Origin of the sequence: Sphingobium sp. 15-1, assembly GCF_013375535.1 — a bacterium.
GTDB lineage: Bacteria > Pseudomonadota > Alphaproteobacteria > Sphingomonadales > Sphingomonadaceae > Sphingobium > Sphingobium aromaticivastans.
On record NZ_JABXJG010000001.1, the window covers coordinates 171,246 to 1,090,567 of the forward strand.

At 64.2% G+C, this 919,322-nt stretch carries 832 protein-coding genes, 17 tRNA genes, 2 other RNA genes, 8 pseudogenes and 1 riboswitch (2 of these 860 cut by a window edge); of the genes and pseudogenes, 473 read left to right on the forward strand and 386 right to left on the reverse strand.

Annotated elements, in window-relative coordinates:
- Both HUK72_RS00750 and epsC read left to right on the forward strand, forming a co-directional pair.
- Positions 1-765, forward strand: the 3' portion of a protein-coding gene (locus HUK72_RS00750) for an ATP-binding protein (RefSeq protein ID WP_176595086.1). It extends 540 nt beyond the left edge of the window; 765 of the gene's 1,305 nt are visible here — the last part of the coding sequence; the start codon falls outside the window, past its left edge; it ends in the stop codon at positions 763-765.
- Between the two features lie 178 nt (positions 766-943).
- Positions 944-1,948 carry a serine O-acetyltransferase EpsC gene (gene epsC, locus HUK72_RS00755; RefSeq protein WP_176595087.1) on the forward strand — a complete coding sequence of 335 codons (1,005 nt, stop codon included), beginning with the start codon at positions 944-946 and terminating at the stop codon, positions 1,946-1,948.
- 113 nt (positions 1,949-2,061) lie between these two features.
- Here the strand turns inward: epsC and HUK72_RS00760 are convergent, their stop codons facing one another.
- Positions 2,062-3,726, reverse strand: coding sequence for an alkaline phosphatase family protein (locus HUK72_RS00760; RefSeq protein ID WP_176595088.1), 1,665 nt, complete (start codon positions 3,724-3,726; stop codon positions 2,062-2,064).
- A 77-nt stretch (positions 3,727-3,803) separates the two neighbouring features.
- On the opposite strand from HUK72_RS00760, the gene HUK72_RS00765 reads away from it, so the two are divergent.
- The 9 genes from HUK72_RS00765 (at position 3,804) to HUK72_RS00805 (ending at position 13,725) form a co-directional block, all read left to right on the forward strand.
- Positions 3,804-5,825 carry a protein-disulfide reductase DsbD gene (locus HUK72_RS00765; RefSeq protein ID WP_176595089.1) on the forward strand — a complete coding sequence of 674 codons (2,022 nt, stop codon included), beginning with the start codon at positions 3,804-3,806 and terminating at the stop codon, positions 5,823-5,825.
- Positions 5,825-6,562, forward strand: a complete 738-nt coding sequence (locus HUK72_RS00770) for a TlyA family RNA methyltransferase (protein WP_176595090.1) — start codon at positions 5,825-5,827, stop codon at positions 6,560-6,562. The genes HUK72_RS00765 and HUK72_RS00770 overlap by 1 nt, the downstream gene beginning before the upstream one ends.
- A gap of 87 nt (positions 6,563-6,649) precedes the next feature.
- On the forward strand, positions 6,650-7,708 hold the full coding sequence (locus tag HUK72_RS00775; protein WP_176595091.1) for an efflux RND transporter periplasmic adaptor subunit: 1,059 nt from the start codon (positions 6,650-6,652) through the stop codon (positions 7,706-7,708).
- Positions 7,709-7,720: 12 nt separating this feature from the next.
- Positions 7,721-10,825, forward strand: coding sequence for an efflux RND transporter permease subunit (locus HUK72_RS00780; RefSeq protein WP_176595092.1), 3,105 nt, complete (start codon positions 7,721-7,723; stop codon positions 10,823-10,825).
- 20 nt (positions 10,826-10,845) lie between these two features.
- Complete coding sequence (locus HUK72_RS00785; RefSeq protein ID WP_176595093.1) at positions 10,846-11,394, forward strand: TspO/MBR family protein; 549 nt, start codon at positions 10,846-10,848, stop codon at positions 11,392-11,394.
- Positions 11,395-11,439: 45 nt separating this feature from the next.
- Positions 11,440-11,730 (forward strand): accessory factor UbiK family protein, encoded by a 291-nt coding sequence (locus HUK72_RS00790; RefSeq protein WP_176595094.1) that lies wholly within the window; start codon positions 11,440-11,442, stop codon positions 11,728-11,730.
- A 92-nt stretch (positions 11,731-11,822) separates the two neighbouring features.
- The gene (locus HUK72_RS00795; RefSeq protein WP_176595095.1) at positions 11,823-12,329 is read left to right on the forward strand and encodes a YbjN domain-containing protein; all 507 of its coding nucleotides are present in this window, start codon (positions 11,823-11,825) and stop codon (positions 12,327-12,329) included.
- A gap of 11 nt (positions 12,330-12,340) precedes the next feature.
- A complete protein-coding gene (locus HUK72_RS00800) occupies positions 12,341-13,153 on the forward strand; it encodes a pyrroline-5-carboxylate reductase (RefSeq protein WP_176595096.1) in 813 nt (270 codons plus the stop codon).
- Between the two features lie 68 nt (positions 13,154-13,221).
- On the forward strand, positions 13,222-13,725 hold the full coding sequence (locus HUK72_RS00805; RefSeq protein ID WP_176595097.1) for an asparaginase domain-containing protein: 504 nt from the start codon (positions 13,222-13,224) through the stop codon (positions 13,723-13,725).
- Between the two features lie 204 nt (positions 13,726-13,929).
- Here HUK72_RS00805 and HUK72_RS00810 read toward each other — a convergent pair whose 3' ends face one another.
- Positions 13,930-14,556, reverse strand: coding sequence for a hypothetical protein (locus HUK72_RS00810; protein ID WP_176595098.1), 627 nt, complete (start codon positions 14,554-14,556; stop codon positions 13,930-13,932).
- A 104-nt stretch (positions 14,557-14,660) separates the two neighbouring features.
- Positions 14,661-16,109, reverse strand: a complete 1,449-nt coding sequence (locus HUK72_RS00815; RefSeq protein ID WP_176595099.1) for a sigma-54 dependent transcriptional regulator — start codon at positions 16,107-16,109, stop codon at positions 14,661-14,663.
- A gap of 229 nt (positions 16,110-16,338) precedes the next feature.
- On the opposite strand from HUK72_RS00815, the gene HUK72_RS00820 reads away from it, so the two are divergent.
- The 4 genes from HUK72_RS00820 to HUK72_RS00835 all read left to right on the forward strand — a co-directional run bounded on the left by HUK72_RS00820 (position 16,339) and on the right by HUK72_RS00835 (position 18,567).
- On the forward strand, positions 16,339-16,446 hold the full coding sequence (locus HUK72_RS00820) for an aa3-type cytochrome c oxidase subunit IV (protein WP_255325576.1): 108 nt from the start codon (positions 16,339-16,341) through the stop codon (positions 16,444-16,446).
- A gap of 295 nt (positions 16,447-16,741) precedes the next feature.
- The gene (locus tag HUK72_RS00825; RefSeq protein ID WP_176595101.1) at positions 16,742-17,011 is read left to right on the forward strand and encodes a proton-translocating transhydrogenase family protein; all 270 of its coding nucleotides are present in this window, start codon (positions 16,742-16,744) and stop codon (positions 17,009-17,011) included.
- Positions 17,011-17,814 (forward strand): NAD(P)(+) transhydrogenase (Re/Si-specific) subunit beta, encoded by an 804-nt coding sequence (locus HUK72_RS00830; protein ID WP_176595102.1) that lies wholly within the window; start codon positions 17,011-17,013, stop codon positions 17,812-17,814. Before HUK72_RS00825 ends, HUK72_RS00830 begins: the two co-directional genes overlap by 1 nt.
- Positions 17,815-17,874: 60 nt before the next feature.
- Positions 17,875-18,567: an aspartate/glutamate racemase family protein gene (locus HUK72_RS00835; protein WP_176595103.1), complete on the forward strand. Its 693-nt coding sequence runs from the start codon at positions 17,875-17,877 to the stop codon at positions 18,565-18,567.
- A gap of 175 nt (positions 18,568-18,742) precedes the next feature.
- On the opposite strand, the gene HUK72_RS00840 is transcribed toward HUK72_RS00835, so the two are convergent.
- From HUK72_RS00840 to HUK72_RS00875, 8 genes are all read right to left on the reverse strand, one after another.
- Positions 18,743-19,174 carry a DUF2147 domain-containing protein gene (locus HUK72_RS00840; RefSeq protein ID WP_176595104.1) on the reverse strand — a complete coding sequence of 144 codons (432 nt, stop codon included), beginning with the start codon at positions 19,172-19,174 and terminating at the stop codon, positions 18,743-18,745.
- Between the two features lie 134 nt (positions 19,175-19,308).
- A complete protein-coding gene (locus HUK72_RS00845; protein WP_176595105.1) occupies positions 19,309-20,301 on the reverse strand; it encodes a type II secretion system F family protein in 993 nt (330 codons plus the stop codon).
- Positions 20,302-20,314: 13 nt separating this feature from the next.
- A complete protein-coding gene (locus HUK72_RS00850; RefSeq protein WP_176595106.1) occupies positions 20,315-21,313 on the reverse strand; it encodes a type II secretion system F family protein in 999 nt (332 codons plus the stop codon).
- 71 nt (positions 21,314-21,384) lie between these two features.
- Positions 21,385-22,671: a pilus assembly protein CpaE gene (locus tag HUK72_RS00855; RefSeq protein WP_176595107.1), complete on the reverse strand. Its 1,287-nt coding sequence runs from the start codon at positions 22,669-22,671 to the stop codon at positions 21,385-21,387.
- A 1-nt stretch (position 22,672) separates the two neighbouring features.
- Positions 22,673-23,329 carry a CpaD family pilus assembly protein gene (locus tag HUK72_RS00860; protein ID WP_176595108.1) on the reverse strand — a complete coding sequence of 219 codons (657 nt, stop codon included), beginning with the start codon at positions 23,327-23,329 and terminating at the stop codon, positions 22,673-22,675.
- A gap of 17 nt (positions 23,330-23,346) precedes the next feature.
- Positions 23,347-24,846: a type II and III secretion system protein family protein gene (locus tag HUK72_RS00865; protein WP_176595109.1), complete on the reverse strand. Its 1,500-nt coding sequence runs from the start codon at positions 24,844-24,846 to the stop codon at positions 23,347-23,349.
- A gap of 1 nt (position 24,847) precedes the next feature.
- On the reverse strand, positions 24,848-25,867 hold the full coding sequence (gene cpaB / locus HUK72_RS00870; RefSeq protein ID WP_176595110.1) for a Flp pilus assembly protein CpaB: 1,020 nt from the start codon (positions 25,865-25,867) through the stop codon (positions 24,848-24,850).
- A gap of 51 nt (positions 25,868-25,918) precedes the next feature.
- Positions 25,919-26,392 (reverse strand): prepilin peptidase, encoded by a 474-nt coding sequence (locus HUK72_RS00875; RefSeq protein ID WP_176597680.1) that lies wholly within the window; start codon positions 26,390-26,392, stop codon positions 25,919-25,921.
- 42 nt (positions 26,393-26,434) lie between these two features.
- Here HUK72_RS00875 and HUK72_RS00880 point away from each other — a divergent pair, with 42 nt between their 5' ends.
- From HUK72_RS00880 to HUK72_RS00890, 3 genes are read left to right on the forward strand one after another with little or no spacing between them, the layout of a single operon-like run.
- Complete coding sequence (locus HUK72_RS00880) at positions 26,435-27,400, forward strand: alpha/beta fold hydrolase (protein ID WP_176595111.1); 966 nt, start codon at positions 26,435-26,437, stop codon at positions 27,398-27,400.
- Positions 27,397-28,500, forward strand: coding sequence for an FAD-binding oxidoreductase (locus HUK72_RS00885; RefSeq protein ID WP_176595112.1), 1,104 nt, complete (start codon positions 27,397-27,399; stop codon positions 28,498-28,500). The genes HUK72_RS00880 and HUK72_RS00885 overlap by 4 nt, the downstream gene beginning before the upstream one ends.
- Before the next feature lie 23 nt (positions 28,501-28,523).
- Positions 28,524-28,700, forward strand: a complete 177-nt coding sequence (locus HUK72_RS00890; RefSeq protein WP_176595113.1) for a DUF1508 domain-containing protein — start codon at positions 28,524-28,526, stop codon at positions 28,698-28,700.
- Positions 28,701-28,833: 133 nt separating this feature from the next.
- On the opposite strand, the gene HUK72_RS00895 is transcribed toward HUK72_RS00890, so the two are convergent.
- A complete protein-coding gene (locus tag HUK72_RS00895) occupies positions 28,834-30,159 on the reverse strand; it encodes a lipopolysaccharide biosynthesis protein (RefSeq protein WP_176595114.1) in 1,326 nt (441 codons plus the stop codon).
- Between the two features lie 113 nt (positions 30,160-30,272).
- On the opposite strand from HUK72_RS00895, the gene HUK72_RS00900 reads away from it, so the two are divergent.
- On the forward strand, positions 30,273-31,040 hold the full coding sequence (locus HUK72_RS00900) for a sugar phosphate nucleotidyltransferase (RefSeq protein WP_176595115.1): 768 nt from the start codon (positions 30,273-30,275) through the stop codon (positions 31,038-31,040).
- Here HUK72_RS00900 and HUK72_RS00905 read toward each other — a convergent pair.
- From HUK72_RS00905 to HUK72_RS00915, 3 genes are read right to left on the reverse strand one after another with little or no spacing between them, the layout of a single operon-like run.
- Positions 31,028-31,456 carry an HIT family protein gene (locus HUK72_RS00905; RefSeq protein ID WP_176595116.1) on the reverse strand — a complete coding sequence of 143 codons (429 nt, stop codon included), beginning with the start codon at positions 31,454-31,456 and terminating at the stop codon, positions 31,028-31,030. The genes HUK72_RS00900 and HUK72_RS00905 overlap by 13 nt on opposite strands.
- The gene (locus HUK72_RS00910; RefSeq protein ID WP_176595117.1) at positions 31,453-32,547 is read right to left on the reverse strand and encodes a CDP-alcohol phosphatidyltransferase family protein; all 1,095 of its coding nucleotides are present in this window, start codon (positions 32,545-32,547) and stop codon (positions 31,453-31,455) included. Before HUK72_RS00910 ends, HUK72_RS00905 begins: the two co-directional genes overlap by 4 nt.
- The gene (locus HUK72_RS00915) at positions 32,544-33,635 is read right to left on the reverse strand and encodes a glycosyl transferase (protein WP_176595118.1); all 1,092 of its coding nucleotides are present in this window, start codon (positions 33,633-33,635) and stop codon (positions 32,544-32,546) included. The genes HUK72_RS00910 and HUK72_RS00915 overlap by 4 nt, the downstream gene beginning before the upstream one ends.
- Positions 33,636-33,788: 153 nt before the next feature.
- Here HUK72_RS00915 and HUK72_RS00920 point away from each other — a divergent pair, with 153 nt between their 5' ends.
- From HUK72_RS00920 to lpdA, 9 genes are all read left to right on the forward strand, one after another.
- Positions 33,789-34,577 carry a succinate dehydrogenase iron-sulfur subunit gene (locus HUK72_RS00920; protein WP_046764649.1) on the forward strand — a complete coding sequence of 263 codons (789 nt, stop codon included), beginning with the start codon at positions 33,789-33,791 and terminating at the stop codon, positions 34,575-34,577.
- A 34-nt stretch (positions 34,578-34,611) separates the two neighbouring features.
- On the forward strand, positions 34,612-35,058 hold the full coding sequence (locus HUK72_RS00925; protein WP_176597681.1) for a PaaI family thioesterase: 447 nt from the start codon (positions 34,612-34,614) through the stop codon (positions 35,056-35,058).
- Entirely contained in the window at positions 35,055-36,167 is a 1,113-nt protein-coding gene (gene zapE, locus HUK72_RS00930) for a cell division protein ZapE (RefSeq protein WP_176595119.1), read from the forward strand. The genes HUK72_RS00925 and zapE overlap by 4 nt, the downstream gene beginning before the upstream one ends.
- A gap of 339 nt (positions 36,168-36,506) precedes the next feature.
- Positions 36,507-37,469: a malate dehydrogenase gene (mdh, locus tag HUK72_RS00935; protein ID WP_176595120.1), complete on the forward strand. Its 963-nt coding sequence runs from the start codon at positions 36,507-36,509 to the stop codon at positions 37,467-37,469.
- A 104-nt stretch (positions 37,470-37,573) separates the two neighbouring features.
- Positions 37,574-38,458 carry a succinate--CoA ligase subunit alpha gene (gene sucD, locus HUK72_RS00940; RefSeq protein ID WP_046764645.1) on the forward strand — a complete coding sequence of 295 codons (885 nt, stop codon included), beginning with the start codon at positions 37,574-37,576 and terminating at the stop codon, positions 38,456-38,458.
- A gap of 87 nt (positions 38,459-38,545) precedes the next feature.
- Positions 38,546-41,356, forward strand: a complete 2,811-nt coding sequence (locus HUK72_RS00945) for a 2-oxoglutarate dehydrogenase E1 component (protein WP_176595121.1) — start codon at positions 38,546-38,548, stop codon at positions 41,354-41,356.
- A gap of 8 nt (positions 41,357-41,364) precedes the next feature.
- The gene (gene odhB / locus HUK72_RS00950) at positions 41,365-42,612 is read left to right on the forward strand and encodes a 2-oxoglutarate dehydrogenase complex dihydrolipoyllysine-residue succinyltransferase (protein WP_176595122.1); all 1,248 of its coding nucleotides are present in this window, start codon (positions 41,365-41,367) and stop codon (positions 42,610-42,612) included.
- A gap of 14 nt (positions 42,613-42,626) precedes the next feature.
- Positions 42,627-43,121 carry a YfbM family protein gene (locus HUK72_RS00955; RefSeq protein ID WP_176595123.1) on the forward strand — a complete coding sequence of 165 codons (495 nt, stop codon included), beginning with the start codon at positions 42,627-42,629 and terminating at the stop codon, positions 43,119-43,121.
- An 18-nt stretch (positions 43,122-43,139) separates the two neighbouring features.
- A complete protein-coding gene (gene lpdA / locus HUK72_RS00960) occupies positions 43,140-44,540 on the forward strand; it encodes a dihydrolipoyl dehydrogenase (protein ID WP_176595124.1) in 1,401 nt (466 codons plus the stop codon).
- 143 nt (positions 44,541-44,683) lie between these two features.
- Here lpdA and HUK72_RS00965 read toward each other — a convergent pair whose 3' ends face one another.
- The 3 genes from HUK72_RS00965 to HUK72_RS00975 all read right to left on the reverse strand — a co-directional run bounded on the left by HUK72_RS00965 (position 44,684) and on the right by HUK72_RS00975 (position 47,482).
- A complete protein-coding gene (locus HUK72_RS00965) occupies positions 44,684-45,856 on the reverse strand; it encodes a GGDEF domain-containing protein (RefSeq protein ID WP_176595125.1) in 1,173 nt (390 codons plus the stop codon).
- A gap of 145 nt (positions 45,857-46,001) precedes the next feature.
- Positions 46,002-46,775: an enoyl-CoA hydratase/isomerase family protein gene (locus tag HUK72_RS00970; RefSeq protein WP_176595126.1), complete on the reverse strand. Its 774-nt coding sequence runs from the start codon at positions 46,773-46,775 to the stop codon at positions 46,002-46,004.
- Positions 46,772-47,482 (reverse strand): HAD family hydrolase, encoded by a 711-nt coding sequence (locus tag HUK72_RS00975; RefSeq protein WP_176595127.1) that lies wholly within the window; start codon positions 47,480-47,482, stop codon positions 46,772-46,774. The genes HUK72_RS00970 and HUK72_RS00975 overlap by 4 nt, the downstream gene beginning before the upstream one ends.
- 105 nt (positions 47,483-47,587) lie before the next feature.
- Between HUK72_RS00975 and glmU the strand changes: the two genes are divergently transcribed.
- The 3 genes from glmU (at position 47,588) to glmS (ending at position 51,655) form a co-directional block, all read left to right on the forward strand.
- Entirely contained in the window at positions 47,588-48,880 is a 1,293-nt protein-coding gene (gene glmU, locus HUK72_RS00980) for a bifunctional UDP-N-acetylglucosamine diphosphorylase/glucosamine-1-phosphate N-acetyltransferase GlmU (RefSeq protein WP_255325757.1), read from the forward strand.
- Positions 48,880-49,734: a metallophosphoesterase gene (locus HUK72_RS00985; RefSeq protein WP_176597682.1), complete on the forward strand. Its 855-nt coding sequence runs from the start codon at positions 48,880-48,882 to the stop codon at positions 49,732-49,734. The genes glmU and HUK72_RS00985 overlap by 1 nt, the downstream gene beginning before the upstream one ends.
- A gap of 82 nt (positions 49,735-49,816) precedes the next feature.
- Positions 49,817-51,655 carry a glutamine--fructose-6-phosphate transaminase (isomerizing) gene (gene glmS / locus HUK72_RS00990; protein WP_176595129.1) on the forward strand — a complete coding sequence of 613 codons (1,839 nt, stop codon included), beginning with the start codon at positions 49,817-49,819 and terminating at the stop codon, positions 51,653-51,655.
- A 22-nt stretch (positions 51,656-51,677) separates the two neighbouring features.
- Here glmS and HUK72_RS00995 read toward each other — a convergent pair whose 3' ends face one another.
- Positions 51,678-51,872 (reverse strand): KTSC domain-containing protein, encoded by a 195-nt coding sequence (locus tag HUK72_RS00995; RefSeq protein ID WP_176595130.1) that lies wholly within the window; start codon positions 51,870-51,872, stop codon positions 51,678-51,680.
- 30 nt (positions 51,873-51,902) lie between these two features.
- Here HUK72_RS00995 and HUK72_RS01000 point away from each other — a divergent pair, with 30 nt between their 5' ends.
- Positions 51,903-52,475 (forward strand): GNAT family N-acetyltransferase, encoded by a 573-nt coding sequence (locus HUK72_RS01000; RefSeq protein ID WP_255325578.1) that lies wholly within the window; start codon positions 51,903-51,905, stop codon positions 52,473-52,475.
- A 22-nt stretch (positions 52,476-52,497) separates the two neighbouring features.
- Here HUK72_RS01000 and HUK72_RS01005 read toward each other — a convergent pair whose 3' ends face one another.
- Entirely contained in the window at positions 52,498-54,111 is a 1,614-nt protein-coding gene (locus tag HUK72_RS01005; protein ID WP_176597684.1) for a bifunctional GNAT family N-acetyltransferase/carbon-nitrogen hydrolase family protein, read from the reverse strand.
- 108 nt (positions 54,112-54,219) lie between these two features.
- On the reverse strand, positions 54,220-55,440 hold the full coding sequence (locus HUK72_RS01010; protein ID WP_176595131.1) for an NADP-dependent isocitrate dehydrogenase: 1,221 nt from the start codon (positions 55,438-55,440) through the stop codon (positions 54,220-54,222).
- Positions 55,441-55,743: 303 nt separating this feature from the next.
- Between HUK72_RS01010 and HUK72_RS01015 the strand changes: the two genes are divergently transcribed.
- The gene (locus HUK72_RS01015) at positions 55,744-56,478 is read left to right on the forward strand and encodes a phosphatidylserine decarboxylase (protein ID WP_176595132.1); all 735 of its coding nucleotides are present in this window, start codon (positions 55,744-55,746) and stop codon (positions 56,476-56,478) included.
- Positions 56,478-57,254 (forward strand): phosphatidylcholine/phosphatidylserine synthase, encoded by a 777-nt coding sequence (locus HUK72_RS01020; RefSeq protein ID WP_176595133.1) that lies wholly within the window; start codon positions 56,478-56,480, stop codon positions 57,252-57,254. Before HUK72_RS01015 ends, HUK72_RS01020 begins: the two co-directional genes overlap by 1 nt.
- A 3-nt stretch (positions 57,255-57,257) precedes the next feature.
- On the opposite strand, the gene HUK72_RS01025 is transcribed toward HUK72_RS01020, so the two are convergent.
- The gene (locus tag HUK72_RS01025; RefSeq protein WP_176595134.1) at positions 57,258-57,485 is read right to left on the reverse strand and encodes a hypothetical protein; all 228 of its coding nucleotides are present in this window, start codon (positions 57,483-57,485) and stop codon (positions 57,258-57,260) included.
- Positions 57,486-57,732: 247 nt separating this feature from the next.
- Between HUK72_RS01025 and rpsB the strand changes: the two genes are divergently transcribed.
- The 12 genes from rpsB to rpmE all read left to right on the forward strand — a co-directional run bounded on the left by rpsB (position 57,733) and on the right by rpmE (position 69,178).
- Positions 57,733-58,491 (forward strand): 30S ribosomal protein S2, encoded by a 759-nt coding sequence (gene rpsB, locus HUK72_RS01030; protein ID WP_046764859.1) that lies wholly within the window; start codon positions 57,733-57,735, stop codon positions 58,489-58,491.
- 100 nt (positions 58,492-58,591) lie between these two features.
- Positions 58,592-59,518, forward strand: coding sequence for a translation elongation factor Ts (gene tsf, locus HUK72_RS01035; RefSeq protein ID WP_176595135.1), 927 nt, complete (start codon positions 58,592-58,594; stop codon positions 59,516-59,518).
- Positions 59,519-59,700: 182 nt separating this feature from the next.
- Positions 59,701-60,426, forward strand: coding sequence for a UMP kinase (gene pyrH / locus HUK72_RS01040; RefSeq protein WP_176595136.1), 726 nt, complete (start codon positions 59,701-59,703; stop codon positions 60,424-60,426).
- Positions 60,427-60,432: 6 nt separating this feature from the next.
- A complete protein-coding gene (gene frr, locus HUK72_RS01045; RefSeq protein WP_176595137.1) occupies positions 60,433-60,990 on the forward strand; it encodes a ribosome recycling factor in 558 nt (185 codons plus the stop codon).
- A 43-nt stretch (positions 60,991-61,033) separates the two neighbouring features.
- On the forward strand, positions 61,034-61,813 hold the full coding sequence (locus HUK72_RS01050; RefSeq protein WP_176595138.1) for an isoprenyl transferase: 780 nt from the start codon (positions 61,034-61,036) through the stop codon (positions 61,811-61,813).
- Positions 61,814-61,818: 5 nt separating this feature from the next.
- Positions 61,819-62,598 (forward strand): phosphatidate cytidylyltransferase, encoded by a 780-nt coding sequence (locus HUK72_RS01055; protein WP_176595139.1) that lies wholly within the window; start codon positions 61,819-61,821, stop codon positions 62,596-62,598.
- Positions 62,598-63,755: a 1-deoxy-D-xylulose-5-phosphate reductoisomerase gene (locus HUK72_RS01060; protein WP_176595140.1), complete on the forward strand. Its 1,158-nt coding sequence runs from the start codon at positions 62,598-62,600 to the stop codon at positions 63,753-63,755. The genes HUK72_RS01055 and HUK72_RS01060 overlap by 1 nt, the downstream gene beginning before the upstream one ends.
- Positions 63,752-64,885, forward strand: coding sequence for an RIP metalloprotease RseP (gene rseP / locus HUK72_RS01065; RefSeq protein WP_176595141.1), 1,134 nt, complete (start codon positions 63,752-63,754; stop codon positions 64,883-64,885). The genes HUK72_RS01060 and rseP overlap by 4 nt, the downstream gene beginning before the upstream one ends.
- Before the next feature lie 112 nt (positions 64,886-64,997).
- Positions 64,998-67,649 carry an outer membrane protein assembly factor BamA gene (gene bamA, locus HUK72_RS01070; protein WP_176595142.1) on the forward strand — a complete coding sequence of 884 codons (2,652 nt, stop codon included), beginning with the start codon at positions 64,998-65,000 and terminating at the stop codon, positions 67,647-67,649.
- Positions 67,649-68,305: an OmpH family outer membrane protein gene (locus HUK72_RS01075; RefSeq protein ID WP_176595143.1), complete on the forward strand. Its 657-nt coding sequence runs from the start codon at positions 67,649-67,651 to the stop codon at positions 68,303-68,305. Before bamA ends, HUK72_RS01075 begins: the two co-directional genes overlap by 1 nt.
- A gap of 7 nt (positions 68,306-68,312) precedes the next feature.
- A complete protein-coding gene (fabZ, locus tag HUK72_RS01080) occupies positions 68,313-68,795 on the forward strand; it encodes a 3-hydroxyacyl-ACP dehydratase FabZ (RefSeq protein WP_176595144.1) in 483 nt (160 codons plus the stop codon).
- 158 nt (positions 68,796-68,953) lie between these two features.
- Positions 68,954-69,178: a 50S ribosomal protein L31 gene (gene rpmE / locus HUK72_RS01085; protein ID WP_176595145.1), complete on the forward strand. Its 225-nt coding sequence runs from the start codon at positions 68,954-68,956 to the stop codon at positions 69,176-69,178.
- Between the two features lie 188 nt (positions 69,179-69,366).
- Here rpmE and aroB read toward each other — a convergent pair whose 3' ends face one another.
- Positions 69,367-70,491 (reverse strand): 3-dehydroquinate synthase, encoded by a 1,125-nt coding sequence (gene aroB, locus HUK72_RS01090; protein ID WP_176595146.1) that lies wholly within the window; start codon positions 70,489-70,491, stop codon positions 69,367-69,369.
- A complete protein-coding gene (locus HUK72_RS01095; protein ID WP_176597685.1) occupies positions 70,482-71,030 on the reverse strand; it encodes a shikimate kinase in 549 nt (182 codons plus the stop codon). Before HUK72_RS01095 ends, aroB begins: the two co-directional genes overlap by 10 nt.
- 95 nt (positions 71,031-71,125) lie before the next feature.
- Here HUK72_RS01095 and HUK72_RS01100 point away from each other — a divergent pair, with 95 nt between their 5' ends.
- The 5 genes from HUK72_RS01100 (at position 71,126) to HUK72_RS01120 (ending at position 76,594) form a co-directional block, all read left to right on the forward strand.
- On the forward strand, positions 71,126-71,314 hold the full coding sequence (locus tag HUK72_RS01100; RefSeq protein WP_176595147.1) for a hypothetical protein: 189 nt from the start codon (positions 71,126-71,128) through the stop codon (positions 71,312-71,314).
- Positions 71,315-71,336: 22 nt separating this feature from the next.
- Positions 71,337-73,163: a hypothetical protein gene (locus tag HUK72_RS01105; protein ID WP_176597686.1), complete on the forward strand. Its 1,827-nt coding sequence runs from the start codon at positions 71,337-71,339 to the stop codon at positions 73,161-73,163.
- Positions 73,163-74,080: a tyrosine recombinase gene (locus HUK72_RS01110; RefSeq protein ID WP_176595148.1), complete on the forward strand. Its 918-nt coding sequence runs from the start codon at positions 73,163-73,165 to the stop codon at positions 74,078-74,080. Before HUK72_RS01105 ends, HUK72_RS01110 begins: the two co-directional genes overlap by 1 nt.
- Before the next feature lie 11 nt (positions 74,081-74,091).
- The gene (locus HUK72_RS01115) at positions 74,092-75,036 is read left to right on the forward strand and encodes an acetyl-CoA carboxylase carboxyltransferase subunit alpha (protein WP_176595149.1); all 945 of its coding nucleotides are present in this window, start codon (positions 74,092-74,094) and stop codon (positions 75,034-75,036) included.
- A 79-nt stretch (positions 75,037-75,115) separates the two neighbouring features.
- Positions 75,116-76,594, forward strand: coding sequence for a M48 family metalloprotease (locus HUK72_RS01120; protein ID WP_176595150.1), 1,479 nt, complete (start codon positions 75,116-75,118; stop codon positions 76,592-76,594).
- Positions 76,595-76,760: 166 nt separating this feature from the next.
- On the opposite strand, the gene HUK72_RS01125 is transcribed toward HUK72_RS01120, so the two are convergent.
- Positions 76,761-76,922, reverse strand: coding sequence for a Flp family type IVb pilin (locus HUK72_RS01125; RefSeq protein ID WP_020821044.1), 162 nt, complete (start codon positions 76,920-76,922; stop codon positions 76,761-76,763).
- Positions 76,923-77,060: 138 nt separating this feature from the next.
- Positions 77,061-77,246, reverse strand: a complete 186-nt coding sequence (locus HUK72_RS01130; RefSeq protein WP_066555411.1) for a Flp family type IVb pilin — start codon at positions 77,244-77,246, stop codon at positions 77,061-77,063.
- A gap of 78 nt (positions 77,247-77,324) precedes the next feature.
- Here HUK72_RS01130 and HUK72_RS01135 point away from each other — a divergent pair, with 78 nt between their 5' ends.
- The gene (locus tag HUK72_RS01135; protein ID WP_176595151.1) at positions 77,325-77,732 is read left to right on the forward strand and encodes a (deoxy)nucleoside triphosphate pyrophosphohydrolase; all 408 of its coding nucleotides are present in this window, start codon (positions 77,325-77,327) and stop codon (positions 77,730-77,732) included.
- Between the two features lie 202 nt (positions 77,733-77,934).
- Here HUK72_RS01135 and bfr read toward each other — a convergent pair whose 3' ends face one another.
- The 3 genes from bfr to HUK72_RS01150 all read right to left on the reverse strand — a co-directional run bounded on the left by bfr (position 77,935) and on the right by HUK72_RS01150 (position 80,033).
- Positions 77,935-78,414 (reverse strand): bacterioferritin, encoded by a 480-nt coding sequence (gene bfr, locus HUK72_RS01140; protein WP_176595152.1) that lies wholly within the window; start codon positions 78,412-78,414, stop codon positions 77,935-77,937.
- Positions 78,415-78,563: 149 nt separating this feature from the next.
- Positions 78,564-78,734: a bacterioferritin-associated ferredoxin gene (locus HUK72_RS01145; protein ID WP_025547882.1), complete on the reverse strand. Its 171-nt coding sequence runs from the start codon at positions 78,732-78,734 to the stop codon at positions 78,564-78,566.
- A gap of 54 nt (positions 78,735-78,788) precedes the next feature.
- The gene (locus HUK72_RS01150; protein WP_176595153.1) at positions 78,789-80,033 is read right to left on the reverse strand and encodes a DUF418 domain-containing protein; all 1,245 of its coding nucleotides are present in this window, start codon (positions 80,031-80,033) and stop codon (positions 78,789-78,791) included.
- 75 nt (positions 80,034-80,108) lie between these two features.
- Between HUK72_RS01150 and HUK72_RS01155 the strand changes: the two genes are divergently transcribed.
- Positions 80,109-80,876 carry a methyltransferase domain-containing protein gene (locus HUK72_RS01155; RefSeq protein ID WP_176595154.1) on the forward strand — a complete coding sequence of 256 codons (768 nt, stop codon included), beginning with the start codon at positions 80,109-80,111 and terminating at the stop codon, positions 80,874-80,876.
- Positions 80,877-81,037: 161 nt separating this feature from the next.
- On the opposite strand, the gene purT is transcribed toward HUK72_RS01155, so the two are convergent.
- Together purT and purL are read right to left on the reverse strand one after the other, a co-directional pair.
- Entirely contained in the window at positions 81,038-82,207 is a 1,170-nt protein-coding gene (gene purT, locus HUK72_RS01160) for a formate-dependent phosphoribosylglycinamide formyltransferase (RefSeq protein WP_176595155.1), read from the reverse strand.
- 115 nt (positions 82,208-82,322) lie between these two features.
- Entirely contained in the window at positions 82,323-84,497 is a 2,175-nt protein-coding gene (gene purL / locus HUK72_RS01165; RefSeq protein ID WP_176595156.1) for a phosphoribosylformylglycinamidine synthase subunit PurL, read from the reverse strand.
- 105 nt (positions 84,498-84,602) lie between these two features.
- Between purL and HUK72_RS01170 the strand changes: the two genes are divergently transcribed.
- Positions 84,603-85,031: a DUF805 domain-containing protein gene (locus tag HUK72_RS01170; protein WP_176595157.1), complete on the forward strand. Its 429-nt coding sequence runs from the start codon at positions 84,603-84,605 to the stop codon at positions 85,029-85,031.
- A 208-nt stretch (positions 85,032-85,239) separates the two neighbouring features.
- Here HUK72_RS01170 and HUK72_RS01175 read toward each other — a convergent pair whose 3' ends face one another.
- The gene (locus tag HUK72_RS01175) at positions 85,240-85,620 is read right to left on the reverse strand and encodes a hypothetical protein (protein WP_176595158.1); all 381 of its coding nucleotides are present in this window, start codon (positions 85,618-85,620) and stop codon (positions 85,240-85,242) included.
- A gap of 179 nt (positions 85,621-85,799) precedes the next feature.
- Between HUK72_RS01175 and HUK72_RS01180 the strand changes: the two genes are divergently transcribed.
- From HUK72_RS01180 to queA, 5 genes are all read left to right on the forward strand, one after another.
- Positions 85,800-86,060 (forward strand): exodeoxyribonuclease VII small subunit, encoded by a 261-nt coding sequence (locus HUK72_RS01180; protein WP_176595159.1) that lies wholly within the window; start codon positions 85,800-85,802, stop codon positions 86,058-86,060.
- Between the two features lie 11 nt (positions 86,061-86,071).
- Positions 86,072-86,980, forward strand: coding sequence for a polyprenyl synthetase family protein (locus tag HUK72_RS01185; protein WP_176595160.1), 909 nt, complete (start codon positions 86,072-86,074; stop codon positions 86,978-86,980).
- 4 nt (positions 86,981-86,984) lie between these two features.
- The gene (gene coaD / locus HUK72_RS01190; RefSeq protein ID WP_176595161.1) at positions 86,985-87,494 is read left to right on the forward strand and encodes a pantetheine-phosphate adenylyltransferase; all 510 of its coding nucleotides are present in this window, start codon (positions 86,985-86,987) and stop codon (positions 87,492-87,494) included.
- A 94-nt stretch (positions 87,495-87,588) separates the two neighbouring features.
- Positions 87,589-88,356, forward strand: a complete 768-nt coding sequence (locus HUK72_RS01195; protein ID WP_176595162.1) for a peptidylprolyl isomerase — start codon at positions 87,589-87,591, stop codon at positions 88,354-88,356.
- 138 nt (positions 88,357-88,494) lie between these two features.
- Positions 88,495-89,523: a tRNA preQ1(34) S-adenosylmethionine ribosyltransferase-isomerase QueA gene (queA, locus tag HUK72_RS01200; protein ID WP_176595163.1), complete on the forward strand. Its 1,029-nt coding sequence runs from the start codon at positions 88,495-88,497 to the stop codon at positions 89,521-89,523.
- Between the two features lie 201 nt (positions 89,524-89,724).
- Here queA and HUK72_RS01205 read toward each other — a convergent pair whose 3' ends face one another.
- The gene (locus tag HUK72_RS01205) at positions 89,725-90,585 is read right to left on the reverse strand and encodes a LysR family transcriptional regulator (protein ID WP_176595164.1); all 861 of its coding nucleotides are present in this window, start codon (positions 90,583-90,585) and stop codon (positions 89,725-89,727) included.
- Between the two features lie 86 nt (positions 90,586-90,671).
- Between HUK72_RS01205 and HUK72_RS01210 the strand changes: the two genes are divergently transcribed.
- Complete coding sequence (locus HUK72_RS01210; protein WP_176595165.1) at positions 90,672-91,817, forward strand: isovaleryl-CoA dehydrogenase; 1,146 nt, start codon at positions 90,672-90,674, stop codon at positions 91,815-91,817.
- A gap of 106 nt (positions 91,818-91,923) precedes the next feature.
- Here the strand turns inward: HUK72_RS01210 and HUK72_RS01215 are convergent, their stop codons facing one another.
- Entirely contained in the window at positions 91,924-92,262 is a 339-nt protein-coding gene (locus HUK72_RS01215; protein WP_176595166.1) for a DMT family protein, read from the reverse strand.
- A gap of 45 nt (positions 92,263-92,307) precedes the next feature.
- Here HUK72_RS01215 and HUK72_RS01220 point away from each other — a divergent pair, with 45 nt between their 5' ends.
- From HUK72_RS01220 to HUK72_RS01235, 4 genes are all read left to right on the forward strand, one after another.
- A complete protein-coding gene (locus tag HUK72_RS01220) occupies positions 92,308-93,909 on the forward strand; it encodes a carboxyl transferase domain-containing protein (protein ID WP_176595167.1) in 1,602 nt (533 codons plus the stop codon).
- Between the two features lie 207 nt (positions 93,910-94,116).
- Entirely contained in the window at positions 94,117-96,015 is a 1,899-nt protein-coding gene (locus HUK72_RS01225; RefSeq protein ID WP_176595168.1) for an acetyl/propionyl/methylcrotonyl-CoA carboxylase subunit alpha, read from the forward strand.
- The gene (locus tag HUK72_RS01230) at positions 96,015-96,467 is read left to right on the forward strand and encodes a MaoC family dehydratase (RefSeq protein ID WP_176595169.1); all 453 of its coding nucleotides are present in this window, start codon (positions 96,015-96,017) and stop codon (positions 96,465-96,467) included. The genes HUK72_RS01225 and HUK72_RS01230 overlap by 1 nt, the downstream gene beginning before the upstream one ends.
- Positions 96,464-97,300: a CoA ester lyase gene (locus HUK72_RS01235; protein WP_176595170.1), complete on the forward strand. Its 837-nt coding sequence runs from the start codon at positions 96,464-96,466 to the stop codon at positions 97,298-97,300. The genes HUK72_RS01230 and HUK72_RS01235 overlap by 4 nt, the downstream gene beginning before the upstream one ends.
- A gap of 135 nt (positions 97,301-97,435) precedes the next feature.
- Here HUK72_RS01235 and HUK72_RS01240 read toward each other — a convergent pair whose 3' ends face one another.
- A complete protein-coding gene (locus HUK72_RS01240) occupies positions 97,436-98,377 on the reverse strand; it encodes a DUF2171 domain-containing protein (protein ID WP_176595171.1) in 942 nt (313 codons plus the stop codon).
- Between the two features lie 231 nt (positions 98,378-98,608).
- Between HUK72_RS01240 and HUK72_RS01245 the strand changes: the two genes are divergently transcribed.
- Positions 98,609-98,684, forward strand: a tRNA-Ala gene (locus HUK72_RS01245).
- 139 nt (positions 98,685-98,823) lie between these two features.
- Here HUK72_RS01245 and HUK72_RS01250 read toward each other — a convergent pair.
- Positions 98,824-99,747 carry a LysR family transcriptional regulator gene (locus tag HUK72_RS01250; protein WP_176597687.1) on the reverse strand — a complete coding sequence of 308 codons (924 nt, stop codon included), beginning with the start codon at positions 99,745-99,747 and terminating at the stop codon, positions 98,824-98,826.
- Between the two features lie 109 nt (positions 99,748-99,856).
- Here HUK72_RS01250 and HUK72_RS01255 point away from each other — a divergent pair, with 109 nt between their 5' ends.
- From HUK72_RS01255 to pcaD, 7 genes are all read left to right on the forward strand, one after another.
- Entirely contained in the window at positions 99,857-101,014 is a 1,158-nt protein-coding gene (locus HUK72_RS01255; RefSeq protein ID WP_176595172.1) for a muconate/chloromuconate family cycloisomerase, read from the forward strand.
- Between the two features lie 5 nt (positions 101,015-101,019).
- Positions 101,020-101,310, forward strand: coding sequence for a muconolactone Delta-isomerase (gene catC, locus HUK72_RS01260; RefSeq protein WP_176595173.1), 291 nt, complete (start codon positions 101,020-101,022; stop codon positions 101,308-101,310).
- Positions 101,311-101,339: 29 nt separating this feature from the next.
- Positions 101,340-102,260, forward strand: coding sequence for a dioxygenase (locus tag HUK72_RS01265; RefSeq protein WP_176595174.1), 921 nt, complete (start codon positions 101,340-101,342; stop codon positions 102,258-102,260).
- A gap of 26 nt (positions 102,261-102,286) precedes the next feature.
- Entirely contained in the window at positions 102,287-103,642 is a 1,356-nt protein-coding gene (locus HUK72_RS01270; RefSeq protein WP_176595175.1) for a Rieske 2Fe-2S domain-containing protein, read from the forward strand.
- Entirely contained in the window at positions 103,639-104,154 is a 516-nt protein-coding gene (gene benB, locus HUK72_RS01275; protein ID WP_176595176.1) for a benzoate 1,2-dioxygenase small subunit, read from the forward strand. The genes HUK72_RS01270 and benB overlap by 4 nt, the downstream gene beginning before the upstream one ends.
- 11 nt (positions 104,155-104,165) lie before the next feature.
- Entirely contained in the window at positions 104,166-104,951 is a 786-nt protein-coding gene (benD, locus tag HUK72_RS01280) for a benzoate diol dehydrogenase BenD (RefSeq protein ID WP_176595177.1), read from the forward strand.
- A 125-nt stretch (positions 104,952-105,076) separates the two neighbouring features.
- Positions 105,077-105,847 carry a 3-oxoadipate enol-lactonase gene (gene pcaD, locus HUK72_RS01285; protein WP_176595178.1) on the forward strand — a complete coding sequence of 257 codons (771 nt, stop codon included), beginning with the start codon at positions 105,077-105,079 and terminating at the stop codon, positions 105,845-105,847.
- A gap of 16 nt (positions 105,848-105,863) precedes the next feature.
- Here the strand turns inward: pcaD and HUK72_RS01290 are convergent, their stop codons facing one another.
- On the reverse strand, positions 105,864-106,529 hold the full coding sequence (locus HUK72_RS01290) for a peptidylprolyl isomerase (protein WP_176595179.1): 666 nt from the start codon (positions 106,527-106,529) through the stop codon (positions 105,864-105,866).
- 659 nt (positions 106,530-107,188) lie between these two features.
- On the opposite strand from HUK72_RS01290, the gene HUK72_RS01295 reads away from it, so the two are divergent.
- The 4 genes from HUK72_RS01295 to HUK72_RS01310 all read left to right on the forward strand — a co-directional run bounded on the left by HUK72_RS01295 (position 107,189) and on the right by HUK72_RS01310 (position 113,221).
- A complete protein-coding gene (locus HUK72_RS01295) occupies positions 107,189-107,440 on the forward strand; it encodes a hypothetical protein (protein ID WP_176595180.1) in 252 nt (83 codons plus the stop codon).
- A gap of 46 nt (positions 107,441-107,486) precedes the next feature.
- On the forward strand, positions 107,487-111,626 hold the full coding sequence (locus HUK72_RS01300; protein WP_176595181.1) for an S-layer family protein: 4,140 nt from the start codon (positions 107,487-107,489) through the stop codon (positions 111,624-111,626).
- Between the two features lie 444 nt (positions 111,627-112,070).
- The gene (locus tag HUK72_RS01305) at positions 112,071-112,841 is read left to right on the forward strand and encodes an NUDIX domain-containing protein (protein ID WP_176595182.1); all 771 of its coding nucleotides are present in this window, start codon (positions 112,071-112,073) and stop codon (positions 112,839-112,841) included.
- A gap of 107 nt (positions 112,842-112,948) precedes the next feature.
- The gene (locus tag HUK72_RS01310; protein ID WP_176595183.1) at positions 112,949-113,221 is read left to right on the forward strand and encodes a DUF4242 domain-containing protein; all 273 of its coding nucleotides are present in this window, start codon (positions 112,949-112,951) and stop codon (positions 113,219-113,221) included.
- 264 nt (positions 113,222-113,485) lie between these two features.
- On the opposite strand, the gene trpE is transcribed toward HUK72_RS01310, so the two are convergent.
- Entirely contained in the window at positions 113,486-114,988 is a 1,503-nt protein-coding gene (gene trpE, locus HUK72_RS01315) for an anthranilate synthase component I (protein WP_176597688.1), read from the reverse strand.
- Between the two features lie 25 nt (positions 114,989-115,013).
- On the reverse strand, positions 115,014-116,963 hold the full coding sequence (locus tag HUK72_RS01320; protein WP_176595184.1) for a peptidylprolyl isomerase: 1,950 nt from the start codon (positions 116,961-116,963) through the stop codon (positions 115,014-115,016).
- 193 nt (positions 116,964-117,156) lie between these two features.
- Here HUK72_RS01320 and tpiA point away from each other — a divergent pair, with 193 nt between their 5' ends.
- The 3 genes from tpiA (at position 117,157) to HUK72_RS01335 (ending at position 120,243) form a co-directional block, all read left to right on the forward strand.
- Entirely contained in the window at positions 117,157-117,897 is a 741-nt protein-coding gene (gene tpiA / locus HUK72_RS01325) for a triose-phosphate isomerase (protein ID WP_176595185.1), read from the forward strand.
- A gap of 242 nt (positions 117,898-118,139) precedes the next feature.
- Positions 118,140-118,517: a preprotein translocase subunit SecG gene (secG, locus tag HUK72_RS01330; protein WP_176595186.1), complete on the forward strand. Its 378-nt coding sequence runs from the start codon at positions 118,140-118,142 to the stop codon at positions 118,515-118,517.
- A gap of 91 nt (positions 118,518-118,608) precedes the next feature.
- The gene (locus HUK72_RS01335) at positions 118,609-120,243 is read left to right on the forward strand and encodes a CTP synthase (protein ID WP_176595187.1); all 1,635 of its coding nucleotides are present in this window, start codon (positions 118,609-118,611) and stop codon (positions 120,241-120,243) included.
- 147 nt (positions 120,244-120,390) lie between these two features.
- Here HUK72_RS01335 and HUK72_RS01340 read toward each other — a convergent pair whose 3' ends face one another.
- Positions 120,391-121,524, reverse strand: coding sequence for a PQQ-dependent sugar dehydrogenase (locus HUK72_RS01340; protein WP_176595188.1), 1,134 nt, complete (start codon positions 121,522-121,524; stop codon positions 120,391-120,393).
- 167 nt (positions 121,525-121,691) lie between these two features.
- On the opposite strand from HUK72_RS01340, the gene rimP reads away from it, so the two are divergent.
- From rimP to ligA, 16 genes are all read left to right on the forward strand, one after another.
- Positions 121,692-122,216, forward strand: a complete 525-nt coding sequence (gene rimP / locus HUK72_RS01345) for a ribosome maturation protein RimP (RefSeq protein WP_176595189.1) — start codon at positions 121,692-121,694, stop codon at positions 122,214-122,216.
- A gap of 13 nt (positions 122,217-122,229) precedes the next feature.
- Complete coding sequence (gene nusA, locus HUK72_RS01350) at positions 122,230-123,801, forward strand: transcription termination factor NusA (RefSeq protein WP_176595190.1); 1,572 nt, start codon at positions 122,230-122,232, stop codon at positions 123,799-123,801.
- 6 nt (positions 123,802-123,807) lie between these two features.
- A complete protein-coding gene (locus HUK72_RS01355) occupies positions 123,808-124,041 on the forward strand; it encodes a 4-oxalocrotonate tautomerase family protein (protein WP_176595191.1) in 234 nt (77 codons plus the stop codon).
- A 165-nt stretch (positions 124,042-124,206) separates the two neighbouring features.
- The gene (locus HUK72_RS01360; RefSeq protein WP_176595192.1) at positions 124,207-124,863 is read left to right on the forward strand and encodes a DUF448 domain-containing protein; all 657 of its coding nucleotides are present in this window, start codon (positions 124,207-124,209) and stop codon (positions 124,861-124,863) included.
- A 74-nt stretch (positions 124,864-124,937) separates the two neighbouring features.
- Positions 124,938-127,544, forward strand: coding sequence for a translation initiation factor IF-2 (gene infB / locus HUK72_RS01365; protein WP_176595193.1), 2,607 nt, complete (start codon positions 124,938-124,940; stop codon positions 127,542-127,544).
- Between the two features lie 208 nt (positions 127,545-127,752).
- On the forward strand, positions 127,753-128,154 hold the full coding sequence (rbfA, locus tag HUK72_RS01370) for a 30S ribosome-binding factor RbfA (protein ID WP_176595194.1): 402 nt from the start codon (positions 127,753-127,755) through the stop codon (positions 128,152-128,154).
- Positions 128,155-128,582: 428 nt separating this feature from the next.
- Positions 128,583-129,479: an alpha/beta hydrolase gene (locus tag HUK72_RS01375; protein WP_176595195.1), complete on the forward strand. Its 897-nt coding sequence runs from the start codon at positions 128,583-128,585 to the stop codon at positions 129,477-129,479.
- 11 nt (positions 129,480-129,490) lie between these two features.
- Positions 129,491-130,072: a thymidine kinase gene (locus HUK72_RS01380; RefSeq protein ID WP_176595196.1), complete on the forward strand. Its 582-nt coding sequence runs from the start codon at positions 129,491-129,493 to the stop codon at positions 130,070-130,072.
- A 70-nt stretch (positions 130,073-130,142) separates the two neighbouring features.
- Positions 130,143-131,072: a tRNA pseudouridine(55) synthase TruB gene (gene truB, locus HUK72_RS01385; protein WP_176595197.1), complete on the forward strand. Its 930-nt coding sequence runs from the start codon at positions 130,143-130,145 to the stop codon at positions 131,070-131,072.
- A gap of 19 nt (positions 131,073-131,091) precedes the next feature.
- Positions 131,092-131,361, forward strand: a complete 270-nt coding sequence (gene rpsO, locus HUK72_RS01390; protein WP_022681215.1) for a 30S ribosomal protein S15 — start codon at positions 131,092-131,094, stop codon at positions 131,359-131,361.
- 288 nt (positions 131,362-131,649) lie between these two features.
- Positions 131,650-134,001 (forward strand): polyribonucleotide nucleotidyltransferase, encoded by a 2,352-nt coding sequence (gene pnp / locus HUK72_RS01395; RefSeq protein ID WP_176595198.1) that lies wholly within the window; start codon positions 131,650-131,652, stop codon positions 133,999-134,001.
- Between the two features lie 141 nt (positions 134,002-134,142).
- Positions 134,143-135,156, forward strand: a complete 1,014-nt coding sequence (locus HUK72_RS01400; protein ID WP_176595199.1) for a sensor histidine kinase — start codon at positions 134,143-134,145, stop codon at positions 135,154-135,156.
- A gap of 60 nt (positions 135,157-135,216) precedes the next feature.
- Positions 135,217-136,002, forward strand: coding sequence for an outer membrane protein assembly factor BamD (locus HUK72_RS01405; protein WP_176595200.1), 786 nt, complete (start codon positions 135,217-135,219; stop codon positions 136,000-136,002).
- Between the two features lie 146 nt (positions 136,003-136,148).
- Positions 136,149-137,813, forward strand: coding sequence for a DNA repair protein RecN (recN, locus tag HUK72_RS01410; RefSeq protein ID WP_176595201.1), 1,665 nt, complete (start codon positions 136,149-136,151; stop codon positions 137,811-137,813).
- Between the two features lie 121 nt (positions 137,814-137,934).
- On the forward strand, positions 137,935-138,288 hold the full coding sequence (locus tag HUK72_RS01415) for a putative quinol monooxygenase (RefSeq protein ID WP_176597689.1): 354 nt from the start codon (positions 137,935-137,937) through the stop codon (positions 138,286-138,288).
- A 60-nt stretch (positions 138,289-138,348) separates the two neighbouring features.
- Entirely contained in the window at positions 138,349-140,484 is a 2,136-nt protein-coding gene (ligA, locus tag HUK72_RS01420) for an NAD-dependent DNA ligase LigA (protein WP_176595202.1), read from the forward strand.
- A 212-nt stretch (positions 140,485-140,696) separates the two neighbouring features.
- Here ligA and yghU read toward each other — a convergent pair whose 3' ends face one another.
- Together yghU and HUK72_RS01430 are read right to left on the reverse strand one after the other, a co-directional pair.
- Complete coding sequence (gene yghU, locus HUK72_RS01425) at positions 140,697-141,563, reverse strand: glutathione-dependent disulfide-bond oxidoreductase (RefSeq protein WP_176595203.1); 867 nt, start codon at positions 141,561-141,563, stop codon at positions 140,697-140,699.
- Positions 141,564-141,895: 332 nt separating this feature from the next.
- Positions 141,896-144,886, reverse strand: coding sequence for a TonB-dependent siderophore receptor (locus HUK72_RS01430; RefSeq protein ID WP_176595204.1), 2,991 nt, complete (start codon positions 144,884-144,886; stop codon positions 141,896-141,898).
- A 15-nt stretch (positions 144,887-144,901) separates the two neighbouring features.
- Here HUK72_RS01430 and HUK72_RS26965 point away from each other — a divergent pair, with 15 nt between their 5' ends.
- The 3 genes from HUK72_RS26965 to groL all read left to right on the forward strand — a co-directional run bounded on the left by HUK72_RS26965 (position 144,902) and on the right by groL (position 147,377).
- Positions 144,902-145,213 (forward strand): hypothetical protein, encoded by a 312-nt coding sequence (locus HUK72_RS26965; protein ID WP_218035889.1) that lies wholly within the window; start codon positions 144,902-144,904, stop codon positions 145,211-145,213.
- A gap of 129 nt (positions 145,214-145,342) precedes the next feature.
- On the forward strand, positions 145,343-145,630 hold the full coding sequence (gene groES, locus HUK72_RS01435; protein WP_066558920.1) for a co-chaperone GroES: 288 nt from the start codon (positions 145,343-145,345) through the stop codon (positions 145,628-145,630).
- A 100-nt stretch (positions 145,631-145,730) separates the two neighbouring features.
- Entirely contained in the window at positions 145,731-147,377 is a 1,647-nt protein-coding gene (gene groL / locus HUK72_RS01440) for a chaperonin GroEL (RefSeq protein WP_176595205.1), read from the forward strand.
- Between the two features lie 440 nt (positions 147,378-147,817).
- Here the strand turns inward: groL and HUK72_RS01445 are convergent, their stop codons facing one another.
- Positions 147,818-150,490: a hypothetical protein gene (locus HUK72_RS01445; protein WP_176595206.1), complete on the reverse strand. Its 2,673-nt coding sequence runs from the start codon at positions 150,488-150,490 to the stop codon at positions 147,818-147,820.
- Between the two features lie 80 nt (positions 150,491-150,570).
- Here HUK72_RS01445 and HUK72_RS01450 point away from each other — a divergent pair, with 80 nt between their 5' ends.
- The 5 genes from HUK72_RS01450 to tnpA all read left to right on the forward strand — a co-directional run bounded on the left by HUK72_RS01450 (position 150,571) and on the right by tnpA (position 155,288).
- On the forward strand, positions 150,571-150,873 hold the full coding sequence (locus tag HUK72_RS01450; protein WP_176595207.1) for an Hpt domain-containing protein: 303 nt from the start codon (positions 150,571-150,573) through the stop codon (positions 150,871-150,873).
- A 78-nt stretch (positions 150,874-150,951) separates the two neighbouring features.
- Positions 150,952-152,118 (forward strand): hypothetical protein, encoded by a 1,167-nt coding sequence (locus tag HUK72_RS01455; RefSeq protein WP_176595208.1) that lies wholly within the window; start codon positions 150,952-150,954, stop codon positions 152,116-152,118.
- Between the two features lie 46 nt (positions 152,119-152,164).
- The gene (locus HUK72_RS01460) at positions 152,165-153,262 is read left to right on the forward strand and encodes a DUF2336 domain-containing protein (RefSeq protein WP_176595209.1); all 1,098 of its coding nucleotides are present in this window, start codon (positions 152,165-152,167) and stop codon (positions 153,260-153,262) included.
- Positions 153,262-154,647: a HAMP domain-containing sensor histidine kinase gene (locus tag HUK72_RS01465; protein WP_176595210.1), complete on the forward strand. Its 1,386-nt coding sequence runs from the start codon at positions 153,262-153,264 to the stop codon at positions 154,645-154,647. The genes HUK72_RS01460 and HUK72_RS01465 overlap by 1 nt, the downstream gene beginning before the upstream one ends.
- A gap of 152 nt (positions 154,648-154,799) precedes the next feature.
- Positions 154,800-155,288, forward strand: a complete 489-nt coding sequence (gene tnpA / locus HUK72_RS01470) for an IS200/IS605 family transposase (RefSeq protein WP_255325581.1) — start codon at positions 154,800-154,802, stop codon at positions 155,286-155,288.
- Between the two features lie 202 nt (positions 155,289-155,490).
- On the opposite strand, the gene HUK72_RS01475 is transcribed toward tnpA, so the two are convergent.
- Both HUK72_RS01475 and HUK72_RS01480 read right to left on the reverse strand, forming a co-directional pair.
- The gene (locus tag HUK72_RS01475; RefSeq protein ID WP_176595211.1) at positions 155,491-156,078 is read right to left on the reverse strand and encodes an aminodeoxychorismate/anthranilate synthase component II; all 588 of its coding nucleotides are present in this window, start codon (positions 156,076-156,078) and stop codon (positions 155,491-155,493) included.
- A 231-nt stretch (positions 156,079-156,309) separates the two neighbouring features.
- Complete coding sequence (locus HUK72_RS01480; protein WP_176595212.1) at positions 156,310-157,062, reverse strand: NRDE family protein; 753 nt, start codon at positions 157,060-157,062, stop codon at positions 156,310-156,312.
- A 23-nt stretch (positions 157,063-157,085) separates the two neighbouring features.
- Between HUK72_RS01480 and ssrA the strand changes: the two genes are divergently transcribed.
- From ssrA to HUK72_RS01505, 5 genes are all read left to right on the forward strand, one after another.
- Positions 157,086-157,443, forward strand: a transfer-messenger RNA (tmRNA) gene (ssrA, locus tag HUK72_RS01485).
- A gap of 290 nt (positions 157,444-157,733) precedes the next feature.
- Positions 157,734-158,114 carry a tetratricopeptide repeat protein gene (locus HUK72_RS01490; RefSeq protein WP_176595213.1) on the forward strand — a complete coding sequence of 127 codons (381 nt, stop codon included), beginning with the start codon at positions 157,734-157,736 and terminating at the stop codon, positions 158,112-158,114.
- A gap of 303 nt (positions 158,115-158,417) precedes the next feature.
- A complete protein-coding gene (locus HUK72_RS01495; RefSeq protein ID WP_176595214.1) occupies positions 158,418-160,007 on the forward strand; it encodes a hypothetical protein in 1,590 nt (529 codons plus the stop codon).
- Positions 160,008-160,095: 88 nt separating this feature from the next.
- Positions 160,096-162,780, forward strand: a complete 2,685-nt coding sequence (locus HUK72_RS01500) for a TonB-dependent receptor domain-containing protein (RefSeq protein ID WP_176595215.1) — start codon at positions 160,096-160,098, stop codon at positions 162,778-162,780.
- Positions 162,781-162,952: 172 nt separating this feature from the next.
- Positions 162,953-164,401, forward strand: coding sequence for a CHAD domain-containing protein (locus HUK72_RS01505; RefSeq protein ID WP_176595216.1), 1,449 nt, complete (start codon positions 162,953-162,955; stop codon positions 164,399-164,401).
- A 73-nt stretch (positions 164,402-164,474) separates the two neighbouring features.
- Here the strand turns inward: HUK72_RS01505 and HUK72_RS01510 are convergent, their stop codons facing one another.
- On the reverse strand, positions 164,475-165,122 hold the full coding sequence (locus tag HUK72_RS01510; RefSeq protein WP_336950848.1) for a 2OG-Fe(II) oxygenase: 648 nt from the start codon (positions 165,120-165,122) through the stop codon (positions 164,475-164,477).
- 169 nt (positions 165,123-165,291) lie between these two features.
- On the opposite strand from HUK72_RS01510, the gene HUK72_RS01515 reads away from it, so the two are divergent.
- The 19 genes and pseudogenes from HUK72_RS01515 to trxB all read left to right on the forward strand — a co-directional run bounded on the left by HUK72_RS01515 (position 165,292) and on the right by trxB (position 182,999).
- Positions 165,292-166,122: a type II secretion system protein N gene (locus HUK72_RS01515; RefSeq protein WP_176595218.1), complete on the forward strand. Its 831-nt coding sequence runs from the start codon at positions 165,292-165,294 to the stop codon at positions 166,120-166,122.
- Complete coding sequence (gene gspD / locus HUK72_RS01520; protein ID WP_176595219.1) at positions 166,119-168,299, forward strand: type II secretion system secretin GspD; 2,181 nt, start codon at positions 166,119-166,121, stop codon at positions 168,297-168,299. The genes HUK72_RS01515 and gspD overlap by 4 nt, the downstream gene beginning before the upstream one ends.
- 71 nt (positions 168,300-168,370) lie before the next feature.
- Complete coding sequence (gene gspE, locus HUK72_RS01525) at positions 168,371-169,912, forward strand: type II secretion system ATPase GspE (RefSeq protein WP_218035995.1); 1,542 nt, start codon at positions 168,371-168,373, stop codon at positions 169,910-169,912.
- Positions 169,905-171,122: a type II secretion system inner membrane protein GspF gene (gspF, locus tag HUK72_RS01530; RefSeq protein ID WP_176595220.1), complete on the forward strand. Its 1,218-nt coding sequence runs from the start codon at positions 169,905-169,907 to the stop codon at positions 171,120-171,122. Before gspE ends, gspF begins: the two co-directional genes overlap by 8 nt.
- 10 nt (positions 171,123-171,132) lie before the next feature.
- The gene (gene gspG, locus HUK72_RS01535; protein WP_255325582.1) at positions 171,133-171,678 is read left to right on the forward strand and encodes a type II secretion system major pseudopilin GspG; all 546 of its coding nucleotides are present in this window, start codon (positions 171,133-171,135) and stop codon (positions 171,676-171,678) included.
- A gap of 157 nt (positions 171,679-171,835) precedes the next feature.
- Positions 171,836-172,243, forward strand: coding sequence for a GspH/FimT family pseudopilin (locus HUK72_RS01540; protein ID WP_369805976.1), 408 nt, complete (start codon positions 171,836-171,838; stop codon positions 172,241-172,243).
- A 100-nt stretch (positions 172,244-172,343) separates the two neighbouring features.
- A pseudogene (gene gspI, locus HUK72_RS01545) lies at positions 172,344-172,697 on the forward strand (type II secretion system minor pseudopilin GspI); the annotation flags it as partial.
- Positions 172,694-173,332, forward strand: coding sequence for a type II secretion system minor pseudopilin GspJ (gspJ, locus tag HUK72_RS01550; protein WP_176595224.1), 639 nt, complete (start codon positions 172,694-172,696; stop codon positions 173,330-173,332). The pseudogene gspI and the gene gspJ, both read left to right, overlap by 4 nt.
- Positions 173,325-174,314 carry a type II secretion system minor pseudopilin GspK gene (gene gspK / locus HUK72_RS01555; RefSeq protein WP_176595225.1) on the forward strand — a complete coding sequence of 330 codons (990 nt, stop codon included), beginning with the start codon at positions 173,325-173,327 and terminating at the stop codon, positions 174,312-174,314. Before gspJ ends, gspK begins: the two co-directional genes overlap by 8 nt.
- Positions 174,311-175,429, forward strand: coding sequence for a type II secretion system protein GspL (gene gspL / locus HUK72_RS01560; RefSeq protein WP_176595226.1), 1,119 nt, complete (start codon positions 174,311-174,313; stop codon positions 175,427-175,429). The genes gspK and gspL overlap by 4 nt, the downstream gene beginning before the upstream one ends.
- Positions 175,426-175,914 (forward strand): type II secretion system protein GspM, encoded by a 489-nt coding sequence (gspM, locus tag HUK72_RS01565; protein WP_176595227.1) that lies wholly within the window; start codon positions 175,426-175,428, stop codon positions 175,912-175,914. The genes gspL and gspM overlap by 4 nt, the downstream gene beginning before the upstream one ends.
- Positions 175,911-176,633, forward strand: a complete 723-nt coding sequence (gene gspN / locus HUK72_RS01570) for a type II secretion system protein N (protein WP_176595228.1) — start codon at positions 175,911-175,913, stop codon at positions 176,631-176,633. Before gspM ends, gspN begins: the two co-directional genes overlap by 4 nt.
- A complete protein-coding gene (locus tag HUK72_RS01575) occupies positions 176,630-177,391 on the forward strand; it encodes an A24 family peptidase (protein WP_176595229.1) in 762 nt (253 codons plus the stop codon). Before gspN ends, HUK72_RS01575 begins: the two co-directional genes overlap by 4 nt.
- Before the next feature lie 107 nt (positions 177,392-177,498).
- Positions 177,499-177,575, forward strand: a tRNA-Met gene (locus HUK72_RS01580).
- Positions 177,576-177,688: 113 nt separating this feature from the next.
- A complete protein-coding gene (locus tag HUK72_RS01585; RefSeq protein WP_176595230.1) occupies positions 177,689-179,098 on the forward strand; it encodes a circularly permuted type 2 ATP-grasp protein in 1,410 nt (469 codons plus the stop codon).
- Positions 179,099-179,237: 139 nt separating this feature from the next.
- Positions 179,238-180,170, forward strand: coding sequence for an alpha-E domain-containing protein (locus HUK72_RS01590; RefSeq protein ID WP_176595231.1), 933 nt, complete (start codon positions 179,238-179,240; stop codon positions 180,168-180,170).
- Positions 180,171-180,183: 13 nt separating this feature from the next.
- Positions 180,184-181,053, forward strand: a complete 870-nt coding sequence (locus HUK72_RS01595) for a transglutaminase family protein (RefSeq protein ID WP_176595232.1) — start codon at positions 180,184-180,186, stop codon at positions 181,051-181,053.
- Between the two features lie 24 nt (positions 181,054-181,077).
- Positions 181,078-181,815 carry a peptidase gene (locus HUK72_RS01600; RefSeq protein ID WP_176595233.1) on the forward strand — a complete coding sequence of 246 codons (738 nt, stop codon included), beginning with the start codon at positions 181,078-181,080 and terminating at the stop codon, positions 181,813-181,815.
- Between the two features lie 221 nt (positions 181,816-182,036).
- Positions 182,037-182,999 (forward strand): thioredoxin-disulfide reductase, encoded by a 963-nt coding sequence (gene trxB / locus HUK72_RS01605; RefSeq protein WP_176595234.1) that lies wholly within the window; start codon positions 182,037-182,039, stop codon positions 182,997-182,999.
- Between the two features lie 232 nt (positions 183,000-183,231).
- Here the strand turns inward: trxB and HUK72_RS01610 are convergent, their stop codons facing one another.
- Together HUK72_RS01610 and HUK72_RS01615 are read right to left on the reverse strand one after the other, a co-directional pair.
- Positions 183,232-183,522 carry an acyl carrier protein gene (locus tag HUK72_RS01610; protein ID WP_176595235.1) on the reverse strand — a complete coding sequence of 97 codons (291 nt, stop codon included), beginning with the start codon at positions 183,520-183,522 and terminating at the stop codon, positions 183,232-183,234.
- Positions 183,523-183,550: 28 nt separating this feature from the next.
- Positions 183,551-184,557 (reverse strand): annotated as a pseudogene (locus HUK72_RS01615) (GNAT family N-acetyltransferase).
- 79 nt (positions 184,558-184,636) lie between these two features.
- On the opposite strand from HUK72_RS01615, the gene HUK72_RS01620 reads away from it, so the two are divergent.
- The 19 genes from HUK72_RS01620 to HUK72_RS01710 all read left to right on the forward strand — a co-directional run bounded on the left by HUK72_RS01620 (position 184,637) and on the right by HUK72_RS01710 (position 208,550).
- Entirely contained in the window at positions 184,637-186,148 is a 1,512-nt protein-coding gene (locus HUK72_RS01620; protein WP_255325583.1) for an acyl-CoA ligase (AMP-forming), exosortase A system-associated, read from the forward strand.
- Entirely contained in the window at positions 186,145-187,377 is a 1,233-nt protein-coding gene (locus tag HUK72_RS01625; RefSeq protein WP_176595237.1) for a pyridoxal-dependent decarboxylase, exosortase A system-associated, read from the forward strand. The genes HUK72_RS01620 and HUK72_RS01625 overlap by 4 nt, the downstream gene beginning before the upstream one ends.
- A 148-nt stretch (positions 187,378-187,525) precedes the next feature.
- Positions 187,526-188,170, forward strand: a complete 645-nt coding sequence (locus HUK72_RS01630) for an XrtA/PEP-CTERM system exopolysaccharide export protein (protein WP_176597691.1) — start codon at positions 187,526-187,528, stop codon at positions 188,168-188,170.
- Between the two features lies 1 nt (position 188,171).
- Positions 188,172-189,683, forward strand: coding sequence for an XrtA system polysaccharide chain length determinant (locus HUK72_RS01635; RefSeq protein WP_176595238.1), 1,512 nt, complete (start codon positions 188,172-188,174; stop codon positions 189,681-189,683).
- Between the two features lie 14 nt (positions 189,684-189,697).
- Positions 189,698-190,618: a P-loop NTPase gene (locus HUK72_RS01640; protein WP_176595239.1), complete on the forward strand. Its 921-nt coding sequence runs from the start codon at positions 189,698-189,700 to the stop codon at positions 190,616-190,618.
- Positions 190,618-192,204: a hypothetical protein gene (locus HUK72_RS01645; RefSeq protein WP_176595240.1), complete on the forward strand. Its 1,587-nt coding sequence runs from the start codon at positions 190,618-190,620 to the stop codon at positions 192,202-192,204. The genes HUK72_RS01640 and HUK72_RS01645 overlap by 1 nt, the downstream gene beginning before the upstream one ends.
- 30 nt (positions 192,205-192,234) lie before the next feature.
- Positions 192,235-193,464 (forward strand): XrtA/PEP-CTERM system-associated ATPase, encoded by a 1,230-nt coding sequence (locus tag HUK72_RS01650; protein ID WP_176595241.1) that lies wholly within the window; start codon positions 192,235-192,237, stop codon positions 193,462-193,464.
- A 3-nt stretch (positions 193,465-193,467) separates the two neighbouring features.
- Positions 193,468-194,313 carry an XrtA system polysaccharide deacetylase gene (locus HUK72_RS01655; RefSeq protein ID WP_176595242.1) on the forward strand — a complete coding sequence of 282 codons (846 nt, stop codon included), beginning with the start codon at positions 193,468-193,470 and terminating at the stop codon, positions 194,311-194,313.
- Positions 194,310-195,371 carry a FemAB family XrtA/PEP-CTERM system-associated protein gene (locus HUK72_RS01660; protein ID WP_176595243.1) on the forward strand — a complete coding sequence of 354 codons (1,062 nt, stop codon included), beginning with the start codon at positions 194,310-194,312 and terminating at the stop codon, positions 195,369-195,371. Before HUK72_RS01655 ends, HUK72_RS01660 begins: the two co-directional genes overlap by 4 nt.
- Entirely contained in the window at positions 195,368-196,597 is a 1,230-nt protein-coding gene (locus tag HUK72_RS01665) for a TIGR03087 family PEP-CTERM/XrtA system glycosyltransferase (RefSeq protein WP_176595244.1), read from the forward strand. Before HUK72_RS01660 ends, HUK72_RS01665 begins: the two co-directional genes overlap by 4 nt.
- Positions 196,594-198,120 carry an exosortase A gene (xrtA, locus tag HUK72_RS01670; protein ID WP_176595245.1) on the forward strand — a complete coding sequence of 509 codons (1,527 nt, stop codon included), beginning with the start codon at positions 196,594-196,596 and terminating at the stop codon, positions 198,118-198,120. Before HUK72_RS01665 ends, xrtA begins: the two co-directional genes overlap by 4 nt.
- A 10-nt stretch (positions 198,121-198,130) precedes the next feature.
- The gene (locus HUK72_RS01675) at positions 198,131-200,026 is read left to right on the forward strand and encodes an XrtA/PEP-CTERM system amidotransferase (RefSeq protein WP_176595246.1); all 1,896 of its coding nucleotides are present in this window, start codon (positions 198,131-198,133) and stop codon (positions 200,024-200,026) included.
- A 201-nt stretch (positions 200,027-200,227) separates the two neighbouring features.
- A complete protein-coding gene (locus tag HUK72_RS01680) occupies positions 200,228-201,577 on the forward strand; it encodes a sugar transferase (protein ID WP_176595247.1) in 1,350 nt (449 codons plus the stop codon).
- Positions 201,577-202,710, forward strand: coding sequence for a glycosyltransferase family 2 protein (locus HUK72_RS01685; protein WP_176595248.1), 1,134 nt, complete (start codon positions 201,577-201,579; stop codon positions 202,708-202,710). Before HUK72_RS01680 ends, HUK72_RS01685 begins: the two co-directional genes overlap by 1 nt.
- 132 nt (positions 202,711-202,842) lie before the next feature.
- Positions 202,843-203,595: a methyltransferase domain-containing protein gene (locus HUK72_RS01690; protein WP_176595249.1), complete on the forward strand. Its 753-nt coding sequence runs from the start codon at positions 202,843-202,845 to the stop codon at positions 203,593-203,595.
- Between the two features lie 29 nt (positions 203,596-203,624).
- Entirely contained in the window at positions 203,625-204,926 is a 1,302-nt protein-coding gene (locus tag HUK72_RS01695) for a hypothetical protein (RefSeq protein WP_176597692.1), read from the forward strand.
- Positions 204,923-206,062 carry a glycosyltransferase family 4 protein gene (locus tag HUK72_RS01700; protein ID WP_176595250.1) on the forward strand — a complete coding sequence of 380 codons (1,140 nt, stop codon included), beginning with the start codon at positions 204,923-204,925 and terminating at the stop codon, positions 206,060-206,062. The genes HUK72_RS01695 and HUK72_RS01700 overlap by 4 nt, the downstream gene beginning before the upstream one ends.
- Positions 206,059-206,811 (forward strand): FkbM family methyltransferase, encoded by a 753-nt coding sequence (locus tag HUK72_RS01705; RefSeq protein WP_176595251.1) that lies wholly within the window; start codon positions 206,059-206,061, stop codon positions 206,809-206,811. The genes HUK72_RS01700 and HUK72_RS01705 overlap by 4 nt, the downstream gene beginning before the upstream one ends.
- On the forward strand, positions 206,811-208,550 hold the full coding sequence (locus HUK72_RS01710; protein ID WP_176595252.1) for an MFS transporter: 1,740 nt from the start codon (positions 206,811-206,813) through the stop codon (positions 208,548-208,550). Before HUK72_RS01705 ends, HUK72_RS01710 begins: the two co-directional genes overlap by 1 nt.
- Before the next feature lie 135 nt (positions 208,551-208,685).
- Here HUK72_RS01710 and HUK72_RS01715 read toward each other — a convergent pair whose 3' ends face one another.
- Positions 208,686-210,389 (reverse strand): amidohydrolase, encoded by a 1,704-nt coding sequence (locus tag HUK72_RS01715; protein ID WP_176595253.1) that lies wholly within the window; start codon positions 210,387-210,389, stop codon positions 208,686-208,688.
- Positions 210,386-211,255 carry an NAD(P)-dependent oxidoreductase gene (locus HUK72_RS01720; protein ID WP_176595254.1) on the reverse strand — a complete coding sequence of 290 codons (870 nt, stop codon included), beginning with the start codon at positions 211,253-211,255 and terminating at the stop codon, positions 210,386-210,388. Before HUK72_RS01720 ends, HUK72_RS01715 begins: the two co-directional genes overlap by 4 nt.
- A 97-nt stretch (positions 211,256-211,352) precedes the next feature.
- On the opposite strand from HUK72_RS01720, the gene HUK72_RS01725 reads away from it, so the two are divergent.
- The 3 genes from HUK72_RS01725 to HUK72_RS01735 all read left to right on the forward strand — a co-directional run bounded on the left by HUK72_RS01725 (position 211,353) and on the right by HUK72_RS01735 (position 216,586).
- Entirely contained in the window at positions 211,353-212,600 is a 1,248-nt protein-coding gene (locus HUK72_RS01725) for a threonine ammonia-lyase (protein WP_176595255.1), read from the forward strand.
- Between the two features lie 471 nt (positions 212,601-213,071).
- On the forward strand, positions 213,072-213,890 hold the full coding sequence (locus HUK72_RS01730) for an arginyltransferase (protein WP_176595256.1): 819 nt from the start codon (positions 213,072-213,074) through the stop codon (positions 213,888-213,890).
- A gap of 173 nt (positions 213,891-214,063) precedes the next feature.
- The gene (locus tag HUK72_RS01735) at positions 214,064-216,586 is read left to right on the forward strand and encodes an EAL domain-containing protein (protein WP_176595257.1); all 2,523 of its coding nucleotides are present in this window, start codon (positions 214,064-214,066) and stop codon (positions 216,584-216,586) included.
- Positions 216,587-216,609: 23 nt separating this feature from the next.
- Here HUK72_RS01735 and HUK72_RS01740 read toward each other — a convergent pair whose 3' ends face one another.
- The 4 genes from HUK72_RS01740 to HUK72_RS01755 form a co-directional block, all read right to left on the reverse strand.
- The gene (locus tag HUK72_RS01740; protein WP_176595258.1) at positions 216,610-217,413 is read right to left on the reverse strand and encodes an RcnB family protein; all 804 of its coding nucleotides are present in this window, start codon (positions 217,411-217,413) and stop codon (positions 216,610-216,612) included.
- Positions 217,414-217,524: 111 nt separating this feature from the next.
- Positions 217,525-218,010, reverse strand: a complete 486-nt coding sequence (locus tag HUK72_RS01745; RefSeq protein ID WP_176595259.1) for a GAF domain-containing protein — start codon at positions 218,008-218,010, stop codon at positions 217,525-217,527.
- A gap of 75 nt (positions 218,011-218,085) precedes the next feature.
- Positions 218,086-218,511: an alternative ribosome rescue aminoacyl-tRNA hydrolase ArfB gene (gene arfB, locus HUK72_RS01750; protein ID WP_176595260.1), complete on the reverse strand. Its 426-nt coding sequence runs from the start codon at positions 218,509-218,511 to the stop codon at positions 218,086-218,088.
- Between the two features lie 3 nt (positions 218,512-218,514).
- Positions 218,515-219,192: an RluA family pseudouridine synthase gene (locus tag HUK72_RS01755; RefSeq protein ID WP_176595261.1), complete on the reverse strand. Its 678-nt coding sequence runs from the start codon at positions 219,190-219,192 to the stop codon at positions 218,515-218,517.
- 65 nt (positions 219,193-219,257) lie between these two features.
- Between HUK72_RS01755 and HUK72_RS01760 the strand changes: the two genes are divergently transcribed.
- Complete coding sequence (locus HUK72_RS01760; RefSeq protein ID WP_176595262.1) at positions 219,258-220,220, forward strand: acyltransferase family protein; 963 nt, start codon at positions 219,258-219,260, stop codon at positions 220,218-220,220.
- A gap of 63 nt (positions 220,221-220,283) precedes the next feature.
- On the opposite strand, the gene HUK72_RS01765 is transcribed toward HUK72_RS01760, so the two are convergent.
- The 4 genes from HUK72_RS01765 to HUK72_RS01780 all read right to left on the reverse strand — a co-directional run bounded on the left by HUK72_RS01765 (position 220,284) and on the right by HUK72_RS01780 (position 223,531).
- Positions 220,284-221,144 carry a sigma-70 family RNA polymerase sigma factor gene (locus HUK72_RS01765; RefSeq protein ID WP_176595263.1) on the reverse strand — a complete coding sequence of 287 codons (861 nt, stop codon included), beginning with the start codon at positions 221,142-221,144 and terminating at the stop codon, positions 220,284-220,286.
- Positions 221,144-221,599 carry a carboxymuconolactone decarboxylase family protein gene (locus HUK72_RS01770; protein ID WP_176597693.1) on the reverse strand — a complete coding sequence of 152 codons (456 nt, stop codon included), beginning with the start codon at positions 221,597-221,599 and terminating at the stop codon, positions 221,144-221,146. Before HUK72_RS01770 ends, HUK72_RS01765 begins: the two co-directional genes overlap by 1 nt.
- 423 nt (positions 221,600-222,022) lie before the next feature.
- Complete coding sequence (wrbA, locus tag HUK72_RS01775) at positions 222,023-222,622, reverse strand: NAD(P)H:quinone oxidoreductase (protein ID WP_176595264.1); 600 nt, start codon at positions 222,620-222,622, stop codon at positions 222,023-222,025.
- Positions 222,623-222,811: 189 nt separating this feature from the next.
- Entirely contained in the window at positions 222,812-223,531 is a 720-nt protein-coding gene (locus HUK72_RS01780; RefSeq protein WP_176595265.1) for a pirin family protein, read from the reverse strand.
- Positions 223,532-223,651: 120 nt separating this feature from the next.
- Here HUK72_RS01780 and HUK72_RS01785 point away from each other — a divergent pair, with 120 nt between their 5' ends.
- Together HUK72_RS01785 and ctrA are read left to right on the forward strand one after the other, a co-directional pair.
- On the forward strand, positions 223,652-224,545 hold the full coding sequence (locus HUK72_RS01785) for a LysR family transcriptional regulator (protein WP_176595266.1): 894 nt from the start codon (positions 223,652-223,654) through the stop codon (positions 224,543-224,545).
- Between the two features lie 209 nt (positions 224,546-224,754).
- Positions 224,755-225,462, forward strand: a complete 708-nt coding sequence (gene ctrA, locus HUK72_RS01790) for a response regulator transcription factor CtrA (RefSeq protein WP_007688543.1) — start codon at positions 224,755-224,757, stop codon at positions 225,460-225,462.
- 86 nt (positions 225,463-225,548) lie between these two features.
- Here ctrA and HUK72_RS01795 read toward each other — a convergent pair whose 3' ends face one another.
- From HUK72_RS01795 to HUK72_RS01805, 3 genes are all read right to left on the reverse strand, one after another.
- Complete coding sequence (locus HUK72_RS01795) at positions 225,549-225,968, reverse strand: hypothetical protein (RefSeq protein WP_176595267.1); 420 nt, start codon at positions 225,966-225,968, stop codon at positions 225,549-225,551.
- A 284-nt stretch (positions 225,969-226,252) separates the two neighbouring features.
- Positions 226,253-226,903: a hypothetical protein gene (locus HUK72_RS01800; RefSeq protein ID WP_176595268.1), complete on the reverse strand. Its 651-nt coding sequence runs from the start codon at positions 226,901-226,903 to the stop codon at positions 226,253-226,255.
- A gap of 100 nt (positions 226,904-227,003) precedes the next feature.
- Positions 227,004-228,299 (reverse strand): S8 family serine peptidase, encoded by a 1,296-nt coding sequence (locus HUK72_RS01805; RefSeq protein ID WP_176595269.1) that lies wholly within the window; start codon positions 228,297-228,299, stop codon positions 227,004-227,006.
- Between the two features lie 92 nt (positions 228,300-228,391).
- On the opposite strand from HUK72_RS01805, the gene HUK72_RS01810 reads away from it, so the two are divergent.
- The gene (locus tag HUK72_RS01810; RefSeq protein WP_013846235.1) at positions 228,392-228,880 is read left to right on the forward strand and encodes an RNA polymerase sigma factor; all 489 of its coding nucleotides are present in this window, start codon (positions 228,392-228,394) and stop codon (positions 228,878-228,880) included.
- On the forward strand, positions 228,877-229,581 hold the full coding sequence (locus HUK72_RS01815) for an anti-sigma factor (protein ID WP_176595270.1): 705 nt from the start codon (positions 228,877-228,879) through the stop codon (positions 229,579-229,581). The genes HUK72_RS01810 and HUK72_RS01815 overlap by 4 nt, the downstream gene beginning before the upstream one ends.
- Before the next feature lie 217 nt (positions 229,582-229,798).
- Here HUK72_RS01815 and HUK72_RS01820 read toward each other — a convergent pair whose 3' ends face one another.
- From HUK72_RS01820 to HUK72_RS01845, 6 genes are all read right to left on the reverse strand, one after another.
- Positions 229,799-232,585: a TonB-dependent siderophore receptor gene (locus HUK72_RS01820; protein ID WP_176595271.1), complete on the reverse strand. Its 2,787-nt coding sequence runs from the start codon at positions 232,583-232,585 to the stop codon at positions 229,799-229,801.
- A 182-nt stretch (positions 232,586-232,767) separates the two neighbouring features.
- Positions 232,768-233,532 (reverse strand): metallophosphoesterase, encoded by a 765-nt coding sequence (locus HUK72_RS01825; RefSeq protein ID WP_176595272.1) that lies wholly within the window; start codon positions 233,530-233,532, stop codon positions 232,768-232,770.
- A 44-nt stretch (positions 233,533-233,576) separates the two neighbouring features.
- Positions 233,577-234,131 (reverse strand): dCTP deaminase, encoded by a 555-nt coding sequence (gene dcd / locus HUK72_RS01830; RefSeq protein ID WP_176595273.1) that lies wholly within the window; start codon positions 234,129-234,131, stop codon positions 233,577-233,579.
- Between the two features lie 7 nt (positions 234,132-234,138).
- Positions 234,139-234,597 carry a cytidine deaminase gene (locus HUK72_RS01835; RefSeq protein WP_176595274.1) on the reverse strand — a complete coding sequence of 153 codons (459 nt, stop codon included), beginning with the start codon at positions 234,595-234,597 and terminating at the stop codon, positions 234,139-234,141.
- Positions 234,594-235,244, reverse strand: a complete 651-nt coding sequence (locus tag HUK72_RS01840) for a GH25 family lysozyme (protein ID WP_369805914.1) — start codon at positions 235,242-235,244, stop codon at positions 234,594-234,596. Before HUK72_RS01840 ends, HUK72_RS01835 begins: the two co-directional genes overlap by 4 nt.
- Before the next feature lie 47 nt (positions 235,245-235,291).
- Positions 235,292-235,774 carry a UPF0262 family protein gene (locus tag HUK72_RS01845; RefSeq protein ID WP_176595275.1) on the reverse strand — a complete coding sequence of 161 codons (483 nt, stop codon included), beginning with the start codon at positions 235,772-235,774 and terminating at the stop codon, positions 235,292-235,294.
- Between the two features lie 135 nt (positions 235,775-235,909).
- On the opposite strand from HUK72_RS01845, the gene HUK72_RS01850 reads away from it, so the two are divergent.
- Entirely contained in the window at positions 235,910-237,391 is a 1,482-nt protein-coding gene (locus tag HUK72_RS01850) for a replicative DNA helicase (protein ID WP_176595276.1), read from the forward strand.
- Between the two features lie 105 nt (positions 237,392-237,496).
- On the opposite strand, the gene HUK72_RS01855 is transcribed toward HUK72_RS01850, so the two are convergent.
- The 9 genes from HUK72_RS01855 to HUK72_RS01895 form a co-directional block, all read right to left on the reverse strand.
- On the reverse strand, positions 237,497-237,889 hold the full coding sequence (locus tag HUK72_RS01855) for an MAPEG family protein (protein ID WP_176595277.1): 393 nt from the start codon (positions 237,887-237,889) through the stop codon (positions 237,497-237,499).
- A 14-nt stretch (positions 237,890-237,903) separates the two neighbouring features.
- Positions 237,904-239,796 (reverse strand): CocE/NonD family hydrolase, encoded by a 1,893-nt coding sequence (locus HUK72_RS01860; protein ID WP_176595278.1) that lies wholly within the window; start codon positions 239,794-239,796, stop codon positions 237,904-237,906.
- Positions 239,797-240,010: 214 nt separating this feature from the next.
- Positions 240,011-240,802: a phosphoadenylyl-sulfate reductase gene (locus HUK72_RS01865; protein ID WP_176595279.1), complete on the reverse strand. Its 792-nt coding sequence runs from the start codon at positions 240,800-240,802 to the stop codon at positions 240,011-240,013.
- On the reverse strand, positions 240,795-241,235 hold the full coding sequence (locus HUK72_RS01870) for a DUF934 domain-containing protein (RefSeq protein ID WP_176595280.1): 441 nt from the start codon (positions 241,233-241,235) through the stop codon (positions 240,795-240,797). Before HUK72_RS01870 ends, HUK72_RS01865 begins: the two co-directional genes overlap by 8 nt.
- Entirely contained in the window at positions 241,228-242,859 is a 1,632-nt protein-coding gene (locus HUK72_RS01875; protein WP_176595281.1) for a nitrite/sulfite reductase, read from the reverse strand. The genes HUK72_RS01870 and HUK72_RS01875 overlap by 8 nt, the downstream gene beginning before the upstream one ends.
- Before the next feature lie 3 nt (positions 242,860-242,862).
- The gene (locus tag HUK72_RS01880) at positions 242,863-243,159 is read right to left on the reverse strand and encodes a DUF2849 domain-containing protein (protein ID WP_176595282.1); all 297 of its coding nucleotides are present in this window, start codon (positions 243,157-243,159) and stop codon (positions 242,863-242,865) included.
- Positions 243,156-243,944 carry a uroporphyrinogen-III C-methyltransferase gene (gene cobA / locus HUK72_RS01885; protein WP_176595283.1) on the reverse strand — a complete coding sequence of 263 codons (789 nt, stop codon included), beginning with the start codon at positions 243,942-243,944 and terminating at the stop codon, positions 243,156-243,158. Before cobA ends, HUK72_RS01880 begins: the two co-directional genes overlap by 4 nt.
- Positions 243,945-244,086: 142 nt before the next feature.
- Entirely contained in the window at positions 244,087-245,520 is a 1,434-nt protein-coding gene (astD, locus tag HUK72_RS01890; RefSeq protein ID WP_176595284.1) for a succinylglutamate-semialdehyde dehydrogenase, read from the reverse strand.
- Positions 245,521-245,688: 168 nt separating this feature from the next.
- Positions 245,689-247,083 (reverse strand): protein adenylyltransferase SelO, encoded by a 1,395-nt coding sequence (locus tag HUK72_RS01895; RefSeq protein WP_176595285.1) that lies wholly within the window; start codon positions 247,081-247,083, stop codon positions 245,689-245,691.
- 40 nt (positions 247,084-247,123) lie between these two features.
- Here HUK72_RS01895 and HUK72_RS01900 point away from each other — a divergent pair, with 40 nt between their 5' ends.
- The 5 genes from HUK72_RS01900 to HUK72_RS01920 all read left to right on the forward strand — a co-directional run bounded on the left by HUK72_RS01900 (position 247,124) and on the right by HUK72_RS01920 (position 251,550).
- Complete coding sequence (locus tag HUK72_RS01900) at positions 247,124-247,993, forward strand: alpha/beta fold hydrolase (RefSeq protein WP_176595286.1); 870 nt, start codon at positions 247,124-247,126, stop codon at positions 247,991-247,993.
- Positions 247,986-249,116 (forward strand): glycosyltransferase family 4 protein, encoded by a 1,131-nt coding sequence (locus HUK72_RS01905; protein ID WP_176595287.1) that lies wholly within the window; start codon positions 247,986-247,988, stop codon positions 249,114-249,116. Before HUK72_RS01900 ends, HUK72_RS01905 begins: the two co-directional genes overlap by 8 nt.
- Before the next feature lie 94 nt (positions 249,117-249,210).
- Positions 249,211-250,614, forward strand: coding sequence for a nitronate monooxygenase family protein (locus tag HUK72_RS01910; protein WP_176595288.1), 1,404 nt, complete (start codon positions 249,211-249,213; stop codon positions 250,612-250,614).
- Positions 250,614-250,823: a DUF2093 domain-containing protein gene (locus HUK72_RS01915; RefSeq protein WP_176595289.1), complete on the forward strand. Its 210-nt coding sequence runs from the start codon at positions 250,614-250,616 to the stop codon at positions 250,821-250,823. Before HUK72_RS01910 ends, HUK72_RS01915 begins: the two co-directional genes overlap by 1 nt.
- A 571-nt stretch (positions 250,824-251,394) precedes the next feature.
- Positions 251,395-251,550 carry a hypothetical protein gene (locus HUK72_RS01920; RefSeq protein ID WP_176595290.1) on the forward strand — a complete coding sequence of 52 codons (156 nt, stop codon included), beginning with the start codon at positions 251,395-251,397 and terminating at the stop codon, positions 251,548-251,550.
- Positions 251,551-251,804: 254 nt separating this feature from the next.
- Here the strand turns inward: HUK72_RS01920 and HUK72_RS01925 are convergent, their stop codons facing one another.
- Positions 251,805-252,551, reverse strand: a complete 747-nt coding sequence (locus HUK72_RS01925; RefSeq protein ID WP_176595291.1) for a glutaminyl-peptide cyclotransferase — start codon at positions 252,549-252,551, stop codon at positions 251,805-251,807.
- Positions 252,548-253,285: a folate-binding protein YgfZ gene (locus HUK72_RS01930; RefSeq protein WP_176597695.1), complete on the reverse strand. Its 738-nt coding sequence runs from the start codon at positions 253,283-253,285 to the stop codon at positions 252,548-252,550. Before HUK72_RS01930 ends, HUK72_RS01925 begins: the two co-directional genes overlap by 4 nt.
- Before the next feature lie 62 nt (positions 253,286-253,347).
- On the opposite strand from HUK72_RS01930, the gene HUK72_RS01935 reads away from it, so the two are divergent.
- A complete protein-coding gene (locus HUK72_RS01935; protein ID WP_176595292.1) occupies positions 253,348-254,673 on the forward strand; it encodes a dihydroorotase in 1,326 nt (441 codons plus the stop codon).
- Between the two features lie 74 nt (positions 254,674-254,747).
- Here HUK72_RS01935 and rarD read toward each other — a convergent pair whose 3' ends face one another.
- The gene (gene rarD, locus HUK72_RS01940; protein ID WP_255325584.1) at positions 254,748-255,617 is read right to left on the reverse strand and encodes an EamA family transporter RarD; all 870 of its coding nucleotides are present in this window, start codon (positions 255,615-255,617) and stop codon (positions 254,748-254,750) included.
- A gap of 38 nt (positions 255,618-255,655) precedes the next feature.
- On the reverse strand, positions 255,656-255,877 hold the full coding sequence (locus tag HUK72_RS01945) for a hypothetical protein (RefSeq protein WP_176597697.1): 222 nt from the start codon (positions 255,875-255,877) through the stop codon (positions 255,656-255,658).
- A gap of 160 nt (positions 255,878-256,037) precedes the next feature.
- Between HUK72_RS01945 and HUK72_RS01950 the strand changes: the two genes are divergently transcribed.
- The 7 genes from HUK72_RS01950 to HUK72_RS01980 all read left to right on the forward strand — a co-directional run bounded on the left by HUK72_RS01950 (position 256,038) and on the right by HUK72_RS01980 (position 260,911).
- Positions 256,038-256,733, forward strand: a complete 696-nt coding sequence (locus HUK72_RS01950) for a hypothetical protein (RefSeq protein WP_176595293.1) — start codon at positions 256,038-256,040, stop codon at positions 256,731-256,733.
- Positions 256,734-257,010: 277 nt separating this feature from the next.
- The gene (gene crcB / locus HUK72_RS01955; protein WP_176595294.1) at positions 257,011-257,394 is read left to right on the forward strand and encodes a fluoride efflux transporter CrcB; all 384 of its coding nucleotides are present in this window, start codon (positions 257,011-257,013) and stop codon (positions 257,392-257,394) included.
- Positions 257,391-258,698 (forward strand): RluA family pseudouridine synthase, encoded by a 1,308-nt coding sequence (locus HUK72_RS01960; RefSeq protein WP_176595295.1) that lies wholly within the window; start codon positions 257,391-257,393, stop codon positions 258,696-258,698. The genes crcB and HUK72_RS01960 overlap by 4 nt, the downstream gene beginning before the upstream one ends.
- Positions 258,695-259,297: an FMN-binding negative transcriptional regulator gene (locus HUK72_RS01965; protein ID WP_176595296.1), complete on the forward strand. Its 603-nt coding sequence runs from the start codon at positions 258,695-258,697 to the stop codon at positions 259,295-259,297. The genes HUK72_RS01960 and HUK72_RS01965 overlap by 4 nt, the downstream gene beginning before the upstream one ends.
- Complete coding sequence (locus tag HUK72_RS01970) at positions 259,294-259,965, forward strand: HAD-IA family hydrolase (protein WP_176595297.1); 672 nt, start codon at positions 259,294-259,296, stop codon at positions 259,963-259,965. Before HUK72_RS01965 ends, HUK72_RS01970 begins: the two co-directional genes overlap by 4 nt.
- On the forward strand, positions 259,962-260,219 hold the full coding sequence (locus HUK72_RS01975) for a hypothetical protein (protein ID WP_176595298.1): 258 nt from the start codon (positions 259,962-259,964) through the stop codon (positions 260,217-260,219). Before HUK72_RS01970 ends, HUK72_RS01975 begins: the two co-directional genes overlap by 4 nt.
- The gene (locus tag HUK72_RS01980; protein WP_176595299.1) at positions 260,216-260,911 is read left to right on the forward strand and encodes an ATP12 family chaperone protein; all 696 of its coding nucleotides are present in this window, start codon (positions 260,216-260,218) and stop codon (positions 260,909-260,911) included. The genes HUK72_RS01975 and HUK72_RS01980 overlap by 4 nt, the downstream gene beginning before the upstream one ends.
- Positions 260,912-261,072: 161 nt before the next feature.
- On the opposite strand, the gene HUK72_RS01985 is transcribed toward HUK72_RS01980, so the two are convergent.
- The 3 genes from HUK72_RS01985 to HUK72_RS01995 form a co-directional block, all read right to left on the reverse strand.
- On the reverse strand, positions 261,073-261,753 hold the full coding sequence (locus HUK72_RS01985) for a murein L,D-transpeptidase catalytic domain family protein (protein WP_176595300.1): 681 nt from the start codon (positions 261,751-261,753) through the stop codon (positions 261,073-261,075).
- Positions 261,754-261,879: 126 nt separating this feature from the next.
- Complete coding sequence (locus tag HUK72_RS01990) at positions 261,880-262,173, reverse strand: hypothetical protein (RefSeq protein WP_176595301.1); 294 nt, start codon at positions 262,171-262,173, stop codon at positions 261,880-261,882.
- Between the two features lie 5 nt (positions 262,174-262,178).
- On the reverse strand, positions 262,179-263,648 hold the full coding sequence (locus tag HUK72_RS01995) for a L,D-transpeptidase family protein (RefSeq protein WP_255325585.1): 1,470 nt from the start codon (positions 263,646-263,648) through the stop codon (positions 262,179-262,181).
- A 58-nt stretch (positions 263,649-263,706) separates the two neighbouring features.
- On the opposite strand from HUK72_RS01995, the gene HUK72_RS02000 reads away from it, so the two are divergent.
- On the forward strand, positions 263,707-264,615 hold the full coding sequence (locus HUK72_RS02000) for a histone deacetylase (RefSeq protein WP_176597698.1): 909 nt from the start codon (positions 263,707-263,709) through the stop codon (positions 264,613-264,615).
- 148 nt (positions 264,616-264,763) lie between these two features.
- Here the strand turns inward: HUK72_RS02000 and HUK72_RS02005 are convergent, their stop codons facing one another.
- The 7 genes from HUK72_RS02005 to hisB form a co-directional block, all read right to left on the reverse strand.
- Positions 264,764-265,345 carry a hypothetical protein gene (locus HUK72_RS02005; protein WP_176595303.1) on the reverse strand — a complete coding sequence of 194 codons (582 nt, stop codon included), beginning with the start codon at positions 265,343-265,345 and terminating at the stop codon, positions 264,764-264,766.
- A 77-nt stretch (positions 265,346-265,422) separates the two neighbouring features.
- The gene (locus HUK72_RS02010; RefSeq protein WP_176595304.1) at positions 265,423-265,743 is read right to left on the reverse strand and encodes a phosphoribosyl-ATP diphosphatase; all 321 of its coding nucleotides are present in this window, start codon (positions 265,741-265,743) and stop codon (positions 265,423-265,425) included.
- Between the two features lie 42 nt (positions 265,744-265,785).
- Positions 265,786-266,022, reverse strand: a complete 237-nt coding sequence (locus tag HUK72_RS02015; RefSeq protein ID WP_176595305.1) for a PEP-CTERM sorting domain-containing protein — start codon at positions 266,020-266,022, stop codon at positions 265,786-265,788.
- A 161-nt stretch (positions 266,023-266,183) separates the two neighbouring features.
- The gene (gene hisF / locus HUK72_RS02020) at positions 266,184-266,948 is read right to left on the reverse strand and encodes an imidazole glycerol phosphate synthase subunit HisF (RefSeq protein WP_176595306.1); all 765 of its coding nucleotides are present in this window, start codon (positions 266,946-266,948) and stop codon (positions 266,184-266,186) included.
- A gap of 10 nt (positions 266,949-266,958) precedes the next feature.
- Positions 266,959-267,696: a 1-(5-phosphoribosyl)-5-[(5-phosphoribosylamino)methylideneamino]imidazole-4-carboxamide isomerase gene (gene hisA, locus HUK72_RS02025; RefSeq protein WP_176595307.1), complete on the reverse strand. Its 738-nt coding sequence runs from the start codon at positions 267,694-267,696 to the stop codon at positions 266,959-266,961.
- Entirely contained in the window at positions 267,693-268,310 is a 618-nt protein-coding gene (hisH, locus tag HUK72_RS02030; protein ID WP_176595308.1) for an imidazole glycerol phosphate synthase subunit HisH, read from the reverse strand. The genes hisA and hisH overlap by 4 nt, the downstream gene beginning before the upstream one ends.
- On the reverse strand, positions 268,307-268,894 hold the full coding sequence (gene hisB, locus HUK72_RS02035) for an imidazoleglycerol-phosphate dehydratase HisB (protein WP_066556006.1): 588 nt from the start codon (positions 268,892-268,894) through the stop codon (positions 268,307-268,309). The genes hisH and hisB overlap by 4 nt, the downstream gene beginning before the upstream one ends.
- 98 nt (positions 268,895-268,992) lie before the next feature.
- Between hisB and HUK72_RS02040 the strand changes: the two genes are divergently transcribed.
- The 4 genes from HUK72_RS02040 to gmk all read left to right on the forward strand — a co-directional run bounded on the left by HUK72_RS02040 (position 268,993) and on the right by gmk (position 272,030).
- Positions 268,993-269,469 carry an SspB family protein gene (locus tag HUK72_RS02040; RefSeq protein ID WP_176595309.1) on the forward strand — a complete coding sequence of 159 codons (477 nt, stop codon included), beginning with the start codon at positions 268,993-268,995 and terminating at the stop codon, positions 269,467-269,469.
- A 67-nt stretch (positions 269,470-269,536) separates the two neighbouring features.
- Positions 269,537-270,922 (forward strand): class II fumarate hydratase, encoded by a 1,386-nt coding sequence (gene fumC / locus HUK72_RS02045; RefSeq protein ID WP_176595310.1) that lies wholly within the window; start codon positions 269,537-269,539, stop codon positions 270,920-270,922.
- A gap of 49 nt (positions 270,923-270,971) precedes the next feature.
- The gene (locus HUK72_RS02050; protein WP_176595311.1) at positions 270,972-271,313 is read left to right on the forward strand and encodes a hypothetical protein; all 342 of its coding nucleotides are present in this window, start codon (positions 270,972-270,974) and stop codon (positions 271,311-271,313) included.
- Positions 271,314-271,364: 51 nt separating this feature from the next.
- The gene (gene gmk / locus HUK72_RS02055) at positions 271,365-272,030 is read left to right on the forward strand and encodes a guanylate kinase (RefSeq protein ID WP_176595312.1); all 666 of its coding nucleotides are present in this window, start codon (positions 271,365-271,367) and stop codon (positions 272,028-272,030) included.
- Between the two features lie 101 nt (positions 272,031-272,131).
- Here the strand turns inward: gmk and HUK72_RS02060 are convergent, their stop codons facing one another.
- From HUK72_RS02060 to HUK72_RS02070, 3 genes are all read right to left on the reverse strand, one after another.
- The gene (locus HUK72_RS02060; RefSeq protein ID WP_176595313.1) at positions 272,132-273,199 is read right to left on the reverse strand and encodes an SAM-dependent methyltransferase; all 1,068 of its coding nucleotides are present in this window, start codon (positions 273,197-273,199) and stop codon (positions 272,132-272,134) included.
- Positions 273,189-274,055 (reverse strand): prolipoprotein diacylglyceryl transferase, encoded by an 867-nt coding sequence (gene lgt / locus HUK72_RS02065; RefSeq protein ID WP_176595314.1) that lies wholly within the window; start codon positions 274,053-274,055, stop codon positions 273,189-273,191. The genes HUK72_RS02060 and lgt overlap by 11 nt, the downstream gene beginning before the upstream one ends.
- Positions 274,056-274,301: 246 nt before the next feature.
- The gene (locus HUK72_RS02070; RefSeq protein WP_176595315.1) at positions 274,302-274,778 is read right to left on the reverse strand and encodes an Lrp/AsnC family transcriptional regulator; all 477 of its coding nucleotides are present in this window, start codon (positions 274,776-274,778) and stop codon (positions 274,302-274,304) included.
- Positions 274,779-274,880: 102 nt separating this feature from the next.
- Here HUK72_RS02070 and HUK72_RS02075 point away from each other — a divergent pair, with 102 nt between their 5' ends.
- Complete coding sequence (locus HUK72_RS02075) at positions 274,881-275,858, forward strand: DMT family transporter (RefSeq protein ID WP_176595316.1); 978 nt, start codon at positions 274,881-274,883, stop codon at positions 275,856-275,858.
- Here HUK72_RS02075 and HUK72_RS02080 read toward each other — a convergent pair.
- The 4 genes from HUK72_RS02080 to rpsF form a co-directional block, all read right to left on the reverse strand.
- Positions 275,812-277,230, reverse strand: a complete 1,419-nt coding sequence (locus HUK72_RS02080; protein ID WP_255325586.1) for a hypothetical protein — start codon at positions 277,228-277,230, stop codon at positions 275,812-275,814. The two genes, HUK72_RS02075 and HUK72_RS02080, sit on opposite strands and share 47 nt — an antisense overlap.
- A gap of 299 nt (positions 277,231-277,529) precedes the next feature.
- Complete coding sequence (rplI, locus tag HUK72_RS02085) at positions 277,530-278,126, reverse strand: 50S ribosomal protein L9 (RefSeq protein ID WP_176595317.1); 597 nt, start codon at positions 278,124-278,126, stop codon at positions 277,530-277,532.
- Between the two features lie 13 nt (positions 278,127-278,139).
- A complete protein-coding gene (rpsR, locus tag HUK72_RS02090) occupies positions 278,140-278,364 on the reverse strand; it encodes a 30S ribosomal protein S18 (RefSeq protein ID WP_004212076.1) in 225 nt (74 codons plus the stop codon).
- 13 nt (positions 278,365-278,377) lie between these two features.
- Positions 278,378-278,821 (reverse strand): 30S ribosomal protein S6, encoded by a 444-nt coding sequence (gene rpsF, locus HUK72_RS02095; protein ID WP_176595318.1) that lies wholly within the window; start codon positions 278,819-278,821, stop codon positions 278,378-278,380.
- A 325-nt stretch (positions 278,822-279,146) separates the two neighbouring features.
- On the opposite strand from rpsF, the gene HUK72_RS02100 reads away from it, so the two are divergent.
- On the forward strand, positions 279,147-280,550 hold the full coding sequence (locus tag HUK72_RS02100) for a GntP family permease (protein WP_176595319.1): 1,404 nt from the start codon (positions 279,147-279,149) through the stop codon (positions 280,548-280,550).
- Positions 280,551-280,601: 51 nt separating this feature from the next.
- Here HUK72_RS02100 and HUK72_RS02105 read toward each other — a convergent pair whose 3' ends face one another.
- The 6 genes from HUK72_RS02105 to HUK72_RS02130 form a co-directional block, all read right to left on the reverse strand.
- The gene (locus HUK72_RS02105; protein WP_176595320.1) at positions 280,602-280,973 is read right to left on the reverse strand and encodes an RcnB family protein; all 372 of its coding nucleotides are present in this window, start codon (positions 280,971-280,973) and stop codon (positions 280,602-280,604) included.
- 214 nt (positions 280,974-281,187) lie between these two features.
- Complete coding sequence (locus HUK72_RS02110; protein ID WP_176595321.1) at positions 281,188-281,346, reverse strand: hypothetical protein; 159 nt, start codon at positions 281,344-281,346, stop codon at positions 281,188-281,190.
- Between the two features lie 146 nt (positions 281,347-281,492).
- On the reverse strand, positions 281,493-282,698 hold the full coding sequence (locus tag HUK72_RS02115) for an ABC transporter permease (protein WP_176595322.1): 1,206 nt from the start codon (positions 282,696-282,698) through the stop codon (positions 281,493-281,495).
- A 180-nt stretch (positions 282,699-282,878) separates the two neighbouring features.
- Positions 282,879-283,580 (reverse strand): ABC transporter ATP-binding protein, encoded by a 702-nt coding sequence (locus tag HUK72_RS02120; RefSeq protein ID WP_176595323.1) that lies wholly within the window; start codon positions 283,578-283,580, stop codon positions 282,879-282,881.
- Between the two features lie 5 nt (positions 283,581-283,585).
- A complete protein-coding gene (locus tag HUK72_RS02125; protein ID WP_176595324.1) occupies positions 283,586-285,124 on the reverse strand; it encodes an efflux RND transporter periplasmic adaptor subunit in 1,539 nt (512 codons plus the stop codon).
- Positions 285,114-286,586 carry an efflux transporter outer membrane subunit gene (locus HUK72_RS02130; RefSeq protein WP_176595325.1) on the reverse strand — a complete coding sequence of 491 codons (1,473 nt, stop codon included), beginning with the start codon at positions 286,584-286,586 and terminating at the stop codon, positions 285,114-285,116. Before HUK72_RS02130 ends, HUK72_RS02125 begins: the two co-directional genes overlap by 11 nt.
- A 127-nt stretch (positions 286,587-286,713) precedes the next feature.
- Here HUK72_RS02130 and fabD point away from each other — a divergent pair, with 127 nt between their 5' ends.
- From fabD to metA, 7 genes are all read left to right on the forward strand, one after another.
- Positions 286,714-287,649 (forward strand): ACP S-malonyltransferase, encoded by a 936-nt coding sequence (gene fabD / locus HUK72_RS02135; protein ID WP_176595326.1) that lies wholly within the window; start codon positions 286,714-286,716, stop codon positions 287,647-287,649.
- Positions 287,646-288,452: a crotonase/enoyl-CoA hydratase family protein gene (locus HUK72_RS02140; RefSeq protein ID WP_176595327.1), complete on the forward strand. Its 807-nt coding sequence runs from the start codon at positions 287,646-287,648 to the stop codon at positions 288,450-288,452. Before fabD ends, HUK72_RS02140 begins: the two co-directional genes overlap by 4 nt.
- 1 nt (position 288,453) lies before the next feature.
- The gene (gene fabG / locus HUK72_RS02145; RefSeq protein ID WP_176595328.1) at positions 288,454-289,251 is read left to right on the forward strand and encodes a 3-oxoacyl-[acyl-carrier-protein] reductase; all 798 of its coding nucleotides are present in this window, start codon (positions 288,454-288,456) and stop codon (positions 289,249-289,251) included.
- Between the two features lie 214 nt (positions 289,252-289,465).
- Entirely contained in the window at positions 289,466-289,699 is a 234-nt protein-coding gene (locus HUK72_RS02150; RefSeq protein WP_007689016.1) for an acyl carrier protein, read from the forward strand.
- A gap of 179 nt (positions 289,700-289,878) precedes the next feature.
- Entirely contained in the window at positions 289,879-291,138 is a 1,260-nt protein-coding gene (gene fabF, locus HUK72_RS02155) for a beta-ketoacyl-ACP synthase II (RefSeq protein WP_176595329.1), read from the forward strand.
- Between the two features lie 10 nt (positions 291,139-291,148).
- Entirely contained in the window at positions 291,149-292,120 is a 972-nt protein-coding gene (gene mltG, locus HUK72_RS02160; RefSeq protein WP_176595330.1) for an endolytic transglycosylase MltG, read from the forward strand.
- A 240-nt stretch (positions 292,121-292,360) separates the two neighbouring features.
- A riboswitch (SAM-I-IV-variant riboswitch) is annotated at positions 292,361-292,467 on the forward strand.
- Positions 292,468-292,509: 42 nt separating this feature from the next.
- Positions 292,510-293,436 carry a homoserine O-succinyltransferase gene (gene metA, locus HUK72_RS02165; protein ID WP_176595331.1) on the forward strand — a complete coding sequence of 309 codons (927 nt, stop codon included), beginning with the start codon at positions 292,510-292,512 and terminating at the stop codon, positions 293,434-293,436.
- 266 nt (positions 293,437-293,702) lie between these two features.
- On the opposite strand, the gene HUK72_RS02170 is transcribed toward metA, so the two are convergent.
- Positions 293,703-294,122 carry a sugar transporter gene (locus tag HUK72_RS02170; protein WP_176595332.1) on the reverse strand — a complete coding sequence of 140 codons (420 nt, stop codon included), beginning with the start codon at positions 294,120-294,122 and terminating at the stop codon, positions 293,703-293,705.
- 107 nt (positions 294,123-294,229) lie between these two features.
- Between HUK72_RS02170 and HUK72_RS02175 the strand changes: the two genes are divergently transcribed.
- Positions 294,230-294,733 carry a 2'-5' RNA ligase family protein gene (locus HUK72_RS02175; protein WP_176597700.1) on the forward strand — a complete coding sequence of 168 codons (504 nt, stop codon included), beginning with the start codon at positions 294,230-294,232 and terminating at the stop codon, positions 294,731-294,733.
- A 15-nt stretch (positions 294,734-294,748) separates the two neighbouring features.
- Here HUK72_RS02175 and HUK72_RS02180 read toward each other — a convergent pair whose 3' ends face one another.
- The 12 genes from HUK72_RS02180 to HUK72_RS02235 all read right to left on the reverse strand — a co-directional run bounded on the left by HUK72_RS02180 (position 294,749) and on the right by HUK72_RS02235 (position 309,977).
- A complete protein-coding gene (locus tag HUK72_RS02180; protein WP_176595333.1) occupies positions 294,749-295,975 on the reverse strand; it encodes an NAD(P)/FAD-dependent oxidoreductase in 1,227 nt (408 codons plus the stop codon).
- A gap of 122 nt (positions 295,976-296,097) precedes the next feature.
- Positions 296,098-297,981 (reverse strand): molecular chaperone HtpG, encoded by a 1,884-nt coding sequence (htpG, locus tag HUK72_RS02185; RefSeq protein ID WP_176595334.1) that lies wholly within the window; start codon positions 297,979-297,981, stop codon positions 296,098-296,100.
- 168 nt (positions 297,982-298,149) lie between these two features.
- The gene (locus HUK72_RS02190) at positions 298,150-298,314 is read right to left on the reverse strand and encodes a hypothetical protein (protein ID WP_176595335.1); all 165 of its coding nucleotides are present in this window, start codon (positions 298,312-298,314) and stop codon (positions 298,150-298,152) included.
- Positions 298,315-298,451: 137 nt separating this feature from the next.
- Positions 298,452-298,964: a hemerythrin domain-containing protein gene (locus tag HUK72_RS02195; RefSeq protein WP_176595336.1), complete on the reverse strand. Its 513-nt coding sequence runs from the start codon at positions 298,962-298,964 to the stop codon at positions 298,452-298,454.
- Positions 298,965-299,090: 126 nt separating this feature from the next.
- Positions 299,091-300,950, reverse strand: coding sequence for an ABC transporter ATP-binding protein (locus HUK72_RS02200; RefSeq protein WP_176595337.1), 1,860 nt, complete (start codon positions 300,948-300,950; stop codon positions 299,091-299,093).
- A gap of 5 nt (positions 300,951-300,955) precedes the next feature.
- Entirely contained in the window at positions 300,956-302,737 is a 1,782-nt protein-coding gene (locus HUK72_RS02205; protein ID WP_176595338.1) for an ABC transporter ATP-binding protein, read from the reverse strand.
- Positions 302,738-302,745: 8 nt separating this feature from the next.
- A complete protein-coding gene (locus tag HUK72_RS02210) occupies positions 302,746-303,804 on the reverse strand; it encodes an ABC transporter substrate-binding protein (RefSeq protein ID WP_176595339.1) in 1,059 nt (352 codons plus the stop codon).
- Positions 303,805-303,947: 143 nt separating this feature from the next.
- Positions 303,948-305,306 carry an LLM class flavin-dependent oxidoreductase gene (locus tag HUK72_RS02215; RefSeq protein WP_176595340.1) on the reverse strand — a complete coding sequence of 453 codons (1,359 nt, stop codon included), beginning with the start codon at positions 305,304-305,306 and terminating at the stop codon, positions 303,948-303,950.
- A gap of 208 nt (positions 305,307-305,514) precedes the next feature.
- The gene (locus HUK72_RS02220) at positions 305,515-306,261 is read right to left on the reverse strand and encodes a class II aldolase/adducin family protein (RefSeq protein ID WP_176595341.1); all 747 of its coding nucleotides are present in this window, start codon (positions 306,259-306,261) and stop codon (positions 305,515-305,517) included.
- A gap of 12 nt (positions 306,262-306,273) precedes the next feature.
- Positions 306,274-307,389: an ABC transporter substrate-binding protein gene (locus HUK72_RS02225; RefSeq protein WP_176595342.1), complete on the reverse strand. Its 1,116-nt coding sequence runs from the start codon at positions 307,387-307,389 to the stop codon at positions 306,274-306,276.
- A gap of 348 nt (positions 307,390-307,737) precedes the next feature.
- Complete coding sequence (locus HUK72_RS02230; protein ID WP_176595343.1) at positions 307,738-308,844, reverse strand: sigma-54-dependent Fis family transcriptional regulator; 1,107 nt, start codon at positions 308,842-308,844, stop codon at positions 307,738-307,740.
- A 98-nt stretch (positions 308,845-308,942) separates the two neighbouring features.
- Entirely contained in the window at positions 308,943-309,977 is a 1,035-nt protein-coding gene (locus HUK72_RS02235; protein WP_218035894.1) for an ABC transporter substrate-binding protein, read from the reverse strand.
- A 264-nt stretch (positions 309,978-310,241) separates the two neighbouring features.
- Between HUK72_RS02235 and HUK72_RS02240 the strand changes: the two genes are divergently transcribed.
- The 7 genes from HUK72_RS02240 to HUK72_RS02270 all read left to right on the forward strand — a co-directional run bounded on the left by HUK72_RS02240 (position 310,242) and on the right by HUK72_RS02270 (position 316,477).
- A complete protein-coding gene (locus HUK72_RS02240; RefSeq protein WP_336953013.1) occupies positions 310,242-311,348 on the forward strand; it encodes an ABC transporter substrate-binding protein in 1,107 nt (368 codons plus the stop codon).
- 104 nt (positions 311,349-311,452) lie between these two features.
- Positions 311,453-312,109 (forward strand): ABC transporter permease, encoded by a 657-nt coding sequence (locus tag HUK72_RS02245; protein WP_369805916.1) that lies wholly within the window; start codon positions 311,453-311,455, stop codon positions 312,107-312,109.
- A complete protein-coding gene (locus tag HUK72_RS02250) occupies positions 312,106-312,876 on the forward strand; it encodes an ABC transporter permease (protein ID WP_255325587.1) in 771 nt (256 codons plus the stop codon). Before HUK72_RS02245 ends, HUK72_RS02250 begins: the two co-directional genes overlap by 4 nt.
- A 14-nt stretch (positions 312,877-312,890) precedes the next feature.
- Entirely contained in the window at positions 312,891-313,745 is an 855-nt protein-coding gene (locus HUK72_RS02255) for an ABC transporter ATP-binding protein (protein WP_176595345.1), read from the forward strand.
- Positions 313,745-314,353, forward strand: coding sequence for a nitroreductase family protein (locus tag HUK72_RS02260; RefSeq protein ID WP_176595346.1), 609 nt, complete (start codon positions 313,745-313,747; stop codon positions 314,351-314,353). Before HUK72_RS02255 ends, HUK72_RS02260 begins: the two co-directional genes overlap by 1 nt.
- On the forward strand, positions 314,350-315,306 hold the full coding sequence (locus tag HUK72_RS02265) for an LLM class flavin-dependent oxidoreductase (RefSeq protein ID WP_176595347.1): 957 nt from the start codon (positions 314,350-314,352) through the stop codon (positions 315,304-315,306). The genes HUK72_RS02260 and HUK72_RS02265 overlap by 4 nt, the downstream gene beginning before the upstream one ends.
- A 13-nt stretch (positions 315,307-315,319) precedes the next feature.
- Positions 315,320-316,477: an LLM class flavin-dependent oxidoreductase gene (locus HUK72_RS02270; RefSeq protein WP_176595348.1), complete on the forward strand. Its 1,158-nt coding sequence runs from the start codon at positions 315,320-315,322 to the stop codon at positions 316,475-316,477.
- Positions 316,478-316,644: 167 nt separating this feature from the next.
- Here the strand turns inward: HUK72_RS02270 and HUK72_RS02275 are convergent, their stop codons facing one another.
- From HUK72_RS02275 to HUK72_RS02285, 3 genes are all read right to left on the reverse strand, one after another.
- Positions 316,645-318,984, reverse strand: coding sequence for a TonB-dependent receptor (locus HUK72_RS02275; RefSeq protein ID WP_176595349.1), 2,340 nt, complete (start codon positions 318,982-318,984; stop codon positions 316,645-316,647).
- Positions 318,985-319,176: 192 nt separating this feature from the next.
- Positions 319,177-320,568, reverse strand: coding sequence for a chromate efflux transporter (chrA, locus tag HUK72_RS02280; protein WP_176595350.1), 1,392 nt, complete (start codon positions 320,566-320,568; stop codon positions 319,177-319,179).
- On the reverse strand, positions 320,565-321,515 hold the full coding sequence (locus HUK72_RS02285) for a chromate resistance protein ChrB domain-containing protein (protein WP_176595351.1): 951 nt from the start codon (positions 321,513-321,515) through the stop codon (positions 320,565-320,567). Before HUK72_RS02285 ends, chrA begins: the two co-directional genes overlap by 4 nt.
- Positions 321,516-321,561: 46 nt before the next feature.
- Between HUK72_RS02285 and HUK72_RS02290 the strand changes: the two genes are divergently transcribed.
- The gene (locus tag HUK72_RS02290; protein ID WP_176595352.1) at positions 321,562-322,908 is read left to right on the forward strand and encodes an alginate export family protein; all 1,347 of its coding nucleotides are present in this window, start codon (positions 321,562-321,564) and stop codon (positions 322,906-322,908) included.
- A gap of 199 nt (positions 322,909-323,107) precedes the next feature.
- Here the strand turns inward: HUK72_RS02290 and HUK72_RS02295 are convergent, their stop codons facing one another.
- Both HUK72_RS02295 and HUK72_RS02300 read right to left on the reverse strand, forming a co-directional pair.
- Positions 323,108-324,352, reverse strand: a complete 1,245-nt coding sequence (locus tag HUK72_RS02295) for a DUF4010 domain-containing protein (protein WP_176595353.1) — start codon at positions 324,350-324,352, stop codon at positions 323,108-323,110.
- Between the two features lie 3 nt (positions 324,353-324,355).
- Complete coding sequence (locus tag HUK72_RS02300; RefSeq protein WP_218035895.1) at positions 324,356-325,357, reverse strand: zinc-dependent alcohol dehydrogenase family protein; 1,002 nt, start codon at positions 325,355-325,357, stop codon at positions 324,356-324,358.
- A gap of 324 nt (positions 325,358-325,681) precedes the next feature.
- On the opposite strand from HUK72_RS02300, the gene HUK72_RS02305 reads away from it, so the two are divergent.
- The 5 genes from HUK72_RS02305 to HUK72_RS02325 all read left to right on the forward strand — a co-directional run bounded on the left by HUK72_RS02305 (position 325,682) and on the right by HUK72_RS02325 (position 331,985).
- The gene (locus HUK72_RS02305) at positions 325,682-328,051 is read left to right on the forward strand and encodes a TonB-dependent receptor (RefSeq protein WP_176595354.1); all 2,370 of its coding nucleotides are present in this window, start codon (positions 325,682-325,684) and stop codon (positions 328,049-328,051) included.
- Positions 328,051-329,274, forward strand: coding sequence for a dipeptidase (locus HUK72_RS02310; protein ID WP_176595355.1), 1,224 nt, complete (start codon positions 328,051-328,053; stop codon positions 329,272-329,274). The genes HUK72_RS02305 and HUK72_RS02310 overlap by 1 nt, the downstream gene beginning before the upstream one ends.
- 344 nt (positions 329,275-329,618) lie before the next feature.
- Entirely contained in the window at positions 329,619-329,948 is a 330-nt protein-coding gene (locus tag HUK72_RS02315; protein ID WP_176595356.1) for a helix-turn-helix domain-containing protein, read from the forward strand.
- Positions 329,938-331,644 carry a SulP family inorganic anion transporter gene (locus HUK72_RS02320; RefSeq protein ID WP_176595357.1) on the forward strand — a complete coding sequence of 569 codons (1,707 nt, stop codon included), beginning with the start codon at positions 329,938-329,940 and terminating at the stop codon, positions 331,642-331,644. The genes HUK72_RS02315 and HUK72_RS02320 overlap by 11 nt, the downstream gene beginning before the upstream one ends.
- Before the next feature lie 23 nt (positions 331,645-331,667).
- Positions 331,668-331,985: an alkylphosphonate utilization protein gene (locus tag HUK72_RS02325; protein ID WP_176595358.1), complete on the forward strand. Its 318-nt coding sequence runs from the start codon at positions 331,668-331,670 to the stop codon at positions 331,983-331,985.
- Between the two features lie 200 nt (positions 331,986-332,185).
- On the opposite strand, the gene HUK72_RS02330 is transcribed toward HUK72_RS02325, so the two are convergent.
- The gene (locus tag HUK72_RS02330; protein ID WP_176595359.1) at positions 332,186-332,350 is read right to left on the reverse strand and encodes a hypothetical protein; all 165 of its coding nucleotides are present in this window, start codon (positions 332,348-332,350) and stop codon (positions 332,186-332,188) included.
- A 173-nt stretch (positions 332,351-332,523) separates the two neighbouring features.
- Between HUK72_RS02330 and purU (HUK72_RS02335) the strand changes: the two genes are divergently transcribed.
- A complete protein-coding gene (gene purU / locus HUK72_RS02335; protein WP_176595360.1) occupies positions 332,524-333,375 on the forward strand; it encodes a formyltetrahydrofolate deformylase in 852 nt (283 codons plus the stop codon).
- 381 nt (positions 333,376-333,756) lie between these two features.
- On the forward strand, positions 333,757-333,969 hold the full coding sequence (locus HUK72_RS02340) for a hypothetical protein (protein ID WP_176595361.1): 213 nt from the start codon (positions 333,757-333,759) through the stop codon (positions 333,967-333,969).
- Here the strand turns inward: HUK72_RS02340 and HUK72_RS02345 are convergent.
- A pseudogene (locus HUK72_RS02345) lies at positions 333,950-335,172 on the reverse strand (IS256 family transposase). The gene HUK72_RS02340 and the pseudogene HUK72_RS02345 sit on opposite strands and share 20 nt — an antisense overlap.
- Before the next feature lie 249 nt (positions 335,173-335,421).
- Between HUK72_RS02345 and HUK72_RS02350 the strand changes: the two are divergent.
- A protein-coding gene (locus HUK72_RS02350; protein WP_176595065.1) for an IS3 family transposase occupies positions 335,422-336,593 on the forward strand; the annotation gives its coding sequence in 2 pieces (ribosomal slippage) (positions 335,422-335,686 and positions 335,686-336,593; 1,173 coding nt in all).
- 174 nt (positions 336,594-336,767) lie between these two features.
- On the opposite strand, the gene HUK72_RS02355 is transcribed toward HUK72_RS02350, so the two are convergent.
- Positions 336,768-337,304, reverse strand: coding sequence for a cupin domain-containing protein (locus tag HUK72_RS02355; protein WP_255325588.1), 537 nt, complete (start codon positions 337,302-337,304; stop codon positions 336,768-336,770).
- 161 nt (positions 337,305-337,465) lie between these two features.
- On the reverse strand, positions 337,466-340,045 hold the full coding sequence (locus HUK72_RS02360) for a TonB-dependent receptor (RefSeq protein ID WP_255325589.1): 2,580 nt from the start codon (positions 340,043-340,045) through the stop codon (positions 337,466-337,468).
- A gap of 350 nt (positions 340,046-340,395) precedes the next feature.
- On the opposite strand from HUK72_RS02360, the gene HUK72_RS02365 reads away from it, so the two are divergent.
- The 5 genes from HUK72_RS02365 (at position 340,396) to HUK72_RS02385 (ending at position 345,399) form a co-directional block, all read left to right on the forward strand.
- Positions 340,396-341,073 carry a 4-carboxy-4-hydroxy-2-oxoadipate aldolase/oxaloacetate decarboxylase gene (locus HUK72_RS02365; RefSeq protein ID WP_218036006.1) on the forward strand — a complete coding sequence of 226 codons (678 nt, stop codon included), beginning with the start codon at positions 340,396-340,398 and terminating at the stop codon, positions 341,071-341,073.
- Positions 341,074-341,114: 41 nt separating this feature from the next.
- Positions 341,115-342,140, forward strand: a complete 1,026-nt coding sequence (locus tag HUK72_RS02370) for an aromatic ring-hydroxylating dioxygenase subunit alpha (protein ID WP_176595362.1) — start codon at positions 341,115-341,117, stop codon at positions 342,138-342,140.
- Between the two features lie 19 nt (positions 342,141-342,159).
- Positions 342,160-343,542: a sulfatase gene (locus tag HUK72_RS02375; RefSeq protein WP_176595363.1), complete on the forward strand. Its 1,383-nt coding sequence runs from the start codon at positions 342,160-342,162 to the stop codon at positions 343,540-343,542.
- A 252-nt stretch (positions 343,543-343,794) separates the two neighbouring features.
- Complete coding sequence (locus HUK72_RS02380) at positions 343,795-344,706, forward strand: ABC transporter substrate-binding protein (protein ID WP_176595364.1); 912 nt, start codon at positions 343,795-343,797, stop codon at positions 344,704-344,706.
- A 93-nt stretch (positions 344,707-344,799) separates the two neighbouring features.
- Positions 344,800-345,399, forward strand: a complete 600-nt coding sequence (locus HUK72_RS02385; RefSeq protein WP_176595365.1) for a TetR/AcrR family transcriptional regulator — start codon at positions 344,800-344,802, stop codon at positions 345,397-345,399.
- 7 nt (positions 345,400-345,406) lie between these two features.
- Here HUK72_RS02385 and HUK72_RS02390 read toward each other — a convergent pair whose 3' ends face one another.
- From HUK72_RS02390 to HUK72_RS02410, 5 genes are all read right to left on the reverse strand, one after another.
- A complete protein-coding gene (locus tag HUK72_RS02390; protein ID WP_218035896.1) occupies positions 345,407-345,790 on the reverse strand; it encodes a glutathione S-transferase N-terminal domain-containing protein in 384 nt (127 codons plus the stop codon).
- Entirely contained in the window at positions 345,787-346,641 is an 855-nt protein-coding gene (locus tag HUK72_RS02395; protein WP_255325590.1) for an NAD(P)-dependent oxidoreductase, read from the reverse strand. Before HUK72_RS02395 ends, HUK72_RS02390 begins: the two co-directional genes overlap by 4 nt.
- A gap of 36 nt (positions 346,642-346,677) precedes the next feature.
- Positions 346,678-347,700 carry an amidohydrolase family protein gene (locus tag HUK72_RS02400; RefSeq protein ID WP_176595368.1) on the reverse strand — a complete coding sequence of 341 codons (1,023 nt, stop codon included), beginning with the start codon at positions 347,698-347,700 and terminating at the stop codon, positions 346,678-346,680.
- A complete protein-coding gene (locus HUK72_RS02405; protein WP_176595369.1) occupies positions 347,700-348,887 on the reverse strand; it encodes a cytochrome P450 in 1,188 nt (395 codons plus the stop codon). Before HUK72_RS02405 ends, HUK72_RS02400 begins: the two co-directional genes overlap by 1 nt.
- A gap of 105 nt (positions 348,888-348,992) precedes the next feature.
- Entirely contained in the window at positions 348,993-349,346 is a 354-nt protein-coding gene (locus HUK72_RS02410) for a DoxX family protein (protein WP_176595370.1), read from the reverse strand.
- A gap of 180 nt (positions 349,347-349,526) precedes the next feature.
- Between HUK72_RS02410 and HUK72_RS02415 the strand changes: the two genes are divergently transcribed.
- The 10 genes and pseudogenes from HUK72_RS02415 to HUK72_RS02455 form a co-directional block, all read left to right on the forward strand.
- Positions 349,527-350,588, forward strand: coding sequence for an alcohol dehydrogenase catalytic domain-containing protein (locus HUK72_RS02415; RefSeq protein ID WP_218035897.1), 1,062 nt, complete (start codon positions 349,527-349,529; stop codon positions 350,586-350,588).
- 40 nt (positions 350,589-350,628) lie between these two features.
- Positions 350,629-351,741: an S-(hydroxymethyl)glutathione dehydrogenase/class III alcohol dehydrogenase gene (locus HUK72_RS02420; RefSeq protein ID WP_176595372.1), complete on the forward strand. Its 1,113-nt coding sequence runs from the start codon at positions 350,629-350,631 to the stop codon at positions 351,739-351,741.
- Positions 351,742-351,766: 25 nt separating this feature from the next.
- Positions 351,767-352,142: pseudogene (locus tag HUK72_RS02425) on the forward strand (VOC family protein).
- Positions 352,143-352,224: 82 nt separating this feature from the next.
- The gene (locus HUK72_RS27610) at positions 352,225-352,377 is read left to right on the forward strand and encodes an alpha/beta hydrolase-fold protein (RefSeq protein WP_369805977.1); all 153 of its coding nucleotides are present in this window, start codon (positions 352,225-352,227) and stop codon (positions 352,375-352,377) included.
- A gap of 168 nt (positions 352,378-352,545) precedes the next feature.
- Positions 352,546-352,863: a 2Fe-2S iron-sulfur cluster-binding protein gene (locus HUK72_RS02435; RefSeq protein ID WP_176595373.1), complete on the forward strand. Its 318-nt coding sequence runs from the start codon at positions 352,546-352,548 to the stop codon at positions 352,861-352,863.
- Between the two features lie 10 nt (positions 352,864-352,873).
- Entirely contained in the window at positions 352,874-354,115 is a 1,242-nt protein-coding gene (locus HUK72_RS02440) for an NAD(P)/FAD-dependent oxidoreductase (RefSeq protein ID WP_176595374.1), read from the forward strand.
- Positions 354,112-354,297: an NAD(P)H-dependent oxidoreductase subunit E gene (locus tag HUK72_RS27110; protein WP_255325591.1), complete on the forward strand. Its 186-nt coding sequence runs from the start codon at positions 354,112-354,114 to the stop codon at positions 354,295-354,297. The genes HUK72_RS02440 and HUK72_RS27110 overlap by 4 nt, the downstream gene beginning before the upstream one ends.
- Positions 354,275-354,535 carry an NAD(P)H-dependent oxidoreductase subunit E gene (locus HUK72_RS27115; protein WP_255325592.1) on the forward strand — a complete coding sequence of 87 codons (261 nt, stop codon included), beginning with the start codon at positions 354,275-354,277 and terminating at the stop codon, positions 354,533-354,535. Before HUK72_RS27110 ends, HUK72_RS27115 begins: the two co-directional genes overlap by 23 nt.
- A gap of 110 nt (positions 354,536-354,645) precedes the next feature.
- Positions 354,646-355,017: a hypothetical protein gene (locus HUK72_RS02450; RefSeq protein WP_176594944.1), complete on the forward strand. Its 372-nt coding sequence runs from the start codon at positions 354,646-354,648 to the stop codon at positions 355,015-355,017.
- Positions 354,947-355,246, forward strand: a pseudogene (locus HUK72_RS02455) (transposase); the annotation flags it as partial. The gene HUK72_RS02450 and the pseudogene HUK72_RS02455, both read left to right, overlap by 71 nt.
- Before the next feature lie 414 nt (positions 355,247-355,660).
- Here HUK72_RS02455 and HUK72_RS02460 read toward each other — a convergent pair.
- Positions 355,661-356,428 (reverse strand): DUF6118 family protein, encoded by a 768-nt coding sequence (locus HUK72_RS02460; protein ID WP_176595375.1) that lies wholly within the window; start codon positions 356,426-356,428, stop codon positions 355,661-355,663.
- A gap of 18 nt (positions 356,429-356,446) precedes the next feature.
- Positions 356,447-359,458, reverse strand: coding sequence for a Ti-type conjugative transfer relaxase TraA (gene traA / locus HUK72_RS02465; protein ID WP_176595376.1), 3,012 nt, complete (start codon positions 359,456-359,458; stop codon positions 356,447-356,449).
- A 172-nt stretch (positions 359,459-359,630) separates the two neighbouring features.
- Between traA and traD the strand changes: the two genes are divergently transcribed.
- Positions 359,631-359,936 (forward strand): conjugal transfer protein TraD, encoded by a 306-nt coding sequence (gene traD, locus HUK72_RS02470; protein WP_176595377.1) that lies wholly within the window; start codon positions 359,631-359,633, stop codon positions 359,934-359,936.
- A 22-nt stretch (positions 359,937-359,958) separates the two neighbouring features.
- A complete protein-coding gene (locus tag HUK72_RS02475; RefSeq protein ID WP_176595378.1) occupies positions 359,959-360,192 on the forward strand; it encodes a conjugal transfer protein TraD in 234 nt (77 codons plus the stop codon).
- On the opposite strand, the gene HUK72_RS02480 is transcribed toward HUK72_RS02475, so the two are convergent.
- From HUK72_RS02480 to istA (HUK72_RS02500), 5 genes are all read right to left on the reverse strand, one after another.
- Positions 360,185-360,772, reverse strand: a complete 588-nt coding sequence (locus HUK72_RS02480) for a sigma factor-like helix-turn-helix DNA-binding protein (RefSeq protein WP_176595379.1) — start codon at positions 360,770-360,772, stop codon at positions 360,185-360,187. The genes HUK72_RS02475 and HUK72_RS02480 overlap by 8 nt on opposite strands.
- Entirely contained in the window at positions 360,756-361,688 is a 933-nt protein-coding gene (locus tag HUK72_RS02485; protein ID WP_176595380.1) for a HEPN domain-containing protein, read from the reverse strand. Before HUK72_RS02485 ends, HUK72_RS02480 begins: the two co-directional genes overlap by 17 nt.
- Positions 361,685-362,206 (reverse strand): hypothetical protein, encoded by a 522-nt coding sequence (locus tag HUK72_RS02490; protein WP_255325593.1) that lies wholly within the window; start codon positions 362,204-362,206, stop codon positions 361,685-361,687. Before HUK72_RS02490 ends, HUK72_RS02485 begins: the two co-directional genes overlap by 4 nt.
- A gap of 210 nt (positions 362,207-362,416) precedes the next feature.
- Positions 362,417-363,145, reverse strand: coding sequence for an IS21-like element helper ATPase IstB (istB, locus tag HUK72_RS02495; protein WP_176595381.1), 729 nt, complete (start codon positions 363,143-363,145; stop codon positions 362,417-362,419).
- Positions 363,132-364,646 carry an IS21 family transposase gene (istA, locus tag HUK72_RS02500; RefSeq protein WP_176597709.1) on the reverse strand — a complete coding sequence of 505 codons (1,515 nt, stop codon included), beginning with the start codon at positions 364,644-364,646 and terminating at the stop codon, positions 363,132-363,134. The genes istB (HUK72_RS02495) and istA (HUK72_RS02500) overlap by 14 nt, the downstream gene beginning before the upstream one ends.
- A 113-nt stretch (positions 364,647-364,759) precedes the next feature.
- Here istA (HUK72_RS02500) and HUK72_RS02505 point away from each other — a divergent pair.
- Together HUK72_RS02505 and HUK72_RS02510 are read left to right on the forward strand one after the other, a co-directional pair.
- Positions 364,760-364,915 (forward strand): annotated as a pseudogene (locus HUK72_RS02505) (non-canonical purine NTP pyrophosphatase); the annotation flags it as partial.
- Positions 364,916-365,136: 221 nt separating this feature from the next.
- Positions 365,137-365,724, forward strand: a complete 588-nt coding sequence (locus tag HUK72_RS02510; protein ID WP_218035898.1) for an SIR2 family protein — start codon at positions 365,137-365,139, stop codon at positions 365,722-365,724.
- A 270-nt stretch (positions 365,725-365,994) separates the two neighbouring features.
- Here the strand turns inward: HUK72_RS02510 and HUK72_RS02515 are convergent, their stop codons facing one another.
- The 4 genes from HUK72_RS02515 to HUK72_RS02530 all read right to left on the reverse strand — a co-directional run bounded on the left by HUK72_RS02515 (position 365,995) and on the right by HUK72_RS02530 (position 370,319).
- Positions 365,995-367,218 carry an integrase arm-type DNA-binding domain-containing protein gene (locus HUK72_RS02515; RefSeq protein ID WP_176595382.1) on the reverse strand — a complete coding sequence of 408 codons (1,224 nt, stop codon included), beginning with the start codon at positions 367,216-367,218 and terminating at the stop codon, positions 365,995-365,997.
- Between the two features lie 163 nt (positions 367,219-367,381).
- Positions 367,382-367,456, reverse strand: a tRNA-Glu gene (locus HUK72_RS02520).
- 292 nt (positions 367,457-367,748) lie between these two features.
- Positions 367,749-368,537: a SapC family protein gene (locus HUK72_RS02525; protein WP_176595383.1), complete on the reverse strand. Its 789-nt coding sequence runs from the start codon at positions 368,535-368,537 to the stop codon at positions 367,749-367,751.
- 342 nt (positions 368,538-368,879) lie between these two features.
- Entirely contained in the window at positions 368,880-370,319 is a 1,440-nt protein-coding gene (locus HUK72_RS02530; RefSeq protein WP_176595384.1) for an FAD-binding oxidoreductase, read from the reverse strand.
- A gap of 78 nt (positions 370,320-370,397) precedes the next feature.
- On the opposite strand from HUK72_RS02530, the gene HUK72_RS02535 reads away from it, so the two are divergent.
- Positions 370,398-370,832 carry a hypothetical protein gene (locus tag HUK72_RS02535; RefSeq protein ID WP_176595385.1) on the forward strand — a complete coding sequence of 145 codons (435 nt, stop codon included), beginning with the start codon at positions 370,398-370,400 and terminating at the stop codon, positions 370,830-370,832.
- Positions 370,833-370,945: 113 nt separating this feature from the next.
- Entirely contained in the window at positions 370,946-372,292 is a 1,347-nt protein-coding gene (locus tag HUK72_RS02540; protein WP_176595386.1) for a DEAD/DEAH box helicase, read from the forward strand.
- 190 nt (positions 372,293-372,482) lie between these two features.
- Here HUK72_RS02540 and radC read toward each other — a convergent pair whose 3' ends face one another.
- Positions 372,483-373,220: a DNA repair protein RadC gene (radC, locus tag HUK72_RS02545; RefSeq protein ID WP_369805918.1), complete on the reverse strand. Its 738-nt coding sequence runs from the start codon at positions 373,218-373,220 to the stop codon at positions 372,483-372,485.
- A 97-nt stretch (positions 373,221-373,317) separates the two neighbouring features.
- Between radC and HUK72_RS02550 the strand changes: the two genes are divergently transcribed.
- From HUK72_RS02550 to HUK72_RS02585, 8 genes are all read left to right on the forward strand, one after another.
- Complete coding sequence (locus HUK72_RS02550) at positions 373,318-376,554, forward strand: YdbH domain-containing protein (protein WP_176595388.1); 3,237 nt, start codon at positions 373,318-373,320, stop codon at positions 376,552-376,554.
- On the forward strand, positions 376,551-376,739 hold the full coding sequence (locus tag HUK72_RS02555) for a YnbE family lipoprotein (protein WP_176595389.1): 189 nt from the start codon (positions 376,551-376,553) through the stop codon (positions 376,737-376,739). The genes HUK72_RS02550 and HUK72_RS02555 overlap by 4 nt, the downstream gene beginning before the upstream one ends.
- Entirely contained in the window at positions 376,736-377,137 is a 402-nt protein-coding gene (locus HUK72_RS02560) for a YdbL family protein (protein ID WP_176595390.1), read from the forward strand. The genes HUK72_RS02555 and HUK72_RS02560 overlap by 4 nt, the downstream gene beginning before the upstream one ends.
- 178 nt (positions 377,138-377,315) lie before the next feature.
- Positions 377,316-377,639 carry an AtpZ/AtpI family protein gene (locus HUK72_RS02565; RefSeq protein ID WP_176595391.1) on the forward strand — a complete coding sequence of 108 codons (324 nt, stop codon included), beginning with the start codon at positions 377,316-377,318 and terminating at the stop codon, positions 377,637-377,639.
- 48 nt (positions 377,640-377,687) lie between these two features.
- Positions 377,688-378,473 carry a F0F1 ATP synthase subunit A gene (locus HUK72_RS02570; RefSeq protein ID WP_013846313.1) on the forward strand — a complete coding sequence of 262 codons (786 nt, stop codon included), beginning with the start codon at positions 377,688-377,690 and terminating at the stop codon, positions 378,471-378,473.
- Positions 378,474-378,529: 56 nt separating this feature from the next.
- On the forward strand, positions 378,530-378,757 hold the full coding sequence (locus HUK72_RS02575; protein WP_004207392.1) for a F0F1 ATP synthase subunit C: 228 nt from the start codon (positions 378,530-378,532) through the stop codon (positions 378,755-378,757).
- An 89-nt stretch (positions 378,758-378,846) separates the two neighbouring features.
- Positions 378,847-379,341, forward strand: coding sequence for an ATPase (locus HUK72_RS02580; protein ID WP_176595392.1), 495 nt, complete (start codon positions 378,847-378,849; stop codon positions 379,339-379,341).
- The gene (locus tag HUK72_RS02585; protein WP_176595393.1) at positions 379,334-379,948 is read left to right on the forward strand and encodes a F0F1 ATP synthase subunit B; all 615 of its coding nucleotides are present in this window, start codon (positions 379,334-379,336) and stop codon (positions 379,946-379,948) included. Before HUK72_RS02580 ends, HUK72_RS02585 begins: the two co-directional genes overlap by 8 nt.
- Before the next feature lie 374 nt (positions 379,949-380,322).
- Here the strand turns inward: HUK72_RS02585 and HUK72_RS02590 are convergent, their stop codons facing one another.
- Entirely contained in the window at positions 380,323-381,537 is a 1,215-nt protein-coding gene (locus HUK72_RS02590) for an IS701 family transposase (protein WP_176597711.1), read from the reverse strand.
- 155 nt (positions 381,538-381,692) lie between these two features.
- Between HUK72_RS02590 and uvrC the strand changes: the two genes are divergently transcribed.
- From uvrC to HUK72_RS02680, 18 genes are all read left to right on the forward strand, one after another.
- A complete protein-coding gene (uvrC, locus tag HUK72_RS02595; protein WP_176595394.1) occupies positions 381,693-383,606 on the forward strand; it encodes an excinuclease ABC subunit UvrC in 1,914 nt (637 codons plus the stop codon).
- Between the two features lie 165 nt (positions 383,607-383,771).
- Complete coding sequence (locus HUK72_RS02600; protein ID WP_176595395.1) at positions 383,772-385,427, forward strand: sensor histidine kinase; 1,656 nt, start codon at positions 383,772-383,774, stop codon at positions 385,425-385,427.
- Positions 385,428-385,582: 155 nt separating this feature from the next.
- Positions 385,583-386,368, forward strand: coding sequence for a DUF2569 domain-containing protein (locus HUK72_RS02605; RefSeq protein ID WP_176595396.1), 786 nt, complete (start codon positions 385,583-385,585; stop codon positions 386,366-386,368).
- 652 nt (positions 386,369-387,020) lie between these two features.
- A complete protein-coding gene (locus tag HUK72_RS02610) occupies positions 387,021-387,212 on the forward strand; it encodes a Flp family type IVb pilin (RefSeq protein WP_066556169.1) in 192 nt (63 codons plus the stop codon).
- A gap of 24 nt (positions 387,213-387,236) precedes the next feature.
- Positions 387,237-387,434, forward strand: a complete 198-nt coding sequence (locus HUK72_RS02615; protein WP_176595397.1) for a Flp family type IVb pilin — start codon at positions 387,237-387,239, stop codon at positions 387,432-387,434.
- Positions 387,435-387,503: 69 nt separating this feature from the next.
- Positions 387,504-388,430 (forward strand): Flp pilus assembly protein CpaB, encoded by a 927-nt coding sequence (cpaB, locus tag HUK72_RS02620; RefSeq protein WP_176595398.1) that lies wholly within the window; start codon positions 387,504-387,506, stop codon positions 388,428-388,430.
- On the forward strand, positions 388,417-389,991 hold the full coding sequence (locus HUK72_RS02625; RefSeq protein ID WP_255325594.1) for a type II and III secretion system protein family protein: 1,575 nt from the start codon (positions 388,417-388,419) through the stop codon (positions 389,989-389,991). The genes cpaB (HUK72_RS02620) and HUK72_RS02625 overlap by 14 nt, the downstream gene beginning before the upstream one ends.
- A gap of 14 nt (positions 389,992-390,005) precedes the next feature.
- Complete coding sequence (locus tag HUK72_RS02630; RefSeq protein WP_255325595.1) at positions 390,006-390,272, forward strand: hypothetical protein; 267 nt, start codon at positions 390,006-390,008, stop codon at positions 390,270-390,272.
- 14 nt (positions 390,273-390,286) lie between these two features.
- Positions 390,287-391,960, forward strand: a complete 1,674-nt coding sequence (locus tag HUK72_RS02635) for a pilus assembly protein TadG-related protein (protein WP_176595399.1) — start codon at positions 390,287-390,289, stop codon at positions 391,958-391,960.
- A gap of 5 nt (positions 391,961-391,965) precedes the next feature.
- Complete coding sequence (locus tag HUK72_RS02640) at positions 391,966-392,472, forward strand: TadE family protein (RefSeq protein ID WP_176597714.1); 507 nt, start codon at positions 391,966-391,968, stop codon at positions 392,470-392,472.
- The gene (locus HUK72_RS02645) at positions 392,469-393,116 is read left to right on the forward strand and encodes a TadE/TadG family type IV pilus assembly protein (protein WP_176595400.1); all 648 of its coding nucleotides are present in this window, start codon (positions 392,469-392,471) and stop codon (positions 393,114-393,116) included. Before HUK72_RS02640 ends, HUK72_RS02645 begins: the two co-directional genes overlap by 4 nt.
- Positions 393,113-394,348 carry a pilus assembly protein CpaE gene (locus tag HUK72_RS02650; RefSeq protein ID WP_176595401.1) on the forward strand — a complete coding sequence of 412 codons (1,236 nt, stop codon included), beginning with the start codon at positions 393,113-393,115 and terminating at the stop codon, positions 394,346-394,348. The genes HUK72_RS02645 and HUK72_RS02650 overlap by 4 nt, the downstream gene beginning before the upstream one ends.
- The gene (locus tag HUK72_RS02655) at positions 394,348-395,703 is read left to right on the forward strand and encodes a CpaF family protein (RefSeq protein WP_176595402.1); all 1,356 of its coding nucleotides are present in this window, start codon (positions 394,348-394,350) and stop codon (positions 395,701-395,703) included. The genes HUK72_RS02650 and HUK72_RS02655 overlap by 1 nt, the downstream gene beginning before the upstream one ends.
- On the forward strand, positions 395,703-396,704 hold the full coding sequence (locus tag HUK72_RS02660; protein ID WP_176595403.1) for a type II secretion system F family protein: 1,002 nt from the start codon (positions 395,703-395,705) through the stop codon (positions 396,702-396,704). Before HUK72_RS02655 ends, HUK72_RS02660 begins: the two co-directional genes overlap by 1 nt.
- Positions 396,705-396,708: 4 nt before the next feature.
- On the forward strand, positions 396,709-397,680 hold the full coding sequence (locus HUK72_RS02665) for a type II secretion system F family protein (protein ID WP_176595404.1): 972 nt from the start codon (positions 396,709-396,711) through the stop codon (positions 397,678-397,680).
- Between the two features lie 21 nt (positions 397,681-397,701).
- The gene (locus HUK72_RS02670) at positions 397,702-398,517 is read left to right on the forward strand and encodes a tetratricopeptide repeat protein (protein ID WP_176595405.1); all 816 of its coding nucleotides are present in this window, start codon (positions 397,702-397,704) and stop codon (positions 398,515-398,517) included.
- Positions 398,514-399,347 (forward strand): tetratricopeptide repeat protein, encoded by an 834-nt coding sequence (locus HUK72_RS02675; protein ID WP_176595406.1) that lies wholly within the window; start codon positions 398,514-398,516, stop codon positions 399,345-399,347. Before HUK72_RS02670 ends, HUK72_RS02675 begins: the two co-directional genes overlap by 4 nt.
- On the forward strand, positions 399,344-399,868 hold the full coding sequence (locus HUK72_RS02680) for a prepilin peptidase (RefSeq protein WP_176595407.1): 525 nt from the start codon (positions 399,344-399,346) through the stop codon (positions 399,866-399,868). Before HUK72_RS02675 ends, HUK72_RS02680 begins: the two co-directional genes overlap by 4 nt.
- A gap of 170 nt (positions 399,869-400,038) precedes the next feature.
- Here HUK72_RS02680 and HUK72_RS02685 read toward each other — a convergent pair whose 3' ends face one another.
- Both HUK72_RS02685 and HUK72_RS02690 read right to left on the reverse strand, forming a co-directional pair.
- Positions 400,039-400,698 carry a response regulator transcription factor gene (locus HUK72_RS02685; RefSeq protein ID WP_176595408.1) on the reverse strand — a complete coding sequence of 220 codons (660 nt, stop codon included), beginning with the start codon at positions 400,696-400,698 and terminating at the stop codon, positions 400,039-400,041.
- Positions 400,695-402,404, reverse strand: coding sequence for a sensor histidine kinase (locus HUK72_RS02690; RefSeq protein WP_255325762.1), 1,710 nt, complete (start codon positions 402,402-402,404; stop codon positions 400,695-400,697). The genes HUK72_RS02685 and HUK72_RS02690 overlap by 4 nt, the downstream gene beginning before the upstream one ends.
- Positions 402,405-402,590: 186 nt before the next feature.
- Here HUK72_RS02690 and recO point away from each other — a divergent pair, with 186 nt between their 5' ends.
- From recO to HUK72_RS02750, 12 genes are all read left to right on the forward strand, one after another.
- Entirely contained in the window at positions 402,591-403,325 is a 735-nt protein-coding gene (gene recO / locus HUK72_RS02695) for a DNA repair protein RecO (RefSeq protein WP_176595410.1), read from the forward strand.
- 168 nt (positions 403,326-403,493) lie between these two features.
- A complete protein-coding gene (gene leuB, locus HUK72_RS02700) occupies positions 403,494-404,540 on the forward strand; it encodes a 3-isopropylmalate dehydrogenase (RefSeq protein WP_176595411.1) in 1,047 nt (348 codons plus the stop codon).
- A gap of 24 nt (positions 404,541-404,564) precedes the next feature.
- Complete coding sequence (gene metZ / locus HUK72_RS02705) at positions 404,565-405,773, forward strand: O-succinylhomoserine sulfhydrylase (RefSeq protein ID WP_176595412.1); 1,209 nt, start codon at positions 404,565-404,567, stop codon at positions 405,771-405,773.
- A 33-nt stretch (positions 405,774-405,806) separates the two neighbouring features.
- The gene (gene apaG, locus HUK72_RS02710; RefSeq protein WP_176595413.1) at positions 405,807-406,205 is read left to right on the forward strand and encodes a Co2+/Mg2+ efflux protein ApaG; all 399 of its coding nucleotides are present in this window, start codon (positions 405,807-405,809) and stop codon (positions 406,203-406,205) included.
- Positions 406,202-406,993, forward strand: a complete 792-nt coding sequence (locus HUK72_RS02715; RefSeq protein ID WP_176595414.1) for a LysR family transcriptional regulator — start codon at positions 406,202-406,204, stop codon at positions 406,991-406,993. Before apaG ends, HUK72_RS02715 begins: the two co-directional genes overlap by 4 nt.
- A gap of 176 nt (positions 406,994-407,169) precedes the next feature.
- Positions 407,170-407,829: a tetratricopeptide repeat protein gene (locus HUK72_RS02720; RefSeq protein WP_255325596.1), complete on the forward strand. Its 660-nt coding sequence runs from the start codon at positions 407,170-407,172 to the stop codon at positions 407,827-407,829.
- A 778-nt stretch (positions 407,830-408,607) separates the two neighbouring features.
- The gene (locus HUK72_RS02725; RefSeq protein ID WP_176595416.1) at positions 408,608-418,315 is read left to right on the forward strand and encodes a VCBS domain-containing protein; all 9,708 of its coding nucleotides are present in this window, start codon (positions 408,608-408,610) and stop codon (positions 418,313-418,315) included.
- A gap of 52 nt (positions 418,316-418,367) precedes the next feature.
- Positions 418,368-419,075 (forward strand): OmpA family protein, encoded by a 708-nt coding sequence (locus HUK72_RS02730; RefSeq protein WP_176595417.1) that lies wholly within the window; start codon positions 418,368-418,370, stop codon positions 419,073-419,075.
- Between the two features lie 12 nt (positions 419,076-419,087).
- Complete coding sequence (locus HUK72_RS02735; RefSeq protein WP_176595418.1) at positions 419,088-420,482, forward strand: TolC family protein; 1,395 nt, start codon at positions 419,088-419,090, stop codon at positions 420,480-420,482.
- 50 nt (positions 420,483-420,532) lie between these two features.
- The gene (locus HUK72_RS02740) at positions 420,533-422,692 is read left to right on the forward strand and encodes a type I secretion system permease/ATPase (protein ID WP_176595419.1); all 2,160 of its coding nucleotides are present in this window, start codon (positions 420,533-420,535) and stop codon (positions 422,690-422,692) included.
- Between the two features lie 137 nt (positions 422,693-422,829).
- Positions 422,830-423,792 carry a cell wall hydrolase gene (locus tag HUK72_RS02745; protein WP_176595420.1) on the forward strand — a complete coding sequence of 321 codons (963 nt, stop codon included), beginning with the start codon at positions 422,830-422,832 and terminating at the stop codon, positions 423,790-423,792.
- Entirely contained in the window at positions 423,789-425,063 is a 1,275-nt protein-coding gene (locus HUK72_RS02750) for an HlyD family type I secretion periplasmic adaptor subunit (RefSeq protein WP_176595421.1), read from the forward strand. The genes HUK72_RS02745 and HUK72_RS02750 overlap by 4 nt, the downstream gene beginning before the upstream one ends.
- 165 nt (positions 425,064-425,228) lie before the next feature.
- Here HUK72_RS02750 and HUK72_RS02755 read toward each other — a convergent pair whose 3' ends face one another.
- The 3 genes from HUK72_RS02755 to HUK72_RS02765 all read right to left on the reverse strand — a co-directional run bounded on the left by HUK72_RS02755 (position 425,229) and on the right by HUK72_RS02765 (position 428,940).
- Complete coding sequence (locus tag HUK72_RS02755) at positions 425,229-426,293, reverse strand: transglutaminase-like cysteine peptidase (RefSeq protein ID WP_176595422.1); 1,065 nt, start codon at positions 426,291-426,293, stop codon at positions 425,229-425,231.
- A 185-nt stretch (positions 426,294-426,478) separates the two neighbouring features.
- Entirely contained in the window at positions 426,479-428,455 is a 1,977-nt protein-coding gene (parE, locus tag HUK72_RS02760; RefSeq protein ID WP_176595423.1) for a DNA topoisomerase IV subunit B, read from the reverse strand.
- A gap of 47 nt (positions 428,456-428,502) precedes the next feature.
- Complete coding sequence (locus HUK72_RS02765; protein ID WP_176595424.1) at positions 428,503-428,940, reverse strand: MarR family winged helix-turn-helix transcriptional regulator; 438 nt, start codon at positions 428,938-428,940, stop codon at positions 428,503-428,505.
- A 135-nt stretch (positions 428,941-429,075) separates the two neighbouring features.
- Between HUK72_RS02765 and HUK72_RS02770 the strand changes: the two genes are divergently transcribed.
- Complete coding sequence (locus HUK72_RS02770) at positions 429,076-429,501, forward strand: organic hydroperoxide resistance protein (RefSeq protein WP_176595425.1); 426 nt, start codon at positions 429,076-429,078, stop codon at positions 429,499-429,501.
- A 68-nt stretch (positions 429,502-429,569) separates the two neighbouring features.
- Here HUK72_RS02770 and HUK72_RS02775 read toward each other — a convergent pair whose 3' ends face one another.
- A complete protein-coding gene (locus HUK72_RS02775; protein WP_176595426.1) occupies positions 429,570-430,247 on the reverse strand; it encodes a GcrA family cell cycle regulator in 678 nt (225 codons plus the stop codon).
- A gap of 117 nt (positions 430,248-430,364) precedes the next feature.
- On the opposite strand from HUK72_RS02775, the gene HUK72_RS02780 reads away from it, so the two are divergent.
- Complete coding sequence (locus tag HUK72_RS02780) at positions 430,365-431,213, forward strand: ABC transporter permease (protein ID WP_176595427.1); 849 nt, start codon at positions 430,365-430,367, stop codon at positions 431,211-431,213.
- Between the two features lie 142 nt (positions 431,214-431,355).
- Here the strand turns inward: HUK72_RS02780 and HUK72_RS27120 are convergent, their stop codons facing one another.
- Both HUK72_RS27120 and HUK72_RS02785 read right to left on the reverse strand, forming a co-directional pair.
- Complete coding sequence (locus HUK72_RS27120) at positions 431,356-431,481, reverse strand: hypothetical protein (protein WP_255325597.1); 126 nt, start codon at positions 431,479-431,481, stop codon at positions 431,356-431,358.
- Positions 431,481-432,800 carry a UDP-glucose/GDP-mannose dehydrogenase family protein gene (locus tag HUK72_RS02785; protein WP_176595428.1) on the reverse strand — a complete coding sequence of 440 codons (1,320 nt, stop codon included), beginning with the start codon at positions 432,798-432,800 and terminating at the stop codon, positions 431,481-431,483. The genes HUK72_RS27120 and HUK72_RS02785 overlap by 1 nt, the downstream gene beginning before the upstream one ends.
- Before the next feature lie 174 nt (positions 432,801-432,974).
- Between HUK72_RS02785 and wecB the strand changes: the two genes are divergently transcribed.
- The 5 genes from wecB to HUK72_RS02810 all read left to right on the forward strand — a co-directional run bounded on the left by wecB (position 432,975) and on the right by HUK72_RS02810 (position 439,034).
- Complete coding sequence (gene wecB / locus HUK72_RS02790; protein WP_176595429.1) at positions 432,975-434,117, forward strand: non-hydrolyzing UDP-N-acetylglucosamine 2-epimerase; 1,143 nt, start codon at positions 432,975-432,977, stop codon at positions 434,115-434,117.
- Positions 434,118-434,338: 221 nt separating this feature from the next.
- A complete protein-coding gene (wecC, locus tag HUK72_RS02795; protein WP_176595430.1) occupies positions 434,339-435,634 on the forward strand; it encodes a UDP-N-acetyl-D-mannosamine dehydrogenase in 1,296 nt (431 codons plus the stop codon).
- Positions 435,635-435,744: 110 nt separating this feature from the next.
- On the forward strand, positions 435,745-436,455 hold the full coding sequence (locus HUK72_RS02800) for a polysaccharide biosynthesis/export family protein (RefSeq protein ID WP_176595431.1): 711 nt from the start codon (positions 435,745-435,747) through the stop codon (positions 436,453-436,455).
- Positions 436,455-438,569 carry a polysaccharide biosynthesis tyrosine autokinase gene (locus tag HUK72_RS02805; protein ID WP_176595432.1) on the forward strand — a complete coding sequence of 705 codons (2,115 nt, stop codon included), beginning with the start codon at positions 436,455-436,457 and terminating at the stop codon, positions 438,567-438,569. Before HUK72_RS02800 ends, HUK72_RS02805 begins: the two co-directional genes overlap by 1 nt.
- A 189-nt stretch (positions 438,570-438,758) precedes the next feature.
- A complete protein-coding gene (locus tag HUK72_RS02810; protein WP_176595433.1) occupies positions 438,759-439,034 on the forward strand; it encodes a hypothetical protein in 276 nt (91 codons plus the stop codon).
- A gap of 58 nt (positions 439,035-439,092) precedes the next feature.
- On the opposite strand, the gene HUK72_RS02815 is transcribed toward HUK72_RS02810, so the two are convergent.
- The 3 genes from HUK72_RS02815 to purS form a co-directional block, all read right to left on the reverse strand.
- A complete protein-coding gene (locus HUK72_RS02815; RefSeq protein WP_176595434.1) occupies positions 439,093-439,587 on the reverse strand; it encodes a hypothetical protein in 495 nt (164 codons plus the stop codon).
- A 575-nt stretch (positions 439,588-440,162) separates the two neighbouring features.
- Positions 440,163-440,837 carry a phosphoribosylformylglycinamidine synthase subunit PurQ gene (purQ, locus tag HUK72_RS02820; protein WP_176595435.1) on the reverse strand — a complete coding sequence of 225 codons (675 nt, stop codon included), beginning with the start codon at positions 440,835-440,837 and terminating at the stop codon, positions 440,163-440,165.
- Positions 440,838-440,840: 3 nt separating this feature from the next.
- Positions 440,841-441,071 carry a phosphoribosylformylglycinamidine synthase subunit PurS gene (purS, locus tag HUK72_RS02825; protein ID WP_100236998.1) on the reverse strand — a complete coding sequence of 77 codons (231 nt, stop codon included), beginning with the start codon at positions 441,069-441,071 and terminating at the stop codon, positions 440,841-440,843.
- Positions 441,072-441,196: 125 nt separating this feature from the next.
- Between purS and HUK72_RS02830 the strand changes: the two genes are divergently transcribed.
- Together HUK72_RS02830 and HUK72_RS02835 are read left to right on the forward strand one after the other, a co-directional pair.
- A complete protein-coding gene (locus HUK72_RS02830) occupies positions 441,197-441,346 on the forward strand; it encodes a hypothetical protein (RefSeq protein WP_176595436.1) in 150 nt (49 codons plus the stop codon).
- 57 nt (positions 441,347-441,403) lie between these two features.
- Positions 441,404-442,156 (forward strand): sulfite exporter TauE/SafE family protein, encoded by a 753-nt coding sequence (locus tag HUK72_RS02835; protein ID WP_176595437.1) that lies wholly within the window; start codon positions 441,404-441,406, stop codon positions 442,154-442,156.
- A gap of 18 nt (positions 442,157-442,174) precedes the next feature.
- Here the strand turns inward: HUK72_RS02835 and purC are convergent, their stop codons facing one another.
- The 6 genes from purC to HUK72_RS02860 form a co-directional block, all read right to left on the reverse strand.
- Entirely contained in the window at positions 442,175-442,957 is a 783-nt protein-coding gene (gene purC / locus HUK72_RS02840) for a phosphoribosylaminoimidazolesuccinocarboxamide synthase (protein WP_176595438.1), read from the reverse strand.
- Between the two features lie 142 nt (positions 442,958-443,099).
- The gene (locus HUK72_RS27125; protein ID WP_255325598.1) at positions 443,100-443,228 is read right to left on the reverse strand and encodes a hypothetical protein; all 129 of its coding nucleotides are present in this window, start codon (positions 443,226-443,228) and stop codon (positions 443,100-443,102) included.
- A gap of 31 nt (positions 443,229-443,259) precedes the next feature.
- The gene (otsA, locus tag HUK72_RS02845) at positions 443,260-444,663 is read right to left on the reverse strand and encodes an alpha,alpha-trehalose-phosphate synthase (UDP-forming) (RefSeq protein ID WP_176595439.1); all 1,404 of its coding nucleotides are present in this window, start codon (positions 444,661-444,663) and stop codon (positions 443,260-443,262) included.
- A gap of 25 nt (positions 444,664-444,688) precedes the next feature.
- A complete protein-coding gene (locus tag HUK72_RS02850; RefSeq protein ID WP_255325599.1) occupies positions 444,689-446,494 on the reverse strand; it encodes a glycoside hydrolase family 15 protein in 1,806 nt (601 codons plus the stop codon).
- Between the two features lie 68 nt (positions 446,495-446,562).
- Entirely contained in the window at positions 446,563-447,327 is a 765-nt protein-coding gene (gene otsB, locus HUK72_RS02855) for a trehalose-phosphatase (protein WP_176595440.1), read from the reverse strand.
- Between the two features lie 70 nt (positions 447,328-447,397).
- Positions 447,398-447,562 (reverse strand): hypothetical protein, encoded by a 165-nt coding sequence (locus tag HUK72_RS02860; protein WP_176595441.1) that lies wholly within the window; start codon positions 447,560-447,562, stop codon positions 447,398-447,400.
- 129 nt (positions 447,563-447,691) lie between these two features.
- On the opposite strand from HUK72_RS02860, the gene HUK72_RS02865 reads away from it, so the two are divergent.
- From HUK72_RS02865 to HUK72_RS02875, 3 genes are all read left to right on the forward strand, one after another.
- Entirely contained in the window at positions 447,692-448,612 is a 921-nt protein-coding gene (locus tag HUK72_RS02865; protein WP_176595442.1) for a LysR substrate-binding domain-containing protein, read from the forward strand.
- 196 nt (positions 448,613-448,808) lie between these two features.
- Positions 448,809-451,097: a DNA topoisomerase IV subunit A gene (gene parC / locus HUK72_RS02870; protein WP_176595443.1), complete on the forward strand. Its 2,289-nt coding sequence runs from the start codon at positions 448,809-448,811 to the stop codon at positions 451,095-451,097.
- A 92-nt stretch (positions 451,098-451,189) separates the two neighbouring features.
- Entirely contained in the window at positions 451,190-452,932 is a 1,743-nt protein-coding gene (locus HUK72_RS02875; protein ID WP_176595444.1) for a bifunctional diguanylate cyclase/phosphodiesterase, read from the forward strand.
- On the opposite strand, the gene HUK72_RS02880 is transcribed toward HUK72_RS02875, so the two are convergent.
- The 4 genes from HUK72_RS02880 to HUK72_RS02895 are packed head-to-tail and all read right to left on the reverse strand — an operon-like array spanning position 452,896 to position 455,826.
- Positions 452,896-454,107, reverse strand: a complete 1,212-nt coding sequence (locus HUK72_RS02880) for a CCA tRNA nucleotidyltransferase (protein WP_176595445.1) — start codon at positions 454,105-454,107, stop codon at positions 452,896-452,898. The genes HUK72_RS02875 and HUK72_RS02880 overlap by 37 nt on opposite strands.
- Positions 454,088-454,699: a CoA pyrophosphatase gene (locus tag HUK72_RS02885; protein ID WP_176595446.1), complete on the reverse strand. Its 612-nt coding sequence runs from the start codon at positions 454,697-454,699 to the stop codon at positions 454,088-454,090. Before HUK72_RS02885 ends, HUK72_RS02880 begins: the two co-directional genes overlap by 20 nt.
- A complete protein-coding gene (locus tag HUK72_RS02890; RefSeq protein ID WP_176595447.1) occupies positions 454,696-455,262 on the reverse strand; it encodes a DUF1285 domain-containing protein in 567 nt (188 codons plus the stop codon). The genes HUK72_RS02885 and HUK72_RS02890 overlap by 4 nt, the downstream gene beginning before the upstream one ends.
- A 45-nt stretch (positions 455,263-455,307) precedes the next feature.
- On the reverse strand, positions 455,308-455,826 hold the full coding sequence (locus HUK72_RS02895; RefSeq protein WP_336950284.1) for an N-acetyltransferase: 519 nt from the start codon (positions 455,824-455,826) through the stop codon (positions 455,308-455,310).
- Positions 455,827-455,953: 127 nt separating this feature from the next.
- On the opposite strand from HUK72_RS02895, the gene HUK72_RS02900 reads away from it, so the two are divergent.
- Entirely contained in the window at positions 455,954-456,337 is a 384-nt protein-coding gene (locus tag HUK72_RS02900) for a dihydroneopterin aldolase (protein WP_176595448.1), read from the forward strand.
- A gap of 134 nt (positions 456,338-456,471) precedes the next feature.
- Here HUK72_RS02900 and HUK72_RS02905 read toward each other — a convergent pair whose 3' ends face one another.
- Positions 456,472-457,416, reverse strand: coding sequence for an isopenicillin N synthase family oxygenase (locus tag HUK72_RS02905; protein ID WP_176595449.1), 945 nt, complete (start codon positions 457,414-457,416; stop codon positions 456,472-456,474).
- Between the two features lie 105 nt (positions 457,417-457,521).
- Here HUK72_RS02905 and HUK72_RS02910 point away from each other — a divergent pair, with 105 nt between their 5' ends.
- Both HUK72_RS02910 and HUK72_RS02915 read left to right on the forward strand, forming a co-directional pair.
- Positions 457,522-457,929 (forward strand): EVE domain-containing protein, encoded by a 408-nt coding sequence (locus tag HUK72_RS02910; RefSeq protein WP_176595450.1) that lies wholly within the window; start codon positions 457,522-457,524, stop codon positions 457,927-457,929.
- Between the two features lie 134 nt (positions 457,930-458,063).
- Complete coding sequence (locus HUK72_RS02915) at positions 458,064-458,345, forward strand: hypothetical protein (protein WP_255325600.1); 282 nt, start codon at positions 458,064-458,066, stop codon at positions 458,343-458,345.
- Between the two features lie 66 nt (positions 458,346-458,411).
- On the opposite strand, the gene HUK72_RS02920 is transcribed toward HUK72_RS02915, so the two are convergent.
- Positions 458,412-458,714 carry a glycine zipper 2TM domain-containing protein gene (locus tag HUK72_RS02920; RefSeq protein WP_066561591.1) on the reverse strand — a complete coding sequence of 101 codons (303 nt, stop codon included), beginning with the start codon at positions 458,712-458,714 and terminating at the stop codon, positions 458,412-458,414.
- A gap of 121 nt (positions 458,715-458,835) precedes the next feature.
- Between HUK72_RS02920 and HUK72_RS02925 the strand changes: the two genes are divergently transcribed.
- Entirely contained in the window at positions 458,836-459,276 is a 441-nt protein-coding gene (locus HUK72_RS02925; protein WP_176595451.1) for a cupin domain-containing protein, read from the forward strand.
- Positions 459,277-459,750: 474 nt separating this feature from the next.
- Here HUK72_RS02925 and HUK72_RS02930 read toward each other — a convergent pair whose 3' ends face one another.
- The 5 genes from HUK72_RS02930 to HUK72_RS02950 all read right to left on the reverse strand — a co-directional run bounded on the left by HUK72_RS02930 (position 459,751) and on the right by HUK72_RS02950 (position 463,688).
- Positions 459,751-460,137, reverse strand: coding sequence for a YkvA family protein (locus HUK72_RS02930; RefSeq protein WP_176595452.1), 387 nt, complete (start codon positions 460,135-460,137; stop codon positions 459,751-459,753).
- A gap of 50 nt (positions 460,138-460,187) precedes the next feature.
- Positions 460,188-460,262, reverse strand: a tRNA-Thr gene (locus HUK72_RS02935).
- 31 nt (positions 460,263-460,293) lie between these two features.
- Positions 460,294-461,154, reverse strand: coding sequence for a hypothetical protein (locus HUK72_RS02940; protein ID WP_176595453.1), 861 nt, complete (start codon positions 461,152-461,154; stop codon positions 460,294-460,296).
- Positions 461,151-462,464, reverse strand: coding sequence for a replication-associated recombination protein A (locus tag HUK72_RS02945; protein ID WP_176595454.1), 1,314 nt, complete (start codon positions 462,462-462,464; stop codon positions 461,151-461,153). The genes HUK72_RS02940 and HUK72_RS02945 overlap by 4 nt, the downstream gene beginning before the upstream one ends.
- A gap of 45 nt (positions 462,465-462,509) precedes the next feature.
- On the reverse strand, positions 462,510-463,688 hold the full coding sequence (locus HUK72_RS02950; RefSeq protein WP_176595455.1) for a glycosyltransferase family 1 protein: 1,179 nt from the start codon (positions 463,686-463,688) through the stop codon (positions 462,510-462,512).
- 123 nt (positions 463,689-463,811) lie between these two features.
- Between HUK72_RS02950 and HUK72_RS02955 the strand changes: the two genes are divergently transcribed.
- On the forward strand, positions 463,812-464,030 hold the full coding sequence (locus tag HUK72_RS02955; RefSeq protein ID WP_176595456.1) for a DUF2945 domain-containing protein: 219 nt from the start codon (positions 463,812-463,814) through the stop codon (positions 464,028-464,030).
- Positions 464,031-464,087: 57 nt separating this feature from the next.
- Positions 464,088-464,738 carry an MOSC domain-containing protein gene (locus HUK72_RS02960; RefSeq protein WP_176595457.1) on the forward strand — a complete coding sequence of 217 codons (651 nt, stop codon included), beginning with the start codon at positions 464,088-464,090 and terminating at the stop codon, positions 464,736-464,738.
- A gap of 212 nt (positions 464,739-464,950) precedes the next feature.
- On the opposite strand, the gene purU (HUK72_RS02965) is transcribed toward HUK72_RS02960, so the two are convergent.
- The 3 genes from purU (HUK72_RS02965) to HUK72_RS02975 form a co-directional block, all read right to left on the reverse strand.
- Complete coding sequence (gene purU / locus HUK72_RS02965) at positions 464,951-465,790, reverse strand: formyltetrahydrofolate deformylase (RefSeq protein ID WP_369805978.1); 840 nt, start codon at positions 465,788-465,790, stop codon at positions 464,951-464,953.
- 89 nt (positions 465,791-465,879) lie between these two features.
- Positions 465,880-466,908: a DUF1338 domain-containing protein gene (locus HUK72_RS02970; RefSeq protein ID WP_176595459.1), complete on the reverse strand. Its 1,029-nt coding sequence runs from the start codon at positions 466,906-466,908 to the stop codon at positions 465,880-465,882.
- 65 nt (positions 466,909-466,973) lie between these two features.
- Positions 466,974-468,011, reverse strand: coding sequence for an SPOR domain-containing protein (locus HUK72_RS02975; RefSeq protein ID WP_176595460.1), 1,038 nt, complete (start codon positions 468,009-468,011; stop codon positions 466,974-466,976).
- Positions 468,012-468,179: 168 nt separating this feature from the next.
- Here HUK72_RS02975 and HUK72_RS02980 point away from each other — a divergent pair, with 168 nt between their 5' ends.
- From HUK72_RS02980 to HUK72_RS02990, 3 genes are read left to right on the forward strand one after another with little or no spacing between them, the layout of a single operon-like run.
- Positions 468,180-468,899 (forward strand): ParA family protein, encoded by a 720-nt coding sequence (locus HUK72_RS02980; protein ID WP_176595461.1) that lies wholly within the window; start codon positions 468,180-468,182, stop codon positions 468,897-468,899.
- Between the two features lie 15 nt (positions 468,900-468,914).
- Entirely contained in the window at positions 468,915-469,457 is a 543-nt protein-coding gene (locus HUK72_RS02985) for a hypothetical protein (protein WP_176595462.1), read from the forward strand.
- 13 nt (positions 469,458-469,470) lie between these two features.
- Positions 469,471-470,814 (forward strand): SPOR domain-containing protein, encoded by a 1,344-nt coding sequence (locus HUK72_RS02990; RefSeq protein WP_176595463.1) that lies wholly within the window; start codon positions 469,471-469,473, stop codon positions 470,812-470,814.
- Between the two features lie 38 nt (positions 470,815-470,852).
- Here the strand turns inward: HUK72_RS02990 and lldD are convergent, their stop codons facing one another.
- The 5 genes from lldD to HUK72_RS03015 all read right to left on the reverse strand — a co-directional run bounded on the left by lldD (position 470,853) and on the right by HUK72_RS03015 (position 476,713).
- Complete coding sequence (gene lldD, locus HUK72_RS02995) at positions 470,853-471,980, reverse strand: FMN-dependent L-lactate dehydrogenase LldD (protein WP_176595464.1); 1,128 nt, start codon at positions 471,978-471,980, stop codon at positions 470,853-470,855.
- A 302-nt stretch (positions 471,981-472,282) separates the two neighbouring features.
- Positions 472,283-473,206 carry an MBL fold metallo-hydrolase gene (locus HUK72_RS03000; RefSeq protein ID WP_176595465.1) on the reverse strand — a complete coding sequence of 308 codons (924 nt, stop codon included), beginning with the start codon at positions 473,204-473,206 and terminating at the stop codon, positions 472,283-472,285.
- Between the two features lie 321 nt (positions 473,207-473,527).
- Complete coding sequence (gene dld / locus HUK72_RS03005; protein ID WP_176595466.1) at positions 473,528-475,249, reverse strand: D-lactate dehydrogenase; 1,722 nt, start codon at positions 475,247-475,249, stop codon at positions 473,528-473,530.
- A 100-nt stretch (positions 475,250-475,349) separates the two neighbouring features.
- Positions 475,350-475,787 (reverse strand): nuclear transport factor 2 family protein, encoded by a 438-nt coding sequence (locus HUK72_RS03010; RefSeq protein ID WP_176595467.1) that lies wholly within the window; start codon positions 475,785-475,787, stop codon positions 475,350-475,352.
- 86 nt (positions 475,788-475,873) lie between these two features.
- Positions 475,874-476,713 carry an SDR family NAD(P)-dependent oxidoreductase gene (locus tag HUK72_RS03015; RefSeq protein WP_176595468.1) on the reverse strand — a complete coding sequence of 280 codons (840 nt, stop codon included), beginning with the start codon at positions 476,711-476,713 and terminating at the stop codon, positions 475,874-475,876.
- Positions 476,714-477,138: 425 nt separating this feature from the next.
- Here HUK72_RS03015 and HUK72_RS03020 point away from each other — a divergent pair, with 425 nt between their 5' ends.
- The 6 genes from HUK72_RS03020 (at position 477,139) to HUK72_RS03045 (ending at position 482,874) form a co-directional block, all read left to right on the forward strand.
- On the forward strand, positions 477,139-478,479 hold the full coding sequence (locus tag HUK72_RS03020) for an MFS transporter (RefSeq protein WP_176595469.1): 1,341 nt from the start codon (positions 477,139-477,141) through the stop codon (positions 478,477-478,479).
- A 2-nt stretch (positions 478,480-478,481) separates the two neighbouring features.
- Positions 478,482-479,927 carry an NAD-dependent succinate-semialdehyde dehydrogenase gene (locus HUK72_RS03025; protein ID WP_369805979.1) on the forward strand — a complete coding sequence of 482 codons (1,446 nt, stop codon included), beginning with the start codon at positions 478,482-478,484 and terminating at the stop codon, positions 479,925-479,927.
- A 110-nt stretch (positions 479,928-480,037) separates the two neighbouring features.
- On the forward strand, positions 480,038-480,478 hold the full coding sequence (locus HUK72_RS03030; protein WP_218035901.1) for a MaoC family dehydratase N-terminal domain-containing protein: 441 nt from the start codon (positions 480,038-480,040) through the stop codon (positions 480,476-480,478).
- Positions 480,475-480,906, forward strand: a complete 432-nt coding sequence (locus HUK72_RS03035) for a MaoC/PaaZ C-terminal domain-containing protein (RefSeq protein WP_176595471.1) — start codon at positions 480,475-480,477, stop codon at positions 480,904-480,906. Before HUK72_RS03030 ends, HUK72_RS03035 begins: the two co-directional genes overlap by 4 nt.
- A 352-nt stretch (positions 480,907-481,258) precedes the next feature.
- Positions 481,259-482,026 (forward strand): hypothetical protein, encoded by a 768-nt coding sequence (locus tag HUK72_RS03040; RefSeq protein WP_176595472.1) that lies wholly within the window; start codon positions 481,259-481,261, stop codon positions 482,024-482,026.
- Positions 482,027-482,052: 26 nt separating this feature from the next.
- Positions 482,053-482,874 (forward strand): SDR family NAD(P)-dependent oxidoreductase, encoded by an 822-nt coding sequence (locus HUK72_RS03045; protein WP_176595473.1) that lies wholly within the window; start codon positions 482,053-482,055, stop codon positions 482,872-482,874.
- Here HUK72_RS03045 and HUK72_RS03050 read toward each other — a convergent pair.
- Positions 482,855-483,769, reverse strand: a complete 915-nt coding sequence (locus HUK72_RS03050) for a LysR family transcriptional regulator (protein ID WP_176595474.1) — start codon at positions 483,767-483,769, stop codon at positions 482,855-482,857. The genes HUK72_RS03045 and HUK72_RS03050 overlap by 20 nt on opposite strands.
- Positions 483,770-484,062: 293 nt before the next feature.
- Between HUK72_RS03050 and HUK72_RS03055 the strand changes: the two genes are divergently transcribed.
- The 6 genes from HUK72_RS03055 (at position 484,063) to HUK72_RS03080 (ending at position 491,419) form a co-directional block, all read left to right on the forward strand.
- Complete coding sequence (locus HUK72_RS03055; protein WP_176595475.1) at positions 484,063-484,908, forward strand: enoyl-CoA hydratase-related protein; 846 nt, start codon at positions 484,063-484,065, stop codon at positions 484,906-484,908.
- A gap of 58 nt (positions 484,909-484,966) precedes the next feature.
- The gene (locus tag HUK72_RS03060; RefSeq protein ID WP_176595476.1) at positions 484,967-485,518 is read left to right on the forward strand and encodes a carboxymuconolactone decarboxylase family protein; all 552 of its coding nucleotides are present in this window, start codon (positions 484,967-484,969) and stop codon (positions 485,516-485,518) included.
- A gap of 113 nt (positions 485,519-485,631) precedes the next feature.
- Positions 485,632-487,098: an AMP-binding protein gene (locus HUK72_RS03065; protein WP_176595477.1), complete on the forward strand. Its 1,467-nt coding sequence runs from the start codon at positions 485,632-485,634 to the stop codon at positions 487,096-487,098.
- 357 nt (positions 487,099-487,455) lie between these two features.
- Positions 487,456-489,627, forward strand: coding sequence for a TonB-dependent receptor (locus tag HUK72_RS03070; RefSeq protein ID WP_176595478.1), 2,172 nt, complete (start codon positions 487,456-487,458; stop codon positions 489,625-489,627).
- 77 nt (positions 489,628-489,704) lie between these two features.
- Positions 489,705-490,469, forward strand: a complete 765-nt coding sequence (locus HUK72_RS03075; RefSeq protein WP_176595479.1) for an N-acyl homoserine lactonase family protein — start codon at positions 489,705-489,707, stop codon at positions 490,467-490,469.
- Positions 490,469-491,419, forward strand: coding sequence for an alpha/beta hydrolase (locus HUK72_RS03080; RefSeq protein ID WP_176595480.1), 951 nt, complete (start codon positions 490,469-490,471; stop codon positions 491,417-491,419). The genes HUK72_RS03075 and HUK72_RS03080 overlap by 1 nt, the downstream gene beginning before the upstream one ends.
- 65 nt (positions 491,420-491,484) lie before the next feature.
- On the opposite strand, the gene HUK72_RS03085 is transcribed toward HUK72_RS03080, so the two are convergent.
- Entirely contained in the window at positions 491,485-492,408 is a 924-nt protein-coding gene (locus HUK72_RS03085; RefSeq protein ID WP_176595481.1) for a LysR family transcriptional regulator, read from the reverse strand.
- Between the two features lie 327 nt (positions 492,409-492,735).
- On the opposite strand from HUK72_RS03085, the gene HUK72_RS03090 reads away from it, so the two are divergent.
- The 6 genes from HUK72_RS03090 (at position 492,736) to HUK72_RS03115 (ending at position 499,160) form a co-directional block, all read left to right on the forward strand.
- Complete coding sequence (locus HUK72_RS03090) at positions 492,736-494,229, forward strand: AMP-binding protein (RefSeq protein WP_176595482.1); 1,494 nt, start codon at positions 492,736-492,738, stop codon at positions 494,227-494,229.
- A gap of 123 nt (positions 494,230-494,352) precedes the next feature.
- A complete protein-coding gene (locus HUK72_RS03095) occupies positions 494,353-494,937 on the forward strand; it encodes a permease (protein ID WP_176595483.1) in 585 nt (194 codons plus the stop codon).
- 59 nt (positions 494,938-494,996) lie between these two features.
- Positions 494,997-495,950, forward strand: a complete 954-nt coding sequence (locus tag HUK72_RS03100) for an alpha/beta hydrolase (RefSeq protein ID WP_176595484.1) — start codon at positions 494,997-494,999, stop codon at positions 495,948-495,950.
- A gap of 211 nt (positions 495,951-496,161) precedes the next feature.
- Entirely contained in the window at positions 496,162-497,301 is a 1,140-nt protein-coding gene (locus HUK72_RS03105; protein WP_369805980.1) for an acyl-CoA dehydrogenase family protein, read from the forward strand.
- Positions 497,298-498,365, forward strand: a complete 1,068-nt coding sequence (locus HUK72_RS03110) for a phosphotransferase (protein ID WP_336950287.1) — start codon at positions 497,298-497,300, stop codon at positions 498,363-498,365. The genes HUK72_RS03105 and HUK72_RS03110 overlap by 4 nt, the downstream gene beginning before the upstream one ends.
- A gap of 117 nt (positions 498,366-498,482) precedes the next feature.
- Positions 498,483-499,160 carry a nitroreductase gene (locus tag HUK72_RS03115; protein WP_176595486.1) on the forward strand — a complete coding sequence of 226 codons (678 nt, stop codon included), beginning with the start codon at positions 498,483-498,485 and terminating at the stop codon, positions 499,158-499,160.
- Positions 499,161-499,313: 153 nt separating this feature from the next.
- On the opposite strand, the gene HUK72_RS03120 is transcribed toward HUK72_RS03115, so the two are convergent.
- The 5 genes from HUK72_RS03120 to HUK72_RS03140 form a co-directional block, all read right to left on the reverse strand.
- Positions 499,314-499,733 carry a hypothetical protein gene (locus HUK72_RS03120; protein ID WP_176595487.1) on the reverse strand — a complete coding sequence of 140 codons (420 nt, stop codon included), beginning with the start codon at positions 499,731-499,733 and terminating at the stop codon, positions 499,314-499,316.
- Between the two features lie 52 nt (positions 499,734-499,785).
- On the reverse strand, positions 499,786-500,367 hold the full coding sequence (locus HUK72_RS03125; protein ID WP_176595488.1) for a carboxymuconolactone decarboxylase family protein: 582 nt from the start codon (positions 500,365-500,367) through the stop codon (positions 499,786-499,788).
- Between the two features lie 29 nt (positions 500,368-500,396).
- Entirely contained in the window at positions 500,397-501,257 is an 861-nt protein-coding gene (locus HUK72_RS03130; RefSeq protein ID WP_176595489.1) for an enoyl-CoA hydratase-related protein, read from the reverse strand.
- A gap of 119 nt (positions 501,258-501,376) precedes the next feature.
- On the reverse strand, positions 501,377-502,180 hold the full coding sequence (locus HUK72_RS03135; protein ID WP_176595490.1) for an SDR family oxidoreductase: 804 nt from the start codon (positions 502,178-502,180) through the stop codon (positions 501,377-501,379).
- A 21-nt stretch (positions 502,181-502,201) separates the two neighbouring features.
- A complete protein-coding gene (locus tag HUK72_RS03140) occupies positions 502,202-502,975 on the reverse strand; it encodes a hypothetical protein (RefSeq protein ID WP_176595491.1) in 774 nt (257 codons plus the stop codon).
- 467 nt (positions 502,976-503,442) lie between these two features.
- On the opposite strand from HUK72_RS03140, the gene HUK72_RS03145 reads away from it, so the two are divergent.
- The 6 genes from HUK72_RS03145 to HUK72_RS03170 all read left to right on the forward strand — a co-directional run bounded on the left by HUK72_RS03145 (position 503,443) and on the right by HUK72_RS03170 (position 509,814).
- Positions 503,443-503,775 carry a hypothetical protein gene (locus HUK72_RS03145; RefSeq protein ID WP_176595492.1) on the forward strand — a complete coding sequence of 111 codons (333 nt, stop codon included), beginning with the start codon at positions 503,443-503,445 and terminating at the stop codon, positions 503,773-503,775.
- Positions 503,776-503,810: 35 nt separating this feature from the next.
- The gene (locus HUK72_RS03150; protein ID WP_176595493.1) at positions 503,811-505,229 is read left to right on the forward strand and encodes an aldehyde dehydrogenase family protein; all 1,419 of its coding nucleotides are present in this window, start codon (positions 503,811-503,813) and stop codon (positions 505,227-505,229) included.
- A 299-nt stretch (positions 505,230-505,528) separates the two neighbouring features.
- Positions 505,529-506,329: an SDR family NAD(P)-dependent oxidoreductase gene (locus tag HUK72_RS03155; protein WP_176595494.1), complete on the forward strand. Its 801-nt coding sequence runs from the start codon at positions 505,529-505,531 to the stop codon at positions 506,327-506,329.
- A 69-nt stretch (positions 506,330-506,398) separates the two neighbouring features.
- A complete protein-coding gene (locus tag HUK72_RS03160) occupies positions 506,399-507,193 on the forward strand; it encodes an SDR family NAD(P)-dependent oxidoreductase (protein ID WP_176595495.1) in 795 nt (264 codons plus the stop codon).
- Between the two features lie 142 nt (positions 507,194-507,335).
- Positions 507,336-508,112 carry an SDR family NAD(P)-dependent oxidoreductase gene (locus tag HUK72_RS03165; protein ID WP_176595496.1) on the forward strand — a complete coding sequence of 259 codons (777 nt, stop codon included), beginning with the start codon at positions 507,336-507,338 and terminating at the stop codon, positions 508,110-508,112.
- 55 nt (positions 508,113-508,167) lie between these two features.
- Positions 508,168-509,814: a fatty acid--CoA ligase gene (locus tag HUK72_RS03170; protein ID WP_176595497.1), complete on the forward strand. Its 1,647-nt coding sequence runs from the start codon at positions 508,168-508,170 to the stop codon at positions 509,812-509,814.
- A 227-nt stretch (positions 509,815-510,041) separates the two neighbouring features.
- Here the strand turns inward: HUK72_RS03170 and HUK72_RS03175 are convergent, their stop codons facing one another.
- From HUK72_RS03175 to HUK72_RS03220, 10 genes are all read right to left on the reverse strand, one after another.
- Complete coding sequence (locus tag HUK72_RS03175; RefSeq protein ID WP_176595498.1) at positions 510,042-512,327, reverse strand: TonB-dependent receptor; 2,286 nt, start codon at positions 512,325-512,327, stop codon at positions 510,042-510,044.
- 255 nt (positions 512,328-512,582) lie between these two features.
- Positions 512,583-513,563 carry a nitronate monooxygenase family protein gene (locus HUK72_RS03180; RefSeq protein ID WP_176595499.1) on the reverse strand — a complete coding sequence of 327 codons (981 nt, stop codon included), beginning with the start codon at positions 513,561-513,563 and terminating at the stop codon, positions 512,583-512,585.
- Between the two features lie 36 nt (positions 513,564-513,599).
- Positions 513,600-514,427 carry an enoyl-CoA hydratase-related protein gene (locus HUK72_RS03185; RefSeq protein WP_176595500.1) on the reverse strand — a complete coding sequence of 276 codons (828 nt, stop codon included), beginning with the start codon at positions 514,425-514,427 and terminating at the stop codon, positions 513,600-513,602.
- Positions 514,428-514,468: 41 nt separating this feature from the next.
- Positions 514,469-515,500 carry an NADPH:quinone oxidoreductase family protein gene (locus tag HUK72_RS03190; protein ID WP_176595501.1) on the reverse strand — a complete coding sequence of 344 codons (1,032 nt, stop codon included), beginning with the start codon at positions 515,498-515,500 and terminating at the stop codon, positions 514,469-514,471.
- On the reverse strand, positions 515,500-516,672 hold the full coding sequence (locus HUK72_RS03195) for an acetyl-CoA C-acyltransferase (RefSeq protein ID WP_176595502.1): 1,173 nt from the start codon (positions 516,670-516,672) through the stop codon (positions 515,500-515,502). The genes HUK72_RS03190 and HUK72_RS03195 overlap by 1 nt, the downstream gene beginning before the upstream one ends.
- Before the next feature lie 23 nt (positions 516,673-516,695).
- On the reverse strand, positions 516,696-517,148 hold the full coding sequence (locus HUK72_RS03200; protein WP_176595503.1) for a MaoC family dehydratase: 453 nt from the start codon (positions 517,146-517,148) through the stop codon (positions 516,696-516,698).
- Positions 517,145-518,875 (reverse strand): acyl-CoA dehydrogenase, encoded by a 1,731-nt coding sequence (locus HUK72_RS03205; RefSeq protein WP_176595504.1) that lies wholly within the window; start codon positions 518,873-518,875, stop codon positions 517,145-517,147. The genes HUK72_RS03200 and HUK72_RS03205 overlap by 4 nt, the downstream gene beginning before the upstream one ends.
- A 199-nt stretch (positions 518,876-519,074) precedes the next feature.
- The gene (locus HUK72_RS03210) at positions 519,075-521,108 is read right to left on the reverse strand and encodes a 3-hydroxyacyl-CoA dehydrogenase NAD-binding domain-containing protein (protein ID WP_176595505.1); all 2,034 of its coding nucleotides are present in this window, start codon (positions 521,106-521,108) and stop codon (positions 519,075-519,077) included.
- An 83-nt stretch (positions 521,109-521,191) separates the two neighbouring features.
- Complete coding sequence (locus tag HUK72_RS03215; protein ID WP_336950288.1) at positions 521,192-522,214, reverse strand: phosphotransferase family protein; 1,023 nt, start codon at positions 522,212-522,214, stop codon at positions 521,192-521,194.
- Positions 522,211-523,458 carry an acyl-CoA dehydrogenase family protein gene (locus tag HUK72_RS03220; protein WP_176595506.1) on the reverse strand — a complete coding sequence of 416 codons (1,248 nt, stop codon included), beginning with the start codon at positions 523,456-523,458 and terminating at the stop codon, positions 522,211-522,213. Before HUK72_RS03220 ends, HUK72_RS03215 begins: the two co-directional genes overlap by 4 nt.
- A gap of 228 nt (positions 523,459-523,686) precedes the next feature.
- Between HUK72_RS03220 and HUK72_RS03225 the strand changes: the two genes are divergently transcribed.
- From HUK72_RS03225 to HUK72_RS03235, 3 genes are all read left to right on the forward strand, one after another.
- Positions 523,687-524,937 carry a TetR/AcrR family transcriptional regulator gene (locus HUK72_RS03225; protein ID WP_176595507.1) on the forward strand — a complete coding sequence of 417 codons (1,251 nt, stop codon included), beginning with the start codon at positions 523,687-523,689 and terminating at the stop codon, positions 524,935-524,937.
- Positions 524,938-525,165: 228 nt separating this feature from the next.
- Positions 525,166-525,831 carry an SDR family oxidoreductase gene (locus HUK72_RS03230; protein ID WP_176595508.1) on the forward strand — a complete coding sequence of 222 codons (666 nt, stop codon included), beginning with the start codon at positions 525,166-525,168 and terminating at the stop codon, positions 525,829-525,831.
- Positions 525,832-525,950: 119 nt separating this feature from the next.
- A complete protein-coding gene (locus HUK72_RS03235; RefSeq protein ID WP_176595509.1) occupies positions 525,951-527,690 on the forward strand; it encodes a class I adenylate-forming enzyme family protein in 1,740 nt (579 codons plus the stop codon).
- A 77-nt stretch (positions 527,691-527,767) separates the two neighbouring features.
- Here HUK72_RS03235 and HUK72_RS03240 read toward each other — a convergent pair whose 3' ends face one another.
- The 5 genes from HUK72_RS03240 to HUK72_RS03260 all read right to left on the reverse strand — a co-directional run bounded on the left by HUK72_RS03240 (position 527,768) and on the right by HUK72_RS03260 (position 532,793).
- The gene (locus HUK72_RS03240; RefSeq protein ID WP_176595510.1) at positions 527,768-528,565 is read right to left on the reverse strand and encodes an SDR family NAD(P)-dependent oxidoreductase; all 798 of its coding nucleotides are present in this window, start codon (positions 528,563-528,565) and stop codon (positions 527,768-527,770) included.
- Positions 528,566-528,576: 11 nt separating this feature from the next.
- Positions 528,577-529,359 (reverse strand): SDR family oxidoreductase, encoded by a 783-nt coding sequence (locus tag HUK72_RS03245; RefSeq protein ID WP_176595511.1) that lies wholly within the window; start codon positions 529,357-529,359, stop codon positions 528,577-528,579.
- A 144-nt stretch (positions 529,360-529,503) separates the two neighbouring features.
- Positions 529,504-530,142, reverse strand: a complete 639-nt coding sequence (locus HUK72_RS03250; RefSeq protein ID WP_176595512.1) for an FCD domain-containing protein — start codon at positions 530,140-530,142, stop codon at positions 529,504-529,506.
- Between the two features lie 147 nt (positions 530,143-530,289).
- Positions 530,290-531,882 carry an FAD-dependent monooxygenase gene (locus HUK72_RS03255; protein WP_176595513.1) on the reverse strand — a complete coding sequence of 531 codons (1,593 nt, stop codon included), beginning with the start codon at positions 531,880-531,882 and terminating at the stop codon, positions 530,290-530,292.
- A gap of 41 nt (positions 531,883-531,923) precedes the next feature.
- Positions 531,924-532,793: a fumarylacetoacetate hydrolase family protein gene (locus HUK72_RS03260; RefSeq protein WP_176595514.1), complete on the reverse strand. Its 870-nt coding sequence runs from the start codon at positions 532,791-532,793 to the stop codon at positions 531,924-531,926.
- A 292-nt stretch (positions 532,794-533,085) separates the two neighbouring features.
- On the opposite strand from HUK72_RS03260, the gene HUK72_RS03265 reads away from it, so the two are divergent.
- The 6 genes from HUK72_RS03265 (at position 533,086) to HUK72_RS03290 (ending at position 539,690) form a co-directional block, all read left to right on the forward strand.
- A complete protein-coding gene (locus tag HUK72_RS03265) occupies positions 533,086-534,015 on the forward strand; it encodes a VOC family protein (RefSeq protein WP_176595515.1) in 930 nt (309 codons plus the stop codon).
- Positions 534,016-534,106: 91 nt separating this feature from the next.
- On the forward strand, positions 534,107-535,231 hold the full coding sequence (locus tag HUK72_RS03270) for a zinc-binding dehydrogenase (RefSeq protein ID WP_176595516.1): 1,125 nt from the start codon (positions 534,107-534,109) through the stop codon (positions 535,229-535,231).
- 74 nt (positions 535,232-535,305) lie between these two features.
- Positions 535,306-535,995, forward strand: coding sequence for a nitroreductase (locus tag HUK72_RS03275; protein ID WP_176595517.1), 690 nt, complete (start codon positions 535,306-535,308; stop codon positions 535,993-535,995).
- A 15-nt stretch (positions 535,996-536,010) separates the two neighbouring features.
- Positions 536,011-536,658, forward strand: coding sequence for a glutathione S-transferase family protein (locus tag HUK72_RS03280; RefSeq protein WP_176595518.1), 648 nt, complete (start codon positions 536,011-536,013; stop codon positions 536,656-536,658).
- A complete protein-coding gene (locus HUK72_RS03285; RefSeq protein ID WP_176595519.1) occupies positions 536,659-538,740 on the forward strand; it encodes an acetoacetate--CoA ligase in 2,082 nt (693 codons plus the stop codon).
- Between the two features lie 11 nt (positions 538,741-538,751).
- On the forward strand, positions 538,752-539,690 hold the full coding sequence (locus HUK72_RS03290; RefSeq protein WP_176595520.1) for a hypothetical protein: 939 nt from the start codon (positions 538,752-538,754) through the stop codon (positions 539,688-539,690).
- A 387-nt stretch (positions 539,691-540,077) separates the two neighbouring features.
- Here HUK72_RS03290 and HUK72_RS03295 read toward each other — a convergent pair whose 3' ends face one another.
- From HUK72_RS03295 to moaA, 8 genes are all read right to left on the reverse strand, one after another.
- Positions 540,078-541,154, reverse strand: coding sequence for an alpha/beta hydrolase (locus HUK72_RS03295; RefSeq protein WP_176595521.1), 1,077 nt, complete (start codon positions 541,152-541,154; stop codon positions 540,078-540,080).
- Between the two features lie 18 nt (positions 541,155-541,172).
- Positions 541,173-542,408, reverse strand: a complete 1,236-nt coding sequence (locus HUK72_RS03300) for a cytochrome P450 (RefSeq protein WP_176595522.1) — start codon at positions 542,406-542,408, stop codon at positions 541,173-541,175.
- Between the two features lie 105 nt (positions 542,409-542,513).
- Positions 542,514-544,733 carry a TonB-dependent receptor gene (locus tag HUK72_RS03305; RefSeq protein ID WP_176595523.1) on the reverse strand — a complete coding sequence of 740 codons (2,220 nt, stop codon included), beginning with the start codon at positions 544,731-544,733 and terminating at the stop codon, positions 542,514-542,516.
- Positions 544,734-544,983: 250 nt separating this feature from the next.
- Positions 544,984-546,534 carry an NAD(P)/FAD-dependent oxidoreductase gene (locus HUK72_RS03310; RefSeq protein ID WP_176595524.1) on the reverse strand — a complete coding sequence of 517 codons (1,551 nt, stop codon included), beginning with the start codon at positions 546,532-546,534 and terminating at the stop codon, positions 544,984-544,986.
- 224 nt (positions 546,535-546,758) lie between these two features.
- A tRNA-Asn gene (locus HUK72_RS03315) sits at positions 546,759-546,833 on the reverse strand.
- Positions 546,834-547,028: 195 nt separating this feature from the next.
- Positions 547,029-547,103: transfer RNA gene (locus tag HUK72_RS03320), tRNA-Asn, on the reverse strand.
- Positions 547,104-547,181: 78 nt separating this feature from the next.
- Positions 547,182-547,958 carry an NAD kinase gene (locus HUK72_RS03325; protein ID WP_176595525.1) on the reverse strand — a complete coding sequence of 259 codons (777 nt, stop codon included), beginning with the start codon at positions 547,956-547,958 and terminating at the stop codon, positions 547,182-547,184.
- Entirely contained in the window at positions 547,955-548,980 is a 1,026-nt protein-coding gene (gene moaA, locus HUK72_RS03330) for a GTP 3',8-cyclase MoaA (RefSeq protein ID WP_255325603.1), read from the reverse strand. Before moaA ends, HUK72_RS03325 begins: the two co-directional genes overlap by 4 nt.
- Before the next feature lie 95 nt (positions 548,981-549,075).
- Here moaA and HUK72_RS03335 point away from each other — a divergent pair, with 95 nt between their 5' ends.
- A complete protein-coding gene (locus tag HUK72_RS03335; protein ID WP_218035902.1) occupies positions 549,076-551,112 on the forward strand; it encodes a bifunctional diguanylate cyclase/phosphodiesterase in 2,037 nt (678 codons plus the stop codon).
- Between the two features lie 112 nt (positions 551,113-551,224).
- Here the strand turns inward: HUK72_RS03335 and HUK72_RS03340 are convergent, their stop codons facing one another.
- From HUK72_RS03340 to HUK72_RS03355, 4 genes are all read right to left on the reverse strand, one after another.
- Complete coding sequence (locus tag HUK72_RS03340) at positions 551,225-551,929, reverse strand: TorF family putative porin (RefSeq protein WP_255325604.1); 705 nt, start codon at positions 551,927-551,929, stop codon at positions 551,225-551,227.
- A 13-nt stretch (positions 551,930-551,942) separates the two neighbouring features.
- Complete coding sequence (locus tag HUK72_RS03345) at positions 551,943-552,356, reverse strand: hypothetical protein (protein ID WP_176595527.1); 414 nt, start codon at positions 552,354-552,356, stop codon at positions 551,943-551,945.
- A gap of 133 nt (positions 552,357-552,489) precedes the next feature.
- Positions 552,490-555,951, reverse strand: a complete 3,462-nt coding sequence (mfd, locus tag HUK72_RS03350) for a transcription-repair coupling factor (protein ID WP_176595528.1) — start codon at positions 555,949-555,951, stop codon at positions 552,490-552,492.
- A gap of 108 nt (positions 555,952-556,059) precedes the next feature.
- Positions 556,060-556,329 carry a succinate dehydrogenase assembly factor 2 gene (locus tag HUK72_RS03355; RefSeq protein ID WP_176595529.1) on the reverse strand — a complete coding sequence of 90 codons (270 nt, stop codon included), beginning with the start codon at positions 556,327-556,329 and terminating at the stop codon, positions 556,060-556,062.
- A gap of 85 nt (positions 556,330-556,414) precedes the next feature.
- Between HUK72_RS03355 and recG the strand changes: the two genes are divergently transcribed.
- On the forward strand, positions 556,415-558,478 hold the full coding sequence (recG, locus tag HUK72_RS03360; RefSeq protein WP_176595530.1) for an ATP-dependent DNA helicase RecG: 2,064 nt from the start codon (positions 556,415-556,417) through the stop codon (positions 558,476-558,478).
- Positions 558,479-558,645: 167 nt separating this feature from the next.
- Positions 558,646-559,725, forward strand: a complete 1,080-nt coding sequence (locus HUK72_RS03365) for a mechanosensitive ion channel family protein (protein WP_176595531.1) — start codon at positions 558,646-558,648, stop codon at positions 559,723-559,725.
- On the opposite strand, the gene HUK72_RS03370 is transcribed toward HUK72_RS03365, so the two are convergent.
- Both HUK72_RS03370 and tyrS read right to left on the reverse strand, forming a co-directional pair.
- Positions 559,697-560,050, reverse strand: coding sequence for a PilZ domain-containing protein (locus HUK72_RS03370; RefSeq protein ID WP_176595532.1), 354 nt, complete (start codon positions 560,048-560,050; stop codon positions 559,697-559,699). The genes HUK72_RS03365 and HUK72_RS03370 overlap by 29 nt on opposite strands.
- 76 nt (positions 560,051-560,126) lie before the next feature.
- On the reverse strand, positions 560,127-561,344 hold the full coding sequence (gene tyrS / locus HUK72_RS03375) for a tyrosine--tRNA ligase (protein ID WP_176595533.1): 1,218 nt from the start codon (positions 561,342-561,344) through the stop codon (positions 560,127-560,129).
- Between the two features lie 118 nt (positions 561,345-561,462).
- On the opposite strand from tyrS, the gene HUK72_RS03380 reads away from it, so the two are divergent.
- The 3 genes from HUK72_RS03380 (at position 561,463) to HUK72_RS03390 (ending at position 564,457) form a co-directional block, all read left to right on the forward strand.
- A complete protein-coding gene (locus tag HUK72_RS03380) occupies positions 561,463-562,551 on the forward strand; it encodes an anhydro-N-acetylmuramic acid kinase (RefSeq protein WP_176597723.1) in 1,089 nt (362 codons plus the stop codon).
- A 596-nt stretch (positions 562,552-563,147) separates the two neighbouring features.
- Positions 563,148-563,537, forward strand: coding sequence for a hypothetical protein (locus HUK72_RS03385; RefSeq protein ID WP_176595534.1), 390 nt, complete (start codon positions 563,148-563,150; stop codon positions 563,535-563,537).
- A 74-nt stretch (positions 563,538-563,611) separates the two neighbouring features.
- Positions 563,612-564,457, forward strand: a complete 846-nt coding sequence (locus tag HUK72_RS03390; RefSeq protein ID WP_176595535.1) for a transporter — start codon at positions 563,612-563,614, stop codon at positions 564,455-564,457.
- 128 nt (positions 564,458-564,585) lie between these two features.
- Here the strand turns inward: HUK72_RS03390 and HUK72_RS03395 are convergent, their stop codons facing one another.
- Entirely contained in the window at positions 564,586-565,761 is a 1,176-nt protein-coding gene (locus HUK72_RS03395) for a VWA domain-containing protein (protein ID WP_176595536.1), read from the reverse strand.
- 124 nt (positions 565,762-565,885) lie between these two features.
- On the opposite strand from HUK72_RS03395, the gene HUK72_RS03400 reads away from it, so the two are divergent.
- Positions 565,886-567,265 carry a methyl-accepting chemotaxis protein gene (locus HUK72_RS03400; protein ID WP_176595537.1) on the forward strand — a complete coding sequence of 460 codons (1,380 nt, stop codon included), beginning with the start codon at positions 565,886-565,888 and terminating at the stop codon, positions 567,263-567,265.
- Positions 567,266-567,488: 223 nt separating this feature from the next.
- Here the strand turns inward: HUK72_RS03400 and HUK72_RS03405 are convergent, their stop codons facing one another.
- From HUK72_RS03405 to HUK72_RS03440, 8 genes are all read right to left on the reverse strand, one after another.
- Positions 567,489-568,517: a hypothetical protein gene (locus HUK72_RS03405; RefSeq protein ID WP_176595538.1), complete on the reverse strand. Its 1,029-nt coding sequence runs from the start codon at positions 568,515-568,517 to the stop codon at positions 567,489-567,491.
- A gap of 92 nt (positions 568,518-568,609) precedes the next feature.
- On the reverse strand, positions 568,610-569,023 hold the full coding sequence (locus HUK72_RS03410; protein ID WP_176595539.1) for a GFA family protein: 414 nt from the start codon (positions 569,021-569,023) through the stop codon (positions 568,610-568,612).
- Positions 569,024-569,060: 37 nt separating this feature from the next.
- Positions 569,061-569,906 carry a MoxR family ATPase gene (locus tag HUK72_RS03415; RefSeq protein WP_176595540.1) on the reverse strand — a complete coding sequence of 282 codons (846 nt, stop codon included), beginning with the start codon at positions 569,904-569,906 and terminating at the stop codon, positions 569,061-569,063.
- Positions 569,907-569,972: 66 nt separating this feature from the next.
- Positions 569,973-570,671: a hypothetical protein gene (locus HUK72_RS03420; protein WP_176595541.1), complete on the reverse strand. Its 699-nt coding sequence runs from the start codon at positions 570,669-570,671 to the stop codon at positions 569,973-569,975.
- Positions 570,672-570,915: 244 nt separating this feature from the next.
- Positions 570,916-572,961: an RNA polymerase sigma factor RpoD gene (gene rpoD, locus HUK72_RS03425; protein WP_176595542.1), complete on the reverse strand. Its 2,046-nt coding sequence runs from the start codon at positions 572,959-572,961 to the stop codon at positions 570,916-570,918.
- Positions 572,962-573,003: 42 nt separating this feature from the next.
- The gene (gene dnaG / locus HUK72_RS03430) at positions 573,004-574,902 is read right to left on the reverse strand and encodes a DNA primase (RefSeq protein ID WP_176595543.1); all 1,899 of its coding nucleotides are present in this window, start codon (positions 574,900-574,902) and stop codon (positions 573,004-573,006) included.
- Entirely contained in the window at positions 574,899-575,234 is a 336-nt protein-coding gene (locus tag HUK72_RS03435) for a GIY-YIG nuclease family protein (protein ID WP_176595544.1), read from the reverse strand. The genes dnaG and HUK72_RS03435 overlap by 4 nt, the downstream gene beginning before the upstream one ends.
- Before the next feature lie 173 nt (positions 575,235-575,407).
- Positions 575,408-575,860 carry a GatB/YqeY domain-containing protein gene (locus HUK72_RS03440; protein ID WP_176595545.1) on the reverse strand — a complete coding sequence of 151 codons (453 nt, stop codon included), beginning with the start codon at positions 575,858-575,860 and terminating at the stop codon, positions 575,408-575,410.
- Positions 575,861-576,013: 153 nt separating this feature from the next.
- Between HUK72_RS03440 and carA the strand changes: the two genes are divergently transcribed.
- From carA to HUK72_RS03470, 6 genes are all read left to right on the forward strand, one after another.
- On the forward strand, positions 576,014-577,174 hold the full coding sequence (gene carA / locus HUK72_RS03445) for a glutamine-hydrolyzing carbamoyl-phosphate synthase small subunit (protein WP_176595546.1): 1,161 nt from the start codon (positions 576,014-576,016) through the stop codon (positions 577,172-577,174).
- Entirely contained in the window at positions 577,171-577,539 is a 369-nt protein-coding gene (locus HUK72_RS03450) for a ribonuclease E inhibitor RraB (RefSeq protein ID WP_176595547.1), read from the forward strand. Before carA ends, HUK72_RS03450 begins: the two co-directional genes overlap by 4 nt.
- On the forward strand, positions 577,536-578,285 hold the full coding sequence (locus HUK72_RS03455) for a hypothetical protein (RefSeq protein ID WP_176595548.1): 750 nt from the start codon (positions 577,536-577,538) through the stop codon (positions 578,283-578,285). Before HUK72_RS03450 ends, HUK72_RS03455 begins: the two co-directional genes overlap by 4 nt.
- Complete coding sequence (gene carB, locus HUK72_RS03460) at positions 578,285-581,620, forward strand: carbamoyl-phosphate synthase large subunit (protein ID WP_176595549.1); 3,336 nt, start codon at positions 578,285-578,287, stop codon at positions 581,618-581,620. Before HUK72_RS03455 ends, carB begins: the two co-directional genes overlap by 1 nt.
- A gap of 80 nt (positions 581,621-581,700) precedes the next feature.
- Positions 581,701-582,177, forward strand: coding sequence for a transcription elongation factor GreA (gene greA / locus HUK72_RS03465; protein ID WP_176595550.1), 477 nt, complete (start codon positions 581,701-581,703; stop codon positions 582,175-582,177).
- Positions 582,178-582,182: 5 nt separating this feature from the next.
- Positions 582,183-582,836, forward strand: coding sequence for a rhomboid family intramembrane serine protease (locus HUK72_RS03470; RefSeq protein WP_176595551.1), 654 nt, complete (start codon positions 582,183-582,185; stop codon positions 582,834-582,836).
- Positions 582,837-582,872: 36 nt separating this feature from the next.
- Here HUK72_RS03470 and HUK72_RS03475 read toward each other — a convergent pair whose 3' ends face one another.
- From HUK72_RS03475 to HUK72_RS03495, 5 genes are all read right to left on the reverse strand, one after another.
- A complete protein-coding gene (locus tag HUK72_RS03475; protein ID WP_176595552.1) occupies positions 582,873-583,094 on the reverse strand; it encodes a DUF4170 domain-containing protein in 222 nt (73 codons plus the stop codon).
- A 105-nt stretch (positions 583,095-583,199) separates the two neighbouring features.
- Positions 583,200-583,820 carry a DUF883 family protein gene (locus HUK72_RS03480; protein WP_176595553.1) on the reverse strand — a complete coding sequence of 207 codons (621 nt, stop codon included), beginning with the start codon at positions 583,818-583,820 and terminating at the stop codon, positions 583,200-583,202.
- Positions 583,813-584,136, reverse strand: coding sequence for a hypothetical protein (locus tag HUK72_RS03485; protein WP_176595554.1), 324 nt, complete (start codon positions 584,134-584,136; stop codon positions 583,813-583,815). Before HUK72_RS03485 ends, HUK72_RS03480 begins: the two co-directional genes overlap by 8 nt.
- The gene (locus HUK72_RS03490) at positions 584,133-584,489 is read right to left on the reverse strand and encodes a phage holin family protein (protein ID WP_369805919.1); all 357 of its coding nucleotides are present in this window, start codon (positions 584,487-584,489) and stop codon (positions 584,133-584,135) included. Before HUK72_RS03490 ends, HUK72_RS03485 begins: the two co-directional genes overlap by 4 nt.
- Positions 584,490-584,545: 56 nt before the next feature.
- Positions 584,546-585,166, reverse strand: a complete 621-nt coding sequence (locus tag HUK72_RS03495) for a hypothetical protein (protein ID WP_176595555.1) — start codon at positions 585,164-585,166, stop codon at positions 584,546-584,548.
- A 226-nt stretch (positions 585,167-585,392) separates the two neighbouring features.
- Between HUK72_RS03495 and eno the strand changes: the two genes are divergently transcribed.
- The 4 genes from eno (at position 585,393) to HUK72_RS03515 (ending at position 589,621) form a co-directional block, all read left to right on the forward strand.
- Positions 585,393-586,667 carry a phosphopyruvate hydratase gene (gene eno, locus HUK72_RS03500; protein WP_176595556.1) on the forward strand — a complete coding sequence of 425 codons (1,275 nt, stop codon included), beginning with the start codon at positions 585,393-585,395 and terminating at the stop codon, positions 586,665-586,667.
- Between the two features lie 77 nt (positions 586,668-586,744).
- Positions 586,745-587,056, forward strand: a complete 312-nt coding sequence (locus tag HUK72_RS03505) for a septum formation initiator family protein (RefSeq protein ID WP_176595557.1) — start codon at positions 586,745-586,747, stop codon at positions 587,054-587,056.
- A gap of 130 nt (positions 587,057-587,186) precedes the next feature.
- Entirely contained in the window at positions 587,187-588,254 is a 1,068-nt protein-coding gene (gene pdhA, locus HUK72_RS03510) for a pyruvate dehydrogenase (acetyl-transferring) E1 component subunit alpha (RefSeq protein ID WP_176595558.1), read from the forward strand.
- Positions 588,254-589,621, forward strand: a complete 1,368-nt coding sequence (locus tag HUK72_RS03515) for a pyruvate dehydrogenase complex E1 component subunit beta (RefSeq protein WP_176595559.1) — start codon at positions 588,254-588,256, stop codon at positions 589,619-589,621. The genes pdhA and HUK72_RS03515 overlap by 1 nt, the downstream gene beginning before the upstream one ends.
- 54 nt (positions 589,622-589,675) lie before the next feature.
- Here the strand turns inward: HUK72_RS03515 and HUK72_RS03520 are convergent, their stop codons facing one another.
- The 3 genes from HUK72_RS03520 to HUK72_RS03530 are packed head-to-tail and all read right to left on the reverse strand — an operon-like array spanning position 589,676 to position 592,502.
- On the reverse strand, positions 589,676-590,311 hold the full coding sequence (locus tag HUK72_RS03520; RefSeq protein ID WP_176595560.1) for a TadE/TadG family type IV pilus assembly protein: 636 nt from the start codon (positions 590,309-590,311) through the stop codon (positions 589,676-589,678).
- Between the two features lie 47 nt (positions 590,312-590,358).
- Positions 590,359-590,955: a TadE/TadG family type IV pilus assembly protein gene (locus HUK72_RS03525; RefSeq protein ID WP_176595561.1), complete on the reverse strand. Its 597-nt coding sequence runs from the start codon at positions 590,953-590,955 to the stop codon at positions 590,359-590,361.
- Positions 590,952-592,502: a TadE/TadG family type IV pilus assembly protein gene (locus HUK72_RS03530; RefSeq protein ID WP_176595562.1), complete on the reverse strand. Its 1,551-nt coding sequence runs from the start codon at positions 592,500-592,502 to the stop codon at positions 590,952-590,954. Before HUK72_RS03530 ends, HUK72_RS03525 begins: the two co-directional genes overlap by 4 nt.
- A gap of 140 nt (positions 592,503-592,642) precedes the next feature.
- Between HUK72_RS03530 and HUK72_RS03535 the strand changes: the two genes are divergently transcribed.
- Both HUK72_RS03535 and HUK72_RS03540 read left to right on the forward strand, forming a co-directional pair.
- On the forward strand, positions 592,643-593,290 hold the full coding sequence (locus HUK72_RS03535) for a hypothetical protein (RefSeq protein ID WP_369805921.1): 648 nt from the start codon (positions 592,643-592,645) through the stop codon (positions 593,288-593,290).
- Between the two features lie 12 nt (positions 593,291-593,302).
- Positions 593,303-593,767, forward strand: coding sequence for an EF-hand domain-containing protein (locus tag HUK72_RS03540; RefSeq protein ID WP_176595564.1), 465 nt, complete (start codon positions 593,303-593,305; stop codon positions 593,765-593,767).
- Between the two features lie 4 nt (positions 593,768-593,771).
- Here HUK72_RS03540 and trmFO read toward each other — a convergent pair whose 3' ends face one another.
- Positions 593,772-595,136, reverse strand: coding sequence for a methylenetetrahydrofolate--tRNA-(uracil(54)-C(5))-methyltransferase (FADH(2)-oxidizing) TrmFO (gene trmFO, locus HUK72_RS03545; RefSeq protein ID WP_176595565.1), 1,365 nt, complete (start codon positions 595,134-595,136; stop codon positions 593,772-593,774).
- Between the two features lie 62 nt (positions 595,137-595,198).
- Between trmFO and HUK72_RS03550 the strand changes: the two genes are divergently transcribed.
- Complete coding sequence (locus HUK72_RS03550) at positions 595,199-595,621, forward strand: VOC family protein (protein WP_176595566.1); 423 nt, start codon at positions 595,199-595,201, stop codon at positions 595,619-595,621.
- On the opposite strand, the gene HUK72_RS03555 is transcribed toward HUK72_RS03550, so the two are convergent.
- Positions 595,573-596,892, reverse strand: coding sequence for a dicarboxylate/amino acid:cation symporter (locus tag HUK72_RS03555; protein ID WP_176595567.1), 1,320 nt, complete (start codon positions 596,890-596,892; stop codon positions 595,573-595,575). The two genes, HUK72_RS03550 and HUK72_RS03555, sit on opposite strands and share 49 nt — an antisense overlap.
- Positions 596,893-597,083: 191 nt before the next feature.
- Between HUK72_RS03555 and HUK72_RS03560 the strand changes: the two genes are divergently transcribed.
- On the forward strand, positions 597,084-598,442 hold the full coding sequence (locus HUK72_RS03560; RefSeq protein ID WP_176597725.1) for a M20/M25/M40 family metallo-hydrolase: 1,359 nt from the start codon (positions 597,084-597,086) through the stop codon (positions 598,440-598,442).
- Positions 598,443-598,656: 214 nt separating this feature from the next.
- On the opposite strand, the gene leuA is transcribed toward HUK72_RS03560, so the two are convergent.
- The 7 genes from leuA to miaA all read right to left on the reverse strand — a co-directional run bounded on the left by leuA (position 598,657) and on the right by miaA (position 606,303).
- Positions 598,657-600,330: a 2-isopropylmalate synthase gene (leuA, locus tag HUK72_RS03565; RefSeq protein WP_176595568.1), complete on the reverse strand. Its 1,674-nt coding sequence runs from the start codon at positions 600,328-600,330 to the stop codon at positions 598,657-598,659.
- 318 nt (positions 600,331-600,648) lie between these two features.
- Complete coding sequence (locus tag HUK72_RS03570) at positions 600,649-601,272, reverse strand: YceI family protein (RefSeq protein ID WP_176595569.1); 624 nt, start codon at positions 601,270-601,272, stop codon at positions 600,649-600,651.
- A gap of 138 nt (positions 601,273-601,410) precedes the next feature.
- A complete protein-coding gene (gene ilvC, locus HUK72_RS03575; RefSeq protein WP_176595570.1) occupies positions 601,411-602,430 on the reverse strand; it encodes a ketol-acid reductoisomerase in 1,020 nt (339 codons plus the stop codon).
- 209 nt (positions 602,431-602,639) lie between these two features.
- Positions 602,640-603,155, reverse strand: a complete 516-nt coding sequence (ilvN, locus tag HUK72_RS03580) for an acetolactate synthase small subunit (RefSeq protein WP_176595571.1) — start codon at positions 603,153-603,155, stop codon at positions 602,640-602,642.
- A complete protein-coding gene (locus HUK72_RS03585; RefSeq protein ID WP_176595572.1) occupies positions 603,155-603,499 on the reverse strand; it encodes a hypothetical protein in 345 nt (114 codons plus the stop codon). Before HUK72_RS03585 ends, ilvN begins: the two co-directional genes overlap by 1 nt.
- Positions 603,500-603,509: 10 nt before the next feature.
- Entirely contained in the window at positions 603,510-605,258 is a 1,749-nt protein-coding gene (locus HUK72_RS03590) for an acetolactate synthase 3 large subunit (protein ID WP_176595573.1), read from the reverse strand.
- A 100-nt stretch (positions 605,259-605,358) separates the two neighbouring features.
- The gene (miaA, locus tag HUK72_RS03595; protein WP_176595574.1) at positions 605,359-606,303 is read right to left on the reverse strand and encodes a tRNA (adenosine(37)-N6)-dimethylallyltransferase MiaA; all 945 of its coding nucleotides are present in this window, start codon (positions 606,301-606,303) and stop codon (positions 605,359-605,361) included.
- Here miaA and serB point away from each other — a divergent pair.
- The 3 genes from serB (at position 606,302) to HUK72_RS03610 (ending at position 609,222) form a co-directional block, all read left to right on the forward strand.
- Entirely contained in the window at positions 606,302-607,180 is an 879-nt protein-coding gene (serB, locus tag HUK72_RS03600; RefSeq protein WP_176595575.1) for a phosphoserine phosphatase SerB, read from the forward strand. The two genes, miaA and serB, sit on opposite strands and share 2 nt — an antisense overlap.
- 216 nt (positions 607,181-607,396) lie before the next feature.
- A complete protein-coding gene (locus HUK72_RS03605; protein ID WP_176595576.1) occupies positions 607,397-607,657 on the forward strand; it encodes a hypothetical protein in 261 nt (86 codons plus the stop codon).
- 68 nt (positions 607,658-607,725) lie between these two features.
- Positions 607,726-609,222, forward strand: coding sequence for a murein L,D-transpeptidase (locus HUK72_RS03610; protein WP_255325768.1), 1,497 nt, complete (start codon positions 607,726-607,728; stop codon positions 609,220-609,222).
- A 77-nt stretch (positions 609,223-609,299) separates the two neighbouring features.
- Here the strand turns inward: HUK72_RS03610 and ruvX are convergent, their stop codons facing one another.
- Together ruvX and HUK72_RS03620 are read right to left on the reverse strand one after the other, a co-directional pair.
- Complete coding sequence (ruvX, locus tag HUK72_RS03615) at positions 609,300-609,770, reverse strand: Holliday junction resolvase RuvX (RefSeq protein WP_176591226.1); 471 nt, start codon at positions 609,768-609,770, stop codon at positions 609,300-609,302.
- A 2-nt stretch (positions 609,771-609,772) separates the two neighbouring features.
- Positions 609,773-610,891, reverse strand: coding sequence for a DUF3089 domain-containing protein (locus tag HUK72_RS03620; protein WP_176595577.1), 1,119 nt, complete (start codon positions 610,889-610,891; stop codon positions 609,773-609,775).
- Positions 610,892-611,003: 112 nt separating this feature from the next.
- On the opposite strand from HUK72_RS03620, the gene gatC reads away from it, so the two are divergent.
- From gatC to HUK72_RS03645, 5 genes are read left to right on the forward strand one after another with little or no spacing between them, the layout of a single operon-like run.
- Entirely contained in the window at positions 611,004-611,291 is a 288-nt protein-coding gene (gatC, locus tag HUK72_RS03625; protein ID WP_176595578.1) for an Asp-tRNA(Asn)/Glu-tRNA(Gln) amidotransferase subunit GatC, read from the forward strand.
- Positions 611,291-612,793 carry an Asp-tRNA(Asn)/Glu-tRNA(Gln) amidotransferase subunit GatA gene (gene gatA, locus HUK72_RS03630; RefSeq protein WP_176595579.1) on the forward strand — a complete coding sequence of 501 codons (1,503 nt, stop codon included), beginning with the start codon at positions 611,291-611,293 and terminating at the stop codon, positions 612,791-612,793. The genes gatC and gatA overlap by 1 nt, the downstream gene beginning before the upstream one ends.
- 2 nt (positions 612,794-612,795) lie before the next feature.
- Positions 612,796-613,146, forward strand: a complete 351-nt coding sequence (locus HUK72_RS03635) for a hypothetical protein (protein WP_176595580.1) — start codon at positions 612,796-612,798, stop codon at positions 613,144-613,146.
- A complete protein-coding gene (gene gatB / locus HUK72_RS03640) occupies positions 613,139-614,635 on the forward strand; it encodes an Asp-tRNA(Asn)/Glu-tRNA(Gln) amidotransferase subunit GatB (RefSeq protein ID WP_176595581.1) in 1,497 nt (498 codons plus the stop codon). The genes HUK72_RS03635 and gatB overlap by 8 nt, the downstream gene beginning before the upstream one ends.
- 59 nt (positions 614,636-614,694) lie before the next feature.
- Positions 614,695-615,582 carry a hypothetical protein gene (locus tag HUK72_RS03645; protein WP_255325605.1) on the forward strand — a complete coding sequence of 296 codons (888 nt, stop codon included), beginning with the start codon at positions 614,695-614,697 and terminating at the stop codon, positions 615,580-615,582.
- 252 nt (positions 615,583-615,834) lie between these two features.
- Here HUK72_RS03645 and HUK72_RS03650 read toward each other — a convergent pair whose 3' ends face one another.
- From HUK72_RS03650 to HUK72_RS03665, 4 genes are all read right to left on the reverse strand, one after another.
- Positions 615,835-619,044 (reverse strand): autotransporter domain-containing protein, encoded by a 3,210-nt coding sequence (locus HUK72_RS03650; RefSeq protein ID WP_176595583.1) that lies wholly within the window; start codon positions 619,042-619,044, stop codon positions 615,835-615,837.
- Positions 619,045-619,140: 96 nt separating this feature from the next.
- Positions 619,141-621,585: a TonB-dependent receptor gene (locus tag HUK72_RS03655; RefSeq protein WP_176595584.1), complete on the reverse strand. Its 2,445-nt coding sequence runs from the start codon at positions 621,583-621,585 to the stop codon at positions 619,141-619,143.
- Positions 621,569-622,498, reverse strand: a complete 930-nt coding sequence (locus HUK72_RS03660) for a FecR domain-containing protein (protein ID WP_176597727.1) — start codon at positions 622,496-622,498, stop codon at positions 621,569-621,571. Before HUK72_RS03660 ends, HUK72_RS03655 begins: the two co-directional genes overlap by 17 nt.
- A 55-nt stretch (positions 622,499-622,553) precedes the next feature.
- Positions 622,554-623,066, reverse strand: coding sequence for an RNA polymerase sigma factor (locus tag HUK72_RS03665; RefSeq protein ID WP_176595585.1), 513 nt, complete (start codon positions 623,064-623,066; stop codon positions 622,554-622,556).
- Between the two features lie 132 nt (positions 623,067-623,198).
- Between HUK72_RS03665 and HUK72_RS03670 the strand changes: the two genes are divergently transcribed.
- The 6 genes from HUK72_RS03670 to glgX all read left to right on the forward strand — a co-directional run bounded on the left by HUK72_RS03670 (position 623,199) and on the right by glgX (position 633,800).
- Positions 623,199-624,410 carry a serine hydrolase gene (locus HUK72_RS03670; RefSeq protein ID WP_176597728.1) on the forward strand — a complete coding sequence of 404 codons (1,212 nt, stop codon included), beginning with the start codon at positions 623,199-623,201 and terminating at the stop codon, positions 624,408-624,410.
- Between the two features lie 87 nt (positions 624,411-624,497).
- Positions 624,498-626,966 (forward strand): glycogen/starch/alpha-glucan phosphorylase, encoded by a 2,469-nt coding sequence (locus tag HUK72_RS03675; RefSeq protein WP_176595586.1) that lies wholly within the window; start codon positions 624,498-624,500, stop codon positions 626,964-626,966.
- Between the two features lie 18 nt (positions 626,967-626,984).
- Complete coding sequence (gene glgB, locus HUK72_RS03680; protein WP_176595587.1) at positions 626,985-629,162, forward strand: 1,4-alpha-glucan branching protein GlgB; 2,178 nt, start codon at positions 626,985-626,987, stop codon at positions 629,160-629,162.
- A 50-nt stretch (positions 629,163-629,212) separates the two neighbouring features.
- Positions 629,213-630,472 (forward strand): glucose-1-phosphate adenylyltransferase, encoded by a 1,260-nt coding sequence (glgC, locus tag HUK72_RS03685; RefSeq protein WP_176595588.1) that lies wholly within the window; start codon positions 629,213-629,215, stop codon positions 630,470-630,472.
- A 20-nt stretch (positions 630,473-630,492) separates the two neighbouring features.
- The gene (gene glgA / locus HUK72_RS03690; RefSeq protein ID WP_176597729.1) at positions 630,493-631,935 is read left to right on the forward strand and encodes a glycogen synthase GlgA; all 1,443 of its coding nucleotides are present in this window, start codon (positions 630,493-630,495) and stop codon (positions 631,933-631,935) included.
- Complete coding sequence (glgX, locus tag HUK72_RS03695; RefSeq protein ID WP_176595589.1) at positions 631,932-633,800, forward strand: glycogen debranching protein GlgX; 1,869 nt, start codon at positions 631,932-631,934, stop codon at positions 633,798-633,800. Before glgA ends, glgX begins: the two co-directional genes overlap by 4 nt.
- Here glgX and HUK72_RS03700 read toward each other — a convergent pair.
- Genes HUK72_RS03700 through HUK72_RS03710 form a run of 3 tightly spaced genes read right to left on the reverse strand, consistent with a single transcriptional unit; the run spans position 633,780 to position 636,171 of the window.
- Positions 633,780-634,967: a thiolase family protein gene (locus HUK72_RS03700; protein WP_176595590.1), complete on the reverse strand. Its 1,188-nt coding sequence runs from the start codon at positions 634,965-634,967 to the stop codon at positions 633,780-633,782. The genes glgX and HUK72_RS03700 overlap by 21 nt on opposite strands.
- A 3-nt stretch (positions 634,968-634,970) precedes the next feature.
- Complete coding sequence (locus HUK72_RS03705) at positions 634,971-635,393, reverse strand: Zn-ribbon domain-containing OB-fold protein (RefSeq protein WP_176595591.1); 423 nt, start codon at positions 635,391-635,393, stop codon at positions 634,971-634,973.
- A 7-nt stretch (positions 635,394-635,400) separates the two neighbouring features.
- Positions 635,401-636,171, reverse strand: a complete 771-nt coding sequence (locus tag HUK72_RS03710) for an enoyl-CoA hydratase/isomerase family protein (protein ID WP_176595592.1) — start codon at positions 636,169-636,171, stop codon at positions 635,401-635,403.
- A gap of 174 nt (positions 636,172-636,345) precedes the next feature.
- On the opposite strand from HUK72_RS03710, the gene HUK72_RS03715 reads away from it, so the two are divergent.
- The 8 genes from HUK72_RS03715 (at position 636,346) to HUK72_RS03750 (ending at position 646,070) form a co-directional block, all read left to right on the forward strand.
- Positions 636,346-638,394 (forward strand): PQQ-dependent dehydrogenase, methanol/ethanol family, encoded by a 2,049-nt coding sequence (locus tag HUK72_RS03715; RefSeq protein WP_176595593.1) that lies wholly within the window; start codon positions 636,346-636,348, stop codon positions 638,392-638,394.
- Positions 638,395-638,558: 164 nt separating this feature from the next.
- Entirely contained in the window at positions 638,559-639,293 is a 735-nt protein-coding gene (locus HUK72_RS03720) for a TetR/AcrR family transcriptional regulator (protein WP_176595594.1), read from the forward strand.
- Between the two features lie 95 nt (positions 639,294-639,388).
- Positions 639,389-640,198: an enoyl-CoA hydratase/isomerase family protein gene (locus tag HUK72_RS03725; RefSeq protein ID WP_176595595.1), complete on the forward strand. Its 810-nt coding sequence runs from the start codon at positions 639,389-639,391 to the stop codon at positions 640,196-640,198.
- Positions 640,199-640,213: 15 nt separating this feature from the next.
- Positions 640,214-640,867 (forward strand): flavin reductase family protein, encoded by a 654-nt coding sequence (locus tag HUK72_RS03730; RefSeq protein ID WP_176595596.1) that lies wholly within the window; start codon positions 640,214-640,216, stop codon positions 640,865-640,867.
- Between the two features lie 151 nt (positions 640,868-641,018).
- Positions 641,019-643,415: a CoA transferase gene (locus HUK72_RS03735; protein ID WP_176595597.1), complete on the forward strand. Its 2,397-nt coding sequence runs from the start codon at positions 641,019-641,021 to the stop codon at positions 643,413-643,415.
- 25 nt (positions 643,416-643,440) lie between these two features.
- Positions 643,441-644,448 (forward strand): LLM class flavin-dependent oxidoreductase, encoded by a 1,008-nt coding sequence (locus HUK72_RS03740; protein ID WP_336950292.1) that lies wholly within the window; start codon positions 643,441-643,443, stop codon positions 644,446-644,448.
- Between the two features lie 2 nt (positions 644,449-644,450).
- The gene (locus HUK72_RS03745; RefSeq protein WP_176595598.1) at positions 644,451-645,089 is read left to right on the forward strand and encodes a nuclear transport factor 2 family protein; all 639 of its coding nucleotides are present in this window, start codon (positions 644,451-644,453) and stop codon (positions 645,087-645,089) included.
- Positions 645,090-645,092: 3 nt separating this feature from the next.
- Entirely contained in the window at positions 645,093-646,070 is a 978-nt protein-coding gene (locus tag HUK72_RS03750) for an NADPH:quinone oxidoreductase family protein (RefSeq protein ID WP_176595599.1), read from the forward strand.
- A 122-nt stretch (positions 646,071-646,192) separates the two neighbouring features.
- Here the strand turns inward: HUK72_RS03750 and HUK72_RS03755 are convergent, their stop codons facing one another.
- From HUK72_RS03755 to HUK72_RS03800, 10 genes are all read right to left on the reverse strand, one after another.
- Entirely contained in the window at positions 646,193-647,107 is a 915-nt protein-coding gene (locus tag HUK72_RS03755) for an SMP-30/gluconolactonase/LRE family protein (RefSeq protein ID WP_336950293.1), read from the reverse strand.
- A 262-nt stretch (positions 647,108-647,369) separates the two neighbouring features.
- Positions 647,370-647,786 carry a Zn-ribbon domain-containing OB-fold protein gene (locus tag HUK72_RS03760; protein WP_176595601.1) on the reverse strand — a complete coding sequence of 139 codons (417 nt, stop codon included), beginning with the start codon at positions 647,784-647,786 and terminating at the stop codon, positions 647,370-647,372.
- A gap of 3 nt (positions 647,787-647,789) precedes the next feature.
- The gene (locus HUK72_RS03765; RefSeq protein WP_176595602.1) at positions 647,790-648,956 is read right to left on the reverse strand and encodes a thiolase family protein; all 1,167 of its coding nucleotides are present in this window, start codon (positions 648,954-648,956) and stop codon (positions 647,790-647,792) included.
- Positions 648,953-651,028 carry a 3-hydroxyacyl-CoA dehydrogenase NAD-binding domain-containing protein gene (locus tag HUK72_RS03770; RefSeq protein WP_176595603.1) on the reverse strand — a complete coding sequence of 692 codons (2,076 nt, stop codon included), beginning with the start codon at positions 651,026-651,028 and terminating at the stop codon, positions 648,953-648,955. Before HUK72_RS03770 ends, HUK72_RS03765 begins: the two co-directional genes overlap by 4 nt.
- Positions 651,015-653,093, reverse strand: a complete 2,079-nt coding sequence (locus tag HUK72_RS03775) for a PQQ-dependent dehydrogenase, methanol/ethanol family (RefSeq protein ID WP_176595604.1) — start codon at positions 653,091-653,093, stop codon at positions 651,015-651,017. Before HUK72_RS03775 ends, HUK72_RS03770 begins: the two co-directional genes overlap by 14 nt.
- 5 nt (positions 653,094-653,098) lie before the next feature.
- On the reverse strand, positions 653,099-654,634 hold the full coding sequence (locus tag HUK72_RS03780) for an AMP-binding protein (protein WP_176595605.1): 1,536 nt from the start codon (positions 654,632-654,634) through the stop codon (positions 653,099-653,101).
- Complete coding sequence (locus HUK72_RS03785; protein ID WP_176597731.1) at positions 654,634-655,965, reverse strand: MFS transporter; 1,332 nt, start codon at positions 655,963-655,965, stop codon at positions 654,634-654,636. The genes HUK72_RS03780 and HUK72_RS03785 overlap by 1 nt, the downstream gene beginning before the upstream one ends.
- A gap of 36 nt (positions 655,966-656,001) precedes the next feature.
- Positions 656,002-657,228, reverse strand: a complete 1,227-nt coding sequence (locus tag HUK72_RS03790) for an acyl-CoA dehydrogenase family protein (protein ID WP_176595606.1) — start codon at positions 657,226-657,228, stop codon at positions 656,002-656,004.
- 23 nt (positions 657,229-657,251) lie between these two features.
- Complete coding sequence (locus tag HUK72_RS03795) at positions 657,252-657,992, reverse strand: SDR family NAD(P)-dependent oxidoreductase (protein ID WP_176595607.1); 741 nt, start codon at positions 657,990-657,992, stop codon at positions 657,252-657,254.
- 22 nt (positions 657,993-658,014) lie between these two features.
- Positions 658,015-659,037 (reverse strand): phosphotransferase family protein, encoded by a 1,023-nt coding sequence (locus tag HUK72_RS03800; RefSeq protein ID WP_176595608.1) that lies wholly within the window; start codon positions 659,035-659,037, stop codon positions 658,015-658,017.
- A 97-nt stretch (positions 659,038-659,134) separates the two neighbouring features.
- On the opposite strand from HUK72_RS03800, the gene HUK72_RS03805 reads away from it, so the two are divergent.
- From HUK72_RS03805 to HUK72_RS03820, 4 genes are read left to right on the forward strand one after another with little or no spacing between them, the layout of a single operon-like run.
- Entirely contained in the window at positions 659,135-659,854 is a 720-nt protein-coding gene (locus HUK72_RS03805) for a TetR/AcrR family transcriptional regulator (protein WP_176595609.1), read from the forward strand.
- A gap of 30 nt (positions 659,855-659,884) precedes the next feature.
- Positions 659,885-662,281: a 5-amino-6-(D-ribitylamino)uracil--L-tyrosine 4-hydroxyphenyl transferase CofH gene (gene cofH, locus HUK72_RS03810; protein ID WP_176595610.1), complete on the forward strand. Its 2,397-nt coding sequence runs from the start codon at positions 659,885-659,887 to the stop codon at positions 662,279-662,281.
- Entirely contained in the window at positions 662,271-662,936 is a 666-nt protein-coding gene (gene npdG / locus HUK72_RS03815; protein ID WP_176595611.1) for an NADPH-dependent F420 reductase, read from the forward strand. Before cofH ends, npdG begins: the two co-directional genes overlap by 11 nt.
- A gap of 14 nt (positions 662,937-662,950) precedes the next feature.
- Positions 662,951-664,123: an acetyl-CoA C-acetyltransferase gene (locus HUK72_RS03820; protein WP_176595612.1), complete on the forward strand. Its 1,173-nt coding sequence runs from the start codon at positions 662,951-662,953 to the stop codon at positions 664,121-664,123.
- A gap of 307 nt (positions 664,124-664,430) precedes the next feature.
- Here the strand turns inward: HUK72_RS03820 and HUK72_RS03825 are convergent.
- A tRNA-Lys gene (locus HUK72_RS03825) sits at positions 664,431-664,506 on the reverse strand.
- A 45-nt stretch (positions 664,507-664,551) separates the two neighbouring features.
- Entirely contained in the window at positions 664,552-665,052 is a 501-nt protein-coding gene (folK, locus tag HUK72_RS03830; RefSeq protein ID WP_176595613.1) for a 2-amino-4-hydroxy-6-hydroxymethyldihydropteridine diphosphokinase, read from the reverse strand.
- Between the two features lie 23 nt (positions 665,053-665,075).
- On the opposite strand from folK, the gene HUK72_RS03835 reads away from it, so the two are divergent.
- On the forward strand, positions 665,076-665,732 hold the full coding sequence (locus HUK72_RS03835) for a uracil-DNA glycosylase (protein ID WP_176597732.1): 657 nt from the start codon (positions 665,076-665,078) through the stop codon (positions 665,730-665,732).
- A 66-nt stretch (positions 665,733-665,798) separates the two neighbouring features.
- Here the strand turns inward: HUK72_RS03835 and aguB are convergent, their stop codons facing one another.
- The 5 genes from aguB to rpsD all read right to left on the reverse strand — a co-directional run bounded on the left by aguB (position 665,799) and on the right by rpsD (position 670,910).
- Complete coding sequence (gene aguB, locus HUK72_RS03840; RefSeq protein WP_176595614.1) at positions 665,799-666,647, reverse strand: N-carbamoylputrescine amidase; 849 nt, start codon at positions 666,645-666,647, stop codon at positions 665,799-665,801.
- Positions 666,648-666,657: 10 nt separating this feature from the next.
- Positions 666,658-667,011, reverse strand: coding sequence for a DUF3147 family protein (locus HUK72_RS03845; RefSeq protein ID WP_255325606.1), 354 nt, complete (start codon positions 667,009-667,011; stop codon positions 666,658-666,660).
- A 1-nt stretch (position 667,012) separates the two neighbouring features.
- The gene (locus tag HUK72_RS03850) at positions 667,013-667,996 is read right to left on the reverse strand and encodes an agmatine deiminase family protein (protein ID WP_176595615.1); all 984 of its coding nucleotides are present in this window, start codon (positions 667,994-667,996) and stop codon (positions 667,013-667,015) included.
- Between the two features lie 519 nt (positions 667,997-668,515).
- Positions 668,516-670,162 carry a M28 family metallopeptidase gene (locus HUK72_RS03855; protein WP_176595616.1) on the reverse strand — a complete coding sequence of 549 codons (1,647 nt, stop codon included), beginning with the start codon at positions 670,160-670,162 and terminating at the stop codon, positions 668,516-668,518.
- A 133-nt stretch (positions 670,163-670,295) separates the two neighbouring features.
- A complete protein-coding gene (gene rpsD / locus HUK72_RS03860; RefSeq protein WP_046762747.1) occupies positions 670,296-670,910 on the reverse strand; it encodes a 30S ribosomal protein S4 in 615 nt (204 codons plus the stop codon).
- Positions 670,911-671,091: 181 nt separating this feature from the next.
- Here rpsD and HUK72_RS03865 point away from each other — a divergent pair, with 181 nt between their 5' ends.
- The gene (locus HUK72_RS03865; RefSeq protein WP_176595617.1) at positions 671,092-671,388 is read left to right on the forward strand and encodes a chorismate mutase; all 297 of its coding nucleotides are present in this window, start codon (positions 671,092-671,094) and stop codon (positions 671,386-671,388) included.
- A gap of 62 nt (positions 671,389-671,450) precedes the next feature.
- On the opposite strand, the gene HUK72_RS03870 is transcribed toward HUK72_RS03865, so the two are convergent.
- From HUK72_RS03870 to rpiB, 4 genes are all read right to left on the reverse strand, one after another.
- A complete protein-coding gene (locus tag HUK72_RS03870) occupies positions 671,451-672,506 on the reverse strand; it encodes a TrmH family RNA methyltransferase (protein WP_176595618.1) in 1,056 nt (351 codons plus the stop codon).
- 77 nt (positions 672,507-672,583) lie between these two features.
- On the reverse strand, positions 672,584-673,045 hold the full coding sequence (gene nrdR / locus HUK72_RS03875; RefSeq protein ID WP_013040447.1) for a transcriptional regulator NrdR: 462 nt from the start codon (positions 673,043-673,045) through the stop codon (positions 672,584-672,586).
- A 6-nt stretch (positions 673,046-673,051) separates the two neighbouring features.
- Positions 673,052-674,371 carry a serine hydroxymethyltransferase gene (gene glyA, locus HUK72_RS03880; RefSeq protein ID WP_176595619.1) on the reverse strand — a complete coding sequence of 440 codons (1,320 nt, stop codon included), beginning with the start codon at positions 674,369-674,371 and terminating at the stop codon, positions 673,052-673,054.
- An 11-nt stretch (positions 674,372-674,382) separates the two neighbouring features.
- On the reverse strand, positions 674,383-674,820 hold the full coding sequence (rpiB, locus tag HUK72_RS03885) for a ribose 5-phosphate isomerase B (protein WP_176595620.1): 438 nt from the start codon (positions 674,818-674,820) through the stop codon (positions 674,383-674,385).
- 102 nt (positions 674,821-674,922) lie between these two features.
- Here rpiB and HUK72_RS03890 point away from each other — a divergent pair, with 102 nt between their 5' ends.
- Positions 674,923-675,117 carry a hypothetical protein gene (locus HUK72_RS03890; RefSeq protein WP_176595621.1) on the forward strand — a complete coding sequence of 65 codons (195 nt, stop codon included), beginning with the start codon at positions 674,923-674,925 and terminating at the stop codon, positions 675,115-675,117.
- Here the strand turns inward: HUK72_RS03890 and HUK72_RS03895 are convergent.
- A complete protein-coding gene (locus HUK72_RS03895) occupies positions 675,114-676,199 on the reverse strand; it encodes an HPP family protein (protein ID WP_176595622.1) in 1,086 nt (361 codons plus the stop codon). The genes HUK72_RS03890 and HUK72_RS03895 overlap by 4 nt on opposite strands.
- 198 nt (positions 676,200-676,397) lie before the next feature.
- Positions 676,398-677,054, reverse strand: a complete 657-nt coding sequence (locus HUK72_RS03900) for an alpha/beta hydrolase (protein WP_007688785.1) — start codon at positions 677,052-677,054, stop codon at positions 676,398-676,400.
- A gap of 132 nt (positions 677,055-677,186) precedes the next feature.
- On the opposite strand from HUK72_RS03900, the gene HUK72_RS03905 reads away from it, so the two are divergent.
- The 12 genes from HUK72_RS03905 (at position 677,187) to HUK72_RS03960 (ending at position 687,325) form a co-directional block, all read left to right on the forward strand.
- A complete protein-coding gene (locus tag HUK72_RS03905) occupies positions 677,187-678,293 on the forward strand; it encodes an aminotransferase class V-fold PLP-dependent enzyme (protein ID WP_176595623.1) in 1,107 nt (368 codons plus the stop codon).
- Positions 678,290-679,390, forward strand: a complete 1,101-nt coding sequence (locus HUK72_RS03910) for a cysteine desulfurase family protein (RefSeq protein ID WP_176595624.1) — start codon at positions 678,290-678,292, stop codon at positions 679,388-679,390. Before HUK72_RS03905 ends, HUK72_RS03910 begins: the two co-directional genes overlap by 4 nt.
- Positions 679,391-679,408: 18 nt before the next feature.
- Positions 679,409-679,744 carry a 2Fe-2S iron-sulfur cluster-binding protein gene (locus tag HUK72_RS03915; protein WP_176595625.1) on the forward strand — a complete coding sequence of 112 codons (336 nt, stop codon included), beginning with the start codon at positions 679,409-679,411 and terminating at the stop codon, positions 679,742-679,744.
- A gap of 3 nt (positions 679,745-679,747) precedes the next feature.
- Positions 679,748-680,677, forward strand: coding sequence for an SGM family class A beta-lactamase (gene blaSGM / locus HUK72_RS03920; protein ID WP_176595626.1), 930 nt, complete (start codon positions 679,748-679,750; stop codon positions 680,675-680,677).
- 139 nt (positions 680,678-680,816) lie between these two features.
- Positions 680,817-680,914: signal recognition particle sRNA small type (ffs, locus tag HUK72_RS03925), an RNA gene on the forward strand.
- A gap of 111 nt (positions 680,915-681,025) precedes the next feature.
- Positions 681,026-682,645 carry a DNA polymerase III subunit gamma/tau gene (locus tag HUK72_RS03930; protein ID WP_176595627.1) on the forward strand — a complete coding sequence of 540 codons (1,620 nt, stop codon included), beginning with the start codon at positions 681,026-681,028 and terminating at the stop codon, positions 682,643-682,645.
- Positions 682,642-682,965, forward strand: a complete 324-nt coding sequence (locus HUK72_RS03935) for a YbaB/EbfC family nucleoid-associated protein (RefSeq protein WP_176595628.1) — start codon at positions 682,642-682,644, stop codon at positions 682,963-682,965. Before HUK72_RS03930 ends, HUK72_RS03935 begins: the two co-directional genes overlap by 4 nt.
- 131 nt (positions 682,966-683,096) lie before the next feature.
- Positions 683,097-685,493, forward strand: a complete 2,397-nt coding sequence (gene lon / locus HUK72_RS03940; RefSeq protein ID WP_176595629.1) for an endopeptidase La — start codon at positions 683,097-683,099, stop codon at positions 685,491-685,493.
- 177 nt (positions 685,494-685,670) lie between these two features.
- On the forward strand, positions 685,671-685,943 hold the full coding sequence (locus HUK72_RS03945; protein ID WP_007688799.1) for an HU family DNA-binding protein: 273 nt from the start codon (positions 685,671-685,673) through the stop codon (positions 685,941-685,943).
- A 275-nt stretch (positions 685,944-686,218) separates the two neighbouring features.
- A tRNA-His gene (locus HUK72_RS03950) sits at positions 686,219-686,295 on the forward strand.
- 144 nt (positions 686,296-686,439) lie between these two features.
- Positions 686,440-686,811: a phosphoribosyl-AMP cyclohydrolase gene (gene hisI / locus HUK72_RS03955; protein ID WP_176595630.1), complete on the forward strand. Its 372-nt coding sequence runs from the start codon at positions 686,440-686,442 to the stop codon at positions 686,809-686,811.
- Entirely contained in the window at positions 686,798-687,325 is a 528-nt protein-coding gene (locus tag HUK72_RS03960) for a hypothetical protein (protein WP_176595631.1), read from the forward strand. Before hisI ends, HUK72_RS03960 begins: the two co-directional genes overlap by 14 nt.
- Positions 687,326-687,372: 47 nt before the next feature.
- Here HUK72_RS03960 and HUK72_RS03965 read toward each other — a convergent pair whose 3' ends face one another.
- From HUK72_RS03965 to HUK72_RS03980, 4 genes are all read right to left on the reverse strand, one after another.
- Positions 687,373-688,569, reverse strand: coding sequence for an MFS transporter (locus tag HUK72_RS03965; protein ID WP_176595632.1), 1,197 nt, complete (start codon positions 688,567-688,569; stop codon positions 687,373-687,375).
- Positions 688,570-688,687: 118 nt separating this feature from the next.
- A complete protein-coding gene (locus tag HUK72_RS03970) occupies positions 688,688-689,371 on the reverse strand; it encodes a L,D-transpeptidase family protein (RefSeq protein ID WP_176595633.1) in 684 nt (227 codons plus the stop codon).
- A gap of 51 nt (positions 689,372-689,422) precedes the next feature.
- Entirely contained in the window at positions 689,423-691,690 is a 2,268-nt protein-coding gene (locus HUK72_RS03975) for an NADP-dependent malic enzyme (RefSeq protein ID WP_176595634.1), read from the reverse strand.
- Positions 691,691-691,751: 61 nt separating this feature from the next.
- Complete coding sequence (locus HUK72_RS03980) at positions 691,752-692,678, reverse strand: LysR family transcriptional regulator (protein ID WP_176595635.1); 927 nt, start codon at positions 692,676-692,678, stop codon at positions 691,752-691,754.
- Between the two features lie 94 nt (positions 692,679-692,772).
- On the opposite strand from HUK72_RS03980, the gene HUK72_RS03985 reads away from it, so the two are divergent.
- From HUK72_RS03985 to HUK72_RS04005, 5 genes are all read left to right on the forward strand, one after another.
- A complete protein-coding gene (locus tag HUK72_RS03985; protein ID WP_176595636.1) occupies positions 692,773-694,869 on the forward strand; it encodes a malate synthase G in 2,097 nt (698 codons plus the stop codon).
- Positions 694,870-695,061: 192 nt separating this feature from the next.
- Positions 695,062-696,321, forward strand: a complete 1,260-nt coding sequence (locus tag HUK72_RS03990) for a Xaa-Pro peptidase family protein (protein ID WP_176597734.1) — start codon at positions 695,062-695,064, stop codon at positions 696,319-696,321.
- A 63-nt stretch (positions 696,322-696,384) separates the two neighbouring features.
- The gene (gene alaS, locus HUK72_RS03995; RefSeq protein WP_176595637.1) at positions 696,385-699,039 is read left to right on the forward strand and encodes an alanine--tRNA ligase; all 2,655 of its coding nucleotides are present in this window, start codon (positions 696,385-696,387) and stop codon (positions 699,037-699,039) included.
- A gap of 620 nt (positions 699,040-699,659) precedes the next feature.
- Positions 699,660-700,859 (forward strand): IS256 family transposase, encoded by a 1,200-nt coding sequence (locus HUK72_RS04000; RefSeq protein WP_176595638.1) that lies wholly within the window; start codon positions 699,660-699,662, stop codon positions 700,857-700,859.
- A 282-nt stretch (positions 700,860-701,141) separates the two neighbouring features.
- Complete coding sequence (locus HUK72_RS04005; protein WP_176595639.1) at positions 701,142-702,080, forward strand: glutaminase; 939 nt, start codon at positions 701,142-701,144, stop codon at positions 702,078-702,080.
- Here HUK72_RS04005 and HUK72_RS04010 read toward each other — a convergent pair.
- From HUK72_RS04010 to aroA, 7 genes are all read right to left on the reverse strand, one after another.
- Positions 702,077-703,861 (reverse strand): cation:proton antiporter, encoded by a 1,785-nt coding sequence (locus HUK72_RS04010; RefSeq protein ID WP_176595640.1) that lies wholly within the window; start codon positions 703,859-703,861, stop codon positions 702,077-702,079. The two genes, HUK72_RS04005 and HUK72_RS04010, sit on opposite strands and share 4 nt — an antisense overlap.
- A 75-nt stretch (positions 703,862-703,936) precedes the next feature.
- Positions 703,937-704,022: transfer RNA gene (locus HUK72_RS04015), tRNA-Leu, on the reverse strand.
- 54 nt (positions 704,023-704,076) lie between these two features.
- Positions 704,077-704,367 carry an integration host factor subunit beta gene (locus tag HUK72_RS04020; RefSeq protein WP_176595641.1) on the reverse strand — a complete coding sequence of 97 codons (291 nt, stop codon included), beginning with the start codon at positions 704,365-704,367 and terminating at the stop codon, positions 704,077-704,079.
- A 168-nt stretch (positions 704,368-704,535) separates the two neighbouring features.
- Complete coding sequence (gene rpsA, locus HUK72_RS04025; RefSeq protein ID WP_176595642.1) at positions 704,536-706,248, reverse strand: 30S ribosomal protein S1; 1,713 nt, start codon at positions 706,246-706,248, stop codon at positions 704,536-704,538.
- 172 nt (positions 706,249-706,420) lie between these two features.
- The gene (gene cmk, locus HUK72_RS04030; RefSeq protein WP_176595643.1) at positions 706,421-707,056 is read right to left on the reverse strand and encodes a (d)CMP kinase; all 636 of its coding nucleotides are present in this window, start codon (positions 707,054-707,056) and stop codon (positions 706,421-706,423) included.
- Complete coding sequence (locus HUK72_RS04035; RefSeq protein WP_176595644.1) at positions 707,053-707,304, reverse strand: hypothetical protein; 252 nt, start codon at positions 707,302-707,304, stop codon at positions 707,053-707,055. The genes cmk and HUK72_RS04035 overlap by 4 nt, the downstream gene beginning before the upstream one ends.
- Positions 707,301-708,641, reverse strand: coding sequence for a 3-phosphoshikimate 1-carboxyvinyltransferase (gene aroA / locus HUK72_RS04040; protein ID WP_336950295.1), 1,341 nt, complete (start codon positions 708,639-708,641; stop codon positions 707,301-707,303). Before aroA ends, HUK72_RS04035 begins: the two co-directional genes overlap by 4 nt.
- 148 nt (positions 708,642-708,789) lie before the next feature.
- Here aroA and HUK72_RS04045 point away from each other — a divergent pair, with 148 nt between their 5' ends.
- The 10 genes from HUK72_RS04045 (at position 708,790) to trxA (ending at position 721,307) form a co-directional block, all read left to right on the forward strand.
- The gene (locus tag HUK72_RS04045) at positions 708,790-709,125 is read left to right on the forward strand and encodes a TIGR02300 family protein (protein WP_176595645.1); all 336 of its coding nucleotides are present in this window, start codon (positions 708,790-708,792) and stop codon (positions 709,123-709,125) included.
- A gap of 87 nt (positions 709,126-709,212) precedes the next feature.
- Positions 709,213-709,288 (forward strand) — tRNA-Ala (locus HUK72_RS04050).
- 196 nt (positions 709,289-709,484) lie between these two features.
- Positions 709,485-709,560: transfer RNA gene (locus tag HUK72_RS04055), tRNA-Ala, on the forward strand.
- A gap of 515 nt (positions 709,561-710,075) precedes the next feature.
- Positions 710,076-712,421: a PAS domain-containing sensor histidine kinase gene (locus tag HUK72_RS04060; RefSeq protein ID WP_176595646.1), complete on the forward strand. Its 2,346-nt coding sequence runs from the start codon at positions 710,076-710,078 to the stop codon at positions 712,419-712,421.
- A complete protein-coding gene (gene tsaE / locus HUK72_RS04065; protein ID WP_176595647.1) occupies positions 712,414-712,872 on the forward strand; it encodes a tRNA (adenosine(37)-N6)-threonylcarbamoyltransferase complex ATPase subunit type 1 TsaE in 459 nt (152 codons plus the stop codon). The genes HUK72_RS04060 and tsaE overlap by 8 nt, the downstream gene beginning before the upstream one ends.
- The gene (locus tag HUK72_RS04070) at positions 712,869-713,855 is read left to right on the forward strand and encodes an aminoglycoside phosphotransferase family protein (RefSeq protein ID WP_176597736.1); all 987 of its coding nucleotides are present in this window, start codon (positions 712,869-712,871) and stop codon (positions 713,853-713,855) included. Before tsaE ends, HUK72_RS04070 begins: the two co-directional genes overlap by 4 nt.
- A complete protein-coding gene (locus tag HUK72_RS04075) occupies positions 713,852-714,565 on the forward strand; it encodes a nucleotidyltransferase family protein (RefSeq protein ID WP_176595648.1) in 714 nt (237 codons plus the stop codon). Before HUK72_RS04070 ends, HUK72_RS04075 begins: the two co-directional genes overlap by 4 nt.
- Entirely contained in the window at positions 714,558-717,533 is a 2,976-nt protein-coding gene (gene addB / locus HUK72_RS04080) for a double-strand break repair protein AddB (RefSeq protein ID WP_176595649.1), read from the forward strand. The genes HUK72_RS04075 and addB overlap by 8 nt, the downstream gene beginning before the upstream one ends.
- A complete protein-coding gene (gene addA / locus HUK72_RS04085; protein WP_176595650.1) occupies positions 717,514-720,957 on the forward strand; it encodes a double-strand break repair helicase AddA in 3,444 nt (1,147 codons plus the stop codon). The genes addB and addA overlap by 20 nt, the downstream gene beginning before the upstream one ends.
- Before the next feature lie 29 nt (positions 720,958-720,986).
- Positions 720,987-721,307 carry a thioredoxin TrxA gene (gene trxA, locus HUK72_RS04090; protein WP_176595651.1) on the forward strand — a complete coding sequence of 107 codons (321 nt, stop codon included), beginning with the start codon at positions 720,987-720,989 and terminating at the stop codon, positions 721,305-721,307.
- A 70-nt stretch (positions 721,308-721,377) separates the two neighbouring features.
- Here the strand turns inward: trxA and HUK72_RS04095 are convergent, their stop codons facing one another.
- Genes HUK72_RS04095 through HUK72_RS04110 form a run of 4 tightly spaced genes read right to left on the reverse strand, consistent with a single transcriptional unit; the run spans position 721,378 to position 725,577 of the window.
- Positions 721,378-721,989 carry a glutathione S-transferase family protein gene (locus tag HUK72_RS04095; protein WP_176595652.1) on the reverse strand — a complete coding sequence of 204 codons (612 nt, stop codon included), beginning with the start codon at positions 721,987-721,989 and terminating at the stop codon, positions 721,378-721,380.
- Between the two features lie 18 nt (positions 721,990-722,007).
- Positions 722,008-722,805, reverse strand: a complete 798-nt coding sequence (locus HUK72_RS04100) for an inositol monophosphatase family protein (protein WP_176595653.1) — start codon at positions 722,803-722,805, stop codon at positions 722,008-722,010.
- Positions 722,806-722,853: 48 nt separating this feature from the next.
- Positions 722,854-724,080 carry a bifunctional glutamate N-acetyltransferase/amino-acid acetyltransferase ArgJ gene (argJ, locus tag HUK72_RS04105; RefSeq protein ID WP_176595654.1) on the reverse strand — a complete coding sequence of 409 codons (1,227 nt, stop codon included), beginning with the start codon at positions 724,078-724,080 and terminating at the stop codon, positions 722,854-722,856.
- Positions 724,081-724,110: 30 nt separating this feature from the next.
- Complete coding sequence (locus HUK72_RS04110) at positions 724,111-725,577, reverse strand: glycosyltransferase family 39 protein (RefSeq protein ID WP_255325607.1); 1,467 nt, start codon at positions 725,575-725,577, stop codon at positions 724,111-724,113.
- A gap of 271 nt (positions 725,578-725,848) precedes the next feature.
- Here HUK72_RS04110 and secA point away from each other — a divergent pair, with 271 nt between their 5' ends.
- Positions 725,849-728,581: a preprotein translocase subunit SecA gene (gene secA, locus HUK72_RS04115; RefSeq protein ID WP_176595655.1), complete on the forward strand. Its 2,733-nt coding sequence runs from the start codon at positions 725,849-725,851 to the stop codon at positions 728,579-728,581.
- Positions 728,582-728,630: 49 nt separating this feature from the next.
- Here secA and HUK72_RS04120 read toward each other — a convergent pair whose 3' ends face one another.
- The 4 genes from HUK72_RS04120 to istA (HUK72_RS04135) form a co-directional block, all read right to left on the reverse strand.
- Positions 728,631-729,089, reverse strand: a complete 459-nt coding sequence (locus tag HUK72_RS04120; protein ID WP_369805981.1) for a DUF983 domain-containing protein — start codon at positions 729,087-729,089, stop codon at positions 728,631-728,633.
- Positions 729,090-729,367: 278 nt separating this feature from the next.
- On the reverse strand, positions 729,368-729,568 hold the full coding sequence (locus tag HUK72_RS04125) for a hypothetical protein (protein ID WP_176595656.1): 201 nt from the start codon (positions 729,566-729,568) through the stop codon (positions 729,368-729,370).
- Between the two features lie 425 nt (positions 729,569-729,993).
- Positions 729,994-730,722, reverse strand: a complete 729-nt coding sequence (istB, locus tag HUK72_RS04130; protein WP_176595381.1) for an IS21-like element helper ATPase IstB — start codon at positions 730,720-730,722, stop codon at positions 729,994-729,996.
- Positions 730,709-732,223 (reverse strand): IS21 family transposase, encoded by a 1,515-nt coding sequence (istA, locus tag HUK72_RS04135; protein WP_176597709.1) that lies wholly within the window; start codon positions 732,221-732,223, stop codon positions 730,709-730,711. Before istA (HUK72_RS04135) ends, istB (HUK72_RS04130) begins: the two co-directional genes overlap by 14 nt.
- Positions 732,224-732,410: 187 nt before the next feature.
- Between istA (HUK72_RS04135) and HUK72_RS04140 the strand changes: the two genes are divergently transcribed.
- The gene (locus HUK72_RS04140; protein ID WP_176595657.1) at positions 732,411-732,728 is read left to right on the forward strand and encodes a hypothetical protein; all 318 of its coding nucleotides are present in this window, start codon (positions 732,411-732,413) and stop codon (positions 732,726-732,728) included.
- Complete coding sequence (locus HUK72_RS04145) at positions 732,728-733,180, forward strand: hypothetical protein (protein ID WP_176595658.1); 453 nt, start codon at positions 732,728-732,730, stop codon at positions 733,178-733,180. The genes HUK72_RS04140 and HUK72_RS04145 overlap by 1 nt, the downstream gene beginning before the upstream one ends.
- Before the next feature lie 138 nt (positions 733,181-733,318).
- Here the strand turns inward: HUK72_RS04145 and HUK72_RS04150 are convergent.
- Positions 733,319-733,408: transfer RNA gene (locus HUK72_RS04150), tRNA-Ser, on the reverse strand.
- 148 nt (positions 733,409-733,556) lie between these two features.
- On the opposite strand from HUK72_RS04150, the gene HUK72_RS04155 reads away from it, so the two are divergent.
- The 10 genes from HUK72_RS04155 (at position 733,557) to mazG (ending at position 743,483) form a co-directional block, all read left to right on the forward strand.
- Positions 733,557-734,594 (forward strand): lytic transglycosylase domain-containing protein, encoded by a 1,038-nt coding sequence (locus tag HUK72_RS04155; protein ID WP_176595659.1) that lies wholly within the window; start codon positions 733,557-733,559, stop codon positions 734,592-734,594.
- 80 nt (positions 734,595-734,674) lie between these two features.
- A complete protein-coding gene (locus tag HUK72_RS04160; protein ID WP_176595660.1) occupies positions 734,675-735,838 on the forward strand; it encodes a D-alanyl-D-alanine carboxypeptidase family protein in 1,164 nt (387 codons plus the stop codon).
- Positions 735,835-736,476 carry a dTMP kinase gene (tmk, locus tag HUK72_RS04165; protein WP_176595661.1) on the forward strand — a complete coding sequence of 214 codons (642 nt, stop codon included), beginning with the start codon at positions 735,835-735,837 and terminating at the stop codon, positions 736,474-736,476. Before HUK72_RS04160 ends, tmk begins: the two co-directional genes overlap by 4 nt.
- The gene (locus tag HUK72_RS04170) at positions 736,473-737,435 is read left to right on the forward strand and encodes an AAA family ATPase (RefSeq protein ID WP_176595662.1); all 963 of its coding nucleotides are present in this window, start codon (positions 736,473-736,475) and stop codon (positions 737,433-737,435) included. The genes tmk and HUK72_RS04170 overlap by 4 nt, the downstream gene beginning before the upstream one ends.
- A 43-nt stretch (positions 737,436-737,478) precedes the next feature.
- A complete protein-coding gene (gene metG, locus HUK72_RS04175; protein ID WP_176595663.1) occupies positions 737,479-739,041 on the forward strand; it encodes a methionine--tRNA ligase in 1,563 nt (520 codons plus the stop codon).
- A gap of 4 nt (positions 739,042-739,045) precedes the next feature.
- Entirely contained in the window at positions 739,046-739,819 is a 774-nt protein-coding gene (locus tag HUK72_RS04180) for a TatD family hydrolase (RefSeq protein ID WP_176595664.1), read from the forward strand.
- Positions 739,816-740,595, forward strand: a complete 780-nt coding sequence (locus HUK72_RS04185; RefSeq protein ID WP_176595665.1) for an MBL fold metallo-hydrolase — start codon at positions 739,816-739,818, stop codon at positions 740,593-740,595. Before HUK72_RS04180 ends, HUK72_RS04185 begins: the two co-directional genes overlap by 4 nt.
- 16 nt (positions 740,596-740,611) lie before the next feature.
- Entirely contained in the window at positions 740,612-741,247 is a 636-nt protein-coding gene (locus tag HUK72_RS04190) for a TIGR02281 family clan AA aspartic protease (RefSeq protein ID WP_176595666.1), read from the forward strand.
- Positions 741,244-742,539 (forward strand): MFS transporter, encoded by a 1,296-nt coding sequence (locus HUK72_RS04195; RefSeq protein WP_176595667.1) that lies wholly within the window; start codon positions 741,244-741,246, stop codon positions 742,537-742,539. The genes HUK72_RS04190 and HUK72_RS04195 overlap by 4 nt, the downstream gene beginning before the upstream one ends.
- 155 nt (positions 742,540-742,694) lie before the next feature.
- Positions 742,695-743,483, forward strand: a complete 789-nt coding sequence (mazG, locus tag HUK72_RS04200; protein ID WP_176595668.1) for a nucleoside triphosphate pyrophosphohydrolase — start codon at positions 742,695-742,697, stop codon at positions 743,481-743,483.
- A 76-nt stretch (positions 743,484-743,559) separates the two neighbouring features.
- Here the strand turns inward: mazG and hflX are convergent, their stop codons facing one another.
- The 7 genes from hflX to dusB all read right to left on the reverse strand — a co-directional run bounded on the left by hflX (position 743,560) and on the right by dusB (position 752,869).
- Positions 743,560-744,891 (reverse strand): GTPase HflX, encoded by a 1,332-nt coding sequence (gene hflX / locus HUK72_RS04205; RefSeq protein ID WP_176595669.1) that lies wholly within the window; start codon positions 744,889-744,891, stop codon positions 743,560-743,562.
- 65 nt (positions 744,892-744,956) lie between these two features.
- Positions 744,957-745,451, reverse strand: coding sequence for an RNA chaperone Hfq (hfq, locus tag HUK72_RS04210; RefSeq protein ID WP_255325609.1), 495 nt, complete (start codon positions 745,449-745,451; stop codon positions 744,957-744,959).
- Between the two features lie 132 nt (positions 745,452-745,583).
- A complete protein-coding gene (locus HUK72_RS04215) occupies positions 745,584-746,957 on the reverse strand; it encodes a sigma-54 dependent transcriptional regulator (RefSeq protein ID WP_066557676.1) in 1,374 nt (457 codons plus the stop codon).
- Positions 746,947-749,199, reverse strand: a complete 2,253-nt coding sequence (locus HUK72_RS04220; protein WP_176595671.1) for an ATP-binding protein — start codon at positions 749,197-749,199, stop codon at positions 746,947-746,949. Before HUK72_RS04220 ends, HUK72_RS04215 begins: the two co-directional genes overlap by 11 nt.
- Before the next feature lie 99 nt (positions 749,200-749,298).
- Positions 749,299-750,744, reverse strand: a complete 1,446-nt coding sequence (gene ntrC / locus HUK72_RS04225; protein ID WP_176597739.1) for a nitrogen regulation protein NR(I) — start codon at positions 750,742-750,744, stop codon at positions 749,299-749,301.
- Positions 750,744-751,853 carry a nitrogen regulation protein NR(II) gene (locus HUK72_RS04230; protein ID WP_176595672.1) on the reverse strand — a complete coding sequence of 370 codons (1,110 nt, stop codon included), beginning with the start codon at positions 751,851-751,853 and terminating at the stop codon, positions 750,744-750,746. Before HUK72_RS04230 ends, ntrC begins: the two co-directional genes overlap by 1 nt.
- On the reverse strand, positions 751,850-752,869 hold the full coding sequence (gene dusB, locus HUK72_RS04235) for a tRNA dihydrouridine synthase DusB (protein ID WP_176595673.1): 1,020 nt from the start codon (positions 752,867-752,869) through the stop codon (positions 751,850-751,852). The genes HUK72_RS04230 and dusB overlap by 4 nt, the downstream gene beginning before the upstream one ends.
- 106 nt (positions 752,870-752,975) lie before the next feature.
- Between dusB and HUK72_RS04240 the strand changes: the two genes are divergently transcribed.
- Positions 752,976-754,142 (forward strand): bifunctional 2-C-methyl-D-erythritol 4-phosphate cytidylyltransferase/2-C-methyl-D-erythritol 2,4-cyclodiphosphate synthase, encoded by a 1,167-nt coding sequence (locus HUK72_RS04240; RefSeq protein WP_176595674.1) that lies wholly within the window; start codon positions 752,976-752,978, stop codon positions 754,140-754,142.
- A gap of 5 nt (positions 754,143-754,147) precedes the next feature.
- Entirely contained in the window at positions 754,148-754,666 is a 519-nt protein-coding gene (locus tag HUK72_RS04245; RefSeq protein WP_176595675.1) for a CinA family protein, read from the forward strand.
- On the opposite strand, the gene HUK72_RS04250 is transcribed toward HUK72_RS04245, so the two are convergent.
- Together HUK72_RS04250 and lipA are read right to left on the reverse strand one after the other, a co-directional pair.
- Entirely contained in the window at positions 754,612-755,088 is a 477-nt protein-coding gene (locus HUK72_RS04250) for a type II toxin-antitoxin system RatA family toxin (RefSeq protein ID WP_176595676.1), read from the reverse strand. The genes HUK72_RS04245 and HUK72_RS04250 overlap by 55 nt on opposite strands.
- A 5-nt stretch (positions 755,089-755,093) precedes the next feature.
- Positions 755,094-756,071: a lipoyl synthase gene (gene lipA / locus HUK72_RS04255; RefSeq protein ID WP_176595677.1), complete on the reverse strand. Its 978-nt coding sequence runs from the start codon at positions 756,069-756,071 to the stop codon at positions 755,094-755,096.
- A gap of 20 nt (positions 756,072-756,091) precedes the next feature.
- Between lipA and HUK72_RS04260 the strand changes: the two genes are divergently transcribed.
- The 3 genes from HUK72_RS04260 to HUK72_RS04270 are packed head-to-tail and all read left to right on the forward strand — an operon-like array spanning position 756,092 to position 757,762.
- On the forward strand, positions 756,092-756,745 hold the full coding sequence (locus HUK72_RS04260) for a carbonic anhydrase (RefSeq protein ID WP_176595678.1): 654 nt from the start codon (positions 756,092-756,094) through the stop codon (positions 756,743-756,745).
- 1 nt (position 756,746) lies between these two features.
- Entirely contained in the window at positions 756,747-757,481 is a 735-nt protein-coding gene (locus HUK72_RS04265; RefSeq protein WP_176595679.1) for an NYN domain-containing protein, read from the forward strand.
- Positions 757,481-757,762 carry an acylphosphatase gene (locus tag HUK72_RS04270; protein ID WP_176595680.1) on the forward strand — a complete coding sequence of 94 codons (282 nt, stop codon included), beginning with the start codon at positions 757,481-757,483 and terminating at the stop codon, positions 757,760-757,762. Before HUK72_RS04265 ends, HUK72_RS04270 begins: the two co-directional genes overlap by 1 nt.
- A 378-nt stretch (positions 757,763-758,140) precedes the next feature.
- Here HUK72_RS04270 and ettA read toward each other — a convergent pair whose 3' ends face one another.
- Entirely contained in the window at positions 758,141-759,826 is a 1,686-nt protein-coding gene (gene ettA, locus HUK72_RS04275; RefSeq protein WP_176595681.1) for an energy-dependent translational throttle protein EttA, read from the reverse strand.
- A gap of 102 nt (positions 759,827-759,928) precedes the next feature.
- Here ettA and HUK72_RS04280 point away from each other — a divergent pair, with 102 nt between their 5' ends.
- From HUK72_RS04280 to HUK72_RS04290, 3 genes are all read left to right on the forward strand, one after another.
- A complete protein-coding gene (locus tag HUK72_RS04280; RefSeq protein ID WP_176595682.1) occupies positions 759,929-761,302 on the forward strand; it encodes a M28 family peptidase in 1,374 nt (457 codons plus the stop codon).
- A gap of 155 nt (positions 761,303-761,457) precedes the next feature.
- The gene (locus HUK72_RS04285) at positions 761,458-761,670 is read left to right on the forward strand and encodes a hypothetical protein (RefSeq protein ID WP_013846652.1); all 213 of its coding nucleotides are present in this window, start codon (positions 761,458-761,460) and stop codon (positions 761,668-761,670) included.
- Between the two features lie 134 nt (positions 761,671-761,804).
- Positions 761,805-761,881 (forward strand) — tRNA-Pro (locus tag HUK72_RS04290).
- Positions 761,882-762,199: 318 nt separating this feature from the next.
- Here the strand turns inward: HUK72_RS04290 and HUK72_RS04295 are convergent.
- The 8 genes from HUK72_RS04295 to HUK72_RS04330 all read right to left on the reverse strand — a co-directional run bounded on the left by HUK72_RS04295 (position 762,200) and on the right by HUK72_RS04330 (position 770,250).
- Positions 762,200-762,397, reverse strand: a complete 198-nt coding sequence (locus HUK72_RS04295; protein ID WP_218036144.1) for a hypothetical protein — start codon at positions 762,395-762,397, stop codon at positions 762,200-762,202.
- 88 nt (positions 762,398-762,485) lie between these two features.
- The gene (locus HUK72_RS04300; RefSeq protein WP_176595683.1) at positions 762,486-763,775 is read right to left on the reverse strand and encodes an alginate export family protein; all 1,290 of its coding nucleotides are present in this window, start codon (positions 763,773-763,775) and stop codon (positions 762,486-762,488) included.
- A 79-nt stretch (positions 763,776-763,854) separates the two neighbouring features.
- Positions 763,855-764,658: an ABC transporter ATP-binding protein gene (locus HUK72_RS04305; protein ID WP_176595684.1), complete on the reverse strand. Its 804-nt coding sequence runs from the start codon at positions 764,656-764,658 to the stop codon at positions 763,855-763,857.
- 15 nt (positions 764,659-764,673) lie between these two features.
- Positions 764,674-765,639: a nitrate ABC transporter permease gene (gene ntrB / locus HUK72_RS04310; RefSeq protein ID WP_255325610.1), complete on the reverse strand. Its 966-nt coding sequence runs from the start codon at positions 765,637-765,639 to the stop codon at positions 764,674-764,676.
- Between the two features lie 17 nt (positions 765,640-765,656).
- Entirely contained in the window at positions 765,657-766,937 is a 1,281-nt protein-coding gene (locus tag HUK72_RS04315; RefSeq protein WP_176595686.1) for a CmpA/NrtA family ABC transporter substrate-binding protein, read from the reverse strand.
- A 434-nt stretch (positions 766,938-767,371) separates the two neighbouring features.
- Positions 767,372-767,447: transfer RNA gene (locus HUK72_RS04320), tRNA-Ile, on the reverse strand.
- Positions 767,448-767,472: 25 nt separating this feature from the next.
- Complete coding sequence (locus tag HUK72_RS04325) at positions 767,473-768,510, reverse strand: polysaccharide deacetylase family protein (RefSeq protein WP_176595687.1); 1,038 nt, start codon at positions 768,508-768,510, stop codon at positions 767,473-767,475.
- A gap of 51 nt (positions 768,511-768,561) precedes the next feature.
- Positions 768,562-770,250 (reverse strand): HAMP domain-containing sensor histidine kinase, encoded by a 1,689-nt coding sequence (locus HUK72_RS04330; RefSeq protein WP_218035905.1) that lies wholly within the window; start codon positions 770,248-770,250, stop codon positions 768,562-768,564.
- Positions 770,251-770,471: 221 nt separating this feature from the next.
- Between HUK72_RS04330 and HUK72_RS04335 the strand changes: the two genes are divergently transcribed.
- The gene (locus HUK72_RS04335) at positions 770,472-770,945 is read left to right on the forward strand and encodes an Lrp/AsnC family transcriptional regulator (RefSeq protein WP_176595689.1); all 474 of its coding nucleotides are present in this window, start codon (positions 770,472-770,474) and stop codon (positions 770,943-770,945) included.
- A gap of 184 nt (positions 770,946-771,129) precedes the next feature.
- On the opposite strand, the gene HUK72_RS04340 is transcribed toward HUK72_RS04335, so the two are convergent.
- Together HUK72_RS04340 and HUK72_RS04345 are read right to left on the reverse strand one after the other, a co-directional pair.
- On the reverse strand, positions 771,130-772,404 hold the full coding sequence (locus tag HUK72_RS04340; RefSeq protein WP_176595690.1) for a lipopolysaccharide assembly protein LapB: 1,275 nt from the start codon (positions 772,402-772,404) through the stop codon (positions 771,130-771,132).
- A 106-nt stretch (positions 772,405-772,510) separates the two neighbouring features.
- Positions 772,511-773,788: a hypothetical protein gene (locus tag HUK72_RS04345; protein WP_176595691.1), complete on the reverse strand. Its 1,278-nt coding sequence runs from the start codon at positions 773,786-773,788 to the stop codon at positions 772,511-772,513.
- 259 nt (positions 773,789-774,047) lie between these two features.
- Between HUK72_RS04345 and gyrA the strand changes: the two genes are divergently transcribed.
- Together gyrA and HUK72_RS04355 are read left to right on the forward strand one after the other, a co-directional pair.
- Positions 774,048-776,741 (forward strand): DNA gyrase subunit A, encoded by a 2,694-nt coding sequence (gene gyrA / locus HUK72_RS04350; protein ID WP_176595692.1) that lies wholly within the window; start codon positions 774,048-774,050, stop codon positions 776,739-776,741.
- Positions 776,738-777,085 carry a DUF952 domain-containing protein gene (locus HUK72_RS04355; protein WP_176595693.1) on the forward strand — a complete coding sequence of 116 codons (348 nt, stop codon included), beginning with the start codon at positions 776,738-776,740 and terminating at the stop codon, positions 777,083-777,085. The genes gyrA and HUK72_RS04355 overlap by 4 nt, the downstream gene beginning before the upstream one ends.
- A 591-nt stretch (positions 777,086-777,676) precedes the next feature.
- On the opposite strand, the gene HUK72_RS04360 is transcribed toward HUK72_RS04355, so the two are convergent.
- Positions 777,677-778,801 carry a glycosyltransferase gene (locus HUK72_RS04360; RefSeq protein ID WP_176595694.1) on the reverse strand — a complete coding sequence of 375 codons (1,125 nt, stop codon included), beginning with the start codon at positions 778,799-778,801 and terminating at the stop codon, positions 777,677-777,679.
- A gap of 53 nt (positions 778,802-778,854) precedes the next feature.
- Between HUK72_RS04360 and HUK72_RS04365 the strand changes: the two genes are divergently transcribed.
- The 7 genes from HUK72_RS04365 to HUK72_RS04395 all read left to right on the forward strand — a co-directional run bounded on the left by HUK72_RS04365 (position 778,855) and on the right by HUK72_RS04395 (position 785,640).
- Positions 778,855-779,733, forward strand: a complete 879-nt coding sequence (locus tag HUK72_RS04365) for a lysophospholipid acyltransferase family protein (RefSeq protein WP_176597740.1) — start codon at positions 778,855-778,857, stop codon at positions 779,731-779,733.
- A gap of 94 nt (positions 779,734-779,827) precedes the next feature.
- Positions 779,828-780,469: a phosphoribosylanthranilate isomerase gene (locus HUK72_RS04370; protein WP_176595695.1), complete on the forward strand. Its 642-nt coding sequence runs from the start codon at positions 779,828-779,830 to the stop codon at positions 780,467-780,469.
- Positions 780,470-780,582: 113 nt separating this feature from the next.
- A complete protein-coding gene (gene trpB / locus HUK72_RS04375; protein WP_176595696.1) occupies positions 780,583-781,836 on the forward strand; it encodes a tryptophan synthase subunit beta in 1,254 nt (417 codons plus the stop codon).
- 129 nt (positions 781,837-781,965) lie between these two features.
- On the forward strand, positions 781,966-782,796 hold the full coding sequence (trpA, locus tag HUK72_RS04380) for a tryptophan synthase subunit alpha (RefSeq protein WP_176595697.1): 831 nt from the start codon (positions 781,966-781,968) through the stop codon (positions 782,794-782,796).
- The gene (gene accD, locus HUK72_RS04385; RefSeq protein ID WP_176595698.1) at positions 782,793-783,644 is read left to right on the forward strand and encodes an acetyl-CoA carboxylase, carboxyltransferase subunit beta; all 852 of its coding nucleotides are present in this window, start codon (positions 782,793-782,795) and stop codon (positions 783,642-783,644) included. Before trpA ends, accD begins: the two co-directional genes overlap by 4 nt.
- Positions 783,645-783,808: 164 nt before the next feature.
- Positions 783,809-785,131, forward strand: a complete 1,323-nt coding sequence (locus HUK72_RS04390; protein WP_176595699.1) for a folylpolyglutamate synthase/dihydrofolate synthase family protein — start codon at positions 783,809-783,811, stop codon at positions 785,129-785,131.
- 68 nt (positions 785,132-785,199) lie between these two features.
- Positions 785,200-785,640 (forward strand): DUF6628 family protein, encoded by a 441-nt coding sequence (locus tag HUK72_RS04395; protein WP_176595700.1) that lies wholly within the window; start codon positions 785,200-785,202, stop codon positions 785,638-785,640.
- Between the two features lie 33 nt (positions 785,641-785,673).
- Here the strand turns inward: HUK72_RS04395 and HUK72_RS04400 are convergent, their stop codons facing one another.
- Positions 785,674-786,993: an MFS transporter gene (locus HUK72_RS04400; protein ID WP_176595701.1), complete on the reverse strand. Its 1,320-nt coding sequence runs from the start codon at positions 786,991-786,993 to the stop codon at positions 785,674-785,676.
- Positions 786,994-787,116: 123 nt separating this feature from the next.
- On the reverse strand, positions 787,117-787,575 hold the full coding sequence (locus HUK72_RS04405; protein WP_176595702.1) for a response regulator: 459 nt from the start codon (positions 787,573-787,575) through the stop codon (positions 787,117-787,119).
- Between the two features lie 160 nt (positions 787,576-787,735).
- On the opposite strand from HUK72_RS04405, the gene HUK72_RS04410 reads away from it, so the two are divergent.
- Positions 787,736-788,650, forward strand: coding sequence for a pseudouridine synthase (locus HUK72_RS04410; RefSeq protein ID WP_176595703.1), 915 nt, complete (start codon positions 787,736-787,738; stop codon positions 788,648-788,650).
- Positions 788,647-789,186 carry a 16S rRNA (guanine(966)-N(2))-methyltransferase RsmD gene (gene rsmD / locus HUK72_RS04415; protein WP_176595704.1) on the forward strand — a complete coding sequence of 180 codons (540 nt, stop codon included), beginning with the start codon at positions 788,647-788,649 and terminating at the stop codon, positions 789,184-789,186. The genes HUK72_RS04410 and rsmD overlap by 4 nt, the downstream gene beginning before the upstream one ends.
- Before the next feature lie 90 nt (positions 789,187-789,276).
- Here rsmD and HUK72_RS04420 read toward each other — a convergent pair whose 3' ends face one another.
- Entirely contained in the window at positions 789,277-789,726 is a 450-nt protein-coding gene (locus HUK72_RS04420; RefSeq protein WP_176595705.1) for a globin domain-containing protein, read from the reverse strand.
- A gap of 112 nt (positions 789,727-789,838) precedes the next feature.
- Between HUK72_RS04420 and HUK72_RS04425 the strand changes: the two genes are divergently transcribed.
- The gene (locus HUK72_RS04425; RefSeq protein WP_176595706.1) at positions 789,839-790,321 is read left to right on the forward strand and encodes an Rrf2 family transcriptional regulator; all 483 of its coding nucleotides are present in this window, start codon (positions 789,839-789,841) and stop codon (positions 790,319-790,321) included.
- On the opposite strand, the gene HUK72_RS04430 is transcribed toward HUK72_RS04425, so the two are convergent.
- Together HUK72_RS04430 and HUK72_RS04435 are read right to left on the reverse strand one after the other, a co-directional pair.
- On the reverse strand, positions 790,278-790,739 hold the full coding sequence (locus HUK72_RS04430) for a Fe-S oxidoreductase (protein ID WP_255325611.1): 462 nt from the start codon (positions 790,737-790,739) through the stop codon (positions 790,278-790,280). The two genes, HUK72_RS04425 and HUK72_RS04430, sit on opposite strands and share 44 nt — an antisense overlap.
- 125 nt (positions 790,740-790,864) lie before the next feature.
- Positions 790,865-791,260, reverse strand: a complete 396-nt coding sequence (locus tag HUK72_RS04435; RefSeq protein WP_176595708.1) for a GFA family protein — start codon at positions 791,258-791,260, stop codon at positions 790,865-790,867.
- Positions 791,261-791,364: 104 nt separating this feature from the next.
- Here HUK72_RS04435 and HUK72_RS04440 point away from each other — a divergent pair, with 104 nt between their 5' ends.
- On the forward strand, positions 791,365-793,641 hold the full coding sequence (locus HUK72_RS04440; RefSeq protein ID WP_176595709.1) for an ATP-dependent helicase: 2,277 nt from the start codon (positions 791,365-791,367) through the stop codon (positions 793,639-793,641).
- A 309-nt stretch (positions 793,642-793,950) separates the two neighbouring features.
- Here HUK72_RS04440 and HUK72_RS04445 read toward each other — a convergent pair whose 3' ends face one another.
- A complete protein-coding gene (locus tag HUK72_RS04445; RefSeq protein ID WP_176595710.1) occupies positions 793,951-795,237 on the reverse strand; it encodes a citrate synthase in 1,287 nt (428 codons plus the stop codon).
- Positions 795,238-795,254: 17 nt separating this feature from the next.
- Positions 795,255-796,710 (reverse strand): annotated as a pseudogene (gene gltX / locus HUK72_RS04450) (glutamate--tRNA ligase).
- Between the two features lie 47 nt (positions 796,711-796,757).
- Here gltX and HUK72_RS04455 point away from each other — a divergent pair.
- The gene (locus HUK72_RS04455) at positions 796,758-798,902 is read left to right on the forward strand and encodes a ComEC/Rec2 family competence protein (protein ID WP_176595711.1); all 2,145 of its coding nucleotides are present in this window, start codon (positions 796,758-796,760) and stop codon (positions 798,900-798,902) included.
- Here HUK72_RS04455 and lexA read toward each other — a convergent pair.
- Positions 798,893-799,579: a transcriptional repressor LexA gene (gene lexA / locus HUK72_RS04460; protein ID WP_176595712.1), complete on the reverse strand. Its 687-nt coding sequence runs from the start codon at positions 799,577-799,579 to the stop codon at positions 798,893-798,895. The two genes, HUK72_RS04455 and lexA, sit on opposite strands and share 10 nt — an antisense overlap.
- Positions 799,580-799,694: 115 nt before the next feature.
- Between lexA and HUK72_RS04465 the strand changes: the two are divergent.
- Positions 799,695-800,303 (forward strand): annotated as a pseudogene (locus HUK72_RS04465) (IS1595 family transposase); the annotation flags it as partial.
- A 215-nt stretch (positions 800,304-800,518) separates the two neighbouring features.
- Here HUK72_RS04465 and istB (HUK72_RS04470) read toward each other — a convergent pair.
- Positions 800,519-801,247, reverse strand: a complete 729-nt coding sequence (istB, locus tag HUK72_RS04470; RefSeq protein ID WP_176595381.1) for an IS21-like element helper ATPase IstB — start codon at positions 801,245-801,247, stop codon at positions 800,519-800,521.
- Positions 801,234-802,748, reverse strand: coding sequence for an IS21 family transposase (gene istA, locus HUK72_RS04475; RefSeq protein ID WP_176597709.1), 1,515 nt, complete (start codon positions 802,746-802,748; stop codon positions 801,234-801,236). The genes istB (HUK72_RS04470) and istA (HUK72_RS04475) overlap by 14 nt, the downstream gene beginning before the upstream one ends.
- Positions 802,749-802,811: 63 nt before the next feature.
- On the opposite strand from istA (HUK72_RS04475), the gene HUK72_RS04480 reads away from it, so the two are divergent.
- Complete coding sequence (locus HUK72_RS04480) at positions 802,812-803,150, forward strand: IS1595 family transposase (RefSeq protein ID WP_176597741.1); 339 nt, start codon at positions 802,812-802,814, stop codon at positions 803,148-803,150.
- Positions 803,151-803,206: 56 nt separating this feature from the next.
- On the opposite strand, the gene HUK72_RS04485 is transcribed toward HUK72_RS04480, so the two are convergent.
- Positions 803,207-803,956, reverse strand: a complete 750-nt coding sequence (locus HUK72_RS04485) for a hypothetical protein (protein WP_176595714.1) — start codon at positions 803,954-803,956, stop codon at positions 803,207-803,209.
- Between the two features lie 142 nt (positions 803,957-804,098).
- Between HUK72_RS04485 and HUK72_RS04490 the strand changes: the two genes are divergently transcribed.
- The gene (locus HUK72_RS04490) at positions 804,099-804,257 is read left to right on the forward strand and encodes a hypothetical protein (protein ID WP_176595715.1); all 159 of its coding nucleotides are present in this window, start codon (positions 804,099-804,101) and stop codon (positions 804,255-804,257) included.
- 90 nt (positions 804,258-804,347) lie between these two features.
- Here the strand turns inward: HUK72_RS04490 and HUK72_RS04495 are convergent, their stop codons facing one another.
- The 7 genes from HUK72_RS04495 to HUK72_RS04525 all read right to left on the reverse strand — a co-directional run bounded on the left by HUK72_RS04495 (position 804,348) and on the right by HUK72_RS04525 (position 810,881).
- Positions 804,348-805,529 carry a molybdopterin molybdotransferase MoeA gene (locus tag HUK72_RS04495; protein ID WP_176595716.1) on the reverse strand — a complete coding sequence of 394 codons (1,182 nt, stop codon included), beginning with the start codon at positions 805,527-805,529 and terminating at the stop codon, positions 804,348-804,350.
- The gene (gene moaC / locus HUK72_RS04500; RefSeq protein ID WP_176595717.1) at positions 805,526-806,011 is read right to left on the reverse strand and encodes a cyclic pyranopterin monophosphate synthase MoaC; all 486 of its coding nucleotides are present in this window, start codon (positions 806,009-806,011) and stop codon (positions 805,526-805,528) included. Before moaC ends, HUK72_RS04495 begins: the two co-directional genes overlap by 4 nt.
- Positions 806,008-806,799 carry an indole-3-glycerol phosphate synthase TrpC gene (gene trpC / locus HUK72_RS04505; RefSeq protein ID WP_176595718.1) on the reverse strand — a complete coding sequence of 264 codons (792 nt, stop codon included), beginning with the start codon at positions 806,797-806,799 and terminating at the stop codon, positions 806,008-806,010. The genes moaC and trpC overlap by 4 nt, the downstream gene beginning before the upstream one ends.
- Positions 806,796-807,788, reverse strand: a complete 993-nt coding sequence (trpD, locus tag HUK72_RS04510; RefSeq protein WP_176597742.1) for an anthranilate phosphoribosyltransferase — start codon at positions 807,786-807,788, stop codon at positions 806,796-806,798. The genes trpC and trpD overlap by 4 nt, the downstream gene beginning before the upstream one ends.
- 266 nt (positions 807,789-808,054) lie before the next feature.
- Entirely contained in the window at positions 808,055-809,464 is a 1,410-nt protein-coding gene (ahcY, locus tag HUK72_RS04515) for an adenosylhomocysteinase (RefSeq protein WP_176595719.1), read from the reverse strand.
- A gap of 140 nt (positions 809,465-809,604) precedes the next feature.
- Complete coding sequence (locus HUK72_RS04520) at positions 809,605-810,156, reverse strand: hypothetical protein (RefSeq protein ID WP_176595720.1); 552 nt, start codon at positions 810,154-810,156, stop codon at positions 809,605-809,607.
- 164 nt (positions 810,157-810,320) lie between these two features.
- Positions 810,321-810,881, reverse strand: a complete 561-nt coding sequence (locus tag HUK72_RS04525) for a YqgE/AlgH family protein (RefSeq protein ID WP_176595721.1) — start codon at positions 810,879-810,881, stop codon at positions 810,321-810,323.
- Positions 810,882-811,027: 146 nt separating this feature from the next.
- On the opposite strand from HUK72_RS04525, the gene HUK72_RS04530 reads away from it, so the two are divergent.
- Positions 811,028-811,510 carry a peroxiredoxin gene (locus tag HUK72_RS04530; protein WP_176595722.1) on the forward strand — a complete coding sequence of 161 codons (483 nt, stop codon included), beginning with the start codon at positions 811,028-811,030 and terminating at the stop codon, positions 811,508-811,510.
- 72 nt (positions 811,511-811,582) lie between these two features.
- Positions 811,583-813,037 carry an AMP nucleosidase gene (locus tag HUK72_RS04535; RefSeq protein ID WP_176595723.1) on the forward strand — a complete coding sequence of 485 codons (1,455 nt, stop codon included), beginning with the start codon at positions 811,583-811,585 and terminating at the stop codon, positions 813,035-813,037.
- Positions 813,038-813,123: 86 nt separating this feature from the next.
- Here HUK72_RS04535 and HUK72_RS04540 read toward each other — a convergent pair whose 3' ends face one another.
- From HUK72_RS04540 to HUK72_RS04560, 5 genes are all read right to left on the reverse strand, one after another.
- Positions 813,124-813,885 (reverse strand): alpha/beta fold hydrolase, encoded by a 762-nt coding sequence (locus tag HUK72_RS04540; RefSeq protein ID WP_176595724.1) that lies wholly within the window; start codon positions 813,883-813,885, stop codon positions 813,124-813,126.
- Between the two features lie 4 nt (positions 813,886-813,889).
- Positions 813,890-814,570 carry a DUF2238 domain-containing protein gene (locus HUK72_RS04545; protein ID WP_176595725.1) on the reverse strand — a complete coding sequence of 227 codons (681 nt, stop codon included), beginning with the start codon at positions 814,568-814,570 and terminating at the stop codon, positions 813,890-813,892.
- Between the two features lie 10 nt (positions 814,571-814,580).
- Entirely contained in the window at positions 814,581-815,606 is a 1,026-nt protein-coding gene (locus tag HUK72_RS04550) for an aspartate-semialdehyde dehydrogenase (protein ID WP_176595726.1), read from the reverse strand.
- 226 nt (positions 815,607-815,832) lie between these two features.
- Positions 815,833-818,058 (reverse strand): S9 family peptidase, encoded by a 2,226-nt coding sequence (locus HUK72_RS04555; RefSeq protein ID WP_176595727.1) that lies wholly within the window; start codon positions 818,056-818,058, stop codon positions 815,833-815,835.
- 118 nt (positions 818,059-818,176) lie between these two features.
- Positions 818,177-818,251, reverse strand: a tRNA-Val gene (locus HUK72_RS04560).
- 134 nt (positions 818,252-818,385) lie between these two features.
- Between HUK72_RS04560 and HUK72_RS04565 the strand changes: the two genes are divergently transcribed.
- Complete coding sequence (locus tag HUK72_RS04565) at positions 818,386-818,514, forward strand: entericidin A/B family lipoprotein (protein WP_013846709.1); 129 nt, start codon at positions 818,386-818,388, stop codon at positions 818,512-818,514.
- A gap of 18 nt (positions 818,515-818,532) precedes the next feature.
- Here HUK72_RS04565 and HUK72_RS04570 read toward each other — a convergent pair whose 3' ends face one another.
- Entirely contained in the window at positions 818,533-818,721 is a 189-nt protein-coding gene (locus HUK72_RS04570) for a hypothetical protein (RefSeq protein ID WP_176597743.1), read from the reverse strand.
- A gap of 172 nt (positions 818,722-818,893) precedes the next feature.
- On the opposite strand from HUK72_RS04570, the gene hslV reads away from it, so the two are divergent.
- On the forward strand, positions 818,894-819,460 hold the full coding sequence (gene hslV / locus HUK72_RS04575; RefSeq protein WP_369805923.1) for an ATP-dependent protease subunit HslV: 567 nt from the start codon (positions 818,894-818,896) through the stop codon (positions 819,458-819,460).
- A 116-nt stretch (positions 819,461-819,576) separates the two neighbouring features.
- Entirely contained in the window at positions 819,577-820,878 is a 1,302-nt protein-coding gene (gene hslU / locus HUK72_RS04580; RefSeq protein WP_176595728.1) for an ATP-dependent protease ATPase subunit HslU, read from the forward strand.
- Positions 820,879-821,215: 337 nt separating this feature from the next.
- Here hslU and proS read toward each other — a convergent pair whose 3' ends face one another.
- Complete coding sequence (proS, locus tag HUK72_RS04585; protein WP_176595729.1) at positions 821,216-822,742, reverse strand: proline--tRNA ligase; 1,527 nt, start codon at positions 822,740-822,742, stop codon at positions 821,216-821,218.
- 89 nt (positions 822,743-822,831) lie between these two features.
- Entirely contained in the window at positions 822,832-823,437 is a 606-nt protein-coding gene (gene phaR / locus HUK72_RS04590; RefSeq protein WP_176595730.1) for a polyhydroxyalkanoate synthesis repressor PhaR, read from the reverse strand.
- Here phaR and HUK72_RS04595 point away from each other — a divergent pair.
- Positions 823,436-824,524, forward strand: coding sequence for an alpha/beta hydrolase (locus HUK72_RS04595; protein ID WP_176595731.1), 1,089 nt, complete (start codon positions 823,436-823,438; stop codon positions 824,522-824,524). The two genes, phaR and HUK72_RS04595, sit on opposite strands and share 2 nt — an antisense overlap.
- A gap of 51 nt (positions 824,525-824,575) precedes the next feature.
- On the forward strand, positions 824,576-825,748 hold the full coding sequence (locus HUK72_RS04600; protein ID WP_176595732.1) for an acetyl-CoA C-acetyltransferase: 1,173 nt from the start codon (positions 824,576-824,578) through the stop codon (positions 825,746-825,748).
- Between the two features lie 60 nt (positions 825,749-825,808).
- On the opposite strand, the gene alr is transcribed toward HUK72_RS04600, so the two are convergent.
- From alr to HUK72_RS04640, 8 genes are all read right to left on the reverse strand, one after another.
- Positions 825,809-826,855: an alanine racemase gene (alr, locus tag HUK72_RS04605; protein WP_176595733.1), complete on the reverse strand. Its 1,047-nt coding sequence runs from the start codon at positions 826,853-826,855 to the stop codon at positions 825,809-825,811.
- Between the two features lie 39 nt (positions 826,856-826,894).
- Positions 826,895-828,487 (reverse strand): MFS transporter, encoded by a 1,593-nt coding sequence (locus tag HUK72_RS04610; RefSeq protein WP_176597745.1) that lies wholly within the window; start codon positions 828,485-828,487, stop codon positions 826,895-826,897.
- A 262-nt stretch (positions 828,488-828,749) separates the two neighbouring features.
- Positions 828,750-829,121, reverse strand: coding sequence for a tRNA-binding protein (locus HUK72_RS04615; protein WP_176595734.1), 372 nt, complete (start codon positions 829,119-829,121; stop codon positions 828,750-828,752).
- A gap of 76 nt (positions 829,122-829,197) precedes the next feature.
- Positions 829,198-831,183: an acetyl/propionyl/methylcrotonyl-CoA carboxylase subunit alpha gene (locus HUK72_RS04620; RefSeq protein ID WP_176595735.1), complete on the reverse strand. Its 1,986-nt coding sequence runs from the start codon at positions 831,181-831,183 to the stop codon at positions 829,198-829,200.
- A gap of 168 nt (positions 831,184-831,351) precedes the next feature.
- Positions 831,352-832,350: a biotin synthase BioB gene (bioB, locus tag HUK72_RS04625; RefSeq protein WP_176595736.1), complete on the reverse strand. Its 999-nt coding sequence runs from the start codon at positions 832,348-832,350 to the stop codon at positions 831,352-831,354.
- Complete coding sequence (gene scpA, locus HUK72_RS04630; RefSeq protein ID WP_176595737.1) at positions 832,350-834,503, reverse strand: methylmalonyl-CoA mutase; 2,154 nt, start codon at positions 834,501-834,503, stop codon at positions 832,350-832,352. Before scpA ends, bioB begins: the two co-directional genes overlap by 1 nt.
- Positions 834,504-834,614: 111 nt before the next feature.
- Complete coding sequence (gene mce / locus HUK72_RS04635) at positions 834,615-835,052, reverse strand: methylmalonyl-CoA epimerase (RefSeq protein WP_176595738.1); 438 nt, start codon at positions 835,050-835,052, stop codon at positions 834,615-834,617.
- Positions 835,053-835,166: 114 nt separating this feature from the next.
- The gene (locus HUK72_RS04640; protein WP_176595739.1) at positions 835,167-836,699 is read right to left on the reverse strand and encodes an acyl-CoA carboxylase subunit beta; all 1,533 of its coding nucleotides are present in this window, start codon (positions 836,697-836,699) and stop codon (positions 835,167-835,169) included.
- A 120-nt stretch (positions 836,700-836,819) separates the two neighbouring features.
- Here HUK72_RS04640 and HUK72_RS04645 point away from each other — a divergent pair, with 120 nt between their 5' ends.
- Positions 836,820-838,235 (forward strand): short-chain fatty acyl-CoA regulator family protein, encoded by a 1,416-nt coding sequence (locus HUK72_RS04645; RefSeq protein WP_176595740.1) that lies wholly within the window; start codon positions 836,820-836,822, stop codon positions 838,233-838,235.
- 36 nt (positions 838,236-838,271) lie between these two features.
- Here HUK72_RS04645 and HUK72_RS04650 read toward each other — a convergent pair whose 3' ends face one another.
- Positions 838,272-839,168, reverse strand: a complete 897-nt coding sequence (locus HUK72_RS04650) for a LysR family transcriptional regulator (RefSeq protein WP_176595741.1) — start codon at positions 839,166-839,168, stop codon at positions 838,272-838,274.
- 106 nt (positions 839,169-839,274) lie between these two features.
- On the opposite strand from HUK72_RS04650, the gene HUK72_RS04655 reads away from it, so the two are divergent.
- Positions 839,275-840,060, forward strand: coding sequence for an SDR family NAD(P)-dependent oxidoreductase (locus HUK72_RS04655; protein ID WP_176595742.1), 786 nt, complete (start codon positions 839,275-839,277; stop codon positions 840,058-840,060).
- A 77-nt stretch (positions 840,061-840,137) separates the two neighbouring features.
- Positions 840,138-840,851 (forward strand): 2OG-Fe dioxygenase family protein, encoded by a 714-nt coding sequence (locus HUK72_RS04660; RefSeq protein ID WP_176595743.1) that lies wholly within the window; start codon positions 840,138-840,140, stop codon positions 840,849-840,851.
- 52 nt (positions 840,852-840,903) lie between these two features.
- Here HUK72_RS04660 and gor read toward each other — a convergent pair whose 3' ends face one another.
- Positions 840,904-842,250 (reverse strand): glutathione-disulfide reductase, encoded by a 1,347-nt coding sequence (gene gor, locus HUK72_RS04665; RefSeq protein WP_066557822.1) that lies wholly within the window; start codon positions 842,248-842,250, stop codon positions 840,904-840,906.
- 101 nt (positions 842,251-842,351) lie between these two features.
- Positions 842,352-843,857, reverse strand: a complete 1,506-nt coding sequence (gene pgi, locus HUK72_RS04670; RefSeq protein WP_176595744.1) for a glucose-6-phosphate isomerase — start codon at positions 843,855-843,857, stop codon at positions 842,352-842,354.
- 235 nt (positions 843,858-844,092) lie between these two features.
- Between pgi and lepB the strand changes: the two genes are divergently transcribed.
- The 3 genes from lepB (at position 844,093) to era (ending at position 846,640) form a co-directional block, all read left to right on the forward strand.
- Positions 844,093-844,914: a signal peptidase I gene (lepB, locus tag HUK72_RS04675; RefSeq protein ID WP_176595745.1), complete on the forward strand. Its 822-nt coding sequence runs from the start codon at positions 844,093-844,095 to the stop codon at positions 844,912-844,914.
- Positions 844,911-845,582: a ribonuclease III gene (gene rnc / locus HUK72_RS04680; RefSeq protein WP_176595746.1), complete on the forward strand. Its 672-nt coding sequence runs from the start codon at positions 844,911-844,913 to the stop codon at positions 845,580-845,582. The genes lepB and rnc overlap by 4 nt, the downstream gene beginning before the upstream one ends.
- A 149-nt stretch (positions 845,583-845,731) precedes the next feature.
- The gene (gene era / locus HUK72_RS04685; RefSeq protein WP_176595747.1) at positions 845,732-846,640 is read left to right on the forward strand and encodes a GTPase Era; all 909 of its coding nucleotides are present in this window, start codon (positions 845,732-845,734) and stop codon (positions 846,638-846,640) included.
- An 87-nt stretch (positions 846,641-846,727) separates the two neighbouring features.
- Here the strand turns inward: era and topA are convergent, their stop codons facing one another.
- The 3 genes from topA to plsY all read right to left on the reverse strand — a co-directional run bounded on the left by topA (position 846,728) and on the right by plsY (position 851,071).
- Complete coding sequence (topA, locus tag HUK72_RS04690) at positions 846,728-849,280, reverse strand: type I DNA topoisomerase (protein WP_176595748.1); 2,553 nt, start codon at positions 849,278-849,280, stop codon at positions 846,728-846,730.
- A 97-nt stretch (positions 849,281-849,377) separates the two neighbouring features.
- A complete protein-coding gene (gene dprA / locus HUK72_RS04695) occupies positions 849,378-850,460 on the reverse strand; it encodes a DNA-processing protein DprA (RefSeq protein ID WP_176595749.1) in 1,083 nt (360 codons plus the stop codon).
- On the reverse strand, positions 850,457-851,071 hold the full coding sequence (gene plsY / locus HUK72_RS04700) for a glycerol-3-phosphate 1-O-acyltransferase PlsY (protein ID WP_176595750.1): 615 nt from the start codon (positions 851,069-851,071) through the stop codon (positions 850,457-850,459). Before plsY ends, dprA begins: the two co-directional genes overlap by 4 nt.
- A 304-nt stretch (positions 851,072-851,375) precedes the next feature.
- Here plsY and murI point away from each other — a divergent pair, with 304 nt between their 5' ends.
- Both murI and hemA read left to right on the forward strand, forming a co-directional pair.
- On the forward strand, positions 851,376-852,179 hold the full coding sequence (gene murI / locus HUK72_RS04705; RefSeq protein WP_176595751.1) for a glutamate racemase: 804 nt from the start codon (positions 851,376-851,378) through the stop codon (positions 852,177-852,179).
- Positions 852,180-852,334: 155 nt separating this feature from the next.
- On the forward strand, positions 852,335-853,555 hold the full coding sequence (hemA, locus tag HUK72_RS04710) for a 5-aminolevulinate synthase (protein WP_176595752.1): 1,221 nt from the start codon (positions 852,335-852,337) through the stop codon (positions 853,553-853,555).
- A gap of 180 nt (positions 853,556-853,735) precedes the next feature.
- Here hemA and HUK72_RS04715 read toward each other — a convergent pair whose 3' ends face one another.
- A complete protein-coding gene (locus tag HUK72_RS04715) occupies positions 853,736-854,398 on the reverse strand; it encodes a class I SAM-dependent methyltransferase (protein WP_255325612.1) in 663 nt (220 codons plus the stop codon).
- Positions 854,395-855,615 (reverse strand): DUF3419 family protein, encoded by a 1,221-nt coding sequence (locus HUK72_RS04720; RefSeq protein WP_176595753.1) that lies wholly within the window; start codon positions 855,613-855,615, stop codon positions 854,395-854,397. Before HUK72_RS04720 ends, HUK72_RS04715 begins: the two co-directional genes overlap by 4 nt.
- A gap of 134 nt (positions 855,616-855,749) precedes the next feature.
- On the opposite strand from HUK72_RS04720, the gene HUK72_RS04725 reads away from it, so the two are divergent.
- The 6 genes from HUK72_RS04725 (at position 855,750) to HUK72_RS04750 (ending at position 863,020) form a co-directional block, all read left to right on the forward strand.
- Positions 855,750-856,742, forward strand: coding sequence for a ligase-associated DNA damage response exonuclease (locus tag HUK72_RS04725; protein WP_176595754.1), 993 nt, complete (start codon positions 855,750-855,752; stop codon positions 856,740-856,742).
- Positions 856,743-856,839: 97 nt separating this feature from the next.
- The gene (locus tag HUK72_RS04730) at positions 856,840-858,423 is read left to right on the forward strand and encodes a cisplatin damage response ATP-dependent DNA ligase (RefSeq protein ID WP_176595755.1); all 1,584 of its coding nucleotides are present in this window, start codon (positions 856,840-856,842) and stop codon (positions 858,421-858,423) included.
- 257 nt (positions 858,424-858,680) lie between these two features.
- Complete coding sequence (locus HUK72_RS04735) at positions 858,681-859,031, forward strand: GFA family protein (protein ID WP_176595756.1); 351 nt, start codon at positions 858,681-858,683, stop codon at positions 859,029-859,031.
- Positions 859,032-859,155: 124 nt separating this feature from the next.
- The gene (locus HUK72_RS04740; protein WP_176595757.1) at positions 859,156-860,361 is read left to right on the forward strand and encodes a saccharopine dehydrogenase family protein; all 1,206 of its coding nucleotides are present in this window, start codon (positions 859,156-859,158) and stop codon (positions 860,359-860,361) included.
- A 129-nt stretch (positions 860,362-860,490) separates the two neighbouring features.
- Positions 860,491-861,678: a carboxynorspermidine decarboxylase gene (locus HUK72_RS04745; protein WP_176595758.1), complete on the forward strand. Its 1,188-nt coding sequence runs from the start codon at positions 860,491-860,493 to the stop codon at positions 861,676-861,678.
- Positions 861,679-861,826: 148 nt separating this feature from the next.
- Positions 861,827-863,020, forward strand: a complete 1,194-nt coding sequence (locus tag HUK72_RS04750; protein WP_176595759.1) for a type III PLP-dependent enzyme — start codon at positions 861,827-861,829, stop codon at positions 863,018-863,020.
- A 74-nt stretch (positions 863,021-863,094) separates the two neighbouring features.
- On the opposite strand, the gene HUK72_RS04755 is transcribed toward HUK72_RS04750, so the two are convergent.
- The 7 genes from HUK72_RS04755 to HUK72_RS04785 are packed head-to-tail and all read right to left on the reverse strand — an operon-like array spanning position 863,095 to position 870,960.
- Positions 863,095-864,300 (reverse strand): class I SAM-dependent RNA methyltransferase, encoded by a 1,206-nt coding sequence (locus HUK72_RS04755; RefSeq protein ID WP_176595760.1) that lies wholly within the window; start codon positions 864,298-864,300, stop codon positions 863,095-863,097.
- Complete coding sequence (locus HUK72_RS04760; RefSeq protein ID WP_176595761.1) at positions 864,297-865,691, reverse strand: NAD(P)H-hydrate dehydratase; 1,395 nt, start codon at positions 865,689-865,691, stop codon at positions 864,297-864,299. The genes HUK72_RS04755 and HUK72_RS04760 overlap by 4 nt, the downstream gene beginning before the upstream one ends.
- A 2-nt stretch (positions 865,692-865,693) precedes the next feature.
- Complete coding sequence (locus HUK72_RS04765; protein ID WP_255325613.1) at positions 865,694-866,050, reverse strand: hypothetical protein; 357 nt, start codon at positions 866,048-866,050, stop codon at positions 865,694-865,696.
- Positions 866,051-866,066: 16 nt separating this feature from the next.
- Complete coding sequence (locus HUK72_RS04770) at positions 866,067-866,783, reverse strand: N-formylglutamate amidohydrolase (protein WP_176595763.1); 717 nt, start codon at positions 866,781-866,783, stop codon at positions 866,067-866,069.
- On the reverse strand, positions 866,780-867,673 hold the full coding sequence (locus HUK72_RS04775; RefSeq protein WP_176595764.1) for a 4-(cytidine 5'-diphospho)-2-C-methyl-D-erythritol kinase: 894 nt from the start codon (positions 867,671-867,673) through the stop codon (positions 866,780-866,782). Before HUK72_RS04775 ends, HUK72_RS04770 begins: the two co-directional genes overlap by 4 nt.
- A complete protein-coding gene (locus HUK72_RS04780) occupies positions 867,660-869,276 on the reverse strand; it encodes a tetratricopeptide repeat protein (protein WP_176595765.1) in 1,617 nt (538 codons plus the stop codon). The genes HUK72_RS04775 and HUK72_RS04780 overlap by 14 nt, the downstream gene beginning before the upstream one ends.
- A 31-nt stretch (positions 869,277-869,307) precedes the next feature.
- Positions 869,308-870,960, reverse strand: a complete 1,653-nt coding sequence (locus HUK72_RS04785) for an electron transfer flavoprotein-ubiquinone oxidoreductase (RefSeq protein WP_176595766.1) — start codon at positions 870,958-870,960, stop codon at positions 869,308-869,310.
- Between the two features lie 128 nt (positions 870,961-871,088).
- On the opposite strand from HUK72_RS04785, the gene HUK72_RS04790 reads away from it, so the two are divergent.
- From HUK72_RS04790 to moaB, 3 genes are read left to right on the forward strand one after another with little or no spacing between them, the layout of a single operon-like run.
- Positions 871,089-871,805 carry a uracil-DNA glycosylase family protein gene (locus HUK72_RS04790; RefSeq protein WP_255325614.1) on the forward strand — a complete coding sequence of 239 codons (717 nt, stop codon included), beginning with the start codon at positions 871,089-871,091 and terminating at the stop codon, positions 871,803-871,805.
- Positions 871,802-873,604: a lytic transglycosylase domain-containing protein gene (locus HUK72_RS04795; protein ID WP_176595767.1), complete on the forward strand. Its 1,803-nt coding sequence runs from the start codon at positions 871,802-871,804 to the stop codon at positions 873,602-873,604. The genes HUK72_RS04790 and HUK72_RS04795 overlap by 4 nt, the downstream gene beginning before the upstream one ends.
- The gene (gene moaB / locus HUK72_RS04800) at positions 873,604-874,131 is read left to right on the forward strand and encodes a molybdenum cofactor biosynthesis protein B (RefSeq protein ID WP_176595768.1); all 528 of its coding nucleotides are present in this window, start codon (positions 873,604-873,606) and stop codon (positions 874,129-874,131) included. The genes HUK72_RS04795 and moaB overlap by 1 nt, the downstream gene beginning before the upstream one ends.
- Before the next feature lie 8 nt (positions 874,132-874,139).
- Here the strand turns inward: moaB and HUK72_RS04805 are convergent, their stop codons facing one another.
- Positions 874,140-874,649: a YbjN domain-containing protein gene (locus HUK72_RS04805; protein ID WP_176595769.1), complete on the reverse strand. Its 510-nt coding sequence runs from the start codon at positions 874,647-874,649 to the stop codon at positions 874,140-874,142.
- Between the two features lie 83 nt (positions 874,650-874,732).
- Here HUK72_RS04805 and HUK72_RS04810 point away from each other — a divergent pair, with 83 nt between their 5' ends.
- Positions 874,733-875,800, forward strand: a complete 1,068-nt coding sequence (locus tag HUK72_RS04810) for a PA0069 family radical SAM protein (protein ID WP_176595770.1) — start codon at positions 874,733-874,735, stop codon at positions 875,798-875,800.
- A gap of 88 nt (positions 875,801-875,888) precedes the next feature.
- On the opposite strand, the gene dnaE is transcribed toward HUK72_RS04810, so the two are convergent.
- Positions 875,889-879,425, reverse strand: a complete 3,537-nt coding sequence (gene dnaE / locus HUK72_RS04815) for a DNA polymerase III subunit alpha (RefSeq protein WP_176595771.1) — start codon at positions 879,423-879,425, stop codon at positions 875,889-875,891.
- Positions 879,426-879,553: 128 nt separating this feature from the next.
- On the opposite strand from dnaE, the gene HUK72_RS04820 reads away from it, so the two are divergent.
- Positions 879,554-881,362, forward strand: coding sequence for a diguanylate cyclase (locus HUK72_RS04820; protein WP_176595772.1), 1,809 nt, complete (start codon positions 879,554-879,556; stop codon positions 881,360-881,362).
- Here the strand turns inward: HUK72_RS04820 and HUK72_RS04825 are convergent.
- A complete protein-coding gene (locus HUK72_RS04825; RefSeq protein ID WP_176595773.1) occupies positions 881,348-882,037 on the reverse strand; it encodes an ABC transporter ATP-binding protein in 690 nt (229 codons plus the stop codon). The genes HUK72_RS04820 and HUK72_RS04825 overlap by 15 nt on opposite strands.
- Positions 882,030-883,280, reverse strand: coding sequence for a lipoprotein-releasing ABC transporter permease subunit (locus HUK72_RS04830; protein WP_176595774.1), 1,251 nt, complete (start codon positions 883,278-883,280; stop codon positions 882,030-882,032). Before HUK72_RS04830 ends, HUK72_RS04825 begins: the two co-directional genes overlap by 8 nt.
- A 482-nt stretch (positions 883,281-883,762) precedes the next feature.
- Here HUK72_RS04830 and HUK72_RS04835 point away from each other — a divergent pair, with 482 nt between their 5' ends.
- A complete protein-coding gene (locus tag HUK72_RS04835; protein ID WP_176595775.1) occupies positions 883,763-884,227 on the forward strand; it encodes an Hsp20 family protein in 465 nt (154 codons plus the stop codon).
- Positions 884,228-884,277: 50 nt separating this feature from the next.
- Here HUK72_RS04835 and HUK72_RS04840 read toward each other — a convergent pair whose 3' ends face one another.
- From HUK72_RS04840 to ccmC, 8 genes are all read right to left on the reverse strand, one after another.
- A complete protein-coding gene (locus HUK72_RS04840; RefSeq protein WP_176595776.1) occupies positions 884,278-886,206 on the reverse strand; it encodes a potassium transporter Kup in 1,929 nt (642 codons plus the stop codon).
- A 124-nt stretch (positions 886,207-886,330) separates the two neighbouring features.
- A complete protein-coding gene (locus tag HUK72_RS04845; RefSeq protein ID WP_176595777.1) occupies positions 886,331-886,966 on the reverse strand; it encodes a cytochrome C biosynthesis protein in 636 nt (211 codons plus the stop codon).
- Entirely contained in the window at positions 886,963-887,373 is a 411-nt protein-coding gene (locus tag HUK72_RS04850; protein ID WP_176595778.1) for a cytochrome c-type biogenesis protein, read from the reverse strand. The genes HUK72_RS04845 and HUK72_RS04850 overlap by 4 nt, the downstream gene beginning before the upstream one ends.
- Positions 887,370-887,897 (reverse strand): DsbE family thiol:disulfide interchange protein, encoded by a 528-nt coding sequence (locus tag HUK72_RS04855; RefSeq protein WP_176595779.1) that lies wholly within the window; start codon positions 887,895-887,897, stop codon positions 887,370-887,372. The genes HUK72_RS04850 and HUK72_RS04855 overlap by 4 nt, the downstream gene beginning before the upstream one ends.
- A complete protein-coding gene (locus tag HUK72_RS04860; RefSeq protein ID WP_176595780.1) occupies positions 887,894-889,834 on the reverse strand; it encodes a heme lyase CcmF/NrfE family subunit in 1,941 nt (646 codons plus the stop codon). Before HUK72_RS04860 ends, HUK72_RS04855 begins: the two co-directional genes overlap by 4 nt.
- A gap of 139 nt (positions 889,835-889,973) precedes the next feature.
- A complete protein-coding gene (ccmE, locus tag HUK72_RS04865) occupies positions 889,974-890,420 on the reverse strand; it encodes a cytochrome c maturation protein CcmE (protein ID WP_176595781.1) in 447 nt (148 codons plus the stop codon).
- A complete protein-coding gene (locus HUK72_RS27130; protein ID WP_255325615.1) occupies positions 890,417-890,542 on the reverse strand; it encodes a hypothetical protein in 126 nt (41 codons plus the stop codon). The genes ccmE and HUK72_RS27130 overlap by 4 nt, the downstream gene beginning before the upstream one ends.
- A gap of 4 nt (positions 890,543-890,546) precedes the next feature.
- Entirely contained in the window at positions 890,547-891,269 is a 723-nt protein-coding gene (ccmC, locus tag HUK72_RS04870) for a heme ABC transporter permease CcmC (protein WP_176595782.1), read from the reverse strand.
- A 201-nt stretch (positions 891,270-891,470) separates the two neighbouring features.
- Between ccmC and purF the strand changes: the two genes are divergently transcribed.
- Entirely contained in the window at positions 891,471-892,931 is a 1,461-nt protein-coding gene (purF, locus tag HUK72_RS04875) for an amidophosphoribosyltransferase (protein WP_176595783.1), read from the forward strand.
- A gap of 84 nt (positions 892,932-893,015) precedes the next feature.
- A complete protein-coding gene (locus HUK72_RS04880) occupies positions 893,016-893,756 on the forward strand; it encodes an SDR family NAD(P)-dependent oxidoreductase (RefSeq protein WP_176595784.1) in 741 nt (246 codons plus the stop codon).
- A gap of 173 nt (positions 893,757-893,929) precedes the next feature.
- Here HUK72_RS04880 and HUK72_RS04885 read toward each other — a convergent pair whose 3' ends face one another.
- Positions 893,930-895,195, reverse strand: coding sequence for a cyclopropane-fatty-acyl-phospholipid synthase family protein (locus tag HUK72_RS04885; RefSeq protein ID WP_176595785.1), 1,266 nt, complete (start codon positions 895,193-895,195; stop codon positions 893,930-893,932).
- A gap of 35 nt (positions 895,196-895,230) precedes the next feature.
- Entirely contained in the window at positions 895,231-896,607 is a 1,377-nt protein-coding gene (locus tag HUK72_RS04890; RefSeq protein WP_176597748.1) for a deoxyribodipyrimidine photo-lyase, read from the reverse strand.
- 196 nt (positions 896,608-896,803) lie between these two features.
- On the opposite strand from HUK72_RS04890, the gene HUK72_RS04895 reads away from it, so the two are divergent.
- From HUK72_RS04895 to HUK72_RS04935, 9 genes are all read left to right on the forward strand, one after another.
- Positions 896,804-897,289, forward strand: coding sequence for an RNA pyrophosphohydrolase (locus tag HUK72_RS04895; RefSeq protein ID WP_176595786.1), 486 nt, complete (start codon positions 896,804-896,806; stop codon positions 897,287-897,289).
- A gap of 42 nt (positions 897,290-897,331) precedes the next feature.
- Positions 897,332-898,231 (forward strand): YdiY family protein, encoded by a 900-nt coding sequence (locus HUK72_RS04900; RefSeq protein ID WP_176595787.1) that lies wholly within the window; start codon positions 897,332-897,334, stop codon positions 898,229-898,231.
- A gap of 63 nt (positions 898,232-898,294) precedes the next feature.
- Positions 898,295-899,518 carry a hydrolase gene (locus HUK72_RS04905; RefSeq protein WP_176595788.1) on the forward strand — a complete coding sequence of 408 codons (1,224 nt, stop codon included), beginning with the start codon at positions 898,295-898,297 and terminating at the stop codon, positions 899,516-899,518.
- Positions 899,515-900,534, forward strand: a complete 1,020-nt coding sequence (locus tag HUK72_RS04910; RefSeq protein WP_176595789.1) for an arginine N-succinyltransferase — start codon at positions 899,515-899,517, stop codon at positions 900,532-900,534. Before HUK72_RS04905 ends, HUK72_RS04910 begins: the two co-directional genes overlap by 4 nt.
- Complete coding sequence (locus tag HUK72_RS04915) at positions 900,531-901,790, forward strand: N-succinylarginine dihydrolase (RefSeq protein WP_176595790.1); 1,260 nt, start codon at positions 900,531-900,533, stop codon at positions 901,788-901,790. The genes HUK72_RS04910 and HUK72_RS04915 overlap by 4 nt, the downstream gene beginning before the upstream one ends.
- A 21-nt stretch (positions 901,791-901,811) precedes the next feature.
- A complete protein-coding gene (locus HUK72_RS04920) occupies positions 901,812-902,030 on the forward strand; it encodes a hypothetical protein (protein WP_176595791.1) in 219 nt (72 codons plus the stop codon).
- A 48-nt stretch (positions 902,031-902,078) separates the two neighbouring features.
- Complete coding sequence (locus HUK72_RS04925) at positions 902,079-903,530, forward strand: cobyric acid synthase (protein ID WP_176595792.1); 1,452 nt, start codon at positions 902,079-902,081, stop codon at positions 903,528-903,530.
- 189 nt (positions 903,531-903,719) lie between these two features.
- The gene (locus HUK72_RS04930) at positions 903,720-905,435 is read left to right on the forward strand and encodes a type I secretion system permease/ATPase (protein WP_176595793.1); all 1,716 of its coding nucleotides are present in this window, start codon (positions 903,720-903,722) and stop codon (positions 905,433-905,435) included.
- Between the two features lie 7 nt (positions 905,436-905,442).
- Entirely contained in the window at positions 905,443-906,825 is a 1,383-nt protein-coding gene (locus tag HUK72_RS04935) for an HlyD family type I secretion periplasmic adaptor subunit (RefSeq protein WP_176595794.1), read from the forward strand.
- A 2-nt stretch (positions 906,826-906,827) separates the two neighbouring features.
- Here the strand turns inward: HUK72_RS04935 and pelF (HUK72_RS27135) are convergent, their stop codons facing one another.
- The 4 genes from pelF (HUK72_RS27135) to HUK72_RS27150 form a co-directional block, all read right to left on the reverse strand.
- Positions 906,828-907,229: a GT4 family glycosyltransferase PelF gene (gene pelF, locus HUK72_RS27135; protein ID WP_255325616.1), complete on the reverse strand. Its 402-nt coding sequence runs from the start codon at positions 907,227-907,229 to the stop codon at positions 906,828-906,830.
- A gap of 287 nt (positions 907,230-907,516) precedes the next feature.
- The gene (gene pelF / locus HUK72_RS27140; protein WP_255325617.1) at positions 907,517-907,963 is read right to left on the reverse strand and encodes a GT4 family glycosyltransferase PelF; all 447 of its coding nucleotides are present in this window, start codon (positions 907,961-907,963) and stop codon (positions 907,517-907,519) included.
- Positions 907,960-908,277, reverse strand: a complete 318-nt coding sequence (locus HUK72_RS27145) for a DUF3492 domain-containing protein (protein WP_255325618.1) — start codon at positions 908,275-908,277, stop codon at positions 907,960-907,962. The genes pelF (HUK72_RS27140) and HUK72_RS27145 overlap by 4 nt, the downstream gene beginning before the upstream one ends.
- Before the next feature lie 450 nt (positions 908,278-908,727).
- Complete coding sequence (locus HUK72_RS27150) at positions 908,728-909,108, reverse strand: hypothetical protein (protein ID WP_255325619.1); 381 nt, start codon at positions 909,106-909,108, stop codon at positions 908,728-908,730.
- Between the two features lie 4 nt (positions 909,109-909,112).
- Here HUK72_RS27150 and HUK72_RS27155 point away from each other — a divergent pair, with 4 nt between their 5' ends.
- Genes HUK72_RS27155 through HUK72_RS27165 form a run of 3 tightly spaced genes read left to right on the forward strand, consistent with a single transcriptional unit; the run spans position 909,113 to position 909,978 of the window.
- Positions 909,113-909,334 (forward strand): hypothetical protein, encoded by a 222-nt coding sequence (locus HUK72_RS27155; RefSeq protein ID WP_255325620.1) that lies wholly within the window; start codon positions 909,113-909,115, stop codon positions 909,332-909,334.
- Entirely contained in the window at positions 909,321-909,632 is a 312-nt protein-coding gene (locus HUK72_RS27160; protein WP_255325621.1) for an endo alpha-1,4 polygalactosaminidase, read from the forward strand. Before HUK72_RS27155 ends, HUK72_RS27160 begins: the two co-directional genes overlap by 14 nt.
- Before the next feature lie 16 nt (positions 909,633-909,648).
- Positions 909,649-909,978 (forward strand): endo alpha-1,4 polygalactosaminidase, encoded by a 330-nt coding sequence (locus HUK72_RS27165; RefSeq protein ID WP_255325622.1) that lies wholly within the window; start codon positions 909,649-909,651, stop codon positions 909,976-909,978.
- 24 nt (positions 909,979-910,002) lie between these two features.
- Here the strand turns inward: HUK72_RS27165 and HUK72_RS04955 are convergent.
- Together HUK72_RS04955 and HUK72_RS04960 are read right to left on the reverse strand one after the other, a co-directional pair.
- Positions 910,003-910,079: transfer RNA gene (locus tag HUK72_RS04955), tRNA-Arg, on the reverse strand.
- Positions 910,080-910,227: 148 nt separating this feature from the next.
- Positions 910,228-910,304 (reverse strand) — tRNA-Arg (locus HUK72_RS04960).
- 141 nt (positions 910,305-910,445) lie between these two features.
- Between HUK72_RS04960 and HUK72_RS04965 the strand changes: the two genes are divergently transcribed.
- Positions 910,446-910,946, forward strand: a complete 501-nt coding sequence (locus tag HUK72_RS04965) for a hypothetical protein (protein WP_176595795.1) — start codon at positions 910,446-910,448, stop codon at positions 910,944-910,946.
- A 37-nt stretch (positions 910,947-910,983) separates the two neighbouring features.
- Here the strand turns inward: HUK72_RS04965 and ppdK are convergent, their stop codons facing one another.
- The 3 genes from ppdK to HUK72_RS04980 form a co-directional block, all read right to left on the reverse strand.
- Complete coding sequence (ppdK, locus tag HUK72_RS04970) at positions 910,984-913,686, reverse strand: pyruvate, phosphate dikinase (RefSeq protein ID WP_176595796.1); 2,703 nt, start codon at positions 913,684-913,686, stop codon at positions 910,984-910,986.
- 144 nt (positions 913,687-913,830) lie between these two features.
- Entirely contained in the window at positions 913,831-915,927 is a 2,097-nt protein-coding gene (glyS, locus tag HUK72_RS04975) for a glycine--tRNA ligase subunit beta (protein ID WP_176597749.1), read from the reverse strand.
- Positions 915,927-916,799: a glycine--tRNA ligase subunit alpha gene (locus tag HUK72_RS04980; protein WP_176595797.1), complete on the reverse strand. Its 873-nt coding sequence runs from the start codon at positions 916,797-916,799 to the stop codon at positions 915,927-915,929. The genes glyS and HUK72_RS04980 overlap by 1 nt, the downstream gene beginning before the upstream one ends.
- 176 nt (positions 916,800-916,975) lie before the next feature.
- On the opposite strand from HUK72_RS04980, the gene HUK72_RS04985 reads away from it, so the two are divergent.
- The 3 genes from HUK72_RS04985 to HUK72_RS04995 all read left to right on the forward strand — a co-directional run.
- Positions 916,976-917,890, forward strand: coding sequence for a TraB/GumN family protein (locus tag HUK72_RS04985; protein WP_176595798.1), 915 nt, complete (start codon positions 916,976-916,978; stop codon positions 917,888-917,890).
- A gap of 1 nt (position 917,891) precedes the next feature.
- The gene (locus HUK72_RS04990) at positions 917,892-918,776 is read left to right on the forward strand and encodes a TraB/GumN family protein (protein WP_176595799.1); all 885 of its coding nucleotides are present in this window, start codon (positions 917,892-917,894) and stop codon (positions 918,774-918,776) included.
- 110 nt (positions 918,777-918,886) lie between these two features.
- A protein-coding gene (locus HUK72_RS04995; protein WP_176595800.1) for a 50S ribosomal protein L25/general stress protein Ctc crosses the window boundary here: on the forward strand, positions 918,887-919,322 show its 5' portion. Its footprint extends 179 nt past the window's final position; the window shows 436 of its 615 coding nt (coding positions 1-436); it begins with the start codon at positions 918,887-918,889; its stop codon lies off the right edge, out of view.

Here is a 919,322-nt window from a genome sequence, read left to right on the forward strand (position 1 = left end):
CCGTTGCGCGACCTGACCAGGGCGACGGAGCGCATTGGCCTGACCGACGAAGTCGTGGTGGAGGAGGGCGGCTCCAACGATGTGCGCAACCTGATCCGCGCGTTCAACGCCATGCAGAAGCGCATTCATCGCCTGATCACCGAGCGGACCGAGACGCTCGCCGCCGTCGGTCACGATCTGCGCACGCCGCTGGCCCGGTTGCGGTTGCGGCTGGAAAATCTTCCCGAAAATGAAGCGCGGCAGGCGATCGAGGACGACCTCACCGAAATGGGCGAGATGATCGACTCGCTGCTCGCTTTCCTGGGTGGCGAGAAAAATGGCGAGCCGGCGGTGCGCACCGATCTGGCGGTGCTGGTAGCGACGGTGGTCGACGCCTTTCAGGATCAGGGCCGGCAGGTCGACTATGCCGGGCCTGACCATCTGGAACTGGCGGTCCGTTCGCTCACCTTGCGGCGGGCGATCGTCAACCTCATCGAAAACGCCCTGCATTATGGCAGCCGCGCGCGCGTCATGTTGCAGCGTCAAGACCGGGAAGTGTTGATCCGCGTCGATGACGACGGTCCCGGTATTCCGCGCGACAAGCTGGACGAGGTGCTGAAACCCTTTGCCCGGCTGGACGAGGCGCGGCAGCGCAACACGCGGGGGCTTGGCCTGGGTCTTGCCATCGTGGCGCGCGCGGTGGAGCTGGAAGGCGGGGCACTGACCCTCGCCAATCGGCCGGAGGGCGGGTTGAGGGCGGAAATCTGCCTGCATCTGCCAGCTTAGAGCGATTCTCCCCTCAAATGGAATCGTGCTCCTGCCTGCGTAGGAGCACGCTGTCCTGAAATCCCGCAGACGGCATCTGGCTCCGACAAAAGAGAATCTGCCCGCCCCCAAGCAAAACTCATTTACCGCGCAGCGCCGTGGCGCGCTATGCGGGGCGCCTGTACCAGAAGAGGCGCATATGACAGCGGAAGGCGAAAAGGAAATCGCCCAGGGTTATTGGGATATAGACCGGCTGGCGACCGAATTGGGCGCGGTGCGGCGGCGCTGGCGGCAGGCGCAGGACCATCATGCCGAATATGGCGCGGAGGGTTTCCCCTCCCGCGCCACGCTGACCAAGATCATGGCGGCGCTGTGCGGCGCGCTGTTTCCGCTGCGCCTTGGCCCCAGCTTCGTGCGGCTCCACAATGAAGACGCTTATGTCGCTCAGACATTGCAGACGGTGCTGAGCCGCCTTTACGGGCAAATCCGGCTTGAGCTGATCTATGCGATGAAGGACCATCCGATCGAGGATGTGGACCGGGAAGCGACGCGGATCATTGGCGCTTTCGCGGAAAGCCTTCCGGCCCTGCGCGAACTGCTCGACAGCGATGTGGAGGCGGCGTTTCTGGGCGATCCGGCAGCGCGCAGCGTGGACGAGGTGCTGATCTGCTATCCTTCGATGATGGCGATCACCCACCATCGCCTGGCGCACCGGCTCTATCAATTGGGCGCGCCGCTGGTGGCGCGGATCATTTCCGAAATCGCGCATGGCAGCACCGGGATCGACATTCATCCGGGCGCGAAGATCGGCCGCAGCTTCTTCATCGACCATGGCACCGGCGTGGTGATCGGGGAGACGGCGATCGTGGGGGACCGGGTGCGCATCTATCAGGGCGTGACGCTGGGCGCGCGCAGCTTTCCGGCAGATGAGAAGGGCGCGCTGGAAAAGGCCCTGCCGCGCCATCCGATCATCGAGGACGATGTGGTGATCTATGCCGGCGCGACGATATTGGGCCGCATCATCATCGGCAGCCGGTCAGTGATCGGCGGCAATGTCTGGCTGACCGACAGCGTGCCCGCCGACAGCAATGTCCGTCAGGCCAAGGCGCATTATGAAGTGACCAGCCGGGTGGAAGTCTCCGCACCCCATCGCGTCCACGCGCTGCTGGAGGAAGGACGCGAAGGGATAGCGGAGAATATTTAGGCAGCGCTAAGCGCCTCGTGCTCCTGCGCAGGCAGGAGCCCAGTTCCACAGTTGATCCGATGAGGCCAGGTTTGAACTGGGCTCCTGCCTGCGCAGGAGCACGGTGCTTGATATTAATTGGCGCAGCTATCCCCATCCCCCGCGATCAGGTCCAGGCAGCGGCCGTCAATCTCATCCTTCTGCACAGGCAATTTGATCAGCGCGGCAAGCGTCGGCATGATGTCGACCGTCTCGATACCCAGCGGCTGTTCGAAATGAGTCAGCCCCTTGCGCCAGAACAGGATCGGCACGCGGCGGTCGGTATCCCAGGGCGAGCCATGGGTCGCGACCGATCCCATCACCGCCGCTTCAGGGATCGACATGACGCGGGGCTTGAGCAGCAGGAGCAGGTCGCCCGAACGCTGCGGGTCGAAGCTGGCCCGCGCCTCCTGGATCAGCGACCAGCTTTCCGGCGGGCCGGAGGGCGAGGAGGTCGCCGCGATCTCCGCCTTGGTGAAGACGGTCTGGACCTGCGGATGGGCGCGCAGCAGGGCGAGCGTCGCCGCTTCCACCCTGGCGCGCTGGACGGCGGTCAGGCTGCGGTCGAAATAGAGGTCGCCTGCGGGGCCATCGCCCCAGATCAGCGTCTTGCCGGTAATGCCGGTCTTTTCCGCGATGGCCGCCGACAGCGCCTTGGGCGTCAGTGCCCTGTCGACGCGCTGCTCCATCGGCATGGCGTTCAGCCGATGGCGTTCAGGCAGATCGTGGCCGCCATGGTCGGCGGTCAGCACCACCACATAATCCAGCCCATCCTTGTCCAGCCGGTCGAAAAAGGCGCCCAGCTCGCGGTCGAGCCGGTCGACCTGGATGCAGCTTTCCGTGCCCTCGGTGCCGTAAGTGTGACCGATATAATCGGTGGCTGACAGGCCGATGGAGATGATGTCGGTCTGCGCCTGCTTGCCCAGCGCCATAGCCTCAATGGCCGCGGCGGCGAAGGCCAGGGTCATCGCATCCTGTTCGGGCGAGATGCGGAAACCATTGTAATCGCCTGCGTCTCTGGCGAAGCGGCCGGTGCCGACGGTGCGGTCGCCCGCCTTGACCGGGAAGTCCTTGGCCGCGCATTGCGGCGGCAGTTCGAAGCCGGGATTGGGCTGCGCCAGCCGCTGCGCCATGACCTCATTGACCTTCGCGACCAGCGGCGGCGTCGCCACGCCCTTGTAGCTGACATAGCCCTTCGGCCCGCCCAGCCACCAGACCTGATCGGCGGTCGATCCGCCCATCATGATCGCGGCGCGATCCTTGCCCGCGACCGATACCACGCGGGTGGCCGGATTGGCGGTCTTCATCCGCCCGCCCAGCGTCGGCACCTTCAGATGTACAGGGGAGGCGACATAATTGTCGCTGCTAGTTCCCGGCTGCGTCTCATCCTCCGCGCAATAGACCGACTTGTCGGCACGGGCGGCGCCCAGGTCGAACCAGCTATTGGCGATGATGCCGGTGCGCGACGGGCGGCTGCCGGTCAGGATGGTGCTGTGGCCGGGGCAGGTTTCGGTCGCGGCGTGGCTCTGATAGCCGCGTGGGAAGACGATCCCCCGCTCGGTCAGCCGCTTGAGGCCGCCCGAATAATATTGCCGATATTCGCTGAACAGATCGGCGGAGAACTGGTCGACGGAGATGGCGACGATCAGCTTGGGCGGGGTGATAGGAGCGGTTGCCGGGGCGGGAGGCACCACCGGGGTCTGAGCCAGGGCCGGCAGCGAACTGGCCAGAAGCAGGGCGGCCACGACATTTTTCAACATTATGGGATACCTTCTGATGCCTTGACGGCGGATGCATCGGGACCTAGCCCCCTTGCGTCCACCGGAACAGAGGCCCGATGCGGTTTTTTCATGTCCTTCTGATGACAGTCTTTTTGTTGCTCGCGCCGACTGTGGCGCGGGCGCAGGGCGCCTTTGGTCAGGGCACGCCCCATATCGCGGCGGAACTGACTGCGGAAAGCGCGACGCCGCAGCCGGGGAAAGGCACGGCCATCGCCTTTTCCATGACGCCGGAACCGGGCTGGCACGGCTATTGGGAAAATCCCGGCGATGCGGGCCTGGGCATGACGGTCAAATGGACTTTGCCCAAGGGCGTGACCGTCGGCGCGCTGCGTTATCCGGTGCCGGAGACGCTGACGATCTCTGGCCTGATGAACCATGTCTATGAAGGCCCCTATGGCGTGCTGGCGAACCTGACCGTTGCGCAGGACGTCCCGACAGGCACCAAGCTGCCGATTCGGGTCCGCGCCGACTGGCTGGCCTGCACGGACAAGGTCTGCGTGCCCGAAGGCGCCGAACTGACGCTGGACCTGACCGCGGGCGACGGCGCGATCCTGTCCGGCAACAGAGCGCAGTTCGACGGCTGGCGCGGTCATCTTCCGCGCCCCCTGGGCAGCGAGGCGAGCTATGCGGTTGTCGATGGCCGCCTGCGCCTGTCCGTGCCGTTCCCGGCGGCGGCGATCGCCCGCGACGTCCATCTCTTCGCGCTTGCCGAAGGCCTGACCCGCTATGCCGCGCCGCAAAAGGTCACGCGCCAGGGCGACCGGCTGCTGATCGAAACCGAAGCCGGGCAAGGCCTGAAATCCGGCCCGGTCCAGGCCGTGCTGCGCACCGGCGATCATGTGGGTTTCCTGCTGACGGCAAGGCCGGGCACGGTTCCTGCCGTGCGGGCGGCAACGGTCCAGACCGTCCTGATCGCGCTGGGCGGCGCGTTGCTGGGCGGGCTGCTGCTCAACATCATGCCCTGCGTCTTCCCGATTCTCGGCCTCAAGGCGATGAAGCTCGCCCGCGCAGGCGGCGATGAGCGCATCGTCCGCCGCGAAGCGCTGGCTTACAGCTTTGGCATCATCCTCACCTGCCTTGCCCTGGGCGCTCTGCTGCTCGGCCTGCGCGCTGCCGGTACGGCGGTGGGTTGGGCCTTCCAGTTGCAGGACCCGCGCATCATCCTACTGTTGCTGCTGCTGGTGACGGCCATCACGCTCAACCTTGCCGGGCTGTTCGAACTAAGCGCGTTCGGCGGCGGCGACAGGCTGGCGGGGAAGGGCGGGGCGCAGGGCGCCTTCTGGACTGGCGCGCTGGTCGCCTTCGTTGCGACGCCCTGCACCGGGCCGTTCATGGGCGCGGCCATGGGGGCGGCGCTCGTCTTACCGCTTGGCGCGGCGCTGGCGATCTTCGCGGGGCTTGGTCTTGGCCTGGCACTTCCCTTTCTGGCGCTGGCCTATGTCCCCGCGCTCCGCACCCGCCTGCCCAAGCCCGGTCCGTGGATGGCCCGCCTCCAGAAAATCCTCGCCATCCCCATGGCGCTGACCGCGCTTGGCCTGCTGTGGTTGCTCGGCCAGCAAAGGGGCGTTCCGGCCATCCTGCTCGGTCTTGGCACCGCGCTGATCCTCGCGGTCGGTCTCTGGTGGCTGGGGCGTCGCCAGCGGCAGGGTCTGCGCGGCGGGCTCGCGCTGATCTGCGCGGCGTTCATCCTCTTCGCCGGAACCGCAATCCTGCTGCCGAACCATGCGCCTGCCGCTGCTGCCTCGGCGCACGGCATTCCCTTCGACGAAACCCGGCTCGCCAGCCTGCGCGCCGCCAGAAAGCCGGTCTTCCTTTATTTCACCGCCGACTGGTGCCTCACCTGCAAGGCCAATGAAGCCGCCGCCATCGACCGCGCCGAAACCCGCGCCGCCTTCGAAAAGGCGGGCGTCACGGTGATGGTGGGCGACTGGACCAATGCCGATCCCGCCATCACCCGCTTTCTGGAGGCGCAGGGGCGTTCCGGCGTCCCGCTCTACCTCTGGTATGCGCCGGGAAAGGAGGCGCAGACCTTGCCCCAGCTCCTGACTCCCGCCACGCTGACGGCTCTAGTGCCCTGATGGCCAAGGTCCGCGCCGATCAGTTGCTCGTCGACAATGGCCTGGCCGAAAGCCGCGCCCGCGCACAGGCGTTGATCCTCGCCGGCCTCGTCTTCCTGGGCGACCGGAAGATCGACAAGGCCGGCCAGCAGGTCGCCGCCGACGCCGCGCTGGAGGTGAAGGGCCGCGACCATCCCTGGGTATCGCGTGGCGGCATCAAGCTTGCCCATGCGCTGGAGCATTTCCATATCGACGTGACCGGCGCCGTCGCCATCGATGTGGGCAGTTCGACCGGCGGCTTCACCGACGTCCTGCTGACCCATGGCGCGGCGCGAGTCTATGCGGTGGACAGCGGCACCAACCAGCTTGCCTGGAAGCTGCGCTCCGACCCCCGCGTCATCGTCCATGAGCAGACCAGCGCCCGCATCCTGACCGCCGATCATATCCCTGAATCGGTCGACATCATCGTCTGCGACGCCAGCTTCATCTCGCTTGCCAAGGTGCTGGACCGCCCCTTGAGCTTTGCCCGCCCCGGCGCCCGCCTTGTCGCCCTGATCAAGCCCCAGTTCGAGGCGGGACGGGAAGAAGTCGGCAAGGGCGGCGTGGTGCGCGATCCTGCCATCCATGAACGGGTGTGCAATGAGGTGCGGGACTGGGCGCTGTCCAAGGGGTGGCAGGTCGAAGGCATCACCGCCAGCCCGATCACCGGACCGCAGGGCAATGTCGAATTTCTCCTGTCCGCAATATTTGGCGGATAATCCCGCGCTATTCGTTTCGCCGCTATAGTTACCATCCGCGACAAATGCCCATTTGAGTCGCTTGCAAAGGCCCGTTAGCCCCTTCCCATGCGCACCCTTTCGCCTATCCTCCTGATCGCGCTCACCCTTTCCGCCTGTGGCGGTCAAAAGGAGAAGAAGGCGCGTCCGCCAGCGCTGGTACAGGCCGCGCCCATCGCGCGGGAGACGTTCACCGACAATCTGGACGCCGTCGGCACCGCCTTCGCCAATGAACAGGTGGTGCTGTCCGCCCCGGTGACGGAGCGTATAACCTCTATCCATTTCAGCGACGGCGGCTTTGTCAGCAAGGGGCAGGTGATCGCCACTCTGGCCGTGGGGCAGGAACAGGCCGAACTCGCCGCCGCCCAGGCCCAGGCGCTTGCAGCACAGCAGCAACTGGACCGCATCCAGGCGTTGAAAGCGCGAGGCTTCGCGACCGCCGCCAGCCTCGACCAACAGGTCGCGCTGGCCAATGCCGCCCGCGCCAGCGCGCAACAGGCCCGCGCTTCCATCAGTGACCGAGTGATCCGCTCGCCTTTCCCCGGCTGGGTCAGTCTGCGCACTGTATCGCCCGGCGCGATCGTCACCGCTGGCACGCCGATCGCGACGGTCAGCGACATTTCGCGGATCAAGCTGGACTTCACCATTCCCGAAACCCGCCTGTCGATGATCCGGGAAGGGCAGGCGATCAAGGCGGTCTCCGCCGCCTGGCCCGACCGGCCCTTCACCGGCACGATCGCGACCATCGACCCGGTGATCGATCCCGCCACCCGCGCCGTCAGGATACGCGCCATCCTGCCCAACCCCGACCGCGCCCTGAAGCCCGGCATGCTGCTGACGGTCAATGTGATCGCAAAGCAGCGCCAGTCGCTGGCCGTCCCCGAACTGGCGGTGGTGGGCGACGGCGAGGATCGCTTCGTCTTCGTGGTGGAGGACGGCAAGGCCAAGCGGACCAAGGTCGATACCGGCATCCGCCAGAACGGCCTGGTTGAGATATTGGGCGGGGTGAAGCCGGACCAGACTGTCGTCACCGATGGCGTCGTCAAGCTGACCGACGGCGTGCCGGTGCGGCTGCCGGGCGACAAGCCGGAAGCGAAAAGCGCGAGCGCCGACCGGGCGGCCGGTTAGGGAGGCAGGGCCATGCAGCTTTCGGACCTGTCCGTCCGTCGTCCAGTCTTCGCGGCGGTCATCGCGGTGCTGCTCTGCATCGTCGGGGTGGTCGGCTATCTCAGCCTTTCCATCCGCGAATATCCCGATACCGACCCGCCGATCGTTTCGGTCGAGACCAGCTATACCGGCGCGGCGGCTTCGGTGGTGGAAACCCGCATCACCCAGATCATCGAGGATGGGGTCGCGGGCGTCCAGGGCATTCAGAACATCACCTCCACCTCCCGCGACGGCGTGTCCACGATCAGCATCGAATTCGACCCGTCGCGGGACATCGATTCCGCCGCCAATGACGTGCGCGACCGGGTGGGCGGCGTCGTGGAGGACTTGCCCGAGGATGCGCTGGCCCCGGAAATCCGCAAGGTCGACGCCGATGCGCGGGCGATATTGTTCATCGTCTTCACCAGGGACGGCTGGACCCCTACCCAGATTGCCGATTATCTCGACCGCAACATATTGGACCGCTTTTCCGCCATTGACGGCGTCGCCCGCGTCACCGGCGGCGGCGACGAGCGGCCCTCCACCCGCATCTGGCTGAATGCGGAGAAGCTCGCCGCCTTCGGCATCACGCCGGGCGACATCGAAAGCGCCCTGCGCGCCCAGAATGTGGAATTGCCCGCAGGACGCTTCGAATCGAAGGACCAGAACCAAACGCTGCGCGTCGAGCGCGCTTTTTCCACGCCCGAACAATTCGCCCAGTTGGTCGTCGGGCGCGGGGCGGACGGCTATCAGGTGAAGCTGGGCGATGTCGCGCGGATCGAGCAGGGGGCGGAAAATCCCTATACCTCCTTCCGCTCCAACGCCGCGACCGGCGTCGGCGTGGGCATCATCCGCCAGTCGGGCGCCAACACGCTGGAGGTCGCGGAGAAGGCGAAGGCGCTGATCGCTGAACTGCGGCCCACGCTGCCGGCAGGCATGAAGGTCACCGTCGGATCGGACGAATCGCTATTCATCAGCCGCGCCATCGACAATGTCTACGACACGCTGGGCGAAGCGGCGCTGCTGGTGGTCCTCGTCATCTTTCTCTTCCTCGGCTCGTTGCGGGCGACGATCATCCCGTCGATCACGGTGCCGATCTGCCTGCTGGCGACCTGCGCCGTCATGTGGCTGCTGGGCCTGTCGATCAACCTGCTGACCCTGCTCGCCTTCGTGCTGGCGATCGGGCTGGTGGTGGACGACGCCATCGTCGTGCTCGAAAATGTCTATCACCGCATCGAGCAGGGGGAAGACCCGCTGGTCGCCTCCTATCTCGGCACGCGGCAGGTGGGTTTTGCCATTATTTCGACGACGCTGGTGGTCTGCGCGGTGTTCGTGCCGGTCATGTTCCTCGCCGGGCAGACCGGCCTGCTGTTCCGCGAACTCGCCATTGCGATGATCGCCGCCATCGCCTTTTCGGGCTTCATCTCCTTGAGCCTCGCGCCGATGCTCTGTTCGAAGCTGCTGCGCCATTCCGACCGGTCCCGCCTGTCGCGCTGGGTGGATGATCGGTTCCAGCGGCTGGAGGCGGCCTATGCGCGCCTGCTCGACCGCGTGCTGAAACGGCCTGCCATCGCCTTCATTCCGGTGGTCCTGTTCCTTGCCGGTGCGGGCGCCCTGTTCACCATGCTGCCGACCGAACTCGCCCCGGCGGAGGATACCGGCGTGGTCGATGGCCAGGTGACGGCGCCCGAAGGAACCGGCTTCGACCGCATGATGGCCTATATGAAGAGGATCGAAGCCGATCTTCAGCCGTTGCGCGACAAGGGCATTCTCCAAGTGCTGAACATCCGCGCGCCCGCCGGTTTCGGCAGCAGCGACGATTTCAACGGCGGCAACATCATCGCTTTCCTCCGTCCGTGGGAAGACCGCACGATCACCACGGCGCAGGTGGCGGACACGATCAACAAGATTATCGCCAACCAGCCGGGCGTGCGCGGCAATGTCGCGCCGCGTTCGGGGCTTGGCCGGGGACGCGGCCTGCCGGTCAATCTGGTGCTTGCCGGATCGACCTATGAGGGGCTGGTCGCCGCGCGCGACCGCATCATGGCCGCCGCCGCGACCAATCCCGGCTTCATCAACCTCGATTCCGATTACAAGGAAACCAAGCCGCAGATGCGGATCGAGGTGGATCAGCAGCGGGCGGGCGATCTGGGCGTGTCGGCCAACGACATCAGCCAGGCGTTGCAGACGCTGCTCGGTTCCCGCCGCGTCACCACCTATGTCGACCGGGGCGAGGAATATCGCGTGCTGGTGCAGGCGGAACGGGAGGGGCGTCAGACCCAGGCGGACCTGGAACGTATCAACGTGCGCAGCCGCACCGGCGTCCTGGTGCCGCTGTCCACCGTCGTCACCGTCCGCGAAGTCGCCGGTCCGCGTCAGCTCAACCGCTACAACAAGCTGCGCGCCATCACCCTGACGGCTGCATTGGCCCCCGGCTATTCGCTGGGCGAGGCGCTGAATTTCCTGGAGGATCAGGCGCGCCAGTCGCCCGAAGTGCTGGCGCTCGGCTATCGGGGGGAGAGCCAGTCGCTGCGCGAGACCGGCGGGTCGATCTGGCTGGTCTTCGGGCTCACCATATTGATCGTCTATCTGCTGCTGGCCGCGCAGTTCGAAAGCTTCATCCATCCCGGCGTCATCATCGCCACCGTGCCGCTGGCCGTGGCGGGCGGCGTGCTGGGCCTTGCGCTGACGGGCGGGTCGGTCAACCTCTACAGCCAGATCGGCATCGTCATGCTGGTGGGGCTGGCGGCGAAGAACGGCATATTGATCGTCGAATTCGCCAACCAGCTACGCGACGAGGGGCTGGAGATCGGCGCGGCCATCCGCCAGGCCGCCGCTCGCCGCCTGCGCCCGATCCTGATGACGTCCATCGCCACCGTCATCGGCGCGGTTCCGCTGGTCATTCGCGGCGGGGCGGGCGCGGCGGCGCGCCATTCGATCGGCGTGGTGGTGGTTTCGGGCGTCAGCCTGGCGACGCTGATCACGCTGTTCCTGATCCCGATCCTCTATTCGCGGGTTGCAGGACGAACCGTTTCACCGCAAACCGTCAGTCGGCGGCTTGACTCGGCCTTGAAGGATTCGCCCGAAGCCGCTGAGTAAATCGTGGAGCTTCGTTGCCGATGAACGAGATTGCGTCTCCGGGTCAATTACGTCTCGCCTATGCGCGCTGGGCACTGGTTACTGTGCCTGCCATTGTTTTCCTTGGCTTTCTTTCGGGCAAGCTCGCCAATAGTGGCTATGGCAATCGCTGGTTCGCGGCGCTGGCCAAGCCGGAGCTGATCCCCCCTGGCTGGGTCTTCGGCGCTGCCTGGAGCGTGCTCTATGTGCTGATGGCGCTGGCCTTCGCCATCGTCCTCCACGCGCGCGGCGCAAGGGGCAGGGCTGCGGCGATCATCGCCTTCATCGCGCAATTCATCCTTAATCTCCTCTGGTCCCCGCTTTTCTTCCGCGCGCATCAGGTGGATCAGGCCCTGGTCCTGATCGTCGCGCTGGCCGTGCTGGTCGCCGTCACGACCGTGCTTTTCTGGCGCGTTCGCCGGGTCGCGGGTCTTTTGCTGCTGCCCTATCTGTGCTGGCTGGCCTTCGCCTCCTACCTCAACTATGAGATCGGCCGCCTCAATCCGGACGCGGAAAGCCTTGGCAAACCCGCATTCCAGACCCAGATATGATTTTTGGCGCCCGCATCAGGGCGCCGCACGGAAGGACGAAGCATCATGCAGAGCGAAAACCGCTTTTTCGACGATCTGGCCAAGCTGGTGAACGGCGCGGCCGGAACGGTTGCGGGCATGAGCCGCGAATTCGAGACCAACGCCCGCGAAAAGGCCAAGCAGTGGATCGGCGGGATGGATTTCGTCAACCGCGACGAATTCGACGCGGTCAAGGCGCTGGCCGCCGCCGCCCGCGAGGAGGTGGAATTGCTGAAGGCCCGCCTCGACGCGCTGGAGGGCAAGGCACCCGAACCGGTCAAGCAGACGGTCCGCGCCAAGCCCAAGGACGCGGAATAACTGCCGGCTTCCACGGCAAAAGCGGAGTTGTCCACGCATTTTCCATGCCGCCCCGGTTTCCCCCGGCGGCAAAAATGCTTTAAGGCGCGCAGATGATGGACAGCGACGAATATGAAAATGGCGGCCAGGAAGCCGCGCCGATCGACATGCTGGCCGCCTATTTCGAGGCGCATGGCTGGAGTTACGATCAGGTCGGTGAGGATGAGATCGTTGCCAGCACGCAAGGGTCGTGGGCGCAATATGAGCTGCGCGGCATCTGGCGCGACGAGGATCAGGTGCTGCAGATGCTCGCCTTGCCCGACATAAGGGTGAATGAGGACAAGCGCACCGCCATCTACGAAACGCTGGGCCTGATCAACGAGCAGCTCTGGCTCGGCCATTTCGAACTCTGGTCATCCAGCGGCATCGTGCTGTTCCGACATGGCGCATTGCTGGGGGCGGGTGGCACGCTGACGCTCGATCAGGCGCAGATACTCGTCGAAACCGCGATCGACGAATGCGAGCGCTTCTATCCGGTGTTCCAGTTCGTCCTCTGGGGCGGCAAGACCCCGGCCGAAGCCCTTTCCGCCAGCCTCATCGAAACGCGCGGCGAAGCCTGAGACTCTTTCCCATGACCGATATTTGGCCCGACCATCTGTTCCTTGTCGGCTGCGGCAATATGGCGGGGCAGATGCTGACCCGCTGGCTCACCTGCGGTCTTGATCCGGCGCGCGTGACCGTGTTGCGTCCCAGCGGCAAGGCGGTGGCGGACGGTGTGCGGGTGGTCACAGATTATCCCACAGCGTTGTCGGGCGGGACGACCGTGCTGCTGGGCATGAAGCCCTATCAGCTTGGCGATGTGGCGGCTTCGCTCGCGCCATTGTGCGGAGCCGACACGCGTATCCTCTCGATCCTGGCGGGAACGCCGCTGGCCGACCTGCGCGCCGCCTTCCCGGCGGCGGCGGAGATCGTCCGCGCCATGCCGAACCTGCCCGTCGGCATAGGGGAGGGCGTGACCGCGCTCCATGCGGACGCCGCTGTCCCGGCCGCTGCGCGCCAAGCGGTGCAGGCGTTCATCGCCCCGCTCGGCCTTGCCGAATGGATCGCGGATGAGGGGCAGTTCAACGAAGTCACCGCCCTGTCGGGATGCGGTCCCGCCTTTCTGTTCCGCTTCATCGACGCTTTCGCCCGCGCCGGCGAAGCGCTGGGCCTGCCGTCCGATCAGGCGGCCCGCATGGCGCTCGCCACGGTGCGCGGTTCGGCCAGCATGGCGGCTATGGCCAGCGAAAGCCCGGCTGTCCTGGCCGATCGCGTCGCCAGCCCTGGCGGCATGACGCGGCAGGGGCTGAACGTCCTCGACGCCGATGACCGGCTGCTGAAGCTGCTGACCGATACGCTGGCCGCCGCCCGCGACCGGGGCGAGGAAATGGCCAGGGGCGAATAGGGCGGCAGCGGTTCACCTCTCTCTGGAAATGCTCTAAAGCGGCGGCCTTCCCCCTTTGGAGTCCCGCAATGCTGTCGCCCGAAACGCCCATTCTTGTCCTCACCACCGGCGGGACGATCGACAAGATCTATTTCGATGCGCTGTCCGATTATCAGGTGGGGGAGACGGTGATGGCGAAGCTGCTCGACATCGCCCGCGTCAAGCGGCCCTTCCGCATCGAGGAAGTGGTGCGCAAAGACAGCCTCGAACTGGACGACGCCGACCGCGCGCTGATCCGCGACCGCGTCGCCGCCGCGCCGGAAAGCCATATCATCATCACCCATGGCACCGACACGATGACGGAAACGGCGAAGCTGCTCTCCGCCATTCCCGGCAAGACGGTGGTTCTGGTCGGCGCGCTCGCCCCTGCGCGCTTTGGGGAGAGCGATGCCAGCTTCAATCTCGGCATGGCGTTCGCCACGGCGCAGGTTGCCGCGCCGGGCGTTTACATCACGATGAGCGGGTCGGTCTTTCGGGCCGACAAGGTGGTGAAGGATCGGGTCAAGGGCGCCTTCGTTCCGACTGGGGATTGAGCTCGAAACCGGGGCTGATTCTGGCAATTCCAAGACATTCCCCTCCCGTAAACGGGAGGGGTTAGGGGTGGGCGCGAGCGAAGCGAGCTTCCGGGTTAGCCGTTGTAAATTGCCGCTGATGTCGCGCCAGCCCACCCCCTAGCCCCCTCCCGCTTGCGGGAGGGGGAATGTCCACCCATTGCCCTTTCGTCATAACCCGCCGCATCAAGGCGTCCCGGCATTGGCCGCCGCCGCCGGAACCGCGCTGCCCTCCGGCGTCTGGGCCTTGGGCGCGAAGATGTGCAGGCTGTCCAGCGTCTTTTCCGCCATCGCCTGATATTGCTCGCTCAGCATTTCGGGATAGACGAAGCTGGCGGTGACGATGGCGCCGTCCGGCTGCTTCATCAGGCGCAGGGCGACATTATTGCCTTCCCCGTCATTGGCCGTGCCGCGATATTCATTGTCCCCGATATAATCGCCGCTCACTCCTTCGGAGCCTTCGCTCACCGTCTCGACGATCTGTTGCAGCGTCTGCTCACCATCCTTCTTCTGCCAGAAGATGCGGACGTCCGCGCCCGCGCCGGGATCCTGATAGACCACGCCGTCGGCATTGCTGGAGGCGGCGTCCTTTTCCCAGCCTTCAGGAAAGGTGATGGAAAAGCCGCGCTCGACATTGACGTAATTGCGCGAGGCCGGGGTGTCGGCCTTGGCGCTGGCCATCGCCTTGGCCGCGGCGGCATTGGCGGCGGCGGCCAGTTCCTCCTGGCTCGGCAGATCCTCGACCGGTTCGGCGCGGCCGCAGGCGACCAGCAGCAGGAGAGGCAGGGTGATGGCAAGGGAGGCTCTCTTCATTCCCCTCCCAAAGCATAGCCGCCGCGACATTTCAACGCCGCAGCCGCCGGTAGCGCGATGGGGGATGGCGGGACGGGGCTGTCCGGCCCGCGTCCGGCGCCCGATCAAGCGGCGCTGTCGATCCCCAGTTCGGCCAGCTTGCGGTAGAGGGTCGAACGGCCGATGCCCAGCCGCCGGGCCACTTCGGTCATGCGCCCGCGATAATGGCCGATGGCGAGGCGAATCACGTCCGCCTCGATCTCGGCCAATTGGCGGACATGGCCGTCGCCTTCGAACAGAGTGATGCCGGCGGCCTCGCGATGCGGCTGCGGCACGGCGCGGAGCCGGGCCTGCGGCATGTCGCCCGACGCGCGGCTGCGGATATGGGCTGCGATCTCCGGGAAATCCTGCGCGGTCAGCGCGTCGCCTTCGCACAGCACGGCCGCCCGGAACAGGGCGTTCTGAAGCTGGCGGACATTGCCCGGCCAGTCATGCTGCATCAGCAGCGCCAGCGCATCGTCGGTCAGGCCCAGCCCCCGCAACCCCGGCTGGGTAGAGATGCGGGTGAGCAGATGGCGGCAGAGCGCGGGCACGTCGCCCAGCCGCTCGCGCAGCGGCGGAATGGTAAGCTGGACCACATTGAGTCGGTAATAGAGGTCTTCGCGGAAGCGCCCCGCCTCGATCTCGTCATGCAGCCGCTTGTTGGTGGCGGCGATGACGCGGACATCGACATGGACCGGACGGCGCGCGCCGATCGGCTGCACCTCGCCATCCTGGAGCACGCGCAGCAGCTTCACCTGCGCGTCGAGCGGCATTTCGCTGACTTCATCCAGGAAGATGGTGCCCATGTCGGCGGCCGCGAACTTGCCCACCTGTCGCTCGAAGGCGCCGGTGAAGGCGCCGCGCTCATGGCCGAACAGGTCCGATTCGACCAGATTGGCCGGAATCGCGCCGCAATTAACCGTCACCATCGTCTGCTTGTGGCGCGGCGAGGCGGCGTGGATGGCGCGGGCGATCACATCCTTGCCGACGCCGCTTTCGCCCTCGATCAGCACCGGCACGCGGGCGCGGGCGGCCTTGGCCGCGATGGCAAGCGCGGCGCGGAACTGCGGCGCGGCGCCGACCACATCCTCGAAGGAGAGGGCGGCGGGAATCTTCTCGGTAAGCGGCCGCAGCTCGCCCTTGCCATGGTCGCCGTTCAGCGTGGCGTTGAGCGCGGCGAGTAGCCTTTCAGGGGCGATCGGCTTGGCGAGATAGTCGGTCGCGCCCGCCCGCATCGCCTCCACCGCCACGGCGACATTATTGTGCGCGGTTAGGATCATGATCGGCAGGGCCGGACGGCGGGCGCGCAGCTCGCGGATCAGGCCAGTCGGCTCATAGCTCGGGCTCCACTGGTCGAGCAGCACGGCGTCGAGCCGCATGCCGTCCTGCGTGCCCAGCATCGCGATCGCGGTATCGCCGTCATTGGCGAAGATGGTGCGCCATCCCGCGCGGGCCGCCAGAGCGGAGACCAGCCTGCGCTGCGCGGGCTCGTCATCGATCAACATCAGCATCGGAACGCCGTCGCGCGCCATCTTACCCCTCATATGCGAACTGACGCCCGAAGGTAGAGGGGAGGGGTAAAGACCGGCTTAACCGAAAAGATTTTCTTGTCCGCTCCGGCTTGAGAGGGGGAAGGCTTGACGATAAGAGGATGCCGGCGAACGGATTGGAGCATTTTCCACCTGACCCTTGGGGGTCAGTGGCTCGGGCAAATGCGGCACCGCAAACAGAGAGGGACAGTGCATGGCTTCGGAAGGAAATATGAAGAGCGCAACCCAGACTTATGAAGGGTTCATATCGCTCGTCAAATGGGGAACGATCGCCTGCGCCTTGGTCGCCGCCCTGGTTGTGGTGCTGATCGCCAGCTAAAGCGGGCGATGGCGGGGCAACTGCCGTGCAAATCGCGATCACAGGTCTCACTGACGGTGAGCGCAGCTCTGCCTGACGGATAGAGCAGGGGCCCATAGCCCTTCGTCATGCTGAACTTGTTTCAGCATCCATCCCGCCTTCGGAGACTGCCGACTGCGGGGAAAAATGGATGCTGAAACAAGTTCAGCATGACGGGCTTTCGAGGGCGCAGCTTTGAAGAAAAGAAGAAGCGATAGGTCCCGGTCTGATTGAGCGGACTTGACCATCGGTGACTTCCTGCAATGAGGAGGAACAGATGACCCTGTTCCTCCTCATATGCTTTCTGGCGGCCTGCGCTTTGGGGACGGTCGTCGGATGGCGGGCGCGGCCGGATGACGGCTGGGCGCTGGTCTCCATCCTTCAGATGCTGCCATCCGCCATTCTCATCGGCGCGCTGATCGTCTCGGCGGAGGTGGGCAGCAGCGCGGCGCGGACCTTGGGGCTGCTCGCCATAGTGGCGGGCAGCGCCGCGCTTTGCGGCGGTTTCATCGCGGCGCGCCGGCTCGATACGCCGCCAAAGCCGTGATGGAGGATTTGAATCCGACGATCCTGACCGGCTGGTCGCTGGCGGCATTGCTGTTCGCGGCGGCTCTGTTGGCACCGCTTGGGCGTGGGTTGCGGAAGGGCGTACATCTGGCGATGACCGCGATGATGGTGGCTGGAGCGGTGACGCTCTACAGCCATGATGTCATGGCCCTGCCGCAAATCTGCGCGGCGCTGATCACCGGAGGCGCGGTGGGGCTGGCGCTGGGGCGGGGCATGCCGCGATCCGCCCTTCCGGCGCTGTTGGGCGGACTGGTCGGGCTGGCCGGTCTGGCGGCCGTTTTCATCGGCGCGGCGGCGTGGCGCGATCCCCACGCTTTCGGCCTGCTCGACGATGCGACGGACCGGCTGCGTGCCGACGGCGCCGCGGCGATCGGCGCCGCCGTTGCTTGGGGAGCGATGGCTTGCGCGGGGGCGATGACGATCCTGTGGGGCAGGTCAGGCGGACACCCTGTTGCCGCGGGCGCCATGCTGCTGGCGACGGGGGGACTCATCGGGGTCTTCGCGGCGACTCCGGACATGGGCTGGCTGCTGGCCTGCGCTGGAGTCGCGCTGCTTGCGGGACGGGGGCTGGCGAAATGGTCGATCACCGCCGGGACAGGCCCCGGCTTGGCGTTGGTCGGCGGTTTTGCCGGTTGGGCCGTCGCCGCGTCCGCTTTCCTGATGGAAAATATGCCGATGGCCGTCGCGGGTGGGCTGGCGGGGGCGGCGGGCAGCCTGTTCGGCGCGCGCCTTTGCGGTGGGGCGGGCAGGAAGGGGCTTGCCGATGGGGAACGCCGTCCCTAACGCTTTGACGGGAGAGACGGGCCTCTTTGGCCCTGTCGGCGCATTGGGGTAGGCGGATTCATGAAGAAGCTCGGTCTGATAGGCGGTCTTAGCTGGACGTCGACGGCGCGCTATTATCAGATCATCAACCAGGCCGTGTATCGCGCCCGGGGCGGCCAGCACAGCGCGCCGCTGCTGATCGAGAGCCTGGATTTCGCGGACATAGGCCGCTCCACCACCGAGGAGGAATGGGCCCATGCGGCGGACGTGCTGACCGCTTCGGCGCGGCGGCTGGAGCAGGGCGGCGCGGCGGCGCTGCTGATCTGCGCCAACTCCATGCACCGCGTTTACGGCGAGGTGCAGGCGGGCGTCGACATTCCGATCATCAACATTGCCGAGGCGGTCGGGCGCAAGATGCAGGCGGACGGCATCGAAAAGGCGGCGCTGATCGGTACGCGCAATGTGATGACCGAGAAATTCTACCGCCAACGGCTGGTGGCGCACGGCATTTCCCTGCTGCCGCCCGATATGGAACTGGCCGAGCGGATCGACCGGATCGTCTATGACGAACTGACCATCGGCAAGGTCAGCCGCGAATCCGAACGCTATATGAAGTCCGAACTGACCGACATCGCCAAGGAGCATGTGCAGGCGGCGATCCTAGCCTGCACGGAACTGGAGATGATCGTCGACGTCAAGGCGAACGTGCTGCCGATCTATGACGGGACGAGCATCCATGCCCGCGCCGGGGTGGATGTGATTTTGGGGGAATAGCGGCAGGTTTTGGCTAGGAGCTGCCGTTAAGCGATACGTGCTCCTGCGCAGGCAGGAGCCCAGTTCCGCCCTGAGTGGATTGTCGGACCGTCTGAACTAGGCTCCTGCCTGCGCAGGAGCACGTATCGCTTCAAGGAAAGCAGGCGGTCTGCTCCAACCCGCGTCGAACATCATCTCAACGCACCGGCGTCCAGATCTGGGTCTTGCAGAAGAACATGATGCAGCCCTGCACCTTCAGCGTGCCGTCGCCATTGCGGCTGACCTTGCTGTTATAGGTCTTGCCGCTTTCCGGATCATAGATCGACCCTTTCCAGAGATCGCCCGCATCCGCAAAACCGGTAAGCAGCGCCAGCCCGGCCAGGGGCTTGCTGCGCAACGCCGCATCGGGGTTCTTGATGTCGGTCTGGGGACGGCCGGGGGTGGGTTTCACGATCTTCTCGATCCGTCCGCAGAGCGTCTTGCCGCACGGGGCGATCTGGACGATGGCCTTGCCCTCGACCGTGGCCCAGCGGCCGGTGATGGGTTGGGCGGCCTGAGCGGGCAGAGCCGCGGCCAGGGGCAGAATGAACAGCGCGGCGCGGGCGGCGATGCGGGTGATGGCGACCATGAACCTCTCCGGATTTGCGTCTTTGCGGCAAGGGATAAGGCAGGACCATCCACTTCGCCAAGGCGGAAAATCAACGGCTTTCCGTGGATTACGAAGGGACGCTACGGCAGCGTCCCTTCGCCCCTCTCAACTTTTTAGAAGGCCTTGCTGATCGAACAGGCTGCCGGGCCCAGAATGACGACGAACAGCGTCGGCAGGATGAAGAGAATCAGCGGCACGGTCATGATCGCGGGCAGGCGCGCGGCCTTTTCCTCGGCGCGCATCATGCGTTCGTGGCGGAACTCGGCGGAGAGCACCCGAAGTGCGGACGCCAGCGGCGTGCCGTATTTTTCCGTCTGGATCATGGTCGTCACCACGCCCTTGACCGCGTCCAGCTTGACGCGGGTGGCGAGATTCTCGAACGCCATGCGCCGTTCGGTCAGGAAGCTGAGTTCGATCGCCGTCAGGTGGAATTCGTCGCCCAGTTCCGGATAGGCCTTGCCCAGTTCGCGGGCGACGCGGCTGAAGGCGGCGTCGACGGTCAGGCCCGCCTCGGCGCAGATCACCAGCAGGTCGAGCGCGTCGGGCAGCCCCTTGCGGATCGCGGCGGAGCGCTTGGCGATCTTGTTGTCGATGAAGATGTCGGGCGCCTTGTAGGACAGCAGCAGCGCGCCGGCAAAGGCCATGAAGCGCTTCGCCCCGCCCCATTCGGGGAAGATGCCGACGGCATAGAGCAGCAGCGCCGCCAGGCCGCCGATCACGATCGGCAGGATCATCCGGCCGAAGATCACCGCGACGGCCCAGTCCTTCGACCGGATGCCGGCCTGCGCCAGCTTGATCTGCGCGTCCTTGAGCTGGTCGTCCTGCAACACCTTCAGGCTGGACAGCAGCGACCGCATCTGGTCGGTCGCCTGATTCTTCTTCACCAGCTTGGCGCGGCGGCGACCAGTCGAGGCGGTGATGCCCGCCTTCAACTGCTCGCGGCGTTCATTCAGCGCCTTGACGCGCTTCGCCATCGGATCGCGCACGGTCATCACCGTGTAGAGCGCGAACAGCATCGCCATGGTCGCCAGCGCCGCCAGCAGCGTGCCGAAATCAGTGGCGGTCAGTCCGAAGAGGGTGCCGGCGGGGACGGGTGTGCTTTCCATCTTGTCGGCTTCCTTAGATCTCGAAGTTGATCATCTGCGCCATGATGAAGGCGCCGATGCTCATCCAGCACATGCCGCCGATGCCGATGACCTGCATGGTCGAAAGGCCGAAAATCCCCGCCGGATCGGGCGTGAAGAAGGGCGACATATAATTATAGTTGATGTAGCAGATCAGGCCGAAGACCAGGAACGGCAGCACGCCGATGATATAGGCGGACGCCTTGGATTCGGAGGACATGGCCCGGATCTTGAGCTTCATCTGCGAACGCTGGCGCAGCACGGTGGCCAGGTTCGACAGGGTTTCGGCCAGGTTGCCGCCGGTCTCCCGTTGGATCGCCAGGCTGATGACGAAGAACTGGAATTCCGGCGTGCCCAGCCGGTCGGCGGTTTCCTGCAGCGCCTGGTCCATGGTTTTGCCGATCTTGATACGCTCGGTGATCATCTTGAACTCTTCGCCCACCGGGCCGGGAACTTCAGTCGACACGACGTTCAGGGTTTCCGCGATGGGAAGGCCGGAGCGCAGGCCGCGGGTCAGCAGTTCCAGCGCGTCCGGGAATTTGGCGTTGAACTTCTGCACCCGGCCCTTGATCAGCCGGCTGACCCACATATGCGGCAGGCCCAGCCCGGCGGCGAGGCCGAGCATCAGCGCGAATAGCGGTGGGAAGCCGCGCAGCATCAGCAGGGCGCACAGCACCAGGAATATGACCGCGCAAGAGGTCATATATTGGCTGACCGTCCATTTCTTGCCGGTCATGCGGATGCGCTTGGCCAGATTTTCCGGATTGGGCACCAGCGACACCAGCATCGTCGATTCCGCACCGACGGGGCGGTTGGAAATCGCCTTGCGCATGCGCGCTTCCAATATGGCGTCGGTGGAATCGCTGTGCCGGCCGCGGATCAGATCCATGCGGCGCTTGCGCGCCTTGTCGGGCGAGGGACCGGCAAAGGCCATGGCGACCAGGCCCAGCAAGCTGGCGAGCAGCACCGCGATCAGGATGAAATTGCCGTTCATGTGCCTGCCCGTTTCCAATCCGGTTCCGTCAAACGAGTCGCGCCGCGTTCAAGCGGCATGACCTGTCCCGTTCAGGCCGAAGCCTTGGCCTTGCGGCGAGAGGGGATCATGCTCTTGAGATCGGTGATCTTGCCGAGCAGGGAATCGCCCTTCTTGGCCGGGGACGAGCCGCTTTCCGCCTCCTCGCCTTCCTCCGCCGCGCCTAGCACGCTGTCGAGCAGCATGGTGCAGGCCGCGCCGACCTTGCTGCCCTTGGCCGTTTCCGCCAGCGTCTTGCCCAGCTTCGCCGCTTGCGACGCGACCTTGATGTCGAAGGGGATGAGGATGTCGACCTTGCGCTCGATCGATTGTTCGAAATCCTTGCGGCTGATTTCCGGCGAGCCCGGATGGACGCGGTTGGCGACCACCAGCACCCGCGATTGCGGCGCGTTGGTCTTCAGCCAGGAGAGGATACGGATCGAATCGCGGGCCGCCGCCAAAGTCAGCTCCGTCACCACCACGGCGACGTTCACGTCGCTCATCAGGTGCGGATGCTGGATCAGCATGGCGCGCGGCAGGTCGATGACGCTGCATTCGAAGGCCGCGTGGAATTCCTCCAGCAACTGGTAGAAGGCGCCGCCGTCGGTCAGCATCGGCTGGCTGATCGGCGCTTCGGCCGACAGGATCGCCAGATTGTCGCTGGCGCGGACCATGGCGCGCTCGATGAACAGCCCGTCGATGCGGCTGGGATTTTCGATCGCGTCGGTCAGGCCCCGGCCCGGCTCCAGGTCCATCGCCAGCGCATTGGTGCCGAAATGGACGTCGAGGTCGAGCAAGGCGGTCGACCGCTTCTTCTTGTCGCTGAGCAGCCAGGCGAGCGAGGTGGCGATGCTGGACGCGCCCACGCCGCCGCGGGTGCCGATGACCGCCGTGGTCATGTGCGGACGTTCCGGCCCTGCGTCGCGCGGGGCGAAGAACACGGCCTGCGCCTGCGCCAGCGCGTCACGCAACTGGTCGGCGCCGAAGGGCTTCAGCAGATAATCCTGGATGCCGCTGGCCAGCAGGTCGCGATAGAGGCGCACGTCATTGACCTGACCCGCCGCGATCACGACCGTGCCGGGTTCGCAGACTTCCGCGAGGCTGTTGATGTCGTTCAGCGGGTCGCCGCTTTCCGACATGTCGATGAACAGGATCTGTGGCGAGGCGGTGATCGACAGGCTCTGCACCGCGTTGCGCATGCCGCCCTTGTTCACCTTTTCCGGTGCCCAGCCCATTTCCGCGGCGACCACGCGCAGCAGGTCGAAGCTGTGATCGTCGCAGACGAAGGCGTGGAAGGGATCACGCTGACCGGAGGCGCCGGGTTTCCAGGGTGCATTCATGTCAATTGCCTCCCGACAGGGTCTTGAGATCGCCGGAACCGGTCGGCGCCTTTTCGCGATAGGTGGAGATGGCGCGGTTGGACGTGGCGGTGCGCAGGTCGCTGTCGGTGGTCTGGCCGCGAACCAGATCCTCCGGATTGGCGATCATCGCGGCCAGATTGCCGTTCACGCCGCAGCCGAAATTGGTCGATGCGCCCAATTGGATGTCGGTTTCGGGCTTGTCCGACCAGTTGGGGCAGCCCGGCACGCTGGCGGTGGCGCGGCGCACGATCAGGCGGACGGCACCCTGCGGCGCGGTGCCGGCGACGGCAGAGCTGTCCTCGCCCACCAGCATGCCGTGGCGGGCGACGACATCGGCTATGCCTTCGCGCAGGGCAGGGCTGTAATAGGCGGCGTCCGTCGCGACGGCGACCTGGTCGCCATAGCCAAGGCCGATGGACGCGAACCAATCGTCCAGGCGGCGGGCTTCCGAACCGGTCAGGCCGCCGTCGGGGCCGGCCTGCACGTCATAGGTGAAGGTGGTGTGGCTGACGACCGGCTGGTGGACCGACTGCACGCCGCGATTGGCGGCCTGGTCGGTCTGGCAGGCGGCGAGCGGCAGGGCCATCAGGGCGAGGGCACCGAAGCGGACGAGATTTTTGTGGGACTGGAAAGTCATGTCTTTCGTCCTTCCGATCAGAAGCTGAAGCCCGGCGCGGCGTCCTTCGAACGCTTGCCGGAGTCTCGGGAAGCGACGGGCGGCAGCGCGGCCGATGCCTGCGGACCCGGCGCGGGGACCGGAGCGCCCGGCGCACGGCTCGGCATGGGCGATCGGGCGCCGCTGACGCCGTCATGCATCTGCTGCAGAAACAGGCCCTGGCCCTCATTGGCGTTGCGGAAGCCGTCAGTCGGCAGGCGCACGTCGGATGCGTTGATCGGCTTCACCAGATAGGGGGTGACGACGATGACCAATTCCGTTTCGTGCCGCTGGAAATTGCGCGACTTGAACAGGCTGCCCAGGATCGGCAAGTTGCCGATGCCGGGAACCTTGTTGATATTGTTGGCGGTGTCGTTGTTGAGCAGGCCCGCAATCATGAAGGCCTGGCCCGAACCCAGCTCGACCGTGGTTTCGGCGGTGCGGCTCTTGAGCGCGGGAACGCTGGAATCGACCGAGAAATCGAGGCTCGATACGGTCGGGCGAACCCGAAGGGAAATGCGGCCGTCGGCCAGCACGGTCGGCGTGAAGGCCAGTTGTACGCCATATTGCTTGAATTCGATGCTGTTGCCCTGCGTGCCGTTGCTGACGGTATAGGGATATTCGCCGCCTGCCAGGAAGCTGGCGGTTTCACCCGACAGAGAGGTCAGGTTGGGCTGGGCGAGGGTGGTGGCGAGACCGCTTGATTCCGCGAGGTCCAGCACGGCGCCGACATCGATGCCCAGCACGCGTGCGACGCCGCCCAGGCTGTAACCGCCATCCGCGGTGAAGTTGAACGTTCCCCCTCCGCCAGCGTTGAAGGTGAGGGCGTCGCGCGTGCCGCCGCCGATGCCGCCCGCCCATTTGCCGCCGGTGGAGTCCTGCGATTTCCAGTTCATGCCGATTTTGTGCCCGATGTCGCGGGACACTTCGGCAATCTTGACCTGCAGATTGACCTGAAGGGGGGTGGCGGTGCGCAGGCGGCTCACTACCGTCACGTCCTTGCCGACGAAGGCTTGGGTCAGCCGTTCCGCCTCCGCCGCGTCTTCCGGCGCGGCGATGGTGCCGGTCAGCAGGACCATGCCGTTCATCTTGTTGACCGCGATGTCGGCGTTCGGCATCGCCAGCTTCAGCATCTCATCGACGCTGGTCAGGTTGTTGCCGACGCGCACCGTGCCGGAAAACAGCACCTTGCCGTTGGTCGCGGTCACGAACACGGTGGTTTCGCCCGGAGCCTTCGCGATCAGGTAGAGCTGGTTCTGCGACCGGACATGAACGTCGACGATATTGGGATTAGCGATCACCACGTCCGACATCTTGGCCGACAGGTTGATGACCTTGCTGCCGCCCACAGACAGCAGGATCGCATTGTCCTGCATGGCGGCGGGCGCGGCGTTGAGTGCGGTGGTGGGCGCAGCGGCGGCGGCGACCGCCAGGCCGAGCGCGACGGCCGGGCCAAGCAGCGGCCTGGCCGCGCCGGAGTGAATGTTGAACCCCTTCATCTTACTTCCCCCCGACCGGAACGACGGTCACACTGGTTCCGCGAGCGACGCGGATCACTGGGCCCTGGCCGGCGATGCTGCCGCCGATGGGCACGCCCATGGCCGGAGCACCGCCCGCGCCCATGGCCTGCAAAGGCTTGGCGGGGACGCTGCTGCGCTGGTAGCGCGAGACGTCGGCGCCGGTGGAATAGGTGCCGCCCTTGTCGACCGGACGGGTCGAAAGGCTGGCGAGCAGCTTCTTTTCCGCATTGGGATTGCTGGCGGCGGACAGGTCGACATCGCTGCCCGCGATGGCCGCGTCCAGTTCCGAACTATTGTCGGCCAGCGAACGCAGCGAGAGCGAGAGCGAGCCGATGGTCTGCGCCACGGCGATCTTCTCCGCGATCTTGGGCGTCACTTCGATGGTGACGTTGGAATAGGTCTGAACCACCGGCTTGCCGTCGGCGCCCAGCGCATCCATGCGCTGGTCGGTGGCGAGCACGCGCAGATTGCGCAGGATGGTTTCGGAAACCTTGAGCGGTTCGCCGTCGCCGCCGCCGCTGACGCTCTGCGTCAGCATCAGGTCGACGCGGTCGCCCGGGAAGACGAAGCCCGCGACCGAATTCTGCGCCGACACAGGCACGGTCACGGCGCGCATGCCCGGCCCGAGGGCGGCGGCCAGGAAGCCGCGCTCACCCGGCTTGATCACCGAACCCAGCGTCATCGGCTGGCCGGCGGAGATGGCGGTGCGGATGACGCTGCCCACCAGCTTCTGCGGGTCGGACTGGCCCTTCAGATAATAGGCCTGTTCGATGAGATCCTTGGGCCAGGGCTGGAAGCGGAAGCTCTCCGCGTCCAATATGGTGCCCACCGGCAGCGCCTTGGTCGCGACCAGCACATGGGGCTGGTCCGCCTCGACCGGCATGGACGATGCGCCTGCCTGCGGAGAGCCGGACGAACTCAGCATGTTGCGTGCAAGCAAGGCTGTAGTGACCGCTATGATAAGCGCCCCCACCAGCAGCACGATCTTCTTGGCATCCATGATGAAATTCGCCTCCCTCAATCAGACGAGTTGCGCCTGAGCCCCTTTGTTTCACGCAAATTGGTTAATATATCGTTCGCCAAGCAGCCAAAGCGCCGCGACCGATATGGCAATGCCATAGGGGATTTGCGGCTGACCCAGCCGCCGGGTCATGCGATGGTGCACGACGGTCACGATGGTGACGATGCCCCCCAGCACCGCCATCAGCATCAGCATCGACAGGGTCGCCTGCCACGGGAACCATAGCGCCAGCGCGCCCAGCAGCTTCACGTCGCCGCCGCCCATCGCGCCCATGGCGAAAAGCAAGGCGAAGAGGATGAAAACGATCAGTCCCGCCAGCAATTGCACCGCCATGCCCGGCCAGAGCGGCAGGCCGCAGGCAATCCACCAGAGCGGCGCCAGCGCGGCCACCGTCAGGTTCAGCCGGTTGGAGATGATCCGTGACCGCAAATCGGTGACCGAAGCCACGATCAGCAGCAGTGCCAGGGCGCCGATCAGCGCCATTCTGAAAATATCCCCCATCATGGGTTCGAAACTGTAGACCCGATGGCTTACCAAAGCGTAACCATGCCGCCGATGGATTCGCCCCGCTTCGTTCCCGCCCTGTTTGACCGCCGTGCCTGGCCGATGGACGGGCGGCTGGATTATTGGAGCGCTTCCGACGGCTGGCCGCTGCGGCGCTACCGATTGGGCGATGGCAAGCGCGGCCGCATGCTGGTGCTGGGCGGCCGGGGCGACATGATCGAGAAATATCTCGAAGTGATCCACCATTGGGCCGGACGCGGCTGGGCCGTCACCAGCTTCGACTGGCGCGGCCAGGGCGGGTCGGGGCGGCTGACCGACGATCCGCTCTGCGGGCATATCGAGGATTTCGGCCAGTGGATCGCTGACCTCAACGCTTTCGTCGGGGACTGGCGGGCGGAAGGGCAAGGACCGGCAGTGATCGTCGCGCACAGCATGGGCGGGCATTTGCTGTTGCGAGCGCTGGCCGAGGGGATGATGGCCCCTGATGCCGCCGTAACGGTCGCGCCGATGATGGGGGTGCACAGCGCGCCCTTGCCCCGTTGGCTGGCGGTGGCGATTGCCGAAACCATGTGCGCCCTGGGCTTCGACCGGAAGCAGGCCTGGACGCAGAAGGAGGAGTCGGAACGGCAACGGCACATGCGGCAGAAGCGGCTGACCCATGATCCGGAGCGCTATGCCGATGAACTCTGGTGGCGCGACCATAGCCGCGACGTGGCGCTGGGCCCGCCGAGCTGGAAATGGGTGGAGCAGGCGCTCTCCTCGACGCACAGGCTGGCAACGCAGCCGGGGCTGGAGCGGATAAGCCTACCACTGCTGATCCTGGCGGCGCGGAACGACCAACTGGTTTCGACTCCGGCCATCAGGCGGGCGGCGGCGCGGGTGCCGGGCGCGCGGCTGCACGTTTATGGGCGGGAGGCCGCGCATGAAATATTGCGGGAGCTGGACCCGGTGCGGCTGGACGCGCTGGCGCGGATCGACGGCTTTCTGGATGAAGCCGCGCCCCGATGAACCGGCCTGATATCGTCATCGTCGGCGGCGGGATCGCCGGGGCGAGCCTTGGCACGGTGCTGGCGGGGCAGGCGCGCGTGCTGCTGCTGGAGATGGAGGCCAGCGCGGGTTATCACGCCACGGGGCGGGCGGTCTCCTTCTGGGAGGAAACCTATGGCGGACTGGCGGTCCAGCCGCTGACCACCGCGTCGGGGCCGATGCTGGCCGCTCCCGATCCTGATTTTTCCGAGGCTTCCTTCCTGTCGCCGCGCCGGACCTTGCATGTCGGGCGGACAAAGGATGCGGCGGCGCGCGACCGGCTGCTGGAGGAATTTGGCGGCAAGGTCGCCTTGCACGCCGTCGATCCGGCGGCGCTGGTGCCGGGGCTGCGGCCGGAATGGACGCTGGGCGTGCTGGAGCCGGGCGTGTGCGACATCGATGTGGCGGCGCTGCATCAGGCCTGGCTGCGGCAGTTCCGGCGCTTGGGCGGCGAGGTACGGCTGGCGACGGCGTTGCGGCGGGCCAGGGCGCTGGACGATGGCTGGCGGATCGAGACGGATGCGGGCGCGATCGACTGCGGCCTGATCGTCAATGCGGCGGGCGCCTGGGCGGATCATGTCGCCAGAGCCTGCGGGGTGGAGCCTATCGGCATCCTGCCGCTGCGGCGGACGGTGGTGCAATTGCGCGTGCCCGCCATGCCCTCGGCCGATCTGCCGCTGGTCATGGACCTTGCCTCGCAATTTTATTTCAAGCCCGAGGGGGAGGGGCGCGTCTGGCTCACGCCCCATGATGAGGAACCCTCGCTCCCCTGCGACGCCGCGCCCGAGGAACTGGCCGTGGCGGAGGCGATTGCGCGGTTCGAGGCGGTGGTCGATTGGCCGGTCGAGGCGGTGGAGCGCAAATGGGCGGGGCTGCGCAGCTTCTCCCGCGACCGGGCGCCGATCTATGGGTTCGATCCGGCGGCGCGGGGCTTTTTCTGGTTCGCGGGGCAGGGAGGATTCGGTATCCAGACCTCTCCCGCCGCGGCTTTGCTGGCTGCCGGTCTCATCAGTGGCGAAGCGCCGCCGCAAGCGGTTGCCAGCATCGATGCGCGTCCTTATTCTCCGTCGCGGTTTCGGTAACGTGACAAGTCTGGAGGTCTACCATGGCGCACAAGTTCGTGATCGAGAAGAACAAGGCCGGCGAGTTCGTCGCGAAGTTCAAATATAATAGCGAAACGATCTTCTGGACCGAAGGCTATACCAACAAGGCCGGCGCGAAGAACGCGATCGAATCGATCCTGAAGAACGGCCCCGCCGCGCCGATCGAAGAAGCCGAGTAACCCAGCCCTAAGTTAATCCTCCCCATGCACGCATGGGGAGGGGGACCATGCGAAGCATGGTGGAGGGGAATGCGCAACGCTTGCCCCCATTTCTTCCGGCTGCCCTTATCTCCATCCTCGGTAGAAACGCCGATCATTCGGCACGCCGTTCCACGGCTCTCCGGCTCGCCAGCCCCATCATCGCAAAGCCCACGACCGACGCGACGATATTCGCGCTCGCCGCCCCGACCGTCCCATAGATCGGCAGCAACGCCGCCTGCATCCCCAGCAGCAGCGTCGTCGAAATCAACGTGATGCGCAGCGAAAGGCTCGCCCGGTCGGTCGCCATCAGCAGCGGGCGATAGCTCACCCCGACCAGATCGATGCAGGCCGCAATGCCCAGCAACAGCAGCAGCGGATAGGCGGGCAGAAATGCCTGGCCCGCGATCAATCCCAGCAGCGGATGGCCGATGGTCAGGATCAGGGCGATGATCACCGCGCCCGCGATCATCGCCAGCCGGTTCGTCCGCCGGAACAGCGTCCCCAGCGCCTCGTGACCATGGCTCGAATGGGTGCGGCTCAATTCCACGAAGATGCTGCGCGAGAGCAGGCTGGAAATCTTGGTCAGCGAATTGGCGAGCTGGTTGGCGAGCCGGTACAGCCCCGCTCCGGCCGGACCCACGAACAGGCCGACCACCAGCACGGCCACCTGCTGACCCACCGAGGATAGCGTCGTCTGCAAATTGGTGGCGGTGAGGAAGCCGACGATGCCGGGATTTTCCGCCCGCGCGTCCAGTGCCCGGCCCGCCCGCCAGCTCCCCAGCTTCTCCCCCCCGACCCGCAGCGCCAGCCACCAATAGCTGATCGCGCACAGCAGTTCCGCCGCGCCCCAGGCGATCAGGAAGCCGGTGACGTCGGGCATCAGCACCCAGGCCAGCCCCGCGCCGATCATCCGCCCGACCGGGATCATGGTTTCGGCAAAGGCGCCCGAATCGAATCTGTCGAACAGCCGCAGCACGCCGGTCGGGCTGGAGCGGATGGTGATCATCATCACCATGCAGAAGATCCAGGCCTGCCACCCCATGCCCGCCGACAATTCCATCAGCGGCCCGAAGGCGAGGATGATGAAGGCCGCGATCAGCCCCCCCGCCACGGCGGAACCCAGGTCGATCAGGATGCAGAAGCGCAGCACCCGGTTCAGCGCATTGCTGTCGCCGGACGCCAGATGCGGCTGGCCGTAGCGCACGACGATCTGCCAACTGTCGAAGCTGACCAGCGTCTTGATGACGTTGGCGGCGCTCAGCACCAGCGCGAACCGGCCGAAATCCGCGACGCCCAGCGTCCGCGTGACGATGGCCAGATAGGCAAGGCTCAGAACCGCGCCCACGCCCTTGCCGCCCAGCAGCCAGCCGGTATTCGCCAGAATGCGGGCGAAGCCTTCCTGAGCGCCACCCGATCCGCGCTTGCTGTCCACTGGCATTCCGGCCTTTCGATGCAACGCCTTCGCTGGGGCGCGCGCCTATCTAGGATTGGGCCGGGTGTGATGCAACACACCCTGTCCATCCGCCTGTCTTTGCTTTAATGCCCCCGCCCATGACCATTTCGAAAGCCATCATCCTTTCCGCAGGCCAGGGTTCGCGCCTGCTTCCGCTGACCCGCGACGTGCCCAAATGCATGATCGACTTCAACGGCCGCACCCTCATCAGTTGGCAGGTCGCCGCGCTGGTGGCCAATGGCGTGACCGACATCGTCGTCGTCACCGGCTTCCGCACCGAACGGGTCGAAGATCATGCGCTGCAACTCTATCGCGACACCGGCGCGCGCATCCGCACCGTGTTCAATCCCTTCTTCCAGGTGGCGGACAACCTCGGCACCTGCTGGATCGTGCGGGAAGAGATGGATCGCGACTTCATCATCCTGAACGGCGACACCATCGTCTCGGACGAGATCGTGGCGAAGCTGATCGCGGGGGCGGAGGACGCCATCACCGTCACCGTGGACGTCAAGCCCGGCGACTATGACGATGACGACATGAAGGTGAACCGGGATGAGAGCGGCCGCCTCCACGCCATCGGCAAGCGGCTGCTGCCGCACGACACCAATGCCGAATCCATCGGCATGCTGGCTTTCCGGGATGAGGGACCGGCGATCTTCCGCAACCAGATCGACCAGATGATGCGCACCCCCGAAGGGGTGGAGCGCTGGTATTTGCGCGCCATCGACATCATCGCCAAGGGCAACCGCGTCGGCACCGTCTCCATCGAGGGGCTGGACTGGCAGGAAGTCGACTTCCCGCAGGATGTCGAGGCGGCGAAAACGCTCACCGCCCGCTGGCTGGCCGAGGGGCGCTACGCGAAATAAGGCCTGAGCCAGCCCGTCAGCGCGGCGATCTGATCAGGGTCGAGCTTCACCGCGCTGCCCAGGTCGGGCTGCCCCGGCCATCCGGCGTCCGCTATCGCAAGGCCCGCATGCTCGCGGCTGCCCTCATGGCGGGGCAGCACATGGAAATGGACATGCGGGTCCACCATCATCAGCATCAGATAATTGATCTTCTGGTAGCCGACTGCCTGAGCCAGCGCGCTTTCGATTGCCTTGGTGGCAACCGCCAGTTCGGCATGCGCTTCCGCCGGCAGGTCGCCAAAGGCCGTGGCATCGGACTTCGCCGCCAGCACCAGCGATCCGAGCGTCGGCTGGGCGGGGCGCAGCAACACCAGCCAATGCGCGAACTCCGCGATCAGGGTCGCGGGGTAGCCGAATTTCTCGATGGTCGCGTTCATGCCCTTGCCTCCATCCAACTGACGATGGGCCGCCCGGAGCGCTTCACGCCATAGGCCTGCATCAGCCGCACCGCATGGACGCCCAGCGAGATGATCGTCCACCATGCGAGCGCGATCAACCCGATGTCCGGCCGCCCGGCCAGCAGCGCCACGAACAGGATCACCATATTCGGATTGCGCCGCGCGGTGATCAGCCGGAACCAGCTATCGAACCGGCCCCAGACATGGATGTCCATGCCAAAATCCTTGATGAACATCCCCTCGATCAGCCGCTGGAGCACATAGCCCGCGATCACCGCCGCCATCACCAGCGCGAAAGTCTGCGTCGACAGCGCCAGCCCCCAGGCCGACAGCCCGACGCCCCAGAAATACCACCAGAAGGGCGGATGGATCAGGTCGACGCCATGGTCCGCGACATTGCCCCATTTGGAGGAGGTGATGGTGCAGCGGGCGAGCTTCCCGTCCACCGTATCCAGCACCATGAAGACGAAGCCGGCGAGTATGCCGGTCCAGTAAAGCCCCTGGGCGAAGAACCAGGTCGCCAGCACGCACAGCGTCGCGCCGATGGCCGTCACCATATTGGGCGTCATGCCGATGGAGGCGGCCAGCCGCGTCAGCCACAGCGCCAGTTCGGGCCAGAGATATTTGGTCAGCAGGTCGGTGACGCCCTTATAGGCGCCGAAATAGCTTTGCCGCTCGATGCCGCGCCGGGTCGCGGGGGTCAGTTCCCGGACGAAGGGTTGCTCCAGCTTGCGGAGCTGCCGGTTGTAAAGCTTTCGCCCGTCGGACAGGTCGACGACAAGCGCCGCGCTCAGCGGATCGCCGTTCGTCGGCACCTGCCCGACAATCGGCGTAATACCCCAGGCGAACACCGTGCCCGGCTCCTCCAGCACCAGCCGCAGCAGCATCGGATCGAAGGCGTAGCTCAGGTTGAACAGCAGTTCATGGCCGTCCGCCAATGCGCTGCCATTCTTCGCGGCGCTTTCGGCCATGCGGCGGCAGCGCTCGGCATTGGACATGCCCCATATGCGGGTCGCATTGTCGCCCAGCAGCCGCACTGGCCCCAGACCGGTCGTGATCGTCTGCGTCATCGGGCGTCCGTCCTCCCGGACTTGCGGGCGAAATCCAGAATGAGGTCGGCCTGCCGTTCGGAGGCGGGAATAGGGGATAGGTCGATGGAATCGGACATGGCCGCTTCCTGAGCATCAACGAACGCCGCTTGCAAGCCCGCGGCGCGATGAAGCGCTTCGGGCAGGGCTGCGATGTCTTCGACCACCTGTCCCAGCCGCCAGTGCGCGAAGGTCTCATCGCCGCGCCAGTCGCACTGTTCGAGGTTCAGGAAGATGCATGGGCGAGGTTCCAGGAGGAACTCGTAGACCTGGCTCGACACGTCACCCAGATAGACGTCCGCGCTCATCGTGTAGCTCATGTCGATCGAATGACGGCTGCCCATGTCGACGCGGATATGCGGGGCAGTGGTCCGGATGGGAGCGGCGCGGGCGCCGAGCTTGGTATGCGGGGCGATGATGACGTTCCAGCCCTCCAGCGCCTCCAGCGTGGCGAGCACCTCCTGTCCATGCCGCACCCATGACGAAAGCTTTGCATCGAAATGGGGAATGTAGAGCAGCACCGGCCGGTCATTGTCGAAGAAACGCTGTCGCGGCGCCTTCAGCTCGAACTTGGCATAGCCGCCGACGGCGCAATTCTCCGGCGTGCAAAGACCCCGGCCGATCATGCGCCGCCGGTCCTTTTCTCCACCCACCAGGGTCAGGTCGAAGGCGGCATGGCGCGCCTTGTAGCCGCCCTCGCGGTCGCCCGCGCCATGTTTGATGAGCGCCATGCGCGAGGAAAAACCCGGCACCTTGCGCAACCAGCCGCTCGATATCTCGGTCGTGACCAGCAAGGGATAGCGGCGGATGGTCGAATAGTTGAGCGCCAGCGTCAAAAGCCGCGAAGGCTGCCGGAACAGCGAGTCGGGCGGGAAGGGTGGACGGCGCAGGCGCACGAGGTGGAGCGCTCCGTCAGGATCGTAGCTCGCCGCCAGGTCCAGAATGCTGGCGGATGGCGAAAGCACATGCACCTTGACCCCTGCCCGGCGCGACAACGCAAGCGCAGCGGGCAGCCAGTGGTAGATTTGATGGGCTTCGGCAATGGCCAGAAAGGCTATGTCGGTCGGCAAAGGCGGGCTCTCCAGGATGTGCTGCGCCGTAACGACAGAAACGGCTTCAAATCAAGCAAGCCCGTTTTTGCATTGCGTCAGTGCTGGACCTTTGCAGATTTTTTGTTATGCGCAACGCCGACTGAAGGATCATCCGAAGAGGCGTGACGAGCAATGGCCGAATTTGCGTTGCCCAAGAACAGCAAGATCAGCGCCAAGGGCGTAACCCACAAGGCGCCTGACGGCGCCACCAACGTCAAGAGCTTCAAGGTCTATCGCTACGACCCCGACTCCGGCCAGAACCCGCGCTACGACACGTTCGAGATCGATCTCGACAATTGCGGCCCGATGGTTCTGGACGCGCTGCTGAAGATCAAGAATGAATATGATCCGACGCTGACCTTCCGCCGTTCCTGCCGCGAGGGCATTTGCGGTTCCTGCTCGATGAACATGAACGGCCGCAACGGCCTGGCCTGCACCACCTCGATCGAGGAATGTTCGGGCAAGGAAGTGCGCGTGACGCCGCTGCCGCATATGGATGTGATCAAGGATCTGGTGCCTGATTTCACGCATTTCTACGCCCAGTACAATTCGATCAAGCCCTGGCTGCAAACCGTCAGCCCCGCGCCCAGCGGCAAGGAGCGGCTTCAGTCGCCCGCCGACCGTGAGAAGCTGGACGGGCTTTATGAGTGCATCCTGTGCGCCTGCTGCTCGACGAGCTGCCCCAGCTACTGGTGGAACAGCGACAAGTTCCTGGGTCCGGCGATCTTGTTGCAGGCCTATCGCTGGTTGGCCGACAGCCGCGACGAATATACCGGCGAGCGTCTGGACGAATTGGAAGATCCCTTCCGCCTCTATCGCTGCCACACCATCATGAACTGCGCGAACGTCTGCCCCAAGGGTCTGAGCCCGGCCAAGGCGATCGCGGAAACCAAGAAGATGATGGTCGAGCGGCAGCTCTGATAGGGTGAGCGACGGAGCGGGTCATCTGAGCCCCGTGGTCGATGGGCCATGGGCTGGCTGGCTGTCCTGGACCGACACGGTGCCGGGAACGTTCCTCGACTCGGCCATCGGCACCAGCTATTCGCGCAGCGATGCAGCGGGCAGGGCGACGGTCATGCTGGAAAGCCTGCCGTCGCACGCCAACCGGCTGGGGGCGCTGCATGGCGGCTTTCTCGCCGGATTTGCCGATCACGCCTATTTCGCGGCCTTGGCGGCCATGGGCCGGCCGGAACAGGCGGCGGCGGTGACCGTTGACCTTGGCATGCAATATTGCGGTTCCGGGAAAATTGGTCCGACCCTGTGCGCGGAGGTCGAATTGCTGCGGGAGACGGGGCGGCTCATGTTCCTGCGCCTGACCATCGCGCAGGATGGCAATCTGATCGCGGCGTCGACCGCGACCGTGCGCAAGGCGCCTGCGCCGCAAAAGCCCGATCCGAAATGACCGGCGTCATCGCCCGATATGACGCGCTCGTCGCGGCGGGCGAATTGCGGCCCGATCCCGATCAGCGGGCCGCGGCGGAGCGGCTTGACCGTCTGCAACAGGAGTTGGAGGCCGCGCCCCCGCGCGGTTCGACCCTGTGGAAGCTGCTGCGCAAGGCGCCGGAGCCGCCGCGCGGCCTTTATATGTGGGGCGGCGTCGGACGCGGCAAATCGATGCTGATGGACCTGTTCTTTGATACGGTGCACGTCCAGCGCAAGAAGCGTGCCCATTTCCATGAGTTCATGCTCGACGTGCACGCCCGGCTGGCCGAAGCGCGCAAGTCGGAGACGGGCGATCCCATCCCGCCGGTGGTCGAGTCGCTGGCGGAGGAAGCGCGGCTGCTTTGTTTCGACGAGATGGTCGTCAACAATATGGCCGACGCCGCCATCATGTCGCGGCTGTTCACGGGTTTGCTGGAAAAGCGGGTGACGATCGTCACCACCTCCAACCGCGAGCCGGACGAACTCTACAAGAACGGCCTCAACCGTCAGCTTTTCCTGCCTTTTATCGATCTCATCAAGGCGAAGTTGGACGTCATGACGCTGAACGGGCCGACCGACTACCGGCGCGATCGCCTGGGCGATGCCGAGCTTTGGCACGCGCCCAATGGTCCGGCGGCGACCAAGGCGCTGTCCGAAGCCTTTTTCCGCCTGACCGACTATCCGGTCGAGGATCGCGCGAAAGTTCCCGCCGAAGACATCAAGGTGCAGGGCGGCCGCACGCTGCATGTGCCCAAGAGCCTGAAGGGCGTGGCCGTCTTCTCCTTCAAGCGCCTCTGCGCCGAAGCGCGAGGCGCGCCGGATTATCTGGCGATCGCCCGCAAATATCATACCGTCATCCTTGTCGGCATCCCGGTGCTGGGGCCGGAAAAGCGCAATGAGGCGGCGCGCTTCGTGACGCTGATCGACGCGCTTTACGAATATAAGGTGAAGCTGCTCGCCTCCGCCGATGCGGAGCCCGCCATCCTCTATCCGGTGGGCGACGGCGCCTTCGAGTTCGAGCGCACCGTCTCGCGCCTGATGGAGATGCAGTCGGACGACTATCTGGCCTTGGGCCACGGCGAGAAATAATCTCGTGCCGCGGCACATTCGTTCCTGCCGTAACAGTCCAGACTTAATTCTGTTTAAGCACAGCCGTGCTTCCATCTCATCGGCACAGGGCTCTATTATCAGGAAAAGAAGGCCCGCACGCTCCCCGTGAGGGAGGCGTGCGGCAGGTGGCCGCTGTGGGGAAGGGCCATGCGCCAGGGTAGGAGCGCGTAGGCGACAGGGGCGAAACGGTCGTTAACGCAATTGCGAATGAATTGCAAAGATAATTTGGAACTGGTGCTTATGCGCGGTTGAAACCTGGGCGAGATAGGCCTAAGCGCTCTGCAATTCCGGTTTTCATGCCTTGGAGGATGATTGCATATGGCCCGTAAGAAGATCGCGCTTATCGGCGCTGGTAATATCGGTGGCACCCTCGCGCATCTCGCGGCCCTCAAGGGCCTTGGCGACATCGTTCTCTTCGACGTCGTGGAAGGCGTGCCGCAGGGCAAGGCGCTCGACCTGTCGCAGTGCGCTTCGGTCGAAGGTTTCGACGCCAAGATCACCGGTTCCAACGATTATGCCGATATTGCGGGTGCGGACGTCATCATCGTCACCGCCGGCATCGCCCGCAAGCCGGGCATGAGCCGCGACGATCTGCTCGGCATCAACCTCAAGGTCATGAAGGCCGTGGGTGAGGGCATCGCCGCCAACGCGCCCAACGCCTTCGTCATCTGCATCACCAACCCGCTCGACGCGATGGTGTGGGCGCTGCGCGAATTTTCCGGCCTGCCGCACAACAAGGTCGTCGGCATGGCGGGCGTGCTCGACTCGTCGCGCTTCAACCATTTCCTGGCGGAAGAATTCAACGTGTCGGCCAAGGACGTCACCAGCTTTGTGCTCGGCGGTCATGGCGACACGATGGTCCCGGTGATCGAATATTCGACCGTCGCGGGCATCCCGGTTCCCGACCTCATCAAGCAGGGCCGTTCCACCAAGGAGCGCATCGACGCCATCGTCCAGCGCACCCGTTCGGGCGGCGGCGAGATCGTCGCGCTGCTCAAGACCGGTTCGGCCTTCTACGCCCCCGCCACCAGCGCGATCGCCATGGCTGAAGCCTATCTGGGCGACAAGAAGCGCCTGCTGCCCTGCGCCGCGAACCTGACCGGCCAATATGGCGTCGACAATCTCTATGTCGGCGTGCCCGTGATCATCGGCAAGGACGGCGTCGAGCAGGTCGTCGAGATCGCGCTGGACGACGAGGCCAAGGCGAACCTTCAGGTGTCAGTCGACGCCGTCAAGGAATTGCTGGAAGCCTGCAAGGGCATCGACCCTTCGCTCGCCTGAGCCTTTTCAAGAGCTGCACCAGCCCGCTCCAGGTAAGTGCGCAGCCTGGGGCGGGCTGCTTTTAGACCCAAAGTGCCACGTCCACAGAAGATAAAGGGACTGACATGTCCATTCTGGTGAACAAGAACACCAAGGTCATCACCCAGGGTATGACCGGTGCCACCGGTACCTTCCACACCGAAACCGCCTTGGCCTATGGCACGCAGATGGTCGGCGGCGTCACGCCCGGCAAGGGCGGCACGACCCATATCGGTCTGCCCATGTTCGACACCGTCGCGGAAGCCAAGTCGAAGACCGGCGCCGACGCTTCGGTCATCTATGTTCCGCCGCCGTTCGCAGCCGACTCGATCCTGGAAGCGATCGACGCCGAAATCCCGCTGATCGTCTGCATCACCGAAGGCATTCCGGTGCTGGACATGGTGAAGGTGAAGCGCTCCCTGTCGGGCAGCAAGTCGCGCCTGATCGGCCCGAACTGCCCCGGCCTGCTGACGCCCGGCGAATGCAAGATCGGCATCATGCCCGGCAACATCTTCTCCAAGGGTTCGGTCGGCGTCGTGTCGCGTTCGGGCACGCTGACCTATGAAGCCGTGTTCCAGACCACCAATGCGGGCTTGGGCCAGACCACCGCTGTCGGCATCGGCGGCGATCCGGTTAACGGCACCAACTTCATCGACGTGCTGGAACTGTTCCTGGCTGACGACGCCACCGAATCGATCATCATGATCGGTGAAATCGGCGGTGACGCGGAAGAGCAAGCTGCCCAGTTCCTGATCGACGAAGCGAAGAAGGGCCGCAAGAAGCCGATGGCCGGCTTCATCGCGGGCCGCACGGCGCCTCCGGGCCGCCGCATGGGCCATGCCGGCGCGATCGTGTCGGGCGGTAAGGGCGACGCCGAGAGCAAGATCGCGGCGATGGAAGCGGCCGGCATCAAGGTCGCTGCCAGCCCGTCGGAACTCGGCACGACCCTGCTGGAAGTGCTGAAGGGCTGATCCAGCCATGAGAGATGGCCGGGCTGCACCCCGGCCATCTGTTACCCCGCACCCGCGACTGCACGCGGTTGGCATGGGACGAGAAAAATGGGTTACGAGAACCAGGAAGTTTTTGAAGGGGTCGGGGAGATTGAGCGCGGACCGAGCTGGGCGCGCACCAACTGGCCGCCGATCGACACCGACGACCTGACCGGGGCGCTTGACCCCACGCAGATGCAGGTGGCCGTGAAGGCCGCCGCCAAGGCCAACGGCAAGGCGGTTTCGGACGCTGATGCCGTCAGCGCGGCCGACGATGCAATCCGCGCGCAGATGCTGATCCGCACATATCGCGTACGTGGTCATCTGGCTGCCAATCTCGACCCGCTGGGGCTGACCCAACGCGACCTGCCGGCCGACTTGACGCCGGAATATCACGGCCTGACCGATCTGGATAAGAAGGTCTATCTGGGCGGCACGCTGGGCTTGCAATATGCGACCGTTCGCGAGATCGTGGCGATCCTGCGCACCAATTATTGCGGCAATGTCGGCCTGGAATATATGCACATCGCTGATGTGGAGGAGCGCCGCTTCCTGCAGGATCGCCTGGAGGGCAAGGACAAGGAAATCCACTTCACGCCGGAAGGCAAGAAGGCGATCCTGTCCAAGGTGATCCACGCCGAACAATATGAGAAGTTCCTGGGCCGCAAATATGTCGGCACCAAACGCTTCGGACTGGACGGCGGCGAATCGATGATTCCCGCGCTCGAAGCCATCATCAAATATGGCGGCGCGCAGGGCGTTCGCGAGATCGTCTACGGCATGGCCCATCGCGGCCGCCTGAACGTGCTCGCCAATGTGATGGCCAAGGGCTTTCGCGTCATCTTCCACGAATTTTCGGGCGGTACCGCCAATCCCGAAGATGTCGGCGGTTCGGGCGACGTGAAATATCACCTCGGCACTTCGACCGACCGGGAATTTGACGGCGTCAAGGTTCACATGTCGCTGGTTCCCAACCCCTCGCACCTTGAAACCGTCGATCCGGTGGTGCTGGGCAAGGTCCGCGCGCAGCAGACTTTCCGTGACGACCTGACCAAGCATGAGCAGGTTCTGCCCGTGCTGATCCATGGCGACGCGGCTTTCGCCGGCCAGGGCATCGTTTGGGAATGCCTCGGCTTCTCGGGCGTTTCCGGTTACAATACCGGCGGTTGCATCCACTTCATCGTCAACAACCAGATCGGTTTCACGACCTCGCCGCAATTCTCGCGCGGGTCGCCCTATCCCAGCGATGTCGCGAAGGGCGTTCAGGCGCCGATCCTGCACATCAACGGCGACGATCCGGAAGCGGTTACCTTCGCGTGCAAGCTGGCGATGGAATATCGCCAGACCTTCCACCGCGACATCGTGATCGACATGTGGTGCTATCGCCGCTTTGGTCATAATGAAGGCGACGAGCCGTCCTTCACCCAACCGCAAATGTACGCGAAGATCCGCCAGCATCCGCCGGTCAGCGACGTCTATTCGGCGCGGTTGAAGGCTGAAGGCGTGGTCGACGACGATTTCGTCAGCCAAGTGACGGGCGATTTCGTCAATCATCTGGAGGAAGAGTTCGAGGCGGCGAAAAGCTACAAGCCGAACAAGGCCGACTGGTTCGCCGGTCGCTGGTCGGGCCTGCACAAGCCCGCCGACGCCGAAACCACCCGCCAGAGCGTCGAGTCCGCGATCAGCCAGAAGCTGTTCGACAGCCTGGGCAAGACGCTGACGACCATCCCCGAAGGGCATAACGTCCACAAGACGTTGAAGCGCGTGATCGACGCCAAGGCGGAGATGTTCAAGTCGGGCGAGAATTTCGACTGGGCGACCGGTGAGGCGCTGGCCTTCGGTTCGCTGCTGTCGGAAGGCTATGGCGTCCGCCTGTCGGGTCAGGACTCCGGGCGCGGCACCTTCAGCCAGCGTCACGCCGTCTGGACCGATCAGGATACGGAGAACAAGTACATCCCGCTCTCGACCGTGCCGCATGGCCGTTTCGAGGTGCTGGACTCGCCGCTCTCCGAATATGGCGTGCTCGGCTTCGAATATGGCTTCGCGCTGGCGGACCCGAAGAGCCTCGTGCTGTGGGAAGCCCAGTTCGGTGACTTCGCCAATGGCGCGCAGATCATCTTCGACCAGTATATCGCGTCGTCGGAGACCAAGTGGCTACGGTCCAACGGCCTCGTCTGCCTGCTGCCGCATGGCTATGAAGGGCAGGGTCCGGAACATAGCTCGGCCCGTCTGGAGCGTTATCTCCAGCTTTGCGCGGAAGGAAATATCCAGGTCGCGAACATCACGACCCCGGCCAATTATTTCCACGTCCTGCGCCGTCAGATGCTGCGGCCCTTCCGCAAGCCGCTGATCATCATGGCGCCCAAGTCGCTGCTGCGTCACAAGTCGGCGGTCAGCAAGGCTGAGGACTTCCTGGGCGAAACGCACTTCAAGCGCATCCTGTCGGACCCCAATGCGGCGCCCGACCAGGATACCAGGCGGCTGGTTCTATGTTCCGGCAAGGTCTTCTACGACCTGATGGAAGCCCGGGACGCCGCTGGCGACACGGACGTGCAGATCGTTCGCATCGAACAGATCTACCCGTTCGCGACCGAGGCTCTTGCCAAGCGCATCGAGCGCATGACGAAGCTGGAGCATGTCGTCTGGTGTCAGGAGGAACCGCGCAACAACGGCGCCTGGTTCTTCGTGGAGCCTTATATCGAGGAAGCGCTGGCCCAGGCCGGCAAGGCGCCGATGCGCGCCCGCTATGCCGGTCGCAAGGCCTCGGCGTCGCCCGCAACGGGCCTCGCCAAGCGCCATGTGGCCGAACAGGGCGCCCTTGTTGCCGATGCGCTGGGTCACAGCGTCCGTGAAGAAATCCGTCGCCAGAAGAAAGGCTGAACAAGCTCATGGCCACCGAAGTCAAAGTCCCCACGCTGGGCGAATCCGTTACCGAAGCAACCGTTGGTCAGTGGCTCAAGAAGCCCGGTGAGGCCGTGAAGGCCGACGAGCCCATCGTGTCCCTGGAAACCGACAAGGTCGCGGTCGACGTGCCCGCGCCGGTTGCGGGCGTGCTGGGCGACATCGTTGCCAAGGAAGGCGACACGGTTCAGGTCGGCGCGCTGCTGGCCTATGTGAATGCGGGCGCGGGCGCTGCGGCCGCTCCTGCCGCAGCGCCCGCCGCCAAGGCGGAGGCTGCTGCAACGGTGCCAGCGGCTTCGGTTGCGGCGCCTGTCGCTTCCGATGAGGAGGAAGGCGGCAATCTGACCCTGTCGCCGGCGGTTCGCCGTCTGGTGCTGGAACATGGCCTTGACCCGAGCAAGATCAAGGGCACCGGCAAGGACGGCCGTCTGACCAAGGATGACGTCGTGGCCGCTGCTGCTGCCGGTACCGCCAAGGCCGCCGCTTCGGCCGCTGCCGCTGCGCCCGCCGCCGCTGCCCCGACCGCCGGTCCCAGCCGCGCGCAGGAACGCGTCAAGATGACCCGCCTGCGCCAGACCGTCGCCAAGCGGCTGAAGGAAGCGCAGAACAACGCCGCGCTGCTGACCACCTACAACGACGTCGACATGACCAACGTCATCGAGGCGCGCGCCAAATATAAGGACCTGTTCGAGAAGAAGCATGGCGTCCGCCTGGGCTTCATGGGCTTCTTCACCAAGGCCGTCTGCATGGCGCTGCGCGACATTCCGGGCGTCAACGCGCAGATCGAGGGCGACGAGATCGTCTATAACGATTTTGCCGACATCTCGGTCGCCGTGTCGGCCCCGAACGGTCTGGTCGTGCCGGTGATCCGCAATGCCGAGAGCCTGAGCGTCGCGGACATCGAAAAGACGATCGGCGGCTTTGGCAAGAAGGCCAAGGAAGGCACACTGACCATGGAAGATATGAAGGGCGGCACCTTCACCATCTCCAATGGCGGCGTCTTCGGCTCGCTATTGTCGAGCCCGATCATCAACCCGCCGCAGTCGGCGGTGCTGGGCCTGCACCGCATCGAGGACCGTCCGGTCGTCCGCGACGGTCAGATCGTCATCCGCCCGATGATGTATCTCGCGCTCAGCTATGACCATCGCCTGATCGATGGTCGCGAGGCAGTGACATTCCTCGTCGCGGTCAAGAACGCGATCGAGGACCCGACCCGCCTGCTGATCGACCTGTAAAGGAGAAGCATTCCATGGGGATGGTTGCGTATCTTCGACAAGCGTCCACCGAAGAGGTGGCGGCAATTCGGAAGCATCCGTCCACCATAGATGATTTTCTTTTCCCAGAGATCGAGGACGGTCGATTAGTCGATTTCGACAAGGCGTGGCATGCTTTGCATTTCATGCTTACCGGCGAAATTGGCTCGACCGATCATCCTCTGAATCTGCTTGTCGCTGGCGATGCTGAGTTATTTGGCACCGACGAAAACGGCTTTGGCGGATTTTGGCTGGCGGAACCAGATCGCGTAAGTGTCTTCGCGAGCACATTGTCCCAAATATCGGACGAAGAGATTGCTGCTCGGTATAATCCTGAACGCATGAGTGCTGAGCAAATTTATCTGAGCGATGTGTTTGAGGATGAAGGCGCAGAAGCGCTACCCTATGTTCTTCAAGGGCTACCGAGCCTTCGCCGGCTCGTCATCCAAGCATCGCAAAGCGGCGCTTATATCGTTGGTGCGCTACGTTAAACCCGAAGGTAGAGTAAAATGGCAGACTTCGATTATGACGTTCTGGTTATCGGCGCCGGTCCCGGCGGCTATGTCGCGGCGATCCGCGCCGCGCAGCTTGGCCTCAAGACCGCATGCGCCGAAAGCCGCGAGACGCTGGGCGGCACCTGCCTCAATGTCGGCTGCATCCCGTCCAAGGCGCTGCTACACGCCTCGGAACTATATGAGGAAGCCGCCAACGGCGCGCTCGCCAAGCTGGGCGTCAAGATCGACAAGATGAGCTTGGACCTCGACACCATGCAGGGCCAGCGCAAGGAAGCGGTGAAGGGCCTGACCGGCGGCATCGAGTATCTGTTCAAGAAGAACAAGGTCGACTGGCTGAAGGGTCTCGCGACCTTCACCGGCGCCAATACCGTGCAAGTCGCGGGCAAGACGGTGACGGCGAAGAACATCGTCATCGCCACCGGTTCGTCGGTGACCCCGCTGCCGGGCGTCGAGGTCGACAATGCGGGCGGCAAGATCGTCGATTCGACCGGCGCGCTGGAGCTGGACAAGGTTCCCGGCCATCTGGTCGTCGTCGGCGGCGGCGTCATCGGGCTTGAACTGGGTTCGGTGTGGCGCCGCGTCGGTGCGAAGGTCACGGTGGTCGAGTTTCTCGACCAGATCCTGCCCGGCATGGACGGCGAAGTCCGCAAGGAAGCGAACAAGATCTTCAAGAAGCAGGGCTTCGAGTACAAGCTCGGCACGAAGGTCACGGGCGCGGAAGTCGGCAAGAAGGGCGTGACCCTGACTGTCGAACCGGCTGCGGGCGGTGCGGCGGAGAAGGTCGAGGCCGATGTCGTGCTGGTGTCGATCGGCCGCCGTCCGAACACCGAGGGCCTGGGTCTCGACAAGATCGGTCTGGAGCTCAACGCCCGCGGTCAGATCGAAACCGATCATGATTTCGCGACCAAGGTTCCCGGCGTCTGGGCGATCGGTGACGTCATTCCGGGTCCGATGCTGGCGCACAAAGCTGAGGATGAAGGCATTGCCGTGGCCGAGAATATTGCGGGCCTGACCGGCATCGTGAACCATGACGTGATCCCGTCGGTGGTCTATACCAAGCCGGAGATCGCGGGTGTGGGCCTGACCGAAGAGGCCGCCAAGGAAAAGGGCGCGATCAAGGTCGGCAAATTCCCGATGATGGCGAACAGCCGCGCCAAGACCAACCATGAGCCGGACGGCTTCGTGAAGGTGATCGCGGACGCGGAAACCGACAAGGTGCTGGGCGTCTGGATCATCGCCTCGGTTGCCGGCACGATGATCGCGCAGGCGGCGCAGGCGATGGAATTCGGCGCGTCGAGCGAGGATATCGCCTATACCTGCCACGCCCACCCGACGCATAGCGAGGCGATCAAGGAAGCGGCTATGGCCGTGACGGGCAAGCCGATCCATATGTGATCGGTTTCGCTCTGCGTGAGAATGAGGAGGCCGCCCTTCGAGGCGGCCTTTTTCATGGTGTATTGATGATCAGAAGGCGGGAATCCAGTCCCGGCGTCTGAACTGGGTTCCTGCCTTCGCAGGAACACGCTTTCAACTAAGCTCTAACGGCCGTGGGCGCGGGGCCTTGGATCGTCAGCAAGCCTGTTCGGCACGGCGAGCGCGCGCCGCACGCAGACCCTGTTGCGGCCGCGTGTCTTGGCTTCATAAAGCGCCGCGTCCGCTCGCGCGATGGCGTCATGGATCGCGGCATCGCCGCGCTGGACGGCGGACAGGCCGAAACTGGCGGTCAGGGGGTGCGGAAGACCGAGCTGTTCAGCGACGTGCCGGGCGATGCTCTCGCGAATGTCGTTGGCGATCGCGGCTGCCCTTGCCGCATCGCTATCGGGAAGGAACAGGATGAATTCCTCGCCGCCGAAGCGGGCCGTGACGGCGTCGGCTGGCGCGAATTGCACCAATATCCGCGCCAATGCGACGATGACCCGGTCCCCCAGCGCATGACCATGGGCATCGTTGACCGTCTTGAAATGATCGATGTCGCAGACGATGAGGCTGCCCTGCGCCGGCAGCCTGCGCATCTTCTGGCTCACCGCTTCGTCGAAGCCCCGCCGGTTGAGCAGGCCGGAGAGCGGATCGTGCAGCGCGTCGCGCCGATAGCGGGCGAGCAGATCGAGCATGTTCGCCGCCAGCGCCGCCAGGGCGAGGAACAGGCCGAAGATGCAGGCCAGCGCCTGCATCAGAAAGGCATAGTCGCTGCTCTGGAAGCTGCCGTCCGACAAGGTGAGCGGGACGGTGCTGCCCCGCACCAGATTATCCAGCGCAACCAGTGTCGCTGCGCTGAACAGGATGCGATCCGACCAGTTGCCCAGATGATCCTTGCCCGCGATCAGAGGCAGGCCGATCAGCAGGAAGCAGCCGAAATCGGACGCCACCAGTTCGAAGGGCAGATTGTCCAGCGCCAGCGCCACCGCACAGAGCAGCACGGACAATGCCCAGATTCCGACCCGCACCCATAGCAGCCAGTTCGGCCGCCAGCGTTCCAGCAAGGCCTGGCTGAACAGCAGGAAACCGCTGGCGAACAGCAGGTCCGCCGCGAAACCCCAGAGCGGCGTGGGGATGAGCGCGAATCCCGCCGGTACGGCAAAGCCCCCCGCCACGCAGGAAAAGGCCCCGCACCAATAGCCTGCCGCGCGTATGCGCAGGCTCCAGACGAAGCCGAAAACCACGCCGAAGCTCGCCATCATGACGGGCAGGAAGAAGGCGAAATTCTCTCCCACGCTGCTGGGCCTGTTCCTTTTATCGGTCGAAAGTCATGCGCGCGCGGGCTCCGCGCCGGGAAGGCGGTAGATGCTGATCCTTAACAAATTTTTCCGGATCGGATGAGTTGTTGGTCCGATTTGGATGAAATTCTCGATGGTTGCGTCAGAAGCGCGGCCGCCGCTTGTCCCGGAAGGCCTGCACCCCCTCGCGAAAATCGGGCCGGGTGAAGGCGTCGCGGAACATGGCCAATGTGTCCGCGTCGTCATCCGCCTGCCCATCCAGGATGCGGCGGATGATCGCCTTGGACGATCGGATCGAATGTTGGGCGTTGCCCGCCATCACATGGGCCAATTCCATCGCGGCTTCCAGCGGAGCCGCTGCGATCTCGTCGATCAGGCCGATGGCCAGCGCATCCTCCGCATCGTGCAGCGCGGCGGTGAACAGGATGCGCTTGGCCCGCGCCGGTCCGACCAGATCGACCAGCAGCTTGGTGTCGAACAGCCCATAGACGATGCCCAGCTTGGCCGGAGTGATGCCCAGGCGGGCGGCGGGGGAGGCGATCCGCAGGTCGCAGGCGATGGCCATGCCGCATCCGCCGCCGATCGCGTCCCCGTCTATGGCTGCGATCACCGGCTTTTCGGCATGCGCCAGGGCATATTGGGTGTCCCGGATCGCCGCCTGATTGGCGATGCGCCAGTCTTCCTCGCCCGAATGGAGCGCGAATTCGTGGATGTCGGCGCCCGCGCAGAACAGGCCGGGCGTCGCGGATGTCAGGATCAGCACGCGGATCGCCTCGTCCGCCATCGCCTCCCGCACCAGTTGCGGCAATCGTTCCCACATCGCCTGGTTCATGGCGTTGTGCTGCCGGGGGCGGTCGATCAGCAGCGTGGCGACCGCGCCATCGCGCTCCAGCCTCAATCCCCCCGGACGCGTCATGCCGGCCAGCGTCCCAGCAGCGGCACCAGCTCGTCAAAATGGTGGATGACGGCGTCCGCCTCCAGCTCCTCCACCGGCCCGTCGAGGAAGCCGAAGCTGACGGCGATGCTGGGGATGCCCGCGTTGCGCGCCCCGGCGATGTCGTTGATCGTGTCGCCCAGGAAAATCGTCCGCCCGCCGCCCGCACGCTCGATCATGGCATGGATCGGCGCCGGATCGGGCTTGGCGACGCCGACCGTGTCGCCGCCGACGACGCTGGCGAAACGCTCCGACAGGCCGATCTGGTGCAGCAGGGGAATGGTGAAGCGTTCCGCCTTGTTGGTGCAGATGGCCAGCTTCACGCCCGCCGCCTCCAGCGCGTCCATCGCCGCGATCAGACCGGGATAGGGCAGGGAATGGATCGCCAGATTCTGCTCATAATAATCCAGCAGGATCGGCAGCATCCTCGCCAGCATCGGCTCGTCATAACCGCCCGAGGCGTCGAGCGCGCGCTGGAGCATGACCTTCGCGCCCTTGCCGACGAAGGGGTGGATCGCCTCGACCGGAAAGGGCGACCGTCCATCCGTCGCGATGGCGTAGTTGACCGCCGCCGCCAGGTCGCCGCTGGTGTCGAGCAGGGTGCCGTCAAGGTCGAAGCCGACGATGTCGAAGGGAATGGCCATGGCCGGCTCATGCCGCCTGGTGGGTGGCAAAGGCAAGTCAAACATGGCAGAGAGCGCTCAGATTCTTGGCCTCTTTTCGTGAAGGATGCCCCTGTGACTGCCAGCCGCCCCCTCGCTGTGATTATCCTTGCCGCTGGGCAGGGCACGCGCATGAAATCCGCCAAGCATAAGGTGCTCCATCCCATAGCGGGGCGGCCGATGTTGCTCCATTTGCTCGCCAGCGTGGCCGAATTGCAGCCGGAAAGGCAGGTGGTGGTGGTCGGCGCCGGGCGCGATCAGGTGGAAAAGGCGGTCGAGGGCAGCGGCGCCGTCATCGCCGTGCAGGAACAGCAGCATGGCACCGGCCATGCCGTGGCGCAGGCGCATGACGCGCTGGCCGGTTTCGCGGGCGACATCTTGATCCTCTATGGCGACGTGCCGCTGGTGCGGACGGAAACCCTGCGGACCATGCTGGAGCGCCTGAATTGGGGTGATGAGCCGCGCGCCGTGGTGCTGGGCTTCCGGCCGGAGGACGCCGGGGCCTATGGCCGGATCATCGCCCGGGATCAGGGCGTGATCGAGAAGATGGTCGAATATAAGGACGCCAATGCCGAGGAGCGGGCGGTGACGCTCTGCAATTCGGGGCTGATGGCGGTGCGCTCGACCGATCTGTTCGTGCTGCTTGACCAGATCGGCAACAATAATGCGGCGGGCGAATATTATCTGCCCGACATTGTCATGCTGCCCGGCGCGCAGAGCGCGGTGATCGAGGCGGAGGCCTGGGAAGTGGCGGGGGTCAACAGCCGCGCCGAACTGGCGGGTGTCGAAGCCGTCTGGCAGGACCGCCGCCGGGCCGAGGCGATGCGCGAGGGCGCGACGCTGATCGCGCCGGAAACCGTCTTCTTCGCGCATGACACGCTGTTGGGCCTCGACGTGGTGATCGAGCCCAATGTCGTCTTCGGCCCCGGCGTCAGCGTGGCGGACGATGCGACGATCCACGCCTTTTCCCATCTGGAGGGCGCGACGATCGGCAAGGGTGCGGAAATCGGCCCCTATGCCCGGCTGCGCCCCGGCGCGAAGATCGGCGTGAAGGCCAAGGTCGGCAATTTCGTCGAGGTGAAGAAGGCCGAACTGGGCGAGGGCGCCAAGGCCAACCACCTGTCCTATATCGGGGACGCCAGCATCGGCGCCGGCGCCAATATCGGCGCGGGCACCATCACCTGCAATTATGACGGCTTCTTCAAATATAAGACGGAGATCGGCGCAGGCGCCTTCATCGGCTCCAACAGCGCTCTGGTCGCGCCGGTCAAGATAGGCGACGGCGCGATCGTCGCGGCGGGCAGCGTCGTGACGCAGGCGGTGGATGCCGATGCGCTGTGCCTGGTCCGGCCGAAGCAGGAGGCGAAGCCGGGTTGGGCAGCGCGCTTCCGGGCGAAGATGCAGGCGCGCAAAGCCGCCAAGTGATGGCCTTTTTCCGAAGGCGGCGTTGGCTGACGGCGCTGCTGCTCATATTTTTGCTGCTGTCGGGCGGGATCGCCTGGCTCGTCGCCAATGCGCGGGCGATGCCGGTCGTGCGGCGGCTGGACGTCGCGCTGCCCTTTCCGGCGGATGCGCCGCGCCGCCCGGTGACGGTGGCGTTGCTGACCGATAGCCACTTGTCCGGCCCGGACAACAGCCCTGAACGCATGGCGCGGATCGTCGCTCAGGTGAATGGCCTCAGGCCCGACCTGATCGTGCTGGGCGGTGATTATATCGGGGATCACAAGGGCGGCGCGATCTATGGCCCCGTGCAGAGCATCGCCCCGTTCGCCGCATTGCGCGCGCCGCTCGGCGTGGTGGCGGTGCTGGGCAATCATGATGCGCGCAAACATGCGCTGATCGGCCGCCGTGACTGGCACAACCTGTTCGCCCGGATCGGCATCCGGCTGCTCGACAATCAGGCGGTGCGGCGGGGACCGTTGGCAATCGGCGGACTGCGCGACATCTATACCGGCCGACCCGATATTCCCGGGACGCTGGCGGCAATGCAGGCGCTGGGCGGCGCGCCGCTGATGCTGTCTCATGGGCCGGATGCCTTTCCGCTGCTGCCCGACCGGCCGATGCTGACGCTGGTGGGGCATACCCATTGCGGACAGGTGGCCTTGCCCTTTGCGGGCATCGTCTATGTGCCCTCGCGCTACGGCACGCGCTATGCCTGCGGCGTGTATCGGGAAGGGCGGCGGACCATGGTCGTTTCGGCGGGGCTCGGCACCAGCGGCCTGCCGATCCGGATGCTCGCGCCGCCGGATGTCTGGCTGATTACAATTCATCCACGATGATGCTGCCCCCTGTCGCCGGAGATGGGAACATGGCATAGGCGACATAAGTATAGAGTTTTCACGGCTTTGGGACTGACTATCCATGTGCGGTATCATCGGAATCATCGGCAAGGACGACGTGGCGGAGCGGCTGGTGGAGGGCCTCAAGCGTCTGGAATATCGCGGCTATGACAGTGCGGGCGTCGCCACCGTCCATGACGGGCAGATCGACCGCCGCCGGGCCGAGGGCAAGCTCGCCAATCTGGTGAAGGAACTGGCAGCCGCGCCCCTGCCGGGCACTACCGGCATCGCCCACACCCGCTGGGCCACCCATGGCGCGCCGACGACCAGCAACGCCCACCCCCATGCCACGAAGGAAGTGGCGCTCGTCCACAACGGCATCATCGAGAATTTCAAGCCGCTGCGCGAGGAGCTGATGGCGCGGGGCCGGACCTTCGACAGCCAGACGGACACGGAGGTCGTCGCCCATCTGGTGAGCGAACTGGTCGAGCAGGGCGCATCCCCGAAGGACGCCGTGGCGCAGGTGCTGCCGCGTCTGCACGGCGCCTTCGCGCTGGCGATCCTGTTCCGCAGCCATCCCGACATGCTGATCGGCGCCCGCCTGGGCTCGCCTCTGGTGGTCGGCTATGGCCCAGAAGGACCGGATGGGGGTGAGACCTATCTTGGCTCCGACGCGCTGGCGCTGGCGCCGTTGACCCAGCGCATCGCCTATCTGGAGGAGGGCGACTGGGTCGTCATCACCCGCGACGGCGCGGAGATTTTCGACAAGGACAACAACCCCGTCGAGCGCCCCGTCACCATTTCCGGCGTGACCGGCGAGCTGATCTCCAAGGGCAATCACCGCCATTATATGCTCAAGGAGATTTACGAGCAGCCGGTGGTCGTCGCGCAGACGCTGCGATCTTATTTGCAGCGGATGGAGGATCGGGTGTCGTTGCCGATCCCGGATTTCGATCTGGGCGCCATCCGCCGGGTCACCATCGTCGCCTGCGGCACCAGCTATTATGCGGGCATGGTCGCCAAATATTGGTTCGAGCAGTTCGCCCGCGTCCCCGTCGACGTCGATGTGGCGAGCGAGTTCCGCTATCGCGCCCCGGTGATGGAGGAGGGCGGCTTGATGATCGTCATCAGCCAGTCGGGCGAAACCGCCGACACGCTGGCCGCGCTGCGCCATGCCAGGGCCGAGGGGCAGAAGATCGCCGCCGTCGTCAACGTGCCCACCAGCACCATGGCGCGGGAGGCCGACCTGCTGCTGCCGACCCATGCGGGGCCGGAGATTGGCGTCGCGTCGACCAAGGCCTTCACCTGCCAGTTGGCGGTGCTGGCGGCGTTCGCGGCCAATCTGGCGCGGGCCAAGGGGCGGTTGGATGCCAGGGCCGAGAAGGAGTTGGTCCGCCATCTCGCTGAAGCGCCCGCCGCGCTCAACGGAGCGCTGGCCTATGACGAATCGATCGAGGCGATGGCGCATCTGATCGCCGGGGCCCGCGACGTGCTCTATCTGGGGCGCGGGCCGGACTATCCGCTGGCGCTGGAAGGGGCACTGAAACTCAAGGAAATCAGCTATATCCATGCCGAGGGCTATGCCGCGGGCGAGATGAAGCATGGCCCCATTGCGCTGATCGACGACAAGGTGCCGGTGATCGTGCTGGCGCCCAGCGGGCCGCTGTTCGAAAAGACCGTCAGCAACATGCAGGAGGTGCAGGCGCGCGGCGGCAAGGTGGTGCTGATCTCCGACTATGACGGGGTGCAGGCGGCGGGCGAAGGCTGCATGGCGACGATCACCATGCCCAAGGTGCATCCGCTGATCGCGCCGATGGTCTATGCCGTGCCGGTACAGTTGCTGGCCTATCATGTCGCCGTCGCCAAGGGCACGGACGTCGATCAGCCAAGGAACCTTGCCAAGTCCGTCACCGTCGAGTGATAGATGGCTGGCGAGTGATAAGTCACTGGCGAGTGAAGCGGTAGCGGTCCCGGATGCGGCGGTTGAAATAGCCGCCCTTGGACGTGGCGGCGCGCATGCCTTCCGCGACGTCCATCGGGACATCATGATAGCGGTAGCGCCGCCCGCTGACGAACTGCACGTCCAGCCGGCGCTGGGCAGCGTCATAATCGAAGCGGGCAATGGCGGTCGACGGCATGCGGATGATAATGATCCGCGACGGGGGAGGTTGCGTGTCGGCGGGCGCCAGCCGTTGCTGGCCGAACCGGGCTGCTCTATCCTCTCGGGAATGATCGAGACGGAAAGACTGCGCCTTCGCCCCTACACGCTCGCTGATTTCGCGCCCTATTGCGCCATGTGGTCGGACATGGACCTGATGCGGCATATCGGCGGGGGAGCTCCTTCGGCGGAAGACGCCTGGAACCGCATCTTGCGTTATGAGGGGCACTGGTCCCTTCTGGGCTACGGCATTTTCGCGGTGATCGAAAAGGCCAGCGGCCGCTATGTCGGAGAGACTGGGCTGGCGGATTTCCATCGGGGCCTTGGCGATGATTTCGACAAGGCGGGGGAAGCGGCCTGGATTTTCTCATCCGAGGTACATGGCCGCGGCTATGCGTTCGAGGCTGCCTGCGCCGCGCACGACTGGTATGCGCAGCGCAAGGACGCCGGCCGAACCGTCTGCCTCATCGATCCCGCCAACGAACCATCGCTCAGGCTTGCGGCCAGGCTTGGCTATGCGCCGTTCAGGGAAGCGGTCTACAAGGGGCGGACCGCCGTCATGCTCGAAAGATCGCCCGCATAGAGGCGATCGGCAGCGGCGAAGGTCAGCCACCGCCCGGCGCATTATGCCCGCCCGCCGGCACCGGCCCGCCGCTCGGCGCATGGGCGTGGTCGGGATTGCTGTCCCAGTCGATATGATAGAGGTCGAACCGCCGGTCGCGCAGGTTGCGGACCGTACCCTCCGCCCGCGCCCAGCTCAGGTCCGCCAGGTTCACGTCGGCCATGGTCAGCGTTTCGACATTCTCCGTCGATTCCGCCGCGATCCCGTCGCGCGCAAAGGGCAGGTCGCAGGGCGTCAGGATCGCGCTCTGGGCATATTGGATGTCCATATTGTCGACATTGGGCAGATTGCCGACATTGCCCGACATGACGACATAGCATTGATTCTCGATGGCGCGGGCCTGCGCGCAATAGCGCACGCGCATATAACCCAGCCGCGAGTCGGTGCAGAAGGGCACGAAAATGATCCGCGCCCCCTGGTCCACCAGCCGCCGCGCCAGTTCCGGAAATTCGCTGTCATAGCAGATGAGGACGCCGATCGGCCCGCAATCGGTCTGGATCACGTCCAGCGAATCGCCGCCCTTGATATTCCACCAAAAGGCTTCGTTGGGCGTCGGGTGGATCTTCTCCTGCGTATGCAGCGAGCCATCCCGAAGGGCGACATAGGCGATGTTCTGGATGTCGCCATCCTCGGCCCGCGTCGGGTGGGAGCCGCCGATGATGTTGATATTATATTCCAGCGCCATCCGCTCCAGTTCTTTGGTCAGGCGCGGGGTGTAGCCGGTCAGCTTGTCGATGGCCTCGACCGGGGAGAGCTTCTTGGTCTCATAGGAGAGCAACGGCAGGGTGAACAGTTCGGGAAAGACGATGAAGTCGGAACGATAATCCGCCGCCACGTCGACGAAATATTCGATGTTGCGGATGAACTCGTCGAAATCCTGCACGGCGCGGGCCTGCAACTGGCAGGTGGCGAGGCGGACGCTCTCCACCCCGCGCGGCACCCGCATTTCCGGGGCTTCGTCCGGGTCGACATAAGGGTTGCGCCAGACCAGATGGGCGGCGTGGCCGTCGGACTGCTTGTCTTCGGGCAGGTAGTTTTCGAGGACGCCCAGCGGCTCGAACTGGTTTTTGAGCTGGAAGCTGATCACCTGATCGCGCAGCTTGCCGTGGACGACCTTGTCGAAATAATCCGCCGGGCCATCGACGCGCCGCTTGGCGCGGGCATAGCCGGGCATGCGTCCGGCGATGACGATGCCGTGCAGGTCCAGCTCCTCGGCCAGTTCCTTGCGTTCGTCATAGAGGCGCTGGCCGATGCGCAGGCCGCGCAGCTTGGGGTCGACGGCCATTTCATAGCCATAGAGCCATTCGCCCGCCGCGCTGTGCCGGGTGCCGAAGCCGTTTGCGGTGATCTCCTCCCAGTCATGATGGGAAAAGGCCATGGCCCTGCTGACGCGCATGGTCGCGCAATAGCCCACGACCTTATTGTCGTAGAGCGCGACGAAGCATCCGGTCGGGAAATTGTTGATCTGGCCGCGCAGGGTGGCGAGCGAATAATTGGGCATGCCCGGATAGACGCGGGCGATCAGCCGCTGGATGCCGCGCACGTCGGCAGGAACCGCGGCGCGGACCTCCAGGCGTTTCTTGGCCGTCGTCGTCATCATCATGGCTCCCGTCCGATGCTGCCCATGGAAAAGGCGACGCCGATGGGGCGTCGCCTTGTTCCGTTACCGTATTGAACCGCGCAGGCGCGGATCAGTTCCGTCCCGTCAGGCCCACTTGCCCATGGCTTCTTCCAGGTTCACGCGGATCGCCTCGAAGAATTGCTCGGTGGTCATCCAGGCCTGTTCCGGACCGATCAGCAGGGCGAGATCCTTGGTCATGGCGCCGTTTTCGACGGTTTCGACGCAGACCTTCTCCAGCGTTTCCGCAAACTTGGTGACTTCCGGCGTTTCGTCGAACTTGCCGCGATAGGCCAGGCCCTGGGTCCAGGCGAAGATCGACGCTATCGGGTTGGTCGACGTCTGCTTGCCCTGCTGGTGCTGGCGATAGTGGCGGGTGACGGTGCCGTGCGCGGCTTCGGCCTCGACGGTCTTGCCATCGGGCGAGAGCAGCACGGAGGTCATGAGGCCGAGCGAACCGAAGCCCTGCGCCACCGTGTCCGACTGGACGTCGCCGTCATAATTCTTGCAGGCCCAGACGAACTTGCCGCTCCACTTGAGGGCGGAGGCGACCATGTCATCGATCAGGCGGTGTTCGTAGACGGCGCCGGCCTTCTTGAACTCGTCGGCAAACTCCTTGTCGAACACTTCCTGGAACAGATCCTTGAAGCGGCCGTCATAGGCCTTGAGGATGGTGTTCTTGGTCGACAGATACAGAGGCCAGCCGCGGCCGAGCGCATAGTTCATGCTGGCGCGGGCGAAATCGCGGATCGAGTCGTCCAGATTGTACATGCCCATGGCGACGCCGGAGCTGGGGAAGTTGAACACGTCCTTCTCGATCTTCTCGCCATTGGCGCCGTCCCACACCATGCGGAGCTTGCCGGGGCCGGGGACGAGGAAGTCGGTGGCGCGATACTGATCACCGAAGGCGTGGCGGCCGATGACGATCGGGTCGGTCCAGCCCGGCACCAGGCGGGGAACGTTGCGGATGACGATGGGTTCGCGGAACACCACGCCGCCCAGGATGTTGCGGATCGTGCCGTTGGGCGACTTCCACATTTCCTTCAGGCCGAATTCCTCGACGCGGGCTTCGTCGGGGGTGATGGTGGCGCACTTCACGCCGACGCCATGTTCCTTGATCGCGTTGGCCGAATCGATGGTGATCTGGTCGTTGGTCTCGTCGCGCTTCTCGACGCCCAGGTCGTAATATTTCAGATCGACGTCGAGATAGGGGAGAATGAGGCGCTCACGGATCCACTGCCAGATGATCCGCGTCATTTCGTCGCCGTCGATCTCCACGACGGGGTTTTTCACCTTGATCTTAGCCATAGCGCCTATTCGCTTTCTTCGTTCGGGTGGAATTTGGGACCGCCCTAGGCAAAGCGGCGGCAATGTTCAACTGGGGTGTGCAGGGATTCGACCGGAAATGGGTGGTCTTGCCTGATAAGGTACCGTGCTCCTGCCCGCGCAGGAGCAAGGCACGCCCAGGCCGGCCGCTCTCAACCCAATCTGAGTTCCCAGGCCAAATCCCACGCATTTGGATATGGCCTTCGCAAAGCAGGATCATTTCCTGGCTCTTTGGGCGGCATCGGACGTTGTCACTCCAAACGACTGTGCCTAAAGACGATGCCCATGGAAAATGACGAACTGACCGTCGCGCTCGGCGGCAATGTGAAATGGCGATTTCCCTCCGTGCATCCGGAGGGGATCAAATTCGGCCTGATCGCGGCGGCCATCACCGCGCTGCTGTTCCTGGTCGGTTGGGAGATTCTCGGCTGGCTGATGGTGATGGTGACCATCTGGGTGCTGGCCTTCTTCCGCGATCCGGTGCGCGCCGTGCCGCAGGACGAGCGCGCCATCGTCGCGCCCGCCGACGGGCTGGTGACGCTGATCCAACGGGTGCCGCCGCCGCGTGAAATGGCGGGGGCCGATGGGTTGGGCGATCAGCCGATGATCCGCGTATCGATCTTCATGAGCGTGTTCGATGTCCACATCAACCGCACCCCCATCGGCGGCACGGTAAAGTCGGTCGTCTATATCTCAGGCAAGTTCCTGAATGCCGATCTCGACAAGGCGAGCGAGGATAATGAGCGCCAGCATATATTGGTCGAGCGGCATGACGGGGTGCGCATCGGTTTCACCCAGATTGCGGGCCTTGTGGCGCGGCGGATCGTGCCCTTCGTGAAACCGGGCGACATGGTGGCCGCCGGACAGCGCATCGGCCTGATCCGCTTCGGCAGCCGGGTCGACGTCTATCTGCCCGCGGGCACCGCGCCGCGGGTGGTGCTGGGTCAGCGCACCGTGGCGGGCGAGACGATCCTCGGCCAGATCGGTGACATGCGCGTGATTTCGGGGATTCAGCAATAATGCGGCAGCGGCGCGCCATCCCACGCGGCCTGCGCCGGGGGATCACCCTGCGGATGGTGGCGCCCAACGCCGTGACGGCGATGGCGCTATGCTTCGGTCTGACTGGCGTACGCTACGGCATATCGGGCGAATGGGAGAGGGCGGTGCTCTCCATCCTGATCGCCGGGGTGCTGGACGGACTGGACGGACGGATCGCCCGTCTGCTGCGCGGGGAAAGCCGCTTCGGCGCGGAACTGGATTCCCTGTCGGACTCCATCGCTTTCGGCGTGGCGCCCGCCTTGGTGCTTTACCTCTGGTCGCTGAACGCCATGCCGAAATTCGGCTGGATATTCGCGCTGGCCCACGCGCTGTCCTGCGCGCTGCGGCTGGCGCGGTTCAACGCCAATATCGATGCCGATGTGCAGCCGCATAAATCGGCCGGTTTCCTGACCGGCGTTCCGGCGCCTGCGGGAGCGGGGCTGGCCTTCGTGCCGCTCTATCTCTGGCTGGTGACGGGCGAGCCGCTGTTTCGTGAATGGTATGTGGTGGCGCCCTGGACCGCCTTCACCGCTTTCCTGATGATCTCCAACATCGCGACCTATAGCTGGTCGGCGCTCCGCCTGCGCAAGCGGATCAGGCTGGAGGCGATCGCGCTTGCGGGGCTGTTGGCCGCGCTGCTGATCACCGATCCCTGGCTGACTTTGCTGGCCCTGTGCGCCTTCTACCTCGCCCTCATCCCGTTCGGCGTGATGTCCTATGCCAAGGTGCGCCGTCAGCGGGTGGACGAGGGGGCCTGATCCTCAGGCCGCAAAGGCGGCCGGGATGAAGGCGGGAATGGCCTGCCGCGTCGACGGGCGGGCGCGGCGGCGGCTGATCCGCAGGCGATAGACCGGCGCGTCCTGCGGGATTGGTTCGAACGTCAGCGCCGCGACCATCTTGTCATGATAAGCCAGGAACATGCCGACGATGGTGCCTGCGGCCAGCAGGAACGATCCGATGAAAACACATGCTGCGACCAGTGCGAACATAAGCAGATCACTTTCTGTCTTGCCATTTTCACGGCTTGGTTCACTATACCGGCGCAAACCGCGCAAATCCGCTGTTTGTTCCCGATGTTCTTCTTATGTTCCATCCGGAATGGAGAGTCAACCCCCTTGCATATGCTTTCCTGCGCGGCTAAAGGCGCGCCCATTCCACATGGGAATCGACATATCCGGTGCTGTGCGTGACGCCCAGTTCCTGATTCCCAGAGGTGTAACCGGAAGGAGAAATATTATGGCGGCACCTGTCGTCACCATGCACCAATTGATCGAGGCTGGCGCCCATTTCGGCCACCAGACCCACCGCTGGAACCCGCGCATGAAGCCGTATATCTTCGGTGAGCGCAACGGCATCCACATCCTCGACCTGTCGCAGACCGTGCCCCTGTTCGGCCGCGCCCTGGACTTCGTTTCCGCGACCGTCGCCGCCGGCGGCAAGGTGCTGTTCGTCGGCACCAAGCGCCAGGCGCAGGATCCGATCGCTGAAGCCGCCCGCAAGTCGGGCCAGCATTTCGTCAACCACCGCTGGCTGGGCGGCATGCTCACCAACTGGAAGACCATCTCCGGCTCGATCAAGCGTCTGAAGACCCTGGAAGAGAAGCTGTCGGGCGACACCCACGGCTTCACCAAGAAGGAAGTCCTTCAGATGACCCGCGAGCGCGAGAAGCTCGAACTGTCGCTGGGCGGCATCCGCGACATGAACGGCATCCCCGATGTCATGTTCGTGATCGACGCCAACAAGGAAGAGCTGGCGATCAAGGAAGCCAACACGCTGGGCATCCCGGTCGTCGCGATCCTCGATTCGAACGTCTCGCCCGACGGCATCGCTTTCCCGGTTCCGGCGAATGACGACGCCAGCCGTGCGATCCGCCTCTATTGCGACGCCATCGCCGCCGCCGCCACCAAGGGCAACCGTGGTGCGCAGCAGGCTTCGGGCGTTGACCTGGGCGCTCTGGACGAGCCCGAGGCCGAAGAGGTCGTCGCTCAGGCCTGATAGCGGTCTTCGAACTGCAAGATTGACAGGCTAGGGCGCGCTCCGATGGATCGCGCCCTAGCGCTTATTGGAAACACCCGAAACATTTAGGAGCCGAAACATGGCCGAAATTACCGCTGCCGCCGTCAAGGAACTGCGCGACCGTTCGGGCGCGGGCATGATGGACTGCAAGAAGGCGCTCACCGAAGCCAATGGCGACATCGAAGCGGCGACCGACTGGCTGCGCGCCAAGGGTCTGGCCGCCGCGCAGAAGAAGTCGAGCCGCACCGCCGCTGAAGGTCTGGTCGGCGTTGCCGTCGCCGGCACCAAGGGCGTCGCCGTCGAAGTGAACAGCGAAACCGACTTCGTCGCCAAGAACGACCAGTTCCAGGATTTCGTCCGCACGGTTTCGACCATCGCGCTGGAAACTGGCGCTGCCGACGCCGAGGCGCTGTCGAGCGCGGCCTATCCTTCGGGCGGCACCGTCTCGGAAAAGCTGGTCGCGAACATCGCCACCATCGGTGAAAACCAGACCCTGCGCCGCATCGGCCAGGTCGAAGTGAGCCAGGGCGTGGTCGTGCCCTATGTCCACAATGCGGCTGCTCCGGGTCTGGGCAAGATCGGCGTTCTGGTCGCGCTGGAAGGCGATGCGTCGGCTGACGTTCTGGAGCCGCTGGGCAAGCAGATTGCGATGCACATCGCCGCTGCCTTCCCGCTGGCGCTGTCGGCCGCCGACATCGATCCGGCCCTGCTGGAGCGTGAGCGCGCCATCGCCGCTGAGAAGGCTGCCGAATCGGGCAAGCCCGCTGAGATCGTCGCCAAGATGGTCGACGGCGCAGTCGCGAAATACGCCAAGGAAAACGCGCTTCTGTCGCAGCTCTTCGTGATGGACAACAAGACCCCGGTCGCTGATGTCGTCGCCAAGGCGGCGAAGGAAGCCGGCGCGTCGATCACGCTGAAAAACTATGTCCGCTTCCAGCTCGGTGAAGGCATCGAGAAGGAAACGAGCGACTTCGCGGCGGAAGTCGCAGCGGCCGCCGGCGTCTGATCCGATAGATCGTTCGCTTCGGACGATGTCGGGAGGCTGAGGCTTCTCGACATCGCCCGCACGAACGCTAAGGAAGTTCGGGACTTAAAACCCCGCTTCACAATATGGCGCGCGCTGCTTAAGGTGCGCGCCATTTCCTTGCCCGGTTAAATGGGCCCGTTCATAAAGGAATATTGCCCGGCATGACCCGACCTGCCTTCAAGCGCATCTTGTTGAAACTCTCGGGCGAAGTGCTGATGGGGCAGGGGCAGTTCGGCATCGAGCCGGAGACCGTCAACCGGGTCGCGGGCGAAATCGCGGCGGCCAAGGATGCCGGTTTCGAGCTGTGCGTCGTCGTCGGCGGGGGCAATATCTTCCGGGGTCTGGCGGGGGCGGCCAAGGGCTTCGACCGGACGAGCGCCGATTATATGGGCATGCTGGCCACCGTGATGAACGCGCTGGCGGTGCAGAATGCGCTGGAAAAGCTGGGTTATGATACCCGCGTCCAGTCGGCCATTCCCATGGCATCCGTCTGCGAGCCCTATATCCGGCGCAAGGCGGTGCGGCACATGGAAAAGGGCCGGATCGTCATCTTCGCGGCGGGCACGGGCAGCCCCTTCTTCACCACCGACACCACGGCGGCTTTGCGCGCGGCGGAAATGAATTGCGACGCGCTGTTCAAGGGCACCAGCGTCGATGGCGTCTACAATGCCGATCCCAAGAAGGTGGCGGGTGCCGTCCGCTATGAGCAAATCGGCTTCGATCAGGTGCTGAACGACAATCTGAAGGTCATGGACGCGAGCGCCATTGCCCTTTGCCGCGAAAACAATATCCCCATCGTCGTGTTCAACATCCGCGAAACCGGCAATCTGGCCAAGGTGCTGGCCGGTGACGGTGTGGCGACGATCGTGCAAAATCAGGAGCGCTGAAATACAATGGCTCAATATGACAAGGCCGACCTTGAACGCCGCATGCACGGCGCCGTCGAATCGCTGAAGGGCGATCTGGCGGGTCTGCGTACCGGCCGCGCCAATATCCAGCTGCTCGATCCGGTGACGGTCGAGGTCTATGGCGCGCATATGCCGCTCAACCAGGTGGCGACCGTTTCCGCGCCCGAACCGCGCATGCTGTCGGTCCAGGTGTGGGACAAGACCAATGTCGGTCCCTGCGACAAGGCGATCCGATCGGCGGGCCTGGGCCTGAACCCGATCGTCGATGGCCAGACGCTGCGCCTGCCGATCCCCGACTTGACCGAAGAGCGCCGCAAGGAACTGGCCAAGCTCGCCAGCAAATATGCGGAGGGCGCCCGCATCGCCGTGCGCAACGTCCGTCGCGACGGCATGGACAGCCTGAAGACCGACGAGAAGAGGGGCGAAATCAGCGAGGACGAGCGCAAGCGCCTGGAAACCGAAGTTCAGAAGCTGACCGACAGCACCATCGCAGACATCGACGCGGTGACGGCGGCGAAGGAGAAGGAAATTCTCGGCCAGTGAGCCGCGACCTTCCATCCTTCCCCATGGCGCGATCGATCCTCTGATGGCCAGCCAGGCAAAGCCCGATCTCAGCAGCGGTGCGCCAGCCCATGGTGCGCGCCACGTCGATGGCATCCGCACGGGGTCCCCCGGACCCCGTCACGTCGCCATCATCATGGACGGCAATGGCCGCTGGGCGAAGAAGCGCTTCCTGCCGCGCATCGCCGGGCATCGCGCCGGGGTGGAGGCGGTGCGCCGCGTCGCCCGCGCCGCCAGGGAGCTGGGGCTGGAATGCCTGACGCTCTACGCCTTTTCCTCGGAAAACTGGAAGCGTCCGGCGAGCGAGGTGGCGGACCTGATGGGCCTGCTGCGCCATTTCATCCAGTCCGACCTCGACGAGTTCCATGCCAATGGCGTGCGGCTGCGGATCATCGGCAATTATCAGGCGCTCGATCCGTCGCTGGTCGACCTGATCGAAGGCGCCGTGGCGCGGACCGCCGGGAATAGCGGCCCGATCATCGCCATTGCGCTCAACTATGGCGCGCAGGATGAGCTGGTGCGGATGGCGCAAGTCCTGGCGCGCCGCGTCGCCGCCGGAGAGATTGCGGCGGAGGAGATCGGCATCGGGGACGTCGATGCGGCGCTTTATACTGCCGACCTGCCGCCGCTGGACCTGATGATCCGCACCTCGGGCGAGCAGCGGCTCAGCAATTTCATGCTGTGGCAGGCCGCCTATGCGGAGCTTTACTTCACCGACATGCTGTGGCCGGATTTCGATGGGCGGGCGCTGGCCGCCGCGCTGGATGCCTTCCGTTTGAGGGACCGCCGTTTCGGCGGGCTGTGACGCGCATGTCGAGCGAGCTTCGTACCCGCGCAATCGTCGGCGTCCTCCTTATAGCGCTGGCTTTGGGCGCGCTGTTTGCGGGCGGTTTCTTCTTCTGGATGCTGTTGTCCGTGGCGGGCGTGCTGATGCAGGGGGAGTGGGGCGATCTGACCGGCGCCTCGCCAGAGAATCGCAAGCTGGGGATGTACGCCGTGTCGGTGCCGCTGGCGATCCTCTGTCCGCTGGCGGCTGGCGTGTCCTGGCTGGCCTTCGCGTTGACGGCGGCGGCCTTCTTCTTCGTCGCGCTGGTGGGCCGGTCGTTGAAGCTGGCGCTGGGCGTGCCCTATATCGTCGTGCCGGTGATGGCTTTGCTGTACCTTCGTGCTCAGGGCGCACCAAATCCCTCAGGCCTGCTGCTGACCCTCTGGGCGCTCGCGCTGGTCTGGGCGACCGACATCGGCGCCTATTTCGCGGGCCGTGCGATCGGTGGGCCAAAGCTCGCGCCCCGGATCAGCCCGTCCAAGACCTGGGCGGGCCTGGGCGGTGGCGTGTTGGCAGCGCTGCTGATCGGGTTCCTGCTCCACCGTTTCGCCGGGTTGCCGGTGCAGCTTGCGGCGGCCAGCGGCCTGCTGGCGGTGGCTGCGCAACTGGGCGACCTGCTGGAAAGCTGGATGAAACGGCGCGCGGGGGTGAAGGATAGCGGCACGCTGCTGCCCGGCCATGGCGGAGTGATGGACCGGCTGGACGGCGTGGTCGCGGCGGCGCCCCTCGCGGCGGCCTGCTATATGTTTCTGGTGTTCCCCTGATGAAGACGGTTTCGATCTTTGGTGCGACCGGCTCGGTCGGCATGTCGACGCTGGACCTGATCCAGCGCGATCCTGACGCCTATGGGGTCGTCGCGCTCACCGCGCATAACGATGTGGCGGGTTTGGCGGCCGCGGCGCGGCAAAGCAATGCTAAGCTGGCCGTTATTGGCCAAGATGCCCATTATGAAGCGCTGAAGGACGCGCTGCGCGGTTCCGGCGTGGAAGCGGCGGCGGGAGAGGGCGCGCTGGTCGAGGCTGCGCAGGCGGGAGCCGACTGGAGCATGGCCGCGATCGTCGGCTGCGCGGGTCTGCGTCCCACCATGGCGGCGCTGAAGGCCGGCGGCACGGTGGCGTTGGCAAACAAGGAATCGCTGGTGTCGGCCGGCGCGCTGATGATGGATGCGGTGTCGGCGTCGGGCGCCACGCTGCTCCCGGTCGACAGCGAGCATAATGCGATATTCCAATGCCTTGCGGGCAGCCATTTGGAAGATGTGGCAAGGATCACGCTGACCGCCAGCGGCGGCCCCTTCCGCACCCGCAGCCGGGAGGAGATGCGCGGCATCACCCCGGCCCAGGCGGTGGCGCATCCCAACTGGTCGATGGGCGCGAAGATCAGCGTCGATAGCGCGACGATGATGAACAAGGGGTTGGAACTGATCGAGGCGGCCCATCTTTTCCCCATCGGGCTCGACCGGATCGAGATCCTCGTCCATCCGCAGTCGGTCATCCATAGCATGGTCGAGTATCGCGACCGTTCCACATTGGCGCAGCTCGGCTCGCCCGACATGCGCATCCCCATCGCCCACGCGCTCGCCTGGCCGGAGCGGATCGCCACGCCCTGCCAGCCGCTGGACCTGGCCCGGATCGGCCGTCTGGACTTCGAGGCGCCGGACGAGGCGCGCTTCCCGGCGCTGCGGCTGACGCGTCAGGCGGCGCAGCAGGGCGGGGCGGCCCCCGCCATATTGAATGCCGCCAATGAAGTCGCGGTCGCGGCTTTCCTCAAAGGCGCCATCGGCTTCCTTGATATCGCCATGATTGTGGAGGATGTCCTGAACCGCTATAGCGCGCCTGTGCCCCGCCAGATCGACGATGTGCTGGAAGCGGACGGGCAGGCGCGTATGATGGCTGGCCTCGTGATGGAAAGATTGACCGCTTGATCCAGAATCCCGGTTTCCTGCTGACTGTCATTGCTTTTGTCGCAGTCATCGGACCGCTCGTCTTCGTGCATGAGCTGGGCCATTATCTGGTGGGCCGCTGGTGCGGGGTGAAGGCGGAGGCCTTTTCGATCGGCTTCGGTCCGGAAATCGCGGCCTGGACGGACAGGCGCGGCACCCGCTGGCGCTTGGGCGCGCTGCCGCTGGGCGGCTATGTCCGCTTCAAGGGCGACATGAACGCCGCCAGCCAGACCGATCCGCGCTGGCTGGAAATGCCCGCCGCCGAACGGGCGGAAAGCTTCCCGGCCAAGCCGCTGTGGCAGCGGGCGGCCATCGTTGCGGCTGGCCCCGCGATCAATTTCCTCTTCGCCATTCTGATCCTCGCGACCTTCGCCTTCGTCCATGGCGAAAGCCGCACGCCCGCCGTCGCGGGTCAGGTGCAGCCGGGCAGCGCGGCGGCGGCGGCAGGCATCGTCGCGGGGGACCGGATCGTCTCGCTAAACGGCCGGGAAATGGCGACTTTCGACGATATCCGCCTGTTCGCGCAGATCCGTCCGGGCGAACCCGTGACCATCGTGATCGACCGCAAGGGCAAGCTGTTCGAAAAGCAGGGCAATGTCGGCGCGGTCCAGGAGGATGACGGCTTCGGCAACAAATTCCGCATCGGCCGCTTGGGGCTGGCGCCCGGCGAACCGGTGATCGAGCCGGTCAGTCTCGCCCGCGCGCCCGTCGTCGCGATCGAGCGTACCGGGCAGATCATCCGCACCATGGTCGAGACGCTAGGCCAGATCGTCGGCGGCGGCCGGTCGGTCAAGGAACTGGGCGGCCCGCTCAAGATCGCGGAGGTCTCCGGGCAGGCGGCGACGCTGGGGGTGGAGAGCTTCGTCTTCTTCATGGCGCTCATCTCGATTAACTTGGGGTTCATCAACCTCTTGCCAATCCCGATGCTGGATGGCGGCCATTTGCTGTTCTACGGGGTGGAGGCGATACAGCGGCGGCCGGTCAGCCCGCAGGTGCAGGAATGGGCCTATCGCTCCGGTCTGGCCGTCCTGCTGGCGATGATGGTGCTGGTAACATTCAACGATTTATCCTCTTTTGGCCTGTGGGATCGTCTGTCCGGCTTGATCGGCTGAGCCGTATCGGGCAGGAGGACGCGATTTGGCGCCGTCTTTCCGGATGTGAACGGAATGGGTCCGGTGTGAACGGCATGTTGCTTTTTTGTAGAAGGTGGAGCGGGTGACAGCGATGATGAGCAGCAACAGGCAGCGCCCGGTCGTCGTGGCCCTGTTGGCGACGACGATGATCGCGGGCATGTCAGCGGTTCCGGCTGTAGCGCAAAACGCCCCGGCGGCTCCTGCCCCTGCGCCCGTCCCTGCGGCGACGCCCGCAGTCGGAACGATCCGCAACATCGCCGTGACCGGCATCCAGCGGCTGGAACCGGACACGGTGCTGTCCTACACCAAGCTGCGGGTCGGCCAGCCCTTCACCCAGGAATCGCTCGACCAGGCGCTGCGCGACCTTTACGAGACGGAGCTGTTCGCTGACGTCCAGATCCGCAACGACAATGGCGCGCTGACCGTCGAGGTGAAGGAAAACCCGGTCATCAACCGCATCGTCCTTGAAGGTAATAAGCGCCTCAAGGAAGACAAGATACGTCCTGAAATAAAACTGGCTCCGCGTCAGATCTATACGCGCTCCAAAGTCCGCGCCGACGTCGCCCGCATCATCGAACTCTATCGCCGTCAGGGCCGCTTCGCCGCGACCGTCGAGCCGAAGATGGTGCAGCTCGACCAGAACCGCGTCGACATCGTCTTCGAAATCTCCGAAGGGCCGAAATCCAAGGTCCGCCAGATCAACATCATCGGCAATGAGAAGTTCAAGGACGGCGAACTGCGCAGCCAGATGGTGACGAAGCAGTCGCGCTGGTTCCGCATCTTCTCCTCGGGCACCAGCTACGATCCTGATCGGCTGGCGTATGATCAGCAGAAGCTGCGCCAATTCTACCTGACCGAAGGCTATGCCGATTTCCGCGTGATCTCTGCCGTGGCGGAGCTGACCCCCGACAAGCAGGACTTCATCATCACCTATGTGGTGGAGGAAGGGCAGCGCTACAAATTCGGTGACGTGAAGGTCAACAGCGACATTCGCGACCTGTCGGGCGATTCGCTGACCAAGATGCTGCCGATGAAGAAGGGGCAGTGGTACAACGCCAAGCAGGTCGAGGACACGGTCGACACGCTGAGCGAGACGGCGGGCCTGTTCGGCTATGCCTTTGCCGACGTGTCGCCGGACTTCAACCGCGACAAGGACACGCTGACGATGGGGATCGATTTCCGCATCGCCAACGCGCCGCGCGTCTATGTCGAGCGGGTGGACATCAACGGCAACACGCTGACGCAGGACAAGGTGGTCCGCCGCGAATTCCGCCTGGCGGAAGGGGACGCCTTCAACAGCTTCCTGGTCAAGCGTTCGAAGGACCGCATCAATTCGCTCGGCTTCTTCCAGGAAAAGCTGGATGTCGAGCAGAAGCCCGGTTCCGCGCCCGACCGCATCGTGCTGGAAACCAATGTGCAGGAAAAATCGACCGGCGAACTGTCGCTGTCGGCCGGTTTCTCCTCGCTGGAGCGGTTCATCGTCTCGGCGTCGATCACCCAGCGCAACTTCCGCGGCAAGGGTCAGGAACTGCGCACCAGCGTCAACTATTCGGCATACAGCAAGTCGGTGGAAGTGGGTTTCACCGAGCCCTATTTCATGGACAAGAATATCGCGCTGGGCGGCGACATCTATCGCCGTGACCTTAACAGCTTCCGTTATCTGAACAATAACGACCGCGACACGACCTATCAGCAGACCACCACCGGCTTCCAGTTGCGGGCGGGCGTGCCGATCACCGAATATATGTCGCTGGCGCTGCGCTATACGCTGAACCTGGATGATGTGACGCTCGACAAGAGCACTTATTATTCCGATATTGACGGCAATGGCACGCTGGAATGCGACCCCTTGCTGGCCGGGCGCTATCTTTGCGATGCGATTGGCAAGCGCACGACATCGTCGCTGGGCTATTCGCTGATCTACGACACGCGTGACAACCGTATCCGTCCGACGCGTGGGCAGAACATCGTTCTCAGCCAGGATTTTGCCGGTCTTGGAGGCAGCGTCAAATATGTGCGGACGCGGCTCAACGGGTCGAAATATTGGCCCTTGGGCAAAGGGTTCATCTTCTCGATTTCGGCCGAAGGCGGCTATATTCATAGCCTGGAGGGCGACCGCCGGGATGCCACGGGCGCTCTGGTCGATCCGATCCGTCTGACCGACCGCTTCTTCCTGGGCGAGCCGCAGATTCGCGGCTTCGACATTCGCGGCGTCGGCCCCCGCGTGAAGCGCTGGTATCTGACCAAGGACGAGAACGGCAATTATGTCCGTCAGGCCGGCAACAGCAATGTCAGCGACGATGCGTTGGGCGGCCGCATCTATTATATGGCGCGGGCGGAGGTTGAAATTCCCCTCGGTTCGGGCGCTCGCGAAATGGGTCTGCGTCCGTCGGTCTTCGTCGATGCGGGCGCCGTTGCCGGTTTGCGCAATCCGTCGGTGATCGGCCATTCGCCGGGCGTGTGTTCCAACATTGCCACGGGCCAGCGTACACAGGCGGTGAGCGATGGCGTCTGCCCGGGGGACAACACCACGGACCCGACGCAAAACACGCACACGCTTATCATCGGGCCGTTTGAAGAAGAATATCTGGGCGACACGCTGAAACCGCGCGTGTCCGTCGGCTTTGGCGTCAACTGGAACTCGCCCTTCGGCCCGTTCCGCATCGACATCGCCAAGGCCCTGCTCAAGGAACCAGGGGACGACACCAAACTCATCACCTTCAACGTAGGGACTCAATTCTGATGAAGACGATTTTCAAGGCTGCCGCGCTGGTTCTGGCGCCGATGACCGCCATGGCGCTGACCAGCGTTCCGGCCGCTGCCCAGTCGAAGACCGGCATCGCCGTCGTCGACCTGCAGCGCGCCGTCGCCACCAGCTCGGCCTATTCCACCGCGCGCACCCAGATCCAGACCACCTACAAGGCGCAGATCGACAGCTTCACCGCGCGCAAGAATGCGATCGACGCCGATCTGAAGGCGAAGGGCACCGCTCTGGAAGCCGCGATGAAGGCTGCCGGCAACAAGCCGACCCCGGCGATCCAGACTCAATATGAAGCCTATCAGAAGGCCGGTCAGGACGGTCAGGCCGAACTGCAGCGTCTTGGCCAGCCGATCGCGCTCGCCAACGCCTATGTCGAGGAGCAGATCTCGGCCAAGCTGTCGGACGCGCTCAAGGCTGCCATGACCCAGGCGAAGGTCGACCTGATCCTGTCGCCCGACGCGACCGTGTCCTATCAGCCGACCGTTGACATCACCCAGTCGGTAGTGACCCAGCTCAACGCGCTGGTGCCCAGCGTCGGCATCGTCCCGCCCGCCGGCTGGCAGCCGGGCCGTCAGGGTCAGGGCGGCGCGCCTGCCGCAGCGCCCGCCAACCCGTCGCAGCAGCCGACGTCGCGCTGATCGTTCGATGACGGATCAGGTTGACGCCGTGTCCGGCGCCATCGGCCCCTTCGATATTCGGGGGGTCATGGCGTCGCTGCCGCACCGTTATCCGATGCTGCTGGTTGACCGCGTGGTTTCGATTGTGCCCAACACATCGATCCACGCGATCAAGGCGGTGTCGATCAACGAACCTTTCTTCCAGGGCCATTTTCCCGGCCGCCCGATCATGCCGGGCGTGCTGATCGTGGAGGCGATGGCGCAGGCGGCGGGGGTGCTGACGGTACAGTCGCTGAACCTCGCCGGTTCGGGCAAGCTCGTCTATTTCATGAGCATAGACGGGGTGAAGTTCCGCAATCCGGTTGAGCCGGGGTGCCTGCTCGACCTGCATGTCGAAGTCGTGCAGATGCGCGGCGCCGTCTGCAAGTTCAGCGGCAAGGCGATGATCGACGGCAAGCTCCACGCGGAAGCTCATTTCGTCGCGATGATCGCTGATCCGCCGAAGGATTGAGCGTCAGGCCCGCTTATTTTTGTCATTCCCGCCTTCGCGGGAATGACCGTTTCTGGGAACATCCCTTGCTTTCGCGGCGAAACCCATGTAACGGCGCGCCTTCGCAATTTTTCGCATCCATGGCCGGTCGGAAACCGGCCCATAGACGGAGCAGACCCATGAAGGCCGATACGCATCCCGATTACCACTTCATCACCGTCCAGATGACCGACGGCACCACCTTCCTCACCCGCTCGACCTGGGGCAAGGAAGGCGACACGCTGGCGCTCGACATCGACCCCAAGTCGCACCCTGCCTGGACCGGCGGCACCCGTCAGTTGGAGCAGGGCGGCCAGGTGGCGCGCTTCAACAAGCGTTTCGGCGGCCTGACGCTGAAGAAGTAATCGACCCTTCCAAGGGAATGATGGGAAAGGGCGCCTTCGGGGCGCCCTTTTTGTTTGTGTTGGATGGAGACGGGTTTTGGCCAGTCAATCATTCAGCGCACCGTGCTCCTGCCTGTGCAGGAGTACAGTGTAATTCGAGGAAAGCAGAAGGTCCGCTCCCCGTCCTCGCCAACATTCCCGTTTCGCGCTTAACCCGCCGCAGCGCGATCCTCGTCCAGAAACGCGGCGACATCCTCCAGCACGACATCTTTCGACAGGAAGGTCCGCCCGATCCCCCGCGCCAGCAGGAAGGGCAGGGTGCCCGCCGCCATCTTCTTGTCGTGCAGCATATGCGCGACCAGCGCCGCGCCGTCCGCCGTCACATGCGCGCTGGCAAGGTCATAAGGCAGGCCGACGGCTTTCAGATGCGTCGTCACGCGTTCCGCCTCTTCCGCCGCGCACAGCCCCAGCCGCACCGAATAGCGGAAGGCCAGCGCCATGCCCGCCGCCACGCCCTCGCCATGAAGCAAAGTCTCGGAAAAGCCGGTGTCCGCCTCCAGCGCGTGGCCGAAAGTATGCCCCAGGTTCAGCAGCGCCCGGCGGCCGGACGTCTCCCGCTCGTCATCCGCGACGATCGCCGCCTTGGCCTTCACGCTGCGCTCGATCGCATATTCACGCGCCTGCGCATCGCCCGACAGCAGCTTATGCCCCTCCGCCTCGCACCAGGCGAAGAAGTCGGGATCGTCGATCAGGCCATATTTCACGACCTCGGCATAGCCCGCCCGCGTTTCCCGCGCCGGCAGCGTGTCCAGCGTCGAAGGATCGATCAACACCAGCGCGGGCTGATAGAAGCTGCCAATCAGATTCTTGCCCGCCCGCGCATTGATCGCGGTCTTGCCGCCGACCGAACTGTCCACCTGCGCCAGCAATGTCGTCGGCACCTGGATGAAATGGCACCCCCGCTTCAGGATCGAGGCGGCGAAGCCCACCAGATCCCCGATCACGCCGCCGCCCAGCGCCACCACATGGTCGCCCCGCTCGATCTCCAGCGCCAGCAGCGCGTCGAGCAGTTCCTCCAGATGGCGCCAGCTCTTGGTCTGCTCGCCCGGCGGCAGGATGATCGGCTCGACCGCGATATTGGCGGCGCGCAGGCTCGCCTCCAGCCGGGGAAGCTGCGCCTTGGCGACATGGGCGTCGGTCACGACCACCAGCCGCCGCGTATCTGCTCTTTGGCGCGCATAGCCCGCGAGATGCGTGCCCGCCCGGTCCAGCGCTCCTTGTTCGATCACGATGTCGTAACTGCGCGCATCCAGCGCGACGCGAACTAGTGCCATTGGGAAAGCTGCTCCATGATGCTGTCGACCGCCACATCATGTGGCGCGGCGGCGCTTTTCACATGGATGGGGCAGAGCGCGTAAACCGGATTGCGGATCGCGGCGAGTTCGGTCAGCACGACGCGGGGGTCCTTGCCTTTCAGCAGCGGACGCCCCTCGCGGCGCGACACCCGGTCGACCAGCGTGTCGATGTCGGCGTTCAGCCAGATCGCCAGCGCATGATCCAGGATCAGCGCCCGCGTCTCCTCCTGCATGAAGGCGCCGCCGCCGGTGGCGATCACCTTGGGTGCGCCATCCATCAGCCGGGCGATCACGCGCCGCTCGCCGTCGCGGAAATAGGCCTCGCCATAGCGTTCGAACATTTCGGTGATCGTCATGCCCGCGGCCTTTTCGATCTCCTCGTCCGCGTCGACGAAGCCGACCCCCAGCCGCGCCGCCAGCCGCCGCCCGACGGTCGATTTGCCGACGCCCATCATGCCCACCAGGACGATGGGGCCGCGCTTCGCACGCGCTTCGGCGGATTTGCTGTTTCGCTGCATGGCGAGCGGGGCTATACATCCCCGCGCCGACAAGGCAAATCGCAACTTTCCTTGAGCTTTGGCCCAGCCAGACACAGCCAGCCAGAACAGGACCCATGAAGCGCAACCGTTCCTACAGCAGTTTTGAAGGCAGCTCGCGCCGTCGCAAGGCGTCCCTGCCGATCATTCCCATCATCGCGGTTATCGTGCTGGTCGCGATCGTCGGCCTGCTCTGGTCGCGCGGCGGCGAAAAGCCGCAGGCGCGCGTGGAAAAAGTGATTCCCGCCGAAAAGCTGGGCCAGTAAGCGGCATGGGCCAATAATGGGCATGAAGGAGCGGCGGGTGAACGCGAAATGGGCGCTGGGCAGCTTTGCGCTGGCACTGGCGCTGCCGGTCGTCGCGCAGCAGGCGCCCGAATCCCTGTTGCCGCCCGGCTTTGGCGATGCGCCCGCATCGCCCGCTCCCGCGCCGTCCCAGCCCGCCCGTCCGGCGCAGGGGCCTGCCGCACCGACGACCGCCGCGCCGTCCGTACCGGTCCAGCCGCCCAGCTTCGCGGTGACGGACGACAGCGCCGACAGCACCGATAACGCGGCTGCAGAAGGGCTGTCCGAGGAAGAGATCGCCGCGCAGAAGGCGAAATATGATCTTCCCGAAAATGCGCATCGCTCGCTCGACCGGGTGGGGCCGCTGACGCCTGAGCGATTGGGCCTCGCGCCCAATGCCTTCGGCGCGCAGTCCGGCCAGTTCCTTGCCACGCTGATGAAGGAGACGCATGCGCCGATCGCATCGCGCTGGGCCTCCATCCTGCTGCGGCGGGCGCTGCTGTCCGCGACCGATACGCCCAGGGACATTAACGGCGCCGACTGGGTGGCCGAACGCGCCTGGCTGCTGCTCCGCATGGGGGAGGCGGACAGCGCCCGCCTGCTGGTGCAGAGCGTCGATTCCGACCAGTTCACCCCGCGCCTCTACGCCATTGCCATGCAGACCTATCTGGCGACGGCCGATCCGGCGGGCCTGTGCCCGCTGTCGGCGGGCGCGCTGCGGTTCAGCAAGGAGCCGGGCTGGGACATGACCCGCGCCATCTGCCCGGCCTTGTCGGGGGATCAGGGATCGGCCAGCGGCGCGCTCAACCAGGCGCAGCGGCGCGGCGTGGTGCGCGGCATCGATTATCGCCTGGCGGAAAAGGTCGTCGGCACCGGCTTCAACGCCCGCCGCTCGGTCAAGATCGAATGGGATGCGGTCGACCGCCTGACCGCCTGGCGTTTCGGTCTGGCGACGGCGCTCAATGTCGAAATCCCGGACGATCTCTACGGCACGGTCGGATCGCATGTCCGCGCCTGGGAAGCGCGCGCGCCTGCCTTGTCCGCCGTTCGACGTTTGCCGGGCGCCGAAGTGGCGGCCCGGCTGGGCGTCTTTTCCAACAAGGCGCTGGTCGGTTTCTACAGCCAGTTGCAGGCCGATGGCGATGTGCCCGCCAATGCCGCCGACCGGATGGATGCGCTGCGCACCGCATATTCGGGGGCAGGCGCGGACGAGCGGCTTCAGGCGATGCGGACGCTCTGGCAGAATGAAGCCCGGCCCGATTTTGTCGGCCTGATCGCGACGGCGCGGGCGGCGGCGGCGCTGCCTGTTTCGGACCTCGGCGCCCGCGATGCCGCCAATCTGGTCGCGGCGATGTTCACCGCCGGTTATGATCGCAGCGCCGCCCAATGGGCGCGGCTCGCGGCTCAGGCGGATGGCGATGGCGCGGGCGATCTCTGGGCCTTGCTGGCGGTCGGCGCGCCCAGCTCCGTGGTGGAGATCGGCTCGGGCCGGGTCTCCTCCTTCGCCAAGCAGGCCGATGCGCGCAAGACGCAGATGCTGATCGCGGCACTGGCGGGACTGTCCCGCCTCAACGCGCAGGACAGCGCGTCACTGGCGCAGGATAACGGCTTCAACCTGAACGCCGCCAGCCGCTGGTCACGCGCCATCGACGCGGCCGCCGGACGGGGCGAGAAGGGCAGCGTCGCGCTGCTGGCGGCGGTCGGCATGCAGACCGCCGACTGGAACCGCCTGCCGGCTTTCCACCTCTATCATATCGTTGCGGCCTTGCATCGCGTCGGGCTCGATCCCGAGGCGAGGATGATCGCGGCGGAGGCGATGACGCGGCTCTGATGGGCGACGATGCCGCGCTGATCGACCGCTTTCTGGAGATGATGGCGGCCGAACGCGGCGCCTCCCGCAACACGCTGTTGGCTTACCGGGCCGATCTGCTGGGCGCGGGGGAGATTGTGGGCGGCCTCGCCACCGCGACCAAGGACGGCATAGCCGAACTGGCGACGGCATGGGCGGAACTGGCCGCCTCTTCGGTGGCGCGGAAATCCTCGGCCTTGCGCGCCTTCTATGGGTTTCTGGAGGAGGAGGGGCTGCGGGCCGACAATCCCTCGGCCGCCCTGCCGCGCCCCGTGACTCGCCGTTCCCTGCCCAAGATCCTCTCGACGCAGGAGGTCGATTCGCTTTTCACGCTGATCGCCGGGAAGCTGGCCGTCGAACATCCCTCGCCGCTCGACCTGCGCCTGTCCGCGCTGATCGAACTGCTCTACGGTTCCGGCCTGCGCGCGACCGAACTGATGTCGCTCCCGCGCCGGGCTTTGGCGTCCGACCGGCCCTTCCTGATCCTGAAGGGCAAGGGCGCTCGCGAACGGCTGGTGCCGATTTCCGACCGAGCCCGTGCCGCCGTGGCCGCCTGGCTGCATCATGTGCCCGCCGACAGCCTTTGGCTCTTCCCCTCCGGCAAGAGCCATGTCAGCCGGATTCGCCTCTACCAGATGGTGAAGGCGCTGGCCGCCGCCGCCGGGATCGCGCCCGAACGGGTCAGCCCCCATGTGCTGCGCCACGCCTTCGCCACCCATTTGCTGGAGGGCGGGGCGGACCTGCGCGCCCTGCAATCCATGCTGGGCCATGCCGACATCGGCACCACGCAAATCTATACCCATGTCGACAGCCGCCGGCTGGTCGAACTGGTCAACAGCCGCCATCCGCTGGCTTCCATGACGCATCGGCGCGTTGACGGCGACGTGTCTCCGCCCTAACGCCATGCGCCATGGTTAGTTTTCTCGAATTCGAAAAGCCCATCGCGGAGCTGGAAGCGCGGATCATCGAACTGCGCGCGACCGCCAATGCGGGCGACATCGACATCAGCGGCGAGATCGACAAGCTGGAGCAGCGCGCTTCGAAAATGCTGGTCGACACCTATGCGAAGCTGTCGCCCTGGCAGAAGACGCAGGTCGCCCGCCATCCCGACCGTCCGCATTTCAAGGACTATGTGGCGGGCATGTTCGACAATTTCATGCCGCTCGCTGGCGACCGCGCCTTTTCGGACGATCAGGCGATCATCGGCGGATTCGCGACTTTGGGCGACCGGCGCGTGGTCGTGATCGGCCATGAAAAGGGCGACGATACCGCCAGCCGCGTCCGCCACAATTTCGGCATGGCGAAGCCGGAGGGCTATCGCAAGGCGATCCGCCTGATGCAGTTGGCCGACCGTTTCAGCCTGCCGGTGGTGACGCTGGTCGACACGTCGGGCGCCTTCCCCGGCGTGCAGGCGGAGGAGCGCGGACAGGCGGAAGCCATCGCCCGCTCGACCGAACAATGCCTGGCGCTGGGCGTGCCGATGGTCGCGGCCGTGGTGGGCGAGGGCGGCTCTGGCGGCGCGGTGGCGCTGGCGGCGGCCAATCGCGTGCTGATGTTCGAACATGCGGTCTATTCGGTGATCTCGCCCGAAGGCTGCGCGTCGATCCTCTGGCGCACGGCGGAAAGGGCGAGCGACGCCGCGACGGCGATGCAGGTGACGGCGCAGCATTTGAAGTCGCTGGGCGTCATCGACCGCATCGTGCCGGAACCGGTCGGCGGCGCGCATCGCGAGCCGGTGCAGGCGATCGCCAATCTGGGCGCCGCCATCGGCCAGGAACTGGATTCGCTGTCGGGCATGAGCGCCGACGCGCTGCGCACCGACCGCGCCGACAAGTTCCTCGCCATCGGCGTGTGATCGCTCAACCCCCTATTTCGGGGAACTTGCGCCTGCTATCCCTCGTTACGCCATGGTAACAGGGGATGCAGGAGGTACCGTGAAGCAGCTATCATATCTGGCTTATGCGGGCTTGGGCTTGATCGCCCTGGCCGCCGCGCCGTCTGTGGAAGGCCAGCAGCGGGCGATTCGCACGGTTTCGTCGATCAGCCCGCAGGAAAAGGAAGCCGGCGCCAAGCAGCATCCCCAGCTTCTCAACGAATTTGGCGGCGCCTATGCCGGACCTCAGGCGAAATATGTGGAGGGCGTCGGCCGCCGCATCGCGGTCCAATCCGGCCTGTCCAATGCGCAGGGGGATTTCACCGTCACCCTGCTCAATTCGCCGGTGAACAACGCCTTCGCCATCCCCGGCGGCTATGTCTATGTGACGCGCCAGCTCATGGCGCTGATGAATGACGAAGCGGAGCTTGCAGGGGTGCTGGGTCATGAGATCGGCCATGTCGCGGCCCAGCATGGCCAGCGGCGGCAGCAGACGGCGCAGCGCAACGCCATTGGCGGCACGTTGCTTCAGGTGCTGACCGGCGCTTTGCTGGGCGATTCGACGCTGACGGGCTTGCTGCAAAAGGGGATCGGCCAGGGTAGCCAGTTGCTGACGCTCAAATTCTCGCGCAGCCAGGAATATGAGGCGGACGATCTGGGCATCCGCTATCTGGCGTCGGGCGGTTACGACCCCAAGGCGCTGTCGACCATGCTGGCCTCGCTGGCGGCGCAGAGCAGCCTGGACGCCAAGGTTGCGGGAAGCGCCCGCTCGATGCCCGAATGGGCGAGCACCCATCCCGATCCGGCCTCCCGCGTCGGCCGTGCCGCCCGTAACGCGGCGAACAGCGGTTCTACAAGCACGGTGCGCAACCGGGACGCCTTTCTGAATGCGTTGGACGGCGTGCTGTACGGCGACGATCCGAAGCAGGGCGTGATCGACGGCAACCGTTTCCGCCATCCCGACCTGCGGCTGAGTTTTGCCGCGCCGTCGGGCTTTGGCATGGAAAATGGCGCGAGCGCCGTCACGGTCGCGGGATCGGGTGGGCAGGCGCAGTTCAGCGCGGCTCCCTATAGTGGCGACCTGTCCGCCTATATCGATTCGGTGTTCGCCAAGCTGGGCGGCGGCAATGGCGGCGTTCCGCCCGGCGAAGTCCGTCGCACCACCGTCAACGGGCTTCCCGCCGCCTGGCGCACCGTCCGGGCCAGCACCCAGTCGAGCCAGGTCGACGCAACCGTCTTCGCTTATGATTTCGGGGGCGGGAAGGCCTATCACTTCCTGCTGCTGACGGCGGCGGGACAGGGAATCGGTCCCTTTTCGACCATGGTCCAGTCAGTGCAGCGCCTTTCGGTCCAGGAAGCGGCGGCGATCAAGCCCCGCCGGGTCGATGTCGTCACCGTCAAGGCTGGCGACACCGTCCAGTCCTTGGCGAAACGCATGGCCTATACGGATTATGCGCTGGACCGTTTCCTGACGATCAATGCCCTGACAGCCAACAGCGTGTTGCGGCCTAGCCAGCGGGTGAAGATCGTCACTTGGTAAGACCGAAGCGCAATAAAAGGGCGGCGGAATTGCTTCCGTCGCCCTTTTTCGTTAGAGCGCTTGATCTGATTGCATGAGATCAAGCGCTCTATTTCTTTGCTTTTCCGCGATTTCTTAACCAGCAATCGATTTCGATGGCTTGGAAATCGCTCTAATGTGTTCGAGCTTACTTCAGGTTGCCCGAGACATTGTTGAAGGTGTTGCCGAGCTTGCCGCCCAGGCTGGTCATGGCGCCGATGGCGGCGACAGCGATGAGAGCGGCGATCAGACCGTATTCGATGGCGGTCGCGCCCTTTTCGTTCTTCATCATCTTGCGGATGAACTGCATTGGAAGTCTCCTTGCCTCAAGTTACACGTTTAACTACCCGGCCGCCCCCCGCTTGAAATGAAGGTCAGCTTCAACTGGTGTAGAATGGGTGGGTTGATAAAGATTTAATGAGAGGACAGGGGTGTCAGATATAGATGGTTAATGCGCCAGTACTTCGGTTGCGACATTGTTCCACATGCCGATGGTCTTGTTGGCGACGTTCGACATGGCGCCGATGATGGCGAGACAGATGAGGGCGAGAATCAGTCCATATTCCACCGCCGTCGCGCCGCGCTGGCAGTAGATCAGCTTCCAAAAGCTGAAGTTTTTAAACAATGCGCGCATGCCACACCCCATTTACACACAGCCCAGAATGCCCTTGTAAAAGTGGCAGAGTTAACAAACCCCTCAAGTCGGACCATTATGACGATAATTTCTCCCCTTTTGGTGGTCGCCGCCGCTTTGGTCGACGCGGACGGCCGCGTTCTTTTGCAGCAACGCCCGCCGGGAAAGCCGATGGCGCATCTCTGGGAGTTTCCCGGCGGCAAGGTGGAAGCGGGGGAAGCGCCCGAAACCGCGCTGATCCGGGAGCTGGAGGAGGAATTGGGCATCCGCACCCATGCGAGCTGCCTCGCGCCCGCGACCTTCGCGAGCGAGCCGCTGGGCGACCGCCATCTGCTGCTGTTGCTCTATGTCTGCCGCAAATGGCAGGGCATAGCCGAAGCGCGGCATGCGACCGCGCTCCAGTGGGTCAGTCCCGCGCAAATGTATGCGCTGGAGATGCCGCCAGCGGACCTGCCGCTGATCGGTCTGCTGGATTCGCTGATTTAGCTTGTCTAGATGCTGCCTGTTCCTGCGAAGGCACTCGAACGAGACAAATGGCTCGTGAGAGCCCAGGCGAAACACTGGAACTGGACTCCTGCCTTCGCAGGAGCGCAATGTCATTCAAATGGTTGAGTCATTCAAATAGCGGGAATCCGAAGGCAGTGATGATAGGGCCGGCGCGCCGGATGGGCCAGCCCTGTCGCGCCGCTTATTCCTCGGCAGCCTTGCTCTGTAGCTGGATGTAATTCTGGATGCCCATGCGGTCGATCATCTCGAACTGGGTTTCCAGCGTGTCGACATGCTCTTCCTCGCTTTCGAGGATGTGCTGGAACAGGTCGCGGCTCACATAGTCGCGAATCGATTCGCAATAGGCGATGGCGTCCTTCAGCACCGGCAACGCTTCATATTCAAGCTCAAGGTCGGCCTTCAGTATTTCTTCCACCGTCTCCCCGATCTTCAGCCGGCCAAGCAACTGGAAATTGGGCAGGCCGTCGAGGAACAGGATGCGCTCCGCCAGCTTGTCGGCGTGCTTCATCTCGTCGATCGATTCCTCATATTCGAACTTGGCCAGCTTCCCGATGCCCCAATGGTTCAGCATGCGATAGTGGAGGAAATATTGGTTGATCGCGGTCAGCTCATTTTTGAGCACCTCGTTCAGATATTCGATGACCTTGGCGTCGCCCTTCATGGCGTTCTTCTCCGGCTGTCAGGAAAGTGCCGGGATCATAAGCGTTTCGGATCCGTTTGTTAATCCGGAAAGCCGCGGAAATCCGCCATTTTATGCCGCGCTATTGCGTCGAGTTCGCGGCAGCCGGATGCGCTTGATTCGCAGTGGCCTCAGATGGAGGCGCGTTCCGCCGCAATGATCGTGCGGGCGAAGGGCACGCACTGGCCGCATTTGGGCCGGCGGCCGAGGCGCGCATAGGCGCTGCAAGGCGTTGCGCAGCCTTCGCGGGCCACTTCCTTCAGGTCCTTTTCCCGAATGGCATTGCAGACACAGACAACCATGCACATCTCCTGAGCAGGGAGATAGCGCAGATGATAATAGGTCGCAATAGAGATTCAGTCGCTGTTGCGAATCTTTTGCGTTTTGCCCCGCGCCAGGCTGCGCCACAGCCATTCCGCTGGCCCCAGTGCGAATCGGCGCAGCCAGAGCGGCGACCAGATCAGCATGGCCGCCCATGCCCCCAGGACGAACAGCGGCATCGCGCGGTGCGGCACATGGCCGAACAGTCCAAGCCCCCAGCCATAGAAGATCGCGCACATGACGATGCTGCTGCCCAGATAATTGCTGAGCGCCAGGCGGCCGACGGCGGCGATTCGCGCCATGAGGGGCCGGTCGCGATGGCGCGTGAACAGCCACAGGATCAGGGCGGCCCAGCCCACGGCCAGCGGTATGCGGAAGGGAAAGGACCAGGCGAGCACCGACCCCAAGGTGGTGAGCGCCGCGAACCGGCTGGAGATGATCCCTATCGCGAGCGCCGCCATCGGGATCAGTCCGATCAGGAAGCAATGCCGCGCCGTCCGCCAATATTGCTCCGCCTGCCAGCGTCCGGTCAGGAATCCGCCCTTCAGCATCGCCATGCCCAGCAGCATGAAGCCCAGCGTATCGAAGGCGACGAAGGGCAATGTCGTCAGCCACTGGCCGCTGAACAGCGCGACATGATGCAGGAAGATGCCGGCATAGCCGCCGCGATAGATGCCATATTCGCTTCGGATCGCCGGATGCGCGGGGTCGGAAAGCGAAGCGATGAAATTGGCGAAACCTGCGCTGACATGGCTGGCCCCGTCGGGCGCTGTGGCGGCATGGCCCCAGGCGTAAAGCGTGCCGATGAATCCCGCGCACACCAGGAAATGCGCGAGGAAGAAAAGAAAGGCCCATTTGACGAGCGCCAGCGGCTCCTTGCGCGCGAATGGCAGAGCGGCCAGCCCCACCAGCGCGTAGATCATCAATATGTCGCCCCACCACAGCAGCAGATAATGGGCGAGGCCGAAGACGAACAGCCAGGCGGCGCGGATCATCTGTGCCTGCCGTCCGTCGCGTCCGGCCATTTCCTCCCGGTCGATCAGCAGCAGCATCGACGCGCCGAACAGCATGGAGAACAGCGCCCGCATCTTGCCGTCGACCGCCATGAAGCTGACCGTCCAGAAAGCGGTGTCGCCCATGGAGAGCGGACCTGCCGCCGCCGGGCTGAAATAGGCCTGTTCGGGCAGGGCGAAGGCCGCGATGTTCATCCAGAGGATTCCCATGACCGCGCAGCCGCGCAGCACGTCCATGGCGGGAATCCGGGAAGAAGGGGCGGTCATCGGTCGGGGCTGTCCTTGAAGAGGGCTGGAAAAGTGGCTGGAAAAGAGTTCGGGGCTCTGCCAATGCGACTAGCCATGAATGGTCGGCGCAAGCAACGAATAAGCGACGCTTTCGGCGCGGCGGCGGGGCATTATGACGATCATGCCGGGCCGCAGCGGTCGGCTGCCGCCCTGGTGGCCGATCTCGCCCAGCGGCAGAAGCCCGGCGGCGTCGGCCGGATATTGGAGATTGGCTGCGGCACCGGTTTCCTGACGCGCGACATCCAGGCGCGCTGGCCCGGCGCTGAGCTGGTGGTGACGGACCTGTCGCCCGACATGCTGGCGCGGGCGGCGACGGGGGGGCTGGTCGCGGGCACATTCCTGACGATGGACGGCGAAGCGCCGATCTTCGAAGGGCAGTGGTTTGACTTGATCCTTTCCAGCCTGGCCTTTCAATGGTTCGACGATCTGGAAAGCGCCATCGCTCGTCTGGCCGGATTGTTGCGGCCGGGGGGGAGTCTGATCTTTTCGACCATGGGGCAGGGCAGTTTCGCCCGCTGGCGCGCGGCGCATGCGGTTGGCGGGTTGCGGGCTGGCATTCCCGACTATCCGTCTTTGGCAGCGTTGCAGGGGATGATGGGGCGTTTCGATGACGCCTTTGCCTTTGACGAGGATTATGGATTGGCCTGCGGCGGGGCGAAGGGGTTGATCGCGCATCTGAAGGGCATTGGCGCGGTGGTGCCGGATGAAGGCCGCAAACCGCTGCCGCCCAAGGATTTGCGCCGGGTGATGGCTGCCTTCGAGGAAAGCGGCGGGGATGATGTGTATCAGGTGCTGTTTGGTCGCGTGACGCGGGCGGGTTAGGGGGAGCTGAAAGGCTGCAATGGGTCAATTGCCGCCGTTCAGCGCACCGTGCTCCTGCGCAGGCAGGAGCCCAGTTCAGGTGTTGGGATGATACACTGAGGGCAGGACTGGGCTCCTGCCTGCGCAGGAGCACGGTGCAGGTAGAATGTCCGCTCTCACCCTTATTCGCCGTAAACGATCCTGACCTTGTCCGCGGCTTCCGCCGCCACGGCCCTTGCGCTGTCCGCATCCTCCGCCTGCGCCAGAGCCACGCCCATGCGGCGATAGGGGCGGGTCGTCGGCTTGCCGAACAGGCGCAGGTCGACTTCCCCGCCGGGCGTCGAGAGCGCTTCGGCCAATCCTTCGAACCGGAAGTCGTCCGACTCCCGATCCGCCAATATCACCGCCGAAGCCGCCGGACCGCGCAGCGTCACCTCCGGTACCGGCAGGCCCAATATGGCGCGGGCATGCAGGTCGAACTCGCTCATATTCTGCGAGATCAGCGTCACCATGCCGGTATCGTGCGGGCGCGGCGACAATTCGGAGAAGATCACATCCTCTCCCTTCACGAAAAATTCCACGCCGAAAATGCCGTAACCGCCCAGATTGTCGACCACCTTGCGCGCCATGTCCTGCGCGGCGGCCAGCGCCGCGTTTGACATGGGCGTGGGCTGCCAGCTTTCCTGATAGTCGCCGCGCTCCTGCCGGTGGCCGATGGGCGGGCAGAAGCTGACGCCCTCGCGGCTGCGCACGGTCAGCAGGGTGATCTCATAGTCGAAGGCGATGAACTCCTCGACGATCACCCGGCTGCGGTCGCCGCGCATATTGGCGACGGCGTAATTCCATGCCGCTTCCAACTCGTCGGCGGTGCGGACAGTGCTCTGCCCCTTGCCGGAGGAGGACATGACCGGCTTGATGACGCAGGGCAGGCCGCTATGTTCGGCGCCCGCCAGCACTTCCTCCAGCGTTTCGGCATAGCGATAGCGAGAGGTGCGCAGGCCCAGCTCGACCGCCGCGACTTCGCGGATGCGGTCGCGGTTCATGGTCATGATCGTGGCGCGGGCGGACGGCACGACGGTCACGCCGCGCGCTTCGAAATCGGCCAGCACCTCGGTGCGGATCGCTTCGATTTCCGGGACCACGAAGTCGGGTTGATGCTTTTCGATGGCCTGAGCCAGCAGGTTGGCGTCGAGCATCGAGAAGACCTCATAGCCGTCCGCTACCTGCATGGCTGGCGCGCCGGCGTAGCTGTCGCAGGCGATGACCTCAGCGCCCAGGCGCTTGGCGGAGATCACGAACTCGCGGCCCAGTTCGCCCGAGCCGAGGAGGAGAATCTTCGCGGTAAAGGCCATGGAGTTTCTCCTCAAAGCCGGCCGTGAAAAACAACGTGCTCCTGCGCAGGCAGGAGCCCAGTTCGGACGGCAGGACTGGGTTCCTGCCTGCGCAGGAACACGATTGCTTTTTGTCTTACAGTTCCGCGTCCATCAGCGCGGGGAAGAAGCTCTCATGCGCGCCGCGCAGCTCGGCCAGCGCCACGCTCGCGATCTTGTCGCCGCCGGTCGTCCCGATCTTCACCGCGCCCGCAATTTCCACGCCCTGCGCCGCGGTCACGATGTACCGGCCTTGATCCTCGCCAAACGCACTCGCCGTCGTAAGGGCGATAGTCAGTTCCGCGCCGATCTTCCCGGCCAGCGCCATTTCGGTCACGGCAACCAGCAAGCCGCCGTCCGAAATGTCATGCACCGCATTGACCTTGCCTTCCGCGATCAGTGCGCGGACGGCTTCGGCGTTGGCGCGTTCGGCCGCCAGATCGACCTTGGGTGCATCGCCTGCTTCCTGACCGGCGATCTCGCGCAGCCAGATCGACTGGCCGAGATGGCTGCCTTCGCCGCCGATGACCCAGATCGCATCGCCTTCCTGCTTGAAGGCCACGGTCGCCATCACATCGACATTCTGGAGCAGGCCGATGCCGCCGATCGCTGGGGTCGGCAGGATAGCCGAACCGCCGCCGGTCGCCTTGGACTCGTTGTAAAGCGACACATTGCCCGACACGATCGGGAAGTCGAGCGCGCGGCAGGCGTCCCCCATGCCTTCGAGGCAACCGGTGAACTGTGCCATGATCTCCGGCCGCTGCGGATTGGCGAAGTTCAAACAGTTGGTGACAGCCAGCGGCGTCGCGCCGACCGCGCTGATGTTGCGATAGCATTCCGCAATTGCCTGCTTGCCGCCCTCATAGGGGTCCGCATAGCAATAGCGCGGCGTGCAGTCGGTGCTGATTGCAATGCCCTTCTGCGATCCATGGACGCGGACCACCGCCGCGTCGCCGCCGGGGCGCTGCACCGTGTCGGCGCCGACCATATGGTCATACTGTTCCCATATCCAGCGACGCGACGCGATGTCGGGCGAACCCATCAGCTTGATCAGGTCCGCGCCAATGTCCGAAGCCGGAATATCGCCCAGCGGCTTGACGCCCGACCAGAGCTTATATTCGTCCTTCGGCATCGCCGGACGGTCATAGAGCGGCGCATCGTCGGCCAGGGGCCCAAGCGGAATGTCGCACACCGTTTCGCCCTTGTGGACCAGCACCATGCGGCCGGTGTCGGTCACATGGCCGATCACCGCGAAGTCCAGCTCCCACTTGCGGAAGATCGCTTCGGCAAATTCTTCCTTGCCCGGCTGGAGCACCATGAGCATGCGCTCCTGGCTCTCCGACAGCATCATTTCGTAGGCCGTCATGCCGGTTTCGCGCTGCGGCACCATGTCCATGTCGAGCAGGATGCCGACGCCGCCCTTGGACGCCATTTCCACCGAGGAGGAGGTGAGGCCCGCCGCGCCCATGTCCTGAATGGCGACGATCGCATCCGACGCCATCAGTTCGAGGCAGGCTTCGATCAGCAGCTTTTCGGTGAAGGGGTCGCCCACCTGCACGGTTGGGCGCTTCTCTTCCGAATCCTCGCCAAAGTCAGCCGAGGCCATGGTCGCGCCATGAATGCCATCGCGGCCGGTCTTGGACCCCACATAGACGATCGGATTGCCGACGCCGGACGCCGCCGAATAGAAAATCTTGTTCGTCTCCGCGACGCCCACGGTCATCGCATTGACCAGAATGTTGCCGTCATAGGCCGGGTGGAAATTCACCTCGCCGCCCACGGTCGGCACGCCCACGCAATTGCCGTAGCCGCCAATGCCATGCACCACGCCGGCGATCAGATGCTTCATCTTCGGATGATCCGGGCGGCCGAAACGCAGCGCGTTCATGTTCGCCACCGGCCGCGCGCCCATGGTGAACACGTCGCGCAATATGCCGCCCACGCCGGTCGCCGCGCCCTGATAGGGTTCGATGTAGGACGGATGGTTGTGGCTCTCCATCTTGAAGATCGCGGCCTGGCCGTCACCGATGTCGACCACGCCCGCATTCTCGCCGGGGCCGCAAATGACCTGCGGCCCTTCGGTCGGCAGCTTCTTCAGATGGATTCGCGAGCTTTTGTAAGAGCAATGCTCCGACCACATGACCGAGAAGATGCCGAGTTCGGTGAGATTCGGCTCCCGGCCGAGCGCGTGCAGGACGCGATCATATTCTTCCGGGGAAAGCCCGTGTTCGGCTACGACCTGGGGCGTGATCTGGGGTGCGGTGCTGGACATGTGCGCGCCTTTAGCGGGGGAGCGCCCGATAGACAATGCTGACGCTCGCGCACGGGCGAAAACATGATAGCTTTCGCAGGTCGGACGACAAAAGGGGAGTTGCCCATGGAATGGATGCTGTTGCCGCTGCGCCGCTATGCCAAATTCTCCGGCCGGGCGCGGCCCAAGGAATATTGGATGTTCGTCCTGTTCCTGCTGCTTTGTTTCATCGCACTGTCGCTGGTCGAAACGACGCTGGGCCTCACCACGACCGACCGCTGGTTCCAGCGGGGCCCTTGGTGGGCGAGTGCGGGTTACAGCACCCGCGGCGGGCCGCTGACCGGGCTGTTCGCGCTGGCCATGCTGATTCCGCATATCGCCGTGTCCGTCCGCCGGCTCCATGACAGCGACCGCAGCGGCTGGTGGCTGCTGATCGTCGTTTTTCCCTTCATCGGCAGCATCGTGCTGCTCATTTTCCTCATCATGAGCGGCACGCGTGGGGCAAACCGCTTCGGCCCCGATCCGGTGGAGGTGGGAGAGCCGGAGTTGCGTTGATGGTCTGCCTTGTGAAGCGACGTGCTCCTGCGCAGGCAGGAGCCCAGTTCTGACTTCACCTTTGAACGCAAGCTGGGGACTGGGCTCCTGCCTGCGCAGGAGCACGTCGCCCTAACAGCCCTAAGCTTAAGCCAAAGCCTCGCTTGAAAGAAAAAGGCCGGCCTCCGCATGGGAGGACCGGCCCGAACTTGCAGGAAAACGAAAAGGATCAGCCCTTGCAGCTAACCGCGCTCTTGCCCGGCAGGGTGGCGGTGATCTGCTTGCCCGAACCCTCGACCTTATAGCCAGCGCCTTCATAGGGCTTGCCCGCTTCGGCGGCAGTCAGCTTGGTCGGCGCGCCGTCCTTCTCGGTGCGCAGGTTCGCCGTCTTGTCGTCGCTCATGAAGTCGACGAAGATCAGGCTGTTGTCCTTGCAGCGATACTGATGGCTTTCCTTCACCATCGGTGGCAGCTCGACGGGGGCGGCATTGGCCAGCTTCTCGGCCATGGGATCGGCGGGGCCGCCCACGACTTCGGGTTCGTCATTCTTGTTGCAGGCCGACAGCAGCGCCAGCGCCGCCACGGAGATCAGGGAAAGATGATATTTCATAGCGGTCCTTCTATGTGCACTAGCTACGCCAAGCGTCAACGCAAAACTGCCATAAGTCCGCCAGCCACTGACGCGACGTCATGACGTTTTCATGACGGGAAACCCGGAATCGGCCGTAATGGCCCCAATGCGCTGACTGCGGGCTTGACCGGGCGGGCGGGGGCGGCCAATGCAGGGAAATGGCGCAAGACAGCATGATAGAGCAAGGCGATCCGTCACAAATGTCGTTCGAGGATGCGCTGCGCGCGCTCGAATCGATCGTCCGGCGGCTGGAGAGCGGGGACGTGCCGCTCGACGAATCCATTTCGCTTTATTCGCAGGGTGAAGAATTGCGGAAGCGCTGCATGGAACGGCTCCAGGCGGCGGAGGCGCGCATCGCCAAGCTGACCCTGGACGCCAGCGGGGCCGTCACGGGCGCGCAGCCCTTCGGCACGGACTGAAAGCCGCAGGCATGAGCGGAGCCTCCTCCGCCTCGTCCCTGGTCGCCAGCCGCGCCGCCGCCCTTGCGGCGGAGGTCGACCGCGCATTCGACATGCTGCTGGCGATTCCCGACGATCCGCGCAGGCGCCTTTATGAAGCGATGCGCCATGCCGCCATGGGTGGCGGCAAGCGGCTGCGTCCGCTGCTGGTGCAGGCGGCCAGCGATCTGTTCAACATCTCGCGGGATTCCGCGCTGCGGGTCGGCGTCGCGATCGAATGCATCCATGTCTATTCGCTGGTGCATGACGATCTGCCGGCGATGGACGACGACGACATGCGCCGGGGCAAGCCCACCGTCCACAAGGCGTTCGACGAAGCGACCGCGATCCTGGCGGGCGATTGCCTGCACGATCTGGCCTTCGAAGTGCTGGCGGACGAGGAAACCCATCCCGACCCCTTCGTCCGCGTCGAACTGGTGAAGGCGCTGTCCGTCGCCAGCGGCACCAGCGGCATGGCGGGCGGCCAGATGATGGACCTGGAGGCGGAGAAGGCGAGCTTCGACCTGCCCACCGTCACCCGGCTCCAGCAATTGAAGACCGGCGCGCTCATTGCCTTCTGCGTGGACGCGGCGGCGATCATGGCGCGCATCCCGCCCGAAGCGCGGACCCGCCTGCACGGCTATGCGCGGGACATCGGCCTGGCCTTCCAGATTGCCGACGACCTGCTCGACGTGGAGGGCGACGCCGATGTCGCCGGCAAGGCGCTGGGCAAGGATGCGGCGGCGGGCAAGGAAACCTTCGTCTCGCTGCTGGGGGTGGAGCGGGCGCGGGAACAGGGCCGCCTGCTCGTCGAACAGGCCAAGGCGCATCTGCACGGCTTCGGTCCGGAGGCCGACCTGCTGCGCGCCATCGCGGATTATATCGTGGAAAGGGATCGCTAGGGGCATGAGCAAGCAGAGGGTGGGGGTTTATCCCGGCACATTCGACCCGATCACTCTGGGTCATATGGACATCATCCGGCGCGGCGCGAAGCTGGTCGACAAGCTGGTGATCGGCGTCACGACCAACATCTCCAAATCGCCCATGTTCTCCGACGAGGAGCGGCTGGACATGGTGCGCCGCGAATGCGCCGGGATCGACACGGAAATCGTCGTCACCGGCTTCAACTCGCTGCTGATGGACTTTGCCGAATCGCAGGGGGCCAGCGTCATCATCAGGGGTTTGCGGGCCGTCGCGGACTTCGAATATGAATATCAGATGGCGGGGATGAACCAGCAGATCAACGGCCGGGTCGAGACGGTTTTCCTGATGGCGGACGTTTCGCTCCAGCCGATCGCCTCGCGTCTGGTCAAGGAAATCGCGCTTTACGGCGGGCCGATCCATAAATTCGTCAGCCCGGCGGTGCGCGACGATGTGGTGGAACGGGTGGCGAAGCTCGGCCTTAAGGGCCAGTAAAGCTTCGACTCAGCCTTCGTTCAGTTGCCAATCGCCAAGAGCACGCTATCAGGGGCACATTCGTCCCTGGGCAAATATGAGGAAAGCTTCGTTCATGCGGTTCACGTCGGCGCTTAAGACCGTGGCGATCGGTTTCGCTCTCTATGCATCGAGCGGCGCGGCTCTGGCTCAGGGCGGGCGCAATGCGGAAGAAGCGAAAAAGGAAGAGGCTGCCGTCCGCGCGGAGCAGACCGCGAAGCAGCTCGGTCTCGATCCCGCCTCCAAGCTGCCGCCCGCGACGGTGCCGGCCGACCCCCAGAATATCTGGGATCTCGACCTGTCGAGCGGCGGTCGCGTGCGCATCCAGTTGCGCCCCGACATCGCGCCCACCCATGTCGAGCGGATCAAGGAACTGACGCGGCAGGGCTTCTATAACGGCCTCAAATTCCACCGCGTCATCCCCGGCTTCATGGCGCAGGGCGGCGATCCCAAGGGCGACGGCACTGGCGGATCGACGCTTCCCGACCTGAAGGCGGAGTTCAACCCGATGCCGCATCTGCGCGGCACCGTCTCCATGGCCCGCGCCCAGAGCGATGACAGTGCGAACAGCCAGTTCTTCATCGTCTTCCTGCCGCGCATGCAGCTCGACAAGAAATATACCGTCTTCGGCCGGGTGATCGACGGCATGCAATATGTCGACGCGATCCACCAGGGCGAACCGCCCGCCGATCCGACGCTTATCCTGCAGGCATCGATCGAAAGTGACGGCAAGCCGCCGGTAACGGTGACTCAATTGCTGCCCCCTGTGGCGCCTCCGCCCGCCATCATTGCTCCTAAGCAGGCTAAACCAGTGAAGAAGCCGGTTGCGACCAAGAAGAAGTAACAAGGCGGCGTCTCATCATTCACCCGTCATGCTGAACTTGTTTCAGCATCCATCGTGCCTCACCACTCTCCGCTCGATCCGGCGAAATGGATGCTGAAACAAGTTCAGCATGACGATTTGTACTGAGGACGGCGCCCCATGCGCGTAGACCTGTTCGATTTCGACCTCCCGCCCGAAAGCATCGCGCTGCGGCCCGCGTCCCCCCGCGATTCGGCTCGGCTGCTGCTGGTGTCCGGCGACGTGCCGTTCGAGGACCGGATCGTCCGCGACCTGCCCGGCCTGCTGCGCTCTGGCGACGTGCTGGTGTTCAACGACACCAGGGTCATCCCCGCCCAGCTCGAAGGCCTGCGCGGCGAGGCGAGGATCGGCGCGACCCTCCACAAGCGCCTCGGCCTGCGCCAATGGCAGGCCTTTCTCCGCAACGCCAAGCGGGTGCGCGACGGCGACCGGATCGATTTCGGCGCGGGCGTCACCGCCATCGCCGGGCCGCGCGACGAGGATGGCGGCGTCACGCTGAGCTTCGAAGGCGAGGAGCCGGTGGAAGTCCTGCTGGAGCGCGCCGGGCGGATGCCGCTGCCCCCCTATATCGCCAACAAGCGCCCCACGGACGAGCGCGACCGCAGCGACTATCAGACCATGTTTGCGCGGGAGGACGGTGCGGTGGCCGCGCCCACGGCGGCGCTGCATTTCACGCCTGAGCTGACGGCGGCGCTGGCGGCGGCGGGCGTGGGGACAGAGACGCTGACGCTGCACGTCGGCGCGGGGACTTTCCTGCCCGTCAAGGCGGAGGACACCGACGATCACCGCATGCACGCCGAATGGGGACGGATCGACCAGGCGACGGCGGACCGGTTGAATGCCGTGCGGCAAGCGGGCGGGCGGCTGATCGCGGTGGGCACCACCAGCCTGCGGTTGCTGGAAAGCGCGGCGGGAGAGGATGGGATTATCCGTCCCTTTGCCGACGAAACGCGGATTTTCATCACGCCGGGCTATCGTTTCCGGGCGGTGGATGGGCTGATGACCAATTTCCATCTGCCCAAATCGACCCTGTTCATGCTGGTCAGCGCGCTGATGGGGCGTGAGCGGATGCAGGCTGTCTATGCCGACGCGATTGCGCGGGGGTATCGCTTCTACAGCTATGGGGATAGTTCGCTGCTGCTGCCTTGAGTGGCTGATTTGGGTGGTTAGCGAACGGTCTGCTTGCGTCGTTTCCTAGAATGCACCGTGCTCCTGCGAAGGCGGGAGCCCAGTTGAGACGGTGCGATGATTTACAGAGGGCAGGATTGAGCTCTCACGAGCCGCTTGTCTCGATCGAGTGCCCTCGCGGGAGCACGTATCGCTTAACATCCGCAGTGGCCAAACTTCCCCCTACACCCCCAACGCCGCCTCCAACGCCTTCAGCACCGGCACCCCGCGCAACCCCGCCGCCCGCGCGCCGTAAAGAAACCCCACGCGCCGCCGCTCGCCAAAATCCTTGAGCGCCACCCGCGCCATGCCGGGCCAGCGATAGCTGTCCGGCATGACCGTGATGCCCAGTCCCGCCGCGACCATCTGCATCACCCGCTCGTCATTGGTCGATCGGAAGGCGAAATGGGGCCGCACGCCGCGGTCGACGAAATAGCGGCTGGTGGCCGACAGAGCCTCGCAATGCCGACGGACGATCATGGTTTCGGCGCCAAGCTCCTCCGCCGTGACCATCTCCCGCCCGGCCAGCCGGTGCCTGTCCGACAGGGCGATGCCATAGCCTTCCTCTATGATCGGCTGCGTGGTGAAGCGGTCCGTGCCCGGCCGGATCAGCGTGAGCGCCACGTCGATCCGCTCCGCATCCAGCCGTCCCAGCAATTCGCGTTCGCTGCCGGGGATGAACTCGATCCGGCCCTGTTCGGCAGGGGCGCAGCTTGCCACCGCGCAGGCCATAGCTTCTCCCGCTATGCTGAGCAGTACGCCGACGCGCAGCACGGGCGCCTGCTCGGCCTTCTCCCCCGCCAGTTCGGCCAGGTTGAACTCGCGCTCGATCCGCCGGGCATGCGTCAGCAACCGCGCCCCGGCCTCGGTCAGTTCTACGCGCTGGTTGCTGCGCAGGAAAAGCGGCGCGCCCACGGCCTGTTCCAGCTTGGCGATGCCGACCGACAGCGTCGGTTGCGACACCAGGCAATGGGCGGCGGCGCGGGAAAAATTGCCATGGTCCACGACCGCGAGGAAATAGCGCAGGAGATAGCGTTCGATCATAGATAGAAACTATACACTTTCCCGCGCCGTTTCAATTTTTCTTGCACGGCGTTGGGCGATAGGATGCGCAGCAAGGAGAGCCTGCCATGACCGATTTCGATTTTGCCCTTGGCGAAAATGCGGAGATGATCCGCGAGACGACCGCGCGCTTTGCCAGCGACCGCATCGCCCCGCTCGCGGCGGAGATCGACGCCAAGGACTGGTTCCCGCGTGAGCTGTGGCCTGAAATGGGCGCGCTCGGCCTGCATGGCGTCACCGTCGATGAGGCGGATGGCGGCCTTGGCCTCGGTTATCTGGAGCATGTGGTCGCGCAGGAAGAGGTGGCGCGGGCTTCCGCCTCCATAGGCCTCAGCTATGGCGCGCACTCCAATCTATGCGTCAACCAGATCCGCCGCTGGGCCACGCCGGAGCAGAAGGCGCGCTATCTGCCCAAGCTGATCTCCGGCGAGCATGTCGGATCGCTCGCCATGTCGGAAGCGGGGGCAGGGTCGGACGTCGTCTCGATGAAGCTGCGCGCCGAGAAGCGCGGCGACCGCTATGTCCTCAACGGCACCAAATTCTGGATCACCAACGCCCCTCAAGCCGACACGCTGGTCGTCTACGCCAAGACCGGCGAAGGGTCGCGTGGCATCACCGCCTTCCTGATCGAGAAGGATTTCAAGGGCTTCTCCATCGGGCAGAAGATCGACAAGGTCGGCATGCGCGGATCGCCCACCGCCGAACTGGTCTTCGACGATTGCGAAGTGCCGGAGGAAAACATCATGGGCCCGCTCAACGGCGGCGTCGGCGTGCTGATGTCGGGCCTCGACTATGAGCGCGCCGTGTTGTCCGGCATCCAGCTCGGCATCATGCAGGCCTGTCTCGACGTGGTGCTGCCCTATGTGCGGGAGCGCAAGCAGTTCGGCCAGCCCATCGGCGCCTTCCAGCTCATGCAGGCCAAGGTCGCGGACATGTATGTCGCGCTCAATTCGGCGCGGGCCTATGTCTATGCCGTGGCGCAGGCCTGCGACCGGGGCAGGACGACCCGCTTCGACGCGGCAGGCGCGATCCTGCTGGCGAGTGAAAATGCGATGAAGGTCTCGTTGGAGGCGGTCCAGGCGCTGGGCGGCGCGGGCTATACGAAGGACTGGCCGGTCGAGCGCTACATGCGCGACGCCAAGCTGCTCGACATCGGGGCTGGGACCAATGAAATCCGCCGCATGCTGATCGGCCGCGAACTGATCGGCGTGTGAATGTGATCCTATCATCGCCCAAGCCCGTTACGTGTTCCTGCGAAGGCAGGAACCCAGTTCAGACGACGGGACTAGGCTCTTGCCTTCGCAGGAACATGCCGCGCTCTCATGTCCGCCCCACGAACAGAAAACCCACCGCCGCCATGATGCAGAGGAAAGCGGCGAGATGGCGCCAGTGCAGCGGCTCGCCCAGCACCGTCACCATGAATCCGCCGAAGATCAGCAGCGCGATGGCTTCCTGCGCGATCTTGAGCTGGCCAGCGCTCCAGCCGCTGACGAAGCCGATGCGGTTGGCGGGCACGGCGAAGCAATATTCGACGAAGGCGATGCCCCAACTGATCAGAATGACGGCGAAAAGGGGTTTATTCATCCCGCCCTTCAGGTGCCAATACCAGGCGGTGGTCATGAACAGGTTGGATATGGTGAGGAGCAGGATGGTCGGCATGGATAGCCTGGGATATGCAACCGCAGGGCAGGGGAGCGCAAGAGCATGAGTGCGCCTATTTTCGACACGAAGCTCTCGGCGGAGAGTGATGCCTTCCGCGCCAACGCCGCGCATAACCGGGCGCTGCGCGACGAATTGCACGCGAAGGTCGCGCAGGCGGCGCTCGGCGGCAGCGAGGCGGCGCGGGCCAAGCATGTGGCGCGGGGCAAGCTGCTTCCCCGCGACCGGGTGGAGCGGCTGCTCGATCCGGGCAGCCCGTTTCTGGAGGTGGGCCAGCTCACCGCCAACGACATGTATCATGGCGAGGTGCCCGGCGCGGGCATGATCGCGGGCATCGGCCGCGTGTCGGGGCGGCAGGTGATGATCGTCTGCAACGACGCCACGGTGAAGGGCGGCACCTATTATCCGCTGACTGTGAAGAAGCATCTCCGCGCCCAGGAGATCGCGATGGAGAACCGGCTCCCTTGCGTCTATCTGGTCGACAGCGGCGGCGCGAACCTGCCCAACCAGGCGGAGGTTTTTCCGGATCGCGAGCATTTCGGCCGCATCTTCTACAATCAGGCGCAAATGTCGGCGCGGGGCATCCCGCAGATCGCCTGCGTCATGGGAAGCTGCACCGCGGGCGGCGCCTATGTGCCCGCCATGTCGGACGAGACGGTGATCGTGCGCAACCAGGGCACGATCTTCCTCGCCGGCCCGCCGCTGGTGCAGGCCGCGACGGGCGAGGTCATTTCCGCCGAAGACCTGGGCGGCGCGGAAGTGCATGGTCGCCGCTCCGGCGTGGTCGATCATGTCGCGGAAAATGACGAGCATGCGCTGACCATCGTGCGGGACATCGTCTCGACGCTGCAACCGGCGGCGGAGATCGACCTCAACCTGCGCGAGCCCAAGGCGCCGAAATATGACCCGGCGGAACTGTACGGCATCATCCCCCAGGATGTCCGCGCCCCCTATGACGTGCGCGAAGTGATCGCCCGCATCGTCGACGGCAGCGAATTTCACGAGTTCAAATCGCTCTACGGCACCACGCTCGTCTGCGGTTTCGCCCATATCTGGGGCATGCCGGTCGCGATCCTCGCGAACAACGGCGTGTTGTTCAGCGCGAGCGCGCAGAAGGGCGCGCATTTCATCGAATTGGCCTGTCAGCGTCGCATTCCGCTGCTGTTCCTCCAGAATATCTCCGGCTTCATGGTCGGCGGCAAATATGAGGCGGAGGGGATCGCCAAACATGGCGCCAAGCTGGTGACGGCGGTGGCGACGGCCAGCGTGCCCAAGATCACCGTGCTGATCGGCGGCAGCTTCGGCGCGGGCAATTACGGCATGTGCGGGCGGGCTTATGGGCCGCGTTTCCTCTTCACCTGGCCCAACAGCCGCATCTCCGTGATGGGCGGCGAGCAGGCGGCGAGCGTGCTGGCGACCGTCCACCGCGACGCCGCGAAATGGACGCCCGACGAGGCGGAAGCCTTCAAGGCCCCGATCCGCCAGAAATATGAGGATGAGGGCAACCCCTATCACGCCACCGCGCGTCTGTGGGACGACGGCGTGATCGACCCCGCCCAGACCCGCGACGTGCTGGGCATCGCCTTCGCCGCCACGCTCAACGCCCCGGTCGAGGAGGCGCCCCGCTTCGGGGTGTTCCGCATGTGAGGGGAGGGACAATGGCACACCCCGTCCCCACCCGTCACGCTGAACCTGTTTGGCTTGCGCCGACCTACGGTTCAGCATCCATCGGGCCTAAGGCGCGGAGTCATGAGCGTCAGGCGCTCATTAGCCGCAGCGCGTCCAATCTACATCGGGGCCCAGAGGAGAAATGGATGCTGAAACAAGTTCAGCATGACGCGTTGGGAGGGCACAGTGCTTAAATCCCTGCTCATAGCCAATCGCGGCGAGATCGCCTGCCGCATCATCCGCACCGCCCGGCGTCTCGGCATCCGCACCGTTGCGGTTTATTCCGACGCCGATGCGAAAGCGCTCCACGTCCGCGAAGCCGATGAAGCCGTGCATATCGGCCCATCCCCGGCGCGCGAATCCTATCTGATCGGTGATCGCATCATTGCCGCCGCCCAGGCGACCGGGGCCGAAGCGATCCACCCCGGCTACGGCTTCCTCTCGGAAAACGCCGCCTTCGCGCAGGCCGTCATCGACGCGGGCCTCATCTGGGTTGGCCCCAATCCCTCCAGCATCACCGCCATGGGCCTGAAGGACGCCGCCAAGACGCTGATGGCCGACGCGGGCGTGCCCGTCACCCCCGGCTATCTGGGCGAGGACCAGAGCGCAGAGCGCCTGCAAGCCGAAGCCGACGCCATCGGCTATCCCGTGCTCATCAAGGCGGTCGCAGGCGGCGGCGGCAAGGGCATGCGGCGCGTCGAAGTGGCGGCGGATTTTGCCGACGCGCTGCTTTCCTGCCAGCGGGAGGCGGCGTCCTCCTTCGGCAACGACCAGGTGCTGATCGAAAAATATATCCTCTCGCCCCGCCATATCGAAGTGCAGGTGTTCGGGGACAGCCACGGCCAGGTCGTGCACCTGTTCGAACGCGACTGCTCGCTCCAGCGCCGCCATCAGAAGGTGATCGAGGAAGCCCCCGCACCCGGCATGGACGCGGCCACCCGCGAAGCCATTTGCGGCGCTGCGGTCCGGGCGGCGCAGGCGGTGGATTATGTCGGCGCGGGCACGATCGAGTTCATTGCCGACGCCAGCGAAGGCCTGCGCGCCGACCGCATCTGGTTCATGGAGATGAACACGCGCCTTCAGGTCGAGCATCCAGTGACGGAAGAGATCACCGGCGTCGATCTGGTCGAATGGCAACTCCGCGTGGCGAGCGGCGAACCGCTGCCGAAAAAGCAGGAGGAGCTGTCGATCAACGGCCACGCCATCGAGGCGCGGCTTTATGCCGAAGACCCCACCAAAGGCTTCCTGCCCAGCCCCGGCAAGATCGACCGGCTGCTGTTCGACAACCGAGCCCGCGTGGAAACGGGCGTGGAGGAGGGCGATACCGTCAGTTCCTTCTACGACCCGATGATCGCCAAGGTCATCTGCCATGGCGAGGATCGGGAGGAAGCGCGGGGCGACCTGATCCGCTGGCTCGACAGCAGTTTTGTCGGGCCGCTGCACACCAACAAGCCGTTTTTGCACGCTTGCCTTTCCATGGCCGATTTTGCCGAGGGTCGTCTCGACACCGGCCTGATCGAGCGGCAGGGAGAGGCGCTGACAACGATCGATGGCCCCTCAGGCAGAGTCCTTGCGGCGGCGGGCGAGCGATTCCGCAGGGACTGGCTCGCCCGGAGCGATTGGGACGATCGGTCCTTTCGCGACGGCTTGTTCGGCTTCCGCCTCAACGGACAGTCGAAGACCAAGGTCGACCTGTTCGTGGACAGCCGCCATGTCGTAGCGGAAGCGCAATCGGATGATCCGCGCACCGGTCTCTGCTCCGACATGGAGCGCGACGGCACGATCATCGTCACCGAAGCCGGGCAAAGCTGGTTCTTCAGCCAGACCCCGCCCGTCAAGGCAGGCGGCCTGGCCGCGTCCGACGGCGCGATCCTCTCCCCCATGCCGGGCCGCATCATCGCCGTCGCCGTGGCGCAGGGCGACAAGGTCGCCAAGGGCCAGAAGCTGGTCACGCTGGAGGCGATGAAGATGGAGCATAGCCTGACAGCGCCCTTCGACGGCATAGTGGCGGAACTGGACGCGTCCGAAGGTGGCCAGGTCAGCGAAGGCGCGCTGCTGGTGCTGGTTGAGCGGGAGGAAGGGTGATGGCGGGCCGCTATTATGACGAATGGCAGATTGGCGACCGGATAACCCATGACATCCGTCGCACGGTGACGGAAACCGACAATCTCCTCTTCTCGACCATGACCCACAATCCCCAGCCGCTGCATCTGGACGCCGAAGCCGCGAAAGCATCGGAGTTCGGCCAGATTCTCGTCAACGGCACCTTCACCTTCGCGCTGATGGTGGGGCTGTCGGTGGGCGACACGACCCTGGGCACGCTGGTCGCCAATCTGGGCTATGACAAGCTCGTCATGCCCAAGCCCGTCTTCATCGGTGACACGATGCGGGCGGACAGCGAAGTGACGGACCTCAAGGAAAGCCGCTCGCGCCCCGAAGGAGGGATCGTGACATTCACGCATCGGCTCTATAACCAGCGGGACGAAATCGTCTGCCAATGCCTGCGCATGGCACTGCTGAAGAAGAGGCCCGCATGAAGCTCCGTTCGCTGCTTTTCGTTCCCGCCGACCGTCCCGAACGCTTCGCCAAGGCGGCAGCCAGCGGCGCCGACGCCATCATCCTGGATCTGGAGGATTCGGTCGCGCCGGAGCGCAAGGCCTATGGGCGGGAAGCGATTGCGGAATGGCTGGCCTCGCCCCGCGACTGCGTGGCCTTTGTTCGGGTGAACCCGCTGGACGGCGATCACACCCGCGCCGACCTGGCCGCCGTGCTGCCCGCTTCGCCGGACGGGATCATGCTGCCCAAGGCGGAAGGCGCGGCCAGCATCCAGGCGCTGATCGCCTTGGCCGACGGCGCCAATGTGCCACCGATCCTGCCCATCGCGACCGAAACGCCCACCGCCATCTTCGAGCTGGGCACGTTCCGGCAGGTGCGCGACAGGCTGGCGGGCCTGACCTGGGGGGCGGAGGATCTGCCCGCCTCGGTCGGCGCCTCGACCTCCCGCGAGGAGGATGGCCGCTACACCGCGCCGTTCGAAATGGCGCGCAGCCTGACGCTGTTCGCCGCCCATGCCGTGGGCGTCCCGGCGATTGACACGGTCTTCCCCCGGATCGAGGCGATGGACGATCTCAAGGCTTATATCGGGCGAGCGCGGCGCGACGGCTTCACCGGCATGATGGCGATCCATCCGGTCCAGGTCGCCGCTATCAACGAAGGCTTTACCCCGACCGAAGCGGAAATCGCCCGGGCGAGGGCGGTGATCGACGCCTTCGCCGCCAATCCCGGCGCCGGGGTGTTGAAACTGGATGGCAAGATGATCGACCGGCCCCATCTCATCCAGGCGCAACGGGTATTGGCCGCGGCCGAATGAAAAGGCCCGGCCTGGGGCCGGACCTTTTCATTCATTCTGCCGTTCATCGGCCGGTCCGCCGATGTCCGGATGGTCCGGAGCGCGCCTCCCTTTCGATGGCGCGCTCCCGGTCAGGGCTGTCCCGACCCTAAGGGATCATCGATAACGCCCTTTTTCGTAGGTCGAACTGCTGGTGTCGTAGCGATCATTATCGTCTTCGCGCGACCCGAACAGCGCCTGCTGTTCGCGCTCGGCCCGCCAGGCGGCCTGCGCCTGCTCGGCGGTCTTCTCCAGCGTGACCTTCTGCGCGTCGACCGACTGGATCCAGGAGGAGGGGATGGAATGATGCACGCCGCCGGCATCCTGGTCGTTCTTGCTCAGGATGATGCGGTCGCCGCGCAGCTTGTCCACCGTGCCGACATGCTCGCCGTCGCTGCCGACGACTTCCATATGCTCGCGAACCTGCTGGACAGCCTGGCGTTGTTCCCCCCGGCGGGTACGCCAACTGCCGAACTCATTGTTGAACCGCTGGCGATGTTCATTCTGATATTCCGCATAGTCGCGGTCCAGCTCGTTGATCCGCTGCTGGCGCCAGGCATAATAATTGGCGTCGTGATGCTCGCCATAATCATGGTTCGCACCAAAGGCGCGCACCCGGTAGCCATGATCCTCGCTGCCAAAGCCGCTGCGTTCGCCGGTATAGGGCGCATAGCCGCGATTGGGCAGGTAGCGGCTGGAATTGGAGGCAGAGGCATAGCCGATCCGGCTGCTCTGGTCGCGCGGGTCGCCATAGGGGCGATTATAATAATCGTCATATTCGCGGCGCCGCTCTGCCTCTTCGTCCCCGAACCAGCTCCGTATCTCGTCACCGGCGCGGTCGAAGAAGCCGCGTTCGTCGGGATCATAATCCTCCGGCGGGCGCCTGGACCCTGACCCGCCATATCCCGAACCCGGTCCCCCAAACTGGCCGCGCGTGCCATAGCGATAGCTGCGATCGTCCCGCCACTCGCGCCGCGCGCCGTAACGGTCGGAATCGCGGTCCCAATCCGTCCAGTTCCGATCGCCGTCACCATAGCGACGTCCACCTTGGTAACCCATTGTCCGTCTCCTTGTCTGCTTTTCCACGGCGTTCGATCACGATCGCCGTTAGGGCACCAATGAGCATGCGGCCGCATCGTTCCGCCCGTTACGCGGGGGTAATGTCCCGCCTTTGCCCCGACAGATCGGGCCTGTCGCGCCGCCGTCCACGCCGATCGGCAAGGCGCTGCATTTTTGCGCAAAAAGACCGTTGCATGGGCGCAATCGCTCGCTTATAGGCAGCGCTCCTTTGGGGCCGTAGCTCAGCTGGGAGAGCGCGTCGTTCGCAATGACGAGGTCAGGGGTTCGATCCCCCTCGGCTCCACCATTTCCCTTTGAATTGATGGATTATCCCCATTTGGGGATGGACCTCATTTCTGTCGCGGATTTTTCGGTTTCCGTGCGCTGGCTCATTATTGCCCGCTGCAGCGTCTACATTCAGCGCGTCGACCAAAAGGGCGCAGGTGTCAGAACTCCTCTTCCAGCGCAGGTGGAACCTCATAGCCCCATTCGGAATATTTGCGGGCGACCACCGCCGCCATGAGCGCGAGTTCGGGCGAACGATCGCCTAGCCGGTGGCTCATGATGATCGGTGATGTGGCCGGCTCCGCCAGTTCGCGAAAGGCGACGTCGTGGCTGCGCGCGCGTTGCACCGATTCGGGGACGATCGCTATGCCCTCCTCGGCCGCGACGAGGCCGATGGCGATTTGCAGCTCCCTCGCTTCGTGGACGATGCGCGGTTCGATGGCATGGTCGCGGAACAGCGAAATGACCTGATCGGCATAGCTGGGGCGGGGCGCGCGCGGATAGATGATCTGCGGCTCATCGGCCAGGTCGCGCAGCGAAACCGGCCCTTCTCCGTCGGCCAGGGGATGTCCCAGCGGAAAGGCGGCAACCAGTTTTTCGTCACGCAGGATGATGCGCCGCACGGACGGGTCCTCCAGGCGGATGCGGCCAAAGCCGACATCGATGCGCCCCTCCCTCAGCGCGGCGATCTGTTCCAGCGTCGTGCTTTCGACCAGGACCAGCTCGACATTTTCGGCCGCCTTGCGAAATTCGCGGATCAATTCCGGCAGGCGCGCATAAATGGTCGAAGCGACGAAGCCGATCACCAATTGCCGCCGCTGGCTGGTGGCGGCCGTCTTCACCATCGTTTCCACATCCTCCATCCGCGACAGAAGCTGCAACGCCTGCGCGTGGAGGAGCCTGCCCACATCGGTCAGCCGCAGCGGCCGGCTTGCGCGGTCGAGCAATGGCGCGCCGACTTGCGCTTCGAGTTGCTGGATGGCGCGTGACAAGGGGGGCTGCGCGATGTGCAGGCGCTCTGCCGCGCGATTGAAATTTCCCTCTTCAGCGACGGCCACGAAATAGCGCAGAAGGCGGAAGTCCATCATGTATATACCTCCCCGGTATGGCGTTATGACCTTATTGATCTTTGAACGCCGCTCGCACCCAGCTTAATATCGCAGCGAAACCTAGACTTTTAGGAGAGTCGCCGCAATGGCCGCATTGAGCCGCGCAGATACCTTCATCGTCGATGTGCCGACGATCCGCCCGCATGTGCTGGCGATGGCGACGATGCACGCCCAGTCGATGGTGATCGTCCGCCTGACCGACGCCGACGGTGTGGAGGGCATTGGCGAAGGCACGACCATCGGCGGCCTCAGCTATGGCGAGGAAAGCCCGGAAAGCATCAAATCCGCGATCGACACCTATATCATTCCCGTTCTGGAAAGCTGCGATCTGGCGCAGGTCGGCGCGGCGATGGCGAAGGTCGCCCGCTGCGTGCGCGGCAATCATTTCGCCAAATGCGCAGTGGAAACGGCGCTGCTCGACATGGCCGGAAAGCGGCTGAACATTCCGGTTTCCGAACTGATCGGCGGCGGTCGCGTGCGCGACGATCTGCCGGTCGCCTGGACGCTCGCCAGCGGCGACACCGCGCGGGACATTGCGGAGGGCGAGGAGATGCTCGATCGCCGCCGCCACCGCATCTTCAAGCTGAAGATCGGCAAGCGCGAGGTGCGCGACGACGTCGCCCATGTGGGCGCCATATGCAAGGCGCTGGGCGACCGGGCGAGCGTGCGCGTCGACGTCAATCAGAACTGGTCGGAAAGCCAGGCCAGGATCGGCATGGCGATGCTGCATGATGTCGGCTGCGACCTGGTGGAACAGCCCATCGCGGGCGATGTGGTGGCGGCCATGGCGCGGCTGTCCAAGGGCCAAGCCATTCCGCTGATGGCGGACGAGGCGCTGAACGGCCCGCGCAGCGCGCTGCGCATCGCCTCCGCCAATGCCGCCGGGGTCTTCGCGCTGAAGATCGCGCAGTCGGGCGGCCTTTTCGCCACGGCGCAGGTCGCCGCGATCGGCAGCGCGGCGGGCATCGGCCTTTATGGCGGCACGATGCTGGAGGGCGGCGTCGGCACCGTCGCCTCGGCCCATGTCTTCGCGACGCTGCCGGAACTGGCATGGGGCACGGAATTGTTCGGCCCGCTGCTCCAGACGGAGGATATTTTGAGCGAACCGCTCGCTTATGGCGACTTTTCGCTCGCCGTACCGACCGGGCCGGGGCTGGGCATCGCCTTCGACGAGGACAAGCTCGCCTTCTTCCGGCGGGATCGCGCCGCGCCGCTCTTCCACCCCGTCGCCGCAGGAGCCTGAAGCCAATGCTTTTCATGGTCGAAATGGACGTCAACATCCCGCTGGACTTCGACCCGCAGGAAGCGGCGCGGATCAAGGCGGCGGAAAAGGACTATTTCCAGACGCTTCAGGCGGCGGGCGCCTGGCGGCACATCTGGCGCAAGGTGGGGCTTTATTCGAACGTCTCCATCTTCGACGTGGAGAGCAATGCGGCGCTGCACGACATGCTGATCGCGCTGCCGCTCTATCCCTTCATGACCATGAAGGTGACGCCGCTGTGCCGCCATCCTTCATCCATCCACGACGACGATCGCTGATCGCCGGACCCCAATCAGGAGAGAATGCCATGGACGTCAGCTTCGTGAAGACCCCGGAAATCCAGCAATTGCTGGACCGCGCGGCAGGCGTGCGGGAAAGCGGCGGTGATCCGCGACTGAAGGCGATCATGCGCGATCTCACGGAAAGCGTGATGGAATTGATCGTGAAGCACGACATCAGCGAGAGCGAATTCTGGCTGGCCATGAAATATCTGGCCGACAGTTCGTCCGAGATCGGCCTGATCGTGCCGGGAACCGGCCTCGAACATTTCCTGGATCTTTATATGGATGCCAAGGATGCCGAAGCGGGGCTCAGCGGCGGCACGCCGCGCACCATCGAAGGTCCGCTCTATGTCGCGGGCGCGCCGCTGGTGGAGGGCGACGTCAATCTGAGCGTCGACGCCGATGAGGGCACGCAGACGCTCCATATGAGCGGCGCCGTCACCGGTCCGGATGGCGAGCCGGTACAGGACGCGATCGTCCATGTCTGGCACGCCAACAGCAAGGGCTGGTATTCGCATTTCGACCCGACCGGCGAGCAGACGCCGTTCAACAACCGCCGCCGCATCAAGCTGGGCCAGGATGGCCGCTACGCCTTCCATTCAAAGCAGCCGAGCGGTTATTCGGTGCCGCCGCAGGGCGCGACCGACCAGTTGATGCGGGCCTTGGGCCGTCATGGCAACCGTCCGGCCCATGTCCATTTCTTCATCGAGGCGCCCGGCTACCGCACGCTGACGACGCAGATCAACTTTGGCGACGATCCCTTCGCGGCCGACGATTTCGCTTTCGGCACCCGCCAGGGCCTGCTGCCCGTGCCCAGCCGTCAGGGCGACAGCGCCACGATCGCCTTCGACTTCCAGCTTCAGCGCGCTGCAAGCGAGGGTGACGAGGGCTTTTCCTCCCGCATCCGGGCCGAGGCGAAGGCCGAACCGCAGGTCGAGGTCGCCTGACCTTCAGGACCATGGGAGACAGGATCATGCATGAACATCTGATGCAGCGTGTCGCGACCGCCGTGGTCGACGACGCCGAAAGCGGCCTGTTCCGCTGCCGCCGCGATGTCTTCACCGATCCCCAATTGTTCGATCTGGAGATGAAATATATCTTCGAGAGCAACTGGGTCTATCTCGCGCATGAAAGCCAGGTCGAGAAGAAGAACGACTATTTCACGACCTGGATCGGCCATACGCCGGTCATCCTGACCCGCGCCAAGGACGGCGGCCTCAACGGCGTGGTGAATGCCTGCGCCCATCGCGGCGCCAAGCTGTGCCGCCGCAAGCGGGGCAACCAGCCGCTGTTCGTCTGCCCCTTCCACGGCTGGAGCTTCAAGACGGACGGCAAGCTGCTGCGCGCCAAGGACGCCAGCAGCGGCGCCTATCCCGACAGTTTCGATCATGAAGGGTCGCATGATCTGACCAGAGTTCGGGTCGAAAGCTATCGCGGTTTCATCTTCGGCTCGCTCAATCATGACGTCCTGCCGCTGGAAGATCATCTGGGCGAGGCGAAGATCATCATAGACCAGATGGTCGATCAGGCGCCCGAAGGACTGGAGGTGCTGACTGGAAATTCCACCTACACTTTCCACGGCAACTGGAAGATGCAGATGGAGAATGGCTGCGACGGCTATCATGTCAGCTCCGTCCACGAAAATTACCAATCGACCATGGGCCGCCGCGCCGAGGGCGGGACCAGGGCGGTCGACGCCAATGGCTGGTCGAAGGCGCCCGCCAGCGGCGTCTATGGCTTCGAACATGGGCATATCCTGCTCTGGACCCAGGTGCTGAACCCGGAAGTCCGCCCAGTCTGGAGCCATAGGGACCAGCTTGTGGAGCGGCTGGGCGAGGACAAGGCCCGCTTCATCCTGGAGCAGACCCGCAATCTGGCGCTCTATCCGAACATGTTCCTGATGGACCAGTTCTCGACCCAGATCCGCGTGGTGCGGCCGATCGACGTCCATACCACCGAAGTGACGATCTATTGCTATGCCCCCAAGGGCGAGAGCGCGCAGGACCGCGCCCATCGCATCCGCCAATATGAGGATTTCTTCAACGTCACCGGCATGGGCACGCCCGACGATCTGGAGGAATTCCGCAGTTGCCAGTCGGCCTATGAGGGCGCGGGCGAGCTGTGGAACGACCTCAGCCGGGGCGCCGCCCGCTGGATCGCCGGGCCGGACGCCAATGCGGCGGCGATGGGCATGAACCCGCTGCTGTCGAGCGAACGCAGCGAGGATGAGGGGCTGTTCGTGCGCCAGCATGAATTTTGGGCACGGATCATGCTCGACGGCATGGCCAGGGACGCGGGCGCGGCGCCCATGATGGAGGCGGCGGAATGACACTGGTTCTCGACAAGCAGCGCGCGGCGCTGTCCTACCGGCAGGTCTGCGCTTTCCTCTATCGGGAGGCGCGGCTGCTGGACGATCGCGCATTCGACGAATGGCTGTCATGCTATTCGGAACAATGCGAATATTGGATGCCGGCCTGGACCGACGACGATGCGTTGACAACCGATCCCCACAGTGAAATCTCGCTGATCTATTATAGCAATCGCAAAGGGTTGGAGGATCGCGTCTACCGGCTGAAGACGGAACGATCGTCGGCCAGCACGCCCGAAGCGCGCACATCCCATTTCATCGCCAATGTCGAACTGCTGGAGACTTGCGAGGACAGGATAGACCTGCGCTACAACTGGCACACGATGAGCCATCGCTACCAGCAGACGGCCCAATTCTTCGGAACCAGTTTCGTGACGCTGGATATTGCGGGCGACACGCCGAAGATTCTGAAGAAGAAGATCATCCTCAAGGATGATTATATTCATCAGGTCATCGACATCTATCATCTCTGAAGGAACGAGCGATGATCTTCCAGGGACGTTTCGCCGGCAAGGTCATGGTGGTGACCGGCGCGGCGCAGGGCATAGGGGCGGGCGTCGCCACCCGCGCTGCGGCCGAGGGCGCCAGTCTGGTGCTGGTGGATCGCGCCGACCTCGTGACCGATGTCGAGCAGGCGATCGTGGCGGCGGGCGGCCGAGCCGTTTCGGTGCGATGCGACCTCGAAGCCTATGAGGGCGCCGCGCAGGCCGTGGCGGCGGCGGTTGCGGCGTTCGGGCGCGTCGACATCCTCGTCAACAATGTCGGCGGCGCGATCCGCATGCGGCCCTATGCGCGGTTCGAACCCGCGCAGATCGACGCGGAAATCCGCCGCTCCCTGATGCCGACGCTTTATGGCTGTCACGCGGTCTTGCCCGTGATGCTGGGGCAGGGCGGGGGTACCATCGTCAATGTCTCGTCCAACGCCACGCGGGGCATCCGCCGCGTCCCCTATTCGGCGGCGAAGGGCGGGATCAACGGTCTGACGCAAGCGCTGGCGATGGAATATGCGCAAAGCGGCATCCGCGTCGTCGCCACCGCGCCCGGCGGGACGGAGGCGCCGCCGCGCCGCGTTCCGCGCAATGCGGAGGGTGACGATGAGCAGGAACGGGCCTGGATGGCCGAGGCGGTGGCGCAGGTGACCTCGTCCGCCTTCATGAAGCGCTACGGCACGCTGGACGAGCAGATCGCGCCGATCCTTTTCCTCGCCTCCGACGAGGCCAGCTATGTGACCGGATCGATCCTGCCCGTGGCTGGCGGCGATATGGGCTGAAGGACGGGCCAGATGCGGAAAATCCGCGACAGCCATCGCGCCGCCCATTCCCGCTTGTCGGACCAGTTGACGCTGAGCGCCGGGCCGGACGGCCTGCGCGTCTCCCCAATTCCGGAGGATTGATCATGCCCTTTACCCCGCGTCCCGGCGCGCGCCTTTATTGGAAAGTCGATGGTCGGGACGATGCGCCCGCCCTGGTGCTGCTCAACAGCATCGGCACCGACATGGATTTGTGGGATGGGATGCTGCCCCATCTGCGCGATCATTTTGCCCTGCTGCGGATCGATACGCGTGGTCATGGCGCTTCGGCCGCCGAGCCGGGCGACTATTCGCTGGAGATGCTGGCGCAGGACATATTGTCGGTGGCGGACGCGGCCGGATTCGACCGCTTTTCGGTCGCGGGCGTGTCGCTGGGCGGGATGATCGGGATGGAGCTGGCCTTGCGCGCACCGGGGCGGATCGAGCGGCTGGTGCCGATCTGCACTTCCGCGGCGATGGACGCCGCCTCATGGAGCGACCGCATCGCCACGGTCCGCCGCGAAGGCATGGCCGCCATAGCCGATCTCGCCATGGGGCGGTTCCTGTCCGACGCCGCCGATCCGGCCATCTTCGAAGCGGTGCGCCGTCAGCTTCTGACCATGGATGCGGAGGGCTATGCCGGCTGCGGCGCGGCGATCCGCGACATGGATCTGGCCGGCCGGATCGCGGCCATCGCCTGCCTGACGCTGGTCGTCACCGGCACGCGGGACGCGTCGACTCCCTTTTCGGGCCATGGCGAGCATCTCCTCGCCCGCATAGCCGGCGCCAGGCATGAGTCGCTGGATGCCGCGCATCTTGCCCCGCTCGAAGCGCCGGACGCGCTGGCGCGGGTCATCGCCGCCTTTCTGAAAGGCTGATGAAGGGGGGCGCCGCCTAGGCCTTTCGCTTGAGGCCGAGCAGCCAAGGCTTCACCCCACGCGTCGGATGGGGCGTGCCGTCAAGCCGCTTTGCGCGGATGATCCGGACCGGCTGGACGATCATCTGTCCGCGCATCGGCCCCGAACCGCAGCAGGTCGGCACGGCCAGAATCCGCTTCACCACATCCATGCCCGCGACGACATGGCCAAAGGCGGCATAACCGATATAATCGCCGCGCGCGTCCATATTCGGGGTCGGCCCCACGGTGATGAAGAAATTGCCCATCGCGGAATTGGCGCGGTTGGGCCGCGCCATGGAGAGCGTCGCGTCCAGATGTCTGATCCCCGTCCGCGTCGTTGGCTCGTGCTGGATCGGCGGCAGCGAGCGGCGCGCATCGGTATCGATGCCGCCCTGGATCAGCCCCAGCTTTGGATCATTCTTGCGCCGCGCCGCGCGGTAGAAGGTGACGCCGTCGAAACGGCCGTCATCGACATAGGTCAGGAAATTGGCGGCGGTTATCGGCGCCCGGCGCGTATCGGCCGCGACGATGATGGTGCCAAGCGAGGTTTCGATCGCCACCCGGGCATAGCCCGGCTCCGCGCGGTTGGCGGGCACTGCGAGAGCGGAAGCGGAAACAAGGGCGATCGACAGGGAGATGGCAAGCAGGGCAGCAGGACGCATTGGCAAAAGGGCACGCTCTTTAAGGACTGGCATCAGGCCCCAGGCTAAAGCGCCCGCAAGCATGGTTCAACCGGATAACCGCCGGAGCAAGCGCCCGCAATCGGGAAGCGGCGGCTTGACGACAGGGAGGCGCTCTTCGCCATTCTCTCATGATCGGATGAAATATATGGGCCGTAACGATGCCCTATTCGGCACATGCGCGCATGTGCTGTCCGCTCTTTCGAAAGAACAGTGATCCTGCGTCCGAACGACATGATGCAGCTCGTCGGGAAGGGATTATTTTGCCTGAATTATGCTCTCGCCGGGTCATGGCGACGATGGGGTAAAGGGATTACATCGACCGACGAAAGCCATAGTGTCGTTCGGCCTATTTCATCGGATGGATGGACGACTCACCTGCATGAGCGCATGGTGACGCCGCTCGCCTTTGGAGAAAATTGAAGCGAGGGAGCGCGCCATGCGGCGACGCATCCACCAGATTCGATCTTTGCGGAAAGCTCGGTCGAGCGGCTGAGCCGTCCGCCGGTCGGTGGCATTTTTGCATCTTGCACAAGGCTTTGCCCCAAGGGCGAAGTCGATGCCTATTTGCGTAAGCAGGCCATGTTTCCGCTCGCTGCAAGAGTTCTCGGGTCGCATGCTATATCCGGGGAACCTTCAAAATGGCGTCGATCACGATCACAGAAGCCAAGATTCCAGAAAAATCATCTGATTTTCAGAATATTGGTTCGTTCGATATTGCCGATGACAGTATCCTCCGCATCCGCCAACCAGCGGCGGCGACGCGAAAGCTTATAGCCGGCACCGGCTATAGAAATTCTTACAAACTATTGATCGGCAAAGGAATCCGACAATTTGAGAATCACTTCGGTGGCGCCGCAAATCTGGCGCGCCGCCATCGGCACGCAAGCTGACTGTCCGATAATCAGGGGGTTCTCCCCTTAGCCAAGGAGAATGATCATGGCGCTCGATATCCTGGCCCAAGACCTCGTCGTCGACGAAACCACCGGCCTGCAGGACGATGATGTCAACTCGGCCCTTGCGCCGCACAATAATGCGACGGTGCAATATCTGCTGTCGCTCGACAGCGCGGGCGGGTTGAGTTCGCCGCAGGTCGCCTACCAGGCGAATTTCGTGCAGGCCACGGCCAGCGCGGGGGAAAGCATCACCTCGGTCGTTCTGGCCCAAAATGCCTCCGGCACGCCCTTTTCCACCACCGTGGGCGTGAACAGCGGCATTCAAACGGTCGACGGCAACTATGTCTGGCTGTTCCAGGACGCGACCCATGCCAATGTGGTAATCGGCGTGATCGGCACCTCCAACCCGAACGCCATGCCCGCGGCGACCGGGGCGCTCGCTTATTCCTTCGCGCTGATGAGCACCAGCGCCACCACGGCGGACCTGTACACGGTGCAATATGTGCCGTTGCTCCATCCGGTCGCGACCGACCCGGATGACCGCATCGATTTGACCGATCATGTGTTCGCCTCGGTTTCGGGGACGACTACGGTCAGCTTCTCGGGCCAGAATGCCGCGCCCGGCAATCATGAATTCTACGTGATCAATTCGCCCACCGACGCATCCAAGCAGATATTGGTGACGGGCTTCCTGGGGGCGGCCAACGCCCAGGCCAATGTGAGCACGCAGGGATTCGGCGTCAGCAACCAGAGCATCAATCCGACCGAAAGGCTTCAGGTCGATTTCGTGACCGGCGGCACCCTTGCGGCGGGGAGCGCCTCGGAAATCCAATATGCCAATCATATCGAAACGATCACGCGGGCCGGGTTCACGATCAATCAGATCACGCCTTCCAATCCGAATTTGCGGGTGGACATCACGATCAGCGCCTTCAACGTCCAGGGCAATGAGCAAGGCCTGAACTTCTGGGACGGCAGCCCGACCACCGCCGCGCCGATCACGAGCATCAAGCTGACGGGGCAATCGGGATTGACGAACCCCATCACCGCCGACGGCACTTATGATGTCGCGGGGAGCGTGGACATCGTCGTCAGCGGGATAGGCACCAACGCCGTCACCATCAGGGGCCTCGACAATATCACGACGGTCGACATCACCACCAGCAGCCCAATGGATCGGCTGACCATCACCGGGGTCGATTCCAACGAAGGGCTCGACGTCACGGAATTCCATTTCTCGTCGCAAACCCCCAACGCCTATGTCGAGCAGGTCGGCTCTTTCATCAATTTCGACGATGACGGACCGACGCTCTCGATCACGGCGGCCCCGGTTGTCGGCGCCGCCGAGGTGGTGGAGGCGAGCGGAGCCGGCGGCCAGAGCCAGGCGACGATCACGCCGCCCAGCTACACCGCAAGCGCCGCCGACGGCTATAACGCGAACGTGACCTATGCGCTGGCTTTGGCGGGTGCCTCCGCGACCGGACTGGTGACGACCTCCGGCAACCATCCGATCACGCTGGTGGTGGATTCGGCCAGCCAGATTTCGGGCAAATATGACAGCAATGGCGACACCGTGCTCGACGCGACGGCCTTCACGGTCACGCTGTCCGGCACGACGGTGACGCTGACGTCGCAAGTCGCGCTGGAGCATGCGAACGCACCGCAAGGCGCGGGCGAGGACAATACGCTCGACCTCAACGGCCTGATCAACGTGGTGGCGACCGTGACGGTGACGGACGGCGACAATGATGTCGTATCGTCGCAGAGCACGAGCGCGGGGCTGTCGCTGACCTTCGACGACACCGATCCGACGCTCTCGATCACCGCGCCGCCGGTCGTCGGCGCCGCCGAGGTGGTGGAGGCGAGCGGAGCTGGCGGCCAAAGCCAGGCGACGATCACGCCGCCCAGCTACACCGCGAGCGCGGTCGACGGCTATACGCCGAACGTGACCTATGCGCTGGCGCTGGCGGGCGCCTCCGCGACGGGACTGGTGACGACCTCCGGCAATCATCCGATCACGCTGGTGGTGGATTCGGCCAGCCAGATTTCGGGCAAATATGACAGCAATGGCGATACCGTGCTCGACGCCACGGCGTTCACCGTGACTCTGTCGGGCACGACTGTGACTCTGACGTCGCTGGTCGCGCTGGAGCATTCGAACGCGCCGCAAGGCGTGGGCGAGGACAATACGCTCGACCTCAACGGCCTCATCAACGTGGTGGCGACTGTGACGGTGACGGATGGCGACAATGACGTCGTGTCGTCGCAAAGCACGAGCGCGGGCCTGTCGCTGACCTTCGACGACACCGATCCAACGCTCTCGATCACCGCGCCGCCGGTCGTCGGCGCCGCCCAGGTGGTGGAGGCGAGCGGGGCCGGCGGTCAGAGCCAGGTGACGGTCACGCCGCCCAGCTATACCGCAAGCGCGGTCGATGGCTATAATGCGAACGTGACCTACGCGCTGGCGCTGGCGGGAGCGGCCGCGACCGGGCTGCTGACGACCTCCGGCAACCATCCGATCACGCTGGTGGTGGATTCGGCCAACCAGATTTCGGGTCAGTATGACAGCGACGGCGACACCGTGCTCGACGCGACGGCCTTCACGGTCACGCTGTCCGGCACGACCGTGACCTTGACGGCTTTGGTCGCGCTGGAGCATGCGAACGCACCGCAAGGGGCGGGCGAGGACAATACGCTCGACCTCAACGGCCTGATCAATCTGGTCTCGACCGTGACGGTGACGGACGGCGACAATGACGTCGTGTCGTCGCAAAGCGTGACCACGGGCGGCCTGTCGCTGACCTTCAACGACACCGATCCGACGCTTACGGTCGCGTTCGACGCCGATCCTGGAACGCCGGGCAATCAATCGCCCGAGGAACTGGGCAACGCGGTGGGGGCATCGGCCAGCGGCGCTTTCGGCTACGACATGACGGATAAGCGGTCGGCGGCGGAATATGCGGCGGGCGGTAGCGATTTTGTCGATACCAACGCTTCTCTCAATGGAGTGCAGATCGCCCTGACGGGCACGGTCGACAACCCGCAGAACCCCGGCATCACCAATGCGGTCGCGACCCTTACGGCGGAGGACGCCAGCTCTGCGAGCTTCGCCTTCTCCTTCCATTACGACAAGGACCCGATCACGGCTGGCGTGCAGGATGGCACGGCGGGCGGCACGCTTGTCTTCGACAAGGATGCCGACACCTATACGATCACCCTGAACGACGTGATCGACGGGTTCAGCTTCAATGTGCTGCACACCAGCGAGTTGCTGGCCAAGCAGCCCACCGGCAATACCGGCCACCCGCTGATCGTCGCGGAGCAACTGACGCCGAACGCCGATCCCAATCCCTTCTTCGTTCAGTTCACCGCGAACTCGACCACCCAGCAGATCGGGTTCGGGTTCAACTCGACCGGGGATGGAGCGCCCAACGGACCCCCCACCGACACCGCATTCACGCAGGGGGCCCACGACCTGGTCACCAACGTCAATGAGGATTGGGTCAGCGCCACCCAATCGACCAATGGCGTCGCTGGCGATACCATCCAGAAGGGAGAATTGCTGACCCTGCGGTTCTTCCAGGAAAATATCCTGAGCGACGTCAATCCTGGCGCGGCCGGGGGCGGTGATGAGCGGCTCGATCCGACGGCAAAGGCCAGCGGCATCGTCGTCAAGTTCGACGGCGTGGGCAACTCCGAAGACCTTATCGTGATCCTCGACCTCAAGGACGCGAACGGCAATGAAATCACCAGGGCCGTCAACGTCCAGAACTCTGACTTGATCAAGGGCAACGCCAATGTTCCCGCGCCCTATAATGCGGAGTTCACGCTCGACAATAACGATGCCTTGCTGATCATTGAACAGAATGACTATACGGTCGCTGGCGAGACCTATCAGATACAGGGCATCCAGATCATGCAAAGCGCCAATGGGTTGACGGGCAACGCCATCAACCTGATCGGCGCCGTCGGCCCCAATGGCGGCAGCAGCGCCACCAGCGGCCTGACGGCGTGGGACGCCACCGACAATGATGTGCTGAAGATCGTGGACATCGGCTTCGTGCAGCAGACGAGCGGGACGATCGACGCCAATCTCGATTTCGCCTTCAACATAGCGGACGCCGATCTGGACCTGCTCGGCGTGCAGCACATCAATGTGCAGATCAGCGGTGATTTCATCTAGTTACCTGAATCCGAAATTCGCTGCATTGATTTCGTCACCCCGGGCTTGACCCGGGGTCCCGCTTCCTCCTGCGCACTGGCTGAAGAAAAGCGGGATCCCGGGTCAAGCCCGGGATGACGATAATGTAATGAACTTCGATTCCGCCATACTAGGACGGACCGACATTCAGTTCTGACGGGCTGCAAATGGCGTATTTCGGTGCTTCCGGTGCTCACGACCTTGTAGGTCGCTGCGCGCCGGGTCACCGAAATCGACCATTTTACCTTCGGTGGCCTTCGGCTCGCTCCGCCATCTCCTGAATGTCGATCCGTCCTAGGGTAATAATGCCGATGGGCGGAGGGGAGGGGTGGCGCGCCATCTCTCCCCTCCGGCGCATCGGCCCGGAGGCGGCTCATTGGCCCAAGGGGCTTTACCCCTGGCGATTCCAAGGCCTATTGCGGTTGCATGACAGAGAATATTCCCGAAGGTCGCGCCGCAGCGACGGTGGTCGTCCTGCGTCACCGTTCGGACGGCGCGCCCGAAATCCTGATGATGGAACGGGCGCCGAGCATGGCCTTCGCCGCGGGCGCGCTGGTCTTTCCGGGGGGCGCGGTGGATGCCGCAGATCATGCCCTGGCCGCGAAGATAGCGGATGGCCTGCCGCCCGACGAAGCGGCGGCGCGCATCGCCGCGATCCGGGAAACGCTGGAGGAAAGCGGCCTCGCCATCGCCTTCACCCGTCCGCTGGAGCCGGACCGGATCGGCGCGATGCGGCGGGCGCTGGCGGAAGGGGCGGGGCTGGGCGACCTGCTGGACGCCCATGGGCTGGAAGTCGCGCTGGATGCGCTGGTGCCCTTTGCCCGCTGGCAGCCGGCGGGGCTGGAACTGGTGCGGCGCATGTTCGATACCCGCTTCTACCTCGTCCGGGCGCCGGAAGGCCAGGCCGCCAGCGCCGATGAAACCGAAAATGTGCAGCTCTTCTGGAGCAGCGCGGCGGACACGCTGGCGCGATGCGATCGGGGGGAAGGGCAGATCATCTTCCCGACCCGGCGCAATCTGGAACGGCTGGCGCAATTTGACAGCATCGATGATCTGGCGGCGCATGCCCTGTCGATCCCGGTCGAAAAGGTGACGCCCTGGTTCGAGGAGAGAGATGGGGAAACGCATCTCTGCATACCCGCTCATCTCGGCTATCCGGTCACGTCGGAACCCATGGGAACCGTCCGGCGCGTCTGAAGCATGGCGCTGGCGGCTCTTTCATTGAGGTCTAGGGCCAATATCGCCACTCGAACCGGCGGCGTGAAAGGCGTACAGTTTGTGCGCCTTCAGATGGGGAGGATGCCATGCCGCAATTTGTGATTGAACGGGACATGCCGGGCGTCGGCCAGTTGTCGGGCGAACAGCTCAAGAGCGCGTCGCAGGGGTCCTGCAATGTGCTGCGCCAGCTTGGGCCGGACATCCAATGGGTGCACAGCTATGTGACGGACGACAAGATCTACTGCGTCTACCGCGCGCCCAGCGAGGAACTGATCCGCCAGCATGCGGAAATGGCGGGCTTCCCGGCCAACAGCATCGCGCAGGTGCGGGCGACAATCGATCCGACCACGGCGGATTGAGGCGTTGGGATTTGGGTCTGCGCATAGGATCGGTAGAGAGCGGCCTATGAAAATCCCTCGCCCCAACGGGGAGAGGGTTGCGCAGACTTGGCAGCTCGCTGCCTAGTCGTAGCTGGGAGAGGGGGCTGATGCGGTGCCCATCCCCCCTCTTCCAACTCCGCCTAACCCGCTACGCGGTCAAGGCTTCGTATCCTTCTCCCCCAGCGGAGAAGGGAATTAACGTCCGCCACTGGCCCACTTCACCACAGGCCCATCCCAACGAAGCTACTGCCCGAACCCCGCCGAGCGCGCCAACTCCACCGCTTCCCGCGCCGCCGCCAGCAGCGCCCCACTCTTCGCCTCGCATTCGCGCTGCTCATATTCCGCCGTCGAATCCGCGACGATGCCCGCGCCCGCCTGCACATGCATCACCCCGTCCTTCAGCACAGCGGTGCGCAGGACGATGCAGCTATCCATATTCCCATCCGGCCCGAAATAGCCGACGCCGCCCGCATAAGCCCCCCGCGTCTCCGGCTCCAGCTCCGCGATGATCTCGCAGGCCCGCACCTTGGGCGCGCCCGAAACCGTGCCCGCCGGGAAGCCCGCGAACAGCGCGTCCAGCGCGTCCTTCTCGGGCGCCAGCCGCCCCACGACATTGGAGACTATATGCATGACATGGCTGTAGAATTCGACGGTATAGCTGTCTGTCACGGTGACGGTGCCCGCCGCCGCGACCCGGCCCACATCGTTGCGGCCGAGGTCGAGCAGCATCAGATGCTCCGCCCGTTCCTTGGGGTCAGCCAGCAGGCTTTCGCGGTTGGCGGCATCCTCGACGGCATTCTTGCCGCGTGGGCGGGTGCCGGCGATCGGCCGTATGGTGACTTCGCCGTCCCGCGCCCGGACCAGTATTTCCGGGCTTGACCCAATCAGCGCAAAGCCGGGCAGGTCGAGATAATAGAGGAAGGGCGATGGATTGATCCGCCGCAATGCCCGATAAAGCGAAATCGGCGGCAATGTGAAGGGGCTGGTGAAGCGCTGCGCCAGCACCACCTGAAAAATATCGCCCGCGACGATATAGTCCTTCGCCTTGTTGACCATCGCGGCGTAGCGGCCCGGCTCCAGCACCGGCGTCACCGCCACATCGGCAATCTCTGCGGGGGCGGCCTGCGCAGGCAGCGGCGCGGCCAGCCGGGCGGCGACGGCGTCGATCCGCTCCAGCGCCTGTTCGACGGCGCGGTCGGCGTCGGCAAAGCTGTCCTTCCACACCGGCGCCACCAGAAAGAGCGCGTCGGCCAGCCGGTCGAACACCAAGATCACCGTCGGCCGCACGAACAGCATGTCGGGCAAGGCAATCGGATTTTCGGCGGGACGGGGCAGCTTTTCCACCAGCCCGACCGTCTCATAGCCGAAATAGCCGACCAGACAGGCCAGGGCAGGGGGCAACGCCGGATCAAGCTCCGCCCGGCATTCCGCCACCAGCGCCCGCAACGCATCGAGCGCGTCCGCCCCTTCCGGCACGAAGGCTTCCCGGTCGGTCGCCCATTGCCGGTTGATCTCCGCCGCATGGCCCTGCGCCCGGAAAACCAGATCGGGGGCCAGCCCGATCAGGCTGTGGCGACCCCGCACCGCGCCCCCCTCGACCGATTCCAGCAGGAAATCGCCGCGATCGGGCTCGAACAATTTCAGCGCGGCGGAAATCGGCGTGTCGGTGTCGGCTATCTGGCGCCGCCACACCAGCGCGGATTGCCCCGCCGCCAGCGCCTTGCGCGCGCTCTCGATGCCGTCCATCCCCGCCGTTCCCCCCGCAACCATCTTACTGACCGCCATTATTGGCGTTGGCGAGCGCGCGCTGCACGCCGGCCACCGCATTGGCGTTACGCTTGACGCCTAGCTCCTTCTCGACGGCGCGCTCGAACTGCTGGCCATATTCCTGGCCGACGACGTCGCTGAGCTGGTCGCGGACCTGGTTGACCAGCGCCTTGTCGCCGCCCGCGTCACCGCGCTTGATGGCGTTCAACTGCACCACGAAATAGCCGCGATCCTGCCCGGCGGGCAGAGTCTTCACGCTGCTGGGCGCCATGGTGAACAGCATCGCGACCTCGGCGGGCGGACGCTGCCCGTCGCGCATGATGTCGGCGCGACGGCCGCCCACGACCTGCGGCTTGGGCAGGGCGACGCCAGCGGCGGCGACCGCCTCGTCCAGCTTCGCGCCCTTGGCGACCTTGGCGCGGATCTGTTCGGCCAGCGCCTTCGCCTTCTCATTGCCCTGGGCGAGCTTGTACTGCATCGCCACCAGCGCCTTGACCTTGGCGAGCGGCGGCGGCGCTGCGGCCTGAATGTCGCCGGGCGCGGCCAGCGCATAGCGCTGGTCGGCGGCGATCGGGATCAACTGCGCATCGTCATCCTGGCTCATTCCAAAGACGGGGGCGAGCAGCGGCTTCACATCGGCCGGAACCTGATAGGCCGCATCCTCCACCTGCTTGCCGGTGGACACGAGGAACGGCGTGGTCTCCAGCTTCAGGCCGTTATCCTTCACCACTTCCTCGAAGCTGCCGCCATTGGCGACCTGATCCTCGATCTTGCCGGTGAAGTCGTTCAGCAGCTTCTTTTCCTTCTGCGTCCGCAGCGTGGCGACGATTTCGCTCCGCACGGCTTCCAGCGCGCGGGCAGGGGTCGACTTGACCGCCGCGACGCGCAGCAGCACCCAGCCCAGCGAGCCGCGCATCGGGCCGATCAGCTCGCCCTGCTTCGCGGCGAAGCCCGCATTGGCGACGGCGGCCGAAGCGGCGGAGGCCAGCCCCTCGCGGCTCTGGTCCGTCAGCTCGGACACGGAAAGACCCGCGCCCTGCGCCGCCGCGGCGAGCGATTTGCCGCCCTTCACCTGATCGGCAATCGCCTTGGCGCCCGCTTGCGTCGGCAGGATCAACTGCTCGAAATTGCGGCTTTCCTTGGCGGCATAGGCGGCCTTGTTCTGGTTATAATAGGTCGCGATCTCCGCATCGGTGGGCTGCGCCGCCTGGGCGAAGCGCTCGACGTCGATCACGGCATAGCGGATGCGGCGCTGTTCCGGGATGGTGTAGCGCGCGGCATTCTTCTTGTAGAAGTCGCCTAGCTGCGCGTCGGTCGGCTCCTTGATGTCCCTGAACGCGCTGGCGGGAATGACGGCGATGGTTCCCTGGCGCGCCTCCAGCAGCAGCGAGGCATAGGGCAGCACCATGGAGTCGGTCAGCTTCACGCCCAGGCCCAGGGGAGCGAGCATCTGCCGCTCCAATATTTCGCGGCTGATATCGTCGCGCAGCGCTTGTTCGGTGATCCGCTCGCGCAGCAGCAATTGCCGGAAATTCTCCTGGCTGAAATTGCCGGCCGCATCCTGAAAGGCCGGGATCTGCGCGATCTGCGCGTCGACCAGACGCTTGGAGATATGCACCTTCTGGTCGCCCGCATATTCCTTCAGCGTCATCGACGCGACGAGCTGGTCATAAACCTGTGCTCCGCCGCCTTGCGCCAGGAAATCGCTGATCTGAAGCCCCGGATTGGACCGGCGCGCATTTTCGAACACGCGCTGCACCCGGTCCTGCAATTCCGTCATCGTCAGGCGCGATCCGCCCGCCTTGGCCACGGTTTCGCCCGCGCCCAGCGACGTGCCGAACTTGCCGCTGGTGATGTCCCCCATGATGAAGGCGGCCGCGACGATCCCAAGGAAGATCAGCGCCGCGAAAGCGCCGAATTTGGAGTGGATGAAACGGCGAAAGACTGAAAGCATGGAGGAAAGTCCGTAAATGCGGCTTTGATGGCGGCCCGCTTTAAGGGCGGATCGTCGCGTGGGCAAGGGGCGCGACGGGCGCGAGGCTGGACAAATGCCCGTGCGCCGTTCATCGGCTCGGCCAACCCGGCGGTCCTGTTGGAGAGCGGCGCCGTTGGGGACCGTGCAGCAATAACCATAAGGGGAAAGATCGATGGGCAGGCGGAAGCTGGTTGTCGGCAACTGGAAGATGAACGGCCTGCGCGCCCAATTGGGCGAGGTGGAGGCGATCGGCGGCCTGGCGCAGGAGCATCCGGCGGTGGAAGTCGGCCTGTGCCTGCCCGCGACGCTGATCGCAGCGGCGGACGGCGTGAAGGGCGCGGCCTTCGTCGGCGCGCAGGATTGCCATATGAAGGCCAGCGGCGCGCATACCGGCTGCCTTTCCGCCGCGATGCTGGCGGAGGCCGGGGCAAGCTGGACCATTGTCGGCCATAGCGAACGGCGGCAGGACCAGGGCGAAGCCGACGCCGACATCGCAGCCAAGGCGCTGGCGGCGAAGGCGGCGGGGCTGAAGGTCATCCTCTGCGTGGGCGAGAGCCTGGACGTCCGCGACGCAGGCAATGCCGAAGCGGTGGTCTCGGCGCAATTGCTGGCGTCGCTGCCGGAAGGCGCGGCGGCCGATTGGCTGGCCATCGCCTATGAACCGATCTGGGCGATCGGCACGGGCCGAATCCCCACCATGGAAGCGGTCGCCGCGATGCATGCAGCCCTGCGCGCCGCTCTGGCGGGCCGGATCGGCGCGGATGCGGAGGGGATGCGAATCCTCTATGGCGGATCGATGAACGGCGACAATGCGGCGGAGCTGCTGGCGCTGGCCGACGTCGACGGCGGCCTGATCGGCGGGGCGAGCCTGACGGCGGAAAAATTCGCCCCGGTGATCGCGGCGGCGGGCTGATCCTTAACCAATAAAACAAAATAATAAGCCCCTCCCGCTTGCGGGAGGGGGAAGGGGAGGGCGCGAGCGTAGCGAGCTTCTGCCCTATCGGCCAGGTCAGAACCGCCGCTGGCGCGGCGCACCCTCCCCCGACCCCTCCCGCAAGCGGGAGGGGAGGAATAGGCAGGCTCCCGGTTGCCCCCGCGCCCCTTCATCGCTATGTGCGCGGCAACGCACCCCATTACCGGACAGAGTTCGCCCCCATGTTCACCTTCATCCTCGTCGTGCAGGCCATTGTCGCCGCTCTGCTGGTCACCGTCATCCTGATGCAGAAGTCGGAAGGCGGCGGGCTGGGCGTCGGCGGCAGCCCGGCGGGGTTCATGTCGGCGCGCGGCGCGGCGGATTTTCTGACCCGCTCCACCACGATCCTCGCCGGCATCTTCGTGACGCTGTCGGTGGTGCTGGCGGTGATCGCCTCGGTCCAACATCGGCCGAGCGACATCGACACCTCGCTGGTGAAGCAGGCCCCTGCCGCTCCGGCGACCGCTCCGGCTCCGGCAACCGGCAACGATCCGCTGGCCGGCGCGGCGGGTGCAGCCGGCAGCAACAGCTCGAACGGCGCGGTTCCGCTCGCGAACTAAGCCGCTTAGCGATCATTTCGATCTTTTTTCGCACGCGCGATGATTCGCGCGCTTGCCCAACTCGTTTGTAAAAGGCTAAGCCTCTCCTCCCATGGCGCGGTATATTTTCATCACCGGCGGCGTGGTCTCCTCGCTTGGCAAGGGCCTTATGGCCGCTTCGCTTGCAGCTCTGCTGCAGGCGCGAGGTTTCCGTGTGCGCATTCGGAAATTCGATCCCTATCTCAACGTCGATCCGGGCACGATGAGCCCGTATCAGCATGGCGAGGTCTATGTGACCGACGACGGGGCGGAAACCGACCTCGACCTCGGCCATTATGAGCGCTTCACCGGCGTTTCGGCGCGGCAGTCGGACAATGTGACGCAGGGCCGGGTCTATCAGACCATCATCCAGCGCGAGCGACGCGGCGACTATCTGGGCGCGACGGTGCAGGTGATCCCGCACGTCACCGACGAGATCAAGGCCTTCGCCCTGGCGGATTCGGACGACCTCGATTTCGTGCTGTGCGAGATCGGCGGCACGGTGGGCGACATCGAATCGCTGCCCTTCATGGAGGCGATCCGCCAGCTCCATAACGATCTGGGCCGCAATCGCTCCATCTTCGTCCATGTGACGCTGGTCCCCTATATTGCGGCGGCCGGCGAGCTGAAGACCAAGCCGACCCAGCATAGCGTGCGCGAGTTGACGTCGCTGGGCATTCAGCCCGACATATTGCTCTGCCGCTGCGAACATCCGCTGCCCGACAGCGAGCGGAAGAAGATCGCACTCTTCTGCAACGTCCGCCCCGAAGCGGTCATCCCAGCGCTCGACGCCAGCAGCATCTATGCCGTCCCGACGCAATATCATGCCGAGGGGCTGGACGACGAAGTGCTGCGCGCCTTCGGCATCGAAAATGCGCCCGCGCCCAAGCTCGACCGCTGGCACGACATCATGGATCGCCAGCAGAATCCGGAGGGCGAAGTCACCATCGGCGTGGTCGGCAAATATGTCGGCCTGCTCGACGCGTACAAATCGCTCTACGAAGCCCTGCATCATGGCGGCTTCGCCAACCGGGTGAAGGTCAACATCCGGTGGATCGACGCCGAACTGTTCGAGGAAGAGGGCGCAGACATCGCCGCCCGCCTGGAACCGATGCACGGCATCCTCGTCCCCGGCGGCTTCGGCGTGCGCGGGTCGGAAGGGAAGATCGCCTCCGTCAAATTCGCCCGCGAACGCAACGTGCCCTTCTTCGGCATTTGCCTGGGCATGCAGATGGCCTGCATCGAGGGCGCGCGGAACACGGCGGGCATCGAAAACGCCTCGACCACCGAATTCGGGGAAACCAGCGAGCCGGTCGTCGGCCTCATCACCGAATGGATGAGCAAGGAAGGCCTGCAAAAGCGCACCGCCGAAACCGATCTGGGCGGCACCATGCGGCTGGGCGCCTATCCGGCGAAGCTCACCGGCAACAGCGTCGTCGCGGGCATCTACAACGCCACCGACATCAGCGAGCGCCATCGCCACCGCTATGAAGTCAATGCCGGCTATCGCGAGCCGCTGGAAAAGGGCGGCCTGATCTTCTCCGGCATGTCGCCTGACGGCACGCTGCCGGAAATTGTCGAGCGGCCCGATCATCCCTGGTTCGTGGGCGTGCAGTTCCACCCGGAACTCAAGTCCAAACCCTTCGACCCGCACCCGCTCTTCGCCAGCTTCATCGAAGCGGCGGTCAAGCAGAGCCGGTTGGTGTAAGAGAAGCGGGGCCGGAAGGGCCCCGTTTTTCGTTTCGGCTCCCCTATGCGCAACGTGCTCCTGCGAAGGCAGGAGCCCAGTTCCGCCGTTTCGATAGTTAGGCACCGTCTGAACTGGGTTCCTGCCTTCGCAGGAACACGCAGGGAATCACCCCTGAACAGGCGTCAACTTCAACAACCGCCCCTGCGACCCATCCTTCCCATCCTCCAGCAGCCACAGCGCCCCGTCAGGCCCTTGCTCCACCTCCCGGATTCGCGCGCCCATATCCCACTGATCGGCCTTGGAAGCCTTCTCCCCCTCCAGCTTCACCCGCACAAGCAACTGGCTCGACAGTCCGCCGATAAACAGCGAATCCTTCCACTGCGGAAACAGATCGCCCGAATAATAAACAAGCCCACCCGGCGAGATCACCGGATTCCACCAGAGCTTCGGCGCCTCATACCCATCGCCCACCTTATGATCGGGAATATCCCGTCCATCATAATGGCTACCGTTGGAAACCCTGGGCCAGCCATAATTCAACCCCGGCTTGATGAGATTCATCTCATCCCCGCCCTGCGGCCCCATCTCCTGCTCCCAAAGCCGCCCATCCTTGTCGAAGGCGATGCCCAGCAGATTGCGATGCCCATAGGACCAGACCGCCGGATGAAATCCCTTGGCCGCCAACGGGTTGCCCGCCGCCGGCGTCCCGTCCAGATTCAACCGCAACACCTTGCCTAAGGTCGATTTCGGGTCCTGCGCCGGATCGAATTTCTGCCGCTCGCCATTGGTGAAGAACAGATATTTCCCATCCGGCGAAAAGGTGATTCGTCCCGAATAATGGCCATTGCCGTCGACATAGGGGCTGACCCGGAAAATCACCTTCACCCCGTCGAGCTTCGTCGTCCCGTCGCTCGCCTGATGGAAGATGCCGGTGGTGAGCGCCACGCCCTTGCCGCCCCGACCGGCCTCGGAAAAGCTGAAATAGACCTTCTTATTCTCCGCGAAACCGGGCGCCAGCACCACATCCATCAGTGCGCCCTGTCCCGCGCTGTCGACCTTTGGCATCCCCGCGACCGGGATTTTCGTCCCGTTCTTCGGATCGAACAGGATCATCTCGCCCGCCTTCTCGGTGATCAGCATCCGCCCGTCCGGCAGGAAGGTCATCGCCCAGGGAGAATCGAAATCCGCGATGACGGAGGTCTTGAACGGCTTGCCCGTGGCGGCGTTCTGCCCGGTGGCGTTGTCCGCCGAGCAGGCGATCAGGGCCAGCGGCAAGGCGGTCAGGGCGAAATGGCGCATCTTTTTTCTCCTCGTCGGGCGCTGAAATGCCTCGCAACAATTAATGTTGCAGCTTTGCAGCATCGCGCTTATATCGCCCTTGCTTCCTTACATCGTCAAACATGTCGGGGTCGCGGGCTGAAAGCCTGCGGCAACAGGGAAGCTGCACATTTGCGTTTGGAGACACCATGGCGGACATCGCCGTACTGACAGCCCTGATCGAACCGGAGGTAAAGGCCCTGGGCTTTGCCCTCGTGCGCATCAAGCTGTTCGGCTCGGGCGATGACTATACGCTTCAGATCATGGCCGAACGGCCCGAAACGAAGCAGCTCGTCATAGAGGATTGCGCCACCATCTCCCGCCGCCTTTCAGATATTCTGGACGAAGCAGACCCGATTCCGGAGGCCTATCGCCTTGAAGTCAGCTCGCCCGGCATCGCCCGCCCGCTGACCCGCCTCACCGATTTCCTCGAATGGGCCGGGCATGAGGCGAAGATCGCCGCGACCGAAACCGTCTCCGGCCGCAAGAGCTTCCGGGGCGTGCTGAAAGGCGTTGAGGGCGAGGATATTTTGTTCACCGACGCCAAGGCGGGCGACGTCGTCATCCCCTTTGCGCTGGTGGGCGACGCCAAGCTGATACTGACCGACGCGCTGATTGCTGCTAGTATGCCGCTCTCCTCCGATGGGGCGGATGAGTTCGAAACCGAAGAATAAGGGTTCAACGATCATGGCCAACGCCATTTCCGCCAACAAGGCCGAGCTGCTCGCCATTGCCAATTCGGTGGCCAGCGAAAAGATGATCGACAAGGCCATCGTCATCGAGGCGATGGAGGATGCGATCCAGCGCGCCGCCCGCGCCCGCTATGGCGCCGAGAATGACATTCGCGCGAAATTGGACCCGGACACCGGCGACCTGCGCCTGTGGCGCGTCGTGGAGGTGGTCGAGGCGGTCGACGATTATTTCAAGCAGGTCGATCTGCGTCAGGCGCAGAAGCTGAAGAAGGACGCCGTGATCGGTGACTTCATCGTCGACCCGCTGCCCCCGATCGATCTGGGCCGCATCGACGCCCAGTCGGCCAAGCAGGTGATCTTCCAAAAGGTCCGCGACGCCGAGCGCGAGCGCCAGCATGAGGAATTCAAGGACCGCGTGGGTGAGATCATCACCGGCGTCGTCAAGTCCGTCGAATTCGGCCATGTCGTCGTGAACCTGGGCCGCGCCGAGGGCGTCATCCGCCGCGATCAGCAGATTCCCCGCGAAGTCGTCCGCGTGGGCGACCGCATCCGCTCGGTGATCCTGAACGTGCGCCGCGAAAATCGCGGTCCGCAGATTTTCCTCAGCCGCGCCCACCCCGAATTCATGAAGAAGCTGTTCGCGCAGGAAGTGCCCGAAATCTATGACGGCGTGATCGAGATCAAGGCCGCCGCCCGCGATCCGGGCAGCCGCGCCAAGATCGGCGTCATCAGCCGCGATTCGAGCATCGACCCGGTCGGCGCCTGCGTCGGCATGAAGGGCAGCCGCGTGCAGGCCGTCGTGCAGGAAATGCAGGGCGAGAAGATCGACATCATCCCCTGGTCGGAAGATACGGCGACCTTCGTCGTCAACGCGCTCCAGCCCGCGCAGGTCGCTCGCGTCGTCATCGATGAGGAAGAGGAGCGCATCGAAGTCGTCGTTCCCGACGATCAGCTCTCGCTCGCCATCGGCCGCCGCGGCCAGAATGTCCGCCTCGCCAGCCAGCTCACCGGCAAGGCGATCGACATCATGACGGAGGCCGACGCGTCCGAGAAGCGCCAGAAGGAATTCGTCTCCCGCTCCGAAATGTTCCAGAATGAGCTGGACGTGGACGAAACCCTCTCGCAGTTGCTGGTGGCCGAAGGCTTTGGCGAGCTGGAGGAAGTGGCCTATGTCGGCATCGACGAACTGGCCGCGATCGAAGGCTTTGACGAGGAACTGGCGCAGGAGCTGCAAAGCCGCGCCCAGGAAGCGCTGGACCGCCGCGAAGCCGCTGCCCGCGAGGAGCGTCAGGCGCTGGGCGTCGAGGATGCGCTGGCCGACATGCCGCACCTCACCGAAGCCATGCTGGTGACGCTGGGCAAGGCGGGCATCAAGACGCTCGACGATCTGGCCGACCTCGCCACTGACGAGCTGATCGCGAAGAAGCGCGTCGACCAGCGCCGCCGCCGCGAGAATAAGGACGAGGACAAGGGCGGCATCCTGGCCGAATATGGCCTGAACGAAGAGCAGGGCAATGAGATCATCATGGCCGCCCGTGCCCACTGGTTCGAAGACGAGGAAGCGTAAGCCCAGATGCCCTTCGTCGACATCCGTCTGGCCGGAAACGCCACCAAAGAGCAGAAGGCGGCCATCGTCGCTGACGTCACCCGGTCGCTCGTCGAGCGTCTCGGGAAGTCGCCCGCTGCCGTCCAGGTGGTGATTTCCGAGATTTCGACGGAAAATTACGGCGCGGGTGGTCAGCTCATAGCTGACCGCGATGCGCTCAAAGCAGGGGAGGACGCCCATGCTGCGGTCACTTCCCGATGAGAGGTTAAGCTCCAACATCGCCGTTCGGGAAACGTGCTCCTGCGAAGGCACTCGCACGAGACGAGTGGCTCGTAAGAGCCCAGTTCCGAGCTTGCGCGTTCTCGCTACGGTAGAACTGGGTTCCTGCCTCCGCAGGAACACGGCCGCTTGTGGGGAAGGTGTGGCATGACCGAACGCAAATGCATCCTCTCCGGCGACCGCGCCGATCCGGACCATCTGGTCCGGCTCGCCTGCGGTCCGAACGGCGAAATCCTGCCCGACATCCGCGCCAAGGCGCCCGGCCGCGGCGCCTGGATCGGCGTATCCCGCCCGGAACTGGAGCAGGCTCTCGCCAAGGGCAAACTCAAGGGCGCGCTCGCCCGCGCCTTCAAGACTGGCGAGCTGCACATCCCCGACACGCTGCCTGCGCTGATCGAGGACGGCTTGCGCAAGGCTCTGCTCGACCGCCTCGGTCTGGAGGCGAAGGCGTCCATGGTCCTGACCGGCTCCGAAAAGATCGATGTCGCCTGCCGCAAGGGCGACGTCACGCTGCTGCTCCACGCCGCCGACGCGGCCGCCGACGGCAACCGCAAGCTCGATCAGGCTCTGCGCGTCGGACAGGAGGCGGAAGGCACCGATTTGGCGGGCATCGTCTTGCCTGTGGACCGACACGCCCTATCTATGGCAATGGGGCGGGACAATGTCGTCCATATCGCAGTGACCGACTCGCGTGCGGCGTCGCGTCTGCGTGCGGCCATAGGCCGCTTGGAAAGCTATCTGGGTTGCGCTAACGGGGCGCCGGTGCATGGGGAGCGGGACTCCGCTGGTGCGCTGGGCGCCTGACGCAAGCTGTTGGAATATGAAGGCGCCGGCGGGCCTTACCGGCCGGGTTGATGTGAAGGGTATAGTTCAGTCGTATGAGTGACAGCAAGGAAGACAAGCCGGTTCTGGGCCGCAAGCCGCTGGGGATCAAGCGCACGGTCGAGTCCGGTCAGGTGCAGCAGCAGTTCAGCCATGGCCGCAAGAATACGGTCGTGGTTGAGGTGAAGCGGCGCCGCATCCTGGGCAAGCCGGGCGAAGCCGGTCACGCTGCGCCTGAGCCGCAGGCCGATCCCACGCCCGCGCCCGCCGCCGCTCCGGCAGCGCCCGCGCCCGCGCCGCAGCAGACTCGCGCGCCGCAGCCCGCCGCCCCTGCGCGCCCGGCCCCGCCGCAGAGCCTGATGTCGCGTCAGGAATTGCAGGCGAAGCTGCTGCGCGAGGCGGAAGAAGCCCGCATGACCGCGCTGGAAGACGCCCGCCGCCGCGAGGACGCCCAGCGCCTCGCCGCGACCGAGGAGGAAAAGCGCCGCGCCGAGGAAAATCGCGTGGCCGCCGAAGCCGCCGAGGTGGAGGCTGCGCGCCAGGTCGAGGAACAGGCCAGGGCCGCCGAGGATGCCGCCAAGGCCCCCGCCGCGCCGGAACCAGCCGCCGAGGCCGCCCCCACGGCCGAGGATGCGGCGCCCGCCGCCGAGCAGAAGCCGGCCGTGACGACCGGCGCCATGCCGCCGCCGCGCCGTTTCACGCCGGTCGCGCCGGTCAAGCGCCCCGAACCGGCCAAGCCCGATCGCGCCAAGCGCGGCGACGACAATCGCCGCCAGGCCGGCAAGCTGACCGTCACCCGCGCTTTGTCAGATGACGACAGCGCCCGCGCCCGCAGCCTTGCGGCGCTTAAGCGCGCCCGCGAAAAGGAACGCCGCGCCCATTATTCCGGTGGTAGCCAGCCCCGCGAAAAGCAGAGCCGCGACGTGGTGGTGCCGGAAAGCATCACCGTTCAGGAACTCGCCAACCGCATGGCCGAAAAGGGCGCGGACTTGGTGAAGGCCCTGTTCAAGATGGGCACCGCCGTCACGCTCAACCAGCCGATCGATCAGGATACGGCGGAGCTGCTGGTCGAGGAATTCGGCCACCGCATCCAGCGCGTGTCCGACGCCGACGTCGAAATCGGCATGGACGGCGAGGTCGACGCGCCCGAAACGCTGAAGCCTCGCGCGCCGGTCGTGACCATCATGGGCCATGTCGACCACGGCAAGACCTCGCTGCTCGACGCGTTGCGCGGGACCGATGTGGTCGCGGGCGAAAGCGGCGGCATTACCCAGCATATCGGCGCCTATCAGGTGACGACCAAGTCGGGCGACGTCATCACCTTCCTCGACACGCCGGGCCACGAGGCCTTCTCGGAAATGCGTGCGCGCGGCGCCAACGTCACCGACATCGTCATCCTGGTGGTGGCGGCCGATGACGGGCTGATGCCGCAGACCATCGAAGCCATCAACCACACCAAGGCGGCTGGCGTCCCGATGATCGTGGCGATCAACAAGTGCGACAAGCCCGAAGCCAATCCGCAGAAGGTGCGCGAGCGCCTGCTGAGCGAGGAAATCGTGGTCGAGGATATGGGCGGCGACGTCCAGGACGTGGAGGTTTCCGCGCTCAAGAAGACGGGTCTGGACGAGCTGATCGAGAAGATTCTGCTCCAGGCCGAAGTCATGGAACTGACCGCCAACCCCGATCGCCAGGCCGAAGGCAATGTGATTGAGGCGCAGCTCGACAAGGGCCGCGGCGCTGTCGCCACCGTGCTGGTCCGCAAGGGCACGCTGAAGGTGGGCGACACCTTCGTCATCGGCGCCGAAAGCGGCAAGGTTCGCGCCCTCATCAACGACAAGGGCCAGAATGTGAAGACCGCTGGTCCCTCGACCCCGGTCGAGGTTCTGGGTCTGTCGGGCGTTCCGCTGGCGGGCGATCAGCTCACCGTGGTCGAGAATGAGGCCCGCGCCCGCGAAGTCGCCGCCTACCGTCAGGAACAAGCGACCAAGAAGCGCACCACGGCCGCCCCGACCAGCTTTGAACATATGTTCTCGGCACTGAACACCACCGTCATCGAATATCCGGTGGTGGTGAAGGGCGACGTGCAGGGGTCCGTCGAAGCGATCGTGTCGTCGCTGAACCGCATCTCGACCGACGAGATCAAGGTCCGCATCCTGCATTCGGGCGTCGGCGCGATCACCGAAAGCGACGTCACGCTGGCCGCCGCCAGCCGCGCGCCGCTGATCGGCTTCAATGTCCGTCCCAACGCCAAGGCGCGTCAGTTGGCGGAGCGCGAGAAGATCTCGCTGCGCTACTATGACGTGATCTACGACCTGCTCGAAGAGGTTCGCGGCGAAATGGCGGGCCAGCTCGCGCCGGAACGCATCGAAACCATCGTCGGCCGCGCCGAGGTGCTTCAGGTCTTCCCGGCGGGCAAGAAGGACAAGGCGGCAGGGCTCCTCGTCCTCGACGGCATCATCCGCAAGGGTCTGTCGGCGCGCCTTACCCGCGACGACGTCATCGTGTCGCGCACCCACATCGCCTCGCTCCGCCGCTTCAAGGACGACGTTTCCGAAGTCCGCGCCGGCATGGAGTGCGGTGCGGTCCTTCAGGACACGAACGACATCAAGCCCGGCGACACGCTGGAACTGTTCGAGGTCGAGGAACGCGCCCGCACGCTCTAACACAGTCAAAGTCCCCCTCCCGCAAGCGGGAGGGGTTAGGGGTGGGCGCGAGCGAAGCGAGCCTCGGGCCTGGCCCCAGAAGCGATTGCCACCGCAGTCGCACCCACCCCGGTTTTGGGTAAACAGCGCCTTGCGCTGTTTAGGTCAAGCCGGGGGCTTGACCGACCCAAAACACCCTCCCGCCCGCGGGAGGGGGGAGATTTAGGCTATGGCCCAACAATCCGAAGGCCCCTCCGTCCGCCTCCTCCGCGTGGGCGAACAGGTGCGCCATGTCCTGTCCGACATCCTCCAGCGCGGCGACGTGCATGATGACGTCCTCGCCAATCATGTGGTGAGCGTCACCGAAGTCCGCATGTCCCCCGACCTGCGCCATGCGACCGTCTTCATCAAATCGCTGCTCGGCCAGGATGAAGAGGCGGTGCTGAAGGCGCTGCGCACGAACACCGCCTATCTCCAGCGCGAAGTCGCGACCCGCGTCCGCCTGAAATATGCTGCCAGGCTCAAATTCCTCGCGGATGAGAGCTTCGACGAAGGCAGCCATATCGACAAGCTGCTCCGCGACCCCAAGGTCGCCCCAGATCTGGAGCAGCCCGAGGGCGAGGACGAATAAGCGCGCCGCTTCCCTAATCTGGCAAGCGGTGCAAGCTAATGTAGGAATCTAAGGCGCGTGGAGATTTGGCCTGAGATGGCCACTCTCAGCCATTAAGCGCGCGGTGCTCCTGCGAAGGCAGGAGCCCAGTCCCGCCCTATAATGGATCATCGCACCGTCTGAACTGGACTCTCGCGAGCCACTCGTCTCGTTCGAGTGCCTTCGCAGGAGCACGGCGTGGCCTAGGGAGAGGGCCGCACTCAGACTATCCGCTCTCCGCCCAATTTTCCGTCTCGAAGCCAAACTCCCATACATCATCCCATATTTATAACCTTAATTCGCACCGCCTCTCGGATCATGGAAGCATCTTCACCCTTCTATCCCATCGACGCGACGGCGCAGCCCGGCTAACAGCGTCTCTCCCGCAGGCAAGGCAAGGGGCAGGGCTGATGAAAAGAACCGGCATAGTCGCAACCGCGCTTTTGGCCCTGGCCACGCCCGCCGCCGCCAAGGAAGCGCCGGTCCACCCCGCCGTCACCACCGATCCGGCTCCCGACGCCGCCTATCCCGCCGGCATGAGCGCCTTCACCATCCCCTCGGAAGACGGCGCGCTCAACGCGGTCCTCTACACCGCCGCCGGTTCGGGCCTTCACCCGACTTTGCTCCTCCTCCACGGCTTCCCCGGCAATGAGCAGAATCTCGATCTCGCCCAGGCCGCCCGCCGCGCCGGATGGAATGTCCTGACCCTCCACTATCGCGGCTCCTGGGGCAGCCCCGGCAGCTTCTCCTTCACCCACGCCTCGGAAGATGCGTGGAACGCGTTGCAATATCTTCAGCAATCCGCCGCCGTCGCCAAATATCGCATCGACACCAGCGCCATCGTGGTCGTGGGCCACAGCATGGGCGGCTTCATGGCCGCCGATGTCGCCGCCGCCGAACCCCGTGTCGCTGGCCTGTTCCTGATCGACCCGTGGGACCCGGCCGAAACCGTCGCCGCCCTCTCGACCCCGCAGGGCGAGGCCGCCTGGAAAGCCGAAGTCGCCAGCGACCTGCCACCCCTGCAAGGCGCCAGCTATGACAGCCTGACTGCCGAAATCCGGGGCAAGACCGAGAAATTCGACCTTGGCCGTCAATTGGTCGGCTATGGCCGCCGCCCGCTCACCATCATCGGGGCGGAGCGCGGCATCGGCGCCATGGCGCGCAAGGTCACTGCCGACGCGCAGTCCGCCAATCCGGACACGCGGCTGATGGTCTGGCCGACCGACCACAGCTTCTCCGACAAGCGCATCGCCCTGGCCGACGCGCTGGTCCGCTTCCTCAAGCAGATCGCGCCTCTGGCGCGTTGAAAGCCACGCCGATGGCCAAGCTCTATTTCTATTATAGCTCGATGAATGCGGGCAAATCGACGACCCTGCTGCAATCCAGCTTCAACTATCGCGAGCGCGGCATGCAAACCATGCTCTGGACCGCCGCGATCGATGACCGCTACGGCCAGGGCCGGATCGTCTCGCGCATCGGGCTGGAGGCCCAGGCGCATCTGTTCGGCGCCGATACCGATCTGTTCGCCGCCATTGCCGTCCAGCACGGGCTGACGGCCCTGTCCTGCGTGCTGATCGATGAAGCGCAATTTTTGAGCGAAGATCAGGTGTGGCAGCTTGCGGCGGTGTGCGACCGGCTCAGCATTCCGGTGCTCTGCTATGGCATCCGCACGGATTTCCAGGGGCAATTATTCGGCGGCAGCGCGGCGTTGCTCGGCCTGGCCGACACGCTGACCGAGATCAAGACGATCTGCGATTGCGGGCGCAAGGCGATCATGAACCTGCGCGTCGATGCGCAGGGGCGCCCGATCCGCGAAGGCGAGCAGACCGAAATCGGCGGCAATGACCGTTATGTCGCGCTCTGCCGCCGCCATTTCGTGGAACGGCGCTCCGGCCATTGACCCGTTGTCAGATGCCGTGCGGCCCAACAAGGGCTGACAACAGGCCATCGGACGGCTAGAGCGCGCCGCCATGCACGGCTGGATCATCCTCGACAAACCCCATGGCCTTGGTTCCACCCAGGCGGTGAGCGCGGTGAAGCGCGCGCTGCGCCAGAGTGGCGCGGGCAAGTGGAAGGTCGGCCATGGCGGCACGCTCGATCCCCTGGCGACCGGCGTGCTGCCGGTGGCGATCGGGGAAGCGACCAAGCTTGCCGGACGGATGCTGGACAGCGACAAGATCTACGATTTCACCATAGGCTTCGGCGTCCAGACCGATACGCTGGACCTGGAAGGCAAGGAAATCGCCACCAGCGACCATCGCCCGACGCTGTCGGATGTGGAGGCGATATTGCCCCGCTTCACAGGCCCGATCGAGCAGGCTCCCCCGGCTTATTCCGCCATCCTGATCGACGGTCAACGCGCCTACGACCTCGCCCGCAAGGGGGAGGAGGTCGAGATGAAGAGGCGGAGCGTGACGATCCATGACCTCACCCTATCCTCGCCCCAGGGGCTAGCGAAGCCTGGAGAGGAGGATGGCAGAGCAGAGATCAACGAAATCACCCTCCGCGCCCATGTTTCCAAGGGCACCTATATCCGCTCCCTCGCCCGCGACATCGCGCTCGCGCTGGGCACGGTCGGCCATGTCACCATGCTCCGCCGCGTCAAGGCCGGTCCTTTCACCCTGGAATCCGCGATTTCGCTGGACAAATTGGACGAAGCTGCTAGGGGCGGCGGCTTCGGTGGTCTTATGCTGCCGTTGACCGCAGGGCTGGACGACATCCCGGCTCTTGCAGTCTCTCCCGATGAAGCGCTGGCTCTCCGACAGGGGAAGGTGCTGGTCGGGAAACCGCATACCGGTCTCATGCTGGCGATGGAGGGTGATGTGCCCGTCGCGCTGGTGGAGTCCAGTGGCCCAGAAACCCTTAGGGAAATCCGGGTGGTGCGCGGCTTCAATCTCTAGATGTTATGAAAGGAAGCCGATGTCGATTACTGCTGAGCGCAAGGAAGCGCTGATCAAGGAACATGCCCGCGCCGAAGGCGACACCGGTTCGCCGGAAGTCCAGGTTGCGATCCTTTCGGAGCGCATTTCGAACCTGACCGAGCATTTCAAGGGTCACCACAAGGATAACCACAGCCGTCGCGGCCTGCTGATGCTGGTCAACAAGCGCCGTTCGCTGCTGGACTATCTGAAGAAGAAGGATGGGGCGCGGTACACCGACCTCATCGCCAAGCTGGGCCTGCGTAAGTAAGTCTGCTAAAGAAGGGACGGCCCCCCAGCGGGGCCGTTTCCGATTCTGGGGTTTGGAGCTGCCGTGCTCCTGCGTAGGCAGGAGCCCAGTTCCAAGGTCCGAACTGGGTTCCTGCGTTGGCTATCGCCGCCCTTCGGGTCGCAGGAACACGATGCTGGGGAGGTTGTGCAATCCGGCGCAATCCCTCGAAACCGGAGCCACACGATGCTCCGAAACCGCCGCGTGCCGGATAGCGCGCAACACAGGCCCCGCCCGGCAATAGGGCCAGGCGGGCGAAGGAAAAAACCAATGTTCGATGTAAAGAAGGTATCAATCGAGCTGGGCGGCAAGACCCTCACGCTCGAAACCGGCCGTATTGCGCGTCAGGCCGACGCCGCCGTGCTGGCGACCTATGGCGAGACGGTGGTGCTGTGCGCCGTGACCGCCGCCAAGTCGGTGAAGGAAGGACAGGATTTCTTCCCGCTGACCGTCCACTATCAGGAAAAATATTCGGCCGCCGGTCGCATTCCGGGCGGCTTCTTCAAGCGTGAGCGTGGCGCGACGGAAAAGGAAACGCTGGTTTCCCGCCTGATCGACCGTCCGGTCCGCCCGCTGTTCCCCGAAGGTTTCTACAACGAAATCAACGTCATCGCTCAGGTTCTGAGCTTCGATGGCGAAAGCGAGCCGGACATCGTCGCGATGATCGCCGCTTCGGCCGCGCTGACCCTGTCGGGCGTTCCCTTCCTTGGCCCGATCGGCGCTGCCCGCGTCGGCTACAAGGATGGCGAATATCAGCTCAATCCGTCGCTGGACGAAGTGAAGACCGGCGAACTCGACCTGGTCGTCGCCGCCACCGGCAATGCCGTGATGATGGTCGAATCCGAAGCCAAGGAACTGTCGGAAGACGTCATGCTCGGCGCCGTCCTGTTCGCCCACGAAGCCAGCAAGAAGATCGTCAACGCGATCATCGACCTCGCTGAAAAGGCCGCGAAGGACCCGTGGGACGTCGCCAAGGGCGATGATCTGGATGACCTCAAGAAGAAGCTCAAGAAGCTGATCGGCAAGGACATCACCGCCGCCTACAAGCTGACCGACAAGTCGGCCCGCTCCAACGCGCTCAACGAAGCCCGCGCCAAGGCGAAGGCCCAGTTCGCGGCCGACGGCCTCGATGCCCAGACCGTCATGGCCGGCATCAAGCTCACCAAGAAGCTGGAAGCCGAAATCGTCCGCGGCGCCATCCTGAAGGACGGCAAGCGCATCGACGGCCGCACCACGACGCAGATCCGCCCGATCGAGGCGATGGTCGGCTTCCTGCCGCGTACCCATGGTTCGGCCCTGTTCACCCGTGGCGAGACGCAGTCGATCTGCACCACCACGCTGGGCACCAAGGACGCCGAGCAGATGATCGACGGCCTGACCGGCGTTCATTATGAAAGCTTCATGCTGCACTATAACTTCCCGCCCTATTCGGTCGGTGAAGTCGGTCGCTTCGGCGCGCCGGGCCGTCGCGAAGTCGGCCATGGCAAGCTGGCATGGCGCGCGCTGCACCCGGTCCTGCCGACCAAGGACGAGTTCCCCTACACCATCCGCGTTCTGTCCGACATCACCGAGTCCAACGGCTCGTCCTCGATGGCGACGGTCTGCGGCGGTTCGCTCTCGATGATGGACGCGGGCGTTCCGCTGAAGCGTCCGGTGTCGGGCATCGCCATGGGCCTGATCCTGGAAGGCTCCAAATTCGCTGTCCTCAGCGACATTCTGGGCGACGAGGATCATCTGGGCGACATGGACTTCAAGGTGGCCGGTACCGAAGCGGGCATCACCACCATGCAGATGGACATCAAGGTTGCCGGCATCACGCAGGAAATCTTCGAAGTCGCGCTGCGTCAGGCCAAGGAAGGCCGCGCCCATATCCTGGGTGAGATGAGCAAGGCGCTGTCCTCGACCCGCACCGAATTGTCGGCGCACGCCCCGCGCATCGAGACGATCCAGATCGACAAGTCGAAGATCCGCGACGTCATCGGCACCGGCGGCAAGGTCATCCGTGAGATCGTCGCGGAAACCGGCGCCAAGGTCGATATCGACGACGAGGGCATCATCAAGATCAGCTCGTCCGACATCGCCCAGATCGAAGCCGCCAAGAAGTGGATTCTCGGCATCGTCGAGGAAGCGGAAGTCGGCAAGATCTACACCGGCAAGGTCGTCAACATCGTCGACTTCGGTGCGTTCGTGAATTTCATGGGCGGCAAGGACGGCCTCGTCCACGTCTCCGAAATGAAGAATGAGCGCGTCGAAAAGCCGACCGATGTCGTCTCCGAAGGCCAGGAAGTGAAGGTCAAGGTCCTCGAGATCGACCCGCGCGGCAAGGTTCGCCTGTCGATGCGCGTCGTCGATCAGGAAACCGGCGAGGAGCTGGAGGACACCCGTCCGCCGCGCGAACCCCGCGAACCCCGTGGTGATCGCGGCGAAGGTCGTGGGGATCGGGGCGATCGCGGCCGTGGCCCGCGCCGTGACGGCGGCGATCGTGGCGGACGCGGTGGCGACAGGGGCGGCGATCGCGGCCCGCGCCGTGACCGTGGCCCGCGCAGCGAAGGCCGTGGTAATGGGGGCGGGGACGATGATGGCGGCAACGCCGGCCTGCCCGACTTCCTGACCCAGGACTGATCGCGGCCGCATAGGTCGGAAGGAAAAGGGGCGTCCGGATCATCCGGGCGCCCTTTTTCGATGAGTCGACCCTTTTCCTGATTTCCATCAATTGGCAGCGGTGGAAGTTATGATATTGTAACAAAGGGTTCGGGGGGACAGATGCAGCGCAGGAACGAAAGATTCGTGGAGCGCCTGCCGCTTGTCCTGCGACGGCCCTGGCAAGCCTATGTCCTGACCACGGCCTTCTGCCTGACTGCGCTCGCGATCCGCAGCGCGGCGGAAATCGCCATGCCAGTCGGCTATCCCTTCGTTTCCTTCTTCCCCGCCGTCATCCTGTCGTCCTTCCTGTTCGGCGTGCGGCCGGGCATCTATGCGGGCGTGCTTTGCGGCCTGCTGTCCTGGTATTTCTTCATTCCGCCGCGCATGGACTTCTCCTTCCATCCCAGCGTGATCGTCGCGCTATGCTTCTACGGCGCCGTCGTCGCGGTCGACATCGCCCTGATCCATCTGATGCAGAAGGCGAATTTCAACCTGGCGGTGGAGCGCGAACGCAGCCGCGTCCTGGCGGAAAACCGCGAATTGCTGTTCCACGAACTCCAGCATCGCGTATCCAACAATCTCCAGGTGGTGGCCGCCATGCTCTCGCTCCAGCGGCGCCATGTCGATCATGATCTGGCTCGCCGCGCGCTGGACGACGCCTCGGCCCGGCTGGCGCTGGTCGGCCGCATCAGCCGCGCCCTCTACAACCCATCGGGCGAGGGCCAGAATATCCGCGCCTTCCTGATGACATTGACCGCCGATGTGGTGGAGGCGAGCGGCCGCGATGACATCGCCCTGCACATCGACGCGCCGGAAGACCTGATTCTCGAACCCGACATCGCCGTGCCGCTGGCCCTGATCGTCACGGAAGCGGTCAACAACGCGATCGAACATGGCCTGCCGCACCGCCCCGGCAGCATCCATATCGGCCTGAACGTCGCGGACGGCGCGATCACCCTGGACGTCACCGACGATGGCAAGGGACTCGCGGCCGATTTCGACCCCGGCTTCAACCAGAGCCTGGGCCTTCGGATTTCCAACGCGCTGGCGGAGCAGTTGAACGGGCGCTTCTCGCTCCGTTCCTCGGCGCGGGGCGGCGCGACGGCCCGGCTGGACCTGCCCGGCCGCGCATAGTGACCCCCTCCCACCATTCTGCCGCTTGGCGAGGCGCATTCGCTCGGCTATGACCCGGCCATGCTGACGAAAACCATGACGCGCATCGGCGCGGCTACCGCACCGCTTCTGCTTGCCGCACTTCTCGCCGGATGTGCCACGTCGAAGAACAAGGCTGACACCCAATATGTCGCGCGCGACGTGTCCACGCTCTATAATGCGGGCAAATACCGGCTGGATCGCGGCCAATACAAGCTCGCCGCCGCCCTGTTCGACGAGGTGGAGCGCCAGCACCCCTATTCGCCCTGGGCGCGCCGGGCGCAGCTCATGTCCGCCTTCAGCTATTATATGAACAAGGATTATCCGGAATCGATCGGCGCGGCGCAGCGCTTCCTGTCGATCCACACCGGCAACAAGGACGCGCCCTACGCTTATTATCTGATCGCCCTCTGCTATTATGAGCAGATTGCCGACGTCACCCGCGACCAGAAGATCACGAGCCAAGCGCTGGACGCGCTGGGCGAGCTGATCCGCCGCTATCCCGACACGCGCTATGCCGCCGATGCCCGGTTGAAGCTCGACCTCGTCAACGACCACCTTGCCGGCAAGGAGATGGAGATCGGCCGCTTCTACCAGCGCCGTGGCCAGTGGCTGGCCGCCACGCTGCGCTTCCGCACGGTGATCGACAAATATCAGACGACCACCCACACCCCCGAGGCGCTGGAGCGTCTGGTGGAAAGCTATCTCTCGCTCGGCATCCCCGCCGAAGCGCAGAAGGCGGCCGCCGTGCTGGGCAAGAATTATCCGGGTTCGAAATGGTATGAGCGCAGCTACAAGCTGATGCGCGAACATCCCAATAAAGCATAATCTGGTCCCCCTCCCGCAAGCGGGAGGGGTTAGGGGTGGGCCGCGAGCGAAGCGAGCGTTCCGCCCTAGCGTTGAAAGAAGCGCCGCTGGCGCGGTGCACCCACCCCCGGCCCCTCCCGCCTGCGGGAGGGGGGAGTCGCTCGCCTTTGCTGACTGCCCTGTCCATCCGCAACGTCGTGCTGATCGAGGCGCTAGACCTGGATTTCGGGTCCGGCCTCGGCGTGCTGACCGGCGAGACCGGGGCGGGCAAGTCGATCCTGCTCGATTCGCTCGGCCTCGCGCTGGGCGCCCGCGCCGACAGCGGCCTCGTCCGTACCGGAGAGGCGCAGGCCAGCGTCACCGCCACGTTCGAGGCGCCCCGCACCGATCACCGCGCAACCGACCTGCTGGCGGACAATGGCATCGACCTGGAACCGGGCGAGCCGCTCATCATCCGTCGCACGGTCAAGGCCGACGGCGGCAGCCGCGCCTTCGTCAACGACCAGGCTTGCTCAGCGGCGCTGCTGCGCGACCTTGGCAGCGCGCTGGTCGAAATCCACGGCCAGCATGACGATCGCGGCCTGCTCAACCCGCGTGGCCATCGCGCCTTGCTCGATGCCTATGGCCGCTGCGATGCGGGCGCGGTCGCCCACGCCTATCACGCCTGGCGCGCCGCCGCCGACCGCCTCGCGGAAAGCCGCGCCAGCGTCGAAAGCGCCGCCCGCGACCGCGATTACCTGACCCATGCGGTGGAAGAACTCACCCGCTTCGTGCCCGAACCCGGCGAGGAAGCGATGCTGGCCGAAGAGCGCGCCACCATGCAGAAGGGCGCGCGCCTCTCCGACGACCTCTCCGCCGTCACCGAATGCTTCACCGGCTCCGACGGCGGGCTCGCCCAATTGCGCCAGGCCGCCCGCCGCCTCGACCGCATCGTCGGTGAATATGAACCGCTGGCCGAAGTCCTCGCCGCCCTCGACCGCGCCGTGATCGAGGCGAGCGAAGCCGAGGACCGCCTCAACGAAGCCGCCGAAGCGCTCAGCTTCGATCCCGCCCGGCTCGACGCCATAGAGACCCGCCTGTTCGACCTGCGCGGCCTCGCCCGCAAACATCAGGTCCAGCCCGACGATCTCGCCGCCCTGCGCGACGACATGGCCGCGAAACTGGCCGCAATCGAAGGCGGAGAGGAACATCTCGCCGCCCTCGAAGCCGAGGTGAAGGGCAGGGCCGCCGCCTATCGCACCGCCGCCCAGGCCCTCTCCGCCGAACGCCAAATGGCGGCCGGAAAGCTCGACGCCGCCGTCGCCGCCGAACTCGCCCCGCTGAAGCTGGACGCCGCCCGCTTCCGCACCGTGGTCGCGCCGCAGGAGGAGGGGCAATGGGGCGCCCACGGCATGGACCGGGTGGAATTCGAAATCTCCACCAACCCCGGCGCGCCCTTCGCCCCGCTGGTCAAGATCGCCAGCGGTGGCGAACTGTCCCGCTTCATCCTCGCGCTCAAGGTCGCGCTGGCGGAGCAGGGCGGCGCGGACACGCTGATCTTCGACGAGATCGACCGCGGGGTAGGGGGCGCCGTCGCCTCCGCCATCGGGGAGCGCCTGTCCCGCCTGTCGCGGACCAACCAGATCCTCGTCGTCACTCACAGCCCGCAAGTGGCGGCACGCGGCGCAGACCATATGCTGATCGCCAAATCGAGCGACGGCACCGTCACCCGCACTGGCGTCCATGCGCTCAGCGACGGCGAACGCCGCGAGGAAATCGCCCGCATGCTCTCCGGCGCGGAGATCACGGCGGAAGCGCGCGCCCAGGCGGAAAGGCTGCTGGAGAAAGTGTAGGAGGCGACTGATGAGCGCACACAAAAAATCCTCCCCACCGACAGATGGGGAGGGGGAGCAGCCAAAGGCTGGTGGAGGGGAAAATGCGCAACGCTCCCCCACGTCCCTCAACCGCCGCGACATGCTCACCCTGACCGCCGCCAGCCTCGCAACCAGCGCCATCCCCGCCGCCGCGCAGGAGGCAAAACCCAAATTCGGCCTTATAGGCCAGATGCTCGCTCAGCCCGGCCAACGCGAAGAACTGCTCGGCACTCTCCGGGAAGCGACCGGCGCCATGCCCGGCTGCCTTTCCTACGTCATCGCGCTCGACACGGCCAATCCCGACGCCCTCTGGATCACCGAAGTCTGGGACAGCCGCGAAAGCCATATGGCCTCGCTCAAGCTCCCCGCCGTCCGGGCCGCCATCGCCAAGGCCCGCCCGATCATCGCCGGCTTCCCCCAGCGTTTCGAAACCGTGCCCGTCGCGGGGGTCTGACATGCAACACCGCCAGAATTGACGCTACCCGGCGGCAAAGCTGGGCGCTAAAGACAGCGCATGACCGATCCCACGCAAATGACCGAAGCCGAAGCCGCCAACCGCCTGATGCGCCTGGCGCGGGAGATCACGCGCCACAACCGCCTCTATCACGATCAGGACGAGCCGGAGATCGCGGACGCCGATTATGACGCGCTGGTCCGCGAGAATAACGCGCTGGAAGCCGCCTTCCCGCACCTTATCCGCAGCGATTCCCCCAACGCCCAGGTCGGCGCCGCGCCCACCTCCGCGCTCAGGAAGGTCCAGCACGCCGCCCGCATGATGAGTCTCGACAACGGCTTTTCAGACGAGGACATTGCCGAATTCATCGCCCGCGTCCGCCGCTTCCTCGCGCTCCCCGAAGACGCTCCCGTTGCGCTCACCGCCGAACCCAAGATCGACGGCCTGTCCTGCTCGCTGCGCTATGAGAGAGGCGAACTGGTCCTCGCCGCCACGCGGGGCGACGGCACGACCGGCGAGGACGTTACCGCCAATGTCCGCACCATCCCCGACATCCCGCAGCGCCTGACCGGCGAAGCCATCCCCGACCTGTTCGAAGTCCGCGGCGAAGTCTACATGGCCAAGGCGGATTTCGTGGCCCTCAACGCGCGCCTCGCCGCCGAAGCCGACGACCCGGAAAAGGCCCGCCAGTTCGCCAACCCCCGCAACGCCGCCGCCGGTTCGCTGCGCCAGAAGGACGCCACCGTCACCGCCAGCCGCCCCTTGCGCTTCCTCGCCCATGGCTGGGGAGAGGTCAGCGCCGTCCCCGCCGAAACCCAGCTCGGCGTCATGCAGGCGATCGCAGGCTGGGGCCTGCCCGTCTCCGACCGTCTGGCCTGCGTCGACACGCTCGAAGCCCTCATCGCCCATTATCGCGCCATCGAAGCCGCCCGCGCCGACCTGCCCTTCGACATTGACGGCGTGGTCTACAAGGTCGACCGGCTCGACTGGCAGCAACGCCTCGGCTTCGTCGCGAAGGCCCCGCGTTGGGCCATTGCCCATAAATTCCCCGCCGAACGCGCCCAGACCACGCTGGAATCCATCGACATCCAGGTCGGCCGCACCGGCAAGTTGACCCCCGTCGGCCGCCTGACCCCCGTCACCGTCGGCGGCGTCGTCGTGTCCAACGTCACCCTGCACAATGCCGATGAGATCGAGCGGCTGGGCGTCCGCCCCGGCGACCGCATCGTCGTGCAGCGCGCAGGCGACGTCATCCCGCAGGTGGTCGACAACCTCACCCGCGACGAGCCGCGCACCCCCTTCGCTTTCCCCGACCATTGCCCCGTCTGCCATTCGGAAGCGGTGCGCGAAGAGGGCGAGGTCGACATTCGCTGCACCGGCGGCCTGATCTGCGCCGCCCAGCGTTTCGAGCGGCTCCGTCATTTCGTCAGCCGCGCCGCGCTCGACATCGAAGGGCTGGGCGAAAAGAGCATAGAGGAATTTCTCGATCTCGGCTGGATCACCGAACCCGCCGACATCTTCCGGCTCAAATCCCACCGCCCGGACCTGCTGGGCCGGGAGGGCTGGAAGGAGAAATCCGTCGACAACCTCCTCGCCGCGATAGAGGCAAAACGCCGCCCCGACGCGGCGCGCCTGCTCTTTGGCCTCGGCATCCGTCATGTCGGCGCGGTGACGGCCCGCGACCTGCTGAAACGCTACACAAAGCTGGAGGCCATATATGCGCTTGCCGGGGAGATCATCGCCCTGCGCGACGCCGCCGTCGCTGCGGAGGGGGAGGAGGAAAGCCGCTTCCGCAACCGGCTCGACAAGGCGATTGCCGAACATATCGGTGTCGAGAATGTCGGATCGGCGGTCGGCCATGCACTGGCCGATTTCTTCCACGAACCGCATAATGTGGAGGTGTGGAACGACCTTTTGAGCGAAGTCGCGCCGCCCGACTATGTGGTCGAAACCACCGCCAGCGCGGTGACGGGTAAAACCGTCGTCTTCACGGGCAAGCTCGAAACCATGAGCCGCGACGAAGCCAAGGCGCAAGCCGAAAGGCTGGGCGCCAAGGCCGCCGGTTCCGTCAGCGCCAAGACCGACCTGGTGGTCGCCGGTCCCGGCGCGGGCTCGAAGCTGAAACAGGCGGCGGCGCTAGGCATAGAAGTGATCGACGAAGCCGCCTGGGCGGAGATCGTCAAGGCTGCCGGGTAAGGTGCGCAGGCCAACAGTCGGCCAATTGCAGACGTTAGCCCTTCGTCACCCCGGGCTTGACCCGGGGTCCCGCTGCCTTGAGCTAGGCGCGGACGAGAGAAGAAAGCGGGACCCCGGATCAAGTCCGGGGTGACGAGGGAGCGAATGGCAGGAAACAACCCCAAAACACAACTTCAAAATCTCTCAATCATACCAGCCCGTGGACAGCCCTCTCAACCCGCCCCCTCCAGCTTATCCTGCGTCCGCGTGGCAAAATCCCCCGCATCATGCCGCTCGTGCAACTGCTCCTCCAGCGGCCCGTTCGCCTTGTTGACCATCCGCCCCCGCTTCACCGCGGGCCGCGCATCGATCTGCTCCGCCCAGCGCAGCACATTCCTATAGCTTTGCACATCGAGAAACTCCGCCGCATCATAGGCGCGGCCCAGCGCCACCCCGCCATACCAGGGCCAGATCGCCATATCCGCGATCGTATATTCATCCCCCGCAATATATTCATGCTCGGCCAGTTGCCGGTCCAGCACGTCCAACTGCCGCTTCGCCTCCATCGCATAGCGGTTGATCGCATATTCGAACTTCTCCGGCGCATAGGCGTAGAAATGCCCGAAACCCCCGCCCAGCAACGGCGCGCTGCCCATCTGCCAGAACAGCCAGTTGAGCGTCTCCGTCCGCTTGGCCGGATCGGCCGGCAGGAAAGCGCCGAATTTCTCCGCCAGATAGACCAGGATCGACCCCGACTCGAACACCCGCCGGGGCGGCGAGACGCCATGGTCCATCAGCGCCGGGATCTTGCTGTTCGGATTGACCGAAACGAAGCCGCTGCCGAACTGGTCGCCGTCTCCGATGCGGATCAGCCAGGCATTATATTCCGCATCCTTGCCCGCCTCCAGCAACTCTTCCAGCAGGATCGTCACCTTCTGCCCATTGGGCGTGGCGAGCGAATAAAGCTGCAGCGGATGCTTGCCGACCGGCAATGGCTTGTCATGGGTCGGCCCCGCGATCGGCCGGTTGATATTGGCGAAGGCGCCGCCATTCTCCTTGTCCCAGGTCCAGACGCGCGGCGGGATATAGTCTTGGCTCATGCAGGCTTGCTCCGCTGATGGATCATGTCGCCTGCAGGTAGGAAGCTGCGCAGGGGACCGCAACCACCGTCCGCGTCCTATTCGTCTTGGGACGGATCGACATTCAGTTCTGGTGCGCTGCAAATGACGATTTTCCGAGCTTCCGGCGCTCATTTGCATTTGAGACGCTGCGCCGAAACCAATCTCGTGCCTCGGTTCAAGGATCGCAGAAAACCACCATTTTTCAGCTAAGCCATCTCCTGAATGTCGACCCGTCCCAATCATCAACGCATGAAAAAAAGGGCGACCCAAGGGAGGCCGCCCCTTTTCCCTTCCTTTCCCCTGGTCGAGGATCAGAACTTGAAGTTCGCCCCGACGCGGTAAGTCCGGCCGATCAGGCCCGGCAAGTGCCAAGAGGCCAGATAGTTAGGCTGCGTCGTATAGAGCGTGTTCGCATAGAGCGGCGCCCCGGCATTGGTGAAGTTGCCGATGAAGCCGAAGAAGCTGAAATTCTCGTTCACCTCCACCGTCGCGTTCAGATCGGCGTAGACGAAGGTCTTGATCTTGCAGAAGGCGGGTCCGCCGCCATAGAGCGTGGCCGCGCACGAGGTGTCCAGGTTGCCCTGATCGGTCGCGACGCCCTTCATGCTGCCGACATAATAGGTCGTCGCGGTCAGCGAGACCTTACCGACGGTCAGCGTGTTCTGCCAGTTGCCGCGCCACTTCGGCGTGCCGCCGCCCGACGAGAGATCGGCGGGGCCGACCGTGCCGGCGAAGCGTTGAACCTCGCCGCTGGCGAGGTGGCGATTGAACTTCAGCGTCGCCTGCAAATCCAGACGGCTCTGGAACCGGACATTGTCGTTGATGTCGAAATCGGCATTGGCGCCGAACTGCAGACCCGTGGTGACGTCGAAGTTCGAGTTCACATAAGGCGCGTTGACCACCAACAGACGCGGCAGCGCGTTGAGCGCGAAGGGATCGGCGCCGTCGATGACGTTGCACGAATAGCCCGCACCGACAGCGGCCACGGCGGCGCACCCAGCCGCCGAAGCCGCCGCCGCCGAGGCGAAGCTCTGGTTTGCGACCGAATAATAGGCATCGATTGCCCTACCCGCCAACGGCCCGGCCGTGATCAGTCCCTTCTTCTTCACGTGGAAATAATCGACGGTGAAGCTGATCCTTTTGGTCGGCTGGAACACAGCGCCCAGCGTGAAGCTGGTCGAGGTTTCCGGCTGGATGTCGGGATTGCCCACGAAGCCGCGACCGACCGAGTAGGTGGTGGTGTAGGTCGCATTATTGGGGTGCGCGGCGCGGAAGGCCGCGTCCGGCGTGTAGCCGACGAAGCCCGAGAAGGAGCTGCGCGGATCGATCTCGGCGAAGGTCGGGGCGCGGAAGCCCTCCGAATAGGTGCCGCGTAGCGCGATCTGCTTGATCGGGGTGAACTTCGCGCCGAACTTGGGCGAAAAGTGGCTGAAGCCTTCCGAATAATGGTCGTAGCGGCCCGATGCGTTGACTTCGAGGGAGTCGAGGATCGGGGCGTCGATTTCGAAATAGCCGGCCCAGACATCACGATTGCCATAGGCCTGTGCGGTCGAAAGGCCCGGAACGTCGAGGTTCGGGTTGGCGCTCCGGTTGGTCAGCTTCTCCTTGCGATACTGCCCGCCCACCGCGACCTGGAGGTCGCCGCCAGGCAGGGTAAACAGGCTGCGGCTGAGCGACGCATCGACGGTGAACTCGCTCGAGTTCGAGAGCGAGGTGATCGGCGGCAGCACGGAATCACGGACGGCCTGCGAATTCAGACTCGGATTGACGAAGTTGTAGGATCCGGTGTTGATCGCCTGCTTGAGGCCGTTGAGATTGGCCCAGCCCGTCTGGACGAGCTTCAGGTCGTCGCGCGAATAGCCCGCTTCCAGATTCCACTTCCAGCTGTCTCCGAACGTACCGTTGAGGCCGCTGGTGATGCGATACAGCTCGTTGGTGCGGACCGAACCCGACTTCACGTCCCCGAACAGATAGTAGATGCGCGCCGCGCCGGCTGCGGGGTTATTGGCGAAAGCAGCGGCATAGGGATTGTTCGGGTTCAGCGTGCGGCCCGGCGTTGCCGGATCGGCGCAGTTGACGCCCGATGGGCAGATCCACACGGGCAGCACGATGCCGGGGTTCGACGTCGAGGTCGACGGCGATCCGCCGAATGCCTGATTCTGCCGGATGCCGCGCGGCAACAGGGTAATGTCGACCTTGTTGTGCGAATAGCTGCCCGCGACATAGCCCTCGATATCGTCGCTCAGGCGGAAGCTGAGGCGGGCGACGCCGGCATAGCGTTCCTGCTTCGGCAGGATCTGGACATATTCGCGGGTAAGGTCATGCGCGCAGGCCGTGCCTATGCGCGACGTCGTATTCTCCGAAAAGGTGCCGTAGGGACAGTTGGCGAGCGGCGTCAGCGAAGTGAAGATCGCCGGCGACGTGGCGTTGGCGACGCTGCCTGCCAGCGGATTGTTGAGGTCGGTCTGGGTGACGCGCGTGACGACGGCGTTGGTCGTCGGGGTGGTCAGCGTGTCGTCGGCGCGGTTGTTGTCTCTGCCGCCGATGGAGGTCAGGTCCAGCGTATTGAACGGGAAGCCGCGCGAATTGGCCGTGACCTTGCCGCCCTTTTCATATTCGCCGCCGATATAGACGTTCCAACCCTGGCTGTCATAGTCGCCATAGCCGGCCAGCAGGCGCAGGCGGTATTTCTGGCCGTCGCCCTCTTGCGTGATGCCGGACTCGGCGCCGCCTTCAAGTCCCGTGAACTGCTTGCGCGTGATGATGTTCACCACGCCGCCGATCGCGTCGGCGCCGTAGGTCGACGATGCGCCGTCCTTCAGCACCTCGACCCGCTCGACATTGACCTGCGGGATGCTGGAGAGGTCGGCATAGCTATTGTGGCCGTCATCGCTGAGCGGGAAGTTCGCGGACCGCAGGCCGTCGACCAGCACGAGCGTCGAGGAAACGCCCAGATTGCGCAGCGAAACGGCGGAGCCGCCGGCCGAGAAGCCGCTGGTGAAGCCGATGCCGATCGAGCCCGCGCCATCGGCCGACGCCTGGCGGATCGCGTCGGCCATGTTGGTGACGCCCGCGCGCGTCAGCGTTTCGGCCGTGATCACGCTAACCGGTGAGGGCGTTTCCGCATTCGCGCGGGTTAGCAGCGACCCGGTGACGACGATGGTTGCACCCTCATCGGGCGCGGCGGAGTTTTGCGGCGGCGTTTGCGCAAGGGCAGGAGCCGCGGCGCTCAGGCTGGCTAGAGCAAATACGGAAAGGGCCGCGCCATCACGCAGCCGGGCGAATGTCTTCATCATAGACATCAGAATATCCCCTTTGTGGCGCGTGCCGCGGTCTGGGAATGCCGTGACATCGCGCTGACTTTTGCCGATGTCCCGGTGTTCGGGGGCGCCGGCGAAGGAATCTTGCTGTTCTGTTTTATATTCGTAAAGCAATATTCCGGCGCCATCCTCCTGACTTTGTCGCATTTTTTGCACGTAGAGGCATTTTGGCAACAGTTTGGTCATCTCCACCCGCACGGAAATCTGTTAGCGGTGCCGTCGCAGACTCCGGCGCGCCGAATTCCGGAACGGCCTAGTCAAAAAAATTGCGGGGAGGCTCTTGATCGCCGGGTTTCCCCGTCCATATGAAACGGCGCTGGCACTCCTTGATCGGGAGTGCTAACAGGCACGGGTTCATCGGGAGAAGGAGCCGGAGTCGCCGTCCATGGCGGTTCCACCTGATCCCATTCAACGTCGTAAGAGGGAAAGGCACACAACATGGCATTTCGTCCGTTGCATGACCGCGTTCTCGTCCGCCGCGTCGAGGCGGAAGAGAAGACTGCCGGCGGCATCATCATCCCCGACACCGCCAAGGAAAAGCCGCAGGAAGGCGAGATCGTCGCCGTCGGCACCGGCATCAAGGCCGAAGACGGCAAGGTGACCCCGCTGGACGTGAAGGCGGGCGACCGCGTTCTGTTCGGCAAGTGGTCGGGCACCGAGGTCAAGGTCGATGGCGAAGACCTGCTGATCATGAAGGAATCGGACATTCTGGGCGTCGTCGCGTAAAGCTGCGAACCGGAAGGCCATTCCTATTTTCCGCGATTTTCCGACACCAGCAACGGTGTGAACTTCGCAAGATTTGCAATTCTCAAGAGAGGTAAAGATCATGGCAGCGAAGGACGTAAAGTTTTCGCGTGACGCTCGTGAGCGCATCCTGCGCGGCGTCGACATCCTGGCCGACGCGGTCAAGGTGACCCTGGGCCCCAAGGGCCGCAACGTCGTCATCGACAAGAGCTTCGGCGCCCCCCGCATCACCAAGGACGGCGTCAGCGTCGCCAAGGAAATCGAACTGAAGGACAAGTTCGAGAATATGGGCGCCCAGATGGTTCGCGAAGTCGCTTCGAAGACCAACGACATCGCCGGTGACGGCACCACCACCGCGACCGTTCTGGCCCAGGCCATTGTCCGCGAAGGCATGAAGTCGGTCGCCGCCGGCATGAACCCGATGGATTTGAAGCGCGGCATCGACCTCGCCGTCGCCAAGGTCGTCGAAGACGTCAAGGCCCGCTCGAAGCCGGTTTCCGGTTCGCAGGAAGTCGCTCAGGTCGGCATCATCTCGGCCAATGGCGACGTCGAAGTCGGCCAGAAGATCGCTGAAGCGATGGAGAAGGTCGGCAAGGAAGGCGTCATCACGGTGGAAGAGGCCAAGGGTCTCGACTTCGAACTGGACGTCGTGGAAGGCATGCAGTTCGACCGCGGCTATCTGTCGCCCTACTTCATCACCAACCCGGAAAAGATGGCTGTCGAGCTGGCTGATCCGTACATCCTGATCCACGAGAAGAAGCTCTCGAACCTGCAGTCGATCCTGCCGATCCTCGAAGCCGTGGTTCAGTCGGGCCGTCCGCTGCTGATCATCGCTGAGGACATTGAAGGCGAAGCGCTGGCGACCCTGGTCGTCAACAAGCTGCGCGGCGGGCTGAAGGTCGCTGCGGTCAAGGCTCCTGGCTTCGGTGATCGCCGCAAGGCCATGCTGGAAGACATCGCCGTCCTGACCAAGGGCGAAGTGATTTCGGAAGACCTCGGCATCAAGCTTGAGAACGTCACGCTCGGCATGCTCGGCACCGCCAAGCGCATCACGATCGACAAGGACAACACCACCATCGTCGATGGCGCTGGTGATGGCGAAGCGATCAAGGGCCGCACCGAGCAGATCCGCGCGCAGATCGAGACCACCACGTCCGATTATGACCGCGAAAAGCTGCAGGAGCGTCTGGCGAAGCTGGCTGGCGGCGTGGCCGTCATCAAGGTCGGCGGCGCCACCGAAGTGGAAGTCAAGGAGCGCAAGGACCGCGTCGACGACGCGCTGCACGCGACCCGCGCAGCCGTTGAAGAAGGCATCGTCCCCGGTGGCGGCACGGCTCTGCTGTACGCGACCAAGGCTCTCGATGGCCTCAAGGGTGCGAACGACGATCAGACCCGTGGCATCGACATCATCCGCAAGGCCATCGAAGCGCCGCTGCGCCAGATCGCCCAGAATGCGGGCGTCGATGGCGCCGTTGTCGCTGGCAACCTGCTGCGCGAGAATGACGAGACCAAGGGCTTCAACGCCGCGACCGACACCTATGAAAACCTCGTCGCCGCTGGCGTGATCGACCCGACCAAGGTCGTCCGCGCCGCGCTGCAGGACGCCGCTTCGGTGGCCGGCCTGCTGATCACGACCGAGGCGACCATTGCCGAACTGCCCGCCGACGACAAGGCGCCGATGGGCATGCCCGGCGGCGGCATGGGCGGCATGGGCGGCATGGACTTCTAAGTCCTGCCCTCAAGCGAAACAGGAAGGGCCGGCGGAGCAATCCGCCGGCCTTTTCTATGCGGGTAGAGAGCGGAGTTTGATGTTCGCCCCAGGGTAAACCGTGCTTCCTGCGAAGGCAGGAGCCCAGTTCTTACGGTGCGATGGTCCACAGACGGCAGACTGGGCTCCTGCCTTCGCAGGAGCACGCTCCGCCTAATGGCTAAAATTGGCCGGAAATCGCCGTGAAAGTGATGTCGCTTTTTTGCTGTCCTACAGACATCCCGAAGGCTAGCGATCATCCCGCTGTTTGAACCGTAGACAAGCTATAGGCAAAGCGTTGGGGAAACAGCTCCCTGCCGCATCCCCATGGTGTCGCTCAAATCCACAGCAGGGACAGCAACAGAGTATCGCCTGAATTCCGAAGCGCCTCGCCAAATCTCCTTGGCCACACCGCCAGCCGTTTACTGCCGCAGCCTTTCGATCGCCTGGGCGAGCGCGACATAGAGCTTGCCCATATCCGACGACAGGATCGCGACGCCCAGGGCGTTGCCGTCGCGGGCCGACAGGATGATCCGCAGCATCGATTCGAAATCATGGATATAGCGGTTCACATGCTCCTGAAATTCAGGATCATTGTCGTAATGCAACGCGATTTCACGGGATTCCCCTGCATCCAGCAGCTTCACCGCCCGACGCGTGAAGACGCCGCGGTCCCCCTTCAGATAGGCTGACCATGCCGAATCCGTGACGTCGTTGGACAGGATCTTGGACACGTCAATTGCCGTGCTGTTCAGCGATTCGATGATCAACGCGGAGCGGCGCGCAAAATGGTCGCGGTCGCGATCTTCGGCGGCGCGTTCGGCCTCCTCGATCCGCGCCTCGACGCTGGCGCTGGTGTCCGCGATGGTCAGAAGCTGGCGGGTCAGGCGGTCGGATGCCTGGTGGGCAGCCTTCACCGCCTCCTCGGCCACCTGCGCGACCATCTCGATCTGCGCCGTGACCTTTTCCCCGATGGCGCGCTGCATCGCCTCTTCACTGGCGTCGGCCAGCGATTGGGCCGCCTCGGGAATGGCGCGGCTCAGCGCCTGGCGGGCGCGTTCGGCGGCCTGATCCGCAGTGTCCTTGACCCGGAGCAGGGCAGTGACGAGCAATGGCCCGGCCCCTTCGGTGATGCGGGTGGCGTCCTGATGCGCATTGTTGAGCGCGGTGCGCAGCTTTTCCACCAGTTCGCGATTGGCGTCGACGCCGCTCTGCGTGCTTTCCAGCCATTCGGTCAGGCGACGGCCCTGGCCGCGCAGCAATTCCTCGGCTTCCTGGGTGCGGCCCAGCAGCGCCTCGGATATGGCCTCCAGCCGCTCCATCTCGGGCGCGGCGCTGTCGAGCAGGGTACGGCTCGTCTCGATCCGCCCATTGAAGCGCTGGAGCGCCGCAGGGAAGGTCTCGTCGAGCTCGCGCACGCTGGAATCGAGCGCCAGCATCAGCGTTTCAGCGCTACCGATCAGCTTTTCGGCGGTCAGGCCCCCGGCGCCGAGCGCCGCGTCGATGCGCTGCGTTTCGACCGTCAGGCGGGAAAGCGCCTCGGTCAGCCGCTCATTGCGGGCCAGCGCGGACTGCTCCATCGCGGCGAAGCGGGATTGCGCGGAATCGACCGCGTCATCCAGGCTGCTCTGCAGGCCGAAGACCAGCGCCCGCTGCCCCTCAACCAGATCGTTGATCTGGTGCAGGCGGCTTTCGATCTCGCCCACATGATCCGCGAGATTGGTGACGGTTTCGTCGCCAATGGCCGCGATGCTGTTGCGAGAGCGGGCGATCAGCGCCTCCAGCGCCTCGGTCTGGCGGGCGACGCCATCGTCCGTCAGCCTGATGCCTTCACGCATCTGCACAATCGCCGCTTCGACCCGCTGGCGCAGCTCGGCCTCGACGGCTTCGCCATCGCGGGACAGGGTAGAGAGCGCCGACTGGCTGGTCGCCGCGATCCCAGCCTGCGCGCTCTCGATCAGCGATTTGAGCGACAGGGCCTGCGCCGTCAGATTGGCGTCGACCGCCGCCATGGTTTCCTGCGCGCGGCCATGGGTGGTTTCCAGGCGATGCAGCACATCGATTTCGACGCGGTTCAGTTCCTGCGTCAGAAGGGCGATGACGGACTGGGTGGTCTCCGCAATATCCGTCTTGGTGCGATCGGTCAGGCCGCTCAGCACGACGGATTTCTGCTCGATGTCGAGCCAGCTTTCCTCCATCGCCTTGCGCGCGCTTTGCGTCGTCGCTTCGATCCGGCCCGACGCGACGTCGGCCAGGCCCGTCACTTCCTGCGTGGCGGAGCGGGTGGCTTCCTGTAGATGGGTGAGTTGGCCCGAAAGGCTCTTGGTTGCGGAAAGCGTGCGGGCGCGGGCGTCGTCCGACAGTTCGCCCAGCGCGTGCAGCCGCGCCTCCAGCATGTCGATACGCTCCGACAGCGCATGGCCATTGTCCATGATCTGCGCCGACATGCGGGTTGCGCGGTCCTCCAGCTCGGGGATGGAGGCGATCAGCGTTTCCATCCGCTGGACCAGGGCAAGGCCGGCGCGTTCGGCGGCTTCGGCGCGTTCGGCGGTGCTGTTGGCGCGGCCCGCGATCAGTTCGGCCGATGCCTCCATATTGCTGCTGGCGGCGGCGCCATAGCTGTCGAGCAGCTCTGCCTGATCCTGCATGGTCTGGCGCGCCGTCTCCAACTGCCCTGCGATTCGGCCAAGGCGCAGCTCCAACAGTTCCGCCTCGGTCCTGAGCGCCCGGGCGGTATCGAGATAGCGGCGCGCTTCGCTGCGGCTGTTCCGCAGCAGCAGCAGATAGCAGACGCCGAGCAGGATCAGCGGCACCAGGACCGTCGCGACCAGGCCCGGCCAAGCCGCCGGCCCCGCGCGCCATTGCCCGGACGATAGCGTCGCCCAGCCGGCAAAGCCGATCCAGGCAATGGCCCCGGCGAGCAGCGCGCCCTGGACGCCGCGCGCCCCGCGCTCCGCATGTTCCGCGGGGACGCCTTCGTCCTCCAGATCCAGAACGGCCTGTTTCAAAAGCAAGGCGTCGTCTGCCTGCGCCGTGTCATCGGTCGCTGCGTCCTTGTCCCGCCAAAATTCGACGATTGTGCTGCCCCCATTCATGACGCCTATCCTAGCAGCTTTTGCGCGCACGAAAATGCCCTGTTACCAAAACTTAACGCAAGCCAGATAGCGTTGACCCCATGTCCTATGACCCAGGCGCCCTGAATGCGGCTTTGGCCGCCGCTGTCGGTGACGACAGGCCGTTGATCGACGATCTGCGCGTCGCCTTCATGGAAAGCGCGGAGCGGCATCTCGATCTGCTCGGTCGCGCCCGCTGCGACGCCAATTGGCAGCTTGCCGCATGGCGGTTGAAAGGGCTGGCGGCCAGTTTCGGCCTTACCAGCCTGATGGCCATGGCGGATGAGGCGGTCGACGCCGCGCCGGGCGATCCGCGCATCCTGCGGCGGTTGCGGGCGGTACTCGACGATCTTGCGCAGGGTTGATGCGCGACGCTGCTTGCGTGATCGCGTCCGCCTTGTAACAAGGTGGATCGAACAATAATCGGGTCGGTTTCATCACGCATGACTTTTGCGGCTATTCTAAGCGCCAGCCGGACCAGCAGCGATTCGGCCGGATCGCTGCGCGGCAGCTTGCATTTCGCCGGGCAGACGCTGGTGGAATATCAGGCGCGGCAGGCCGTGCGCGCTGGCGCCGACCGGGTGATGATCCTGGTCAGCGTCATCACCCCCGCGCTCTCCCAGGCGGTGGACCGGTTGTCGGCGGACGGCATCGCCGTCGCGCTGGTGCGGGACATGGTGTCGATGGTGCGCGACGCGCCACGTGACGCCGACACGCTGCTGGTGGCCGATGGAGCGATCATCGGGCAGCGCTATTTCGAGGCGATGGCCGGGCAGGAGGGCAATGCCTTGCTGGTGACGGACGACAGCCGCGCCAGCGCGCCGTTCGAACGGATCGATGCCGGCCAGCGTTGGGGAGGGTTGGCGCGGATCAGCCCGGATCTGCTGTTCAGCACGCTGGACATGATCGGTGACTGGGACTTGGCGCTCACCCTGGTGCGGGCGGCGGTGCAGGCTGGGGCGCGGCGCGTTACGGTGCCGCAGGACGATCTGCTGGAAGGCCGGGTGGCGCTGGTCGAGACGCAGGAGCAGGCCGATCTGGCGGCGCAGGCGGTGCTTTCCCATGGGCCGCGGCAGCGGCGCGCGCGGGGCGCCGCGGAACATTATCTGCTGGGACCGGGCGCACGGTTGATCAGCCCGGCGCTGATGCGCATGCAGGTTCCCGCCCTGCAGGTGCGGATCACGGCCATGGCGCTGGGCGCGATCGCGCTGGTGCCGATCGAGTTGCTCTGGACCGGAGCGGGCTTTTGCCTGCTGCTGCTGTCGCTGCTTCTGGCGGAAACGGCGGACCGGCTGGACGAGATGGCGTTGCGGCCGCTGCCCATGGGCTGGATGGCCCTTGTCGCGCCCGCCTTTGCGGTGGGCGGAATAGCCGTGGCGGGGGAGGGGGCGACGTCGGCCTATCTCGCGCTGATGCTGGCCATCATCCAGTTGGCGGATCGTTGGCAGAAGGTGGGCGCGGCGCGGCCATGGGCGATCTTCACCCCTGCCACCGCGCTGATTCCCTTGCTGGCGGCGTCGTTCGCCGGGGCGCTGGCGCCAATGTTCGGCCTGGCGATGCTATGCGCCATTGCGTCGGCCGGAATGATGATCCTGCAGCGGCGGGTTTGAGCGATTTTGCTCGTTACGGTTTAGTGCATTTTAACGACGTGCCTTTATGCTGGCCGATATGAGTGCCTTTTCGTCCCTGATCGGACCGACCCAGGCGGACTGCTGGCCGATGGCGCAAGTCATGGCGGGCATGTCCGCCGTTCCCGTTGGTCATGCCATTGATCTGGCGTTTTTCTTTCCCGATGAGGGGCGGGACCGGCACGATGCGCTGGTGGCGGAAACCCGGCGGCATCTGGGCGGATGCCTGACGGCGATAGAGATCGGATTGCGGCTGGCGCTGGAGGAAAGGCCTGAAATCGCGGAGGCTCTGGCGCAATGGCCGCAGCCGGTCTGCTGGCCGACCCTGCGCGCGCAGCCGACCCTGCTGGGACCGGCGTTGCTCGCCCATATGCAGATGCGCGGTGGGGTCAGCCTGATGCTGCGGCAATTTGGCGGTCCCGACGGTCATGCGGGCGGCGAATCGGAGGCGGATGCGCTGTTCCCCGCCGACGACCCCGCTTTGGGGGAGGCGCTGGCGGCGTTGATGCTGGCCGAGGGGCGCTGGCTGATGACGGCGGCGGAAGATCAGCCGATGCAGCCCGATCTGCCGGCGGGCTTTTTCGCGGAACTGCTGTGGACGGCCGGGGCTTGCCTGGCGGCGATCGTCCAGCGCAGCGGCGTGATCGAGCCGGAGGCGGTGGTGCCGCTGATGGAGGCGGCGGGGCAGCATTTGCTGACGCGGCATGACGAAGCCACGGGGCCGATCGCGGCGGCGGATCGCCTGGTTCGTCAGTTGGGCGATCGGGCCGATGCGCCGGATTTGATGGGGACCGCGCTGGGGCAGCGGCAATTCCTGCTGTTCGCCGCGCTGGCCGGACGGCGGTTGCGGATGGAAAGCGCGCAGGTCGCGGACATATTGGTGATGGCGCCAGTGGGCCAGGTCGCGGCGCTTTGCCGCGCCCTGGGGGGATCGGACGCCGATTACCGGCATTTGCTGATGGCGCTGCGGCCAGTGCGGCCGTCCCTGTCCGATACGGCGATCGTTGGAGAAGCGGCGCGCTACCAGGATCTGACCGTGGCGCAGGCCGATGCGGCGGTGGGGGCCCTGCGCGCGCCCGCCGCGCTGCGGGCCAAGCTGGATCATCTGCGGCGGATCAGCGGCTGATGAACATGCCGGCGCATCCCGCCGTCATCCGGGCGACGGTCGCCGCGGATGGCCGGCTGCTGAGTGCGGATGCGCCCTTGCTCGCCTTGCAGCAGGAGGCGGGCGGCGATCTGGGGAGCGCGTTGGCGATTCCGCAACTGGCGGCGATGGCGCGGCTGGCCGGACATTTGGGAATCGCGCTGTCGCGGCCCGTCGTCGCGGCGGCGGAGCGTGGCGACATCGACATGTGGGTCCGCGCCAAGCCGGACGCGGGCCTGGTCCAGCTTGCCGTCATCGACTGGCATGAGCGGCAGGCCGCTGTCGCGCCGGTCGATCTGGCGCGGCGCGATACCGACATCGCTGCCTTGTCGGATGGCTGGACATGGCAGATCGACACGCAATTGCGGTTTCAGATGGTGTTGGAGGGCTTTGGCGACGAGGGCGCGCTGCCTTCGGCCCCGCCTGTGCCGGGCAGCCGCTTCACCAGCTATTTCGAGTTGCGGCCGGACAGGGATGGCGATCTGGCGATCCTGCGCGGCTTTGCCCAGCGGCGCGCCTTTCGCGATCAGGCGGCGGCGCTGAGCGGCGATGCAGAGCAGCGCTTCATGCTGTCGGGCTTTCCGATGTTCGATCTGGCTGGACAGTTGGTGGGCTATCGCGGCAAGGCGCTGCCATTGGATCGCGCCGTGACGGCGCCGCGCATCGCGCCGGAACCGGCGATCTTCTATCCGGCCGAATTCGGGAAGAGGCTGGACCGGTCCTTACGCCAACCTTTGGGCCGGATCATCGCCAATGCGGATTCGATCGGCGCGCAACTGGAAGGACCGTTGCGGCCCGATTATGTCGGCTATGCCCATGACATATCGGCGGCGGGGCGGCATCTGATGGCGCTGATCGACGATCTGGCCGATCTTCAGGCGATCGACCGGCCGGATTTCAGCGTGACCGCCGAGGAACTGGATCTGGCCGACATAGGGCGGCGGGCGGCGGGATTGTTTCTGGTCAAGGCGCTGGATCGGAGCATTTGCATAGCGGCGCCCCCGGCGGAGGCGAAGGAGCCTGCCATCGGGGAATTTCGCCGGGCCTTGCAGATATTGATGAACCTTGTCGGCAATGCGGTGCGCTATGCGCCCGAAGGATCGACCGTGCGGATCGAGACCGGTCGGGACGCTGGTCAGGCCTGGATCGCGGTATTGGACCAGGGGGACGGCGTTCCCGTCGAGAGCCGCGAGCGCATCTTCGACAAGTTCGAGCGATTGGGCCGCAGCGATGCGGGCGGCAGCGGTCTGGGCCTTTATATTTCGCGGCGGTTGGCTCGGGCGATGGATGGGGACATCCGCATCGATGACGCGCCTGACGGGGGCGCGCGGTTCATGCTTTTGCTTCCGGCTTTGGGGGAGGTCTGAGCGAAAGGTCTGGAGAGGGCAGCTTCCTGCTATCGCCATAATCGTCACCCTGAACTTGTTTAGAGTCCTCCATCGGGAGAAACCCCTCCGACTTCAGTCGGATACTGGCTTCAGCCACAGACTCGGCCAGTAGCCTGTACCCTCGGAGAAAAATGAACAGCCCGAAGGGCGAGAGTTCATTTTTCTCCGAGGGTACAGGCTATGGGCTACAGCAGCGGTTGTCACACAACATTTCATCATCGCTACCATCTGGTCTGGGCGCCGAAACGAAGTTCAGCAAAGCTAAATATCGGTTCAAGGTGCTCCATGGTGAGGTACGCCTGCGGGTGCGCGAGATCATCCGACAGGTCTGCGCCGAGATGGGCGTGACCATTGTCCATGGCGTATTGTCTCGCGACCACGTCCACATGTTCGTCGAGATACCGCCCCACGTCTCGGTCAGCGACTTCGTGCGGCGCGCCAAGGGCAGGTCATCGCGCAAGATCCAGCAGGAGTTCGAGCATATCCGCAAGCGCTACTGGGGCCAACGCTTCTGGCAGCGGGGCTACTTCTCGACGACATCCGGCAACATCACCGATGACACCATCCTGCGTTATCTCGACAAGCATGGCCACAAAAATGGCTTCAGCCCCTCCGCATGATCCTACCGGCGTCAGCCGGTCAGTTATTCAGCTGCGCTGGCCTACGGCTCAGGGTCCATTTCTCCGGATTGAGCCTCGGTTCGTGGGGAGAAATGGATGCTGAAACAAGTTCAGCATGACGAATAAGGCAGGGGCAGCTTATGTCCGCTATTGGCCATTTCCCGACATTCCGAATTTGCCCAGGGCCTGACGTGAAGCCGCTTCAGGCGGCGGCGTCCCGAACCGGGATGCCTGCGATCCGCATGAAGTTCGCCAGCATGTCATGGCCATGTTCGGTGGCGATGCTTTCCGGGTGGAACTGGACCGAGTGGATCGGCAGGTCGCGGTGGCGGAAGCCCATGACCGATCCGTCCTCGCTGGTGGCGTTGACGACCAGCGTGTCGGGAATGTCCTCCACGATCAGCGAGTGATAGCGGGTGGCGGTGAAGGGCGAGGGCAGGCCTTCGAACAGGCCGGTGCCGTCATGGCTGACGGGGGAGGTCTTGCCGTGCATCAGGCCGCCGCGCACGACCTTGCCGCCGAAATGCTGACCGATCGACTGGTGGCCCAGGCACACGCCCAGCAACGGAGCGCCTGCATCGGCACAGGCGGCGACGAGGTCCAGGCTGACGCCCGCCTCATTGGGGGTGCAGGGGCCGGGGGACAGCAGGAAGGCCTGCGCGCCGGTGGAGAGGGCCTGGCCGGCGGAAATGGCGTCGTTGCGGACGACCTCCACCTGCGCGCCCAGTTCCATGAGGTAATGGACCAGATTCCAGGTGAAGCTGTCGTAATTGTCGATGACGAGGATCATGAAGCGGCTTTAGCGCGGGATTGGGGGTTGGGGAAGGGTCGGGATTTTCGGACGATGGCGATTTTGGGTGGGAAGCGGACGATCTAGTTGCACTGTTTCCTAGAAATGCACCGTGCTCCTGCGCAGGCAGGAGCCCAGTTCAAACGGTGCGATGATCCACTAAGGGCAGGACTGGGCTCCTGCCTGCGCAGGAGCACGTATCGCCCGACGGCAGCAATTGGCCCTTTCCCGTCATCGGCTTCCAGCAGGCCAATTGAAAGTCACACCGGTTTCCCCGGTCTGCACGCCGTCCGGATCGAAACGGCGTTCGTTGATCGTGCCATGACCTTCCGCATCAATGGCGATGACCGTGCTGCAGCGCGTGCCGTACGCCGGATTGCGGATGAAGATGGGGGAGATCAGCGCCTCGGCCGGAACGTCAGACGGCGTATCGGGTGCGATGCCTGCGTGCGGAAGGCTTTCCGACCGGAGGGTGTCGAAGAGGGAGAGGGGATCGTCAGCTCCCGCCACCAGCCAGTCGAGCAGGGCGGATTTGAGCGCCAGCGTCTTCGGCCAGGGCGCGTCGAGCGTGCCGTTGGAAAGACCGTAAAGTCCCGGAGTGAGATCCGTGCGCAAGGGAGCAGGCCGGTTGGTGAGGAAATGGGCCTGGTCGCCTTCGATCAGGATGAGGTTGAAGGGGTTGAAGCCATCCAACGGGGCGGCCTCGCGGCCTGCCAGCAGGTCCGTCACCAGCGCCCCGCGGGACGCGCGGTCGGGCTTGGGGTCGCCATAGCCGCGCAGGTTGGTGACGATGGCGGCGCGGCCCTGTTCCGACACGCCCAGCCATGTTCCGCCGGACAGCAAATCCTGACCGGCGATCAGATGATCGGGTTTCTCCCAGCGGGCGAGCGGCGCAGCGGGGCGGGCGTGCAGCTCGTCGCGATTGCCGATCAGGATCAGCCGCCAGCGCGGATGCGCTTTCCAAGCCATTGCCATGATGCACATGCCGTTTCCCTCCCTATGCGCGACGGCTTGATAAACGGTCCGCGCCTCTCCATATAGGCCCGTGCCGGGTTCGCCCGGCTATGGTGATAAATCGTGTCGTGCAATAGGCGCAGCGGACCCGGGGGCGGTACCCGGCGGCTCCACCATTTATCCCGTTGACCTTGATGGGTTGGGCGGGGTGATTGACGGGGCCGAACTAGGATCGACGTGTGTTGAAAAGCGATATTTTCACCCGGCCTGAGTACGCCGTAAAAAGGTTCAAAACACGTAAGTGCCAACGATAACGAGGCTCTTGCTCTTGCTGCGTAATTGATGGCCTCACGGCCGGACATTACTCAAAAAGAACGCGGTTGAACCCACCGGGCAACAGAAGGGAATTCAGCGGCCGCCGGAGGGGCCGGGCAACAGAACCCTCCGGACCTTCATGACATTTTCGGATTTTTCCCGGCGCGCGGTCCATGGATCGTCTTGCGCCCTTTTGCGATTCGAATCGGGCGCCGCGTAACTCATTCATTCGATTACACTTTTATGACACTATTGCGTAAAATTTATAAGATATTGTTTTAAAAGAGATAAAAATCCTTTTTTTGCCTTTGTTCCAGTCTTGTCCCCATGTCATCAAAGTGAAATACTCAGCGCTATTGTAGAAGGTTTTTTTGGGGAGAATCGGGATGAAGATGGTGGCTGCGACTTTCGGTCTGGCGCTGGCTTTTTCGTCGACCGTGGCTTTCGCGGCACCTGACGAGGTTGTCGTGGTGGGCGTGCCTGATGGCCGCCTGGCCTCCGGCGCGCTGGTCTCGGGCGATTATGCCCATGCGGCGCAGCGGCTGGAAGTCGTGCGTCCCGACGCGGCCAACGATCCCGCAAGGCTCATCAACCTTGGTAACGCCTATGCCGGCATGGGCAAGATGAAGGCGGCGCGCGCGGCTTACAAGGCTGCCCGGTTCGCGCCGGATTCGCTGCTGGTGACGGCCGACGGCAATGAATCTTCCTCGCGCGACATCGCGCGTCGGGCGATGGGCCGTCTGGAAGCGCAATACGCCATGCGCTGAAAATAGCATGGCGAAAGCCCTGGGTGCAGGGAGAGGGGGCGTCATCCTTAAGGGTGGCGCCCCTGCTTTATGCGGCGCATGCGCGATCCCGGGCGATGTCGTCTTCCACCCTGTCATGCAAATGAAACAAGAGTCTTCAAACCGTCATTTTTAAGACGCCAATCCGTCACGAAATCAAAATCACGCTGTCATCTACGCGCCCTAGCTGCCCCCTCGGAGGGCGACAGGGGGCGTTGTCCGATTCGCATTCCCCTTGCGCTCCGCATCCCATCACAAGCCGGCCTGGGCCGGAGCGGAGACGACATGGCCAAGATTAACCGTATCCAGACCATCCTGATGGCGGGCTGCGCCTGCGCGGCGCTGAGCGCTTGCGGCGCTGACGACATCGCTTCGCCCGGCGAGGGCACGATCGTCCTGCCGACGCCCACCCCGACGCCGACTCCGACCCCCACGCCGACGCCTACTCCGACGGCGGTGACGCCGGCTTCGGGTTGCCCGACGATCGCTGGTTCCGACCAGTTGCAGGATCTGGGCACCATCACCGACGGCAGCAACACCTGGCGCAATTGCGCCTTCCCCGCCCGTTTCAACAGCACGACGGCGATCGCGAAGACCGCGGGCGTCATCTACTCGCTGCCCGGCCGCGTCGATGTCGGCACCGATCAGGGCGCCGCGAGCACCGGTTCCAACGTCACTTTGTCGATCGATCCGGGCGTGGTGGTCTTCGCCAGCACCGGCAACGCCTATCTGGCGGTCAATCGCGGCAACAAGATCAACGCCGTCGGCACCGCCGCCAGCCCGATCGTCTTCACCAGCCGCGAAAACGTCACCGGCGCCGCGACCGACCAGTCTTCGGGCCAGTGGGGCGGCATCGTGCTGCTCGGCCGCGCGAAGATCACCGATTGCGACGCGCCCGCCGCCGCGCCCGGCACCACCGCCTGTACGCGTGATACCGAAGGCACCAGCAACGCCATTTACGGCGGCGCTGACGATGCCGACAATTCGGGCCGCCTCAGCTATGTCCAGATCCGCTATTCGGGCTTCGTGCTGGCCAACGGCAAGGAATTGCAGGGCCTGACCCCCTCGGGCGTCGGCACCGGCACGCAGATCGACCATATCCAGGTCCACAACAGCTCCGACGACGGTATCGAGGTCTTCGGCGGTTCGACCCATATGAAATATCTGGTGCTGACCGGCAATGAGGACGACAATCTGGACACCGACGTGGGCTTCCGCGGCACGGCGCAGTTCATCATCTCGATCCAGCGCGCCAACGCCAATATCGGTGACACTTTCACCGAGACGGACTCGAACGGATCGACCGTTAACAGCAATGCGAGCGAGGACGCGCTGCCCCGCCAATATCTGAAGGTGGCCAACTTCACCCACATCCAGCGGTCGAACACCGGCGACGATGGCGCGACCATGATGCTGCGCGGCGGCGCCGACCTGGCCATGGTGAACGGCATCATCGTCAGCCCCGACCAGAGCTGCCTGCGCATCAACAGCGCGTCGACCGTGCGCGATGCCGACGCCGCGCTGCAGGACGCGGGCAAGCCGCGCTACCTGTCGGTGGTGATGCAGTGCAACGCCACCCCGTTCAAGGGCACGGGCGGCGCGGACGTGGCGCTGGTCCAGTCGATCTTCACGACCGATCCGAACAGCAGCTTCAGCTACACGCCGTCGCTGACCAGCCTGTTCATCAACGGCGCGACCGAAACCGCCCGCACCGCGATCGACCCCAAGACGGTCGACAGCAACTTCACCACCACCAACTATGTCGGCGCGGTGAAGGACAGCAACGACACCTGGTATGCGGGCTGGACCTGCAACTCGGTGACGGCGAGCTTCGGCAGCAGCAGCAAGAACTGCACGGCCATCCCGACCACCTGATCGGTTCCTGACCTCAACAGGGGCGGGGAAGCGTGCATTCGGCGCTTCCCCGCCTTCTTTGCACTATATTCCTTTGGGGGACATTTTCATGTCACAGCCGCTGAACATGGCGCGCCTGCTCCTGATTTCCACCGCGCTGGTCGCGCCTGCGGCCATGGCCCAGAATGCCGCGCCCACGCCGCCCGTCACGTCGGGCACGCCGACCGCATCCGAGAAAGCCGATGCCGAGGCCGGCCGGGTCGACGTTTCCATTCCCGGTTCCGACATCATCGTCACTGGCCGCCGCACCAGCAACATCTCGCAGGCCGCGCCGCAGGTGGTGAACGTGCTGTCCGCCGCCGACATCAAGCGCACGGGCGAGGGCGACATCGCCGGTTCGCTCCAGCGCGTGACCGGCCTTTCGGTCGTGTCGGGCGGCTATGTCTATGTGCGCGGGCTTGGCGACCGCTATTCGCTGGCGCTGCTCAACGGTTCGCCGCTGCCCAGCCCCGAACCGCTGAAGCGCGTCGTTCCGCTCGACATCTTCCCGACCAGCGTGATCGCCTCGACCCTGGTGCAGAAAAGCTATTCGGCCAACTTCCCCGGCGAATTTGGCGGCGGCGTGATCAACCTCACCACCAAGGCGATTCCGGTCGAAAGCTATCTGGAACTGAGCGTCGGCAGCTCCGCCAATACCGAAACCTCGGGCCAGCTTGGCTATACCTATTATGGAGCGAAGTCGGACTGGACCGGCTTCGACGACAGTTCCCGCGACGTGCCGCCGCTGCTGGCGGAGGCGTTCAAGAGCGGCGTGCCCTTCTCGAACATTCCGCGCAGCGACTTGCAAGCGATCTCGATGCAGTTCCTCAACGCCAAGACCTCGGTGTTGCAGCGGACCAACAGCCTGCCGTTCAACTTCTCCGGGTCGCTGAACGGCGGCACCTCCTTCGACGTCGGCAGCGACGGGCGCATGGGGCTGTTGCTGACCGCCTCCTACAGCAACAAGTGGCGGACGCGCGAAACGCTTCAGCAGGCGTCGACCGACTTGACCCAGGCGCCGGGCAAGACCGGCACGCAGGTCAACACCGACAATGAAGTCACCGTCAACGCGCTGTTCGGCGTCGGGCTGGAACTGGGCGACCAGAAGCTCCGCTGGACCAATGTCTATATCCGCGACACGTTGAAGCGCGGCGCGCTTTCGCTCGGCCAGAATAATGGCGAGATCGAGGGCGCGGATTATATGAAGCAGAACACCGCCTGGTATGAGCGGCAGTTGATCGACACGCAGTTGGTCGGTGAGTTCAAGCTGGGCGATGCCCTCAGCCTGGACGTGCGCGGCGGCTATGCCAATTCGCAGCGCGAGGCGCCCTATGAGCGCGAGTTCGAATATGTGCGCACCAACCGCCCCCTTGCCATCGATCCGGTGGGGGATCGCTTCATCAACGCGCTCAACCGCCAGCGCGGCGATGCGTCGATCACCTTCAGCGATCTGACCGAGGATCTGTGGTCGGCGGGCGCTGACCTCAGCTACAAATTCTCGCCTGCCTTGACGCTGACGGCGGGCTATGCCTTTAGCGATACGAAGCGCAGTTCGTCCCGCTATGAACTGCATTTCGATGCGACCAATCTGCCGATCGGGGCGCAGCAGATGCGGCCCGACTATCTGCTGTCGGACGCGGCAATCCAGCTCTACGACATGACGCTGCTCGACTTTTCCGGCAATTATCCGGTCTATGACGCCGCGCTGCGCGTCCATGCCGGCTATGGCCAGGTGAAGGCGGAACCGCTGCCGGGCGTCACCATCGACGCGGGCGTGCGCTATGAAAAGGGTCAGCAGTCGGTCACGGGCGTCGATGTCTACAATACGGGCGTGACGCCGGTGAACAAGATCGACAAGAGCTACTGGCTGCCCGCCGCGACGGTGACGTTCGAAGCGTCCAAGGGGCTTCAGTTCCGCATCAGCGGGTCGAAGACCATCGCCCGTCCACAGTTCCGCGAACTGATCGCGCAGCCCTATATCGACACGGAATCCAACCGCTTCTATCGCGGCAATCCGTTCCTGCAGGACAGCATATTGTGGAACGCCGAAGCGCGGGCCGAATGGTATATGGGCCGCGATGAGCGGCTGACGCTGGCGGGTTTCTGGAAGAAGATCGACAATCCGATCGAAACCTACACCACCATCAACGACAAATATGACGTGACGACCAGCTTCGCCAATGCGCCCGAAGCGACGCTTTATGGTGCGGAGATCGAGGCGCAGAAATATCTGCCGCTGGACGGCGTGTCGGACGGCGCCTTCTTCCAGACCCGGCGGATCGTGCTGATCGGCAACTACACCTATACCAAGTCGAAGCTGAAGGTGAGCGACGGCGACACCACCATCCCCTACAGCTACACCACCGGGCCGTTGTCGGCGGCGTCGGACTATTTCCAGGACGGCGTGCCGCTGACCGGGCAGTCGGATCATCTGGTGAACTTCCAGATCGGCCTGGAGGATACCGACAGGCTGTCGCAACAGACGCTGCTGCTGACCTATGCCAGCCCCCGCGTGACCAGCCGTGGTCCGAACCTTCAGCCCGACATCAAGGAAAAGCCGGGCCTGACGCTGGACTTCGTGGCGCGGCAGGGCGTGAAGCTACCCGGCGGCATCAACAGCGAGGTGAAGTTCGAAGCCCGCAACATCACCGGCCGCAAGTTCCAGGAATTCCAGGAACTGGACGGCAACAAGGTGTTCTATAACCGGTACAAGATCGGCACGACCATCGCCGCGTCGCTGACCGTCGCCTTCTGAACATATCCTCTCCGGTTTCCGGCAGGGGAAGGAATGGCCGATCCGCATGGCGCGGATCGGCCATTCTGATTCTGGAACGATTGGCTCGCCCGGCGGGTTCATGGTAAAGGCTGCGCTTCATCGGCCCCGATCATGGCCCCCGCCATGATCCTGGAGTGCGTGGAGGCGGCGGGTGAAACGGGAAGTCGAACTGAAGCTGGAACTGGCGCCCGACGCGGCGGAGGCGTTCGGGCGGCTGGCCTTCCTTCCGGCGGACAGCGATGTCGCGCAATTGCACGCAATCTATTTCGATACGGCCGGCCGCGATCTGGCGGAGCGCGGGATCAGCCTGCGCATCCGGCGGTCGCAGGGCGAGCGGGTGCAGACGGTCAAGGCCGATGGCGAAGGCGGGGCCGGGCTGTTCGCGCGGGCGGAATGGGAAATGCCGGTCGCGGACGATGTGCCGGTGCTGGATGCCCGGACGCCGGTCGCGGCGCTGCTGGGGGAGGCGGTGCATGCCATCGAACCCGCCTTTCATGTCGATGTCGAGCGGCGGAAATGGATCGTCGAGCAGGACGGCGCGGCCATCGAGCTGGTGCTCGACCGGGGGCAGGCCATAGCGGGCGACCGCCAGGCGCCGATCTGCGAGCTTGAGCTGGAATTGAAATCGGGCGCGCCCGATGCTCTTTTCCTCTTTGCCCGGCGGATCGATGCGGAGATTCCGGTGCGGCTAGGCGTGCTGACCAAGGCCGAAAGAGGCTACAGGCTGCGCGACGCGGTCGCCGCCTTGATGAAGGCGGAGCCTGTGGCGCTCGATCCCTCCATGACGGCGGAAGAGGCCTTTTTGCGGATCGCGGGAAGCTGCCTGCGCCATTACCGGCTGAACGAGGCGCTGCTGCTCGATCATTATGACGCCAAGGCCTTGCATCAGGCGCGGGTGGCGGTGCGGCGGCTGCGGTCGGCCTTCTGGCTGTTCAGGCCGATACTGGCGAAGGCGGATGTCGCGCGCTTCCAGGGTGAGCTGAAATGGCTGGCGGCCATGCTGGGCGAGGCGCGCAATCTGGACGTGCTCGCCGGGCGGCTGGAGGTGGAGGAGATGCGCGAGCGGTTGGATGCCGCGCGGGCGGAAGCGCATGGCCGGGTCGGGCAATGGCTGGAATCGGCGCGGGTGCGCGGGCTGCTGATCGATCTGGTCGAATGGTTGACTTTGGGCGCGGGTCAGGTTGGGGAGGATCAGCAGCTCTTGCGCGCTGAATCGGCGGCGGATTTCGCGGCGTGGCGATCGCGGCGGCTGCACAAGCGGATCGCGAAGCGGGGCGCGCATCTGGCCGAGCTGACCGACGAGGCGCGGCATGAGGTGCGCAAGGACGCCAAGAAGCTGCGCTATGCCTCCGAATTTTTCGCCGGCCTGTTTGCGGACCGGAAGCAGCGGCGGCGGCAGGCGAAGTTCATCGCGGCGCTGGAGGAGATGCAGACCGTCTTGGGTGATTTGAACGATCTGGTCGCCGCGCCGGGGTTGTTGGCGAAATATGGATTGTGCGGGGAGGAAGATGCGCGGGTCCGCCCGAAGAAGAAGCGGAAGCTCATCGCCGCCGCCGCCGAGGCGCATGAAGCGTTGGTGGAGGCGAAGCGGTTTTGGTGAAAGATGGGCATTTTCGGCCATTTCTATTCCGTCACTCCCGATCAAGTCCGGGGTGACGAACTCCCAATCACCGCTAAATCCAAGGCCGCTCGCGATACCATTTGGTAATGACATGCTTGACGCCGCTGCGGACCTTCATGCCGTGGTGGATGCTCGCGGGATTATAGGCGCCGGGGCCTAGCCGGTTGTTCCAGGCCAGCAGCTTGCCGGTTTCGGGCTGCACCGTCTTGCCGATCTTGACGAAGCGGGTCGCGCCACCCGCCGCGGGTTCGTTCAGATAGACCATCAAAGTCCAGGTGCGATTGCCCGCGACCGCGCAAAACCGTTCGAAATCGGGGCCTTTGGACTCGAAATAATCGGTATGCGCCTTGAATTCCTGCCCCATGGCATAGCGCTGGCCCTGGATCGGTTCGCCATGGGCGGGATCGATGCCCGCAAAGGCCGCCAGCTTCGCGTCGATCGCCGCGACGAAGGGATCGGCGCCGTCCAGATTGCAGGTCTCGCTGGTGCGGAAATAGCCATCGCCATTGGCGTCCGCGATGGTGGAGGGACGGCGGTGGGCGTCGATCCGGTCGATCAAGCCCGCGCATTCCTCCGCCGAGAGGAAATCGCGCTGGATGAACAGGGTGAGATCGCGGCTAGGCACGCGCTGGACGCGGGGATGGGCGGCGATCCAGGCGGGGTTGGCGTCCGGGGCGGAGGGGGGAGGGCTGATGGCCATCATGGAGTCCAAGATGCGGAAATCGCACCGTTGCTATCGCTGGCCGCTTGAAATGCAAGCACCGTCGTTTCCGGCGTTGCGATTGTCATCAAAGCGTCACAAGAATGTCATTCGGTAGTAAGACCAGTTTCCTAGCAGGCGCCGGTATCAAGGGGGATCAACGACGCGCATGCGTGTGGCTTTCAGCGATAATATCCGGAATATGAGCGGACGGCTGCGGCCGATCGACTGGCTGTCGCTGGTCGAGAAGCTGTTGCTGGGCCTGTTGGCGCTGCAATGCGCGGGGCTGATCTGGGCGGTGCTGACGCCCGTCGGCAGTTTCGGCCCGTGGGAAGGGCGGCAGGCGCAGTTCCTGTCCGTCGCAGAGCGACAGGCGCTGTTTTCCGGCTTCGACCCCTTTTATCGCAGCGGGCCGCAACAGCCGGGCGGGGGCGTCGTGACCTCCCTGGCGCTGACCGTCTATGGGATCAGGTTGAATGAAGGCTCCGGGCAAGGCTCGGCCATCGTCGCCGGACCCGACGGGGTGCAGAACAGCTTTGTCGTGGGTGAGGAGATCATGCCCGGCGTGGTGCTGAAGGCCGTGGCCTTCGACCATATCACCATCGATCGGGGCGGGGCGGAGGAGCAGGTTTTCCTCGACCAGTCGCAGCCCGCGCCGACTGCCGTGCCGGACGGCGGAGCGCCCGCCGGTTCGCCGCCTTCGCCGGTGAAGGGGATGGACAATCCGACCGCCGACATGCTGAAGCGCGACGTCGGCTACACCCCCCGGATGCAGAATGGGCGCGTGACCGGCCTGATCCTGACGGCCAAGGGGCCGGGTTTCCAGAATGCCGGTTTCCAGCCCGGCGACATCGTAACCCAGATTGACGGCCAGCCGGTCGGATCGGTGAGCGATCTTCAGGCGCTGCAGGGCAAGATCATGCCCGGCGCGCGCATTTCCCTGACGGTCGAGCGTGGCGCCGCCACATCCTCGGTCAACCTGACACTGCAAGGCCAATGACCAGAAAATTCCTCCTTTCCGCCGCCATGGCTCTCGCTCTGGCGGCTCCCATCGCATCGCCGGTCATGGCGCAGCAGACGCTGAACGTGCGCGATGCCGACATTCGGGCCTTCATCCAGGATGCGGCGCGGGTGACGGGGCGGACCTTGATCATCGACAATCGCGTGGCGGGGAAGGTCTCGGTGGTGACGGACCGGCCCTTGTCGCGCTCCGAATATTTCGAGATTTTCCTGTCGACCCTGCGGGCGAACGGTCTGGTGGCGGTGCCTGCGCCGGGCGGAGCCTATCGCATCCAGCCGGCGGACGGGGCGGCGGGGCAACCCAGCGCCGTGGGCCGGGCGGCCAATCGCAACCAGTTCGTGACGGAGGTTTTCCGCCTGCGCTCCATCGACGCGGCGAGCGCGCTGGAAACGCTGCGCCCGCTTGTCAGCAAGGATGGCTCCGTGACGGCGAACCGGGCCGGGAACAGCGTGGTCGTGGCGGACTATGCGGACAATATCGGACGCATCCGGCAGGTGATTGCGCGGATCGACCGGGATACGGCCTCCACCACGACGGTCGTGCTGAGGAATGCCGGGGCGCGGGAGATCGCGACCTCGTTGCAGGCGCTGGTGACAACCGGCGGGGAAGGGGCGGCGAAGCCCGCGACCATCGTGCCGATCGACAGCAGCAACGCCGTCGCGATCCGGGGCGATGCCGGAACGGTGGCGCGGCTGGCGCAGATGGCGCGGGAGCTGGACCGCCAGGCGGCGAGCGGGACCGAAATCCGCGTCTACTGGTTGGAGCATGCCGATGCGGAGAAGCTGTTGCCGGTGTTGCAGCAGTTGGTGGGGCAGGCGACCAGTTCGCCGGTGACGGCATCGACTCCGGCGGCGGGCGGCGCGCCTTTGGCCGTGCCGGCGGCGGCTTCGGCAGTGGTGGCGAGCGCGGGCGGATCGGGCGGCAGCGGGATTTCGACGCGGGGACCTGCCATCGTGACCCGCTATGAGGGCGCCAATGCGATCATCGTTGCCGCCAACAGCGACGTGCAGCGGATGCTGGGCGAGACGATCCGCCAGATCGACACCCGGCGCGAACAGGTGCTGGTGGAGGCGATCATCGTCGAGATCAGCGACGCCGCCGCCAAGAAGCTGGGCGTGCAGTTCCTGATCGGCAGCACCAAGACGGGCTTCGCCGCGACCAACTATTCCAACGCTTCGCCCAATATATTGACGCTGGCGGGCGCGATCGCCGCCGACCGGCTGGGCGAGACGACGACCACCGTCGTGGCGCCGGACGGCACCCGGACGGAGACGAGGACGCGGGAAAATGGCGACCTTGCCAACACGCTCCAGCAGGCGGCGGTCGACAGCATCATGAACGCGACCGGCGGCTTCGGCGGGGTGGCGACCTCGCTTGGGCGGAACGGCGTGTTCGGCGCGATCATCAATGCGGTGAAGTCCGACACCGACAGCAATATCCTCTCCACGCCCTCGGTGATGACGCTGGATAACCAGAAGGCGTCGATCCTGGTCGGCCAGCAGGTGCCGGTCACGACGGGCGAGGCGCTTTCCCAGAATTTCGACAACCAGTTCCGCACGGTGCAGCGGCAGGATGTCGGCATCAAGCTGGAGGTGAAGCCCCAGATCAACACCGGCGGCGCGATCAAGCTGTTTCTGAAGCAGGAAGTGTCGAGCGTCGCCGGGCCGGTTTCCAACGGCAACAGCGACCTCATCATCAACAAGCGCGAGATCGAGACGACCGTGACGGTCGATGATGGCGAGATATTGGCGCTGGGCGGCCTGCTGGACGACAATGAGCGAAAGACGATCGAGCGGATTCCGCTGCTGTCCGACATTCCCGGCATTGGCGAGCTGTTCAAGTCGCGCAGCAAGAGCCGGACCAAGACCAACCTGATGGTCTTCATCCGGCCGACGATCCTGCGGTCGAAGGAAGATGCGCAGAAGCTGACGCAGCAGCGCTACGGCTATATTCGCGGCATGCAGTTGCAGCGCAATCCGGATCAGGAGCCGAGCATCGACGAGCTGGTGCGCGACTATATGGGCGCGACCCCGCCCGCCGCCGCGCCGCAGCCGGGCGATGCCGTGGTGCAGCCGCCTGCTGAGATCATCGAACCGACCGCCCGTCAGTCGAGCGGGGTGGTGCGACCCGTTCTGCCAAGTGAGGCAAAGCCGTGAATGACAAGGAACAAGGTGCTCCTGCGCAGGCAGGAGCCCAGGGCCAGATTGCGCTTTCCCCACCTGGGCTCCTGCCTGCGCAGGAGCACGATGGTGGCATCCCCCCGCATATCGCGCCGCGCGCCGTCGACATACCCTATGTCTTTGCGCGCAAGCATGGCGTGGTCATGTTGCCGCTGGAGGGCGAACGGCTGACCATCGCCGTGCGTGAGGGCAGCGATCCGCGCATCCTGCTGGAAGTGCGGCGGCATCTGGCGCGCAGCTTCGACGTGCGCTTCGTCGACGCCGCGCAGTTCGACCGGCACCTGTCCGATCATTATGCGATGGAGGGCAGCGCCGCCGCCATGGCCGGATCGCTCGACGTCGGCGCGGACGAGCTGGACATTCTCGCCGCCGACATCCCGACGGCGGACGATCTGCTCGACAGCGCCGACGATGCGCCCGCGATCCGCCTGATCAACGGCATCATTGCCGAGGCGGCGCGGCAGGGCGTGTCGGATATTCATATCGAGCCTTATGAGACCGGCCTGATCGTCCGGATGCGCGTCGACGGCGTGCTGCGCGAGACGCTGCGCATGCCGCCGCACGTCGCGCCGGTCGTGGTCAGCCGCATAAAGGTCATGGCGCGGCTCGACATTGCGGAGCGGCGCGTGCCGCAGGACGGGCGGATCGGGCTGACGCTGGGCGGAAAATTGCTCGACGTGCGCGTGTCGACCCTGCCCAGCCGGGCGGGCGAGCGGGTGGTGCTGCGTATTCTCGACAAGGAGAATGCGGGCATGAACCTTGACCTGCTGGGCATGGCGGGCGCGGCGGACCGGATTTTCCGGGAAGGCTTGCAGGAACCGAACGGCATCATCCTCGTCACCGGGCCGACCGGGTCAGGCAAGACGACGACGCTCTATGCGGGCCTGCGGCAGCTCAACGACGGAACGCGCAATATCCTGACGGTGGAAGACCCGGTCGAATATGCGATCGAGGGCGTCGGCCAGACGCAGGTGAATGCCAAGGTGGGGCTGACCTTCGCGGCGGGCTTGCGGGCGATATTGCGCCAGGACCCCGATGTGGTGATGGTCGGTGAAATCCGCGACCGGGAGACGGCGGAGATCGCCGTACAGGCGTCGCTGACCGGGCATCTGGTGCTCTCGACCGTGCATACCAATGACGCGGTGGGCGCAATCACGCGGATGCGCGACATGCGGGTGGAGCCGTTCCTGCTCGCCTCCACCCTGCGCGTTGTGATCGCGCAGCGGCTGGTGCGGCGGCTGTGCCAGCATTGCCGCGAGCCGGTACAGGCGGATAAGTCGGCCAGCGCTCTGCTGGGCTTCGACCCCGGCACGATCATCTACCGGGCGCGGGGATGCGAGGAATGCAACGGCTCCGGCTACAAGGGCCGGATCGGCGTGTTCGAGGCGATCCGGGTGGATGACACGATCCGTCGCCTGATCAATGACGGCGGCGATGAATCGCTGATCGCGCGCCATGCTTTCCTGAATGTGCCCAATCTGGGGTCGGCGGCGCGGGCGCTGGTGCGCGACGGCCAGACCACGGCGGAGGAAGCCATCCGCGTGTCCCGGCGCGATGCGGCGGAGGCGGAAACCATCGCTGATGGCTGAATATGACTATATCGCGATCGACCCCACGGGGAAGGAGCGTAAAGGCTCGGTCAAGGCCGACACGATGGACGATGCCCGCGCCCGGCTGGACGGGCGCAAGCTGTTCATCGTGCGGATCGAGCCGGGCGCGGCGGAAAAGGCGCGCAAAAGGGCGGGCCTGTCGCTGCGCGCGCCGCGCCTGTCGGCCAAGGAACTGACCCTGTTCACGCGCCAGCTCTCGACGCTGATCCAGGTCAGCCCGCTGGAGGAATCGCTGCGCACCATCGGGCGGCAGAGCGAGCAGCCGCATGTCCGCGCCATCGTCGGCAAGGTGCATTCAGGCGTGTTTGAAGGGCGGCGCCTGGCCGACGCCCTGGGCGCGGAGCCGAAAAGCTTTCCCGCGCTTTACCGGGCGATGGTCTCGGCGGGCGAGAGTTCGGGCAGCCTGCCGACGATCATGGAGCGGCTGTCGGATCTGATGGAGCGGCAGGCGGTGATCCGGTCCAAGGTGCTGACCGCCATCGCCTATCCCAGCGTGCTGGCGGCCTTCGCGGTGTGCGTGGTCGCCGCGCTGATGATCTTCGTCGTGCCCAAGGTGGTCGAGCAGTTCGATACGGTGGGCCAGCAATTGCCGCTGCTGACGCGCATGGTGATGGCGGTTTCGGCCTTTCTCGCGGGCTATTGGTGGCTGCTGCTGATCCTGATCGGGCTGGCGGGGCTCGGCTTTTGGCGGGCGATGAAGGTGGAGAGTTTCCACTATCGCTTCGATGCCATGCTGTTGCGTTTGCCCCTGCTGGGGCGGCTGATCCGCGACCTGCATGCGGCGCGGATGGCGCGGACGCTCTCGACCATGGTGGCGAGCCGCCTGCCGCTGATGGAGGGGCTGTCGCTCACCACCCAGACCGTCCACAACCGGGTGCTGCGCCAGGCTTCGGAGGAGATTGTCGAGGCTATTCGCGGCGGCGGCAGCCTGTCGGCGGCCTTGCGGCGGGCGGGCGTGTTTCCGCCACTGCTGGTCTATCTGGCGGCGAGCGGGGAAAGCGCCGGGCGGCTCGACACGATGCTGGAACGGGCGGCGGATTATCTGGAGCGGGAGTTCGACAGCTTCACCTCCACCGCGCTGGCGATGCTGGAGCCGCTCATCATCATTTTGATGGGCGGCATTGTCGCCGTCATCATCCTGTCTATCCTGCTGCCCATCCTGCAATTGCAGAGCCTTACGGGGGCTTGAAGGAGTGTTTATGCGTCAACTTTTCACCCGTCATCCCGGCGAAAGCCGGGATCCCGCTTTCTTTCTTCGACATGCCACGCCTTCAAGGAAGAAGCGGGATCCCGGCTTTCGCCGGGATGACGAGGTGGAGGAACGGGTTGGCGAAGCTGGCTTCACGCTGGTCGAACTGATGGTCGTCATCGTCATCATCGGCCTGCTGGCGACGATCGTGGCGATCAACGTCATCCCGGCGACCGACACGGCGCGGGTCGAGAAGGCGAAGGCCGACATCTCCACCATCGAACAGGCGCTGGAGCAGTATCGGCTCGACAATCTGACCTATCCCTCGACCACGGACGGCCTGCAGGCGCTCATCAGCCCGCCCGCCTCGCTGACCCAGCCGCAGCGTTACCGGCGCGGCGGCTATATCAAGAAGCTGCCGAACGATCCCTGGGGCCGGCCCTATGCCTATGCCGTGCCGGGCCGGAAGGGCGCGTTCGACATCAGTTCGCTGGGCGCGGACGGCCAGCCGGGCGGCGAGAACGAGAATGCCGACATCACTTCCAGCGAGCTTTGAGGCGAGAGCCGCCTCACCCCGTTCGGGCAGGGGTTTCGCCAGGCTCAGCCCGAACGGAGATGGGTGCAGCGGCTTCATGCCTTTGAAACACTCCGCCGAACACGGCTTCACGCCCCTGCGGTGTTCCGCCGAACACGGCTTCACGTTGATCGAACTGATGGTCGTGCTGACGATCATTGGCTTCATTTCGGCGGCGGTCGTGCTGGCCATTCCCGATCCGCGCGGGCGGGTGATCGAGGATGCCGACCGCTTCGCCGCGCGCATTGCCGCTGCGCGCGACGAAGCGGTCGTGACCTCGCGGCCCATGGGGGTTTGGGTTTCGGCTTCGGGCTACGGCTTCCAGCGCCGCGACGGGGGCCAATGGGTGGAGCTTGAGGACAAGCCCTTCCTCACCGCCAACTGGAAAGGCGGCACGCGGGCGCTGGTCGGCAAGGATGGGCGGCAGCAGATCGGCTTCGACGGAACAGGACTGCCGACCGATCCCATGACAGTGACGTTGGCGCGAGAGGGCGAGCGGGTGTCGATTTCGGTCGACATGGCCGGGAAGGTCATGGTCGGTGGGTAAATTCGTTTCCTTGCCGCCCAAGCTCCGTGTTCCTGCGGAGGCAGGAACCCAGTTCGGACGGTGGGACTGGACTCCTGCTTTCGCAGGAGCACGGCGTGCCCAAGAACGAGGCTTCACCCTCCTCGAAATGCTCGTCGCGCTGGCCGTGTTCAGTCTCGCCGCGCTGGCTCTGGTGCGCTTACAGGGCGTAACGCTGCACACTGCCGCCGATCTCGACAGCAAAGCCATGGGCCAGATCATAGCGCGCAACCTGATGGTGGAGGTGCAGACCGATCCCGCCCCGCCTTCGCTCGGCAAGGAAGAGGGCGAGGCCGATAATGGCGGCCGCCGCTGGCACTGGACTCGCGAAGTCAAGGCGACCGACGACAAGCGGCTGTTGCAGGTGAATCTGACCGTCGACGGTCAGGCCGGATCGTCGCCGGTGGTGCTGAGCTTCGTGCGGGCAGTGCCATGACGCAGACCCCCCGCGCCGAAGGCGGCTTCACCCTCATCGAACTGCTCGTCGCCCTGATGATCTTTGCCATGCTCGCAGCGGCGGGGGTGCTGCTGCTGGGCAACAGCGTGTCGGCGCAGGCGCAGATCAAGCTGCGCCTGGACGACATGGCGGCGGTGCAGCGGGCGGGCGGCGCGCTCGCGGCCGATCTGGGGCAGGCGGTCCCGCGCATCAGCCGCACCGAAGCGGGGACGCTGGCGCCCGCTTTCTGGTCGCATCGCGAGGGCGAGAGCCTACCCATGCTCCAGTTCGTGCGCGGCGGTTGGGATAATCTGGGCGATCTGCCGCGGCCTTCCTTGCAGAAGGTCGAATATTGGGTGCGCCAAGGGCGGCTGGAGCGGCGGACCTATGCGCAGGTGGACGGCGCGGCAGGCGACGAACCAGCAGCGCTGCTGGATCATGTCGAGGATGTCGCGCTGCGCTTCCGCGACGCCAAAGGCGACTGGCGGGACGAATGGGCGCCGACCCAGCCCGACCTGATGCCCCGCGCCGTGGAGATGACCGTGACGCGCACGGGCGAGCCCCCGGTGACGTTGCGCTTCCTGGTCGGGCCGGGCCCTGTGGAGAAGCTGGAAGGAGAGGCCGCCAGTGGCTGATCCTCGGAACGGCAATGAACGCGGAGCGGCGCTGCTCACGGTGCTGCTGCTGGTGGCGGTGATGGCGGTGGTCGCCTCGACCGCACTGGAGCGGCTGGCGCTGGCTACGCGGATGACGGGCAATGGCGGCGCGGTCGATCAGGCGCGGGCCTTTGCCGATGCCGGGGTCGAGATTGCGCGGCTGCGGATCGGTGACCTGGTGGCGGCCAATCCGGGCAAGACGACGCTCGCCGGGAACTGGATGGGCACGCCTCAGGCGATTTCGGTGCCGGGCGGGATGGCGACGGCGCGGGTGACGGACGGCGGCAATTGCTTCAACCTCAACAGCGTCGTGGCGGGCGAGAATGAGGCCGATCTGAAGGTCCGACCGGTGGGCGTGTCGCAATTCCAGGCGCTCTTGCAGGCGCTGGGCGTCGACGCGCGGCAGGCGCAGGTGGCGGCGGCTTCGCTGGCCGACTGGATCGACACGGACGCCGTGCCCCAGCCCGGCGGGGCGGAGGATGAGACCTATGCGCAGGCGGCGCGGCCCTATCGCGCGGCGAACCGCTTCATGGTCGACCCCAGCGAATTGCGGGCGGTGCATGGGGTGACGCCGGCCATTTACGGGCTGGCGCGGCCCTGGGTGTGCGCCTTGCCGACGGCGGATCTGTCGCCCATCAACATCAATACCCTGCTGCCCGATCAGGTGCCGCTTTTCGCCATGCTGATGCAGGGGCAGTTGAGTGTCGCGCAGGCGCGGCAGTTTCTGGCGCAGCGGCCTGCGGAGGGATATGGCAGCACGGTGGCTTTCTGGGGAGTGCTGGCCCGGGCGGGATTGAACCCGCTGGAGGAAGCGGCGAATCAGGTCAAATTGACGACGGGATTTTTCGGAGTGGAAGTGTCGGTGGATGTCGGGGGGACGCAGGTGGTCGAACGGGCGCTGATCGATGCGCGGCACAGTCCGGCCATGCTGATACGCCGCAATTGGGGGACCGGCGCGTGAGCCAGAGCGAGGGATTGATCGTGACGCTGGCCGAGGAGCCGGGGGCCGAGCCGCTGTGGATGCGCGTGGCGAACGGCGCCGTGGTGCAGACGGGCGCGGGCGCGAACTGGCTGGCCGCCTGCGGGCTGGCGGCGTTGCCGGACGACATGACGGTGATGCTGGTGCCCCCGGCCGCTCTGGTGACGCTGCATGCGGCAAGCTATCCCGACCTGCCCGCGCGGCAGGGGCGGGCGGCGGCGCGGCTGGCGGCGCTGGCCGGCGGGATCGTGCCCGCCGATCAGCTTTTCGCGGCCGCCAATGAGAATGACGATCCGGCGCGGCCGCATCTGGTCGCGGTGGCGGCGCGGGCCGACATGCAGCATTGGCTGCTCTGGGCGCAGCATCATGGGCTGGACCCCGACATCATCGTCCCGGCGCCCTTGCTGCTGCCGGAGGCGCAGGATGGCTATCAGCGCGGCTTGATCGGCGGCGTGCCGGTACTGCGCGGCGTGGATGTCGCCCTGGCGGGCGATCTCGCGCTGCCGGAGCTGATCGGTGACGCGCCGGTGCGCGACGTGCCGCATGAGCAGATCGATGCGCGGGCGATCGCCGCGCTGGACGCGCCGCCGCTCGATCTGCGGCAGGGCGATTTCGCCAAACGGGTGCGCCACTCGTTCGACAAGCGGACGCTGGGGCGGATCATGCTTTGGAGCGGGCTGATCCTGCTCGTCAGCCTGTTGATGGCGCTGGTGGGGCTGGCCAAGCAGCATGTCGCGGCGAGCGGGCTGGACGCGGAAAGCCTGGCCCTGGCGCGGCAGGTGGTCCCCGGCGCGACCGATCCGGTGCAGGCGGAGGCGGAGATGGACCGCCAGCTCGCGGTGCGCGGGGCGGGGGGCTATGCCTTCACCGCGCCGGTCGCGGGGGTGCTGAACGCGTTGCAGGATGTGCCGGGCGTGTCGCTGACCGCGCTGTCGCGTGACCCTGACGGCATGGTGCGGGCGACGCTGGCGGCGGCGAAGATGGAGGACATCAACAGCGTGTTGCTCGCTTTGCAGGCGGCCGGCTTCACGATCACGGCGACGCCTTCGCAGGACCCCGGCGGGCGGATGCTGGCGGACATTACGGTGCGGTCATGATGGAACGTCTGAAGATCCTGTGGAGCGAGCGCTCCCCGCGTGAGCAATGGATGCTGGGCGCGATGTTCGCGCTGCTGGCGCTGGTGATCCTGTGGCTGGGGGTGTTCCGTCCGCTGGATGGCGCGCAGCGCTCGGCCCGCGATGCGCTGCGTGAGGCGACGGACCGCAATGCTTCCATCCGGGCCAAGGTGAAGCTGCTGAAATCCCTGCCGCGTTCATCCGGGACCGTCGATGCGGGCGTGCCGTTGGATCAGTTCATCGGGCAGAGCGCGGGCGAGGCCGGGCTGACGCTGGAACGGGCGCAGGCGCAGGGGACGGACCGGCTGGACATGGCGATCGCGTCGGTGCGGCCGGTGGCGCTGTTTTCCTGGCTGGCGGCGCTGGAGGCGCAAGGCGTGCGGGTCGAGACGATGAGCGCGCGGCCGTCACCGACGGCGGGCAGCGTGTCGGTGCAGGCGGTGCTGGTGCGGGGCGGGGGGCAATGATGGGCCTGTCGCTCTCGCGCCGGATGCGCCTGGCCCTGATCCTGCTCTTTGCCTTGGGTTTCCTCCTTTTCCTGCCGATGCGCATCGCGCTCGGCATGGCGGGGCTGGAGCGGCTGGGCGTGGCCGCGCGCGAAGTGCAGGGCACGGTGTGGAGCGGCGGGATCGACCGGCTGATGCTGGGCACGACCTCGCTGGGATCGGTCCATGCGGGTCTTTCGCCCTTGTCGCTGCCGGTGGGGCGGGCGCGGTTCGACATCTGGCGGCGCAACGGCGCGGCCGATGATCTGAGCGGAGCGTTGACGGTCGGAATCGGGCGGATCGGGATCGACGACGTGACGGGCGCCGTGCCGCTGGGGCGGACCTTTGCGCCTTTGCCGGTCAGCAGCTTCGTGATGGAGGACGTGTCGGCTTATTTCTCCGGCGAGCGTTGCGGCCATGCCGAAGGGCGGGTGCGGGCGCAGATGGCCGGGCAGTTTCCGGGCCTCAATCTGACGCAGGGCCTTTCGGGCGTGGCGAGCTGCGATGGAGAGGCGCTGCTGCTGCCGCTGGTCAGCCAGTCGGGGCTGGAGAAGGTCAATCTGCGCATCTGGCGCTCGGGCCGCTATGTGGCGGAGATGCGGGTAGAGACGGCGGATGCGACCCTGGGCGGCGCGCTGGCCAAGGCGGGCTTTGCCGATGCCGGGGGCGTGCGCGTGCTGAAGGTCGAAGGAACGCTGTGATCCACGTCTTTCCCGCCTTGCTGAGCGGCATAGCGGGGGCCATGGCCGGAAGTTTCCTCGCCACGCTGATCCTGCGCTGGCCGCAAGGGCGTGGGGTTGCGCGCGGGCGGTCGGCCTGTGACGGGTGCGGGCGGGTTCTGAGCGCCATCGACCTCATCCCCATGGTGAGCGCACTGGTGCAGCGCGGACGCTGCCGGACCTGCGGCGCGGCGATCGATCCGCTGCATGGGCGGATCGAGGCGGGCTGCGCGATCGTCGGTGCGCTGGCCCTTGGTTTCGCGCCCGACCTGGGCGGCATCGGCTGGGCGCTGCTCGGCTGGCTGCTGTTGACGCTGGCGGTGCTGGACAAGCGGCATTTCTGGCTGCCCGACGCGCTGACCCTGCCGCTGGCGTTTCTGGGCTTCACCATCGGCCTCTGGACCACCAATGCGGCGATGGGCGACCGCGTGATCGGCGCCGTGGCGGGGTATCTGACGCTGCTGTTCGTCGCGCTCGGCTATCGGCGGGTGCGGGGCCGGGAAGGGCTGGGGCTGGGCGATGCCAAGCTGCTGGGCGCGCTGGGGGCGTGGTTCGGCTGGCAGGCGCTGCCCTTCATCCTGCTGCTGGCGGCGAGCCTGGGGCTGCTGGCCGTTTTGGCGGCGATAGCGGCGGGCCGGTCGGTCGACGGCGCGACGCGAGTGCCGCTGGGCACTTTCCTGGCGGCGGCGGCGGTGCCGGGCTGGTGGCTTTCGGTGCTGGCCACCGGAGCCGGAGCATGACCCGCGCAGAGAATTTTCACGATGCAGTGAAACCCCGTTGACCCGTCCGCCCGCTCTGCTTATAGCGCCGCCTCACCGCAGGGCGCCGCCCGGCGGCATGCCCATGGGGCGGAGTAGCTCAGCTGGTTAGAGCAGCGGAATCATAATCCGCGTGTCGGGGGTTCAAGTCCCTCCTCCGCTACCATCCTTTCGATCCTGTTAGGCATAGGCGGATTTTCCGCTTGCATTCGTTCGTCCCTATTGCACTAATGTTGCAATGCACAACCGGGGGTCATCCCCGAAGGGAGGAACGACACTTTGCCCTTCCACGAAATGTTTGAGCCGGACGGTTCGATACGCCCCTGCTATGCGGAAGTGCAGAATTGGGTGGAGCGGACGGGCATTGCCGGTCTCAATCGTCGAATGGATGAGGCGGAGGCGATTTTCCGGCGCATCGGCATCACCTTCGCCGTCTATGGCGAGGGCGGCGACCCGGAACGGCTGATCCCCTTCGACCTGTTGCCGCGCATCTTCACCGGCCAGGAATGGCGCATATTGGACAAGGGCATCCGCCAGCGGGCGCGGGCCTTGAACGCCTTCCTGCACGACGTCTATCATCGTGGCGAAATCGTGAAGGCGGGGATCATGCCCGCCGACATCATCTACCAGAACAGCGCCTATCTGGCCGAGATGGCCGACTTCACCCCGCCGGGGAAGGTCTACAGCCACATCGTCGGCATCGACATCGTCCGCACCGGCCCGACCCGGTTCGAGGTGCTGGAGGATAATTGCCGCACCCCCTCCGGCGTATCCTACATGCTCGAAAACCGCGAGATCATGACCCGCATGTTCCCCGAACTGTTCGCGCAGGGGATAGTGGCGCCCGTCGACGATTATCCGGCGGAACTGCTGAAGAGCCTGAAGGAAGTGGCGCCGCCCGCCTGCAAGGGCGATCCCGTGGTGGTGGTGCTGACGCCCGGCTCGCTGAACAGCGCCTATTATGAGCACAGCTTCCTCGCTGATCTGATGGGCGTGGAACTGGTCGAACCGGCGGACCTGTTCGTGGACAATGACCGGGTGTGGATGAAGACCACCCTGGGGCCGAAGGCGGTCGACGTCATCTACCGCCGCATCGACGACGAATATATCGATCCGCTGGTGTTCCGGCCGGACAGCCTGTTGGGCGTGCCCGGCATCTTCAACGTCTATCGCAATGGCGGGGTGACGCTGGCGTCGGCGCCGGGATCAGGCATCGCGGACGACAAGGCCGTGTATATCTACGTGCCGGAAATGATCCGCTTCTATCTGGGCGAGCAGCCGATCTTGGACAATATCCAGACCTGGCAATGCGGCAAGCCCGACGAATGCGCCTATGTGCTGGAAAATCTGCACGATCTGGTGGCCAAGGAAGTCCATGGATCGGGCGGCTACGGCATGCTGATCGGGCCGAAATCGACCAAGGACGAGGTCGCCGCCTATGCCGAGCGGATCAGGGCCAATCCGGGCGAGTTCATCGCCCAGCCGACGCTGGATTTGTCGACCGTGCCCACGCTGGGCCCGGCGGCGGTGGTCGGGCGGCATGCGGATTTCCGCCCCTATTGCCTGGTGGGCAAGCAGATCAGGCTGGTGCCGGGCGGGCTGACGCGGGTGGCGCTGACCGAAGGATCGCTGGTGGTGAACTCCAGCCAGGGGGGCGGAGTGAAGGATACTTGGGTGTTGCAGGATTGATGATGGTGGACCTGTCCCTTTTCTTTCTCCGTCATTCCCGCGAAGGCGGGAATCCATCTCCTGACCTCACCCCTGGCTGCACGCTTGGGAGATGGATTCCCGCCTGCACGGGGATGACGGAAGAGAGGGAGCGTGCCCCATGCTGAGCCGGACCGCCGAAAATCTCTTCTGGATGGCCCGCTACATGGAGCGGGCGGAGGCCACCGCCCGCCTGCTGACCATGGGCCAGCGCATGGCGATCCTGCCCGGCGCACATCACCGCGACGAATGGCGCTCCGTGGTGCGGGCCACAGGCGCGCTCAACCATTTCCCCGAAGGCGCGCAGGTGACGGAAAGCGACGCCATCGCCTTCCTGATGCTGGACCTCGACAATCCCTCCTCCATCCGCTCCTGCCTGCTGAAAGCCCGCGCCAACGCCAAGTCGGCCCGCACCATGCTGACGCAGGACATGTGGGAGGCGCTGAACGAAGGCTGGCGCAAGCTCGACAGCTATGACGTGGCGGAGGCGCGGCAGCAGCTTCCCGCCCTGATCGACTGGGTGAAGACGCGGGTGATGACCTTTCGCGGCGCGGCCCATTCGGGCCAGCTCCGCAATGAGGGCCATGATTTCCTGCGCACCGGGTCGGCGCTGGAGCGGGCGCAGATGACGCTGCGGTTGCTCGACGTCAAATATTATGTGCTGTTGCCGGAGACCGAAGTGGTCGGCGGCAATCGCGACCATTATCAATGGACGTCGGTGCTCTATGCGCTGTCGGGCGCGCGGGCGTTCCACCATATCTATGGCGGCACCTACACGCCCTGGCAGATCACCGATTTCCTCGTGCTGAACCGGCTGTTTCCCCGCAGCATCGCTTATTGCTACGACCAGCTTGCCTATCGGCTCAACCGGCTGGCCGGATGGCACGACGCTCGCGCCGCCTGCCACGACACGGTGCGGGAGATGGTGGCCGATCTGGAGAAGCTGGACAGCGGCGAGATTTTCCGGGCCGGCCTGCATGAGACGGTGCAGAACGGCCTGATGCGCACCAACCGGCTGGGCGTGGAGATCGCCCAGGCCTATCATTTCGGCTGAGGGGAGGGCGCGCATGAAACTGCTCGTCCGCCACCAGACGATCTACCGCTATGAGGCTGCGGCCGGGCGGGTGGCGATGCGGCTGAAGCTGATGCCGGTCGACACGCCTGCACAGAAAGTGCTGGACTGGCAGGTCAGTGTCAATGGTGAGCCGCTGACCAGCTTCCGCCCCAACAGCTATGGCGAGATGGAAGCGATCTGGGTCCGGCACGACCGGACGGACAATGCCGTCATCGTTGCGGAAGGCCTGGTCGAGACGCGGGAGAGCCATGGCGTGGTCGGATGGCTTGGCGGCCGGGTCGATCCCCGCTATTTCCTGCGGGAGACGCGGCTGACCACGGCGTCTCCGGCGATCCGGGACGTGGCGCTAAGCCTGCCCGATGAGGAGGGGACGCTGGCCCGCCTCCATGCCCTGTCTGCGGCGGTCAGCGATGCGGTGGCCTATCGCGCTGGCGTGACGACCGCCAGCACCACGGCGGCGGAGGCCTTCGCCCTGGGGGCGGGGGTCTGCCAGGACCATGCGCAGGTCTTCATCGCCGGGGCGCGGGCGCTGGGGATTCCGGCCCGTTACGTATCCGGCTATCTGCTGGCCGACGAAGGCGACGTGCTGCACGAAACCCATGGCTGGGCGGAAGCGTTGGTGCCCGAACTGGGCTGGGTTGGCTTCGATCCGTCCAACCGGGTCTGCGTGACGGAACGTTATCTGCGGATCGCCTGCGGGCTGGACGCGGATGAGGCCGCGCCTATTCGCGGCTCCGTAACGGTGGCGGGCGATATCTGGATTGACGCGGACGTCCGGATCGCGCAGGCGGAGGATGGGGTGGAAGAGCGGCAACTGCAACGGCAGCAACAACAAGGCGCCCAGACCACCACGCAGGGTTGAACGACGATAGGAGCCCTTGGGGCCATGACTTATTGTGTGGCGGTGCGCGTCGACCAGGGGCTGGTCATGCTGTCCGACACCCGCACCAATGCGGGAATGGACAATATCGCGCGCTTCCGGAAGAGCTTCACCTACAGCGTGCCGGGCGAGCGGGCCATCACCATGATGTGTTCGGGCAATCTGTCGATCACCCAGGGGGTGAAGGCGATGCTGGGCCGGGCGATCAAGGATTCGGCGCTCGACCCGCAGATCGAAACCATCCTCAACTGCCCAACCATGCATCGCGTCGCGCAGATCGTGGGGGAAGCGATGTGCGCGATGCAGGGCCGCTATCGCAGCACGATCGAGATGCAGGGCGCGGCGGCGGACGCCTCCATCCTGATCGCCGGGCAGCGCAAGGGCGGCAAGCCGCGGCTCTACCTCATCTATTCGGCGGGCAATTTCATCGAGGCGACGGAGGACACGCCCTTCTTCCAGATCGGTGAGCATAAATATGGCAAGCCGATCCTGGACCGCATCATCAAGCGCGGAACCAGCCTGGAGGATGCGACCAAGGCGGTGCTGGTGTCGATGGACTCGACGCTGCGGTCCAACCTGTCCGTGGGCATGCCGCTGGACCTGACGGTGATCGAGCGGGACGCGTTCGACTTCCGCGTGCGGACGCGGATCGAGGCCGACAATGAGGAATTCCAGCTTCTCTCGCATAGCTGGTCGGCGGCGCTGCGGAAGGGGTTCGAAGATCTGCCCAACGTGATCGACTGATTTCGTCCGTCACCCCTGGCCATCCGAATCCGAAGTTCGCCCCACCAATTTCGTCACCCCGGGCTTGACCCGGGGGTCACGCTTCCTGTTGCGCACTGACGAGGTGGAGGGGAGGAGGTCCAAGGCTCAGCTTCTCCCCCTTCAAGCAAATCCATCGCTTGCGCGTCCGCCTGCTTGGCCTATCTCATCCCGACACACGAATCGCAGCCGGAAAGACGTTCATGACCGCAACCCATTCGACCCGCATGCTGATCCTCGGTTCCGGCCCAGCCGGCCTGTCCGCCGCCATTTACGGCGCGCGCGCGGGTCTGGCGCCGATCGTGGTGCAGGGCATGCAGCCGGGCGGGCAGCTCACCATCACCACCGACGTCGAAAATTATCCGGGCTTCCGGGACGTCATCCAGGGCCCCTGGCTGATGGAGCAGATGCAGGCGCAGGCCGAACATGTCGGCGCGCAGATGATGTACGACCAGATCGTCGACGTCGACCTCAGCGAACGCCCCTTCCGCCTGAAGGGCGACAGCGGCACGCTCTATTATGCCGATAGCCTGGTGATCGCGACCGGCGCGCAGGCCAAATGGCTGGGCGCGGAAGGCGAACAGCTTTTACAGGGCAAGGGCGTATCGGCTTGCGCGACCTGCGACGGTTTCTTCTATCGCGGCAAGAAGGTGGTGGTGATCGGCGGCGGCAACACCGCGGTCGAAGAGGCGTTGTACCTCACCAATCACAGCCATGATGTCACGCTGATCCACCGCCGCGATTCGCTGCGGGCGGAGAAGATTCTCCAGCAGCGCCTGTTCGCGCATCCGAACATCAAGGTGCTTTGGAACCAGGCGATCGAGCGCTTCGTCGGCGGCGGCAATCCGGAAGGGCTGGTGGGCGTCGACCTGATCGACACGGTGACGGGCCACAAGTCGCATATCGAGACGGACGGCGCTTTCGTCGCGATCGGACATCAGCCCGCGACGGAGCTGTTCGTCGACAAGCTGCCGATGGACGAGGGCTATCTGCTGGTCGAGAAGGGCACGACCAGGACCGCCATTCCGGGCGTGTTCGCGGCGGGCGACGTTAGCGACAAGGTCTATCGCCAGGCAGTGACGGCGGCCGGCATGGGCTGCATGGCGGCGCTGGATGTCGAGAAATTCCTGGCCGAAGCGGATTTCGAAGCAGTCGCGGCGGAATGAAGCGCCTCGGCGGGTGGCTATGAATGGCCACCTCCCGCCATTAATCACCCCGTGCTCCTGCGAAGGCAGGAGCCCAGTCCCGCCCTTTGTGGGTCATCGCACCGCCTGAACTGGACTCCCGCCTACGCAGGAGCACGCTGTATTTCAAGGAAAGCAGAAGGTTAGCGAACCACCCATCCAGAAATTCACCAACGCGCAAAAACCCGCTCTTCGGCACCGCAAATCCGGAAGTTCAGCCCCCGACCTTCGCCGCCGCAAAGGCAACCAACGACCCGAACGTCTCAAACGTGTCGCCGTCAATATCCTCATCTTCGATCAGGATGCCGAAGCGGTCTTCCATTTCGGTCAGCAGGCCAGCGACGGCCATGGAATCCAGTTCCGGCAGCGCCCCGAACAGCGGCGTGTCCGCCTCGAAGACGTCGACGCGATCCTGGGACAAGGCCAGCACGTCGCGCAACAGGGCGCGCATCATTGTTTCAATATCCATAGCCCGGTCGACCGGTTGTGCATTGTCCGCCCGCATGATGGGCGCCTACCTAGTCGTTCCGCCGCTAACCTACAAGCGCGGAAATGGCCGTGCGGGCGGCGGGCAGCCAGATGGACGCGCGCCGGGGGTTGAAGAAATCCAGCCGATGGAGCGTCTCGCGCCGTTCCATCCAGTCGGTCTTGTAGCCATTGTCGCCCGTGCCATAGTCGATCGTCGCGACACGATCCCGGTCGATGGCGTCAGCGAACATGGCGTGGCTGAGCAGGCTGCCGGGCGAAGCGCCGTCGAACGCCTGGTCATGGGCCAGCTTGTGGATCAGGGCGGTGCCGTTTTCCACGGTCCAAAGCTGGGTGGCGACGGGTTGATCCTCCAGCCGGGCAAAGCCCAGGCGGAGCGTTCCGGCGGCGCTTTCCCGGGCGGAAAGCGTTTGAAGGAAAGACAGATTGGCTTCCGGCTGTTTCCAGCTTCGCTCATGGACCGCGACATAATCGCGCCACAGCGCGTCGGTCAGCCGGTCGGTGATGTTGAGGGTGAAGCGGCTGGCGCGGCTCTTGCGCGCGATCAGCGTGCGCAGGCGGCCCGGCCTTTGCGCCCAATAATCCTCGAAGCTCCGGCCGTTCAGATGCAATAGATGCCGTCCCCCATCGGCCGCCGAACGCTGAACCAGCCAGCGCGACGGAAGGCGTCGAGCAGCAGACTCGATGCTTCCGTCACCGGATAAAGGTCGATCTGGGCGCTGTCCTTCAGCAGCGTCTGGGCGATGACTTCGATCAGGCGACGGCGGACCGTCCAGTCCTGCGGGCCAAGGAAGATCGGCGTCCAGTCGAAACTGTACCAGTTGGCAAGCGCGCTCACCCGTCCGGTTATGGGGGACAGCAGGAAAAGCCAAGCCTGGTGCTCTCCTTCCATTGCCTGGAAAATGCGGATTTCCATTGAGCCGAAACAATGCGCATGGAGCGATTCGAACCAGTCGATACGGTCGAACAGCGAAGACATGGAGGCCCGGTCGAGCGCAGCGCCGAGCGCTTGGCGCGCTTGCGTGAAGCTGCGATATTCCCTTGCGACCAGCAAACCATTATCTCCCCGGCAACATCATGGCGTTTAGGAAAAAAGTCTGGAGATGGAGTTAAGCGATTCCCCCCCGCCAATAATGGTCGACGGCGCGCAAGTGCTGCCCATCGACCATCTGCTGCTGCGCGGCGACCCGGCGCGGCCCGCGCTGGACGGGCGGTCGGGCACGCAGACCTATGCCGAGCTGGAAAGGACGCTGGGACGGCTGGCGGCCTGGCTGGCGGGCTTCGGGCTGGAGAAGGGCGCGCGAGTCGCAAGCTGGGTCGCCAAGGGCCCGGTGGCGGCGCTGATGCCGCTCGCCGCGCCCCGCGCCGGACTGGTGCATGTGCCGGTCAACCCGCTGCTCAAACATGCCCAGGTCGCGCATATCTTGGCCGACAGCGGCGCGTCCCTGCTGATCGGAACGGCGAGTCGCCTGGCGACCCTGGAACCAACCGACGTGCCCGAAGCATGCCATCTCCATCGGGAGGACGATGCGGCTTGCGCGATGAGCGGCGGGGACGCGCTGGACCCATCCGACGCCGCGCCTGACGATCTGGCGGCGATCCTCTACACCAGCGGCTCTACCGGCAGGCCCAAGGGCGTGATGCTGAGCCACGCCAATCTCTGGCTGGGCGCGGTGTCGGTGGCCGATTATCTGAAGCTGACCCCGCAGGACCGGACGCTTTGCGTGCTGCCCTTCAGCTTCGATTATGGGCAGAACCAGTTGCTTTCGACCTGGTTTGCCGGAGGTTGCGTCTATCCGCTCGACTATCTGACGCCGCGCGACGTGGTGAAGTCGGTGGACCGGCGGGACATCACGACGCTCGCCGGGGTGCCGCCGCTCTGGGTGCAGCTCACCGAACTGGACTGGCCGGAGGAGGTCGCGGCGAAGCTCAGGCGCCTCACCAACAGCGGCGGCGCGCTGACCCGGCCCCTGGTTGCGAAATTGCGGGCGCTTTTCCCGAAGGCGGACCTGTATCCCATGTACGGCCTGACCGAAGCCTTCCGCTCGACCTATTTGCCGCCCGCATTGGTGGACAGCCATCCCGACAGCATGGGATCGGCCATCCCCCATGCCGAGATATTGGTCGTGCGCCCCGACGGCAGCGTGACCGACGATGATGAACCAGGCGAACTGGTGCATTGCGGTCCTTTGGTGGCGCAGGGCTATTGGCGGGACGAAGCGCGCACGGCGGAGCGGTTCAAGCCTGCCCCGAAAGCCTCACGCTATGGCGGCATGGCGGTGTGGTCGGGCGATACCGTGCGCCGGGATGCCCAAGGCCTGCTCACTTTCGTCGGACGCGACGACGCGATGATCAAGTCGGCAGGCAACCGCATCAGCCCGACCGAGATCGAGGAAGCCGCCGTTGCCGTCAAGGGCGTGGCCGAAGCCGTGGCGCTGGGCGTCAAGGACGAGCGATTGGGTCAGGCGGTGCTCTTGCTGTTGCGTGGCGTGTCGCCCGAATTAAAGGGCGAAGTCGAGGCGCGGCTCAAGGCCGAGCTTCCCAATTTCATGCAACCGCGCGAGATCGTCATGCTGCCCGAATTTCCCCGCAATCCCAATGGCAAGATCGACCGCGTGGCGCTCGCTAAGGACTATGCCGCATGAAGCCCATGGGCCCAATCCCGCCTTTTTTCGAGGGCGAAGAAGGCATGTTGCTGATCGGCGGCAGCGGCGCGGCGAGCCTGGTCGACGAAGCGGGCGACACGCCGTTGTTCGTCTATGACATGGGCATCGTGGAGACGCAGGTCCGCGCCTTCCGCGACGCCATGCCCTCCCTATTGTCCCTCCATTATGCGGTGAAGGCGAACCCGTACGCACCCTTGCTGGAGCGCATGGCGAAGCTGGTCGACGGCTTCGATGTCGCCTCGGGCGGGGAACTGACGCGGGCGCTGCAAGCCGGGATGGACGCCGCGCATATCAGCTTCGCCGGGCCGGGAAAGCGCGACGACGAGCTGATCGTCGCCATCGACAGCGGCGCGACGATCAATCTGGAATCGGAAGGCGAGGCGCGCCGGGCCATCGCGCTGGGCGAGCAGCGCGGCAGGACGCCGAAGCTGGCCGTGCGCGTGAACCCGGATTTCGACCTGAAAGGCTCTGGCATGCGCATGGGCGGCGGCGCCAAGCCCTTCGGCGTGGATGCGGAGCGGGCGGCCGATCTGGCGCGCTGGGTGATCGATGCGGGCGCGGACTGGCGTGGCTGGCACATCTTCGCCGGCAGCCAGGCGCTGGGCGCGGAAGCCCTGATCGAAACGCAGGCGGCGGCCATCGGCCTTGCGACCCGCCTGTCCGATGCGGTGGGAGCAACGCCACCGCTGGTCAATCTCGGCGGAGGCTTCGGCATCCCCTATTTCCCCGGCGACGAGCGTCTCGACATCCGGCCCATCGGGGAAGCTTTGGACACGCTGCTGGAGAGCCGCGCCGACATCCTCAAGGACAGCGAGTTCGCCATGGAACTGGGCCGCTGGCTGGTCGGAGAGTCCGGCGTCTATCTGACCCGCATAGTCGACGTGAAGAAAAGCCAGGGCGAAAGCTTCGTCGTGGTCGACGGCGGCCTGCACCACCAATTGGCCGCCAGCGGCAATTTCGGCACGGTGGTCCGGCGCAACTATCCCATCGCCGTCGCCAACCGCTTCGGGCAGGCTCTGGCGCAGGAAGCCGTAACGGTCGTGGGCTGCCTCTGCACCCCGATCGACAGGCTGGGGGACAAGGTGGCGCTGCCGCCGGTGGAGGAGGGCGACCTGATCGCGATCTTCCTCGCGGGGGCCTATGGCGCCTCGGCCAGCCCCGCCGCTTTTCTTGGTCATCCGGCTCCTTTGGAGCTGTTGGTCGGCTGATTTAATGGGCTGATTTGCCAACAACTTAACTCCTAACGGTATCTTTACCCTTTGCGGGCAAGAAGTCGGTCAAAGCCCCGTGCCCGACGGCCCGCCTTGTCCCTTGGCGGCCCTTTGCGCGCGGCAAGCAAGCAAGAGGGTGAAGACCATGCGTTTCCTGTCGGTTTCCCGGGCGTTGATCGGCGTATCGCTGCCTGCCGTGGCCCTTTCCGGCTGCGCTTCGAACGGCAGCGCGCCAAAATTGCCGCCCGCTTCCTTCGTTTCGACGCAGGAGGGACCGGGCGAGGAATATGTGATCGGCCCGCTGGACGACCTCACCATCTTCGTGTGGCGCAATCCCGATCTGGGCGCGAAGGTCCAGGTGCGGCCCGACGGGCGCATCACCACGCCGCTGATTTCGGACATGCCCGCCGTCGGCAAGACGCCCAAGCAACTGGCCGACGACCTGAAGGTCGCGCTCGGCAAATATATCGAAAATCCGCTGGTGTCGGTGATCGTCAACAATTTCTCTGGCACGTTCAGCCAGCAGGTGCGGATCGTCGGCGCGACGGAAAAGCCCGCCTCCATCCCGTTTCGCGCCAACATGACCCTGCTGGACGCGATGATCTCCGTCGGCGGCCTTTCCGAATATGCGGCGGGCAACAAGGCGCGGCTGGTGCGCTTCAACCGCGAAACCGCCAAGCAGCAGGAATATCAGCTCCGCATAGGAGACCTGCTGAAGCGCGGCGACAGCAAGGCCAATGTCATGCTGGCGCCCGGCGACGTCATCATCATCCCCGAAAGCATGTTCTGACATGGCGGCGCTGGTCGACGAACTGCTGGTCATCCTGCACGGCATCTGGCTCCGCCGCTGGCTGGCGCTGGCCGTCGCCTGGGGCGTGTGCCTGCTGGGCTGGCTGGGCATCGCGCTTATCCCCAATAGTTATGAATCGAAGGCGCGGGTCTATGTGAACACCCAGTCGCTGCTGGAGGACAAGGTGGGCATCACCCAGCTCCAGTCGCAGCAGGATCTGGACCGGGTACGCCAGACGCTGGCCAGCACGGCCAATCTGGAGCGGGTGGTCAAGGAAACCGACCTCAACCAGACGGTCGACGGCCCACGCGACATGGCGGCGAAGATCACGAAGTTGCGCGAAGGCATCATGGTCGTCGCCCAGCTCGACCCCAGCATGATCGACATCAGCGCGACGTCGGCGGACTCCGGCCTGTCGGACGGCGCCAATGCGCGCATCTCGCAGCAGATCGTGCAGAAGCTGGTCGACATCTTCCAGGAAACCAACCTGTCCTCCGACAAGGTGGAAACGAAACAGAGCCTCGCCTTCCTCGACCAGCAACTGGCGGGGCGGGGCAAGCAGCTCGCCGCCGCCGAACAGCGCCGCGTCGAGTTCGAGCAGCGCTATGCCGGGATGCTGCCGGGCGCGGGATCGATCAGCCAGCGCATGGACGCGGCGCGGTCGGAGATCAACAGCATCGATTCGCAACTGGTGCAGGCGCAAAGCGCGCTGGCGGCGATGAACGGCCAGTTGGCGGGCACGCCGCAGACCTTGCCGGGCGTCGGCGCTTCGGGCGGACCTTCGGCGCTCTCGCAGGCGCAGGCGGACCTTTCTTCCATGCGGGCGCGGGGCTTCACCAGCAGCCATCCGGACGTGATCGCGGCGCAGCGGCAGGTCGATCTGCTGCGCGGTCAGGGCGGCGGCAGCGTCAGCAGCACCCCTAATCCGGCCTATCTCTCGATCCGGTCGATGCAGGCGGAGCGCGCCGCGACGGTGCAGGGGCTTTCCGCCCGCAAGGCGCAGTTGCAGGCCGATCTCAACGCCATGGCTTCGCGCCAGACGGATGAGCCGGGCCTCGCCGCCGAGCAGGAGCGGCTCGACCGCGACTATCAGGTGCTCAAGACCCAATATGACAAGATGCTGGCCGATCGGGAGGAAATCCGCCTGCGCGGCGACGTGAAGTCGGAGACCGGCTCGGTCCAGTTCCGTGTCATCAATCCGCCCAATCTGCCGACGGTTCCGGCGGCGCCCAACCGGCCGCTGCTGTTGCTGGGCGTGCTGATCCTGGGGATGGGCGCGGGGGTCGGCACGGCCTTCGCCATGGCGCAGTTGAAGGGCGGCTTCCCCAATGCGGCGCGGCTTGAAAAGGCGCTGGGCGTGCCGGTGATCGGATCGATCAGCCAGACCGTCAACGCGGCGCAGGTCGCGGTGGAGAAGCAACGGCTGAAATGGTTCGCGGGCGCGAGCGGCGGGCTGGCGGCGCTGTGCCTGCTGCTGGTCGTCATCGAATTCGTCCAGCGCGGACTGGCCTGAAGGGGGGACGGACGATGAACAAGCATAAGTCCCCGTCGGGCGGATCGCTGATCGAACGGGCGACCGAAATCTACGATTTCAGCGCCGCTCTGCGCGGCCGCGCCGCGCCTGCGGTGGAAGTGCCGGAGGATGAAGCGGCCATTGAGGTTACGCCGCCTGCGCCGGTCGCCGCCGAGATACCGGAAGCGGGCCATCGCGCCCCGGACTGGACCGGCCCGGTGCAGCCGATCGACCGCATCGCGCTGGTCGAGGCGGGCTATCTGCTGCCCGACGGCCCCGTCACCGCGATGAGCGAGGAGTTTCGCTTGCTCAAGCGCGACCTGCTGGCCGAACTGGCGGGCAATGGGCGGGGCAACCGGGTGCTGATCTGCTCCGCCCATAGCGGGGAAGGCAAGAGCTTCTGCGCGATCAACCTGGCGCTCAGCCTGGCAGCGGAGAAGGACCGGGAAATCCTGCTGGTCGACGCCGATTTCGGCAAGCCTGGCATCCCGGAGGCGCTGGGGCTGACCGCCGGACCGGGCCTGATGGACGCGCTGGCCGATCCGGCGATTGCTATCGAGAATATCGTGCTGCGCACCGACATCCCTTCGCTCTCCGTGCTTCCGGCCGGACAGCGCAGCAATAACGACACCGAATATCTCGCCTCCGCGCGCACGGAAATGCTGCTGGGCCGCCTGACCGAAGGACGGCCCGACCGCATCATCCTGTTCGATTCGCCGCCCTTGCTGGCGGCCTCGCCCGCCGCGGTGCTGGCGAGCCATGCGGCGGTCGCCCTGCTGGTGGTGCGGGCCGACCGGACCACGGAAGGCGCGCTGCGCGATGCGGCCAGCCTGCTCAAAGGCGCGTCCAAGGTGAAGCTGCTCCTGAACGGTGTGAACTTCGCCAGCGGCGGCCGGCGTTTCGGCAGCTACTATGCTCAGGGGAATGCGGACTGATGATCTCCCGCATCGCCCTTCTTCTCGCGGGGATCGCTTTGTCCTCGCCCGCTCTTGCGCGGGACGAGCAGCGCAAGGTCGACGTCACGCCCTATCTCGGCATCGATCAGGTCGTGGTCGCGCCGATCAAGGGCGGCGGCGACGTGCTGACCTATACCAACGTCACGGCGGGCGTGACCGCCAGCGTGCAGACGCGCCGTCTGGAGGCGGCGGCCGACCTGCAATATGCGCACAGCTTCGGCTGGGGCGATGAGCTGAGCGATCAGGACATCATCAGCGGCATCGTCAGCGGCCAATATGGCTTGGCGCGCGGCCTGACGCTGAACGCGGGCGGGCTTGCGACGCGCGTGAGGACCGATGGCCTGTCGGGCGCTTCGGTGCGCAATGACGGCTACAGCAGCCAGGTCTATGCCGGCTATGTCGGGCCGTCCTACACGACGCGGCTGGGCGATCTGGACATCAGCGCCTCCTACCGGCTTGGCTATGCGCGGGTCGAGGATGACGTGAATGTCGATTTCCCCGGCGCGCCGTTGGGCAATGGCTTCGCGGAATCGACCACCCATGACCTGATGGGGTCGGTGGGCGTCGGACCGGGGGTGTGGATGCCGCTGGGCCTCGTCGCCAGCGCGGGCTACAGCCGGGAGGATGCGAGCCAGCTCGACCAGCGGTTCGAGGACAAATGGGCGCGGCTCGACGCGACATTGCCGGTCTCGCCCACGGTCGCGCTGATCGGCGGCGTCGGCTATGAGAAGATGGAGATAAGCCAGCGGTCGCCGCTATTGGACTCCAATGGCGTGCCGGTGATCTCCTCCAGCGGCCGTTATGTCACTGACGACAGTTCGCCGCGCCAGCTCATCTATGATTTCGACGACATCATTTGGGACGTCGGCGTGCTCTGGCGGCCGAGCCATCGCACCTCGCTGACCGCGCGGGTGGGCGAGCGCTATGGTGGCATGACCTATTCCGGCAGCTTCATCTGGCAGGGGCGGAACAAGTCCTTTGCCCTTGTCGTGTTCGACGGCATCGACAGCTTCGGGCGGGTCATCACCTCCGACGTGGCGGCGCTGTCGGGCAGCAACCTCAATATCGTGCGCAATCCCTTCACCGGCGATTTCACTGGCTGCGCTTTCTCCACCACTGGCGGCGGGCAGTGCTTCAACGATGCGCTGGCAGGGGTCACAGGGGCGAATTTCCGCTATCGCGGCGTCGCGGCGCAGTTCGCGGCGGAGCGCGGGCCGTGGGGAATGGGCATCGGCCTTGGCTATTCGCAGCGCAAGTTCGTCACCCCGTCGGGCGAAACGGTGCTGGTGCGCGGCACGCGGGACCAGAATTGGTACGGCAATGCCTCGCTCACCTATCGCGTCGACAGCCAGTCGAGCATCGATACGGCGGTCTATGCCAATTATTTCGACGCCAGCGGCAATCGTCTGGACGTGCTGAACCTGGGCGCCTTCACCAGCTATTACCGCCTCGTCACGCGCAATCTGCAGGCGTCGGCCTCGGTCGGCGTGGACAGCGCCAAGGCGGACAATCTGGACGCCGTCATCAACGCCATGGGCCAGCTTGGCCTGCGCTACACTTTTTAAGCCAATGCCCGGTCGGGTGGAGAGATAGACATGTACGATCAGTTCTACGGATTGCAGGGACGCCCGTTCCAGCTAACGCCGGACCCGCATTTCTATTTCGAGAGCGCCACCCATCGCAAAGCGCTGTCCTACCTCGGCTATGGTCTGGCGCAGGGTGAAGGTTTCATCGTCATCACTGGTGACATCGGCGCGGGCAAGACGACGCTGGTCGGGCACCTCATGAACACGATCGATCCTTCGCGGCTGACGGCGGTGAAGATCGTGTCCACACAGGTGGAGGGCGACGATATGCTCCGCCTGGCCGCACAGAGCTTCGGTTTGGCGGTCGACGGCATGCCCAAGGCGCAGATATTGAAGCAGATAGAAGCTTATCTGCATGCGCAGGCGCGGGCGGGCAAGAGGTCGCTGCTGATCGTGGATGAGGCGCAGAATCTGCCGATCTCGGCCATTGAGGAATTGCGCATGCTCTCCAACTTTCAGTTGGGCGGGCAGTCGCTGTTGCAGATATTCCTGCTGGGCCAGCCGGAATTTCGCGACCTTTTGAAGTCGCCGGAACTGGAGCAGCTTCGCCAGCGCGTGATCGCCACCCATCATCTCGACCCGATGATGCGGCGGGAGGTCGAGCCCTATATATTGCACCGCCTGTCGCTGGTCGGCTGGCAGGGCGATCCCCAATTCACGCCGGAGGCCTTCGCCGCCATCTATGCCGCAACGGGCGGCGTGCCGCGCCGGATCAACGTGCTGGTGAGCCGGGTGCTGCTGCTGGGCGCGCTGGATCAGCTTTCGGTGATCGATGCCGAGGTGGTCTATGCGGTCGTCAACGATATGGGCGCGGACGCTGATGTGACGCCCGAGCCGATGGCGCATAGCGTGCTGGACGATGCCGAAGAACTGGCCGAGGTGCCTGCGCCGATCGCGGTCGATCCGGCCGTGTCGGATGAGGTCGCCGTGCTGCGGGCGGAGGTCGAGGCGCTTCGTTCCACGCGGGCGGAACCGGCGGTCGGCCTGCTGGACGAGATCGCCTCGCTCCGGGCAGAAATCGACACGTTGCGGGCGGAGAACGACTTTGCCCGCGTCGTGCCGACCGTCGATCCCGAGGCGCTGAAGGACTGTTTCACTTTGATCGAGGAGCGGCTGTCCACGCTGGAATTCCGCGTGACGGAGCAGGATACGGCGCTGCGCCGGGTGCTAACGCTGCTGGTCGAATGGGTCGAGCGCGAGGAACGGATGGGCGATGCGCCGCACAGCGCCGCTGCGTGATCCATGCGCAATGCCCTATCCGTTGACGTAGAGGACTGGTTCCAGGTCGGCGCGTTCGAGCGCACAATCCGGCGCGAGGACTGGGCCAGCCTGACCCATCGGGTCGAGCGCAATACGGACGCGGTGCTGCAACTGTTCGAGGAGGCGGGGGTCAAGGCGACCTTCTTCACGCTCGGCTGGGTGGCGGAGCGCTATCCGGCGCTGGTGCGGCGGATCGTCGATGCCGGGCATGAGCTGGCGAGCCATGGCTATGACCATAAGCGGGTGTTCACCTTCGACGGGGCGCAGTTCCGCGCCGATCTGCGCCGCTCGCGGGCGATATTGGAGGATGCGGGCGGGCAGGCCGTGACCGGCTATCGCGCGCCGAGCTTCTCCATCGACCGGCGGACCCCCTGGGCGCATGAGGTGCTGGCCGAGGAGGGCTATGCCTATAGCAGCAGCGTGGCGCCGATCCGGCACGATCATTATGGCTGGCCGGAAAGCCCGCGCTTTGCCTGGAAGCCGGTCAAGGGATCGCCCCTGGTCGAGCTGCCGGTGACGACGGCAAGGCTGGCGGGGAGAACGCTGGCGGCGGGGGGAGGCGGCTTTTTCCGGCTGCTGCCCTATGGCTTTTCGCGCTGGGCGATCCGGCAGGTGAACGAGCGCGACCGGCGGCCCGCGATCATCTATTTCCATCCGTGGGAGATCGATCCAGACCAGCCTCGCGTCGAGGGCGCGCCGCTGCGGTCGCGGGTTAGGCATTACACCAATCTTTCGGTCATGGCCGCCAAGCTGCGCCGCCTGACGCGGGATTTCGCCTGGGGCCGCGTCGATGCGCTGGCCGTGCAGGAGGCAGAGCGGGCGGCATGATGACCGGGGAGATTCTCGTCACCGCGTTGGACCTTGCCGATCCGGCTCAGCGGCGGGCGGCGGATGATTTTGTCATGGCGCATCCGGAGGGCACGCCTTTCCATCGCCCGGCCTGGCTGACGAGCGTGGCACGAGGGACGGGAAACCGGGCGCATATGCTGTCCGCTGTGGCGCCCTCCGGTCAGATCGTCGGGTTGTTGCCGCTGCATCATGTGAAGAGCGCCTTGTTCGGACAGGCGCTGGTGTCGTCGGGTTTTGCCGTCGACGGCGGCATCCTCGCAAGCGATCCGGCGGCGGTGTCCGCGCTCGCCGCAGCTTGCGAAGGCATGGCGCGGGATGGCGGCATCGGTTCGGTGGAACTGCGCGGCGGGCCGATGCCGGGCGAAGGCTGGGCGCTGCACGAGGGGAGCCATCTGGGCTTTGTGCGGCCCATCGCAGCGGATGACGAAGCCGAACTGCTGGCCGTTCCGCGCAAACATCGGGCGGAATTGCGCAAGGCTCTGGCCAATGACGCGCTGCGCATTGAGATCGGGCGGGATGCGCGGCATCGACAGGCGCATTACCGCATCTATTCGGAAAGCGTCCGCAATCTCGGCACGCCTGTTTTTCCGGCGCGGCTGTTCCGGGAGGTGCTGACGGCCTTTGGCGAGGATGCCGATATATTGGTTGTGCTGGAGGGCGAACGGCCGGTTTCGGCGGTGCTGACGCTCTATCATCAGGGCAGGGTGATGCCCTTCTGGGGTGGCGGGATCGCGGATGCGCGGCGGCTTCGGTCCAACGAACTCATGTATTACCGGCTGATGGGCCATGGCCGGGCGCGGGGCATGCGCGTCTTCGATTTCGGCCGGTCCAAGACGGACAGCGGGCAGGCGGCATGGAAGAAGAGCTTCGGCTTCGTGCCCGTTCCGCTTTCCTATCATAGCTGGTCCGCGACCGGCGAACGGCGTGACATCAACCCCAACAGCCCGCACTATCAGCGGCGGATCGACCTCTGGAAGAAGCTGCCCCTGCCGGTCGCGAATCTGGTTGGGCCTTTCATCGCGCGGGGGCTGGGGTGACCGGGGAAATCCTCTTCCTCTGCCATCGCATTCCCTTTCCGCCGGATCGGGGGGATAAGATCCGCTCCTATCATCTGCTGGAGCGGATGGCGGAGATTGCGCCGGTGCATGTCGGCTGCTTTGCCGACGATGCGCGGGATAAGGGTTTTGCGCCGGACATGGCGAAGATGACCGCCAGCCAATGCGTGCTGATGCGCGACCGATCGCGCCTGCTGGCGGGCATCAAGGGATTGGCGACGGGGCGATCGCTGCTCGTATCGCTGTTCGATCATCCGGACTTGCATCGCTGGGTCGCGAAACTGCTGGCGGAGCGGCCCATCGCTGCGGTCGTCACTTATTCGGCGCAGATGGCGCATTTCGTGCCGGTGCTGCCCGATGGCGTGCGCTTCGTCATGGATTTCGTGGATTTCGATTCGGCCAAATATGCCGCCTATGGCGCGCAGGGTTCCGGTCCGATGGCCTGGATCAACCGGCGCGAGGGCCGCGTGCTGCTCGATTTCGAACGGAAGGTGGCGGAACGCGCAGACCTCTGCGCCTTTGTGAGCGAGGCGGAGGCGGCCCTGTTCCGGCAGTCGAGCGGGTTGGGGGCGGACCGGATCGTCGGGATCGATAATGGCGTGGCGCTGGATTATTTCGATCCGGCGGCCGATTTCCCGGCGGTGGAGCGTCGGGACGGGCCGCTGCTCGTCTTCACCGGACAGATGGACTATCGCCCCAATGTCGAGGCGGTCGAGAGCTTCGCCCGCGAAACCTTGCCCGCCATTCGCGCCGCATGTTCGGACGCGACTTTCGCGATTGTGGGCCGCAACCCATCGAAGCCGGTTCAGGCTCTGGCCGCTTTGCCCGGCGTGATCGTGACCGGCGCCGTGCCCGATGTGCGCGGCTGGCTGGCGGCGGCGGATGTGGTCGTGGCGCCGCTGCGGATTGCGCGGGGCATCCAGAACAAGGTGCTGGAGGCTATGGCGATGGCGCGGCCCGTGGTCGCATCGCCGCAAGCTGCCGAAGGAATCGATGCGCAGGATGGGGAGCATCTGCTGATCGCCGCCGACCCGGCGCGGGAGGCGGAGAAGATCGCCGCATTGCTGTCCGACAGGGATTGCGCGGAACGTCTCGGCCGGGCGGCGCGGCTGCGGATGGAGGAACGCTATCGCTGGTCCGCGACGCTGGCCCGGCTACCGGAGATGCTGTTCGGATCGCCGGCCGCTGCCGATATGAGGGCCGCATGATCGAGCGCGTCTTGCGATTGGGGCCAGCCCAATCCGGTCTGGCGGGCTGGCGCGGCCATCTGACAGCGCTCGCCATTATCGCCTTCACTCTATTGGCGCTGTTCCATCGCGATGTGCTGGGCATGATGGCGATCTGGTGGAACGCCTCCACCTACGGCCATTGCCTGTTCATTCCCATATTGGTCGCATGGCTGGTGCAGCAGCGCCTGCCGGGGCTGCGGCAATTGGAACCAGGCGCCTGGGCGCCGGGGCTGCTCTGGCTGGGGCTGGGCACCTTTGCCTGGATGCTGGGCGCGGCGGCGGGGGTGGCGGTGGTGCGCCATGGGGCGCTGATCCTGATGTTGCAGGGATCGGTGATCGCATTGCTCGGGCCGGCCGTGTCGCGGGCGTTGCTGTTTCCGCTGTTCTACGCCTTTTTCATGGTGCCCTTCGGGGAGGAGATCGTCGCGCCCCTGCAACTGGTGACGGCGCATATCAGCATGATCCTGCTCCATCTGACCGGCATTCCCGCGCAGATGCAGGGCATTTTCATCACCACGCCCAATGGCTATTTCGAGGTGGCGGAGGCTTGTTCCGGCGCCAAGTTCGTCATCGCCATGACGGCTTATGGCCTTCTGGTCTGCAACGTCTGCTTCACCCGTTGGAAGCGGCGGATCGCCTTCATGGCCGGGGCGCTTTCGCTGTCGATCCTGGCCAATGGCGCGCGGGCCTTCGCTACGATCTTCGTCGCGGAGGTGACGACGATCGATGCGGCTGCGGGGTTCGATCATGTCGTCTATGGCTGGGTCTTTTTCGCCGTCATCCTGACGCTGGTGATGGCTGTAGCCTGGCCGTTTTTCGACCGCAAGCCCGGCGACCCATGGTTCGATCCGGAACGGCTGCGGAGCAAAGGCGGTTCGGGCGCGGGTCTGATCGCGGGCAGCGCACTGGCGATCATCATCGCGGCGCCGCTTTGGCTAGCGGTAAGTGCTGCGGCGGGACAGCCTCTTCCCGGCGCGCCCGCCATGCCCGAGTTGAAGGGGTGGATACGCAGCGGCGAAAATCCGCTCCATCCCTGGCGGCCGCGTTTCGACGGCGCTGATTGTCTGAGCATGGCGCGTTATCGCAACGCAGCGGGGCAGGTCGTCGATCTCGCCATCGCGACCTTCGACAGGCAGGATGAAGGCCGCGAACTGGTGGGCTTCGCGCAGGGCGCGGCCGATCCCGACGGCGATTGGACATGGTCGCAGCCAGCTCCCGCGCCGTCCGACGCGCGGGGGGAGCAGATCACCGGCCGCGGCCGCCTGGTCCGCCATGTGGTGAGCTTCTATGTCGTTGGAAAGGAGCGCCCGACAGGCAGCGGCCATCTGGTCAAGCTGGAGACGATGAAGGTGCGGCTCTTGGGTGGCGACCAGCGTGCCGCCGCTATCCTGGTGTCGGCGGAGGAACGGGAGGGGCATCCCTCCGATGCCGCGATCAGCGCTTTCCTCCATGATCTGGGCGATGTGAAGGATTTGGCTGACCGCAGCCTTAGAAGCCGCTAAGACCCTTCGCATGTGCGGAATTGCAGGCATCTTCCATCTTGAAACGGCCAAGCCGGTCGATCCGGCGCGGGTCGGGCTGATGCTGGACGCCATGCCGTGGCGCGGACCGGACGACAGCGGCATCTGGACCGCGCCGGGCGTGGGTCTGGGCCATTTGCGCCTGTCGATCATCGACCTCGGCAGGGGCGCGCAGCCCATGCTGACGGAGGATGACAGCCTGGCCGTCGTCTTCAACGGCGAGATCTACAATTTCATGGAGGTGCGCGCTGAGCTGGAGGCCAAGGGCCATGTCTTCCGCACGCATAGCGACACCGAAGTCATCCTCCACGGCTATCGCCAATGGGGCGAGGCCTGCGTCGAGAAATTCAACGGCATGTTCGCCTTCGCCCTGTTCGATGCGCGGGCGCAGGCGCTCTGGCTGGCGCGTGATCGCTTGGGGGTGAAGCCGCTCCATTATGCGCTGCTGTCGGACGGGAGCCTGATCTTCGGGTCGGAACTCAAGAGCCTGCTCGCCCATCCGTTGCTGCGCCGCGCTCCCGATCTGTCAGCGGTCGAGGATTATCTCGCTTACGGTTATGTCCCCGACGACGCCTGCATGGTCGCGGGCGTGCGCAAGCTGGGCGCGGGCGAGACCTTGCGCATCGTGCGCGGACGGCCCTTGCCGCAGCCGCAGCGCTATTGGGACATCAGCTTTGCCGATCGCAGCAAGGCGAAGCCCGAAGCGCTGGAGGAGGAGCTGGTCGCGCTGATGCGCCAGGCGGTGCGTTCGCGCATGGTGGCGGATGTGCCTTTGGGCGCATTCCTGTCGGGCGGCGTGGACAGCAGCAGCGTCGTCGCCCTGGTGGCCGAGGCGTCGAAACAGGCGGTTAAGACCTGCACCATCGGCTTCGACGTCAAGGAACTGGACGAGACCGCCTATGCCGACCGGATCGCGCGGCGCTTCGCCACCGATCATCGCACCCGGATCGTGTCGCCCGACGATTATGGGCTGATCGATGCGCTGGCCCTGCATTTCGACGAGCCTTTTGCCGACGCCTCCGCGCTGCCCACCTATCGGGTGTGCGAGCTGGCGCGGGAGCAGGTGACGGTGGCCCTTTCTGGGGACGGCGCGGATGAGGCCTTCGCCGGCTACAGGCGGCATCGCTTCCAGATGCAGGGGGAAAGGCTGCGCGGGCTGATCCCGGCTTCGGTGCGCCAGCCCTTGTTCGGGACGCTGGGGCGCTATTATCCCAAGGCCGATTGGGCGCCGCGGGCCTTGCGGGCCAAGTCGACCTTGCTCGAACTGGCGGGAGAGGGCGGGGAAGCCTATGCCGCCTCGGTCGGGGTCACGCCTCATGCGCTGCGGCAGCGGTTGTTCAGCCAGGACATGAAGACCCGGCTGGGCGCCTATCGTGCCGAGGATCGGTACGTCAAGACCATGGCCGAAGCGCCTGCCCGCGACCCGCTGGACCGGGCGCAATATGCCGACCTTCGCATCTGGCTGCCCGGTGACATCCTGACCAAGACCGACCGGATGAGCATGGCCGTTAGCCTGGAGGCTCGGGAGCCGCTGCTCGATCACCGGCTGGTCGAGTTTGCGGCCCGCCTGCCGGTCGCCCAGCGGATTCGCGGCAATAGCGGCAAATATCTGCTGAAGAAGGCGATGGAGCCCTATCTGCCGCAAGACATTCTCTATCGGCCGAAAATGGGCTTCGTGACGCCGATCAGCGCCTGGTTCCGCGGGCCGCTGGCCGGCGAGGCTATGGCGATCGCGGGAGGATCGGCGCTGGCCAAGACCGGCTGGTTCGACCCGAAGATGCTGGGCAAGGTCGCGGCGGATCACAAGGCCGGGCTGGCCGATCATGGGCGGCTGTTGTGGCAGTTGCTGATGCTGGACAAGGCTTTGACGCGGCTCTTTGCCCTTTGATCCGGGCAATAGGTGCTCCTGCGCAGGCAGGAGCCCAGTTTGGACGTCGCGATCTTATGCAAGGGCGGACTGGGCTGTCGCGAGCCACTCGTCTCGCTCCAGTGCCTTCGCAGGAACGCGCTGCTCTCTATTCAAACCCTTGCAAGCGATGCTGAGCAGTGCCAACGGAGCAGGCACGCTCAAGCTGATCAGGGTCCCCAGGTGACAGTCTCCAAGGAAATCGTGCGGGTGCGCCTGTACCTGCTGTGTCTGCTGGGGGACATGGCGGGGCTTTTCCTGTCCTTTCTGCTTGCGAACTGGCTGGTGCTGGGGGCATTTTCGGGCGAGCCGGGCAAGCCCCACGGCCTGGTCATGTTCGCGATGATCGCGCCGCTGTACGTGCTTCTTGGCGTGCAGGGCGGCGCTTACGGCATCCATATGCTGGAGAATCTCCGGCGTGGCATTTTCCGTGGATTGCTGGCCTTGGCGCAGGCGGCGATGCTGATGCTGCTGATCGTCTATCTGGGCAAGATCGCGGAGCAGTTGTCGCGTCTCACCTTCATCGTCGGACTGGCCCTTTCGGCGGTCAGCGTCACCATGGTGCGGCTCGCTATCGGTCGCCTAGGCGCGCAGCTCTTGGGCGAGGTGCCGCATCTGACCGTCGTGATCATGGACGGCGTGGCGATCGACACCGGCCCGCATATGCATGTGATCGAGGCCGCCGCCGCGCAGCTTTCGCCCAAGGGGCATGATGCCGACATGGCTGCGCGTCTGGCCGCCGCCGTGGGCATGGCGGAGCGGGTGATCGTCGCCTGTCCGATGGAGCGGATGGACGACTGGTCGGTGGCGCTGAAATCGCTTTCGGCGCGGGGCGAGATCGTCGTGCCGGAACTGCTGCGTTTCGCCCCGGCGCGGGTGGACGAGTTTGACGGTCAGCCGACGATCATCGTGGCGGGCGGGCCTTTCCAGTTCCGCGACCGGCTGATCAAGCGCTTCTTCGACATCGTCGTGGCGACGGTCGCGACCATCGCGCTCTCGCCCGTGCTGATCGCGGCGGCGCTGGCGGTGAAGCTGACCAGCCCCGGCCCGATCATCTTCCGCCAGCCGCGCATCGGCCGCGATGCCCGGCCGTTCAGCATCTACAAATTCCGCTCGATGCGGGCCGAAGCCAGCGATCATAAGGCCGACAAGCTGACCGGACGCGACGACGACCGAGTGACGGCGGTGGGCCGCTTCCTGCGCAAGACCAGCATCGATGAACTGCCGCAGCTTTTCAATGTGCTGCGCGGCGATATGAGCATTGTCGGTCCGCGCCCCCATGCCGCCGCCGCCAAGGCCGGGGACAGCCTTTATTGGGAGGTCGACGATCGCTATTGGGAGCGGCATTGCATTAAGCCGGGCATGACCGGTCTGGCGCAGGTGCGCGGCCATCGGGGGTCGACGGATCACCATCAGGATCTGATCGACCGGCTCCAGTCGGACCTGGAATATGTCACCCAATGGTCGATCTGGCGCGATCTGCGCATCATCTTCGCGACCATCGGCGTGCTGGTTCATCACAAGGCCTATTGATGGACGCGGTCGATCTCGTCGCCGGGCTGGTGCTGCTGTTGTCGCTGGTGGCCGTGGCGTGGCCATTCCTCATCTATCCGCTGGTTTTGCGCGCCCTGCCGACCCGGCCGGAGCAGCCGGTCGCGGGACCGGTGCCATCCGCCTCGCTGCTGTTCTGCGCCTATAATGAAGCGACCGCGATGCCTGAGAAGCTCGCCAATCTGGCGATGCTGAAGGCGCGTCACCCGGAGCTGGAAATATTGGCGTTCGACGACGGCTCCTCCGACGAGACAGCGACACTGATCGCGGCGCAGCGCGATCTGGTGACGCTGCTGCGCGGGCCGGGGCGGAGCGGCAAGGCGCATGGCATGAAGCTGCTCGCGGCGAAGGCTCAGGGCGATGTGCTGATCTTCACCGACGCCAATGTGATGCTGGACGCCGATGCGATCGGCAATTTGCTGGCGCGCTATGCCGATCCGGAGATTGGCGGCGTGCTGGGATCGCTCCACTATATGGGCGATGGGGAGAGCGCGACGGCTTCGGTCGGTTCGCTCTATTGGCGGATCGAGGAAAGGTTGAAGGATGAGGAATCGCGCACTGGCAATGTGCTGGGAGCGGACGGATCGATCTTCTCGATCCGGCGGGAGCTTTATCCGGAATTTCCCGACAGCGTGCTCGATGACCTGACCGTATCCATGGCGGTGGTCTTTGCGGGCAAGCGGCTGGTCAAGGCGAAGGACGTGATCGCGCGCGAGCGGCTGGTGGCCGGGCGGGGCGACGAATATCGGCGCAAGGTGCGGATCGCTGCGCGGGCCTGGCATACGCATAGTCATTTGCGGCCTCGGTTGCGTCGGATGGGGCGGTTGGACCGCTTCAAATATGGCTCGCGCAAGATCGTCCGCTGGTTCGGCGGCATCTTCATTCTGACCGGAATCGTTGCAGCGGGGACGCTGGCGATGCGGATTTCGCCTACGCTCTACATGATAGGCGGCCTGACGGGCGTGTTCATTCTGTGGCGCGGTTTGCGGTCCAAGGGCGGGCCGTTCGCGGCGGTGGCGGATATAGTGATTGCCTATTTCGCGACGCTCCAAGGGGTGGTTAAGGCTATGACGGGTCGCACCGTCACCATCTGGAATCCAGCCAAGTCGCGCTGAAATATGCCGAAGCCTTTATTGTCATTCCCGCGCAGGCGGGAATGACGGGGGGTGGGCGACCGAACGCCATGAATCGCTCGCCAAAGCGTCGGCATATTGTATAGGCGAGCGATCCTTTAGCGGAGCCAAGGCGTGATTACTTTCCAGCGGGTGGCGAAAGCCGCCGGCAAGCATCTGACCCGGACCATGCTGGCCGTGCGCAAGGCGCTGGGCGGGCGGGCGAACCGGGGTTGCCCGGCTTGCGGGCAGACAGTGGTCGGCTTTTTCCGCTATGGCGACAATGGCGAATGGGGATGCCCGAATTGCGGCGCTTCTCCCCGCGAGCGGCTGATGAACCATCTGATCGCGAACCATGTGCTGACCGTGCCGGAACAAGGTGCTGTGCTGCACATGGCGCCCAATGAAGCCAGCCTCGTGCGCCGCTTTTCCGCCGCCGCTGACTATATACCCGCCGATCTCGATCCGGGCCGTTACCATGTGCCGAACATGCGGCGCGTCGACTTGATGGCGCTCGATGACAGCGAGCGCTACGACCTGTTCTACGCCAGCCATGTGATGGAGCATGTGCCCGACGACCATGCCGTGCTGCACAATATCCACCGCGCCCTGAAGCCGGGCGGCGAGGCCTGGCTGATCGTCCCCCTCTGGAACAAGCCGACCGAGGACGGCAGTTTCGACATCCCGCCCCGCGAACGCGAACGGCGCTTTGGCCAGTGGGATCATGTGCGTCAATATGGCCCGGATTTTGCCGACCGCATCCGCGCCGCCGGCTTCGACCTGGAGGAGATCGACGCCAGCGGCATCGATGCCGACACGCGGCATTATCATGCGCTGGACGACCGGCTGTTCCGCGCCCGCAAGCCGCTGGGAAGCAGCGCCCGGTGAGCGAACCGCTCGGCAGGGCGCTCGCCCGGATGGAGGCTTCGGCCCGCATCCTTGCCCTGATCAAGCTCGCCAATGTCGGGCTGACGCTGATCTGGGGCTTTGCCGTCACCTATGTCTTCGTGCGCGTCCTGCCGCTCAGGGAATTCCAGTCCTTCCTGCTGCTGGTGGCGTTCGGCAATTTCACCATCTCCGCTGAATTCGGCCTCACCAGCATCATCTATGCGCGGCTGCGGCGGCATTGGTTGGGAAATTTGGGGCTGGGTTTGGAGAAGGATGAGGCGGGCGGCTTCCGGCTGGAGGAAATGGGCGTGCTGTTCCTCTTCCTCGGCCTGCTGATCATTGGCGGCTTGGCGATCCTGCTGGCCGCTTTGGCGCTGGGCGGGCTGCATACCGGCATGCCGCTGCTGTTCCTGCTCTTCTTCCTTTCGGCCTGCATCAACCTGCCCGCGCTGCTCGCCAAAAGGGCGCTGGCGGCGGTGGACGGCAATTTCCTCTGGGAAGCGCTCGATTGCCTGCGCCGGGTGATGACGATCGCGCTGCTGCTGTTCATCCTGCAAGGGCTGGACCCGCGCCTGTCGGTGGCCTTGCAGCTTTGCGTCAGCGTCGCCGTGATCGGCTATGCCATAGCGCTGGTGCATCGGCGCCTGGGTATGGGGGCGTGGCACTGGCTGTCCTTCCGGGTCGGCGGAGGGCATGTCCGGGCCCATTATCTGCGCGACATCGGGGCATCGGCGGCGTTCACCATCTCGGAAATCCTGGCCTATAACGCGCCCTATTTCACCATCGCCGCCGCGACCCAGGATGCCCGGCCGATGCTGATCTTCGACTTCTTCTTCAAGATGTCGCGGTCGCTGTCGATGCTGGTCCGGGCAACGGTAGAGGCGGCCTTGCCCCGGATCACGCGGGCCTTTCATGCGGGGGACAGGGCGCGTTTGCGCCAGTTGTTGGGGCGGGCGCTTGGGGTGGCCCTGTTCTTCGCGCTGGGCGCTTCGGGCGCTCTGCTGCTGCTTGGGGAGTGGCTGTTCGCCAAGCTGTTCGATGGCCGCGCGGCGATCGACCGGGTCGACCTGCTGCTGATCGGCGGCGCTTTGCTGGCGCTCGCGCTGATCTGCGTGTCGGTCTATGTGCAGGGCGCGCTCGGGCGGTTCACCCTGTTGCTGGGGCGGTCATTGCCCTTTCTGGCCGGTTCGCTGCTGAGCGTGCCGTTGGCGCGGATTTTCGCGCCTGACCGGTTCGATCTGCTGTTCCTGATCCTCTATACGCTGACCCTGGTCGTCGCGGCCGCCATCCATGGCCTTTCGCTGCGCCAGTTGATGGGAAGCCGTGCATGAAAGTCGCCATGGGCGATCCCTCGCTGTTCACCGGGCGCTATGACGACAGCCTTTGCGCCGCGTTGGCGGCGGAGGGGGTGGAGGTGACGCTGCTCGGCCGGCCCATGCGGGCGACCGATGCCATCATGCCGCAGGGCTACCGCTATGATGCGCGCTTCTTTCGCCGGAGCGAGGCGCTACGCGACCGGATCGGTGAGGGGCGGGCCTTTCGCCTGCTCAAAGCGGCCGAATATGGACTGAGCTGCGCCATGGGCGATCTGAGCGCCTTTTCCGGCGCTGACGTCGCGCATATGCAATGGCTTCCGCTGGCCCCCGCCGACCGGATGATGCTGCGGCGGTTGAAGGGCAGGATGGCCCTTGTCCACACCGTTCACAATGCAGACGCCTATCATGCCGATGCCGGGGTGCAGGGCAGGGGCTATCGCGAGCTGCTGGACATGTTCGACGCGCTGATCGTCCACGGCGGGACGACCCGCGAGGCGCTGGAGCGGCAAGGGGTCGATCCGGCGCGCATCCATGTCACGCCCCATCCGCCGATGCGCCTCGCCCCGGCCGGGTCGGACGATCTGGCGCAAGTGCCCGACGCCGCCCTGCCGCGCCTGCTCTTCTTCGGCACGATCCGGCCCTATAAGGGCGTCGATCTGCTGGTCGAGGCGTGCCTGTCGCTCTGGCGGGCGGGGCATCGCTTCGAACTGGCGCTAGCGGGCAAGCCCTTTATGGACATAGCGCCATTGCTGGACAGAGTGCGCGAGGCCGGTTTTGGCGAGCGGTTGATTGCCGATCTGGGCTTCCTCACCGAACAGCGGCTCGACGCGCATATGGCGAAGGCGGACATATTGGTCTTTCCCTATCGGCATATCGACAGCAGCGGCGCTTTCCTGTCGGCGCTGCACCATGGCAAGGCGATGGTCACGTCCGACGCAGGCATGTTCGCGGATCTGCCCGAAGAGGTTGCCGTAAGGGCGCCTGCGGGAAATGCGCCGGCGCTTGCGCAAGCCCTCTTGCCCCTCGTAGAAAGCGCGGCCATCAGGCAGGCTTTGGGAGCGCGCGCGCGCACCTATGGAGATTCAATGGGCAATTGGAAGGACATGGCGCTGGCCACCATCGCCATCTACCGCAGCGTGATCGCAGCATGAGCCGCTATGTTCGTGAACTGCGCGACCGGGCGCTGGCGGTGCGTCTGGCACTGGGCGGCCGGGTCCATCAATATCCCGAAATCCAGGCGCTGCGCCGGTTTCTGAGCGCCTTCGCGGTGGATTGCGTGTTCGACGTCGGCGCCAATCGCGGCCAATATGCGACGATGCTGCGGAAGGATGCGGGGTTCAAAGGCACGATCCTGTCCTTCGAACCCAATCCCGATATTTTCGCGGAACTGGAACGAAGCGCCGCGTCCGACAGCAAATGGCATGCGTTCAACATGGCGTTGTCCGATTTCGACGGCACGGCCAGCTTCAACATCATGGCCGCCGATCAGTTCAGCTCCCTGAAGAAGCCGTCCGGAGAACAGGATGCGATCTTCGCGGAGCGCAACAAGGTGACGCGCACGGTCGAGATGCAGTGCCGCCGCCTCGAAAGCCTGCTGCCGGAGCTGAGGAGCGCCCATGGCTTTGCCCGGCCCTTTCTGAAGATGGACACGCAGGGCCATGACCTTTCCGTCTGCGAAGGCGCGGGCGTCCTGTTGCGCGAAATAGCCGGGGTGCAGACCGAACTCGGCGTCCGGCCGATCTATGAAGGCGGCACCGGCTATCGCGCGATGATCGACTGGCTGGGCGAGCGCGCTTTCGTCCCTTCCGCCTTCTTCGCCAACAATAAGGGGCATTTCCCCCTGCTGGTCGAGATGGACGGCATTTTCGTCAACCAGGCGCTGTTGCCGCAGGACCGCTGATGTTCGCGTCGCTGCGTCCCATCAGCGCCACGCGTCTGTTCCTTGCGGGGGCGATCGGGCTGACGCTCTGGCTGGGCGCGAGCTTCCTCTGGCATGTGACCTATCGGCAGGGCATCAGCCTGGCCGTCATTCTGTTTCTCGATCAGGATTTCCCCGCGTTGCTGGGCGGGCTGCTGTTGCTGACGCTCGCCGCGCCCTTTGCCGAAGGGCTGGGCTGGCATCTGCCCTTGCCTCGTGCGCGGGTGATGGTGCCGCTGGTCCTGCTGTTCGGGCTTGTCGCCTGGGCGGGGCATTATTGGCTGTTCCAGGACTATTCCATCTCCCGCGACGAGGAAGTGGCGCGCTTTGCCGCCGCCTATATGCGGGAGGGGTTTCTGGCGCGGCCCATTCCGATGGAGTGGGAAGCCTATCGCCGGGCGATCATGCCGGAATTCTTCTCGCCCTTCGGCGCGGCGGATTATTGGACGGCGGCCTATCTGCCGGTGAACAGCGCGATCCAGGCGCTGTTCTGGCAGTTGGGCGATCCCAATCTGGCGGGCCCCGCGCTGCTGATGGCGGGGCTGTTCGCGCTGTGGCGGGTGGCGCTGCATCTGTTCCCGGATCGGCCCGATGCGGTATGGGTGACGATGCTGCTCGCGCTGTCCTCGGCGCAGCTCTGGGTCACGGCGATGACGCCCTATGCCATGACCGGGCATTTCGCGCTCAACATGGTCTGGCTGGCGCTGGTGCTGCGCGGTGGGCTGGTCGGGCATCTGAGCGCCGGGGTCGTCGCGCTGGCGGCGGCGGGGCTGCACCAGTGGCATTTTCCGCCGATCTTCATCGCGCCCTTCATCCTCTGGATGCTGCTCGGGCGGCGGTGGAAGATCGCGATCTTCCATATCCTCGTGCTCGCGGCGATCGTTATTGTCTGGGCGAAGCTGTGGCCCGCTTTCCTGACTCATGTGCTGGGTCAGCCGACCGACGTGCGCCCTTCCGCGGGCGTGGCGGACAAGGTGGGCAGCCTGTTCGAGCGGCTGGGCGACCGGTGGCAGCCGCTGGTCAATCTCAGCCGTTTCGCCGCCTGGAACAATATATTGATGGTGCCGCTGGCGACGCTGGGCGTGTTCGCGATGCGCTGGCGCAAGGCGATCCGGGGGCAGGAGATCGCGCTGCCCCTTGCCCTGGGCTGCTTCGCGGGATGCGCCCTGGCTTTGGCGCAAGGCTATGGCTGGGGCTATCGCTATGCCCATGGCTTCATCGGGCCGTTCTGCCTGCTGGCGGGGCTGGGCTGGGCGCGCTTCCGCACGGGAGCGATACGGCCGGTGTTCCTGGGGGTAGGGATCACGCTTCTCAGCAGCGCTTATCTCGTCTGGCGCACGCACATCTTTGTGGCGCCCTATGCTGCGAGCCACCGGATGATCGACGCGTCTCAAGCTGATGTCGTGCTGGTCGATCCGCGTGGCGGGCTTTACGTCACCGACCTTGTGCGGGGGCGCAATGGCGTGCCGGGCAAGCCGATGGTGATGAACCTGGGCATGCTGACGCTCGATCAGGTCGACAATCTCTGCAAAAATTATGTGGTGGAGCTGTTTGACCGGGCGGAGTTCCGGCCTTTGGGCGTGCCTTTGGCGCGGTGGAATTTGGGGCGGATGGACGCCCTGCGCGCCCATATGAAGGAACAGGATTGCGACAAGCCGGTCCAGCCGCCCTTGCCGGAGACGGAGGAAGAAGCCTTCAACGCGGCGGGTGATGTGCTGTAGCGCGCCCCGTGCTCCTGCGCAGGCACTGGAGCGAGACGAGTGGCTCGCGACTGCCCAGTCCCGCCGTTGGTGATATGCGCTAGCGTTTGGACTGGGTTCCTGCCTGCGCAGGAACACGGCGCTTCCAATGGCGAGCTACTGCCCCTTCACATAAACCCGCTTGCCGCCGATCCAAGTCTCCAGCACCTGCGTTGCGCGGATGTCGTTCGCGCTGGCGGCGGAAATATCCCGGTCAATCAGCACGAAATCCGCCCGCTGTCCTGGCACCAGACTGCCGAAGCGCTTCTCCGCGAAGCCCGCATAGGCCGCCTGCCGCGTGAACCCATCCAGCGCCGCCACGAAGCCCACCCGTTGCTCAGGCATCCAGCCGCCCGTTGGCTGCCCTGACGCATCCTCGCGGCTCATGGCGGCGGCGATCCCGGCGAAGGGGTTGGGGCTTTCTACCGGCACGTCCGACCCGAAGGCGAGGGGCACGCGATTGTCCAGCATCGCCTTCCACGCATAGGCGCCCTTCAGCCGGGCCTCGCCCAGTCGCGCCGTCGCCATGCGCCAGTCGGACGTCTCATGTACCGGCTGCATAGAGGCGACGATGCCGAACTGCCCAAAGCGCGGCAGCTCGGCCGGATCGACGATCTGCGCATGTTCGATGCGCCAGCGCCGATCGCCCTTGTAGGTTTCGCTGAGCTCCTGAACGGCATCCAATATTTCGCTGTTGGCCGCGTCTCCGATGGCGTGCACCGCGATCTGGAAATTGTCCATCGCCGCCCGACTCATGATGTTGCGGAGCTGGGTCGAGGGGATCATCGGCAGCCCACGCTGCCCCGGCGCATCGGCATAGTCCGCCTTCAACCAGGCCCCGCGCGATCCCAGCGCGCCGTCCAGGATCAGCTTGATCCCGCCCATGCGCAGATGGTCGTCATAGAGCCAGGGCGTCGGCTCCGGCCCGGCGATCAGCACCATGTTGTCAAGGCCATAAGCGTAGGAGATGATCCGCACCCGCAACGCCCCGCGATCCGCCGACCGCCGGAACGCCTGCCAATCCTCGATGCTGGTGCCCATGTCGGCAATGCCGGTGATGCCCTCCCTCAGCAGCGCCTGCTGCGCCTTTTCCAAGGCGATGTCGCGATCCTTGGGGGCAGGCGGCGGGACGACCCGCGTCACCAGCTCCATCGCCTTGTCCACGAACACGCCCGCAGGCTTGCCCGCCGCCATTTCGATGCGTCCGCCGGAAGGAGCCTTGGTCGCGGCGCTGATGTTCGCCGCCTTGATGGCCAGCGAATTGGCCCAACCCGCATGGCCGTCCACCCGCTCCAGCCAGACCGGCACATCGCTGACCGCCGCATCCAGTTCGGCGGCGGTCGGGAAGCGGCCAAGCCCCCATATCTCCTGGTTCCAGCCCGTGCCGATGATCCATTTCCGCCCCGGATTGGCGGCGGCATAGGCCCTGATCTTCGCCTGCGCATCCGCCAGCGATTTGGTATCCGACAGGTCCAGCGTGATCAGCGACAGGCCATAGCCCATGACATGGCCGTGCGCGTCGATCAGGCCGGGGATCAGCGTCTTGCCACCCGCATCCAGCTTGAAATCGAGGCGCTTGGCTTGAACCGGCTCCGGCTCATTCTTCCTGCGCTTTTTGGGGCGCACATATTCCGGTTCCTGATAACGATCGGGCAGCAGCCTTTCGACCTTGCCCTCATCGTCGACGGTCAGCGCCTTGAAGCGCACCAGCCGCCCATTGGCGTCCAGCGCGATGCCGTTCACATTGTCGATCACGCCCGAAGCCAGCGCCACGCCGGGCAGGGCAAGCGCGGCAACCGCCGCCAGCAGCGCAGCCCTCATGCCCGCGTGATCCGCCGCACCAGCGCGCTGGTATCCTGCCGATGCCCGCCCATCGCCTGCACATCGGCAAAGAACTGATCGATCAGCGCCGTCACCGGCAAGGTCGCGCCATTGGCCCGCGCTTCCTCCAGCGCCAGCCCCAGATCCTTGCGCATCCAGTCCACCGCGAAGCCGAAGTCGAAACTGTCCGCCGCCATCGTCTTCCAATAATTGTCCATCTGCCAGCTTTGCGCCGCGCCGCCTGAAATCGCATCGAAGGTCTTGTCCAGGTCCAGCTCTGCCGCCTGCGCGAAACGCAGCGCTTCCGCGAGGCCCTGCACCACGCCCGCGATGCAGATTTGGTTCACCATCTTGGCGGTCTGGCCCGCGCCGGCGCGCCCGACATGGACGATGCGCGGCGCATAAGCCTGCATCACGATCCTGGCCGCAGCGACCGCCGGTTCGCTGCCGCCGCACATGATGGCAAGGCGGCCCTTTTCCGCGCCCGCCTGCCCGCCCGTCACCGGCGCGTCGACGCAATGCAGCCCCCGGCTTTCGCCCTCCACGAACAATTGCCGCGCAATGCGCGCCGATACCGTCGTATGGTCGATGAACAGCCCGCCGGGCTTCATCGATCGAAAGGCGCCGTCGCGGCCCAGAGTGATCTGGCTGAGGTCATCGTCAGTGCCGACGCAGCTTATGACGATCTCCGCATCCTCGGCCGCCTTGGCCGGGCTGATCGCGACCGCGCCGCCATAGGCCTCCGCCCAGCGCTTCGCCTTGCCGATGGAGCGGTTGTAGACGGTGAGCTGATGCCCGGCCTTCGCCAGATGTCCCGCAATTGGGCCGCCCATGACGCCCAGGCCGATAAACGCGATTTTAGCCATATGCCTCGATCAGTTAGATGCGCGCCCGCAAGCCATAGGCAGAGTTTTCCGTCAGTGCCAGTTCCTTCCGCCGCAATTTTCGGTTAGGTGCGCACCCATGAACACGCTGACCAAGATCGAGAGCGCCACGCCGCTGCCCATTTCCGTCGACGACATATTGGCGGCGCGGGTGCGCATTTCGGGCTCCGTCGTGCATACCCCGACGCTGGTCAGCCAGACGCTGTCGACCATGTTCGGCTGCAAAGTCTATCTGAAGTTCGAGAATCTCCAGTTCACGGCGGCCTATAAGGAGCGCGGCGCGCTCAACCGCCTGCTGCAACTGGACGAGAAGGCGAAGAAGAAGGGCATCATCGCCGCATCGGCTGGCAACCATGCGCAGGGCCTGGCCTATCATGGCAAGCGTCTGGGCGTGCCCGTCACCATCGTGATGCCGACCACCACCCCGACGGTGAAGGTCACGCAGACGCAAGGACATGGCGCCACGGTCGTCCAGTTTGGCGAGAAGTTCGACGACGCCTATGCCCATGCCCGCAAGCTGGAGGTGGAGCAGGGCCTGACCTTCGTCCATCCCTTCGACGAGCCGGACATCATGGCCGGGCAGGGCACGGTTGCGCTGGAGATGCTGGAGGACGCGCCGGAGATCGACACGCTGATCATCCCGATCGGCGGCGGCGGCCTGTTTTCCGGCGTGGCGACGGCGGCCAAGGCGATGAAGCCGGACATCAAGGTCTATGGCGTGCAGGCTGAGCTGTATCCCTCGATGTACGATTATATCAAGGGCGCGAACCTGCCCTGTGACGGCGACACGCTGGCGGAGGGCATTGCCGTCAAGCAGCCGGGCGAACTCACCCGCCGTTTCGTCGAGCGGCTGGCCGACGATGTGCTGCTGGTCAGCGAGCGTCATCTGGAGGAAGCGGTGAGCCTGCTGCTCCAGATCGAAAAGACCGTGGTGGAGGGGGCGGGAGCCGCGGGCCTCGCCGCGCTGCTGACGCACAAGCAGGAGTTTGCCGGGCGCAAGGTCGGCCTGATCCTGACCGGCGGCAATATCGACACGCGCCTGCTGGCGAATGTCCTGCTGCGCGATCTGGCGCGATCGGGCCGGTTGGCGCGGTTGCGGATCATCCTTCAGGACCGGCCGGGCGCGCTGTTTCATGTGGCGCGCATCTTCGACCAGGAGGCGGTCAATATCCTCGAACTTTCGCACCAGCGGATTTTCACCAATCTGCCGGCCAAGGGCCTCAGCCTCGACGTCGAGTGCGAGACGCGCGACGGCGCTCATCTGGAGCGCCTGATCGCCGCGCTGCGTGAAGTGGGCTATGAGGTTGCGCCGATCGAAGTCGCCTAGGGTGTGGGGATTCAGCCCATGGCGGGCTGCAAATCGCGGCTTTCTGCGCTTCCGGTGCTCACGACCTTCATGGTCGCTGCGCGCCGGTTCTCGAAATCCACGATTTTCGCCTCACCCTGAGCTGAATCCCCACACACCCTAGGCCGGGCAAGGGGTTGGGGACGAAGATGGGTGGGTGGCAGACGGCTACTTGCGCCGTTTTCCAGAAACATACCGTGCTCTTGCGAAGGCAGGAGCCCAGTCCTGCCTTCCGTCTATCATCGCATCGTTTGAACTGGGCTCCCTGCCTTCGCAGGAGCATGGTGTGCATAACGTCCGCAACCGGCCATTTCCGGCCTATTCCATAAGTCCCTGCTTCTTCTCTGCCGCTTAACCATTTTTCGTGGTAAATAAACTTTTCACAGCGGCCCGCGGACGGCATAGTCGACTCATGAATCAGGGGTCGGGCAGCGCTGTGGGGGAGATGCGGTTGTGAGTGCGCCTTTCCGCTTTCCGCGCTTCTTTGTGACCAACCCCAGCCCTTGCCCCTATCTGCCGGGCAAGAGTGAGCGGAAAGTGTTCACCGAACTGAGCGGCGACAACGCATCGGAGCTGAACGACGCGCTTGGCCGCATCGGCTTCCGCCGCAGCCAGAACGTCGCCTATCGCCCAAGCTGCGCGGATTGCTCCGCCTGCGTGTCGGTGCGCGTCGTCGCGGGTGAGTTCGAACCCAATGCGACCCAGCGCAAATTGCTGCGCAAGAATGAAGACCTGGTCATCACCGCTTGCAAGCCCTGGTCGACGGAGGAGCAGTTCGCGCTGCTCCAGCGCTATCTGCGTGCGCGTCATCCCGGCGGCGGCATGACCGAAATGGATGAGATGGACTTTGCCGACATGGTCGAACAGACCCCGGTGGAAAGCCATGTCGTCGAATATCGCGAACCGGGCGAGGATGGCCGTCCCGGCAAGCTGATCGGCGCCTGCCTGACCGATCGGCAGGGCGATGGCCTGTCGATGATCTACAGCTTCTTCGATACGGAGCTGGAGCATCGCAAGGGCCTCGGCAATTTCATCATCATGGACCATATATTGCGCGCGGCGAAGGCCGGGTTGCCCTATGTCTATCTGGGCTATTGGGTCGAGGGATCGCAGCGGATGCAATATAAGATCCGCTATCGGCCGCTGGAAAGACTGAGCCGCAACGGCTGGACCCGGTTCGATCCTGAGGAGCAGGTTCAGGCCGTGCGGGAGGCGGAGAGCCGCGATGAGCCCGCGCTGCCGCGTGAACTGGCGGCGATCTTCCGCAAATAGCCGCATCATCTTGATCGCTGAGCATCGGTCCGTCTCAATCCGCGTGGTTGGCCGGGAACGGCTTTGCGCCGTTGCGGATTGATTTCACGCTACGGCATTGGAAAGCTTATTTAACTTTTTACGCTACTGCATTCGGATGGATGGCAGGAACAGCGATGGATCAGGGCCGGTAGATGGACCGTTTTGCTGATCGCAGATTTGGCGGATTTGCTTCCGAACTGGCTCAGGACGGGCTGGAATGGGATGCGTTTCATTACCGCAACGAATTGCTCTTCTCTCCGGTCTTTCAGCGCGTCTCGCCGCCGCTGATTCGCTGGATCGCGGATTCTCGCGGGCGCGTCTTGTCGCGGGAGATCGCCTCGGAGCTATTCGCGCGCCATTTTTACTCCGACATGACGGGCAATAGCTGGCGCGCCATGCTGGACCGGCGCGACTGCAAGGCGCTGGCCGACGCGGCGAAGCAATCGTCCAGGCCCGGCCCGATTCCCGTCCGGATGCGTACCGTGTCGGGGGAGACCAGATCGGGGATCGTGCGCATGACGCTGGTCATGGAGCCGGACGAGGCGCCGCTCTGGTACGGCACGCTAGAGGATATTGACGAGCGCCATGACCGGGATCGCCGGGCCTTGGCCGATGCGCTGGCGGAAAGCCGGCAGCATTATCGCTGGTCGGTCGAACTCAACCCCCAGGTGCCCTGGACCGCCGCGCCCAACGGTGCGATCGAGGAAATCGGGCCGCGTTGGCAGGATTTGACCGGCATGGCCCCGGTCCAGGCGCAGGGCGTTGGATGGATCGATGCGCTGCACCCCGACGATGTCGAACGGACGATGGCGATCTGGTCGAAAAGGCTGCGCTCGGGCGACCCGGTGGATGTGGACTATCGGCTGCGTCTGGCCGACGGCAGCTATCGCTGGATGCGCTCGCGGGCGTCGGCGCGACGGGACGCGAAGGGCCGGATCGTGCGCTGGTACGGCACGCTGGAGGATATTCACGCGCAGAAGCTGGCGCAGCGTGAACTGGCGGACAGCGAGGAACGGTTCCGCCTGGCGGTGCAGTCGGCGCGCCTGGGCATTTGGGATTTCGACGCGGTCGCGGGCACGCGGACATGGTCGCGGGAGTTCCGCTCGATGCTGGGCCTGTCCGATACCGAACCGGCGACCAGCGAACTGGCGCTAAGGCTGGTGCATCCGGAGGACCGGTCCCGCCTGGCCGCGATGCTCGACGCCGTGGCAAGCGATCGCATGCCGCCGCATTTCGAGGCGACGCTCCGGGTATACAGGGCCGATACCGGCGCCCTGCGTTGGATCAAAAGCGTCGGATGGAGCAGTTTTTCGGATTCCGGCCGGCCGCTGCGCGTCATCGTCACCTTCCAGGACGTCACGGAGGAGAGGAGCAGCGAGGAACGTATCCGCTGGGCCGCGACTCATGATCCGATGACCCGCATGCCCAATCGCGCGCTGTGGCAGGCGACGCTGGACGACATGACGGAGCAGGCTCGCCGGACGGGCGAGAGCTTTGGCCTGATCCTGGTCGATATAGACGATCTGAAACGGACCAACGACATGCTGGGCCATGATGCGGGCGATGCGCTGCTTTGCGGTTTCGCCCAACGGTTCGCCTCTTGCGCGCCGGCTGACGCCATGGTCGGGCGGCTGGGCGGCGACGAGTTCGGCATGATCGCGCCGTCGCTGGCCAGTTGCGCGGCGCTGGCGGAATGGAGCGCCGAATTGCTGGGCGGCGTGCGCGCGCCCTATGTCCATAATGGCCGCTCGCTTGATTACGGCATCAGCATGGGCGGCGCCGTATTTGGCGAACATGGCAATGACGCGGCCGAATTGCTGAAGGCGGCGGACCTGGCGCTTTACGCATCGAAATCATCGGGACGGGGCCGGTTGACGCTCTTCCAGTCGCAACTGCGCGCCGAAGCGCAGCAGCGCAGTTCGATGATCCACATGGCGCGGCAGGCCATAGCGGACGATCTGGTGGTGCCCTATTATCAGCCCAAGTCCGATATGAAGACGGGCCGGATATTGGGTTATGAAGCGCTTTTGCGTTGGCAGCATCCCCGCACCGGCGTCCATGCGCCCGACAGCATCGCCGCGGCGTTCGACAATGCGGAAATCGCCGTCGAACTCACGGAAAAGATGCTGGCCAAGGTGGTCCGCGACGTCGATCGCTGGCTCAGGGCGGGCTATGATCCGGGCCGCGTCGCCATCAACGCTTCGGCCGCCGATTTCATGCAGCATGACTTTGCCGGCTATGTCCTCGACCATCTCGCGCGTTGCGCCATCCCGCCGCAGCGGTTCGAGGTCGAAGTGACGGAGACGGTGTTCCTGGGCCGTGGCGCGGAGCAGGTGGAGCGCGCCCTGCATCGCCTGTCCGCGGCGGGGGTGCGGATCGCGCTGGACGATTTCGGCACCGGTTACGCGTCGCTCAGCCATTTGAAGCAATATCCCGTCGACGTGCTGAAGATCGATCGCAGTTTCATCAACAATATCGAACAGGATGCGGGGGACGCCGTCATCGTCGACGCCATCGTGAAGCTGGGCAGCAGCCTGGGCATGGAGGTCGTGGCCGAAGGCGTGGAGACGCCGGGGCAGGTCGACCTGCTGATCGCGCGCGGCTGCACCATCGGTCAGGGCTATCTGATGGGCCGGCCGCGGCCCTGGGCGGCGGTGCGCTCGCAGGCCGCGTAAGGTTTTACCTACTCAGGAAAACGCTAGCGCGCCTTTCGCCTTCGCGCGGGAACCTCGGTCACATAGGTGCGGGTGGTCGTGACAGCGGGTTGGATCACCACGGTCGTGGTGGTGGTGCCCGGATAATAATAGCCGCCCGATAGGAAGCCGGGAGTCTGTGTCGTCGTGACCACCGGTTCGCCCGGAGCGGCAGGGCGGCTCATCGGATGCGGCGCGGCGGCATAGGGCGGCGGGTCGAAATCGACGCCGGGGCCGCGGCTCACCTGACCTTCGAAGCGGCCTTCATAATCGCCGCTATAGGTCTTGCCGTCCTTGTCGCGCCAGGTGCCGCTCCAGCGGCCTTCGTAGCCCAGCGGCGGCGAAGGCGGGCCTTCAGGCGCCGTTACTTCGTCGTCATAGCGCAGGCCGGGCGGGGGCGGGCCGTCACCGCCCTGATCCCCCCACTCGACATCGCTGCGATAGTCGCGCACGCGGCCGGCGCGATCGGTCATCACCGCATCGTCATAATAGCGCGACCAGCCATAGCCGCTGGCCGGCGCGGGTAGGCTGTAAGCGCCATAATTGCGGATATAATAAGCAGGGCTGATCCAGTAGCGGGGCAGCACATAGCCGACGACCGGCCGGCGATAGGCGGCCCAGCCGCCGGGCGCGTGCCAGCCCGCATACCAGCGGCCGCTATAGCGAGGGCCCCAGCGGTGAACGGCCGTCCCCCAATTCTGCGCCGGCCGCGCCGTGCCGCCTTTCATCACGGGACCGTGTGCGAAAACAGGTGTCGTCATCCCGATCGTCAGGCAGGCCCCCGCCAGGATGATGCTCCGGATATGCATGCTCGAAACCCCGTTTTCGGCTGATTTGTTAACGGCTTGTTTAGCATGATGGGACGCGGCGATCCACGCGTTGGCGGCCTTGTCCTTGTCCCGAAACGGGGCAGAGCCTGTTCAGCCCAGCCGCGATCCGATCCGGGCGATCAGCGCCTCCAGTCCGGCCTTGTCGGCATCGTCGAACCGCGCGGCGACCGGGCTGTCGAGGTCGAGCACCGCGACGATCCGGCCGCCCGCGATCACCGGCACGACGATCTCCGAAGCGCTGGCCGCATCGCAGGCGATATGGCCGGGGAAGGCGTGGACATCCTCGACCACCTGCGTCTCGCCGCTGGCCGCCGCCGCGCCGCATACCCCCTTGCCCAGCGGAATGCGGATGCAGGCCGCCTTGCCCTGAAAAGGGCCGAGGACCAGTCCATCCCCAACCATCCGATAAAAGCCCGCCCAGTTGAGGTCCGGCAGGAATTGCCAGATGAGCGCCGAGACATTGGCCATATTGGCGATGGCGTCGGGTTCGTCCGCCGTCAGCGCGTCGGCGGCGGAGAGCAGGTCGTCATAGAGCGTGGCTTTGTCGGCGTCGGCCGGGGGAGCGAAATCGAACATGGCCGGGATATAGGGGGTGTCGGGCGCGTCGGCCAGTGTCCCGGTGGAAGGGAGGCATGATCCGCGCCGCCCGTATCAATCCAGCCGAACCTTGCCGCGCCCGGCCTTCACCGAACTGCGCGCCTTCTTCGCATCGACGCGGCGGGCCTTGGCGGCTTTGCCGGGCTTGGTCGCCTTGCGCGCCTTGGGGACGATGGTCGCCTCCCGGATCAGCTCGACCAGCCGCTCCACCACTTCCTGCCGGTTCAGGAGCTGGGACCGGGAGCCTTCGGAACGCAGGATCAGCACGCCTTCCGCCGTCATCCGCCGCCCGGCGATCGCCGCCAGCCGGTGCTTCACCGCTTCGGGCAGCGACGGGCTGTTCGCCACGTCGAAGCGCAATTGCACGGCGCTGTCGGTGGTGTTGACATGCTGGCCCCCCGCGCCGGTCGAGCGGACGAATGTCTCCGAAAGCTCGTCAGTGTCGATGGCGATCGACCGGGTGACGGGGATAAGCGTCAAATCCTATAGCCCCACCTGTTCGAGCAGTTCCTGCCCGAAACCCGCCGCCGCGAAGGTCTCCGGCAGCGGTGCCGTCGCTTCCGCAGGCGCTTTCTCGCCGCGTGGAATGCTGAGGAACCGGCTGTGGAGCAGCATCGGGCCATCGCCGGTCCCATAGACCGGATCGCCCACGATGCCGAAGCCCAGGCCATGCAGCGCATGGGTGCGAATCTGGTGGGTCCGTCCAGTGCGTGGGGTGAAGACGATCAGCGACCGGCCGTCCTTCTCTGCGATCTTGCGCCATTCGGTGACCGCTGCCTTGCCCGCCTTGGCCGGGATCATGCGCCAGCCCTGTGCCTGCGTGCTGATCTTCTTGAGTGCGAGTTCGATGGTGCCGCTGTCCTCCGCCGGGATGCCGTCCACGACCGCGACATAGCGCTTGGTGACGGTTCCCGCCTCGAACGCGGCGGCGAAGCGCTTGTGCGCCTTGGGATTGCGGGCCAGCAGCAGGCAGCCGCTGGTGTCCCGGTCAAGCCTGTGCACCGGTAATGGCCAGCGCTGGAAGCCGAAGGTCAGCGAGGAGAGATGGTTTTCCAGCGCGAGGGACCCGTCACGCGGCGCGTCGACCGGCAGGCCAGCGGGCTTGTCGAGGATGATGGCCTCGCCATCGATGAACAGGACTCGATCGTGAAGCAGGGACAAAGGCGTTTCCGTGAATGAAGGGGAGCGATTGACGCGCGTGCGGCTTCCTATAGGGCGTCGTGCTTATGGAGAATAGGGGGCATGAGCCGCACCCGCCGGGCGGGGGAAGGCTGGAGTGGATCGATGTCGCGCGCGGCATCGGTATCATTGCCGTGGTCATAGGCCATGTGTGGACGCGCGGGGGGCTACGCGATGCGATGTACAGCTTCCACATGCCGCTATTCTTCCTGCTGTCGGGCCTGTTGTCGCGCCCGCAGCCGGCGGCGCGCTTCGCCCGGCGGCAATGGGCGTCGCAGATGCGGCCCTATGCGGCTTTCCTGATCCTGCTGGTCGTGGCCGACCAGATCATCGAGGCGATGAAGGGCGGGCGGCCGATCTTTCACGACTGGCCGAGCGATGTCCTGCCGATCCTGCTGGGCGGCTCCTGGCTGCGCGGGCCGTTCACCATCTTCTGGTTCGTGCCCTGCCTGATGATGGCGCGGATATTGTTCAATATGGGGCTGGCGCGCTGGCCCGACCCGCTCGACCGGCGCTGGGCTTGGGCGATGTTGCCTTGTTTGGCGGTCGCCTATGGGGTGGGCAAGGTCACTGGCCTGTCGCCCCTGGGGGTGATTACCGTGCCGATGGCGCTGGTCCTGCTCTGGATCGGCGCGGCCTGGCAGCTCGTGACATGGCGGAACTGGATGGTCGTGCCGCTGGCTCTGCTGTCGCTCGCGGGGCTGATGGCGCTGCTGCCGACGCTCAATATGAAGGCGGCGGATTATGGCTGGCCGTTGCTCTCCATCGGATCGGCGGTGGCGACCTGTTTCCTGCTGTTCCGCTTCTCGGTGCGGATCGCGCCTTTCAGTGGTTGGATAGCGGCGGTCGGCCGGGCGTCACTGGTCATCATGTATCTGCATGTCGCGGTGATCCACTATCTCTCGCCCTATCTGAGCAAGCCGTGGTTGCTGATGCAGGCACTGCTGGTGCCGCTTGCGGCCTATTATCTGATCCGATCCGTGCCAGGCGCGCGGCGGATTTTTCTCTAGGGCTGTCAAATCCCACACATCATGCATGCAGTGGATGGCCCCGACAAATCTCCATGCCCGATCTCAATGCAGATGCCGCAGTTTGTCGGGATTGCGCATCACGTAAATGCCGCTAACGCGTCCATCCTCTATTTCGAGCGCGGTCGTCTGCAACTCGCCATCCGCCTCCCGCGTTACAAAGCCGGGCAGCCCGTTGATCAGCCCCACGCGCACCAGCGTCGAGCCATATTTGCCGAACAGCACCGCCAGCGCCTTGTGCACCTGCATGACCTGGGCGATGCCCAGCACCGGAACCACCGCCGCCGGCCGCTTGCCGCCGCCATCGCTATGCAGGCTGACATCCTGCGCCAGCATCGCGCCGAGCGCCGTCATGTCGCCGCTCCGCGAAGCCGCGAAAAAGGCGCTGGCGATTTCCAGCCCGCGCTGCTTTTCAAGCTTGTAGCGCGGCCGCGCCTCCCGCACATGCGTTCGCGCCCGGGCGGCCAATTGCCGGCAGGCGGCCGGATCGCGATCGACGGTCGCCGCGATCTCCTCAAAGCCGACGCCGAACACATCATGCAGCAGGAAAGCCGCGCGCTCCAGAGGCGACAGCCGCTCCAGCGCCAGCATCAGCGGCAGCGTCACATCCTCCTCTTCCCCATCATCCTCGACCAGCGGATCGGGCAGCCAAGGCCCGATATAGGTTTCGCGCCGATGCCGCGCCGATTTGAGCTGATCGAGGCACAGCCGCGTCACCGTGCGCCGCAGGAAGGCCTCCGGCTCGCGCACGGTTTCGCGGTCCGTGCCCATCCAGCGGATGAAGGCTTCCTGCACCGCATCCTCGGCATCCGCGACGGACCCCAGCATGCGATAGGCGACGCGAATGAGGCGGGGACGCAGCGGGTCGAAGCTCGCCGCCGCGTCCGGATGCGTCCCCTGCGCCATCAGGCGGCGGCCTTGGCCGGGGTTTCGTACCAGAGGCCGAAACCCACCGCGATGCGGTTCCAGCCGTTGATGACGTTGATCATCAGGGTCAGTTTCACCTGTTCCTCCTCCGAAAATTCGGCGGCGAGCGCCGCATGGGCCGCGTCATGCCTGTGCCCTTCGGACAGGCGCGTCAAGGCCTCCGTCCATTCCAGCGCGGCCCGTTCGCGGGGGGTATAGCAGGGCGCCTCGCGCCAGGCCGACAGCAGGTAGATGCGCTGTTCCGTTTCGCCCTGGGCGCGGGCGTCGGCCGTATGCATGTTGATGCAGTTGGCGCACTGGTTGATCTGCGATGCGCGGATCTTCACCAGTTCGATGAGGCTCGGCTCAAGGCTGGCGTTGACGGCGTTGGAGGTGGTGAACCAGCTCTTCATGAGCTGAGGCGCGGCGGCGAAGGGATCGAGCTTGGCAGTCATGGTCAGCACCTTTCTTCCTGGGTTGTGCCGACATGACGAGACAGGGTTGGTGGCTGTGACATGGGTGGTGAAAAAATTTTGCGTGTTTGGCAGAAAAGGGGTGGGGAACGGACGTTCCGCTTTCCTTGAAGCGCACCGTGCTCCTGCGAAGGCAGGAGCCCAGTCCGGCCCTCGGTGGATCAGCGCATCGCCTGAACTGGGCTCCTGCCTTCGCAGGAGCACGTATCGCTGAACGGCAGCTATCGGCCAAAAACCACAGCCATCCGCCCCGCTTGGCGCCAAAAAAGAAGGGAGCCGACGCGCAGTCCGATGCGCCGGCTCCCCGCTGGCGTTGATGCCTTGCGACCCAAGGCTCTCAACAACCGTGTCGCCTGAAGCGATGGGAAATTGCCTCAAACAAAAACCAGACGGCGCGGCAACGGCTTATCCGTGCAGCTTCAGCGCCGTTTCCGCGATCCGGCGGCCCTGATAGCGCGCACCTTCCAGTTCTTCCTCGCCCGGCTGGCGGCTGCCGTCGCTGTCCGCCAGCGTGGTCGCGCCATAGGGCGACCCGCCGCGCACCTTGTCCACGCCCATCTGCCCGGCAAAGCCATAGTCCAGGCCGACGATCACCAGACCGAAATGCAGCAGGTTGGTGATGATCGAGAAAAGCGTGGTTTCCTGGCCGCCATGCTGGCTGGCAGTCGAGGTGAAAGCCCCGCCCACCTTGCCGTTCAGCGCGCCGCGGGCCCAGAGGCCGCCCGCCTGATCGAGAAACGCCGCCATCTGGCTCGACATGCGGCCAAAGCGCGTGCCGGTGCCGATGATGATCGCGTCATAGTCGGCCAGATCGGCAACGGTCGCGACCGGCGCTTCCTGATCCAGCTTGAAATGCGCGGCCTTCGCGACTTCCAGCGGCGCGGTTTCGGGCACGCGCTTGATGTCGACCTGCGCGCCTGTCGAAGCGGCGCCTTCGGCCACGGCCTTCGCCATCGTTTCGATGTGGCCGTAGGAGGAATAGTAGAGAACCAGAACCTTCGCCATGAGTGTCTCCATTTCGTCTAATGCATTGATCGTAAAAAGGTTTCGAAAAGTCTGGCCGCCCGCGCGAGGGGGGAGGTTGCGCGGGCGGCCTTTCGGCCCGTCCAAGGGGGAGGGGGGAGAAGGACGGTCCGGATTTCCTGTCGCGGCATTCTTAAGGTCGTCGGCGTGGCCGCCTGACCGGAAAAATGCCTATTCGCTGTCCACCAGGACGATTTCGGCGTCCTCGATGGCCTTGATGGTGATGGGCGCGCCGCCGATGATCGCGGCGCCATCCCGCGCCTCGAAAATCTGGCCATCAATCTCGATCCGGCCGGTTGCCGGGACCAGATAGAGGTGACGCCTTTCCGCGCTGTCATAGGTCACGCTATCGCCCGCCTTGACCGTGCCGCCCAACAGGCGGGCATCGGCGCGGATTCGCAGCGCTTCCTTGTCATCGTCCTGGCCGCTGGCCAGCACCACCAGCTTGCCGGACCGGTCGCCCTTGGGGAAAGGCTTGGCGCCCCAGCTTGGTTGCCCGCCCCGGCTGCGCGGAATGACCCAGATCTGGAAGAGCGTCGTCGTCTCGTCCTCCAGATTATATTCGGCGTGGCGGATGCCGGTGCCCGCGCTCATCACCTGGACGTCGCCGGCCTCGGTGCGGCCCTTGTTGCCCAGGCTGTCCTGATGGGTGATCGCGCCCTTGCGGACATAGGTGATGATTTCCATGTCCGCATGGGGATGCGGCGGAAAGCCGGAGCGCGGGCCGATTTCATCGTCGTTCCACACCCGGATCGCGCCCCAGTGCATGCGGGCGGGATCATGATAGTCCGCGAAGGAAAAATGATGCCGCGCATTCAGCCAGCCATGGTCGGCATGGCCGAGCGAGGCGAAGGGGCGGCGCTCGATGCGGCTCCCGACGGTCGTGCTCATATGCTTGCCTTTCGAATGTTGCCGTCCGCTTCCCAAACGGGCGCTTCCGGCTTGCTTTCCGATAATCTAGCGATCAGGATCGTTTCTTGAATAAGCAGCATTGAAACGGATTGTTTCCTTATGCGTCTTCCCGATTTCGAGGCCTGGGCGATGTTCGCCGCCGTGGTCGAGCATCGCAGTTTCACCGACGCCGCCAAGGCGCTGAGCGTTTCCAAGGCTACCGTGTCCAAGGCCGTGTCCCGGCTGGAGCAGCATCTCGACACCAGCCTGTTCAGCCGCACCAGCCGCCGCCTGGCGCTCACCGAAAGCGGTAAGCGGCTGGCGGATCATGCCGCGCGCATCCTCTCCGAAGGACAGGCGGCTGAGGAGGCGGCGCGGGACGAAACGGCGGAACTTTCCGGCACGGTGCGCCTGGGCGCGCCGATGACCTTCGGCCTGCTCCGCGTCGCGCCGCTGATGGCCGAGTTCACCAAGCAGAACCCGCAAGTGGACATCGACCTGCACCTGTCCGATGCGCGCATCGACCTGGTGGAGATGGGGCTGGACGCCACCATCCGCATTGCCGACATGCCCGACAGCTCGCTCCGCGCCCGGCGGCTCGCGGACGTCAAGCTGCATGTCGTCGCTTCCCCGGCCTATCTCGCGGAACGGGGGCGTCCCACCCATCCCTCCGACCTCGGCAGCCATGATTGCCTCTGCTATTCCAACACGCCGACACCCGATGTCTGGCGCTTTTCAGGGCCGGGGCAGCAGAATGTCGTGGTGCAGGTCCGCGCCCGAATCACGGTCAACAGCGGGGAGGCGATGCTGCCCGCCTTGCGCGCTGGCGTCGGTATTGCCCGGCTGCCCGACTTCATCGTTGGGGACGCGTTGGCGTCCGGCGAGCTGGAGGAGATTCTGGTGGACTGGCGCCCGCCGCCGTTCGGCATTCATCTGGTCACGCCGCCATCCCGCCTGCGGCCCGCGCGGGTCGACGCGGTGCTTGATTTTCTGACCCGTCATCATGGCTGTTGAACGCTTGTTTCGCAGACGAATCTATATTGACTCTATCTGAATCATTTCGACGTCAAAACATCGCAAACTGATTCAAAATCACGCGACTCGTGGATTCCTGCCGGTTAGCGAAAAATTAACCTTTGTCCTTCAGAAGTTTTTTGGTTAATGAATTGGAGCGGCTGCCGTTCTCTGGGGGTGAACGGGACTGCTACGCAAAGGGGCTTCACATGCGCGTGCTGCTAATCGAAGACGAACCGACAACCGCCAAGGCGATCGAGCTGATGCTCACGACCGAGGGGTTCAACGTCTATACGACCGACCTTGGCGAAGAGGGTCTCGACCTCGGCAAGCTCTACGACTACGACATCATCTGCCTGGACCTGAACCTGCCGGACATGCACGGCTATGACGTGCTCAAGAAGCTCCGCGCGGCGAAGGTCCAGACCCCGGTGCTGATCCTGTCCGGCGTGGCGGAGATGGACAGCAAGGTCCGCTCCTTCGGCTTCGGCGCCGACGATTATGTGACCAAGCCGTTCCACCGCGAGGAACTGATCGCCCGCATCCATGCGGTAGTCCGCCGGTCGAAGGGCCATTCGCAGTCCGTCATCCGCACCGGCAAGCTGGCGGTGAATTTGGACGCCAAGACCGTGGAAGTGGACGGCAACCGCGTCCATCTGACCGGCAAGGAATATGCGATGCTGGAGCTGCTCTCGCTCCGCAAGGGCACGACGCTGACCAAGGAAATGTTCCTGAACCACCTTTATGGCGGCATGGACGAACCTGAACTCAAGATCATCGACGTCTTTATCTGCAAGCTGCGCAAGAAGCTGGCGCTGGCCTGCAATGGCGAAAATTATATCGAGACCGTCTGGGGCCGCGGCTATGTGCTGCGCGATCCGGATGAGGCGGAAGAGTTCGCCACCAAGGTCGCCTGACGCGCCCGACATCGATTTGAAAAGGGAAAGGGCCGACGATCCGCAAGGGGTGGTCGGCCCTTTCCGTTTTCATTGCCGGAAAAGCTTCAATCCAATTTGGAACGCGTGCCCAGGCCCGGAGAGCGGGTTCTGAAGCCGGGCCTTTTCGTCTCGACGGAGACCCGGAAATTCGCGGGAACCCGATAGGACGACTCTGTCGGCTTTTCGGCGGGGGCGGGGCTTTTCACATTGGCGGGGTCGATCGAAGCGCCAAGCTGCACGCCAAAGGCCTGCCCTCTGCGCCAGGCGATCCTACCTTCCGCGGGCGCGCAATCGGGTAGGGTGATGACCACGCTGTCCCCCAGCGCCAAATCCAGTTCGCATCGCCCGCCAATGCCCAATTCCGAAACGTCGCGGACCAATATGTCGATTTCGCCATGGCGCGGATGGCGCATGCGGGCCTTCAGCAGCCTGCGCTGCCGCTCATATAGGCGCTTCGACAGAAATTCGGGATCGGAATCGGGCATGAATGTCCCGCGACTTTTCCTTGCTTGGCGTCTGACGACCCCGATTGCGACCTCATTCCACTCGAACATCTATTCGGAGGAATATCTATAACTTTAGTTTAGCTCCTTTGCCGGGGAATGGGAAGTTGGATCATCTTATCCTGCGTAAATCAACCGGTTTTGACCGAAGCGACAAAGGAAAGGCCGACCATCCCGATGGGGAGGGCCGGCCTTTCGATCAGGCGGTGGGGCGCGGTGGGTCGGCTGAAAGCCGGGTGGGGTGGGGGGAGCGCCCCGTCAGGATGTTATTGGTCCGCCTGATCCGAAGAGGAAGAGCTGCCCGACCCCGAAGCCTGGCCGCTGCCCGAAAGCTGCCCGGCAGCGCCGATCGAAGCTGCGCCATTTGCGCCGTTCGCAATGCCGCTTGCCGTACCGGCGGCGCTGCCGGCGGCGTTGGCCGTAGCCGACCGGGCCCGTCCGGCCGCATTGGCTGCGCGGTCATGGGCGGCACTGGCCGTTGCGCTTGCGCGGTCCCGCGCCGCGCCGGCCGTGCTGGCGGCCTGATCGCGCACGCTGCCCACGGCGTTGCTCACGTCGCTGGTGCCAAGCGTGTCGGCGGTCAGACTGCCGCTGGCCGATCCATTGGCCGATCCGGAGGCGCTGCCGCTATGGCTCTTGCCGTGGCGGCTGACCGAGCCACTGGCGGAGCCGTTGCCGCTGCCATGGCCCGAACCGCCAGCGCCCACGCGGCCATTCTCCAGGTCGATGCTGCGGTCAAGGCCAATGCCGCCCGAACCGCCAAGCGTGCCGCCCAGCGATCCGCCTACACCGCCCAGCGCACCGCCAAGGCCGCCGCCGAGCGCGCCGCCACCGCCGCCGCCCAGCAACTGAGCCGAGGCAGGGACCGCCGTCATGGCGGCAAGAGTGGCGGCGGCAAGAAGGAATTTCACTTTCATCGATCGTCTCCTTGTTCGTTGTCGATCCGATGAAAGGAGAACGGGAGGGCGATCCTATTTAATCCCGACCCCTCGAAAAAATTCTGCAAGCTACTGATATTCAGTCAATATTTCTGCATTCGCCGCAGATCACCACAGGCCCCGCGCCGCGTTTCCCCTCTGCGCGCAGGGCGCTAAGGCTGCCTGTGACGAACAGCCGCCCGGTCACCAGGGGAGCTGCGAAGGACGTGCCCCGCACCTTGCCCTTGCCGCCATCGGGGCGGGCGGCGTTCATGTCCGCTCCCGGCGCGGCGAAATCGACATGGCGCGCCCGTCCCGCTTCGGGCAGGACGCGGCCGCGCCCGTCAATGCCGGTGACGGCGATCACATCGGCATAGGAGGCCGGATAGGCGGGAGGCGCCGCCGGTCCGTCATTGCCGACCGCCGCGACAACGGTCACGCCCTTGTCCCGCGCCAGCCGGATCGCGCCCGCCAGCAGCGGATTGTCCGGTCCCACCAGGCTGACCGTCACCACGCTCACCCGCCGCGCTGCCATCCAGCCCAAGGCCCGGGCGATCGCGAAGGCGCCGCCGCCTGCGGGATCGTCGCCATAGACATCCGCCACCAGCAGCGGCGCGCCCGGCGCCGCGCCGCGCACGCTGCCCGTCCCGCTGATGAGCGACGCCACCGCCGTACCATGGGCGCTGGCGCGGGGCGCGCCGCGGGCGAAGCCCTGCTGCTCGACCGGGCCGTTCAGCGCCGGATGACGCGCCACGCCGCCATCGATCAGCCCCGCCGCCTTGCCCTGCACCGGACCCGCCTCGGTCAGCGCGGCGGCCGTCATCCCCATGGAGGGGCCGCTGGGGAAATAGAGATTGTCGGCGCTGGCCTGCGCTTCCGGGGCGATTGAACGCACTTGCCTCAAGGCGCGGGAGAGGCTGCGGCCCTTCGGCACGGTCAACCGGGTGATGCTGAGGTCGAGCCCTTCGACCGCCGCATCCTCCACCCCATAGCCGGCGGTGCGCAGCGCCTCGATGCTCTTCCCCCGCGCGCCGGTCAGCAATATGACGCCGCGCCGCGCCGGTTCGCGCCGGTCGTCCAACTCCACCGAGTCCGCATGACGCCGCAGCAGATCGCTGACCCGCGCCGCCCGCGCCGTCGCCAACCGGTCCGCAAGGCGAGCGGGCGACAGCCGGTCGAGGCCCGCCTGGTCCAACGTTCCCTCCACCCGGTCCAGCACATTGGGCACGACGCCGCCCACCTGCCCCAGCGCGCCGCCGGGGGAAGAAAGCAACTGCGCCTGCGCGCCGGGCGCGGTCAGCAGCAGGCCGGCGACGATCCATGAACGTGCGAATTTCATCTCGACCTCTCTACCACCGGCGCACTTTCCGGTCCTTTCGTTTTCAAAATGATTCATCGCAAAAAAATTTCCGATAGAAGATGCGGGCTTCAGGGATGAAACGGCGGCTGACGGTCGTTTCATCCCTGACGGACAGAAATGGAGACCGGATGTCGTTCGAAAGCGATCTGTTGGCGATCCTGCCCCGGCTGCGGCGCTTTGCCGCCAGCCTGTCGCGGGACCGCGCCGATGCGGACGATCTCTGCCAGGCGGCGCTCGAAAAGGCGCTTCGGGCTCGCGATCAATGGCAACCGGGGACGAGACTGGATAGCTGGATGTATCGGATCATGCGCAATCTCTGGATCGACGAGGGCCGCTCGCGCCAGCGCGCCGCCCGGACCTTTGCTCCGGAAGAGGCGGGCGAGCATGTCGGCCATGCCGGCGACCGCGATGTGGAGGCGCATGTCATGCTGTCCGACGTGGATCGCGCCATGCACGCCTTGCCCGACGAGCAGCGGGAGGCCATCGCGCTCGTGCTGGTCGAGGGGCTGTCCTACAAGGAAGCGGCCGATGTGCTGGGCGTTCCGATGGGGACGCTGACGTCAAGGCTGGTGCGCGGGCGCGGCGCGCTGATCGAACTGTTGGGGGAAGCGGCATGACGGACATCGATGAAGCCATGCTGATCGCCTGGGTCGACGGTGAGCTGGATGAAGTGACGCGGCGGCGCGTCGACCGCGCCGTGGCGGAGGACCCCGCGCTGGCTGAGCGTCTGGAGATGCACCGCCGCCTGCGCGAAAGGCTGTCGGGTCATTATGCGCCGGTCGAGGCGGAGCCGCTGCCCGCCGGAATGCAGGCGTTGCTGGCGGAGAGCGCGAAGATCGTCCCGCTTTCCCGGCCTGCGCCGCGTTGGGGGCATTGGGGGCGGCATTGGGGCACGGGCGGCGCCATTGCCGCGAGCCTCCTGCTGGGTTTGGGCGTCGGGCATTGGTCGAGCGGGCCGGACGGGCTGGTCGCGGTGGGGAAGGATGGCATGGCCGCGCGGGGCGAACTGGCGTCGGCGCTGGAAAGCCAACTCGCTTCCGCTCAGGATGATGCGCCGATCCGCATCGGCCTCAGCTTCCGGCGCAAGGGCGGCGGCTGGTGCCGCAGCTTCGAAGGGCAAGCTGTATCCGGCGTCGCCTGCCGCGAGGGGGAAGGCTGGCAAGTGCAACAGCTTGTGCCGGGCGCAGGGCAGGGGACGGCCTATCGACAGGCATCGTCCGGCGATGCGCGGGTCATGGCGACGGTCGATGCGTTGATGGATGGCGCGCCGCTCGACGCCGCGCAGGAAAAGGCGGCGAAGGATAAGGGGTGGCGTTAGGACGGCGGCTGTTTTTGGTGGAGAGCGGACATTGAGGTTCGGTCTGGGGCGCACCGTGCTCCTGCGAAGGCAGGAGCCCAGTCCTGCCGTCAGTGGATCGTCGCACCGTTTGAACTGGGCTCCTGCCTTCGCAGGAGCACGGTGCGCTTAATGGCTGGCAATAGCCACCAACTGCCACCACCAAGGCCAGCCCAATCCCGCCCCGCATCCTCTCCGATCAAAATTCGAAGTTCAACCGGCCATAATAAAAGCCCCCGCTGGTCCCATAGGGCGAATATTGGTTGTAGAGCGAGAAGCCATTGCCCTGCAGCGCGGGCAGCAATTTATCGGGATAGCTGTTGAACAGATTGTTTGCGCCCGCCGTCAGCTTGATGCCCTTGCGCAGTTCCACTCCGGCTTCCACGTCGACGATGATCTTGGGGTCGATCTCCGCATCCAGCGAAGGCGTGGTCGGATGGACCATCATCACCCTGCCATAGCGGGTTGCGCGCAGGTTCAAGCTCGCCGGACCCTTGGTCCAGAGGATATTGGCGATGAACTTGTCGCGTGGCGTGCCCTTGGTGAAGTCACCCTGTTTCGAGCGGCCGATCAGCGCCAGCCCGGAACTGGCCAGTACGGATGGAACCGCATCCACATGGGTGAAGACGGTCTTGTTGAAATTGGCCGACAGGCTGAACACGGCATGGCCGAAATCGCTGAGATCGGCGCGCCAGGTGCTGACCACGTCCAGCCCGCGCGTCCGCGTATCGGCCGCGTTGGAGAAGTATAAACCGCCCGCCGAAGAAGTGATCCCCGCCGCCGCCAGCACGCTGCGCACCAGCGTGCCTTGCAGCGTTTCGGACAGCAGGATGCGGTCCTTGATCTTGATCTGATAGGCGTCGACCGTGATGTTGAGGCGCGCCGTCGGCGTAAGGACGATGCCGGCGGAGAGGTTCCTCGACTTTTCCGGCTTGAGCGGCGTCGCGCCCAGAGCGACGGCGGCGGCGGAATCCACCGGCAGCGCCGATACAGGCAGCAGCACGCCGCCCACGTTGATCGTGCTGGCGGAGGAATAATGCTGCTGTTGCAGCGTCGGGGCGCGGAAGCCCGTGCTTGCCGTGCCGCGCAGCGCCAGGCCGCGCACTGGCTCGATGCGGAAGGATGCCTTGCCGGTGTCGGTGGTGCCGAAATCGGAATAATCCTCATGCCGCCCCGCCAGCGCGACCTCGAACCCTTCCACGACCTGCTGTTCCAGGTTCAGATAGGCGCTCCAATTGTCGCGGCTCCATTTGCCGGCGGAGGAAAGCGGGAAACCCGTCACGCCCTGCGATCCGGATGTCCGCAGCACGCCGGCGTTGGCGCCGCTGGCCGACCGGTAGCCGCCGTCGACATAGGATTCCGGATCGCCCGCGCCGATGGCGTAGCTGTTCCATCGATATTCCGCGCCCAGCGCCACCAGCAGGGGTTCGGCCAGGCCCAGTTCGACCGTTTTCCGGAAGTCGAGATTGGTCGTCCATTCCTTCGCCGTGACGGAGCCGATATACATGTCGGTCGGGCTCGCCGGGCCAAGCGACGCGTTGACCACCGAGCTTTCCCGATATTTCACCCAATTGCGGGAAAAGCTGCTGGACAGGTCGTAATGGAACGTGTCCGACAGATCGCCGCGCAGCCCGGCCGCTGTCTGGAAATCCTCGTCATAGATATGGAGGTGGGGGCTATAGCCGTTGGGGAACAGTTCCGGGATATTGTTCGGCGCATCGGGGAAGCGATAAGTCAGCCAAGCATCGCTATGCCGCCGGGAAGCCGTGCCGAACAGGTAGAATTCCACGGCGTCGTTCACCGGAAGCGAGGCGTCATAGGCGAAGTTGATGCCCGAAACCTGCGGCTGGCCGCCTTTGTTGACGTTGCGGTCGACGGTCGCTTCGCGCGGATCGAGCGCGCCGGTGGTCGATGAATAGAGCTGGCCCACCCGCGCATAGAATTGGCCGGGATTGGGCGCGCTGCGATAGGTGCGTCCCTGAATGAAGCCGTCCAGCGTGAAATGCACATGGCCGCCGTCCCCGATGCCGAAGCCCTTGCTGATCTGGAACCGGCCCTGCTCGCCGCCGCCGTCGGCCGTGGCCCCGCCCAGCAGGGAGGCGGTGCCGCTGGCATCGTCTTTCAACAGGATGTTGACCACGCCCGCGATCGCATCGGACCCATATTGGGCGGACGCCCCGTCACGCAGCACCTCGATCCGTTCGATGGAGGAGGAGGGGATGAGGTCCAGGTCCGGCGGCGACTGACCGTTCTGGGTCGTGCCGTTGATGAACAGGGTCGCCGTATTGTGGCGCCGCTTGCCGTTCACCAGCACCAGCAACTGGTCCCCCGCAAGCCCGCGCAGCGACAGCGTCTTGACCGCGAAGCTGGCGCCCGCGCCGCTGTTCGACACGTTGATCGACGGCACCAAGGTTCCCAGCAGGTCGCGGACCGACTGCTTGCCGCTGGCTTCCATATCCTTGGCGCTGAGCACGTCGATCGGGGCCAAGCTTTCCGCGACGGTGCGGGTGGTCTGGCGGGTGCCGGTGACGATGATGGGGGCGGCGGCCTCCTCCGCTTCGATGCCCGGCGCCATGGCGACCGGCGCCGTCGCTCCCGCAAGGCCGACCTGCGCGACTTGAACGGCCAGCGGCCGGCGGTGGGCCGCGCTCCGGTTGGCCGGGATGGCGAGCGCGATGACGCCGACGCCTGCCTCGCTATGTTTGAGCGCGGTTCCGGCGAGCAGCCTTTCCAGCGCGTCCTCGGTCGATAGCCATCCTTGCACGCGCCGGCTGCGGATCGCCGCCACTTCGTCATAGGGAAACAGGATGCGTACGCCCGATTGCGTCGAAAGCTGGCGCAGGGCGCTGCTCAGCGGCTGGGGCGCGATGTCGAACTTGTGGCGTTGCGACAGAGTGGCGTCCGTCCTGGAGCCCGCCAGAAGCTCCGTGGGCGAAACAAAGCAGGTGGCGAGGGCGAACCCCGCCAGTGCATGGCGAATACGCATCGGTTGTTCCCCTGTGGCGGACTGCATTATCGTGCCGTTCCGATTGCATCGAACGAAGAAACGGCTCCGACCCGCTATCCGGCGGACAGGAACGATCCGATGTGGGGATAGATGATCGGAAAAATCACTTAAAATGAGAGTTTCTTATTATAATATTGAAAGCGCTGCGGCGGCGCGGTCGTTCAGGCGCCGGTTTGCAGAAACCAGCGCCGATCGCCTTCCAGCCCGATTGCCGTCAGCCGGCCGCTGCGGAAAGCGCCAGTGTCTATGCCGATCCGGTTGGGCTGAACGTCCGCATCCTCGCTGATGCTATGGCCGTGGACGATCATCTTGCCGAACGGTCTCCGATGATTCAGGAAATCGCCCCTGATCCAGCGCAGATCGGCGGGAATCTGGGCATCCAGCCCAATGCGAGGCCGCACCCCGGCATGCACGAACAGATAGTCGCCCACCGGCAGCATATCGGGAAAATCGTCCAGGAAGTCGACAGGGTCGCGGGGAATATGGGCCAGCATCCATTGCGCCAGCGCCTCGTCGCTCATGACGGCGCTCTCATCGGGCGGCAAGTCGTAGCTGGCCAGCGTTTCGATCCCGCCGAAGCGCCGGAAGAAGCGCACCGCCTGCGCGCTGCCCCGTGCGGCGGCGATGAACACTTCCTCATGATTGCCCTTGATGAAGCGGACATCTTCGTCCGATCGCGCCAGTTCCATCGCCCGTTCGACGACTTGCGCCGATTGCGGCCCGCGATCAACCAGATCGCCCAGCAGGATCAGCAGCCGGGGCAGGGGAGGCCGACCCGCCTCATCCCGAGCGATCCGGTCGAGCAGTTCCACAAACAGATCGTCACGCCCATGAACATCCCCGATCGCATAGAGGCGCACATCCTCTCCCACATGCGGCAGCGGCAGGTCTTCAGGCGCTTTCCGGCGGCGGAAGGGCATCAGCATGGCGGGCAAGGCTCCCACATCATGGCCGCCAATGTCGCACAGCGTTACAGGCGCGGCAATGTGACGCCCTGCTGCCCCATATATTTGCCGGCGCGGTCAGCATAGCTGGTCTCGCACGGTTCATTCCCTTTCAGGAACAGGAACTGGCAGGCGCCCTCATTGGCGTAGATCTTCGCGGGCAGCGGCGTGGTGTTGGAAAATTCCAGCGTCACATGGCCTTCCCAGCCCGGCTCCAGCGGGGTGACGTTCACGATGATGCCGCAACGCGCATAGGTCGACTTGCCCAGGCAGATCACCAGCACGTCACGCGGCACCCGGAAATATTCGACCGTCCGGGCCAGCGCAAAGCTGTTGGGCGGAATGATGCAGACGTCGGTCTTGCGGTCGACGAAGCTGTTTGCGGCGAAATTCTTGGGGTCCACCACGGCGCTGTCGACATTGGTGAAGATCTTGAATTCGTCCGCCACCCGCGCGTCATAGCCGTAGGAGGAGAGGCCGTAGCTGATGCAGCCGTCGCGCCGCTGGCTCTCCACGAACGGCTCGATCATGCCGCTGGTCTGGGCCTGTTCGCGAATCCACTTATCCGACAAAATCGACATGGCTGGTTCAGTTCTTTCCTGGGAGTATGCCAAGATCCCTGGGACCAAAGGCATGAGGCAATAGTTCAGCGAGGCTATGTTCGACCACCGCGCCTCCATCCGGAGCCGCGCAGTAGATGGCAAGCGCCCGCCCGGCCATTTGCTCGGCTTCGTTCATGATCTGGCGGCACCGGCCGCAGGGGGTGACGATGGCGTCGCCGCTCACCACGCCGTCCGCTCCCACCGCGCCCCCCACGACCGCGATCGCTTCCACATCGGCAAGGCGTCCTTGCGCGTTCACCGCTGCAAGCGCCACCGTTTCCGCGCAGAGCGACAGGCCGTAGCTGGCATTTTCGAAATTGCAGCCGGTCACGATCCGGCCATCGATCAATCGCACCGCGGCGCCGACGGCGAAGCGACTATAGGGCGCATGGGCATGGGCCATCGCCCCGCGCGCCGCCTCGATCAGTTCTTCCGTCGCGTTCATCGCGGCATCACATCCCATTTCACCGGACCGTCAATGCCGTCGATATGCCGCATATCGCTGGCTGTCCACATCACCCATTTGCGCTTTTCGCTATTGGGCGGGAAGAAATTGCGGTCCAGCCACAGCGTCCGGTTGATGCCTGAGGCTATGCCATATTGCGCGTCGAAATCGTCGCTGACGTTCAGCACGACCGGCGTGCCCGCATGGCTTTCGATCAGGTTGATGAGCGTGTTCAGTTCCGACAGCACCGCATCCTGCTCCGGCCGCGCGCGGCACCCCGGCTCGAAGGCCAGCCGGATCACCGGCGGCAGGGCGGCATTGTCGCGCGGCACCATGGTCATGAAGCCGGTCGCCTGATCGCTGGCCTTCGCGCACAGGCTGAAATCCAGCGACGCGCCATAACGCATCCCCGCCGCCCGCGCGCCCGCCCAATTGGTCTCGAACGCCGGATCGCGGAAACGCCCGCCGCTCGCGGCACGGATATAGGCGAACTCCGCGCCTTGCGCTGCCAGCGTGCCCCATTCGATAGGGCCATTTTCGGACGATATGGAGACGCCCTGGGTCGGAAACTCTTCACGGCTCGGCGCCCAGTCGCGGGCATAGAGCCATGCGCCCAGAACCAACAGCCCCAGAACGGCAAAAACCACGCCAAAACGAGCCAGCAACTGGCCGGCACTGATGATACGGATGCCCCTTACCCCTTGATGTGCAGGACGCAGATCAGCGTGAAAAGCCGCCGGGCCGTATCGAAGTCGACCTTGATCTTGCCCTCCAGCCGCTCGATCAGCGTCTCGGCGGCGGCATTGTGGATGCCGCGGCGCGCCATGTCCACCGTTTCGATCTGGGCGGGCGACGCATTGCTGATGGCCTGGAAATAGCTGTCGCAGATCGCGAAATAGTCCCGGATCGGTCTGCGGAACCGACCCAGGCTCAGGATGATCGCCTCCAGCGGGTCGTCATTCTCCCGCCGGATTTCGATGACCAGCCGCCCCTCCTCGACGCGCAGCAGCACCTTGTAGGGGCCGGCATAGCCGTCCTCATGGACCCGCTGCGGCTCGAAATAATTGTCTTCCAGCAGGTCGAAAATGGCGATGCGTCGTTCCTGCTCGACATCGGCGTTGCGCCAGAGGATCGTCCGCTCGTCGAGCGTGATATCGATGATGCGCGGGTCGGCCATGGACGCTATGGTCAGTGCGGCGGCGCCCCGGGAAATGCAACCGCGAAATGCAACGGAAACTCTTGTCCACAGCTTTTCCAAATGCTTTCAACCTTCCAGCTTGCAAGGGCGGGTGCGCGGCGCGATGAGGGGGCCATGGTCGAACTCGTGCAAATCAATGCCGCCGTCGAGGCAGGCGTCACCGAACTTCCCCGCAATGTCGAAGCGGAGGCGGCGCTGCTCGGTGCCTTGATGATCGACAACCGCATTGCCGAAGACGTTCAGTTGAAGCTGAAGGCCGAGCATTTCTTCGAGCCTTTGCACGGCCGCATCTACGAATCCGTGATGAAGCTGGTGGAGCGCGACATGGTCGCGAACCCGGTGACGCTGAAACCGATGTTGGAGCAGGACCCGGCGCTCAAGGAATTGGGCGGGGTCGGCTATCTGGCGCAACTGACCGGCAATGGCGCCGCATTGCTCGGCGCGCGCGATTTCGCGACGCAGATTTACGATCTCGCACTGTTGCGACAGCTTGTGCATGTTGGCCGGGAACTAGTTGAAAATGCTCTGGATACAAGCGAAGATGTCAATCCGCGCGAGCAGATCGAGCAGGCCGAAGTCGCGCTCTACAAGGTCTCAGAAGGCGAGGGCGAAACCGGATCGGTGAAGAGCTTCGCCACCGCCACCACCATGGCGGTGCAGGTGGCCGAACGTGCGCTCAACAGTGGCGGCCATGTGTCGGGCATCACGACGGGCATCAACAGTCTCAATGAGAAAATCGGCGGCATGCACAATTCGGACTTGATGATCCTGGCGGGTCGTCCGGGCATGGGGAAGACATCGCTCGCCACCAATATCGCCTATAATGCGGCGTCGCGCTGGCTGCGTGATCATGGCGACGGCATTCCGCCCGAAAAGAATATGGGCGCGAAGACCGCCTTCTTCAGCCTTGAAATGTCCGCCGATCAGCTTGCCACCCGCGTATTGGCGGAACAGTCGGGCATTAGCGGTGAAGCGCTGCGCATGGGCAAGATCAGCCGCGCCGACTTCCAGAACCTCTCCCGCGCGGCGCGGGAGTTGCAGGAACTGCCGCTGTTCATCGACGACACGCCGGGTTTGACGATCGCCGCGCTGCGTACCCGTGCCCGGCGTTTGAAGCGGCGCCACGACATCGGCTTCGTCGTGGTCGACTATCTCCAACTGCTCCAGGGCACGGGCAAGGGCGACAATCGCGTCAACGAAATTTCGGAAATTTCCCGTGGTTTGAAGACCTTGGCGAAGGAACTTAACTGCCCGGTTCTGGCATTGTCGCAGCTCAGCCGCGCCGTCGAACAGCGCGAGGACAAGCGGCCGCAGCTTTCGGACCTGCGCGAGTCCGGCTCGATCGAACAGGACGCGGACATGGTGTGGTTCGTGTTCCGCGAGGATTATTATGTCGCCGCCAAGGAGCCGGGAAACAAGGAAAGCTCCGAGCATCTGGAATGGGCGCAGGAAATGGAGCGCATCTACGGTCTGGCAGAAGTGATCGTGGCCAAGCAGCGCCACGGTTCGACGGGCCGCATCCGCATGAAGTTTGACGCTCGGATCACCCGCTTCTCCGACCTGGCGGAAGGCAGCTATCTGGAGGATATTGAGTAAACCGTCATTCCCGCCTTCGCGGGAATGACGATAGTGCAGGGGGTTAGGTGTTTTAATTTGGCTCCGTTCGTTTCGAGCGAAGTCGAGAAACGGGAAGCGTCTCACTCACCCCACAAAAGCCTGAAAAACCAACGCCAGTCCCACCATGCTCGCCGCATAGACCAGCGTCCGCACCAAAGGCACGCCCATCCCGTACAGCGGCAGATATACCGCCCGCGCCCCCAGCCAGAGCCAGCCGCCAAGCGCCGTCATGCCGCTGGTCTTTCCTGCGATAACCACGCCCAGCAGCACGATGATCGCAATCGGATAGGTCTCCAGGAAATTCGCCTGCGCCCGCACCAGCCGCCCGCCGACAGGATCGAGCGGCGGCAATTCCTCGTCCCGCGCGCCCATATTCCATTTGGTGCCATATTGCCGGGTCTTGATATGCGCCGCCGCAAAGATGTGGACCAGCAGCAGCACGCAACTCCACGCCAATATCCTCAGCTCGACGGCCATATCCCTCTCCCTGTTCAATCATCCATCACCGGCAACCATATCGCGCTCGCATGGCCCGCGCCATAATGCACGCTCTGCGTCGCGATCCGGTAATCCCCCTTCTTCGCGTCGAAGATCGACGGCACGAAGCTTTGCGGATTGCGGTCATAGAGCGGGAACAGGCTCGACTGCACCGTCACCATGATCCGATGTCCCGGCTGGAACACATGGTTCACATTGGGCAGGCCGAATTTATAATTCTCGACCTTGCCCGGCACCAGCGCCTCCGGCTTGTCGAAGCCATGGACATAGCGCCCGCGATAAATCTCGATCCCGATCGGCAGTTCATAGCCCGCCATCTTGGGCACATTGCTATATTGCTCCGGATAGACGTCGATCAGCTTCACCACCCAGTCGCTGTCCGTGCCTGAGGTCGCCGCGAACAGATCGACCATCGGCTGCCCGGCGATATGCACCGCCTTGTCCAGCACGGGCGTCACATAGCTCAGCACATCTGTTCGCCCGGCCACGAAACGCTGGTCCTTCACCAGCCATGTCTTCCACGCATCGTCCTGGTTCGGCAGGACGGGGCGGGGTAGATAAGGCACAGGCTTGGCCGGATCGGACACATAGCTGTCGTTGCCTTCGGACCCCGGCTTGCTCCAGCTCAGTCCATTGCCGCCCGCCAGATAGAGCGCCTTGGGCGATCCGCCCGGCCACTTCGCCATCACCTGCCATTTATCGATTCCTGTGGCGTAGGTGAGGGTGCCCGGTACCTTATATCCCTTGGGAGGATTGTCCTTCAAATAATGATCAAGAAAGGGTTTCATGGTATCGCGCCGGAACTGAAGCCCCGTATCCCCCACGAAATCCAGATCGCCCAGACGCGACCCGTCATAATTGACGCCGCTGTGACGCCACGGCCCGATGACCAGGCTCACCATGTCGTTATTCTTGTCCTGCGGCTCCAGCGCCTTGTAGACCGCCGGGGCGCCATAGCTGTCTTCCTGGTCCCATTGGCCGACGACGAGCATGGTCGGCACGGTCAGCTTCCGCTTGGCGAGCAGCTTGTCGACGGCTTGCTCCTGCCAATAGCTGTCATAGGCCGGGTGCTGCATCAGCTTCTGGGAGAAGGGGAAGGCGTCCAGGCCATAGGCGCGGGCGAAGTCCCCCGCCGATCCTTCCTTCAGATAAGCATCATATTCATCGCCCGTACCAAAGGGCACCGCCCCGCCGCCCTTCTTCGCGGTCTGGCCCAGCACATAGCCGAAATTGGGTTCCCTGAAGGCGCCGTTATGGAACCAGTCGTCGCCCACCCAGCCATCCACCATCGGGCTTTGCGGCACGGCGGCCTTCAGCGCGGGGTGCGGATCGATCAGCGCCATCAGCGATGTGAAGCCTAGATAGGAGGAGCCAGTTATACCAACCTTTCCATTGCTTTCCGGCACATTCTTCACAAGCCAGTCGATCGTGTCATAGGCGTCGGTGCTATGATCGACCTGCGTATGGTTGATCGGCCCACGCAAGGGCCGGGTCATCACATAATCGCCCTCCGACCCGTCCAGCCCGCGCACATCCTGATAGACGCGGATATAGCCGTCATTGACGAACTCGGCGTCGGAGACCGGCAGGATTTCCTCGATCTTCTGGCTGCGGTTGCGGGATGTCGCTTTGCCCGCATTATAGGGCGTGCGGCTGAGCAGGATCGGTCCGTGCGTCGCGCCCTTGCGCATGACGATCACGGTGAAGAGCTTCACCCCGTCGCGCATCGGGATCATGACTTCGCGCCGGATATAGTCGGCCTGTGGGCGCGCCGGGTCGTAGCTCTTGACCGTATCCGGCGTCATCGGATCGATCTGCGCACCCAGAGGCGGCCCGAACGCCGCGACAGCCAGAGCCAGAACCGAAATCCGCGCGAATATTTTCATGGCGTTTGCTCCCTTGCTGGCGGCAAGGGGTAATCATTGAACGATTGTATAGCAATGCCCGCCAAAATCCTCCCCATAGGAAGATGGGGATGGGGACCGCCGCCGAAGGCGGTGGTGGAGGGGAAATGGGCGAACCCTGCGCATTTTCCCCTCCGTCAGCGCTGCGCGCCGCCACCTCCCCACGCTTCGCGTAGGGAGGATTAAGGAAGAAGCGTCAGAACACCGGCTGGTTGGCTGGATCGTCCGGATCGGCGGCAGGGGCAGGGATCGCCGTCACTGGCGAGTGAATCCCGCACTCCACCTTGTCCCACCCACGCCAGCGCCCAGCGCGGGGGTCTTCCCCCGGCAGCACCTTGGACGTGCAGGGCTCGCAACCGATGGACAGATAACCCTGTGCTTCCAGCGGATGGCGCGGCAGATTTTCCGCCTCGAACCAGGCTTCCAGATCGTCCTTGGTCCAATCGCCCAGCGGGTTGATCTTCAGCCGCCCATCCTCGATCTCAAAGCGGGGCAGGTTCTGGCGAGTCACCGACTGAAACGCCTTGCGCCCGGAAATCCAGGCATCCAGGCCGTTCTTGGCGCGGTTCATCGGCTCGACCTTGCGGATTTCGCAGCAGCCGTCCGGATCGTAGGACCAGCGCAGGCCTGTCTCGTCCTTCTTCGCCAGCACCTCGGCGTTGGGCACGACCGCCCGGCTGTCGGTAAAGCCCAGCGTGCTGATCAGCGTCTCGCGATAGTCCAGCGTTTCCGCAAACATCTTGAGCGTATCGACGAAGATCACCGGGATAGTCTTGTCGGCCTTGGCGATCAACGACAGCAGCACGGCGCTTTCCGTGCCGAAGGAGGAGACGACCGCTACATTCCCCGCCAGCCCTTCGGCAAAGACGGTCTTGAGCATCGACAGCGTGTCGACGCCTTCGAAACGCGCGTTGAGCGCGTCCGCATCGGCCTGGGTAAAGGCGGGGCGGGCGTCGATGACGTCAAGCTTGCGGGCAGGTTCAGCCATTCACAGTCTCCGGGTGCCGTTTCGCCCACACCGGGCGGCGGCCGTCGACGGTCTTCTGATAGACGTCGGCATAACGATTGAGCGCGCGCTCCACGGCGGCATCGTCCAGCGCCTTGTCAGGCCGGAAGCTGTCGAAACCGCAGCGGCGCATCGCGACAAGCTGGTCCACCAGCACATCGCCCACAGCGCGAAGCTCACCCTCATATCCGGCCTCGCGCAAAATCCGCGCCGCCGAATAGCTGCGCCCATCGCCAAAGGCCGGGAAGTTCACCTCCACCAGCGACAGCCGATCGAGGAAGGGCAGCAATTCGCGCGCATCCTCGCCCGCTTCGATCCGCACGGCGGTTGAATTGGACTGGCCGGTGAAGGATTCGACCGTCACGGCCGGTTCCTGGGCCGCTTCGCCTTCGCGGAAGGACAGGAACTCAACCATAGATCGCCTCCTTGAAGGGCTTCATGCCAAGACGGCGATAGGTGTCGAGGAAGCGTTCGCCTTCCTCCCGCTCAGCGAGATAGAGGTCCGTGACCTTCTCGATGGCATCCACGACGCCATCTTCCGAGAAGCCGGGGCCGGTGATCTGACCGACGGCGGCGTCCTCCGCGCCCGATCCGCCGAGCGAGAGCTGGAAATTCTCCACGCCCTTCCGGTCCACGCCCAGCACGCCGATATGGCCGGCATGATGGTGGCCGCAGGCGTTGATGCAGCCGCTGATCTTGACCTTCAGCTCGCCCAGATCCTTCTGCCGCTCCGCCGAAGCGAACCGTTCCGACAGCTTCTGCGCCAGCGGGATCGACCGCGCATTGGCAAGGCTGCAATAATCCAGGCCGGGGCAGGCGATGATGTCGGTGATCAGGTCCAGATTGGCCTCTGCCAGCCCAGCCTCATCCAGCTTCTGCCAGATGGCGTAGAGATCGGCCTTCTTCACATGCGGCAGGACGAGGTTCTGCGCATGGGTCACGCGCAGTTCATCGAACGAATAGGTTTCGGCCAGATCAGCCACCAGCCCGATCTGCTCCGCCGAAGCGTCGCCCGGAATCCCGCCCTTGGGCTTCAGGCTGATGTTGACGATGGCATAGCCCGGCTGCTTGTGCGCCGCGACCTGACGGTCGACCCACAAGGCAAAGGCCGGATCGGCGCGGTCGATTTCGTCGGCCAGACCCTGCTCATAGGCCGGACCCGCGAAGAAGGGCCGGATGCGGTTCAGTTCCTCGGTCGGCGGATTGAGGCCGAGCTGCTTCATATGCGCATACTCTTCCTCGACCTGACGCTTATATTCCTCGACGCCCAGTTCATGGACGAGGATCTTGATCCGCGCCTTATACTTGTTGTCGCGGCGGCCGTAGCGGTTGTAGACGCGCAGGCAGGCCTCCAGATAAGAGACGATCTCATCTTCGGGCACGAAGTCCTTGATTTGCGGCGCAACCATCGGCGTGCGGCCCATGCCGCCACCGGCATAGACTTCCGCGCCAATCTGGCCGTCCCGCGACACCAGCTTAAGACCGATGTCATGCAGGCGCATCGCCGCCCGGTCTTCCTCCGACGCGATCACGCAAATCTTGAACTTGCGCGGCAGATAGGTGAACTCCGGGTGGAAGGTCGACCACTGGCGCAGCAATTCCGCCCAGGGACGCGGATCGGTCACTTCATCGGCGGACACACCCGCATATTGATCGGACGAGATATTGCGAATGCAGTTGCCGCTGGTCTGGATGGCATGCATCTCGACCGTCGCCAGCTCGGCCAGAATCTCCGGCGCATCGGCCAGCTTGATCCAGTTATATTGCAGGTTCTGGCGCGTCGTGAAATGGCCATAGCCCTTGTCGTATTTCGCTGCGATCTCGCCCAGCTTGCGCATCTGCTTGGCGCTCAACGTGCCATAGGGAATGGCGACGCGCAGCATATAGGCGTGGAGCTGGAGATAGAGGCCGTTCATCAGCCGTAGCGGCTTGAACTGATCCTCGGTCAGCGCGCCTGCCAGGCGGCGTTGCACCTGATCGCGAAATTCCTCGACGCGGGCGTCGACGATGGACTGGTCGTAGCTGTCGTAACGATACATGGTTCAGATCACCCAGTTGCCGGCATCGGCGTCATTCGGTTTCAGCGTCAGGTCGGGTCGCACGGTCGGCCCCAGCGCGCGGATGCGGTCCTTGATATGGGCCGGGCGCACGCCTTCCTCCGTCACGGTGGCGTCGATCACATAGGCACCGACCACGCGCAGCGCGGCTTCCTCGGCCCGCGCCAGCTCATCGCCCTTGTCAGTCACATCGACCGAGTCGCCCACCAGGCGCGACCAGCCGTCGCCCGCCCACCAGATCACGTCGCCGGTGCTGAGGTCATTGCCGGTCAAAATCTTCACGAAAACATCTCCGCCCCATTGTCCCATTGCGCGGGCACAGCCGCCAGCACATCCTGCGCCAGCGCATAGGCCGCCACGTCCCCGACCACAATCAGGGCCGGGCTTTTAACCTGTTCCCGCGTCACCATGTCGCCCAAATCGGCCAGCAGGGTGCGCAGGGTCCGCATGTCGGCGCGCGTGCCGTTCTCCAGCACCGCCACCGGGATGCCGGGGCTGACGCCATCGGCCATCAGCTTGTCGGCAATGTCCGCCGTCGTCGCCACGCCCATATAGATGACGAGCGTGCGCCCGGCGCCGGCCAGCCCCGACCAGTCCTGATCGGTCAGCCCCTTGCACTGTCCTGCGACGAAAGTGACGGCGCTCGCCGCGTCGCGATGGGTGAGGGGAAGCTGCGCCTGCGAAGCGCAACCGATGGCGGCGCTGATCCCCGGCACGATCTCCACGGGGACGCCCGCGGCGCGGCAGGCCTCCATTTCCTCGCCGCCGCGTCCGAAGATGAACGGATCGCCGCCCTTCAGCCGCACCACGGATTGCCCCGCCAGCGCCAGCTTCACCAGCAGCGCATTAATGCCTTCCTGCGGCACGGAATGGCGGCTGCGCTGCTTGGCGACGGAAATCAGCTCGGCTTGGGGCGATGCCAGCGCCAATATCTCCTCCGACACCAGCCCGTCATGCACGATGACGGCGGCGTCGCGGATCAACCGGACGGCCTTGATCGTCAGCAGTTCCGGATCGCCCGGACCTGCGCCGACAAGATGGACAGTGGCAGGTGCAATTTCAGCCATGCTGGGCAAATGGCGAAACCGGCCAATGGTTTCAATTCAGAATGCTTTGCCCGGCGCGTAGGAAAATTTGGGGAGGGGCTAATTTATATACAACGCCGTGCTCCTGCCTTCGCCGGAGCACGGCGCGTGTCGAAATAAGCCCTCAATCCCCCATCGCGCCGGTATCGATGTCCTTCAACCCCACGCCAATGGACGCACGCGGCTGCTCGATCTCGACCGAAACCACCGGATAGGCGCAATAATCGGCCGCATAATAGGCGCTTGGCCGATGATTCCCCGAAATCCCCACGCCGCCGAAAGGCGCGGAGGAGGAGGCGCCATTGGTCGGCCGGTTCCAGTTGACGATCCCCGCCCTGATATTGGCCCAGAACTGGTTATATTGCTCCGGCGATCCGCCGATCAGCGCCGCCGACAGGCCATAGCGTGTATTGTTCGCTTCCCTGATCGCGGATTCGAAGTCCGGCACCCGAATGACCTGCAGCAAAGGCCCGAACAGCTCGTTATCGGGCCGCTCCGCCATGGCGGTCACGTCGATGATCGCGGGGGTCAGGAAAGGCAGCCCCTTGGTCGTGCGGACCATATGCTTGATGGGCCTGCCGCCATTGCTCATCAGATAGAGGAAGCTTTCGGTCAGATGATCCGCCGCCTGATTGTCGATCACCGGCCCCATATAGGGCGCGGGGTCCGCATGGGGATGGTCGATGATCAGGCGGTCGGCCAGTTTCTTGACCTCTGCGATCAGCGTGTCGGCCAAATCCTCCTTGACGATCAGCCGGCTCGCCGCCGTGCAACGCTGCCCGCTCGACAGGAAGGCGGACTGGACGATCAGCGTTGCAGCGCTGGCGATGTCGGCCGTGTCCCAGGCGACGATCGGATTGTTCCCGCCCATTTCGAGCGCCAATATCTTGCCGGGATTGGCCGCGAACTGCCGGTTGATCGCGATCCCGGTCTGCGCCGATCCGGTAAAGAGAATGCCACCCACATCGGGATGCGCGGCCAGCGCCTTGCCCTCATCCGGTCCGCCCAGCACCAGCCGCACGGCATCCTCCGGCACGCCCGCCTCATGATAGAAGCGCACCAGCATCTCGCCCACGGCGGGCGTCTTTTCCGACGGCTTGAACAGCACCGCATTGCCCGCCAGCAGCGCAGGCACGATATGCCCATTGGGCAGATGCGCCGGGAAATTATACGGCCCCAGCACCGCCATCACGCCATGCGGCTTGTGCCGCACCGACTGGCGAGCGCCCATGGCCGCTTCCAGCCGCCGCTGCCCGGTTCGTTCGGAAAAAGAGGCGACGGAAATGTCGACCTTGTTCATCACTGCCGTCACTTCGGTCCGCGCATCCCACAGCGGCTTGCCGGTTTCGCGCGCGATCAGGTCGGCCAGCGCCTCCTCATTGGCGCGCACGACATTGACGAAGCGGCGCAGCGTCTCGATGCGATAGGCGATGGGCTGCGCGGCCCATTTGGGCCAGGCGGCGCGAGCGCGGGCGACTTCCGCCTCCACGTCGCTGGCAGTCCCCTGCCACAAGAGAGCACCAGTGGCGGGTTCGATCGAAGTCAGCGCGGCGGACATGATGCAGATATGGAGGATAATGGGGCGTTAGGGAAGGGTGTAAACCTCCCTCTCTCCTTGGGGAGAGGGCCGGGGATAGGGGGGCGAGCGTAGCGAGCGGAACAGGGCGCCGACGTACCGGAAAGGTCGCCCCCCTCTCCCTAACCCTCTCCCCAAGGGGAGAGGGAATCAGGGCACGTCCGGGGCATCGCCCAGCGCATCGCCCATGCGCCGGATCGCTGCGACCTTGGCATGGAGCGGTGCCCAATCGTCCTGTTCGGCAATGGCGCTCCAGATCGCCTCCACCTCGTCGATATGCATGGAGCAGGGCGCCGCATCCGTCCAATAGGGGTGATCCTTCGGCCCGCTGGCCTCAAATCCGGCGATGGCTTCGCGGAACCCGGCCCATTCCTCGCCTGCATAGGGCGCGCCGTTCCGCGGGTCGCCGCCCCGCCAATCCTGGAAGAAGCGATCGATCGGCGTCTGGCTGGCAGTCATGCCCCGCACCGCCGCCTCGACCATGGCCGCGGCATCCTTCGTTCGCGCCACGCCCAGACGCCAGCAGAAGCGGCGCGCCATCGCCTCGCCATAAAGCTGCGGAAAGCGCTCCAGTTGCGCGATCAGCGGTTCCGCCTCCACCAAGGGCCGCAGCGACACGGCAAGCTGCGCCACGTCCCAATGGATTGCCTCCGCCTGCCGCCCAAAGGCATAAAGCCCCGCATGGTCGAAATAGGCGGCGGTGAAGCCCGGCTCCCACAGCGGCGTGAAGCGCCAGGGTCCATAATCGAAGCTCTCCCCCGTCACATTGATATTGTCGCTGTTGAGCACGCCATGGACGAAGCCCGCGACCATATAGCTCGCCGCCAGATCGGCGGTGCGCTCGACCACGCGGCCCAGCAATTGCGCGGGCGGATTGTCGCCCGGCACTTCCCCATAAAGTTGCGTCAGCGCATAATCGGTCAACCGCTCCAGCAAGGCCTTGTCGTCGAAATAGGCGGCGCGCTGGAACGACCCGATGCGGATATGCGAATGGCTGAGCCGCACCATGGCCGCGGCGCGGGTCGGGGAGGGTTCGTCATTGCGCTCCAGCGCCTCGCCCGTCTCGATGATGGAGAAGGTCTTGGACGTGTTGACGCCCAGCGCCTCCAGCATCTCGGTCGCCAATATCTCCCGCACCCCGCCTTTCAGCGTCAGCCGTCCGTCCCCGAAGCGGCTGTAGGGCGTCTGCCCCGAACCCTTGGTGCCCAGGTCGAGCAATCGCCCGGCCCCGTCCCGCAATTGCGCGAACAGGAAGCCGCGCCCGTCCCCGATCTCCGGATTATAGACGCGGAACTGATGCCCATGATAACGCAGCGCCAGCGGCTGGGGCAGCGATCCTTCCAGCGGGGCGAACCGTCCGAAATGCGCCACCCATTCATCATCGCTCAGATCGCCAAGTCCCACAGTCGGCGCCCAGCGGTCGTTGCGGAAGCGGAGGATCGTCCGGGGAAAGTCCGCCGCCGCGACCGGATCGGCAAAATCGGGTTGCAGCGCGGCGATTTCGTTCGCGGGGCTGAATTTGGCGGGTTGCAGGGTAGAGCGCATGCGGCGATATGGGGGATGCAGGGCGGAAGGATCAAGCAGCTTGAGCAGCTATAGCGACGGATATTGGTGGTCCCCCGATGGGCTGAGGCTCCATTATCGCGATTATGCCGGGGGCGAGGATGGCCGTCCGCCCTTGCTCTGCCTGCCCGGCCTGACCCGCAACGCCCGTGATTTCGAGCCTCTGGCGGCGCGCCTCGCCGGGCAATGGCGGCTGATCTGCCCGGACATGCGCGGCCGCGCCGAGAGCGCGCAGGCGAAGGACCCGATGACCTATGTCCCGCTGACTTATCTGCAGGACATCAGCCGTTTGCTGGCCGACCTTGCCATCACCCGCTTCGTCGCCATCGGCACGTCGTTGGGCGGCATCATCACCATGTTGATCGCCGCCACCCATCGCGAATGGCTGGCGGGGGCGCTGCTGAACGATGTCGGGCCGACGCTGGAGGAGGCAGGCCTTGCCCGCATCCGCACTTATGTCGGCATCGGCCAGTCGCATCCAAGCTGGGTGCATGCCGCCCGCGCGCTGGAGGAAGGCAATCGAGACGTCTATCCCGGCTATGGCCTCGATCAATGGCTGAGCATGGCCAAGCGCCTCTACCGCCTCAACAGCGCAGGGCGCGTCGTCCTGGACTATGACATGCGCATAGCCGAGCCGCTGCGGGTCGCGGGGAGCGAGGCGGGCGTCGACATGTGGCCGGTCATGCAGGCCTTTCGCGGCATCCCGACGCTGGTCCTGCGGGGTGAGCGGTCCGACTTGCTGTCCGCCGACACCGCCGCCCGCATGGTGGAGGAAATCGGTCCCGATGCCGAATGGGCCACCATCTCCAATGTCGGCCATGCGCCCCTTCTCGACGAACCGGAATCCGTCGCCGCCGTCGACCGGCTGCTGGCGCGGGTGCTGAATGGCTGATGCGATAACTGGTCCGCCCCGGCTGCTTCACGTCCATGGCAGCTTCTCCCTGGGCGGCAAGGAAGCGCGGGCCGTGCGGCTCATGAATCTGTGGGGAGACCGCGCCCGTCACAGCATCGTCAGCGCCGCGCCTCAGCTTATGAGCGCGCGCGACGCGATCGATCCCGCCACGCCGGTCGATTTTCCCGACGCCCCTCCGTTCGCCGGCAAGCCGAGCCTCAAGCGCTACAGGGCGATCGCGGCGTTCCTGTCGGAATATGACCTCATCCTCAGCTATAATTGGGGCGCGATGGATGCGGTGATGGCGCACCGCATTCATGGCGGTCCGCCCCTGATCCACCATGAGGACGGGTTCAACGCGGACGAAGCGAACGGCCTGAAGCCCCAGCGCAACCTCTATCGCCGCGTGGCGCTCCAGCGCGCTCATGCGCTGGTGATCCCGTCGATCCGTCTCGACGCCATCGCCCGCAGGGTCTGGCGCCAGCCTGCCGCCAAGGTCCATCTGATCCGCAACGGCATAGACACGGCCCGCTATGCGCGGCCGCTCATGCCCGATGCCATTCCCGCCCTCCGCCGCGCGCCCGGCAAGCTGCTGGTCGGCACGGTCGCGGGCCTGCGGGCCGTCAAGAATATCCCCCGCCTGGTCCGCGCCGTCGCGCCCCATCGCGACCGCCTGCAACTGGTGGTGGTGGGGGAGGGGCCGGAGCGCGACGCCATATCGGCCGAAGCCGCGGCCCATGGCCTGGATGACATCTGCCTGACCGGCTTCATGAGCGAGCCCTGGCGTTTCATGGGCCTGTTCGACATTTTCGCGCTGTCTTCCGATAGCGAGCAATTCCCGATCTCGCTGATAGAGGCGATGGCGGCGGGCCGGCCGGTCGCTTCGACGGACGTGGGCGACGTCGCCAACATGGTTGCGCCCGAAAACCGGGCGTTCGTCGTCCCGGACGAAGCGGCTCTGGCTTCTGCGCTTGGGTCGCTGGCCAGCGATCCCGATATGCGCCGACGCCTGGGCGATGCCAACCGCCACCGCGCCCAGCGCGATTTCACCGAGGCCGCCATGGTCGACGCCTATGCGAACCTTTATGGCCAGGCACTATCCAGCCCCCATATTTTGCGGTAGGGCGCCCCCAAATATTCGTCATCCGACCGTAAAGCTGCTATAGGGCCGCATTTAAGTGGTCGGGGGCCATTGGATTTTTGCGCGGGAGATTGCGTTGTTCAAGGGGTTGAAGCCCATCATTTACGGCGGCCGCGAAGTATGGCCGCTGGTCGAGGGCGGCAAGGGCGTAGCCGTTTCCAACCATGCCAGCTCCGGCGCCTGGGCGGCGGCCGGGGGGATCGGCACGGTGTCGGCGGTGAACGCGGACAGCTATGACAGTTTCGGCAACGTCATCCCGCAAATCTATCATGGCCGCACCCGCCGCGACCGGCATGAGGAACTGATCGCCTATGCTATCGACGGCGCGGTCGAGCAGGTGAAGCGCGCCTTCGAGATCGCGGGCGGCAAGGGCGCGATCAACATCAACGTGCTGTGGGAAATGGGCGGCGCGCAGCGTGTCCTGCACGGCGTCCTGGAAAAGACCAAGGGCATGGTGGCGGGCGTCACCTGCGGCGCGGGCATGCCGTACAAGCTCAGCGAAATCGCGGCGTCCTATGGCGTCAACTATCTGCCCATCGTCAGTTCCGGCCGCGCCTTCCGCGCATTATGGAAGCGCGCCTATTCCAAGGCGTCGGAATGGCTGGCGGCGGTGGTCTACGAAGACCCCTGGCTGGCGGGCGGCCATAACGGCCTTTCCAACGCCGAAGACCCCAAGGTGCCGCAAGACCCCTATCCCCGCGTCCGCGACCTGCGCGCCACCATGCGCGAGGGCGGCATTTCCGATGATGTGCCGATCGTCATGGCGGGCGGCGTCTGGGCGCTCAAAGATTGGAACGACTGGATCGACAATCCCGAACTGGGCGCGATCATGTTTCAGTTCGGCACCCGTCCGCTGCTGACGCAGGAAAGCCCGATCCCGCAGCTCTGGAAGGAGCGGCTGATGCAGCTCGAGCCCGGCGACGTGCTGCTGCACCGTTTCTCGCCCACCGGTTTCTACAGCTCGGCGGTCCGCAATCCCTTCCTGCGGTCTCTTGAAGCCCGCTCGGAACGGCAGATTCCCTTCAGCACCGAGCAGGCGGGCGACCATACGCATCAGCTTGACGCGGGCGTGAAGGGCAAGAATTTCTGGGTGACGCGGGGCGACCTGCTGCGCGCCCGCGAATGGGTGGGGCAGGGCTTCACCTCCGCGCTCAAGACCCCGGACAACACGCTGGTCTTCGTGACCGAAGAGGAAAAGGCCGAAATCCGCAAGGACCAGACCGACTGCATGGGCTGCCTCAGCCAGTGCGCCTTTTCAAGCTGGATGGACAGCGAGACCAACTCGACCGGCCGTCTGGCCGATCCGCGCAGCTTCTGCATCCAGAAATCGCTGCAGGAGGCTGTCCATGGCGGCGACCTCGACAAGAATCTGCTCTTTGCGGGCCATGGCGCCTACAAGTTCAAGCAGGACCCCTTCTATTCGAACGGGTTCGTGCCGACCGTGAAGCAGCTTGTCGATCGCATCCTGACCGGCGACTGATGGCGGACATCCAGGGACTGGCGGTGCTGCATTACGGCACGCCGCATTTCGACATCGTGCGCCCGGGGCAGTTCGTCCTCTGTGCCGTTTCGGGCGCGCGGATCGATCTCGACGACCTCAAATATTGGAGCGCGGAGTTTCAGGAGGCCTATCGCGGGCCGGAGGAGGCGACCCGGTCCTTCCTGAAGCATCGGGGCCAACTGCTCTGACAAGCTTCTGCTTTTAAAGGAAAGTCATCGAATTTTCGGCCCGGCATGCGATTTTCGCGGTGCCGCGTAGCCGCAATTCAAGGCATCGCCTATTCGATATGGCGCATTCACGGGCCTTTTCGTCGCACTTCTGCTATTCCTTTGCCCGCTCTGATGGTTTATCCTTCCCGAACGAAGCGACGAAGATCGCTCGATTGAGGAAGGATGTAAGCGATGTCGCGTATCGACATTTTTGGTGATCGACTATGTGTGGTGACGAGCCTGCTGATCGTGGGCTGGTTCCTCTACAATGTGGCGTTCTGACGGACGCATCTCACCCGCTTCCTTGCAAGGATTTCGCTTTCCCATCGGAAAAGGCGGCGCCGCCGCGCATCAGCCCCTGAAACCTGGCGTCAGGGCGGCTTAAGCAAAGCTATCTTCCATATCTCTACAAATGACGTAGATATATGCCCGAGCCACCGCTCCGCGGCTTTTGAAGGATGTCAGCTTGCTCCGCGTCACCAACGGCTAAAGCGCACGGTACTGAAGCGACCACGCAAGGTTTCGTGTTCCTCCTCATCAGGAGAAGACGATGACCCAAAATGCTCCCCGTACCCGCCGGTCGCGCCGTCTGGCCGCCAGCCCGCAAATCCATATCCCCCATTCATCGTGGAACCGCGTGGAACGCGCGCCCGAAAGCGCCGCGCCAGTGAAGCCGGATGAATTCTGGAGCCGCCTGGGGCTTTAGCGCGGTGGCTGTGGGTTCTCACCTGCGACAACCATGGAGGGGGAGCGGACTGCTTGCTTTCTTGAAGCGTATCGTGCCTTGAAGCGCACCGTGCTCCTGCGTACGCAGGAGCCCAGTCCTGCCGTCGGTGGATTATCGCATCCTCTGAACTGGGCTCCTGCCTACGAAGGAGCACGGGTGCGCTTAACGGGAGCAATTCCCCATTTCCCGCTTTCAGCCGGGGCCGAGGGCGACCAAAACGCCACCCCACATCCTCACTTCACAATCTTTATCTCGAACAACTTGGCCCAATTCTTGCCGGTCACGAACAGCCGGTCGGCCTTAGCGTCATAGGCGATGCCGTTCGCTACCGCCTCGCTATCTTGGGCGCCGCTGGTTTTCAGAAGCGGCGCGATGTCGAGCCAGTCGATGACCGCTCCAGTGCGGGGATCGATCCGCGCAATATGGCTGTCGTACCAGATATTGGCCCAGATCTCGCCCTTCACATATTCCAGCTCGTTCAGCCGGTCCACAGGACGGCCATTCCACGTCACCGTGATCCGGCGCTCTTCGGTCAGCTTGTCAGGGTCCAGAAACCGCAATTGGGCGGTGCCGTCGCTCATGATGAGGCTGCGCCCGTCCTGCGTCAGTCCCCAGCCTTCGCCCTCGTAGCGGAATTGGGAAATGGGCGAAAAATCATTCAGTTTCCAGACGAAGCCCTGCCGATGCCGCCAGGTCAGGCTGATCAGGCGGTCCTTCCAGTTGACGATCCCCTCACCGAAATAGGGGCGAGGCACGATCCGACGGCTTAGCACCTTGCCGTTCTTGAGATCGACCTTGCGGATTTCGGATTCGCCCTCCAGCCCGGTGCTCTCATACAAAGCCCCGTCATGATAGAAGAGTCCTTCGGTAAAGGCGGCCGGATCATGCGGATAGCTTCGGGCGAGCTTCCACCGCGTCTCCGCCTGCGCCGGAGCGATCAGCAGCCATGCGCCCAGCAGCGCAAACAGGGCGCGCTTCATTCGGCGGCCCGCTCCGCCATCGCGCCGGAAAGCCAGCCGGGCAGGGCGGCAGGATCAATGTCCTCGACCCGCCGCAATTCGATCGACAGGCCAAGGTCGGGCAGCGCCGCCTTCTGGCGCTTCTCATCGGCCTCAGCGAGCGGCACCGCTACCAGGCGCCGGTTCACCTTGTTGCGATAATGCATGCGGGCGGTGTTTTCCTGCCCGACATAGCAGCCCTTGTCATAATCGACGCCGCCCAGTTCCGCGGCATTGGTTTCGAGCCATAAAATCTGGTCCTGCCCCAGTTCGCCGGCCCCTTCGAACACGCCCAGCGACAGCCGGTGCGCCCGGAATGCCGCCGAAGCGTCGCCCTCGTCCGGCGGCGCGACCCAGCGGTGCCCCAATGCGGGCAGGCGGGGATCGAAGGGTTTATCCGGAGCCTCCAGCGACCAATGCACCGCCAGCGCCTCTTCCCGCGCGATCGCGACCTTGCGCCGCAGCCGGTAGATGGTCAGCCGCTTCGCCAGTGCGCCGATCTGCGCCGCCTCGCAATCGATCAGCACATCGTCGCCATCCGCCCACAGGATGAAGTCGAACAGCGCCTTGCCCTGCGGCGTCAGCAGCGCCGTCCAGCGCGGCTCGCCCGGCTTCAGCCCCGGCACGTCGCGGGTCAGCAGGCCTTGCAGGAAAATTTTCGCCTCCTCGCCCGAAATTCTGAGGAGCGCGCGGTCGGTTAGGGTGGTGCCGGTCATCGGCTTTAGGTAGGACACTCGGCAACCATATCCAAGCCCACCCCAAAGCAGGCGACACCGACATGACCTTCGACCTTCTTCTCAAGAACGGCACCGTCCACACTCCCGGCGGCGCGGAAAGCGTGGATGTGGGCGTCAGCGGCGGCAGGATCGTGGCGATCGGCACGTCCCTGGGCGACGCCGGAGAGGTGATCGATTGCACCGGCCTGGACGTGCTGCCCGGCTGCATCGACAGCCAGGTCCATTTCCGCGAACCGGGGCTGGAGCATAAGGAGGATCTGGAGTCGGGCAGCCGCGCCGCGGTGCTGGGCGGCATCACCGCCGTGTTCGAGATGCCGAACACCAACCCCAACACCGACACCGCCGACCGTGTGCACGACAAGCTGAAGCGCGCCTATCACCGCATGTGGTGCGACCATGCCTTCTATGTCGGCGCCACCGCCGACAATGCCGAGCAGTTGAAGGAGCTGGAGCGGATTCCCGGCACGTCCGGCGTCAAGATCTTCATGGGCGCTTCGACCGGCAGCCTGCTGGTGGACGATGACGACGCCCTGTCCCGCGTCCTTGCCAGCGGCACCCGCCGCGTCGCCATCCATGCCGAGGATGAGGCGCGGATGAACGCCCGCAAGGATCATCGCGTGGAGGGCGACCCGTCCTCCCACCCCGTCTGGCGCGATGATGAAAGCGCGATGATCGCGACCAAGCGCATCATCGACCTCGCCCGCAAGGCCCGCCGCCGCATCCACATATTGCATGTGACGACCCCCGCCGAGCTGGAATATATCGCCCGGCACAAAGACATCGCGACCTGCGAAGTCACGCCCCAGCATCTGACCCTGGCGGCGGAGGATGCCTATCCGCGCCTTGGCACCTATGCGCAGATGAACCCGCCGATCCGGTCCGGAGCGCATCGCGACGGGCTGTGGCACTGGCTGAATCAGGGCGTGCCCGACGTGCTGGGCAGCGATCACGCCCCCCATACGATCGAGGAAAAGGCGAAACCCTATCCCGCGTCGCCCAGCGGCATGCCCGGCGTTCAGACGCTGGTGCCGCTGCTGCTCAACCATGTCGCGGAAGGGCGGCTGTCGTTGCGTCGTTTCATCGAACTGACCTCCTCGGGCCCGCAGCGCGTCTTCGGCCTGGTGGGCAAGGGCCGCATCGCGCTTGGCTATGACGCCGACTTCACCGTGGTCGACCTTAAGAAGCGCTGGACCGTCGGTGGCGACTGGCTGGCCTCGCGCTGCAACTGGTCGCCCTTTGAGGGCATGGAATTGACCGGCAAGGCTGTCGGTACCATCATCCGCGGCCATCGCGTGATGTGGGAGGATGCGCTCGCCAACCAGGCCGTGGGTGAGGCTGTCCGGTTCGAAGCAACCGAATTCGCCTAAAGTTGGTCGGGTTCAAATTGCAGCGCAACGTGCTCCTGCGAAGGCAGGAGCCCAGTTTCGACAGTTCCAGTACTTTAAGCCGTCGCCAGGCGATTGCGGCGGGCAGCGGTCAGGCTGTCCGTCGCGAATAGGATCAGGCTCAGCCAGATCAGCGCGAAGCTCACCATCTGCCCCGTCGTCAGCTTTTCCCCGAAAAGCAGGACGCCGCACAGAAATTGCAGCGTCGGCGCCAGATATTGCAGCAGGCCGAGCGTCGTCATCGGCAGCCTGTGGGCAGCGGTCGCGAACAGCACCAGCGGCACTGTCGTTACCGCGCCGGCGGTGATCAGCAGGATGGTGGTCGGCATATCCTGGCCGAAGCTGATGCCGCCATGCGCCGACAGCCAGAACAGATAGGCCATGGCCGGCGGCGTCAGCAGCAAGGTCTCCACCCCCAGTCCCACCATCGGCGCAACCGGCGTCAATTTCCGGATCAACGCGTAAAAGGCGAAGGTCAGCGCCAGCGCCACGCTGATCCAGAGCGTGGTCAGCGCGGTCGCAGCCATGATGGCGACACCGACCGCCGCGATCCCGACCGCCGCCACCTGTCCGCGCCGCAGCCTTTCATGAAGCAGCAGCACGCCGAGCCCGACAGTGACCAGCGGATTGAGGAAATAACCCAGGCTGGCGGCAAGCACATGTCCGGCGTTCACCGCCCAGACATAGGTCAGCCAGTTCATGCCGATCATGAAGGCCGATCCGGCGAGAGACGAAATGAGCCGCCGGTCGCGGAATATCGGCCCCAGCGCCGCAAGGCCCCGCCGCGCCAGCAACAGCGTCAGGATCAACAGCAGCGACCACAGGATGCGCTGGCTGACGATCTCCACCGGGTTCACATGATGCAGCAGCCTGAAATAGATCGGCAGAAGTCCCCAGGCGCCATAAGCGGCCACCGCCGCAAGCAAGCCGCGGCGGACCGCCTGTTCCGATGGCTGGGAGGAGGTCAGAAGATGCCTCCGCCCAGAAACAGCCGCAACGCTCCGAAAGCCGCCACGATCAGGCAGAAATTGCGTCCGCCATTTTTGGCCGAGAACATGCCGATCAGCGCGCCAAACAGCGCGACCGGCACCAACAGCCAGTTGAGCGCGCCCAACAGCGGAAACACCGCCGGGATCATCAGGATCAGGGTGAAAAGACCGATCAGCGCTGAAAGGATGTTGAGCATGGCCGCTCAAATGGTGCTTTCGCCCGCCAGGGGCAAGCCGGATGGCGATGCCACTTGGCAGAAACTGGCCCGTCCTCGGCAAAAATTCCCGGATTCACCAAAATCCCTAACGGAAAATTAACCTCTGCTCTTCATCCCTTGTTTACGAAGGAGTGAGGCCATGGCGTTTGTTCGATCTTTCTGCGTGCTCGCGCTGCTTGCCGCCCTGCCGCTCGCGGGGTGCGGCAAGAAGGATGATGATCTGAACGCGCTGGACGCGCAACTCACCAACAATGCGGTCGACGCGCTGGCTGGGCAGATCGTGGTCGATCCCAGGCTTGCCGGCCAATCGCAGCGGACCGCCAAACTGCCGGTGCTGAGCGGGGTGGCGGCCAAGGCGCTGGCCGATTCGGTGAAGCTGGCTGGCGGCAGCCTGCTCGCCACGCCCGCGCCGGCGCAGGACGATGCGAAGGAATCGCCATCCATGCTCGCCGCCGTGGCCAGCGAACAGAAAAAGCCCGGCGGCAATGCCTTTTGCCGCGAGCAACTAATTTACGGCGCCCAATGGGCCAGCCGCCTGCCCGAACCCTTCACCGTCTATCCTGGCGCGCAGCTTGTCGAGGCGGCTGGAGCGGAAAAGGACGGATGCACGCTGCGCGCGGCCACGTTCGTGACGCCGGTGCCGCGGCAGAGCGTGATGGACTTCTACTATACCCAGGCCCGTCGCGCCGGCTTCGATGCCGAACATAAGCTGACGGGCGGCGACCATATATTGGGCGGATCGCGCAAGGATGACGGCAGCGCCTTCCTCCTGCTGTTCACGCAAGCGCCCGGCGGCAAGACCAGCGTGGACGTGCTCGCGGATAACGGCCGGTAGGGCTGGGGGCGTCGCTTTTGGCCAACCGCTGCCGTTCAGCGATACGTGCTCCTGCGAAGGCAGGAGCCCAGTTCCAGCGGTGCGATGATCCATTCAGGGCAGGACTGGGCTTCTGCCTTCGCAGGAGCACGGTGCGTTTCTAGGAAACGGTGCCACTAGATCGTCCGCTTCCCACCCTTAGCTACCGCCGCCACTCTCCGCTGCATCAGCGCATCACTCATTCCCCATGCCAATGATCGCTTCCCAACGCTTGCAAAAATGCTCTAGGGCGGGCGGCATGACCAATATCTTTCTCGTCATGGCAGGCGGCGCCGTCGGATCGGTGATGCGTTACCTGCTCGGGCGTTTCGCAGGCCATATGATTCCGGGCGCTCCATGGCCTTGGGGAACGTTCGGCGCCAATATCATCGGCGGTTTCGCCATGGGCTTGCTGGCTGGATGGCTGGCGCGGTTCAACACGGGCGCCGGGGAGCCGATCCGCCTGCTGCTCGCCGTGGGCGTGCTGGGCGGTTTCACCACTTTCTCCTCGTTCAGCCTGGAAACCATATTGATGATGGAACGCGGCCAGTTCGGCATGGCGCTGGCCTATGCCGCCTTTTCGGTCATCGGCGCGGTCGGTGCGCTGGCCGGTGGCCTCGCCGTGATGAGGAGCGTCGCATGAAGGGCCGTCCTCCCGGCAAACCCTCCGGCCCGCGCAAGCCCGGCGCCGCTCCCCAGGGGCGTGCCAGAGGTGCCGCCAAGGCCGCTCGCGTCCGCAAGCCCGACGCGCCCCAATCCGGTCCCAAGCCGCCCGCAGCGAAGCCCGCGACCGCGAAGCCGCCCGTCCGGCCAGCCAAGCCATCCCCGGCCAAGGGCGTTTCGCTGGACGTCCGGCAGTTCCGCGTCGGCGCGGATGACGACGGCATCCGGCTCGACCGCTGGTTCCAGCGGCATCTGCCCGATGTCGGCTTCAACACCGTCTCGCGCTGGGCCCGCACCGGCCAGTTGCGCGTCGACGGCGCCCGCGCCGCGCCGGGCGACCGGGTCGCGGAAGGCCAGAGCATCCGCGTGCCCCCCGCCGAGCCCAAGGCCGCCGAAACCGCCAAGCCCAAGCGGGTCCGCCCGCAACTGACCGACGATCAGGTCGCCTTCGCCCAGAGCCTCGTCATCCACCGCGACGCCCAAGCGATCGTCATCAACAAGCCGCCGGGCCTCGCCACGCAGGGCGGCACGAAGACCGACGATCATGTCGACGGCCTGCTCGACGCGCTGGAATATGAACTCGACCAACGGCCCAAGCTGGTCCACCGGCTCGACAAGGACACGTCCGGCGCGCTGCTGATCGCCCGCACCGCCCGATCGGCCGCCTTTTTCGCCAAGGCCTTCTCCAGCCGCACCGCGCGCAAGGTCTATTGGGCCATCGTCATGGGCGTCCCCTCGATCGAGGACGGCATGATCGAACTGCCCATCGCCAAGCAGCCCGGCACCGGCGGCGAGAAGATGCATGTGGATGAGGAGGAGGGGCTTCCTTCCCGCTCGCGCTACCGCGTGATCGAGCGCGCGGGCAACCGCGCCGCCTGGGTCGAGTTGCAGCCCTATACCGGCCGCACCCACCAGTTGCGCGTCCATATGGCGGCGATCGGCCATCCTATCGTGGGCGACGGCAAATATGGCGGCAAGGAAGCCTTTCTGAGCGGCACGATCAGCCGCAAGATGCATCTCCACGCCCGCCGCATCAGGGTCGACCACCCCGATGGCGGCCGGGTCGACGTGCGTGCCGAACTGCCCGAACATTTCGCCGCCAGCCTGGCCTCGCTGGGTTTCGACCTGTCCGCCGGCGATCTGCCGCTGGATGAGGAGATCGCCCGCGCGCCCACCCGCGAGGATGAGAAGAAGGCCGCCCGCGCCCATGCCAAGCAGATCCGCAAGGGCCGCAAGGGCGAAAGGCGCGCGCGCGGCTCCGGCGGTGGGCCGCGTAAGAAATGACGCCGGGCGCGCCCTATCGCTGGCAGGACGAAGCCGCCATCCGCGCATTCGTCGCGGAAATCGGCTTCGGCCTCCTCTGCGTGGCCGCGCCGGAGCGGCAGCATGTCGTCCATCTGCCGCTGATCTGGATGGATGAGGGGCATGTCGGCATCCACCTCCATCGCGCCAATCCCATCGTCCGCCATCTGGACGGGCGGCAGGCGCTGATCGTGGTGACCGGCGCCCATGCCTATGTCAGCCCCGACTGGTACGGCCTGCCGGACAAGGTGCCGACCTGGAACTATCAGTCGGCGGAACTGCGGGGTATCATGCGGCCGCTGGACCATGACCGCACGGTCGCCCAGATCGATGCGCTGTCCCAGGAGCAGGAACGCCGCCTCTCGCCCAAGCCGGAATGGACCCGCGACAAGATGAGCGAAGGCCTGTTCGATCGCATGGTAACGGGCCTGATCGGCTTCGAAATGGCGGTGAGCGAGATGCGGGGCACGGTGAAACTGGGGCAGGACAAGCCGGGTGCTGCCCGCGCCGCCGTGGCCGATGCGCTCGCGGCGAGGGGCGATGCCGCCATGGCCGGTCTGATGCGGGCGGGAAGCCTATGAGCAATCGCCTTGCCGTATTCGATTGCGACGGCACGCTGGTGGATAGCCAGCACAGCATCTGCACGGCCATGATCCGCGCGTTCGAGGGGGAAAGGCTGGCCGCGCCGGACCGGGCGACCATCCTGTCGGTCGTCGGCCTGTCGCTGCCGCTGGCCATGGCCCGGCTGCTGCCGGAGGCGGACGCCGATTATCACGAGCATCTCTCCGAAAGCTACAAGCTCGCTTTCCAGCAGCTTCGCCGCGAAAACGCGGTGTCGGAGCCGCTTTATCCCGGCATAGCCGAACTCATCCGCGAACTGGATGCCGATGGCTGGCTGCTGGGCGTCGCGACGGGCAAATCGGACAGGGGGCTTCAGCTCTGCCTTACCCATCACGGCATCCATGCGCATTTCGTGACGTTGCAGACCGCCGACCGCCATCCATCGAAGCCGCACCCCTCCATGCTGCTCGCCGCCATGGCCGAAGCGGGCGCCGCTCCTGAGACGACGGTGATGATCGGTGACACCAGTTTCGACATCGACATGGCCCTGACCGCAGGCACGCGGGCGCTGGGGGTGGGCTGGGGCTATCACACGCCGCAGGACTTGATCGCGGCCGGCGCACACAGCGTTGCGATGGACAGCGCGGAATTGCGCGGCCATATTCACGCGCCCGGCATCATCGGATGACCGACATGCCCCCTATCCCGCCGGTCGACCCCGAAAAGGTCGCCCGCCAGCGCTTCTTCGCGCTGGGCCTGTTCCGCCTGTCGGGCGCGTTGCTGGTGATGTTCGGCTTCCTCATATTGATGCAGCGCTTCCATTGGGTGCAGGGGAGCAAGGCCAAGGCGATGGGCGCGATCTTCGTCGTCGTCGGCCTGTTCCAATTCGTGATCGTGCCGCGCCTGCTGCTCGCTTTGTTCAGGAAACCGCCACAAGCATGAAACGCTTCTACAAGGATGTCACGGTCGTTCCCGGCGAGACCGGTTTCGAAATCCGGCTCGATGGCCGCCCGGTGCGCACGCCGGCGCGCGCGCCGCTGGCTCTGCCCAACGTCCGGCTTGCCGATGCGATCGCCGGGGAATGGCGCGCCCAAGGCGATATGGTCGATCCGCGCTCCATGCCCTTCACAGGCCTCGCCAATGGCGCCATCGACCAGATCGCGCCCGATGGCGGGAGCTTCGCTGCCGGTATTGCGCGTTATGCGGAAAGCGACCTGCTTTGCTACCGCGCGGAGGGGCCGCTGGAACTGGTCGCTCGCGAAGCCGCCGCCTGGGACCCGTTGCTGGACTGGGCGCGGGGCCGCTATGATGTCGCCTTCAGGGTGACGCAGGGCATCATTCCCGTCGAGCAGCCGGCCGAGACGCTGGAGCGGTTGGGCGCGGTGGTGGCGGCCTTCGATCCCTTCACCCTGGCGGGCCTGTCGACATTGGTGACGCTGTCCGGATCGCTGGTCTGCGGCCTTGCGGTCGTGGAGGGGGGGCATGACGGCGATGCCATCTGGACCGCCTCGGAAATCGACGAGGCGTGGGAAGTCGAACAATGGGGCGAGGATGCGGAAGCTGCGGCCCGTTCGGCGCGGCGCAGGAATGAATTTGCGATGGCGCGGGCTTTTTGCGAATTGAGCCGGGCGTGAGTAGAGGATATGCGGCCCGCAATCCTTGATCCCAGCTATAGTCGGGGTTCCGTGGTGCGGGAATTTGTCTTGTTCAAACTGAACCGTGCTCCTGCGAAGGCAGGAGCCCAGTTCTGCGCTCTGATCTGGGCTCCTGCCTTCGCAGGAGCACGGTTCAGCTTTTAAGCCGCCCCGCCGAGGATCTTATCCGCAAAGAGCAGCCGGCCCGGCCCCATCAGCCCGATAAATTGCGGCAACATATGGCGCGCCAGCGCGAAACAGCCTTCGCTGCGGCCGATCTTGCCCCAGGTCGCGATATGATCCTCGCTCACATAATCGGCGCCATGCACGACGATGGCGCGCATCTCTGCATTGTTGTTCTGCGGGTCCAGCCCAGCCAGGCGCATGGCCCGGCCATGCTGGCCTTCATAGATTTCGCCGGTCTTGAACGCCCCCGAACAGCTCGCCAGCGAATTGGGCTCGTTGGAAAAGGTCTGGAGCCAACCGGAATGTCCGGGGTCGGAACCACGGCCATGGGCGACCAGATAGGAACTGGCCTGCCCGCCGATCAGATCGACCACATGAAAGCGCAATTCCCGCGAAGGCGCGTTGAAATCGGCCAGCGCCACCCGGTCCCGCAGCGCGAACATATGGCCATGCTGGTCGAGCGCGGCCTTGGCGCGCTCCAGCAATTTCGCATAGGGTTGGGTGGCGAGCGGCCCAGCGGAGACGGGGCGTGGGGCGGGCGGGACAGCCGGTTGCGGCGGCGTTTCGCCCAAGGATGCAGCCCGTCCGGCGCTGTCCGCAAGGAATGAAAAAGCCAGCCCGCTCAAAGCGAGCTTGGTGAAACTACGACGATCCATGAATCGCAATATAGCAAAGGAGCGGCGCCGGTCCAAGGGGACCGCCGGGATCGCGCCCGTCAACCGCCGGACTCCTGCTCGCAAAACCGCCATCCCGCCTCCTTTTCGGGGCGGGACGCACCGATCCTACTGGGTGGCGTTCGCGCCTTCGTCCGCGCCGTCGCGGTTCAGGCGCGCGGTCATGCCAGTGGCGGCGGCGTCATCCTCGATCTGCTGCTGCTCCGAAATGGTCGGGGCGGGGGCAGGCGCGGGCGCGGCATTGTTGCTGGGCTCAGGCGCGGGGGCTTCCGGCTCCTCGACGATCACATTCTCGACCGGGGGTTCGACCAGATTGTTGGTCGCCGGCGCCTCTTCCTCCTTCTTCCCGCAGGCGGCGAGGGCAAGCGCCCCGGCAAGGGCGATGAGGGCGTATTTGCGCATGAAGATCAGTCCTTGGATGCGATGGAGGCCGCAGGCGCGGCAGTCGGGTCGACGCGGCGGCTGGACGCTTCGATCTTGGCGGCCAGCAGCTTGTCCCAGCCATAGGGATCGGAACGGAAGCTCATCGTGCCGTTATTGCTGGCGAAGGCGGTCCAGTAAAGCAGATACACCGCCACTTCCTTGGGCAGCGAGACCCGCTGGGTCTTGCCGGTGTCGATCAGCGACTGGATCTGCCCGGCAAGGTCGGGATTGCTGGCCACCATCAGCTCCGCCAGCGGTACCGGCTTTTCCAGGCGAATGCAGCCATGGCTCGCCAGCCGGTCATAGCTCGAAAATTTCGCCCGCGACGGCGTGTCGTGCAGATAGACGGCGAAGGGATTGTTGAAGTCGAACTTCAGCCGCCCCAGCGCGCTGTTCGGCCCGGCGGGCTGCACGATCCGCTCGCCCGTCTCCGGCGTGCCGACGATCTTGTACCCCTGGCGGACCAGCGCGGCGCGCCCCTTGGGCCATAATTCGCGCTTGGCGATGGAGGCGGGCACGTTCCACGGCGGATTGACCACGATCGAATGGATGCTGGACGACAGCATCGGCGTCGCATTGTCGGGCGCGCCGGTCACGGCGCGCATCGACGTCACCGGCTGATCGCCCTCGAACACGGTCAGCACGGCGGCGGCGATGTTCACCTGCACCCGGTTGACCGGCAACTGGCGCGGCATCCAGCGCCAGCGCTCCATATTCGCCATGATCGCGCCTATACGATCGTCGACCGGCACGTTCAGTTCCTTGAGCGTCCGGGCGTCCAGTAGGCCTGTGGGGTTGAGGCCGTAGCGCCGCTGCGCCCGTTGCAGCACGTCGACCAGCTTTTCGCCGGGCGTGACGCTCTTATCCTCTATCGCGATGCGCGCCCGCACCGTGTCTGGCGAGGATTGCGCCGTCAGCGTGGGCCAGCCGCTCGCGTCGCGAATCCGCTCATAATTGGCCAGGCCCTTGCGCAGCCCGTCATAGCCCGCATAGGGCGGCGTCAGGTTGAGCGCCCATTGCGGCAGTCTGTCCTCGCTGATCGCTTTGGCCAGGCCCGGACGCGGATCGAAAGCGGCAGGGCGCAACGCCCAGATTTCCAGGAAGTCCGCCGTGTCGACCCGGCCAGTGCTGAGCGCCCTGGCCCGATCCAGCGCCGCCGAAAGCAGGGCGTCGCCCTTCAGGTCGCCGGTCGCCTTGCTGCGCGCCATCAGCCCTTGCTGCGTGCCGCCCTTCAGCCAGTCGTTGAGCCAGCGTTCCTGCGCGGCGGACGGCTGGGGCAGCGGCACAGGGGGCGGCGTCACGATGGATGGCGGCAGGATCACCTGAGGAGCAGGGGGAGAGTATGGGGGCGCGGGCAGGGTCGGCGCCGCCGCCGGGGGCTGCGCCACGGACGGCACGGCGGCCGCACCCAGCAGACAAAAAACGGAAAAACGGATCATTTCGGGACGGTTCATGCTGGACCAGATAGCGCAAAGCCCGCATCGTTCAAACTCGAAGATAGCGGAAAAGATGATGCTGCACGTCGTTCACCATCCGGCCTATGTCTCTCCGGCAACAGCGGGCAATTCCTTTCGCTTCGACAAATATGGGCTGGTGATGGAAGCGCTGACCATGGCCGCCGCGCCCTTTACCGTGCATGAACCCGCGCCCATGCCGCGTCCGTGGATAGAGGCGGTCCACGATCCCGCCTATGTCGATCAGGTCGCGACGCTGACCGTGCCGCGCGACAAGGAACGGCGCATCGGCTTTCCGGTGACGGATCGGGTGATGCTCCGCTCCATGCTCTCGCCTGGCGGCACCTGGCTGGCGGCCCGGCTGGCTCTACGTCATGGCTATGCCGCCAATGCGGCGGGCGGCAGCCATCATGCGCTGGCCGACAGTGGGGCGGGCTATTGCGTGTTCAACGACCTTGCCATCGCCGCGAACCGGTTGATCGGGGAAGGGGAGGCGCGGCGGATATTGATTCTCGACCTCGACGTGCATCAGGGGGATGGCACCGCCATGCTCATGAGCGGGCGGGAGGACATTTTCACTCTCTCGATCCACGCGGAGAGCAATTTCCCGGTGCGCAAGGCGAACTCGACGCTCGACATCGGCCTGCCGGATGGAACAGGCGATGATGCCTATATGGATGCGCTGATGCAGGCCCTGCCGCCCGTGCTGGACGATTTCCGGCCCGGTCTGATTCTCTACCAGGCCGGAGTCGATCCCCATGCGGACGACCGTCTCGGCCGGCTCGCGCTCAGCGATGAAGGCCTGGACCGCCGCGACCGGAGCGTGATGCGCGCTGCGAAAAGCCGGGGCATCCCGCTCGCCAGCACCATGGGCGGGGGCTACGGCGCGGATCGGATGGCCATCGCCCGGCGGCATGCCGACTGCATGATCCGGCTGGCGGAAGAGGCGGATCATGGTCATTTCTAGCCATTAAAACCACCGTGCTCCTGCGCAGGCAGGAGCCCAGTTCGGACGGTCCGATAGTCAACAAAGGGCGGGACTGGGCTCCTGCCTCCGCAGGAGCACCGTGCACCCTAGGGCGAATATCCGTGTCCGCCAACCACCCCATCCGCGCTTAATGCAGCGTTGCCTCCCCCATTGCATCGGGGCCGGTCGTGCGCCTGCTCTCCATGATCCTCGCCGCCGCCAGTCCAGCCGCAACCAGCGCGCCGAAATCGCTAAAGGCCAGATAAAGAACATACCCCCAAGGCGCATGGTTGAACACGGCCTGCCCGACATGCAGCCACAGCACGGCGCTGAGCGCGAACAGGATCGTCACCCGCACCCGTCCGCCCAGATCGCCGCTCACGAATCGCAGCATCAGTGCGATCAGCACGCCGACCACCAGCGCCAGGATCAGGCCGCCGATCAGCGCGCTCGCATCCGTCACTGGAAAGCCGCCGCTATTGTAGAAGACCATCGCGACCGGCCCCTTGCCGTAAAGCACCGTGCCTTCGGCGGTGGCCGGATCGGGAATGACGTAAACGCCGGTTCCCGACGGCGTCAGCGCCTGCGCCATGGCGGCCTGCAAATTGCTGCCGGCTCCGGCTTCGGCCCGGTGGAAGGCAAGGGCGCTCAGCGGCGTTCCCCAGAAGATGAAGCCGACCAGATACATCGCCACGCCGCCGATCAGGCCGCCCAACAGGGTCTTGAACATATGCCCTCCTGTCCTCTCGATGGATGGAGAGGCTGACGGACAAACGCCGGGGCGGCAATATCTTTCCGGAAAAGGGCTTAATCCGGCTTGCGCGCAGCCTTTTCCGCGATGCCCGACACGCCCTCGCGCCGGTCGAGTTCGTCCAGTACATCGTCCAGGTCGATGTCGAGATCGGCCAGCAGCACCAGCAGGTGGAACAGCAGGTCCGCGCTTTCCCCGATCGCGCCTTGCCGGTCGGAGGCCATGGCGGCGATCACCGTTTCCACCGCTTCCTCACCGACCTTCTGCGCGATCTTGGCGCGCCCCCTGGCGGTCAGCTTGGCCACATAGGATTGGCTGGGATCGGCTTGTCGCCGCTGACGAATGGTCTGTTCAAGGTCGAAAAGGGTCGCGCGCATGGCGCCATCAAGCGCTGCGCGCGCGACCCGTCAAATGAAAACTTACTTCCGCTTGCGCCGGGCGACGAAAACCCGCGCGCCCAAAGCCGCCGCGCCCAGGCCGAACAGGGCCATCTGCTCCGGTTCGGGCACCGGCGTGGGCGCGCCGCCGGAGGACGAACCGCCCGAGCTGCTGGAGCCACCGCACTTCTTGCCCCAGCACCATGTCGCCTGCGCCGGAGCGGCAAGGCCCATCAGGGCCGCCAGGCCCGCGGCCAGAAACAGCTTGTTCACATTCATTTCCTTCACCCCTTTGTTGGTTGAGACCGGTGAAGAGAAGAAGTGCAGGGCCTGTGCCAGATCTGCGGAATGCAGGCCTGGCAGGCGGGTTATGGTTAACGATCACTGCCGATTTTTGGTTAATGTCAAGGCAACCGACGCTTTTGCCCGGAAACGGCTAATCAGCCCGCCCGGACAGGCACGCCCGCAGCCGCCAGCGCCTGATGCGCTTCAGCAATGCTGTGTTGACCGAAGTGAAATATCGATGCCGCCAGCACGGCGCTGGCATGACCCTCGATCACGCCTTCGACCAGATGATCCAGCGTCCCGACGCCGCCGCTGGCGATCACCGGGACGGATACCGCATCGGCAATGGCGCGGGTCAGCGCGAGATCATAGCCTGCTTTGGTGCCGTCCCCGTCCATGGACGTGACCAGCAATTCGCCCGCGCCCAGTTCCGCCAGCCGGATCGCATGCTCCAGCGCATCGATGCCCGTCGGCTTGCGCCCGCCATGGGTGAAGATTTCCCAGCGATTCGCCTCCACGCGCCGGGCGTCGACGGAACCGACGACGCATTGGCTGCCGAAGCGGTCGGCAATGTCCGCCACCACTTCGGGGCGGACGACCGCCGCGCTGTTCACCGCCACCTTGTCCGCGCCCGCGAGCAGCAGCGCCCGCGCATCCTCCGGACTGCGCACGCCGCCGCCGACCGTCACCGGCATGAAACAGACCTCGGCGGTGCGCCGCACCACGTCCAGGATCGTCCCGCGCGCCTCATGCGTCGCGGTGATGTCGAGGAAGCACAGCTCATCCGCACCCGCCGCGTCGTAGATCTTGGCCTGCTCGACCGGATCGCCGGCATCGCGCAGGTCGACGAAGTTCACGCCCTTGACGACGCGCCCATTGGCGACGTCCAGACAGGGGATGACGCGGGTGCGGACCGTCATGGCTGTTCTCCTAGGCCGCAGCCCGCGCCACGGCCAGCGCTGCCTTCAGATCCAGCCGACCGTCATAGAGGGCGCGGCCCGTGATCACGCCTTCGATCCCTTCATCGGCATGCAGGCTGAGTATTCTAATATCCGCGATCCCCGCGACCCCGCCGCTGGCGATCACCGGAATGTCTGTTGCCCGCGCCAGATCGACGGTCGCGTCGATATTGCAGCCCTTGAGCAGCCCGTCGCGGCCCACATCGGTGAAGAGCAGGCTGGCGACGCCCGCATCCTCGAACCGGCGGGCGAGTTCGACCACCGGCATGTCCGACTTCTCGGCCCAGCCGTCGGTCGCGACGAAGCCGTCGCGGGCATCGACCGCCACAACGATGCCGCCGGGAAAGTCGCGTGCCGCAGCCTTGACGAAATCAGGGTCCTTCAGCGCCGCCGTGCCGATCACGATGCGCGATACGCCCAGGTCGAACCAGCGTTCGACGGCTTCACGGTTGCGGATGCCGCCGCCCAATTGCACATGGCCGGGGAAGGCCGCGACGATCGCCTCGACCGCCTCGGCATTGACCGCATGGCCCGCGAAGCTGCCGTCCAGATCGACGACATGCAGATGCTGCGCGCCCGCCTCGGCAAAGAGCAGCGCCTGCGCCGCCGGATTGTCGCCATAGACGGTGGCGCGGTTCATGTCGCCTTCGGCCAGACGGACGACCTGGCCGCCCTTGAGGTCGATGGCGGGAAAAACGATGAGGCTCATGGACGCCATTCCAGAAAGCGGGAAAGGAAGGAAAGGCCATAGCTCTGGCTCTTTTCCGGGTGAAACTGGCAGCCGATGATGGTGTCGCGCGCCACTGCGGCGACCAGCGGGCCGCCATGATCGGTGACGGCGGCGATATGATCGTCCTGCGCCACGTCGAAATGATAGCTGTGCAGGAAATAGGCCTCGCCCGTTTCCAGCAGGGGCGGATGGCCGCGCAGGGTCACGTCGTTCCAGCCCATATGCGGCACCTTGATCGCCGGATCGTGCGGTTCGATCAGGCGCACCGTGCCGCCTATCCAGCCAAGCCCCTCATGCCGCCCGAATTCCTCCCCGGCGTCCGCCAGCAACTGCATGCCCACGCATACGCCCAGAAAGGGCACGCCGCGCTGGTGCACGGCCTCATTCATCGCCTCGACCATGCCGGGGATCGCGACCAGCGCGTCGCGGCAGGCCCGGAACGCGCCGACGCCGGGCAGGACGATCCGATCCGCCTTCGCCACGACATCGGCGTCTGCGGTGATGATGGCGTCCGTCGCGCCCGCTTTGCGCAGGGCGTTATGCACCGAATGAAGGTTGCCCGCGCCGTAATCGATGAGGGCAAGCGTCGTCACAATATCCCCTTGGTCGACGGAATGGCGTCGGCCTTGCGCGGATCGATCTCCACCGCCTGCCGCAGCGCGCGGGCGAGCCCCTTGAAGCAGCTTTCGACGATATGATGGTTGTTGCTGCCGTAGAGATTTTCGATGTGCAGCGTAATCCCCGCAGCCTGGGCGAAGCTGTGGAAGAAATGCTCCACCATCTCGGTGTCCCATTCCCCGATGCGCTGCACGGTGAAGGGCGCCTTGAACACCAGCCAGGGACGGCCGGAAATGTCCAGCGACACGCGGGTCAGCGTCTCGTCCATCGGGGAATAGACGCTGCCGTAACGGGAAATGCCGCGCTTGTCGCCCAGCGCCTTGGCCACGGCTTCGCCAATGGCGATGGCGGTATCCTCGGTCGTGTGGTGCTGGTCGACATGCAGGTCACCGACCGTCTTCACATCCATGTCGATCAGCGAGTGGCGGGACAGTTGCTCGATCATATGATCGAAAAAGCCAATGCCCGTCGAAACGGTGTAGATGCCGGTGCCGTCGAGATTGACGGTCACGTCGATCTGCGTTTCCGCAGTGTTGCGGTGAATGTCGGCCGTGCGCATGGCTGCGCCCTATAGCGAACTGTGCGGCTGTTGCAATGTGCCCGGCAATCTATGGCACGCTCTTGACCCGCGCCGCCGCGCCGTTAGGACATTGGCGCATGAGCGAAGACCTGCCCGACAGCCTGATTCCCTATGACGAAATCGTGCAGGAGGCCCTGCGCGCCGTGGTTGGCCGCGTATTGGGGGAAATCGAGCGGTCCGGCGGGCTGCCCGGCGCGCATCACTTCTACATCACCTTCAAGACTCAGGCGTCCGGAGTCGATATTCCGCGCCATCTGGTCGAGCGCTTCCCGGATGAGATGACCATCGTCCTCCAGAATAAATTCTGGGATCTGAAGGTCAGCGAAGACGCCTTTGGGGTCAGCCTGACCTTCAATCAGGTGGCGGCGCATCTGCATATTCCCTTTGCCGCGATCACCGCCTTCGTCGATCCGGCGGTGAATTTCGCCCTTCAGTTCCAGGCGCAGGCCGACATCGCGCCCGAACCGCATGAAGAGGCGGAAAATGACGCGCCGCAGGTCACGACCGAAGACGGCTCCAATGTCGTCACGGTGGATTTCGGCAAGAAGAAATAAGCTCTGGAATCGGGGAGGCGGCTTCCCCAGATTGGCGGCACTCCGTTAATTTCCGGGAGTGCCAGAGTTGAGCGAGACCCGTACCGAAACAGACAGCATCGGCGCCATCCAAGTGCCTGCCAGCGCCTATTGGGGCGCGCAGACCCAGCGTAGCATCGAAAATTTCCCCTTCGGCGCCGATGAACGGATGCCGATCGGCATCGTCCATGCCCTGGCGATCGTGAAGCAGGCGGCGGCGCGAGTGAATCGCGGCCATGGCCTCGACTCGGGGCTGGCCGATGCGGTCGAGGCAGCCGCTGCCGAAGTGATTGCGGGCCGCCATGACGATCAATTCCCTCTTGTGATCTGGCAGACCGGCAGCGGTACCCAGTCCAACATGAACGTGAATGAGGTGATCGCGGGCATCGCCAACGAGGCTTTGACAGGCAAGCGCGGCGGCAAAAACCCGGTCCATCCCAACGATCATGTGAATATGGGGCAGTCGTCCAACGACAGTTTCCCGACGGCGCTGCACATCGCGGCGGCGCGGGCCGTGACGGCGCAGCTATTCCCCGCGCTGGACCGGCTGCATGCCGCGCTCGACGCCAAGGCCAAGGCCTGGGCAGGCATCGTGAAGATCGGCCGCACCCATTTGCAGGATGCGACGCCGCTGACGCTTGGCCAGGAATTTTCCGGCTACGCGCATCAGCTTTACCGGAGCCGCAAGCGGATAGAACCCGCGACCATGCACGGCATGATGGCGCTGGCGCAGGGCGGCACGGCTGTCGGCACCGGCCTCAATGCGCCCAAGGGCTTCGACGCGGCGGTGGCGAAGGAGATCGCGGCGCTGACCGGATTGCCCTTCCGAACCGCCGACAACAAGTTCGAGGCGCTCGCGTCCAACGATCCGCTGGTGCATCTGTCCTCGACGCTGGCGACGCTGGCGGTGGCGCTGACCAAGATCGCCAACGACATCCGCCTGCTGGGCAGCGGGCCGCGTTCGGGCCTTGCCGAACTGGACCTGCCCGCCAATGAGCCGGGCAGTTCGATCATGCCCGGCAAGGTCAATCCGACCCAGTGCGAGATGCTGACCATGGTCGCCGCCCAGGTCATCGGCAATCATCAGGCGGTGACGGTCGGCGGCCTGCAGGGGCATCTGGAGCTGAATGTCTTCAAGCCTTTGATCGGCGCGGCGGTGCTGCGCTCGATTCATCTGCTGAGCGTGGGCATGGACAGTTTTGCCGAACGCTGCGTCGAAGGGCTGGAGGCGAATGAAAGGCGGATAGCCGAACTGGTCGATCGCTCGCTGATGCTGGTGACGGCGCTGGCGCCCGAAATCGGCTATGACAATGCCGCGAAGATCGCCAAGCATGCCCATGCCGAAGGGCTGACGCTGAAGGAGGCGGGCCTGGCATTGGGGCTGGTCGATGAAGCCACCTTCGACCGTCTGGTGCGGCCGGAAAATATGGTCTGATCCAGATCAACATGGCGGAACCGCTCGGGCTGCGGTACATTGACGCCCCATGAGGAACAAATCGCCCGACAAGCCGCTGATCGCCGTCCGCCCGCCGCGCAAGGATGGGCTGCTCAAGAAGGCGGCGCGTGTCGGGGCCACGGTCGTCGCCGCCCGCGTGGCCGCGGATACCGGCAAGAAGGGCGTGATCGGCCTGCTTGCGGGCATGGGCGCCAAGCGGCTGATCATGCGCTATCCCGCCGGAGCCTTGTTCGTCACCGGCGCCTATATGGCGGGCAAGATCTATGAGGCGAAGCGCGAAGCGGACCGGAAGCGCAAGACCAAGGCGCTGCCGGACAAAAGCGCGCAGCCGATCCTGATCGAAGAGGCGCGCAAAGCCCGCAAAGGCTGACGCCCGGATAGTTCCTCTTGCCAAATCGCATCCATGGCGGCACTAGCGGCCATGGCCGACAGCACCTCTATCGAGACGCCCGATTTCAAGCGCCGCGGCGTCCTGTTCGTTCTCTCCTCGCCTTCGGGCGCCGGTAAATCCACCATTGCGCGCAAGTTGCTCGCCGCCGAGCCGGATCTGGCGATGTCGGTGTCCGCAACGACGCGGCCGGTGCGGCCGGGCGAAGTCGACGGCAAGGATTATCATTTCGTCGATCTGGAGGAATTCCGGCGGATGACCGCCGACCACGAGTTCCTGGAATGGGCGCATGTCTTCGGCCAGCGCTACGGCACGCCGCGCGCGCCGGTGGAGGCGATGCTGAAGTCGGGGCGCGACGTCCTGTTCGACATCGACTGGCAGGGCGCGCAGCAGCTCCACCAGATCGCCGGGGGAGATGTCGTCCGCATCTTCATCCTGCCGCCGTCGATGGAGGAGCTGGAGCGCCGTCTGCGGGGCCGGGCGACCGACAGCAATGAGGTGATCGAGGGCCGTATGTCCCGTGCCGCTGGGGAAATCGCGCATTGGGACGGCTATGATTATGTCCTCTGCAATGTCGATGCGGAGGATTGTTTCCAGCGCGTCCAGACCATCCTGCATGCCGAACGCATGAAGCGCAGCCGGCAGACAGGGCTGATCGGCTTCATCCGCAAGCTCAGCCGCTATCATCAGGACGATTGAGGGTCTGGGCGCACCGTGCTCCTGCGAAGGCAGGAGCCTAGTTCTGGCGTTTCAACTAGACTCCTGCCTTCGCAGGAGCACAATATGCTTCCGTCAAATCCTTATCCCTCAAACCCCGCCGGGTCGGCCCAGTCCGGGTGAACCCAGGCCATGGCCTTGAACAAGCTTCCCATCGCCTCGTCGGCGGTCAGCCGATGGCGAGCAGCCTCCACTTCCTCCGCGCGGGCGGGCGCTGTCCGGCGGAGCTGATCGGCGCGGGCGTCGATGCCGAGCCGGCGCAGGAATGAGCCCTGACCGACCGTCCGCGTCACCCGCAACCCGGCTTGGCGCGCCATATTGCCGATCATCGTGAAATCGACATGGGTGGTGAGGTCGCTCTCGCCCGGCTCCAGAAACGGATCGGCATAGCGATGCGCCCTGACCGCCTGGAGCGTGTCGCCGGTCGCGGGGCCTTCATAGCCATAATCCACGATGATCGCTGCTCCGCCTTGCCGCGCAATGCGATGCGCCAGTTCCAGCGCGACGGCCGATCCGGCGAGCGGCATTTCGAGGATCGTGCCCTCAGGCGCGTCGGCGGCCATGGCGGGGATGCCCGATTCGATGCGGCGATAACCCGGCATGGGGGCGAAGCGGTTGGGTTCATCCGCATCGGGGCGGACGACCACCCGCTCGCGCCATTCCTGGCCGACGCGGACAAGCTGCCGGACGGGCAGGGCGTCGAAAAATTCATTGGCGACGACCAGCAGCGGCCCCTGCTCCGGCAGGCTGGACACGGCGTCATGGTGCAGGACATTGGGGATCAGGGCGCTTTGCCGTTCGCGCAGGCTGGGGCTGGTTTCCACGAAATGGACGCGGGGATGGAGCGCGGCGCCGGCCATGGCCCGCAGCGCGTCGGAAGCGAGCGTGCCGCGGCCCGGCCCCAATTCGACATAGTGAGCTTCCGGACGGCTGCCGGATCGCATCCAGACGTCCGCGAGGCAGAGGCCGATCAATTCCCCGAACATCTGGCTGATTTCGGGCGCGGTGGTGAAGTCGCCCGCCACGCCCAGCGGATCGCGGGTGCCGTAATAATGCTGGTTCGCCTCCGCCATATAATGGGCGACGGAGATCGGGCCGCCCGCCGCGATCTGGCGGGCGAGCCGTTCGGACAAGGTCAGCTCAACTGACACTCGCGCTGCCTGCGGTGGGTTCGACGCGGACGCGGCGGCCTTTGGCGGTGACGATCAGGTAGAGGCCGCCCAGGATCATCGGCACGCACAGCCACTGGCCCATGTGCAGGCCGGTGCGGGCGGCGAATTCCATGAGCTGGGCGTCCGCCTCCCGGAAATATTCGACGCCGAAGCGGAAGATGCCATAGCTCAGCAGAAAGATGCCGACGAGCATGCCGGGCTTGTAGCGGGCGCGGGTCTTCCAGAAAGCGAAGGCCAGAATGAGGAACAGCACTATGCCTTCGAGAAAGGCTTCGTAAAGCTGGCTCGGATGGCGGGGGAAGGGACCGCCGGTCGGGAAGATGATCGCCCAGGGCACGTCGGTTTCCTTGCCCCACAATTCCCCGTTCACGAAATTGGCGAGGCGGCCGAAGAACAGGCCGAAGGGGACGCAGCAGGCCACGAAATCATGGATGCGCAGCCAGGAGAGCTTCTCCTTGCGCGCCATGTAGAGGATGCCGAGCGACACGCCGATCGCCCCGCCATGGAAGGACATGCCGCCGTTCCAAAGCTTGAAGATGTCGAGCGGGTGCGCCAATATTTCGGGCTGGTAGAAGAAGACATAGGCCAGCCGCCCGCCGATGATGATGCCTAGCGTCGCGTAGAAGATCATGTCGTCGGCATGGCGGCGCGCCATGGGTGATCCGGGCTGGGCGATCAGCTTCAGCAGATACCAGTAGCCGATCAATATGCCCGCCAGATAGGCGAGGCTGTACCATTTCAGCGTGAAGAAGCCGAGGTCGAGCGCGACCGGGCTAAGGCCGAGCTGGTCGAAGCGGATGGCGCCCGAAGCGGCGGCGGCAAGGTCAAGGATCAAGTTGTCGTTCCCCTTGGGAAATTCGTCCCCGCCATAGAGCAAGCTTGGGGAGGGAGGGAAGGGAGGAAGTGGATTTGGGTGACTTGGGCGCCACGATGATGATGGTGGCCATGCGGCAATTCGATCCAGGAGGAAAGGGATGAGCCATCATTAAACCGTCATCCCATCCAAATCGTCATCCCAGCTTTCGCTGGGATGACGATAAGCCATTTGAATTCGCTCATATTCCGACATGTGTCTGGTGCTTCAGGGAATGGGGATTTGCGTGTCCGACTTGACCCGGTCGAGCGCGACCAGCGTGCGGAAGCTGGCGACGGACTCGTTTTCCGCGAACAGGCGGCGGGTGATGGCTTCATAGCTGCGCATGTCGGGCGACAGGATGACCAGCACGAAGCTGGTGCCGCCGGTCACATAATAGCATTGCTGAACCTCCGGCGCGGCGTGGAACAGGGCCTTGGCGCGGTCGACCGTCGCGGATTTCTCGTCAGTGAGGTGGACCTCCACGATCGCGGTGATGGCGAGCGACAGCGCGTCGGGGTCCAGGATCGCCACATTGCGGGCGATGATTCCCGCCTTTTCCATGGCGGCGATGCGGCGTTGGACGGCGGCGGTGGAGAGGTTTACCGCTTCCGCGATGGTCCGCTGCGGCACCTTGTTGTCGCGCTGGACGATGCGCAGGATCGCGCGGTCGAAGAGGTCGAGCGGACGGCGAAGATCGGGCATGAGCGAGTAATTGTTGCATTTGCAGGAGCAATCAAGAGCACATTTCTTGCCCGGATGATGATATTTCCCGAACCCCTTTTGATATTGGGCAAGGGTGAAGGGATGGCGGATCGGTCGGGCAACTTGGTCGGGATCCTGTGCGGCATGGGCGCGGGCGCGCTGTGGGGGCTGGTGTTTCTGGCGCCGGAACTGGTGCGCGCTTTCGGGCCGCTGGAACTGACATTGGGGCGCTATCTTTCCTATGGGGCAATGTCGGCGGTGCTGATCGCGCCGCGCTGGCGGACGCTGGCGCCCCGGATCGAGCGGCGGGAATGGCTGGCTCTGGCATGGCTCGCTTTGGCGGGGAACACGCTTTACTACCTGCTGCTGTCGAGCGCGGTGCAGAGGGGCGGGATTGCGATGACTTCGCTGGTCATCGGCTTTCTTCCCGTGGCGGTGACGATCATCGGCAGCCGGGACCGCGATGCGGCGCCGCTGCGCCGGCTGGCGCCTTCCCTGTCGCTGTGCGCGGCAGGGGCGCTTTGCATCGGGTGGCAGGCGGTGGCCCTGCCAGCCTCGGGCACAGTCGGGAAGCAACTGACCGGCCTGCTCTGCGCCATCGGCGCGCTGCTGTCCTGGACGGCTTATGCGGTGGGGAACAGCCGGTGGCTCGGGCGGCTGCGGCAGGTTTCGGCGCATGACTGGAACCTGTTGACGGGGATCGTCACGGGCGGGCAGGCGCTGCTGCTGGTGCCGGTGGCGCTGCTATGGGGGTTCGGTCATCATGACGGGCTGGCCTGGGCGCAACTCGGAGCGGTTTCGCTGGGCGTGGCGATGCTGTGTTCGATCGCGGGCAATGCGTTGTGGAACCGGATGAGCCGGTTGCTGCCGCTGACGCTGGTCGGACAGATGATCCTGTTCGAGACGATGTTTGCGCTGCTCTACGGCTTCTTATGGGAGCAGCGCTGGCCGACCTTGCTGGAGGCGATGGCTTTCGGGCTGGTGGTGCTGAGCGTCCTGTCCTGCATCGCGGCGCATCGGCGGCCGGCCGGCGTCATTGCGCCTGGCCCATATCCTGAGCGGTCGGTGGAGGCAGCATGACGCGGGCCGCCGTTCCCGACAGGATCAGCAGGGCGAAAGCGAGGATCGCTGGCCCGGTGGCGCGGAGGGAAGGCCGGGGCGGCCAGAGGATCAGCCAGCCCAGCGCCGACGCCATCATCGCCCAGAGATGATAGCGCAGGTCCGACGATATGCTGAGCGCGAGGAAGCTCGCCTCCTGGAAAAGCGCGGAGGTGAACAGGGCGAGGGCCAGATCGCGCGGGGCGGATGGCGGCTGGCCGCGGAGGTTCCACAGGCCCCATAGCGCGGCCACGACCCAGAAGATCGGCCAGGCGACCGGCATTTCGGTGAGCCAGCCGGCTGATTTCTGCCATGGGATAACCAAGGGGTTGGCGGGACTGGCGAGGCCGAGGCGATTGGGCTCGCCATGGGCGGGCGGCGCGGCCAGCGGCCAGTGATAGGGTATCAGCCAGCGTTCTGTCGAATTCAGATGGGCGAGCCGGTGCGCCAGATAAGCGACGGGGTGGGCAAGCGCGGCGCTGGCCCATAGGCGATAGAGCGGGCCAACCGGCGCCTTGTCCCAGGCACGGATGAGCGCCGCGCAATCGGGCGCGTCGCCCAGAGGGTCCCAGAACAGGGGGAGCACGCAATGATGGGCCGCCAGCGATGGGGCGGCTTGCGGGGGAAGGCTGGGCGCGTCGCCCGTCCTGACGGCGATGGCGGCGAGATCATAAATGGGCTGGGTGCGGCGGACGCCGCTGTCCCTGGCGCCGAGCAGGCCGTGGTTGATCGGCTGGGACAGGAGCAGGACGGCGGGGATGGCCGCGACGGTCACGGCCAGGCGGGCGAGGCCGTTCCGGGGATAGGGGATCAGCAGCATCGTCAGCGGGACGGTGGAGAAGGCCGCATTGGCGCGAAGCAGCGTGGCATAAGCGAGGCAGAGGATCGCGATGAGAAGCGCCGGCACCGGAAGCGGCCGGTTGCGCAGACGGTATGTGCCGATGATGCCGGTGGCGAGGGCCAGCGCGCCGATTGCCTGACTGTCCTTGATCACGATGGCGAGCCAGCCGAGCAGCAGGGGATTGGCGCCGATCAGGAGCAGGGCGATGGCCTTGCGGCCGCCGAGGGCCTGGGCAAGCAGGCCAAGGCCCAGCCAATAGGTGGCGATCTGGAGGACGAACAGGGGGGCGGCGCCGGGTCCGGAGAAGGACAGGAGCGACCAGAGGCGCGCCATGACGGGTGGGTGCCAGTCGTCATAGCTTCGTGTCAGAAGCTGTTGATATTGAACGATGGTGTCATATTCCGCGATGCCGGGCCAGAAGAACAGCAGGGAGCAGATGAGGAACAGAAGCGCCGCCAGAAGCGGCTTGCGGGAAAAGGACTTGGCCCGTCGTGACGCGGTAATGGCGTGCATGAATGTCCCCTTCGGTTTGGGAATGGGTGACGGGAATTGGGGCGGTTGTCGAGGGGGAAGAGTGAAGGTCGATGGAAGGGGTGGTTGGCGGACAGTCAGCTTTCCTTGAAGTATGCCGTGCTCCTGCGCAGGCAGGAGCCCAGTTCTGCCCTCCGTGTATCATTGCATCGTCTGAACTGGGTTCCTGCCTTCGCAGGAACACGGCGCGCTTAACGTCCGCTATTGGCCACCAGCCGCCATCCCCAACAAAAAAGCCGCCCGGTGAAGGGCGGCTTCTCTGTTCGGTCCGATGTCGAAACTCAGGCTTCTTCGGCCGGGGCTTCTTCGGCTTCCACGGCGATTTCGCCGGGTTCCGCGTTCGGATCATAATCTTCGGTGAAGCCGCTCTCGTCCTTTTCGAACAGGTCGGCCATCACGTCCACGCCCTGCGACTGCAGATCGGCTTCTTCCGGCGAGCGGGCGACGTTCACCGTGATGGTGACCGCGACTTCGGGGTGCAGCGCAACCTTGACGTCGAAGACGCCCAGGGTCTTGATCGGGCGTTCCAGCACGACCATCGCCTTGGTGACGTTGGTCACGCCGTCAGCGTGCAGCGCTTCGACGACGTCACGGACGGCGACCGAACCATAGAGGTGGCCGGCGTTGGACGACTGGCGGATCAGGACGATCTGCTTGCCGTTGACGCCTTCGGCAGCCTTTTCGGCGTCCGTGCGGCGGGCGGCGTTGTCGGCTTCGATCTTCGCGCGGTTGGCTTCGAAGACCTTCTTGTTGGCGTTGTTGGAGCGCAGCGCCTTCTTGTTGGGCAGCAGATAGTTACGCGCGTAACCATCCTTCACGGTGACGACGTCACCGATGGCGCCCAGCTTCTCGATCCGTTCGAGGAGAATGATTTCCATGAGTCTTACTCCCTCACTTCACGATGTAGGGCAGCAGGCCCAGATGACGGGCGCGCTTGATGGCCTGGGCCAGCTCGCGCTGCTTCTTGGCGGAAACCGCGGTGATGCGGCTGGGGACGATCTTGCCGCGCTCGGACACGAAGCCCTGAAGCAGACGGACGTCCTTATAATCGATCTTCGGCGCATCCTTGGCGGCGAAGGGGCAGCTCTTGCGGCGGCGGAAAAACGGGCGTGCCATTGGTCAGATCTCCTTATTCGCCGGCCGGGGCGGCTTCTTCGCGGTCGCGGCGCGGGCCACGATCTTCGCGATCACCTCGGGGGCCGCGATCGCCACGGTCACCGCGGGGGCCGCGATCACCACGCTCGGAGCGTTCCTGCTTGCGCATCATGACCGAAGGGCCACCTTCCAGCTCATCGACCTTGATGGTCATGTAGCGGATGATGTCTTCGTTGATCTGGGTCTGGCGCTCCAGCTCAGCAACGACGCCGGCGGGGGCGTCGATGTTGAGCATCACATAGTGCGCCTTGCGGTTCTTGGCGATCTTGTACGCGAGGCTGCGCAGGCCCCAGGTTTCCACCTTGGTCACCTTGCCAGCATTTTCCTCGACGATCTTGGTGGCGGTTTCCGCCAGAGTGTCCACCTGCGCCTGTGCCAGATCCTGGCGCGCAAGGAACACATGCTCGTAAAGAGCCATGGGTATTGCCTCATCTGTTGGCCGATCGCTGACGCCCACCCCATGTGGAACGCCCCTCCGGCTGTCGTCTAAAAGCATTCTTCCACGCGGCCGCGAGTCACCCCGTGGTCGTGCGAAGCGGCGCCTATGACGGAAATGCGGGGGAAAGGCAAGGACGGATTGGTGCAGAACCAAGCCGCAAATCCGCCGTTCGGGTTGAGCTTGTCGAAGCCCCTTACTTCCTCTTATCCTCATAAAAAGAAAGAAAAGCACTTCGACATTTTATCGAGAAAAGTGGCTCGATCAAACAGTGCGAACGGATGTCGGGATTGAAGGGGGGTATCTTATGGCGGTCGGGATCGCGGCCTTGTCGCTGATATTGCTGATGATCGCGGCCTATCGGGGGATGAGCGTCATAGTGATGGCGCCGCTGCTGGCGATGCTGGCGGTGTTCCTGACCGATCCGGCCGCCGTGCCCGCCGTCTTTTCAGGACTCTTCATGGAGAAGGTAGGGAGCTTCCTGAAGCTCTATTTCCCGGTCTTCCTGCTGGGCGCACTATTCGGGAAGCTGATCGAGATTTCGGGTTTTTCGCGGGTGATCGTGACGGCGGTGATCCGGCTTGTCGGCGCGCAGAGGGCGATCCCGGCGATCATGCTGGTGACGGCGCTGCTGACCTATGGCGGGGTTTCGGTCTTCGTGGCGGTGTTCGCCGTCTATCCCTTCGCCGCCGAGATGTTCCGGCAGGGCGATATTCCCAAGCGGTTGGTGCCCGCGACGATCGGGCTGGGGGCGATCACCTTCACCATGGATGCGATGCCGGGGACGCCGCAGATCCAGAATATCATCCCGACCAGCTTTTTCGGAACGACGACCTGGGCGGCGCCGGTGCTGGGGCTGATCGGGTCGCTCTGTATCATGGGGCTGGGGCTGGCCTATCTCGGCTGGCGGCGGCGTGCGATGCAGGCGGCGGGCGAGGGCTATGGCGCGCCGGAGACGCTGGTGAACGAGCCGGACGCGGTGGACGTGGGGGAGCGGTCCGCGCATCCTGTGATCGCCTTGTTGCCGTTATTGGTCGTGGGGCTGGGGAATCTGGCGCTGACCATGGTCATCCCCCGTATGGTGCCGGGGGAGGAGGTCAGCGTATCGCTGGTGGGCTTGACCGAGCCTGTGGTGGTGAAGGTGGCCCAAGTCTCGGCGCTCTGGGCGGTGGAGGGCGCTTTGCTGGCGGGGATCGCGACGATCCTGCTTTTCGCCTTCGCGCAAGTGGCGCGGCGCTTTGCCGATGGGTCGCGGGCGGCGGTGGGCGGAGCCTTGCTGGCGGGCATGAATACGGCGGTCGAATATGGGTTCGGGGCGGTGATCGCGGCGCTTCCCGGCTTTCTGGCGGTGAAGGAGGCGCTGAAGGCCGTGCCCAATCCTCTGGTCAATGAAGCGATCACCGTGACCTCGCTGGCCGGGATCACGGGGTCGGCTTCGGGAGGGCTGTCGATCGCGCTGGCGGCCATGGCGGAACAATTCGCGGCGGCGGGCGATGCGGCGGGCATCCCGCGCGAGGTGCTGCATCGCGTGGCGTCGATGGCGAGCGGGGGAATGGACAGCCTGCCGCACAATGGGGCGGTGATCACGCTGCTGGCGGTGACGGGTCTGACCCATCGGCAGGCCTATAAGGATATTTTCGCGCTGACCCTGATAAAGACCTTCACCGTGTTCGTGGTGATCGCGGTCTATTATCTGACGGGGCTGGTATAGGAAAACGCCCCGGAGCGGTGGCTCCGGGGCGTTTCCTTGTCTTAATCCGGCTTAGCGGATCGCGCCGGTGATGACCGAGGCGATGATGCCGCTGGTGATCGCAACCAGCACCGCGTCATTGCCCGAGCGGACCCAGTGATAACCGCGCGGCGGGGTGCGCAGGCGATAGCCGCGATAATTGTCGATCACGCGATAGCTGGTCGCATAACGGCGGTCGAAGCGCTGGTCCTTGGCCCAACGGCGATGATTGTCGCGGCGGTCGTCCTTGCGGATGACGGTCGTCCGGGTGACGGTGCGGCCGTGGGGGCCTTGCTTCACGGTCTGATGGACTTCCCGCTGGGGCGCGGCCTGCGCCTGCGAGGCGACCATCGGGCTTGCGATCATGGTGGTGGCGGTCAGGGCCATCAGAAACTTCTTGAACATGACTTGCTCCTTCTTCCTCGATTTCTTGCCGCCGCTTCGGGCGTCGAAGACAGGGATAGGATGCGTTTGTCGCAGGCTTGTGCCACCCGTGCGCAAAGAATGTCGGAAATTGTAACAGGAGCAGAATTGGTGTGAATATCCGTTCAGCAATGCCTGTTTTCCCAACAAAAACCCCGGAGAGATGACTCCTGGGCGAAGATGAGGGGAGGATGTCTCAGTTGGGGAGAAGGGTGGCGGTGACGACCATGCGCTGGAGCAGGATGGGATGATCCTTGCCCTCCAGGACCGGCGCGGGTCGGGCGGTGGCGAACGGAGTGAGGCTAACCCCAAGCATCAGAGCTGCGGCGGTCAGGCTGAGGGCGATGGTCTTCATGAGGCTTTCCTTTCCATGGCGTGATGAAAGGGCCCTAGAAGGCGGTTGTCGCAGGACTGTGCCGGGCGTTCGGAAATATGTGAGAAAGTGTAACGAGTTGAATCTTTTGTGTTCCTGCCTTCGCAGGACCATGTGCGAGCCATGACTTATTCGTGGCGCAGCGCGTCGATGGGGTTGAGCGCGGCGGCGCGGCGGGCCGGGAAATAGCCGAAGACGACGCCGATCGCGGCCGAGAAGAGGAAGGCAATCAGGTTCACTTTCACGTCGAAGATGAAGGGCACCTGCATCAGCGGCGCGATGGAGACGGACGCGATCAGCGCCAGGAACAAGCCAATCAGCCCGCCCAGACAGGACAGCACGATCGCTTCGACCAGGAACTGCATCAGCACTTCGCGGGCGACCGCGCCGATGGCGAGGCGGATGCCGATCTCGCGGGTGCGTTCCGTCACGGAAACCAGCATGATGTTCATGATGCCGATGCCGCCGACCAGCAGGGAGATCGCCGCCACCGCCGCCACGATCTGGGTCAATATGGTGGTGGTGCCGGTCAGCGTGTCGCTGATCTGCTTGGTGTCGAAGACGTTGAAATTATCCTCCGCGCCCGGCTTCACCTTGCGTCGCTCGCGCATCAGTTCTTCCAGGCTGGTCTGGACCGTGCTGGTGTCGTAGGCGTCGTCCACCGCGACCATGATCTGGCTGATGTCGCGATCTCCGGTGAAGCGGCGCTGGACGAACTTGATCGGCATGACGACGACATCGTCCTGATCACCGAAGCCGCCCTGTCCCCGTGTCGCGAGCGCGCCGATCACCTGGCAGGAGACGCCCTTGATGCGTATGCGCTTGCCGACCGGATCATTGCTCTGGAACAGGTTGGTGCGGACCGTATTGCCGATGATGCAGACGGGTTTTCCGGCTTCCTCCTCCTCCGGCATGAAGAGGCGGCCAGTGTCGGCCTTCCAGCTTTGCACTTCGAAATAGGCGGCGGTGGTGCCGTAGACGGTGGTCGACCAGTTGCTGCCTTCATAGATTGCGGTGCCGCTGGACTGGACCATCGGCGCGACGGCGCGGACGCCGGTAAGCTGGTTTTCGATGGCGGTGAGGTCGGCGGGCTTGAAGTCGGGCGGGCGCGGGCCGCCGCCGCCGCGGCCGAAGCCCTGGCCGGGGCGCAGTTGCAGGACATTGGCGCCGAGCGAGCTGATTTGCTGGCGCACGGCTGCCGTGGCGCCGTTCCCCAGCGTGACCATGGTGACGACGGCAGCGACGCCGATGATGATGCCCAGCGTGGTCAGAAAGCTGCGGAGCTTGTGTCGGTTGATCGCGCGGAAGGCGAGGATGACGGTGGTGCCTAGCATCTCAACTCTCCCTCGCCCCTCCGGGGAGAGGGTTGCGCAGACTTGGCAGCTTGCTGCCTAGTCGGAGCTGGGAGAGGGGGATGCGCGCCGCCTCTCCCCCTCTTCCAACTTCGCCTAACTCGCTGCGCGAGCAAGGCTTCGTATCCTTCTCCCCCAAAGGAGAAGGTTTTAGCAGCGCCATCACGCCTTCACCCCTTGCTCGATGCTTTCCACCAGCCCATCCTTGAAATGCACGATGGTCCGCGCAAACGCCGCCATATCCGGCTCATGCGTCACCATCAGCACGGTGATGCCGCTATTGCGGTTGAGGTCGGTCAGCAGTTCCATGATCTCCACCGAGCGTTCCGAATCGAGATTACCGGTCGGCTCGTCCGCCAGCAGCACGTCGGGCTGGGTCACGATGGCGCGGGCGATGGCGACCCGTTGCTGCTGTCCGCCGGAAAGTTCCGCAGGCGTGTGGTCCCACCAGTCCTTCAGGCCCACCTTGTCGAGCGCGGCCATGCCCGAGTCATACCGGGTCTTCTTGTCCTCGCCCCGATAGAGCAGCGGCAGTTCGACATTCTCCAGCGCCGTGGTGCGGGAGAGCAGGTTGAACCCCTGAAACACGAAGCCGAGATAGCGGCGGCGCAGCAGGGCGCGCTGATCGCGGTCGAGCGTTTCGGCATGGCGGCCCTTGAACAGAAACTCACCCGCCGAAGGCACGTCGAGGCAACCCAAAATGTTCATCGTCGTCGACTTGCCGGAGCCGGACGGGCCCATGACCGCCACGAAATCGCCCTGCGCGATGTCGAGGTCGATGCCCTTCAGCGCCTGAAAGGCGGTCGGGCCGGAGCCATAGATTTTGGTCACGCCGCGCAGGGAGATGATCGGATCGGCTGCCACCGGCGTCAGATCCCGCTCTGCCGGCCGGTGCCGCGCGGCTCGCTGCCTTGTCCTTGCGGCGCGGAGGGCGCGACCGGCGCGGTTTCCGCTTTGTCGTCGCCGGAATTGCCGAGCTTCCCGACGGTCGCGGGGCTGCCGTCGGTGGAGCGGTTGCGGTCGCGGGGCTTGCCGCCCTGCGATCCGCCGTCGGCCGCCTGATCCTCCGCGGGCGCCTGCTGGCCGCTGGCAAGCTGGCCGGTGATGACGCGCATGCCGGGCTTAAGGTCGCCGCCGGTGATGACCGTGCGCGCGCCGTCGCTGGCGCCGACGATCACCTGCACCGCCTTGGGATTGCCGTCCGCGCCCACGACATAGACGGTCTGGCTGCTGCCGACGCCAAAGCTGACCTGGCGGTTGGCGCCGCCCCGGCGGAAGCGGCGGGGGCCGGGGACGATCTGGCTGGTGATGCCGCCATCGCTCTTGCCCGCGCTGGGCTTGAAACGCAGCGCGCTGTTGGGGACAAGCAGCACGTCATGCAGTTCCTGCGTCACGATGTCGGCGGTCGCGGTCATGCCGGGGCGCAGGATTTCGTCCCTATTGTCCACCGACAGCACCGCCGTATAGGCGACGACGGTGCCGCTGGTGCTGCTCGCCGTGCTGCTGCTCGATGAGGAGGAGGAACTGCTGCTGGCGCTGTTGGAGCCGACATTGACCCGCGTCACGCTTGCCGGGAAAGTGCGGCCGGGGAAGGCGTCGACCGAGAAATTGGCGCTCTGGCCTTCCTTCACCTGCCCGACATCGGCTTCGTCGACGGAGACTTCGACCTCCATCTTGGTCAGGTCTTCCGCAATGGTGAAGAGGACCGGGGCGTTGAGCGAGGCGGCGACGGTCTGGCCCGGCTCTATGTCGCGGGAGAGGACGACGCCAGTGACGGGCGAGACGATCTGGGCGATGGAAAGGTTGGTCTGCGCCGTGGAAAGCTGCGCCTGCGAGACGCGCACCTGCGCCTGCGCCGAGTGGAGATTGGCGAGGGCGGAACTATAATCGGCGCGGGCCGAATCCAGCTCCGTCTTGGCGGGAACGCGGCCGCCCGACAGCTTGTAGACGTTGAGCTGGCGGTCCAGCGTGGCCTTCGCCAGCGCTGCCTGAGCCTGGGCCTGCGCGACGCTGGCCTGGGAAGAGGCGAGCTGCGCCCGGTTCTGGTTGATCGTGTCCACCAGCCGCCGGGTGTCGAGTTCGGCCAGCTTCTGCCCCTTGGTCACGCGGTCGTTCACGTCGACATAGACGGCTGTGATCTTGCCCGACTGTTCGGAGCCGACATCGACCTGATTGATGGGTTTGAGGTTCCCGGTGGCGGAGACGGAGACGGTAAGGTCGCCCTTGCGCGCTTCCCTTGTGGCGTAATTGGGCTTGTCCTCCCCCGCGAAGCAGCGCGCCACTAGCAGGATGAGGATGAGCAGGACGATGCCGATGCCGCCCCGGATCGCCCATTTGCGCCACGGCTTTTCGGGCTTCGCGCCCAGAAAGTCGTTGAGGTCCTGATCGGTCGTCACATCATTGCTCATTTGGGCGGTTTTCCATGTTCTGCCAGCCGCCGCCCAGCGCATTGTAGAGCTGGGCGATGGCAAGCACCTCGTCGGACTGCGCTGCGGCAAGGCTGTTGCGCGCGCTCAAAAGCGTGTTTTCGGTCTGGGACAGCGTCTGGAAGTCGATCAGGCCGGACTGATACTGGCTGCGGGCCATGATCGCGGCGCTGTTGGATGCTTCGTAGGCGGTGGCGAATTCGGCCTTGCGGGCGCGGGCGCTGGAGAGGGAGGCCATGGCATTCTCCACATCCTCCAGCGCGGTCAGCACCGACTGCTTATAGGCGGCGAAGGCGCCATCCGTGGCGGCTTTCTGCGAACGGACCTGAGAGGCGAGGCGGCCGCCGTCGAAAATCACCTGCGCCACATTGGCGAAGACGCCGCCGGTGATCAGGCTGAACAAATCCTTGAAGCTGTTCGCGCTGGTGCCGATGTTGCCGCTGATGCCCAGCGAGGGGTAAAGCTGCGCCTGGGCCACGCCGATCCGGGCAGTGGCGGCGGCCAGGGCGCGTTCGGCGGAGCGGACGTCGGGGCGCTGGCGCAGCGTGTCGGCGGGGATGCCGGTGGCGATCCGGGTCGAGGCGGCGGGGATCGGCGCGGGGGTTTCGAGCGTGCGGGTGGCTTCGCCCGGCGCCTGTCCGGTGAGGACGGCGATGCGATTGAGGCTGCCCTTCAGGCTGGCTTCGAGTTGCGGGATGGTCGCGTTGGTCTGGGCAAGCTGGGCCTTGGCCTGCTGCTCGTCCAGCGAGGAGACGAGGCCGGCCTGGAGCCGCCAGTTGGCGATATTGTAATTGTCCTGCTGGATGCCCTGGGTTTCGCGGGCGACGCGGAGCTGCTCCTGCGCCAGACGCGCCTGCACATAGTTGGCGACCAGTTCGGAGACGATCGTCATCCGCACATTGGCAAGGTCGTAGCCCGAGGCGGCGAGGTCGGCGCGGGCTGCTTCGGTAGAGCGGGAGAGTTCCCCGAACAGGTCGATCTGCCAGCTTGCATTGGCGCCGACGGAATAGCTGCTCGACCAGTGGCTGGAACCCGAACTGATGGGCACGCCGTTGGAATCGAAGCGGTTGGCGGAGGTCTGGCTCGTATAATTCCTGCCGCCGCTGGCCGAACCGTTCACTTGCGGCAGGAAGGCGGCATTGGCCTGACGCAGCGACTCCCGTGCCTGACGCAGCCGGGCCTGCGCCTGCACGATGTCGAGATTATGGGCGATGGCGCTGTCGATCAGGCTGTTCAGCGCCGGATCGTTGAGGCGGGTCCACCAGTTGGCGAGGTCGGTTTCATCGATCGGTGCAGCGCCACCCTGGCTATAGGCCGCCGGCACGCCAAGCGTGGCGGGAGCGGGGGCGCGATAGTCGGGACCGGCCGCGCAGGCAGACAGGGTCAGCGCCGTTCCCGTGATCCATACAATGCGATATCGCACCTTTTCCTTATACTCCGTCATCGTTAAAGGCGGTCCTCCAATGAGAACTGCCGAAATGGGCCGGGGGGCTCAACGGCATTTGTGTCTCAAAGTGTAACGACTTTGAAAAATTGCGCTTTTGCAGGGCGCGCGTGTCAGAAGGTGGATGATGAGGGCATTTCTTTTTCCGGGGCAGGGCAGCCAGTCGGTCGGCATGGGCAAGGCGCTGGCCGATGCGAGCCCGGCCGCGAAGGAGCTGTTTCAGGAGGTCGATGACGCTCTGTCGCAGCATTTGTTCCGCATCATGGTGGAAGGTCCGGAAAGTGACCTGACGCTGACGGAAAACGCGCAGCCCGCGATCATGGCGAACGCGCTGGCGACCTTGCGCGTGATGCAGAAGGAAGGCGGTTTCTCGCTGGCCGAAAAGGGCGATTACGTCGCCGGTCACTCGCTGGGCGAATATAGCGCCCTCTGTGCCGCCGAAGCGTTCGACATCGGCACCACGGCGAAGCTGCTGAAGTTGCGCGGACGGGCGATGCAGGCGGCGGTGCCGGTGGGCGAGGGCGCGATGGCGGCCCTGCTGGGCGCGGACATAGAGAAGGCGCAGGCGCTGGCCGAGGCTGCCGCCGAGGGTGAGGTCTGCGCCGTCGCCAATGACAATGATCCGACCCAGGTGGTGATTTCCGGCCATCGCGGCGCGATTGAGCGCGCTGTGGCGCTGGTGAAGGACCATGGCATCAAGCGCGGCGTGCTGCTGCCGGTTTCCGCGCCCTTCCACTGCCCGCTGATGCAGCCCGCCGCCGAGGCGATGGAGGAGGCTCTGGGCAAGGCCGCGATCAACACGCCGCTGCTGCCGGTCTACGCCAATGTGCTGGCGAGCGCGATTGCCGATCCGGAGGAGATCAAGCTGCGGCTGGTCGAGCAGGTGACGGGCCGCGTGCGCTGGCGCGAATCCGTCGCCGCCATGTGGGATGCGGGCGTCACCGAATTCGTCGAGCTGGGCGGCAAGGTGCTGGGGCCGATGGTCAAGCGCATCGCGCCGGACGCCACCGTGCGCAGCATCGTGACGATGGACGATATTGAGGCCGCCCTGGGGGCGATGTGAGCAGCGCTCCCGTCCTCACCAGCCGAGACGGGGCCGTATTGACGGTCACGCTCAACATGCCGGACCGGCGCAATCCGATCTCCGACCCGGCGATGGTTGATGCCCTGTGCGCGGTGTTCGAGGAGGCGGAGCGCGACCTGTCGGTGCGCGTGGCGATCCTGACCGGGGCGGGCAGCGCCTTTTCCTCGGGCGGGGACCTGAATGCGATGCGGCCCGATGCCGGGGGCTTGCGGGCGGCGCTGCCGGCGCAGACGCGGCGCAATTACCGGGCAGGAATCCAGCGTTTGCCGCTGCTGTTCCAGGCGATCGAACTGCCGGTGGTCGCGGCGGTCAATGGCCCCGCCATCGGTGCAGGCTGCGACCTGACATTGATGTGCGACGTCAGGATCGCGGCGCAATCGGCCAAATTCGCTGAGTCCTTCGTAAAGCTGGGCATCGTGTCGGGCGATGGCGGGGCTTGGCTGCTGCCGCGTATCGTCGGCTTTTCCAAGGCGAGCGAACTGGCGCTGACCGGCGAGACCATCGATGCGGAAGAGGCTCTGCGGATCGGGCTGGTGAGCGAGGTGGTGCCGGATGCCGACCTGCTGGCGGCGGCGCGGACGGTGGCTGACAAGATCGCCGCCAATCCGCCTCATGCCACCCGGATGACCAAGCGGCTGCTGCGCGCCGCGCAGACGGCGGAATTGAACCAGATCATGGAAATGGCGGGCGCGATGCAGGCGCTGGCCCATGCGACGGCGGATCATGATGAGGCGATCGACGCCTTTTTCGAGCGCCGGACGCCGAACTTCAAGGGAGACTGACATGTTCGATCTGACAGGCATGACCGCGCTGGTGACGGGCGCTTCGGGGGGCATCGGGTTTGAAATTGCCCGCGCGCTTATGAAGCAGGGTGCCAAAGTCGCTTTGTCTGGCACTAGCGCGGAGAAATTAGAAGCTGCGCGTGCCAAGATGCAAATTCTGCGTGATGGTGAAAGTGTTCACTTTTCCGTTTCACAGGCAAATGGCGGCCCGATTGATCATCCGATTTTGCCTTGCAACCTCAGCGATCCGGCGGCGGTCGACGCGCTGGTCGGGCAGGCGGTGGAAGCGCTGGGCGGCAAGATCGACATTCTCGTCAACAACGCGGGCATCACCCGCGACAATCTGATCCTGCGCATGAAGGATGAGGAATGGTCGGACGTGATCTCCGTCAATCTGGAGGCGGCCTTCCGCCTTGCCCGCGCCGCCGCCAAGCCGATGATGAAGGCGCGTTTCGGGCGGATCATCTCCATCACCTCGGTCGTGGGCGTCACCGGCAATCCGGGCCAGGCCAACTATGCCGCGTCCAAGGCGGGCATCATCGGCATGTCCAAGTCGCTGGGCCAGGAACTGGCGAGCCGGGGCATCACCGTGAACTGCGTCGCGCCGGGCTTCATCCGTTCGGCCATGACCGATGCGTTGAACGATGCGCAGAAAAGCGCGATCCTCACCAAGATTCCGGCGGGCGACCTGGGCGCGGGCGAGGACATCGGCGCGGCGGTCGTCTATCTGGCGAGCAAGGAAGCGGGTTACGTCACCGGCCAGACGTTGCACGTCAACGGCGGCATGGCGATGATCTGATTTTGTCGGGCGCGGCGGGTTTATTCCATCGCGCCCGAAAATTTTGGGCATTTGCAAAACGGCAACCTTGTGCCATCGGGGCTGAGGAGTCGAATGCAGGTGGGGCGTGCCACCCGATTGTCTCTTGCCTCTTGCCTCTCGTTGGGCTTGCCTCTAGGGCATGCCTTAACAAATATTCAGAACCATCAACGATACCCAGTAAAAAGGACCACTCATGAGTGAGACCGCGGATCGCGTAAAGAAAATCGTCGTCGAGCATCTGGGCGTCGAAGCCGAAAAGGTGACTGAGGATGCGAGCTTCATCGACGATCTGGGCGCTGACAGCCTGGACATCGTCGAGCTGGTGATGGCGTTCGAGGAAGAATTCGGCGTCGAAATCCCCGACGACGCGGCGGAAAAGATCGCCACCGTCAAGGACGCCATCGATTATATCGACAGCAAGCAGTAAGAGCGCTTTGGCGGCCTGCCTGACCACGGGTGGCCGCCGCGTTTGAAGGAAATGGCTCCTCCTGTCCGGCGAAAACCGGGTCTTGGGGAGCCTTTTCGTATCTGCTCCCCGTTCACAAGACCGTCTTGAATGGCTAGATGGGCGGCGTTGAGCCAAAGAAGAATTTTCGGAGCAAGCATATGCGTCGTGTTGTCGTCACCGGCCTTGGCATGGTCAGCCCGCTCGGCGGGGATGTGGAAACGACCTGGAAGAACATCATCGCTTCCAAGTCCGGCGCGGCCACGATCGCGCGCTTCGACGCCAGCGAATATAAGTGCCGCATCGCCTGCGAGGTGAAGCCGGCGGATCACGAATATGGCTATGATGCCGGGCTGGACGTGGACCACAAGATCCAGCGGCAGGTCGATCCCTTCATCGTCTATGGCATTTCCGCCGCCAGCCAGGCGCTGCGCGACGCAGGCCTCGACAATATGTCGGAAGAGGAACGCCTGCGCGCCGGTTGCTCGATCGGTTCGGGTATCGGCGGTCTGCCGGGCATTGAGAGCGAATCGCTGGTGCTGGCGAACAAGGGGCCGGGCCGCGTCTCGCCGCACTTCGTCCATGGGCGTCTGATCAATCTGATCTCGGGTCAGGTTTCGATCAAATATGGCCTGATGGGGCCGAACCATGCTGTGGTGACCGCCTGCTCGACCGGCGCGCACTCGATCGGTGACGCGGCGCGCATGATCGCGATGGACGATGCCGACGTCATGCTGGCGGGCGGCGCGGAAAGCGCGATATGCCCGATCGGTATCGCCGGATTCGCCCAGGCGCGGGCGCTGTCGACCGCGTTCAACGACCAGCCGGAAAAGGCTTCGCGTCCCTATGACGTCAACCGCGACGGCTTCGTCATGGGCGAGGGCGCGGGCGTCGTCGTGCTGGAAGAATATGAGCGGGCCAAGGCGCGTGGCGCCAGGATCTATGCTGAGGTCATCGGCTATGGTCTGTCGGGCGACGCCTATCACGTCACCGCGCCGCATCCGGAGGGCAATGGCGGCTATCGTTCGATGCAGATGGCGCTCAAGAAGTCGGGGCTTTCGCTGGCTGACATCGATTATGTGAACGCACATGGCACCTCGACGCCGCTGGGCGACGAGCTGGAGCTGGGCGCGGTCAAGCGGCTGTTCGGTGAACATCTCGGCACCATGTCGATGAGCTCGACGAAGTCGGCGATCGGCCACCTGCTGGGCGGCGCGGGCGCGGTGGAGAGCATCTTCTGCATCCTGGCGATCCGCGACCAGATCGTGCCGCCGACGCTGAACCTCGACGAGCCGAGCGAAAGCTGCAAGGGCGTGGACCTGGTCCCGCACGTCGCCAAGGAGCGCAAGGTGCGCGCTGTGCTGAACAATTCGTTCGGTTTCGGCGGCACCAACGCCTCGCTGATCATGAAGGCGGTCTGAGAACAGCCCCATGCGGCGGCTTGGCTGGAGCATCCTGGCTGTTGGCCTCGCCGTCGCGGCCTTCGTCGCGTTCCGCTTCGTCTATGGATGGACGGAGGCGGGGCCTGCGGCAAAGGACATCACGATCGTCGTGCCGGAGGGCGCAACCGTCGCGGATGCCGCCGTGTTGCTCAAGCAGAAGGGCGCGGTGCGCTCCGCCGATGCCTTTCTGACGCGGGCCAAGGTCTTCGGGCGTGGCAAGTCGATCAAGGCGGGCGAATTCCTGATCCCCAAGGGCGCCAGCAACAGCGACATCTTCAAGATATTGGGCGGCGGCAAGACGCTGACCCGGCTCGTGACCATACCGGAGGGAATGCCATCCATCCTGGTCCATGAGCGGCTGATGGCGAATGAGGAACTGACCGGGGATATAGCGGTCCCGGCGGAAGGCAGCGTGCTGCCCGACAGCTATGCCTTCGACAAGGGCGAGAGCCGCGCCGTAGTGCTGGGCCGCATGCAGTCCGCGATGAGCAAGGCGCTGGAGAAATTATGGGCGGAGCGGGCGCCCAATACGGTCGCCAGGACGCCGAAAGAGGCGATCATTCTGGCCAGCATCGTCGAGAAGGAAACCGGCGTGCCCTCCGAGCGGCCGATGGTGGCGGGGGTCTATGGCAACCGGCTGAAGGTCCGCATGATGTTGCAGGCGGACCCGACGATCATCTACCCAATCACCAAGGGCAAGCCGCTGGGGCGCCGGATCAAGAAGTCGGAGATCGCGGCGGTCAATGACTATAACACCTATGCGATGGTTGGGCTGCCCAAGGGACCGATCGCCAATCCGGGGCGGCTGTCGATCCTGGCCGTGCTGCATCCGGCGGAGACCAAGGCGTTGTACTTCGTCGCGGACGGCAAGGGCGGGCATATCTTTGCCGATACGCTGCAAGAGCATAATGATAATGTGCGCAAATGGTTTGAGATCCGTCGGGCCCGGGGGGAGCTTTAGGCGCTGAAATAGGTGGAGGGCGGAGCTCCTGTCCTTGAAATACACCGTGCTCCTGCGGAGGCAGGAGCCCAGTCCTGCCCTCAGTGTGTCATCGCAACGCCTGAACTGGGTTCCTGCCTCCGCAGCAACACGACGCGTTTAAACGCAGCAACTGGCCACCATTAGCCACTTCCCGCCTCAACTTTTCCTTTTCTTCCGTAAAGCAGCGATTGCCAAACGCGCGCCATCCGCCTATCTAGCCGGCAGCATCAAGAGTTGGGGCGACGCCCAACGCCAACCTGCCGATCCGGGCAAGGTGGTACTCCGTGAAGGAGGATGTGGCCGATCCGGCAACCAAGCGGACCCAAGCCACATCGTCAGCGTCGCTCCGGAAAAGGGAATGACGTGAAGTGCCGATCAAAATAGCCGACGACCTGCCCGCCCGTCCCATATTGGAGGCCGAGGGCGTCGACGTCATGCGCGAAGTCGATGCGGTGCGGCAGGACATCCGCCCCCTTCGGATCGCGCTGCTCAACCTCATGCCGAACAAGATCAGCACGGAGACGCAGCTTGCCCGGTTGCTGGGGGCGACGCCGCTCCAGGTCGAACTGACGCTGGTGCGGATCAGTGACCATGTGTCGCGCAACACGTCCGCCGATCATATGGCGTCCTTCTATCGTCCCTGGAGCGATGTGCGGGGCGAGCGGTTCGACGGCTTCATCATTACCGGGGCCCCGGTGGAGCAATTGCCCTTCAGAGCGGTGAGCTATTGGGATGAACTGCGCGCTATTTTCGACTGGACCCAGACCCATGTGCATCGCTCGCTCAGCATCTGCTGGGCGGCGCAGGCGGCGCTGCATCATTTCCATGGCGTGGAGAAACATGCGCTGGAGCGGAAGGCCTTCGGCCTGTTCCGGCATCATAACCATGTGCCGTCATCGCCCTGGATGCGCGGCTTTTCCGACGATTTCTGCGTTCCGGTGTCCCGTTGGTCGGAAGTGCGGCGGGAGGATATTCCCGAAGGGCAGGGCTTGCAGATATTGGCGGAGAGCAAGGAATCCGGGCTTTGCCTGATCGGTGATCCGGGCCGGGGCTTCCTGCATATGTTCAACCATCTGGAATATGACACGCTGACGCTGGCCGAGGAATATGCGCGGGATGGGGCGAGGCAGTTGCCCGCCCATTATTTCCCCGGCGACGATCCGGCGCGGGCTCCGCATAATCACTGGCGCAGTCATGCCCATCTGCTGTTCGGCAACTGGATCAACGAAATGTACCAGACGGTGCCCTTCGATCTGGACTCGGTCGGGCAGGAGGCGGTGCTGTCGGCGGCTTAGGGCGCTTTTTGCGCGGATGAAGCTTGGAGCAGCGGGCGGATGCAGTTGGATCAGCATTGCTCTGGATGCGTGAAATTGCTGGATATTGTCTAGTTGTCGTCATTGGACGGTACGTGCTCCTGCGAAGGCAGGAGCCCAGTTCTTGCGGTGCGGTGATCCATAGGCGATGAGACTGGGCTCCTGCCTTCGCAGGAGCACGCTATCCTCAAATGGAATGAAGGTTTGCTTCCCGTCCCATTACGTCCTCACGCTAAACGCTCCACATGCTAGCGGAGAACGCCCTTCGCGATCAGCCCCCTGGCATAGCGCCATTGGAAGAGGGCGACGATCAGGATCACGGCCGGGAAGATCGCGGCGGTGAAGCCCTTCACGGCCAGCAGGTCGGTGTGGATGAAGCTGTAGCCGAATTGCACGATCACGGCGATGATGGAGAGCAGAAACAAGGGCGCGGCGGCGGCCTTGCGGAGCAGCAGCAGGATCGCGCCCATCGTGCCTGCGCCGACAGCGACCGCATAGGCCGCCCAGACCCAGCCGGGCATGGAAGCGAATATCCTGGCGGTATAGGGATCGGTCTTCGCCAACTGGTTGAGGTCTGCGCTATATTGCATGATGAAGGCGGCCATCCCCATCAGGTTCCAGAGCAGCAACAGGATTCCAATGGCCCGAAAGGATCGTGACGCGGTCATGGCGGTTCCCCCCTGTATCGGCGGCCTGCCCGTCGGGCCGCCGGAGCGGATCATAGCGGCTGACGGGATTTCGCGAAAGGAGATGCCGGATTTTGGCAGGTGAGGCTGTGGCGGCGCCGATCATCGTGACGGCTTTGATGGGGGCGGCGGATTTCGCCTGGGCGGACGGCTTGCGCCGCGCGCATTTCCCGGCCGGGCGCAATCTGGTGCCGGCGCATATCACGCTGTTCCATCATCTGCCGCCTTCGGCTTTGGCGGAAGTGGCGCTGCGGTTGAAGCGGCTCTGCGCGGGTCCGCCGCCCGTTGCGAGACTGGCGGAGGTGATGCTGCTGGGGCGGGGGGTCGCCTATCGGGTGGAAAGTCCGGAACTGATGGCGATACGGGAGGAACTGGCGGAGGCCTTTGCGGGCCTGCTGGCGCCGCAGGATCAGGGGCGGCCGCGTTTCCACGTCACGGTGCAGAACAAAGCCGAACCGGCCGAGGCGAAGGCGCTGGCGACCGACTTGCGGCGGGGCTTTAACCCAAGGCCGCTTGCCATTGCCGGTCTTGCCGCCTGGCATTATCGCGGCGGGCCTTGGGAATTGGCGATGAAGGCCAGCTTTCGGGGCTGACCTTCATCCATCCATTCAGGCGAGGCCGACTTCCTTGAGCGGCACGCTCGCATCGGCCAACTGCGCCTGATCCAGCGCCGCGCCGGAAACGACATGGGCGCGGCCCTGCACATAGTCCTTGACCGCATTGACGCAGTCGAGCGCGATCAGCTTGCCGCCCTTCATGTACAGGACAGAGAAGCTGCGGGTCGCCGGATCGCCGCGCAGGATCGTCTGGTCATGGCCGGTCGACAGGCCCACCGTCTGGAGCTTCAGATCATATTGGTTCGACCAGAACCAGGGCACGGCATGATAGGCCTCTTCCTTGCCCATGATGTGGGCAACGGCCGTCTTCGCCTGATCATTGGCGTTCTGCACCGACTCAAGCCGGATCTGCGCGCCCCGGGCGAAGCTGTTGGCGTGGGCGGCGCAATCGCCCACCGCATAGATGTCGGGCAGGCTGGTGCGGCAATATTCGTCCACATCCACGCCATTGCCGCCCGCCGCGCCCGCCGCGATCAGCGGGCCGGTTTCGGGGATGATGCCGATGCCGACGATCACCATGTCGGTTTCGATCCGCTCGCCATCCTGCATCAGCACGGCGGTCGCCTTGCCGTCGGTGACCTCGATGCAGTCCATGCGGGCGCCCGTGCGCAGGTCGACGCCATGGGCGCGATGCTCCGCCTCATAGAAGCGCGACAATTCCTCGCCCGCCACGCGCGCCAGCACGCGGTCCAGCGCTTCCAGCAGCACGACCTTCTTGCCGAATTTCGAGAGGACGGCGGCAGCCTCCAGCCCGATATAGCCGCCGCCGATGACGGTCACATGCTCGATCTGGTCGATCTTCGCCATCATCGCGTCGACATCGTCGCGGCGGCGGACGGCATGGACATTGGGCGCGTCGGCGCCGGCGCAGCTCAGCATGCGCGGGGAGCCGCCGGTGCACCAGATCAGCTTGCCATAGCTGATTTCCCGGTCGCCCGCAGTCACGAACTTGCCGACCGGGTCGACCGCCTTCACGCGCAGGCCGAGTAGCATGTCGATCTTACGCTCTTCCCAGAAGCTGGCCGGGCGGATCAGGATGCGGTCGAAGCTCTTGTCGCCCGCGAAATATTCCTTGGACAGCGGCGGACGTTCATAGGGCGGGTCCTTTTCATCGCCTATCATCGCGATGGACCCATCGAAGCCGAGCTGGCGCAGCGAAATGCCCGCCTGCGCCCCGGCATGCCCGGCACCTACGATCAGAACGTCATAATAGCTCATCGACGCGCTATCCCCTCATTTTCTGTTGCCGCGTGCTTGGCGCGCTTTCGCCGGGCTGGCAAGCGGATTGTCGTCTGGCGCTCCATCGCCGGGTTGGCCGGGCGGACCCGGCCAACCGCGCCTTAGCGGATCGCGCCGCCGATCATGCGGGCGAGGCGCGCGGAAAAAGCGCGGGGATCGGATGGCAGCTCGCCATCCGCGATCCGCGCCTCGTCGAGCAGCAGCCGCGCCGCATCCTCGCGCAGATCGCTGCCCTCGGCCAGCGTGCCGAGTTTCGCGATCAGGTCATGGCGGGGATTAATCTCCAGCACCGGCTTGGCCGCATTGTCGAGCCGCCCGGCCCCGGCCAGCAGCTTTTCGAGCTGGCGGTCCATCGCATTGTCCGGCGCCACCAGGCAGACGGCGCTTTCCGTCAGCCGTTCCGATGCGCGGACGTCGGAGACCTCCTCGCCCAGCACATCCTTGACATAGGCGATGAAGCCGTCGACCTCCGCCGATGCCTGCGTGGCGGGCGTCTCGCCGTCGGCCAGCGGGATCAGGCTGAGGTCGGCCAGGCCCTGCGTCACGGACTTGAACGGCTTGCCCTGATAATCGACTCCGGCCGTGACCCAGAAGCTGTCGACCTGATCGGTGAGCAGCAGCACCTCGATTCCGCGGGCGCGGAACCCTTCGAGCTGCGGCGAGGAGGCGAGACGGTCGAGATCGGCGCCCGTCGCATAGTAGATCGCGGTCTGATTGTCCTTGATCGCCTCGACATAGTCCTTCAGCGAGCGCCAGCCTTCCCCCGACGCCGTGCTCTTGAAGCGGGCGAGGCCAAGCAGCGCCTCCCGCCGGGCAAAATCCTCGTACAGCCCTTCCTTCAGGACCGCGCCGAAATTGTCCCAGAATTTGAGATAGGCTTCCCCATCCTTCTCGGACAGCTTGTCCAGTTCGGAGAGGATGCGGTTGGCGACGCCCTTCTGGATGGCGGCGAGGACGGGGCTTTCCTGGATCATCTCGCGCGAAACGTTGAGCGGCAGGTCGTTGCTGTCGACCAGACCGCGCACGAAGCGCAGGTAGCGCGGCAATATCTGCGCCTCGTCGGTGATGAACACCCGGCGGACGTAGAGCTTCATCCGCCCGGCGCGATCCGGATCGAACAGGTCGAACGGCCGCATGGAAGGGAGGAAGGCAAGGACCGAATATTCGTGCAGCCCCTCGGCGCGATAATGGAGGGTCAGCGCGGGCTCATCGAACTGGCCGGCGGTGCTGCGGTAGAAGTCGGTATATTCCTCCGCCGTGATGTCGGACTTCGGACGGGTCCAGAGCGCCGCGCCATCCGCGATCTGCTTTTCCTCCGCATCCGGCTTTTCCTTGAGGAAGATGGGGACGGGGACGTGGCCCGACTGCGCGGTGACGATGCGCTGGGTGGTGAATGGCTCGGTGTAGCTGGCGGCGTCTTCCTTCAGGTGAAGGACGATGCGGGTGCCGCGGGCGGGAGCCTCCGCCGGATCGACAAGCTGGATGGTGTAGCTGCCCAGGCCGTCCGACGCCCAATGCGCGGCGGTGTCGGCCCCGGCGCGGCGGGAGAAGACGTCCACCTTGTCCGCGACCATGAAGGCGGAATAGAAGCCGACGCCGAACTGGCCGATCAATTGAGCGCCTTCTCCTTCCTTGGAGGCGGTGACGCGCTCCATAAAGGCGCGGGTGCCGGAGCGGGCGATGGTGCCCAGCGCTTCGGTCAGCTCCACCTCGCTCATGCCGATGCCATTATCCTCGACGATGAGCTGGCGAGCATCGGGATCGAGCGTGACGGTGATGCGGGGCTGCCCGTCATCCCCGGCCAGCGCCGGATCGCTCAGCAGTTCGTAGCGCAGCTTTTCGCAGGCGTCCGCCGCGTTCGAGATCAGCTCGCGCAGGAAGACGTCCTTGTCCGAATAGACCGAGTGCACCATCATGTGCAGCAGCCGGGCGACATCGGCCTCGAAGGAACGGGTTTCGGGTGCGGTGCCGGTCGTGGTGGTCATGGCGGTTTCGAAAGCTCTCCCTGATGGAATCCGGCCAATGGAATCCGAACCGCCAGATGGCGGGAGCGGGGACGGCTTTCAAGTCCCGATGCCTTGCTTCATGTCGGGGAAATCGCGGCGGCGCGCCTTAGTCCCCTTGCGGGAAGATCCGCGATCCTGGGAAAAGGGTCAGCCGCGCTGCAATTGCAGGGCCTTGGCCTGATAGCGCACGGCCAGTTCGGCATGAACCGCGATCATCGCGCCATTGTCGCCGCGCAATTTCGCATCGCTTGCCTTCTGGATTTCCTCTTTGGCCCGGGCCTCGAAATAGGACGCATCGTCATGGCGGGACACGGGCTCTCTCCCTGTCATTGCCGCGCGATGATAACCGCAGCCGCGCTGACCGCCATCACACAGGTTAGTCCGCGGGGCGATGCCGAAAAGCGCGCCCCGCGAACCGACCGGAGGGAATAAGGTTCGATGCGCGCCGATCAGGCGGGCAGCAGATGGATCGCGCGGGGCTTGGCGGGCGGAAGGCCGCCATTTTTCGCCTCCCGCAACAACTGCGCCTTGCGCGTCATCATCGCATCGCGAAGCTGGACCAGATCGACGTCCGTCTTCCGGCATTGGGCGAACATGCCTTCGCCCCGCATCTCCTCCTCACGGACATGATGCTTGATCTCTTCGGACAGCACCTTGACCTTGGCGTCGAAGAAATCGTCGGCCGGGTCGCCTTCCTCTATGTCGTTGACCAGCATCTTGGCGCCGTCATGTTCGACATAGGCTTCGTCGAGCGTGTCGTCCTCTATCTTCCCGCGAAATGTGGGGTAGAAGATTTCCTCCTCGATCAGCGTGTGGACCTTCAGCTCCAGGCAGATCTGCTGGGCCAGCGCCTTTTTGCGCGCCGCCGATCCGGCCTTTTCGAACTGCTCGAACAAATCCTCCACCTTGCGGTGATCGGCTTTCAGAAGGGCGATCGCATCGGTGAATTGGGGGTCGGCCATGGTCTCTCTCCTCCTTGGATGGTCACGCGATGGAAGTCGTCAAGGGACGTGTCGGTTCCACGCGAACGGTTCGCAACAAGGGAAATATCGCCGCCGCTTCCTGGCCGCCCCGCCCAGATCGCGGGATCAGGGTAGGGCAGCCGTCAGCGGGCGCTCCATCAGGGCCGCTATTTTCTCATGCGCCTGGTAGATGGCGGCGTAGCGTCCACCATTGTCCAGCAGGGACCGGTGCGATCCGATTTCCCGCACCTCGCCATTTTCGATGACGGCGATGCGGTGCGCCGACCGGATGGTTTCCAGACGGTGGGCGATGACGATGGAGGTCCGCCCCTCGCAAAGCACCCGCAAGGCTCGCTGGATGCGCCTTTCGGTGCTGACGTCGACGGCCGATGTGGCTTCGTCAAGGATCAGCACCGACGGATCGGCCAGATAGGCGCGGACGAGGCAGACCAGTTGCCGCTGGCCTTGGCTGAGCTGGCTGCCGAGCGGCCCGACATGGGTCGCATAGCCGTGGGGCAGGGCATTCAGCACGTCGTCCGCGCCGATGCGCCTCGATGCCGCGATCAGTTCCTCGTCGCTGGCTTCCGGCCGGGCGAGGCGGAGATTTTCCAGCACGGTGCCGCCGAAGAGAACATTGTCCTGAAGCACCACGCCGATATGGCGGCGCAGGCTGCGTTCGGAGATGCCGCGTATGTCGCGTCCATCAAGCAGGACCGATCCTTCGTCCACATCGTAGAAGCGCGTCAGCAATTGGACGAGCGTGCTTTTGCCATGGCCGGTCGGGCCGACGATCGCCAATAGCTCGCCCGCAGCGATGTCGAGCTTGAGGTCGCGAATGACCGGCTGGCCGGGGCGGTAGCCGAAACGGACGTTGCGGAATTCGATCCTGCCTTCGACGGCCTCCAGCACGGCGGTATCGGCCCGGTCCACGATCTCGGGCCGCGTATCGAGCAGCAGGAAGACGCGCTGGGCGCAGGCGGTGCCGTTGGCGAAACGCTCGAAAAGGTCGCTGAATTCCTGCAAGGGCGCGAGGAAGAGGAAGACGTAGAACAGGCTCTGCGTCAGTTCGCCCAGGGTCAGCGTGCCCAGCGCGATCCCACGCCCGCCGACCACCAGCGTCAGCGCCAGGCCCGCCGTGGTCAGCAGGCCGGTAAAGGGCGCGAACCAGCCCGAGCGGACGGAACCGTAGATCAGGGAGCTGTTGAAATCCTCCAGCAACCCCTGATATTTGGCCAGATTTTCCCGCTCGCGGCCGGATTGCTTGATCAGGCGGATGGCGGCCACGGTTTCCACCAGATGGGCGGTGAAGCGGCTGCGGTTTTCGGCCACCTTGGCCCAACTGCGCTGCGCCACCCGCTTGAAGAGGAAGGTGGCGACGATCAGGACCGGCACCACCGCCACCAGCCCCGCCAGCAGAACCGGCGCGATCAGCCAGAGCAGGAAACCGGACAGGCACAGCCGCAATAGGGCGGAGAGGAATTCCGGCGGTCCCTGGATCAGCAGCGGTTCCAGCGTGTCGACGTCGCGGTCGGCGCGGGCGATGATGCGGCCCGCCTTGGTGCGGTCGAAATAGCCGACGCTCAGCGTCTGAACATGAGCGAAGACGCGGCTGCGCAGGTCGTTGAGCAGGCGGATCGCCGCAACCCCGGCGCAATATTGCGATAGGCCGCCCAGCGCGAAACGCACGGCCCAGCTTGCCGCCAGCCCGGCGCAGGCCCAGGCGATCAGCGGGGCGTCGATGCCGTCCCCGGCCTTGGTCTCAGCATGGCGCAGCCCTTGGTCGATGACGAGGCCGATCAGCAGCGGCCGGGCGAAGATCGCCAGCACCTGCACCATCTCTATGCCGATGACCGCCGCGATGGGGCGCCAGATCGGCGCAAGCAGCGGGATCAGCCGTTCGACCACGCTCTGGTTCAGGCTGCGCTGGGAGAATTTCTCCTCCAGTTCGATGTCGGACAGGGCGCTGTCGCCTCTGAATGCGTTCATGTGTCTTACAGTCCCATCAGGTCGCGATAGGCCGCGCTGTCCTGCGACAATTGCTCATGCGTGCCCTCTGCGACGATCCGGCCGCCGCTCAGCACCGCTACCCGGTCGGCGGCGAGCGCGGTCGACAGGCGGCTGGCGACGATCAGCAGAGTGACCGGGCGTTCGGCGCGGAGCTTGCGGATATTGTCGATGGCCCGCCTTTCGGTCTGCGCGTCGAGGGCGCTGGTGGCGTCGTCCAGGATCAATATGTCTGCGTCCGCCAGCAATGCGCGGGCCAAGCACACACGCTGGCGCTGGCCGCCCGAGAGGGTCGCGCCCCGGTCGCCCACCCGCGTTTCCAGCCCGTCCTCAAGGCGGGCCAGCAATTCGCCCGCCGCCGCCTTGTCCAGCGCCGCGCGCAGATCGTCGTCGGTCGCATTGGGCGCGCAGAGGCGCAGATTGGCGGCCAGCGTGTCGGAAAAGAGGAAGCTTTCCTGCGGCAGCACATGGACGCGGTGGCGCAACTCATGCAGGTCGCTCGTCCGCACGTCCCGCCAGCCGGTTTCCGCCGACCCCAGTTCGACGCGGCCCTCGTCCACCTCCACCAGCCGGGGGAGCAGGGCGGTGAGGATGCTCTTGCCCGATCCGGTCGCGCCGACCAGCGCCACGACCTCGCCCGGCCGCACGGCAAGGCTGAGGTCGCGCAGCACGGTTGCCCCATCACCCAGCGGCGAGGCGGCGACATGCGACAGGCGGAAACCGATGGGGCCTTCGGGCAGCGGCGCATTGCCCGAATTGATGACCGGCTCCGCATCCAGCACTTCCCAGATGCGCGCAGCCGAAGCGCGGGCGTCCGCGATCACTTGCAACAGGCGGCCGATGCTCTCGATCCGCAGGACCAGCGTGTTGACGACCAGCATCGCCGCCACCAGCGCGCCCAGGCCGAGCGCGCCATGCGCCACCATCCAGGCGCCCAGGCCCAGCACCCAGGCATGGGATAGGGCGATGATCGTCTGGGGCAGGGGAATGCGGCGGCAGGCGTGGCGGATCGCCGCCCGCGCCTCCACCCGGAACAGGTCGACATGGCGGCGGAAGCGCTCGGCGCGCGCCTCGCCCAACGAGAAAGCCTTGATGACGCGGACGCCGTTGACGCCTTCGGACAGGTCCTGCGTCACGGCGTCATAGGCATCCCCGATCCGCCGGTCGAGCGCCACCAGCGTGTCGGCTTCCGACCAGAGCAGGCCGATGCCGAGCGCCAGCAGCACCAGCGGACCCAAAGCGAGCCAGGGCGAATAGAGCGCCAGCAGTCCAAGCGAGATGGTCACGATCAGCCCGGTTTCGAAAATCTGCCGCCAGAAATTGATCAGCGCGTCGCGCACCTTGTCGGCGTCGCGGGTCATGCGCGTCACCATCTCGCCCACGCCATGGCTCCAGTGATAGGCAAGGTCGAGGCGCTGTATCTGCGTCAATATGCGCCCGCGCAGGATGGTCAGCAGCCGCTGGCCGATGGAGAGGGAGAGGAGGCTCGCGCCATATTGCACCGCCGCCCGCGCCAGCGAGAGGCCGATCAGCAGCGCGACCCAGAACCAGGCGCGGTCATAATGCAGCAGCCCGTCCGGTCCGGCGACGACCAGCCTGCCATGCTGCGCTTCCTGCACGGCATGGCCGACCATCACCTGCTGGCCGACCAGCGCGACGTTGACGGCGGCCAGCAGCACCGCCGTCAGCGCGAACCGGCCCGGCATCTCGCCATAGATGGCAAGGCAGCGCAGCAACGGGCTGCGTTGCAGAAATCCTCTCTCCCCCATGGTCTCGTTCAGCTTGCGAGCGCGAGCGACTGCGCCGCTTCCAGCGGACGGGCGTCGATCCAGTCGCGCACGTCGAAGCTTTGGGGCAAGAAGTTCCAGCGGTGCAGGAAGTTGGTGAAGTCCTGAATGGCCGTGACCGACTGTTCGGCAAGGTCTGTCTTCAGCTTCGTCTGCGCGTCCTCGCCATAGGCGATGCTGACCCAATATTCGCTGCTGTTGGTTTCGCGGGCGAGATAGCGGCGGACTTCGGACGGGTGGGACTGCGCCCAACGCTCGGCGCGCAGCACTTGCTCGACAATGGTGACGGCGGCGTCGAAATGATGGTCAATCAGATGGCCGTCCACCGCCAGCGTGCGCGGCGTGCCGTTGTTGGAGCGCACCAGCGGATCGGGATGGATGCCGGTGTCGATCACCGTGGTCAGGCCGAATTGATGCGCGATCTGAGCGCCGCTCGCGCCCTTCAGGAAGATCGCGTCCACCTCGCCGCGCAGCAGGGCGATCAGTTCGAGATTGTTAGCCCGCGCCCGGCTGGTGCTGCGCCCGTTCCAGGCGAGCGTGCCACCGATGGTCTGCGCCTGTCCGTCGCTATAATGGGTTTTGATGTCCTGATCGACGATCTCGACGTCGGAGACTTCCAGTCCCTCCAGCCGCAATGCATTTTCAAGGCCGCGAATGGCCTGTGCGCGGGTGAAGTCGATCTCGACATTCTTCCAGTTGGGCAGGCCAAAGCGCCGGCCTTTCAGGTCGCGCACCGTCTCGATGCCGGATTCCGGGCTGGCGAGGATCAACTGTGTCTCGTCCGCCCAGGACAGGCCGATAACCCGCGTGTCGCGGCCCCGCGCCTTCGCGCTGATCGCCGGGATATTGCCGCCATGGCGCACGCTGTTCTGGACGGTGTGCGAGAAATGCGACTCGCGCTTGGAAAAATCGCTGGATTCGAGCAGCGAGGACAGGCTGGTGCCCTGTGCGCGGAAGGCTTCCTCCAGCCAGCCTTGTTGGATGGCGATGCCAAGGCCGGTGGGGACGGGACAGCGTGTGTACCAGAGCGTGTCGAGTTTGTTGCTCATTCGGCAATCCTTTCGATTTTAAATGCGACATGCTCCTGCGCAGGCAGGAGCCCAGTTCAGAGGGTGCGTATTTTCAGGCGGCGGGCTTGGGCTCTCACGAGCCGCTTGTCTTGTTCGAGCGCCTGCGCAGGCGAACGGCAGTTCTAAGCGGCGGACTCCAGAACGGCTTCGGCTGGAGCAACCCGCTCATTCGGATTCTCCGGACGCGGCAGGTTCAGATGCTCGCGCAGCGTCGTGCCCTCATAGTCAGTCCGGAAAAGCCCGCGCCGCTGGAGTTCCGGCACCACGAGGTTCACGAAATCCTCCAGCGAACTCGGCAGCAGCGGCGGGATCAGGTTGAAGCCGTCGGCGGCGTCGCGCTCGAACCAGTCCTGTATCTGGTCGGCAATGTCGACCGGCGTGCCCAGCACCACTCGATGCCCGCGCACCGCGTTGAAGCGCAGGAAAAGCTGGCGGATGGTGAGATTCTCGCGCCGTGCCAGCGCGGTGAGCTGCCGCCAGCGGCCCTTGCCATTCTCCGGCTCCGGCAGGTCGGGCAGCGGCCCATCGAGCGGATAGGCGCTGACATCATGGCCCATTAGATTGAGGTCGCCGGAAAAATCGACTTTCTCCTCCAGCGCGCCGAACTTGTCCTGCGCTTCCTGAAGGCTGGAACCGATGGTGAAGGACAGGCCCGGCATCACTTTCAGCGTGTCGGGATCGCGCCCATAGCCCGCCACCCGCGCCTTCACATCCTTGTAGAAGGCCTGCGCATCCTCGATGAACTGGGCGGCGGCATAGATCATCTCGGCATGGCGGGCGGCGAAATCGCGGCCGACCTCCGAATTGCCCGCCTGCGCGAATACGGGATAACCCTGGATCGGGCGCGGCATGTCGAGCACGCTGTCGATGCCATAATAAGGCCCGCGATAATGGACCGGATGCACGGCGTCGGCATTGAGGTAGATGCCGCTCTCCTTGTCCGCGCCTTCGAAGGCGTCGTCTTCCCAACTGTTCCACAGCGCTTTGGCCAGTTCCACGAAATCATGGGCGCGGGCATAGCGTTCGGCATGGCTGGCCGGCTGGTCGATGCCGAAGCTTTTCGCTGCGCCGTCCGCCAGCGAGGACACGATGTTCCAGCCGATCCGTCCGCCGCTGATATGGTCGAGCGAGGCGAAGCGCCGCGCCAGCGCATAGGGCTGCTCGAAATTGGTGTTCACCGTCGCCACCAGCCCGATATGGCTGGTGATGCTGGCCAGCGCCGCCGTCGCGGTCAGCGGTTCGAAATCGAGGAAAGCGTGCCGCCGGGCGATCCCCTTGGTGCTGTCGCCGCTCTGCCCCACGAAATCCGCGAAGAAGGCGGCGTCCAGCTTGCCGCGCTCGGCGGTGCGGACGAGGTAGGCCCAATAGCGGAAATCGGGCTTGCCGGTATCGGCGGTGCCCGGCTGGCGCCAGGCGCCGGGATGATGGCCGTGGCGGGTGAGGAATACGGCAAGCGCGAGCTCGCGCTTCTTCTGGGACATGGGATCGCTCCGGAAAGCGACGCCTGCTGCTGGAGCATGGCGCGGTTGACCGGAAGCACCCCACCTCCGTTCGGGCTGAGCTTGTCGAAGCCTCTTACTTCTTCAAGAGAAGGAAGGCCTTTCGACAGGCTCAGGGCGAACATAAGGATAAGGAAAAGTGTCCCGATTGACCGCAGCCCGCTCAGCAACGGGCGCCGAACTTCAAATGTTACTCAGCGGCCTGCACAGCCGGTTCGGGCAGGTGGATCGTGCCGTCATCGTCGACGCGGGCGTCGGGCGGGACCAGCTTGCCCATCTTCCACTGCTGCTCCAGCACGCCGGGGCCGAAGGGTTTCGATCCGCCCAGCGCCTGCCCCAATATCTGGAACTGCGCGCCTTCCTCCAGCAGCACGATGGTGTTGGTAAGGTCGCGGAGGCTCTTCCAGCTCCAGATGGTCGCGCCGCCATTGGCTTCCACGATGCCGGGGACTTCGCGATCCTGCTCGATCGCCTCCAGGATGAAGTCGGGCTCAGGCTGGCGGCGGTTGATATAGACCGGAAGCTGCGCAGTGAAGCGGAACCGGCGGTTGGGCACGTACAGCAGTGGCAGTTCCGAATGCGCCTGCGAATAGGCGCCCAGATGCGGCGTGTGGACATGGCTGATCGCCTGGAAGTCCGGATATTTCTTGAAGATCTTGAGATAGCGCGCCGCGCCGCCCGGTGCGTTGCCCCAATGGAGGGTGCCGTCGAAGCCGATGACGCTGGTCACGGCCTGGTCGGGATCATCCTCCCAAAGACCAGCATAGTTCAGCGTGATGATCTTGTCTTCGTCGGGGATGCGGACGGCGAAGAACAGGGTGCCGCTGGCCGAGATGGTATGGGTCTCGCGCAGGACGCGGAAGGCGCGGCGGGCGTCCTTCTCGGTTTGCAGCACGAAGCCGATCGTATCCCTTGAAAGTCCGTTGGTGTCAGACATGCTTATTTCCTTTCAGGCTGGAATGGCGACAGGTTGGGGACGCTGGGCGTTGAGGGCGCGGGCGGCTTCCAGCGGCCTGGGATCGACCCAGTCGGACAGCGCGAAATCCGCGTCGAGGAAGCCGTGCGTGAACAGAAATTTCTTCTGGAGATCGAACAGGGCGAGCCGTTCGTCGTCCAGCGTCGGGTGCAGCCCTTCGTGCAGCCGGGCATAGGCTTGGTCGACGGCCTGCGCGCTGCCTTCCGTCTCATATTCGAGGATGTCGCGCAGCCGGTCGGGCTGTTCCGCAACCCAATCGGCTGCGCGCAGGGTGACGGCCAGGAAGCGGACCAGCAGGTCGAAATGATCGTCGATGAGGCTCTGATGGACGGTGATCGGACGGGGCGTGCCGTTGTTCACGCGGAAGCGCGGGTCGGGCAGGGCATCGAGATCGATGGCGACGACCAGGCCGTTCTCCCGCGCCTGATCCAGCGCGGCGGCGCCCTTCACATAGATGGCGTCGACCTTCCCTTCGACCAGCGCCTCGATCGGCCAGAGCCGCCCGACGCCGCTGCGCTGGCCCGATCCGCGTGGTTGCAGGTCGCGCCCGCTGCCGCCGATATTGCGCAGCCGGTCGGGCGTCTCGATCAGATCGACATCGTCGAAGCTCAGCCCCGCCGACGCCAAAGCGCCCTTATGGCCCGCGAGCGACATGCCGCGCGCGATGCTGGTGCCGCGCACATGGCTTGGGATGTCATTATGGCTCCAGCCGGGCAGGGCCAGCCGCTTGCCCTTGAGGTCGGCTGCGGAGCGGATGCCGGAATCGGGCCGGGCGAGGATGAGCTGGCTCTCCTCGATCCAGGTGAGGCCGACCAGCTTCGTCGGCTCGCCCTGGGCGCGGGCGGCGATGGCCAGCATGTTGCCGCCCTCGCGGATCAGCGTGGGCAGGCGGTGGTCATAATGGTGCCGGCCGAGTTCCGATCCTGACTCCTGCAAGGTGCGCAGCGTAATGCCGTCGCCCTCGAAACTCTCGGTCAGCCAGCCCAGCTTGTAGGCGATGCCCGTGGCCGTCGGAACGGGGCAGCGGGTGAACCAGATCTCATCGGGCTGGTTGGCCTTTGTCGGGGCGCTGTCGGATAGGGTCGGCACGGCTGGCAAATCTCCGGTTGGTTGCCCGGAGAAAATCGCAAGAGCCGTGCCAATCCGGAAAATGGCGGAATTGCGTGGGATTTGGAGAGAGGCGGCCGGTCGGAGTGCGGCATATTGAACAGCGGGGCTGCTGCTTTTTCACCGTGGAGCGCTTGGGGGTCGTTCTGGGTCGTTAGCGCATCGGATGGTAGGGAGGTGCTGACCTTCTCCCTCCCTTGAATACACCGTGCTCCTGCGAAGGCAGGAGCCCAGTCCCACCCTCCGTGTATCATCGCATCGCTTGAACTGGGCTCCTGCCTTCGCAGGAGCACGTATCGCTTAACGGCTACAAAGGGCCACTCCGCCCTCTTAGATCAAATCCAGATTCTTCAGATGCGTCCGCACCACATTGCGGGTGATGCCCAGCGCTTCGGCGGTCTTGATCTGATTCTCGCTGCACAGCCGGAAGGCTTCCGTCACCGTGAAGGCCACCAGCCGGTCCAGCAACTGATCATGCCCATTTTTCAACAGCCGGGCGATGAAGGGCCGCACCGCCTCCTCCAGCGATGCGGCGTCGCCGCCCGGTTCGCCTGCCTCGCCCAGATCGCCCAATCCCAGGTCGGCCGGCTGGATGCGGCCATCCTCGCAGATCAGCGTCGCGCGGTGGATCGCATTTTCCAACTCGCGAATATTGCCTGGCCAGCTATGCTGGAACAGCGCCTCCTCGGCGGCGGCGCTCAATTCCAGCCGGTTGGCGCCTGCTTTCGAACCGTAGATTTCCAGGAAATGGCGCGCCAGCGGCAGGATGTCCGCCCGCCGCTCCCGCAAGGGTAGCAGGGGGATGGCCACGACTTGCAGCCGATAGAAAAGGTCGGACCGGAAACGCCCTTCCTGAACCGCCTGCTGCAATTCCACATTGGTCGCTGCGATGACCCGGACATTGAGCGGCACCGCTTTGCGCGATCCCAGCCGCACGACCTCCCGCTCCTGCAACACGCGCAGCAGCTTCACCTGCAAGGGTAGCGAGAGGTCGCCCAATTCGTCCAGGAACAGCGTCCCGCCATTGGCCGCCTCGAACCACCCAGGCCTTGCGACATTGGCGCCGGTGAAGGCGCCCTTTTCATAGCCGAACAGTTCGCCCTCGATCAGCGACTCGGAAAAGGCGCCGCAATTGACCGCGACGAAGGGCGTGTGCGCCCGGTTGCTGAGGCTGTGGACATAGCGCGCCACCAATTCCTTGCCGGTGCCCGTCTCGCCCATGATCAGCACATTGGCGTCGCTGGGCGCCACCCGCTCGATCAGCGGCAGCAGCGCGCGCGAGCGGGGATCGTTGAAGATGAGCGCGCGGGCGCGGGGGCCCACGGCATGATGCTGGTCGCAATCATAGGCCAGCAGGGGGCGGCCGTCGTCGTTCGTCGCAGACACCAAGCCGACTTCGGCCCGGTCCCCGGCGCGGCTGTGCGAACTGTTCCTCATAGCGTCTCCATCTCTGGCGCCGGAACGATAGCAGCTAATTGTCTTCTGATTCAGTAGAAAATAAACTTCAGGGACTAGCTGAGCTTTCAGCGCGACGGTCAGAGGGGCGGCGTCAGTTCCGCGCGGCGCTCCATCACGGCGCGCAACGGCGCCGCGCAGACCCAGCCGTCAATATCCACCGGCGTCTCCAGAAAACCGTGCAGCCAGAGGAAATGGGCCTGGATCTTCAGCATCTCGACCCGCTCGTCCGACAGGTCTGGGTGGAGAGCGCGATGGAAATTGTTGCGGTAGGCCGCCTCGACGCCCTCAATGCCGGACAGCGTCTCCTGCGCGATGATGGCGGTCAGTTCGGGCGGATTGCCCGCCGCCCAGTCGGCCGCGCGCAGGCTCTGTTCCAGGAAGCGTTCGACCAGATCGGGATGATGGTCGATCATATGCTGGTGGACGACGATGGGGCGCGGCGTGCCGTTGTTCACGCGGGCGAGGCGGCTGGGATAGGCGTCGAGATCGATGCTGACTTCCAGCCCAAGCCGCTGCGCCGCCTCGGCGCCCGCGGATCCCTTCACATAGACCGCGTCCACCCGCCCGGCGGCCAGCCATTCCAGGCCCAGCCAGAGCCGGCGCATCCCCTCCACGCTCGCCTGTTCGACGGGCGGGGCGGGGATTTCGATCAATTGCACATCTTCCAATGTCAGTCCGGCCAGCGCCAGCGCGCTCTTGATGCCGTGCAGCGCCATGCCGCGCGCGATGCTCTCGCCATGGGTCCGGGCATAGCCGGGCAGGGCGAAGCGCAGTCCCTTGAGGTCGCCCGGGGCCATGATGCCGACATCGCGCCGGACCATGATCGCCTGCCGCTCGTCGATCCAGGTGAGGCCGATCACCCGCGTCGGCGCGCCCAGCGCCCGCGCCGCCAGCGCCTGAATATTGCCGCCCTCGCGGAACAGATGCCGCGCCTGGTTGTCGGGATCGTCCGCGACCAGGTTCAGCCCCAGTTCCTGAACCCGTTTGACGACAATGCCGTCCTGCCCGAAGGCTTCCGCCATCCAGCCCTTGGCGCACGCCACGCCGGATGCCGCCGGGACCGGGCAGCGCGTCACCCAGACGCTGTCCGGACGCGCGACGCTGTTTGCCATCTTCATTCTCCATTCGGGGACTGGCCCTGACACCACCACAGGATGCACACATCGCAAAGCTCGTGCCAGATGCGCCGTGCCGCGACGTGGATAGTTCCTGGCCGCAGCGGCCGCTTCATTTCGCGCAATCCGGCCATCGTTTCTGCGGCAAAATCACCAGCCGGGGAGCCCTTGCGCCGGGCGAACCCACGCAGAGCCGCCGAAACGCCGGTTGGCACACGACATGCATTGAATGCCGGCATAGCCATCAACGGAGCCTGCATAGTGGCCTATCAGAACAGCGCGTCCTTCCTTATCCAAGTCCGCAAGCGGCTGACCGCCATCATGGCGCTGTTCGGCTGCGCCCTGCTGGCGGGCTGCGGCGGAGTCCAGGACGGCGGAGCGGTCAAGACCCTGACTATCGCGTCGATCGCCTATCCCTATCAGGGCAAGCAGGTGTTCAACGGCTTGAACGGCGTCGTCATCCAGCAGGGCTGGCTGAAGGAGCAACTGGCGAAGAAGGGGGTCGAGCTGGTCTTCACCCCCGTCTCGACCGCGGTGGGCGGGCCGCTCATCAACGAAGGCTTTTCCGGCAAGCGGATCGACTTCGCCTCCTATGGCGATTTCCCCGCCGCGATCGCCGTCGCTGGCGGCGTGCCGCTGAAGATCGTGGCGCCGGTGGGGCAGGGGCAGGACGTCTATATCGTCGCGCGTAAGGGGCTGGCGGCGAAAAGCCTGGCCGACCTCAAGGGCAAGCGGATCGCGCTCCATCGCGGACGGCCCTGGGAACTGCCCTTTTCCAAGCTGGTCGACAGCAGCGGCCTGAAGCTCGATGACTTCAAGATCGTCAACATCAACCCGTCGGCCACGCCCGCCGCGCTGGAATCCGGCAGCGTCGACGCCGCCGTGCTGCTGTCCGACGGGCTGCTGGTCGAGCAGAAGGGTATTGGTCATGTGATCTGGTCGACCAGGGATGCGCCCGCCGACTGGAAGATGCGCGCCGAACTGTTCGGCCGGGCGGACTTTGTCGACGCGCATCCGGACCTGGCCCAATTGGTGGTGGATGCCTTTGTCCGCGCCGCCGCATGGTCCTCCGACGAAGCGAACAAGGCCGAAGTCATCCGCAAGGCCGCGCGCGGCGCCCTGCCGGAAGACATTGTGGCGAAGGATTATGCCAATAGCGGCATTCCGTGGCGGGAACGCTTCTCGCCGGTCTTCAATCCGGCGGTGCTGGCGCATTACCGTTCGGTCGCGGATTATGCGCTGGAACGCGGCCTGATCCGCAAGAAGGTGGATGCCGACGCGCTGATCGACGAGCGTTTCGTGGACAAGGCGCTCAAGGATTTGAAGCTGGAGCAGTTCTGGGCGCATGACGGCAGGGGGCGGAGCTGATTGCTTTTCCCCAAGGCAAGGCCGTCGCAGCAGCCTGGGCCGCGCCGATCGCGCTGCTGGCGCTTTGGCAGGTCGCCTGCCTCAGCGGCCTGTTCCCGCCGCAAGTGCTGGTGCCGCCCAGCGTCGTCGCCCAGGCGCTGGCCGACATGGCTGCATCCGGCGAGTTGCAGCGGCATGTCGGGGACAGCCTCACCCGGTTGCTGGTCGGCTTCGCCATCGGCGCGGTCGCGGGCATGGTCTTCGGCGCGGCGCTGGCCTTGTCGCGGCTGGTCGAAGCCGTCCTGTCGCCGCTTTTCCTGACGCTCTGGCAGGTGCCTGTCATCGCCTTCGTGCCGCTGATGGTCATGTTCCTGGGGATCGATGAGCCCTTCAAGATCGCGGTCGTCGCCATCGCCGCCTTCTTCCCGATGGCGCTCGCCACCTTCGATGGCATCAGGGGCGTGCCGCGCAACTGGTTCGACGTCGCGAAAGTCTATCGCCTGAGCCTGCTCCAGTTGATCCGCCGCATCCTGCTGCCCGCCACGGTGCCCGCCGTGCTCACCGGCCTGCGGATTTCCCTGACCCGCGCCTGGGTCGTGCTGGTGGCGGCAGAGCTGCTCGCGGCCGACAGCGGCATCGGCCAGATGATGGAGATGGGACGGCAACTCTTCCAGATCGACGTCGTGCTGGCCGGGGTGGTCGTCAGCGGCCTCATCGGCTTTCTGCTCGATCGCGGAGCCCGCTGGGTCGAAAACCGCGCCACCCGCTGGAGGACGGCATGAAGGATCAACTCGCCCGCTGGCCCGTCCGGCTCGTTATCGGCCTGTTCGCGCCGCTGCTCCTCATCCTCCTGTGGCAGTGGCAGGCGAGCGCCCATGCCGTGACCTTCGCGCCGCCCGCCGCCGTCGCCTCCGCGCTGGCCGAACTGCTGCGCAGCGGCGACCTGCTGCGCGACACGCTGGCCACGCTGCGACGCGCCTTCACCGGCCTTGCCATTGGCGCGCCGCTGGGCGTGGCGGCGGGGATTGCGATGGGCATATGGAAGCCGGTCGACCGGCTGCTGGGGCCGCTGCTTCACGCGCTGCGGCAGGTGCCGATGATCGGCTGGCTGCCGCTGATCGGCCTCTGGTTCGGGGTGGGTGAGGGGACGGAGCTGATCGTCGTCAGTATGTCGGCCTTCTTCCCCTCCATGCTCAACAGCCATGCCGGGGTCGCGCAGGTCGAGCGCCGCTATCTGGAGGTCGGCGGTATCTACCGCTTCACCACGCTCCAGCGCATCCGCTTCATCCTGCTGCCTGCCGCCATGCCGCTGGTGCTGACCGGCATCACCCAGGCGCTGGCCTTTGCCTGGATTTCCACCATCGGCACCGAATTGCTGACGGGCGCGGGATCGGGCCTGGGCGTCGCGATGCAGACCGCCCAGGTCCAGCAACGGCTCGACATCATGTTGGTGGTGATCGGCGTGACCGCCGCACTCGGCTTCCTCATCAACCAGTTGTTCCGCCGCCTGCGCCAGTCCCTGCTGCGCTGGCAACCCGCTCAATCATGATCCGGAGAAACGGCATGAACCCCCATCCCCATGCCCGCGAAGACCTTGCCCAAGCCGCCGCCAGCCGGGGCGCGCTGACCGTCAGCGGTCTCGACAAGAGCTTCGACATCGGCGGCAAGCCGCGCAAGATATTGGACGGCATCAACCTGAATGTCCGCCCCGGCGAGTTCGTCAGCATCGTCGGCGCGTCGGGCTGCGGCAAGTCGACGCTGCTGCGCCTGATCGCGGGCCTCGACACCGATTATAGCGGCGAACTGCGGCTGGACGGCGACCGGATCGCCACCACCAGCCTAGACCGGGGCATCGTGTTCCAGGATCACCGGCTGTTCCCCTGGATGACGCTGGAGCAGAATGTCGAACTGGCGCTGCTCAACACGGATACGCCGAAGTCGCGCCGGGCACAGATCGTGGCCGATCATATCGCGCTGGTGAACCTGAAAGGTTTCGAAAAAGCCTATCCCCACCAGCTTTCCGGCGGCATGGCGCAGCGCGCCGCCATCGCCCGCGCTCTGGTGACGGAGCCCAAGCTGCTGCTGCTGGATGAGCCCCTGGGCGCGCTCGATGCGCTCACTCGCGTCCATGTGCAGAGCGAACTCCAGCGTATCTGGATGGCGCAGCGGTCGACCATGGTGATGGTGACGCATGATGTGGAAGAGGCGCTGTACCTGGGCGACCGGGTGATCGTGATGTCGCCCAATCCCGGCCGCATCCGCCGCATCGTGGAGGTTGACCTGCCCCATCCCCGCGACCGTCGCGCCCCGCTGCTGCATCGGTTGAAGGACGAGATATTGGCCGAACTCACCTCAGGCGCGGACGCCGCCAAAAGCGCCGACAATCTCGTCCATCTGCCCAGCCGGGAGGCGCGCTGATGAGCCGCGCCGCCGATCATCCCATCGATCCGCTCTTCACCGATCGCTGGTCGCCGCGCAGCTTCACCGGAGAAGCGGTGCCGGATGCCGTGCTGCGCAGCGCTTTCGAAGCGGCTCGCTGGGCGCCCTCCGCGATGAACGCGCAGCCCTGGCGTTTCCTCGTCACGCAACCGGGCGATCAATGGTGGGATGCCTATCTCGCTTTTCTGATGCCGCGCAACCGGCTCTGGGCGGCGAAGGCGTCGGCGCTGGTGCTGATCCTGTCGGCGCGGGAACTGGAACGACGCGGCGAATGGGTCGCCAATGGCTCGCACAGTTTCGACGCAGGTGCGGCCTGGGCCAATTTCGCGCATCAGGCGCTGCTGCTGGGATGGCATACCCATGGCATTGGCGGCTTCGACCGGGAAGCGGCGCGGCAAGGGCTGAACATCCCGCAGGATTTCGCCATCGAAGCCGTCATCGCGCTCGGCCGCAAGGGCGATCTGGCAGGGCTGGACCCCGAATTCCATGGCGCCGAAGCCCCCAATGGCCGCCGCCCGCTCGATGAAACCGTCTTTGCCGGAACGCTCGAACAGCCGGCCTTTGTCAAGGAAAAGGACGTCGCATGACGCTCAACATCCACTGGCGGCTCGATCCCGCCGCTGATCCGCAACGCTCGGAGCCGGGCGCATGGCGGCCCCTGCCTGCGCTGGCGCGGGACCGCCGAACGAGTACGCAGAACCGCTTCGACTATTATGTCCAGGTCGCGCAGGCCGCCGCGCAGACGGCCTTTGACGGGCTGTTCGTGCGTCACCGCATCGCCGCCGATGAAAGCCGCATCATCGCCGCCATCGTCGCCCGCGCCGCGCCGCGTCTGAATGTCGTGCCCGAATTTCCCGCTTCGGTCGGATCGGCGGTCTATGCCGCCAAGCAGGCGACGACCTTCCAGCGCGCAACGCATGGCCGCCTCGGCTGGGTGATCGCGCCCGATGCCGATCCGGCCAGCCGCCGGGCCGAAGCCGATTTCGTGGAGGATGGCCATCTTCCGCAAAGGCTGGAGGAATTTCTGACCGTGGCGCGCGGCGTGCACGAACATCGCCCGTTCAGCTATAAGGGCGCTCATTTCGAGGTCGAGAATGGCGGTTTCGAAGCGCCGCTCAACCGGGTGCCCTTTCCGCGCATCTACTTGCAAGGCGAGGGGGAGGAGGCGCTGGCGCTTTCTGCCCGTCATGCCGACGTCCATCTGTTCCAGCCCGCCACCGCAGATGCGCTGGCCAATGATATTGCCCGGCTGAATGCGCTGGCGGAAGGCCGCCATGTCGAGGCCGGGCTGATCCAGCCGCTGCTGGTGCGCGAGGACCGGGAAAGTGCAGAGCGCGACGCGCAACGCCTGCCGCTCGCTCCGGGCACGCTGATCGCCAGCTATGACGAAGCTGCCGAGCGGCTTGCGGGCTTTGCAGCATCCGGGATCACGCAACTGGTGCTGGAGGCAGTTCCCTCGCTGGAGGAAGCCTATCGCATTGGTCAGCATCTTCTGCCTCGCCTGCGCGCCCTCACCGGCGTCGCGCAACAGGCCGCCTGAGGAGACCATCCCCATGTCCATCGACTTTTACTGGCGCCTGCCGACCCATGGCTGTCACAACAGCATCCAGACCAGCGGCTATGAGCGCGGCGACTGGTCGCCCCTCAAGCCCGGCAATATCGCCCCCGGCTTGGACCGCGACGGAGGCGCCGACGATTTCACCTATATCGACCATCTGGCGGCCATCGCGCAGGCGGCCGAGAGTGTCGGCTTTCAGGGCGGGTTGATCCCGTCCTTCCCCAATACCGACGATCCGTGGGTCATCTCCTCGCTGCTGGCGCGGGAGACGAAAAGCTTCCGCTTCATGATCGCCTTCCAGCCCGGCTTCGGCAATCCGGTCCACACGGCGCGCATGGCCGCCAGCCTGCAACGGGCGACTGGCGGGCGGCTGCTGTTCAACATCATCACCGGCGGCGGCGGCCCGGCCCAGCTCTGGTGGGGCGACAGCTTCGCCCATGATGACCGTTATGGACGCACCAGCGAATTTCTCGACATTTTCAAGGGCGTCTGGGAGTCCTCCGACTTCTCCTATGACGGGCGTTTCTACCAGTTGCGCGATGGCGGGCTGGCGCCGGTCATTCAGGGTGAGGAATTTCCGGAAATCTGGTTCTCCGGATCGTCCGACGCGGCGCTCCAGACCGCGGCGCGCCATGCGGACTATTATCTCTCCTGGCTGGAGCCGTTCGACCAGCTTGGCGACAAGTTCGCCCGCGTCAAGGAACGCACGGCGGCACTGGGCGGAGAGCAGAAATGCGCGGTGCGCGTCGATCTGGTCGCCCGCGCCACCGAGGAGGAAGCCTGGGCCGACATCGCCAAGGGCTTCGACAATGTGAGCGAGGAAACCCGCCAGCGCTGGCGCGGCCAAGCGACGGACTCCGTGGGCGCTGCCCGGCAGGCCGCGCTCCGCCCGACCGATGCGCGGCGCTATGACGAACTGATCGTCGCGCCCAATCTCTGGGGCGGCTTCAATCTGCTGCGCGGCGGTCCTGCGCTGGGGATCGTCGGCAGCTATGAGCAATGCGCGGCCCGTCTGGACGAGCTGATCGCGCGGGGAACCGACGCCTTCATCCTGGCGGGCACGCCGCATCTGGAGGAAGCCTATCGCGTGGGCGAGGAAGTGCTGCCGCTGCTCGGCCGCCAGGCTCCGGCCTTGCTGGCCGCTGCGGAATAGCTGCCAAATAGCGACATCGTGCTCCTGCGAAGGCAGGAGCCCAGTCCTGCCGTCTGAACTGGGCTCCTGCCTTCGCAGGAGCACGGAAGGCAAAAAGGGCGCCGGGAAATCCTCCCGGCGCCCTTTTCTTTTAACGAAAGGCCGGGGACCACCCGGCCTCCCTCCCATCAGAAGCGGAACAGCGCCGCCACGCCCGCCGTACGCGGATCGGCCCAGGCCACGGTATCGCCGGTCACGCCCTGCGCCGCATTGGCGGCGGGCAGCGAATGGTTGAGATAGCGCACGTCGAACAGATTGTTGATGAAGCCTGTGACGCTGAGCTTCTCGTTCGGCGTCGTGTAGGTGGCGCGGATATTGGTCAGCGTATAGGGCTTTTGCGCCAGATAATAGCGGTTCACCGTGTCCTGCGGCGTCACATAATAATATTGCCGCGACTGGTACCGCGCATCTGCCGCCAGTTCCAACGTGCCCAGTTCCGCCAGCGGGAAGGTGTAGGAACCGCCGACATTCAGTGTGACCTTGGGAGAGCGGACGAATTGCGCGCCCGCCAAATTGGCGCCCCCATTCAGCACCTGGAATTTCTTATATTCCGTGTCCAGCAGGCCCAGCGCCGCATTGAACTTCAGCCCCTCGACCGGCGCCAGCGCCAGTTCGAACTCCGCGCCGTCGACCTTCGCCTTCTCCGCATTCTGGAGGTAGGATACGGTCGCGCCGCCGACGGCACCCGGATTGGGGCCGACGACATTCACCTGCACATCCTTATAATCATAATGGAAGGCCGTGGCGTTGAAGGTCAGCAGCCCATCGAACCAGCTCGACTTGTAGCCAATTTCATAGGCATCCAGCTTCTCCGGTCGCACGGCCGTTAGTGCTACGGGCAGGGTCGCGGCGGTGTTGAAGCCACCCGACTTCACCCCATGCGAGAATTTCGCGTAGATCAGATTGTCGCGGTCGATGTTCCAGGACGGTGTCACATCATAGGTGAAGGCGTCCCATGTGCGCTTGAGATCATTGCTGAAGGTGCCCGCGCCGCCGATGCTGCCGGTATAGCTGTTCCACCATTGGGCATAGTTGCTCCAGGTGAAGACCGCGCCCGGCGTCGTTGCGGCCGGCGAAGCCCGGCGGTCGAAGTCCAGCGTCTTCGTCTCCCGCGTCCAGCGCCCGCCCAGCGTCAGCTTGAGTGCGTCGGTGAAGCGGAAGGTCGTGCTGCCGAACACCGCGCCGCTCTCGGCCTTGTGATGATAGGCTGTGTTGCTGAAAGCGAGCGAGGGCGCAGGCGTGATCGTCCGTGCAGGGATCGCTGACTGCGGTAGAGTGGCGGAGAAGGCGTTCGACCGGATCTTCTCGTTGAAATAGAAGGCGCCGACGATCCAGCTTAGCCGGTCCTCGCCGGAGGAAGCCAGCCGCAATTCCTGCGTCCACTGGCTGGAGCGCGCCTGCGTATAGCTGCGCGAGATTTCCAGCGGCGTATAGTCGGTGTCGCCCGCGCCCTTCGTGGTGAACCGCTCATAGCCCGCGATCCAGGTCAGCGCCGCGTTGCCCAGGTCCCAGTCGACATGCAGCGACCCGCCAAACTGCTTGTTGCGGCTATATTCGGGCGCGTTTGTGCTGATGTCGTTGATGTCGGTCGACGGCGCATAGCCGTTGCGCACCACGCCGCTGGGAAGGTAGCTGGCCGTCGTCCAATAGGTGCCGTTGGTGTCATAATCGCGATAATGGACGCTGAGCAGCGCTTGCAGATTGTCGGTCGGCTTGGCCAGCAACTGGCCCCGGATCACATTGTCCTTGATCTCGTTCGACTTGTTGCCGGTGTAGAGATTGTCGAACCGCCCGCCGCGATCGTCGAAGCGGAAGGATACGCGCGCCGCCAGTTTGTCGTCGACCAAAGTGGTGCCGATGCCGCCTTCCGCGATCTTGTTGTCGAAGCTGCCATATTCCAGCTTCACATAATTATCGTCCTGGCCGTTCAGCGACGGACGCTTGGAAATGATGTTGACCGCGCCGCCGGTGGTGTTCTTGCCCCAGAGCGTGCCCTGCGGGCCGCGCAGCACTTCCACCCGCTCCAGGTCGAACAGCGGCAGGCCGGTGGCGCTGCTGTTGCTGATATAGACATCGTCCAGATAGAAGCCGACCGGATTGGCGAGGTCGAGCTGCTGCTGGCCTGCGCCGACGCCACGAATCCACCAGCGCGGGCGGCCATGCTGCTGCGTGCCCGCGGAGGCGTTGGGGACATAGTTCAGCACCTCATTGGCGGAACGGCCGAGGCCACCGACGCTGAACAGATCCTTGTCGAAGGCGGTGACGGCGACCGGCACGTCCTGCAACCGTTCCTCGCGACGCTGGGCAGTGACGACGATGCCGGCCCCGGCCTCCGCGTCCACCACTTCGGCAGGGACGGGGAGCGTTTCGCCGGCATGGGCGCCGGTCGCGTGCGCCGCCGCGAGCAGGGCGAGCGCGCTTGCGCCAAGGGCACGGCGGAGCCGCGATGGATTGCTGATATTGGACAAGGAGATTCCCCCGGTTGTTGAAACTTGTCCGCGTTGCGCGGATCGGACGGGGGAACAGATGCAAAGCCTATGCCATTATCATAAGATGTTGTTTTTCTGTGATCTTATGTCCGCTAGGGTTCGAGAGGTGGTTGAAATTGCACAGCGGGTCACGGCGCTGCTGTTATCTCCGCAGCAGCCCGGAGCTGCCGTTCAGACGATGAGGATATAAGCCGCGCCGAGGGCCGCGCATGTCCCCAGCACGGGCAGCACGCCGATCTTGAACCGGAACACCGCGATCATCGCGCCGATCGACAGCAGCAGGGCGGGAATATTGACGCTGGACAGCACTGGCAGGTCCACTCCCGCGATCCGCTGGACCTGCCCGAACAGGGTGTGGATCGCGAACCAGATGGCGAGATTGAGGATCACGCCGACGACGGCGGCGGTGATGGCGGTCAGCGCCGCCGACAGCGCCGGATTGCCGCGCAGCCGCTCGATGAAGGGCGCCCCCGCGAAAATCCAGAGGAAGCAGGGGACGAAGGTGACCCAGGTGGTGAGGATCGCGCCCAGCGTTGCGGCGATCAGCGGATGCAGCACCCCGGAATCGCGGAAGGCGGCGAGGAACCCCACAAATTGCGTCACCATGATCAGCGGCCCCGGCGTCGTTTCCGCCATGCCCAGGCCATCGAGCATTTCGCCGGGTTTGAGCCAGCCGAAGGTGCCGACCGCCTCCTGCGCGACATAGGCGAGCACGGCATAGGCGCCGCCGAAGGTGACGACCGCCATCTGGCTGAAGAAGCTGGCGATATGGGTGAACACATTGTCCGGTCCCAGGGTCAGGAACAGCGCCAGCACCGGCCCCAGCCACAACAGCAGGAACACGGCCGAGATGCGCAGCGACCAGCCCGGATGGGGGCGGGCATGGTCGGGCAATTGCTCGCCCAACGCGGTGTCGCGGTCATGGACGACATCGCCGCCTGCCGGGCCATGGCCGCCGCCGCCCCGGAACGCCGCGACGCCGCTCCGTCCGCCGATGAAACCGGCGAGACCCGCCGCCAATACGATCAGCGGGAAGGGCGCGCCGAGGAAGAAGATCGCCACGAAGGCGGCGGCGGCGATCCCGCGCATGACATTGTTCTTCAGCGCCCGCGATCCGACCCGGACCACCGCCTGCATCACGATCGCCAGCACCGCCGCCTTCAGGCCGAAGAACAGCCCTTCGATGAGTTGCACATGGCCCAGCAGGACATAGATGTAGCTAAGGCCCAATATGGCGAGGAAGCCGGGCAGCACGAACAATATGCCCGCGATCAGCCCGCCTTTGGTCTTGTGCAGCAGCCAGCCGATATAGATGGCGAGTTGCTGCGCCTCCGGTCCCGGCAGCAGCATGCAATAGTTGAGCGCGTGGAGGAAGCGTTCCTCCCCGATCCAGCGCTTTTCCTCGACCAGCAGGCGATGCATGACCGCGATCTGCCCGGCCGGGCCGCCGAAGCTGAGCGCCGCGATCCGCGCCCACACGCGCGTCGCTTCGCCCAGAGAAATGCCATGGTCGCCGCCGGACGGGGAGGCTGCGGAAGGGGTGGAGGATGCGCTGGCCGTCATCGGTCCGTCTTTCTGTTGCTGAAAAAGGCGTGAAACTGGTTCAGGGCGTCGCTCGCCATGGCGATGCGCTGGAGGTCGTCGTCGGTCGAGGCGCAGACGCCGGACAATATGGCGCTGAGTCCCGGCGTTTCGGGACGGGCGAACTTGCCGTCGCCAATGTCGAGATCATGGATGATCTCCCCGATCGCGACCAGCGCGGGATCGTCCAGCAAGCCCGCCCGCAGCAGCAATGTCTCGAAGCTGCACCGGTCGCCCTCATGGGTGAATTCGGCATCGGCCATGTCGAAGCGCAGCTCGCTCTCCGCCGGATCATGATGGCGGCTGTCGACGAATGTGAAACGCGCGCCGGGATCGATGAAGCGCCGGATCAGCCAGGCGCAGGCGATGCGATCGACATGGACGCCGCTGCGCGTCACCCAGATTTTGCCCGTCAGATCATCCGCCTCGATCCCCTCCGCCGGATCGGCGCGGCTGACGTCCGGATGTTGGTAGCGCTGGCGGTCCAGCTCCGCGAGCGCGGCCTCCGCCTCCTGCCGCCCATGCGCGCCGAAGAAATCGAGTCGACCAATGTCCTCAAGCCGTTTCTGCAACCGGGCGATGTCCGGTCCGCCGGCGGGGCCGGTTTCCAGCAGGCGGCGGGCGGTCTGCGCGATCTCCTCATAATCGGCGTTGCGGGCGGTGTCGAACAGGGCGCGGACGTCGCCGTCCGACTGGCCGGCCAGCAGATGCGCCTCGATCAAGATCGCCTCGCCGCTATTGGCGGTGATCTCCGCCATGAGGCTCTGGAAGGCGGCGGCCGCCTCCGCCGAATGGGGCAGGACATGGACCGCGTTCTTGAGCGGCACCGCGCCGATCGCCTGCAGCCGCCGCCAGATCTTGACGCGCAGATAGGGCGGTTTCGCGGGAAGCTGATGTAGCAGGGCAAACCAGGGGGTGGCGTTCGACATGATGCATATGTATCAAGGATAAGGATTCGAAGAAATAGGAATATCAATGAAGCGAACTTTCTCCCTTGGGATGATCGGCGCAACGGCGGCGCTTTGTGGAGCCGCGCCTGCATCGGCGGAGGATGACGGTCTTGCCCTCAGCGGCAGCGTGCGCCTGCGCTTTGAGGAGATTGAGGGGCAGCCCCGCGCCGGGTTCGATCGCGACGACAGCCTGTTCAACATCCGCACGCAGCTTCTGGCCGAATATCGGTCCGGCCCGTTCAGGCTGGGAGCGGAACTGTTCGACAGCCGGGCCTATGGCGCCGATCCCGGCACGCCGATCTCGACCAATGAGGTCAATGCGATGGAGCTGGTACAGGCCTATGTCGCGGGCGACATAGCCGAGCCGCTGGGCAAGGGCAGCAAGCTTGGCCTGATGGCGGGACGGTTCACGCTCAACCTTGGTTCCCGCCGCCTCGTCGCCGCCGACGATTACCGGAACACGACCAACGGCTACACCGGCCTGCGCGCCGATCTGACCGCGCCGCAGGGGGTGAAGGCGGTCTTCATCTACACCCTGCCGCAGCAACGGCGTCCCGACGGACCGGATGACGTTCGGAACAACCGGGTGAGGATTGATCATGAAGGCTTCGATCTGGTGCTGTGGGGCGGCATCGTCAGCAAGGCGAAGGCGCTTGGCCCCGCCATGATGGAACTGAGCTATTTCCACCTGGGCGAGCGCGACGAACCGGGGCGGCTTACGCGGGATCGGTCGCTCGATACCTTTGGCGGGCGGATCATCCGTGAACCGGAAACCGGCCGGTTCGACTATGAGGTCGAGGCCTTCTACCAGACCGGCCGGATCAGCGCATCGCTGGCGCCGACGGCGGCGCGGCAATCGGTCGGCGCCAGCTTCCTGCATGCCGATGCGGGCTACAGTTTCGCTGGCCCCTGGAAACCGCGTCTGTCGGTCGAATTCGACCGGGCGAGCGGCGACCGGAGGGGAGGGCGCTATGGCCGGTTCGACACGCTGTTCGGCATGCGCCGGGCGGATCTGGCCCCCGCAGGCCTGTACAACGCCGTGGCGCGGGCGAACATCATGACGCCAGGCATCAGGCTGGAGGCGACGCCGGACAAAAGATGGGACTGGTTCGCGGTCTATCGCGCCCTGTGGCTGGCGTCGCGAACGGACGCTTTTTCGACCACCGGGGTCAGGGATACCGCCGGACGGTCGGGCAGTTTCGCCGGGCATCAGATGGAGGCGCGCCTGCGCTATTGGGTGGTGCCTTCGCGCCTGCGCTTCGAATTTGACGGGCTGCTGCTCGCCAAGGGGCGGTTTCTGCGGGACGCGCCCAATGCGCCAGCGGGAAAATGGACGCGCTACAGCTCGTTCAACTTGACCGCCAGTTTCTAGGTCCAATCGACATTTGGCTTAAAAATATAAGCGACGTCATGCTGAACTTGTTTCAGCATCCATTTCTCCCCAGGAGCCATAAGCGTGTAGAGGCACAATGGATGCTGAGCCGCAGGCCAACGCAGTTAAACAAGTTCAGCATGACGATTTGAAATGAAGGTGGTGCCAATCGCGCGAAATAGCTGAATGTCGATTGGCCCTAGATTGCAGCCCAGCCCGCAAGGCTGACGGCCGCCGCCGTCAGAGCCGCGAGCAGCGGCAATGCCGCCCTGATCCCGCCATGCCCCCAGCCGATGACCATCGTCATGACCGCCTTGGCAAGCGTGTTGGCGAGGACCGCGCTCCCCAGGATCAGTCCGGCGGCGCGATCATCGAGCAGGCCGGGCGGCAGCCCCGCCATGGTCATGACCGCCGCGTCGACGTCCGACATGCCGGTCAGCGTCAGGACGACCGCCATGCCTTGCTGCCCGAAATGCACCAGCGCCCAACGGGCGGCGAGCGACAATCCCGCCACGATGGCGGCCAGCATCAGCGCCGGTCCAAAGCCGAGCGGATTGGCGACTCCCATGCCGTCGCCCCCTTCGCCCTGGCGGCGCCAGGCGATCAGGGCGAAGGCCACGGCCACCAGCGTCGCGGGCGCCATGGTCAGCGCCAGAAAGGGGACGCCGCGCGGGATGAGGACGAGCGCCACCAGTTGGACTCGCACGAACATGACGATGGAAGCCACCGCTATGCCGGCCGACAGGATGGTTCGCGCCTCCGGCTCGTCGCGCAACCGCCGCGCATAATCGGCGGTGACCGCCGTGGAGGAGACGATCGCGCCAGTCAGCGCCACCAGCAGGATTCCCCGCTCTCGCCCGAAACGCCGCGACAAGGCATAGCCCGCGAAGGACAGGCCCATCACGAACACCACCACCATCCATATCTTGCGGGGGTTCCAGGCGTCATAGGGGCCATAGGCGGCATCCGGCAGCAACGGCAGGATGATGAGGGCGACCAGCAGGAAGCGGGATACGCTTTCGATCTCGCTCTCGTCCATGCCCCTCAGCATGGCGTGCATCGATTGCCGCGCGCTCAATATCGCGAAGGTGGCCGCCCCCATGCCAAGGCCGAGCGCGGGCGAAAGGCGCGTGGCGCAGAAGCTCGCGCCAAAGGTCAGGAGGCCCGCCAGCGTGGTCGTGGCCGACAGATGATCCTGATCGGCGGCGCGGAAATAGCCGACGGCAAGGATGACGACGACTCCCGCGCCCAGCGTGGCGGCGATGATGTCCGGCGCCAGCCCGCCCATGCCGCCCAGCAGCCCGATCAGGCCGAAGGTGCGAAAGCCGGCGACCCTGCGGCCTTTGCCAAGCTCGCGCTGGGTCCAGCCGCGCTCGAGCCCGACCAGCAATCCGATCGCGATGGCGGCGATCATGGACAGATAGGGCTGGCCGATGTCGGGCATGCCCTATGCGGCCCGTGGCGGCACGATCACGGCGGCGCCCTTCACCTTGCCGGTCCGCAAGCGCTGGAGCGCTTCATCGGCATCCTCCAACGCGAAGCTTTCCGTCACGGTGCGCAACGCGATCCGCCCCGCCAGTTCGAAGAAGGAAGTACCGTCCTCCCGGGTCAGGTTAGCGACGGAGAGCAGCGCCCTCTCTTCCCACAGATCGGCATAGGGGAAGGAGGGGATGTCGCTCATATGGATGCCCGCGCACACCACCCGGCCGCCCTTGCGCACGGCGCGCAGGGCCAGGGGGACGAGATCGCCCACGGGCGCGAAGATCAGCGCGGCGTCCAGCGGCTCCGGCGCGGCCTGCGACGAACCGCCCGCCCAGGCGCAGCCCAGCGACCGGGCGAAAGCCCGCCCCTCCTCGTCGCCATCCTTGGTGAAGGCATGGACGGTGCGGCCCTGGGCCTGCGCGACCTGCGCCACTATATGCGCCGCCGCCCCGAAGCCGTAGAGTCCGATCACGGGCGCTTCCCCCGCCAGCCGCAAGGCCCGCCAGCCGATGAGACCGGCGCAAAGCAGCGGTGCGGCCTCCACGTCCGAAAAGCGGTCTGGCAGGATGAAGCAATAGCGCGCATCGGCAATCGCATGGGTCGCATAGCCGCCATCGCGCGTCGCGCCGGTGAAGAGAGGCGCGTCGCAGAGATTTTCGCGATTCCCCCGGCAATAGGCGCATTGGCCGCATGTATGTCCCAGCCAGGGAATGCCGACCCGTTGGCCGATGGCGAAGCCGTCCACGCCTGGCCCGATCGCGGCGACCCGGCCGACAATCTCATGGCCCGGTATGATCGGATAATGGGCGGGAATTTCGCCGTCCAGCACATGCAGGTCGGTCCGACACACGCCGCAGGCGGTGACTTTGACGAGCAGTTCCCCGGTGCCCGGTTCAGGCACGGCGCGCACGATCTTCTCCAGCGGCCGGCAGGGCGCGCCGATCTGCATGGCGACCATATGTGTCATCGGAAGCCCTCCTGTTCCGCCCATATCCATAGATCATATCATGGCCGAAAGAGTCCGTACTTATCCTGATGGGCTGATGAGCGCAGCCCGTTGACATTTCCAGCGGCCGCGACCGATCAGGAAATTCGTTACGGGTTGAGAATTACTCGTTTGCCGCTGGCGGATTTTCACCGGCATTTCGTTTCACAAGAAAACTGAGAAATCGGCTGGATGCAGCGATGCGTCCGGCTTGTCCGTCTTGTGGAGAGAGATGTGGCGGCCATTGCCCGGCGCACGCCTGAACGGCCCATAACTGCCCGGAAAGGGCCGAACAGGGAGCCATTTATGCAGAAATTCTCGTCCATTCGCCGTGCCGCGCTGCTGCTGTCATGCTGTATCGGCGCCGTATCCCCTCATGCCTGGGCGCAGGAGCCGGCTGCGGAAGACGACGCTGGCACGATCACCGTCACCGGCCGCCGCATATCCCAATCGTCGGAGGCCATTGGCGAGGACAAGGTGAGCAATGTCGTGGCGATCACGCGCGAAGCCTTGCTGTCGGCGCCATCGGGTATTTCCGGCCTGAAGATGCTGGAGCAACTACCCGGCTTCAACGTGCAGACCGACGGCGCGCTTGGCCTTTACGAATTCGGCAACAGCGTCCAGACCCGCGCCTTCAACCTCGACCAGATCGGCTTCGTGGTCGACGGCATTCCGACCGGCCGCAGCGACGCCTTCGGCGGCAGCCCGGTCTTCCGCTATGTGGACAATGAGAATCTGGGCGTGGTGGAGGCCGCTGTCGGGGCCGGGGACGTCGGCCTGCCCAGCTATTCGACGCTCGGCCCGGTGGTGCAATATAACAGCATCGCGCCGCAGGATGAGATGGGCCTGTTCGTGTCGCAGAGCTTTGGCGATTTCGGCATGAAGCGCACCTTCATCCGCGCCAGCACCGGGCGGGTCGGCCCGTTCAAGGCCTATGTCAGCCGCACCAAGCTGGATAGCGACTTGTGGCGCGGCCCGGGATCGGTCGACCGCGAACATTGGGAAGGACAGATCCACGCCGATCTGGGCGGCGACAGCTGGGCGCGCTTCAAATTCGTGTCGAACGACTTTTTCGACTATGACTCGCCCACCATCTCTCGCGCCCAATATAATTGCACGGTGAAAAGCGTGGTCGGCGCCTGCGGCCGCGATTTCGCCTATATCGAGAATGTGCCGAACACCACGCCCGGCTTCGCGCCGACGACCGCAGGCGTCTATTATTCCAACAATAATTATGCGCAGGTCTACAACCTCGCGATCAACGTGCGGAAGGACAAGCTGTATGGCGCGACTTTCCACGCGGGCATAGCGGATGGCGTCTGGGCTGAATCGACGCTCTATTGGGAGGATAAGGGCGGTTATGGCGTGTCGCCTGACACCTATTCCAACTCCTTGACCCGCTACAATGCCCAGGTTGCCGTCGGCCTGCCGGTCACCCGGCCCAAGGGGGTCGAGTTCGGCCGCTCCGGCGTCGGCGGCGACCGCTACGGCATCACCACCAAGCTGCACTGGGAAATGGGCGCCAACACGGTCGAGGCGGGCGTCTGGGCGGAGGTCGACAAATATCACCGCACCCAGGCCCGCTACAACACGGTCGATGGCGCGCCAGATGGCGAACCCAATCTGGACGAGCTGGTCTATCTGCGCCGCGACTATCATTCCCAGCGTGACACGCTTCAGGTCTTCCTGAAGGACACGCTGAAGCTGGCGGACGAGCGCCTGGTGCTGGACTTCGGCTTCAAAGGGCTGATGCTCGACTATCGCTATAATGGCTATCGCGACTTCGACGATTATTACCGGATCGTCGGCGGCGTGGCGCGCGCGGGCTATGGCCCGAGCATCAACACCGCCCATTATAACGACATGTTCCTGCCGATGGCGGGCCTGCTCTACAAGATCGACGAGCGCACCCAGATGTTTGCCTCCTATGCGGAGAATATGGCGCTGCCCAAGGGGATGGACGACATCTACTCGGTCATCCGCCCTGGCGGCCTGCGGGTGCCGCAGCCGGATGCCGAACGTTCGCAGAATATGGAAATCGGCATCCGCACCAATCAGGGGCAACTCTACGCCTCGCTCGCGGGCTTCTACACCAAGTTCAAGAACCGTATCCAGTCGATCACGACCATCCTGCCGGGCAGCGGCGGCGCCGCGACCGAGACATTCTATCAGAATGTCGGGCGGGTGCGGGCCTATGGCGCGGAGTTCAGCGGCACTTACAAGCCGTCCTTCCTGAACGGCCTTGCCTATGGCAACCTCAACGTCACCTACAACAACGCCAAGTTCCAGGATGACATTCCGGCCGCCACGCCGATCCTGATCGCGGACAAATATATTCCCGACAGCGCGAAATGGATCGTCAGCGGCGGCGTGACGGTCGAACCGGCAAGCTGGCTGGTCGCCAACGTCTCGGGCAAATATACCGGCAAGCGCTGGTCGACCTTCACCAATCAGGCGGGATCGAGCGTGCCGGGCTTCACCGTGTTCAACGCCTATGTCGACATTGGCGACGGCTGGAGCTTCGGCCCGGTCAAGAGCGTCAAGGCGCGGTTCAACGTCGATAATATCTTCGACAAGGACAGATTGTCCTATATCTCCTCCTCCGTGACCGGCGACGGCTTCTTCCGGCCGCTGTCGCCGCGCACGTTCCAGTTCACCATTTCGGGCGAGATTTGATGCGGAAAAGGATGATGGCGGGGGCGGCGCTGATGGCGCTGCTCCCGATGGCGGCACCAGCGCAGGAGGTGCCGAAGAAGATCTACCAGCTTCACCAGAAATTGCTGACGCTCGACAGCCATCTCGATACGCCCGCCTCGCTGGACTTGCCCGGCTGGTCGATCGAGGAGGAGCATGGGGTACATAGCGACTATACCCAGGTCGACCTGCCGCGCATGAAGAAGGGCGGCCTCGACGGCGGTTTCTTTGCGATCTACACGCCACAGGGGCCGCTGACCGAGGAGGGGTTCCGCAAATCGCGCGACTTCGCTCTGCTGCGCGGCGTGTCGATCCGGGAGATGGTGGCGGCGGACCCGGCGAATTTCACGCTGGCGCTGGAGGCGAAGGACGCCGCGAAGATCGCGGCCTCGGGCAAGCGGGTCGTCTTCATGTCGATCGAGAACGCCTATCCGTTGGGCGAGGACGTGTCGCTGCTCAAGACCTTCTACGATATGGGCGTGCGCGTGTCGGGCTTCGCTCATTTCGCGCATAACCAGTTTGCCGACAGCTCGACCGATCCGTCGAAGAAGCCGCGCTATGGCGGCCTTAGCCCGCTGGGCAAGGAATTGCTCAAGGAAATGAACCGGCTCGGCATCGTGCCGGACGCGTCGCACAGCAGCGACCAGGTACTGGACGATCTGCTGGCGCTTTCCACCTCGCCGGTCCTGCTGACCCATTCGGGATGCAAGGCGGTCTATGACCATCCGCGCAATATCGACGACGATCATCTGAAGGCGCTGGCGGCCAAGGGCGGGGTCATTCAGATGAACGCCTATGGCGCCTATCTGCGCGCCTCCAAGCCCAATCCGCAGCGGCAGGAGGCGCTGAAGGCGCTGTTCGGCCAGTTGCGCGAGGACGCCAAGCTGACGCCGGAAAAACGCGCCGAACTGCTGGTGAAGCGGCAGGAGATCGACCGGCTCTATCCCGAGACGGACCGGGCGACCTTCGACGATTTCATGGCGCATATGCTCCATGCCTTGAAGGTGGTCGGGCCGGATCATGTCGGCATCGGCGCCGACTGGGACGGCGGCGGCGGCGTGGCCGGCCTGGAGGATGTGCTCGACCTGCCCAAAATCACCGCCGCCCTGCTCAAGGCGGGCTATAGCGAGGCGGACGTCCAGAAGATCTGGTCGGGCAATGTCCTTCGGGTTCTCGCCGCCGCTGAAGCAGCCAAGGGGTCGTAAGAGCGACGGGTCGCAACAGGGGCCGCCTGGATGGCGGTCCCTGTCCCATGATGACGGTTGGGAACCGTCAGTCCGGCTTTGTCCTGCGGCCGGAAATATGGCGGGACAATTCCAGGCCGTATTCTTCGGCCAACTTTCCCGGACGTTGCCACGGGCGGTCCTCTGCACTCGCCTGCAATGTCCGTTGCGAACCTCGACCCGGAAATTTCGCAATCTTGCGCAGATGCGCCATCGAGGATGCCGACGGTGCCTTCCAACCTGTCTGAACCGATGGCCGGCTGGTCAAGCTGCAAAATATGAATCTTATAATTGCAATCTGATATATTATATATCAAAAGTCCACTATGATCACCTCGCAACAGATGCGCGCCGCCCGCGCTCTTCTCGGCATCGACCAGCGGCAGCTCGCCGCGCTGGCCGGCGTATCGCTGCCGACGATCCAACGGATGGAAGCCTCCGACGGGCAGGTCCGCAGCGTCGTCGACACGCTGGTGAAGGTCATCAACGCGCTCGAAAGGGCGGGGGTGGAGATCATCGGTGAGAATGCAGGCTCTCACGGAATCGGGCGCGGGGTCCGTTTGAAGGAGACCGCCGCGGGCATGCAGCCCCGGCGCACGCTTTCGATGCTGTTCGATCAGGCGGGACTGCCAGCGGGCGAAGACGATGCATCGTGATGCGCGGCTTGCCGCCTTCACCCCCAAGCTCTTTACCATCATCGGCACAGGCTATTCGATCGGCAGTTTCCGCCGGGATGTCGTCGCCGGGCTGACGGTCGCGATCGTCGCCCTGCCGCTCGCCATGGCCTTGGCGATCGCGAGTGGGGCGTCGCCGGACAAGGGGCTCGTCACGTCCGTCGTCGCGGGTTTCCTGATCTCGGCCCTGGGCGGTTCGCGGGTGCAGGTCGGCGGCCCTACAGGCGCCTTTGTGGTGGTCGTCTTCAACGTCATCGCGCAACATGGCTATGACGGCCTGCTGCTGGCCACGCTGATGGCAGGGCTGATATTGATCGCCGCGGGCTATTCGGGCCTTGGCAGTCTCGTGCGGTTCATCCCCCAACCGGTGGTGATCGGCTTCACCGCGGGCATCGCGGTCATCATCGCGTCCAGTCAGGTGAAGGATTTCCTCGGGCTGTCGATGCAGAGCGTACCGGCGGATTTCATCCCCAAATGGCAGGCTTATGGGGATGCACTGGGCAGCGTCCGTCCCGACACGCTGATGGTCGGCATCGGATCGCTGGCGCTGATCGTCGTCCTGCGGCTATGGGCGCCGCGACTCCCGGCTTTTCTGATCGCGATCGTGGCGGCCGCCCTTCTGGCGGCGCTGCTGCACCTTCCGGTCGCGACGATCGGATCGCGCTTTCCGGACCTGCCGGCTGGGTTGCCCGCCCCGGCCTTGCCCGACATGTCGCTCGCCAAATTGCAGTCGGTCATGTCCTCCGCCTTCGTCATCGCCTTTCTCGCCGGAATAGAGGCGCTTCTTTCGGCGGTCGTGGCTGATGGCATGATCGGTTCCCGGCATCGGTCGAACCAGGAACTGGTTGGCCAGGGCGTGGCCAATCTGGCCTCGGCCCTGTTCGGCGGCCTGCCCGCAACCGGGGCCATCGCGCGCACCGCGACCAACATCAAGGCCGGCGCCATCTCGCCCGTCGCGGGCATGATGCATGCGATATTCCTATTGCTGTTCATCCTGTTCGCGTCCGACCTCATGGCCTATGTGCCCCTGGCGGCGCTTGCGGCGATCCTGTTCATGGTCGCCTGGGGCATGAGCGAGCATCATCGCTTCCTGCAACTGCTCCGCATGCCCAATGGCGATCGCGGCCTGTTGCTGCTCACTTTCGGCCTCACGGTGCTGGTCGACCTCACGGTCGCGATCGGCGTGGGCGTGACGCTGGCCTCGCTCCTCTTCATGATGCGCATGAGCGGGACGGTGGAGATTGCCAGCGACAAGGATCGCCCTGCGCGGGCCGAGGAGGAGGAAGAGGAGGATATTCATCAGCGCGACGCGCTTCCCGATGGCGTCGAGATATTCCGGATCGACGGACCGGTCTTCTTCGGCGTCGCGAACGAACTGTTGGACACGCTGCGCCGGATCGGCCCCGCGCCGAAAGTCATCATCCTGCGGATGCGGCGCGTCCCGCTGCTCGACGCCAGCGGCGTGACCGCCATAGAGGACATCGTCCGCCAAGCGGCATCCACGGGCACGCAGATCATCCTTTCCGGCGTGCAGACGCAGCCAAAGGCGATGCTGGAGCGTGTTTCGCTGGGACCGGCAAGCCCCCGGGTCATCCATAGCGACGACTTCCCCGAAGCGCTGCGCATCGCCGCAGCCATCACCGACGCGCCCGTGGCGAGCGGCGGCCGTCTCAATTGACCATCAACGATCTGGATTACGCCATGACCGACACGAACGACGACTATGTCTATGATGAAGCCTCCGGCGAGTGGCTGCCCGCTGCGGAAGCCGCTGCCAAAGCGTCCGCCGCGGAGGAAGTGGAGGTGCGGGATTCCGAGGGCAATCTGCTCGCGGACGGCGACAGCGTGATCACGATCAGGGATCTCAAGGTCAAGGGCGCAGGCCAGACGCTTCGCAAGGGCACGGTGATCAAATCGATCCGCCTCACCGGCGACCCGCAGGAAGTCGATTGCCGTTATGAAGCGATCAAGGGACTGGTCCTGCGCGCGGAGTTCCTGCGCAAACAGAATCGCCGTTAGGCGGAGGGCAGATGGCGGGAGATTTTGGTGACCCCTACGGTCACGCAGTAATCGCGGCAAGGTATTGATTTAACGTCGAAACTTGTTTTTGACGCTGCGTTTATACCATCACATGTGCCAACTGTCCATCGGGATTGTGTGAAACTGAATGGTGTTTCGTGGGCTAATGAAGCGGTTCGATCATCTGCAAAACACTACCGCTATTCTGCGCCATTGTTGGCGCCGGACAAATCGCAGTTGCCGTAGAAACCCATCTTCTTGTGTCGATAATCGAGCAGCAGTTTCAACTTCATTGCGGCAAGCAGCTTGTTGCCGACATTGGCGACGCGGGTATCTATCGAGCCGAGATCGGCATACGTGCTCATGGGGGTGCCCGGCGGAAGCGCGAACGGACCGAAACCGATCGGCGCGTCAAATTGCAGAACACGGCTCCGTATCGTTGCACTTCTATCCTTTCGGCGGGCTCGACAATGCCATCGACTGGATCGCCGCGCGGCGGGTCTGACCCGCCCGCGCCCGCCTTCTGCCGGAGCATCCAATGCCGTCTACCTGCATTCTCAGCCTGTCCTGCCCCGATCGCGCCTGCCTAGTCGCGCGCGTCGCTGGTCTGATCGCCGCCAACGGCGGCAACATTCCCGATGCCCAGCAATTCGATGATCGGCTGACTGAACGCTTCTTCATGCGCATCGAGTTCGATCCGGCCGCGATGACGGTGGATGCCTGGCGCAATGCGTTTTCCCCGTTGGGCGCTGAACTCGGCATGGACTGGAGGCTGCGGTGCGGCGCAGCACCGATGAAGGTCCTGCTGATGGTGAGCAAGTTCGATCACTGTCTTGGCGATCTGCTCTACCGTCACCGTATCGGGGAATTGAATATGGAGGTGGTGGGCATCGTTGGCAACCACCCCAAAACGGCTCTGTCGATCCCGGTTCCCGAAGACCTTGCCTATCGCCACTTCCCGGTCACACGTGATACGAGGGCCGAACAGGAAGCGCGCATCCGCGACGTTGTAACCGAAACCGGTGCGGAACTGGTTATCCTAGCGAGATACATGCAGATTCTCTCAGACGAGATGGCGAGCTTCCTGTCGGGCCGCTGCATCAACATCCACCACAGTTTCCTGCCAGGTTTCAAGGGCGCCAAGCCCTACCACCAGGCGCATCAGCGCGGGGTCAAGATGATCGGCGCGACCGCACACTATGTGACCGCAGACCTCGAAGAGGGGCCGATCATCCATCAGGATGTCGAACGGTGTGACCACCGCGAAACCCCTGAGCAGCTTGTCGCCAAGGGGCGCGACGTTGAACGCCGCGTTCTTGCCCATGCGGTCAGGGCACATGTCGAGGATCGGGTGCTGCTCAACGGACATCGCACCGTGGTGTTCGACTGAGAGGCCATGCAAGCTTGGTCGTCAGCAACGGTGGGCGGCTGGCGTGATAGCCTAACCCTGCCCATCAGTCATGCGCAAGGCAGAAGCAGATTCAACGGCGAACCCTTCGTTCTGCTTGATGAGGCCCGGAGAGGAGGGGGCGGCCTGTTGTTGTCTGAACCCGACCGGATCTTCGCGGCCTACAGTCCGCTGAGGTCACCGGCATTCTCGCAGCGGCCTGTGCGGCAGCGCCGGGCGGCGGCACGGTCGCTGGCTATCTGGCTACCAGGCTGGACTGGTGCTCGAGGGCCGTCTAGCCCCGCTGTCGGGAGGGACGAGCCTGGCTCCATTGGTCTGGTTTGGCGCGTTCACCCGATGTGAGCGGATCGACTCGGTCGAGGCATGGCTACCGACCCGCTGCCCAAGGGCAGCCTTGATCTGGAATGGAGCCGTGAGCGTTATCGCGGTGCCTGCGAGCGGGTAATCGACTATATTGAGCAAGGCGACGTCTATCAGGTAAACCTGACCATGCCGGCCCGGATCGGGGCGCCGGCGGGAGTATCAGGATTTTCGTGTGTGGGCGGGCGGTTGAACATTACGCTGCCATGGCTTTGATGAAGCGTTCGCCGAAGATGACGGCGAACTGGGCCTTGGCCATGGTCCACTCACGTGGGGCATTTTCCACTCTTTTTCGGATCGGTTCAAGATCAGATAGAGCAGTTTGGTTGCGGCGTCATCGCTGGGGAAGTGCCCCCTGGCCCTGACGGCCCGCCGAAGCTTTAAGTTCAGCGCTTCGATAGCGTTCGTCGTATAGATAATCCGGCGCACTTGGTCCGGGAAGGCAAAGAATGGGATGACCTCAGCCCAGGCGCGCCGCTAGCTCTGGCCGATGGCGGGGTAGCGTTGTCCCCAGGGGCCGGCCTCGAAGTCTGTCAGCGCCTGTTCGGCCGCTTCGGCATCGACGGCACGGTAGATTTCCTTGAGCGCGCTCGCCAGCCCTTTGCGGTCCTTCCAGGACACAAAGTCCATGGAGTTGCGCAGCAGGTGAACGATGCACGTCTGAACGATCGCGTCCGGGAATACGGCGGTGATCGCGTCGGGAAAGCCTTTGAGGCCATCGACGACGGCCAGCAGGATATCATCGACACCCCGGTTTTTGAGTTCGTTCATCACCCGCAGCCAGAATTTGGCGCCTTCATTCTGCTCGAGCCACAGACCGAGGACCTCCTTCGCGCCATCGGCGCGGACGCCCAGCGCGATATGGATCGCCTTGTTGCGGACCATCCCTTCATCCCGGATCTTGACCCGGATCGCATCGAAGAAGACGAGCGGGTAAATCGGATCGAGCGGCCGTTGCTGCCAGGTGGCCACTTCGTCGAGCACGGCATCCGTCACCGTGCTGATCAGATCCGGCGACACATCAATGCCATACAGTTCATGCAGGTGCCCGGTGATCTCCCGGGTGCTCATGCCCCGCGCGTACATCGACACGATCTTGTCGTCAAAGCCGGGGAAACGACGCTGATACTTGGCGATCTGCTGCGGATCGAAGCTCGACTGGCGGTCGCGCGGCACGTCGATCGCCAGCTTACCGGTATCGGTCATCACGGTCTTCCGGCCATAGCCATTGCGCGTGTTGCCCTCGCTTTCGTCGCCGGAGAGGTGATGATCCATCTCCGCGTTCAGCGCTCGCTCGGCCAGCGCCTTCTTCAGTGAATCCAGCAGGCCGCCCTGCTCGAATGCCGCACTGGCAGCGCCGCCAGCTAGCAACTGATCGAGAAGCTCATTTGGTATCGCAGGTTCTTTGCGTCGGGACATAGTGGGACTCCTTCTTACCCATTATGCCCGCCCACACACGAAAATCCTGACAGTCCCGGCGCCGGCTGCCCCATTGGCGCATTTCGCTTACCTGCGGCAGCGACTGCCGCGCGACAAACAGGATGAGAAGCGCCTCTCATCCAGATCGTCGCGCGATATTTTGACGGGAGAGACTGGTTATTGTCGTGATCTGCCCCCTGCTGAGTGGCCCAGAGACTATGATAGTCTGGACCACGAAAGGGACATTGAATGCCGAGCAAGAAGCACAAGCCGGAAGAGATTATCGGCAAGCTGCGTGAAGTTGAGATCGTGCTGGCGCAGGGAGCCTCGACCGCCGAGGCGTGCCGGCGGATCGCGGTCAGCGAGCAGACCTACTATCGCTGGCGCAAGGAATATGGCGGGCTGAAGACCGACCAAGCGCGGCGGATGAAGGATCTGGAGAAGGAGAACCAGCGGCTTCGCCGTGCGATTTCCGACCTGACCCTGGACAAGCTGATCCTGCAGGAGGCGGCAAAGGGAAACTTCTAAGCCCCGCGCGGCGGCGACGCTGCATTGATCATGTGCGACGAGAGTTTCCGGTATCCGAGCGACGGATATGCCGGGTGCTGGGTCAGCATCGATCGACGCAGCGCAAGGTGCCGCGCGGGGCGGATGACGAGCAGGCGCTGACGGAGGACATCATCGCACTGGCAAAGCAATATGGTCGATACGGCTACCGCCGGGTGACGGCGTTGCTGTGCCATGCGGGGTGGACGGTGAACCATAAGCGGGTCGAACGGATCTGGCGGCGTGAGGGGCTGAAGGTTCCGCAGCGCCAGCCAAAGCGCGGGCGTCTATGGCTCAATGACGGATCCTGCATCCGCCTGCGGCCGGAATATCCGGGACATGTATGGGCCTACGACTTCGTCGAAGGGCGCACGCATGATGGCCGCAAGTTCCGCATCCTGACCATCATCGATGAGGCCAGCCGGGAGTGCCTGGCGCTCGTCGTGGCGCGTCAGCTCAAGCATGAGGATGTTCTGGCGGCCTTAGCCGACCTGTTCATCTCGCGCGGCCCTCCGGCACATATACGGTCCGATAATGGCAGCGAATTTATCGCGACCGCCGTCCAGCAATGGCTGGGGCAGATCGGCGTGAAGACGCTCTACATCACGCCGGGATCACCATGGGAGAATGGCTATAACGAAAGCTTCAACGGGTCGCTTCGCGACGAACTGCTCAACGGCGAGATCTTCTACAGCCTCGCCGAAGCCAAGGTGCTGATCGAAGCTTGGCGGCGGCATTACAACACCGTCCGCCCGCATAGCAGTCTGGGATACCGGCCACCGGCACCGGAAACGGCGACACCGCCATATCCGGCCTCCGGTTCCGCTTCGCTCCACCTCCGTCCGGATATGGCGGCGATGGGCTTAATCCACTAACAAACCTATCGGTCCACTCGGTGGGGGCAGATCAGTCGTGCACGCCCGAGAAGCTTTTTCACCCTCCTGGGCTAGGAAGTCAGGTGCCGGCCAATGAAAGGCAAAAGAGGGCACCAAGCGTTAGAATCTCACCACTAAACGCCGGCCCATTACGGCATCTAGGTGTTGCCGCAGTCAGTCAGCAGACTTTGCGCCTATAAGCACAAATAGCATGACGGCGTCCTCGCCGCTCTTGTTGCGCCAGGCATGGCGGGTGCCACCCTGAACGACGACATCCCCTTGGCGGAGTAGTGTTTCAGCACCGTCATCGAGTTCCAACCAGACTTCGCCGTTTAACACAACGTCATAGTCGATCGTATTGGTTCGATGCATGCCGAAGCCGTTTGGCTCGAAAGCATCAATCAGTCCTGGCAAATGAATTGCCGCTTCAGCCTCATAACCGGGACCGTCAAACCGCGGGTCTGCAAATATCGTGTCAGGAGGGAAGCGAACAACCATCAAGCGGGTCTCGCCGGGTGCCGGAATGATATATGCTCCCGGCAGCGGCTGATCCCGTGCCGTGACGGGCAACAAGGGCGTTGCCGCTGTCGCCCAAAGCACCGATGTCATATGGCACGGCCACCCTGCATACTCGTGCAGGTTCGCCGGGTCTCCGTCCGCCAGAAAAACCGCTTTTCCGTCGACCACGCCCGTAATTACTCGCCGCATCATTCGATCTCCTCAAACAGACGACTGGATCCGAAGGCCGATGCGCATATTGTCGAGACATGAAAAGCTCTGCATCGGAAAGTGATGCCGGTTGCCGCTTCATAGTTTTACCGATGGCCGGAGTGGCGGTGCCGGGGCCAGGCCTCGACACCGCCGTTGGCAAGTCAGAACTCAAAGCCGAGCCGGACGTAATATTCGCGCGGACGGTTAGGACTGCCATATATCTGTCCGGCAGTGCTGGTCAGTCCGTTAACGATGAACCTCTCGTTGGTCAGATTGGTGACCCCCCCCGTGATCGACCAGCCCCTATCATGCTCGAACGCTACGCTGGCGTTGACCATGTTTGTCGCTGGGCGACGCAATGCAAAAGATCGCTGCGAATCGTTCCACACCGCCGAAGTGTATGTGTAATCGGCCTGGATGACGAAATTGTGGTCATTAACCGGCAATTCAATCCGGGGCGAGATGTTAAACTTGAAATCTGGAACCTTCAGCAATTCGGCGCCATTGACAATTCCGAGCTGGAGATAATTTGGCGGGCTCGTATTTGTCAGGTTTTTTAGTTTGCTATCCAAAACACCTAATGAAGATGTGAGGCTGATATTGTCGTTTAGCTTGGCTGTGAAATCGGCTTCGATACCTCTGATCGTGGCCGTACCAAAATTATTGATCCGGGGATTTGCTCCGACCTGTAGCAACAACTGCACGTCGTCATATTCGGTTGTAAATGCAGCGAGATTGGCCCGAATCCTTCCGCCAAGGAACGTGGATTTCACTCCGGCCTCAAATGTTTTGGCGGACTCCTCCGAAAATACCAGGGGCTGCGAAATCGGCGTGCTCGCACGAGTACTCCACCCGCCTGACTTGTACCCTTCGGTATATGACCCATAGATCATTATGTCATCAGTAGGATGCAGTTGAATTCCAGCTTTCATTGAGAAGTTGGTAAATTTGCGATCCGGCGTGTCGCGGGTGTACAGTCGCAAGGGATCGTCAGCATGCGGAAAACGAGCATAGGTCGAACAAGGGACTACCCCCAAGGCAGGGATAAATCCCGTACCGTTCACCGGGCAATTCAAAACGTCATAATTGAACGATGAAACGTCTGTTTGCCGAATGTCGATGCTCTTGTTTTCACGTGTATATCGCGCACCGAAGGTGAATCCCAGCCAACTCGATACGCGCCAGTCGGATTGACCAAATATAGCGATGCTGTCCGTGTCTAGATCAGTTGGGCCGTCAGCCTGCCAAATGCCTCCCCCGATATTTACATGATCGAGAGCCGATGCTTGTTCCTCGAAATAGTATCCGCCAAGAACAAAGTTCAATTTAGTTCGGGCGATATCAAGATCGCCGAGTAGCTGAAATTCCTGGCTGAACTGCGACTGCTCGGCCTTGTTTGAAACCGAGAAGAAATTTCCTGGAGAATTGTCGGCATCAAAACCAGCGGACCATTCGAGCTCACGGTAGCCGGTAATCGAACGTACGGTGAGTTCGTTTGACAACTCATACGCCAGATTCGCCGAAAAACCCCAGGTCCGTGTCTTTGAGAAGTTAATCCCTGTAGCATAGGATTTGTCCCAATCGGCGTTTATCCAGGTGTCATTCCAAACGGGCAGGTTGTTGTTTGGATCGCTATCAACATTTACACTACCCAGTGGCGGCAGCTGTTCACCCGGAAACAGTTCACTACCTCGCGGACTGTTACAAAGGCCTTGGGCATTGCGAGCGAGAATTTGCGCTTGAGTCGAACCGATACAAAAGTTGTACACGCCGGCAAAGTTAAAGCCGGTACCCGGCGTCAGTGCCGAGAACGGCACCGCTGGTGTGCCCGGGCCGGCAAAGTTGCCGGGGAAATCTTCAAGGACGTCGATGATGACATTCGGGAGGCCCGATGTATCGGATTTATAGTAGTCGCCGGTAAAGGTGGCTGTGATTCTGTCGCTCGGTTCCCACAGCACCTTTCCGCGCAACGACCAGTCATTCATGCCTCCAGCATCATCGTGGCTATCGTAGCCCGATTCGCGGAAAACCGTAGCGGACTCGCGCACGAACGGCTGGTTGGAAGTATAGGGCACACGGCGCTGAAAGCCGCGCCTGCTGTTCGAGGCGAATGTGACATTAGTGCGCAAGTTATCGGCCAGAGGGATGTCCACCGTGGCTGCTAGGTCGAAGCGATTGTAGCTGCCTGCCGTGACCGAGCCTTTGATAGCAAATTCGTGGCCCGGCGTGCGGGTCACAATGTTGATCGCGCCACCGATGGTGTTACGACCGAACAGGGTCCCCTGCGGACCTTTCAGGATTTCCACCCGCTCCACATCTGGTAGGGTCACGTTGGCACCCACCGTCCGCGCGAGGAAAATACCATCGATATAGACGCCCACGCCTGGGTCGACATTGACGGCGAAGTCGTTCTGGCCAATGCCGCGAATGGAGGCGCCAAGCGCGGCGCTGGAACCTGCGAAGGGCGTACCCGCATCAAGCGAAACGTTGGGCGTCACACCGCCGAGCTGTGAGACATCAGAAATCGCTCGATCTTGCAGTGCCTCACCTCCAAAAATGGTCAGGGCGATCGGCACTTCCTGAGCATTCTGTTCACGGCGCTGCGCGGTCACCACGATGTCACCTACAGCTTCTGCATTTTCGGTTTCGCTGGCTTGCGCGGCCTGCGCCATCGCCTGTCCAGAGGACAGCAGCGCAATCGCTGAAATGCTGCCAAATAGAGTTTTATGATTAGTAATCATTTCACCTCTCCCTTTTGTTTTCGCTTGTTCGAAAATCTCCAATTTCTACGTCTTATGCAGCCAAGCTTCTAAGTCAGCCTCCGGAAGTCACAGATCGCCACTACGCCCATCGGGTTGCCGGGTTGCGCATAGTCGGAGCATCGACAGGGGATCTGCTGGATCATGACAGCGACTCATCGGCCCTGGCTGTGCGCCGGATCAGCTTCCTTGGGCGCCGATCGGATAAGGCGCTGCACGCCATGCAATCCCCTCTTCCCGGCGAGCTTTCTGCCACCATCTTATACATACCGTTGACTTTGAGATACCAGGTGGTATTTAAGCTGTCAAGTCTGGTTTTGGGAGGTCGGATTATGATGTTACCCGGTAGGGTGTCCTCATCGGTGCAGAGACTTGCCCCACATGTGGTTGAGGCACTTGGCGCGCTTGGTGTGGCTACTGTGCATGAGGCACAAGGGCGCCGCGGCTTGCTCCCGGCGTCCCTACGGCCGATCTTTCCCGCCGCTGCCTGCGGCACAGCTTTAACATGTTTGGTCGCCCCGGGTGACAACTGGATGATTCATGTCGCACTGGGGGAGGCCCGGGAAGGCGACATGCTGGTGGTCGTGCCTTCCTCGCCTTGCGATGACGGCTATTTCGGCGACTTGCTGGCGACGTCGGCAATGGCGCGCGGATTGCGCGGCTTGGTGATCGAAGCGGGTGTCCGCGATGTGGCCGATCTGCGCGCAATGGGGTTCCCGGTTTGGGCGAAAGCGATCTGTGCCCAGGGAACGGTCAAGGAAACGCTAGGCGAAGTCCAGATGCCGATCATTTGCGGCGGCGTCCTGATCCAGCCTGGCGATGCGGTCATCGCCGATGAGGATGGAGTCTGTATCGTACCCCGGGAATCGGCCGAGGATGTGCTGTCAGCTGCAACGGCGCGCGCCGCGAATGAGGCGGAGAAGCGTGTTCGATACGCGGCAGGGGAGCTAAGCCTCGACGTGAACGCCATGCGCGACAGGCTCGCGCGCAAGGGATTACGCTACGTCTAAAGCCGAAAACGGCACTGCGAATGGGATGATGGAGAGACAAAATGACGTTTGCCCTTAACTGCTGGTATGCCGCAATTTGGAGTTCGGACCTTGGCCGCGAGCTGGTTGCGCGGCGCTATCTGAACGAGCCGGTGGTGCTGTTCCGCAGGCAGGACGGAACCCCGGTTGCCCTGGCCGATGCCTGCCCGCACCGCTTCGCCCCACTCAGCATGGGCATCCTGCATGGCGACGAAGTGGAATGCCTTTATCACGGCCTGCGGTTTGACTGTTCGGGCAAGTGCACGGACAACCCCAACGGGGCCGGCAACATACCGGCCGCCGCCAAGGTGCGAACCTACCCGCTTCATGAAGCCTGGGGCATGGTGTGGATCTGGATGGGCGACGCTGACGCGGCCGATCCGGCATCAATCCCTGATTTCCACTGGATGACCGACCGCGAAAATTACGCTGCGATCCATGGCTATCTCAAGATCGAGGCCAGCTACTTGCTGATGCTCGATAACCTGACCGATCTTTCTCACGCCTCGTTCATTCATGTGAAGACGCTGGAGCCGCGCGAGATGGCGCGGGAAATTTTCAAGGTAAGTGAGGATAGCGGCACGATCTGGACGAAGCTCACCTGCTCGGGAATGACGACGCCAGCGTTCTTCGCCGCCGTTCCGGGTATTCCGGAGAAGGTCGACCACTGGCTTGAAATGCGCTCCGACCCGCCCGGCGCCATGGTGACGATCTATGGTGTCACCCCGGAAGGTGCCACTCGCGAGGATGGCTGGAACACCTGCAATCCCAACCTCATCACCCCTGAAACGGAATGGACCACCCACTATTTCTGGGGTTCGGCACGCGATTTCCAGATCGATGACGAAGAGCTGAGCCAGACCTTGCTCGGCCTTGCCGAAATCGCCTTCACCACCGAGGACAAGCCGATCATCGAGGCGCAGCAGTCGGTCATCGGCAAGCGTGACATGATGGAACTTCGTCCCGTGTTGCTGCCCAATGACAACGGCTCGGGCCGCGCCCGGCGCGTGATCGACCGGCTGATCGCAGCAGAGCAACAGGTCTCGTAAGCAGGAAGGAGACGAGCTTATGATTGTCAGTCGCCGCAAGCTATTAGCGGGTCTTACCGCAGTTGCCACCACAGGCGGCGTTGCCTGGCCCGTGCACGGTGCATCGCGAGACGAACTGCCCAACATCGTGTTTATCATGGCCGATGATCTTGGCTACGGTGACCTTGGCTGCACCGGTGCCCGCGATGTGAAGACGCCCTACATCGACTCGCTTGCCGAAAACGGCATGCTGCTGCGCCATGGATATGCCAACAGCTCGGTCTGTTCGCCCACGCGAACCGCCCTGCTCACAGGGTGCTACCAGTACCGCTTTCCGATCGGCCTCGAAGAGCCTCTCGGCCTCGTAACACCTGACGGCATCGGCGTTCCCGCGGAGAGGCGTACAATCGCCGAGGTGCTGCGCGCCCAGGGATATGAAACTGCACTGGTTGGCAAATGGCATTTGGGCCATGCGCCGGGCAGCCTGCCTCTTGCGCAGGGATATGACCATTTTTTCGGTATCATTCACGGCGGGGCGGATTATTTCCGCCACCACTCCGTCATGGGTGGCAAGGACATCGGATCGGGCCTGTTCGATGGCAACAAGGAAATCGAGAGGGTCGGCTATATGACCGACCTGTTTGGAGACGAGGCCGTTACACGTATTCGCAAAAAGACGAAACCGCTGTTCCTCTCTCTGCACTTCACGGCGCCTCACTGGCCGTGGGAGGGACGCGAGGATGAGGAGGAAGCGCGCCGGATCAAGGACTTTTTCCATTACGACGGAGGCACCCGCGAAGTCTATACGCGCATGATCGCCGCCATGGATGACAATGTCGGCAAGGTTCTGTCGACGCTGCGTGAATTGGGCGAACTCGATAATACGATCATTGTCTTCACCAGTGACAACGGCGGCGAGCGTTTTTCCGATGTCTGGCCCTTCACAGGAATGAAGGGAGAGCTTCTGGAAGGCGGCATTCGCACGCCAATCCTGTTCCAATGGCCCAGGCGGATCGCGCGTGGGCGCCTAAGCGATCAGGTCATGATGTCGATGGATTTCCTGCCTACCTTGCTATCGATTGCCGGAGGGTCGTGGAAAGCCGGTGAATTCGATGGAGCAGATCTGTCGTCACACTTAATCGGCGCCCAGGCTCCGATCGACCGGACGCTGTTCTGGCGCATGAAATCGCACGAACAGGCCGCCGTTCGCGACGGCAAGTGGAAGTATCTCAGGCTCGGTGGCAAGGAGCACCTGTTCGACATCGTTCATGAGCCGCGCGAACGCGCCGTCCTGAATGATAAATTTCCGGACAAGCTACAGGAACTGCGAATCAAGTGGGACGCATGGAACTGCCAGATGCTGCCTTATCCAATCAGCAGCTACAGCGCGGACAACAAACTCAAAATGCCAGATCGCTACTGAATTCTTTCGATGAAGCTTTTATGTGGAAACGAAGGTCAGGACCTCCTTCTTTTGCTTGGTATCCGGGGCTTTCGAAACGGGCAAGTCCAGAGGTTGCGGACAAACAGGCAACCGTGACGATACGCAGAGGGCGCGCGGAGAGAAGAACTGGCACCAGCCTGCACCGCAAGTTGCACAAATCCTTGCCACGCCATTCAAATACCATTAGGTATCCGAATGGCGTGGCAAGGATTTGTGTGAAGGAGCACTGAAATGGCGGTAGACAGGCTGAAACTGGTTGGCGGGGCGCAGGGATTCAACTGGCTCCCGGTGTTCGTCGCGATCCGCAAAGGGTTATTCGCAGAGGTTGGCATCGAAGTTGAGCTGGAGCGTCTCGGCAGTGTCGACAGGGCGACCAGGGCGGTTGCCGACGGTGAAGCGGAGCTGGCGATCACACCGCCCGAAGGCGCGGTCAGCGATTTTGTCGCGGGAGGGTCCCTGCGTATTGTAGCCTCCAATTCCAACCGCCTGCCGATGTCACTGGTAGCCCGGCCGGAAATCCAATCAATCGCCGACCTGCGCGGCAAGAAGATCGGCACCTCTTCCCTGACCGAAGGCACGGCCATCTACACCCAGATCATGCTCGCCAAGCACGGTCTGAATTATCCCGGTGACTATGAATTCGCGCTGGCCGGTATCCACACCACCCGCTGGGAAGCCTTGCAAAAGGGCGAAATCGACGCTGCACCGCAACCCGCCCCGTGGAATTTTATGGCACAGGACCAGGGTTATTCGCTGCTCGGCGAGGTCAAAGACTACATTCCCGAGATCGTGTTCGCGGCGCTGATCGGTCGCTCGGAATGGCTCGCGGCCCATGGTGCCGTTCTGGCGAGGCTGCTGCGGGCACTGTGTCAGGCCCATGAATTCGTGAATGATCCAGCTAACGAGGCCGAATGCGTGGCGATTTTTCAGGAAATCACGACCAAGGACAGTCCTGACCTCGCACGGCGGGGTTTCATCTATATGCGGGATCTGGGGATGTGGCCCCGCGGCATGGCGGTGACCGGGAAGGCGCTCGACGCCACGATCGATCTTATGATCCAGGCGCGGCTGCTCGAAGCCGAACAACGCACGGCGGCCACAGGTGTTTTCGTCCCTTTATATCTCGGGTCTGCCATAGCCTGACAGGAATGGCGCGCTGAACTATTGGCAATGCTCCCATGCGGGCTTATGCGAGATACTTTATAGTATCTTATATGGTTCAAGAAGGAGCTAAAATTGGCGCGATTGACCCGGGAGGAAAGCCAGGCGCTCACGCGGGCACGTCTGCTGGAATATGCGCCACAGGTCGTCGCGCGCGAAGGCTATGAAGGCGCTTCGATCGACAAGATCACGGATGCCGCCGGCTACAGCAAGGGTGCCTTCTATTCCAACTTCTCAAGCAAGGACGAGTTTTTCCTCGAATTGCTGGAACGTCATGCTGGGCAGGATGTGGTTGAGATAGCCCGCCTGCTGGAAGGCGTGGAAGCACCGGGAGAGATAATCGAACGGGTAGCGGGTTGGTCCGTCGATAAATCGTCCGATCCAACCTGGGGTATCTTGCCCCTGGAACTGTTCCGTCAGGCTCGCCGCGAGGCGACATTCACCAGCCGCCATGCCTCGCTGTTCCGCGAGCAGTGGCGCGGCGTAGGCGAGTTGCTGATGGCGCTGGTGCCGAACTGGCCGGAGTCGGAACCGGAATTGCTGGGCGCGATGGTGTTGGAACTGACCTACGGCGCGGCTTCCGCCTTCGGTCAGGGCGAAGGGCCGGGCGTTGGCGATCTGGTGCGATTGGCCCTCGGTTCGCTCCATCTCGCCTATGGCGACCGGATCTCCTGATCCTGGGTCAGGCGACTGGAACGGCCTCCTGGCTAAGCCGCCTGATCTCCATGAACTGTTCGCGCATCCGCCGCATCGGTCCGGAAACCACATATTGAAAAAACGGGAGGGCGTCCGGATCAATGCCGGACTGTTCGGCGAAGTGCTGTATGATCGCATCGGATTCGGTCATGTAAGCGTCTGGCGCATACTGCATCGCCGGTAAAGTGACGGTTTCCAGATGCGCGGCTAGTTCGGCACGGATCGGCTGTTCGCGTTCGTCGCCTGGCCAGAATTCACGCATATCACAGCCGTCGAGCAAGTCGGCTTCACACAGGAACGCCGCCACTTTCAGGCAGAAGGGACACGACGCCTTGAGATAGAGTACCGGTCGAAATTCAGACATGTTCATTGCTCCGGGTGAATGTCGTGATCGAGGATCGCTTTGATCCTGGCCAGTTCGGTGTCCTGGGCCTTGCTGGATGCGCGTTCCGCGAAGAACTCTCCCAGCGCACTGAACATATGCCCTTCGGCGGTTTCATTGCCCACGAAATCTGCTATTTCCTCGAACTCGGCGATCCAGCGGTGGGCCTTGGGATACATCGCCGGGACCGATTGCCGCGCCCGATCGCGGATGAAGCTTTGGCTGATGTTCCACTCATCCATGAGCGGGTCAGCGATGCCGGAGCGATCGGCTGCAAGCAATGCGGCGCTGGTGAGTGCCGTGATGCCCTTGTTGAGGCTTGCATAGCACATCTTGAGGGCTGCGGCTGTTCCGATCGCCCCTTCCAGAACGCGCAAATCGATACCCAGATCGCGCAGCGCCAAAGCCTCGGGCGCAAACTCTCCGCTCAGGTAGAATCTGGGGCCGGTCTCACCCGCGCGTGGGGGATGGCCGATGATCGCGCCATCGACAAAATACCCTCCGCCAGCCTCAATACGCGCCGCCATGGCGCACTTGGTCGCGGGAGCGAGCGCGTTGGCATCGATAAAGAGAGGCCCCCGTTTCGCGAGGAACGGGGCGACCTGATCGGCGACGCGCTGCGCCTCGGCGGGCGGCACGATCGACACTATCCACCGGGCGCTCGGCAGCTCATCGAATTCACAGGCCTGCATCCCGGCAAGCCGGGCGCGGTCACAACTTGCCTTGCTACGACCTGAGAGCGGCGTGATCACCGCAGCGCCATAAGCCAGGCACCGCGCGCCGATCGCCGAGCCCATCTGCCCGGCGCCAATGATCGCGATGATGGGCTTTCCACTCAATCGGGATTTCCTTTCACCGAATCTGATCCGGGGGCGCTATGACAGTTTCAGTTCCGCGATCCTGCGATCAAGCAGCGGGTAGACGCGCCGAACGTTGCCTTCGAACACCGCTCGCCTGTCGCTCTCGTCAATATCCAGCGCATCAATGTAGCGCTTTGTATCGTCATAGTGATGCCCGGTATCGGGATCGACGCTACGCACCGCGCCAAACATCTCGGATGCGAAGAGAATATTCTTTACGGGGATCACCCGAAACAGAAGGTCGATGCCAGCCTGATGATATACGCAGGTGTCGAAGAATACATTGCCTAGTACATGTTCGCGCGGATCCGGTTTCCCCAGGCGGTCGGCCAGGCCGCGAAACCGCCCCCAATGATAGGGAACCGCGCCGCCGCCGTGTGGGATGACGAAGCGCAGCGTCGGAAAATCGCGAAACAGATCACCTTCCAGGAATTGCATGAATGCCGTGGTATCGGCGTTCAGATAGTGCGAACCCGTGGCATGGAAGTTGGGATTGCAGCTGCCGGAAACATGCACCATCGCGGGTACGTCCAGTTCCACCATCTTTTCAAAGAAGGGATGCCAGGCCCGGTCGGTCAGTGGCGGCCCATTCCAGTGTCCCCCTGATGGATCGGGATTCAGATTGCAGCCAACGAATCCGAGTTCGAGCACGCAACGTTCGAGTTCCTCGATCGAATGAGCGATCGAAACGCCAGGTGACTGCGGCAATTGGCAGACACCGGCGAAATTGCGCGGGAACAGATCGACCACGCGCCCGATCAGATCATTGCAATGGCGTGTCCATATCTTGCTCGTGGCCTCATCGCCATCGTGATGGCCCATGCCGACTGCGCGGGGAGAGAAAATCGTCAGGTCGGCACCGCGCTCGCGGATGGCCCGCAACTGGTTCGACTCGATCGATTCGATGATTTCGTCATCGGAGATCTCGGGATAGACTGGAGAGGCGAGCCCCTTCCCGAAGCAATCGAGCTGACTGGCTCTGAAGGCGTTGTGGCTTGCCGGATCGGTCGTGTAGTGGCCGTGACAATCGATGATCATCAGGCGTCCCAGCGTGCTGGGAGGTTAGTCACGCCGCGAAAGCGCCATCCCTTGACATGGACGGGCTTGTCTTCATCCAGGCGAAGGTTCGGCATGGATTTGAAGGTTTCCATCAGGGCGATCCGCCCGGCTGCCCGGCTGAGATAGTGACCGGAACAGAAATGCGGGCGATAACCGAATGCGGCATGACTCTTCCGTTTGCGCCTCATGTCAAAGCCTTCGGCATCCTCCCAACGTGTTTCGTCACGATTGGCTGAGGCCAGAACGATAGCCACCGAAGAACCTTCCGCGATCTTTGTGCCCGCCAACTCAAAATCGCGGTAAGCGACGCGGGGGGTGACACCAATCGGTGCGATCCAGCGCAGACCTTCGTCATAGGCTTTCAAAGCCCATTCGGCAGGTTCGGCGTGCATCAATGCGGACTGTTCCGGATCACCCAGCAGTCCGTAGACGGCATTGGCCGCGCCATGGCCGGGTTCCTGCAACCCGCCAAGAATGATGACGCGCATGGTCGGCATGATTTCAGCAAAGGAACGGCGTTGACCTTCGGGCAATCCGCCATGAACAACATGCGAGAACAGCGAACTGTCGGGCTTCGCACAGACCTTCTCATACATGGCGCCCATGATCTGGTCGATTTCGGCAATGGCCTTGTCGCACCGCTCCCACACGGCCTGATCCTGGGCCACCGTGTTTTGAAGTCCGCCGTTGATTGCATGGAACCACGATTGTAAGATTTCGTTCGGTACATCCTTCAGACCAATGAGATCACCGATCAGCCGTACGCTAATTGGTTCGAAAAGCTCCTGCGTCAGGTCGGCTTCGCCCCGGCTGCGAATGGCCTGAATATATCCCTTCACGATCGGTCGGGCCAGTTCTTCGATATAGCCATCCACGCGCTGCTGCTGGACTTCATAGTCGATCCCGGCACGCAGCGCCTGATGCTCGGGGCCTGACATCGACAACACGTTGGGCATGCCGAAAACGCGCGCCTCCGGGCGGCTATCGGAATCGGATGGCCCAAAGACGGCGTCGTTGGCGCCGACAGTCTGGCAATCTTCCCAGCGCGTGACGAAATATTCGTGGGTTCCTTCGAACAGGGCTACCGGCGCCTCGCGCCGCAACCGCGCGTAAACCGGATAGGGATCCTTGAACAGGTTTTCGCCGGTGAGTGAATCATGCGACATTGCGGCCTCTCCCTGCCAAATATGAGATACTGTTTGGTATTTAGAATGAGGAAGCTCCTCCGTCAATCGCCTCCATATTGTCTTAGGCGCGATCCGGAAAGCTGCTTAAAGTACGGAAACCATACAACAAATCGCCCAAAATAAGATGAATTCCGGTCCCTGCTTCTGCCAGCGCCAATTCCACCCATTGATCCGGACGACGGCAAATCCAGCCCCGGCAAGCACGAACACGGCCAGACCTGCAGCGATGCGCGATTCGATTCCCGCGACAAGTCCGATCATGGCCAACCCTTCCAGCGCAACCGTGAGATAGAGAAACAGTTTCCCCGGTTTGAAGCCGGCTTTTTCAAAAGTGAGGTAAGCCAAATCCGCATGCATGACCTTGCCGATCAGATGCGGCAGGAACCAGATGCCGCACAGGATGCGCAGAATTTGCTGCGGATCGTCGAGTATGGACATGCTCTTTCCTTCTCTTAACTGAACAGCAGTTGACATACTAGAGGGTATCTGAATATCTAGAGGCACGTCAAGCCACCTGACTCGTTTCGGGATGGCAACTCCACATGAGCAAGAAGAAAGGTCTGGGAGGATATGGTCGGAACGATGCGCGCCGCGCGCTTACACCAAGTCGGCAAGCCGATGAGTATCGACGTTGTCGAAAAGCCGATGGCAACTGGCACGGATGTTGTCGTCCATGTGCAGGGATGCGGCATGGTGCCGAACCTCGCCAATGTCCTGGCGAACTGGCAGACTTGGTATCCGCAAATGCCTCTGCCGCCATTGCCCGCCATTTTCGGCCTGGACGCGGTCGGGGTCGTCCATCAGGTTGGTGATAGGGTCATCGGCTATCGGCCCGGCGACCGAGTCTACGTCAATCCCGGGCGGTCCTGCCGGACATGCCATGCTTGCCTGTCGGGCAGGCCCCAGCATTGCCAGTATTGGACCTTGGGCGGCTATTTCGGCTACAATCCCAATAGCCTGGAGATGTTCCGCCTGTACCCCGAGGGCGGATTTTGCGAGTATATGTGCGCGCCGCAGGAAGCGTTGGTCAAGCTTCCAGACAATGTCGCGCTGGGGCACGGTACGCGGTTCGGCTATCTAGGTACCTCCTACGCGGCGCTCAAGAAGTGCGGTCCGCTTGCCGGAAGGTCGCTCATCATCAACGGAGCGACGGGAACGCTGGGCGTAGGCGCAACCCTGTTCGCGCTCGCTCTGGGGATCGGCAAAATCTATGCGGTGGCGCGGGGCGAGGAATTGCTGGCCCGGCTCAAGCAGCTGGCGCCCGAACGGATCGACACTTTCTCCAACCGGACTGGTTCCACTGCCGACTGGGTGAAGCAATGTACGGGCGGCGTCGGAGCGGACCTGATGCTCGATACGCTGGGGGCAAAGGCCTCGCTCGAATCCATGAAGGATGCAATCGGCGGCGTTCGCCGCGGGGGCAGGATCGTCAACATCGGTGGCACGTCGGGCGAGCTCGGCATTGATGTGAAATGGTGGATGGACGAGCAGATGGAGCTGATCGGATCGGTCTGGTTCACCGCAGCCGAGGGACTGGAGATGGCTCGCCTGATCGAAGGTGGGGCCGTGAACCTGTCCGTGCTCGAGCCGAAAAGCTGGCCGCTCGATTCCATCAACGAGGCTATCAATGGCGTATCTTCGGGTGATGGCGGGTTTACCAACTACCTGGTGACCATCTGACGCGCGCTCATATCATTTCAAATACAGAAAGTTACTATAGATGAAGACTCGCGCCGCCGTTGCGTTCGAAGCGAAGAAGCCGCTCGAAATCGTCGAGCTCGATTTCGAAGGCCCCAAGGCCGGCGAAGTGCTGGTCGAGATCATGGCGACCGGCATCTGCCATACCGATGCCTATACGCTCGACGGGTTCGATTCGGAGGGCATCTTCCCCTCGGTGCTCGGCCATGAAGGTGCGGGGATCGTGCGCGAGGTCGGCGCGGGCGTGACCAGCGTCAAGCCGGGCGATCACGTGATCCCGCTCTACACGCCCGAATGCCGCCAGTGCAAGTCGTGCCTCTCGGGCAAGACCAACCTGTGCACCGCGATCCGCGCCACCCAGGGGAAAGGCCTGATGCCCGACGGGACCAGCCGCTTTTCCTACAAGGGCGAGACCATCTTTCACTACATGGGCTGTTCGACCTTCTCGAACTTCACCGTCCTGCCCGAGATCGCGGTCGCCAGGATCCGCGACGACGCTCCGTTCCAGAGCGCCTGCTATATCGGCTGCGGGGTTACCACCGGGGTCGGCGCGGTTATCAACACCGCCAAGGTCCAGGTCGGCGACAACGTCGTGGTCTTCGGGCTTGGCGGGATCGGGCTCAACGTGATCCAGGGCGCGCGGCTGGCCGGCGCGGACCGGATCATCGGGGTCGACATCAACCCCGCGCGCGAGGAATGGGGCCGCAAGTTCGGCATGACCCACTTCCTCAACTCCAAGGGCCTGAGCCGCGAGGAGACGGTCGCCAAGGTGGTCGAGCTGACCGACGGCGGGGCGGACTATACCTTCGACGCCACCGGCAATGCCGAGGTCATGCGCACCGCGCTCGAGGCCTGCCATCGCGGCTGGGGCACCTCGATCATCATCGGGGTCGCCGAAGCCGGCAAGGAGATCGCCACCCGCCCTTTCCAGCTGGTGACGGGCCGCAACTGGCGCGGCACCGCCTTCGGCGGAGCCAAGGGCCGCAGCGACGTGCCCAAGATCGTCGACATGTACATGGCCGGCAAGATCGAGATCGACCCGATGATCACCCACGTCATGGGGCTGGAGGAGATCAACACCGCCTTCGATCTGATGCACGCCGGCACCTCGATCCGCAGCGTCGTGGCGTTCTGAAATCAGACCCAAATCCTGAAGGAGAATTTTGATGAGCGTTATTTCCGGTGACGGCGCGTTTTCGCACGCCTGCGTTGGCACAAGTGATCTATCCTTATGACGCGGCGCTGGCACCGCTTGGCGTCAAGAACATGGGGCCGTTTGGCGATGTCTGCGTGCTCCATGGCAAGGACAAGGCGGCGTTCCTGATGCTGAAGCCGGGCAACGGCGGCGCGCCGTCAAGCAACGGTGCGAGGATCGGCGTCGCTGCCGCCAGCCCCGCCGATGTCGATGCCTTCCACGCTGCGGACCTCGCTGCAGGCGGCACGGACGAGGGCGCTGCCGGTCCGCGCAATCACTTGCCGGGTGCCTATGATGGATATCTTCGCGATCCGGCAGGCAACGCGTACACCTTCGTATAAGGTTGTGAAGCGGCACCAGCCATGATTCGAGCAGGTCAGCATCAATCGCAGCCACGGCGGCGCGCAGGGGGTCTATACTCACCTGAGCGCTGCCACTGGCACCCCGATGGCCTTTTCGGTCTTCGTGCCGGACCATGCACCGGGAGCGAGGCTCCCGGTGCTATGGTATCTTTCGGGGCTGACCTGCACTCATGCGAGTGTCCGAAAAGGGCGAATACCGGGCCGCCTGCGCTGAACATGGAGTGATATTAGTGGCCCCCGATACGAGCCCGCCCGGCGACGATGTACCGATCACGAAGGCTATGACTCCGGAAAAGGCGCGGGCTTCCATGTCGATGCAACCGCAGCGCCATGGGCCAAGCATTTCAGAATGCGCAGAGAAACTGAAAGGCGGACTAGGACAATGATTGAAGTTCATTTGACCAATCTCTCAGGCCAAAAAAAGACGATACCGACACAAACCGGCGTTTCTCTGATGGAAGCGCTGCGCGATAGCGGAGCGGACGAGTTGCTCGCGCTTTGTGGAGGCTGCTGTTCGTGCGCGACTTGCCACGTTTATGTGGAACATGGACCTGAGGGTACCGATCAGACCGCTTCGGCTGATGAAGATGATCTGCTCGATAGTTCCCATCATCGGCAACCAAATTCTCGCCTGTCCTGCCAGATCATGCTCGCAAATGAGCATGGCGGTATGAGCGTTCGCATCGCGCCTGAAGACTGATCGGGTGGCAATGGGACAAGATGCAATCCCGACACTCGACGTGGTTATCGTCGGAGGTGGCCACGGCGGCGCGCAGGTGGCTATTACCCTGCGCCAGAGCGGGTTTGCAGGCACAATTGCGATTGTCACCGATGAGTGCGAGTTTCCTTACGAGCGGCCGCCGTTGTCAAAGGAGTATTTCTCGGGCGAGAAATCCGCGGAACGACTCCGAATCCGCCCGCCAGCTTTCTGGGAAGAAAAAGGTATTGCGCTCATTCTAAACAAAAGAGTTGTGGCGGTTGATCCAGATAGGCACAACGTCACCACACGCGATGGCCTAGAACTAGGCTACCGCAAGCTGGTCTGGGCGGCAGGTGGCTCGCCCCGCCGACTCTCTCAGGCCAAAGGCCGGGATGCCAACGTATTGACGATCCGAACGCTCGGCGACGCGAACCGGCTCAAGGATGAAGCCACCCAGGCATCACGTGTCACGGTGATCGGTGGTGGCTACATCGGCCTTGAAGCGGCGGCGGTGTTGGCCAAGTCGGGCAAGCAAGTGACATTGGTAGAAGCACTCGATCGGGTGCTGGCGCGAGCTGCCGGTGTGGAACTTTCGCGATATGTTGAATCCGTCCATCGCTCGCATGGCGTGGACATCCGCTTGGGCGCGAAGATTCATGAATTCGAAGGCCAAGCGAAAGTGAATGCGGTGCGCCTGGCCGATGGCTCCCGGGTTGACTGCGACTTCGTGGTTGCCGGGATTGGGATCGATCCCGAGGTCGAACCACTGAAGGCAGCGGGGGCAAGGTGTGGCAACGGTGTTGAAGTGGACGAGTACTGCCGTTCGTCGCTGCCTGACGTTTTCGCCATCGGGGACTGTGCAGCACATCGCAATACCTATGCCGGATGTGCCACGGTCCGGCTTGAGTCCGTCCAGAATGCCGTCGACATGGCAAAAGTAGTGGCTGATTGCATCGCGGGAAGCTGCCAAGGGTATCATAACGTCCCCTGGTTCTGGTCCAACCAATACGACATACGTATCCAGACCGTCGGCCTTTCGATGGGTCACGATCAGACTGTAATCCGGGGAGACATGGATGGCGGCGCGTTTTCGATCGTTTATCTTCGTAGAGAACGCGTGATCGCCCTCGATTGCGTAAACTCGGTCCGGGATTTTGCACAAGGGAAGGCACTGGTCGTCGCCGGCGCGCAAATTCCGGTCGAACGACTGGCGGACACAAGCATGCCTCTGAAGGATATGTTCGCAAGATGATCGCTGCAACGGTTCTGGACGACATTATCGCGCAGCACATCCGCAGGGAAGGGCCGCTGCTTCCCATCCTACACGATGTGCAAGCGGCTTTCGGATGCGTCTCCCCCGAAGCGGAGGCTGTTGTTGCCAAGGCGCTCAACCTCAGTCGCGCCGAAGTGCATGGAGTTGTCAGCTTCTCATGACTTCACGGCCAGTGCCGATCCTCGGCCAGTTGTGCAACTCTGCCGTGCTGAAGCCTGCAAGGCGCGTGGGGTAGAGGCGTTGCTCGGAGCGGCTGAGGTGGCGGCAGGTGACCGAGTCAAGCTGGCGACCGTATATTGCCTCGGTCTGTGCAGTGTCGGCCCTGCAGCACGGGTAGGCGACGATCTTCATGCACGGCTAGACCAAGCAGAATTAGTCCGGCTGGTCGAACGCGCATGACAACGGAGCGGATCTCTGACGACGCCTTGGCCATGGCATGCGGTGCGGATGCTGTCGCGCGGGCTTTGGAGCGGGCTGGTTGTACGGTTGAACGAGTTTCGTCCTGGGGCATGCACTGGCTGGAACCGCTGGCCGAGGTGGACGGCATGGGCTTCGGGCCTATCGCTCCCGAAGATGTTGCCACAATTCTCAACGGTTCCAGTGCCAAGGCAATTGGCCGCATTGCCGAGCATCCGTTCATCAAACGCCAGCAGCGGCTGACGTTCTCGCGGGCTGGCCGCACCCGGCCGCTGAGTCTGGACGACTATCGGGCAACCGGCGGATGGGCGAGCCTGACGCGGGCCCGAAGCATGTCGCCTGACAGTGTGATTTCCGAAGTGCTGGATTCCGGCCTGCGCGGGCGCGGTGGCTCTCGGTCTCACCCCGAAACGATATCAATCGGGCGAAACCGATATTCAGGGTCGCGTCAGCCGGTGCGGTGACGAACTTGCCCGCATTTTACTGTATGAGGCAGCCCATACTTTACTGACCCGATGCAAGAAATGGTCGGCGCTCAAGGCGTGGGGCATGAACATTGCAAAGCGGCGCGGCATGGCGAAAGCCCGCGTTGCCGTTGCCGTTGCCCGCAAGCTCACTGTCATCATGCACCGCATGTGGAGCGATCAAAGCGCGTTCCGCTGGGGCAAAGCGCCAGTAGCGCGGGAAGCGTGAGGAGGCGCAAACCGGAACCCGCCTGACAAAGCGGGGAGTTGTCGTTCCCATGGGGACGAAGGGCAAAACGATCTCGCTTAGAGTCTCGAACCTCAGCAACGCCTGAAGGTCGCGAAACAGACTGAGACGGCTTGCTCTCCATGACCCCATTATGCGGCGGCCACGCGCCGACCGCAGAGAGAAGCGAGTGATCCATGGGAACGATCACGAAATCGAGGAAGCAGCTTGACCCAGGAAGCCCCAATCAGAGAGGGCTAAGTTCGGCGTTGGCTGTTCGACTGCTTGCCACCGCCCTGCCACGCTGGCTTATCCAAGGAGTCTATCACCTGTTTAAGGTGAACAGCCGCGAAAAAGTCGCCGACGTCGTCACGCAAGCGCAAGCATATCGGGCAGCTAAATCGAAGTGGCTCGCCTTCACCGCCGGATCGGCTGCGGCGCTATTGTGATCGTGCAGCGCACCGGTTGCTTGGCCTTTGCAGCCGCCTTCTGGCAGGCCGCGATGGCATCGCGGTTCTCGCGGACCATATCGGCGGCATTCACGATCGCCTGCCAGCCTTCGGGGTTCCCAGAGCGCATGAGCCGGATACCGGCATCCCACGCGGTGGCGTCACCCAGCACCCGACGTGCGGTGCCCTCCGGCCAATGCCAGCTTTGCGGGCCGATACCGGCCGCCCAGCCCGGATAGAGCAGCCACAAGAGCGAGACGGCCAGCGCCGTGCCCATGGCGGTGTATAGCATGTGCCTATGCTGCTGTGTCTTCGTGCGGACCTTGCCAATGGCTTCGCCAAGATCAGCATAAGCGCGGTGGTGAAGGTCGAGCGACTTGCTCATGGCGGCCTTGTCTGTCTCCCGCGCCGTCTTCGCGGCCTCGGTGATTCGTTCGGCCATGCTCTCCGGGGTCATCTGCAAGGCGGGCGCTTCCTGCATCGCCTTGGTCTGCGCGGCGATGCTGGCGAGGTGCCCGCCCATCTTGGCAAGCGTCGAGCTGTAGTCGGGAAATTCGATACTCTGTCTCTCGATGGCGATATGCTCAAGCGCGCGGGTCATCATCGCCATACGCCCGTCCAGCCGTTCCTCCATCCCGGCCACGCGCTGCGACAATGCCGCGAACGCCTCGGCCGCCGCGTCGGGCCGGGTGTCCGGTTCCGGCTCGTTGAGCAGCGATTGTTCTTCGTCGTCCATATCTTTGTCTCCTTGGGGTTAGCGGCTCATGCCTCGGCTGATGTCGTGGCCGTGATCGAAGGGGATGGAGGATGCGAGGTCGTGGGAGAGGCCGCGCCCCATCTGCTGACCAACCTCCAACCCAAGCTCGCGGCTGCGCAGGCCCAGCACCGACTCAAGCTGGGCGTCGCGCTCAAGACTTTTCGCCATGTCGGCCATTTGCTGCGCGGCAGTCTTCGCCCCCCGGAAATTGCCGTCGCGGACAAGCTCGTCATGAGCGCGCTGCAATTGCTGCCAACCCTCCAGAAAGCGGTCGGCTCGGCTGTAGGGATCGATGCGGATTTCCGTCTCCAATTGCATCGCCCGCATGGCGGCCTGGCCGCGCCCTTCGGCGGCCTCGCGGACAAGCTCCGGGCTGCTGCGCAGCGCGGTGTCGAGGTCCGATGCGCCTTCGGGCCGGAGCGAGTTCAGGGCATTCCTTGCACGGTCCAGCGCCTCGCGTTGGTGCGGCATGGCGTCCAATCCCTGCGCGCGGGTTTGCTGGATCGCGTCGAGCGCCTTGGCGTAACGCTCCACTGCGCCACGCACACCGCCCGCGCGGCGTGGCTGCTGGTCGTGGTTGCGCTGCTGCTGGCGGGCAGGACCATTTTCGGGCGTGGTAGCAAAACGGCCAAGATCGAGACCGTCAAACATGCCGCGCCGGGATTCGGGCGAGGCCGATGGCTCGTGCTGCTGACCGGGCAGCGCAAGGCGCAAGTCATCGAAGATCCCGCGCACTTTCTCGACCACGGGCCGCACGATCTCCGCAACGCGCTCGCCGAACGTGATCCCACGCCGCTCGGCAAACTCGCACACCGGGTCAGCCTTGGAATAGTCGGTCGCCATATCCTTACCGCGCTCGCGGGAGAGCGTGCGGACAAGCCGGGACTGATCGCGAAAATCATCCTTGCCATAATGAAGCTGCACGCCCTCCCGGTGACGTGACAGGGCGACATAGGAGCCGTGGCGATCCATCCCCGGCGTTGCCAGCACATGCGCCCTGTCCACGGTCATTCCCTGCGCCTTGTGGACGGTCGCCGCATAGCCATGGTCGAGGTCGCGATAGTCCTTGGTGTCGAATGACACGCTGCGTCCATCGTCGGTTCGCACCGCCATATGGCCGTCACTGACTTTCTCGACCGTGCCGAGCGTGCCGTTCTTCACCTCAAGGCTACGCTCGTTGCGCAGGAACATGATGCGGTCGCCTGATGCGAACATCCGGTCGCCACGCTCGGTCTTCACTTGGGTCTCGTCGCCCAGCTCGCCCGCTACCCGCATCGCCTCACGGGCCGCGTCGTTGAGATCGCGCACCTCGGCATTGGTGTGGGTGAGGATGATGCGGCTGGCATCCGGGCTGGCCTGCCGCTCGCGGTCCCAGCGTTCGACAAGATCGCGCCGCGCATCCTCGCGTGTCTCGGCGGCATGGACCATGCCCTTGTCGGCATAGGCGGTGATGGCCTCGCCGGTCCTGCCGGTCGCCAGATGCCGGGTGGCGTCCTGCTGCCAGCCCCCAAACTGGCGATGGACTTCGGTAATCTCCACGCCACCATGATGTTCATGGATCGAGCGGAACGCCGCGCCCGCTTCGATCGACTGCAATTGCTGCGGATCGCCCACTAGGACAACCTTTGCGCCAGCGTCGGCGGCATGGGACAGGACGCGCTCCATCTGGCGCGTGCCGACCATGCCCGCCTCGTCAATCACTAGCACGTCATGGCGAGTGAGAAGGTCGCGACCCTGCGCCCAGCCATGTTCCATGCTGGCGATGGTGCGCGACGCAATGCCGGAGCCATTTTCCAGCCCCTCGGCGGCGATGCCAGCGAGCGCCGCGCCGCGCACGTTGAGGCCAGCGCTTTCCCACACGTCGCGCGCCACGCCCAGCATGGCGCTTTTGCCGGTTCCGGCATAACCCAGCACCAGTGACAACCCGCGCCCGTCCGTTAAATGGCGTAGCGCGGATTCCTGCTCTGCTCCCAGAACAAGACCCTCACTCTCGGCGGCGCGAATGGCGTAAGTCGTTGCCGCCGAGAGACCATTGCTCCGTTCCATCGTAAGCCGGTCGGCGGCACGGCTCATCCGCTGCTCGGTCTCGATCATGTCGCGTGACGTGAACCGATCATCGCCGCGACCGTCCTTGCCCAGCGCGATCAGGTCGGGCGAGCCGCGTACCGCGCTCATGGCGGCGTCGAACTGCTCCCTGCCGTCGCTGTGCCGGTGGATGAACGCCGCTATGTCGCGGCGCGTGAACGTCGCCTGTTGATGCGTAATGGCGTCGAGCGCGATGCCGGGATTGGCGATGATGCGTTCGCCATTCTCCCGCGCGATCTCGCGGTGAAGCTCGGCGCGGTCGGCAAGCTGGCCCTTTTGCTCCATGCGCTGTGCGGGGCCGCCGATCTTGCTTTGCGGCTCAAGGTCGATGCCCTGTTCTGCCAAACTGCGGTGGTCGATGCGGGCGTCTATGTCGAGTTCGGCAAGGCGCTGATTAACGTGATCGGCCCAGCGTTCGCGCCATAGCTCGACATTGCCATGCTCGTTCCATTCGCGGACCTTCGCCCCGAATCCATCGGGTCCAACCTCGCGCATGGTGAGCATGACATGGGTGTGCGGCTTCTCCATACCGCTGGCGTCAATGTCCCGATGCACATTGAGGTCGGCGATCATGCCGCGATCAACGAACTCGGCCTGCACAAAATCGCGGGCCAGTTCGATGCCCTCGGCCTTGCTCATCTCACGCGGAATGGCGAACTCGACTTCGCGGGCAAGCTGCGCATCCTTGCGCTTCTCTTGCGTCTCGACTTCATTCCAGAGGGTTTCGCGATCCGAGAAGCGTTCAGGCGCGCCATCGGACAGGAGGATTTCGCTATGCTCGACCCCAGCGCGAGCGCGAAAGTCATGGTCGCGGTCGAGACGCTCGTCGTGCAGGCGCTCGCCCGCGCGATAGGCCGCCGCCGCGACGGCGGAGCGGCCCGAAGCACGGCCAATGACCTGAACGGAGAAATGGTATATCGCCATAGCGACATCCATTTACTACTGCGAAGCGCACGTCGGAACGACGTATAAGCGCGCCCTTCTCGACATTTTCTCGGAAGGGACTAGGCGGTGTCAGACCATCCCGACGACTCTACTGCACGGCGGCGAGGTTTATCTTATCATCAGCGCATCGTCACTAAATGGAGACTTTGCGATGCGTAAACCGCGTGATTTCGATTCGGAACTCAAGGCCCTTGCCGACAAGGCGAAGGCGCTCAAGGAACGCCGCGTGCGCCAGTTGGGCGAACTGGTGACGGCTTGCGGAGCCGACACGCTCGACGCCGATCTGCTGGCAGGCGCACTGCTTCATGCTGCCACGGTGAAGGACGCCGCCACAAAGGAGGTCTGGCGCAAGACGGGCGCGGCCTTCTTTCGCGGTGAGAAACGCCAGCCTGCGGGCAGAGCTGAACGCGGCCCGAGCGGCACTCTCCCGCTTGAAGGCGGCGCGGCATCGGCTTGAGGCAGGAAAGGCGCGAACCGACATGCGCGAATGGGCCATCAAACGCCGCGAACGCACGCGGCACCTGATCGAGCTTGGCGGCCTTGTCGCCAAGGCCGGATTGGTCGATCTGACCGATGATGACCGCGCCATCCTCTATGGCGCCTTCCTCACCGTCGCCGACAGGCTGCGAGGGCCAGAGCGGAGCAATGCGCTGGCGCTGTGGCAACGCAAAGGCAAACGCGCGTTCGAGGCGGAGATGCCATCGGCTAATTGATCGTCGCAGGTGTGGAAGCCAAATCGCGCAACCACTGTTCGAACCGATCCGGACCTCGCATGATATGGCGAATGGCGCGGAGCATGCGATGCCGCACGATCCATTGGAACGTTCCCATGCGTTTGGAAATCTGCGCGTAACTCAGTTGCTCGACGCGATTGAGGAAGAAGGTGTCGTAAACGCGTGGAGGCATGGCCGCGACGATCATCTGCATGAAGGTCTGGTCGTCGTCGCCATCCTCGGACCATGGGATCGGACCAGCGATGCCCAAGGCCGCCAACCGTTTCTCGCAATAGGCGCGATGGCGCCGATGCAGATCAGCCTCGGCAAGGGCGATGCGCGGATCGTCGCGGCGTCGGGGTTCTGCCCCATCAAGCATGATGCGGATCATGCCGAGCGCTTCGACGAGGCAGGATTCCACTGTCTGCGGGTCGATGGACAATCGGCGGGCGATTTCATCATAGGACAGAGCATCCAGACGAACGAGCAGGAATATGAAGCGAGTCAGCACGGGCAGGCGATCGACGGCTTTCCTGTAGGCGGCGAGCCGTTCGGCGTCGGGGTCAGGCGCGTCGGCCATGACATGCCTCTCCATGAACCGAGACCATGTCGTCCAACCGCTCGCGGCAGAACCGTTCGGTCAGGCCGCGCAGTCGCGTCACGCATTCCGTCGCCCATGCCAGTTCGTGGGGATCGATGCGATAGGACCGGCCGTAACGCACCTCGACATAGGCGCGCCGGATACAACCGAAGACCCGGCGCTCGAACGGGGTCGCACGCGGCCATGCGATGGACAGGCGCGGCTCGAGCGTCTCGGCCCGCTCGCGCAGTTCATCCAGCGCATGGGTGCGCGGGCCATGCAGGGTGATCGTCCAGAGGACACACTGGTAAAGATGTTCGCACGCCTGATGCAGCAACAGCGCCGCCATGGGCGCATTGCCCTCGCTTCGGTAGAAGGCCGCGCCCAGCAGGAAATCGCTTGCCCGATCATGCCAGCGGGCGAACTCGGACTGTCCCCGCGCATGCCGTTCCGGCATCGGCAGCAGGCTCGGCGATGCGAACCGGAAACCCTCCATCTCGTAGAGCGGGATACCTTCGTCCGCGATGGCCACGAAATGGGGAATACCCTCGGACAAGGCGCTGTTGATCTGTTCGAGACTATGGACGGTCAGCCGCACCGGGCGGGCGATCTCGCCAAATTCCCATGCGCGGCGCAGACGGTCGCGCACCAGCCGCCAATCCTGCTGCCTGCGCGTCAGCCGGGGATGATTGACGATCGCCAGCAGATGGAAGGCATCACCGGGATTGGCACGCGCCTGATCCGGCTCTGCATGAGGGCCATGCAGAAGCAGGGTAAGGATGCGGCCCGACCGATATTGTTCGGACAGTCGGCCCTTTGCCGTTTCGGCGAATGCGTCGAAAACCATCGCCGTGATCAGACGAAGCTCCTGATGCACCGGCCAAGGCAGATGCTCCCTGTCGATGGACGGCATCATGAACAGGTTTCCCGTTGTTCGCGACGCCAGCCGTTCGGGCGGCGATGGCCGGTGACGTCATGCACGCGATCAAGCAGCGCACTCAGCAGAGGGCGAACCTCGCTTATCGTGAACCCGCCATTGTCGGGGCATGGCACATCGATCCGATGGGCATGGCCCCATTTCCAATAGGGGGAAAGAATGGCAGCGAGCCGCGCCATGTCGGGGCAGTCATGCCCAAAGCCGGTCGCGTTGGCATGGGCGAGCGATTTGGCGACATCCAGCCGGATATGACGAGCGTTCCACTCATCGGCGAAGCCGACGTCGAGCAAGTGAGAGGAAAGTGCGAGCTGGGCAACAATGCCAGACTGGTAAAGCATCTCACCGCCGTCATTGTCGTAGAGGCCTTGCCCCAGTCCCCGGTAAAAGGACTCCGCATTGTGATAGCGGAAGCGGCTCAGGCTTCGTCCCGTTTTGGTCCGAACAAGGATTGCCGGTGAATCGCCGTAATGGCTGTGAAGATCGGCCAGGGCTGTCAACCGGCGCGCAAAGTTGACCCCCTATCGGCGCCCAACATTGACCCCCTTTTTGTGAGTGCCGGCGGTTATCCCGGTAGTCCATAGGAGGGACCCGCGGACGCCGCCGCGCGCCGTCAGGAGCGCTGGCGGCGGCGTCCGCGGGAGGTGCCTGTGGACCCACCGGGGTAACCGCCGGGGATGGGGGTCCGGGGGAAGGGGTTTTTCCTCGTCTCAGCTTCGGTTTTTGAACCGCCAGCTATCGTTGCCGGTCTCGATAATGTCGCAGTGGTGGGTGACGCGGTCCAGCAGCGCCGTTGTCATTTTGGCATCCTGGAAGACGCTCGGCCATTCGCCGAAGGCGAGATTGGTGGTGATGATCACCGAGGTCTTTTCATAGAGTTTGCTGATCAGATGGAACAGCATCTGCCCTCCTGAACGGGCGAACGGCAGATACCCGAGTTCGTCCAGCACCACGACGTCCAGGCGGGCCATCTGGGCGGCCAGGTTGCCAGCCTTGGCCTGCCGGGTTTCCTCCTCCAGACGATTGACCAGGTCGACAGTATTGAAGAACCGTCCTCTCGACCCGGCACGAACCACGGCAGCGGCGATGGCAAGCGCGAGATGTGTCTTGCCGGTGCCGGTGCCACCAACCAGTACGATATTGCGCCTTTCCGGCAGGAATGAACCGGCATGGAGTGAACGCACCAGGCTTTCGTTGATCGGTGTATCGGCGAACACAAAGCCGTCGAGATCCTTGATGGCCGGCAGCCTGGCCGCAGTCATGCGGTATCGGATCGAAGCGGCTTCTCGATGCGCGCCTTCAGCGCGGAGCAGGTCGCCGAGCATCTCCATGGCGGTCCGGTCACGACGGACGCCGTTGGTAACGGCATCGTCGAACGCGGCGATCATGCCCTTTAGGCCCAGCCCCTTCAGGGCTGCCAACATCTCATGCCGCTGCATCGAGGCCTCGCACCATGTCATAACGCGCGCAGTCGGCGATGGGCGGATGCTTGAGCTTCAGATCGACCAGGACGCTGATGGCCTGGGTGGGCTGGGGTTCGCGTCGGCGCGACAGGATGTTGAGGATCACTTCGTCATTGGCCGTACCCGCCATCATAGCTTCGCGGACGGCAGCTTCGACCGCCTCCAGCCCATCTTCGGGCACTGCTGCCAGCACCCGGACGAAGCGCCGATCTGCGTCATCGCTTTTGCCCAGCTTGCGGCGCAGTTGGGCCAGGGCCGGCGGAAGATCCCAGTCCTGGAAGGGAGCGCCGTTGCGCAATGCTCCCGGCTTGCGGATCAGGACCGGCAGATAATGCCAAGGGTTGAACGCCGTCTGGTTGCGGCCGAACACGCGAGCATGCTCGGCAACCGCTTGGCCTGCACAACGGATGACGATCCTGTCGGCATAGGCGCGCAGTTGCACCGCCTCCCGGGCCGCACTCGCCATGACCGAGTATCGGTTGCGATCGAAGCTCACCAGGCAGGTTGCGCTCGCCACATGTTCGCTCTCGAAGAAGCCGTCAAAGGGCGTGGCCAATGACTGCAGCGAGGATCGTTCCATCTCCAGCGCCTGCGCAATGGTCATGTCTTCCAGATCTGGATGGGCATAACGCTCGGCCCACCGTCGGCACTCGGCCTCCAGCCAGGCGTTCAGCTCTTCGAGGCTGGCAAAGCGCAACCGGGGCTTGAACAGCCGCTCCCGGCTGGTCTGGACCTGGTTCTCGACCTGTCCCTTCTCCCAGCCTGCCGCCGGGCTGCAAGCCACAGGCTCGACGCCATAATGATCCGTCATGATCAGGAAGCGCCGGTTGAACACCCGCTCCTTGCCGGTGAACACGCTCGTCACCGCGGTCTTCATGTTGTCGTAAATGCCGCGCGTCGGCACCCCGCCAAAAAAGGCAAAGCCCCGGGCATGCGCGTCAAAGAGCATCTCCTGGGTCTCGCGCGGATAGGCCCGCACATACGGCGCCCGCGACCAGCACAACCGCATATGAGCTACCTTCACCCGCATCGGCTTGCCGGCGATCTCCACGTCCTCGTGGCTCCAGTCGAACTGATAGGCCTCACCCGGCCGGAACATGAGCGGGATGAACACCTTGCTCATATCGCCGCCGTCGGTCCGGCGTTCGCGCTTCCAGCGTGCCGCATAGCGCCGAACCGCATCGTAGGAGCCGGTGAAACCCTCACGCTCCAGAAGATCGTGTATCCGTGTCAGCCGTAGCCGATCACGCCGGGGCCGTTCCTCGTTCTGCACCAACAACTCGTCCAGCCGTTCGCGAAATGGCCCGGTCTGCGGTCGAGGCTGCTCCTTGCGTTCGTAGCTGAAATCCGCCTCCGGCGCACGGATCGCCTTGCGCACCGTGTTGCGCGACAACCGTAAATCACGCGCGATCTCTTTGATCGGCTTACCTTCCCTGTGCTCCCTGCGAATCTTGGCAATAGTCTCCACAATCAACATCCCCATCCTCGCCGCCTGGAAGTCCAAGCCGCGACGCCTCACACTCTGGAATGATGGGGGTCAATTTTAGACGCCGATCACCCCGCTAAGGGGGTCAATTTTGCACGCCGCTCCACAGTGATCGCTCCTTTCAGTGGGACTGTGTATTCATCCCGGATGGACATGAGCTGACCTTCGCGGAGATGGGAGACGGAAAGAACGAAATATCGATGCGCCGGATCGCCCTAAACGCGTTTGCGGATCATCTGCGGGTGAAGACCGATGCTTGATATGCTTGCGCGCGAGATTCGAGATCGCAAGGTAATCCTTTTCGTAGGGGCTGGCTTGTCTCGGCCGCTCGGTCTTCCGTCATGGGGAGAGTTGATCGAACACATGGCCAGAGAGCTGGATTTCGATCCTGCTATTCTGGTCGGACCGGGCGCCGACTATCTACAGGTGGCAGAATTCTACAAGCTACGGAAGGGGGAGTATCGGGGACCTACGCAGCTGGATGGACAGGAGTTGGAACGTAACCGACGAGAAGCTGCTCGCCTCGAAGGTCCACAGCCAGATCGTCGATCTCGGATTTCCCCTCATCTACACAACGAACTACGATGCCAATCTCGAGCGCGCATTCCGGCTACGCGGACGCGAAGTTTCGAAGATCGCTTCGGTGGTCGATATCGCGGATGCAAAGCCGGACCACACCTATGTCGTCAAGTTTCATGGTGATTTTTCGGATGACAACTCACTCGTCCTGACCGAATCGGATTATTTCGAACGTCTGGAATTTGAATCGCCCCTCGACCTGAAGCTTCGGTCGGACGTACTCGGCCGCACAATCCTGTTCGTTGGGTACAGTCTCAAGGATCTGAACCTTCGCCTTCTCCTCTATAAGCTCAAGCGTACGTGGGACGGCACGGCTTACGCGAAGCGGCGGCCGGGATCGTTCATCTTTTTGGTCCGGCCGGACGTCGTTCAGGAGGAAGTGCTGGAGAGCCGCGGTGTTTCGCCGATCGTCTCTGACTCCCTGGATCCCGACGAGGCGCTGCCGGAGTTTTTTGATCGTCTGCTTGAAATGGTGCGCGGGGCCGGGTGAAACAGAGGCCGCTAGTCATCTGCGTCACGCCAAGCGCTGAATGTTAGACAGCTTCCGATGATCGATTTTTGCTTGTCAACGGCGGCCACGTCCGCGGCCCCCCGCTGGTGACTCGTGCGAGGCAAAGGCAGCTATCCAATTCAGGTAGCCGAAGTAGGTCGGCCTCTTGTCGGCCACCCGTGGCTCTGAAAAATGAGAAAGCGGACGGACCGGTCCCCGGAGCGAAAATTCGCTCCCGAGCGTCTGCGAAGGGTCGAAGAAACATGCCGCTTATTCCGCTTTTTTGAACTGGCCCTTGATTACCTTCGCGCCACCGCGAAGGTAATCAAGATGATCGGACCAATGCTGCATCATGCGGATGCGCTCATCCCAATATTCCCCGCGCGTATAGGCGCGGCGCACGGCATTGTTGTCGCAATGGGCGAGTTGGCGCTCAATCGCGTCGGGATGCCATAGGCCCATCTCGTTGAGCAAGGTGGCCGCCATCGCCCGGAAGCCGTGACCGGTCATCTCGTCCTGTGCGTAGCCCATGCGGCGCAGGGCGGCATTGATCGTGTTTTCCGACATGGGCCGGTCGACCGACCGCAGGGATGGGAAGAGGAAACGGCTGTACTCAGCGTCATGCTCAATGGATGCGAGAATCGCCAGCGCCTGATAGGAGAGGGGGATCGTATGTGCCCTGCGCATCTTGGTCTTGTGCGGCGGGATGGTCCACAGCGCCTTGTCGAAATCGAAATCGCTCCATTCAGCATACCGTAGTTCGCCGGGACGGACGAACACATGAGGGAGCAACCGCAAGGCGGCCTTGGTGTTGGAATGGCCTTCGAACGCATCCAAGGCACGCAGCAGTCCGCCAGCCTCATGAGCACTGGTAATGGCGGCGCGATGTACAGGCTTGGGCGCGATCAGCGCACCGCGCAGGTCGGCGGCCACATCGCGTTCAGCGCGGGCTGTGGCGATGGCATAGCGAAATATCTGTGAGCAAGTGCTGCGCAGGCGCTTGGCCGTCTCATATTTGCCCTTGCCCTCCATCTTGCGGAGCATCACCAGCAATTCCTGCGCGGAAATGGAGGCGATGGGGCGCTTGCCAACCGACGCGTTGATGAAATCCAGCAACCAGCGCAACTTCTTCATGGTGGCGGCGGAGCGGTCTTCGCGCTCGACCTTGACCAGCCATTCGTCGGCCACCGCCTTGAAGCTGTTGGACGCCGCCACCGTCGCGGCGATGCGGTCCAGCTTGATTCGCTCGCCGGGATCTTCGCCCCGCGCCAGCAGCTTGCGCGCGGCGTCGCGTTGCTCCCGCGCATCGGCGAGGCCGGTGTCGGGGTAGACGCCGAAGGCCAGGGTCTTCTGCTTGCCGAGATGGCGATAGTTCATCCGCCAGTAGCGTCCGCCATTGGGGGTCACATAGAGGAACAGCCCGTCGCCATCGGTAAGCTTATAGGGCTTGTCGCGACCCTTGGCCGCCTTGATGGCAACAGCAGTCAGACCCATGTGGTATCTCCCGTCAGGGGAGCTTGGCTCTACCATCATATCTACCATCAGATTGTTGGTATGAGGTGGTATCTGCCTGCTCCGTCTGAGACGAGTATACCACAGAAAATCCGCAGAAAACAGCTATTTACGAGACGTAATGACACCTTCCGGGAAGGGAAGGTGGTGACCCCTACGGGAATCGAACCCGTGTTTCAGCCGTGAGAGGGCCGCGTCCTGACCGCTAGACGAAGGGGCCACTGGCCGCGCTGGGCGACGAGCAGGGGGCCGCGTTTAAGAGGGCGCGTCGGTGTCGTCAAGCGAAACCCGCGCACTTTCCTTCGGCACATAAAAAACCACCCCATGCGATTCGCATGGGGTGGCCAAGGTTCAGGGAGGAGACGCCTCCAAAGGGGGAGGCGCCCATACGACACACCCGAAAGGGGGGCAGGTGCGCCGTATGTTCGGTAAATAGAGAAAGCCGCGCGGCATTTCAAGTGGCACTGCGCAACCTTTTTCCCTAAATATTTGTCATGAATGCTTAATTGTGGTTAAGCTTCCGCGGTTTCAGCGCTGGCCGGAACGGCGATCGGGCCCTTGCCCTGCGCCACCTGGGACTCGAACACTTCCCGCATCAGTTGCAGCGAGAAGAGATGAGCGTAGATCAGCGGCAGCATGCCGTTCTGGCTGATCTTGCGGAGCTGGTCGCCGCGCATGTCGCGCAGCTTTTCCTCGTTCACCATGCGGAAGCCGCGATAGACGAAGGGCTGCTCATTGCCGGGTACCTGAATGGCGACTTCGCCGTCCATCAGCAGGTCCAGATCCTTCAGATCCTTCATGAACTGGCCGGTGCGGGCGGCGGCTTGTTCGAAATCCTCGCAGAATTTGAGGACGCCCTGGGTCAGTTCGCTGGGCTTGCCGTCTTCGAACAGCGGCTGGCCGTCCTCGAACGCGCCGATGGCGTCGCTTGTCGGATCGAAGCAGAGCGAAAGTTCGTCGCTGTCGGGGCGCAGCTTCGCCAGCATCCAGGGATAGCGGCGGACATAGGCCGGGACATAGGCAGGGCCGCGCAGCTTGCCTTCATCGTCGAGGAAGGTGTTGACGCCCTCGTTAAGGCCCATCAGCGCCAGCGGAACCGGCTCGTCGCCGGCCGAGAAGATGATCGGCACGAAGCGCTGGGCGGCAACGAATTCGTCGACGGTCAGCGGGATCGCGTGCTGCTTGGTCAGGAAGGGCGCCGAATCGACGGAGCGGCTGCGATAGGCGGCGTGATCGACGCTGCTCAGCGGAATGAGGTCGTTGTAGAAGACGGGAAGGCCGTTCGCGGGGGCGCTTGCCATGATGTGCTAGTCCATTTCTAACAAAAAAGCGGCGCATTTTCCCTTGCGCCGCCGGGCCTGATACTGGGCCGAGGGGGATAAAGGGCTTGAGCGCGGGAGGCAATCGCTTTGTCGACGCCCGGTGGCTCAGGGTCGGTGGAGACTGGCTTAGCGCAAAATCGGTACGGTTCCCGTCATTACGTCTCTCCTGTTTCGTCACCCCGGGCTTGACCCGGGATCCCGCTTTCTTTGGTCATGGCACCCAGCTTTAAGAAGCGGGACCCCGGGTCAAGCCCGGGGTGACGGACTAAAAAAGTCAATCACCGCTCAGGGCAGGCCAAATCCCTTTCACATCTTCTGCCGTCAGCCTTCCTCCGGGCGAGGGATCAGCTTGTCCGGGTTCATGATGCCCTGCGGATCGAAAGCGGCCTTGATCGCGCGCAGGGCGTGGAGCCGCGCCGGGCTGGCAAGGCGGCCCAATTCGGCGCGCTTCATCTGGCCGATGCCATGTTCGGCGGAGATGGAGCCGCCCGCCGCGACCACCGCGTCATGGACGAAGGCGTTGATCGCCTGCCCCTCCGCCGCGATCCAGGCCGGGCCGTCGCTGGTGCCCTTGGGTGCGCGGACGTGGAAATGGACATTGCCGTCGCCCAGATGGCCGAAGGAGGAGGCGGTCGTGCCGGGGAAGGTTCGTTCCGCCGCCGCCGCCGCGTCCACCATGAAGGCGGGCATGCGGGCGACAGGCACGCTGATGTCATATTGCAACGCTGGTCCCTGTGCGCGTTCGGATTCGGATAGCGACTCGCGGATGCGCCAGAAGGCTTCGGCTTGCGTTTCATTGGCGGCGATGGCGGCGTCGACGGCGATGCCTTGCTCCAGCGCCTCGGCCAGCGCGCCTTCCAGCCGTTCTGTGGGGCTGGGTTCGCGCAGGTCGCCATGGTCGATCTCGATCAGCACATGCCAGGGCGTGCGCGTTTCTATCGGACAGCGGGTGCCGGGAATGTGCGAGAGGACATGGCCCAGCCCGTCGTCCGCGATCACCTCGAACCCCTCGACGCTGTCGCCCAGCCGCGCTTCGCACAGGCGCAGGAGAGCGAGCGCTTGCGTGGGGGAGGGGACGCCGACCCAACCGACAGCGCGGGCGGCGATGGCGGGAACCAGGCGCAGCGATGCGGCGGTGATGACGCCCAGCGTGCCTTCGGCGCCGATCAGCAATTGCTTGATGTCATAGCCGCGATTGTCCTTTTTCAGCGCGTCCAGGCCATGAAAGATGCTGCCGTCGGGCAAGACCGCCTCGATCCCTTCGACCAGCGCCCGCATCGTGCCGTGGCGCAGCACCTGCGTGCCCCCGGCATTGGTGGAGATGAGGCCGCCGATCGTGGCCGATCCCTTGGCGCCGAGGCTCAAAGGAAAGCGGCGCTCGACCGCGGCGGCGGCATCGTGGAGGTTGGAGAGGATCACCCCAGCCTCGCACAGCGCGAGATTGTCGTCCGGCGACAGGCTGCGGATATGGTTCATCCGGCGGAGCGACAGGATCAATGCCGATCCGTCCGCAGGCGGCGTGGCGCCGCCGACCATGGAGGTGTTGCCGCCCTGCGGCACCAGCGGCACGCCATGCTTTGCGGCTAGGCTGACGGCGGCGGCGACCTGCTCGGTCGAATCAGGCTGAAGGATGGCAAGCGCCGCGCCATGATAACGGCCGCGCCAGTCGCTGACCCAGGGGGCGATGTCCTCCGCATCCGTGATGACGCCTTTTGGCCCCAGCAGGGCCTGGAAGGCGGCGATAACATCTTGTCCTATCATGGGACTGTCCTATGCCTTGGAATTCATCGACGGTTCAACCTTTGGCCCATAGCGTCCGCGTCCCAAAAGGGGTTCGACTTGTTTTATTCCGTCCTGCTGCTGATGAATGCGCCAGCCGCCGAGCCCGTGCAATGGGCGCAGTTGACGATCGAGCAGCGCATCATCATCCGCGTGCCGATGGCGAAAAAGGGCCATGCCCCGGCTCGTCCGGCTCCGCAGGCGCGCGATGACTGGAAGGAGAAGAAGGGGCCGCGCTGCATCGCCCTGCGCTCGATTCGGTCGGCCAGCATCCTGATGGACAATGCCATAGATTTGCTGCTGGCGGACAATCACCGCTATCGCGCCCGGCTGGCGCGGGGGTGCAACAGCATGGGCTTCTATTCCGGCTTCTATGTCGAGCCGGATGAAGACGGATCGCTCTGTTCGGGCCGGGACGAGTTGCAGGCGCGCAGCGGCGCGAGTTGCGGGATCGACAGTTTCCGGCGGTTGGAACAGGCGGAACCCGACGAATAAGGGGCATCATTTTCGCGATTTTCTTGACAAGAGAAGGATATTTCCGCAAGGCGCGCGCGATTTCCCTGCGTGTTTGCGCGCGGTGGATAAAGCCTCCTGTCCCGGACATCTGAATGACCTTTGCCGATCTCGGCCTTTCCGACGAATTATTGAAGGCCGTAACCGAGGCCGGATATGACACGCCCACGCCGATCCAGGCGCAGGCGATCCCGCCCGTTTTGATGATGAAGGACATCATCGGCATCGCGCAGACGGGGACGGGCAAGACCGCCAGTTTCGTGCTGCCCATGATCGACATCCTCGCCCACGGCCGCGCCCGCGCGCTGATGCCGCGATCGCTGATCCTGGAGCCGACCCGCGAACTCGCCGCGCAGGTGGCCGAAAATTTCGAGAAATACGGCAAATATCATAAGCTCAACATGGCGCTGCTGATCGGCGGCGTGCAGATGGGCGATCAGCTCAAGGCGCTGGAAAAGGGCGTCGACGTGCTGATCGCGACGCCGGGCCGCCTGATGGACCTGTTCCAGCGGGGCAAGATATTGCTCAACGGCTGTTCGATGCTGGTGATCGACGAAGCCGACCGGATGCTGGACATGGGCTTCATCCCGGACATTGAGGAAATCTGCACCAAGCTGCCCGCCCAGCGGCAGACTTTGCTGTTCTCCGCGACCATGCCGCCAGTCATCAAGAAGCTGGCGGATCGCTTCCTCAGCAATCCCAAGTCGATCGAGGTGGCCCGCCCCGCGACTGCCTCCACCAATATCACCCAGCGGCTGGTGAAGGTCGATTCGCGCAAGAAGCGCGAGGCCCTGCGCGCCATGCTGGAGGCGGAGGAGGTGCTGAGCGCGGTGATCTTCTGCAACCGCAAGACCACGGTGCGGGACCTGAACAAGAGCCTGCAGCGCCACGGCTTCAAGTCGGGCGAGATCCACGGCGACATCGACCAGTCGGCGCGCATCGCGGAGCTGGAGCGGTTCCGGGCGGGGTCGGTGAACATCCTGGTGGCGTCGGACGTGGCGGCGCGGGGGCTGGACATCAAGGGCGTCAGCCATGTGTTCAACTTCGACGCGCCCTGGCATCCGGACGATTATGTCCATCGCATCGGCCGCACTGGCCGCGCAGGGGCGAAGGGCGTCGCCTACACCTTCGTGACGGCGGACGATGCCGAGGCGATCGACAATATCCAGAAGCTGATCAAGCAGCAGATCGAGACGATCGACGCGCCCGTGGCGGCCGCTCCGGCCGAGCGGGCAGACGAGCCGCGCAAAGCGGACCGGGATGGGCGCAAGGATCGCAAGCCCGACAGGCGACGCGACGACCGCCGCGCTGAAGAGCCTCGCGCAGCCCGTTCCGAAGGCAATGGCGCCCGCCCGCGCCGGCCCGAACGAGTGGACGACGGTCCGGATGATGGCTGGAACGGCCCGGTGCCGGAGTTTCTGTCGGTCGGCTTCGGGGCTTAGCGGCTATTTCTGCGGGTCCGTGTAGGGTTTGTTAATGGCTTTAAGCGCGTCGTGTTCCTGCGAAGGCAGGAACCCAGTTCAGACGGTGCGATGACCCACTGATGGCGGGACTGGGCTCCTTCCTCCGCAGGAGCACGGTTCACCTGAGGCGAACATCCATATCCGCCAACCGCCCACGGCAGGCGCTCCCCTAAATCAACCCCTTCGCCCGCAGGCTCGTATGCCCCTGCGACCCGATGATGATATGGTCATGCACCGCGATATTCAGCCGCTTGCCCGCCTCCGCGATCTGGCGGGTGATCTCTATATCCTGCCTGCTCGGCTCCGGCGAACCGCTGGGATGGTTATGCACCAGGATCAGCGCCGCCGAGCCTAGATCGATCGCCCGCCGGATCACCTCGCGCGTATAGATCGCCGCCTGGTCGATCGATCCGTCGCCCATATGTTCGTCGCGAATCAGCATGTTGCGGCTGTTGAGATGCAGCACCCGCACCCGCTCCACCGTCAGGAACGCCATGTCGGCGCGCAGATAGTCGAGCAGCGCTTGCCAGCTCGCCAGCACCGGCTTTTCCGCCACCTCGTTGCGCAGTGTCCGCAGCATCGTCGCCTGGACGATCTTGATCGCGGCGATGCTGGTGTCGCCCATGCCGGGCACGCGGGCGATGGCTTGCCAATCTGCCGTCATCAGCCCGCCTATGCCGTCGAATTCGCGCAGAAGCGCCTTGGCCAGCGGCTTGGTGTCGCGGCGGGGAATGGCCAGCGCCAGCAGATATTCGATCAGTTCATGATCGTGCAGCGCCTCCCCGCCGCTGTCCGCCAGCTTCCGGCGCAGCCGCGCGCGATGCCCTGCGCCGTCATGGGCCGCCTTCAAATCCTTTTCCGGCAATGTCTTACCCGTCCCCCGTTTGCGGAGCCGGACGCTATTCATTGCGCATTTATCGGGCAAGGATATTTAAGGGTGGTCGGACGTTGTGCAGGCGTTACGGACTGAACAGCGCTTTTGAAAGCCGGGGTTGGCGATAGGCATGGACGATGAAGACGGCGAAAAGGAGATTCGCCGGGGCTGGCTCCGCTGGCTTGGAGTGGGGACGGGATCGCTTGCGCTGGTCCTGGCCGCGCTGTGGACGCAGCGCGCGCCCATCGCTGAAAATTTCATCAGCCGCGAACTCAACAGGCGCGGGGTGGAAGGCAGCTATGACCTGACGAATATCGGCCTGCGCACCCAGCGGATCGAGAATATCGTGCTGGGCGATCCCGCCCGTCCCGATCTGACGGCGCGATGGGTGGAGGTCGACATCGCCTTCACCGGCCTGACGCCGCAAGTGGCGGCGGTGCGGGCCGGGGGCGTCAGGATGCGCGGTTCGCTGCGCAATGGCGCGCTGAATCTGGGGGAGATCGACAAGTTTCGCGATCCCCGTTCGACCGCGCCGTTCAGCCTGCCGGACATCGTGCTGGGGTTGCAGGATGCGCGGCTGCGGCTGGATACGGACGCCGGACCGGTCGGCATGCAGATTGACGGGCAGGGGAATTTGCGGTCGGGCTTCCAGGGCAAGCTGGCGGCGGCGATGCCCAATGCGGGAAGCAAGGGATGCGGCCTAGCCGATATGCGGGCGATGCTGGATATTGCCATGCGGGACGGACGTCCGCACCTCTCCGGCCCGGTGCGCGGTGAAGCGCTGGCCTGCCGCGATGCGGGCACCGCCATGGCGAAACCGGCGGCGGATGTGGATGTCTGGCTGGGCAAGGCGCTCGACCGTTGGAGCGGCCATGTCGATCTGGCGGGCGAAGCGCTCAAGTCCAACGGCATGGTGCTGGCGCGGCCTTCGGGACGGATCGATTTCGATGGGACCGCCGCAGCGACCGGGGGAAGGGCGCGAATCGGGGCGTCGGCCTTGTCGGCGGCGGGCGCCTTGGCCGGACCCGCCGACTTCCAGGGCGCCTGGCATATCGGCAAGGATGGCTCTCGGTTGCAGGGGCGGCTGTCGGCCCGGCAATTGCGCCTGGCCGGTCGCGATCCGCTGGCGGGCATGCGCGAATCGACCGCCGGCACGCCAGTGGGACCGCTGGCCGCGCGATTGGCCGACGCGGTGCGGCGGGCGGGAGACAACAATGTCCTGCAAACCACCCTGGCCTTCGCCCAGCAAGGAAAAGGCGGCAGCTTGGTCCTGACCGGTACCCGCTTTGCAGCGCGCAGCGGCGCCCGGGCAGAGATTCCCGGAGAAGGGCGAGTGACGGTCGGCTGGCCCGGCAAGGCCGGAACCGCGATCGACTGGGCGCTCGACGGCGCGGTGAGGACGGAGGGCGGCGGATTGCCCAAGGCGGCGCTGCGACTGGCGCGGCGGCCGGGTGGCGGCTTTGGCGGGCAATTATTCCTTGAACCTTATGCCGCGGGCGACGCCAGATTGTCGCTGGAACCGGTACGCTTCGTCGCGGGGCCGAAGGGCGACACACGCTTCTCGACGCAGGTGCGGCTCGACGGGCCGCTCCCGGCGGGCAGGTTGCGCGGACTGGTGGCGCCGGTCGAAGGGCAATGGAGCGCCGACGGCAGGCTGGCGATCAATCCGCGTTGCGTGCCGGTCTCGCTGATCGAGGCGCGCTATGGCAACTTCTCGGTCGGGCAGACCCGGCAGACCCTCTGCCCCATCGGACATGAGCCGCTGTTCGCCGCTGGACCTTCCAGCGTGCGCGGCGGGGCGGAAATCCGCAATCTGGCGCTGGTGGGCAGGAGCGGCGACAGCCCGATGCGCCTTGCCGCCGACAGGGCGCAGTTCGCCATCGGACGGGAAGGTTTTGCGATCGCCAACGCCGATCTGGCGATCGGATCGGGGGAATCGCCGGTCCGGCTGACCGCCGCGACCCTGGAAGGCAAGCTCGCAGGCAAGGGCTTTGACGGCACTCTGACTGGCGCGGGCGGCAGGATTGGTGCGGTGCCGCTGATCGTCGAAAATGGCGCGGGCCGATGGAGCTTCGCGGGCGGAACGCTGAAGCTGGCGGCCGGGGTGACGGTGCGCGATGCGCAGGCGCCCGGCCGGTTCGAGCCGCTGAAGGTTCCTGATTTCGCGCTGGCGCTCAAGGACGGGCGGATCGCGGCGACCGGTTCGCTGCGGGCGCCACGCAACGATGCCCTGGTCGCGCGCGCTGTGATCTCCCACGATCTGGGGAGCGGCAAGGGCAAGGCGGATCTGACTGTCCCGGCCTTGTCCTTTGGTCCAGCCCTGCAGCCTGAGGATGTGACCCGGCTGGCTCTCGGCGTGGTGGCCAATGTGAATGCGACGGTCAGCGGAGAGGGGCATATCCGTTGGGACGGCACCCATGTGACCAGCGACGGCCTGTTCCGCACCGACAATGCCAATCTGGCCGCCGCCTTCGGCCCGGTCGAGGGATTGTCCGGCGAATTGCGCTTCACCGACCTGCTCGGCCTGGTCAGCGCGCCGGGGCAGCAGGTGCGAATCAGGTCGGTCAATCCGGGCGTGGAGGTGCGCGACGGGGTGGTGCGCTACCGGCTGGGCGCGGGCCAGAAAGTGCATATAGAGGGCGGCGGCTGGCCCTTTTCCGGCGGTCAGCTCGTCCTTCTGCCGACGACCATGGATTTCAGCGCCGATGTCGACCGCTATCTGACGTTCCGGGTCATTGGTCTCGACGCGGGGGCCTTCATCCAGGCGATGGACCTCAAGAATATCTCCGCGACGGGGACGTTCGACGGTATCATGCCTCTGATCTTCAACGCGCAGGGCGGGCGCGTGGCGGGAGGCGTGCTGACCGCAAGGCAACAGGGCATGCCGCCATTGGTGATGCCGGAAGGGGTGCTGCCAGTGATTCCCTGCGATCCGGCGCGGCAGTCGGGCACGCTTTCCTATGTCGGGCCGGTGTCGAACGAGCAACTGGGCGCGATGGGGCGGTTGGCCTTCGACGCGCTCAAGAATCTGCAATATAAATGCCTGACCATATTGATGGACGGCGCGCTGGACGGCGAGATGGTGACGAATGTCGTCTTCAACGGCGTCAATCGCGGGCGGATCGGCGGCGCGCCCGCCGGGCTGGCGCGCAATTTCACGGGCCTGCCCTTCATCTTCAACGTGCGGATCGCGGCGCCCTTCCGGGGACTGCTGGGAACCGCCCAGTCCTTCATCGACCCGTCAACGCTCATACAAAACAGCATAGGCGACCAGATGCAGGAGAAGATGCGCCTGAAAATGGGCCAGGAAGGGGTTGCAGTTCAGCCTGCCGAAAGCGAAACTATGCGAAACGGGGAGCAGAAATGAAGAAGCGAACGATCATGACGGCGGCTTTCGCCGGTTTGGCCCTGGGGGGCTGCATCCAGGTGAAGGCCCCGGACAAGCCGATCGAAATCAACCTGAACGTCAAGGTCCAGCAGGAAGTGGTCGTCCGCCTGCAGCGCGATGCGCAGGACCTGATCCAGAATAACCCGGAGTTGTTCCCGCAATGACACGCAAGTTTTTGATGATCGCCGCCACCGCCGCGGTCGCGCTGGCGACCGGGCTGGTCATGACCTCTCCGGCGCGCGCGCAGTCGGGCGCGGTGGCCGCCGCCATGACGGCCGGTTCAGTGGGCGAGCAGGCCGACGGCTATTTGGGCATTGCCGGTTCGGTGAGCGACGCGGTGCGTTCGGAAGTCGAATCGATCAATATCAAGCGGCGGGCCGTTTATACGGACCTGGCAGGCAAGCGCGGCGTGACGGTGCAGGATGTCGCCGCCGCGACCGGATGCCAGACGCTCAGCAGCCGTGTGAAGCAGGGCCAGGTCTACCGCATCGGCGCGGGGGCGTGGCAGACCAAGGGCGCCGGGCCGATCGCCCTGCCGTCCTACTGCGCGACGGCGGGCTGATTTCCCCAAGGCTAGTGGACTTTCGGCCCAGCTTCGTCTGGACGGGAAATTCTCCTGCCCATCGACGGTTGACACTCCTGAAAGCCCTTTCTAAACGGGCCGCGCCTTGACGGGTGCAGCCGCAAGCGCCATGCCGCCTGACGTTGGGTTTTAAAGCCTTAACGGAAAGGATGGCTGGATGGCGGCGGATGCACCGGGGCAGGACCCGGCGGGGGAAGATGCGCGGATCGCTTCTTTGGAGGAGCGGATCGCGCAGGCCGAACACGCCGAAAAGGTCAGACAGGGGACACAGGTGCAACAGGCGGACGATGGGTCGCGCCTGGGCAACAGGGTTCTCGCGGAACTGATCGGCGGTCTTGCTGGCGGTGCCGTGGTTGGTGGGACTCTGGACTACTTTCTGCGGACATCCCCATGGCTCCTGTTGGCGTTCCTCGGTCTTGGGATCGTGGCGGCGTTCAGGAACATCATCAGATTGACGACGACGAAGCGTCCCGACCAATAGGGACGCTTTTGTCTTAGTCCGAAGGTTTAGGCGTTACAGGGGTCCAGCGTGGCAGAATCCGGCAAAATCGATCCGATGCACCAGTTTGCGATCGAACCGCTGTTCGGTACGGATCATCTGTCGTTGGGCGGCTTCAACATCGCCTTCACCAACAGCGCGCTCTATATGGTGGCCGCCGCTGTCGTGCTCTGGATCTTCGTCGTCGGCGGCATGAAGCGGGAACTGGTCCCCGGCCGCTGGCAGATGGCGGTCGAATATATGACCGGCTTCATCAAGAGCCTGCTGATCGCCAATGTGGGTGAGGGCGGCAAGAAGTACATCCCTTACGTCTTCTCGCTGTTCATGTTCATCCTGCTGGCGAACCTGCTGGGCCTGCTGCCGCTGGGTCTGGTCGGCCTGCACCCCTTCACCTTCACCAGCCATTTCACCGCGACCGGCGTACTCGCGATCATGAGCTTTTCGATTGTGCTGGCGGTGGGCTTTTATAAGCATGGCCTGCACTTCTTCTCGCTGTTCGTGCCGCACGGTACGCCTTTGCCGATGATCCCGGTCATTTTCCCGATCGAGCTGATCTCGTTCATGGTGCGTCCGTTCAGCCTTGGTCTGCGACTGTTCGTCGCCATGACGGCCGGCCACGTGCTGCTGAAGGTGTTGGCGGGATTTGTCATCAACGCATCGAATGCGGGCGTCGGCTTCGGTCTTACCGTCGGCAGCGCCAGCTTCATCCTGATGATCGGCATCAGCGCTCTGGAAGTGCTGGTGGCGGTGATCCAGGCCTATGTTTTCGCGCTGCTGACCTCGGTCTACATCAACGATGCCGAGAATCTGCACTGAGAATTTCCGTTATTTCACCCACGTTTGATTAGAGTTTGGAAAAGGGAGTTTACGACATGGACGCAGAAGCCGCAAAGCTGCTCGGTGCTGGCCTGGCCGCCATCGGTGCGGGCATCGCCGCCCTTGGTGTGGGCAACGTCTTCAGCTCGTTCCTCGAAGGCGCGCTGCGCAACCCCGGCGCTGCCGACGGTCAGCAGGGCCGCCTGTTCATCGGTTTCGCCGCGGCGGAACTTCTGGGTCTGCTGGCGTTCGTTATCGCCATGATCCTGGTGTTCGTGGCCTAAAAAGCCGCTTTGGGGCGGGCATCGGGTGTCGCTTATGGCGCCCATGCCCGTCCTCTGATTGACCGCGCCCTGATCGGACGGACCGAAAAATGCCTCAAATCGCGCAAATTGCCGAAACCTATTCATCGCAGATATTCTGGCTGCTGTTGACCTTCGGTTTCGTTTTCTTCGTCATTGGCCTCGGCATGGTGCCCAAGGTCCAGGCGACGGCCGATGCGCGTGACGCGAAGATCACCGGCGATCTGGATGCCGCCAAGGCGGCTTTCGCCCGTGCCGATGAAGCGGAGGCGGACTATCGGGTCCGTGACGCCGAAAGCCGTGGGGCCGTTCAGGCCAGGCTGGCGAAGGCGAAGGCGGAAGCGGCCAAGGCCTCCGAAGTCAAGCTTGCAGCCGCGGATGCGGAAATCGCAGGCCAGATCGGCGCGGCCGAAGCCCGCATCAAGGCTGCGTCCAACGCAGCCATGGCAGAGATTGAAACCGTTGCCGCTGATGCAGCGCGCGACATGGTGGCTCGCATTTCCGGCGTGGACGCGTCGGACGACGCGGCCCGCAACGCAGTAAAGGCGGCACTGGCCCATGGCTGAGGCAGCAGCACAGCATAGTGAGGCGGAAGCCCCGCATTTGAATCAGGCAATTCATTCGGAAGGGATGGAGCCTGTCGGCACCGTCGCCCATGAAGGCGTCGCCCCGCATACGGACCCCAAGGCGGTCGGCATGGACGCCACGGCCTGGGTCAGCCTGGCGATGGCGGTGTTCATCCTGATCCTGCTCATCAAGAAGGTGCCCGGCCTGATCGGCGGCGCGCTGGACGGTCGTATCGCGCAGATCAAGGCGCAATTGGAGGAAGCCTCCAAGCTGCGGGCCGAAGCCGAAGCGCTGAAGACGGAATATGAAGCCAAGCTGGCGGCCGCCGCTGGCGAGGCCGACGCCATGCGCAAGTCGGCTGAGCATGAGGCAGCGACGCTGCTGGAAGATGCGAAGACGAATGCCGCCGCTCTCGTCGTGCGCCGCCAGAAGATGGCGGAGGACAAGATCGGCGCGGCGGAACGCGCGGCGATCGCGGACATCCGGACAAAGGCCGTGCGCGCCGCTACCAGCGCCGCCGCATCGCTGATCGCGCAGGGGCATGATGCCAAGGCCGACAAGGCGCTGGTCGATGACGCGATCAAGGGGCTTGGACCTAGCGTTTGAAACCTGTTTGAAGGTTGGAAAAAGGGCCGGTGCGGATCGTCGCGCCGGCCCTTTTTGTTTGGGCGGTTTGTGGTTGAGCGGCCTATGGCGGGGTTTGACCGTTCTTACCCTCAAAAGCGTGCCGTGCTCCTGCGCAGGCAGGAGCCCAGTTCCGAAGGTGCGATGTCCACACACGGCAGGACTGGGCTCCTGCCTGCGCAGGAGCACCGTGCGTTTCTAGCTTTACAGTTGCATTTTTGATTTGATATGAGCGCGCCGTGCTGCAGCCTGATGCGCTCGTCTCCAGCATGACCAAGCGATGATGTAGGCGGGCCGGATACGGCGCTGAGCAAGCTTGTTGGCGATCCGTCGGACTTCCTGGATCGACCATCGGATCAGATCCTGATGGTCGGCATCCTCAGTCTTTTTGGGGGCGTTGCGTCGTTTGCGCGATACCGGATCACCGCCATCATGGCGAAGGCGAGCATCACGAGCGAGACGTGGCGGTGCCAGCCATGCCATGATCGCGTTTCGTTGTGGTCAAGGCCGAGTTCGTTCTTGGCGGTTTCGAAGCCGTCTTCGATTGCCCAGCGATGGCCTTCGACGGACACAAGCGCCTGGATGTCTGTCCCGGCGGGACACCAGGTTGTGAAGAAAGCGAGATCGCCGTCGCTGATATTGCGGCGGATCAGAAGACCGCGGGTCCAAAGGCCCGATTTCGTCTCATCATATTCATCGGCTTCGAGATCGGCGAGTTCACAGTAAGCCCAGTCATGAAGCCGTGCGCCCTTGGTCCCCTCGCCAGCGGACAAGCGCTGCCACGCATGAGGCGCAAGGTCACGCGCGATTTCTTCCGCCGTGCCTGCAACCGGGGGCTTTCCTGCCCATGAGCCGAAATGGTGATCGGATTTAACCCCGAGGACATAGCCTTTGCAGGCTCGGCGCAGCGCGCCTTCAATGTCTCCGACGCCGTACACCGCATCTGCAGCTACCCATGAAAAGGGCACATCCACTGCCAGCGCGCGCTGTATCATATCGACAGCCAAAGCTGGCTTGGTGGCGAAGGCGACCGTCTCGGGAACGTGGGTGGCGGCCAGCCTTGCCGGGTCGCTCGTCCAACTCTTGGGCAAATAGAGCGCCCGATCGATAAAGGCGTGACCCCGCGCCGACACATAGGCAGCGAACACACCAATCTGGCAGTTCGTAATCTTGCCCGCCGAGCCGGTATATTGACGCGCAACACCACAGGACGCCTTGCCCTGCTTGAGAAATCCGGTCTCATCAATGACCAGAACTGCCTCCTGTGTGGCGAGGTTCTCGACAACATACTCCCGCACAATGTCGCGAAGCCCGTCCGCGTCCCAGCGCCCCCGGCCCAAAATAGCTTGCTGTCGCCAGGGGCCCGGATCACCCGCCGCCTCAGCGCGCATCCAACCCGTCTTACGACGCTCGTCGCCCAGCACACCATCCAGGAAAAGGTTCGCTGACGCTGCAACTCGTTCCTGCGTGAACAAGCCGCGCATACGAGCCTTCACGTCGCGAAGCGACGATGCCCATAGCTCCAGCGTGGTCTCAATCGATGTACCCGTCATCCACGGCCTCCTTACCATGGAGACCCATTGATTCAGAGTTTCAATCAATATGCAACTGTAATGCTAGGAAACAGCGCAGGTAGACCGCCCGCTTCCCACCCGAAACAGCGCATTTTGTCATACCGATCCGCCACCGCCATTGCGATCCCTGCCGGGGCCGCTATCTCTGCCGCATGTCCGGTCCTCAATCTCCCGATCGTTTCCATGAAGACAAGGCGACCTTCACCGTCACGGGCAGCCAGCCCGACATAGAGGCAGGCGTGGAGGCGATCCGCACGACATTGAAGACCCTGCCGACGCGTCCCGGCGTCTATCGCATGCAGGATGCGCGGGGAGATGTGCTCTACGTCGGCAAGGCGCGGGCGCTGCGCAACCGGGTCACCAACTATACCCAGGTCGACCGCCTGCCGAAGCGGTTGCAGCGCATGGTGGCGCAAACCCGCTCCATGACGATCATCACCACCAACAGCGAGGCGGAGGCGTTGCTGCTGGAAGCGCAGCTCATCAAGCGCTTCCGCCCCCCTTATAATGTCCTGCTGCGCGACGACAAAAGCTTTCCCTTCATCCTGCTGCGCGAGGATCATGATTTCCCCCGCGTGCAAAAGCATCGCGGCGCGCGCAAATATAAGGGCCGCTATTACGGCCCCTTCGCCAGCGCCGGATCGGTCACGCGGACCATCAACGCGCTGCAAAAGCTGTTCCTGCTCCGAAGCTGCACCGACAGCTTCTTCGCCAACCGCTCGCGCCCCTGCCTGCTCTATCAGATCCGGCGCTGCTCCGCCCCCTGCGTCGGACGGATCGACGACGCCCATTATGCCGAACTGGTGCAGGACGCGCAGGATTTCCTCGGCGGCAAATCGACCGCCGTGCAGAAGAAGCTGGGCGAGGCGATGCAGGCCGCTTCCGACGCGATGGACTTCGAGCAGGCGGCGGTGCTGCGCGACCGGTTGAAGGCGCTGACCTTCATCCAGGGCAGCCAGGCGATCAACGCCGAGGGGCTGGGCGATGCCGACATCTTCGCGCTGGCGACCAAGGGTGGGGCGATGTGCATCCAGGCCTTTTTCATCCGCGGCGGGCAGAATTGGGGCCATCGCAGCTTCTTCCCCGTCCACACGGCGGAGGTGGCCGAGGATGAGGTACTCAGCAGCTTCATGGCGCAATTCTACGAAGAAGTGCCGCCACCCAAGCTGATCCTGTCGGACCGCATGCCCGCCGAATGCGACCTGATGGCGCAGGCGCTGACCGAGCGCATCGGGTCCAAGGTGCGGATCGAGGTGCCGCAGCGGGGCGACCGCACCCGCCTCATCAAACAGGCGCAGCGCAACGCGGTGGAGGCGCTCGACCGCCGCCTTGCGGAAACCACCACCCAGGCCAAGGTGCTGGATGAGATGGTCGAGACGTTCGGGCTGGACGGCGTGCCCGACCGGATCGAAATCTACGACAACAGCCATATCCAGGGCGCCCATGCTCTGGGCGCGATGGTCGTGGCCGGGCCGGAGGGGTTCCGCAAGAACGCCTATCGCAAGTTCAACATGAAGAATCCTGAAACCTCCAACGACGATTTCGCGATGATGCGCGAGATGTTCGAGCGCCGCTTTGGCCGGGCCGCGCGGGAGGACCCGGATCGGGACAGCGGCGAATGGCCAGATCTGGTGCTGATCGACGGCGGCAAGGGGCAGTTATCGGCCGCCCGCGCCATTCTGGAGGATATGGGCATAGAGGATGTCTGCATGATCGGCATCGCCAAGGGGCCGCATCATGGCCGCGAAGGGCGCGAGGTCTTCCACATGCTGGACGGGCGGGAGATCATGTTCCCGCTCAACCATCCCGTTCTTTTCTATCTCCAGCGCCTGCGGGACGAGGCGCACCGCTTCGCCATCGGCGCGCACCGGCAGAAGCGCAGCAAGGCGATCACCGTCAGTTCGCTGGACGAGGTGCCGGGCATCGGCCCCTCCCGCAAGAAGGCGCTATTGATGCATTTCGGAACCGCCAGGGCTGTGAAGAGCGCCGCACTGGAGGATCTGCAAAAAGCGCCCGGCGTGTCCAAGGCGGTGGCGCAGCAGGTCTATGATTATTTCCACGGCTGACATGACGAAGCGCGATCCTGTGCCTTGGGCTGACCGCAACCCTATGTCCGATTATCTTTGCGACGAACGGATCGACATTTGACCGCGGCATGATTTCCTTTCCATAAGATGCGGCCAGAAAAGACATAAAGCATCGGGGTCGAACAAGGGGATGTGCATCACGCGATGGACGGACGGAACGAATCCGCGATGCGCTTGAGCTGGTGGGACATGCGGGCCCTGTCGGCGCTTCGTCCCTGGCAGACGCTGGATTTCACCCGGCTGCTGCTGGCCATCATCTATGCCGCCGTCAGCTTCGCCTTCTCCAGCGCCCGCCATTGGGCGGAGATGGCCGAGCATGTGCTGATCCTCCTCATGCTGCTGCTGGCGCTGTCGGCGGTATTCCTGTCGTCGCGCTCCTGGGTGACGGACATGCGGATTCGCGCGCCGGTCATATGCCTGGACACACTGCTGTTCCTCGCCCTGCTGCTGGTGACGAACCCGTCCAACAGCCCTTATTTCTCCGGCAGTTTCTTCGTGGCGGTGGAAGTAGCGCTGATCGTGCGGCGACGGTTCCACCTGCTCGTCGCGCTGGTCGCCGGCACGGCCGCGATCGGCACGACATGGATCGACGAGATCGCCTTGCTGCCTTCGGAACCCGAAGCGGAGCGGGTCGTGCTGCGGGCTTGCTATCTGGCGGTGGTGATCCTGGTGACCGGCGTGCTGTTGGGGCCGCGCCGGGAAACGCTGCTGGAATATGAGCGGGGCAAGCGGCTGCTGGAGGGCGAATTGCCCACCGCCAGGAGCGACCATGGTCCCTTCATGCTCCAGGCATTGAGGCTCGCCACCGGGGGCGGCGCGGTTGCGGTGCTGTTCCGCACGGCCAGCCACGAACCGCTGCGCTTCGCCAGCAGCGCGGCGCGCGAAATGCCCTCCATCGGTTTCGGCAATCTGCTGACGGCCGATACCGGCTGGCACGACCGGTCGAGAAATGCGTCGATTTCGCTGTCGCATGACGGCGTATCCCTGCTGGGCGCCTTGTCGGCGGGCGGGCAGGCGTGGACCGCGCTGCTGGATGCGAAGACGGTGCTGACCGTGCGGGTGACGATCGGCACCTTCGAAGCGGTGGGCGCGGCCTGCCTGGACGATCCATGCCATGAGGATCGCGCCGCCATCGCGCAACGCGTCTTCGAAAGCGCCTGCGAGGAACTGACCGTCCGCAACAGCCTGGACCTCGCCCATGTCATCGCCGGCGCGCGGGAGCGGGAGCGGTTGCAGCGCGAATTGCACGACAGCGTGCTGCAGGCGCTGGCCAGCATCCGCTTCCAGATCGCGCCGTTGCTGGGCGGGCAGTCCGTGCAGCCGCGCGCCGTGATCGAGAATGTGGATCGCATCGCCAAGGACCAGATCGCGACCATCCGCTGGATCATCAACCCTGAGGTCGATGAGGAGGATTTCGCCTATCTGCCCGAGACGCTGGCCATGGTCGTGCGGTCGCTGGGCGAGCAATGGGGCATAGATTGCGAGCTGAAGGTGGAGGACGGCAATTGCGCCACCAGCGCCATGATCGGCCGGGAGCTGAGCTTCGCCGTGCGCGAGATCGTCGCCAATGCGGTGCGCCATGCCGGGGCGAGCATGGTGAACTTCGCGCTGGAGCCGGATGGCAATCGCATTGTCCTTCAGGTGAGCGACGACGGCGTGCCCAATATGGCGCGCCTGGGGCCGAGCGGGGCGGTGCCGTCGCGCTCGCTGATGCGGCGGATCCAGATGCTCGGCGGCGAAGTGTTCCTGCAGAGCATCGGCGGACGCACGACGATCCGCATTACGATTCCGCGCAAGTGAGGACGGCCCGGGGCTTATCTTTTTCGAGCCGTCTCCCCATATCGGGACCATCGGGCAGAACTTTCCGCGCCGCCGCGCATTTACCGGGCGTTTACCAGGATCGCGGATAGTCGCGGCCAGGTTCAGGCGGTGAAGGCGAAGGAGGTCCGGTTTCCATGGTGCGATTGGTGAAGGACCATCTCTATCGCAAGAGCGTGGCCGTCGTGCTGTCGATGCAGGTCAATCTGGAGCGGATCGTCGCCATCTGGATATTGGCGGCCGCCTTCGCCTGCGGCCTGCGGCTGGCCTTTCCCGCGACGCCCTATGACGGAACCCCTTGGGCGAGCGGGACGGGGCTGCTCCCCTATCTGCTGGTCGTGGGCGCGCCGGTCGGCTCGCTGCTGCTGGGGCTGAAGCTGTTCCCTGCCGGGCGCGTCCATGCGCAGCCCGCCTTCCGGCTGGCGAAGCTGGGCCGTTGGCGCAAGCTGGATTGCCTGAAGGCGCGGGAGATGTCGCAATTCGGCCTTTATGGCGTGATGGCTTCGCTGCTGGTCGGGATCGCTGTGAACGTGCCGGTGCGGACGTTGGAGTTTCTGAGCTCCATTCCTGCCCTGGGCAGTTATTCGCCATCCTGGTTCGTCGGTCTTTACGGCGTGATGCTGGCCGACGTGGTGATCCTGTCGAGCCTCTACATGTTCGCCTTCGCCATGGCGTTGCGCCTGGCGCCGCTGTTCCCGCGTTTCCTGGTGATGGTGTGGGGGGTGGACCTGCTGGCGCAACTCAGCATCGCCAAGCTGGTGGCCGGGATGGACAATGTGCCGCATGGCGTGGATGCCGCATTGCTCGACATGCTGACGGGCAATGTGAAGAAGGTGCTGATCAGCGCCGCGATCTGGTTGCCTTATCTTCTCCTGTCGGATCGGGTGAACATCACCTTCCGCCAGCGCGTAAGCGTAAGTTAAAGCGAATCAGCGCTTTTTCCCAAAACGGGACATATTTAAACGCGATATTCCCCTGATCTTGCCGCGACGAGTCGCGGCTGATTCGCGGCGAGCCGTGCCGCCTGCCAGTTTTCCGGGCCAAAGTCGTCGCTCTCCCTTGCCCCGAATAGTCTAGTACGAAGGTATTAGCCATTCAGGCAATTCCAGCTCCGTTTTCCAACTATCCGGTCAAATAGGCATCTTCTTTGTCTATGATGACGTGCCATTTAATCTAAGTAAAATCCGGGAATTATTCAGTAACGTCGGATTTTAGTTGGATTTAGGAAGATCATGGGAAATGAAAGTCGTAGTAAAATCCGGAATAAATTGTAATTTTCTAAAGTCATATATCCAAAGATATATTTAAAATTGGCGTCGTTTACTTAAGGTAACAATCCTGGTTTCCGAAAAAGGTTAACAAAAAATTGCGATAAGCCACTGAGAAATATACATTTTTTTTACCGTGTTGACTTGCTTCCGCTTTGGTTCAATTTGATCCCAAGTTCTACGGGAACTGCCAACTACCTGGTGATCGGACCATAACCGGCGCCGGGGTCGCGAGGTGGACAGGCCCCTACCGTAGAGCTGAGCAAGAGCGACTGGGGGTTGCTCCCAGCTACTAGGGGTAAAAGACATGACTTTTGTGAAGAGCTTGTGGGCCGACCAGAGTGGTGCGTCGGCTGCTGAATATGCTTTGATCCTCGCGATCGTCGGCACCGGCATCGCGCTTGCCGCCTGGAACCTGGGTGGCGCGATCAAGAATTCGATGAACACGGCCACCAACTGCATCAAGACGGTCGGCACGAACGTGGCGCCGACCTGCTAAATCATCGCTATAGGGGTAAAAGACATGACTTTTTTCAAGAACCTTTGGGCTGACGAAAGCGGTGCTTCGGCCGCCGAATATGCTCTGATCCTGGCGATCGTCGGCACCGGCATCGCTCTGGCTGCCTGGAACTTGGGCGGCGCGATCAAGAGCTCGATGAACGCTGCCACCAACTGCGTCGCGACGGTCGGCACCGGCAATGCGCCGGCAGCGAACTGCTAAATTCATAAAGTTGGGAAGGCCGGTTACTTTGCTGGCCTTCCCGTAACTTCAATTCCGGGGGGAGTTGTCGTGGGGCAGCGCAGATCTCTCATAGTCCTAGGCCTCGCAATATTGCTGGGCCTTGCAGCCGTTTTTATCGCCAACTCCTATCTGACCAGCGCCGAAAAGGCGCCGCAGGCGGAGGGCGGGACGGCGAAGGTCGTAGTGGCGACCGTGTCGCTGCCCTTCGGATCGGCGGTCACCGCCGAAAAGATCCGCGTGGTCGACTGGCCCGTAAGCTCGGTTCCGCCGGGCGCTTTCCGCGATCCCATCCAACTGACCTCGCTCGGTAAGAGCCGGGTCGTTTTGCGTCAGATCGAGCCGGGCGAGCCGATCCTGGCTTCCAAGCTTTCTGGCGAAGGCGGGCGGGCGACCATGTCCGCGGTGCTTTCCCCGGAGATGCGCGCCGTCGCGGTTCGCGTGAGCGATGTGGCCGCCGCGGGCGGCTTCGTGCTTCCCGGCGATACCGTCGACGTCTTCGTGACGCGCACGCTGACGGACCCCGTCGCGGGCAGCCAGCAGATCACCGACGTGCTCCTGCAGGGAACCCGCGTGATCGCCATCGACCAGAACGCCAACGACACGTCCAAGGACCCGGCCGTCGGCAAGACCGCTACGCTGGAGGTCAACCAGGTCGACGCGCAGAAGCTGGTCCTCGCCCAGCAGGTCGGTCAGCTCACCTTGGTCCTGCGCAATCTCACCGACAAGCCCAATCCGGCGGTGCAGACCGTGGGGATAGAGGATCTGCGCGACGGCGCCTATGTCGGCGGCTATGCCGGCCCCCGGAGCCGCATGGCGGACGTCGCCTATCTGCCGCCGCGCCCGGCTCCGGCCTTCCGTCCGGCCCGCCGCGTGGTGCCGAAGAACACGAACGCCCTGCCGTCAACCGCATCGGTCGAGATCGTGCGCGGCACGACCGGCACCAGCTATGAGGTGAAGCGCTATGGTTCCCGCTAAGTCCTTGCCGATGCTGGCCTCCTGCCTGGCGCTCAGCGCCGGAGCGTCGCTGCTGCCCATGTCGGCGCAGGCCCAGGTCGCCTCCCTCAACGTCAGCAACGCCAATCATGCCGGCCAGCTCGACGTGCCGCTCAACAAGAGCCAGGTGCTGACCGTCGACCGCCCCTTTTCGAAGGCGCTGATCGGCAATCCGGAAATTGCCGACATCCTGCCCATGACCAACCGCTCGGTCTATGTGCTGGGCAAAAAGATGGGCACGACCAGCCTGACGCTCTACGACAGCCGCAACATGATGATCGCGGTGGTCGACGTGGCGGTCGGGCCGGACGTCGTGACGCTGAAGCGGCAATTGTCGGAACTCATTCCCGGCGAACCGGTCGGCGCGCGCATCTCCAACGACGCGGTCGTGCTGACGGGCACGGTCTCCAACGCTTCGGCGGTGGATCGCGCGGTGCAGATCGCCAGAACCTATGCGGGCGAAAAGGTCGTCAACATGCTGACCGTGGGCGCATCGCAACAGGTGATGCTGGAGGTCCGCTTCTCTGAAGTGAACCGGGCGGCAGCGAAGCAGATCGGTTTCAACCACAGCTTCCTGGGCAACAAGACCTATGGCAGCATAGGCAATCTGGCGCCTGACTCCGTCGTGGCGACGAGCAACACCTTCACCACGCCGGTCGGCAATGGCGTTGGCATCGTTCCTCGCCCGGTGATCACGGTCGATGGCCTGTCGGACGCCTTCGGCGTTGGCGCCTGGTCCTATACTTTGGGCAGCCTCAATATCTTCTCCGCTCTTGACGCGCTTGAGCGCAAGGGGCTGGTGAAGACGCTTGCGGAACCGACGCTGGTGGCCCTGTCGGGTGAGACCGCCTCCTTCCTGGCGGGCGGAGAATTTCCGATCCCCGTCATCCAGGGGAGTGGCGGATCGGGCGGCGGCGCGGGCGCTGGCGGCGGCGGCAGCGGCATCACCGTCGAGTTCAAGCCTTTCGGCGTCAGCCTCGGCTTCACGCCGACGGTGCTTAGCGACGGCATCATCAGCCTGTCGGTCGAGCCGGAGGTGAGCTCGATCGATCCTTCGGCGTCGGTGACGATCAATGGCCTGGTCGTGCCCGGCCTGCTGACCCGGCGGGCGAAGACGGTGGTCGAACTGCGCGACGGGCAGTCCTTCGCCATCGCCGGTCTGCTGCGGAACGATTTTCAGGATACGGTCCGGCAACTGCCCATATTGGGTTCGCTGCCGATCATCGGCACGCTCTTCCGGTCGACGGGTTTCCAGAAATCGGAAACCGAACTGGTGATCGTGGTGACGCCGCGCCTGGTGAAGCCGATCCGCGCCGCCGATGTGCGTTTGCCGACCGATCGGGTGGGCAATCCCAATGAGCTGGACCTGTTCCTGATGGGACGGACGGACAAGGCCGTGGGCATCAACCCGCTCGATCCCAACGCCATGCCGCCGGAAAAGCCCAAGGCGGCGCCCGCGCCGGCAGCGCCGGGCAAGGACGCAGCGGCTCCGGCGGCCCCTGCCGCCGCCCCGGCCGCCGCCACCTCGGGCTATGAGCTATGAGCGGGAGAGTGATCATGAGCAATATGCGCAAATTGTCCTTTGCCGTCCTGCTGCTGGCCCCGGCCCTGACCGCGTGCACGGCGAACGACCCGACCTTCGGGGGCGCTGTGCGGAGCAACTATGCCATGCAGGTCGTCAATCCCGAGCCGCAACATGAAGGAACGCTCGTGGAGGGCGGCGAAGGCACGCGCAGCGCCGCCGCGGTGGAGCGCTATCGCAAAGGCGCCGTGAAGGAGCCGTCATCCATCAGCACGACCCAGGGTAGCAGCAGCAGCCGCTAAAAGGAAATGATCCCATGTATGCCCGGCGGAAAAGTTTGTTGCAGTCGACCAGCGGCGCGGTTGCGCCGACGGTCGCGCTGTCGCTTTTCGCGCTGATCGCGGCCGGGGGGATCGCATTCGACTATGCGCGGATGGCCAGCCTTGATTCCGAACTGCAGAATGCGGCGGATCAGGCGGCTCTGGCGGCGGCGTCGCAATTGGATGGCAAGGCGAACGCGTGCAGCCGCGCTGCCAGCGCCGCCAGTGCGCTCCTCATTAACAATGCCCGTTTTGCCAATGACGGCAACGCCAGTGGCCTGGCCGTCACGGTCCCGAATGATGAGCCGACCTGCGACCGGACGGGCTTCATCAAATTCTACAAGAACAAGGATCGCAGCGATACGGGCACGCTGACCGACGCCGATGTCAATTTTGTCGAGGTGACGGTCAATTCGCGCACGGCCCGCTTCGCGTTGACGCCCATTGTGGCGGTGCTGTCATCCGGTCCGCTTTCCGCCAAGGCCTATGCCGGCGTGGGAGAAGCGATCTGCAAAGTGCCGCCGGTGATGATCTGCAATCCGGACGAGCCGGACGACAACACGAATGTGGATTATGATTTCGTCGTCAGCAACCGGATAGGCAAGGGGCTTAAACTGGTTTCGGTCGGCAATGGCAACAGCGCCTGGGCCCCCGGCAATTTCGGCTATCTCGATACCGGCTCATCGACCTCCAACCCGAATGTCGAATTGCGGCAGGCTCTGGGCTGGATTTCCGTTCCCGGCGACTGTTCGAGCCTGGAAGGCGTCAAGACGCGCACCGGCGCGGGCACGACCGTGACGCAGGCGATCAACACCCGCTTCGACATTTATGAGCGGGCCAACAACAATGCGCAGAGCGGAACCGGAAATAACGGCAATGGCAATAATGCTTCCTGCCCCAGCCCCGGTCTTTGCCCTCCATCCATCAACACGGTGAAGGACGTCATTCGCAAAGGTGCTCCCGCCAATGCGAATAAATGCGGCTTCGCCAACAATGAATGGGAACTGCCTTCCCCCGAATATTTGCCATCTTCCACCACGGACGATCTCCTTCTGGCGAACATGCCGCAGGCGATGGGCTATCCACGGGATAAATGCCATGCCGTCTCCACGGCGGGGTCTTGCAGCGCCGGCAAAGTCGGTGACGGAAATTGGGACAGAAATGCGTATTTCTATGTGAATTATGGTTGGATCAGCGCTGATTGGCCTAACTACACCAATACGGCGACCAATCCTCTTCCGTCCAATCCCACGCGCTATCAGGTGTATAATTGGGAAATCCAGCATCGCGGTGAAACCATCGGCGGCAAAGTCATCCTGTCCAGGCGCACGGCCGGCTCGTCGCCATCATCGGATGATTATGACTCGCCCATCTGCTCGCCTCTTCAGGGCTATGGGTCGGGGCTGGTCCCTGGCGGCAGCACCGTGGACCGCCGCAGGATTTCCGCGGCTGTCATAAACTGCCATGCCTATGATGTTCATGGCGGCGGCGGGACAGTGTATCCCGTCAGGAAATGGATCGAGCTCTTCCTCGTGGAGCCGTCCCTCAATCGTGCGCGGACGGACGCGAACGACGTCTATGTCGAAGTGATTGGCGAAACAACTCTGGATGGGGGCGGAGCGACTGCGAGCCAGGTCGTCCAGCGTGCCGTCCCCTATTTGATCGAGTGACGAAGATGACGAACTTCTTCTCACGCATCATCGCTTGCAGGCAGGGGGCCGCCGCGGCTGAAATGGCGCTGGTGACGCCGCTTTTGATCGTCCTCATGTTCGGCTCGTTCGAACTGGGCAATTATTTCCTGAGCGAGCATGTCGTGGCGAAGGCCGTGCGCGATGGCGCGCGTTATGCGGCGCGGCGTTCCTTCACGGACTTCACCTGCCCCAATACGGTGGCGACGGACGTGATCGACAAGACGCGCAACCTGACCCGGACGGGGCAGATCGCCAACGGCGGCATCGCCCGGTTGGCGGGCTGGACGACGGCGACGACCGTATCCGTGACGGTAAGCTGCACCGCCATCACAGGCGGCAATTATTCAGGCATCTACAAGGGGATGTCCAACGTCCCCAAGGTCAAGGTTTCGGCGGTCGTGCCCTATACCTCGCTGTTCAACAATCTCGGCTTCACCAGCAGATCGCTCAATCTGGTCTCCGAATCCGAAGCGACGGTGCAGGGGATATGATGCGCTGGCTCGCCCGCTTCGCCAGCGATACCCGCGCTTCGTCGGCGGCGGAATTCGCGCTGGTGTTGCCGCTGCTGCTGATCTTGCTGCTTGGCGTCATCGATGTCGGACGGTTGATGTGGACCTGGAACCGCGCCGAAAAGGCGACGCAGATGGGGGTGCGCTATGCCGTCGCCGCCGACATGGTTCCAAATGGGCTCTATTCCTACAGCTTCGTCAACGGCAGCACGATCACGCAGGGCGATCCCATTCCGGAAAGCGCTTTTGGCGGCGCATCCTGCCTGATCAACGCCGGCGCGGTGAACTGCACCTGCAAGACCGGCGCGACCTGCCCGGCCAATTTGATCGGCACCAGCAGCAGCGACCAGGCGAACGCGCTTACGGCCTTCAACAATATCGTCAATCGGATGCGGTTGTTCATGCCTGAAATCGCTTCGACCAACGTCACGATCGATTATAATTATTCGGGCCTCGGCTATGCGGGCGATCCCAATGGATCGGACGTTTCGCCGCTGGTAAAGGTGTCGCTCAAGCAACTGACTTTCCGGCCACTCCTTTTCAGATTTTTCGCAGGCACCATCACCTTGCCCAGTTTCAGCGCCGCTCTCACCATGGAAGACGGCCAGGGAACGGCATCAAATTGAGGGACAAGATCTTGGGCATCGTGACGAACGCAGCGGAACCCGCCGAGAGCTGGACCCTCAATATCGGGGATGAGGGGCTTCACCTCATCCTGTCCGAGCAGGAGGTGCAGGCGTCCGACATATTGGGCGACCGGCTGACCGGCCAGTCGCTGACCCTTTCCATGCTGGGTGCGAGCGCGCCGGTGCCGCCGCAACTGGCCGCCGACGCCAGGGCGATCATCATCGAGGTGGAGCCCGACAACGAAGCCTCCATGATGCGGCTCGCCGGGCTTAAGGCCGCCCATCCCAAGCTGATGCTGGTGGCGGCGGTGCGCGATGCGCAGATCGCGGTCGTGCGCGCCCTGCTGCGCAGCGGGATCAACGATGTCGTCGAACTGCCGCTGCGCGCGCATGATCTCGCGGCGATATTGGACGATCTCAGGAGCCGCATCGCGGCCAGCCGCCAGGACGACGTCAAGACGGGCCAGCTCGTGTCGATCATCAAGAGCGTCGGCGGCGTCGGCGCGACCACCATCGCGACGCAGGCCGCCAGCCTCCACGCCCGGTCCATCAAGCAGAATGGCGGCGAGGTCTGCCTGTTCGACCTGGACATCCAGTTCGGCAATGCGGGCACTTTCCTGGGCATTTCCTCGCCGTTGACGCTGGCCGACCTGCTCAATGCGGGCAACCGCGTCGACAACGAGCTGTTGCGCACCGTTACCCTCGAAACCTCCACCGGCTTGCGCCTGGTGACCGCCCCGCCGGAGATCATGCCGATCGAGGCGGTGAACGCCGATCAGATCTTCCGCATCGTCGAACTGGCGCAGCGCAATTTCGACACGGTCTATCTGGACCTGCCGGGCAACTGGACCAACTGGTCGATGTCGCTGGTGGCGCGTTCGCAGGTGGTGTTCCTGGTGTGCGAACTCACCATCGCCAGCTTGCGGCAGGCGCGGCGGCAGATTTCGCTGCTGCGCGATCAGGACATCGATCCTTCGCGCATCCACGTCATCGCCAATCGCGTCGAGAAGAAATTCTTCCGCGCCATCGGTCTGGAGGATGCGGCGGCCGCGCTGGACCATCCGGTGAAGCTCAGCATCGCCAATGACTTCCCGTTGGTCAGCTCCGCGCTCGACCAGGGCGTGCTGATCCAGGAATTGAAGGCGCGCAGCCGCATCTGCAAGGATTTGCAGGATGTCGTCGATTGCTGCACGCAGGCGGCTGAGGCAGAACGTCAGGCGGAGAAGGGCTGATGTGGCAGATCCGAAAAGGGGAACGGGGCGACGCTCGCGACGAGGTGGGGCCGACCGAGACGGAGGCGGTGCACTGGGAAGAGGACCGGCATACCGAGCTTAAGGTCGCGCTGCACCAGAAGCTGATCGACATCATCAACCTTTCCGCGCTGGAAACCATGTCGCGGGCGCAGGTGGAGGTCGAAGTGGGCGAGATCGTCCACGAGCAGCTTGCGCTTCAGAAGCATGCGCTCAATCTGGAAGAGCGCCGGCGGCTGGTTTCGGACATTCTCGACGAGCTGCTGGGGCTGGGGCCGCTTGAGCCGCTGCTCAAGGACCACAGCATCACCGACATATTGGTGAACGGCCACAAGGTCGTGTTCGTGGAACGCAGCGGCCGGCTGGTCGAAACCGCGACCCGGTTCAAGGATGAGAAGCATCTGCTGCGCATCATCCAGAAGATCGTGGCGGCGGTCGGACGGCGGATCGATGAAGCGTCGCCCTTCGTCGACGCGCGCCTGGCCGATGGGTCCCGCGTCAATGCGGTGGTGCCGCCGCTGGCGATTGATGGATCGCTCCTCTCCATCCGCAAATTCGCCAAGGTGCCGATCAGCATGGCGCGGCTTACCGAATTGGGCAGTGTGCCCGCGCCGATGGCGCAGGTGCTCTCCGCTGTGGTGGAGGCGCGCCGCAACGTGCTGATCTCCGGCGGCACCGGCTCGGGCAAGACGACGCTATTGAACGCCATGTCGGCCGCCATTGACGAACATGAGCGCATCGTCACCATCGAGGATTCGGCGGAACTGCAATTGCAGCAGCGCCATGTCGCCCGGCTGGAAACCCGCCCCGCCAATATCGAGGGCAAGGGTGAAGTCACCCAGCGCGACCTGGTGAAGAACGCGCTGCGCATGCGGCCCGACCGGATCATCGTGGGCGAAGTCCGCGCCGGGGAGGCGTTCGACATGCTCCAGGCGATGAACACCGGCCATGACGGTTCGATGACCACCGTCCACGCCAACACCCCGCGCGACGCGTTGTCCCGCGTCGAACAGATGATCGGCATGAGCGGCATCGACATTTCGCCCCGCTCGGCGCGGGCGCAGATCGCTTCGGCGCTGAACGTGGTCGTGCAGGTCGGGCGCTTGGCCGACGGCCGCCGCCGCCTGCTCAGCCTGTCGGAGATCACCGGCATGGAAGGGGAGGTCATCACCATGCAGGAAATCTTCCGCTTCAAGATGACTGGGCGGGACGAGAACAACATGGTGCGCGGCCATTTCGAGGCGACAGGCATCCGCCCCAAATTCATGGGCGAGCTGGCGGACCGGGGCATTGCGCTCCCCGCCGAACTCTTCCGTCCCGATGCGGTGATACACTGATGAACCCGCTCTATATCCGCGTCTTCGTCCTTGTCCTGCTGTTCGCGGCGGTGCTCCTGACGATCGAAGGCATTTCGAGCTGGCTGCGCGCCCGGGCGACGACGGATCGCGTCGTCAATCGGCGGCTGAAGATGATCGCCGCGGGCTTCGAACGCAGCACCGTCCTCTCCAAGCTGCGGCGCAACGATGAAGCGGTGAGTTTCGACCGCTCCACCCTGGTTGGCCGGGCGGGGCTGGGCGTCATGCGGGTGCTGCATGGCGCGGGGCTGACCTTCCCGGCGCGCACCGTGCTGATGGCGATGCTGATCGCGACAGGCATGCTGTTCCTGCTGGTGATGGTTGGCGGCATGGCGTCCGGCTACGCGTTGACGGCGGGCATGTTCGTGATGGCGGCGGCCTTTGCGGGCGCGCTGGGCATCGCCCTGCCGATGATGGTGCTGACCCGGCTCGCCCAGCGGCGCCGCAAGAAGATGGAGGAGCAATTTCCGGTCGCGCTCGACACTTTCGTGCGCGGTCTGCGCGCCGGCCATCCGATCGCCGCGGCGCTCGACCTTCTCACCAAGGAAATGCGCGATCCCATCGGCAGCGAATTCGGCATCGTCGTCGATGAAGTCACCTATGGCGCCGACCTGCGCGATGCGCTTCAGCGCATGGCGGAACGCTGGGACATGAACGAAATGCACATGTTCGTGATTTCCCTGGCAGTGCAGAGCGAGACGGGCGGCAATCTGGCCGAAATCCTGGAAAATCTGTCGGGAGTCATCCGGGAACGGGCCAGCCTGTTCATGAAGGTGCGGGCGCTCAGTTCCGAAGGGCGCATGACCGCCGTGATGCTGACGGCCTTGCCGATCCTGACCTTTGTCGGCCTGTTCCTGGTCAACCCGGCCTTCTATCTGGACGTCGCGCAGGACAGCATGTTCATCATTGGCTTCACCGGCCTCATTCTCCTCTACATCATCGGCTTCGTCACGATACGCCGCATGGTCGACCTGAAGGTGTGATGCGATGTTGAATTCGGCGCTCATGATCCAGTTGCGGCCATTCATTCTCGGCTTGCTGTTCTTTGCCATCGTCGCATTGGTGTTCGGCCTGTCGGATGTGGTCCTGCGCAATGCGCGGGTGCGCGGCCGGCTCGACCTGGTGGGGGAAGGCGGCAACGCCACGCAAAATGGCAGCCAGACGCTGCGCGGCGAGCGGAACAACAGCGAATGGAAGAAGCTCATCGACCGGATCGAGAAGATGGGCATTTCGCTGGTCGACACCAATAATGACAGCCTGCGCCGGCGGTTGATCGCGGCTGGCTTCGCCTCTCCGGATGCGCCGAAGCTCTTCACCTTCATCCGGCTGGTCCTGACCTTTGCCCTGCCGACGATTTTCGTCGTGACGTCGCTCGGCAATCCTGAGCCTCCGGCGCCGTTCACGCTCTATCTGGTCGCGTCGCTGCTCGCGGTGTTCGGGCTGTACATGCCCAACCTCTATATTTCGGCCAAGGCGTCGCGGCGGCAGGAGGCGATCATCCACGGCTTTCCCGACGCGCTGGACCTGATGCTGGTCTGCGTCGAAGCGGGTCTGGGCCTGGAGGCGGCGATGGACCGCGTCGGCCGGGAACTGGCCGTGTCGCATCCACTGGTGTCGGCGGCCTTGGGCAAGGTGGTGCTGGAATTGCGCGCCGGGCGCAGCCGGCAGGACGCTCTGCGGCGCATGTCGGACGATGTCGACGTGGACGAGATCCGCTCTTTCGCGACGCTGTTGATCCAGTCTGACCAATTGGGATCGAGCGTCGGCCAGACGCTGCGCGTCTATGCGTCGGAAATGCGCGAGAAGCGGCGGATGCGGGCGGAGGAAAAGGCGCATCGCCTGCCGGTGCTGCTGTCGGTGCCACTGGTCGCGTGCATGCTGCCGGTGATGATCGGAGTGCTGATGCTGCCCGCGATCGTCCGCGTGGTGCGGGACATCTTGCCGGTGATGAGCCATTAGATATTGAGGGGAGGGGGGACCATGAACAAAGCTGTGATGGCAGTCGCTCTCATTATTGCGACGACGGGGTGCAGTTCGACGCAAAAGGGCGTCTTTTCGATCAGGCCGGTCAATCAGCAACCGGACGGTCAGGCGCAGGACGCGCTGGCGCGCGGCGACCTCCTCTTTTCGCGGGGCGAATATGCGCTGGCGCTGGACGCCTTTCGCCGGGCGGTGCGCAACGATCCCACGGACGCGCATGGCCTGAACGGCGTCGCGATCAGCTATGCGGCCATGGGGCGGCATGATCTGGCGCGGGAATTTTTCGAACTGGCCTTGGCGCGCGCGCCGCAGGATGCGCGCATCACCCGCAATTTCGCCCGCAGCCTTTCGGCGCAGGGGCTGAAGGGGGAGGCTGACGCGCTGCTGGCGCAGGCGGGCGCGGCGACGACCGCCATGCCCAAGGCCATGCGCCCGACATTGGCGCAACTGGCCTCCGTTACGCCTGCCGCGCACTCTGCGCAAATGGCGAGCGTGGAGCTGGAGCGGGTCTCGCTGGGCGAAGTGCGGCTGCGCACGATGGAGGCGGTGGCCCCGGCGGAGCGAGGCAAGCCGCAACTGACGACGCGGATCGTGACCGTGGCGGAAACGCAGGCCCGGCGCGAACTGACGGCGCCGATCATCACCGTCGCCAGGCCTGAAATCCAGGCGGCGCCAAAACCGATCAGGATGGCGGGCGACGATGCCGATCCGGCCGCGACCCAGGCAGACGCCAATGCCGAAGCCAGGGATGGCGTGTTCGAGCGGCTTTGGAAGAGCATCATGCGTCCTGCCGGGCGCAAGGGCGCGCGGGGATGATCTGGGCGCTGCTTCTGTCGGCGGCCGTTCCTTCAGCGGCGGTCGCCCCGGCGGCGGCGGTTCCCGCTTCGCCGGCGCTGGATTATGCCCGGCTGGTGGATGAGGCGATCGAAGGCGGACGGATCATCCAGGCGGAGGCGATGCTGACCCAGTGGCGCGCCCAGGCGCTGGCCGGCGATCTCCGGCCTATCGAGATCGCGACGGCGCGCATGGCCCTGGAAAAGCGGCGCGATCAGGAAGCGGTGGCGCGCTTCACCGCGCTCGGCCAGAGCGGACTTAAGGATTGCCGCGTGGATGAGGGGCAGGGGATCGCGCTGATGCGGCTTGGCCGGTCGCAGGAGGCGCTGGAACCGCTGCGCCGCGCCGTCGATGCCTGCGCGGGCCGGTGGCGGGCTTGGAACGCGCTGGGGGTGGCCTATGATCAGGCGCAGTCCTGGGCGCTCAGCGCCGCCGCCTATGAGCGGGCCTTCCAACTGACGGACAAACCGACGCAGATACTCAACAATTACGGCCTTTCGCTGCTCAAGCAGGGCAAGGCGGACAAGGCGGCGGCGATCTTCGACAAGGCGCGCGAGCAGGCCCCGGACGATGCCCGGATCGTCAGCAACGGCGATGCCGCTTATGTCATGTCGGGGCAGGAAATCCATCGCCGTGCCGCCGACAGCGCCGATCAATGGGGCCGTCGGCTCAGCAATGCGGGGCAGGTTGCGATGCGGATGGGCGACATGCCCAGGGCGCAGGCCTATCTCAGCCGCGCGATGACGGAAGCGGACGGCTTCGTGCCGGAAGCGGCCGCCGCGCTCGCCACCATGGAGACTGCGGGGAAATGATGAAGGACGTGGTTCTGCTGGTTGTTTCCCTCGTCCTGATCGCCGCGGCCATTGAGGACATGGCCCGGCTGCGCATATCCAACGTCTTTCCGCTGCTGGTCGTCGGCCTTTACGCCGTCTGGGTCGCGGTGGCGGGGTGGGAGAATGACATCTGGCGCAACGGCACCGTTTTTCTGGGCGTGTTCGCGCTGGGTTGCGGCTTGTTCGCTCTGCGCTGGATGGGCGGGGGCGACATCAAGCTGATGGCCGCCTGCGCGCTCTGGTTCGACTGGCAGGGGGTGGTCCCCTGGTTCGTCTACATCACCGTGGGCGGCGGCGTGCTGGCGCTGCTGCTCATCGCCGGGCGCCGGATGGTGCCCCAAAGCTTGCGGGAAGGGTCCTCGGTCGCGCTGTTCGCGCAAAAGGGGCCGATCCCCTATGGCGTGGCGATCTCGCTTGGCACGATCATGGCGCTGTATATGGCGGGGCCTAATCCCAACGGGGTCGCGCGCCTGCCCGATTTCGTCCAGGGAATGCGCTGAAGCTTTCGGCGGTTATGGGCCAATAGCGGACATGAGTTCTCCGTCACCCCGGGCTTGACCCGGGGTCCCGCTGCCTTGGTCTAGGCGCGCACTCAAGAAGAAAAGCGGGACCCCGGGTCAAGCCCGGGGTGACGAAGCGAGGCATGGCAGGAAACCACCCCTTCAGCCTTCTAATGCTCCATCCCGACGGCGGGCATTTCGCTGTCCATCGACATCATCATGATGATCAGCTCGGAGCGCGACTTGATATTGAGCTTCTGGAAGATGCTGTGCAGGTGCACCTTCACTGTGCCCTCGGTCAGTCCGCAACGCCCGGCGATCTCCCGATTGCGCAGGCCGGCGCGGATCAGGCCGGCGATCTCCAGCTCCCGATCCGTCAGCACCGCCAGGACGTTGGTGTCGTTGGCGGGCGCGGAAATGCTGTGCACCAGCGCCTGTTCCATGACGAAGGGTGCAATGCTCTTGTTGCCGTTCATCACCTGCTGAATGCAGGACAGCAGGTCGTTGGGATCACTGTCCTTCAGCACCACGCCGTCGACGCCCAGCTTGATCGCCTCCAGCGTCTGTTCCGGACGGATATGCACGGTCATGAAGATCACCGGCACCGTGCTGCCGCTGTTCCGGATCGCGGACAGGATCGCAAGGCCGCCGCCGCTCTTCATGCTGACGTCCAGGATCAGCAGATCCGGCTCGCCCGCTTCCATCCGCTCCAGCGCCTCTTCGACCGACCGGGCGCAGAATAATATGTCATGGCCATGGGAGTTCAGGAACTGCGCCATGCCATCCAGGAAGATCGGATGATCGTCGACTATCGCAATCTGGGCCATCATATCGGAGACCTTGGTAAAGAGGTTGGTAGTCTGATCGAAATCAGTGAATTCATGCTTAAGTTATGAAAATACGCCGTTCCGCCGATTTTGCCCAGCCGCTTCATGATCGACTGAGACTGGAGTTCGAAGTCGCCGGTATAGCTTTCTTTGGCGACGGCCAGCGGCCCCGGATTATCCTTCAGCGCGATCAATATCTCATCGTCGACCTGGGCGATGGAGACGGTGATATGCCGCGCATTGGCGTGCTTCACCGCATTGGCGGCGGCTTCGCGGATCAGATATTCGACCTCCGCCGCGGTCTCGGCCGATACGGTCATGGAGCGCTCGACCAGATTCAGGCGGCAGTCGATCGCCCATTGCAGCGCGATGAAGCGGCAGCATCGCTCGACCTCCCGGCCCAGGTCGACGTCGCTTTCCGCCGGGACCGGGCTTTGCTGGCTGAGCAGGCGGCGCAAATGGGCCTGTTCCGCCGTCACCAGCTCTTCCATCGACTTGAGTTCCGCCAATTGTCCGGGGACGTCCGCATCCGCCAGACCGTGGATCGTGGTGACGAGACGGACGCGCAGCGCCGCCAGCGTCTGCAGCACGCTGTCGTGCAGATCGCGGCTCAGCGCCTGACGCGCTTCGGCAAAGGTCCGCTGGCGCCAGGCAAGGAAGAAGAAATGCCGTTCGAGGAAAAGGTCGATCCCCTCCTGTATGCGCAGGCAGCGCAGCAGCACGGCGGGCGACCAGCCATGGCTGGTCCCGATGAACAGCCGTCCGCGCAATTCCCCCGCCTGGATGTGGAAGCTCGCGCCCTGGCCGGGGCCGAACACGTCCGATATGGTCTCGGTCAGGTCCGCCGCGCGCTCGTTCCGCAATATGCCAAGGCGGCTGCGCAGCAGCAGCCGGGGCGATTGGGTGGAATAGAGGAAGGGCGCTTCCCGCGGCGTCACGTTCGACAGGCCGTCAATCTGCTTTTGCGGCAGGATGATATGGCGCGGGCCCTCCGCATCGGTCAATTCGCAATGGACGGCGGTGTCGTCCGTCATTTCCCAGATGAACGCGCAATAGCGGGAGTTCATCAATTGGGAGACCTGCTCCACCAGAAATTGCGCCAGCGATTTCTGGAAGGAGAGGCCGACGCCTTGCAGCCGCTCCGTCCAGCTTATCAGCCGTTGCTCCAATATGTTCATGCTCAGCATCGATGCCGCGATGACGCATCCGATGACGATGGTCAGGCTGTCGATGGCGCGATCCACGGCAGGCACATGGCGGGCCGGAACCCATGCCTCATAATAGCCGCGGGCGATGAAGGCGACGACCAGGCACAACCCCAATATGACGAGCGCGCCCCGCCCGAAACGGTCGGACGCCGACCATGCGACGAAGAACAGGCATCCCAGCGCCGCGATCTGCAAGGGGTCGCACAGCACGATGACCGTCAGGAAAACGATCAGGTCGAATATCAGGAAGATGGGGCGCAGCAGCAACCCTAGCGGCGGCGTCAGCGAATTTTGCGCGATGCTGATCGCCGTCCATGTCCACACGGCAGCCTTCAGCAGCAACGCCGTATGGGCGAATTCCGGTTCGTTGCTGAACATCGTCGCGATCTGCCAGGTCGCGGCAGCCGAAAAGGCGACGCGGGATATGGCGAAACCCAGCGTCGGTGAACGTCCCAGCCAAAGCACCAGGCGGTCCATCGCGGAAGAAGACGCCAAGGGCATATGATACATGGCGAAATTTGTCCCCCGACAAGTCCCCGGCGATAATTGTGCGCATGACCTGATGGAAAAGCAACCTATATCGAATGGCAGAAGGCTGGAAAACAGCGATTCTGCACGATTTCGGGACAGTTCGCTCCATGCCGGGCGTGGATGGCGCTGCGGGCCGTTGACCGGTAAGAGGGCGGCATGGCGACGCTGATCACCCCGGCCCTTGTCTGTGCCTTGCGGGCCCATGGCGAACATGGTGCGATCGCGCGGTTGCTGACGCCCGATCATGGCCTGCTTCCCGGCTATGTGCGGGGCGGACGCTCGCGCCAGTTGCGGCCGGTGCTGCTGCCGGGCAACGCCGTCAAGGCCGAGTTCCGCGCCCGGACGGAGGAGCAACTGGCCGGGCTGACCGTGGAGCTGGAGCATAGCCGCGCCCCCCTGCTGGCCGAGCCGCTCCCCGCGGCGGCGATCGACTGGGCCTGCGCATTGACGGCGGTCGCCCTGCCGGAAGGGACGCCCTATCCTGCGCTTTATCAGGCGCTGGACGGGGTGCTGGGTGCAGTGGAGGCGGCGCCGGCGGCAAGGGGCTGGGCGGCGGCGCTGGTCCGTTATGAACTGCTGCTGTTGGCCGAGCTGGGCTTCGGGCTGGACCTGACCCGTTGCGCGGCGACCGGCGGGAATGACGACCTCGCCTATGTCAGTCCCCGCAGCGCGGCGGGGGTCAGCCGCGCAGGCGCCGCCGGTTATGAGGACCGGCTGCTGCCTTTGCCCGCCTTTTTGCTGGAGGGCGGGGCAGGGGATTGGCCTGCCATATTGGACGGGCTGCGGCTGACCGGCTTCTTTCTCGAACGGTCCGTCCTCACCGATTGGCGCGTCGATGTGCTTGCGGCGCGGGAGCGCTTGGTGGACAGGCTGAAAAGAGCGGTTGCCTGAATTTTAGCGGTTGGTGTTCCTGCGAAGGCAGGAACCCAGTTCCAACGCCCGAGCCGTGTTCCTGCCTTCGCAGGAACACGCCGCGCCTCCTTCTCCTCCTCGCCTAAACGCTTGCGCTGGCGGCGGCGGCTTCATAAGGGGCGGCGACGCGTTTTTAGGAGGTGCCCCATGTTGATCGCCCTGTTCCCCGGAGACGGTATCGGTCCCGAGATCGTCGCGCAGGCGAAGCGCGTGCTGGACGCGCTGGCGATCCCCGGCATCACCTATGAGGAAGGCTTGGTTGGCGGCGCGGCCTACAAGGCGGTCGGCCATCCGCTGCCGCCCGAGACGCTGGAGCTGGCGAAGCGCGCCGACGCGATCCTGTTCGGCGCGGTGGGCGATCCCGATTGCGACTCGCTGGAGCGGCATCTGCGCCCGGAACAAGCGATCCTTGGTCTGCGCAAGGAACTGGGCCTCTTCTCCAACCTACGCCCGGCGAAGGTCTTCCCCGAACTGGCCGACGCCTCCGCGCTCAAGCAGGAGGTGGCGAGCGCCATCGACCTGCTGATCGTGCGCGAAACCAATGGCGACGTCTATTTCGGTGAAAAGGGCATGCGCAAGACGCCCGAGGGCCTGCGCGAAGGCTATGACATCATGTCCTATAATGAGGAGCAGGTGCGCAAGATCGCGCATCAGGGCTTCCAGGCGGCGCGGGCGCGCCGGGGCAAGCTCTGCTCGGTGGACAAGGCCAATGTGCTGGAAACCAGCCAGCTTTGGCGCGACGTGGTGATAGAGGTGTCGGCGGACTATCCCGATGTCGCGCTCAGCCACATGTATGTGGACAATGCCGCGATGCAGCTCGTGCGCAATCCGGGCCAGTTCGACGTCATCGTCACCGGCAACATGTTCGGGGACATCCTCTCGGATCAGGCGAGCATGTGCGTGGGTTCCATCGGTATGCTGGCTTCGGCCACGCTCAACGACAGCAACCAGGGCCTCTATGAGCCGATCCACGGTTCCGCGCCCGACATTGCCGGGCAGGGCAAGGCCAATCCGCTGGCAACGGTCCTGTCGGCGGGCATGATGCTGCGCTACTCGCTGAACCTGCCGGAACAGGCCGACCGCATCGAGGCCGCCGTCGCCAAGGCTCTGGCGAACGGAGCCCGCAGCTTCGATCTGGGCGGCACGATGAGCACGGTCGAAATGGGCGACGCGGTTCTCGCGGCGCTCAACTGAGGCCAGAAATACAAGGGTGGCAAGATGAAGCGCAAGAGCGGGCAGAACCCCGAAATCACCCGGAACTGGCGTCCGGCCACTCTGGCGGTGCGCGGCGGCAGCGCCCGTACCGAATATGGCGAGACGTCCGAGGCGCTGTTCCTGACCAGCGGCTACAGCTACGACCGGGCGGAGGACGCCGCGGCGCGCTTCGCGGGCGAGCAGCAGGGCATGACCTATTCGCGCCTCCAGAACCCGACGGTGGAGATGCTGGAAAAGCGCATCGCCCTGCTGGAAGGCGCCGAAGCCTGTCGCGCCACCGCGACCGGCATGGCGGCGATGACGGCGGCGCTGCTGTGCCAGTTGTCGGCGGGCGACCATGTGGTCGCGGGCAAGGCGCTGTTCGGTTCCTGCCGCTGGCTGACCGACACGTTGCTGCCCAAATTCGGGATCGAGACGACCACCGTCGACGCGACCGACAATGCGGCCTGGGAAGCGGCGGTGCGGCCCAACACCAAGGTCTTCTTCTTCGAGACGCCGGCCAATCCGACCATGGACGTGGCGGATCTTGCCGCGATCTGCGGCATCGCCAAGGCGCACGGCATCACCAGCGTGGTCGACAACGCCTTCGCGACGCCCGCGCTCCAGCGGCCGATGGAGTTCGGCGCCGACGTGGTGGCCTATAGCGCGACCAAGATGATGGACGGGCAGGGCCGCGTGCTGGCTGGCGCGATTTGCGGCACGGAAGAGTTCATCATCAACACGCTGCTGCCCTTCCACCGCAACACCGGGCCGACGCTCAGCGCGTTCAACGCCTGGGTCGTGCTGAAGGGGCTGGAGACGCTGGACCTGCGCATCCGCCGCCAGAGCGAGAATGCGCTCAAGGTCGCGAAATTCCTTGAAGGCCGGGTGGCGAAGGTTCTCTATCCGGGCCTCGAAAGCCATCCGCAACATGCCCTTGCGTGCAAGCAGATGGACATGGCTGGTCCCATCTTCTCGCTCTATGTCGGCGGCGGCCGGGCGGAGGCGCACGGTCTGCTCAATGGCCTGGAACTGGTCGACATCAGCAACAATATCGGTGACTCGCGCTCGTTGATGACGCACCCGGCCTCCACCACCCATTATGGCATGGCGGAAGCGGCGCGGCTGGAGGTCGGCATCACCGAGGATATGCTGCGCTTGAATGTCGGGCTGGAAGACCCGGAGGATGTGATCGAGGATCTGGATCGCGCCCTGAAGTCGATAGGCCGTTGACGGAACAGGGGGGAAAGGCGCATTTCTTACCCTGTGAACGCACTTTTCCCCTTCCACGCGACCACGCGTGACGTCAACGTCCATGTGGCCGTCACCTTCCTGCCCGAACAGTCGGAGCCGGACCGGGGCCGATGGTTCTGGGCCTATCATATCCGCATAGAGAATGACGGGGATCAGCCGATCCAACTGCTGACCCGTCACTGGATCATCACCGATGGGCGGGGCACGCAGCATCGGGTCGACGGAGACGGCGTGGTCGGAGAACAACCCGTGGTGCAGCCGGGCAAAAGCTATGATTATGTGTCGGGCTGCCCGCTCAACACCCCGACCGGTTCGATGAAGGGCCATTATCACATGATCGGCGCGAGCGGCGAGACGTTCGACATTGCCATCCCCCATTTCGCGCTGATCGCGCCGGCGGTGGCTGAATGAAGCGTACCCATTTGCCGCTGAACGGCCTGCGCGTGCTGGATGCGGCGGCGCGGCACCTGTCCTTCACCCGCGCCGCTGATGAGCTGGCGGTGACGCCTGCCGCCGTGGGCCAGCAGATTCGCGCCTTGGAAGACCTGCTCGGCGTCGTGCTGTTCCGCCGCACGCCCAAGGGGTTGGAACTGACCCCGGAAACCGAAGCGGGCCTTGCCGCCCTGCGCGCCGGTTTCCTGGAGTTCGAGGAAGCGGTGCGCGCCATGCAGGCGGGCCAGTCCAGCAGTTCGCTCACCATCGCCGCGCCGCGCGACATCACCGCCAAATGGCTCCAGCCGCGCCTCGCTGGCTATGCCGCCAGCCAGCCGGACCTGAAGTTCGCGCTGGTCGCGGCGGACGAGACGCTGGACTTCACCGAAGCCAATCTCGACCTCGCCCTGCGTCTGGGCGAGGGCCCTGGCGACAATGAAGGGATCAAGCTGGGCGAAGCGTCGTTCGTCACCATCGAAGCGGCCGAAGGCGGTCCCGACCATCGCATCGAATGGCCCGGCTGCCCCAAGGGAGACGCGCCCGCGATGATCCGCGTGGCCGATGCGGGATTGGCGATCGAGGCAGCGGCCAACGGTTTCGGCCATGCCTGCGTGCCGATTCTGCTGGCGCAGGCGGACATTGCTGCGGGGCGGGTTAGGCAGGTTGGCGATGCGACACCTTCGCCGCTCGCCTATTGGCTGATCGCGCCCTTGCCGCAATGGCGGCAGAAAAAGGTCAAGGCGCTGGTCGAGGCGCTGACGGGGTAATATAGAGAATGGAAACATACTCCTGCCTTTGCAGGAGCACGTTGCGCTCAAGCTGATGGATGTCCATCCGGTCATGCTTGCACTTTCTTAAGCCTGTTGCGCATAGCATCCGCCGGAAAGGGATTGGGAGAGTAGCCTTGGGCAGCGGCAAGAGAGTCTGGACAGTTGGCGGTGCCTTGCTGCTCAGCCTTGCGACGCCCTCATATGCGCAGGCCCCCTATGTGCCCGACCTCACCGAAGCGCGGGAAAAGGAGTGGCGCAAGCTGGTGGCGACGTCCCAGGCGGCCTATGCATCCGGCAAGCCAGCGGAGGGCGTCGATCCGGCGCGCAAGGGGCTGGCGCTGGCCGACGAGCTGTTCGGGGCGGACGATCCGCGTACGCTGATTTCCGCCAATGATCTGGCGCTGCAACTGGATTCGACCGGCCGTTACCGGGAGGCGGAAAGCCTGTACCGCCGTGCGTTCGACAGCTATTTGCGGACACGGGGGGAGGATGATCCCAACACCCAGCTCGCCGTTGAAAATCTGGTCGATTTCTACATGGCGCGCAAACGCTATGACGCGGCGGGGCCGCTGGCCGATTATGCGCTGCGCAGTTTTCGGCGGACCACGGGATCGGCCAGCTTGCGCAGCCAGCGGATGGAACAGATCATCGCCGCCATGCCGAAACCGGCCCCGGCAACATCCACGCCGGCCCCATCCGAAACAGCGGAGGGGACGGTAGTGAATAACCCGGATCAGACAGCAACGCCCCCGGCTGAACCAGCGCAGCAAGTGAATAATGTGGAAAAAGCGCCGTCCCCGACAGTGGAAGCGATAGACGAACAGCGTCCTTGAGCACGCATATCCTTGTCTTTCGGCCCCTGGTCTTGATGAATTAACCTTGGATATAAGTCATCGGGGTAATTGTTAAAAATAACGCAGCCGCTATTCCTGATTCTCGTCGGAGGGGGGTTGATTTTCCATAGCTTATCGCCAGTCACAGGCCGACTGGACGAAGCCGGGGAAAGGAAAGCACGGCTCCGCAAGATAAGTCTATGGGTCGCAATTCGGGCGGGCGGCTGGCTGCACAAGCCAGTCGCCCGTTTCCATTCACGCCATTGCGCGCCAATCCTGCCGGTGCGGCCCCGCCGCCTCTTCCCAATGACAGGAACGCCGTTTCAGGGGATTTCCGAATACGCCGGGGGAGCCATCGACTCGTCCGAGTCGCATATGTCGTAAGCCTTGTTTATTAACCAAATCCGAGTTCAGAATAGGCTAAAGGATATATTTTTATTTCCAAAACTATATCTTTAGTAATAGCTCTTAAGTTATTTTTTCGACCCTATCGCATTAAAATGGTTAACAAAACTTGAATCTTCGTGACTCGTTTCGCAGGGCAGCGAATAAGATCAGCCATCGGGTCAGTAAAAACACAAAAGCAGATGGTTAATCCGGGGCGGCAGTCGACTTTGGCAAAAGGTCCTGCCGGCGGGAGAACGTTGACTAGGGGCAATAGCTGATCCGCTGATTGCCGAATGTCGGTGAAGGTATCGAGTCCGCATGCATCGTGCATTCGGAGCGAGGCCTTCTGCGCGCTCCTTCCATGCCCCCATGGCGACAGGTGGGATGGACAATGGATTTCGAGCGCGACTGGAACAGCAAAGACACCGCCGACCATCAGCAGGCCCTTCATCCTGAAGCGGCTGCTCTGGCCGCAAAGGGCAAGGCGGTCCATCCCGGCAAGATGCATCATGCGGACGTCGTTCGGACGGTCGCTCCCAATCCCGACGGCACCGTCGTGCTGCCCGCCGGAACCGACATCAACCAGATCGAGGTTTCCGGACGCAATCTGATCGTCCACCTGCCCGACGGCACCGACATGGTGATCCTGGACGGCGCGGTGGTCATGCCCCGCCTGGTCGTGGGCGATGTCGAAATTCCTTCGGTCAACCTGGCCGCCCTGCTGATCGGGGAAGAGCCCCAGCCTGCCGCGGGTCCGCCGCGCAGCTCCGGTGGCAATTTCCTCGGTCCGGACGGCGATGTGGGCGATCCTCATGGTCTGGGCGATCTGCTGCCGCCTACCGAATTGCTGTTCCCTCAGCCCGAAACGCGGGAAATCCTGCCGATCGCGCCCGATGAAGAGCCGGAAGTCACCATCATCACGCCCGATCAGCCCACCGGCGCCACCGCCGCGACCGCTGGGGTGAGCGAGGCGGGCCTTCCCGCGCGCGGCGGCGAGCCTGCCGGTTCGGCGGCTGCCAGCGACAGCGAGCGCACCACGGGCACGATCGCCATTACCGCCAATGACGGCCTGGCGGGCGTGACCATCAATGGCGTCGCGATCGCCACGGTCGGTCAGACCGTGACGACGCCGCTCGGCGTCCTCACCATCACCTCGATCGCGCCGGGCGCCATCGGCTACAGCTATGTGCTGAGCGACAATGTGGTCGGCGCGCCGCCCGCCGAAGTCTTCACCGTGATTGTAACCGACAATGACGGCGACCAGGCGAGCGCGACGCTGACCATTTCCATCGCGGACGATGCGCCGACCGCCGTCAACGATGTCGACAGCGTGACCGAAGACGGCCCGCTGGTCGCGGACGGCAATGTCCTGACCGGCAGCGGCGGCAGCGATGCGAACACGACGGACGGCGTTGCCGACATCCAGGGCGCTGACGGCGCGGTGGTCTCGACCGCCGGCACATTCCAGGGCACATACGGCACGCTGACGCTGAGCGCGTCCGGCGCTTACAGCTATACGCTGGCCAACGGCAATGCGGCGGTGCAGTTCCTGGTTCCCGGCCAGACGCTGACCGACAGCTTCAGCTACACGATCACCGATGCCGATGGCGACACCTCCACGGCGACGCTGACCATCACCATCAACGGCGCGGATGACGGCATCACCATCACCGGCCTCAATGGCGCGCCGGGGATTGAGGGCGCGGAAGTCGTCCTGCTGGAAAACGACCTGGCGGACGGCAGCTCGCCCGACGCGGCGGGCCTCACCAAGACCGGCTCCTTCGGCGTCAGCGGCGCTGACGGCCTGTCGGGCGTCACGGTCGGCGGCGTGTCGGTGCTGGCCAATGGCGCCTTCGTCGCCGGGCAGGTGGTGACGACGCCGGTCGGCACGCTGACCATCACAGGCTTCACCGCGACCGCCACGCAGGGCGGCGTGCCGACGGCCGGAACCTTCACCTACAGCTTCGTATTGACCGACAACAGCCTGGGCCATGGCGCGGCGGGCGCGGACAGCATCCTGCAGAGCTTCGCCGTCGTCGCGACCGACCGCAACGGGTCGACCGCCAATGCGACGGTCGACGTGCAGATCGTTGACGACGTGCCGACCGCCAACAATGATGTCGATGGCGTCGCCGCCGGCACCTATGGCCCGGAAACCGGCAATGTCATCACCGGGGCGGGCACCGTCTCCGGCGCGGCGGGCGCGGACGTCAAGGGCGCGGACGGCGCCGTGGTGGCGACCACCGGCACGTTCGAGGGCGCTTATGGCACGCTGACGCTGAACGCCGACGGCAGCTACAGCTATGTCCGCGCCGCCGGAACGCCGGGCGGGGTGAGCGATAGCTTCAGCTACACGCTGCGCGACGGCGATGGCGACACCTCCACCGCGACGCTGCGGATCGACATCGCCAACAGCGACGTCATGATCATCTCCATCCCGAAGGTGGGCGAGGGCACGATCGTCGACGAATCCGGCCTGACCGATCCGATGGGCTCCAATGCGGGCAGCGGCGTCGACACGACGGACGGCACGATCACCTACACCGCACCTGATGGTCCGGCGAGCGTCACCATCAACAATATCCCGATCACCGGCGTCGGCCAGGAAATCGTCACCGACAAGGGCATTTTGACGATCACCGGCCTAAACGAAGGTAGCATCGACTATAGTTATACGCTGACCACCAACACGGCTGGCGACAATGTGACCGACAGCTTCGTCGTTACCGTCACCGATGTGGACGGCGACCAGGCGACCGACACGCTGACCATCACCATCATCGATGATGTGCCGACCGCCGTAAACGATGCGGACTCGGTGCGCGAGGATGGCCCGCTGGTGGCCGACGGCAACGTCATAGCCGGTTCGGGCGGCACGGACGCCAACGCGACCGACGGCAATGCCGACGTGCAGGGCGCCGACGGCGCGCATGTCAGCGCCATCGTCTTTGGCGAGACCGCCGGAACCGTCGGCGCGCCGCTGGCCGGGCTGTACGGATCGCTCGTGATCCAGGCGGACGGCAGCTATGCCTATACGCTGAACAATGAAAATGGCGTGGTCCAGGGCCTGGACAAGAACCAGACCCTGACGGAGACCTTCACCTACACGCTGACCGACGGCGACGGCGATCACAGCAGCGCGACCATCACCATCACCATCCAGGGCAACGACGATGGCGTGACCATCAGCGGCCTGGACGGCGAGGGCGCGGAGGAAACCGTCTTCGAAAACGACCTGCCGGGCGGCAGCTCGGAAGATGCGGCGGCGTTGACCCAGACGGGCAGCTTCACCCTGTCCGCGCTGGACGGCGTGGCGACCATCACCGTTGGCGGCCAGGCGATCTTCGGCGCGAACGGCTTCATCAGCGGCGTCACCCTGTCCAACGCCTATGGCACGCTCAGCATCACCGGCTTCACGCCGACCGTGGGCGCGGACGGCGACGTGATCGGCGGGACGGTCAGCTACAGTTATGTGCTGGGCGACAATACGTTGCTGCACACGGGCGCCAATGACGGCAGCCTGACGGACAGCTTCTCGGTCGTCGTCACCGACACTGATGGGTCGACCGACAGCGCCAGCCTGGACATCCGCGTGGTCGACGACGTGCCGACGGCGGTGGACGACGTCGCGGGCCAGCTCACCGAAAATGCGGCGGTCACGATCGACGTCTTCGCCAATGACGTGGCCGGGGCCGACGGCGTCAACCTCGCCAGCGGCGTGGCGCTGGAGACCGGCGCGGCCAAGGGCACCGTCGTCTATCAGGGCAATGGCGTCTTCCTCTACACCCCCAATGCGGGCGCGGAGGGCAGCGACAGCTTCACCTACACGATCACCGACGGCGACGGTGACAAGTCGACCGCCACGGTGACGATCAATCTGCTCCAGGATTCGACGCCGACCGTCAGCGTAACCGACATGACCGTGTCCGAAGCCGGCCTGCCCGGCGGCACGCAGGCGGAGGGGAACAGCGAGACGGCGACCGGCGCCATGACCATCGCGACCGGCGGCGACACGCTGACCAAGGTCGAGGTGCAGGACAAGAACGGCGCCTGGGTCGATGTGACCGCGGCGACGGCGGGAACGCCGGTGGTGGTCGCGGGCGCGGCGGGTGCGCTGACCGTGACCTCCGACGGGGCGGGGCATTACAGCTACAGCTATACGCTGGCGGTCAATGATCCAACCCATCCCGACAATAACCCGCTGGATGGTGACGGCATCAGCGGCGCGGCCGACCCCAAGGCGGGCGATGCCTTCGCAGTGCGCGTGACCGACAGCGACGGCGATCTCTCGCCGGCCGATACGATCAATGTCACCGTGCTGGACGACGCTCCGATCGCCACGGCCGACAGCGGTTCGGTGAGCGAGGGCGACTCGCTGATCGTCGCAACGGCCGACGGTGTGCTCCACAATGACCAGCCGGGGGCGGACGGCTATGCGCCGGGCGTGGTCGGCGTGGCGAAGGGCGGCGATGCATCCAGCCCCGTCAGCGGCCAGGTCGGCACGGCGGTCGCGGGCGATTACGGCACGCTGACGCTCTTTGCCGACGGCAGCTATCGCTATGATGCGACGCCCAACGTCATCTCCGCCGACAAGCAGGATGTGTTCGTCTACACCATCCGCGACGGGGACGGCGACCTCGCGACGACGACGCTGACCATCAACGTCGCCAATGTCGCGTTGGCGGCGGACAATCAGACGAAGACGGTCTTCGAGGCGGCGCTGGACACCAGCATCACCGGCGACGACATCGCGGCGGGCAGCGTCACGGGCAGCACGCCGGGCGAGCCCACCGAAACCGCGACCGGCCAGCTCAATGTCACGGGCGCGATCGGCTACACGCTGACCAGCTCCGCGACCGGCAGCCATGGCCAGATCCTGCTCAACAGCGACGGCAGCTACACCTACACGCTGACCTCGCCGGTCGACGGCCCGACCGCCAATGACGGCGCCCTGCCGCTGGCGGGGGTCGAGGTCTTCACCTATCAGGCGGTCGACGGCGCGGGCAATATCGCCAACGGCACCATCACCATCGACGTGGTGGACGATGTCCCGACGGCGGCGGACGACACTGCCCGCACCGTGGCGGAGGATGGCGCCGACATCAGCGGCAATGTCCTGACCAACGACACGCAGGGGGCGGATGGCGCCACCCTGACCTCGGTCACGATCGGCGGCGTCACGACGGCGATCAACGCCGTGGGCACGACCAATGTCAGCACCAGCTTCGGCGCCTATACCTTCACGGCGGCGGGGGCGTGGACCTTCAACCCGTCGACCAACCTCAACAATGCGAACGGGGTCAGCGCGGGCTTCTCCTACGTCATCACCGATGGCGACGGGGACCAGTCGACCGCCGTGCAGCCGATCACCGTCACGGACGGCGCGGAACCCGGCGCGAGCGGCCCGATCACCCTGGCGCTGGACGACCAGAATCTGGCGGGCGGCACCAGCTCCGGCAATCCGGACTCGACCAGCGGCACCATCACCTTCACGCCCGGTTCGGACGCGATCACCTCGATCGTGTTCGGTGGCATTGGCGGCCTGACCGGCGACCTGACCTGGCTGCGGGTGTCCGACACCAAGATCACCGGTTCGGACGAGCGCGGCGTCGTCGTGACGCTGGACCTGTCGGTCACCGGCAATGTCGCGACCGTGACCGCCACGCTCAACGACAATTATGACACGCATCCGGGCGTCAATGTGGACGATCTGGTCGCGCTCGGCTCCGTGCAGGTGATCGCGCAGGATACCGATGGCGACACCGCCACCGGCACCGTCTCGGTCACCGTGTCCGACGACCTGCCGGTAGTCAGCGCCAATCCGGTCGTGCAACTGGATGACGACGCGCTGGGCGGCAATCCGAACGGCACGGGCGACGATGCCAACAGCCTTAACGCCACCGGCACGCTGGGGCATGATTATCGCGCGGACGGCGCGGGCGGCATCACTCTGCTCGCCACCGGCGCGCCCGCCGGCTTCACCTATGAAAGCACCGGCAGCGTGCTGCTGGTGAAGCAGGGCAGCACGACCGTGTTGACCGTGACGCTGACCGATCCGGTCGCCGGCACCTATTCGGTGGCGCAGAATGCCGCGATCGTCCACCCGCTTGGCAGTGACGAGAACAATGTCAGCTTCGACATCGCCTATCGCGTCACCGACGCCGACAATGACACGGCGACCGGCACGCTGACCATCAATGTCGACGACGACACGCCGGTCGCGGCCGACGATACCGACGTCGTCAAGGAAGACGTCACACTGACCGCCAGCGGCAATGTGCTGACCGGCGCGGGCAGCGACGGCAATCCGGCGGGCGCGGACTCTCTGGGGGCCGACGGTCCGGCGGCGGGCGGCGCGGTGACGGCGGTCACTGGCGGCACGGTCGGCGGCAATGCGGTCGGCAGCTATGGCACGCTCGTCCTCAATGCTTCGGGCGGCTATACCTATACGCTGACCAATGGCTTGGCGGCGGTCCAGCATCTGGACGACGGCCAGACGCTGACGGACAGCTTCACCTATACGATCACGGACGGCGACGGCGACAGCACGACTGCCGTGCTACGCATCACCATCCAGGGCACCAATGACGCGCCGCAGGTCGGCAGCGGCATCGCGGTCGTCTCGGAAGAGGGGCTGACCGGCGCCAATGCCGACACCGCACCCGGCCTGCCGAACGACACCACCAATGCGACGGTGGCGACCGGCACGATCACCGCGAGCGACGTGGACGGCGACGGCATCAGCATGACGCTGGGCAATCCGGGCGCGGTGCTGACCGCCGACGGCCTGCCCGTCACCTGGAGCGGCGTCGGCACGCAGACGCTGACCGGCTCGGTCGGCGCGGTGCCGGTGATCACGATCACCATCACCAATGGCGGCGCCTATACGGTGACGCTGCTGCAGTCGGTCGATCACAGCGGCATCAATGCCGAGGATGTGAAGAACTTCCTGGTCCCCGTGAACGTCAGCGACGGCACCGCCACGGTCGCCACCAGCATCGCCGTCACGATCGAGGATGACAGCCCGATCGCCGTCGACGACAATGTGACGACCATCGAAAAGGCGGCCGCCTCCACTGGCAATGTCCTCACCAACGACCATGTCGGCGCGGACACGCCCGGCGCCGTCGTATCGGTCGGCGGCAACGCCATCGCCCTGGGCGGCAGCCAGACGGTCGTCGGCGCCTATGGCACGTTGCAGCTATTCTCCGACGGCAGCTACATCTACACGCCCAAGGCTTCGGTGCCTTCGGGATCGTTCGACAGCTTCACCTATGTCATGCGCGATGCCGACAATGATACGGCCAGCGCAACGCTGAAGTTCACCTTCCAGGGCGACGCGAACAAGCCGACGGCGGACAACACCGCCGCCAAGCTGGATGATGACGGCCTGACCGGCGGCAACGCGGCCAGCACGACCGGCGACGTCGACGCCAATGTGGGCGACAACGGCTTGGCCGGCCCCAGCGAGGCGAGCTACAGCGGCACCTTGCCCTTCACCTTCGGCGCCGACGGCGGCGGCAGCGTGAGCTTCGCCAATCTGAACGGCACGACCGGCACGGTTGGTACGGACACCGTATCCTATAGCTGGAACGGCACGACCAACACGCTGACCGCTACCATTACGACGGTCGGTGGCCGGGGCACGCCGCTGTTCCAGGTCGTCGTCAATCCGACGACCGGCGCCTATACGGTGACATTGCTCGACAATGTGCTGCACGCGGCGGGCGGGAATGAGAATGACGCCTCGGTCAGCCTCAATTTCCTCGTCACTGACGGCGACTATAACGCCACGACCAACCCCACATCCTCGGCCATCGGGCAGCTCAACATCTCGTTCAACGACGACATGCCCAGCGCCTTCACGCCGGCGGCGGGATCGGTGGCGAACAATGACAGTCCGGCGACGGCCTTCAACCTCAACTTCGCCAGCGTGGCGGGCGCCGATGGCGTCGGCAATGCGCTGTTCACTATCACAGACGGCGCGCCCGCCAAGGATACCAGCGGCGCGACGCTGCGCCTGGCCGGCGAAGACCTGTTCATCTTCGGCAACGGCACGAATGTGCTGACGGCGAAGACGGCGGACGGCGACATCGGCTACACCATCACGCTTCAGCCGGGGACGGACAAATATGTGTTCGACCTTTACGGCACGATCACCAACGGCAGCGAGATTTCGATCAGCAGCTTCAGCGCGGCGAAGGCGGGCAACACCGACTATCGCGGCCTGGGCGTCGATACCACCGATGCCATTGACGTGCTGTTCTCCGGCCGCAGCGCTTCGGGCGCCCGGGGATCGGTCAACACCGACAGCGACTCGATCGGCGTCGACAACCAGTCGGTCAATCCCGACGAGGCGGTGCGCATCGACCTCATCAAGACGCTGGTAGGCAATCCCGCCACCACCACCGGCTTTGCCTATGCCGATCACCAGAGCGTGATCAGCTTCGAGCAGAATATCGCTCAGGTCGGCGGCAATCCCAGCAACACCGTGTCGATCAAGGTCACGGCCATCGATGCCGACAATGACCAGGATCTGGGCTTCTCTTCCGTGACGCCGGAAGCGGGCGAAAGCTTCGTCCCGATCGCCAAGGTGATCGTGACGGACGTCAGCACCGGCAATGTCTACAGCTTCACCGGATCGGGGACGCAGGGCAGCATCGGCGTGACCTTCGCTTCGGGCAGCGTCACCATCACCGGCCTGCAGGTGAACGACAAATATGAGATTGTCGGCACCAAGGGCTTCGATGCGGTGCTGGTGGAATCGCCGCACGTCAACAATCCGTTCGACCTTGGCGTCTTCTCGGTCGAGACGCTGAACAGCGGCGCCCCGATCAACATCAACCACGCCATCGTCGCTTCGGATGCCGACGGCGACAGCGTCAACAGCTCGGTCAGCGTCACGCTGACCCCGGTCGCCGTGCCGCCGGTCGCCATCGACCTGGACGGCGACGGGCTGGAGTTCGTCGGCCTGTCGGGTGGCGTGACCCACGACTATGGTCATGGTGCGGTCGCGACGGCCTGGGTGTCTTCCGACGATGGCCTGCTCGCCCATGCGACGGGCGGTGGCTATGACATCGTCTTTGCCGACGACGCGCCCGGCGCGGCGAGCGACCTGGACGGCCTGCGCCTTGCCTATGACGGCAATGGCGACGGCGTGTTCGATGCCAAGGATGCCGCATTCGCTGAATTCGGCGTGTGGCAGGACGCAAACGGCAATGGTGTGGTCGACGCGGGCGAATTCAAGTCGCTCACCGATGCCGGCATTGCCGCGATCGAACTGAACGCCGACGGCAAGAGCTACACCGCCGCCAATGGCGACGTCACCGTGCTGGGCGAAGCGAGCTTCGTCCGCACCGACGGCACCAAGGGCACGATTGGCGACGTGCTGTTTGCGACCGGCGCCAAGGAAAGCGATGCCAGCAAGACGGAGAGCACGGCCAGCGGTTTCAACCAGGCGCTGGTAGCGGCCAGCCTGGTCGCGGTGGCGGGCGCAACCGTCCCCACGACCGAGGAACAGCCCGCGCCCACCACGGGCGAAAGCGCTGCGCCGGTCACGGAAACCGCGCCCGCCGCGACGGTCACGGCCGAGCCGGCGACCACGCAGGAAGACTCGTCGAAGATCGCGGCGACCGAAGACAAGGCGACCCATGAGGAGCCCGCCGCGCCGGCCAGCCATGGCGGTGAGGAGGCTGCGCCCGAGCATGCCACCCTGTCCGGTGGCGGCGACGCGCATGGCGCGACGACCGAAACTGCCGAGGCGCCGCAGCCCGATCTGGGCAGCCACCAGGGGCTGCTGGCGCAGTCGATCGACCTGCCGCCTGCCTTTGATGGCAATGCGGCGGCGGTCCTGGCGGCCCAACAGGCAGCTCCGGCAGCGAATGCGGCCGAAGTCGTGAAGGAAGCGCTGGGCGCCCATGACGCGCCGAACATCGACGCGCTGTTGGCCGCCCTGCCGGGTGGCGAGCATCCCGCAACGCCCATTTTGCTGAGCCCGATCGCGGGCGAGGCGGTGGACAGCGGGCATCTGGCGGCGGCCACCGCCATCTTCGAAGCGGCGATGGTCGCGCATGAAGCGATGGCGGTCGCCCATGGCTGATTTTGGGGCCGATCTGGAAATTTTCTCGCGGGGAATCTTGGGGAGAGTGAATATGCGAAATGCAGTTGGAAAGGCGGCGGCCGTCGGGCTGGTGACTGCCATGCTGACGACTACGGCGGCCTGGGCTGCGCCTGCTTCGCCCTTGCTGCAACTGGGCAAGTCCGAACTGAGGGATGCGCTCACCAGCCGTTACGACACGGCGGTCAAGGCGGTGAACGACGCCACCGTGCTCGCGGCGCAGGACAGCCGCTGGACCTATGCCGTCGAGGCGAAGAACCAGTGCGGCATCGCCATCGGTTTCATCAAATCCGGCACGAAGGATGCGGACAGCATCAACAAGTGCGACGACTTTGTGGCACGCCTTTCGGCGCCGCCACCGCCGCCGGTGTCGGCAGCTTCAGCCCCACCCGCGCTGGACTGTACGGCACCGGCGGTGTCCATCTTCTTCGACTGGAACATGGACACGCCGCTTTCCGAAGGGGCGAGCACCACCTCCACGCTGACGCAGACGGCGGCGCAGTGCGGCTGGAAGCGCTTTGGCGTCACCGGCTACACTGACACGTCGGGCAGCAACCGTTATAATGACGGCCTGTCGCTGCGCCGCGCGCAGAATGTCGCCAGCCTGATGAGCCAGGGCGGCATCGCCACCGATGCGATGACCGTCAATGGCCTGGGCGAAACCCAGCTCAAGATCGAAACCGCCGATGGTGTGCGCGAACCGATGAACCGTCGGGTCGAAATCACCGCCAGCGCGAATTAAGGGGAGGAAGGCATGACTATCATGCGCAAGACATGCGGCAGCCTGATCGCCCTTTGTGCGGCGGCCATGGTGAGCACGGGCTGGGCCCAGACCACCGATCTCAAGAGCGCGATCGCCGCGGCGATCGACAGCCATCCGGAGATCAACCAGGCAATCCAGAACAAGGAAGCGATCGAGTTCGAACGCGAACAGGCGCAGGGGCTTTACCTGCCCCGCGTCAGCGTCGAGGGATCGGCCGGCGTCCGCCGTCTGGAAAACGCCACCCGCCGCGCTCTCAACCTTGACGACCAGACGCTCTGGCCGCTGGAAGCGAGCGTGCGGGCCGAAGAGACCGTCTGGGACTCTGGCTATCGCAGCGCTGAAAAGCGCCGGCAGGCGGCCCGCACGGACGGCGCGGCCTTGCGCGTCGGGGAGCGCTCGCAGTTCGTGGCGCTGAACGTCACCCGCCAATATCTCGACTATATGCTCCAGCAGCGGGTCGTGGCGGCGGCGGACGACAATATCGCCTTCCACCGCAAGTTGCTGGGCGATTTGGGCGAAGGCGTGACCAAGGGGTCGATCAGCATCGCTGACCAGCAGCAGGCCGAGGAACGGCTCCAGGCCGCCCTTGTCCGCAAGAGCGAGGCGGAGCAGGACATGACCAATGCGGCCATTTCCTTCCGCACGCTGACCGGCCTTTCCATCGATCAGGTCACCATGCCTGATCCGGTGACGAGCGCCGTGCCGCCGACGCTGGACGAAGCGATCGCCGCCGCGCGCACCCACAATCCGCTGGTCCGCGAGGCGGAGGCCGATATTCAGGCGGCCCATGCCGTGGTGGATGAGGCCAAGTCCGAGCTCGGGCCGACGGTCTCGCTGGAAGGAACCGGCCGCGTCGGTCAGGATGTGGACGGCTTCAAGGGCAACACCAACGACATTCAGGGCCGGGTGGTCGTGCGTTGGCAGCTTTACAATGGCGGCATCAACCGGGCGAAGGTCCAGGAAATGACCCGCCGGTCGAGCGAAGCGCGTTTCCGCCTGAGCCAGCGTCAGCGCGAAGCGGAGGAAGATGTCCGCACCGCCTGGAATCGCTGGGATACGGAAAAGAAGCGCGTTACCGACCTGTCGCGGCAGGGCACGGTGTCCGACGGGCTGCTGGTGTCCTATCGCGAGCAGTTCAATGTCGGGCGGCGCTCGTTGCTGGACGTTCTGGACAGCCAGAACACCCGCTTCAACACGCAGGTACGGACCGAGACGGCGCGTTTCTCCGAGATTTTCGCGCAATATCAGATCCTGGCCGCCACCAACACGCTGCTGGATACTCTGGGCATAGCGGCTCCTTCGGGCGCAAACCCCTATGCGCGGAAGAAATATGACGTCCCCGATCTGCCGCCCGCTGAATTGCAGCGGCGGCGTTATCCGGGCTAAGATCCATCTTTGGGGCCATCCGGGCGCAAGCCCGGATGGGCGGGGAAACAATGTTGGAACGAAGCACACTCAGTCTGGCCGAATGGCTGGACCATCAAGGCACGCCCAGCGACGAGCTGGTGGAGAGCATCGCCCATGCGGCGCGGCATTTCGACCGGTCGCCGGGTATCGTAAGCCTTCGCGCGGGCCTGGCCGTCGATGAATCCGGGCGCTTGCCCTTTCATCAGGCGGAATCCGCGCTCGACCAGATCGGTCTTTTGAGCGATCACGTCCGGGGCCGTCTGGACAAATGGCGGCCGGGCAATCTGCCCGCCATATTGCCGCTCCGTGGCGGACGCTTCCTGCTGCTGCTGGACATCAAGGCTGGCGATGTGCTGGTTCAGCTTCCGCATGCGGATGAAGCGGTCTGGGCGCCGCTCAGCGATCTCGAAGGCTATTTCACCGGCGAGGCGCTGGTGGTCATGGCCGATCATGGCCGTGAACGGGCCGAGGAACGCCCCTGGGACGAACGCGCCCGCCAGCACTGGTTCTGGCGCGAAGTGTGGCGCGCCCGCAGCGGCTTCGGCTACGTCATGCTGGCGGCAGGAATCATCAATCTGCTCGCCTTCGCGCTGCCGCTGTTCACGATGAACGTCTATGACCGGATCATCCCGAACAAGGCGGCTTCCAGCCTCTGGGTGCTGGGCGTCGGCGTCATGCTGGCCTTCAGCCTCGACTTCGCGCTGCGCATCGCCCGCGCCAGGCTGGTGGACGAGGCGGGGCGGGAAATCGACGAACGCCTCTCGCAACGCCTGTTCGAAAAGGTGCTGAACACCCCGCTCGCAAGCCGCTCCGGCAGCACCGGGGCGTTGGCGCGGCGCGTGTCGGAATTCGAATCCGTGCGTGAATTCTTCACCTCGACCACTGTGGTCCTGGTGGTGGACATCGCCTTCCTCTTCTTCTTCGTTGGCATTATCGCGCTTCTGGGGGGCTGGCTGGCCATCGTACCGGTCGTCATGATGGGGATCATGGCGAGCGCAGGTTGGTTCCTGCAACGGTCGATGGCCCGCCTGTCACGCGATGCCCAGGCGGACTCCAGCCTGCAAAGCGCGGCCCTGGTCGAAGCCATTGGCGGCATCGAGACGCTGAAGGCCTGCCGCGCCGAAGGACGGATGCTGGAGCGCTGGCGCCGCTACGCCCGGATGAGCGCGGCGACGCAGGAAAAGCTGCGGCGGCTTTCCTCCAAGAGCGTCACGCTGGCGGCCCTCTGCCAGCAGGTGACGAGCATCGCGCTGGTTATCGGCGGCTTCTACATGTTCGCGGCGGGCAATATTTCGATGGGCGCGATCATCGCCATCGTCATGCTGGCCGGGCGTTCGCTGGCCCCTGTCGGCCAACTCGCCTTCGTGATCGTGCGGGCGCGGCAAGCGATGACAACGCTCGACAGCCTCCAGACACTGATCGATCAACCCGACGAGCGGCTGGACGGCGCGCGGGGCATCATCCCCAAAATCCGCAAGGGCGCGATCGTCGCGCAGGGGCTGGAATTCGCCTATCCCGGCGCCAACCAGCCCAGTCTGCGCGGAATCGACCTGCGCATCGAACCGGGCGAGCGCATCGGCCTGATCGGCCGGGTGGCGTCGGGCAAGTCGACGCTGGGCCGAGTGATCTGCGGCCTTTATCCGCCGACCGGGGGTCTATTGACTATCGATGAGGTGGACAGCCGCCAATATCACCCGCATGAGTTGCGCTCCGCCTTCCGCTATGTCGGGCAGGATGCCGAGTTGTTCAGCGGATCGGTGCGCGAGAATCTGCTGCTGGGCGCTCGCGAAGCCAGCGACGAAAAGCTGCTGGAGGCGCTGGAACGTTCGGGCGCGGCGCGCTTCTTCGGACGCGATGCGGCGGGCTTCGACCTGCATATCGGGGAACGCGGCAGCCGCCTCTCGGGCGGACAGCGCAGCTTCCTGGTCATGGCGCGCGCGCTGGTGGAACCGGCCAAGCTGCTCTTCCTGGACGAGCCGACCGGCGCGATGGACAATCAGACCGAGAATCTCTTCATCGACCATCTGGAAAAGGCGCTTGAGCCGGACCAGACGCTGATCGTGTCGACCCACCGCCATGCGCTGCTGCGGATCGTGGACCGGCTGATCGTGATCGATCAGGGCGTGGTGCTGGCCGACGGCCCGCGTGACGAGATCATCGGCCAGCTCCAGCGGGGGGCTGGACAATGAGCGCGCAGCCTGCCCCCATGGCGCCACGTGCTCCGGCGAAGGCCGGAGTCCAGTCCCGCCGTTTGAACTGGGTTTTCCCGAGCCACTTGTCTCGCTCGAATGCCTCCGCAGGAACACGGGGCGCCTGGATCTGGGGGATGGGGTTTGTCGCCACGGCAGCATTGGCTACAACGATGGTGCTGTGGCACCACGACCAACCCCAGCCCGCCATGCAGGCGAAGATCGTGGAGGCCGCCCCCGCCATCCCCCGCCAATATCTCGCCCTCGTCCAGATGACCGAGCAAACCGCCCCGGCGGAAGAAGGCGACAAGGCCCGCGAGGAAAACCAACGCCTCGGCTTCTCTTCCGGCACGATCAGCGCCGCCAAGCCTTTCCACGCCCTCGCCACGGCGGGCGAGGACCATGACCGCGCCCTCCAATGCCTGACCCAAGCCGTCTATTATGAAGCCGCGCGCGAACCCGAAAGCGGCCAGCGCGCCGTCGCGCAGGTTGTGCTGAACCGCGTTCGCCACCCCGCCTTCGCCAAGACGGTGTGCGGCGTCGTCTACCAGCGCTTCGACGCGTCGGTTTGTCAGTTCAGCTTCGTCTGCGATGGCTCGCTGGCGCGCCGCCCGCTGCCGGACCTCTGGAACCGGGCGAAGCGGATCGCCGCCGACGCGCTGACCGGCCGGGTCGAGAAGGACGTGGGCACCGCGACCCATTATCACGCCGATTATGTCTTCCCCCGCTGGGCGCCGCATCTGGCGAAGCTGGCGCAGATCGGCGCGCATATCTTCTATCGCTGGCCGGGCGGTTGGGGCATGCCGGGGGCGTTCACCGGCCGCTATGCGGGCGGCGAGCATATCCCCGCCTTCGACCCGTCGCGCTTCGCCACGGCGGCCGAACCGGCCATCGACTATCCGCCCGTCGCGGCCCTGCCCGAACGGCGGGCGGCCAACGATGTCGGCGGCCGCATGGACCCGACCAAGGGCTGGAAACTCTCCATCCCCGATCCTCAGACAAGCGGCGGCGCGCTGAGCGACATGCTCGCCCGCCAGCAAAAAGCCGCACCCGTCACACTGGCGGCGGACGACCATCATCTCCAAGGGGTGCAACCATGATTTCGCGCTGGATAAGCTGGCTGCGGGGGCAACCGGGCAACAAGCAGGTCATTCTCTACAGCGGCGGCGGCATGCTGGTCTTCCTGATGTGGGCCAGCCTGGCGCCGGTGGATGAAGTGACGCACGGGCAGGGCAGGGTGATCCCGTCCAGCAAGGCGCAGGTCATCCAGTCCGCTGAACCGACCACCATCGAGGAAATCCTGGTCCGCTCCGGCCAGAAGGTCAGCAAAGGCCAGCTTCTGGTGCGCCTGGACGACGCGATGCTGGCGTCTGAGCTTGGACAGATTCAGGCGGAGACGCGCTCGCTGACCGCGCGCGCTGGGCGTCTGGAGAAGGAAGGCACAGGCACCGGCGCGGCCTGCGCGACCGGCGGGCCGGAATGCGCGCAGGAACAGGCGCTGGCCGCAGTCCGCCAGTCCGCGCTGCGCAGCAAGCAGGATGCGATGTCGGCCGCCGTCGACCAGCGCCGCCGCGAACTGGGCGAGGCGCAGGCGACCATCGACAGCCTGGGCGGCAGCGTCCAGCTTGCGCGCCAGCGGGTGGCGATGCTGGAACCGCTCGCGGCGAAATCGATCATCCCGCAGACCGAATTGCTCGACGCCCGCCGCGATCTGGTGGACGCGCAGGGCCGGCTGAATGCCGCGCAACAACAGGCTTCGCGCGCATCCGCCGCGATCCGCGAAGCGCAGGCGCAGCAGTCGGAGGCGAATTTCCAATTCCGGCAGGATGCGCTCAACGAACGCAGCCAGCTTGAAGCCAAGATTGCGGTCAACAGCGAGTCTCTTCGGGGCGCAAAGGGCCGGGCGCAGCGGGCGGAGATCCGCTCGCCGGTCGACGGCGTGGTCAACGATGTGCAGGTGACGACCATCGGCGGCTATGTCAGCCCCGGCCAGAAGATCATGCAGATCGTCCCGGTGGGCGAAAAGCTGCTGGTCGAGGCGCGGGTGAAGCCCAACGACATCGCCTTCATCAAGACCGGCGACCGCGCCGTGGTGAAGGTGACAGCCTATGACTTCTCCATCTATGGCGGGCTGACCGGCACGGTGCAGCAGGTCTCTGCCGACAGCGTCTATGACGAAGCGACCCGCGAAGCCTATTTCACCGTGGTCGTGGAGACGGACCGCGCCTGGCTCGGCTCAGGCGCGCACAAGCTGCCGATCACGCCCGGCATGGTGTGCGATGTGGAGATCATGACCGGCCGCAAGTCGGTGCTGGCCTATCTGCTGAAGCCCATCATGAAGGCCCGCTCGGAAGCGCTGCGGGAGCGGTAAGCCTACCCTCAAGGATTCCCCAAGGATGAGGTGCTCCTGCGAAGGCAGGAGCCCAGTTCCGCCCTGGGATGAGCGTTCTACCGTTTGAACTGGGCTCTCACGAGCCACGCGTCTCGTTCGAGTGCCTCCGCAGGAGCACGATTCACCAGGAAGGCGAGGGCGCCCTCACCGCGCCGCGAACCGCACAGGCTGCGGCGTCGTCACCCGATAGCCATGGGTCCAGCGCCCAAAGGCATTGAAGCTCATGATCGGCCGATAATCGCTGACGCTGGACGAAGGCAGCACCCGGTCGGTCATATTGTCGAGGATCATCAAATCCCCGCCGATCCGCACCGCCAGCACGGCGTGATCGGCCTGCCGCACGAGATCGCGGGCGATCACCAGGAACATGGCGTGCCGGTCGAACCCCGCCGCCTCCAGCAGTTTCATCTTGGCGATGGCATAATCCTCGCAATCGCCCGCGCCGCTTTGCAGCGTCCGCGCCGCCGAAGCCCAATTGTCGCCGCCCTGCCGGTCGTCCACGAAGCGCAGCCGCCGGTTGACCCAGCTATTGATCATCTCGACCTGCTGTTGCGCCGCCGATCCGCGAGCCGCGTTCAGGACACCGCTCCAGACCCCCTTGCCGGGCAGCGCCGCCGAAACGGAAGCCCATTTGCCGTCGAGCAGGGTGCGGGAGATCGGCATGGCGACCGATCCGAACACGTCGGGCTGCCCATTGCGCGGCGGCATGATCTGGCCCGAAAGTGCGGGAACCGGGCGAGTCGGCATGACGAAGCCGCTTTCCTGCGGAATTGCGGCAACCGACGGCGCCGGCAGGAACCCGCGCATGAAGCCCGGCACCAGCTCCGGCTGGCGATAGCTCACCACGGAAAGCTGGACGCCCTGCAACCGCCAGCCCGGCAGCTTGCCGCTGAAGTCGCTCAGGCGCCGGTCGTTGACGATCGCGTCGGGAACGACGGGTTGCGCCACCCAGGGGGCCTGGACATTGCCACTGCCCTGTTGCGCGCTGATCGCCGCCAGACGGCTCATGCCGCCCGCGAGAAGATTGGCGGAGACGCGGTCGGCGGGCGTATAGGCCAACCCGCTCTGCGTGAAAGCGTCCGGAAAAGTTCCCAGCGGCGCCTGAGCCAGAGCATTGCCGCTTGCCGTCACCAGCAGCAGCGCGGAGGTGGCGCGAAGCGCGAAACGGCGCAGGGCCGACGGGCGAAGGGGCGGGGCGAAGCCTGACATGCTTGCCCGTATCGCGCCGAAAATTGAACATCCGGTGCCCCGCGCTGGTTAACGCGGCGGTAGGCAAAAAATTGCCGGCAATTTTTTGCCCGGCAATTTCCCGGCCAATCGCGACAATCCAGTTCGCCGCGATTGGCCTGAAAATCGACAATTTGGTTTTGCGCGATTTTCAAGAAAATCGCCTGTCAGGCGTCGATCGTCTCTTCGTCGACGTTCGCGGCATTTTCCTGAATGAAGGCGAAGCGGTGCGCCGGATTGGTGCCCATCAGCCGCTCGACCAGTTCGCGGACCTGCTGCCGGTCCTCAATGTCGTCGGGCAGGGTGACGCGGATCAGGCTGCGCGTCTTGGGGTCCATGGTCGTTTCGCGGAGCTGCCCCGGATTCATCTCGCCCAGCCCCTTGAAGCGGCTGACGTCGACCTTCTTGCCCTTGAACTCCTTGCGCAGAATCTCCTCGCGATGCGCATCGTCCTTGGCGTAGAGGCTCTTGCCGCCCGCGACCAGCCGATAGAGCGGCGGCTGCGCCAGATAAAGATGCCCCCGCCGCACCAATTCCGGCATCTCCTGGAAGAAAAAGGTCATCAGCAAAGTCGCGATATGCGCGCCGTCGACATCGGCGTCCGTCATGATGACGATCCGCTCATAGCGCAGATTGTCCGGATTGCAGTCCTTGCGCGTGCCGCAGCCCAGCGCCAGGATCATGTCGGCAATCTCCTGATTGGCCAGGATCTTGGCGGTATTGGCGGACGCCACGTTCAAGATCTTGCCGCGCAGGGGCAGGATTGCCTGGGTCTTGCGGTCCCGCGCCTGCTTGGCCGAACCGCCCGCCGAGTCCCCCTCGACCAGAAAGATTTCCGCGCCCTCCGGATCGTCATTGGAACAGTCGGTCAGCTTGCCCGGCAGCCGCAGCTTGCGCGAATTGGTCGCGGTCTTGCGCTTGACCTCTTTCTCCTGCTTGCGCTTCAGCCGCTCGTCCATCCGGTCGAGTACATAGGCGAGCAGCGCCTTGCCGCGCTCCATATGGTCGGACAGATAATGGTCGAAATGGTCGCGCACCGCATTTTCGACCAGCCGCGCCGCCTCCGGGCTGGTGAGCCGGTCCTTGGTCTGGCTCTGAAACTGGGGATCGCGGATGAAGACCGACAGCATGATCTCCGAAGAGGTCACGATGTCGTCGGCGGTGATGTCCTTCGCCTTCTTCTGCCCCACCAGTTCGCCAAAGGCGCGGATGCCCTTCACCAGCGCGGCGCGCAGGCCGGTTTCATGGGTGCCGCCATCGGGCGTCGGAATGGTGTTGCAATACCAGCTATAGGAACCGTCCGACCAGAGCGGCCAGGCCACCGCCCATTCGACCCGCCCGGCTGCGTCCGGAAAATCCTGATTCCCCGAGAAAAAGGCGCTTGTCGCGCACTCCCGGTCGCCCACCTGCTCCTTCAGATGATCGGCCAGACCGCCGGGGAACTGGAACACCGCTTCGGCCGGCGTGTCGTCGCTGATCAGTTCCGGCGCGCATTTCCAGCGGATTTCCACGCCCGCGAACAGATAGGCCTTGGACCGCGCCAGCCGGTATAGGCGGGAGGGCTTGAACTTCTGTTCCCCGAAAATCTCCGTATCCGGAACAAAACTGACCGATGTGCCGCGCCGGTTGGGCGCCGCGCCGACCTTCTCCAGCCCGCTGCTGGGCAGGCCCTGGGTGAAGCTCTGGCGGAACAGTTCCTTGTTGCGCGCCACCTCGACCACGGTGATGATCGAGAGCGCGTTCACCACACTGATGCCGACGCCGTGCAGGCCGCCCGATGTCGCATAGGCCTTGTCCGTGAACTTGCCGCCCGAATGGAGCGTGGTCAGGATCACTTCCAGCGCCGACTTGCCCGGAAATTTGGGGTGCGGGTCGACCGGGATGCCCCGGCCATTGTCGGTGATGGTCAGCCGGTTGCCCGGCTCCAGCAGCACCTCGATTCGCGTCGCATGGCCAGCGACCGCCTCGTCCATGCTGTTGTCGAGCACTTCGGACGCAAGGTGATGCAACGCCCGCTCGTCCGTGCCGCCGATATACATGCCGGGGCGGCGGCGCACCGGCTCCAGCCCCTCCAGCACTTCGATGGCGGAGGCGTCATATTGCGGGGCGGAGGAGGGATTGGCGGCGAACAGGTCTTCGGACATGGATATAAGCTATAAGGAGGCAGACGGCGGGCGCAAGCGCGCGTTGGTCAAGGCAGCGGATCGCGCAGCGCGGCCCACAACTGCTTCACCCGCCCGTTGAGGTCGGTCAGTTGCGCCCCGTCCATGCCTGACCGTTCCAGCAAGGCTTCGCCCAGGCAGCCGCATTCCTCCCGCATGGCCGCGCCGCGCTCCGTCAGGCGCACGTCCACGCGCCGTTCGTCGGCCGTGCTGCGGGCGCGGGTCAGGAAGCCCGCCGCCTCCAGCCGCTTCACCAGCGGCGTCACGGTGCTGGATTCGAGCGACAGCCGCTCCGCGATCTGGCCGATGGTGCGGCCATCCTGTTCCCACAGGGCATGCAGCACCAGATATTGCGGATAGGTGATGCCCAGCCGGTCCAGCATCGGCTTGTAGACCCGGCCAATGGCCATGCTGGCAGCATAGAGCGAGAAGCAGAGTTGATTGTCGAGCGGCAGGGCGGCGGGCATGGCTGGTCTCCTTCACCGGTTCCATAGCATGAAAATATATATCGCGATAAATAAATCGCTGGACAAGAGACCGCGCTACGCTCATATGAAGTTTATCGCGATAAATATTATCGCAGACTATAAAGGAGCAAGCCGATGTCCATCGATGTGAAATATGTCACCCGCGCCACGGCCACTGGCGGACGCGACGGAGAAGCCCGGTCGGAAGACGGCCGTTTCGCCGCAAAGCTGTCGACGCCCAAGGAACTGGGCGGCCCCGGCGGCGACGGCACCAACCCCGAACAGCTCTTCGCGGCGGGCTATTCGGCCTGTTTCATCGGCGCGCTCAAGGTCGCGGGCGGCCAGTTGAAGATTCGCGTGCCGCAGGATGTCAGCGTCACCGCGACGGTGGGGATCGGCCCGCGCGCGGCGGGCGGCTTCGGCATCACCGCCGATCTGGAAGTCAGCCTGCCCGGCGTGGAGCGCGCCGACGCGGAAAAGCTGGTCGAGGCGGCGCACCAGATTTGCCCCTATTCCAACGCCACGCGCAACAATGTCGATGTCGGGCTGACCATCGCCTGATCGCACCACAGCCCAACGAAAAAGGGCCGCTCCTGACTGGAGCGGCCCTTTTCATGCCGGTATCAAAATCAGCGAACCCGCGGCCCGCCAAAAGGCAGGGGCGGCGGCGGACGGCGGGTGCCGCGGGGCAACTGCGCCTGATAGGCGCGCCCGCAATGCTCGACGCAATAGGGGAAGCCGGGGTTCACCGTTTCACCGCAGAAATGGAAGTCCGGCTCGCCGGGATGGCCCATAGGCCATTTGCAGATACGCTCGGTCAGGTCCAGCAGGGAGGTCTTGCCGGCGATTTCCGGGCTGGGCTTGGCCGGCACCAGACGGCGCGGCGGGGCGGGCGGAATCGGCGCCTGCTGGTCGCCCGGGCCCTGCCGCAAGAAGCCGCCGGGCCCGACCGAGATGATGCGCGGCTGCGGCTTGGGCGCTTCTGTTTCCGGAGCGGCCGCCACCGGGGCAGGCGCGGGCGCAGGCGCCGCCGGCCGGACGGGCGAGGGCGCCGCATGCTGCTGCACCGGAGCGGCGGGCTTGGGCGCTTCGGTTTCGGACGCGGGCTTGCGCATGGGCGGCGCGGCCTTTTTCGGCACTTCGTTGGCTTTCACCGGGGAAGGGCGCGATTGCAGGCCCAGGCGATGCGCCTTGCCGATCACGGCGTTGCGGCTGACCCCGCCCAGTTCGTCCGCGATCTGGCTGGCGGTCAGGCCCCGTTCCCACATTGCCTTGAGCTGGTCGATACGCTCGTCGGTCCAGGACAATGAATGACTCCTCAAAATTTCAAATTCGCGCCCTATATGGGGCGCGCCGGCCCGGGTTCAATTTCCCGTGCACAACGCCCTTGCGGCACAACCCCACAGCCGATAGTCGATCCGACCATGAACGACCAGACCAAAATTGCAGTGTCCCCGTCGCAACAGCCGCCTTTCCATGAGCCGGGCGAGCTGGTCATCCGCAATGTCAACTGGGCGGGCACCCGCGCGCTCTACAGGAAAGAAATCAGACGCTTCATGAAGGTGCAGCTCCAGACCATCTGGGCGCCCGCCGTCACGACGCTGATGTTCCTGGTTATCTTCACCCTGGCGCTGGGCGGAGCCAACCGGCAGGTGCTGGGCGTGCCCTTTGCCGATTTCATCGCGCCGGGCCTGATGATCATGGGCATGATGAACAACGCCTTCGCGAACAGCAGCTTCTCCCTGCTGGCGGGCAAGATGCAGGGCACGCTGATCGATTATCTGATGCCGCCGCTGTCGGTCAGCGAACTGCTGCTGGCGCTGGTGGGCGCGGCGGTGACGCGGGCCTTCTGCGTCGGTCTCGCGTTGTGGGCGGCGATGGCGCTGTGGCCGGGCGTGCATGTGACCCCGGCGCATCCCTGGGCGATCCTGTGGTTCGGGCTGATGGGCGCGGGGCTGACCGCCTTCATCGGCGTGCTGACCTCGATCTGGGCGGAAAAGTTCGATCATGCCGCTGCCATCACCAATTTCGTGATCGGACCGATGACGCTGCTGTCGGGCACCTTCTATTCCATCGACCGCCTCGCGCCCGCCTTTCGCGCGATCAGCCACGCCAACCCTTTCTTCTACGCCATTTCCGGCTTCCGCTACGGCTTCGTCGCGGCGGCAGACGGCGATGTCGTGGTGGGCAGCCTGGTGCTGCTGGGGCTGAATATCGCGCTCGGAGTGCTGTGCTACGCGCTGCTCAAGCGCGGATGGAAGCTGAAGGCTTGATTCCGGATGTGCGGGTTTCAATCATTTCTCACCTTGTCACCCCGGGCTTGACCCAGGGTCCCGCTACCTGAGGCTGACTGCGAGTGACAAAAGAAAAGCGAGACCCCGGGTCAAGCCCGGGGTGACGAGCTTCAAATATTCATCAGGTCAACCCGGCAATCACCGGCACCACCAGTGTCAGGACGAGCAAGGCAACCGCCCCCATCACCCAATGATGCAGCCGGGGAAGGGCGCGTTCATCGCACCCTTGCTCTGGTTTCAACAGCATCAGACGTTGACGCCCTTGCCCCCGACCCGCGTCAGCGCAAAGCCAGCCGCCTCCGCCTCCCGGCGCGGATAGATGTTGCGCAGGTCGACCAGCACCGGCTCGTTCATCGACGCCGCCAGCCGCTTCAGATCCAGCGCCCGGAACGCGTCCCATTCCGTCACCAGCACCAGCGCGTCGGCCCCGGTCGCCGCCTCATAGGCGTCCTTCGTCATGCTCACGCTCGGCATCAGCGGCGCGGCGACCTCCATGCCCTCCGGATCATAGGCGACGATCTTCGCGCCCGCATCCTCCAGCGCCTGCACGATGGCCAGGCTCGGCGCGTCGCGCATGTCGTCGGTGTTGGGCTTGAAGGTCAGGCCCAGCAGCGCCACCGTCTTGCCCCGCGCCTCGCCGCCCAGCGCCTTCACGATCTTGCGCCCCATGGCCCGCTTGCGCAGGTCGTTCACCTGCACGACCGTCTCCACGATGCGGATCGGCGTATCGAAATCCTGCCCGGTCTTGACCAGCGCCAGCGTATCCTTCGGGAAGCAGGAGCCGCCATAACCCGGCCCAGCATGCAGGAATTTCGACCCGATCCGGTTATCCAGCCCGATCCCCCGCGACACGTCCTGCACCTCCGCGCCGACGGCTTCGCACAGGTCCGCCATCTCGTTGATGAAGGTGATCTTGGTCGCCAGGAAGGCGTTGGCGGCATATTTGATCAGCTCGGCCGTCCGCCGCCCGGTGAACATGACCGGCGCCTGGTTGAGATTCAGCGGCCGATAGACCTGCGCCATCACGTCGATGGCGCGCTCGCTGCCCGTCGTGCCGACCACGACCCGGTCCGGCCGCTTGAAATCCCCGATGGCCGCGCCTTCGCGCAGGAATTCCGGGTTGGACACGACCTGGATGTCCAGATCGGGCCGCGCTTCCCGGACGATCCGCTCGACCTCGTCGCCGGTGCCGACGGGCACGGTGGATTTGGTGACGATGACGGTCGGCCCATCCAGCGACTCCGCGATTTCCTTCGCCGCCGCATAGACATAGCTCAGGTCCGCATGCCCGTCGCCGCGCCGCGAGGGCGTGCCCACGGCGATGAAGATCGCATCCGCGCCCTTCACGCCCTTCGCCAGATCGGTGGTAAAGGTCAGCCGCCCGGCCGCCGCATTGCTACCCACCAGATGGTCGAGGCCCGGCTCGAAAATCGGCATCCGCCCGGATTCGATCGCGGCGATCTTGCCCGCATCCTTGTCCACGCACACCACGTCATGGCCGAAATCGGCAAAGCATGCGCCTGACACCAGCCCGACATAGCCCGTGCCGATCATCGTGATCTTCATAAAATAACTGAGCCCCCGATTGGGAAGATGGTTGGGCTGGCCTCTAGCACAGCTTTTCGCCAATGCGAAAGCGGGCGTCGGGGGTACCCATGTTCAGGGGATGGTTACCATTTTCTGCCAGGCACTTACCCGAAAGACGGCTTGCAAAGGCCGGAAAATGGCAAAGGACAGCAAATGAAGGTTGCGCTGGTGTTCGGGACGCGCCCCGAAGCGATCAAGCTGTTTCCGGTGATTCACGCGCTGCGGGCGCGGGGCGACGTGGAAACCCGCGTGATCGTGACCGCGCAGCATCGCGGCCTGCTCGACCAGGTGCTGGAGATCGCCGGGATCGCGCCCGACATCGACCTGGACGTGATGACCCCCAACCAGACGCTGGACGGCCTGACGGCGAAGCTGATCGTGGAACTGGGGAGGGCGTTCGACGCGGAAAAGCCGGACCGCGTGGTCGTGCACGGCGATACCCTCACCACCATGGTCGCCAGCCTGGCGGCCTATTACCGCAAAATTCCGGTCGCCCATGTCGAGGCGGGGCTGCGCAGCGGCGACATCCACCACCCCTGGCCGGAGGAGGTGAACCGCCGCGTGGTCGCCTGCATAGCGGACATGAACTTCGCCCCGACTGAGGAGGCTGCCAATGCCCTGCTGGCGGAAAATCGCGACCCGGCGACCATCCATATCACCGGCAACACCGTGATCGACGCGCTGCTCGCCACCCGCCAGCGCGTGCTGAGCGAACCCAGCCTTGCGGCGGGCCTCGACGATCTGGCCCATCGCTTCGCGGGCAAGCGGATCGTCGCCGTCACCAGCCACCGCCGCGAGAATTTCGGCGGAGGCATGGAGGCGATCGCTCGCTCCATCGCTGAGATAGCGGCGCGCCCCGACGTGGCGGTGATCTTCCCCGTCCACCCCAATCCCCATGTGCGCCCGGTGATGGACGCGGTGCTCGGCGGCCTCCCCAATGTCGCGATGATCGAGCCGCTGGACTATCCGCATTTCGTCCGCCTGCTGGACCTTTGCCACCTCGTCCTGACCGACAGCGGCGGCGTGCAGGAAGAGGCGCCCTCGCTCGGCAAGCCGGTCCTCGTAATGCGCGAGACGACCGAACGTCCCGAAGGCGTGACGGCCGGCACCGCGAAACTGGTCGGCACCGACCGCGCAAAGATCGTCCAATCGGTCTTCGCCCTGCTGGATGACGAAGCCGCCTACGCCGCCATGTCCCGCGCCCACAACCCCTTCGGAGACGGCCACGCGTCGGAGCGCATCGCAGACATCATAGCCGCCAGCGCGCAGGCTGAGGATATGGAAGAGGCGGCCTAAACTCGATTCCGTCATGCTGAACTTGTTTCAGCATCCATTTATCCCCACGCTCCGCCGCCTGCGGGGCATGATGGATGCTGAGCCGAAGGCCAACGCCAGTTAAACAAGTTCAGCATGACGAATTGGGGATATGACGAATGGGGAACAGGCGGTCCGTTACCGAAATCTTCAGCATTTCCCGTCACAAACCGACGGAATTCAAAAGCTTCCCCAGGACCTCCATGCCCCTCGAAAAGCTCCAGCAGAAGGTATCCGTCATCGGCCTCGGCTATATCGGCCTGCCGACCGCCGCCCTGATCGCGCGCGGCGGCGCGCAGGTCGTCGGCGTGGACGTCAGTGCCCATGTCGTGGAGACGGTCAACTCCGGCCGCGTCCATATCGAGGAAGTCGACCTCGACGGCCTGGTCCAAGGCGTGGTTTCCCGCGGCAACCTCCGCGCCAGCCTGGAGGTCGAGCCCAGCGATGTCTTCATCATCGCCGTCCCCACGCCCGTAGCCGAAGACCGCGCCCCCGACATCAGCCACGTCCTCAAAGCCGCCCGCACAGTCGCGCAAGTTCTGAAAGCGGGCGACACCGTCATCCTCGAATCGACCTCTCCCGTCGGCACCACCGAAGCCATGCGCGACCTCTTCGCTCAGCTTCGCCCCGACCTCAAAATGCCCGAGCCGGGGGTCGCGGGCGACATCGCCATCGCCTATTGCCCGGAGCGGGTTCTCCCCGGCCGCATCCTGGTCGAACTGATCGACAATGACCGCTGCATCGGCGGCATCACGCCCCGCTGCGCCCGCAAGGCGCTGGGCTTCTACCGCCAGTTCGTGCGCGGCGCCTGCATCACCACCAGCGCCCGTGCCGCCGAAATGGTGAAGCTGGTCGAAAACAGCTTCCGCGACGTCAACATCGCCTTCGCCAACGAGCTGTCCGTCATCGCGGAGCGCATGGACATCGACGTGTGGGAGGTCATCCGCCTCGCCAACCGCCACCCCCGCGTCAACATCCTCCAGCCCGGCCCCGGCGTCGGCGGCCACTGCATCGCGGTCGACCCCTGGTTCATCGTCCATGGCGACCCGGAAAACAGCCGCCTCATCCGCACCGCCCGCGAAGTCAATGACGGCAAGACCGACCATGTCGTCGCCAAGGCCTCCGACCTGATCGACGCGTTCCCCGGCGAGGAAATCGCCTGCCTCGGCCTCGCCTTCAAGCCCAATATCGACGATTTCCGCGAAAGCCCCGCCGTGAAGGTCGCGGCCCGCCTCGCCAAACGCTATGGCCGCCGCATCAAGCTGGTCGAACCCTATGCCCATGACCTGCCGATGGAGTTCGCCGGAACCGGCGCCGAACTGATCGATCTCGATACGGCTCTGGAACAATGCGGCGTTTTCGTCATTCTTGTCGATCATGACATGTTCAAATCGGTTCCGGTGGACGAGCGCGCCGACAAGGCCGTCTACGACACGCGCGGCGTCTGGCCGGATCAGCCCCGGCGAGTCGTCCCGGATCAGGCCCGGATCGCCATCTGATCGGTGGCGCATACGCGCCTGCGGTTGCCATGTATCGGTTGCGCCGTTAACCCCGCCTGAAACGGCGCGTTTTGAACGCGCTGCCTGAATGATGCGGGGACTTTGACGGCATGAACCGGCCGACCGACAGCAAGAGCCAGATGCTGGCCACGATCATGGCCTGCGCGCTGCTCGGCGCCTGCTCGACCGTGGAGGACGCGCCGAAGGGGGATGCCGCCTATGCCGCCATCCCGCCCGCCCCAGCGGTCGGCATCGATTACCGCATCTCCCCCGACGACATCTTGCGCATCCAGATCTATCACGAGCCGGGCCTGTCGCTGGAAGACGCGCAGGTGACGGCGGCCGGCATGGTCCGCATGCCGCTGGTCGGGGACGTCTCCGTCGCAGGCCTTTCCGCCGGCGAAGCATCGGACGTCATCGCCGGGCGGCTGGGCGACCGCTATCTCGTCTCTCCGCAGGTGACGGTCTTCGTCAAGAAAGCGGTGGGCCGCCGCATCACCGTCGACGGCGAAGTCCGCGAACCGGGCCTGTTCCCGCTCGACGGTCGCCTCAGCTTGCAACAAGCGGTCGCGCTCGCCAAAGGACCGACCCGTCTCGCCAGCCTCAGCCGGATCGTCGTGGTCCGCCAATCCGATGGCCAGCGCAAGGCGGCGATGTTCGATCTCGGCGCTATTCGCAAGGGCGAGGCGCCCGATCCCGAAATCCTCCCCGGCGACACCATCATCGTCGGCCTCTCCCGCGCCAAGGCGATATTGGGCGGCGCACTGCTCGCACTACCAGCGGTCGGCGCAGGCTTCGTCGCGCTGGACGGAGGGCTCTGATGGGGGGACCGGGCCTGCTGATCGACGGCGCTTCCGCCTCCACCACGATGGAGGGCCGCGCAGCGCGCTTCGCCACCGCTGCGAACGGGGCATGGGTGGCGGTGCGACGGCATCGCATCATCCTGTTCGTCACCATGGCGCTGTGCGTGCTGGCGGGCGTGGTCTTCATTCTGCTTTCCACCCCCGATTACCGGGCGACCGCCTCGGTCGAGGTGGAGGATATTCCCGCCGGAGCCGCAGGTGCCGCCGCCGCGCAACGGCAGGCGACGCCCTCCGACAATGAAGCGTTGATGCAGACCGAGCTGGAGGTACTGCGCAGCCGCGCTCTGGCGGAGGATGTGGCCCGCGAACTGGCGCTGGTCGGCAGCCGCACCTTCTTCGACGGCATGGATGTGCGCCGTCCGGACCAGGGGGCAGGCTCGCTCAGCCAGCGGCAGGTCGAAACCGAAATGGTCGTGAACCTGCTGCGCGACAATCTCCACGTCGAACTGCCCGGCAAGTCCCGCGTCATCCGCATCAGCTTCACCAGCGCCGATTCGGTGCTGTCGGCCCGCGTCGCCAACAGCTATGCCGACAGCCTGATCCGCGCCGACCTGAAGCGCGGCTTCGAATCCGGGGTTCAGGCCCGCCGCTTCCTGCTGGGGGAGCTGGACGGCGCGCGCAAGGATCTGGAACGGGCGGAGCGCGACCTCGCCGTCTATGTCGCCAATACCGGGGCGATCGCGCCATCGGAATCGAAGGACGGCGAAAGCGGTGACACCCCGCCCGAAGGCACCACCGCGACCCGGCTCGCGCAACTGAATGCCTTCCGCGCCCAGGCGACAGCGGACCGGATCGCCGCGCAGAAGCGCTGGGAAAGCGCCCGCCTGTCCAGCGTCGAGACCCTGCCCGAAGTGCTGAACAACGGCGCGATGCAGCAGATCATGACGGAACGGGCGCAGGCGCGGGCGCAGGTCGTGCAGGAACGCCAGTTCCGCAAGGACGCCCACCCCGAAATGCGCGAAGCCCGCGCCCGGCTGGCCGCGCTGGACGATCAGGCGGAGGGTATGGCCAACACCATCCGCGCCTCGCTCAAGGAACAGTTCGACGTCGCCATCCATGGCGAAAAACAGATCCAGTCCGAAATCGCCAAGGTCGAGCGGCAGGCGCAGACCGAACGCGGCCGGGGCGTGCAGATGAGCATCCTGGAACGCCAGGTCGACACCTATCGCCTGCTGCACGACAGCCTGCTCCAGCGCTATCGCGACATGGCCTCGCAGGCGGGTTTCCAGGCGGGCCGCATCCAGCCGCTGGACCGGGCGGCGGTGCCCTCGCGCCCATCCTCGCCCAATATCGGCGTCACCATGTTGTTCGCGTCACTGGGCGGGCTGCTCCTGGGGCTGATGGCGGTCGCCGGACGGCATATTTTCGACGATGCCGTGACCTCCGCCGACACGCTAGCGGAGCGGGTGAACCTGCCGCTGCTCGGCGCCGTCCCGGCGGGCGAGAAACCCGCGGCGGAGATTTTCGCGCCCATGGCATCCTCGCTGCTGCTGGGATCGGCGGCGGGCCTGCCGCGCTCGATCCTCGTCACCAGCGCGCAGGAAGGGGAGGGGAAGTCCTCGACCCTCCATGCCCTGGCGAAAGCGCTGGCGAAGCTCGACAAGCGCGTGCTGGTGATCGACGCCGACATGCGACGGCCCAAGCAGCACAGCCTCTTCGGCATCTCCCCCACACGCGGCATCAGCGAATTGATGACGGGCCAGGCGAAGATGGACGATGTCATCGTGGACAGCGGCGTGCCGGGCGTATCCCTGCTCCCCTGCGGCGCGATCCCGCCCAGCCCGGCCGAACTGCTGGTCACGCCCGTGATGGATTCCCTGCTGGCGACGGTGCGCGAGCGCTACGACACGGTGCTGATCGACGCGCCGCCGGTCCTGGGCCTGTCGGATGCCTGCCTGCTGGCGAGCAAGGCGCAGGTGACGCTGTTGGTGGTGGAATGGGGCCGCAACCACCATGGCGGCCTGCGCGTGGCGGTCGACCGCCTCCGCCGGGCGGGGGGCGCGATCATCGGCGCGATCCTGACCAAACAGGAAGGCCGCCCCTTCGAATATGACTATCACCGGGGCGGCTAGAGGGCCTCCAACCTCCCTCCGTCATTCCCGCGAAAGCGGGAATCCATCTCCCCAGCGTTGCGCTTGAGGTAACGTCAAGAAATAGATTCCCGCTTTCGCGGGAATGACGAAGATGGGTGGATAGGAGACAGTCCGGTTTGAAGCTGACAACCGCTATAGCCGACCTTGCTCGCGATATTGACTTAAGACATGATCCGATTGGTGGATCACGAAGGATATAGGAACCCGGCTACAGGCGCAGGGCGGATTGGATGTGCAGTCGCATCCATATTCGGCATCGTTTTTGGTTTGCCGTTCTTCTTCATCGCCACCTATGCAAGTGGCGGCTGCGAAGGCGCTCCGCAGCCATGCAAAAGCGATAATACATGGTTCTGGCTCGCGCTGCTCATCATCGCGCTTTCATGTACAGGTGTGGGATTGTTGACACGTAGTACTATTCTGCGCTTTCAACGCCGCAAACGGTAAGGTTGGGTGGATAGTGGACGGGCGGCTTCCAGCGGCAGAGAGTTGTAAGCTGACACCGCTAGTTACGGGTGACTTGACTGGTCGCACGCAAGGGCAGGCCACAATTTTCTTCTATGGCTTCGTTCACCTTTTTCATTAGGGGCATGAATGCGTCGAGTTGAGCCGCTGGCCAAGGCTCGCCCATTTTCTCCATGCCGTTATAATAAGAACGCTCTTTCCCATCGTCCGCGATTTGCAGGGCTGCATTCTGATTTGGTCCATATCTCCACTGATTTATGACGCTGATTATCTTTCCGCGATGAGGAAGAATTTGATAGCTCTCATTACGGTCAACCCGATGGACAACCTGTCCGACGCCATCAATTTTTCTGATCGTGTGATCAACACACGGTAAGTTCGCTTTTTCGGTCAGATTTGCTCGCGTCCTCACGCCGGAAATAGGATCGCACGCTGCGACCAAAAGAGCGATGGCAGGTATCCAACAGCGTATCTTCATATGACCGTTGTGGCATTTAAGTTGACGCAGCAAAAGTCTGCTTGTCAGCGTCTGCAAGCTTCCATCTTATGGCTCAAAATGGTCGTCAGGCGACTATCACGCCCACATAGCTATGGCGCTGATGGATAGTAGGATCGCGATAGCAATGCCCGCCCATGCGCGCCAAGGCAGTAGCGATCCAATAAAACCAGCTAAGAAATCCATCATCTCTTAGATGATGCAGTGTTCATTCAACGTTCGCAATCAGGAAACGCAACGCGGCGGATTCGTGACCGACATTGGTCGTTTTCAGACTCTCCTTTCAATCATCCGGCCCTGAGCTTGGATGACTGGCTGAGGATCATGCGTGACCCAAAGGTCACAGCATCTTCAAAAAACATCCTATTCCTCCAACAAACCCCGATTTCGCCTGTCCTATTCCACGCCACCCAGCCTATCCCGCATCCCTCTTTGAAACGTCCGACACATCGCGCCGCCACGCATACGCGCGCCCAGGCACGCGCGCGCATACACTGTGAACTTCGGGGTGAAACGCTCGATAGCGAACATGGAAAAAGGCCAGGAAACCGCAGTTTCCCGACCTTCCATAGCTCCAACTATGCCACTTGGCTCCCCCTGAGGGTCAGCGCCTCTCAGGCCCGCGCCAGCAACCCTTCGACCAGCCCATCGAACAGCCGCCGCCCATCGGTCGCGCCATGCGCCGCCTCGATCACGCGCTCGGGATGCGGCATCATGCCCAGCACATTGCCCGCTTCGTTCAATATGCCCGCGATATTCCGCGCCGACCCGTTGACGCTCTCCGCGTAGCGCAGCGCCACGCGGCCTTCGCCCTCCAGCCGGTCCAGCGTCGCCGCATCGGCAAAATAATTGCCGTCATGATGCGCCACCGGAAAGCTGATCGCCTCGCCCGCCTCATAGCGGCTGGTGAAGGCGCTCTGCGCATTCTCGACCGTCAGCGCGACGTCGCGGCACACGAAATGCCCGCCCGCATTGCGCAGCAGCGCGCCCGGCAGCAGTCCGCTTTCGGTCAGCACCTGGAAACCGTTGCAGATGCCCAGCACATAGGCCCCGCGATCCGCTGCCTTCGCCACCGCCTGCATCACCGGCGAACGCGCCGCCATCGCGCCGGAGCGCAGATAGTCGCCATAGGAAAAGCCGCCCGGCACGCCGATCAGGTCGAGATCATCGGGCAGTTCCGTGTCGCGATGCCAGATCATGGCGGGCTTCGCGCCGGTCGCCGCCTCGAACGCCACGGCGAGGTCGCGGTCGCAATTGCTGCCGGGGAAGACGATGACGGCGCTCTTCATGGCTCAGGCCTTTTCGATGCGGTAGTTTTCGATCACCGTGTTCGCCAGCAGCTTGCGGCACATGGCGTCGATTTCCTCGTCGCTGGTGCCGTCGGCCAGGTCCAGCTCGATCAGCTTGCCCGCGCGCACGTCATTGACGCCGCCAAAGCCAAGGCCTTCCAGCGCATGATGGATCGCCTTGCCCTGCGGGTCGAGGACACCGCCCTTGAGGGTGACGAAGATGCGGGCTTTCATGGGGCAGGGAACTCCGTAAACTTGGCCTTGGCGCACCCCCTAATCCCGGAGCGCCCGGCAGGCAAGGCATTATGCTTTTGTTAGCGACAGCCGCGCTATCCTCCGCGCCGGAGGGTAGGGTTTTCATGGCCGGTCTTGCTTTGGCGATGTTTGTCGGGTTGTTTGCCTTCGGTCAGCAGGTCATGGGCTATGACGATCCCCATGGCCGGGTTCAGCTTGCGCTGGTGGCAACCTTCACCTTTGGCGTATTGATCGGCTATCGCGCGCAAAACTGATCAATCCTGCAGAAAAACATGCTGCCCCCATCGGCGCTCTTGCTTTAGGCGGGCGCCATGAATGCGGAATATCTCTATTATGCCTGCGCCATCGCTGCGGTGATCCTGTCCGGCCTTGCCAAAGGCGGATTCGCCGGAGTCGGCGCGCTCGCCATGCCGATCATGGCCCTGGGAGTCGATCCGGTGAGGGGAGCGGCGATCCTGTTGCCGATCCTGATTCTGCAGGATGCCGTCAGCGTCTGGTCCTTCCGGCATAGCTGGGACCGGCATGTCCTGACGGTCATGTTGCCCGGCATGGCGACGGGGATCGGCCTTGGCTATTTTTTCGCGGCCCAGGTGTCCGAAGTCGCGGTGTTGGGGGTGCTCGGCCTGATTTCGGCGCTGTTCGGCCTGCAGCGGCTCTGGGTCGAACGCGGCGGCGCGATGGTGTTGCCGTCCAGTTCGCCGGACTGGATGGGGGTGCTGTTCGGCGTGGCGAGCGGCTTCACCAGCCAGATCGCCCATGCCGGATCGCCGCCCTTCCAGATGTGGGTGCTGCCCAAGCGGCTGCCCCGCGACATGCTGGTGGGGACGACCGCGATCGCCTTCGCCACGATGAACTGGATGAAGCTCTTCTCTTATGCCGCTTTGGGGCAGTTCACCCGGGCCAATCTGATGGCGACGGCGATGTTGATTCCGCTGGCTGTCCTGTCGACGCTGGCGGGCGTGGTGCTGGTGCGGCGGGTCGATGCGGCGCGCTTCTACACGCTCATCTATGTGCTGATGGTGCTGCTGGGGATCAAGCTGATGGCGGACGCGCTGCTCGCCTGAGCAGCGCGCCGGACTCCATCAATCCTTGCCGCGCTTCTTGCGGTGGGTGTCGAGGTCAAGGACGGTCGTGTCCGCGCCTTCGGGCATCAGGCCCAGGCGGCGGGCGACTTCCTGATAAGCCTCGACTTCGCCGCCCAGATCGCGGCGGAAACGGTCCTTGTCCAGCTTTTCGCCGGTCGTCATGTCCCACAGGCGGCAACCGTCCGGGCTGATCTCGTCGGCCAGGATGACGCGGCTATATTCGCCGTCCCACAGGCGGCCGAATTCCAGCTTGAAGTCGATCAGGCGGATGCCGATGCCCGCGAACAGGCCGCACATGAAGTCGTTGATGCGGATTGCCATGTCGGCAATGTCATGCATCTCGTCCTGCGTTGCCCAGCCGAAGCAGGCGATATGCTCTTCGGACACCAGCGGGTCGCCCAGCGCATCGTCCTTGTAGCAATATTCGATCAGCGTCCGGGGAAGCTGTGTGCCTTCCTCGATCCCCAGCTTCTTGCTGAGCGAACCGGCGGCGACGTTGCGCACCACGACTTCGATCGGCACGATCTCGACCTGACGGACGAGCTGCTCGCGCATGTTGAGGCGGCGGATGAAGTGGGTGGGAACGCCGATCTGGCCGAGTAGGGTGAAGATATGCTCGGAAATCCGGTTGTTGAGGACGCCCTTGCCTGAAATCGTGCCCTTTTTCTGGGCATTGAAAGCGGTCGCGTCATCCTTGAAATATTGGATGATCGTGCCCGGCTCGGGGCCTTCGTAAAGGATCTTTGCCTTGCCTTCGTAGATCTGGCGGCGACGGGCCATATGCGGTTCCTGTCTTCCCAATAATGAATGTGCCCCGGCAAACGCGAATCGGAAAGGATCAGCGGGTGCCGGGGCTGCTTGGGCTGGCCCTTAGACGAAAAGGGGCGGGGGTGCAAATGGATGGGTCCGGAAAGGAAACCCGTTACAATACGTCCCCGAACATGAACCAGATCAGCGCGAGCCAGGCAACCAGCCCGACCGCGCCCAACAGGACGCCCGACCGGGCGCGGATGGCGGCGATCGGGCCGCGTGCTTCTTCTTCATCTTCCATCGCTCCGACAGTAGCGCCCGATGGATGAAAGTTAAGCCGGTTCCGCTTCCGGCTTCACCGCGGCGTTGCGCTCTACCGCCATCAGCCGTTCGGTGAAGCGCTGGCGCCACCAACTTATGTCCTGCTGTTCCACGCTGTCCATCATGGCGCGCCAGCGGCGCTTGCGCTCATCGAGCGGCATGGCGAGAGCGCGGGTGATGGCGTCGGACATCTCCTCCGGGCTGTAGGGGTTGATCAGCAGCGCGTCCTTGAGCTGCTGGGCGGCCCCAGCAAAGCGCGACAGGATGAGAACGCCGGGATCGTCAGGATTTTGCGCCGCCACATATTCTTTGGCGACCAGGTTCATGCCGTCGCGCAGCGGCGTGACAAGGCCGATCTTCGCCGCGCGATAGATGCCCGCCAGCTTGTCGCGGGGATAGCCCTGGTTGACGTAGCGGATCGGCGTCCAGTCGACATCGCTATATTCGCCGTTGATGCGGCCGGCGAGGGAATCCAGCGTTGCGCGGATATGCTGATAGCTCTCCACCTCCCCGCGGGAGGGCGGAGCGATCTGTGTCAGCACGATGTTGCGATGGTGTTCGCTATGGTCCTTCAGGAAGCGGGCATAGCCGTTGAAACGTTCCTCCAGACCCTTGCTATAGTCCAGCCGGTCGACCCCCACGATCATGACGCGATCCTGGAGGGAGCGGCGGACCTTTTCATACATGTCGCTGGCCGCTTCGCTGACGGCAGCATGGGCATATTCCTGCGCGTTGATGCCGATTGGGCAGGCGATGGCCTGAATGGTGCGGTCGCCCAGCGTCACAAAGTCGCCGTCCACGGAGCCGTTCATTTCCCGTTCCACATAATGGCGGAAGGATTCCAGCCATTCCTCGGTATGGAAGCCCACGACATCATAGGCGAAAAGAGCCTGCACCAATTTGCTATGATGGGGGAGCGATACCAGCAGCCGGGTCGGCGGCCAGGGGATGTGCAGGAAGAAGCCCATGCGATTGTCATGGCCCCGGTCCCGCAGCATCCGGCCCAGCGGGATCATGTGATAATCCTGGACCCAGATGACGTCTTCCGGTTCGATCAGCGGGCTGGTGGTGTCCGCGAAACGCTGGTTGACGCGGTTGTAGCCGCCCTCGAAATCGCGCTCATATTCGGCCAGATCGATGCGGAAATGGAACAGCGGCCAGAGCGTCTTGTTGGCATAGCCGTTATAATATTCGTCGACATCCTGTTCTTCGAGGTCGATGGTCGCGGTCTTGACCCCTTCATCCTCGGAAAAGCCGATCTGCCCGGTGAAATTTTCCGTGACTTCGCCGGACCAGCCGACCCAGATGCCCCGGCTTTCGCGCAGGGCCTGCGACAAGGCGACGGCAAGGCCGCCCTGATTGCCGGTCTTGCTGGGTTTGCTGACCCGGTTGGAAATGACTATCAAACGGCTCATGCCAAGCGCCTCCATGCCAAGCGCCTCATCGCATCACGCTCCATGGTTTGCTCAATAGCACGGCGCAGTTGATAATGCCGACCAATGAGTAGGTTTGGGGATAGTTCCCCCATAATTCCCCAGAGACAGGGTCGATGTCCTCCGACAGCAGCCCGGCTGCGGTGCGGCGGGAGAGCATCTCTTCGAACAGGGACCGTGCCTCCTCGCCGCGGCCGGTGCGGTGCAGTGCCTCGATCAGCCAGAAGGTGCAGACGTTGAAGGCGGTGACCGGCTCCCCGAAATCGTCGGGCGCGCTGTAGCGGAGCATGTCGTTGCCGCGCCGCAGATCCTTTTCCAGTGCCGTCAGCGTCCCCACGAACATGGGATTGTCCGCGGTCAGGAAGCGCAGGTCGAGCAGTTGGAGGAGGGAAGCGTCCCGCGCATCATCCTCGAAATTGGCGGAAATGGCATTGCTGTCGGTCCGCCAGGCGGATTGGAGGATGCGGGCCTTCATCACCTCAGCCCGCTCGCGCCAATGGATTTCGCGTTCCGGCAGGCCCATGGCGGTCGCGGCATGGGCGAGCCGGTCGCATGCCGCCCAGCACATGACCGCGCTATAGCTGTGGACATGGGCGCGGGTGCGCAATTCCCATAGGCCCGCATCGGGCTGGTCATAGACCTGCCAGGCACGTTCGCCCACGGCCTCCAGCGCCTCGAAATCCGCCGGGCCGGCCATACGCAGCAGGCGCTGGTCTATGAAGCCCTGGACGGAGGACAGGACGATCTGGCCATAGGCGTCATGCTGGATCTGCGAATAGGCGGCATTGCCGATCCGCACCGGCCCCATGCCCCGGTATCCGGGGAGATTCTGCGCCTCCCGCTCCTCGAGCGTGGCGTTGCCGCGGACGTCGTAGAGCGGCTGGATATGGCCGCCCCGCGCGCCGTCGACGATGTTGCGCAGATAGACGAGATAGCTTTCCAACACGTCCAGCGCACCCAGGCGATTGAGCGCCTCGACAGTATAATAGGCGTCCCTGATCCAGCAGTAGCGATAATCCCAGTTGCGGCCGCTGTCGGCATGTTCGGGGATGCTGGTGGTCAGCGCCGCGACGATCGCGCCGGTTTCCTCATGCTGGCAAAGCTTGAGCGTGATGGCGGAGCGGATGACCGCCTCCTGCCATTCGGCGGGGATGGCCAGGCCCCGGACCCACATCTGCCATTCCAGGATGGTGTCGTCCAGCATCCGCTCCACCGCCGGGCGGAGGGCGTCGGAAAAGCTTTCATCCGGCCCCAGGAAGAAATGCATGTCATGTTCGATCCGGAACCAGCTTTCCTGGCTGATCAGGCCGATAGGCGCATTGGTGGACACGCGCATCGCCATGTAAGACAGCACCAGCCGGATATGGTTGGAGCCGTAGCTGATCGGCACTTTTTCCGAATGCCAGGAGGTGGTCGGGCGCAGCCGGACGCGGACGCGCGGGCTGCCGGAGATCGGCCGGACGATGCGGGCGAAGGCCACCGGACGGTACATGCGGCCCTGATGCTTGTGGCGGGGGCTGAAATCGTAAAGCTCTATCGCATTGCCCTGATCGTCGCTCTGGCGCGTGACCAGGACGGGCGTGTTGCGGATATAATGTTGCTCTATCCGGGTGCAGTTTTCCAGTTCGATGGCCCAGAAGCCGCGTGCCTCCGGCGTGTCCCATGCCGCATCGTCCAGCAGCGCCGAAAAGACGGGATCGCCGTCCACGCGGGGGACGCAGGCCCAGATCATCCGCCCGGCGCGGTCGATCAGCGCCGATGCCTGGCAATTGCCGATGGGCCAGAGGTCGAGCGTGCGCTCGCTGCCGCCCATTCTGTCGTTTTTCTGCGTCGCTATCGGTCCGTCCCCCTTGTTCGTGCACGAAAGGGGCGCCGATCGGATCAGTCGATGCCAGCGACCCCCTCGGCAAGATAATGCCTGACGGCGGCAACCTGTTCCAAAGAGAATGCGGCGAGCGTGGCCCGGGGCGCGCCGACCAGAACGCCCGCGCCGCCCAGAGCACGGGCGACGGCAAAGCCTTCCTCATCCGTCACGTCATCACCGATGAAGACCGGTTTTCCGCCCGCCATCGGCCTGCGCTGCATGAGGCTGTGGACGGCCGTGCCCTTGTCGGCGCCGCCGGGCCGCAATTCGTAGAGCATCTTGCCCGGCTGCAGGGCGAGGCCAAGCCGGTTCGCCAGCGTTTCGGCAAGGTCGCGGGCATCCTGGCCCCATTGCGGAGCGCCGCGAAAATGAAGGCCGACGCTGATCGTTTTGCGCTCGACCAGCAGGCCGGGCTTGTTGGCGGCAAAGGACTGGAAGACGGCTTCGGCCTCGTCGATGGCGGGCAGGCGGGCGGGCGCCTCCGCCGTTTCGCCGGGTTCCGCAAATTCCAGCCCATGGGTGCCCGCCAGCAGAAAGGCGCCAAAACCCAGCTCCCGCAATGTCGCGACGGAACGGCCGCTGACGATGGCGAGGCGGCCGTCCAGCCGATCGCGCAGCCGTTCCAGCAGGGCGAGCAGTTCCTCGTCTACTACAACGCCGTCGGGCGTGGCCGCGATCGGCGCCAGCGTGCCGTCGAAATCGAGGAACAAAGCGGCCCCGATCAGCAGCGCGGGCGGCGGAGGGGGAAGATCGGGAAGAGGGGAAAGACGGGAATCGGACACGCGCGCAAAGTGGCGCCTGGCGCGGAATGTGCAAGCCCCGTCGGACAGCCTTCGCGATTTTTGAGCGGCTTCACCGCCGTTCCTCCGTCCAGGGCGCGGACCAGGCGATGCGATGAAGCGTGCAGAAGGCCTGCATGACGGTGGCGATCAGGCGGGAAAGGGTGGGCAGGCCGGAGGGGGCAGCGGACCTTTCATGGCTGTTGGCGCACAGCCGGGCGTCGTCAGACTGGTGCATGACGGGCTCCTTTTTCCATGCTGGAAGGGCGAAACGCATTTGTTTCGGTCGAATGCCTATCGCTCTTTTCCCTAACGGCCGCCAACAAAAGGATGGACGCTACATATAAGGCTGGCTTATTGATGGGGCATGAGCCAATTGCCGCCCTTGTCCGCCATCCGCGTGTTCGAAGCCGCGGCGCGGATGGAGAATTTCACCGCCGCCGCGCAGGAATTGGGCATGACCCAGGCGGCGGTCAGCTATCAGGTGAAGTTGCTGGAAGAGCGGCTGGGAATCAGCCTGTTCCAGCGGGCGGGGCGGAAGGTCGCGCTGACCGACAAGGGGCGGGAGATCGCGCCCATCCTCACCCGCGCCTTCGATCAGATGCGGCAGGGTTTCGCCGCGCTGACGCAGGACCATTCGACAGTGCTGACGGTCAGTTGCTCCAACAGCTTCGCGCATCTGTGGCTGGCTCCGCGCATCGGGGCGTTCCAGATGCGGCAGCCGGGGCTGGCGGTGCGGATCGATGCGACGGACAGGGTCGTGGATTTCGCCCGCGACGGCGTGGATGTGGCGGTGCGGGGCGGAGAGGGGAGATGGCCGGGGGTGGAAGCGAAGTTGCTCACCCATAATCGGCTGGCGCCCTTGTGCAGCCCCGGCTGGCTGGCGAAGAACGGCCCGATTGCCGATCCGCGCGCCTTGCACGCCATGCCGCGCCTGTCGCCGGACGACATGTGGTGGCATGAATGGTTCGCCGGCGTCGGGGTCGAAGCCGACGACAAGGCGCTGCCGCCCGGCATCGCGCTCGATTCCCAGGTGATGGAGGGGCGCGCGGCCATGGCGGGGCAGGGCGTCGCCATCGTCAACCTCTTTCTCTGGAAAGCGGAGGTGGAGGCCGGGCTGCTGATGGAGGCGGTGCCATCCTATGTGAAGGAGCGGGCAAGCTATTGGGTGGCCTATCCGCCCCACGCCCGCAACACGCCCAAGGTGAAGGCCTTTCGCGACTGGATCGGCGCGGAGTTTGCGCGGGAAATCGCGGCTGATCCGGACGGGCGTTTTCTGCCCCAGTGATATGCGTTGATGTTGTGTGTTCCTGCGAAGGCATTCGAACGAGACAAGTGGCTCGTGAGAACCCAGTTCTGCCCTTGCATAAAATCGCGACCTTCGAACTGGGCTCCTGCCTTCGCAGGAGCACGTTGTAATTAGCCTCACTTTGGTGCCCTAAACCCCGTTTCCGTTTTGTCGCGGCACTGCTATTCCCTCCGCGATGACCGATTTTCGCGACCCGTTCGACGCTATCAAGGATCACCCGTTCGACGATGCGCTGTCCCAGCGCTACCTCGTCTATGCGTTGTCCACCATCACGGCGCGATCGCTGCCCGATCTGCGCGACGGGTTGAAGCCGGTGCATCGCCGCCTGCTATGGGCGATGCGGCTGCTCAGGATGGAGCCGGGCGGCGCCTCGCCCGACGTGCTGGTCGCCAATCCGGCGCGCAACACCACGGCTTACAAGAAATGCGCGCGCGTCGTCGGTGACGTCATTGGTAAATATCACCCCCATGGCGACGCGTCGGTCTATGACGCCATGGTGCGTCTGGCGCAGGACTTCTCGCTGCGCACGCCGCTGGTCGATGGGCAGGGCAATTTCGGCAATATCGACGGCGATAATGCGGCGGCGATGCGCTATACCGAGGCGCGGCTGACGCAGGCGGCGGCCGACCTGATGGCGGGGCTGGACGAGGGCACCGTCGAATTCCGCCCGACCTATAATGGCGAGGATCAGGAGCCGGAGGTCTTTCCCGGCCTTTTCCCCAATCTTCTCGCCAATGGCGCCACCGGCATCGCGGTCGGCATGGCGACCAGCATCCCGCCGCACAATGTTGCGGAACTGATCGACGCCGCCAGCCTGTTGATCGACAATCCGGAGGCGGAGCATGCCGATCTGATGCAGATCGTGCGCGGGCCGGACTTCCCGACCGGCGGTGTGCTGGTGGATAGTGCTTCCATCATTTCAGAGGCTTACACGACGGGGCGAGGATCGTTTCGAACCCGCGCGCGCTGGCACAAGGAGGATGGCGGGCGCGGCACCTGGGTCGCGGTGGTCACGCAAATCCCCTTCCAGGTGCAGAAATCCAAGCTGATCGAGCAGATCGCGGCGCTCATCAACGACAAGAAGCTGCCGATTCTGGCTGATGTGCGCGATGAGAGCGATGAACTCATCCGCATCGTCATCGAACCCCGCGCCCGCACCGTCGATCCCGATGTGCTGATGGACAGCCTGTTCCGGCTGACCGACCTGGAAAACCGCTTCCCGCTGAACCTGAACGTGCTGGATGGCTCGCGCACGCCGCGTGTGCTGGGTCTGAAGCCCGTGCTGATCGAGTGGCTGAAACATCAGATCGACGTGCTGGTGAAGCGCGCCCAGCACCGGCTGGACAAGATCGCGGCGCGGCTGGAACTGCTCGACGGCTATATCATCGCCTATCTCAACCTCGACCGGGTGATCGAGATCATCCGTACCGAGGATGAGCCGAAAGAAGTGATGATGGCTGAGTTCGGCCTCAACGACCGGCAGGCCGAGGCGATCCTCAACATGCGGCTGCGCAGCTTGCGCAAGCTGGAGGAGATGGAGCTGCGGCGCGAACATTCGGAGCTGCTGAAGGAGCGCGACGAACTCACCAAGCTGGTCGAAAGCCCGGCGCGGCAGCGGACGCGGCTGAAAAAAGACCTGGCCGACCTGCGCAAACGCTATTCGCCCGACAGCGATTTCGGCAAGCGCCGCACCTTGGTCGAGGAAGCGGCCCCCGCGCGGGAAATCCCGCTGGAGGCGATGATCGAGAAGGAACCGATCACCGTGATCCTGTCCGAACGCGGCTGGATCAGGGCGATGAGCGGGCATCGCGACCTGGCTTCGGCGGATACGCTGAAGTTCAAGGAAGGTGACGGTCCGATGATCGCCTTCCATGCGCAGACCACCGACAAGCTGCTGCTGGCGACGGAAACCGGGCGCATCTTCACCCTGGGCGCGGACAAGCTGCCGGGCGGGCGCGGCTTTGGCGATCCGGTGCGGTCGCTGGTCGACATGGACGGGACCGGCAATATCGTGGCGCTGATGCCTGCGCGCACTGGCGGCGAATTGCTGCTGGCATCTTCGGATGGGCGCGGCTTCGTGGCGGCGGTGGCCGACGTGATCGCGGAAACGCGGAAGGGCAAGCAGGTCGTGAATGTCCGGACCGGCGCGAAGCTCAGCGTCGTACATCCCGTCGCGCCCGAGGCGGACAGCGTCGCGGTGGTGGGCGAGAATCGCAAGTTGCTAGTCTTCTCGCTGATCGAAATGCCGCGCATGGCGCGGGGGCAGGGTGTGCAGATGCAGCGTTACCGCGACGGTGGATTGTCGGACGCCATTGCCTTTCGCCTATCGGATGGTCTGAGCTGGGCCATGGGTGGCGGCTCGGGCCGGACGCGGACGGAAGCGGACATGACGCCATGGCGTGTCGCGAGAGGCGCTGCGGGGCGGATGCCGCCTACGGGTTTCCCCCGCGATAACCGGTTCTGAGGACTGATTTTTTCGCTGCCGTCATGTCGGATACGGGAATGTCGTTTCCCGAAAATTTACCCATTGGTCCTATCGCCGGACCTATGGAATCCATGTCGATGCGCGATCGGCCGACTGAAATGCCGAAGATCGACCTCCTTGCGGGGGTAGATGACGCGCAACTTTCGCATCGCGTGGCGATAACCGACTGGTTGGCCGCCTTGCCCTATCCTGCAGCAACATTTTCATTTCAGAACAATAGTTTGTCGATGGTGGCGACTAACGCTGCCTTCGGCAATTATTTCAACCCCCGCGGGTCGGAAGAGGCCGAGCGGCCCCACGTCGCGGAGTGGCGCAAGCGCATCGCGCAATGCGTCTTGTCGGAACGCGATTCGGAGGGATTCGAATTGCGCCGCGACGGTGCTTTGGGGCCCGAATATTTTTATTGCACGGTGGGCCGCCTGCCCCAACTGAAGGGAGAGCCCAATCTTTTCCTGTTCACCGCCCTTGACCGCACCAGCGACCGGGCGATCGAAAAGAATTTGCGGCGGGAATTATTGTCGGACGGCCTGACCGCTCTGCCCAACCGAACCGGCTTTGGCGAGGAAATCGAAGACCGGCTGACCAACGCCCCCTGGCCGGACAATGCGCAGTTCGGGATCATCGCGATCGATCTCAGCCGGTTCAGTCGGGTCAATGAGTCCCTGGGGCCGATGGCCGGTGACGAGCTTTTGATCACCGTGGCCAAGCGGCTGAAGTCGGGTCTGCGCCAGGGCGATGTCCTGGCCCGCATAGGCGGCAATGATTTTGCCATTTTTGCGCGCTTGAACAATGGCTTGTCGGACGCTCTTCATATCGTTCAACGCATTCGCGACGCGCTTAGCTATCCCATCAGACTGAGCGATCTGCAAATCCGCGTCGATTGCGCGATCGGCTGCGCCCTGTCGACCAGCCTGCGCGAAGACCCGGAAGACGTGGTGCGCAAGGCGCAGGCGGCGGTGAAGATCGCCAAGCGCAGCGGCAAGGTGGAAATCTACCGCAATGGCGTGTTGAAGGAGGCGCAGCGGCGTTTCTCTGTGGAGAGCCGCCTGCGCGATGCGCTGGCGCAGGGTGGCCTGACTCTGGCTTTCCAGCCGCTCATTCATCTCCAAACCGGAGAAATGACCGGATTTGAGGCATTGGCGCGCTGGGAGGATGAAGAGCTGGGCCATGTCTCGCCCGTCGAGTTCATCGCCGTGGCGGAAGAAAGCGGGCTGATCACGCCGCTGGGTCGCTGGGCCGCCTATGAAGCGGCGCAGGCGCTCAGCCGGTGGGACGCGAAATTCGGCCAGCCGCTGCCGGTGGGCGTCAATGTGAACCTTTCCCCCATTCAGATGGCGCGCGACGATGTCGCCTCCATGTTCGAGGAATCGCTGCGCTATTCGGGCATTTCCGGCAACCGTCTAACCGCGGAACTGACCGAAAGCGCCATCGTGGCCGATCCGGAAAAGGCGCGGAAGCTGTTGTTCGCGCTCAAGGATCTGCAAATGCCGATCGCCATGGACGATTTCGGCACCGGCTATTCGAACCTGGCGAGCCTGCATAGCCTGCCGATCGACATATTGAAGATCGACCGCAGTTTCGTGACCTCCATGCTGGAGGATCGCGACAAGGAAATCATGGTGCGCACCATCCTGTCGCTGGCCGAATCGCTGGGCCTGCACGTGACGGCCGAAGGGATCGAGACGCAGGAATTGGCCCATGCGCTGCAGAATCTGGGCTGCTGGCAGGGGCAGGGCTATTATTTCGCGCGGCCGATGCAGGAAAGCGAAGCCTTCGATTATTGGCGCGCGCGCTGGAATTTCGAGACGGTCTGATCCGCGATCTCGGCCACGCGGGCTTCATCGGGAAAGCCCTCAGCCACCCAGATTTGCTGAACCTCCGCCAGCGCTTTGGCCACGTCCGGGCCGGGTTGCAGCCCGCGCGCGATCAGCGCGCCGCCGCCCAGCGGCAGGCGCGGCGGCGTCCAGTCCGCGAGCATCTTCAGGCCGTCCAGCGGCGCCGACGGATCGATCAAGATGCGGTCGACGGCCCCTTCGACGCCGATCTGAAAGGCAAGGGTGCGGGGCGTCATGCCGGCAGTGCCCCCGTCCAGCGCCGTGATGAGGCGCTTGCGGGCCTTGTTGGACAATTTGAGCCGGGCGCCGACCTGATCGGCGGTGTTCGGATCGGAAGGCAGAAGCACGGCCAGACGGCGCACCGCCGAAGCGCTGGTGCCGGAGGCGGCTTCGCGCTCGATCAGCACCGAAAGGCGGGCAAGCCCGTCCCCGTCGATTTCGGGGATGACCGGCAGCAATATGCCCCCGTCGATCATGAGCTTAAGCGAGGCAAGGGGGCTGCGGATCACCAGCAATTTGAGCAATTCGTCCGCAATCCGCTCCCGCGACAGCGCCATCAGGCTGTTGGCGGCGGCGCGGCAGGCGGCATAGGCCTGCGCATCGGGTTCGTCATGGCCGAAGCGGGCGAGGAAACGAAAATAGCGCAGGATGCGAAGATGGTCCTCCGCGATTCGGGCGTCCGCATCCCCGATGAAGCGGACCCGGTGGGCCTGAAGGTCCGCCACCCCGCCGAAGAAATCCGTGATCTCATGGGTGAGCGGGTCGGCATAAAGCGCATTGATCGTGAAGTCGCGCCGGGCGGCGTCTTCGCGCCAATCGCCGGTATAGGCGATGGTGGCGCGGCGGCCGTCGGTGCTGACGTCGCGGCGCAGGGTGGTGATCTCGACCGGCCAGCCATGGATGACCGCCGTGACGGTGCCATGCTCGATGCCGGTGGGAACGGCCTTGATCCCAGCGGCTTTCAGGCGGTCGATGACTCCCTGCGGTTCAGTGACGGTCGCGATGTCCAGATCGTTCACTTTCAGGCCAAGCAGCCCGTCGCGCACCGCGCCGCCGACGAAGCGGGTCAGGCCTTGTTCGGCACCCAGCGCCTTGAGCAGCGCGTCCAGGCCGGGCCGATGGCGCCACTCGGCATCAGGCAACAGGCTGGTCATGGCCTAGCCTCCGCGACAGATTGGCGAGGATGGCGGCGGTGATGCCCCAGATGCGCCGCCCTTCCCACATGATTTCGTAATAATGCCTATCAACACCTTGAAATTCTATCGATTTCCTGATCCGGTTGGCGGGGTCAAGCGCGAAGGAAAGCGGAACCTCGAACAATTCCGCCACCTCCGCTTCCTGGGGGAAGAGCGGCAGATCGGGCGGGATCACCCCCAGCACGGGGATGATGTCGAAACCGGTAAAGGTATGATAGCGATCCGTCGTGCCGACGATGTCGACCACATCGGGAAGGAGGCCGATCTCCTCCTGCGCCTCCCGCAACGCGCCCGCGATCTCATCCGCGTCATCATCGTCGACGCGGCCGCCGGGAAAGGCGACCTGTCCCGCATGCTTGCGCAATTTCGCAGAACGCTGGGTGAGGATGAGGCCGGGTTCGGGACGGTCGGTGATGGCGACCAGCACGGCGGCGGGGGCCAGGATGAGATCGCTCTCTATGCGCGGATCGCGCGTGTCCGACAGCAGCAGGCGAACTTCGCGCTCATGCCCTTCCCTCAAGGCGGTTCGCAATCGCTCCGCCAGCGTCATGCCGATCCGTCCAGCGCGAAGAAGGCGCCGTCGCTCCAGAGGCCGATGGGATCGGCGCCTTCGTCCAGCGCAAGGTTCATCAGCTCATAATAGACGCTGCGGGCGATCAGCGCCTCCAGCCCGCCGCGCACATGGAGATAGGGGTGCGGCCCGTCCGGCGTCTCGCGCAGCATCAGCGCATTGTCCGGACCGGCGGCGACCAGATCGCCGGTGTTGAGACGAAAGGCCAGGCTGCGTTCCCGGCCCTCGCCCTCGCTCTTGAGCTCTACGGCGACGAAGGGGGCATCCTCCACCTCGATCGAAAGCTTTTCGACCGGCGTGACGAGGACATAGCCGCCGTCCGCCTCGCGGCGCAGGATAGTCGAGAAGAGACGGACCATGGCTTCGCGGCCGATGGGCGAGCCTTGATGGAACCAGGTGCCGTCGCGGGCGATGCGCATATCGCTGTCGCCGCAATGGTCGGGATTCCATTTTTCGACCGGCGGCAGGCGCTTTTCCGCCAGCAAGCGCGCAATATCGGTGAGGGAAAGGCTGGCAAGATCGGGGGGCGGCTCCATCGGCATAGGGTCGAGATAGGAGCCAGCGCGCCCGAAGGCAAAAGGGAAATTTCAGGCCTGGACGGCGATCCGCGGGCTGAGCATGCCCTTGCCGCCGATGGCGCGCCCATCGACGGAGAGCGCCAGCAGGCGGCGCGCTTCGAACGGGCCGGGGCAATCCCAGCCGCCGGTGCCCTGCGCCGAAAAGCCCCAGAACCGGCCATAATATTCCGGATCGCCAATCATCATCAGCGGGTCGCTGCGATGAGCGCGGGCGGCGGTGACGACTGCGTCCATCATGGCGCGACCGTGACCGGTGCCCTGCACCGACGGGTCCACGGCGACGGGACCGACCATGATCAGCGGCGTCTGGCCGCCATCCTCATGGGTGAGGGCGACGGGCCAGCTTTGCAGGGAGCCGATGAGCCTGCCCTTCTCATCCTCGATCCCGAAGGACAGCTCGGGCAGCCAGTGCATGCCGTCCCGAATCAGATAGGCGGTGCGGCCGTGCCGGTCAGGGCCGAAGGCGGCGTCGAGCAGATGCTCGATCGCGTCCTGCGACATGATGTTGAGGGGCACTATAACAGACACGTCTTGCCGATCCGTCCTCAATGGCGCATGGACGCGCCAAGAGCGGCGGGCTTTAGCGCGTGGCTCGCAAAATAAAAGTCTAAACTGGACCCCGCCCGCAGCAGGGAAAGGTCGAATGTGGCGAGCTATGAACAGCGGATTTGACGATTTTCTGACGTTGGAGGTGAATAATCTGGACGTGGATGTCCTGACCGGCATCTATTCGGAGGAGACGCACCTGCCGCAGCCGCTGCGCATATCGATCCGCGCGAAACTGAAGATCGCGGATCATTATGAGCCGGATACGCCGCTGTCGCGCTCCAAAAACTATATGGACCTGAAGCATGCCGCGACCACGGCTTTGCCGGAAGGACAGCATTTCACGCTGATCGAGGCGGTAGCCGACCATATCATCGAGACGATCTTCCTTCAGGACGACAAGGTCAGCCATGTCGAGGTGAAGATCGTGAAACTCGCCCTCAGCGAGAAAGGCGAGGAGATCGGCATCACCATGGGACGCGGGCGGAGGTAGGCTTAAGTCTGACCCTTTCCCAATCGTCATGCTGAACTTGTTTCAGCATCCATTGCTCCTCATGCGCGGCCGTCTCCGGAGGCACGATGGATGCTGAACCTAGTTCAGCATGACGTTTCCCTAAATCTCCGTCCTTACCCTTTGATCAACCCGATCTCCCGCAACCGCTCCGTCAGATAATCATGCGCCGTGATCGGCGGATCGCGCCGGGGATGCTCCGCGTCCACGCATTGCGGCAGGGCGTCGATCAGGAAATCCGGCCGCAAATGCAGGAAGAAGGGCATGGAATAGCGCGAATAGCCGCGCCTTTCCGGCGGCGGATTGACGACGCGGTGGCTGGTCGAGGGCAGGGTATAATTGGTCAACCGTTGCAGCATGTCGCCCACATTGATGGCGAGCGCGCCCGGCGGTGGCACGACGGGCAGCCAGTTGCCGCCGCGATCCTTCAGTTCCAACCCGCCTTCCTCGGCGCCCAGCAGCAGGGTGATGAGATTGATGTCCTCATGCGCCCCGGCGCGGATGCCGGGCGCTCCCGCGGACACAGGCGGATAGTGGAGCAGCCGCAGGATCGAATTGCCGTTCTCGACCGGCTGGTCGAACCAGCGCTCTTCCAAGCCCAGATATAGCGCGATGGCGGAAAGCAGTTCAGCGCCCACCCTGTCGAACTCGGCATAAAGGCTGGCGAAAGTCTCGTGAAATTCGGGCAGTTCGTCCGGCCAGACATTGGGCGGCATGGTGTCCGCCAACGGATCGCCTTCGGGCAAATCCCGCCCGACATGCCAGAATTCCTTAAGGTCGTTCTCGCTGGCGCCCTTGGCGATTTCCACGCCGAAGGCCGTGTAGCCGCGCTGGCCGCCATTATATTTGGCATCGTAACGGCGCTTCGCCTCTTCGGGCAGCGCGAAAAACCGGCGGGCGAGCGTCCATCCCTTGTCGATCAGCGCCTGATCCATGCCATGGTCCTTCACCATGGCGAAACCGAAACGCTGGAAGGAACCTCCAAAGGCGGCGGAAAAATCGGCCTTCGTCATCTCCGCCATGGAGAGGACAGGCACTTGTTCCAGCACCGATTGCGACACTTTCATTCTCCGAAATCAATAGGATCGGCCTGGCGCGCCATCCGGGCGCCACGCGGCCATGCGCACATCCTTGATCGCCCTTCGCGGCTGATGCAAGGAGAAGCCATGAACTACTGGCTGATGAAATCCGAACCCGATGTCTTTTCCTATGACGATCTGGTCGCAAAGGGGAAGGCGGAATGGGACGGCGTGCGCAACCATGCCGCCCAGAACAATATGAAGGCGATGAAGAAGGGCGACCTGTCGATCTTCTATCACAGCAATATCGGCGTCGAGGCGGTCGGCATCATGCAGATTGTCGAGGAAGCCGCGCCCGACAGCACCGACGATACGGGCAAGTGGATCGCCGTCCATGTCGGGCCGAAGGAAAAGTTCGAAAAGCCGGTGACGTTGAAGGCCATGAAGGCCGATCCGGCGCTGGCCGAGATGGTGATGATCCGCCAGTCGCGCCTGTCCGTGTCGCCGCTGACCGAGGCGGAGTTCAAGCATATCGTCGCTTTATCAAAGGCTTGAGCAAGCGGTTGCGGGAAATGCAATCGTTTCGCCTTTGTTTGCGATTGTCGTTTTGCCGCAGCGCACCATAAATCGGCATCAACAGAAAAGAATGTTCCAGAGGTGTTTGATCGGCATTCACAAGGAGTTTACCCATGCGAATGCTGTCCAAGTTTGTCCTTTCCGCCCTTTTCGCCCTGGGCGCCGCGAATGCTTCGGCCCATGCCGAAGACGCCCCCAAGCAGAAGTTCACGCACGAAGGTTACACCTATGTGTATGACGTCAAGGACACCAAGACCGGCAAGGTGATTTCCGGCCGTCGTTACCCGGACGCCGTTGCCTTCAACCTGTCAGTGAAGAACGGCCGCGTGTCGGGCGTTTCGGGTGGCCAGGCCGTGGCTTTCAAGGTTGAAGACGCGCGCGGCGCCGCCGAATAAGCTTTTCGAAGCTTCACATATGAATAGGGCGGCTCCCCATCGGGAAGCCGCCCTTTTTCATGGCCTTCAGCGGCAGCGACGCTTGCTGTCGATTTCCTTGCCCAGCAGCGCGCCACCTGCGGCGCCCAGGATCGTGCCGGTGGCGCGGTCGCCACGGGTGTCGATCGCGCGGCCGACCAGCGCACCGCCGACGCCGCCGACGATCAGACCGGTCGTGCCGTTGGATTTGCGGCAATAGGTGCGACCGTCACGACCGCGCCATTCGCGATATTCATAATGGCGGCGGGCATTCGCGCCATCCGTGGGGACGGCCATCGAAACGGGAATGGCCAGCGAAACGGCGGCCAGGGCCATAAGGGCTTTACGCATTTTTTCTCCTCCAAAAGACGTGCTTTGGTCGTTCAACTCATCCATATTGATCGAGGTTGCATGAACCTGCGACAACGACACATCCTATTGTTTTTCAATGGATAAAATTCGAGGCGAGGCGATGGATGAACGCGACGGACGGGCGGCCAAGGCATTGATCGACGCCCTTGGCCTTTCGCCTCATCCCGAAGGCGGATGGTTTCGGGAGACTTGGCGGGCGGGAAATGCCCCTAGCGAGCGGGCCGCCGGGACGGCGATTTATTTTCTGCTGGAGGCCCATCAGCATTCTCGCTGGCATCGGGTCGATGCCGATGAACATTGGTTCTGGCATGCCGGCGCGCCGATCACCCTCGCCATCGCGGCGGAGGGCGGTCCAGTGCGGGAGTGTCTGCTCGGCGGCGATGTGCTGGCGGGGCAGCAGCCCCAAATAGGGGTTCCGGCGCATCACTGGCAGGCGGCACAGCCCATGGGCGGTTGGGCGTTGGTAAGTTGCACCGTGGTCCCGGGCTTCGAATTTTCGGGCTTTACGCTGGCGCCGGAAGGGTGGGCGCCGGGAGTCTGAATCGCCTGGAAAAAATTATCCACATTTATCCACAGCTTTAGGGCGAATCCGTCTTCGAAGTGCAAGATTCCGCTTTGAGCGACTCGCTTTTGGTGAGAGCATCTTCTTATCGGAAAGACCGGGAGACAGAGAAATCTGGATGCCAAAGTCAGTGAGAAATCAGTAACTTGAAGGGATTTTCGAGCGTCGGGAAAGAAGCATGGACCGGAAGGAAAATGTGGAAATCCGATGGTTCTCAATAGACGATGCCGTGCACGCGCGAAAGTGAACGTCGGGCATCGAATAAAGAGGACAGGCTGCGGGAGAACGGCCGACCGGCCGAACAAACGGAGCCGACACGATAGCAAAGCCTTTGAGGCGGACCTATCGCACGCCGAGTCCGATGATCGCATCTTGAAAGAGAAGCGGATCGAGAGACACGACGGAAGTGGGGACCGGCAGAAATGCCGGCCCCCATTTTGCTTTTTGGGGATATCAGGCGAAGCGGCGCATTGCCCAGAGGCCGGCCAGAAGCGTCACACCCAGCCACAGCAGGATAATCAGCACCATCGCGGTCCGGCTTTTCGGACGTTCCGCCATATTCCGCGCCTGGCTGCGGAATTCGGTCATCAGCGGGGGCGGGATAAGGCGGATCGCCAGCATGATGCCCAGGGGAAGGATGATGAGGTCGTCCAGATAGCCCAGGATCGGGATGAAATCCGGAATGAGGTCGACAGGGCTGAGCGCATAGCCCGCAACCCCCGCGGCAACGAGTTTGGCGATAAGGGGCGTGCGGCTGTCGCGGGCGGCAAGCCATAGGGCGACGATGTCGACCTTCAGCGCGCGTGCCCAGCTTTTCAGGCTTTGAAGTATCAGTGCCATGTCGCTGCTATCGGGTGAAGCGGCCCGCGCCGCAAGCGAATGGGCCGATATGGTGCCGGATGAGGGGATCGAACCCCCGACCTTCGGTTTACAAAACCGCTGCACTACCGCTGTGCTAATCCGGCGCGTCCGTTTCGGACGGGGAGCGCCTTACTATCAGATGATGCCGAACGTCCAGCCCTCTGTTGCGGCGATTTTTTCATCGAGCGGCGCGGGAGTCCACAGGCTGGGCCGGAGCGCGGCGCGGCGTAGCCAGGCGGCGGTCAGGATCGCGTCGGCGCCGTGATCGTCCGGCGGCAGGCCCAGATGCGGCTGCGATTCGACAGCGAACAGCGCGTCGTTCAGTGCGGCAAGGTCACGCATCTTGGCCTTGCCCTTGGGGCGTCCGGCGGCACGGGCGGCGACGCTGGTGTAGATTTCGACGACCAGCGAACCGATTTTGGGCGGCGGGTCGAACGGCCAGACCGGCACATGGGCGTGGACATGGTGGAGCAGTCGCATCCCAGCGAAACTGGCCTTGGCCACCTGCGCGGCGCCAATGGCGTCGTAGACGGTGGAGGGCTTGCCCCCGCCCTGCGCGTTGTAATGCGCTTCACAGGCGCGGTTGTGCATATAGTCGGCCTTGATGCCGTCCGCCTTGCCGAAATAGAAATGGCGGCGGTGAGTGCGTTCGAGCAGGCTGGCCGCGCCCAGATCCTCATCCTCGCAAATGCTGTCGACATAGGCCCAGAAGGCCGGGCCGGCGGTCGGCACCTCGTCGCCGGGAAGATAGCTCTGGCGGGCGACATAGGGCGGGGCGAAGCTGAAATCGAAGCCGAACAGGGTAGGGGCTTCGCGGGCCGTCCGGATCAGCCAGTCCGCGACCGCCCGGCGGGACCAGTAGCCGCCGCCGTCTGGATGCTGGAGCGTGGGAACCGCGTCTCCGGCTTCGCAAAGGGCGACGGCTATACCCTTGTGGCGCGATCCCTTGGCGCCCGACCAGTCGATGACGGCATAGCGGACGAAGCGCGGCGTCATTTCCCGCGGCGTTCGGCTTTCAGGCGGTCCCAATAGGCAAGACGTTCGGCAATGCGGGCTTCGAAACCTCGTTCGGAGGGAGCGTAGAAGCGCTGGGGCTGCATCTCCTCCGGCCAATAATTGTCGCCGGAAAAGCCGTCCGCCGCGTCATGGTCATATTGATAGCCCTTGCCGTAGCCGATATTCTTCATGAGCTTGGTCGGGGCGTTCAGAATATTCTGCGGCGGCATCAGCGATCCGGTTTCGCGGGCGGATTTCCACGCGGCCTTCATGGCGCTGTAGGCGGCGTTGGATTTGGGCGCGGTGGCGCAATAGAGGCAGGCCTGGACGATGGCCAGTTCGCCTTCGGGGGAGCCGAGAAACTCATAAGTGTCCTTGGCGGCGAGGCACTGGACAACGGCCTGCGGGTCGGCCAGGCCTATATCCTCCACGGCGAAGCGAACGAGGCGGCGCAGGACATAAAGTGGTTCCTCGCCCGCCGTCAGCATGCGGGCGAGATAATAGAGCGCCGCCTGCGGGTCCGATCCGCGCAGGCTTTTGTGCAGCGCGGAGATGAGGTTGTAATGGCCCTCCCGGCCTTTGTCATAGACCGCAACCCGGCGGTGGAGCAGGGCGGATAGGCCCGCCGGGTCGAGCGGCTGTGGAATGTCGATCGAATAGAGAGTCTCGACCTGATTGAGCAGGAAGCGGCCGTCGCCGTCGGCGCTGGCGAGCAGCGCTTCGCGGGCGGCGGCATCGAGGGGCAGGGGGCGGCCCGTCAGCGCTTCGGCGCGGTCCAGCAATTGTTCGAGAGCGCTTGCGTCCAACCGGCGCAGGATCAGCACCTGCGCGCGGGAAAGAAGCGCCGCGTTAAGCTCGAAACTGGGATTCTCGGTGGTCGCGCCGACCAAAGTGACGGTGCCGTCCTCCACGAAGGGAAGGAAGCCGTCCTGCTGCGCCCGATTGAAGCGGTGGATTTCGTCCACGAAGAGCAGGGTTTTTTCGCCGCGCCGGGCATGTTCCCGGGCGGCGGCGAAGACTTTCTTGAGGTCCGCGACGCCGGAGAAAACGGCGGAGATCGGTTCGAAGCGCATCCCCACCGCGTCCGCGAGCAGGCGGGAGATGGTGGTCTTGCCCGTGCCCGGCGGACCCCAGAGGATGATCGAGGAGAGCCTTCCCGCCGCGACCATGCGGCCGATGGCGCCTTCGGGACCGGTCAGATGATCCTGTCCGACCACTTCGGCCAGGGTGCGTGGGCGCAGCAGGTCGGCCAGCGGCGCGTCCGCCGGGGTCGTGGTGGGCAGGTCGTCAGGAGCGAAAAGATCAGCCATCGGCCCCGATATAGGAAGGCTTTGGCTTTCAGGGAACGCTCTTGATCAGGGAACCGGGCTGGACCGCACCAACGCCCCATGTTCCCGCTGGCGGATCACGCGGACATAGGTGTCGACCAGCGCCTGGTTCACCTGATCCCAGCCATAGCGCTCCGCTTCGCACATGGCGGCCGCCCCGGCGGCGGCGCGCGCGGCCGGATCGGTGCAATAGGCGCTCAGGGCATCGGCAAAGGCGGTGATCGCGCCGGGGCGGATCAGGCGGCCGGTCACGCCTTCGGTGACCAGGCTTTCGCTGCCGGTGGCGCGGGCGGCGACGGTGGGAAGGCCGCAGGCCATCGCCTCCAGCGTCACATTGCCGAAGGTTTCCGTGACGCTGGGGTTGAACAGCATGTCCATGCTGGCGACTGCGCGGCCCAGGTCCGGACCCTTCTGGAAGCCGGTGAAGACGGCACCCGGCAGGCGGTTTTCGAACCATTCGCGCGCCGGGCCTTCACCGACGATCAGGACCTTGTGCCCCACATTCCTGGACGTCAGATGGTCGATCGTGTCGGAAAACACGTCGAGGCCCTTTTCCATCACCAATCGGCCGATGAAGCCGATCACTGGTTCGTCATCCGCTATGCCCAGCGACCGGCGCCACGCCATGTCGCGGCGGCCGGGGTTGAAGATCTCCCGGTCGATGCCGCGGGTCCAGATGCCGACATCATAGCTCATCCGCTGTTCGCGCAGCAGTTGCGCCATCGATTCGGACGGCGCGACGATGGCGTCGCAGCGGCGGTAGAAGCGGCGCAGGATCGATTCGATCAGCGGCTCCAGAAAGGCGAGGCCATAATAGCGCGGATAGGTTTCGAAGCGGGTGTGGACCGAAGCGACGGCGGGCAGGCCGCGCGCGCGCGCCCAACTGATCGCGCGGTGGCCGAGCGGATCGGGGCTGGAGACATGCACCAGATTGGGCGCGAAGCGCTTGAGGTCGCGGCGGACGGCGCCCGAAAGACGATAGGGAATCCGATATTCGCTGCGCCCCGGCACGGGGACGGACGGCGCGCTGACCAGGTCGCCCGCCGGATCGAAGGCTGGGGTGTCGGTGGTGGGTGAATAGACCCGCACCGCCGCGCCCTGCCGCAGCAGATAGCCGACGAAGCGGTTGAGCGCCTGGTTCGCGCCATCGCGAACATAATTGTAATTGCCGCTGAAGAGCGCGACGCGAAGCCCCTTAACATCCATCCGCCGCCCTTAAACCAGACAATCGCAAAACCCAAGGGAACCGCGACCGCATTCGGGATTTTTGCTTGTCGGCAGCCATGATCACCGGCCGGCGCGGTTGTTCCCTATAGGAGAGAATGCTTGATGACCGAAAGCTTTCGCAAAGGAGCGAGGGTCAAGTGGAATTGGGGGCAAGGCGTCGGCCGCGGAAGAGTGGCCGAGCGGTTCGACCAGCATGTCGAACGCAAGATCGAAGGCGCGGTCATACGCCGCAACGGTTCCAGCCGGAATCCGGCCTATCTGGTGACGACCGACAGCGGCAGCGAAGTGCTGAAGCTGGGATCGGAGCTTTCCCCGGCCTGATGCCTTTTCCCGTCGAGCGGCCTTTCCCTGCCGACGGCTTCCGTGCCAAGGAAGGGCATGACCGCCTGTTTCATGACCGTCGATGCGCTGCTGACCGGCAGGCCGGTTCCGTTTCGGGACGGCGAATATAGCGCCATCGCCAAGACTCCGGTGAAGGGGGCCGTGCGGATCGGCTGGCTTGGCCTGGAAGGGGACGGCGTGGCCGATACCCAGCATCATGGCGGCTGGGACAAGGCGGTTCATCTCTATCCGCAGGACCATTATGGCTGGTGGCGGGACCGGAAGCCGGGCCATATTTTGCTCGACCAGCCGGGCGCCTTTGGCGAGAATATCGCGTCCCGCGGCATGACCGAGGCGGAAATCTGCCTGGGCGACCGCTTCTCCCTGGGCAGCGCGGTGATCGAGGTGAGCCATGGGCGGCAGCCCTGCTGGAAGCTCGATCATCGTTTCGGCGCCAGGGACGTGATGGCGACCATCGTGAAGACGGCGCGCTGCGGCATCTATTTCCGCGTCATCCGCGAAGGTGAGGCCGAGGCGGGCACGAGGATGGACCTGCTGGAGCGGCCCTTGCCTGACTGGCCGGTAGCGCGGGTGTTCCGGCTGCTGATCGGCGGGGGACACAAAGCCGAGCCAGAGGCGGTGTGGGCGCTGGCGGACATGCCGGTCTTGGCCGAAGCGTGGCGCGAACGGGCGCGGAAATTGGCGTGATAATCAGGGGGTGAGATAGGGTTGGCTGGCTTTGGCCAATAGGGGACATAAGCTGGCCTATCCCTCATTCGTCATGCTGAACTTGTTTCAGCATCCATTTCTCCCCACGAACCAAGGCTCAATCCGGAGGAATGGACCCTGAAACAAGTTCAGGGTGACGATTATGGAAACGGCAGGAAACCACCCATTCAAGCCGCCCCTCCACCCCAATCCTACCGGAACACCACCGTCTTCCCGCCATTCTGCAACACGCGCCGATCGGCCAGCCAGCCGACCGCGCGCGCCAGCACCTGCGCCTCTATGTCCCGCCCGATCCGGATCATATCCTCCGCCGTGGCGCGATGATCGACCCGCTCCACCGCCTGCTCGATGATCGGCCCTTCGTCGAGATCGGCGGTCACGAAATGCGCCGTCGCCCCGATAAGCTTGACCCCGCGCTCATGCGCCCGGTGATAGGGTCGCGCCCCCTTGAACCCCGGCAGGAAGCTGTGATGGATGTTGACGCAGCGCCCCTCCAGCGCTTCGACCAACTCCTCCGACAGCACCTGCATATAGCGCGCCAGGATCAGATATTCCGACCGCGTCCGATCGAAAATGCCCAGCAGCGCGGCCTCTTGCGCCGCCTTGTCCCCATTGGGCGGCAGTTCATGATAGGGAATGCCGTGCCACTCCGTGATCCGGCGCATGTCGGGATGGTTGGACACCACGCCCATGATGTCGACAGCCAGCGTCCCCGTCTGCCAGCGGTGCAGCAGATCCGCCAGACAATGCGACCCCTTGGACACCGCGATCAGCATGCGCGGTTTCTCATCCGCCGCCGTCAACCGCCAGTCCATCGCGAAGCGCGTCCCGACATTGGCGAATTCCTGGCGCAGCCGTTCGGTGTCGCTCATGCGCTCATCAGTCGCCTCGAACGCAACGCGCATGAAGAAGCGGCCCGCTTCCCGGTCGGCATATTGCTGGCTGTCGGTGATGAAGCCGCCGCGTTCGGCCAGGAACTGGCTCACCGCCGCGACGATACCCACCCGATCGGCGCAGGCCAAGGTCAGCACCCAGGATGGAACAACCGGATCAGTCAACGCGCATCTCCCCCGCAAATCAGGGGAACCCGTTGCCTCAAGCCCGCGCCTCGATCAACCCGTTACGCGCTTCCTTCGTCCTGCGCGCTCGTCATCGCGAAAATGCCTGTCGCGTTGCCGGTGTCGAAGGCCAGGTCCAGCCTGCTGGTTTCCGGATCGATGTCCCGGCTGATGAATTCATAGAAAGATCCCGGCACCCGCCGCAATTCATCCCCGGCGAACAGCCGCTCCACCGTATCGGCGCGGAAGGCCGTCTGCCGCACCCGCCCCGTTCGGGAGATTTCCAGCCTGTCCTTCATCGGCCAGTCCTCCGCCTTGAGCCGCTCCGCCAGCCCGGCGACATCCGCCACCCTGTCCGTCGCATGGTTGAAGGCATTGCCCTCCGTCGCGATCCAGGCGGCTTCATGGGATCGGGAGAGGAGCAGTTCATAATCCTCGATGCTGGCGGGCTCATGCTGCCGGTCGAAGGCCGCGACGATCACCGGCAGCGCCGCCGCAGCTTCCGCGAGGGAAACGGGGCGGCCGTCCGCATATTTTTCCAGCACCGCCTTGGCCTCGACCGTCAATGGGTCGCGGGAAGTGCCGAACACGCGTACTGCCGCCTCGGCAAATTCCGGGTCGAAGCGGTCGACATGCAGTTCCGAGAGGAAGAATTGCGGAATGGTTTCGGGCAGGTCCGCATGGCGATAGGCCCGCCCGGTCATCCGCAGCCGATCAAGCGGATAGACCGCCGCCATCTCATAGCCCAGGGGCGCCAATATCCGGCTGAACGCCTCTTCGCCCGGCGGCAATTCCCCGGTCGGTCCCTCGGCCAGCCGCACAGTGCGCAGGGCGCCATGATCGAACACCACCTTGCCCCCGCGCGCCAGCCGGTCAGCGACATAGGCCGCGCCGCTCGGCACCCGCTCCAGCAGGTCATTAAACAGGGCGATGTTCATCGCCATGGCGAAAGCGGCGCGGGAAACATGGGGGCCGCGTTCCGACATCAGCACGGGATCGACATCGAGCGCATTCAGCGTCGCCCGTGCCGCCTCCGCACCCAAAATCCCTTCCACCAACGCGTTGATCACCGTTTGATTTTCGACCGACATGGGACGCTCCGTGATGAAGCCCCATTATCGCACGCTTGAAATAAAATTCCAAGCGCTGGTAAGATTCACATCTTCTTGGGCATGCACTCCGCGCCCGCCGCCTTGATCGCGCCGCACAGCTTGCTGGCCTCGGCATTGCTCGCCACCGGTCCTGCCTGCAACCGGGTCACGCCGCCGCTCGTCAGGATATAGGGCTGATAGCCGGACAAGCCGCTGACCTTGGCGCTAAGCTGGCTCCAGAGCGTCCGGGCGCGCGCTTCCGCGCTGAATGCGCCGATCTGCACGCGCCATCCGCCGCTCGCCGCCTTGGGGACGGGGGGCTTGGGCAAGGGAGGCTTGGGCGCGGCAGGTTTGGCTACGGCCACTTTCGCGGCCGTGGCAGGCTTGGCGGCGGGGGCCGCTTCGACGGGCTTTGGCTTGGGCGGAGTCGAAGGCGGCAATTCCGCCGTGCGGATCGGCTTGGGCGCGTCCCGCGACACCGGCGCTGGAGGAGGCTCCTCGGCCGCCAACCCGGATTTCTCCTGCCGGCCAATGGATCGCGCCATGGCGATGCCGTCATTGCGCTGATCCTGCGGAATATATTTGTCCATCTGGCGAAGGCTTGCCGTCGCCTGCGCCAGTCCGGATTCGGACGCTCGCGTCATCAGCGCATAGGCCCGCACCCAATTCTTCGTCGTCAAGTCGCCGTTGAACAGGGCCGTGCCGACAATATATTGCGCACGCGGCTCGCCCCGGTCGGCGGCGCGCTGCAAATGAGGTAGGGCGCCTGCCCGGTCGCCCTGCTGGAACATCAGCAGCCCCAGATTGTCTTCGGCGCGGCTATGACCTTGCTTTGCCGCCTTGCGATACCAATCGATCGCGGTGGCCGGATCGGCCTTCACGCCGCGGCCCAGCTTATAGGCCTGTCCCATGTTGAACTGCGCATCGGGATCGCCGGCCTGCGCCAGCGGCTGCCAGACGGCGATGGCCTTGGCATAGTCGCCCTGCTGCCAGGCATCGACGCCGGTCTTCACATCGGCCAGCGCCGCGCCAGCCAGTCCCAGTTGCGCCAGGCCCAATATCGTTCCAGCGGCCAGCACGCCCCAGATACGCCTCATGTTCATGCTCCCAATGGGTTCTTGCCCGATCCTATGCCGCTGCAAGGTTAATAGCGACTTAGCATTAAGAACATCGCCTTTTTAACCGCCTTTCAGGCTTCCGCGCGGATTAACCAATTCTTAGGCGGGCCTGTGGCACTCCCTGTTCCCATTGGATTTTCTGGGGGAAGTTGCGTGCGCATATTGGCATTGGCATCGCAAAAAGGGGGATCGGGCAAGACCACCCTGTCGGGGCATCTGGCCGTTCAGGCCCAGATGGCGGGCGCAGGTCCGGTCGTGCTGATCGACATCGACCCGCAGGGATCGCTGGCCGACTGGTGGAACGAGCGTGAGGCCGAATATCCCGCCTTCGCCCAGACCACCGTCGCGCGCCTTGCCGCCGACCTGGAAATCCTTCGCCAGCAGGGTTTCAAGCTGGCCGTCATCGACACTCCTCCTGCGATCACCATGGCGATCCAGAGCGTCATTTCGGTCGCTGAGCTGATCGTCGTCCCGACCCGTCCCAGCCCGCACGACCTGCGCGCCGTGGGCGCCACGGTCGACCTGTGCGAACGTGCGGGCAAGCCGCTGATCTTCGTGGTCAACGGCGCGACGCCCAAGGCGCGGATCACCTCCGAAGCCGCCGTCGCCCTGTCGCAACATGGCACGGTCGCCCCGGTCACGCTGCACCACCGCACTGATTTCGCCGCTTCGATGATCGACGGCCGCACGGTGATGGAGGTCGACCCCAAGGGCCGTTCCGCCGGAGAGGTCACCCAGCTTTGGACCTATATTTCGGACCGGCTCGAAAAGAATTTCCGCCGCACCGTCTTTTCCGTGCCCCACAATGCGGTCGGCGCGGCAGGCACGGTCCGTCCGGCAAGCGGTGGCTTCGGCCGCCGGGTCTCGCAGTAAGGGGAGGGGAATATCATGGTCGAACCGAAACCGCTCGCCTCGCTGACTTCGGGCCTGCTGGCTCGCAAGGGCGCTGCTTCACCCGCCATGCGCCGTCCGGTATTTGGCCTGACCGCTGGAGCCAATGCGCTCCAGGAGGATCTGGGCTGGAACGACATGGGCTTTGACGTAACGCAGCCCGAACCGGCGCCCGCCGAATCCCGCTCCGTGGCCGGTCTGACGCCGATGACCGCCGTTCCTGTCGTGGCTCCGGTGCCCGTCGTCGTGACCGAGCGTGAGGAACTGGCCGAACGCATTGCCGAAGCCAGCGTCCCGGCCAAGGCCGCGAAGCCGAAAAAGCCCGCCAAGGCCCGCACTTCGGCCGTGGGGAAGGGCCGCAAGGCCGCCTTCACGCTGCGGCTCGATGCTGACCGTCATCTGAAGCTGCGGCTCGCCAGCGCTATTATCGGCCGTTCGGCGCAGCAGATGGTGACCGAAGCGCTCGACTCGTTCCTCAGCAGCCTGCCGGAGATCGACCGGCTGGCCCAGCAACTGCCGCGCGCTCGCGGCGACAATTAAGGGTTTGCAAGCCATGAAGCGCAAGGCCTTCGCCAAAGCAGCGGTTGCGTCGATGCTCATCGGCACGACCATGGTGGGATGCACTGGTGCGGCCTTCCGCCCCAGTGCCATCGCTCCCAAGCAGAATCCGGATCGTCTTGCTGCCAATGTCGAAAAGGCGCTGGCCGATCGCGATGGCGCCCAGGCGGTGGAACTGGCGGAAGCCGCCGTGCAGGCCGCGCCGCAGGATGTCCGCTATCGCCAGTTGCTTGGCCGCGCCTATGTGGCGGACGGCCGCTTCGCTTCGGCCGAAACCGCGCTGACGGACGCCATGACGCTGGGCAATCGCGATGCGCGCACCATCATCACTCTCGCGCTGGTGGAAGTTGCCTTGGGCAAGGATCGCGCCGCCCGCGACCTGCTCGCCAACCATGCCGACATCGTGCCTGCCGCCGACTATGGTCTCGCCATGGCGATGGCGGGCGACGCGCCGGAAGGCGTTCGCATCCTTTCCGAAGTGATCCACGATCCGTCGGCCACGGCGCGCACCCGCCAGAATCTGGCCTATGCCTATGCTTTGGCCGGCCGGTGGAAGGATGCGCGCATGATGGCGGGCTTCGACCTCGATCCGCTCGCCGCCAACGAGCGCATCACCCAATGGGCGCAGAATGCCGCGCCCGGCCTTTCGCAGCAGCGGGTGGCGGCCTTGATGGGCGTGACGATCAACGGAGCCGATGCAGGCCAGCCGGTCGCCCTGGCTCTCGCGCCCGCGCCGGTCCGGATGGCGGAGGCCGCTCCCGCCGAGCAGCCCTTGCCCGCCGCGCCAAGCGCCGAACCCGTACCGGTCGAGATCGCTTCTGCCGATCCGGCGCCACAGCCTGCCGCGGCCGAAGCGCCCGCGCCGATGATCCAGGCGCCGATGATCCAGGCGCCGATGATCCAGACGATCGCGGCTCCCTTCCGCTTTGCCGCACCGCATCAGGCCGCGCCGGTTCGCGCCGCTCAGCCTGTCCGCGTCCAGCAACCCGCGCGCGTCCAGAATGCAGCCTTCCACCCGGTCGGCAAGGGGCGCGGCAATTGGGTGGTTCAGCTCGGCGCTTACGACAACACGGCCATAGCGAAGGAAAAATGGTTCGCCATGGCCCGTCGCAACGGCGCTTTGGCGAACCTGCCGGTCGTCACCAGCCAGATCACGGTGAACGGCGCGACGCTGGCTCGCTTGGCCGTCGGCGGCTTCGACGACCGGGCCGAGGCGGCCGCGCTCTGCCGCGCCGTCCAGGCTCGCCGCGGCCAGTGCTTCGTGCGGGAAAATGTGGCTGACGCCACGCCGCAGCGCTGGGCCCTGGCGACCCGCGGACGTCAATACGCCTCCCGCTGACGCGGCATTGTTCAGGCGAGAACCCGCCGCCCTTATGTTCAGGCCAGGATGTTGCGGTCGACCTCTTCGATGCGTCTGCAACCCGTCAGGCTCATGGCGACGCGCATCTCGCGTTCGATAAGGTCCAGCATCGTTTCCACGCCAGCCTGGCCGCGCGCCGCCAGAGCATAGACCCAGGCGCGTCCCAGCAAGACGCCGTGGGCGCCGAGTGCGAGCATGCGCAGGACGTCGAGCCCCGTCCTCACGCCGGAGTCGGCCAGGATGGTGAGATCGCCCCTGACGGCGTCGGCAATCGCGGGGAGTGCGACGGCGGTCGAGACAGCCCCGTCAAGTTGCCGTCCGCCATGGTTCGATACGACGATCCCATCGGCGCCCAGGTCGCGCGCGGATCGCGCATCGTCCGGCTCGAGAATGCCTTTGATGACAAGGGAACCTTTCCAGACGGATCTTATCCATTCAAGGTCGCGCCATTCGATGGCTGGGTCGAAATTGGCGGCCAGCCAGCCCATGAAGTCTGCAAGTCCGCTGTTCGCGCCCAGGACCGGCGCGACATTGCCCAGCCGGTGGGGGCGGCCGCGAAGGCCGACATCCCATGCCCAGCCTGGCTTTCCCAGGGCCTGCATCAATCGCCGGGCCGGGGCGAAGGGGCCGGACATGCCGGAATGGGCATCGCGATAGCGGGCGCCCGGCACGGGCATATCGACCGTGAAGACCAGCGTTTCGCAGCCCTGTTCGGCGGCAACGGCCAGCAGGTCGCGCATGAATGCGCGATCCTTGATCACATAGAGTTGGAACCAGATCGGACCTGCGCCGCGCACCACCTCCGCGATGTCGCAGACCGAAACCGTCGAGAGGCAGAACGGAATGTTGCGGAGCCGCGCGGCGCGTGCGGCCTGAACCTCTCCACGCCGGGCGTACATCCCGGTCAGGCCGACAGGCGCCAGCCCGACGGGGAGGCCTAGTTTCTTGCCGAACCATGCGGTTTCGAGACTGACGTCCGATACGTCCCGCAGCACGCGCTGGCGAAGCTGAATATGCGAGAGATCCTCGACGTTCCGGCGAAGCGTATCCTCGCCATAGGCGCCGCCGTCTATGTAGTCGAAGAGGAAGCGCGGCAAGCGGCGCTTTGCTGCCTGCCGAAAATCCGCTCCCGAGCTTATGATCATTACAATCCCGACGCTGCTGGTTGAAGTTGGCTATTGCATGTGACGGCGTCGGCTCATCGAACGGACAATGTCGAGCGGGCCGAGCGCTACAGGTTCAAGATGTTCGATCGAACGCCGGAATGGCAAGGGCTTCATCACGCATGTCCCTGTCGCTGGACGGGGCACCCGCAAAGGGCCGTCGCGGCCCGGTGCGGAATATTCCGGGCTTCGATTCGTTGCGACTGCCGATGATCGGTTTATCCGTCATGCATCCTGTCCGTTTGGGCGGCAATTGCGCCGATCGGGCGCGCTCCCCCGGTCGATCATGCCTGGGATGCGGGCGGCAGGGCGTGATCGGGGGAAGCGGTGCGATCAACGATCCAGGCGTCGCCGTCAGGCTTCAGATAAATGCCGGTCGGACCGGAAAAATGCGATCCCAGCAAGAGGGAGCTTCGATCTGCGACACGTTCCAGGACGGTTCGGCGCGTCGACCTTGCCATGTCATGATCCCAGCAGAAATTGTCTCCGACATCCGGGATCGCGACTTGGACGGGATGGTGGATGAGATCCCCGGTGATGACGGCTTCCCGGCCCTGGGAAGAAATGACGACGCAGCAATGACCCGGCGTATGGCCCGGCGTGGGTTCCAGGCGGACTTCATCGACGACGGCAAAATCCGGATCGACGAAGAGCGCCAGACCGGCGTCGATCACTGGCCTGATCGAATCCCCCATGACGGCGATGGAGTCACGATGATCGTCGGTCCTGACATGCTCATATTCCGCCTTGGCGAAGATATATCGGGCATTGGGGAAGGTCGGCACCCAGGCTCCATCCACCAGCATCGTGTTCCAGCCGCAATGATCGAGGTGGAGGTGCGTACACAGCACATAATCGATGCTTTCGCGCGGCAGGCCCGCCTCTTCCAGACGCTTCAGGAAGGGACCATTGAGCTTGTTGAATGCCGGTATGTCACGCTCCTTGTCGTTTCCGACGCATGGGTCCACCAGGATGCGCTTGCCGCCGGCCTCGATGATGAAGGCCTGGAAGTGCAGCGTGATATTGCCTTCCTCATCGGCAAAGTCGGGGCAAAGCCAGTCTCGCCGCTTGACGACCTCTTCCTTGCTGGTCTGGATGAAAATGGCGGGATCGGCATTGACCGGAGGCAGTTCGAGAACACGCGTCACGCGCACCGCGCCAATCGTCCACCGCTTGAAGCTGTCATTGTCGGTCGAACGGGGTTCCATGGCTATGCTCCTCAGGATTTGCGGGCGACAAGGCCGACGGACCAGCAAGCGGTGGCATCGATGCGCCAGCCCAGACCCGACGTGGGCAAGCATCGACACAGCCATGACCTCTCCAGGCGCACCTTTTCCACCCTATGATGGCGAGCGACCGGCCGCCTCGCCAAACTGTCCCCTTCGCGGCGATCAGTTCAACCAGACGGCGGGGCACGTCGCGGAAGAATGCATCAACAAATAAGGCAGCGGCGCGTGAGAGGCTAGAATGATGCGATTATGCCAGCCATAGCCGAACTGCTATGAGAGTGGAGGAACGATCGACCATCGTCAGGCCCAATGCCCGGCTTTCGACGTGCCGCCGATTCCCGGGTTGAAGCTGTTGCCGGGATCGAGGGTCCGGTAATGCTCCACGAGCGATGGCTTCGCCCCATAGACATGGCCGACATTATGCTCGGCCGGATATTCCGCGCCCCGGCGATCGAGAATGTCCAGCAGCTCGCGCTTCACGGCTTTTGGCTCGACGCCCTTCGCAAGAATATAGTCCTGATGAAAGACATGGCAGAAGAAGTGCGCATAATAGAGTTTCTTGACGATCTTGCCGTCGAATGAACCGGGCAACCGTTCGAACCATTCGGCGTCGTTCCGCCGCAGCGCGATGTCCAGAGCGATAATATCCTCAACCTCGCGGCTGTGGAGCGCGCGATAGCGCATGGCCGCGCCGGCTATGGCGAACCGATGCAGGAATGCCTTCTCCGCTTCGTCTTTGACGCATTCGAAAAAATCGCCGTTGGAATCGGGGTATCGCTGTTCGAGATAATGCCGGGCCTCGGCAATGCCGTTTCCACCCATTTTGAGAAGGAGATGATGTTCGAAGCGGTCGCGATATTGCCGCATCCGTGGCGGCAGATGATCTCCGAACAATCGGCTGGCCGCTTGGAGGAGGTGATCGCTGAGGTGCCGCGGCAGCAGGGGGATCTTGCGCGCGAATTCGTCGACCCGGCTTTTAAGGGCAAAGAGCAAGGGGAGGCGGTTCGTCCCCAGCCTTTCTATCGCGATCACGGTGTCCTTGCCGTAGCGTGCCGCCACATCGAAAGCCTCACGGTGAAAATACTCGCCCGAGATCGGGAGCGTGTCGAAGCCTTGCAGGATGTCCCGGCGGATTTGCGTCAAATCCGCGACGCTGTTGCTGCCGATGTAGAAAGTCGCGGTGGCGGCATCCTTGGGGAAGGTGTCCAGGCGAACCGCGAGCAGCGCAACTTTCCCGGCGCTGCCGGACGCCTCGAACAGACGCGTCGGGTCGGCGTTGAAGCGTGCCGGCGTTTGCTCGTCGACCTTGCGCACATGCCCGCAATAATCATGGTCCGATGCCCGGCGATGATCGCCATGCTCGATGTCCCCCGGCGCGAATGCCCCGGCCTCGACGCGACGCAGGATTTCCTCCGGCTCATTGCCGAGCGATATGCCGAGATGGTTCACAAGGCGCAGTTCGCCGTCGCCGCCGAGCTGGGCGAACAGCGCGAGTTCGGTATAGGCTGGACCCCGCTGAACCAGCGAGCCGCCGGAATTGTTGCAGACGCCACCCAGCACGGACGCTCCAATGCATGAGGAGCCGATCACCGAATGCGGATCGCGGCCGAGCGGTTGCAGCGCCGTTTCCAGCTCATGGAGCGTCGCGCCCGGCAGGCAGACCACCTGGCGGCCTTCTTCGATCGGATGGATGCCTTTGATGCGCAGGGTGTTGATGACGACGACGTCGCGGTCATATGTTCCGTTCGGCGTAGAGCCTCCGGTAAGGCCGGTATTTGCCGATTGCATGATCATGATGACGCCGGCATCCACGCAGATGCGCAATGCCCGCCAGAATTCGACGAGCGATCCGGGCCGGATGACCGCGAGGGCAGGCCCATCGCCCAAGCGATAGCCCGTGGTGAAGCGGCGTGTCTTGGATGGACTCGTCAGAACGTGGCGCTTGCCGACCGTGTTTCGCAATGCGCGGATGAGCGATTGCGGCGGGACGGCGCGCGCGGCCGTCGTCAGATCGGCGCTCATGCCAGCAACTTCGTGCCGGGCCGAGCGCGGTCGCGCATGCAAGGGAATGGAGCGGTCATTTGCGTGTTCTTTCCCCTGTCGTCCAGCGTCGCCGCTTGAATCAGCGACGGTGAAAATGAAGGTCTCCGACGAGGCCGGTGATGATTTGACGTGACCGGAACACCCACCGTCCATCGCGCCGTCCGAAGCGGTCCTCATAGCGTCCGCAGGCGATCGGCTGGAGCGGAAGACCTTCGGTGGCCTGGAAGGTCGTGACATAGGAGCGCGCAGACGCCGCCAGGCGCGGCTCTTCGATCTCGATGATGATATTGCTCAAGACATGTCGCGTGCGCGGCGTGCCATCGTCATAGGTCTTCAGCGCTCTCTTCAGAAACGCCTCCACCGCGTCGGCGCCCGAGGCGGGGGCATTGTCGTTGAGGACGAGTTCGCCTTGAGCGAAGAGCCTGCCCACGCCGGCATAATCGCCATCATCCACCAGGAACGCGTAGCGCGCCATCAAATTGCTGATGGCGCGCTCGTCGCTAAGGATGTCGGACATGGCTCGATCCTCGAAAGCGTCGAAACCCAGAGGCGGCGGCCAATCCATGCCGCCTGCCCTTCGCGACGGTGGCGTCCGGGGCTGTCCTAGACACGCCTTCCGCCATCGACCTGAAGGGTCTGGCCGATCATGTAGCTTGCCTCCTTGCTGGCCAGGAAGCAGGCGACCGCCGCCATCTCCTCAGGGTCGGCCATGCGGCCGAGCGGGATATTGGCCGTGCGCAGCTTCATATGTTCTTCGGCGCTGTATTCGGGCTGCTCGGCGGCGATTTCCTCATAACGGAAACGCAGGGAAGGGGTGAGCGTCATGCCGGGGGAAAAGGCGTTCACCCGGATATTGTCCGGCGCCAGTTCGAGCGCCAGTATCTTGGTGAACTCCACCAGGGCATATTTGGCCGACAGATAGGCGGACATGCCCGCAATGCCATAATGGGCGGACATGGTGTTGGTATTGACGATCGCGCCGCCGCCGCTTTTGGCGATCAGCGGTGCGGCCCATTTGCAGCACATGAAGACCGAGGTGAGGCTGGAAGCGATCGTATAATCCCAATCCTTCCGGGATAGCTGGGTCACCGGCGTGTGGTGGATGGGGCCGGCGCTGCGTCCCCCCGCGGCGTTGTTGAACAGGAGGTTGAGCTTGCCGAAGCGGGCCTCCACCTGGCGCACCATGTCCTCGACCGCGTCCTCGTCGGTAAGGTCCGCCTTGATCGCGAGGCTGGTGCCGCCAGCGGCGGTCACGCGATCGGCCACGGCTTGCAATTCGTCCCATGAGGGGAGCTTGCGGCCGGGCGCGTCGGGATCGTCGTGACAAATGTCCACGACCGCGACCGATGCGCCGCTGCGCGCGAGTTTGAGCGCGATCGCTTCCCCGATCCCGCCTTCGCCGCCAGCGCCCGTGACGATCGCGACATTTCCTTCAAAATCCATCCTTATCTCCCGCATTTCCAACCTTCATGACCGTCCCGTTCGTGCAGCCCCGCCGCGAATGCGCGGCTGCCTGCCGGCAATCAGGGCATCGACATGGACGGCTCGCATCAAGCAGACGCGACTGTAGAGCAGCTCCATGGCTTCGAAACAGCACTGAAATCCTTATGGCTTTGATGCCCGTCCCCCTGGTGCGGATTGCCGGCTCGACCGGCGCCGAAAATAAGGCCAGCCCCGCCTGAACGACGCGCTGCCCAGGAAGGCGGCCAAGCTTATCGGCTGCATAAGGGTTTCGGATGTGGTTTTTGCGAGGGAGGCTGATACGCATCTTCGACGAGAGGATTGCAGATGAAATCAAATGTCGAAAAGGCCAGCCCGCAGCCCAACCGCGCCGGCCGCCGCTGGCGCAAGGCGATTGGTTCAACCCGATGAAGGGATCTGGACTGGCGTTCAGCCGCTGGGGCGTGACGGCCACCTTGTCGTTCTGCTTTTTCATGTCTTATGTCGACCGCTTGATCCTTGGCCTGCTGGTCGAGCCGGTCAAAGCTGCGTTTCAGGCCACCGACATTCAGATCGGGCTTCTCTTCGGCGCCACTTTCGGCGTCGTCTACGCCCTTGCGGGCATTCCCATCGGTATCATGGTCGATCGGGGCAATCGGAAATGGCTGGTCGTTTGCGGACTGACCGTCTGGAGCCTCCTGACGATCTCCGCTGGTTTCGCGACCGCATTGCAATGGTTGTTCATCTGCCGGATCGGCGTCGCGATAGGCGAGGCAACCTTATCGCCCGCGGCCACCTCGATCATCTCGGACCTCTTCTCGTCAAAGACGCGCGCCTTTCCCATCTCCATCTTCTTCGCCTCGGGCATGATCGGCGCGGGCGGCTCATTCATCGTGGGCGGCGCTGTCGTCGCGGCGATGACCGCATTGGTCGCATCCGGCATGGTGCCCGGCTGGGTTCAGCCCTGGCGCCTGACTTTCATCGCGGTTGGCGTGCCCGGATTGCTGTTGGCGATGCTGATGTTGCTCATGATCCGCGAGCCACAGCGAACCGAGGTGGACGCCAATAGCGAGCGCGCCGGCGCGCGAGAGCTGCTTTCCCTGGTGACGGGCAAATGGTGGGGGCTGGGGGCTTTCTTCGTCGCCATGGCTTCGTCGCAGCTTGCGCCCGCATCGATCGCGGCCTGGGTGCCCACCATCCTGCAGCGCGACTATGGCTACAGCATCGCTGAAGCCGGGCTGACGCTCGGGTTCACGCAGCTCCTCACGGCGCCGACCGGGCAAGTCGCCCTGGGCGCTCTGGCGGGCCTTCTTTTCCGGCGTATGCAGCGGGGCAACGCCTTTGTCCTGGTCTGCGCGATCGCCATTGTGGCCGCGACGCTGGCCTTCGCTTTGTTGCCGGTTGCAGCCGGTCCCGGCCATTTGCTGGTGCTGCTTGGCGTCGCCATGTTTTTCTCCATCGGCATCACCTCCATTCCGCCGATCACGGTTGGCCTGCTCTTGCCAAATCGCATGCGCGGGTCTGCGATCGCCGCCTATTATCTCGTCATCGCGCTTCTGGGGGTTGGGGTCGGCCCGGTGCTGATCCCCTGGATCGCGAGCTTCATGCCTGCGGGACCGGGCACCTATACGCGCGCGATGGCGATGATGGGCGGATTGAGCGGACTGGTGTCCCTGGTTTTGTGCGCCCTGGCAATGATTGGTCTGCGCCATCGCGTCGCGCAGACGGCGGCAATCGGGGCTGTCGCCGGAGCAGGAGACGAGATTTGAGCTTGCATGAACTGGCCGCATTGCCGGTCGAGGCGCTGATCGGTCCGCCCCCTTCGGCGGGCATTCCGACCTTTGAGGTCCGCAACCCTGCGGATGACAGCCTTCTGACTGTCGTTGCCGACATGGGCGTGGACGATGCGAGGGAGGCGGTTGCTGCTGCGGAAGCGGCGTTCAGAATCTGGTCACGGCGATCCGCCAAGGAGCGCGCGGCCATATTGCGCGGTTGGCACGATCTGGTCCTTGCGCATCGGGAGGAACTCGCCCTGCTGCTGACGTTGGAGCAGGGAAAGCCCCTGGCGGAAGCGCGGGCCGAGATAGAGTCAGCGGCGAGCTTCATCGCCTGGTTTTCCGAGGAAGCGCGTCGGGTTTACGGCGATATATTGAATCTGGATCAGGCCGACCAGCGCGGGTTGGTCCTCAAACAGCCGGTCGGCGTGGTCGCCGCCATCACGCCATGGAATTTCCCCGCCGCCATGATTGCCAGGAAAGTCGCGCCAGCGCTTGCGGCCGGGTGCGCCATGGTCGTGAAACCCGCCGAAGCCACGCCTCTCACCGCGCTTGCCCTCCGGCAGCTAGCGGTTCGGGCGGGCGTGCCGGAAGGCGCCTTTGCGGTGATCACATCCCTTGCAGCCCCTGCGATCGGTGCTGAACTCTGCCAAAATCCGACGGTTCGCAAACTGTCCTTCACGGGTTCGACCGCTGTAGGCAAGCGGTTGATGGCGGCCTGCGCGGAGACGGTGAAACGCCTGTCGCTTGAGCTTGGCGGCAACGCGCCCTTCATCGTCTTTGACGATGCCGATCTGGACGCCGCCGTTGCCGGCGCCCTCCTCTCCAAGTTCAGAAATGCCGGGCAGACCTGTGTCTGCTCGAACCGGCTTCTGGTGCAGGATGGCGTCCACGATGCCTTCGCTGAGCGGTTTGCGGCGGCGGTCAATGCCTTGAGCGTTGGACCGGGCGTGGCGGAGGGGGTAAAGATCGGCCCCCTTATCGACGAGCGGGCATTGGCGAAGATCGACGATCTGGTGCTGGATGCGATCCGCCAGGGCGCCTGCGTCCTGGCCGGAGGGCGGCGGCACGATCTTGGCGGCAATTTCTATGCGCCCACCGTTCTTGGCAACGTGACTGCGACCATGGCCTGCATGACCGCCGAGATATTCGGTCCTGTTGCACCGCTTGTTCGCTTCTCGACAGAGGAAGAAGCGGTGGCGATGGCTAACGATACCCGATCGGGACTTGCCGGCTATTTCTACTCGCGAGATCTCAGCCGGGCGTGGCGGGTGGCCGAGGCGCTTGAATGCGGCATGGTCGGCGTCAATACGGGCCTTGTCTCATCGGAGATCGCGCCTTTTGGCGGAATCAAGGAATCGGGCTTGGGGCGGGAAGGCTCCAAATATGGGATCGACGAGTATCTGGAGCAGAAATATGTCTGCTTCGGCGGGGTGAACTGAGCCTTTGCCTCGCCCGATTTCCCATCGCTGGGCTTATCGCGGACATAAGGCTTTCGTATCTGTTTTTCGCCTTTGCCCTCCATTACGCCTTCTCGCCGGAGGGGATTTCCGTGGACCAAGAGATGGAAGCGAAAGGCCGGTCGCGGCGCAGCATAAGCGTTGAACTGGGGCAGTTGAAGCTCTTCGCCAAGGCCATTGGAGAGAGCGATCCGATCCATTTCGATCAAGCGGCGGCGAAGGCGGCTGGTCTCCGGGCGCCATTGGCGCCGCCCACCTTTTCCTATGCGCTGGGCGCCCTGGCCTTCGGGTCGGAAAGCTGGTCGGAGGAGCTTGGCATCGACCCGGCAAGCCTTCTTCATGGCGAGCAGACGTTCGAATATTTCCAGCCCATCCATGCGGGGGACGTGCTTTTGCTGCAAAGACAGGTGGTCGACCGCTATGAGAAGAAGGGGGGCAAGCTTTCCTTTGTCGTGGTCGACACCAGCGCCACCAACCAGAGAAACGAACTCTGCGTCCGCTCGCGGATGGTCGGCGTGATCCAGAAGCCATGACCGATATGCCGCGCGCCAGCCTCCCCGGATCGGACCTGCCGCGTCCGTTGCCTTCTGTAGCCGGGAACGCTTTCACCCGGGCGCAGCTCGCGCTTTTCGCCGGAGGCTCGGGCGATCATAATCCCATCCATATCGATGCCGATGTCGCCCGGGAAAAGGGCTTCGAAGATGTCATCGTCCCAGGCATGCTCGTCATGGCGCAATTGGGCAAGATGCTCACCGATTGGGCGGGGCCATCCTCCATACGGCGTTGGACCGTGCGCTTTACCGATATTACGGCCGTTCTCGACGCGCCCGTCTATTTCGCGGAAATCGTGGAAGAGGTCGAATTCGCCGGAGAGGCCTGCTTGCGGCTTGCCTTATGGGTCGAGGTCGAAGGCGTCGGCCAGGTCGTCCGTGGAGAAGCGATCGTCGCAAAGCGGGAATGATTGCCGCAGGGGATCGGGCGCGCCTTAGGCATTGCTTGGGGGGACAAGGCGGCAACGGCTGCGCTTCGTTCGGTCGCCTCGGCGGGGCGCGGACGGCGCCTCTGGCGTTCGCAACCCCGCGTCTTGCAAATCCCGGCATGGAGGCGGCGCGCAACGCATCATCGACCGCGGCTTATGGCAACCATCAAAAAAAGCGGTGCTGTCGATCGGCGCGGAGGCGGATAGGGTCGGCGCATTGTGATCGACTTCATGATTTCGGTTGCAGGATTCCCCCCTCGCGCAAGTCGATGACGCTTGATGGGAATGTGCTCCGGAATTTCGGCATAATCATGTCAGCTAATTGGGTGTCTGTATGGAAAATAGTCAGGCGATCGAAGCCGCAAATCTCATTGCTTCCCTCTATCGCGGGGAATTGACGCTGGAACGGTTGCCGGAATCCTGCCGGCCGAAATCTATTGCCGACGCCCAGCAGATACTCAATGCGCTTTCGCGGAGCCTGGATCGTCCTGTGCAGGGTTATAAATGCTATTTCCCCTTCAAGGCGACACAACCCAATCTGTTCGCTCCGATCTTCAACATCCTGCCAAGCGGGAGCGCCATCACCCCTGATGTGGCGAACCTTCATCTCATCGAGCCGGAAATCCTTTTCCGTGCCGAACGGGATCTTCCGCCCCGCGAAGAGCCCTATAGCTATGAAGAGGTCGCGAGCGCCGTTGTGGCGGTGCCGGCGTTCGAGTTTCTGGCGACGCGCTTCAGCGCCGACTTCGCGAGCCTTCTCGGGCAGAAGGATCCGCAAATCTACGCCGACAACACGCTGAGCGGCGGGTTCGTCGTCGGTGAAGCCGACCCGAACTGGCGGGCGCTGGATTTCCTCAAAATGCGGATCGTCACGACGTTCGACGGAAAGATCGTCTCCGACGAGACAGGCGGCCATCCGGTGAAGGACCCCTTCATCCTCATCTTCGTCGGCGTCAACCTGCTTCGGTCGCTCCACGGCGTCAAAAAGGGTCAACTGCTGGCCACCTTGTCCCCAACCGGTCTTCTGACGGCGGAAAAGGGCGTCGAGATCGTGGCCGAATTCGAAGGGTTCGGAAGGGTCGAGACCCGCTACGCTTTCTAGGACCAACGGATAACAGGGCGAAGAGGATGGATTTGCAAGGTAAGACCGCGATCGTCACCGGCGGCGGCACCGGCATCGGTGAAGCCGTTTCGCTGAAACTCGCGGAGCGGGGCGCCAATGTCGTCGTCAACTATCGATCGAGCGCGGAGGAAGCGGAACAGACGGCGGCGCGCTGCGAGGCATGGGGTGTCAGGGCGATCGCCGCGAAGGGGGACGTGGGTGAGGATCAGGATTGCAGGCGCCTTGCGCAGCTTGCGTTCGACCTTGGCGGCTCGATCGACATGCTCGTCAACAATGCCGGAGCGACGAAATTCGCCGCGCATTCTGACCTTGACGCGCTTTCGGCCGACGATTTCCTCTCCATCTATCGCACCAATCTGGTCGGCGCCTATCAGATGATCCGGGCTGTCGAACCCGCCATGAAGGCTGTGGGAAGGGGCGCCGTCGTCAATGTGGCGTCGATTGCCGGCCTGTTCGGCGGCGGTTCGTCGACGGCCTATTCGTCATCGAAAGGCGCGCTGATCAACTTGACCAAGACAATGGCGCGGGCGCTCGCGCCGGCGATCAGGGTGAATGTCGTCTGCCCGGGCTTCATCGCGACCCGCTGGTATGAAGACCGGCTTTCGCCTGCCGATTACAGGGCGCTGCTGCAACGCATGAGCGATGTCCTGCCGCTCGCTCAACCGGGAACGGCTGAGGAGGTGGCGGACGGCATATTGTTCTTCTGCGCGGAAGGCGCAAATCTGGTGACGGGCGAGACGCTGATCATGGACGGCGGCGCCCATCTGGAGCTTGCCATGTCGCGCGCGGGCGCTGCGGCGTCAGTGGTCAGACATCCACAAGGGTGACCGCCGGCCATTCGCCGGATGCGACCTTGGGCTTGATGACTTCGCGCAGGAGGGTGTCGAACACGTCGATCGCCGCGGTCCTGGGGCGGGTCTTGAGGCGCCCGAACGTCCAGACCGTGGTCAGTCCATCGATCCGCACCGCTTGGACATTGTGCCCGCGCAGGGTGAGCGCGCAGCCGGGCATGACCACATATCCCTGGCCAGCTTCGACAAGATCGAGCAGCATCGAGGAACTTGTCTGGATGACGGTGTTCACGCTCAGGCCGTGACGGGAAAGCCTCTGGCTCATGCGCTTCAGGCTGACGGTGGCGTTGTGCTGGCGGATGATCGGCCGATGGGCCAATTCGGTCATCGGCACATGATCCAGATCCTTGAGGTCGGAATCCTTCGGCCCCAGCAGAAACTGATTGTCGTTGGCCAGCACGCGCGTCTCGATTTCGGCGTCGTCTTCCAGCATCGTCAGCACGGCGGCGTCGATATAATGGGATTTCAGCATGCCCTCCAACGTCTCGCTCGAATCGATGATGCAGCGGACACGGACCGCGGGGTGGAGCTCCCGAAAGCGGGCCAGCACCTCCACGGCGATCTGCGACCAGGCGTAAGGCAATCCGATGGACAGCTCGCCCTGCGGTTGCGTTTCCCGCGCCGCGAGTTCGTCCGCCAGATCTTCGATCTGAGCAATCAGGATTCCCGCCCGTTCGACGACGAGCCGGCCTGCTTCGGTTAGCTGGACGCCGCGCCCATGGCGCATCAGCAGTTTCGCCTGCAGCTCGTCCTCCAGCAAGGCGATATGCCGCGTCAGCGCGGGCTGGGTGAGGTGCAGGTCCGCCGCGGCACGCGTGACGTTGCCATATTCGGCTACCTTCATGAAATAGCGCAGGCTTCGGATGTTCACGGCGCGTCCTCTCCCTTTTCGACCCTATTAGCCGATCCGGTATAAATGAAAAATGCCTTTCCTCCCTTATGGCTGGAGAGAGGCTTCGATCAGCATCGGACCGCACGACGGGATTTGGCGCGCCGCATCGGCCAAAACGCTCATATTCCAGGCGTTTGGCGGGCGCAGATGGCCGCCCCGGCGATCCATCCCGTCTTATGCTATGGCTTCGATCACGAATTTCGAGGTGGTTGAACTGTTCGGCCGGCCATAGCCTGAGGGCATTAAATGGTTAGTGCGGAGAGATTGCAGCCATGGTCGAAGCGTCGTCGGAAAACCACTATATCCTCATTGATCAGCCGGCGCCCTTCGTTCAACGGATAACGCTCAACAAGCCGGAAAAGCGCAACGCGATGAGCAACGATCTCAGGATCGAGCTCTTCAGGGCGCTGGAAGCCGCCGACATCGACGATGACGTCCGCGTCATCATCCTTCGCGGGGCGGGGAAATGCTTCTCCTCGGGCTATGACCTGTCGTTCAAGCGTGACCGTTGGCCTTATCACACGTCGCGGGGCATCGGGCTTTGGTCCCGGCATGTCGTTGAAGGCTGTTTCCGCATCTGGGATCTTGCCAAGCCGATCATTGCGCAGGTGCATGGCTATTGCCTTGCCGGCGGCACGGAACTCGCCTCCTCCTGCGACCTGGTCTATGTCGCGGAGGACGCGCAGATCGGCTATCCGCCGGTTCGCATGATGAGCCCTCCCGACAATCAGGTCTTTCCCTGGCTGATGGGCATGCGGCGGGCCATGGAGATGATGCTCACCGGCGATTATCTCACCGGCGTTCAGGCTGTGGAGGCGGGCTTTGCCAATCGCGCTTTCCCGCTGGAAAATCTGGACGCCGAGGTGCTCGCCATGGCGGAGCGCCTGACGAAAGTGCCGCCGGCCCTTCAACAGATGAACAAGCGGGCGGTCCATCGACAGATGGAGATAATGGGCATCCGCGCTGGCGTGCGCGCCGGCGCGGAGATTCAGGCTCAGGCGATCTTCATCCCGGAAGTGAAGGAATATTACGACTCCCTGCGCAGGAACATCACTGGCGCGCTCGATGCGCGCGACGGCAAGTTCGGTGACTATCGCACCGCCGAAAAGTCCGAATAGCGGCCCGACGCCACATCGGCGCCGGTTTTCATTGATTGTTGGTTCGGGGTTAGAAACGATGAGCCGTGTTCCGCTTCTGGACATTGCGCTGTTGGAAGGGCCGGTGGGCGACGCGTTGCGGGCCAGGCCGGGGAAGCTCAACATCGTGGGGATGATGGCCCATGCGCAGGGCTGCGTCGTGCAGCAGTTGCAGCTCGGGCGCGCCGTCAATAGCCAGCAGGATCTGGACCCGCTGTCGCGGGAGCTCCTCGTCCTGCTCGCGGCGCATCTGGACGGGGGCGAATATGTCTGGCGCCAGCATGTCCCGATCGCGGTGCGCCATGGTGCGTCCCAGGCGAAGATCGACGCCTTGGAAAAGGGGGCCATTGCTTCGAACGCGTTCAGTCCCGACGAGCGCGCCTTGCTGGCTTATGGCGCGCAGGTGATCCGTGGCGGGCAGGTGGACGAAGTCACTTTCCGGGCGGCGGCCAGGCGTTATTCCCATCGCGAGCTGGTCGAGGCGATCCTCGCGATCGGCTATTACATGACGATGAACCGCATCACGGCCGCGACCCTTACGCCGCTCGAAGCCTCCGATGACGCGCCGCCAGCGAGCCAGCCGCTCGGATAAGCTGCGCGATGGGCAGGCATGGAGCCGCCCGATTGCGGCATTCCAGCCCCTAACGCCGACGTTGAGCGGGTTCGCGCTGACCGCTCAGCATGGCAAGAAGGAGAGAAACCATCATGTTGATGCCGATGGGCGATATTCCGGACTTTCATGTCAACCGTCTGGGTGGTGAGCGCCTGGCCGTCGTCCATGGCGAGGATCGGCTGAGCTGGGGAGAATTGGCGCGTCGGGTGACGCGGCGCGCCAACGCCTTGCTGGCGCAGGGGGTGGCCAAGGACGACATCGTCACGATCAGTCTGCCGAACTGCAATGCGCTCTATGAACTCGCCTTCGCCTGCTGGAAGGTCGGCGCCACGCCGTCCTTGCTGTCCTATCGCTTGCCGAGGAGCGAATTTACGGCGGTGCTGGATCTGATGCGGCCAAAGCTGGTTTTCGCATCCGATCCGGACATCATTGCCGCGGTCGACGCGCTGCCTGCCGCTTTCGGGTTGAACGAAGGCGGCGACAGGCGCGTGGAATCGGTCGTCGGCACCTATTGGAAAGCCATGACCTCCGGCGGTTCGACCGGACGTCCCAAGATCATCGTCGACCATCAACCCGGAGAGGTCGATCCTTTCGCGCCGCTCTTGAACGTGCCCCAGGACAAGGCGGTCCTGAACCCTGGCCCGCTTTACCACAATGCCCCGTTCCGCTTCACGGTGGGCGCGCTCCATCGCGGCAACGCCATCGTCAGCATGGCGAAGTTCGACGCTGAAGAGGCGCTTCGGCTGATCGAGCAATATGGCGTGGCCTGGGCGATGATGGTTCCCACGATGATGAACCGGATCTGGCGCCTGCCCGATGAAGTGCGCGCCCGCTATGACGTCGCTTCGCTGGAGGCGGTATGGCACAGCGCAGCCCCCATGCCGGCCTGGCTGAAGGAAGCGTGGATCGCATGGATCGGCGCCGAAAAGGTCTGGGAAATCTATGGCGGGACGGAGAGGCAGGGCAACACGATCCTCGACGGCGCGGAATGGCAGGCGCATCCAGGATCGGTGGGACGGGCCTATAATTGCAGCATTCGCATACTCGATGAAGCTGGCCGGCAGCTCCCCGCGGGAGAGATAGGCGAAGTGTTCCTGCGGCCGGATGCGGGACCGGGCAACACCTATCACTATCTGGGGGCAGAGCCGCGGCGGGCTTCAGAAGGTTATGAGACGATCGGTGACTATGGCTGGCTCGATGAAGACGGCTACCTGTTCCTGGCCGATCGGCGGACGGACCTCATCATCAGCGGCGGCGCGAACATCTACCCGGCCGAGGTGGAGAGCGCGCTCATGGAGCATCCGGACGTCGACATCGCCGTGGTGATCGGCGTTCCCCATGAGGATATGGGGTCTGTGCCCCATGCGATCATCAAGCGGGCGGCGGGCGGCGGGGATCTGGACGAGGGGGTGCTGCGCGCATTTGTCGAGCAGCGGCTAAGCCGCTCGAAAACGCCGCGCTCCTATGAGTTCACCGAGGAAGAATTGCGCGACGAAGCCGGAAAGGTCCGGAGGAGCGAATTGCGGTCCCACGTCTTGGAACGCATCGCGGCCGCTTGAGCCATGGGATGTGCTGTTATGGCCTCATTTGTCGAAGATAAGGGCGCCGGAAGGCGGATCGCCGCTGTGGCGCCATGCCGGGGGTCTTTCGATCTGCGCAAATATTCCCTGCACATGTATGGCTTCCATAATGAAAAGCGCGATGGTTCTGGGAAGGGCGCCGTCCTAGCCTGTCCCCATAAGAACAGAAGGTTCGGACCTTCAATGTCCAGAACGTCCGGCGAGGAGGTGGATGCGAAAGCTTTACCCCAAAAAATAACCGGCCCTGGCTCTCTGCGCGCAGCGCGGACCATGTGGGCTGTCCGGTAGCAATCCAGAGGCATTCCGAATTAGAAAAGCATTTATTGGAGGGGAAATATGACGGACGACCAGATTTCTGACAAGCGGCAACCGAACAAGTTGCTCGTATCCAGATTAATCTATGGATTTTTTCTGAGCACGGCTTTGACGCCGGTTCCCGCTCTGGCGCAGCAAGCCGCGGCTGGCGATGACAGCATGCAGGTTCAGGACATAGTCGTGACCGCTCAGCGGCGCAGCGAAAATCTGCAGAATGTGCCGATCGCCGTCTCCGCCATCACCGCCGATCGCGCGGCGCTTCAGGGGATCACCGGAACCCTGGCGCTGACGGCCGTGGCGCCGAGCCTGCAGATCAACCAGACCTCCAACTTCGGCAGCATCTATCTGCGCGGCGTCGGTTCGAACCTGGCTGACCCGACGTCGGAGCCTTCGGTCGCGACCTATATCGACGGCGTCTATATTTCGTCGCCGCAGGCGAATTTCTTCTCCTTCAACAATATCGAGCGGATCGAAGTGCTGAAGGGGCCGCAGGGCACATTGTTCGGCCGCAACGCGACCGGCGGCGTCATCCAGGTCGTGACCAAGGATCCCAGCCAGAATAGCGCGGTGGACATGAGCCTGGGCTATGGCAATTACGATACCGTCGATGCGACCTTCTACGGCACGACCGGCCTTGGACAAAATCTCGCCGCCGATGTCGCTGTGATCTATCATGATCAGAATGACGGCTATGGCCGGAACGTCACGCTCGACAAGGACATCTTCAAGAACAGCAATTTCGGCATACGCAGCAAATTGCTGTGGACGCCGACGGACCGGACCCGGGTCACGCTGATCGGTGACTATTCGCGCGCCTTCCACAATAACAGCTACCAATATGGGCCGGGCGTCATTTCGCCTTCCTACGGCGTGGAACTTTACGCGGGGCCGTTCAACTCCACCCAGAATCTTGAGCAGAAGGTGAAGACGAGGACATGGGGCGGGGCGCTGCGGATCGAACAGGATCTGGGCGGTCTGTCGCTCACGTCGATCACGTCCCGCCGCAAGTCCATTCCCTATTTCGTGCTGGACTCGGACCAGGGGCCTCAGACCCTGGGCGGGTCGATCTATCACAGCTATGTCCGCAACTGGTCGCAGGAACTTCAGCTCACCAACCAGTCGAAGGGCAAGTTGGAATGGGTGCTCGGCCTCTTCTATTTCGATGTGGTCGGCGGATATAATCCGTGGCAGTCGATCGGCGGCAGGTTCTTCTGGAACGCTGAACAGAAGACCCGCGCCTGGGCTGGTTATGGCCAGGCCACCTATCATCTGGGCACTGGCACCTCGATCACCGGCGGCCTGCGTTGGACGACCGAAGACCAGTCAATGTCGTCGATCAACCTGACGACGCCGGCGAATGTCGCCCACAATTCCATGAACCACAAGAAGCTGACCTGGCGGATCGCCGTCAATCAGCAGTTCACCGACGACATCATGGCCTATGTCAGCTACAATCGTGGCTATAAGAGCGGCGGCTATAATCTCCTCGATACGACCTCGCTCAACAAGGTTCCGGCGTTGCAGCTCGTCCCGAGCTATAATCCCGAAGTTGTCGATGCCTATGAAGTGGGTCTGAAATCCTATCTCTTCGATCGGCGTGTTCGCTTCAACCTTGCTGCATTCTATTATGACTATAAGGACATTCAGCTTCAGAAGACCGTTGCCGTCGGCAACCTGATCCTGAATGCCGCCAATGCCAAGGTGAAGGGCGTCGAGGCGGAGATCGAGGCTGCCGTGACCAGCCATCTCACGCTGCGGGCGGGCGCGTCCGTGCTGGACGCGAAATATAGGGATTTCCTCAGCGCTCCGGCCGTGACGCAGAATGGTGTCGGGTCGACGATCGACGCCAGCGGCAACCGGCTGGTCGCGTCTCCGAAGTTCACGGGGAATATCGGCGTCGAATATCGGACAGAGGTGGCGGGCGCCGAGGTGACGGCCGCGGTCAACGCCGTCCATAATGACGGCTTCTTCTGGCATCCCGACAACCGGCTCCGTCAGCCCGCCTATACCTTGCTCAACACGACCCTCACCATCGGCCTGGACGACAATCGATACCAGGTCCGGCTGTGGGCGAAAAATCTGACCGACGAGCGTTATTATATCTCGGAAGCCGAGGTGCAGGGACGTGGCGACTGGACGATGCTGGCGCCGCCGCGGACTTATGGCATGACGTTCCTCGCGCATTTCAAATAGGGGCGGCAGGAGGCGGGCCGGCGACATGTTGACGCCCATGTCGCCGGCCTCTCCTTCAGCCCAGGACGGGAAAGACCATGGATCTCAAAATATATGTTCTGGATGGCGGCCGCCTGGTTACGGAAGATGCGAGCATCTTCTCCGCCGACGGCAACTATAAGGGCGAGCATTGGGATATGGCCAATCCCTGTTATCTGGTCGTCCATCCCGAAGGCATGCTGATGTGGGATTGCGGCTTCGAGGACAGCCTGGCGGACCTGCCGGGCGGCTATAATTCGGGCCGATCCGTCTGGTCATTGCCCAAGAAGCTGGCCCAGCAGCTCGACGAGATGGGCGTTGATCCCAGGGACATAGACTATTTCACGCTGTCGCATTCGCATCTCGATCATTCGGGCAATGCGAACCTCTTCAAAAGCTCGACCTGGATCGTCGATGAAGCCGAGCGCGACTTCATGTTCCGGGAAGACGCGCGGCAGAGCAAGGAATTCAAGAATTACGATGCGCTCGAACGCGCCCAGGTGCGGCCGTTCGCATCCGATCATGACGTTTTTGGCGACGGCTCCGTCGTCATCCTCCGGGCGCCTGGCCATACGCCGGGCCATGCGGCGCTGCTGGTCCACTTGCCGCGCAGCGGTCCCTTCATCTTCACCGGCGACCTTTGGTATAGCTGCCGCTGCCGGTCGACGAGGAACATCCCTTCCAACAACACCGATCGGGAGCAGACCTTCGAGTCGATGGCGCGGATCGAAAGCCTCGCGCGCGAACTGGGCGCGCGGATCATCATTCAGCATGAGCGGGCGGACTGGGACTCCATGCCGCGCTTTCCCGAATATCTTCAATAATGAACGGGACCGATCACTGGCGCTTCGACGATGCGAAGCTGGACGATGACGTGCGGGAAATCCAGGAAGCGGCGAAAGCGCGGTTCGCGCAGATTCCGCCCTGGCAACCTGAATCCGCCAAGAGGATCAGGGAGGCGCGGGCGCAGGGTGGGGGAGTATATCTCCCGGTCGACCATTCTCCGCGCGCCCGCATTGTCGAAATCCCAGGCCCCGCAGGACCGATCCTGCTTCGCATCATCGCGCCGCCCGACCCCAGGGGCATCTATCTTCACATGCATGGCGGCGGCTGGTTCATGGGCGGCGCGGACCTGCAGGACCCAAGGCTTGAAGCGATCGCGGATCGGGCGCAACTGGCCTGCGTGAGCGTCGACTACAGGCTCGCGCCAGAAAATCCTTACCCGGCCGCGCCCGATGATTGCGAGGCGGCAGCCCTGTGGCTGCTCGCCAATGCCAAGGCGGAGTTCGGGACCGAGATCATCACGATCGGCGGCGAGTCCTCAGGGGCGCATCTGGCCGTGGTCACGCTCCTCCGCTTGCGCGACAGGCATGGCGTCACGCTGTCGGGCGCAAATCTCATCTTCGGCTTTTTCGATCTGACGCTGACGCCCAGCGCGCGCATGTTCGGTGACGATCGCATCGCGCCGAGGACGACGGATTTGCGCAGCTATGTCCGCGCTTTCGCCCAGGATGCGGATCTCACCGCGCCCGATGTCTCGCCGCTCCATGCCGATCTCAAGGGGCTCTGTCCGGCGCTGTTCACCATCGGAACGCAGGATCCATTGCTGGATGACTCCCTCTTCATGCACATGCGATGGCTCTCTTCCGGGAATGGCAGCGCTCTGGCCGTCTATCCGGGCGGCATCCACAACTTCATTGCCTTTCCAAGCGGCATTGCGCGAGAGGCCGAAGATCGCTCCATCGCCTTTTTGAAGCAGGTGACGGGTCAATAAGCCGTCGCGAACAAACGCGGCCTTCTGCCGTGCGGCGATCCCGTCAGACCCTTTGCCGATAGGGGCTACAGCGCACCTTCGATCAATGTCACGCCCGGCCAATCGCCGGCATCGACGCGCGCGCGGATGGCTTGACGCAAAAGAGCCTCGAACGCGTTGACGGCCGCGGTCTTCGGATGAGTGCGCAGCGTGCTGATCGTCCAGGTGACGGAAAGATCCGCGATCGGCACCGCCTCCATTTCATAACGCTTGGAGCCCATGGCGCATCCGGTCATCACGACATAGCCAAGACCCAGCTCCGCCAGCTCAAGCATCATTGAGGCGCTGGTCTTGATCACGACATTCTGCGATCGCCCAAGCCGGGCGAGCCTCTGGTCGGTGCGCTTGGCGACAACGGTTGCATTATATTGGCGGATCGTCGGCCGTTCCGCCAATTCGGCCATGGAAATCTCGTTGAGCCCGGCAAGGCCGCACCCCTTGGGTCCGAACAAATAGGCCGCGTCATGCGCGACGGGGCTGGATTCGATCTCGGGATCGTCCTCCACCATCGTGAGGACGGCGAAGTCGATATATTGCGATTTGAGCATGCTCTCGAGCGTCTCGCTCGAATCCGCGATGACGTTAAGCCGGACGTCGGGATACAGGTCGTTGAATTGCTTGATGACGGGCGCCGTGATGCCTTCCGACCACGACCAGGGGAGGCCGACCGACAGCTCGCCCTGCGGCTCGGTCTGGCGGGCCAGCAGTTCCTCGGAAAGAATGTCGATATCGGACAGGATGGTCTGCGCCCTTGTGGTGAGCAGGCGGCCCGGTTCGGTCAACCGAACGCCCCGTCCATGCCGCATCAGCAGCTTCACCCGCAGATGATCCTCCAGATGCGCGACATGACGGGTGAGCGCCGGCTGAGTGATGTGCAGCTCCGAAGCCGCGCGCGTTATGCTGCCATGTTCCGCGATCTTGAGGAAATACCGTAAACTCAGAATATTCATGTCGTCTCCTGAGGGCCTGTTTGAGAATGCGCCTATTGGCGCATTGCGGCACCAGCCCTCTCCCCCACCCGACCACCCAACGGCAGTATTTTATGGGTGGCCGGGTGGGGGAGAGGGCTGGTGCCGCCTCGGAAATCGCTCTTCCGCGATTTCTCAAACGGACTCTGAGGGCGGTTAAAGAAGAGCCGCCTTACAAGATCAAGTCATAACTGCGATGTTATAACGGGAATGCCGCGATGGGCGCTGTTTGGCCAAAGGGGCAGCGCCTAACATCAATCCAAGGGAGCGCCGCCTTGGGGCCAGGGCGGACCCAGGATGGAGTGATGCATGAACTTGGTCGCGATGGGCGATATTCCCGCTTGCTATGCTGAGCGGCTCGGTGGCGAACGATTATGCGTCGCCCATCAGGATGATGCCTTGTCGTGGGGAGACATGGCCCGCCGCGTCAACCGCCGCGCATGGGCCCTAAAGCAGCTTGGCGTAGGGAAAGACGATATTGTCGCCCTGGTGCTGCCCAATGAGAATGCGGTTTTCGAGCTTGCCTTCGCCCTCTGGAAGCTGGGAGCCACGCCGTCGCTAATATCCGCGCGGCTGCCCGCGGATGAGCTCAGGGCCGTGCTTGATCTGGCCCGCCCGCGCGCCATTTTCGCGTCCGATCCCGCCATTCGGGATGCGACCGGCGCGCGTCCTTCGGATTATGGCCTGCGGGAAGGAAGCGATGAGGCGCTGCCGTCGATCATCGGCAGTCATTGGAAAGCCATGACGTCGGGAGGTTCCTCGGGCCGGCCCAAGATGATCGTCGATATGGGTCCAGGCGCTGTCGACCCGGCCGTGCGGCCGCTCAATCTGCCCCAGGGCGGGGCGGTGCTGAACGCAGGCCCGCTCTGCCACAATGCGCCGTTCACTTTCATGTCGATGGCGCTCCATCATGGAAACAGCGTCATCGGCATGCCGCGCTTCGACGCCGAAGAGACGTTGCGGCTGATCGAGCGGCATGGGATCGGCTGGGCCAATCTGGTGCCGACGATGATGAGCCGCATCTGGGCGCTGCCCGAAGAGGTGCGGTCACGATATGATCTGTCCTCGCTCCAGGCCGTCTGGCACACGGCGGCGCCCATGCCCGCCTGGTTGAAGGAAGCCTGGATCGACTGGATCGGACCGGAGAAGATCTGGGAGATTTACGGCGGCACCGAAAGGCAGGGCAATACCGTCCTGAATGGCGGCGAATGGCTGGCGCATCGCGGCTCCGTAGGGCGGCCTATCAACTGCCATATCCGCATTCTGGGCGAAAATGGCGAGCCGCTTGCGCCTGGCGAGGTGGGGGAAATCCATCTTTTGCCCTTCACCGGCGCAGGCTCGACCTATCGCTATATCGGCGCGGAGCCGCAGCGGTCGAGCGATGGCTATGAAACCATCGGTGATTTCGGCTGGCTGGACGATGAGGGTTATCTCTACATTGCCGATCGGAGAGCGGACCTGATCCTGCGCGGCGGGATGAACGTCTATCCGGCGGAAATCGAGAATGCGCTGTCCGAACATCCCGGCGTGGACCTGGCTGTGGTCATCGGTCTTCCCGACCCGGATCTGGGGGCGGTGGTCCATGCCGTCGTGAGACCTCTGCCGGATGCTGAGGAATCAGTCACGGCGGAAGCGCTCGGCGCCTTCCTGGCAACCAAAGTCGCGCGATATAAATTGCCCGCAAGTTATGAATTCACCGATGAGCCGCTGCGCGACGAAGCCGGGAAAGTGCGCCGCAGTCAGCTTCGCGCGGAAAGGATGGCAGCGCGCTCATCCTCGAACGGCATCCCGGTCCAAGCGTGAAATGGGGCGGGAGCTCCGAAGGAAATCAGACATGGCTTTCATCATCAGCCTGTTCCTCTTTGTCGTCATCCACGGGCTTTTCGACCGCAAGCTGCCTTGGCCCTCCAGCAGAGAGGTGAAAAAATGATCGTCGGCCATTATGGCCTGGCCGCGGCGGTCAAGGCGCGGGAGCCCGCAATACCCCTGTGGATACTCATGCTCGCGACCGTCTGGCTCGACGTCGTCTTCATTCCGTTCCTTGCCGCTGGCGTCGAATGGATCGAGCGCGTTCCCGATGCGGCCCATTATGGCGGGCTGATCATCCACGCGGACTATACCCATTCCCTGGTGGGTGCGGCGCTTCTCTCAGTGGCGTTCGCCATTCCAGCGGCCTGGGCGTGGGGCGCTCGGAGCGGCATCGTCCTTGGCGCGGTGGCTTTGTCCCACTGGATGCTCGACCTGATCGTCCATCGCGGCGACTTGCCCCTGCTTCCGGGAAATGCCGGCGGTTTCCCCAAATGGGGTTTCGCCCTTTGGGCCCGGCCGGAAATGGCCATAGCTCTGGAGATGCTGATCTTCGTCCTGGGCGTTTTCGCTTATTGGCGGGCGGCGACCGAGGCTGCGCTGGCAGGCGGCGCCAGTCGCTACCTGGCCGTTCGCAGCGCGTTTAGAGCCTTGTTCTTCGGCGCTGTCGTCTTGATCCTCGACATGAGCGGATTGGCCGGCTGACATGTCGTCGGCGCATTAAATAAGCAACAGGCCGGTCGACCGAAATCTGGGAGGGAAGGGTGGACGTGCTTACATCATCGCTGTTCGACGGGAGCGAAGTCGCGGAGGACACGCTCGCGATGGCGGCTGAGGCCAAGGCTCGGATCGCTCGGTTGCCGCCGCTATGGACCGCCGACCACGCCAAGCCCATTCGTGACGCGCGGAACGTCGGCACGGGCGGCTTTCCCGCGATTGTCCGGTCGCCACGCGCCGAGACCCTGCGCATTCCGCATCCGGGGGGCGAGGTTCCCGTCCGCGTCATAGCGTCCGTGGCTCCCAAGGGCATCTACCTCCACCTTCATGGCGGCGGCTGGTTCATGGGCGCCGCCGACCTGCAGGACGCGATGCTCGAACATTATGCCGACAATGCGCATGTCGTCTGCATCAGCGTCGATTATCGACTGGCGCCCGAACATCCCTTTCCGGCGGCGCTGGAGGACTGCGTGGCGGTGGCGAACTGGCTGGTCGAAAATGCTGCGGACCGGTGGGGCGTAGACAGGATTGTCATTGGCGGCGATTCATCAGGCGCGCATCTGGCCGCACTGACGCTGCTCAAAATGCGCGATGCTCACGGCATCCGCCTTGCCGGCGCGCATTTCGTCTATGGCTTCTTCGATCTCGCGTTGACGCCCGGCGCGCAGCAATTCGGGGCTGAGCGCAGCACGCCGCGAACGGCGGACCTGCACGGCTTCGTGGATGCCTTTATCGGTCCGGATCGGGATCGGCGGTCCCCGGAAGTCTCTCCCCTTCATGCTGGCCTGGCGGGCGCATGTCCCGCGCTCTTCATCGTCGGCACGGAAGACGCGCTCCTTGAGGACAGCCTGTTCATGCATATGCGCTGGCTGGCGGCCGGCAATCAGAGCGCGCTTCACGTCTATCCCGGCGCACCGCACAACTTCGTTGCGATGCCCTGTCGCGCCGCCGCCGACGCGCATGAAAAGACTGTCGCTTTCATCGGGCGTTGCCTGGCCTGAACGGCGGCGAGCGGCGATCGACGGGCAATCCTGCATGGCTTCGATAAAGAGCGATTATTGGTCGTCGCTCGCGCGCGCCAATAGCATTGGCCAAGGCGGTATGCAGGGCAATGACTGCCAGGAACCGAAGGCGCAACAGGGGAAGGTCCGCATAGTGAGTTTTGAATATGGCGCCGCTGCGAGCAGCCGGGCGCAAGCCATCGCTGAACGGGTGGAGGTCTTCATTCGCGAAACGGTCATCCCCTATGAGCGGGACGAGCGTTTGGGCGGCCACGGTCCCTCGGACGACCTCGTCCGGGAACTGCGGGAAAAGGCGAAGGCAGCCGGCGTCCTGACGCCGCATATCTTGAGCGATGGAAGCCATTTGACGCAGGGCGAGACGGCCACGGTCCTGATCCGGTCGGGTCTGTCTCCCCTTGGACCGCTCGCCTGCAACACCATGGCTCCCGACGAGGGCAACATGTATTTGCTCGGCAAAGTCGGGTCCGCCGGGCAGAAGGCGCGCTTCCTCGATCCGCTGGTCATGGGCGCCGCCCGATCGGCCTTCTTCATGACCGAACCCGCCGAGGAGGGGGGCGCCGGTTCCGATCCGTCGATGATGAAGACGACATGCCGGCTGGATGGCAACCATTGGGTGATCGATGGCCGCAAGAAGTTCATCACTGGCGCCGAAGGCGCGAAGGTGGGCATCGTCATGGCGAAATCGGATGATGGGGCCTGCATGTTCCTCGTCGATCTGCCGGACCCTGCGATCCGCACGACCCGCGTGCTGGACACGATCGACAGCTCCATGCCCGGAGGCCATGCGGAGATCGACATCGTCGACCTGCGCGTGCCGGCCGACCAGATGCTCGGCGCGTCGGGCGAAGGCTTCAAATATGCCCAGGTCCGTCTGAGCCCGGCGCGCCTGTCCCATTGCATGCGCTGGCTCGGCCTGGCCATTCGCGCCCATGAGATCGCCAGCGACTATGCCTGCCGCCGCCACGCTTTCGGCAAGCCGCTGGTGGATCATGAGGGGGTGGGGTTCATGCTCGCTGACAACCTGATCGACCTCAAACAGTCCGAACTCATCATCTCATGGTGCGCAGGCGTGTTGGACGCGGGTTCGCTCGGCACGGTGGAGAGTTCGATGGCGAAAGTCGCGGTATCCGACGCGCTGTTCAGGGTTGCCGATCGCTGCGTTCAGATCATGGGCGGCAACGGCGTCAGCAGGGATACGATCGTCGAACAGGCCTTCCGCGAAATCCGCGCTTTCCGCATCTATGACGGCCCAACCGAGGTCCATAAATGGTCGCTGGCGAAGAAGATCAAGCGCGACTGGAAAAAGGTTCAGGAAGGCGCCGCGCCGTGACGGAGCAGGCCCAGACACATAGCGGCACGACCCCCGTCCGGGAGGGCTATGCCTTTGACGTCCCCGCCCTCGACGCCTGGATGAAGGCGCATGTCGAAGATTATGCCGGACCGCTGACCGTCGAGCAGTTCAAGGGCGGCCAGTCCAACCCGACCTACAAGCTCGTGACCCCGCAAAGGGCCTATGTGCTTCGCCGCAAGCCCCCCGGCCAGCTCCTCAAGGGCGCGCATGCGGTCGAGCGCGAGGCCAGGATTTTGATGGCTTTGGGCAAGGCCGCCTTTCCGGTCGCCCATGTCCATGGTCTTTGCACCGATGAGAATGTGATCGGCACCTGGTTCTACGTCATGGCGATGGTCGAGGGACGGATATTCTGGGACGCGACCCTGCCGGGCATGTCGCCGGATGATCGCGCCGCGCATTTTGACGCGATGAATGAAGCGATCGCGACACTGCACGGCATCGACTTCCAGGCCATCGGACTGGGCGACTATGGCCGATCGGGCAATTATTTCGAGCGTCAGATCGCCCGCTGGTCGAAACAATATCTGGACGATGCCGAAGCAGGCCGTGATCCCAATATGGATCGGCTGGTCGAATGGCTGCCCCGGAATATTCCGTCTGGCGATGAGACCAGCATCGTTCATGGCGACTTTCGCTGCGACAACATGATCTTCCATCCCACCGAGCCACGAATATTGGCGGTACTCGATTGGGAATTGTCGACGCTGGGTCATCCCGGCGCGGATTTCGCCTATCATGCCATGATGTACCGCATGCCCCCGCATATCGTGGCGGGGCTGGGCGGCGCGGACATTGCGGCGATCGGCATTCCCGCTGAAGCCGACTATCTGGCCGCCTACTGCCGCAGGCGGGGCTTGGCGGACATGCCGAGCTACGATTTCTACATCGCGTTCAACTTCTTTCGCCTGGCAGCGATTTTCCATGGGATCAAAGGTCGCGTCCTCAGGGGCACGGCGGCTTCGGCCCAGGCCCGCGAACGGGTTGCGGTGCTGCCGGAACTCATGTCGCTCGCCTGGCGCCAAGCCGAAAGGGTGAGGGCGTAAAAAGGATCGAGCCATAAGGGGGAGCTTATATCGGAAATGCGCTCGCCTCGCTGTTTGACTCCGGCGGACCTGCGTAACGTCCGTTCATCCTTGAATTGGAAACAGGAGAAAATCCGAATGCCCGAAGCCAAATCATTTCAAGATGTCGTTCGCAATCGAAGGTCGCCGCGCAGCTTCCTTCCCACGCCCGTTCCCGAAGCCTTGCTTCGGACGGTTGTCGAGGATGCCCGGAATACGCCCTCCAACTGCAATTATCAGCCCTGGATCATCCACATCGCTTCGGGGGAATCGCGGGACAGGCTGAGCGCCGCATTTCTGGAGGCTGCGGCCGAGCAGCGTTTTTCCTGGGACTTCCCGTTCGATTTCGACAGCTCCTATGGCGTTTACACCCAGCGTCGACAGGCCCAGGGCGCCGCTTATTACGAGGCGGCCGGCATTTCGCGGGATGCGACGGAGCAACGCAACTTCGCGGTGATGAAGAACCTCCAATTCTTCGGCGCGCCGCATGTCGCGCTTCTCTTCATGGCTCCGGTCTATGAGCCGGTGCGCGTCGCGGGCGACGTCGGCATGTACGGTCAATCCTTGCTGCTGTCGCTCGAAGCCCATGGGCTGGCCGGCGTGCCCCAGACCCTGTTGAGCTTCTTCGCCGGCACCGCGCGCGAGGTTCTGGGGATCGACCCCGCCTTCAAGATGTTGTTCGGCATCTCGTTCGGCTATCCCGAGCCCGGCAATCCGGTGAACAGCTTCCCGCTCGACAAGGCGCCGATCGCGGAGACGGTGACTTTCCACCATTGATGGGATGAAGGGTTTCAGGAACATCCGGACCGCATTTTGAGGCGCGCCGGATGTTCCTGGCGCCTTGCGGCTGAATTCCTGCTGCCGGAACCGGCTCGATTTCGCCTTGGGATGGACGGGTGATGCCGATGCGAACCGGCATCACGACCGCGATCATGGACGGGGATAATATGCGTCGTAGGCCTCGGCTTCGAGCTGCCAGATAAATGACCGGCTCAGCTTGCCATCGGCAATCTCATAAACGCACAGGCGAGGCACGATGATTTCGGGTTTCCCGGCCCGCTTGTGTCTCTCCTTGAGAAGGACTGCAACCATCGCGTCCCCGGCCAGCAAGATGGTTGGCATGCCGACGATCTCAAGGTTACCCTGGTTCAGTTCCAATATGCGGTGCAGGATTTTCTCCGATTCCGCGGGGCTGTTTTGCGTGCCGGCAAATTCTGAATTGCCGGCGGTGTAATTCGTCTTTCCTTCAGCGAAAAAGCTCAGCATCCGGGCAAGGCCCTCTGGGCCGCCTTCTCCGAAGGATTCGTAATAATCCGTTACCAGTTTATAGTTCTCGCTTGCGGTCGCCATGATCTTCTCCTCTTTCGATTGACGGCGTCGATTTGATTTTATCGATTCCCGATCAGTTTTCGTCCTGCGATCCCTTGCGCATCATCGTCTTTTCCGCGCCCGGCTCCAGCGGCGTTCGCGTCGCAAGCGTAAGCCGGTTCATCGTCATATAATAGCCGATGGCGATAATCGCTTCGATGATCTCCTGTGCGGTGAAATGGCGGGAGAGTCGCGCGAAAACCTCGTCCGCAACATCGCCGCTCTCGATCACCTGCCTGCCGAATGCCAGCAAGGCCCGCTCTGCCTCGTCAAACGCATCGGATGAGAGTTCGAGGCCCTCGATCGCCTCCACCATGGCTGGGGAGGCCCCCAGCTTTTCAGCGATGACGCGATGCTGCGACCATACATATTGCGCGCCGTCGATCCGTGCGGCGAGCAGGATCAGCAGTTCGCGCCGCAATCCCGGCAGCGACTGCTCGTTCATCACGGAGTTGCCCAGCATGAGCTGGGGAATCACGCAGCTTCTGGCATGCGCTGCCATGGCGATGATGTTCATCCGCATCGGGAGCGAGCGGAGCGTGTCTCCCGCGGCGCCTTCCATCGTCTCGACGTCGATCAGCGGAAGCCTGCTGGCGGTGGCGGTTTCGGTGGCCATGAATAGTCCTTCCCAATGATAATAGGCGATCAGGCGCGGCCGGTGGTGCGATAGTCGCCATATTGGCCGTCGCGTTGGTCCAGCGCGCCGGTGATGCTTTTGCGAAGTTCCGCGACATAGGCGATGACTTCAGGCGTGAACCAGGCCTGGGCCTGGATTTCCGTGCCCGCCCGCAGACCGGCACGGATGCCCATCACCTCCATCTGGCGATGGAGCGCGCGCTTGTTCATTTGTTGCAACGGAGCGGGCACCTTGGCCACGCGCTCGGCAATGTCCAGGACTGCCGTTTCCAGCTCGTCGATGGGGAATGACCGGTTCGCAAAGCCGAATTCCGCGGCCTGCTTGCCCGAGATGGAATCGCCCGTCAGCATCATCTCCGCCGCCTGGCGCATGCCCATGAGCCATGGGAAGACCTGATTGTCGGGCGGACTCATGAGGCGGATCGGCGGATAGCCGATCTCCGCGTCGTCAGCGACATAGACAAGGTCGCATGCCGAAGCGAGTTCGCTGCCGCCGGCCAGGCAATAGCCGTGGACCTGCGCGATCAACGGCTTGGCCAAGTCCCACATCCGGAAGCATCCTTCCACGACATGCCGTCCCCAATAGCCGATGCCGGCAGCGGTATGATAGGGCACCGGCCTCTCCCCGCTGCCTTCCACCGATCCTTGCGAAAGATCATATCCGGAGGAAAAGCATTTTCCCGCCCCGCGCAGGATGATGACGCGCACATCGTCATCGACATCCGCCTGCTCAAGCACGGTGAATAGCTCGCGCCGCAGTTCATTGCTCATGGCGTTGCGTTTTTGCGGGCGATTGAGCGTCACCCGCAGGATGGCTTCGCGGGGCCGGTCGACCTCCAGAAACTCGCAGCCATCATAATCATTGCTCATGCTGTCCCTCTCCACATCGCGTCGATTGTTGCAGTTTTAGCTGGGCAAGCGGCCCGGCGACCAATGCCGACCGCTTATTGGATTCATGTCCGGACATTGTTCTGTCCTTGCCCGACGGGCTATTCCTTGCCGACCGCCCGGCGCGAAATGGCCAGGTCCAGATGAGCGCCCGCATCCATGATGAGGGTCTCGCCAGTGATGGTGGCGGCGTCGGGCGAACAGAAATAGGCGATGCCGCCGGCAATATCCTCCGGCGTGGCGGCGCGCCCCAGCGGCATGGCGCTCGCCACCTCGCGCAGCGTGGCGGCATAGTCCTCCGCCGACAATCGTTCCTCGAACCAGCGCGTCGCCACGAAGCCCGGACATACCACGTTGATGCGGATGTCCGGCGCGAGGGCGCGGGCCAGCGTCTTCGTAAGGTTGATGAGCGCCCCCTTCGATGCCGCATAGGCCGAACAGGTGCCGCCGCCGAACAGTCCGGCGATCGACGCCACATTGACGACGGAGCCGCCGCCCGCCGCCCTCATTCCGGGAGCGGCGGCGCGGATCATCTGATAGGCGCCCGTCACGTTGGTGCGGAAGATGTCGGCAAAGTCCTCGCCCGACAGGCCGTCCAACTGCGCATGGGGCACGAACTTGGTGGCCGCTGCATTATTGACGAGAATATCGACATATCCGCCGAGTTCTTCCTTTGCCGCGGCCACCAGGAGCCGGCAGTCCTCATCGCTGCCGACATCCGCCGCGATTGCGGCCGCCCTGACGCCAAGCTGGCGGCATTCGCTCGCCGTGTCCTCAGCTTCATCCCGGCTGACCCGGTAATTCACCGCGACATGGGCCCCCCGCGCCGCGAGCTTGAGCGACGTCGCGCGGCCAATGCCGGTGCCGCCGCCCGTGACGATGGCGATTTTTCCGCTCAGATCCACGAGATTATCCTTCCCCGCCGCTCAATAGTCGAAGACGGTGGAAACGCCGCCCAGGCCTTCGAACTGGGCGCTGATCGCCGCGTTTGGCCCGGCGGTGAGCAGGGCGGACGGCGACAGCGTGGCGAGGATCTGGCCCTTGCGGATTCCCTGCCGCTCGCGTGCTGTATTGGCGCCGACGAAAACCAGGATGAAGGGGTCGACGACAGGATGACCGCCCACGGCCTCGCCCACGATCTTGTCGCCCTCTTTCGCCACATGCCGCATCTTGCCGAAGTCGATGGAACGCCAGTCGGCAAGCGCTTCACCGACGACGAAACCGCCACTCAGCGTGTTGTCGGCATAGGCTTCGAACGGGCGGTCGGCCATTTCCTGCATGCTGTTGACGTCGAAACGGAAGGCAAGGAATTCGATGGCCGGAACAGCGTCCACGGCCTGCGCCACCTCCTCATAGGTGTAGGGCAGGTCGCGCGGCGGCAGATCGCGGTTGGCGCGGAACACGATTTCCGGCTCCCAGATGCGGATGCGCGACATTTTCGGGGTGATATGGTCGCCCGACCGAAGCAGGTTGAAGATCGGCGCGACCAGATTGGGCTGGCCCGCCTTGAAGGGGAAATAGAGCTTCCATCCCTGCACCGGCTGGCCGAATTGCGCGACGAGACTGTCGAAGACCTTCTGCACGTCGAAGAATGACGCGGGGCGGCAACTCTCGGGAAAACGCGCCACGGGCCGCTCGGCGGTGCCGCGATAGAGCGAGATGACGAGATCGGCAGCCTGATCGGCACTTGCTTGATCCATGAACATGTCCTTCTTCTTTGAACGGTGGATAGGGTCGCGGAGCCACGCGATCGGCTCCCTTGGCGAAGAGCCTTCGGCGCCGCACTTCCCAGGTTGAAATTGTCCGGGACGGTTCGCCGGGCGCGCAGACGGCCGTCGCTGTGCACCGCTTCGAACGGCCGCCCTGCTGTGCCGAGATACCCCTCCTGGTTTTGCCGCACCCGGTTTCGAGCCTGTTCCCCTTATTTTTGAAGCGCCGGGCGGTCGCGACTAGGCCGGATTGCAACATCGGAAATATAAGGGGGAAAGCATTGGTGCGGTCTTCGATGGCCGTGCATATGGCGACCGGTCGCTCGCCAGGATCGAAGCGGTCGCTGCGGTGCAGGACGGCCGTCAGACTTTGCGCGGGGAGGCGGGGATCGCCCTTGGCCGCACGCCCTTGAAGCCCGCTTCCGGCCGGAACGGGAACCATATCGAGAGGATGACATATGCAGGCACTATCTCTTCCGGTCATCGGCGGATTTCTGATTTCGATGCTGAGCCAGTTTGCCGGCCTTGCGCTCATCCCGGCAACGCGAGGATTTACCGCGCCCTGGCAGACCGCAGCCTGCGTGGCGGCTTTCCTGCTCGGCATCGGGGTTTCGGCGCGGCTCGTGCACAATGGCGTGGAGCTCAGCATCATCACGCCGCTCATGACCGTCGCTCTTCAGTTGCTGGTCGTGGTCGTCGCGACCACCTTCTACGGCGAAAGCGCCTCCCTCCTCCGCATCGGCCTGCTGATCTGCGCGGCGCTGATGGTCGGCGCCGCGACACGACTTTGAACGGGTAACGGCCCGCTTTCCAAAAGGAGCATGTGATGTCCGACATTTTCAAACTTCTTATCGACGGCGATCTCGTCGACGGCGATTCCTCGATGGAGGTCATCGATCCCGCGTCGGGGATGTGCTTCCAGACCGTTCCGCGCGGGTCCGCCAGGCAACTCGATCAGGCGGTGGCCGCAGCGAAGGCGGCGCAGCCCGCCTGGGCAGAGCTTCCGCTCGAGGATCGTCGCGCAAAGCTCCTTGCCTTCGCGGACGCCGTCCGGAACAATGCCGGCGAACTGGCGCGCATGCTGGTGCGCGAGCAGGGCAAGCCGCTGCCGGAGGCCAATGTGGAGGTCGCCTTCACCGAAGGCCTTGTTCGCCATTTCGCATCCATGGATCTTCCTGTGGAGGTTCTCCAGGACGACGACACCCATCGCATAGAGGTGCATCGCAAGGCGCTTGGCGTGGTCTGCGGCATCACCCCGTGGAATTTCCCGTTGCTGCTCGCGGCTTTCAAATTCGCTCCCGCGCTGCTCCTTGGCAACAGCTTCATTCTCAAGCCCGCTCCAACGACGCCGATCACGTCCCTGATGCTGGCCCGGTTCGCGAAGGACATCTTTCCAAGAGGCGTGTTCAGCGTCCTGACGGATCTCAACGATCTGGGGCCGGTCTTCACGGCGCATCCGGACATCGCGAAGATTTCCTTCACGGGCTCCACCGCTACGGGCAGGAAGGTTCTCGAAAGCGCGGCCGGCAGCCTCAAGCGCGTCACGCTGGAGCTGGGCGGCAACGACGCGAGCATCGTGCTCGACGATGTCGATGTTTCGAAAGTCGCGCCCAAAATCTATGCCGCGGCTTTCGCCAATGCCGGTCAGGTCTGCATCGCCGCCAAGCGGGTTTACGCCCATAGCGCCATCTATGACGCTTTGTGCGACGAACTGGCCAGGCTGGCCGAGAGCGCGATCGTGGGCGACGGTCTGCAACAGGGCACGCAAATGGGCCCCGTTCAAAATGCCTTGCAGTTCGAGAAGGCGAAGGCCCTTCTGGACAGTGCGCGCCGCGAAGGGCGGATCATTGCTGGCGGAGAGGCGGGCGACGGACAGGGATATTTTATTCGCCCGACGATCGTCAGGGACATAGAGGATGGCGCGCAGCTCGTCGATGAGGAGCAGTTCGCGCCCATCCTTCCTATCATCAGGTTCGATGACGTCGACGATGCTCTGCGGCGGGTCAACAATTCCATCTACGGCCTGGGCGGTTCGGTCTGGAGCGCTGACAATGATCGCGCCTATGCCATCGCCCGCAGGATCGAAAGCGGTACGGTATGGATCAATCATCATGCCGACTTGCGGCCCCACATTCCGTTCGGAGGCGCCAAGCAATCCGGACTTGGCACAGAGCTTGGAACCGAAGGTTTTCTGGAATTCTCCCAGACATCCGTCATCAGCATTGCCAAGGAACCGGTCGGGTAGGGCGCTGGCCAAGGCCCTATGCGGGGCGTCCAGGCGCATTTCCCGACCCTCACGAAGCGCAAGCATAGCCGATGGTTTATGGCCCGCATAACCGGAACGGAGTGGTCGGCCGGTTCGGGAGGCGCTATCCGGCGAGGAGCGGAAAAATCTAAGCCATAGCGGCGCAAAACGGCGCTAAAATGTAGATGCGCCAGATTGCGGGAATGCCATGCGTATCCAGCCGGCGGCTGTTCGACATGAAGAGGGAACGGCCGGTTCTGGCGATGGCGTTCTCATGTGACGAGTGATGGGGAGGCAGCGTGTCTGAATTCGCGAAGAAAGCAGCGTTCGTTACGGGCGCGGGGAGTGGCATCGGACGGGCGACGAGCCTGGCGCTCGCCGCTCGCGGTGCCTTTGTGTGGGTCACCGATTTTGACTTCGCCGGAGCCGAACGCACGGTCCAACTGATCGAGGAGGCTGGCGGGCGGGCAAGGCCGTTCCGTCTCGACGTCCGGCTTGAAGAGGCGTGGCAGCAAGGATTGTCGCTCACGGACAGCCACGAGGACGCCTTGACGATCCTCGTCAATTGCGCCGGCAAATCCATGATCGCCAACAGTTTCGAAATGCCGCTGGATGATCTCAAGACCATCATGGCAATCAATGTCGAGGGCGCGTTCCTTGGCATGAAGCACGCCATCCCCCGGATCGCGGCGTCGGGCGGAGGCGCTGTCGTCAATATCTCATCCCTCGCTGGTCTGAAGGGGCTGCCCGGCATGGCGGCCTATTGCGGTTCCAAGGGCGCCATCCGGATGATGACCAAGGCCGTCGCGCTTGAGTGCGCCGGCCTGCGCAACAAGGTGCGTGTCAACTCGGTCCATCCGGGCGTTGTCGATACGCCAGCCTGGAGCAAGCATGGTCCGGACGAGATCGGCCATTCCCGGCACGCTTCCGCGGACACGCATGTCCTCGATCCCCATGAGGTTGCGAAAACCATGGTTCCGATCGGCGTGGCCTGCTCCGCCGAGGAGGTCGCTGAAACCATCTGTTTCCTCGCATCGGATGCTGCCCGCCACATTACGGGAGCCGAGATCGCCATCGACGGCGGCATGACGGCCGATTGAGCGCGGATGCCGGCTGCGGCGCCGGTCCGTCGGAACAGTTATCATAATGATTGAGAGTGAGGATTTCGAATGTCGGAACTAGCAGGGCAGGCAGCCTTTGTGACGGGCGCGGGAAGCGGCATCGGGAGGGGCATCGCGCTCGCATTGGCGGCCCGAGGCGCCTTCCTTTGGGCGACCGATTTCGACGGCGACAGCGCGGAGGTCACGGTTGCGCTGATCGAGCAGGCGGGCGGGCGGGCGCAGGCCGTCAAGCTCGACGTCCGGCACGAAGCGGAATGGCTGGACAGGCTGGCGCCGACCATCGGGAGGGACGACAAGCTGACGATCCTCGTCAATTGCGCCGGTACGTCGATGGTGACGGACACATTCTCGATGTCGCTCGACGATTTCAGGCGCATCATGGCCGTCAATGTCGAGGGGACATTTCTCGGCATGAAGCACGCCGTCCCGATCATCGCGAAGTCCGGCGGCGGATCGGTGGTCAATATTTCCTCCATGGCGGGTCTCAAGGGCATCGCCGGCATGGCCGCCTATTGCGCGTCGAAGGGCGCCATCCGGATGATGACCAAGGCCGTCGCGCTCGAATGCGCCGGTCTGCGCAACAATGTCCGCGTGAACTCCGTCCATCCGGGATTTGTCGATACGCCCGCCTTGCGCAAGCATATTGATGACGCCGCGAAGGCGGGGCATGGTCGGGGCCTGGAGACGATCGATCCGGACGAAATCGCAAAGACGGCGGTGCCGATCGGTGTCGCCTGCACTTCGGAAGAGGTGGGAGAGATGGTGGCTTATCTGGTGTCGAACGGGGCAAGGCACGTCACCGGCGCCGAAATGGCGATCGATGGCGGCATGACCGCCGGTTGAGACGGAGAAAAGGCGTGGCCGCCGGAGGTGATGCGCCTGGAACGGCTCGCAGCTTCGCGGCGCATGGCCTGGAGCGTTGCTGTCGCCGCCGGTCAAGCTGTGCAAGCGCTCGCCTGAAGCGCATCAATGGAGGGAATGAAGCATGGAAATATTCGATCTGACCGGCAAAGTCGCGATCGTGACAGGCTCGTCGCGCGGCATCGGCCGGGCGATCGCGGAAGCCTATGCGGAGGCGGGCGCTCGCGTCGTCATTTCCAGTCGGAAGCAACCGGCGTGCGAGGCGGTTGCCGATGCGATCAATGCCCGTCATGGAGAGGAGCGCGCGATCGCGATCGCCGCCAGCATTTCCGACAAGGCTGCGCTTGAAGCGCTGGTCGCCCAGACTCGGGAGCGTCTGGGGCCTGTCGACCTGCTGGTCTGCAATGCGGCGTCCAACCCCTATTACGGCCCCATGGCGGGCATCACCGACGATCAGTTCCGCAAGATATTCGACAATAATGTGCTCGCCAATCACTGGCTGATCACGATGGTCGCGCCGGACATGATGGAACGGCGGGAAGGCGCGATCATCGTCGTCTCGTCGATCGGCGGGTTGATCGGATCGGACGTCATCGGCGCCTATAATGTCTCGAAGGCCGCTGATTTCCAGCTCGTGCGCAATCTGGCGATAGAGTTGGGATCGCATAACATCCGGATCAACGCCATCGCGCCCGGTGTCATCCGCACCGATTTCGCCCGCGCATTGTGGGAAGATCCCGAAGCGGAGGCCGCTCTCCGGCGGGCGACCCCGCTCGGCCGGATCGGGGAGCCTGAGGAGATCGCAGGCACGGCGGTCTTCCTCGCGTCGAGGGCGGGCGCCTATGTGACCGGTCAGGCCATCGTCGTCGATGGCGGTTCGACGATCAAAGGGACGCTCTGACATGCCTCTTGCCAGCCGCGGCGTTCTTTGACCTCACACAAGCAGGACCATCATCATGCCACTGCGCTTTGCCGAGCCGGCCCCGGAAGCCTATCATTTCCCACTCACCATCCGGCATTTGCTGGACGGCGTGCTGACGAAGGCGGGCGATCAGCAGATCGTCTATCGCGATCAGGCGGCGTTCAGCTACCGGGAGTTCGTCGGGCGCGTCGGGCGGCTGGCATCCTTGCTGGACGGCCTGGGCGCCCAGCAGGGAATGACGGTGGCCGTGATGGACTGGGACAGCCACCGCTATCTCGAAGCCTATTTTGCCGTGCCCATGATGGGCGCCGTGTTGCAAACCGTGAACATCCGGCTACCGCAACCGCAGATCGCCTACACCCTGCAGCATGCGAGGGCGGAGATATTGCTGGTCCATCGCGACTTCTTTCCTATCGTCGAAGCGCTGCTTCCATCACTTCCGGCGGTGAAGGCGGTCGTCGCCATCGCGGACGGGGCCGACGATCCTCTGCCCGATTGGGTCATGGGCGAATATGAGGCGCTCTCCGCCGCTGCGTCGCCTGACTTTCCGTTCGCGGATTTCGACGAGAATGCAGTCGCGACCCTCTTTTACACGACTGGCACCACCGGCAATCCCAAGGGCGTCTGCTTCACGCATCGTCAACTCGTGCTTCACACGCTGGCCGTCGCGGGTCCGTTTGGCGCCTCCATCGCGTCGCCCAGCCTGGGCGTCGAAGACGTGTACATGCCGCTGACGCCGATGTTCCATGTCCATGCCTGGGGCGTTCCCTACTTGGCGACCATGTTCGGCGTGAAGCAGGTCTATCCGGGGCGCTACGATCCCGCGATGATCTGCAAGCTGCGCGGCGATCACCAGGTCACCTACTCTCATTGCGTGCCGACAGTCCTGGAAATGGTCCTGAAGGCCGCCGATCAGACCGGCGCCGATCTTGCCGGATGGAAAATGACCATCGGCGGATCGGCGCTGACCAAGGCGCTTTGTGGGGAAGCCCGTCGGCGCGCTATGCTCGTTGCGGCGGGCTATGGCATGTCGGAAACCTGCCCGACGGTCCTGAAGGCCGCCCGGCGCACCGGGGAGGAATTCCGCGACGAGGATGAGATGTTGTCGACATTCACGGCTTCGGGCACTTCTGTTCCACTTGTCGAGGTCCGGATCGTGGACGATTTGATGAATCCGCTTCCCCATGATGGGCGGACCCGCGGGGAGCTGGTGCTGCGCTCTCCCTGGCTGACCTCCTGCTATGTCGGTGATGCAAAAGCCTCCGAAGCTCTCTGGCATGGAGGCTGGATGCACACTCAGGATATAGCGACGATCGACGCCAATGGTCATGTCCAGATACGCGACCGGTTGAAGGACGTGGTCAAGACCGGCGGCGAGTGGGTCGATTCCATCCAGCTCGAAGAGCTGGTCGCGACCGCCGAAGGTGTCGTCGAGGCATCCGTCATCGCGGTGCCCGATGCGAAATGGGGGGAGCGGCCACTTGCCGTGGTGGTGGCCAAGCCGGACGCCATTCTCACGCTTGAGATCATCAACGGACCGGTCGAACGCGCCATCGCGAACGGCGAGGTCACCCGTTACGCCAAGCTCGATCGCTTCAAAATCGTAGACCAGCTTCCGCGCACCAGCGTCGGCAAGATCGACAAGAAGCAACTTCGCGCCCGCTTTGCGGAAGAGCCATGAGCGACGGCCGGGGCCGGACAGCGGGCGGCTGACGGCTTTCGATCAGGGAGGAATGTGCTAGAGCCGCGATCTGATAGCATCAGATCGCGGCTCTTAGTCTTTTCTTTGGTGCGATTTCTTGACCGGTGGCCGATTCCGGTCGCTATGCAAGTGCCGTGGGCCGGAGCGGACCAACGAAGACGGGCGCCGAGATGCCCTCGACGCCCGTCTCCCCCCAATGGATGCGGTCAGAATTTGACGGACAACGACCCGCCATAGGTGCGGGGCGCGGCAGGCGCAGCGGGATAGCCGCCGGTCCCAGCCGGTCCGGCCGATTCCTGTCCGATCAGATAATAGCGCTTGTTGCCCAGATTCTTGCCCCAGACGCTGACCGTCAGCCAGTTCATCGAAGCGGGCGTGAACCGAAGCGACGCATTCACCAGCGTCACGGATTCCGCGACGAGATTATTGTCGGCGGTCCAGGGATAGGCGCCCGTGTAGGAGAGGCCGACATCACCGACCCATTCACCGATGCCGGTCGTGACCGCATAGTTGGCGCCCAGGTCGAACCGCCATTTCGGCACGTTCGCCATCCGGTTCCCGCTGCCGTCGCCCAGGACTGGCCCGGTAATGATCGAACCGGGCGTGAGGCCGCCGGAGAAGATCGGCGTATTGGTGAACCTGGTATATTCCGCGTCCAGATAGGTCACCGCGCCGCGCAGCGTCAGGCCCTTGACCGGGACAGCCTCGATAGAGCCCTCCGCCCCCCGGATTCTCGCCTTCTGGGCGTTGGTCAGGCTGACGGCCGAGACGGTGCCCGTATTGATGGTGGTCAGCACCTGCGGACTCTTGATGTCGCTCCAGAACAAGGCTCCGTTCAGTCGGATGCGGCGATCCAGAAGCTCGGTCTTCAGGCCGATTTCATAGGCCTGGACCTTCTCGGGATCGGCGGCCTCGGTCTGAAGGGGAAGCGTATTATAGGCCCCTGCCTTGAAACCCCGGCTGACCGATGCATAGGCCATCACATCGTCGGTGAAATGATGATCGAGAGCGACGCGATAGGTGAAGGCGTTGGTCTTCGTCCTGTCGGTGAAGGGGTTCGCTATGCCGGGCGCCGCGGCGGAAACCTCGCCCACGCCGGGGATCACGTAATTCTGCTCGCCATAGCCCGTTATCTTGTCATGGGTGTATCGGGCGCCCACGGTCAGATTGGTTTTCGCGCCCAGCGGAGCGGTGGCCTGCGCGAAGCCGGAATAGCTGTTGACGATCTGCTCGCTGAAGAAAGTCAGTTGCGTGCCGGGGGCGACGAACAGGTTGAACAGGTCGCCATAGCCGATCGCCGGATTATAGCCGGCCTTCCAGTGCAGATAATAGGTGCCGAAAATCCAGTTGATCTTCGATCCGGCCTTCGACTTGACCTGGATTTCCTGTGTGATCTGATCGTCCCGGTCGCCCAGATCGGCGTTGTAGAAGGGCTGTCCGCTATAGTCCAAATCGGTGCGGTAGACGCCGTCCGACTTGCGGAACGCCGAAATCGAGACGAGGTCTGCAAAACCGATGTCCTGGTCGATCCGCAGCGACCCGCCATAACCTTCCTCCGACGAGTCGGGACGATGATCGAGGCGCGTATCGTAGAATGTATCCTTGCTGTTCTTCAGCGACGTCAGCACCGATGTTCCGCCAGGACTGACCCCGAACGTCCCTTCGTAGAAATCCTGTACCGAACCGATGTCGCTCCGCGACTTGGCGTAGAAGCCGACCAGCTTGATCCGGGTGCCGTCGGCCGGTTCCCAGACGAGCTTGGACCGGACGGTCACGAACCAGCCCAGATTGGCGTCCTGACCGGTGCTGAGGCTCTTGCCCCATCCGTCGCGCTGGTCCGATCCGCCGACGGAAATATTCCATGCCAACGTTTCGGTAAGCGGGGCAGAGGCATAGAATTGCCCGCTGATCTTGTCGAAATTGGCGTAGCCGATGGTGGCGTTGACCTCGGCATCGCGGCCGGGGTCCTTGCTGAACATCTGGATCGCGCCGCCCGACGAGTTGCGGCCGAACAGCGTTCCCTGCGGGCCGTTCAGCACCTCCACGCGATCGATGCTGCCAAGTTCCAGATAGGCGGTCGCGAGCCGGGTGTAATAGACATCGTCGATATAGGTCGCGACGCTGGATTCATTGCCCAGAGATCCGTTGTTGTTTCCCACGCCTCGCAGAAACGGCAGGTAGACGCCGGCCGTGGAGGAAACCTGAAGGGAAGGGGCGACGTGCGAGAGATCAGCGAGATTTGCGACGCCGCTGGACTTCAGCGTCTCGGCGTTGAATGCGCTGACGGCGACGGGGGTGTCCTGAAGACGTTCCGACCGTCGCTGCGCGGTGACGACGATGTCCTGAAGCTGCGCGTCGCCGCCGTTCGTCGCGGCATCCTGGGCGGATGCCGCGGTTGACGTGAGACCGGTGGTGACAAGAAGCCCGCAAATAAGCTTCGGCGCAATCAGGATGCGCTTGCGATGGCTGCGAGCAATTGAACGGCTATTCACTGTCAGTCCTCCCCCAAAATTTTCGACACGGCCATGGGTCAGTTCCAGGCCTGGTTATCGTCCAAAATTAGAAGGGAGCGCCCGTTCCGGACTAGCGTCATCGGCTGCATGTGAGATATAATGCGGACGTTATGTATGGGCGCCATGCGCGACATGGCTGAGGGGCGGAACCCACTTTATTTTCCGTCTGTTCGCCCCGTCATTGGCGCAAGAGGGACGGATCAAGTCCGCCCGCCCATGCCGCCGCCCCGGCCGCTAGACAGGCTCGAACATCGACTGGAATCGCGTTCGCACGATGCCCTCGGCCTGCGACATGATGCGGTCGATCAAGGCGCGGACGGTCGGCACGTCCTGGATGAGACCTGCCACCATGCCGCAGCTCCAGGCGCCGACATCGGTTTCGCCATCCTTCATGATCCGGCGGTAGACGCCGGCCACCTCCGGCGCGATGTCCTCGAACTTGATCGCGCCGCCCAGCCGCTTTTCCTTTTCCAGAATGCGCTCGACGCCGTCGTTCGTCAGGACGCGCTCCGTATTGCGCAGCGGTCGCATGATCAACCTCGTGTCGCGCTCGCTCGCCGCGACGATCGCCGCTTTCACATTGGGATGAACGGGAGCCTCCTGGGTCGCCAGAAAGCGCGTGCCCATGTTGATGCCGTCCGCCCCCAGCGCAAGGGCGGCCATCAGCGACCGCCCGTCGGCCATGCCGCCCGAGGCGACGAAGGGAATGCGAAGTTCGTCGGCTGCGCGGGGCAGCAGGATCATGTTGGGCACATCGTCCTCGCCCGGATGACCGCCGCATTCGAAGCCGTCGACGCTGACAGCGTCGCACCCAATGGCTTCGGCGGTCAGCGCATGCCGGACGGACGTGCATTTGTGGATGACCTTGATCCCCGCCGCCTTGAGCGTCGGCAGCCATGCCTTGGGATTGTTCCCCGCCGTTTCGACGATGCGCACGCCGCCATTGATGATGGCGTCGACATAGCCCGGATAATCGGGCGGATTCACCGAGGGCAGGAAGGTGAGGTTCACGGCGAAAGGCTTGTCGGTCATGGCCCGGCAGCGGGCGATCTCATCCGCCAAAGCCGCCGCGGACGGCTGGGTGAGGGCGGTGAGAGTGCCCAGGCCCCCGGCTTCGGACACGGCGGATGCCAGTTCGGCCAATCCGACATGATGCATGCCGCCCTGGATGATGGGATGCTCGATGCCGAAAAGGTCGGTGATGCGGGTGCGCATGAGTCTAAGTCCTGTCGGTGAATTTCAGTGGCGCGTTCAGGCGCCGGAGAAAACGGGTTCGCGCTTCTCGACGAACGCTGCGGTTGCTTCGCTATGATCGGCTGTGAACATGCAGTGCACATGATGGGTCGCCTCCAGATCGAGGCATTCGTCCATCGTGCCCGACATGGCCCGGTTGAGGTTTTCCTTCATATAGCGGTGGGCGATGCCCGGTCCCACGGCCAATCGCCGGGCAATGGCCAGGGATTGCTCCGCAAGCGCCTCCGGCGAGGCTTCCCAGTTCGACAGGCCAAGCTGCATGGCGCGTTCGGAAGAGACGCGATCGGACATATAATAAAGCTCCCGCGCCCGCGCCGCGCCGATGAGCTGCGTCATGAAGAAGGTGCCGCCAAAATCCCCCGACAGGCCGACACGGCTGAACGCCGTCATCAGGATGGCGGAGGTCGACATGATCCGCAGATCGCAGGCGAGCGCGAGCGAAAGGCCGGCCCCCGCCGCCGCCCCGTTGATGACGGCGAGCGTCGGCTTGGGCATGGAGAAGAGCTTGCCGGCGGTGGCGCGCTGAACCAGGCGCTGGCGGTGGATATAGTCGTCGGGCGCCCTGCCCGGATGAGCGCTGTCATCCTGCTCGTTCATCGCCTTGACGTCGCCGCCCGCGCAGAAGCCCTTGCCCGCGCCGGTAAGGACGATGCAGCGGACATCGGGCGCGACCTCCGCGCGGGCCAGTTGATCCGACAGGGCGGCCAGCATTTCAGCGGTCAAGGCGTTGCGCGCCTCGGGGCGGTTCATGGTCAGCGTCAAAATGCCGTCGGCAAGATGCGCCAGCAGGTGGGAGGTTCCCGTTTCAATGTCGTGGTGCGCCATGGCGGTGTTCCAATCCAGAGGGATGAAGTGTCGATGGCCTGCTATCCGCGTCCGGGCGGGAGCGCGGCTGGCGAAGCGGAGGGAATGACGACGACCTTGCCGATCGCTTCGCGGCTCGCGAGGCGGGCAATGGCTTCGCCTCCTTCGGCCAGCGCGTAAGTCCGGTCGATCCGGGGGCGGATGAGGCCGTCCCGCCACCAGATGAAGAGTTGCTCGACATGGACCTTGTGGCGCTCGGGTTCGCGCGCGATGAACGCGCCCCAGAACACGCCGCGCACGTCGCAGGACTTCAGAAGCGTCAGGTTGAGGGGGAGCCGGGGAATGCCTGCCGGAAATCCGACGACCAGATACCGCCCCTCCCACGCGATGCAGCGCAGCGCCGGTTCTGCATAGTCGCCGCCCACCGGATCATAGATGACATGCGCTCCATCCGGTCCGACCGCATCCTTGAAGGCCTGGGCAAGCGCCCTGGCGCCGTCCTTGTCGAAGGGGCCCCGGTCATAGATGATCGTGCGGTCGGCGCCCGCGGCCTTGGCCGCCGCCGCCTTGTCCGGGCTGGAGACGGCGGCGATGACGGTGGCGCCCATCGCCTTGCCGACCTCGACCGCGGCCAGGCCGACACCGCCCGCCGCGCCCAGCACGAGCAGCGTTTCGCCGGCCTTGAGCTGGCCTCGGTCCGCGAGCGCATGGATCGTCGTGCCATAGGTGAAAATGAGCGCGGCGCCTTCGACGGGGTCCTGTCCCTCCGGCAAGCGGATCGCCTCCTTCGCGGGTATGACGACCTCCTCCGCCAGTCCGCCATGGGGAAGAATGGCGATCAGGCGATCCCCGACCGCCCAGTCGCGGACGTCCGGCCCCAGCGCCACGACAACGCCGGAAATCTCGCAGCCCGGCGCGAAAGGCCGGGGCGGCTTGAACTGATATTTGTCGGCTATGATCAGCGTGTCGGGATAGTTGATCGCGCAGGCGAGGATGCGGACGCGAAGCTCTCCCGCCCCAGGCGTGGGGCTTGGCAGCTCCGTGAGCGCGAGCGTGTCGGGACCGCCGACCTGGGTGGAGAGCAGCGCCTTCATCACAGCACTTCGAACAGCCCGGCCGCGCCCATTCCGCCGCCGACGCACATCGTCACGACGACATATCTGGCGCCGCGCTTCTTGCCCTCGATCAGCGCGTGACCCGTCATGCGTGCGCCCGACATGCCATAAGGATGGCCGATCGAGATCGCCCCGCCATTGACGTTGAGGCGATCGTCCGGGATGCCGAGCACATCCTGGCAATAGAGGACCTGGACCGCGAACGCTTCATTCAGCTCCCACAGGCCGACATCGTCCATGGAAAGGCCGAAGCGCTTCAGCAGTTTCGGGATGGCGAAGACGGGGCCGATGCCCATCTCGTCGGGTTCGGTGCCCGCAACCGCCATGCCGACATAACGGCCAAGCGGCGTCAGGCCGCGCTGGGCCGCCAGCTCGCTCGTCATGATGACGCAGGCGGACGCGCCATCGGACAGTTGCGATGCGTTCCCCGCCGTGATGACGCCGCCGTCGACCACGGCTTTCAGGCTGGCCAGCCCTTCCGCGGTCGTTTCCGGCCGGTTTCCTTCATCCTTCGCGATCGTCACTTCCTTCAGCGACGTCTGCCCGCTGGCCTTGTCGGTCACCGACATGGTCGCCGTGACCGGAACGATCTCCTGATCGAAGGCGCCCGCGTCCTGGGCCCTCGCGGTGAGCTGCTGGGACCGCAACGCATAGGCGTCCTGGCGTTCCCGCGAGATGCCATAGCGCCGCGCCACCGTTTCGGCGGTCTGGAGCATCGGCATGTAGATGTCGGGCACCATGGCGACGAGTTCTGGATCGGGATCGACCCGCATGGCAGGCGTCTGGACGAGGGAAATCGACTCTACGCCGCCAGCGACGACCACATCCATATGATCGACGATCACCTGCTTGGCGGCGGTCGCGATGGTCATGAGGCCGGACGAGCATTGGCGATCGATGGTCATCCCCGCTACCGAGACTGGCAGTCCGGCGCGGAGGGCGGCCGTGCGCCCGACGGTCTGCTGCACGCCCTGCGGCAGCGAGCAGCCCAGCAGCACATCCTCGATCTCGCCGGGATCGACGCCTGCGCGCTCGACCGCGGCGCGGATCGCATGCGCGGCGAGGGTGGGGGAGGGGGTTGCGTTGAACGCGCCGCGATAGGCGCGGCCGATAGGCGTCCTGGCGGTGGAAACGATGACGGCGTCGCGCATGATAGGCTCCTTTGAACAGGCAATCAGATGAAGAATTGGCTCAGCCACGTCGCGGTCAGCGCGGGCTTTTCGATACTCTCGATTTCGATCACGGCATCGCAGCTCTGCTGGAATTGGCCGGGGCGCTTTTCCTCGATGGCTTTGAGGGTCGATGCTGCGCGGATGCGGCTTCCCGACCGCACGGGATGGATGAAGCGCACGCGGTCGAAGCCATAATTGACGCCCATGCGGATCTGCAGCGCGGGTGCCCTTATGATCGTCTCCGTCAGATGCGAAAGCAGCGAAAGCGTGAGGAAGCCATGCGCGATCGTCCCGCCAAATGGAGTCTCCGCAGCGCGATCGCCATCGACATGGATATATTGACGGTCGAGCGTGGCCTCAGCGAAACGATCGATCATGGATTGATCGACCAGCAGCCAGTCCGAATGGCGGGTGACGCCCACCTCCGGTCGCAGCATTGCCAGAACGTCGCTCATGCGAACGCCTCGACGGGCATCGAGCGGACGAGCGTGCTGTGCTGCGCGACGATGGCGAGCCAAGCGCGCGCCTGCGGCAATTCGCTCTCGAAGAAATAGCGGCAAGCGAATGTCAGGCCGGAACGGAAATGGGTGGGCGGGAGCGCGGCGCCAGAGAGCGCCTGATCCAGCCAGAGCCAGGCGATGACGCCATGTCCGAAAGCCCGCAGGAACAGGGTCGCGTCGTCGAACGAAGCAGGGCCGCGTCCTTTCAACCCCGCGACAACGCCCTCAATCTCCTCCCAAAAGGCGAGCAGCGGGGCCGCAAATCCCGCGAAGACCGCATCTCCTTTCGCGCGAACGGCGGTCGCGTCGATGCGCGCGCGCAACAGGCTAAGCGCCCGCCCGTCCGAGAAGAGAAGCTTGCGGCCGAGCAGGTCGATCGCCTGGATGCCGGTCGTGCCCTCATGGATCGGGTTCAGCCGGTTGTCGCGCCAGAGCTGCTCGACGTCGAAATCCCGCGTATAGCCATATCCGCCATGGACCTGGATCGCGAGGTCGTTGGCGATGACCCCGAATTCCGACGGCCAGCTCTTGGCGATCGGCGTCAGCAGCGCGAGCAGCGTTTCCGCCTCTTCGCTGCCCTGATCGAGCAGATGGGCGCAATATAGGCAGATCGCCAGGGCGCCCTCCGCATAGGCCTTCTGCTGCAACAGCATCCGCCGCACGTCCGGATGGTCGATGATCGCGACCGGCGCGCCGCCCTTGCTTCCGACCGGCCGTCCCTGGGCCCGTTCCTGCGCGTAGCGAAGCGACTGGCGATAGCCGCGATAGGCCAGCGCGGCCGCGCCCATGCCCACCGATATGCGGGCTTCGTTCATCATCTGGAACATTTGCGGAAGGCCCTGGCCCGCCGCGCCGATCCGCCAGCCTATGGCCCCGCCGCCCTCACCGAAATTCAGCAGGCAATTGGAGGTGCCGCGATTGCCCATCTTGTGATTGAGGCCCGCGACGGCAATGTCGTTGCGACCGCCGTCGGGAAGAATCTTGGGCACCACGAACAGCGAAATGCCCTTCGTCCCTTCGGGGAGGCTGCCGTCCTCCAGAGCGATCTTCGCCAGCACGAGATGGACGATGTTCTCGCTCGCATCCTGGTCGCCGCCCGAAATCCACATCTTGTTGCCGGTCAGCCGATACCGGGCGCCAAGTTCATCCTCGCCCTCCTGCACGGCCCTGGTCCTTATGTCTCCAAGGCTCGAACCCGCCTGAGGCTCCGAGAGGCACATCGTGCCGAACCAGCGGCCTTCGATCTCAGGCAATGCGAACCGCTCGATCTGGGCGGGCGTGCCGAAGGTCGAGATCACCCGCGCATTGGCGACGGCCAGCATCGAATAGCCTGCCGTCGACACATTGGCGGCGGCGAAGTTGGAGTGGATGGCGAGGGATGCCGCGAAGCTCAGGCCAAGGCCGCCGAGATTTTCCGGGAAGCTCGCGCCGAACAGGCCCATTTCCGCGAAACGGGAAAGCGCTTCCCGCACAGCTGGCAGGATGTGCACCCCGTCGGCGTCGAGATAGGGCTCCTCGATGTCGCTCTGCCGATAATGGGGCAGGAAGAGATCGACCGCGAGCCTTTGCGCCATGTCGAGCATCGCCAGCAACGTCTCGCGCTCGTCGCCCTCCGCTATGTTCAGCCAATCGAAGAGCTGGAAGGCGAGCAGCTCCGGCGACGGCAGGGCATCGGCGCTCATGCCGCGCATTCCGGTGCCGAAAAGCGGTTCGGATGACGATCGATCATCGTCAAGCGCGTCGCATGGTGCGAGACGGGCATTTTCCACGTCATCCCTCTATCTCCCTGAATTTGAAAGGGCTTGATCGACAGCCAGCGTGCCGATGCGCCCGATTGCGGATGTAGCGGCCAAGCGGGCCTGCGCATCCATGACCTCCGCCTCACTTGTCGAGCGGCGTGCCCTGCTCAGCGCAGCGCGCAAGCAGGGGTGAGATTGTGAAGTCAGCGCCAAGACGATCCGAATAGCGGCTGAGCGAGCCGACGATGGACTTGAGACCGACCTGATCGGCCCAGAACATCGGTCCGCCCTTGTGACGCGGCCATCCATAACCATAGTTCCAGACCACATCGACATCGGAGGCGCGCTGGGCAATATCCTCTTCAAGGATCTTCGCGCCCTCGTTCACCATCGTGTAGAGCGTGCGCACGACGATCTCCTCATCCGAGATCTCGCGCGGTTCGATCCCGGCCCTGGCCCGGAAATCAGCGATGATCTGGCTGACGGCGGGCGAAGGCGCGGGCTTGCGCCTGTCGTCATAGTCATAATAGCCCGCCTTCGTCTTCTGCCCCCAGCGTCCCTCGGCGCACAGCGCGTCCTGAAGGCTTTCGATCCGCGTCGGATCGCGGTGCCAGCCAATGTCCACGCCCGCCAGATCGGCCATCTGGAAAGGCCCCATCGGCATGCCAAAGCCGGTATGGACGCGATCAATCTGTTCGGGCGTCGCCCCTTCGAGCAGCAACGCTTCGGCATTGACCTGCCGCGGGATCAGCATGCGGTTGCCGATAAACCCATAGCAAACCCCGGAGACGACCGGCACCTTGCCGATCCGGCGGGCAAGGTCCATGCCGGTCGCCAGTACGTCTGGAGCGGTCCTGGCGCCGCGAACGACCTCCAGCAATTTCATCACATTGGCGGGCGAGAAGAAGTGCAGGCCAAGCACGTCTTGCGGACGCGTGGTCGCAGCCGCGATGTCATCGATCGACAGGAAGGAGGTGTTGGAGGCGAGTATGGCCCCGGCCTTCACGACGCCGTCTAGGCGCGCGAATATCTCCTTCTTCAGGTCCATATTCTCGTAAACGGCCTCGATCACCAGATCGCAGTCGGCCAGAGCGTCGAAGTCGAGCGTTGGGGTGAGCAGCGCCATCGCCTTCTCCACCTGCCCGGATGTCAGCCGGCCCTTCGCCGCCGTCGCCTCATAATTGCCGCGGACCACGGCGACCCCGCGATCGAGCGCGTCCCGCTGCGTCTCGACGATCGTGATCGGGATTCCGGCATTCAGGAAGTTCATCGCGATCCCGCCGCCCATCGTCCCCGCGCCGATCACGCCGATCTTGCCGACCGGGCGGAGGGCGACATCCTTGGGCAAGCCTTCGATCTTCGCGGCGGCGCGCTCCGCGAAAAAGACATGGCGAAGCGCCTTCGACTGTTCGCCAACCACAAGTCCGGCAAACAGGGCGCGTTCCTTCTCCTGACCCTGATCCAGCGGCAGCATGGTCGAAGCGCGCACGGCTTCGATGCAGGCCTTGGGCGCGTCGAGACCGTTGATCTTGCGCGCATTGTCGGCGGCGAAGGTCTCAAACGCCGCAGGGTCGGCGGACACGGTGCGATCGCCTGTGCGCCGGGGCGCATCGAGGCTGCGGGCAAAAGCGATCGCTTCGGCCGCCAACGCCGGCTCGTCGCTAGCCAGACGATCCACCAGGCCGATGTCCTGCGCCTTGCGGGCGGAGATCGGACTGCCCGAGACGATCATTCCCAGCGCCGCCTCGACGCCGATCAGGCGCGGCAGGCGCTGCGTTCCTCCCGCGCCGGGCAGGATGCCCAGCAGAACTTCGGGCAGGCCCAGCTTGGCGCTGGGGGTCGCGATGCGATAATGACATCCAAGCGCGATCTCCAGCCCGCCACCCAAAGCAGAGCCGTGAATGGCGGCGACGACCGGCTTGCCGCTCGCCTCGATCGCGTCGATCACTGCGGGCAGATTGGGTTCGGTGAGCGGCTTTCCGAACTCGGTGATGTCGGCGCCCGCCGAAAAAAGCCTTCCGCTGCCCCGGATCACGATCGCCTTCACCGCGCTGTCGGTCTGCGCGCCGGCCACCGTCTGGGACAAGCCGATCCGAACGGCGGCGGAGAGCGCGTTGACCGGCGGATTGTTCAGGACGATCTCAAGAATGTCGTCGTGCAGATGAGTCTCGATCATGGAATCCTCGTTTCAGGAAATCTTCTGAAGGCATGGAAATGGGAGAGGGTGCCGTCGCCCGTCCGGATTTCGCGGGTCTCCGGTCATTGCGGCGCACCGGCTATACGCGCCTGCGCCCAGCCCGCCTGCGCTATGAACGGCAATCGGGCGACCGTCTCGGCGGCCTGCGGGCTTGACGCGTTGCCATCGATCATCCGCTTCTTGATCCCCTGGATGATGCCGGCTGCCCGGAAGAGATTATAGGCGAAGTACCAGCGCAGATCGGGCAGCGCGTCGCGCCCGGTGGCGGCGCAATAGCGCGTGACCGCTTCTTCCAGGGTCGGGATGCCCGCCTCCGCCAGATCGACGCCGCCCAGACCTGCGCGGCCGTCGCAAGGCATCGCCCAGCACATGGCCAGATAGGTGAAATCGGCAAGAGGATCGCCAATGGTCGCCAGCTCCCAATCCAGAACGGCGCGCACTTCCAGCGTGTCGGCTGCGTAGATCAGATTGTCGATCCGATAATCGCCATGGATGATCGAAACGCCCGATTGCTCCGGCAATGTGCGCGGCAGCCATGCGATCAGTTTCTCGATCTCGGGAATGTCCTCGGTCTGGGAAGCGCGATATTGCTTCGTCCAGCGCTCGACCTGCCGCCCGATATAATGGCCCGGACGCCCGAAATCGCCCAGGCCGGCCGCTTGATGGTCGATCGAATGGAGCGCCGCCACCGTGTCGATCATCGCATCATAGCAAGCGCGGCGATCGGCCTTGGGAAGCTCCGGCAAGGTGCCGTCCCAGAAGGTGCGGCCTTCCACCATTTCCATGAGATAGAAAGTGGCGCCGATAACCTGATCGTCTTCGCAAAGCGCGACCGGGCGCGGGACCGGAAATCCGGTCGGATGGATGGCCGAGATCAAGCGGAATTCGCGCTCCACCGCATGGGCGGAGGGCAGGAGCGTGCCGAACGGCTTGCGGCGCAGCACATAATTGCCGCCATCGGTGCGGATGCGATAGGTCGGGTTGGATTGCCCGCCAGGGAATTTCTCCACCGCTTCGATGCCGGCGCCGCCGGGGACCGCGCCGCGCATCCAGCGCGCCAGCGCGGTCTCGTTCAGGTCGCTCACTGCGTAGCTACCCGATAGCGGCCGAATTCGGCGCGGGCGATGGCGCGGGCGTGCACTTCGTCGGGACCGTCCGCCAGGCGCAAAGTGCGGATGCTGGCCCAATCCGCCGCAAGCGCGAAGTCGCTGGTCACGCCCGCGCCGCCATGCGCCTGGACCGCATCGTCAAGGATGCGCAGCGCCATTTGCGGCGCCTGCACCTTGATCATCGCGATTTCGTTGCGGGCGGCCTTGTTGCCTGCGCGGTCCATCATGTCCGCCGCCTTGAGGCAGAGCAGCCGCGTCATCTCTATGTCGATGCGCGCCCGCGCAATCCGCTCTTCCCAGACCGAATGGTCCGCGATCCGCTTGCCGAAAGCGGTCCGGGAGGTGAGGCGCCTCGTCATCGCCTCCAGCGCTTCCTCGGCAATGCCGATGGTGCGCATGCAATGATGGATGCGGCCCGGCCCCAGGCGGCCCTGCGCGATCTCGAAGCCGCGCCCTTCGCCCAGCAGCAGATTTCCGGCAGGTACGCGCACATTGGTGAGCGTGATCTCGGCATGGCCATGCGGGGCGTGATCATATCCGTAGACCGGCAGTATCCGCTCGATCTTTACCCCCGGGGAGGCGAGATCGACCAGGATCATCGCCTGCTGACGGTGAGTCTCCGCATCGGGATCGGTCTTGCCCATGACGATGGCGATCCGGCAGCGCGGATCGCCTGCGCCGGACGACCACCATTTGCGTCCATTGATCACATATTCGTCGCCATCCCGGCGGATCGAGGTCTGGATATTGGTGGCGTCGGAAGAGGCGACCTCTGGCTCGGTCATCAGGAAGGCGGATCGGATTTCGCCCTCCATCAGCGGTTTCAGCCAGGCGTCCTTCTGCGCCCGCGTTCCATAGCGGTGGAGCACCTCCATATTGCCGGTGTCAGGCGCCGAGCAGTTGAAGACTTCCGACGCCCAATGCAGGCGGCCCATCTCTTCCGCGCACAGGGCATATTCCAGATTGGTGAGCCGCTCGCCGGTGAAGACGAAGCCGTCGTCCGCTTCGCCATGCTCGCCCGCGGGCGGCATGAAGAGGTTCCAGAGACCGGCCGCCTTGGCCTTTACCTTGAGTTTCTCGATCGTCTGCAGCGGCGCCCACCGATCCCCGCCAGCCAGTTCGGCCTCCAGCTCTGCGACCTTCGGGCGGACCTCCGACATCATGAATTCGCGGACCCGATCCCGGAAATGGCGCTCACGATCTGTTGGGGTGAAATCCACGGCTTGGCTCCTGTCTCCGACTGCCGCCCGCCTATCGGGCAACCGATACTCTATTTTCGATTCGTCCTTCACAATAAAAAAATATTTTTTAAAATCCAGAAAAATATGGGTCAATTGCCGAAATTATTTCCGCGCGGGTTGGAATGAATTTTCAAATATGTCGCAAAGGCACGGATTTTCCTGTATCCGCATATCGACAGCCAGCAAATCTTCGACGAGAAGGAAGGCATGACCGCAAAACTGCTCGAATCTCCCGCCGCGCCCGGACAGCCTGTCTCGGAAAGGAACTCCGCGCGGTTCGAGCGGCAGAAGCAGCGGATACTCGACGCCGCCACGGTCCTTCTCAATCAGAAAGGCGTCTGGGGGATGACGCTTCAGGAGGTGGCTGGCGCGCTCGGTCTCGGCACGTCCAGCGTCACTTATTATTTCAAGCGCCGCGAACATCTGGCCGCCGCCGTGTTCGAGGACAGTCTTTCCCGCCTGGCCGACATGGCGCGATGCGCCGCCCTGGAGCCTACGCCGCGATCACGCGTGGGCCGCTATGTCGAACTCTATATCGACCAGATCGCGCGCGGTCTGCGCGGCGAAGTCAGGCCCTTTGCCATTCTCTCGGAAATCCGGGCGATGGAGGAGGGCGTGCGCGCCCAACTGGTCGGTCAATATCAGGACATATTCCGTCAAGTGCGCGGCTTCTTCGGCCCAAGCGATACCGAGGAGCGCAAGCAGCACCTGACTGCGCGGGCGCATATCCTGAACGAAGCGCTGTTCTGGTCCGAAATCTGGCTGCAACGCTTTGCGATCGGTGACTTCCCGAACGTGTGCCGGCGCCTGCTGGCCGTTCTGGACGGAGGTTTGACCACGCCGGGCACGGATTGGCGGGCGATGGCCGTTCAGCCGCCCGCCGCGCCCGATCCAGGCGAGGCGGCGGAATTCCTCCGCGTGGCCACCCGCCTGATCAATGATTTCGGCTATAAGGGCGCGTCGGTGGAGCGGATCGCCGGAGAGCTCAACCGCGCGAAGACGAGCTTCTACCGGAAGATCGACGGCAAGGATGAGCTGGTGGCGGCCTGCTCCCGCGACAGCTATCACCGGTTGGCGGCGCTCAAGCGGCTGGCGGACGAAAGCCAGTCATCGGCCTGGGGCCGGATCGCGGCCACCCTGAGTTCGGCGCTTGCCCTCCAGTTCCGGGGCGACTTCCCGCTTTTGCGATCGTCCGCGCTTCAGGCCATGCCCGCGTCGGTGCGAAGCGCGGCGGTCGAGCGGTCCGAACGCACCGCCTTCGGTCTGATGGGTGTGCTCGTCGAGGGGATGGGCGAGGGAAGCATTCGCGTCGTCGATCCCCTGATTGCCAGCCATATCGTGCTGTCGTCGATCGACGCCTCTTACGACCTGAAGGGCTGGCGAACGCGACAGCCTCTGCAACAGGCGATCGACATGTATCTCGGGACATTGGCCACCGGCCTTTTCGATCCCGATTGATCGTCCCGTCCGCAAGCGACGGCTTCCTGCATCCATAGTGACGACTTGACGCGGGCCACGCGGCCGGAGCGCGCAGCCGTGCCGCGTGGCTTGGCGATGCCGTGGGCGGCTGTCGCTCTAGCTTTTGCAAGAAAAAATTGTTTTAATAAAAAAATAGTTTAAAATTGCCTTGGTTCGGGGTAAGCGATGCGTGGGCTCAATGCTGGCCCCCATCAAAGGAGTGGTGTTATGCAGGGTAAAGTGGTGGTCGTGACCGGCGGCCTGGGTTTCTTGGGCAGCGCGGTCATCGCGGCGGCAAAGGCGGCGGGCGCGAAGACCGTGGCGATCGATCTTGCCCAGGGCCAATCGGATGCGGACCTGACGCTGGGTGGGGTGGATCTGGTTCAGGATGCCGCCGCGGCGATGGAGCGCGTGGTCAAGGAATTCGGCGGCATCGACGGTCTCGCCAATATTGCGGGCGGATTTACCTGGACCAAGGTTGCGGACAGCGCGCTTGACGCCTGGACGTCGACCTATCTCGTCAATATCGGCACGACGCTGGGCGCATCGGTGGCGGCGCTGCCGCACCTGAAGGCGCGCAACGGCGCGATCGTCAATGTCGCGGCGGCCGGCGCCGCGAGTGCTGGCCTTGGCATGGGCCCTTATGCCGCCGCCAAGTCCGGCGTTCTGCGCCTGACCGAAAGTCTGGCGGAGGAGTTGAAGGAAGAGGGCGTGCGCGTGAACGCCGTCTCCCCGACGATCATCGACACGCCGGTCAATCGCACGCATATGGCGGATGCCGATTTCTCGCGCTGGGTCCAGCCATCCGATCTTGCGCAGACGATCCTCTACCTTCTGTCCGACAAGGCGGGCGCCATCACCGGCGCCAATCTGCTGACCGCCGGGCGGGTCTGACCGAGGCATCACCGGTCTCGCGCCATCGCCCGCTTGACGGGCGTAGCGCGGGATCGTGGACCCAGCCAAAGCGGCGAACCAGGGAATCAAAAGACGATGGCCAGGACAGGGCAAAGGGCATGAACGAAGCCATCCTACCGGCGGAGTGGCCCGCCATGTCGATCGAAGAGGCGGAGCGTCTCCTGACGGCTCCCGGCAGCCCCTATGAAATCGAGATTGTGGAGATTGACGGACGCCCGACGCGTTCCTGGAAACATGCGCCCGCGACCCTGCGGACCGTGCTGGAGGAGTCGCGCCGCCATGCGGAGCGGACGTTCCTCGTCTATGAAGAGGAGCGCGTCAGCTACCACGCCTTTCATCGCGCCGTCGCCGTTTTCGCGCAGGAATTGATCCGGCAGGGCGTGGAGCCGGGCGACCGCGTGGCGATCGTCATGCGCAATCTGCCGGAATGGGCGGTGGCGTTCTACGCCATCACCTGCATCGGCGCCATCGCCACGCCGCTCAATGCATGGTGGACCGGCGGAGAGCTTGCTTATGCCTTGGCTGACTCGGGCGCCAAAATCGTCATAGCCGATTTCGAGCGTTATCGCCGGCTGAAGGACCATATGCCGGCATGTCCCTTGGTCCAGAACATCTATGTCAGCCGTGCGGACAGCGACTTTGCCGAAGTCGATACTGTCGAGCAAGTGATCGGCAAGCCCGATAACTGGGCAACACTGCCCGACGCCGCGGTTCCTGGGCGGACGATGGCGCCAGACGACATCGCGACCCTCTTCTATACTTCCGGAACCTCCGGCAAGCCCAAGGGCGTCCTAAGCTCTCACAGAGCGATCAACGCCAATATCGTGGCCGCCGCAAGCGGAGGCGCGCGCGCCAGTCTGAGGCGCGGAGAAGGGCTGCCGATGCCCGATCCGGAAGCCCCGCAAAAGGCGGCGCTCCAGACCGTGCCGCTATTCCATGTGACGGGTCTGGTCGGCTTTCTCAATCTCCAGCTCGCCAATGGGGCTAAGCTTGTGCTGATGCACAAATGGGACCCGGTGCGCGCATTCCAACTGATCGAAAGAGAGCGGATCACCTCTACCGGCGGCGTGCCCACCATTGCCTGGCAACTGCTCGAACATCCGGCGCGGGCAAATCACGACCTGTCCTCGCTTGAACTGATCTCCTATGGCGGCGCGCCTTCGGCGCCTGAACTGGTGCGTCAGTTGAGGGCGGCTTTTCCTCATTCCGCGCCGGCCAATGGCTGGGGCATGACCGAAACCACGGCCGGGGTCGCGACCAACGCGGCGGAGGATTATATCGCTCGCCCCGACAGCGCCGGCCGTCCGGTCGCGACATCCGACCTGGAGGTTCGCGATCCCGTTGATGGCATGACCCGGCTTCCCGCCGGGACGGTCGGGGAGCTGTGGGCGAGGGGGCCGCAAATGGCCAAGGGATATTGGAACAATCCCGAAGCCACCGCGCAGACCTTCGTCGACGGCTGGGTGCGCAGCGGCGACCTCGCCCGGCTCGATGAGGAGGGCTTTTGCTATATTGTCGACAGGGCGAAGGACATCCTCATTCGCGGCGGCGAGAATATCTACTGCATCGAAGTCGAAAATATCCTCTACGACCATCCGGCGATCATGGATGCAGCGCTGGTCGGCCGGCCGCACCGCACCTTGGGGGAGGAACCGGTTGCCGTCGTCACTCTGAAGCCCGGCGCAACCGCCACGGAAGAGGAATTGCGAAGCCATGTGGCGGCGCGCCTTGCCGCGTTCAAGGTGCCCGTCGCCATCAGGATTTCGGCTGAGGTCCTGCCGCGCAATCCGAATGGCAAGATCCTCAAGCCTGAGCTGCAGAAGCTCTTTGCGGAGTGAAACTGTCGAGGGGGGAGAGGTGATGCAAACCCGCATGGCTTGCCGGGCCATGCGGGTTTGCGTGCCGTCTAGGGCGCTCAGCGCTGGGCGAGCGAAGCCTGCCCCAGATGAAGGCCCGCGTCCGCGAGCAGGGTTTCTCCCGTAACATGGCGACCGCCGGGCGTGGCGAAGAAGATCGCCGCGCCCGCGATCTCCTCGGCCTTTGAGGCGACCTTCAAAGGATTGGATTCCGCGATCGAGAGCCGCAAGGCGTCGACCGTCTCTTGGGGAAGGGCGTCGCCATACCATGGCGTATCGATATAGCCCGGGCAGATCGCGTTCACGCGGATCTTCGGCGCGAGCGAGCGCGCGAGCGACAGGGTCATGGTCACCAGCGCGCCCTTGGATGCCGCATAGGGAATTGACGATCCAAGCCCGGTCACCCCCGCGACCGAGGCCGTGTTGACCACCACGCCGAAGGGCGCTGCCTCCAGCAAGGTCTGTGCGGCGCGGATCATCTGATAGGCGCCGACGACATTGACCGAATAGAGGCGAAGAAAGTCCTCCGCGGACACCGTGTCGAGCTGCGCCTGATCGGCAAAGACGGTCGCCCCGGCATTGTTGAACAGGGCATCGATCCGGCCGAAGGGGCGGGCGGCTTCGACGATCTTCAGGCAGTCCGCGTCCTTGGCGACGTCGCCTTGGACGATGATGGCGGTCGCGCCCTCCCTTTCCACCAGGCGGGCGGTCGTTTCGGCCTCGCTCCGGTTCGAGGCATAGTTGATGACCACGACCTTCGCACCGCGCGCTGCCGTCTCGACCGCGATGGCGCGCCCAAGACCGCTCGACGCGCCGGTTATGAGGATGACGAGGTTCTTCAAATCCTGGAAAGCCATGACCGGGCTCCTCAAATCGTCGAACTGGCGAAGGTCACGCCGCCATCGACGGCAATCGTGACGCCGACGGCATAGTCGCCGGCCCGCGACGCGAGGTAGACGGCCACGCCCTGCATGTCTTCGTCCTGGCCGATCCGCCGCGAGGGTATCCGCTGAGCCAGCGCGTCGCCATGGTCGCGGGCATCGACGTTCATCTCGGAGACGAAAGCGCCGGGCGCGATGGCGTTCACGCAGATATTGTCGTCGATCAACCTTGCGGCCATGCGCCGCGTCAGGTGGATCAGGCCAGCCTTGCTCGCATGATAGGAATATGTCTCTTGCGGGTTGGGGCGCAGGCCGTCGACCGAGGCGATGTTGATCACCTTGGCGGGCTTCTGCGCGCTGGCGGCGGCCTTCAGCGGCTCGAAAAGCGCCTGGGTGAGGAAGAAGGGCGATTTGAGATTCAGATCGACCACCTTGTCCCACCCCTTTTCCGGGAAAGCGCCGAATTCAGCCAACCATGCCGCCCCGGCATTGTTGACGAGTATGTCGAGCCTGGATTCGCGGCGCATCAGCTCGGCGGCCAATGCCTCGCAGCCCTCGACGGTCGAAACATCCTGGGGAAGAGAGATGCAGGTGCCGCCAGCGGCCGACAGCTCAGCGGCGGCGGCGTCGCAGACGTCCGCCTTGCGCGAAGAGATATATACTTTGGCGCCGCGCTCGATGAAGCCGGCCGCAATCATCTTGCCGATTCCGCGTGAACCGCCGGTGACGAGCGCCGTGCGGCCTTCGAGCGAGAAAAGCTTGTCTGTCATGTGATCCCCTCCTTTTAAGGATGCCGCCTGCGGGGCCCGCCATCCAGGCGGGCCATCCGGAATCGACGCGCGCGTCGTGCCCTGCGGTCGATGAACTCTCACAGGGCTGGGGGATAAAATCAATATTTTTTTATGAGAAAAATTTTATTTTGCGCATTTCTCCTGCTCGCGCCGGACGAAGGATTCTATGATCAGGGCCGTCGTCCGCCGGAGATGATCCACCGTCGCCTGGACGAGCGCATCCGCATCCCGCGCCAGGGCGAATTTGACCATTTCATGATGTTCCTCATTGACGTCCCGGTCCGATTCCAGGTCGAACAACAAGCCGCGATAGCGCTCCGACTGCTCATATAATTGGCCATGAAGCGAGAAGAGCCGCCGATTGCCGCAGGCGCTGACCAGCGCCGAATGGAATTGGGCGTGATTTTGCGCCCATTTCAGCCGGGGATCTTCTCCGGTGGCGGGAACGGGCTCGCTTCTCAGCTTATATTCCGCCGCGAGTATGCCCGCTTCCCAATCCACATCGCCATTCTTGACCGAGAGCCTGAGCGCGATCGATTCGATCTCGCAGCGCAGGTCCGTCAACTCGATCAGGTCTTCGGGCGACAAGGGCGCGACCACGAAGCCGCGCTGATCCCGCGCTACGACGAGTTCTTCCGGCACCAGTCTCGACAAGGCTTCGCGGACCGCCCCCGGGCTCACCCCCAGCTCATCCGCGAGATCGGGGATTTTGAGCTTCTTGTCCGGCCTGTGCCGTCCCAGCAGAATATCGGTCCGGATCACCTGATATGCCAGCGATGTCTGATTGCGGGGCCCCTCAAGCTCCAGGGCAGAATTAGATTTTTTGTTCAGCATCGACGTTTTCCAGTGAGAGCATATATTTTCGGACCGATCGTTGCACTATGAAAGAGCCGATGCCAAGATTTTTGCTCAGAAGCCCGGCTGCGCCGTAACGATCGGGAAGGCGTTCCGCCAACGGTCCCCGCGCCAGGCGACATGCTGGTCCGGCCGGACGAGCACCATTTGCGCGCCGAACAGCCGCGCCGCGTCGATCCCTTCGGGCCGGATCACGGCTAGCGGAATGGCGAGCGCACGGGCATCCTCTTCCGCCTGGCTGACATCGCCCGGATCGGCCTGACCGCCGATCAGCAGCGAAAAGCCTTGGCCCAGGCAGTCATAGAGGGAACGGCCGTCCGCCAGCCAGGCATGGGGAAGAAGATAGCCGGGGCGCGCCGTCGGCTCATAATGTTCCGGCCTGTGGATCGGCGCGGAGGCATCTTCCCGCAGGATGATCGGTGAGGCTTCGTAACCAAGGCCGAGCACGGTGCCGAGCGTATAAAATTCCCGCCCCCGCGTCGCCTGGATCACGGCCCCCTGCCTTTCTCTCGCCGCCTCGCCCGCTGGCGTGTCGTCATCCAGTTCGGGGGGCAGCGGTGCCGCCGCCGCGCTCAATATGCCGATGGTTTCGTCGATCACGGCGCGGTGCACCGCCCTGCGCTCCGCCTCATAGCTGTCGATCAGCGCCGGGCCGCCCCATCCCTGAAGCATCGCCGCCAGCTTCCAGCCGACATCGACCCCGTCGGAAATGCCCATGTTCATGCCATAGCCGCCGAAGGGCGGATGGAGATGACAGGCGTCGCCGCCCAGGATGATCCGCCGGTCCGAATAGCGATCGGCCAGCAACTCGTTCGCGAACCAGGCGTCGGCGCTCAATATCTCGTAAGGCAGGTCGATTCCGGTGCACTGACGGATCATGGCCTTCGCCTCCTCCTCCGTCAGCGTCACGTCCTGCGGGACGCCGGGCATGAAGAACCAGATGTCGTCGCGATCCATGGGGCCTATGGCGCTCACGCCATGCGTGCTCACCTGCCAATACATGGCGGCCGGACCCCGGGGATGGGCATCGGCAAGTCCCGGCGCCCTGAAAATGATGTTATAGGCCCGCGCAATGCCGTGCCTGCCCTCCATCCGGGCGCCTATGACGTCCCGCACGCGGCTGCGCGCGCCATCCGCTCCGAACAGGAATTGCGATTCGATCATGGTGCGCTCGCCGTCGAACTCGACGATCGAGCGCACCCCGTTTCCGTCCTGCTCGGCATCCACGAAGAGCGCGCCGAACCGGATTTCGACCGAAGGAAGCGATCGCGCTTTCTCCAGCAGGACCTTCTCCAGCTTATATTGCGGAATGAACTGGCCATGTTCAGGGTAGAGGTCCGACCGGACCGGCGCGGCATTGAACGCGTCGGCAAAGCGGGCAAGCTCATGACCCCCTTCGCCAAGCCGGGTGAGGAAGACCATATTGTTCGGATAGTCGATGCCGAACGGCGATTCCTCCGCCAGCCGGCCGGCTATCCCCCACCGCCTGAGATGCGTGCGGGTCCGCACATTGGTGGTCTTGGCGCGGGGAGCCAGGCCCCCGCGCGCATTTTGCTCGACCAGCAGAACCGAAATGTCGCGCATTCCCAGTTCGATGGCGGCGGCAAGGCCGACCGGCCCCGCGCCAACGATCAGAACATCAGTCATCCCCACACCTTATTCTTATGGTTGCCATCGCTGGACGGCGATCAGGCCTTTGCCGGCGCGATCACCCGGTTCTCGATCGCGCCGATCCCGTCGACTTCGCAGCGTACGACATCCCCCGTCTGCAGGAAACGCGGCGGCACCATCGCCACGCCGACGCCGCTTGGCGTGCCCGTCGCCAGCAAGTCGCCGGGATTGAGGGTGAAGGCGGTCGAAAGATAGGCGATCTGCTGCCAGACATTATAGACGAGCTCGCCCGTATTGCTGTCCTGCCGCAGCTCGCCATTGACGTAGCAGCGCAGCCCCAGGACATGCGGATCGGGAATCTCGTCGGCCGTCACGATCCACGGGCCGATCGGCCCATGCGTATCGAACGACTTGCCGACCGTGAAGGTGGGTGCATGCGTTTGCCAGTCGCGCGCCGAAACATCGTTGCACACGACATAGCCGAACACATGATGCTTCGCGTCTTCGACGCTCACATGCCTCGCCGTCTTGCCGATGATCACGCCCAGCTCGACTTCATAATCGACCGCTTCGCTGACGCCCGGGTCCGTGTCGTCAAAGGGACCGACGATGCAACTGGTCTGCTTGTTGAACCAGAACTGGTTGGTCGGAACCGGCGCGCCCAGCCTTTTGGCTTCCTCCATATGCTTGCGATAGTTCATCCCTATCGCCAAGAATTTTTCCGGCCGCTCGATGGGCGCGAGCAGCTTCAGCCCATCCAGCGGGACAGCGCTGCCGGCATTGGCCTCCGCAAAGGCGCGGATGGCGTCCAGCGCGTCATCGCCGGCCGCCACGATGGAAAGCATGGTGGGAAAATGATCGGCCAGGCCATCCAGCGGCACGACCGTTTCGCCCCGCACCACCCCAAGCCGCGGCATACCCGCCGTGTCGAACCGAACCAGTCGCATATCTATTCTCCCTTATGGCTGCCGGACGGTCCCGGCCCCCGCAAATTCCGAGACACTGCATAAGCCAGAAAAAACTATTGGCATAGCAAAAAAATAGTTTTATGCCTTAACTCGTGCTGAACATAAGGCTGGCGTCGCCGGCTGAAGAAAGGCGGAAAGGGAGAGGAGGCGGCCATAAAAGGCGTCTGCTGCATCATGATGCGATCGGCTGGCGGCGCTCCCGAAGGCGTCGCCCATGACCTTGTCCCTGGAAAAATCAGCCCGGAATCTTGGAAATCATCAGGAGGTTTTTATGAGTGTGATCAAGGTCGAGGATATTGCTTTCGTTCGATTCCAGGCACCGGATCTGGGCGAAATCCGGTCCTTTCTCGAAGACTTCGGTCTGAAGTGCGTCGAGCAGGACGGCAGGCTCTATGCAAAGGGTACCGACGGCGCGCCCTTCGTCCACGTCACGGAGAAAGGCGAGAAACGCTTCGTCGGGCTGGGGTTCCGGGCGAAATCGCGCGCCGATGTGGAGCAGCTTGCCGCTCATGAGGGCTTGTCGGTGCAGACCGCCGACACGCCGGGCGGCGGCGTCTTCGTCCGCCTCACCGACCCTGACGGCAATCTGGTCGACGTGATCGCGGATCAGACCTTCGGTGAGCCGGAGCCTTATCCGCAGGAGACCCCTTTCAATTCCCTTGGCCAGCGCCGCCGTCTGCGCGCCCCGGTCCGGATCGAGGCGGCGCCGTCGCATGTCCGCCGGCTGGGCCATGCCATGATCATGGTCGGGAATTTCGCGACCTCCGCCGCTTGGTACAAAGAACGTCTGGGGCTGATCCCGTCCGATCAGGTGGAGGTGGAACCCGACGCGCCGATCGGCGCCTTCATGCGTGTCGATAGGGGGGCGACGCCGACGGACCACCACACGCTGGCGATGATCGCGCCGCCGGACGGGCCGGGCTTTGGCCATGCGGCGTTCGAGGTGGACGGCTTCGACGATCTCATGAAGGGGCACTCCTATCTCAAGGAGCGCAAGCGCGAGCATGCCTGGGGCGTCGGCCGGCACAAGCTGGGCAGTCAGATTTTCGACTATTGGCGCGATCCGCAGGGCTTTGAGTTGGAGCATTGGACGGACGGCGATCTGCACACGGCCGACGACCCGACCGGGACCGGCAATATCGAGGATCTTCTGGGAACGCAGTGGGGGCCCAAGCATCCGTTGCTCGCTGGCGGCGAGTGACAGTTGCGCGGTGGCGCATCGGGCATCGCCCCGATGCGCCACGCCTCGCTCCGGCGAGGCCCAATCAAAACGCTTGCAAGCGGAGACGACAATGACCTTCCAGGGGCGCGAACTGCGATCCACCATCGCCGGGAACGGCACGCTCACCCTCAGCATCGAAGAGGTGGCGATTTCCGACCCCGCCGATGATGAGATCATCGTCCGCGTCGAGGCCGCGCCGATCAACCCCAGCGACCTTGGGCTGTTGCTGGGGCCAGCCGACCTTTCGACCCTGCGCGAAGTCGAGGGCGAGGGCCCCGGCCTCCTATTCGACGTTCCGGAAGCGCGGTTGAAAGCCATGGCGGCCCGCATCGACCAGTCGCTGCCCGTCGGGAATGAGGGGGCGGGGACCGTCGTGGCGGCGGGCAAGAACGCCAGGGGTCTTGAGGGCAAGCTTGTCGGCCTGCTGGGCGGCGCGATGTACGCGGATTATCGCAAGATCCGCGCCCAGGACGTGACGCCGCTTCCCGCGGGCGCGACCGCCGCCGACGGCGCTTCGATGTTCGTCAATCCGCTGACCGCCCTTGGCTTTGTCGAGACGGCCCGAAGGGAAGGGCACAAGGCGATCATCCATAGCGCCGCCGCCTCGAATCTCGGCCAGATGGTGCAGCGCATCTGCCTCGCTGACGGCGTTCCGCTGATCAATATCGTCCGTTCGCCGCAGCAGGTCGCGGTCCTTCAGGAGATCGGCGCCCAGATCGTCCTCAACTCGCGGGACGATGATTTCCATCAGCGGCTTGTCGCTGCCATTTCCGAAACCGGGGCGACCGTGGCGTTCGATCCCATCGGCGGCGGAACCCTCGGCGCCGAAATCCTGCAGGCGATGGAAGAGGCGGCGGCGCGCAAGATGACCGAATATAGCCGCTATGGCTCGGACACGTTCAAGCAACTCTATATCTATGGAACATTGGATTTCGGACCGACCGTCATCAATCGCCGCCCGCTCGGCTATGAGTGGAGCGTCTCCGGCTGGCTCTTGAACTTCTTCCTCAGGAAAGCGGGTCCGGAGGTGGAGAAGCGATTGCGCCAGCGCGTGGTCGATGAACTGACGACGACCTTCGCCAGCAACTACACCCGCGTCATCGGACTGGCCGAAGCCCTGCAACCCGACGTGCTGCGGGCCTATGAGCGCAAGGCGACGGGCGAGAAATTCCTGATCGATCCCAGGCGGGGATGACGCCGAAGGCCGATCGCGAGCGGCAGCCGGGCAGGCTGTCCTTCACTTCTTCTTGAAATGGGCAGAGCCTTTTGATGAGTGTCATTCCTTCATTCGACGACGTCGTCCTCGGTCGCCGCAGCATCCGCGGCTTCCGGCCAGAGCGCCCCTCCGTGGACTTGGTCAAGGAGGTGATCGCGCTCGCCATGCGCGCGCCTTCCTCCTACAATACGCAGCCGTGGCATTTCTTCGTCGTCTCCGGCGAACCGCTGGAGCGCATCCGCGCAGGCAATACGGAGCGGACGCTCGGCGGGGTGCCCGATTCCCGCGAATTTCGCAGCCACGGCGCCTATGAGGGGCCGCATCGCGAACGGCAGGTAGAGGTCGCCAAACAGCTATTCGGCGCGATGGGCATCGACCGGCACGATCAGGAACGGCGGCAGGACTGGATATTGCGGGGGTTTCGCCAGTTCGACGCGCCGATTTCGATCGTCGTGACCTATGATCGCTCCATCCATGGCGGCGACATCGGGCCGTTCGATTGCGGCGCTGTCACCAATGCGCTGGTCAATGCCGCCTGGTCGCGTGGCCTGGGCTGCGTGATCAACAGCCAGGGCGTGATGCAATCTCCGGTCGTTCGCGAACAGGCCGGGATTCCCGAGGATCAGGTGATCATGATCTGCGTGGCGATGGGTTGGCCCGACGACGGCTTTCCGGCCAATGCCGTCGTCTCGCGGCGCAGGTCCGTGGATGAGGCGGCCATTTTCGTCGGTTTCGAAGGCTAAGATGAGGAAGCAACCATGATCACCCTCTATGCCTGCAATTTCCATGACGCGTTCGCGCATGGCACGGTCCGCGACATCCGGGCGCGTTGGGCGCTGGAAGAGGCGGGCTTGCCCTATGAAACGCGGCTCGTCAGCCGGGAGGGGCTGGGCAGCGCCGAATATCGCGCAATCCACCCGTTCGGGAAAATCCCCGCCATTGTCGAGGAAGACGGCCTCGCCATCTTCGAATCCGCCGCCATCATCCTTCATCTGGGTGAGCGCAGCGACGTGCTGTTGCCACGCGACCGCGCCGGGAAAGCGCAGGCCACCGCCTGGATCTGCGCCGCGGCGACGACGCTGGAATGGACGGTCGGAACGCTTGGCCGCATCGACTTCTTTCCGATCGACCGCGACGCCGATCAGAAAATCCGCCCGATGACGGAAAAGGTTGTCCAGATGCGCCTGTCGGCACTGAACGAAGCGCTTGAGGGTAAGGACTATCTGGTGGGGCGCTTCACCGGCGCGGACATCATGATGCGCAGCGTGCTCGATATGCTGAGGCACACGCCGCTCGTCGCGGAATATCCGGTGCTGAGCGCCTATATGGCGCGCTGCGCCGATCGGCCGGCCTTCCAGCGCGCCATGCGCGACCACCTGGCCGCCTATCCCAAGGAGTCCATCTGAATGACGCGCATGCCGCTGATGAAGATATTCCGCGAGCAGGCGGGCAAGGCGGCGGGGCAGGCCTTTGCCGATTTCGAGGCATTGCATCGCTGGTCGGTCGAAGCGCCGGCGCAATTTTGGCGAACGGTCTGGGATTTCGACGGCATCGAATCCCCCAGCGCGCCCACGGCGATCATCGAAACGGACCGGATGCCGGGGGCGCGGTGGTTCGCGGGGACGCAAGTCAATTATGCGCGGCACGTCCTGCGCCATGTCGACAGGGCCCATGCCGCAGGACATCCGGCCATCATCGCGGAGGATGAGCGGGGACCGGTTGAAACCATTGAATGGCCCGAGCTTCGCGACCGCGTCGCCGCCTTCGCAACCTCCCTCCGCGCGCTGGGCGTCGGCAAGGGGGATCGCGTCGTCGCCTATCTTCCCAACCGGCCGGAGGCGATCATCAGCTTCCTTGCCTGCGCCTCCATCGGCGCGATCTGGGCGATATGCGCGCCGGACATGGGGGTGCCCGCCATTCTCGACCGCTTCAGGCAGATCGAACCGCGCGTCCTGATCGCGACGGACGGCGTCTATTATGGCGGAAAGGCGATCGATCGGACCGAGACGGTCGAACAATTGCGGCAAGCCTTGCCAAGTCTGGAAGCCCTCGTGCTGGTTCGATCCGGGCATGCCGTGGGCACGATCGACGATGCGATCGCGTTCGATTCCATGCTGGCGCAAAGTCCGTCCATGGACGAAGCCTCCGACCCTGAATGGCTGCCGTTCGATCATCCGCTTTGGATCGTCTATTCAAGCGGCACGACCGGAAAGCCCAAGGCGCTGGTCCATGGCCATGGCGGCATCCTGCTTGGCGCGGCAGCGTCCCGGCTCCACTCCGATCTTGGCGCGAGCTATGAGGCGCGCACGCCCGGCGAGCGTTTCCACTGGTTCAGTTCCACCGGCTGGATGATGTGGAACTCGCAGGTCAGCGGTCTGTTGAGCGGAACGACCATCTGCATCTTCGACGGCAGCCCGACCGGCGCTCGCCAGGCGCCCGACTGGGGGCTGCTCTGGCGCTTCGCGGCACGGAACCGCGTCACCTTCTTCGGCTCCGGCGCGCAATATTATACATTATGCGAGAAGGAGGCGGTCGACTTCCGCGCCGTCGGTGATCTCTCCGCGCTTCGCGCCCTGGGAAGCACGGCCTCTCCTCTACCCGCCGGAGTCCAGACGTCGATCTCGGATCGTCTGGCGGAGGCTGGAAGGCCCGGCATCTGGTGGTTCAACAGTTCCGGCGGCACCGACATTTGCGGCTCTTTCTGCGCGGGCAATCCCGAATTGCCGGCCGCTCCCGGACGGCTGCAATGCCGCCAGCTCGGGGCGGCGGTCGAGGCTTGGGACGAGAATGGCGTTGCGGTCGTCGATGAGGTCGGGGAACTGGTCTGCACCAAACCGATGCCGAACATGCCGCTCTTCCTGTGGGGAGACGCCGATGGCGCGCGCTATCGCGAATCCTATTTCGAACATTTCGAAGGAGTCTGGCGGCACGGCGATTGGCTGAAGATCCTGCCCGACGGAAGCTGCGAGATTTTCGGGCGCAGCGATGCGACGATCAATCGCGCCGGGCACCGGATGGGCACCAGCGAAATCTACGCGGCGGTCGAGGGGCTGGACGGCGTCGTCGATTCCCTGGTGATCGACGTTCGCATGGAGGGCGATGACAGCCGGTTGCTGCTGTTCATCGTGCCCGCGGCCTCTTCCGATGCGGGCGAAGCCCTTGTCAGCCGGATCAAGGACGCGATCCGGACAGGCTTGTCGCCGCGCTTCGTCCCGGATGAGGTGATCTTCGCGAGCGCCATTCCACGGACCTTGTCGTCCAAGAAGCTGGAGCTTCCCGTCAAACGCCTGTTCGAAGGCGCGCCGCTCAGCCGGATCGTCGAGCCCGCGGCGATGGCGAATCCCGAATGCCTGGAAGATTATGTGGCGATGGCCGGGCGCTTTCGTGGACAAGGCGGGGCGCGGGGGCAGTCGGCTCTGCCGACGCGGCAGGAGCGGGGAAGGGCGGAAGCCGCAATGCCGGCCGCCGATGGAATGGACAAGGTTTGAAGGAGAGACCAATGCTGTTTGCGACCTCCCTGGAGGAGAATGCAGGGGTGCTGGCCGGGCCGTTTCGCGCGCCGCGGCAGATGCTGGCCGTGCAGGATGACGGGGGCCACGCCTCGATCCATGATGACGCCACCGCCCAGGCGATCGGCTTCAAGGGCGGCACGATCGAAGGACCGACCCATTTCAGCCAATTCGCGCCGCTCGCATGCGCGGTCTGGGGTGATCGCTTTCTCACCCATGGCTGCCTCTCGGCCCATTATCGCGCGCCCGTGTTCGAGGGCGAGCTGGTGAGAGCCTATCTGCGTCGTCCGGAGGCGGGCGGCGCCCTGGCCGAAATTTGGATGCTGCGGGAGGATGGCACGGAAATCCTGCGCGGCACAGCCTCGGTCGGCCCGGATTTCCCGGCCTCCGCATTGGATGCGCGTCTCGACGAGCTCACGCCGCTCACCGATCCGGTGATCCTGGCCGATGCCAGGATCGGCCAGCGCACCCCGCGCAATCATGTGCGGATGGATTTCGACCAGCATATGGGCGCTCTATATCCCTTCACTCTTGCGGAGAAGCTGATGCGGATCACCGAACCCTCGCCGCTCTATGAGAAGGCCGGCAACGGATTCGAGCGGCCGATCGTCCCGATGGAGATGATCAGCGTCCTCATGCAATATACGGCGCGGGACGATGGTTATCCTGCGCGGGGGCCGGTCGTGGGGCTGTTTGCCGATCAGGAAATCCGGCTCCACGATGGGCCTATTCATGTCAGTGAGGACTATGACATTGAGCGCGAGGTCGTGTTCCTGTCGAGCAGCCGCCGGACCGAGAGCGTCTGGATGCGCTCCACCCTGTACCGCCCCGGAACCCGGAAACGCGTCGCTGAGATGTTGCTCAACCTGGCGTCGATCAAGGAAAGCTACGCCCCCTATGCCGCCGAATATGCGGCCCTTTACGGTTAGGACCGATCGACATTCAGTTCAGGGTGAACCGAAAATGGTGGTTTCCGTAACCCGGAATGCAGCGCACTCGAAGTATGTGAGCGCCGGAAGCACATACAAGTGCCATTGGCAGGCCGTCGGGGCTGCACGTCGATTGGCCCTAGGCGGCGTGGCAAATTCCAAGGCTCGCTGGACTGATTTGGGTGGATTCAGGACATTCCCCCTCCCGCAGGCGGGAGGGGGCTAGGGGGTGGGCTGGCGCGACATCAGCGGCGATTTTCAACGGCTAAGCTGGAAGCTCGCTGCGCTCGCACCCACCCCTAACCCCTCCCGCCTGCGGGAGGGGAATGTCTTGGATTGGCCATTTCCCGACATTCCGAATTTGTCCACGCGACCTTGGTATCCGCTTTAGCTGTCCGGGCCGATATAGTTGCGCATGAGGGCGTTGATCTTTGGCAGGGTTTCCTGCGAATAGCGGGTGGGCTGCCCGGTTTTCGGATTGATCCCGTATATGCCCGCATGCGGCTGTTGCTGCCCCTCTATATAGGTCACGTCGACCCCCGCCTCGCGCAACCGGGCGGCAAAGGCGCGGGATTCGTCCCGAAGGATTTCCCACTCGCCCGCCCAGATGATAGCCGGGGACAGCCCCTCCACGGATGGGACCAGCATCGGTGATGCGCGCCAGTCGAATGTGTCCTCCTTGGATCGCAAATAGAGGCGCGTCACCGACTCCGCCACGTCGCGGGTCAGGCTGTAGTTCGCGAACTCCTCGTAGGAGGCGGTGTTGTTCCGGGTGTCGAAGACCGGCGTCCACAGCCATTGCACCGCCGGTTTCTGGATGCCGGCGTCGCGCGCCATCAGCGAGACGACGGTTGCGATGTTCGCGCCAGTGCATCCCCCGCCGATGCCGATCCTGGTCCGATCCACGTCAAGTTCGTCCGCCTTTTCCAGAATATATTGATAGGCCGCGAAGCAATCCTCGACCTGCGCGGGGAACTTCGCTTTCCAGGAAACGCGATGGTCGAGCTGCGCGACGGCGCAACCCCAATCGAGCGCGTAGCTGCTGTTCTGGGTGTCGCAATTGTCAAGGCCGTCGAATCCCGCCCAGCCGCCGCCATGGGTGTGGAGGTAAAGGCCGATCGGGCCGGTCCGCTTCTCCGGCATGTAGATGCGCATCGGCAAAGGCCCGGCGGGACAGGGCACGTCGACGTTCCAGGCCTTCAGGCCGGGGGCCAGGACATGCGGGTCAGGCCATGGGGCGGGCTCGACTCCCGGCGGCAATGTGCCGAAGGGCAGGTTGATGAGCATCGTCTCCTCATCGACCTCGGCCATGCGGCGCTGCCGAAGCGCTTCATAGTCGATCTTGCTCTCCAGCGGCGGCATCGATCCCGGCATCGGAAGACGCACGGGCCCAGGCTGGAAGGAAGGGGGCGAGTCCGGCGCAACCGCGGCAGGATCGGACGATTCATAGTCTTGCAGGTTCATAGATGGCATCCCCAACCTTCAGCTTGTCCCGCCGCGCTTGCCTTCAAGCCGAAGCGGCAGATCAATATAGCCGAACAGGCCGCGATTGACTCCCGCTACAGGCGTTCCCGCGATCAAGGTCGCATCCGCCTCGATCAGCGCCTCCAGCATGACTTCCATTTCAAGGCGCGCCAGATGCATGCCCGCGCACATATGCGGCCCCGTGCCCCAGGCCAATTGATCGCGGGCGTCGCGATCAATGTCGAACCGGTCCGGATTTTCGTAGCGCCGCTCGTCCCGGTTGGCGCAGCCATAGAGCAGCATCACTCGCGAGCCTTTGGGGATGATCGTCCCGCCCGCATCATAATCCTCGGTCGCCACGCGCCCGAACCAGCGGAGGACCGAATTGCGCCGCACGCTTTCCAGCACGGCCGCGGGAACCTTGTCGGGCCGTTCCTTCAACTGGGTCCATTGCTCCGGATGGGTCGCCAGATCATGCAGCAGATGCCCCTTCGCCAAAATGGTCGTGTCCAGGCTGGGGAAGACATAGGCGCTGATCGCGGACATGGCTTCGACCATCGACAGCTTGCCGCTGTCGACCGCGGCAAACAGATCGCCGGCCCAACTGCCGGTTCGAACGTTCGCAGGGGTGAGGCTCGCCATGAAGGCGCGCGCCTCTGCCCAGACGTTCACGTCCTTCTCGTCGACGTCCGGACCGATGAGGTTGAAGGTCGCCGCTGCCCAATCGAGCATGCGCTCCCGCCCGCTTTCCGGAAGGCCGACCAGATGCGAGACGGCCTCGACCGGCAGGAAAGAGGCAAGCGCCTTCATCGCGTTGAACTGCCCCATGCCCAGCAGGCCGTCGACGCGTTTCACGATCAATTGCTTCAGCCCGTCGCGCGCTTCGCGAAGCTTGGCGGGCGCGAGCGGCCGCATGATGGTCGTGCGCATGCGCGCATGGACGGGGCCGTCCGTCTGGATGACATTCGTTCCCCGTCCGGCGCTATTCCAACCGTCATTGAAGCCAATCCCTTCGCCGCTGATCAGCCGGTCGGACGCCCTCAGCGCCGCCTGGACGTCCGCGAAGCGGCCGATCGCATAGACATCGGGCCGACGCAGCCGGACGGCGGGGCCAGCGTCGCGGATGGTCCGATAATCCTTGAAGGGATTTTGAAGGCTTGCGTCGGTGAACAGGTCGAGATCAAGCACCGGCGCGTCGGGCAGCAGCGTCGCCATGGTCAGTTCCGCCTCCGCGCCGCGCCGTGGCACGGCCATGATCGCCTGGAGGCAGATAGGAAAGGGAAGATGCTTTCGACACAATCCAGGCGATGATGGGGCGTTGCCTGCCGCATGAATATTTTCTCCTATCTGCTCTCGGCTTCACATCTTGATGCTGAATTGCAGCTTGATCGTCCGGGGATTCAGCGGGACGCCAAGGCTGCTCTGCTCGCCTGGAGGCGCGGCGACGAAGGGGATCGGGAAGGCGAAGCCATAGACATGCTGGTTCGTCAGATTTTGCCCGATCAGGCGCAGATTCCAGCTCTTGTCTTCGCCCCCGACGCCGATGCTGACGTTAAGCCGGTGCAAGGCGGCGAGCGGCGGCGTCAGATAGGGGACATCCTTGACTTCGGTCAGCGAGATCACCTTCGATCGATAGTCCATATTCACGTCGAGTTCGGCGCGCAGGCTGCTGGAAACATCATGCTCCCACGTGCCTCCGACCAGGCCGGACCAGCGCGGCGCGTAGGGAATGCGCACGCCGGTCCGCGCATCGCGGGCGTTGGCGTAGATATTGTTCCAGTAGAAATGCAGGTTCCTGGACGCTTCCCAATTCACCTGGGACTCGAAACCGTCGCTCGCCACATTCTGATTGAAGACGACGAAATTCTGGCCGTCGAAATTGACGACCTGGAAGTTGCGCACCCGCGTATGGAAATAGCTGCCATTCAATGTGAGACGCCGGTCGAGCAGCCTCAGCTTGAAGCCGACCTCCGCCGTACGTGCGCGCTCCGGCTTATAGTAAGCTTGGGTAAGATCGCTGACGGCGGTCGCGAAACCGCCCGGCTTCGTCCCTTGCCCAAAGGTCGTGTAGAGCAGGATGTCGCTGCTGGGCTTATAGGTCAGCCCCACCGATCCATCGAGGCTCTTCGTCACCGCCGAAAGGGTGAAGGGCGCGACCGGCGGAGCGAGGAACAGCGAATAGGTCCCCGGAACGACCAGATCGCGTGAGAGATCCGCGGTCTTCTTTTCCCGGGTGTAACGCAGGCCGAGCGTGAAGGTCAGCGGATCGGTGATGTGGTAATTGCCCTGCGCGAAACCGGAAATCGCCTCGTTGGTCTGCTTGAAATTGGTGGCGCTCGTCCCGGTGACGGGGAAGGGGATCGGCGTCGTTCCCAGCGGATAGTCGGCGGCCTGCGTCTGGACCTGCCGATAATGCCCCTTCAGATAGAAGATGCCGGCGATATAATCGAAGCGGGAGCCGACCGCGGACGCATAGCGCAGTTCTTGGGTGAACTGCCGCGACTTGTCCGGAATGAAGGCGAGCAGGGCATCGCCGGGCAGATAGGTGCTGTTCTGCGTCAGGTTCGCCCGCGATTTGGAATAAGCGGTCTGGGATGTGAGCGTTCCGTCGCCAATCCCGTAATTGGCCGTCAACACGCCCAGCCGCGCATTCAGCGTCCCGTGCCGCGTCAGGCCGAGCGCGGGCGAATATTGCGCCGAACGGCCATATTGGGTGGTGATGCTGTTCGGGAAGCCGAATGAAGCGGCGAGCGTCTCGGGCGCGGTGCCCGAGATCACGATCTGCTGGGTGTTGGGTCCGTTGGAAACGCCGCTGACAATCTGGCCCATCGCGGTGACGTCCAGGCGATCGGAGGGAGTCCAGACCGCCGTGATGCGCCCGCCGCCGGTGCGGTCGCGCTGTTCCTGGCCGCTGATGACTTCGCGCAGGGGGCCGCCACGGCTTTCGTAGAAGCCTGCGACCCGAACCTTGAACGCGTCCGAAAGCGGGAGGTCTACCGCAGCCTCGATACGGTCGGAGTCGAGCTTGAATTCATGTTCGTAGCGGCCGCTGAAGGCCAGCTTATCTCCGGGCTTCACGGTGACGACGTTGATCGCGCCCAGGCTGCTGTTCTTGCCGAGGAGCGCGGCCTGCGTGCCGCTGATCGCCTCGATCGTGCTCACGTCGAACAGCGATACGCTCAATTCCCGGTCCCGCGCCAGAAAGGCGCCGTTGAGATAGGTCGCGACCGAAGCGTCGAAGGACGGATTGCCCGGCTGCGACCCCAGGCCGCGCATCGTGGCGACGAATTGATAGGCGTCCGGCGAAACGGATGTGTTGAGCGCCGGGGCGACCTTCGCAATGTCGATCAGGTTGGAGACCGCCGCGATGGCGAGCCTGGTCTGGTCGACCACTGTCACGGTCGCGGGGGTCGACTGGACCGAGCGGCTGGATTTGAGCGCGGTGACGACGATGTCGCTGACCGTCGAATCACTGCCGGAAGGCACGACGGACGCGTCGCCTCCGGTCGCTTGCGCATGCGCGGCGCCGCCGGCCAGCAGGGCCATTGTTGCGACGGACGAAAGCCATTTCTTGGGCATCTTCCCCTCCTTGTTCGGCGCGCTGGAATGGCGCACTCTTTCGAATATGGGTCTGCCATAAAATATTCTTTTTATCAAATCCAATTTTTATTATTCAGAAAAAGTTCCTTTGACTGGGCGGCGCAAGCGAAATCAGTCCCGCGAAGGCCGAGATTTGCGGGGCGCAGCATAGCGGAATGCCGCCGGGGAATCGTGAGGAATAGGGCGTTGCCGGCCGGCGGCCGTTCCGTCGTTTGACGAAGCGGGCGTCTCAGCGCCGGAATGCTTTGGCCGTCCCCGCAGACCGAGTCTTCGAATGCGCGCGATGATCGGTCAAAACCGCGTGGGCAGCGTTAGCGCCGCAAGCGCCATGGACGCCGCCGCCGGGATAGATGCCCGGGCCAGCCAGATAGAGCCCCTCCAGACCGCCGCGATATTGGGCCGCGCCCATTTTCATGAGCATGCGCCGCTCGAAGGACGATGAGAGATCGCATGACATCGCCAAGGGCGGGTCGGCCTGGTCGGACCGGTAGCTGGCCCACATGTCCAGGAACGCCCGAGGGAAAGCCGCCTCGACCATGTTCCACTTATCCGCGTCCATGATGTCCGTGGCCGGAAAATTGCTGTCGACCACCGCGATATGCCGCCCTTGCGGGGCTTGCGGCGGATCCCAGAGACTGTGCACGCGGACCACGCCGGCTGGCCTTGGCAGCAGGCCGGCGCGCAGGTCGGCCTGTTGTTGCAGCACATCGGCGGGCGATTCATGCCCCACGACCGTTTTGAGACAGGCATCGATGTCGGGATCATATTGCGCCGACTTGTAGCGCGGTTGCCCTGCCAGGCAGAAGACGGTGCTTGCGATCGATGCGGGCCGCTGCCGCCGGAAGGCCGCCAATTCGTCGCGCATGCCCGGCGCAATGGCTTCGGCGTCCAGCAGGGCGTCGAACATGTCCAGCAAGGGAACCGCCGCCAGAATGGCGCGGGACGCGCCGATGATTGCGCCGTCCGCCGTCTCCACGCCGACGGCGCGCCCAGCGTCCACCATGATCCGGCGCGCCGGAGTCGACCCGGCAATCCGGACTCCCGAAGCGATCGCTGCCTCGCGCAGCGCTTCCGCATAGGCTCCCATGCCGCCCAGCGGGAGGCGCCAACGTCCAGCGATCCATAATGAATAGCCAAGAAAGGCGATGTCGCTGCCGCGTTCCTCCAACCCGACGCCCGTCTCGGTGGCGAGGTGATAGAGAAGGATACGAACCTCAGGTGCCTCGAACAGTTGGTCGATCAGGGTTCGCGCGCTGCCTTGTCCGAGCGGACCTCTCCCGCAATGGCCTTTATAGGCCTTTCGCACCGCATCGGCTTGTCCCGCAAACCATTGCGGGTCCGGCGCATGATATAAGCCGTTCCGGATGACGGCCCCTAAAGGCGCGGAGCGGCGCTTGAGCTCGGCATAGGTGGCGCCATCCTTCCGGGAATAGGCCGCGAAGCTTTCAACCGTCCGCGACAGAAGGTCCGGGCGGTGAAGAATGACCGGCGGCCGGCCATCCGCGAACGCGACGCCAAGCTGCGCCTCCGGCTGGTGCATGGGCACGCGTAACGTCCTGGGCGCAATCCGGTCGGGCATAATATCTGCGAAGAGAAAGCAGTTGGCGTGGGGGCTGTAGCGAAAGCCGCCGATGCGCGAGTCGACCGTCGTCGCGCTTCCGCCCACGGCCGCCTGCGCTTCCAGAAGCAGCACCGACCATCCTGCCCGCGCCAGGTCGAGCGACGCCGTCAGGCCGTTATGGCCGCCTCCGATGACGATGGCATCATAATCTTCCGTCATGACAGATGTGGTCCGCTCATTCTGATCGGCAGTCCTTGGCCGACTGTGCATCCGCTTTGGCCCGCAAGGCCTTTCTGCCTGTAATCGCCAGATGCGGAAAGCCGCTTTACCTGCTGGTTCCGAACGGCGCTCAGGCCCCCCAGCGCGTTGTTCGCGACTTTCCATGAATGGTGATAGCGCTTCGTCCGCAGAATCTGCGAGGCGGTCTGAAAGCTTGGAAAATGTGGCTCCCCGAGTAGGATTCGAACCTACGGCCATTCGATTAACAGTCGAATGCTCTACCGCTGAGCTATCGGGGAGCGACCCGGCTTCCGCCGGGCAGGCCGCGCATATGCAGCGGCTTTCGGCAAATGGCAAGGGTCTGGAAACCCTCGCGCCTCAAAAAAATGAATGACAATCCCGATCCGAAACAAGCCCATGTCGCAATCCGAGCGAACGCGTAAGGCTGCCGCATGATCATGGGGATTTCCGGGCCTCAGCCGCCGGATGAAAATTGGCTCCCCGAGTAGGATTCGAACCTACGGCCATTCGATTAACAGTCGAATGCTCTACCGCTGAGCTATCGGGGAGCGGCCTGGCTTCCGCCGGGCAGGCCGCGCCTATAGCAGCGGCTTTCCGGCAATGGCAAGCGCCAAATGACGGAATCTTTACGCGATGAACTGTTCCGCCGCGATCCGGTCGTCCAGCGTATGTTCCGGGTCGAAAAGCAGCGTCAGCGGCGTCGCCCGGTCGATCTTCACCTCGACCTGCGCGATGTCGCGCACTTCGCGTTGGTCGGCCACGGCGCTGACCGGGCGCTTAACGGGATCGAGCACGGTGAACTGGATCGCGGTATTTTCCGGCAGAATCGCGCCGCGCCAGCGCCGGGGACGGAAGGGGCTGATCGGCGTCAGCGCCACCAGCGCCGATCCCAGCGGCAATATCGGCCCATGGGCGGAGAGATTATAGGCCGTCGATCCGGCCGGCGTCGCCACCAACACCCCGTCGCACACCAGTTCGGGCAGCACGGTGCGCTCGTCGACCTTCACCTCCAGCTTGGCGGTCTGGCGCGTTTCGCGCAGCAGCGACACTTCATTGATGGCGGGGATGGAGAATCGCTCCCCATCCACCGTATCGACGGTCATGCGCAGCGGATTGACCTTGAACGGCTTGGCCGCCTCGATCCGCTGTTCCAGCCGTTCCAGCCGCCATTCGTTCATCAGGAAGCCGACCGTGCCCAGGTTCATGCCGAATACCGGCAAAATCCGCCGTCCCTCCAACATGGCGTGCAGCGTCTGGAGCATGAAGCCGTCGCCGCCCAGCGCGATGATCATGTCCGCCTGTTCGACCGGCACGAAGTCATAGGTCGCGCGCAGCCTCTCCTCCGCCGCCTTGGCGGCCGGGCTGGGGGAGGCGACGAGGGCGCGCCGAACCTCTTCGGTCATCCGCCGGTCACGCTCATATGCCGCCGCACCGCCGCCGCGGCGCCCGCACCGATGCGGAAGTCATGCGCCGCCGGCTTCAACCGCAGCGCCCGGTCGATCAGCGGCTCCACCGCCGCCGCCCCGCCCTCGCGGAAAGCGGATTTCAGGTCGACATGATCCTCATGCCCCAGGCACATGAAGATCTTGCCCTCGCAGGTCATGCGCATGCGGTTGCAGTCGGCGCAGAAATTCCGGGTCAGCGGCGTGATCAGCCCCAGCCGCACGCCCAGCCCCTCGACCGCATGATAGCGCGCCGGTCCGCCGGTGCGGTGCGCGATGGGGGTCAGCGCATGCTGCCGCCCGATGGCTTCGGCCACGCTCGTCAGCGGCAGATAATGATCGGTGCGGTCTTCCCCGGTTTCGCCCAGCGGCATGGTTTCGATCAGCGTCAGGTCGAAGCCCTGGCGGTCGCACCAATGCAGCATCGGCAGGATCTCATCCTCATTGACGCCCTTGAGTGCCACCATGTTGATCTTCACCGCCAGCCCGGCGGCCCGCGCCGCCTCCAGCCCCTCGAACACCAGCCGGATGTCACCGTTGCGCGTCACATGGGCGAAGCGGTCGGGATCGCGGCTGTCCAGGCTGACGTTGATCCGCCGCACGCCCGCATCGGCCAGCGCCTGCGCATGCTGCGTCAGCCTCGTGCCGTTAGTGGTGAGCGTCAGCTCGTCCAGCCCTTCGCCCAGATGCCGTCCGATGCGGCGGACCAGATCGACAATGTCGCGCCGCACCAGCGGCTCGCCGCCGGTCAGCCTGATTCTGCGCACGCCCCGCGCAATGAAGAGGTCGGCCAGCAGCGCGATCTCCTCCAGCGTCAGCACCTGATCCTTCGGCAGAAAAGTCATCCGCTCCGCCATGCAATAGCGGCAGCGCAGGTCGCAGCGGTCCGTCACCGAAATCCGCAAATAGCTGATCCGGCGGCCAAGCGCGTCGGTCAAGGCCGCGCGCCCGGGATCGACCATCTGCTTATCGACCTTCTCCATAGGCCCTAGCTAGGCGATGGACCTGCCCCGCGCAAGCGTCACCCGGTTGCGACAATGTAAACGGGTCGCTAACCGATAGGGATTAAGAGGGGGCGATGGGCCGTCCCGGGGAGCATCATGTGAGCGGCGAGACCGCACTGGACGGACAGCGCAGCCTCTTCATTCTGTCGCCGGGCGACCGCGACGGGCTGTCGCAACAGGCGCGCACCGCCGGTTGGCGGGCCATCGCCGCCCGCCGCGCCACCGACGCCGCGCAACGCTTCCTCCACAGCGACGCGCAGATCGCTCTGGTCGACATGCGCGGCGCGCGCGACGGCGACGTCCGCCTGATCGCATCGCTAGTTCCGGCGGTGGATGCAGGCGGCGGCGCGCTGGTCGCGCTGGTCGACGCGCAGGACATCGCCGCCGTGCCGCGCCTGCTGGAAGCCGGGGCCACGCATTTCCTTGCCGCGCCTTTCGCGCTGGGCGAGCTGTGCGCCACGCTCGCCTCGGCCCAGCGGCTGGTCGACCGGCTGGTGGGCGGCGCGACGCACAGCCGGCGGGCCCAGCGCATCCGGCGCGGCGATGCGCTGTTCTGGGAGAGGGAGGGGGATGGCATCCGCCTCAGCGACAATCTTGCCCGCCATCTCGGGCTGGAAGGACGGAGCATCGATCCGGCCGGTTTCATCCGCCGCCTGCCGCGATCGGAACGTCGTTCGGTGATCGCGGCGTTGCGCGGCATGATGCGATCCGGCCGTCCCGAAGCCTTCGCCCATGCCGCGCCGGGCCGTCCCGGCGACCGGCTGGTCCATCATCTGCGCTTGATCGACGGCGTGGTCGCGGCGGATGTGGAATGGCTGTCCGACGCCCATGGCCATGACGAGACGGGCCGCGACGACCTTACCGGCCTGCGCTCGCGCCCGGCGGCGCTCGACTGGCTCGAACGGCGCAAGGGGCTGGCGACCACGGTGCTGCTGCTCTCGATCAGCCAGTTCGACCGGATGAACGCCGCCTATGGCCAGATGGTGGGCGACGCGCTGCTGGGCCGGATCGCCCGCCGGATCGAGCGCATGACCGTCGACATGGCCGCCGAAGCCATGGTGGCGCGCATCGCCGGGACGGAGTTCCTGATCGGCCTGACCGGGGAGGCCGCCGCCGCCGAAAAGGCGACCTTCCTTGCCCGCCAGCTTATCGGCGCCATAGGCCGTCCGTTCAGCGCAGGCGACCATCTCATCCGCCTGACCGCCCGCTGCGGCATCGCCCAGTCGCGCGCCGACGATGACGCGACCCGCCTCATCCGCCGCGCCGGCACCGCTCTGGCCGACGCCAGGGTCGGGGGAGGGGAGGGCATCCGCATCTTCTCCTCGGAAAAGCGCAGCCGTCAGGTCGACGCCGACCAGTTGGAAACCGATCTGCGCCTGGCCCTCCATCGCGGCGAGATCGCCATATTGTTCCAGCCGCAATATCCGGTCGGCGGCGAGCATATGATCGGGGTCGAGGCGCTGGCCCGCTGGAACCACCCGCAATATGGCGCGCTGGGCGCGGGGATGCTGTTCGCCACGGCGGAGCGGTCCGACTATATGCTCCCGCTGTCGGCGCATATTCAGGCCGAAGCGCTTCGTCAGGCCGCCGCCTGGCCGCGTGCGCTGTCTCATCTGCGCCTGTCGATCAACGTCACGGCGGAGGACATCGCCCAGCCCGGCTTCATGCCGCAATTCCTCAATCTGGTGGACACCAGCGGCTTTCCCCGCTCGCGCCTGACGGTGGAGATCACCGAAAGCGGCCTGATCGAAGATGTCGACAATGCGACGGCGCTGCTGACGGCCTTGCGCGCCGAAGGACTGGCCGTGGCGGTGGACGATTTCGGCACCGGCTATTCCAGCCTCGCCTATCTGAAGAGCCTGCCGCTCGATTATTTGAAGATCGACAGCGGTCTGGCGCAGGACATCGCGGGCACGGCGCGGGACCGCATCATCGTGCGCGGCGTGATCCACATGGCCAAATCGCTGGGCCTCAGCGTGATAGCGGAGGGCGTGGAGACCGAACAGCAACTCGACCTTCTTTCCCGCGAAGGCTGTGATTTTTATCAGGGCTTCCTGCGTTCCGCCGGAGTCTCCTCCGCCGATCTGGTGGCGTTGGCGCTGAAACCCTGACCCACGATCACGATAATGTACTCCTGAGGAGGCAGGAGCCCAGTCCCGCCGATGGAACTCGGTTCTCACGAGCCACTTGTCTCGTTCGAATGCCTTCGCAGGCACGGCATCGCTAAAGGCTAAACCCGACCCGTCCGATCAAAGAAGCTCCGGCATGCCGCGCCCCCGGCCCATCGATGCTGCTATCCGCATAGCGCAGCCCGGCAATCCAGCGCCCCTTCAGATACTCGACGCCAACCCCATAGTCCCAATAAGCGCCATCCGGCCGCAACCGCGCTGCCCGCAGCGGATCGCGCACATTCCCCGAAGACCGCCCAAGCCGGGCCGAAACCGTCAGGGGCGTCCCCGGCACCCCCACCGCCGCCGAAGCCGACAGATGGAGATTATCCCCGCCGATGGCCGATTGCCGGGGCGCATAACTCCCGCTGAAATCGACGCTGGCCGGCCCGATCAGGAACCCCGCGCCCACGCCGATCTCCCCATAGCCTTGCCCGGAAGCACCTGGGAACAGATGATAGCGCCCCTCAGCCGAAAGCCGCCACCCGCCCATCTGCCGCCCATAAGCTGCGCCCAGATCGACCGCCGCATCCGCCCCGCCATGCCGGGCGCTGTCCCATAATGAGACAGCCGTGCCATCGAGGCTCAGCCCCTCCGCCACAGCCACCGAAACCGATCCGCGCACAACCGGATCGCCGTCGCTCCAGCTCAGCCCCCGGCGCCGCTCCTCGCTGGCGACCTCGACTGTCGCGGAAACGCCGTCGCCATATTGCGCAAGGGCAGGGGAAGCGCTGGCGCACAGCAAAATCCCGCACGCCATCGCTCCCCGCATCTCAGTTCGACGCCAGGCTGCGAACGGCATCAAGCTCAGCCAGCAACGGAGCGCGATCCTGTTCGGCAACCGCCGCCAGATGCTCGCGTATCTTGCCCTCATGCTGCGCCAGATTGCGCTCGCCCGGCTGGCGGCCGGGGGTGCAGGCGCCATGCTCGCTGCCCGAAAACTGCTTGTCGCTCGAAACGGTGCGGCTCAGCGCCGGTCCATGGCTCAACGCCCGGTCGACCATGATCGTGGCGGTCCACTGGCACCGTTGCATATCCATCCGGTTCGGGGTTCTGGCGCCGATGGTTTTGGTCCGGAACTCCGCCCGCGCGGTATAAGTCGCCTGCACCGGCGTCCCGCCATGGTCGATCTGAACGCTGTGCGTCGCGGCAGCCGCCGCCGCGAGCGCGATAAGAGTCAAGCTCATGCAAATTCTCCTGCTCGATGCCGGACTTTGCTGCCCGGTCATCGACGCAGGATGTAGATTGCGACTGTTGCTGGCTGTTTTCCGAGAGATAACAAAGCGGTGCTGGCGCTAGCCATGTCAGGAGCACCGCACGCTAACCCGCAGCCTTCGCCAACCCCTTCGAAAGCTGCAAGGCCCCATTCAACCGCGCGCCCGGATCGGCCCAGACCCGGTTCACCACGACCTTGCTGTCCGGCCGCAGCCGCGCCACGCCGTTCAGCCGCTGGATATAGGCCACCAGCGCCTCGGGCCGGGGGAAGCGATCCTCGAAGAAGCTGACCAGTGCGCCCTTTGGTCCCACGTCGATCTTGGCGATATTGGCGGTGACGCAATTCTGCTTGATCTCGATGACCTTGAAGAGATTCTGCGTCGGCGCGGGCAGCTTCCCGAACCGGTCGATCAACTCGGCTGCAAAGGCCTCCAGCCCTTGCCGGTCCTCGACCTCGTTCAAGCGCCGGTACAAGCCCATCCGCAAATCCAGGTCCGGCACATAATCCTCCGGAATGAGGATCGGCGCATCCACGCTGATCTGCGGCGAGAAGCTTTCCCGCTTCTCAATCCCCGCCCCACCGGCCTTTGCCTCCAGAATCGCATCCTCCAGCATCGACTGATAGAGTTCGAACCCGACCTCCTTGATATGCCCGGACTGCTCATCCCCGACCAGATTGCCCGCGCCCCGAATATCGAGGTCATGGGAGGCCAACTGGAATCCAGCCCCCAGCGTGTCCAGATCGGACAGCACCTTCAGCCGCTTCTCCGCCGTCTCGGTGATCACCCGGTTCGCGGGCGTGGTGAAATAGGCATAGGCCCGCGTCTTCGACCGCCCGACGCGACCGCGAAGCTGATACAGTTGCGCCAGCCCGAACCGGTCCGCCCGATGGATGATCAGCGTATTGGCCGAAGGAATATCCAGCCCACTCTCAACGATAGTGGTCGACAGCAGCACGTCATAACGCTTGTCGTAGAAGGCCGACATCCGCTCCTCGACCTCGCCCGCCGCCATCTGCCCATGCGCGACCACGGGCCGAACCTCCGGAATCTCGGTCCGAAGGAACTCCTCCACCTCTGTCAGATCGGAAATGCGCGGCACCACGAAGAAACTTTGCCCCCCGCGATAATGCTCGCGCAGCAGCGCCTCACGGATCACCACCCCGTCCCAGGGCATGATGTAGGTCCGCACCGCCAGACGATCCACCGGCGGCGTCTGAATCACGGACAGTTCCCGCAAGCCTGACATCGCCATCTGCAAGGTACGCGGAATCGGCGTCGCCGTCAGCGTCAACACATGCACATCGGTCTTGAGCGACTTCAACCGCTCCTTGTGCGTGACGCCGAAGCGCTGTTCCTCGTCGACGATGACGAGGCCGAGCCGTTTGAACTCCAGCCCCTTGGCCAGCAGCGCATGGGTGCCCACCACTATATCGACGGTCCCATCGGCCAGCCCCGCCTTAACGGCCTTTGCCTCCTTATCCGGCACCAGCCGCGACAGGCGCCCAATATTGACCGGGAAGCCCCGGAAACGCTCCTCGAAATTCATGTGATGCTGCCGGGCGAGCAGGGTGGTCGGACAGATCACCACCACCTGCATCCCCGCCATCGCCGCCACGAAAGCGGCGCGCAAGGCCACCTCCGTCTTGCCGAAGCCAACATCACCACAGACCAGCCGGTCCATCGGCCTTCCGGCGCCCAGATCCTCGACCACGTCCATGATGGCGCGATCCTGATCCTCCGTCTCCTGATAGGGGAAGCGATCCACGAACGCCGGATAACCCGCGCTATCCGGTTCCGCCACGGTCGCGGCGCGCAAGGCCCGCTCCGCCGCCGTCTTGAGCAACTCGCCCGCAATCTCGCGGATGCGCTCCTTCATCCGCGCCTTGCGCCGCTGCCACGCCTCGCCGCCCAGCTTGTCTAGGCTCACCCCTTCGCTGTCGGAGCCATAGCGGGAGAGAACCTCCAGATTCTCCACCGGCACATACAGCTTGTCGCCGCCCGCATATTCCAGCGCCACGCAGTCATGCGCCGCCTTGGCGACCGGGATTTGCGTCAGCCCCTCATAGCGGCCGATGCCATGGTCCATATGCACGACCAGATCGCCCGGCGAGAGCGTCGCCAGCTCCTGCAAGAAGGCGTCGGCATTCTTCTTCCGCTTGGCCCGCCGCACCAGCCGGTCGCCCAGCATGTCCTGCTCGGTCAGCACCGCCACATCGGGCGCGGCAAAGCCATGGTCCAGCGGCAACACGGTCAGCACCGTGCTCCCGCCCGCCGCGATCCCCAGCGCCTCCTGCCAGCTATCCGCCGCCGCGACCCGCTTCAGTCCATGATCGACCAACAACCCCGAAAGCCGCTCCCGCGCACCCCCGGAATAGCTGGCGATGACCACCTTTTTCTTCGCCCGCTGGAGCGAGGCGATATGCTTGCCCACCGCCTCATAGACATTGGCGTTCTGCGCCCGCTCCGGCGCGAAATCGCGTGGTCCGTCGACCTCGAAATCAAGGACGCTGGGGCTTTCCGGCTCATGAAAGGGCGTGGTCGCGTGCATGGGCCACTCGCGAACCAGCCCGTCCCATTCCCCCGCGTCCAGATACAGCGCTCCCGGCTCCAAAGGCCGATAAGCCCCCGGATCGGACGACTTCGCCTGCACTCGATTGGCATGATAGTCCCGGATCGCCTCGAACCGCGCCTCGGCCGCGCCCGCTACGCCGTGATCCAGCACGACCAGCGTGTCGTCGCCCAGATGCTCGGTCATTGGCACCAGCCGTTCCTCGAACAGCGGCAGCCAATGCTCCATCCCCGCCAGCCGCCGCCCGTCGCTCACCGCCTGATAAAGTGGATCGCCCGTCGCCGTGGCTCCGAACGTTTCGCGATAACGCCCCCGGAACCGCTTGATCGTTTCCTCGTCCAGCAGAGCCTCGGAAGCGGGGAGCAGCGTGAACCCCTCGACACTCCCGCTGGTCCGCTGGTCGGCCGGGTCGAAGCGCCGCACCGTCTCGATCTCATCCCCGAAGAAATCGAGCCGCAACGGCTGTTCCTCGCCGCCGGGGAACAGGTCGACAATGCCGCCGCGAATGGCGAACTCGCCCCGGTCATGCACGGTATCGGTCCGCACATAGCCATTGGCCTGCAACATCTCCGCCAGCCGTGAAATCGCGATCCGCTCCTTGGGCGCGAGCTTCGCCACCAACTGCCGCACACGGAAGGGGGTGAGGGTCCGCTGGGTAAGCGCATTGAGCGTCGTCAGAACAAGCTGCGGTCCCTTGGGCTTCCCCTGAAGCGCATAAAGCCCCGCCAACCGCGCCGAAGCCGTCCGCAGCGAGGGACTGGCCCGGTCATAGGGCAGGCAGTCCCATGCGGGAATTTCGACAATCTCGATCTCCGGCGCGAAATAATGCGCCGTATCCGCCACCGCGCGCATGAGCTGTTCGTCGGGCGCGACGAACAGGGCGCGCGAAGGCGCCGCCCGGGCAATGTCCGCCAGCAACCAGGGCTGAAATCCGGCCGGAACCCCCGAAAGGGTGATGGGGGTTTGCGCTTTGAGGATTTTCAGAAGATCGGTCATTTTTACTTCGTCATTCCCGCGGAGGCGGGAATCCATCTCCCGGCCTTGCGTCTGGATGCTCCGTCAGGAGATGGATCCCCACCTTCGCGGGGATGACGGAAAGGGGCGCTATTTCTTCCCCACTTCCACAAAATCCAGCTTCGCAAACTTGTCCCACATCGGCCCCTGCCACTCCTCCGGCACCGGCAGCACGCCCATGGCCCAGGCCATGATGTCGGCATCCTGCTCATCCATGAACCGCTCGAACCAGGCGATCTCTTCCTCGCCCCATTCCGCATGATAGCGATCGAAGAAGCCGCCCACGGCCAGATCCGCTTCCTTGATGCCACGATGCCAGGCCCGGAATTGCAGGCGGCGGATGCGGGGATCTTCGTTCACAATTTGTTCCTTGCGCAGACATGCCAAAATCACCGATCGGATGTTTGCGCATCGTCCCGGCTGGGCTAGAGGAAGGGCCATAACCATGCGCCCGGATATCCTCAACCCACTCTTCACCGAAATCGAAGCGCTGAAAGGCGTAGGGCCCGCGCTCGCCAAACCGCTGGAGCGCCTGGGTCTGGCCCGCGCCGTCGACGTGGCGTTCCACTTGCCCGTCAGCTTCATCGACCGCCGCATGGTGGACGAACTGATTCTCTCCGACTCCGGCCGCGTCATCGGAATAGAGCTTACCCCGACCGACTATCGCGCCTCCGGCAGCGCCCGCGCGCCCTTCCGCGTCATCGCGCAGGACAAGCATGGCAACAGTGTCGCGCTGGTCTATTTCGGCCGCAACAGCGCCTGGCCCCGCAAGCTGCTCCCGCTCAACGAACCCAAATTCATCTCCGGCAAGCTGGAAGCCTATGGCGACAATCTCCAGATCGTCCACCCGGACTATGTCCTTCCGCCGGAGGAAGCCGCGACCATCCCCTCCCGCGAGCCGGTCTATGGGCTGTCGGAGGGACTCACCAACAACCGCATGCGCGACCTCGCCGCACAGGCGCTGAGCCGCTCCCCAGACCTTCCCGAATGGATCGAACCCAGCCTGCTCGCGCAAAAGGGCTGGCCCACATGGCACGAGGCGCTCACCCGCATCCACGCCGACCCCAGCGACGCCAAGGCCCGCGAGCGCCTAGCCTATGACGAGATTTTCGCGGGCCAGCTCGCGCTGATGCTGGTCCGCCAGTCCTCCCGCAAGCGCAAGGGCGTTCCCATCGCCGGAGATGGCCGCCTGCGCGCCATGCTGCAACTGCCCTTCGCACCGACAGGCGCCCAGCGCCGCGCCTTCGGGGAGATTGAAGGCGACATGGCGCAGCCCGTCCCCATGCTTCGCCTCCTGCAAGGCGACGTAGGCTCAGGCAAGACTCTCGTGGCCCTGATGGCGCTCCTCAACACGGTGGAAGCGGGCGCTCAAGGCGCGCTCCTCGCCCCCACCGAAATCCTCGCCCGCCAGCATTATGAAACCCTGCGCAAGATGGCATCCGGTCTGCCGATCACCATCGCCATCCTCACCGGCCGGGAAAAGGGCAAAACCCGCGAATCCACCCTGATGGGCCTCGCGGACGGCAGCATCGACATCCTCGTGGGCACCCACGCCATCTTTCAGGAAGCCGTCCGCTACAAGAATCTCGCCCTCGCGGTGATCGACGAACAGCATCGCTTCGGCGTCGCCCAGCGCATGATGCTCACCTCTAAGGCCGAGCGCACCCCGCATTTGCTGGTGATGACGGCGACCCCGATCCCGCGCACGCTGACGCTGACCTATTATGGCGAAATGGACGTCTCCCGCCTGGACGAGATGCCCCCCGGCCGCCAGCCGATCCAGACGGTCGTCATGTCCGCCAACCGACTGGATGAGGTGGTCGAAGCCCTGGCCCGCCATGTCGAAGGCGGCGGCCAGGCCTATTGGGTCTGCCCCTTAGTCGAGGAAAGCGAAACCAGCGATCAGGCCGCCGCCGAAGCCCGCGCCGAAATGCTGAAAATGCGCTTCGGGCAACAGGTCGGCCTCGTCCACGGCCGCATGAAGGGGCCGGAAAAGGACGCCGCGATGGAGGCGTTCGCCTCCGCCCGGACGAAAATCCTCGTCGCCACGACTGTCATCGAAGTCGGCGTCGACGTTCCCAACAGCAACCTCATCATCATCGAAGGCGCCGAGCGTTTCGGCCTCGCGCAGCTCCACCAGCTACGGGGCCGCGTGGGCCGGGGCCAGAATCACAGCGTCTGCATCCTGCTTCGCGGCGGCGCGCTCAGCGAAACCAGCCGCGCCCGCCTCGCCCTGATGCGGGAAACCAATGACGGCTTCCGTATAGCCGAAGAGGATTTGCGCCTGCGCGGCGCCGGCGAAATTCTGGGCACCCGCCAGTCGGGCGAACAGCAACTCAAACTCGCCACCCCTGAACATCTCTCGGCCTTGCTCGATTCCGCCCGGGACGACGCCCATCTCCTCATCGATCGCGACGGCGGCCTGACCGACGCCAGAGGCGAAGCGGCCCGGACTTGTCTCTACCTCTTCGAGCGGGACGCCGCCGTAGGCCTGCTCCGCAGCGGCTAGCGAAACAGCTAGAAACTATCGTGTTCCTGCGAAGGCAGGAACCCAGTCCCGCCGTTCGATAGCCGCACAACCGCCCGAACTGGGTTCCTGCCTTCGCAGGAACACGCTTCACCCCGACCGATTGCTGCATCCGCGAAACCATCCGGCCCTCATGTCGTTGCAAAACCATGCAATCCGACATCAGCCTGCACCACATAACGCCGATGGCGGCGGTCTCCATCGCTCTGTCGGTCCTCGTCGCCTTCCTGCTCCACTGGTTCGCTTATTGGCTGGGCACCCGCATCGTCCGCCGCATGAAGATCGAGCCGGTCATCCTTCCCGCTCTCTATCACCCGACCCGCTGGCTGATCGTGCTCATGACCCTGGCGGCAGGTGTCCAATCGCTCACCTTCAGCGCAAAGGTCGAGGGGATCTGGTCCATCGGTTCGAAAATGCTGTTCATCCTGCTCATGGGCTGGCTGATCTTCTCGATGATGCGCGCCACCCGCATCATCCTGGAGCGGCGCAGCGACATCACGGTCGAGGATAATCTCAAGGCGCGCCGCCAGCATACCCGCATACGCATCCTCTACCGGGTGGCGCAGTGCATCATCGGCTTCCTCATCATTTCGCTGATGCTGATCGCCATCCCCGGCGTCCGCACCGTCGGCGTCACGCTGATGGCGTCAGCGGGCCTTGCGGGCCTCGCGGTCGGCGCCGCAGCCCAGCCCGCGCTCAAGAACCTCATCGCCGGTATCCAGATGGCTTTCTCCGAACCCATCCGCCTGGACGACGTGCTGATCGTGGAGGGCGAATGGGGCAGGGTGGAGGACATCAAGCTCACCTATGTGGTCGTCCGCCTCTGGGACGACCGCCGCCTGATCGTCCCCGTCTCCACTTTCCTTGAAAAACCCTTCCAGAACTGGACGACGAAAACCGCCGACCTGCTCGGCACCGTCTTCCTCTATGTCGATCCCGCCACGGACATAGAGCCGATCCGCGCCCAATTCATCGAAGCCGTCCGATCCAACAGCCGCTGGGACGGACGCGTCGCGATATTGCAAGTCACCGACCATCGCGCCGATGCGCTGGAACTGCGCGGCCTGCTCAGCGCCCGCAACGCCGGCATCGCCTTCGACCTGCGCTGCGAAGTCCGGGAAGCGATGATGCACTATCTGCGCACGCAAATGCCGCAAGCCCTGGTCCGATCGCGCCACCGGTTGGAGGCGGGGGAGGGCTTTACCAGGCCGTCTGCCGCGGCGGAATGAGGGAAAGCATCGCGTCATAGGTGCGGGCTTCGATCCGCTCGCGAAACTCGACGCCGATCCGGCCTTCTTCGGCCCAGCGCACTTCCCCGGCCTGCTCCTTCACGATGGGCAGCCAGATCGTCACCCGTTCCCCGATCGCCAGTTGCGCCTCGGTCCGGCACATCAGCCCAAGCGCTGAGATATTGATGATCCGCGTGCCGTGGGTCCGTCCCTGCGCCGTGATATGGCTCACCATATCGACCAGATCGCGTTGCGCGCGCCGCTGGTTGATCGCGGGATCGCGCGACTGGTTCAGATGGGAAAGGCTGGCGAACATCGAAGGCATGTCCCCAGATTAGAGTAGGGAAGATAGAATCTTCCTTACCCCATTTGGTTAATGTCCTATATACGCTCTTTTGATTTCAGGCGGTTACCAGCCCATGCTTCTTCGCGCCGAAGCTGAGCTTGTCGCCCGGTTTCAGCACCAGAGCTGGATCGCTGACCACCTCGCCATTCACCCGAATGGCCCCCTCCGCCAGCTTCCGCCGCACTTCCTTGTTGGACGCCGCAAAGCCCAGGGCGGTCGTGCCCTGAACGACGTTCAGCCCCTCTGCGCCCAGGCTGACGGTCGGCAGATTGGCATCCGAAGCGCCTTCCTCGAAAGTCTTGCGCGCGGTCTCCGCCGCCAGCGCAGCCGCCTCTGCCCCGCGGCAGAGCGCCGTCGCCTCATTGGCGAGTATCTTCTTCGCCTCGTTGATCTCCGCACCCTGAAGCGCGGCCAGCCGCTCCACCTCATCCATCGGCAGGTCGGTGAACAGCCGCAGCCGGTTCGCGACATCGGCATCGGCGGTATTCCGCCAGAACTGCCAATAATCGTAGTTGGAGAGCTGATCCTCGTTCAGCCACACCGCGCCGCCGACGGTCTTGCCCATTTTGGTCCCGTCGGCGTTGGTCAGCAGGGGCGTGGTGAGGCCGAACACCTGCGTCCCGTCCACGCGCCGGGCCAGTTCGACCCCGTTGACGATATTCCCCCACTGGTCCGACCCGCCCATCTGCAACCGGCAGGCGGACCGCCGCGACAGCTCCAGGAAATCATAGGCCTGAAGGATCATATAGTTGAATTCGAGGAAGGAGAGCGACTGCTCCCGATCCAGCCGCAGCTTCACCGAATCGAAACTCAGCATCCGGTTGACCGAGAAATGCTGGCCGATGTCGCGCAGGAACGGGATATATTCCAGCTTGTCGAGCCATTCGGCATTGTCGAGCATGATCGCGTCGGTCGGCCCGTCCCCGAAGGTCAGGAAGCGCTCGAACACCCGCTTGATGCTCGCGACATTCTCCGCGATCAGATCGGTGGTCAGCAGCTTGCGCGCCTCGTCCTTGAAGCTGGGATCACCGATCTTGCCGGTGCCGCCGCCCATCAGCACGATCGGCTTGTGACCGGCCTTCTGCAACTGCCGCAGCATCATGATCGACACCAGATGCCCCACATGCAGCGAAGGCGCCGTCGGATCGAAGCCGATATAGCCCGGCACGATCTGCTTGGCGGCAAGGGCGTCCAGCCCCTCCGCATCGGTCAACTGGTGAATATAGCCACGCGTTTCGAGCAGGCGGAGCAGATCGGAGGAATAGCTGGTCATAGTGCGGCGCCCTGTAGCATCGCGGTTTGTCATCGTCACCATTATGTTGATAGTCACGCCAAAGTTGATTCTCCGCATTTCAGGGGCAGCAAGACAGGCCATGACAGACAGTCACCCCATGCTGGCAATAGGCCTGATGTCGGGCACCTCCCGCGATGGCATAGACGCCGCGCTGATCGAGACCGACGGAGATGGCGTCAGCAAAGGCGTCGCCTTCCACGCCATGCCCTATGGCGAGGGTTTCCGCCTCCGCCTGGCCGAAGCCTGCCAGCGCGCCATGACCATGGAAAAGCCCGGCTTCGAACCCCTGATCCACGCGGTCGAGGAAGAACTGACCGAACTCCATGTGGAGGCGGTCTCCGACCTCCTCGCCCGCAGTGGTCATGTCACGCAGGACATCGCCATTATCGGCTTCCATGGCCACACCGTAGCCCACCGCCCCGAACGGCGCTGGACCTGGCAGATCGGGGACGGCGCGGCGCTCGCGGGCGCGTTTGGCATCCCGGTCGTGGCTGACCTGCGCAGCGCCGACGTTGCCGCCGGAGGGCAGGGCGCTCCGTTGCTTCCCGTCTATCACCGCGCCCTGGCTTATGACCTTCCCAAGCCGGTCGCCGTCCTGAACCTTGGCGGCGTCGCCAATATCACCGCCATTGCATCCGACGGAGAGATCGTCGCCTTCGATACAGGCATGGCGAGCGGCCTGATCGACAATTGGATGCAGACCCATAGCGACCGCAGCTTCGACGAAAATGGCGCCGCCGCCGCCAGCGGTGACATCGATCAGGCCCGACTGGCGCAGATGCTCTCCGACCCCTGGTTCGCCGTCGCGCCCCCCAAGAGCATAGACCGGGAAGCCTTCACCATCGACGCCATGCGCGGTCTCTCGCTGGAGGATGGCGCGGCTACTTTGACGGCCTTTTCCGCCGCCGCCGTGGCAAGAGCCCTCGATCATCTCCCTGAGCGCCCGGCTCGTATCTACGCTGCGGGTGGCGGTCGCCACAATGCCACGCTGATGCGGATGCTGGCCACCTATAGCGGAGCCGAGGTCCGTGCGGTGGACGAACTCGGTTGGGACGGGGACGCCCTGGAAGCGCAAGGTTTCGCCTATATGGCCGTCCGCCACCTGAAGGGCCTGCCGATCAGCTTCCCCGGCACCACCGGCGCGCCGCAACCTATGACCGGCGGCGTCCTTTTCAACCCGGCCTAGGTAGCATGGACAAATTCGGAATGTCGGGAAATGGCCAATCCAAGACATTCCCCCTCCCGCAAGCGGGAGGGGTTAGGGGGGTGCGAGCGCAGCGAGCTTCCAGCTTAGCCGTTGAAAATTCACGCTGATGTCGCGCCAGCCCACCTCCTAGCCCCCTCCCGCTTGCGGGAGGGGGAATGTCCTGAATCCACCCAAATCGGTCATTCCGGCGTGCCCTGAATTTGTCCACGCCACCTAGTCTGCCCACGGTCAAAATCGGCTGGCCTCCGTCACGCCGGATCAAGCGCGGGGTGACGAGAAAGGGAATGGCTGTATCCACCCCATTTCCGCCCATTCGGGCGCCTTTGGTCGCCCATTTTGCACATATCACCCGATACTTGACCGCGACGAACCTCTCCGAAAGCCTTATCTCTTCCTTCTATCCCGCCGTAAATCATCAATAATTCCGGCCAATATATTTCCCTGAACGGATGTTCATCTCCAATATTCCGAAACTAATTCTTTCGGTCGATTCCGCTTGGGAAAGAAATCAGCAACATAAGGGCGGGGCTTCGAACCGGAAGTGCCCGGGGGTGTCACATCATAGGAGAGTCGCAGTGACCAGATTTACCTTTCCCCTCATCGGCTTTGCCGTTCTGGCCGCCACTGGCGCACAGGCTCAGGACAGCAATGTGAAGGGGACCCTTCAGGACAGCAATGTCAAAGGCGTGCTTCAGGATAGTAATGTGAAGGGCACGTTGCAGGATGCCAATGTAAAGGGCACGTTGCAGGATGTGCAGGGCGCCACGGCGGTGGCCCAGGACGCGCGCACCGCATCGACCGAGGCCCGCAGCGCTGCCACCGATGCGCGCAGCAGCGCGTCGGAAGCCCGTTCCTCCGCCGTTGAAACCCGCCGCGCTGCGCAGGACGCCCGCGCCAATGCCAGCGCTGCCCGGGAAACGGCCACCTCCGCCAAGGAAACCGCCCGTTCCGCTCGCGGTAGCTGACCGCGCATGACGCATGAAAAGCGAGGGCGGGCCCAACAAGGGTCCGCCCCGCTTGGCCTATGGAGGGGAAATCCATGAAGGGGATCATGACGCTGGCCGTCGCCGGCATGGCCATGACGGCAGGCGAATCGCCCGCCCTGGCGCAGATCGCGGCGCAAAGCGGCCCGCAAACCGCCCAGGCCGAAGAACCGTCCACAGGCTTATCCACAGCTTCGTCCACAGGCGGCAGCCTGACCGCGATCACTGGCATCGATTACAGCAGCGGCGATTACGGCACCGGCTCCGACACCCATATCTTGGTCGTGCCGATGAGCCTGCGCTACCGCACCGGCCAGCTTCGCTTCACCGCGACCTTGCCCTGGCTGCGCATCAACGGCTCGTCCGCAATCGTCGGCGGCGGATCGGGCGGCGTCATCATCGATCCGAACGCGCCGCGCACCACCCGCAGCGGCCTGGGCGACCTGACCCTGGGCATCGGCTATCAGATTCCCGAAGAGCAGTTTGGCTTCGGCCTCGATCTTTCGGCTCGCGTCAAGCTCCCCACCGCCTCCCGCTCCAAAGCGCTGGGCACCGGCAAGACCGACGTGACGGTCGCGGCGGAAATCTCCAAGAGCTTCGGCGCCATCACGCCCTTCGCCAATGTCGGCTATCGCATGCCGGGCGACCCGTCGGGCTTCGACCTGCACAATGCCTGGACGGCGTCGGGCGGCGCGAGCGTGATGCTGGGCCGATCCGTGCTGATCGCCTCCTATGATTATCGCGAGTCCACCAGCGACTTCGCCCGCGACAGCCAGGAACTGTTCGGCGCCTTCAGCACCCCGGTCGCGCAAAAGTTGATCTTCACGCTTTACGGCACCGCCGGTCTCAGCAAAGGCGCGGCCGATTATGGTGTGGGTTCGATGATCGGCGTGAGATTCTAAAAGCTCCCCACCCATTTTAAGCCCCGTGCTCCTGCGAAGGCAGGAGCACGGAGTGTTTTTAAAAACCTGCTTCCCGCCTCGACGTTGACCGCAATCAAGACGCCAATTGAACCAAATTCAGCTTCGATTCACCGCTTCCGCGTCAATTCCCGCATCGCGTCATCGATCCCCTCGATGGTCAGCGGATACATGCGCCCGTTCATGATCTCACGGATCATCTTGGTCGACTGGCTATAGCCCCAATGCGCCTCCTGCGCCGGGTTCAGCCACACCGCCGCCGGATAGGTATGCAGCACCCGGCTGAGCCACGTCGCGCCCGGTTCTTCGTTCATATGCTCGACCGACCCGCCGGGATGGCTGATCTCATAGGGGCTCATCGCCGCGTCCCCGACGAAGATCACCTTATAGTCATGCCCATATTTGTGCAGCACGTCCCAGGTCGGCGTCCGTTCCGAAAAGCGCCGCTTATTATCCTTCCACACGCCTTCGTAGAGGCAGTTGTGGAAGTAGAAGAATTCCATATTCTTGAATTCGCTGGTCGCCGCCGAAAATAGTTCCTCGCAGAGCGTGATGAACGGGTCCATCGATCCGCCGACGTCCAGGAACAGCAGCAGCTTCACCGCATTGTGCCGTTCCGGCCGCATGCGGATGTCCAGCCAGCCCTGCCGCGCCGTCCCCCGGATCGTCTCTTCCAGATCCAGCTCGTCCGCAGCGCCCTCCCGCGCGAAGCGCCGCAGCCGCCGCAACGCCACCTTGATGTTGCGGGTGCCCAGTTCCTTCTGATTGTCCAGATTGGCGAATTCGCGCTTTTCCCACACCTTGATGGCGCGCTTATGCTTGCTTTCGCCGCCGATCCGCACGCCTTCGGGGTTATAGCCGCCATGGCCGAAGGGGGACGTGCCGCCAGTGCCGATCCACTTGTTGCCGCCCTGATGACGCTCCTTCTGCTCCTCCAGCCGCTTCTTCAGCGTCTCCATGATCTCGTCCCAGCTCCCCAGCGACTTGATCTTCTCCATCTCTTCCGGACTCAGGAATTTCTCCGCGACCAGGCGCAGCCATTCCTCGGGGATTTCCGCCTCGACGCCCTCATTGCCCAGCACGCCCTTGAACACGCGGGCGAACACCTGGTCGAAGCGGTCGATCAGCCCCTCATCCTTCACATAGGTGGCGCGGGCGAGATAATAGAAATCCTCCGGCCGCTGCCCGATCACGTCGCGATCCAGCGCCTCCAGCAGCAGCAGATGTTCCTTGATGCTGGCGGGGATGCCGGCAGCACGCAGCGCGTCGAGGAAATTGAGCATCATGACGGCGCCCTTGTCCGTCAGCTTGGCCGAGTATGCAAGCTCCGCGGCGTTGTCGGAATGTTAAGTGTTGCAATGCATCGTTAACAAGGCAGTATCCATATCGGGCGGAATAGGGCGGCGATCATTGGAAAACGGGGATTTATTGACTGATCTGGGGGAGCGATCGGGCGACATCGCATTGCAATGCAGCGAAACGGCGGGCTTCCTGGGGGAGCTGACGCGGCGCATCCAGGCGGATTCCGCGCATCTGGGCGAATTGCAATCGACCATGGAAACGCTGGCCGTCAGCCAGAATGAAAGCGTGCTGGCAGCGCAGGAACTCAGCCTGACGGCGCGCCGGGCCGGCACCATCATTGCCCAGGGGCACGAAACCATTGGGCGGTCGTTGGGGCAGATCACCGAACTCATCGAAAATGTGACGGGCCTGGAAGGGCATTTGCGCCAGTTTCTGCACGTCATCGAAACGGTAGGCGACATTTCCGACCAGCTTGGCGCCATCGCCCGCCAGACCCGGCTGCTGGGCGTCAACGCGGCGATCGAGGCGGCACGGGGCGGGGAGGCGACCCAGGGTTTCGCCGTGGTGGCGGACGAAATCCGGCGGCTGGCGGGGCAGGCGGGGGAGTCCGCCGCATCCGTGGGTGACAAGCTGGGCCAGCTCGACCGCGATGCGCGCCAGTTGATCGGCGGGGTGGAGGCCAATATCCTGCGCGGCCGCGATGTCGGTTCCCATATCGACACGCTGCGGATCAGCATGGCCGAAATCGCTTCTCTGGTGACGCAATTCGGGGACCGGTCGGACACGATCGTCACTTGCACGGACGAGGCCGACAGCGACGTGGCCGCGCTGCGGCAGGGCCTTGCCCGGTTCAGCCGATCCGCGACGGAAAGCGCCACCCGCGTCGAAACCGCGCGCGGCCATCTGGAAGGTCTGGAGGGGATGGCGAACGCCATGCTCAACACATCTGCCCATAGCGGTCTGGTCACGCGCAACAGCCGCTACATCGCGATGGCCGAAGAGGGCGCTGAAGAGATGCAGGCGCTGATCCAACAGGCGCTGGCCGAGGGGCAAATGGACATGGCGGGTCTGTTCGACACCGCCTATCGGCCGCTGCCCGGTTCCGAACCGGCGCAATATGAAAATGGCTTCACCACTTTTGCCGACCGTTTCGTACAGCCTTTGCTCGACCGGCGGACGGCGCAGGACAGCGCGATCGTCGGCTGCTGCCTGATCGACATGAACGGCTATCTGCCCACCCATATCAGTGCGCGCAGCCAGCCGCAGCGGCCCAGCCAGACGCGTTGGAATATGGAACATGCGCGCAATCGGCAGATATTCATGGACAGCCAGACCCGCCGCGCATTGGACGGGGAAGGGGACTTCTTCCTGTTCACCTACCGCCAGGATCTGGGCGAAGGACGCTATCGCGCGCTGCGCAGCGTGTTCGTGCCGCTGAAATTCGGCGGACGGCGCTGGGGTCTTTATGAGGTCGGCTATCTGATCTGAGTGCCAGTATGGCAAGATTGGGTGGTTTCAGGACATTCCCCCTCCCGCAGGCGGGAGGGGGCTAGGGGGTGGGCTGGCGCGACATCAGCGTGAATTTTCAACGGCTAAGCTGGAAGCTCGCTGCGCTCGCACCCACCCCTAACCCCTCCCGCCTGCGGGAGGGGAATGTCTTGGATTGGCCAATATTGACCATCAGATTAATCCCTCCATACCCAACTGACTGTCAGCGCAGCTTCGCGCTCGCCGTCCGCACCGTCACCTCGCCGTTAGCGGCATAATCGGCGGTCGCCCCGGCCTGGGCGGTCTGGGGATCTTTCCCGTCCAATATCTGCGCGATCTGCCGGGCGGTCGGCACCTTGTCATAGATGCCGTAAAGGTCGGTCTGACCCACGGAATGGATCGAAAGCTGATAGCCCTGGCCCGCCTTCGCCGGATCGAACGCGACCACGGTTCCCGCATCGTCCAACGGCACGATGATCGCGCCATCCGCAGCGCCGATTTGCTGAAGGATGTCGTAGCTCCCGTCCGCCGTATCGACCTTGCCCCGCACACAGAGCGGTTCCCGCCCTTCACGCGGCAGGGAAATATCGACAGGCCCAGCAGCGGTCCGCGTTGTCAGGCGGGCATCGCCTTCCTCTTGGGCGGGGCACGCCGCCAGCCGCGCCGGTTTCGTGGCGTGAAGCCCAGCCGGGTCATCGAACCGAAGGCCGGCCAGCATTCCGTCCAACCCGGCCAGCACTTCCTTGCGGCGCTCCGTCGGCCCGGTGACGCGCAGCTTCACCACCCAACGCCCCGCATGCAGGAAAGCCGCCGCCGTGGTGAGCGCTCCATCCGCCGCGTCATCATAGACGGCGCGGATCGCGCTGCCGTCCCGTCCCGCCACGGCCACGCTGGCATAAGCGGTGCGATGCGTCCTGGCGCCGAACCGCTCCATCACCGCCTTGTCCGTCATATAGGCAGCGAGGGAGGCGTCAGCATAGCTCGGCAGATAGACGTAGAGCGTTGCCTGGATCGCGCCGTCGTCCGACAGATATTGCGCGTAATTGTCGATACCCTTGCCGCCGTTGGAAACCTCCCCGCTCTTGGAGAGCGACAGGCCGGCCACGCTTTGCGGCATGCTGATCCCGGCGGCGTCCGCGCGCAGGGCGGTGGCAGTCGGTGTCCAGGCTTCCCGTTCCTCGGCGGCGCGCGCGAACGCGGGCGCTGACAAGGCCAGCACCGCCGACAAAAGGGACAACGCACGCTTGGGCATTGGCATCCTTCCCCATTCATGACCGTCTTTTCGCGGCTTTGAATCTCAGAAGGAAAGTTGAGCGGAAATGCAGGGTCCGTGCAAGCGGGCTTTTACGCTACGGGACGAATTTGTGCCGGATAATGGGGCAGATCAGGGTCCAGATGCGCCCAGGCGGGCGCCGCGTCGGTCCAAATGACCGCCTGAGGCCCCAGAAGATCGGGATCGTCCAGCGCTCCGGCCCGGATGAAGGTCAAATGCGGGCGCGATTCGGCCAGGCTGAACAGGGGCGTGCCGCATTCGGGGCAGAAGCCGCGCCGCATCGCATTGCCGCTGTCAGCGACATTTTTATGCCAGCGCACTTCGCCCGTGACCGTCAGTCTGTCGGACGGGAAGCAGACATTCACCGTCCCGGACCCGCCGCCCAGATATTGGCAGAGCCTGCACCAGCACATGCGCGCCGCCATCGGCTCCGCATCGATGCCGATCCGCACCTGTCCGCACAGGCATCCGGCTTGATGAGCCATGGGTCGAACCTTTCCAATCAGGCGCAGGGGATGGTCGTCACCGCCCCTGCCTTCGGGCCATGAAGGCAAGCCGTTCGAACATCATGATGTCCTGCTCGTTCTTCAGCAGCGCGCCGTGGAGCGGCGGGATCGCCTTGGTGGGATCGCGGTCCTGCAACACGTCGAGCGGCATGTCCTCGGCCAGGATCAGCTTCAGCCAGTCGAGCAATTCGCTGGTCGAAGGCTTTTTCTTGAGCCCCGGCACGTCTCGGATTTCGTAGAAAATCTCCAGCGCGCGATTGACCAATATCTTCTGGATGCCGGGAAAATGCACGTCGACGATCGCCTGCATCGTCTCCCGATCGGGGAATTTGATATAATGGAAGAAGCAGCGGCGCAGGAACGCGTCCGGCAATTCCTTCTCATTATTGGAGGTGATGACGACCACTGGCCGTTCCTTCGCCGCCACCGTCTCGCCCGTCTCATAGACATGGAAGGCCATGCGGTCGAGTTCCTGCAACAGATCGTTGGGGAATTCGATGTCCGCCTTGTCGATCTCATCGATCAGCAGCACCGGCAGGGTGGGGGCGGTGAAGGCCTCCCACAGCTTGCCCTTGCGGATATAATTGCCGATGTCGTGAACGCGCTGATCGCCCAGTTGACCGTCGCGCAGCCGGGCCACGGCATCATATTCATACAGGCCCTGATGCGCCTTGGTCGTCGACTTGACGTTCCATTCGATCAGCGGAGCATTGAGTGCCTTGGCGATTTCCTGCGCCAGCACGGTCTTACCCGTGCCCGGTTCGCCCTTCACCAGCAGGGGGCGGCGGAGCAGCACCGCGGCATTGACGGCCACCTTCAGATCATCGGTGGCGACATAATCCTGCGTGCCTTCAAACCGCATATGCTTGCTTCTCATCCTGTCTGCGTTTCGCCAACTATGGCAAAGCAGGGATGGAGCGCAAAGCCTTTATGCGCGGTTCAGGACCTGATCCTTGCCGGCGCGGATCTTTGCGCGGGCCTGCAGCACGTCCCAAAGCCCGCGATGCTGATTGAGCAACTGGCGCGCTCCGAACAATATGGCCCGATCGACCGCGTCATCCCCGCCGATTCCCCGGGCGACCTCCAGCGTCGCTGCGCGTTCGGGAAGATCGCAGACATGGGGTTCCAGCCCGACGCGGATCGCGGCGATGTCCAGCATATGGCGCACCGCCCGCCAATCGAGAACCAGCGCGATCGCCGCCCCCATGGCGCAGCCGCGACGGTCGGATTGGGCCAGCATGTCGAGCGCATGGCGCTGCTGGCTGACGACGGTTTCGCAATCGCTCTGCCCAGCGGTGCTGGGGGCGGGGCCGACGGCGACCGTCACCTGCGTCAGATAGGCCCGTTCCCGCGCAAAGGCGTCGGCCGCCTGGATCAGCCAGCTCCGCGCCGCATTGTCGGCTGAGCGCGTGGCGGCATGGTCGATGACGCCGGGATGCCGGCCATGGAGCAGGCAGAGATAATAGGCTGCATCGGCCAGATCGGGCAGGGACAGCGTTGCATTTGGACCGAAGCTCGTCCGCGCGCCGCTGGCATAGCTATGGCCGGCCGTGCCGTCGGCGGCAATGACGGCCTCCAAAATCTGCGATACGTCGCCAAATTGATAGCGCGGTGCTGCTTCGCTCATCATCTTCCCCTGGGCCCCGGTGCTGGCGCGGCCACGTCGAAGCGACCGTAGAGAGACGAGGTAAAAGAGGAGTTTACGCCATGAAAAAAGGGCGGTCCGAAAACCGCCCTTTTGGATCATTTTACCGCGCCTTAGCCTCGGCTTGCCGAGGCGCCCCTACCCATCAGAGGCCTCGGCTTGCCGAGGCGCCCCTACCTATCATAAGCCTCGGCTTGCCGAGGCGGCGTTATCTGTCAAAACGCCTCTATTGGTCGAGGAAGCTGCGCATCTTGCGGCTGCGGCTGGGATGCTTGAGCTTGCGCAGCGCCTTCGCCTCGATCTGGCGGATGCGTTCGCGGGTCACGCTGAACTGCTGGCCCACTTCCTCCAGCGTATGGTCGGTGTTCATGCCGATGCCGAAGCGCATGCGCAGCACGCGTTCCTCACGCGGCGTCAGCGAGGCGAGGACGCGGGTGACCGTTTCCTTGAGGTTCGCCTGAATCGCGGCGTCTACCGGGATGATCGCATTCTTGTCTTCGATGAAATCGCCCAGATGCGAATCCTCCTCGTCACCGATCGGCGTTTCGAGGGAGATCGGCTCCTTGGCGATCTTCATCACCTTGCGCACCTTCTCCAGCGGCATGGACAGGCGCTCGGCCATCTCCTCCGGAGTCGGCTCGCGGCCCTGCTCGTGCAGGAACTGGCGGCTGGTGCGCACCAGCTTGTTGATCGTCTCGATCATATGGACCGGGATACGGATGGTCCGCGCCTGATCCGCGATCGAGCGGGTGATCGCCTGACGAATCCACCAGGTCGCATAGGTCGAGAATTTATAGCCGCGCCGATATTCGAACTTATCGACCGCTTTCATCAGGCCGATATTGCCTTCCTGAATAAGATCAAGGAATTGCAGGCCGCGGTTCGTATATTTTTTAGCGATGGAGATGACAAGACGCAGGTTCGCCTCGACCATTTCCTTCTTCGCGATGCGCGCTTCGCGCTCGCCTTTCTGCACCATGTTGACGATGCGGCGGAACTCCGAAAGCGACATGCCGGTCGCCTGCGCGATCTCGCTCACCTCGGTGCGGATGCGCTCGACCGCGCGGCCCTCGGCGGCGGCGAAGGCAGCCCATTTCTTGTCCAGCCCGGAAATCTTGTCCAGCCAGCCGTCGTCCAGCTCATGGTTCACATAGCGGTCGAGGAAATCCTTGCGGCTGACCTTGTGCCGCTCGGCCAGGCGCAGCATTTGCCCGCCCAGCGCAGTCAGGCGCCGGTTATAGGCATAGAGCTGATCGACCAGATATTCGATCTTCTGCTGGTGGAACTGGACGCTCTCGACCTCGGCGGTCAACCGCTCGCGCAGTTCCTGATATTCGTCTTCCTCCTGCTGGCTCAGCGTCTCGCCAATGGCCATGGCGATCATGCGCGTTTCCTGCGCATTGGAGAAGGCGCGGAAAATCTCCGTGATGGTCGCGAATTTCTCCAGCGCCATCGGCTTCAGCGTCTCTTCCATCTGGGCGAGGGAAAGGGTGTTGTCCTCCTCTTCCTCTTCTTCGATCCGGCGGGCGCGACGTTCGGTCAGGCCGTCCTCATCCTCGTCGGCATCGGCGGATTCCTCCTCCGGCTCTTCCTCTTCCTTGAAGCTGGGACCAGCGGTCTTTTCGCTGATCTCGCCATCATCATCCTCGGCGCCTTCCTCCAGATTTTCCGGAGCCGGGTCCTTGGACAGCATGGCGTCGAGATCGAGGATCTCGCGCAACTGCATCTCGCCATTGTTGAGCGCGGTCGACCATTCGATGATCGCGTTGAAGGTCGTCGGGCTTTCGCACAGGCCCAGGATCATGGTATCGCGACCGGCCTCGATCCGCTTGGCGATGGCGATTTCGCCCTCGCGGCTGAGCAATTCCACCGCGCCCATTTCGCGCAGATACATGCGCACCGGGTCGTCGGTGCGGTCGACCGTCTCTTTCTTCTTCTCGGTTACCGGACGCGGAGATCCGTCATCCTCGGCGCCATCCTCGCTGCTGTCGTCATCGCTGTCGTCGCGCTGATCGTCGCCATCCTCGCTGGCTTCCTCATTTTCGACGATGTTGACGCCCATCTCGTTGAGCGCGGACATGATGTCCTCGATCTGCTCGGAGGACATCTGGTCCTGCGGCAGCGCATCGTTCAGCTCGTCATAGGTGATATAGCCGCGCTTCTTGGCGCGGGCGATCAGCTTCTTGACCGACGCTTCATTCAGATCCAGCAGCGGCGCATCGCCGGTATCCTGATCCTCGCCCGCACCCTTGCCGTTCGCCTTGCTCGCCATTTATTCGCCTTAACTCCGCCAACCCGACAGGGTTGAACCCAATCATACAATATCTTCGGACTGCGCCAGTTCCGCCAGGCGGCTATCATGATCCAGCTTCAACTGCCGGACCCTTTGCTGCTCGGCAAAGGTATCCTCGTTGAGGTCGTCTCTCGCCCGCCGGGTGGCTTCCGCCAACGCCGCCTCCAGCTCTGGTCCTTGCGCCATCACCCGAATGGCCTCGTCCAGATCGCGCTGCACGCGATCCGAGTCGGCCTTGCTTCTGTGAGGGGTGAATGTGAACGTGTCGGCCCGAAGCATCCCCTTCGCCATATTATACACTTCACCTTGCCCCAATATGGTAAGGAGGCCACCTGTTTCAACTGTTTCTTTGCCGAAAGAGGCGGCGATCATCACGTTCAGCAGTTCGGCAAGCGCGGCATCAGCGATTCGCAGGCCGGAAAGCATTTCCCGGTGCAGCGCGATCTGCTCCGGATGCCGCAGCAGACTGGCGAGAACGGCCCGCAGCAGCCGCTGTTCCATGCCGCTGGCGCCAATCGCCCGAGCCTCGTTCCCGGCGGGCGGGAGAGGGGGCTTCCAATTGCCCCGCCGGTCCCGCTGCCATCCCGAGCGGGCGCCGCCGCCGCGCTGATGCCTGGGCGCAAAAGCCGGGCGCGCAAAGAACAGCGCATCATAACGTTCGCGGAATGCATGGACATAATGCGCCCGGACATCGGGATGCGCGATGGCGTCGGTGATCGTGGAAAGCCGTTGTTTGAGCGCGGCTTTCTGCTCCGGCGTGTCTAGTGGGGCGGCCGATTGCTCATATTTCCAGAGGCGTTCGACCAACGGTTCGGCCGCGCTCAGCACAGCCTCCATGGCCGCGGGCCCTTCGTTGCGGATCAGGTCGTCGGGGTCCTGCCCGCCCGGCAGGGTCGCAAAGGCGAGGCTCATGCCGGGCCGCAGCAAGGGCAGGGCGCGGGTCGCCGCCCGGATCGCGGCCTTCTGACCGGCCGAATCGCCGTCGAAACAGAGGATCGGCACATCGGCCATCTTCCACAGCCGTTCGATCTGATGCTCGGTGAGCGCGGTTCCGAGCGGCGCAACCGCCTCGCCAAAACCCGCCTGCGCCAGCGCGATCACATCCATATAGCCTTCGACGACGATGATCCGCCCGGCCTGGCGGCTGGCCGGTGACGCCCGGTCGATATTGTAGAGCGTCCGCCCCTTGTCGAAGAGCGGCGTGTCAGGCGAGTTCAGATATTTCGGCTCGCCCGCGCCCAGAATCCGCCCGCCAAAGGCGATGACCCGGCCCCTGATGTCCCGGATCGGCAGCATGAGGCGGCCCCGGAAACGATCGTAACTATCGCGCTTTCTGGTTTTTTCGTCATCCGGCTCGGCGCCGTCCGGATCGATCAGCAACCCCGCTTCGACCAGCAAGGGCTCGCCCAAATCCTTGAGCGCGGTCTTGAGCCGCCCGCGCCCATCCGGAGAGAAGCCGAAGCCGAAGGTCTTGAGCGTCGCCGCTTTGATCCCGCGTTTCTCTAGGTATGCCCGCGCCTCCGCGCCTTCAATGCCGCCAAGCTGCTCTTCGAAAAAGCCCTGTGCCGCCGCCATGACATCGTGCAGCCCCTTGGCCTGCTCCGCCCGTTTCGCCGCCCGGGGATCGGGAGCCGGGACGTCCATGCCGGCCACCTGCGCCAGCTCGTTGACGGCCTCCATGAAGGGCAGGCCGCGCTGATCGGTCATCCAGCGGATCGCATCCCCATGCGCGCCGCAACCGAAGCAATGGTAGAAGCCCTTCTCGTCATTGATGGTGAAGCTGGGCGTCTTCTCATTATGGAAGGGGCAGCAGGCCTTATATTCACGGCCTGCCTTCTGCACCTTCACTGTCCGCCCGATCAGGGTGGAGAGCGAAGTCCGGGCACGCAATTCGTCGAGGAAAGCGGGGGAGAGACTCATTTTGGGTGTGTCTCCCGAACTCCGTTCGTTTCGAGCGAAGTCGAGAAACGCTCACGCGGCGGCCGAGCCAGAAGCGACACCAAGGACCAGTTCCCCACGATCATCGCCTCTTTCTTGGCTCTGGACCAGCCACCCACGATCCGTTCCGCTTCCAAAGCCTCGACCCGCGAAGAAAAGGCCTCGTTCCAGACTAGCGTCACTGGCAAGCGCCTGCGCGTGAACTGGCTGCCCTGGCCAATCAGATGCTGTCCGATCCGATGCTCAAGATTATCAGTATGCCCGGTGTAATAGCGCCCATCCGAGCATCGCAGCATATAGGTCCAGAACGCCATGATTTGATTATGCCGGAACACACGCTCATGTCGAGCCACCCGCACCCACCTCCGTTCGTTTCGAGCGTAGTCGAGAAACGATATGTGAGTGCTTCCCGTTTCTCGACTACGCTCGAAACGAACGGAGGTTAGGGAGGAAATCGCCAGATGCTATTTCCTTTCCCGCAAAATCCTTAAGAAAGAGCCGCCTTCACCAAGCCACTGGCCTTGCTCATATCGATCACCGACCCGTGGCGCTCCTTCAGCGCGGCCATGACTTTGCCCATATCCTTGACGCTGGCCGCGCCCACCTCAGCCTTGATCCCCTCGATTGCGGCCTTGGTCTCATCCTCGCTAAGCTGCTGCGGCAGGAAGCTGTCGATCACCTCCAGCTCGGCCTGCTCCTTCGCGGCCAGCTCATCGCGCCCGCCGCTCTTGAACATGTCGATGGATTCGCGCCGCTGCTTCGCCATCTTCTGGAGCACCTCGACCACGATCACATCGTCATCCGGCACATTGGAAGCGGTGCGCAGCTCAATATCCCGGTCCTTCAGCTTCGCCAGGATCAGGCGCACAGCGGCCAGCCGATCCTTTTCCCCGGCTTTCATGGCGGCGACCTGGGCGCTCTTAATCTCGTCGCGAATCATGCGAATGAATCCTGTTTCTTCCGGAAAGGTCCAGATATAACGCCAAAAGAGATTTTTAACAGGAGTTGACCGCAGGGCCTCACCCGCATAGGTGACCGGCCGTTTAACCCGCTTGAGACGGGTTCCCGCAAAAGCATAAAGGACGATACGACCATGGCTGACGCCAAGACCCTCATTGTGCCCAAAGGAGCGACAGGGGTATTGGTTTTTGCCGATGGCTCCGCGGTGTTCGGCCGCGGTTTCGGCGCGAGCGGCGATGCGGTGGGCGAACTGTGCTTCAACACGGCGATGACCGGCTATCAGGAAGTGATGACCGACCCCAGCTATGCGGGCCAGATCGTCACCTTCACCTTCCCGCATATCGGCAATGTCGGCACCAATCTGGACGATGTGGAGGCGGACCTGCCCCACGCGCTTGGTTGCGTCGTGCGTCAGGACGTCACCGAACCGAGCAATTTCCGCAATGTCGAACCCTTCGATCAGTGGATGAAGGAAAAGGGCCGCATCGGCCTGGCTGGTGTCGACACCCGCGCGCTGACGCGGTTGATCCGCCTCAAGGGCGCGCCCAATGTCGTGATCGCGCACGATCCGGAAGGCCGGTTCGACCTGGAAGCGCTCGCCGCCAAGGCCGCTGGCTGGCCGGGCCTGGAGGGCATGGACCTCGCCATCGAAGTGTCGGGCAAGGAACGCCTCTGGAAAGACGGCGTGTGGAAGCTGGGTTTCGGCTACGGCCTCGATGAAGCGGGTGAAGAACGCCCCCATGTCGTCGCGCTCGATTATGGCGCGAAGAACAATATCTTCCGCAATCTGGTGAAGGCCGGCGCCCGGGTCACCGTGCTGCCTGCGACTGCCTCCTTCGAGCAGGTGATGGAGCAGAAGCCCGACGGCGTGTTCCTCTCCAACGGCCCCGGCGATCCGGCCGCGACCGGCGAATATGCCGTGCCTGTGATCCGCAAGGTGCTGGAAGCCGACAAGCCCGTTTTCGGTATCTGCCTTGGCCACCAGATGCTGGCGCTCGCGGCGGGCGCGAAGACGATCAAGATGCATCAGGGCCATCGCGGCGCCAACCACCCGGTCAAGCGCCTGTCCGACGGTCTGGTCGAGATTACCTCGATGAACCACGGCTTCGCGGTCGATGCCGACACGCTGCCCGCCAATGTGAAGCCGACCCATGTGTCGCTGTTCGACGGCAGCAATTGCGGCATCGAACTGACGGATAAGAGAGCCTTCTCGGTCCAGTACCACCCCGAAGCCTCGCCCGGCCCGCAGGACAGCTTCTACTTGTTCCAGCGCTTCGTAGAGGGGCTTAAGTGAGCCTCAACCTGCCCTCGGTTGACGAAGCCCGCCTCGCAGCAGAGTGGGAGGCGGACAAGGAAGTCCTCGCCAATCTCGCGGCGAATGGCGACGTGGCGCGCATCGCGCGCCCGGTCGACGTCAGCTTCAAGGGCAGCGAGAAGGATTTCGAGCGCGTTCTCACTATCGCCAGCCAGTTCGGCTTCGTCGAGCTGGACCGCGAGGAAGATGAGGAGGGCGACCTCTTCCTGTTCCTCGAATGCGAGCAGCCGGTCGATGAACAATCGATCCGCGCCCTGACGAAGAAATGCCTCCAGATCGAAATCCTCTGCGGCGTCGAATATGACGGCTGGGGTTGCGAAGCCCGGACGGGGGGCGTGCATTGAGCGATTCAAAAAGGATCGAAGACTACGCGCTTGTATATTTTCTATCGCAGGCTGAACAGCTTGGGTTTGCCGGTGGATATATTCGGGTTGACGAGTTTCGTCGTTCGCTTGAAGAGAGTTTTTCAAATTACTTCCGGGATAGCGACTACGATAAGGTAGTCAGCGTGCGTGATATGTCGGCATCTTTGTTTGACAGCATGTTGAGCGCTAGCATGATCGATACTGTCAGTGATGAATACGCTGGAGATTATTTTTGTCTGCGCGCCCCTAAGTACAGCAAATTTAGAGCGGACTTTTTATCCTCTAGTTCGATCTATGCCATGGCATCGAAAGTAGGCGATCGATTCTATAAGGATGTATTGGATAATTATATCCATAATTATCTTGCTGATGAGGGCGCTGTCCAAGTTGGGTTAAGTGACGAAATAGCGCCTGCTTCAGATAGGGTTGTTACGTTCTCCGATAATCAGATTTCAGAACTTGATCAGAAAGCTACAGAGGTAATTAACGCTGTTTCTGATCAAAACCAAATCGCTGATGAACCGGGTCTCAGAGAGATCGTTCTGGGACAGCTTAAGGCTGGTCGAGAATTGGTGAGAGCTGGTAGCTTTAAGCTATACGTGCTTGAAATTACTCTGATCGAAACGCTCCGCTTCTTGGTTAAGCGATACGAACGGGAAGCAATTGGCGGGTTAGCCGCTGCACTAATAACTGCGCTGATAAAGCATATCGGGATTGACGCATAATGCCCAAACGCACCGACATCTCCTCCATCCTCATCATCGGCGCTGGCCCGATCATCATCGGCCAGGCTTGCGAGTTCGACTATTCGGGCACGCAGGCGGTGAAGGCGCTCAAGGAAGAGGGCTATCGCATCATCCTGGTGAATTCCAACCCGGCCACCATCATGACCGACCCGGAATTTGCCGACGCGACCTATGTCGAGCCGATCACGCCCGAAATCGTGGCGAAGATCATCGAAAAGGAACGCCCCGACGCGGTGCTGCCGACCATGGGCGGCCAGACCGCGCTCAACACGGCGCTGGCGCTGTTCAATGACGGCACGCTGGAAAAATATGGCGTCAAGATGATCGGCGCCGACGCGCGCGCCATCGACAAGGCCGAAGATCGCCTGAAGTTCCGCGACGCGATGGACAAGATCGGCCTGGAATCCGCCCGCTCGCGCATTGCCCACACGATGGAAGAGGCGCTGGAGGCGCTGGAGTTCACAGGCCTGCCCTCGATCATCCGCCCCAGCTTCACGCTCGGCGGCACCGGCGGCGGCGTCGCCTATAACAAGGAAGAGTTCAAGCGGATCGTCTCCGAAGGCCTCGACGCTTCGCCCACCACCGAAGTGCTGATCGAAGAATCGCTGCTCGGCTGGAAAGAATATGAGATGGAGGTCGTCCGGGACCGGAACGACAATGCCATCATCATCTGCTCCATCGAAAATGTCGATCCGATGGGCGTCCATACCGGCGACTCCATCACCGTCGCGCCCGCGCTGACCCTGACCGACAAGGAATATCAGATCATGCGCAACGCGAGCATCGCGGTGCTGCGTGAAATCGGCGTAGAAACAGGCGGTTCGAACGTGCAGTTCGCAGTCAATCCGAAGGACGGTCGCCTGATCGTCATCGAGATGAACCCGCGCGTTTCCCGCTCCTCGGCGCTGGCGTCGAAGGCGACCGGCTTCCCCATCGCCAAGGTCGCGGCGAAGCTGGCCGTCGGCTACACGCTGGACGAGATCGAGAATGACATTACCGGCGCGACCCCGGCGTCGTTCGAACCGACCATCGACTATGTCGTGACCAAGATTCCGCGCTTCGCCTTCGAGAAGTTCAAGGGGAGCGAGCCGCTGCTCGGCACCGCGATGAAGTCGGTGGGCGAGGTGATGGCGATCGGCCGCAACATCCATGAATCGATGCAGAAGGCGCTGCGCGGTCTGGAAACCGGCCTGTGTGGTTTCAATGAGGTCGAGCATCTGGCCGGCGCAGCGAAGGACGACATCATCGCCGCCCTGGCGCAGCCGACCCCGGACCGTCTGCTGGTCGCCGCTCAGGCTTTGCGCGAGGGGCTGACCGTCGCGGAAATCCACGGCATCGCCAAGTTCGACCCCTGGTTCCTGGAACGGATCAAGGAAATCATCGACGCCGAAGCCGAAATCCTCTCCAACGGCTTGCCGCAGGATGCGGACGGCATGCGTCGCCTGAAATCCATGGGCTTCTCTGACAAGCGGCTTGCCTGGCTGGCGCTCAAGTCGGCCAATCTGCGCGGCATGGAGCGCGGCATCGCGCACGGTTCGGGCCTGATCCACGAAGCGGTCAAGGCGATGACCGGCGGCGTTACCGAAGATGAAGTGCGCGCGCTGCGCCACAGGCTGGGCGTGCGTCCGGTCTTCAAGCGCATCGACACCTGCGCGGCTGAGTTCGAGGCGAAGACGCCTTATATGTACTCGACCTATGAAGCGCCGATCTTCGGTGAAGCCGAGAATGAAGCGCAGCCCAGCGACCGCAAGAAGGTCGTGATCCTGGGCGGCGGTCCCAACCGCATCGGGCAGGGGATCGAGTTCGACTATTGCTGCGTCCACGCCTGTTTCGCGCTCAGCGAGGCCGGCTATGAGACGATCATGGTCAACTGCAACCCGGAAACGGTGTCGACCGACTATGACACGTCCGACCGTCTCTATTTCGAGCCGCTAACCGCTGAGGACGTCCTCGAAATATTGAGCGTCGAAATGTCGAACGGCACTCTGGCGGGCGTCATCGTCCAGTTTGGCGGCCAGACGCCGCTGAAGCTTGCGCAGGCGCTGGAGGATGCGGGCATCCCGATCCTCGGCACTTCGCCCGACGCCATCGACCTGGCCGAAGATCGCGAGCGTTTCGCCGCCCTCATCGACAAGCTCAAGCTCAAGCAGCCCGCCAACGGCATCGCCCGCAGCCGCGAGGAAGCGATCGCGGTCGCCAACCGCATCGGCTATCCGGTCCTCATGCGTCCGTCCTATGTCCTTGGCGGCCGCGCCATGGAGATTGTCGACGGTCAGGCGCAGTTGGAGGAATATATCGCCACCGCCGTTCAGGTGTCGGGCGACTCCCCGGTGCTGATCGACCAATATCTGCGCGACGCGATCGAGGTGGACGTGGATGCGCTGTGCGATGGCGACGATGTTGTCGTGGCGGGCGTGCTCCAGCATATCGAGGAGGCGGGCGTCCATTCCGGCGACTCCGCCTGCTCGCTGCCGCCCTACAGCCTGTCGGATGACATCATCGCGGAAATCGAGCGCCAGACCGAAGTGCTGGCCCGTGCCCTGTCGGTGCGCGGCCTCATGAACATCCAGTTCGCGGTCAAGGATGGCGTGGTCTATCTGATCGAGGTCAACCCCCGTGCCAGCCGCACCGTGCCCTTCGTCGCCAAGGCCATCGGCACCCCCATCGCCAAGATCGCCAGCCGCGTCATGGCGGGCGAAAAGCTCAAGGACCTGCCGAAGATCGACCGCAACGCGATCGATCATATCGCGGTCAAGGAAGCCGTATTCCCCTTCGCGCGCTTTGCTGGCGTCGACCCCGTGCTGTCGCCGGAAATGAAGAGCACCGGCGAAGTCATGGGCATCGACAGCGATTTCGCGACTGCCTTTGCCAAGGCGCAGCTCGGCGCGGGCACCGTCCTGCCCAAGAGTGGCACCGTGTTCGTGTCGGTCAAGGACAGCGACAAGCCGGTGATCCTGCCCGCCGTCCAGAAGATGGCGGCTCTGGGCTTCACCATCATCGCGACCGGCGGCACCGCCCGCTATCTGGAAGAACAGGGTATCGCCGTGCAGGGCGTGAACAAGGTGGCCGAAGGCCGTCCGCATATCGTGGACAAGATCACCGACGGCGACGTCGATCTGATCTTCAACACGACCGAGGGCTGGCAGTCGCTGAAAGACAGCAAGGCGATCCGCACCAGCGCGCTGCGCGCGAAGGTCGCCAGCTTCACCACGGCGGCCGCCAGCCTTGCCGCGGCGGACGCGATCGAGGCGCTTCGGGGACATGCCCTTGAAGTGCGGTCGCTCCAGTCCTATTATCCCGTGTCGCAAGCCTGATCCCCTGCATAGGAAACACGCTGCGGGTGGCCCCAAGGTCGGGGCCGCCAAAGGGAAGTTTTGACGAAGGATTTGCAAGAATGGCGACCGTCGAGAAGATGCCGATGCTGCAAATGGGCTATGACAAACTCAACACGCAGCTCCGCGAATTGAAGGCCGAGCGGCCCTTGATCGTGGACGCCATCGAAGAAGCGCGCGCGCATGGCGACCTCTCTGAAAATGCCGAATATCATGCGGCGAAGGAACGGCAGGGCCAGGTCGAAGCGACGATCGCGGACCTGGAGGACAAGCTGTCCCGCGCCCAGATCATCGACCCGACCACCCTGTCGGGCGACAAGATCGTGTTCGGCGCGACCGTCACGCTGCTGGATGAGGACGAGAAGCCGGTCAAATATCAGATCGTGGGGCAGGCCGAGGCGGATGCCAAGGCAGGCATGATCAGCTATAACAGCCCGATCGGCCGCGCGCTGATCGGCCGCCAGATCGGGGAAGAGGTTGAAGTGTCGGTGCCCGCGGGCGACAAATTCTACCTGGTCGACAAGATCGATTTCATCTGAAACCCATGAAACTGCCTGCCGGGCGCATGACCAACGGGATTGCGGCGATCACCTTCGTCGCCTTCCTGCTGATCTATCTGACGGGGCAGGTGGATAATGCCGCGATCATGGCCGGTTTCATCCCGGCCCGGGTAGAGGATGGGGCGCTGCTCGCCGGCATGGCGGCGGTGCCTGTCTGGCTGACGCCGATCAGTTGCACGCTGGTGCATGCCAACTGGCTGCATATCGGTTTCAACCTGTTCATGTTCGTCTTTTGCGGACGACAGGTGGAGCATGTGCTGGACAAGGGCGCGACGCTCATCCTTTATCTGGCGGGCGCTTATGGCGCGACGGCGCTGCAATGGGCTGTCGATCCGCAGTCGACCAGTCCCATGGTCGGCGCGAGCGGCGCGATTTCCGCGATCATCGCCACCTACGCGCTGCTCTACAGCCAGCAGAATGTCCGGCGGATCGGCCCGCTTTCGGCCAGTCTTGTCCGCGCGCTGTGGCTGGCAGCAAGCTGGATCGCGATCCAGTTGATGATCGGCCTGGCTGGAGGATTTGGCGATCTGGGCCAGATCGCCATTGCCGCGCACATTGGGGGCTTTCTGGTGGGGCTGGCGCTGACGCGGCCGCTGCTCCGCTGGCGTTTCCGCAAGCGTCCCCAGCCCCTGTCCTGAACGATTTAGGCCTGAACAATCTTGTCCTGAACGCCCTTAGCCGTTCGGCAATTCCGGTTCCAGCAAGCGGTGCAGATGCACGATCACATAGCGCATCTCCGCATCGTCGACCGTGCGCTGCGCCGCGCCGCGCCAGGCATTTTCGGCCGCCGCATAATCGGGATACACCCCAACCAGCTCGATGGAGTTCAAATCTTCGAATTCGAGCGTCTGGGGATCTTTGACGCGACCGCCCATCACAAGATGCAGCTTGCTCATGGTCTCTTATGTTCTCCTGTTCGGTGAACGCGGACATTAGCAGGCCGCCCGCGCCCATCCAAGGGCTGAGGCAGGCGTGCGAGCATGCTTTTGATGACGAAGCGATTACGTTTTGGGCAACCGCGCCTTCAACGCATCGCTGATCGCCTCGACCTTGGCCGCCACCAGCGCGACGACATCATCGGCAAGGCGGGAGGTTTTTCCCGTCAGGTCGGCGGACGCCACCACGTCCCGTGCGGAGGCGGCGGCTTCCTTCGTCCCTTCGGCGGCGTTGTTCAGCGCTTCGCCCGTGCTCGATTTCAGGCTTTCCGCGCTTTCCGCCGCGGCGGCCTTGGCGGCCAGGGCGGCCTCCAGCACTTTCGCGCCCGCGCTCGACGCCAGGCCGGGCAGCGCCTTCATCGCGGCGCGGCTCTTGGGGAACATCCAGGCGATGACAGCTCCCGCCGCCACGGCTCCGGCCACGGCGGCGATGGGATGTTCCTGGACGATCTCATTGGCGCGCGTGGCCACGCGCTGCGAACGGTCCCGCGCGTCGGCATAGGCGGCGCTGGCCTTGTCGCGCGCCCGATCCCGCGCATCCCCGGCCCGTTCCCGGCTGGTCTGGATCAGGCCGCCGGCGCCCTCCATGGCCCGGTCCGCCGTGTCGCGGAACTTGCCCGATGCGGTCTCGGCAATGTCGTTCGCCGCTTCGCGGGCGCGGGTGAGTTGAGCGCGGATGTCAGCCATCATCAGTCTCCGAAATCTCTTCTGTGCGGTTCCTTACCCGAACGTATAGCCGCTGGAAAAGGGTCCCAAGGGGGCGGCGCAGCAAATAAAGCGCCAAAGCGCCCACCGCTGCGGCGGTTGCGGCGGGCCGTTGCCGGACCTTCGCGGCCGCATAGGCGGTGCCGTCCAGCAGGGTCTCCGTTGCCTTCTCCTTCGCATCTCGTTTCAATCGGGCAGGCGCGACGCGGGCCTTGGCAGCCAGGGCGCTGGAAACAAGGGCGGCCTTACGCGCATCCGCCCGCGCCGCCGCCTCCCGATAGACCTGTTCCTGCTTCATGCCCTCACCGCCTTTTTCATCCGGTCGATCCGTCCCTTGGCGATCAGCAGCAGCAGCAATGCGACGATCAGAGCGCCCCCGAACACCGCGCCGGTCGCCCAGCCCGTGCCCAGATGGGGCGCCAACGCCAGGATAAGGCCGACAAGACCAGCGACGATCGCGGCGAAGATGAGCATGATGCCCACCGCCGCGAAGATCACTGCGTCGCGCACCCCCATGCCGACAATGCCTGCCCGCAGCTTCTGCCGTTCGACTTCCGCTTCCGCATAGGCGCGCCCATCGCTGTACAGGCGGGTGAAGACGTCGCGGACGGACTCGTCCTGCGCCTCGGTCTGCATGGGCTCTTGCGTCAAAACTTCCTCCGCCCCGGAACTGGGGCTTTATCGTCCGTCACCCGGGAAGGGCGGCATCAGGCGTCGTCGTCGGACCCTTTGGCCAGGCGCATCAGCACGAAGCCGACCACCGCAGCCGCGCCGATCGCCACGGCGGGGCTCTTGCGCACGAAATCGCGCGCTTCGGTCATCAACTGGTCGACATCCTTGCTGTCCAGCGTCTTTGCGGCGCCGGCGACCGATTCGGCGGCCTGGCGGGCATAATCGCCATATTGCGGGCCAAGCTTGGCGTCGACCGTGCCGGCCGTGTCGGAAATCAGCTTGGCCAGGCTCTGCATGGCCGATCCGGTCTTGTCCTTGGCGACGCCGGCGGCCGACTTGGCGGTTTTGGATGCCTGATCCTTGAGCGGATCGATATGCGCCTTCCAGTCGACCGCGTTGATCTTGTCCGCCGCCGCCTTCGCCGCTTTTTCGGCCTGCGCCTTGATCGGCGCGATCTGCGCGGTCCAGCCATGGGCGGCGGTGCCGTTGCCGGGCTTCTTCGGGGTGGCGGCCTTGCGGGTGGCGGCGGTCTTGACGGGGGCAGCCTTCACCAGCGTGCCCGACGCAGCGGACTTTGCCGGTTTGGCCTTGGGGGTCTTGGCCGGGCTGGCTTTTCCGGCGCGCTTGACGGGTGGGGTTTCCGGGGTGTCGGCCATCGTCCTAAGTCTCCCTTTTTGAGATACGGTGGAATTTGCGAAGCGGGCGCGCGGCTTTGCCTCTAATGCTTCGCCACCGCTCACAGTTCCGTTGCCGTTACTATTTTGAGCATCGGCATTTTTCGAGTCCTTGCAAGCCCCCGCATTGCCAAGCGGGAAGGTGGTGGCTAAGCGGAGCGCGAAAAGCGGCCCAAAGCCAGTCCCAGACCAGTCCAAGGAGCGATCCATGACCGCCATTCTCGATATTCACGCCCGTCAGATTCTGGATAGCCGCGGCAATCCGACCGTCGAAGTCGACGTGATGCTGGAGGATGGCAGCTTCGGTCGCGCCGCCGTGCCGTCGGGCGCTTCGACCGGCGCCTATGAAGCGGTGGAGAAGCGCGACGGCGACGCCGCCAAATATCTGGGCAAGGGCGTGCTGGCCGCCGTCGCCGCCGTCAACGACCAGATTGCCGAGCAGATCATCGGTCTGGACGCTGAGGATCAGGCCGAAGTCGACGCCGCGATGATTGCGCTCGACGGGACGGAGAACAAGTCGAACCTGGGCGCCAACGCGATCCTGGGCGTCAGCCTGGCCGTGGCGAAGGCCGCTGCCGATGCGCGCGGTCTGCCGCTTTACCGCTATGTCGGCGGCGTCAACGCCCATGTCCTGCCGGTGCCGATGATGAACATCATCAATGGCGGCGAGCATGCGGACAATCCGATCGATTTCCAGGAATTCATGATCATGCCGGTCGGCGCGGAAAGCATTGCTGACGCGGTCCGGATCGGTTCGGAAATCTTCCATACGCTGAAGAAGGGCTTGCACGACAAGGGTCTGGCGACCTCGGTCGGTGACGAAGGCGGTTTCGCGCCCAACATCGCCTCGACCCGCGATGCGCTCGACTTCATCATGCTGTCGGTCGAGAAGGCGGGCTACAGGCCGGGCGACGACGTCGTGCTGGCGCTGGACTGCGCGGCGACCGAATTCTTCAAGAATGGCAGGTACGAGATTTCGGGCGAAGGCCTGTCGCTCTCGCCGGTCGAGATGGCGGATTATCTTGCCGCGCTGACCGCCGACTATCCGATCAAGTCGATCGAGGACGGCATGAGCGAGGATGATTTCGAAGGCTGGAAGGCGCTGACCGACAAGATCGGCGGCAAAGTCCAGTTGGTGGGTGACGACCTGTTCGTGACCAACCCCAAGCGTCTGGAAATGGGCATCGGCAAGGGTCTCGCCAACTCACTGCTGGTCAAGGTGAACCAGATCGGTTCGCTGACGGAAACGCTGGCGGCCGTCGACATGGCGCATCGGGCGCGCTACACTGCGGTCATGTCGCACCGTTCGGGCGAGACCGAGGACGCGACCATCGCGGATCTCGCCGTCGCGACCAATTGCGGCCAGATCAAGACGGGTTCGCTTGCCCGTTCCGACCGGCTCGCCAAGTATAACCAGCTCATCCGCATCGAAGAAGAACTGGGCGACATTGCCGTTTACGCGGGCCGTTCGATCTTCCGCTAAGTTAATTTTTCGACGGTCGGCCGCACGGGCAATAAATTTTGCTTGCGGCCGGCCCGTCTGTGTGATTCAACTGGTCCATGGCGCATATCGCGAAACTCCGCATGTTGCTTTTTTCGGCTTTCGGGCCGGCGATTGCGGTGCTTCTTCTTCTATTCTTCGCCGGCTATGTGGTGCTGGGCTCCAACGGCGTCCTGGCCTGGGGCGACTATAAGCGGCAGCTCCATCATGCGCAGGCTGAGCTAAAGCAGGTCCAGGGCCATCGGCAGGAGCTCAAGAACCGGGTGGATCTGCTCAATCCGCGGCGCGTCGACCCCGATCTTTCCGACGAATTGATCCGCCGCGAGCTGGGCGTCGTCCATCATGACGAAGTGATCGTCCCGTTGAACTGATTATCCTGCCGGAACGCCGGTCCAAGCGCTTTTGCTGCGTTTTGAGGCTCCATGCCGCGTTGCATTTGGAGGTGAACTGCCGCTATACCGGCCTTCCTTCCATCCTCACCCACGCAAAAGGATAAAAGCCTTGGCGAAACCAACAACGCCGCGTTCGTCACGCGCAAAGGCAGCCAGTCCGGCTGGCGCGGACCATAACCGGCCGCGCCCCGACGCTCCCAAAGATTATAAGGCCACCAAAGAAGAGCTGCTGGAATTTTACCGGCAGATGGTCCTCATTCGCCGCTTCGAGGAAAAGGCGGGGCAGCTTTACGGCCTCGGCCTGATCGGCGGCTTCTGTCACCTCTATATCGGCCAGGAAGCGGTCGCCGTCGGCATCCAGTCGGCGCTGAAACCCGGCAAGGACAGCGTCATCACCGGCTATCGCGACCATGGCCACATGCTGGCCTATGGCATCGATCCCAATCTTATCATGGCCGAACTGACCGGCCGTGAAGCCGGCATCTCCCGCGGCAAGGGCGGTTCGATGCATATGTTCAGCGTCGAGCATAAATTCTACGGCGGCCACGGCATCGTCGGTGCGCAGGTGTCGCTGGGCGCTGGCCTGGGCTTTGCGCATAAGTACAACAATGACGGCGGCGTCTGCGTCGCCTATTTCGGGGACGGCGCGGCCAATCAGGGCCAGGTCTACGAAAGCTTCAACATGGCCGAGCTGTGGAAGTTGCCGATCATCTTCGTGATCGAAAACAACCAGTACGCCATGGGCACCAGCGTCAATCGCTCGTCGGCCGAAGACCAGCTCTATCGCCGGGGCGAAAGCTTCCGCATTCCGGGCATCCAGGTGAACGGCATGGACGTTCTGGCAGTGCGCGGCGCGACGGAAGAAGCGCTGAAATGGGTGCAGGGCGGCAACGGCCCGATCCTGCTGGAAATGAAGACCTACCGCTATCGCGGTCACTCCATGTCCGATCCGGCCAAGTACCGATCGCGCGAGGAAGTGCAATCGATGCGCGAAAAGTCCGATCCGATCGAAGGCGTCAAGAAATATCTGGCCGATATGGGCGTTGCCGAAGACGAGCTCAAGAAGATCGATCAGGACATCCGCAAGATCGTCAGCGATTCCGCGGACTTCGCTGAAACCTCTCCCGAACCGGAACTGCACGAGCTGTATACGGACGTGCTGGTGGAGCAATATTAATGGGTATCGAAATCAAGATGCCGGCGCTGTCCCCGACCATGGAGGAAGGCACGCTGGCGAAATGGCTGGTGAAGGAAGGTGACGAGGTCCGCTCGGGCGACATATTGGCCGAGATCGAGACCGACAAGGCGACGATGGAATTCGAAGCCGTCGATGAAGGCAAGATCGGCCAGATCGTCATTGCCGAAGGGACCGAAGGCGTGAAGGTCGGCACCGTCATTGCGACCATGGCGGGTCAGGGGGGCGAAGCGGCTCCGGCTCCCAAGGCGGCAGCGCCCAAGGCCGAGGCGGCTCCTGCGCCGAAAAAGGCGGAAAGCGGGACGGCGAAGCTGGTCACCCAAGCCAAGGCCACCGTCAAGGACCCTTCGCTTCCTGAAGGCACGGAATATCTCAAGACCACCGTGCGCGAAGCGCTGCGCGACGCCATGGCGGAGGAAATGCGCCGCGACGAACGCGTGTTCGTGATGGGCGAAGAGGTTGCCGAATATCAAGGCGCCTACAAGGTCACGCAGGGCCTGCTGGAAGAATTTGGCGACAAGCGCGTCATCGACACGCCGATCACCGAATATGGCTTTGCCGGCATTGGCGCGGGCGCGGCGATGGGCGGTCTGAAGCCGGTCATCGAGTTCATGACCTTCAACTTCGCGATGCAGGCGATCGACCACATCATCAATTCGGCGGCCAAGACCAATTACATGTCCGGCGGCCAGATGCGCTGCCCGATCGTGTTCCGCGGTCCCAATGGCGCGGCGAGCCGCGTCGCGGCCCAGCACAGCCAGAATTACGGCCCCTGGTATGCGGCGGTTCCGGGTCTGATCGTGATCGCGCCCTATGACTCGGCCGATGCGAAGGGCTTGCTGAAGGCGGCGATCCGGTCGGACGATCCGGTCGTGTTCCTGGAAAATGAGCTGGTCTATGGCCGCAGCTTCGACGTGCCGAAGGTCGACGACTATGTCCTGCCGATCGGCAAGGCGCGCATCGTCCGCGAGGGCAAGGATGTGACGCTGGTCAGCTACTCGATCGGTGTGGGCGTCGCGCTGGAGGCGGCTGAAACGCTGGCCGCTGAAGGCATTGACGCGGAAGTCGTCGACCTGCGCACGCTGCGTCCGCTGGACACCGCAACGGTTCTGGAAAGCCTGAAGAAGACCAACCGCCTGGTGGTGGTCGAGGAAGGCTGGCCGGTCTGCTCGATCGCGTCGGAAATCGCCGCCGTGGTTATGGAGCAGGGCTTCGACGACCTCGACGCTCCGGTGCTGCGCGTCACCAATGAGGACGTGCCGCTGCCCTATGCGGCCAATCTGGAAAAGGCCGCCCTGATCGACGCCGCCCGCGTGGTCGAGGCGGCGAAGAAGGTCTGCTACAAATAAGAGAAAGAGGGGGCAGTGCCGATGCGCTGCTCCCTTTTTTGGTCGCTGCGACGATCAGGCCGAAAAATAGTTGCAGGTCGCCTTCGCCGTTCCCGACAGATTCTGGGCATTTTGCAGAGTCTGGAGCGTGCGGTCGCGAACCGAGAAGGCCGAAGAATAGTGGATCGTGATCGGTCCGAACCAACGGTCCGTCATGATGGGCCTGTAATCGTAGAAGATGTCGACGACGACGACCGGGTTGCCCGGCGTCGCTGCGACCTGACTGCCCGCCGTTCCAATCCCGCTGGTCAATACCTGCCCTTCGCTGCCGATGGTCTGCGCGCTCGGCACATCTTTGATCCCCTTGCAACGTTGCCAGGTGATCTTCTGGTCGTCGGCGGGCGTTGTGGTCGCCGCATTATCTTCCAGCGTCGAAATGATGATCCGGCCGCGAGAGGTCAAATCCAGCGAATCCGCCGCATATTTCGCGCCGATGATGACATCGTTGATGTCATTCTCATCGATCCGGTCGCGCACGCGGGCCACGCCATCGGCAACCATGCTGGTGATGGCGCTGATCCGCGCATGGGTGATCGCGATGTTGGCGAGTTCCGCACCCCCGAAGGTCAGCAGAATGAGGAAGGGCAGCGAATAGGCGAATTCGATCAGGGCAAGGCCGCTCTGGTTCCGCCAAAGCTGACGCATAAGCATGATGGCGCTCCGTTCGATCCTGTTGGAAGGTTGTGCGCGCGGCATTTTCATACTCCGCACTTCACGGGCGGATCGACGACGCCCGCATAGGGTTCGTTGCGCATGAAGGTCGTCCGGGAAATCGTCACGCTATTCCCCATGCCGGCGAGGCGGGGAACCGGCGACAGGCGGTTGTAGGTGACGCTGATCTGATAGCGCACCACGTCTTCGGCCGTGCCGATGCCGGACGCGCCCTGGCTGGCCGCATCATAGCTGTTGTTGCGATTGTCATCGATGAAGCAATCGGGCCCGCTTTTGTCGTAAAGGCCGTTATTGTTGACGTCGGTGGTCAGCTTCTCCGGTTTGCCGATCTTGTTGTAAGTCAGGAAGTTGGAGGCGCTTATCTGCACGTTGGAGCCGCTGGCGATGCTGCTGAGCCGGTCCCGGACATAGGTTTCGACGGTAGCGGCGGTCGCGCCTTCCAGCGTCGCCTGGCGGGCGGCGGTATTGGCCGTTCCCTGAACGACTGCCGTCGCATAGGCCTGATAGCCCAGATCGAGCGCGCCCAGGATCAGGACGATCAGCGGCGTCGCGACCACCGCGAACTCCACGATGGTCACGCCTTCCTCATGGCGGACGAGGCGCTTCAGGCAGGCGGCGATCATGCGCCGATCCTCAGATTGCCGACCTTGTCGGATATGCGCTTGAATGCGTTGGCGAGGTCAGTGGCGTTGCTGACCGAAATGGCCTGGCTGCTGTTGGACGCGCAGGACGCAATATCCGAATTCATGGTCTGGCCGGACAACACCCCGATGACCCAAATATCGACATAATAGGGATCGGACTTCGCCTTCGCGCACATCAGCTTGAAGCGTTGCGTGTGAATGGTTTCGAGGTTCGTGTCGGATGTGCCGGTTGAGGCGGTTCTGCCGGCATATCGCGCGACGCCATAGGCGCTGTACGCGTCACGGAACGGCGACATTTCGCCATCGGTCATGAAGACGATCGTGCGGCGAACCTTCACATTATTATATTTGTCGGGGTTGCGCGTGCCGAAAATGCCGTTGTTCGCGATCATCCGCAGGCCCCAGATGATGCCGATGTCATGATAGGTTGCGCCGTCGCCCTGCACGATGGTGTCGACCTGCGTATCGAACTCGGACTGACTAGCCCATGCCTTCATGTGAACGGCGGGCTTGGGGCAGGCGGTCATATAATATCCCGAGCCGTAATCCTGCTCACCCGAAGAGGAAAAATCATAAGGCGCCCAGCGCGTGGCGTCGCTGTCGGGGATCTTCGCAATATCCAGATCCCATGCGTCGGACGGTATGGTCGTGCTGGTGGCGGTCAGGGCCGTGGATGTACCGCGCTCTTCGATGCAGCCCGCCCAGCTATTGTCGAACCAGTTCGTCGACCAGTCGGTGGCCGTCTTCAAGCTGCCGCTGCTGTTCCTATATGAATAGGAGGAGCGGACATAGGCGGTATTTTCAGCGCGGATCAGCTTACCCACGTTCACGGTACTGGAAAATTGCAGAAAGCCGATCCTCATGCGGAGATTCTTGGCTTCGAGCGCCACCTGAGCCGGGCGCAAGTTGGAGTATAAGGTCTTGAGAGCCTCGCGCATCTCGCGCATCTTCGATTTCTTGGTGCCGCTGGTGGTTTTCTCGGTCTCCTGCGAACAGGATAAGGCGTCCGAAAGATAGCAGTTCATCGAACCCGTCGTATCGAGAACCAGCATGAGGTCGGTATTGACATAATATTCCTCGCCCAGACATTCGGCGTTCACGCGCATCTGGTTGATGCCCACCACTTTGAGCAGCGTGGTCGGCACGCTGGTGGTGGCTTTCATGCGAAGCTGACCGTTATCCAGTTCGGTCGTCACGCGGTTGGCGGCGGTGCTGTCGGTCGTCGACATGACGGCGGAGCCCATCAGTCCGCTGGGGAAGTTGAAGTTGAAATATTTCAGGGCTTCATTCTTGTCCGCGGTCGCCAATATCGTCCCGCTCATCGAACGCCGCCCGGCAAGCACGCCCGCATCGCAGGCCTGCTGCATGCGCGCCTTCACCAGATAGGTTCGGCTGAAGTCGACGGCGGCGCCCACCATGCCTGTCAGCGGGATCATCGCCGCCGCCACGATCGCCAATGTATTGCCCGCCTGATTGCGGTGAAGCCGCATCAGAATGAACAGCGCGCGCTTGATCCGATCGCCCATGGTCCGCTTGCCTTTACTTGCCCCGCACCCCCAATTCAGGCAGGGCAGCCCCATGCCCAAAAAAGGGCCCTTGCCAGGATCACTATGTCGTTCGGGGTTAAAAAGCGGATAATTTCGGCAAAAACTATGTCTATCGGCATATGGGGTTGGTTATCTTGAGCGACGATCTTTCCCCATTGGCCTCGCTGCTGAGCGCCTATGCCGGGCCGGACGCGCCTCGCCATCGGCTTGTCTGGGCGCTCGACGCGCGGTTCGCCCGGCTGGTGGCGACGACCCGCGAGCCGATGATCGGCCAGATGCGCCTGGCCTGGTGGAACGATGCACTGACTGACGAAAGCGGCGTCAAAGGGCTGGGCGAACCGCTGATCGACGCGATGCGGGAACTGGCCGTGGCCCCGCCTTATGGGCTTTCCCAATGGCTGGATGGGTGGGATTCCCTGATCGGGGAGGTCGATCTGCGCAGCTATGCGGAGGGGCGGGGCGGGGGCCTGTTTCGCGCCTTGGCAGGGGCAGAGGATGTTCCGCTGTGGCTGGCTCAGGCAGGAGCCGCCTGGGCGCTGTGGGATTTGTCGGGACATATCAGTGACCGGGACATGGTCGCCCGGGCGATTGCCACGGCGCAGGACTATATATCGAAGGAAAGACCGATCTGGCCCAAGCAATGGCGCCCGTTGCGTATCGCTTATCATCTTGCGCGCCATGACATTGAAAAGGGCCGCTGCGCCCCGGCGGGATTGACCCCCGCACTGTATCTGAGATTGATGCGCGTCGCGTTTACGGCACGATAGGGGGATTTTGAGATGGGGCGGGTTCTGGGGGGCGCGATGGCCGCTCTATTGTTGGCGGCTGGCGGACTGTTCTGGTGGCAGGGACGCGCCAGCAATGAAGCCGTGCCTCAGCTGCTGATCGGATCGCCTCCGCCGCCCGCTTTGGAGGCTCTGCCCGAAGGCGATCCCGATGCCGTGGGCGACGCGCCGCCCATGCCCGGCGAGGCTTCGCCGCAGAGCCGCGAGCAGAAGCGCTTCGGCCGCTATGACCGCAATCGCGACGGCGTCATCACCCGGGTCGAGATGATGGGCAGCAGGGTCAAGGCGTTCAAGGCACTCGACAGCAACAACGACAATCTCCTCTCTTTCGAGGAGTGGGCGGTGACGACGTCGGACCGCTTCGCCAAGGCTGACGGCAATGGCGATGGCAAGCTGACCCCCGCCGAGTTCGCGACGACCGCGCCCAAACGCGCGGCCGCCCCGAAGTGCAAATGCTGAAATATCAGGCGGGCTGAAGCTCGCCCAGCCCCTCACCCAACCATTGCCCCAGAGCGGCGCGGGCGCGGGCGGTCATGGCTTCCTTGCGCTGCTTCTTCTTGACGTCGTCCAGCGGTGGGAACAGGCCGAAATTGACGTTCATCGGCTGATAGTCGGCCGTCTCGACATTGCCGATGACATGCCCCAGCAGCGCGCCCAGCGCCGTTTCGGGCGGCAGCGGCGCGAGCGGCTGGCCCAATATCTCCGCCGCGGTAAAGCGCCCCGCGAGCAGCCCGATGGCCGCGCTCTCGACATAGCCCTCGCAGCCCGTCACCTGTCCGGCAAAGCGAATATGCGGCGCGCTTTTCAGACGCAGCGTGGCGTCGAGCAGCTTGGGGCTCTGGATGAAGGTGTTGCGGTGCAGCCCGCCCAGCCGCGCAAACTCCGCTTTCTCCAGACCGGGGATCGTGCGGAACAATTCGGTCTGCGCGCCATGCTTCAACTTGGTCTGGAAGCCGACCATGTTCCAGAGCGTGCCCGACGCATTGTCCTGCCGCAACTGGACCACGGCATAGGGCCAGCGCCCGGTGCGCGGATCGTCCAGGCCCATCGGCTTCATCGGCCCGTGGCGCAGCGTTTCGGGGCCACGCGACGCCATCACCTCGATCGGCATGCAGCCCTCGAAATAGGGCGTGTCCTTTTCCCACTCCTTGAACTCAGTCTTCTCGCCGTCCAGCAGACCCTGGATGAAGGCCTGATATTGCTCCTTGTTCATGGGGCAGTTGATATAATCCTTGCCCTCGCCGCCGCCGGGGCCGATCTTGTCCCAGCGATTGGCCATCCAGCATTTGTCCATGTCTATGCTGTCGAAATGCACGACCGGCGCGATGGCGTCGAAAAAGGCGAGATGGTCGATCCCCGCCGCCTGGCCGATGCTGGCGGCGAGCGCGGGCGCGGTCAGCGGACCGGTGGCGACGATGGTCATGCCCTCCGTCGGCAGCACGTCGATGCGTTCGCGCGCGATCTCCACATTGGGATGGTCCGCCAGCGCGCGGGTGACGCCGTCGGAGAAAATATGGCGATCCACCGCCAGCGCCGATCCGGCGGGCACCTTGGCCGGTTCCGCCTGCGCCATGATGAGCGAGCCCAGCCGCCGCATTTCCTGATGCAGCAGGCCCACCGCATTCTTGTCCGCGTCGTCGGATCGGAAGCTGTTGGAGCAGACCAGTTCAGCCAGCCCCTCGGTCTGATGCGCGGGCGTCATGTCGCCGCTCCCGCGCATTTCCGACAGGCGGACCTTCACGCCGGCTTGCGCCAACTGCCATGCCGCTTCCGTGCCTGCCATGCCGCCGCCGATGATGTGAACCTGATGCTTCGCCACTTTGCCCATTCTTCAATTCAAGCGTTGTGGTGGGGCGTTTAGGTCAAAAGCGAGAAAAAGGAGAGCGCAAAATGATCGACCATATCGGCTTTGCGGTCAGTGACGCCGGACGATCGCGCGATTTCTACGATGAACTGCTGGGCGCGATCGGCCTTAGGCGGTTGCGCACGGTCCCGGCGGCGGAAAATGGCAGCGGCGGGGACGCCTATGGCTATGGCCGGGATGAGGATGCTTTCTTCTGGTTTGGCGACAATGAAGCGGTGGGTGAGGGGACGCATGTCGCCTTTCGCGTCGAGAACCGGGCGATGGTCCACGCCTTCCATGCGGCGGGGCTGCGCGCCGGGGGCAAGGATAATGGCGCGCCCGGCCTGCGGCCCCGCTATGGCGCGAGCTATTATGCGGCCTTCATCCTCGATCCCGACGGCATCAATGTAGAGGCGGTCTGCTATGCGATGGAGGAGCCGAGCGCTTCGGTGGACGGGGACGCGCCATAATAGGCGCTCTCGTCCAAAATTCCCTCTCGCTTGGCGACGATGGTGGTGACCAGCACCTGCCCGGCGACATTGACGGCGGTGCGGCCCATGTCGAGGATCGGATCGATGGCGAGCAGCAACCCCGCGCCCTCCAGCGGCAGGCCAAGAGTGGAAAGCGTCAGCGTCAGCATCACGACGGCGCCGGTCAAGCCCGCCGTCGCGGCCGATCCCACGACCGAGACGAAGACGATCAGCGCATAGTCCGCCGCATGGAGCGAGATGCCGTAGAAGCCGGCGACGAAGATCGCCGCCAGCGCCGGGTAGATGGAGGCGCAGCCGTCCATCTTGGTCGTCGATGCCAGCGGAATGGCGAAGGCGGCATAGCCCTTCTCCACACCCATGCGCTCGGTGACGGTTTCCGTGACGGGCAATGTCCCTACTGAGGAGCGGGAAACGAAGCCAAGCTGGATCGCCGGCCACGCCTTGGCGAAGAAGGGCAGGGGCTTGAGGCCATTGGCCGCCAGCAGCAGCGGGTAGACGACCAGCAGCACCAGCGCGAGGCCCAGATACACCGCCCCCGCGAAGCTGCCGAGTTGGGCCAGCGCGCTCCAGCCATAGGTCGCGATGGCGCTGCCGATCAGGGCGGCCGAACCGATGGGCGTCAGGCGGATGATCCAGCCCAATATGGCGCGCACCACGGCCAGCAGCGAACGGACGAAAGCCAGAAAAGGCTCCGCTTTCTCTCCGACCTTCAGCGTCGCAAGGCCGATGGCGATGGAAACGACCAGCAATTGCAGGATGTTGAAGGACAGGCTGGTGGTCGCGCCGGTATCCGTGATCTTGGTGCTGGCGGACAGGGCGAAGCTGTTGCCGGGGATCAGCCCTTTCAGGAAATCCAGCCAGCCGCCGACGGAATCGGGTTTTCCCACGGCCAGCGCCTGTCCGTGCAGGCCGGAGCCCGGCTGGACGATCAATCCGATGGCAAGGCCGATGACGACGGCGATCAGCGCCGTGATCGCGAACCACAACAGCGTCTGCCCCGCCAGCCGCGCCGCATTGTCGAGGGCGCGCAGATTGGCGATGGAGGCGACGATGGCCGCGAACACCAGCGGCGGCACGACGGCCTTCAGCAGCGAGACGAAGATCGACCCCGTGGTCTTGAGCGTGGTCGCCAGCCAGTTGAGGTCGCCATCCGGCCCGGACCCCATGGACCGCGCCAGCAGGCCAAGCAACAGGCCGACCGCCATGCCGACCAGAACCTGAAATCCGAAACTGCGATAGTTGATGGCCATGGGCTCATTTCCTTCGGGCGACAGGCGCGCGATGTGGGGAGCGACCCGGCCAAATGCGCGCAAGCAATTCTTTATGGGGGTGAACGCGGATAAGGACGCCCTCTTTCCGCAGCATGACAGCCAAACGGATTGGCCGCCGCAATCCGCTATGCCACATGGAATGGCGAAATCCAGCATGGAGATGCGATTTGATGAAGTGGTGGGCGGCGTTGATGATCCTGTGCGCGCCGCAGGGGGCGTCGGCGGCGGGCGATCCCGCACTGGCCAAGGCGGTGTTGATGAAGTCCATTGCCTTCCGGACGGTGGAGGGCGAAGGGCAGGTTCCCCGGCTCGCCGCTTATTATGCCTCCCTGTTGCGGGAGGCGGGTTTTGCGGCTGCCGATGTGGAGATCATGCCGGTCGGGGAGACGGCAACGCTGGCCGCAACCATCCGGGGCAGTGACCCCCAGCTCAAGCCTCTGCTGATGATCGGCCATATGGATGTGGTGGCGGCCAATCGGGCCGATTGGACGCGCGATCCGTTCCTTCCTGTCGAAGAGAATGGCTATATTTTCGGCCGGGGGGCGGAGGACAATAAATATGATGTCGCCATGATGGTGGCGACGATGGCCGGATTCCGGAAAGAGGGCTGGAAACCCCGCCGTAGCGTCATCCTGCTGCTGTCGGGGGATGAGGAAACCCATATGCGCACGACGCGGGCGCTGGCGGAAAAATATAGGAACGCCGAACTGCTGCTGAACGGCGATGGCGGCGGGGGCCTGCTGGATGAGAGCGGTCAGGCCGTGCTGTACCAGTTGCAGGCGGGCGAGAAGACCTATGCCGATTTTGAGATCGCCTTCACCGATGCCGGCGGGCATAGCAGCGCGCCGACGCCGGGCAATCCCATCTACCGGCTGGCGCGGGCGATCGACCGGATCGCGGCCTATCGCTTCGCGCCGATGCGCAATGAGCTGACCAGGGCCTCATTATTGCTGTCGGCGGACCGCATCGGCGGGGCGGCGGGCGGGGCGATGCGGCGCTATGCGGAGACGGGGGACAAGGAGGCGGCCGATCTGCTGTCCGACTATCCCGAATTTGTGGGGCAGGTGCGGACGACCTGCGTGGCGACCATGGCGCAGGCGGGCCACGCGCTTAACGCCTTGCCCCAGAGCGCGAAGGTCGATGTGAACTGCCGCATCTTTCCCGGCATCGCCATAGAAGCGGTGAAGGCGGAACTGAGCCAGGCGATCGACGATCCCGGCGCGACGATCACCATGCTTGACGATCCCAAGGCCAGCGATGCGTCGCCGTTGCGGAAGGATGTGGTGAAAGCGGTGACGGCAGCGATTGCGGCGCGCTATCCGAATATTCCGGTCATTCCCACCATGTCGGCGGGGGCGACGGACAGCCTCTATTTCCGGGCGCTAGGGGTGCCGAGCTATGGCGTGTCCAGCCTGTTCCAGCGGGGCGAGGACGGTTTCGCCCATGGGCTGGACGAGCGCGTGCCAGTGGCGGAAATAGCGGACGCGCTCGATCAGTGGGAACGGGTGGTGAGGGCGCTGGCGCGTTAGGCTGTATCGACATTCAGTCATTTCGTACGATTGGAGCAAACTCCATTCCCAATCGTCATGCTGAACAAGTTCAGCATGACGTCGCTTATATTTTTTAAGCTGAATGTCGATACAGCCTAAATCACCTCACCCGCAACGTGCTCCTGTGCGACCCAGTCCAAACGGCAGAACTGGGTTCCTGCCTTCGCAGGAACGCGAAGCATCATTATTCCGATCAGCGCCCAGCCGCGACGCTGTTCGCCGCCGAGAGCACCGCCTGGACCGAGGCCGTCGCCACATCCGTATCCGTACCGATCCCGAAGATCGTCCGCCCATCGGGCGTGCGGCATTCGACATAGGCCGCCGCCGCGACATCCGTGCCCGCGCCGATCGCATGCTCGCTATAATCCGCGACCTCCAGATCGACGCCCAGCTCGTCCCGCAACGCTGCCAGCACCGAAGAGATCAGGCCATTGCCGCGCCCGGATATGCTCCGCTCGCCGCCCTTATGCGTGATCTTGCCGGTGAAGATGCGGTCGCCCGCAGCCCCGCTCTCATGATAGTCGATCAGGCTGTAGGGCTGCTCGCCCGCCAGACGGTAATGGGTTTCGAACGCGCCCCAGATGTCCGCGGCGTTCAGTTCGCGGCTGCTTTCGTCCGCCAGCGCCTGCACGATCTTCGAGAAATCGGCCTGCATCCGCTTGGGCAGCTTCAGCCCCTTATCCTGTTGCAGCACCCAGGCGACGCCGCCCTTGCCGGACTGCGAATTGACGCGGATCACCGCTTCGTAATCCCGGCCCAAATCCTTGGGGTCGATGGGCAGATAGGGCACGTCCCAGATCCGGTCGTTGCGGGCCTCTTGCGCGGCGAAGCCCTTCTTGATCGCGTCCTGATGCGAGCCGGAGAAGGCGGTGAACACCAGCTCGCCCGCATAGGGATGGCGCGGGTGGACGGGCAGTTGGTTGCAATATTCGACGGTCTGGATGACCTCGTCAATGTCGGAAAAGTCCAGGCCCGGATTGATGCCCTGCGTGTACATGTTCAGCGCGACGGTCACCAGATCGCAATTGCCGGTGCGCTCGCCATTGCCGAACAGACAGCCTTCGACGCGATCCGCGCCCGCCATCAGGCCCAGTTCCGCCGCCGCCACGCCGGTGCCCCGGTCATTATGGGTGTGCAGCGAGATGACGACGCTGTCGCGCTTGGAAATATTGCGACAGATCCACTCGATCTGGTCCGCATAGATATTGGGGGTCGCCGCTTCGACCGTGGCGGGCAGGTTCAGGATCAGCGGGCGATCTGCGGTCGGTTGCAGGATGTCCATCACCGCCTCGCAGCATTCCAGGCTGAAATCCAGCTCGGCGGTCGAGAAGGTTTCCGGCGAATATTCGAAATGCCAGTCGGTATCGGGCTGCTTCGCCGCATTGTCGCGCAGCAGCTTGGCCGCAGTGATCGCGATGTCCTTGATCTGCGGCCGGTCCATCTGGAACACGATGTTGCGCCAGGCGGGCGACACGGCGTTGTAGACGTGGACGATGGCCTTCTTCGCGCCGCGCAAGGATTCGAAGGTGGTGGCGATCAGGTCTTCGCGGGCCTGGGTCAGCACCTGCGGGAACACATCGTCGGGAATCGCGCCGTCGCGGACCAGGCCGGAGATGAAGTCGAACTCGGTCGCGCCCGCGCTCGGGAAGCCGACTTCGATCTCCTTGACGCCGACCTTGACCAGCAGGTCGAAGAAGCGGCGCTTCTTTTCCGCATTCATCGGGTCGATCAGCGACTGGTTGCCGTCGCGCATGTCGGTCGACAGCCAGCGCGGCGGCGCGGTGATGACGTTCGACGGCCATTGGCGGTTGGGCAGGTCCACCTGGGGGAAGGGGCGGTATTTCAGCGAGGGATCGTTCAGCATCATGACGAAAATGGCTTCTCTGCATACGGGCGAGCGTGTCCAAAAGATTGGGGCCTGCCCGGTGGTACGACTATCTGCTTGATTATGCCCTTAGGCGGATTGCCGCGTCATTCAAGCGAAGAGCAGCACAAAAACCACGCCTAAGGGCGTGTAAGTCGTAGCAGGGGAAGAAGCGCACGCTGCATGATGGGTGGGCTTTACCCGCATCGGAGGAAAAGCGCAAGTTTCGTGATTTTGGTTGGCCTGTGGGGAGCAAGGAAGGCGGACGCCAAAAATCCTCCCTGCGCCGAAGGCGTAGGGAGGATTTGTTGTCCGCGCCGCTTATTTCTGGAACGCGACGACGATCTTCAGTTCCACGGCGTCACCGACCATCGGCACGCCATAGCCCATGCCGAAATCGCTGCGCTTGATCGTGGTCGTGGCGACGAAGCCCACATTCTCCTTGCCGCCCATCATCGCCGGGGCCTTGCCCGCGCCGTAGAATTCGGCGTCGAGCGTCACCGGCTTGGTGATGCCCTTGATGGTCAGGTTGCCGCTGATTTCCGCCTCGCTGCCCTGCACCTTGACGGCGGTCGACACGAAGGTCGCCTTGGGGAATTTGGCGGAATCGAAGAATTCCGGCTTCATCAGATGTTCGTCGAGCTTGGCGACGCCGGTCTTCAGGTTCGTCACTGGAACGTCGACCGAAACCTTGGCCGCCGCAGGATTTTTCGGATCGAGCGTCAGCGTGCCGGTCGATTCGGAAATGACGCCCAGATTGTTGGAAAAGCCCATATGGTCATAGGCGAAGAGGATCTGGGTGTGGCCGGGATCGATCGTATAGGTGCCGGCGGTGACGCGGGCCGGGTCTTTCGCGCCGGGCGCGGCGGGCATTTGCTGGGCGACGACGACGCTGCCGCCAGCGACGGCGATCAGAACCGCGGCGGGGATCAGATATTTGCGCATGAAGGATATTCTCCGAAAACGATCAAGGGACGCCGCTACGATAAGCGACGCCCCTCGGTTGTTCCAGAGCCGTAACCGGAAACAAAGGGTTACCGGATCGACTACCTGCCATCCCGATCCCGGAATGGCGGGCAGGGCTTAGTTCTTGTCCTTGTCGACCAGCTTGTTGGCGCCGATCCAGGGCATCATGGCGCGCAGCTTGGCGCCGGTTTCCTCGATCGGGTGGCGCTGGGCGGCGATACGGCTGGCCTTCAGTTCCGGCTGGCCGGCGCGGTTGTCGAGCACGAAGTCCTTGACGAAGCGGCCTGACTGGATGTCGGCCAGGACGCGCTTCATTTCCTTCTTCGTTTCTTCGGTGATGATGCGCGGGCCGGTCTTGATATCGCCATATTCGGCGGTGTTCGAGATCGAGTAGCGCATGGTGGCGATGCCGCCCTCATACATCAGGTCGACGATCAGCTTCAGTTCGTGGAGGCATTCGAAATAGGCCATTTCCGGGGAATAGCCCGCTTCGACCAGCGTTTCGAAACCGGCCTGGACCAGCGCGGTGGTGCCGCCGCACAGCACGGCCTGCTCACCGAACAGGTCGGTTTCGCATTCTTCGCGGAAGTTGGTTTCGATGATGCCCGAACGGCCGCCGCCGACGCCCGAAGCATAGGAGAGGGCGATGTCATGGGCGTTGCCGGTCGCGTCCTGATGAACCGCGATCAGGCAGGGCACGCCGCCGCCGCGCACATATTCGCCGCGGACGGTATGGCCCGGACCCTTGGGCGCGATCATGATGACGTCAACGTCGGCGCGGGGTTCGATCAGGCCGAAATGCACGTTCAGACCGTGCGCGAAGGCCAGCGCCGCGCCCGGGCGCAGATTGGCGTGGATGTCGTCGGCGTAGATGGCGGCCTGATGCTCATCGGGCGCCAGGATCATGAGCACGTCGGCCCAAGCGGCGGCGTCGGCGTTCGACAGCACCTTGAAGCCTGCGCCTTCGGCCTTCTTGGCGCTGGGCGAGCCGGGACGCAGCGCGATGGCGACGTCGGCAACGCCGGAGTCGCGCAGGTTCTGCGCATGGGCGTGGCCCTGGCTGCCATAACCGAGGATGGCGACCTTCTTGCCCTTGATCAGGCCGATGTCCGCGTCGCGATCGTAATAAACCTTCATATCCACATTCCCTCAAACCGTGCCATTTTTAGTCCTCGCCCCGGCACGGGGAGAGGATCCGAAATCTTGGCTCGGCGCAGCCGGGCCTAGATGGGGTTGGAGAGGGGCTTTTGCTCCCGCGAGGGCGCTGCCTCCTCTCCCAGCTTCGACTAGGCGGCAGAGCCGCCAAGTCTGCGCAACCCTCTCCCCCAGGGGGCGAGGGGAAGTCGTTATACCGGCTCCTTGCCGCGGATCAGGCCGACGACGCCGGTCCGGCCGACTTCGACCAGGCCGATCTGGCGCATCAGGCCGACGAAATTGTCGATCTTGTCGGTCGTGCCAGTGATCTCGAAAATGAAGCTCTCGATCGTCGTGTCGACCACCTTGGCGCGGAAGACGTCGGCCAGGCGCAGCGCCTCGATCCGGTCCTCGCCCACGCCCGCGACCTTCACCAGCGCCAGCTCGCGCTCGACGAAGGGGCCGTTTTCGGTGAGGTCCGTCACCTTGTGCACCGGCACCAGGCGGTCGAGCTGCGCCATGATCTGGTCGATCACCTTGGGCGGGCCGCTGGTGACGATGGTGATGCGGCTGATCGCATGGTCGGGGGTGATGTCCGCCACGGTCAGGCTGTCGATATTATAGCCGCGCGCTGTGAACAGGCCGGCGATGCGCGCCAATATGCCCGCCTCGTTGGAAACCATCAGCGACAGGACGTGCCGCTCGCTCAGTTCTTCCTGGATGTGCATCAGTTCGTTCCGTTATCCGGTTCTTCGCGCTCATGGCGCTCTGAAATCATGCCCGTGAAGGCGTAGTGCCATGCATTGTCGTCGCGATGAGCGATCCGCACCGGAAAGCCCGCAATCGCATCGAACATCCGCGCCAGATGCTCGCCCACATAGCGCGGGCTGACCAGCAGGCGGCCGATATGGCGCTCGTGAAAATCGAAGCCTTCATCCAGATGGACTTCCCACCCCTCATTCTCCGGATCGGCATGGTCCACCGTCCAGCCCGTCAACTCGGCGGTGCCCGCGATCCGTTCGAAATCGAAGGGCTCGCTCACATGGATGCGGAGCTTCAGATGAGCAGTCACACCCCCATCCTCACACCAAAGCCTTCGCCTCGTCCGACATGATGCCTTCGACCTGGCTGGGGTCGAGCAGCATGTCGGTATGCGCCGCGCCCGACGGGATCATCGGGAAGCAGTTGGAAAGCTTCGCCACGCGGCAGTCCACGATCACCGGGCCGGGCGTGTCGATCATCTGACGGATGCCGGCTGCCAGTTCCTGCGGCCCTTCGATCCGGATGCCGGTCCAGCCATAAGCTTCCGCCAGCTTCACGAAATCGGGCAGGCTGTCCGAATAGCTGTTGGAATAGCGGCTTTCATAGGTCAGCTCCTGCCACTGGCGGACCATGCCCATATATTCATTGTTCAGGATGAACAGCTTGACCGGCGTGCGGTACTGCGTCGCCGTGCCCATTTCCTGGATGTTCATCTGCACCGAGGCATCGCCCGCGACGCAGACGACCAGGCTGTCGGGATTGCCGATCTGCGCGCCGATGGCGGCCGGGAAGCCATAGCCCATGGTGCCAAGACCCCCGGAGGTCAGCCATTTGTTCGGTTCGTCGAAGCCGAAATGCTGGGCCGCCCACATCTGGTGCTGGCCGACTTCGGTGGTGATGATGACGTCCTTGGCGCTGCGCGAAGCCTTGTAGAGCTGGGCGATCGCCTCCTGCGGCATGATCTCTTCCCGGCTTTCGGGATAGGCGAGGCTGTTGCGCGCGCGCCAGCCGTCGATCCGCGCCCACCATTCGGTGAGGTCCGCCGCCTTGTGCCCGCGATCCTTCCAGAGCGCGATCATGTCCGCGAGGGCGTTGCCGACGTCCGCGATGATGGGCAGGTCGACCTCGACCGTCTTGTTGATCGAGCTGCGGTCGATGTCGATGTGGATCTTCTTCGCATGGGGTGCGAAGGCGTCCAGACGGCCTGTCACGCGGTCGTCGAAACGGGCGCCGACGCAGACGATCAGGTCCGCCTTGTTCATCGCCCAATTGGCTTCATAGGTGCCGTGCATGCCCAGCATGCCGACCCACTGGCCGGACGAAGCGGGGAAGGCGCCCAGACCCATCAGCGTCGAGGTGACGGGCGCGCCGGTCAGCGCCGCGATCTCCCGCAGCAGGGTCGAGGCTTCCGGGCCGGAGTTGATGACGCCGCCGCCGGTGTAGAAGATCGGCCGCTCGGCAGCCGCCAGCATTGCGACCGCACTGGCGATGGCAGCCGGGTCCGCCTTGGTCTGCGGGCGGTAGCTGGCATGTTCGAAGCTTTCCGGCTTCTTGTAGGGCGCGGTCGCGATCTGGACATTCTTCGGAATGTCGACGACGACCGGGCCGGGGCGGCCGGTGGTGGCGATGTGGAACGCCTCATGGACGACGCTCGCCAGCTTGCCGGGCGACTTCACCAGATAATTATGCTTGGTGCAGTGGCGCGTGATGCCGACCGTGTCCGCTTCCTGGAAAGCGTCGGTGCCGATGAGCTGGGTCGGAACCTGACCAGTGATGACGACCATCGGGATGGAATCCATCAGCGCGTCGGTGATGCCGGTGACGGCATTGGTCGCGCCGGGGCCGGAGGTAACCAGGACGACGCCGGGCTTGCCGGTGGAACGGGCATAGCCCTCCGCCATATGGGTCGCGCCCTGTTCGTGGCGAACGAGCACATGGCGGATCTTCGGATGATTGAAGAGTGCGTCATAAATGGGCAGCACCGCGCCGCCCGGATAACCGAACACGACCTCGACCCCCAGGTCGATCAGGCACTCAACCAATATGTCCGCGCCGCTCTTTTCGGCCACGATGGTTCCTTCCGTTGGATAATTGCTGCGCCCTCTGCTCCAGAAGCGGAACGATGGCAAGGCGGCAGCGTCTATTGGACATAAAATGGCAAGTCAATAGTTATTGTTGTAATTTTATTACCAATTCTTCCGCAATTTCCATATCAATCTGTCGCTGCTCTCGCGGCCATTCCGCCGGGGGCTGGCGCGAAAACCAGGTATATTGCCGTTTCGCATATTGGCGGGTCGCGATCCGGCCGCGCTCCATCATGGTCTCGCGGTCGATTTCCTCCGCCATCCAGGCGGCGATTTCCGGCACCCCGATAGCACGCATGACCGGCAGGTCGGGGGAGAGATTGCGAGCCAGCAGGGCTTCGACTTCCGCTACGGCGCCGCCGTCCACCATCTGCCCGAAGCGCAGGTCGCAGCGGGAGATCAGCCAGTCACGCGGAGGCAGCAGGATCATGGGCGATAGGGTGATGTGCTGGCCTATGCCCCCGCTCTTGTGCCGCTGCCATTCGGCCAGGGGCTTGCCGGTCGAGCGCATCACTTCCAGCGCGCGGGCGACGCGGCTGGTGTCGGCGGAGGCCAGGCGGGCGGCGGCTGCGGGGTCTTCTTCCGCCAGCGCGGCATGCGCCTCCGCCACCGGCATGGCGCGGATGGCAGCACGGACGGCGGGGTCTATGTCCGGGACCGGGGCGATGCCGTCGAGCAGGGTGCGCAGATAAAGCCCCGTGCCGCCCACCAATATGGGCAACCGCCCGGCCCGATGCGCCTTGCCGATTTCAGCGCGGGCTTCGGCGGCCCAGCGGGCGGCGGTGCAGGCTTCCGCGCCGTCGATATGGCCAAACAGGCGGTGCGGGACGCCGGCCATTTCCTCCTCGCTGGGGCGGGCGGAGAGGATCTGGAGGTCGGCATAGACCTGGCTGGCGTCGGCATTGATGACGATGCCGTTCGCCGCGTGGGCGAGGGCGACGGCAAGCGCGCTCTTGCCGCTGGCGGTAGGCCCGGCAATAAGCGCGACGCGCGGGCGGGATTCGCCCTGTGAAGTGTCAGGAGTATCCATGTTCGTTGCGACCTTAGTGGCAAGTGGCGCCTTGAGTCAGGAAGATATTGCCGAAGCGGCCGGGCGGCTGGCCGTAGCGGGTTGCGCGCCGGTGGATAACGACTGGCTGGACGAGGGCAAGGCGGCGGATATTTTCTTTGGGCTTGATCCCATTGCCGCGCGCGCCGCGCTGACCGGCATTGGCGACCGGGTGGATGTGATCGTCCAACTGGCCGAGGGGCGGGAAAAGAAGCTGCTGATCGCAGACATGGATTCCACCATGATCACCGTCGAATGCATCGACGAGCTGGCCGACTATGCCGGGATCAAGCCTCAGATCGCGGAGATCACCGAGCGGGCGATGCGCGGCGAACTCGACTTTGCCGGCGCGCTGCATGAGCGCGTGGCTCTGCTCAAGGGGCTGGCGGATGCGGCCATCGACCAATGCCGGACGGAGCGGGTGAAGATCATGCCGGGCGCCAGCGCGCTGGTGCGCACGATGAAGGCGAGGGGGGCGAGGACGTTGCTCGTATCGGGCGGCTTCACGCGTTTTACCGGACCGGTGGCGGAGGAGATCGGCTTCGATGCCGCCGTCGCCAATGTGCTGGAGATTGCGGACGGCGCCCTGCTGGGCACGGTGACGGTGCCGATCGTGGACGCGGCGCGCAAGCGGGCTGAACTGGAGGCGGCGATCGAGGGCGGGATCGACCGGGCGTTGACCCTGGCCGTGGGCGACGGGGCGAACGACATTCCGATGATCCAGGGCGCCGGGCTGGGGGTCGCCTATCATGCCAAGCCCAAGACACGCGAAGCGGCGGCTGCGGAGATCGTGCATGGCGACCTGTCGGTGCTGCTCTATGCGCAGGGTATCGCTTCGGCGGAGTGGGTAGAGGGCTGACGCTTGCTTTATGCGTTTCGTGCTCCTGCCTTCGCAGGAGCACGTTCCGCAAATTCCGCCCTCTCTAAACGGTTAATCGCTGCTTAGGCACGACTCGTCGTCATTGCGCAGCGGTAATGGAATCCAATCCGATTGCCGGTCGTTACACTTGCGCTGCGATCCGCAGTGTCCACATTCTAACCGGCGCACGGTCCTTGTGGCGCCAAGGGAGAGGCTATGAAAATCAGCTTTTTGGCACTTCTCGGCGGCACGGCGCTCGCTTTGAGCGCTTGCGCGTCGACGAGGGATGAGCCTGTCGCGCCTGCGCCGCCGGTCGGTCCGGGCGCGATCAGCGGCACGGTCGCGGCGGACCGCAATGGCGACGGCATTGTCGACGGCTATTATTCGCCCGACGGCATGTATCATGAGATCCAGGGCCCGCCCTGTCCGCCGCCCCCGCCGCCTCCGCCGCCCTCGCGTCGTGGAGAACGCGGCTGACAAACCCATCCGTTCGGGCGCGGCATCACAGCCGCGCCCCCTTTCTTCGCACGATCCTGGCTTCGGCGCTGCTGCTCGCGCCCTGGCAGGGACAAGCCATCGCCCAGACCGCATCCGCTTCCGATGCCGCGCGCACCAGCGTGGCGGCGGAAATCCGGTCGTCCGTCGGCGGGAAGCTCAGGGATTTCTACGCCCCTCGCGGTTACTGGCCGCTATGGGTAGAGAAGGGCAAGGTCGGACCGCAGGCCGATGCGCTGATCGCCTTGATCGAGAGCGCGGACGCGGATGGGCTGAAACCCAGGGATTATGATCCGCGCGAACTCAGGAGCTTGAGGCAGGAAGCCGAGGCGAGCGGCGATCCCAAGCTGCTGGCGCGGGCCGACCTGGCCTTTTCCAAGGCCTTCGCCGCGCTGGTGAGCGACATGCGCAAGCCTTCGCGCAAGATGAAGGTGCGCTATCTCGATCCGGAGGTGGAGCCGAAGGACGAGGAACCCAGGGAGATTTTGCGCGCCGCCGCCGTCACGCCCTCCTTTGCCGACTATGTGAAGAATGTCGGCTGGATGAGTCCCTTCTATGTGAAGCTGCGCGATGCGCGGGTGGGCTTCGCCAAGCGCTGGGCCAAGCGCCGGGACGGCCTGCCGCAGACGGCGGTGCCGGCTGGTGCGAAGCTACGCCCCGGCATGAAATCCGGCGCCGCGTCCTTGCGGCTGCGGCTGGGATTGGAAAGCGGCGCCGCCTATGACAAGGCGCTGGTGGCCAGGGTGAAGGCCTTTCAGGGCGACCATGGCCTGAAGCCCGATGGCGTCGCGGGTGCGGCCACGATTGCGGCGCTCAATCGCGGCGACGACTATTATGACCGGCTGATCGCGCTCAATTTGGAACGGACGCGCCTGCTGCCCGGCCCCTATGTGCGGCATGTGGTGGTGGATGCGGCCTCCGCCCGGCTCTGGTATTTCAGCAAGGGCGCGCAGGACGGCACAATGAAGGTGGTCGTCGGCGCGAAGGAAAGCCAGACGCCGATGATGGCGGGCATGGTGCGCTATGCAACGCTCAATCCCTATTGGAACGTGCCGTCCGATCTGGTCGAGCGGAAGCTGGCGCCGAAGATGCTGAACGGAGCGTCGCTGACCAGGCTGCATTATGAAGCGCTGTCCGACTGGAGCGCCAATGCGCAGAAGCTTGATCCGGCGACTATCGATTGGCGGGCGGTGGCCGACGGGCGGACGGAATTGCGCGTGCGGCAGCTTCCGGGCGGCGACAATGCCATGGGGAAGGTGAAGTTCATGTTCCCCAACGATCTTGGCATCTACCTGCACGACACGCCTTCGCGCGATCTGCTGGCTAAACCGGCGCGGCAGTTCAGCAATGGCTGCGTGCGGCTGGAGGATGCGCAGCGGCTTGGGCGCTGGTTCTTCGGCAAGCCGCTAAAGGCCGGCAGCGACAAGCCGGAGCAGCATGAACCGTTGCCCCAACCGGTGCCGGTCTATCTGACCTATCTGACAGCCGTGCCTTCGGGGGATGGGGTGCAGTTCCTGCCCGATGTCTACGGACGCGACGGGATTTAAGGCTTCATCCGCCATCGACCGCTTCGTGCTCCTGCCTTCGCAAGAACAGGAAACCCTAGGCGGAATGTCGATACAGCCTAAAACCCCGCCATCAGCCCATCGATCGCGCCTTGCAGGATGTAACTCGCCGCAAGCTTGTCGACCAGTTCATCGCGCCGCGCCCGGCTGGCATCGGCTTCCAGCAGAGTGCGCGTCACCGCCTGGGTGGACCAGCGCTCGTCCCAGAGCAGGATCGGCAGGCCCAGATCAGCGATATTCCGCCCGAAGGCGCGGCTGGCCTGGCTGCGCGGACTTTCGCTGCCGTCGAGGTTGAGCGGCAGGCCGATCACCACGCCCTTCACCTGCTGTTGCTCCATGAAGGCGGCGAGGGCGATCTTGTCCTTGCTGAACTTGCCCCGCGAAACGGTGTGGGCGGGGCTGGCGATCGACCAGCCCGCGTCGCACAGGGCAAGGCCGATGGTCTTGGTGCCGACGTCTAGCCCGATCAGGCGGCCGCCATGGGGTAATGCTTCGCGGAAAACCGCGCGGTCGGCGGTGAGGATGGACATGCTTATTTCTTCAGAAAGGCGGTCAGCCGCTGTTTCGCGTCTTCGCGCACATCGGCCCAGAACAGCGCATAGTCATAGACGTGATAATTATTGCCCGGCAAGGTGAAGGGGCCCATGTCCACCGGCTCCCCGATCATCAGCACGCCGCTGGTGTCGCAGCGGGCGGGCACGATGCCGGGAACGAGCCGGGTCGGCTTGTCCGCATCGCGCGCGTCCAGCGTGCCGCGATTGGCGCTCGCCGGGGCGGCGCCGTTGAAGGCGCCGGTAATGGGATTGGTGCAGAGCATGTGCGTGCCCTTGTGCGGCTTGCCGGTGAAGCTGGGCTTGCGCTCGAAACTCTCGATCACGGCGGAGGGATCGGCCGGTTCGGCATAGCTCTGCCAGCTCACGATGCAATGCGACTGGTCGCGCCGGGCGCAGGCGGGAAGGCCCAGGGCAGGGAGGTCGGCCTCGACCGAGATCGGCCAGCCCACGGCATAGACGGCGGCGATGCGGTCCGCGACCGGCTTGCCCGCGACCTGCTCGCGCAGCAGCCTGAGCAGGTGGAGCGACCCCTGGCTATGGGCGGCGAGGATCAGCGGGCCTTCGGGATTGGCCTTGAGGAACGCGGCAAAGGCCTGGGCGACGTCGCGATAGGCGGCGGCAAGGGATTGCTCGCCAGCGGGCTTGTCGGTCAGGAACGCCCCGTAATTGGCCTGGCGGTAGCGGGGCGCCCAGATCGCGCCGACGGCGTTGAAGGCGCTCGCCTGATTCTTCACGAAGCGCCGCGCCGTGGTGAGGGATTCCTGGTCGTCCAGCCGCATGTTCCAATGCGCGTCGCCCAGCGTGGTGATGTAGGAGGTCGGGTGGATGAAGAAGACCGCCGCCTTTTGCGTTGAAGGCGCGTCCTTCACGCCCTCGGGAGTCCAGAGGGCGGGATTGTCCTTCACGATGTCGGGTCGGGCGATCCACATCTTCGGATCGTCATAGGCGCTGACGGGGAGCGGTTCGATTTGCGCAAAGGCCTCCCGCGGGACCATCACCGCGCGGATCATCTGCATGCCCCAGATGCGATAGGCCAGCAATGCCGCGATCACCAGCACGATCAGGCCGGTTACGACATAGAGGAACTTGCGGGCCAACAGCTACTCTCCAATTGATGGACTGTTTCTGTCTGGCGCAAGCGGCGAGCGTGCGCAAGGTCTCGGAGGATCGGGACTTGAAGCGGACGTGCCCGGATGGTAGCGGCGGCGCATGTCGATAGACCTTCAGACCGTGAAAAAGATCGCCAGCCTTTCGCGCATTTCGGTGACCGACGCCGAAGCCGAAGCGATGGTGCCCGAACTCAACAACATCCTTGGCTGGGTGGAGCAATTGGGCGAGGTGGACGTGATCGGCGTAGAGCCGATGACCGCCGTCATCCCCAACCATCTGCGCTTGCGCGACGATGCCGTCACCGACGGCGACGTCCGCGACAAGGTGCTGGCCAATGCGCCGCAGGCCGAACATGGCTTCTTCGCGGTGCCGAAGGTGATCGAATAATGCCAAATTCTACAGACAAAAGCGCTTTGACCGATCTGACGGTCGCGGAAATCCGCGACGGTTTCCGCGCGGGCGATTTTTCGGCGCGTGAAGTGGCGGAGGCATTCAACGCCAATGTCGCCGCTGCCAAGGCGCTGAACGCCTTCATCGTGGAAACGCCGGAAAAGGCGCTGGAAGCCGCTGACGCCGCCGACAAAGCGAAGGCGGCGGGCGAGGCGCTGAAGCCGCTGTCGGGCGTGCCGATCGGCATGAAGGATCTGTTCTGCACCGAGGGCGTGCAGACGACCGCCGCTAGCCACATGCTGGAAGGCTTCATGCCGACCTATGAATCCACGGTTTCGAAAAAGCTGTGGGATGCAGGCGCGGGCATGTTGGGCAAGCTCAACCTCGACCAGTTCGCCATGGGTTCGTCCAACGAAACGAGCTATTTCGGCAATGTGATCTCGCCCTGGCGGCGGGGCGGCGGTGACAATGCCGCGCTGGCTCCGGGCGGCTCCTCGGGCGGTTCGTCCTCGGCCATTGCGGCGCGGCTTTGCCCGGCGGCGACCGGCACGGACACGGGCGGCTCGATCCGCCAGCCCGCGGCCTTCACTGGCATCAGCGGCATCAAGCCGACCTATGGCCGCTGCTCGCGCTGGGGCATCGTGGCTTTCGCCTCTTCGCTGGATCAGGCCGGGCCGATGGCGCGGACGGTGCGCGACAATGCGATCCTGCTGGAAAGCATGGCGGGCTTCGACCCCAAGGATTCGACCTCGCTCGATCTGGCCGTGCCGCAGTGGGAAGGCAATTTGTCGAGCGATCTCAAGGGCAGGAAGGTCGGCATTCCTAAGGAATATCGCCCTGATGGCCTGAACGCGGAAATCTCCGCCATGTGGGATCGCGGCATCGAGTGGCTGAAGGATGCGGGCGCCGAGGTGGTGGAAGTGTCGCTGCCGCACACCAAATATGCGCTGCCGACCTATTATATCATCGCGCCGGCCGAGGCTTCCTCGAACCTCGCCCGCTATGACGGCGTGCGCTACGGCCAGCGCGACCTGCCCGATGGGGCGGGCTTGCAGGACATGTATGCCGCCACCCGCGCCGCCGGTTTCGGGCCAGAGGTCAAGCGCCGCATCATGATCGGCACCTATGTGCTGTCGGCGGGCTTCTACGACGCTTATTATACGCAGGCGCAGAAGGTCCGGGCGCTGATCGCGCGCGATTTCGAACTGGCTTTCGAAAAGTGCGACCTGCTGCTGACGCCGACCGCGCCGAGCGCCTCCTTCGCGCTGGGCGAAAAGCAGGCCGACCCGCTCGCCATGTATCTGAACGACGTCTTCACCGTTCCGGCTTCACTTGCCGGTTTACCCGCCATGGCGGTGCCGGGCGGGCTGGACGCGCAAGGGCTGCCGCTGGGACTCCAGATCATTGGCAAGGCGCTGGACGAGCAGACCGTGCTGAACGCGGGCCTCGCGATTGAAGAACGTGCGGGCTTCACGGCGCGGCCGAAGAAGTGGTGGTAATCATGTCAGATCACGAGGCAGAAGGCACAGCAGTTGATCTGACAACTTTTATATCCGAAGCGATCAACGGCATTGTTGAAGGGATTGCCAAGGGGCAAGCCAAGTTGGCGCCGCCTCGAACTTTGAGGCTTGGTCATCCATTCGCGCATTCTGTTTGTTTCTCTACGCCCAAAGAAATCAGCTTTGACATTGCCGTAACGGTAAATCGTCATTCTGCGGGAAGCGGAGGGGCAAAAATTGAGGTTATGGGCATCGGGTTAGGAGCAAAGGGAGAAGTCGCTCGCGACAATTCCATTACTACTCGATTGGCCTTTGCTGTGCCGATTGTGCCAGTTGGAGAAGAAAATGACTGAATATCGCATTCAGGGCGCAACCGGCGAGTGGGAGGTCGTGATCGGCCTGGAAGTCCATGCGCAGGTGACGAGCCAGGCGAAGCTCTTTTCCGGCGCGGCCACGGCTTTCGGCGCGGAGCCGAACACGCAGGTGTCGCTGGTCGACGCGGCCATGCCTGGCATGCTGCCCGTGCCGAACCGCGAGTGCATCCGCCAGGCGGTGCGCACCGGCATGGCGATCAAGGCGCAGATCAACAAATGGTCGCGCTTCGACCGCAAGAACTACTTCTACGCCGATCTTCCGCAGGGCTATCAGATCAGCCAGCTCTACCACCCGCTGGTGGGCGAGGGCGAGATCGAGATCAGCCTGGACGACAAGAACCCCGACGCCGTAACCAAGAGCATCGGCATCGAGCGCATCCATGTCGAGCAGGATGCCGGCAAGCTGATGCACGACCAGCATCCGACGCGCTCCTATGTCGACCTCAACCGCTCGGGTGTGGCGCTGATGGAAATCGTGTCAAAGCCTGACATGCGCTCACCCGCCGAGGCTGGGGCCTATCTCTCGAAGCTGCGGACGATCCTGCGCTATGTCGGCTCGTGCGACGGCAATATGGATCAGGGCTCGATGCGCGCCGACGTCAACGTCTCGGTCCGCAAGCCGGGCGAGGAATTCGGCACCCGCACCGAGACAAAGAACGTCAATTCGGTCCGCTTCGTCATGGCGGTGGTCGAATATGAAGCCAGCCGTCAGGTCGATGTGCTGGAAGCGGGCGGCAAGATAGTGCAGGAAACCCGCCTCTACGACCCCGACAAGAATGAAACGCGCTCCATGCGGTCGAAGGAAGATGCGCATGACTATCGCTACTTCCCCGATCCGGACCTGCTGCCGCTGGAACTGGACGACGCCTTCCTGGAGGAATGCCGCCAGTCCCTGCCTGAACTGCCCGACGCCAAACGCCAGCGCTATGAGCAGGCCCTGGGCCTCTCGGCTTACAACGCCGCGACGCTGACGGCGGACGCCGACACCGCCCGCTGGTTCGAGGCGCTGCTGGCCGAGGGCGCGCGCATCCAGAAGAAGAGCGAGGGCGAAGTCGCCAAGGCGTCGGCCAACTGGCTGCTGTCGGAGCTTTACGGTGCGCTCAATCGCCTGGGCAAGAGCCTTGAGGACAGCCCCGTCGGTCCCGAAGAGGGCGCGGAACTGCTGGCGCTCGTCGCGGACGGCACGATCAGTGGCACTATCGCCAAGCAGGTGTTCGAGATCATGCTCGAAACCGGCGACCGCGCGCCGAAGATCGTCGAAGAAAAAGGCCTGAAGCAGACCAGCGACACCGGCGCGATTGAGGCCGCTGTGGCCAAGGTGCTGGCCGACAATGGCGACAAGGTCGAGCAGTATAAGGCGGGCAAGGAAGCGCTGTTCGGCTTCTTCGTCGGCCAGACGATGAAGGCGATGCAGGGCAAGGCCAATCCGCAGGTCGTCAACGAACTGATCAAGAAGGCCTTGAGTTAAGCGACAGGACAAGCCTGGCATGGAGAATGCCGGGCTTTTTCTTTTTGGGGGGGGTGAAGATGAACAGGGGGATTTGGGCCGTGGGGCTTTGCCTCGCGGCGGCGATGCTGGCGCCTGCGAAGGCGAGCGCCGAAACGCTGAACAACGACAGCGTCGTCGCTCTTGTGGCGGCGGGCCTGGGCGATGAGGCGGTGATCGCCAAGATCAAGGCGTCGCCTGCCCAATATAAGCTTTCCACCGACGATCTGATCGCGCTCAAGAAAAGCGGCGTCTCAGGTTCGGTCATCGCCGCGATGATCGAGGCCGGATCGCAAGGCATCACCTCGGCCAAGGCCAGCATGTCGGCAGACTCGCCCGATCCGCTGGTGCCGCATCCCTCGGGCATCTACATGCTGATGGAGAGCGCGCAGCCGGCCCGCATGGCGCGGATTGATCCCACCATCTCCAACCAGAGCAAGACTGGCGGCATTTTGGGCTATGCCTTTACCGGCGGCATCGCGTCCCTCAGCATCAAGGCGGTCATTCCCAATGTCGGCGCCCGGATCGTCTCGGGCAAGGCGCGGCCGACCTTCTATTTCTATTTCGATGAAGCCAATCGCAGCCTGTCGCAAGCCGGGACGCCTTCGCTGTGGCTGGCTGGCCCGGCGACCGCGATCACTTCGCCCAATGAATTCAGCCTGATCCAGTTCGACGTGAAGAAGGGCCGCCGCGAAACCCGCGTCGGCAGTATGAATCTGGGCGGCGCCAAATCCGGCGTGATGGACAAGGATCGCATCGCCTTCGACTATGAACAGGTCGCGCCCGGCGTCTTCAAGGTCACGCCGAAGGGGGATTTGAGCGCGGGAGAATATGGCTTCCTTTATTCCGTCAGCGCCGGGTCCGGCCCCGGCATGTGGGGCGGCGGAACGGGCGGCGCGCGAATATTCGATTTCGCGGTTCGGCCTTGATCGGCGGATAAGAAAAAAGGGGCGCTGCCGGGGGAGGCAGCGCCCCTTCCATTTTGCGCCACGACGCCGTTGGGAACCGGCTCATGTCATGGCTGACTGGCGGACCGGGAGGGTCTGTGGGGTGTGGCCCGCCAATTCGGTACTAGAGCGATTTCCAAGTGATCGGCATCGATCGCTGGTTAAGAAATCGCGGCAAACAAAGGATTTAGAGCGGCGATCTGATTCAATCAGATCGAAAACCGCTCTAGGACGTCACAGGATGAAGTTAACCGTCGCCCGTAAGGAGATGGCGACGTGATTTTGCTGCTGCTCCGCCCCGAATTCGCCACCGATGCGGAAGCTTTCGGTCCCGCCGATCAGGCGCGCGCGTCCGGTCCAGCCGCTGGTGCGCTTGTCCGCGATCAGGGTGAAGTCCTCGCCGCCGGTGAAATGCGCCGTCGTGGCGCCCAGCGATCCGCCGATGATCTGGCGGCGGCCGCCTTCCAGCTCGAACCGCATCCAGCCATCCTCGCGGTCGAGGCTGCCGAAATCATAGCCGACCGTCACATTGCCGCTGGCCGTCAGTTCGTCGCTGGTGCGCCCGTCGACGATCAGGTTGAACGCATCGCCGCCGCCGGTTTCGCTATAGCCGTCTTCCTTCAGGCGGTAATAATCGATGCTGGCCGCCGGACGGAGAGAGAAGCGGTTGAAGCGCATCTCATAGGAGCCGCCCGCCGTCGCGGACAGCAACTTGCCCGTCCAGTTGCCGTCAGCAGTGCGAACCACATCGCCGCTTTCGAAATGGCGGCTGCCGTCGAATTTGATGTGGGCCGCCGACAGGCGGGCATAGGTCTGGAGCGGGCCGAAATCTCCGCGCCAGTGCGCCGCCAGTTCGAACTGGTCCGAATCGACGGCATTGTCGGTGCTGCCCGAGGAATCGCTGCCGTGGATATAGGCGAACGACCCGCCAAAGGCGCCGATCCCCGTCAGATATTCCGCGCCGAAGCTCGCGCCCCAGCCGTTGATGTCATAGGAGGCGGTGTCGCCCACGCTCTTGGAACTGCCGAACGCCACCTGCTGCAACCAGAAGCCCAGACGTCCGTCGGCTGTTCGATAGATGCCGCCGGGATCGGCCAGGATGCGGGCAGTCGCGCGCGAACCCGCCGTCACCGCCTCGAACGTGCCGCCCGCATGATCGGGCAGCATCTGTTGCAGATTGGCCTTCAGCGTGTCGCCGTCGGTGATGGCGAGATAGGTGCCGGCGAAGGTGCTGTCCTTGTCGAGCGCGTGGAAGATCGCATCATAGGCCCGCGCCTGCGATCCGGTAAGACCCAGTTCGGACACCGTCTTGGCGGCGATCGACAGCGTCACCTCCCCGGTCGAGGCGTTGCTGGCGATGGCGCCCTTGAACATATAGGGGATCAGCGTCGTGCTGGAGAGGACGGGCGCGCCGCTCAGTGATCCGGCGTGGACGATGACATAATCGCCCTCCGAGCCGACGACGCTGGTCAGGGTCGCCTTGACCTGCGAACCGCTGGCGAACGACGCGGCCCCGGCGACATTGTAGAGCGTGTTGGTGCCGTTGGCCGTATCGATCGTCACGCCGATGACGGAGGAGCCGCCGACCGCGAGCGAGGCCAGCGCGACCGTGCCCTTGTTGCTGGCGTTGAGCGTGCCGCCATTCACGACCACGGCGGTGTTGGCGGCGTTGCTGATCGCGCCGTTGAGCGCGGCGGTATCGGAAAGGGTCAGCGTCGACGCGCCGCCGCCGAAATCCACTCCGCCATTGATCCTGGAGCTTCCCGCCAGGCCGAGGCTGGAGCCGTTCCCGCCCAGCGTCACATTGCCCGTCAGGGTGGAGGCGCCGGACAGCGCCAGGCTGTTGCTGCCCGCGCCCAGATCGACATTGCCCGCGATGCTGCCTGCCGAGACGGTCACGACATCGTTGCCGGAGCCAAGCCGCACGTCGCCAACGATCTTCGGCGCGGCTGCCGTTGCGGAGGCGAGCGACTGGCTCAACGTGACGCCGCTGCCATTGGCGGTCAGATCGATGGCGACATTCGATCCGCTCTTGCCGCCCGATGCCGAGATGGTGCCGCTATTGGTCAAGGTCGACACGGTGCCGGAGGAATCGAGAATGGCGATGGCCGCGCCATCCTTGCTGCTGAGCGCCGTGGCGGAGATGGTGCCGCTGTTGACGATGGCGCGGCTGGTGGCGCCAGCGTCGATCACCAGCGCGCGCGCCGATGTGGAGGCCAGGTTCGAACCGGTCGCGCCGATGGCGCCGCTGACCTGGATCGTATCGGCGCTCGTGCCGCTGCCCAGGCGAATGGCCGTGGCATTGCTGTCATAGGAAACCGCGCCGACCGATCCCGCGATCAACATGCCCTTGGTCAGCGTCACATTGCCGCCCAGTCCGCCAATGACCAGGCCATTGGCGTTCACCCCGTCATAAATGCCGTAGCCCGCGATCGAACCCTTGACGATCAGCCCATAGCCGGAGCTTTCCGCCGCCACCGCGCCGATGGTCGTGGCGGCCGTGGCCGACCCGATCCGCACGGCGGGGGCGGAGCCATAGCTGATGACCGTGGCGGACCCTTCGCTGGTGTCCGTCAGCCCATCATTGTCGACGTCGGTCTTGGTGCTGTCCAGCGTCGGCGGAATGTCGAAGATGATCCCGCCCGTGACATTGCCCGCAATCGTCACCGCCGATCCGCCTTGCAGCAGGTCGTCCGCGTCCAGTTTCGAAACGTCGCTGGGGCGCGAGGTGGAACGATAGCCAGTGCTGGTGATCGTGCCCTGGATCTTCACCGCGCCCGCGACATCGCCCTGCAGCGCCACGCCGACGCTGTTCGCGCCCACCGCCGCGGTCGTTCCGCGAATGGTCACATTGCCGGCGACGGCGTTCGCCAGCACGCCATAGCCATTGTCGCCCACCACGCTGGTGGAACCGCTGGTCGACAGATTGCCTGCCAGCGGGCCGTCGACGCGGATGCCGGCGGATTGATTGCCTTCGATGGTGATGGTGCCGCTGCTGTCGATATTGCCGCTATGCGTCGCGCCCGATTGGACCCAGATGCCGTTGCGGTTCGAACCCTTGGCGAAGGGGCCATCGAGATCCCCGTCGCTGTCGCTGTCGGTGGCGGTATAATCCTCATCCAGCGTGATCGTGCCGCTGTGCGTGATATTGCCGCTGGTGCCCGCCCTCGCGAGGATGCCGGTCGCGCCGTCGGCGCCCGAAATCTTCAGCGTGCCGGCGTTGCTGACCTTGTTGTTGCTGTCCTGGGTGATGGCGGTGCCGCTCGTCAGCGTGATCGAGCCTGCGGAGCTGACCGTCACGTCATCGGCGGCGCCGTTGGCGGCGGTGGAGGTCTTGACGGCGGTGGTGGTGGCGGAACCGATGGTGGTTTCCGCCGCGGCGTCGGCCACCGCCAGGGCGGCCATAACGGAAGCGATGGCCGTGCAGGCCAAGAGATTGCGCATGATGTCTCCTCTGGGTGCGCCTTTTCATGAGCGCTCATGGGCGGGAGACGGCGCCGGAACGTTCCTTCCGTCAGATAAAAATAATGCGATGCAAGATCAGAAGGCGAAATCCAGCCCCAGCCGGACAGTGCGCGGGCGCAGCGGCGTCACATAATCCCCGCGCAGGTCGAAGGGCGTGCCGAGCGAAAAGCGGTTGCCGCTGCTGTCCAGCAGGTTGGAGAGTGACAGCGACCATTGCACCGGCCCGCGCGTCAGGCTGGCGTTGAGCGCGGTGTCGACATAGTCGCCCTGTTCCCGCCCCAATATCGGCCCGACGCCCAGCCTGGATTTGCCGACATAGCGGGCCGATCCGCCGAGATGGAACCGCATGTCGTCGCCCAGCGGTGCGCGATAGTCGAAGCCGATGCGTCCGCCCCAATTGGCGACATTGGGCAGGGTCAGCGACTGCCCCTCATAGGACAGCAGCCGCACGAATTGCGCGGGGCGGCTGAGACGGCTGTCATTGTAGATGATGCTGCCGTCCAGCGTCAGGCGCGGCACAGGGCGGACTGCGATGCGGCCCTCCACCGTATAAATCCGCCCGTCCCCGATATTGGCGGTGGTGGGAATGCCGATCCGGTCGGTGACGTCGGCCTGGATGTCCTTCCACCGCGTATAGGCGGCATTGCCGGTCAGCGCGACCGCATCGACGCCCGGCACGCCCTTGCGGAAGCCGAATTCCAGGGTTGAGGCGCGGTCGTTGCGGAAACGCTGGATATGCTGGTCGTCGACCGCAAGCCCGCCGGGACGGAAGCCCTGCTGGAACCGGGCATAGACCGTCATGCCGGGCAAGGCGTCGGTCAGCAGGGAGAAGGAGGGGAGGAAGATCGTTTCGTTCCGGTTCGCCTGCGCCTCCGCCCGCGCAATCGCCGCCATGGAGAGGACGGCGATGGGGTCGAGCGCCTCGCCCGTCAGGCGGCTGTTGGTCAGGCGCCCGCCGACCGTGGCGATCAGGCCCGTGACGGGTTCGAAGGAGGCTTCGCCAAACAGGGTCGCCTCCCGGATGCGGTTGCGCACGCCGGTGGAGGTCGCGGGCATGCCGCGCCCATACATCGGCACGCCCGGAATGACCTCCGACTGGATGGGGGCCGTGCCGTAGGAGGTCAGCGTTCGCTGGATGTCCGACGTGCTTTCCAGATAGGAGGCGCCCAATATCCAGCCCAGGCCATTGTCCAGATCGCGCACGATGCGGTTTTCGGTGGAGAAGATGTCGACCTTGTTCCTTTGCCGGAACAGCGCGGCGGGCCCATCCAGCCCAGCCGGGTCATACTGCGTCGCGTCATAGCTTTCCGACAGGATGTTGCGCACGAATCCGGTCGAGGACACGAAGCGCAGATCGTCCCATTGCCGCTCGACCCTGAGATTGGCGAGCGCATAATCCGACGAATAGGGCTGAGCGACGGCGGAGGCGCGTTCGAGGTTGCCGATCAGCTTGGCGGCATATTGGGCGTCGTCGGCCTTGATCCGCTGGTAGACGCCGGTGAGATCGATGGTCCAGTTCTCGTCCGGCGCGAACCGCAGCGCCGCACGGCCGCCATAGGTGCGGGTACGGTTGACGTCATCTTTGTGGCGCAGGACATCGTCGATATAGCCGCCATCCTGCACGCCATAGCCGACGACGCGCAGCGCGATCTTCTCCGTGACGATGGGCAGGTTGATCGTCGCGGCCAGATCGCCGCCCGGATCGCCATGCTGCGTCGCGCTGAGCCCGGCGGAAACCTGCCCTCCGGTCCGCGCCAGATTGGGCGCGTTGGGGATCATCCGGACGATCCCGCCCAGCGAACCCGCGCCGTAAAGCGTGCCCTGCGGCCCCTCCAGCACCTCCACGCCCTGCATGTCGTAAAGCTTCAGGTCCGGGTCCGGCGCGGCATAGTTGAGGCGCATGTCGCCCAGATATTGTCCCGTCGTCGCCTGGGTCGGCCCGGCGACGCCGCTATCGGCTATGGCGCGGATGAACAGCTTGTTCCGCCCCGCCCCGGCATGGGTCGAGCTGAGGCTCGCCACGCGGAAGATCAGGCTGGCCGTGCCGCCCGCCGCCTCGCCAGCGGTGAAGGCATTGTCGCCCACCACATCGACCATCCCGGCATAGCGGGGGAGGGGCGTGTCCCGCTTGGAGGCGGTGACGATGATCTCCGCCGGTTCCTGCTCCACGTCCGGAATGGGAGCGGCGACGGCGGCGCGGGGCTGTTCGCGCACCACCCGTTCCCGCACGATCCGGTAGGTGTTGCCGTCGATCCGCCGCAGGCTGGCGCCGCTGCCCTTGAGCAGCCGCTTGAGCGCCCCTTCCACCGACATGCGGCCATGGACGGCCGGGGTGGAAATCCCCGCCAGCGATTGATCCGACATGCCGATGCTGGCGCCCGTCTGGCGGCCGAGCGCTATCGCCGCCTCGCCCAGCCGTCCGGGGGCGATGCTGATCTGCTGTCTTTCCGCCGCTTGCACAGGCGAAGCGGCCATGGTGGCGAGGGCGGTGACGAAAAGGACGTCAGCGTGGCGGACCATCCCCCTCCTTCAACAACCATCCGTCGCCCTGCCTGACGGCGCTAAGCCCCATCAGCGGCGCGGCCTGGCCAAAGAAACGCGTCGGATCGCGGTCCAGGCGGATCGTGCCGGTAAAGCGCATCGCGCCAGCGCCTGGCGTGGCGTCCAGCTTCACGCCCAGCGAACGGGCGATGTCGCCGCTGATCTGCGTCACCGGGGCATTGGCATAGGTCAGGCGGCCCTGACGCCAACTTGCGACCGCATCGGTGGCGATGTCCATGACGCGCAGGCCGTTTTCGTCATTGGTCAGGGCGCGACCCGCTGGCAGAGCTATGGCTTCCGCCTTCGGATTGTAGATCACCTTGCCTTCCGACACGCCGATGCGGGTGGCGTTGCCGCTATGGACGATGTTGAAGATGGTGCCCGCATCCTCGAACACCGCGTCGCCCACGGTCACGCGGAAGGGATTGGCGGCGTCATGCCGCACGGTGAAGGCCGCCTCGCCGCTATCCAGCGCCGCGAAGCGCGCATCATGCCGGTCGAAGCGCATGGTCGTGCCGCCGTTCAGCTCGACGCGGGTGCCATCGTCCAGCGCGATGCTGCGCGTCTCGCCGGGCCGGGTGGCGACGGTGTAGATGTCAGACCGGTTCAGCATGCCAACCGAAACCACCCCGACCAGGGCCGCCGCGACCGCGCCGCCCGCCAGCCAGCGCACAGGCCGCCAACCACGCGGCCCCGCATCATTGGCGGGCATAGCGATGGTGACAGGCTCTGCCGGAACGATCTTCGCCAGACCGGCATCCGCCGCCATCAGCGCGTCATAGGCCGGCGCATGCGCCGGATCGGCCTCCAGCCAAGCGGTGAAGGCTTCCCAATCGGCAAATTCAGGATCGCGCGTGCGGATGACCCACCCGAGCGCCTCCTCATTCATCATGGTTCCAGCCCCGTTCATTGCAGCCCCTCATCTGAGCCAGACGCCGCCGCTCCGCTCATTCCGTATCCATTTTCTGCTTGAGGGCGATCATGGCGCGATAGGCCTTTTGCAGATCCTTCTCCACGGTGGTCAGGCTGACGCCCAATTCCTCCGCGATCAGCCTTTGCCCGACGCCCTCGATGCGGAAACGGCGGAACACCAGTTCGACGCGAGGGCCAAGCGACCGCAGCACGGCGCGGGCTTCCTCCAGCCTTTCGGTCAGGATCAGCCGTTCGTCTATCGCAATGTCCTCCGACGGGTCGGCCATGACGCCGCCCGCGCCTTCGGCCCAATCCTGTTCCCGCCGCTCCCGCCGCGTGGCGGAACGGTAGCGGTCCAGCATCAGATTGTTCGCCATGCGGTAAAGATAGGGCAGCGGGTCCGTGACCGGGCCGAGGTCTTTCTCCTCCAATTTCATCCACATGTCCTGCAACAGATCCTCGGACTCGTCGCCTGCGCCGCGGGCGCGCAGGAACCGCAGCAGGGCGGGCCGATTGTTCAGGAAGATGGCGGAAAGGCCGGTAGCCATGAAGAACTTGCGTCCAGTGGGATCAGGCGGTTGCCATAAAGGGCCGATGGAGACGTTGCAACGGGCAAGCGGGGAAGGGGGCTTGCGCCGACGCTCGTTCTGGGGTCAAGGGGCAGGTGGGCAGGAGGCATGATGCAGCTTACAGGGCAGGTTGACGCAGCGGCAGCGCAGGCGGCAGGCACGGATGCCGGGAAATTGCAGGCGCTGGCTGATTTCGTTCATGAAACCTATATAGCGCCCGGCAAGCTGCCGCATATGCAATTGCTGGTGTCGCGGGATGAGCAGCCGATCCTCTCGGTCCGCAGCGGCATAGCGCGGGAGACGGGCGAACCGCTGGCGCAGGATGCGCTCTATCGCATCGCCTCCATGACCAAGCCGGTGACGTCAGTCGCCTTCATGATGCTGGTCGAGCAGGGGCTGATCGCGCTGGACGATCCGGTGACGAAGATACTGCCGGAATTTGCCGATCTGGCCGTCGGCGCCGACGGTCGCGGACGGATGCACCGGCCTATGCTGATGATCGACCTGCTGCGGCACACCTCCGGCCTCACCTATGGGCTCCAGCGGCAGACGGCCATCGATGCGCGCTATCGCGACCTTGGCCTGGACGAATTTCAGCAGAAGCGCGGTTCCGATGACTTCATCGCAGCGCTTGCCTCGCTGCCGCTGGAATTTTCGCCGGGCGAGCGGTGGAATTATTCCGTGTCGACGGACGTGCTGGGCGTGGTGGTGGAGCGCCTCAGCGGCCTCGACCTGGAGCGCTATTTCCGGGAGCGCATTTTCGATCCGCTGGGCATGGTCGACAGCTTCTTCGAACTGCCGGAGGATCGCGTTGGGCGGATGACCGACGCCTGGCAATTGGGGCCGGACGGCAGGCTGTCGCTCTACGACCGGGGTTCGCGCAGCGGCTGGCGCAGGCCATTGAAATTGCGGTCCGGCGGCGGAGGGCTGGTCTCCTGCGTTGCGGATTATCACCGCTTCGCTCGGATGCTGTTGCGCGGCGGGGAGCTGGACGGCACGCGCCTGCTGAAGCCTGAAACGGTGGCGGCGATGCACGCCAATCATCTGCCGGGCGGCGGCGATCTCGCCAGCCTGTCCTCCTCCATGTTCAGCGAGGCGGATTATGCCGGGATCGGCTTTGGCCTCGGTTTCGCGACCGACCTTCGGACACAGGAATATTATTGGGGCGGGGTGTTCTCGACCTTCTTCTTCATCGATCCGGTGGAGCGGGTGATCGGCATCTTCATGACCCAGCATTTCCCCTCCAGCACCTATGCGGTGCGGGCCGAATTGCGGCGCGGCATCCGCAATGCGATCGTCGACCGCCGGAGCGATGCGGCGTAAATTTGCTGCGCTGCAAAATTTGCTGTTGGCGAGGCGCAGGGGCCGTGCAATCATCTGTCCTGACTCACGGCAAAGGGGCCCATCGCCATGAACCTCAAAGGCCAAACCACCCTCCCCAAGCCCGCTCCCCGGCAGGTCGATCCGGAGGTCCTTGCCCATGAGATCGTCGAGCGGCTGACCTATCGCATCGGCAAGAACGCGGCCGCCGCGAAACCGCATGACTGGCTGCATGCCGTGATCCTCGCCATTCGCGACCGGGTGATCGACGCATGGATCGCGTCCACCGAAAAAACCTATGAGGAACAAGGGCGCAGGGTCTATTATCTGAGCCTGGAGTTCCTGATCGGCCGCCTGATGCGCGACGCCGCGTCCAATATGGAGATGCTGGACGATATGCAGGCGGCGCTAAGCTCGCTGGGCGTCGACATCGACATCATCGCCGCGCTGGAACCCGATGCGGCGCTGGGCAATGGCGGCCTGGGGCGGCTGGCGGCCTGTTTCATGGAAAGCATGGCGACGGTCGACGTGCCCGCCTATGGCTATGGCATCCGCTATGTGAACGGCATGTTCCGGCAGGAGATTTCCGACGGCTGGCAGGTGGAATTGCCCGAAACCTGGCTGACCCACGGCAATCCCTGGGAATTCGAGCGGCGCGAGGCGAGTTATGAGATCGGCTTCGGCGGCCGCGTCGATCCTTCCGAAAGCGAAGACGCCGGCCCGCACCAGATGCGCTGGCGCCCTGCCGAACGCGTGATCGCGACGCCCTATGACACGCCCATAGCGGGCTGGCGGGGCAAGCGGGTCAACACGTTGCGCCTCTGGGAAGCGCAGCCGATCGATCCGATCCTGCTCGACCGTTTCAATGCGGGCGACCATCTGGGCGCGCTGACGGAGAGCAACCGGGCGGAGGCGCTGACGCGGGTGCTCTATCCCGCCGACAGTTCGCCCGCCGGGCAGGAATTGCGGCTGCGGCAGGAATATTTCTTCTCCTCCGCGTCCCTGCAGGACGTCATCCGGCGGCATATCCAATATTTCGGTGACGTGCGGACCCTGCCGGACAAGGCGGCGATCCAGCTCAACGACACGCATCCCGCCGTCGCCGTCGCGGAACTGATGCGGCTTCTGCTCGATAATCACGGCATTGATTTCGACGAGGCGTGGGACATCACGCGCCAGACGTTCAGCTACACCAACCACACGCTGCTGCCGGAGGCGCTGGAAAGCTGGCCGGTGCCGCTGTTCGAGCGCTTGCTGCCCCGGCATATGCAGATCGTCTATGCGGTGAACAGCCGCCTGTTGGGCGAGGCGAGGCGGTCCGGCAAGTTCGACGACCGGGCGATCGGAACGATCTCGCTGATCGACGAGGGCGGCGAGCGGCGGGTGCGCATGGGGAACCTCGCCTTCGCCGGATCGCACAGCGTCAACGGCGTGTCGGCGCTGCACACGGAATTGATGAAGGAAACGGTATTTGCCGACTTCCATCACCTCTATCCCGCCCGGATCAACAACAAGACCAATGGCGTCACCTTCCGCCGCTGGCTGATGCAGTGCAACCATGGCCTGTTCGAACTGATCCGCGAGGCGATAGGCGACCGCTTCATGGACGATCCCGAAGCGCTGCGCGACCTCGATCCCTTCGCGGACGACAGCGCCTTTCAGGAGAAATTCCTGGCCGTGAAGCGCGCCAATAAGGTGGCGCTGGCCGATCTGCTGCGGCAGCGGGTGAATGCGCGGCTCGATCCCGCCGCTTTGTTCGACATCCAGATCAAGCGCATCCACGAATATAAGCGGCAGTTGCTCAACATCATCGAGGCGGTGTCGCTCTATGACCAGATCCGCTCGCATCCGGAAAAGGATTGGGTGCCGCGGGTCAAGCTGTTCGGCGGCAAGGCGGCGCCCAGCTATCATAATGCCAAGCTGATCATCAAACTGGCGGGCGATGTGGCGCGGGCGGTCAATCACGATCCGGCGGTACAGGGGCTGCTGAAGGTGCAGTTCGTGCCCAATTATAATGTCTCGCTGGCGGAAATTATGATCCCGGCGGCGGACCTGTCGGAGCAGATTTCGACGGCAGGCATGGAGGCGTCGGGCACCGGCAATATGAAGTTCGCGGTCAACGGCGCGCTCACCATCGGCACGCTCGACGGCGCCAATGTCGAGATGCGCGACCATGTGGGTGAAGAGAATATCGTGATCTTCGGCCTGACCGCCGCCCAGGTGAACGAGCGGCGCGCCCAGGGGTATAATCCCCGTGAAGTTATTGCCCGAAGCCGGGAATTGGGGCAGGCGCTGGACGCCATTGCCAGCGGGGTCTTCTCGCCGGACGATCCGGGGCGTTACCGGGATTTGGTGCAGGGCATTTACGATCATGACTGGTTCATGGTGGCGGCCGATTTCGACAGCTATTCCTCCGCTCAGCGGCGTGTCGATGCGATGTGGCGCGATCAGACGTTATGGGCGAAGATGGCGATCCACAATGTCGCCCGCATGGGATGGTTCTCCTCCGACCGGACGATCAGGGAATATGCGCGGGACATCTGGAAGGTGCCGGTTTGACGGGAGGGCGCGGTTAGCGTGGAGTTGACGCCGGAACAGATTGCCCGGCTGCTGGAAGGACGCGAGGACGATCCTTTCGCGACGCTTGGCGTCCATCCGGCCGGCGCTTCCGAAGGGAAGGGGGGCTTCACCGCCTGCGTCCTCCTGCCCGAAGCGGTCAGCGTCACCGCGCACAGGCTGGACGGCAAGGCGGTGGGCAAGCTGGACCGGATCGATCCGGCGGGGCTGTTTTTCGGCAGGCTTTCCATCCGCAAGCGCCAGCCGCTGCGTTATCATGCGACCTATGCCGATGGCGGCGAATATAGGCTGATCGATCCTTATAGTTTCGGCCCGGTTCTGGGGCCGATGGACGATCATTATTTTGCCGAAGGATCGCATGCCCGGCTGTTCGACAAGATGGGCGCCCATATCATCGCCCATGAAGGGGTGGAGGGCACGCATTTCGCCGTCTGGGCGCCCAATGCCCGGCGGGTGTCGGTGGTGGGCGACTTCAACCGCTGGGACGGCCGCCGGGGGCTGATGCGGCGGCGACAGGATGCCGGGGTCTGGGAAATCTTCCTGCCCGAAGTGGGCGTGGGCAGCCCCTATAAGTTCGAGATTGTCGGGCCGGACGGCGAAATCCTGCCGCTCAAGGCCGATCCTTTCGCCTTCCGGTCCGAACTGCGGCCCGCCACCGCATCCATCGTGGCGGCGGTGCCGGATCATGTCTGGGGCGACGACCGCCACCGCGCCCATTGGCAAAGGGCCGATCCGCGCCGCGAACCCATCGCCGTCTACGAAGTGCATGCCGGGTCATGGCAGCGCGACGAAGACGGGAATTTCCTGACCTGGGACGCGCTGGCCAACCGGCTGATCCCCTATGTCGTCGGCATGGGCTTCACCCATATCGAATTTCTGCCGATCAGCGAATTTCCCTATGATCCTAGCTGGGGGTACCAGACCACCGGCCTTTATGCCCCAACGGCGCGCTTCGGTGATCCGGCGGGCTTTGCGCGCTTCGTGGACGGCGCGCATCGGGCAGGGGTGGGCGTCATACTCGACTGGGTGCCCGCGCATTTTCCGACCGACGCTCATGGGCTGGCGCATTTCGACGGCACCGCCCTTTACGAGCATGCCGACCCGCGCAAGGGCTTCCACCCCGACTGGAACACGGCGATCTACAATTTCGGCCGACGCGAAGTGGCGCAATATCTGGTCAACAACGCGCTCTTCTGGGCAGAACGCTATCATGTCGACGGGCTGCGCGTCGATGCCGTCGCCTCCATGCTCTACCTCGACTATAGCCGCAAGGAAGGGGAGTGGATTCCCAACGAACATGGCGGGCGGGAGAATGTGGAGGCGGTCGAATTCCTCCAGCAGATGAACAAGGCGCTCTACGGCGCCCATGCCGGCGTCATGACCATTGCCGAGGAATCGACGAGCTGGCCCAAGGTTTCCCACCCCGTCCATGAAGGCGGCTTGGGTTTCGGCTTCAAATGGAATATGGGTTTCATGCACGACACGCTGCGCTATCTGGCGCGCGATCCGGTGCACCGCGCCCATCATCATGACGACATCACTTTCGGCCTGCTCTACGCCTTTACCGAGAATTTCGTGCTGGCGTTGAGCCATGACGAGGTGGTGCACGGCAAATCGTCCCTGCTGCACAAGATGGCCGGGGACGATTGGCAGAAATTTGCGACCCTGCGCGCCTATTACGCGATGATGTGGGGCTATCCCGGCAAGAAATTGCTGTTCATGGGGCAGGAATTCGCCCAGCGCGACGAATGGAGCGAGGATCGGGCGCTCGATTGGCACCTCCTCGACCACAAGCCGCATCGGGGCGTGCAGTTGCTGGTGAGCGACCTCAACCGCCTCTACCGCTCCCGCCCGGCCCTCCATGCTCGCGATTGCGAGCCGGAGGGGTTCGAATGGGTGCTGGTCGATGCGGGGGCGGACTCGGTCTTCGCCTGGGTCCGGCGCGCGCCGGGCGCGCCGCCGATCGTCGTCATCAGCCATTTCACGCCGCAATTGCGCCACGGCTACCGCATGCGCCTGCCTTCGGGCGGACGCTGGCGGGAGGTCATGAACAGCGATGCGGCCGAATATGGCGGCAGCGGCGCGGGCAATATGGGGATCGTCACCGCCGATGAGGAAGGATGGGCCAATGTCACCATCCCACCCTTTGGCACGCTGATGCTGGAACTGGACTATTGAGACCGACGGGCGGAAGCCAAGCGCTCGCGGGCATGAAGGAGAAGATGCCGATGCAGCCAAGACACCAGCCGATCGCCCGTGACGCCATGGCCTATGTGCTGGCCGGGGGGCGGGGCAGTCGTCTGGCCGAACTCACCGACCGCCGCGCCAAGCCCGCCGTCCATTTCGGCGGCAAGGCGCGGATCATCGATTTCGCCCTCTCCAACGCGCTTAACAGCGGCATCCGCCGCATCGGCGTCGCCACGCAGTACAAGGCGCATTCGCTGATCCGGCACCTCCAGCGCGGCTGGAACTTCCTGCGGCCGGAGCGCAACGAAAGCTTCGACATCCTGCCCGCCAGCCAGCGCGTGTCCGAAAGCCAATGGTATGAAGGCACGGCCGACGCCGTCTTCCAGAATATCGACATCATAGAGGATTATGCGCCCGAATATATGGTCATCCTGGCGGGCGATCATGTCTACAAGATGGACTATGAGCTGATGCTCCAGCAGCATGTCGACAGCGGCGCTGACGTCACCGTAGGCTGCATGGAAGTGCCGGTGAAGGAAGCCAGCGGTTTCGGCGTCATGCATGTGGATGAGCGGGACGTCATCACCGCCTTCGTCGAAAAGCCGAAAAAACCGCCGCATATCCCCGGCAGTCCGGGCGTGGCGCTGGCGTCCATGGGCATCTATGTCTTCCGCACCGCCTTCCTGATCGAAGAATTGCGGCGGGACGCGGCCGACCCAGCCAGCAAGCGGGATTTCGGCGGCGACATCATCCCCCATATCGTCGCCCACGGCAAAGCCGTCGCCCACCGCTTTTCCAACAGTTGCGTGCGCGCCGAAAGCGAGCCGGTGCCCTATTGGCGGGACGTCGGCACCATCGACGCCTATTGGCAGGCGAATATCGACCTGACCGACGTGGTGCCCTCTCTGGACCTCTATGACCGGAGCTGGCCGCTCTGGACCTATTCCGAAGTCACCCCGCCCGCCAAATTCGTGCATAATGAGGAAGGACGGCGCGGGTCCGCGACATCCTCGCTAGTGGCGGGCGGATGCATCGTGTCGGGGTCGTCGTTGCACCGCAGCCTGCTCTTTTCCGGCGTGCGCACGCACAGCTTCTCCTCCGTCACGGAAAGCGTGATCATGCCGGATTGCGTCATCGGGCGCGGGGCGCGGCTGCACAAATGCGTGCTGGATTCCGGCGTCATCATCCCGCCCGGTCTGATCGTGGGCGAGCATCCCGATCATGATGCGCAGCGCTTCCGCCGCACCGACAGCGGCGTGACGCTGATCACCCAATATATGATCGAACGGCTGGTGGACTGATCTTGAGCAAGGCAGCGAAGATGCAGGTGCTTTCGGTCGCGTCCGAAATCTATCCGCTGGTCAAGACTGGCGGGCTGGCCGATGTGGCGGGCGCCTTGCCTGGCGCGCTGGCTGGACATGGCATTGCGGTACGGACGCTGGTGCCCGGCTATCCCTCCGTCCTCTCGCGGCTGGGCAAGGCAAAGGCGGTGCGGCGCTACGACGCGCTGTTCGGAGCGACGGCGTCGGTGTTGGCCGCGAAGCTGGGCGATCTCGACCTGCTGGTGCTCGACGCGCCGGATTTTTTCGCGCGGGAAGGCGGTCCCTATGGCGATCCCGGCGGCGGCGAATGGAGCGACAATTGGAAGCGCTTTGCCGCCCTGTCCCGCGCAGGCGCGGACATCGCGGCGGAAGGCGCGAAGGGCTGGCGGCCCGATCTGGTCCATGCGCATGACTGGCAGGCGGCGATGACCGCCACCTATATGCGCTTCGGGCCTGCCCATGCCGTGCCCAAGGTGGTGACGATCCACAATCTGGCCTTTCAGGGCCGTTTCGGCGCGGACATCTTCCCCCAGCTCGGCCTCCCTCCCGAAGCCTGGGGCGTCGACGGCGTCGAATATTATGGCGGCACGGGCTATTTGAAGGCGGGCCTGGTCTCCGCCGACGCCATCACCACTGTCAGTCCCACCTATGCCGATGAAATCCGATCGCCGGTGCATGGCATGGGGCTGGATGGGTTGATCAACGGACGCGCCGACCGGCTGCACGGCATATTGAACGGCGTCGATACAGCCATCTGGAATCCGGCGACCGATCCGCTGTTGGTGCGGCTGTATAGCGCCCGCGCGCTCAGCGGACGCGGCGCGAATCGCAAAGCGGTGGAGGCGCATTTCGGCTTGGACCGCGACGACGCGCCGCTCTTCATCATCGTCAGCCGTCTGACCTGGCAGAAGGGCATGGACATGGTGATGGATGCGATCGATCATCTGGTAGGCCTGGGGGGCAAGCTCGCGGTCCTTGGATCGGGCGACCATCCGCTGGAAGGCGCCTTCCTGGCCGCTGCGGACCGGCATCGCGGCAGGGTGGGGGCGCAGATCGGCTATGACGAGCCGCTGTCCCATCTGATGCAGGCGGGCGCCGACGCCATATTGATCCCGTCCCGCTTCGAACCTTGCGGCCTGACTCAGCTTTATGGGCTGCGCTATGGCTGCGTGCCGGTGGTGGCGCGGGTCGGCGGGCTGGCCGACACGGTGATCGACGCCAATGAGGCGGCCGTGAGCGCCGGCGTCGCGACGGGCATCGTCTTCCCGCCGTCTGATCCGCTGGCGCTGCACGGCGCGATTGCCCGGACGGTCCGTGTTCATGCGCATAAGCCGGACTGGCAGGCGATGCAGCGCGCCGGGATGCGCGCTGATTTTTCCTGGACCCGCAGCGCGGCGCGCTATGCCGAACTGTTCCATTCTCTGCTCCCCAAGGCGGCATGAGCTCAGGCTCGCTCGGCCCGGATGTCCATGGACGCGGAAGCCGGTTCCGCGTCCAATCCCCGGATGCGGAACGGCTCTGGCTGTGCCTGTTCGATGATGAAGACCGCGAGACGCGCCTGCCGATGGCGCGAGACGGCGAGGGTGTCTGGTCCATCGATGTGCCGGGCGTGGGGGAGGGCGCGCGCTATGGCATCCGGGCGGATGGACCCTATGATCCCGATGCGGGACTGTGGTTCGATCCCGACAAGCTGCTGCTGGACCCCTATGCCACGGCGATCGACCGGGCCTTCGCCCATGATCCCGCCCTGGCGGCGCGGCGCGGGGAGGGGCCGGATACCGCGGCCCTGATGCCCAAAGGGGTCGCGGCCGCCGCCTTGCCCCCGCTTGCCCCCTCGCCGCCTCTTTTCAGGCCCGGCGGCCTGATCTACGAAGTGCAGGTTCGCGGCTTCACCATGCTGCATCCCGACGTTCCGGAGGCGCAGCGGGGGACCGTCGCCGCGCTCGCCCATCCCGCCATCATCGATCATCTGCGCCGCCTGCATGTCTCCGCGATCGAACTGATGCCGGTCAACGCCTGGATCGATGAGCGGCATCTGGGGCCGCTGGGGCTGCGCAATGCCTGGGGCTATAATCCGGTCAGCATGTTCTCGCTCGATCCCCGGCTGGCGCCCGGCGGCATGGCGGAACTGCGCGGAGCGGTCCAGGCGCTGCATGAGGCGGGGATCGGCGTGATCCTCGACATGGTCTATAATCATGACGGGGAAAGCGACCGCCTAGGCCCGACGCTATCCCTGCGCGGCCTCGATGCGCGCAGCTATTTCCGGCATGAGCCCGATGGCCGCCTGATCAACGATACCGGCACCGGGAACAGCATCGACTGCAACCATCCCGTCGCGCAGCGGCTGATCCTGGATTCGCTCCGCCATTTCGTCCAAGCGGCGGGCGTGGATGGCTTCCGCTTCGATCTCGCGCCAGCGCTGGGGCGGTTGCCGACCGGTTTCGATCCGCAGGCTCCGCTGCTGCAGGCGATGCGCGCAGACCCGTTGCTGTCCGACCGCATCCTGATCGCGGAACCTTGGGACATCGGGCCCGGCGGCTATCAACTCGGCCGTTTCGGGGAGCGCTGGCTGGAATGGAACGACCGCTATCGGGACGATATGCGGCGCTTCTGGCGCGGGGATCGCGGCATGCTTGGCGCCCTGGCGACCCGCCTTGCCGGATCGTCGGACATTTTCCGCGACGGCCCAGCCACGCGCACCGTCAATTTCCTGGCGGCGCATGACGGCTTCACCCTGGCGGACCTGACCGCCTATGAACATCGACATAATGAAGCCAATGGCGAGCAGAATCGCGATGGCCATGGCGAGAATTTCAGTTGGAACAACGGCGTCGAAGGGGCGAGCCAAGACCCCGCGATCCAGACGGCGCGGCGCCGGGACATCAAGGCGTTACTGGCCACGCTGTTCTGCTCGCGCGGCACGATCATGCTGACGGCAGGCGATGAGTTCGGCCGCTCGCAGCAGGGCAACAACAATGCCTATGCGCAGGATAATGCGATCGGCTGGATCGACTGGGCCGGTCGCGATCGGGAGATCGAGGCGCACGCCTTCGCCCTCGCCGGATGGAGGGCGTCGCAACCCGACCTCAAGGAGACGCGCTGGCTTTCCGAAGCGGATGTCGAATGGCTCGACGAACAGGGCAATCCCTTGACCGTAGCGCAATGGGAAGACCCTGACCGCCACTGCCTGACGATGCAGTTCCGGCAGTCGGGCCTCACCATCTACATTAACGGCGATGACCGGTCCCGGACCTTTGGCGGCGTAACGGTCCCAGCCCGAACGGTCCTACCCGTCCCGGCTGAATAAAAAGGCCGTCGATTTCGCCAGTCCGTTGGAGATCGTCGCCAATGACCGCGAAGCGCCCGGCACCTGCCTTTCGCCTGCGCGATCGGTCACCTGCGCAATCGCTTCGGCCAACTGCGTCATGCCGTGCAGCCGTCCCTCGCCCAGCGCGCCCCCGCCCGTATTGACCGGCAGCTTGCCGCCCAGATCGCCATGCCCATCTCGCAGGAAAGCCAATCCCTCGCCAGCGCGGCAAAAGCCCATGCCCTCCAGCCAGGTCAGCACCAGCACGCTGAACCCGTCATAAAGCTGCGCATTGTCCACATCCGCCGGGGACAGCCCGGTCGCCTCCCACAACCGCCGCGCCACATCCTTCGCGCCGTCCCACATATCCTCCAGGTTCATCGGCGTGCCCCCGGCCCCTTGCCAGGCGGAAGCCACAAAGCCGGTGAGCAAGGCAGGCGGCTGGCGCAAATGCCGTGCCCGTTCGGTCGAGGTCAGGATCAGCGCGCAGCAGCCATCGACGGGAATGTCGCAATCCAGGATGGACATGGGATCAGCGATCATCCGGGCGCTCAAATAATCCTCCGCCGCGATCGTCTTGCCCCGCCAATAGGCATGGGGGTTCAACTGCGCATTGGCGCGATTATTGGCGATATAATGGGCAAAATCGGCCCGGCTGTAACCGTAAAGCTCGAAATAGCGGCGCAGCACCACTGCCGCCCATGCCGGCGGCATGCTGAAGCCATAGGGCGCCAGATATTGGTCCGCCCCCACCGCATAAGCGGATTCGAAATTCACATAACGCCCATCGGGAACATGCAAAGCGCGATAGACCAGCACATGGTCGCAAAGCCCGGCGACGATCGCCATCGCCCCGTCGATCAGGCTCTGCGTTACCATGCCATTGGTCGATCCGATCCATTGCACCCCGGACGTCACGCCCAGCAGGCCGGCCAGATACCAGGGCGTGACGACGTCGACTCCTTCGTCCACGCCCTTTTTGCCGCCATAACGAGGCATGGCGGGCGACGTCGCGATGCCGTCCAGATCGCTCCGCCGCAGCCCGGCATCGGCCAGCGCCGAATCGCAGGCGTCCAGCGTCAGCGCCGCCAAAGTCTGGTCAGACCGCCGTTCAAGCTTGCTGTAACCGACCCCCGCGACGGCCACCTTGTCCCGATAGTCCCACATGGCTCAGCGCTCCGCCGGGCCGAACTGCACCAATGTGCAGTCGTCCGTCACATCCTCGAACCGCGCCTGGAGCGGCAATCCGATCCGCAGATCGCCGGGCGCGATGCCGACAAGATTGCTGCTCATCAGCAGGCGCGCCTGTTCCTCCAGCTCGACCACCGCCAGGATCACCGGCAGCCGGTCGCGAAAACCGGGAGAGGGTGGATCGTGCAACACCGTCCAGCTATGCAATGTCGCCTGTCCCGAAACCGCCACGAAACCCAATCCGCTCCCGCCGCAGGCCCGGCAGGCGATTTCGGGCGGATAGGCCAGGCGGCCGCAGGCGTCGCATCTCTGCATATGCAGTTCATGGCGCCGCGCCGCCGCCCAGAAGGGATCCGAAAGCGGATCGGGCAAAGGGATCGGGCGTTGGGCGGTTTCCGGCATGGCGCTTTTACAATCCCTGAAAATGCGGCGGTCGCTTTTCGCGCGCGGCGGCGATGCCTTCCTGATGGTCCTGGGTCGTGGCCATCAGCGGCTGCATGGCGAATTCCAGTTCCAGATATTGGTCGAGCGACAGGGCCTGCGCGGCCTCGAACTGCCGCTTGGCCATGCCCGTCGCCAAAGTCGGCCCCTGCGCCAGCGAACCCGCCATTTCCAGCGCCCGCGCCATCAGCGCGCCGCTCTCGACCAGTTCCAGCACCAGCCCCAGCCGCAGCGCTTCCTGCGCGTCGACCATGCGGGCGGAATAGACGATTTCCTTGGCCCGCATCGGCCCGACCAGCCGGCTGAGCTGCCAAACGGCTCCCGCGTCAGGCACATAGCCGATCCGCCCGAAGCTCTGGCAGAAGCGCGCGCCCGGCGTGGCGATGGCGATGTCGCAGGCCAGCGCCAGGCTCCAGCCCGCGCCAACGCATGCGCCGTCGATCGCCGCGATCACGGGCTTGCGGATGCCGCCGACCGCTTTCACCATCCGGTGCAGCCAGCGCATCCGGCGCAGGAACGCCGCAGTGCTCTGATGGCCCATGTCGCCGGTATCCGCGCCCGAGCAGAATTGCCCGTTCGCGCCCGTCAGGATGATGGCGCGAACCGCGTCGTCTTCCGCCAATTCTTCGAAAATGCGCCAGATTTCCTCGCGCATTGCCATGGTGAAGGCGTTGGCTCGCCCCGGCTGATCGAGCGTGACGATGCCGACGCGCCCCTGGCTTTCGACCCGGACGGTCATGGTGTGGCCCTGCGCTTCACGGCCCTGCTCCCAAAATTTATCTTCGGTGCAATATTAAATCCGCAAAGTGTTGCGCTGTCAATTGAGGAGACGCGTTGACAAGTGCATAATATTGCACGATGGTGCAATAAAAGGCTGCGTCGCGACGCGCCCCGAAGAAAGAGGATGCGATCCATGAAGGCAAGATTTTCGGCGCTTGCGGCGGGGGCCGCGGTTCTGGCGCTTTCCACCGCCGTGATCTCCCGTTCGGCGGAGAGCGCCGGGCCGGCGGCGGCGAACTGGTCCAGCTTCGGCGGCGACGACAATGAGCAGCATTACAGCCCGCTCGCGCAGATCAGCGAAGCGAATGTCGGAAAGCTCGGCCTTGCCTGGTCCTATGACGTCGACACCTATGACAGCTACACCCAGCCGCTGGCGGTGAACGGCGTCATCTATTTTGCCGTGGGACTCAGCGTCGTCCATGCGGTCGACGCGCGCACAGGCAAGCTGCTGTGGCAATATGATCCCGACGTGGCGAGCCAGCCCGAGGCGAAATGGCGGATGCGCGCCGGTTGGGGCACGCGGGGCATAGCCTATAAGGACGGCACCATCTTCACCGCCACGCGTGAAGGCCGCCTGATCGCGGTCGACGCCAAGACCGGCAAGCCGCGCTGGTCGGTCAAGACGCTGGACGAGGCAGAGGGCGGCTATATCACCGGCCCGCCTTGGGTCGCTGGCGACAAGGTGGTGATCGGCTTTGGCGGCGCGGATTACAGCCCGACGCGCGGCTATGTCACTGCCTATGACATCAAGACCGGCAAGAAGGCCTGGCGCTGGTATGTCGTGCCCGGCGATCCGGCCAAGGGCTTCGAGAACAAGGCGATGGAGGCCGCCGCCAAGACCTGGACCGGCGAATGGTGGAAATGGGGCGGCGGCGGCTCCGTCTGGCACGCCATGGCCTATGACGCCAAATATGACCGGCTCTACATCGGCACCGGCAATGGCTTCCCCTGGAACATCAAGATCCGCAGCCCCGGCGGCGGCGACAATCTCTATCTCTCCTCCATCGTCGCGCTGGACGTGAAGACCGGCGAATATGTCTGGCACTATCAGGTGAACCCTGAAAACAGCCATGACTGGAACGACGCCATGGACATCGAGCTGGCCGACATCGTCATCGGCGGCAAGAAGCGGTCGGTGCTGATGCACGCGCCGAAGAACGGCTTCTTCTACGCGATCGACCGGGAAACCGGCAAATTCATCCAGGCGGGCGAGTTCGCCAAGCAGAATTGGGCGAAACGGATCGATCCCGTGACCGGACGGCCGGAAATCAACCCGGACGCCCAATATCCCGACGGCAAGCCGTTCATGATGTATCCCTTCCCCAATGGCGCGCACGGCATCCAGGCGATGTCGTTCAGCCCGAAGACCGGCTACAGCTACATCCCTGTGATGGAGGGCGGCCGCGTCTTCGTTGATCCGGCGAACATCAAGGACTGGAAATACAAGCCCGGCATGATGGTGAATACCGGCCTTGGTGCGCCGCCGGCCAACCTCGTGCCGCCCGCCGCGACGAGCAAGCTGGTCGCCTATGACGTCGCCAACAACAAGATCGCCTGGTCCGTGCCCCAGCCGGGCGTGTTCAACGGCGGCACGCTGGCGACGGCGGGCAATCTGGTGTTCCAGGGCACCAATGACGGCACGTTCAACGCCTTTTCCGCGACGACGGGGCGCAAGCTCTGGTCCTATCCGGCGCAGAACGGCATATTGTCCGCGCCGATCAGCTATTCGGTCGGCGGCAAGCAATATGTCAGCGTCATCACCGGCTTCCGCAGCAGCTTCCCCAATTCGCCCAATTGGGATTATCGCCAGCAGCAGCGGCGGTTGCTGACCTTCACCGTCGGCGGCGTGAAAAAGCTGCCCAAGGTCGATCGGGTGGATGAGCCGATCCAGGACGATCCGGCCTTCGTGGTGGATGCCGACAAGGCGAAGGTCGGCGCAGGCATCTACAATAGTAGCTGCGTCATCTGCCACGGTTCGGGCATGATGGCGGGCGGCGCGGCGCCGGACCTGCGCAAATCGGGCGTGCCGCTGGACGCCGAGACCTTCAAATCCGTGGTCCATGACGGCGCGCTGATGGCGCGGGGCATGGGTTCCTTCGGCCAGTTGACCGATGCGGAGCTGGAGGGGCTGCGCCATTATATCCGCCAGCGCGCGCGGGAAACCGCGCCCAAGGGCAAGTAAGGATGCAAGGTCCGCTTCACTCCCGGCGGACCGCAGGCTGCCCCGTCCTGCCCTCGGGCGGGGCGGGGCTTTCTATATTGTGGGACGATAAATTTGCACGTTCATGCAATCCCGCTATGATCCTGTCATAAATGGGATGGCTTTGGGAATGAAGGCGAGTGACTTTGGCGAGTAAAGCGAACGAAGAACTGAAGGAAGGCGGCGAGCGGCCACAGACTTATTCCAGTCCGGCCATTATCGAGCGCCGCCGCCGGATATTGGAGGAAACCCGAAAGGTCATTGCCGAACAGGGCATCGCCGCGCTCAGCATGAACGAGATCGGCCAGCGCGCGGGCGTCGCCAAGCGCACGCTCTACAACGCGTTCCAGACCAGGGAGCGGATGATCGCGTCGGCCATTCAGGAATATTTCGACGAATATGTGAGCCGCATCGCCTATTCCAGCGAACCGGGCACGATGCAGCATAATCTGGAGCGCATGATCTCCGTCGTGCAGCGCAACCGGAAGATCCGCAATTATATCAAGGCGATCATGGCGCTCTATTTCAGCTCCGACGTCGATCACGACATCTGGGCGGCGATGCATTCGCCGGCGGTCCATCATAACCGCCAGTGGATCGAGGTGCTGGAGGCGAAGAAGCAGCTCCAGCCCTGGGTGGAGGTCGACAAGCTGATCGAGGATCTCGTCCGCTTCGAATATGCGACGATCAACGACTGGGCGCAGGGGCGGATTCCGGACGACGAAGTGATCGTCCGACTGGTGAGCAGCTATCTCACCTCCTTGCTCGGCGCGCTGAAAGGCGCGGCCCGCAAGGACGTGGAGGCGTTGATCAAGGAGATAGCCGAACGCGGCATGGATGCCTTGCCCGTGCCGCAGCGTCCCAAGGCGGCTGCGGCGTGAATTTGCACATGGATGCAAATTTACTTGAAGAGGCGTGCGCCGTCGGCTAGTCAGTTCCCGTGCCCGCCGAAAGGCGCGGGAATGGAGAGCGAGAGATGAACGCGGTGAGCGAAAACCCCGAATTGCTGTTTGTTCTGGACGAACAGGGGATCGCGCATATCGTGCTCAACCGGCCCCGCGCGAAGAATACCGTGTCCTTCGCCATGTGGGAGCAATTTTCCGCCGCGCTGGACGCTCTGGAAAATGCGACGCCCGCCCGGCTGCTGATCATCAGCGGGGCGGAGGGCTATTTCAGCAATGGCGGCGACGTGAAGCTGCCTCCCGCAAGGGGGGAGGGCGCGCTGGCGCTGGCGGCGCGACTCGAAATGGGGCAGCGGATCATCAGCCGCGTGCGTGCCCTGCCGATTCCCACGGTCGCGGCGGTGGAGGGCGGAGCCTTCGGCGTGTCGTGGAGCCTCGCCATGGCGTGCGATATGATCTTCGCGGCGGACAATGCCCGGTTCGGCGCGCCTTTCCTGGAATTCGGACTGGTGCCGGACGGCGGCGCGGCCTGGTTCCTGACCAAACAACTGGGCCGGGCGCGGGCGGCGGAGATCATCTTTTCGGGCCGGACGCTGGATGCGGCGGAGGCGCTGTCGCTCGGCCTTATCAGTCGCGTCGTGGCGCCGGGCAGGGCCGTTGAGGAAGCGCTCGCTCTGGGCCAGACCATAGGTGACGGCAACCGCCATGCGGTCGAATTGACCAAGCGGCTGCTCCAGCAGGCGGAGAGCGGCGATCTGGCGACGACCCACGCGCTGGAACTGGTCTATTGCCATACATGCCAGGCAGGCGAAGAAGTTCCCCGCGCCCGCGAACGCTTCAAGGCCCGCGCCGCCGCGAAAGCCGCCGCCAAGGCCGCAGAATAAACGGAGGTCCGACCCATGCAATTCGACATGCGCGCGCTTCCGATGGTCACGCGGTACAAGATCGTCAATTCGACGATCACCCCGCGCCCCATCGCCTGGATCACCAGCCAGTCGGCGGACGGCCTCGTCAACGCCGCGCCCTACAGCTTCTTCAACTGCGTCGGCACGGAGCCGCCCCTAGTGGTGCTGGGGCTGCTCAAGGAACCGAAGTCTCGCGGGCTCAAGAACACCGCCTCCAACATCATCGCCACCGGCGAGTTCGTGGTGAACCTCGTCTGCGAGGCGGATGCGGAGAAGATGAACCTGTGCAGCGTCGACGCGCCTGCCGACGTCAGCGAAATCGACTATGCCGGCATCGAAACCACGCCCTCGGTCGTCGTCGCGCCGCCACGCATCGCCACCAGCCCGGTCAGCTTCGAGTGTCGCAAGGTCGCCGCGATGGACATAGGCGCGATGCAGACGGTGGTCATCGGAGAAATATTGATGGCCCATATCCGCGATGAATTCATCAGCGACCGGGAGCGGGTCTATTTCGACACGCCCGCGATGAAGCTGATCGGCCGCACCCATGGCAGCGGCTGGTATGTCCGCAACAGCGACAGTTTCCAGATGGAGCGGCCCCGCTACGATCCGTCGCACATGGCAGCCAAGGACAAGGCGGCGGAATGAATTTGAACCTATGGTGCAAAATTACTTGCGCTCGGGTTCAAACTGGTGTTTTCTGCATCAAAGATCATTTTTCGATCCGTCGGACGATGTGAAGCCATAAAGATAATTCCGTAAAAAGACAGCGGGCCTTGCCCGCCATAGGAGTGATGAGATGCCCGGTCCCCTGGATCATCTGACCGTCATTGAACTGGCGGATCAAATGCCTGTCGCCATCGCCGCCATGCTGCTGGCCGATCATGGCGCCGACGTTTTGAAGGTGGAGCCGAAAGGCGGCGCCTTCTTCGCCCATGACCTCAGCCGCAAGGCCTGGGACCGGTCGAAGCGCAGCGTCGAACTGGATGTGTGGGCGCCCGAGGGTCTCCGGTCGCTGCGTGGCCTGCTGGAAGGGGCGGACATCTTCATCCACGCGCTGGAGGAAGGGGATGCGGCGGCCCTCGGTCTGGACAGCGAGAGTCTGGCGCGCGATTTTCCCGAACTGGTCGTCTGCGCGCTCACCGCTTACGGTTCGGACACGCCATTTGCCGACCGCCCCCATGGCGAATCCCTCGCCGCCGCGCTGCTCGGGACGATGATCGATCGCTCCAGCAGCTTCCGCCCCGGCCCGGTCTATCTCGGCCACCCGGCGCTGCATTATGGACAGGCCTTCCTCGGCGTGATCGGTGCGCTGTCGGCCATCCGCGCCCGCCGCCATATCGGCAAGGGGCAGCAGGTGGAGGCATCGCTGCTCGACGCCATGCTCGCCCAGTCGCCCATGAACAATTGGTGGCAGGAAGAGGGCATCAGCTACATCAAGGCGGGCGATTCCGGCGCGGTGGACCGCTTCGGTAAGACCCGGCTGGTGACGGGCATGTTCGAATGCGCGGACGGCCTTTATCTTCAGATGCATACCGGCGGCCAGGGTGGCTTCAAGGCGGCGATGGACGTGCTGGGCTTTGGCGACCGGATTCAGACCGTGACCGCGCCGGAAATGTCGGTGCCGCTGACCGACGACGAATATCATATCGCCCGCGTCGAGATTTTCGAGGCGTTCAAGACCAAACCCCGCCCGGAATGGATCGCGCTGTTCCAGGCGGCGGACGTGGCGGCGCTGCCGGTGCTGGAACCGGCGGAAGTGCTGCTCGACGATCAGGTGGAGTTTGTCGGCCAGCGTATTGCCATGCCGGACAAGGATTTCGGCACCATCTATCAGGCCGCTCCTGCCGTGCGCATGGCCAATGCGCCCGCCGCCGCGCCGCGTCCCGCGCCCGAGATAGGGGCGGACAATGGCGCGCTGGCGGACCTGATCGCCCGCCGCCGGGCCGCGCTCGTAGCCGACGGCAAGTCGCTCGACCGGCCGCTGGAAGGCATTAAGGTGGTCGACTTCTCCTCCTTCTTCGCGGTCGGCTATGGCGGTCGTCTGCTGTCCGACCTTGGCGCCGACGTCATCAAGGTGGAGACCCCCGGCGGCGACCAGATGCGCCCGCTGCCCGACTGTTTCGACGCCGCCCAACGCGGCAAGCGCGACATCGTGCTCAACCTCAAGCATCCCGAAGCGCTCGAAGCGGCGCTGAAGCTGGTGGCGACGGCCGATGTCGTCACGCACAACCTTCGCCCCGGCAAGGCGGACAAGCTCGGCATCGGCTATGAGGCGCTGTCGAAGCTCAACCCGCGCCTGCTCTACGTCTATCTGCCCGGCTATGGCTCCAAGGGGCCGAAGTCACTGCTCAAGAGCTTTGCGCCGCTGGTGTCGGGCTGGACCGGCCTGCTCTATGAGGGCGGCGGCGAAGGCAATCCGCCGACCCGCGCCGTGTTCGGCAATGAGGATTATAATAACGGTTTCCTCGGCGCGGCGGGCATTTTGATGGGCCTTGAACATCGCGCCGTCACCGGCCGGGGCGACTATATGGAAATCCCGCAGCTTCATTCGAGCCTGTGGACCACGTCCGAACATTTCCTCGATGCCGACAAGAAGGTCGTCTACGGATTCCGGCTGGACAAGGAACAGGCGGGCTTCAACGCGCTCGACCGGATTTACCGGACCACTGACGGCTGGCTCTGCATTTCCTGCCGTTCGGACGAACGCTTCGCCGCGCTGGCCAAGGCCGTGGGGCATGAGGATTGGCTGAGCGATCCCCGCTTCGCCACGGCGCGAACCCGTTCCGCCAACGACGCTGCGCTTCTGGACGCGCTGAAGCCGTTCCTCGCAGGCAAGAGCAGCGCCGACGCCCACGCCCTGCTGGAAGCGGCCGGCGCCCCCAGCGAGATCGCCCGCGAAACGAGCTGGGTCCGCGAAGCGCTCTGGCAGGATTGGGCGACGGCCAGCAACCGCGTGATCGAGAATCTTGACTCCATGTACGGCCATGTGCGTCAATTCGGCAGCTTCATGCATTTCAGCCGCACGCCCGGCAGCGCCAAAGGCTCAGCCCCCCGGCTGGGCGAGCATACGCGGCAGATATTGGGCGAGATCGGCTATTCGGATGCTGAGATCGACGCGCTGATCGCGAGCGGCAAGGCGATGCAAGCGGCGGATGTGAAGGGCCGCATCCAGTCCCGCGTCTCCGCCGCCTGACACGATAAAGAGAGGAATCGCCAAGGTGCAACTCAACCTTCGCTACGACATGAACCGCCCGGATTTCGGCGCGCCGCATCCGCTGCTGTACCGCACCGCGATCGAGCAGGCGCAATGGGCCGACAGGCTTGGCTTCACCCAGGTCTTCCTGGCCGAACATCATGGCGCGGAGGGCGGCTATTGCCCGTCCTCCATGATCCAGGCCGCCTCGATCCTTGGCGCTACACAGAATATCGTCGCCCATCTTTCCGCCCTGGTGGTGACGATGCACGATCCGCTGCGGCTGGCCGAAGACCTCGCCGTGCTCGACAATATCGCGCCGGGCCGCATCTGGCTGACGGCGGGCATGGGCTATCGCCCACATGAGTTCGAGATGTTCGACCGCGACATCAGCAAGCGGCTCGCCATCATGAACGAAGCGATGGCGACGCTGAAGAGCGCCTGGACCGGCGAGCCTTTCGAATTTCGCGGCCGCACCGTCCGCGTGACGCCCGCGCCCGCGACGCCGGGCGGCCCCAAAATCTACATGGGCGGCTCGACCGACAAGTCCGCCATCCGCGCAGCCAAGGGCGGCTATCAATATTTCCCTGGCCATCCGGACCTCTTCACGCTCTACAAGGAGGAGCGGGCGAAGGCCGGCTTCGGACCGCCGGAGGAACTGCGCAAGCCCGCTGCGAGCTTCCTCTACGTGTCGGACGATCCGGACCGCGACTGGCCCCTGGTGGCGCCTCATATCGCCTATGCGACCAACACCTATGCGCAGTGGGCGCAGGAACGCGGCACCGGCCAGACCCGCTACAGCGCGGCCGAGACGGTCGAAGGGCTGAAGGCCATGCCCAATATCAAGCTGCTGACGCCGGACGAATGTTTCGCTTATCTCAAGGATCTGGGACGCGGCACGGCGGTCACGTTCCACGCGCTGCTGGGCGGCCTGGACCCCGAAGTCTCCTGGCGCAGCCTGCGTCTGTTCGAGAAGGAAGTGCTGCCCCGTCTCAAGGCCGAGCCGGGCCTGCTGGAAATTCCGGGAGAATGAGCATGGAGCAGAACCGTCGCGGCACGCTGGCCGCCATGCTGGCCGTTCCTTTCGGACTGGCCGCGGTGGGCCAGGCTTCGGCCGCGCCCGCAAAAGGGAAGGGCAAGCCGATGAGCATGGCCGAACGCCTCGACGTGATCGAATCCAAGCAGGCGATCACCGAATTGCTCCATGCCTATGCCCGATCCAACGACCGGGCGGACGAGGCTTTGCTGCGTTCGCTCTTCTGGCCGGAATCGACGCATAAACATGGCAAGTTCGAGGGCAAATCCTCCGATTTCGTGGGTTTCGCCTTCAAGATCATCTCGGGACTCAAATATGCCTGCCACCATATCTCGAACGTCTCGGTCGAGGTGAAGGGGGATAAGGCTTTTTCCGAATGCTATTATTTCGCGCAGCATCGCCGCGACCGGAAGGATGGCACGGGCGAGGAGGATGTCTTCTTCCAGGGCCGCTATCTCGACGATCTGGAACGGCGCAACGGCGTGTGGAAGATCATCCGCCGCCGCGGCCTGTCGGACTATACGTCACCCGCTTTCCCGTCGGAAACCACCTATGCGCAATGGCCGGCGGGGCAGCATAGCGAGAAATATCCGAGCGACGATTATTACAAGATGCGCCAGCAGTTCGAAGGGAGCTGATCCATGCGTGCTTTGCTGTGCGAACATCATGGGCCGCCGGAAGAGCTGGTTTTTGGTGATGTCCCGGCGCCCGAGCCGGGGCCTGGCGAAGTCCGCTTCCGGGTGAAGGCCGCCAGCGTCAATTTCCCCGACGCGCTGATGATCCAGAACCTGTACCAGAGGCAGCCGCCCTTGCCCTTCATTCCGGGCAGCGAGGCGGCAGGCATCATCGATGCATTGGGGGAGGGCGTCATCGACTTTCGCATCGGGGACAGGATCGCGACGATCCCCTTCGAAGGCGCCTTTGCCGAACTGGCGGTCGCGCCCGCCTATCGGACGACGGTGATCCCCGACGATATGGGGTTCGATGTCGCGGCGGGCTTCACCATGGTCTATGCGACGGCGCTCCATGGCTTGCGCCAGCGCGGGCGGTTGCAGCCGGGCGAGACGCTGCTGGTGTTGGGCGCTGCGGGCGGTGTAGGCCTCGCGGCGGTCGAGGTCGGCAAGCGGATGGGCGCGCATGTGATCGCCGCTGCCTCGATGGAGGAGAAGCTCGCCCTTGCCCGCGCCCATGGCGCTGACGAGACGGTCAACTATGCCCAGGACGATCTCAAGCAGGCGGTGAAGGCCCTGACAGGCGAACGCGGCGTCGATGTGATCTTCGATCCGGTCGGCGGAGCGCTGGCGGAACCCGCCTTTCGCACCATGGGTTGGGACGGGCGCTTTCTGGTCGTGGGCTTCGCTGCGGGGACGATCCCGGCAATCCCGCTCAACCTGCCGCTGGTGAAGACGGCCGCCATCATCGGCGTGACCTGGGGCGTGCACAGCCGTGTCGAGCCGGACATCCATGCCGCGAACATGGCGCAGCTCTATCGCTGGTATGAGGAGGGCGGCCTGCGCCCCGAAGTCAGCAAGCGCTTCTCCTTCGAGGAAGGCCGCGAAGCGATCCGCTGGATGATGGATCGGAAGGTGCAGGGCAAAGTGGTGATCGAGCTGGCTTAGTGCCGACTTTCCTCGCCGCGCACCGTGCTCCTGCGAAGGCATTCGAACGAGACAAGTGGCTCGTGAGAACCCAGTCCTGCCGTTCGAACTGGACTCCTGCCTGCGCAGGAGCACGTTACGCCTTAACCCGCGGGCCAGTTCGCCAACGGCAATCCAGCAACATCCGCCCGCGCCTTCACCACCATCCCGCTTGCCCGCGAGACGACGTAAAGGTCGCGCAAATCCGCCCCGCCCCAGCAAAGATTGGTCGGGCTGGAGAGCATCCTGCCTTCGGGATCATGGACAATATCCACCTTCCGCCCATCCGGCGTGATGGCGACGATCCGGTTGGCGAAGGGCAGCGTCACCCAGAGATTGCCCGCCGCATCGAAAGCGATGCCGTCGCAATAACCCAGATCCGCGCGCTCAGCAGCCGCCATGGCGCGAATGTCCTTCGCCTGATGATCGGGGATCACCACGCCCAATTGCGGCCCATAATCCTGCGGATCGATGAGCGATCCGTCCGCCTGCCGCCGCCAGCGCCTTATGCGCCCTTCAGCGGTTAGCGATGCATAAACAAAGCGTTCCTCACGATCGAGGCAGAGGCCGTTCACGCCGCGCAGATTGCGGGCCACGATGGAAGCCTTACCGTCTGGCGCGACCCTGTAGATGAAGCCGGCAGGCGTGGTCGTGCCGATATTCCCGATAGGCCCCCAACTGCTGTGCGTGCAGTAAATGTCGCCATTGCGCGCCGTCGCCGGACCGTTGGAGGTGACCAACTGCCGCCCCTCCAGTTCCGACACCAGCGTCTCGACCGTTCCCGTCGCGACATCGATCCGCTGCAATGGCCCCGGCCCCTTGTTGAGCAGGCCCATATTGGCGACGATGACGCGACCTTCGCGGTCGACCGCCACGCCATTGGGCGCCAGCGCCTTGCCGATCTGGCGCAGCGTTCCGTCCCGCTCCAGCACGCCGATGGCGCCACCGCCATTGGAGATGAACAGGCGGCCATCGGGGCTGCTCGCTATGCCTTCGGGCGCGTCCAGACTGCCGCGCACGAGTGTGAAATCGTTGAGAGCGAGAGGTTTTAGAGGTAGGGCTCGTCCAATTCCTGTTGATGGCACGCAACTGGTGAGAACCATGCTTGCCCCACCCAATAATATCTCGCGACGCCCGAGAGCGAGTTTGGGCAAGCCATCAGCCCAAACCTCCGTTCGCCCTGAGCTTGTCGAAGGGCTTTTCTTCTTCTCAAAAAAGGAAAGGGCTTCGACAGGCTCAGCCCGAACAGGGGTGAGGGAAGCTTGTTTCACCATACTCTCCTCACCCAACGGGCACAAAGCCGGCGATCTTGTGATCCCCCGCCTGCACGGGCTGGAACTTCAACCGCATCCCGCAGCACGGTTCCACGCCCTCAGCGCCAACCAGCAGCCCCGGTACGCGCACGCCCGGCGCATCGTCCGGCTCGAACAGGACGACGGTGAACGGCACCTCCGCCTTATGATCGCCTGGCAGCAGGCTGCGTATCACGGTGGTGAAGGTGTAAGCGCTACCCTCCGGCGAAACCGGCCGCCATTCCAGCACGGCGTCGGGCTTTCCGGGGATGACCTCGGGCGGATACCATATCCATTCCCCCGTCTCGGCGTCGGCGGTAATGCGCAGCTCGCCCGCTTCCAGCCCGTCATAATAGCCCTGGAACAGCGGGTCTTCGATCTTGGGAGGGTGTATCGGAATGCCCATGGATCAGCTCCGCGCCAGGATGGTGGTGGAATGATTGTTGCCGCCCAGCCCTGCGACGGCGCAGAGCTTCGCGTCCGGCACCTGCCGCTCGCCCTCTTGCCCGCGCAACTGCCGCACGGCCTCGATCAGCAGGTTCATGCCCGGCACATAGCCGCCCGACATATGCCCGCCGCTGGTGTTGATCGGCATCCGCCCGCCCGGCATCCCATGCCCCGCTGCATAAAAGCGCGGCCCTTCGCCCCGCTCGCACAGACCCAGCATCTCCGTCTGCACCAGCGCGGAGATGGTGAAGCCGTCATAAATCTGCGCGAGGTCCAAGTCCTTGGGATCGCAGCCCGCCATGGCATAAGCGAGCTTCGCGGACACCTCGCCGGGAAAGTCGTAGGTGCAGGGCGTCTGGGTAAACAGCACCCCCTGAGGCCAGTTGTTGAAGCCCAGGCCAAGCCCCTGCACGCTCACAACCGGATGCGGCATGTCCCGCGCTTCCTCGACGGCGCTCACCACATAGGCGCCGCCGCCATCGGTGGTGAGGCAGCAATCCGCCGCCCGCAAAGGCGTCGAGATCATGGGCGACTGGCGATAGGCTTCCAAATCCATCGGGTCACGCCGCTGCGCGCTCGGCGTCAGCACCGCCCAGGCCCGATAGGTCATGGGGATGGATGCCTGCTCCTCCTCCGTCATACCATATTCATGGGCATAGCGGTTCGCCATGCTCGCAAAATAAGTGGGCTGGCCAAAGAAGCCGACCGGCATTTCGATCCCCGCCTTTTGCGGTTCGCGCGCATGGAAGCCATAGACGCCGCCCGGCTTGGTCGACTGGATTGCATAGGGCACCAGCACATGCCGGGCCAGACCCGCCTCGATCGCCATCTGCGCCAGTTGCAGCGCCTGCCCCGAAGTCGCCGTGCCGCCCACGCTGTCGGTGGTGGCGCAGAAACGCTTTTCGCCAGCACCGATCGCAAAGGCAACCTCGTCCGACCCATGCCCCGCATATTTGTTGGAGATATAGCCGTCTATGTCCTTCGGCGTCAGGCCCGCATCGGCAATCGCCGCCAGGCTGGCGCGGGTCATCATCTTCATGACCCCTTCCTCGCCTTTGCGCAGGAAGGGGGTTTCACCGACCCCAGTAATGGCGATGCGGTTGCCTCCAAGGCCCTTCTGAAGCGTCATGCGTCCTTGAACCCCTTGCCCTGCGCCACCAGCCGCTCGATCAGCGGGGAGGGGCTGAACGCTTCGCCATGCGCGGCCTCCAGCGCCTTCAGCTTTTCGAGAACGACCGGCAGACCCTGCAAATCCGCCCAGAACATCGGCCCGCCGCGATATTTCGGCCAGCCATAACCCGTGATCCAGACAATATCGATGTCCGACGCCCGCGATGCGATGCCTTCATCAAGGATACGCGCGCCCTCATTCACCATGGCGAAGAGGATGCGGTCGTGGATTTCCTCGTCGCTCACCTCGCGCCGGGCAATGCCCTGCTTGGCGCCGAATTCCTTAATGACCTGCGTGGCGATGGGGGAGGGCGTCTGCTTGCGGTTCTCGTCATAGTCATAATAGCCGCCCTTCGTCTTCTGCCCATGGCGGCCCATCTCGTTGAGGATTTCCCGCACATTGGCGGAGCTGGTCGCCTCGCGGTTCCAGCCGACATCCAGGCCCACCAGATCGCGCATCTGGAAATGCCCCATGGCAAAGCCGAAATCATAAAGCACCTTGTCCACTGCCCATGGCGTCGCGCCCTCCAGCACCAGTTGGTCCGCTTGGCGGTTACGCGCCGCAAGGATGCGGTTGCCCACAAAGCCGAAACCATTGCCCACCAGCACGCCGATCTTGCCGATGGTCTTGGCGAGCTTCATGGCGGTGACGGTGATTTCGGGCTTCGTATCCTTGGTGCGAACGACCTCCAGCAGTTTCATCACATTGGCGGGCGAGAAGAAGTGCAGCCCGACCACACTTTCCGGCCGGGAGGTGGCGGCGGCGATGTCGTCAATGTCGAGATAGCTGGTGTTGGTGGCCAGAATCGCGCCCGGCTTGGCGATCCTGTCGAGCTTGGCGAACACCTCGCGCTTGACCTCCAGATTCTCGAACACCGCCTCGATGATCAGGTCGCAGTCGGCCAGATCCTCCATCGCCACCGATCCGGTCAGCAGGCCCATGCGGGTGTCGACATCCTCGGGCTTCATCTTGCCCTTCTTCGCGGTGGTTTCATAATTGCCGCGAATGATCTTGATGCCGCGGTCGAGCGCTTCCTGCTTGGCCTCGACGATGGTCACGGGGATGCCGACATTGGCGAAGTTCATCGCAATGCCGCCGCCCATGGTGCCCGCGCCGATCACCCCCACCTTGGCGATGGGCAGGGTCGGCGTGTCGGCGGCAAGCCCCACGATCTTGGCCGCCTGCCGCTCCGCGAAGAAGACATGGCGCTGGGCGGCGGACTGGCTGTCGGCCTGAAGCTCGTTGAACAGTTCGCGCTCATAGGCCATGCCTTCGTCAAAGGGCTTCTCCAGCGCGGCCTCGATGCAGCGGATGATATGTTCCGGCGCCTTGAAGCCCCGGAATTTCTTCGCATTGGCCTTGCGGAAGTCCGCGAAGATTTCCGGCTTGCCGCGCGCTTCGTCCAGTTTCTCGCTACGGTCGCGGACCTTGAGCAGCGGGCGCCCCTCGTCCAGAACGCGCTGGGCGAAGCCGATGGCGTCGGCGCGCAGATTGCCCTCCGCCGCCAGTTCATCGACCAGCCCCATTTCCTTCGCGGCCGTCGCACCAACCGGCGCGCCGGAAGTGATGAGGTCGAGCGCCTTTTCCACCCCGACAATGCGCGGCAGACGCTGCGTGCCGCCAGCACCGGGCAGCAGGCCCAGATTGACCTCCGGCAGCCCGCATTTGGCCGAAGGCACGGCGATGCGATAATGCGCCACCAGCGCCAGCTCCAGCCCGCCGCCCAGCGCCGTGCCGTGAATCGCGGCGATCACCGGCTTGGTCGCATTCTCCACGATCAGTTGCAGGTTGCGCAGCGAGGGTTCGACCTGCGGCTTGCCGAATTCGGTGATGTCCGCCCCGGCGAAGAAGGTGCGCCCCTCGCAGATCAGCACCATGGCGCCCACGCCACTATCCCCGATGGCCGTCTGCACCGCGCCCGCGACGCCCTGCCGCACGGCGTTGGAGAGGGCGTTCACCGGCGGCGAATTGACCGTGATGACCGCGATTTGGCCTTCCACCTCATAGGTGACGACGTCATTGACCTTCATTCAAGCCTCTATGTGTCTGGGCGCTCGGCTTGGCTGCGGCTTGCGCAGCCAGCACTTCACGAGCGCGTTGGCGGAAATAATGTTGAAGACCTTCGATCTCGGCGTCGGTCAGTTCCTCGAAGCGTGGCATGCCCCGCTCGCGCAAAATGCCCTTGTGCAGCACTTCCGCGAAACTGGCCTTGTCGAGCGGCACGCCCGATTGCAGCAGGTCCGGCGCCATGCCGCCCGACACCGCATTGGCGCCGTGGCAGATTCCGCAGCGCTGGCCGAACACGCCTGCGCCAAGGGTGGCCTTGGCCGGATCGACGGCGAAATCGGACATGTCGATCACGGGCGTTTCCACCGGCTGCACTGGCGGCAGGCTGGCCTTGCCTTCCAGCGCGAAGGTGAGGACGCGCCATTGCTGCGTGCGATAGTTCCATTCGCGCCCCATGCCCGTGGCGCTGGGGAAACGGGAACCCGCGATAACCGTCACATATTGCCGCCCACGCGCCTTGTAGGTGATCGGCTGCGCCATCACCGCCGTCTGCGCATCGAAGGACCAGAGCGGCCTGCCGCTATTTGCCGCATAGGCGACGAACTTGCCCGCCGCATTGCCCTGGAACAGCAGATTGCCCGCCGTGGTCGCCGTGCCGCCGCCGCCGCGCAGACCTGACATCGGCACGCGCCACGCCTCGCTCTGCGTCGCCGGGTTCCACGCGAGCAGGAAGCTCGTCGCTGGCCGATCCGGCGCCACGCTCGCAGGCGCCGCGCCCGTGCCGGTGCTGATGCGCTGGCCATTGAGATGTTTCCAGCCCTGCAACGGCTCGGCCGGATCGATATAGACCCGCCCCTGATCCATGGTCGGGATGTAGACCAGCCCCGTCCCCGGATTGAACGACATCGCCTCGATATTATGCGCGCCGAAGGGGGAGGGGTAGACGACAGCCGCCTTGCCACCCGGATAGCGCGCCGCCGGATTCTCGACCGGCTGCCCGCTCTTGACGTCGATGCCGCTCGCCCAGTTGACCGGCACGATATTGCGGGCGGAGATCAGCTTTCCCGTCTCCCGGTCGATCACATAGAAGAAGCCGTTTTTCGGCGCGTGCATCAGCACGTCGCGCTCTTTCCCGCCGATCTTGAGCCGGGCCAGCTCGATGTCCATCGCGCTGTTGAAGTCCCATGTCTCGCCGGGATTGGTCTGATAATGCCAGACATATTCGCCGGTATCCGCGTCCAGCGCGACGATGGAGCAGAGGAAGAGATTGTCCCCGCCACCCGGCGAGCGGATCTTCTGATTCCACGGAGAACCATTGCCGACCCCGATATAGATGCGGTTATATTTGGGGTCGTAGGCCATGGCGTTCCACGCGGTCCCGCCGCCGCCATATTTCCACCACTGGCCGGTCCATGTCCGGGCGGCCATCGCCATCGCCTTGTTCTCGAACCCCAGCTTCGGATCGCCCGGCACGGTGTAGAAGCGCCAGAGCTGCTTCCCCGTTTTCTGATCGTAAGCGGTCACATAGCCCCGGATCGGCGCGAAATCCGCGCCGCCATGGCCGATGATGACCTTGCCCTTGAACACCCAGGGCGCGCCGGTGACATAACGCTCGTCATCCTTGCCGATGGTCTGCGCGGTCCAGACGGGATGACCGGAGCGGGCATTGATCGCGATCAGCCGCCCGTCGATGGTCCCGGTGAAGACCATGCCATTATCATAGGCGATGCCCCTGATACCCCAGGCGGCGCGCATCTTCTGCCCGGCGACCTTCCAGCTTTGCGGGTCGTAGGTCCATAGCTCCCGCCCGGTCGAGGCATCCAGCGCATGAATGACGCTATAGCCCGAGGCATAATAGACCACGCCATCCACCGCGATCGGCGCTGAAAGGCTCGACCCGCCGCCGCTGATGTCATGATACCAGGCGAGCTTCAGCTTGCCGACATTGCCGTCGTTGATCTCTTTCAGCGGGCTGTAATGATTCTCATCGATCCCGCCATAGCCCGGCCAATCGCTCCCATCGCGCCTCGCCTCGCCCGAAGGCGCGCAGGCGGCGAGCAACAGCAGCAAGGGCAGAACAAAACGCATGAAACTCACCCCCCGATGGTGCGATCAGAAGGCCAGAAGCGCTGGCGCAGCGCCTTCTTGTTGACCTTGCCCATGACGGTGCGGCCGATGTCATCGACCATCTCGTAACCACGCGGGCATTTGTAACTGGCGAGGTTGGCGCGGCAGAAGGCGTTGAGTTCCTCAGCCGTCGGCGGATCGCCCGCATCCTTGGGAATGACCAGCGCCCGCGCTTCCTCGCCCATTTCGGCATTGGGCGCGGCCACCACCGCGACGTCCGCGACTTTGGGATGGCGCAGCAGCACATGCTCGGATTCAGCGGGGTAAATATTCACCCCACCGCTCACGATCATGTCGGACACCCGGTCGGTGATGAAGAGATAGCCCTCCTCATCGACATAGCCCATCTCGCCCAGCGTGAAGACGCCCGGCGCGATATGCGCAGCGGCGGTCTTTTCTGGATCGCCGCGATAGACGATGCCGTAACCGCTCGTGTCGCGGAAATAGACCTGCCCGACCTCATTGGGACCGAGTATCCGTCCATCCTCGCCATAAATAACCGTCTCGAACGGCGCGAGCGCCCTGCCGACGGAGCCCGGCCGCTCCAGCCATTCCTGCGAGGTGATGAAGGTGGTCGACCCCGCTTCGGTGCCGCCATAGGCCTCCACCAGCACCGGCCCGAACCAGTCGATCATCGCCTGCTTGACGGCACGCGGACAGGCCGCCCCGGTATGGGCAAGCCGCTGGATGCTCGACACATCATATTTTGCGCGCACTTCTTCGGGCAATGCCAGCATCCGTTGGAAATGCGTCGGCACCATCACCGAGCCTTTGACCTTATGCCGCTCGATCAGCGCCAAAGCCTTTTCCGCGTCGAAATGCTCGACCGTGATGAGGCTCATCCCGCCAAAGACGTTGCGCGCCATGCCCAGCGGCCCGGTATGATAAAGCGGCCCCACGGCAATGCCCGGCGAGGGCGTGATCTTCGGCCGGATCGCTTCGGCCAGCGCCTTCACGGTCGCGACGCGAGGGAAATATTGCGGCGGCGTCTCGGTCGCCTTGGGCCGTCCGGTCGTGCCCGAAGTATAATGCAGATGCGGCAAAGGCGGCACATCATGATCCGGCTCCTCGGTCGAAGCCGCCGCCAGCCATCCCTCCCAATGGATGATGCCTTCCCGTTCCGGACAGCGCCAGCCGATCACGGTCCCGACGCCCGCTTCCTCCGCGGCGGCAAGTCCCGCCTCCATCGTCTCCGGCCCGACGAGCAGCGCCACCGCGCCGCTGTCCTTCAAAATATAGGCCGCCTCCGAAGGCGTCAGATGAAAGCTCACCGGCACGCTCGAAATGCCCGCTTCCAGGCAGGCGACATAGGCGATCACCGTCTCCGCGCTGTTGGGTGCGAACACCGCCACCCGCCGTTCGGTCAGGTCCAGCCCGTTCAGCGCATTGGCCGCCCGGTTGAGCAGTTCGTCCAACTGGTGCCAGTCATAGGTCACCCGCTCGTCGGCAAGGGCAAGCTGGTCGCGGCGTGCGGGATCGACCCCGCCGATGGTCAAAGACATCAGACGTCCTTTCGGGAAGCTATGGCCGGCGCGAGGTATCTCAGCGCCATGCGGAAGGAGATGAGGGCAAGGATGGAGCTGATCGTGACCACGACCGCCAGCGACTGACCCAGCGCGCCCTCGTCGTGAAACACATATTGGGTCAGCGCCGCGACGATGGCGGGCCCCGCGCCCTGACCCAATATGGTGAAGACGAACAGGAAGGACGCCAGCATCCGCGACCGGATCGTCGCCGGCGCGATCAGCCCCATGACCGAGCAAACATAGACCATGAAAGGCACGGTGATGAACTGCGCCACGCAATAGCAGGCCAGGAACACATAGGGGTTCGTCGCGAAGAACATGTAGGCGATCACCGGCAGGAAACCGAGGATCAGCCAGCCGTAGAAGCGCAGATGCGCGTCCTTCATGCCCCGCGCGAACAGCCGGTCGACGATCCAGCCGTTCACCACCAGCGACACGGCCGACACGATGTTCATCAGGCTCAGCGCAAAGCCATATTGCACCGGCTTCCACCCGAAATGCCGCTCGATATAGGCGGGAACCCAGTTGGTCATGGAATAGCCGCACATGGCGAGGGCGGACGTGCCCACCAGCATCAGCGCCAGCAGCTTCCAGTTCTGCGTGACGAAGGCCTTTATCAGTCCCTTCTGCTCCCCGTTCGCGGCGGTACCGGGCGTCCGGCGGCGGCCCGGATCGGGGAAGGTGAACAGCAGCAGCGCCAGCAATATGCCCGGCACGCCGACCATCATCATGACCAACTGCCAGGGCTGGGCAGGGCCATGGAAGGGAATATGGATGCCGCTATGCGCCGTCGCAAAGGCGATGGCCACGCCGCCCAAGGCAAAGGCGGTGGCCGATCCCACCTTGCCCGCCGTCTGGAAGGTCGACGTCGCCCGCGTCAACAGGTGTGAAGGAAAGGCGTCGGCAATCAGCGAATAGGCGGCGGGCAGCAATGCCGCCTCCCCGATCCCGACGAAGATGCGCCCGATCAGCAGCGCCTCATAGCTTTGCGCAAAGCCGCAGGCCGTGGTCGCAACCCCCCATATCACCACGCCGCCGAAGATGATCCAGCGCCGGGAAAACCGATCCGAAGCCCAACCCAAGGGCAGGCCGAAAATCGCATAGAAGATCGCGAAGGAGGTCGAGGTGATCATGCTGATCTGCACGTCGGACAGCAGCAGATGCGCCTTGATCGGCGTCACCAGCATCGACACGATCAGCCGGTCGACCCAGCTCAGCACATAGAGGCCGAACAGAACCGCCACCATCCACCAGGCGCTGCCGAGGCCGGGCTGGGCCTGGCTGTCGGCTTGGTTCTGCGGGGTCATCAACATGATCCTTCCTCGCCTTTCCGCTCAAAATCTTCAGCGCACCGGCAGTTCGTTCAGTTCAGCGATCTTGAGCTTGCCAAGCTGCGCCATATGCACCTCGTCCGGGCCGTCCGCGAAGCGCAGGTAGCGCGCATTCATGAAGGCTGCGGCGGGCGGGAAATCGCTGGAAATGCCGATGCCGCCGAACACCTGCATCGCCCGGTCGGCAACGGTCTGGGTCATGCGCGGCGCGACGATCTTGATCGCGGCGATCAGGTCCTTGGCGACCTTGTTGCCATAGCGGTCCATCGCATCGGCGGCCTTCAACGTCAGCAGGCGCGCCTGCTCGATCTCGCAGAAGGAGAGGGCGATGTCCTGTCTTATGCTGCCCTGATCGGCCAGCTTGCGCCCGAAGGCGACGCGGTTTTCGACCCGCCGCGCCATATATTCCAGCGCCCGCTGCGCCTGCCCGATCAGGCGCATGCAATGATGGATGCGCCCCGGCCCCAGGCGACCCTGCGCGATCTCGAACCCACGGCCTTCGCCCAGGATCAGATTGGCCTTGGGCACGCGCACATCCTTGAACACCATCTCGGCATGGCCGCCGGGCGAATGCACTGCGTTCATGACGTCGAGTGGCCGGACGATCTCTATGCCGGGCGTGCCGGCCGGGATCAGTATCTGCGAATGCTGCTTGTGGCGCGGCCCGTCATTGGGCGTCTTGCCGAGCAGGATAAACACCTTCGTATGGGGATCGAGCGCCCCCGAAATCCACCATTTGCGGCCATTGATGACATAATCGTCGCCGTCCGCGATGATGGTGGTGGCGACATTGGTGGCGTCCGAGGAAGCGACCTCCGGCTCCGTCATCACATAGGAGGAGCGGATCGTGCCATCCAGCAGCGGCTTCAGCCACTTCTCCTGCTGCTCCGGCGTGCCATAGCGCGCCAGCACCTCCATATTGCCCGTGTCCGGCGCGGAGCAGTTGAAATATTCCGAAGACCCGATCACCCGGCCCATGATCTCGGCCAGCGGCGCATATTCCAGATTGGTGAGGCCGGGGCTCCATTCGCCATATTCATGCGGCAGGAACAGGTTCCACAGGCCCGCTTCCTTTGCCTTCGCCTTGATCTCCTCCGTCCCCGGCCAGCGCTTCCACAGGTTCGCGGGGTCATGGTGGAAATGGTCGCGCTCCTTCTCGATCGGATAGACATGAGCGTCCATGAAATCGATGAGCCGCGCCTGCAGCGCCTTCACCTTGTCGGAATATTCGAAATCCATCGCTCGATCCTTCCCGGATAAATTCAGCTAAGGGTGAGGCCGCCGTCCACGACCAGCGTCTGCCCGCAAATGTAACCGGCGAGGGGAGATGCCAGGAACAGCGCCACCCCCGCCATTTCCTCCACCGCCCCGAAGCGGCCCATCGGAATCTTGGCCAGTGCGCGCGCGCGCCGCTCGTCATTGTCCATCGTCACCTTGGTCATCTTGGTGTCGACCAGGCTGGGCGCGATGCCGTTGACGCGGATGCCGTCGCCCGCCCAGGCAATCGCCAGCGCCCGCACCAGATTGACCGCGCCCGCCTTCGAAGCCGCATAGGCCGGATTGCCGAACGTCGCCTTGAACGCGCCGATGGAGCTGACGACGATGATCGTCCCTTTGGCGGCGGCCAGCGCTTCGCGGCACAGGTTGGAAATATGCAGGATGGAGTCGAGATTGACCGCCATCACCTTGTTCCAGCCCTCGACCTCGAATTCCTGCCGCCGGTAGAGCACGGCTCCCTGCGAATGGATCAGCACGTCGAGCTTGTCGAAAGGCACCGGCGTCGCCGCAATCGCCGCCGCATCGCTGACGTCGACCTGCGTATAGCCGACGCCCTCAAGGTCCGACCCTTCCTCGCCCGCATAGTCCGCCGCGCTCGCCCGCGTGCCCCAGACATGGACCTGCGCCCCGCGCTGGCGGAAGGCCTGCGCCATGCCGTTGCCGATGCCGCTCGATCCGCCGACCACCAGCACTGTCTTTCCGGTGAAGTCGAGTTCGTTGGTCAAAGGAAATTCCCTCTCATGCATGTCAGCGGATCAGCGCCTCAGCGCGTTCGAACAGATGAATGGCCCGGCCATGCAGCTTGTCGCCAGTCTCGCGCGGCGCCTTCCCGGCGCAGGCGCGGGCATAGGTGCCCTCCAGCAATATGCCGAGCTTGTAGCAGGCCAGCACATGATACCAATCGACCGCCGACAGATCGCGTGCCGACCTTTCGGCATAGCGCGTCACCAATTCCCCCGCGCTCGGAAAACCGTCCCACGGCCTGACGGATACGGTGCTCTCGCTTTTCCCGTCGGGCCAGGTCGCCAACACCCAACCCAGGTCCAGCAGCGGATCGCCAATGGTCGCTAGTTCCCAATCGATGATCGCCGCCAGTTCCGGCCCATCCTTGCGATACATCACATTGGCGAGATGATAGTCGCCATGCATGATGCCGGGCGTGAACCGGTCCGGACGGTGCCGTTCCAGCCAATCCCCGACCGCGCCGACCGAAGGCAGCGCCTTCGGCCCCGTCCATCCGTCAAACTCGCCATAGCCCGCAAGTTGCGACCGCCAGCGATCCACCTGCCGCCCGAGGAAATTCTCCGGCTTTCCGAAATCGCTCAATCCCAGCGCCTGATGATCCTGCGCGCCCAGAGCCGCGATGCCGTCCACCAGAGCCAGCCCCATGGCATGGCGCATCTGCGGCGAATTCGCATGCGGTTCCGGCAATTGCCCGACCGGATTGAAGCCATCCACCGGCTCCATCAGGTAAAAGGCGACGCCCAACACGCTCTCATCGCCGCAATCCGCGATCAGCCCCGGATGCGGCACGTTCGTCCCGGCCAAAGCGCGCAGCAGCCGCGCCTCCCGCCGCATCGTCTCATTGCTGTTCGGGCGGGGGTGTGCAGGGGGGCGACGAAACACATAGTCGCGCCCGTCGCGGCTGAAGCGCAGCAGGATATTCTGCGTCCCTCCCGCGAGCGGCGTCACGTCATTGAGCGGACCGGAGCCAAGCCCCTGATCCGTCATCCACACTGCCAGCGACTCGATGTCGACCGCCGTTTCCACTTAGGCATCCCTCACTTTTATCGACTGTTCGAGCGTCGATTAGATCAATTGGATAATGCACTTGACGAACCCGCTTGGCAATGAGAAAAATGCACACATGGTCAGACTTCAACTTGCCAAGGCCGATGACGCCGCCCGCAGCGCCGCTGCCGAGCAGATCAAGAAGGTCGCCTTGCGCCTTTTCGCGGAACGGGGCGTCGACGGCGTCACCGTGCGGGAAATCGCGGCGGCGGCGGGGCAGAAGAATCACGGCGCGGTCGGCTATTATTTCGGGTCGAAGGAAGCGCTGGTGCGCGCCATCGTCATGGACGGCGCGATGGCGCTCGACCGCGAACGCAATGCCGCGCTCGACTCGCTGGAGCGGGAAGGCGGGCCGCGCACCATCCGCGAAGTGGCGAACATCCTGATCGATCCGGTTCTGCGCCTGCCGGATGAGCATTATGTCCAGTTCATCGTGATCTTCGCGATGACGCACAGGGACATGATGCTGGACGCCATCGATCCGGCGTGGAACGGGGCCTATGGCCGCTGCCTCGATCACCTGCGTCGCCTGATGCCGCATCTGTCGCCAGGCCTCCAGAACCAGCGCTTCGTGTTCATGGGGGCCTATATCAGCGCGGTCCTTTCGGCGCGGCAGCGCGCCCTGGCCGACCATAGCCGCGCCCATCCGATGTGGCGCAACGAATCCAGCCTGGAACATTTCATGCATTCCCTGGTCGCCTTGCTGGAGGCGCCTGCCGATCTCCCTGGCGAGATGCTTGCCGGTATCGGCGGAGGCGCCGCCGCAATTCCCGAACCGCCGGGTCCGGTCGGCTGAAACGGGCATGAAGATAAGATGATGGAGCGGATGATGACAGGCAGGAACCGGATGAACGAACAGGCGGCGGCATTGCTGGAGATGCCCTTGGCCGACCTGCTGCCGGCCGCTTCAGCGCTGCGCGATGAGGGGCATGGCCGGGTTCAGAGCTGGTCGCGCAAGGTGTTTATCCCGCTGACCCAGCTTTGCCGCAATCTCTGCCATTATTGCACCTTCTCCCAGCCGCCCCGGCCCGGTGAGAACGCCTATATGACCCGCGAGCAAGTGCTGGCGGTCGCCCGCGCGGGCAAGGCGGCGGGCTGCACCGAGGCGCTGTTCACGCTGGGCGACAAGCCGGAATTGCGCTTTGCCGCTGCGCGTGAGGAACTGGCGCGGCTGGGCCATGCGACCACCATTTCCTATCTCATCGAAATGGCCGCGCTGGTGCGGGATGAAACAGGCCTGCTGCCGCATATCAATGCCGGGGTGATGACCCGCGAGGAAATGGCTGCGCTCCGCAGCGTATCCGTGTCGCAAGGCCTGATGCTGGAGTCCGTTTCCGACCGCCTCTGCCGGAAAGGCGGCGCGCATTATCGTTCGCCCGACAAGGAACCGGCGGCGCGGCTGGAGACGATCCGGCTGGCGGGCGAACTGCACATCCCCTTCACCACCGGCATATTGATCGGCATCGGTGAAACCCGCGCGGAGCGGATCGAAGCGCTGGAAGCGATCCGCGACCTGCACCAGCGCTACGGCCATATCCAGGAAGTCATCGTCCAGAATTTCCGCGCCAAGGAACGCACGGTGATGGCCCATGCGCCCGAACCGGACATGGACGAACTGCTCTGGACCATCGCCGCCGCCCGCCTGATCCTGGGGCCGCAGATGAACATCCAGGCGCCGCCGAACCTGTCGGCCGCCGATTTCCCGCGCCTGCTGTCGGCGGGGATCAACGATTGGGGTGGTGTTTCGCCGGTCACGCCCGACCATGTGAACCCCGAAGCGCCCTGGCCGGAAGTCGAGCGCCTGCGCATGGCGACCGAAGGGGAGGGGCGGATGCTGGTGGCGCGCCTGCCGGTCTATCCCGCCTATGCGCAGGATAATGGGCGCTGGCAGGACAAGGCGATGGTGCGCCATATTCTCGCCCATGCCGATGCGGAGGGCTTCGCTCGTGAGGACAGATGGTCCCCCGGCATCGCGTTGGAACCCCGCATCACGCGCCCCTCGACCCTGCCGGTCGATCCCAAGATCGCCGCCATCGTCGACCGCGCCATGGCAGGCGCCCTGCTGGATGAAGAGGAGATCACCACTCTCTTCTCCGCCCGCGAAACCGACCTTGAACATATTTGCGACAGCGCCGACGCCTTGCGCGAACAGATGATGGGCGACGCCGTCACCTATGTCGTGAACCGCAACATCAACTATACCAATATCTGCCTTTATAAATGCAGCTTCTGCGCCTTTTCCAAGGGCGACAAGGCGGAGCAACTGCGCGGCAAGCCCTATGATCTGGACCTTGAGGAAGTCGTCCGCCGCACCCGGGAGGCATGGGATCGCGGCGGCACGGAAGTCTGCCTGCAAGGCGGCATCCACCCCCATTATACCGGCGACACCTATCTGGGCCTCGCCAAAGCCGTCCGCGCCGCCGTGCCGGAGATGCACATCCACGCCTTCTCGCCTCTGGAGGTATCGCAAGGCGCGGCGACATTGGGCCTGACGGTCGAACAATTCCTCACCCGTCTGAAGGAAGCGGGTCTCGACACGCTCCCCGGCACGGCGGCCGAGATATTGGACGATGAGGTTCGCGCCATCATCTGCCCCGACAAGCTCAACACCGATCAATGGCTGGACGTCATCCAAACCGCGCACAGGGTCGGTTTCCGCACTACCGCCACCATCATGTTCGGCCATGTCGACACGCCCCGCCACTGGGCGCGCCATCTGATCCGCATCCGCGACCTCCAGCGCCGCACCGGCGGCTTCACCGAATTCGTGCCGCTGCCCTTCGTCCATATGGAAGCGCCCATGGGCCTGCGCGGCGAAGCGCGCCACGGCCCGACCTTCCGCGAAGTCCGCCTGATGCACGCCGTCGCCCGCCTCGCGCTGCACCCGCATATCCGCTCGATCCAGACCAGTTGGGTCAAGCTGGGGGAGGAGGGGGTGAAGGCCTGCCTCACCTCCGGCGCGAACGATTTGGGCGGCACGCTGATGAACGAGAGCATCTCCCGCGCAGCAGGAACGCAGCATGGCCAGGAAATGCCTCCCGCCGCGATGGAAACGCTGATCCGCTCGCTCGGCCGCACCCCGCGCCAGCGCAGCACCGCCTATGGCGCGGTCGCGCAGCATATTCACGACCGCGGCATGGATGCCGCGGAACTCACGCCCATGATCCTTACGCCTCCGCGCAGGCGTCAAAAAGAACAGGAGAGGTTTGCATATGCAGAATGAAGCTCTGGCGAGCATCGCCGTCCTCGGCGGCACCGGCAAGGAAGGCGGCGGCCTCGCGCTCCGCTGGGCGCATAAGGGCCATAAAGTCATCATCGGCAGCCGCACCGCCGAACGCGCGCAGGAGGCCGCCGCCCAGATGAACGAAGTGCTGGGCGAGGGCACCATCACCGGCGCCGCCAACCCGGACGCCGCCGCGCAGGCCGACATCGTCGTCCTCGCGGTTCCCTATGCTGCGCAGCAATCGACGGTGAAGGACGTCGAACCGGCGCTGGCGGGCAAGATATTGATCGACGTGACCGTGCCTCTGGTCCCGCCCAAGGTCAGCCGCGTGCAACTGCCCGAAGGCGGCTCCGCCGTCGAAGCCGTCCAGAAGATGCTGGGCGAGGGGGTCCGCGTCGTCTCCGCCTTCCAGAATATCAGCGCCCATCACCTGACCAAGCTGGACGAGGAAATCGAATGCGACGTCCTGGTCTGCGCCGACGACAGCGAAGCCGCCGACACGGTGGTCGCGCTGGCGCAGGAAATCGGCCTGCGCGCCTGGAATGCAGGCCCGCTGTGCAATTCGGTCGTGGCGGAGGGGCTCACCTCCGTCCTGATCGCCCTCAACCGCAAATATAAAGTCCCCGGTTCCGGCATCCGCATCACCGGCGTCTGAAGAGGAGAAATAGCATGGCTGAAGCCTATATCGCCGCCGTCGCCCGCAGCGCCGGCGGCAAGCGGGGCGGCCGCCTCGCCGCCGTCCACCCCGCCGATCTCGCGGGCAAAGTCCTTGCAGGGCTGGTCGAGCGCTCCGGCATCGATCCGGCTGCCGTAGAGGATGTCATCATGGGCTGCGCCTGTCCCGGCGGCGAGCAGGGCGCGAACATCGCCCGCAACGCCGTGCTGGCGTCGGGCCTGCCCGAATCCGTCCCCGGCACCCATGTCGACCGCCAATGCGGCTCCTCCCAGCAGGCGCTGCACTTCGCCGCCGCGACCGTCATGTCCGGCGTACAGGATGTGGTGATCGCCGCCGGCGTCGAAAGCATGACCCGCGTGCCCATGGGCCTTCCCTGGACGCTGCCCGCCAAGCACGGCTTTGGCACCTATCGCAGCCCCGGCATCGAAGCGCGCTACCCGAACCAGCCCTTCAGCCAGTTCGGCGGCGCGGAGATGCTGGCGAAGAAATATGGCCTGACCCGCGATGTGCTGGACGCCTATGCCCTCGAAAGCCACCGCCGAGCCGCCGCCGCAACCGAAGCGGGCAAGTTCGACGCGGAAATCCTCCCCCTCGAAGTCGTGACCCCGGAAGGCGAGACCATCATCCACAAAATCGACGAGGGCATCCGCTTCGACGCCACGCTGGAAAGGATCGCGAGCGTCAAGCTGCTGACCGAGGAAGGTGTGATCTCCGCCGCCAACGCCAGCCAGATTTGCGACGGCGCCGCCGCGCTGCTGGTGGTCAACGAACGCGGCCTCAAGACGCTCGGCCTCACCCCGCTCGCCCGCGTGCACCAGATGACGGTGCTGGGCCACGATCCCATCATCATGCTCGAAGCCCCGATCCCGGCGACGGAAAAGGCGCTGACCAGGGCGGGAATGAAGCTCTCCGACATCGACCTTTACGAAGTCAACGAAGCCTTCGCCTCGGTCCCGCTGGCCTGGGCGCAGGCGCTCGAAGCCGATCCTACCAAACTCAACGTCCATGGCGGCGCGATCGCGCTGGGCCATCCGCTTGGCGGTTCGGGCGCGAAACTGATGGCGACTTTGATCAGCGCGCTCCATGACCGCGGCGCCCGCTACGGCCTCCAGACCATGTGCGAGGCGGGCGGCATGGCGAACGTCACGATCGTCGAGAGGCTCTGATATGGAGGGGCGGGATCATCCTCCCGCCCCGCCCATTGCCCATCACTCCAAGGGAGCTTGCTGCGGGACGGTCGTCGCCTATGCGATGAACCGAATAGGTGCGTTGAAGCGCGCCGGGAACCAGACGCCTGGTTAAGCCGTTCATCTTGCAGAAAGAATTGGAGAGGGCAGATGGACGACGCACTGAAGCCTCATGCCATGTTCGGCATCCTGTTCGGCCTGTTGGTCTCGTTCGAGATATGGTGCTTCGCCGCGCTCGTGATCACGGCCATGGGCTGAAGACCGGGATGATGCGCGGCTATCGGGGTGGTGAGCCCTGCTGGATTCGAACCAGCGACCTACTGATTAAAAGTCAGTTGCTCTACCGACTGAGCTAAGGGCCCTCATGTCCTGAGGTCCGCACGCACTAGAGGCGGCGATGCGGCTGGTCAACCTCCAGAAATCGCTTTTCGCAGGCGGAAGCGTAAATGGCGCACCGAAAGTCCCGAAACGGGGTCGCGCCACCCCGGCGCAATCGCGCAAAGCGGCGCCAGCACGAAATCCCGCTCGCGGAAGGCAGGGTGCGGGATATGCAGCGACCGGCTGCTCCAGCGGCCGCCGGACCAGAGGATGATGTCGACATCCAGACGCCTTGCTCCCCAGCGCATGAACCGCTGACGCCCCAGGACGCACTCAATCGCCTGCAACCGTGAAAGCATCGCCTCCGGCGGCAATCCACTCTCCACCAGCACCGCGCCATTGGCGAAAATCCGGCGAGACGGCCCCAGCGGTGGAGTCTTCAGGACAGGGGCCACCGCCAGAACGGTGCCCAACTCAGCGATCCGCCCGACCGCTTCCTTCAGCAAGCGGTCGGGCGTCAACCGCCCCGACAGCGGCCGGTTCGATCCCAGCGCGAGCGCATAAATATGAGGAGTGCTTGTCTTCACCATCCGACAGCGCCTATCCCGTCGCCATGACGCTGCAAAGCCCTATCCCGCAGAGCGAACCGCCGCATGATTGCCCGCTTTGCCCCCGCCTGGCGGCTTTCCGCGATGAAAACCGGGCGGAGCATCCCGATTGGTGGAATGCGCCAGTTCCGGTTTTCGGTGATCCCCTGGGCAAGATCGCGATCATTGGCCTCGCGCCCGGCAAGATGGGCGCCAACCGCACCGGCCGACCCTTTACCGGGGATTATGCCGGCGATCTGCTGTTCGCGACGCTCGGCAAATTCGGGCTGGCCGAAGGTACCTATGCAGCGCGCCCGGACGACGGCCTGACGCTGCGGAACGTCATCATCCTCAACGCCGTCAAATGCCTGCCGCCGCAGAACAAGCCGTTGCCGGAGGAAATCCGCAACTGCCGCGCCTTCCTGAAACCCGCGGTCGCGGCGCTGCCCCATGCGCAGGTCTTCATCGCGCTTGGCCAGATCGCGCACCAGTCAGCGGTCAAGGTGCTGGGCGGCAAGCTCCCCAAGGCGCGCTTCGCCCATCTGGCGGAGCATCGCATGCCCAGCGGCAAGATGCTGATCGATAGCTATCACTGCTCGCGCTACAACCAGAATACCGGCCGCCTGACGACGGACATGTTCGAGGCGGTGTTCGAGAGGGCGGTGGAGCTGGCGGCCGAATAGCTGCCGCACACGTCTCCTTTGATCTCAACTCGTGTTCCTGCCTGCGCAGGAACACCGAAGCAGATTCTATATGTCCTGCGCGATCCGCGCATAAAGCTCCGGCCGCCGGTCGCGGAAGAAGCCCATGCCCGCGCGGTGCATCCTCGCCTGCTCCAGATCCAGCGTCGCCACCAGCGCGCCATTGTCCTTCGCATTGGCCTCCGCGGCGAAATCGCCCCATTGATCGGTGATGAAGCTGTGGCCGTAGAATTTCTGACCGTCCTCTTCCCCGATCCGGTTGGCGGCGATCACCGGCATGCAGTTGCTGACCGCATGGCCGATCATCGCGCGGCGCCACATGCGGCTGGTGTCGAGGTCGGCGTCATAGGGTTCCGATCCGATGGCGGTCGGGTAGAACAGCATTTCCGCGCCCATCAGCGCCATCACCCGCGCCGTTTCGGGATACCATTGATCCCAGCAGATGCCGATTCCGACGGTGCCGAACTTCGTCTTCCACACCTTGAAGCCCGTATTGCCGGGACGGAAATAATATTTCTCCTCATAGCCCGGCCCGTCGGGGATGTGGCTCTTGCGATAGACGCCCATGATCTCGCCCTCATCGTCGATCATGGCGAGCGAGTTGTAATAATGATGCCCGTCCCGCTCGAAGAAGCTTGCCGGGATATAGACTCCTTCCGCCTTGGCGACCTTGCGCATTTCCTGCACGGCGGGATGCTCGTCCACGGGCAGCGCATTGGCGAACAGCGCTTCCTCCTCGACCTTGCAGAAATACGGGCCTTCGAACAGTTCCGGCGGCAGGACGATCCTGGCGCCCCGCGCGGCGGCCTTCACGACATGGCCGGCGACCATCTCGATATTGTCCGCCCGGTCATCGGAAAAGGCGAGCTGGAGCGCGGCGACGGTGACTTTGGTCATATTCGAAACCCTAGAGACGAATGCCCATCCGGGCGGCTACGGCAACGGTGAGGAGATAGAGCAGGATCGTCAGCACGCAACCCGCGATCAGCGCAGGCGCAAAGGAAACCCCACGCCGCAGCAGCATCGGGATCAAAAGGAACATCGGCAGCGAGGGGATGACATAATAGAATGTCGCCTCCGCATGGCGGGCCATATTCTCGACGTCCGGCTTGTCGTTCCACAGCCAGATCATCCCCATCACCGAAATCAGCGGCAGCGATGCAATCAACGCGCCCAGCCCCGGATAACGCCGCGACACCACCGACACGATGGCGATGATGATGCCGGAGATCAGCGCCCGCAGCGCCAGCATCGCGCTCATCTCAAGCCGACGGCATCTGCTGGCTGCAACAATGGAAGCTGCCGCCGCCCGACAGGATCGCGTCGCTGCGCAGCCCGACAACCTCCCGGCCGGGGAAGAAGGGCCTGAACGCATCGAGCGCCGCCTGATCATTGGGCTGGCCATAGATGGGCACGATGACGGCTGCGTTGCCGATGGCGAAATTCATGTAGCTCGCCGGAATGGTCTCGCCATCCACCACGACGCGGCCGGGGGAGGGGATGGACGCCACCTCCACGCCAAAGGCCCTGGCCCGCGCCCGCGCATCGGCATAGATAGCCGCATTGGGGTCATCCTCCGTACTCGCTTCGGGCAGGGCCAGCACGCCGGGCGCCACGAAGCGCGCCAGATTGTCGACATGGCCATCGGTGTGATCATTGAGCAGCCCGTCGCCCAGCCACAGCATGTCCGACAGGCCCAGCGATCCCGCCAGCAGGGTTTCGATCTTCCCCCTATCCAGCTCCGGATTGCGGTTGGGGTTGAGAAGGCACTGCTCGGTCGTCACGAATAGGCCGGTGCCGTCCGTGTCGACCGCCCCCCCTTCGAACACCCAATGCTGGGTCGAGGTCGGCAACCCCGTCGTCGCCGCCAGCCGCGCGCCAATATCCTCGTCGCCCGACATCTGATATTTGCCGCCCCAGCCGTTGAAGCCGAAATCCACCAGTGCCCGTTCCGGCCCGCGCTTCACCGCGATCGGGGCCGTGTCTCGCAGCCAGACGTCGCCCAGCTTCTGCACGATGATGGAGACGCCCGGCGCCGCCAGCCCGCGGGCAACCTGCGCATCGCCCTCATGGGCGCAGACCAGCCGCACTTCCTCGCCCTTGCCGTCCGCATGGAGCGCGCTGGCGAAATCAGCGATCTGCCGCCGCGCTTCGTCGAACGCGCCCGGCCACTCATCGGGATTTGTGGGAAAGCCGATCCAGGTCCAGTCATGCGGCGCCCATTCGGCGGGCATACGGAAAGTCATGGGCTTGGCTCCTGATCACGGCGTGTCCACTGCGCCCTCTACAGGATCGCGCTACGCATTCCAGAGGCATTATGATGAATGGCGGATTTGGGTGGAAAGCGGGGCGCCTGCTTTCCTTAGAGTACACCGTAGAGTACACCGTGCTCCTGCGCAGGCAGGAGCCCAGTCCCGCCCTCGATATATCATCGCACCGTCCGAACTGGGTTCCTGCCTGTGCAGGAACAGGGCGCGCTTAACGCCGGCAATTGCCCATTTTCAAACCCTCTCCACAATCACCAAATCCTCAGCCGGAACCTGTCGGTTGGGGTGATGCGTGTCCCATTGGCCACAAGCGCCGCAAAAGCATCCTATTTCCCAATCGGGCGCAATTCGCTCTGTCCTATTCCGAGCCGTCGGGCCTATCCCGCATCGCTCTTTGAAACGTCCGGCAAATTGCGCCCTCACGCATATGCGCGCGCGTGCCCGCGCGCATATGCGTGAACTTCGGCGCCAGCTTCTCCGAAAAATGACCGAAACCCGTTACTTCCCCGCCCGGATCTTGTCGCGAATGGCGCGGAATTCGTCCCCCGGCATCCAATTGGGCCAGTCGGTCGCGTTCGCCAGCGCCCGCCCGACATCATAATAAAGTTTCAGGTCCGCCTTCACCCCGCTCCAGTCCCATTTGGGATCATATTCATCCTTGGGGCCGTGATAACGATGCTCCTCATAATCCTTGGCGGCCTTGGCCCCGGCCTTGGGACCACCCTTCACCAGATCCTGCCCGCCCTCGAAATAAAGCATCGGCACGCCATGCTTGGCGAAGCTGAAATGGTCGGAGCGATAGTAAAAGCCCTTTTCCGGCGTCGGCTCCAGACTGGCGACCCGCTTCTGCGCCGCCAGCGCCCGGTCCAGATAGGTGTCGAGCTGCGACTTGCCCTTGCCGATCACGACGACATTCTTCGCCACCCCCGCCATGCTGAGCGCGTCCATATTGACGCCGCCCACCGTCTGCCCAAGCGGGAAGACCGGATGATTGCCATAATAGGCGGACCCCAGCAGCCCGGATTCTTCCGCCGTCACCGCCAGGAAAACCTGACTGCGGTCGGTCGGCCCCGCCTTCACATTCGCTTCCGCCAGCGCCACCAGCGCCGCCGTTCCGGTGGCATTGTCGATGGCGCCGTTGCAGATGTCGTCGCCGTCCGGCGCCGCCTCGCAATGGCCCAGATGGTCCCAATGCGCCGCGTAGAGCACATATTCGTCCGGCCGCGCCTTGCCGGGCAGCAGGGCGACGACATTCTTCGAACTATGCTTGCGGATCGCATTGTCGAAGGAGACGCTGGCCTTCACGCCCTTCAGCGGCACAGCCTTGAACCCGCGCTTCTTCGCCGTCGCCATCAGCGCGTCGAGGTTCAGCCCCGCGCTCGCCATCAGGGCCGCCGCCTTGTCCTTCTGCATCCAGCCGATGGCGGCGGACTGATCGGCATTGGCATTGGCGCTGTCGGCCACATGCTGCGCCCCGGTCCAACTCGACTGCACGACATTCCAGCCATAGGCGGCGGGCACCGTATCATGCACGATGATCGCCGCCGCCGCGCCCTGCCGCGCCGCCTCCTCGAACTTGTAGGTCCAGCGGCCATAATAGGTCATCGCCCGCCCGCTGAACGGCCCGCGCAGCGTCGGTGTCTGATAATCGGGATCGTTCACCAGGATGACGACCGTCTTCCCCTTCACATTCACGCCGGCATAGTCGTTCCACTTCTTCTCCGGCGCGTTGATGCCATAGCCGACGAAGACGACCGGACTGTCCTTCAGATCGATATGCGCCTGCCCGGTGCGATAGGTGGCGATCACCATTTCCGGACCATAACTGGCCGAAACCGGAGCCTTGCCGCCAGTGAAGGTCAGGGGAGACACATTTTTCGCATCGATCTCGACCAGCGGCACGTCCTGGAACCAGCTTCCCTTGTTGCCGGGTTTCAGCCCCAACGCCTCGAACCGCTGGACCAGATAGGCGAGCGTCTTTTCCTCCCCCGCTGTCCCCGGCGCGCGGCCCTCATAGGCATCGGATGAAATTTCCTTCACTACCTCCTTCATCGTGTCGATGGACGGGCCGCTGTCGGAAGGGGCCGCCACCGCCGCGTTTCCGGCGGTAAGGGCGATCAGGGAGGTCAGGATGAGGGCACGCATGGCAACAGCCTTGAAAAGACGAAGGGATGTGCCGTTTCTGCCAGTACGCCCCACGCCAAACAAGGCTTGTTGAACAAACAAAAAAGGCGGCCCCGAAGGACCGCCTTTCCGTACATGTTGTGACCGTAATCGATCAGCGCGAATAGAATTCGACGACCAGATTCGGTTCCATCTTCACCGGATAGGGCACTTCGTCCAGCGAGGGAACGCGGACATAGGTGACCTTGGCGGCGCCGTCGGGCGACACATAGTCGGGGATGTCGCGCTCGGGCAGGCTCTGCGCTTCCAGGACCAGCGCCATTTCCTGCGCCTTCTTGCCCAGGGTGATCTCGTCGCCCGGCTTCACCAGACGGCTGGCGATGTTGCACTTCACGCCGTTTACATAGATGTGGCCGTGCGAAACGATCTGACGGGCCGAAAAGATGGTCGGCGCGAACTTGGCTCGGTACACGACGGCGTCCAGGCGGCGCTCCAGCAGGCCGATCAGGTTCTGACCGGTATCGCCCTTCATGCGGGCGGCCTCGATGTAGCTCTTCTTGAACTGCTTCTCGGTTATGTCGCCATAATAGCCCTTCAGCTTCTGCTTGGCGCGGAGCTGGATGCCATAGTCGGACATCTTGCCCTTGCGGCGCTGGCCGTGCTGGCCGGGGCCATATTCACGCTTATTGACCGGGCTCTTGGGGCGGCCCCAGATATTCTCGCCCATGCGGCGGTCGAGTTTATACTTGGCGCTGGAACGCTTCGACATAAAATATTCCTCAAAACAATCGCTAACAACGTTATTCCCGGTCATCGCCTGCTTGCCGCAAGGGGGCAGGGCCGCCGCTTCACCGGGATGCGGGGCCAATCGCGAAGCGGCGCCTATGACGAAGCGATGACGCCATGTCAACCCTCGACAGGGCCTGTTTCCGGGCTTAGTCAGCGGGGCCATGAATCCCGAAAGCTACACGACCATGGCCGAAGTCCGCGCAGGGGTGGACGAAATCGACCGCCGGCTTGTCGCGCTGCTCGACCAGCGCTTCGCCCATATGCGCGCCGCTGCGCGGATCAAGCCGGAGCGCGGCGCTGTGCGAGATGAGGCGCGCAAGGCCGAGGTGATCGAAAATGTTCGCATCGAGGCGGAACGTCTTGGCATGCCTGCTGATGCGATTGCGGAGCTGTGGGACCAGTTGGTCGAAGCCTCGATCGTGTACGAGATGACCGAGTTCGATCGCCTTAAGGCTTGATGTAACCTGCTCCTGCGTTGGCTTCGCCGCCCTTTGGGTCGCAGGAGCACGTTGCGCTCGAACTAACGCGACCGTGGATTGCCCAACGCGGAAAGCACGCCCCGCAAAGTCCGAACCTCCAGGTGATTCCAGCCCGGCTTGGTCAGCAGATTCCGCAACGTCCGCTTGGTCGCAGGCGCCCGATCCGGCGGAAAGAAATAGCCCGCCCCTTCGAGCAGCGTCTCGAACTGCGCGATCATCCCCTCCAGCTCCACCTGCGGAGCCGGTTCGCCCAGATCGACCACAGTCGGCTGCTCCAAAGAAGCCTGCTTCGACCATTCATAGGCGCACAGGATCACCGCCTGCGCCAGATTGAGCGACCCGAATTCCGGATTGATCGGCACGGTCAGAATCTTCCGCGCCAGCGCGACATCCTCTGTCTCCAGCCCAGACCGCTCCGGCCCGAATACATAGGCCGAGCGTCCCGTAGCGGCATGGATTTCCCGCGCAGCCTCTTCCGGCGTCACGACAGGCTTGGTCACGCCCCGCTTGCGCACAGTGGTCGCATAGACATGCGCGCAGTCGGCCACGGCGTCGGCCAGCGTCTCGAACACCTCCGCCTTGTCCAGCACCACATCGGCGCCGGCCGCCGACGGCCCCGCATCCGGATTGGGCCAGCCGTCGCGCGGGCTGACAAGCCGCATCTCGATCAACCCGAAGTTCAGCATCGCCCGCGCCGCCTTGCCGATATTCTCGCCAAGCTGCGGTCGGACCAGCACGATGACGGGGGAGGGGGTGTTGCTATTGCTCATTATTCCGTTCGTCCTGAGTAGGGGCTGAGCTTGTCGAAGCCCCGTATCGAAGGACTTGCGCGCGAGCAGACTGATCATGTCCCAGTCGCCAGCGATCAGCGCTTCCTTTTTCTTCCGCGACCAGCCTTTGACCTGCTGCTCAGCGGACAGTGCTTCTTCGCGAGTTCCGAAATCCTGTTGCCAAACGAGCGATACAGGGCGTCGTTTCAGCGTGTAACCTTCAATCTCGCCAGCCTGATGCTGAGCTACGCGGCGTTCGAGATTATCCGTGTGTCCAAGATAATAACTGCCGTCCGAGCAGCACAGCATATAAGCGTAGAACGTCAAGGCAGGGTCCTTCGATACGCCATTTTGACTTCGCTCAATGGCTACTCAGGACGAACGGAGGGGAGGGGCAGGCAGCCTCAATCACTCCCGACCTCCTTCACCGTGGAGGCGAAATCCTCGAAGTCCCGCGCATCGGTAAAGTCCTTATACACGCTGGCGAAGCGGATATAGGCGACGCTGTCGAGGCGCTTCAGCCCCTCCATCACCATCTCGCCAATCGCCCGCGCCGGGACTTCGCCGTCGCCGCTGGTCTCCAACTGCCGCTGGATGCCGGAAATCAGCTTTTCCAGACGGCTGGGGTCGATCGGCCGCTTCCGGCACGCGATCCCGATGGAGCGCGCCAGCTTGTCGCGATCGAAGGCTTCCTTGCGCCCCTCGCTCTTTACCACCCAGATGTCGCGGAGCTGTATCCGCTCGAAGGTGGTGAAGCGCGCGCCGCAGGCCTCGCACTGACGCCGGCGGCGGATGGCGGCGCCATCCTCCGTCGGGCGGCTGTCCTTCACCTGACTGTCGTCATGGGCGCAAAAGGGGCAACGCAAGGGCGCTTACCCTTCGTAGATCGGGAAACGGGCGCAAAGGGCCGAGACGCGCTCGCGGACCTTGGCTTCCACGGCGGCATCGCCATGTTCGCCATTGTCACGAAGGCCTTCCAGAACGTCCGCGATCATGTCGCCAATCGCCTCGAACTCCGCCACGCCAAAGCCACGGGTCGTTCCCGCGGGCGAACCCACGCGGATGCCGCTGGTCTTGGTCGGCGGCAGCGGATCGCCCGGCACGCCATTCTTGTTGCAGGTGATGAAGCTGCGCTCCAGCGCCTCGTCGGCATCCTTGCCCGAGATGCCATAGGGACGCAGGTCGATCAGCGCCAGATGCGTGTCGGTGCCCCCGGAAACCACGGCAAGGCCGCGCTGCTCCAGCTTGCCCGCCAGCGCTTTGGCATTGGTGACGATGGCCTGCGCGTAGGTCTTGAACTCGGGACGCAGCGCCTCGCCAAAGGCAACCGCCTTCGCCGCGATCACATGCATCAGCGGCCCGCCCTGAAGGCCGGGGAACACCGCCGAGTTGATCTTCTTCGCAATGGCTTCGTCATCGGTCAGGATCATGCCGCCGCGCGGACCGCGCAGCGTCTTGTGCGTTGTGGTGGTCACGACATCGGCAAAGCCGAAGGGCGTCGGATGCGCGCCACCGGCCACCAGCCCTGCGAAATGCGCCATGTCGACCATCAGCAGCGCGCCGACCTTGTCCGCAATCGCCCGGAAGCGCGCAAAGTCGAGGTGACGCGGATAGGCCGAACCGCCAGCGATGATGAGCGTCGGCTTAGCTTCGATCGCCTGCGCTTCGAGCGCGTCATAGTCGATGACATGCGTGTCCTCGCGCACGCCATATTGCACGGCATTATACCATTTGCCCGACAGAGCGGGCTTCGCGCCATGGGTCAGGTGGCCGCCCGCATCCAGCGACAGGCCCATGATGGTGTCGCCCGGCTTGGTCAGCGCCAGCATCACCGCGCCGTTCGCCTGCGCGCCCGAATGGGGCTGCACATTGACGAAGCCGCAGTTGAAGATCTGCTTCGCCCGGTCGATGGCGAGCTGCTCAACCTCGTCCGACGGCGCGCAACCCTGATAATAGCGCTTGCCCGGATAACCCTCGGCGTACTTGTTGGTGAAGACCGAACCCTGCGCCTCCAGCACCGCCTTGGACACGATATTTTCCGAAGCGATCAGCTCGATCTGATTCTGCTCGCGCTTCAGTTCCTTGGTGACGCCCGCGAAAACCGCCGGATCGGCATCGGCCAGGCTGCGCGTGAAATAGCCTTCGGAACGGATGTCCGACAGGGTGGGCTGGGTGAGGGTTTCAGTGCTCATCGCAAGTCCTTTCAGAGCGCGGGCTGGGAGAGTTTCTCGACGCGGCCAGCATGGCGGCCGCCGCCGAAATCGGTGGTAAGGAAAGCCGTGACGCAGGCCTTGGCCATGTCGACGCCGATCAGGCGCGCGCCCAGGGCAAGGACGTTGGCGTCATTATGTTCGCGGCTGAGCGCTGCCGACAGCGGCTCCGACACCAGCGCGCAGCGGCAGGCGGGGTTGCGGTTCACGGCGATGGAAATGCCGATGCCCGACCCGCACAGCGCAATGCCGCGCTCGGCGCCGCCGGACGCCACCGCTGTCGCGAGCTTGTAACCGAAATCGGGATAATCCACCCGGTCGGCCGTCGCCGGGCCCAGATCGTCGACCTCATGGCCCTCGGCGCGCAGCCAGTCTGCAAGTTCAGCCTTCAGATCGACGGCGGCATGGTCGGAAGCGATAGCGATTTTCACGGCAAATTCGTCCTGTCACGCAAAAGGTGATTCGTTCCCGCGCCTCATAGGGGCAGAGCCGCGATATTGCCACAGTCCACCCGCCTGCCTATGGCCTGCTCCATGGCAGGCACGATTTTATCGATTCTCATGCTGGCGGGCATCGCTCTGACAGGCGGCGGCATCTACGCGATCGTCAAGAAGCGCGACCGCAAGCGGGGCACGCTGATGATCGTCGCGGGGCTGGTGATGTTCGCCAATGTCGCCATCTCCGCCATTCCCGGCCCGGACCTGCCCGCGCTGGAAAATAGTCGTTAAGCCCGAAGCGCCACTGCCGTCAGTAGATCGGTCTGGGTGATGAGGCCGCGCAGCATCCGGTCGTCATCCACCACAATCGCCTCGCGCCGCCCTCCGTCGGTCAGCGGGCGCAGCAGCGCCGCCACCGGCGTATCGGCATGCACGACATAGGGCTCGGAAGCGATGTCGCCCACGCGCTCGCCCGTCCGCGCCAGGTCCAGCGGGCCGACCACGCCATGCACGCGCCCGGCATTGTCCAGCACCGGCAAGGACAGCAGCCGCCGTTCGTGCAGCAGCTCCCGCGCCTCGGCCACCGGCTGGCCTTCCCGTACCGAGATCACGTCGCGGGACATGATCTCGCCGCAGGTCAGCCGCCCATGCGCCCGCTCGGCGGCGCGCATCTCCGCATCGTGCAGCACCACCTGCAAGTCCGCCGCATCCACGTCCAATGTCTCGCCATAGGCCTGCAAAGCCTCTTCGACATCCTGCTCCGACGGCGAGCGCAGCAGGGGAGCGGGATCGCTGGTGCCATGGGCGCTGGGCGTCTTGGGCACGATATGGGGATAATTATGCCCCGCCATGCGATGGAAGATGATGGCGACGGTCACGAGCAGCGCGGTGTTCACCGCCACCGGCACGAAGGCGAACATATAGCTGGGGGCGCCATGGGTGGCCCCCAGCACCGTAGACAGCGCTACCGCCCCGCCCGGAGGATGCAGGCATCGGAACAGCGACATCGCCCCGATCGCGCAGCCGACCGCCAGCGCAGCGGCGATGGTCGGATCGGGGATCAGCTTCGCCACGGTGATCCCGACCAGCGCCGACACCACATTGCCGCCAAAGACCGACCAGGGCTGGGCCAGCGGACTGGCGGGGACAGCGAAGAGCAGCACGGCCGAAGCGCCCATCGGCGCCACCAGCAGCGGATGCGCGATCCCGTTCCCCAGCATCAGCCCGCAGAGCAGGCCCGTAATCGCAATCCCGCCAATGGCCCCGCTCGCCGCCTTCAGCCGGTCTAGAAAGCCCGGTCCCGCCGGGGCAGGAACGAAGGCGCTGTAATAGCGGCTCCAGATCAGCCGGGCGTCATTCTTCTCTTCACTCATCGCGCGCCGCCGCTAAAGCCCGCAGCCCCCAAGGCCAAGCGCAAATTTCCTCGGCCGTCTCAATCCGAACTTTTCAGTCCCCCTCCCGCAGGCGGGAGGGGCTAGGAGTGGGCGCGAGCGAAGCGAGCCTCAACGCCACCCCAAAAAGAAAAGGGGCCGCCAAAGCAGCCCCTCCACCTCGTCAACTTCCAACCCAGCTCACCGAATGGGCGAATCCGGCGAAAGCCGCATATCCAGATAATTGTCGACCGACTTCATCAACTGATCCAGCTCATGCTCGAAAAAGTGGTTCGCGCCACGGATTTCGTCATGATGGATGGTGATGCCCTTCTGGGTACGCAGCTTGTCGACCAGCTTCTGCACGGCGCTGGCGGTCACGACCTCGTCGGCCGTCCCCTGCACGATGATGCCCGACGAAGGGCAGGGCGCCAGGAAGGAGAAGTCATACATGTTCGCAGGCGGCGCGACCGAGATGAAGCCGCGAATTTCCGGCCGCCGCATCAGCAACTGCATGCCGATCCACGCGCCGAAGGAGAAGCCCGCGATCCAGGTCGTCTGCGCCTCCGGATGGAAGCTCTGCACCCAGTCGAGCGCGGCTGCGGCGTCGCTCAACTCGCCAATGCCGTTGTCGAACGTCCCCTGGCTGCGTCCCACGCCGCGGAAATTGAACCGCAGCACCGCAAAGCCGCGCCGCACGAAGGTCTTGTAGAGCGCCTGGGTGATGCGGTCGTTCATCGTGCCGCCGCCCTGGGGATGCGGATGCAGGATCATCGCGACCGGCGCGCGCGGGCGGGGCGGGGGGCTGAAGCGGCCTTCAAGGCGACCTTCGGGACCGGGAAAGATTACGTCGGGCATGGCACCTGTTATGGTTCTGGGCGGCGGATGCCGCGAAGGAATGGGGCGCAGCAGCATATGCTGGCGCTGCGCGACAGACCGCCTATATAGAAGTCGCCACCATTTCCGCAATCAATGAGTGTTCCCAAGTCCGTGGCTTCCGACCGTCTCTATCTGGATCACGCCGCCACCACGCCCATGCTGCCCGAGGCGAAGGCGGCGATGGCCGAAGCGCTGGAAAGCTGGTCCAACCCCTCCAGCCCCCATGCCGACGGGAGAGCCGCCCGCGCCGTGCTGGAGGATGCCCGCCGCCGCATCGGCGCGGCGCTGGGCTGGGACGGCCATGTCATCTTCACCTCCGGCGCGAGCGAAGCCATCGCCATCGCCCTGACCCGCGCCAAGGCAAGCCGCATCCTGACCTCGCCGGTCGAACATGATTCGGTCCTGCGCGTCACGTCCAATGCGGATAGGCTGAAGGTCGACACCAATGGCCTTTTCATGAGTCATTCCCGCGAAGGCGGGAACCCATCTCCCAACATCTCCTCCCTTGCAGCGTCGGAGATGGATCCCCGCCTTCGCGGGGATGACAAAGGAGCGGCGCTCCTCGCCATCCAGCACGTCAACAACGAAACCGGCGTCATTCAGCCTCTCGACGCCATCGACCGCAAGGGCATCATCCTCTTCGCGGACTGCGCCCAGAGCGCCGCCAAACTCCCGCTCCCCGACGCCGACATGATCGCCATCAGCGCCCATAAATTCGGCGGCCCTCCCGGCATCGGCGCGCTCCTGATCAAAGACCTCACCCTGATCCACCCCAGCGGCGGCCAGGAACAGGGCTACCGTCCCGGCACCGAAAACCTCCCCGCCATCCTCGCCATGGCCGCAGCCCTCGAAGCCCGCACCGACTGGCTCCCCAAGGCCGCCATTCTCCGCGCCAAACTCGACGCCGCCATCGAAGCGTCCGGCGGCCAGATCATCGCCCGCAACGCCCCGCGCATCGCCAATATCGCCAGCTACCGCATGCCCGGTCTTTCGGCCCGCGCCCAGCTCATCCAGTTCGACCTCGCGGGCATTTCCGTGTCAGCGGGCAGCGCCTGCTCGTCAGGCTCGCTCAAGACCAGCCATGTCCTCCACGCCATGGGCTGGGACGAAGCGGAGGCCAGCGAAGTCATCCGGGTAAGTTTCGGCACCGCCACCAGCGAAGCCGACATGGACCGTTTCATCGCGGCCTGGACCAAAATGGCCGAGCGCGCCCGATGACCATCTATCTCGACTATCAGGCGACAACCCCGCTCGCCCCCGAAGCCTTTGAAGCGATGGTCCCGCTGCTCCGCGACCAGTTCGCCAATCCCCACAGCCCGCACCGCCTGGGCCGCGCCGCCACCGCGCAGGTCGAAGTCGCCCGCGCTGAAATCCTGAAGCTCCTCCCCGAAGGCGGCCGCCTCCTCTTCACCTCCGGCGCGACCGAAGCGCTCAACATGGCCATCCAGGGCGCGCCCGAAGGCGGCATCGTCACCATCGCCACCGAACATGCCGCCGTCCTCGACACGGTGGAGGCACAAGGCCGGTCGGGGGGCAGGGCAGGGCGGGCCACCACCATCCTCCCCGTCGGTCCGGGCGGCCTGATCGACCTCGACCATGCCGCCAAGGCCATCCGCCCCGGCGTGGCGCTGGTCGCCGCGATGCTGGTCAATAACGAGATCGGCGTTATCCAGCCGGTGGCGGAACTGGCCGACCTCGCCCATAGGGCAGGCGCGCTGTTCCTCTGCGACGCGGTGCAGGGCTATGGCCGCATCCCCATCCCGCCCCAATGCGACATGATCGCGATCAGCGCCCACAAGATCCACGGCCCCAAGGGGATCGGCGCCCTCTGGCTCCGCGACGGCGTGACCCTCACCCCCATCATCCACGGCGGCGGGCAGGAGGGCGGTTTGCGCTCCGGCACCCTCTCGCCAGCCCTCTGCGCCGGATTCGGCACCGCCGCCCGCCTGATGCGCGAACGCGCCGAAGCCGACCGGGCTCATGTCGAATCGCTATGGGAGGCGGCCCGCGCGCTTTTCTCCCAATGGACCCTCAACGGCAGCGAAACCCGCCGCTATCACGGCAATCTCAACCTCCGCCGCGCCGGAGTCGACGGCGCGCGCCTGTTGTCGGAATGCCGCGATGTCGCTTTTTCGCTCGGTAGTGCTTGCGCAAGCGGGTCCGGGCGGCCTAGCCATGTGCTGCGCGCACTCGGCCTTTCAGATGCGGAGGCGCGCGGATCGGTGCGGATCGGCTTTGGCCGCTACACGACACTGGCCGAACTGGAGGATGCCGCGAGGAGTTTGAATGGGGCAGCCCAAAAATGGGCGCCGTAAAGCGGGGAATGTCGCACGATGACCAGGATAGTCTTCATCAGCGCGGATGGAGAGCATAAGCAGGAGGTGGAAGCGCCGGCCGGTTCCGTGCTGCTGGAGGTAGCCCAGGCCGCCGGCCAGCCATTGGAGGGCACTTGCGAGGGCCAGATGGCCTGCTCCACCTGCCATGTCATCGTCGACGCCGCCGACTTCCCCAAGCTCAAAAAGGCGAGCGAGGATGAGGAGGATATGCTCGATCTCGCCGCCTCGGCGACCCGCACCAGCCGCCTGTCCTGCCAGATCGTGCTGGACGAAAAGCTTGAAAGCCTGACCGTCCGCATCCCCGGCGAATCCTATAATATGCAGGGAATGTAGCCCTTGCCCAAACGCCTGCTCCTTGCGGCCCTGCTGCTCGCCGTCCCGGCTTCGGCGCAGGAGGAAGCGCCGCGCCAGTCGCTGCTCCCGCCGCCGCCTCGCTATATGGTGAGCGAATCGGCCATGAAATCGGTCCGCAATCCCAAGGAGATCGAGACGGAGACAGGCGGCCGCCTCGGCGTGGCGCTGGTCGACAGCAAGGGGGCGCTGCTGCTCGGCTTCAACCGGGACGAGCGGTTCGCCATGTGCTCGACCTTCAAGGCGCCGCTCGCCGCCGCCGTCCTGACCGGCGCGGAAGGCGGCAAATTCGGGCTGGAGGGCCAGATCAGCTTCACCAAGGCCGACCTGCTGGACTATGCCCCGGTGGTCAAGAAGAACGCCAAGCGCGGCCGCATGTCGATGGAGGAACTGGCCGCCGCCGCCGTGGAGGTCAGCGACAACAGCGCCGCAAACCTGCTGCTGCCGATGATCGGCGGCCCCGAAGGCCTCACCAGATATATCCGCGCCCATGGCGACACCGTCACCCGCCTCGACCGCACCGAACCGGCGCTCAACGAAAATGCCGAGGGCGACGAGCGCGACACCACCAGCCCCGCCGCCATGGCCGGCCTGATGGGCCGCCTGATCTTCACGGACTTGAAACCTGAAAGCGCCGCCAAGCTGCGCGGCTGGCTGAACGCCAGCACGACCGGGGCCAATCGCATCAAGGCTGGCCTGCCCAAAGGCTGGACCTCCGGCAGCAAGACCGGAAGCTGTGGCACCGCCTATAATGACGTCGCGCTGGTGAAGGCCCCCTCGGGCGAGGAATATATCCTCGCCATCTATCTCGATCATCCCACGGTGGATTCGAAGGCCGCCGAAGCCGCCATAGCCGAAACCGCCCGCGCGGCTGTGGATTTCGTCGGAAAAGCGCAGAAGACGGGGTTGGATTGAAGATCAACGCCAGCAACCATTGGCTTTATGCTCCTGCGAAGGCAGGAGCACGGTTTCCCTTCACCAAATAACCTTCGCCCTCATCGGCGGCCTTCGCCGCACCCCCTTGCCATCCCCCCAACCTTTCGCCATATGCCGCGCCGGGAGTCGGGCGGACGTAGTCGTCGCGAACCTGGTCAGGTCCTGACGGAAGCAGCCACAGTGATTTCGCTGCGGGTCGTTCCGGCTCCCACCTCCACACAGCGCCCGTTCGGACTGAGTCCGCCGTAGCCCACTTCTTCTTTCGATATTGAAACGAAGGCTGCCCTTCGGGTCGCCAAGCCCTGCACGAACGGCTAGAAGATTCGAATGTCCGATTCCCCTCAGCCCTATCGCGTCCTTGCGCGCAAATATCGCCCGCGCAATTTCCGGGAACTGATCGGGCAGGACGCGATGGTCCAGACGCTGGGCAATGCGATCCGCCGGGGCCGCCTCGCCCATGCCTTCCTGATGACCGGCGTGCGCGGCGTGGGCAAGACCTCCACCGCCCGCCTGATCGCCAAGGCGCTCAACTGCATCGGCCCGGACGGGCAGGGCGGCCCGACCATCGATCCCTGCGGCGTCTGCGATCCCTGCATGGCCATAGCGGAAGGCCGCCATATCGACGTGGTCGAGATGGACGCCGCCAGCCACACCGGCGTCGACGACGTGCGCGAGATCATAGAGGCGGTGCGCTACGCCGCCGTCTCCGCCCGCTACAAAATCTACATCATCGACGAAGTTCACATGCTGTCCAAGAACGCGTTCAACGCGCTCCTGAAGACGCTGGAGGAACCCCCGGCGCATGTGAAATTCCTCTTCGCCACGACCGAAGTGAACAAGGTGCCCGTGACGGTCCTGTCGCGCTGCCAGCGCTTCGACCTGCGCCGCATCCCGGCGGAACTGCTCGCTGCCCACTTCGCCCATGTAGTCGAGGCCGAGTCGGTCGCCGCCGAGCCTGACGCCCTCTCGCTCATCGCCCAGGCCGCCGAAGGCTCCGCCCGCGACGGCCTGTCGATTCTCGACCAAGCCATAGCCCATGCCGAAATGGGCGAAGGCGCGCCGCTCGTCACCGCCTCCCAGGTCCGCGACATGCTGGGCCTGTCGGATCGCGGCTCGACCCGCCGCCTGCTCGGCCTGCTGCTGGAAGGCGACACCGGAGCGCTGCTGGGCGCGGTGCGCGACCAATATGCGCTGGGCGTCGAGCCGCTCTCCCTGATGCGCGGGCTGCTGGAACTGGTCCATGCCGTCACGCTGGTCAAGGCGGGCCGCGACATCGCCAATCCCGGCCAGTCCGCCGAGGAACGGGAGGCGCTGGCCGACTGGGCGTCGCAACTGGGTTTCGCGCCGCTCCATCGCCTCTGGCAGCTTCTCCTCAAAGGCCATGACGAGGTCGCCAGCGCCGCGCTACCCATCGAAAGTTGCGAAATGGCGCTGCTCCGCGTGATGCATGCCGCGACCATGCCCGATCCGGGCGAGATCGCCCGCCTGCTCCGCGAAGGCGCGCCTGCTGCCTCAACAGCCTCCGCCCAGACACCCGCAGCGACTCCCTCCGGCGCACCAGCCGCCAAACTTCCAGCCAGTTTCGAAGATCTGATCGAACTGCTTTACGCTCGCGGAAGAGGGCAATTGTCCCAGCATCTCAAGGATTGCGCCGGTCTCTCCGACTATGCGCCTCCGCTGCTGGAAATCAGCCTGACCGACCGATGGTATGGCGAAGGCGATTTCTTTCGGGAGGTCGCGCGGGCGCTCAAGGCCATCACCGGCGTCGTCTGGCAGGTGCGGCAGGCCGATGGCCCGGTCGCGCCGACCCTGATGGCGCGGGAAAATCAGCAGCGCGAAGACGCCCGCGCTGAAATCATGGAAACCCCGGTGGTCAAGGCGGCGTTGGCGGCCTTCCCCGATGCCGAGCTCAGCGATGAGCTTGAACAATGGAGCGCAGAGCGATGAAGGATCTGAACGAAATATTGGGCATGGCCAGCCGCGTGCAGGAGGAACTGCAACGCGCCCAGGAAAATCTCGACAAGCTGGAGGTGGAGGGCAGCGCTGGCGGCGGTCTGGTCAAGGTCCGCGCTTCGGCCAAGGGGCGCATCCTTGGCGTCGCCATCGACGACAGCCTGCTCGCCGTGTCGGAAAAGCAGATGCTGGAGGATCTCATCACCGCCGCCTTCAACGACGCGCGCAAGAAGGCCGATGAAGTCTCCAACGCCGAAATGGGCAAGATGACCGCCGGGCTGCCGCTTCCCCCCGGCTTCAAGCTGCCTTTCTGATTGAACTTATGGCAGGATCAGCCCTTATTCATCATTCCGATCCTACAAGGCATGATTGAACGATGCGGCGACTCTCCCCATAAAGACGATGAACCGCATGATTGGGCTGACTTGATCGCCCCGGAGAGTGAATGACTACGCAATATCCCCTTCTTCCCCTGCGCGACATCGTCGTCTTCCCGCAGATGATCGTGCCGCTTTTCGTGGGCCGCGACAAAAGCGTTTCGGCGCTGGAATCCGCGATGGAAGGCGACAAGGAAATCTTCCTGGTTTCCCAGCTCGACCCCGCAGAGGATGATCCGGGTCAGGATTCGCTCTACGACACCGGCGTGATCGCGGTCGTCTTGCAATTGCTGAAACTGCCCGACGGCACCGTCCGCGTGCTGGTGGAGGGCAAGCAGCGCGCGCGCCTCGACGGCATCAGCCAAGCCGAAGGCCATATGCTCGCCAATGTGAGCGCGGTCGAGGAGCTGGCCGCCGAAGGGCCGGAAGCCGCCGCGCTGATGCGCTCGGTGGCCGAACAGTTCGAAAATTACGCCAAGCTCAACAAGAAGCTGCCCGCCGAAACCCCGGTGCAGTTGCGTGAGATCGAGGATGCGGGCCGTCTGGCCGATGCCATCGCCGCCAACATCAACGTCAAGGTGGCCGACAAGCAGTCGCTGCTGGTCGAGGCCGATCCGGTCAAGCGCCTCGAAATGGTCTTCGCCTTCATGGAAGGCGAGCTGGGCGTACTCCAGGTCGAGAAGAAGATTCGCGGCCGCGTGAAGCGGCAGATGGAAAAGACCCAGCGCGAATATTATCTGAACGAGCAGTTGAAGGCGATCCAGCGCGAACTGGGCAATGGCGAAGGCGAGGAAGGCGACGAACTTGCCGAACTCACCGAGAAGATCGCCAAGGCCAAGCTCAGCAAGGAAGCGCGCGCGAAAGCTACCGCCGAGCTGAAGAAGCTCAAGGGCATGCAGCCCATGTCGGCCGAAGCCACGGTCGTGCGCAACTATCTCGACGTGCTGCTCGGCCTGCCCTGGGGCAAGAAGGGCAAGGTCAAGACCGACCTCAAGAAAGCGCAGGCGATCCTCGACGAGGATCATTTCGCGCTGGAGAAGGTCAAGGACCGCATCATCGAATATCTCGCCGTGCAGGCGCGCACCAACAAGCTGAAAGGCCCGATCCTGTGCCTCGTCGGCCCTCCGGGCGTCGGCAAGACCTCGCTCGGCCGTTCGATCGCCAAGGCGACGGGCCGCGAATTCGTGCGCCAGTCGCTGGGCGGCGTGCGTGACGAAGCGGAAATCCGCGGCCACCGCCGGACTTATATCGGCTCGCTGCCGGGCAAGATCGTGACCAATCTCAAGAAGGCCGGGACGATGAACCCGCTCTTCCTGCTGGACGAGATCGACAAGCTGGGTCAGGACTTCCGCGGCGATCCGGCCTCGGCACTGCTGGAGGTGCTGGACCCCGAGCAGAACAGCAAGTTCCAGGATCATTATCTGGAGATCGACGTCGATCTTTCCGACGTGATGTTCGTGACGACCGCCAACTCCTTGAATTTGCCGCAGCCTTTGCTCGATCGCATGGAGATCATCCGGCTCGAAGGCTATACCGAGGACGAAAAGGTCGAGATCGCGCAGCGGCACCTGCTGCCCAAGCAGATCGACGCCCACGGCCTGAAGGAAGGCGAGTTCGAAGTCACTGAGCAGGCGGTTCGCGACCTGATCCGCTATTACACGCGGGAGGCGGGCGTCCGCACGCTGGAACGCGAAGTGGCGCGCCTCGCCCGCAAGGCGCTGCGCAAGATCCTCGAAGGCGCCTATGACAAGGTGACGATCACGCCGGAAAATCTGGCGGACTATGCCGGCGTGCGGAAATTCCGCCATGGCGTGGGCGAGGAGGAGCATCAGATCGGCGCGGTGACGGGCCTGGCCTGGACCGAAGTGGGCGGCGAACTGCTGACCATCGAAGCCGTGACCGTCCCCGGCAAGGGCGCGATCCGGACCACCGGCAAGCTGGGAGAGGTCATGAACGAGTCGGTTCAGGCGGCCTTCTCCTATGTGAAGGCGCGCTCGCCCGGTTATGGGATCAAGCCCAGCATCTTCATCCGCAAGGACATCCACATCCACCTTCCCGAAGGCGCGGTGCCCAAGGATGGCCCCTCGGCGGGCATCGGCATGGTGACGACCATCGTGTCGACGTTGACCGGCATTCCCGTCCACAAGGACGTCGCGATGACCGGCGAAGTCACCCTGCGCGGCCGTGTCCTTCCCATTGGCGGTCTCAAGGAAAAGCTCCTCGCGGCGCTGCGCGGCGGCATCAAGACGGTGCTGATCCCGCAAGAGAATGAGAAGGATCTGGCGGAGATTCCGGCCAATATCAAGGAAGGGCTGGAGATCGTTCCCGTGTCCCATGTGGACGAGGTGCTGGCCCGCGCTCTGGTGAGCAAGCCGGAAGCGATCGCCTGGACCGAGGAGGACGACCTTGCCGCCCAGCCGAATCCGGCGCAGGGGCGGGATGGGGAAGCCTCGATCCGGCACTGATCCGGGTTCAGGAACTTCGGGTTTGACGGCTATTCAACAAGGTTTTGACTGAAAATCTTGTCTGAGTAGCCGTCGATGCAGCTTTCCCTTTGACAAGGCCCGAAAGCTGGGCCTTATTGCGCCGCCTACGCCGCGATTCCTAAGTTATCCAAACAGCTAGAAGGGGGTTCCCAAGGCATGAACAAGCAGGATCTTATCAGCGCAGTCGCTGAAAGCAGCGGCCTTTCCAAGAGCGACGCCAGCAAGGCCGTCGAGGGCGTTTTCGACGCAATCACCGGCGCGCTGAAGAAGGGCGACGAAGTGCGCCTGGTCGGTTTCGGCACTTTCTCCGTTTCGCAGCGCAAGGCGTCGACCGGCCGCAACCCGCGCACCGGCGAAACGATGACGATCAAGGCTTCGGCCCAGCCGAAGTTCAAGGCTGGCAAGGGTCTGAAGGACTCGGTCAACTAAGAGTTTCAGGGGCGCTCTCTCAAGGGCGCCCTTTTTCATTTTTTAGCCGGCGTCGCGGTTGGCGAGAGTTTTTACGGAGAGAATGGCGCAGCAGCAGGGAGGCGGACTCCGATGCGCGCGCCGATGTCTGAAGTCGGGAAAAGGGGTGGGGGCGCCAGGCTCTTCGCCCCTTTTCTTTTTTATTTCGACGCCACGCCATTTTCCGCATCCATCCGCTTGACGGCGCGGGATGGGCCGCATATGTGGCCCTTCTCTCAGGGGCACAGCCCCTTGTGGCGATCGTAGCTCAGTTGGTTAGAGCGCCGGTTTGTGGTACCGGAGGTCGCGGGTTCGGATCCCGTCGATCGCCCCATTTTCTTCCTCCCTGGATCATTCGGGCCAGAGGCGATCGTTCGCTTTCTGCCCCCCGTTCGCACCGAGCGTGTCGAAGTGCCTTCTTCACCCCCCCATCATTCAGGGCTTCGCACAAGCGCCGCGGCCCTCTATAGCCGCGTCCATGGACGAAGCGCGCGACAAGGGCCTGACCCTCAATCCCAAATATGACAGAGACGGGCTGATCACCGCAGTCGTCACCGATGTGGACAGCGGCGAACTGCTGATGGTCGCCCATATGAATGCCGAAGCGCTGAAGCTCACCGTCGACACTGGCCTTGCCCATTTCTGGTCGCGTAGCCGCCAGTCGCTCTGGAAGAAGGGCGAGACGTCGGGCCATATGCTGCAGGTCCGCGACATCCGCATTGATTGCGATCAGGATGCCGTCTGGGTGAAGGCTGTGCCCGCCGGCCCTACCTGCCACACGGGCGCGCGCTCCTGCTTTTTCCGCCGGATCGGTCCGGAGGGCCTGACGCCTGTCGATGCGGCTGGCTAGCCTTTCCGCGCTGATCCTGCTGGCGGCGTGCCAGCGCGAAGCCACGCCCGCCCCACGCGAAAGCGGCGTTCAGACCAGTTCCGGCCTGGAACGCGCCGCTATCGAAACCGGCGTGATCGCGGACGCGGCGAAGGTGCCCGCAATCGGCCTCTATCAGCGCAATCATGAAGCAGGCCGCGATGCCTTCTGCGTGATCCCGGCCAGGAACGGCGATTACCGCTTTGGCCTGGAAGCGACCTTCGGTGAGGATCAGAGTTGCGCGGGCAGAGGCTCTGCACGGCGGGCGGGCGACAAGCTGATCCTCAGCTTCTCTCGCAGCGATCATTGCATCGTCGTCGCGCAATATGACGGCGATCAGGTCTCGCTGCCCGGCGTGGTCGATATGAAATGCGCCGACGTCTGCAAGGGACGAGGCTCGCTGGAGGGGGTCAGCTTCCCCCGCGTGGCGAGCGATGCGGCTGCGGCATTGCAGGTCCGCGACAGTGGTGGCGGCCAACTATGCGAGCCTGATTAGAGAATTCGGGCTATATCGTACTCCTGCCTTCGCAGGAGCACGATATATTACTCACACGGAACGGTAGCCAACCGCATGGACCGCTGCTGCAGGTTCAACGCCAGCAGGAATATCCCCAGCCCGCCCAGGGCCAGCGCCGCGCCGATCCACCCGGTCGACGTCAGCCCATAGCCCGCCGAAATCGCCATGCCGCCCAGCCAAGGCCCCAGCGCATTGGCAAAATTGAAGGCGGCATGATGCGCGGCCGCCGCCAGCGTCTGCGCGTCGCCCGCCACGTCCATCAGCCGGGTTTGCAACACGCTGCCCAGGCCCCCGCCGCAGCCGATCAGGAAGATCACCAGCGACAAGCTCCAGATATTCCCTGCCATCAGCGGGAACAGCGCCAGCGACGCCGCGCTCCACAGCAGCACGATGATCGCCGTCCGGCTCTGCGCCCGGTCCGCCGCCCAGGCCGCGACCAGATTGCCGATCGTCATGCCCACGCCAAAGACCGCCAGCACCACCGGCACCAGCCCTTCCGACACATGGGTCACGGAAATCATGGTCGAGACGACATAGGTATAGACCGCGAACAGCCCGCCGAAACCGATGGCGCCGGTCAGCAGCGTCAGCAGCACCTGCGGCTCGCGCAGCGCGCCCAGTTCCCGCATCGGGCTGGCCCCCGGATCGCCGGCGTCGCGCGGCGCGTACAGCGCCACCAGCGTCATGGTGATCATCGCCAGCAGCGCGACGATGCCGAAACCCCAGCGCCAACCCAGCGCCTGCCCCATCCAGTTCGCCACCGGCACGCCGATCACGGTCGCGACGGTCAGGCCGGTCATCACCCGTGCCACCGCTAGGGCGCGCCGGTCGCTCGGCACCAGGGACGCCGCCACCAGCGCCGCCACGCCGAAATAAGCGCCATGGGGCAGGCCGCTCAGGAAGCGGAACAGCAGCATGGTCGCATAATCGGGCGACGTGGCGCTCAGCCCATTGCCGATCGCGAACAGCGCCATCAGCCCGATCAGCAGCGTCCGGCGCGGCAACCGCGCACCCAGTACCGCGATCACCGGCGCGCCCACCACCACGCCCAGCGCGTAAGCGCTGATCGCATGGCCTGCCATCGGCTCGCTGATGCGCAGGTCGCCCGCGAAAAAGGGCAGCAGGCTCATCGCCGCAAATTCGGTCGTGCCGATGGCGAAAGCGCCCATGGAGAGCGCGAGAATGACAAGAGCGGGGTGAACCTCGCGGCTGGCTCGCGCCATCGGCTGCTCCATGTTGCGATGCAATAGGGGTTAAGTCCCGCACATGGGAGTGTTATTGGGCAAAATCAAGCGCTGGCCCGGATGACTTTATTGCAGGTGCGTCGGCCTGAAACGCAATTCAGGCGGCGGCTTTGGCATGGCTGGTGTCCAGCATCTTGCCGTCGGTGATGACGACCAGATCGCCCAGCTTCGCCACGCCGAACAGCTTTTTCGCGAAAGCCTTGGGCACGCCGATGCAGCCATGGGTGGCATTGCCCCATTGCACGTCGCTGCCGTGGATCGCCACGCCGTCGCTGGTCAGCCGCAGCGTGTAGGGCATGGGCGCGTTGTTGTAGGTGCGGGAATAATGGTCCGCATCCTTCTCCGTGATCGGAAAGGCGCCGATCGGGCTGGGCTTGTCGTCCGCGCCGTAAATGATGACCGCCGATCCAATTTCATATCCTGCGCGGAAGACGGACAGCGTCTGCGCCTTGAGATCGACGGTGATGATGACCGGTCCGGTCGCGGGCGCGCCGTTTTCGTCCCAGACATAGTCGCCATGGCGAAAGGGGCCGTCGATCGGCAGCACGCGTTTCACCATCAACGCATGGGGATCGACCGCCACAGGCTGGGCGCGGGTGCGTTCGACCGGCTTGGCAGGTTTTGGGGCGGGTTTCGCAAGGGTCGGCGTCGTGGCGGGTCGATCGGGCTTCTCCGGCCCCAGATCGCGCCCGCGGCCGATCGACAGGCCAAGCAGCAGCAACACGGCAGCCGCGCCGCCCCCAATTGCCAGCTTCACTCCGATCGAAACCCGTCCTGCCATGAACCATCCTTAGCGATCTTTGGGCGGCTCATGACGGAAAAAAGTTAAACTTCAGCCCTCGCGCTCCACCTCGGCCGCCGCGATGGCGGTCAGGTTCAATATACCCCGTGCCGTCACGCCGGGCGTCAGAACATGGACAGGCTGCGCCAGCCCCACCAGCATTGGCCCCACCGTGGGCGAGCTGGACGAAGCCGACAGCGCGGTCAGCGTGATGTTCGCCGCGTCCAGATTGGGCATGACCAGCAGATTGGCCGGCCCCTCGAACCGCGAATCCGGGATCAGCCGCTCGCGCAGTCCCTGGCTGAGCGCGGCGTCGGCGTGCATTTCGCCATCAACCAGCAATTCCGGCGCGGCCTTCTTCACCAGCTTGAGCGCTTCCCGCATTTTGCGCGCGCTGGGCGAATGCGACGCCCCGAAATTGGAGTGGGACAGCAGCGCCACCCGCGGCGTCAGGCCGAAATGCTTGAGCTCCGTCGCACCCAGCAGCGCCATTTCCGCGATCTGCTCCGGCGTCGGATCGGGCACCATATGGGTGTCCGTGATGAACAGCGCGCCCGCGTCCAGGATCAGCCCCGACAGCGCATAGACGCGGCTGTTGCCGGGCGTGCGGTCGATGATGCGCAGCACATGCTCGACCTCTCCCCAATATTCGCTGTTGCCGCCGACCAGCGCGGCATCGACCCGCCCGGTGCGCAGCAGCATGGCGGCAGTCACGCTGGGCCGCCGATAGACATGGCGCACCACCTCGTTGGAGGATACGCCGCGCCGCGCCGCGACAGCGCGGTAAGCTTCAACCAGCTCACCCATCAGCAGATGGTCGGTTTCGGGATCGACCACTTCGACATCGCGGTCCAGTTGGAAACGCAGCCCCAGATCGGGCAGCTTCTGGTCCAATATCCGCCGCCGCGCCACGATCACCGGGCGGACGATGCCTTCGTCCAGCGCGTCCTGAATGGCGCGCAGCACGCGCTCATCCTCGCCTTCCCCGTAAGCGATGCGCCGCTGGGCGCCTCGCGCCGCTTCGAACACCGGCAGCATCAGTTGCGCCGAACGCGTGTTCTGCTGCGTCAACTGGCGCTTGTAGACTTCAAGGTCGAGCTGCTTCTTGGCGACGCCGCTGTCCATCGCCGCCTTGGCGACGGCGCAGGCGATCTCCGCGATCAGGCGCGGGTCGAAGGGGGTGGGGATGATGTAATCCGGCCCGAAGACCAGCTTGCGCCCGCCATAGGCCTGGGCGACGCTGTCATGGGCGGGCATGCGGGCGAGGTTGGCGATGGCGTCGGCGGCGGCGACCTTCATCGCCTCGTTGATCTCGGTCGCCCGCGCGTCCAGCGCGCCCCGGAAGATATAGGGGAAGCAGAGGACGTTGTTGACCTGATTGGGATAGTCCGACCGCCCCGTCGCGATGATGGCGTCGGGGCGCACGTCCCGCGCCGCTTCGGGGCGGATTTCCGGCTCCGGATTGGCGAGCGCGAAGATCAGCGGGTTGGGCGCCATCAGCGGCAGCCATTCGGGCTTCAGCACGCCCGGCGCCGACAGGCCCAGGAACAGGTTCGCGCCAGGCAGCACGTCGGGCAAGGTCCGCGCATTGGTGGTGCGGGCATAGCGGGCCATGTTCGGCAACATGCCCTCGCGCTCCGAATGGATGACGCCATCCTTGTCGGTCAGCGTCACATTCTCTTGTCGAAGCCCCATCGACACCAGAAGATCGACGCAGGCCAGCGCCGCCGCGCCTGCCCCGGACGTGACGAGCTTCGCATCGGCCAATGTCTTGCCCTGCAACACCAGCGCGTTGCGCACGGCCGCCGCGACGACGATGGCGGTGCCATGCTGATCGTCGTGGAAGACCGGGATGTTCATCCGCTTCTTCAGCTCCGCCTCGATGGCGAAGCATTCGGGCGCCTTGATGTCCTCCAGATTGATGCCGCCGAAGGTCGGCTCCAGCAGGGCGACGGCTTCGATGAATTTTTCCGGGTCGGTGGTGTCGACCTCTATGTCGAACACGTCGATGTCCGCGAATTTCTTGAAGAGGACAGCCTTGCCCTCCATCACCGGCTTGGAGGCGAGGGCGCCGATGGCTCCCAGGCCCAGCACCGCCGTGCCGTTGGAGATCACCGCGACCAGATTGCCGCGCGCGGTATAGTCCATCGCCTTTTCGGGATCTTCGGCAATGTCGACGCAGGGCGCGGCGACGCCGGGCGAATAGGCCAGCGCCAGGTCGCGCTGGTTGACCATGCGCTTGGTCGGTTCGATCCGCAGCTTTCCGGGTTGCGGATAGCGGTGATAGTCTAGGGCGGCGCGCCGGGTGTTTTCGTCCATGGAAGGGCCTCTAAAGTGATTTGGCGCGAAATGGAACATTGCGCGGCTCGGAAATCACGCTTCAAAAATGCGGCTTTTCCGCGGGGGCAATGGCCGAACGTTCCCAAGGCGGGCTGGGGGCATATAGTCCGACAAGAAAATCGACGAAGGCGGTGATGGCAAGGGGCGGATTATTCTGCGGCAGATGAACGGCATAGAGGCCGACGTCCGCCGATCCTTCATGATCCGGCATGATCTGCCGAATATCGCCATGTTCCAGCGCATCGCTCACGTCCCATAGCGAACGCAGCGCGATTCCCACGCCGGAAAGCGCCAGTTCCCGCACCATTTCGCTGCTGTTGGTGCGGACATGGCTGTCGCCTTCGATGGAGGTCGCGCCCTTCGGCCCGATCAGCCGCCAGGGCAATTGCCCCTCCGCCGCGAGCAGGCGATGCTTTTTGAGATCGCCAATCGTCTCCGGCACGCCGAACCGCTCCAGATAGCCGGGCGCTGCGCACAGCACCCGCCGGTTCGTCGCCAGCCTGCGCGCCGCCAGCCCCGGCCCCGGATCGGCGCTGATGCGGATGGCCAGGTCTGCCCGCGTCGCCAGCAGGTCAGCATAGTCGTCCGACAGGTCGATCTGCATTCGCACCTTGGGATGTGCCTCCAGAAACCGGCCCAGATAGGGGGCGACATGCATCCGCCCGAAGGAGGTCGGCGCGGATACCCGCAGCGTCCCCGTCGCCTCCGCCGAAACGCCGGACACGCGCCGCTCCGCCTCATCCAGCGCCGCCATGATCGCGCGCAGGTCTTCGTGCAGCCTTTCGCCCGCCGGGGTCAGCGCCAGCCGCCGCGTCGTCCGGTGGATCAGCCGCGTGCCCAGCCGCTCCTCCAGCCGCACCAGCCGCTTCGACACCATGGCGGGCGAGATGTTCAGCCGCCGCCCTGCCGCCGCCATGCCGCCTTCGTCGACGATGGTCGCGAACAGGTCATAATCCGGGTCCATCATTTATTTCACCAGAGGAAAATCTGAATTTGAATAACATCGTCTACCGAACATAATGCAATCCGTCTATGGTCCCGCGCCAAAGGAGATCACCCCCATGACCAGCATGACCGACCGCGCCGGCCTGAAGGTTGCGCAGCCACTCGCCAGCTTCATCGAGGATCGCGCGCTTCCCGGCGCGGGCATCGACGCCGCCGCCTTCTGGCAGGGCGCCGCCGCGATCTTCGCGCAATTCGCCCCGGAAAACGCCGCGCTGCTGGCCAAGCGCGACGCGATCCAGGCGCAGATCGACGCCTGGCATCAGGAAAGGGCAGGGCAGCCCCTCGACGCCGCCGCCTATCAGGGCTTTCTGCGCGACATCGGCTATCTCGTCCCCGAACCCGCGCCGTTCCAGATCGGCAGCGAGAATGTCGACGATGAAGTCGCCCGTCTCGCCGGGGCGCAGTTGGTCGTCCCGATCCTCAACGCCCGCTTCCTGCTGAACGCCGCCAATGCGCGCTGGGGCAGCCTCTATGATGCGCTCTACGGCACGGACGCCATTCCCGGCGCGGCGGCGGGGAAGGGCTATGACGCGGCACGCGGCGCGCAGGTCATCGCCTGGGCGAAGGCCTTCCTGGACGAAGCCGTCCCGCTCGCCAACGGCTCCTGGGCAGACCTTGCCAGCGACGACATCCAACTGGCCGATCCCAGCCAATATCTCGGTCGGAGCGAGAAGGGCTGCCTCTTCCGCCACAACGGCCTGCATATCGAAGTCGTCTTCGACCGCTCGCACGCCATCGGCCAGAACGACCCGGCGGGCATAGCCGACGTCATCCTCGAATCGGCCCTGACGACCATCTGCGACCTCGAAGACTCGGTCGCCGCCGTCGATGCGGAGGACAAGGTCGCCGCCTATTCCAACTGGCTCGGTCTGATGCAGGGCGACCTTGTCGACACGTTCGAGAAGAACGGCGCCATGATGACCCGCGCCCTCAATCCCGACCGCGGCTACACCGCGCCGGACGGCAGCGCCTTCACCCTGCCGGGCCGCAGCCTGCTGTTCGTCCGCAATGTCGGCCATCTGATGACCACGCCGGCCGTCCTGCTTGCCAATGGCCAGGAAGCGCCCGAAGGTATTCTCGACGGCATCGTCACCACGCTGATCGCCCTTCATGACCTGAAGCGGGAAGGCGGCAACAGCCGCACCGGCAGCGTCTATATCGTCAAGCCGAAGATGCACGGCCCGGAGGAAGTCGGCTTCACCAACCGCCTGTTCGACGCCATCGAAGACCTTCTGGGCCTCAACCGCCACACCCTGAAGGTCGGCGTCATGGACGAGGAACGCCGCACTTCAGCCAATCTTGCCGCCTGCATCGAGGCGGTGAAGGGCCGCATCGTCTTCATCAACACCGGCTTCCTCGACCGCACCGGCGATGAAATGCACACGTCGATGCGCGCCGGCCCGATGATCCGCAAGGGCGAGATGAAGACCAGCGACTGGATCACGGCCTATGAGGACCGCAACGTCCAGATCGGCCTTGCCTGTGGCCTCTCCGGCCGCGCCCAGATCGGCAAGGGCATGTGGGCCGCGCCGGACCGCATGGCCGACATGCTCGACCAGAAGGTCGGCCATCCGAAGAGCGGCGCCAACACCGCCTGGGTTCCGTCCCCCACGGCGGCGACGCTGCACGCGACCCACTATCACCGCATCGACGTCTTCGCCCGCCAGGCCGAGCGCAAGGCCGAAGCCATCGCGTCGCTCGACAAGCTGCTGACCATTCCGGTCGCGCAGCCGGGCCGCAACTGGTCGGAAGAGGAAATCGCCCAGGAACTGGACAATAACGCCCAGGGCATCCTTGGCTATGTCGTCCGCTGGATCGACCAGGGCGTCGGCTGCTCCAAGGTGCCCGACATCCACGACATCGGCCTGATGGAAGACCGCGCCACGCTGCGCATCTCCTCGCAGCATATGGCGAACTGGCTGCTTCACGGTGTTTGCACGACGGAACAGGTCGATGCCGCCTTCATCCGCATGGCCGCCAAGGTCGACGCCCAGAATGCAGGCGATCCGCTCTACCAACCGATGAGCGGCAATCCTTCCAGCCTCGCCTGGCAGGCCGCGCGCGCTCTGGTCTTCGAAGGCGTTGCCCAGCCCAACGGTTACACCGAACCGTTGCTCCACAAATATCGCGCGCTGGCGAAGGCGGTGGCCTAAGCCCACGCGGGACCCCGGGCTTGACCCGGGGTCCCGCTTCTTGAAACTGGACGCAACGCAGAAGAGAAAGCGGGACCCCGGGTCAAGCCCGGGGTGACGAAATGGGGACTGTCCCCTAACCGCCCAATCCCCAACCCAAATCCCCACACACCCCAGCTTGCCAATCCCCCCGCGAAGAGGCACCCAATGCCGATGCCTCTTCTCCACCGCCGCCACCTCATCCAGCAAGCCGCAGCGCTCACCGGCCTGCTCCTCGCCAGCCCGCGCCTCTTCGCGCAGGAACGCGCCGCCGAGTCGCTGAAGCCCATCACGACCGACGCCGTCCCCATCGGCCGCGAGGAACGTGCCGCGCGCCTGACCCGCGCCCAACAAGCCATGCGCGCCCAGAATATCGGCGCGCTCCTGATCGAACCCGGCGCCAGCCTCATTTATTATACCGGCGTCCGCTGGTGGCGCAGCGAGCGCCTGACCGCCGCCATCATCCCGGCGGAAGGCGCCCCTATTATCGTCTGCCCCTTTTTCGAACGCCCCTCGGTCGAGGAATCGCTCGGCATCGAAGCGGAAACCCGCGTCTGGCAGGAACATGAAAGCCCCTATGCCGTCATCGCCGCTTATCTGAAGGAAAAAGGCCTCACCCAATCCCGCATCGCCATAGAGGAAAGCGTCCGCTATTTCGCCGTCGACGGCCTCCAATCCGCGCTCCCGCAAGCCCGGATCGTCCGCGACCCCGTCACCCGCGCCCTGCGCATGCGCAAGACGCCTGCCGAAATCGCCCTGATGCAGAAGGCCGCCGACGTCACGCTGGCCGCCTATCGCTGGACCTATCCCCGGATCAAGACCGGCATGCCCCGCCAGGACGTCGTCGCCCTGATGGACGCCGCCACCACGGCGCTGGGCGGCAAGACCGAATTCAACCTCATCCTGCTGGGCGAAGCCGCCGCCTATCCGCATGGCAGCGGTAAGCCCCAGAAAGTCACCCCCGGCGAAGTCGTCCTCATGGACTGCGGCTGCACGGTCGAGGACTATCAATCGGACATCAGCCGCAGCTTCGTCCACGCGACCCCGCCCACACCCCAGCAACGCAAGGTCTGGAACCAGGTCGCCCAAGGCCAGAAAATCGCCTTCGCCGCCGCCAAAATCGGCGCGCCCGCAGGCACGGTCGATGACGCCGTCCGTACCTATTATGAAAGCCTCGGCTACGGCCCCGGCTATCAACTGCCCGGCCTGTCCCACCGCACCGGTCACGGCATCGGCATGGAGGGCCACGAACCCGTCAACCTCGTCCATGACGAGAAAACACCCTTGGCGGAAGGTATGTGCTTCTCCAACGAACCCGGCCTTTACCTCCCCGGCATCATGGGCATCCGCCTAGAGGACTGCTTCCACATGACCGCCACCGGCCCGGCCTGGTTTTCCAAGCCGCCTGTCTCAATCGAGAACCCCATCGACTGATATTCAGATAAACGACGAAAAGCCCCGCTTGTGCGTTGGAGCGCTTCCCACTAAATCGCCCGCATGACCTCGACCAATGACATTCGCCGCTCCTTCCTCGACTATTTCGGGGCCAACGGCCACACCATCGTTCCGTCCGCGCCTCTGGTGCCGCACAACGACCCGACGCTGATGTTCGTCAATGCGGGCATGGTGCCGTTCAAGAATGTCTTCACCGGCCTCGAATCCCGCCCCTACAACAAGGCGACGTCCAGCCAGAAGTCGGTCCGCGCCGGCGGCAAGCATAACGACCTCGACAATGTCGGCTACACCGCGCGCCACCACACTTTCTTCGAAATGCTGGGCAATTTCAGCTTCGGGGACTATTTCAAGGAACAGGCGATCACCCACGCCTGGACCCTGCTGACCAAGGAATGGGGCATTCCGGCGGAAAGACTCACCGCCACCGTCTATCACACCGATGACGAAGCCTTCGACCTGTGGAAGAAGATCGCCGGCCTGCCCGAACACAAGATCATCCGCATCCCCACCAAGGACAATTTCTGGGCGATGGGCGACAGCGGCCCCTGCGGTCCCTGCTCGGAAATCTTCTACGACCATGGCGACCATATCTGGGGCGGCCCTCCGGGAAGCCCGGAGGAGGATGGCGACCGCTTCGTCGAGATCTGGAACCTCGTCTTCATGCAATATGAGCAGGAAGCGAACGAGATCGTCAGCGAACTGCCCAAGCCCAGCATCGACACCGGCATGGGCCTGGAACGCATCGCGGCGGTCCTGCAGGGCGTCCACGACAATTACGACACCGACACCTTCAAGGCGCTGATCGAGGAATCGGGCGCGTTGACCAGGACCGCCATCGACGGCGAGTTCAAGGCCAGCCACCGCGTCATCGCGGATCACCTGCGCTCGACCAGCTTCCTGATCGCGGACGGCGTGCTGCCCGCGAACGAGGGCCGTGGCTATGTCCTGCGCCGCATCATGCGCCGCGCCATGCGCCACGCCCACATCATCGGCGCCAAGGAGCCGTTGATGCACCGCCTGGTGCCCAGCCTCGTCTCCGAAATGGGCGGCGCCTATCAGGAACTGGTCCGCGCCCAGCCGCTGATCGAGGAAACCCTGTTCCGTGAGGAAACCCGTTTCCGCAAGACGCTGGAAAACGGCCTGAAGCTGCTTGACGAAGCCACCGGCGACTTGGCTGAAGGCGGCACGCTCCCCGGCGAAACCGCATTCAAGCTCTACGACACTTACGGCTTCCCCTATGACCTGACCGAAGATGCGCTGCGCTCGCGTGGCCTTGGCGTCGACCGTACCGGCTTCGACAAGGCGATGGCCGAGCAGAAAGCCGCCGCCCGCGCCGCATGGAAGGGGTCGGGCGAAAAGGCGTCGGACGAAATCTGGTTCGACATTGCCGAAAGCACCGGCAGCACCGAGTTCATCGGCTACACCGCCACCGTGGGCGAGGGCGAAGTCCTCGCGCTGGTGAAGGACGGGGCCCGCGTCGATGCCGCAGGGCCGGGCGATGAGGTCACCATCATCACCAACCAGACGCCCTTCTACGGCGAAAGCGGCGGCCAGATGGGCGATGCCGGCACGATCAGCTCGCAGGCGGGCCTTGTCGCGGACGTCGAGGACACCGCCAAGCCGCTGGGCCGCCTCCACGCCCATAAGGCGAAGGTCGGCGCGGGCAAGATCAAGGTTGGCGACACGGTGCACCTGAGCGTCGACACCCGCCGCCGCGACCGCATCCGCGCCAACCACAGCGCCACCCATTTGTTGCACGCCGCGCTGCGCAACGAACTGGGCGCGCATGTGACGCAGAAGGGCAGCCTCGTCGCGCCAGACCGCCTGCGCTTCGACTTCTCGCACCCCGAAGCGCTGACCCACAGCCAGATCGCCGCCATCGAATCCCAAGTCAACGAGCAGATCCGCCACAATGAAGCGGTGACGACTCGCCTGATGACCCCCGACGATGCGATCGCGGCAGGTGCCATGGCCCTGTTTGGTGAAAAATATGGCGACGAAGTCCGCGTCCTGTCGATGGGGAAGGGCGACGCGCACAGCTATTCGGTCGAACTGTGTGGCGGTACCCACGTCCGTGCGACTGGCGACATCGCGATCCTCAAGATCATCTCGGAAAGCGCCGTCTCGTCGGGCGTCCGTCGCATCGAAGCGCTGACTGGCGAAGCGGCGCGCCTCTGGCTCTCCGACCGCGAGGACCGTCTGCGCCAGTCCGCCGCCGCGCTCAAGACGACGCCGGAAGAAGTCCCCGCCCGCATCGCCGCGCTGGTCGAACAGAGCCGCAAGCTCGAACGCGAATTGGCCGAAGCGAAGAAGGCGCTGGCGCTGGGAGGCGGCGGTTCCGCCCAGGCCGCGGGCCCGGAAAAGATCGGCGCGATCAACTTCATCGGCCAGATCATCGAAGGCCTCGATCCCAAGGAACTGCGCGGCCTGGTCGATCAGAACAAGGCGACCCTGGGCAGCGGCGTCTCCGCCGTCCTCGCCGTGGTCGACGGCCGCGCAACCATCGCCGTCGGCGTCACCGACGACCTTGTGGGAAGCATCAGCGCCGTGGACCTGGTCCGCTCCGGCGTCGAAGCCTTGGGCGGCAAGGGCGGCGGCGGCCGCCCCGACATGGCGCAGGGCGGCGGCCCTGAAGGCGACAAGGCTGAGGCTGCGATCGAGGCGGTCAAGACCGCGCTAACCAACGTCCCAGCCTAACCGAAGCGCCAGTACATCCCGGGGAGGCTGGAAGGGAGTCACCTGCCTCCCGTGAATGGTAGGCACGAGTGACGCGAACCCTTCTGTCCGTTAAGGGTGGATTTCTGTCATTCCCCCTCCCGCAGGCGGGAGGGGGCTAGGGGGTGGGTTCGCGCAACACCAGCGGCGATTTTCAACGGCTAAGCTGGAAGCTCGCTGCGCTCGCACCCACCCCTAACCCTTCCTGCCTGCGGGAGGGGAATGTCTTGGATTGGCCATTTTCAGACCCTCTTCGGCCCTAAACCCGAATGACTGGCCAAGGATCATGCGTGACCCAATGGCCACAGCGTCCTCAAAAACCATCCTATTCCTCCAACAGCACAGGATTGCGCCTGTCCTATTCCGCGCCAACAAGCCTATCACGCCCTTCTTTGAAAAATCCGATGCATCGCGCCATCACGCATACGCGCGCGCAGGCACGCGCGGGTCGTGCCCCCGGTGATGGTGTAGCTCGGCGGTTAGCGAAGCTGACCGGACGCGCGCTCATCGATCAAGCGCAGTAGCGGCCGGTCAGTTTCGCGGGTGGCCATCGGAGATCTCGGATAGATTTGGGTTGCGAGACTCAAGCTATGGAGATCCCGATGACCAAGGAGATGATGGACGTTCAGGCGCTGCTGGGAAAGAGCGCCGACAGCGATTTTCTACGCGAGATGATCGGCTTTGCGGCGCAGCGGCTGATGGAACTCGAGGTCGGTGGGCTGACGGGTGCCGCTTATGGCGAGAAGAGCGCGGAGCGGCAGGCCCAGCGCAATGGCTACCGCGATCGGGATTGGGAGACGCGCGCGGGCACGGTCGAGCTGCGCATCCCCAAGCTGCGCACCGGCAGCTATTTCCCTGGCTTCCTGGAGCCCCGCCGGCTGGCCGAGAAGGCGCTGACGGCGGTGATCCAAGAGGCGTATATCCAGGGCATCTCGACGCGCTCGGTCGATGATCTGGTCAAGGCGCTTGGCATGAGCGGCATCTCCAAGAGCCAAGTCAGCCGCCTTTGTCAGGAGATCGACCAGCGGGTGAAGGCGTTCCTCGATCGGCCCATCGAAGGCGACTGGCCCTATCTCTGGGTCGACGCCACCTACCTTAAGGTCCGGCAGGCGGGGCGGATCGTCTCGGTGGCGGTCACCATCGCGGTCGGCGTCAACAGCGATGGTCGCCGCGAGGTGCTGGGCATGGCGATCGGTGCATCGGAAGCCGAAACTTTCTGGACCGACTTCCTGCGCAATCTGGCGCGGCGAGGCCTGCGCGGCGTGAAGCTCGTCATCTCCGACGCGCATGAGGGTATCAAGGCGGCGGTGTCGCGCGTCTTCAACGCCACCTGGCAGCGCTGCCGCGTGCATTTTGCCCGCAATGCCATCGCTCATGCCGGGCGGAGCCGGAACCGTGTCGTCTCCGCGCTGATCGCCACCGCGTACGCCCAGGACACCGCCGAGGCCGCCAAGCTCCAGTGGCGCAAGGTCGCTGATCAACTCCGACCGGCGGTGCCCAAGCTGGCCAAACTGATGGACGACGCCGAACAGGACGTGCTGGCTTACATGTCCTTCCCGCCGCAGCATCGCACGAAGTTGCATTCGACCAACCCGCTCGAGCGCCTCAATGGCGAAATCAAGCGGCGCACAGAGGTGGTCGGCATCTTCCCCAACGACGACGCCATCACCCGCTTAGTCGGGGCTATCCTGCTGGAACAAAATGACGAATGGGCGGTCCAGCGCGCCCGCTACATGACACTGGAAAGCGTCGCCCAAATCGGCGATGATCCGTACGTCACGCTGCCGCCCATGGGTGCGTGATCAACCCGGCTCTAGCCGGAGATCGCCATGGCTACGCCGGCGAACCTACACCATGCGTTGGGACACGATCCACGCGCGCGCATACACTGTGAACTTCGGCGTAAAAGCGCCGCTTCCCGCTGCGCATTACGCCCACATTTTCCTGTCCTACACCACCCCACTCAGGCTATGCCCATCTCGGCTCCTCGACCTGCACGTACTTCAAAAAGGCCGCGCTCTCGCGCTTCTATCGTGTAACCTGTGTCACCCAAATCCCATTGTGACGGACATTGATCTTCGCTCATGGACTTGCCCGCGATCCTTGCCGACATCGTTGCCCAAGCCGCGGCCCGGGAAGATCGCGGCACTGTCGCCAGCTACATCCCGGAATTGGCGAAGGTCGACCCTGGCCAGTTCGGCATCGCCATAGCCACCGCCGACGGCCGCCTGATCGAAGGCGGAGACGCCGATACCGGTTTCTCCATCCAGTCCATCTCCAAGGTCTTCGCCCTGACTCTCGCCCTCGGCAAAGTCGGTGACCAGCTTTGGGAGAGGGTAGGGCGCGAACCCTCGGGCAATGCCTTCAACTCCATCGTCCAACTGGAGCAGGAACGGGGCATCCCACGCAATCCCTTCATCAACGCGGGCGCCATCGTCGTCGCGGACATCAATCTGGGCGGCCATCAACCCCGCGTGGCCATCGGTGAAATGCTCCGCTTCGTCCGCTATCTGGCGGGTGACGACAGCATTGCCATCAATGAAACCGTCGCCGCGTCCGAAACGGCGACCGGCTTCCGCAACATGGCGCTCGCCAATTACATGCGCGCTTTCGGCAATGTCCGGCATCCGGTCGATCTGGTGCTCGGCACCTATTTCCATCAATGCGCGATCGAAATGAGCTGCCGCCAACTCGCGCTGGCGGGCCGCTATCTGATGCTCGACGGCCAGCATCCCGACGGCGGCCGGGTCGTTTCGCCCAGCCGGGCCAAGCGCATCAACGCCCTGATGCTGACGTGCGGCCATTATGACGCGTCGGGCGATTTCGCTTTCCGCGTCGGCATTCCCGGCAAATCGGGAGTGGGCGGCGGCATATTGGCGATCGTCCCCGGTCGCGCCTCCATAGCCGTCTGGTCCCCAGGGCTGAACGAAAATGGCAACAGCCAATTGGGCACATTGGCCCTGGAAGAACTGGCCCGCCGCACCGGATGGTCGGTGTTCAGCCCGCCGGGGGAGGGCGCCTAAGGCACCTCATCCGCCCGCAACCGTCGCAGCTTGGGCGCCGTCTCCATCTGCGCCGCGTCCTTGATGTCCATGCGCAGGTCTTCCCGCGTCTGATGGATGGAGGCGATCACTGGTCCCATCGCCACGCCCAGGTCGACCAGAGCGGTTTCCGCCAGTTGAAGCGAGCTTTCCAGCGTCTCCGGCACCGCGTCGCTCGCCCCCGCCCGGTATAGCTGCGCCGCATGATCGGTGTCTCGGGCGCGGGCGATGATCGGCAAGTCCGGCACCCAGCCCCGCACGCGTTTCGTCACCCGGATGGAAAGGACAGGGTCATCCATCGTCAGGATCAGCGCTCGCGCATGACCCAGGCGCAGCTTGTCGAGCATTTCGGTCCGGGACACGTCACCGAACAGGATCGGGTACCCCGCGCGCCGAGCGTCCGCGACGACATCGGGATCGGATTCCACCACAATAAAGCGCTGCTTGTGGAGGTTGAGCAGGTCGCAGACCATGCGCCCCACACGACCGAATCCGATCACCACGGCAGCGGCCTCCGCATGGTCTTCGCTGATTTCCGGGGCTTCTTCCCCCAGCGCCATTTCCAGCCGCCGGGCAATATCATGCCCCAGCCGCGCCAGCAGCGGCGTGATGGTGAGCCCGATCGCCGTCACGATCTGCCAGAATGCGGCGGTGGAGGGCAGGATCAACTGGGCGGCGGCGGCGGCGGACAGCACGATGAGGGTGGTTTCCGACGGGCTGGACATCAGCACGCCGACTTCCAGCGCGACGCCTTTCCTCGCGCCTGAGACGTACAGCAACGCTGCGGTCACGAGGGTCTTGGCAAGGACCACCCCGACCACTGCCAGAATGAGCGTCGGCCAATTGGCCAGGATCACCCGCACGTCCAGCCCCATGCCGACGGTGATGAGGAACACGCCTAGCGCCAGCCCCTTGAACGGGGCGGTCATGACCTCCACCTCGCCATGATAGTCGGTTTCGGCAATCAGCAGCCCGGCCAGCAGCGCGCCGACGATCGGGGACAGCCCGGCAATGGATGTCGCCATGCTGGATACGATGACGACCAGAAGGCTGGCGGCAAGGAACACTTCCGGGCTTTTCGTGCGCGCTGCCTGGCTGAAGATATGCGGCAGGCACAGGCGGCCCAGGACCAGCATGATGGCGATGGTGATGCCGCTTTTCATCAGCGTGTCGGCCAGTTCGCTCCAGGGACCCTCCGGACTTGCCGCGACCGAGGGCGCGAGGGCGCCCAGCATGAAGATGATCGGCACCAGCGCCAGATCCTCGAAAAGCAGCATCGAAAAGGCCGCGCGGCCCACGGCGCTCTGCGTGCCGACCATCGGGAGCACGACCGCCGTCGATGACAGCGCCAGGGCAAGACCAAGGCCGAATGCACCGGCGGGTGCCTGGCCCAACAAGTAAAGGCCAAGTGCAATAAGCGTTCCGCCGCCGATCAATTCTGCCGCGCCGACACCGAATACTTGCGCCCGCATGGTCCAAAGGCGGCGGAAGCTCAGTTCCAGGCCGATGGAGAAAAGAAGCAGGATGACGCCAAGTTCGGCAAAGGGCTCTATCGCCGCCCTGTTGGAAATGGTGACATGATAGAGCCAGGGATATTGGCCGACCAACGCCCCCAATCCGGATGGTCCCACCGCCAGTCCGACCAGGATGAAGCCGATGACCGGGCTGATCCGGAGCCGGGCGAAGCCAGGAATGACCAGTCCCGCTGCGCCCAGGATGACAAGGGAATCGCTGAAGCTTTGGGGATTGATTGCGCCGGCCATGACCGATCATCGCCACAAATGCCGCGGATAGCCAGCAATAAGGACGCAATGGCGAAATTGATGCCTGGAAGAAGCTGGTGCGGACGGCGGGACTTGAACCCGCATTCCCAGGGGGAGGCGGATTTTAAGTCCGCTGCGTCTACCGATTTCGCCACGTCCGCTCAGGCCGTTACCCCCTGAAGGCTAACGGCGCAGAGGTCAAGGATGTGCTTGGATCAGACCGCAGCTTTCGTGTTCAACCGTTCCCGCATTTCCTTTCCTGGCTTGAAATAGGGAACGCGCTTTGCGTCCACCGGAACCTGCTCTCCCGTTCGCGGGTTCCGTCCGGTACGCGCATCGCGTGCGCGTGTCGTAAACGCGCCAAAGCCGCGCAATTCCACTCGTCCGCCATTTGAGAGGCGGTCGACTATTTCCTTGAAGAAAAGATCGACGATCCTTTCCACTTCCTGGAGGTTGAGGTTCGGATTTTCCTCAGCCAGTTTCTGTATCAGTTCTGAGCGTATCATTGGTCCTCCAGACTCCCCCTTCTGGTTCCCGCTTGACTTATAATGAATCCCCAAGCTTCTGACAATTGGCCAATATCGGTATGTCTTTCTCATTATGGGAAAAGAAAAAGCCCGCCGGAGCGAAGTTCCGGCGGGCTCTATTACTTAAGTTAGATAACGAAGGAGGCCTTAGCCTTCGCTCTTCGCCTTCAGCGCTTCGCCCAGGATGTCGCCCAGCGACGCGCCGCTGTCGGACGAGCCATATTGAGCCACAGCCTGCTTCTCTTCAGCGATCTGCATCGCCTTGACCGAGAAGGTAGGCTTCTTGGCGCGGTCGAAACCAGTGACCATGGCGTCGAACTTCTGACCGACCTGGAAGCGTTCCGGACGCTGTTCGTCGCGGTCGCGGCCAAGGTCGCTGCGCTTGATGAAGCCGGCGGCGCCATCTTCGCCAGCCTGGACTTCCAGGCCGCCGTCGCGCACTTCCAGAACGGTCACGGTGACGATCGCGTTCTTGTTGAGGCCAGCAGCCGCAGCAGCGGTGCCGCCAGCGGCCGGACCGCCACGCTCAAGCTGCTTCATGCCAAGGCTGATGCGCTCCTTCTCGACATCGATGTCGAGAACGACGGCCTGAACCGTCTCGCCCTTGCGGTGCAGGGCCAGCGCGTCTTCGCCCGAAATGCCCCAGGCGATATCCGACATGTGGACCATGCCGTCGACGTCGCCGTCCAGGCCGATGAACAGACCGAATTCGGTCGCGTTCTTGACTTCGCCCTCGACGGTCGAACCGATCGGGTGACGTTCGGCAAAGCTGTCCCAGGGGTTGTTCTGGGCCTGCTTGAGACCGAGCGAGATGCGGCGCTTTTCGGGATCGACTTCGAGCACCAGGACTTCGACTTCCTGGCTGGTCGAAACGATCTTGCCGGGGTGGACGTTCTTCTTGGTCCAGGACATTTCCGAAACGTGGACCAGGCCCTCGATGCCGGCTTCCAGCTCAACGAACGCACCATATTCGGTGATGTTCGTGACGCGGCCCGACAGCTTCGCACCGACCGGATACTTGGCGGCGGCGCCTTCCCACGGATCGCTTTCCAACTGCTTCATGCCAAGGCTGATGCGCTGGGTGTCGCGGTTGATGCGGATGATCTGAACGCGAACGGTGTCGCCGATGTTGATCATCTCGTTCGGGTGGTTGATGCGCTTGTACGACAGGTCGGTGACGTGCAGCAGGCCGTCAATGCCGCCCAGATCAACGAACGCACCATAATCGGTGATGTTCTTGACGACGCCCTCGATGATCTGACCTTCGGCCAGCGTCTGGATGAGGCCCGAGCGCTGTTCGGCGCGGGTTTCTTCCAGGATGGCGCGGCGCGACACGACGATGTTGCCGCGGCGGCGATCCATCTTGAGGATCTGGAAAGGCTGCGGAATGTCCATCAGCGGGGTGACGTCGCGAACCGGACGGATGTCAACCTGCGAGCCGGGCAGGAACGCCACGGCGCCGTCCAGGTCGACGGTGAAGCCACCCTTGACGCGGCCGAAGATGACGCCTTCGACGCGGGCGCTTTCGGTGAATTCGGATTCCAGCTTGTCCCAGGCGGCTTCGCGGCGGGCGCGGTCGCGGGACAGCATGGCTTCGCCATGGGCGTTTTCGACGCGGTCGACATAGACTTCGACTTCGTCGCCAACCTTGAGGTCAGCCTTCTGGCCCGGCGCGGCGAATTCGCGCAGCGGCACGCGGCCTTCCGATTTCAGGCCGACGTCGATCAGCGCCATGTCGTTTTCGATGCCGGTTACGGTGCCCTTGACGACGCGGCCTTCGAAGCCGCCGTCCTCGCCACCGAGAGAATCATTGAGAAGCGCGGCGAAATCGTCGCGCGAGGGGAATGCCGTAGAGGCCATGTTGTAGTCCTTCACTCGTCATTGCTGGCCTACCGGTTGTATCCGGTGGTCTTTCAGGCCAAACCGTCCACGCGGCCGGATTGCCGCGCAAACATCCGTTCGGCCCTGACGAGTCGACGCCCCGTAGATAAGCGAAAAGGGCGCCTGGGAATCCCCGGCACCCGGCATCGCGTCAGGCCTTGCGCCGACGTTCCAACTGGGCGTCCACCAGTGCAATGGCCTGCTGGACGGCGGCGTCTATAGTCAAATTGCTGGTATCGAGCAAGTCCGCTCCATCGGCCATGCGCAGCGGAGCATGGTCACGGCTCATGTCGCGGGTGTCGCGGGCCTGAATGTCCGCGATCAGGCTGTCCATGTCGGGGCGGCCGCCATGCGACAGGGCGTCGTCATAGCGGCGTTGCGCGCGGACATGGACGCTGGCGGTGACGAAGATCTTGGCGTTGGCGTCGGGCGCGATGACCGTGGCGATGTCGCGGCCATCGAGGATTGCGCCGCCGGGCTGGGTGGCGAAGTCGCGCTGTCGTTTCACCAGCGCCTGGCGGACGCTTTGATGGATGGAAACGCGGGACGCGAGGGAGCCGACCGCTTCGCTGCGCAGCGCCGGATCGGCAAGGACGCCGTCACGGAAGGCGCAGGCGGCAAGAGCATCGGCTTCATGATCCGGATCGCCGCCGGTCTTGAGCACGGCAAGGCCCACCGCGCGATAGAGCAGGCCGGTGTCGAGGACGGGCAGGCCGTAATGGCGGCCGAGGGCCTTGGCGATGGTGCCCTTGCCCGAGGCGGCGGGGCCGTCGACGGCGATGATCATGATGCTTTGCCTTTCCGCAGCGCCTTGGCGAGTCCGATGAGGGCGATGAACGCCCAGACGACTTCCAGCGCCATCGACGCGACGTTGAAATGGACCATGAGCGAATAGATCAGCAGCAGCGAGCCGACCAGATTCAGCAGGTTGAAGAAGGTGAAGTTCAGCAGCTTCGCCATGTTGCTATAGGCATAGGCAATGACCATCAGGCCGCTGCCGATCAGGCCTATGACTTCGGCAAGGTCGAAACTCACGCCAATGCGCCGAGCGTCTGCAACAGGCCGGTGAAGCCGGGGAAGCTGGTCGCGACTGGGCGCATGTCGTCTATGGTGACGCCATTTTTCGACACGAGGCCGGCGATGGCGAAGCTCATGGCGATGCGGTGGTCGAGCTTGGTGGCGATGGGGCCGCCGCCGGGCAGCAGCGCGCCGCCGCTGCCCTCGATGATAATGCCGTCCTCCAGTTCCTCGACGGTGACGCCGACGGCGCGCAGGCCGGCGGCCATGGTGGCGATACGGTCCGATTCCTTGACGCGCAGTTCTTCCAGGCCGCGGAAGGTGCTGCGCCCTTCGGCAAAGGCGGCGGCGATGAAGGCGACGGGATATTCGTCGATCATCGATGGAGCGCGGGCCGGGTCCGGCTCGACGCCCTTGAGGGCCGAGGCGGTGATGACGAGATCGCCCACCGGCTCGCCGCCGACTTCGCGGGGATTTTCGATGCCGATGTCACCGCCCATTTCACGCAGCAGATCGATCAGGCCTGCGCGGGTGTCGTTGAGGCCGACATTGGCGATCGTCACCTTCGAACCCGGCACCAGCAGCGCCGCGACCATCGGGAAAGCGGCGGAGGAGGGGTCGCCGGGGACGGTGATCGACTGGGGGCGCAGTTCGGCTTCGCCCTTCAGCGTGATGATGCGGGTGCCATCGGCTTCGACTTCCACATTGAGGTCGGCGCCGAAGCCCTTGAGCATGCGTTCGCTATGGTCGCGGGTGGGGATGGGCTCGACGATCCGGGTGATGCCGGGGGCATTGAGGCCCGCGAGCAGGATTGCCGACTTGACCTGCGCCGATGCGACGGGAAGGCGATAGTCGAGCGGCACGGCGGGACAGGCGCCGCGCATGGTGAGCGGCAGGCGGTCGCCGGGGCTGGTGGTGAAGCTGGCCCCCATGCGGGAGAGCGGTTCGGTGACCCGGGCCATGGGGCGCTTGCTTAAGCTAGCGTCGCCCACGAAGGTCGCGGTGATCGCATGGCTGGCGACCAGGCCCATGAGCAGACGGGTCGAGGTGCCGCTATTGCCCATGTCGAGCGCGCTTGTCGGTTGAAGCAGGCTGCCGACGCCGACGCCATGGATATGCCAGATGCCGTCTTCATCCTTGCTGATCTCCGCGCCCATCGCCCGCATGGCGGCGGCGGTGGAGAGGACGTCCTCCCCCTCCAGCAGACCTTCCACGCGGCTTTCGCCCACGGCTAGCGCGGACAGCATCAGCGAGCGGTGTGAAATGCTCTTGTCGCCCGGCACGGTGATGGAGCCGGAAAGGGCCGGAGCGGCATGGAAAGTCATGGGGGTCGGTTGGTCGGAAGAAGCGGTCACGGGTCAATCCGTCTGCAAAACTTGAAAAAATGCGCCCGGCTTTTGACAGCGCGGTTTCGCTATGGCAAGGCGCCGTCTCTTCGCGGGCGACCCCTGTCGTGCCGCGTAATCTCTGTTTTGAGCACTCGCAAGAAGGACAAGGCCGGACATGGTCAAGGCTGAATGGGGCACGAAGCGTACCTGCCCGAAATGCGCCACGCGCTTCTACGACCTGGGCAAGGATGACCCGGTCACCTGCATCAACTGCGGAACGGCATGGGAGCCGGAGCCGGTGCTGAAGTCGAAGCAGCCGCTGCCCTATGAGGAAGCGCCCAAGAAGGTCATCGAAACCGCTGACGGTGAACGTGAAACGGCCGATGACGATTTGGACCTGGATCTGGACGTGGATGATGACGGCGATTCGCCGGATAACGACGTCGATCTGGGCGGTGACGACGATCTGGGCGTCGACGCTGGCGGCGACGATGGCGACGACGACAATTAATTGAATTTTGTGCTTGCCAAGGAGGAAGCCGCCACCTAATGGCAGCGACCTCCGAGGCGCCGCCCCAACGGCGCCGACACTGGAAACGGGGCCTTAGCTCAGCTGGGAGAGCGCCTGCATGGCATGCAGGAGGTCAGCGGTTCGATCCCGCTAGGCTCCACCAGTTTTTCGGGAAATGAAAATGTCCGGGGGCATTTTCCCGAAAAACGCCCGAGCGCCAGCGAAGGGTGTGGCGAGGTTGCAAATGACCTCGATCAACGCTGCTGATGATTGGGCAAGGGACGTCCAGACATAGGCCGACGGCGTCATGCCGGACATGGCCTGATCCATTGGGATGCGCTATGATGTCGCGCAACGATGGGGCCTTAGCTCAGCTGGGAGAGCGCCTGCATGGCATGCAGGAGGTCAGCGGTTCGATCCCGCTAGGCTCCACCAAATTTCCGGACAGGATGATGGTCGGAAGCATGTTTTCCGCGAACTTCAAAGCGAGAGTGACGGGCCTTGAGATGTCTATCAGGTCGTCATGGATTTGCTCTGACTAAAGAGCATGAGTCCTCATAGCTTGGCTGGATTATCGAAGAACCGGCCCTGATGCGATGCGGGGGGCATCCAGAATTGGCCAATAGGGGACGTAAGCTGGCCTATCCCTCATTCGTCATGCTGAACTTGTTTCAGCATCCATTTCTCCCCACGAACCAAGGCTCAATCCGGAGGAATGGACCCTGAAACAAGTTCAGGGTGACGAATAGGGGAATGGCAAGAAACCACCCATTTTATCCGGATTTTCGCAATTCCAACCACCGATGCCTCCCCCACATCCGAGCATGATTTCGTCACCCCGCACCAATTCTTTCCATCTCAGCGCTTCACGCTGCATCCCACTTGGGTTAGTCCCCCTCAGGATCATGGATGGGGGCAGATATTTCGCGATGAGGGTGAAGTAGGGCGTAATGACGTTGACCCCCCTTGCCGCCGTGATTCTCGGCGTCGTGCTGGCCGCATGGCTTGGCGCGGCGATCTGGGCGCTGTCGAGCGGCCAGCGGCGGCGTCGCGAAGGCATGCAGGCCCAGGGAAAGCTGGATCGGTTGTCGGTTCTGCTCGCTTCCGCGCCGGCCGCGCCCATTGTCGTGCATCCCGACGGCAGGCTGGAAGCGGCCGATCGCCTGGCCAAATGGCTGGGCAAGGAGAGGGTGCCGGCCTTCCTCTCCGAACTGACTGCGCCCGACGGCGGCCTGGAAGCGGATGACGCCGCCGCGCTGGCGCAGGAAATCGCCGCCGCCCAGCGTGCAGGCCGCAGCTTCGCGCTGCCGGTGCGGGGCGTCGATTCGTCGCGGCTGTTGCTGGTGCGGGGCGCGCCGGCCGGGCCGGTGCTGGCGGAAAGCGGCAGCGTCGTGCTCTGGATTTTCGACGCGACCGACAGCCAGTCGGAAATCCAGACGCTGAAGGGCAAGGTCGATCAGCTTCGCGAGGCGCTGGAGGCGCTGGCGGGGCTGGTGGAGGCTGCGCCCTTTCCAATGTGGCATCGCACGGCCGACATGCGGCTGAGCCTCGTCAACACGGCTTATGTCCGCGCGGTGGACGGCGAGAGCGCCCGCGAAGTCATTGCCCATGGCACCGAACTGGTCGAGACGGTCGGCGGCCTCACGCCGCAGGCCGCCGCCGCCCAGACGCTTGCGGACGGCGCACCCGTCGAGCGCATGGTTCCCGCGACGATCGACGGCGAAAGGCGGACCATGCGTGTCGTCGACGTTCCGCTCGGTGCGGCGGGCGTGGCAGGTTTCGCGATGGACCAGAATGATCTGGAGCAGGCCCGCGTCGAACATCGGCGGCTGGAGGCGGCGCAGCGCGACCTGCTGGACCGCCTGTCCGCGGGCGTGGCGCGCTTCGGATCGGACCGGGCGCTGCGCTTTTGGAACCAGCCCTTCATGAGCCTGTTCGGGCTGGATCAGGAGCGGCTGGCCGACAATCCGCTGTTCGAACGGGTGTTGGACCAGATGCGGGAGGCGCGGCGCTTGCCCGAGAATCGCGATTTCCCGGCATGGCGGGCGGAAAGGCGCGACTGGTTTCTTTCGCCCGATCCGCGTGAGGAGAATTGGCTGCTGGCCGACGGCACGCATTTGCGCGTCTATGCCCAGCCGCTGCCCGATGGCGGGCTGCTGCTGATCTTCGAGGATCGGACTGAGCAGGTGCAATTGTCGAGTGCGCGCGACACGCTGCTCCGCGTCCGCACGGCGACGTTCGACAATCTGTTCGAATCGATCGGCGTCTTTTCCTCCGACGGGCGCCTGCACCTCTGGAACAGCCGGTTCCGGTCGATCTGGGACGTGTCGGAAGACTTGCTGGCCAAGCATCCGCGCATCGATGAACTGATGCGGGCGGTTCAGACGCGCCTTGCCAAGCCGCAGCAGGCGAATCTCGTCCGTGAACTGGTGCGCGCCGCCACGGTGGAGCGCAAGCAGCGCGTCGGCCATGTCGGCTTCGCGGACGGGCGCATCTTCGAATTCGCCGCCATTCCGCTGCCGGACGGCAATGCGTTGTTCACCATGCTCGACGTCACCGACAGCCGCCGCGTGGAGCAGGTGCTGCGTGACCGCAACGACGCGCTGGAGCAGGCGGACAAGGTGAAGACCGCCTTCGTCACCAATATGAGCTACGAGTTGCGCACCCCGCTTACCACCATCGCCGGTTTCGCGGAGATGATGAGCGCGGGCTATGCGGGGGAGATGAGCGCCTCCGCCAAGGAATATGTCGACGGCATATTGCAGAGCACCAACCGGCTTTCCATGCTGATCGACAATGTGCTGGATCTGACGCAGGGCGAGGCGGGCATGCTGCCCATCGAAAAGGCGCCAGTCGACCTCGCGGTGGAGGCGCGCGACGCCGTGGCGCGGATCAAGGGCGACGCCACTGCCAAGGGGATCGACCTTGCCATGTCGCTCCAGTCCAGCCTGGGCATTGTGCAGGGTGACAAGCGCCGGATCGGCCAAGCGCTGGATCATCTGCTGGAAAATGCGGTGCGCTATTGCAGCCGGGGCGGCCGGGTGCTGCTGCATGGTGACGGGACGGCGGACAATGCGCGTCTTGTCGTCTCGGACAATGGGCCGGGCATCAGCGCCAAGCGGCAGGCGACGATCTTCGATGCCTCCTCCCGGACCGAACAGGCGCGCAATGGCGGCAAGGCGGGGATCGGCCTGCCGCTCGCCCGGCAATTGGCGCAGGCGCATGGCGGGACGCTGCAACTGGTGTCGGAACCGGGACAGGGCACCATGGTCGTGATCGAGCTGCCCCGTGGCTGAGGGTGAGATCGTCCTGGCCGGAGAGGTCGAGATGCTGGCGCTCGGGCATCGTCTGGCGGCCCTTGTCCGCATCGGTGACGTGATCGCGCTGGAAGGTGAGCTGGGCGCGGGCAAGACGACGCTCGCTCGGGGCATATTAGAGGGATTGGGGCTGGAGGGGGAAGCGCCGAGCCCCAGCTTCGCCATCGTCCAGCCCTATGAAATTCCGGAAGTCCGCCTGCCCGTCGCTCATGTCGACCTTTACCGGCTCGATGGGCCAGAAGAGGCGGAGGAACTGGCGCTGGACGAATATCTGACGGACAGCCTGCTGATCGTCGAATGGCCCGATCGGCTGGGCGAGGAGGCATGGCCTGACGCGCTGCGGTTCCACATCACCATCGAACCCGACGGCGCTCGGCGCTTGACAGCGGACGTGCCGGGCGCTTGGACGGAGCGATGGTCACAGATATGATCCCGCCCGTCGCCGCTCCCGCTTTTCTCGCGCAAGCGGGGTGGGGGCATGCCGCCATCGTGCCGCTGGCCGGGGATGCGTCCTTCCGCCGCTATTTCCGGGTGATCGACGGTGCCCGCCGGGCGGTGCTGATGGATGCGCCGCCGCCGCATGAGGACCCGCGCCCTTTCATCGCCATTGCCGAGCATCTGACGGCGAACGGTTTTGCCGCGCCGCGAATATTGGCGCGCGATCTGGAAGAAGGACTCGTCCTGATCGAAGATTTCGGTGACCTGCGCGTCAAGGAGCATGTCGAGGACGTGCCGGACGCCGAAGGGGATGTGTATCGCCGCGCCGTTGACCTGCTGGCGGCGCTGCATTGCCTGCCCGCCGCCGAGGTGCCGCCCTATGACCGCGCCGTCTATCAGCGGGAAGCGGGATTGCTGACAGAATGGTATTGTCCCGCCATCGGCCTGCCGGTGGATGAGGCGGGTTATGTCGCGGCATGGGACGCCGTGCTGCCGCTGGTCGAGCGATCGGCCAGCCCGGTCGTCACGGTGCTGCGCGATTATCATGCGGAAAATATCATGCTGATCGATCGGGCGGCGTCGCATGGGCTGGGCCTGCTCGATTTCCAGGACGCGCTGGCCGGGCATCCGGCCTATGATCTCGTCTCATTGCTCCAGGATGCGCGGCGCGACGTGCCGCCCGCGCTGGAGGCGGCGATGCTCGACCATTATCGCGCTATCGCCAATCCCCCGGCCGATTTCGACGCCGCTTATGCCGTGCTGGGGGCGCAGCGCAACGCGAAGATCATCGGCATCTTCACCCGCCTGTGGAAGCGCGACGGCAAGCCGCGCTATCTGTCCTATCTGCCGCGCATGTGGGACTTGCTGGAACGCGACCTCGCCCATCCCGCGCTGGCCCCCGTGGCGGCGTGGTTTGCGGCCAACATCCCCGCCGAAAAGCGCCATCGCGCCTTAGAGGATTTCGCCTCCGCATGATCGACACCGCGATGCTGATGGCCGCCGGACTGGGCAAGCGCATGCGCCCGCTGACCGCGACCCGTCCCAAGCCGTTGGTCAAGGTGGCGGGCAAGCCGCTGATGGATCATGCGCTGGACCGGCTGGCGGCGGGCGGCATCCGGAAGGTAGTGGTCAATGTCCATTATCTGGCCGATACGGTCGAGGCGCATCTTCAGGCGCACTGCAATGGCGTCATGCAAGTCGCCATTTCCGATGAGCGCAGGAAGCTGCTGGAAACGGGCGGCGGGTTGATCCATGCCAAGGATCAGTTGGGCGACGCGCCCTTTTTCTGCGCCAACAGCGACAATCTGTGGATCGACGGGCCGCAGGAAACGCTGGGCATGATGCGGAAGATCTGGAACCCGGAGCGGATGGACGCGCTGTTGCTGCTGGTGCCGCTGGCCCGCGCCAATTGCCACCGGGGGCCGGGCGATTTCCACATGGACGCGAACGGTCGGCTGACGCGGCGGAAGGCGTCCCATGTCGCGCCCTTCGTCTTCACCGGGGTCCAGATCATGTCGCCCACTTTGCTGGCCGATCCGCCGTCGGAGGTCTTCTCCACCAATATCTTCTGGAACCGGGCGATAGAGGCGGGGCGCCTCTATGGCGTTTCGCACCAGGGGCTGTGGTTCGACGTCGGCACGCCGCAGGCCATTCCGGTCGTGGAGTCGATGCTGGCCCATGGGTGATCGCACCCGCCCGGCCCTGTTCAACATTCCGGCGCACCGCGCTTTCTCCGACGCGCTGGTAGCGGGCATCCTCGCCCGGCATGGCGACAATCCGATGCGGCTGGCGCAGGGCATGATCCTGCTGCCCAATAATCGCGCCATCCGGTCGGTCAGCGACGCTTTCGTGCGGAAGTCGGGCGGCGGATTGCTCTTGCCGCGCCTTGTCGCATTGGGCGATCCCGATCTGGGCGAGCAGGTGGGCGGCGCGCTCGATCCATTGGGCGAGGATGATCCGGTGCCGCCCGCCATAGCGCCGATGCGCCGCCAGATGATCCTGGCGCGGATGGTGCAGCAGGCTTCGGCGCACCCGGTCGACGCGGGGCAGGCGTTGAAGCTTGCCCAGGCGCTTGGCGCGGTGCTCGACCAGATGCAGGTGGAGCGGCTGTCGGTCAGCGCGCTGGCCGACCTCAGCTTGTCGGACGAGCTGTCGCAGCATTGGCAGACATCGCTGAAGCTGTTCGGCATATTGCTGGCGCAATGGCCGGAGGAACTGGCGCGGCTTGGTTGCATCGATCTGGCGGATCGTCGCAACCGGCTGCTGGATCGCGTGGCGGCGCGTTGGGCGAAGGCGCCGCCCGAGGGATTCGTTCTTGCTGCGGGCATGTCCACCACGGCTCCGGCGGTCGCCATGCTGCTCCGGCGGATCGCGGTGCTGCCCAAGGGCGCTGTCGTCTTTGCCGGTCTGGATCAGGAGATGGACGAGGAATCCTGGGACGCCATCGGTCCCTTCGATGCCGATCCGCTGACCGGCCGCGCCCCCGCCGGGCACGAAACCCATCCCCAATATGCCTTGAAGCGCCTGCTCGACCGCATGAGCGCGACGCGGGACGATGTGGCGCTCTGGCGCTGGGGCAGCGAGCATGACGCCCGCGCCGTCAGGGGGCGGAATATCTCCAACGCCATGCTGCCGCCGCGTCTGACCAGCCGCTGGCGCGACCTCAAGACCGCCGACCGTTCGCTCGCGGGGGTGGAGGCGCTGGAGGTCGCGACGCCGGGCGAGGAGGCACAGGCCATCGCCATCGCCCTGCGCGAAGCGGTCGAGACGCCGGGCCGCACCGCCGCGCTGGTGACGCCCGACCGGCAATTGGCGACCCGCGTGTCCGCGCATCTGCGGCGCTGGGGCATAGAGGCGGACGATTCCGCAGGGCAACCGCTGTCGCGCCTGCCGCCCGGAACCTTGCTGATCGCCATGGCGGAGGCTCTGGCAGAGCGGTTCGCGCCGGTTGCGCTGCTGACGCTGCTCAAGCATCCGCTGGTCATGCGCGGGGACGAAAGGCTTGGCTGGCTGGAGGGCGTGCGCGGGCTCGACCTGCTGCTGCGCGGGCCACGGCCGCAGGCTGGGATCGTTGGACTCGACCTGCTGCTTGCCGAGCGCGAGGGCGAAGACCGGCAGCGCATCCTTCGCGCCCGCACGCGGCAGTGGTGGGCGGAGGCCCGCGTCCTGCTGGAGCCGCTGGAGCAGGCCTTTCTGGCAGCTCCCGACCTCGCGGGACAGTTGGCCGCCATTCGCGAACATGCCGGACGGCTGTCGCACGATGCGGTCTGGGCCGGGCATCAGGGGCATGCCGCCGCCGACCTCTTCGCAGAGATGGAGGAAGCCGCCAGCGAGGGGCCGCGTCAGGCCGACATACGCGCATTGCCTGCGTTGTTCGACCATCTTCTGGGCGGCGTGTCGGTCCGTCCGCCGCAGGGCGGGCATCCGCGCATCAGCATCCTGGGTCTGATCGAAGCGCGGCTGGTGCAGACCGACCTCATGATCCTGGGCGGGCTCAACGAGGGCACCTGGCCGGGCCTGCCCGCGCCCGATCCCTGGCTGGCCCCGCGCATCCGGCGGGAGATCGGCCTTCCAGGGCTGGAAAGCCGCATCGGCCTTGCCGCTCATGATTTCGCCAGTGCTCTGGGCGCGCCGCAAATCCTCATTACCCGCGCCAGGCGGGGATCGGGTGGTCCGGCGGTCGCCTCGCGCTTCTGGCTGCGGCTTAAGGCTATGGCGGGGCCGCAATGGAAAAGCGCTGACCGCTATGCTGTGCTGGCGCAGGCGATCGATCATGCGGCGGATCATAGGCCCGCCAGCCGACCCGCTCCTGTGCCGCCGCTGTCGGTGCGGCCGAAGGTCATTCCCGTCACCGATGTCGACCGGTTGAAGGCCGACCCTTATGCCTTCTACGCCAAGCGCATCCTGCGCCTCGCCCGGCTTGATCCGGTGGATGCCGACGCCGGGCCGGCCTGGCGCGGCACGGCGGTGCATGAAATCCTCCAGCAATGGGCAGAGGGAGGCAGTAGCGACCTGGCCGATCTGGAAGCCCGGGCGCGGGCAATGTTTGACCGGCCGGACGTCCACCCCCTGCTGAAAGCGCTCTGGCAGCCGCGTCTGATCGAAGCGATCCGCTGGATTGCCGCGGAGGTGGCGAGCGATCTTGCCGCGGGCCGCAAGATCCTCTCGGTCGAGATCGAAGGCCGGGCGGAGATCGCGGGGGTGACGTTGACCGGCAAGGCCGACCGCATCGACCTGTTGCCGGACGGGAAGCTCGGCATCGTCGATTATAAGACCGGCAAGCCCCCCAGCGCGCGGCAGGTCAAGGCGGGCTATGCGCTCCAGCTCGGCCTGCTAGGCCTGATCGCGGAGCATGACGGCTTTCCCGGTACGGATGCAGGTCCGGTGGCGGGCGGCTTCGAATATTGGTCGCTCGCCAAAAAGGGCGACGCCTTCGGCTATCGCGAAAGCCCGGTCGACGCCCTGGGCAAGCGGGACAAGATCATCACCGCCGACTTCACCTCCCTGGTCCACGCCCAGTTCGAGGATATTGCTGGGGCGTGGCTTACCGGCGGGGCGCCCTTCGATGCGCAGGTGAACCCGGAAGTCGCCAATTATGGGGATTATGACCAGCTCATGCGGCTGGAGGAATGGTATGGCCGCGACGATGGCTGAAAAGGCGAAGGCCCTGCAACCGCTGGCCGGCGCCCAGGCGCAGGCGGCCGCGCCCGACGCCCATGTGTGGCTGTCGGCATCGGCGGGCACGGGCAAGACCCATGTGCTGACCGCGCGCGTCTTCCGCCTGCTGCTCCAGGGGGTGCGGCCGGAAAATATCCTCTGCCTCACCTTCACCAAGGCGGGCGCGGCGGAAATGGCGGATCGCGTCCACGACCGGCTCGCCGCCTGGGTGCAGATGAGCGGCCCCGCCCTTGCCGCCGACCTGATGGCGCTTGGCGAGGATCATGGGCAGGAGATGCAGGACGTCGCCCGCCGCCTTTTTGCCGAGGTGCTGGAATCGACCGGCGGCGGCCTGCGCATCCAGACCATTCACGGCTTCTGCCAGCAATTGCTGACGGCCTTTCCGCTGGAGGCTGACCTGCCGCCCGGCTTCCGGCCGCTCGACCAGCGGGAGCAGGCGGTGCTGGCGCGCCAGACGCTGGCCGACATGGTGGTGGTCGCGCAGGAACAGGGCGACGACGTGCTGATCGAGGCCTTGCAGGCACTCAGCCTGCGCATGGGGGAGAGCGGCGCGGAGAATTTCCTGCTGCGCTGCGCCGCCCGGCTGGATGCGCTGGAGGCTCTGCCGGAGGATATTGCGCCCTGGCTGATGCGGGAAATGGGGCTGCCCGAGGGCGACATTGACGCGCATATCGCGGAGCAGTGCGCGGACGATCTGTTCGACATGCGTACGCTCATCTGGATCGCGCAGGCCAATGCGGATTGGGGTACCGGACGGGCGCTGGAGCGCTGCGACCGGATTGCGCGCTGGCGGAACCTCGATCCGGCGGAGCGGGCCGCTACGCTGGCCGATCTCCACGCCGTCTGGGCCAAGGCCGACGGTGAGCTGATCTCGACCGGCAAGGGTTGGGCGCCGCAGGTCGACGGCTATGGCGAGGCGATTGCGCGCATGCATGGGCGCTGCGCCGAATTGCTGGGGCTTCGGCTCCGCGCCGCCTATGCCGCGCTGCTGGCCAAGGCGCTGCATGCCGGTCGCATCTACGCGCGCGCCTATGCGGAGGCGAAGCAGTTGGCGGGGGCGGTCGATTTCAACGATCTGATCGCCAACACCGCGCAACTCCTGTCCCAGCCCGGCATTGCCGACTGGATACGCTATAAGCTCGATCAGCGCATCGACCATATTTTGGTCGATGAGGCGCAGGACACCAATGTCGACCAGTGGCAGATCGTCGGCGCGCTGGCGGCGGAATTTTTCGCGGGCGAGGGAGCAAAGGGCGACAGGGTCCGCACCATCTTCACCGTGGGCGATTTCAAGCAGGCCATCTTTGGATTTCAGGGCACCAGCCCCGAAGCTTTCCGCGCCGCGCAGATCGTCTTCCAACGCCATGCGGAGGATGCGAGCCATATTTTTCACGACCTTTCGCTCCAGCACAGCTTCCGGTCTACCCCCGCCGTGCTGGATGTGGTCGACCGCACCATAGCGACGCTGAGCGCTGAGCGCTTCGGGCTGGATGCGGGCGAAGTCCGGCATGTCAGCGCGAACCGCTTTCCCGGCGAAGTGCTGCTGTGGAAACCGGTGATCGCGGGCCTGTCCGACGATGCCGAGGGGGAGGAGGATTGGGCCGCCGATCAGGAACGGGTGCTGGCGCAGACCATTGCGCGCCAAATCAGGCAGTGGATCGATGACGGGCTGATGCTGGAGAGCCGGGGCCGCCCGGTGACGGCGGGCGACATCATGATCCTGGTCCGCCGCCGTAGCGAACTGGCGCGGCTGATCGTGGCGCGGCTTTATGAGGAGAAGGTGGCTGTAGCGGGCATCGACCGCCTGCGGTTGAACGCGCCGCTGGCAGTGCGCGATCTACTGGCAGCGTTGCGTTTCGCCGTGCAGCCGGAGGATGATCTGAACCTGGCCGCTTTGCTGGTGTCGCCGCTGATCGGCTGGACGCAGGACGAGCTGATGAACCGCCTCATCGGCCGCCGCGTCGGGCTGTGGCAGCATCTGACGCAGACGCTGGACGCCGCGCTGCTGGAGCCTTTGCGGGGGCTGCTGGGGCAGGCCGACTTCACCACTCCCTATCGCTATCTGGAGGCGATCCTGTCCGGCCAGATGGATGGCCGTCGCCGGCTGATCGAGCGTCTCGGGTCCGAAGCGGTCGATCCGATCGAGGAATTGCTGAACGCCGCGCTCGCCTTCGAGAATGACGATTATCCCTCGCTCCAGCGCTTCATCGACTGGTTCGACCGGGGCGAGGTGGAGATCGTGCGGGATGCCGCCGCTCAGGGGGATATGCTTCGCTTGCTGACAGTGCATGGCGCCAAGGGCTTGCAGGCGCCCATCGTCATCCTGGCCGATGCCTGCCTCGATCCGGATGCGGGCAATCGCGCGGATTCGCTGGAGTGGAATGGCCTGCCCATCATCGCGCCGCGCAAGGCGGAACGGCAGGGCGAAATAGGCCGGGTGGCGGAGGAAGCGAGCGCCGTCGAACGGGCCGAACATTGGCGGCTGCTCTATGTCGCGCTGACGCGGGCGGAGGAACGGCTGGTCGTGACCGGCTCGCTTGGCCCCCGGGCCAGGGGGGAGGTCAAGCCCGAGAGCTGGTATGCCGCCGTCGAGGGCGCGCTGGTCTCGCTGGAGGCGGAATGGGAGGCCGATCCGTTCTGGGGTGCGCGCCGCAGTTGGCGAGGGAGGGAGATTCTTCCTCCCAAAGCAGCGGAATCCGCTGTTGCGGAAAGCGGAACGGTTCATGGGGAGCCTACCTGGCTTCGCAAGCCCGCGCCTGTTGAAGCCCGGCCGCCGCGCCCTCTGGCGCCTTCGGCAGCGGTGGAGGACGATGTGCCTTATCCGCCGCCGACCCCGGCGATGCGGGATGCGGCTGAGCGCGGCCGCTGGCTGCACCGGCTGTTCGAGCGGCTGGCCGATGTGCCGCCTGACAGCCGCCGCGCTCGCGCCGACAATTGGCTGGCGCAGCAGGGGCTTGGCGATGCGGCGCGGCGGCATGACGTCATCGAACAGGCGCTACGCGTGATCGAAGACCCGCAATTCGCCACGCTTTTCGGGCCGGATGCGCTGGCGGAGGCGCCCATCGCCGCCGTCGTGGGGGAAGCGGTGATCGCTGGAACCGTCGACCGGCTGCGCATCGGGGACGAGCTGGTGCAACTGGCCGATTTCAAGACCGGGCGCATATCGCCGCTCGCCGTGGAGGAGGTCCCGCTGGCCCATGTCCGGCAGATGGCCGCTTATGCCGCCGCCTTGCAGGTGATCTTCCCCGGCCGCCGGATCGAGGCGGGGCTGCTCTACACCGCGGCTCCCCGGCTGATTACCCTGCCGCCGGAGCTGCTGGCGCGGCACAAGCCGGGCTTTCCATCCGCGCAGGAGAATTTGCCGCTTCCGACCGTTGAGACGGATGCGACACCGTCCTAAATAGCTGCCAACCGAAGGAGATACCCAAAATGGCTACCAAGGCAGTCACCGACCTCAGCTTCCAGCAGGACGTCATCGATGCGGACAAGCCCGTGCTTGTCGATTTCTGGGCGGAATGGTGCGGCCCGTGCAAGATGATCGGCCCGGCTTTGGAAGAGATTTCCGACGAACTGGCTGACAAGGTCGTCATCGCGAAGATCAATATCGACGAAAATCCCGACGCGCCCGGCAAATATGGCGTGCGCGGCATCCCGACGATGATCCTCTTCAAAAATGGCGAAGCCGCCGCGACCAAGGTCGGCGCGGCGCCCAAGAGCGCGCTCAAGGGCTGGATCGAAAGCGTTCTCTGATGCCGTGTCGGGAAAGGCCCGTCATGGCCTTTCCCATAAAGTGCTCCTGCCTTCGCAGGAGCACTTAGTCTTAAGTCAGCGGGATCATGACCGTCTCGGCATAAGCCGGCCGTTCGCGCAGCCTGTCATACCAGGCGCGCACATGCGGCACGTCGGGCCGCTCAATCGCCAGCGTGAAGAAGCTGTGAGCATAGACGCCCATCGGCACGTCCGCGACGCCGAAGCTTTGGCCCGACAGCCAGGGCTGCCCGGCCAAAGCGCGGTCGAGTAACTGCATGGCCTCTCCCGATTGCCGCGCCGACTCCGCGACCGCCGCAGCGTCCCGATCTTCCGCTTTCCTGCGGACGAGATTGACGAAGGCGCCCCGCTGCGCATCGGCAAAGCTGAATTGCCAGTCCATCCATTTGTCGCCCTGCGCCCGCGCCGCCGGATCGGACGGCCACATACTGTCCGGCGCATGGCGAGCCGCCAGATAGCGCAGGATCGCATTGGATTCCCACAGCACGACATCGCCATCCTCGATGGTCGGGATCAGCCGGTTGGGGTTCATCGCCACATAGGCGTCGCTCATGCCGAACTGGCCGCCGACATCGTGGCGGACATGGGGAAGGCCGATTTCGCCGGCGAACCAGGCGACCTTCTTCACATTATGCGAGTTGAGCCGTCCCCAGATCGTCAGCATATCCGTCCTTCCCTATTTTCAGCGGAACAGCCGGTCCGCCGCCAGATCCCAAAGGCGCGGGGATGAAGCCCCAAGCAGCCCGCGCCGCAGATCGCCCACGACATAAGGCGATCCGTCCAGCCGCTGGCACTGGCCGCCCGCTTCGTTCAGGAACAGCGTTCCCGCCGCATGATCCCAGGGCAAGGTGCGCGCGAAGACCGATACGTCATTCTGTCCCAGCACCAGGCGCGGATATTGCTCGGCGGCGCAGCGGGGAATATCGACCAGTTGGAAGCTGCCCTCCGACCGGCGCCTGATGTCGGCGCGCTCCTCTTCCGTCATGAAATAGACGGCGAGCGCGGCGACCGGCAGCTTTTCGCCGCTTTCCCGCGCATAGACCTGCTCGCCGTCGATATGACTGCCCGCGCCCAATATGGCATGACACAGACGCCCGGTCAGCGGGTCCAATATCCATCCCGCCAGGATCGTCCCCGCATCGGCCAGCGCGACCATGATGCCGAAGGGCGGCTTTCCGGCTGCGAAATTCCCGGTCCCGTCGATGGGATCGATGATCCAGTTCAGCCCTTCGCCAGCGCGATCCAATATGGCGGGATCGGCGGCGCAGGCTTCTTCCCCGATGATGCCCGCTTCCGGCAGAATGGCGGATAGCCCCTCGGCCAGCCGGATTTCGCTTTCCTTGTCCGCGATGGTGACGAAGTCGTCGGCCGCCTTCTCGCTGACCTCATGGCTGGCGAGATTCTGGTAGCGCGGCATCACGATGTCCCGCGCCACTTCGCGCATCAGCGCGACGACCGGCTCGTGCAGTTCGGTCGGCATCAGCTCCGCCTTATTCTCAACTACGCCTATGTTTAACTACGCCTATGTTTAACTACGATAGTCCGCGTTGATCGAGATATAGCCATGCGTCAGGTCGCAGGTCCATACCGTCGCCCGGCCATCGCCCAGACCCAGATCGACGCCGATCAATATGTCCTGCCCCTTGAGATGCGCGGCAACCGGGGCTTCGTCATAGCCCTCGACCGCCAGCCCGCCCGAAGCCACCTGAGTCGCGCCGAAGCGGATGGAGAGCTTGTCCCGGTCGGCAGGCTCGCCCGCCTTGCCGATGGCGGCGACCACGCGGCCCCAATTGGCGTCCTCGCCCGCAATGGCGGTCTTCACCAGCGGCGAATTGGCGATGGAAAGGGCGATGCGATGCGCGCTGGCGTCGCTTTCCGCGCCCTCGACGCTGATCTCGACGAACTTCGTTGCCCCTTCGCCGTCGCGCACCACCAGATGCGCAAGCTGGCGGCAGAGATCGCCCAAAGCCGCCGCGAAGGCATCGGCCCCCGCATCCTCCATGGAGGCGAGCGGTGCGTTGCCCGCCTTGCCCGTCGCGAAAGCCAGCACCGTGTCGCTGGTCGAGGTGTCGCTGTCGACCGTGATGCAGGAGAAGGTCTTCCGGTTGGCGGCGGACAGCATCTGCTGCAACAGCATCGGATCGATGGCCGCGTCAGTGAAGATATAGCCCAGCATCGTCGCCATGTCGGGCGCGATCATCCCCGATCCCTTGATGATGCCGACCAGCTCGACCCGCGTGCCGCCGATCATGGCGGAGGCATGGGCGCCCTTGGCATAGGTGTCGGTCGTGCCGATAGTCGTCGCCGCATCCTCCCAGCCGCAGGGCGTGGCGGTGAAGGCGGCTTCCAGCCCTGCCTCCGCCTTGTCCACCGGCAATGGAACGCCGATCACCCCGGTTGAGGAGATGAAGATGTCCGAAGGCTGGCAGTCGAGATGATTGGCGACCTTGGCGGCGATCGCCTCCACGGCGGCGCGGCCGCGATGCCCGGTAAAGGCGTTGGCGTTGCCCGCATTCACCACCAGAGCCCGCGCTGACCCCAGCGGAATCGCGTCCCGGCACCATTCGACCTCGGGGGAGGGGCATTTGCTCTGCGTCGTGACGCCCGCGACCGCTGTCCCTTCGCTCAGTTCGACATAGGTGAGGTCGCAGCGGTCCCAATTTTTGTAGCGCGCCCGCGCCACGCGTGCCGTGACGCCCGCAATGGGCGGAAGATCGGGAAAAGCGGCGGGGGCAAGGGGCGAGCGTTCGGTCATGCCCGTCGCTTAGCGCAATATGCCCGCCCGTCAACGGCGAGATGGGCGGATATAGAGCTTTCCGACGCCATCCGGCATGGCCAGCATCCGATAGGCGCGCTGCCTGGCATAAGCGATCAGGCCGTCATCGGGCCGCAGGGGTAATTTGCGCGTGCCCATTTCATAACCGACCAGGATCGCCTCGGGCGGGTCGCGGTCCATATCCGTCAGCGTCGCCGGAATCATCGCGTTGATGCTGCGGGCTTGCGCCTTGTCCATCGTCCATCCCGTCCGATAGGCGAAAGGCCCTGGGGCGAAGCGCCGGTCGATGTTCAGGCCGCTGTCGACCAATAGCTGGGGCGAGAGGCTGGCGATCTCGTCATCGCCGGTCAGCGCGCGTACCTGCGCGCCGGCCCAGCGGGCATTGGCGCTCGCCGCCAATATGGGCGATCCGTGGCGCGTCATGGCCACGACATGCCGACCCGCCGGCAAGAGTCCCGGCAAGGCGGCTAGGCAGAGCAAGCCGATCAGAGCGGGCCGCATGATCCCGCGCCATGAGCGCGCATCCTCCAACAGATAGCCGAGCGCCAGGCCCAATGGCGGCAGCAGCGGCATGACATATTGAAGCTGCGAGGGCGTCGGCAAAGCGGCGCCGACCAGCCCGCCGCCGATCAACCAACAGGCGAGCCGACGCTCCGGCGCGAAGGGGCGCCCGCGATTCGTCCAGCCATGGCCGATGATCAGCAAAAGGCTCGCCAAGGCAGGGCCTCTCCACAGATATTTCGCGAGATCCCCGAATTTCTCGCCCCATGCCAGCTCGTCGCCCGCGCCATTGGCCGCGTACCAGGCGAAGGGGCCGGTCGCGGCAAAGGTGATGACGCCATAGGAAAAGGCGGCTGGCGCCATGGCCCAGGCCATCAGCATCGGTGCGATTCCCATTGATGCGCCCAGGGCCAGCCAGGGCGCATGGCGGCGATGATGCATCAGGGCGAATGCCCCCGCGGCGGCGCCCAGCGGAATGAAATTGAGCTTGGCGGTAATCGCAAGGCCAAAGGCTATTCCCGCGCAGAACCAGAAGCGACGCCGCCCAATATTTAGCGCGCTAATCATCAGCAGCATCGCCAGCGTGGCCAGTATGGTCGGCAGCATGTCGTTGCGGGTCACGCTGGCGGTGAACTGGAACGCGGCCGTCGCGGCCATGCAGGCGGTCGCGATGGCGGCGCTGCCGCGTGAAATCCCCGCCAGCCGCTGCATGAGGCAAAGCAGCAGGAGCGCACCCACGGCACAGACGGCCGTGGCGAGCCGCATCGCCACCAGCATATTTCCTGTGAATATCCAGCCGAGCGGCGCGAACAGCCAGGCGTGCAGCGGCGGCTGAAGATAGAGGAAGTCGCGATAGATCAGCATGTGCGAGCTGAACCAGGCGCCCGTTATATATTGGCTCTCATCATGGTCGAAAGGCGTGGCGAGGGCCGTGATCCCGAACCAGAACAGGGCGGCAATCAGCGCCAGAATCATAAAAGTCGCGCCACGCAACTTCGCGCGGGCAGGGCCGGGAACCATCGTCAAACGCCTCTCATTCTCCAGGGCTTTGGCACAAGACGTCGCGATCCACCAATATCCGCTTGTCCCGATCGTTTCGCACCGGAAATCTGCCTTGCTGCGCCCTATTGCACCGTCGCGACATGCCTGCTCTGATTGACTAACGCCTGTGCGCCCCCTAAATCGCCGCGCATGTCTGCGTGCGTCGACTTAAGGGCGCGCGCGTCCCCTTTTGTCAGGAACTTGCATGTTCGGCGCACTCGCCAAGTCCATTTTCGGCTCCTCCAACGACCGCTATGTAAAGTCGCTGGGCAAGACCGTCGAACAGATCGCGTCTTTCGAACCCACCATCTCCGCCATGACCGATGAGGAATTGACGGCGCAGACCGTTCGATTCCGGGAGCGGCTGGCGCAGGGCGAGACGCTCGACGACCTGTTGCCTGAAGCCTTCGCCACCGTGCGCGAAGCGGCGAAGCGGACCCTTCACCAACGCCATTATGACGTGCAGATGGTCGGCGGCATCGTCCTCCATCGCGGCGAAATCGCGGAAATGCGCACCGGCGAGGGCAAGACGCTGGTCGCGACGCTCGCCACCTATCTGAACGCGCTGGAAGGAAAGGGCGTCCACGTCGTCACCGTGAACGACTATCTCGCCAGCCGCGACTGCGAATGGATGGGGCAGGTCTATCGCTTCCTGGGGCTCACCACCGGCGTCATCGTGCCCAACCTGTCGGAAGACCAGCGGCGCGAGGCCTATAACGCCGACATCACCTACGCCACCAACAACGAACTTGGCTTCGACTATCTGCGCGACAATATGAAGTACGACCGCGCTTCAATGGTGCAGCGGCCCTTCAACTTCGCCATCGTCGACGAGGTGGACTCGATCCTGATCGACGAAGCGCGCACGCCGCTGATCATCTCTGGTCCCACCGACGACAAGTCGGAACTCTATGTCTCCGTCGACGCCATCGTGAAGCGTCTGGACGAGAGCGACTATGAGAAGGACGAAAAGCAGCGCACCGTCACCCTGACCGAGGACGGGACCGAGAAGATCGAGCGCATGCTGGAGGAAGCTGGGCTGCTTCAGGGCGCCAACCTCTATGATTTCGAAAACACCGCCGTCGTCCACCACGTCAATCAGGCGCTGCGCGCGAACGTCATGTTCCGCCGCGACATCGATTACATCGTCAAAGACGGCAAGGTCATCATCATCGATGAGTTCACCGGCCGCATGATGGACGGCCGCCGCTGGTCGGACGGTTTGCACCAGGCGGTGGAAGCCAAGGAAGCGGTGAATATCGAACCGGAAAACCAGACGCTCGCCTCCATCACCTTCCAGAATTATTTCCGCATGTACCCGAAGCTGGGGGGCATGACCGGCACGGCCGCGACCGAAGCGACCGAATTTTTCGAAATCTACAAGATGAACGTCGTCACCATCCCGACCAACCGGCCGGTGCAGCGTGTCGATGAGGAAGACAGCTTCTACAAAAATCTGGAAGACAAGTTCCGCGGCATTGCCAAGACCATCAAAATCCACGCCGATCAAGGGCAGCCGGTCCTGGTCGGTACGGTGTCGATCGAAAAATCGGAAATGCTGTCCGAGTTTCTCAACCAGGAGGGCGTGAAGCATGCCGTCCTCAACGCCCGCTTCCATGAAAGCGAAGCGCATATCGTGGCGCAGGCGGGCCGCAAGGGCGCCGTCACCATCGCCACCAACATGGCCGGTCGCGGCACCGACATCAAGCTGGGCGGCAACCTTGAGATGCGCGTCGAGGACGAACTGCGCGACATGCCTGAGGGGCCGGAACGCGAAGCGGCCATCGCGCGCATCGACGCCGAGATCGAAGCGGAAAAGGCGGAGGTGCTCGCCGCCGGCGGCCTGTTCGTGCTGGCGACCGAGCGGCATGAAAGCCGCCGCATCGACAATCAGCTTCGCGGTCGTTCAGGCCGTCAGGGCGACCCCGGCCTGTCGCGCTTCTATCTCAGCCTCGACGACGATCTGATGCGCATCTTCGGCCCGGACACCATGTTCGCGAAGATGATCCGCTCCAATCTGGAGGATGGGGAGGCGCTGCCGCCCTCGAAGTGGCTCAGCAAGGCGATCGAGACCGCGCAGAAGAAGGTCGAGGCGCGCAACTACGACATCCGCAAGCAGGTCGTCGAATATGACGACGTCATGAACGACCAGCGCAAGGTCATTTACGAGCAGCGCAGCGACATCATGGATGCGGAGACGGTGGACGATGTCGTCACCGACATGCGGCATGAGACGGTCAACGATCTGGTCGGCGCCTCCTGCCCGCCGGGTACCTATCCCGAACAGTGGGATCTGGAACGGCTGAAGGTCCGCACGGCCGAGGTGCTGAACCTGGAACCCGATTTCGACGCCTGGCTGGCCGAGGATCATGTCGACCCTGAGATGATCGAGGAACGGCTGAGGGCGTTGGCCGACGAGGCCGTGGCCGATAAGGTAAAGGAACTCGACCCCGAAAACTGGCACATGATCGAGAAGTCGATCCTGCTCCAGAGCCTGGACCATCACTGGAAGGAGCATCTGTCGACCCTCGACGCGCTCCGTCAGGTCGTCCATCTGCGCGCCTATGCGCAGAAGACGCCGATCAACGAATATAAGCAGGAAGCCTTCGCCCTGTTCGAGCGGATGCTGGGCAATATCCGCGAAGACGTGACCGGCTCCATCGCCCGCGTCCAGTTCCGCATGGAGGAGCCGCTGCCGGAATTCGACCTGCCGGTGCTGCCCGACTTCATCACCACCCATATCGATCCGTTTTCGGGCGAGGATAATAGCGGCGACATCGACGGCGGCCAGATCAGCGGCATCACCACGACCCTGCCGCGTCCGCCTGTGGGCGCCGGCCAGGGCGGAGAATTCGCCAATCTGGACATCAGCCGCAATGCGCCATGCCCCTGCGGTTCGGGCCAGAAATACAAACATTGCCACGGCGCGCTCAGCTAAGCGCGCCGTCAAAGCTCCGGCGCTGGATCAAATCCTCAAGGGCGACGGGTTATCCCTGGTCGCCCGGCCGGTCACCATGCAGTTTCGCCCATAATTGGGCGGTGCCGGCTTCCTGCGCCTTGTTCACATATTGCGCGGCGATCAGCCATCCCTTGATCGGACGCAGCGGCAGAACCGTCGTCAGGATCAGCACCGGAACGCCAACCGCCAGATGCACCCACAGTCCCGGCCGCGCCAGTATCTCCAGCATGATGATGAAGACCACGCCGGGCACGCAGGCGAACAGTTGTACGAACACGGCCGGTCCGTCCGCCGGATCGGCAAAATCATAGTTCAGCCCGCAAACCTCGCAATGATCGCGCACCGTGAGGAACCCCCGGAAGATATGACCCTCGCCGCAGCGCGGGCAACGGCCGAACGGTCCCGTCTCGATTGGTGAACGCTTTTTCCAGCGCCCGCCATCTTCCGCCGCCGATTGCATCGTTGAGATTCTGTCCTGGTCGTCCATCGTCATGCCATCCTGTCCACAGCAGAGATGGCGGCATTTTGTGCGGATTTTCAATTGGGCTTTTTGCCCCAGGGGGAGGGCCGGTCCTCCGCCATAAGGTTTACGTTACGGAAAGCTGACCCTCTACCTTTGGGTAGATTGCCAAAAAGCCCGCCCCTTGTTATGCGGAGCGGGATTTGGATGCCCGACAGCAGACAAGTCGCGCTCCCGGCTATCCCTTGCCCGGGGGCGCTTTTTTTAAGTAATTCAGGACGCAGGCAAAAGTTCCCGTCAGCCGGTCACGGCTCTCTTTCCATTGCGTCGTGCAGAACCTGATCCGGACAGGATAGCGCCAACGCCCTGACCTTGTAGCGCAGGGCGAGTTCGCGATGGGCCGCGATTTCCTGCGATGATGCGCTTCGCCGCGCCGCGGCCTCGGCCTTCGCGGTTTCTTCTCTCGCCCGCCGGAACAGATAGCGGGCGTCGGTATCGCCAGACATCGTCACCTCCGATGATGGACGAGCCGATTCTAGCACCGGGAAAATCGCCCCGCTTTAACCGGGATCAATTTTCCGACTTCAGGGAAGGGATGGCGGACAGGGTGTCCTTAAACACGACTCACCACAAGCCGTCATAGGCCGTCAAAAGTCGAACTAACCAATTGAATATCCTTATATTTATGCCGTCACGGGCGGTCAGGGATAGTCAGTGTCAACCGGCGCGCAAAGTTGACCCCCTATCGGCGCCCAACATTGACCCCCTTTTTGTGAGTGCCGGCGGTTATCCCGGTAGTCCATAGGAGGGACCCGCGGACGCCGCCGCGCGCCGTCAGGAGCGCTGGCGGCGGCGTCCGCGGGAGGTGCCTGTGGACCCACCGGGGTAACCGCCGGGGATGGGGGTCCGGGGGAAGGGGTTTTTCCTCGTCTCAGCTTCGGTTTTTGAACCGCCAGCTATCGTTGCCGGTCTCGATAATGTCGCAGTGGTGGGTGACGCGGTCCAGCAGCGCCGTTGTCATTTTGGCATCCTGGAAGACGCTCGGCCATTCGCCGAAGGCGAGATTGGTGGTGATGATCACCGAGGTCTTTTCATAGAGTTTGCTGATCAGATGGAACAGCATCTGCCCTCCTGAACGGGCGAACGGCAGATACCCGAGTTCGTCCAGCACCACGACGTCCAGGCGGGCCATCTGGGCGGCCAGGTTGCCAGCCTTGGCCTGCCGGGTTTCCTCCTCCAGACGATTGACCAGGTCGACAGTATTGAAGAACCGTCCTCTCGACCCGGCACGAACCACGGCAGCGGCGATGGCAAGCGCGAGATGTGTCTTGCCGGTGCCGGTGCCACCAACCAGTACGATATTGCGCCTTTCCGGCAGGAATGAACCGGCATGGAGTGAACGCACCAGGCTTTCGTTGATCGGTGTATCGGCGAACACAAAGCCGTCGAGATCCTTGATGGCCGGCAGCCTGGCCGCAGTCATGCGGTATCGGATCGAAGCGGCTTCTCGATGCGCGCCTTCAGCGCGGAGCAGGTCGCCGAGCATCTCCATGGCGGTCCGGTCACGACGGACGCCGTTGGTAACGGCATCGTCGAACGCGGCGATCATGCCCTTTAGGCCCAGCCCCTTCAGGGCTGCCAACATCTCATGCCGCTGCATCGAGGCCTCGCACCATGTCATAACGCGCGCAGTCGGCGATGGGCGGATGCTTGAGCTTCAGATCGACCAGGACGCTGATGGCCTGGGTGGGCTGGGGTTCGCGTCGGCGCGACAGGATGTTGAGGATCACTTCGTCATTGGCCGTACCCGCCATCATAGCTTCGCGGACGGCAGCTTCGACCGCCTCCAGCCCATCTTCGGGCACTGCTGCCAGCACCCGGACGAAGCGCCGATCTGCGTCATCGCTTTTGCCCAGCTTGCGGCGCAGTTGGGCCAGGGCCGGCGGAAGATCCCAGTCCTGGAAGGGAGCGCCGTTGCGCAATGCTCCCGGCTTGCGGATCAGGACCGGCAGATAATGCCAAGGGTTGAACGCCGTCTGGTTGCGGCCGAACACGCGAGCATGCTCGGCAACCGCTTGGCCTGCACAACGGATGACGATCCTGTCGGCATAGGCGCGCAGTTGCACCGCCTCCCGGGCCGCACTCGCCATGACCGAGTATCGGTTGCGATCGAAGCTCACCAGGCAGGTTGCGCTCGCCACATGTTCGCTCTCGAAGAAGCCGTCAAAGGGCGTGGCCAATGACTGCAGCGAGGATCGTTCCATCTCCAGCGCCTGCGCAATGGTCATGTCTTCCAGATCTGGATGGGCATAACGCTCGGCCCACCGTCGGCACTCGGCCTCCAGCCAGGCGTTCAGCTCTTCGAGGCTGGCAAAGCGCAACCGGGGCTTGAACAGCCGCTCCCGGCTGGTCTGGACCTGGTTCTCGACCTGTCCCTTCTCCCAGCCTGCCGCCGGGCTGCAAGCCACAGGCTCGACGCCATAATGATCCGTCATGATCAGGAAGCGCCGGTTGAACACCCGCTCCTTGCCGGTGAACACGCTCGTCACCGCGGTCTTCATGTTGTCGTAAATGCCGCGCGTCGGCACCCCGCCAAAAAAGGCAAAGCCCCGGGCATGCGCGTCAAAGAGCATCTCCTGGGTCTCGCGCGGATAGGCCCGCACATACGGCGCCCGCGACCAGCACAACCGCATATGAGCTACCTTCACCCGCATCGGCTTGCCGGCGATCTCCACGTCCTCGTGGCTCCAGTCGAACTGATAGGCCTCACCCGGCCGGAACATGAGCGGGATGAACACCTTGCTCATATCGCCGCCGTCGGTCCGGCGTTCGCGCTTCCAGCGTGCCGCATAGCGCCGAACCGCATCGTAGGAGCCGGTGAAACCCTCACGCTCCAGAAGATCGTGTATCCGTGTCAGCCGTAGCCGATCACGCCGGGGCCGTTCCTCGTTCTGCACCAACAACTCGTCCAGCCGTTCGCGAAATGGCCCGGTCTGCGGTCGAGGCTGCTCCTTGCGTTCGTAGCTGAAATCCGCCTCCGGCGCACGGATCGCCTTGCGCACCGTGTTGCGCGACAACCGTAAATCACGCGCGATCTCTTTGATCGGCTTACCTTCCCTGTGCTCCCTGCGAATCTTGGCAATAGTCTCCACAATCAACATCCCCATCCTCGCCGCCTGGAAGTCCAAGCCGCGACGCCTCACACTCTGGAATGATGGGGGTCAATTTTAGACGCCGATCACCCCGCTAAGGGGGTCAATTTTGCACGCCGCTCCACAGCAAAGCTGACGGAAATTTCCGATGTTGCTGATTTGAAAGCGAAGCTGGCCGAATTGGAGCAGGCCGTAAATGCCAAGCGATAGCCTTCGTCGCCGGGTTGCAGCTTTATCGGAAATCGTTCGCCCACGCGCCAGCCTAGCCGCGAAAGTCGCGGCGTTGGACGATCATGAGCGGGCCGAATACGATCAATGGCGGCAAGAAATGGATCGTTGGCATGAACGCTTTCCGACGCAGGAAGGGGCGTATCAAGCGGCAATGAACGGCGATTGGATGCCACGCTTACCGTTGCATGTCGCTGATAATCTGTTCGGTCGCACGACACATATTCCCGAAACGGCAACCGTGGACGAAGCCCGCCAACTATATGACAATGTGAGGATCGCATAATGCAGCTTGTTCATGTTCTATCTGCATCTATCGTTTTACAACTAAATGATCAGTTGAACATCGATCGGATTTGGCGCGTTCCCCACCATCATCGTCCTGACCCATGCGTCATCCGCGTTTTTGATCTTTACAGCACGCCCAACGGTAAGCCCTGTTTTATGGATGGCGGCTTTCAAACGGACGGTCTTGGCTGCATGAGGCTCGCATATTGGGTTGGACAGGAACGACCTTCGGCATCTGATCAGGCTGCGCGAAACCGATTTCGCGCACTCTTTGCCGACAACCCGGATGAAGCATTAAAGGCGACGTTGCGGATTTATTTGGGAACCGATGTTCTAGCGCCGGGGGAGTGTGGCTATTTCTCCGCCCAACAATGGTTTCATCATCCTACGGAAATGCAGGCCATAGCTATGATCGGGCAGATTGCTCGCAACACTCCGCCAGCACCCTAAATAGATGACCATCCTGTTTGACGATCACGAATCGCCACTAGCCGTCACGGGCCGTCAGCTTTTTGGTGAGTGATTTGGTTAGTGGTTAGTCGGAAAATTCTCAAAAACCGGCTGTTTATTGGGCTTTTTGGGATTGACTGGCGGACAGGGTGGGATTCGAACCCACGGTGAGCGTAAACCCACGGCGGTTTTCAAGACCGCTGCCTTAAACCACTCGGCCACCTGTCCGTCGCCACGCTTCCTAGCGAACCCGGCGGCCATGCCAAGCGCAAAATCACCGTAGGGCGCTTTCGCCGCCAGAATGGCGCCGCGCACGAATAAGGGGATTCACGCCACGGCATCCCTGTGCAACAAAAGGGGATAAGGAGATTCTTCAATGCGTTCGTCGATCCTGTCGCTGTTGCTGGGACTTGCCGCCGTCATGGCGGGCGGCCTGACGGCGGACAGCGTCAGGGCGCAGGAGGATGTCGCATTCCGGGCCTATCTCGAATCCCTTCGTCCCAAGGCGCGCGCGCTGGGTATCCGGGATGCGACCCTGGACAGCGTATTCCCCGGCCTGACGCCCAATCCGCGCGTCGTTCAGCTCGATCAGAACCAGCCCGGCGGCGGCACCTATGCGCCGATCCCCAATTTCGAACCCTATCGCCGGCAGCATGTCGATGCGGCGCGCATCGGCCGGGGCCGCACCGCCTATCTCGCCAACCGCGCCCGGCTCGCCCGGATCGAGGCGGAAACCGGCGTGCCGGAGGAGATGATGGTCGCGATCTACGGCCATGAAACCAATTATGGCTCCTACACCGGCGATTTCGACCTGATCCGGTCGCTCGCGACCCTCTCTTATGAAGGCCGCCGCCGCACTTTGTTCGAGCCGGAACTGCTCGCAACGCTCAAGATGCTGGACAATGGCGTCCCGCGCAGCCGACTGGTGGGCAGTTGGGCGGGCGCGACCGGCTATCCGCAATTCCTGCCCAGCGTCTATCTGCGGCTGGGCAAGGATGGCGATGGCGACGGCCGGGTCGACATCTGGAACAGCGAGGCCGACGCGCTCGCCTCCATCGCCAATTATTTCGTCCATGCCGGATGGCGGCGGGGTCAGCCCTGGGGCGTCGCCGTGTCCGTGCCCGCCGGTCTCGATCGCGCAAGCATCACGGCGCGCACCAATCCGGCCCGCTGCGAGCGCGTGTTCAACCGGCATAGCCGCTGGCTCAGCATGGCCGAATGGCGGCGTCTGGGGATTGTCCCGTCCGGCGGAAGCTGGCCCGCCGACAGGGTGCTGGCAACGCTGCTGGAACCCGATGGCCCTGGCAAGACGGCTTATTTGCTGACCAGCAATTACCGGGCGATCCTGGATTATAATTGCTCGAACTTCTACGCCCTGTCGGTTGGCCTGCTGGCCGATGCGGTGAAGCAATAGAGCGCTTTGAGATCGCTCCTCTCATGGCTAATGACAACTCAAGGCCCTTGAAGAATCCACCAGTCCGAAGGCAGTCCCGCATGAAGAAGTCCATCGCCGCCCTCCTTTTCGTCGGGTTGCTGTCCCAGCCGCTGACCGCTGCCGCGCCGCCCTATACCAGCGAGGCGCCGATCGCTTATCTCAAGGACCTGTCGTCGGGCGCGGTCCTCTATGACCAGGGCGGCGAAACGCGGATGCCGCCCGCCTCCATGGCGAAGATGATGACGGTCCACGTCGCCTTCCGCCTGATCCAGAAGGGCGATCTGAAACTCGACCAGAAATTCACTGTCCGCCCGGAAACCTGGCAGCAATGGCATGGCCCGCAGGCCGGTTCGACCATGTTCCTGTCCCCCGGCGAGCAGGTGTCGGTGGAAAATCTGCTGCACGGCATCGTCACCCTTTCGGGAAATGACGCCTGCGTCGTGCTGGCGGAGGGCATTGCCGGGACCGAGCAGGCCTTCGTCGCGCTGATGAATCAGGAGGGTAAGCGGCTTGGCCTGAAGAACAGCAATTTCGGCACCAGCAACGGCTGGCCGGACGAAGGCGTGACCTATGTGACAGCCGCCGACCTCGCGAGCCTGGCTGAAGCGACGATCGAGGAGACGCCCAGCCTCTACAAGAAATTCTACGCCACCCGCGCCTTCACCTGGGGCAAGACGATGGGCGGCGCGGACATTGAGCAGGGCAATCGCAATCCTATTCTCGGCAAGGTGGCGGGCGCTGACGGGCTCAAGACCGGCCATACCGAGGAAGCGGGCTATGGCTTCACCGGATCGGCCGAACAGGAGGGCCGTCGTCTGGTGATGGTCGTCGCGGGCCTGACCAGCGCCAATCAGCGTATTGCCGAATCCGTGCGCTTCATGGACTGGGGCTTCCGGGCATGGAAGGCGCAGCCCTTGTTCAAGAAAGGACAGACGGTCGAAACCGCCGAAGTCCAGCTTGGCAGCGCCACCAAGGTCGCGCTGGTCGCGCCGCAGGACATGGCCGTGACCCTGCCCCGCGCGGCATCGTCCAACATCTCGGTCAAGGTCGCCTATACCGGCCCGATCAAGGCGCCCATCGCCAAAGGGCAGAAGATCGCCCAGTTGATCATCTCCACGCCCGATACCCCGCCGCAGATCCTGCCGCTGGTCGCGGGCGAAGATGTGTCTGAAGCGGGCATATTCGGCCGTCTGTGGAACGGGTTGAAGTCGTTCTTCGGGTGACGGCCACGGGAACGACAAGGGGCCGCTTCATTTCTCTGGAAGGCGGTGAGGGCGCCGGCAAGTCGACCCAGCTCAAGGCGCTGGCCGCAGCATTGCGGGCGCGTGGGCTGGAGGTTGTCGAAACCCGCGAACCCGGCGGCAGCGAAGGGGCGGAGGCCATTCGCGCGCTGCTGCTGACCGGCGGTGCGGATCGCTGGAGTCCTCGCGCCGAGGCGCTGTTGTTCGCCGCCGCCCGGGCCGATCATGTCGAAAAGACGATTCGTCCCGCGCTGGATCGCGGCGCATGGGTGTTGTCGGATCGTTTCCTGGACAGCAGCCGGGCCTATCAGGGCATGGGCGAGCTGACCGACGCCGACATATTGGCGCTCCACCGGATCGGCAGCGCGGGCTTTTTGCCGGATCGCACCCTCTTCCTCACCTTGCCCGAAGCGGAGGCGACGGCACGCGCGCGCTCCCGCGACGGCGATGTCTCCGACCGGATCGGCGGGCGCGATCGGGCTTTCCATCAGGCCGTTGCGAATGCCTTCACGCGGTTTGCCGAGCAGGAACCGGCGCGCTTCCTTGCGGTCGATGCGTCGGGCGACAGCGCAGCAGTGACGGAGCGGCTACTGCATGCGCTGCGGGATTTGCTGCCATGACGTCACTTCTCGGTCATGACGAACAGGCGCGGACATTGCTGAGCGCAGCGCGGAGCGGACGGCTGCACCATGGCTGGATATTGGCCGGGCCACGCGGCATCGGCAAGGCCAGCTTCGCCCGCGCCATGGCGCTGCGCCTTCTGGCCGAGGCAGCCGGTCCACCAGTGTTGGCCGAGGGGCTCGACGTGCCTCCGGATCATCCGATCCGCCGCCTGTTCGAAGCCGACGCCCATCCCGACTATGCGGAACTCTACTGCCTGGAAAAGGAGAGCGGCACCGCGCGCAACATCACGGTCGATCAGATAAGGGGGCTTCAGCGCCTGATCCAGTCGGCCCCTTCCATGTCCCCCCGCCGGATCGTGGTGATCGACAGCGCTGACGATCTGGAACGCGGCGCCGCCAACGCACTGCTCAAGAATCTGGAAGAGCCGCCCGCCGACATGCTGTTCCTGCTGGTCAGTCATGCGCCGGGGCGCCTGCTTCCGACCATCCGTTCCCGTTGCCGCACGCTACGCTTCGACACGCTGGGCGAGGATGCCATGCGCACCATAATGCGCGCTGCGGACGAGGCTTTGTCTCCGAAGGAACTGGAAGCCCTGATCCGTGCGGGGGAGGGCTCGCCCGGCAAGGCATTGCGCTATGCGGGCCTGAACATCGCAGACATCGAACAATCGCTCGCCGCCATCGCGACGGACGGCGATCCCGGCAATCGCCAACGCCTGCTCCTCGCCAAGACTCTGGCGTCGAAGGCGGCGCGGCCGCGCTACGAAGCCTTTCTGGAACGCGCGCCCGCCTTCATCGCGGATGCGGCCCGGCAGCGGCAGGGGAGCGATCTCGGCAAGGCGCTCGATCATTGGGAGGCGGCCCGCCAGCTTGCCGGGGGCGCGATCATCCTGTCGCTGGAACCGGGCGCTGTGGTGTTCGAACTGGCCGGGCATGTCGCGGCGCTCGCGCACTGAAAAGCGGCTTTGCGCAAGGGCTAACTATCGCTAGGGAAGGCCCATGTCCAAGCCCTATACCATCACCACCGCCATCAGCTACCCCAATGGCCGCCCGCATATCGGCCATGCCTATGAAGTGATCGCCACTGATGCGATCGCCCGTTTCCAGCGGATGATGGGCCGCGACGTCTTCTTCCAGACCGGCACGGACGAGCATGGGCTGAAAATGGCCCAGACGGCGCGCAACCGGGGCATCGAACCGCGTGAACTGGCGGATGAAATGTCAGGCTATTTCAAGGCTATGAACGATGGCCTGAATATCAGCTATGATCGCTTCATCCGCACCAGCGAGCCGGATCATCATGGTGCCAGCCAGGCCATATGGCAGGCGATGGAGGCCAATGGCGATCTGTATCTCGGCCGCTATGAGGGCTGGTATTCGGTCCGCGACGAGGCATTTTACGACGAGAAGGAACTGACCGAAGGAGAGGACGGGCAGAAGCTCTCCCCCCAGGGCACGCCGGTCGAATGGACGGTCGAGGAAAGCTGGTTCTTCCGTCTGTCCGCCTATCAGCAGAAGCTGCTGGACCTTTACACCAGCCAGCCGGATTTCATCCAGCCGGACAGCCGCCGCAATGAGATCATGCGCTTTGTCGAGGGCGGCCTTTCGGACCTCAGCGTTTCGCGGACCAGTTTCGACTGGGGCGTGAAGGTGCCGGGCAGCGAAGGCCATGTCATGTATGTGTGGGTCGATGCGCTCACCAATTATCTGACCGGCTGCGGCTATCCCGACGACGCCGAACGCATGGCCCGCTATTGGGCGGAGGGCGGCGACATCACGCATATCATCGGCAAGGATATTGTGCGTTTTCATACCGTTTACTGGCCAGCCTTCCTGATGAGCGCGAAGCTGCCCTTGCCAAGTCAAGTGTTCGGCCACGGCTTCCTCCTCAACCGGGGTGAGAAGATGTCCAAGTCGCTCGGCAATGTGGCCGACCCGATGGAACTGGCGGAGCGTTTCGGCGTGGACCAGTTGCGCTATTTCCTGCTGTCCGAAGTCACCTTCGGCAATGACGGCAGCTACAGCGCGGAGGCGATCGTCGCCCGGTCCAACAGCGACCTCGCCAACAGCTTCGGCAATCTCGCCCAGCGGACGCTGAGCTTCATCGCGAAGAATCTCGAAGGCCGTCTGCCCGAACCGGCGGCGCAGGATGTGGACCGCGACCTTCTCCAGACCGTCGCGGAGGCCGCGCAGACCTTCCAAGCCGCCATGGCGGAGCTCGCGCCCTCGACCGCGATCGAGGCGTGGATGCGGGCGGTTTTCGCCTGCAACGCCTATATCGACGCGCAGGCGCCCTGGACGCTCCGCAAGACCGATCCCGCCCGCATGGAGGCCGTGCTCGCCACCCTCTACGAAGCCATCGCCCATCTTGCCATCATCATTCAGCCGATCATCCCGGCCAGCGCCTCGGCTCTGCTCGACCAGATGGGCTTGGCCGACGAGGGGCGGAGCTATGCGGCCATCGGCAGCGACTGGTATGCGCGGCTCCGCGCTTCGGGCTTCACGCTCGGCGCGCCCAAGCCGCTGTTCCCGCGCCTCGAACTCCCCGCCGAAGAGGCATGACGCCATGCTGATCGACAGCCATTGCCACTTGAATTACAAAGGGTTGATCGAAGATCAGCAGAATGTGCTTGAACGGGCGCGGGGTGCCGGAGTTGGCCTGATGCTCAACATCGCCACCCGCGAAAGCGAGTGGGACGATGTGCTGGGCACGGCGCTGCGCGAGCCCGACGTCTGGGCGACTGTCGGCATCCATCCGCATGAGGCGGACGAGCATCCCCATGTCGACACCGCCAAGCTGGTCGAGCGCGCCGCCCATCCGCGTATCGTCGGCATAGGCGAAACCGGCCTCGATTATTATTACGACCATAGCGACCGCGAGCGGCAGCAGCGCAGCTTCCGCTCCCATATTGCGGCATCCCGCGAAACCGGGTTGCCGCTGATCGTTCACACCCGCGATGCGGAGGAGGACACGCTCGCTATCATGCGCGATGAAATGGGGAAGGGGGCCTATACCGGAGTCATCCACTGCTTCACTGCCAGTGGCGCCTTTGCCGATGCGGCGATGGAACTGGGTTTCTATATCAGCATTTCCGGCATCGTGACTTTCAAGAACGCCAGGGATTTGCAGGAAACGGCTGCGCGCCTGCCGCTCGACAGGCTGCTTATCGAGACGGACTCTCCGTTCCTCGCGCCAGTTCCCCATCGCGGCAAGTCCTGCGAACCCGCTTTCGTGGCCGACACGGCCCGTTTCCTTGCCCGGCTGCGGGGTGAAAGCGTCGAGCAACTGGCGGAAGCGACATCCGCCAATTTCCACACGCTTTTCAGCAAGGCGGCATGAGCCTCAAGCTCACCATCCTAGGCAGCGGCACCTCTTCGGGCGTTCCCCGGATCGGTAATGATTGGGGCGCCTGCGATCCCGATGAACCGAAGAACCGCCGCACCCGCGCATCGATCCTGGTCGAAAGTCCGACGACACGGCTGTTAATCGACACCTCGCCCGATATGCGCGCGCAATTGCTGGCGGCGGATGTCGTCCATATCGACGCGATCCTCTGGACGCATGACCATGCCGACCATAGCCACGGCTTGGACGATGTCCGCCAGCTTTACCACCATCGCGGCAGTCCCGTGCCCGGCTATGCCCGGCCCCAGACGCTCAGATTGCTGCGGGAACGCTTCGGCTACGCCTTTGAGGGGCGGCATGGCTATCATCCGACAATCGAACCTCATGCCCTGCCCGACGGCCTGCGCATCGGGGACATCGGCATCGCCTGCACCGATCAGCCGCATGGCGAGATATTTTCCACCGGGTTCCGCTTCACATATGATGGCCATTCTATTGGCTATGCTACTGATTTTCATGATATGACAGCCGATATGCTGGCCCTTTACGATGGGCTCGACATCTGGGTGGTCGATGCCCTGCGGGAAAAGCCGCATCCGACCCATGCGCATCTGGCGCTTACCCTGGATGCCGTGCAGGCGGTGCGGCCCAGCCGTGCCATATTGATCCATATGGACCAGAGCATGGACTATGCCAGCTTGCGCCGGACACTCCCGGAAGGCGTCGAACCGGGATATGACGGGCTGGTTGCGGAATTGGGCGGGACATAGAAGCGGGGGTTGGGGCATGGATGGCGATCAGGCGATGTCCAGTCTCTGGTATGTGCTGGCGCTTGTCCTGGTCGGATCGGCTCTGTTGGCCCGGCGCGCGCCCTTGGGCGGTCTCATGCGGATGGTGATATTGTGGATCGTCATCTTTGCTGCGCTGCTAGGGCTGTTCAAGGCTGGCGAAAAATTCGGCCTGTTCTCCAGCCGTCTGGATGGGGAAGGGGGCACGCCTCCCTCTCTCGCGAGCAACAATGCACCGGCGCGATTGCCCCCGGCCCAGACGGAAGGGCAGGCGTTGCGCATTCCCATTGCGCCGGACGGCCATTTTTGGGTCGAGGGGATGGTCAACGGCACGCCAACCCGTTTCCTGATCGACAGCGGCGCCAGCGTCACTGCCTTGTCCGTGACGTCCGCCCGGGCGTCCGGCCTCAATTTCGACCTGAACGCGCCCGGCGTCGACATGATGACCGCCAATGGCAAGATCGATGCAAAGCGCTCCACCATAGCCACGCTGTCTATCGGCCCGATCCGGGCCAGCGATCTCGACATCGTCATCTCGCCGGCTTTTGGGGACGTCAATGTGATCGGAATGAACATGCTTTCCCGCCTGAAAAGCTGGGCCGTGCAGGATGGCGAGATGGTGCTGACCCCATGACGTCACCCATTGCAGCGCCCGATCGGCGCCAGCGGCTGAAGGCCATCATCGGCGGGTCCACCGGCAATCTGGTCGAATGGTATGACTGGTACGCCTATTCGGCCTTCACCCTCTATTTCGCCCAGCATTTCTTCCCGAGCGAGGATCGCACAGCGCAATTGCTGAGCGCGGCGGGCATTTTTGCGGTGGGTTTCCTGATGCGGCCAATCGGCGCCTGGCTGATGGGCGTCTATGCCGACCGACATGGCCGCAAGAGCGGCCTGACGCTGTCGGTCGCGTTGATGTGCGCGGGATCGCTGCTGATCGCGGTCACGCCTTCTTACGGAACGATCGGGGTAGGCGCACCCTTGCTGCTTGTGTTCGCCCGGCTGATGCAGGGGCTTTCTATCGGCGGGGAATATGGCGCCAGCGCCACCTATCTGTCCGAAATGGCGGGCCGCAGTCGGCGCGGTTTTTACTCCAGCTTCCAATATGTCACGCTGATCGCGGGTCAGTTGGTCGCCATCTGCGTCTTGCTGCTGCTTCAGGCGATGTTGAGCGAAGCCGAACTGGACGCCTGGGGATGGCGCATTCCATTCCTGATCGGCGGCGCGCTGGCCGTCATCGTCTTCTGGCTACGGCGCGGTCTTTCCGAAACCCAAAGCTATGCCGTCGCCAAGGCGGAGGGCGCGCCCAAATCGGGCTTCATCGAACTCGTCACGCGGCATCCCCGCGAGACGTTGACGGTGATGATGCTGACGGCGGGCGGCACCATCGCTTTCTATGCCTATTCCATCTACATGCAGAAATTTCTGGTCAACACCAGTGGTCTCAGCCGGGAAATGGCATCGCAGATCAATGGGATAACGCTTTTTCTTTTCATGTTGATCCAACCGCTTGCGGGCGCGCTTTCGGATCGCATCGGCCGCAAGCCCTTGATGATCGGCTTCGGCATATTGGGCGTTATCGCCACATATCCGATCTTCGCCACGCTGGCCGTCACCAAAGACCCGATCATAGCGGGTCTGCTCGTGATGGCCGGGCTGATCATCGTGACGGGCTATACCTCGATCAACGCGGTCGTGAAGGCGGAGCTTTTTCCGGCTCATATCCGCGCGCTGGGCGTCGCTCTGCCATATGCGCTAGCCAACACCTTGTTCGGCGGGACAGCGGAATTCGTCGCGCTGTGGTTCAAGCAGATCGGGATGGAGCAGGCATTCTATGTCTATGTCACGGTGATGATCGGCATCTCGCTGGTCGTCTATGTCCGGATGCGCGACACGCAGCGGCATAGCCGGATATTGGAGGATTGAGCCTAGGGGGATGGTAGTGGATGGCGGAGGGTGTTGGATGGTGGTGAGTTTAACATAATCCTTATTATCGAACTAAGCGATGGCGTCTGGTGAGGCTGGCCTTTGCTCCCCCGAAGTCCTATCTCTCTCCCCATCTCATCAATCCAAGGTTCCGCATGTCTTCCTCCAGCAAGGCCAGTCCCGCCGACATCATGCCGCTTGCCAATGTCATGGCGCGGCTTCGCGATCCCGAAACCGGTTGCCCCTGGGACATCGAACAGGATTTCGCCAGCATCGCGCCCTATACGATCGAGGAAGCCTATGAGGTTGCCGACGCCATAGAGCGTGACGATATGGCGGCCTTGCGCGACGAGCTTGGCGATCTGCTCCTTCAGGTCGCCTTTCACAGCCGCATGGCGGAGCAGAACGGCCATTTCGCGCTGCAGGACGTGATCGACGCCATCACGGAAAAGATGATCCGCCGCCACCCGCACGTCTTCGAAGAAGGCGCGGCGCGCGAGGATGGCCATGTCCAATGGGAAGCGATCAAGGCGGCCGAGCGGGCCGACAAGGAGCCCGATCCCAGCGCGCTCGCAGGCGTGGCCATCGCCTTGCCTGCCCTGCTTCGCGCCGAAAAGCTGCAGAAGCGCGCCGCCCGCACAGGCTTCGACTGGCCGGATACCGATGGCGCCATCAACAAGATCGAGGAGGAACTGGCCGAGGTGCGGGCAGCGGAATCCCCAGCGGAACGGGAGGAGGAAATAGGCGACCTGCTGTTCGCCGTCGTCAACCTTGCCCGCCATCTGAAGGTCGATCCGGAAGTTGCCCTGCGCGCCGCCAATGCGAAGTTCGACAAGCGCTTCCGTGTCATGGAAAGCCTAGCGGGCGACGGTTTTCCTGCCCTTTCCCTCGATCAGAAGGAAGGCCTTTGGCAGCAGGCTAAGCGGCAGTTGAAGCGGCTCTGAGCGAGCGTTTTTTCCGACTAGATCAAACGCTCCCGTGTTCCTGCGTAGGCAGGAACACCGTTTCGCTTCAAAAAGGTCAATTCCCTCGCCGTTTGAGGAACCGCGCTAGCGCGGAATCGGACAGCCGGACATCCACCAGCATATCCTCGCCCTCCGCCCGGCTGGCGGTCACCTCGCCATGTTCGTGCAGCCAAGCCATCGCCGCACCGTCGGCCAAGGGCACGCGCAACTGATGAACCTGCGCGCCTGACGTCAACCGCGCGCTGATCGTCCGTTGAAGGCCGTCGACGCCCTCGCCGGTCAAGGCCGACAGGATCACGACGTCATCGCGCCTCGCCGCCGCCTCACGCGCCAGCGCCACCGCATCATCATCCAACAAGTCCAGCTTGTTCCAGGCCTCGATGATCGGCGGCGGCTCATTGCCCTCGCCCGCTTCGAGCGCGCCCTCCCCGGCCACGCCCAGTTCGCTCAGCACGTCGATGACGTCATCGCGCTGCGCATCGCTGTCGGGATGGGCTATGTCGCGAACATGGACGATCAGATCGGCCGACAGCACCTCTTCCAGTGTTGCGCGGAATGCGGCGATCAATTGCGTCGGCAGGTCCGAAACGAAGCCCACCGTGTCCGAAAGAATGGCCTTGTCCAGCCCTGGCAAGGCGATCTGCCGCATGGTCGGATCGAGCGTCGCGAACAGCAGATCCTCTGCCATGACGTCAGCGCCGGTCATCCGGTTGAACAGCGTGGACTTACCCGCATTGGTATAGCCGACCAGCGCGATCACCGGCCAGGGCGCCCGTTGCCGCCTGGCCCTATGCAGCCCGCGCGTCTTCGTCACCTGATCCAGCTCGCGGCGGATTTTCGCCATCCGGTCGCGGATCATCCGGCGGTCGGCCTCGATCTGCGTTTCACCGGGACCGCCCAGGAAGCCAAAGCCGCCCCGCTGCCGCTCAAGGTGAGTCCAGCTTCGCACCAGCCGCCCCGCCTGATAGTCGAGATGCGCCAGTTCGACCTGAAGCCGCCCTTCGTTGGTCGCCGCCCGCTCACCGAAAATTTCCAGGATCAGGCCGGTCCGGTCGATGACCTTGGTTTCGGTCGCCTTTTCCAGATTGCTCTGCTGCACGGGACTCAGCGCATTGTCGACGATGACTAGTTCAGCCTCTTCGGCTCTCGCCAGCGTCGCGATCTGATCCACCTGCCCACTGCCGAACAAGGTTGCAGGCTTGCGGTCGCGCACGCGAAAGGCCTGCGCCGCCCGCACGTCGATGCCGATGGCGAGGGCAAGCCCCCTCGCCTCCTCCAGCCGCGCATCGCTGTCGCGACGCTCCGGACCATGGACATCGGCGCGCACGACAATGGCACGCGCGCCACGCGACACTTCGTCAGCGGAATCTCGGTTGAAAACGGCCATGGAGGCTTAACGCTTCCGGCCCCGGCCGGCTTCATCGGAAACCGGGCGGGAACAAGAAAAAGCGATCAATCCTCGCCCTCACCTTCGCCGGTAAGGTCGAGCGCGTGCAGCGGCTGCACCGTCGAGATAGCATGCTTATAGACGAGTTGGACCATGCCGTCCCGCTCCAGCAGCATGCAGAACAGGTCGAAGGCCGCGATTTCGCCCTGCAACATGACGCCGTTCACCAGGAACATGGTCACGGGGCTGCCGGACTTGCGCACCGCGCTCAGGAAGATTTCTTGGAGCAGCTTCGACTTGCCATTGCCGTCGCTGGCCTTGCGCAATTCGCTCAGGTCCATGGGTTGCGCCGGCATGACGGTCGAAATGGCATGCTTGTACACCAGTTGCGACTGGCCATCGCGCCGCAGCAGCACGGAGAAATTGTCGAACCAGGTGATGATTCCCTGCAACTTCACGCCCTTGACCAGGAACATGGTTACCGGGGTCTTGCTCTTGCGCAGGCTGTTCAGGAAGATGTCTTGAAGGTTGTTCACTTTGTCGGCCATGGTCTTCACCATTCCTTTATTGGCGGGACGTTACCCGCTCTCGCACCCCTGGGCAGAGTGTCTTGCCTGCTCCCGCCTGTCGGAAGCAGGGCAAACCTACCGCAATTGCGAAGAGCCGTCCATGCCCTGATTGGGTGAAAGCGATCAACCGTCCTTGCCGTCCGTAATTCCCAACAATTTCAACTTCCTGTGGAGCGCGGACCGCTCCATACCGATGAAGGTGGCAGTGCGGGAGATGTTGCCGGAAAAGCGCCGGATCTGGATGCGCAGATATTCGCGCTCGAAGCTTTCCCGCGCCTCACGCAGCGGCGCGCCCATGATCGCGGACTGCCCCATGCCTTCCGAATTGCCGTTGCTGGTGAGTTCGGCGGGCAGCATGTCCAGCTCGATCCGTCCGATCCGCTCGCCGGGCGCCAGGATCATTGTGCGTTCGATCACGTTGCGAAGCTGGCGGACATTGCCCGGCCATTCATTGGCCTGCAGCGCGGCCATGGCGTCGCTGGCGATTTCAGGCGGCGGAACCCGGCGCTCCGCGGCGAAGCGCGCCAGATAATGCTCGACCAGCGGCGGAATATCGTCGCGTCGTTCGGCCAGCGGCGGAATGACCAGCGGCACGACGTTCAATCGATAGAACAGGTCCTCGCGGAAACGGCGTTCCTCGATCTCACTCGCCAGATTGAGGGCGGTCGAGGAAATGACGCGCACATCCACCTTCACCTGTCGCTGCCCGCTGACGCGGGTAAAGCTCTGATCGGTCAGCACGCGCAGGATTTTCGCCTGGGTGGTGAGCGGCATGTCGGCAATTTCATCGAGATAGAGCGTGCCGCCATGCGCCTGCTCCAGATAGCCGGGACGCACCAATCCGCTGGGGTCTTCGACGCCGAACAGCTCTTCCTCCACCCGGTCCGGGTCCATGCGCGCAGCGGCGACGATGATGAAGGGGGCATCGGCCCGCCCGCTCCAGCTATGGAGCATGCGCGCCGCGACTTCCTTGCCAACGCCGGCGGGTCCGGAGATCAGCACACGGCTGCCGGTGCCCGCTACCTTCTTGATGGTTGCCCGCACGGAATTGATCGCCGCCGAAGTGCCGGTCAGCTCATCATCCTGCCCGAAACGAGCGCGCAACACCTGGTTCTCGCGCCGCAGTCGTTCCGTTTCGGTCGCTCGGGACACCAGATGCAGCAGCCGGTCCGCCTCGAACGGCTTTTCGATGAAATCCGCGGCCCCCTTGCGAATGGCGGCGACGGCGGTGTCGATATTGCCATGGCCGGAGATCATCAGCACCGGAATGCTCGCATCCCGGCGCTTGATCTCGTCCAGCAATTCCAGGCCGTCAAGCTTCGAACCCTGAAGCCACACGTCCAGCAGCACCAGCGAAGGCCGCCGTGCATCCAGCGCTTCGATCGCGCTGTCGCTGTTGGCGGCGGTGCGGGTGGCGAAACCCTCATCCTCCAGCACACCTGCCACCAGATCGCGAATGTCCTCTTCGTCATCGACTATCAGAATATCAAGCGCCATTGGCTGTCACTTTTCCTTTGGGCAAGGCGATCACCTGCCCCTCTTCCAGTTTTTCAAGCGCCACGACCGGGAAGCGCAGCGTCACGCGCGCCCCGCCCCCTTCGGCATCGTCCAAGCGGATTTCGCCCATATGTTCCTCGACAATCTTCTTGACGATGGCGAGGCCCAGGCCCGTACCCTTGCTCCGGGTGGTCATATAGGGCTCCAGGATGCGCTCGCGCTCAGGGGGCAAGCCAATGCCATTGTCCTGCACCGCGATCAGCAAATTGCCCTCGTCCTGCCCCACTGTCATAAGCACATGGCCGCGCCGCTGGCCGTCATCGGCGGCAGGCTTGGGTTCGATCGCCTCCACCGCATTTTTGACGATGTTGGTGAGCGCCTGGCCCAATTGCCGCCGATCGCAGACCAATTCCACATCGGCGTCGACGGAATGATATTCGAACCGGATGTCGGGATGCGCGACCTCGTGCAGGAACAGCGCGTGCCGGGCGATGTCGTCCACCCGTTCCCGCCGGAACACCGGCTTGGGCATGCGGGCGAAGGAGGAGAATTCGTCCACGATCCGCCGCAGATCGCCCACCTGGCGGACGATGGTGCCGGTCAGCCGGGTGAAGGTCGCCTTGTCGCTCGTCACCTCCTCGGCATAGCGGCGCTGCAACCGCTCGGCGGCGAGCTGGATCGGGGTGAGCGGATTCTTGATCTCATGCGCGATCCGCCGCGCCACGTCGGACCAGGCGGCGCGCCGTTGGTCTGAAAGCTGCTGGGTGATGTCGTCGAAGGTCAGGATATGGCGCGAGGCGTCCTCGGACACTTTCACCGCAAGCGTGCGCGCGTCGCCATGCGCGCGGATCTGAACGATCCCCGCCCCTTCCTCCGATGTGATCAGCGCCGCCAGCTCCTGCGACACGTCGGTCAGCGGCCTGCCGACCGGATCGTCGCCCTCCCGCACCAATATCGCCGCCGCCGAACTGTTGAGCAGCAGGATGATGCCATCCCGGTCCACCGAGAGCACCCCGGCGGACACGCCCGACAGGATCGCCTCGATAAAGGCGCGGCGCTCGTCGAGCTGGCTGTTGGCCGCGACCAGGGCGCCCGTCTGCGCCTCCAGCCGCTGGGTCATGCGGTTGAAGGCGGAGGCCAGGGTGCCGATCTCATCGCGGGTCTGCGGGCTGGTCACGCGGGCCGACAGGTCGCCCGCGGTGATCCGCCGTGCCGCCATCACCAGCTCATTGACCGGCCGCACCATCCAGTCGGCCACCTTCAGCGCGATATAGACCGCGACGCCGACCAGCAGCAGCGATCCCACGAAGAGCATGATGTTGAAGCGCAACTGCAAGGCGCGGGATTGCGCGGCGAAAATGTCGTAATCCGACAACACTTTCTGCGCCCGCTCGACGTTGCTGAACGCCGTCGACCCGGAATCGCGGGTGGCATAGAGATAGATTTTCGCGTTGGGATAAAGCAGCGTCACCGCCTCGATCTGGTTGGGCTTGGCCGCGACGACGACATCCTCGCCGGCGTCCAGCCGCTTGACCACATCGGCGGTGAGCATTTCCGAAGCGGGCCGGCTTTCCGGGTCGACCGTCGCCGCCGTGCGCGCCACGCCGTCCTTGCCGATCTCTATGATCGCGGACCGGTTCAGCTTCCGCGTCACGACTTGATAGATATAGCCCTCCGCAAAGCGCGGGCTGGAGACCTTGGATTGGCTCAGATAGTCGCGCAGGTCGCTCGCCATGGTGACGGTTTCGTCGCGCACGTCGCGCAGATTCTGCTCATAATAGCCGCGCGCCAGATCGCTCGCATTTTGCAGCATTCCCCGGGCACTGTCGGAAAACCAGAATTGCACGCCATATTGGAACAGCAGCGAGGCGAAGATCACCACCAGCAGCATCGGCACGCTGGCGACGATGGAGAAGATCGCCACCAGCCGGACGTGCAACTGCCCGTCGCTGCCAATGGCCGATTGCGCGGCGCGCCGTTTCGCCACCCGCCGCCCGAGCAGCACCAACAGGGCGATAGCCGGCACCAGATTGGCGACCAGCAGCAGCGCCACGATCGGCGGCGTCAGCAATGTGTAGCTTTGCCCCTGTCCGGTCAGCAGGAAATAAGTAATGCCCGCCATCCCGAGAAACAGGATGAGCGTCACCGCCTCCACCACTGCGGCCAGACGTCGGCGCAGGAAGGGAGGGAAATGCCTTTTCCATGCCCGGCCCCGCACGGGGAGAGTCACTGCGCCTTCCATAGTGGCTTGGTTACAACATTAATGTGCCCGATCAAACACAGTAATTGAACGATGCCCGGCTTCCGGTCGAAAAGGGCGGGCGGTTCGTCTTGCCGGCCCTCAATCGCTGATCCGAAGCTGCAAAGGGTCGAGCCCATAGTCGGTCAGCTTCTTGCGCAGCGTGTTCCGGTTGATGCCCAGCAGGCCGGCAGCGCGGATCTGGTTCCCGTCGACGCTGGCCAGCGTTTCCTGGAACAATATCGGTTCGACCACGGCCAACAGATCGTCATGCAGGTTGCGGTTGGGCTGCGTGAGGCCGATGCCCAATTGCCGCTTCGCCCATTCCCGCACCGCTTGCCCCAGCAGGTCGCCAGAGGCGGCATAATCCGCCGGCACCGCATCCAGCGGCAGGCTGTTGCGCAGCATGTCGGCGGTGATCATATTCTCGCGGCTCAGCACAGCCAGACGCTGCATCAAATTCTGCAATTCGCGGACATTGCCCGGCCAATGATAGGCCATCAGCAACTGCGCCGCATCCTCCGCCAGCGATTTGCGCGGCAGCCCGTCCTGCGCCGCACGGTCCAGGAAATGGCGGGCGAGCAGGATCACATCCTCCCGCCGCTCGCGCAACGCGGGCAGCGCGATGGGCACCACGTTAAGGCGGTAATAGAGATCCTGCCGGAAGCGGTTTTCCTCGATCAGCCGGGGCAGATCCTTGTTCGTCGCGGCGATGATGCGGACGTCGACCTTGACCGATTTCGATCCGCCGACGGTCGTCACTTCTCCCGATTGCAAGACCCGGAGCAGCCGGGTCTGCGCCTCCATCGGCATGTCGCCAATCTCGTCCAGGAACAAGGTGCCGCCCTGGGCCTGTTCGAACTTGCCGGCCGTGCGGGCATGGGCACCGGTGAAGGCGCCCTTCTCATAGCCGAAGAGTTCCGCTTCGATCAGTTCGCGCGGAATGGCGGCCATGTTGATCGGCACGAAGGGCTTTGTCCGCCGCTGGCCCAGGCTGTGGATCGCCTCCGCCACCAATTCCTTGCCCGTCCCGGATTCGCCCAGCACCAATATGCTGAGATCGTTCGACAGGACGCGGGCGATCGTCCGATACACTTCCTGCATCGCCGGAGAGCGTCCGACCAGCGGCAGGCCATCATGCGGCAGGCCGGCGTCGGAGGCTTCCTCGTCTGCGCCCTTCCCCGAACCGATGGCGTCGGACACGGCCCGCGTCAGTTCGTTGAGGTCGAAAGGCTTGGGCAGATATTCGAACGCCCCTTTCTCCGTAGCCCGGATTGCCGTGTTCAGCGTGTTCTGCGCCGACAGGATGATGATGTTCAGCGCTGGCCGGCGCTCCAATATCTCCGATATGCCGTCAAGCCCGTCGCCATCCGGCAGCATGACGTCGGTGATGAGGACGTCGGGGGAAAAGCTTTCCAACAGGGCGCTGCGTTCGCGGATGGAGGCCGCCGTCTTGACCCTGTAGCCCTGCCGCCGCAGCGCTTCCCCGACGACCACGCAAATCGCCGGATCGTCATCCACCACCAGAATCGCGCCTGTTGCCGCCATCATCCCATTCCCATCGGCAGCAGGATGCGGAAAGTCGATTCCCCTGCCTCATGATCGCGCGAATATTGCACGAACCCGCTCATGTCGCGCACCAGCTTGTCCACCAGCGCCAGTCCCAGCCCCGTGCCGTCCCGCCTTCCGGTGATGAAGGGATTGAACAGATGGTCCAAAATATGTTCCGGAACGCCCGGCCCATTGTCGACGACCAGGATTTCGATGGGCAGCACCGCGCTGCCCTTCCCCTTCCCCACCACGACGGAGACGCCATGGCGAAAGGCGGTCTCGACCCTTATGCGCGGCTTTTCCTTATGCTCCAACGCTTCGGCGGCATTTTTGAGCAGGTTGATCATCACCTGCACCAGCGCATCGTCATTGATGTTGGCGAATGGCAGCGATGGATCATAACTTTTTGTGATACGGATATTTTTTGCAAATCCGGCAGCGGCGATATTGGCTGCCCTGTCGATCAGCGGATAGATATTCCCGCTCCGGCATTCCAGCGTCCGGTCGGTCGTGAAATCCTGCATGCGGTCGATCAAGGCAGCGATCCGGTCCACTTCGTTGCAGATGAGCTGCGTCAGCGCGGCGTCCTGCCCCTCATTGCCCGACTCCAGCAATTGCGCCGCGCCCCTGATGCCGGACAGCGGGTTCTTGATCTCATGCGCCAGGATCGCGGCTGCGCCCATGGCCGAACGCGCGCCGCCCGCCGTCCCGCGGTGGCCGATCTTGCGCGCCTGGCTCTGGCTATGGATCGACACCACGCGCCAGCCTTCATGATCGACGATGGGCGCGATCATCAGATCGACCTCCATCTCCGCCGTCCGCCCGGCATGCACGCGGATGTCATAGGCCGCGATCGGCTTGTTGCTGTGCCATATGTCGAAACGCGCACCCATCTCCGCCATGCGGATGGTCCGCGCTATGTCGCTGCCGACAATGGCGGAGCGCGCCATGTTAAGCAGCGTTTCGGCCCGGACGTTGGCATCGGCAATGCTGTTGTCCGGCCGCACCACCAATGTCGCGACCGGCAATGCCGTCATCAATTCGGAAAGCGAAGGTCCATCCTGTTGCGGCCGGAGCGACGGGATGGTCGTCATGTCCGCCGTCATGCCGCCTTGCGCGTCTCGACCAGACTTTCGTCAGCGATCAGCGGTTCGTAGAAGCGCGCCAGCATATCCAGCACGACATCGCCGTCCGGCTCCTGGTTCACGGCGTTGCGGAACTCGGCCGAACCTGGCAGGCCCTTGGTGTACCAGCCGATATGCTTGCGGGCCATGTTGACGCCGGTATGGTTGTCATAATGCTCCAGCATCGCGCGATAATGTTCTGTAATCACGCGATATTGCTCTTCCAGCGAAGGATCGGCCAGCCGCTCCCCGGTGCGGAACCAATGCATCACCTGCCCGATCAGCCAGGGTCGGCCATAGGCGCCCCGCCCGATCATCACGCCATCGGCGCCGCTCTGCTCCAGCGCACTTGCCGCATCGTCGATGGAGCAGATGTCGCCATTGACGATCACAGGCAGCGACACAGCCTCCTTCACGCTCCGCACGAAGGCCCAGTCGGCCGAACCCTTGTACATCTGACAACGGGTGCGGCCATGAACGGTGATGAGCTTTGCGCCCAGATCCTCTGCGATCCGGGCCAGTTCGGGCGCGTTGAGGCTGGCATGGTCCCACCCCATGCGCATCTTGACCGTGACGGGCACGTCGACGGCTTTCACCGTCGCCTCGATCAGCGAAGCCGCCAACGGCAGGTCACGCATCAGCGCGCTGCCCGCATCGCCATTGACGACCTTCTTCACGGGGCAGCCCATGTTGATGTCGATGATCGCAGCGCCGCGATCTGCGTTCAGCTTCGCCGCCTCCGCCATTTCGGTGGGCGAACAACCCGCCAACTGCATCGAAACCGGCTCCTCCAGCGGATGCCAGGCGGCCTTTTGCAGCGACTGGCGCGTCTCGCGAATCATGGCCGCCGTCGCGATCATCTCCGTCACGTTGAGGCCGGAGCCATAGCGGCGCACCAGCGTGCGGAACGGCATGTCCGTCACGCCGGTCATGGGGGCCAGCACGACCGGCATGTCAATCGTCACCGGGCCAATGGAAATCGGAGAAAGCGTCTGCATCACATGATCACTGCCTAAAAAACAGGCAGCCCTTAGCGGAAATCCGTCCCAACGGCAAGCAAGCCGGGTCTGGCGGTTCGTCCGGCACTGCGATACAGGCGCCGCCATGAGAGACAGAAACGTCGCATTGCTGGTCGCGGCAGGCCAGGGCAGCCGCGCAGGCGGCGACATTCCCAAGCAATATCGCCTGATCGGCGGCAAGCCGGTGCTCGCCCATGCCGTCGACGCGCTGGCAAAGCATCCGGCGGTCGACTCCATCGTCCTGGTCGTCGGCGCGGCCCAAGAAGGCGATGCGCGGACTGCGCTGGAAGGGCGTTCGGTGACCGCGATCGTTGAAGGTGCCGACAGCCGCCGTGGTTCTGTCCGCGCCGGTCTTGAGCACATCGCGTCCATCGGCGGTGCAGCGCGCATCCTGGTTCACGACGCGGCCCGTCCCTTTCTTCCTAGGACGGTGATCGACCGGCTTGTCGCCGCCCTGAACGACGCACCAGGCGCCATTCCCGCTTTGCCGGTCGTAGACACTCTGGTCAGGAACGAACATGACAGTGCCGGGGATGTCGTCGACCGTAATGGCCTGTTCCGCGTCCAGACGCCGCAGGCCTTCCATTTCGACGCTCTATTGGCCGCGCACCGGGCGTGGGATAGCGCGCAGGAGGCGACCGACGATGCCCAGATATTGCGGCATGCAGGCCATGACGTCACTCTCGTCGCTGGCGATGAAAGGCTGGAAAAATTGACCTACGCCGAAGATTTTCTCCGCGCCGAAGCCCGGCTGGGCGCCGCTCGCAGCATCCGGACCGGCATGGGCTATGACGTCCACCGGCTGGCGGCCGATGAAGAACTCTGGCTCTGTGGCGTCCGTATTCCCCATGACCGCGGCCTGACGGGCCACAGCGATGCCGATGTGGCGATCCACGCGCTGGTCGACGCGCTGCTGGGCGCGCTGGCGGAGGGCGACATCGGCAGTCACTTTCCGCCATCCGATCCGCAATGGCGCGGCGCAGCCTCCTCCCGCTTCCTGGATTATGCGGCGCAGCGCGTCGCAAAACGGGACGGCTTCATCGAACATGTCGACCTCACGCTGATCTGCGAAGCGCCGAAGATCGGCCCGCATCGGGACGCGATGCGCGCCCGGATCGCGGAAATACTGGGCCTTTCCCTCGACCGGGTCAGCGTGAAGGCCACGACGACGGAACGGCTGGGCTTTGCAGGTCGCCGCGAAGGCATCGCCGCGCAGGCTGTTGCCACCCTCTCCCTCCCCGCGCTATTCTGATCGCCATGCCCGATAGCATCCTTCCCGCTTCGCTGGTCGAATTGGCCGAGCGCGTCATCATCGCCAACCGCCGCGCCGGCCGCACCATAGCCGTAGCCGAAAGCTGCACCGGCGGACTGGTCTCCGCCGCGTTGACGGAGATCGCCGGATCATCGGAAGTGTTTGAGGCAGGTTTTATCACTTATTCCAATGACATGAAGAGTGAGCTTCTCAAAGTTTCGCAGGATGTCATCGAAACCTTCGGCGCGGTTTCCATCGCCACCGCCTGGGCCATGGCGCAGGGCGCGCTCACCAAGAGCCATGCCAATGTCGCCGTCGCCATCACCGGCATAGCCGGTCCCGGCGGCGGATCGGAGCAGAAGCCGGTCGGCACGGTCGTCTTCGCCCGCGCCGAACGCGGCGCCAGCCCCGACAAGATCGTGGCCGACATGCATCATTTCGGGGATACGGGTCGGGGCGGCGTCCGCCTTCAGGCGGCGCTCTGCGCGCTCGAACTGCTGCTGCCCGACTCGCCCGCGCCGTAAAGCTCCGCAGCGCGGGTCTCGAACGCGCCGATCATCTTGCGCAGCGCCTTGTCGAACACCTGGCCCGCCAGCATTTCGAACAGCTTGCTCTTGAATTCGAACTCAACCTCGAAATCCACCAGCACCCCGCCCTGGCCATCGTCGCGGAAGTTCCATTCATTGTGGAGATGCTTGAGCGGCCCGTCGAGATAATCGACCCGCACATGATCCGGTTGGTGCTTGTGGACGCGGGAGGTGAAGCTCTCCTTGATCCCCTTGAAGCCCACGATCATGTCCGCGACCATTTCCGACTCGTTGTCGGACCGCACCCGGATCGCGCTGACCCAAGGCAGGAATTCGGGATAGGCTTCGACATTTGCCACCAGGTCGAACATCTGTTCGGGCGTATAGGGAAGCGGCCTTGTTTCGTTATGCTTCGGCATCGCTCTTACTTGGCGGCCTTCGCCAGTTGCGCCTCGCGGGCTGCGCGCATTTCGGCAAAATCCTTGCCCGCATGGTAGCTGGACCGCGTGAGCGGGCTGGACGCCACCTGCAGGAAGCCCTTCGCCCGCGCAATCGCCGCATAGGCGTTGAACGCCGCCGGGGTGACGAATTCCATCACCTTGGCATGTTTCGGCGTTGGCTGAAGATATTGCCCCATGGTCAGGAAATCGATGTCGGCCGATCGCATGTCGTCCATCACCTGATGGACCTCTAGCCGCTCCTCGCCCAGACCGAGCATGATACCGGACTTGGTGAAGATGGACGGATCGAACTTCTTCACCGTCTCCAGCAGCCGCAGCGACGCATAGTAGCGCGCACCTGGACGGATGGTCGGATAGAGCCGGGGCACCGTCTCCAGATTATGATTATAGACGTCCGGCCGCGCCGCGACGATCATCTCGACCGCCCGTTCATGCTTGTTCCGGAAGTCCGGTGTCAGGATTTCGATGGTCGTATCCGGAGTCGTGCGGCGCAGCGCCTCGATCACCTTCACGAACTGCGACGCGCCGCCATCGGGCAGGTCATCGCGGTCGACCGAGGTGATGACGATATGCTCCAGCCCCATTTCCGCGCAGGCATCGGCCAGATTCTGCGGCTCGTTGGGATCGACCTTGCGCGGCATGCCGGTCTTGACGTTGCAGAAGGCGCAGGCCCGCGTGCAGACATCGCCTAGAATCATCACCGTAGCGTGCTTCTTGGTCCAGCACTCCCCGATATTGGGGCAAGCCGCTTCCTCGCACACCGTCGCCAGCCCCTTCTCCCGCATCAGCTTGCGCGTCTCATGATAGCCGGGGCTGGTCGGCGCCTTCACACGAATCCAGTCGGGCTTGCGGGCGCGTTCGGGACGATTGGCTGGGATCGGAGCAATATCGGTCATGCGCCCCAGATAGCGATGGAAGAGCGCTCTTGCCAGCCCCATCATTGTTCGGCACAGACCGGCGCATGACCGATTTCGCTGACATGCTCGCCGGCTACCGCCGTTTCCGCAACACCGGCTGGACGGAACAGCGCGAGCGCTGGGACGAACTCAATGAAGGGCAAAGCCCCCGCGTCATGGTGATCGCCTGCTCCGATAGCCGAGTCGACCCCGCGCAGATCTTCGACACCAGTCCTGGAGAGATCTTCGTGGTCCGGAACGTGGCCGCTCTGGTGCCGCCCTTCGAAACCAATCCCGGCCGCCATGGCGTCTCCGCCGCGCTGGAATTCGCGGTCCAGGTGCTGAAGGTGAGTGAGATCGTCGTCATGGGCCATGGCAAGTGCGGTGGCTGCAAGGCGGCGCTCACCCATTCGCTGAAGGACGCGCCTCCGGGCGAAGGCGGCTTCATCCATAACTGGATCGAATTGCTCGACGAGGCCCGCAAAAAGGTGGTGGAACGCTTTGGCGACGACAATAGCGGCCGCGACGCCGAACGCGCCATGGAGCAGGAAGGGGTCAAGGTCAGCCTGGCCAATCTGCGCAGCTTCCCCTGCGTCCGAACCAAGGAGCGCGATGGCGAGATCAAGCTGATCGGCGCCTTCTTCGCCATTGCCGACGGCCAACTTCATCTGTTGGACGAGGCGAACGGCGAATTCCATCCCGCCCCGCTGGACGCCTGACATGACGGCGCCGATCCCCAGCGGCAATATCGCCCTGCTGATCGACGCCGACAATGTGTCCGCTGACCATTTCGACCCTGTGCTGACCGTTCTGGCGGAACTGGGCACCGTCAATATCCGTCGCGCCTACGGCAATTGGAGCAAGCCCGCGCTCAAGGGCTGGGCGCGGCAGGCCGTGACTCAGGCGATCGAAACGCAGCAGCAGTTCGACCTCACCAAGGGCAAGAACGCCACCGACATGAAGATGACGATCGACGCCATGGACCTGATGGCGTCGGGCCGCGTCACCGGCTTTGGTCTGATGTCGAGCGACAGCGATTTCACGCCTCTCGTCACCCGCATCCGGCAGGAGGGGCTGCCCGTCTACGGCTTCGGCACGGACAAGACACCGCAAGCCTTCCGCAGCGCCTGCACCCGCTTCATCGATGTCGGCGCGCTGACCAATATACCGGAAACCCCCGTCGAGCAGGAGGTTCTGGATGACGACACTGATGCCGTCGACGGCACGGAGGTTGCGCCCGATCTCGTCAAGCTGCTGATCGACGCCTATAATGCGGTGAAGCGCGACGATCAGGGCTTTGCCCGGCTCAGCGAAGTGGGCCAGCTTGCGGGCAACCGCTCCAGCTTCGACACGCGCAATTACGGGTTCAAGCGGCTGTCGGACCTCGTCCGCTCGATCAAGAATTTCAAGGTGGAAAGCCGCGACGGCCAGACCTGGATCAAGCGGGTGCATTGATGGCGGTCATCGCCAGGCATCTGATAATCCTTGGCCGGGTGCAGGGCGTGTTCTACCGCAATTGGACCGTGGAAACGGCGAGTGGGCTCGGCCTTGCAGGCTGGGTCCGCAATCGCATGGACGGCAGCGTGGAAGCGCTGGTGGAGGGGGCGGAGCAGGCGGTTGGACAATTCATCAGCCTTGCGCATGATGGACCGCCCGCGGCGCATGTGGCGCGGATCGATGTTGCGAATGTCGATGTCGAGGGACTCGCATCCTTTCAGAAGCGGCCGACCTGCTGATCTTTCCCGCCGTTGCAGCCTAGTGGCGGGAATGACTGGTTTCCAAACAGTTTGAGTGCCGCCGTCTTCTTAGGGCATATCGTGCTCCTGCGAAGGCAGGAGCCCAGTTCAGGCGGTGCGATAATCCACTGGAGGCGGGGCTGGGCTCCTGCCTTCGCAGGAGCACGATGCGCTTAATGACCGCTCCTGGCCAAAACACATCCCCTCACACGGCAAAAAAAGGCCGATCCCAAGGGGACCGGCCTGAAAGTTTTAGGAGAGGATGCCTGAAAGGCCCTCTCTATGTGCACTGCAACATATCATTTTGCAAGTGCGAAAAGCGAAACAAAGATTGCAATCATTGCAAGCCCATCATCGCCCCCGCACCGCACAGGCAAATCAGCGGGTCAGCTTCTTGTAAGCCAGCCGCGTAGGACGATCCGCCGCATCGCCCAGACGACGCCGCTTGTCCTCCTCATACATTTCGAAATTGCCCTCGAACCATTCGACATGGCTGTCGCCTTCGAACGCCAGGATATGCGTCGCCAGACGGTCGAGGAAGAAGCGGTCGTGGCTGATCACCACGGCGCAGCCCGCGAAATTCTCGATCGCTTCTTCCAGAGCCGCCAGCGTTTCGACGTCAAGATCGTTGGTCGGTTCGTCGAGCAGCAGCACGTTGCCGCCCTTCTTCAGCATCTTGGCGATATGCACGCGATTGCGCTCACCGCCCGACAGCTTGCCGACATTCTTCTGCTGGTCCTGCCCCTTGAAGTTGAAGGCGCCGACATAAGCGCGGGTCGACATGTCGTGGCCGTTGACCTTCACATAATCGAGGCCGTCGGACACTTCCTCCCAGACATTCTTCGACGCATCGAGATGATCGCGGCTCTGGTCGACATAGCCCAGTCGCACGGTCGAACCGATGTCGATCTCACCCGAATCGGGCTGTTCCTGCCCGGTGATCAGCTTGAACAGGGTCGACTTGCCCGCGCCGTTCGGCCCGATCACGCCGACAATGCCGCCCGGCGGCAGCATGAAGGAGAGATTTTCGAACAGCAGCTTGTCGCCATAAGCCTTCGAGATGTTCTTCGCCTCGATCACCTTGCCGCCCAGGCGTTCCGGCACCTGGATGACGATCTGCGCCTTGCCCGGCGTGCGGTTCTCCTGACTGGCGACCAGTTCCTCGAACTTCTTGATACGCGCCTTGGACTTGGTCTGGCGGCCCTTGGTGCCCGCGCGAATCCATTCCAGCTCGTCGTTGATCGCCTTCTGGCGGCCGGTCGCCTCGCGGTCTTCCTGCTCCAGACGCTTGGACTTCTTCTCCAGATAGGTGGAGTAGTTGCCCTCATAAGGGAAATATTTGCCGCGATCGAGTTCCAGAATCCAGCCGACCACATTGTCGAGGAAATAGCGGTCGTGGGTGATCATCAGCACCGCCCCGGCATATTCCTTCAGATGGTTTTCCAGCCACTCGACGCTTTCGGCATCGAGGTGGTTGGTCGGTTCGTCGAGCAGCAGGATGTCCGGCTTCTGGATCAGCAGGCGGGTCAGCGCGATGCGGCGCTTTTCACCGCCCGACAGGCTGTCCACCGGCCAGTCCGAAGGCGGGCAGCGCAGCGCCTCCATCGCGATTTCAAGCTGGTTGTCGAGTGTCCAGCCATCGACCGCATCGATCTGCTCCTGCAACGTGCCCATTTCCTCCATGAGCGCGTCGAAATCGACGTCCTCCGGCGGATCGGCCATGATCATGCTGATCTCGTTGAAGCGATCCAGCTTGTCCGCGATCTCGCGCGCGCCGTCCTTCACGTTCTCCAGCACGGTCTTGCTCGGGTCGAGCTGCGGCTCCTGCGCCAGATAACCCACCGTGATATTCTCGCCCGGCCAGGCCTCGCCGGAGAAATCCTTGTCGATGCCGGCCATGATCTTCATCAGGGTCGACTTGCCCGCGCCGTTGGGGCCGACGATGCCGATCTTCGCCCCGCGATAAAATTGCAGGTTGATCTGGTTGAGCACCGGCTTGGGGGCGCCGGGAAAGCTCTTGGTCATGCTCTTCATGACGAAGGCGTATTGGGACGAGGCGGACATGGCTTGAAGCAGCTCCGAAGGGTCAATCGTTGGAAATCGGCGCCGGGTTAGCGGAGGCGGAACGCGTTGGCAAATGGGGGATGGCCCGCTAAGCCTTCATCCATGCAGAAAATCCGATCGGGCACGCTTGCCGCCCTTCTCCTCGGCAGCATCTTCACCCCCTTCCCGCTCCTTGCCGCGCCGTCTGGCGTGGACGCGATTCGCGCCGCCGCCCTGACGGACGGGGTCGCGATGGACTTCATCGAGGGTCTGACGACCGAAGTCGGCCCCCGCCCCGCAGGCACCCCGCAGGAGGCCCGCGCCCGCGACTGGGCTGTGGCAAAGCTGAAAAGCCTTGGTTTCTCCAACGTCCGCGCCGAACCCTATACCATGCCCGTCTGGCTGCGCGGTCGTGACGAAGCCCGCCTGATCTCGCCCTTCCCGCAGAATCTGGTGCTTGCCGCGCTCGGCAACAGCGCCTCCACTCCGGACAAGGGCATAGAGGGTGAAGTCGCCTATTTCCCGACCCTGGCCGACCTCGAAGCCGCGCCCGATGGCAACCTGATCGGCAAGATCGCCTTCGTCAGCCACGCCATGCACGCGACCCAGGACGGCAGCTCCTACGGCACTTTCGGCGCCGCCCGCCGCCAGGGGCCGAGCATCGCCTCGAAAAAGGGCGCGATCGCCATATTGATCCGCTCGATCGGCACCGACAATCACCGCCAGCCGCATACCGGCGTCCAGATGTGGGCGGATGGCGTGAAGCCTATCCCCGCCGCCGCGCTTAGCATGCCTGATGCCGAGCAGCTCGCTCGGATTGTCTCACGGGGGCAGCCGGTGCGGCTGCATCTGACGCTCAGCTCGAAAATGCTGAAGGACCAGCCATCGGGCAATGTCCTGGCCGAAATCCCCGGCAGCGATCCCAAGGCAGGCGTCGTCGTCGCCGCCTGCCACCTTGATAGCTGGGACCAGGGAACCGGCGCCATCGACGACGGCGCGGGCTGCGGTATTGTGGCCGCCGCCGCCCTCCAGGCCGCCAAGGCCGGGGCCCTCCGCCGCACCATCCGCGTGCTGATGGCGGGCGCGGAGGAAGTCGGCGGCAATGGCGGCCGCGCCTATTATGACGCCCATGGCAAGGAAGCCCATGCCATGGCGATGGAATCGGATTTCGGCGCCGACCGCGTGTGGCGCGTCGATTTCAAGCTGCCGCAAGGGCATGACCCCCTCGCCCGCCGCATCACGGCCGGTCTCGCCCCGCTCGGCATCGGCGCCAGCCGCCTGCCCGCGGGTGGCGGTTCGGACATCGAACCGCTGGTGAAGGCGGGCGTTCCGGTGGTCGATCTCCAGCAGGACGGCACCCGCTATTTCGACATTCACCACACGCCGGACGACACGCTGGACAAGATCGATCCGGCGCAGCTTCAGCAGAATGTCGCCGCCTGGGCAGTTGCACTTTTCGAAATCGCAAATGCGCCGGAATCGCTAGGCGATAATTGAACTTTTATTGTAGACAACTGCTTGTCGCGTGATTCTGTCGCTTCACCGACGCAGAAAAGCATTGATTTGTGCAGCGCACACGTTAATGCGGGTCGCTCGCGTAAGTCACGATTTTGGCGTGGCGACGCGGCAAAATGCTATGGGAGCCGTACACAATGAAGAAGATCGCTGTTGTTTTCGCTTCGGCCGGCCTGATGGCCCTCGCCGCTTGCGGTGAGAAGCCGGCCAACGAGACCGCGAACGCTTCGAACGCTGTTGTTGAGAACGTTGTCGAGAACGCTGCTAACGCTGCTGACAACGCCGCGAACGCTGCCGACAACGCCGCGAACGCTGCGAACGTCGCTGGCAACGCCGCGAACGCCGAATAATCTTCGCTTCAGCGAGATTTTCGAAAGGGCGGATCGTCTTGGTACGATCCGCCCTTTTTCTATGCGGGCAAGCCATTGAAGGCCAAAAGCGAGATTGACGGGCGGCACTTTTCACCGCTAAGGCCCGCGAGCGCCGGGGAGTAGCGCAGTCTGGTAGCGCGCCTGCTTTGGGAGCAGGATGTCGCAGGTTCGAATCCTGTCTCCCCGACCACCTACCTTTTCCACACTGTCTCATCCCTTCCTGAAACTGTTGCAAACGCGGCAGTTTTTGGCCATTCGGCCATGCCGGGGTGTCCCATCCCGTTGCACCCCTTCCCGACCACTTTGGGGGCGTTGTGGGGACGCGCTCCTTTGGCACTGGGGGCGTTGGATGTGGACGGACAAGGAGTGCAAGGCAGCGAAGGCTGGGGCGAAGTCGCTCAAGCTGTTCGATGCGCACGGCCTGCACCTATTGGTGAGCACCCCATCGATGGTCCGATTTCGCTTTTGCGTGGTCGCGGCGCGTTCTTCGCTACCGCATCCGTAGATGTCAGTGAAACAGCAGCCAGAGAATAATGATGATGGGGATCGGCACGCCCAGCAGCCACAGCAGAATGCCTTTGCCCATCTGACCTAATCCTCTTTTGTTCCTTTGCTTGTCCAACTGCCGAAGCCAGGCAGATGTTCCGCCATTGCCTTGGCGCTGCCTCTCCGCAATATGCACTCTACCGGCCGCCACAGCCTCCACATAGGCGGAACGCCACCGCCGCCGGTCCTTCCAAGACCCGGCAGCGATGGCGCCCCAGACAACGGCGGCGTCGCCCCGCCGTTACAAATCAGAGCGCATAATCGATCTGCGCCCAGAACTTCTTGGTGTCAGCATCGCCGGTGTAACTGGCGATTCCCTTGCGGTCATAATCGGCATATTTGACGAGCGCGCTCAGATGCTTGTTTATCTTCAGCGATACCTGCGCGTTATATTCGTCGCCATAATGGATCGACAGCCGGTCGCTGCTGAAGTGATGATAGGTGAAGGACGCCACCAGCGGCCCCGCCTTGCCCAGCTTCGGTACGGTATAGCCGATCCCTGCATAATAGTCCTGAATGCCGGTGCCCGGCGTGGTCAGGAACTTGTCGGCCCAGCCGTTGAACTTGTGCAACGTCGCAAAGGGCGTCTGGAAGGCGAAACCGCCCGCAATCCCCGTCGCGCCCGCATCCGACCCCAGAAGTTCATAGCCGCCCGTCAGCTTGAAGGCCGCGACGTCGAGCCCCAGTTCGGCCGCGACATAGTCCGCCGAATAATCGACCGGGTTGGTCGCATAATCGCTCTGCTTCGCATAGCTGACGAGGTAGCTGAGCTTCACCTTCTTCGTGAACGGCACCGCGCCCACGAAACGTGCGCCATAGGTCTGGCTGCTGTTCCGCCGCAGCGCGACGACAGCCTCATCCTCGTCCACCAGATAGGCAAAGCCGGTCAGCGTCCCCAACTTGGTCTTGTAGGAGATATTGGCGAAAACATTGTCGCCGTCGATGTTCGTCGGCCGGTTGGTCGCACCAAACTTGCCGCCGTCAATGCCCCAGATGGTCCGCGCCGAAATCGCATAGGTGACGTCGACCTTGAGATTCTTCACGCCCATATATTCGACGCGCACCGCATCGAAGGTCTGCTCATTCTGCCGCCAGGCGACCGAACCGACAAAGCGCTGATCGTCCAGATTGATCCGCTGCCGTCCCACGGTCACGATCAAAGGCTTGGTGCGATACTGGATCTGGACCCGATTGGCCTCGACATTTTCCGGATCAGCGACGATCGGATAGAGCGTCTTCCCATTGACGCCGCTATTATAATCCTCATCGATCGCCAGCGTGCCTTCGGCTTCGGCAAGGAATGCCCAAGGCCCCTTGGAAATCTCGCCGCCTGCGCGCACCCGCATCGTCACTGCATCGGCATCCCGGCTGCTGGTGAGTGGCGCGGGACCGGCCTGATCGACCGTCTCGTAACGCAGCCGCGCCTCGACGATCGGCTTGAACACAACATCCTGCGCCTGTGCCTGCGCCGGCGCCGCGATAGCGGCCAGAGCCGGTATCGATGCCGAAGCCGACAACAGGAAAGAAACCTTCTTCATAAATCCCCCTTCATTTGCTCCCGATGGCTTTTCTGGGCCTTTCCAGAGCATCCTCTCCAAGCTCGATTCTCTTGATTTCTCAGGCGGCGAGCGTCGCCGGATTGCGGTAGCGCTCGTGCAGGAAATGGATGACGGCGGAACGCGCCTCGGCATATTCAAGCGCGTCGATCGCCTCGAGCCGGTTCCGGGGCCGCGCCAGCGACACCGTCCGGTCCTCACCGATCCGCGCCGCCGGGCCGTTGGTCATCATCACCACGCGATCGGCCAGCAGCACGGCTTCGTCCACGTCATGGGTGATCATCAGCACGGTGTTGTTGAGCCGCGCCTGCAAATCCATGACCACATCCTGCAACGCCGCCCGCGTCAGCGCGTCGAGCGCGCCGAAAGGTTCGTCCATCAGCAAGACGCGTGGGTTCATGGCGATGGCGCGGGCGATGCCGACACGCTGCTTCATGCCGCCGGACAATTCGCCGGGGCGTTTTCCCGCGGCATGGGCCATCTGGACCAGCTCCAGATTGTGCATGACCCAATCCTTGCGCTCGGCCTTGTTCTTGCCGCCCGCCGTCTTATCGACCGCGAGGCGGACATTCTCCTCCACCGTCAGCCAGGGCAGCAGACTATGGTCCTGGAAGACCACCGCCCGGTCCGGCCCCGGCGCATCCACCACTTGTCCGTCCAGGAAGATGGCGCCGCGGGTCGGCTTGACCAGCCCCGCCACGGCATTGAGCAAGGTCGACTTGCCGCAGCCCGAATGGCCGATCAGCGCCACGAACTGCCCCTTTTCGACCTCCAGATCGATCCCGTCGAGGGCGCAGAAGCGGCCTGCCTTGGTCGGAAATTCGACGGTGATGCCCTCAAGCGCGAGATAGCTGCGCTGTTTCATGGAAATACCCTCCCCTTAACCAGCGCGGCCGATGATGCGGCCCGCAAAGGCAACGATGCGGTCCAGCGTGAAGCCAACCATGCCGATCCAGATCAGCGCGACGATGGTGTCGGTCAGCAGCGAGCTGTTGTAGCTGTCCCAGATGAAGAAGCCGACGCCGGTGCCGCCCTGCACCATTTCGGCGGCGACGATGGCGAGCCAGCTCATGCCGACGCCGATGCGCAGCCCGGTGAACATGTGCGGCACGGTCGCAGGCAGCATGATCCGCACGAAATATTCGAAGGGATTGAGCGCCAGCACCTTGGCGACATTGCGATAAGCGGTCGGCAGGGTCTGCACGCCCGCCGCCGTGTTCAATATGATCGGCCAGATCGCGGTGATGAAGATCAGGAAGATCGCGGACGGCTGCGCCTGCTGGAAGATGGCGAGGCTGATCGGCAACCAGGCCAGCGGCGGCACGGTGCGCAGCACCTGAAACAGCGGATCGAGCGCGCGGAAGGCAAAGACGCTCTGCCCGATCAATATGCCCAGCGCCACACCGATCACCGCTGCGATGCTATAGCCGATCAGCACGCGGCTGAGGCTGGTCAGCACATGACCGGCAATGCCGACATCGCCGCCATCCTGGATGCTGAAATGGGTAAGGCCGATCTCCACGCCCTTGAAGGGATGGGTGATCACTTCATGGCTTTCCTGCCAGACCTTGAGCGGGCTGGGGAAAGTCGCGTCCGGTGACCCGCAGAGCAACTGCCAGAAGGCCAGCAGCCCGGCGATCATCACGATGGTGGGCAATGCGTTCGCCGCCAGGGACCGGGCGCGCCGGACCAGTGGATGCACTGGCGCTGCCACCGGTTCGAAGCTGCGGCGGGCTATGGCCTCTTCCGGATAAGGCACGATGACCCCCAATTCGGTGGCGGTGGCGGCACCGCCGGCCGAAGCCGACGGTCCGCTTGTCTTGCTGCTGTGCGATGGCGACGCCATGCTCGTCTCCTTGCTCATCAGACCCGCTTGATCGCCAGGCTGGCGAGATAGGCCTTGGGATTGGCGGGATCGAAGGTCTTGCCGTCGAAGAATTTCTCGACGCCGCGGCTGTCGCTGGCCGGGCCCTTGCCGCCCAGCATCGCGGCGGCCTTGCGCCAGATGTCGGAGCGGTTGACCTTGGCAATGGTGCCCTTGGTATCGAGCGTCATGGGCAGCTTGCCCCAGCGCTGATTCTCGGTCAGGAACCAGAGGTCGTGGCTCTTGTAGGGGAAGGACGCGTAACCCGCGAAGAACTTCATCTTGAAGGCCGCGTTCGGGAATTTGCGCCCGTCGCCCATATTGAAATTGCCCTGCAAACGGTCGGCAATGTCGGTGATCGGGCATTTCAGATAGTCGCGGCCCGAAATCGTGCCCGCCAGCCGGGTGATGTTGCCCGGATTGTCGGCCCAGCGCTGCGCCTCGATGATGGCTGCCGTGATCGCCTGCGCCGCCTTGGGATATTTCGCCACCCAGTCGGACCGCATGGCGAAGCTCTTTTCGGGATGGTTCATCCACATCTGGCCGGTCGAAACCGCCGTATAGCCTAGCTGCTGCGCGACCAACTGGTCGTTCCACGGCTCGCCCACGCAGAAGGCATCCATCGTGTCGGCCTTCATGTTCGCCACCATCTGCGGCGGCGGCACGGTGATCAGTTCCACATCCTTGTCCGGATCGATCCCGCCGGCGGCCAGCCAGTAACGCAGCCACATGTCATGCGTGCCGCCGGGGAAGGTCATGGCCATGGTGATCTTCTTGCCCGCGCCCTTGCGCTGGGCGATCACGCCCTTCATCTTGCCGGCGTTCAGGTCCGCCTTGGCCCCCAGATATTCCTTCGAAACGGAGATCGCCTGGCCATTGACGTTAAGGCGGGCGAGGATGCTCATCGGCGTCGCCTTGCCGATCGCGCCCAGCGTCAGCAGATAGGGCATGGGCGTCAGGATATGCGCGCCGTCAATGCCGCCGCCCGCGCTGCCCAGCACCAGATTGTCGCGGGTCGCGCCCCAGCTCGCCTGCTTCGCCACCTGCACGTCGGGCATGCCGTACTTTGCGAAGAAGCCCAGCTCCTTGGCGATGATCAGCGGCGCCGCGTCGGTCAGCGCGATGAAGCCGAGCTTGGCGCCGGTCACTTCCGGCCCAGCTCCCTGCGCGAATGCGCCCGACGGAAAGGCCTGCTGCACCGCAGCGAACAGCGCTGCCGTACCGCTTGTCTTGAGCAATCCACGCCGGCTGACGTCGCCCGGATTATCCCCCTCTGCCATTCCCCAAATCCTTCCTTGTTAATCATCACCGCTGCGCAACATGCACAACCAGCCATCGCCGGAAGCCTGTCCAGCGCACGAAAATCGATGTAGAGAGCCGCCCGGCAGCACCCATGCCGCCAGCGAAAAACCAATTAAAAAAGCCGCCAGGACGAAGGTCGTAAAACCTGTCCGGGCGGCGTCATTGCCATGCGGTCTTTTGAGGACCTGGATCGAACCTTTGCCGTCATCGGCCGGTTCAACCTAAGCGTCGAAGCGCCCCTGCTTCGACAGATAGGAAGCTGTCATCGATTCGTTCGAGTCGCAAGCAAAATTTTTGCGTTGCACAAAATGCAACTGCTCGCCGCTTTTCTGCATTTGCAAAAGTCAAGTACGAACCGTGCACTATAATGCAGAATCTGATGTGCAACCAGAATGGGGAGAGGAAAGGAAATTGGTGGGCCCGGCAGGACTCGAACCCGCAACCTAGCCGTTATGAGCGGCCAGCTCTAACCATTGAGCTACAGGCCCCACCTGTTTGCCCGGATAGGCAGCATCAAGCCGCTTGGCAAGCCCGTCCGCGCACCTCGATCGCGCCAAGCAATTGATCGAGCGTCGCCGGTCGAACATTCCGCCGGTCCAGATGATTCAGCACGGCGTCCCACCAGCCGTAAAAAGCCAACCGGTCAGACTCGTCCCGGACATAGGGGGTGTGCCCCGGCTCCAGCGTCGGGGAATGGAAGCTGAAGTTCAGCACGGGCACGCCCTCCTCGATCAACGCATCGACCGCGCCAATCGCCTCGCGAGCGCTTATCCCCTCGGGCGTCAGCGGCACGCGGCTCAACATCCGCCCCCGCGCCAAGGCGCCCGCCACTGGACCCATGCGCTGCGCCGCCCGGTAAAGCCGCTCCCCGCCCCCGCGCAGCAGGCCAACGAAGGCAGTCGAGAGGGGCAGTTCCACCAGTTTCCGTTCTGGGCCGGCCCAATAGGGATATTGCGGCAAGCCCTGAAAATCCGGCCCATATTGTCCGCTATAGTCGAAGCGGCTGCGCACCGAACTGTCGAGCCGGAACCCGGCATCTTCCAGCAAGCGCGCGCTGTTGGGGCCTACGCCATAACGTCCGGCCCTGTAAGCGATCGGTCGCGCGCCGAAACGTTCCGCTATCCGCTGGGACAGAGCCTCCAGCTTGGCGCGTTCCACTGCTTCCGGCAAAAAGCCGACATAGCTGTTGGCCGCCGTCACTTCCTCGACATAGGGCGGATTGACCCAGGGATGGAGATGTGCGCCAATATCAGCCGTGCCGTCGGCCAGCCAGCGGCCCATCATTTCCGCTGCGGCATCGCTGTCGACCACCGGATAATCGGTCACATAGACCGGCTTCACCCCCGCTGCCGCAAAATAGGCCTGCCCCTGCGCCATGCCGGCAAGCGCCGTCACGCCATGGCCGGTCCGGCGGAAGGGCGCGTTCCAATCGAACTCCTCCTCCGTATCCACGAACAGCATGAAACGCGTGCCGAAGGCGGGATCGAACGTGATCCTGTCCTCTGCCGCTGGTGGGCGGAGCAAACTGCCGTCATGGGAAATCGGGGTCATTCCGCCACCGCTATCCGCATTTGGTTGCGATAGGGTTTCCCTGGCCTCCGATCAGGCGCTGCCGACAGCGTCCCCGCTCTCCGCCATGGCAGGCACGGCCAGCAGAAAACGGCCCGGCTCGATCTCCAGCGCGCCGCCGCATCCCGCGGCCAGGCTGCGGATCAGACGCAAGGAAAAGCCCAGCCCCAGCAACGGTCCGTCAGCCCAATTGCCATCCGGCATATAGCCGGGGTCGAGCAGCCGATCCTCCTCCATGCCCGCCAGGGTCGATGGCCGGTCGACCGCCAGCACGACGCGCCCGTCCGCGCCGTCGGGCTGATACCAGCAGGCCCCGGTCAGCGCTTCTCCGGCAGGCGCAACGGAAATCAGCGTGCGCAGCAGATGTTGAACCATGCGTTCGCCCTGCACGGGGTCGATCCGCACCATCGGCAGGCCACGCGCCATGGCGATGTCGATCTGCGTGCTGTCGCCCTGCTCGCGGAAGCGGGCCGAAACCTGCGTCACCAACAGCGCCGGATCGACCGCGCGCGGCGTCTCGCTGCCCTCCCCCCGCGACACGCGCGCCGCCAGGTCCAGATCGTCGAAAGCCGTCAGCAAATGCCGCGCATCCCCCGCGATCTTGCCCGCCATGTCACGATATTCATGCCCGGCCGGACCGAACAGCTCCTGCTCGATGATCTCGGCAAAGCCCAATATCGCATTCAGCGGCGTGCGCAGTTCATGCACCAGTTGCCGGATGGAATCGGCCGACAATCCGGCGATCGACATGGATTCTGCCCGCGGCTCGGCAGCGACTTCGTGCAGATAGGGCCGCCGCGCCTGGCCGCGATACCCCTGAAACCGGCCGGAACGCGCATCGAAAAAGGGCGTCGCGGACAAGCGCCACTCGCCCGCCATCGCGCCGCCGGCGATCGTATAGCGGCCATTCTGAAAACCGCTGCGGCGCATGAAGGCGCCCGCGACATGGCCATCGGGACCGCTGCCCCCCTCCAGCGCGGTTTCATTGAGCGCCAATCCGATCAACGCGGCTCGCGGCCCCTGATCGATCCAGACGATAGTTCCCGCCGCGTCGGTTTCGAAGGCGAAGCCGCGAGGGCCCGCCACCTCCGCGCGAGAGGGCGCTTCATCCGCCTCGCCCGTACGCTTCGCAATGGTGAAGCGCGCGATCCGGTCGACCAGATTGCGGATCTGGCTCCGATCCTCCGCCTCCTCCTCTACAGGCGCGTCCTGCGGCAGATCGGCTGGCGGATCGGCGTGGACGATCATCGCCTCGGTCAGCAGCATGTCTTCCTGCTCCGCCGCGACGTCGCTGGTCAGCACCAGATCGGTTGCGCCAAAGGCCTCCAGCCCCTGCAGCGTCGCGCTTCCCAGATCGCGTCGCGACCGCAGCACCCCGCGTGCCGTCGGCGTCAGGCGCGGCAGCATTTCCACCCATGCCGCATCGGACAAGCGCGCGCGGGACATGGCCGCCGCGGTGATGGCGGGCCGGTCATTCGCGAAGAATTCGACCAGGGCAGGCGACCGCAACCGCCCGCCCAGTTCGACGACGGTGGCGATCCGCTGCGTTTCCGACAGTTTCGGCAGCAGGCCGTTCAGCCGCTCCAGCAGCGCGGCGCGCTCGGCATCGGACATGATCGACCGGTCGTGCCGGTCATTTTGCGCCAGCAGATCCACGCATTGCCGCCACAGCGTCACCGCGCCCAGGCCGCTTCGGCCTTCCGCGGCAAGAACCGTCTGCATGAGATCGTTGAAGCGCACCCAAATTCCCCATTTCCGGCCCCGGCACGGCGCGGAAAAACCATCAGCCGGAGATGTCGTTACACAGGGATAATGCTTCGCGGGGCAAAGGGAAAGGGGCCGAAACGGGTTCTTATGCGAACGTCGCATAGTGGGACAATTGCATTGTCCTGAAATATTATTATGATAACCCGATATTAACAGGCAAGGAAATAAGCGGAATAATGGCCGGCCCCAATATTGACGACATCGACCTCCAGATCCTGGGCGAATTGCAGGGCGACGGCAGGATGACGAATGTGGAGCTGGCCCGCAAGGTAGGCCTGACGGCTCCCCCCTGCCTGCGCCGCGTGCGCGCGTTGGAGGAAAGCGGCGCGATCAACTCCTATCACGCCGTGGTGAACCCATCGATGCTGGGCTACACCATCACGGTCTTCGCCATGGTCAGCCTGAAAAGCCAGGCCGAGGCCGATTTGAAGGCGTTCGAGGATCATATCGCTACCCTGCCCGAAGTCAGGGAATGCTATATGCTGAATGGCGAGATCGACTTCATATTGAAGGTCGTGGCGAAGGATCTGCAGAGCTTCCAGCAATTCCTGACATCGAAACTGACGCCCGCCCCCAATGTGGTGAGCGTGAAGACGTCGCTCACCATTCGGACGTCGAAGAATCTGCCGGGCGTGCCGCTGCCGGTTTGAGGCATGGCGATAGGGGGGTGCTACCCTTACCATAGTCGTCACCCCGGACTTGATCCGGGGTCCCGCTTTTCTTCTTGAGTGCGCTCCTGAAAAGGGAGCGGGACCCCGGATCAAGTCCGGGGTGACGAAGAGCTTATGTCCGCTCCATGGCCAATACCAGACATGGAGGCCCCCCGTTCCCCCTTCAACTCGCGGGCGGCACGACCACCGGCGTGAAGGCCGTCTTGCGGCTCTGCTGATCGACCCAGACCGACCAGAAGCCCGCGACATTCGCCCAGTTGCCCGTCGTCACCTGCGTCAGCGCAGCCTTCGCACCCACCAGATCGCCCGAACGCGCCAGCGCCACGCCAAGCCGCGCATTGCCCTTGCCGGCATCGACCCCGCCCTTGCTCAGCGCCAGGCGATATTGCTCCACCGCCTGCGTGAACTGGCCGAGCGAAAAATATGTGTCGCCCACCGCCATCGCCGCCGACCCGTCCTTGGCGGCCGCGGCCTTCTTCGCCGCCGCGGGCAGGCCTGCAATCTCCTTGGCCGCTTTGGGTGTCGCGCTCTTCAGCAATTGCGCGGTCGTCGCCTGCGTTGGCGTCAGCTTGCCCGCCGAACGCCCCGCCTCGATGATCGCCTTGGTCTCCGCGCTATAGCCCGTCTTGTCGGCCAGTTGCGCATAGGCCTGATAGTCGCGCTCACTCGCCATGGCGCCATTGGCCGCCTGCAGGCGATAAAGGTCGAGCTGCACCTGCGCGTCCATGCCCGGCGCGCTCAGATAATTGGCCAGGGCCGACCGCCATTCGCCCGCCGAATCATAGTGACTCAGCCGTTCGCGATAGAGCGCGCCGACTTCGGCCCAATCCCCCGCCTGATAGGCCATGGAAATCGCCCGGTCATACCAGGCCGCCGGGATTGGCTGTCCCGCCGCCCGCTGCCGCGCCAGCGCCTCCTGCACGAAAGCCCGCGCATCCTTCGCCTTGTTGCGCCGGATGGCGATGTCCGCCCGCAACATCGTCGCGTCGATCGGGTCATAACCCAGCGTCTTGGCATAATCGAGCTGCGCCGTCGCATCGTCATAATTGCCGACGATGAAGGACAGATAGCCCGCAATATAGCGCAGGCGCGGCATGTCCGTCTTGGGCACGGAGGATGTCTTGAACATATCGTTCAACGCCACCCGCTGCGCTTGCCGATCCACCTTCAGCACCGCCAGCTCGAACCGCAGCCCGGCCGCCACATAAGCCTCGAAATCGCTGACCGGCATCAGGCCCGAAATCTGCGACTGCGCGGCCGCCACATTACCCGCCTTGATCGCGCTGTCCGCCGCCTGCGTCGCCGCGCGGAAGCTGTCCGACATCTCGATCACCGGCCCTACCGCCACCGGCTTCTTGGCAAAGGCAGGCGCCGATGCGATCAGCGCTGCCCCAGCCAGCAAGCCACAGGTCAAAATCGAATGTCGCATCATGGCCATGTCAGCCATCCCCCTTGTCGACCGGCATGCGCCGGCGCGTCATCATGTTCAAAACGGGAAAAGGCGCGCCACCCATAAGGATGGCGCGCCATAAATATCTGAAAAATCAGGCCTTCGTAGCGAGATAGGCCAGCCACAAGTCTGCGATCTGCTTGCGCGAACCGGCCTGCACCGACTGGAAGGCGGCCTTGGCGGAGACATTATCGCCGCCCAGCGCCTTGGCGATGCCCATGCGGGTGTTGATCTCATCCGCGTCGACGCCGCCCTTCTGCTTGGCGAGTTCGAACATCGCCGCCGCCTTGGCATAGTCGCCATAGCCCAGATAGGCGTCGGCGGTCGCCGCCGCGATCTTGCCATTGGCCGCCTTCTTGGCGTCCGCTTCGGCCGAACCCAGCGAGCTCTTGTCGCCCGCGATCTTCGCCACGGCGGGCTGGTACAGGTCGCCGCCCTGGCTGGCGTTCAGCACGCCCTTGCTCCGGCCTGCGTCGATCGCGGTCTTCACTTCGCCATAAATGCCGGTTTTCGACGCCATTTCCGCATATTCCAGATAATCCTGCGCCAGCACCAGCCCGCCGGACGTCGCCATCAGGCGCAGCACGTCCAGATTTTCGCGGTTGGAGATATTGGGATTGGCCTGCTGGAACAGGCGGACCAGCGTGCGCAGATTTTCGCCATTGGGAGCCGCCTGATAGGCCGATTTCGCCCATTCGGTGACTTCCGGCAGCTTGGCGGTCGCGGCGCGGCTGACGCCGATCTGATACCATTGCGCCGGCACCTGACCGCCCGCCGCCTTCATGGCATCCGCCGCCGCCTTCAGCGCGGCCAGGCCCTGCTGGTTCAGGCTGCGCTGCGGTTCGACGGAGGGATTGGCCGTGCCCGCCTTGCCGAAATAGGCCTGGGCCAGCGTGACGTTCACGGCCTCAGCCTTGTAGCCGGCTGAGGCAGCCGCCTTGGCGCGCGTGATCGCCAGATCGTAATTCTTCGCCTGCAGCGCCTGGTCGGCGGCCACAGCGTTGAACTGTCCGGCCTGCTCCGGCGGGGTCAGGCCGCTGTCCAGCATCTGGGTCAGCGCCTCGCTCTGCATCGCCGCATCCTTGCTGGCGATGGAGGTGTTCAGCTTGATCGCCCCGATCTGATATTTGTCGTCGTTCGACTTCGCCTTGCTGTCGGCATCCGCCAGCGCCGCTTTCGCGCCCGCAAAATCGTTCTTCTGCGCCGCGGCCTGCGCGGTCTGCAGCGCCTTGACCACGTCCGGCGAAACATTCAGCTTGGGCGCGCCGCCCTTCTTCTCTTCCTTCTTCGCAAAGGCCGGAGCCGAAACGGCGCCGCCGGCCAGCGCAAGAGTCAGCGCGAGCGCCACGGGGGTAACAAAACGCATGTTCATCTTCTCCTCTGCGCCCGGGGGACAGGCGGCCTTTGTGTGACGCCAATTAGGGGTCGGCGCGTGAATAACGTTTGAACGACCTATATGCACCAGTTAACCGCCTGTCAGCCCCCGGAAACGATCTGGCGCGCCCGGCATGCATCTCATGGTCCATACAGCTCAGCTTGCCGCGCACGCACATGTGCGCGAGGCGTGACATTATTGTTTCGCTCCGCTAGTGCAGCGACACGAACCATATCCATCCAAAAAGAGAATCGATTTGACCGACGAGACTGCCCTCGCCGACCCTTCGGACATCAGCCCCATCTCCATCGTGGAGGAGATGAAGGCGAGCTATCTCGACTATGCCATGTCGGTCATCGTCGCCCGCGCCCTGCCGGACGTGCGCGACGGGTTGAAGCCGGTGCACCGCCGCATTCTCTTCTCGGCCCATGAATCGGGCTTCACCCACAACAAGCCCTATCGCAAATCGGCGCGCATCGTCGGTGACGTGATCGGTAAATATCACCCGCATGGCGACAGCGCGATCTACGACGCGTTGGCGCGCATGACGCAGGACTGGTCGATGCGCGTGCCGCTGATCGACGGCCAGGGGAATTTCGGTTCCATGGACCCCGATCCGCCGGCGGCCATGCGGTACACCGAAGCGCGTCTTGCCAAGGTGACGACCGCCCTGCTGGACGATCTCGACAAGGATACGGTCGACTTTCAGCCCAACTATGACGCTTCGGAAAGCGAACCGCAGGTTCTGCCCGCGCGCTTCCCCAACCTGCTGGTCAACGGCGCGGGCGGCATCGCGGTCGGCATGGCGACCAACATCCCGCCGCATAATCTGGGCGAAGTGATCCGGGCATGCCTCGCCTATATCGATAACACCGGCATCACCATCGACGAGCTGATCCAGATCGTCCCCGGCCCCGATTTCCCGACCGCACCGCTGATCCTGGGTCAATCCGGCGCCCGCAGCGCCTATCACACCGGTCGTGGCTCGATCATGATGCGTTCGCGCCATGTGGTGGAGGAAGGACGCGGCGACCGCCGCTCCATCGTCCTGACCGCCATCCCCTATCAGGTCGGCAAGAACGGCCTTGTCGAAAAGATTGCCGAAGCCGCCAAGGACAAGCGGATCGAAGGCATCAGCGACATTCGCGACGAATCGAACCGCGAAGGCGTGCGCATCGTCATGGACCTGAAGCGCGACGCCACGCCCGAAGTCGTACTCAACCAGCTCTGGCGCAACACCCCCGCCCAGTCGAGCTTTCCGGCCAACATGCTCGCCATTCGCGGCGGCCGCCCGGAACTTCTCAACATCCGCGACATCATCGAGGCCTTCGTCCGCTTCCGCGAAGAGGTCATCACCCGCCGCACCAAGTACGAACTCAACAAGGCCCGCGACCGCGCGCATATCTTGCTGGGCCTCGTCATCGCGGTCACGAACCTCGACGAAGTGGTCCGCATCATCCGCGGTTCGGCCAGCCCTGCCGAAGCCCGCGAAACACTGCTCGCCCGCGACTGGCCGGTGGCGGAGATCGCGCCCTATCTGCGGCTGGTCGAGGCGATCGAAACGGAAGTCAGCGGCGACAGCTATCGCCTGTCCGACACGCAGGTCCGCGCCATCCTCGACCTGCGCCTGCATCGCCTGACCGCGCTCGGCCGGGACGAGATCGGCAACGAGTTGGCCGAACTGGCCGCTGCCATCACCGAATATCTCGCCATCCTCAGCGACCGGGTGAAGCTCTACGCCGTCATGCGCGAGGAGTTCGAGGCGATCGAGCGTGACTTCGCCACCCCGCGCCTGTCGGAAATCACCGCCGCCGCCGACGGCATCGACGACGAAGACCTGATCGAGCGCGAGGAGATGGTCGTCACCGTCACCGTGCAGGGCTATATCAAGCGCACCCCGCTCGAAAGCTTCCGCGCTCAGGCACGCGGCGGCAAGGGTCGCTCCGGCATGGCGACCAAGGATGAGGACGCGATCACCGAACTGTTCGTGACCTCCACGCACACGCCGGTCCTCTTCTTCTCGACGGCCGGCAAGGTCTATCGCATGAAGGTCTGGCGTCTGCCCGAAGGCGGTCCCGCCACACGCGGCCGCCCGATGGTGAACCTGCTGCCGCTCGGCCCCGGAGAGACGATCCAGACCGTCCTGCCGCTGCCGGAGGATGAGGATAGCTGGAAGGATCTGCACGTCATGTTCGCGACCGCGAACGGCACGGTCCGCCGCAACAGCATGGACGCCTTCGCCAACATCCCGTCGAATGGCAAGATCGCCATGCGCTTCGACGATGAAAGCACCGACCGGCTGATCGGCGTGGCGCTGCTTTCCGAAGAGGATGACGTGCTGCTCGCGACCCGTCAGGGCAAGGCGATCCGCTTCCAGGCGACCGATGTGCGCGAGTTCCAGAGCCGCACCTCGACCGGCGTGCGCGGCATGACGCTCAAGAAGGATGATGAGGTCATCTCGCTCTCCATCCTCACCCGCTCCGGCGCCAATCAGGAGGAGCGTGACGATTATCTCCGCTTCGCTCCCTGGAAGGCGGAGAAGGAAGGATCGCCGCAGATGAGCGCGGAACGCTTTGCCGAATTGGCGGCCAAGGAACAGTTCATCCTCACCGTCTGCGCCAACGGCTATGGCAAGCTGTCCTCGGCTTACGACTATCGCCGCACCGGACGCGGCGGCCAGGGCATCACCAATATCGACAATATCGGCCGCAACGGTCCCGTCGTCGCCAGCTTCCCGGCGCGGCACGGCGATCATCTGATGCTGGTCACCGATCAAGCCAAGCTGATCCGCATGGGCCTTGAGTCCCTCCGCGTCATTGGCCGCAGTTCGGCGGGCGTGCGCCTCTTCAACGTGTCCGACGACGAACATGTCGTCAGCGCCGCGAAGATCGAGGAAAGCGACGAAGCCGAAGAGGCGGTGGAAACCGGTTCGGAGACGGGCGAGGCGTGACCGACCTCTTTGCATACAAGATCCTGACCAGGGATCAATATGACCAGCTAAAGACCGACGGCGTGTTCAAGGGCGCGCCCGTCGATCTTGCGGATGGCTATATCCATATGTCCACTCGCGAACAGGCGGCCGAAACCGCCGCCAGGCATTTCGCGGGCCAGGACAATCTGGTGATGGTCATGGTCGACCTCACCCCCTTCGGTGAGGCGCTCAAATGGGAGGAGTCGCGCGGCGGCGCCCTCTTCCCGCACCTTTATGGCGATCTGCCGTTGAATGCGGTAGCGGGCAAGGTTGTCCTGCGGCTGGATGAACAGGGCAAGCACCTCTTCCCGGCGGGGTTCTGACATCCCTTCGCTTGGAATGAAGTCGAGAAATGCTCGCATCGGGAATGACGGAAAGGCGAGCGAACCTTTCCTCTATCGTCATGCTGAACTTGTTCCAGCATCCATCAGGCCCGGAAGGCTCCGCTCAATCTGGAGAAATGGACCCTGAAACAAGTTCAGGGTGACGATTGGCGTGTAGTGGCTCCCATCATTTCGAATCAGCCCAAGGCTACCGCGACGAACGAACAACGCATTGTTGACCACCGCCACTGGTTCCTATGATTGCATAGGCTCGTTCAAATGGAGCGGACGAAACTTCTGCGTGTCGTCCAAATCATATGTCCGAAAATCGAAGGTGCAATACATCTCCCGACTGAACCAGTTCCGCCGGGTACTCGCACCAAGCATCATCACGAACGCCGCACCAGGTTTCGGCTGCACCTTTATGGCAAGAAAGCCTCCTACCGCGAATATGGTAGCGAAAACGATTGTTCCAATTAACGTCGACGTGCCCCTGCTCAATCTGACGAACTTATAGGTCAGAAATATGAGGAAACAGGAGAAGCTGCCGATCGGAAAACCTATCAGCAGCGCAATCCAAAATCTCGCTGGTCATTGATGAACCACTCTCTCCATCCGCACGACCTTCCCTTCCTTCACCCAATAATCAAACCCACCCCATCTGATCCGGCTCGAACAAGCTGCCGCCAACTGCATCGCCAGATGCGCCCAGCACACAGCGAAGGGCGCCAGCACATCCCACCAGAGCGACCTTCTCGCGGCCAGCGCCTGCCCCGGCTCCACAATATTCGCGATGATCCGCCGCCGGACCAGCGCCCGCGCCGACGCCGCAGCATAGCCCAAGGCCAAAGCGCCCCAACCACCCCAGCCCAACGCCCATATCCAGCCCAAAGCCTGCGCCGCCATCACCATCGTCGCCAGCGACCACATACCCGCGCTGTTGGTCACGATATGCCGATATTGCCGCACGCCGAACCCAAAGGCGCTCGCCCCCTCCAACGGACAAGCCACCAGCAGGTCCCGTACCGGCCTCAACCGCAGCTTCGCCCGCCAACCGGCCAGCCCGATCGCCATATCGTCCGACAAGCGCCCCGCCAGAGCCGCGTCCAGGTCCAGCCGCTCCGCCACCTCCCGCGTCAGCGCCATGGCCCCGCCCCAGGGCATGGTCGCGCTCGCCGCTCGCGGCAGCGTGGCCAATTGCATCTCCACCGCGCCCACCAGCGCGGCGCCGACCCGCGCCTCGGGCAATAACAGCCGATAGCCGGTCACGATCTCCGCCTTGCCCCGCACCAGCGGAAAGAGCAGCCGCCCCACCAACCGCGCAGGCGGCAAAATATCGGCATCGACAAAAACCAGATAGCGGTCACCTTCACCCAAGGATCGCAAAGCCGCCCGCAACTTATGAACTTTCTGCCCCTCATCGTCCGCCACCCCGGCGCGGACGATCTGGACCCAATCCCCCTCCCGCACCGCCAGCGCCTCCGCCGCCGCGCAATCCCCGGAGGTCGCGATCACCAGGCGAAAGCGCGCCGTCTGCGCCTTCAGCCGCCCGATCAGTTCCGCCCCGCCGTCCCAATCATCCCGCACCGACAGCAGCATGACGACGCCTTCCGGCGCTTCCTCCTGCCGGTCCACCGGCAGATGCCGCCAATAATTCAGCACGCCAGCCAAGCTCAGCCCCTGCAACAGCAGCCACAGCGCAAAAGCGAAACTCATTGCAAACCCAAGCCCTTTACCACCCCGATGGCTGCTGTATGACGGCAGGCGCGATGCTCTCCAACCCCTTTCTCTTCACCCTTCTCCGCATCCTTCCCGCGTCCTTCGCCTCCTGGCTGGGCGGCTGGTTGTCGGTGAACGTCGCCCGCAGGTCGATGAAGCTGCGCGACCAGCGCGCGCGCGCCAACCTCGCCATCCTGCGTCCCGACATTCCTGAAGCGACCCGCGAAGCGATGCTCACCCGCCGCTGGTTCAACCTCGGCCGCACCATGGCCGAACTCACCAATATCGACCGGCTGATCGACAATGGCCATGTCACGGTGGAGGACGCTGAGGGCTACCAACGGGTGCTCGATGGCCCCGGCCCGATGATCGCGCTGGCGGTCCACCTCGGCAATTGGGACCTGCTCGCCGCCCATATCAAGGCATCCACGGACCGCCCTGGCCTCGGCGTCTATGCCCCGCCCGAAAACCCGGAGCAGGCTGCGCAACTCAAGCGTGCCCGCTCCAGCTATATGGGCGAGGCGATCACCGGCGAAGGCGCTGCCCGAGGCATCCTCAAGCATCTCACCACCAAGGACCGCGCCACGCTCTACATATTGCTGGATGAGCGCCGCGACCGGCAGGTCTGGTTTCCCCGCTTCGGTCGCCCCCTTGAACCTTCGGGCAATTTCTCCGTCGCGCTCCGCCTCGCCCGCAAAGTCGGCGCGACATTCCTGCCCTTCTACATGATCCGCACCGAAGGCCCGCACTTCCGCGTCCACTGGCGCCCACCGCTGGACCCGGCCGCGCTGACCGACGGCCAGATCATGGATCAGGTCGACGCCTTTCTCGGCAAAGCCTGTGCCGATCATGCCGACCAATGGCTGGCGTTGCATGATATGGATCTGAGCGAAGACCACTCCGTGCAGGAGCCCAGTCCCGCAATCTGAACTGGGCTGTCGCGAGCCACTTGTCTCGCTCCAGTGCCTTCGCAGGAGCACGCGGCATATGGCCCTCGCTCACCGCACCCGCTAAAGCGCCCCCATGTCCCGACTCGCGATCAAAATCTGCGGCCTCTCGACGCCGGACACGGTAGGCGCCGCCATGCGCGCGGACGCAACGCATCTGGGCTTCGTCCATTTCCCCAAAAGCCCCCGGCATGTCGAAGCCGACCAATTGCGCGCCCTCGCCGCCCCGGTCCCCGCCCATATTGAGCGCGTCGCCGTCCTCGTCGACCCGACCGATGAGATACTGACCGAGCTTGCCGCCACGGGCGCCCTCACCGCCCTCCAACTCCACGGCAAGGAATCCCCCGAACGCGTCGCCGCCATCCGTCAACGCTTCGGGCTAAGCGTCTGGAAAGCCATCTCCGTCAAAACCCGCGCCGACATTGAAGCCGCCAACGCCTATGTTGGCGCCGCCAACTTCCTCCTGTTCGACGCCAAGACGCCGGACGGCGCGGCGCTCCCTGGCGGCATGGGTCTGCGCTTCGACTGGACGTTGCTCAGGGGTGCCCCCATATCCACGCCCTGGGGCCTGTCCGGCGGCCTGGGCATCGACAATGTGGCCGAAGCCGTCCGCATCACCGGCGCCCCGCTGGTCGATGTTTCCTCGGGCGTCGAAAGCGCGCCGGGCATCAAGAGTGTGGACAAGATCATGGCCTTCTGCAATGCGGCGTCCTCATGAGGCAGACGCTGATCCAAAACGGGCCGGGCCCCGCAGAGCGCATCGCAGGCCGATGGCGCTGATCGCTTCCCTTGTTCGCGAAGTGACCCCTATTGCCTGACGAGATGCAAGCGATGACCGATACCATCACCCCGCCTGTCACCCTGGCCAACAGCCTGCGTTCGCAGCCCGACGCCTCCGGCCATTTCGGTTCGTTCGGCGGCCGCTATGTGGCCGAAACGCTGATGCCGCTCATCCTGGAGCTGGAGAAGGTTTATAAGGAAGCCAAGGAGGACCCGGCCTTCGACGCCGAGTTCAGCGAATTGCTGCGTTCCTATGTTGGCCGCCCCAACCCGCTTTATTATGCCGAGCGCCTGACCGAAGCCCTCCGCGCCGAAGCTCCGGCAGGAAAAGGCGCCAAAATCTACCTCAAGCGTGAGGAACTGAACCACACCGGCGCGCACAAGATCAACAATTGCATCGGCCAGGCGCTGCTTGCCCGTCGCATGGGCAAGAAGAAGGTCATAGCGGAAACCGGCGCTGGCCAGCATGGCGTCGCCACCGCGACCGTCGCCGCCCTGTTCGGCATGGAATGCAAGATCTTCATGGGCGCGAAGGACGTCGAGCGGCAGAAGCCCAACGTCTTCCGCATGAAGCTTCTCGGCGCGGAGGTGATCCCGGTCGTCTCTGGCTCGCAGACGCTCAAGGACGCGATGAACGACGCGCTGCGCCATTGGGTGTCGAACGTCCACGACACATTCTACATCATCGGCACGGCGGCAGGCCCGCACCCCTATCCGGAGCTGGTCCGCGATTTCCAGTCGATCATCGGCAGGGAAGCGCGTGAGCAAATCCTCGAACTGGAAGGCCGCCTGCCTGACATGTTGATCGCCCCGGTCGGCGGCGGCTCCAACGCCATCGGCCTGTTCCACCCCTTCCTGGACGACGCGGACGTCAAGATGATCGGCGTCGAAGCAGCAGGCGAGGGGTTGCAAGGCAAGCATGCCGCTTCACTGGCGGGCGGCAAGTCCGGCATCCTCCACGGCAACCGCACCTATCTGCTCCAGGACGAAGACGGCCAGATCACCGAGGCGCACAGCATCTCTGCCGGGCTCGACTATCCGGGCATCGGCCCCGAGCATAGCTGGCTGCACGAGATCGGCCGGGTCCAGTACATGCCGATCACCGATGACGAGGCGCTGGCCAGCTTCCAGAAGCTTTCCGCGCTGGAAGGCATCATCCCCGCGCTCGAATCCGCCCATGCGGTCGCCAGCGCGGAAAAGGTCGCGCCCACACTGGACGCCGACCAGATACTGATCGTCAATCTCTCCGGCCGCGGCGACAAGGACATCTTCACCGTGGCCAGCGCGCTGGGAGTGGAGATGTGACTTCGCCCGCCGCATACCGTGCTCCTGCGAAGGCAGGAGCCGAGTTCAACCGTCACCTGTTCACACGACCCGTGGACTGGACTCCTGCCTTCGCGGGAGCATGTTGCGTGTCGGGTTTTGGAATTGAATATGACCGCTGACCGCCTCTCCGCCCGCTTCGCCGCCTGCAAATCGCAGGGCCGCGCCGCGCTCGTCACTTTCGTGACGGCGGGCGACCCGACCGTGGCCGACACGCCCGCGATCCTAGACGCGCTCGTCGAGGGCGGCGCCGACATCATCGAACTCGGCATGCCCTTCACCGATCCGATGGCCGACGGCCCGGCGATCGAACTCGCGAACCTGCGCAGCCTCGGCTCGGGCACCAGGACGAAAGACATTTTCGCCCTCGCCACCGCCTTCCGCGTCAGGCATCCGGAAACGCCGCTGGTCCTGATGGGCTATGCCAACCCGATGCTGGTTCGCGGTTCCGAATGGTTCGCGGGCCAGTGCAAGGCCGCAGGCGTCGACGGCGTGATCTGCGTCGACATCCCGCCAGAGGAAGACGCCGAAATCGGCCCGGCCCTGCGCGCGGCCGACATCCATCTGATCCGCCTCGCCACCCCCACGACCGACGCGGCCCGCCTGCCCGCCGTGCTGAATGGCGCCAGCGGCTTCCTCTACCATGTCGCCGTCGCGGGCATCACCGGCAAGCAGCAGGCCGCCCAGGCCGCCGTCGAACAAGCGGTCGCCAACCTGCGGACCGCCACCGACCTGCCCATTGCGGTGGGGTTCGGCGTCCGCTCCGCCGATCAGGCCGCCGCCATCGGCCGCGTAGCCGACGGCGTGGTGGTCGGTTCCGCCATCGTCGACATCATCGGCTCGCATGGGGATGCCGCCGCGCCCTTCGTCAAGGACTTCGTCGCGGCCCTTCGCGGCGCGCTCAACGCCAACAGCCCTCATTTCCGGGAGACCGCAGCATGAGCTGGATCAACCGCGTCCGCAAAGCCATTCCCTTCATCGCGAAGAAGGAAACCACGGTCGAGACGCTGTGGCACAAATGCCCGTCCTGCGTGGAGATGATCTTCATCAAGGAATGGGAAGACAATCTCTCCGTCTGCCCGCGCTGCGACCATCATGGCCGCATCGGCCCGTCGGAGCGGTTCGAACAGATACTCGACGCTGGTTTCATCCTGCTCCCCACCCCGCATGTGCAGGAAGACCCGCTCAAATTCCGCGATTCCAAGCGCTATCCGGATCGCATCCGCGCCGCCCGCGCCGCGACCGGCGACCAGGACGCGCTGATCAACGCCCGCGGCGCGATCGACGACGTGCCGCTGGTCCTGGGCGTGCAGAACTTCGCCTATATGGGCGGTTCCATGGGCATGGGCGTGGGCGCCGCCTTCATCCAGGGCATCAACGAAGCCATCGCTCATAAATGCCCCTATGTGATCTTCACGGCCGCTGGCGGCGCCCGCATGCAGGAGGGCATCCTGTCCCTCATGCAGATGCCCCGCTCGACCGTCGCAATCCAGAAACTGCATGCAGCAGGCCTGCCCTATATCGTGGTCCTCACCGACCCGACCACCGGCGGCGTCACGGCCAGCTACGCCATGCTGGGCGACATCCAGATCGCGGAACCCAACGCCCTGATCGGCTTCGCGGGCCAGCGCGTCATCGAAAGCACGATCCGCGAGAAGCTGCCCGAGGGGTTCCAGCGCGCCGAATATCTACTGGATCATGGCATGCTCGACATGGTCGTCCACCGCAGCGACCTGCGCGACACGCTCGCCCGGGTGATCGGCTACCTCACCCCCCGCGCCGCCGCCTGAGGGTGTATGGGTATTCAGTCCAGGACGGGCTGCAAATAACGGCTTTCTGCGCTTCCGGTGCTCACATACTTTTAGTACGCTCCGCGCCGGTTCTCGAAATCCATTATTTTCGCCTCGTCCTGAACTAAATCCCCACACACCCTGCAACTTTAGGACCAACGCCGATGGCCGACCACGCCGTCTCCGACGATCCGGGCGTCCAGGCCCAGCTCGACCGGCTCGCGACCCTGTCGCCGGGCGCCGACATATTGGGCCTGGAGCGCATCGGCCTCCTGCTCGACCGGCTCGGCAACCCGCACCGCGCCCTGCCGCCGGTCTTCCACGTCGCGGGCACCAACGGCAAAGGCTCGACCTGCGCCTTCCTGCGCGCCGCGCTGGAGGCGGACGGCAAGAGCGTCCACGTCTTCACCTCGCCCCATCTCGTCCGCTTCAACGAACGCATCCGCATCAACGGCGCGCTGATTTCCGACGAAGCGCTCGCAGCCTATCTCTCCCGCGTCCTCGACGTCGCGGAGGGCATCGGCGCCAGCTTCTTCGAAGTCACCACCGCCGCCGCCTTCCTCGCCTTCGCGGAGCATCCCGCCGACGCCTGCATCATCGAAGTGGGTCTCGGCGGCCGCCTCGACGCGACCAACATCATCGAAAAGCCGGTGATCTGCGGCATCGCCCAACTCGGCATCGATCATCAAAGCTTCCTTGGCGGCACGCTGAAGGAAATCGCCGCCGAAAAGGCCGGCATCGCCAAGCCCGGCGCGCCGCTGGTCACACAGCGCTATGCCGATTCGCTTTTCCCGGTGATGCTGGACGCCGCCGCCCGCAACCGCACCCAATGGTTCGCCATGGGCGAAAGCTGGGACGCCGCCGCCTATCGCGACCGCCTTCATTATCGCGACGATCAAGGCCGCCTCGAAACCCCGTTGCCGCGTCTTCCGGGCGCCCATCAAATCTATAACGCCGCGCTGGCCTTCGCCATGCTGCGCCATCAAAGCGTCGTGCCGGTCAGCGAAGCCGCCCTGAAGGCAGCCCCGCTCTGGGCACATTGGCCCGCCCGGCTGCAACGGCTGGATCATGGCCCGCTGCTGGCCCCGTTGCCGGAAAACAGCGAAGCCTGGCTGGATGGCGGCCATAATGCCGGTGCCGGCGAAGCGATCAGCGCCTTCTTCACCAGCGAAAGGCTGGAAGGGCACAAGCTGCAACTGGTCATCGGCATGCTGTCGAACAAGGATCTTGACGCCTATCTAATTCCCTTCGCCGGCCGGATCGCGCATATCCACACCTTGCCCGTTCTCGGTCACGATCATCACCCGCCGGAGCGATTTGCCGCCATAGCCGATCTCTGGGGCATTCCCTGCACCGCGCATGAAGGCCCCGCCGAAGCGATCGCCGCCATCGCCGCCGAGGGCATGGTAGCCCCCAAGTTGCTGATCGCAGGCTCCCTCTACCTGGCGGGAGAGATTTTGCGGCTGAACGGGCAATATCCCGACTGAATTTTCTTGCGATTGACTCGCAATAGCGTATTTTAACCTTCCCACGACAAGGCGGAAGGTATGAACGCATGGCCCATGGAGAGCCCACCTCCCTCGATCAGCCCCGTCCGCTCCCGGGCGGCTACGGCAACCGGCTATTCCTCTATGTCATGCGCCGCATGGCGACGGCGGGCGTCAACGACGCCCATGCCGCCAACGCGATGCTGGGTGCTTTCGGGCGCAGCTACCGCCGCCCGCTGGTGCTGATGCGCGCAATGATGCTGGAACTCGCCCGCACCTCCAGCCGCAAGATATTGATCGCCCCTTGCTGCTGCTCCCGCATGACGGCGGACGAGGCGCTGATGATGCAGGCGATCGGTAGCGCCCTGCGTAGCCCGCGCACAGCCTATGACCATGTCGCCGCCCTGCTCGGCAACGACCATGCCCTAGGCGCGCTCACCTGTCTGCAAGCCGTCGCCCAGGCCCATAACGACCTCGGCCGGCCCCTGGACCTCTGCGCCGCCGGTTAAGCCCTGCTCCTGCCTCCGCAGGAGCTGGTGGCTTCAGGAGGAAGGCACGCTCTCACTCGCCGCCGTCCCGACGCTGGCATCGATCAACCCCGCCCGCATCATCAGCCAGAACAGGACGATCCCCGGCACTGCCAAGGCGGTGGTGAGCAGGTAGAAATCTACATAGCCGAAACGCTCGATCAGCGTCCCCGCCGTCGTCCCGGTCAGGAAGCGCCCGACGATGCTCGCCGCCGCGGAAATCAGCGCATATTGCGCAGCGGTGAAGCGCAGGTCGCACAAAGCCGAGAAATAAGCGACCACCGTCACCCCACCGATCCCGCTGGCGAAATTCTCGAAACCGATCGCCCCAGCCATGCCCCAATTGCTTTTCCCCAGCGCGGCGAGCAGCGCGAAGCTGAAATTGGATACGCCCATCAGCAACAGGCTGACCAGCACGGACCGCTTCATCCCCATGCGCGCATAGAGCACGCCGCCGACGAAAATCCCGATCAGATAGGCCCAGAATCCGATCCCCACGTCATAAATGGCGATCTCGTCATTGGTGTAGCCCATATCGTCGAACAACAGGCGGAAGGTCAGGTTCGCCAGCGTATCCCCGATCTTGTGCAGCAGGATGAACAGCAGCACCAGCCACGCCCCGCGGCGCCGGAAAAACTCGACCAGAGGCCCTGCGATCGACTGCCACACCTCCCCCATTCCGCGCCGCGTGGTCGGCTCGCGATGCCGCTCCGGCTCGCCCAGCACCAACCCGGTCAGCATGGCGGGCAAGGCAAAGACCGCGCAGGCCAGATAAGCCCCATGCCACCCGATCCGCGCCGCCAGCACCAGCGCCAGCGCGCCCGCCGCGACCGACCCGATCCGCCAGCCATATTGCGACATGCCCGACCCGACACCCAATTGCTCAGGCTTCAGCGTCTCGATCCGATAGGCGTCGATCACGATGTCGAAGGTCGCTCCCGCCACCCCGACCAATATCGCCGCATAGGCCGTCTGCAACAGGCTGGTGGAGGGATCGACCAGCGCCAGATTGGCCACCGCCGCCATCACCAACAGCCCGGCAAGGATCAGCCAGGAAACCCGCTGCCCCAACCGCCCGATGACCGGCAATCGAACCCCATCGACCACCCAGGCCCACAGAAATTTGAGATTATAGACAAGGAAGGCGAGGGTGAAGGCCGTCACCGCCTTCTTGTCGATCCCGTCCTGCGCCAACCGCGTGGTCAGCGTCGCGCCGATCATCGCATAGGGAAAGCCCGACGAGACCCCGAGGAAGAAAGCCCCCAAAGGCGCCTTCTGAACATAGGGCTTCACCGCAGCCAGCCAGCCAGCGGAACCCTCTGCTATGTCAGTCATAAATGCGGCGGTCCCCGATGGTCTTGCTTGTTCCCACCATATGGCCAAACGCCGCCGAAACAACCCGCTAAACCTTCTCCCCTGGCGGAGAAGTTGGAAGAGGGGTGCAGTTATTAACCACCCTCAGCCCAAATCCCCAAACAAATGCAAGCCTTCCGGAAAGCGCGGCAGCGCCTTCCCGCGCAGCAGCGCATCCAGCACGTCGATCGCCGCCAGCAAATCCCGCGGCGCATAGGGCTTGGCCAGGCATCCCAAAGCCATCTCCCGCGCATCCATCGGGCAAGCGCCGGTCACGAACAGCACCGATACGCCCCGGCCCGCGGCGAAGCGCGCCAGATCGATCCCGGTCTTCTCGCCATGCAGCGTCACGTCCGCGATCACCAGATCGACGCTTTCCTCTTCGATCACGCTGACGGCATGGGCATAATCGTCGACGGTCGCGGCCACGCGATACCCCGCCATCTCCAGCACATGCTCATTGTCGAAGGCCACCAAAGGCTCATCTTCGACCACCAGAACGCTCCGAATGGCCTTGCGGCGCCCACGCGCTCCGGCTTCCCCTTTTACCAGCCCGAAAAACATTTGCCGATCCGCCCCAATTGCGCCATTCAGCCGACAAACGTGCAGCGCCCGATGCGGTTTCTCATGGTCCCCGCGCATAGGCGCAAGGACAGCACCATTCGTCAATTTCCTGGCCTTCCCGATATGGGAATGCCGCCCTGTTTTGAAAAGGAACTCTTTCGTGGAACCGCCGAAAAAATCTGGACCGCCGCGCCGGTCGGGGCCCGGCGGTCCCAAGCGCCCCGCAGGCGCCAGGACGAGCCCAACTTCCCGCCCTGCCCGCCCGCCGTTCAAGAAAGCGAAAGCGGCGCCCGCAGGCCCCAGCAATCCTCATCCCGCCCGCGCAGCCGCTGCCGCCAGCGGCAAGAACGAACTGCAGCGCATCGCAAAGCTGCTCGCCCGCGCCGGGGTCGCCTCCCGCCGCGAAATCGAGCGGATGATCGAGGAAGGCCGCATCACCCTCAACGGCGAAGCCCTCACCACCCCGGCCACGCTGCTCGCCTCGCTCCACGGCGTGGCCGTAGACGGCACCCCCGTCGCGGCCCCAGCGCCCACGCGCCTGTTCCTTTTCCACAAGCCCTCGGGCTTCCTCACCACGGAGCGGGATCCGCGTGGCCGCCCGACCATCTACGACAAGCTGCCGGCGGACTTGCCCCGCGTCATGCCGATCGGCCGGCTTGACATGACGACCGAAGGCCTGTTGCTGCTCACCACCGACGGCGAGTTCAAACGGCAGATGGAACTCCCCTCGACCGGCGTCCCGCGCACATACCGCGCCCGCGCCTTCGGGGAAGTCAGCCAGAACCAGCTAGAGGATCTGTTCGAAGGCATAGAGATAGACGGCATCCGCTACGGCCAGATCGAGGCCAATCTGGAGCGTCGCACCGGTCGCAACCAGTGGATCGAAATGACCCTGACCGAAGGCAAGAACCGCGAAGTCCGGCGCGTCCTCGAACATCTCGGCCTTCAGGTGAGCCGGCTGATCCGCACCAGCTACGGTCCGTTCCATCTGGGCGAGCTGGCGTCCGGCGCGGTCGAGGAAGTGCGTCAGCACGACCTCATCGTCTTCCGCAAAAGTTTGAAGGCCCCAAAATGAGGATCATCGCCGGCCAGTGGCGAGGCCGTCCCCTCACCGCCCCCAAAGGCGACGCCACCCGCCCCACGGCGGACCGCACCCGCGAAACCCTCTTCTCCATGCTGCTGAGCCGGATCGGCTCCTTCGAGGGGCTGAACGTGGGCGATTTCTTCGCCGGCTCCGGCGCATTGGGTTTCGAAGCGCTCTCACGCGGGGCGGCAAGCTGCATCTTCGTGGAACAGGACCGCGCCGCCCTGGACGCCATCCGGGCCAATGGCGACAGGCTGGGCCTTCGCCCCGACATCCGTCAGAGCAGCGTCCTGTCCCTTGGCCCGGCAAGCAAGGTGCTGGACCTCATCTTCATGGACCCGCCTTACAATAGCGGCGCGGGCATGGTGGCGCTCGACAAGCTCAGCCGCCTGGGCTGGACCGGCCCTGCCACCTGGATCAGCATAGAAACCGACCGACGCGAGGATGTCGCGGTCAAGGGCTTCACCATCGAGGCCACACGAGATGTCGGCAAAGCCCGCCTGACTCTCTTAAGAGCAGAACCCTAAACTCCCTCTCCCCTCGGGGGAGAGGGCCGGGGAGAGGGGGCTGCGCAACGCAGAGGGAACCACGCAGCGCCTCCCCATTCCCAACCCCGATCAAGCCGCCTCAGCATCCTCATAAGCCTGCGCTTCCTTGCCGATCAGGATATTGGCGAGGAACCAATAGGCCTGTCCCCAGGCATCCAGCACGGCGTCGGTAGCCACCTCAGCGCCCAACACATCCCGAATGGCGGGCAGCAAAGCCTCCGCCACCTTTGGATAATGCTCGGCCTTCACGCCGGTCTCCACATGCCGCTGCACCATCCGCGCGACCGCGCCGTCCAGCGCCTGCAGCTTGTCGATATTTTCGGCATAGCCCAGGATCGCCGCCGCCAGCCGCTTGGGCTGCTCGCCGCTTTCCTGCGCCGCCTGGTCGAACATGTCCTTGATCGACGCATCCTGAAACAGCCGCGCATACATGGCCGTCGTGATCTCCACCCCATGTTGCCGCAGAGCGGGCGCGGTGGCTTTGACGATGGCGATGGTGTCGGCGGTCAACTGGGTCATGGATGCACCTTTGCTGCGAGAATCGATAAAGGTGCATTTACGTTGCATCTTTTAAGATGTAAATAGAATGAATGTTTGAAAAAGGCTTAGCCTATCTCTACCGCCGGTTGCCATGCAGTTGACCCGCCACACCGACTATGCCCTGCGCGTCCTCATTCATCTCGCGGTGACGCCCGCGGGCCGGGCCACCATCCCTGAAATCGCGGACGCCCATGGCCTCTCCCGCAACCATCTGATGAAGGTGGTGCATCATCTCGGCCAGGGCGGATTCCTGGACACGCAGCGCGGGCGCGGCGGCGGCTTCACGCTGGCCCGCGCAGCCGAGGCGATCAAATTGGGTGAGGTCATCCGCTATACCGAGCCTGCCATGGACATGGCCGATTGCGGCTCCTGCGCGATTCGCCCGGCCTGCGGACTGTCCGGCATATTGATGGCGGCCACAGCCGCCTTCCTCGCCGTACTCGACCAGCATAGCCTGGCCGACGCGGCGCGCGACCGGGCCGGGCTGGCGGCGCTGATCGCCGCCCTGCCCAGCCCTGTCATCGATGACGTCAGCGCCGCTTGCGGGCAGAGCGGGACGCCTCGCCCGGATTGATGCAGCTATCCTGCACCGTCTTGCTGCATAGCGGATAATCCTTCTGTTCTGTCGGCGGCGGCGTCATGTTGCCGCCGACCGTGGCGGGATTGGCCGAGCTTCCCACTGGCGCCGAAGGATCATGCGGCACGCCGGCGGGCGCGGGCCGCATTCCCGTATCCGGCGGCACCGCGCCTGTGGGCTGTCCCGCATTGGGATCGGCACCGGGGGGCGGCGTAGCGGGCGTCGCCGGAGCAGCGGGCGACATAGCAGGATCGGCTGGCGTGGCTGGGGTCGCCGGCGTCGCGCCCTGGTCCGGCGGAGGCGGCGCATCGGTCGCGGGCGGCTGCGACGCCGGCACATCTTGCGCGATCGCAATGCCGGTAACGCCAGTGCCAAAGGCCAGCATGGCGGCACCCGCCAACAGGATCGATTTCATCGGGATCATCCTTTCCTTGTTCTTCACCCCGTTCTGCCGCTGGGGCTCGGAAAAGAACCGGACGCACGACGTCTACGTTCCGGCAACGGCGACGAACCGTGGCGCATGCGCCGCCAGACGATCCCTCACGGCTGCGGATAGCGTTCGAACCTGGGCAATTCGTGCGCGTCCGCCATCCATGAAGCCGCCTCGGCAAATTGCACATGAATGGCTGGAGGGAGAGCCGACGGGTCGTCGAACGTCCCGGTCTGAATATCGACCATGCCCGGAAAGACCACGGCATTGCGATAAAAGAGCCCCGACCCGCATGTCCCGCAAAATTCCCGCGTCACATTGTCGGATGACCGATAAGGGACCGGATTTCCCGTCACCGTCACCATATTCTCCGGAAACAACGCCCAGCCCACCATGGGCGCCCCGGCGCTTTTCCGGCAGTCGGAACAATGGCAAAGCGCGCTATAGACAGGATCGCCCCGCGCTTCATACCGGATCGCTCCACATTGGCATCCGCCCGAAACCATGGCCTTTCTCCTTGCATGATTCGCCTTTTGTTCTCATAGAAGAAGCGGCGGTGCAAGCCCGCTCGCCCTTGCCGCCTCCCGCCCAGCATCCTAGTTGGTAGCCTATGACTCTGCCCGCTCCTTCGCCCGACGATCCCGCCTATCTTCAGGGCCTCAATGAACCGCAGCGGGAAGCCGTGCTCACCACCGAGGGTCCGGTGCTGGTCCTTGCGGGCGCGGGCACGGGCAAGACCGCCGCGCTCACGGCTCGCCTCGCCCATCTGATCGCCACCCGCCGCGCCTATCCGTCCGAAATCCTCGCCGTCACCTTCACCAACAGGGCGGCGCGCGAGATGCGAGAGCGCGTCGGTCGCATGATCGGCCCCGCGGTGGAGGGCATGCCCTGGCTCGGCACCTTCCACGCCATCGCCGCCAAGATGCTGCGCCGCCATGCCGAACTGGTCGGGCTGCAATCCAATTTCACCATCCTCGACACGGATGACCAGCTTCGCCTGATGAAACAGCTCATCCAGGCCGAGGGGATCGACGAAAAGCGCTGGCCCGCCCGGCAGCTTGGCGGCCTGATCGACCAGTGGAAGAACAAGGGCCTGACTCCGGAGGAGATCGGCGCGGGTGAAAGCGAAGGTTTCGCCAACGGAAAAGGCCAGAAGCTCTATGCCGCTTACCAGGCCCGCCTGCGCGACGTAAATGCCTGCGATTTCGGTGACTTGCTGCTGCATGTTCTGGTCATATTGAAACGCCATCGCGACGTGCTGGAAAGCTATCAGCAGCGGTTCCGCTACATCATGGTGGACGAATATCAGGACACGAACAGCAGCCAATATCTCTGGCTGCGCCTGCTCGCCCAGACGCGCAAGAATATCTGCTGCGTGGGCGATGACGATCAGTCCATCTATAGCTGGCGCGGCGCGGAAGTGGCCAATATCCTGCGCTTCGAAAAGGATTTTCCGGGCGCGAAGATCGTCCGCCTCGAACAGAATTACCGCTCGACCCCGCACATCCTCGGCGCCGCCTCCGGCGTCATCGCGGAGAATGGCAACCGGCTCGGCAAGACGCTCTGGACCGACATCGACGTGGGCGAAAAGGTGCGCGTCATCGGCGTCTGGGATGGCCCGGAGGAGGCTCGCCGCGTGGGCGACGAGATCGAATCGATCGAGCGGAAGGGCGGCTCATTGGACGAAGTCGCCATATTGGTCCGCGCCCAGCACCAGACCCGCGAATTCGAAGACCGCTTCATCCAGATCGGCCTGCCCTATCGCATCGTCGGCGGCTTCCGCTTCTACGAACGCGCCGAGATCCGCGATGCGCTCGCCTATCTGCGCCTCGTCAACCAGCCAGCCGACGATCTTGCCTTCGAGCGAATCGTCAATGTCCCCAAGCGGGGCCTGGGCGACAAGGCGGTAGAAAAGCTGCACCGCCTCGCCCGCGCCGAGGGCATTCCCCTGGCCCTCGCCGCCGCCCGCATCCTCGACACCGATGAAATGACCCCGCAGGCCCGCCGGTCGCTGGGCGCGTTCATAGGCGACCTCGCCCGCTGGCGCGACCGAGCGGCGCAGCTTCCCCATGCGGAACTCGCCCGGCAGATATTGGACGAAAGCGGCTACACCGCCATGCTCCAGGCCGAACGCACGACGGAGAGCGCGGGGCGGCTGGAAAACCTCAACGAACTCACCCGCGCCATGGAGGAATATGAGACGCTGGGCGCGTTCCTTGAGCATGTCTCGCTGGTCATGGACAATGAAGCGCAGGCGGACGAGCGCAAGATCACCATCATGACCATCCACGCCGCCAAGGGGCTGGAGTTCGACACCGTGTTCCTCGCGGGCTGGGAGGAAGGCATTTTCCCGTCCCAGCGGGCGCTGGACGAAGGCGGCCTTAATTCATTGGAGGAAGAACGCCGCCTCGCCTATGTCGCGATCACGCGCGCGCGGAAGCTGTGCCTCATCCTCCATGCCGCCAATCGCCGCATCTACGGCCAATGGACCAGTTCCATCCCCTCGCGCTTCGTGGGTGAACTCCCGCCCGAGCATGTGGAGGAGGAAAGCAGCCTATCCGGCGGCGCATCGCTCTGGCGCGCCAACTGGTCGGAGCGGGCCGACCCTTTCGCCAATGTCCAGCGCGGTTCTGCAAGAGGCCCCGGCTGGCAACGCGCCCAGCAAAGCGGCCAGTTCGTGAAGGAACCTGTCCGGATCGTGGAAGCTCGCGCCTCCGCCATCTCGCTGGGCAATAAAGGCCGGGACGACATGAGCGTCGGCCTGCGCGTCTTCCACCAGAAATTCGGCTACGGCACCGTCGCGGAGATCGAAGGCAATAAGCTGGAGATCGATTTCGAGACCGCGGGACGGAAGCGGGTTATGGACAGCTTCGTTCAACCGGCTTGATCGGCCTTTCCCGGACCGCTGAATAGATCGGGCGACGATCCTCTCCGATGCCGTCCGGAAGAAGCGCGGGAAGTCCGCTTTGGGTGGTTTCCTGCCATTCCCCCTCCCGCAAGCGGGAGGGGGCTAGGGGGTGGGCTGGCGCGACATCGGCGTAAATTTTCAACGGCTAAGCCTGAAGCTCGCTGCGCTCGCACCCACCCCTAACCCCTTTCGCCTGCGGGAGGGGAATGTCTTGGATTGGCCAATTTCTGCCCAAACAAAAACGGCGCCCGATGGGCGCCGTTTCCCTTTGCCCGCCGTCAGCGCGGTTCAGCGCTTCTCCACCGGGACATAGTCGCGCTGCGCCGGGCCGGTGTAGAGCTGGCGCGGACGGCCGATCTTCTGCGCTGGGTCGGAGATCATTTCGTTCCACTGCGCGACCCAGCCGACGGTGCGGGCGAGCGCGAACAGCACGGTGAACATCTCGGTCGGGAAACCGATGGCCGAGAGGATCACGCCCGAATAGAAGTCGACATTCGGATAGAGCTTCTTCTCGACGAAATAGGGATCGTGGAGCGCGATCTGCTCCAGTTCCTTCGCCACGTCGAAGATCGGATCATTGACGCCCAGCTTGGCCAGAACGTCCTTCGCGGTCTTCTGCATGACGGTCGCGCGCGGGTCGTAATTTTTGTAGACGCGGTGACCGAAGCCCATCAGGCGGAACGGATCGTCCTTGTTCTTGGCGCGGGCGATATATTCCGGAATGCGGTCGACGGTGCCGATTTCGCGCAGCATGTTGAGCGCGGCTTCGTTCGCGCCGCCATGCGCCGGACCCCAGAGGCAGGCGATGCCGGCCGCGATGCAGGCGAAGGGGTTGGCGCCCGAGGAACCGGCCAGACGCACGGTCGAGGTGGACGCGTTCTGCTCATGGTCGGCATGGAGCGTGAAGATCTTGTCCATCGCGTCCACGACCACCGGGTCGAGCACATAGTCTTCCGCCGGGACCGAGAAGGTCATGTTCAGGAAGTTGGCGGTGTAGCTGAGGTCGTTGCGCGGATAGACGAAGGGCTGACCCACCGAATATTTATAGGCCATGGCCGCGATCGTCGGCATCTTGGCGATCAGGCGGTGGCTGGCGATCTTGCGCTGCTGCGGATCGTTGATGTCTGTCGAGTCGTGATAGAAGGCCGAAAGCGCGCCGACCACGCCGCACATGATCGCCATCGGGTGCGCGTCGCGGCGGAAACCGCGATAGAAGGTGGTGAGCTGCTCATGCACCATGGTGTGGCGCGTGATGGTGCGGGTGAAATCCTCCAGCTCCTTCTTCGACGGCAGTTCGCCGTTGAGGAGGAGGTAGCTGACCTCCATGAAGCTCGACTGTTCGGCAAGCTGGTCGATCGGATAGCCGCGATGCAGCAGCACGCCGGCGTCGCCGTCAATATAGGTCAGGCCCGAATCGCAGCTCGCGGTGGAGGTGAAGCCGGGATCATAGGTAAACATGCCGGTGTTGGCGTAGAGCTTGCGGACGTCGATGACCTGCGGGCCGACCGTGCCATTCAGAATGGCATAGTCTTTCGCGTCGCCCCCGACGCTCAAAGTGGCATTGTTATCCGACATGCTGTTCTCCTGATACTTCAATTGGCCGATGCGTGCCTCACAGCGGCCAATCGTTCCAAGCTCTCCGCCCTTCCCAAAAGGAAAAGGACGTCGAAAATTCCCGGCGAAACCGTGCGACCGGTCAGCGCCGCGCGCAAAGGCTGCGCGACCTTTCCAAGCCCGAGGCCGGCATCCTCTGCCACGCGGCGTATTGCTTCCTCGATCGCTTCGACCGTCCAGGACTGGACGGGCGCAAGAGCGTCGGCTGTCTGTCCCAGCAGCGCGCGCGCCGAGTCGTCTAGCAGAGCAAGGGCCTTCTCGTCAAAATCGAGCGGGCAATTTTTGAACAAGAACTCGGCGCCCTCCGTAATTTCGTTAAGCGTCTTGGCGCGGGGCTTGAGCGAAGGCATGGCGTCGGCAAGCAGTTTTTTGGCCGCTCTCCGGCAGGTTGCGGCCAAGGCGGGTCGCGATGCGCGGCGCAACCAGCGCGGCCAGGCGCGCATCGTCCGCCTCGCGCAGATAATGGCCGTTCAGATTTTCCAGCTTCTTAATGTCGAAGCGGGAGGGAGAACGGCCGACGCCCGCAATGTCGAACAATTCGACGGCGCGGTCGCGGGAGATGATTTCCTCATCGCCATGGCCCCAACCGAGTCGCAGCAGATAGTTGAGCACCGCTTCGGGCAACATGCCCATTTCGTCGCGATAGGCGTCGACGCCCAGCGCGCCGTGCCGCTTGGACAGTTTGGCGCCGTCGGAGCCATGGATCAGCGGGATATGGGCGTAGACCGGTTCTTCCCAATCCATCGCCTTTATGATGCCTAGCTGACGGAACGCGTTGTTGAGATGATCGTCGCCGCGGATGACATGGGTGACGCCCATGTCATGGTCGTCGACCACCACGGCCAGCATATAGGTGGGCGTGCCGTCCGAACGCAGCAGGATCATGTCGTCCAGCTCCGCATTCTGGACGACGACGCGGCCCTGCACGGCGTCCTCGATCACCGTCTCGCCCTCGCGTGGCGCTTTCAGGCGGATGACGAAGGGCGCGCCTTCCGGGGCTTCCTCGGGCGAGCGGTCGCGCCAGCGCCCGTCATAGCGCATCGGCTGCTTGGCGGCGCGCTGCTGCTCGCGCAGTTCCGCCAGTTCCTCGGGCGTCGCATAGCAGCGATAGGCGTGGCCGGCGGCGAGCATCTGGTTCGCCACTTCGGCATGGCGCGGCGTGCGCTCGAACTGGAAGACCGCTGGCTCGTCGCCGGCCAGGCCCAGCCATTCCAGGCCGTCGAAGATCGCGGCGACGGCTTCCTCGGTGGAGCGCGCCCGGTCGGTATCCTCGATCCGCAGCAGGAACTTGCCGCCATGATGGCGCGCGAACAGCCAGTTGAAGAGTGCGGTGCGCGCGCCGCCGATATGAAGAAAACCGGTAGGCGACGGCGCAAAACGGGTTACTACCTGCTTGTTCGAACCTGTAGCACTCACCGCTTCATTCCCTGACATTCGCCCTGATAACCACCGACCCATCCATGATCGCGACGCCCCCTAGCATGGCTTTCGAGCCACGACAAACCTCCGTTATCACTTCTCTTGGGGGGAGGGCGGAACGGCTTTGGCACGGCCTGGAGCTTTGGCTGGAGGAAGAGCGGGAGCGGTTGCCGCTTTGGGCGCCGGTTGCCTTGGCCGTGGGAATCGCGGCCTGGTTCGTCTTGGCTAATCGGTTGGAATGGCTGGCCTTTTGCTGCATCATGCTGGCGGCTGCCTGTTGCGCCCTTGTTCTACCGGTCGGCGGACGGGTGCGGCAGGCGATCCTTGCGGCCAGTCTTTTGGCCTGTGCGGGATGCCTGCTGGTCTGGGCGAAGGCGATGATCTGGGGCGCGCCGCCTTTGCCCAGCGCGGCTTTTGTCGAGCTGACGGGAGAGGTCCGGTCGGTCAACAGGCTCCCCGCGCAGAAGATGAGTCGCGTGCTGGTTCGTCCGGTCGACATGCCCGCGCTGCCGCCCCTGTTAAGGGTCAATCTTGACGATGGGCTGATGCCGGAGGGCATTGGGGAGGGGGCGATCATACGGTTCCGGGCGAGGCTGATGCCGCCTGCGCCGCCAAGCCTGCCGGGCGGCTATGACTTTGCGCGCCGCGCCTATTTCGACGGCATCGGCGCGACCGGGCGCGTGCTGCGGCCGATTGTCGTCCTGCGGCCCGCGACGGCGGGGCCGCCGCTGAGGGCACGGCTGTTCGCGCACATATTGGAGCGGGTGCCTGGGAAGGGTGCGGGCATTGCCGCCGCTCTGGCGACGGGGGATCAGGGCGCGATCACCAACGCCGATGCGACGGCGATGCGGCGGAGCGGGCTCGCCCATCTGCTGTCGATCAGCGGGCTGCATGTCACGGCCCTGATCGCGGCGGTGATTTTCCTGCTGATGCGGGCGATGGCGCTCAGCCGGCGGGCGGCGCTCGATTGGCCGCTGATGCTGGTCGCGGCGGGCGGCGGAGCTTTGGCGGGCATCGGCTATACGCTTCTGACCGGCGCGGAGGTTCCGACCGTGCGGTCCTGCGTCGCCGCCTTGCTGGTTCTGGGCGGATTGGCGATGGGGCGGGATGCGATCACGCTCAGGCTGGTGGCGGCGGGAGCGCTGGTGGTGCTGCTCCTTTGGCCTGAAGCGCTGGTCGGGCCGAGTTTCCAGATGAGTTTCGCCGCCGTGGTCGCCCTGGTGTCGCTGGGCGAGCATCCGCGATTCCGCGCTTTCCTGGCGGCGCGGGACGAGGAAATCTGGCGCCGGATCGCCCGCAATCTGATTGGCATGCTGGCGACGGGACTGGTGGTCGAACTGGTGCTGGCCCCGATCGCGCTTTTCCATTTCCACAAGGCGGGCATGCTGGGTTCGGTCGCCAATCTGGTGGCCATACCGCTCACCACCCTGGTCGTCATGCCGTTGGAGGCGATGGCCTTGCTTTTCGACCTGTGCGGATGGGGCGCGCCTTTCTGGTGGCTCACGGCGCGGGCATTGGATTTGTTGCTGCTAGTTGCGCATGGGGTTGCGTCCAGCCCTTGGGCGGTGGTGCTGGCGCCCGCGCAATCGGGGGCGGTGTTCGGCCTGATCCTGTCGGGCATGCTGTGGTGTCTGCTGTGGCGAAGCCGGTGGCGCTGGCTCGGTTTGACGCCCGTGACGGCTGGCGTGGCGATGATCATTGCCAGTTCTCCACCCTCCATCCTGATAACCGGCGATGGCCGCCATATCGCTGTCAGGACCGCGAACGGCGGAATGGCGATGCTGCGGGGACGTGCGGGCAACTATGTGCGCGAAGTCATGGCGGAGAGCGCCGGTTATGACGGCACGCTGGAGGCGATGGCGGCGCTGCCGCAAGCGCGTTGCTCCCCCGATCTCTGCGCCGTTCGCCTGACCGGCGGCGGGCGGAACTGGCACCTGCTGCTGACGCGGAGCAGCATGAAGATCGACAATGCGATATTGGCGCGGGACTGCGCACGTGCCGACATCGTCGTCAGCGACCGCCGCCTGCCGGGCGTCTGTCGCCCGCGCTGGCTGAAGGTGGATCGACGCTTGCTGACGGCGACCGGCGGTCTAGCCATCGATCTCGACCATGGCGCCTTGCGCAGCGTGAAATCAGCGAATGACGAGCATCCCTGGGTCGCGCGGCCTTCAACCCGGCCGCGCGGCCTTGCGGGACGTCAATTATAGCGCCGCAGCAACCCAGCCAGCTTGCCCTGGATGCGCACCTGCTGCGGATCGTAGAATTGCGGTTCATAGGCGCCATTGGCTGGATCGAGCCGGACCTTCTGCCCTTCCCGCCGGAAATATTTGAGGGTCGCCTCATTCTCGTCGATCAGCGCGACCACGATCTGCCCCTCCCGCGCCACGTCGGTGCGTTGGATGAGCGCGAAGTCGCCATCAAGGATACCCGCCTCCACCATGGAGTCCCCCGCCACTTCCAGCGCATAATGATCCCCGGTCCCGAGCAGCGCCGCTGGCACGGAGAGCATATTCTGTCCCTCCAGCGCCTCGATCGGCACGCCGGCCGCGATGCGGCCGTGCAGCGGAATCTCCAATATGTCATTGGCCGCGACCGGCGGCCTGCTCAACGCCGTGCCCGCCGCCAGAGGCGTTTTGATTGGTGCGACGACCTTGGGCGCTCGATGCATGGCCTCAGGCAGCTTCAGCACTTCCAGCGCGCGGGCGCGATTGGGCAGGCGGCGGATGAAGCCGCGCTCCTCCAACGCATTGATCAGGCGGTGAATGCCGGATTTGGACCGCAGGTCCAGCGCTTCCTTCATCTCCTCGAAAGAGGGGGACACGCCTCCCTCCTCCAGCCGGGTCTGAATGAAGCTCAGCAATTCCTGTTGCTTGGGTGTCAACATCTCGCCTTGCCCTCCTTGGAACGGATGGGGAACGCATAGGAAACGGAAAGGGGCAAGTCAAGCGCTTGGTGATTATCCCCTTGAAACAAGTATCCGGATATGGCATATGATGGGCATGAGCAACAAAGCCCCCACGCTGCGCCAGTTCCAAGATCGCTTCCCGACCGAAGATAGTTGCCTCGATCACCTGATGCGCGTTCGCTACGGGGATCGCCATAATTGCGAGAAGTGCGGCAAGTCGGCCCATTTCTACCGCGTGAAGGGCCGCCGCTCCTACGCTTGCGAATATTGCGGCGCTCAGATTTACCCGACCGCTGGCACCCCCTTTGACCGCACTCGCACGAGCCTGCGCGATTGGTTCTTCGTCATGTTCCAGTTCTGCGCCTCGCGAAACGGCGTTGCCGCCAAGGAAGTCGAGCGTCAGCTAGGCGTGACCTACAAGACCGCTTGGCGCATGTGCCACATGATCCGCGAATATATGGGGCAGGTTGACGGCGACGATCCGGTGGGTGGCTTTGGCAAGATTGTGGAAGTCGATGAAACCTACATCGGCGGTAAGCAGGAAGGCAAAGGCGCGGGGAACTATCGTGACAACAAAGCCATCGTGATCGGTATGCGCGAGCGCAACGGCGACGTTATCACCCGCGTTGTTCCGAACAGGAAAAAGGCCACGCTGGAACCGCATGTTTCCGCCAACGTGAAGCCGCACACCGAAATCCACACTGTCAACCGGCGCGCAAAGTTGACCCCCTATCGGCGCCCAACATTGACCCCCTTTTTGTGAGTGCCGGCGGTTATCCCGGTAGTCCATAGGAGGGACCCGCGGACGCCGCCGCGCGCCGTCAGGAGCGCTGGCGGCGGCGTCCGCGGGAGGTGCCTGTGGACCCACCGGGGTAACCGCCGGGGATGGGGGTCCGGGGGAAGGGGTTTTTCCTCGTCTCAGCTTCGGTTTTTGAACCGCCAGCTATCGTTGCCGGTCTCGATAATGTCGCAGTGGTGGGTGACGCGGTCCAGCAGCGCCGTTGTCATTTTGGCATCCTGGAAGACGCTCGGCCATTCGCCGAAGGCGAGATTGGTGGTGATGATCACCGAGGTCTTTTCATAGAGTTTGCTGATCAGATGGAACAGCATCTGCCCTCCTGAACGGGCGAACGGCAGATACCCGAGTTCGTCCAGCACCACGACGTCCAGGCGGGCCATCTGGGCGGCCAGGTTGCCAGCCTTGGCCTGCCGGGTTTCCTCCTCCAGACGATTGACCAGGTCGACAGTATTGAAGAACCGTCCTCTCGACCCGGCACGAACCACGGCAGCGGCGATGGCAAGCGCGAGATGTGTCTTGCCGGTGCCGGTGCCACCAACCAGTACGATATTGCGCCTTTCCGGCAGGAATGAACCGGCATGGAGTGAACGCACCAGGCTTTCGTTGATCGGTGTATCGGCGAACACAAAGCCGTCGAGATCCTTGATGGCCGGCAGCCTGGCCGCAGTCATGCGGTATCGGATCGAAGCGGCTTCTCGATGCGCGCCTTCAGCGCGGAGCAGGTCGCCGAGCATCTCCATGGCGGTCCGGTCACGACGGACGCCGTTGGTAACGGCATCGTCGAACGCGGCGATCATGCCCTTTAGGCCCAGCCCCTTCAGGGCTGCCAACATCTCATGCCGCTGCATCGAGGCCTCGCACCATGTCATAACGCGCGCAGTCGGCGATGGGCGGATGCTTGAGCTTCAGATCGACCAGGACGCTGATGGCCTGGGTGGGCTGGGGTTCGCGTCGGCGCGACAGGATGTTGAGGATCACTTCGTCATTGGCCGTACCCGCCATCATAGCTTCGCGGACGGCAGCTTCGACCGCCTCCAGCCCATCTTCGGGCACTGCTGCCAGCACCCGGACGAAGCGCCGATCTGCGTCATCGCTTTTGCCCAGCTTGCGGCGCAGTTGGGCCAGGGCCGGCGGAAGATCCCAGTCCTGGAAGGGAGCGCCGTTGCGCAATGCTCCCGGCTTGCGGATCAGGACCGGCAGATAATGCCAAGGGTTGAACGCCGTCTGGTTGCGGCCGAACACGCGAGCATGCTCGGCAACCGCTTGGCCTGCACAACGGATGACGATCCTGTCGGCATAGGCGCGCAGTTGCACCGCCTCCCGGGCCGCACTCGCCATGACCGAGTATCGGTTGCGATCGAAGCTCACCAGGCAGGTTGCGCTCGCCACATGTTCGCTCTCGAAGAAGCCGTCAAAGGGCGTGGCCAATGACTGCAGCGAGGATCGTTCCATCTCCAGCGCCTGCGCAATGGTCATGTCTTCCAGATCTGGATGGGCATAACGCTCGGCCCACCGTCGGCACTCGGCCTCCAGCCAGGCGTTCAGCTCTTCGAGGCTGGCAAAGCGCAACCGGGGCTTGAACAGCCGCTCCCGGCTGGTCTGGACCTGGTTCTCGACCTGTCCCTTCTCCCAGCCTGCCGCCGGGCTGCAAGCCACAGGCTCGACGCCATAATGATCCGTCATGATCAGGAAGCGCCGGTTGAACACCCGCTCCTTGCCGGTGAACACGCTCGTCACCGCGGTCTTCATGTTGTCGTAAATGCCGCGCGTCGGCACCCCGCCAAAAAAGGCAAAGCCCCGGGCATGCGCGTCAAAGAGCATCTCCTGGGTCTCGCGCGGATAGGCCCGCACATACGGCGCCCGCGACCAGCACAACCGCATATGAGCTACCTTCACCCGCATCGGCTTGCCGGCGATCTCCACGTCCTCGTGGCTCCAGTCGAACTGATAGGCCTCACCCGGCCGGAACATGAGCGGGATGAACACCTTGCTCATATCGCCGCCGTCGGTCCGGCGTTCGCGCTTCCAGCGTGCCGCATAGCGCCGAACCGCATCGTAGGAGCCGGTGAAACCCTCACGCTCCAGAAGATCGTGTATCCGTGTCAGCCGTAGCCGATCACGCCGGGGCCGTTCCTCGTTCTGCACCAACAACTCGTCCAGCCGTTCGCGAAATGGCCCGGTCTGCGGTCGAGGCTGCTCCTTGCGTTCGTAGCTGAAATCCGCCTCCGGCGCACGGATCGCCTTGCGCACCGTGTTGCGCGACAACCGTAAATCACGCGCGATCTCTTTGATCGGCTTACCTTCCCTGTGCTCCCTGCGAATCTTGGCAATAGTCTCCACAATCAACATCCCCATCCTCGCCGCCTGGAAGTCCAAGCCGCGACGCCTCACACTCTGGAATGATGGGGGTCAATTTTAGACGCCGATCACCCCGCTAAGGGGGTCAATTTTGCACGCCGCTCCACAATCCACACCGATGAACTGGTCAGCTATCGCGATCTGGGCGAGTTCAAGGGCTATTGGCACAAGACCGTCAACCACAGCGCCGAGCAATATGTCGGGCCGACCGGAACAACCGTGAACGGCATTGAAGGCTTCTGGGTGCAGCTAAAGCGCGGGATCAACGGCACTCACATTCATGTCAGCGCGAAGCATCTTCCGAAGTATCTCGCGGAGTTCGAATTTCGTCACAATATGCGCGACGTGCCGCATCTGATGCTTGATCGCCTGATGATTTCTTTTTCGCGCTGACAGGCGCATGGCCATGAGCCATAGCGTCTAGCAGGCGGTCGAAGCGCTTGTTCGTATCATCCGTCATATCGGTAAATTCCAAGCTTGTTTTGTGCTGACGTATCAAAAACGTCATCGCCCTCCTCTTGGACATAGAGGCATGGCGAAAGCTTTTGGCCAACGTGGCTGACCATTTCTATATAGATTTTTCTTCGCTGTGTCAGCCATCGCCCGTGACACTCAAGGATGGCTACGTTTCTCGACCCGCCAATAAAATTCTCTGTTTTGAGCGGCCCCCAGCCGCGCTTCCTTTTGTGATCCCATCCCGCTGTTGGGATGCCCATATCAACAATTGGAATATCAAGTGTCTGCCCTGCTTGGGCATTATAGCTGTTCGCGATTTTCAGCACATATTCAAAAGGTTGCTGCCCTCGACCTGTGCATGAGTATACGCGCAGAACTAAATCAACGCGCCGGACTTTGCGGATAAATCTTATCCTGAGCCGAACGCCAATATCGGTAGCAGGCATGACACCGCCCCACTCAGTGCCTGACCAATGCCCCGCATGGAGATGGGCAACCTCAAACTTGTCGCTAACTTTATGCCAGAACTGCCAAATGCGAGAGTCATTCCCGCGAAGTAGGTCATACCATAGCGTTGCAAGGGCGACTCCTATAGAAAAAGGATATGCCCAGTCAGGCACCGCCGTGACCCATCGGTATTGCGGGTTGGCTTCCAGCCATTTCCCGCAGAGGAAAAGCAACGGGCTTTGCAAAATCAGTAGGTAATTTGCATCCGCCAGATGGATTCGACTCGGCATTCGCATGCGCTCGCATATCACGCACTCCTACTTGTCGGAAAGGGATAATAACCAAGCGCCTAACGGTTTGCCGCATTTGCGGGAACGGGGCGGCGAACGGGCCGTTTACATGGCTGCCTTCCCCGGAGAAGGTGAATAGGAGAGTAAGATGGCCAACCAGAACAACCAAGGCGGCGATCAACGCCGCGATCAGCAGGGCGGCGACCGTTCCAGCCAGGGCGGACGTCAGCAGCAGCAGGAAAACCGCCAGGGCCAGATGGGCGATGAACGTCGCCAGGACAAGGCGCCCGGCAAGCAGCAGCGCTGAAAAGGGTTGGTTGTCATTCAGCCCATGGTTTGAATGCCACCGCTGTTCATCAGGACTGCACTGGAAGGGGTCGCTCCGCGGCCCCTTTCCTTATGCGAGGGGGAGTACCGTGACGGCGTCGCCGGCCGCTGCGGCGGGGGAACCGGCGGGACGCAGGATGAGGCAGTCGGCCATCGCCATGGCGGCCGTGGCGGCGCTGTCCTGCGAGGTCACGGAAACGATACCGGCTTCGGTGCGGAAGGCGCGCAGATAATCGTCGCGCTCCCCAATGGCGGGGAGGGCGGCGCCAAGCGTTGCCGGTACCATCCGGGGCAGTGGCGATGCGGCACCCATCAGATGGCGGACCAGCGGCAGCAGGAACAATGTCGCGGTGACGAAGGCCGACACGGGATTGCCGGGCAGGCCAAGGAAGATGGCGGAACCCAATGTGCCCGCCATGAGCGGCTTGCCCGGTCGCATGCGGATCTTCCAGAAGTCGAGCGAGCCGCCGGCGCGGGTGAAGGCCGGGCGGACGATGTCATGATCCCCCACCGACGCGCCGCCGGTCGAGACGATGATGTCGGCGTCCCCGGCGCGGGCGAAGGCCTGAGTCATGCTGTCGAGATCGTCGGCCACGATCCCCAGGTCGATGACGTCGCAGGGCAGACCGCAGAGCAGCGCGGCCAGCATGGGCGCGTTGGAGGAAGGAAGCTGGCCCTCCAGCGCGGGCGCGCCGGGCGGGACCAGTTCATTGCCGGTGGAAAGCAGGGCGATGCGCGCACGCCGGGCGACGGGCAAGCTTCCATGGCCGCCCAGCACGGCAAGGGCGATCTGTGCAGGGCCGAGAGCCGTGCCCGCCTTCAGCAGAAGGCCGCCTTTGCCGAAATCGGAGGCAGCGGGGCGAACATTGCGGCCATGCGCCAGAGCGTCGCCCAACCCTCGCAGGATCGTTTCTTCCCGGACCGCATCTTCCTGGATCAGAACGCTGTCCGCGCCTTGCGGCAGGGGCGCGCCGGTAAAGATGCGGCAGGCTTCGCCGGGACCGAGCGGTGGAGGGAGCGGGCCGCCAGCCGCGCTTTCGGCCGTGACTCTCCATGGCCCCGGCCATTCGTCCGCGCGGATCGCATAGCCATCCATGGCGGAAAGATCGGCCCAGGGCTGGTCGCGCAGCGCGGCGATATCCTCCGTTAGCCAGCGTCCGGCGCAGGCGGGAATGGCCACCTGCTCCGTCGGCAGCAGCGCCGCGAGCGCTATCAGGCGGTTTTGCGCCTCCGCGACCGGGAGCAGGCTCATGACGCTTGCCCATCCCCGGCGATCCAGTCGCCGGATTTGCCGCCGGTCTTGGAGAGCAGACGGACGTCGCTGATGACCATGCCCTTATCGAGCGCCTTTGCCATGTCGTAGACGGTCAGCAAGGCGACCGACGCGGCCGTGAGCGCCTCCATTTCTACGCCCGTCTGGCCTGCGGTTTTGGCGGTGGCGGTGACGGTGACGCCGCTGTCGTCGAGGTCGAAGGCGATGCTGACGGAACTGAGCGGGATCGGGTGGCAGAGCGGGATCAGTTCGGCGGTGCGCTTGGCGGCCATGATGCCCGCGACACGGGCGACCGCCAGTACGTCGCCCTTCTTCACCAGGCCCTGGGCGATGGCGGCGGCGGCTTCCCCGCTCATGCTGATGCGGCCGGTGGCGACGGCTTGCCGGGCCGTCACCGCCTTGGCGGAGACATCGACCATATGGGCCGAGCCGTCCTTGTCCAGATGCGTGAGCTTGCTCATTGCCCCGTCAGCAGGTTGCGGGTGGCGGCTTCGACATCGGCCTGCCTCATGAGGGTTTCCCCGACTAGGAAGCAGCGGACCCCATGGTCCGACATGGCGATGAGGTCCGCATGGCTGCCGATCCCGCTTTCCGCGACGAAGGTGCAGCCTTCGGGGGCCTGGCCGACCAGCTCATAGGTGCGGGCGAAATCGACGGTGAAGTCGCGCAGGTCGCGATTATTGACGCCGATCAGGCGCGAGCGGAGCTTCATGGCGCGCTCCAGTTCCTGGGCGTCATGCACTTCGATGAGCGCGTCCATGCCCAGGCCAAGGGCGGCGTCCTCTATCTCCGCCATCTGACCGTCGTCCAGCGCGGCGACGATGATGAGGATGGCGTCTGCGCCCAGCGAGCGGCTTTCCAGCACCTGCCAGGGATCGACCATGAAATCCTTGCGGAGCACCGGCAGGGCGCAGGCCGAGCGGGCGGCCATCAGATAATCGTCATGGCCCTGGAAATAGGGCTCGTCGGTCAGCACCGACAGGCAGGCCCCGCCGCCCGCCGCATAGGCCTGGGCATGGGCGGGCGGGTCGAAATCGGGGCGGATCAGGCCTTTGGACGGGCTGGCCTTCTTGATCTCCGCAATCAGGCCGAAGCCGGAACGGGCGGCATCGTCCAGCGCCTTGCGGAAGCCGCGCGGGGGCGTCTGTTCGGCGGCGCGAGCGTGCAGAGTGGAGACGGTGATCGCGGCCTTGCGCCGGGCGACCTCCTCCCGCTTCACGTCGCAGATTTCGATCAGCTTGTTCGTCATTTGAAAGCTATCCAGCAATTGAGGAGCGCGTTGGCAAGGCCGCGATCGATGGTTTCGGCGGCTTCCTCCACGCCTTCGCGGAAATCGGATACGGCGTCCGCCACGACAAGGGCGGCGGCGGCGTTCAGCAGCACCGCGTCTCGATAAGGCCCCGCTTCGCCTTGCAGCAAGGCGCGCAGCGCGGCGGCGTTATAGGCGGGGTCGCCGCCCCTGATCGCCTCGACCGGATGGGTGGAGAGGCCGAGTTCGGCGGCGGTGAGGCGGCGCATCGCGACCAGGCTGTTGCCCTTCACCTCCGCCAGATCGTTGCCGCCCGCCAGCGACAATTCGTCCAGCCCTTCGTCGCCGGAGACGATCATGGCGTGGTCGGCGCCGAGTTCCGCCAGCGCCTCCGCATAGACGGGAACATAGTCCGGGCGGGCGATGCCGACCAGTTGGCGGCGCACGCCGGCGGGGTTGGCGAGCGGCCCCATCAGGTTGAAGATGGTGCGTTCGCCTATCGCCTTGCGAATGGGGGCCAGGCGCTTGAGCGCGGGGTGGTAGTTCTGCGCGAAGAGGAAGCAGATGCCGAGATCGGCCAGAGTCGCTTCGGCTGTCGCGGCCGCGCGGTCGAGGTCGAGCCCAAGGGCTTCCAGCGTGTCGGCGGCGCCGGCCTTGGAGGAGGCGGCGCGATTGCCGTGCTTGGCGACGGGCACGCCGGCGGCCGCCACGACCAGCGAGACGGCGGTGGAGACGTTGAGCGTGTGATGACCGTCGCCACCCGTGCCGCAGACGTCGATGGCGCCCCGCGGGGCCGTGATCGGGATCATGCGGTGGCGCATGGCGCGGGCGGCGGCGGCGATTTCGATGGCCGTCTCGCCCCGCCGGGCCATGGTGACGAGGAAGCCTGCGATCTCCTCTTCGGGAAGGTCGGCGTCGAACAGCAGGTCGAAAGCCATGGCGGCCTGTTGCGCGTCGAGCGGGGTGGCGGGATCGGGCAGGCGGGTCATCGACGCTGCCTTAATCATGGGAAGGCGCCGGAGTCGAGATGGGGAAGCGCGAAAGTCGTTATGGCAGCGCAATATAGTGCGGCTGGCGATAGGGTTGTCGGCGGCGAGATTGCGGGTTTTCCGCCACTTTCGATCCTCTGTGGACTCGCTGGACTGGCTGATTCGGGTGGGTTCAGGACATTCCCCTCCCGCAGGCGGGAGGGGAATGTCTTTGATTGGCCAAAACCAAAAAAGGGGAGGCTCGCCGCCTCCCCCTCCCCATCCGCTCAATAACGGTAATGATCGGGCTTGAACGGCCCTTCCGCCGAAACGCCAATGTAGGCGGCCTGCTTGGGCGTCAGCTTGGACAGCTTCACGCCCAACTTCTCCAGGTGGAGCGCGGCGACCTTCTCATCCAGATGCTTGGGCAGCACATAGACGTCGTTCTTATATTCGCCCGACTTGGTCCACAGTTCGATCTGCGCCAGCACCTGGTTGGTGAAGGACGAAGACATCACGAAGCTCGGGTGACCGGTCGCGCAGCCCAGGTTCACCAGGCGCCCCTTGGCCAACACGATGATCTTCTTGCCATCGGGGAACTGAACCTCGTCCACCTGCGGCTTGATCTCGGTCCATGCCATGTTGTTGAGCCCGGCAATCTCGATCTCGCTGTCGAAATGGCCGATGTTGCAGACGATCGCCATATTCTTCATCGCGCGCATATGATCGACGGTGATCACCGCTTCGTTGCCGGTCGCGGTGACGAAGATGTCGGCGCGGGTCGCCGCTTCTTCCATCGTCACAACCTCATAGCCTTCCATCGCAGCCTGCAGCGCGCAGATCGGATCGATCTCCGTCACCAGCACGCGCGCACCGCCATTGCGGAGCGAAGCAGCCGAACCCTTGCCGACGTCACCGAAACCGGCGACGCAGGCGACCTTGCCCGCCAGCATCACGTCGGTGGCGCGACGGATGGCGTCGACCAGCGATTCCTTGCAGCCGTAGAGATTGTCGAACTTCGACTTGGTGACGCTGTCGTTGACGTTGATCGCCGGGAAGGGAAGCTTGCCCTTCTTCGCCAGCTCATAGAGGCGGTGGACGCCGGTGGTGGTCTCTTCCGACACGCCCTTGATCGCGGCGACGGTCTGGGTCAGGTAGCCCGGACGCTCCGCCAGGAAGCGCTTCAGCGTCGCGACGAAGATTTCCTCTTCCTCATTGCCGGGGGTGAACAGCTCTTCCCCGGCCTCGACGCGGGCGCCCCACAACGCGAACATGGTGGCGTCGCCGCCATCGTCCAGGATCATGTTGCAGACCGTGTCGCCCCAATCGAAGATGCGGATGACATAGTCCCAATATTCCTCCAGCGTCTCGCCCTTGACGGCGAAAACGGGGATGCCGCGCTGCGCGATGGCGGCGGCGGCGTGATCCTGGGTGGAGAAGATGTTGCACGAGGCCCAGCGGATTTCGGCGCCCAGCTCGGCCAGCGTCTCGATCAGCACGGCGGTCTGGATGGTCATGTGCAGCGAACCGGTGATGCGCGCGCCCTTCAGCGGCTGGGCCGCGCCGAATTCGGCGCGCAGGGCCATCAGGCCCGGCATTTCGGTTTCGGCAATCTCGATTTCCTTGCGGCCGAAAGCGGCAAGGGCGATGTCGCGGATCACATAATCCTGCGCCTGGGTGGCGGGTGCGGTGGCCACGAGCGTGTCTCCATTGGTTAAGATGAGGCGACCGCTCGAACGAACGAACGGCGGCGATGGGCTGGGCTTTACCAATCGCCACCGTTCAAGGCAACTCAATATAAAGTTTTCTTTATGTCTCAATGCGCGGGCCCTATATCCTATTCCGCAGGGCCCCGTGATGCGACCTTCATCGGCTCATTATCGGCAATATCGTCGGTTTTCGGCGCTTTCCCGGCCAGTGCCATCACCACATCGCAGCGCGCGCCCGACAGATGCGGGCTGATCCCAGCCGCGTCCGCCAGTTCCAACAGCGCCGATCGCGTCGGCGGCAAGGCGTTGGCCGCATCGGTGATCGACTGGAGGTCGCGGCAGCCAAGACCCTCCGCTCCGGCGCCATAGACATTGGCGAGACCAGTGACATAATTGTCATAAGCGCCGAGCGCGCCCAAAGGCCCGGCGGCGGCACGAAAATGCTCGCGCAGTTCGTCATTTACCTGCGTCAACGCGCCGCGCTTGTCCCGGATGAACCGGTTATAACTGGCCAGGAAATCATTTCCCGTCGCCCTACACCGCAGCGCCGACACCATCAGCATCATTTCGAAATCGCGGATTTGCGCTGCCTCCACCGCAGTCTGCTTCCAGCAGGTCGCGGCTGTCGCCGGCGCAAGCGGCATCGTCGCGGCAAGCGCCGCTGCGATCAATTTCCTCATGGTTTGAACCCCCGTCCAATTGCCCGAGGATCAGGGTGCGCCCGTCCGGTTGCCGGAATCCCAATGGAAATCCTTAGCCGAATTTTACCGTAAACGGTTCAGTTACGCTGGGGAAACAAGCCGCCCATGCGGCCATGCCTTACGAAAGCGTACCGAAGCTGCGATCAGGCCGACCCAGCGCCGCTCACCAGATGGGAGGCGTCGACTCCGGCGGCGGCATAGGCGGCCGCCCATTTCCGCGTGGCGGGCACGTCGAACAGAAGCTCGGCGGTGCAGGCGGAGGGAAACCAGCTTTCGCCGCTCATTTCCTCATCCAGTTGCCCCGCACCCCATCCGGCATAGCCCAGCGCCACCAGATAGCGACTCGGGCCCCTGCCCTCCGCAATGGCTTTCAATATTTCGAGCGAACCGGACAGGCCCCAGCCCTCCCCCACTTCGACCATGTCATGACCGGTCCAGTCGAGCGAATGCAGCACGAAGCCGCGCCGCGGCTCGACCGGCCCGCCGCGCAGCACCGGCATGTCCGGAACGTCGCCCGGCTCGATGTCGAAGCTCTCCAGCAGATCATGCAGGCTCACGCCGTCAATCTCGTCGCTGACGGCAATCCCCAGCGCGCCATTTTCATCGTGCACGCACATGGCGATGACGGAATGATCGAAACGCATGTCCTCCATACCCGGCAAAGCGAGGAGAAATTGCCCTGTATAGGAGCGCGCGCTGTTCATCGGACGACTATACGCCCGTTAACGCCTTTGCCAATGGCGGGTTGTCGCTCAGGAGAGGCGGCGCGCCATATTCCGCGCCTCCCCCTTGACAGAAGGAGTGCCAGGGCCAACGTGCGGCCCGACCCAACACGGCCAGGAGACCGAAGATGACCATTTCGAAGGGCGATCGCATTCCCAGCACCACTTTCGTCAAGATGACCGAAAACGGCCCGGAGCAGGTCGCTTCCGACGACTATTTCGCGGGCCGCACGGTCGCGCTCTTCTCGGTGCCTGGCGCTTTCACGCCCACCTGTTCCGCCCGGCACCTGCCCGGTTTTGTTGACAAGGCGGAAGAATTGAAAGGCAAGGGCGTAGACGAAATTGCCTGCACCGCCGTCAACGACGCTTTCGTCATGGGCGCGTGGGGCAAATCCGCCAATGCCGACGGCAAGGTGACGATGCTGGCAGACGGCAATGCCGATTTCGCGCAGGCGGTGGGCCTCACCATGGACGGCAGCAAGTTCGGCATGGGCACGCGCGGCCAGCGCTTCTCGATGATCGTCAAGGATGGCGTGGTGAGCGAACTGAACGTCGAAGCGCCCGGCGATTACAAGGTGTCGTCGGCGGAATATCTGCTGGAACAGATCTGATTTTGCGGGATGCGCGCCCGCCATTTGGGCGCGCATCTTTCTTCGGTCCTATAAGTGCGTTACCAAGAGTCGATGACAAGAAGCATCGGCAGTGCGATCGTCGCTGAACTCGACGAAATCTATCGGAAATCCATCGGCAATCTCCGCGAGGCCATGCGCGCCTACGCCCGTGACGGCAGCGTGCCGCCGCCCGAAGCCAAGACGGACGGACGCTTCTGCTATCCGGAACTGCGGATCACTCATCATGGGGAGTCGGACGCGCCGCCGCCGGGCCGCTCCTTCGCCCGGCTGTCGAAACCGGGCCGCTATGTCACCACTGTCACCCGCCCGGCCATGTTCGGGGACTATATGGCGGAACAGATCGACCTGCTCGTCCGCGACTATGGCGTGACGGCGGAAACGGGGCTCAGCGACCAGCAGATACCCTTCCCCTATGTTCTGGACGGGCTGGACATGAGCGCGCTGGACGGCACGCCGCCCACGGAACTCGCCCGCCATTTCCCGGCGACCGAACTGGCGGAAATCGGGGATGAGATTGCGGACGGCCTGTTCACGCCGGATGCGGAGGGCGAAAGGCCGCTTGCGCTGTTCGACGGCCTGCGCACCGATTTCTCGCTCGCCCGCCTCAAACATTATACCGGCACCCCCGCCGAACATGTGCAGCGCTACATATTGTTCACCAACTATCACCGCTATGTGGACGAATTCGTGGCCTGGGCCTGCGCCGAGTTGCAACGGGAAGGATCGCGTTTCACGGCGCTTTCCGGGGCCGGCGGTGTCTATGTGACGCCGGAAACCGCCGATCCCGCACAGATGATCGCGGACAGCGCCTGGCGGAAGCATCAGATGCCCGCCTATCATCTGATCGCGCCGGACCGCAGTGGTATCACGCTGGTCAATATCGGCGTCGGTCCCTCCAACGCCAAGACGATCTGCGATCATCTGGCGGTGGTGCGGCCGGAAGCCTGGCTGATGATCGGCCATTGCGGCGGCCTACGTCCCAGCCAGCGGATAGGCGACTATGTGCTGGCCCACGCCTATCTGCGCGACGACCATGTGCTGGACGAGATGCTGCCGCCGGAAATCCCCGTCCCGGCCATCGCGGAAGTGCAGGTGGCATTGGCCAAGGCGGCGGAAGCCGTGCTGGGCGGCGGAGACCGCGAGGATTTCAAGCGGCGGCTGCGCACCGGCACGGTCGTGACGACGGACGATCGCAACTGGGAATTGCGCTATTCCAGCTCGGCCCTGCGCTTCAGCCTGTCGCGCGCGGTCGGCATCGACATGGAGTCGGCCACCATCGCGGCGCAGGGCTATCGCTTCCGCGTGCCTTATGGAACGCTGCTATGCGTGTCGGACAAGCCGATCCATGGCGAGTTGAAACTGCCTGGCCAAGCCAACCGCTTCTATGAGGAAGCCATTGCAGGCCATCTGCGCGTGGGCCTCATGACCTGCGAGCTGCTGCGGCAGGAGGGGCCGAAGCTGCACAGCCGCAAACTGCGCGCCTTCAACGAGCCGCCTTTCCGGTAAGTTTTGACGTGCTCCTGCGAAGGCAGGAGCCCAGTTCTGCCGTCTCAACTGGGCTCCTGCCTTCGCAGGAGCACGGTGTGCATGGCTCAATCGGTAAGAAAATCCACCATGGCCTGCCCTAGTTCCTTCCGCGTCACCGCATTCATGTGATTGCCGGGAACTTCCACATAGCGGCCATTGGGCAGCAGTTCCGCCAGCTCCTGCGCCACGCCATTGTCCCGGTCGTCCGCCCCGCAAATGACCTCAATGGGCTGCTGGAACCTGGCAATGACCTCCTTCGGCGTGTCGACGAAGGTGTTGAGGATGTGCAGCATCGCCACCGGATCGCCCTTGGTGGTCTTGAGGAAAGCCTCGGTCATCCACTCTGAAGTCCCACGCTCGAACGTGCCGAGATTGGTGAGGACGTTGCGATAATAGCCGCCATTGTCGAGCGTCTGGACAAGACCGCGCAGCCCCATGCCCGCCAGGATCACCTTGCGCGGCGTCGCCCCCCGCGCCAGCATCCGTACTGTCGTCCGCGCGCCCAGCGAATAGCCGCCCAGGTCGTAATCGGTCAGCCCAAGCTGCTCGACCAACGCCAGCCCATCCTCGGTCAGCGCGTCGGGCGGATAGGCGGCGGCATCATGGGGCTTGCCGCTTTCGCCATGACCGCGCAGGTCCGGCAAGATCAGGCGGAAACCCGCCTCGACCAGCTTCGCGGCATGGCCGTAGCGTATCCAGTTGGTCCAGGCATTGGAGAAATAACCATGGATCAGCACCAGATCGCGGCCCTCCCCCACGACATGCACCGCGATCGGCAGCCCGCCCAATCCCTTGATCTCCAGCTTTTCGATCGGCAGGTCGGACACAGAGCTACTCCTTGGATGAATGCGTGTCCGGCGATATGGCTTCGCTCCGCCCTTGTCGAGTAGCGGAAAGCCATATCAGCGCGAGGGTACTGCCGATCTGCGCCGCCGCCATATCCTTCTGCGGGTCCCACATGTCGCCCTGCTGGCCATTATACCAGTCCGCCGTCTGCCCGGCCGCGACCACGCTCAGCAGCCATTCGAAAATCTCGTAGAGCGCCCCCACCAAGCCGACCGCCGCAAAGGCGAAGGCCAGGCTCCAGCCCATCCGCATGACGCCATAACGCCGCGCCGCCTCCGCAAAAGGCGCGGTCAGCAGAGCACCGAAAGCGAAATGCACCAGCCGGTCATAGCCGTTGCGCGCAAAGCCGAAAGTGCCGGAAATATCATGCCCGCTGACCGCCCGCGCCCAAAGATCATAGGGCACATAGGAATAAATATACCGCCCACCCAGCGTATGCAGCAGCAGGAAGAGGAGGATGCACGCCGCCGCCCCGTTCGACAAAGGCCATCGGCGCAGCAGCCAGGGCGCGGCAAGGGCAAGCAGCACCGTCGGCCCATGCTGGAGCGGCGCGAGGTCGGGATAGGGCTGATCGATATTGGCGGCGACGATGGCCGCGACCAGCAGAACGATCATCCGGCGCTGCGCGGCTGGAACGGCTTTCCAGACAGCAGCGCCGGAGATCATGGGAAGGGCCTCAGCCCTTCTTCAGATGACGGCGGCCCAGCAGTTCCGCGATCTGCACGGCATTCAGAGCCGCGCCCTTGCGGAGATTGTCGCTGACGCACCAGAGGTTCAGGCCATTGTCGATGGTCGAATCCTCACGCACGCGGCTGATGAAGGTGGCATAGTCGCCCACGCACTCGACGGGGGTGACGTAACCGCCATCCTCGCGCTTGTCGACCAGCATCACGCCGGGTGCCTCGCGCAAAATGTCCTGCGCTTCCTTGGCCGAGATTTCCTTCTCGAACTCGATATTCAGCGCCTCGGAGTGACCGACGAACACCGGCACGCGCACGCAGGTCGCCGTGACCTTCACCTTGGGATCGAGGATCTTCTTGGTTTCCGCGACCATCTTCCATTCTTCCTTGGTCGAACCATCGTCCAGGAAGACGTCGATATGCGGGATCACGTTGAAGGCGATCTGCTTGGTGAACTTCTTCGGCTCCGCCGGATCACCGACGAAGATGTTGCGCGACTGTTCGAACAGCTCGTCCATGCCCGCCTTGCCCGCGCCGGAAACCGACTGGTAGGTGGCGACGACGACGCGCTTGATCGTAGCGGCGTCATGCAAGGGCTTGAGCGCCACGACCATCTGCGCGGTCGAGCAGTTGGGGTTCGCGATGATGTTCTTCTTCTTGTATCCGTCGATCGCATCCGGGTTCACTTCGGGCACGATCAGCGGCACGTCCGGGTCCATGCGGTAGAGCGAGCTGTTGTCGATCACCACGCAGCCCGCCGCCGCCGCCTTGGGCGCATATTCGGCCGTCGGGCCGGAGCCAGCGGCGAACAGGGCGATGTCCCAGCCGGTGAAGTCGAAATGCTCGATATTCTTGCATTTGAGCGTCTTGCCGGTGTCACCGAAATCGATTTCGGTGCCCTGCGACCGGGGCGAGGCGACCGCCGCGATCTCGTCAATAGGGAACTCGCGTTCAGCGAGAATGGTCAGCATCTCGCGGCCCACATTACCGGTGGCACCAACGACGACGACCTTGTAGCCCATGACTTAACACTCCACTCCATGCACAATTGCGGAGTGGGCGCCATAGCGGCATTGCGCCGTTTGTCCAGTGACAAGCCGTTTATTGCGTCAAAGCCCGGCTTCCTGGCACTGAGCATCCTATTGAGGTTCCGCGCTCCTGCGAAGGCACTGGAGCGAGACAAGCGGCTCGCGACAACCCAGTTCAGACAGCAGGACTGGGTTCCTGCCTACGCAGGAACACAAACCATTATTTGGCAGACGTTTCAGGTGCCGTCCCATGCCGCGCCAGGAAATCCTCGATCGTGCGCCACAGATGCACGCTGATCCCCGGCCCGCCGACGCGGTGCGTCTGGCCCGGATAGACCATCATCTCGAACGGCACGGCGGCGCCCTGCATCTTCGCTATCAGTGCGGTCGAATTGTCGAACACCACATTGTCGTCCGACATGCCGTGGATCAGCAGCAGCGGGTCCTTGATCTTCACCGCCTCATCCACCGCGCCGGAGCCGGGATAGGCGCTGGGCTTCTCCTGCGGCTGGCCCAGATAGCGCTCAGTATAATGGGTGTCGTACAGTTCCCATTTCGTGACCGGCGCGCCCGCCACCGCCGCAGAGAAAACTCCCGGCGCCTTCTCCAGCAGCTTGAGCGACATATAGCCGCCATAGGACCAGCCATAGGTCGCGATCCGCTTGGCATCGACATAGGGCTGGTCCTTGAGCCAGTTCACGCCCGCAAGCTGATCCTCCACCTCGACCGTGCCCATGGCGTGGTAAATCTGGTCCTCGAACGCCTTGCCGCGATCGGGCGTGCCGCGATTGTCGACCATGAAGACGATCCAGCCCTTGTCCACCAGATATTGGTAGATGGGTGATCCCCATGAATTGGTGACCTGCCGCCCGGTGCCCGGCCCGCCATAATGGAGCATGAAGACCGGATAGCGCTTCCCCGCCTCCAGCGGCGGCGTCATGATCCGGGTATAGAGCGTCGAGCCGTCCGCCGCCTTGATCGTGCCGAACCTGGTCTTCGCATGGCTGGCCAGATAGGGCGCATAGGGGTGGCTGCCCCGAACCGCATTCTCCGACAGCCAGTTCAACTGCTTGCCCGCGCTGTCGGCCAGATAGACCTGCTTGGGCTGATCGGTATTGCTGCGCGCGACCACGATGCGGCTCGCCGCGCCATCCATCACGGCGTCATTCCACCAGCCCGCCGCGGTCAACTGCCGGAGCGGCCCCGCCTTGGCGAGCGATGCCACGTAAAGCTGCTGCTCCAGCGGCGTTTCCTTGTTGCCGGTGAAATAGACGAGACGCTTACCCTCGTCCACGCTCACCACATCGCGCACTTCCCAATCGCCGCTGGTGAGCGCCGTCCATTGACTACCACGCACATGGTAGAGATGCCCATGGCCAGTCTTTTCCGACCACCAGAGGAAGCTGCCATCCTTGAGCGGCGTGAAATTGTTGCTGAGGTTGATCCAGCTCTTCGCCTTTTCGGTCAGGATCACCCGCGCCTTGCCGGTCGCCGGATCGACGGCCAGCAGGTCGAGCGTCTTCTGGTCCCGGCTCTCGCGCTGGACGTAGAGCGTCCTGCCATCCTTCGACCAGTCGACGCGGGCGAGATACATATCCTTCTCCGCCCCCAGATCGACTTTGACCGGGGCGCCGCCCTCCGGCTTCATCACATACAGATCGACCAGCGCATTAGGTGTCCCGGCGGCGGGATAGCGCTGGTCATAGACCTTGGTGCCCTCGCCGCCGATGGCCGTGCGCGTGACGATGCCGACAGGACTTTCATCCACGCGCGCGACCGCGATCAGCCTGTCGTCCGGCGACCACCAATAACCGGTGCGCCGGTCCATTTCCTCCTGCGCGACGAACTCCGCCACGCCCCAGCTCACCGTGTCGCTGGCGCCCTGGGTCAACTGCTTCTCCGCGCCGCCTATCGATTGCACGAAGAAATTGCCGCCGCGCACAAAGGAGACATAGCCGCCCTTGGGACTGACCACGCCGTTCAACTCGCCATCGGGCGTGTCGGTGAGACGCATGACCTTCCCGTCCAGCGCGGCCAGATAAAGGTCGCCATCGACGGGCACGAGGATGGACTTGCCGTCCGGCGCCCAGTCATAGCTGACGATGCCGGTGCTGCCCGCGACGGAACGATCCCGCTCCCGCTGCATCTTCTCCGCCTCGGAGAGTTCCGCGCCGCTGCCGGTCTTCTTCGAATCGACCAGCATCCGCTCCGCGCCCGTGGACGTGTCCACCGCCCAAAGGTCGAGCCGCTCCTTCTCGTCCGTCCGCGGCTTCAGCAGCGTCACCAACTTGCCGTCGGGCGAGAGCTTCAACGCCCGCGGCTGCGGGCCGGAGAGGTCCGGACTGGCGAACACCCGCTCCAGGGTCAGCTTTTCCTGCGCCTGGGCGGACATGACGGAAAGCATCAGCGCGCCGACAGCCGCGCCGCTTTTCAGATATGGCGACATTTTCATCCCTTGCCTCGCGGCGAAACCGCCGCATCACATGGCGCAGAGAATTAGCGCGAGGCGGATGAAAAGATCAATGTTGGGAAATAATATTTCTCCGCCATGATCGCCCGGATCATGGTGGGCGCGACAGGGATTGAACCTGTGACCCCACCCGTGTGAAGGGTGTGCTCTACCGCTGAGCTACGCGCCCCCTGTAAGGAGGAGGCGGCCATTGGCATCCACCGCGCCGGCTGTCAAGCGTTGCAAGGAACCAAATTCGCAAAATGGACTTATTGGCCCCTGCTGCGTTATAATCGATACGCTATCAAAAGGAGTGCCTATCCCATGCGTCAAACCGTCGCCCTCGTCATTGCGGGCCTGCTTCTTTCCTCGCTGGCCGCCTGCAACACCGTGAAGGGTGCGGGCCGGGACATCGAATCCGTCGGCCGCGCTGGGGAAAAAGCCATCAACTGATCCGACCGGATCGCCCGGTCACTGGAGGATGCGGCTGACCATGGCCGCATCCTTTTCCAGACGCACGCCGTCGCAGTCCGGCTCGCCGCAATCGCAAGCCGCGATCGTGTAGCGCACCCCGCACATCACCAGCACGTCCTGGTCGAAGGAATAGTTGGATATTCCCGCACGCTCGACCTTTTCCTGCGCTCTGGCCTTGAGGGTCATGATCCTGCCTCTCTGCAACATGGCTGAATGATTGTTGCTGCGTTGCACAATGTCAATTGCGCCAGGTTGGTTCCTGAACGAATTGAAATAAATCTGTCCAGAAAATGACACGATCCGGCGCTTATGAGCATGGCGCTTGCACGCTGCTTTCTTCGCTCCCATATGCCGGGCCATGAACGACCAACGCTCCCATTCCATGCCGGTCTGGCATGGCACCACCATCATGTCGGTACGCAAGAACGGTAAGGTGATCGTGGCCGGCGACGGCCAGGTCTCCATGGGCCAGACGGTGATGAAGCCCAACGCCCGCAAGGTCCGCCGCCTCCACGACGGTTCGGTGATCGGCGGCTTCGCCGGGGCCACGGCAGACGCCTTCACCCTGTTCGAACGGCTAGAGGCCAAGCTGGAGCGTCATAACGGCCAGTTGATGCGCGCCGCCGTGGAACTCGCCAAGGACTGGCGGACCGACAAATATCTCCGCAACCTGGAAGCGATGATGATCGTCGCGGACAAGGAAGTGACGCTGATCCTGACCGGCAACGGCGATGTGCTGGAGCCGGTAGGCGGTGTCGCGGCCATCGGTTCGGGCGGCAATTTCGCCCTCGCCGCCGCGCGAGCGCTGGTGGAATATGAGGAAGATGCCGAAACCCTGGCCCGCAAGGCGATGAAGGTGGCGGCGGACATCTGCGTCTACACTAACGACCAGCTTGTGGTCGAAGAGCTGGAATCTGTAGCTTAAACCTCGTTCGGGCTGAGCCTGTCGAAGCCCTTCCTTTCTTCAGAAGCAACGCCCTTTGACATTTGAATGAGCCAAGCGGCTCATGAAAACAGGGCGAACGGATTTTTAGAGATCCCATGAACGACAACCTGACCCCCAAAGCCATCGTCTCCGCCCTCGACGCGCACATCATCGGCCAGGCCGACGCCAAGCGCGCAGTCGCCGTCGCACTGCGCAACCGCTGGCGCCGCCAGCGCCTGTCCGCCGACTTGCGCGATGAGGTGACGCCGAAGAACATCCTGATGATCGGCCCCACTGGCTGCGGCAAGACGGAGATCAGCCGCCGTCTCGCCAAGCTGGCCGACGCGCCCTTCGTCAAGGTCGAAGCGACCAAGTTCACCGAAGTCGGCTATGTCGGCCGCGACGTGGAGCAGATCGTCCGCGATCTGGTCGAGGAAGCGGTGCGCCTGGAACGCGACCGCCGCCGCGAAGCCGTGCGCGAAGCCGCATCCGAAGCCGCCATGGCCCGCCTGCTCGACGCGCTCACCGGCAAGGAAGCGAGCGAGGCAACCCGCCTCTCCTTCCGCCAGCGGATCGAGAACAATCAGATGAACGATGTCGAGGTTGAGGTGGAAGTTACCGACAGCCCCTCCATGCCGATGGAAATCCCCGGCATGGGCGGCCAGATCGGCATGATCAACCTGAGCGACATGATGTCCAAGGCGTTCGGCCAGCAACAGAAGAAGCGCCGCAAGCTGCGCGTCGCGGAAGCGTGGGACAAGCTGGTCGAGGAGGAGCAGGACAAGAGGCTCGACCAGGACGATGTCGCCCGCGTTGCCATCTCCAGCGCGGAGCAGAACGGCATCGTCTTCCTCGACGAGATCGACAAGATCGCGGTGAGCGACGTGCGCGGCGGCTCCGTCAGCCGCGAGGGCGTGCAGCGCGACCTGCTGCCGCTGATCGAGGGCACGACGGTCTCGACCAAATATGGCCCGCTCAAGACTGACCATATATTGTTCATCGCATCAGGCGCTTTCCATGTGGCGAAGCCCAGCGACCTGCTGCCGGAATTGCAGGGCCGCCTGCCGATCCGCGTCGAGCTAAAGGCGCTGACGGAGGACGATTTCGTCTCGATCCTCTCCGACACAAAGGCGAGCCTTGTTGCGCAATATCGCGCGCTGCTGGCGACTGAGGGCGTGACCATCGACCTGACGCCCGACGGCATCCGCGCCGTGGCGAAGATCGCGGCGGAGGTGAACGGCGAGGTCGAGAATATCGGCGCCCGCCGCCTCCAGACAGTGATGGAAAAGCTGCTGGAGGATGTGAGCTTCGACGCCGAGGATCGCCAAGGCGAAACGCTGGTGATCGATGCGGCCTATGTGGAGACGCAGTTGAGCGCAGTGGCGCGTAACACCGACCTCAGCAAATATGTGCTGTAATTGCCCTTATAGCTCCCCTCCCGCTTGCGGGAGGGGTCGGGGAAGAGATTGTGAGGAGAGCGCTGTGACATGCCCTCCCCTGCGCTGTATCGGCATTCAGCTATTTCGAACGATAGGCATTAGCCCTCATTCCAAATCGTCATGCTGAACTTGTTTCAGCATCCATTTCTCCTCACAGGAGAACGGCGCCTGGAGGCACGATGGATGCTGAAACAAGTTCAGCATGACGTCAATTATGTTGTAAACCTCCCATATCGAACTGAATGTCGATACAGCCCAACCCTTCAAACGAGTCACGTGCCTTGTTTGAACGTAAACGGGAGGGAATTTTAGAGGCTCAGTAAGAACGCCCCACCAACACACGCTCCACCGCCTTCTCGCCGGTGAACACGCACAGCCCATCAGCCGCTTCCGCATCCGACGGCACATTGCGCAGCGTCAGCTTCTCGCCTTTCAGCCACTCGATCACCTTGTCGAGCGCCGCGCCGGTCGGCTTGGCCCATTGCACCAGCGCCCAGCCCGGCTTCTTGCTCGCACCGAAATAAGCCTTGAGCGCATCGAGCGACGTGATTGACCTGTCGATATTCCCCAACAGCCGCGCCTGCGCGTCCGCGAACAAACCCTGCTGGATTTCTTCGAGCAACTTGGTTGCATTTTCGACGAAATCCCATTTCGCCACAACCTGACTGTCGAGCTTCCCATCCTCGCGATAGAGCCTGTCGCGGCGAATGACGGACACATTGCCCCCGGCCACATCGCGGCCGCCGACCTCGATCACGACCGGCGCGCCCTTCTTCACCCAACCCCAACGCTTGTTCGCCGCCTTGGCCGGCCGCCGGTCCAGCAAGGCGCGTACCGGCTCGCGGAACACGTCCTGCCTGTTCAGCTCCGCCACCAGCTCGCCGCAATAATCCAGGATCGCCGCATCCTCGTCCGTATCGCGCAACATCGGCACCACGACCACCTGATAAGGTGCGACCCGAGGCGGCACGCGCAGCCCGTCATCATCGCCATGCACCATGATCAGCCCGCCGATCATCCGCGTCGACACGCCCCAGCTCGTCGTCTGCGCCAGTTCCTGCTGCCCCTCGGCATTCTGGAACTTGATATTCTGCGCCTGCGAGAAGGTGGTCCCCAGGAAATGCGAAGTGCCCGCCTGCAACGCCTTCCCATCCTGCATCATCGCCTCGATGGAATAGGTCGCGACGGCCCCCGGAAAGCGCTCATTCTCCGGCTTCTCGCCCGCGATCACCGGCAGCGCGACGCATTCCTCGGCAAAGCTGCGATAGACTTCCAGCATCTTGAGCGTCTCTTCCATCGCCTCATCGACGCTGGCGTGAGCGGTATGCCCCTCCTGCCACAGAAACTCCGCCGTGCGCAGGAACATCCGCGTGCGCATCTCCCAACGCACCACATTGGCCCACTGGTTGATCAGCACCGGCAGGTCGCGCCAGCTCTGCACCCAGCGCGAGAAAGCCGCGCCGATCACCGTCTCCGAAGTCGGACGCACCACCAGCGGCTCTTCCAGCTTCGCTTCGGGATCGGGTACCAGACGCCCATCCTTCTGGATCAGGCGATGATGGGTGACGACCGCCATTTCCTTGGCGAAGCCGTCGACATGCTCGGCTTCCTTCTCGAAATAGCTGAGCGGAATGAACAGCGGGAAATAGCAATTTTCATGGCCGGTCGCCTTGATGCGATCGTCCAGCAGCTTCTGCATCCGTTCCCAGATGCCATAGCCCCAGGGCCGGATGACCATGCATCCGCGCACGCCGCTTTCCTCGGCCATATCGGCTTCGGAAATGACGGCCTGATACCAGGCGGCGAAATCCTGTTCGCGGGTAACGGAAAGGGCGTGCTTCACGGGATCGACCTTAAAATTTCGAATGGATGGCGCGCCATAGGCCAAGCGCGCCCTCCCTGTCGACTCCCAAGGATAGCCGGAAGCGCGGCTTAGCTCAGCTTGTCGATCTTCGCGTTGAGCGCGGCAAGCTGCGCCTTCAACTCAGCAATCTCGTCATCCTTGGCCTCTTCGGAAGCGGACGACGGCGTGGGCGTGGGCGTGGGCGTGGGCGCCGCCATGCCAGGCATTCCGGGCATTCCCGGCATGCCCGTGCCAAAGGCGCTCGCCGCCGCCTCGAACATCTGCATGTTGCGCTTGGCGATCTCGGCCAGCGGGCCGCCGCCGAACGCGCCCTTCATCGCTTCCTGGAACTGCTGCTGGTTCTTGCGGAAGGCGTCCATCGACGCTTCCAGATATTGCGGCACCATGGACTGCATGGAATCGCCATACATGGCGATCAACTGGCGCAGGAAGTTGACGGGCAGCATGTTCTTGCCCCGCTGCTCCTCCTCCATGATGATCTGGGTCAGGACATTATGCGTGATGTCCTCTCCGGTCTTCGCATCGACGACGACGAACTCGCGCCCCTCACGAGTCATCTGCGACAAAAGATCCAGCGTGATGTAGCTCGACGTTTCTGTGTTATAGAGCCGCCTGTTAGCGTACTTCTTGATAACGACCGGTTCAGATTCGTTCGCGGTCTTAGATTTGGCCATGGATACCTCTCCCACACCTGCATTTTCCGCATTAGCACAAGCGAATGCCGCGCCGCAACATGGGCCGCGGCCCTTACCCCTTTTTCTCAATATCCTATGGCGGGAAACGGAGAGCGATCCCGAACTGCGGAAGCGCGCTTTCCTAGGTTTGCGGAAATATCAGGAGGCTGTGCGCCCTGCCCCGCCCCCCGCCGCCCCCGTCGCCGCCAGCGCGGGCAGCGCCAGACTGCTCCGCTATGGGACGGAAAATGGCCGTCATCCGGTGGTTTTCATCCCCTCGCTGATCAATCCCCCGCAAGTGCTGGACCTGTCGACCCGCCGTTCCATGCTGCGCCACATGAGCGCAGCAGGACATGACGCCTATCTGGTCGACTGGGGAACGCCGGCGGCGGACGACGGCGCAATGGGGTTAGACCGGCATGTGACGGAACGGTTGTTGCCGATGCTGGCGGCGCTGCCCCGCACGCCCCTGTTGGTGGGATATTGCCTGGGCGGGAATCTGGCCATCGGCGCCGCGGCCTTGCAACCGGCAAAGGCGCTGGCGACCGTCGCGGCGCCATGGGATTTCGACGGCTTCCCGCCCGCCGACCGGGAACAGATCGGCGCGCTATGGCGCAGTTCCAAACCCACCTGTCAGCGGCTGGGCTATGTGCCGATGGAGGTGCTGCAATCCGGTTTCTGGGCGATGGACCCCGCCCGCACGATTCGCAAATATGCGGCCTTTGCGGATATGGAGCCGGGTTCCGATGAGGAACATGCCTTTCTGGCGGTGGAGGATTGGGCCAATGGCGGCCCGCCGCTCAGCTATGCTGCGGGGCGCGATCTGTTCGAGCAATTCTATGCCGCAAATGCGAGCGGCCGGGGCGAATGGCCCGTCGGCGGACAAGCGATCGATCCCCGCCGCCTGACTTGTCCCACGCTTTCAATCCGTTCCGCCACCGACCGCATCGTGCCTGCCGACGCCGCGCCCGAAATGGCGGAGAACAGGACGCTGCGTCTTGGCCATGTCGGCATGATCGTGGGCAGCGGCGCGCGCACGTCGCTTTGGGAACCTCTGTCCCAATGGCTTTCCAGCCATGGCGGATGATGATATGTGCGCCTGCGAAAACAATCACCCCTGGAACTGAGGATCAAGGCTTTGTCAGACATCGTCATCACCGCTGCCAAGCGTACCGCCGTCGGCAGCTTCATGGGCGCCTTCGGATCGACCCCCGCGCATGAGCTGGGCCGCACCGCCATCGTCGCCGCTCTCGCCCAGGCTGGCGTCGCGCCGGAGGAAGTGGACGAAGTCATATTGGGCCAGGTCCTGACCGCCGCGCAGGGCCAGAACCCCGCCCGCCAGGCCGCCGTCAACGCGGGCATCCCGGTCGAGCGGACCGCCATCGGCCTCAATCAGCTTTGCGGGTCCGGCCTGCGCGCTGTTGCCCTCGCGGCGCAGGCGATCCGCGCCGGTGACGCCCGCATCATGGTCGCGGGCGGCCAGGAAAGCATGTCGCTCGCGCCCCACGCCCAATATCTGCGCGGCGGCGCGAAGATGGGGCCGATCTCCTTCATCGACACGATGACGCATGACGGCCTGACCGATGCCTTCAACAATTATCACATGGGCATCACCGCCGAAAATCTGGCTGAGAAGTACCAGATCAGCCGCGAAGCGCAGGACGAATTCGCCGTCGCCAGCCAGAACAAGGCCGAAACCGCCCGCGCATCGGGCCGTTTCAAGGACGAGATCGTTCCCGTGACGATCAAGGGCCGCAAGGGCGACACCATCGTCGACGCCGACGAATATATCCGCGCTGGCGCCACGCTGGAAGCGATGCAGAGCCTGCGCCCCGCCTTCAAGAAGGACGGCACCGTCACCGCCGCCAACGCCAGCGGCATCAACGACGGCGCCGCCGCCCTCGTCCTGATGAGCGCCGAAGAAGCCGCCAAGCGCAACGCGACCGTGCTGGCGCGCATCGCCGGCTTCGCGACCTGCGGCGTCGATCCGTCGATCATGGGCATCGGCCCGGCTCCGGCAAGCCGTCAGGCGCTGGCCAAGGCGGGCTGGTCGCTGGCCGATCTCGACCTGATCGAAGCCAACGAAGCCTTCGCCGCGCAGGCGCTGGCCGTCGGTCAGGAACTGGGCTGGGACCCGGCGAAGGTCAATGTGAACGGCGGCGCGATCGCCATCGGCCATCCGATCGGCGCTTCGGGCGCCCGCGTCCTCACCACCCTGCTCTACGAGATGCAGAAGCGCGACGCCAAGAAGGGCCTCGCGACCCTCTGCATCGGCGGCGGCATGGGCGTCGCCATGTGCGTCGAGCGCTAAGCCGAGGGTAAAGAGACGAAAAGGCCGCCGATCCCAATCCGGATCGGCGGCCTTCTGCTGTCAGCGCCAGATGCGGTCGAAACGCGCGCCCAGCCCTGTCAGCAACTCATATTGCGACAGCCCGGAAACCGCCGCCGCCTCCGCCAGCGCATAGTCGACGCCCAGCCAATCCCCCTCCCCGACCTCGGGCAGACCCGACACGTCGACAGCGGTCAAATCCATCGAGACCCGCCCAACCACCGGCAGATGCCTGTCCCCGAAAGTCATGGACCCCCGCCCGGAAAAGCCGCGCAAATAGCCGTCCGCATAGCCTAGATTCACCACGGCAATCTCCATGTCCGCCGCTGCGCGATGGGTCGCGTTATAACCGATCGTGTCGCCCGCCCGGACGCGGCGGCGTTGCAATATCTGAGCCTCCGGAAAGACGACCTGCCCGATCCGCCCCGCCGCTTCCGTGCGCGGCACGCCGCCGTAAAGCGCAATCCCCGGACGCGTCATGTCGAAAGCATAGGCAGCGCCCAGGCAAATCCCCGCGCTGTTCGCCAGACTGTAACGCGCCGCCCTGACTGCGCCCCGCAGCGCCGAAAACCGTTCCAACTGCACTTGGCTGAGCGGCACATCCTCGTCGGCGGAAGCCAGATGACTGAGCAATGTCGCCACCTCCAGCCCCGCAACCTGCGCCGAAACATCGCCCCGCCAATCCAGCCCCAGGCGGTTCATGCCGGTATCGACCATGACGTCGCAAAGCCCGCCGCCCGCCTCCTTCCAGCGCGCAATCTGCCCTTCCGTGCACAGCACCGGCCTTGCGCGGGAGGCGAGCGCCACCGCCATGTCCTCCTCCCGCACGCCATGCAGCACGGAAAGCGACACGCCCTCGCTGATCAAAGGCTCCAGCGCCATCGCCTCGGCCCAGTTGGACACGAAGAAGTCCCGGCACCCCGCGTCCAGCAAGCGCCGCATCACTTCCGCGCTGCCCAGGCCATAGCCATTGGCCTTGATCGCGGCCCCGCAGGCCGCCGCACCGCCCTGCCGCTTCAACCAGCGCCAATTGGCGAGCAAAGCGTCTCCATCCAGACGCAGGCGCAGCGGTGCGGAAAAATCAGTCATCGCATCGCGATAGCGCTCAACGGCGTAACCGTCGAGGCATCAGGTTTCCATCTCGGCCCCACGCGTTTCCGGCAGGGCGACGATGCAAGTCAGCAGCGCGACCGCCACCACCGCAATGGTGTACCACAGCCCCGCATAGGGATCGCCCGTCCGCGCCACGATATATTGGCTGACCAGCGGCAGGAACCCGCCGAAATAACCGGTCCCGATATGATAGGGGATCGACAGCGAGCTATAGCGTATCCGCGCCGGGAAATATTCCGACAGCAGCGCCGCGACGGGACCATAGGTCGCCCCCGACAGCGTCCAGAGCAGCAGCAGCGCCAGGAACAGCAACAAAGCGCGCGGCCAGTCCGGCGTGACGGGGGCCGATTCATATCCGGCCGCATGCAGCGCCGCATCCAGCCCTTCCGCGCTCAAGTCCGCGACCGCCACGGAACCGACGTTGACAGAAGGCGTCGCCGCCTCCCGCTTTTCATAGGCGATGCCGCGCTTGGAAAAATGATCGAGCAGCTTGCCGCAAACGGTCGGCTGCACCTTGGCGAAGGGATCGAAGCTGCAATCGGGGCCGCTCACGATCACCGGCGCGCGCTCCGCCGCCCGGTAGAGGGCCGGGTTCGCCACGCTCCCCATGAACTGATAGAGCGGCATGAGCAGCAGCAGCACCAGCGCATAGCCGATGACGATGGGCTTTTTCCGCCCCACCCGGTCGGACAGCCAGCCGAAGAAGATGAAGGCCGCCACGCCTGCAAAGGCGCTGCCGCCCACCAGCAACTGCGCCATTCCGGGCGCGACATGCAGGCCGTTTTGCAGGAAATAAAGCGCCTGGAACATCACCGTATAGGCGATGACGGTGAAGCCCGCCGCGATGCCGATCATCGCCACCAGCATCCGCCGCTTGTTGCCGGGATAGGTGAACGCCTCCTTCAGCGGGTTGCGCGATTGCTCGCCCGCCGCCTTCATCGCCGCGAAGATCGGGCTTTCGCGCAGCATCAGCCGCATCCAGAGCGAGATCGCCAGCAATGCCAGCGAGAAGATGAAGGGCAGCCGCCAGCCCCAATCGTCCCACACCGCCTTGCCGACGATCCATTGCGTTCCCACCACGACGATCAGCGACAGGATGAAGCCGCCGATCACCCCCGCCTGGATGAAGCTGGTGAAAAAGCCCCGCTTGCCCGGCGGTGCATGTTCCGCGACATAGATCGCCGCCCCGCCATATTCCCCGCCCAGCGCCAATCCCTGCGCGATCCGCAGCAGGATCAGGATGATCGGCGCGGCGATGCCGATGCTCGCGGCGGACGGGGTCAACCCGACGCCCGCCGTCGCCGCCCCCATCAGGACGATGGTGGCCAGGAAGGTATATTTGCGCCCCAGCCTGTCGCCCAGATAGCCGAACAACGCCGCGCCGAGCGGCCTGAACCCGAAACCGATGGCAAATCCGGCCAGCGAATAAAGCAGTTCGACGGTCGGATTGTCGGTCGGGAAGAAGGTCCGCCCGATGATCGGCGCCAACACGCCATAGATGTAGAAATCATACCATTCGAACAATGTGCCGAGCGCGGACGCGGTGATGACCAGCCGGTCCCGCCGGGCGTCCATCACATAGTCTGTACCGACCGCACTTCCACCCATTCCGCCCCCGCTCACCTACCCAATTTCTTCGCGCCCGTTCTAATGAAGTGCCGTACGCCAGCAAGCGGGATTAGCGTTGGTGCTTGATATGAAGGAGCGGACCGCCTGCTTGCATCGCTTTCCTTAAAGTACACTGTGCTCCTGCGCAGGCAGGAGCCCAGTTCCTACGGTGCGATGATCCACAAATGGCGGGACTGGGCTCCTGCCTGCGCAGGAGCACGGCGCGCCTAATGACGGCAACTGGCCAACAGCCGCCGCCCGCTCAAAACAACCGCGACCCATTCGGCACTACCCGATCCGGCGAAAACAGCACCACCGCGCCCGCATCATCCGCGAACCCCAATGTCAGCACTTCGGACAGAAATTTCCCGATCTGCCGCGGCGGAAAATTGACGACCGCCACCACCTGCCGCCCCGGCAAATCCTCCAGCGCGTAATTTTCGGTGATCTGCGCGCTCGACTTCTTCCGCCCGATGCCCGGCCCGAAATCGATTAACAGCTTATAGGCCGGTTTCCGTGCCTCCGGATAAGGCTCCGCCGACAGGATCGTGCCGACGCGAATGTCGACCTTCAGGAAATCGTCAAAGCCAATGAGATCGGCAGCCACCGCCGCAGGATCGTGATTCAGATGCATGCCAACATGCTAATGCCAGCCACCGGGCGAAGTCGAAAGACGCCATCCTCCACCTTCGCCCGGCAAGACGGCCGGATTATTCCAGTTCCAGAATGATCGCATCGACCGGCAGGCTTTCGCCCTGCGCGGCGGACACGCTCTTCACCACGCCCGCCTTCTGCGCGCGCAGGATATTCTCCATCTTCATCGCCTCGATCACCGCGAGCGGCTGGCCGACCTCGACCTTGTCGCCTTCCTTGACGTTCAGCGCGACCAGCAGGCCCGGCATCGGACAGATCAGGAAACGCGACAGATCCGGCGGAATCTTCTCGATCATATGCTTGGCATGCACCGCCGCATGACCGGGTAGGATGCGCAGCTTGTGGCTCGCACCATGAGCGGTCAGCACGAAGCCCGAGCGCACCGGCGCGATCTTCACCGCCAGTTGCTCCTCACCGAACTCCGCCTCGATCAGCCGGTCGCCGGGCGTATATTCCAGCGCCAAGTCGATCGCCTCGCCATCGACGGTGACGTCATCGCCGTCGATCACGACGTCATGGATCGCATCCCCGATCTTCACTTGCCAATCGGTCGGCGGAGCGAGACGCTTGCCCAATTGCCCCTCGATCCGGCGAGCCCGATCCGCCTGCGCCATGGCGGCAAAGGCGCCGATAGCCGACAGGCGCTTGAGCAGCGTTTCGGAAGCCGGAGCGCCGATGAAGCCCTCCGGATATTCCTCGGCAATAAAGCCAGTGGTGATGTTGCCGGAACGGAAACGCTCATGCTGCATCAGCGCGGAGACGAAATCGATATTATGCCCCGGCCCCTCGATCTCGAACTGGTCGAGCGCCGCGATCTGCTTGTCGATCGCCTCGAGACGGGTCGGCGCCCAGGTGATCAGCTTGGCGATCATCGGGTCGTAGAACATGCTGACCTCGCCGCCTTCAACCACACCATCATCGACGCGCACGCCGTCCACCGCTTCCGGCGGATTGTAGCGGATCAGGCGACCCGTCGACGGCAGGAAGCCGCGATAGGGGTCTTCGGCATAGACGCGGTTCTCAATCGACCAGCCGTTGATCTTCACATCCTCCTGACGGAAGCTCAACTCCTCGCCATTGGCGACCCGGATCATCTGCTCGACCAGGTCGAGGCCGGTAATCTCTTCGGTGACCGGATGCTCCACCTGCAAACGGGTGTTCATTTCCAGGAAGTAGAAACCATCGCCGGTCTTGTCCGCGCCCGACACGATCAGCTCGACCGTGCCCGCGCTGAAATAGCCGACCGCCCGCGCCAGGGCGACGCACTGCTCGCCCATCTTCTTGCGCATCTCGGGGCTGACGAAGGGCGACGGCGCTTCCTCGACCACCTTCTGATGGCGGCGCTGGATCGAACATTCGCGCTCGTTCAGGTAAAGGATATTGCCGTGCTGGTCGCCCAATATCTGGATTTCGATATGGCGCGGGCTTTCGATGAACTTCTCGATGAACACGCGGTCGTCACCGAAGCTGTTCAAGCCCTCGCGCTTGGTCGCCTCGAAGCCCTCCCGGACATCCTGTTCGGAATAAGCAAGGCGCATGCCCTTGCCGCCGCCGCCGGCCGAAGCCTTCATCATCACCGGATAGCCGATCTCGTTGGAGATGCGGACGGCATGTTCGGTGTCCTCGATCACGCCGACATAGCCGGGGACGACATTGACGCCGGCTGCCTTGGCGAGCTTCTTCGACTCGATCTTGTCGCCCATCGCGGCGATCGCGTTGGCGGGAGGGCCGACGAAGATGATGCCCTCGGCGTCCAGCGCCTTGCGGAAGCTCTCACGCTCGGAGAGGAAACCGTAACCCGGATGCACCGCATCGGCACCGGTATCCTTGCAGGCCTGGATGATCTTCTCGGCAATCAGATAGGATTGGGCAGCGGGCGACGGACCGATATGGACGGCTTCGTCCGCCATCAGCACATGCGGTGCGCGGGCGTCGGCGTCCGAATAGACCGCCACGGTCTTGATGCCCATCTTCCGCGCCGTGCGGATGACGCGGCACGCAATTTCGCCACGGTTCGCGATCAGGATCTTGGTGATTGCCATTATCTATCCTTGCCCCAGTCCTATTTTGTTGCCCTTTCGAGCCAACCCATCCCTATCTTCCAGCGTCACCCTGAACTTGTTTCAGGGTCCATTTCGCCTCCTCAACCGACGGGTCCGAAGGCGCGATGGATGCTGAAACAAGTTCAGCATGACGGAAGAAGGGGAAAATTACTCAGCCGCCTCCAGATGCCCATGCGGCTGTGCCATCATCGGCGCCAGCCCGAGCTTGGAAAGCAGCGCGCTATCCTTGTCATCCCCGGCATTGGCCGCCGTCAGCAGCTTGTCGCCAGTGAAGATGCTGTTCGCCCCCGCCATGAAGCAGAGCGCCTGACAGGCCTCGCTCATGCTCTCGCGCCCGGCGGAGAGCCGCACCATCGACTGCGGCATGACGATCCGCGCCACGGCAACGGTGCGGACGAACTCCACCTCGTCGATTTTGGCGAGCGGCGTATCCTTCAGCATGTCGCCCAGCACCGTGCCTTCGACCGGCACCAGCGCGTTGATCGGCACGCTTTCGGGATGCGGCATGGTGGCGAGCGCGTGGAGGAAACCGATCCGGTCGCTCCGCGTCTCGCCCATCCCGACGATCCCGCCACAGCACACATTGATGCCCGCATCGCGGACATTTTCCAGCGTCTCGATCCGGTCCTCGAAGGTCCGGGTGGTGATGACGTTGGCGTAATTTTCCGGCGAGGTGTCGATATTGTGATTATAATAATCCAGCCCCGCATCCGCGAGCTGCTTCGCCTGATCGGCCGACAGCATGCCCAGCGTCATGCAGGTTTCCATACCCATCTGGCGCACGCCCTTCACCATTTCGATGAGCTTGGGCATGTCCCGTTCCTTGGGATTGCGCCACGCCGCGCCCATGCAGAAACGGCCCGAACCATGATCCTTCGCCTGCGCCGCCGCCTGAAGCACGGCCTGCACGTCCATCAGCTTGGTGGCTTTCAGGCCGCTTTCGGCTTCGGTCGACTGGCTGCAATAGCCGCAATCCTCCGGGCAGCCGCCCGTCTTGATCGACAGCAGGGTCGAAAGCTGCACTTCGTTGCGCGGGAAAGTCGCACGATGGATCGACTGCGCCTCGAACATCAGGTCGTTGAAGGGCAGGTCGAACAGCGCGGCGATCTCGTCGCGGGTCCAGTCAGTGCGAGCAATGGTGGTCATTATGCGGCTTCCTCTAGCCCCGCCGGGGGCATGTTGTGGCCGAGGAGACGCAGCACATCGGCGGCGCACTCCACGACGTTGGAGCCCGGTCCATAAATCCCCTGAACGCCCGCGTCACGGAGGAAGTCATAATCCTGCGGCGGAATGACCCCGCCCGCGATCACCTTGATGTCGTTGCGGCCCTTTTCCCGAAGCTGGTTGATCAGCTCGGGAATGAGCGTCTTGTGCCCCGCCGCGAGGCTCGACGCACCCACGACGTCCACGCCGCTGTCGAGCGCCAGCACCACCGTTTCCTCCGGCGTCTGGAACAGCGGGCCCGACACGATATCGAAACCCATGTCCCCGAAAGCGGATGCGATCACGTTGGCGCCCCGGTCATGCCCATCCTGCCCCATCTTGGCGATGAGCAGTTTGGGCTTGCGACCGAGGCGCCGCTCGACGGCCTGCACCCCGTCAAGAACCTGTTTCCAGCGGCTGTCCTGCGCATAAGGCTTGCCATAGACGCCCTTCACCGGCGTCGGCTGCGTGCCGTAGCGGTTGAAGCTGTCCTCCATGGCGGAGGAGATTTCGCCCAGCGTGGCGCGGGCGCGCGCCGCTTCGACCGCATGGGCGAGGAGGTTGTTTTCGATCGACTGCGGCCCGGCAGCGGCTGCACGCAGCGCTTCCAGCGCGGCCTGACACGCTTCCTCGTCGCGTTCCGCCTTGACCCGGTTGATGCGGGCAATCTGGGCCTCGCGCACCTTGGTGTTGTCGACCTCCAGCGTTTCGAGCAAATCCTCGTTCGCCAGACGATATTTGTTGACGCCGACGATGACGTCCTCGCCCCGATCGACGCGGGCCTGACGCGCTGCGGCGGCGGTTTCGATCATCGCCTTGGGCCAGCCGGCACCGACCGCCTTCGCCATACCGCCTTCGGCCTCGACGCGGTCGATGATCTCCTGAGCGGCGTCGACCAGTTGCTGGGTCAGCGCTTCGATATAATAGCTGCCGCCCAGCGGATCGACGACATTGCACATGCCCGTCTCTTCCTGGATGACGATCTGCGTGTTGCGCGCGATGCGGGCCGAAAAGTCCGTCGGCAGCGCAATCGCTTCATCCAGCGCATTGGTGTGCAGCGACTGGGTGCCGCCCAGCATCGCCGCCATCGCCTCAATCGTGGTGCGCATCACATTGTTATAGGGGTCCTGCTCGGTCAGCGACACGCCCGACGTCTGGCAATGGGTGCGCAGCATCTTCGAACGCTCGTCCTGCGCGCCGAGCTTAGTCATGACCCGATGCCACAGCACGCGCGCGGCGCGCAGCTTGGCGATCTCCATGAAGAAGTTCATGCCGATGGCGAAGAAGAAGCTCAGCCGCCCAGCGAACTTGTCGATGTCGAGGCCCGACGCCACGCCGTAGCGCACATATTCCGCGCCGTCCGCGATGGTGAAGGCCAGTTCCTGCACCTGCGTCGCGCCGGCTTCCTGCATATGATAGCCGGAAATGGAGATGCTGTTGAACTTGGGCATCTCGCGGCTGGTATAACCGAAAATGTCCGAGATGATCCGCATCGAGGGTTCGGGCGGGTAGATATAGGTGTTGCGGACCATGAACTCCTTCAGAATGTCGTTCTGAATGGTTCCGTCGAGCAACTTGCGCTCGACCCCCTGCTCCTCGCCCGCGACAATGAAGAAGGCGAGGATCGGGATCACCGCGCCGTTCATGGTCATGGAAACCGACATCTGGTCGAGCGGAATGCCGTCGAACAGAATCTTCATGTCCTCAATGGTATCGATCGCCACGCCCGCCTTGCCGACGTCACCGACGACGCGGGGATGGTCGCTGTCATAGCCGCGATGGGTGGCCAGGTCGAAGGCGACGCTGAGACCCTTCTGACCGGCCGCAAGGTTGCGGCGATAGAAGGCGTTGGATTCCTCGGCGGTCGAGAAGCCCGCATATTGCCGAATGGTCCAGGGGCGCCCTGCATACATGGAGGCGCGCACGCCCCGCGTGAACGGCGCGAAGCCGGGCAGGCCCGGATCGACGGTCACGTCCTGCGCCGTGTAGAGCGGCTTCACCGTGATCCCTTCCGGGGTTTCCCAGTTGAGATCCTTGCCCTTCACCTCCTTGGCGGCGGCGGCGGCCCACTGATCCAGCGTCGGCTTCTCGGTCATTTGCGTCCCTATCTACCCAATCGTCACCCCGGACTTGATCTGGGGTCCCGCTGCCCTCGTCCCGCTCGCAAAGAAGCGGGATGCCGGATCAAGTCCGGCATGACGAAAAACTCAATGCGCCTCTTTCGGCGTCTCCATGATCTCCGTCAGCACCCCGTTCATATCCTTGGGATGGACGAAGAAGATCAGCGTCCCATGCGCCCCGATGCGCGGCTCGCCCAGCACCTTCTTGCCCAGCCCCTCGAACCAGGCCTTGGCCTCGTGAATGTCGGGCACTTCATAGCACATATGATGCTGCCCACCGGCCGGGTTCTTGGCGATGAAGCCGTGAATGGGCGAGTTTTCGCCCAAAGGCTCGATCAGCTCGATCTGCGTGCCCTCGGTACCATTCACGCCCGGCGTATCGACGAAGCACACCTTCACCCCCTGTGCGGGCAGGTCGAAAGGCTCGTGCGTCAGCGTCGCGCCCATGACGTCGCGATAATAGGCCAGCGAAGCCTCCAGCGAAGGCGTCGCCACGCCGATATGGTTCAAGCGACCGAGTTTCATAACTTCATTCCCATCCTTGTCATTCCCGCGAAAGCGGGAATCCATCTCCTGCGCGCGCCCCAGATGCAACGTCCGGAGATGGATCCCCGCCTGAGCGGGGATGACGGGTTCACCTCACAACGGAATATTGTCGTGCTTCTTCCACGGATTTTCGAGCGCCTTGTTCCGCAACTTGCGCAACCCCAGGGCGATCCGCTTGCGGGTCGAATGCGGCTGGATCACCTCGTCGATGAAGCCCTTGCTCGCCGCCACGAAGGGATTGGCGAAGCGGTCCTCATATTCCTTGGTCTTCTCGGCAATCTCTTCCGGCGTCTTGCCGCGGAAGATGATCTCCACTGCGCCCTTCGCGCCCATCACCGCGATTTCCGCGGTCGGCCAGGCATAGTTCAGATCGCCGCGCAGATGCTTGGACGCCATAACGTCATAAGCCCCGCCATAGGCCTTGCGCGTGATGACGGTGATCTTCGGCACGGTCGCCTCGGCATAGGCGAAGAGCAGCTTCGCGCCATGCTTGATGATGCCCGAATGTTCCTGAGCCGTCCCCGGCAGGAAGCCCGGCACGTCGACAAAGGTGACGATCGGAATTTCGAACGCATCGCAAAAGCGCACGAACCGCCCGGCCTTCTTGGACGAATTGATGTCCAGCACCCCGGCAAGCACCATCGGCTGGTTGGCGATGATGCCCACCGTCTTGCCCTCGACCCGGCCGAAACCGCATATGATGTTCCCCGCATGGGCCGGCTGCACTTCGAAGAAGTCGCCTTCGTCCACCACCTTGCGGATCAGCTCATGCATGTCATAGGGCTGGTTCGCATTGGCCGGGATCAGCGTGTCCAGGCTGTCCTCGATGCGGTCCCACGGATCGGCGCTGGGCCGCTCCGGCACCGGCTCCTTGTTGGACGCAGGCAGGAAGTCCACGAAATCGCGCACCGCCAGCAAAGCTTCGATGTCATTCTCGAAGGCCACGTCGGCCACGCCCGACTTGGTGGTGTGGGTGACCGCGCCGCCCAGTTCCTCCTGGGTCACGACCTCGTTGGTGACGGTCTTCACCACGTCAGGCCCAGTCACGAACATGAAGCTCGAATCCTTCACCATGAAGATGAAGTCCGTCATCGCCGGCGAGTAGACCGCGCCGCCCGCGCACGGCCCCATGATAACGCTGATCTGCGGCACCACGCCCGACGCCAGCACATTGCGCTGGAAAATCTCCGCATAACCGCCCAGCGACGCCACGCCTTCCTGGATGCGCGCACCGCCGGAGTCGTTGAGGCCGATCACCGGCGCGCCGACCTTCATGGCGATGTCCATGATCTTGCAGATCTTCATCGCATGCCGCTCCGACACCGCGCCGCCATAGACGGTGAAGTCCTGCGAGAAAACGTAGACCAGCCGGCCGTTGATGGTGCCCGATCCGGTGACGACGCCGTCGCCCGGAATGTGCTGCTCATCCATGCCGAAGTCGATGCAATTATGCTCGACATACATGTCCAGCTCCTCGAAGCTGTCCTCGTCCAGCAGCACTTCCAGCCGCTCGCGGGCCGTAAGCTTGCCCTTGGCATGCTGGGCGTCAATGCGGCGCTGGCCGCCGCCCAGGCGCGCAGCATCGCGCTTGGCTTCGAGCTGTTCGATGATGGCGAGCTTCGACATATAAGGCTTCTCTCCGGCTTGTCGCGGACATCTTCGCCCGCCCCTTCCAATCTTTTCGCATTTTCGCAAATGCAATTTTGCTAATTTGCAAATTGCGACTTTGCAAATTATGGACGAATCATGGCTCGTGGCAATCGAATCTTCGCAGGTCCGCGCCTGCGCCAACTCCGCCTGGATCATCGCATGGACCAGGCGACCATGGCGCAGGCGCTGGGCATATCCGTCTCTTATCTCAGCCAGATGGAAAATGACGACCGCCCCCTCACCGCCAAGGTGAAGGCCGCGCTTGCCAGCGCCTTCCCCACCGACTGGGCCAGCTTCGACAGCCGGGAGGAGGAGCAGCTTCTTGGCGCCTTCACCTACGCCCTCGCCCATCCCGAACTGCCGGGCGCCGCGCTGGAACCGGAGCGGATCGAGAAGCTGCACCTGCAATTTCCCGAATTCGCGGCGCGCTATGTCGACCTCTACAACGCCCATATGCGCGCCAATGAACGCATCAACATGATCGAGGAGGCGATCGCCAACGATCATGCAGTCCAGGCCCGCTTGCCCTGGGAAGCCGCGCGCGACTGGTTCCATGAGGCGGGCAATTATGTCCACGCTCTCGACTGCCTGGCGGAAGACATGGCCGCCAGCTTCACCGCCGGCCAGACCCTGGACGAAGGTATGCTGGTCGAAGCCCTGGCCCGCCGCCACGGGATCGAGACGCTGATCGCGGAGACCCCGGACTCCTCGCTCCGCTCCTATACCAGCAGCGAGCGGCGCCTATTCGTCAACGCCGCCCTGCCCACAGAAAGCCGCAAGTTCATGCTCGCCCACCAGCTCATGATGCTGGAGGGGCAGGCGGTGATCGCTGACGTTGTGAGCAAGGCAGGGCTGCCCGTCATGGGCGCCGACCGCCTGCTCGCCATCGGCCTTGGCAATTATGCGGCGGGCGCGTTGCTGATGCCCTACGCCCCGTTCCGCGAAGCCGCCCGCGAAGTCCGCCACGACATCGACCGCCTCGCCCGCCGCTTCGGCGTCAGCTTCGAACAGGCCTGCCATCGTCTTTCGACCCTCCAGCGGCCCGGCCTGCGCGGCATTCCCTTTTTCTTCTGCCGCGTCGACATGGCGGGCAACATCACCAAGCGCCACAGCGCCACGCGCCTGCAATTCGCGCGCTTCGGCGGCGCCTGCCCCTTGTGGAACGTCCATGAAGCGGTCGCCGTCCCCGACCGGATCAACATCCAGTTGGGCGAGACCCCCGATGGCGTGCGCTATGTCTCCATGGCGAAGGGGCTGGTGAAACCGTCAGGCAGCTACAGCCGCACCCCGCGCCGCTTCGCGGTGGTGCTGGGCTGCGAAATCGCCCACGCGGCGAATTTCGTCTATGCCGACGGCCTGCAACTGGAGGTGGAGGGCGCCGCGACGCCGATCGGCATCACCTGCCGTCTCTGCTCGCGCCAGAGCTGCGACCAACGCGCCTTCCCACCCGCCGACCGCCCCATCCGCGTCGATCCCGACAACCGGCAGATCGTGCCTTACTGGATCGGCTAGGCGTTCCAGTAGTTTCCCCGAAGGCAGCGAACCACCCTAATCCGGCAACATCAAAGCCTCATCCAGAAAATCAAGAAAAGCCCGCACCCGCGCCGCCAGCCGATCCTGCGCGGAATAAAGCGCATGAATATCCTCGCCATCCCCCGCGCTAAAATCCCCCAGCACTTCGACCAGCCTCCCATCGCGCAAATCCTCCGCGACATGAAAGCGCCCATGTCGCGCGATCCCGCCCCCCGCGACCGCCATCTGCCGCACCACTTCACCCGAATTGCCGAAGAACCGCCCCTGAACCGGCCGCTGCACGACCCGCCCGCCGATCCGGAACGGCCAGCTATCCACCGACCGGCGGAAACTGAATTGCAGGCAATCATGCCCCTCCAGATCCTCCGGCGTTAGCGGTATGCCCCGCGCCGCCAGATAGGCTGGGCTCGCCACCAGCACCATCCGACTATGCCCCAGCTTCTTCGCCCGCAGCCGCGTATCCCGCAAAGGCCCGATGCGGATCGCGATGTCGGCCCGCTCCTCCACCAGATCGACCACCGCATCGGACAACGCCAGATCGACGGCCACCGCCGGATAACGCGCCAGAAAAAGCGGCAGGATCGGCAGCAGGCACTGGTTGCCGAAGGACACTGAGGCATTGAGCCGCAACAGCCCACGCGGCCCCCGTTCCTCCTGCCCCAATCCGCTTTCGACATCGGTCATTTCCGCCATCAGCGCCGTCATCCGGTCGCGATAGGCCGCCCCCTCCAGGGTCAGCGCCAGCGAACGCGTCGTCCGGCGCAACAGCGTGACGCCAAGCCGCTGCTCTAACCGCCCGATGCTGCGGCTGACGGCGGAGGGCGTCAGCCGCAGCGTCTTGGCGGCGGAAGCGAAGCTGCCCTCCTGCGCCACAGCCAGAAATGTCTCGATGTCGCCAAAGCGGTTGTCCATGCGTCACCCATGATTTCAAATCACTTCTATTGTGATGACTGTCATTCTAATCATCAATGCATGGTTCGCTTATTTCTGCGTTCAACCCCGAACAAAGGAGTATCCCATGGACCTGAAACTCGCCGGAAAGACCGCACTCGTCACCGGATCGACCGCCGGCATCGGCTTCGCCATCGCGAAGCGCCTTGCCGAAGAAGGCGTGGAAACCGTCATCACCGGCCGCAACCAGGCCAAGCTGGACCAGGCCACCGCGCAGATCGGCCAGGTCGGCAAGGTTCGCGCGATCCTGGCCGATCCCGCCACTGCGGAAGGCGCGGCCACGCTCATCGAAGCCGCTCCGGACGTCGACATCCTCGTCAACAATCTCGGCATCTACGAAGCCAAGCCGTTCACCGCCATCTCCGATGAAGACTGGCATCATTTCTTCGAGGTCAACGTCGTCAGCGGCGCCCGCCTCGCCCGACATTATTTCCCGCGCATGCTGGACAAGGATTGGGGCCGCATCATCTTCATCGCCAGCGAAAGCGCCCTGCTGCCCCCCGGCGAGATGATCCATTACGGCATGACCAAGACCGCCCAGCTCGCCATCGCCCGCGGCCTGGCCGAACAGACGCGCGGCACCGGCGTGACGGTGAATTCGGTGCTGCCCGGCCCGACCCGCTCGGAGGGGATCGTCGACTTCATCCAGTCGGTGGTCGAGAATAAGGACGCCCCTGAAGCGGAACGTGAGGCGGAATTCTTCCGGACGCTGCGCCCGCTCTCCCTGATCCGCCGCCTGATCGAAGCGGATGAAATCGGATCGATGGTCGCCTATCTCGCCAGCCCGCTCGCCGCCGTCACCAATGGCGCGGCGATCCGGGCGGAGGGTGGGATCGTTCCCACTATCGCCTAATATGGGCGCCTGATCCATATCCTGCTTGCGGGAACTGGCCCTGTCGCTCGTCTGTCTCTCCGGATAAGGATGGATGGATGAGCGACGCGGACATTCTGACGGACACGCCCCTCCGGCATGAGCTGGCAGACGCCGGCTATGCCCGCCTGTCCGGCACCGACCTGGTCGAACGGCTCGCCATCCCCTCTGCCAACTGGAACGCGCTGGCGCGAAGCTGGGACGATCTCGGCCCCGACCTCTATATGGCCGATGGTGGCCGCTACCGCCGCCGCCGCCACGCGACCTTCGCCTGCGAGCAGGGCGTCTTCACGCGCCAACCGCACCAGCCGCATTTCCAGAGCCGCGACTATAATCCCCTGAATGGCGACGTGCAGCGCTGGTTCGATCCCGTCCAGCAAGGCACGGTCGACAATAGCGCGATGCAGGCGATCTTCGCCTTCTGCGCGCGCAGCTTCCCCCTGACCGGACGGCAGCATGTCGAACTCCACCAGTTCCGCATAGAGGCCCGCACCGGCGAACTCGGCCGCCCCACGCCCGAAGGCATGCACCGCGACGGCGTGGACTGGGTCTTCGTCATGCTGGTCGAGCGTCGCAACGTCCGCGAAGGCGTCACCCGCATCGGCACGCCGGAGGGCAAGGAATTGGGCGAATTCACCCTCGCCCGCCCCGGCGATGCGGTACTGATCGACGACCATCGCATCATGCACGGCGTCACCGAAATTCATGCGGTCGACCCGGCGCAACCCGCCTGGCGCGACGCGCTCGTCCTCACTTTTGTAGCCGACCGCTGAGCCGTTCGCCTGGAGCGAAATCGAAAAAGCTGTCCCGATTTCGCCCGGAAGCTTATTTCAACAGCACCAGTTCCTCGGCCATGCTCGGATGCAGGGCCACGGTATCGTCGAATTCCTGCTTGGTCAGGCCCGCCTTCACCGCAATGGCAGCCGCCTGCAATATCTCCGGCGCATCCGGCCCGATCATGTGCAGCCCGACCACGCGATTGGTCGTCGCATCCACCACCATCTTGTAGAGCGCCCGCTCATCCCGCCCGGCCAGCACATTTTTCATCGGCCGGAAGTCGGATGTGTAGACCTTCACCGTTCCAAGCTTGTTCTTCGCCTGCGCCTCGGTCATGCCTACGCCGGCCAAGGGTGGATGGCTGAACACGGCGGAAGGCACGCAGTTGTAATCCACGGTCCGCGGATTATCCCCGAACACCGTGTCCGCAAAGGCATGGCCCTCACGGATCGCCACCGGCGTCAGTTGCAGCCTGTCCGTGACATCGCCCACCGCATAGATGCTCTCGCAGCTCGTCCGGCTATAGTCATCGACCTTGATCGCGCCCTTCTCGTTGAGCTCGACCCCGGCATTTTCCAGCCCCAGCCCATCGACATGCGGCTGGCGCCCGGTCGCGAACACCAGCAGGTCACAGGCCACCGGATCGCCGCTCTTGAAACGGACGCAGAGCGTGCCGTCCTCATTCTTCTCGATCTTCTCCATCTCGGCGTTGAAGCGGAAATTGATCCCCTTCATCGTCGAAATCTGGAGCAGCCGGTCGCGGATTTGCTCGTCATAGCCGCGCAACAGCGTGTTCGATCGATTCACGATCGTCACATGGCTGCCGAACTGGTGGAAGATGCCCGCAAATTCATTGGCGATATAGCCGCCACCCACGATCACGATCCGCTTGGGGCATTCCTCCAGATGGAAGACCTCGTTGGAGGTGACGCCATGCTCAGCGCCCTCGATCTCCGGGACGATCGGCCATGCGCCGGTCGAGACGAGGATATATTTCGCGCTGATCTCCCGCCCGCTCGCGAGCTTCACGCCATGCGGCCCGGTGATCGTCGCCCGCTCCGGGATCAGCTCAACCTTATGGCTGTCGAGCGTATTCTTGTAGAGACCCTCCAGCCGGTCCACATCGGCCAGCACATTGTCGCGCAGCGTCGTCCATTCGAAGTCGCAATCCGGCACATTCCAGCCGAAACGCCGCGCATCCTTCAGATCTTCGGCAAAATGCGCGCCATAGATGAGCAGCTTCTTGGGCACGCAGCCCCGAATGACGCAGGTGCCGCCGACGCGATATTCCTCGGCCACCGCGACCTTCGCCCCATGGGCCGCAGCCACGCGCGAAGCCCGCACGCCACCCGATCCCGCACCGATGACGAACAGGTCGAAGTCGTAGTCGCTCATGCATGCCTCCGCTGGATTGCGCCCGCATATGGAGCGTCCCCAGCGGAGTTACAAATGAGAATCTGCTTACTCCCATCCCGCTTGCGGGAGGGGCTTGTCCGTCAAACCCCACCCAAGGCCAGATCGATCAAAGCCATGGTCGAGGGATCGAACCCCTTCGGCCCTTCGGCTTCGATGGACTTGGCGATCTCCTTGCCCAACTCGACGCCGAACTGGTCGAACGGATTGATCCCCATCAGCACCGCATTGGCAAAGGTCCGATGCTCGTAAAAAGCGATCAGCGCCCCCAGAGCCTCCGGCGTCACATCATCCAGCAGGATCGTGGTCGAAGGCCGGTTCCCCGGATAAGCCCGCGCCGGATCGGCCTCATTATCCTTGCCCCGAAGCAAAGCCGCACCCTGCGCGAAGCAGTTCACCAGCAAAGCCCGATGATGCGCCGGATCGAGCGCATGCCCCGGCTCGATGGAGGCGATGAACTCCACCGGCGTCAGGATCGTCCCCTGATGCAGCAACTGGAACACCGCATGCTGCGCATCCGTGCCGACACCGCCCCAGGTGATCGGCGCCGTCGGCCCATCCACAGGCGCGCCATCCCGCGTCACCCGCTTGCCGTTGCTCTCCATCTCCAATTGCTGAAGATAAGAGGGCAGCAACCGCAGCCTTTCGTCATAAGCGAACAAGGCCCGCGTCTGGCACCCCAGCACCCGCGCATAATATTGGTCGACAAAGGCCGCGATCAGCGGCGCATTCTGCTTGGGATCGCTCAGCCGGAAATGCCGGTCCATCGCCGCCGCGCCTTCCAGCAGGCTCTCGAAAGCATCCCATCCCAGCGCCAATGCCGCCGGAAACCCAATCGAAGACCAGAGCGAATAACGCCCGCCCACGCTCTCCGCAAAGGGCAGCACGCGCGTTTCATCCACGCCCCATTCGATGGCCTTGTCCGGCGAGGCCGTCAGCGCGATCACCCGGCCATAGGGGTCTTCCACCCCCGCCTCGACCATCCAGTTGATCGCGCTCGCCGCGTTCAACATGGTCTCCGTGGTGGTGAAGGTCTTCGAAGCCACGGCGATCAACGTCGCCTCCGGATCGAAGCGCGAAATCGCCCGCTCCAGCGCCGTGCCATCGACATTGGAAACGATGGCGACGTCATAGCGCGCCCCATCCCCGCCCAATGCATCGATGATCAGGTCCGGCCCCAGCGCCGACCCGCCAATGCCGATATGCAATATATGCCGGATCGGCCCCAGCGCCTCGCCCTCTATGGCGTCGATCAGCGCCCGCATCCGCGCATGGAACATCTTGGCCCGCGCCACGCTGTCGGCATTGCCCTCGCCACGCTCGGCGGGATGCTCGGCGGCGCGGCCCTCTGTATTGTTGACCGCCTCCCCCGCGAACAGCGCGTCACGCTGCGCGGCAAAGCCCTTTTCCTCCGCCAGCTTCACAAAGCCCGCGACCAGATCGTCCGTCAGATGCGTCTTCGACCAATCGAAGCGGACAGGCCCTTGGCGCAGGGTGAACTGGCTCAACCGGTCGGGATCGGCGGTGAAGATGGATTTGAGATCGGCCTGGGGAAGAGCCGCAAGCGCTGCCAGTGCAGGGCTGGACATTGGGGAATATCCTTTTGTTTTGCCGTTGATCGATACCGACGCTGCACCTGTCGATTCTTGCCCATCCTAGCCAAGTCGTTCCGCTATTGCACCGTTCGAACAGAAAAATCAGGTTGCAGGGCAGCATGGAGTGAATATCGCTTGGTCTCTAGCGCGCTTGACGGCGGCTTTACGAACCCGCAAAAGCCGCGACGGCCTGTTTTCAGGGCGAATTGAAGGAAAAGACGATCAAAGCATGAGCGCAAAATCCGAAACGCGGGATTTCCTCTGGTTTCTCGCAAAGCTGGCGGTGTTCGTCTTCGTCCTGCGCAGCTTCATCGTGTCGCCCTTCAACATCCCGTCGGAATCCATGCAGCCGCGCCTGCTGATCGGGGATTATCTGCTGGTGGCGAAATGGCCCTATGGCTATTCGCGCTATTCGCTGCCCTTCGGCATTCCGCTGATCCCCGGCCGCATCTTCGCCTCGACGCCCCAACGCGGCGACGTGGTGGTGTTCAAGGCGCCGCCGAACCAGAAGAACGACTATATCAAGCGCGTCATCGGCCTGCCCGGCGACATGATCTCCGTGCGCGGAGGCACTGTCTATCTGAACGGCCAGGCAATCCCGAAGCAGAAGGTCGCTGACCTCGTCATTCCCGTCACGCCCAATATGGAAGATGCCGCCGCCAAGGAAGGCAGCCCATCCCCCTGCTATCGCCCGAAGTTCGAGGAAGCCGTGCCGGGCGGCCGCCAATGCCGCTACCCGCAATATCGCGAGACGCTGCCGGGCGGCAAAAGCTATAATGTCCTCGACCTGATGCCAGACGGTGCGGCGGACGACCGCGACACGGTGGTGGTGCCCGAAGGCCATCTCTTCATGATGGGCGACAATCGCGACCGCAGCGCCGACAGCCGCTTCCCGGCGGTCGACGGCGGCGGCATCGGCTTGGTCCCGGAGGAAAATCTGGTCGGCAAGGCGATGATCTCGGTCTTCTCGACCGACGGCAGCGCCAATTGGCTGCTTCCCTGGACTTGGGTTTCCGCCGCGCGCTGGAGCCGCATCGGGGAAGGCTTTTGACGAAACCTGACACCGAAGGCTGGCTGAAGGCCCTGATCGGCCGCGCGCCGAAGAACCCGATCGCCTTCCATCAGGCGCTGACCCATGGCAGCGCCAATGCGGTGAATTATGAGCGGCTGGAATTTCTGGGCGACCGCATCCTCGGCCTGCTGATCGCGGAATGGCTTTACGACCGCTTTTCAGACGAACCCGAAGGCAAGCTCTCCCGCCGCTTCAACGCCCTGGTTTCGGGCGAAACCTGTGCCGAAGTCGCCCGCAGCGCCGGGGTTCCCGCTCATCTGGTGCTCGGCAAGCAGGCCCGCGACGATGGCGCGGCCGACAGCGACAATGTGCTGGGCGACGTCATGGAGGCGCTGATCGGCGCATTATATCTTGAGGGCGGGCTGGAGGAAGCCCGCACCCTCGTCCGCCGCCTCTGGAGCGACCGCGTAGACACCCAGTCCAGCGCGCCCAAGCACCCCAAGTCCGCGCTCCAGGAATGGGCGGCGGCCAACAAGCGCAAACCGCCCGAATATGCGATGACGGACCGCTCCGGCCCACACCATGCGCTGCGCTTCACGGTAACGGTCAGCATCAAGGGCGCCGGAGAAGCGAGCGCGACGGGCGGTTCGAAACAGGAAGCGGAAACGGCAGCGGCAAAGGCGTTGCTGGACAAGTTGGCAGGCTGATCAGAAATTTTGTGCTATTTTATATTATGACGTGTTCCTGCAAAGGCAGGAACCCAGTTCAGCCGTTTGATCTGGGTTCTCGCGAGCCGCTTGTCTCGTTCGAATGCCTTCGCAGGAACACGCTTCGCTTTTGTGAAACGGAGTAATTTTTGGACCTCAATTCCGACAATCAACGCTGCGGCGTCATCGCCATAGTCGGCGCGCCCAATGCGGGCAAATCTACCCTGGTCAACGCCCTCGTCGGCCAGAAGGTGGCGATCACCAGCCCGAAGGCGCAGACCACCCGCACCCGCGTCATGGGCGTCGCGATCGAAGGCGACACGCAGATGGTGCTGGTCGATACGCCCGGCATCTTCGCGCCCAAGCGCCGGCTGGATCGCGCCATGGTGCAAGCGGCCTGGGGCGGTGCGCAGGGCGCCGACCTGATCGCGCTGGTCGTCGACGGCAAGGCGGGACTTGGCGCCAAGATGGAACCCATCGTCAGCGCGCTCGCCGCCCGGCCCGAGAAGAAGTGGCTGATTCTCAACAAGGTCGACATCGCCATCAAGGAAAAGCTGCTGGTCCACACCCAGCGGCTCTACGAACAGCTCGACATTGCGGAGACCTTCTTCGTCAGCGCCGCGACCGGCGATGGCCTTGCGGAACTCAAGACCGCCTTCGCCAACGCCATGCCCGAAGGCCCCTGGCACTTTCCCGAGGACCAAGTCTCCGACGCCACCGACCGCATGCTGGCGGCGGAGATCACCCGCGAACAACTCTATCATCAGCTCCACGCCGAACTGCCCTATGCCGCCGCCGTCGACACGGAAAAATATAGCGAGCGGGAGGACGGCTCGGTCGAAATCCACCAGCAGATATTGGTCGGCCGCTCCAGCCAACGCGCCATCGTGCTGGGCAAGGGCGGCCAGCGCCTCAAGGAAATCGGCTCAAAGGCCCGCGCCGAACTGGCCAGCCTGCTCGGCGTCAAGGTCCACCTCTACCTCCACGTCAAGGTGAAGGAGGATTGGGAGGACGACCGCTTCATCTACCGCGACATCGGTCTGGATTGGGTGGAGTAGGCCCCAGCCGCAACGTGCTCCTGCGCAGGCAGGAGCCCAGTTCCAACGTCTGAACTGGGCTCCTGCCTGCGCAGGAGCACCGAATCTCTATTCCGCCGCCACTTTCTTGGCAGGTGTCTTTTTCGCAGCCGGCTTCTTCGCCGCACCCTTTTTCGCCGGCGCTTTCTTCCCCTTCTTCGCGGGCGCAGCAGCAGCCCGCGCATCGATCAATTGCGCGGCCTCCTCCAGCGTCAGGGCATCCTGCTCGATCGTCTTGGGCAGCGTCGCATTGGTCGTGCCGTCGGTCACATAGGGGCCATAGCGCCCGGCCATCAGCTTGATCTCGGCCTCAGTGCGCGGATGCTTGCCCAGCACCTTCAGCGGCTCACGGGAGGAAGACCCCCGCCCGCCCTTGTTCGCCGCATCCGCCAGCTTGGCCACGGCGCTATTCATCCCTACCTCGAAAATCTCGGCGGTGGAGGACAGCCGCCCATATTTGCCGTCATGCAACAAATAAGGCCCGAAACGCCCGATATTCGCCACGATCGGCTTGCCCGTCTCCGGATGCAGCCCGATTTCGCGCGGCAGGCTCAGCAACTTCACCGCCCAATCCAGCGTCATTTCGCCATCGGGCAGATCCTTGGGGATGGAGCCGCGCTTGGCCTCCTTGCCCTCGCCCATCTCGATATAAGGCCCAAAACGCCCGGATTTCCGAACAATATCCTGCCCGGTTTCGGGATGCTGGCCCAGCACTTCCGGCCCTTTATCCTCGCCGCCATCCTTGTCCCCGCCCGGCTGGCCGAACTTGCGCGTATATTTGCACTCTGGATAGTTGGAGCAGGCGATGAACGCGCCGAACCGCCCGCCGCGCAGCGACAATTGCCCATCGCCGCACATCGGGCAGGCACGCGGATTGGACCCATCCGCCTTTGGCGGGAACAGCATCGGCTCCAGGAATTTGTCAAGCTCAGCGGTGATGTCGGAAGGCTTCTGCTCCATCACCTCGGCGGTCTTGGGCTTGAAGTCGCGCCAAAAGGCTTCCAGCACCGCCTGCCATTGAGCGCGGCCGCCGGAAATCTCATCCAGCTCATCCTCCAGCCCCGCGGTGAAGTCGTAGGACACGTACCGCTCGAAGAAACGCTCCAGAAAGGCCGTCACCAGCCGCCCGCTCTCCTCCGCGAAGAAGCGGTTCTTCTCGATCCGCACATAGTCGCGATCCTTCAGTACCTGAAGCGTCGAGGCATAGGTGGACGGCCGCCCAATCCCCAGTTCCTCCAGCTTCTTGACCAGCGACGCTTCGGAATAGCGCGGCGGCGGTTGGGTGAAATGCTGCTCCGCCGTCACCTTCTTCTTGGCCGGCGCATCACCCGCGCCCAAGCGCGGCAACAGCTTGGAATCATCATCTTCCGAATCGTCCCGGCCCTCTTCATAGAGCGCCAGGAAGCCGGGAAAGATCACGACCTGCCCCGTAGCGCGCAGCGCATGCTGGCCAGTGCCGTCCACCAGATCGATGACCGTCCGCTCCAGCCGCGCCGAAGCCATCTGGCTCGCCAATGCCCGCTTGAAGATCAGATCGTACAGCCGCGCATGGTCGCCGCCGCCCATCTTGTCGCGGCTGAATTCGGTCGGACGGATGGCCTCATGCGCTTCCTGCGCATTCTTCGCCTTGGTCTGATATTGGCGGGGCTTCTCCGGCAGATAGCCGCCGTCATAGCGCTCAGCGATCGCCTTGCGCGCGGCGGAGATGGCGCTGCCGTCCATCTGCACGCCGTCGGTACGCATATAGGTGATCGCGCCATCCTCATAGAGCTGCTGCGCGATCCGCATCGTATGGCTGGCGGAGAAGCCGAGCTTGCGCGCCGCCTCCTGCTGCAAGGTCGAAGTCGTGAACGGCGGCGGAGGATTGCGCGAAACCGGCTTGGTCTCGACCTTCTCGACGGTAAAGCGTCCAGCCTCCACGTCCGCCTTCGCGGCCATGGCGTCGCCTTCCTTGCCGATGGTCAGCCGCTCGATCTTCTCGCCGCGCCAGCGCACCAGCCGGGCGGTGAAGCCCTGCCCCGCCTGCTCCATCTCGGCCGCGACCGACCAATATTCCTGCGGCACGAAGCTCTCGATTTCGCGCTCGCGCTCCACGACCAGCCGCAGGGCCACGGATTGCACCCGCCCCGCCGACTTGGCGCCGGGCAGCTTGCGCCACAGCACCGGCGACAAAGTGAAGCCCACCAGATAGTCGAGCGCCCGCCGCGCCCGATAGGCGTCGATCAGATCCTCGTCCAGCGCACGCGGCTGGGCCATCGCCTCGGTCACCGCCTGCTTGGTGATCGCGTTGAAGGTCACGCGGTCCACCTTGGCGGGCAGCGCCTTCTTGGCACGCAGCACCTCCTGCACATGCCAACTGATCGCCTCTCCCTCGCGATCAGGGTCGGTCGCCAGGATCAGACGCGTCGCCTTCTTGGCCTCGTCGGCTATGGCCTTGAGCTGCTTGCCCTTGTCGCCATAATTTTCCCAACTCATGGCAAAGCCGTTGTCGGGGTCCACCGACCCGTCCTTGGCCGGCAGGTCGCGGATATGCCCATAGCTGGCCAGCACATGGAAATCGCCGCCCAGATATTTCTCGATGGTCTTCGCCTTGGCCGGCGATTCAACGATGACAAGCTGCATTCAAGCCCCGGTTCTGAAAATCTCTCACGTACACGCGCGAGTCTGAAAGTTGTTGATGCCCCGCGTCAAGCGCCGCTGATGTGGGAATGTGAAGCCGTCATGACAAACTGACTCTTCCGCCCGCATGACGCTCCAGCCTGGCGGCCAGTTCCAGCTCCAGCAGCACGGTCTGCACCAGCGCGGGACCAAGGCCGGACAACCGGATCAGCTCATCCACCGGCACGGGAGCAGGCCCCAGCAAGGCGACAACCGTCGCCCGCTCCCGCTCGGCCACGTCGCAGGATGGCGGTTCGCCCGCAAAATCCGCGCCGGCCTGCCGCACCATGCGGGAATCGATCGCGCCGATCGCCTCGATCACGTCGGCGGCATTCTGGATCAGCACGGCGCCCTCGCGGATCAACTGGTTGCAACCCTGCGCGCGCGGATCGAGCGGCGATCCGGGCACCGCCATCACCTCCCGCCCCGCTTCGCCCGCCAGCCGCGCCGTGATCAGGGAACCCGATTTGGGCGCGGCCTCGACGACGACGGTTCCTTTGGCCAGCCCGGCGATGATCCTGTTGCGCGCCGGAAACTGCCGCGCCAGGGGCTGGGTGCCGGGCGGATGTTCGGTGACGACCAAGCCTTCGCTGGCCAGCCGCTCCTGCAATTCGGCATTTTCCGGGGGAAAGGCGATGTCGATGCCGCAGGCGATGACGGCCACGGTGCCGCTCTCCAGCGAACCCTGATGCGCAGCGGTATCGATCCCTCGCGCCAACCCCGACACCACCACCGCCCCGCGCTGCCCCAGATCCTGCGCCAGCAACCGCGCAAAGCGACAAGCCGCCGCGGAGGCGTTGCGCGCCCCCACCACCGCCACGCAATCCCGCGCCGCCAGCGAAACATCACCCCGCACGATCAGCGCGGGCGGAGCGCCCTCCATCTGGTCCAGCAGAAAGGGATAGTCGGCATCCCCCATGATCAGATAGCGCGCGCCCACGGCCCGGCTGCGCGCAATCTCCTGTTCCACCAGCTTCGCGTCGACGATGCTGGCCTTGCCGCCGCCACGCACCGCCAGATCGGGCAGCGCCTGCAGAGCCTCCCCCGCCGTGCCGAAGCGCGCCATCAACTGGCGGAACGTCACCGGCCCGATGCGCGGCGAACGGATCAGGCGCAGGCGGTTGAACCGCTCCTGCTCGCTCATTCGCTGGCAGCCGCCTTCTTCGATGCGCCGATCCTGGGCTCGCTCCCCCTGGCGAGCCGGGCGATATTCTCCCGGTGCCGCCACAGCACGATCAATGCCAGCGCCAACGCCACGGGAACCAGATCGAGCCGGCCGAAGCACCACATGGCGACAGGCGCGCTCACCGCCGCCGACATGCCACCGACGGAGGACCATCTGGTCCCGAACAGCGCGCCCAGCCAGACGAGCGCGAAAACGATCCCGGCAGGCCAGAACAGCGCCGTCACCACGCCCATCATGGTCGCCACCCCCTTGCCGCCCGCAAAGCGCAGCCAGACCGGATAGCAATGCCCGATAAAGGCCATCGCGCCCGCCATCGGCCCGCCGCCGTCGATCAGCGCCGCGCCAATCAGCACAGCCGCCGCGCCCTTCAGCAGATCGAGCAGCAGCGTCGCCGCCGCCAGCCCCTTCCGCCCGGTCCGCAACACATTGGTCGCGCCGATATTCCCCGACCCGATCTTGCGCAGATCGCCCGCCCCCGTGAAACGCGTCAGCAGCAGGCCAAAGGGGATGGAACCCAGCAGATAACCGATCAGCAGGACGAACGCGGGAAGAAGCCAGGGAGGAGTCATGATCTCGCCGTAATAGTTGCGGCGCGACCATAGCGTTCCCGGCGCACCGGGCAATGGCGAAGGTAACGAAGGACGGGTTGGAATGTCGGGGATGGGTGGATTCCTGCCATTCCCTTATGCGTCACCCCGGGCTTGACCCGGGGTCCCGCTTTTCTTCTCTCGTCGGCCCCCAGCCCAAGGCAGCGGGACCCCGGGTCAAGCCCGGGGTGACGCAGGGCTAACGTCCGCTATTGACCAATCTCCATCACCTCAAACCCATCCCCATGTTGACAGCCCCGCCCCATCCCGCGACATGTCGGGCATAATGACAGTCGCACCCCAAGCCCCTCTTCTGTTCTTCGATTCCGGCGTCGGCGGGCTATCCATCCTGGGGCCGGCACGCACAGCACTACCCAACGCCCCCATCGTCTACGCGGCGGACAGCGCGGGCTTCCCCTATGGCACCAGGAGCGAGGCCGAAATCGCCGCCCGCGTGCCCGCCTTGCTCGGCCGCCTGGTGGAACGCTATCGCCCGCGCCTGGCGGTCATCGCCTGCAACACCGCCTCCACCATCGCCCTGTCAGCCGTTCGCGCCGCGCTCGACATTCCGGTCGTCGGCACCGTGCCCGCGATAAAACCGGCCGCGCTGCTGTCGCAAAGCCGGGTCTTCGGCGTCCTCGGCACCGATGCGACCGTTCGCCAGCCTTATGTCGACCGCCTCGCCGCCGAATTCGGTTCGGACTGCACCGTCCTTCGCCACGGCTCGGCGGCATTGGTCCAACTGGCCGAAGCGAAGCTGCGCAGCGCACCGCTGGACCCCGCCATAGCGCGGGACGCCCTTGCCGGCCTGTTCGACCAGCCCGGCGGCGACCGCATGGACGTGGTGGCGCTCGCCTGCACGCATTTCCCGCTGGTCCAGGACGAACTGGCCGCCGCATCGCCCCGCCCCCTACGATTCGTGCACGGCGGTGAAGGAATTGCCCGCCGCATCGCCTATCTCACCCAGGGACAGCCATGGCCCGCCGCTCCACCCCCCGGAACCGCCGTCTTCACCCGCCTGGACGACAGCGTCGAAGCACTCCGCCCGGCCCTGGAACATTATGGTTTGCGGCAGATCGAGGGGCTTTGACCGGGGTGGACCTTTGGTCCAATCGCAAGCCATTCTATCAATGTGATAGGTATTTCTGCCTAGCGCTGCGAGCGTTTATCACTGGTAATAGGCCCGTGCAGCAGGTAAATGCCCCTTTCAAATGAGGGGATGCGGGAAATAGGGATAGGGCTTAAGTGAACTACAAGCACATCTTCACGCAGGCGATCGACCGGCTGCACAGCGAGGGCCGCTACCGGGTTTTCATCGACATATTGCGCAACAAGGGCGCTTTCCCGAACGCCCGCTGCTTCCACGGCCATAACGGGCCGAAGCCGATCACCGTCTGGTGTTCCAACGATTATCTCGCCATGGGCCAGCATCCCAAGGTCGTCGCCGCGATGGAAGAGGCGCTGCACGATGTCGGCGCAGGCTCCGGCGGCACCCGCAATATCGGCGGCAACACCCATTATCATGTCGATCTCGAAGCCGAACTGGCCGATCTCCATGGCAAGGAAGGCGCTCTGCTCTTTACCTCGGGCTATGTCTCGAACGAAGCGACGCTCTCGACCCTGGCCAAGATCCTGCCCGGCTGCATCATCTTCTCCGACGAGTTGAACCACGCCTCGATGATCGCGGGCATCCGCAATTCGGGCTGCGAAAAGCGCGTCTTCCGCCACAATGACGTCGACCATCTGCGCGAACTGCTGGCCGCCGAAGCGCCAGAAGTACCCAAGCTGATCGCCTTCGAAAGCGTCTATTCGATGGACGGCGACATCGCCCCCATCGCCGCGATCTGCGATCTGGCCGACGAGTTTAACGCGCTCACCTATCTGGACGAGGTCCATGCGGTCGGCATGTACGGCGCCCGCGGCGGCGGCATTTCCGAACGGGATGAGGTCGCTGATCGCGTGACCATCATCGAAGGCACGCTGGGCAAGGCGTTCGGCGTCATGGGCGGCTATATCGCCGCCGATCAGATGATCGTCGACGTGATCCGCAGCTATGCGCCGGGCTTCATCTTCACGACCTCGCTGTCGCCGGTGCTGGTCGCGGGCGTCCTCGCCAGCGTCCGTCACCTCAAGCAATCGAGCGAGGAACGCGAAGGTCAGCAGGCTTCCGCCGCGACGCTCAAGCGCCTGATGGCGGAGGCGGGCCTGCCGGTCATGCCGTCCGTGACCCACATCGTCCCGCTGATGGTGGGCGATCCGGTGAAGGCCAAGCGGATCAGCGACATATTGCTCGCGGAATATGGCGCCTATGTGCAGCCGATCAACTACCCCACCGTCCCGCGCGGCACGGAACGCCTGCGCTTCACACCGGGACCGGCGCACACCGAAGAGATGATGCGCGAACTGGTGGAGGCTCTGGTGGAAATCTGGGACCGGCTGGAACTGGAACTCAAGAAGGCGGCCTGACGGCGCCTTTGCAAATTCCGCTGGGGGTGGATTCTTGCCATTCCCCTATTCGTCACCCCGGGCTTGACCCGGGGTCCCGCTTTTCTTCTTGAATGCGTATGAAAAAGGCAGCGGGACCCCGGGTCAAGCCCGGGGTGACGGTAGGGCAATGTCCATAATTGGCCAAAAACCACCCAAAACTCACACCCGGATCAGCCCACCCCTTACCGCATACCCCCGATACAGGCTCCGGCTATGCGGAAAGCCGCCCATATCCGCCGCCAGCCCCTCTATCGCCTGCCGCAGCCCCGCCCGCGGCGACACATGAAAGCGCGCCAGCCACCCGAACAGCGCCCGCTTCCAGAAGCCCGGCAGATCATCCTGCTGCCCGAAATCCACGACCTCCAGCTTGCCCCCAGCCGCCACGCAGCCCGCCGCCTGCCGCAAAGCGCCTTCCCAATCCGGGATCATCGACAGCGCATAGCTGATGAACACCCGCTCGAACTCCGCCCGCCCGAACAGCGCCGCCGCATCGAACCCACAGGCATCCCCCCGCGCCAGCACCACGCGATCGGCCATGCCCGCCTTCGCCACGGCCTTGCGCGCCGTCTCCAGCATCGCCTCCGAAATATCGACGCCATAAAGCCGCGCCTCCGGCCAGGCCTTGCCCACCGCGATCAGGTTCCGCCCCGTCCCGCAGCCGATCTCCAGCACAGCCCCGCCACGCGGCGGCGCGAGATCGGCAATCAGCCCGTCCCGCCCCAGCAGATAATATTTCCGCGACAGGTCGTAGATATGCCGCTGATGCCGATAGACGCTGTCCATCAGCCCGCCCTGCCCGCCTTTGTCCGGCCCGCCACTCATCCCGCGTCCTTCAACACATAAAGGTGCACGCCGCCATAAATGGCCGACCGGTCCCGCGCCGTATAATCCAGCGATTCCTCCGCTCGATAATCCCAGCGCGACAGCACCGCGTCATCGACACGCCCCGGCAGGATGCTCGGCTCGCCCGCCGTCCGGAACAGCACCCGCGCCCCCGGCCTGGCCGTCCGCGTGATCTGCGCCCACAGCGCGTTCAACTGCGCATCGTCCATCCAGTCCTGCGCATCGAGCAGGATATAACGGTCCGCCGACCCAGCCTCCTGAGACGCCAGAAAATCCGTGAAGTTCACATGGCGCACATCCACCCGCCCGGCGCGCTCCACCACCGCCTGATGGTTCGCCGCCTGCAAATAGGGCGGCAACGGCCCCTCGCCCCCGGCATAGCCCCGCCCGAAAGCCTGCACCGCGAAATAATTGTCCTTGAGGTCGAAACCGCAGGCCAGCTTCTCCAGCCGCACCTTCAGCACGCTGTCCATCCGGTCGTCGCCCGCCAGCGCCTCATATTGCGCGGGCGGAATCCCCAGGCCGAACAGCGAAGCCGGCTGGCTCGTCAGCCACTTCATGAAGGCGCTGTCGAACACCGGCGCGAGCTCCTGCTCGAAGATTTCGCGCTGTTCCTCACGCGATTTCGCGTCCAGCATCCGCCGGGGGTCCACCCCATGCAGCCGCGCCAGCCAATGCGCCGCGCCGATAAAGCGCCCCAGCAGCCCATGCTTGTAGATACCCCGCGCAAAGCCGCCGATCCGCCGCCGCCCGATGAAATCGCGCCCCTCCCAATAGCGGCGCGTGGCGTCGTCCAGATGCGGCGCCACGAATGCGCGATAGGCGCTCACATTCTCCTTGCAGTCCGCCTTGGCGAAGAAGCGATGGAACGCCTCATGATCCGGCAAGGTCCGCGCCGCCGCCAACTTCAGCCGGTTGAGCGCGATATGCGCGGTATTAAGGTCGACCGCCGTGATCTTCGCCGGATCGGCCGTCAGATAACTCAGCACATTGCACCCGCCCGAGGCGATGGTGACGACATGGCTGTCCGGCGCGATCGCCAGCGCTTCCATGTCGACCTCCGGATCTTCCCAGATCTGCGCATAGACCAGCCCCCGAAACGCGAAGGTGAAGGCGCGCTCCAGCAATCCCTGCCTGGACAGATGCCGGTGCCGGTGCACCGCGCGGGTAACATTCTGATGAGCCGTAGATGCCATAAACCGCGCCTCCTGACTGCCGGGTCGTTCGGCGGCGCATAGGGCAACGGCATGTCGGCTGCGTGACGGTGCGGTTACGGGAATGTGAAGCCCCTTGCGGAACCAACCGGCCCGCTCCACCTTTTCCGGAAGCCATGGCGCATTGGATCGAACCTCACCCGACCGGCATCTATGTCCGCCCCGCCGACGCGTGGATCGACCCCTCCGTCCCTCGGGAGCGCGCGCTTGTCACCCACGGCCATGCCGATCATGCGCGGGGCGGCCACGGCCATGTCTGGGCGACGCGGGAAACCCTGGCCATCATGGCCCTGCGCTACGGCACCGCTTCCGGCACGGCCCTTTCCTATGGCGAGGAAGTCCGGATGAACGGCGTCACCATCCGCTATGTGCCCGCCGGCCATGTCCTCGGCTCCGCCCAGATCGTCCTCAGCCATGCGGGCGAACGCGTCGTCGTCACCGGCGATTACAAGCGCCGTCCCGACCCCACCTGCAAGGCGTTCGAACCCGTCCCCTGCGACATCTTCGTCACCGAAGCGACCTTCGGCCTGCCGGTCTTCCGCCATCCCGACACCGGCAGCGAAGTCGACCGCCTGCTCGCCGCGCTGCACGCCAATTCCGACCGTTGCGTCCTCGTCGGCGCCTATGCCTTGGGCAAGGCGCAGCGCCTCATCTGCGAATTGCGGGCCAGGGGCCATCACGATCCCATCCACATCCACGGCGCTCTGGAACGGATGTGCGCCCTTTATGCGGATTTCGGCATCGACATGGGCGACCTCCGCCCCGCCACCGGCCTGCCGCCCAAGGAGATGCGCGGCCGCATCGTCATGGCGCCGCCGTCCGCCCTCAACGACCGCTGGAGCCGCCGCCTGCCCGATCCCATCACCGCCATGGCGTCAGGCTGGATGCGCGTCCGCCAGCGCGCCCGCCAGCGCAATGTCGAGCTGCCGCTGGTCATCTCCGACCATGCCGACTGGGACGAGCTGACCGACACCATTCGCGAAGTCGCTCCATCGGAAACCTGGATCACCCACGGCCGGGAGGAAGCCTTGCTCCACTGGTGCATGACCCACCAGATGCGCGCCCGCGCCCTGGCCCTGGTGGGCCGCGAAGACGAGGATGAAGGCTGATGCCCCGCACCCCCGCCGTTCGGGCTGAGCGCAATCGAAGCCTTCCGCCGGGCGGAGCGAGGGTCTGGACAAGCGCCCTCCCCATGGAGGGCAGGACGTGAGACAATTCTCCCAACTGCTGGACGGCCTGGTCTACACCCGCTCCCGCAACGGCAAGCTGGCCCTAATCGCAACCTATATGCGCACCGCCCCTGACCCCGACCGGGGCTGGGCGCTTGCCGCGCTCACCGGCAATCTGGACCTCAAGGCCGTCAAAGCCTCCGCCATAGCGGAAATGACCCGCGCCCGGGTCGATCCGGTCCTGTTCGAAATGAGCCGCGACTATGTCGGTGACCTGGCCGAAACCGTGGCCCTGCTCTGGCCCAAGGCGGAAGATCAGCCGCCGGAGATGGACGACGGCTCCCTCACCCTTTCCGCCATAGTCGACCGCCTGCACGCCACCAGCCGCGCCGCCGCCCCCGCGACGCTTGGCGGAATGATGGATCATCTCGACGCCTCGGGCCGCTTCGCCCTCCTCAAGCTCGCGACCGGCGGCCTGCGCGTCGGCATCTCCGCCCGCCTGGCCAAGACCGGCTTCGCGCAGGCCTTCAACCTCGATGTCAACGATGTGGAGGAATGCTGGCACGCCCTCGCGCCGCCCTACGCCGCGCTGTTCGACTGGGCCGAGGGCAGGGCCGACCGTCCCGATCCGGCGGGCGCGCCCTTCTTCCGCCCCTTCATGCTCGCCCACCCGCTGGAGGCGGAAAGCGTCGACCTCGACCATTATGCCGCCGAATGGAAATGGGACGGCATCCGCGTCCAGATCGTCGGCACGCCCGGAGAAACCCGTCTCTACAGCCGCGCCGGCGACGACATCACCGGCAGCTTCCCTGACATAGCGCGCGCTTTCCGCCATCATGCGGTCCTCGATGGCGAACTGCTCGTCAAGGGCGAGTTCCAAGGCGGCGAGGCGGCCAGCTTCAACGCGCTCCAGCAACGGTTGGGCCGCAAGGCGGTGACCGCGAAGATGATGGACGATTATCCCGCCTTCGTCCGCCTCTACGACATACTGCTCGATGCCGAGGAAGACCTGCGCGCCCTTCCATGGGATCGACGCCGCACTCGGCTCGAAACCATCGTCCCGAAACTCGACCCGCACCGCTTCGACCTCTCCGCGCTGATCGAAGCGGAGGACTTCGCCCAACTGGCCGACATCCGCGCAGGCGCCCGCGACGCCGCCATCGAAGGCGTGATGCTCAAGCGCCGCGACAGCCCCTATGTCGCCGGACGAAAGGCCGCGCTCTGGTATAAATGGAAACGCGATCCGCTGACCGCCGACTGCGTGATGATGTACGCCCAGCGCGGACACGGCAAACGCTCATCCTTCTATTCGGACTATACGTTCGGCTGCTGGACCGAAGACGGCGAATTGCTGCCCGTGGGCAAGGCCTATAGCGGCTTCACCGACGAGGAACTGAAATGGCTCGACCGTTTCGTACGGACGAACACGGTGAACCGCTTCGGCCCGGTGCGCGAGGTCGAAAAATCGCTGGTGCTGGAGGTCGCCTTCGACAGCATCCACGAAAGCAAGCGCCACAAATCCGGCCTCGCCATGCGCTTTCCCCGCATAGCGCGGATACGGCGGGACAAGCCCGCGCATGAAGCGGACACGGTGGAAGGGTTGAGACGGCTGGTAAGCTGACATGCCACATCGGTGAACAACATGCCGCCAGCGAGATAGCCGATAACAGCCAATAACCGCCATTAAGCGCACCGTGCTCCTGCGCAGGCAGGAGCCCAGTCCCGCCCTCTGTGTGTCATCGCCACACCCGAACTGGGCTCCTGCCTCCGCAGGAGCACGATATATTTCAAGGAAAGCGGCCCATCCGCCAACCGCTCCAATCAACCCGTTCCCTTCCCGCCCCAACCCCCTTAAACTCCCCGAAAAAGGAGAGCCCCATGCCCTACACCGGAAGCTGCCACTGCGGCGCCGTCACCTTCACCGTCGCCGCCGACACGCCGACCGAGGCAATGAGCTGCAACTGCTCCCATTGCAGCCGCAAGGGCTTTCTGCTGACCTTCGTGCCCGCCGACCAGTTCGCTCTGGACAGCGGCGCGGACAAGCTGACCGACTATCAATTCTACAAGCACAGGATCACGCATCAATTCTGCAACATCTGCGGAACTGAAGCCTTCGCCCATGGCAAAGGCCCGGATGGCTCCGCCATGCAGGCCGTCAACCTGCGCTGCGTGCCCGGCATCGATCTCGACGCGCTCAGCATCAAGAAGGTGGACGGCGCGAGCTTCTAGCCCAATCCCATCTCCGTTCGAAGCGAACAGGCGTCAGGCGCATGTCTGACTTTGCTCTGTCACGCGCAGTCCCTATATGGGCGCTTTCGCGCGATTGCGCGGCTTGAGATATGGAGCAGTTGAATTGAGCAAGGTTCTGGTCATTGGTGCGGGTGGCGTCGGCTCTGTCGCGGTTCACAAAATGGCGATGAACTCTGACATTTTCAGCCATATCACGCTCGCCAGCCGCCGCATCATCAGCTGCGAGAAAGTGGCCGAATCGGTGAAGGCCCGCACCGGCGTCACCATCGACGTGGCGCAGGTCGACGCCGACAATGTCGAGGAAACCATCGCCCTCATCGAAAAGGTCCAGCCCAAGCTGGTCGTGAACCTGGCCCTGCCCTATCAGGATCTGGCGATCATGGACGCCTGTCTCGCGACCAAGACCGACTATCTCGACACCGCCAATTACGAGCCGCGCGACACCGCCAAGTTCGAATATAGCTGGCAGTGGGCCTATCAGGAACGCTTCAAGGAAGCGGGCATCATGGCTCTGCTGGGTTCGGGCTTCGACCCCGGCGTGACCAGCGTCTTCGCCAGCTACATCAAGAAGCATCTGCTGGACCGGATCGACACGCTCGACATTCTGGACTGCAATGGCGGCGACCATGGCCAGCATTTCGCCACCAACTTCAACCCGGAAATCAACATCCGCGAAGTCACCGCCCCATCGCGCCACTGGGAAGGCGGCAAGTGGGTGGAAGGGCCTGCGCTCAAGCACAAGCAGCCGTTCGTTTTCGACCAGGTGGGCGAAAAGAACATGTACCTCATGTATCATGAGGAACTGGAATCGCTCGCGAAATTCTACCCGGAAATCAAGCGCATCCGTTTCTGGATGACCTTTGGCGACGCCTATCTCAAGCATCTCGAAGTGCTCCAGAATGTCGGCATGACCCGCATCGATCCGGTGATGTATAATGGCCAGGAGATCATCCCGCTCCAGTTCCTGAAGGCCGTTCTCCCCGAACCGTCAAGCCTGGGTTCGACCACCAAGGGCAAGACCAATATCGGTGACATCGCGACCGGCATGAAGGATGGCAAGCAGAAGACCGTCTACGTCTACAATGTGTGCGACCATGAGGATGCCTATGACGAAACCGGCAACCAGGCGGTCAGCTACACCACCGGCGTCCCCGCGATGATCGGTGCCGCGATGATGCTGACCGGCGCGTGGAAAGGGGAAGGCGTGTTCAATATCGAACAGTTCGATCCCGATCCCTTCATGGACATGCTGAACAAGCACGGCCTGCCCTGGCAGGTGAAGGAACTGGCCGCGCCGCTGGATTTCTGACGATCCCATCCGGGATCGTCACCCCGGCCTTGAGCCGGGGTCCCGCTTCTTCTCCACCGTTGCTTGAGGCAGCGGGACCCCGGGTCAAGCCCCGGGGTGACGGTGGAGTAATCTAGAGTGGAACGATCCATGGAAACCAAAGCCGGCGATCCCGCCGCCTTCGCGCATTTCGACCTGCACCGCGTCCCCTCGCCCGCCTTCGTGGTGGACGAGGCGGCGATCCGCCGCAACCTGTCGATCCTGCGCGACATACGCGACCGCGCCGGCATCAAGGTGCTGGGCGCGCTCAAGGCCTTCTCCATGTGGTCGCTTGGGGGCGTGGTCACGGAATATCTTGACGGCGTCTGCGCCTCGGGCATCTACGAAGCCCGCCTCGGCCGGGAGGAATATGGCGGCCCCAATGGCGACAAGGAAGTCGCCACCTACTGCGCCGCCTACAAGCCCGAAGACTTGGCGGAAATCCTCAAAATCTCCGACCATGTCATCTTCAACAGCCCAGGCCAGATCGCGCGCCTGAAACCCGTCATCGACGATGCCCGCATGAACGGTGTGAACTTCGACATCGGCCTGCGCATCAACCCCCTCCATGCGGAGGGGGAAGTGCCCAAATATGACCCCTCGCAACCCCACAGCCGCCTGGGTTTCCCCATCGACCAGTTGCGCGCCGAACATCTGGAAGGGGTCGACGGCCTGCACGTCCATAATCTGTGCGAACAGGATTTCCTGCCGCTGGAACGCACCTGGACCGCGATCGAATCCCGCGTCATGCCGCATGTCGGCGGTCTCAAATGGCTGAATTTCGGCGGCGGGCACCATGTCACCCGCGCCGATTATCAGATCGACGATCTCATCGCCTTCCTTCAGCGCATCAAGGCGGAAACGGGCCTCGAACTCTACATCGAACCCGGCGAAGCCATGGCGCTCGACGCCGGCATCCTGATCGGTGAAATCCTCGACGTCATCGACAACGGCATGCCCGTCGCGATCACCGACATCTCCGCCACCTGCCACATGCCCGACGTCATCGAAGCCCCCTACCGCCCCGCCATGCTGCATGAGGAAGCGGAAGGCCAGACCACCCGACTCGGTGGCCCCTCCTGCCTCGCGGGAGACATTATCGGTGATTATCGAGTCCCCGGCGGCGCGACTCCAGGGCGCCGGATCGCCTTTCTCGACCAGGCGCACTACTCGATGGTAAAGACCAATACATTCAACGGCGTGCCCCTGCCCGCCATCTGGCTGTGGAACTCGGAAACCGACGAACTCAAGGAAATCCGCCGCTTTTCCTACGAGGATTTCAAGTCCCGTCTCTCCTGACGCACATTTCATAGCCGCCCGCGCAACAAAATTTACGCATGCGCTTTACAGGGGGACCCCTGCCGCATATATCGCCCTTCCGCTGCCCCATGGGACTTCCACCGCAAGGCAGCTTGATTGCCAACGACTACACTGGAGGTCCCTTGAGTTGCACAAGCATCATAGCGCGCTGGGGGTAGCGACCGCCCTCAAACCGGCAGCACCGGTAACGCTTATTCGTCCGCAGGCTGCGGCCCGCGCCGCCCGATTCTTCGCTGAGAAGTTTCCGGGGCGCTCGCTCTATGCGGTCAAGGCGAATCCGTCTCCCGATCTGATCCGCACGCTGTTCGCCAGCGGCATCACGCATTTCGACGTGGCGTCCATTGCGGAGGTGCGTCTGGTCGCGGAAACGCTTGAGGGTCAGGCGAAGCTCTGCTTCATGCACCCGGTCAAGGCCGAGGAAGCGATCGCGGAGGCTTACCATGTCCATGGTGTGCGCACCTTTTCGCTCGACACGATGGACGAGCTGGAAAAGATCCTGCGCGCTTGCGGCAATGCAACCGACCTTGAGCTGTGCGTGCGCCTGCGCGTGTCATCCGAACATTCGGAACTCAGCCTCGCGTCGAAATTCGGCGCTGAACTGGGCGAAACCCGCGAACTGCTGATGGCCACCCGCCAGGCCGCCGATGCGCTGGGCATCTGCTTCCATGTTGGCAGCCAGGCCATGAGCCCGCAAGCGTATAGCGACGCCATCGAGCGCGTCCGCGCCGCGATCGTCGACGCGGCCGTCACGGTCGACATCATCGATGTCGGCGGCGGCTTCCCGTCAGTTTATCCCGGCATGGAACCGCCCGCGCTGGAGGCCTATTTCGACGCGATCCATCGCGGCTTCGAAAGCCTGCCGGTCAGCTATTCGTCGGAACTGTGGTGCGAACCCGGCCGGGCGCTGTCGGCCGAATATAGCTCGGTCGTCGTGCGCGTCGAGCGCCGTCGCGGCACGGAACTCTACATCAACGACGGCGCTTATGGCGCGCTGTTCGACGCGGCGCATATCGGCTGGCGCTTCCCGGTCGCCCTGCTGCGGGAGGAAGAGAGCGAGGCGGAGCTGACCGGCTTCTCCTTCTACGGCCCGACCTGCGACGATATGGACCATATGGTCGGCCCCTTCATGCTGCCGGAAGATGTACAGGCGGGCGACTATATCGAGATCGGGATGCTCGGCGCCTATGGCGCGGCGATGCGCACCGGTTTCAACGGCTTCACGTCGGAAGCGATCATCGAGGTGGAGGACGAGCCCATGGCCAGCCTGTATGTCGACGCCATCCCGGCCCGCCGTCGCGCAACTGTCATCAAACTGGGGTAGAGGCGAAAACCTCCCCTTAGGAGAGGATGCAAGGTCCCTCGCCGCACTCCCCCCGCGGTGAGGGACTAATCTTGTCAGCGCCGGAAAATCCCGACCAACTCCACATGGGTCGACCAGCGGAACTGGCCCACGGGACGCACGCTTTCCAGCCGATAGCCCCCGCCGATCAGATGGACGGCATCACGCGCGAAACTCGCCGGATTGCAGGAAATATAGGCGATCACCGGCACGTTCGACGCAGCCAATTGCATCGCCTGCTCCCTCGCCCCAGCGCGGGGCGGATCGATGACGATACCGGCGAAGCGATCAATCTCCGCAGGGGTCAGCGGCCGCCTGAACAAATCCCGATGATCCGCCACCATCCGCCGCTGCGCCCGGTTCGCCGCCGCCTTCAGCGACAGGACGAGATCGCGGGCCGCTTCCGCCGCGTAGACCGGCCGGTTCCGTCCCAGCGCCAGGGCAAAGGTGCCCAACCCGCAGAAAAGATCGGCTATCGCGCCCTCAGGCGGCATGGCCTGTTGCGCCTCGCGGACCAGCGCGGCTTCGCCATCCATGGTCGCCTGAAGAAAGGCGAAGGGCGGGAAAGCGACCGGCACGCCGCCGAAGCTGACCGTGACGGGTTCCGGCTCCCACCGGGTTTGCGGGCCGTCCCCTTCATCAATGATCAACCGGGCGAGCGCCTGCTCCTGCGCGAAGGCCAGGAGCGCTTCATCGGCAGCCAGCCCTTCGATCCTGACCCCTTCCAGCAGCAGATCGACGCCCTGATCGGTCAGCGACATGCGGACATGGGCGGCGCGCTTGTCAGGCAGGATGATCCCGTACAAGGCCCGCAGCGGTGGGAGCAGCGCGAATAAGGACGGATCGAGGATTTCGCACATCGTCAGGTCGACCAGAATATGGCTGCCCGATTCCGCAAAGCCGATGACGACCTTTCGCCCCTGCCTGCTCGCCCGCAGGGAAGCGCGGCGGCGGACCTTCGAGGGCGAGATATGCGGCGGCAGCAGCATGCCCGCTTCCACGCCCTGCCCGGCCAGGGCTCCGACGACGCGCGCCGTCACGAAATCCGCATAGCTCGCATCGTCGATATGCTGGAGTTCGCACCCGCCACAGGTCGGGAAATGCGCGCATGGCGGATCGACATGATGCCGCCCCGGCAAAATGCCTCCATCCGCCCCGATCCGGTCGCCCGGCGCGGTCAGCGGAACATGGCGGCCATTGGCGGTCACGCCATCGCCCTTGGCGGCGATGCGGACGATGATGTCGGTGTCGAGGTCAGTCACAGGCGGGAGGCGATAGCCGCTGGCAGCTCCGCAAGCAAATCGTCCGCAATAAAAGCTGCGCCAGCGCGCCGCGCAGCTTCTCCATGCAGCCATAGCGCTTCGCACGCCGCCTGGAATCCATCGCCCGCAACGGCGAGCCGTCCGGCAACCAGGCCCGCCAGAACATCGCCGGTTCCCGCCGTGGAGAGCCAGGACGAACTGGCCGAAGACAGGACGGCTCGCCCGTCGGGCGCGGCGATGACGCTGTCCTTGCCCTTATAGATCAGGATTGCGCGGGCGCGTTTCGCCGCCGCCAGCGCCCGGTCGATCTTGCTGCCCGGCAAATCTCCGAACAAGCGCGTGAATTCGCCCTCATGCGGGGTCAGGATCGCGCCCGGCGGGATGGCGTCCGGTCCCTCCTCCGCCAGCAGGACCAGTGCGTCCGCGTCGAGAACGAGCGGGTGTCCGGCGGTCAGCGCCGATTTCAGCCGGCCCGAAGCGCTGCCGCCGCGCCCCAGCCCCGGCCCGACCAGAACCGCCCTGATCCTGGGATCGTTCAGCGATCCCGCAACGTCGGCGGCGTTGGCGGCATGCTGCGTGACGATCGCCCCCGGTCCCCCAGGATGCCCATCCTGAACGATATGCCGGACCATGCCCGCTCCGGCGCGCGCGGCTGCCTGGCTGGCGAGCAGGCCCGCTCCCGCCATTTCCCCGCCGATCACCGCGACCAGCCCCCGGCTATATTTGTGCGCGAAAGGCCCCGGCGGCTGCAATTGCGGCGCTGGCAGCCGATGCGTTTCCGCGCCTGACGCATCAATGCCGATGTCGGCGCAGACCAGCCTATGCCAGCGATCTGCGGCCGGTTGCAGCATATGGGCGGGCTTGAACGCGCCCAGTGCTATGCACACCCCCGATAGCGGCACGTCGGAGAGCAGCTCGCCCGTGTCCGTCTGCACCCCGCTCGGCAAATCCACGGCATAGCTGAAACTGGCCCGTTCCGTGAGCCAGCGCAATTTTTCGGCCAGTTCCGCGTCCAGGCCCCGCGTCAGTCCCGTGCCGAACAGCGCGTCCACGAGCTGCGTCGCTGGCGCGACGTCGGCCAAGGGCTCCACCGACGCCCCCCAGGCGGCCCGCGCCTTGAGGCTGGAGTCCGTGCGGCTTTCGCCCAGGGCGGCGACGCGAACCGGCACACCCCGCGCCCGGAGCAGCCGCGCTATCACGAAGCCGTCGCCGCCATTATTGCCCGGACCGCAGAGGACCAGCAGATCGCGCTTTCCGCCCGCTCGCCAGATGATCTCGGCAGCGGCGGCGCCCGCCCGCTCCATCAGGGCATATTCGGGAACGCCCGCAGCGACGGCCCCCTGTTCGGCCGCCCGCATCTGCGCCGCTGTCAGGACCGCGTGGCTCTGCATCATCATTTCCCTTCGGCAAAGCGCGCGGGCAGGCGGTAGCGATCCTGCCCGACGCTCAATTCGATCTCGTCCTTGCCCGCAATGCTGATGGCGGCGCGCTCCGCGCCATCTGCGGGCACGACCCCGCGCCCGTCATGCACGATGCGGAAGCGGCGAAAGCCTCCATCGGCATGGCGCACCGTCACAAGATCGCGCACCCGTTCGACCAGGCAATCGTCGCTCCACGCCGCATTGGCGCCGATCGCGCAAGCAATGGTCTCAGCGCCTCCGGAATCCGGGGAATGGCCGCATCCGGCCAGGACCAGGCATAGCAGCGGCCACCCTTTCCAGGCGTGATCGGGACGCATGATGCCCATCATCCGACGCAGCCGCCCATCAGGCAAGCCGATTGCGACATTCCAGAACGATGGGCGCCAACAGGGCGGCAAATCGTCTTTGCCCTTCGGCATCGCCCACCAGATCCTGCCGCATTTCCACGCCAAGATAGGGGATGCCGTTGCCCTCCGCATGGCGGTTCATGGTCGCGTTCAACACCCTGCCGGAATAGGGCAACTGGTCCCCCACCTTGAGCCCTGCTGCCTCCAGCAAAGGGATGGCGATGCGAGCCGCCCTGTCGTCCTGATTGTAAAGGACGCCGATGTCCCAGGGGCGCTGCTGGCCGGGATCGCTGGCCAGCCGGGGCGTGAAGCTGTGGACCGACAGGATGAACGGAGAGGACATGCCATCTAGAAGCCCGGCGACTTTATGATGATAGGGGTGATGGAAGCGGATCATCCGGTCATTCAAGTCGGCATGGCGGTTGCCTGGAATGACATGGCCGTCGCTCATCACCGGCAACAGGCCCGGCGCGTCATCTTCCCGGTTGAGATCGATCACCAGACGGGAAACGCCGCCCATAATGGCCCAGCAGCGCAGTTCTTCCGCCAACAGGGCGCAAACCTCCGCCACGCCGATGTCGACGGCGATATGATCGTTCAGCAATGCCGCGTCGATCCCCAGATCGACGTCGGCCGGAACATGGGCGGAGGCATGATCCGCGATGATCAGGATGTTGAGATCCCCGCCATAGATTTCCTGAAACGCCTCGCTCATGCCGTCCTGATCCTTGTTTCCGCGATCCACCATCCGCCATGGTCGGCGCGCAGCCTCTGCGCCGCCAAGTCCCTATGGCGATCCGTCTCGAACAGCGCGAAGCAGGTCGCGCCCGATCCCGACATGCGGGCGAGGCGCGCGCCGCCGCATGCCCGCAGCGCGGCCAGCACCTCCGCGATGACGGGCGCCGCCGCCATGGCCGGAGCCTCCAGATCATTGCGTCCAGCGGCGATCAACTGTTCCAGGCCTGTCGCCGCCAAAGGGCCGCGATCGACCCGGTCCCAGCCGCTAAAAACCTGAGCGGTGGAAAGGGCGACGCCCGGATTGACGAGCAGGATCGGCATGGCGGACAGCCCCGCGATCGCCTGCGGGCGAAGCACTTCGCCCCGCCCCCACACCATTTGCGAAACGCTGCCAATGCAGGCCGGAACGTCAGAACCGAGAGACAGGGCGATCCGTTCAAGCGTCTCGCTGGACAGCGGCGCGTGCCAGAGCCGGGTGAGCAGCCTCAGCGCCGCGGCCGCGTCGGCGGACCCGCCGCCAATGCCCGATGCGACCGGCAATGTCTTGCGCAACCTCAGATCGGCGCCATGGCCTTCCCCCAGATGCGCTTGCAAGGCGCGGGCCGCCTTCATCACCAGATTGTCCGGCCCTGCATCCAATTCAGAGCCGAAGGGGCCGTCAATATCAAGGCTGATCACCCCGTCCGACCGCGCTCGACCGGACAGCCTGTCGCCCAATTCGGTGAAGACGAACAGACTTTCCAGCGCATGATAGCCGTCCGTCCGCTTGTTCCGGACGTGGAGCGCTAGATTGATCTTGGCAAAGGCGGTTTCGACCAGTTCGCCCGCCTCCGCCGGGCAGGCCCCTTCCGCGTCAACGTGCGGCATATTCGGGCTTCATCCCCTCTCTGGTCTTGGCGGCCAGGCGCTGCGCCGTCTCACCCTCTGCAAAGACGGATGCTGCGCGCCAGGCATAGCGCGCTTCGTAACGCCGTCCGGCGGCCCAGAGCGCATCGCCCAGATGCTCATTGATGGTCGCATCCGACGGCGCGCCCGCCGCGGCCCGCTCCAGCATCGGCACGGCGGCATCGATGTCGCCCGTCACGAACTGCGCCCAGCCTAGCGAATCCGTGATCGACGCATCCTGGGGCTTCAGGGCACTGGCCTTTTTCAGCAACTCCACCGCAACATCCATATTCTGCCGCCGCTCGATCTGCGCATAGCCGAGATAATTGAGGATGGTCGGCTCGTCCGGGGCCAGTTTGGCGGCCCGCTCCAGCACCGCTCGCGCTTCGGTCCAGTGCGCGCCCTGTTCCAGCGCGCTCCCCTCGAACAGGAGCAGCGTCCAGGGGATGGCGTCGGCCGGATAACGGGCCTGCGCGGCACGGAAGGCCGAGGCGGCGCCGTCAAAATCCTTCGCCTGCGCCAGCAACTGACCCAGCCGCACATGGCGTTCCGGTTCCGCATGGGGCACGACGGCCAGCCTGCGTGCAAGCGCAATCGCCTCCGCCCGCTCGCCCGCCGCCGCCAGCGCTTCGACCAGTTCGGCCTGCGCCAGCGCGCCATACCAGCCAGTGGCAGGCACCGCGCGCGCTTCCTCCACCGCATAGACCGCGTGACCGGCGCGGCTCAGCAAGTCGGCGGCGACGATGTGGGCGGCGGGACCGTCAGGGTCGGCAAAGGCGGCGATGCGCGCAAGCCGGATGCCCAGCGTTCCCGTGCTGCCGTCCGACGAAATATCGGACGCCAAACGAACAAGCAGGCGAGCGAAACCCTGCGCAGGCGTCAGGGCCTTGCCATGGAGCGAAAGCGCCCGACCGTTGGCGATCTCCATCCGGGCCTGCGCAAAATTCGCTTCGTCGTCCGGCAGGAGCGCCAATGCCTCCGCCTTCGCGCCGCGTGCAGCCAATTGTCCGGCGAAGAGCAGCCGCGACAGGTCCAGCTCTCCGGTCCGCAAGGACAGGGCGCGGTTGATCGCCGGCTGCGCATTTTCGCCATTGCGCAAGGCGAGAAGCGCCAGATGCTCGTCCAGATAGCGCCTCGCGAGCGATGCGAAGCGATCGGCGGGATCGATGACGGGCGGCGCATATCGCCCCTCGCCCACTGAAATCCAGCTCCGCGTGATCGGCGCCAGAAAGGCGAAATTGCCCTCCGCCACCATCCGGTCGACAAGCAGGCGAGCGGCCGGCCAATCCTTCCGGTTCAGCGCTCCGGCGATCTGGAGCAAGGTACCGTCCCGAGGCAGCAGGCCGTCGCTTTCCAGCACCGCGGCGGATCGCAGCGCCAGGGCCATGTCGCCGCTGATCACTGCCTGAAAATAGGAGCGCCGGGCAACTTCCAGGCTGGCGGGATTGCCCGCCAGGGCCATGCGATAGCTGTCCAGGGCAAGTCCGGGAGCGCCATCGCCATCGGCCAGGCGCCCCCGCATATAGGCGTGCAATGCGCTGCCGGGGTCCACCGATGCGCCCGCCATGGCGGGCAGCACCAGCATGATTGCAGCAAATGCCTGTTGAGGTAGGCGCCTACATGTTCGGATAGTTCGGCCCTCCACCGCCTTCTGGCACGACCCAGTTGATGTTCTGGGTCGGGTCCTTGATGTCGCACGTCTTGCAGTGGACGCAATTCTGCGCGTTGATCTGGAAGCGGGGATTGCCCTCGTCCAGCCCGACCACCTCATAGACGCCCGCCGGACAATAGCGTTGCGCCGGCTCGTCATAAAGGGGCAGGTTGTAGGAAATCGGGATTTCCGGATCCTTCAGTTGCAGATGGACCGGCTGATCCTCCTCATGATTGGTGTTGCTCAGGAACACCGAGGACAGGCGGTCGAAGCTGATCACGCCGTCGGGCTTGGGATAATCGATCTTCCTGGCGTGGTCCTTGGTCCACAGCTTCTCGCAATCGGGCTTGTGCTTCATCGTGAACGGCAGGCCGATCTTGAGCGTGCGCATCCACATGTCGATCCCGGCCAGCACCGTGCCGATGGTGTTGCCAAACTTGCTGAGCAGCGGTTCGGCATTCTTCACAAGCTGCAATTCGGTCGCGATCCAGCTCGACCGCAGCGTGGGTTCATAATCGTCCAGCACATCGCTCGACCGCTCGGCGCGGATGGCCGCAAAGGCCGATTCCGCCGCCAGCATGCCCGACTTCATCGCGGTGTGCGTGCCCTTGATGCGCGGCACGTTGACGAAGCCTGCCGAACAGCCGATCAGCGCGCCGCCGGGGAAAGCGAGCTTCGGGATCGACTGCCAGCCGCCCTCGTTGATCGCGCGCGCGCCATAGGACACGCGACGGCCGCCCTCCAGATATTTGCGGATTTCCGGATGCTGCTTCCAGCGCTGGAATTCCTCGAACGGATAAAGATAGGGATTGCGGTAGCCCAGCCCCACGACGAAGCCCAGCGCCACCTGGCCATTGGCCTGATGATAGAGGAAACCGCCGCCATAGGCATCGGTCAGCGGCCAGCCCTGGGTATGGATCACCAGGCCCGGCTTGTGCTTGGCGGGATCGATGTCCCACAATTCCTTCATACCGATGCCGTAGACCTGCGGCTCGCTGTCGGCATCCAGCGCGAACTGGCGCTTCAGGATCTTGGTCAGGTGGCCGCGCGCGCCCTCCGCGAAGAAGGTATAGCGGGCGTGCAGTTCAAGGCCGGGCTGATAATCGGGCTTGCGATTGCCTTCACGGTCGATGCCCATGTCGCCGGTCGCGACGCCCTTTACCGAACCGTCCTCATTGTAGAGGATTTCCGCCGCCGCGAAGCCGGGGAAAATCTCCACGCCCAGCCCCTCAGCCTGCTCCGCCAACCAGCGGCACAGATTGCCCAGCGATCCGGTATAGGTGCCCTTATTGTGCATCCAGCCCGGCGTCATGATGTGCGGCATCGCCTGTTTGCCGCCTTTGGTCAGGAACCAGTGCTGATTGTCGGTCACCGGCACTTCCGCCATCGGGCAGCCCATGTCGCGCCAGTCCGGGAACAGCTCGTCCAGCGCCTTCGGATCGACCACCGCGCCGGACAATATGTGCGCGCCGACTTCCGAACCCTTCTCCAGCACGCAAACCGACAATTCCTGTCCGGCCTCGTTCGCCAACTGCTTCAACCGGATTGCCGATGACAGTCCCGCCGGTCCTCCGCCGACGATGACGATGTCATAGGGCATCGAATCCCGTTCGCTCATAGTCCCTCCATCTTGCGGGCGCCGTCGGTTTTCCTCCCCAATCCGGTCGCCGCGCTACCCAAACGTTTTGACACAGAGGGCGATGAAGAAACTTGACCACGGCGTCAACCTCTGGCCCAAGACAATCAATGCGGGGATTATTGCTGGAAAATTCGGCGGAGGCCGCCAACGCCTATATGGGGTGGTGGAATCTGGCCGGCGTGGATTGCGCGGTCGGTGAAGAGCCGGTCGATTGGCTGCGCCCGGTTCAGGCGCCCGCCCCGCCGGCGATTTCGGTCCCCGACGACAGCCCGGCCCAGGCCAAACCTGCTTCCTATGAAGCTTTCCTGACCTGGCTTGCCGAGAATGCGGCGCAGCCGGAACGGCGGTGGCCAGGCGCCATGATCCTGCCGCAAGGTCCGACCAACGCATCCCTTATGGTGATCACCGACGTGCCCGATCCCGCGGACGTGGGCGCGGGAGCCTTGCTCAGCGATCGCGCGGGGCAGCTATTCGACGCCATGCTGCGGGCGATCGGCCTGAAGCGTGCGGATATTCACCTGGCCTCGCTTTTCCTGTCCCGCCCACCAGGAGCCATGGTCGAGGCATCCGACCTGACGGCAGCCGCCGCGCGAATGCGCACCCATGTGATGCTTGCCGCGCCGCGTCGATTATTGTTGCTGGGCGACAGGACCATCCGCACCCTGCTGCCGGCGGAAGAAACAGGTTCACCGATTTTTAACCATGATGGCGGCACTTTACCCGTCTTCGCCACATTTCATCCGCGTTTGTTGCTTGGCCAACCCGCAGCAAAGGCGGAATGTTGGCGTGTTTTACAAGGTTTGATTGAGGAAATGCCCGAGTGATTCGCGCCGTAACCCGTTCGGCCTGCCTGGCCGCCACTGCCGTCGCCGCATTGGCAACCATACCCGTAAACGCCGATACGGCCATTCCCGTTCCCGCCATTTCCAGGGACTTTTCTTCGTCCCCGCTCCAATTGAGCGATGCCGAGAGAAGCCGCTACAGCGCCATTTACATGGCTTTGCGCGACCAGAAGTGGACGGACGCCAAGGCGATGATCGCCGCGCTGGATGCGCAGGACGCCTTCCGCCCGGTCGCTCTGGCAGAGCTTTATCTGGGCAAGAATTCGCCCAAGGTCGAACTGTTCGAACTGCTCGACCTGATCAACAAGGCGCCATGGCTCGACAAGGCGGATCAGCTTTCCCGGCTGGCGCAAAAGCGTGGCGCGACCATCTTGCCGACGCTGCCGCAGGTGCAGAAGATGGTATGGCTGGGCAGCGCGCCGCGCCGCGAATATGTGCCGGCGGTCAAGACCGACGCCTTGGCTCAAAATCTGGTCGGCCAAATCCAGCCCTTCATCAAAAATGATGACCCGGCCGGTGCCGAATCCCTGCTCCTCACCGGCGAAGCGGGCCTGACGCCGGACGGTCTGACCGAAGTGCGGCAGCGCGTCGCCTGGGCCTATTATATCGAAAGCGACGACGCCAATGCCCGGCGCATGGCGGCACGAGCGCTGGAAAGCCGCAGCGGCGGCGACTGGGCGGTTCAGGCTCATTGGACGACCGGTCTTGCCGCCTGGCGCCAGAATGACTGCCGCGCCGCCGCGCCCGCCTTCGGCAATGTCGCGGCGCTTGCAGGCAATAGCGATATGCGCGCTGCGGGCGCCTATTGGGCGGCCAGAGCCTATATGGTGTGCGGAGAGCCCGAAAAGGTCGAAGCCCTGCTGAAGACCGCCGCCCGTTCGGACGAAAGCTTTTATGGCCTGCTGGCGCGTGAAACGCTGGCGGTACCGTTGGGGGGCGCGTCGGCCACGCCGCGCTTCGGCGCCATGGAATGGCAGCAACTCAAGGACAGCCCCAATGTGCGGGCGGCCATTACCCTGTCCGCGATCGGTGAAAATGCGCGGGCCGACCAGATGCTTCGCTATCAGGCGAAGATCGGCGGAACCGGGCAATATGATGCCCTGCTTCGCCTGGCCGGTGCGCTGAGCCTGCCGGAAACGCAGCTCTGGCTTGCCCATAACGGTCCGGCGGGCAAGCAGCCGGGCAGCTTCGCGCGCTTTCCCGCGCCCAATTGGCGCCCAGACGGCGGATGGCGCGTCGACCCCGCGCTGATCTATGCCCATACGCTCCAGGAATCGGGTTTCCGCCGGGATGTCGTCAGCAGCGCCGGCGCACGCGGTCTGATGCAGGTGCTGCCCAGCACCGGCAATCTGATGGGGCTTGCCGCGTCCGACCAGTTGTTCGTGCCGTCGACCAATATGGAATATGGCCAGCGCTATCTCGAAAATCTGCGCGACATGAGCGCGACCGGCGGGCTGCTGCCCAAGGTGATGGCCGCCTATAATGCCGGTCCCCTGCCGGTCGAGCGCTGGAACAGCGAAGTGAAGGATAATGGCGATCCGCTGCTGTTCATCGAATCGCTGCCCTATTATGAGACCCGCGCCTATGTGAACATCGTGATGCGCAATTACTGGATGTATCAGATCCAGGCGAAGGGCAGCGCGGACTCGCTGGCCGGCATGGCCCAAGGGCTGTGGCCTACTTTCCCGGGAGCCAAGGGCACGCGTCTGGTGCGCCTGACGCCGAGGACGCCGATCGCCAGCGCGAATGTCAGCGCCAGCATTGCGGGCGGTTCCGACTGATGCCGATTGACGAAAGCCGCCCGTTTCTGCCGGTACGCATTGCCCTGCTGACCGTGTCGGACAGCCGCACGGCGGCCGACGACCGATCGGGCGACATCCTGGCCGAACGCATCGCGGCGGCTGGCCATATCCTGGCGGCCCGCCATATCGAAAGGGATGAGCGCGCCGCCATCGTGGCCCGCCTTCATGCCTGGATCGACGATCCGCAGATCGACTGCGTCCTCACCACCGGCGGAACCGGAGTCACCGGGCGGGACGTCACGCCCGAGGCGTTGGCGCAGGTGCAGGACAAGGAAATTCCTGGCTTTGGTGAACTGTTCCGCTGGCTCAGCTATCAGACCATCGGCACATCGACGATCCAGTCGCGCGCCACAGCCTGCGTCGCGCGGGGCACCTATATCTTCGCGCTGCCCGGATCGACCGGAGCGGTGAGGGACGCATGGGACGGCATCCTCGTCAGCCAGCTCGACAGCCGTTTCCGGCCCTGCAATTTCGTGGAATTGATGCCGCGTTTGACCGAACGCTGAACCGGTGATTATTTGGCAGGCGCCGGGTTGTCCTTGAAGAATTTCCCGGCTTCTCCAAGCATCACCGCCCACCAGTCGACCACGTCCGCGAAATTCTTCCGGTTAAGCCCGCCCACCGTCGTCACATCATAGGCCAGGGCCAACGACCGATCGTCCCAAACGGACATCTGCGCGAACCTTTTGTCCTTGTTCCATTTATTGGCGAGCTCTGGCGTGTTGCCGCCATCATCCTCAAAGCTCACCTGAAACTGCAGGGAGCCGCACTGGCGCCCTTGCTCGCATTCATAGAAATAGATCGTGTAATTATAGCCGCTGGCGGCGCTCTCAATCTTCGGATTGCCCGTCTGGCTGCTCTTGCCCAGGGCGGCCTTATATCCTTCGGCCTGCAAAGCCTGAACCACGCTTTGCGGATCGCTTGCGCATACCAGATTGGCGCCGCAGGGTTCGGTATCCGCGGCCCAGCCTGGCAAGGCCAACGCCCCGATCCACAAGCCAGCGATAACGGCGATCTTCCGCATGACATCCCCCTGTTTTCTGCGCCTGGTAAGTGCCTTGGCCGGAACCCCTTGTCAATATGTTCTCTTTATGTTCTAGTACGGACATGGCTGCGGAAAAGGGCAGAGGCGCGACATTGAACGGCGAGAGCCGCCGCTTCAACCTGCCTGAACGGATCGCGGACGGCGATTGGCTTGACGCCTTGGCGGAGATTGACGGCGCGCCGCCCAGACGGCGCACGGAGGTCACGGTCGAGCAGCCCCGCACGATCATCAGCCGCAACAATTCTCCTGACATCGCCTTCAGTCAGTCGATCAACGCCTATCGGGGATGCGAACATGGCTGCATCTATTGTTTCGCGCGTCCCACCCACGCCTATCACGATCTGTCTCCCGGCATCGATTTCGAAACCCGCCTGTTCGCCAAGCCCAATGCAGCCGCGCTGCTGCGCAAAGAGCTTTCCAGCAAGTCCCATCTGGTGTCTCCGATCGCCATGGGGACCAATACCGACCCCTATCAACCGATCGAGCGGGATTGGAAGATCACGCGGCAATGCCTTGAAATATTGTGGGAATGCCGTCATCCGGTCTATATCACGACCAAGTCGGACCGCATATTGCGCGACATCGACCTGCTGGCCTCCATGGCGGCGGAAAGGCTGGTCGCAGTGATGATTTCGGTCACGTCGCTCGATCCGGCGACGGCCCGGACGCTGGAACCGCGCGCGCCGCACCCGCTGCGCCGCATAGAGGCGATCCGCCTCTTGTCGCAGGCAGGGGTGCCGGTGGTGGCGAGCATATCGCCTGTGATCCCCGCCATTACGGACCATGAAATAGAAGCGCTCGTCGCTCGCGTCGCATCGGCCGGAGCGCGGAACGCGAGCTTTATTCCCGTCCGCCTGCCGCACGAAGTCGCTCCTTTATTCCGTGCCTGGTTGGAGGAACATTATCCGGACCGGGCGTCCAAGGTGATGGCGATCATCCACAATATTCGGGGAGGTCGGGACAATGACCCGAATTTCGGCAGCCGGATGCGCGGTAAAGGGGTTTGGGCCGACCTGATCCGCGCCCGTTTCCAGAAGGCGCGCAAACGGGCGGGCTTTACCGGCGAGCGGGTGACGCTGCGCACCGATCTGTTCCGCAGGCCGGAAGGTGACCAGATGATGCTCTTCTAGGCAGTTTTAAAGATCGAGCATGCCATGTTCCTGCGGAGGCAGGAACATGGCGGATTATGGACCGCTCGAAGCCCGAACAGAAGGCAGGTCAGCCCGCCACCAACCGCAGGCCCGACCGCCGGTTACGGGCGCGATAGCCGTCCGCCTTGGCTTCCATCCGTTCGAACGAGCCGATGCGCAGCCCTGGGACCGTTGCAATGCTGTCCACTTGATCCGCGCCAATCAGATAATCGTCGCCCAGGAACAGGCGCGCCGCCCTGCCAGCGCCCACCGGCACCCGCAGGAACACTTCGCTGCGTCCTCCCTTGGCGCGCTCCAATAGCTGCGCCAGCGCTCCAACCGCCGCCGCATCGCTCGCATCGACGATCAATTCCATGCGGGAACTGTTGGCCAGTTGCCGGAACGGCTCGACCCCCCGGATCGTCACCCGTGGCGTTTCCTCGCCCGGCAAGCGATCCAGTTCTACCATCAGCAGGGCGCAATCGCCCTCGCGAGCCATTTCCTCTATCGCCTTGCAGGCGTCCTCATCGAAGCAGCTCGCCTGAAACTGTCCGCTGCTGTCGGAGAAGGTGGCGGCGGCGTAACGCGCACCACGCTTGGTTTCGCGCCAGCGCACATCCTCGACCATGGCCGCCATCACGCCATTGGCCCGGCCGCCCTCGGCCACCGGCTCAGCGCAAATGGCGCCATAGCTTTTCGCGCCCCGCGCTTCGGCCAGATGCCGGTAGCGATCAACCGGATGCGCGGAAAAATAGAAACCGAAGGCGTCCTTTTCCTGCGCCATCCGATCCGCCGTCGACCAGGTCTGATGCGGCGGAATGCGGACATCGGCATGCGGCGTCTCGACATCCCCGAACAGTCCGCCCTGCCCGCTTTCCCGCGCCTCGGCAGCGCTGGAGGCCACACTGAGGATCGTTTCAGCCGCCGCATGAACGCCCGCCCGGTCGGCATGCACGCCGTCAAATGCGCCTGCCGCCGCCAGGCTTTCCAACTGCCGCCGGTTGAGCAGACGCGGTTCGATACGGTCGGCAAAATCGTCCAGCGACTTGAAGGGCCCTCCCACCTCGCGCTCGGCAACCAGTTGCTCCATCGCCTTTTCGCCCACGCCCTTCAGGCCGCCCAAGGCATAGCGCACGGCAAAACCAAGGCGCGGATCGTCGCCTTCCTCCTCTATCGCCTCAACCGAGAAATCCGCCAGACTGCGATTGATGTCCGGTGCCAGACAGCTCAATCCCATGCGGCGCATATCGTCCACGAACACCGTCAGCTTGTCGGTCAGGTGAATATCGAAGGCCATGGACGCGGCATAGAACTCCGCCGGATAATGCGCCTTCAGCCACGCCGTCTGATAAGCCAGCAACGCATAGGCAGCAGCGTGCGATTTGTTGAAGCCATAGCCCGCGAACTTGTCGATCAAGTCGAACAGATCATTCGCCTTGCCGGCCGCAATGTCGCTCTTCGCGCAGCCCTCCACGAAGCGGGCGCGCTGGGCGTCCATCTCCGCCTTGATCTTCTTGCCCATGGCGCGGCGAAGAAGGTCGGCATCGCCCAGCGAATAGCCCGCCAATATCTGGGCGGCCTGCATCACCTGTTCCTGATAGACGAAGATGCCATAGGTCTCTTCAAGTATCGGTTTCAGGAGAATGTGAGGATATTCAATATCTTCCTGCCCGTTCTTGCGACGCCCGAACATCGGTATATTGTCCATCGGGCCGGGGCGGTAGAGCGACACCAGCGCGATGATGTCCCCGAAATTGGTCGGACGCACGGCGGCCAGCGTCTTGCGCATGCCTTCCGATTCCAACTGGAACACGCCCACCGTGTCGCCGCGCTGGAGCAGTTCGTAGACCGCTGGATCGTCCCACCCAACGCTGTTGAGATCAATCTCCACACCCCGCCCGGCGAGCAATTGCACCGCCTTCTGCAACACCGACAGCGTCTTGAGGCCAAGGAAGTCGAACTTCACCAGCCCCGCGCCCTCGACATATTTCATGTCGAACTGCGTCACCGGCATATCGGACCGGGGATCGCGATAGAGCGGCACCAGTTGCGACAGCGGCCTGTCCCCGATCACCACGCCCGCGGCATGGGTGGAACTGTGGCGCGGAAAGCCCTCCAGCTTCATCGCATAGTCGATCAAACGCTTGACCTGCCCGTCATTGTCATATTCCGCTCGGAACTCAGCCACGCCGTTCAGGGACCGTTCCAGCGTCCAGGGATCGGTCGGATGGTTGGGCACAAGCTTGGCGAGGCGGTCGACCTGACCATAGCTCATCTGCAACACGCGGCCCGTATCCTTAAGCACCGCGCGTGCCTTCAGCTTACCGAAGGTGATGATCTGCGCGACATGATCCGCGCCATATTTCTGCTGGACGTAACGGATCACCTCGCCGCGCCGGGTTTCGCAAAAGTCGATGTCGAAGTCCGGCATGGAAACGCGTTCCGGGTTCAGGAAGCGTTCGAACAGCAGCCCCAGTTGCAGCGGGTCGAGATCGGTGATCGTCAGCGCCCAGGCGACGACCGATCCCGCGCCCGAACCACGACCCGGCCCCACCGGAATGTCGTGATCCTTCGCCCATTTGATGAAGTCGGCAACGATCAGGAAGTAACCGGGAAAGCCCATCTGAATGATGATGTCGGTTTCGAACTTCAACCGGTCGAAATAGGGCTTGCGCGCTTCCTCATCCGTGATGCCCGCCTTGGCCAATCGCGCTTCCAGCCCGTCCGCCGCCTGTTCGCGCAGCATCATCGCCTCGCCCTCGATGTCTCCGGCGAGACTGGGCAGGATGGGTTTGCGCTTCGGCGCGGCCACGGCGCAGCGTTGCGCCACCACCAGCGTATTGGCGAGCGCTTCGGGCAAATCCTCAAACAGCCGCTTCATTTCCGCCGCCGGTTTCATCCAGGCGTCGGGCGAGCTGGTCCGCCGGTCGGGCGTTTCGACATAGGCGCTGTCGGCAATGCAGAGCATCACGTCATGCGCCTCATGGAAATGCGGCTCTGCAAAGCAGGTGGGATTGGTCGCCACCAGCGGCAGGTCGCGCGCATAGGCGAGGTCGAGCAATTCCGGCTCCGCCTTCCCCTCGATCGGGTCGAGACGGCGGCAGATTTCGATGTAAAGCCGACCGGGAAACAGCGCTTCCAGCCGCTTGGCATATGCGAGCGCCGCAACAGGCTGGTCCTCCGCGAACAGCCGCGCCAACGCCCCCTCTCCCCCGGCGGTCAGGGCGATCAGGCCATCGGTTCGCCCTTCCAGCATAGCCAGGCTGATATGCGGCACTTCCTCGACCGGGCGGTCCAGATGCGCCATTGAAACCAGCGCGCAAAGATTGTCATAGCCCACCGCATCCTGCGCGTAGAGGGCGATCCAGTCATGCACCGGCGCCGCATTGGCCGGGCGGTCGGGCCGGGCTATGCCCACCATCGCGCCGATGACCGGCTGCACCCCCTCCCCCTTGCAAGCGTCGGAAAAGGCCATGGACCCGTAAAGCCCGTTGCGGTCCGTAATGGCCGCTGCCGGGAAACCCAGCGCCTTGGCCTGTTTCGCGATCTTCTTGGGGTCGATCGCCCCTTCCAGCATGGTGAAGGATGAAAAAACGCGAAGGGGGACGAAACCGGCATGAGGCATGCGCTTATCTAGGCACCAGCGCCGATTCGGCACCAGCCCCCTGGCCAAGAAAGTCGTGGATGAAATTGCGCCGTCCGCGACCGGCGGTTAACGTCTCTCCAACAATTAAGGCCTAGCTTGAGGGGATTATGCGCTTATCCACCATCACAAACTATGCCTATGGCGCCACCGTAGCCCTGACGCTGGCCTCTGGCGCCGTCATGCTGATGGCGTCCAGCGCGGAAGAAAGGGAACGGGCCGCCGTCGAACAGCGCGCCCTTTTCGATCAGATGACCGCCACGCTGGAGGAGGACACTTACCGCCAGACCGAACAGGCGCGGGCCTATGTGATTACAGGCGATCCTTCGCATGTCATCGCCTATCGCCGGGAGAAGGCGGCGCTCCATTCCGTCGAGCAGAGGATCGTCCATCTACGCGACCGGGGAGCCAGCGTAAGCGAACTCGCGGCGCTGCAACAAGGCCTGCATTGGGCCGATGGGCTGACCGACGAACAGGAAGCCGCCATTCAGGCAGCCGAAAAGAACGACCTGGAAACCGCGCGCAAGATAGTGTTCGGTGACGAATATGGCCGGGAACTCGACCGCGTCGCCGCCCAGATCGGCAAGTTCCAATATATGCTGGACCAGCGGACGGAAAACACCGTCCGGCAGGCCACCGAAGCGGCGCGGCAATGGCGCTTCATGTCGGAAATCATGCTGGGTGCGACCGCCCTGCTGTTCCTGTGCGTCCTCTATTTCATCCTGAAGCAGCGCATCCTGCGCCCGGTGGTGCGGCTGAGCGATGTCGTGACGCGGCTGGCCGCACAGGATTTCGCCGCCGTTCCGCCCGACTTTCCCCAGGTGGACGAAATTGGCGACATGGCCCAGGCCATCCGCATCTTCCGGGAAAACGGCCTGGAAAGGCAAAGGCTGGAGCAGGAACGGGATGCGGACAGGATTACGCGCGACCAGCTTTCGCGCATGACCCAGCGCCTGCAAGGATGCGACAGCATAAGCGATCTGGTTGAGGTGGTTCGGCGTTTCGCGCCGGAAATCGCGCCCGGCTTCGCGGGGCGGCTCTATATTCACGACAGCCGTCGCAATGTAATGGCGCAGGCCTGCGACTGGCTGTCGCCCCGGCAATCGGGCGAGGAATTCGCGCCGGCAGCTTGTTGGGCGCTGCGGCGCGGGCAGATTCACAAGCCGACCGGCGAACTGGTGGACATTCCCTGCGAGCATCTGACCGGCACCGCCCCCGCCGCCACAATCTGCATCCCCCTGACGGCGCAGGGCGAGAGCATCGGCCTGCTCTATGTCGAGCAGCCGGAGGATGGCACCGCCGACCAGATCAGCCGCACCGAGAAATATCTGGAGATGCTGGCCGAGAATATCAGCCTCGCACTCGCCAATCTGCGGTTGCGGGACGTGCTGCGGCAGATGGCGATGGCCGACCCGCTGACCGGCCTTGCCAACCGCCGCCGTTTCGACACGGTGTTCAGGGAGCAGGTGGTTCATGCGGAAAGCACGCTGGCGCCGTTGGCCTGCCTGATGGTCGACATCGACCATTTCAAGCGGTTCAACGACACCCATGGCCATGATGCGGGCGATGCGGTGCTGCGCGCCGTAGGCGCCGTGCTGAACGAAGCGCTGCGCGAAAAGGATTGCGCTTTCCGCCTGGGCGGCGAGGAGTTCGTGCTGCTGATGCCCGGTTTCGCGCAGGATCAGGCGATCGACCGGGCCATTCAGGTGCAGCAGAAATTGCAGGAGCTGCGCGTCGAGCATCGGGGCGAGGAATTGGGGCCGATCACCGCCTCCTTCGGGCTGGCGGTCTTCCCCGACCATGGGCGGGCGGAGACGCTGGTCCGGACAGCCGATGCCGCGCTGCTTCGGGCGAAAAGCCAGGGTCGCAATCAGATCGTCATCGCAACGGTCCGGGATGCGGCGTCACATCTGGCCTGAGGCGTCCTCCAGCAGTCCTTCGTGAAGACGGACCACCCGGTCCATCTTCTGCGCCAGCCGTTCATTATGCGTCGCCACAAGAGCGGCTGAGCCTTCCTCCCGCACCAGGCGCAGGAACTCGGCCAGCACCACATCGGCGGTCCGCTCGTCCAGATTGCCGGTCGGCTCGTCCGCCAGAACCAGAGCGGGCCGGTTGGCGAGCGCCCGCGCCACGGCCACGCGTTGCTGCTCGCCGCCGGAAAGCTGGCTTGGCCGGTGTTCGAGGCGATGGCCAAGGCCCAGCGACCCCAACAGGGATTCGGCACGGGCGCGGGCCGTCGCCATGTCCGCATCGCGGATCACCTGCGGCAATATGACATTCTCCACCGCGTTGAAGTCGGGGAGCAAGTGGTGGAACTGGTAGACGAAGCCCAGCGCGTCCCGCCGCAATCGCGTGCGCCCGTCATTGTCGAGCTTCGCCGCTTCCTCGCCCGCGATGCGGATCGACCCGTCAAACCCGCCTTCCAGCAGGCCGACGGCCTGAAGCAGCGTCGATTTCCCCGAACCCGAGGGGCCAAGCAGCGCCACGATCTCCCCCGGCGCAACGGACAGATCGACGCCGCGCAGCACCTCTATGGTGACGCCGCCCTGGGTGAAGCTGCGTTTGAGGCCGCCGACCTTCAATATGTCATTCATAGCGCAGCACCTGCACGGGATCGGTATTGGCGGCCTTGAACGCGGGATAGAGCGTCGCAAGGAAGCTGAAGATGAGCGCCATCAGGCAGATGATGGCGATCTCTATCGGATCCGGTTTAGCGGGCAATTCGGTGAGGAAGCGGATCGAGGGGTCCCACAGATTTTGCCCGGTCAGGAACTGGATGGCGTTCACCACGCTCTGGCGGAAGAACAGGAAGGTGAAGCCCAGCACCATGCCCGCCGCCATGCCCAACGTGCCGATCGTGACGCCGACGGTCATGAAGATCTTGACCAATCCGACACGGCTCGCCCCCATGGTCCGCAAGATCGCGATGTCCCGGGTCTTCGCGCGCACCAGCATGATCAGCGACGAAAGGATGTTGAACACCGCCACCAGCACGATGATCGAGAGCACCACGAACATCGCCACCCGTTCCACCGCCAGCGCTTCGAACAGGGACGCGTTCATCTGGCGCCAGTCGGTGACGATGGCGCGTCCCGCAACCTTGCCGGCCAGCGGTTCCAATATGGCGGCCACCTGGTCCGCGTTCACCGTCTCGACCTCTATCATGCCGACGACGTCGCCCAGCAGCAGCAGGGTCTGGGCGTCCTCCATCGGCATGACGACGAACGCCTTGTCGTAATCGTAGATGCCGACTTCGAAAATGGCGGCGACCTGATAGGAGACCTGCCGTGGCACCGTTCCAAAAGGCGTCGAACGGCCCGCCGGATTGATGATGGTGATGCTGTCGCCCAGTTGGATGCCCAGATTTTCCGCCAGGCGCGAGCCGATCGCCACCTTGCCGCTGTTGGGCGAAAGGGCGCTCAAGCTGCCGGCGACGACCTTCGCCTTCAGGGTCGCATTGGTGCGGATGTCGTTCACGGTCATGCCGCGCACCAGCACCGCTTCCACCCGGCCCTGAAAGCTGCCCAGCAGGGGCTGCTCGATCAGCGGCGTGGCGCTGGTGACGCCGGGCGTCGCCTTCGCCTCCTTCAGCACCGCCTTCCAGTCCGGCAGCCGCCCGCCATAGCCCTGGACCACCGCATGGCCGTTCAGGCCGACGATCTTGTCGAACAGCTCCGCGCGGAAGCCGTTCATCACGCTCATCACGATGATGAGCGCCGCCACCCCCAGCATCACCGCCACCAGGCTGATGCCCGCGACGAGGAAGATAAAGCCCTCCCCCTTGCCGGGCAGCAGGTAGCGCTTGGCAATCATGCGTTCGTATCGGGATAGAATCATGACGGCGCGGACGGCCTCTCGATAGGGACAGGCAGTCCGTCTAGCATGCTCTCGACCAACGGCAAGCATTGCCGGATTGTTGCATGGGGGACACAGCCGTCCGGGGAAAATCACAGGCCCCGGAAATAGGCCGTGACAGCAGCCTGCTCTGCCCATAGCACAGGCTCCGAAGCACAGGTAAATGGCCGTGGTTCAGGGATACTGCATCCCGTTTCGAGCTTAGGGGGCTAAGAAGCGGTTGAGGCAGGCCAAGGGGGAGACGAGCAATCGTCCATTAGTACCCGGGTCGTGGCAGCACGGCCCGGGTACTTTTCTATTGGGCCTCTATCGACATCCAAATTCGCGTTTAGGCGCCCTCTTGAAACGCACTTCCACCAAACCATATCGAACGCGTCCGGCCGCCATCAGGGGTTGGACATGTTACGCCGGATGCCGTGTTCTGGGTCCGGCATGTTCATTTTGCTCTTTGGGAGATTATGACAATGCGTGGTTTTGACCTGACCCCCTATCGCCGTTCCACCGTGGGTTTCGACCGTCTCTTCGACCTGATCGAAAATAACGCCCGGTTGCAGCAAGGCGACAATTATCCCCCCTTCAACATCGAGCGGATTTCCGAGGATCGTTATCGCGTCACGCTGGCCGTTGCGGGCTTCCGCACGGATGAAATCGAGATCACGGCCCAGCAGAACCTGCTCCAGGTGACCGGGCGGAAGGAAGAGGCGCAGGGCGGCGACCGGGCACGCTTCCTGCATGTCGGCATCGCCAACCGCAGTTTCGAGCGCCGCTTCGAACTCGCTGATTTCGTGCGGGTCGAAAAGGCCGATCTGGCCGACGGCCTGCTGACGATCGAACTGGTGCGCGAAATTCCGGAAGCGATGAAGCCGAAGAAGATCGCCATCAACGGCGGCCAGCTCGTCGAGATCAACGGCGATCGCAACGCGGCCTGATCCGTCCTGAATGAGAATGGGGCGCGGCTGGCCAGCCGCGCCCCTTTTCGTCAGATTTCGACCTGACTGCCCAGTTCGACGACGCGATTGGTCGGCAGGCGGAAGAATTCCATCGCGCTTTCCGCGTTGCGAAGCATCCAGGCGAAGATCTTCTCCCGCCACAGCGGCATGCCCGGCTTCGCGGACGGCAGCAATGTCTGCCGGGCAAGGAAGAAGCTGGTGTCCATCATCCTGAACGCCTGGCCGCAGCCTGTCACATTCTTGAGCGCGGCCGGAACGTCAGGCTCCTGCATGAAGCCATATTGCAGGACCAGGCGGAAGAAGCCCCGGCCCAGATCCTCCAGCCTGCAACGTCCGTCATCCTCGACCACCGGCACATCCTTAATCTTGACGGTCAACAGGATGACGCGCTCATGCAGCACCTTGTTGTGCTTGAGATTGTGCAGCAGCGCATGTGGAACGCCATCGGGGGTCGAGGTCATGAAAACCGCCGTGCCCGGCACGCGGACGGCGCTGTTCGCCGCCGATGCGACGAACACCGGAATCGGCATGGCCGCTTCCCGCAGCCGGTCCTGCACCAGCCGGCGTCCCCGCGACCAGGTGGTGAGCAGCGTGAAGATCACGAAGCCGATCAGCAGCGGGAACCAGCCGCCAGCGGGCACCTTCGTGAGATTGGCGGCCAGATAGGCGCCATCCACCAGGAACAGCACCGACAGCAAGGGCGCGGAATAATACCAGCGCCACTTCCACAGACGGTAAAGCAGCACGGTGAGCAGCACATTGTCGATGAACATCGCGCCCGTGACGGCGATGCCATAGGCTGCGGTCAGGTTCGACGAGGTCTGGAACACCAGCACCAGCAGGATCACCATGACCATCAGTCCCCAGTTGATCAGGGGGATGTAGATCTGGCCTGCGGTCGACGCACTGGTATGCGCGATCCGCAGGCGCGGCATGAAGCCAAGCTGGATCGCCTGCTGCGTCACGGAGAAAGCGCCGGAAATCACCGCCTGGCTGGCGATGATCGCAGCCAGCGTGGCAAGGCCGACCAGCGGCAGTTGCGCCCATTGCGGCGCCAGATAGTAAAAGGGGCTGTGCAGGGCCGCAGCGCCCTCGCGAAACAGCAGCGCGCCCTGCCCCATATAATTCATCATCAGCGCGGGCAGGACGAAGGTCAGCCAGGACACCCGGATCGGGCTGCGTCCGAAATGCCCCATATCGGCATAGAGCGCTTCGGCGCCCGTCACCGCCAGCACGACCGCGCCCAAAGCGAGAAAGGCGGGCAGCGGGTCGGTCACGAAGAACATGACGGCCCAATAGGGGTTGAACGCGTAGAGTATGCCCGGCGTCTTGGCGATGCTGATGATGCCCAAAACCGCGATCGTCACGAAGTAGAACAGCATGATCGGGCCGAACAACGAAGCGACGCGATTGGTCCCCAATCCCTGTATCCAGAACAGGCCCAGCAATATGACGATAGCGGCAGGCAGGATCAACGGCGCAAGGCTGCTGTTATAGACCGCTAGCCCCTCTACCGCCGACAGCACGGAAACTGCGGGCGTGATCATCGAGTCGCCGTAGAAAAGCGATGTCGCGAACACGCCCAGCAGCACGATTCCCCGCGACCATCGCTGCGTCTTGGTCTGGCCGTTGATCAGCGCCAGCAGGGCCAGGCTGCCGCCCTCCCCCTTATTGTCGGCGCGCATGATGACGGTGACATATTTGAGGGTCACGACCAGCATCATCGACCAGAACATCAGGCTGATGACGCCCAATATATGATCGGGGTCCAAGTCCAGATGATGATGTCCGGCGAAGGTTTCGCGAAATGCGTAGAGTGGACTGGTGCCGATGTCCCCGAAGACGATGCCGATCGCGCCGACAACCAGCTTCAGCGTCGCCTTCTGTCCTGCATGGCCGTGTTCATGGGCGCTTTCCTCATCGGCGCGAGTGGCGCCGGCGGTGATCTCGTCAGCCATGGAGAAAATGCCGAATTGTCATGATCTTTGGACACCCGAACGGGGAAGCGGCCCATTTTGTCATTCCATAGCCCCCGCAAACCGCCGCGCCCTATCATGGCTCCAGGGTGGAGGCAATGATCGCTTATCGCCCCTCAGACCCCAGCATGGCATCGATACGCGCAATGTTGCTTTCGAGTTCCTTCTTGACCTCGCTGCCTTCGGGCGCGCTGGCGGCAAGCGGCGCCCAGAGAGAGCGGGCTTCCTTAAGCTGTCCCGCGCGGGCAAGTGCCAGCCCGTAGAAATAGCGCGGCGCCGGACCTTCCGGATCGATCGCCATCGCCCGGCGATAGGCGAAATCGGCCGACGGAGACAGCACCCCGCCCGCATGCGCGACCAGCGCATTGCCGAATCCCAGCCACAAATTGGGATCGTCGGGCGTTTCGCGAAGACCCGACAGCAGGACATTCGCCGCTTCCTTGGTCTTCCCCTGCCGCCCGAGGCCATCGGACAGCATCAGCCACTGGCCCGCCTTGCCATAGCGTTCGGCAAGGCCCCGACGCTGTTCGGCAAGCTTCTCGTCGAAATCCGCGCCGCCTTTGTCGGCGGCCTGCCGGGGCGCGCCCGCCAATCCGGGTTTCCCCTGCCATGCGTAGCCGGCAAGGCCCAGCAGCAGGGCCGCCGCCGTGATTTCCCACGCCGGGCGAGGTATCCGGCCGATCAAGACCAGTCCCGCGCTCACGAAAATCACCGATATGGAGGCGATGATCCAACCCGTCATGACCGCCTCCTCCGCTTGATCCGCCCGCGCAGCAACAGCAGCCCAAGCCCCAGAAGCACCAGCGGCGCAGCCCAGAGCGGCCAGAGGATCGGTTCGGCCGTCGGCTCATAGCTCACCCAATCGCCATAGCGTTCGATCAGCCAGGCGCGGATATGTTCGGGCTGCTCGCCCGCGATGATGCGTTCGCGGATCTGGGAACGCAGGTCGCCGGCCATGCTGGCATTGCTGTCGGCTATCGACTGGCTCTGGCAGGTGAGGCAGCGGATCGTCTCCATCAACGTCCGCGCCTTTTTCTCCAGCGCCGGGTCTTCGATCTGGCGGTCGGCATAGGGCGCGGGCGGCAAGGCGGACTGCGCAAGGACGGGGGCGCTCAGCATCAGCGCGAGCAGGGCGATCAGCATCCTCATTGCGCGTTCCTTAGCCGCTTGAGGATCATCGGCACGTCATCCTCGCGAATGTCGCCCACATGCTGGTAGGCGATGCGGCCCTTTCCATCGATGATGAAGCTTTCGGGAACGCCGGACGAACCCAGCGCGATCTGTACTTCGCTCCGCGCATCCAGGCCGATGCGGGAATAGGGATTGCCGTAGCGCTTGAGGAAGGCGTCGACATCGGGCCGCGCATCGCGGATGGCGATGGCGTCGATTTCCACACCCGCCTGCTTGAGCGCCAGCAATTGCGGCGCTTCGGCGGCGCAGGGCAAGCACCAGCTTGCGAAGATGTTGAGCAGGCGCGGCTTGCCGGTCGCGAGTTCGGCGCTGGTCAGCGGCGGCCGATCGCTCGCGGCGGCAGGCAGGACAAAGGCAGGCAGCGCCTTGCCCACCAGTTTCGAGCTGATGATCCGGTCGTCGGGACGCAACAAGCCGCTCGCGAACAGCCCGAAAAAGCCGAGGAACAGCGCCAGCGGCAACCAGATGAGCAGCTTCCTCATGCGAGGGCCTCCACGGCCTTTCGCGCACGCCATTTGAGCAGCCAGCCGCGCCGCTCCCGCCCGACAAGCGCCAGCGCGCCGCCCAGCGCGATCAGGAAGCCGCCGAACCAGATTAGCGTCACGAACGGCTTCCACCAGACGCGGAGCTGCCAGCGGCCTTCATCCGCCTCCTGCCCCAGCACGACATAAAGCTGCCCGTTCCACCGCGTCAGCAAGGCTGCCTCGGTCGTGGTCGTTGGCGGAGAAGCGAAGAAACGCGATTGCGGGTGTATCAGGACTGGCTCGCCCCCGTCGCGGCTCGCTTCCATATCGGCCTGGAGCGCGGTCCAGTTGTCACCCGCGATCGGCAAAATCTGCTTGAAACGGAGCGTCCAGCCCGCCGTCTCCACCGTGTCGCCGGGGCGAGCGGTTACCAGCTTCTCCACTGTGAAGGCCGAATCGCAGGCCATGCCGGCCAAGCTGACGGCACAGCCGAGATGAGCGATCACCATGCCCCAGGTGAAGAGCGGCGTCCGGCGCAGGTTGCGCTTCCAGAGCGGCGCGACGCTGCCCACCGCGACCGCCAACGCGATCACCAGGCCAAGGAAGGGCAATATCCCGATCCGGCCCCAGGCCAATGCCGCCAGCGTCAGGAAAACCAATCCTCCGACCGTCAGCGGGACCGCCATGCGCCGGGTCACTTCCCGTATCCGATCCCGCCGCCAGCGGGTCAGCGGCCCCAGGATCATCACGATCATCAGCGCCAGCGCGATCGGGCCTGCGATGCGGTCGAAATAGGGCGCGCCCACGGATACCTTATGACCGAAGGCTTCGGTCAGCAGCGGATAGAGCGTGCCGATCAGCACCAGACCCAGAATCACCGTGAGCAGCAGATTGTTGACGACCAGCATGGTTTCCCGGCTGACTAGCTCGAACGGCGCGCCTTCGCGAACCGCGCCCACGCGCCAGCCGAACAGCGCCAGCGCCCCGCCGATATAGATGCCGAGCAGCGCCAGAATGAAAGTCCCGCGCTCCGGATCGACGGCGAAAGCATGGACGCTGGTCAAGATACCCGACCGGACAAGGAAGGTGCCAACCATCGACATGGAGAAGGCGACCACCGCCAGCATCACCGTCCAGGCGCGCAGGGCGTCGCGGGTGGCCAGCACGGTCACGCTATGCAGCAGCGCCGTCGCCGCCAGCCAGGGCATGAGCGAGGCATTTTCGACCGGGTCCCAGAACCACCAGCCGCCCCAACCCAGCTCATAATAGGCCCAATAGCTGCCCGCCGTGATACCGAGCGTCAGCAATATCCATGCGCCCAGCACCCAGGGCCGCATGGCGCGGGCGAAGGCGGCGTCCACCTGCCGGGTCAGCAGCGCACCGACAGCAAAGGAAAAGGCGACGGACAGGCCGACATAGCCCAGATAAAGCGTCGGTGGGTGGAAGGCGAGACCGGGGTCCTGCAACAGCGGATTGAGCCCCTGCCCATCCGCTGCTGGCGGATCGATCCGCGCGAAGGGATTGGAGGCGAACAGCAGGAAGGCGTAGAAACCGAGGCTGATCGCCGCCTGCCCGCCCAGCGTCGCCATATGGGTTTCACGCCGCAAAGCCCGCTCGAACAAGGCGACGGCCGAACCGGCGACGCCCATCACCGTCACCCAGAGCAGCATCGACCCTTCGTGATTGCCCCAGGTGCCAGCGAATTTGTAGAGCCACGGCTTCATCGAATGGCTGTTGGTGGCGACCAGCAGGACCGACATGTCGGACCGCAGAAACAGCGTGATCAGCAGGGCAAAGGCCAGAGCGGTCAATACCCCCTGCGCCACAGCCACGGGGCGGATCGCGCCCAGCAATTCGCTCTTGCCGCCCGCCAGGCCGATAGCCGCCAAAGCAAGCTGAAGCAGCGCCAAAGATGCCGCGAGCCATAATGCGGCAAGGCCGGCTTCAGCGATCATGCTGCCAATCCCGCCTCAAACGCTTGTTGCCCCTGAACCGGATTCAGAACCCGTTTCGCCCAATAGAATTGCGGAGCGCGGGGCCTGATGGATGCTGAAACAAGTTCAGCATGTCGGTGGGTGTGGAGGTCGGGCTCGCTCACCGATCCGCCTTCATCTTGTGGGTCTTCTCGTCATATTGCATGCCTTCCAGTTCGCGCGGCATGTAGCGTTCGTCATGCTTGGCCAGCAGATTGGAAGCCTGGAAAGTGCCGCCAGCGTCGAAAGCCCCCTCCGCAACGACGCCCGATCCTTCGCGGAACAGGTCGGGCGTGATGCCCTTGAAGCTCGCGGGAACGGTCGCCTTGCCGTCGGTGACGTCGAAATGGATGGTGACGCCGTCGCTGGCGCGCTTCAGGCTGCCCTTGACGACCATGCCGCCCAGCCGGATCGCCTTGCCCGGCTCGACGCCCTTGGTCTTCACGTCATTGGGCGCGTAGAAATAGGCCGCCTCGTCCTTGAGCGCGGAAGCCGCCAGCAGGCCAGCGCCGATCAGCGCAGCCAGGGCCACCACGGCCAGGATCAGCCTTTGATGCTTCGCCTTCATGTCCTGTCCGCCGATGCCCTGCTTTCAGCGCGGCGCATCGCGCGCCAACTAAGCAGGCTGATGAGGCCGGTGCCCGATAAGGTCAGCGCATAGGCGCCGATGACGAAAGCCCACTGGTTCATAACCTCACCCTCGCGCCAAACGCTGCATGCGCGCTTCGATCTTGTTCTGCGCCAATATGGCGCGCATGCGCATCAGCACGATCGCGGCGAAAAGCAAGGTAAATCCGACCAGCGTGAAGCCGAGCGGCCAGAGCAGCGCGGTATCGATGCTCGACCCCCGCAGCGTGATGCTGGGGCCCTGATGCAGACTGTTCCACCACACCACGGACCGGTTGATGATCGGGATGTTGATCGCGCCGACCAGCCCGAAAATGGCGGTCACGGGGCTCACCCCGCCGCTGCCCTGCCGGGCGCTGGCATTGGCGAGCGCGATATAGCCGAGATAAAGGAAGAAGAGCACGAGCATGGAGGTCATGCGTCCGTCCCATTCCCACCAGGTTCCCCAGGTCGGCCTCCCCCAGATCGACCCGGTGACAAGGCAGATCGCGGTGAAGAAGGCGCCGGGAACGGCAATGGCGCGCCCCGCCACCGCCGCCAGCGGATGACGCCATACCAGTTGCATCAGCGCGGAGACGGCAATGCCGGTCCATCCCCCCATGCCGAGCCAGGCGGCGGGCACATGAATATAGAGAATGCGCACCGTATCGCCCTGAAGATAATCCGCCGGCGTCACGAACAGGCCGCAGCCAGCGCCGGCCAGCAACAGGATCAGCCCCGGCCAGAACAGCCAGACCGTCAGCGGCCGGGCAATTTTGAGGAAGCGTGCAGGATTGGCGAAACGATGCATGGGAAGAGGCTATTAGCCTCCCCAATGGCTCAAGGCCAGTAGGCCTTTTTCCCAATTTAAGTCGCCGTAAAATCGCGCTTGGCCGCAGTTGCGCCCCTTTTTTGTGACAGACAGGCGACAAATCGTCATCGACGCACTATATGCGCGCGAAAGCCGTCCCTATGGGAGCGGTCAGGATTGGCAGTGGACCATCAAAAACCCATGTTTACGACGAACCCGTTCGACGACGACAAGCTGCGTGAGGAATGCGGCATTTTCGGCGTCTTCAACGCTGACACCGCCTCCGCCATGGTCGCCCTTGGCCTTCACGCGCTCCAGCATCGCGGCCAGGAAGCGGCCGGCATCACGAGCTGGGACGGTCATGATTTCCACACCCATCGGGCGATGGGGCATGTGGCGGGCAATTTCGACCGCGATGAGGTGATTCGGGGCCTTCCCGGCACCGCCGCCTGCGGCCATGTCCGCTATTCGACCACCGGCGAAACCTCGCTGCGCAACGTCCAGCCGCTTTATGCCGAACTGAGTTCCGGCGGTTTCGCCGTCGCGCATAACGGCAATATCTCCAACGCCATGAAGCTGCGCCGCGAATTGATCCGCCGCGGCTCCATCTTCCAGTCGACCTCCGATACAGAGGTCATCATCCATCTGGTGGCGACATCCACCTACCGCACGCTGCTCGACAAATTCATCGACGCGCTGAAGCAGGTCGAGGGCGCCTATTCGCTGATCGTCATGACTTCCGAAGGCATGGTCGCCTGCCGCGATCCGTTGGGCATCCGGCCGCTGGTGATGGGCAAGCTGGGCGATTCGATCATCTTCGCTTCCGAAACCGTCGCCTTCGACGTGGTGGGGGCGGAGCATGTCCGCTCGATCGATCCGGGCGAGCTGGTCATCGTCACCCATGACGGCGAAGTGCGCAGCCACCGCCCCTTTGGCGAGACGCACGCCCGCCCCTGCATCTTCGAGCATGTCTATTTCAGCCGCCCCGATTCGGTCGTCGACGGCTCCAGCGTCTATTCCGTCCGCAAGGCGATTGGCGCGCAGTTGGCCATCGAAAACCCGGTCGAGGCGGACTATGTCATTCCCGTGCCCGACAGCGGCGTTCCCGCGGCGATCGGCTATGCGCAAAAATCGGGCATCCCCTTCGAACTGGGCATCATCCGCTCGCACTATATCGGCCGCACCTTCATCCAGCCGGGCGACAAGGTCCGCCATCTGGGCGTGAAGCTGAAGCACAACGCCAACCGCGCCTTGATCGAGGGCAAGCGCATCGTCCTGATCGACGATTCGATCGTGCGCGGCACCACCTCGCTCAAGATCGTGCAGATGATGCGCGAAGCGGGCGCCAAGGAAGTGCATATGCGCATCGCCAGCCCGCCGACCAAGCATAGCTGCTTCTATGGCGTCGACACGCCGGAACGGACCAAGCTGCTGGCGCACCGTCTGGACATTGGCGGGATGCAGGATTTCATCCACGCCGACAGCCTGTCCTTCATTTCGATCGATGGCCTGTACAAAGCGCTGGGTGAAGCGAAGCGCGCGGACATCCGGCCGCAATATTGCGACGCCTGCTTCACCGGCGACTATCCGACCACGCTCACCGACCAGGACGAAGCCGTGGTGCAGAACCAGCTCGAACTGCTGGCCGAACGGGTGGTCTGACCGCCCTTCCCCGATGCAATGGGCAGGCCGGAAGCGCTTTCGACTTCCGGCTTGCTTCCTCCTGACTCCCACGAGGGATATTCCATGTCGATCAAGCCTCCTTTTGGCCAGCCTCCTTCCGGCCAGCCTCTTTCCGGCAAGCTTGCCCTCGTCACCGGGGCCAGCCGCGGCATCGGCGCAGCCACGGCGGAAGCGCTCGCCGCCGCCGGCGCGCATGTCATCCTGACCGCCCGGACCAGCGGCGGGCTGGAAGAGGTGGAAGACCGCATCCATCAGGCCGGCGGAAGCGCCACCATCGCGCCGCTGGACCTGATCGACGGGGAAAGCGTCGGACGATTGGCGCAGGCCATTTCCGGGCGTTGGCAGGCGCTCGACATATTGGTCCTCAACGCGGCGACGCTGGGCAGCCTTGCTTCGGTGCCAGCCATCGACGCCAAGGAATTTGCGCGGCTCCTGACGCTCAACGTCGCCGCGCCGCAGGCGCTGATCGCCGCCTTTGACGGCATGCTCCGGGCGAGCCGCGATGCGCGGGTGATCGGCATCACTTCCTCGGTCGGCGCGGAGCCGCGGGCTTATTGGGGCGCCTATGGGGCTTCGAAGGCGGCGCTCGAAACATTGGTCGGCGCTTATGGCGCGGAGGTGAAGAATATTTCCGCCATCCGCACCCATATCGTCGATCCCGGCGCAACGCGCACGGCGATGCGCGCGCGGGCCTTTCCGGGTGAAGATCCGGCGGACCTCAAAGATCCGGCTGTTGTGGGTCAGGCGATTCTCGACCTGGTCGTTGCGGATACGCCCGACGGATACCGGACGCGCATCGACTAAGGCCCAGGCGCGCCGTGTTTCTGCGAAGGCAGGAACCCAGTTCAGAGGTGCGACGATATACGGAGGGCGGGACTGGGCTCCTGCCTTCGCAGGAGCACGTTTTACCCCAGGGCGAACTCAACGTCCACCAACCACCCATAGCTGCCCTGCACTAAACAACATTTCCGCTTACCCTAAACCCGCTTCACCAGCGTAACTTGCGCGACATCGATGGTGCCGCCGCGAAAGCCGCCTTCGCAATATCTCAGATAATAGCGCCAGAGATCGACGAAATGCTGATCGAAGCTGGCGGGCAGCAATCCCTTGTCGATCGCCCGGTCGAAGCGCTCCCGCCACCGCCTGAGCGTTTCGGCATAGTGTAGCCCAAAGCGCCGCACATCGCGCCATTCCAAACCCTGCGCTTCCGCCAGGGCGCGAAAGCGGCTTTCGGAAACCAGCATGCCGCCCGGAAATATATAGGTCTGGATGAAGTCGGCCCCGCGGGCATAGCTTTCGAATATCGCGTCATCGATCAATATATATTGGATCGCGGCCCGGCCTCCCGGCTTGAGCAGCCGGGCGATGGCGGCGATATAGGCGGGCCAGTAGCGTTCCCCAACCGCTTCCATCATCTCCACGCTGGCGATCGCGTCATATTGCCCCTGGGCGTCGCGATAATCCCGCAAGATGATGTTGGCGCCGGACCCCAGCCGGTCGCGGGCATAATGCGCCTGCTCGACGGAAAGGGTAAGGCCGTCATAGCGGATCGGACAGCGCGCCATCGCCTGTTCGGCAAGCCCGCCCCAGCCGCAGCCGATCTCCAGCAGCGAATCGCCTTCGCTAAGGTCGAGCCGGTCGATTATGGCGTCGGCCTTCCTCTGCTGCGCCCGTTCCAGGCTTTCGATCCGGTCGTCCGGATCGCGGAACAGGCCGCTGGAATAATGCATGCCGCTGTCGAGCCACAACGCGTAGAAATCATTCCCCAGATCATAATGATAGGCGATGTTGCGGCGGGAACCCTTGCGGCTGTTGCGGCGCGCCCAGTGCACCGCCCGGCCGATCCAGCGCGCCGGTCCATGCGGCCGGGCGACATTGCCCAGGGCAATGGCATTGGCCATGAACAGCGCGAAAAGCGGAACCGGGTCGGGACTGGTCCATTCCCCCCGCGCCCAGGCCCGATACCAGCCCGCCGACCCGCCCGCGATCAGGCGAAGGAGCGCCCGCCAGCGGAGCAGTTGCACCTCGCATTCCGGCCCCGGTGCGCGGCAGCCCAGCAAACGCTGGCTGCCGTCGGGCAGAATGGCGTGCAGCGAACCCTTCTCCAGCCCCTGGTCGATGCGGTCGAGCAGCTTGTGGAACAAACGACCTGCAAGTTGTCCCGGCCAGCCATGGCTGCGGCGGTCCAACGGTCTCCTCACCGGCACTGCCGCCTTGCCGCGACGGGGATCAATGGCGTTCATTTTTCCATTCTGCACGATGGTTTACGGCATCGCAATCATGGCCTGCTGTGGCGCCAGGCCGCCAAAGCCCTTTCCCGCCCCTCCCTGTGGCCGATGCATTTGGCCGGATAATCGGGTGAACGCACGCTATGAGAATCGGGGTCGTGAATATGATCATCGTCCAGATGCGCCAGTTCCGGCACCCATGTCCTGATATAGCCGGCGGCGTCGAACTTTTCCGACTGGGTCAGGGGCGCCATGATGCGGGAGAAGATATTGGCGTCGACGCCGCTGCCCGCAACCCATTGCCAGTTGACGCTGTTGTTGGCGTAGCTCGCGTCGACCAGCGTATCCCAGAACCAGCGCGCGCCATGACGCCAGTCGATCAGCAGATGCTTGATCAGGAAACTCGCCGCGATCATCCGCACGCGATTGTGCATCCAGCCGGTCGTCCAAAGCTGGCGCATGCCCGCATCGACGATGGGGTAGCCCGTGCGCCCGGTTTTCCACGCCTTGAAATCGCTCCCGGCCTCCCGAAGATCGCGCCAGGGCATGGCGTCGAACGCGGCCCGGGCATTTTCCGAGCCATAAGTGGGCATCGCCCAGATCTGGGTATGGGCATAGTCGCGCCAGATCAGCTCCTTGAGGAAAGTCGTCGCATCGCCGGACGCCCCGGCGACCCGATGCCAGACATAGGCGGGAGAAACCTCCCCGAAATGGAGATGGGGCGACAGGCGTGAAGTCCCCTCCCGCGACGGCAGGTTGCGCGCCCTGTCATAATCGGCCGCTTCGTCCAGAAATGCCGCCACATTGGCTTTCGCCCCCTCCTCCCCTGGAGTCCAGTCGCCCGAAAAGGCAGCCGCCCAATCCGGCTTCTTCGGCAAAAGACCCCAATCCTCGAGCGAATCGCTTTTCGGCCATTGCGCGGGTGGATGAATGCGGGAAGGCGCGAAAACCGGCGTCGCGGGCGGCATCTGTTCCATCACCGCGCGCGCGAACGGCGTGTAGATCCGATAGCTGTTCCCCCCGCCCGTCCGCACGGCGCCCGGCGGCAGCAGCAACGCGCCGTCGTACAGGCACAGCTCCAGCCTCTTGGCGAGCGCCTTCTCCGCATTGCGCCACCAGGGCTCATAATGGTGCAGTGCATGAACGCGCCTTGCCCCTGTTTCCCCGGCAAGGGCGACAAGTTCCTCTACGCAATCCCCTTGCCTCAGGATCAGGTGGGAACCCTTTTCCCGCAGCCTCTGCTCCAGGCTCGTCAGGCTGTGATGCAGCCACCAGCGCGACGCTCCGCCCATTTTCCACTGCCGGGCCACCTTGTCGTCCAGCACATAGACGGGAATCACCGGCCCTTCCCGCGCAGCGGCGGCCAGCGCGGCCTGATCGGCAAGGCGCAGGTCCTGGCGAAACCAGAGGAGAACGGGGTCCGGCATAAGGGCGGGCATGCCATGGCCGGGGCGCGGTTCCAAGCCTTTGTCCCCATTTGATGCGAAGCGCTGCACAAATCGCCGCTTGATTTGTTTTCCGCCATGGACGCGCGGCGTGGCGCCGATTATTCTCGCACTGCACAAAGCGGCTAGCCGGGCGCCATGCCTGGGCGGCATGCTGGGGATAACGACGGGGACTATGATGGCGTCGATGCCGAATGATTCAGAACTCGCCTACCGGCCTTGCGTCGGGATCATGCTCGTCAACATGGATGGCAAGGTTTTCGTCGGCCAGCGGATCGATAATGCGGTCGAAGCCTGGCAGATGCCGCAAGGCGGCATCGATGACGGCGAAGACATGAAGGCGGCCGCTCTGCGCGAACTGCATGAGGAGACGGGCATCGTCCGCGAGCATGTGGAGATCATCGCCAAGGCGCGCGAAGAGCATTTCTACGATCTGCCGCCGGAACTGATCGGCAAGCTGTGGGGCGGCAAATATCGCGGCCAGCGGCAATATTGGTTCCTCGCGCGCTTTCTTGGCGTCGACGAGGACATCGACATCCAGACCGCGCATCCGGAATTTCGCGAATGGAAATGGACCGAGCCGGAGAGCCTGCCGGACCTGATCGTGCCGTTCAAACGCAAGCTCTATCGCGACATATTGCAGGAATTCAGGGACTTGATCTGAAAGAGGGTTAAAATCCGCTGCCATGCCGGTATGAGAAGGCGCATGCGTTATTGCCTGGCCGTTCTTCCCCTCCTGCTGTCGACGCCGGCCTGGGCCGACTATCCCGTCCTTCTGCCGCCATCGGTGCGGGAGATGCTGGAGGCTGCGATCGCCAACGGCAATGAGACGGAGATCGCGACGGTCGCCAAGATCGCCAAGCAGACCAATCCCGGCTCCGCCGACGAAATCCAGCGCATGGTCAACAGTTGGAAGGAACGGACCAAGGCCACGCAGGAAACCGTGATTCGGGAAGCCCGCTTCACCGAATTATGGACGGGCAAGGTCGAAGCCGGCGGATTCCGCTCGACCGGCTCCACGACCGAACTCGGCATCAGCGCCAGCGCCGCAATCAAGCGGACGGGCATCCAATGGTCGCACAAGCTGGCCGCCAGCATCGATTACCGGCGCGCCAACGGCGTGACGTCACGCGAACGCTATACTGCGAGCTACGAGCCGCGCTATGAGTTCGATCCCAGGGGCTTTGTCTACGGCCTGACGCAGTTCGAGCGGGACACCTCGATCGGCTATGACGAGCGCTACACCGCCTCGGCGGGCATCGGTTACAAGGTGATCGTCAGCAAACCGATCGATCTTTCGCTGGATGCTGGCCCCTCGATCCGTCACGCCAAATATATCATCGGTGAGCGGGAGACCAAATTGGGAGCCCGCGCCTCCATGGACTTCGCCTGGCGGCTGGCGCCGACGCTGATCTTCAAGCAGGTCGCGTCGGGCTATGCGGAAAGCGATGTCTATACGCTCAATTCGCTGACATCGCTGGTGACGAAGGTGGGGACGCGCTGGTCGGCGGCCTTTTCCTACAATGTGCAATATGAATCGGAGACGCTGCTGTCGGCGCGGGATTTCGATACGTTGAGCCGTCTGACCCTCACCTACGATTTCTAGGCGGACGGCGACTTTTAGGGCCGGGGGTGGAGGCGCCGCCTCCGCTCTGATAGGGTCGGCGGCATGAGAGGCATTTCGTCGTTCGAACGGAGCGTCATGGAAAGCGCGGCAGAAGCGCCCATGCTGGCTCAGACCGAAAAATGGGCGGGGGTGAACAGCGGATCGCGCAATCTGCCCGGCCTCGCGACCATGGCGGCAATGCTGGCGGATGCCTTTGCCGGATTGCCGGGCGCGATTTCCCTTGTCGATCCCGACCCTGTCGAGGCGGTCCGGCCCGATGGCCGGTTGGACCTGCTCGCCCATGGAAGCCATCTCCGCCTCTCGGTCCGGCCAGAGGCGCCGGTGCAGGTCCTGCTCACTGGCCATATGGATACGGTCTTTCCGGCGGATCATTCCTTTCAGGGGCTGCGATGGATCGATCCGGCGACCTTGAACGGGCCGGGCGTGGCGGACATGAAGGGCGGGCTTGCCGTCATGCTGGCGGCCCTGAAGGCAGTCGAAACGGCGCCGGGCGCGGAGCGGCTGGGCTATGACGTCATCATCAATAGCGATGAGGAAGTCGGCAGCCCGTCCTCCGCCGCGCTGCTGCGGCAGGTCGCGGCGGGCAAGCTGGCCGCCTTCACCTATGAACCGGCTTTGCCTGACGGGACTTTGGCGGGTGCGCGAGCGGGCAGTGGCAATTTCGCCGTCGTCGTAACGGGCAAGAGCGCGCATGCCGGGCGCAATCCGCAGGATGGCCGCAACGCGCTGCTGGCGGCGGCTGATCTTGCGCTGCGGCTGAAGGCGGGCAGCGGGACCGGCTTTTCCTGCAACCCGGCGAAGATCGAGGGGGGCAGTCCCAATAATGTCGTGCCCGACCATGCCGTCCTGCACGTCAATTTCCGGCCGAAGACGCCCGCCGACGAACAGGTTGCGGACACATTGCTGAAGAACGCCATGGCGCAGGTTGCGCAGGAGCATGACGTGACTCTTCACCGGCATGGCGGCTTCGGCCGTCCGCCCAAGCCGATGGACGCGCAGGCAGAGGCGTTGTTCGGCCTCGTCCGGCAATGCGGGGCCGATCTGGGCCTTTCCATCGCCTGGCGGGACACGGGCGGGGTGTGCGACGGCAATAATATCGCGGCCTGCGGCGTGCCTGTGGTCGACACGATGGGCGTGCGCGGCGGCAATATTCACAGCGATTCGGAATATCTGATCGTCGACAGCCTGGTCGAACGGGCGCAATTGTCGGCCTTGGCGCTGCTTCGGATGGCCGAGGGACGTTTCACGAAAGGGATGAAGGCGTGAGTTTTTTCATGCGCACGGCGCGTGCCGACGATCTGCAGACCCTTTACGAGATGGCGAAGCTGACCGGGGGCGGCTTCACCAACCTGCCCCCGGACCGCAAATCGCTCGCCGCCAAGCTGGAGCGGACCGGGCAGGCCCTCGCGCGCCAGACCGAGGGCGTGGAGGACGAATTGATCGTCATGGTGCTGGAAAACAGCCAGACCGGACAGGTTCGCGGCACCTGCCAGATATTCAGCAAGGTGGGGCAGAACTGGCCCTTCTATTCCTATCGGCTGGGCGTGCTGACCCAACATAGCCGGGAGCTTTCGCGGACGTTCCGGGCCGAGATGCTCTCGCTCGTCACTGATCTGGAGGGATCGACCGAAGTCGGCGGCCTGTTCCTGCATCCCCGCGAGCGGGCGGAAGGGCTGGGCCTGTTGCTGGCGCGCAGCCGCTATCTCTACATCCGCAATCATCGCGCCCGCTTCGGGGAGCGGATCATCGCGGAACTGCGCGGCGTGATTGACGAGGCGGGCGGATCGCCCTTCTGGGACGGTCTCGCCGGACGCTTCTTCGGCATGAGCTTTCAGGAGGCGGACGAGTTCAATGCGGTGAACGGCAACCAGTTCATCGCGGACCTGATGCCCAAGACGCCGATCTATACCGCCATGCTGACCGACAGCGCGCGCGGCGTCATTGGCATGCCGCACCCCAATGGCCGGGCGGCAATGCGGATGCTGGAGACGGAAGGCTTCACCAATCCGGGCTATGTCGACATTTTCGACGGCGGCCCGACCATGGTGGGGCAGATCAATTCGCTGCGCACCATCGCCCATGCCGCCGACGTCACGCTGGGCGCGGTGCATGAAAAGGGCGGGGACAAGGTGCTGGTCGCGACCGGGCGGCTGGCGGATTATCGCTGCACCTATGGCTTCGTCGTCGAGCGGGACGATGGCAGCCTGTCGCTCGACCGGGATTCGGTCCAATTGCTGGGGCTAGAGCCGGGGCAGAATTTCACCATGGCGGAACGGGCATGACGGCGAGGGAAATTAATTTCGACGGGCTGGTCGGCCCCAGCCACAATTATGCGGGCCTTAGTCTCGGCAATCTGGCCTCATCGCGCAATGCTGGGGCGGTGTCCTACCCCAAGGCGGCGGCGTTGCAGGGGATCGAGAAGATGCGGTCGAACCTGCGCCTGGGGCTGACGCAGGGGCTGTTCCTGCCGCAATGGCGGCCCGACGGCGCATGGCTGGCGGCGCTGGGAACCGATGTCGGCAATGCGGAAGCGCATATCCGCGCTGCCGCCATGTCGGCATCCTCCATGTGGGCGGCCAATGCCGCCACGGTGTCGCCCGCGCCCGACACGGCGGACGGACGCACGCATCTGACGGTCGCCAATCTCGTCACCATGCCGCATCGCAGCCATGAATGGCCGCAGACGCTCGCCCAATTGCGACTCGCCTTCTCCGACCGGAGCGCCTTTGCCGTCCACGGTCCCGTTCCCGCCCCCTTTGGCGATGAGGGCGCGGCCAATCATATGCGCCTCTGCGACCACCACGGCGCGGCGGGCGTGGAGGTTTTCGTCTACGGCCAGTCCGGCGGCCCCTTCCCTGCCCGCCAGCATGTCGAGGCGAGCAAGGCCGTCGCCCGGCTGCATCAGCTCGATCCGGAACGCGCGCTGTTCGTCATGCAGTCCGAAGAGGCGATCGCGGCGGGCGCCTTCCACAATGACGTCGTCGCCGTCGCCAATGAGCGCGTGCTCTTCACCCATGAACAGGCCTTTGCCGACAAGGAGCGATTCTACGCCGACCTGCGGGAGAAACTGCCGTCGGTCGAGATCGTCGAGGTTCCCGCCAGCGCCATCAGCCTGTCCGACGCGATCCGCAGCTATATTTTCAACGCGCAGCTCGTGACCTTGCCCGATGGCACCATGGCGCTGATCCTGCCGACCGAGGCGCGGGACATGCCGGCCATATGGTCCTGGCTGGAACAGATGGTCGCGGGCAACGGCCCCATCCGGAAGCTGGTGCCCGTCGACGTGCGCCAGTCCATGGCCAATGGCGGCGGCCCCGCCTGCCTGCGCCTACGCGTCGTGGCCGATCCGGCCAATATCGATCCCCGCTTCCTGGTGGACGAGGCGAAGCTGGACGGCATTGCCGACATCGTCCGGGACTATTGGCCCGAAAGCATAGCGGCCGACGATCTGGCGGACACCCGGCTGATCGCCCGCATCGAACAATCATGGTTAACGCTTGTTGACCATTTGCGGCTTTCGGGCGATTTAATTCCCTAGCGACAGGCCGAGTGGAATCGGATGGAACGGATCAAGCGCCTCTTCACCATCAAGACCAAGTTCGAGGCGTTTCTGGTGATCTACGCCCTGGCGCTTGGCGCCACTGAGCGGGGCTTTGTCTATATGCAGCAATATCCCGGCACCGGCGGGCATCTGCTGGCGCTGGCCTGCACGGGCAGCGTGTTCATGGCCGGCGGCATGCTCCTGGACGCCGTGGAGATGCGGCGCAGCGCCTTTTAAGCTTCTAAAGGCTTGTATCCGCCGCCCGCGCCATGCAGGAGCGGCCCCATGGCTGCCATCATGCTTCAGGGAACGGGATCGGACGTCGGCAAATCCGTGCTGGTCGCCGGTCTTTGCCGCGCGCTGGTGCGGCGCGGATACCGGGTCCGGCCCTTCAAGCCGCAGAACATGTCCAACAATGCCGCCGTCACCATGGATGGCGGAGAGATCGGCCGGGCGCAGGCGCTCCAGGCCATCGCCGCCGGGGTCGAACCGCATACGGATATGAACCCGGTGCTGCTGAAACCGCAGGCCGACCGCACGTCGCAGCTTGTCGTCCATGGCCAGGTGCGGGGGAAATTGGGCAGCGACAATTTCCGGTCGGCGCGGGGCGAGTTGCTGGATGCGGTGCTGGCCAGCTATCGCCGGTTGCAGGCGCAATGCGACATCGTCGTGGTGGAAGGCGCGGGATCGCCCGCCGAGGTCAATCTGCGGGCAGGCGACATCGCCAATATGGGCTTTGCACGGGCTGCCGACGTGCCAGTGATCCTGGTGGGCGACATCGACCGGGGCGGCGTGATCGCGGCGGTCGCCGGAACGCAGGCGGTGATCGATCCGGCCGACGCGGCGATGATCCGCGGGTTCCTGATCAACAAATTCCGGGGCGATCCCGCGCTGTTCGAGGACGGCTATCGCCATATCGAGCAATTGACCGGCTGGCGGGGCTTTGGCGTCGTCCCTTGGCTGAGCCAAGCCAGCCGTCTGCCGAGCGAGGACGCCGTGGTGCTGGAGCGCAGGCAAGGTTCCCCGGGCGAACGGCTGGTGATCGCCTGCCCGATCCTGCCGCGCATCGCGAATTTCGACGATCTCGACCCGCTGAAACTGGAACCCAGCGTCGATGTCGTCATGGTGCCGCCGGGCCAGCCCATCCCGGCGGAGGCAGCGCTGATCATCCTCCCCGGCTCCAAAGCCACCATCGCGGATTTGCAGGCGGTTCGCGATCAGGGATGGGACATCGACATTCGCGCCCATCACCGGCGCGGCCGGCCGATATTGGGCATTTGCGGCGGCTATCAGATGCTGGGCCGCAGGATCGACGATCCGGACGGGATCGAGGGACCGGCGGCCACTGTCGATGGCCTGGGCCTGCTGGATGTGGAAACCCGCCTGACCCCGGTCAAGACATTGGAAAGGACGAACGGAATCGCGCTGGGCCAGGCATTTTCAGGCTATGAGATGCATGTCGGCGTGACGAGCGGCCCGGATTGCACGCGGCCTTTCGCCGTCATGGACGCCGGCCGGCCCGATGGCGGGTCCAGCAAGGACGGCATGGTCATGGGCACCTATATCCACGGCCTGTTCGCCAGCACGGGCCTGCGCTCGGCATTCCTGGCGCGGCTTGGCCATGAATCCACATCGGTCGACTATCGGGCTTCGGTGGATGAAGCGCTGGATCAGATCGCGGCGCAGTTGGAAGAGCATGTGAACATGGACGCTCTGATCCGCATCGCCATGGCGTGAAAGGGGGCGCGATGCGGGACGGGGAACTGCACCATTGCGGTACGGTTGCGCATCTATGCTATTGGTTATATTTACGAAAAATCGGCAAAACACTATAGTAGAACAACGGACATAGTGCTAATAATATAGCCCATATGGCAGGACGAGGCGGAGCTTATGTTGCGTGACCTTCATAAACCAGCCGCCCCGATGAAAGCCGCACTGTCATCGTGCAGGCGCCATTTTCTTTCTTCTTTGATATTCAGCGCATTGATGAACGTCCTTTATATCGGACCCGTTCTTTATATGCTGCAGGTCTATGATCGCGTGGTCGCCGGACAGGGCAGACTTACACTATTCTTTCTGACCGTCATCATCATCTTCGTTATCGCGACGCTGGCGCTGCTCGAACAGGTGCGATCCCGCCTGCTGGTGCGGGCGAGCATCCGGTTCGACCGGCAGCTTGCCGGCCTGTTGCTCGACACCACCCTGAGTGGGCGCGGCTCGACCGGCGAGACGATGAACAAGCAGGTTCTGCGCGAATTCGACACGCTGCGGCAGGCGCTGACGGGACCGACGATCCTGTCGATCTTCGATTTTCCCTGGAGCCCCGTCTACGTCATCGTCTGCTTCCTGATCCATCCGGCGATCGCGGCGATGGCGGTGGTGGGCGGCGGCCTGCTCCTCTTCATCGCGCTGTGCAACGAAAGGCAGACCAACGCGCCGCTGAAGCAGGCCAATGAAGCCGCGAACAAGGCCTATGTCAGCCAGGAACAGACGCTGGCCGGGGCGGAGGTCATCCGCGCCCTTGGCATGCGGGGCGCGCTGGTGCGGCGTCATCTGATCGAACGCCAGGCGATGCTCAACCTTCAGGCCAAGGCAAGCTTTTCGGGCGGCCATTATGTCGCCATCAGCAAGTTCATCCGGCTGATCCTGCAATCGCTGGCCCTAGGGCTGGGCGCCTGGCTGGCGATCAACAACCAGATTTCGGCGGGCGCGATCTTCGCCTCCTCCTTCCTGATCGGGCGAGCGTTGGCGCCGATCGACCAATTGCTGGGCGCGTGGCGCAGCGTCGTCCATGCGCGGGCGAGCTATGAAACGCTCAACGATCTGCTGGCCGGGCGGGACGCCGACATCGCGCTTACCCGGCTGCCCGCGCCGATCGGCCATATCGCGGTCGAGCATCTGACCTATTTCACCCCTGGCCTCGACAGGCCGATCCTGGCCGACATCAGCTTCACCGTGGAGCCGGGCGAAGTCATCGCCATCGTCGGACCGAGCGGCGCAGGCAAGTCGACCCTTTTGCGCATGCTGTCCGGCGCAGCCCGTCCCCTGCGCGGATCGATCCGCTATGACGGCGCGGACATTCAGGATTGGGATTCGGAGCGGCTGGCCGGCTTCGTCGGCTATCTGCCGCAGGATACCTCGCTGTTCGCCGGCACGATCAAGGAGAATATCGCGCGCTTCGGCAATTTCCTGTCGGACGATGAGGAAGCCATCGACAATGGCGTGATCGAGGCAGCCCGGCTGAGCGGCGCGCATGACATGATCCAGCATCTGCCGGGCGGCTATAATCTGACGCTCGGCTGGGGCGGGCGCGGGCTTTCCGCCGGGCAGGCGCAGCGCGTGGGGCTCGCCAGGGCGCTTTACGGCGCGCCGCCGCTCGTTTTTCTGGACGAGCCCAACGCCCATCTCGACGCGGAGGGCGAGGTGCGGCTGGTGGCGACGCTGGCCGACCTCAAGAAGAAGAACGCCTCGGTCATCATCGTTGCCCATCGCATGGGGATATTGGGCGTGGTCGACAAGATCATGGTGATGCGCGACGGACGGATGGAGGCCTTCGGCGGACGCGATGAAGTGCTGGGACGGTTGAAGGCGATCCGGTCCGAAGAGCATGTTGCCCCGCCACAGACTGCGGAGGGATAGGGCGGCCATGGGGGAGGTTCAGATCAGGGACGCCAGCGGAGCCGTCGAGCTTTATTATCCCGCCGGAAGCAGCGCCGAAATCATCGACGACCGGCCGGATCGCGACATGCGGACCGGCACCATCATCGCTGTCCTCTTCTTCGTCCTGTTCCTGGGCTGGGCGGCCTTTGCGCGGCTGGACGCGGCCGCCTATGCGCCCGGCCGGCTGACCGTGTCGGGACAGCGGCAATCGGTGCAGCATCGCGACGGCGGCGTGGTGGGCGCGATCTTCGTCAAGGAAGGACAGCATGTCCAGCAAGGACAGCCGCTGATGGAGCTGGCGTCCGCCGAAGTCCGGGCTCAGGCCCGCATGTACGGCACGCAATATATCGAACTCAGGGCGCAGCGGGCCAGGCTGATAGCCGAGCAATTGGGCGCGAGCCTTGTCGAATGGCCCGCCGAATTCGCCACGCTCAAGGGACAGGAGAAGGAGGATGCGGAGGAAGCGATCCACCTTCAACTGACGCAGTTCAATGCACGTTCCTCGGTGCTGACGGCGCAGACCGGCGTGCTGCGCGAACAGGCCAGCCAGGTGCAAGAGACGGCGCGGGGCTATCATTCGCAACTGGCGGCATCTTCGGAGCAGGCCCGGCTGATCGGGGAAGAGCTGGAAAGCCTGCGCGACGTGGCGGAAAAGGGCTTCGTTTCCAAATCGCGGATCAGGGCGCTGGAACGGGCGCGGGCCGATCTGCAGGGACAGGAGGGGCAATTTTCCGCCAGCATCGCCCGATCCGGCGCGGAAGCGGGGGAAAACCGGCTGAAGGCGCTGGAAGCCGAAAAAGCCTATAAGGAACGGGCCGCGTCGGAATTGCGCGATGTGGAATTCTCGCTCAACGAAGTGCTGCCCAAATATCGCGCAGCGAAGGATCAGCTTGCCCGGCTCCAGATTCGCGCCCCGGCGACCGGCACGATCGTCGGGCTAACCATCTTCACCGTCGGCGGGGTGATTTCCCCCGGACAGAAGTTGATGGACATCGTCCCGGACCGGGCAGGTCTGGTCATAGAGGCGCGCGTCGCGCCGGACGACATCGACGACCTGAAGGTGGGCCAGAAAGCCCAGATCCGCTTCAACGGCCTGCATGAACGCGACCTGCCGATCATGGACGGCCAGATCACACGGCTCTCGGCGGACAGCTTCCAGGATGAAAAGGCCGGCCTGTCATTCTACACGGCGGAGGTGACCGTGCCTTCGAAGGAAATCGAAACCATCAAGGGCGTGCGGGGCAAGGATTTCAACCTGAAGGCCGGGATGCCGGTACAGGTTCTGGTGCCGTTGCGGGGGCGGACGGCGCTGCAATATGCGTTCGAACCGCTGACTCAATCGCTCTGGCTGTCCTTCAGGGAGCACTGACCCTAGATCGCCCTGGCGCTAAGGGCATCATAGATATGCCGATATTCCGCGATGATGGCGCTGCGGCCATAATCCTTGATCACGCGTTCGCGTAGCGCCTCCCCCATGGCGCGGCGCAAGGACGGAGCGCGCAGCAGATCGAGGATCGCCGCCGCCGTGCACTCCGGATTGACCAATTGGGTGACGATGCCGCCGGGCCGTTCCAGGGCGGGCGCCCGCCCTTCGATCATTTCCCAGCAACTGCCGACGTCGGGGGCCACCACGGGCACTCCGCAGGCGTCCCCTTCCAATATGACGAGCGGCTGCGCTTCCGACAGGTTGGTGAGGACGATGAGGTCGATGCGGGGCAGCCATTCCGCCACATTGACCCGCCCGGCGAACTGCACGGCGTTGCCGACGCCCAATTCGGTGACGAGCGCCTCGCAATCCGCCGCATAATCGGGGTCTTCGTCCAGAGGCCCAATATGGCGAAGCGGACTGCCGGCATTTCCGCCAGAACGAGCGCGGCAGCCCTGATGAAGGTCTCTATATCCTTGATCGGCACGACCCGGCCGATCAGCGCCACCAGCGGACGCACAGGATCGCAGGCCCGCTCCATAAGCGCGAAACGGTCCGCGTCGATGCCGTTGGGAATGACGCGCAGCCGTTCCTGCCGGGCGCCCAGGCGCCGCTGCGTCTGGTTGTTGGCGCCTTAAAGCGCGATGATCGGATCGCGGGCGTCGTAGCAGGCGCAGGTATAGGTCTGGAAAACCGCCAGCCACAGATCGCGCAGGTCATGACCTTCCCGGTCGAGGGTCAGCCCGGTTTCGATCTGGTCCCCGATCCAGTCGGCCATCATGATCTCTATCTGCCGCTCCAGCATATAGATGCCATGTTCGGTGATGAAGGCGGGACGGCCGGTCTCATAGGCTGCCCGCGCCGCCAGCAGGCCCGCAAAGCCGGTGGAGATGGTGTGATAGACCCGCGCCTTGGGCAAAGGCGCGAACAGCTTCTTGAGCAAACCGCCCAGAAGCACCCGCATCGCCCAGAAGAAATGATGGAAGGAAGCTGAACGGAAGGCTGTGTCGTAATAATGGGTGAACAGGTCGAATATTTTCGGATTGGAGAGAAGGTCGCCGGCGGCAGGCGCGGGCTTCAACCCTTCAGTGCCTGCCGCAGACGGACCAACTCGTCCTTCCCACCGGTCGACAAAAAGGCCAGCAGCATGCGGCCGATCCGCTTCATCTGGGGCGCGGGATAGCGGCGCGGCAGGCAGGGTTCGATCAGCAGCGGGATTTCCACCACTTGGACGACATTGGGCGGCGGCACCATGCGCCAGGGCTGCGCATCGGCGCTCGCCTTGATCGCGACCAGGGAAAAGCGCAGATCCGGCATACTCAGGATCAGATCCTGCAACCAGCTTGAAACGGCGCCGCCGACGACGACGAAGGGAAAGGCGCCTTCGACGATCAAGATGCGCCGTCCGATGCGCGGACCGTCAGGCTGTAGACATTATTGCCGTTCGCATCGGCCGGTATGTCGTAATTTGGCGCTGGCAGGAAAGCGAGCGCGCCGGTCGAGGGATCGATCGCCCGTGACGCCCATCAGCACGGACCGCATCGGCAGGTCGATGATATGCGTCACATCTTCCGCCGCTGCCCCCAGGTTGATCTTGAAGCTTCCCCCGCTCTGGGGAAGGAAGACGCTGTCTGGTTTGCCCGGCGCTGAGCAGATTGGTGTTGTCCGGAGGGGTCAGGCTGTGCGTGCCGATCTCATTGCCCAGGTCGAGCAGCGCCTTGTAATGAGGCAGAGACACGGCCCAGTCGGGCCCGTGCCGTTGGCCCGGTTGCCGACGTTCAGATAGACGCTGCCGACGAAATTATAGTCCGCCTTGCACAGAGTCAGGATGGGCAGCAACCTGTCTTAGATGCCGGGCGTGCTGCCCGCCGGATTGACGTCCTCCAGCTCCTGGCTCTGATCCATGTCGACGCGGGCGGTGACGATGCCGGAATCGCGCGGCAGATGCAGGCCGACCGACGGGCCGGTGCCGTTGGCCGCATAGGAGATCGCCTCTTGCAGCATATTGGCGTCGGCCATGACGCCTTCGCTGGAGAACAGTACGTTGCGCGCCCATCCGGTCTGGGTGGCGAGCGCGGCCGCATGGACCGGTCCCCCGTTGATGGTTTCGGTGGCGATCTGATGGCCGGTGCCGCTGACGCTTTGCTGATCCAGGATTGATGTTCCGGAAGAACGGACGATGATTGTCCCTCTGGCGCGCCAAAAGCTCTTGCAGATCAGTGTCATCGCTATGGCGGCGCTGATCGTCGGCGCATGCGGCGGCGGAGGGGATGGCGGGTCGTCCAGCCCGACTCCGGCCCCGTCACCCGCCCCTTCTCCTTCGCCGTCCCCTTCGCCCAGCCCCAGCCCCTCGCCGGCTCCTTCGCCGCTATCCAGTTGGGATTGGATATTGCAGAGCCAGGGACTGTCCGCGACGCCGCCTGCGGTCGCCTATCTGGATGTCGACGGCTGATACGAGCGCAGCCTATGTGGCTTTGGCGGAATCGCAGGGGACGAAGACGATCTGCTATCTCGACATCGGATCGGCCGAAAGCAACCGGCCGGATTATGCGAGGCTTTCGGCCATTTCCGGCCTGTTGGGCAACAGCTATCCGGGCTTTGCCGGGGAACGTTATATCGACATACGCCGCTATCCCGAATTCATCCAGATCATGGACGACCGGTTGCGCATGTGCCAAGACAAGGGCTTCGATTATGTCGAATTCGACGTCATGGACGCTTTCGAGGACGGCTTGGCGACGACGGGTTAGCCTGACCGAACAGGACATGATCGATTATGTCACCGCCCTGTCCAGCCGGGCGCGGGGATATGGGCTGAAACCGGTGCAGGAGAACGCCAGCGGATCATCGTCGAAGCTCATCGAACTGTTCGACGGGGTGCTGTTCGAAGGATGCGTGTTGGGTAATTTCTGTTCCGACGGGGCGCCCTATGTTTCGGCGGGAAAGCCCGCCTTCAACGCGGAATATCCGGAGGAATGGCCGGCCGGCTCCTTCGACCGGGCGAGGACTTGCAGCGTATCGGCCAATGCGGGGATTTCCACGATCATCACCGTCGTGACCCTGGACCGGCCCGCCCCGAATCGATGCGTTTCCTAACGCCTGTACGCTGATTTCAGGAAATGGCGCACCCGGAACGATTCGAACGTCCGACCCTCAGATTCGTAGTCTGATGCTCTATCCAGCTGAGCTACGGGTGCGTTGTGGAGGGGCAGATAGAAGGGGCAGAGCGGTCTGGCAACCCCCAAACTGGACTATTTCAAATTAAAAGCGCAGTCCGCCCTCCCCTCGCGAACGCGCATAGTCTTAGCCCCATGAAACCAGGATTGGGCAGAGATGAAGGGGGAATGGCGCACCCGGAACGATTCGAACGTCCGACCCTCAGATTCGTAGTCTGATGCTCTATCCAGCTGAGCTACGGGTGCGTTGGAGTGGCGCAGATAGAAGCGCCCACGCATTTGGGCAAGCCCCTTTTTGCACTTTTACGACAGCCGGGCCGATCGAAGGCGGCGAACCGCAACCTTTGCCCGGTTCCGCTCGTTCGAGGGGCAGGAAAGGATGCCGAGATGACCTTTACCATCAACGAAATCGCGCTGTTGCTGATCGCGCTGTTCATAGGGCTGCTGCTGGGGCTCATCATGAGCGGGCGGGGCAAATATAAGCGCTATTGGCGTGATGAACAGCTCATCCACGCCGAGGCGCTCAAGGACCGGGATGCCCGGCTGAGCGCGGCGCAGGAGCGGATCGCGGAACTGGAGCGCCAGGCGCGTCCGATAGGTCCGGGCAGCGCCGCGGCTGCTGCGGAGACTGCGCATGGGCGCGACGATTTCGGCCGCATCCGAGGCATCACGCCCCAGGATGAAATCGCGCTCAATCAGGCGGGCTATCATCGCTATGGCCAGATCGCGGCCATCAGCAGCGAGCAGGAGGCCGCGCTGGAAACCCGATTAGGCCTTCGCCAAGGCGTGATTTCCCGGGAGGAGTGGCGCGAGCAGGCCCGATTGCTCGATGCCCGTCAGGATCATGAGCATGCGCGCCTATATGCGCAGCGCGCCACGCAGGTCTGAAAAATGAAGGGCGGGATCATCTCCCGCCCCTCTTCCCTTATTTGCGGTTGGCCAGCGCCGCCTGGGCTGCGGCTAGGCGGGCGATCGGCACGCGATAGGGCGAGGCCGACACATAATCGAGGCCAGTCTGCTCGCAGAAGGCGATCGACGCCGGATCGCCGCCATGTTCGCCGCAAATGCCGAGCTTGATGCCGTCGCGGGTGGCGCGGCCGCGTTCGGCCGCCAGTTCGATGAGCTGGCCCACACCCTCCACATCGATGCTGACGAACGGGTCGCGGGCGAAGATGCCCTTGTCGACATATTGCGTCAGGAAGCGGCCTGCGTCGTCGCGGCTGATGCCGATGGTCGTCTGCGTCAGGTCGTTGGTGCCGAAGGAGAAGAATTCGCCCACTTCCGCGATCTCGCCTGCCTTCAACGCCGCGCGCGGCAGTTCGATCATTGTGCCGACCAGATAGTCGACGCTGGCGCCCTGCTCCTCGAAAACCTGCTTGGCTACGCTGTCGACGATCGCCTTCATCAGCTCCAGCTCCTTCTTCGTTGCGACGAGCGGGATCATGATTTCAGGGATCGGCGCTTCGCCCGAACGCTGCTTGATGATCAGCGCGGCTTCGAAGATGGCGCGGGCCTGCATCTCGTATATTTCAGGGTAGGTGACGCCCAGACGGCAACCACGATGGCCCAGCATCGGATTGAATTCATGCAGTTCGGCGGCACGGCGCTTGAGCGCCTCCACGCCGACGCCAGCCGCCTTGGCCACTTCCTCGAACTCCGCTTCGCCATGGGGCAGGAATTCGTGCAGCGGCGGGTCGAGCAGACGGATGGTGACGGGCAGGCCCGCCATCACCATGAATATCTGCGCAAAGTCGTCGCGCTGCTCAGGGAGCAGCTTGTCGAGCGCCACGCGACGGCCCTTTTCGCTGTCCGCGAGGATCATCTCACGAACGGCGGTGATGCGGGCGGCGTCGAAGAACATATGCTCGGTGCGACAAAGGCCCACGCCTTCCGCGCCGAAATCGCGGGCGGTCTGGCAGTCCAACGGGGTTTCGGCATTGGCGCGGACCTTGAGGCGGCGAACCTTGTCGGCCCAACCCATCAGCACGCCGAAGTCGCCTGCCAGTTCAGGCTGCACGGTCGGCACTTCGCCCGCCATCACCTCGCCGGTGGCGCCGTCAATGGTGAGGATGTCGCCTTCCTTGAGGATGCGGTCGCCAATCCGCAGCGTCTTGTTGGCATTGTCGATCGACAGGCTACCCGCGCCGGAGACGCAGGGACGGCCCATGCCGCGAGCGACCACAGCCGCGTGGCTGGTCATGCCGCCGCGTGCGGTCAGGATGCCCTTGGCCGCGTGCATGCCGTGAATGTCTTCAGGGCTGGTTTCGACGCGAACGAGGATGACCGAATCGCCCAGCTCATTGCGGCGCTCGGCGGTGTCGGCGTCGAACACGATCGCGCCCGAAGCCGCGCCCGGCGAAGCGGGCAGGCCCTTGGTCAGCACGTCGCGGGGCGCCTTGGGATCGAGCGTCGGGTGCAGAAGCTGGTCGAGCGCGGCGGGATCGACGCGGGCGACGGCTTCTTCCTCGGTGATGAGGCCTTCATTCGCCATGTCGACCGCGATCTTGAGCGCCGCCTTGGCGGTGCGCTTGCCCGAGCGGGTCTGGAGCATCCAAAGCTTGCCCTGCTGGACCGTGAACTCGATGTCCTGCATGTCGCGATAGTGCTTTTCGAGGATTTCGAACACCCGCGCCAGTTCGGCATAGGTTTCCGGCATCGCCTCTTCCATCGACAGCGGCTTGGCCCCTGCCCGCTCGCGTGCTGCAAGCGTCAGATATTGCGGTGTGCGGATACCCGCCACCACGTCCTCGCCCTGGGCGTTGATCAGATATTCGCCATAATAGGCATTTTCGCCGGTCGCGGGGTCGCGGGTAAATGCAACGCCGGTAGCCGAGGTGTCGCCCATATTGCCGAACACCATCGCCTGCACGTTGACGGCAGTGCCCCAATCGTGCGGGATCGAGTTCAGGCGGCGATAGACCTTGGCGCGGTCAGCCTGCCAGCTACCAAACACAGCGCTGATCGCGCCCCAGAGCTGATCGTTCACATCCTGCGGGAAAGGCTTGTTCCAAAGCTTTGAAACCAGCGCCTTATATTCACTGACGAGCGCCTTCCAGTCGTCGGCGGTCATTTCCGTGTCGAGCGTGTAGCCCTGGTCTTCCTTGGCGATCTCCAGGGCTTCCTCGAAGGCGCCGTGGTCGAGTTCCAGCACCACGTCGGAATACATCTGGATGAAGCGGCGATAGCTGTCCCAGGCGAAACGTTCGTCGCCGGACGTCGCAGCCAGGCCCAGCACGGTTTCGTCGTTGAGGCCGAGGTTCAACACCGTGTCCATCATGCCGGGCATCGAAATGCGCGCGCCAGAGCGGACAGAGACCAGCAGCGGGTCGGCCTTGTCACCGAATTTCTTTCCGGTGACGCCCTCGATATGGGCGATGCCGTTGGCGACTTCCGCCTTCAGGCTCTCCGGATAGACGCCGCCGTCCTGATAATAGCGCGTACACATCTCGGTCGTGATGGTGAAACCCGGAGGCACCGGCAGGCCGATGGCCGCCATGCCGTCCAGATTGGCGCCCTTGCCGCCCAGAAGATTCTTGTTGCCCTTGCCCCCATCATCGACGCCGCCGCCGAAACGATAGACATAACGGGTCGCGGTCGTGCTCATGCTGGCCTCTTCCATTGTCAACATAATCGCGGCTCTCCTGCACTGATTGCCGTGTATTTGTGCGTTGCAACAAAACTTTAAAACAGGGGAGCGATAAACGCACCTGCTTTTACGATAATTGCTCTCTCACTTCACTGATTTTCCCGCTTGAGCGGGTATCTTTCGGTATTAACCCGTAATTTTTGAGAAATCCGCGACCGCATGCACAGCGTCCCGTACCCGCGCAAGCAGCGCGAGGCGAGTGGAACGCTTTGCCGGATCGGTATCGTTGACAGTGACGCTTTCGAAAAAGGCGTCGATCGGTGCGCGCAATGTTGCGAGTGCGGCCATCGCGCCCTCGAAATCCTCCGCCGCGACGGAAGCGGCAGCGCGAGGCTCGGCGGCATCGAGCGCGGCGATGAGGTCGGCCTCCGCCTGTTCGGGGGCGTAGGTCAATTCGACCTTCTCAGCGGTTTCGACGCCTTCCTTTTTGAGGATGTTGGCGGCGCGCTTGTAACCGGCGAGCAGGTTCGTGCCGTCATCGGTGACAATGAAGGACTGGAGCGCCTTCACGCGGGCGAGCAGGCGGACGAGATTGTCCTCTCCGCCGAGCGCGAACACTGCGTCTATCAGATCGTGACGGACGCCTGCTTCCTTCTGCTGGACCTTTAGGCGATCTGCGAAGAAGTCGAGGAGATTGTCTGCCGACCTATGCAATTTGCCTAGCACCTCATCAGGTTCTCCACCGAACCGAGTGCGCGAGAAGTGGTTATCCACCGTGGCTACACTTAGAACTTCTCGTAGTGACAGATTGAGTTCGTTGCGAACGATCAGTTCGATAATCCCAAGTGCGGCTCTCCGGAGCGCGAAGGGATCTTTCGATCCGGTCGGCGGCAGGTCTATCGCAAAGAAGCTGCCCAATGTATCGAGCTTATCTGCCAACGAAACGGCGACAGTAACCGGAGCGCTTGGCACTTCGTCCCCCTGCCCGACCGGCTTGTAGTGATCGCGGACGGCATCTACCACGGCATCGGACAGCACTTCGGCGCGGGCATAATAGCCGCCCATAACGCCCTGAAGCTCAGGGAACTCGCCCACCATTTCCGTAACGAGGTCGGCCTTGGCGAGGCGCGCTGCCTGTTCGGCCTGGTCGGCGTCGGCGCCCTTGACTACGCCTTCTTCGACCAGCCAGCGGGACAGTTTCGCGACACGCTCCGCCTTGTCGGCAACGGTGCCGAGCTTTTCGTGGAAGGTGATGCGCTCCAGCTTCTTCGCGTGATCCTCAAGCTTCGTCTTGCGGTCCTGCTCCCAAAAGAAGCGGGCGTCCGACAGGCGCGCGGCGAGAACCTTGCGGTTGCCCGCGATGATCGCCGCGCCGCCATCCTTCGCTTCGATATTGGCGGTGCAGATGAAGGCCGGGGCCAGCTTGCCGCCAGCGTCGCGCAGAACGAAATATTTCTGGTTGATACGAAGGGTTAGCTGAATGACTTCAGGCGGAACCTCAAGAAAGGTCGGGTCGAAATCGCCCAGCAGCGGCACCGGCCATTCGGTCAGGCCCGCATTTTCCGAGACAAGGCCCTTATCCTCGATCACCGTATAGCCATGGGCGGCGGCAGCTTCCGCAGCCTTGGCCTCGATGATCGACTGGCGCTCCTGATGGCTGACGATCACATGGCAGGCGCGCAGCTTCTCCACATAGTCGTGGGCGTTGCCGATGGTGATCTCACCGGGATGATGGAAGCGGTGGCCAAGCGTGGCATAGCCGGATTTGACGCCTTCAACCTCGATGTCGACCAGATCGTCGCCCCAGATCGCGATGATACCTTGCAGCGGGCGGACCCAGCGAAGGCTTTCCGTGGTCTGCGACGCCGCGCCCCAACGCATGGACTTGGGCCAGGGGAAGGCGCGGATGACGGTGGGCACGGCTTCAGCCAGTACCTGCGCCGTAGCACGGCCGGGCTTGTTGACGACCGCGAACCAGACGCCGTCGCGGTCCTCAAGCTGGTCCTGCGTCAAGCCCGTCTTGCGGAGGAAGCCTTCCAGCGCCTGAGCCGGAGCAGACGTGCGCGGGCCTTTATACTCCTCGCTGACAGCAGCCGTTTCGAGCGGCAGGCCCTTCGCGATCAACGCCAGACGGCGCGGCGTGACGAAGCTGTCGATGCTTTCCGGCTTAAGACCAGCCTTCGCCAGTTCCTCCGTAAAGAGGCGGGCGAGGTCTTCCGACGCCTTCAATTGCATGCGCGCCGGGATTTCCTCGCAGCGCAGTTCGAGCAGGAAATCGGTCATCACGCGGCCCACCCGTTCACTTCCATCCACTTTTCGCAGGCGCCCTTGGCGAGATCGCGCACACGGCCGATATAGCTGGCGCGTTCCTGCACCGAAATGACGCCGCGCGCTTGCAGCAGGTTGAACACATGGCTCGCCTTGATCGCCTGGTCATAAGCGGCGAGCGGAACCCCCGCCTCCAGCGACGCCTTGCACTCCGCCTCTGCATCCTTGAACCAGCGGAACAGCTTTTCGGTGTCCGCGATCTCGAAGTTCCACTTCGACATCTGCCGCTCATTTTCAAGGAACACGTCGCCATAGGTGACGCCGGCATCGTTGAATTTCAGGTCGTAGACGCTGTCGACGCCCTGAATATACATGGCGAGGCGTTCCAGGCCGTAGGTCAGTTCGCCCGCCACCGGCTTGCAGTCGAAGCCGCCCATTTGCTGGAAATAGGTGAACTGGGTGACCTCCATACCGTCGCACCAGACTTCCCAGCCCAGGCCCCAGGCGCCCAGCGTCGGGCTTTCCCAGTCGTCCTCGACGAAGCGGATGTCATGGACCAGCGGATCGATGCCGATCTCCACCAGCGAACCCAGATAGAGTTCCTGGAGGTTCGCCGGGCTCGGCTTCATGATCACCTGATATTGGTAATAATGCTGGAGCCGGTTGGGATTTTCACCATAGCGGCCATCCGTAGGCCGGCGGCTGGGCTGGATATAGGCGGCGTTCCAGGCATTCGGGCCAAGGCTGCGCAGCGTCGTCGCCGGGTGGAAGGTGCCCGCGCCCACTTCCATGTCATAGGGTTGCAGGATCACGCAGCCTTGGCGACCCCAATAGGCATGGAGCGTCAGGATCAGATCCTGAAAGGAGAGCGCTTTGCTTGTCGCCACGGATGGTCCCCAGAAATCACGGCTCGAAAAATGACGGTTCGATTGCGGCGCGCCTTGGCGCAGCGAGGGCGCAGGGTCAAGGAAAAGAGGGCGGGAAGAAGGGTAAATCCGCTTGCTCTGTCGCCTTGGGAAACGCATGGATGGGGCAAGATCGATCAGATGGACGTAAAAACCGCATGAAATGGCCCAATTTCCAATGGCTGGCACCCGCCATGATGTTGCTTGGCGGATGCGCGCTGGAGCGGCCCGCCATCGCTCGCGATACGGCGGCGCGCTCGACCTATGTGACGCCCGCGCTGTGGACGGTGAAGGATGCCGACACCACCATCTATCTGTTCGGCACGGTCCATGTGATGAAGCCGGGGGTCGACTGGTATAAGGGCGGGGTCAAATCGGCCTTCGAACGATCGGACGAGCTGGTGCTGGAAATCGTCGAACCGGAAGACCCCGGCGCCCTGGCTTCCACCATGGCGGGGGCGGCGCTGGCGCGGGACGGGGTGAAGCTGTCGGACCGGCTGGGCGCGGAGGAACGCAACAAATATCTGGCGGCGATGACGGCCAATGGCCTGCCCTGGCAGAGTTTCGAGATGTTCAACCCCTGGATGGCGGGCATGGCATTGTCGGTGCAGCCGCTGGAGAAGCTGGGGTACAAGTCCAGCCTCGGCGCGGAGAAGGTGCTGACGGCGGCGGCCAGCGCTTCGGGCAAGAAGGTCGGCGCGCTGGAGACGGTCGAGCAGCAGCTCGGCTATTTCGCGGGCCTGCCGATGGAGCAGCAGGTGAAGTTCCTGACCGCGACCGTAGAGGGCTTGCCCGACATGGACAGGGAATTCGCCAGCCTGGTCGCCCACTGGCAGGGCGGGGAACCGGAGAAGCTGGCGGTCGAAATGAACGAATCGCTGGAGGCGACGCCGGAACTGGCGAAGGTGCTGCTGATTCAGCGCAACGCCAATTGGGCGAAGTGGATCAAGCAGCGGCTCGACCAGCCCGGTACGGTGTTCATCGCCGTGGGCGCCGGGCATCTGGCGGGCAAGGGCAGCGTGCAGGATCAGTTGAAGGCGCTGGGAGTCCCCTCGGAGCGGGTGAAGCAATAGGATGATGCGTCGGTTGGTCTGCTGGCTGGGGCTGGCGGCCTTCTTGCTGTTGGCCGCTTGCGGGGACAGGCCCCCTGCCCCGCCGCCGGGCGGCGGGCCTGCGCTGTGGCGGGTCGAGGGCAAGAGTGTGGATGGCTGGCTGTTCGGGACCATCCATGTGCTGCCCGATAATGTGCAATGGCAGACGGGACCGATCAGGGACGCCATGGCGCGCGCCGACCGGTTGGTGCTGGAATCCGCGGAAATCCAGGACCAGGCCCGGACGCTGGCGCAGTTCGAGAAAATGGGGCGGAGTCCGGGGCTTCCGCCGCTGGAGGCGCGAGTGCCGGGCGAGGACAGGGCCGCGCTGGAGGCGATCGCCAGCGATGGCGGCGTCGATGTGCGGATGCTCTCCGGCTATGAGAGCTGGGCGGCGGCGATGCTGCTCTCCGCCGCAGCGCAGCAGGCGTTGCACGTCAGCCAGGATAATGGCGTCGAACCGGCCCTGATCGCCGCGTTCAGGGATGCCCGGAAACCGATCGGCGGGCTGGAGACGGTGGAGCGGCAGTTCCGGGCCTTCGATACCTTGCCTGACGCCGCGCAGCAGCGATTGCTGGTCGATACGGTGCGCGAGGCCAAGGATATGCGGACGCTCTACGACCGCATCCTGCAGGCGTGGATCAAGGGCGACATCGCCACCCTGGCGCGCGAGGATCAGATCGGTGAGGAACCCGATCCGGCGGTCGAGCGGGCCGTGCTGGCCGACCGCAACCGGGATTGGGTGAAGGCGGTGGAGACGCTCAAAGGGCGGCCATTCATCGCCGTGGGCGCAGGGCATCTGGCGGGCAAGGGCAATCTGGTCGAACTGCTGCAGGCCAACGGATATAAGGTGACGCGGGTGCAATAGGGCGCGCCCCTTGCTTTCCCGCGCTTTTCTGTTATTGGGCGCCGGTCCCGGCATGGTCATCCCTGGAGGCGTGACGGGCACCTACATCAATTTGCTTTTGGAGACACGCAATGAGCGAGCAGCTTACGCTGTCGGCAGAGGCACGCGATCGGGCAGGCAAGGGAGCCTCCCGCGCTCTCCGCCGTGAGGGCCGCGTACCCGCCGTCATCTATGGTAACAATGAAGAACCGCAGTCGATCCACGTCGAGGAAAAGCTCCTGGGCAAGCTGCTCGGCACCGGCCATTTCTTCAATTCGGTCGTCTTCGTCGAAGTCGGCGGCAAGAAGGTCCGCACCTTGCCCAAGGATGTGGCTTTCCACCCCGTGACCGACCGTCCGCTGCACGCTGACTTCCTGCGCGTTTCGGAACATGCCACCGTCCACGTCAACGTGCCGGTTGTCTTCAAGAATGAAGATGCCTCGCCGGGCATCAAGAAGGGCGGCGTCCTGAACATCGTCGCGCATGAAGTCGAACTGATCGTCGATGCGGCCGAGATTCCGGACGACG

Bases quoted from the DNA above. Each gene is read 5' to 3' on its own strand.
- epsC (WP_176595087.1), top strand. From the start codon at position 944: ATGACAGCGGAAGGCGAAAAGGAAATCGCCCAGGGTTATTGGGATATA.
- HUK72_RS00760 (WP_176595088.1), bottom strand. From the start codon at position 3,726: ATGTTGAAAAATGTCGTGGCCGCCCTGCTTCTGGCCAGTTCGCTGCCG.
- HUK72_RS00765 (WP_176595089.1), top strand. From the start codon at position 3,804: ATGCGGTTTTTTCATGTCCTTCTGATGACAGTCTTTTTGTTGCTCGCG.
- HUK72_RS00770 (WP_176595090.1), top strand. From the start codon at position 5,825: ATGGCCAAGGTCCGCGCCGATCAGTTGCTCGTCGACAATGGCCTGGCC.
- HUK72_RS00775 (WP_176595091.1), top strand. From the start codon at position 6,650: ATGCGCACCCTTTCGCCTATCCTCCTGATCGCGCTCACCCTTTCCGCC.
- HUK72_RS00780 (WP_176595092.1), top strand. From the start codon at position 7,721: ATGCAGCTTTCGGACCTGTCCGTCCGTCGTCCAGTCTTCGCGGCGGTC.
- HUK72_RS00785 (WP_176595093.1), top strand. From the start codon at position 10,846: ATGAACGAGATTGCGTCTCCGGGTCAATTACGTCTCGCCTATGCGCGC.
- HUK72_RS00790 (WP_176595094.1), top strand. From the start codon at position 11,440: ATGCAGAGCGAAAACCGCTTTTTCGACGATCTGGCCAAGCTGGTGAAC.
- HUK72_RS00795 (WP_176595095.1), top strand. From the start codon at position 11,823: ATGATGGACAGCGACGAATATGAAAATGGCGGCCAGGAAGCCGCGCCG.
- HUK72_RS00800 (WP_176595096.1), top strand. From the start codon at position 12,341: ATGACCGATATTTGGCCCGACCATCTGTTCCTTGTCGGCTGCGGCAAT.
- HUK72_RS00805 (WP_176595097.1), top strand. From the start codon at position 13,222: ATGCTGTCGCCCGAAACGCCCATTCTTGTCCTCACCACCGGCGGGACG.
- HUK72_RS00810 (WP_176595098.1), bottom strand. From the start codon at position 14,556: ATGAAGAGAGCCTCCCTTGCCATCACCCTGCCTCTCCTGCTGCTGGTC.
- HUK72_RS00815 (WP_176595099.1), bottom strand. From the start codon at position 16,109: ATGGCGCGCGACGGCGTTCCGATGCTGATGTTGATCGATGACGAGCCC.
- HUK72_RS00820 (WP_255325576.1), top strand. From the start codon at position 16,339: ATGAAGAGCGCAACCCAGACTTATGAAGGGTTCATATCGCTCGTCAAA.
- HUK72_RS00825 (WP_176595101.1), top strand. From the start codon at position 16,742: ATGACCCTGTTCCTCCTCATATGCTTTCTGGCGGCCTGCGCTTTGGGG.
- HUK72_RS00830 (WP_176595102.1), top strand. From the start codon at position 17,011: ATGGAGGATTTGAATCCGACGATCCTGACCGGCTGGTCGCTGGCGGCA.
- HUK72_RS00835 (WP_176595103.1), top strand. From the start codon at position 17,875: ATGAAGAAGCTCGGTCTGATAGGCGGTCTTAGCTGGACGTCGACGGCG.
- HUK72_RS00840 (WP_176595104.1), bottom strand. From the start codon at position 19,174: ATGGTCGCCATCACCCGCATCGCCGCCCGCGCCGCGCTGTTCATTCTG.
- HUK72_RS00845 (WP_176595105.1), bottom strand. From the start codon at position 20,301: ATGGAAAGCACACCCGTCCCCGCCGGCACCCTCTTCGGACTGACCGCC.
- HUK72_RS00850 (WP_176595106.1), bottom strand. From the start codon at position 21,313: ATGAACGGCAATTTCATCCTGATCGCGGTGCTGCTCGCCAGCTTGCTG.
- HUK72_RS00855 (WP_176595107.1), bottom strand. From the start codon at position 22,671: ATGAATGCACCCTGGAAACCCGGCGCCTCCGGTCAGCGTGATCCCTTC.
- HUK72_RS00860 (WP_176595108.1), bottom strand. From the start codon at position 23,329: ATGACTTTCCAGTCCCACAAAAATCTCGTCCGCTTCGGTGCCCTCGCC.
- HUK72_RS00865 (WP_176595109.1), bottom strand. From the start codon at position 24,846: ATGAAGGGGTTCAACATTCACTCCGGCGCGGCCAGGCCGCTGCTTGGC.
- cpaB (WP_176595110.1), bottom strand. From the start codon at position 25,867: ATGGATGCCAAGAAGATCGTGCTGCTGGTGGGGGCGCTTATCATAGCG.
- HUK72_RS00875 (WP_176597680.1), bottom strand. From the start codon at position 26,392: ATGATGGGGGATATTTTCAGAATGGCGCTGATCGGCGCCCTGGCACTG.
- HUK72_RS00880 (WP_176595111.1), top strand. From the start codon at position 26,435: ATGCCGCCGATGGATTCGCCCCGCTTCGTTCCCGCCCTGTTTGACCGC.
- HUK72_RS00885 (WP_176595112.1), top strand. From the start codon at position 27,397: ATGAACCGGCCTGATATCGTCATCGTCGGCGGCGGGATCGCCGGGGCG.
- HUK72_RS00890 (WP_176595113.1), top strand. From the start codon at position 28,524: ATGGCGCACAAGTTCGTGATCGAGAAGAACAAGGCCGGCGAGTTCGTC.
- HUK72_RS00895 (WP_176595114.1), bottom strand. From the start codon at position 30,159: ATGCCAGTGGACAGCAAGCGCGGATCGGGTGGCGCTCAGGAAGGCTTC.
- HUK72_RS00900 (WP_176595115.1), top strand. From the start codon at position 30,273: ATGACCATTTCGAAAGCCATCATCCTTTCCGCAGGCCAGGGTTCGCGC.
- HUK72_RS00905 (WP_176595116.1), bottom strand. From the start codon at position 31,456: ATGAACGCGACCATCGAGAAATTCGGCTACCCCGCGACCCTGATCGCG.
- HUK72_RS00910 (WP_176595117.1), bottom strand. From the start codon at position 32,547: ATGACGCAGACGATCACGACCGGTCTGGGGCCAGTGCGGCTGCTGGGC.
- HUK72_RS00920 (WP_046764649.1), top strand. From the start codon at position 33,789: ATGGCCGAATTTGCGTTGCCCAAGAACAGCAAGATCAGCGCCAAGGGC.
- zapE (WP_176595119.1), top strand. From the start codon at position 35,055: ATGACCGGCGTCATCGCCCGATATGACGCGCTCGTCGCGGCGGGCGAA.
- mdh (WP_176595120.1), top strand. From the start codon at position 36,507: ATGGCCCGTAAGAAGATCGCGCTTATCGGCGCTGGTAATATCGGTGGC.
- sucD (WP_046764645.1), top strand. From the start codon at position 37,574: ATGTCCATTCTGGTGAACAAGAACACCAAGGTCATCACCCAGGGTATG.
- HUK72_RS00945 (WP_176595121.1), top strand. From the start codon at position 38,546: ATGGGTTACGAGAACCAGGAAGTTTTTGAAGGGGTCGGGGAGATTGAG.
- odhB (WP_176595122.1), top strand. From the start codon at position 41,365: ATGGCCACCGAAGTCAAAGTCCCCACGCTGGGCGAATCCGTTACCGAA.
- HUK72_RS00955 (WP_176595123.1), top strand. From the start codon at position 42,627: ATGGGGATGGTTGCGTATCTTCGACAAGCGTCCACCGAAGAGGTGGCG.
- lpdA (WP_176595124.1), top strand. From the start codon at position 43,140: ATGGCAGACTTCGATTATGACGTTCTGGTTATCGGCGCCGGTCCCGGC.
- HUK72_RS00970 (WP_176595126.1), bottom strand. From the start codon at position 46,775: ATGACGCGTCCGGGGGGATTGAGGCTGGAGCGCGATGGCGCGGTCGCC.
- HUK72_RS00975 (WP_176595127.1), bottom strand. From the start codon at position 47,482: ATGTTTGACTTGCCTTTGCCACCCACCAGGCGGCATGAGCCGGCCATG.
- glmU (WP_255325757.1), top strand. From the start codon at position 47,588: ATGAAATCCGCCAAGCATAAGGTGCTCCATCCCATAGCGGGGCGGCCG.
- HUK72_RS00985 (WP_176597682.1), top strand. From the start codon at position 48,880: ATGGCCTTTTTCCGAAGGCGGCGTTGGCTGACGGCGCTGCTGCTCATA.
- glmS (WP_176595129.1), top strand. From the start codon at position 49,817: ATGTGCGGTATCATCGGAATCATCGGCAAGGACGACGTGGCGGAGCGG.
- HUK72_RS00995 (WP_176595130.1), bottom strand. From the start codon at position 51,872: ATGCCGTCGACCGCCATTGCCCGCTTCGATTATGACGCTGCCCAGCGC.
- HUK72_RS01005 (WP_176597684.1), bottom strand. From the start codon at position 54,111: ATGACGACGACGGCCAAGAAACGCCTGGAGGTCCGCGCCGCGGTTCCT.
- HUK72_RS01010 (WP_176595131.1), bottom strand. From the start codon at position 55,440: ATGGCTAAGATCAAGGTGAAAAACCCCGTCGTGGAGATCGACGGCGAC.
- HUK72_RS01015 (WP_176595132.1), top strand. From the start codon at position 55,744: ATGGAAAATGACGAACTGACCGTCGCGCTCGGCGGCAATGTGAAATGG.
- HUK72_RS01020 (WP_176595133.1), top strand. From the start codon at position 56,478: ATGCGGCAGCGGCGCGCCATCCCACGCGGCCTGCGCCGGGGGATCACC.
- HUK72_RS01025 (WP_176595134.1), bottom strand. From the start codon at position 57,485: ATGTTCGCACTGGTCGCAGCATGTGTTTTCATCGGATCGTTCCTGCTG.
- rpsB (WP_046764859.1), top strand. From the start codon at position 57,733: ATGGCGGCACCTGTCGTCACCATGCACCAATTGATCGAGGCTGGCGCC.
- tsf (WP_176595135.1), top strand. From the start codon at position 58,592: ATGGCCGAAATTACCGCTGCCGCCGTCAAGGAACTGCGCGACCGTTCG.
- pyrH (WP_176595136.1), top strand. From the start codon at position 59,701: ATGACCCGACCTGCCTTCAAGCGCATCTTGTTGAAACTCTCGGGCGAA.
- frr (WP_176595137.1), top strand. From the start codon at position 60,433: ATGGCTCAATATGACAAGGCCGACCTTGAACGCCGCATGCACGGCGCC.
- HUK72_RS01050 (WP_176595138.1), top strand. From the start codon at position 61,034: ATGGCCAGCCAGGCAAAGCCCGATCTCAGCAGCGGTGCGCCAGCCCAT.
- HUK72_RS01055 (WP_176595139.1), top strand. From the start codon at position 61,819: ATGTCGAGCGAGCTTCGTACCCGCGCAATCGTCGGCGTCCTCCTTATA.
- HUK72_RS01060 (WP_176595140.1), top strand. From the start codon at position 62,598: ATGAAGACGGTTTCGATCTTTGGTGCGACCGGCTCGGTCGGCATGTCG.
- bamA (WP_176595142.1), top strand. From the start codon at position 64,998: ATGATGAGCAGCAACAGGCAGCGCCCGGTCGTCGTGGCCCTGTTGGCG.
- HUK72_RS01075 (WP_176595143.1), top strand. From the start codon at position 67,649: ATGAAGACGATTTTCAAGGCTGCCGCGCTGGTTCTGGCGCCGATGACC.
- fabZ (WP_176595144.1), top strand. From the start codon at position 68,313: ATGACGGATCAGGTTGACGCCGTGTCCGGCGCCATCGGCCCCTTCGAT.
- rpmE (WP_176595145.1), top strand. From the start codon at position 68,954: ATGAAGGCCGATACGCATCCCGATTACCACTTCATCACCGTCCAGATG.
- aroB (WP_176595146.1), bottom strand. From the start codon at position 70,491: ATGGCACTAGTTCGCGTCGCGCTGGATGCGCGCAGTTACGACATCGTG.
- HUK72_RS01095 (WP_176597685.1), bottom strand. From the start codon at position 71,030: ATGCAGCGAAACAGCAAATCCGCCGAAGCGCGTGCGAAGCGCGGCCCC.
- HUK72_RS01100 (WP_176595147.1), top strand. From the start codon at position 71,126: ATGAAGCGCAACCGTTCCTACAGCAGTTTTGAAGGCAGCTCGCGCCGT.
- HUK72_RS01105 (WP_176597686.1), top strand. From the start codon at position 71,337: ATGAAGGAGCGGCGGGTGAACGCGAAATGGGCGCTGGGCAGCTTTGCG.
- HUK72_RS01110 (WP_176595148.1), top strand. From the start codon at position 73,163: ATGGGCGACGATGCCGCGCTGATCGACCGCTTTCTGGAGATGATGGCG.
- HUK72_RS01115 (WP_176595149.1), top strand. From the start codon at position 74,092: ATGGTTAGTTTTCTCGAATTCGAAAAGCCCATCGCGGAGCTGGAAGCG.
- HUK72_RS01125 (WP_020821044.1), bottom strand. From the start codon at position 76,922: ATGCAGTTCATCCGCAAGATGATGAAGAACGAAAAGGGCGCGACCGCC.
- HUK72_RS01130 (WP_066555411.1), bottom strand. From the start codon at position 77,246: ATGCGCGCATTGTTTAAAAACTTCAGCTTTTGGAAGCTGATCTACTGC.
- HUK72_RS01135 (WP_176595151.1), top strand. From the start codon at position 77,325: ATGACGATAATTTCTCCCCTTTTGGTGGTCGCCGCCGCTTTGGTCGAC.
- bfr (WP_176595152.1), bottom strand. From the start codon at position 78,414: ATGAAGGGCGACGCCAAGGTCATCGAATATCTGAACGAGGTGCTCAAA.
- HUK72_RS01145 (WP_025547882.1), bottom strand. From the start codon at position 78,734: ATGGTTGTCTGTGTCTGCAATGCCATTCGGGAAAAGGACCTGAAGGAA.
- HUK72_RS01150 (WP_176595153.1), bottom strand. From the start codon at position 80,033: ATGACCGCCCCTTCTTCCCGGATTCCCGCCATGGACGTGCTGCGCGGC.
- HUK72_RS01155 (WP_176595154.1), top strand. From the start codon at position 80,109: ATGAATGGTCGGCGCAAGCAACGAATAAGCGACGCTTTCGGCGCGGCG.
- purT (WP_176595155.1), bottom strand. From the start codon at position 82,207: ATGGCCTTTACCGCGAAGATTCTCCTCCTCGGCTCGGGCGAACTGGGC.
- purL (WP_176595156.1), bottom strand. From the start codon at position 84,497: ATGTCCAGCACCGCACCCCAGATCACGCCCCAGGTCGTAGCCGAACAC.
- HUK72_RS01170 (WP_176595157.1), top strand. From the start codon at position 84,603: ATGGAATGGATGCTGTTGCCGCTGCGCCGCTATGCCAAATTCTCCGGC.
- HUK72_RS01175 (WP_176595158.1), bottom strand. From the start codon at position 85,620: ATGAAATATCATCTTTCCCTGATCTCCGTGGCGGCGCTGGCGCTGCTG.
- HUK72_RS01180 (WP_176595159.1), top strand. From the start codon at position 85,800: ATGGCGCAAGACAGCATGATAGAGCAAGGCGATCCGTCACAAATGTCG.
- HUK72_RS01185 (WP_176595160.1), top strand. From the start codon at position 86,072: ATGAGCGGAGCCTCCTCCGCCTCGTCCCTGGTCGCCAGCCGCGCCGCC.
- coaD (WP_176595161.1), top strand. From the start codon at position 86,985: ATGAGCAAGCAGAGGGTGGGGGTTTATCCCGGCACATTCGACCCGATC.
- HUK72_RS01195 (WP_176595162.1), top strand. From the start codon at position 87,589: ATGCGGTTCACGTCGGCGCTTAAGACCGTGGCGATCGGTTTCGCTCTC.
- queA (WP_176595163.1), top strand. From the start codon at position 88,495: ATGCGCGTAGACCTGTTCGATTTCGACCTCCCGCCCGAAAGCATCGCG.
- HUK72_RS01205 (WP_176595164.1), bottom strand. From the start codon at position 90,585: ATGATCGAACGCTATCTCCTGCGCTATTTCCTCGCGGTCGTGGACCAT.
- HUK72_RS01210 (WP_176595165.1), top strand. From the start codon at position 90,672: ATGACCGATTTCGATTTTGCCCTTGGCGAAAATGCGGAGATGATCCGC.
- HUK72_RS01215 (WP_176595166.1), bottom strand. From the start codon at position 92,262: ATGCCGACCATCCTGCTCCTCACCATATCCAACCTGTTCATGACCACC.
- HUK72_RS01220 (WP_176595167.1), top strand. From the start codon at position 92,308: ATGAGTGCGCCTATTTTCGACACGAAGCTCTCGGCGGAGAGTGATGCC.
- HUK72_RS01230 (WP_176595169.1), top strand. From the start codon at position 96,015: ATGGCGGGCCGCTATTATGACGAATGGCAGATTGGCGACCGGATAACC.
- HUK72_RS01235 (WP_176595170.1), top strand. From the start codon at position 96,464: ATGAAGCTCCGTTCGCTGCTTTTCGTTCCCGCCGACCGTCCCGAACGC.
- HUK72_RS01240 (WP_176595171.1), bottom strand. From the start codon at position 98,377: ATGGGTTACCAAGGTGGACGTCGCTATGGTGACGGCGATCGGAACTGG.
- HUK72_RS01250 (WP_176597687.1), bottom strand. From the start codon at position 99,747: ATGGACTTCCGCCTTCTGCGCTATTTCGTGGCCGTCGCTGAAGAGGGA.
- HUK72_RS01255 (WP_176595172.1), top strand. From the start codon at position 99,857: ATGGCCGCATTGAGCCGCGCAGATACCTTCATCGTCGATGTGCCGACG.
- catC (WP_176595173.1), top strand. From the start codon at position 101,020: ATGCTTTTCATGGTCGAAATGGACGTCAACATCCCGCTGGACTTCGAC.
- HUK72_RS01265 (WP_176595174.1), top strand. From the start codon at position 101,340: ATGGACGTCAGCTTCGTGAAGACCCCGGAAATCCAGCAATTGCTGGAC.
- HUK72_RS01270 (WP_176595175.1), top strand. From the start codon at position 102,287: ATGCATGAACATCTGATGCAGCGTGTCGCGACCGCCGTGGTCGACGAC.
- benB (WP_176595176.1), top strand. From the start codon at position 103,639: ATGACACTGGTTCTCGACAAGCAGCGCGCGGCGCTGTCCTACCGGCAG.
- benD (WP_176595177.1), top strand. From the start codon at position 104,166: ATGATCTTCCAGGGACGTTTCGCCGGCAAGGTCATGGTGGTGACCGGC.
- pcaD (WP_176595178.1), top strand. From the start codon at position 105,077: ATGCCCTTTACCCCGCGTCCCGGCGCGCGCCTTTATTGGAAAGTCGAT.
- HUK72_RS01290 (WP_176595179.1), bottom strand. From the start codon at position 106,529: ATGCGTCCTGCTGCCCTGCTTGCCATCTCCCTGTCGATCGCCCTTGTT.
- HUK72_RS01295 (WP_176595180.1), top strand. From the start codon at position 107,189: ATGGCGTCGATCACGATCACAGAAGCCAAGATTCCAGAAAAATCATCT.
- HUK72_RS01300 (WP_176595181.1), top strand. From the start codon at position 107,487: ATGGCGCTCGATATCCTGGCCCAAGACCTCGTCGTCGACGAAACCACC.
- HUK72_RS01305 (WP_176595182.1), top strand. From the start codon at position 112,071: ATGACAGAGAATATTCCCGAAGGTCGCGCCGCAGCGACGGTGGTCGTC.
- HUK72_RS01310 (WP_176595183.1), top strand. From the start codon at position 112,949: ATGCCGCAATTTGTGATTGAACGGGACATGCCGGGCGTCGGCCAGTTG.
- trpE (WP_176597688.1), bottom strand. From the start codon at position 114,988: ATGGACGGCATCGAGAGCGCGCGCAAGGCGCTGGCGGCGGGGCAATCC.
- HUK72_RS01320 (WP_176595184.1), bottom strand. From the start codon at position 116,963: ATGCTTTCAGTCTTTCGCCGTTTCATCCACTCCAAATTCGGCGCTTTC.
- tpiA (WP_176595185.1), top strand. From the start codon at position 117,157: ATGGGCAGGCGGAAGCTGGTTGTCGGCAACTGGAAGATGAACGGCCTG.
- secG (WP_176595186.1), top strand. From the start codon at position 118,140: ATGTTCACCTTCATCCTCGTCGTGCAGGCCATTGTCGCCGCTCTGCTG.
- HUK72_RS01335 (WP_176595187.1), top strand. From the start codon at position 118,609: ATGGCGCGGTATATTTTCATCACCGGCGGCGTGGTCTCCTCGCTTGGC.
- HUK72_RS01340 (WP_176595188.1), bottom strand. From the start codon at position 121,524: ATGCGCCATTTCGCCCTGACCGCCTTGCCGCTGGCCCTGATCGCCTGC.
- rimP (WP_176595189.1), top strand. From the start codon at position 121,692: ATGGCGGACATCGCCGTACTGACAGCCCTGATCGAACCGGAGGTAAAG.
- nusA (WP_176595190.1), top strand. From the start codon at position 122,230: ATGGCCAACGCCATTTCCGCCAACAAGGCCGAGCTGCTCGCCATTGCC.
- HUK72_RS01355 (WP_176595191.1), top strand. From the start codon at position 123,808: ATGCCCTTCGTCGACATCCGTCTGGCCGGAAACGCCACCAAAGAGCAG.
- HUK72_RS01360 (WP_176595192.1), top strand. From the start codon at position 124,207: ATGACCGAACGCAAATGCATCCTCTCCGGCGACCGCGCCGATCCGGAC.
- infB (WP_176595193.1), top strand. From the start codon at position 124,938: ATGAGTGACAGCAAGGAAGACAAGCCGGTTCTGGGCCGCAAGCCGCTG.
- rbfA (WP_176595194.1), top strand. From the start codon at position 127,753: ATGGCCCAACAATCCGAAGGCCCCTCCGTCCGCCTCCTCCGCGTGGGC.
- HUK72_RS01375 (WP_176595195.1), top strand. From the start codon at position 128,583: ATGAAAAGAACCGGCATAGTCGCAACCGCGCTTTTGGCCCTGGCCACG.
- HUK72_RS01380 (WP_176595196.1), top strand. From the start codon at position 129,491: ATGGCCAAGCTCTATTTCTATTATAGCTCGATGAATGCGGGCAAATCG.
- truB (WP_176595197.1), top strand. From the start codon at position 130,143: ATGCACGGCTGGATCATCCTCGACAAACCCCATGGCCTTGGTTCCACC.
- rpsO (WP_022681215.1), top strand. From the start codon at position 131,092: ATGTCGATTACTGCTGAGCGCAAGGAAGCGCTGATCAAGGAACATGCC.
- pnp (WP_176595198.1), top strand. From the start codon at position 131,650: ATGTTCGATGTAAAGAAGGTATCAATCGAGCTGGGCGGCAAGACCCTC.
- HUK72_RS01400 (WP_176595199.1), top strand. From the start codon at position 134,143: ATGCAGCGCAGGAACGAAAGATTCGTGGAGCGCCTGCCGCTTGTCCTG.
- HUK72_RS01405 (WP_176595200.1), top strand. From the start codon at position 135,217: ATGCTGACGAAAACCATGACGCGCATCGGCGCGGCTACCGCACCGCTT.
- HUK72_RS01415 (WP_176597689.1), top strand. From the start codon at position 137,935: ATGCTCACCCTGACCGCCGCCAGCCTCGCAACCAGCGCCATCCCCGCC.
- ligA (WP_176595202.1), top strand. From the start codon at position 138,349: ATGACCGATCCCACGCAAATGACCGAAGCCGAAGCCGCCAACCGCCTG.
- yghU (WP_176595203.1), bottom strand. From the start codon at position 141,563: ATGAGCCAAGACTATATCCCGCCGCGCGTCTGGACCTGGGACAAGGAG.
- HUK72_RS01430 (WP_176595204.1), bottom strand. From the start codon at position 144,886: ATGTCTATGATGAAGACATTCGCCCGGCTGCGTGATGGCGCGGCCCTT.
- groES (WP_066558920.1), top strand. From the start codon at position 145,343: ATGGCATTTCGTCCGTTGCATGACCGCGTTCTCGTCCGCCGCGTCGAG.
- groL (WP_176595205.1), top strand. From the start codon at position 145,731: ATGGCAGCGAAGGACGTAAAGTTTTCGCGTGACGCTCGTGAGCGCATC.
- HUK72_RS01445 (WP_176595206.1), bottom strand. From the start codon at position 150,490: ATGAATGGGGGCAGCACAATCGTCGAATTTTGGCGGGACAAGGACGCA.
- HUK72_RS01450 (WP_176595207.1), top strand. From the start codon at position 150,571: ATGTCCTATGACCCAGGCGCCCTGAATGCGGCTTTGGCCGCCGCTGTC.
- HUK72_RS01455 (WP_176595208.1), top strand. From the start codon at position 150,952: ATGACTTTTGCGGCTATTCTAAGCGCCAGCCGGACCAGCAGCGATTCG.
- HUK72_RS01460 (WP_176595209.1), top strand. From the start codon at position 152,165: ATGCTGGCCGATATGAGTGCCTTTTCGTCCCTGATCGGACCGACCCAG.
- HUK72_RS01465 (WP_176595210.1), top strand. From the start codon at position 153,262: ATGAACATGCCGGCGCATCCCGCCGTCATCCGGGCGACGGTCGCCGCG.
- tnpA (WP_255325581.1), top strand. From the start codon at position 154,800: ATGAACAGCCCGAAGGGCGAGAGTTCATTTTTCTCCGAGGGTACAGGC.
- HUK72_RS01475 (WP_176595211.1), bottom strand. From the start codon at position 156,078: ATGATCCTCGTCATCGACAATTACGACAGCTTCACCTGGAATCTGGTC.
- HUK72_RS01480 (WP_176595212.1), bottom strand. From the start codon at position 157,062: ATGTGCATCATGGCAATGGCTTGGAAAGCGCATCCGCGCTGGCGGCTG.
- HUK72_RS01490 (WP_176595213.1), top strand. From the start codon at position 157,734: ATGAAGATGGTGGCTGCGACTTTCGGTCTGGCGCTGGCTTTTTCGTCG.
- HUK72_RS01495 (WP_176595214.1), top strand. From the start codon at position 158,418: ATGGCCAAGATTAACCGTATCCAGACCATCCTGATGGCGGGCTGCGCC.
- HUK72_RS01500 (WP_176595215.1), top strand. From the start codon at position 160,096: ATGTCACAGCCGCTGAACATGGCGCGCCTGCTCCTGATTTCCACCGCG.
- HUK72_RS01510 (WP_336950848.1), bottom strand. From the start codon at position 165,122: ATGGCCATCAGCCCTCCCCCCTCCGCCCCGGACGCCAACCCCGCCTGG.
- HUK72_RS01515 (WP_176595218.1), top strand. From the start codon at position 165,292: ATGCGTGTGGCTTTCAGCGATAATATCCGGAATATGAGCGGACGGCTG.
- gspD (WP_176595219.1), top strand. From the start codon at position 166,119: ATGACCAGAAAATTCCTCCTTTCCGCCGCCATGGCTCTCGCTCTGGCG.
- gspF (WP_176595220.1), top strand. From the start codon at position 169,905: ATGGCTGAATATGACTATATCGCGATCGACCCCACGGGGAAGGAGCGT.
- gspG (WP_255325582.1), top strand. From the start codon at position 171,133: ATGCGTCAACTTTTCACCCGTCATCCCGGCGAAAGCCGGGATCCCGCT.
- HUK72_RS01540 (WP_369805976.1), top strand. From the start codon at position 171,836: ATGGTCGTGCTGACGATCATTGGCTTCATTTCGGCGGCGGTCGTGCTG.
- gspJ (WP_176595224.1), top strand. From the start codon at position 172,694: ATGACGCAGACCCCCCGCGCCGAAGGCGGCTTCACCCTCATCGAACTG.
- gspM (WP_176595227.1), top strand. From the start codon at position 175,426: ATGATGGAACGTCTGAAGATCCTGTGGAGCGAGCGCTCCCCGCGTGAG.
- gspN (WP_176595228.1), top strand. From the start codon at position 175,911: ATGATGGGCCTGTCGCTCTCGCGCCGGATGCGCCTGGCCCTGATCCTG.
- HUK72_RS01590 (WP_176595231.1), top strand. From the start codon at position 179,238: ATGCTGAGCCGGACCGCCGAAAATCTCTTCTGGATGGCCCGCTACATG.
- HUK72_RS01595 (WP_176595232.1), top strand. From the start codon at position 180,184: ATGAAACTGCTCGTCCGCCACCAGACGATCTACCGCTATGAGGCTGCG.
- HUK72_RS01600 (WP_176595233.1), top strand. From the start codon at position 181,078: ATGACTTATTGTGTGGCGGTGCGCGTCGACCAGGGGCTGGTCATGCTG.
- trxB (WP_176595234.1), top strand. From the start codon at position 182,037: ATGACCGCAACCCATTCGACCCGCATGCTGATCCTCGGTTCCGGCCCA.
- HUK72_RS01610 (WP_176595235.1), bottom strand. From the start codon at position 183,522: ATGCGGGCGGACAATGCACAACCGGTCGACCGGGCTATGGATATTGAA.
- HUK72_RS01620 (WP_255325583.1), top strand. From the start codon at position 184,637: ATGGTCGACGGCGCGCAAGTGCTGCCCATCGACCATCTGCTGCTGCGC.
- HUK72_RS01625 (WP_176595237.1), top strand. From the start codon at position 186,145: ATGAAGCCCATGGGCCCAATCCCGCCTTTTTTCGAGGGCGAAGAAGGC.
- HUK72_RS01630 (WP_176597691.1), top strand. From the start codon at position 187,526: ATGCGTTTCCTGTCGGTTTCCCGGGCGTTGATCGGCGTATCGCTGCCT.
- HUK72_RS01635 (WP_176595238.1), top strand. From the start codon at position 188,172: ATGGCGGCGCTGGTCGACGAACTGCTGGTCATCCTGCACGGCATCTGG.
- HUK72_RS01640 (WP_176595239.1), top strand. From the start codon at position 189,698: ATGAACAAGCATAAGTCCCCGTCGGGCGGATCGCTGATCGAACGGGCG.
- HUK72_RS01645 (WP_176595240.1), top strand. From the start codon at position 190,618: ATGATCTCCCGCATCGCCCTTCTTCTCGCGGGGATCGCTTTGTCCTCG.
- HUK72_RS01650 (WP_176595241.1), top strand. From the start codon at position 192,235: ATGTACGATCAGTTCTACGGATTGCAGGGACGCCCGTTCCAGCTAACG.
- HUK72_RS01655 (WP_176595242.1), top strand. From the start codon at position 193,468: ATGCGCAATGCCCTATCCGTTGACGTAGAGGACTGGTTCCAGGTCGGC.
- HUK72_RS01660 (WP_176595243.1), top strand. From the start codon at position 194,310: ATGATGACCGGGGAGATTCTCGTCACCGCGTTGGACCTTGCCGATCCG.
- xrtA (WP_176595245.1), top strand. From the start codon at position 196,594: ATGATCGAGCGCGTCTTGCGATTGGGGCCAGCCCAATCCGGTCTGGCG.
- HUK72_RS01675 (WP_176595246.1), top strand. From the start codon at position 198,131: ATGTGCGGAATTGCAGGCATCTTCCATCTTGAAACGGCCAAGCCGGTC.
- HUK72_RS01685 (WP_176595248.1), top strand. From the start codon at position 201,577: ATGGACGCGGTCGATCTCGTCGCCGGGCTGGTGCTGCTGTTGTCGCTG.
- HUK72_RS01695 (WP_176597692.1), top strand. From the start codon at position 203,625: ATGGAGGCTTCGGCCCGCATCCTTGCCCTGATCAAGCTCGCCAATGTC.
- HUK72_RS01700 (WP_176595250.1), top strand. From the start codon at position 204,923: ATGAAAGTCGCCATGGGCGATCCCTCGCTGTTCACCGGGCGCTATGAC.
- HUK72_RS01705 (WP_176595251.1), top strand. From the start codon at position 206,059: ATGAGCCGCTATGTTCGTGAACTGCGCGACCGGGCGCTGGCGGTGCGT.
- HUK72_RS01710 (WP_176595252.1), top strand. From the start codon at position 206,811: ATGTTCGCGTCGCTGCGTCCCATCAGCGCCACGCGTCTGTTCCTTGCG.
- HUK72_RS01715 (WP_176595253.1), bottom strand. From the start codon at position 210,389: ATGAGGGCTGCGCTGCTGGCGGCGGTTGCCGCGCTTGCCCTGCCCGGC.
- HUK72_RS01720 (WP_176595254.1), bottom strand. From the start codon at position 211,255: ATGGCTAAAATCGCGTTTATCGGCCTGGGCGTCATGGGCGGCCCAATT.
- HUK72_RS01725 (WP_176595255.1), top strand. From the start codon at position 211,353: ATGAACACGCTGACCAAGATCGAGAGCGCCACGCCGCTGCCCATTTCC.
- HUK72_RS01735 (WP_176595257.1), top strand. From the start codon at position 214,064: ATGGACCGTTTTGCTGATCGCAGATTTGGCGGATTTGCTTCCGAACTG.
- HUK72_RS01740 (WP_176595258.1), bottom strand. From the start codon at position 217,413: ATGCATATCCGGAGCATCATCCTGGCGGGGGCCTGCCTGACGATCGGG.
- HUK72_RS01745 (WP_176595259.1), bottom strand. From the start codon at position 218,010: ATGTTCGATTTCGCTCCCCCGGCCGACGCCGACAAAGCCACGCTCTAT.
- HUK72_RS01760 (WP_176595262.1), top strand. From the start codon at position 219,258: ATGGAGAATAGGGGGCATGAGCCGCACCCGCCGGGCGGGGGAAGGCTG.
- HUK72_RS01765 (WP_176595263.1), bottom strand. From the start codon at position 221,144: ATGGCGCAGGGGACGCATCCGGACGCGGCGGCGAGCTTCGACCCGCTG.
- HUK72_RS01770 (WP_176597693.1), bottom strand. From the start codon at position 221,599: ATGACTGCCAAGCTCGATCCCTTCGCCGCCGCGCCTCAGCTCATGAAG.
- wrbA (WP_176595264.1), bottom strand. From the start codon at position 222,622: ATGGCGAAGGTTCTGGTTCTCTACTATTCCTCCTACGGCCACATCGAA.
- HUK72_RS01780 (WP_176595265.1), bottom strand. From the start codon at position 223,531: ATGAGCACGACCGTCGGGAGCCGCATCGAGCGCCGCCCCTTCGCCTCG.
- HUK72_RS01785 (WP_176595266.1), top strand. From the start codon at position 223,652: ATGCGTCTTCCCGATTTCGAGGCCTGGGCGATGTTCGCCGCCGTGGTC.
- ctrA (WP_007688543.1), top strand. From the start codon at position 224,755: ATGCGCGTGCTGCTAATCGAAGACGAACCGACAACCGCCAAGGCGATC.
- HUK72_RS01795 (WP_176595267.1), bottom strand. From the start codon at position 225,968: ATGCCCGATTCCGATCCCGAATTTCTGTCGAAGCGCCTATATGAGCGG.
- HUK72_RS01800 (WP_176595268.1), bottom strand. From the start codon at position 226,903: ATGAAAGTGAAATTCCTTCTTGCCGCCGCCACTCTTGCCGCCATGACG.
- HUK72_RS01805 (WP_176595269.1), bottom strand. From the start codon at position 228,299: ATGAATCATTTTGAAAACGAAAGGACCGGAAAGTGCGCCGGTGGTAGA.
- HUK72_RS01810 (WP_013846235.1), top strand. From the start codon at position 228,392: ATGTCGTTCGAAAGCGATCTGTTGGCGATCCTGCCCCGGCTGCGGCGC.
- HUK72_RS01815 (WP_176595270.1), top strand. From the start codon at position 228,877: ATGACGGACATCGATGAAGCCATGCTGATCGCCTGGGTCGACGGTGAG.
- HUK72_RS01820 (WP_176595271.1), bottom strand. From the start codon at position 232,585: ATGCGTATTCGCCATGCACTGGCGGGGTTCGCCCTCGCCACCTGCTTT.
- HUK72_RS01825 (WP_176595272.1), bottom strand. From the start codon at position 233,532: ATGCTGATGCCCTTCCGCCGCCGGAAAGCGCCTGAAGACCTGCCGCTG.
- dcd (WP_176595273.1), bottom strand. From the start codon at position 234,131: ATGTCGATTTTGTCGGATAAGTGGATTCGCGAACAGGCCCAGACCAGC.
- HUK72_RS01835 (WP_176595274.1), bottom strand. From the start codon at position 234,597: ATGAACGCGACGGAAGAACTGATCGAGGCGGCGCGCGGGGCGATGGCC.
- HUK72_RS01845 (WP_176595275.1), bottom strand. From the start codon at position 235,774: ATGGCCGACCCGCGCATCATCGATATCACGCTCGACGAGCGGACGATC.
- HUK72_RS01850 (WP_176595276.1), top strand. From the start codon at position 235,910: ATGGTCGAACTCGTGCAAATCAATGCCGCCGTCGAGGCAGGCGTCACC.
- HUK72_RS01855 (WP_176595277.1), bottom strand. From the start codon at position 237,889: ATGGCCGTCGAGCTGAGGATATTGGCGTGGAGTTGCGTGCTGCTGCTG.
- HUK72_RS01860 (WP_176595278.1), bottom strand. From the start codon at position 239,796: ATGAAAATATTCGCGCGGATTTCGGTTCTGGCTCTGGCTGTCGCGGCG.
- HUK72_RS01865 (WP_176595279.1), bottom strand. From the start codon at position 240,802: ATGGCTGAACCTGCCCGCAAGCTTGACGTCATCGACGCCCGCCCCGCC.
- HUK72_RS01870 (WP_176595280.1), bottom strand. From the start codon at position 241,235: ATGGTTGAGTTCCTGTCCTTCCGCGAAGGCGAAGCGGCCCAGGAACCG.
- HUK72_RS01875 (WP_176595281.1), bottom strand. From the start codon at position 242,859: ATGTATCGTTACGACAGCTACGACCAGTCCATCGTCGACGCCCGCGTC.
- cobA (WP_176595283.1), bottom strand. From the start codon at position 243,944: ATGGCTGAAATTGCACCTGCCACTGTCCATCTTGTCGGCGCAGGTCCG.
- astD (WP_176595284.1), bottom strand. From the start codon at position 245,520: ATGTCCGCCGCGCTGACTTCGATCGAACCCGCCACTGGTGCTCTCTTG.
- HUK72_RS01895 (WP_176595285.1), bottom strand. From the start codon at position 247,083: ATGCGCTCTACCCTGCAACCCGCCAAATTCAGCCCCGCGAACGAAATC.
- HUK72_RS01905 (WP_176595287.1), top strand. From the start codon at position 247,986: ATGGCTGATGCGATAACTGGTCCGCCCCGGCTGCTTCACGTCCATGGC.
- HUK72_RS01915 (WP_176595289.1), top strand. From the start codon at position 250,614: ATGGCGGACATCCAGGGACTGGCGGTGCTGCATTACGGCACGCCGCAT.
- HUK72_RS01920 (WP_176595290.1), top strand. From the start codon at position 251,395: ATGACCCAAAATGCTCCCCGTACCCGCCGGTCGCGCCGTCTGGCCGCC.
- HUK72_RS01925 (WP_176595291.1), bottom strand. From the start codon at position 252,551: ATGAAGCGCGCCCTGTTTGCGCTGCTGGGCGCATGGCTGCTGATCGCT.
- HUK72_RS01930 (WP_176597695.1), bottom strand. From the start codon at position 253,285: ATGACCGGCACCACCCTAACCGACCGCGCGCTCCTCAGAATTTCGGGC.
- HUK72_RS01935 (WP_176595292.1), top strand. From the start codon at position 253,348: ATGACCTTCGACCTTCTTCTCAAGAACGGCACCGTCCACACTCCCGGC.
- HUK72_RS01945 (WP_176597697.1), bottom strand. From the start codon at position 255,877: ATGCTCAACATCCTTTCAGCGCTGATCGGTCTTTTCACCCTGATCCTG.
- HUK72_RS01950 (WP_176595293.1), top strand. From the start codon at position 256,038: ATGGCGTTTGTTCGATCTTTCTGCGTGCTCGCGCTGCTTGCCGCCCTG.
- crcB (WP_176595294.1), top strand. From the start codon at position 257,011: ATGACCAATATCTTTCTCGTCATGGCAGGCGGCGCCGTCGGATCGGTG.
- HUK72_RS01960 (WP_176595295.1), top strand. From the start codon at position 257,391: ATGAAGGGCCGTCCTCCCGGCAAACCCTCCGGCCCGCGCAAGCCCGGC.
- HUK72_RS01965 (WP_176595296.1), top strand. From the start codon at position 258,695: ATGACGCCGGGCGCGCCCTATCGCTGGCAGGACGAAGCCGCCATCCGC.
- HUK72_RS01970 (WP_176595297.1), top strand. From the start codon at position 259,294: ATGAGCAATCGCCTTGCCGTATTCGATTGCGACGGCACGCTGGTGGAT.
- HUK72_RS01975 (WP_176595298.1), top strand. From the start codon at position 259,962: ATGACCGACATGCCCCCTATCCCGCCGGTCGACCCCGAAAAGGTCGCC.
- HUK72_RS01980 (WP_176595299.1), top strand. From the start codon at position 260,216: ATGAAACGCTTCTACAAGGATGTCACGGTCGTTCCCGGCGAGACCGGT.
- HUK72_RS01985 (WP_176595300.1), bottom strand. From the start codon at position 261,753: ATGGATCGTCGTAGTTTCACCAAGCTCGCTTTGAGCGGGCTGGCTTTT.
- HUK72_RS01990 (WP_176595301.1), bottom strand. From the start codon at position 262,173: ATGCGCAAATACGCCCTCATCGCCCTTGCCGGGGCGCTTGCCCTCGCC.
- HUK72_RS01995 (WP_255325585.1), bottom strand. From the start codon at position 263,648: ATGAACCGTCCCGAAATGATCCGTTTTTCCGTTTTTTGTCTGCTGGGT.
- HUK72_RS02000 (WP_176597698.1), top strand. From the start codon at position 263,707: ATGCTGCACGTCGTTCACCATCCGGCCTATGTCTCTCCGGCAACAGCG.
- HUK72_RS02005 (WP_176595303.1), bottom strand. From the start codon at position 265,345: ATGTTCAAGACCCTGTTGGGCGGCCTGATCGGCGGCGTGGCGATGTAT.
- HUK72_RS02010 (WP_176595304.1), bottom strand. From the start codon at position 265,743: ATGCGCGCGACCCTTTTCGACCTTGAACAGACCATTCGTCAGCGGCGA.
- HUK72_RS02015 (WP_176595305.1), bottom strand. From the start codon at position 266,022: ATGAATGTGAACAAGCTGTTTCTGGCCGCGGGCCTGGCGGCCCTGATG.
- hisF (WP_176595306.1), bottom strand. From the start codon at position 266,948: ATGACGGTCCGCACCCGCGTCATCCCCTGTCTGGACGTCGCCAATGGG.
- hisA (WP_176595307.1), bottom strand. From the start codon at position 267,696: ATGAGCCTCATCGTTTTTCCCGCCATCGACCTCAAGGGCGGCCAGGTC.
- hisB (WP_066556006.1), bottom strand. From the start codon at position 268,894: ATGCGCACGGCCGACATTCACCGCAACACTGCGGAAACGCAGATCGAC.
- HUK72_RS02040 (WP_176595309.1), top strand. From the start codon at position 268,993: ATGAGCGAAGACCTGCCCGACAGCCTGATTCCCTATGACGAAATCGTG.
- HUK72_RS02050 (WP_176595311.1), top strand. From the start codon at position 270,972: ATGAGGAACAAATCGCCCGACAAGCCGCTGATCGCCGTCCGCCCGCCG.
- gmk (WP_176595312.1), top strand. From the start codon at position 271,365: ATGGCCGACAGCACCTCTATCGAGACGCCCGATTTCAAGCGCCGCGGC.
- HUK72_RS02070 (WP_176595315.1), bottom strand. From the start codon at position 274,778: ATGCCCGATCTTCGCCGTCCGCTCGACCTCTTCGACCGCGCGATCCTG.
- HUK72_RS02075 (WP_176595316.1), top strand. From the start codon at position 274,881: ATGGCGGATCGGTCGGGCAACTTGGTCGGGATCCTGTGCGGCATGGGC.
- HUK72_RS02080 (WP_255325586.1), bottom strand. From the start codon at position 277,230: ATGCACGCCATTACCGCGTCACGACGGGCCAAGTCCTTTTCCCGCAAG.
- rplI (WP_176595317.1), bottom strand. From the start codon at position 278,126: ATGGAAATCATTCTCCTCGAACGGATCGAGAAGCTGGGCGCCATCGGT.
- rpsR (WP_004212076.1), bottom strand. From the start codon at position 278,364: ATGGCACGCCCGTTTTTCCGCCGCCGCAAGAGCTGCCCCTTCGCCGCC.
- rpsF (WP_176595318.1), bottom strand. From the start codon at position 278,821: ATGGCTCTTTACGAGCATGTGTTCCTTGCGCGCCAGGATCTGGCACAG.
- HUK72_RS02100 (WP_176595319.1), top strand. From the start codon at position 279,147: ATGGCGGTCGGGATCGCGGCCTTGTCGCTGATATTGCTGATGATCGCG.
- HUK72_RS02105 (WP_176595320.1), bottom strand. From the start codon at position 280,973: ATGTTCAAGAAGTTTCTGATGGCCCTGACCGCCACCACCATGATCGCA.
- HUK72_RS02110 (WP_176595321.1), bottom strand. From the start codon at position 281,346: ATGAAGACCATCGCCCTCAGCCTGACCGCCGCAGCTCTGATGCTTGGG.
- HUK72_RS02115 (WP_176595322.1), bottom strand. From the start codon at position 282,698: ATGCTAGGCACCACCGTCATCCTCGCCTTCCGCGCGATCAACCGACAC.
- HUK72_RS02125 (WP_176595324.1), bottom strand. From the start codon at position 285,124: ATGAGCAATGATGTGACGACCGATCAGGACCTCAACGACTTTCTGGGC.
- HUK72_RS02130 (WP_176595325.1), bottom strand. From the start codon at position 286,586: ATGACGGAGTATAAGGAAAAGGTGCGATATCGCATTGTATGGATCACG.
- fabD (WP_176595326.1), top strand. From the start codon at position 286,714: ATGAGGGCATTTCTTTTTCCGGGGCAGGGCAGCCAGTCGGTCGGCATG.
- fabG (WP_176595328.1), top strand. From the start codon at position 288,454: ATGTTCGATCTGACAGGCATGACCGCGCTGGTGACGGGCGCTTCGGGG.
- HUK72_RS02150 (WP_007689016.1), top strand. From the start codon at position 289,466: ATGAGTGAGACCGCGGATCGCGTAAAGAAAATCGTCGTCGAGCATCTG.
- fabF (WP_176595329.1), top strand. From the start codon at position 289,879: ATGCGTCGTGTTGTCGTCACCGGCCTTGGCATGGTCAGCCCGCTCGGC.
- mltG (WP_176595330.1), top strand. From the start codon at position 291,149: ATGCGGCGGCTTGGCTGGAGCATCCTGGCTGTTGGCCTCGCCGTCGCG.
- HUK72_RS02170 (WP_176595332.1), bottom strand. From the start codon at position 294,122: ATGACCGCGTCACGATCCTTTCGGGCCATTGGAATCCTGTTGCTGCTC.
- HUK72_RS02180 (WP_176595333.1), bottom strand. From the start codon at position 295,975: ATGAGCTATTATGACGTTCTGATCGTAGGTGCCGGGCATGCCGGGGCG.
- htpG (WP_176595334.1), bottom strand. From the start codon at position 297,981: ATGACCACCACGACCGGCACCGCACCCGAAACCCGTTCCTTCGAGGCC.
- HUK72_RS02195 (WP_176595336.1), bottom strand. From the start codon at position 298,964: ATGGCCGACCCCCAATTCACCGATGCGATCGCCCTTCTGAAAGCCGAT.
- HUK72_RS02200 (WP_176595337.1), bottom strand. From the start codon at position 300,950: ATGAACGCATTCAGAGGCGACAGCGCCCTGTCCGACATCGAACTGGAG.
- HUK72_RS02205 (WP_176595338.1), bottom strand. From the start codon at position 302,737: ATGGGGGAGAGAGGATTTCTGCAACGCAGCCCGTTGCTGCGCTGCCTT.
- HUK72_RS02210 (WP_176595339.1), bottom strand. From the start codon at position 303,804: ATGAGCAACAAACTCGACACGCTCTGGTACACACGCTGTCCCGTCCCC.
- HUK72_RS02215 (WP_176595340.1), bottom strand. From the start codon at position 305,306: ATGTCCCAGAAGAAGCGCGAGCTCGCGCTTGCCGTATTCCTCACCCGC.
- HUK72_RS02220 (WP_176595341.1), bottom strand. From the start codon at position 306,261: ATGTCTGACACCAACGGACTTTCAAGGGATACGATCGGCTTCGTGCTG.
- HUK72_RS02230 (WP_176595343.1), bottom strand. From the start codon at position 308,844: ATGAGGAACAGTTCGCACAGCCGCGCCGGGGACCGGGCCGAAGTCGGC.
- HUK72_RS02235 (WP_218035894.1), bottom strand. From the start codon at position 309,977: ATGGCAAACAGCGTCGCGCGTCCGGACAGCGTCTGGGTGACGCGCTGC.
- HUK72_RS02250 (WP_255325587.1), top strand. From the start codon at position 312,106: ATGAAGGATCAACTCGCCCGCTGGCCCGTCCGGCTCGTTATCGGCCTG.
- HUK72_RS02255 (WP_176595345.1), top strand. From the start codon at position 312,891: ATGAACCCCCATCCCCATGCCCGCGAAGACCTTGCCCAAGCCGCCGCC.
- HUK72_RS02260 (WP_176595346.1), top strand. From the start codon at position 313,745: ATGAGCCGCGCCGCCGATCATCCCATCGATCCGCTCTTCACCGATCGC.
- HUK72_RS02265 (WP_176595347.1), top strand. From the start codon at position 314,350: ATGACGCTCAACATCCACTGGCGGCTCGATCCCGCCGCTGATCCGCAA.
- HUK72_RS02270 (WP_176595348.1), top strand. From the start codon at position 315,320: ATGTCCATCGACTTTTACTGGCGCCTGCCGACCCATGGCTGTCACAAC.
- chrA (WP_176595350.1), bottom strand. From the start codon at position 320,568: ATGACGGCCAGCGCATCCTCCACCCCTTCCGCAGCCTCCCCGTCCGGC.
- HUK72_RS02285 (WP_176595351.1), bottom strand. From the start codon at position 321,515: ATGTCGAACGCCACCCCCTGGTTTGCCCTGCTACATCAGCTTCCCGCG.
- HUK72_RS02290 (WP_176595352.1), top strand. From the start codon at position 321,562: ATGAAGCGAACTTTCTCCCTTGGGATGATCGGCGCAACGGCGGCGCTT.
- HUK72_RS02295 (WP_176595353.1), bottom strand. From the start codon at position 324,352: ATGCCCGACATCGGCCAGCCCTATCTGTCCATGATCGCCGCCATCGCG.
- HUK72_RS02300 (WP_218035895.1), bottom strand. From the start codon at position 325,357: ATGACACATATGGTCGCCATGCAGATCGGCGCGCCCTGCCGGCCGCTG.
- HUK72_RS02305 (WP_176595354.1), top strand. From the start codon at position 325,682: ATGCAGAAATTCTCGTCCATTCGCCGTGCCGCGCTGCTGCTGTCATGC.
- HUK72_RS02310 (WP_176595355.1), top strand. From the start codon at position 328,051: ATGCGGAAAAGGATGATGGCGGGGGCGGCGCTGATGGCGCTGCTCCCG.
- HUK72_RS02315 (WP_176595356.1), top strand. From the start codon at position 329,619: ATGATCACCTCGCAACAGATGCGCGCCGCCCGCGCTCTTCTCGGCATC.
- HUK72_RS02320 (WP_176595357.1), top strand. From the start codon at position 329,938: ATGCATCGTGATGCGCGGCTTGCCGCCTTCACCCCCAAGCTCTTTACC.
- HUK72_RS02325 (WP_176595358.1), top strand. From the start codon at position 331,668: ATGACCGACACGAACGACGACTATGTCTATGATGAAGCCTCCGGCGAG.
- HUK72_RS02330 (WP_176595359.1), bottom strand. From the start codon at position 332,350: ATGAGCACGTATGCCGATCTCGGCTCGATAGATACCCGCGTCGCCAAT.
- purU (WP_176595360.1), top strand. From the start codon at position 332,524: ATGCCGTCTACCTGCATTCTCAGCCTGTCCTGCCCCGATCGCGCCTGC.
- HUK72_RS02340 (WP_176595361.1), top strand. From the start codon at position 333,757: ATGGCTACCGACCCGCTGCCCAAGGGCAGCCTTGATCTGGAATGGAGC.
- HUK72_RS02355 (WP_255325588.1), bottom strand. From the start codon at position 337,304: ATGATGCGGCGAGTAATTACGGGCGTGGTCGACGGAAAAGCGGTTTTT.
- HUK72_RS02360 (WP_255325589.1), bottom strand. From the start codon at position 340,045: ATGATTACTAATCATAAAACTCTATTTGGCAGCATTTCAGCGATTGCG.
- HUK72_RS02365 (WP_218036006.1), top strand. From the start codon at position 340,396: ATGATGTTACCCGGTAGGGTGTCCTCATCGGTGCAGAGACTTGCCCCA.
- HUK72_RS02370 (WP_176595362.1), top strand. From the start codon at position 341,115: ATGACGTTTGCCCTTAACTGCTGGTATGCCGCAATTTGGAGTTCGGAC.
- HUK72_RS02375 (WP_176595363.1), top strand. From the start codon at position 342,160: ATGATTGTCAGTCGCCGCAAGCTATTAGCGGGTCTTACCGCAGTTGCC.
- HUK72_RS02380 (WP_176595364.1), top strand. From the start codon at position 343,795: ATGGCGGTAGACAGGCTGAAACTGGTTGGCGGGGCGCAGGGATTCAAC.
- HUK72_RS02390 (WP_218035896.1), bottom strand. From the start codon at position 345,790: ATGAACATGTCTGAATTTCGACCGGTACTCTATCTCAAGGCGTCGTGT.
- HUK72_RS02400 (WP_176595368.1), bottom strand. From the start codon at position 347,700: ATGATCATCGATTGTCACGGCCACTACACGACCGATCCGGCAAGCCAC.
- HUK72_RS02405 (WP_176595369.1), bottom strand. From the start codon at position 348,887: ATGTCGCATGATTCACTCACCGGCGAAAACCTGTTCAAGGATCCCTAT.
- HUK72_RS02410 (WP_176595370.1), bottom strand. From the start codon at position 349,346: ATGTCCATACTCGACGATCCGCAGCAAATTCTGCGCATCCTGTGCGGC.
- HUK72_RS02415 (WP_218035897.1), top strand. From the start codon at position 349,527: ATGAGTATCGACGTTGTCGAAAAGCCGATGGCAACTGGCACGGATGTT.
- HUK72_RS02420 (WP_176595372.1), top strand. From the start codon at position 350,629: ATGAAGACTCGCGCCGCCGTTGCGTTCGAAGCGAAGAAGCCGCTCGAA.
- HUK72_RS02435 (WP_176595373.1), top strand. From the start codon at position 352,546: ATGATTGAAGTTCATTTGACCAATCTCTCAGGCCAAAAAAAGACGATA.
- HUK72_RS02440 (WP_176595374.1), top strand. From the start codon at position 352,874: ATGGGACAAGATGCAATCCCGACACTCGACGTGGTTATCGTCGGAGGT.
- HUK72_RS27110 (WP_255325591.1), top strand. From the start codon at position 354,112: ATGATCGCTGCAACGGTTCTGGACGACATTATCGCGCAGCACATCCGC.
- HUK72_RS27115 (WP_255325592.1), top strand. From the start codon at position 354,275: ATGGAGTTGTCAGCTTCTCATGACTTCACGGCCAGTGCCGATCCTCGG.
- HUK72_RS02450 (WP_176594944.1), top strand. From the start codon at position 354,646: ATGCACTGGCTGGAACCGCTGGCCGAGGTGGACGGCATGGGCTTCGGG.
- HUK72_RS02460 (WP_176595375.1), bottom strand. From the start codon at position 356,428: ATGGACGACGAAGAACAATCGCTGCTCAACGAGCCGGAACCGGACACC.
- traA (WP_176595376.1), bottom strand. From the start codon at position 359,458: ATGGCGATATACCATTTCTCCGTTCAGGTCATTGGCCGTGCTTCGGGC.
- traD (WP_176595377.1), top strand. From the start codon at position 359,631: ATGCGTAAACCGCGTGATTTCGATTCGGAACTCAAGGCCCTTGCCGAC.
- HUK72_RS02475 (WP_176595378.1), top strand. From the start codon at position 359,959: ATGCGCGAATGGGCCATCAAACGCCGCGAACGCACGCGGCACCTGATC.
- HUK72_RS02480 (WP_176595379.1), bottom strand. From the start codon at position 360,772: ATGGCCGACGCGCCTGACCCCGACGCCGAACGGCTCGCCGCCTACAGG.
- HUK72_RS02485 (WP_176595380.1), bottom strand. From the start codon at position 361,688: ATGATGCCGTCCATCGACAGGGAGCATCTGCCTTGGCCGGTGCATCAG.
- istB (WP_176595381.1), bottom strand. From the start codon at position 363,145: ATGCAGCGGCATGAGATGTTGGCAGCCCTGAAGGGGCTGGGCCTAAAG.
- istA (WP_176597709.1), bottom strand. From the start codon at position 364,646: ATGTTGATTGTGGAGACTATTGCCAAGATTCGCAGGGAGCACAGGGAA.
- HUK72_RS02510 (WP_218035898.1), top strand. From the start codon at position 365,137: ATGGACAGGAGTTGGAACGTAACCGACGAGAAGCTGCTCGCCTCGAAG.
- HUK72_RS02515 (WP_176595382.1), bottom strand. From the start codon at position 367,218: ATGGGTCTGACTGCTGTTGCCATCAAGGCGGCCAAGGGTCGCGACAAG.
- HUK72_RS02525 (WP_176595383.1), bottom strand. From the start codon at position 368,537: ATGGCAAGCGCCCCCGCGAACGGCCTTCCCGTCTTCTACAACGACCTC.
- HUK72_RS02530 (WP_176595384.1), bottom strand. From the start codon at position 370,319: ATGATAGGACAAGATGTTATCGCCGCCTTCCAGGCCCTGCTGGGGCCA.
- HUK72_RS02540 (WP_176595386.1), top strand. From the start codon at position 370,946: ATGACCTTTGCCGATCTCGGCCTTTCCGACGAATTATTGAAGGCCGTA.
- radC (WP_369805918.1), bottom strand. From the start codon at position 373,220: ATGAATAGCGTCCGGCTCCGCAAACGGGGGACGGGTAAGACATTGCCG.
- HUK72_RS02550 (WP_176595388.1), top strand. From the start codon at position 373,318: ATGGACGATGAAGACGGCGAAAAGGAGATTCGCCGGGGCTGGCTCCGC.
- HUK72_RS02555 (WP_176595389.1), top strand. From the start codon at position 376,551: ATGAAGAAGCGAACGATCATGACGGCGGCTTTCGCCGGTTTGGCCCTG.
- HUK72_RS02560 (WP_176595390.1), top strand. From the start codon at position 376,736: ATGACACGCAAGTTTTTGATGATCGCCGCCACCGCCGCGGTCGCGCTG.
- HUK72_RS02565 (WP_176595391.1), top strand. From the start codon at position 377,316: ATGGCGGCGGATGCACCGGGGCAGGACCCGGCGGGGGAAGATGCGCGG.
- HUK72_RS02575 (WP_004207392.1), top strand. From the start codon at position 378,530: ATGGACGCAGAAGCCGCAAAGCTGCTCGGTGCTGGCCTGGCCGCCATC.
- HUK72_RS02580 (WP_176595392.1), top strand. From the start codon at position 378,847: ATGCCTCAAATCGCGCAAATTGCCGAAACCTATTCATCGCAGATATTC.
- HUK72_RS02585 (WP_176595393.1), top strand. From the start codon at position 379,334: ATGGCTGAGGCAGCAGCACAGCATAGTGAGGCGGAAGCCCCGCATTTG.
- HUK72_RS02590 (WP_176597711.1), bottom strand. From the start codon at position 381,537: ATGGTAAGGAGGCCGTGGATGACGGGTACATCGATTGAGACCACGCTG.
- uvrC (WP_176595394.1), top strand. From the start codon at position 381,693: ATGTCCGGTCCTCAATCTCCCGATCGTTTCCATGAAGACAAGGCGACC.
- HUK72_RS02600 (WP_176595395.1), top strand. From the start codon at position 383,772: ATGGACGGACGGAACGAATCCGCGATGCGCTTGAGCTGGTGGGACATG.
- HUK72_RS02605 (WP_176595396.1), top strand. From the start codon at position 385,583: ATGGTGCGATTGGTGAAGGACCATCTCTATCGCAAGAGCGTGGCCGTC.
- HUK72_RS02610 (WP_066556169.1), top strand. From the start codon at position 387,021: ATGACTTTTGTGAAGAGCTTGTGGGCCGACCAGAGTGGTGCGTCGGCT.
- HUK72_RS02615 (WP_176595397.1), top strand. From the start codon at position 387,237: ATGACTTTTTTCAAGAACCTTTGGGCTGACGAAAGCGGTGCTTCGGCC.
- HUK72_RS02625 (WP_255325594.1), top strand. From the start codon at position 388,417: ATGGTTCCCGCTAAGTCCTTGCCGATGCTGGCCTCCTGCCTGGCGCTC.
- HUK72_RS02630 (WP_255325595.1), top strand. From the start codon at position 390,006: ATGAGCAATATGCGCAAATTGTCCTTTGCCGTCCTGCTGCTGGCCCCG.
- HUK72_RS02635 (WP_176595399.1), top strand. From the start codon at position 390,287: ATGTATGCCCGGCGGAAAAGTTTGTTGCAGTCGACCAGCGGCGCGGTT.
- HUK72_RS02640 (WP_176597714.1), top strand. From the start codon at position 391,966: ATGACGAACTTCTTCTCACGCATCATCGCTTGCAGGCAGGGGGCCGCC.
- HUK72_RS02645 (WP_176595400.1), top strand. From the start codon at position 392,469: ATGATGCGCTGGCTCGCCCGCTTCGCCAGCGATACCCGCGCTTCGTCG.
- HUK72_RS02655 (WP_176595402.1), top strand. From the start codon at position 394,348: ATGTGGCAGATCCGAAAAGGGGAACGGGGCGACGCTCGCGACGAGGTG.
- HUK72_RS02660 (WP_176595403.1), top strand. From the start codon at position 395,703: ATGAACCCGCTCTATATCCGCGTCTTCGTCCTTGTCCTGCTGTTCGCG.
- HUK72_RS02665 (WP_176595404.1), top strand. From the start codon at position 396,709: ATGTTGAATTCGGCGCTCATGATCCAGTTGCGGCCATTCATTCTCGGC.
- HUK72_RS02670 (WP_176595405.1), top strand. From the start codon at position 397,702: ATGAACAAAGCTGTGATGGCAGTCGCTCTCATTATTGCGACGACGGGG.
- HUK72_RS02675 (WP_176595406.1), top strand. From the start codon at position 398,514: ATGATCTGGGCGCTGCTTCTGTCGGCGGCCGTTCCTTCAGCGGCGGTC.
- HUK72_RS02680 (WP_176595407.1), top strand. From the start codon at position 399,344: ATGATGAAGGACGTGGTTCTGCTGGTTGTTTCCCTCGTCCTGATCGCC.
- HUK72_RS02685 (WP_176595408.1), bottom strand. From the start codon at position 400,698: ATGATGGCCCAGATTGCGATAGTCGACGATCATCCGATCTTCCTGGAT.
- HUK72_RS02690 (WP_255325762.1), bottom strand. From the start codon at position 402,404: ATGCCCTTGGCGTCTTCTTCCGCGATGGACCGCCTGGTGCTTTGGCTG.
- recO (WP_176595410.1), top strand. From the start codon at position 402,591: ATGGCGACGCTGATCACCCCGGCCCTTGTCTGTGCCTTGCGGGCCCAT.
- leuB (WP_176595411.1), top strand. From the start codon at position 403,494: ATGTTGATCGCCCTGTTCCCCGGAGACGGTATCGGTCCCGAGATCGTC.
- metZ (WP_176595412.1), top strand. From the start codon at position 404,565: ATGAAGCGCAAGAGCGGGCAGAACCCCGAAATCACCCGGAACTGGCGT.
- HUK72_RS02715 (WP_176595414.1), top strand. From the start codon at position 406,202: ATGAAGCGTACCCATTTGCCGCTGAACGGCCTGCGCGTGCTGGATGCG.
- HUK72_RS02725 (WP_176595416.1), top strand. From the start codon at position 408,608: ATGGATTTCGAGCGCGACTGGAACAGCAAAGACACCGCCGACCATCAG.
- HUK72_RS02730 (WP_176595417.1), top strand. From the start codon at position 418,368: ATGCGAAATGCAGTTGGAAAGGCGGCGGCCGTCGGGCTGGTGACTGCC.
- HUK72_RS02735 (WP_176595418.1), top strand. From the start codon at position 419,088: ATGACTATCATGCGCAAGACATGCGGCAGCCTGATCGCCCTTTGTGCG.
- HUK72_RS02740 (WP_176595419.1), top strand. From the start codon at position 420,533: ATGTTGGAACGAAGCACACTCAGTCTGGCCGAATGGCTGGACCATCAA.
- HUK72_RS02745 (WP_176595420.1), top strand. From the start codon at position 422,830: ATGGGGTTTGTCGCCACGGCAGCATTGGCTACAACGATGGTGCTGTGG.
- HUK72_RS02750 (WP_176595421.1), top strand. From the start codon at position 423,789: ATGATTTCGCGCTGGATAAGCTGGCTGCGGGGGCAACCGGGCAACAAG.
- HUK72_RS02755 (WP_176595422.1), bottom strand. From the start codon at position 426,293: ATGTCAGGCTTCGCCCCGCCCCTTCGCCCGTCGGCCCTGCGCCGTTTC.
- parE (WP_176595423.1), bottom strand. From the start codon at position 428,455: ATGTCCGAAGACCTGTTCGCCGCCAATCCCTCCTCCGCCCCGCAATAT.
- HUK72_RS02765 (WP_176595424.1), bottom strand. From the start codon at position 428,940: ATGCCCGCCGCCCTGCCGCTCGACAATCAACTCTGCTTCTCGCTCTAT.
- HUK72_RS02770 (WP_176595425.1), top strand. From the start codon at position 429,076: ATGTCCATCGATGTGAAATATGTCACCCGCGCCACGGCCACTGGCGGA.
- HUK72_RS02780 (WP_176595427.1), top strand. From the start codon at position 430,365: ATGAACGACCAGACCAAAATTGCAGTGTCCCCGTCGCAACAGCCGCCT.
- HUK72_RS27120 (WP_255325597.1), bottom strand. From the start codon at position 431,481: ATGCTGTTGAAACCAGAGCAAGGGTGCGATGAACGCGCCCTTCCCCGG.
- HUK72_RS02785 (WP_176595428.1), bottom strand. From the start codon at position 432,800: ATGAAGATCACGATGATCGGCACGGGCTATGTCGGGCTGGTGTCAGGC.
- wecB (WP_176595429.1), top strand. From the start codon at position 432,975: ATGAAGGTTGCGCTGGTGTTCGGGACGCGCCCCGAAGCGATCAAGCTG.
- wecC (WP_176595430.1), top strand. From the start codon at position 434,339: ATGCCCCTCGAAAAGCTCCAGCAGAAGGTATCCGTCATCGGCCTCGGC.
- HUK72_RS02800 (WP_176595431.1), top strand. From the start codon at position 435,745: ATGAACCGGCCGACCGACAGCAAGAGCCAGATGCTGGCCACGATCATG.
- HUK72_RS02805 (WP_176595432.1), top strand. From the start codon at position 436,455: ATGGGGGGACCGGGCCTGCTGATCGACGGCGCTTCCGCCTCCACCACG.
- HUK72_RS02810 (WP_176595433.1), top strand. From the start codon at position 438,759: ATGATCCGATTGGTGGATCACGAAGGATATAGGAACCCGGCTACAGGC.
- purQ (WP_176595435.1), bottom strand. From the start codon at position 440,837: ATGAAGAGCGCCGTCATCGTCTTCCCCGGCAGCAATTGCGACCGCGAC.
- purS (WP_100236998.1), bottom strand. From the start codon at position 441,071: ATGAAAGCCCGCATCTTCGTCACCCTCAAGGGCGGTGTCCTCGACCCG.
- HUK72_RS02830 (WP_176595436.1), top strand. From the start codon at position 441,197: ATGGCCGGTCTTGCTTTGGCGATGTTTGTCGGGTTGTTTGCCTTCGGT.
- HUK72_RS02835 (WP_176595437.1), top strand. From the start codon at position 441,404: ATGAATGCGGAATATCTCTATTATGCCTGCGCCATCGCTGCGGTGATC.
- purC (WP_176595438.1), bottom strand. From the start codon at position 442,957: ATGGCCCGTCGCCGCCAGATCTACGAAGGCAAGGCAAAGATCCTTTAC.
- HUK72_RS27125 (WP_255325598.1), bottom strand. From the start codon at position 443,228: ATGGAAGATGAAGAAGAAGCACGCGGCCCGATCGCCGCCATCCGCGCC.
- otsA (WP_176595439.1), bottom strand. From the start codon at position 444,663: ATGAGCCGTTTGATAGTCATTTCCAACCGGGTCAGCAAACCCAGCAAG.
- HUK72_RS02850 (WP_255325599.1), bottom strand. From the start codon at position 446,494: ATGGGCGGCAGCGAGCGCACGCTCGACCTCTGGCCCATCGGCAATTGC.
- HUK72_RS02860 (WP_176595441.1), bottom strand. From the start codon at position 447,562: ATGCACCAGTCTGACGACGCCCGGCTGTGCGCCAACAGCCATGAAAGG.
- HUK72_RS02865 (WP_176595442.1), top strand. From the start codon at position 447,692: ATGAGCCAATTGCCGCCCTTGTCCGCCATCCGCGTGTTCGAAGCCGCG.
- parC (WP_176595443.1), top strand. From the start codon at position 448,809: ATGACCGATTTTCGCGACCCGTTCGACGCTATCAAGGATCACCCGTTC.
- HUK72_RS02875 (WP_176595444.1), top strand. From the start codon at position 451,190: ATGTCGATGCGCGATCGGCCGACTGAAATGCCGAAGATCGACCTCCTT.
- HUK72_RS02880 (WP_176595445.1), bottom strand. From the start codon at position 454,107: ATGACCAGCCTGTTGCCTGATGCCGAGTGGCGCCATCGGCCCGGCCTG.
- HUK72_RS02885 (WP_176595446.1), bottom strand. From the start codon at position 454,699: ATGACGCTGGCGGAGCGATTGCGAACCGCCTTGAGGGAAGGGCATGAG.
- HUK72_RS02890 (WP_176595447.1), bottom strand. From the start codon at position 455,262: ATGCCGATGGAGCCGCCCCCCGATCTTGCCAGCCTTTCCCTCACCGAT.
- HUK72_RS02900 (WP_176595448.1), top strand. From the start codon at position 455,954: ATGAACAGCGGATTTGACGATTTTCTGACGTTGGAGGTGAATAATCTG.
- HUK72_RS02910 (WP_176595450.1), top strand. From the start codon at position 457,522: ATGAACTACTGGCTGATGAAATCCGAACCCGATGTCTTTTCCTATGAC.
- HUK72_RS02915 (WP_255325600.1), top strand. From the start codon at position 458,064: ATGCGAATGCTGTCCAAGTTTGTCCTTTCCGCCCTTTTCGCCCTGGGC.
- HUK72_RS02920 (WP_066561591.1), bottom strand. From the start codon at position 458,714: ATGCGTAAAGCCCTTATGGCCCTGGCCGCCGTTTCGCTGGCCATTCCC.
- HUK72_RS02925 (WP_176595451.1), top strand. From the start codon at position 458,836: ATGGATGAACGCGACGGACGGGCGGCCAAGGCATTGATCGACGCCCTT.
- HUK72_RS02930 (WP_176595452.1), bottom strand. From the start codon at position 460,137: ATGGCACTGATACTTCAAAGCCTGAAAAGCTGGGCACGCGCGCTGAAG.
- HUK72_RS02940 (WP_176595453.1), bottom strand. From the start codon at position 461,154: ATGACGCCGCGCTTCGTCCGCTATGCCGTCATCGACTGGTCGGGCGCC.
- HUK72_RS02945 (WP_176595454.1), bottom strand. From the start codon at position 462,464: ATGGCTGATCTTTTCGCTCCTGACGACCTGCCCACCACGACCCCGGCG.
- HUK72_RS02950 (WP_176595455.1), bottom strand. From the start codon at position 463,688: ATGGATGTTAAGGGGCTTCGCGTCGCGCTCTTCAGCGGCAATTACAAT.
- HUK72_RS02955 (WP_176595456.1), top strand. From the start codon at position 463,812: ATGACCGAAAGCTTTCGCAAAGGAGCGAGGGTCAAGTGGAATTGGGGG.
- HUK72_RS02960 (WP_176595457.1), top strand. From the start codon at position 464,088: ATGACCGCCTGTTTCATGACCGTCGATGCGCTGCTGACCGGCAGGCCG.
- HUK72_RS02970 (WP_176595459.1), bottom strand. From the start codon at position 466,908: ATGTCGGTCGAAAATCAAACGGTGATCAACGCGTTGGTGGAAGGGATT.
- HUK72_RS02975 (WP_176595460.1), bottom strand. From the start codon at position 468,011: ATGAACATGAGGCGTATCTGGGGCGTGCTGGCCGCTGGAACGATATTG.
- HUK72_RS02985 (WP_176595462.1), top strand. From the start codon at position 468,915: ATGGTCGAACCGAAACCGCTCGCCTCGCTGACTTCGGGCCTGCTGGCT.
- HUK72_RS02990 (WP_176595463.1), top strand. From the start codon at position 469,471: ATGAAGCGCAAGGCCTTCGCCAAAGCAGCGGTTGCGTCGATGCTCATC.
- lldD (WP_176595464.1), bottom strand. From the start codon at position 471,980: ATGATCATAAGCTCGGGAGCGGATTTTCGGCAGGCAGCAAAGCGCCGC.
- HUK72_RS03000 (WP_176595465.1), bottom strand. From the start codon at position 473,206: ATGGAACCCCGTTCGACCGACAATGACAGCTTCAAGCGGTGGACGATT.
- dld (WP_176595466.1), bottom strand. From the start codon at position 475,249: ATGAGCGCCGATCTGACGACGGCCGCGCGCGCCGTCCCGCCGCAATCG.
- HUK72_RS03010 (WP_176595467.1), bottom strand. From the start codon at position 475,787: ATGTCCGACATCCTTAGCGACGAGCGCGCCATCAGCAATTTGATGGCG.
- HUK72_RS03015 (WP_176595468.1), bottom strand. From the start codon at position 476,713: ATGGATTTTGAAGGAAATGTCGCGATCGTCACGGGCGCTGGCGGCGAA.
- HUK72_RS03020 (WP_176595469.1), top strand. From the start codon at position 477,139: ATGAAGGGATCTGGACTGGCGTTCAGCCGCTGGGGCGTGACGGCCACC.
- HUK72_RS03035 (WP_176595471.1), top strand. From the start codon at position 480,475: ATGACCGATATGCCGCGCGCCAGCCTCCCCGGATCGGACCTGCCGCGT.
- HUK72_RS03040 (WP_176595472.1), top strand. From the start codon at position 481,259: ATGGAAAATAGTCAGGCGATCGAAGCCGCAAATCTCATTGCTTCCCTC.
- HUK72_RS03045 (WP_176595473.1), top strand. From the start codon at position 482,053: ATGGATTTGCAAGGTAAGACCGCGATCGTCACCGGCGGCGGCACCGGC.
- HUK72_RS03055 (WP_176595475.1), top strand. From the start codon at position 484,063: ATGGTCGAAGCGTCGTCGGAAAACCACTATATCCTCATTGATCAGCCG.
- HUK72_RS03060 (WP_176595476.1), top strand. From the start codon at position 484,967: ATGAGCCGTGTTCCGCTTCTGGACATTGCGCTGTTGGAAGGGCCGGTG.
- HUK72_RS03065 (WP_176595477.1), top strand. From the start codon at position 485,632: ATGTTGATGCCGATGGGCGATATTCCGGACTTTCATGTCAACCGTCTG.
- HUK72_RS03070 (WP_176595478.1), top strand. From the start codon at position 487,456: ATGACGGACGACCAGATTTCTGACAAGCGGCAACCGAACAAGTTGCTC.
- HUK72_RS03075 (WP_176595479.1), top strand. From the start codon at position 489,705: ATGGATCTCAAAATATATGTTCTGGATGGCGGCCGCCTGGTTACGGAA.
- HUK72_RS03080 (WP_176595480.1), top strand. From the start codon at position 490,469: ATGAACGGGACCGATCACTGGCGCTTCGACGATGCGAAGCTGGACGAT.
- HUK72_RS03085 (WP_176595481.1), bottom strand. From the start codon at position 492,408: ATGAATATTCTGAGTTTACGGTATTTCCTCAAGATCGCGGAACATGGC.
- HUK72_RS03090 (WP_176595482.1), top strand. From the start codon at position 492,736: ATGAACTTGGTCGCGATGGGCGATATTCCCGCTTGCTATGCTGAGCGG.
- HUK72_RS03095 (WP_176595483.1), top strand. From the start codon at position 494,353: ATGATCGTCGGCCATTATGGCCTGGCCGCGGCGGTCAAGGCGCGGGAG.
- HUK72_RS03115 (WP_176595486.1), top strand. From the start codon at position 498,483: ATGCCCGAAGCCAAATCATTTCAAGATGTCGTTCGCAATCGAAGGTCG.
- HUK72_RS03120 (WP_176595487.1), bottom strand. From the start codon at position 499,733: ATGGCGACCGCAAGCGAGAACTATAAACTGGTAACGGATTATTACGAA.
- HUK72_RS03125 (WP_176595488.1), bottom strand. From the start codon at position 500,367: ATGGCCACCGAAACCGCCACCGCCAGCAGGCTTCCGCTGATCGACGTC.
- HUK72_RS03130 (WP_176595489.1), bottom strand. From the start codon at position 501,257: ATGAGCAATGATTATGATGGCTGCGAGTTTCTGGAGGTCGACCGGCCC.
- HUK72_RS03140 (WP_176595491.1), bottom strand. From the start codon at position 502,975: ATGGATCAAGCAAGTGCCGATCAGGCTGCCGATCTCGTCATCTCGCTC.
- HUK72_RS03145 (WP_176595492.1), top strand. From the start codon at position 503,443: ATGCAGGCACTATCTCTTCCGGTCATCGGCGGATTTCTGATTTCGATG.
- HUK72_RS03150 (WP_176595493.1), top strand. From the start codon at position 503,811: ATGTCCGACATTTTCAAACTTCTTATCGACGGCGATCTCGTCGACGGC.
- HUK72_RS03160 (WP_176595495.1), top strand. From the start codon at position 506,399: ATGTCGGAACTAGCAGGGCAGGCAGCCTTTGTGACGGGCGCGGGAAGC.
- HUK72_RS03165 (WP_176595496.1), top strand. From the start codon at position 507,336: ATGGAAATATTCGATCTGACCGGCAAAGTCGCGATCGTGACAGGCTCG.
- HUK72_RS03170 (WP_176595497.1), top strand. From the start codon at position 508,168: ATGCCACTGCGCTTTGCCGAGCCGGCCCCGGAAGCCTATCATTTCCCA.
- HUK72_RS03180 (WP_176595499.1), bottom strand. From the start codon at position 513,563: ATGCGCACCCGCATCACCGACCTTTTCGGCATCGAGCATCCCATCATC.
- HUK72_RS03185 (WP_176595500.1), bottom strand. From the start codon at position 514,427: ATGGCGCACCACGACATTGAAACGGGAACCTCCCACCTGCTGGCGCAT.
- HUK72_RS03190 (WP_176595501.1), bottom strand. From the start codon at position 515,500: ATGAAGGCGCTGCTCTCCACCCAGGTCGGCGGTCCCGACACGCTCGCG.
- HUK72_RS03195 (WP_176595502.1), bottom strand. From the start codon at position 516,672: ATGCGCGACGCCGTCATCGTTTCCACCGCCAGGACGCCTATCGGCCGC.
- HUK72_RS03200 (WP_176595503.1), bottom strand. From the start codon at position 517,148: ATGAGCGACGTTCTGGCAATGCTGCGACCGGAGGTGGGCGTCACCCGC.
- HUK72_RS03205 (WP_176595504.1), bottom strand. From the start codon at position 518,875: ATGAGCGCCGATGCCCTGCCGTCGCCGGAGCTGCTCGCCTTCCAGCTC.
- HUK72_RS03210 (WP_176595505.1), bottom strand. From the start codon at position 521,108: ATGATCGAGACTCATCTGCACGACGACATTCTTGAGATCGTCCTGAAC.
- HUK72_RS03225 (WP_176595507.1), top strand. From the start codon at position 523,687: ATGACCGCAAAACTGCTCGAATCTCCCGCCGCGCCCGGACAGCCTGTC.
- HUK72_RS03230 (WP_176595508.1), top strand. From the start codon at position 525,166: ATGCAGGGTAAAGTGGTGGTCGTGACCGGCGGCCTGGGTTTCTTGGGC.
- HUK72_RS03235 (WP_176595509.1), top strand. From the start codon at position 525,951: ATGAACGAAGCCATCCTACCGGCGGAGTGGCCCGCCATGTCGATCGAA.
- HUK72_RS03240 (WP_176595510.1), bottom strand. From the start codon at position 528,565: ATGGCTTTCCAGGATTTGAAGAACCTCGTCATCCTCATAACCGGCGCG.
- HUK72_RS03245 (WP_176595511.1), bottom strand. From the start codon at position 529,359: ATGACAGACAAGCTTTTCTCGCTCGAAGGCCGCACGGCGCTCGTCACC.
- HUK72_RS03255 (WP_176595513.1), bottom strand. From the start codon at position 531,882: ATGACTGATGTTCTGATCGTTGGCGCGGGGCCGGTCGGCCTTGCCGCC.
- HUK72_RS03260 (WP_176595514.1), bottom strand. From the start codon at position 532,793: ATGCGACTGGTTCGGTTCGACACGGCGGGTATGCCGCGGCTTGGGGTG.
- HUK72_RS03265 (WP_176595515.1), top strand. From the start codon at position 533,086: ATGAGTGTGATCAAGGTCGAGGATATTGCTTTCGTTCGATTCCAGGCA.
- HUK72_RS03270 (WP_176595516.1), top strand. From the start codon at position 534,107: ATGACCTTCCAGGGGCGCGAACTGCGATCCACCATCGCCGGGAACGGC.
- HUK72_RS03275 (WP_176595517.1), top strand. From the start codon at position 535,306: ATGAGTGTCATTCCTTCATTCGACGACGTCGTCCTCGGTCGCCGCAGC.
- HUK72_RS03280 (WP_176595518.1), top strand. From the start codon at position 536,011: ATGATCACCCTCTATGCCTGCAATTTCCATGACGCGTTCGCGCATGGC.
- HUK72_RS03285 (WP_176595519.1), top strand. From the start codon at position 536,659: ATGACGCGCATGCCGCTGATGAAGATATTCCGCGAGCAGGCGGGCAAG.
- HUK72_RS03290 (WP_176595520.1), top strand. From the start codon at position 538,752: ATGCTGTTTGCGACCTCCCTGGAGGAGAATGCAGGGGTGCTGGCCGGG.
- HUK72_RS03295 (WP_176595521.1), bottom strand. From the start codon at position 541,154: ATGAACCTGCAAGACTATGAATCGTCCGATCCTGCCGCGGTTGCGCCG.
- HUK72_RS03300 (WP_176595522.1), bottom strand. From the start codon at position 542,408: ATGGCCGTGCCACGGCGCGGCGCGGAGGCGGAACTGACCATGGCGACG.
- HUK72_RS03305 (WP_176595523.1), bottom strand. From the start codon at position 544,733: ATGCCCAAGAAATGGCTTTCGTCCGTCGCAACAATGGCCCTGCTGGCC.
- HUK72_RS03310 (WP_176595524.1), bottom strand. From the start codon at position 546,534: ATGACGGAAGATTATGATGCCATCGTCATCGGAGGCGGCCATAACGGC.
- HUK72_RS03325 (WP_176595525.1), bottom strand. From the start codon at position 547,958: ATGACCGAAGAGGTTCGGCGCGCCCTCGTCGCCTCCCCCAGCCCGGCC.
- moaA (WP_255325603.1), bottom strand. From the start codon at position 548,980: ATGGAGAAGGTCGATAAGCAGATGGTCGATCCCGGGCGCGCGGCCTTG.
- HUK72_RS03335 (WP_218035902.1), top strand. From the start codon at position 549,076: ATGGGCCGTCCCGGGGAGCATCATGTGAGCGGCGAGACCGCACTGGAC.
- HUK72_RS03340 (WP_255325604.1), bottom strand. From the start codon at position 551,929: ATGGCGTGCGGGATTTTGCTGTGCGCCAGCGCTTCCCCTGCCCTTGCG.
- HUK72_RS03345 (WP_176595527.1), bottom strand. From the start codon at position 552,356: ATGAGCTTGACTCTTATCGCGCTCGCGGCGGCGGCTGCCGCGACGCAC.
- mfd (WP_176595528.1), bottom strand. From the start codon at position 555,951: ATGACCGATCTTCTGAAAATCCTCAAAGCGCAAACCCCCATCACCCTT.
- recG (WP_176595530.1), top strand. From the start codon at position 556,415: ATGCGCCCGGATATCCTCAACCCACTCTTCACCGAAATCGAAGCGCTG.
- HUK72_RS03365 (WP_176595531.1), top strand. From the start codon at position 558,646: ATGCAATCCGACATCAGCCTGCACCACATAACGCCGATGGCGGCGGTC.
- HUK72_RS03370 (WP_176595532.1), bottom strand. From the start codon at position 560,050: ATGCCTTCGATGTTCGCCAGCCTTTCCCATCTGAACCAGTCGCGCGAT.
- tyrS (WP_176595533.1), bottom strand. From the start codon at position 561,344: ATGACCAGCTATTCCTCCGATCTGCTCCGCCTGCTCGAAACGCGTGGC.
- HUK72_RS03380 (WP_176597723.1), top strand. From the start codon at position 561,463: ATGCTGGCAATAGGCCTGATGTCGGGCACCTCCCGCGATGGCATAGAC.
- HUK72_RS03390 (WP_176595535.1), top strand. From the start codon at position 563,612: ATGAAGGGGATCATGACGCTGGCCGTCGCCGGCATGGCCATGACGGCA.
- HUK72_RS03395 (WP_176595536.1), bottom strand. From the start codon at position 565,761: ATGATGCTCAATTTCCTCGACGCGCTGCGTGCTGCCGGCATCCCCGCC.
- HUK72_RS03405 (WP_176595538.1), bottom strand. From the start codon at position 568,517: ATGCCCAAGCGTGCGTTGTCCCTTTTGTCGGCGGTGCTGGCCTTGTCA.
- HUK72_RS03410 (WP_176595539.1), bottom strand. From the start codon at position 569,023: ATGGCTCATCAAGCCGGATGCCTGTGCGGACAGGTGCGGATCGGCATC.
- HUK72_RS03415 (WP_176595540.1), bottom strand. From the start codon at position 569,906: ATGCGGTTTGAAGGCACGCAGGATTATGTCGCCACCGATGATCTGAAG.
- HUK72_RS03420 (WP_176595541.1), bottom strand. From the start codon at position 570,671: ATGAGCGAAGCAGCACCGCGCTATCAATTTGGCGACGTATCGCAGATT.
- rpoD (WP_176595542.1), bottom strand. From the start codon at position 572,961: ATGGCGAGCAAGGCGAACGGCAAGGGTGCGGGCGAGGATCAGGATACC.
- dnaG (WP_176595543.1), bottom strand. From the start codon at position 574,902: ATGAGTCTCTCCCCCGCTTTCCTCGACGAATTGCGTGCCCGGACTTCG.
- HUK72_RS03435 (WP_176595544.1), bottom strand. From the start codon at position 575,234: ATGGCGTTCTGGACCTATATGCTGCGATGCTCGGATGGGCGCTATTAC.
- HUK72_RS03440 (WP_176595545.1), bottom strand. From the start codon at position 575,860: ATGATTCGCGACGAGATTAAGAGCGCCCAGGTCGCCGCCATGAAAGCC.
- carA (WP_176595546.1), top strand. From the start codon at position 576,014: ATGGCTGACGCCAAGACCCTCATTGTGCCCAAAGGAGCGACAGGGGTA.
- carB (WP_176595549.1), top strand. From the start codon at position 578,285: ATGCCCAAACGCACCGACATCTCCTCCATCCTCATCATCGGCGCTGGC.
- greA (WP_176595550.1), top strand. From the start codon at position 581,701: ATGGCGACCGTCGAGAAGATGCCGATGCTGCAAATGGGCTATGACAAA.
- HUK72_RS03470 (WP_176595551.1), top strand. From the start codon at position 582,183: ATGAAACTGCCTGCCGGGCGCATGACCAACGGGATTGCGGCGATCACC.
- HUK72_RS03475 (WP_176595552.1), bottom strand. From the start codon at position 583,094: ATGAGCAAGCTGCATCTTGTGATGGGCGGTCGCGTCAAAGATCCCCAG.
- HUK72_RS03480 (WP_176595553.1), bottom strand. From the start codon at position 583,820: ATGGCTGACATCCGCGCTCAACTCACCCGCGCCCGCGAAGCGGCGAAC.
- HUK72_RS03485 (WP_176595554.1), bottom strand. From the start codon at position 584,136: ATGAAGCAGGAACAGGTCTATCGGGAGGCGGCGGCGCGGGCGGATGCG.
- HUK72_RS03495 (WP_176595555.1), bottom strand. From the start codon at position 585,166: ATGGCCGACACCCCGGAAACCCCACCCGTCAAGCGCGCCGGAAAAGCC.
- eno (WP_176595556.1), top strand. From the start codon at position 585,393: ATGACCGCCATTCTCGATATTCACGCCCGTCAGATTCTGGATAGCCGC.
- HUK72_RS03505 (WP_176595557.1), top strand. From the start codon at position 586,745: ATGGCGCATATCGCGAAACTCCGCATGTTGCTTTTTTCGGCTTTCGGG.
- HUK72_RS03515 (WP_176595559.1), top strand. From the start codon at position 588,254: ATGGGTATCGAAATCAAGATGCCGGCGCTGTCCCCGACCATGGAGGAA.
- HUK72_RS03520 (WP_176595560.1), bottom strand. From the start codon at position 590,311: ATGCTTATGCGTCAGCTTTGGCGGAACCAGAGCGGCCTTGCCCTGATC.
- HUK72_RS03525 (WP_176595561.1), bottom strand. From the start codon at position 590,955: ATGATCGCCGCCTGCCTGAAGCGCCTCGTCCGCCATGAGGAAGGCGTG.
- HUK72_RS03530 (WP_176595562.1), bottom strand. From the start codon at position 592,502: ATGGGCGATCGGATCAAGCGCGCGCTGTTCATTCTGATGCGGCTTCAC.
- HUK72_RS03535 (WP_369805921.1), top strand. From the start codon at position 592,643: ATGGGGTTGGTTATCTTGAGCGACGATCTTTCCCCATTGGCCTCGCTG.
- HUK72_RS03540 (WP_176595564.1), top strand. From the start codon at position 593,303: ATGGGGCGGGTTCTGGGGGGCGCGATGGCCGCTCTATTGTTGGCGGCT.
- trmFO (WP_176595565.1), bottom strand. From the start codon at position 595,136: ATGGGCAAAGTGGCGAAGCATCAGGTTCACATCATCGGCGGCGGCATG.
- HUK72_RS03550 (WP_176595566.1), top strand. From the start codon at position 595,199: ATGATCGACCATATCGGCTTTGCGGTCAGTGACGCCGGACGATCGCGC.
- HUK72_RS03555 (WP_176595567.1), bottom strand. From the start codon at position 596,892: ATGGCCATCAACTATCGCAGTTTCGGATTTCAGGTTCTGGTCGGCATG.
- HUK72_RS03560 (WP_176597725.1), top strand. From the start codon at position 597,084: ATGAAGTGGTGGGCGGCGTTGATGATCCTGTGCGCGCCGCAGGGGGCG.
- leuA (WP_176595568.1), bottom strand. From the start codon at position 600,330: ATGATGCTGAACGATCCCTCGCTGAAATACCGCCCCTTCCCCCAGGTG.
- HUK72_RS03570 (WP_176595569.1), bottom strand. From the start codon at position 601,272: ATGCGCAAATATCTGATCCCCGCCGCGGTTCTGATCGCCGTCGCTGGC.
- ilvC (WP_176595570.1), bottom strand. From the start codon at position 602,430: ATGAAGGTTTATTACGATCGCGACGCGGACATCGGCCTGATCAAGGGC.
- ilvN (WP_176595571.1), bottom strand. From the start codon at position 603,155: ATGCACATCCAGGAAGAACTGAGCGAGCGGCACGTCCTGTCGCTGATG.
- serB (WP_176595575.1), top strand. From the start codon at position 606,302: ATGTTCGTTGCGACCTTAGTGGCAAGTGGCGCCTTGAGTCAGGAAGAT.
- miaA (WP_176595574.1), bottom strand. From the start codon at position 606,303: ATGGATACTCCTGACACTTCACAGGGCGAATCCCGCCCGCGCGTCGCG.
- HUK72_RS03605 (WP_176595576.1), top strand. From the start codon at position 607,397: ATGAAAATCAGCTTTTTGGCACTTCTCGGCGGCACGGCGCTCGCTTTG.
- ruvX (WP_176591226.1), bottom strand. From the start codon at position 609,770: ATGTCCATCCTCACCGCCGACCGCGCGGTTTTCCGCGAAGCATTACCC.
- gatC (WP_176595578.1), top strand. From the start codon at position 611,004: ATGTCGATAGACCTTCAGACCGTGAAAAAGATCGCCAGCCTTTCGCGC.
- gatA (WP_176595579.1), top strand. From the start codon at position 611,291: ATGCCAAATTCTACAGACAAAAGCGCTTTGACCGATCTGACGGTCGCG.
- HUK72_RS03635 (WP_176595580.1), top strand. From the start codon at position 612,796: ATGTCAGATCACGAGGCAGAAGGCACAGCAGTTGATCTGACAACTTTT.
- gatB (WP_176595581.1), top strand. From the start codon at position 613,139: ATGACTGAATATCGCATTCAGGGCGCAACCGGCGAGTGGGAGGTCGTG.
- HUK72_RS03645 (WP_255325605.1), top strand. From the start codon at position 614,695: ATGAACAGGGGGATTTGGGCCGTGGGGCTTTGCCTCGCGGCGGCGATG.
- HUK72_RS03650 (WP_176595583.1), bottom strand. From the start codon at position 619,044: ATGCGCAATCTCTTGGCCTGCACGGCCATCGCTTCCGTTATGGCCGCC.
- HUK72_RS03655 (WP_176595584.1), bottom strand. From the start codon at position 621,585: ATGGTCCGCCACGCTGACGTCCTTTTCGTCACCGCCCTCGCCACCATG.
- HUK72_RS03660 (WP_176597727.1), bottom strand. From the start codon at position 622,498: ATGATGAATGAGGAGGCGCTCGGGTGGGTCATCCGCACGCGCGATCCT.
- HUK72_RS03665 (WP_176595585.1), bottom strand. From the start codon at position 623,066: ATGGCTACCGGCCTTTCCGCCATCTTCCTGAACAATCGGCCCGCCCTG.
- HUK72_RS03670 (WP_176597728.1), top strand. From the start codon at position 623,199: ATGCAGCTTACAGGGCAGGTTGACGCAGCGGCAGCGCAGGCGGCAGGC.
- HUK72_RS03675 (WP_176595586.1), top strand. From the start codon at position 624,498: ATGAACCTCAAAGGCCAAACCACCCTCCCCAAGCCCGCTCCCCGGCAG.
- glgC (WP_176595588.1), top strand. From the start codon at position 629,213: ATGCAGCCAAGACACCAGCCGATCGCCCGTGACGCCATGGCCTATGTG.
- glgA (WP_176597729.1), top strand. From the start codon at position 630,493: ATGCAGGTGCTTTCGGTCGCGTCCGAAATCTATCCGCTGGTCAAGACT.
- glgX (WP_176595589.1), top strand. From the start codon at position 631,932: ATGAGCTCAGGCTCGCTCGGCCCGGATGTCCATGGACGCGGAAGCCGG.
- HUK72_RS03700 (WP_176595590.1), bottom strand. From the start codon at position 634,967: ATGTGGGACTATCGGGACAAGGTGGCCGTCGCGGGGGTCGGTTACAGC.
- HUK72_RS03705 (WP_176595591.1), bottom strand. From the start codon at position 635,393: ATGCCGGAAACCGCCCAACGCCCGATCCCTTTGCCCGATCCGCTTTCG.
- HUK72_RS03710 (WP_176595592.1), bottom strand. From the start codon at position 636,171: ATGACCGTCCGGGTCGAAAGCCAGGGGCGCGTCGGCATCGTCACGCTC.
- HUK72_RS03715 (WP_176595593.1), top strand. From the start codon at position 636,346: ATGAAGGCAAGATTTTCGGCGCTTGCGGCGGGGGCCGCGGTTCTGGCG.
- HUK72_RS03725 (WP_176595595.1), top strand. From the start codon at position 639,389: ATGAACGCGGTGAGCGAAAACCCCGAATTGCTGTTTGTTCTGGACGAA.
- HUK72_RS03730 (WP_176595596.1), top strand. From the start codon at position 640,214: ATGCAATTCGACATGCGCGCGCTTCCGATGGTCACGCGGTACAAGATC.
- HUK72_RS03735 (WP_176595597.1), top strand. From the start codon at position 641,019: ATGCCCGGTCCCCTGGATCATCTGACCGTCATTGAACTGGCGGATCAA.
- HUK72_RS03745 (WP_176595598.1), top strand. From the start codon at position 644,451: ATGGAGCAGAACCGTCGCGGCACGCTGGCCGCCATGCTGGCCGTTCCT.
- HUK72_RS03750 (WP_176595599.1), top strand. From the start codon at position 645,093: ATGCGTGCTTTGCTGTGCGAACATCATGGGCCGCCGGAAGAGCTGGTT.
- HUK72_RS03760 (WP_176595601.1), bottom strand. From the start codon at position 647,786: ATGGGCATTCCGATACACCCTCCCAAGATCGAAGACCCGCTGTTCCAG.
- HUK72_RS03765 (WP_176595602.1), bottom strand. From the start codon at position 648,956: ATGACGCTTCAGAAGGGCCTTGGAGGCAACCGCATCGCCATTACTGGG.
- HUK72_RS03770 (WP_176595603.1), bottom strand. From the start codon at position 651,028: ATGAAGGTCAATGACGTCGTCACCTATGAGGTGGAAGGCCAAATCGCG.
- HUK72_RS03775 (WP_176595604.1), bottom strand. From the start codon at position 653,093: ATGCGTTTTGTTCTGCCCTTGCTGCTGTTGCTCGCCGCCTGCGCGCCT.
- HUK72_RS03780 (WP_176595605.1), bottom strand. From the start codon at position 654,634: ATGTCTTTGACCATCGGCGGGGTCGATCCCGCACGCCGCGACCAGCTT.
- HUK72_RS03785 (WP_176597731.1), bottom strand. From the start codon at position 655,965: ATGACCCCGCAGAACCAAGCCGACAGCCAGGCCCAGCCCGGCCTCGGC.
- HUK72_RS03790 (WP_176595606.1), bottom strand. From the start codon at position 657,228: ATGGATTTCGAATATTCCGACAAGGTGAAGGCGCTGCAGGCGCGGCTC.
- HUK72_RS03805 (WP_176595609.1), top strand. From the start codon at position 659,135: ATGGTCAGACTTCAACTTGCCAAGGCCGATGACGCCGCCCGCAGCGCC.
- cofH (WP_176595610.1), top strand. From the start codon at position 659,885: ATGATGACAGGCAGGAACCGGATGAACGAACAGGCGGCGGCATTGCTG.
- npdG (WP_176595611.1), top strand. From the start codon at position 662,271: ATGCAGAATGAAGCTCTGGCGAGCATCGCCGTCCTCGGCGGCACCGGC.
- HUK72_RS03820 (WP_176595612.1), top strand. From the start codon at position 662,951: ATGGCTGAAGCCTATATCGCCGCCGTCGCCCGCAGCGCCGGCGGCAAG.
- folK (WP_176595613.1), bottom strand. From the start codon at position 665,052: ATGGTGAAGACAAGCACTCCTCATATTTATGCGCTCGCGCTGGGATCG.
- HUK72_RS03835 (WP_176597732.1), top strand. From the start codon at position 665,076: ATGACGCTGCAAAGCCCTATCCCGCAGAGCGAACCGCCGCATGATTGC.
- aguB (WP_176595614.1), bottom strand. From the start codon at position 666,647: ATGACCAAAGTCACCGTCGCCGCGCTCCAGCTCGCCTTTTCCGATGAC.
- HUK72_RS03845 (WP_255325606.1), bottom strand. From the start codon at position 667,011: ATGAGCGCGATGCTGGCGCTGCGGGCGCTGATCTCCGGCATCATCATC.
- HUK72_RS03850 (WP_176595615.1), bottom strand. From the start codon at position 667,996: ATGACTTTCCGTATGCCCGCCGAATGGGCGCCGCATGACTGGACCTGG.
- HUK72_RS03855 (WP_176595616.1), bottom strand. From the start codon at position 670,162: ATGCGTGCCCTCATCCTGACCTCCCTGATCGCCCTTACCGCCGGAAAC.
- rpsD (WP_046762747.1), bottom strand. From the start codon at position 670,910: ATGTCGAAGCGTTCCAGCGCCAAGTATAAACTCGACCGCCGCATGGGC.
- HUK72_RS03865 (WP_176595617.1), top strand. From the start codon at position 671,092: ATGAATCCCGAAAGCTACACGACCATGGCCGAAGTCCGCGCAGGGGTG.
- glyA (WP_176595619.1), bottom strand. From the start codon at position 674,371: ATGAGCACTGAAACCCTCACCCAGCCCACCCTGTCGGACATCCGTTCC.
- HUK72_RS03890 (WP_176595621.1), top strand. From the start codon at position 674,923: ATGGCAGGCACGATTTTATCGATTCTCATGCTGGCGGGCATCGCTCTG.
- HUK72_RS03895 (WP_176595622.1), bottom strand. From the start codon at position 676,199: ATGAGTGAAGAGAAGAATGACGCCCGGCTGATCTGGAGCCGCTATTAC.
- HUK72_RS03900 (WP_007688785.1), bottom strand. From the start codon at position 677,054: ATGCCCGACGTAATCTTTCCCGGTCCCGAAGGTCGCCTTGAAGGCCGC.
- HUK72_RS03910 (WP_176595624.1), top strand. From the start codon at position 678,290: ATGACCATCTATCTCGACTATCAGGCGACAACCCCGCTCGCCCCCGAA.
- HUK72_RS03915 (WP_176595625.1), top strand. From the start codon at position 679,409: ATGACCAGGATAGTCTTCATCAGCGCGGATGGAGAGCATAAGCAGGAG.
- HUK72_RS03930 (WP_176595627.1), top strand. From the start codon at position 681,026: ATGTCCGATTCCCCTCAGCCCTATCGCGTCCTTGCGCGCAAATATCGC.
- HUK72_RS03935 (WP_176595628.1), top strand. From the start codon at position 682,642: ATGAAGGATCTGAACGAAATATTGGGCATGGCCAGCCGCGTGCAGGAG.
- lon (WP_176595629.1), top strand. From the start codon at position 683,097: ATGACTACGCAATATCCCCTTCTTCCCCTGCGCGACATCGTCGTCTTC.
- HUK72_RS03945 (WP_007688799.1), top strand. From the start codon at position 685,671: ATGAACAAGCAGGATCTTATCAGCGCAGTCGCTGAAAGCAGCGGCCTT.
- hisI (WP_176595630.1), top strand. From the start codon at position 686,440: ATGGACGAAGCGCGCGACAAGGGCCTGACCCTCAATCCCAAATATGAC.
- HUK72_RS03960 (WP_176595631.1), top strand. From the start codon at position 686,798: ATGCGGCTGGCTAGCCTTTCCGCGCTGATCCTGCTGGCGGCGTGCCAG.
- HUK72_RS03965 (WP_176595632.1), bottom strand. From the start codon at position 688,569: ATGGCGCGAGCCAGCCGCGAGGTTCACCCCGCTCTTGTCATTCTCGCG.
- HUK72_RS03970 (WP_176595633.1), bottom strand. From the start codon at position 689,371: ATGGCAGGACGGGTTTCGATCGGAGTGAAGCTGGCAATTGGGGGCGGC.
- HUK72_RS03975 (WP_176595634.1), bottom strand. From the start codon at position 691,690: ATGGACGAAAACACCCGGCGCGCCGCCCTAGACTATCACCGCTATCCG.
- HUK72_RS03980 (WP_176595635.1), bottom strand. From the start codon at position 692,678: ATGATGGACCCGGATTATGACCTGTTCGCGACCATCGTCGACGAAGGC.
- HUK72_RS03985 (WP_176595636.1), top strand. From the start codon at position 692,773: ATGACCAGCATGACCGACCGCGCCGGCCTGAAGGTTGCGCAGCCACTC.
- HUK72_RS03990 (WP_176597734.1), top strand. From the start codon at position 695,062: ATGCCTCTTCTCCACCGCCGCCACCTCATCCAGCAAGCCGCAGCGCTC.
- alaS (WP_176595637.1), top strand. From the start codon at position 696,385: ATGACCTCGACCAATGACATTCGCCGCTCCTTCCTCGACTATTTCGGG.
- HUK72_RS04000 (WP_176595638.1), top strand. From the start codon at position 699,660: ATGACCAAGGAGATGATGGACGTTCAGGCGCTGCTGGGAAAGAGCGCC.
- HUK72_RS04005 (WP_176595639.1), top strand. From the start codon at position 701,142: ATGGACTTGCCCGCGATCCTTGCCGACATCGTTGCCCAAGCCGCGGCC.
- HUK72_RS04010 (WP_176595640.1), bottom strand. From the start codon at position 703,861: ATGGCCGGCGCAATCAATCCCCAAAGCTTCAGCGATTCCCTTGTCATC.
- HUK72_RS04020 (WP_176595641.1), bottom strand. From the start codon at position 704,367: ATGATACGCTCAGAACTGATACAGAAACTGGCTGAGGAAAATCCGAAC.
- rpsA (WP_176595642.1), bottom strand. From the start codon at position 706,248: ATGGCCTCTACGGCATTCCCCTCGCGCGACGATTTCGCCGCGCTTCTC.
- cmk (WP_176595643.1), bottom strand. From the start codon at position 707,056: ATGATCATCGCCGTCGACGGCCCCGCCGCCTCGGGCAAGGGCACCATC.
- HUK72_RS04045 (WP_176595645.1), top strand. From the start codon at position 708,790: ATGGTCAAGGCTGAATGGGGCACGAAGCGTACCTGCCCGAAATGCGCC.
- HUK72_RS04060 (WP_176595646.1), top strand. From the start codon at position 710,076: ATGACGTTGACCCCCCTTGCCGCCGTGATTCTCGGCGTCGTGCTGGCC.
- HUK72_RS04070 (WP_176597736.1), top strand. From the start codon at position 712,869: ATGATCCCGCCCGTCGCCGCTCCCGCTTTTCTCGCGCAAGCGGGGTGG.
- HUK72_RS04075 (WP_176595648.1), top strand. From the start codon at position 713,852: ATGATCGACACCGCGATGCTGATGGCCGCCGGACTGGGCAAGCGCATG.
- addB (WP_176595649.1), top strand. From the start codon at position 714,558: ATGGGTGATCGCACCCGCCCGGCCCTGTTCAACATTCCGGCGCACCGC.
- addA (WP_176595650.1), top strand. From the start codon at position 717,514: ATGGCCGCGACGATGGCTGAAAAGGCGAAGGCCCTGCAACCGCTGGCC.
- trxA (WP_176595651.1), top strand. From the start codon at position 720,987: ATGGCTACCAAGGCAGTCACCGACCTCAGCTTCCAGCAGGACGTCATC.
- HUK72_RS04095 (WP_176595652.1), bottom strand. From the start codon at position 721,989: ATGCTGACGATCTGGGGACGGCTCAACTCGCATAATGTGAAGAAGGTC.
- HUK72_RS04100 (WP_176595653.1), bottom strand. From the start codon at position 722,805: ATGCCGACCGAACTGCACGAGCCGGTCGTCGCGCTGATGCGCGAAGTG.
- argJ (WP_176595654.1), bottom strand. From the start codon at position 724,080: ATGACCGAACGCTCGCCCCTTGCCCCCGCCGCTTTTCCCGATCTTCCG.
- HUK72_RS04110 (WP_255325607.1), bottom strand. From the start codon at position 725,577: ATGATTCTGGCGCTGATTGCCGCCCTGTTCTGGTTCGGGATCACGGCC.
- secA (WP_176595655.1), top strand. From the start codon at position 725,849: ATGTTCGGCGCACTCGCCAAGTCCATTTTCGGCTCCTCCAACGACCGC.
- HUK72_RS04120 (WP_369805981.1), bottom strand. From the start codon at position 729,089: ATGGACGACCAGGACAGAATCTCAACGATGCAATCGGCGGCGGAAGAT.
- HUK72_RS04125 (WP_176595656.1), bottom strand. From the start codon at position 729,568: ATGTCTGGCGATACCGACGCCCGCTATCTGTTCCGGCGGGCGAGAGAA.
- istB (WP_176595381.1), bottom strand. From the start codon at position 730,722: ATGCAGCGGCATGAGATGTTGGCAGCCCTGAAGGGGCTGGGCCTAAAG.
- istA (WP_176597709.1), bottom strand. From the start codon at position 732,223: ATGTTGATTGTGGAGACTATTGCCAAGATTCGCAGGGAGCACAGGGAA.
- HUK72_RS04140 (WP_176595657.1), top strand. From the start codon at position 732,411: ATGCCAAGCGATAGCCTTCGTCGCCGGGTTGCAGCTTTATCGGAAATC.
- HUK72_RS04145 (WP_176595658.1), top strand. From the start codon at position 732,728: ATGCAGCTTGTTCATGTTCTATCTGCATCTATCGTTTTACAACTAAAT.
- HUK72_RS04155 (WP_176595659.1), top strand. From the start codon at position 733,557: ATGCGTTCGTCGATCCTGTCGCTGTTGCTGGGACTTGCCGCCGTCATG.
- HUK72_RS04160 (WP_176595660.1), top strand. From the start codon at position 734,675: ATGAAGAAGTCCATCGCCGCCCTCCTTTTCGTCGGGTTGCTGTCCCAG.
- HUK72_RS04170 (WP_176595662.1), top strand. From the start codon at position 736,473: ATGACGTCACTTCTCGGTCATGACGAACAGGCGCGGACATTGCTGAGC.
- metG (WP_176595663.1), top strand. From the start codon at position 737,479: ATGTCCAAGCCCTATACCATCACCACCGCCATCAGCTACCCCAATGGC.
- HUK72_RS04180 (WP_176595664.1), top strand. From the start codon at position 739,046: ATGCTGATCGACAGCCATTGCCACTTGAATTACAAAGGGTTGATCGAA.
- HUK72_RS04185 (WP_176595665.1), top strand. From the start codon at position 739,816: ATGAGCCTCAAGCTCACCATCCTAGGCAGCGGCACCTCTTCGGGCGTT.
- HUK72_RS04190 (WP_176595666.1), top strand. From the start codon at position 740,612: ATGGATGGCGATCAGGCGATGTCCAGTCTCTGGTATGTGCTGGCGCTT.
- HUK72_RS04195 (WP_176595667.1), top strand. From the start codon at position 741,244: ATGACGTCACCCATTGCAGCGCCCGATCGGCGCCAGCGGCTGAAGGCC.
- mazG (WP_176595668.1), top strand. From the start codon at position 742,695: ATGTCTTCCTCCAGCAAGGCCAGTCCCGCCGACATCATGCCGCTTGCC.
- hflX (WP_176595669.1), bottom strand. From the start codon at position 744,891: ATGGCCGTTTTCAACCGAGATTCCGCTGACGAAGTGTCGCGTGGCGCG.
- hfq (WP_255325609.1), bottom strand. From the start codon at position 745,451: ATGGTGAAGACCATGGCCGACAAAGTGAACAACCTTCAAGACATCTTC.
- HUK72_RS04215 (WP_066557676.1), bottom strand. From the start codon at position 746,957: ATGGCGCTTGATATTCTGATAGTCGATGACGAAGAGGACATTCGCGAT.
- HUK72_RS04220 (WP_176595671.1), bottom strand. From the start codon at position 749,199: ATGGAAGGCGCAGTGACTCTCCCCGTGCGGGGCCGGGCATGGAAAAGG.
- ntrC (WP_176597739.1), bottom strand. From the start codon at position 750,744: ATGGCGGCAACAGGCGCGATTCTGGTGGTGGATGACGATCCGGCGATT.
- HUK72_RS04230 (WP_176595672.1), bottom strand. From the start codon at position 751,853: ATGACGGCGGACATGACGACCATCCCGTCGCTCCGGCCGCAACAGGAT.
- dusB (WP_176595673.1), bottom strand. From the start codon at position 752,869: ATGCAGACGCTTTCTCCGATTTCCATTGGCCCGGTGACGATTGACATG.
- HUK72_RS04240 (WP_176595674.1), top strand. From the start codon at position 752,976: ATGAGAGACAGAAACGTCGCATTGCTGGTCGCGGCAGGCCAGGGCAGC.
- HUK72_RS04245 (WP_176595675.1), top strand. From the start codon at position 754,148: ATGCCCGATAGCATCCTTCCCGCTTCGCTGGTCGAATTGGCCGAGCGC.
- HUK72_RS04250 (WP_176595676.1), bottom strand. From the start codon at position 755,088: ATGCCGAAGCATAACGAAACAAGGCCGCTTCCCTATACGCCCGAACAG.
- lipA (WP_176595677.1), bottom strand. From the start codon at position 756,071: ATGATGGGGCTGGCAAGAGCGCTCTTCCATCGCTATCTGGGGCGCATG.
- HUK72_RS04260 (WP_176595678.1), top strand. From the start codon at position 756,092: ATGACCGATTTCGCTGACATGCTCGCCGGCTACCGCCGTTTCCGCAAC.
- HUK72_RS04265 (WP_176595679.1), top strand. From the start codon at position 756,747: ATGACGGCGCCGATCCCCAGCGGCAATATCGCCCTGCTGATCGACGCC.
- HUK72_RS04270 (WP_176595680.1), top strand. From the start codon at position 757,481: ATGGCGGTCATCGCCAGGCATCTGATAATCCTTGGCCGGGTGCAGGGC.
- ettA (WP_176595681.1), bottom strand. From the start codon at position 759,826: ATGTCCGCCTCGTCCCAATACGCCTTCGTCATGAAGAGCATGACCAAG.
- HUK72_RS04280 (WP_176595682.1), top strand. From the start codon at position 759,929: ATGCAGAAAATCCGATCGGGCACGCTTGCCGCCCTTCTCCTCGGCAGC.
- HUK72_RS04285 (WP_013846652.1), top strand. From the start codon at position 761,458: ATGAAGAAGATCGCTGTTGTTTTCGCTTCGGCCGGCCTGATGGCCCTC.
- HUK72_RS04300 (WP_176595683.1), bottom strand. From the start codon at position 763,775: ATGAAGAAGGTTTCTTTCCTGTTGTCGGCTTCGGCATCGATACCGGCT.
- HUK72_RS04305 (WP_176595684.1), bottom strand. From the start codon at position 764,658: ATGAAACAGCGCAGCTATCTCGCGCTTGAGGGCATCACCGTCGAATTT.
- ntrB (WP_255325610.1), bottom strand. From the start codon at position 765,639: ATGGCGTCGCCATCGCACAGCAGCAAGACAAGCGGACCGTCGGCTTCG.
- HUK72_RS04315 (WP_176595686.1), bottom strand. From the start codon at position 766,937: ATGGCAGAGGGGGATAATCCGGGCGACGTCAGCCGGCGTGGATTGCTC.
- HUK72_RS04325 (WP_176595687.1), bottom strand. From the start codon at position 768,510: ATGACCCCGATTTCCCATGACGGCAGTTTGCTCCGCCCACCAGCGGCA.
- HUK72_RS04330 (WP_218035905.1), bottom strand. From the start codon at position 770,250: ATGCAGACGGTTCTTGCCGCGGAAGGCCGAAGCGGCCTGGGCGCGGTG.
- HUK72_RS04335 (WP_176595689.1), top strand. From the start codon at position 770,472: ATGGCCGGCCCCAATATTGACGACATCGACCTCCAGATCCTGGGCGAA.
- HUK72_RS04340 (WP_176595690.1), bottom strand. From the start codon at position 772,404: ATGGCCATGATGCGACATTCGATTTTGACCTGTGGCTTGCTGGCTGGG.
- HUK72_RS04345 (WP_176595691.1), bottom strand. From the start codon at position 773,788: ATGAACATGCGTTTTGTTACCCCCGTGGCGCTCGCGCTGACTCTTGCG.
- HUK72_RS04360 (WP_176595694.1), bottom strand. From the start codon at position 778,801: ATGAGTTTCGCTTTTGCGCTGTGGCTGCTGTTGCAGGGGCTGAGCTTG.
- HUK72_RS04365 (WP_176597740.1), top strand. From the start codon at position 778,855: ATGCTCTCCAACCCCTTTCTCTTCACCCTTCTCCGCATCCTTCCCGCG.
- HUK72_RS04370 (WP_176595695.1), top strand. From the start codon at position 779,828: ATGTCCCGACTCGCGATCAAAATCTGCGGCCTCTCGACGCCGGACACG.
- trpB (WP_176595696.1), top strand. From the start codon at position 780,583: ATGACCGATACCATCACCCCGCCTGTCACCCTGGCCAACAGCCTGCGT.
- trpA (WP_176595697.1), top strand. From the start codon at position 781,966: ATGACCGCTGACCGCCTCTCCGCCCGCTTCGCCGCCTGCAAATCGCAG.
- accD (WP_176595698.1), top strand. From the start codon at position 782,793: ATGAGCTGGATCAACCGCGTCCGCAAAGCCATTCCCTTCATCGCGAAG.
- HUK72_RS04390 (WP_176595699.1), top strand. From the start codon at position 783,809: ATGGCCGACCACGCCGTCTCCGACGATCCGGGCGTCCAGGCCCAGCTC.
- HUK72_RS04395 (WP_176595700.1), top strand. From the start codon at position 785,200: ATGGCCCATGGAGAGCCCACCTCCCTCGATCAGCCCCGTCCGCTCCCG.
- HUK72_RS04400 (WP_176595701.1), bottom strand. From the start codon at position 786,993: ATGACTGACATAGCAGAGGGTTCCGCTGGCTGGCTGGCTGCGGTGAAG.
- HUK72_RS04405 (WP_176595702.1), bottom strand. From the start codon at position 787,575: ATGTTTTTCGGGCTGGTAAAAGGGGAAGCCGGAGCGCGTGGGCGCCGC.
- rsmD (WP_176595704.1), top strand. From the start codon at position 788,647: ATGAGGATCATCGCCGGCCAGTGGCGAGGCCGTCCCCTCACCGCCCCC.
- HUK72_RS04420 (WP_176595705.1), bottom strand. From the start codon at position 789,726: ATGACCCAGTTGACCGCCGACACCATCGCCATCGTCAAAGCCACCGCG.
- HUK72_RS04425 (WP_176595706.1), top strand. From the start codon at position 789,839: ATGCAGTTGACCCGCCACACCGACTATGCCCTGCGCGTCCTCATTCAT.
- HUK72_RS04430 (WP_255325611.1), bottom strand. From the start codon at position 790,739: ATGAAATCGATCCTGTTGGCGGGTGCCGCCATGCTGGCCTTTGGCACT.
- HUK72_RS04435 (WP_176595708.1), bottom strand. From the start codon at position 791,260: ATGGTTTCGGGCGGATGCCAATGTGGAGCGATCCGGTATGAAGCGCGG.
- HUK72_RS04440 (WP_176595709.1), top strand. From the start codon at position 791,365: ATGACTCTGCCCGCTCCTTCGCCCGACGATCCCGCCTATCTTCAGGGC.
- HUK72_RS04445 (WP_176595710.1), bottom strand. From the start codon at position 795,237: ATGTCGGATAACAATGCCACTTTGAGCGTCGGGGGCGACGCGAAAGAC.
- HUK72_RS04455 (WP_176595711.1), top strand. From the start codon at position 796,758: ATGGCTTTCGAGCCACGACAAACCTCCGTTATCACTTCTCTTGGGGGG.
- lexA (WP_176595712.1), bottom strand. From the start codon at position 799,579: ATGTTGACACCCAAGCAACAGGAATTGCTGAGCTTCATTCAGACCCGG.
- istB (WP_176595381.1), bottom strand. From the start codon at position 801,247: ATGCAGCGGCATGAGATGTTGGCAGCCCTGAAGGGGCTGGGCCTAAAG.
- istA (WP_176597709.1), bottom strand. From the start codon at position 802,748: ATGTTGATTGTGGAGACTATTGCCAAGATTCGCAGGGAGCACAGGGAA.
- HUK72_RS04485 (WP_176595714.1), bottom strand. From the start codon at position 803,956: ATGCGAATGCCGAGTCGAATCCATCTGGCGGATGCAAATTACCTACTG.
- HUK72_RS04490 (WP_176595715.1), top strand. From the start codon at position 804,099: ATGGCCAACCAGAACAACCAAGGCGGCGATCAACGCCGCGATCAGCAG.
- HUK72_RS04495 (WP_176595716.1), bottom strand. From the start codon at position 805,529: ATGAGCCTGCTCCCGGTCGCGGAGGCGCAAAACCGCCTGATAGCGCTC.
- moaC (WP_176595717.1), bottom strand. From the start codon at position 806,011: ATGAGCAAGCTCACGCATCTGGACAAGGACGGCTCGGCCCATATGGTC.
- trpC (WP_176595718.1), bottom strand. From the start codon at position 806,799: ATGACGAACAAGCTGATCGAAATCTGCGACGTGAAGCGGGAGGAGGTC.
- trpD (WP_176597742.1), bottom strand. From the start codon at position 807,788: ATGACCCGCCTGCCCGATCCCGCCACCCCGCTCGACGCGCAACAGGCC.
- HUK72_RS04520 (WP_176595720.1), bottom strand. From the start codon at position 810,156: ATGAGGAAATTGATCGCAGCGGCGCTTGCCGCGACGATGCCGCTTGCG.
- HUK72_RS04525 (WP_176595721.1), bottom strand. From the start codon at position 810,881: ATGAACAGCGCGCGCTCCTATACAGGGCAATTTCTCCTCGCTTTGCCG.
- HUK72_RS04530 (WP_176595722.1), top strand. From the start codon at position 811,028: ATGACCATTTCGAAGGGCGATCGCATTCCCAGCACCACTTTCGTCAAG.
- HUK72_RS04535 (WP_176595723.1), top strand. From the start codon at position 811,583: ATGACAAGAAGCATCGGCAGTGCGATCGTCGCTGAACTCGACGAAATC.
- HUK72_RS04545 (WP_176595725.1), bottom strand. From the start codon at position 814,570: ATGATCTCCGGCGCTGCTGTCTGGAAAGCCGTTCCAGCCGCGCAGCGC.
- HUK72_RS04550 (WP_176595726.1), bottom strand. From the start codon at position 815,606: ATGGGCTACAAGGTCGTCGTCGTTGGTGCCACCGGTAATGTGGGCCGC.
- HUK72_RS04555 (WP_176595727.1), bottom strand. From the start codon at position 818,058: ATGTCGCCATATCTGAAAAGCGGCGCGGCTGTCGGCGCGCTGATGCTT.
- HUK72_RS04565 (WP_013846709.1), top strand. From the start codon at position 818,386: ATGCGTCAAACCGTCGCCCTCGTCATTGCGGGCCTGCTTCTTTCCTCG.
- HUK72_RS04570 (WP_176597743.1), bottom strand. From the start codon at position 818,721: ATGACCCTCAAGGCCAGAGCGCAGGAAAAGGTCGAGCGTGCGGGAATA.
- hslV (WP_369805923.1), top strand. From the start codon at position 818,894: ATGAACGACCAACGCTCCCATTCCATGCCGGTCTGGCATGGCACCACC.
- hslU (WP_176595728.1), top strand. From the start codon at position 819,577: ATGAACGACAACCTGACCCCCAAAGCCATCGTCTCCGCCCTCGACGCG.
- HUK72_RS04595 (WP_176595731.1), top strand. From the start codon at position 823,436: ATGGATACCTCTCCCACACCTGCATTTTCCGCATTAGCACAAGCGAAT.
- phaR (WP_176595730.1), bottom strand. From the start codon at position 823,437: ATGGCCAAATCTAAGACCGCGAACGAATCTGAACCGGTCGTTATCAAG.
- alr (WP_176595733.1), bottom strand. From the start codon at position 826,855: ATGACTGATTTTTCCGCACCGCTGCGCCTGCGTCTGGATGGAGACGCT.
- HUK72_RS04610 (WP_176597745.1), bottom strand. From the start codon at position 828,487: ATGGGTGGAAGTGCGGTCGGTACAGACTATGTGATGGACGCCCGGCGG.
- HUK72_RS04615 (WP_176595734.1), bottom strand. From the start codon at position 829,121: ATGCATCTGAATCACGATCCTGCGGCGGTGGCTGCCGATCTCATTGGC.
- HUK72_RS04620 (WP_176595735.1), bottom strand. From the start codon at position 831,183: ATGGCAATCACCAAGATCCTGATCGCGAACCGTGGCGAAATTGCGTGC.
- bioB (WP_176595736.1), bottom strand. From the start codon at position 832,350: ATGACCACCATTGCTCGCACTGACTGGACCCGCGACGAGATCGCCGCG.
- scpA (WP_176595737.1), bottom strand. From the start codon at position 834,503: ATGACCGAGAAGCCGACGCTGGATCAGTGGGCCGCCGCCGCCGCCAAG.
- mce (WP_176595738.1), bottom strand. From the start codon at position 835,052: ATGAAACTCGGTCGCTTGAACCATATCGGCGTGGCGACGCCTTCGCTG.
- HUK72_RS04640 (WP_176595739.1), bottom strand. From the start codon at position 836,699: ATGTCGAAGCTCGCCATCATCGAACAGCTCGAAGCCAAGCGCGATGCT.
- HUK72_RS04645 (WP_176595740.1), top strand. From the start codon at position 836,820: ATGGCTCGTGGCAATCGAATCTTCGCAGGTCCGCGCCTGCGCCAACTC.
- HUK72_RS04650 (WP_176595741.1), bottom strand. From the start codon at position 839,168: ATGGACAACCGCTTTGGCGACATCGAGACATTTCTGGCTGTGGCGCAG.
- HUK72_RS04655 (WP_176595742.1), top strand. From the start codon at position 839,275: ATGGACCTGAAACTCGCCGGAAAGACCGCACTCGTCACCGGATCGACC.
- HUK72_RS04660 (WP_176595743.1), top strand. From the start codon at position 840,138: ATGAGCGACGCGGACATTCTGACGGACACGCCCCTCCGGCATGAGCTG.
- gor (WP_066557822.1), bottom strand. From the start codon at position 842,250: ATGAGCGACTACGACTTCGACCTGTTCGTCATCGGTGCGGGATCGGGT.
- pgi (WP_176595744.1), bottom strand. From the start codon at position 843,857: ATGTCCAGCCCTGCACTGGCAGCGCTTGCGGCTCTTCCCCAGGCCGAT.
- lepB (WP_176595745.1), top strand. From the start codon at position 844,093: ATGAGCGCAAAATCCGAAACGCGGGATTTCCTCTGGTTTCTCGCAAAG.
- topA (WP_176595748.1), bottom strand. From the start codon at position 849,280: ATGCAGCTTGTCATCGTTGAATCGCCGGCCAAGGCGAAGACCATCGAG.
- dprA (WP_176595749.1), bottom strand. From the start codon at position 850,460: ATGAGCGAGCAGGAGCGGTTCAACCGCCTGCGCCTGATCCGTTCGCCG.
- plsY (WP_176595750.1), bottom strand. From the start codon at position 851,071: ATGACTCCTCCCTGGCTTCTTCCCGCGTTCGTCCTGCTGATCGGTTAT.
- murI (WP_176595751.1), top strand. From the start codon at position 851,376: ATGACAGTCGCACCCCAAGCCCCTCTTCTGTTCTTCGATTCCGGCGTC.
- HUK72_RS04715 (WP_255325612.1), bottom strand. From the start codon at position 854,398: ATGAGTGGCGGGCCGGACAAAGGCGGGCAGGGCGGGCTGATGGACAGC.
- HUK72_RS04720 (WP_176595753.1), bottom strand. From the start codon at position 855,615: ATGGCATCTACGGCTCATCAGAATGTTACCCGCGCGGTGCACCGGCAC.
- HUK72_RS04725 (WP_176595754.1), top strand. From the start codon at position 855,750: ATGGCGCATTGGATCGAACCTCACCCGACCGGCATCTATGTCCGCCCC.
- HUK72_RS04735 (WP_176595756.1), top strand. From the start codon at position 858,681: ATGCCCTACACCGGAAGCTGCCACTGCGGCGCCGTCACCTTCACCGTC.
- HUK72_RS04745 (WP_176595758.1), top strand. From the start codon at position 860,491: ATGGAAACCAAAGCCGGCGATCCCGCCGCCTTCGCGCATTTCGACCTG.
- HUK72_RS04760 (WP_176595761.1), bottom strand. From the start codon at position 865,691: ATGCAGAGCCACGCGGTCCTGACAGCGGCGCAGATGCGGGCGGCCGAA.
- HUK72_RS04765 (WP_255325613.1), bottom strand. From the start codon at position 866,050: ATGATGGGCATCATGCGTCCCGATCACGCCTGGAAAGGGTGGCCGCTG.
- HUK72_RS04770 (WP_176595763.1), bottom strand. From the start codon at position 866,783: ATGAGCGAGGCGTTTCAGGAAATCTATGGCGGGGATCTCAACATCCTG.
- HUK72_RS04775 (WP_176595764.1), bottom strand. From the start codon at position 867,673: ATGCCGCACGTTGACGCGGAAGGGGCCTGCCCGGCGGAGGCGGGCGAA.
- HUK72_RS04780 (WP_176595765.1), bottom strand. From the start codon at position 869,276: ATGCTGGTGCTGCCCGCCATGGCGGGCGCATCGGTGGACCCCGGCAGC.
- HUK72_RS04785 (WP_176595766.1), bottom strand. From the start codon at position 870,960: ATGAGCGAACGGGATTCGATGCCCTATGACATCGTCATCGTCGGCGGA.
- HUK72_RS04790 (WP_255325614.1), top strand. From the start codon at position 871,089: ATGCGGGGATTATTGCTGGAAAATTCGGCGGAGGCCGCCAACGCCTAT.
- moaB (WP_176595768.1), top strand. From the start codon at position 873,604: ATGCCGATTGACGAAAGCCGCCCGTTTCTGCCGGTACGCATTGCCCTG.
- HUK72_RS04805 (WP_176595769.1), bottom strand. From the start codon at position 874,649: ATGCGGAAGATCGCCGTTATCGCTGGCTTGTGGATCGGGGCGTTGGCC.
- HUK72_RS04810 (WP_176595770.1), top strand. From the start codon at position 874,733: ATGGCTGCGGAAAAGGGCAGAGGCGCGACATTGAACGGCGAGAGCCGC.
- dnaE (WP_176595771.1), bottom strand. From the start codon at position 879,425: ATGCCTCATGCCGGTTTCGTCCCCCTTCGCGTTTTTTCATCCTTCACC.
- HUK72_RS04820 (WP_176595772.1), top strand. From the start codon at position 879,554: ATGCGCTTATCCACCATCACAAACTATGCCTATGGCGCCACCGTAGCC.
- HUK72_RS04825 (WP_176595773.1), bottom strand. From the start codon at position 882,037: ATGAATGACATATTGAAGGTCGGCGGCCTCAAACGCAGCTTCACCCAG.
- HUK72_RS04830 (WP_176595774.1), bottom strand. From the start codon at position 883,280: ATGATTCTATCCCGATACGAACGCATGATTGCCAAGCGCTACCTGCTG.
- HUK72_RS04835 (WP_176595775.1), top strand. From the start codon at position 883,763: ATGCGTGGTTTTGACCTGACCCCCTATCGCCGTTCCACCGTGGGTTTC.
- HUK72_RS04840 (WP_176595776.1), bottom strand. From the start codon at position 886,206: ATGGCTGACGAGATCACCGCCGGCGCCACTCGCGCCGATGAGGAAAGC.
- HUK72_RS04845 (WP_176595777.1), bottom strand. From the start codon at position 886,966: ATGACGGGTTGGATCATCGCCTCCATATCGGTGATTTTCGTGAGCGCG.
- HUK72_RS04850 (WP_176595778.1), bottom strand. From the start codon at position 887,373: ATGAGGATGCTGATCGCCCTGCTCGCGCTGATGCTGAGCGCCCCCGTC.
- HUK72_RS04855 (WP_176595779.1), bottom strand. From the start codon at position 887,897: ATGAGGAAGCTGCTCATCTGGTTGCCGCTGGCGCTGTTCCTCGGCTTT.
- HUK72_RS04860 (WP_176595780.1), bottom strand. From the start codon at position 889,834: ATGATCGCTGAAGCCGGCCTTGCCGCATTATGGCTCGCGGCATCTTTG.
- ccmE (WP_176595781.1), bottom strand. From the start codon at position 890,420: ATGAAGGCGAAGCATCAAAGGCTGATCCTGGCCGTGGTGGCCCTGGCT.
- HUK72_RS27130 (WP_255325615.1), bottom strand. From the start codon at position 890,542: ATGAACCAGTGGGCTTTCGTCATCGGCGCCTATGCGCTGACCTTATCG.
- ccmC (WP_176595782.1), bottom strand. From the start codon at position 891,269: ATGCATCGTTTCGCCAATCCTGCACGCTTCCTCAAAATTGCCCGGCCG.
- purF (WP_176595783.1), top strand. From the start codon at position 891,471: ATGTTTACGACGAACCCGTTCGACGACGACAAGCTGCGTGAGGAATGC.
- HUK72_RS04880 (WP_176595784.1), top strand. From the start codon at position 893,016: ATGTCGATCAAGCCTCCTTTTGGCCAGCCTCCTTCCGGCCAGCCTCTT.
- HUK72_RS04885 (WP_176595785.1), bottom strand. From the start codon at position 895,195: ATGAACGCCATTGATCCCCGTCGCGGCAAGGCGGCAGTGCCGGTGAGG.
- HUK72_RS04890 (WP_176597748.1), bottom strand. From the start codon at position 896,607: ATGCCGGACCCCGTTCTCCTCTGGTTTCGCCAGGACCTGCGCCTTGCC.
- HUK72_RS04895 (WP_176595786.1), top strand. From the start codon at position 896,804: ATGGCGTCGATGCCGAATGATTCAGAACTCGCCTACCGGCCTTGCGTC.
- HUK72_RS04900 (WP_176595787.1), top strand. From the start codon at position 897,332: ATGCGTTATTGCCTGGCCGTTCTTCCCCTCCTGCTGTCGACGCCGGCC.
- HUK72_RS04905 (WP_176595788.1), top strand. From the start codon at position 898,295: ATGAGAGGCATTTCGTCGTTCGAACGGAGCGTCATGGAAAGCGCGGCA.
- HUK72_RS04915 (WP_176595790.1), top strand. From the start codon at position 900,531: ATGACGGCGAGGGAAATTAATTTCGACGGGCTGGTCGGCCCCAGCCAC.
- HUK72_RS04920 (WP_176595791.1), top strand. From the start codon at position 901,812: ATGGAACGGATCAAGCGCCTCTTCACCATCAAGACCAAGTTCGAGGCG.
- HUK72_RS04925 (WP_176595792.1), top strand. From the start codon at position 902,079: ATGGCTGCCATCATGCTTCAGGGAACGGGATCGGACGTCGGCAAATCC.
- HUK72_RS04930 (WP_176595793.1), top strand. From the start codon at position 903,720: ATGAAAGCCGCACTGTCATCGTGCAGGCGCCATTTTCTTTCTTCTTTG.
- HUK72_RS04935 (WP_176595794.1), top strand. From the start codon at position 905,443: ATGGGGGAGGTTCAGATCAGGGACGCCAGCGGAGCCGTCGAGCTTTAT.
- HUK72_RS27150 (WP_255325619.1), bottom strand. From the start codon at position 909,108: ATGACACTGATCTGCAAGAGCTTTTGGCGCGCCAGAGGGACAATCATC.
- HUK72_RS27155 (WP_255325620.1), top strand. From the start codon at position 909,113: ATGGCGGCGCTGATCGTCGGCGCATGCGGCGGCGGAGGGGATGGCGGG.
- HUK72_RS27160 (WP_255325621.1), top strand. From the start codon at position 909,321: ATGTCGACGGCTGATACGAGCGCAGCCTATGTGGCTTTGGCGGAATCG.
- HUK72_RS27165 (WP_255325622.1), top strand. From the start codon at position 909,649: ATGATCGATTATGTCACCGCCCTGTCCAGCCGGGCGCGGGGATATGGG.
- HUK72_RS04965 (WP_176595795.1), top strand. From the start codon at position 910,446: ATGACCTTTACCATCAACGAAATCGCGCTGTTGCTGATCGCGCTGTTC.
- ppdK (WP_176595796.1), bottom strand. From the start codon at position 913,686: ATGTTGACAATGGAAGAGGCCAGCATGAGCACGACCGCGACCCGTTAT.
- glyS (WP_176597749.1), bottom strand. From the start codon at position 915,927: ATGACCGATTTCCTGCTCGAACTGCGCTGCGAGGAAATCCCGGCGCGC.
- HUK72_RS04985 (WP_176595798.1), top strand. From the start codon at position 916,976: ATGAAATGGCCCAATTTCCAATGGCTGGCACCCGCCATGATGTTGCTT.
- HUK72_RS04990 (WP_176595799.1), top strand. From the start codon at position 917,892: ATGATGCGTCGGTTGGTCTGCTGGCTGGGGCTGGCGGCCTTCTTGCTG.